Here is a 912,423-nt window from a genome sequence, read left to right as displayed (position 1 = left end):
CACGCCGCTGGACGACCAGCCCGTGATCCGGCTGAACCGCGACACGCTGTACAGCTTCGTCGTCGCGGACATCTCCGGCGGCGCCACGCTGACCCTCCCCGACGCCGGCCGCCGGTACCTGTCGGCGATGGTGGTCGACCGGGACCACTATGTGACCGCCGTCCTGCACGAGCCCGGCGAGCACGCGCTGTCGGCGGACCGGCACGGCACGGACGTCGTGCTCGTCGGGGTGCGCACGCTCGTCGACCCCGACGACGCGGCGGACGTCGCGCACGTGGCGGCGCTCCAGGACCGGCTGGGGTTCACGGCGGCGTCGTCCCGGCCGTTCGGCGCGCCGGACTGGGACCGGGCGAGCCAGGACCGCACCCGCGAGGCGCTGCTCGCCCTGCAGCGCGACCTGGACGGGCTCGACCACGCCTTCGGCACCCGGCAGGAGGTGGACCCGGTGCGCCACCTGCTGGGCACCGCCGCCGGCTGGGGCGGGCTGCCGTCGACCGAGGCCACCTACCTCAACGCCGAACCGCGGCTGCCGCTCGGGTCCTACGAGCTGACGGTGCCCGCGGACGTGCCGGTGGACGGGTTCTGGTCGATCTCGCTGTACGACGCGCACGGGTACTTCCCGACCGGCACCGGCGGGGCCGTCAGCCTCAACAGCATCACGGCCGCCCGCGACGCCGACGGGTCCGTGACGCTGCGGTTCGGCGGCGAGCCGGGGCGGCCGAACCAGCTCCCGCTGGTCGACGGGTGGAACTACCTGGTGCGGCTCTACCGGCCCCGCCCGGCGGTGCTCGACGGGTCGTGGACGTTCCCGGAGCTGCGCGCCACGACCGGGTGACGCCCGCGCCGGGTGACCCCCCTGTGCGCCCCGCGACCCCGGGCAGGACCATCGCCCTCACGGAGTCGTCGACGATCGAGGGGGCGGGGACGATGAGCGGGACGATCAGCACCGGCACGACCACGACGGCGGACGCCCGGCGGGAACGCGGCGTCGCGCTGGAGACCTACCGGCACCTCCGGATGATCCTCATCGCGCTGCCCGCGCTGATGCTGGTCGCGTCGGTCGGGATGTTCCTGACCCAGCGGTCGATCCAGGGGTCGATCAGCGCCTACTACACCGGCCCGCTGCGCGACGTGTTCGTCGGGATGCTGGTCGGCCTCGCCGCCTGCCTCGTGGCGTACCGGGGCGCGCCGCTGGAGGACTACGCGCTCAACATGGCGGGCTTCTACGCGCTGTTCGTCGCGTTCGTGCCGCTGCCCGCGCACCTCGACGCGCTGCAGGGCGAGGCGCTCGACGCGGCGGTCGCCGGGATCCGCCTCGTGACCGTCTCGGCGCTGCTCGTGACGGCGGCCTTCCTGGTCGCCGAGTGGCGGACCGGGCACTGGACGGGCCGGACGCTCGCTCACCGGACGGCGACCACGAAGGGCGTGTACCGGGGGTTCACGGCGGTGGGCCTGCTCTACCTGCTGCTGCTCGGCTACCGCATCGTGGAGGGCGACGAGTTCGTGGGGGTGCACCTCACGTCCGCGGTCCTGCTCGTCGCGAGCCTGACGGTCGCGGTCGGGACGCACGCGTTCCCCGGATGGGCCGGCGAGCCGGTGCCGGCCGAACCGCACCTCGGCTGGTACCGGACGATCGCGGGGCTCATGAGCCTCGGGCTCGTCGTGGTCGTGCCGGTCACGCTGCTGCTCGGGGGCCGGGAGCACGTGGGGCTCGTCGTGGAGTGGTGGGAGATCGTGCTGTTCGCGGTGTTCTGGGCGCGCGAGACCCAGCTGAACTGGAACGGCGAGCCGGCGCGGGCCGCGGCGGGCGCGCCGCAGGCCGAGGGAGCCTGAGCCGGGACGCGACGAGGCTGCGGCCTACTGCCAGCTCAGGTCGCTCGCGACCCAGCGCCGCCCGACGGCGCTCCCGTCGAGCACCGGCGCGAGGAACGCCCCGACGAGCGCGGCCGCGTCCTCGAACCGGGTCATGTCGGCGACCACCGGGGCCTTGCGCGCCTCCGGCGGATACAGGCGGTCCCAGCTCGCTGGGGGCGCGAACACCGGCGCCCCCGGCAGACCGCGATGCTCCCACTCCCCTCGCACGGCGGTGATGAGCTCCGACCCGGCGACGTCCTGCGAACGGGCGAGGACGACCAGGTCGACGAGGTCGCGCACCCGGCTGGACGGGATGTCACCGTTCACCCCGTAGGTCGCCTGCGTCGCGCAGAGCTTGTCGGCGATGTGGTCGACCACCGGGTAGAGGCGCATCGCGGGCGCGGCGAGCCCACGCAGGTCCAGGACCGGGTCCGTCCGCAGCTCAGGAGGCGCCGTCATCAGCGACCCCGTCACGAGGTCGACCCCGAAGCTGCTCTTCTTCATGGCCCCGACGTAGGCGTCGACGGCGACCCGGGCGCCGTCGACGTCCGGCTGCCCGCCGACGTTCTGCTCGACGCTCGCGATGACGAACCGGAAGTGGTCGCCGAGCTCGACCTTCGTCGCAGCAGCCAGGGCTTCCACGGCGTCGTCCAGATCGCCGAGGCGGTGGAGCAGGTCCACGTCCTTCGTGGTCCTGGCGTCGTGCACACGCGCGAGCACCGCAGTTCCGCCCTTGAGCACCCAGGGACCGGACGGGTCGTGGAAGACCCGGGCAAGGAACCGGCCGAACACGAACCGCCGGATCAGTGCGGCATTGTCGACACCGGTGGCCTTCGCCGTTGCTTTCGCTCGGTCGGTCACCGCACGCCACAGGGCGACGCCGCTGGTGTACCCGTCGATGGCCGTCACGCGTCGCCCTGACGTCGGACGCGCGCTGCGAGGTCGTCCGCCGCCTGCAGGGTCCGCCTGCCCTCCTCGGACGTCACCCACCGCTGGGCGGCCGTGACCGCCGGCGATGCCGCCAGGGCGATGGCCTGACGGAGAGCGGTGGAGTCGAGCGCAGACCGCAGCTGCGCGGCGCGCATCGCGTCGGCGAACGGCGTCGGTGCCGCGGTGTCGGTCTGCGACACGAGCGACGCCCACAGCTCCCCGAGCGCCGCGACGCGTCCGGCGGCGACGAGCTCCTGCCCGGCGGCGCTGGCAGCGAGCTCACGAGCGAGAGCCGCGGTGCTGAGGCCCACGAGGTCGAGCAGGTGCTCGACGAGGGCCACCCCATCGGGTTGCGCGTACCGGCGCGCGAGCGGCTCGAGCCGCTCCGCGAGGTCGTCGAGGTCGATCACGCCCCTGCGCGCTCCCTGCCCGACGATCTGCGCGACATGGTCCGGGTCGTGGCCGTCGCGCAGGAGGTCGGCGACGGTCCGCTCCTCCGTGGTGACGGGCAGGCCGTCCACGAGGGTGACGTCGGCGGCGGCGAGGGCGAGACGGTGCAGCCGGATGCCACGGCGACTCTGCTTGCGATGGGGAAGCGTGAGCTCGGGCTCGTCGTCGAGCAGATCACCGAGGCGGTGCAGCGCAGCGGCGGACGTGTGGGAGGCGACGCCGGCGCCAACAGGATCCGCCAGGCGCTCCTCCGCGCTGCGAGCCGGGTCGAGGGCCAGCCACGCGGCACGCACGCCGCGATGCTCGGCGGGGATTCCCGCGACGGCGTACACGCCCCGGTCCACGCGCTCGAGCACGTCGGCGCCCGCCAGTCGCGCGAGCTGCAGGCGCGTGACGCCTGCTCGTTCGGCTTGGGCGGTCGTCAGCAGCCCCCACTGGCCCGCTGCGAGCTCGGACACGACGGCGAGGACGCGCGTGCTGGCGGACGGCATGCTACGAAGGTAGCACGCATGTGCTACGAACGAAGTAGCGCGATCGCGGCTGCGCATGGCGGGTGCTACGTTCGTAGCGCTTATCGGATACAAACGCAGCACTGCTGACATCCCCGGACGAGCGGGTGTCCAGACAAGAATGGCAGCCACCCGTGGACGGGTGGCTGCCTTCTCGTCAACCCGAACTGCAGCTTCGTGCAGGTCGCACGGGTGGGGTGTTCGTGGATTGCAGGACCGCAGGTCAGGGGCGCCTAATCTACGAAGGCGCACGGCGCTCCGCACCCTCCAGTCAACGATTCAGCACCCGTCCGACTCGGACCCGTACTGCCCTCCTGCCGGTTCCGCAACGAGAGAGCCGCTCGACGCCCGGAGCCCGTAGCACGGTGCCGGTCGACCGTGAAGCAGCTCCTCGAACCCGTGGTCGTCGATCACGTGAACATGCTGGTCACGCTCACACATGACACGCTCGACGAACACGAGCTTCTGGCTGTAGCCGCGCTCGGGATCCGTCAGGCGCCGCCCGCCGAGGTCGCCGTGCACCAGGAGGGTAACGGCGCGTGATCGGTCGGGCGCCGGCGACCCTCCGAGGCGGCGCGTGTGCATCCTCAAGGTGCGTCGCTCCATGTGGCCCTCATCGACGTGAGCCGTTCCCGCGTACAGAACGGTCTCGCCTCGCAGGGTGGCGACCCAACCGGAACAGTCGGTGGCAGTCATGCCGACACTCCCGATGCGCGCCGGGCGTCCTCGTCATCCCACTGCTCCTGGGAGCGCAGCAGGACCGTGATGACCTGACGGGTCTGGGGCACGGCGATCACGACGAGGTCACCGGCAACGAACCTCACCCGTCCGGGCCCGTAGTTGTACGCCGTGACGGTGATCTGCGGCCCCTCGCACGTCGCGACCACCCGGTGCGGGTCGAAGCCACGAGAGTCGATGTGCTCTCGAGCGTGCGGGCTGAAGTGCCAAGCCCGCAGTTCGCGAGGACACTGGATCCGAGGTCGCTGCTGCGGCGCCGGCAGTGGACGCTTGGCCTGAGCGCCAATAGTCGTGTTCTGGTAGTTCTTCTCGGGATTATTCATCTTGACTCCTAATACGGCGCGAGGCGCTAAGTGCCTCTGCACTTAGCGCCTCTGTACCTGTTTTGATGTAACTTCTCTACTTAAGCGTCGGCCTCTAACCGGACGTCGACGCCTCGACGCCATGCTGGCACCACTCCGCGACACCCGTCAATGCCCCGTCGCGGTTGCGCGTCCCGCCGCCCGGACACACACCGGGGGTGCACGTCGCCGAGGCTCGTACAGCCCTCGCCAACTCGCGCAGCCGATCCTCCAACCTCTCGACGTCTGGCAGGAGCCGGGCCACAGCGGCCGCCCGGCCTACGGCCCGGCGGCGAAGTCGTGGCGATCGCCCACCGAGGGCGATCGGGCAAGGTCGCCCTCCTCAATGAGCGCGACGAGGTCTCGTCGACTGATCCATGAGATGCCGAATGTCGACGCCATCGCGCGCACGGCCTTGTCGTCGCTGACGATGTGCCACTGGGTCTGCCAGAGCTGGTCCTGACCATCCTCGGCGGCGAGCGCCGCTGCGACGATGACTGGGTCAGCGCAGCCCTTGTTGCGATACAGGTCGACGAGCGACTGATCGCCGGGCACCACCGAAGCCATGACCTCGCGGAGCCGCCCGAGCGTCCTGGCGTCGGTCGAGAGCTCGATGCGAGCGATCACGGATCGATCCGGCAGTCCTCGCACCTCGTTCATGACCTCGGCCGTGACACGGCAACGCGCACTGACGAAGGCACTCGCACGCTGGTCGGCCGTCAGCCGCGTCAGCACGTTGGCGTCGAGCAAGTACCGGTGCTCGTTCATCGTGCTGCTCTCAGCAGATGGAGGTCACCGGGCCGCAGTCGGTTCAGGCAGACGACACGGCAGAACTCGCCGGGGGTGATGGCGCCCCGGTCGAGTTGATGGAACATCCGCCGTGTGAACTCTGCGCCGGCGTACTTGCGGACGGCATTGTGCGGCAATGGCGTGCGCGCGAACGGCTTGCCCCGCGCCGCGAACTCCGCACTCAACTGATCCAGGTAGTCGCGAGACTCGTCGGCGGCGAAGACCCCGAGGCGGCGAGCCCGCATCACGAACGCACTCGGTGTGACGCACAGCTGCGCAGCGACCTCCTTGACCGCATCGAGGGAATCTGCCTGCACAGCGTGCACGTCGGCGGCTGGCATCAGGACCTCTTCGGCGAGTTCGTACTCATGGTCGTCGATCAGGTCGCCCGTGTGGTCGTCGTAGCTGACAGGAGCGAATCGCCCGCGCGCCACGAACACAGCAAGCAGGACCAGGGTGAAGATCTTCCGCCCGGCGGGCTCGAACGTGCTCCCGGGCTCACCGCTGGTCAGGAAGATGAAGGGGACCTTTTTGTCGCGCACGCACAGACCCGAGAAGGCGATACCAGGTGGCAACGGTTGTGGCATCACGTTCTGCTGGCTTCGCGACACGAAGACCTGGTTCGCGTCCAGCCGGGCTATGAGGAATTCGAGCGCTTTCTCCTTGGTCTTGCACGCGCGAAGGTCAGTCAGCGTGAACCCGAGCAGCGACCGAAGCTTGTCGGCATCCGCGGCAACGTTTCTGGTTGATCGGCGCAGCCGCCCGATAACTCTGTTCGGAAGGAGCGAGTCGTCGAGATCCTTGATCACTCCCTGTTTGCGGATGAGGTCCTTTACGATGAGTTCGATGTCGCGGAGCTGGACCTTGTTGCGCGAGTTCAAGGAGAACGAGTCCTTGCTCACGCCGGCCAGCAGCTTCCGGGTCTTGTCGTCGAGCTGAGCCTGCACCACGTCAGGGGGCGCGAAGAACAGCGGATACGGTATCTGCGCCTCGCGCGCGAGGTCCGTGAACTCGCTGAACGCGAGCGTCGAACGCTCAAGCGCATGCCGGTACGGGGCGCGCCAGTACGCGACCGAGGAGTCGAACAGCGCGGTGAAGATTGCGCGGTCGAGCGCAACCACATCCCCTTCGACTCGCAGCATGATCGGGCCAAGGTCGTCGTCGTTCGCCCCGCGGCGCATAGCAGCACCATGGCGGATGGGCACTGCGTCGTCAACGACACCTCTCCGCGCTCCACGCGCACGAGGTGGCCAACCTCGCCGAGCCGCACAGCGCCTGGTCTCACAAGCGGTTCCTCGAGGCGATCAACCGAATCGAGGACTACGAAGAGGCGCGCCTTGCTCGCGGACTCCACTTACCGGATCCGCGTGCAAGTCGCACCCCGCGAGCGCCGCCAACCGTGCCCCGAGCACCCACGCTCCGTTCAGAGTGATCAACCGGGACGGCGCAACTCCTGCGGTGCCACCGAACCTTCGCCCTGAGCACCAGGCACAGACGCGCGTGAGGCCCGTCCCAGCAGGGACGGGCCTCACGCGCTACGAAGGGAGTCTCCGCAATCTACGAAGACCTCCGGGTGGAGGTGGCGGGAATCGAACCCGCGTCCGATGACGTGGAACCAGGGCTTCTCCGGGCGCAGTCTGCAGCTGCTTTTCTCGGCCCCCGCGCTCACGCAGACAAGACGCGGACGGGCCTAGTCACCTAAAAGTCCCCGCAGCCCCGGTGACGAAGGCTACGAGCAGTGGCTCCCTAGATGACGCCAGGAACTGAGTCGGAAGCTAGCTCAGGCTGACGGACTTCGAGGCTCGCTCAGGCGGCGAGGGCGAAGTCGGTGCGCTTGTTATCGGCACCTATGGGTTTACACGGAGCGTTAGCGAGATAACCGTGTGTCCTCGGCCCGCTTCTCCTGGCTCGACGATCACCGTCGAAACCGATCACCCCCGATGGGTGCTGCTGTGGAGTTGTCAACCGCCGCGTCCGGTCCCCGGGTGATGCCGGGACGCCGCACGCGACTCGTCCAGCATACGTGTCCAACGCCGGCGGCCGCGACGTGATTCCCGGCCCCGCCTCCGGGTATCCGCTGGCCGCGGCCGCCCCCGCCCGGCCAGACTGCCGCGCATGCGCCTGCGCCCTGTGACCTCGGACGACACCGACCTGCTCGTCTCGCTCGTCGCCGAGGCGGTCAACTGGACCGGCGAGGAGCGGGCGCGCCCCGCGGACGTCCTCGCCGACCCGCACCTGGCCCGGTACGCCGCCGGCTGGGGTCGGGAGGGTGACGCCGGCGTGGTGGCCGTCGAGGACGACGCCACGCCCCTCGGCGCCGCGTGGCTCCGCCTGCTGACCGGCGACGACCGCGGCTGGGGGTACGTCGCCGACGACGTGCCGGAGCTGAGCCTCGCGGTGCTGCCCGCCGGGCGCGGCCGCGGGGTGGGGTCGGCGCTGCTGGACGGGTGCCAGGACCTGGCGCGCGCCGCCGGGACCCGCGCGGTCAGCCTGTCCGTCGAGGACGGCAACGACGGCGCCCGCGGCATGTACGAGCGGCGGGGCTTCCGCCTGGTCGGTCGGGTCGGCGGGTCGGACACGCTGCTGCTCGACCTGCGCTGACGCCTCGACCTGCGCCGGCGACGCGGCCGGTGCACCATACGGCCAGCACCCCGCCGGCCTCCTGCGCCGGCGGCACCCGAGGAGGACCCCCATGGCCGACGACGCCGCGCAGCCCGACGCCGACCCCCGCGACGGCCGGAACGAGACCGCGACCGAGCGGATGGACCGGAACTGGAACGAGCTGCTCCAGGAGCTCCGGGTCGCGCAGACCGGCGTGCAGATCCTCACCGGCTTCCTGCTGACGGTGCCGTTCCAGCAGCGGTTCCTCGACCTCGACCAGTACCAGAAGACCTGCTACCTGGTGCTCGTGGTGCTGGCGGTGGCGGCGACGGGGTTCATCGTCGCGCCGGTCTCGCTGCACCGGATCCTGTTCCGGCGGCACCTCAAGCGGGAGCTCGTGGAGTCGGCGGACACGCTCGCGCAGACCGGGCTGGCGCTGCTCGCGCTGGTGCTGGCGGGGTCGGCGCTGCTGCTGTTCGACGTCGTGGTCGGGCGGACGGCCGGCTGGGTCGCGGGCGTGGCGGTGCTGGTCGGGCTGGCGGTCGTCTGGGTCGCCGTCCCGCTGCGCCTGTCCAACCGGGCCCGGCGGGAGTAACGCCCGCTCAGTACGTCAGCAGCCGCGCGATCACCCGCGCGCCCGCCTCGGGTGACAGGTGCACCGACCCGGTCAGCCTGCCCTCCAGGGTGGCGACGTTGAGCACGCTGATGACCCCGAGCGCGGCGTCCCGGTCCTCCTGCGTGGGCTCGGCAGGCCCGGGGTCGGCCCCGGCGGCGCGGCGGCGGGCGACCCGCAGCCGGGCGACCTGCCGGCACGCCACCTCGAACGACCGCACGTGCAGCTCGCGGAGCTCGTCGGCGTCGCCGGGGTTCCGGATGCCGTAGGTGAGGAACTCGAGCTGGAGCAGCAGGTTCGGGTCGTCCTGCATGGACCGCATCCACGCGGCGAGGACGGCGGTGTCGAGCCGGTCCCCCGCGAGGCCGGGCAGGTCGAGGTCGGGCGCGTCCATGGCGATGCCGAGCCGCTCCCGGGCCAGCGCGAGCAGCACCCCGCGCTTGGAGCCGAAGTGCGCGTACAGGGCGCCCTTGGTGTAGCCGGCCTCCGCGGCGATGTCGCCGACGGACGCCCCCTCGTAGCCCTTGGCGGCGATCACGCGGACGGCGGCGTCGAGCAGGTCGGCGCGCGTGCGGTCCACCTTCTCCCGGCGCTTCTCCCGGGCGCTGCGCTCGCCGCCGTGCCGGGCGACGTTCTCGGACGCGTCGGCCAGGCCGCGGGCCGCCTCGCGCAGGCCGGCGGCGAGCGCGTCGCTGACCTCGGGGACGACGGTCTGCGCCTGCTTGCCGAGCAGGCGGGTGAGCGTGGCGGTGGCCTCGGCGAGCGCGCGCGTGGCGGCGCCGATCGAGTCGTCGGGTCCGGGGTCGTGCTCGGTGCGCGCCATGCCGCCGATCATACGCACGCGGGTACCGATCGGTATGCCGACCGACGAACCCGCTGCCCAACCGCCATATACCGATCTGTATCTACGCGACGGCATCTGCTACGTTCCGGGATGTACCGAACGGTTTGCGATGGAGGGAGCACGTGATGGGCACGGAGGAGGTGCTGAGCGTCCGGGGCCTGCGCAAGCGGTACCCCGGGCGGTTCGGCAAGGGCGGGGTGCAGGCGAACGACGGGATCGACCTCGACGTCGCCGCGGGGCAGGTCGTCGGCCTGCTCGGGCACAACGGCGCCGGCAAGACCACCCTGGTCAACCAGGTCGTCGGCCTGGTCCGCCCGGACGCGGGCACGATCCGCCTGGACGGCGTCGACGCGGTGGCGCACCCGGACGAGGCCCGCCGCCGCACCAGCATCCAGGCGCAGGCCAACGTGCCGATCACCGGCCTCACACCGCGCCGGGCGATCGAGCTGGTCGGCCGGATCCGGGGCGCGGAGCGGTCCGCCGTCCGGGCACGGACGGTCGACCTGCTGGACGCGCTCGACCTCGGCCCGTGGGCCGACACCCCGGCCGAGAAGGTGTCCGGCGGGATCGCGCGGCTCACCGCGTTCGCGATGACGGTGGTCGCCCCCGGGCGGCTCGTCGTCCTGGACGAGCCGACCAACGACGTCGACCCGGTCCGCCGGCGGCTGCTCTGGCAGCAGATCCGGCTGCTCGCCGACGAGGGCCGCGCCGTGCTGCTCGTGACGCACAACGTCCGCGAGGCCGAGCGCGTCGTCGACCGCCTGGCCGTCCTCGACCACGGCGTCGTGCTCGCCGACGACACCCCGGCGGGGCTGACGACCCACCTGCAGGGCACGCTCACCGTCGAGGTCGACCTCTCCCCCGGCACCGCCCCGACCTGGCACCCCGCCGTCCGCGCCGTCTCCGGCGCCCGCGGCCGGGAGACCGGCACTGTGCGCGCCGAGGACGCCGCCGAGGTCGTGCGCTGGGCGCAGGCCGAGGTCGCCGCGGGCCGCCTCGAGCGGTACGCCCTCACCCCGGCGTCGCTCGAGGACGTCTACGTCGAGCTGGTCGGCGACGAGCACCCCGCGGACGCCCCGGCCCTGGCGGGTGAGGCCGCGTGACCGCCGTCGGCCAGACGCTGCTGCTCGCCCAGTGGCAGTTCCGCCGCCAGTCCACCTACCTGCCGCTCATGGTGGTGGTGCAGGTGTTCATGGCCGTCGCGACCGTCGTGGGGTACGGCCTGCTGGTCGGCGACCCCGACCCGGTGACCGCGCTCTACCTGGCGACCGGCGCGCCGACCGTCACGCTCATCACCGTCGGCCTGGTGATGACGCCGCAGATGCAGTCGCAGTCCCGCATCGAGGGCAGCCTCGACTGGATGCGCACGCTGCCGGTGCCGCGGACGCTGTTCCTCATCAGCGACCTGCTGATCTGGACGCTGCTGGCGCTGCCCGGGATGGTGCTCGGCGTGGTCGCGGGCGTCCTGCGGTTCGACATCGACCTGTCGCTCGCGCCCTGGCTGGTGCCCGGGGCGCTGCTGGTGTCCCTGACCGCGGCGGCCGTCGGGTACGCGATGGCGTCGCTGCTGGCACCGGCCCTCGCGATGCTGCTCACCCAGGCGCTGGTGTTCGTCGTCCTGCTGTTCTCCCCGGTGTCCTACCCGGCGGAGCGGATGCCCGGGTGGCTGCAGGCCGCGCACGAGTGGCTGCCGATCGAGCCGATGGCGCAGCTCGTCCGGTCGGGGCTGGCGAGCGACGCGTTCAGCATGCCGGCGCGCTCGCTCGTCGTGCTGCTGGTGTGGTGCGTCGCGTCGGTCGTCGGCGCGACCTGGGCGCTGCGGCGCCGGGCCTGACCGGGCCGGGGGTCCCGACGCCCGCAGGGTGGAAGGTTCGGACGGACTCGCCCACGGCGTGTCCGCCCGGACCTTCCACTCCGCCGGGCGTGCGCCGAGCCGCGCCGGGCCGCGCGCGCCGGGCCGCCCGCCGTCACGCCGTCCGGTAGCGGAACCGCCCCACGACGGACCGCAGCCGCCCCGACATCGTCGCCAGCTCCTCCGCCGCCCGCCGGGACTCCGCGGACCCGTCCCGGGTCACCGCGGCGGCCTGCGCGACGCCCGCGATGTTCGCGGCGATCTCCCCCGACCCGTCCGCCGCCTCCGCGACGTTCCGCCCGATCTCGGCGGTGGTGGCGGTCTGCTCCTCGACGGCCGCCGCGACGGTCGTCTGCAGCTCGTGCACGGCGCCGACGACCCGCGCGATCTCCCGGACGGCCGCCACGGCCCGCGCCGCGTCCTCCTGGATCGCCTCGACCCGGCGCGTGATGTCCTCCGTGGCCACGCCGGTCTCCTGCGCGAGGTCCTTCACCTCGCCCGCGACCACCGCGAACCCCTTGCCGTGCTGGCCCGCGCGGGCGGCCTCGATGGTGGCGTTCAGCGCGAGCAGGTTCGTCTGCCCCGCGATGGCGGCGATGGACTGCACGACGTCCCCGATCTGCCGGCTGGACTCCCCGAGCCGGGCGATGACCTCGCCGGTCTCCTCGGCGGAGCGGGACGCCTGGTCGCTGATCCGGGCGGCCTGCGCGGTGGACCGGCTGATCTCCTGGATCGACGCGTCCATCTGCTGCGCGCCCGCCGCGACCGTCTGGGTCGTCCGGGACACCTGCTCGGCTGCGGCGGACACCACGCCGGCCTGCTCCTCGGTGTGCTGGGCCTGCGCCGCGATCTGCTGGGCGGAGCCGGTGAGCTGCTCGGACGCGGCGGCCAGCGCGACCGACGTCGCGTCGATGTCGCCGACGACGCCGCGCAGGGTGCCGATCGCCCGGTCCAGCGCCTGCGCCGCCCGGCCCGGCTCGTCCCGGCTGGTCAGCCCGACGTCGACGGTGAGGTCGCCGTCCGCGAGCGCGTCGCACGCCGCCCGCACCCGGTTCACCGACCGCACGATGCCGTTCGCCGTCACCAGCCCGAGCGCCAGGGCCCCGGCGATCCCGACGACGATCAGCCCGATGCCGAGGTTGCGGGTGCCCGTGTACGCCGCGTGCGCCGCCGCGACGGACTCCTGCGCCGACGCCTTCTCGCCGTCCACCATCGTGGCGAGCGCGTCCATCATCGTGGCGATCTGCGGGGCGGCGTCCTCGTCGCGCGCGGTGCGCCAGGCGGCCAGGTCGCCGCGCTCGGCCGCGGGCAGCAGCGCGGTGTCCCGCACGTCCCGGTAGGCCGCGAGCGCCGTGGTGAACGCGTCGACCGCGGCGGCCACGCCCGGGTCCGGGGCGGCGGCCAGCACCGCGAGGTCGTCGTCGATCTGCGCGTCCAGGCCGGCGACGTCCCCCGCGAACCCGGCGCGGTCGGCCGCGTCACCGGCGAGCGCGTGGCTCGTCACCGCGAGGCGCATCTCGAGCGTCGCCCGGCGCACGGCCGCGACCCGCTCGAAGCCGAGCAGGTCCTCGGTGTAGACCCGCTCGGTCGCGGCGTCCGTGCGGGCCAGGGCGGCGAGCCCCGAGAACCCGACCGTGCCGGCGACGACCAGCCCGACCAGGACGGCCGCGAGGACGCGGGTGCGCACCCCGAGGTCGCCGAACCGGCGGGGACGCTGCGGTGCTGCGGGTCGAGACATGGGAGGCCCCTGACGTTCGAGTGAGACGAGTCCCACGGCCGATCGACCGGCCGGCACCCCTCGGGATGGGACCGACGTCCCGGTTCGCGGCGCCCGGGCGCCGCGCGTCGCGCCGGGCGCGGCACGGCCCGCGCGAGCAGGATGGGCCCATGGACCTGCCCGTGATGCCGCCCGTGTCGCCCATGCTGGCCAAGGCCGTGCCGGAGATCCCCGACCTCGGCCACACCGAGCCGAAGTGGGACGGGTTCCGAACCATCGTGTTCCGCGACGACGTCGTGCTCGGCAGCCGCAACGAGCGGCCGATGACCCGGTACTTCCCGGAGCTCGTCGAGTCGATCAGGGCGAACACCCCGGAGCGGTGCGTCCTGGACGGGGAGATCGTCGTGGTGGCGGGCGACCGGCTGGACTTCGACGCCCTCCAGCAGCGCATCCACCCCGCCGAGAGCCGGGTCCGGCTGCTCGCCGGCCAGACCCCGGCGTCGTTCGTCGCGTTCGACGCGCTGGCGCTCGGCGACGAGGACCTCATGCGGACCCCGTTCGGCGACCGGCGGGCCCGGCTGGTGGACGCGCTCGCCGGGGCGCAGGCGCCCGTGCACGTCACCCCCGCGACCGCCGACCTCGCCGAGGCGCGGGACTGGTTCGCCCGGTTCGAGGGTGCGGGCCTGGACGGTGTCGTCGCCAAGCCGCTCGACGGCACCTACCAGCCGGACAAGCGGACCATGTTCAAGGTCAAGCACGCCCGCACCGCCGACTGCGTCGTGGCCGGCTTCCGCTGGCACAAGTCCGGGCCGGTGGTGGGGTCGCTGCTGCTGGGCCTGTGGACCGACGACGGCCGGCTGCAGCACGTCGGGGTCGCGGCGTCCTTCCCGATGGCCCGGCGGAAGTCCCTGCTCGACGAGCTCGCCCCCTACCGGGACGGCGACCTCGCCGGCCACCCGTGGGCGCAGTGGGCGGACCAGTCCGCGCACGAGGGCAAGCGGATGCCCGGGGCGGTCAGCCGGTGGAACGCCAGCAAGGACCTGTCGTTCGAGCCGCTGCGCCCCGAGCTCGTCGTCGAGGTCGCGTACGACCACATGGAGGGCGACCGGTTCCGGCACACCGCCCAGTTCCGGCGCTGGCGGACCGACCGCGACCCCGCGACGTGCACCTACGCGCAGCTCGAGGAGCCGGTGGGCTTCCGGCTCTCGGACATCCTCGCCCCGCCCGCCTGACGCTCCCCGCGCGGCGTCGGCGGCGCGCTCGTAGGGTCGGACGGGTCCCGGCACCCACCCGCGGAAGGACCGCCCGATGTCCGCGTCCTCGCTCCCCTCGCGCAGCCCCGGCACCTCGCACGGCCCCGGCAAGCCGCACGACGTCGTCGTCATCGGCTCCGGGTTCGGCGGCCTGTTCGCCACCAAGGCCCTCGCGGACGCGCCCGTGCGGGTCACGGTGGTCGACGGGACCGCGACGCACCTGTTCCAGCCGCTGCTCTACCAGGTGGCCACCGGCGTGCTGTCGGTCGGGGAGATCGCGCCCGCCGCGCGCGACGTGCTCCGCCAGCAGCGCAACGCCCGGGTGCTCCTGGGGGTGGTCACCGAGATCGACGTCGCGAACCGGGTGGTCGTGTCGTCGTCCCCGCTCGGCGAGACGCGCACCTCGTACGACAGCCTCATCGTCGCCGCCGGGGCCGGGCAGTCCTACTTCGGCAACGACCGGTTCGCCGACCACGCGCCCGGGCTGAAGAGCATCGACGACGCCCTGGAGCTGCGCGGCCGGATCTTCGGCGCGTTCGAGCTCGCGGAGCTCGCCACCGACCCGGCGGCGCGCGCCCGGCTCACCACGTTCGTCGTCGTCGGCGCCGGGCCCACCGGCGTCGAGATGGCCGGGCAGCTCGCCGAGCTCGCGCACCGCTCGCTGCGCGGGAACTTCCGGCGCCTCGACCCCGCGCAGGCGCGGATCCTGCTCGTCGACCCGGTGCCGAAGGTGCTGCCCGGCTACCCGGAGCGGCTGCAGGACGCCGCCGCCCGCACCCTGGAGGGCCTCGGCGTCGAGCTGCTCATGGGGCACAAGGTCGTGGACGTCGACGACGACTACGTGGACGTCGAGGACCCGGACGGCAACCGCACCCGCATCGACGCGCAGACGAAGGTGTGGGCCGCCGGCGTCGCGGCCTCCCCGCTGGGCCGCAGCCTGGGCGAGCAGACCGGCGCCGAGGTGGACCGCGCCGGCCGGGTCGTGGTCGAGCCGAACGGCTCGCTGCCCGGGCACCCCGAGGTGTTCGTGGTCGGCGACATGGCGTCCCGGAAGGGCGTGCCCGGGGTGGCGCCCGCCGCGATGCAGTCCGGCCGGTACGCGGCCGAGGAGATCCTGCGGCACCTGCGCGGGGAGCCCACCGGCGCGCCGTTCGAGTACCACGACAAGGGCAGCCTCGCGACGGTGTCCCGGTTCCAGGCCGTCGCGAAGATCGGGCCGGTCGAGACCTCCGGGTTCGCCGCCTGGCTGCTCTGGCTCGGCGTGCACCTGGTGTACCTGGTGGGGTTCAAGAACCGGATCACGACGCTGCTGCACTGGGCGGTGTCGTTCGTCGGCCGGGGAAGGTCGGAGCGCACGGCGACGTGGCAGCAGGTCGTGGGCCGCACGGTCCTGCGCTCGCGCGGCGCGGAGCACCCGACCCAGCGGGCGGGCGACGTCGTGGGGAGCTGACCCGCTCGGGGACGTCAGTCGGCGACGGTCGTGAGGACCAGGCCGAGGTAGTGCGCCAGCGCGTGCTCGATCTCGGCGAGCTGGTCACGGCTCAGGTAGTCCACGGGCTCGCCGTGGACGTGGTCGACGTCGAGCGTCCGGAGCTGGTCCACGAGCACCCGGGTCGTCCGCCCCGCGATCTCCAGCTCGGGCCGGAACACCGACGCCTGCGCGCTCGTGGACGTCGGGGCGATCGTCGCGACCGACCACGGCATGTCGGTCGGCGAGAGGACCACCCCGTAGCGGCGGCCACCCTGCTCGTGCCCCCGCGGTCGACCGAGGTCGACCCGGTAGACCGCGCCGCGGATCACCAGGCGTCCGGCTCGGCGTCGAGGTCCTCGTCGCGGATCCGGGCCGCATCGGCCCGCGCCTGGTCGAGCCAGCGCTCGTGGTCGAGCAGGCGAAGACCGCGACGGAGCGCCGTGGTCGCCGTCTGACCCTCGCGGGCCACGTCGTCGAGGATGCGCTGGTCCTCCGCGTTGGGCCGGAACCCGATGGGCTTGGTGGGCATGCGACCATGGTACGCACCGCGTCCAACACCTGTCGAACAGCCGTCACCCCGCCCGCGCGAACCCCCGGAGCTCCGTCAGCACGACCGGCAGCAGGTCCGGGTCCGTCAGCGACCGGAAGTGCCCCGGCGTGCGCAGCGCCACCGACCGCGCGCCGGGCAGCCCGCTGCCCCCGGGGATGTGCGGGTCCCACACGGTCGCCACCGACACGATCCGCCCGTGGTCGGCCCGCTGCGCCGCGAGCGCGGTGAGCACCGCGTCGTCGGGCCGGAACACCCGGACCGAGGGCAGCGGCAGGTACCGGGCGTACGGGGACCCCGAGAACGGGGTGTTGATCGCGACCATCCCGAGCACCCGGTCCCCCACGTCGGCGCGGCCCATGAGGGACTTCCCGATCAGGCCGCCCTTGGAGTGCGCGACCACGACCACGTCCCGGAGGTCGGCCTCGAGCAGGTGCGCGGCGGCGAGGTCGGCCATGTGCGGGACGCCCTGGCGGTTCAGGCCGAACGGGGCGACGACGTGCACGGGGTGGCCGCGGTCGTGCAGCGCGCGGGCCAGCGGCTCCAGGAACCGCCAGGACTCCCACACGCCGGGCAGCAGCAGCACCGCGGGCCCCCGGGCTGGACTCGGGCGGGTGTACGCGTCAGGGGTGGTGCGCGAGAGCAGCCCGGCCACCTGGCGCGCGGCCGCGTACGCGTAGTCGGCGACGCGCCAGGCCGTCTCGCGCAGCAGGCTCACGACGGGTCCTCCCGCACCCAGCGCGCCACCAGCGGCGCGTGCGTGGCCATCGCGACGTGCCCGGCGCGCGGCACCTCCCGGGCGGTGCCGGACGGCGCGAGGTCCGCGAGCCGGCGGACCCACTCCCGCGAGGCGACGGGGTCCCGCTCGCCGCGGGCGACGACGACGGGGCCGGGCAGCCGGGCGACGCCGGCGGCGGTGTCGTAGGCGAACATGTGCGGCAGCACCGCCGAGTACCACCGCGGCCCCGCGCGCAGGTAGTCCGTCGCCACGACGGCGTTCACCCCGGCGGGCTCGTGGCGGCCGTCGCGCGCGAGCCGGAGCGCCTGCTGCGCGACCGTCGCACCGGACGGGTCGACGACGGGACCGACCAGCACGGCGCGGCGGACGGCCTCGGGGTCGCGGAGCATCGCCTCGGCCACGACCTGCGCGCCCATCGAGTGCCCGACCAGCACCGCGCCGGCGAGCCCGCGGTGCCGCAGCACCGCCAGCACGACCTCGGCGAGGCACGCCGCGCGGCCCGATGGGGTTCACGTGCCCCCAGTAGCTCTCGGGCTGCGGGTGCACCTGCGGGTCGCCGTACACCTCGGACGTCGAGGCGAGCAGGAAGCGCGCGCCCTTGTCCTTGGCCAGACCGAGGGCGTGCAGCGTCCCGAGCGCGCCGACCTTGAGCGTCTGGATCGGCAGCTGCAGGTAGTCCACCGGCGAGGCGGGCGAGGCGAGGTGCAGGACGACGTCGACCGGGCCGGGCACGTGCACGTAGTCGGTGAGGTCGCACCGCAGCAGCCGGAAGCCGGGGTCGTCGGTCAGGTGCGCCACGTTGGCCGGGGTGCCGGTGAGGAAGCTGTCCAGGCACACGACCTCCGTCCCTGCGGCGCGCAGGGCGGTGCACAGGTGGCTGCCGAGGAACCCCGCGCCGCCGGTCACGACCGCGCGGCGGAACGGCTCGCGGGGGCGGGTCATGGCGGGTCCTCCGGGCCGGCGGGCACGCGCGGGGAGGGCGCGGTCCGGGAGGGGGCGGGCTGCGCCGGCGCGGCCAGCAGCGCCCGCAGCCGCCGGACCCGCGGCGGCACCGGCCGTCGCCGGGCCAGCGCGCGCGGCAGGTCGGGCAGGGCGGCGCGGACCCCCCGGCGCCCCGCGGGCGTGCGCACCGCGCCGGCCGCGTCCCGCGCGACGTACGGCCACGGCAGGCGCAGCGCGGCGGTGAGCAGCCGGCTGCGGGTCACGGCCGCCGCCCGGGCGGCGGGGTCGCCGCGGCGCGGGGACGGGTGGTGGTGCACCACGGCCGCGGGGTCGTGCACCAGGACGTGCCCGGCGGCGGCCAGGTCGAGCGCCAGCCGCTCCTCCTCCCCCGGGAACCGCACGACGTCGTCGAACCCGCCGGCGGCGAGGAACGCGCCCCGGCGGACCATCGCCGCGCACGCCACGAAGCCGAGCACCGCGGGCAGGTCCGTGCGCGGGGAGCGCGGCAGCGGCGAGGCGGCGAGCACCGCGCAGAACGGGTCCGGCCGCTCGTCCGGCCCGACGAGGATCCCCGCCTGCACCACGGCGACGCCGGGGTCGGCGTCGAGCACGGCGGCCGCGCGGGCGAGCGAGCCCGGCGCCCACCAGGAGTCGTCGTCCGCGAACGCCACGTAGGGCGTCCGGGCGAGCCGGACCCCGAGCGTCCGGGCCGCGGCCCCGAGGTTCCGGCCGGCCTCGACGACGCGCACCCGGGGGTGGGCGGCGCGCACGGCGCCCGCGGTGCCGTCCGTCGAGCCGTTGTCGACCAGCACGACGGGCGCGCGGTGCCGCCCCAGGGACGCGACCAGCTCGGCGCACCGGTCGCGGCTCATCACGACCACGGTGACGCGCGGGTCCTCGACGGCGTCCCCCACGCCTCCTGTCTACCGCCGGAGGCCCGCGCCCGCGCGCCGGGCGCGGGCTACCCGGCGACCAGCAGCACCCGCAGGTCCCGCGGACCGTGCACGCCCTCGACCCGCACGAGCTCGATGTCGCTCGTCGCGCTCGGCCCGGACACCCAGGTCAGCGGGCGCTCCGGGTGCGCGCCGAGCAGCGCGACGGCGTCCGGCACCCCGGCGACGACCTGGTCCGCCCGCACGACGCACACGTGCCGGTCGGGCAGCAGCGTCAGCGCCCGGCGCCCCTGGTCGGGGGCGGCGTCGAGCACGATCGTCCCGGTCTCCGCCACGGCGACCCGGCAGGCGGTGAGGACCGCGCCGGTGCCGTCCAGGTCGGCGTGCGTGAGCGGCGGGTCGTCCCGGCGCACGGCGACGTCGGCGCCGAGGGCCCCGAGCCAGGCGGCGTCCAGCCCCGGCGGCACGACGACCGACCCCGCCCCGGCGAGCTGCGCGGCGACGGCGGCCGGCAGGTCCGCGGCCGTGGTCCGGGCGACCGCCGCCCGGTAGTCGACCAGCCGGTCCACCAGGCGCTCCACCAGCGCGGGGGCGCCGGGCGCCGCGAGCGAGCCCGCCGCCCGGTACCCCCGTGGGACCGGCCCGGCGGGCGCCGACCCGGCGAGCGCCGCCCGCACCCGTCCCAGCACCTCGGCCCGCGCGTCCCCGGTCATCGCGTCTCCCCCGCCCGTCCGCGGCCCGCCCGTCGCCGGCGCGCGGCCCAGGAGTCCCGGAACGTCCGGCCCGGCAGCGCCGGGGTGTCCCGGCTGACCGTCCACCGCGACCCGGGGAACGGCAGCCGCCGGAACCGGTGCCCGCGCGTCAGCCGCCCCGCGAGCGCCATCGCTCGTCCGGCCCACCGGAACCGCGTGCCGCCCGACAGCACGAACGCCGCCCCGCCCATCGCCGCCGTGACCGCCCCGGGCGCCGCCCGGCCGCCGGGGTGCGTGGCGCGCTCGCGCAGGTGCACCAGCGCGGACGGGATGTCGATCTTCACCGGGCACGCGTCGAAGCACGCCCCGCACAGCGAGGACGCGAACGGCAGCGTGGCGGCGGGGTCGTGCGGGTCGCCGCCGGGCGCGCCGACGCCGAGCAGCTGCGGGGTGAGGATCGCCCCGATCGGCCCCGGGTACACCGAGCCGTACGCGTGCCCGCCGGTCCGCTCGTAGACGGGGCACACGTTGAGGCACGCCGAGCACCGGATGCAGTGCAGCGCCTGCCGCCCGACCTCGTCGGCGAGCGCCCGGGTGCGGCCGTTGTCCAGCAGCACCAGGTGGAACTCCTGCGGCCCGTCCCCGGGCGTCACGCCGGTCCACATCGACGTGTACGGGTTCATCCGCTCGCCGGTCGAGGACCGCGGCAGCAGCTGCAGGAACACCTCGAGGTCGGCGAACGCCGGCAGCACCTTCTCGATGCCCATGACCGTGACGAGGGTGCGCGGCAGGGTCAGGCACATCCGCCCGTTGCCCTCGGACTCCACGACGGCGACGGTCCCGGTCTCCGCGACCGCCAGGTTCGCGCCGCTGACCGCGACGCCGGCCCGCAGGAACCGGGCGCGCAGGTGGGCGCGGGCGGCCTCGGCGAGCACGCGCGGCTCGGCCGTGAGGTCGGGCGGGGCGTCGCCCATCCGGTCGGTGAAGATCTGCCGGATCTCGTCCCGGTTGCGGTGGATGGCCGGCACGAGGATGTGCGACGGCAGGTCCCCGGCGAGCTGCACGATCAGCTCCGCGAGGTCGGTCTCGGTGGCCTCGATCCCCTCCGACTCGAGGTGCTCGTTCAGCCCGATCTCCTGGGTGGCCATCGACTTGACCTTGACCACCTCGCGGGCGCCGGTGGCCCGCACGATGTCCGTGACGATCCGGTTCGCCTCCGCCGCGTCGCGGGCCCAGTGCACGACGCCGCCGCGCGCGGTGACGGAGGCCTCGAGCTGCTCGAGCAGCTCCGGGAGCCGCGCCATCACGTCGGCCTTCACCGCGGAGCCGGCGTCGCGCAGCGCCTCCCAGTCCGGGAGCTCCGCGGTGACGGCCAGCCGCTTGTCCCGGATGGTCCGCGTCGCCCGGCGCAGGTTGCCCCGCATCTGGGCGTCCGCCAGGGTGACGTCCGCGGCCGCCGGGAACGTCGGCCCCCAGCGCAGCGGGTCGTCCGGGTGGGCGGCGGGCTTGGGGGCGACGCCCGGCATCCCGAGCTCGACGATCACCGCGCCACCCCCGCCCGCGGCGCCCGGCGCCCCCGCCGCCCGCCGGGCTCCGGGGCCGGGGCCCACGGCCGCTCCCGTGTCGACGCCAGGATCTCCGCGAGGTGCACCGCGCGCGTCCCGGCCCCGGTCCGCCGCAGGGCCCCGTCGATGTTCATCAGGCAGGACCAGTCCCCCGCCGTCAGCACCTCCGCGCCGGTCGAGCGCACCGCCTCGGCCTTGTCCTGGACCATCGCCGACGACGTCGCCGAGTTCTTCAGGGCGAACGTCCCGCCGAACCCGCAGCACTGGTCGGTGTCCGGCAGGTCCCGCAGCTCCAGCCCCTCGACGGCCCGCAGCAGCCGGGTGGGCCGGTCGCCGACGCGCAGCATCCGCAGCGAGTGGCACGTCGGGTGGTAGGTCACCGTGTGCGGGAACCACGCCCCGACGTCGGTGACCCCCAGCACGTCGACCAGCAGCTCGGTCAGCTCGTAGGTGTGCCCGGCCACCCGCGTCGCGGCGTCGGCGAGCGCGGGGTCGCCGTGCCGGCGGGCGACCACGGCCTGCTGGTGCCGGACGGACCCGACGCAGGACCCGGACGGCGCGACCACCGCGTCCCACTCCCCGTCCAGCACCGGCGCGAACGTCCGGACGTGGTTGCGCACGACGCCGACGGCCTCGGGCGCGTACCCGGTGTTGACGTGCATCTGCCCGCAGCAGGCCTGGCCCGCCGGCACGTCGACGTCGTGCCCCAGGCGCTCCAGCAGCCGGACGGTGGCCGCGGCGGCACCGGGGAACAGCGTGTCGACCAGGCAGGTCGTGAACACGGCGATCCGCATGTCGCTCAGCCTCGCACCCTCAGCGCAGGAACGCGGCGGCGACGCCGGAGTCGACCGGGACGTGCAGCCCGGTCGTCTGCACCAGGTCCGGCCCGGTGAGCGCGAACACCGCGGCGGCCACGTGCTCCGGCAGCACCTCCTTCTTCAGCAGGGTGCGCCGGGCGTAGTAGGCGCCGAGCTCGGACTCCGGGACGCCGTAGGTCGCGGCGCGCTGCGCACCCCAGCCACCCGCGAAGATGCCGGACCCGCGCACGACGCCGTCCGGGTTCACGCCGTTGACCCGGATGCCGTGCTCGCCGAGCTCGGCGGCCAGCAGCCGGACCTGGTGCGCCTGGTCCGCCTTGGTCGCGGAGTACGCGACGTTGTTCGGCCCGGCGAACAGGGAGTTCTTCGACGCGATGTAGACGATGTCGCCGCCCATGCCCTGCGGGATCATCGCCCGCGCGGCCTCGCGGGCCACCAGGAACGACCCGCGCGCCATGACGTCGTGCTGCAGGTCCCAGTCCCGGGTGGTGGTCTCCAGCAGCGGCTTGGAGATCGACAGCCCGGCGTTGTTCACGACCAGGTCGAGCCCGCCGAACGCCAGCACGGACTCCCGCACCAGCGCGGCGACGGCGTCCTCGTCGGTGACGTCCGCGCGCACGGCGACGGCCACGTCCGGTCCGCCCAGCGCGGCGGCCACCTCCTGCGCGCCCTCGAGGTTCACGTCGGCGACCACCACGCAGGCGCCCTCGGCCGCCAGGCGCTCCGCGATGGCCTTCCCGATGCCCGACCCCGCGCCGGTCACCAGCGCCACGCGGGTGGCCAGCGGCTTCGGCTGCGGCATCCGCGCGAGCTTCGCCTCCTCCAGCGCCCAGTACTCGATGCGGAACTTCTCCGCCTCGTCGATCGGGGCGTACGTGCTGATCGCCTCGGCGCCGCGCATGACGTTGATGGCGTTGACGTAGAACTCGCCGGCGACGCGGGCGGTCTGCTTGTCCTTGCCGAACGAGAACATGCCGACGCCGGGCACGAGCACGATCGCCGGGTCCGCGCCGCGCATCGGCGGGCTGTCGCCGGTGGCGTGCCGCTCGTAGTACGCGCGGTAGTCCTCGCGGTAGGCGGCGTGCAGCTCCCGCAGCCGGGCGACGGCCTCGCCCAGCGGGGCGTCGGCGGGCAGGTCCAGCACCAGCGGGGAGACCTTGGTGCGCAGGAAGTGGTCCGGGCAGGACGTCCCGAGCGCGGCGAGCCGGCCGAGCTCCTCGCGGGACACGAAGTCGAGGACCACCTCGGAGTCGGTGAAGTGGCCGACCTGCGGGCGGTCGGTGGACGCCAGCCCGCGGATCACCGGCGCCAGGGCCGCCGCGCGCGCCCGCCGCTCCTCGTCGCCGAGCGCGACGAAGCCGGGCCGGGTGTGCCCGAAGGGGTGCCGGCCGAGGCGCGCGGTCCGGTCCTCGATGTACGCCTCGGCGGTGCGGATGATCTCCAGCGACCGCACCTCCGCCTCGGCGGACGTCGCGCCCCACGCGGTGATGCCGTGCCCGCCGAGGACGCAGCCGACGGCCTGCGGGTTCGCCTCCTTGATCGCCGCGATGTCCAGCCCCAGCTGGAACCCCGGCCGCCGCCACGGGACCCACACGACCCGGTCGCCGAACACCTCGCGGGTCAGGGCCTCGCCGTCGGCCGCGGTCGCGAGCGCGATGCCCGCGTCCGGGTGCAGGTGGTCCACGTGCGGGGCGTCGACCAGCCCGTGCATCGCGGTGTCGATCGACGGCGCCGCGCCGCCCCGGCCGTGCAGGCAGAAGTCGAACGCCGCGACCATCTCGTCCTCGCGGTCCACCCCGGGGTAGACGCCGACGAGCGAGCGCAGCCGGTCGAGCCGGAGCACCGCGAGCCCGCGCTCGGTCAGGGTCCCGAGGTCGCCGCCGGAGCCCTTGACCCAGAGCAGCTCGACGTCCTCGCCCGTCACCGGGTCGGGGGCGGTGCCCTTCGCGGAGGTGTTGCCGCCGGCGTAGTTGGTGGTGCGGTGGTCCGCGCCCAGGCGGTTCGAGCGGGCGATCAGGTCGGCGACGGCCGGGTGCGTCATTGCGGCTCCAGACTCGGGCGGATGTTGAATCGGTTCACAACCGTACCCGGGACGAAGGTCCCGGTCAATCCGACGCCGTCGGTGGGTCCTGTCGGCCACGCCGGGAGCGGTGCCGGTGTCGAAGGCCCCACGGACCCCTCTGAATCGTGACAACGTCGTGATGCGTGGCCCGCCCCGGGTGCAGCCCGGCCGCCCGCGGGCGACAGTGGGGCCATGCCCAACCGCCTCGCGAGGAGCACCAGCCCGTACCTGCGGCAGCACGCCGCGAACCCGGTCGACTGGTACGAGTGGGGCCCGGAGGCCTTCGCCGAGGCCCGCCGCCGCGACGTCCCGCTGCTGGTGTCCGTCGGGTACGCGTCCTGCCACTGGTGCCACGTCATGGCGCACGAGTCCTTCGAGGACCCGGAGACCGCCGCCGCGATGAACAGCCGCTTCGTCAACGTCAAGGTCGACCGGGAGGAGCGGCCCGACCTCGACGCGGCGTACATGGCCGCCACCCAGGCGATGACCGGGCAGGGCGGCTGGCCGATGACCGTGTTCGCCACCCCCGAGGGCGACCCGTTCTTCTGCGGGACGTACTACCCGCCCGTCCCCGTCGGCGGGCACCCGTCGTTCCGGCAGGTGCTCGACGCGCTGTCCCGGGCGTGGCGGGAGCGCCGGGACGAGGTGCGCGGCGGGGCGGCGGAGCTGCTGGCGGCGCTGGGCGGCGGGCGGCCGGGTGCCGCGGGGGCCGGCCCCGACGCCGAGCCGGCCCCGGACCAGGACGGCCCCGCGCTCGACCTCGCCGCCGTCGCGGAGGTGGCCGACCGCGCCCTCACCGCCCTCGCCGCGACCCACGACGCGGAGCACGGCGGCTTCGGCGGTGCCCCCAAGTTCCCGCCGTCCACCGTCCTGGAGTGGCTGCTGCGCCGCGCGGCCCGCACCGGCGACGAGCGGGCCCTCGCGATGGCCACCGGCACCCTCGAGGCCATGGCCCGCGGCGGCATGGCCGACCAGGTCGGCGGCGGGTTCGCCCGGTACGCCGTGGACGCGACGTGGACCGTGCCGCACTTCGAGAAGATGCTCGAGGACAACGCGATGCTGCTGCGGGTGTACGCGCACGCGTGGCGGCTCACCGGCTCGGACCTGGCCCGGCGCGTCGTCGAGGGCACCGCCGGCTTCCTGCTCCGCGACCTGCGCACGCCCGAGGGCGGATTCGCGTCCTCGCTCGACGCCGACACCGCCGGCATCGAGGGCGCGACGTACGTCTGGACCCCGGCGACCCTGGCCGAGGCGCTCGGCCCGGAGGACGCCGCCTGGGCCGCCTCGGTGCTCGGCGTCACGCAGGCCGGCACGTTCGAGGCCGGCACCTCCGTGCTCACGCTGCGCGCCGACCCCGACGACGAGGTCCGGTTCGAGCGCGTGCGCCGGGCCCTGCTCCGCGCCCGGGCGGCCCGGCCGCAGCCCGCGCGGGACGACAAGGTCGTGGCCGCCTGGAACGGGCTCGCGGTCGCCGCCCTGGCCGAGGCGGGCACGATGCTGGAGCGCCGCGAGTGGGTCGCCGCCGCCGCCGACGCCGCCCGGCTGCTCGACGACGTGCACACCCTCACCGGCGGCGACGGCCTGGCCCGGCTCGTCCGCACCTCCCGGGACGGCGCGGTCGGCACGGCCCCGGGCGTGCTCGCGGACTACGCCGCGGTCGCCGAGGGGTACCTCGTGCTCGCGGGCGCCACCGGCGACCCGCACTGGTCCGGACGCGCCGGTGCCCTGCTGGAGACCGTCCGCACCCGGTTCGCCGCGCCCGGGCACGCCTTCCGGGAGACCGCCGCCGACCAGACCGACCCGGTCGTGGCCCGGCTGTCCGGCCGGCCCGACGTCGCGGACGGCCCCTCGGCGAACGGCCAGGCGGCGGCCGCCGGCGCCCTGCTCGCGCACGCGGCGCTCACCGGCTCGGCGACGGACCGGCGCGCCGCCGAGCTCGCCCTCGCCGCCCCGCTGTCGATCGCGCACCAGCACCCGCGCGCGGTCGGCTGGGCGCTCGCCGTGGCCGAGGCCGTCCTCGACGGGCCGCGCGAGGTCGCGGTGGTCGGGCGCGCGGACGACCCGGGACGGGTCGCGCTGGTCCGGACCGCGGTCCGCTCGCCCGCGCCCGGACTGGTCCTCGCGCAGGGCGACCCCGACGAGGTCGCGGCGACCCCGGACGCCGTCCCGCTGCTCCGGGACCGCCCCCTGGTCGACGCCCGCGCGGCGGCCTACGTGTGCCGCGGCTTCGTCTGCGACCGCCCGACGACGGACCCCGGCACCCTCCGCGCGGCCCTCGCCCGACCCGCAACGCGCTGAGACTGCAGGATTCGCGGCCGCACGCGGCTCCCGCGCAGACGGATCCTGCAGTCTCGGCGAGCGCGCAGGGCGAGCGCGCAGGTCAGCGGTCGCGCTTCTCCCGCATCGCGCGCTGGGCCTCGAGGTTGTCCTGGCGCTCGCGCAGGGCCTGGCGCTTGTCCCAGTCCTTCTTGCCGCGCGCGAGGGCGATCTCCACCTTCGCGCGCCCGTCCAGGAAGTACAGCGCCAGCGGGACGATCGTCTGGCCCTTCTCGCGGGTCTTCGACTCCAGCCGGTCGATCTCGTCGCGGTGCAGCAGCAGCTTCCGCTTCCGGCGCGGGGCGTGGTTCGTCCACGTGCCCTGCGAGTACTCCGGGATGTGCACGCCCTCGAGCCAGGCCTCGCCGCCGTCGATCGAGCACCAGCCGTCCACCAGCGACGCCCGGCCGGCGCGCAGCGCCTTCACCTCGGTGCCGGTGAGCACGACGCCCGCCTCGAAGACGTCCTCGATCGTGTAGTCGTGGCGCGCCTTGCGGTTCGAGGCCACCAGCGACCGTCCGCTCTGCTTGGCCATGGCGGCGTCCTCCTGGGGTCTCGTGCGTGCGCGGCGACGCAGCAGCCTATCCGGCGCTCACCCGGGCGCCCACCGGATTCCGCTACAGGCCGAGCAGCGGCCGCGGGTTCACCGTGGCCCCGTTGACGTACACCTCGAAGTGCAGGTGGCAGGCCGCCGACGTGCCGGTGTTCCCGGAGTACCCGAGCAGCTGGCCGCGGGACACCGCCTGGCCGGCGCCGACGACGAAGCTCGTCATGTGGTTGTACGACGTCATGAGCGAGTTCCCGTTCACGAAGCCGTGGTCGACCATCACCTGGTTGCCGAAGCCGTTGCGCCACTTCGCCCACTGCACGGTGCCGTCCTTGGCCGCGTAGATCGGCGTGCCGCAGTACGTGCGCAGGTCGATGCCGGCGTGCAGCCGGTAGTACCCGAGGATCGGGTGCAGGCGCATCCCGTACTCGCTCGTGACGTAGACGGGGTTGATCGACGTCGGGTTGCCGAACAGGGCGCCGCTGACGTTGCCGCTGGGCGCGGGCGGCGCCTGGCCCGCCGCGGCGGCACGGGCGCGCTGCTCCGCGGCGATCTTCTCGATGTCGCTGCGGATCGCCGCCGTCTCCGCGTCGATCTTGTCGATCTCCGCCTGCGCCGCGGCCTTCTGGCTCTCGAGCTGCGCCTTCTTCGCCGTCTGCTCGGCGATCAGGCGCTCGACCTCGGCCTTCCGGTCGGCGGCCTCCTGGCGGGCCTGCTCCGCCTGGGCGACCTTGGCGTCGGCCTCCGCCTTGAGCTCGGTGATCCGCTCGCGGACCGCGGCGAGCCGCGCCTGGGCGTTCTCGTTGTTGGCCTTGATCGTCGCGAGCTCGTCCATCACCTCCTCCTGCGCGCGCTGCGCGGCGGTGGCGAGCCCGTACTGCTCGGTGAACTCCTCGACGGTCTGCGCGCCGACCACCAGGTCGAGGCTCGTGAGCCCCGGGCCACCCTGGTAGGCCTGGCGGGCCATCTGGCCGATCTGGCCGCGGATCTCGTCGGCCCGGGCGGTGTCGGTGTCGATCGTCGACGCGATCGTCGACTCCTGCTCCTCGGCGTCCTGCAGCCGCGCGGCGATGAGCGCGGCCTCCCGCTCGAAGCCGGCGAGCGCGGCCTCCGCGTCCGCCAGCGCCTGCTGCGCGCCCGGCAGCTGCTGCTCGATGTCCAGCAGGGCCTGCGCGGCCTGCTGGAACTGCTCGCTCAGGCCCTCGAGCGCCGCCTCCGCGTCCGCGCGCGCCTGCTCCTTGGCGGCCTGCTGCTGCTCGAGCGCCGACTTCCGGTCGTCCAGGTCGTCCCCGGCTGCGGGTCCCGCCGCGGTGAGCCCGACCAGCACGGCGAGCACGCTCGCGACGGCGCCGGCGACCAGGCGCAGGCGGCGGGGACGGGACGGGCTCGGCGCGCTCATCTCAGACCTTCGTGTAACGGCTCAGGGTGACCAGGGACGAGATCGCGGCGAGCAGGATCGCGGCGGCCACGAGGAACGGCGCGATCTGCCACACCTCGTTCGTCGTGACGAACGGGATCCACGCGATCTGCCCGCCCAGCCAGTCGGCGACGAGGTACTTCGCCCCCGCCCACAGGCCCGCCACGGACAGCACCGCGCCGATGGTCGCGGCGATCGCGCCCTCGAGCATGAACGGCAGCTGGATGAACAGGTTCGACGCGCCGACCATCCGCATGATCCCGGTCTCCCGGCGGCGGCTCATGGCGGACAGCCGGATGGTCGTCGTGATGAGCAGCACGGCCGCGAGCAGCATGACACCGGCGAGCCCGACGGACAGCAGCGTCGCGCTGTTCAGCACCCGGAACAGGGTGTTGTAGAGCTCGCGCTGGTCCTGGACCTTCTCGACGCCCTGCCGCCCCTGCAGCACGTCCGCGACGACCTCGAACTTCTCCGGGTCCGTGAGCTTGATCCGGAGCGACTCGTTCATGTCGTCCACGGTGGTGACCTGCGCCCAGAACTGGCCCTCGAACTGCCGCTGGAAGGTCTCGAACGCCTGCTCCTTCGACTCCTCGAAGGTGCCGGCGATGTACGGCTTCACGTCGGGCGCCTCGAGGGCGTCCATGATCGCCTGCTTCTGCTCGTCGGTGACCTCGCCGCCGGCGCAGGTCGGCTCGGGCGACTGGCCCGCCGGGCAGAGGTAGACCGCCACCTCGACGCGGTCGTACCAGTCGTCCTTCATCTTGCTGATCTGCATCTGCAGCAGCGCGGCCGAGCCGACGAAGGTCAGCGACACGAAGGTCACGAGGATGACCGACACGGTCATCGACAGGTTCCGGCGGAGGCCGATCCCGATCTCGGAGAGGATGAACTGCAGTCGCACGTCGCCCCTCCCCTCAGCGGTCCGAGCCGTAGACGCCGCGGGACTGGTCCCGGACCAGCTCGCCGCCGGACAGCTCGATGACGCGCTTGCGCATCTGGTCGACGATCTCGTCGTCGTGCGTCGCCATGACGACCGTCGTCCCCGTGCGGTTGATCCGGTCGAGCAGGCGCATGATCCCCAGGGAGGTCGTCGGGTCGAGGTTGCCGGTCGGCTCGTCCGCCAGCAGGATCGACGGCCGGTTCACGAACGCGCGCGCGATCGCCACGCGCTGCTGCTCGCCGCCGGACAGCTCGTGCGGGCGGCGCTTCTCCTTGCCCGCGAGGCCGACCATCTCCAGCACGTCGGGCACCGTCGACAGGATGTGGTGCCGCGGCTTGCCGATGACCTGCAGCGCGAACGCCACGTTCTCGAACACCGTCTTGTTCGGCAGCAGCCGGAAGTCCTGGAACACCGCGCCGATCTGGCGGCGCAGGTGCGGGACCTTCCACGACGACAGCGTCGTCATGTCCTTGCCCGCGACGAACACCCGGCCCGCCGTCGGCCGTTCCTCGCGCAGCACCAGGCGCAGGAAGGTGGACTTCCCGGAGCCGGACGCCCCGACGAGGAACACGAACTCGCCGCGCTCGACGTCCAGGGTGATCTGGTCCAGCGCGGGGCGGGCGCCGCGCGCGTAGACCTTGGTGACGTTCTCGAATCTGATCACAGGCGAAGGCGGCCAGTGCTGGGGGACGGGAGGGTGTGTTGCGGGACCTGGCCGCGACGAGCGTAGGCAGCGGCCCGTCGTGACCCGTCCGTGACACGCCGGGCCGGGACCTGTGAGTCGGCCCTCCGCGGTCAGCCTGTCCCGGTTCGTCCGGATTCGGCCGCCGCGCAGCGGCGCGCGAGCCCGCCAGGGAGGCGTTGCCCGTCCGGCGACGCGCCTCAGCCCAGGTGCGGGTGCGGCACCAGCGCCGCCCCCGCCGCCGCCCCGGCGGCCCCCCGCCGCGCCAGCGTCCCCAGCGGGTCCTCCAGCACGTCCGCGAACCCCACCTCGGCCGCCCCGACGAGCTGCGCGTCCGACCCGAGCTCCGACCGCACGAGCAGCGCCTGCTCCCGGATCGGCCCGAGCGCCCGCGCGAACGTCTCCGCGAGCGCCGGCTCCATCGTCGGGTACAGCGCGCCGAGGGTCCCGCCGAGCACGACGACCGCGGGGTTGAAGAGGTTCACCAGCGTCGCGAGCCCCGTGCCGACCCACTCCCCCGTGCGCCGCACCCCCGCCACCGCCCGCCGGTTCCCGACGGCCACGTCGGACAGGACGTCCTCGATCTCCGACTCGCGCGGGTCCCGCCCGGCGGCCCGGATGATCGCGGCGTCCCCGACCTCGGCCTCCCAGCAGCCCCGGGCGCCGCACGAGCACACGCGACCGCCCGGGCGGACGACGATGTGCCCGACCTCCCCGGCGTAGCCGCCGGCGCCCTTGAGCAGCTCCCCGTCGACGACCACCCCGCCGCCGACCCCGGCCTCGCCGCGCACGTACAGCACGTCGCGGCTGCCCCGGGCGGCGCCGCGCAGGTGCTCGGCGACGACGCCGAGGTCGCCGTCGTTGCCGACCGCCACGGGGTACGCGCCCCCGGTGGCCGCGCGCAGCAGGTCGGCCAGGGGCACCTCGTACCAGTGCAGCGACGGCGACCTGCGCACCAGGCCGTCGGGCTGCCGGACGCTGCCGGGCACCGAGACGACGAGCCCGAGGCACACGGACCCGGGCGCGGCGCGGCGCAGCATCTCCTCGGCGAGCCCCGCCACGAGGGCGACCACGCCGGCCACGTCCTGCGGGGAGGTGCCGTGCAGCCGCCGCCGGATCTGCAGGATGTACCCGCCCAGGCCGACGAGGGCGGCGCCGACGCTGGACTGGGTGACGTCGAACGCGAGCACGTGCACCCCGGTGCTCACGGGCTCGACGACGAGCGACGGGCGACCCTTGCCGCGGACGACGCCGGGCCGCTCCCGGACGAGCCCGACCCGGCCGAGCTCGGACGTCAGCGCCCCGACCGTCGACCGGTTGAACCCGGTCGCCGCGACGATGTCGGACCGGGTGGCCGGGCCGTGCACGTGCAGCATCCGCAGGACGGCGGACAGGTTGGCGCGGCGGACCTCGTCGGGGCCGGACGCGTCGGCGCGGCGCACCGGCGGGTCCGCACCGAGCCGCACGTCCGCCTCCGTCCCCTGGCGCCGGGGGCGCCCGATCAGACCCGGCCGGTGGCCCGCGCGCGGCGGCGGGACAGGGCGTCGACGGCCGCGGCGACCGCGAGCACGCCGCCGGTCACAACATACTTGACCCCCGCGGAGTACCCGAGCAGGCCCATCCCGTTGTCGATGACGGCGATGACCGCGCCGCCGATGAGCGCGTCGAGGATGCGCCCCTTGCCGCCGAACAGCGACGTCCCGCCGATGACGGCGGCCCCCACCGCGTACAGCAGCACGTTCGACCCGCCCGCGTTGGGGTCCACCGACGTCGCCCGCGACGCCGCGAACACCCCGGCGACCGCGGCCATCGTCGAGCAGATCATGAAGCACGCGAGCCGGACGCCGGCGACCGGGATGCCCGCCCGCCGGGTGGCCTCGGCGTTGCCGCCGACCGCGTAGATGTGCCGGCCGAACGGGGTGCGGGTCAGCACGAACCCGAGCAGCAGCGCGAGCAGCGCGATGATCGGCACGACGATCGGCACGCCCTGGATGGAGGTGCGCGCCGGGTTCAGGCTGCGCTCCTGGTTGAGCGCGTACACGAGCGCGAGCACCACCGCCGCGAGCACGACGATCTTCAGCACCACGAGCCCGAGCGGCGCGGTCAGCAGCCCGCGGTCGCGCCGGTGCCGCCAGGTGCCGAGCGACTGGAACGCGTACGCGGCGACGGCCACCACCGCGAGCACCCAGCCGATCGCCGGGGGCACGCTCGTTCTGGATGGCCAGGATCACCGGGTCGGTGATGGAGACGTTGCCGCCGGCGCCGATGATGAGCAGCACGATCCCCTGGAACGCGAGGAACGCCGCGAGGGTCGCCACGAACGACGGGATGCCCACGCGCGCGACCAGCAGGCCGATGAGCGTGCCGATCACCACGCCGGTCAGCAGCGTGACGGCGAGCGAGGCGTACCAGGGCCAGCCGAAGTCGGTCAGCGTGGTCGCGAGGATGGCCCCGCAGACGCCGGACGCGAACCCGGCGGACAGGTCGATCGCGCCGAGCAGCAGCACGAACACCAGGCCCATGCCGATGGTGACGACGACCGCCCCCTGCTGGAACAGGTTCGCGACGTTGAGCGCGGACGGGAACGTCTCCGGCTTGGCGATGGTGAACCCGGCGGCCAGCACGGCGAGCGCGAGCACCGCGGGCAGCGACCCCATGTCGCCGCCGCGGACCCGGCGCACGTACGCGCCGACGGCCTCGGAGAACGTGGGCTGCTCGACCGCCCCGGCGAGCGCGGACGGCGAGACGGACGGGGGCTGGAGCGTCGGCGCGGTCATGACGGGCTCCCGTCGGTGCTCGGGCCCGCGGGCGGGCCGGCCGGTCGCCCGGCGCCCATGGAGCCGCTGGTGATGAGCTCGATGATCTCGGCCCGGCTGGTCGAGGCGGCCCGCACCTGCGCGGCCGTCTGCCCGAGGTAGAGCACCGAGATGGAGTCCGCGACCGCGAACACGTCGTTCATGTTGTGGCTGACCAGGATCACCGCGAGCCCGGCGTCGGCGAGCCGGCGCACGAGCTGCAGCACCTGCTCGGTCTGCGCGACCCCGAGCGCCGCGGTCGGCTCGTCGAGGATCACGAGCGTGGAGTTCCACAGCACGGCGCGGGCGATCGCCACGGTCTGCCGCTGCCCGCCGGACAGGCTCGCGACGTGCTGCCGGATGGACCGCACGGTCCGCACCGACAGCGACGCCAGCACCTGCGCGGCCCGGGTCTCCATCGCGTCCTCGTCCAGGCGGATCCCCTTGCGGAGCTCCCGGCCCAGGAACATGTTGTGGACGATGTCGAGGTTGTCGCACAGCGCGAGGTCCTGGTAGACGACCTCGATGCCGAGCTCGTTCGCCGCCGCGGGGTCCGAGATCCGCGCCGGCCGGCCCTGGAACAGCACCTCGCCGGCGTCGAACGGGTAGATGCCCGCGACGCACTTGATGAGCGTCGACTTGCCGGCGCCGTTGTCCCCGACCAGCGCGGTGACCTCCCCCGCGCAGGCCACGAGGTCCACGCCGCGCAGCGCGTGCACGGCCCCGAAGTTCTTGTGCCCGCCGCGGACCTCGAGCGTCGGCGGGGACGCGTCGGGGGCGGTGGGGCGGTCGTCGGCGACGGTCTCGGTCATCGTCCACCTCGTCTCGGGCGGGGACGACCCGGGGCGACCGCGCGGGCCGCCCCGGGTCGCGGGAGCGTCAGGAGATGCCCGCCTGGGCGCACGCGTCGGCGAGCTCGGCGGTGCAGACGTTCTCCTTCGTGGTGTAGCCGTCGGCGATGACGTCCTTCACGTCGTCGAAGTAGATCGCCTCGGGCGAGAGCAGCACCGAGGCGACGTCCTCGCCCGACTCGGTGTCGGTGACGGTCGCGGTCGCCTGGTCCGAGGGGTCCTCCCCGTCGGCCAGGGCGACGGCCAGCGCGGCGGCCGCGTCGGCCTCCTTCTTGACCGCCTTGTAGACCGTCATGCACTGGTCGCCGGCCAGGATGTTCTGCAGCCCCTGGTCGGTGGCGTCCTGGCCCGTGACCGGCACGGTGCCGTTGACCCCGTTCTTCTTGAGGATCGCGATCGCCGCGTTGCCGAGGCCGTCGTTCGCCGCGAGCACCCCGTCGATCTTCCCGCCGGTCTCGGTGTACATCTGCTCGAAGATCGTGCCGGCCTGCTGGTTGTCCCAGTCGGGCACGGCCTGGTCGGCGACCACGGTGTACTCGCCGCCGTCGACCTTCGTGGACAGCGCCTCCACGGCGCCCTCGTTGAACAGCGTCGCGTTGTTGTCGGTCGGCGAGCCGTTGAGGTAGACGATGTTCGCGGTCGTCTTCCCGGCGTCGGTCAGGCACTTCTCGAGCCCCTGCCCCTGCAGCCGGCCGACCTCGACGTTGTCGAACGAGACGTAGTAGTCGGCCCCGCCGCCGAGGGTGAGGCGGTCGTAGTCGATCGTCGCTATGCCCTGGGACTGGGCCTTGGACAGCACGGCCTTGCCGGAGCCGGAGTCGAGGTTGACGATCATCAGCACGTTGACGCCGCTGGTGATCATCTGGTCGGCGATCGTCTGGAACTGCGTCTTGTCACCCTGCGCGTTCTGGATGTCGTAGTCGACCCCCGCCGCCTGGAACGCCTCCTCCAGGTACTTGCGGTCGGCGGTCTCCCACCGCGCGGACGACTTGGAGTCGGGCAGGATCACGCCGACCTTGGCGGTGGTGGTCCCGCCCTCGGTCTCCGTGCTCCCGCCGGACGAGTCGTCGCCGCTGGCACACCCCGCCAGCAGCAACCCGGTGGCCGTGACGGCCGCCGTCGCCAGGAACATGCTTCGTCGCATCGGTCCCCCTTGCGTTGGACGGCGCCCGGGTGCGCGCGTTCCGTGCCTGGGCGCGGACTATGTTGCGAGCGACAACATATGAGCGTCGCGCCAGCGTGCGCAAGGGTCGGCCGCGGAACGACCCCGAACCGTGACCCGCTGGGGGTCAGTTCTGGGCCGAGCGGCGCCAGCGGATGCCGGCCTCGATGAACCCGTCGATGTCCCCGTCGAACACGCCCGACGTGTTGCCGACCTCGTGCTCGGTGCGCAGGTCCTTGACCATCTGGTACGGGTGGAGCACGTACGACCGCATCTGGTCGCCCCAGGACGCCTTGATGTCCCCCGCGAGCTCCTTCTTCTTCGCGTCCTCCTCGGCTTTGCGGACGAGCAGCAGGCGGGACTGCAGGACGCGCAGCGCCGCGGCGCGGTTCTGGATCTGCGACTTCTCGTTCTGCATCGACACGACGATGCCGGTCGGCAGGTGGGTCATGCGGACGGCGGAGTCGGTCGTGTTGACCGACTGCCCGCCGGGGCCGGACGAGCGGAACACGTCGACCTTGATCTCGGACTCGGGGATCTCGATGTTGTCGTCGCTCTGCTCGATGAGCGGGATGACCTCGACCGCGGCGAACGACGTCTGCCGCCGGCCCTGGTTGTCGAACGGGGAGATGCGCACCAGCCGGTGCGTCCCGGCCTCGACGGACAGGTGCCCGAACGCGTACGGCGCCTTCACCTCGAAGGTCGCGGACTTCAGGCCCGCCTCCTCCGCGTAGGAGGTGTCGAGGACCGCGGTCGGGTAGCCGTGCCGCTCGGCCCAGCGCAGGTACATGCGCATGAGCATCTCGGCGAAGTCCGCCGCGTCGACGCCGCCGGCGCCCGCGCGGATCGTCACGACGGCCTCGCGCTGGTCGTACTCGCCGTTCAGCAGCGTGCGGACCTCGAGCTCGCCCAGGTCCCTGCTGATCGACGTGAGCTCCGCCTCCGCCTCGGCGAGCGTGTCGGCGTCGTCCTCCTCCGCCGCGAGCTCGACGAGGGTCTCCAGGTCGTCGATCCGGCCGCCGAGCTTGTCGACGCGGTCGAGCTCGGCCTGCGCCGCGCTGAGGGCGCTGGTGACCTTCTGGGCCGACTCGGGGTCGTCCCACAGGTCGGGCGCGGACGCCTGCTCGGAGAGGTCGGCGATCTTCGCGCGGAGGGCCGTGGGGTCGGACACCGCCTGGATCGACTGGAGCGTGCTGCGCAGGTCGCGGATCTCGGCGGGGAAGTCGGTGGCTGCCACGACGGTCCAGGCTACCGGGTGACGCGCCGTCGCACGCGCACGGGGGTGTCCCCGGCAGCCACTACGGTGTGGGACGTGACGTTGCCGACACCGCTGCCCCCCTCCGGACGCCAGTACCACCTCGCCCACGGCGCGCACCGCGCCACGATCGCGGAGGTCGGCGCCAGCGTCCGCACCTACGCGGTCGACGGCCGCGACGTCGTGCTCCCGTTCGCCGAGGACGCCCTCGCCCCCGCCTACTCCGGGGCCGTGCTCGCCCCCTGGCCCAACCGGCTGGGCGACGGGCAGTACACCTGGGACGGGACCGAGTACCAGGTCCCCGTCACCGAGCCCGACCGCATGACCGCCCTGCACGGCCTCGTGGCGCACGTCCGGTTCGAGCGGGTCGCGGGCGACGACGCCTCCGTGACGCTGCGGCACGACCTGGTGCCGACCCCCGGCTACCCGTGGTCGCTGCGCCTCGACGTCACGTACGCGCTGTCCGACGCCGGCCTGCGCGTGCACGTCGCCGCGACCAACCTGTCCGGCACGGACGCCCCGTACGGCATCGGGTTCCACCCGTGGCTCTCCCCCGGCGACGGCACGGTCGACGAGTGCACCCTGCGCGTCGACGCCACCTCGCAGGTCACCAACGACCCGCGCCTGCTGCCGACCGGCACCCGGCCGCTGTCCGGCGCCGAGGACCGCCGCACCCCGCAGCCCCTGGTCGGCGTCGCGCTGGACGACGCGTTCGTCGACGTGACCCGGGACGCCGACGGCCTGTCCTGGATCGTGCTCACGGGCGCCGACGGCCGCGGCGCCGCCATGTGGATGGACGGCTCGATGGACACCTGGCAGGTGTGCACCGGCAACGGCATCCCGCGCATCGCGCGCCGGGGCGTGGCCGCGGAGCCGATGAGCTGCATCGCGGACGCGTTCCGCACCGGCGAGCGGCTGGTCCGCCTGGCGCCCGGCGCCACGCACGAGGTGGCGTGGGGCATGACGCTGGCCTGAGCCGGCCCGCCCGCACGGACGACGAAGCCCCCGCCGGATCACCGGCGGGGGCTTCCTCGTGTCGGGGGGACGTCAGCCGTAGTACTCGCCGTCGGCCATGACGCCCTTGGTGTACTCCCAGTGCCAGCGCTCGTAGGGGCCGCTGCCGCCCGGCCGGGCCCACGCGGGGTTCTCCCAGCCGAACACCGGCGCGTTCTCGTTCAGCCACTCCCACTGCGCGCCGGTGGTCTGCGAGCTGCACAGGTCGACCGCGAGGCCCCAGCCGTGGTTGCTGCGCCCGGCGGGGGCGGCCAGGCCGCCCTTCTGGGCCTTCACCGCGCGCTGCTCGGCGAGGGTGCGGTAGCCGCTCGACAGGCACAGGTCGGTGCCGAACCGGGTCACCCACATCTCGTTCAGCTCGGCGAGCGCCTCCGCGGCGTCGGCGCGCAGCTTCGTGCTGCCGTCCCAGAGGTAGCAGAGGTCCGACGCGGGGAGCTGGCCGTTGGCGCTGCCGGTGCCGGCCTCGCCGCTGCAGCCGGGCAGGATCTCGCGGTCCTCGCTGCGGCTGGCGCCCACCTCGGCGCGCAGCGCGGTCGCGTCGGAGGACACGAGCGAGGCGGGCGGCAGCACGACCGACGCGGACGACGTCAGCGCCTCGACGGTGGTCGGCAGCGTCGCGTCGGCCTCGGCGTCGGTGAACGTGTCGTCGCTGCGCGCCGCCTCCTGCGACAGCGGCACCGCCACGGTCACCGCGGCGATGGTCAGCAGGACCCCGGCGCGGGTGCCCCAGCGCGCGAGCGGGTTGGACGGCGAGCGGCGGGCGGGGATCGCGGGGTCGGCCTCGGCGGGCGCGGCACCAGCGGGCGCGGAGGCCGCGCGGGCCGCCGCCTCGCGGAGCTGGCGACGGGTCGGCGAACCGGTGGCGGCGGGCTGCGCGCTGTGCGACGCCACGGGACCTCCGATGCTCGCTGACGGACGAGGGCGACCCTCCTCCGAGCGGGCGCGCGAGACCGCGCGGGACCTGCTGACCGGGAGGGCGATCACGAAACCATAACGGCGCCGACGCCCCGCTCCAACCCCCTGCCGGGAAGTTCGTTGACGGATCATCGGCGTGTCGTGGGGAATCACCCACCGGGGTGACCCGAACGTGTGACGAAGGTCCCACGTCCGGGTCAGTCGAACCCGGCGAACCGCCCGGCTAGTGCCGGATCGCGCCCCGCTGCATCGCGTCCCGGACCTCGCCGACCAGCTCCTCGAGGATGTCCTCCAGGAAGACCACGCCGACCGCCCGGCCCTCCTCCTCGACCCGCGCGAGGTGCACGCCGGAGCGCTGCATCGCGGCGAGCGCCTCCTCCACCTCGTCCCCGGGGGCGACGACGGCGAGCGCGCGCACCCGCCACGTCGGCACGGGCAGCCGCCGGGACTCGTCGTCCGCGTACAGCACGTCCTTCACGTGCAGGTAGCCGGTGGGGCTGCCGTCCCGGCCGAGCACGGGGAACCGGCTGTACCCGGTCCGGGCGACCAGGCGTTCGACGTCGTCCGGCGTGACGTCGGCGGGCACCGGGACGAGGTCCGCCACCGGCACCATGACGTCCGCCGCGGTGCGGTCGGAGAACTCGATCGCCCCCGACAGCAGCCCCTGCTCGTCCGCGAGCAGCCCCTCGGCCTGCGACTGCTGGACGATGGACTGCACCTCCTCGGCGGTGAACGCCGACGCGACCTCGTCGCGCGGGTCCACCCGGAACAGCCGCAGCACGTGGTTGGCGACCCAGTTGAGCGCGAAGATCACGGGCCGCACCACCCGCGCCAGCCAGACCAGCGGCGGGCCGAACACCAGCACCGCCCGGTCCGGGCCGGACACGGCGAGGTTCTTCGGCACCATCTCGCCCAGCACGACGTGCAGGTAGACGACCACGAGCAGCGCCACGACGAACGCGATCGGGTGCGCCAGGCTCGTGCTGACCCCGAGGGCGTACAGCGGGTCCTCGATCAGGTGCGCGATGGCGGGCTCCGCCACCAGGCCGAGGCTGGTCGAGCAGACCGTGACGCCGAGCTGCGCGCACGCCAGCATGAGCGACACGTGCTCCATGGCCCACAGGACGGTGGTCGCCCGGCGGTCGCCGCCCTGGGCGAGCGGCTCGATCGCGGACCGGCGGGCGGAGATGATCGCGAACTCGGCCGCGACGAAGAACGCGTTGCCGGCCAGCAGCGCGACGGCCAGGGCGAGGGCGACCCCGTTGCTCATCGGTCGCTCCCCTCGGCTCCGGCGGCCGGCTGCACGACGACCCGCTCGACGCGCCGCCGGTTCATCGACTCGACGCGCAGCCGGACGTCGTCGGCGACGACCTCGTCCCCGACCTCGGGCACCCGCCCGAGCGCGGCCATGACGAGGCCGCCGAGCGTCTCGTAGGGCCCGTCCTCCGGCACGACCAGGCCTGTGGTCTCGGTGAGCTCGTCGGGCCGCAGCAGCCCGGACACCACCCAGGCGCCGTCCGCGCGCCGGGAGGCGTTCGTGCGGCGGCGGTCGTGCTCGTCCGCGACGTCCCCCACCAGCTCCTCGACGACGTCCTCGAGCGTCACGACCCCGGAGGTGCCGCCGTACTCGTCGACCACGACGGCCATCTGGATGCCGTGCTCGCGCAGCTCGACCAGCAGCGGCCCGAGGTGCACGGTCTCGGGGACGCGCGGGGCGTCCACCATGAGGGCGGCGGCCGGGACCTCGCCGCGGCGCTCGTACGGCACCGCGATCGCCCGGCGCAGGTGCACCAGCCCGACGATGTCGTCGGAGTCGTCGCCGATCACCGGGAACCGGGAGTGCCCGGTCTCCCGGGACAGCCGCACGACGTCGGTCGCCGTGTCGTCCCGGCGGAGCACGACCACCCGCTGCCGGTCCGTCATCACGTCCACGGCGGTGAGGTCGGTGAACTCGATCGAGTTCGTGAGCAGCACGGCGGTCGACTCGTCGAGGGTGCCGACCTGCGCGGACCGCTTCACCAGCGCCGCCAGCTCCTGCGGCGACCGCCCGCCGGACAGCTCCTCGCGGGGCTCGACGCCCACCCGGCGCAGCAGCGCGTTCGCCGAGGAGTTGAACAGGGTGATCAGCGGCCGCAGCGCCGAGGTGAACCCGGCCTGCAGCGGCGCGACCCACCGGGCGGTGCCGAGCGGGCGGCTGATCGCGAAGTTCTTCGGCACCAGCTCGCCGAACAGCATCGAGAACCCGTTGACCAGGACCAGGGTCAGCACCACCGCCACGGCGCCGCCGGCCGCCACGCCGAGGAACGAGTCCCGCAGCGGCTCGGCCAGGAGCCGGTTCACCGCGGGCTGCGTCGTGTAGCCGAGCAGCACGGTGGTCACCGTGATGCCGACCTGCGCACCGGACAGCTCGGTGGACAGCCGGCGCAGCGCCTTGAGCACGCTCTGCCCCCGGCGGTCGTCGGGGCGGGTCTGCCCCTCCACGACACCCGGGTCGAGCGTGACCAGCGAGAACTCGCTGGCGACGAACACCGCCGTGCCCGCGGTCAGGACGACGCCGAGCAGCACGAGCAGCCACTCGGTCAGCACGGGTCACCCCCCGCGGGGGTCGCCGCGCGGCGCACGACGGCGCGGGCGGGCGGGGTCAGGAGGCAGGAGGGGCCGGCATGGTCTCCCCCGGGCTCGGCGGCCCGGGAACGACGCCGGCAGCGACTTGAGCTGCTCATGGTGGGGTCGATCATACGAAACCTCCACACGCGCGCTCTACGCTGGGTCGATGACGTTCGCATCCCGCCCCGGCGCCGCCGCCGGCAGCCCTGCCGGCACCCCGGGCGCCGCGTCCACCACGGTGCTCGTCGTCGAGGACGAGCCCGCCATCGCGACGGCGGTCGCCCGCCGGCTCTCCGCCGAGGGCTGGCAGGTCGAGACCGTCGGGGACGGCCTGCAGGCGGTCGACGCCGCGGCCCGCCTCGACCCCGACGTCGTGGTGCTCGACGTCATGCTGCCGGGCATCGACGGCCTCGAGGTGTGCCGCCGCATCCAGGCCGACCGCCCCGTGCCCGTGCTCATGCTGACGGCCCGCGACGACGAGACCGACATGCTCATCGGTCTGGGCGTCGGCGCGGACGACTACATGACCAAGCCGTTCTCGATGCGCGAGCTGGTCGCCCGGGTCAAGGCCCTGCTGCGCCGCCAGCAGCGCGCCGCCCTGGCCGCGGAGCGCGCCGCGTCCGCCCCCGAGGCGGAGCCGCCGGTCGCCGTCGGCGACGTCGTGATCGACCGCGCCCAGCGCCGGGTGCACCGCGACGGCACCGAGGTGCACCTGACGCCGACCGAGTTCGACCTGCTGCTCGCCCTGGCCGCGAGCCCGCGCACCGTGCTCACCCGCGAGCGCCTGCTGGCCGAGGTCTGGGACTGGGTGGACGCCTCCGGGACCCGCACCGTGGACTCGCATGTGAAGGCTCTGCGCAGGAAGCTCGGCTCCGACCTGATCCGGACGGTGCACGGAGTCGGCTACGCCCTCGAGCCCGCGGGAGGCGGCACCGCGTGACGGCCCCGACGCCGCCCCGGCACCAGCGGCCGGCCCGCGTGGGGCGGCTGCCCGACGTGCGCCCGCTCGACCGCCTGCGCTCGATCAAGATCAAGCTCGGCGTCCTGGTCGCGGCGGCCGTGTTCGTCGCGGCGCTGCTCACCTGGATCGGCCTGAACAACGCCCTCGGCCCGACGCGGACGTTCCCGATCGTCATCGTCCTGGCGCTGGTGATGACGCAGGTCCTCGCCCGCGGGATGACGTCGCCGCTCCGGGAGATGACCGCCGCGGCGCGCGCCATGGCCGCCGGCGACTACAGCCGGCGGGTGCGGGCCACCAGCCGCGACGAGGTCGGCGAGCTGGCCGTCGCGTTCAACCGGATGGCCGACGACCTGGAGCAGGCGGACACGGTGCGCCGCGAGATGGTCGCGAACGTGTCGCACGAGCTGCGCACCCCGGTGACGGCGCTGCAGGCGCAGCTGGAGAACATCGTCGACGGCGTGAGCGACCCGGACCCCGAGGCGATGCGGGCGGCGCTCGCGCAGACCCAGCGGCTCAGCCGGCTCGTGGCGACCCTGCTCGACCTGTCCCGGCTCGAGGCCGGCGCCGTCGACCTGCAGGTGACCGAGGTGCCGCTGCAGCAGTTCCTCGAGGAGGCCGCGCAGGAGGGCCGGCTGGTCGGCGCCTCGAAGGACCTGACCTTCCCCGTCCAGGTCGACCCGCCGAACCTCACGGTCCCCGCCGACCGGGAGCGGCTGCACCAGGTGGTCGCCAACCTCGTGCAGAACGCCGTCCGGCACTCGCCGCGGGGTGCGCCGGTCCGCCTGGAGGCGCACCGGTCCGGCGGCTGGGTCCGGCTGGACGTGGTGGACCAGGGCCCCGGCATCGCCGCGGACCAGCGCCAGCGCGTGTTCGAGCGGTTCGCGCGCGGGAACACCCCGGCGATCACGGGCCAGATCTCCACCGGCGGCACCGGCCTCGGCCTGTCGATCGTGCGCTGGGCGGTCACGCTGCACGGGGGGACGGTCGAGGTGGCCGACACCCCCACCGGGTGCACCATGCGCGTCATGCTCCCGTCGCGGCGGCAGAGCCGCCCCACGACCGGCGCGTTCTGAGCCCCGGCTCCACCCGGCGGCGGAGCACCCGCTGAGCAGCGGTTCCGCCTCGCGGCGGATGCTGCGCACCCCGCCGGGCTCCTAGGGTCGGGGCATGCCACCCGACGCGACGCAGATCGAGGTCAGCCACCTCACCAAGACGTTCGGTCCGGTCCGGGCCGTCGACGACCTGAGCTTCACCGTCCGCCCCGGCCGGGTGACCGGCTTCCTCGGCCCGAACGGCGCCGGCAAGACCACCACGCTGCGGATGCTGCTGGGGCTGGTCGCCCCGACCAGCGGCACCGCCACGATCGGCGGCCGGCGCTACGCCGACCTCGAGCGGCCGATGCGCACCGTCGGCGCCGCCCTCGAGGCCGCGGACTTCCACCCGGGCCGCACCGCCCTGGACCACCTGCGGGTGTTCGCCCCGCAGGCCGGGGTCCCGGACGCCCGCGCCGCGGAGGTGCTCGACCTGGTCGGGCTGTCCTTCGCCGCGAAGCGCCGCGTCGGCGGCTTCTCCCTCGGGATGCGGCAGCGTCTCGCGCTGGCGACGACGCTGCTCGGCGACCCGCCCGTGCTGCTGCTGGACGAGCCCGCCAACGGCCTGGACCCCGAGGGCATCCGCTGGCTGCGCGACCTGCTGCGCGCGCTGGCCGCCCAGGGGCGCACGGTGCTGGTGTCGTCGCACGTCCTGTCCGAGGTGCAGCAGACCGTGGACGACGTGGTCATCATCGCCGGCGGCCGGCTGGTGCACGCCTCGACCCTGGAGGAGCTGAGCCGGCTGGCCGCGCCCCGGGTGCGGGTCGCGTCGCCGGACGCCGCGGGCCTGGCCGCGCTGGTCGCCGCCGGCGGCTGGCCGGGTGCGCAGGTCGCCGCCGGCGTCGTCGAGCTGACGGACACCGACGTGGCGACCGTGGGGCACGCCGCCCACGCCGCGGGCCTCGAGCTGCACGAGCTCGCCACCCAGGGCGCCGGCCTGGAGGACGTGTTCCTCCGCCTGACATCGCCGCAGGCCGCCGGCCAGGGCGCGCACGCGGCACCACCCGGTCCCGCGACCGCCGTGCCCACGCCCGACTCGACCGCCGGAGGTGCGCGGTGAAGGACACCCTGGTCTCCGAGTACCGGAAGATCGTCACGACCCGCACCTGGTGGGTCCTGCTCATCGTCATGGTCGTGTACATGGCGTTCATCGGCGGCATGTTCGCCTTCGCGTTCACGTTCGACTCCTCGGGCGTCGAGGGCGTGGAGACCGACATGCCGCAGGGGCTCGACCCGCGCAGCATCGCGATCGCCGTCTACACGCTGCCCGCATCGCTCGGCTACGTGCTGCCCCTGCTGGTCGGCGTGCTGTCCGTGACCGCGGAGTTCCGGCACCGCACGCTCACCCCGACGCTGCTCGCGCAGCCGGACCGGAACACCTTCGTCGTCGGCAAGCTGCTGGCCAGCGTGCCGATGGGCGTGCTCTACGGCGTGCTCGGCACCCTCGCCACGGTCGGCGCCGGCGCCCTGGCGCTCGTCCTGACGGACACCCCGACCATGCTCGACGACGCCGGCATCTGGGGCGTCATCGCCCGCACCGCGCTCGCGCTGGTCGTGTGGTGCGTGCTCGGCGTCGGCCTCGGGTTCGCGATGCCGAACCAGGTCGTGGCGATCGTCGTCGTGCTCGCCTGGACCCAGTTCGTCGAGCCGATCGCCCGCCTGGTGCTCGGCCTGAACGACGCGACCGCCGGCATCGGCAGGTACCTGCCGGGCGCGGCGGGCGAGGCGATCAGCGGCGGGTCGTTCTACTCGGCGAGCGGGATCGGCAGCCTGCTGAGCCCGGCGGCCGGGGCGCTGGTCCTGGTCGGCTACGCCCTGCTGCTCGCGGCCCTCGGCCGGTTCACCACGCTGCGGCGCGACATCACCTGACGGCGCCCGCCGCCGGTCCGGCGCCCCCGTCGTCCTCCCGGGCGGCGGGGGCGCGCGTCTGCCCCGCCAGGCGCGCGAGCGGCCCGGCGGCGGCCCGGACGGCCGCGGCGTCCGCCGGGTCCAGCCGGGCGAGGGCCGACCCGAGCGTCTGCGCCCACGCGTCCTCGACCGTCCCGCGGCGGCTGCGGGCCCGGGCCGTCGGGTGCAGCCGCGCCACCCGGCGGTCGGCGGCGTCCGCGACGCGCTCCACGAGCCCGCGCCCGGCGAGCCCGCGGACGGCGGCGCTCACGTTGCTCTGGCGCAGGCCCAGCGCCGCGGCGGCCCCGCCCACGCTCGTGCCCGGGTGCTGGTCGACGTACCGCATGACCTCGAACTCCGTGGGGGGCAGCCGCGGCAGGCCGCCCGCCTGGTCCCCCTGCTCCTGGCGCACCGCGCGGGACAGGTCGTGCAGCGCGACGGCGAGCTGCCGGAGGCGGGCCGCGTCGTCGGGGCTCGTGGCGTCGGTCACGCGCCGACCGTAGCAGGATGCCTATGACTCGACATATATGGGTTCATAGATAAGATGCTCCCCGGCAGCGGCACCGAGCCGCCTTTCTTCCGCGCTGGAGCACCTCCCCCATGACCGCATCCCCGGGCACCGCCGTGCCCGCGACCGCCGACGTCGACGCGACCCCGGCCGCCCCGGCCCCCGCCGGCCGCCCGCTCTCCCCCGCCGTGACCGTCGTCCTCGCGCTGCTCACCGCGATCGCGCCGCTCGCGACCGACATGTACCTCCCGGCGTTCCCGCAGCTCGCGCGCGACCTCGGCACCCGCGCCTCGGCCGTGCAGCTCTCGCTGACCACCTTCATGGTGGGCCTCGCCCTCGGCCAGCTCGTCATCGGGCCGCTGTCCGACCAGCGCGGCCGCCGCGGGCTGCTGGTCGCCGGCAGCGCGGTCTGCGCCGCCGCCGGGCTCGCGTGCGCGCTCGCGCCCTCGATCGGCTTCCTCGTCGCCGCCCGGTTCGTGCAGGGCTTCAGCGGCGCGGCGGGCGTGGTGCTCAGCCGCGCAGTCGTCAGCGACCGGGCGCGCGGGAACGCGGCGGCCAAGCTGTTCGGCGTCATGATGCTCATCCAGGGCGTCGCGCCCGTTGCCGCCCCGCTGCTCGGCGGCACGCTCGTCACCGCCGTCGGCTGGCGCGGGGTGTTCGCGATCCTCGCCGGGGTCAGCGCGCTCATGCTCGTCGGCGTGCTCGCGCTCGTCCCGGAGACCCTGCCCCGCGAGCGCCGCACCGGCGGCGGCCTGGCGGCGACCGCGCGGGACGCCCGCACCGTGCTGACCAACCGGCGGTTCCTCGGCTGGACCGGCGCGCTGGTGCTCGGCTTCGCGGCGATGTTCGCGTACATCTCGGCGTCGCCGTTCGTGCTGCAGAACGTGCTGGGCCTGTCGGTCGGCGCGTACTCCGTGGCCTTCGCGGCCAACGCCCTGGGCCTCGGGCTCGTCGCCGGGCTCGGCACGGCGCTGGTCGACCGGTTCGGCGCCCGGCGCCTGCTGGCCGCGGGCGTGACCGCGGTGGCCGTGCTCAGCGTGCTGCTGCTGGCGGACGTCGTCCTGCTCGACCTGCCCCGCTGGCCCACGCTGGTGCTGCTGTTCCTCACCGTGAGCGCGCTCGGCCTGGTGTTCGGGAACGCCACGACGCTCGCGACGGAGGAGGCGGCGCGGGCGGCGGGCACCGGCTCGGCCGTGATGGGCGCGCTGCAGTTCGGCCTCGGCGCGCTCGTGTCCCCGCTGGTGGGGCTGCGCGGGGAGCACGACGCGCTGCCGATGGCCGTGACGATGGTGGTGCTCGCGCTCGGCGCCGCCGTCGCGGCGCGGGTGGCGGCGACCGCCCCCGCACGACGCGCTCCCGACGCGCCCATGACCGAGTTGGCACGCGGCTGACCCCGGGCAGACCCGCAGATGGGACGCCCGACACCCCCCGCCGACCCGCTGCGTGACGGGTGTGTGAACCACCCGCGCGTCGGGCCTCCCGAGGGGAGATGACGGCCGGTCAGGACGTAGGGTTGGGCACGAACTGATCCGGCGAAGACGCGGTCGGCAGGCCGCGGAGGAAGTGGGCGATCCTCGCGTGTCCCAGCATGCCGAGCCAGACGTGAACCGTGCCGATTTCGGCGCCAACACGTGGCTGGTGGACGAGCTGTACGAGCAGTACCTCCAGGACAAGACCGCGGTCGATCCCGCGTGGTGGGACTTCTTCGAGGGCTACCGGCCCTCGGCGCCCACCCCGACGACCTCGGGCGCACCGGACGGGGCGTCGGGGGACGCCGCGCCGGCCGCCCCGGCCGCGGCCCCCGCGGCCCCCGCGGCGACCGCCCCGGCGGCTCCGGCGGTGACGCCCGAGCCGCGCCCGGCCCCGCCGGCCGAGCGCCCGGGCACGGTGGCCGAGCGCCCGGGCACGGTGGCGGACACCGGGGCACCCCGCCCCGCGCGCACCGGTGACGGCGCGGTCCCGCCGGCCCCGGCGCCCGCCGTGACGAGCGCCCCGCAGGAGCAGCCGACCCCGCGCGACCCCGAGCCCGCGCCGGTCACCTCTCCCGTGGCCACCGCGCAGCCCGCGACCGCCCCCTACGCCCCCGCGGCGAAGGCGGCCCGCGAGGCGGAGCAGGAGGTCCCCGAGGTCCCCGACGAGACCCAGCGCCTGCGCGGCCCCGCCGCACGGGTGGTCACCAACATGGAGGCCAGCCTGGAGGTGCCCACCGCGACGTCGGTGCGCGCGATCCCGGCCAAGCTCCTGGTGGACAACCGCATCGTCATCAACAACCACCTGGCCCGCGGCCGGGGCGGCAAGGTCTCGTTCACGCACCTCATCGGCTTCGCGCTGGTCGAGGCGCTGGGCGAGATGCCGGCGATGAACAGCGCGTACACGCTGGTCGACGGCAAGCCGGCGGTCCTCACGCCCGCGCACGTCAACCTCGGCCTGGCGATCGACCTGGCGAAGCCGGACGGCACCCGCCAGCTCCTCGTCCCGAGCATCAAGCACGCCGAGACGCTGGACTTCGCGCAGTTCTGGAACGCGTACGAGGACGTCGTGCGGCGCGCCCGCGGCGGCAAGCTCGGCGTCGACGACTTCGCCGGCACGACGATCTCGCTGACCAACCCCGGCACCATCGGCACGGTGCACTCCGTGCCGCGGCTCATGCAGGGCCAGGGCACGATCATCGGCGTCGGCGCGATGGACTACCCCGCGGAGTTCCAGGGCACGTCCGACGAGCAGCTCAACAAGATGGGCGTGTCGAAGGTGCTGACGGTGACGTCCACCTACGACCACCGCATCATCCAGGGCGCGCAGTCCGGGGACTTCCTGCGGATCCTGCACCGCAAGCTGCTCGGCGAGGACGGCTTCTACGACCGGGTGTTCGCGTCGCTGCGCGTGCCCTACGAACCGATCCGCTGGGTCAAGGAGGCCGCCGACCCCGACGCCGAGGCCATCAAGCCCGCCCGGATCGCCGAGCTGATCCACGCCTACCGGTCGCGCGGCCACCTCATGGCCGACACCGACCCCCTGGCCTACCGGCTGCGCAAGCACCCGGACCTCGACGTGCAGACGCACGGCCTGTCGCTGTGGGACCTGGACCGGACGTTCCCGACCGGCGGCTTCACCGGCCGGCCGCGGGCCACGCTGCGCCAGGTGCTCGGCCTGCTGCGCGACTCGTACTGCCGCACCACCGGCTTCGAGTACATGCACCTGCAGGACCCGCGCCAGCGGCGCTGGCTGCAGGAGCGGCTGGAGGCCGGCTACGCCCCGACGCCCCGCGAGGACCAGCTGCGCATCCTGCGCCGGCTGAACGCCGCCGAGGCGTTCGAGACGTTCCTGCAGACGAAGTACGTCGGGCAGAAGCGGTTCTCCCTCGAGGGCGGCGAGTCCGTCATCCCGCTGCTGGACGCGGTCCTGTCCCGCGCCGCCGAGGGCGGCCTGGACGAGGTGGCCATCGGCATGGCGCACCGCGGCCGGCTCAACGTGCTCGCGAACATCGCCGGCAAGTCGTACGGCCAGATCTTCAGCGAGTTCGAGGGCAACCAGGACCCGAAGTCGGTCCAGGGCTCCGGCGACGTGAAGTACCACCTCGGCACCGAGGGCGTGTTCCAGGCCGAGTCCGGCGCCTCCACCCGGGTGTACCTCGCGGCGAACCCGTCGCACCTGGAGGCCGTCGACCCCGTGCTCGAGGGCATCGTGCGCGCCAAGCAGGACCGCATCGACCTCGGCGGCGACGGGTTCTCCGTGCTGCCGATCCTCATCCACGGCGACGCGGCGTTCGCCGGGCAGGGCGTGGTCTTCGAGACCCTCAACCTGGCCCAGCTGCGCGGCTACCGCACCGGCGGCACGATCCACGTCGTCATCAACAACCAGGTCGGGTTCACCACCGGGCCGTCCTCGTCGCGGTCCTCGCAGTACGCCACCGACGTCGCCAAGGGCCTGCAGGTCCCGATCTTCCACGTCAACGGCGACGACCCCGAGGCGTGCGTCCGGGTCGCCGAGCTCGCGTTCGAGTACCGCGAGCAGTTCGACCGCGACGTCATCATCGACATGGTCTGCTACCGCCGCCGGGGCCACAACGAGGGCGACGACCCCTCGATGACCCAGCCGCTCATGTACAACCTCATCGAGGCGAAGCGGTCGGTCCGCAAGCTCTACACCGAGGCGCTGGTGTCGCGCGGCGACATCACGCTGGAGGAGGCGGAGCACGCGCTGCGCGACTACCAGGCGCAGCTCGAGCGGGTGTTCGCCGAGACCCGCGAGGAGGGCTGGACGCCGCCGTCGCCGGACGCCGAGCCCGTCGCCGGCCTGGAGCGTCCGGAGTCCCAGCGCGAGGACGCCGGCGTCATCATCGGCTGGCAGACCGCCGTCCCGGCCAAGGTGCTGGAGCGGATCGGCGCCGCGCACGTCCGGGCGCCCGAGGGCTTCACGGTGCACCCCAAGCTCGCGCAGCTGCTCGCCCGGCGCGAGCAGATGTCCCGCGAGGGCGGCATCGACTGGGGCTTCGGCGAGATCCTCGCGTTCGGCTCGCTGCTCATCGAGGGCACCCCGGTGCGGCTCGCCGGGCAGGACTCCCGGCGCGGGACGTTCGTGCAGCGGCACGCCGTCATGCACGACCGGGAGACCGGGGCCGAGTGGACGCCGCTGCTCTACCTGTCGGCGGACCAGGCGAAGTTCTGGATCTACGACTCGTCCCTGTCGGAGTACGCGGCGCTCGGCTTCGAGTACGGCTACTCCGTCGAGCGGCCCGACGCCCTGGTGCTGTGGGAGGCGCAGTTCGGCGACTTCGTCAACGGCGCGCAGACCATCATCGACGAGTTCATCTCCTCCGCCGAGCAGAAGTGGGGCCAGCACTCGTCCGTCGTGCTGCTGCTCCCCCACGGCTACGAGGGCCAGGGGCCGGACCACTCGTCGGCCCGCATCGAGCGGTTCCTGCAGATGTGCGCCGAGGGCAACATGACGGTCGCGCAGCCGACCACGCCCGCGTCGTACTTCCACCTGCTCCGGCACCAGGCGTACACCCGCCCGCGCCGGCCGCTCGTGGTCTTCACGCCGAAGTCGATGCTCCGCCTCAAGGCCGGTGCGTCCCAGGTCGCGGACTTCACGTCCGGCACCTTCCGGCCCGTGATCGGCGACGACGCCGCCGCCGCGAGCGCCGGCCGGGTGGACCGCGTGCTGCTCTGCTCCGGCAAGGTCTACTGGGACCTGGTCGCGCAGCGGGAGAAGCTCGGCGACGAGCGGACCGCGATCGTGCGCCTCGAGCAGCTGTACCCGCTCGACCACGAGGGCATCCGGGGGGCGCTCGCGCCGTTCGACGGTGCCGAGCTGGTCTGGGTCCAGGACGAGCCGCGCAACCAGGGCCCGTGGGGCTTCATGTCGCTGACGCTGCCGCAGCTGGTCGGCGCGCCGGTGCGGGCGGTGTCCCGCCCGGCCTCGGCGTCCACCGCCGCGGGCTCGGCGAAGGTGCACCAGGCGGAGCAGGCCGACCTGCTGCGGGCGGCGTTCGAGCGCTGAGCGGGGGCCGGCGGGGCGTGCCGGCGAGGACGACGAGCGGGGCGGCGGCGGTCAGGCGACCGACGCCGCCTCGTCCGTGCACGCGAACTGCCGCCGGTAGGCCTGCGGGCTGGTGCCGAGCACGCGGGCGAAGTGGTGCCGCAGCAGCGCGGCGCTGCCGAACCCGCTGAGCCGCGCCACCTCGTCGACCCCGGCGCCGCTGCGCTCCAGCAGCTCCTGGGCGCGCACCAGCCGCTGCCGGGTCACCCAGGCGGCCGGCGTGGTGCCGGTCTCGGCCCGGAACCGGCGGGCGAACGTGCGCTCCGACATGAGCGCCCGGGCCGCGAGGTCCGGCACGCTGAGCTCCTCGTCCAGGTGCTCGGCCATCCACGCCAGGAGCGGCGCCAGGGTGTCGGCGTCGCACGGCAGCGGCGTGTCGACGTACTGCGCCTGGCCGCCGTCGCGGTGCGGGGGCACGACCATCCGCCGCGCGACGGCGGCGGCCTGCTGCGCCCCGAGCTCGCGCCGGACCAGGTGCAGGCACGCGTCGATGCCCGCGGCGGTGCCCGCGCTGCTGATGACGCCGCGGTCCTCCACGTAGAGGACGGCCGGGTCCACCTCGGCCGCGGGGAACCGCTGCTGCAGGTCCTCGGCGTACATCCAGTGGGTGGTGCACCGGCGGCCGTCCAGCAGCCCGGCCTCCCCCAGGGCGAACGACCCGGAGCAGATGCTCATGACCCAGGCCCCGCGGTCGTGGGCGTCCCGCAGGGCGGCGAGCCCGGCCTCGCCGAACGCGTACGGCGCCTCGTAGGGCAGCGCGATCACGAGGTCGGCGTCCGCGGCGGCCTCGAGGCCGTGCGGCACCTCGAGCGTCAGGCCGGGCTTCATCGGGACGGCGCCCGGCTCGGGCGTGACGATCGTCAGCTCGAACGAGGGGCCCCCGGTGTCCGACCGGTCGATCCCGAACACCTCGCAGACCAGCCCGAGCTCGAACGCGGACACCCCGGGCACCGCGATGGCGGCGACGCGCTGCAGCATGTGGTCCAGTGTGCCACGGCTCTGGCTGGATCTCGATGGGATGCGGCAGTCCTGCCACTCGTGGCGCTGTCTGGATGGGCGCAGGATTTCTGCCATGGCGACGATCCTCCTGCTCCTGGCCCTGATCACCCTGACCGCGTGGCTCGGCGCGCGGCTCTACGACTGGCTCCGCACCGACGGCCTCGGCCACCGCACCCCGCCGCCGTCACACCGCGACTGGACCGAGGGCACGGACCCGTACCTGCACTGATCCGCACCCCCGCGAGACGGCAGCAGCCGGGCCTCCGGCCGCCGCCGAACCTCCGGCTCCTGCCTCTCGTCGCCGTGCGCCGGCGCGCGCGTGCGCGCGTCGGTCCGGCCGGACCCGCGTGCGGCTGCGAGACTGGTCCGCGACGCGCGGCGCCTCGCCGCGGCGTCGTCGCGAGAGGACGGGGACGGACGTGGGCGAGCTGCCGCTGCGCCTGGTGGTGGTCGGTGACGAGCTGGCCGCGGGGGCGGGCGATCCGCGCGCACTGGGCTGGGTGGGCCGCGTGGCCGCCCGCACGACGACGCCGGCGCCGCCGACCGTCCTGACCCTCGCCGTGCCGGGCGAGACCACCTCCGGACTGTCGGCGCGCTGGGACGAGGAGGTCTCCCGGCGCTCGTCGCCGGACGTGGACACCCGGCTCGTCGTCGCGCTGGGTCGCGCCGACGCCCAGGCGGGCCTCTCGCTGGCGCGCAGCCGGCTGAACCTCGCGAACGTCCTCGACGCCGCCGAGCAGCGCCGGATGCCGGCGTTCGTCGTCGGCCCGCCGCCCGGCGCCGGCGTCGAGGGCACCGTGCTGGCGGACCTGTCCGCGGCGTTCGCCGACGTGACGACCCGCCGCCGGGTGCCGTACGTCGACACGTTCACCCCGCTGGCCGGGCACGAGCAGTGGCTCGCCGACCTGGCCGCCGGCGACGGCGCCCTGCCGGGCCAGGCCGGCTACGGGCTCATGGCCTGGCTGGTCCTGCACTCGCACTGGAACGCGTGGCTGGGCCTGCCGGAGGACGTCGGCTAGGAGCGCCCCTCGCGGACCCGGCGACGCCACCGCGCCAGCGCGATCAGACCGACCGCGAGCAGCCCCGCCAGCACCAGGACCGGGGACGCGAGCAGCCCGAGGAAGAGCACGGAGTCGCGCGGCGTGAGCGTGCAGCCGAAACCGATGCCCTCGCACTGCCCGCCCGGGTTCTCGTCCGGGGAGAGCAGCCACCACACCGCGCCGACCGCGGCGGGCAGTCCCCACAGGGCCCCGAGCACCGTCCAGTAGGGCGCCGGACCGGGACCGCGGCCGGCGGGTGGCAGCGGCGCGGAGTGCGGCCCGCCCATGAGCTCGCGCGACATGCCCGCAGCGTAGGCCCGGCGCCGGGCGCCGCGGGCGCGAACGGGCGCGGCGGGGCCGCCGGCGTTCAGCGTGGCGGCAGCGTCGCCGTGATCGCCGCCCGCGCGGTGGCCAGCACCGTCCGCACGGTGTCCGCGGTCAGCGCGCTGACCCCGCCGCGAGCGTCCGCCTCCCGCAGCGCCGCACGGACGTCCGCCCGGAACGCCGCGAGCTCCGCCTCGACCTCGGCCCGCCGGGCCCGCGCCGCCTGCCGGCCGGCGGCCGCACCGGTGTCGTCCGGGCGCTCCGCGCGCGCGGCCGCCCGGGCCTGCTGGGCGGCCGCCGCGACGTCCGCCCGCATCCCGGCCATCGACCCGGCGACCTCGAGCCGCACCCGCTCCGCGAGGTCCCGCACGGTCCGGGCGAGCTCGTGCTCCAGGAGCGAGAGCTCGGCGCGGTGCGCCTCCAGCTCGTCCCGGCCCCGCCGCGTGAGCGTGTAGAGCGTCTTGCGGCCGGCGGCGGTCCGCTCGACGAGCCCCTCCTCCTCCAGCCGCGCGAGCCGCGGGTACACCGTGCCGGCGCTCGGCCGGTAGGTGCCGCCGAACCGGTCGGACAGCGCGGTGATCAGCTCGTACCCGTGCCGCGGCCCGGCCTCCAGCAGCGACAGCAGGTAGAGCCGGAGCTGGCCGTGCGCGAAGACCGCCATCAGATGCCCGCGCCGGGGTCCGTCCCGCCGGCGTCGGCGACCGGCTCGTCGAGGGGCGCGCCGTGCAGCACCGTGAGGTGCCCCGAGACGGTCTGGGAGGTGACGAAGCACGTGGCCCGGTCGTCGCGCAGGTCCACGCTCGTCCGCCCGGGGCGCCGGTCGCCGTGCTCGACGCCGTCCACGACGACGCGCCCCGACACCGAACGCGCCTCGATGCCGACGCCGTGCCCGGACGGCAGCCGGACCGCGACGTCGCCGGACACCGTCCGGACGTGCAGGACCGAGCTGGGGGCGCGGCAGTCGACGGTCACCTCGCCGGAGACCGTCGTGACGGAGACGCGGGACAGCGGGCCGGAGGCCGTCGCCGAACCGGAGACGGTGCCGACCGACAGGTCGCCCGTGTGGTCGCGCACGACGACGTCGGACGACACGCTCTTCACGGACAGCGCCCCCCGCGTGCCGTCCGCGACGACGGCGCCGCCGACCGTCGACACCGTGGCGTCCTGCTGGAGCCCGGCGAGGAGCAGGTCGGCGTGCACGGAGGTCAGCGAGGCGGCGACCCACCGCGGGACCGCGAGGTGCACGTCCACGCGGTCGTGCTGGTGCGGGCCGCGCAGCCGGTCGAGGAAGCCGTCGATGCCGGTCACCGAGCGCACCCCGGCCCAGAGCGCGCCGTCGGCGTACGTGACCTCGAGCGGCAGCCCGTCGACCCGGTGCACCTCGAGGCGCGCGGTGGTCAGCGCCGGGTCCTCGTGGGCGACGACGTCGACGCGCCCGCCGTTGACCTGGACCCGCAGCGAGCGGACGTCCGCGACCTCGATGATCTGCGGGCCGATGACGACCCAGGACTCGGTGGCCATGATGCTCCTCGGAGGTCGAGATATATCGCGTCAGGCCACGCTATCCCCCACGGCGGGGACCCACAAGGGCAGGATCAGGCGATGAGGCCGACGGCCCGCAGCTCGACGGTGAGGTCCTGCGGGTTCGTCGCGACGGCGAGGGCCTCCTCGTACGTGACCTCCCCGTCGCCCACCAGCCGCACCAGGTGCTGGTCGAAGGTCTGCATCTTGTAGTACGAGCCCTGCTTGATGAGGTCCAGCAGCGGCTCGGTGCTCGACGGGTCGACGATCGCCTCCGCGGTGCGGCCGGTGTTCACCAGCACCTCGACCACGACCGTCCGGCCCCGCCCGTCCGCGCGCCGGACGAGCCGCTGGGACACGATCCCCCGCAGGGCCTGCGCGAGCGCCACCCGGATCTGCTGCTGCTCGTGCGGCGGGAAGAAGTCGATGATGCGGTTGACGGACTCGGCCGCGTCGATGGTGTGCAGCGTCGACAGCACCAGGTGCCCGGTCTCCGCCGCGGACAGCGCCGCCCGGACGGTCTCGACGTCGCGCATCTCGCCGACGAAGATCACGTCGGGGTCCTGCCGCAGCGCGGCGCGGAGCGCGACCGTGAAGTCGGCCGTGTCCTGCCGGATCTCGCGCTGCGAGATGATGCCGCGCTTGTCCTGGTGCAGCACCTCGATCGGGTCCTCGATCGTCACGATGTTCGCCTCGCGCACCGTGTTGATCAGGTCGATCATCGACGCCAGCGTGGTCGTCTTGCCCGACCCCGTGGGGCCGGTGACCAGCACCAGGCCGCGCGGCTCCAGCGCCAGCTCCCCGAGCACCTCCGGCAGCCCGAGCTCCTGCAGCGACTGCGCCCCCATGCCGACCAGGCGGAACACCAGCCCGTACGTGCCCCGTGCCTGGTAGGCGTTCACCCGGAACCGCCCGACGCCGGACAGCGAGAACGCGAAGTCCGCCTCGTGCGTGTGCGTGAACTCCTCCGCGAGCTCCGGGGGCAGCACCTCGTCCAGCATGTTCGCGGTGTCGCGCGGCGTCAGCGCCGGCACCTGCAGGCGGCGCAGCCGCCCGTCGACGCGCACGCGGGGCTCCGACCCGACCTTGACGTGCAGGTCGGACCCGCCGGCCTGGGCCAGGGCGTGCAGGAGGGGGACGACGGACTGCGGCTGCTCGGTCACCCCCAGTTGATCGGCCGGAACCGGCCCGGCCTTGAACGCTCCGTGCGGACCCACCCCGGCCGGTGTGGGACGATGGGGGGTCACTGGGCCGTCGGGGCACCGCTTCCGTCACGGCCGAAAGAGCCTGACCAGGGAGAGATCGATGAGCAAGCGTGGCCGCAAGCGCCGTTCCCGCGCCGGGAGCTCCGCCAACCACGGCAAGCGCCCCAACGCCTGAGGTTCAGGCGTCGCGAACGCACGAAGGGCCCGGTGCAGCACGCACCGGGCCCTTCGTCGTCGGGCGGCCCGCTACAGGGGCCGGGTCACCCGCAGCTCGGTGAGCCGCGCGTGGATCTTGACCCGCAGGTCGGCCGGCGCCTGCTCCTGGCAGCACCGCCGCACGAGCTCCTTGAGCATCGTCTCGACGGCCATCTCGTCCAGGCAGGGGCGGCAGTCCTCGATGTGCTCCCGCACCCGCGCGGCGTCCAGCGGCTCCAGCTCGCGGTCCACGTACGCGAACAGCCGGCCGAGCGCCTGCTCGCAGTCCGGGCCGCAGCCCTCGGACGTCCCCCCGGCGGCCCCTGCCGCCGCGTCCCAGCCCGTCATCGCGTCCTCCTCGATGATCCCGTCCCGGCCTCGTCGGCCGGCGCCGCGGCCACGAGCCCCCGGTCGCGGGCGTAGTCGGCCAGCATCTCGCGCAGCTGGCCCCGTCCGCGGTGCAGCCGGGACATCACCGTCCCGATCGGGGTGCCCATGATCTCGGCGATCTCCTTGTAGGCGAAGCCCTCGACGTCCGCCAGGTACACCGCGATCCGGAACTCCTCGGGCAGCCGCGCGAGCGCGTCCTTCACGTCGGAGTCCGGCAGGTGGTCGAGCGCCTCCGCCTCGGCGGACCGCAGGCCCGTGGAGGTGTGCGACTCGGCGCGCGCGATCTGCCAGTCCTCGATCTCGTCCGCCTGGGACTTCTGCGGCTCGCGCTGCTTCTTGCGGTACGTGTTGATGAACGTGTTCGTCAGGATCCGGTACAGCCACGCCTTGAGGTTCGTCCCCGGGCGGTACTGGTGGAACGCCGCGAACGCCTTCGCGAACGTCTCCTGGACCAGGTCCTCCGCGTCCGACGGGTTCCGGGTCATGCGCAGGGCAGCGCCGTACAACTGGTCCAGGTAGACCAGCGCCTCGGCCTCGAACCGCTCGGTGCGCGCCGCGTCGTCCTCGGACTCGGGGGCGCGGGTGGTGTCCTCGCTCATCGGCACCGAGCCTAGTCCGCGCGCGAGGGGGATGCCGGGCGCGGGGGGTGCGGTGAGCACGGCCGCGGGCCGGTCGAGGGTGGAACAGCTCATGGCCTGCACAACGCGGCCGGGAGCCCGGTCCATTCCCGGGCAGCGCACAGCATCCGCGGCCACTAGGTTGGGGCGCAGGCGCCCGTGCGTCGCGGGCCCAGCGAGGGAGGACGTCATGCTGCTGCGCCGGATCGCCCGACCGCTGTTCGCGTCGTGGTTCCTGGGCGAGGGGGTCGACGCGCTGCGGCACCCCGCCGCCCACGTCGCCGTGGCGCGCGGGGCGGTGGACCGGCTCACCGCGGCCGTGCCCGCCGGCGCCCTCGGCGGGGCGCTCGACGCCTACCGGCACCCGACGGACCGCCAGCTCACCGCCGTCGTGCGCGCGCACGGCGGCGCCACCGCGCTGGCCGCCGTGCTGCTCGCGACCGGCCGGGCACCCCGGACCGCCGCGCTCACGCTCGCCGCGCTCACGCTGCCGCTGGCCGCCGCCGACGGCCCGGCGTCCCGCAAGGAGCGGGCGCGCCTGGGCGAGCACGACAAGAAGGAGCGCCGGGCCCGGTTCCTGCGGGCGTTGTCGCTGTCGGGGGGCGCCCTCATCGCCGCCGCGGACACGGCCGGGCGCCCCGGCGTGCGGTGGCGGGTCGAGAACGCCCGCGCGACGAAGGCGGCGGTGGCGAAGGCGGCCGCCGCGAAGCAGGCCGTGACCGACGCCGTCGGCTGAGCCGTCCGCGGACGCGTCAGCGTCCCGTCCCGCGGGCTCGATAGCCTGGCCCGCATGCAGACACCCGACGCCGCCGACTGGCCCGCCCCCACGGCGGCGCACCCGCTGGACGCGACGGTCGAGGTCCCGGGCTCGAAGTCCCTGACGAACCGCTACCTCGTGCTCGCGGCCCTCGCCGACGGCCCGGGTCGGCTGCGCGGGGCGCTCCGCTCCCGCGACACGCTGCTCATGGCGCAGGCGCTGCGGGACCTCGGCACCGGCATCGAGGACGACCCGGCCGCGCCCGGCGACTGGGTGGTCACGCCCGGCGCCTCCCGGGGGCCGGCGACCGTGGACTGCGGCCTCGCCGGCACGGTCATGCGCTTCCTCCCCGCGGTCGCCGCGCTGGCCGGCGGGCCCGTCCGGTTCGACGGCGACGCCGGTGCCCGGGTCCGGCCGATGGGCCCCGTGCTCGCGGCCCTGCGCGCCCTGGGCGTCACCGTCTCGGAGCACGGCGAGCCGGGGCACCTGCCGTTCACCGTCGAGGGCGCGGGCGCCGTCCGCGGCGGCGCGGTGGACGTGGACGCGTCGGGGTCGTCGCAGTTCGTCTCCGGGCTGCTGCTGACGGCCGCCCGGTTCGACGAGGGCCTCACGCTCCGGCACACGGGCCCGACCCTGCCGAGCCTCCCGCACATCGAGATGACGGTGGCCGTGCTGCGCGACGCCGGGGTCGTCGTCGACGACTCCGTGCCGACGGGCTGGCGCGTCGAGCCCGGTCCCGTGGCCGCGCGCGACGTCCGCGTCGAGCCGGACCTGTCGAACGCCGCGCCCTTCCTGTGCGCCGCCCTCGTCGCCGGGGGGACCGTCCGGGTGCCGGGCTGGCCGGCGGCGACCACCCAGCCGGGCGGGCTGCTCCCGGGCATCCTCGAGCAGATGGGCGCGACCACCCGCCTCGACGGCGACGTGCTGGCCGTCAGCGGCACAGGCACGATCCACGGCGTCGACCTGGACCTGCACGCCGCCGGCGAGATCGCCCCGACGATCGCCGCGATCGCCGCCCTCGCCGACTCCCCCACCCGGCTGCGCGGCATCGCGCACCTGCGCGGGCACGAGACCGACCGGCTGACCGCCCTGTCCGCGGAGATCACGCGACTCGGCGGCCAGGCCGAGCAGACCGCGGACGGCCTGGTCATCACGCCGCGGCCGCTGCACGGCGGCACCGTCCGCACCTACGCCGACCACCGGATGGCGACGTTCGGGGCGCTGCTCGGCCTCGCGGTGCCCGGCGTGCTCGTCGAGGACGTCGCCACCACCGCGAAGACCATCCCCGACTTCGTCGGGCTGTGGGACGGCATGCTGGGCGGGGCCGCGCGATGACCGGGGGCCGCTGACCGTGGCGCGCCGGGCGCTCGACGAGTCGGACGTGCGGGTCCGGCCGAGCCGGCGCGGCTCGCGCCCCCGGACCAAGACCCGCCCGGAGCACGCCGACGCCGAGCGGGCCCTCGTCACCGGCGTCGACCGGGGCCGGTACACGCTGCTCGTCGACCCCGACGGCCCGGCCGAGCGGGTCGCGATCGCCATGAAGGCGCGCGAGCTCGGCCGCGAGCGCGTCGTGCCGGGCGACCGGGTGGACCTGGTCGGCGACACCTCGGGGGCGGCGGGCTCCCTGGCCCGGATCGTGCGGATCGCCGACCGGTCGACCGTGCTGCGCCGGACCGCCGACGACACCGACCCCGTCGAGCGCGTCATCGTCGCGAACGCCGACCAGCTCGTCGTCGTCACCGCGCTCGCGGACCCCGAACCGCGCACCCGGATGATCGACCGCTGCGTCGTCGCCGCGTACGACGCCGGCATGGACGTGCTGCTCGCGCTCACCAAGGCCGACCTCGCCGACCCGGCGGAGCTGCGCGCGCTGTACGAGCCGATCGGGGTGCGCGTCGTCGTCACCCGGCTCGACGGCGACGACGTCTCCGGGCTCGACGCGGTCCGCGAGGCGCTGGCCTGCCGGGCGTCCGTGCTGGTCGGGCACTCCGGCGTCGGCAAGTCCACGCTGGTGAACGCGCTGGTGCCCGACGCCGCCCGGGCCACCGGCGTGGTGAACGACGTCACCGGCCGCGGCCGGCACACCTCGACCTCCGCGGTCGCGCTCCGGGTGCCCGGGCCCGCCGGCACCTGGGTCATCGACACCCCCGGCGTGCGGTCCTTCGGGCTCGCGCACGTGGACCCGGACCACCTGCTCGGGGCGTTCGCCGACCTCGCGGAGGTCGCCGAGGAGTGCCCGCGCGGCTGCTCGCACGCCGCCGACGCGCCCGACTGCGCCCTCGACGACTGGGTGGCCGCCGCGGACGACGACGAGACCCGGGACGCCCGCGCCGCGCGGGTCGACTCGTTCCGCCGGCTGCTCGTCAGCCGCACGGGCGCGGCGGACGCGGGGAGCGCGGCGGGCGCGGCGGGCTGACCGGCTGCTTCCCGCTAGGTTGGGGTCCATGACCCGGTACGACGACGACCTGCGCCTCGCCCACGTGATCGCCGACCAGGTGGACGGCCTCACGATGTCGCGCTTCAAGGCGCAGGACCTCCGGGTCGAGACCAAGCCCGACCTGACGCCCGTGTCGGACGCCGACCGCGCGGCCGAGGAGCTCATCCGCACGCAGCTGTCCCGGACCCGGCCGCGGGACGCCGTGCACGGCGAGGAGATGCCGGACACCGGGCACGGGCCGCGCCGCTGGGTGGTCGACCCCATCGACGGCACGAAGAACTTCGTGCGGGGCGTCCCCGTCTGGGCGACGCTCATCGCGCTGCTCGACGGCGACGAGGTCGTCGTCGGGCTCGTGAGCGCCCCGGCGCTGGGCCGGCGCTGGTGGGCGGCGCAGGGCTCCGGCGCGTGGACCGGCCGGTCGCTGGCGTCCGCGACCCGGCTCCAGGTCTCGGAGGTCGGCCGGCTGCAGGACGCGTCGCTGTCCTACTCCAGCCTGGGCGGCTGGGAGGAGCAGGGCCGGCTCGACCACTTCCTCGACCTGACGCGGCGCGTCTGGCGGACCCGCGCCTACGGGGACTTCTGGTCGCACGTCCTGGTCGCCGAGGGCGCCGTCGACCTGTCCGCCGAGCCCGAGCTCGCGCTGCACGACATGGCGGCGCTCGTCCCGATCGTCACGGAGGCCGGCGGGCGGTTCACGTCCGTGCAGGGCGTGGACGGACCGTTCGGCGGGTCGGCGCTGGTCTCCAACGGCCGGCTGCACCACGCCGCGCTGCAGGTCCTGGACCCGCTGCTCGACGACTGACGCCCGGCGGGCCGCCGCCCGCGCGGGTCAGCGGGGGATGCGGTCGAGCTCCGACACGTCGTACCAGAGCAGGTCCCGCTCGGCCAGGGCGTCCAGCGCCTCGTCGTCGCCGTCGAGCGCCCGCGCCACCTCGTCGCGCGCCGCGGGCTCGTCGACGTGCGCGCACACCACGAGGCCCAGCCCCGCCGGAGCGGTCAGGGTCACGAGGCTCGCCGCCTCGTCGTCCACCCCGGTGCCCTCCTCCGGGGCGCCGTCGCGCACCGCGTCGTCGGGCACCTCGACCGTGACCACCAGCCGCAGGCCCGGTGCGTCGGGCCGGGAGGCGAGCAGCACGAGGGCGTCGTCCGCGGCCATGAGCTGCGCGGCGAACTCCACGCCCTCCTCGTCCTCGTCCGGCAGCAGCGCCGCGAGGGCCGGGGTCACCCCGTGCGCGCGGCGGGGGGCCGCGAGCGGGGTGCCGGCACGCAGCAGGTCGTCGAGCTCGTCCAGGGTGGCAGGCAGGTAGAGGCGCACGAGTCCAGTGTGCCCGCACGGCGGCCGTACCTCGCGCACATCCGGGACCAAACGGGGCAGAACACCGCGACACACCGGCGGTTGTCCCCAGGCGGCCGGAGCGTGCTGGACCGGGCACGCCGTCCCCGGTAGACCTGGGCCTCCCCCTCGCGACACCCAGCCCAGGAGGACACATGACCATCGAGCTCCACCGGCACCGCTCGCACGCCCCCGCCCCCGATCGCGGCCCGGGCACCGGGACGCGCACCGCGGGGGAACCCGCATGAGCGCCGCGGTCGAGGTCCGCCTCGTCCCCGACCTCGACCCGCTGCCTCACGCCGAGCCTCCACCGGTGACCGCGATCACGGCCGTCCCCCGGGCCGGAGCCGCGGCCGGAGGACGCGCCTCGTCGGCGCAGGCAGGCGCCAGCGGGTCCGCGGGGTCCCCGGTGCGCTCGTCGTCCGCAGACCGGCCGGTGCCCCCGGAGCCGCCCCCGGGTGCGTGCCAGCCCGTCGTCGAGCGGCTCGGCGCGGGTCGTCTCGCCGCCTACAGCCACATCCCGCCCGAGCGGCCGGCGCCTGCCACCGTGGTCGCCGTCCCGCTGCTGCCGTCCGCCCCGTCCGCCGGCGGCTCGGCCTCGCTCGACCCCCGGCAGGCGTGCTGCATGGTCGCGCTCGCCGCCGTGGAGGTGCTCGCGGGCACCCGTCCGCTCGCCCAGCTGGCCCGCTGGGTCACGCCCGAGGTCTACGACGCGCTGGCCCGCCGGGCCGCCCTGACCGCTCCGCGCACCCGCGTGCTCGACCCCACCGCGGCGACGGCCGACCTGCAGAGCGGGGACGGCCCCCAGGTCCGGCGCCCGTCGGTGCGGCGCGTCCGGGCGTGCGCGGTCGGGCCGCACTCCCTGGAGGCCTCGGTGGTCGTCTCGCACGCGGACCGGGTCCGCGCGGTCGCGGTCCGGCTGACGCGGAGCACCGGGCGCTGGCGCGCGTCGGCCCTCGTGGTGGGCTGACCGGCGGCGCACCGGCCGAGGCGACGCACGAGGCGCCGGACCGGGCGGGGACGCGCAGCCCGCCGCCGGTCCGGCGCCTCGTGCCGGGAGTCAGCCCCGGCGGCGCTGCTGCTTGGCCGCCTTCCGGCGCGCCTCGCGGTTGCCCGCGGCGTCGTCGCCGGCCGTCTCGGGGGCGCCGGCGGCCGCGGGGGCGCCGGGGGCCGACGCGGCCGGACCGGCGGCACGCCGCCCGCCGCGCGTCACCTGGGTCCCCGCGTCACCGTCGACGCTCGGCGCCGAGTACTGCAGCGGTGTCCGCTGCTCGGGGCCGTCGATGCCCTTCGCCACGAGCACCGGCGCGGCGGCCGCCGGGGTGCCGTCGGTCGCGCCGTCCGTGGGGGCGGCACCGGCAGCGGCGCCCTCCGCTGCCGGGGCGGCGGGCTCGGCGACCTTGACCTCGAGGTTGAACAGGAACCCGACGGCCTCCTCCTTGATGGAGTCCGTCATCGCCTGGAAGAGCTGGAAGCCCTCGCGCTGGTACTCGATCAGCGGGTCGCGCTGGGCCATCGCCCGCAGGCCGATGCCCTCCTTGAGGTAGTCCATCTCGTAGAGGTGCTCGCGCCACTTGCGGTCCAGCACGGACAGCACGACGCGGCGCTCGAGCTGGCGCATGTTCGCCTCGCCGAGCGACTTCTCGCGCTCCTCGTACGCGATCCGCGCGTCGGACAGCAGCTCGGCCTTGAGCAGCTCGGGCGTGACCCGCCCGAGCCCGCCGGCCTGCTCGACGACCTCCTCGACCTCGATCGAGACGGGGTACACGGACTTGAGCGACGTCCAGAGCTGGTCGAGGTCCCAGTCCTCCGGGTGGCCGCCCGCGGTCGCGGCGGTCACGTAGTCGTCCAGCACGTCCTCGAGGAAGTTCTGCACCTGGTCCTGCAGGTCCTCGCCCTCGAGCACGCGGCGACGCTGCTCGTAGATGACCTCGCGCTGCCGGGACAGCACGTCGTCGTACTTGAGGACGTTCTTGCGGATCTCGAAGTTCCGGGCCTCGACCTGGGACTGCGCGGACCGGATGCCGCGCGTGACGATCTTCGACTCCAGCGGCAGGTCGTCGGGGAACCCGGCGCGCGTCATCATCGACTCCGCCATGCCGGAGTTGAACAGGCGCATCAGGTCGTCCTGCAGCGAGAGGTAGAACCGGGACTCGCCCGGGTCGCCCTGCCGGCCGGAGCGGCCACGGAGCTGGTTGTCGATGCGGCGGGACTCGTGCCGCTCGGTGCCCAGGACGTACAGGCCGCCGAGCTCCACGACCTCGTCGTGCTCGGCCGCGACGGCCGCCTTGGACTTCTCGAGGGCGGCGGGCCAGGCGGCCTCGTACTCCTCCGGGTTCTCGTTCGGGTCGAGGCCCCGGGCGGCGAGGTCGGCGACCGCCATGAACTCCGCGTTGCCGCCGAGCATGATGTCGGTCCCGCGGCCGGCCATGTTGGTGGCCACGGTCACGGCGCCCTTGCGCCCGGCCTGCGCGACGATCGAGGCCTCACGCGCGTGCTGCTTCGCGTTCAGCACCTCGTGCGGGACGCCCGCCTTGCGGAGCTTGCGGGACAGCAGCTCGGACTTCTCGACGCTGGTCGTGCCGACGAGCACCGGCTGGCCGTTCGCGTGCCGCTCGACGATGTCCGCGACGACCGCGTCGAACTTGCCCTCCTCGGCCTTGTAGACGAGGTCGGCCTGGTCGATGCGCTGCATCGAGCGGTTGGTCGGGATCGGCACCACGCCGAGCTTGTACGTGCCCTGGAACTCGGCCGCCTCGGTCTCGGCGGTACCGGTCATGCCGGAGAGCTTCTCGTACAGGCGGAAGTAGTTCTGCAGGGTGATCGTGGCGAGCGTCTGGTTCTCCGCCTTGATCTGCACGCCCTCCTTGGCCTCGATGGCCTGGTGCATGCCCTCGTTGTAGCGGCGACCCGGCAGGACGCGGCCGGTGTGCTCGTCGACGATGAGGACCTCGCCCTTGTCGACGATGTAGTCCTTGTCGCGCTTGAAGAGCTCCTTCGCCTTGATGGCGTTGTTGAGGAACCCGATCAGCGGGGTGTTCAGCGACTCGTACAGGTTCTCGATGCCGAGGTAGTCCTCGACGCGCTCGATGCCTGGCTCCAGGACTCCGATCGTGCGCTTCTTCTCGTCGACCTCGTAGTCGCGCTCGGGCTGCAGCCGGCGGACGACCTTGGCGAACTCGGCGTACCAGCGGTTCGCGTCGCCGGAGGCGGGGCCGGAGATGATCAGCGGGGTGCGGGCCTCGTCGATGAGGATGGAGTCGACCTCGTCCACGATCGCGAAGTGGTGGCCGCGCTGCACGAGCTCGTTCGTGCTCCACGCCATGTTGTCGCGCAGGAAGTCGAAGCCGAACTCGTTGTTCGTGCCGTACGTGATGTCGGCGGCGTACTGCACGCGGCGCTCGGCCGGGGTCTGGCCCTGGAGGATGACGCCGGTGGTCAGGCCGAGGAACCGGTAGACGCGGCCCATGAGGTCGGCCTGGTAGCCCGCGAGGTAGTCGTTGACCGTGACGACGTGCACGCCCTTGCCGGTCAGGGCGTTGAGGTACGCGGGGGCCGTGGCGACCAGCGTCTTGCCCTCACCGGTCTTCATCTCGGCGATGTTCCCGAGGTGCAGGGCCGCGCCGCCCATGAGCTGCACGTCGAAGTGCCGCTGGCCGAGCGTGCGACGCGCCGCCTCGCGCACCGCGGCGAACGCCTCCGCCATCAGGTCGTCCAGCGTCTCGCCCTCGGCGAGCCGGGCCCGGAACCGGTCGGTCTCCTCGCGCAGCTCGGCGTCGGACAGCGCCGTGAAGCTGTCCTCCAGCGCGTTGACCTGCTGGGCGATGCCCGACAGCTTCTTGAGGATCCGTCCCTCGCCCAGGCGGAGGACCTTCTCGAGGATCGCAGGCACGTGCACTCCCGACTCGCTGCGCCCCGCGCTGGTGTCGCGGGGCGTCCCGGCGTCCCGACCGCACAGCCGGGCCCGGACCATCGTAGGTGAGCGACGGCGACCGGCAGCAACCCGCGCCGGGCGACCGGGGCCGATCGGCGGGGGCCGGTCCTCAGCCCGCCGCGAGCGCGCCCGTCAGCGCACCCGCGAGCGACCCCTTCGGCTCGCCGCCGCGGTCCCCCACCACCACGTCCTCCAGCCCGAGCCAGCCCGCCAGCAGCCGGAGCTCGACCGCGAGGTCGGCCGCGACGGCGGCGGGTCCCTCCTCGCCGTGCGCCTCCCCCGCGCCACCTGGCGGCTCGTGCGCCGCATGCACCCGCAGCAGCCCCGCGCCCCGGTCGGCCTTCAGGTCCACGAGCGCCGCCAGCCGCTCGCCGCGCAGGAACGGCAGCACGTAGTAGCCGTGCACCCGCTGCGCCTCGGGCACGTAGATCTCGATCCGGTACCGCAGCCCGAACAGCTCCTCGAGCCGGCGGCGCTCGAAGACCAGCGGGTCGAACGGGCTCAGCAGCGCCCGGCCCGTCGCCCGCCGGGGCAGGTCGGCCTGGGCGTCGAGGTAGACGGGCCGGTCCCAGCCGGCGACCCGGACCGGGACGAGCGTGCCGTCGGCCACGAGATCCTGCACCGCGCCGCGGGCCCGGGGGCCCTTGAGCCGGAAGTAGTCGAGCAGGCAGCGCTCCGACGCCACCCCGTGCGCGCGCGCCGCGATGCTGAGCAGGCTCCGGAGCGCCTCGTCGTGGTCCGGCTCGGGCGCGGCGAGCACGTGCGGCGGGAGCACCCTCTCCGTGAGGTCGTAGCAGCGCTCGAACTGCGCGTTGCGCCGGGCCGAGGCGACCTGGCCGGTGAAGAAGAGGTACTCCAGCACGCGCTTGGCCGCGGTCCAGTTCCAACCCCACTCCGAACGCGTGCGCGGGTGATCGGACTCGACCCGGGCGTGCACCTCGCTCGCGGTCAGCGGGCCGTCCTCGGTGATCATCGCGAGGATCTCGTCGACGAGCGGCGAGAACCGCAGCGGCGCCTCCCGGATCACGCCCCATGCGTGGTCGAGGTACGCGCGCCGCCGCCAGCCGAGCAGCGCGTAGGTCTCCGGCGGGACGTACGACGCCTCGTGCGCCCACGTCTCCACCAGGCGGCGCGGGGCACGCCCCGAGGCGCGGTCGAGCAGGGCGGTGTCGTACGGGCCGATGCGGGAGTACGTGGGCATGAGATGCGCCCGGGCGAGCACGTTCACCGAGTCGATCTGCAGCAGGCCCACCCGGTCCACGACCTGCTGCAGGTGCCGCATCGTCGCCGGACCGGTCCGCTCTGGACGGGGGCGGTCGAGCCCCTGGGCGCGCAGCGCCACGCGGCGGGCCTGGGACAGCGACAGGGCGCCGCCGGGACGGTGCGCGGTGCCGGCACGGCGGGCGATGCGCGGCGCCGCGACGAGGGACTCGGTGACCATCGCCTCATCGTGCCGCCGACCACCGACATCGCGCCCGGCGCCGACCACGACCGGTCCCGCGCACCCCGATCGCGGCACCGGCGTCGTGGACCTCAGCCGCCGCGCCGAGTCCTCGGGACGGGCCCGTGACCGGCGGGGCGTCGGAACGGGGAGCCGGAGGGGTGTCGGAGCAGGCAGCGGGCGGGGTCTCGGAGCGGGGAATGGGCGGAGTGTCGGAGCGGGAGACCGGCGGGGTGTCAGAACGGGGGTTCGGCGTCGTGGGGGACGGTGGTCGTGTGGAGGGAGCGTCCGGTGCCGGGGCGTACGAGGTAGCGGTGGCCGGTGGGGGTGATCCACTCGAACAGGCCGGGTGCGATCTGCCGCAGCCGGAACCCGCCGACGGTCTTGAGGCGGTGGTGGGCGCGGCACAGCGGGCCGAGGTTGCCCGCGTCGGTGCCACCCAGGGGTGTGTCCGGTGGGGCGCCGGGTTGTGGGTGGTACTCGATCGTGTGGTCCAGGTCCGCGCGGGTGGCGGGCACGGTGCAGCCCGGTGCGGCGCAGGTCTTGTCCCGCACGCGCACGTGCTCGTCCAACGCGACCGGTGGTCGGTACCGGCGGCGTCCGACGTCGAGGGTCTGCTCGGTGAGCGGGTCGGTCAGGATCCGCTGCCAGTCGCCTCCGGCGGCCAGGGCGCGGGCGGTGACCGCGTCGATGGCCCCGTACCCCTCGAGGTCCCCGGGTTGATTGTCCAGTCCGAGCAGGGTGGAGGCGGCGATCGTGACCCGCACCTGGGCGCCCGGGCGGCCGCCGCACGTGCCGCAGCCGTTGGTGGTGCGGGTGCGGTGGGCGCGGGCGGCGAGGTCTGCGGCGTCGGGAGTGGAGCCGGCGCGGTTGCGGTGGGCCCGGGTGGCGAGGTCTGGGGTGTCCGAGGTAGCGGAGGCGGCGGGCACCCGGGTGCCCGCGGTGTCGGCTGGTGGTGTGCCGCCGGTGCCGGGATCGGCAGGCGCCTCGTCAGCCGCACGAGCGGTGGCCGCGTCAGGCGCGAGCTCCGGCGTGGGGAGCGGGACGGGCATCGGGGCGGGGATGGGGGTGATCGTGGCGGTCGGCTCGGGTGCCATCGGGCGCGCGTGCGTCGGCCCACCCGGGGTGGTCCACGCCCGGTCGACCGGCACCGGCCGCCGCGCGGGCGGGTGGAGGCGGACCTCGAACGCCGGACCCTCCACCGCCGGGACGTCGCCGACGATCAGGTCGCGCAGGCCGTCGGCGCGCAGCTGGTCCAGGGTGCGGGGATCACCCAGGGCGCGGGCGGCGCGGGCGGTGTGGTCCAGCACCCCGTCCAGGCGGGCCGCGTCCGCGGCGCTCAGCACGCACCACATCGCGGCCATCCCGTCCGGCCGCCGCCGCGGGTGCGTCACCCGCCGACCCTCGCGGGCCGTGGCGTGCCGCAGCGCGGCACCCTCGGCGTCCACCAGGGCGATCGCGTGCTCCACCCGCTGCTCGAACTGCGCGTGCGAGCACTGGTCCGCGTCCGGCAGCACCGCATCCTCTACCGCCAACGTCGCCTCATACGGCAGGTCCCGTGCCCGACGCACCAGAGTGTCCGCCTTACGGGCATCCACATGCCCGGTCGCCAGCGCCTGCCCGGTCGCCTGCAGCAGCCCGTCCAGCAGCACCGCATCACGCACCACCCGGCTGGCGGTCAGCACCGGCAACCGCAACCGCATCCCCACCTCACCGGCCACCACCCGCTCCCGCCCCACCGGCGCCACACCACGCCCCGGGGTGCGGTCGGGGTCCATCGTCGGGCGCACCACCAGCTCGGCCACCGCGGCGAGCTTGCCGGCGTGCGCGGAGGACTCCATCCGGTCCCAGGCGGCCACCACCTCGACCACGACCCCGGCGGGCAGCACCGACAGGTCCAGACCCCGCAACCACGCATCCAGCTCGGGCCCCGGCGGGCACGCCGCGATCGCCTCGATCTGCCGCTGCTGCGCCGTCCGTGCTCCGCCCGCTTCCGGGTCGAGCCCGTACTCCGTCAGGCACCGACCGTCGTCCCCGTACCGGGGCAGCACCACACCCGCGGCGGGATCACCGTCGGGGTGTTCGTGCAGGTCAGATGCCATGAACCGACACTACCGACCCCCACCGACACCCGACCCGGGCCATCCACAACCCGCACGCCGAACGGCCCCTGTGGACGACCCGCACGCACGCGGACGCCCGCCGACCGGAGGGTCGTCGGCGGGCGTCCGCGTCGATCAGCCGGGTGTCAGCGCGGGGCGGCAGCTCCGGCCGGCGTCGCGATGCCGTTGCCCGTGGTGGTCACGGCGGCGTCGAGCTTGATCACGCCGTAGCTCCACCCGCGCCTCCGGTACGCGACCGAGGGCTGGGCGGTCTCCGCGTCGACGAACAGGAAGAAGTCGTGCCCCACGAGCTCCATCTCGTAGAGCGCGTCGTCGATCGTCATCGGCTGCGCCAGGTGGATCTTCTCCCGGATGACGACCGGCGAGTCGCCGAGGGTCGTCTCGATGACGCCGTCCTCCGACGACGTGGGCGCGGGCTCGAACTCGGGCTCCGGCTCGAGCGCCGTGGGGAGGTCCCCGCCGGGCACGGGCGTGGGGATCCGGCCGCGGTGGTTCTTGCGGCGGTCGCGGGCGCGCCGCAGCCGCTCCGCGAGCTTGTCGATCGCCAGGTCGAAGGCCCCGTAGCGGTCGTCCGCGCATGCCTCGGCCCGGATCACCGGTCCCTTGCCGACCACCGTCAGCTCGACCCGCTCGGCGGCCGCGGCCTGCCGGGGGTTGGGCTCGTGGGTCACCTCGACGTCGATGCGCTGGGCGCGGGGCGCCAGCGGCTCGAGCCGCGCGAGCTTGTCCTCGACGTGTCGACGGAACCGCTCGGGGACGTCGGTGTGACGGCCTGCGACGACGATCTCCATGGGATACCTCCTGGAGGTCCGGGGGCGGGTCCTCCCGCCCGGCAACGTGCTTCGAACGCCCACGTGGGGGGCGGGTTGTCGGCACCACCTCCTCGCGCGGGCACACCCGCCGAGACCCGGTAGCCGGGCGACGTCCGTGCCGCCCGACCGCTCTGGGGCACCACGCTAGCCCGGGTTCGCCCCGGGTTCCAACCAGGCTCCCGGCGCGTCCGGCGGAGGGGTGACGGCGAGGACCACGGCACCCACCGGACGGGCGCCGACGGCCTCCAGCGCCGACCGGCAGGCGGCGAGGGTCGCCCCGGTCGTGAGCACGTCGTCGACGAGCAGCACGTCGCTGCCCGCGAGCACCGGCCGCGACCGCGGACGCGCCCGCAGCCGCCCGGCGAGGTTGGCCGCGCGTCCCCGCACGCCGAGCCCGACCTGGTCCCGGCCCCGCCCGGCCAGCCGCAGCGCCCGCTCGACCGCGACGGGGCGCCCGGCCGCGAGCCCGTCCGCGAGCCCGTCCGCCAGCCCCCGGGCGACCCGGGCGACGAGGTCCTCGCCGCGTCGCGCCAGGCCGAGGGGCGAGGGCGGTGCGGGCACCACGAGCAGCGGCACCCGCCCCGCGGTCGCCCCCGCGACGGCACCGACCCCGACGCCGACGGCACCCGCCGCCACGACGCCCGGCGCCGCCCGCGCCGCCACGGCCGCGAACCACGGCGTCACGTCCGCGCGCCCGCCGTCCTTCCACGCCCCCACCGCCCTGCGGACCGGCCCGGTGTTGACCGCGAGCGCCGCCACCGGCAGCACGGTCCCGTCCATGCGGTCCAGCCGCCCGGCCACGTGCTCGCACCGCAGCGGCGGCCCGGACCACCGCCGCAGGCACCGCGCGCAGAGCGCCCGGCCCGGGGCCCCGCAGCCGGCGCACGTGACCGGCAGGACGAGGTCCGCGAGCTCACGGAGGACGGTCGGGAGCGGCGGCACGGCCCCACGGTGGCAGCACTCCCCTGCCGGTCGCGGCCGTGGTCCCCAGGAACCGCCCCCACCCGCAGCCGGCGCCGGGCTGTGGACGGCGTCAGCCGGCGAAGCCCGGGTCGCGCACCGCCTCGCCCGCGGGCTCGCGGCCGACCGGCTCCCAGCTCGACCCGGACCTCCCGAACAGCTCGCCCTCGGAGGTCGCGACGTAGAGCTCGGTCTCGCCCTTGCCGCCGGCGATGTCCACGGAGTCGACGATCGCCGAGCGCGTCTGCGCCTGCCCGGACAGCGGGACCAGGTGGTAGACCGCCGTGGTCGTGCTGCCGGACCGGCCGAGCACGCCGAGCGTGTTCTCGTCGACCCAGACGACGCGCGTCGCGTCGACCAGCGTCACGCCGGTGCGCGACGCGACGCCCAGCACCTGGGGCGTGCCGGAGTCGTCCCGGACGATGGAGGCGACGTCGACCCGGACGCCGTCGGTGCCGTCGGACACGACGGCCACGCGGGTGGCGTCCCGGGCGACCCGCACGGAGCGGACCGTGCGGCCCTGCAGCCAGTCCGACTCGACCGCCACGCTGGTCCCGTCGACGTCCACCGCCGTGAGCGCGCCGCCGTGGTCGGGCGACGCGGTCCACACCCAGCCGAGCCGGTCCACGGACGGCGCCGCCAGCGCGGAGGCCTGGAGCAGCGTCCGGGACGGCTGCCCGGCGACCGGGACGGTGACGAGCCGGTCGGGCCCGGACAGAACGACCCGCAGCGAGCCGGAGCCGTCGCGCGCGGGGTCCCGGGCGTCGAGCCCGGTGAGCGGCTGGACGTCCTCGACCGGCACCAGGCTGCCCTGCACGAGCTGCACGAGGGTGTCGCCCTGCAGGGCCTCCAGGGCCCCGCCCCAGTCCTGGCCGCGCTCGAGGTCCGCCGCCTCCGCCCCGAGCGGCACGCCGCCCGCGGTGACCTCGACGGTGCGCACGCGCGCGATCCGGAGCGACGCCTCGAGCTGGGCCTGCATGAGCGCACGGTCCTCGGGTTCCGCGGGGAGCCCGCCGGCCGCGAGGCTGACCGCCGCGACGCCGTCCTCGTCGACCGACACCGCGTCGGGCTGCAGCGAGGCGCCCTCGGGGACGGCGCTGCGCACGGCGTCCCGCAGCCAGTCCGAGGGGCCCGCGATCAGGGCGCGGACGATCGAGGTGGCGAGGTTCCGCAGCGGGAACCAGCGCGTCTCCGGGACGAGGAACGTGCCGTCCTGGGAGAGGAAGTACAGCGTGGCCGACCGGTAGATCGCCTCGAAGTTCGGCTCGGACAGCACGACGCCGTCCTCCAGGCCGGAGATCCGCCACTGTCCGCCGGAGTCCTGGACCAGGTCGAAGACGAGCTGCTCCTCGGCGTCCGGGCCGGCCTCGGCGTACCGTCCCTCGTCGTCGACCCGCGCGGCGACCCGCACGTTCACCGCGACCTGGGACGGCTCCTTGAGCACGATGTCCGGGCTGGACGCCGTCGCGTAGACGACGACCCGGTCGCGCGGGCTCCACGAGCGGCGCGCCTCGCCCGAGAGGTACTCGCGGGCGTTCCGGAAGTCGTCGCCCGTCTCCGACGAGGTGGTGTCGCGGCTGAAGCCGGCGGCGCTCGCGCCGAGGAAGCCGCGCACGATGTCCTCGGGCGTGCCGTCCTGCGGCGGCGGGTCGCCGAGGGGCTCGACGGCCCCCTGGTCGTTGGTCCCCTCGACGCCGATGCCGACCGGGCCGGACGTCGGGATGCCGACGCACGCGGTCAGGGCCGCGAGGACGAGGGCGAGCACCGCGGCCGCCCGGGCGCGCCGTCCGTGCGTGGTCATGCGCCCTCCCCGGGTCCGTGCTGCGCGTGCTCGCGGCGGCGTGCGGCGGCCTGCTGCGCCTCACGGACGCGCTCGACCACCTCGAGCGAGCCCGTGGTCGGCGGCAGGTCGGGCAGCGCGGCCGGGTCCACCCCGCCCTGCTCGGCGTCGCCGCGGTACCGCGCGGGCTCCGCCTCGGGCGCGGCCGGCGGCTCGAGCGGCAGCGGCGAGTCGGTGAGGACGATGCCGGCGCGCCGGGGCAGCGTCAGCCGGAAGCAGGCACCCTGCCGCGGCCGGCCCCACGCCTCGAGCCAGCCGCCGTGCAGGTGGGCGTCCTCCAGCGAGATCGCCAGGCCCAGCCCGGTGCCGCCCGTGGTCCGGGCGCGCGCGGGGTCGGCGCGCCAGAACCGGTCGAACACGTGCGCCGCCTCGTCACGCGTCATGCCGACGCCGCGGTCCCGCACCGTCACCGCGACCGCGCGCTCGTCGGCGCCGACGGTGATCTCGACGTCCGAGCCGTCGGCGTGCTCGATGGCGTTGACCAGCAGGTTCCGCAGCACGCGCTCGACGCGGCGCGGGTCGACGTCCGCGACGCAGGTCGTCTCCGGCTGCTCCACCGACAGCCACGTGCCCTTCGTCGCGGCGAGCGGGACGGCCTGGTCCACGGCGGCGTCGACGATGCCCCGCACGTCCCGCGCCTCGGCGTCGAGCACCGCGGCGCCCGCGTCGAACCGGCTGATCTCCAGGAGGTCGCCGAGCAGGTCCTCGAACCGGTCGAGCTGGGTGTGCAGCAGCTCGGCGGACCGCCGGACCGCGGGCTCGAAGTCGTCCCGGGACTCGTACAGCATCTCGCCGGCCATCCGGACGGTGGTCAGCGGGGTGCGCAGCTCGTGCGACACGTCGGAGACGAACCGGCGCTGCATCGCGGACAGGTGCTCCATGCGGACGATCTGGTCCTGCAGGCTCTCCGCCATGCCGTTGAACGACGCGCCGAGGCGGGCCATCTCGTCCTCTCCGCTCACCGCCATCCGCTCCTCGAGGCGGCCGTCGGCGATGCGCTCCGCGACGTGCGCGGCGAGCCGCACCGGGCGCACCACCTGGCGCGTGACCAGCCAGGTCATCGTGACGAGCAGCGCGACGAGCGCGACGGCGCCGATCGACAGGACGCCCAGGAGGAAGTCGAGCCGGTCCTGCTCGGCCTGCAGCGAGTAGAGGAAGTACAGCTCGTACGAGCCGGCCGCGGGGACGGTGACCGCCTGCCCGACGACCAGCCCGGGCTCGACCCGCCCCGTCGCCGACGAGTCCGCCGGCCACGCGACGGACTCCCAGCGCTGCCCCTCGTCCTGCGACGTGGCGTCCCGCAGCGCGTCGGACACCAGCGGCACGAGGTTGGAGTCGGTGGCCTGGGAGTTCACGAGGATCGGCACCTGCTGGCCGCGGCTGCGCAGGATGAACACCTCGCGCCCGCCCGACCCACCGGACTGCAGCCCCCGCACCATGTCGATGAGGAGCTGCTGCACCTCCGGGCCCGTGGTCGCCGTCGAGGCGTCGAACGTCGCCTGCGCCTGGGAGGCCGCGCGCGCCGACTCGTCGAGGAGCTGGTCCACCCGCGCGGTGAACAGGCCGTCCCGCACGCTCACCGACAGGTAGCCGCCGAGCACGACGAGACCGACCATGCCCGCGGCGAGCGTCCAGGTGATGACCTTCGCCTGCAGCGAGCCGCGCCAGCCGCGGAGCACGCGGCGGGCGCGCGTGGCCGAGCGGACGGTGACCAGCCGCCAGACGCGCGCGGGTCGCCGACCCGCGCCGGGGCGGCCGCCGCCCGCGGGGGGTGCGGTGCTCACGGCGGCGTCGCGCCCGCCTTGTAGCCGACGCCGCGGACCGTCACGACGATCTCCGGGCGCTCGGGATCGGCCTCGATCTTCGACCGCAGCCGCTGCACGTGGACGTTCACCAGCCGGGTGTCGGCGGCGTGCCGGTAGCCCCACACGCGCTCGAGCAGGACCTCGCGGGTGAAGACCTGCCACGGCTTGCGGGCGAGCGCGACCAGCAGGTCGAACTCCAGCGGGGTGAGCGGGATGGGCACGCCGTCGCGGGTGACGCGGTGCCCGGTCACGTCGATGGACAGGTCGCCGATCCGCAGGTGCTCGGGCGCCGGCTCGTCGCTGCGGCGCAGGCGCGCGCGCACCCGCGCGATCAGCTCCTTGGGCTTGAAGGGCTTCGCGATGTAGTCGTCGGCGCCCGACTCGAGGCCGAGCACGACGTCCACGGTGTCCGCCTTGGCGGTGAGCATGACGATCGGCACGCCCGACTCCGCCCGGATCAGGCGGCACACCTCGGTGCCGTCCTTGCCCGGCAGCATGAGGTCGAGCAGCACGAGGTCCGGCTGGGTGGCCCGGAAGGTCTCCAGTGCCTCGTCCCCGTCCGCGCAGAAGACCGGCTCGAACCCCTCGGACCGCAGGACGATGCCGATCATCTCGGACAGGGCGGTGTCGTCGTCGACCACGAGAACGCGTCCCTTCATCGCACCATGATGGCACCCGGCGGGCCCCGACCGTGCCGGGCGCCGCCCCGGGGCCCCCGGACGGAGCAGGCGCCCGCTCACGGCCTGACGTGGCACGATGGCCGCAGCCGTGCCGCGCGCGCCCCGAGGCGCCGCGCGGCGCCGACGACCGCCGGTGAGCACGAGGGAGCCACGCCATGAGCACGCCGCACGACGAGGGGCGCTCCGAGGACGCGCCCCGGCTCGGCGAGGAGCCCCGGCCCGCACCGCGGTACGGGCAGTACGCGCCCCCGGGCTGGCAGGCGCCGGGCGCCGCGCCGGCCCCCGCGCCCGGGACCGCGCCGAACCCCTGGGGCGACGCCGCCACCCACCCGGGCGGAGGCCGTCCGGGTGGTGCCCCGCAGCCCGGAGCGGGCGCGCCGCAGCAGCCGACGGCGGGCCACGGCCAGCAGCCCGGGTACGGCCAGCAGCCCGGCTACCCGCAGGCCGGCCCCGCCGCGCCCGGCGGCCACGGCCAGCAGCCCGGATACCCGCCGCCCGGGTACGCGCAGCCGGGGTACCCGCAGCCGGGGTACCCGCAGCCGGGGTACCCGCAGCCGGGGTACCCGCAGCCCGGCTCCCCCGCCGGCTACGGCTGGGGCCCCGCTCCGTACGCCCCGCCGGTCGCGCAGCCCGGGATCATCCCGCTGCGCCCCCTGAGCCTCTGGGAGATCTTCGACGGCGCCTTCCGGGCGATCCGGCACAACCCGCGCACGATGTTCGGCCTGACGGCCGTGGTCGTCGCGGTCGCCACCGGCGTCGGGGCGCTGGTGCAGTGGTACGTCGCCGGCCTGCTCGCCAACGAGGTGAACGGCTGGTTCGGCAGCCAGGGCGTCCCCGACGCGAGCGTCGAGCTGGTGGGCGACTCGTTCGGCTCGTCGCTCGCCACGTTCGCCAGCGTGCCCCTGACCGCGCTGGCCACGTCGATCCTCACCGGCCTGCTCATCCTGTCGGTCAGCCGGTCGGTCATCGGGCAGCGCGTGGCGGTCTCCGACGTCGTGCGCGGCTCGGGCAAGCGGGTGTGGTGGGTCATCGCCTTCGGCCTGCTCCAGGGCGTCGCGGTCCTCCTGGTCACCGGCGCCGTCGTCGGCCTGGTGGCGCTGGCGTGGGCGACCACGGAGAGCGTCGGGCTCGCGGTCCTCATCGGCCTGCTGGGCCTGGCGGTGCTGGTCGTCGGGGCCTTCTGGCTGACGGTGCGGACGATGCTCGCGCCCGCGGCGATCATGCTCGAGGGCGGCGGCTTCTGGGCGTCGGTCGCCCGGGCGTGGCGCCTCACCCGCGGCAGCTTCTGGCGGCTGCTCGGGCTGTACCTGCTGGTCTCGATCCTCGTGGGCATCGTGGCGTCGCTGGTCGCCATGCCGTTCAGCATGGTCGCGACGCTGACCCTGGACGACCCGTTCCTGACGAGCGGCCCGGCGATCGCCCTGCTGGCCGTCGGCCAGGCCCTCGGCAGCACCGTGAGCGTGGTGTTCATGGCAGGCGTGATCGCGCTGGCGTACATCGACGTCCGGATGCGCCGCGAGGGCCTCGACGTCGAGCTGGCCCGGGCGGCGGGAGACGCCACGCGGTGACGGCGGTCGCCGCGCAGGTCCCCGTCGTGCCCGACGCCGACGAGGCGCGCCGCTGGATCGAGCGCGAGCTCGCCGACCCGGTGTACCACCAGCAGCCGAGCATCCTGCGGCGCGTCCTCGACTGGCTGGCCGAGCTGTTCGACGGTGCGAGCGGCGTCGCGCTGGGCGACGTCGGCACGCTGCTGGTGGTCGTGGGGGCGCTGGCGGTCGTCGTGGTCGTGACGTTCCTGGTGACCGGCCCGGTGCGGCGCAGCCGGCGGCTGGCGCGTGCGGGCGCGGTCCTGGGCGACGACGACCGGCGCTCGGCCGCCGACCTGCGCACCGCCGCCGACGCGGCAGCCGCGCGCGGCGACTGGGCCGCGGCCGTGGCCGACCGGTTCCGCGCCGTGGTGCGCGCGCTCGAGGAGCGCACCGTGCTGGACGAGCGGCCCGGCCGCACGGCGCACGAGGCCGTCGAGGCCGCCGGGGCGCGGCTGCCCGCGCACGCGACCGACCTGCGGACCGCGGGGCGGCTGTTCGACGACGTCGTGTACGGCGACCGCACGCCCGGGCCGGGTGACGACGCGGCGCTCCGCGAGCTGGACGCCCGGCTCGCCGCGACCCGTCCGACGCTGCCCGCGGGCGTCGGGGCGGACGGGGGTGCCCCGTGAGCACCGCCACCCGCCCCGCCCCGCCCGCCGGCGGCGACGTCGTGCTCGGCGACGGCACCACGGCCGCCGGGCGCGCCCGCGGTCGCTGGCGCCGGTACCGCTGGGTCGTGGCCGTGGCGGCCGTGCTCGGCATCGGCGTGCTCGCGGCGGTGCTGCCGGCGCCCGTGCGGTCGACGACGCCGCTCGCCCCGGACAACCCGCACGAGGGCGGTGCCCGCGCGGTGGCCGAGGTGCTCGGCGAGCAGGGCGTCACCGTCCGGTACGTGCGCAGCACCGCCGAGGCCGTCGCCGCGGCGGAGGCGGGCAGCACGCTGCTCGTCACCAGCGACTGGCTGCTGTCCGACGAGCAGACCGACGCGGTCGCCGGCACGGAGGCCGACCTCGTGCTGCTCGACCCGTCGACCCTCCTCCCGCGGACCGTCCCCGGGCTGGACACCGCGTGGTCCGCGGGCGGCACCCCCACGACGCTGGTCGCCGGCTGCACCGACCCGGACGCCGCGGCCGCCGGGACCGTGACCGCCGCAGGCGCCGGCGTCGTCCCCACCGGTGCCGAGGCGCCCGCGGGCACCGCCCTCTGCTTCCCGCTGCCCGGCACGGAGCCGCAGGCCTACCTCTACTCGGCGTCCGAGGTCGACGGCCGGCGGGTCACCGTGATCGGCGACCCCGGGCTGCTGACCAACGCGCGCGTGGCCGCCGACGGCAACGCCGCCCTCGTCCTGCGGGCCCTCGGCCGGAACGCCGACCTGGTCTGGTACGTGCCGTCGGCGACCGACCTGGGCACCGGGGAGGCGGCCGGGCCGGGGCTCACCGACCTGCTGCCGCCCGCCGCGCGGCTCGTCCTGGTCCAGGCGCTCGTCGTGCTCGTCGCGCTGGTGGTCTGGCGCGCGCGCCGGCTCGGGCGGGTCGTCACCGAGCCGCTGCCCGTGGTCGTCCGCGCCGCCGAGACCACCCGCGGGCGCGGCCGGCTGTACCGGGCGGCCCGCTCGCACGGGCACGCCGGTGCCGCCCTGCGCGCCGGTGCCGCGGACCGGCTCGCCCGCCGGCTCGGGCTCCCGCGCTCCGCGGACGCGCCCGCCGTGATCGCCGCCGTCGCCCGGGCCGCCCGGCGCGACGAGACCGAGGTCCGCGACCTGCTGTACGGACCGCCACCCACGTCGGACGCGGGCCTGGAGACCCTGGCCCGCCGGCTCGACCAGCTCGAGAGCGAGGTTCACCCCACGTGACCGACCACCCCGCCCCGAACCCGTGGCAGCCGGACGCCGCGCCGGTGCCGCCGCCGGCGCCCGCGCCGGTGCCGGTGCCGGACGCGCACGGGCTGCCGCAGCCCGCGCCGGCGCCCGTCGTGCCCGCGCCCGCCGCGGCCGCCGCGGCCCCCGCCGCCCCCGCACCGGCGCCCGCCCCCGAGCCGTCCCGCGAGCTCCGCGAGGCGCTCGGCGCCGTCCGCACCGAGGTCGGCCGCGCCGTCGTCGGCCAGGACGCGGCCGTCACCGGCCTGGTGATCGCCCTGCTCTGCCGCGGCCACGTGCTGCTCGAGGGCGTGCCCGGCGTGGCCAAGACCCTGCTCGTGCGCAGCCTGTCCGCCGCGCTGGACCTCGACACCAAGCGGGTGCAGTTCACCCCGGACCTCATGCCGGGCGACGTCACGGGCTCCCTGGTGTACGACGCGCGGACGGCGGAGTTCTCGTTCCGCGAGGGCCCGGTGTTCACCAACCTCATGCTCGCCGACGAGATCAACCGCACGCCCCCGAAGACCCAGGCGTCGCTGCTCGAGGCCATGGAGGAGCGGCAGGTGTCGGTGGACGGCACGCCGCGCCCGCTGCCCGAGCCGTTCGTCGTCGTCGCCACGCAGAACCCCGTCGAGTACGAGGGCACGTACCCGCTGCCCGAGGCGCAGCTCGACCGGTTCCTGCTCAAGCTGACCCTGCCGCTGCCCGAGCGCGCCGACGAGGTCGAGGTCCTGGCCCGCCACGCCGCCGGCTTCGACCCGCGCGACCTGAAGGCCGCCGGGGTGCGGGCCGTCGCGGGCAGGGACGTGCTGGACCGCGCCCGCGCGGAGGTCGCCCGGGTGCAGGTCGCGCCCGAGGTGCTGGGCTACGTCGTCGACCTGGTGCGGGCCACCCGGCAGTCGCCGTCGCTGTCGCTGGGTGTCTCGCCCCGCGGCGCGACCGCCCTGCTCGCCACGTCCCGCGCGTGGGCCTGGCTGTCCGGGCGCCCGTACGTCACGCCCGACGACGTCAAGGCGCTCGCGCACCCGACGCTGCGGCACCGCGTGCAGCTGCGGGCCGAGGCCGAGCTCGAGGGCGTGACCGCCGAGTCGGTGCTGGACACCGTGCTGGCGTCCGTGCCGGTCCCCCGCTGAGGCGCCCGTGACGATCACCTGGCGGGCCGTCGCGCTGACCGCGGTCGGCGTGCTCCCGGTGCTGCTCGTCCCGGTGCCGGGCACCGTGCTGGTGTGGGCGCTGCTGTGCGTCGCGCTGTGCGTGGTGGACACGGCGCTGGCCGCGTCGCCGCGCGCCGTGGCGATCCGCCGGGAGACCACCGGCCCGGTGCGGCTGCACGAGCCGTCGCGGTCGCGGCTGACCGTCACGCACACCGGCCCCCGCCGGCTGCGCGCGCTGGTGCGGGACGCCTGGCAGCCGTCGGCGGGCGCGGTCCGCAACCGGCACCGGGTGGACCTGCCGACCGGGGAGTCCCGGCGGCTCGACACGCCCCTGCTGCCGGCGCGGCGCGGCGACCTGCACGCGGACCGGGTGACGATCCGCACCGCGGGCCCGCTCGGGCTCGCCGGGCGGCAGGCGTCGTTCGACGTGCCCGGCACGGTGCGCGTCCTGCCGGAGTTCGCCTCCCGGCGTCACCTGCCGAGCCGGCTCGCCCGCCTCCGGGAGATGGACGGCCGCTCCGCGGTGCAGGTGCGCGGGGCCGGGACGGAGTTCGACTCGCTCCGCGAGTACGTGATCGGCGACGACGTGCGGTCGATCGACTGGCGGGCGAGCGCCCGGCGCTCCGACGTGGTGGTGCGGACCTGGCGGCCCGAGCGGGACCGGCGGGTGCTGATCGTGCTCGACACATCGCGGACCAGCGCCGCGCGCACCGGCGAGGAGCCGCGGCTGGACGCCTCGATCGAGGCCGCGCTGCTGCTGGCCGCTCTCGTCTCGCGCGCCGGCGACCGCGTCGAGCTGCTCGCCTACGACCGCACCGTGCGGGCGCGCGTCGCCGGCATGTCCGGCCCCCGGCTGATGCCCGCGCTGGCGGACGCGCTGGCCGTGGTCGAGCCGTCGCTCGTCGAGGCGGACTGGCCGGGCGTCGTCGCGCAGGTGCAGGAGCGGCTGTCGCAGCGGGCGCTCGTCGTGCTGCTGTCCGCGCTGGAGCCGGCCGCGGTCGAGCAGGGGCTGCTCGGCGTGGTCGACCAGCTCGCCGCCCGGCACCAGGTCGTCCTGGCCTCGGTGCGCGACCCCGAGACGGAGCGGCTGCGCGCGGGGCGCGAGGACGTCGCCGCCCTGTTCGACGCGGCCGCCGCCGAGCGGACCGAGCTCGAGCGGGCCGCGGTCGCGCTCCGGCTGCGCGGGCGGGGGGTGGAGGTGGTCGACGCGCTGCCGGACGACCTGGCGCCGCGGCTCGCGGACGCGTACCTCGCGCTGAAGGCGGCGGGGCGGCTGTAGGGCCGGCCTGTGGGCGGGTCGCCGTACGGTGGCGGCGTGACCGACCGGATCACCACCCGCGGCCTCGGCAGGGCCCTGCTCGCGCGCCAGCACCTGCTCGACCGCACCCCGACGGACGCCGTCGCCGTGGTCGCGCACCTCGTCGCCCTGCAGTCGCAGACCCCGACGTCCGCCTACCTCGCCCTGCACGCCCGGGTCGACGGCTTCGCGCACGCCGACCTCGCGGTGCCGATGCTGGACCGCCGGGTCGGCCGGCTCGCGCTGCTGCGGGACACCGTGCACCTCGCCACGGCGGACGACGCGCTGGCGCTGTGGCCGGTGCTCGCGCCGACGCTGCGGCGGCACCTGACCGCGAACGTCTCGGCTGCGCCGACGCTGCGGCAGGTGGACCTGGACGAGCTGCGCCGGGTCGCCCGCGCGGTGCTGGACGCCGACGGGCCGCTCACCGCGGGCGACCTCGGCGCCCGCCTCGCCCGCACCTGGCCGGGCCTGGACCCCCGGGCGCTCGCGATGGGCGCGCGCGGCCTCCTGCCCCTGGTGCAGGTCACGCCGCGCGGGGTGTGGGGCCGGAGCATGCCGACGACCTGGACGCCGGCGGACGCCTGGTTCGGCGCGCCGGTCGCGGAGCCGACAGACCCGGAGATCACCGCCGCGATCGGCACCTAGGTCCCATGCCGCGGCCCCCTCGGCGGGTCTAGCGTCCGCACCGACGGCGCGACGAGGCCCCCGGGGAGCGAGCCATGACGGACATCAGGACGGCGGCGACGGACTTCCTCGCCGCCCGGCGCATCGCGGTCACGGGCGTGTCCCGCACGCCCGGCAGCCACGGCGGGAACGTCGTCTACCGGCGCCTGCGCGAGACCGGGTACGAGGTGTTCGCGGTGAACCCGAACGCCGAGACGGTCGAGGGCGACCCGGCGTACCCGGACCTGACGTCGATCCCCGGCGGGGTCGAGGCCGTCGTCGTCGCGACCCGCCCGGAGCACGCCGCCGCGACCGTCCGGGAGGCCGCCGACCTCGGCGTCGGGAGGGTCTGGATGCACCGGTCGGTGGACGCCGGCAGCGTCGACGCCGCCGCGGTCGCGGAGGGCCGCGCGCGGGGGCTCACCGTGATCGACGGCGGCTGCCCGCTCATGTTCGGCGCGCCGTCCGACCGCGCGCACCGGGTGATGTGCCGGCTGATGACGCTCACCGGACGGGTGCCGCGCCGGGTCTGAGGCGTCAGCGGGCCGCGGCGTACTGCGTCTCGTACAGCTCCGCGTACAGCCCGCCCGCGGCGAGCAGCTCGGCGTGCGTGCCCTGCTGCACGACCCGGCCCTCGTCCAGCACGACGATCGCGTCCGCCTCGCGGATGGTGGACAACCGGTGCGCGATGACCAGCGCGGTCCTGCCCTCCAGCGCCTCCGCGAGCGCCCGCTGCACGGCCGCCTCCGACTCGGAGTCGAGGTGCGCGGTGGCCTCGTCGAGGATGACGACGGGCGGCGCCTTGAGCAGCAGCCGCGCGATCGCGAGCCGCTGGCGCTCTCCGCCGGACAGCCGGTAGCCGCGGTCCCCCACGACGGTGTCCACGCCGTCGGGCAGCCGGTGCACCAGGTCGGCGATCTGCGCGCGGGCGAGCGCCTGCTCCAGCTCGGCGTCGGTGGCGTCCGGCTTGGCGTAGAGCAGGTTCGCGCGGATGGTGTCGTGGAACAGGTGCGCGTCCTGGGTGACGATGCCGATGGCGTCCCGCAGGCTCGCCTGCGTCACCTCCCGGACGTCCTGGCCCGCGATCCGCACCGCGCCGCCCGTCACGTCGTACAGGCGGGCGACCACCTGGGAGATCGTGGTCTTGCCGGCGCCGGACGGCCCGACCAGAGCGACCAGGTGCCCGTGCGGCACCGTGAACGAGACGTGCTCCAGCGTCGTGCCGGGGATCTCGGTCTGCAGCCGGGCGACGGACTCGAGCGAGGCGAGCGACACCTCGGACGCCGCCGGGTACCGGAACGAGACGTCGTCCAGCTCGATGGTCGCGGTCCGGGCCACGTCGTCCGGCAGCGGGCGGGCGTCCGGCGCGTCCGCCACGCTCGGCTCCAGGTCCAGCACCTCGAGCACCCGCTCGAACGACACCAGCGTCGTCATGACGTCGACCTGCACGTTCGACAGCGCGGTGATCGGTCCGTACAGCCGCGTGAGGTACGAGGTCAGCGCGACGACGACGCCGACGGTCAGCGACCCCTGGATCGCGAGGACGCCGCCGAGCCCGTAGACGATGGCGACCGCGACCGCCGCGACCAGGGTCAGCCCGATCCGGAACACGGCCCCGTACATGGCGCTGGTGATCCCGATGTCCCGCACCCGGGCGGCCCGGCCGGCGAACACCGCGGTCTCGTCGTCGGGGCGGCCGTACAGCTTGACCAGCTGGGCTCCGGCGACGTTGAACCGCTCGGTCATCGTCTGGCCCATCTCGGCGTTCAGCCCGTAGGCCTCCTGCGTCACGGTCGCCAGCCGCCGGCCCATCGCGCGGGCGGGCAGCACGAACGCCGGCAGCAGCACCAGCGAGACGAGCGTGATCTGCCAGGACAGCGACAGCATCGCGGCGATCACCAGCACGACCGTGAGCACGTTCGACACGACGTTGGACAGCGTCGAGGTGAACGCCTGCTGCGCGCCGAGCACGTCGCCGTTCAGCCGCTGCACCAGGGCGCCGGTCTGCGTGCGGGAGAAGAACGCCAGCGGCATCCGCTGCACGTGGTCGAACACCTGCGTGCGCAGGTCGAGGATCAGGCCCTCCCCGATCCGGGAGGACAGCCAGCGCGAGGCGAGGGCCAGGCCGGCGGCGACGAGCGCGAGCAGCGCGACGAGCCCGGCGAGGCCGAGCACCAACCCGGTGCGACCGGCCGAGATGCCGTCGTCGATGATGCGCCGGTACAGCAGCGGGGTCGCCGCGCCCACCGCGGCGTCGAGGGCGACGAGGACGAGGAAGATCGCGAGCAGCCGCCGGTACGGGCGGGCGAAGCCGAGGATGCGGCGCAGGACGTCGCGGGTGAGCCGGCGCTGGGCGACGGACGGGTCGAGGCGGAACGAGCGGTACATCGACCGCGCGTCCATCCCGCCGCCGCGCCCGCCGTGCAGGGGTCCGTGCATGGACATGGGGCCTCCCGGGGGATCGGACTTTAGTGAGGGTACCTCTCTATGTGTCCGACTCGCTATCGTGGGGGGCATGACCCCGGTCACCCCTGCACCCCACCCCGGGGACGAGCTCTTCTGGCTGCTGCGCCGCGCCCTGCACACGATGCGCCGCGACGTGCGGTCGCAGGCCGACCTCAGCCCGTCCCGGCACCGGCTGCTGCGCGTCGTCGCGCGGGCGCCCGAGCCCCAGCGGCAGACCGCTCTCGCCGCGGCGCTCGACGTCGTCCCGCGCTCGATCACCTCGCTGGTGGACGACCTCGAGCGCGCCGGCCTGGTCGCGCGGGAGCCCGACCCGACCGACCGGCGCGCGACCCTCGTCACGGTCACCGACCGGGGGCGGGCCGTGCTCGCCGAGGCCGACCTGCGGCGCCGCGCGCACGGCGAGGAGCTGCTGGCCCGCCTGGAGCCCGGCGAGCGGGCGGAGCTGCTCCGCCTGCTGCACCGGCTCGTGGACGACGGCGACGAGGCCGTCTGCTGAGGCCCCGGGTCAGACGACCCCGAGCGCCAGCATCGCGTCGGCGACCTTGAGGAAGCCGGCGATGTTCGCGCCGACCACGTAGTTGCCCGGTGCGCCGTACTCGTCGGCGGTGGACGCGCACCGGTCGTGGATGTTCCGCATGATCGCGGCGAGCCGGTCCTCGGTGTAGTCGAACGACCACGAGTCGCGGCTGGCGTTCTGCTGCATCTCCAGCGCCGACGTCGCCACGCCGCCCGCGTTCGCCGCCTTGCCGGGGCCGAACAGGACGCCCGCGTCCTGGAACAGCTGCACCGCCTCGGGGGTCGTCGGCATGTTCGCGCCCTCGGAGACCGCGACCAGGCCGGACGCGACCAGCGCGCGGGCGTCCGCCTCGTCCAGCTCGTTCTGGGTGGCGCAGGGCAGCGCGACCGTGCCGCCGACCTCCCAGACCCGGCGGCCCGGGACGTACCGCGCGGCGCCGCCGCGGCGCTCGGCGTAGGCGGCGAGCGACCCGCGCTCGACCTCCTTCACCTGCTGCACGAGCGCCAGGTCGATGCCCTTCTCGTCCACGACGTAGCCGCGGGAGTCCGAGCACGCCACGACGTGCGCGCCGAGCTGCTGGGCCTTCTGGATCGCGTAGATCGCGACGTTCCCGGAGCCCGACACGACCACGCGCTGCCCGTCGAACGACTGGCCCGCGGTCCGCAGCATCTCCTCGGCGAACAGCACGGCGCCGTAGCCGGTGGCCTCGGTGCGGACCAGCGAGCCGCCCCAGCTCACGCCCTTGCCGGTGAGCACGCCGGACTCGTACCGGCCGGTCATGCGCTTGTACTGGCCGAACAGGTAGCCGATCTCCCGGCCGCCGACGCCGATGTCCCCGGCGGGCACGTCCACGTACTCGCCGATGTGCCGGGCCAGCTCCGTCATGAACGACTGGCAGAACCGCATCACCTCGGCGTCCGAGCGGCCCCGCGGGTCGAAGTCCGAACCGCCCTTGCCGCCGCCGATCGGCATGCCGGTCAGGGAGTTCTTGAAGATCTGCTCGAAGCCGAGGAACTTCACGATGCCGAGGTTCACCGACGGGTGGAACCGCAGGCCGCCCTTCGACGGGCCGAGCGTGGTGCTGAACTGGACCCGGAACCCGCGGTTGATCCGCACGCGGCCGGCGTCGTCGACCCACGGCACGCGGAACACGATCTGCCGCTCGGGCTCGCAGAGCCGCTCCAGCACGGCGGCGTCCACGTACTGCGGGTGCCGCGCCAGCACCGGACCGAGGCTCGCGAACACCTCCCGGACCGCCTGGTGGAACTCCGGCTCGCCCGGGTTCCGCTCGAGCACCTGCACCAGGACCTGGTCGAGCTGTGCCTGCACCGTTCCTCCTCGCGTCGTCGCGTCACGACCCCCCGACGGCGGTCACCGTACGGCGGGTGCGCGCCGCCCCGTCGGGGTGTCCACGGAGTGGGTCGATCGACCCGGTGCGGGCACGCCGGGGGTCAGCGGCTCGGGTCGGGCACGCCGTGCGGCAGCCGCTGCAGGAGGACGGCCTCGTGCGCGACCCGGGCGGCCGACCGGGTGCTCGCGGCCAGCTCGCGGTCCCGGCGCGTGGCCAGCACCGCCGCGAGGAACGCCTCGGGGTGCGTCCCGGGCGGCGGACCCGGGGCGACGTAGCGGGCGACCTCGCCGGCGAGCTGCTGCCCCAGCGCGGCGCGCGAGCCCGGGTGCAGCCCCGCCGCCCGGCCGAGGAACTGCCGCACCGACAGCGCGAGCCCGTCCGGCAGCCGCGCGACGTCCGCCGACGTCGCCCACCCCGCCAGGTACGGCGGCATGGTCACGACCGGGACGGCCTGCTTGCGCCCGCGCACCCGCACCGCGTACGTGCCGGCGAGCATGTCGCCCAGCCGCTTGCCCTGCGGGTGCACCAGCGACGTGATGAGCGCGACCGAGCCGAACGTCGCCCACAGCTCGAGGATCCCGACCAGCGCCCGCACGAGCGACTGCCGGAACCGGATCGGCCCGCCGTCGTCCCGCACCACCCGGATCCCCACCGCGAGCTTGCCGAGCGACCGCCCACGGGTCAGCGTGTCCACCGTCGTCGGCAGCACCACGGTGATGACCACCATCGTCACGACCAGGGTGATCCGCATCAGGTCGTCGCTCGGGGCGATCGTCACGACGTTGACCGCGAGGAGCACCAGGCCCAGGAGCACGAGCCCGAGGGCGACCAGGTCGACGAGCGCGGCGCCCAGGCGGCTCACCACGGACGTCGGCCGGGCGTCCAGCAGCACGCCCTCGCCGATGACGATGCCGTCGTCCACCGGGGCTCCCCTCGCTCGTCACCGCCCTGCGCGCCGGGCGTCCTGTGGCAGGGTATCCGGCGTGGACCTCGACGCCTTCTCCGCCGTGCGCCGGCCGGCCTGGGCGCGCCTGGACGAGCTGACCCGCCGCCGCGTCCGGGACGGGGCCGAGGCCGACGAGCTGGTGCGGCTGTACCAGGCGGTCGCCACCGACCTGTCCACCGTGCGCTCCGCCGCGCCCGACCCGGACACCGTGGCCCGGCTGTCCCAGCTGCTGGCCCGCGCGCGGTCCGCGATCGCCGGCACCCACGAGCCCGCCTGGCGCGACGTCCGGCGGTTCCTCGTCTTCTCGCTGCCCGCGGCGCTCTACCGGATCCGCTGGTGGAGCGTCGCGGTGATGACGGCGTTCCTGCTCGTGGCCGTCGTCGCCGGCTGGTGGGTCGCCACCGACGCCGACGCGCTCGCCGCGATGGGCACGCCCGCGCAGCGCCAGCAGTACGTCGACGAGGCGTTCGCCTCCTACTACGACCCGGGCCTCGGCTTCGCGGCCGTGGTGTGGACGAACAACGCCTGGATCGCCGCCGTCTGCATCGGCATCGGGATCTCCGGGATCGGCCCGCTGTACGTGCTCGCGCAGAACGCCGTCAACGTCGGCGCGACCGGCGGCATGATGGCCGCGCACGGCAGCCTGGACGTGTTCCTCACGCTGATCGCCCCGCACGGCCTGCTGGAGCTCACCGCGATCTTCGTGGCCGGGGCCGCCGGGCTGCGGCTGTGCTGGACCTGGGTGGACCCGGGCGGCCGGCCGCGCGGGCGGGCGCTGGCCGAGGAGGGCCGGTCGACCATCACCGTGGCGATCGGGCTGGTCGGCGCGCTCGCGCTGTCCGGGCTCGTGGAGGGCTTCGTCACCGGGTCGTCGCTGCCGTGGTGGCTGAAGATCGTCGTCGGGGCGGTCGCGCTGGCCGCGTTCTGGACGTACACGATCGCGCTCGGCCGCCGGGCGGTCCGCGAGGGCGAGACCGGGGACCTGGAGGAGGACGCCGCGGGGTACGCGGTGGCCGTCGCGGGCTGAGGCGGGGGGTCGTCCCCCGCTCAGGCCAGCAGCGCGCCCGACCGGCCGGCCGCCCCGGCGAGCGCCGCCGGCCGCCGCGCCCCCAGCCAGAGCGTCGCGGCGCCCAGCGGCGTCCGGCCCGCCTCCGTGAAGCCGAGCGCCTCGAGGTCCGCGACCTGCGCCGGGTCGACGGTCACCGCGAGGACCTCCCGGCCCGCCGCGCCCTCGGCGTCGAGGACCGGGGCGAGCACGTCGGCCAGCAGCGCGGCCCGCCGCTCCCCCGGCACCCGGCCGGCGTCCGCGAGGACGGTCAGCACCCGCCGGGCGTCCGAGTCGCGCGCCAGGGCGAGCGTGTGCGCCGTCGCGCCGACCAGCGAGCGCAGCGGGGCGTGCGCGGGCTCCGGGTCGCGCTCGGGCGGGGTGCCGAGCTCGCGGGTGACCTCGCGGTGCAGGTCGGCGGCGAGGTGGTCGGCGTCCGGCGGCAGCCACACGGCCACCGCGGCGACCTCGGCGCCCTGCCGCGCCAGCCAGACCTCGCCGTGCTCCAGGGCACCCAGGCTCAGGACCAGGCGCGCGGCCGGGCCGGAGTGCTCCGGGTGGGGGACCTCGTCGGGCTCGCCGTCGCCGTCGAGGTCGATGAACGGCCGGTGCTCCGCGAGCATCCGGGCGACGGGGTTGACGTCCACCAGCCCCGCGCGCTCCACCCGCCACGCGGCGGGGTCGAGGTCGGGCAGGTCGTCGTCGACACGGTCCTGGTGCACGGAGCCAGTCGAGCACGAACGGCTGGACGTTCCCTGGACGCCTCCCGCGCGCGGACCGGGCATCGGTACGGTCGGGGCCATGGCCACCGACGTCGACGCCGCGCTGCGCCGCAGCCGCCTGGCCCCCGCGACGGTCGCGCTGCTGCTGCTCGCCGGCGCGCTGGCCTCGGTGTGGCTGCACTCCGTGCCCTTCCCGCCCGACATGATCTGCCCCGCGGTGTACCCGGGGACGCGGCCCTGCACGGACGGCGGCCGGCGCGGGGCGGGCGCGCTGGCCACGGGGCTGCTGGTCGGGTCGACGCTGCTGGCGCTGCTCGTGCTGCTCGTGGGGCGGGGCCGGCGGCGGGCGGTCGCCTGGGGCGTCGTCGCCGGGCTCGCCGCGGGGTGCGCCGCGGGGTGCGCCGCGGTGCTCGCGGCGGTGCCCGCGCTCATGGGGTACTGACCGCGGGCCGGGCGAGCGGCGCACGCGCGCGCGACCCGGCCAGGCGGTCCGTCACCGCCACGACCGCCACCAGCACCCCCCACGCCGCGCCGAGGTAGCCCGCGCGGGACACCCACCAGTCCCAGGTCCACGGCTCCGGCAGGGCCGCGCCGACGCCGAGCAGGACCACGCCGGACACCGCGAACATCGCCGTGAGGTGCCACAGGTACAGCCCCATCGACCGGGCCCCCGCCCAGCGCACCAGCCGCGACCGCCCCGCCCAGCGGCCCAGCGCGTCCCGGAACACGAGCACCCCGGCGACCTGCGCGACCGCGAACCCGACGACCGGCGCGGTGGGCGGGGCGAGGTTCGACATCGTGTCGCCGGGCATGCCGATCAGCGAGACCGGGTAGGGGCCGACGAGGAGCAGCAGCACGGTCGCCGCCAGACCCGCGGCGGCGAGGAGGCCGAGCACGAGGCGCGCGGGGACGGCGGTGCGGGCGCGGTGCCCCGCAGGCCCGGGCCGCAGCCGGCGGTCGGCGTCGAGCAGGCCGCCCAGGAACGGCACCGCCCACACCAGCAGCACGTTCGGCCAGCCCGGGATCGGCAGCTCGTCGGAGAACCGCAGCAGGTCCACGACCACGGGCAGCGCGGCGGCGACCAGCAGCACCCGGGCGCCCCCGAACCGGCGCAGCGTCCGCACCAGCAGCGGGGCGAGCGCCAGCAGCGCGAGCTGCACGCCCAGGAACCACAGCGGCTGCGGCACGATGCGCGCCACCCGCTCGACGGCGGCCTCCGGGACCCCCAGGTGCGGCAGCGCCGCCACCAGCAGCGCCCAGATGCCCGCGAACACCGCCACCGGCCGGGCCATCCGCACCAGCCGGACGCCCGCGAACCGCCATCCCGGCTCCCCCGGGTGCCGCGCGAGGTCGTACCGCGCGGCGGCGCCGGCGGCGAAGAACAGCAGCGGCAGCGGCTGGAGCCACGTGAGCAGCCACGCCGGGCCGTGGGCCAGCGCGTTGCCGACCTCGAGCTCCCGGCCGTCCCAGGCGGCCTCGACCATCAGCCAGTGCAGGGCGACGACGAGCAGGATGCCGACGGCGCGGACGCCGTCGACGAACGGGTCGCGGACGCGGCGCGCGGGCGGGGCCGGGGCCGGGGCCGGGGCCGCGAGGGTGTTGGACTCCCCCGCGCGCACCGCGGGCACCGGGCGGGTGCGCGGCCCGGGGGCGGGGCGGGTCGGGGCGGGGTCGGGGGCCCGGTTCGGGGGGCGGGACGGCAGGACGGTCGACATGGTGGCGCTCCGGTGGGGACCGCACGGCGACCCGCGCGGGCGCCCGGCGATCGGGCGCACCCCCAGCCTCCCGAGCGAAGCCGCAGGTCAGAAGGGGCGCAGCCCCCGTCTTGCCGGGCGGCCACCCCCCGGGGGACGGGGGGCTGTCCCCACCCCACCCGCGCGCGTCGGGCTCTGGCCCGGCCCGGCCACCTCGGCCACCGAGGTCGAGGGTTTCGCACGAAACCGGCCGCGCAGACCCTCGACCTCGCCGCAAACCCTCGACCTCGGCGACGAGCCGGCGGGTGAGCCCCGGGCCAGGCGGCGCTCAGGCCTCCAGGTCGAGGTAGCGCAGGACCGCCAGGACGCGGCGGTGGTCGCCGGCGTCGGGGGCCAGGTCGAGCTTGCCGAAGATGGACGTCACGTGCTTCTCGACCGCCCCGTAGGACAGCACGAGGCTCTCCGCGATGGCCCCGTTGGACCGGCCCTGCGCCATGAGCTCGAGCACCTCGGACTCGCGCGGGGTCAGCCGGGCCAGGCCGGGGTCCACCCGGGCGGCGCCCATGAGCTGCGTGACGACCTCGGGGTCCAGCACGGTGCGCCCGGCGGCGATCCGCTCGAGGGCGTCGAGGAAGTCGGCGACGTCGGCGACCCGGTCCTTGAGCAGGTAGCCGACCCCGCGGGCGTCGCCCCCGAAGAGCTGCGCGGCGTACCGGGTCTCGACGTACTGGCTGAACAGCAGCACCCCGAGCCCGGGGTGCTGCTCGCGCAGGGTCAGGGCGGCGCGCAGCCCCTCGTCGGTGAACCCGGGCGGCATCCGCACGTCCACGACGGCGATGTCGGGCAGCGCCCCGGCAGCGGCCAGGGCGTCGACCTCGCGGACCAGCGCGTCGCCGTCCCCGACGGCCGCGACGACCTCGTGGTCGCGCCGGGACAGCAGCGCGACGAGGCCGTCCCGGAGGATGACGGAGTCCTCCGCGATCACGACCCGCACGCGGCACCCCCCGTCGCGGCGGGGCGCGGTGCGGTCATCGGGCGACGCTCAGCGGCAGGTGCACGGTCACCACCGTAGGGCCTCCCACCGGGCTGTCGATGTGCAGGTCGCCGTCCACGGTGGCCACGCGGTCCGCCAGCCCGCCGAGGCCGCTGCCGCCGGACGCTCCGGGCAGGCCCGGCCGTGCGCCGCCGTGGCCGTCGTCGCGCACCCGGACCCACAGCGTCCCGTCCGCGACCTCCGCCCGGACGTACGCGCCCGACGCGCCGGAGTGCCGGACCACGTTCGTCAGCAGCTCGGCGACCGCGAAGTACGCGATGGTCTCGACCTCCGGCGCGGGCTGCTCGGCGAGGTCCACGTCGACGGTGACGGGCACGGGGCAGCGCGCCGCGAGCGTCTCGAGCGCCACGGCCAGGCCGTCGTCGAGGGCCGGCGGGTGGATGCCGCGCGCGATGTCGCGGAGCTCGACGAGCGTCTCCTTGAGCGCACCCTGCGCGCCGTCGAGCAGGTCCAGGGCGTCGGCGCGCACGGCGTCGTCCTCGCCGCGGGTCGCCAGCCGGTCGCGGGCGTCGCCGATCTGCATGGCGACGGTCACGAGCCGGGCCTGCGTGCCGTCGTGCAGGTCGCGCTCGATGCGGCGCAGCCGGGCGTCGGCGTCGGTGACCGCGGCGCCGCGCGTCTGCTCCAGGAACCGCACGCGCAGGCTGGACGCGGTCGGACCGAGCAGGTTCGCGCCGAGCAGCCGGAACACGTGGGCGAACCCGATCGTCAGGCGCTGGAACACGAGGAACGCGAGCAGGCCGATCGCGATGAGGATCCACTGCCGCAGCGGCGTGTCGATGAAGTAGTCCGGGCCGAACGACGCCCCCCGGTGCAGCTGTCCGTCGGCACCCTCCTGCTCCGGCAGCCACCGGTACCAGAACCAGTGCGTCGTCCCGCCGAGCGCGACCGCGAGGAACGCCACGGGCAGCACGAACGACACGATCGCGAGCGGCAGCGCCAGCAGCCCGTACGCCAGCCCCCGCCACGCGGCGGCGTCGCCGAGCAGGCTGCCGAGCCGGCGCCAGAACCCGCGCGTGCGGCGGCGCGGCAGCGGCGGGGCGATCGAGGTGCGGAGCATCCCGCGGGCCATCGCCCGGTACAGCCCGGCCCAGGCGCGCCCGCCCTGCACGACCCACCCGGCGGGGAACAGCCCCACGACCGTGACGGCGAGCGACGGCGGCAGCACGATCGCGACCACCGCGTACGCGAACGCGAACGGCGCGAGGAGCAGGGTGAGGAACAGGTAGCCGAGCTCGCGCCAGGTGCGGGTCAGCACGCCGGGCTGCCACACGGCGCCGCGCGCCAGCGCCGCGGTGCTCGCGACCGGCGCCGGGGTGGCGATCGACGAGGCCGGTGGCGGGGCCGGCGGGGCGGCCGGGTGGGTGGCGGACATGGCGGTGCTCCTCGGTGCGACGGGCGTCCGCGGCGGGCGGACCGCACCATCGTCCCGTGCGGGACCCGGCGCGCGGCACCCGGCGCTCCCGCCGGTCGGTCCGGGGGTTGTCCCCCCGGTCGGGTGGCCGGGTTCCCGACCGCCAGGTCACAAACCGATAACGATCCAAGACAAGGTAAAGTCGCAGGTCAGACTGCTAATCGCGATGCACAGTCGTCCCATCATCCACCGAAAACGCACGATCGCGCCTCGCCAAACGGGACGAGATGCGGCACGGTGGAACCCGACCAGATCGACGACCGGTCGGTGTGCGACGCCCTCATCTCGGCCCTCGCAGCGCCCCTCACCAGGGCCGCGGCGCGAGGGCCGTGGCGCGTCCGCCGCCGTGCGAGCGCCCCACCCGGGGCGCGCCGCGTGGCCACCGCCGACCCCGACGCGCCGCGCCCCTCGCCGGGTGCACCCGAGCCGCACGGCCCGGGGCGCGCGTCATGACGTGACGAGGTGGAGAAGTGACAGGACTGCGCGTCGAGGGCGTGTACAAGGTGTTCGGCCGCCGGCCGGGCGAGGCGGTGAAGCGGCTCCGCGACGGGGCCGCCCGCGAGGACGTGCGGCAGTGGGGGACGGCGGCGGTCATCGACGCCGACCTCGAGATCCGCAGCGGCGAGACCTTCGTGGTCATGGGGCTGTCGGGGTCCGGGAAGTCGACCCTGATCCGGATGCTCAACGGCCTGCTGAAGCCGACCGCCGGGCGCGTGCTGCTCGGCGACGACGACCTGGGCGCCGTCTCCGCGGCCCAGCTGCGGACCATCCGGCAGCAGAAGGTCAGCATGGTGTTCCAGCACTTCGCGCTGCTGCCGCACCGCAGCGTCCGGGACAACGCCGCGTACCCGCTGGCGCTCCAGGGCATCGACAAGGCGGAGCGCCGCGCCCGCGCCGACGAGGCGCTCGAGCTGGTCGGCCTCGGCCAGTGGGGCGACGCGCTCCCCCACGAGCTGTCCGGCGGCATGCGGCAGCGCGTCGGACTGGCCCGGGCGCTCGCCGCGGACACCGACATCCTGCTGATGGACGAGGCGTTCTCGGCCCTCGACCCGCTGATCCGCCGCGAGATGCAGGACCAGCTGCTCGAGCTGCAGCAGTCGCTCGGCAAGACCATCGTCTTCATCACGCACGACCTCAACGAGGCCATGTACCTCGGCGACCGGATCGCCGTGATGCGCGACGGCCGCGTCGTGCAGGTCGGGACCAGCGAGCAGATCCTGTCCGACCCCGCCGACGACTACGTCGCGCAGTTCGTCGCCGACGTCGACCGCACGCGGGTGCTCACGGCCTCGTCGGTGATGCGCCGCCCCGCGGCGGTCGTGTCGCAGGCCGGCGGTCCGCGGCTGGCGCTGCGCACCATGCGCGACGCGCAGGTCGCGGCCGCCTACGTCGTGGACCGCACCCGGACCCTGCGCGGGATCATCCGGGACGCCGACGCCGTGGACGCCGTCCGCGCCGGGCGCGAGTCCCTCGACGGGCTGGTGGACACCTCGCTGAGCTCCGTGTCGGTCGACACCGCGCTGGCCGACGTGTTCGCGCCCGCCGCCGAGTCGCCGCTGCCCGTGCCGGTCACCGACGACAAGGGCCGCCTGGTCGGGGTCATCCCCCGCGTCACGCTGCTCGAGGCCATGGTGCCGCCGGAGACCAGCACGCCGCCGCGCGGCACCCCGGTCGCCGACGCGCCGGGAGCCGCCGTCGACCCGGCCGCCCGCGTCGGCGAGGAGGTGCCGGCATGAGCGCCGTCGTCCGCGCCCTGGAGTCCACGGACCAGGGCATCCCCCGCCTGCCGCTCGGCGACGCCGTCGACACCGCCATCACGTGGGTGACCAGCACGTTCAGCGGCGTCTTCGCCGCGATCAAGAGCGTCCTGGAGGGCGCCTACGACGGCCTGGACGCCGTGCTGTCCGGCCCGCCGTTCTGGTTCATCGCGGTGGCGCTCGCGCTGGTCGCGCTGTTCGCGAAGGGCTGGAAGCTCGCCGTCGGCACGCTGGTCGGGCTCGTGGTCATCGCGGGCGTCGGCCAGTGGGGCAACGCCATGGACACGCTCGCGCTGGTGATCCTCGCGAGCCTCGTGGCCCTGGTGCTCGCCATCCCGCTGGGCATCTGGGCCGCCGGCGACGACCGGGTCTCGCGGACGGTCCGGCCGGTGCTCGACTTCATGCAGACCATGCCGGCGTTCGTCTACTTGATCCCGACCGTGGTGATCTTCCGCGTCGGCGTCGTCCCCGGCATCGTCGCGACCGTGATCTTCGCGATGGCCCCGGGCGTCCGGTTCACCGAGCTGGGCCTGCGGCAGGTCGACCGCGAGGTCGTCGAGGCGGGTCACGCGTTCGGCTCGACCGACGGCCGCATCCTCCGCCAGATCCAGCTGCCGCTCGCGATGCCGACCATCATGGCCGGCGTCAACCAGGTGATCATGCTGTCCCTGTCGATGGTGGTCATCTCCGGCATGGTCGGCGCGGCCGGCCTCGGCGGGGCCGTCGTCCAGGCGCTGCAGCGGGTCAACGTGTCGCTCGGCTTCGAGGCCGGCCTGTCCGTGGTCATCCTCGCGATGTTCCTGGACCGGGTGACCTCCGCCCTCGGCACGCGCACCCCGACGGCCCGGGCCGTCGCCGCGGCCGCCAAGGCCTGATCCCCCCGCTACCCCCACACCCACCCCCGACCGGGCGCCCGGTGCGATGCCGCGCGCCCACGGAAGGACACACCCATGCGCACCCGCACCCGCCGTACCACCCTCGCCGCCTCCGCGGTCGCCGTCGGGCTCGCCCTGACGGCCTGCGCGTCGGGCTCCGGCTCGGCCGGCTCCGACGAGGAGGAGCGGCTCGCCAACGGCGACCTGCCCGAGGTCGCGATCGGCGTGCACTCCGGCTGGGACGAGGGCATCGCGGTGTCCGCGCTGTTCCAGACGATCCTCGAGGAGGACGGCTACACGGTCGAGTCCCAGGAGGCCGACGCCGGCGTCGTCTACACCGGCCTGACCGGCGGCGACTTCGACGTCAACTTCGACATGTGGCTGCCCACCACGCACGCCGACTACCTCAAGGAGTTCGGCGACGAGATGGAGCAGCTCGGCGTCTGGTACGACGACGCGCGCCTGACCATCGCGGTGAACGAGGACGCACCGATCACCTCGCTGGACGAGCTCGCGGAGAACGCCGGCGCGTTCGGCGACCGGATCGTCGGCATCGAGTCCGGCGCGGGCCTCACCCGCATCACGCAGGACGAGGCCGTCCCCACCTACGGCCTGGAGGACATGGAGTTCGTCGTCTCCTCGACGCCCGCGATGCTGGCCGAGCTCAAGGGTGCGACCGACGCGGGCGAGAACATCGCCGTCACCCTGTGGCGGCCGCACTGGGCGTACGACGCCTACCCGGTCCGCGACCTCGAGGACCCGGAGGGCGCCATGGGCGAGGCCGAGGAGATCCACACCGTCGGCCGCCTGGGCTTCAGCGAGGACTACCCGACGCTGACCAAGCTCATCGAGGCGTTCACCCTCAGCGACGAGCAGCTGTTCTCGCTGGAGAACCTCATGTTCAACGAGGACGGCGGCGGCGACCCGGCCGCGTCCGCGCAGGCGTGGCTGGAGGAGCACCCGGACTTCGTCCCGGACCTGAAGGCCGCCGCCGGGGTCTGACCCCGGGGCGCACACCCCCCGCAGAGTGGAAGGTTCGAGCGGACTCGCCCACCGCGTGTCCGCTCGAACCTTCCACTTCGTCGTCCGCGGGGGTCAGGACGCCGGGGTCGCGTGCCGGAGGTCCGGTTCCAGGTAGATGACGCGGGCGATGGGGACCGCCGCGCGGACGCGCTGCTCCGCCGCGTCGATGGCCGCCGCCACGTCCGTCGCGGACGCCGTCGGGGCGATCTCGATCTTCGCCGCCACGAGCAGCTCCTCCGGGCCGAGGTGCAGCGTCCGGAGGTGGATCACGGACGGCACGCCGACGCCGACCAGCGCGCCGCGGATCGCGTCCACATCCCGCCTCGACGCCGACTCGCCCAGCAGCAGGCTCTTCGTCTCGACGGCCAGCACGATCGCGATGAGCACCAGCAGCACGCCGATCGCCGCCGACCCCACGGCGTCCCACCGGCCGTCGTGCGTCACCAGCGTCATCGAGACGCCGAACAGGGCCAGGACCAGGCCGATGAGCGCGCCGAAGTCCTCGAGCAGCACGACGGGCAGCTCGGGCGCCTTCGCGGTGCGGATGTACGACACCCACCCCTGGTCGCCGCGGGTGTGGTTCGCCTCCCGGATCGCGGTGCGGAAGGAGAAGCCCTCCATGACGATCGCGGCCAGCAGCACCGCGATCGGCACCCACTGCCAGGACTCGATCGGGTGCGGGTCGCTGAACTTGTGCCACGCCTCGTACAGCGCGAACAGACCACCGAGGCTGAACAGCACGATCGAGACGATGAACGCGTACATGTAGCGCTCGCGCCCGTAGCCGAACGGGTGCGACTCGTCGGCCTGCCGCTTGGCCCGCCGGCCGCCGAGCAGCAGCAGCACCTGGTTGCCCGAGTCCGCGACGGAGTGCACCGACTCGGCGAGCATCGAGCTCGACTGGGTGAGCAGGAACGCGACGAACTTCGTCACCGCGATCCCGAGGTTCGCGGACAGCGCGGCGATGATCGCCTTGGTCCCGCCTCCGTGAGCCATGCCGGTCCTCCCGCTGGTCAGCGCACGGGTGACCGCGGTCGCCCGGGACCGCCCCGCGGCGGCCCGAGCGGTGATGCTAGACCTCGCGTGCCTCGTCGGCGAGCAGGACGGGGATGCCGTCGCGGACCGGGTAGGCCAGCGGGCGGTCCGGGTCGGTGGAGACGAGCTCCGGCTGCCCGCCCGGGCCGACGCCGTCGACCAGGGTCGCGCCGGTCACCGGGCAGCGCAGCAGCTCGCGCACCCAGGGGGCCAGCCCCGTGGTGTCCGCCATGCTCAGGCCTCCTGCCGCACGAGCGCGAGCACGTCGTCGCGCACCTTCTCCATGATGTCCTCGTCCGCGGCCTCGACGTTCAGGCGCAGCAGCGGCTCGGTGTTCGACGCGCGCAGGTTGAACCACCACTGCGGGTGGCCGTCCCAGTGCGAGACCGTGAGGCCGTCGAGCTCGTCGACCGTCACCGGGCCCGCGCCCTGCTGCTCCACGTACGCCTCGACGACCCGGGCGCGGGCGGCCGCCACGTCGGCGACGCGGGAGTTGATCTCCCCCGAGGCGACGTACGGCTGGTACTGCTCCGCGAGGGCGGACAGCGGGTGCGGCTGACCGCCGAGGGCGGCGAGCACGTGCAGCGCGGCGAGCATGCCGGTGTCCGCGAAGAAGAAGTCGCGGAAGTAGTAGTGCGCCGAGTGCTCGCCGCCGAACACGGCCTCCGACTCGGCCATCTGCGCCTTGATGAAGGAGTGGCCGACGCGGGTGCGGACGGCCTTGGCGCCGGCCGCGGTCACCAGGTCGGGCACGACCATCGAGGTGATGAGGTTGTGGATCACCGTCGGGGTGCGGCCCGCGGCCTTCTCCCGCTCGATCTCCCGGAGGCCGACCAGCGCGGTGATGGCGGACGGGCTGACCGGGTCGCCGTTCTCGTCCACGACGAAGCAGCGGTCGGCGTCGCCGTCGAACGCCAGGCCGATGTCGGCGCCGTGCTCGACGACGGCCTTCTGCAGGTCGCGGAGGTTCTCCGGCTCCAGCGGGTTCGCCTCGTGGTTCGGGAAGGTCCCGTCGAGCTCGAAGTACAGCGGGACGACCTCGAGCGGCAGCTCCGGCAGGCCCGCGCCGGTGCCGAGCACGGCCGGCGCGGTGAAGCCCCCCATGCCGTTGCCGGCGTCGACGACGACCTTCAGCGGGCGGATGCCCGACAGGTCCACCAGGCCGCGCAGGAAGGCCGCGTAGTCGGCGAGCAGGTCCTGCTCCGTCACCGACCCCGCGGGCCCGTCGCCGGCGGGCACGCCGTCGCGCAGGTACTGCGCCGCGAGGTCGCGGACCCGGGACAGGCCCGTGTCCTGCCCGACCGGGCGGGCGCCGGCGCGGCACAGCTTGATGCCGTTGTACTCGGCCGGGTTGTGGCTGGCGGTGAACATGGCGCCCGGGACGCCGAGCTTACCCGACGCGAAGTACAGGCCGTCGGTCGAGCACAGCCCGATCCGCACGACGTCCACGCCGCGGGCGGCCAGGCCCTCGGCGAACGCGCCGACCAGCTCGGGGCCGGAGGGACGCATGTCGTTGCCGACCACGACGAGCGGGCGGGCGCCCTCGGGCGCCTCCGGCAGCACGACCACGTCCGCGAACGCGGCGCCGATGGCGCGGGCCACCTCCGCGTTCAGCTGGTCGGGGACCGTGCCCCGGACGTCGTACGCCTTGATCAGGCCGGTCAGGTCGGGCAGCGCAGTCTCAGGCACGGGCGTCACGGTATCCCATCAGCGTGTCGGTCATCAGGTGGTGCGGGGCGCCGGAACGGGACCGGACCCGGCGGAGCAGACGGGCCTCCCACGGGGCCAGCGGGGCGGCGGGGCCCGGGTCGTCCGCGGCGGCGGGGCGGGGCCCGTCGGGCGGGACCCGCCGGGTGCTGAGGAGCACCGCGGCGTCCGCCCAGCCCTCGGTGGCGCCCCCGGTGGGCCACGGGGCCTCCGTCGACGACACGTTCGCCACGAGCAGCAGCTCGACCTCCCCGCGCCGGCGGAGCAGCGCGTAGCGCACGGGGTCGTCGGGCAGCAGCACCGTCGTGTCCCCGTGCGCGAGCGCGGGCTCGGTGCGCCGCAGCGCCACGAGGTCGCGGTGCACGCGGAGCACGGAGCACGGGTCGTCCCGCTGGGCCGCCACGTTCCGGTGCCGGGCCTCGGGGTGCGCGGCCAGCCACGGCGTACCCGCGGTGAAGCCGCCGTGCAGCCCGTCGTCCCAGGAGACCGGCACCCGGGCGTGGTCCCGGCCGAGCGCGCGCAGGCCGTCCAGGACGGCCGCGGGGTCGGCGCCGCCCGCCACCGCGGCGGCGAGCACGGTCCGTGCCTCCACGTCCACGAGGTCCTCCGGCCCGGCGACCGGCCGGTTCGTCATGCCGATCTCGTCGCCCTGGTAGAGGAACGGGGTGCCGCGGTGCGCGTGCAGCAGCACCGCCCACATCGCGGCCGACCGGGAGGTCCAAGGGTCCGGCGCCCCGTACCGCGACGCGATGCGCGCCTGGTCGTGGTTGCCGAGGAACAGCGCCGGCCAGCCGGCGTCCGGGCGTTGCCAGCGCGCCGCCCACGCCTTGAGGTCGCGGAGGTCCAGGGGGCGCCGGCGCCAGCGCGCGGGCTCGCGGTCCAGCTCGGCGTGCTCGAACTGGAGCACCAGGTCCAGGCCGCCGTCGGTCGTGAGCACCCGGGCCCCCTCCGGGGTCGTCCCCGGCGCCTCGCCGATGAGCAGCGCGTCCCCCGCCGCGGCACGCAGCTCCCGGAGGTACCCGGCGAGCCGCGGCCCCCCGGCGCAGGCGGCCACGGCGTCCGCGTACCCGGACCCTGGGCCGACGGGACCGTCCCGCAGCACGTCGGGCTTGTCCACGAGTGTGATCACGTCCAGCCGGAAGCCGTCGATCTCCCGAGCCCGCCAGAACCGCAGGACGTCCGCGAGCGCCGCCCGGGTCTCCGGTCGCGACCAGTCCAGGTCGGGCTGCCACGGGGAGAAGATCCCGAGGCGGTAGGCCCCCCGTCCGGCGTCCCACGTCCAGGCGGACCCGCCGAACGCCGCCCCCCAGTTGGTCGGCTCGGAGCCCGGCGCACCCCCGGCGCACCCCGGCCGGGGTGGACGCCACACGTACCGCTCGGGGTGCTGCCGCAGCCACGGGTGCGCGTCCGAGGTGTGGTTCAGCACCAGGTCCAACACCACCCGGATGCCCCGCTCGTGCGCCGCGGCCACCAGGGCGTCCAGGTCGTCCAGGGTGCCGAACAGCGGGTCCACCCCGCAGAGGTCGGACACGTCGTACCCGTTGTCCCGCTGCGGCGACGGGTAGACCGGGCAGAGCCAGAGCCCGCCGACGCCGAGCCACGCGAGGTGGTCGAGGCGCTGCGTCAGGCCGCGAAGGTCGCCGACGCCGTCGCCGTCGGAGTCCTGGAACGACCGCGGGTACACCTCGTAGACCACGGCCTCGTGCCACCAGCTCACGGCGCACCCGCCCCTGCCGGCACCCCGACGAGGGCGCACGTGCCACGTCCGGCGAGCGCGACCGGCCCGTCCGCGGCCGGCACCAGCACGGACTCCCCCGCCCCGAGCCCGCACCGCCCGGCGCGGGTGGCGACCTGGACGACGCCGGCGAGCCCGACGACGGTCCGGGGCCCGCAACCGGCCGCGGAGAGCGTCGCCGGCGCGCCCGCGTCGACGTCGGCCACCGTGAGCGCGAACTCGTCCGCGGTCGTGCCGTAGGTTCGGGTCACCAGCCCCGCCCCGGCCGCGACCGGCGCGGGGCGCAGCACGGGCGCGGCCCTGGGCTCCGGGTCCAGGACCGCGAGCAGCTCCGGCGCGTCCACCACTTTGGGGGTGAGGCCGGCGCGCAGCACGTTGTCGGACGACGCCATCACCTCCAGGCCGACCCCCGCCACGTAGCAGTGCAGCCGGCCGGCACCCACCGCGAACCCGTCCCCGGGCCGCAGCACGACCGGGTGCAGCAGGAACGAGGCGACGACGCCGGGGTCGTCCGGGAAGGACGCGGCGAGCCGCGCCGCCACGCGCCGCGGGTCGGCGTCGCGCGCCGGGTCGACGGCCGCGTCGGGGGCCGGTCCCAGCGCGCAGGCGACGGCGGCGACGGCCTCGGCGGGCAGCGCGAGGACCCGGCCGAGCGCGGCGCGCAGCCGCGCGCCCGCGGGTTCGGGACCCAGCAGCGCGTCGAGCACCCCGTCGAGGGCCGCCCGGGCGCCGAGCCCGGCGAGCAGCGCGGCCGCCTCCTCGGGCGACCGCAGCCCCGCCAGGGCCACGGTGGGCCGCAGCGCAACCAGGAGCTCGGGCTTGTGCCACGGGTCGGGATACCGGCGCTCGGCGGCGGGGACGCCAGCCGCGACCTCCTCCGCGTGCCGGCGCGCGGCCCGCTCGCGGTCCGGGTGCACCTGGAGCGAGAGCGGCCGGTCCGCGGCGAGCAGCTTCACCAGGTACGGGAGCCGGTCGCCGAACCGCGCCCGCACGTCCGGCCCGAGGACGTCGTGCGGCCGCTGCGCGACGAGCGCATCCAGCGGGAGCGGCGCGCCGTCCTGCGTCGCCACGGAGGGGGCGGCCGGGTGCGCCCCGACCCAGATCTCGGCGTACCGCCGGCCGTCCGGCGTCGTGCCGAGCAGCTCCGGCAAGGCGTGCGCGGAGCCCCAGTCGTAGTGCCGCACGGGGTTCGTCAGGCGCAGCACCCTCACGCCCTCCGGTCGAGCCGGGCGACGCCGATCCGGGCGTCCGCCATGCCGTAGAACACGAACGTGGCGTCGCCGACGCGCTCCACCGCGGTCGGGAAGACCACGTCGGCGACGGTGCCGCGGCGCTCGTCGTCGGTCTCGGGCTCCAGCAGCGGCTCCGCGGTCCGGCCCAGGACCCGCGAGGGGTCGTCGGGGTCCAGCAGCATCGCCCCGGCGCAGTACCGGACGGCGTTGTCGGTCGACCACGGGTCCGTGATCTCCCCCGTGACCCCGTGGTGCAGCAGGAGCCATCCCTCGGGCACCCGGAGCGGGGCCGGGCCCGCGCCGATCTTCAGCGCCTCCCACGGGTGCTCCGGGCGCGCGACCTCCCGCGCCCCGTGCTGGAGCGTGAGGGCGGCCAGGTCCGCGCGGACGGCCGCGGCCGGCGCGTACGAGATCCAGACCGCCGGGCGGGGGTCCGCGGTCCCGCCCGGGGGCCAGAGCCCCTCGCCCTCCCGGACCAGCCCCAGGTCCCACGTGGGCCGGTGCAGCAGCGCGTAGCTCGGTTCGCCGCCCGGACCGGGGACGACCTCGGGGAACAGCACGACGTCCTTGTTCGGGTACAGGTTGAGGTCGACGTCGAGCACGGGGTCGTGACGGAACTGCAGGGGGCCGAGGCGCCGCCAGGAGCGCAGGTCGGCGGAGACCGCCAGCGCGGTGCGCGGGCCGAGCGGGCCGTACGCCACGTAGGTCATGACGTGCAGCCCCAGGTCCGGCAGCCAGGTGGTGCGCGGGTCCTCGGTGCCCGCGTTCCGCGCGCCGCGCTCCCAGCGGTTCGCCGGCTCGAGCACGACGCCGCGTCGCTCGACGCTGACCGGCTCGCCGCCGTCGAGGATGACGCGGGCGAGGCCGACCCGCGAGACGTTGCCGGCGGCCACCAGACGCGGCAGCAGGTAGAGCTCGCCGTCCGGGCCGCGGCCGGAAGCGGGGTTCAGCACGCCCTCCACCTCGAGGGGGTTCCCGGGCTCGGGGGTCATGAGGGTGCGCAGCCTCGTGAGGGCATACGGGACGGAGGTCACAGCTCTCCTCGGTCGAGGGGACGGTGCGGCGCGGCTGATGCGCCCTTCGGTGGGCCGCCGGGTCCTCGGGGTCGGAGGTGCGGGTCGCGGACCCGCGCCGGGCACGGCACGAACCGCGCACCATGTCCGGTCCAAACCGGTTTGACGATTGAATCCGCGGGCGGGCTACGTGTCAAGTGCGCCCGCCCGCCTCGCCGCCGGGCCGCACGAACCCGAAGGGTCGACGCACTCACGGTCGCCGCAACGTGCGATCCCGGGCCACGGTGGCAGCCGGACCGTCGCGCAGGCACGCCCACGCGCCGTCGTCCCCAGGGCACCGCGGGATGGCTTGACACCGAGAAGCGACTTATGAGTACAGTCGGCTCAAACCGGTTTGAAGAACCGGAGCACGTCCCTCAGCCGCAGCACGGGGGCGCGCACACCCTCGCCGACGACGGGTGTCGCACGCCCCGACACCCCCTGCCGTGCCGTCCGCCGCACCGCCGCGCGGACCGATGAGGAGACCCCATGCGCCATCGACTGCTCACGCCTGCCGCCCTGCTCGCGGCCCTCGCCCTGTCCCTGGCCGCGTGCGGCGACTCCCCGGGCGACGATGACGGCGACGGCCCCGTCACGCTCACCATCGCCACCTGGGCGAACGACACGGAGGCGGACGAGCTCGACGCGATCCTGGACGAACTCAACGCGGCCCAGGACGTCTACCGTCTCGAGCAGATGGTCGTCCCGGGCGGCGAGTACTACACCAAGCTGCAGACCATGATCGCCGGCCGGCAGTCGCCGGACCTGTTCTGGCTGTCCCAGGAGTACGTCCCCGCGTACGCGGCGAACGGCACACTGACCGACCTCACCGGCCTGGTCGACGACCGCGTCGACCTGGCCGACTACCTCCCGGGCTCCCTCGACCCGGCGACCGTCGACGGCGCCCTCTACGGACTCCCGTGGATCGGGCAGCCGTACGTCGTCTACTTCAACGCCGACCGCTTCGCGGAGGCCGGGCTCCCCGCCCCCGACGAGGACTGGGGCTGGGACGCGTTCCGCGAGACCGCCCGCACGCTGACGGACGGCGACCGCTGGGGCTACGCCACGACCGGTACCCCGCCGGTCGCGCTGTACGCGTGGGGCGAGGGCGGCGACTACGTGGACGCGGACGGCGAGGTCGTGCTCGACTCCCCGGAGGCGGTCGCCGGCCTCACGCTGGCGCACGAGATCGCCAACGACGCCACCATGACCATGCCGCAGGCCCAGGCCCAGTCCCGCGGCGTGGAGTCGGCGTTCGTCGACGGCACCGTCGCGATGATGGTGGGCGGTGCCGCCGACGACATCGAGCGCAAGGTGGCCGAGTCCGACGCGCCGTTCGAGGTCGGCATGGCCGTCATGCCCGCCGGATCGGTCGAGCAGGTGACGTTCAACTGGACCGCGTCGACCGTGCTGTCGGCCGGCGCCGACACCGATGCGGGCGTCGCCGCGATCACCGACCTCACGCAGGCGATGTTCGACTGGAAGATCCCCGCGCCCGTGGCGTCGCGGGTGGGCGACATCGCCCAGGTGAATCCCGCCAAGGCGTACGCCGTCGACGTGGTGACCCGCTCGGCGGAGATCGCGCGCGGCTTCCACAACCTCCCGCAGCAGAACGAGCTCGGCACCGTGATCTGGGAGCAGCTCGAGGGCCCGATCCTCACCGACGGCGACGGCAAGGGCGTCGGCGACCTGGCCGAGCTCGCCGCCGAGACCGCCGACCGCATGCGCGAGATCCTCGAGCGCTGACCCTCCCCGTCGCTCCCGGGGTGCCCGCGGCACCCCGGGAGGCGGCCCCCCGCCCCTCGGAGGATCCCGTGCCCGACCTCGCTCCCGCCGTGCCCCCACCTCCGGCCCGGCCCCGCACCCCCGACGAGCGCGCCCGCCGCGCCGCCGAGCTCGTCGCCGACCGCCCCGGGCGGCGGCGCCTCAGCCCGGCGTACGCGTACGTCGCCCCGTGGTTCGTCGCGTTCGCCCTGTTCGCGCTCGTGCCGATGGTCATGTCCGCCGTCATGAGCCTCACCGACTGGCCCGTCATCGGCAGCCCCACGTGGCGCGGGCTCGACAACTTCACCGAGCTGGCGCGCGACGAGCAGTTCTGGCGGTCGCTCTGGGTGACCGTCCGGTTCGGCGTCGTGTCCGTCCCCCTCGGCATGGCGGCCTCGCTGGCCGTCGCCATGGTGCTGAACTCGAACATCCGCGGACTCAGTCTCTACCGCACCGTGTACTACCTGCCCGCCGTGGTCTCGGGCGTCGCGGTGGGCCTGATCTGGCGCTGGGTCCTCGACCCCACCGCCGGCCTCGTGAACGGGGCGCTGGCTGCGGTGGGCGTCCAGGGGCCCGGCTGGCTGACCGACCCGTCGTGGGTGCTGCCGTCCTACACGATGGTCGCGCTATGGGGAGCCGGCGGCGGGATGCTCACGTACCTCGTCGCGCTGAACGAGGTGCCCCGTGACCTGGGCGAGGCCGCGACCCTGCAGGGCGCCGGTTGGTGGGCGCGCCTGTGCTTCGTGACCCTGCCGCTGATGCGTCCGATCCTCTTCTACAACCTGGTCATGGGGATCATCGGCGCGTTCAAGAAGTTCAACGACGCCTACGTACTGGGCGGCGCCGGCGGCGAGGGCAACTTCCTCATGCTGCACATCTACCGCACCGCGTTCGAGCACTTCCGCATGGGCTACGCCTCGGCGATGTCCTGGGTCTTCCTCGTGATCGTGCTCGCGGTGACGGCGTTGGTGTTCCGGTTCAGCGACTTCTGGACCTTCTCCCGCGGGAACGAGGAGCGATGAGCACCACCCTCGTCCCCCCGTCCACCCACGCGCCGACGCCCGACCGCGAGCGCGTGCTCGCCACGGCGGCCGCCCGCCGCCGCGAGCAGCGCCGCCGGACCTGGCACCGGTCGCTCGCGAAGCACCTCGTGCTGTGCGTCGTCGCGCTGTCCATGCTCCTGCCGCTCGCCTGGATGGTCACGACCTCGCTCAAGGCGGACGGCGACGTGTTCGCGATCCCGCCGCAGTGGATCCCGGACGACCCGCAGTGGCAGCACTACCGCGAGGTGTTCGAGGCGCTGCCGTTCGCCCGGTTCTTCCTCAACACCGCCCTCTACACCCTGGCCGTCATGGCCGGGGAGGTACTGGTCTCCATCGTCGTGGCGTACGGCTTCGCACGGTTCGACTTCCGCGGGAAGAAGCCGCTCTTCCTCTTCCTGCTCATCACGATCATGCTGCCCGGCGAGATCACGATCGTTCCCGGGTACATCTTCTGGGCGGAGATCGGGGACACGCTCGGCGTCGAGCTCATCAACACGTACTGGCCGCTGATCCTGCCGGCGCTCGGCGGGCAGGCCGTGCACATCTTCTTCCTGTTCCAGTTCTTCCGCGCGATCCCCCGGGACTTCGCGGAGGCCGCGTACCTGAACGGGGCGGGCTGGTGGACGATCCTCTGGCGTGTCTTCGTCCCGCTGTCCCGGCCGGCGGTCGTCACGATCGCGGTTACGTCGTTCATGGGCACGTGGAACGCGTTCCTCGGCCCGCTGATCTATCTCAACGACGTGGAGAAGTTCACCGTCCAGGTGGGTCTGACCATGTTCCGGGGGCAGTTCGAGACGGACTGGCCCCTGCTCATGGCCGCGACGACGCTCTCGATCATCCCCGTCCTCGTCCTCTTCTTCACCATGCAGCGGTACTTCGTGCCGTCCCGCGCGTCCGAGGCGGTCCGGTGATCCGGCCCGTCCCCTCCCCCACCCCCGAGAGCGAGGCCCCCGTGTCCGAGACGGTCCGAGTCGACCACCTGCTGTCCGCCTACCGCGGGACGGGCACCGCCGTCCGCGCGGCGCGACGCCTCCGGTTCGCGGGCGTCGACGGGCGCGACGTCTACAACGTCTCCGCCCCGTTCCGCGCGCCCGACGGGGCCGTGGTGCTGGCCGGCCGGGTGGAGGACCGCGCCGACGAGCGGTCCGAGACGGTCCTGTTCGCCCGCGACGACGCCGGTACCTGGTGCCCGGTGCCCGGTGCGGCCCGGCCGGCGCTGCAGGACCCGTTCGTGTTCGGCCACGCCGGCGTCCCGCACCTGGGCGGCGTCGAGGTCGTCGAGGCCGTCGGGCCGGACGGCGACCCGACGCTCCGGTACCGGACCGTCGTCCTGCGCCTCGCCGACCTCGCCCGACCGGAGCCCGCGTTCACCGGGCCCTGGGGCATGAAGGACCTCCGGTTCGCGGACCTGCCGGACGGGCGCCTCGCCGTCCTCACGCGCCCCCAGGGCGGCCCGGACGGGCGCGGGCGGATCGGGCTGGCGGTGGTCGACTCGCTCGCCGCGCTGACGATCGCCGACATCGAGGAGGCGCCCCGGCTGGAGCGCCTGTTCCGACCCGACGAGTGGGGCGGCGTCAACCAGGCGGTGGTGCTGCCCGACGGCACTCTCGGGCTGCTCGGCCACGTCGCCCGGTTCGACACGGCCGGCGACCGCCACTACTACCCGATGGCGTTCCGCCTGGACCCGGCCACGCTGTGGTACACGGCGCCCGAGCTGCTGTTCGAGCGCCGCGACCTCCCGCCCGGGCCCGCGAAGCGCCCCGACCTCGCCGACGTGGTGTTCCCCGGGGCGCTCGTCCCCGCTCCCGGCGGCGTGACCGCGTACTGCGGCGTCGGCGACGCGGAGGCGTACGAGGTGGACCTGCCCGCGCCCTTCCTCGTCGCGCCGGGCGAGGGCTGACCGGTGCAACGGTTCGCGCTCGGGGTCGCCGCGCTGCCCCGCGCCTGGGTCGCCGTGCTCCTGCTCGTAGCCGCGCTGGACCTCGCGGTGGTCGGCGCGGCGGGCGCCGGCGGACCGGCCGCACGCACCGGCGCGCTCGCCCCGCTCGTCGCAGCCCTGGACGGCGACGTCCTCGTGCGCGACGGCGTCCTCGTCGCCGCGCCGGAGGTGCGCACCGCCGACGGGCACGCGCTCGTCATCGACCCCGCCGCCGCGACGGCGACGGCGGACCCCGGGCCGGGCACCAGGTCGGCGCTCGTGCTCGCCGGCGACGGCCTGGCGCTGGTCGACCGCGACGCGCGGTGGACCGTGCCCTACTCCGGCTCGCTGGACGCCGCCGACCTGCAGGGCCTGCTCGCCGGCTGGGAGCAGGCGCAGCGCGGCCCGGCCCTGATGTTCGCCACGCTGACCGGGGTGCTCGCGACGGTGCTCGGCACGGCGGTCCTCGGCATGGCGGTCCGGATGACCTCGCGCGCGGCGGGGTGGGGCGGGCCCCGGCGTCGGCTCGGCCGGCTCGCTTCCCTGCACGGGATGGGCCTGCGCGAGGCGGTGACCTGGTGGTCCGCCTCGCTCGCCACCGCGGGCACGGCGTCCGCCACGGTCCGCCTCGTCTCGGGGGGCGACGGGCCGCCGACCGCGCTCGCCCTCGCGGCGACGTTCGCCATCGCCACCATCGGGACCGGCCTGCTCGCCGTCGCGGCCCAGGAGCCCTCCACCGTCCCGGCCGCCCCGGCCCTCGCACCCTGATCGGAGTCCCATGCCCACGATCGAGCTGTCCCACGTCTCGAAGGTCTACGGCACCAGCACGCTCGCCGTCGACGACGTGTCCCTCACCATCGCCGACCGTGAGTTCGTGGTCCTGATCGGCCCCTCCGGCTGCGGGAAGTCCACGCTGCTGCGGATGCTCGCCGGCCTGGAGGACGTCACGGCGGGCGACGTCCTCGTCGACGGCCGCCGCATGAACGACGTGCACCCCAAGGACCGCGACGTCTCGATGGTGTTCCAGAACTACGCGCTGTACCCGCACATGTCCGTCGCGCAGAACATCTCGTTCGGGCTGCGGCTCCGGCGCACGCCCCGCGCGGTCGTCCGGGAGAAGGTCGCAGAGGTCGCCGGCACGCTCGGTCTCGAACCGTACCTGGAGCGGCCGCCCGCCGAGCTCTCCGGCGGCCAGCGGCAGCGCGTCGCCCTGGCCCGGGCCATGGTCCAGCAGTCCGGGATCTTCCTCATGGACGAGCCGCTGTCCAACCTCGACGCGAAGCTCCGGGGCACGATGCGCGCCGAGATCCTCGCGCTGCACCGCTCGCTCGGCGTCACCACTGTCTACGTCACCCACGACCAGGTCGAGGCCATGACCATGGCCGACCGCATCGTGCTGCTCGAGGACGGCGTCGTGCGCCAGCAGGGCACCCCCCGCGAGCTCTACCAGGACCCCGCCGACCGGTTCGTCGCGCAGTTCCTCGGTGAACCCGAGATCAACCTCCTGCCCGCGCGCTGGTCCGAGGGCGCCGTCGTCGTCCCGGGCGTCCAGGTGCCGCGCGGGTGGCTTCCGGCCGGCTGCACCGCCGCTGCCGCGGGTACCGGGCTCACGCTGGGCGTGCGGCCGGAGCACGTGCGTGTGGGCGAGGAGCTGCGGGACGGCGAGGCAGCGCTGGCCGCCGAGGTGGTCCTGCTCGAGCAGCGTGGGGACGAGGCGTTCGCGACCCTCCGGGCGGGCGCGCACACGGTGGTCGCGAAGGTGCCGGCCGAGAGCCCGCTGCGTCCCGGCGACCGGACCGCCGCCCACGTGCCGGCGGAGCGTGCCCACGTCTTCGCCGCGGACACCGGCGCGGCCCTGCGGGGATGACGGCGCGGACCGGCGCGGATGGCGACGGGAGCCGGCGAGGTCGACGGTTGCGCCGGTGAGACGAGGTGCGGAACCGACGACCTCGGGCGCAACCGTCGACCTCGACCTCGGCCTCGCGTGCGCCGGGCAGGCAGACGGGCGGCTCAGCGGGCCGAGCGGCGGACGACCTCGTCGCGCGGCAGGGCCGTGCCGTCGCCGTCGAGCGGGAACCACGCGCGGTGCTCGCAGTCGTGGCAGGACACGAAGGTCACGTCGGTGCCGTCCGCCAGCACGAGGTGCAGCCGGGTCAGCCGCGTCGAGCCGCAGACCTCGCAGGCCCCGGTGCCGGGCGCGTGCTCGGCCGCGGGCAGGCTCAGCGAGCCGAGCGGGGTGGCCTCGGGCTCGCCGCGCCGTGTGCGGCGCCGGCCCGTCGAACCGCCCCCCGCGGTCGCCATCGCGCTCAGTCCTCCTCGCCGCGCAGCACCCGCAGGTGGCCGCGGCGCCGGGTCTCGGGCTCCGCGAGGTGCGCCGCGGACGGCAGCCCCTCGACGGCGACGGCGGCGGGCGCGGGACGCCCGGCCTCGCGGACCGCGTCGGCCAGGGCCAGCAGGTCGTCGTGGCTCGGGCCGGTCTCGACGAACTCCGGCGTGAGCCGGACGACCTCCCAGCCGCGCGGCGCGGTGAGGCGGGAGGCGTGCTCGGCGCACAGGTCGTACGAGTGCGGCTCGGCGAGGGTCGCGAGCGGGCCGAGCACGGCGGTCGAGTCGGCGTACACGTACGTCAGGGTGGCCACCGCCGGACGACCGCACGCGGTGCGGGAGCACTGGCGGACGGGTCTCACGGGGAAGACCGTACCGCCGCCCGGCCCCGGCCCGCGTGCGCGACCCGCGTTCTCACCCGGATACAGTGCCCGGGTGGCTCCCCGTCGGTTCGTCCCCGCCCTCCGGGGCGACCTCCCGGCCGGCCCCGTCCGCCGGCGGGACCGCCGCGGGCGCGGCATCCGCGGTCCCCTGCTCCCGGCGACGCTGCCGGCGCACCGCACCCGCGCCGAGCGGTTCGACGACCTGGTGCTCGACTCGGTGGAGCGCCTGGAGGCGCGATGGGGGAAGTACCTGGACGGCGTGGAGTTCGCCGTCGAGGACGTGCCGCCCTCGAACCCCGCGCCGTGGGAGCACGGCGGCGTCCCGCTCGGCCGCTACTTCCCCGCGCAGCCCGGGCTGCCGCCGCGGATCGTCGTGTACCGGCGGCCGGTGGAGTCCCGGGCCGCGGACGCCGACGAGCTGGCCGACCTCGTGCACGACGTGGTCGTCGAGCAGGTCGCGCACCTGCTCGGACGGGCGCCCGACGAGGTGGACCCGGAGCACGGGGACGGGCGGTAGCCTGACCCGGCCATGATCTCTCAGCCGCAGCCCGCCCCGTCCACCGGGGCCGATGCCCCGGCCCCCGCCCGGGTGCGGGTGGTGACGATCGCGTACCACCCCGGCGACGAGCTGGCCGACTTCGCCCGCACCCTGGCCGACGCCACGACGGCGGACGTCGAGCTGGTCATCGTCGACAACGGCACGGACCCGGAGGTGGCCGACCGCGTCGCCGCCGAGGCCGGCGGCCGGGTGGTGCGCACGGGCGCGAACCTCGGCTACGGCGCGGGGGCGAACGCCGGCGCCGCGGGCGCGACCGCGCCCTGGCTGGTCGTGGCGAACCCGGACGTGGTCTGGCGGCCGGGCTCCCTGGACGCCCTGCTCGCCGCCGGCGAACGGCACCCGTCGGCCGGCGCGCTCGGCCCCGCGCTGCTGAACGAGGACGGGACGGTGTACCCGTCGGCCCGCGAGCTGCCGTCGCTCACCCAGGGGGTGGGGCACGCGCTGCTCGGGAAGGTCTGGCCGGGGAACCCGTGGACCCGCGCGTACCAGCGCCGCCAGGAGACCGCGGGCACGGAGCGCGTGGCCGGCTGGCTGTCCGGCGCCTGCCTGCTGCTGCGGCGTGAGGCGTTCGAGGCCGTCGGCGGGTTCGACGAGGACTACTTCATGTTCTTCGAGGACGTCGACCTGGGCGAGCGCCTGGGCCGCGTCGGCCGGCCGAGCGTCTACGTGCCGTCCGCGCAGGTCGTGCACGTCGGCGGGGTGTCCTGGAAGGCCCGCCCCGCCGCGATGATCTCGGCGCACCACCGGTCGGCGGAGCGCTACCTGCACCGGCGCTACGCGCGCTGGTACCACTGGCCGGTCCGGGCCGCGGTCTCCCTGGGGCTGCGGGCCCGCGAGGCCGTGGAGCTGCGCGCCGCGCGCTGAGCCGGGCGCTCGGCGCGCGGGCCGGCCCGCGCGCCCGGCCGCGCGCTCAGTCGAGACCGAGCCGCCGGCCCTCCCGGACGTCCGCCTGCGTGACCGCCTCCGCGTCCGTGAGCGGGGACACCACGGACAGCAGCGTCCCGTCGGGGCGCGCGACGGACGCGACGAGCGCCCAGGCCACCTCGGCGGCACCGTCGCCGTCCGGCAGCACCTCGACGCCCACGACGCCGGTGCCGAGCTCCGCGAGGGCCAGCACCGCCGTCGCGCCGACCGGGACCTGCACCTCGCGGGTGCCGAGCACCCCGGACGCGCCGTAGGCCCGCACCGTCACGGCGACGGTGGGTCCCTGCGGCTCGGCCGCCGCCTCGGGGTCCGGGCGCTGCCCCTGGGTCGGCTCGGGGCTCGGCGTGGCGGACGGCACCGGCTCGGCGGCGTCGGGGTCGGCGTCGCCCGACGGCAGCGCGCCGAGCGCCAGCGTGCCCTGCGCCCCCGCGGGGACCGCGACGAGGCCCGACCCGGTCGCCGTCGAGGCGGACCACGCGCGCTCCAGGCGCGGCCCCTCGTCCAGCTCGCCGGGTGCGCCCTGCCGGGCGACCGTGCCGCCGGCGACCACGGGCGCCGTGGCCTCGACGACGGCCGTGTACGTGCCGGCGGCCAGCCCTCCGAGCGGCAGGTCGGTCACCTCGCCGGGGGCCAGCTCCACACCCTCGGCACCGGGCAGCGGCACCTCGCCGTCCGGCCCGAGCAGCCGCACCGACACCCTGGCCGCGTCCGCCCCGGGGACCAGCAGGCGCAGCGCACCCGCCTGGGGGTCGTCGACGTCGACGGCGGGCACCGTGAGGCCCGGGACCACCTGCGTCGTGGCGGGGTCCGCGCCCGCGGTGACCAGGTCCGTCCCCCGCGGCGTGAAGCCGTCCAGCAGGGAGTCCTGGAGGTACGCGGAGACCTGCCCGCCGGCCGCCGAGACGTGCACGACCGTGCGCCGCTGCTCGGCGGCGACGGCGGGCAGCACGACGACCTGCTGGCCGCCCGGGGGGACCAGGAGCGTGCCGCCGTTCGCCAGGTCGGCCTCCCCGTTCGGTCCCCACAGCTGCACGGTGACCTCGGCGGCGGTGGCGCCCGGGTTCACGACGACCAGGTCCGCCGTGCTCTCCAGCGCGGTGCTGCCGCCGACCAGCCAGACGTCCGAGGACGGCCGCGCGCAGGAGCCGGCGGACAGGCCGCGCAGGTCGCCGTCGGTGACGCGCGAGGACGTGACGCCGGCGACGCGTGCCGGCTCCCCGTCGACCGGGTCGGCGCGCAGCACGACCGGGGCGGACGGGGACGCGAGCGCGCCGGTCCCGTCCTCGAGCGCGGTCGCCGTCCCGCCCAGCGGCGTGAGCGACGCGGTGCCGGAGGCCACGGTGTCGAAGGCGGTGACGGTCTCGGCCGGGGCGACGGGCACCCGCTCGAACGCGGAGTCGCCCGAGGCGGTGTCGTCCGGGAGCCGCAGCGGGCCGGGGCACACGAGCGTCGTGGTCGCCGCGTCCACGTCCACGGTCGCGGCCGGCAGCGCGCCGGGCGCGGGCGCGGATCGTGCCGAGGCGGCGGCCACGACTCCGCCCGCCAGCCCGAGCACCAGCACACCCGAGAGCAGCCGCGCCGCGCGCCCCCGCCGGGTGGGCGGGACCGGACCCGTCGTCGTCGCCGTCATCGTCTCCCCGCCCGCCTGCGCCGGACCGGCAGGGCCAGGAGCAGGGCCAGCAGCCCCACGACGCCCTGCGTCACCGTCCACGCCGTCTCGTCCGGCGCGTCGTGCACCACGACCAGCCGGCCGCCGTCCGCGCCGACCTCGAACGCCTGCCGCCACCCGTCGTCGACCGCCCGCAGCGGCACGCCGTCGAGCGTCGCGCGCCAGCCCGGGTCCGCGCGCTCGGCGAGGACCAGCAGCCGGCCCGCGCCCCCGGCGTCGATCGTCGTGTCCACCCGCCCGACCACGCCCGGCACCGCCGGGACGGCGACGGCCTCGCCGGACAGCCCCGCGGCGTCCCGCGCGGCGGTCGCGTCGGGCACCAGCCGCGCCCAGGCGGCGACCGCGGTCGCGTCCGCGGCGTCGGCGCTGGGCTGCACGCGCCAGATCACCCCGGAGTCGCCGTCGGTGATCCGCTCCAGGCCCGGCGTCGCGTCGAGGCGGCCCACCAGCGCGGTGCGCGCCTGCTGCAGCGCGACGTCCTCGGCCTGCGCCGCCGGGAGCGGGGGCACCAGGACGTCGGCGACGGCGAGCGCCGCGAGGTCGGCGGCGACGTCCGTGCTCGACCCGACGGACAGGGTCCCCACGACGCCCTGCACCTCCGCGGTCGCGTCGTCGGCGTCCGCCACGTCCGGCGTCGCCAGGTCGCCGGACAGCTCCCGCGTCCGGACCGCCGCGGCGTCCTCCACCACCTGCGGCCCGTCGCCGCGCAGCAGCTGCCAGTCGACGACGCCGCCGACGGACGGCGCGAGCGCCAGCACGCGGGGCGCGTCCGCGGACGCCTGCGTCTGCCGGCCGATCGCCGGGACGACCGCCCGGTCCATCGCGACCAGCTCCGACGCCGCGCCCCGGCGGGCCTGCACCGACCACGCGCCCCACGCCACGAGCGGCGGCAGCACGACGGCGACGGCCACCACGGCGACCGCGACCTGCCGCCAGCCGAACGACGCCCGCGCCAGGCGGGCCTGGACGCCCCGCGTCCCGGTCACCGCGGCGGTGAGCAGCCCGGCCATCGCGAACGACACGCCCGCGCCGGCCCAGCCCGTGACGGTCGTCCCGTCGTCCAGCCCGACCACGACCCACCCGGCCGCGACGGCGGCGGCGAGGCCCGCGGCGGCGGCGCACCAGCCCAGCCGCACCGCCCGGGCCTGCGGCGCCCCGCGCAGCAGCGCCAGGAGCGCCAGCAGCACGACCGCGCCGCCGGTGACCGCCGGCCACCAGGCCGCCACCTCGGCGGGCACCCACGCCGGCAGCCAGTCCGGGACCAGGGCGGAGCCGTCCGCCGGCACGCCGAGCAGCAGCGCCACCGGCGACGCGGGGTCGCTCGCGAGCGGCGTGCCGGGGTCGGCCAGCAGCAGCCGGACGCCCTCGAGCCCGCGGGAGGCCGCGGCGGCGAGCGTCGGGCCGAGCAGGACCAGCGCGGGCACCGCCGCGAGGACGACCCGCAGCCGCCGGCCGCGCTGTGCGCAGAGCGCGACGAGGAGCAGGACGACCACGCCGGGCAGCAGGAGCCCGGGGGCGCCGGCCACGACCGCGGCGAAGGCCAACGACGCGGCGGCGGCCGCGGCGACCGACCCGGCGGGGCGCTCGGCGGCCGCGGTCGCGCCGGGGTCCGCGGCGTCGGGCGTGCCGGGCCCGCCGTCCGCGCGCCGCCCGGGCTCCCGGTCCGCGCGCGCGTCGGAGGCACCGTCCGCGCGCCCGTCGGGCGCCCCCTCCTCGCTGCTCCCGGGGTCTCCGGACGCATCCGGGGCGTCCGCGGCGTCGTCGGTGACCTCGCCCCTGACCTCCGGGCCCCGGTCGGTGGCCCCGAGCGCGCTGACGGGGGGTGCTGCCGGTGCGGGGGGCGCTGCGGGGACGCCGCGCACGGGGGTGACGACCGTCGCCGGGTCCGGGTCCGGGTCCGCTCCGCGCCGCCGCGCGGGGTGCTCCCCCGCGCGGGCCCATGCCTCGGGGTCCGGCCACTCCTCGGCGCCCGGGTCCCGCTCGGCGACGGGCACGTCCTCGGCCCGGACGGCGGTCGCGAGCCCGGACAGCACCACGTCGGTCTGCTGCGCCCCGACGGCCCGCGCGAGCGCGAGCACCAGCCAGGGCAGCGCCACGTGCACGAGCACCGCGCCCGCCCGACCCTGCCCGGCGGCCAGCAGCAGGCTCGGCAGCGCCGCCCACACCACCGCGGCCCAGGCGCGCACCGCGACCGACCGGGTCGCCGCGCCGGCCGCGAACCAGGCGCCCAGGCCGGCCAGGAGCACGGAGCCGAGCAGCAGCGCCGCCAGCGCCGTCCCCAGCGAGCCCCCGGCGACCGCGGTCCCCGGCAGCAGCACGGTGAGGAGGGCGTCGGTGGGCCCGGCCGCGCCGAGCTGGCCGGTCACCCAGCCGCTGGTGGCGGCGTCCCACAGGTCCCCGAGCCGCGAGGCCGCGGGGACCAGGGCGCCGCCGACGAGGGTCTGCCCGCCCAGCACGTCGAGCACCCGGGGACCGAAGGCGACCGCGGTGACCGCCACCAGGAGCACCGCGACGGCGGAGAGGGTGCCACGGCGCCGGACGGCGAGGGCGGCGAGCTCGCGGAGCTCCAGCTCGGACGGGGCCCGCACGACCCGGCGCGCCTCGGCGCGGGTGAGGCGCCGGTCGCGCCACTGGCGCCAGACCGTGCGCCAGTCGGCCTGGAGCGGCCGCAGCGTCCGCCGCGGGAGCCGCCGGGTGCGGCGCGTCTGCGCGCGGGCCCGCGCCACGGCGGCGGGCCGCCCGAGCGCGCGCAGCGGGGCGGCGATCTCGGCGGCCGCCAGCACGGGCTCCTTCGCGGCGATCCGGACCAGCACCCGGACGAGGCCCGCGAGCACCGCCATGACGGCGACGAGCGGGAGCAGCGGCAGGGGCGCCCAGACGAGGCGCTGGTGCAGCAGCGCGGTCCGGCGGGCCGCGAACGACCGCCGCGGGTCGGCGCCGTCGGGCTCGCCGTCGGCGTCCAGGTCCACCACGGGACCGGTGTCGCCGTCGCGCAGGCCGTGGTACCCGGCCTGCGCGTGCCGCACGACGGCGGCGGGCACGACCACGACGCGGTGGCCGGCGAGCCGCGCGCGCCGCGACAGGTCGAGCCCGTCGCCGAACGGCCCGAGCGCCGGGTCGGTGCCGTGCAGCTCGTCCCAGACGTCCCGGCGGACCAGCGCGCCGACCAGGCCGACGCCGAGGACGTCGTCGCGGCCGTCGTGCTGGCCCTGGTCGACCTCGCCCGGCTCCACGTCCGTCATCCGCCGGCCGGAGCGGGAGGTCCGCACCCCGACCTCGAGCAGCCGGGCCGGGGCGGTCCAGGTGCGCTGCTTGACGCCGGCGACCCCGACGGACGGGGCCGCCTCGACGGCGCGGACCAGCTCGGCGAGCGCGGTCGGCGCGGGGGCGGAGTCGTCGTGCAGCAGCCACAGCCAGCGGGTCGCCTCGCCGCCGCCGAGGACCCGGCGGACGGCGTCGCCGTAGGTCCGGGCGCCCGGGGCGGTCAGGAGGGTCGTCGAGCCGGCGGGCAGCCCCGCGTCGCGCAGGACCGCGGCGACGCCGGGGTCGGGCCGGTCGCCGGCGTCCACGAGGAGCACGCGGGCGGGGGTGCGGGTCTGGGCGGCGAGCGCCCGGAGGGTCGTCGCGAGGAACCCGGTCGCGCCGCGCGTGACGACCACCGCGGTCACGGGGGCCGGCGCCGCCAGGGAGCCGGTCGCGGGCGCACCGCTGCGCTGCGTGCTGTCGGTCACGTCGTCAGGCGCCCCGCGGGGCGGGGATCAGACCACACGCCGCTTGAGCTTGCGGCGCTCGCGCTCGGACAGGCCGCCCCAGATGCCGAACCGCTCGTCGTTCGCCAGCGCGTACTCCAGGCACTCCGCGCGCACCTCGCACCCGGTGCAGACCTTCTTGGCCTCGCGGGTGGAGCCGCCCTTCTCGGGGAAGAAGGCCTCCGGGTCGGTCTGGGCGCACAGCGCGCGCTCCTGCCACCCCATGATCCCGTCGTCCTCGGGCGCGCCGAACAGCGGCAGCACGCTCGCGAGCGCCGGGTCCGGACGCGGCGTCCCGGCGTCGCTCGGGAAGGGTCCCTCGTCGTCGAGCAGACTCCACATGTGTGCCTCCCCCGTCGTGCTCGGTGATCTGGTTCGCGGCTGCCGCAGCACGGGCCGTTCCAGGGAATTACACGCGTGTCGTTCGGCGTAGTCAAGCGGAAGCGTGCTAGAAGAACGCCTCCCGGGCGATATGTCCGGTTGCCCGCGGCCGGCCGCGCCTAGGCTTCCCCCGTGCCCCCGACGACCCCCGCCCCGCGCCGCCGTCCCCCCGCCTCCGTCGCCGACGTCCTGTCCGCCCTGCTCACCGAGCCGGGACGCCCGCGGCTGACCTGGTACGGCCCCGGCGGCGAACGCGTCGAGCTGTCCGGCGCGGTGCTCGACAACTGGGTGAGCAAGACCACCAACCTCCTCGTCGAGGAGCTCGACGCCGGACCCGGCACGCGGGTGCTGCTGGACCTCCCGCCGCACTGGCGCGCGGTGGTGTGGGCCCTCGCGGCGTGGCGGACCGGCGCGACCGTGTGCACCGCCGGCACCCCCGACGCCGACGTGGTCGTGACCGACGACCCGGCCGCGCTGGACGTCACGCAGGGGGCGGGCGTCGTCGCTGTCGCGCTGCCCGGGCTCGCCCGGCGGTTCGACGGCGACCTGCCCGCCGGCGCGCTGGACGCCGCGCAGGCCGTGATGACCTACGGGGACGTGATCGGGTGGGCGCCGGGGACCGAGCCGGACCGGCCCGCGCTCGACGTGCCCGCCGTGCCGCACGCCGCGCTGCTCGAGGCGGCCGCCGGCGCCGCGCCCGTGCCGCCGGGCTCGCGCACCCTCGTCACCGTCGGCGACGACCGCTCCGCCACCGCGGGGACCCTGCTGACCGTGCTCGGCGTCCTGGCCGGGGACGGCTCGGCGGTGCTGCTGCACCCCGGGCCCGGGACCGACGCCGCGGCGCGCACCGAGCGCGTCGTCGCCGACGAGCGGGTCACGGCGCGGGCCTGACCGTCCCGTCCTGCTCGACCATCCCGATCCAGACCTCGCTCCAGACGGTGTCCACCGAGTCCGGCGGCCCGGTGAGCGTGCGCCCGAGCGTCTGCGAGGCGGTCCCCCCGACCGAGGTGGCCGGCGGCTCGCTCCACGGGTAGTCCGTCGCGTCGAAGGACAGCGCCGCGACCGGGCCACCGCCCCACGCCGCGCGCACGGCCGCCAGGTCGGCGGCCGAGGGCGGCTCGAGGAGCTCCACCACCTCCACGTCGCAGACCACCCGGAGCGTGGCGAGGTAGCGGAACGGGGCCGAGTGCGTCCACACGACCCGGTCGACGCCGAGGTCGTCCAGGGCGTCGCACACGGCGTGCGCCTGCGTCGCGCGGCCGGACAGCTCCACCACGCCGGCCACCGACCCCCACGTGGTGAGCGGGAAGGCCGCGACGACCGCGCCGAGCGCGACCGCCGCTCCGCGCCGGGCGACCAGGACGCCGGACGCCGCCGGGGCCGGCGCACCGCCCGGGGACGACGCCCCGCCCCGGCCCCGGCGGGCGGCGCCCCACCCGCCCGCGAGCGCGGTCAGCGCCACGGTCGCCGCCACGAGCAGGCCGGGGAACGTGGCGGGCACCAGCCGCCGGACCGCCCACACCTGGTCGGGCGTGATGCTCACCCGCACCAGCGGGAAGACCGCGGCGACGCCGACGACCGCGACGAGCAGGGTCGCGGCGGGGTCCCGCCACCGCGCGGCCCGGCGCGCGAGCAGCGCCAGTCCCGCGGCCCCGAGCACGACCACCGGGACGCCGAGGTACCAGGACACCCACGCCAGGGTGCGCTCGTCGTAGGAGCGTGCGGGGTCGACCGCCTCCCCGGCGGCCTGCTGGAGCACCGACACCGCGTAGCCGAACCCGGACGCGGGGTCGGTGAACCGGCCCTCCCACCACAGCGGCCGCGACGCCAGCAGCGCCGCGGCCGCGACCACCGCCGCCGCGAGGGCCCACCCGATGCCGGCCCGGTGGGCGTGCAGCGCGAGCCGCAGCCGGGACCGCCGCGGCCGCGCCCACCCGACGCGCACGAGCACCGCCGCTGCGACCGCCAGGACCACGGCCGCGACCGCGAGAAGACCGCCGAGCTGCCCGGCGTGCTCGCGGACGTACGCCGGGCTCAGCCGGACGACGTCCACCATCCCGAGCGCGACCATCGCGGCGCCGGCGCCCACGGCCGCCGTCGCGCGGCGTCCCGCTGCCCGCCGGTCCGCGCCACCGAGCGGCGACGCGCCCGCAGCCAGGTAGCCCAGGGCGAGCCCCACGACGACCACGGCCCCGTCGATCCGCGCCGCGGCGACCGCCCCGGTCATCGCCCCGACGAGCGCGTGCCGGGCCACGCCGAGGCGGTCCGCCGGGCGCCCCCACACGCCGTGCGCGAGCGCGAGACCCCCGCAGAGGAACGCCACGGTCAGCGGCTCGGTGTACGCGGCGCGCGTGAGGACGAGGAACGGCAGGCACGCCGCGAGCGCCGCGGTGGGCACGAGCGCCCACCACGGGCCCGCGAACCGGCGGGCGACCGCGAACACGGCCACCAGCGCGACGACCCCGATGGCGAGGCCGCCGGCGAGCACCGCCCGCTCCCCGCCCCACCAGCCCTGCACCGCCAGCAGCGCGGGGAGCATCTTGTTGCCCTGCGCGTGCAGCAGGCCGTCCTGCAGCCAGAAGGCCTCGGTCCCCGCGGCGGCCGGGCCGACGGCGACGTCCACCTCCGCCGCGGCGCCGACCGGGATGGGGGCGGCCGGGTGGCGGGTGAGCCACAGCGCCTGGAGCGTCAGGAAACCCGGGTCGCGGTTGACGACGACGTACTCGGCGACCGACCGCAGGCCGAGCGCCACCCAGCCCGCGCACAGCGCGCCGAGCGCCACGAGGGCGCCTGCGTGCCCCCGGCCGGCGGGCGGCTCGGGGACGAGCCGCCAGGTCAGCGCCACCAGCGCCACCGCGAGCGGGAGCACCACGACAGGCCGGAAGACCCCCGCCAGCACGGCGAGCAGCCCGGCGACCCCGAGGCAGAGCAGCGCGACCGGGAGCCGGTCCGGCAGGCTCAGCAGGAGCCGCTGCGCGCGGGCGGTCACGGCACCGGCGGCGTCAGGGGACGTCGGCCTGCACCACGGTGCCGAGACCGCGCACCCCGAGCGCGCCGTCCGAGGCCGGGACGAAGGCCGCCTGGCCCTGCGTCAGCCGGAGCCCCGTGCCGGTCGCCGCCTCGACCGCGACCTCGCCGTCGAGGCACAGCAGGACGCGGGGGCCGCGGCCGGGCAGCGGGTGCACGTCCTCGTCGTCGACGCGGGTCACCGACAGCTCGAAGTCGTCGACCGGCGCGTAGTACACGCGGGTCGCCCCGTGGAACCGCTCCGGCGCGATCCGGATGGGCGGCGCCGCCACGTAGTCGACGTTCCGCAGCAGCTCGTCGACGTCGACGTGCTTCGGCGTCAGGCCGGCGCGCAGCACGTTGTCGGAGCTCGCCATGATCTCGACCGCCAGCCCGTGCAGGTAGGCGTGCACGCCCCCGGCGGGGACGAACAGCGCGTCCCCGGGGTGCAGCGTGACCGGGTTGAGCAGCAGCGACGTGACGACGCCCGGGTCGCTCGGGTGGGACTCCTGCAGGCGCACCACGGTCCGGTCGGCGCGCGGCGACGGGGACCCCTGCGCGAGGCGCGCCGCGCACGCCGCCGCGAGCTCGCCGACCTCCTCGGGCGAGGGGCGGGTCGACGGGCGCAGCAGCCGCGTGAACACCGCCTCGATGCCGGCCGCGGACGGCTGCGCGGCGAGCTCGGCCCGCAGCTCCTTCGCCAGCGGGGCGTCGAGGCCGTCGAGCAGCTCCGCCGCCCGCCGCGGCGCGCGGAACCCGCACAGCGCCTCGAACCGGGTCAGGGCGTACACCAGCTCGGGCTTGTGGTTGCGGTCGCGGTAGTTCCGGTGCGGGGCGTCGAGCGGGATGCCGGCGGCCTCCTCCTCGGCGAAGCCCTCCCGCGCGCGCTCGATGTGCGGGTGCACCTGGAGCGACAGCGGCGTCTCCGCGGCGATGACCTTGAGCAGGTAGGGCAGCCCGCCGCCGAACCGCGCCTCGATGTCGGGCCCGAGCACGCCGGCGGCGTCGGCCGCGATGACCTCGGTCATCGCGGTGCCCTGGCGGCCGTCCTGGTCGACGCAGTGCGACGGCGCGCTCGCGTGGGCCCCGTACCAGGCCTCGGCGACCGGCTCCCCGGTCGCCTCGGTCCGGAGCAGCTCGGGGATCGCGGTCGTGGATCCCCAGGCGTAGTTCTGGATGGCGGTGCTGAGGCGGTACACGTCGTCCCTCGCTGGTGCGGCTGTGGAAGGCCCGATGCTACCCGCGGGCCCCCTGGGGCGGGGTCAGGCCCGCGCGAACCGCAGCAGGGCGGTCTCCCGGGGGTACGGGAGCGACGGCACCCAACCCCGCACCCGGCGCACGGCCAGCCCGCTGCCCGCCAGCCCGGCGGCGTACCGCGGCCGCTGGCTGTCGTCGAACAGCACCAGGCCCCCCGGCGCGAGCCGGCGCGCGGCCGCCTGCAGGCACGCGACCCGCGCGCGCCCGTCCACGACGACCAGGTCGAACTCGCCCGCGACGCCGTCGATCGCGGCGACGTAGTCGGCGTAGTCCCGCCCCTCCTCGCCCCGGCGCCCGGACGGCACCCGCGGCTCGTCGTCCTGCGTCGGGGGGACCTCGAGGAGCGTCACGGTCGCGTCGAGGCCCGCCTCGGCGAGGACGTCGCGCATGACGCCGGCGAAGCCCGCGTGGTGCTCGACGCTGTGCACCTCCCCCGCGCGCCGGCCCAGCCAGACCGAGCTCGCCCCCGAGCCGTACTCGAACACCCGGGCGCGACCGCCCAGGGCGGCGAGGTGCCGCTCGACCGCGTCGATCGCGCCGTAGGTCCACCACGGCTGGTCGAGCTCCACCAGGTCCTCGACGTCGTGGATCGCGAAGAGCGTGCGCAGGTGGCCCCGGACGCTGCGCGGGTCCTGGTGGTACCGGCGGTCCAGCCGGTCGAGCAGCCCGCTGCGGCGGGCGGCCTCCCGGACGGTCCGGGACGTCGAGACGTACACCGATCGGGCGAGCTCTCCGGCAGCGGGCACGCGGTCCTCCTGGGGTCGGTCGGGGGTCCCGCCAGCCTAGGCGACCGGCCGCAGCCCCTATCCTCGCCGGGTGCGATCGTGGCGGACCCTGGCGACGACGGCGTTCTTCGCCGTCGCCCTCGGCCTGCTCGTGTGGTCGGTCGCGGACCGCCGCGACGAGCTGGCCGCGGCGCTCCCGCGCCTGCACGCCGGCACGCTCGCGGTGTCGCTGCTGCTCGCGTGCGGCGGCCTGGTCGCGCAGATGCTCTCCTGGCGGAGCCTGCTCGAGGCGACCGGCGGCGCGCCCCCGCTCGGCGCGGCCGCGCGGGTGTACTTCCACGGCCAGCTCGGCAAGTACGTGCCCGGCAGCGTCTGGGCGGTCGTCGCGCAGGCCGAGCTCGGCCGCGCGCACCGGATCAGCCGGTCCCGCAGCGCCGTGGTGGCGCTGGGCGCCCTCGCGGTGCTGCTGGTCGTCGGCGGCACCGTCGCGGTCGTCGGCCTCGCGGCCGGCTCGCCGGGGTCGCTCGAGCGCTACTGGTGGGCCGTCGCCGCGGTGCCGCTCGGGGTCGTCGTCCTGCTGCCGCCGGTGTTCGACCGGCTCGTCGCGCTCGCGCAGCGCGTACTGCGGCGCGACGGCGAGGAGGTGCACGTCCAGGGGGCGGGCCTCGCCCGGTCCGCCGCGTGGGCCCTCGTCATGTGGCTGCTGTTCGGCGCGCACGCCGCCGTCCTGATCCAGGACCTCGCGCCCGGCGAGCCCGCGCGGGGCGCGCTCGTGGGCACCGGGGCGTTCGCCCTGGCGTGGGTCGTCGGCTTCCTCGTCGTCATCGCCCCGGCCGGCACCGGCCCGCGCGAGGCCGCGCTCGTCCTGGCCCTCGCGCCGCTGCTCGGCAGCGCCGACGCGCTGCTCGTCGCGCTGGTGAGCCGGGTGCTCATGGTGGTCGCCGACGCCGCGGCCGCCGGCGTGGCGACGCTCCTGGCCCGGCGGGTCCCCGCTACGGACCCGGCGGGTACTGGATCTGCTTGATCCGCTCGAGCTGCTCCTCCAGCAGGGTGCGGTTCGTCCGCAGGAGGTCCGAGAGGATGCCGAGCGCCACGGACAGCAGCGCCGCGACCGACATGATCGCCGCGAAGATCAGCGACTGCACGTTCCCGGCGTGCGAGTCGTCGAACCAGAGGAGGAGGAACCGCACCGCCGGCACCAGCGCGAGCACGCCGAACACCGCGGCGAGCCAGGCGAAGACCACGTACGGCTTGTACATCAGGTAGCTGCGCACGATGGCCGACCCGGACTTGTGCATGTGCTGGAAGATGTTGCGGAAGAGCCGGGACTCCCGCGTCTTCGGGTTCGTGGTGACCGGGATCGACGCGATGCGCAGCCGCTTGTGCCCCGCCTGGATGATCGTCTCCATGCAGTAGGAGAACTCGGTCACGACGTTGAGCCGCAGCAGCGCCCCCCGCGAGTACGCGCGGAACCCGCTCGCCGCGTCCGGCAGCTCGGTGTCCGCGGCGAAGTTGACCGCGCGGCTGCCGACCCGCTGCATGAGCCGCTTGAACGGGGAGAAGTGCGCGATCGTCGCGGTCTGCCGGTCGGCGATGACGATGTCGGCGGCGCCCTCGATCACCGGGCGCACCAGGTCCGGGATCCGGTCCTGCGGGTACTGGTTGTCCCCGTCCGTGTTCACCACCACGTCGGCGCCGTGGGCGAGGGCGTAGTCGACGCCGTCCCGGAACGAGCGGGCGAGGCCGCGGTTGCGCGAGTGCCGCACGATGTGCCGGACGCCGTGCTCGCGGGCCACCTCGACGGTCCGGTCGGTCGAGCCGTCGTCGATGACGAGGATCTCGAGCTCGTCGACCCCCTCGATGCGGCGCGGGATCGAGGAGAGCACCGCGGGCAGCGTCTCCTCCTCGTTGAGGCAGGGGATCTGGACGAAGACCTTCATGGCATCCTCGGGCAGGGGGCGGGGAGGCGGCTGGCCCGACCCTATCCCGCGACCGCGGGCACCCCGGTCGCCGCGGTCCCGGGTGACGGTGCAGTAGCCTTTCGCGGCCGGGAGTCCGGCGTGCAGCAGGCCAGACGAGAGGGAGACCCCGGTCCGTGAACCAGACCCCCGCCGCCGGGACGGCGCACGACCGACGACCCGCCACCGACGAGGGCACCGCGCCGCGCGACCTGCGCGCCCGCGTGGTGCGCGTGCTGCAGACGAGGCCCCTGCTCGTCGCCGCGATCGTGCTCGTGCTCGGGTCGCTGCTCGCGAGCACCGCGCACGTGCGGTACTACTCCCAGCTCAGCCCGGTCGACGAGCTCCAGCACATCGACTACCTCTACAAGGCCCCGGATGTCGTCCGGAACGGCGAGACGGTGGACCAGGAGGCGATGCGGGAGGAGGCCTGCCGCACGCTGCCGAACTACCCCGCTCCCCCGTGCTCGGAGACGACGACGTACGAGCCGGACGACTTCCAGGAGTTCGGCATCAACACCGCGGCGATCTACACGCCGCTCTACTACAGCGTCACCAAGCTCGTGGCGGCGCCGCTGCAGTGGGTGACCGGCATGGACTCGCTCGTCACCGCCGGGCGCCTGGTCGGCGGGCTGTGGCTCGCGGGCGGCCTGGTCATGACGCTGCTGGTCGCGCGGCGGTTCGGCGCGCACCCGTACCCGACCGCCGGGCTGCTGCTCGCCGCCGCGGTGACGCCGAACGTCCTGCTGCCGTCCGCGACGATCACCCCGGACGCGGCGGCGCTGCTCGCGGGGGCCGCGCTCGTCTGGTCCGTGCTCTGGTGGGAGGAGCGGCCCTCGCGGCGGCTCTGGCTGCCGGTCCTGCTGGGCCTGGCCGCCGTGCTGCTCAAGGCCCTCAACGTGATCGTCGTCGTGCTGATCGCCCTGTACGTCGTGCTCCGCCTGGTGCAGCGGGCCTGGTGGCCGGCGGACGCGCCCGGCGAGGGCCGTCCGCGCCGCCTGCCCGGTGTCCCCGCCACGGGACCGACCGTCGGGCAGACGGCCGTCCTCGTGGTCGTCTGCTCCGCGCTCGCGCTCGCCGGGGCGGTCGGCTACGTCCTGTTCTCCGCCGCGAACGCGGTGCCGTCCGACGACCAGGCCATGTCCGAGCTCCAGGCGAGCGCGTTCCCCCTGCGGCCGATGGTCGAGCACGTCGGGGTGTTCCTGCAGGTGTTCTACTCGCCGGGCTGGTGGGTCACGGTGCCGGTGCTCGGACCGCTGGTGCAGTCCGTCCTCGGCCTCGTCGTGTTCGCGGGCACCTTCGCGGCGGCCCTGCTGACCGACCGCGTGCCGCGCGCCGCGCGGACCATGGCGACCTCGCTGCTGGTGGTGGGCCTGGTCGGCGCCCCGCTCATCATCGCGTTCAGCTACGTCTCGCAGGGCGTGTACGTGCCGATCCCCGGCCGCTACGCCCTCACGCTCGTGCCGGCGGGCCTGGCCGTCACCGCCGCGGCGGCCACCCGGCGCCCCGCGCAGGTCGTCCTGGGTCTCGGCGGGCTCGCGATGTACGCGGTCGTCGTCGGCTGGCTCCTCGTCTCCTGAGCCCCGGCGACCGGGTCAGGGGCGGCGGCGGGCCAGCGCGGCGTCGTACGCCTCGACGTGCGCCTGCGCGGCCGCCCGCCACGTGAACGAGCCCGCGCGGGCCGCCGCGGCGTCCGCGAGCCGCGCCCGCTCGGCCGGGTCGTCGAGCAGCGCACGGAGCCCCGCGGCGATCGCGCCTGCGGACGTCCCGCAGTAGGCGACGGCGTCCCCGCCCACCTCGGGCAGCGACAGCTCGCGGGTGGTCAGCACGGCCGCGCCGCAGGCCATCGCCTCCAGCACCGGGAGGCCGAAACCCTCGCCCAGGCTCGGGTACGCGACCACGGAGGCGCCCGACAGCAGGCCTGCCAGGTCGCCCAGCGGCAGGTAGCCCGTGCGCAGCACCCGCAGGCCGGCGGGGACGGCGGCGACCGCTGCGTCCACGCCCGTGTCCCAGCCCCGGCCGCCGGCCAGCACGAGCGCCGGCGGGTCGGGCGTACCGGCGCACGCGCGGACCCAGCCCTCGATCAGCGCGGGCACGTTCTTGCGCGGCTCGAGCGTGCCGAGGAACGCGACGTACGGCTCGGCGGGCCCCAGCCCGACGGCCGCGCGGACGCGGTCGCGCTCGCCGGCGTCCACCGGGTGGAACACCCCGGTGTCCACGCCGTGGTACGCCACCGTGAACCGCGCCGGGTCGCCTCCGGCGTACCGGACGACCTCGTCCCGGGTCGCCCGGGACGGGACCACCAGGGCCGCCGCACGCCGCACGGCGAGCCGCGTCGTGGTGCGGAAGAACCGCGCCTTGACGGGCGAGTGCAGCCCGGGGTGGCTGAAGAACGTCGCGTCGTGCAGCGTCACGACGAGCGGGACGCGGGCGGCGACGGGGAACGTGTAGTGCGGGCTGTGCAGCACGTCGGCGTGCCGCCGCCCCGCCAGCCGCGCCAGCCCGGTCTGCTCCCACGCGAGCCGCACCGGCCGCCGCCCCGCCGGACCGGGTGCCGGGACGACGTCCGCCCCGGGCACGAGCGCCGCGGTCGCCTCGGCGTCCCGCGCCTGGCACACCACCCGCAGGTCGACCCCCTCGGCCGCCAGGGCGGGGAGCAGCGCGTCGACGTAGCGGCCGACGCCGCCTCGGTCCGCGGGGATGGCCGTCGCGTCGAACAGAACTCGCACCGCGCCATCGTAGGTGCGCCGGGAGCCGCCGCGGTGCGGGACACTGGTCCGCATGCACTCCCCTGATCGCGAGCCGCTCCGGTGACCGCAGCCACGCCGCAGGGGCTGGCGCCCGGCCCCGTGCCCGAGGCCCGGCCCGCACCGGCAGCCCGGCTCGGGCGGTGGCACGGCCGCCAGCTCGACCCGCGGCGCAACGGCCTGAACGCGGTCCGCCTGGCGCTGGCGGTGCTGGTCCTGCACGCCCACACGTACTACATCACCGGCCGCGGCGTCGGCCCGCACGTGGACGGCGAGAACCTCGGCGGCTGGGCGGTGTTCGGGTTCTTCGCGATCAGCGGGTACCTCATCACCGGCAGCCGGTGGCGCAACGGGCTCGCCCCGTACCTGGTGCACCGGGTCGCCCGCATCTTCCCGGCGTTCGTCGTGTGCCTCGTCGTCATGGTCGTGGCGGTCGGGCCGGTCGGGTACCTCGCCCTGCACGGGACCCTGTCCGGGTACCTCACCACGCCGACCACGCCCGCGAACTTCGTGTTCAGCAACCTGTTCCTGCACATGAACGCGTACGACATCGCCGGCACGCCGGGCGACGTCCCGTACCCCGGCGCGTGGAACGGCTCGCTGTGGAGCCTGTACTACGAGTTCCTCTGCTACCTCGTCGTCGGCCTGCTCGCGCTCATCGGGTTCTTCCGGCGCTCGGTGTGGGCCCTGGCCGGCGCCTGGGTGCTGTCCGTGCTCGGGCACGCCGGGTGGACGCACGGCGTCGGCACGCTGCTCGGCGGCAACTCCGACGCCCAGCTCCTCCTCAAGCTCCTGCCGCTGTTCCTGGGCGGCGCGCTGGTCGAGCGGCTGCGGCACCGCCTCCCGCTGCACTGGGCCGCGGCGGCGGTGAGCGTCGCGGGCGTCGCCGTCGCCGTGTGGGCGCTGGACGGCTGGGGGGCGCAGCTCACCGCCCCGCTGCTCGCCTACGCGCTGATCTGGTTCGGCTCGGTGCTGCCGATCCCGGGTCTGCTGCGCCGGCACGACGTGTCCTACGGCATCTACATCTACGCCTTCCCGGTCCAGCAGCTGCTGGCCGTGGCGGGCGCGTCGACGCTGCCGCTCCTGGTCTTCGACGCGACCGCGCTGGCGCTCACCGTGCCCCTCGCGGTCGCGAGCTGGCTCGTCGTCGAGCGCCCCGCGATGCGCTGGGCGCGCCGGTCGACCACGCCGCAGCGAGCCTGAGACGACCGGTGGCGGCGGCCCCCACGGGGGACCGCCGCCACCGGCGACCGAGCGACAGCGCGGGGTGTCAGGCCCCCGCGCCGCCCTGCTGCTCGTCGACCCACCGGGCCAGGCGCGCGACGCCCTCCTCGAGCGAGACCTGCGGCGTCCAGCCCAGGACCTCACGGGCGCGCGTCACGTCGGCCCACGCGTGCCGGACGTCGCCCTGGCGGTACTGGCCCGTGACGTGCGGCTCGGGGGCGCCGTAGTAGCGCGCGATCAGCCGCGCCGCGTCGCCGATGGTCTGGTGCTCGCCGGAGCCGATGTCGATCGGGCGGTCCCCCGGCGCGTCGGCGGTGGCGGCCAGCAGCAGGGCGCGGGCGACGTCGTCGACCAGCACGAAGTCGCGGCGCACCGCGCCGTCCTCGTACAGCGGGATCGAGGTGCCCTCGCGCGCCAGCCGGCAGAACAGCGCCATGATCCCGGTGTACGAGTTGGTCAGGGACTGCCCGGGGCCGTACACGTTCTGCAGCCGCAGCGTGACGGCCTCGACGCCCTCCGACTTCGCCCAGGCGGAGATCACGTGCTCCTGCGCGAGCTTGGTCGCGCCGTACACGCTCACCGGGGACGGGACGGTCGTCGCCGAGGCCATCGCGACCGGCTCCGCGTCCGGGAAGTCCCACTCGCCGCGCTCGAGGATCTCGGCGGTGCGCTGCCCGGGGTGCACGAGCGTGCCGTCGGCGCGGCGCCAGGCGCCCTCGCCGTACACCGCGCGGCTGCTGGACAGCACGATGCGGCGCGGGAGCGCGTCGTGGCGGCGCAGCGCGTCGAGCATCTCCGTGGTCCCGACCACGTTGGTCGTGGCGTGCCTCGTCGACTCGGTGAGCGACTGGCCCGTGCCCGTCTCGGCGGCCAGGTGCACGACGACGTCGGGGCGGACGTCCGCCAGCAGCGCGTCCCAGTCGGCCGCCCGCGTGACGTCCCCGACGACGAGCTCGACGCCGGCGTCGAGCTCGTCGGGCCGCTCGGGCCGGGCGTGCACCTGCGGGTGCAGGCTGTCCATCGCCACCACGCGCCCGAAGGCGGCCGTCAGCCCCGCGGACATCGCGGTGCCGATGAAGCCGGCGCCCCCGGTGACGAGGACGGTCTCCTCACCGGGTGCGGCTGCCTGGCTGGGTGCGTTCACTGTGCTTCCTCTCCTCGGGTGCCGACGTGCGAGGTGCCGTCGGGCGTCGTCACGGGCGCATCGGCCCGAAGGCGTGCCGGAGCATCGTCCGGACCGCGCCGCCGCCCGTCCGGGCGGCGCGCGGCAGCAGGGTCAGGGCGTGCAGCCGGGACGTCGCGGCCAGGCGCGCGGCGCGGGCGGCGCGGTGCCAGCCCTGCGCGTCGCAGCGCTGCGCGACGTGCGCGAAGTACGTCCGCTCGCCGGCGAACCGGCGGCCGTCGATGAGCGACGCCGACGAGGCGCTGGCTCTGTGCCTCCGGTACCGGAAGCACACGGTGGGCTCGAGGACGAGCTGCTCGCCGTCCAGGACCATGTCCATCACGAGCGCGAGGTCCTGGATGAGCGGCAGGTCGTCGAGGAACGGCGTGCGGACCAGCACGTCCCGGCGGAACACCAGCGACGGCCAGTACAGCCAGTCGCCGTGCATGAGGTTCGCCGCGAGCGCCTCGCCCCCGAGCACCCGGGCCGTCCGCGCGCGCGGGCGCACCACGTCCTGCTTCACGCGGTCCGCGAGCGGGCGCACGACCCGGCCGTGCTCGTCGATGACCTCGACGCCGGGCTGCACCACCGCGGCCCGCGGGAACCGGGTGCGCGCCGCGAGCACGACGTCGACGAAGTCCGGCAGCAGCACGTCGTCGCAGCCCAGGATGACCACCGCGTCCTGCGTCGCCATCGACACGCAGGTGCGGTAGTTGGCCGTGATGCCCTCGTTGCGCTCCTTGCGGACGTACGTGACGCGCGGGTCGTCGATCGTCGCGAACCAGGCGGGGACGGACTCGTCCGGGTAGGCGTCGTCGACCACCGTGAGCAGCCAGTCACCGTTGCGCTGGGCCAGCACGCTCGCCACCGTCTCGCGGAGCAGGGCGGGGTCGCCCCAGTACGGGACGAAGATGTCGAGCGGCATGCAGGGGCCTTCCCGGTCGGACGGATGACATGGGCCAGACTAGAGGGGCCGCGCACGGCGGCTCACCCGACCCGGAGGCAGAACCCTGTGAGCGACACGTCCACCGAGCTCCCGCACGTCACGCTGGCGATGCTCACGCTGGTCCCCGGCGGGATGGGTGGCTCGGAGACCTACGCGCGCGAGCTGGGCCGGTCGCTCGGGGCGTCCCGCCACGTGCGTGCGACGGCGCTCGTGCCGGCGGCGGCGGCCGGGGTCGTCCCCGGTGTCCCGGAGGTGCTCGCCCCGGAGATCACGCCGGGCGCCTCGACCGCCGCCCGCCTGCGGACCCTGGTCGCCGCGACGCTGCGACGCCGGCGCCTGCTGGCGCGCGTCGCACCCGGGGTCGTGCACTACCCGTTCACGGTGCCGCTGCCCCGCGCGCGACGCTCCGACGCCGTGGTCCTCACGCTGCACGACGTGCAGCACCTCGACCTGCCGCACCTGTTCTCCCGGGCGGAGCGGCTGTACCGCCGGTTCACGTACGAGCGTGCCGCCCGCCGGGCCGACCGCGTCGTCACGGTCAGCGCCTTCGCGAAGGACCGGATCGTGCACCACCTGGGGATCCCCCCGGAGCGGGTCACGGTGGCGCACCTGGGCGTCGACCCCACGGCGTTCACGCCGCACCTCGGCGAGCGCGAGCGGTTCCTGCTGTACCCGGCCCGCGGCTGGGCGCACAAGAACCACGCGCGCCTGGTCGAGGCCGTGCGCCTGCTCCGGGAGGACGACCCGGACCTGCGCCTCGTCCTGACCGGCGGCGCGCTGGACGACCTGGGGCCGCTGCCGGACTGGGTCGAGGTGCGCGGGCTGGTGCCGCGAGCGGAGCTGCTCGCGCTGTACCGCTCGGCCGCGTGCCTCGTGTTCCCGAGCCTGTACGAGGGGTTCGGCATCCCGCCGCTCGAGGCGATGGCCTCCGGCTGCCCGGTCGCGGCGTCGGACTCCGGGTCGCTGCCGGAGGTCTGCGGCGACGCCGCCGTGCTGTTCGACGCGACCGACCCCCGAGCCATCGCCGCCGGCGTCCGTGCGGCCCTCGCCGACGCCGACGCGCTCGCGCGCCGGGGCGTCGAGCGCGCCCGGGAGTTCACCTGGGAGGCGTGCGCCGCCGCGCACGAGGACGCCTACCTCGCGGCCGCGCAGGTGCGGCGGTGACCGCCCCCGCGGGTGCCGCGGGCGCCGCGCGACCCGACGACCGGACCTCGCGCTTCGGGAGCGTGGGGCTCGCCTCGCTCGTGGCCGCGGGGGCCGGGTACCTGGTGCTGCTCATCGCGGCGCGGGTGCTCACGCCCGCGGCGAACGCGGACTTCCTGGCCTTCTGGGGACTGCTCTTCTTCTGCTTCGGCATCCTCGGCGGGCTGCAGAACGAGACGACGCGGGCCGTGCGCGTGGGACTGCTCGACGGCGCCGTCGCACCGCGCGGGCCGCGGGCGGTGCGGTTCGGGCTCCTCGTCGGCGCGTCGCTCGCGGCCGCCCTGGCGGTCACCTCGCCGCTGTGGGCCTCGAGGGTGCTCGGGCCGGACCCGTGGCCCCTGGTCGCGGTCGTCGCCGTGTCCGTGGTCGCGTTCTCCGGGCACGCGTCGGTCGCCGGTGCGCTGGCCGGCGGCGGCGCGTGGTCGCCCTACGCCCGCCTGGTGGGCGCGGAGTCGCTCGTGCGGCTGGTGCTCACCGCGGCGGCCGCCGCGGTCGGGTGGGGCGTCGCGGGCCTCGCGGCCGGCGCGGGCCTGGCCGCCGCGACGTGGCTGGGCTTCGCCGCGACGCCGGCCGTCCGCGCCGCGCGCCGCCACCGGGTCGGCGTCCCGGCCCGCGCATACGCCGCGACGACCGTGCAGGCCATGGTCGGGACCGCCGCGAGCGCCGCGCTGGTCGTGGGCTTCCCCGTGCTGCTCCGGGTCACCACCCCCTCCGAGGCGTACGCGCAGGCCGGGCCGCTGCTGCTCGCCGTGCAGCTCACCCGCGCCCCGCTGCTCATCCCCCTGAACGCCTACCAGGGCGTCGCGATCACGCACTTCCTGCAGCACCGGGACCGCGGCGCGCGGCCGCTGGTGCAGGTCGGCGGGGCGATCGTGGCGGTCGGGGCCGTCGGGGCCGGCGCGGCGGCGCTCGTCGGCCCGTGGCTGATGGCCGTGGTGCTGGGCCCCGACTACCGGGTCTCGCCCGGGCTGCTCGCAGGCCTGACGGCGAGCGCCTGCGCGCTGGCCCTGCTCACGCTCACGGGCGCGGCCGTCCTCGCGCTCGGGCGGCACGCCGCGTACGCGCTGGGCTGGCTCGCCGCGACCGTGGTGTCGGCGGCGCTGCTGGTCCTGCCCGGTGACCTGAACCCGCGCGCCGTCCTCAGCCTGGCCGTCGGACCCCTGGTCGGCGTCCTGGTGCACGCGTTCGTGGTGCGCCGGGAGATCGTGCGGGCGCGGCTAGGATGACCGCATGCCATCCGCCGCGCGCATGCTCGTCATCGTGCCCGCCTGGAACGAGCAGGCCACGGTCGCGGCCGTCGTCGCCGAGCTCCTCGACGCCGTCCCGGGTGCCGACGTCCTCGTCGTCGACGACGGCTCCACCGACCGCACCGCCGAGATCGCCGCCCGGGCCGGGGCGCAGGTGCTCGAGCTGCCGATCAACCTCGGCGTCGGCGGTGCGATGCGCGCGGGCTACACGTACGCGATGCGCCGCGGGTACGACCTCGCCGTCCAGGTCGACGCGGACGGGCAGCACGACCCGCGCGAGATCCCGCGCCTCCTCGAGACCCTCGACTCCGAGGGCGCGGACATCGTGATCGGCGCCCGGTTCGCGGGCGTGGGCAGCTACGAGGCCCGCGGGCCCCGCTGGTGGTCGATGCGGCTCCTCGCGACCGTCCTGTCCCGCGTGTGCCGGACCCGCCTGACCGACGCGACGTCCGGCTTCAAGCTCAGCGGCCGGCGCGCGATCACCCTGTTCGCCGGGAACTACCCCGCCGAGTACCTGGGCGACACGGTCGAGTCCCTCGTCATCGCGGCCCGCTCCGGGCTCGTGGTCCGCCAGGTCGGGGTCGCGATGCGCCCGCGCGCCGGTGGTCGCCCGTCGCACTCGCCCGTGCGCGCGGCGGTCTTCCTCGGCCGCGCCGCCATCGCCCTCGTCATCGCCCTGTCCCGCCCCACGACCGCGGCGCAGCCCGCGCTCGACCTCGAGGCCACCGCATGAGGCTCACCGTCATCTCGATCGTCGTCTGCCTCGGCCTGGCCGCCGCGCTGGTCCAGCTGCTGCGCACCCGGCGCATCCGGGAGAAGTACGCCGCGATCTGGATCGTCCTCACCCTCGCCGTCGTGGTGATCGGGATCTTCCCCGGGCTCGCGTTCTGGCTGTCCGACCTGGTCGGCGTGCAGACGCCCGCGAACCTCCTGTTCGCCCTGGCCTCGCTGGTCCTCCTCGGGGTGTGCATCCAGCTGAGCACCGAGGTGTCGGCGCTCGAGGAGGAGACGCGCACCCTCGCCGAGGAGGTCGCCCTGCTCCGGCTCGACGTCCGCCAGAGCCTCGCCGCGCACGACCAGCACCCCGCGGGCCCAGACGACCGGGCCCCGGCGCCCGGCGACCCCGCGGCATGACCCTCGCGTCGGTCAGCGTCGTCGTCGTCACCTGGAACGGCCTCGGCCTCACCGAGCGCTGCCTGGACTCGCTCGCCGCGCAGGAGACCCGCGGACGCGCCGTCGAGGTCGTCGTCGTCGACAACGGCTCGACGGACGGCACCGTGGAGGCGCTGCGCCGGCGCGCGGGCGTCCGCGTCGTCGCCCTGGACCGGAACACCGGGTTCGCGGGCGGCGTCGACGCGGGCATCGAGGCGACCACCGGGGACGTCGTCGTCCTGCTCAACAACGACGCCACGGCCGAGCCCGGCTTCCTCGACCGGATCGCGGCACCGTTCGACCGGCCCGGCGTCGGCGGCGCACGGCTCGGCGCGGTCACGGGCCGGGTCCTGCTGCGCGGGCGGTTCCGCCCGGCGGCCCCCGGCGAGGCCGGGCTCGTGGACCACGCCGGGCGCGCGTGGGTCCGCACCCCCGACGCCGACGGGCTCCGGCTGCTCAACAGCACCGGCAACGAGGTGACGCGCTCCGGCAACGGCCGCGACCGCGGCTGGCTCGCCGACGCCGGCGAGCCCGCCCCGCCGGCCCGGGTCTTCGGGTTCAACGGCGGCTGCGCGGCCCTGCTGCGCGCCGCGGTGCAGGACGTCGGCCCGCTCGACGCGTCCCTCTTCATGTACTACGAGGACACCGAGATGTCGTGGCGGCTGCGCCGCCGGGCCTGGGAGGTCGCCTACGTGCACGACGCGGTCACGGAGCACGACCACGCCGGGTCCTCCGGCGCCGGCTCGGCGTTCTTCCAGGACCACAACGAGCGGAACCGCCTCGTGGTCGCGCTCGTGCACGCGCCCGTCGCCGTGGTCGCCCGGGCCGCCGCCCGCAGCGTCGCGCGCGCGGTCCTCGGCCCCGACCGCCGGCGTCGCGCCCGGGTGCTCGGCCGGGTGCTCGCCGCCACCCCCGCGGCACTGCGCCGCCGTCGTGCCGTCGACCGGGCGGCCACCGTGCCGCGCGCGGCCGTCGCGGCGCTCCTCGTCCCGGACGGGGCGGTCCGGTGACCGGGGCCCCGGTGCACGTCGGCGTCACCGTCGAGCAGGCCTGGCAGCGCGTCCCCGGCGGCTCCGCGTCGTACCTCGTCGAGCTGCTGCACGCCCTGCGCGAGCGCACCGACCTGCGCCTGACGGGCCTGGCCGCGGCCCACCGCCACCCGGCGCCCGAGGAGTACCGGGTGCCCGTGCCGGTGCGCTCCCTGGGCCTGCCCCGGTACCCCCTGTACCGCGCGTGGAACTGGCTGGGCGCGCCCCGGCCGGAGTGGGCGGTCCGCGGGCTCGACGTCGTGCACGCGTCGACCTGGGCGATCCCGCCGACGGCCCGGCCGCTGGTCGTCACCGTCCACGACCTCGCCTTCCTCCGCGACCCCGACCACTTCACGCCCCGCGGGGTCGGCTTCTTCACCCGGGCGCTCGAGCGCACCCGACGGGAGGCGTCCGCCGTCGTGGTCCCGTCCCGCGCGACGGCGGACGACTGCGTCGCCGCCGGGCTGGACCCCGCGCGCGTGCACGTGGTCCCGCACGGTGCCCCGCAGTGGGACGTCACCGCGCAGGACGTGGCCGACGTCCGCCGCCGGCTCGCCCTGCCCGAGCGGTTCGTCCTGTGGTGCGGCACGTTCGAGCCGCGCAAGAACGTCGCCGGCGTCCTCGCCGCGTTCGCGCGGCTGGCCGAGCGGGACCCCGGGGTGGACCTCGTCCTGGTCGGTCCGCCCGGGTGGGGCGACCTGCCCGCCCAGCCGCCCGCCGGCGCGTGGCAGTCGCGGGTCCTGTCCCTCGGCCGGCTCCCCGCCGCCGACCTGCGCGCGGTGTACGCCGCGGCGACGGCGTTCTGCTTCCCGTCGCTCTGGGAGGGCTTCGGCCTGCCCGTGCTCGAGGCGATGTCCGTCGGGACGCCCGTCGTGACGTCGCGGGACACGTCGATGGCGGAGGTGACCGGCGACGCCGGCGTGCTCGTCGACCCGCACGACCCGGACGACCTCGCCGCGGGGCTGGAGCGCGCGCTGGGCGACAGCGACGCGCTCGGCGCCGCCGCGCGCGCCCGCGCGGCCGGCTTCCGCTGGGACGACGCCGCCGAGCAGCACGCCCGCGTCTACCGCGCCGTCGCCGCCGGCTGAGCGGGCCTCCCGGGGCGAACGACCGCGCCACCGGCCCGGATGCGCCACAATGGGTGCCCATGCGCGGCATCATCCTGGCCGGGGGCTCCGGCACCCGCCTGCACCCCATCACCCTCGGCGTCAGCAAGCAGCTGGTCCCGGTCTACGACAAGCCGATGATCTACTACCCGCTGTCGACGCTCATGCTCGCCGGCATCCGGGACGTCCTGGTCATCACGACGCCCCACGACGCGGAGCAGTTCCAGCGCCTGCTGGGCGACGGGTCGCAGTTCGGCATCTCGATCAGCTACACGGTCCAGGCCGAGCCCAACGGCCTGGCCCAGGCCTTCGTCCTCGGCGCGGACTTCGTCGGGGACGACTCGGCGGCGCTGGTCCTCGGCGACAACATCTTCTACGGCCCGGGCCTCGGGTCCCAGCTCACCCGGTTCGAGGACATCGACGGCGCCGCGGTGTTCGCCTACCGCGTCGCCGACCCCACGTCGTACGGCGTCGTGGAGTTCGACGCCCAGGGCCGCGCGCTGTCGCTGGAGGAGAAGCCGGCCGCGCCGAAGTCCTCCTACGCCGTGCCGGGCCTGTACTTCTACGACAACGACGTCGTCGCGATCGCGCGGGACCTGGAGCCGTCCGCGCGCGGTGAGTACGAGATCACCGACGTCAACCGCCACTACCTCGAGCAGGGCCGCCTGCAGGTCGAGGTCCTCCCCCGCGGCACCGCGTGGCTCGACACGGGCACGTTCGACTCGCTGCTGGAGGCCTCGGACTTCGTCCGGACCGTCGAGCACCGCCAGGGCCTCAAGGTCGGCGCCCCGGAGGAGGTCGCCTGGCGGCGCGGGTTCCTGAGCGACGACGAGCTGCGCACGCGGGCCGAGGCGCTGGTGAAGTCCGGGTACGGCACCTATCTGCTCGGGCTGCTCGAGCAGGGTCGCTGACGGCACGGGGCCGGGCGGGCACCGCCCGGCCCCGGCGCGTCAGCCGGCGAGCACCGACTCCGCCGCCGCCTGCCACCGGTCGTGCCAGTCGCCGATCGGCTCGACGCCCGCCGCGCGGACGCTGGCGTGGTCGAGCACCGAGAACGCCGGGCGCGGAGCCGGGCGGGCGTACGACTCCGACGTCGTCGGGCGCACGATCTCCGGGTCCATGCCCGCCGCGGCGACGGTGGCCCGGGCGAAGCCGTGCCAGCTCGTCCGCCCGGTCGAGGTCCCGTGGTAGACACCCGCGGGCGCGCCCGCCGTGACGAGGTCCACCACCAGGCCTGCGAGGTCCACAGTCCACGTCGGCTGGCCGATCTGGTCTGCCACCACGTCGAGCGCGCCGCGCTCCCGGGCCACCCGGGCGATGGTCCGGGGGAAGCACGCCCCGTGCGCCCCGTAGAGCCACGCCGTGCGGACGACCAGGGCGTCGGCGCCCGCCGCCTGCACGGCCCACTCGCCCGCCGCCTTCGTCCGGCCGTACGCCGAGCGCGGGTCGACGGGCGCGTCCGCCGGGTACGGCTCCGCCGAGGCCCCGTCGAAGACGTAGTCCGTCGAGATCTGGACCAGCCGCGCCCCGGCCGCCGCGCACGCCCGCGCGAGGTTGGCCGGCCCGACCGCGTTGACCGCGAAGGCAGCCGGCTCGTCGGACTCGGCGGCATCCACGGCCGTGTACGCCGCGCAGTTCACGACCACGTCGTACTCGCGCACGGCTCGCGCGGCGGACTCCGCCCGGGTGATGTCGACCGTGTCCCGGTCGGCCCCCGCCACGGTCTCACCGCGCTCCTGGAGCACCCGCACCAGGTCCGTCCCCAGCATGCCGGCCGCACCGACCACCAACCACCGCACGTCGTCTCCCGTCGTCATCCGCCGGTCCCGGCGGCGGCGGCCCAATCTACCGGGCTGGATAGTCTGTGCGGCGTACCGGCAACAGGAGGAAGACCATGACGTACCGCCCGCTCGCCGTCCCGGGCGCCTGGGAGATCACCCCGAAGCAGCACGGCGACCCGCGCGGCGTGTTCCTGGAGTACTTCCAGGGCGCCCCGTTCCGCGACGCGGTCGGCCACTCGTTCGAGGTGCAGCAGGCGAACTGCTCCGTGTCCGCGGCCGGCGTGCTGCGCGGCGTGCACTACGCCGACGTGCCGCCCGGCCAGGCGAAGTACGTGACCTGCGCCAAGGGCGCGGTGCTCGACGTGGTCGTGGACCTGCGGGTCGGCTCGCCCGCCTTCGGGCAGTGGGACAGCGTCCTGCTCGACGACGTGGACCGGCGGGCCATCTACCTGTCGGAGGGCCTCGGGCACGCGTTCATGTCGCTGGAGGACGACTCCACGGTGCTGTACCTGTGCTCGACGCCGTACGCGCCGGGGCGCGAGCACGGCGTGCACCCCCTCGACCCGCGGATCGGCATCGACTGGCCGACCACGGCCCGGGACGGCTCCCCGCTCACGCCGCAGCTCTCCGAGAAGGACCTCGCTGCGCCGACCCTCGACGAGGCGCTCGCGAGCGGGGCGCTGCCGGTGCACGCCGACGTGCTGCGGTACGTGGAGGGTCTCGCCTAGCCCGCCGCCGTCGGGAGGACGAGCAGCGGCTCTCCCGGCGGCGTCAGCTCCCCCACCCCCTCCTGCACGAGCGTGACGGCCACGTCCCCGACGGCGTCGGCCGGCGGGCGGAGCTCGATCCGCACGTCGGCCGTCGCGCCGGGGAGCACCGTCCCGCGCAGCTCGCCGAACTGCGGCTCGACCGTCCCGTCCGCGCGGGTCCACCAGGCGACCAGCCGGACGGCCCCGGTGGGGTCGGGGAACGCGCCGAGCGGCTGCCACGGGCTCGCCCCGGTGTTGGACAGCCGCACGACCAGGTCGGTGCCGCCCGCCGGCACGACGCCGCCCGGGGCCCCGCCGACCGCCTCCGCGGTCGCGCCGAACCCCTGCAGCGGCGCGGTGGGGTCCTCGGGCACGAGCGCGCCGCGGGCGGCGAGGTCGTCGGCCAGCGCCCCGGGGAGCACCCAGAGGGCCTCGTCGCGGTCGCTCGTCGCGACCAGCTCAGCTCCCCGCGCGACGCCCGCGGGCCAGTCCGCGCGGGCGATCACCAGGTCCGTCGGCGCGGTCCCGTCGTCGCTGTCGAAGACGTCGACGTCCGTGTCGGCGGTCCAGTACTGGAAGCTGTTCTGGCTGGTCCAGTCCGCCCCCGCGGAGTCGTAGGACAGCGGCTCGCCGGCCAGGGCGCGGATCGGGACCATCAGCCCCGGCTCGACCCCCTGCGCCCGGTTGAAGTCCCACAGCACGCCCGTGAGCGCCGCGGCCGACGCGCACACGCCGTAGGCGGCGAACCCTGCGGCCCACGCCACCCGGGCTGCGGGCGACCGGCGCGCGGCCAGCAGCAGGGCCCCGGCGACGAGCGTGACGGCGGAGGCGGCGGTCCACGCGAGGGGACTCAGGCCCGCGCCCACCAGCCCCAGCAGGCCGGGCACGTTGATCGGCGCCCACCAGGCCGACGGGTCGGCGACGCGGGTGATCCACGGGACGTACGCGAGCGAGGCGACGGCCGCGATCACGAGCGCCGACGCCACGACGAGGCGCGCGGGCGCCGCGCGCCGCACCACGAGGGCGAGCCCGAGGCAGGCGAGCACCGCGAGCAGCGGCTCGAGGTAGCGCCCGTACGACGGCACGTCGAGCCGGTTCTCGCCCGCGGCACGGACGCTCGCCATGGTGAGGACGCTGATCGCGGCGGTGCCCAGGACCGCGCCGAGAGCCCACCACCCGACGTCGGGCCGTCGGCGCCGCGTCTCGCGCACGACCCGGTCGACCACGAGGACGAGCCCCAGGGCCGCGAGCAGCACCCACGCCACCGACGCGTACCACAGGTGGCCCGCCGCGACCTGCACCAGCGTCGAGGGCGTCCCGCCCAGCAGGTTGTCGACGGCGAGGCTCTCCCGGCTGGTGTCCGAGTACAGCGTGCCCGACACCCACCGGTGGAGGGCGTAGCCGGCGGCGGTCACCGCCACGGCGACCCCGGCACCGACCCAGCCCGCCCGGCGCCGCCGCAGGCCCTCGACGAGCATCCAGACGACCGTCATCGCGACGAGCGCGGCCATCCGGCCGTGCACCACGAACGTCCAGCCCGCCGTCGCCCCGAGGGCCACGGCGCTCCCGACGCTGCGCCGGCGCACGTACCGCAGCCCGCACACCGCGACCACGGCGGTGCACAGAGCGAGGAAGTTCTCCGTCAGCGCGGTGGTCGAGTACGTCACGCCGTTCGGCATGACGGCCACGGCGCCCGCCACCAGGGTCGCCGGGACCAGGCCGAGGCCGACCCGCCGCGCCAGGAGCGTCAGCGGCGCCATCAGCCCGGCCCCGCACAGCGCGGAGACGAGGACGGCCGCGCGGTACACCTGCACGGGGTCCGACGTCACCCACCAGACCGGCACCAGCAGCACCGACCAGCCCGGGTAGTAGCTCTGGTGGGCGAGCTCGAGCGCGCCGCGGCCCGCGAGGAACCGGGCGTTCGCGAGCACGCCGATCTCGTCGTCGGTCCAGACCGGCCCGTAGGCCGGCCAGGCGGCGACGAGGTGCACGGCGAGCACCGTGGACCACGCCGCGACCACCGTCGCCACGCGCACCGGGCGCGACACGACCCGCGCGGCCGCGGCCCGGGGGCCGGGGGTGCCGGCCCGCACCGCTGCTGCCGCCGTCACATCACCGTCGCCCGACATGACGCCCGATCGTACCGAGTCGCCGCCGCGCGCCCCGTCGCGGTCCACGGCACCGGGCGCGGCGACTCGTTACGATCCGCACCATGCACCTCAGCCGCGGCGAGACGCCGGCAGCGGACCCCGGGCCGGTCGTCGTCCTGACCACCTGGCACCGGTGCGCGAGGGCGGCCGCCGCGACGGCCCGCGCCGCCCGCCGCGTGCTGCCCGAGGCGCCGCTGCACGTCCTCGACCTGGACGGCTCGTACGTCGCGGGCGCCGGCGAGACGGTCGTGGACCCGGAGGCCCTCGGCATGCCCGCCGCGGAGCTGCACGTGCGCCTCGTCGCGTCCGGCCCGCGCGCGACGGCGCAGCGGCTCGCCCCCGCGCTCCACCGGTCGCTCCCGGGCGGGCCGCGCCTGGTGCTGGAGCCCGGGGTGCTGCTGCTGCGGCGCCCGCGCGTGCTCGACGGCCTGCCCGGCGACGGCCTCGCGGGCGTCGTCCGCACCGCCGCGCCGTCCCCGGACGGCGGGCCGAGCCCGACCGCGGAGGACCTGGAGTCCGCGGGCGCCGTGCACCCCGGCCTCCTCGCGCTCGGGGACCGGGCGCCCGTCCCGGACCGCACCCCCGGCAGGCTCGAGCTCGCGCTGCTCTCCGGGGGGCACCGCGTGGTCGCCGACGCCGCAGCCCTGCTCGGCCCCTGGAACCTGCTGCCGGACGCCACCGTGGCGACGGACGGCGACGGCCTGCTGCTCGACGGCGACCCCGTGGACGCCGTCGACCTCACGACGTTCGACCGCGCGCGCCCGTGGCTGCTCGGGACGCTCGGCGGGGACCGCCCGAGGCGGGCCCGCCTGAGCGACCACCCGGCGCTCGCGCGCTGGTGCGCGGCGCACGCCGACGCCCTCGCCGCCGTCCCCGCGCGAGAGCCCCGGCACGACCCGCGGCGCCTCGCGTCGGGGGGCGCACCCGACGACGTGGTCCGCGCGCTCCTGGCCGCGGCGGCCGACCGGGCCGGGCGCACCGGGGCCGCGCTGCCGCCCGACCCGCTCGACCCCGCGGCGGCCGACGCGTTCGCCGGGTGGCTGACCGAGCCGCAGGACGGCGGCCTCGGTCGCTACCTCGCCGAGATCCACCGCGGCCGGCCCGATCTCCAGGCGGCGTTCCCGGGAGTGCCCGGCGAGCAGACCGGCGACTTCCTGGACTGGGCCGCCCGGCACGCCGTGGAGGAGCCGGTGTACGACGCCGCGCTGCTCGCCGCGGCGCTCGAGCACGCGGTCCGGCCCGACGCGCCCCGGCGGGACCCCGACCCGGCGGCGCACGGGCTGGACGTGGTCGGGTTCCTCTCCGGCGACCTCGGCATCGGGGAGTCGGCCCGGCTCATGCTAGAGGCCGCGGTCGCCGCGGGCATCCCGGCGACCCCGGTGCCGGTCACGCGGCACCTGCAGAGCCGGCGTCGCGGCGACGCGCGCCCGCCGAGCGCCGAGCGGCACGACACCGTGCTGCTGTGCGTCAACGCCGACCTCACCGGCTCCGTGCTGGAGGCCGTGCCGTCCGCCCTCGGCGCCGACCGGCGGATCGGCATGTGGTACTGGGAGGTCGAGTCGTTCCCCCGGCGCTACGCCGACGCCGCCCGGCACCTCGACGAGATCTGGGTCGCGACCGACTTCGTCCGGGCGGCCGTGGAGCCGCACGTCGACATCCCGGTGCGTGTCGTCACCCCCCCGCTGCCCCGTGCGCTGCCCGCACCGCCGGCCGTCTCGCGCGCGGACCTCGGGCTCCCCGCGGACCGCCCGGTGGTCCTGTTCACTTTCGACTACCTGAGCACGGTCGAGCGCAAGAACCCCGAGGGGCTGGTGACGGCCTTCCGCCGCGCCTTCCCGCGCGGCTCCGGGCCGGTGCTCGTGCTGAAGTCCATCAACGCGCACCTGCGGGAGGCCGACGCCGAGCGGCTGCGGGTGCTCGTCGCGGACGAGCCCGACGTCCTGCTCCTGGAGCAGTACCTCGACCCCGCGGCCCGCGACGCCCTGGTCGCGCACGCCGACGTCGTGGCCTCCCTGCATCGCGCGGAGGGGCTCGGCCTCACCATGGCCGAGGCGATGGCCCAGGGGAAGCCGGTGGTCGCCACCCGCTACGGCGGCAACCTGCAGTTCATGGACGACGAGAACAGCTTCCTCGTCGACTGCACCCTCACCGCGATCCCGGAGGGGGCCGAGCCGTACCCCGCCGGGACGCCGTGGGCCGAGCCCGACCTGGACGAGGCGGCCCGCCTCCTGCGCCTCGCGGTCCACGACCGCGAGGCGGCCGCCCGCAGGGGGGCGCGCGCCGCCGAGGACCTGCGCACCCGGCACTCGGCCGCCGCGGCCGGGACCCGGCTGCTGGCCGCCCTGGACGCCGTGCACGCCGCCCCGCCCCGGACGGAGCGACCCGAGCCGGCGCGTCCCCCGTTGCTCCGGGAGCGGGTGCGGCGGCGCCTCGCGCACCCGCGCGGCTGAGCCGCCGGGGCGCGGGCGCCGGGTCTCAGGCCCCGTCGGCCGGCGCGCCCCCGCCGAGCACGCGACGCGCGCGGCCCATCGCCCGGCTGGTGACCTCGCCGAGGCCCCCGGCCCGGAAGTAGCCGCGGGCGAGCGCCAGGTCACCCCGGACGCTGTGCCGGCGGCGGACCGCCGGGCGCACCTCGTCCCGCTCGCCGAGCCGGCGGACGGCGAGGTCCGGGGCCCGGCGCGGCGACGCGGCGAACCGGACGAGCGGGACCAGGGTCCGCGACCAGGTCATCGTCGCGGCGAACTCCCGCACGGCGGCCTGCGTCCGGGTGCGCAGGTCCTCGTCGTAGAGCGTCTCCTCGAGCGCGGCGCGCAGGGCGTCGACGTCCTCGGGCGGCACCACGCGGCCGAGCCCGTGCTCCCGGATGAGCGACGCGAACGTGTCCCCGTCCGTGGCCACGATCGGCAGCGACGCCCACAGGTAGTCGAGGATCCGCGTGCGGAACGAGAACTGCGTCTCGATGTGCTCGAAGTGCGTCGAGACGCCGACGTCCGCGTCGAGCAGGAAGTCCGCGCGCTCGGCGTAGGGCACCCAGCCCTCGTTGAAGAACACGTGCCGGCCGGTCAGCCCGAGCTCGGAGGCGAGCTGCTGCGCGTCCCACGCCATCTTCATGTCCGGGACCCCGGGGTTCGGGTGCTTCATGCCCATGAAGACGAGTCGGACGTCGGGGTGGTCCGCCGCCAGGTCGGCCACGGCCCGGATGAGCGTCAACGGGTCGAACCAGTTATAGACGCCCCCGCCCCAGACGATCACCTTGTCGTCCGGGCCGATCCCCGGGATCGTCCCGCGCACCGCATGGCGCCGCTGCTGCGGCGGCGTGTCGTCGATGCCGAACGGCACCACGGCCAGGAGCGAGGACAGGCTCGCGTCCTCGTCGTAGACCTGGGCGTTCACGCGCCCCTGGGACGCGAGCTGGCCGAGCCAGAAGTCGCGCTGCTTCTCGGACGCGCAGAGCAGGAAGTCGGCGCGGGCGATCTGCTCGTTGAGGATCCGCGTCGTCTCGGCCACCGACTGCGCCCGGCCCTCCGGGCCCAGGTCCCTGCCCTGCTCGAGCTGCTCGAGGTGCATGGGGTCGTAGATGTCGGCGACGAGGATGGTGCTGCTGTCGACGAGCCAGGGCGCCTGCTCCAGCAGGAAGCCCTGGAACACGATGACGTCCGCCCAGTCGGTCTGGGCGCGCAGCTCCGCGCCGCCGCGGGCGGCCAGCACCTCGAACCGCTCGTCCCGGGTGCGCGCGCCCGCGGTGGAGAGCAGGCGCACGTCGTGCTGCCCGGCGAGCGCCGACGCGATCTCCCACGCGCGGATCGCGGGGCCGGCCATCCGGTCGAGCAGCGGCTCGCCGGTGACGACGAGCACGCGCTGCCGGCCGCGCATGTGGGTGTCGATGCCGAACGCCCGGACCAGCGCCTCGTGGGCCGCCAGGTACGACGGCATGCCGTAGGCGGGCTCGATCGTCTCGCGGAACAGCGGGAACAGCTCGCGGTCGGTCCGGCGGCGGAGCGCCTGCAGCTCGGCGCGGGTCTCCGCCAGGCCGGGCAGCTGCTCGACGAAGTAGTCGATCGCGTACGGCCCGGTCAGCGCCATCTTGGGCACCTCGAGCGTGCCGACGTCTTCGCCGCCGGGCGAGCGCTGGAGGTCCAGCGCGGTCGCGTCGGTGCCGGTCCGGGCGATCGAGCGGCGCACGGCGAGCGCCATGGCCGCGGGCAGCGCCCGGGCCAGCGACTCGTCGTCGTAGTTCTTGTACATGGAGAGCAGCGCGTTGCGCTCGAGCAGGTAGCTCTCGCGGAAGTTGCCGAACTTCTTCATCGTGACGTGGTGCCGGTGGTACGCCACGGAGGTCGGCACGAACCGCACGGTGTGGCCGAGCAGGTTGAGCCGCCACCCGAGGTCCACGTCCTCGTAGAACATGAAGAACCGCTCGTCGAACCCGCAGACCTCGCGGTAGAGCTCCGCCCGGACGAACATCGCCGCGCCGGTGCCGAAGAGCACGTCCTTGGGGGTGTCCCACTGACCGGTGTCGGGCTTCTCGACCTCGCGCTTGTAGCCCATGCCGAACCACGTGAGCGAGCCGTCGACGTAGTCGATGAGGTTCCCGTCCCAGTCCAGGACCTTGGACGCGACCGCGCCCACGGCGGGCTCGGCCTCGAACGCGGCGACCGCGGCGGAGATCCAGCCGGCGCCCGGCCGGGCGTCGTTGTTGATGAACGCCACGTACTCGCCGGTCGCCGCCTCGACGCCCCGGTTGCAGCCGCCCGCGAAGCCGAGGTTCTCCCCCGCGTCGATCAGCCGGGCGCCCGGCACGGCCGCCCGGATCGCCTCGAGCGACCCGTCGTCGGAGCCGTTGTCGACGACGATGAGCTCGTACCGGTCCGCCGGCCAGTCGACGTCCTCGAAGGCCCGCAGGCACGCGATGGTGTCCTCGGCACCCTTGTAGTTCACCAGGACGACGGAGACGACCCCCGGTCGCACCGTCACCGCACTGCCGGTCATGCCTCTCCTCGCAGGAGCGCCAGGTCGTGGTCGACCATCCGCCCCACCATCTCGTCGAACGACACCCTGGGCGCCCAGCCGAGCAGGTCCCGCGCGCGGGACGCGTCGCCGGTCACCTCGCCGGGGTCGACCGGGCGGAAGAACCGCGGGTCCACCTCGACGTGCGCGCGCCAGTCCTCGATGCCGACGCGGGCGAAGGCGCTCGCGACGAACTCGGCGACCGAACGCGTCCGGCCCGTGGCCACGACGAAGTCCTCCGCCCGCTCGAACCGGGTGGCGAGGACCATCGCGTCCACGTAGTCGGGCGCCCAGCCCCAGTCGCGGCGCGCCTCCAGGTTCCCCAGGCTGACGACGCCCGAGCCGCGCTCACCGATCGCCGCGGCCGCCTGCGTGATCTTGCGCGTGACGAACGTCGGCGGGCGCAGGGGGGACTCGTGGTTGTACAGGATGCAGGTGGCCACGTGCAGGTCGCGCGTCCGGTACACGGCCGCCATCTGGTGCGCGTACGCCTTCGCCGCGCCGTACGGCGACACCGGCCGGATCGCCGTGCGCTCGTCCTGCGGCGAGGTCTCCGGGTAGCCGAAGATCTCCGCGCTGGACGGCTGCAGCACCCGCACGGGCCGGCCGTGCTGCTCCTGGGCGTGGTACGCCGCGTCGAACACGGCGACCGCGCCCAGGCCGCTGACCAGGCCCGTCAGGACCGGCTGGTCCCACGAGTACCCGACCGAGCTGATGCCACCCAGGTTGTAGAGCTCGTCCGGGGCGACCTCGGCGACGAGCGCACGCAGCAGGTCGGCGTCCGCGAGGTCGCCGACGTGCAGGTGCACCCCCTCCGGCAGGCCGGCGGCCGCGACCTGCCGGTCGTCCTCGGCACGGACCATGCCGTGCACCTCGACGCCCTCGCCCGCGAGCCGGCGCGCGAGGAGCGTGCCGTCCTGGCCCGTGATCCCGGTGATGAGCGCCGTCAGCACCCGCTCACCGCCCGGCGAGGGCGCGCTGCTCCTCGAGGTCGTTGTCCACCATCATGGTGACCAGACCCGGGAAGTCGACCTTGCGCTGCCAGCCGAGCACGTCCTGCGCCTTGGCGGGGTCGCCGATGAGCAGGTCCACCTCCGCCGGGCGCATGAAGCGCGGGTCCTGGGCGACGAACCGGCTCCAGTCGTCGATGCCGACGCGCGCGAAGGCGATGTCGAGGAGCTCGCGGATCGAGTGCGTCTCACCCGTGGCGACGACGTAGTCGTCGGCCTCCGGCTGCTGCAGCATGCGCCACATCGCCTCGACGTAGTCCCCGGCGAAGCCCCAGTCGCGCTTCGCGTCGAGGTTGCCGAGCACGAGCTGGTCCTGGAGGCCGAGCGAGATGCGGGCGACGGCCTGCGTCACCTTGCGCGTGACGAACTCGGGGCCACGGCGGGGCGACTCGTGGTTGAACAGGATGCCGGACGACGCGTGCATCCCGTAGGACTCGCGGTAGTTGATCGTCATGTAGTGGCCGAACACCTTGGCGACGCCGTACGGCGAGCGGGGCCACAGCAGCGTCGACTCGCGCTGCGGGACCTCCTGCACCTTGCCGAACATCTCGGAGCTCGACGCCTGGTAGAAGCGCACCTTGCTCGGGTCGTCGTGGGAGTACAGCCGGATGGCCTCGAGGATGTGCAGGACGCCCTGGCCGGTGACGTCGCTCGTGACCATCGCGTTCTCCCAGGAGTACGCGACGAACGAGATGGCGCCGAGGTTGTACACCTCGTCGGGCTGCGAGACCTCGAGCGCGCGCAGGAGGGAGGAGATGTCCGTCAGGTCGCCGGTCAGCAGCTTCACGTCGGGGACCGTGCTGCGCACCAGGTCGATCTTGGGGTTGTTCTGCCCCCGCACGAGGCCGAAGACCTCGTACCCCTTCGACAGGAGGAGCTCGGACAGGTAGAGGCCGTCCTGGCCCGTGATGCCGGTGATGAGTGCGCGACGCATGGTTCCTCGATCGTCGGGGATGAAGTCCCGCCGATCCTAGCGGCCGTCACCGCGGCCGGCGCCCGTTCCCCGCCCGTGCCGGACCACCGGCCCGGGGCGGCCCGGTGCCACCGGGCGGTGGCTATGCTGTCGCGGTGCCTCACCCTGCTTTCCTGTCGTATGCCGTCGATGCCGAGGACGTGGTCCTGCACCGTGCCCTCGGGTGGGTGACCCCGGGCACCTACCTCGAGGTGGCCCCGGTCGCCGCCGAGGAGCAGTCGCCGACGCGCGCGCTGGCCGACCTCGGCTGGCGCGGCGTCCTGGTCGCCGGCGCGGACGGCGCGGCGCGACGACCGGGCGAGGACGTCGCCGAGGACCTCACGGGGGCAACCGCGGCGCTGGACGGCGCGCTCCACCTCGCCGTCGTGCCCGGCCCCGCCGCCGCACGCGAGCTCCTGGCCTCCGGCGCCCGGCCCTGGGTGCTCCTCGTCCGCCCTGCTGACGCCGACGAGCACGACGCCCCCGAGGGGTACGTGCGCCGGCTGGTCGTCGGGCGCTCGGAGCTCCTCGTCGCCGCCGAGCACGACGCCCGCCTCGGCGAGCTCCTGTCGTACCCGGCGGACAGCCGCGACGGGTTCGAGCGCGCCACCGAGGCCGCGCTGCGCGCCGACCTCGAGGACGCCGCCCGGAGCATCCAGCGCTGGCGCGCGGCCGCCCTCGCCGGCTGGCCGGGCGACGCCGCCGAGGAGGACCGCGAGCCGGACCAGACGGCCGCGCTGCTGGCGCACGAGCTCGCCGCCGTGAAGGCGACGCTGTCGTGGCGCGTGACGCGCCCCCTGCGGATGGTGTCCACGCTCGCCCCCGTCCGGCGGCTGCGGGCGCGCCGGTGAGCGTCGCCGTGGCACCGGCCCGCGCCACCTCCGGCGCGACGGGGACGACCCCCGAGGTGGCCGCCCTGCGGCAGCGCCTGCGCGCGGTGGCCGCCGTCCTCCTGGACCAGGTCCCCCCGGCCACCGACGACGCCGCGGCGGACGCGGGCCTCCTGCTGGACCTGCTCGTCTCGGACCTGGCGGGCCGGCCGGAGACCGCGCGGGCGTGGTTGACGATGACGGCGGTCACCAGCTGCTACCCGGAGCGCGAGGAGCTGCTGGAGCTCGTGCACGTCGTGCGCGGCTCCGACGTCGGCGAGGCCGCGATGTGGCTGCTCCGCGTGGGCGCCGAGATCGCGCGGACCCGGGGCACACCGACCTACGAGATGGACGTCGTCCAGGACGGCGTCCTCCTGAGCGTCGACTACTGCGCCCGTGCCGACCACCACACCGGCATCCAGCGCGTCGCGCGCGAGACGGTCCCCCGGCTGGTGCGCGACCACGCCGTGCTCCCGGTCGCCTGGACCGACGAGTCCTGGGCGATGCGCACCCTCGAGCCGATCGAGGAGGACCGCGTCCTGCGGTGGAACGACCAGATCCACCTGGACCGGCCCCCGGTGCCGCGCGGCGACTTCCGGCTCGTCGTCCCGTGGCGGTGCACCGTGGTCCTCATGGAGGTCGTGCTGCCGCCCATGTGCCCCGCCGTGGACACGCTCGCCGAGTTCTCGGGCTCCCGCCTGTGCGCCATCGGGTACGACACCATCCCGCTGCTGAGCGCGGACCTGCGCCCGCCGGCCGAGCCGGACAACTTCGTCTCGTACCTCAGCGTGCTGACCCGGGCGGACACGATCGCCGGCATCAGCCGCGCGGCGAGCCGCGAGTTCGCCGGCGTCTCCCGCATGGTGGCCGCGCGGGGGCGGACCGCGCCCCGCGTCGTGGAGGTCTCCCTGCCCGCGGAGCCGCCGATCGCCGCGGCGACGCACGACCCGGGCCGGGAGGTCCCGCTGGTCATCGCGGTCGGCAGCCAGGAGATGCACAAGAACCACGCGGCCCTGCTCGCCGCGTCCGAGGTGCTCTGGGACGAGGGGCTGGACTTCGAGCTGCAGCTGATCGGGCGGGCGGGCTGGGGCAGCGACGGCCTCGCCGCTCGCGTCGCGCTGCTGCAGTCCCGGGGCCGGCGCGTGGCCCTCCGGGCCGGTCTGAGCGACGCCGACCTCGTCGAGGCGTACCGGACGGCGCGCTTCTCGGCCTTCCCCTCGCTGCACGAGGGCTTCGGGCTCCCCGTCGCCGAGTCGCTCGCCTCCGGGACCCCCACCCTCACCACGCGGTACGGCTCGATGGCGGAGATCGCCGCGGACGGCGGCTGCCTCGTCGTCGACCCGCGGGACGACGACGACATCGTGCGCGCCATGCGCCGCCTCCTGACCGAGGACGACCTCGTGACGGCACTCCGGGAGGAGGCCCTCGCCCGGGTCCCGCGCTCCTGGGACGACTACGCGGCCCAGCTCTGGGCCGACCTCGAGCTGCCCGGAGGACCCCGTGCCTAGCCGCACCACCGCCACCGCCGCCGACGCCCCGACCCGGGCGACCGCGGGGCTGCTCGGTGCGCGCGCGGCCGTCGTCCTCGCCCACCTGGCGGCTCCCGGCGACCCCGCGCCCGCCGGCCCGGCCCCGGACGCCCTGCGGGCCCGGCTCGCGGCGGCGACCCCGGCCGAGGTGTGGTTCACCGCCGCCGTGCTGTGCGGCGTGCTGCCCACGTCCGCCGAGACCGTGGCCGACGTGCGGCTGCTGCGGGCGGACGGCCCCGCGGCGCTCCTCGACCGCCTGGCCGGACGCGCCGTCGCCGACGTCGAGGTGGTCGTCGAGCGCGACCGCACGCTGGTCGACGTCGGCCGGTCCGACGGCGCGGCCGACGAGCTGGGCTCCGGGATCGTCGTGGACCAGGTCGTCGCCGCGTGGCGCTCGCGCAGCGACGCGCGGACCGTCGCGTGGGCCCGGTCCGGCACCGCCCTGGTCGACCGCTCCCCCGACGCGCTGGGCGCCGGCCCCGACGAAGACGACGAGGACGACACCCCCGGGCCGCGCCTCGTCGTGGTGCCGTGGCAGGTGCCCGTCGTCGTGCTGCGCGCCCCCACGGACGCCGACGCGGCGGCCCGGGCCCGGGCCCTCGTCGAGCACGGCGCGGTCCGCTCCGGGGCGATCGGGTTCGGCGAGCCGGCGATCACCTGCAACGACCGCACCCCCGCGGAGGCCGCGGGTGCGGCGCACGCGCTGACCGTGCTGCGGCACGTCGGCCGGCTCGCGGCCGTCGGGCCGGTGGCGGCCGAGGAGTACGAGGGCTGGCGCGAGATGGTGCGCACGCTCGACCTCGCCGGGCCGGAGGTCGTCACGGTCCCCCTGGCCGACGAGGTGCCGGACGGCCACGGGACCGACGGCCGGGTGCGCGACGTCGACGCCGACCCGCTGCCGCTCCTGGTGTCGGCCGGGGGGCTGGGCCCGCGCGGCAACCAGCTCCTCGTCCTGCGGGCGGCGAACACCCTGTGGCGGTCCGGGCTGCACTTCCAGCTCGTCCTGCTGGGGTACCGCCGGGACGCCCCCGCCGCGCTCGAGCGCCAGATCACGCGGCTGCGGGAGGCCGGGTGCCCGGTGGCGGTCCTCGACGGGACGGACGCGACGCAGCTCCGTGCGGTCCTCGAGCGCGCCCGGTGCCTCGTCGACGTGCCGCAGCACGACCCGATCGGCCTGCACAGCCTCGTCGCGCGGGCGCTGGGCGTGCCCGTGCTCGGCGGGCCGCACGGCCGGCCGCCGGTCTCGGTCGGCGAGGGGGCGGTCACCGACCCGGACGACTCGACCTCGCTGGCGGAGGCGATCCGCCCGTTCGTGCGTCCCGGCCGGCCGGCCGGGCGCACGCCGCGGGCGGTCGCGCGGACGTGGCAGGACTACGCCGACGACCTCTGGGCCGAGCTGGCCGAGGGAAGCCGCACGGCCGGCTGACCCGCGCCGCATACACTCGACGCCGGTGCGGGGCGCCGAACGCGCCCGTCGCACCGATCCGATGAGGGGAACAATGAGCACAACCAGCACCGAGCGCTTCGCGGAGCTCGAGCAGGAGCCGATGCGGCTCGCCGGCCCGCGACCCGGGTTCTTCCGCGGCACGCTCTCGTCCATCCGGGAGATCGCCGACCACCGCGAGCTCCTGGGCCTGCTCGTCCGCCGCGAGCTCAAGGCGAAGTACAAGGACTCCGTCCTCGGCTTCTTCTGGAGCCTGATGCGGCCGCTGGCGATGCTGCTCGTCTACTACATCGCCCTCGGCAAGTTCCTCGAGGCCGAGCGCCAGATCCCGAGCTTCGCGATCTTCGTCTTCACCGGCCTGACGGCCTGGGGGCTGTTCTCGGAGATCATCACGACCGGGACGGCGTCCGTCGTCGCGAACTCCGGGCTGGTCAAGAAGGTGTACCTCCCGCGCGAGATCTTCCCGCTCAGCGTCGTCGGGTCCTCGCTGGTGAACTTCGTGATCCAGCTCGGCATCCTCACGGTGGCCACCGTCGTGGCCGGCGAGTTCCCCACGGGAAGCCGCTGGCTGTACCTGCCGCTGTCCCTCGCGGTGCTCCTGGTCTACGCCACGGCCTCCGCGCTGGTCCTCGCGGCCGCGAACGTCTACCTGCGCGACGTCCAGTACCTCGTCGAGATCGCCATCATGGTGATGATGTGGGCGTCGCCGATCGTCTACTCGTGGGCGCTGGTCGAGGGCCGCATCGGCGGGACGATCCTCGGCGACCTGTACCTCGCGAACCCCATCACGCTCGTCGTCATCGGCTTCCAGCGCACGTTCTGGGTCGCCGGCTCGACGCAGACCGAGCTGCCGCACCTCGCGGGGATGCTCGGGATCGCGCTCGCGGTCGGCCTCCTCCTCCTCTGGATCGCGCAGCGCCTGTTCGGCCGCCTCCAGAGCAACTTCGCCCAGGAGCTGTGATGTCGCGCCCCGATGTGATCTCGATCCAGAACGTCTCCAAGCGGTTCGTCATCCGCAAGGAGAAGTCGCTCAAGGAGCGCGTCGTCAACCTGCGGCGCTCGAACCTCCACAAGGAGGACTTCTGGGCGCTGCGCGACGTCTCCTTCGACATCGAGGCCGGCAGCACCGTCGGCCTCATCGGGCCGAACGGCTCGGGCAAGTCGACCCTGCTCAAGACCGTCGGCGGCATCATCCAGCCGACCACCGGGTCGGTCATGCTGCGCGGGCGCCTCGCGGCCCTGCTGGAGCTCGGCGCAGGCTTCCACCCCGACCTGACGGGCCGGGAGAACATCTACCTCAACGCGTCGATCCTCGGGCTGTCCCGCCAGGAGACCGAGCGCCACTTCGACGCGATCGTCGACTTCTCCGGCATCGAGCGGTTCATCGACACCCAGGTGAAGTTCTACTCGTCGGGCATGTACGTGCGCCTGGCGTTCGCCGTCGCCATCCACGTCGACCCCGACGTGCTGCTGGTCGACGAGGTCCTGGCGGTGGGCGACGAGGCGTTCCAGCGCAAGTGCATGGACCGCATCCGCGCGTTCCAGCACGAGGGTCGCACCATCGTCCTGGTGACCCACTCGCTCAACCAGGTGCTCGAGGTCTGCGACCGTGCCGTCGTCCTGGACCACGGCACGGTGATCGCCGACGGCGCCCCCCGCGACTCGCTCCGCGCCCTGCGCGAGGAGTACGACCAGATGCGCCAGGACGACGTGGCCCACGAGCTCGAGCGCGCGGCGCAGGCGCAGGCCGAGGCCGAGGCCGAGCAGGCCGCGGTGACCCTGGCACCCCCCACGCCGACGGCCGAGGTCGTGTCCCTCGCCGTGCACGCGTCCGACGGCAGCCCGACCGAGGTGCTGCGTCCCGGGGAGGGCATCCGCGTGCGCGTGACGGTGCACGCCGACGCCCCCGTGGTCAACGGCTACGTCGGCATCGCGATGGAGGACACCGCCGGGAATCTGCTCTACGGTACGAACTCCAAGCTGCTCGGCATCAGCATCCCGACGGTGATCGGCACGCAGACGTTCGAGTTCGACCTGCCCTCGCTCTGGATCGGCGACACCAGCCTCGTGCTGCACGCGGCGATCTCCGCGGAGAACGGCATCGAGCTCCACCGCCTGCGCGAGGGGGCCCTGCTCTCGTCGGTGACGGACGACTCGAGCATCGGGATCGTCTGGACGAAGCCGACGTTCAGCGTGACCTCCGCCTGACCGCGACGACGCACACCGGAGAACCGACATGACGCAGACGGGCCCCACCCCGGAGGAGATCGCCGCGGACCACGCGCGGCGGGTCGCGATGACCATCTCCTGCCGGGACACCGACCGCCTCCCGAAGGTGGAGGGCGCCGGCGAGGTGCTGACGCTCGACGACGGGTCACGCGTGCAGCGCATGCACAACGGCCTGCTCGTCCTCGAGGGCGGCTACCTGGGGACCTGGACCACCGAGATCATCACCGGGCTCCAGGGGCACCACGAGCCCCAGGAGGAGGTGGCGTTCGCGGACGTGCTGGAGCGCGTCGCGGAGCAGGAGGACGAGCCGGTCATCGTCGAGCTCGGCTGCTACTGGTCGTACTACAGCATGTGGTTCCAGCAGCGCACCGGCGGCCGCTCGGTCGGCATGGAGCCGGACCCGGCGTACCTCGAGGTCGGCCGGCGCAACATGGCGATCAACGGGATGGACGCGACCTTCGTCACCGGGGCGATCGGCGGCGAGGCGGGTACCGAGGCCTCGTTCGAGGCTGAGAGCACCGGCGAGACGGTGACCGTCCCCGTGTACACGCTCGAGTCCCTCATGGACGAGACCGGCGTCGCCCGGGCCTCCGTCGTCCTCGCGGACATCCAGGGGTTCGAGCGCGACCTCCTCGACAGCATCGACGGCCTCGTCCGGGCGGGCCGCATCCGGTTCATGGTCATCTCGACGCACCACCGGATGATCTCCGGCCGGGCGACCACCCACCAGGAGGCCCTCGCCCGGATCGACGAGCTCGGCGGGCACGTCCTCGCCGAGCACACGGTCGGCGAGTCCTACAGCGGTGACGGCCTCGTCGTCGTCTCGTTCGACGACCGCGACCGCGGCGCGACGATCGCCATGAGCCACGCCCGATACAAGGAGTCCTACTTCGGCGAGGTCGAGCCCGACCTGCAGCGCGTCCTCGACGAGCTCGAGGCCACGCGCGAGCACCAGCGCGCCACCGAGGACCTCTCCCGGCAGCGGCACGCGCTGATCGAGGACCTGCAGGTGCGGCTCGCGGCGGCGGAGGCCGAGCTCGACCGGACGAGCGAGCAGCTGGCCGCGCGCGAGCGGGGGCTGGTGGGCCGGGTGGCTCAGCGCCTGCGCAGCCGCTGAGCCGGGGCCGCCGCCCCGGCACCGCCCCGCGCCTCAGCGCGGCAGCGCGAGGCTCTCCAGCAGGCGCACGTGCTCGTCGAGCACGACGTCCAGCGCGTAGCGCGCGAGCGCCCGGCGCTGCCCCTCCGCGCGGTCGGGCGGGTCGGCGCGGAGCTCCTCGACCGCCCGCGTGATGGCGGCGGCGTCCCGCCGGGGCACCTCGCGCCCGAAGCCGGTGTGCCGCACGGGCATCCGCACGCCCGGGAGGTCGGAGGCGATCACCGGGACGCCCTGCATCATCGCCTCGACCTGGACGATCCCGAAGGCCTCCAGCGAGTTGATCGACGGCAGGGCGAGCACGTCGAGCGACGCGTAGAAGTCGGGGAGCTCCTCGTCCGCGACGAAGCCGAGCACGCGGATCCGCGGGTCGTCCCCGATGCGCGCCCGGACCTTCTCGATCACGCTGCCGCCGGCCACCTTCGCGAAGTCGCCCGCCAGCAGCAGGCGCGCCGCGGGGTCCGGAACGGCACGGAAGCCGTCGACGAGGAACTCCAGCCCCTTCTCCTCGACGATGCGCCCGACGAACCCGACGTGCGGGCCGGGCCCGTCCCGGAACGTCGGGGAGCCGCCCGAGCGGTCCCGCGCCGGCGCCGGCACCTCGACGGTGCGCCCCGCCATGGCGGGCCACAGCCGGCTGGACCGGGCGTAGTCGTCGCTGGTCACCGCCACGGCGTCCGCCGCGCGCAGCGCGATCCGGTGCGAGAGGTCGAGGCCCCGGACCTGCACGGCGTTGAACAGACCCGGGGGCAGCGTCACGTCGCACTGGTACGTCACGAGCAGCGGCGTGCCGCGGGTCGCCGCCGCGATGGCGCCCGCCTCGAGCATCGGGAGGTGCAGGTGCAGCAGGCGGGCCCGCCGGGCCCACCGCGCCACGGTCGGCACGAACGCCGGGCTGATGGTGCCCTTGCCGATCCGGGCGACCACGGGCGTGCGGATGACGCGCACCCCGTTGACGACCTCCCGCGCCGGGGTCGCCGGGTCGTGGTGCCCGGCGACGACCAGCACCCGGTACCCGCGCGCGGCCCAGCCCTCGGCCGTCATCCGGGCCGCCTCCGTCACGCCCGACACGTACGGGGCGTAGTAGTTCAGCGCGACGACGACGTCGTACACCGGTTCACGCACGCTCATCGACCTCCTTCGGGCCGCCGGGGCCGGGTGGCAGGGACAGGACGGACCGCACGCGGGACGCGACGACGGGCCCGAGGACGAGCGCCGCAGTCGCGGCGCCCACGGCGAGGGGCAGGGTGCACGCCCACGTCGCCGAACCGCGGGCGAGCAGGAGCGACCCGGCGGCGACGACGACGGCCGCCGGCCACGCGACCACCACCGCGCGGTGCGCACCGAGCGCGACCGCGAGGTCGTTCAGCACCGAGGCGGCGAGGTAGCCCGCGACGCCCACCGCCACGAGGACGACCGCGCCTCGCTCGACGTCGTAGCCGGCGCCGAACACCCAGCGGACCAGCTGCGGCCCGATCGTCGCCGCGGTCACGAGGGTCACGCCGGCGACCACCGCGACGACGCCGCCGATGAGCGCGACGAGGCGGCGCAGGCCGGCGCCGTCGCGCGTCCGGTGCAGCGCCGCCACGCGGGACACGTAGCCCGCCTGGGCCGCCTGGAACACGAAGACCGGCAGGCGGACGAGCGTGAGCACCGCCAGGATCACCCCCGCCAGCGCGGCCTGGGCGTCGGGGACCGCACGGGCGAGGAGGACGCCGCTGTTCAGCAGCAGCTGCATGCACGACGCAGCGACCACCAGCGGGACCAGCGCCCGCGTGGTGATCCGGTCGTCCGTCCCCGGCGCGGCGACGTCGTCCGGCGCGGCCGCGGGGCCGGCCGCAGGCGGCCGCGCACGGCGGGCGAGCACCAGGCCGACGAGCGCGCACGCGACGCACGAGGCCGTGACGCCGACCATGTACGGCAGGACGGAGGTCACGCCGCCCGCCCACAGCACGGCGGCGACGACGGCGCGGACGCCGGCGTCGGTGACGAGCACGGCGGCGTAGCCGCGCAGGTCACGGACCCCGGCCAGCACCCCCCGGGCCGCGAACTGCACCACGAAGCCCGCGACCACGACCGGGACCAGGACGACGAGCCGCGGGTCGGGGACGCCCGGTTGCGCGACCAGCAGGACGACCCCGGCCGCGAGGACGACGCCCGCCACGAGCGACCCCGAGCGGACGCCGTCGCGCAGGGCGCTGCCGGGGCTGAGGCCGACGGCCAGGCGGCGTCCCACCGTCCGCGCCGTGAGCTGCTCGACCGGCAGGAAGCCGCCCAGCGAGACCACCACCACGAACGTCCAGAACACCGAGAAGTCGCCGTAGGCGACGGGTCCCACGGCGCGCGCCACGACGACCAGCAGCACGTAGGTCGCCAGGCCGGACAGCCCGCTCCCCACCACCACCCAGGCCAGGGCGACGAGCCCGGCCGGCGCCGCACGCCTCACCCGAGCACGACCCCCACGGTGAACAGCACGAGCCAGATCACGCCGAGCAGCTGCAGGACGCGGTCGCCGAGCACGATCGACTCGGGCTCGCCGGCGGCGCCGCGGTCGATGTCCACGGCGTACCGCAGCAGCGCCACCGCGAGCGGCGCGACCGAGAGCTGCGGCCAGATCGGGTACTCGCGGTCCAGGTCGAACGCCCACAGGGCGTAGAAGATCATCGTCGCCGAGGCGGCGACGCCCCACACGAACCGGAGGTACGACGCGGAGTAGGTCTCGAGGCTGCGCCGGGTCGCGTCGGCGCCCTCGCCGACGAGGTGCACCTCGGAGTAGCGCTTGCCCGCGACCATGAACAACGAGCCGAACGACGCGACGAGCAGGAACCAGGGCGAGAGCACGACACCGGCGGCGACGCCGCCCGCGAGGGCGCGCAGCAGGAAGCCCGACGACACGACGACCAGGTCGATGACCGGCTGGTCCTTGAGCCACAGGCAGTAGGCGACCTGCAGGACGCTGTAGCAGCCCAGGACCACGGCCAGCGAGCCGCGGCCCAGGGCGATCGAGCCGCCGATCCCGACGACGAGCAGGACCGCCGCGACGACGAGGGCCGTGCGGACGCTCAGCTCCCCCGAGGCGATGGGGCGGAACCGCTTCACCGGGTGCCGGCGGTCGAGGTCGCGGTCGATGACGTCGTTGATGAGGTAGATGGCGGACGCGCACAGGCAGAAGCCGACGAACGCGATGACGACCGCGACCAGCCCGTGCCACTCCCACAGGGAGCCCGCCGCCAGCGGCCCGGCGACGACGAGGACGTTCTTCACCCACTGGCGCGGTCGCATCGCGCGCAGCAGCGGCGGCATCCGGTTCACCGCGCCACCGCCCGCAGGAGGCGGCGCGTCACCGCGCCGGACACCGCACCGATCGCCGTGCCGGCGACGACGTCCGTCGGGTAGTGCACGCCGAGCAGGACGCGGGACGCCGCCATCGCGCCGACGACGGCGCCGGCCACGGGGGCCGGGACCAGACCGCCGGCGGCCGCCGCCACCATCGCGGCGGTCGTGGACGTCGCGTGGGCGCTCGGGAAGCTCAGCGCCGAGGGGGTGCCGACCAGCACGCGCACCCGCTCGTCGGCGGGACGCCGGCGCCGGACGACGCGCTTGACGACCACCGCCGCCGCGTGCGCCCCGACGGCGGCGACCGCCACGCCGGCCCAGTCCGCGCGGCGGCGCCGGTCCACGAGCGCGCCGGCGGCGCCGAGCGCGATCCAGCCGAGCGCGTGCTCCCCCGCGTGCGACAGCCCGCGCGCGACGGCCGGCAGAACCGGGTGCCCCGCGCGGTCCTGGACCGCGCGCATCAGCTCGAGCTCGGCGTCCTGCAGCCGTGCCACCTGGTCACGCATCGTCGGTCCTCCTGCGGGCGGGGCGGGTGAGGCCGGCCGTGATCAGCCCCGCGACGAGGGCGACGACCGCGAACCAGACCGTCGACAGCGGGACGCCGTTCATGCGCTCGAGGTCGCCCGGGGGCGCCGGCTCGGCCCAGGTGACGTCGACCCGGTCGACCTCGATCGTGCCGGTCCCGAAGGCGAGCACGCGGGTCTCGGTGGGCACGGCGGCGAGGTCGAGGCGGACGGCGGCGGCCGCGGTCGCGTCGCCCGCCTCCGGCACCGTGAGCGGCACCTCGGCGACGACGCTCTCGCCCGCGAGCACCTGGCCGAGGCCGACGGTCGCACCCGGCTCGCCCGCGAGGCGGACGTGGTAGGTGACGTCGTACAGGCCCGGCACGAACAGCGAGTCGGGGCCGGACACCACGGTGCCCGGGCCGTCGGCCGGCTCGGCGACGACGTCGTCCTCACCCGCGGGCCGCCCGATGCCGGGGACGAGCGTCGCCGCCTCGAGCTGCAGGCCGTCCTGGCGGCGGACCATCACGTCCGGCCAGGCGTCCGCGATCTCGTCCGCGACCGGCAGGCGCTGGTAGCGCACCTCGGCCACGGGGTACAGGTCGGCGTAGTGCGCCGGGAGCTGCGCCGTGACCGCCCAGGAGAACAGCACGGTGGGCACGAACACGACCCAGGGCCGCCAGGACAGGTCCAGCGCCGCCGCGAGCCCGACCGCGGTGAGCGGCATGAAGACGACGAACCAGCGCCCGGGCGGGCAGAAGCCGCCGCCCTGGGCCACGCCCGTCGTCACGACGTAGAAGGCGACGCAGGCGACGACCGCCGGCAGCGCCCACCACCGCCAGCGCCACACCGCCACCAGCACCGCGGCGAACACGAGCAGCACGACGGGTGCGTACGGGGCGATGCCCCGCTGCTCGTCGAGCACCGACCCCACGCCGAAGATCCACACGAACAGCGGCTGGAACGGGAGCTGCACCGGGAAGACGTCCGGGTTGTACGCCGCGTTCACACCGGGCGACCCGTAGAGGACCTGGTTCGAGACGAGGATGCCTGCGGCGCTGAGCAGCAGCGGGGAGACGGCTGCGAGGACGCGGAGCCACCGCTCCCGAAGCGCCCGGAGCAGCGCGGCGGGCAGCGCCCGCAGCTCCACCCCCAGCGGCATGCCGAGCGCCCGGCCGACGACCGCGAGCCCGATCGGGAGCACGAGGATGGCGAACCGCAGGTGGATCCACGGCGCGAGCGCGCCGAGCACCGACGCGGCGACGAGCCACGGGAGGGTCGGCCGGCCCCGGACCAGGCAGAACGCCGCCGCGGTCAGCACCAGGGCCGCCGGGATCTCCGGGTAGACCTGGTTGGCGAACGCGATGCCGGGGACGGTGAGCGAGACCGCCAGCACGCTCAGGGCGCCGAGAACCGGGCGCCGCGGGACCAGCCGGTCCACGACGAGGTACGCCAGGCCGGCCGTCAGCGCGCTGATGAGGACCATCAGCACGCGTGCCGCGAGCCAGCCCTGCCCCAGGGCGAACACCGGCGACAGCACCAGCGGCAGGCCGATCGCGTGGATCGGCACCATCGGGCCGCCGTCGCGGTACACGCCGGCGTGCGTGACCGGGTCGAGGACCGTGTTGCCCGGGTACGCCGCGGCGACGCGCGCGGGGTCCGCGTAGTCGTCGGCGAGGTCGATGTCGCCGTCCAGCGCGATGCTCTGCGCGATGAGGAGGTAGTGCGGCTCGTCACCCGTGGGGTTGGGCCGCGCCTCCAGCAGGATCGCCAGGCCCACCGCCGCGGTGATCACCGCCACGAGCGCGGCGACCGCGTACGGCACCAGCGCACTGCTCCGCCGCTGCCGCGGTCGTTCCGACACCAATCTCCTCCACGCTCCCCCGCCGTCGACCCACGTCACGGCCCCGAGGATCGTACGCGGTCCGCGGACACGCGTCGCGCGGCCGCCCCGGTCAGCTCGTGACGACCGCGCCCGCCGCCGCCGTCCAGCGGATCGCGCCGTGCTCGAAGGTCTGCGTGCACCCTGCCACGGGATCGCAGGCCAGGACGGTGGACGTCGGCAGGCCGAGGGGGCCGTCGGCGCCGCCCGACGCGGTCCAGCGCGCGCCGATGATGCCGCCGACGAGGTGCGCCCCCGTCCGCGACGACCAGGTCGCCGTCGCCCGCTCGAACCGCTGCAGGCACGAGCCGGACCCCGCGCACTCCGCGCGGGACTCCACGGCGTAGCCCACCGCGGCCGCGCCGCCCGACTGCTGCCACCGGGCGTCGATCACGGCGGGCACGGCCTGCGCCCCCGTCCGCGCGCTCCAGCCGATCGCGCCGCCGTCGAACGTCTGCCGGCAGCCCGCGGTCGGGTCGCACGCCAGCACGGTCGACGTCGGGAGCCCGAGCGCCGACGCGGCGCCGCCGAGGGCCGTCCACCGCGCGCCGATCACGCCGCCGACCATCCGCGCGTCGCGCCCGGGGGCCCACACGGCCGTCCCGCGCTCGAAACGCTGCGTGCAGGGACTCGTGGTGCAGCCGAGGACCGTCTCCACGGGGAACCCCACGCCGTGGTCCCAGCCGGTGGCCCGCCACTCGGCGAGCACCGCCGCGCCCGCGGCGCGAGCCCCGGTCGCCGCCTTCCACGCGATGACGCCCCCGGAGAAGGTCTGAGCGCACCCCGCGCCCGGGTCGCACGCGAGCTGGGTCGACGTCGGGTAGCCCAACGAGCCCGGGGCACCGCCGAGCGCGTCCCAGGTCGAGCCGAGGATCCCGCCGATGATGTGCGCCCCGGTGGCCCCGGACCACGTCACGCGGCCGGACTGGAACCACTGGGTGCAGCCCGCCGCGGGGTCGCAGCCGAGCACCGTGGTGGTCGGGTAGCCGATGCCGGCGGCCAGGCCGCCGGAGGCCTTCCACCGGCCGTAGACCGCCCCGCCCACGAGCTGCGCGCCGGTCCCGGGCGACCAGGTGATCACCCCGGACTGGAAGGACTGCGTGCACCCCGACGCGGGGCAGCCGAACACGCTGTCCGTGGGGTACCCGATCGCCGCCTGCTCCCCGGACGCCCGGTAGCGGTTGAGGATCAGCCCGCCGACCGCCTGGGCGCCGGTCTGCGGCGACCAGTACACGTCCGCGCCCGTGAACTGCTGGACGCACCCGGCCGGGGCGAGGTCGCAGCGCTGCCCCGTCACCGGCACGCCGATCGGGCCGTCCGGGCCGCCCCAGCGGTCCCACAGCAGCCGCATCTGCGGGCTCACCGAGGGGCCCGAGCCCCACTCGGGCCACGACAGGTACCAGGTGGTGGCGGCCTGCCGGACGGTGCCCAGCCGGTCGTACGCGGCCTGCCCGGGGCAGGACGTGAACGCGGTGTCCCGGTGGGCGAAGATCGCCGGCAGCTGCACGACCGACCCCGCGGGGTAGCGCGAGTTCTCGCCGCCGCCGGTGCGGTAGGTGATGGTCGACCGCGGGTCCACCTGGTAGGCCGCCAGGCGCCACGCCGCGACCTGGCCCACGGCGTCGAGCTGGGCGCCGGAGGGCACGGTCGTCGAGTAGTCGCCGAGCATCGAGATCCCGACGGTCCCGGTGTTGAACCCGCCCGCGTGCACGCCGATGACCGGCTGCGTCAGGCTGTTCGCCCGCCCCTCGTAGATGTTGCCGAACTTGTCGACGAGGAAGTTGTAGCCGATGTCGCACCAGCCACGGGACTCGATGTGGTACCGCTGGTCGTTGCGGATCTGGGCCATCGCCTCGGCCGGGTTCGCGTAGGCGTTCGACCCGGCGGTGTGGTGCACGACCGCGCCGACGATCTGCTGCGCCACGTCGGGAGTGCACGACGGGGCGCGCGCGCCCCACTCGGCGCGGGAGATCACGCGCGGGGGGCTCGTGACCGCGCTGCCGAGGCTCGCCGTCGACACCCGGGCGTCCACCGGGGCGGTCACATCGCCCGCCGACACGAGCGCGAGCCGCAGCCCCCCGGCCGCCGCCGCGTCCGCCGTGGTCGACAGCTGCACCGCGTCGGACGACCCCACCCAGAGCGCGTCCGTGCCGCCGCGCGCCGCCAGGCGGTCGTCCACCGTGCCGTCGTCCGGCGTCTGGTCCGTCGGCTCGGCCGTCCCCAGCGTCTGCCAGTCGCTCCACACGCCGTCGGTGCGGGTGCGGACCTGCGCCTCGAGGCCGGTCGCGTCCAGCCCGGCCGGCCAGGTCAGGCCGACGGTCTCGAACTCGCCCGTCTCGACGGCGCTGCTCACGACGCGGTCGGGAGCGGACGCCTCCTCCAGGACCAGGTCGTCCGCGCCCTCGACCACCTCGGTCGGGTCCGCGTCGAGGTCCGGGGCGTCGGCCGCATCCGGGGACGCGGGCTCCGGGGCCGCGGGCTCGGGAGCCGTGGCCTCCGGCGTCGGCTCGACCGTGCCGGGGTCCGCGGTCGGGGCGGCGCCCTCCGGCTCCGTGGGGTCCGCGGCCTCGGGCTCGGCCGCCCGGAGGCTGCGCGCCCCCGCCGCCGGCTCGGGCGCGGCCAGCGTGACGTCGAGCTCCGTGACCCCGCCGTCGGCCGGCGCGGCGGTGGCCGGCGCCGGGCCGGCCGCCGCGCGCGCGTCCGCCTGCGCCGGCACGGCGGTCACCGTCGCCAGCGCCAGGCAGACCAGTGCCGGAACCCATCCCCGAACCCGCATGGTGTCTCCCCCTCGGTGTCCCGCTCGCGCCCTGCCGGAAGCCCCGGCACCGACGCTCACTGCCGGTAGGCGCCCGTCGCGCCGGACCAGCGGATCGACCCGCCCTGGAACGTCTGGACGCAGCCCGCGGCCGGATCGCAGCCGAGCACGGTCGACGTCGGCAGCCCGAGCGTCGAGTCCCGCCCGCCCAGCGCCTTCCACAACGTGTAGATCTGCCCGCCGACGAGGTGCGCCCCGGTGCCGCTCGACGACGCGATGGCGCCGCCCTGGTAGTCCTGCACGCAGCCGGCCGCCTGGTCGCACGCGAGGGTGGACGTCAGCGGGCGCCCGATCCCGGCCTGCGCGCCGCCCGAGTCCGCCCACCGGCTGTGGATCGGGCCCGTGATGGCCAGCGCCCCGCGCTCGGGCGTCCAGTCGATCGCGCCGGCGCTGAACGTCTGGACGCACCCGTCCGGTCCCGGGCAGGCGCCGACCGTGGTCGTCGGGTACCCGAAGACGGTCTCCGCCCCCTGGCCGAGGTAGAGCGCGGCGACCGACTCCTGCACGGCGTGCGCCCCGGTGGCGGCCGACCACGTGACGGCGCCGCCCGCGAAGTTCTGCCGGCATCCGGAGGACGCGCAGCCGAGAACGGTGTCCCTCGGGTAGCCGAGGGCGGACGCCGCGCCGCCGGCCGCGCGCCAGCGGCCGTAGATCGCGCCGCCCACGAGGTGCGCGCCGGTGGCCTGCGACCACGCCACCGCGCCGGTCTGGAACTGCTGGACGCAGCCGCTCGCCGGGCACGACTGCACCGACTCGGTGGGCACGCCGATCCCGGCACCCAGCCCGCCGGAGGCCTGCCACCGCGACCAGATGAGCCCGCCGACGAGCTGCGCGCCCGTCGCGCCGGACCAGGTCATGGCACCGGACTGGAACGTCTGGACGCACCCGGTCGCCGGGCAGCCCTGCACCGTCGACGTCGGGTAGCCGATACCGGCCGCGAGGCCGCCGAGGTCCTGCCAGCGCCGGTAGATCACCCCGCCGACGAGCTGGCCGCTGCCCGAGCCGGACCACGTCATGACGCCCGACTGGAAGCGCTGCACGCAGGGGCCCGTGCACGTGACGAGCGACTCGACCGGGACGCCGATGCCGGCCGCGGGTCCGCCCGCCGCCATCCAGGCCTGGGCGACCTGCTCCGCGACGACCTGGACCCCGGTCGCGGACGACCACGCGATCGCCCCGCGCTGGAAGTTCTGGGCGCACCCGCTGGCGGCGCAGCCGAGCACCGTCGAGGTCGGGTAGCCGAGGGCACCCGTCGCGCCGCCCTCCCGCTGCCAGCGGGCGCCGATGATGCCGCCGATGATGTGCGCGCCCGTCGCGCCCGACCAGGTGATGAGGCCGGACTGGAAGCTCTGCGCGCAGCCGGCGCCGAAGTCGCAGGACAGCACGGTGGACGTCGGGTAGCCGATGCCGGCGGAGAGCCCGCCCTCGGCGATCCACCGCTGGTAGATCTGGCCGCCGACCAGCTGGGCCCCGGTGGCGCCCGACCAGGTGATGACGCCGGACTCGAAGGTCTGGGCGCAGCCCGCCCCGGCGTCGCACGACAGCACGGTCGACGTCGGGTAGCCGATGCCCGCGGCGGGGCCGCCGGACGCCTCCCAGCGCGACAGGATCAGGCCGCCGACGGCCTGGGCACCGGTGGTGGGCGACCAGAAGATCGTCGCGTTCGTGAACTTCTGAGAGCACCCGGTCGGCACGAGGTCGCAGCGCTGGGATGCGATCGGCTGGCCGAGGGCCCCGGCGCCGCCGCCCCACGCGTTCCACAGCTCGGTCATCTGCGGGCTGACGCCGTAGCCGCTCGTCGGGCCGAACCAGTCGGTGAAGTAGTTCCAGAAGTTCCGGTTGCCGTACGAGGAGCACGCGTCGCCGGTGCCGTAGCCCGCCGCGAGCGCCGCGGCGTTCGGCTGGTAGGGCGTGTAGTTGTACAGCCCGGCGGTCGCCTGGTTGACGATGTAGACCGGCGACGTGCCGCAGGCGGCGTTCGGGTGGTAGCGGACCGCGTTCGTCGCACCGGCCCGGTGGGCGTAGCTGCCCGGCCGGGCCGCGTAGACCTGGAACTGCCGGGCCGCCTGGTAGACCTGGTTGAAGAACCCGCCGTACTGCTCCTGGCAGGGCGCGGTGTCGGAGCAGCCGAAGCCCATCGCGCGCTGGTACCGCGTGGCCGTGGCCGCCGCGCCGGTCGTGGTGACGAGGCCCTGCTCCTTCTGCAGGATCACGGCGAGCACCTGGGGGTTCACGCCGCAGGCGCGCCCGACCTTGACGAGGATCGTGGAGGCGCGCTCGTCGGCGGCGCCTGCGTAGCCCGAGCAGTACGCGTCCGCGCTCCGGCTCGGCGTCGACACGCGGTAGTTCTTCAGGCAGGGGCTGCCGTCGCTGCCGACGGAGCAGCCGGCGCCCTTCTGCTCGAGGAACTGCTGCAGGGCCGCCTCGCCGATGCGGGTGCCGTCGAAGAACACCTCGTCGCTCATGATGTTGCCCGCGCTGAAGCCGGAGAGGTCCGCCGCCGCGGCAGGCGCGGCGGTGACGACCTGCGTCGCGACGGTGCCGCCCACCGCCGCGAGCAGCGACGCGAGCAGCGAGACGACCACCAGGAGCGCCGTCGGGCGCCGGCGGGCCGTCACGGCACCACCACCGTGGTCGAGGCCTGGCCGCGGCCGGAGGGCGAGTCGTACGACACGGTGACCTTCCAGGTGCCCGACGACGCCGGGACGGAGAGCGTCCCGCACGACGTGGTCGTGGCGTCCGCGACGCCCTCGCGGTCGTCGTCCCGCGTGGTCGACCCCGACCGCGCGGACAGCGCGCACGTGCCGCCGTCCTCGATGGTGCCCTCGACGTAGGAGCCGACCTCGAGCGCGCCCTGCGTCACCTCGGCGAACGTGATGACCACCGAGAGACCGTCCGCCGGGGCCGGCTCGGCGGAGGCCGGCGGGTCCGCCGGCTGCGCACCGGGGTCCGCGCCGGGGTCCGTCCCCGCGTCGGTCCCGGCGCTCGTGGTCGGGGCCGGTGCGGTCGCGGACGCGGACGCGGTGGGTCGCGGCGCGTCCGACGGCGCGGCCGACGTCGACGGCGCGTCACCCGCCCGGGAGCCGGAGTCGGAGCAGGCGGTCGCCAGCAGGGCGACGGCGAGCAGGAGCAGCGGCAGCCGGCCGGCGCGGCGGAGGCCCTGGTGGTGCCCGGGCGCGGGATGAGGTCTCATGGCCCGCCGATCGTGGCATCCGGCTCGGTCCCCGTCTCGCCGCCGCGCCGGGAGCGGCGGCGATTCCACTACCCTGGACCCACCCGTCTGGAGGAGGAACCCCCCGTGCGCATGCTCGTCACCGGCGGAGCCGGATTCATCGGCTCCAACTTCGTCCACCAGGTGGTGCGAGAGCACCCCGAGGTCGAGGTGACCGTGCTCGACGCCCTCACCTACGCCGGCGACGAGAAGAGCCTCGCGCCGGTCTGGGACCGCATCACCTTCGCCAAGGGCAGCATCGCCGACCACGACGTCGTCGACGACCTGGTGAAGAACAGCGACGTCGTGGTCCACTTCGCCGCCGAGTCCCACAACGACAACTCCCTGCACGACCCGTGGCCGTTCGTGCACACCAACGTGATCGGCACGTACACGCTGCTCGAGGCCGTGCGCCGCTACGACGTGCGCTACCACCACATCTCGACCGACGAGGTCTACGGCGACCTCGAGCTGGACGACCCGGCCAAGTTCACGCCGGACACCCCGTACAACCCGTCGAGCCCCTACTCGTCGACCAAGGCGTCGTCCGACCTCCTGGTGCGCGCGTGGGCCCGCTCGTTCGGCGTGCGCGCGACGATCTCGAACTGCTCGAACAACTACGGGCCGTACCAGCACGTCGAGAAGTTCATCCCGCGCCAGATCACCAACGTCGTCGACGGCATCCGCCCGAAGCTCTACGGCACCGGCGAGAACGTGCGCGACTGGATCCACGTGGAGGACCACAACTCCGCGGTCTGGGACATCATCACGAAGGGCCGGATCGGCGAGACCTACCTCATCGGCGCGGACGGCGAGGAGAACAACAAGACGGTCGTCGAGCTCATCCTCGAGCTCATGGGGCAGCCTTCCGACGCCTACGACCTCGTGAGCGACCGGCCGGGCCACGACCTGCGCTACGCGATCGACTCGACCAAGCTGCGGACCGAGCTCGGCTGGGCCCCGCGCTACACCACGTTCCGCGACGGCCTCGCGGCCACCGTCGACTGGTACCGCGCGAACGAGGCGTGGTGGCGGCCGCAGAAGGACGACACCGAGGCGAAGTACGCCCAGCTCGGGCGCTGACCCCGGCGGGCCGGCGCCGGGCGTGCGACCAGGAGTGATGTCTCCACGAATCCTCCACGCCCCTCCCCCCGGGGTTCCGCCGGCCGGCCCGACCCGACCTCCTATCCTCGTCCGGTGACCAACCGCCACGCCGCACCCGCGCGTCCGCGCGCCGTCCGCCACGCCCGCAGCTCCGGGCGTCACCGGGTGCTCCGCGGCGTCGCCCTCGTCACGGTCGCGCTCGTCATGGTGGGCGTGTCGGGTGCCAGCGCCCTGTACATCAAGCTGCAGACGAACATCGCCACCGTCGACGTGGCGTCGCTGCTCGGCCCGGGCCCGTCGCCGGTGAGCACCCCCGACGAGGACCCGGAGCCCGACGACCCGAACGCGGGCCGGGCGCTCAACATCCTCGTCCTGGGGTCGGACTACCGCGACGCGGCCGCGATGGCCGCGGAGGGCGAGGACACCGCGGGCATGCGCGCGGACACCACGATCGTGGTCCACGTGTCGGCGGACCGGCAGCGCGTGGAGCTCGTCTCCATCCCCCGCGACTCGCTCGTCTCGATCCCGTCCTGCCAGATGTCCGACGGCTCGACGACCCGGGCGCGCTCGCAGGCGATGATCAACGAGGCCTTCGCGATCGGCTGGGACAACGGCGGCGACCTCGCGTCGGCCGCGGCCTGCTCCGGCCGGGCGATCCAGGAGAACACCGGCCTGACGATCGACCACTTCGTCGTCGTGGACTTCGGCGGGTTCCAGTCGATGGTCAACGCCATCGGGGGCGTCGACATCTGCATCCCCAAGGACCTGTACGACCCGTACACCGGCCTGACGCTGTCGGCGGGGCAGCAGGTCCTGTCCGGCGAGGACGCGTTCAAGTTCGCGCGCGCCCGGCACGGCAACGTCGGCGACGGGTCCGACATCGCCCGGATCGGCAACCAGCAGCGCCTCATCGCGGCGATCGTCAACCAGGTGTTCTCCCGCGACGTGATGACCAGCGCCCCGACCCTGCTGCAGTTCCTGGGCGCCGCCACCAGCTCGCTCACGATCGACAGCGCCCTGGACCTGCAGTCGCTCACGGGGCTCGCGTGGAGCGCCCGCTCGGTGCGGCTGGACGACATCACCATCCTGACCATCCCGTGGGCCGCGGCGGCGTCCAACAAGAACCGGGTGGAGTGGACCTCGGAGGCGGACGTGGTCTGGGCCAACATGGCCGCGGACGAGCCGGTCGTGGGTTCGGAGGAGCCCACGGCGACGGACCCCGGCACGGGGACCGGCACGGAGACTCCCGATGCGGGAACCACCGCGCCGGCCGCGCCGGAGACGCAGGCTCCGGCGCCGGCGCAGACCAAGGAGGCGGGCCGCGAGGCGTTCACGCCAGCGGACGTCACGGCTGTCTGCTGAACCCGGGCGCGGTACGCGCCGCACCGGGCTCCCCGGGCGGCCGACCCGCCGCGCGTACGATCGACGGCGCAGCACCAGCGAAGAGACACGTGAGGGGGCTTCGTGCCGAGCAAGCCGACCGGTGAGGACCGGCTCCCGCCGACCTTCGAGCCGTCCGCCCGGCAGTCCCGGCCGGCGGCCGACGACGCGCGTCCCGTCGGACCGGCCCCGCGGCGGACGATGGCCCGCCCCTCGCCGCCGGCCCGCCCTGTGCCACCGGCGTCCGCGGCCGCCGCAGGCGCACCTCCCGCGATCGAGCCGGACGCGACGCACCGCGCGGCCCCGCCGCGGCGCAGCAGGCAGCCGGCCCGGCCCGTGCCGGGACGGCACCCCGCGCAGGACGCCGGACCCGCCGACGCGCCCGTCGGCACCCCGCGGCGCACGACCCCGCGCGGCGGCGGCACCGCGCCGCGGCCGGCCGGCCCGTCGCCGGCAGGGGGCGGCCCCCACGCCCGGCCTGCCGCGCCCGCCGCCGCGCCCCGGCGGCGATGGCGCCGCCGGGGCGTGCTCTCCGTGCTGGCGCTCGTCCTCGTGCTCGTGCTCGCCTGGCCCATCGGCCTCGCCATCTGGGCCAACGGCCGCCTGCGCCACGTCGACGCCCTCTCGGGCGCGGCCGACACCCCCGGCACCACGTACCTGCTCGCCGGCTCCGACGAGCGCGCCCCCGGCGAGGAGGACGGGACAGCCGGTGCCCGCGCCGACACGATCATGCTGCTGCAGGTGCCCGAGAGCGGCCCCGCGGCGCTCATCAGCATCCCGCGCGACACGTTCGTCGAGATCCCGGGCTTCAGCGCGAGCAAGATCAACGCCGCGTACTCGTGGGGCGGCCCCGCGCTGCTGGTCGCGACGGTCGAGCAGCTGTCCGGTCTGACCGTCGACCACTTCGTCGAGGTCGGCTTCGGCGGCGTCGAGGGCGTCGTCGACGCGCTCGGCGGCGTCGAGCTGTGCTCGGACCTCGACGTCACCGACCCGATGACCGGCCTGGTGTGGACGCCGGGCTGCCACATGACCGACGGCCACGACGCGCTGATGTTCGCCCGGATGCGGTACGTCGACCCGGAGGGCGACATCGGCCGCGCGAAGCGGCAGCGGGAGGTCATCTCGGGGATCACGTCCTCGGCCGCCTCCCCGTCCACCCTGGTGAACCCGGGTCGCCAGGTGTCGCTGATCCGCGCGGGGACCGACGCCATGACCCTGGACCAGGGCACCGACGTGGTCGACCTGGGCCGGCTCGCGCTGGCGTTCCGGTCCGCGACCGGGACTGGCGGGATCACCGGCACCCCGCCGATCCGCAGCCTCGACTACCGCCCGGGCGACGGCATCGGCTCGACGGTGCAGCTCGACCCGGACCAGACGCCGACGTTCTTCCAGCAGGTCCGCGACGGCACGCTCCCGCCGGGCGTGGTCGGCGGCGTGCCGTCCTGACCCGCTGTCAGGCCGCCGGCTGCGACGGGACGCGAGGCCGCGCGAACCACGGCAGGCGGGTCCGCAGGTCGAGCGCGGGGCGCTCCACCAGGTGCCACGAGCCGTAGGCCAGCGCGAGCGAGGCGCCCGTGACGACGACGACGTCCACCCACGCGGGGTGCGCCGGGGCGAGGTCGAGGACGACCTGCTGCACCGGGAACGCGAACAGGTAGAGCCCGTAGGACAGGTCCCCGAACCGGGCGGCGTCCCGCGCGACGGGCCAGCCCCGCAGGCCGACGACGAGCACCACGTACGAGAGCGCGAGCCACGAGGCGCGGACCGCCCACGCCTCCCCCGCCAGCGACGCCAGCCCCCACAGCGCCAGCGCGCCGACCGCGACGTCCCCGCGCAGCGCACGACGCGGGAGGTGCAGCCGCAGCAGGGCGGCGACCGCGAAGTAGATCCAGGTGCCCGCGGCGGCCGTGAGGCTCGACCCCAGCACGCGCACGTCGCCGTGCTCCACGAGGACGACCGAGCCCGCGCCGAACGCGACGAGCACCGCGGTCTGCCAGCGCCCGCGGAGCGCGACGGCCAGCAGCCCGGCCCCGAGCACCAGCGCGTAGCAGATCACCTCCGCGCGCAGCGTCCAGACCGACCCGTTGACGACGCCCGGGTACGGCACGTCCGTGAACACGCCGGGCAGCCCGTCGGCCGGCAGCATCACGAGGTTCCGCAGGTACCGCCAGGTCTCCGTCGAGCGCGCGTACTCGCCGAGCGGCAGGTCGGTCATGAGCGGCCCGAGGACCGCCACGGACAGCAGGACGACGACCCACAGCAGCGGCAGGATGCGCAACGCGCGGCTGACCACGAACTGCGGCACCGACCGCGAGCGCTCCCAGCTGCCCGTGATCAGCCAGCCGCTGATGACGAAGAACACCGCGACCCCGAGCACGTGCACGTGGATGCCGAGGAACGCGGGCGCCTGCTCGGGGGCGCCCCGCAGGACCGCCGCGTGGCCGACCACCACCGCGAACGCGGCGAGGAGCCGCAGCGCGTCGAAGTTGTTCGTCCGGCGCTCGGCACCCAGGGTGACCGACGCCGGGGAGGCCGAGCTCACGGGACGGCGCGCCGACTGCGCGTGCGCCCGCGGGACGCGTCCGGACTCACCACCCGGGAAGCCTAACGGGTGCCGGAGACCGTCCCCGCGGACGACCGTCCCCCGGTCCTCCCCGCCGGCGCGGTCCCCACCTCGTAGCGCGACCGCACGGCCCGGACGGCGCCGCGCACGCCCGCCGCGAGCCGCTCGCACCCCGCGGTGGTCGCCCGGCGCAGCCGCGGGCCGAACGGCCTCTCCACGAACCGGTGGATCACCCAGGCCAGCAGCAGCGAGACCGCCACCGCCGCGGCGAGCACCACGGCGACCGGCGCCCGGCCGGCGAGCAGGTGCACGACCCACAGGCCCCAGTACTCGTGCGTGAGGTACAGCGGGTAGGTCAGCGCCCCCGCGGCGGTCAGCCCCGCCCAGCGCCACCGGCCCGCCGGGGTGAGGGTCACGAGCGCCACCAGCGCGACGCAGGCGAGCAGGGCGGCGGCGAGCAGCGCCGGCCGCGGGGCGACGACGGAGTTCTGCCCGAGCGAGTCCATGCGCGCGGGCACCAGCGCGGCCGTCGCGAGCGCGGCGTTCCCGGCGACCAGCAGCCACGGCACGACCGCGTGCCCGGTGCGGTGGATCACGTAGAGCGCCATCCCGGCCGCGAACAGCGGGGCGTACGGCGCGACGAGCCACGTCACGGCGTCGGTCAGCCCGAGCACCCGCGCGAGCATCGCCGCGGCGGGCCACAGCGCGGCGAACCACAGCACCCGCCGGCGGGTGATCCCGATCGCCGCGAACACCGCGATCAGCAGGTAGAACCGCAGCTCCACCCAGAGCGTCCAGTACACGCCGTCGACGTGGTCCACCCCGAACAGGCTCTGCAGCAGGGTGAGGTTCACCAGCACCTGGTCGCCGGTGATCTCCTTGCCCGGCCAGACCAGCAGCAGGAGCCCCCCGGTCGCCAGCACCGCGACCCAGTAGCCGGGGTACAGCCGCCCGACCCGCGAGCCGATCACGTCCGGCATCGATCGCCCCCACGCCGTCATGAGGATGACGAAGCCGCTGATGACGAAGAACAGCTCCGGCCCGAGCGAGGTGTACACCGCCCACGACGAGACCGCCGGGGCCACCTCGGAGAGGTCCCGGCCCCAGGCGTCCGTCTGCCGGGTCGTGAAGTGGTACGCGAGCACGCCGACCGCCGCCAGGAACCGCAGCCCGTCCAGCGCGGCGAGGCGCGGAGCGCGGCCCGGGGCGCGCTCGGCGGGCGTGGCGGCGGTGGCGGGGCCGGAGGTCGTCCGGGTCGGCGCTGTGGTCGTCACTCCTTCGACGCTAAGCGCGCCGCGCGGGTTCCGCCCGTCGAGCGGGGGCCGCGCGGGAGGCCTCGACGGGACCTCCACACCCGTCCGGGATGCTCAGGATCCCGCCGCTCCGAGCGCGAGTATGATCGAGAGTATGAAGACGAGTGAGCGCGTCACGGTGAGCCTCCCGACCCCGGACCTGACGTTCCTCCGCGAGTACGAGCGGCGCCACGGCCTCGCCTCGCGGTCCGCCGCGTTCCACGCCGCGGTCGCCGCGCTCCGGGAGAAGGCGCTCGAGGAGCAGTACCTGCTGGCCGACCAGGAGTGGGACGAGTCCGGCGAGGCCGCCGCCTGGAACGGGGTGACGGCGGACGGGCTGGAGCCGGACGCGTGAGACGCGGCGAGATCTGGACGGTCGACCTGAACCCCGTCCGCGGCTCCGAGGCGGACAAGCGGGAGCGACCCGCGGTGATCGTCTCGGGGGACGGTCGCAACAAGGCGTCGGAGCGCACCGGTCGCGGCGTGCTCACCGTCGTCCCGCTGACCTCGGACGTCACCCGGGTGCTCGACTTCCAGGTCCTGGTCGCCGCGACACCGCGCAACGGGCTCGCCGTCGACTCGAAGGCCCGGGCCGAGCAGATCCGCGCGGTGGACGTCGGGCGGCTCGGCCGCAGGCTGGGAACGCTGACGCCGCAGGAGGCCGCCGCGCTGGACGAGGCGCTCCTGGTCCACCTCGCCCTGGTCTAGGCGCCGAACCCCACGCCCTGCCGGCGCCCGTCCCCGTGCTGCGCGCGCAGACGCTCGCCCTTGGCGTCCGCCTGGGCGCGGAGGGCGTCCTGGAACTCCCGCATCGCGGCGGCGACCCGGCGGGCGGTGTCGTCGGTCCCCGCCCCGAGGATGCGCGCGGCCAGCAGGCCGGCGTTGCGCGCCCCGCCGATCGACACCGTCGCGACCGGCACCCCGGCGGGCATCTGCACGATGGACAGCAGCGAGTCGAGCCCGTCCAGCCGGGCCAGCGGCACCGGGACGCCGATCACCGGCAGCGGGGTGACCGCGGCGAGCATGCCCGGCAGGTGCGCCGCTCCCCCGGCGCCCGCGACGATCACGCGCAGCCCCCGGCCGGCGGCGGTGCGGCCGTAGTCGACCATCTTGTCCGGCTGGCGGTGCGCGGAGACCACGTCCACCTCGACGGGCACGTCGAACTCGGCCAGCGCCTGGGCGGCGGCCTCCATGACGGGCCAGTCCGAGTCCGAGCCCATGACGATGCCGACGAGCGGGTCCATCTCCACCTCCAGGTCGCGGGTCACACGGCGGGGTCGTCGCCGCGCAGCACGGCCGCCGCGGCGACGGCCCGGCGGCGCACGTCCGCCAGGTCGTCGCCGGTGACGGTGACGTGCCCGAGCTTGCGGCCGGGGCGCACGCCCTTGCCGTACAGGTGCACCTTCGCGCCCGGGTCGAGCGCGGCGACCTCGGCGAGCCCGTCGGTGAGCACCGCGCGGGACGAGCCGAGGACGTTGGCCATCACGGTCCACGGGGCGCGGGCCTCCGTGGCGCCGAGCGGCAGGTCGAGGACCGCCCGCAGGTGCTGCTCGAACTGGCTGGTCACGGAGCCGTCGATGGTCCAGTGGCCCGAGTTGTGCGGGCGCATCGCGAGCTCGTTCACCAGCACCCGGGGCTCGCCGCCGTGCGGGTCGGCGACCTCAAACAGCTCGACGGCCAGCACGCCGGTCACGCCGAGGCCCTCGGCGACGGTGCGCGCGATCCGCTCGGCGGCCGCGGCGGTGCGCGGGTCCAGGTCCGGCGCGGGGGCGACCACCTCGGCGCACACGCCGTCGCGCTGCACGGACTCCACGACCGGCCAGGTACGCACCTCGCCGGACGGCGTCCGGGCGACCAGCGCGGCGAGCTCGCGGGTGAACGGCACCCGCTCCTCCGCGAGCAGCGGCGCGCCCGTGCCGTCCGCGGCGGCGCCGAGCCAGTCGGCGGCCTCGTCCGCCGAGCGCACCACGCGCACGCCCTTGCCGTCGTAGCCGCCGCGCGCCGTCTTCACGACCGCCGTGCCGTCGCCGGCCGCGAGGAACGCCGCGAGGTCCTCCGGCCCCGACAGGGCCGCCCACCGCGGGCACGGGACGCCGAGCGCGGTGAGCCGGGTGCGCATGACGATCTTGTCCTGCGCGTGCACCAGCGCGTCCGGCCCGGGGTGCACGGCGACGCCGCGGTCGACGAGCTCGGTGAGCAGGCCGTTCGGCACGTGCTCGTGCTCGAACGTGAGCGCGTCCGCGCCGACCACGAGCCGCTCGACGGCCACCGGGTCGGACGCCGCGCCGACCGGCGCGTCCACCACGACCTGCGCGGCCGACGACACCGCGTCCTCCACGAGGACCCGCAGGTGGACGCCCAGCGCGGTCGCCGCGGGTGCCATCATGCGGGCGAGCTGCCCACCACCGACCACTGCCACCACGGGTGCTGCCACGACGCAGGAGCGTAACGGACCTCGCCCAGCGCGCCCCCAGCCGAGGGGTCTACCGTGGCCCGGTGCCCGTCTCCCCTGCGCCCGGCGGCGTGCTCGACACCCCCGGGACCGGCCCCGGCCGCGGTCTGCGCGACCGCCTCCGGGCGCCGCTGCGCGCCCGCGTGCTCGAGCTCGCCCGGTTCGGCTCCGTCGGGACCGTCGCGTTCGTCGTGGACATGGGGTCGTACAACCTGCTGCGCTTCGGGCCTGCGGACCTGCTCCACGACAAGCCGCTGACGGCGCGGGTCGTCGCCGTCGCGCTGGCGACCCTCGTGTCCTGGCTGGGCAACCGCCACTGGACGTTCGCGGACCAGCGTTCGCACCGCCGAGGACGCGAGCTCGCCCTGTTCACCGTCATCAACCTCCTCGGCATCGCGGCGACGGTGGGGACGCTCGCGTTCTCGCACTACGTGCTCGGCCGGTCCGGGCCCTTCGCCGACAACGTGGCGAATCTCGTCGGCATCGCCCTCGGCACGGTGGTGCGCTACGTCGGGTACAAGCTCTGGGTGTTCACGGGTCCGTCCGGCCCGCCCACAGCGCTCGCCCAGGTGGGTCACAGCGCACGGCACGCGGTCGAGTTGCGGGAAGGTCCCGACCGAGGTACCTGACATGTCTGTATGCTTCCCCCGAGAATCGCCATGGGGGCGCCCACGACTGCCGATCAGCGTGCGCAATCCGCTCGTCAGGGCCGGGCCCCGGTTGGCACCGAAGCAGGGTGAGGTGTACGGCGCGTGTCCGATCGAGTTCTCGTCACCGGCGCATCCGGGGTCGTCGGCCGAGCCGTCGTCGCCGAGCTCATCCGGACGGGCTACGACGTCGTCGGCACCGCCAGCTCCGACGGCGACCTCCGCCGGGTGGAGGACGCGACGCAGCTCGTCGAGAGCAACCGGCCCGACGTGGTCGTCCACCTCGCTGGGCGCGTCCACGGGCTCATGGGGAACATCGCCGCTCAGGGCCGGGCGTACCTCGACAACGTGCAGATCAACACGAACGTGATCGAGGCCGCGCGCGCCGCCGGCGTCCGCAAGGTCGTGGCCATGGGCTCGACCGCCGTGTACTCCGACGTCGTCCCGCTGCCGATGCGGGAGGCTGACCTCTGGCGCGGGGCCCCGCACGGCTCCGAGTTCGGCTACGCCCACGCGAAGCGCGCGATGGTGGCGCAGCTCGAGGCGTACGCCCAGGAGTACGGCATGAGCTACGCGTTCGTCGTCTCGACGAACCTGTACGGCCCGGGCGACAAGTTCGACGAGGCGCACGGCCACGTGCTGCCGTCGCTGGTCTCCAAGTTCCACCGCGCCGTCCGGGACGACACGCCGGTCGAGGTGTGGGGCACCGGGACCCCGACGCGCGACTTCCTGTTCGCGGACGACGCGGCGCACGCGCTCCGGCTCATCCTCGAGAGCGGCACCGGCGTCATCAACATGGCGACCGGGACCTCCGTGACGATTAAAGAGGCGGTCGAGACGCTCGGCGAGGTGTCGGGCTTCCGCGGCGAGGTGCGGTGGGACTCCACCAAGCCCGACGGGCAGCACGCCCGCGCCTACGACACGACCCGCCTGCGCGAGCTCGGCTGGGCACCACGGCACTCCCTCGGTGAGGGCCTCGCGAAGACCTACGCGTGGTACGCGGCGAACGCCGCGACCGCGCGCCGATGACCCCTCCGACGGACGCGAAGGCGACGACCGTGACGACCACCGAGCACACCCCCGTGACCAGCGCCCCGAGCGCGGCCGACCTCGAGCTGAGCGCCTACTGGCAGGCGGGGTTCGAGGACTCCCGCCAGATCGCGTGGCTCAGCGCGCAGGCCGTCAACCTGCGCCTCGAGACCGCGCACGCGCAGGCCGAGCTCGCACTGACCCAGGCGCGCCTGGCGGACGCCGAGGACCGCGCGGCCCGGCAGTCCGAGGCGGCCGCCGCGCTCCACCGCGAGATCCTCGCGATCCGGTCCAGCCGGTCGTGGCGGCTCATGGCGCCGCTGCGCGCCCTCGGCCGGCTCGCGCGACGGGTGCTCGGCAAGTGACGGCTCCCGCCGGCACGGCGGCGGTCTGCGTCGTCGGGCGCACCGACTTCCACTCCGGCATGGGCACGGTCACGGCCGCGGCCTGCGAGGCCCTGGCGCGCAGCTTCCCGGTCGTCCTGCTGCCGACGCGCGACTTCGCCGCGTCCGCGGGCCGGGACGTCCAGCTCCCCTCCGGGCGCCGCATCCCGGTCGTGACGTCCAGCGAGGGCTACCCCGTCGTGCTCTACGCCGACGTCCTGTGGAACGGCGCATTCGACTTCAACCACCGCCTGGTCCCCGACTCCGGCGCCCTGCGCGTCGCGCACATCCCGTACGACTCCGACGAGCTCCCGCCCGAGTGGGTCGACATCCTCAACGACCGGTTCGACGCGGTGCTCTTCTCCTCTGCGCACCTGGAGCAGGTCGCGCGCGCCTCGGGGGTCCGCTGCGCCGTCGGGACCCTGCCCATCGCGCTCGAGCTCGAGCGCCTGCTCGCCGCGCCGTACCGGCGCCCGGCGCCCGGCACCACCGTGATCGGCTCGCTGTCGGCGTTCCACGACCGGAAGAACCTCGAGCCGCTGGTCGAGGCGTTCGTCGCCGCGTACGGGTCGGACGAGTCGGTCCGGCTGCGCCTGCACTCGAACCTGGCGATCGGCGGCGTGTACGAGCGGGTCACCGCGCTCGCGCGGACGGCGCCGGCCCAGAACGTCGAGATCACGCACGGCAACCTCAGCGTCGCGGAGCGCGACGCCCTGCTCAGCTCCTTCGACGGCTACGTCAACTGCTCGAGCGGCGAGGGGTACTCGATCGGGCCGCGCGAGGCGCTCGCCCTCGGGAAGCCCGCCGCCCTCTCCGACATCGGCGCGCACGCCGACCTCCAGGGCCTGCCGGGCGTCGTCCCCATCGCCCCGGCCGGGCGCATGCCCGCGCGGTACGCCGAGATCGACAACCGCGTGTTCGGCGCGCAGTCCATCGTCACGGCCGAGGCGATCGGTGCCGCCCTCGTCGAGCTCGTCGGCTACTGCCGCTCGGCCGACCTCGTCCCGGACGCCCCGGTCCGCCGGCAGCGCGCGGCGGAGTTCACGCTCCGGACGCTCACCCCGGCCTACGAGCGGCTCGTCGACCCGGACAGCGCAGCCGTGCGCCCGCGCGTGCCGGCGTCGCCCTTCACCCGGCTGGACGAGGTCGCGCCCCTGGCCCGGGCGGCCACCGGCCGGCACGCTCGACGCGCACGGCCGCGTGGACGCCTCGTCGTGCCGCTGCACGACGGCGGGTTCTTCTCGATCTTCAACACCTACATGACCCACCTGGTCTGGGGCCTGCGCGACGAGCGCGTCGGCATGGTGCTGCCGCACTGGGACGTCACCGGGCTGCTCGAGCGGTCCGAGGGCCGCCTGACCAGCTACTGCTACAGCAACCCCGGCGACGGCAACATGTGGCTCAAGCTCTTCGAGCCGCTGTACGACCTGACCGCCGCCGAGATGGAGGACCCGGCATTCCTCGCCGACGGTGCCTTCCACCCCGCCGACCTGCACAACGCCGGCCGCGAGCCGCTGCTCACGCACATCAACGCGTACGAGCTGTACCGGCGCCCCTGGTTCCCGCGCTTCCGGCAGCAGTACCACGGCATCCTGTCCGACCACGTGCGGCTCCGCCCGGAGCTCCGCACGGAGCTCGACGGGCGGCTGGCGCCGTTCCGGGACGACCGTCTGGTCGTCGCGGTCCACGTCAAGCACCCGAGCCACGCGGTCGAGCAGCCGGGCCTGGTGATGGCGAACCACCAGACCTACGTGCGCGAGGTCGAGGCGGTCGTGCGGGAGCGCGGCGTGGCTGTCGGCTCCGACGACTGGCGCGTCTTCGTCGCCACCGACCAGGAGCGGGTCGTCGACCTGTTCCGGGAGACGTTCGGGGAGCACGTCATCGTGTTCGACGACGTGGACCGCGTCGAGACCGCCACCGACGAGGAGTTCGACCGGCTCGACCGGGACGAGCAGCTCCGCGAGGTGCACCAGCTCCAGCACCTGCGCGCCGCGGACGGCAGCCAGAGGTCCTGGCGGCTCGCCTGGGAGGTCTGGCGCGACGCGGAGGCCATGGCGGCCTCGGACGCGCTGCTGCACGTCGTCAGCAACGTCTCGACCGCGGTGTCCTACCTGGGCACGCGCGTCGAGATGCGGTACCTGGCCCCGTAGCACGTCGGGGTCGGTGCGCCGCCGGCGCGCCGACCCCGACGGCGCGTCACTCCGCGAGCAGCGCGCCGAGCCGGGCGGGGTCGCGCTCGCCCTCCGCCACCGCGGCGTGCAGCGCGAGGAGGCGGTCCGACCCGGTGAACGCGGCGGCGTCCGGCGCCGGCGCCGTCCGCACGGCCGCCTCGCGGGCCCCGGTCGCCGCGGCGTGCAGCGCCCACAGCAACCCCGCGATGTCGTCGTCGTACCCCACGGCACCGGAGAGCCCGTAGTCGATCAGCCACCCGCCCTCGTCGTTCGCGACGATGTTCCACGAACGCACGTCGTTGTGGAACAGCCCCGCGCGCCGCAGCTCGGCGAGCGTGCGGAGCACGTCCCGCGCGACCCGCTCCACCTCGGGCAGCGCGAGCGGTCCGGCGGCGCCGAGCAGGGCGCCCGGCGTCCGGCGGAAGGCCAGCCGCGCCGACGTCGCGTCGACGTCGAAGGCGACGAGCTCCGGCGCGCGGTAGACGTCCTCGAGCGGCAGGACCGACGTGAAGAAGCTCAGCTCGTTGACGATCTGCCGCCAGTTCGCGGGCTGGGCCTCGTCGAACCAGTACTGCTTCACCACGTGGTCGGCCGACGTGTAGTAGTGCCGGTAGGCCTTGGCCGAGCCGATCGGCGCGCCCGGGTACGGCTCCTGGCGCTGCTCGTCGTACGGGAAGGAGCGGCCACCGACCGTGACGACCTGCCGCCGGCGGGCCACGACGAGAGGGCGCTCGTGCGCCGACAGGTGCGTGCCGTGGCTGCCGAGCACCTCGAGATCGAGCTCGTCCCGCACTAGCGCGAACACGTCGAGCGGGTCCTCCGGCTGGGCCGCGTCCCAGTACAGGTCCGGGTCCTCGCCCTTCGCCGCGAGCTCGACCACCATCACGGGGGCCCGCTCGAACAGCGCGGCCACGATCCGCTGGGCCGACTCCAGGCCCTCGATCGCGATGACGTGGTGCAGGACCGAGAGCGCGAGCACCACGTCGAAGCTGCCGGTCGGGACGGCCTCCACGGTGGCTTCGTCGATCGTGCGCTCGTGGAACTCCGCGCGGACGCCCGTGATGTCGGAGATCAGCCGGGCGATGGCGACGTTGTCCGGCTTGAAGTCCCATCCCGTCGACTTCGCGCCGCGATCCGCGAGGTACAGAGCGAAGTAGCCGAGCGACGTGCCGAGGTCCAGCACGCGCAGGCCGCCCACCGCACCTAGGGCGCGGGCGATCTGCTCGGCCCGGTCGCGCGACTCGCGCTGCGGGGTCGCGACCAGGCCGGCGAGGCCGTACGTCGGCTGGTAGTGCTCGACGCGCGAGAGCAGCCCGCGGAGGACGCCCAGGCGGTTGTCGATCGTCTGCTCGCCGAGGGTCTCCACCACGCCGTTCGTCTGGTCGACGACCTTGCGCACCTCGACCACGGCACCGTGCAGGTGCGCCGCGTCCTCCGCCGCGACCCGCCGGCCCTCGGAGACCGACCCGCGCAGGTGCGCGAGCTCCTCCCGGGCCTCGAACACCGACCCCCGCAGGTGCGCGAGCTCCTCCCGGGCCGCGTGCACGGCCCCGGACACGTCGGCGAGCTGTGTCCGTGCCGCGTGCACCTCGTCGGCCGCCTCCCGGACCAGTTCGTCGACCCGGGCCAGCTCGGAGCGGACCTGCATCACGTCCGCGGCGAGGTCCGCCATCTTCTTCATCGCGCCCTGCTCCGTCTCGTGTCCGTCCCACCAGACGGGGACCGTGCCGAAGACTATCGTCCCGGCCCCGGGCGGTGGGCGGCCCGCGCCCGGCGGCTACGCGCTGGCGCGCGGGCGGGCGACCAGGCTCGTGACCGCGAGGAGCACCACCGCCGCGACGGCCACGCCGACGACGTACCCCGGCGTCAGCGCCGACGGCACCACGAGCGCCACCGCGGCGAGCCCGGCGATCACGACCCGCACCAGCGTCCGCTGCTCGTCGAGCCACACCCCCACGGGCCCCGTCGACACCCCGTGCCGGTCCCCCGCCCCGCGCAGCCAGCCGGCCCCGCGCGCCCACGACGCGCGCAGCGCCCGCGCCGCCGCGGTGTCCCCGGCGACGAACGCGACGACGGCCACGACCAGCCCGAGCACCAGCGCCGACCGCAGCGCGATCCGCAGCAGCGACACCACCTGGTCGTAGACCACCACCGCGGCGTCCGGCCGCTGCACCTCGGGCGGCAGCGAGTTCACGTACACGGACCGCCCGACCGTCAGCGCGAGCCCGAGCAGCAGCATCGAGGCCGCGAGCGCCAGCCCCGCGACCACGAGCGCCCGGGCCTTGTGCCGGGAGAGCAGCACCCCGCCGGCCAGCAGCGCGAGCGCCACCCAGACCAGCCACGTGCCGAGGACGTCCACGAGCTGGTAGACGTTCTGGGCCCGCACCAGGTCGGCGCTCTGCATGAGCGGGAAGGTCGCGTTGATCTGCGGCAGCCGGTCGACGATGGTGAACCCGGCGTCCGAGAGCTGCTGCCGCACCGCGTTCACGACGTCGGTGAGGTCGACGGTGAGCGTCCCGTCGGCGCTGATCGACGCGACGGCGTCGGGGTCGCCGCGCAGCACCGCGTTCAGCTGGTCGTGCACGGTGCGGTTCGCGGTGGTCCACACGGTGTCGAGCACGTCGGAGGTGACCACCCGGTCCACGGCCTGCCGGATGAAGTTCGTCGCCGCGCCGACCAGCGGGCCCTGCAGGGACTCCACGGCCCCGGAGACCCGCGGTGGCAGCCCGAGGCCCGCCACCGCGCCCGTGGCGTCGGCGGCCAGCTGGTCCAGGTCGATCGCCTCGACGATCGCCCCGGTCACGCGGTTGGTGACCGCGCTCTGCACCTGCGGGTCGTCCACGAGCGGGCCGACGGTGGCCAGGTACCGGTCGGTGTCCGTGACCAGGCCGCGCGCCCAGGTGGCGACCACCGCGACCGGCGCGAGCAGCGCGCCGAGCAGGATGAGCACCACCGCGGCCGACGCCCGGCCTGGGCGGCGTCGGGGGCGCGGCTCCGCGGCGACCGGGCCGGCGGGGGCCGGCGGGGCCGCACGCTCGGCCCGCAGCTGCGCGTTCTCGGCCTCCAGCGCCGCGAGCCGGGCGGTCAGAGCCGCCACGTCGGGCGGGCCGGTCGTGACGCCGGGCTCTCCGTCGTGCGTCTCGCCCATGTCCTCACCCCGTCCGTCCGCAGCCGCGCGGGGGGCGTGGCACCGCCCCCACCGGCGAACGTACGCGCCCGGGGGCGCGACGCATCACCCGCTGCGGGGTACTCAGCGACGGCGGCGCGTGCGCTCGACCCGGGGCGAGATCACCGAGCCGCGCGGCAGGACGACGTCGGGAGCCATCGCCGCGGGGACGCCGGTGAGGAACAGCGCGAACACCGCGGGACGCCGCTGCGCGAGCTCGAGACGCGCACCGTCGGCCGACGCGAGGTCGCGGGCCAGCGCGAGCCCCAGGCCGGTGCCCTGCCCGGAGGTGACCTCCCGCTCGAAGATCCGGGGCGCGAGGTCGTCGGGCACGCCGTCGCCCTCGTCCGCGACCTCGACGACGACCGCGCCCGACGCGCCCTTCCGGGACCGGACCGTCGTGGTGCCGCCGCCGTGCCGCAGCGAGTTCTCGATGAGCGTGGCCAGCACCTGCGCCAGCGCGCCCGGGGTCGCGAGCACCTGGGCGTCGGCGTCTACCTCGATCGCGAGCCGCCGGCCCGCGGCCTCGAACGTCGGGCGCCACTCCTCCTCCTGCTGGTGCACGACGTCCACCAGCCGCACCGCCTCGGTGGTGCCGCCCTGCGCGCGCCGCGACCGGGTGAGCAGGTCGTCGACGACGGTGACCAGCCGCTCGACCTGCTCCAGCGAGATCCGGGCCTCCTCGCGCACCGCGGCGTCGTCGGAGGCCAGCATGATCTCCTCGAGCCGCATGGTCAGCGCGGTCAGCGGGGTGCGGAGCTGGTGCGAGGCGTCCGAGGCGAACTGCCGCTCGGCCGCGAGCCGGCCGGCCATCCGGTCGGCGCTGCGGGCGAGCTCGGCGGCGACCAGGTCGATCTCCTCCACCCCGGACGGCTCGAGCTGCGGCCGGACCTGCCCCGAGCCGAGCTGCTCCGCCGAGGCCGCGAGGTACACCAGCGGCGCGGCCAGCCGGTTGGCCTGCCAGATCGCCATCGCGATGCCCGCGGCGAACGCCACGAGCGCGGCCGCGACCACCAGCCCCATGATCTGCGCGCTCATGAGGAACACGTCCCACCACGGCGCGTACATCGTGATCCGCGCCCCCGTGGTCGAGGTCTCGGTGATGGTGATCGACCGCTCGGGCACCTCCGGGCCGGCCTGGTAGCGCGCGCCGTCACCGGCGATCACGAACAGGCTGACCGGGACGCCACCGCCGCGCTCGACGTACGGCTCGAGCATGTCGTCCGAGAGCGGCGAGCCCTCCTGGACCCGGTTGTCGATCGCGCGCGCGAGGTCGGACGCGCGGGTCTCCAGGGACCCGATCTCGTTGTCGCGGACGTACTGGGCGCCCAGGAACGCGAGCGGGAAGCCGAGCAGCACGACGGCGACCGTGACGGCCGCGATGGTGGCCTGCAGGACGCGGCGGCGCACGGGTCAGCCCCGGACGCCCTCGCCCGACTCGAACCGGAAGCCCATCCCGCGCACGGTGCTGATGTACCGCGGGGCGCTCGCGTCGTCGCCGAGCTTGCGGCGCAGCCAGGACACGTGCATGTCGAGGGTCTTCGTGGAGCCGGTCGGGTCGGAGCCCCAGACCTCGCGCATGAGGGTCTCCCGGGCGACGACCGTGCCGACCGCCCCGACGAGGACCCGCAGCAGGTCGAACTCCTTCGCGGTGAGGTGCAGCTCGCGGTCGCCCTGGAACGCGCGGTGCGCCGCGACGTCCACCCGGACGTCCTGGCCGCGCAGCTCGTCCTCGTCCGGGGTGTCGCCACCCGTGCGCCGCAGGAGCGCCCGGACGCGGGCCAGGAGCTCCGCCAGCCGGAACGGCTTGGTCACGTAGTCGTCGGCGCCGGCGTCGAGGCCGACCACCAGGTCGACCTCGTCGGCCCGCGCGGTCAGCACCAGCACCGGGGTGGTCAGCCCCTGGTTGCGGATGGCCCGCGCCACGTCGAGCCCGTCCATGTCCGGCAGACCGAGGTCGAGCACCACCAGGTCGGCCTCGCTCGCGCGGTCGATGGCCCCCTGACCGGTGCCCTGCACCCGGACGTCGTACCCCTCACGGCCCAGCGCCCGCGCCAAAGGCTCGGCAATCGCCGGATCGTCCTCCGCCAGCAGCACCTGGGTCATTGCGCCATGTTAGGTCACGGAACGGTCTTGTCCACGGCTCGCGGGGGTATCGGTTCCGCCGGGTCGCCCCCGGGTGGGCGCGGATCGTCCCCGGGGCGGACCCGGGTAGGACCTCGGTCCGCCCCCGGGGGCACGCGCCGCCCCGTCGCGCCCGCCTACGCTGGCGCGATGACCTGGTGGGAGCGCCTCACGCGGTGGGAGGAACGCCACCAGCTCGGCATCGACCTGACCCTGGTGCTGGCCACCGGGGCGTTCGTCGTCCCGCTGTCCGCGTCGATCGCGAGCTCGTACGGCGAGTCGGTCGCCACGGGCCTGCTGTGGTCGAGCCTGCTGTGGCTCCCGCTCGGCTGGCGACGGCGCAACCCCGTGGCCTCCGTGGTGCTGGTGTACGCGGCCGGGCTCGCGCACGTCGTCGCCGGCGCGGCCACGTTCCTGCCCACCGACCTCGCTGTGCTGGTGGCCCTGTACTCGGTCACCCTGCACGGGCCCCGGTGGGCGCACCGCACGGCGATCGCGTCGGCCCTGGTGGGCAGCCTGCTCCTCGCCTCCGTGATGGTGATGCAGGTGTTCGGCGTGACCGGCGCGGCGGACGCCGCGGCGTCCCTCGTGGCGATCTGGGCGTTCTGCTCCGTCTGCGCCCTGGCCACGTGGGCGTTCGGGCTCATGCGCCGGGCGCGCCGGGAGACGATCGGGGCGCTGCGCGACCGCGCCGAGCGCCTCGAGGTCGAGCGCGACCAGCAGACCCGGATCGCCACGGCCGCCGAGCGGACCCGGATCGCGCGCGAGATGCACGACATCGTGGCGCACTCGCTGTCGGTCATCATCGCGCAGGCGGACGGCGGCCGGTACGCCGCGGCGGCCGACCCGGACGCCGCCACCCGCGCCCTGTCGACCGTCTCCGAGACCGGACGGGCGGCGCTGGCCGACATGCGCCGGCTGCTCGGCGTGCTGCGCGAGCCGGACGGGTCGCCCGGGGACGCGGCCGCCCCGTTCACGCCCCAGCCGGCCGCCGAGGACCTGGAGACCCTGGTCGAGCAGGTGCGCGCCTCGGGCGTCCGGGCCTCGCTCGTGCGCATGGGCACGCCCCGGCCGCTGCCGCCCGGCGTCGGGCTCGCGGTCTACCGGATCTGCCAGGAGGCGCTGACCAACGTCCTCAAGCACGCCGGCCCCGACCCGACGGTCACGGTGCTCGTGCAGTGGCAGCCCGCGGGCCTGGTGCTGGAGGTGACCGACGACGGCCGCGGAGCCGCCGCCGACTCCGACGGCGCCGGGCACGGCCTGGTGGGCATGCGCGAGCGCGTCGCCATGATCGGCGGGCGGTTCACCGCCGGGCCGCGCCCCGGGGGCGGGTTCCGGGTGCGCGCCGAGGTGCCGCTGCCGGCCGGCGCGTCCGCCTAGGCTGGCCGCCATGACCGAGACGATCCGCGTGGCCGTGGTGGACGACCAGCAGCTCGTGCGGGCGGGGTTCCGGCTCGTCATCGACTCCCAGCCCGACCTGTCCGTCGTCCTCGAGGCCGGCGACGGGGCGCAGGCCGTGCAGGCCCTCACCCCCGGCACGTCGCAGTCCCGGCTGGTCGGGCCGGTCGACGTCGTGCTCATGGACGTCCGGATGCCGACGATGGACGGCCTGGCCGCCACCGAGCGGATCGTCGCCGCCGGCACCCCGGAGCAGCCCGCGCCGCGGATCATCGTGCTCACGACGTTCGACCTGGATGAGTACGTGATGTCCGCGATCCGGGCCGGAGCCAGCGGGTTCCTGCTCAAGGACGCCCCGCCGGAGGACATGCTCGCGGCCATCCGCACCGTGCACCACGGGGACGCGGTCATCGCGCCCTCGTCCACCCGCCGCCTGCTCGAGCACCTCGTGACCGCGCTGCCCGCGGAGCACCCCCGCTCCGACGCCGCGGACGAGGCGCTCGCGTCGCTCACGGAGCGGGAGCGCGAGGTGCTGGTGCTCATGGCGCGCGGCCGGTCGAACACGGAGATCGGGTCCGACCTGTACGTCGCCGAGGCCACCGTGAAGACGCACGTCGGGCGGATCCTGGCCAAGCTCGGCGCCCGCGACCGGGTGCAGGCCGTCGTGCTGGCGTACGAGACCGGTCTGGTGGTCCCCGGCTCCTGACCCGACGCCGGTCGGTCCCCGCGCCCCGTCGGTCCGACCCCGGGATGACGTGGGGTCCGGACCCCGGGTGGACGACGCGCCCCACCCCCGCTCCGTAGCGTCGAGGACGTCAGCCCGCCGACTCCCAGGAGCACGCACCGTGGACCCGAACCTGCCCACCCCCAGCACACCCGCCAGCCCCGGCGCCCCCGCCGTCCGCGCCCGCGGCCTCACCAAGGTCTACGGCCGCGGCGAGGCGGAGGTCCGGGCGCTCGCCGGGGTGGACGTGGACTTCGCCGCCGGCCAGTTCACCGCGATCATGGGGCCGTCCGGCTCCGGCAAGTCCACGCTCATGCACGTGCTCGCGGGCCTGGACGCCGCCACCGCGGGCTCCGCCTTCCTCGGCGCGACCGACGTCACGACCCTCGGCGACGACGCCCTCACCCGGCTGCGCCGCGACCGCGTGGGCTTCGTCTTCCAGTCCTTCAACCTGCTGCCGATGTTCACCGCCGAGCAGAACATCCTGCTGCCGCTGGAGCTCGCCGGCGCGAAGGCCGACCGCGCGTGGTTCGACACGCTGGTGGCCACGCTCGGCCTCGGGCAGCGCCTCACGCACCGGCCGTCCGAGCTCTCCGGCGGCCAGCAGCAGCGCGTGGCCATCGCCCGCGCGCTCATCGCGAAGCCGGAGGTCGTGTTCGCCGACGAGCCCACCGGCAACCTCGACTCGCGCGCCGGCGCGGAGGTGCTGAGCTTCCTGCGCCGCTCGGTCCGCGAGCTCGGGCGCACCGTCATCATGGTCACGCACGACCCGACCGCCGCCGCCTACGCCGACCGCGTCGTGCTGCTGGCCGACGGGCGGATCGCCGGCGACATCGTCGACCCGACGCCCGAGGCGGTCCTCACCGGGCTGGACGCCCTGCGCCAGCTCGAGGTCGCCGAGGTCGCGGCGAAGGCGGGTGCGTGATGTGGCGGCTCACCCTGGCGCAGATGCGCCGGAGCCTCGGCCGGCTCACCGCGGCGGGCATCGCCGTCGCGATCGGCACCGCGTTCGTCGCCGCGACGCTGCTCGCCGGTGACGTCATGCGGCGGATCTCCTACGACTCCATCACGGCGTCGTACGGGTCCGCCGACCTGGTCGCGAAGTCCCCCCAGGCGATCGACGACGCGACGCTGGACGCCGTGCGCGCCCTGCCCGGCGTCGCCGGCGCGGACCCGCGGCTGCTCGTGTCGTCGCTCGAGCTCTCCGCCGGCGACAAGGCGATCACGCAGGCGCTGCTGCCGCTGCCCAGCGACCCCGCGTTCGACACCCAGCAGGTCACCGCCGGCGCGGCGCCCGCCGCGGACGGGGAGATCTCCCTGCCGGAGCGCGCGGCCGAGCGCCTGGGCGTCGCGGTCGGCGACGAGGTGACGGTCACGTACTACCGCTGGGCGGAGGTGGAGGCGCACGCGGGGGCCGACGACGCGGAAGGGGACGCCGGGGCGGACGACGCGAGCGGCGTCGACGCGACCTGGCGGCAGGACACCGAGCGGGTGACCGTCGTCGGCCTGACCACCGACCCCACGTCCGCGTGGGCGCAGTTCGGCGGCGCCGCCATGGGCACCACCGCCGACGCGCTCCGCTGGTCCGGCTGGGCCACGGGACCGGGGACGCCGACGCTCGCGGACGCGGGCACCGACCAGCTCCTCCTGGCCCTCGCCCCCGGCGCGGACACCGAGCAGGTGCGCACGGCCGTCGCGGACGTGCTGTCCACCGGAGGGGACGACGCCGTCGTGCTCACCCGGGACGAGGCCGCCGAGCGGTCGATCTCCGGGGACTCCACGGGGCCGATCCTCGTCGTCGTGCTCGCCTTCGCCGCGGTCGCGATGATCGTGGCCGGTCTCGTCATCGCCAACACGTTCCAGGTGCTCGTCGCGCAGCGCACGCGCACCCTGGCGCTGCTGCGCTGCGTCGGCGCCGTGCGGTCGCAGGTCCGGCGATCCGTGCTGCTGGAGGCGACGCTGCTGGGCCTGGTCGCGTCCGTCGCCGGCACGCTGCTCGGCACGCTGCTGGTGCAGATCGCGCTGTGGGTCATGCAGGGTGCCGACCTGCCGTTCCCCGTCCCGTCCGTCGTCCGGCCGACCGTGGCGGCCGTCCTCGCGCCGCTGGCCGTGGGCGTGGTCGTCACCGTGCTCGCCGCGCTCACCCCGGCCCGGGTCGCGACGCGGGTCGCCCCGATCGCCGCCCTCCGCCCGGCCGACGCCCCGGCTGCGGACAGCCGCTCCGGCCGGGTCCGGCTGGTGCTCAGCTGGCTGCTCGTGGCCGGCGGCGTGCTGCTGCTCGGTGGCGGCGTCGCCCTGGCGGAGAAGCTCCTGATGGCCGCGGTCGGCATCGCGATCCTCGGCGGGCTGCTGTCGTTCGTCGGCCTGCTCGTCGGCTCCGTGTTCTGGATGCCGAAGGTCGTGGCCGCGATCGGCCGGCTCGCGGGGCGCGCCGGGATGCCCGCGCGGCTCGCCGCGGCGAACACGGGCCGCAACCCGGCCCGCACGGCGGCGACCAGCACGGCCCTGCTCATCGGCGTGACCCTGGTCGCCATGATGAGCACCGGCGCGGTGACCGCCCGCGCCACCCTGGACGGCGAGCTCGACAGCCGGTTCCCGGTCGACCTGCAGGTCGCGACGCCCACCTCGGTGGACGCCGACGGCCGGTCGGTCACCGACCCCCTGCCGGCCGGGACCGTCGACCGCCTGGCGGACGTGCGCGGGGTGGACGCCGTGGCGGCCGTGTCCAGCGCCGAGGTGCACCTCGGCGGGCCGGCCGACACGTCGTCGACGCTGCGCGCGCTGGACCCCGGCGACGCCGCGGACGTGCTCCGCAACCCGGACGTCGTCGACGCGCTCACACCGGGGATGCTCCTGGTCTCCAGCGACCTCGCGGCCACCGCGGGGATCGCCGACGGCGACAGCGTCCCCGTGACCCTCGCGGACGGCCTGACCGGCGAGGCGGCGGACGGCTCGCCGACCGTCGACCTGACCGCGGAGGTGCTCCCCCTCGGCGACTGGATCGTCCTGGTCACCCCCGGGACGCTCGAGGACCTGGGCACGTCCGGGACGCCCGGCACCGCCTGGCTCCGGGTCGCGGACGTGAACGACTCCGGCGCCGTCGTGCAGGACGTGCAGGACCTCACGGCGGACTCCACGCTCGACATCTCGGGCGCGGCGATGGAGCGGGCGCTGTACCAGCGGGCCATCGACACGGTGCTCGCCGTGGTCGTGGGGCTGCTGGCGGTCGCGGTCGTGATCGCGCTGATCGGCGTGACCAACACGCTGTCGCTGTCCGTCATCGAGCGGCGCCGGGAGTCGGCGACGCTGCGGGCTCTCGGCCTGACCCGCCGCCAGCTGCGGGCCTCCATGGCGGTCGAGGGCGCGCTGATCGCGGGCGTCGGCGCGGCGGTGGGCGTGGTGCTCGGCCTGGCCTACGGCTGGCTCGGGTCCACGGCGGTCCTCGCGGGCGTCGCCGACCTCGAGCTGCGCGTGCCGTGGTCCGACCTCGGCGGGGTGCTCGTGGTCGCGCTGGTCGCCGGCGTGCTCGCGTCGGTGCTGCCGGCGCGGAGCGCGGCCCGGACGCCGCCGGTCGCGGCGCTCGCCGTGGACTGACGAGGGGTTCCGGGAGACCGGGACGACGGCCCCGTCCGGCACGCGCCGGGCGGGGCCGTCGTCGTCCTAGCGGCGCTCCCCGGCACCTCCGGCCGTCCACGCGACCACCGGCGGGACCACGACGAGCACGGCGGTCACGACGGCGAGGACCAGGACCACCACGAACCACGCGGCGACCCCCGATCCGAGCCACCCGACGGCGAGCACGACCAGCAGGATCTGCACGGTCAGCACCGGGGCGCGGCCCCAGCGGTGCCCGCCCAGCAGCGCCCGTGCCGCCCCGGCCAGCAGCGCCGCGACACCCAGCGCGAGCACCGCCATGAAGGCCACCGGCCCCGGCAGCGACGTCCCGCGCACCAGGCCCACCACCAGGGCGAGGGCGACGCCGAGCAGCGCGACGGCCTGGACCAGCACGAGGGCGGACAGGACGCGGACGGCGGCGGGCGGCCGGGCGGGGGCGGGACGCGGCGAGGTCACGACGCGACCCTACGCGGCGGGCCCGCGCGAGCGGTCGGGGGCCGCGCCGCGCGCCGGGTCGGGCGCCCGGGGTGAAACGCGTTCGTCGTTCCCGCAGGTCGGAGCGGGGCGGGGCCGCAGGAAGGGACGTTGGTCCCGGCATCCGAGCCGGATTGGCACTCGCCGCCCCTCAGGGAGTAGCGTGCGCCTTCAGGCGTCCAGGATCCCCACAGGTGTGACCGACGCCTCAGCCGTTACGCGCAAGAAACCTGCGCGTAACCCCTTGTGCGCTGTTCGCTGCCATGTGAATCTAGTTCGCAGCAGTTCGAATCCCGAGCGCCGACGCTCACGCCCCCGCGAATCTTCGTGCGTCGACGTGTGCTTCTGCGCCCCCCGCTTGCGCCACCCCAGCCCCCTGGCCGTGGTGCGCCCCTGTGCTGAGGAGTGTTCGATGGATTGGCGCCACCGTGCAGCGTGTCTGACCGAGGACCCGGAGCTGTTCTTCCCGATCGGCAACACCGGCCCGGCCCTGCTGCAGATCGAGGAGGCCAAGGCCGTCTGCCGGCGCTGCGACGTCGTCGACACCTGCCTGAAGTGGGCCCTCGAGTCCGGCCAGGACGCCGGCGTCTGGGGTGGCCTGTCCGAGGACGAGCGCCGCGCGCTCAAGCGCCGCACCGCCCGCCAGCGCCGCGCCGGCTGACCCGCCCCGCGACACCCACGACGCCCGCCGCCCCGACCGGGGCAGGCGGGCGTCGTCGCGTCCGGGCCCGGCAGGCGCTGCCCGCGGGCAGCGCCTGCCGGCGAGACTGCAGTACCTGCGCGCTCCGGGGCGCCGAACCCCGCACCTGCTGCAACCTCGGCGCCGAGACTGCCGTACCTGCGCGCGTCCGCGCGCCGGACCCCGCACCTGCTGCAACCTCGGCGCCGAGACTGCCGGATCCGCGCGGACGCGGGGCCCGGACGCAGTCGGATCCTGCAGCCTCGGCGGCGACGCGACGCGACGCGGGCGCGCGGCGGGCGCGACGCGGCGCGGCGCGGCGCGATGCGGGCGCGCGGCGGGCGCGGTGTGGCCGGCGCGAGGCGGCGCGGCGCCCGGGCGCGTCAGGCGACGGTGTTCGCCTCCCGGCCCGGGGCGCGCAGCGTCGCACGCAGCGTGACCTCCGTGCCCCCGCCCGCGCGGGGCGACCAGGCGATCGACCCGCGCAGCTCGTTGGTGACCAGCGTCGACACGATCTGCGTCCCGAGCCCGGTGCCGGCGCCCGCGTCGGCCGGGATGCCCGCGCCGTCGTCCGCGACGGTCACCGTGAGGTCGTCCTCCAGCCGCTCGGCGGTCACCTCGACCGACCCGGACTCGCGGCCCGCGAGCCCGTGCTCGACCGCGTTGGTGACCAGCTCGGTGAGCACGAGCGCGAGGGCGGTGGCGTCCTCCGCGGACACCGGCCCGAACGTCCCGCGCACGACGGTGCGGACCGACGCCCCGGCGGACGCGACGTCCGCCGCGAGCCGCAGGGACCGGCCGACCAGCTCGTCGAACTGCACCGTCTCGTCGAGCGTCTGGGACAGCGTCTCGTGCACGAGCGCGATCGTCGCGACCCGGCGCATCGCCTCCTCGAGGGCGGCGCGGGCCTCCGGCACGTTCATCCGGCGGGCCTGCAGGCGCAGGAGGGCCGCGACGGTCTGCAGGTTGTTCTTCACGCGGTGGTGGATCTCGCGGATCGTCGCGTCCTTGGTGATGAGCTCGCGCTCCCGGCGCCGCAGCTCGGACACGTCGCGGCACAGCAGCACGGCGCCGATCCGCTCCCCCTCCTCGGTGAGCGGCACCGCGCGCAGGGACAGGGCGACGCCGTGCGCCTCGATGTCGGTCCGCCACGGCGCGCGTCCCATGAGCACGAGCGGCATCGACTCGTCGACCGCGGACTTCTGCTCGATCAGGTCGGCGACCACCTCGACCAGGGAACGGCCCACGAGGTCGTCCATCGCGCCGAGCCGGTGGAAGCAGGACAGCGCGTTCGGGCTGGCGTACAGCACCTCGCCCTCGGAGTTCAGCCGCACCAGGCCGTCCCCGACGCGCGGCGCGCCGCGGCGCGGGCCGGTCGCCGCGTTCGGCAGCGGGAACTCGCCGCGGGCGATCATCCCCATCATGTCGTCGGCGGCCTCGACGTAGTTCAGCTCGAGGCGGCTGGGCGTGCGCGCGCCGCCGAGGTTGGTCTGCCGGGCGATGACCGCCACGGCACGCCCCTCGCGCACGACGGGGACCGCCTCCTCGCGCACGGCGTAGGAGCCGAACCATCGGGGCTCGCGGGACCGCTGGGCGCGGACCTCGGTGAGCGAGCGCTCGAGCTGCGGGCGCTGACCGTCGGGGGCCCGGGATCCGACGACGTCGTCGTAGTGCACCGTGGCGCCGGTGCTGGGCCGGCACTGGGCGATCGCGACGAAGTCGCCGTCGTCGGTGGGCAGCCACAGCACGAGGTCGGCGAAGGCGAGGTCGGAGATGACCTGCCAGTCCCCGACCAGCAGGTGCAGCCACTCGAGGTCCGCGGCGTCGAGGTGGGCATGGCGCTGCGCGAGCTCGCTCAGGGTGGACACCGCACAAGGGTAGGTGGTCGGACCGGTGGTTCTCGTGCCGCGCACCGGCGTCCCGGCGGATAATGTCGGTCGGACCGCGCCCCGCGCGACCGCCCGCGCCCCGGAAGGACCCGAACGCCCGTGCACCTGCAGGTCACCCTCTCCGTCCCCACGGACGCCCGGACCGCGGGCAGGATGCTCGCGGATCCCGTGTACGTCCGCGCCAAGGTCCGCGCGAGCGGCGCCGAGGACCTCCAGGTCGACGTGACGCCGGGCGAGGAGGGCGCGTTCACGGTCACCACCCGGCGCGCGCTGCCGACCGACCAGATCCCGCCGAACGTGCGGGCCTTCGTCGGCTCGACCCTCGAGGTCCGCCAGGCCGAGGCGTGGGAGCCCCCCGCCGCCGACGGCGGCCGCCGCGGGACCGTGGCGGTCGAGATCGCCGGTGCGCCGGTGCGGCTGACGGGGACCGTCGTGCTGGCCGGCGCCGGCGGCACGTCGACCATCACGTACGACGGCGACCTCAAGGCGCACGTGCCGCTGTTCGGCGCCGCCGTGGAGGAGGCCGCCGCGAAGGCGGTCCGGGGGGCGCTGCAGGCCGAGGAGGCCGTCGCGCGGGAGTGGGTCGCGAGCGCCACCGAGGCGTAACGATTCCGTAACGCGTCCGCGACCCGCAGCGCTCTGACCTGCGGCGATGCAGTCATGGGATCGCTTCCACACCCCGTTCGGACGCGTCGCGGCTTGACACCCTTCCACGATCCGGACGAGAGTGCGGAACAGGTCGTGAGAGCGCTCCCGCAGCGCAGCTTGGGAACGCTCTCACCCCGGACGCCGACAACGGCGTCCTCGCTGCGACGGCGAAGTCGCCGTCCGACTGACGAGGGAGTCACAGTGCGCATCAGCACGCGCAAGACCTGGATGGCCGTGGCCGGAGCGACGGGCGTGGCCCTGCTCGCGACGGCGTGCGGCGGGGGCTCGTCCGACGACGACGCCGCCGGCGGCGACGAGGGTGGCCAGATCACGCTGACCATCTCGACGTTCAACCAGTTCGGGTACGAGGACCTGCTCGACGAGTACATGGAGCTCAACCCGGACATCAAGATCGAGCACAACAAGTTCGCGAAGTCGGACGACGCCAAGGAGCAGTTCCAGACGGCGCTCGGCGCCGGCTCGGGCCTCGCGGACGTCGTGGGCGTCGAGGTCGACTGGCTGCCGCAGATGATCCAGTACTCGGACCAGTTCACCGACCTGACCAGCGACTCGGTCGAGGGCCGCTGGAACAAGTGGACCACCGACCAGGCCACCACCCCCGACGGCGCGCTGCTCGGCTACCCGACGGACATCGGCCCGGAGGCCATCGCCTACCGCGCCGACCTGTTCGCCGCCGCCGGCCTGCCGACGGACCGCGAGGAGGTCGCCGAGCTGTTCGGCGGCGCCGACGCCACCTGGGACGACTTCTTCGCGGTCGGCGACCAGTTCATGGCCGCCGGCACCGGCCCGAAGTTCTTCGACTCGGCCGACGCCCTCGCCCAGGGCATGATCAACCAGGTCGAGGTGCCCTTCGAGGACCCCGACAGCGGCGAGATCATCGCGCTCGACAACCCCGAGATCCGCGACATCTACGACACGATCCTGTCGCACGAGGACCAGTCCGCCGGCCTCAAGCAGTGGGAGGAGGACTGGACGAACGCGTTCCAGACCAACGGCTTCGCGGTGGCGCTCGCCCCGGCGTGGTTCCTCGGCAACATCGAGGGCAACGCGTCCGGCGTCGAGGGCTGGGACATCGCCAACGTCTTCCCCGGCGGCGGCGGCAACTGGGGCGGCTCGTTCCTCGCCGTCCCGGCGATGTCGGAGCACCCGGAGGAGGCCCAGGCGCTCGCCGACTGGCTGACCGCCCCGGAGCAGCAGCTCAAGGCCTTCGCGGTCAACGGCAACTTCCCGAGCCAGATCGAGGCGCAGCAGTCGGACGAGCTCCAGGGCATGACCCGCGAGTTCTTCAACGACGCGCCGACCGGCCAGATCTACACCGACCGGTCCGCGGCCATCTCCGTCGCGCCGTACAAGGGTGAGAACTACTTCACCATCCGCACCGGCCTGTCCGACGCCTTCAACCGCGTCGACGTCGACAAGTCGCAGACCCCCGAGGAGTCCTGGAAGGGCTTCGAGGAGGCCGTCGCCGCCATCGGCTGACACACCGCCTGACCGGACCGCCGGGAGCTCCTCCTCCCGGCGGTCCGGTCCGCCCGGTGCGGGAACGTCCCGCGCCCGCACCGCCCGATCCGCCTCGTCCCGCACGAAGGAACTCCATGGCCACCCAGACGGCGCCCCCGAGGGGCGCGGCACCGAGCACCGACGACCGCCCGCACCGGAAGATCGGCTTCCGGCAGACGCTGGGCCGGTGGGACGTGAAGGTCTCGCCCTACCTGTACATCTCGCCGTTCTTCCTGCTGTTCGCCGTCGTCGGCCTGTTCCCGCTGCTGTACACCGCGTGGGTGTCGCTGCACGAGTGGAGCCTCATCGGCGGCCAGGGCGAGTTCGTCGGCATGGACAACTTCACGTTCGTGCTCGGGCAGACGTTCTTCTGGAAGGCGCTGCGCAACACCATCAGCATCTTCCTGCTCTCCACGGTCCCCCAGGTCATCGCCGCCCTCGTGATCGCCGCGATGCTGGACGCGAACCTGCGGGCCAAGACCTTCTGGCGGATGGGCGTCCTGCTGCCCTACGTCGTCGCCCCGGTCGCCGTCGGCCTGGTCTTCTCGAAGATGTTCGCCGACGGCTCGGGCATGATCAACACGCTCCTGGGCTACGTCGGCATCGACCCGGTCGGCTGGCACAAGGACGCGTTCGCGTCGCACATCGCGATCGCCTCGATGGTCAACTTCCGCTGGACCGGCTACAACGCGCTGATCCTGCTGGCCGCGATGCAGGCCATCCCCCGCGACCTGTACGAGGCCGCGACGATCGACGGCGCCACCCGCCTGCGCCAGTTCTTCTCCATCACCGTCCCGATGGTCCGGCCGACGATGATCTTCGTCATCCTCACGTCCACCATCGGCGGCCTGCAGATCTTCGACGAGCCGCGCATGTACGACGCGACCGGCCTCGGCGGCTCCAACGGCCAGTGGAAGACCGTGACGCTCTACCTCTACGAGCTGGGCTGGAACAAGCAGCAGCTCGGGCGGGCAGCCGCGGTCGCCTGGTTGCTGTTCCTGATCATCATCGTGTTCGCCCTGCTCAACAACTGGCTGACACGCAAGATCTCCTCCGCCGACGACCTGAGCAGGTCCGCGAAGGCCGCCCGCAAGCAGAGCCGCAAGAACGCGCGCGCGCTGGAGCGGTCGCTGAAGCGGACGTCCGACGCCGCCGTGCCGGCAGCCGCCCCGACCGAGGTGAACCCGCGATGAGCACCCCCTCCATCCCCGTCATCGAGCAGACCGCCGGCAAGGGCGCGGCCCGCGCCGCGCGCCGGGGCGTCGGCCGCAAGAAGGGCTCGCACGGCGGCGGCGCCGACCGCCGGCCGGGCTGGATCACGTACACGATCCTGACCGCGTTCATCCTCATCTCGGCCTACCCGCTGTACTTCACGTTCCTGCTGTCGTCCTCGACGTCGGCGGAGATCGCCCAGAACCCGGTGCCCTCGCTCATCCCGGGCGGCGAGTTCCTCGCGAACCTCCAGCGGGTGTTCGAGGCCGACATCGACCTCGTGCGCGCCACCGGCAACTCGCTGATCGTCGCCGTCGTCACCAGCGCGTCCGTCGTCTTCTTCTCGACGCTCGCCGGGTACTCGTTCTCCAAGCTCCGGTTCCGCGGACGCGGGCCCCTGCTCGTGTTCGTCATCGCGACGATGGCCGTCCCGACCCAGCTCGGCGTCGTGCCGCTGTACATCGTCATGCGCGAGCTGCACCTCACCGGCAACCTGCTCGCGGTGATCCTGCCCGCGCTCGTCACCGCGTTCGGCGTGTTCTGGATGACCCAGTACCTCGACTCCGCACTCCCCTACGAGCTCATCGAGGCGGCCCGCGTCGACGGCGCGTCGATGTTCCGGACGTTCTGGTCGGTCGCCCTCCCGGCGGCCCGCCCGGCCGCGGCGATGCTCGCGCTGTTCACGTTCATCACCTCGTGGACGAACTTCTTCTGGCCGTCCATCGTGCTCGGCACCCAGAACCCCACGCTCCCGGTGGCCCTCAAGCTGCTGCAGGCCGGGTTCTTCCAGGACATGCCGCTGATCATGGCCGGCGTCGTGCTCTCGATCATCCCGCTGCTGGTGCTGTTCCTCGTCGCGGGACGCCAGCTCGTCGCCGGCATCATGGCCGGCGCCGTCAAGGGCTGACGCTACGCTTCCGCGCGGGGACTCCGGATCAGGGGTCCCCGCGTTGGGGGGGCGTGCCCATCGGCCGGTGCCCGCACCGGTCATCCGTCGTCAAGGCAAGGGGGCGATCCATCGTGGTCGACCAGACTGCCCCGCTCGTCGCCCCGGCGCCCACGCTGGAGCAGGTGGCCGAGCGGGCCGGCGTCTCGCGGTCCACCGCGTCGCGCGCCATCAACGGCGGCCTGCGGGTCTCCCCGGAGGCCATGGAGTCCGTCGCCGCCGCGGTCGAGGACCTCGGCTACACGCCGAACCGCGCCGCGCGCTCGCTCGTGACCCGGCGCACCGACTCGGTCGCGCTCGTCGTACCCGAGCCGGACGAGCGCGTGCTCTCCGACCCGTTCTTCGCGGGCGTGCTGAACGGCGTCTCCTCCGCGCTCGCCGACTCGGACCTCCAGCTCCTGCTGATCATCGCCCGGCCCGGCGACTCCGACCGCACCGTCCGGTACCTGCGCGCCGGCCACGTCGACGGCGCGATCGTGGTGTCCCACCACCGGGACGACTCCATCGACCGGGCCCTGCGCGACTCCCGGCTGCCGAGCGTGTTCATCGGCCGCCCGCTGACCGCCCGCGACTCCGCGTTCGTCGACACCGACAACGTGCGCGGCGGCCGGATCGCGGCGGAGCACCTCATCCGCCTCGGCCGGCGCCGCATCGCCACGATCACCGGCCCCGCCGACATGTCCGCGGGCATCGACCGCCTCGCCGGCTGGCGCTCGGCCCTCGCCGACGCCGGCCTGCCGGACGACGCCGTCGTGCACGGCGACTTCACCATCGAGGGCGGGGCCGCCTGCGCGCGCGAGGTGCTCGAGCGGTACCCCGACGTCGACGCCGTCTTCGTCGCCTCCGACCTCATGGCTGCCGGCGCGCTGCCCGTGCTCGCCGAGCTCGGCAAGGACGTCCCCGGCGACGTGGCCGTGGTCGGGTACGACAACTCCGCGCTCGCCTCCACCACGAAGCCCAACCTCACGACGGTGATCCAGCCGGTCATCGCGATGGCGCGCGCCGCGGGCGAGGAGCTCGTGGCCCAGCTGCACGGCCGCCCGGCCCGCACCGAGCCGCTGATCTTCGCCCCCGACCTGGTGGTCCGCGGCTCGGCCTGACCCCCGCACGGGGCGCCGGCCGGCGGGGCATCCCGCGCGCACCCGCGGCACCCCGCGCGCCGCCCGCCCGCCCGCAGGGTGCCCCGTCGGTGCACGAGGCCCGGCTAGCGGGCCGGGTCGATGTGGCCGAACCGGTGGCGCGTGCGGCTGACCGCCTGCTCGCGCAGGACCGTCAGGAGCTCCCGGCGGCCGCTCGCCACGACCGGGGCGTCCAGGACCGTGACCGAGCCCGTGCGGGCGACCGCGGCGGCGCGCAGGCCCGGGGCGGTGCCCACCACGCGGATCCGGCCCGTCACCTCCCCGGCGGCGACCCGGGCGGCGAACGCCGCGTCCGGCTCGGCGTCGGCGCGGCTGACGGTGACCGGGACCCCCGCGGTGCGGGCGGCGGTCAGCACGCGCCGCAAGTCCCGCTCCCGGGCGTCGGCGCCGGCGCGCACGGTGAGGTGCGGCACCGGGCGGTAGCGCAGCGTGTTCTCCTCGGCGGCGAGGCCGGACGGGTCGTGCGCGGCGCCGAACTCGGACGCCCACCAGCGGGCGTCGTCCTGCTGCGCCCACGCCAGCCAGGCGTCGTCGTCCAGGGCCGCGACCTCGGGTGCGTCGGACCAGGTCCCGAGCTGGGCCACGTAGGACGGGCCGCCGGCCTTGGCGCCGGGACCGACCACGGACGCCTTCCAGCCGCCGAACGGCTGCCGCTGCACGATCGCGCCGGTGATGTGCCGGTTCACGTAGGCGTTGCCGACCTCGACGCGGTCGAGCCAGCGCGCGATCTCCGCCTCGTCCAGGGAGTGCAGGCCGCCGGTCAGGCCGAGTGCGACCGCGTTCTGCACGTCGATCGCCTCGTCGAGGGTGGCCACGCGGATCACGCCGAGCACCGGGCCGAAGCACTCCGTCCGGTGGAACCACGACCCCGGCCGGACCCCGTGCTTCACGCCGGGCGTCCACAGCCGGCCGGCCTCGTCCAGGCGTCGCGGCCGCACCAGCCACGCCTCCCCTTCGTCCAGGGTCGTGAGCGCGCGCAGCAGCTTCCCGGACGCGGGCTCGACGAGCGGTCCCATCGCCGTCCCGAGGTCGTCGGACCACCCGACGCGCAGCGACGTCACCGCGTCGGCGAGCTGGCGGCGCAGCCGGTCGGACGTGCCCGCGGACCCGACGAGGATCGCGAGGGACGCGGCGGAGCACTTCTGCCCGGCGTGGCCGAACGCGGACCGCACGAGGTCCGCGACGGCGAGGTCGACGTCGGCCGACGGGGTGATGACCAGCGCGTTCTTGCCGGAGGTCTCGGCGAGGACGTCGAGGTCGGGGCGCCAGCCGGCGAACAGCTGCGCGGTCTCCAGCGACCCCGTGAGCACCACCCGGGCGACGTCGGGATGCGTGACGAGGCGCCGGCCGACGTCCCCCTCCGGGGACAGCACGACCTGCAGCGCGGGCTCGGTCACCCCGGCGGCGTCGAGGGCGGACTGCACGGCCGCCATCGCCACCCGCACGCAGCGCGGCGTCTGCGGCGCGGGCTTGACCAGCACGGGCGACCGCGCCGCGAGCGCCGCGAGCGTCGAGCCCACCGGGATCGCCACCGGGAAGTTCCACGGCGGGGTGACGACGGTGACGCCGTGCGGCCGGAACACCGCGCCGGGCACGCGCCCGTCGTCGAGGTCCTCGGCGCGCTCGGCGTAGTACCGGGCGAAGTCGACGGCCTCGCTGACCTCCGGATCGGCCTCGGCGACGGTCTTGCCGCCCTCGTGCACCATCGTCGCGACCAGGTCGCCGCGAGCGGACTCGAGGGCCTCGGCGGCGCGGCGCAGCACGGCGGCGCGCTCGGCGGGCGGGCGCGCGGACCACGCGGGCGCGGCGGCGACGGCCCGGGCGACCACGGCGTCGACGTCGGCGGCGGACGCGACCTCCACGGCGCCGGCGGGCGGCTCGACGTCGCGCGCGACGAGCCGGGCGGCCCACGCGCGGGACTCCGCGACGGCGGGGTCGGTGTCGGCGGCGTTCCGGAACCCCGCGGGCGCGGGCGGCACTGTCTCGCACGGCCGGCGCCGCGGTGCCGTGGACACCGCGTCGGCCCCGGCGACCGACGCGCGGAACGCGGCCTCCTGCGCCTCGATCCCGTCCCCGGCGGACCCGGCGGACCCAGCAGCCCCCGCCGCGTCCCCCGCGAACAGCGCGTGCAGGAAGTTCTGGTGCGCCGCGTTCTCCTCCAGCCGGCGCACCAGGTACGAGATCGCCACGTCGAAGTCCTGGCGCGCGACCACGGGGGTGTAGAGCAGCACCTGCCCGACGTCGCGCTGCACCGCGCGGGACTGCGCGGGCGCCATCCCCTGCAGCATCTCGACGTCCAGCGCCTCGGTGACGCCCCGCCGGGTCGCGAGCAGGTGGGCGTACGCGACGTGGAACAGGTTGTGGCTGGCGACGCCGACGCGCAGCGCCGGGGTCCGCGCGGGGTCGAGCGCCGCCCGCACCAGGCGGACGTAGTGGGCGTCCACGTCGGGCTTGCCGGCGTACGGCGCCTGCTGCCACCCGTGCAGCTCCGCCTCGACCTGCTCCATCGCGAGGTTGGCGCCCTTGACGAGCCGGACCTTCAGCCGCGCTCCCCCGGCCTGGACGCGCCGGCGCGCGATCGCGGTCAGCTCCTCCAGCGCCGCGGACGCGTCGGGCAGGTACGCCTGCAGCACGATGCCGGCCTCGTGGTCCCGCAGGCCGGGGTCGGACACGAGCCGCTCGAACACCCGCACGGTCAGCGCGAGGTCCCGGTACTCCTCCATGTCCAGGTTGAGGAACGTCCCGTGCGCGGCGGCGGCGCGGTACAGCGGGCGCAGCCGCTCGACGACCCGGTCGACGCTGCCGTCGGTGTCCCAGGTGGAGAGCTGGCTGGCGACCGCGGACACCTTGACCGACACGTAGTCGACGTCGGGTCGCGCGACGAGCTCGGTCACGCGGCGCAGCCGGCGGCTCGCCTCCTCCTCGCCGAGCACGGCCTCGCCGAGCAGGTTGAGGTTGAGCCGGAACCCCTCCCGGCGGGCGCGGGCGAGGTGCGCGCCGAGCCCCGGCCCGGCGTCCGCGACGAGGTGCCCGACGAGCTGCCGCAGGCGCACCCGGGCCGCGGGGACGACCGCGCCGGGCAGCAGGGGCGCCAGCCGCGCGCCGACGCCGAGCTGCGCCTGGTCCACCGGGCCGAGGAAGCCCCGGGCGTCGGCCGCGCGGTCGCCGAGGTCCGCGAGCTCCGCCGCGGCGACCCGCACGTCCTGCGGGCGCGCCACCCGGTCGACGAACCGCACGGCGAGCTCCAGGCCCACCGGGTCCGCGACCAGCGCGGCGAGCCGGCCGGTGGCGCGGCGCTCGGCGGGGGTCTCGTCGGCGGCGGTGGCGGCCATCCAGCGGTGCGCCAGGTCGACGGCGGCGCGCACGAGGTCCTCGTCGGCGCCGGGCAGGGCGGCGGCGGCCGCCGGGTCGTGCGTGGTCGTCATCCCGAGATCGTCCCCGATCGCTCCGGAACCCGTCTTGCACCGATCGGCCGGGCCGCGGCGCCGGATCCGTGACACGTGCGCGTCACGCGCACGACCTACGCTGCCCCCGTCATGGAACGCCGTCCACCCCTGCCGACGGCCGCCGACCCGGCGGCCCGGGCGCTGCTGCGCGCGCTGACCCCGGCGCTCCTGCGGCTGTGCGACGACCTCACCGGCACGATGTTCTGCGCCAAGGACGTCACCGGGCGGTACGTCGTGGTGAACGAGGCCTTCGTGCGCCGGACGCCCGAGCGCTCCCGGCGGGCGGTGGTCGGGCGGACGGCCGCCGAGCTGTTCGAGCCGCACCTCGCCGAGCGGTACGACGCCCAGGACCGCGAGGTGCTGGAGCGGGGCCGGTCGCTGCACCGGGAGCTCGAGCTGATCCGCCGGCCGGGCGGGGCACCGGGGTGGTACCTCACGTCGAAGGAGCCGGTGCGGTCGGGCGACGGGACGGTCGTCGGCCTGGTGAGCGTCTCGCAGTCGCTCCGCGCCCAGGACGCCGACGAGGCCACGGTCGCGGCGCTGTCCCGCGTCGCGGCGTTCGTGCAGGACCGGCTCGCCGAGCCGCCGACGGTCGCCGAGCTCGCCGCGGCGGCGGGCTGCTCGGCGTCCACGCTCGACCGCCGGGTGCGCCGGGTCTACGCGCTCTCCCCGCAGCAGTACGTGCTCCGGGCGCGGGTGGACCGCGCGGCCGCGCTGCTCGGCGGCAGCGACCTGGCGCTCGCGCAGGTGGCGGCGGCGACGGGCTTCTACGACCAGGCGTCGTTCACCCGCACGTTCGGCCGGCTGACCGGCGAGACCCCCGCCCAGTTCCGCCGCGCGGCCCGCGCCGCCCCGGCTCCCTCGACCGCGCACGACGACCCCGTGCCGTGGCCTGCGGCGCCCGCCTGGGTCACCATGGGCGCATGACATCGATCCCCACCGTCCCCCTGCCCGGCGGCGCGATGCCGCTCCTCGGGCTCGGCACCTGGCAGTCCGAGGGCACCGACGCCGAGCGGGCGGTGATCACCGCGCTCGAGCTCGGGTACACGCACATCGACACTGCCACGGGCTACGGCAACCAGGCCGAGGTCGGCCGGGCGCTGGCCGCCGTCGACGTCGACCGCGACGCCGTGTTCGTCACGACCAAGCTGCCGCCGGACCACGCGGGCCGTGAGCGCCAGACGCTCGTGGAGTCCCTGGCCCAGCTCGGCACGGACCACCTCGACCTCTGGCTCGTGCACTGGCCGCCGGACAAGCAGGCGACGCCCGCCACCTGGGAGCAGTTCATCGCCGCGCGGGACGAGGGCCTGGTGCGCTCGATCGGGGTGTCCAACTACTCCATCGCGCAGATCGACGAGCTGATCGCCGCGACCGGCGAGGCGCCGGCCGTGAACCAGATCCCCTGGAGCCCGGGCGACTACGACGCCGACCTCGTCGCCGAGCACGAGCGGCGCGGCGTGCGGATCGAGGGGTACAGCCCGTTCAAGCGCACCGACCTCGACGACCCGGTGCTCACCGCCATCGCGGCGGAGCACGGCGTCACCACCCGGCAGGTCGTCCTGCGCTGGCACCTGGACCACGGCATCGTCGTCATCCCGAAGTCCACGCACCGCGAGCGCATCGAGCAGAACCTCGACGTGCTGCGGTTCTCCCTCTCCGAGGACGAGGTCGCGCGGATCGACGGCCTGGGCGGCCGGTGACCGAGGCCGCACCGGGGCGCCGGGCGCGCCGGGAGCGCCGCCGCCGCGCGGGGCTCGAGCGCACCGTCGTGGCCGCCGCGACCAGCGCGCTGCTGGTCGCGGCGGTCGCGGTCGCCGGCGCGCAGCTGCACGCCGGCCGCGAGCGGGCGGCCGACGCCGAGCGCGCGGCGGAGGCGGTGGGGCTCGCCGCCGAGCTGTCCGCGGCGGAGGACGCGTTCCTCGCGGACCGCACCCGGGCCGGGCTGCTGGACGCGTCGCGCCGGTCGGCGGAGCGGACGCGGGCCGCGCAGGAGGCCGCGGCAGCGCAGGCCGCCGCCGAGGCGCAGGCGGCGGCGGAGGCCCAGGCGGCCGCCGAGGCCCGGGCCGCCGCCGAGGCCCAGGCCGCCGCGGACGCCCGGGCGACGCAGAAGGCCCCGGCGACCGCGTCCGGCCCCGCGAGCACGGGCAACCCCGGCATCGCCGGCTGGGTCGGCGGCCGCCCGGTGGACGCGGACGGGAACGTCCTGTGGGTGACCTCGGTGCCGACCGCGGACGGCGACGGCTCGAACGGCCACATGCCCGCCTCCGCGATGTGCGCGATCCCGTGGGGCACCGACCAGCTCGGGTTCACGCAGTACCTGCGGTGCGACGCCGCGGACGCGCTCACGGCCCTCGACGAGGCGTTCCGCGCGCAGTTCGGCGCCTCCCTGGACCTCGACCTCACCTACCGGTCGTACGACGACCAGGTCGCGATGAAGGCGGCGTTCGGGGGGCTCGCCGCCGCGCCGGGCACGTCGTCGCACGGGCTCGGCACGGCCCTCGACGTGCAGGAGTGGCCCGGCACGTACGGGTTCGGCACGGAGCGCTACCAGTGGCTGGTCGCGAACGGCCCGGCCTACGGCTGGTACGCCCCCGCGCGGGTCCGGGAGGGCCAGCCGTACGCCGAGTACTGGCACTTCGAGTACGGGCCCGGCCGCACCTCCTGACGCCGGGCGGTGCGCCGCGGGGCGGTGTGGCACAGTGGCCGGGACCCGGCGGTTCTCCGCGGGGGCGGCGACGAGGCCGCGCCCGGCCGCCGGACGTGGATGCCCAGGAGGCGCCTGCATGACCGCAACCGTGTCCGGGCCGGACGCGTCGCCCACCCCCGCGACGCCCCCGACCCGAACGTCGCCCCTCACCACCGCCCTCGCCCAGCTGTCCTCCGCCGTGGAGCTGCTCGGATACGACGACGGCGTGCACCAGATGCTCGCGACCCCCCGGCGCGAGCTGCACGTGGCGGTCCCGCTGCGCCGGGACGACGGCCGGATCGAGCTGCTCGCCGGGTACCGGGTGCAGCACAACATCTCCCGCGGCCCCGGCAAGGGCGGCCTGCGGTACGCGCCGGGCGTGGACATCGAGGAGGTGCGCGCGCTGGCGATGTGGATGACCTGGAAGTGCGCCGTCGTCGAGCTGCCCTACGGCGGCGCGAAGGGCGGCGTGGCGATCGACCCGCGCGGCTACTCCCCCGCCGAGCTGGAGCGCGTGACCCGGCGGTACACCTCCGAGATCCTGCCGTTCATCGGACCCGAACGGGACATCATGGCCCCCGACGTCGGCACGACCGAGCAGACGATGTCCTGGGTGATGGACACGTACTCGGTGAACTCGGGGTACACGATCCCGGCGGTCGTCACGGGCAAGCCGCTCGCGGTGGGCGGGTCCCTCGGCCGGGCGACGGCGACCTCGCGCGGCGTCGTGCACGTGACGGCCGCCGCGCTCGCCGACGCCGGCGCGGACCTGTCCGAGGTCACCGCGGCGGTGCAGGGCTTCGGCAAGGTCGGCTCGCACGCGGCGCGGTTCCTGGCCGAGGGCGGCGCGCGGGTGGTGGCCGTGAGCGACCAGTACGGCGGCGTGCACGCCCCGGACGGCCTGGACCTCGCGGCGCTCACCGCCCACGTCGCGAGCACCGGCTCGGTCGTGGGCTTCGCGGGCGCCGACCCGATCGGCAACGCCGAGCTGCTCGCCCTGGACGTCGACGTGCTCATCCCCGCGGCCGTGGAGGACGTGCTGGACGAGGACACGGCCCGCACCGTCAAGGCCCGGTGGGTGGTCGAGGGCGCGAACGGCCCGACGACGAGCGGCGGGGACCGGGTGCTCGCCGAGCGCGGCATCACCGTGGTGCCCGACATCCTGGCGAACGCGGGCGGCGTGGTCGTGTCCTACTTCGAGTGGGTGCAGGCGCAGCAGGCGTACTGGTGGACGGAGCGGGAGATCGAGGACCGCCTCGAGCAGCGGATGCGCGCGTCCTACGCGGCGGTCGCCCAGCGGGCCCGGGCCGACGGGATCTCGCTGCGGGACGCCGCGCTGGTGATCGGCGTGCGGCGCGTGGCGGAGGCGCACCAGCTGCGGGGCCTGTACCCCTGATGCGCGGGCGGCGGGCGCCGGCGGCGGGAAGCAGGGGCCCGCCGCCGGTGTTGGCCGCAGGTGTGAGCACCCCGCTGTCCGTCCTCGACCTGTCCCCCGTCGGCACCGGCCGCACGTCCGCCGACGCCCTCGCCGACTCCACGACCCTCGCCCGCGCGGCCGACCGGCTCGGCTACCGCCGGTTCTGGGTCGCCGAGCACCACGCGATGCCGGCCGTGGCCTCCACGTCGCCCGCCGTCCTGCTCGCGCACCTCGCCGCGTCGACGGAGCGCATCCGCGTCGGCTCCGGCGGCGTGATGCTGCCGAACCACCCGGCGCTCGTCGTGGCGGAGCAGTTCGCCATGCTGGAGGCGCTGCACCCCGGCCGCGTGGACCTCGGCATCGGCCGGGCGCCCGGGGCCGACCCGGTGACGGCCGCCGCGCTGCGCCGCACCGTCGAGGGCCTGGGCGCCGAGGACTTCCCCGCCGAGCTGCTGGACGTGCTGTCCCTGCTCGGCCAGCTCCCCGCGGGCCGCGCGGCGAGCGCCACGGCCGCCCGGCTGTCCGCCACGCCCGCCCCCGCGGGCGCCCCGCAGGTGTGGCTGCTCGGGTCCTCGACCTTCAGCGCCCAGCTCGCCGGCGAGCTCGGCCTGCCGTTCTCCTACGCCCACCACTTCGGCACCGGCATCACGACGCACGCCGCCGACGTGTACCGCGCGGCGTTCCGGCGGTCGGCCGTGCTGGACGCCCCGCACCTCATGGTGTCGGCGTCGGTGATCGTGGCGGAGTCCGACGAGCGCGCCGCCTGGCTCGCCGGCCCGAGCAGGGTGATGGCCCTGCGCCTGCGGAGCCGGGGCGCCCTGGCGCCGATCGAGACGCCCGAGGACGCCGCCGCGATGCTCGACGCGCTCGACCCCGAGCAGGCGCGCGACTTCTACGACCGCGTCCCCGGCACGCAGGTCGCGACGACGGCGGACCGGGCGGTCGCGGCCCTGCGGGAGCTCGTGACCCGCACGGGCGCCGACGAGCTCGTGGTCACGGCCACGACGCACGCGGTCGAGGACCGCGTCGCCACCCTGGAGGCCCTGGCAGCCGCCTGGTGACGGCTGGTGACGGCCGAGGGGGCACCTCGCGCGCAGCGGGGCACCGCCCGGTGCACCCCGGACGCGCGCCGCATGCCCCCTCGCCGCGGCGCGGTGCACTGCGGTGCGGTGCGGTGCGATGATCGGGCGATGGACGAGGTCGTCGGGCGCACGTGGCAGTTCGTCGAGGTCGCGGGCGTGCCCGTCGGGGACGGCCCGGCGCGGTCCCGGCCGGCGCTGACGTTCGCCGGGGACGGGCAGGTGTACGGCACCGGCGGGGTGAACCGGCTGCGCGGGACGTGGTCCTGCGACGACGGCACGCTCCGGTTCGGGCCGGTGGTCACGACGCTGATGGCCGGCACGCCCGAGCACACGGCCCGGGAGCGCGCGGTGCTCGACCTGCTCGGCGGGGCGCTGGCGGTGGAGGTCGCGGACGGCGCCCTGCTGCTCACGGACGGAGAGGGGCGGGTCAGCCGCCTGCTGCCCGCCCCGCCGGAGGAGTCCGAGGCCTGAGCCCGCCCCCCTCGCCGTTCACTCCCGCGGCTGCCGCTCCACCCACTCCGCGAGCTCGACGCGCGTGCCGGTGTAGAACGGCACCTCCTCGCGCACGTGCCGCCGCGCGCCGGTCGCCCGCAGGTCGCGCATGAGGTCGACGATCCGGTGCAGCTCGTCGGCCTCGAACCCGAGGATCCACTCGTAGTCGCCGAGCGCGAACGACGACAGCGTGTTGGCCCGCACGTCGGCGTAGTCCCGGGCGGCGTGCCCGTGCTCGCGCAGGAGCTCACGGCGCTCGTCGTCGGCCAGCAGGTACCACTCGTAGGACCGCACGAACGGGTAGACGCACAGGTAGGCGCGCGGGTCCTCGCCGGCGAGGAACGCCGGGACGTGCCCGCGGTTGAACTCGGCCGGGCGGTGCATCGCGGCCACCGACCAGACGGGCAGCAGGTGGGCGCCGAGGTCGCTGGCCCGCAGCCGGTGGAAGGCGTCCTGCACCGCCTCGATGCTCGGGGCGTGCCACCAGACCATGAGGTCGGCGTCGGCGCGCAGGCCGGCGACGTCGTACCAGCCGCGCACCACGAGGCCCTCGGGGGCGTCCGGGCCGGTGAGCGCGTCGAGCGCCTCCTCGACGACCCGCTTGCGCTCGGTGGCGTCCGCGGGGAGCGCGGCGGAGGTCTCGAACACCGCGTACATGGCGTACCGGATCGCGTTGTTGATCTCCTCGGCCGTCTCGGGGCTGTGCCCGCCGTCCGGGGCGGTGGTGCTGCTCATCGCGCTGCTGCTCCTTCGCTGGTGGTCTCGTCGTGCGTGCGGCTGTCCTGCCCGGCGACCGCCGGGGTGCCCGTGTCGACGCCGGCGCGCTGGAAGCAGCAGCCGACGGCGCACCGGTCCGGCCAGGCGCCGAGCCCGCCGACGGTCGTGCGCGCGGGCTCCTCGCCCCGCTCGGCGGCGGCGCGCTCGAGCAGGAGGTCCACCAGGCCCGCGACGAACGGGGCCCGGGTGGAGGCCGACCCGGCCCGCACCGCGGTGATGCCGAGGTCGGCCGCGGTGGCCATCGCCTCGGTGTCCAGATCGTACGCGACCTCCATGTGGTCGGACACGAAGCCGATGGGCGACATGACGACGGCGGTCACGCCGTCCTGCGCGCGCTCGGCCAGGACGTCGTTGACGTCGGGCTCGAGCCACGGCTGCGACGGCGGGCCGGAGCGGGAGCAGAACGCGAGCGTCCAGGACGGTGCGACGCCGAGGTCGGCGGCGACGAGCGCGGCGACCTGGGTGCAGGCGTCCTCGTGCTGCGCCACGTACCCGGGCCGGGCGGCGGCGGAGCCGGCCTCCATGGCGAGCGGGATGGAGTGCGTGACGAACAGCAGCGGGGCGTCGGCGACGACGTCCGCGACCGGCCGGCCGGTCCGCGCGGCGAGGTCGGTGAACGCCTCGACCACGGCGTCGGCGTTCGCCCGGACGAAGCCCGGGTGGTTGAAGTAGTGGCGGAGCTTGTCGACCCGCACGCCGGCGGCGGCCTCGGGGTCGGCGGGCGTCTCGGCCTCGCCGGCGACGCCCGCGAGCGCCGCGGCCACGTGCTCGCGGTACTGCCGGCAGCCGGAGTACGACCCGTACGCCGACGTGACCAGGGCGAGGACCCGCTGGGCGCCGCGCTCGCGCAGGTCCGCCAGCGCGCCGTCGGTGTACGGCTCCCAGTTGCGGTTGCCCCACGCGAGCGGGGTGTCGACGCCGCGCGCGTCGAGCTCGGCGCGCAGAGCCGCGAGCAGGGCGCGGTTCTGGTCGTTGATCGGGCTGCGGCCGCCGAAGAGCGCGTAGTGCTGGCTGACCTCGACCAGCCGTTCCTCCGGGATGCCCTTGCCGCGCGTGACGTTCCGCATGAAGGGCAGGACGTCCTCGGGCTGCTCCGGGCCGCCGAACGAGAGCAGGAGCACCGCGTCGTACGGGGTGAGCGACGACGCCGTCAGGGTGGGGGCAGACACCGCTCCATCATCCCATCGCCACCCGGGCGACCGCCGCCCGGCGACGACCCGACGGGCGTGACGTTGTCACGACGCCCCGTCAGATCGCCGCCCGCCGGCTCAGCCCTTCACCGCCCCGCCGAGCCCCGCCCCGCGCAGGAACAGCCGCTGGAAGACGAGGAACAGCAGCACGGGGATCAGCGTCGAGATCGCGAGCGCCGCCATGAGCACGCCCAGGTCGGTCGTCGCCTGCAGCGACGGCAGCCGGACCGACAGCGGCTGGATCGCCGGGTCCCGCAGCACCAGCAGCGGCCACAGGAAGTCCTTCCACGACGCGATGACCGCGAACACCGACACCACGCCGAGGATCGGCCGGCTCATCGGCAGCACGATCGACCAGAACAGCCGGAACGGCCCCGCCCCGTCGACGCGCGCCGCCTCGAACACCTCGCGCGGCAGGCTGTCGAAGAACCGCTGCATGAGCAGCACGTTGAACGCGCTCGCCCCCGCCGGGAGCCACACGGCCCAGTACGAGTTCATCAGCGACCGGCCGAGCACCGGCGGGTCGAGGATCACCAGGTACAGCGGCACCAGCAGCACGACGGCCGGCACGAACAGCGTGGCCAGCACGGCGCCCTGCACGACCTTCGCGTACCGGGGCCGCAGCACCGACAGCAGGTACCCGCCGGTGGTCGCGACGAGGATCTGGCTCGCCCACGACCCGGCCGCCAGCACGACCGTGTTGAGGAAGTACCGGCTGACCTGCACGTCGTTCCACGCGGCGCTGAGGTTGTCCCACGCGATGCCGTTCGGGAACACCGCGAGCGGCGTGCGCAGGATGTCCTGCGTCGGCGTCACCGCGAACTTCGCGAGCAGCACCAGGGGTCCGAGGCCGCACAGCACCAGCAGCGCCAGCAGCACGCCGTGCGACAGCCGCATGGACCGGCGGACCAGCGGGCGGCGCCAGTCCGCGGCGGACAGCGCACCGCGGTCGGCCTCGGCGGGGCGGCGGGGCCGGCGGCGGCGCGCCGCCGGCGCGACCACGGTGCCCGCCCCGGGACCGGGCAGCGGCACCGCCTCCGCGGTGGGCCCGGCGGGGGTCGTCGACGTCGTCATGTCTGGCTCCAGGACCGGGTGAGGCGGAAGTACACGACCGACAGCACCGCCAGGACGACCGCGAGCATGAGGCTGAGCGCGGTGGCCGCCCCGTAGTCGCCGCCGAGGCTCTGCCCGAACGCGTACCGGTAGACGAGCAGCAGCACGGTGATCGTGGCGTTCGCCGGGCCGCCGTCCGTGAACAGGTACGGCTCGAGGAACACCTGCGCGGTCCCGATGATCTGCAGGATGAAGGTGATGAACAGCACGCCCCGCAGCTGCGGCATCGTCACGTGCCAGACCTTGCGCCACACGGACGCCCCGTCGACCTCGGCGGCGTCGTACAGCTCGCCGGGCACCGAGGTGAGCGCGGCCAGGTAGATGATGATCGTCCCGCCCGCGGCGGCCCACGTCGCCTCCAGCACGAGCGAGGGCATCGCCCAGGACGCGTCCTGCAGCCACGGCACCGGGCCGAGGCCGACCCAGCCGAGCATCGTGTTGAACACGCCCTCGGGCCGGGCGTCGAAGAAGAACTTCCACAGCAGCACCGCCACGACGGGCGGCACCACGACCGGCAGGTACGCGAGCGCGCTGTACAGGCCCTTGGCGCGGCGGACCTCGCTCATCAGCACCGCGGCGACCAGCGGCACCGGGTAGCCGAACAGCAGGGCCAGCGCCGCGAACCACAGGGTGTTCCGCACCGCCGTGCCGAGCAGCGGGTCGGACAGCACGGTCCGGAAGTTCTCCAGGCCGACCCAGGCCGTGGTGACGAGGTTGGTCTCCTGCAGGCTCATCACGACCGCGCGGCCGATCGGCAGCCAGGAGAACAGCCCGAACACGACCAGGACGGGCAGCGCGAAGACGAGCGTGCTCAACCCGCCGCGGCGGACCCAGGTGACCGGGGTCCGCCGCGAGCGAGCCGGACGAGCGTCGTGGGTCAGGGCCACGTCAGCTCGCGTTCTTGTCGAGGATCGCCTGCACGTTCGCGTCCGCCTGCTCCAGCAGCGCGTCGATGTCGGCGCCCTCGTCCGTCAGCACCGCCTGGACGACCGTGTCCAGCGCGCCGTACAGCTCCTGGGTCGAGCCCGACGGCTCGGCGACGAGCGGCTGGTCGAAGATCACGTCGGTGAAGCCGGTCATCTGGTCCAGCGGGACGTTGATGAGGTCGGCGATCCACTCCTGCGACTGCTCATACTGCTCCCGGCTGAAGATCGGCAGCACCGGGGTGCCGACGGGCTGGTCGGAGGCCACGAGGGTCTCGGCGTCCTTGACCGCGGCGTCCTGGTCGGTCAGCTTCCGCAGGTAGTAGAAGTCGATCCACTTCACCGCGGCCTCCTTCTGCGCCTCGTCGGCCGAGGTGCTGACCGCCGCCAGCGTCCCGCCGCCGAGCACGCCCGCGTCGTCGCCCTCGAGCGGCACCGCGGTCAGGCCGTAGTCGTCCGGGTCGATCGCGTTGGTCTGCACCAGCGAGGTGTAGACGTCCGAGCCGGACGTGAACATGCCGACCTGTCCGGCCGCGAACGCCTGGTTGATCGACGACCAGTCGAGCAGGAAGTTCGCGCCCATGGAGTTGTCCTCCCAGCGCAGGTCGTGCAGGTACTCCAGGGCCGCCTTCGTGCCGTCGTTGTCCAGCGTGGCGGTGTACGTGCCGTCGTCGTTCGTCTCCTGGACGCGGCCGCCGCGGGCGTAGGTCGCGACCGTGAGCTGCCAGCCGCCCGTGTTGTTCTGCGTCATCGTGGCGTAGCCGGCCTGGCCGGTGGCGTCCGCGATGGCCTTGGCGTCGGCGCGCACCTCGTCCCACGTGGTCGGCGGGTCGTCCGGGTCGAGGCCGGCCTGCTCGAACAGCGTGCGGTTGTAGTGCAGGCCGATGCCGTAGACCGACTTCGCCGGGATCGCGTAGACCTTGCCGTCCGCGCCGGTGCCGGCCTCCAGGACGTTCGGGTTGAAGTCGCCCGCGTAGGGCAGGGCCTGGAACTGCGCGTCGATGTCGGCGAGCTGGCCGTTCTCGATCAGCGTCTTGCCGTCGGTGAACGGGATCTCGAACACGTCGGGCAGCGTGCCGCCGGCGAGCTGGGCGGCGAACGTCGTCGCCTTCCACTCGTACTCCTCCGGCTGCACGTCGATGTCCGGGTTCGCCGCCTCGAACTGGGCGACCTGCTCGTCGAACGCGTCGAACGCCTCCTGCTCCGAGCCGGGCAGCAGGGAGACCACGCGCAGGACGGTCTTGCCGCCCGAGGTCCCCTCCCCCTCGCCGGCGTCGTCGGAGCCGCTGCTGCACGCGGCCAGCAGGGTGAAGGACAGCGCGCCGGTCAGGGCGATCGCCGTCGTGCGTGAGGACCTCATCGTCACTCCTCGGTGGTGTCGGGTCGTGCGGGGTGGGTGGGTCGTGCGGGGTGGTGCGGGGTGGTGCGGGGTCGTGCGGGGTGGTGCGGGGTGGTGCGGGATCATGCGGGTCAGGGCGCGGCGCGCAGCCACGCGGCGGTGTCGGGGTCGAGGTGGGCGCCGTCGCCGTCGCCGTCGCTGGCGAGCAGGACGCCCGCGTGCGGCGGCAGGGGGACGGAGGCGGCGGACAGGTTGACGACGCAGAGCACGTCGCCGCGGGCGAACGCGAGCACGCCGGGCGCCGCGTCCAGCCAGCGCAGGTCGCCGTCGCCGAGGCCGGGCTCCGCGCGGCGCCGGGCGAGGACCGCCCGGTAGAGGGAGAGCATCGACCGGGGGTCGGCCTGCTGGGCCTCGACGGTGCGCGCCGCCCAGTCGGCGGGCTGCGGCAGCCAGGGCTGGCCGGTGCCCGGGCCGAAGCCGAACGGCGGCTCGCTCCCCGACCACGGCAGCGGCACCCGGCAGCCGTCGCGGCCGGGGTCCACGCCGCCGGACCGCGCGTGCATCGGGTCCTGCACGGCCTCGGGCGGCAGGTCCTCGACCTCCGGCAGCCCGAGCTCGTCGCCCTGGTACAGGTAGAGCGAGCCCGGTAGCGCGGCGGTGAGCAGCGCGGCCGCCCGGGCGCGGCGGGTGCCGAGCGCGAGGTCGGTCGGGACGCCCGCGCGCTTGGCGGCGAACGCGAAGCCGGACTCCGCGCGGCCGTACCGCGTCACCGGCCGGGTCACGTCGTGGTTCGACAGCACCCAGGTCGCCGGCGCGCCGACCTCGCGGTGCGCGGCGAGCGTCCGGTCGATCGAGGACCGCAGCGCCGCCGCGTCCCAGGGCTGCGCCATGAAGTCGAAGTTGAAGGCGGTGTGCATCTCGTCGGGACGCAGGTACGCCGCGAACCGCGCGGTGTCCTCCAGCCACACCTCGCCCACCAGCACGCGCGCGCCGGCGTACGAGTCCGCGACCTTGCGCCACGCCCGGTAGACGTCGTGCAGCTCGTCGCGGTCGACGTGCGGGTGCGCGCCCGGCCCCGGTGTGGTCCCTGCCTCCGGGAGCTCCGGCAGCGCGGGGTCCTTGACGAGCAGCGCCGCCGAGTCGATGCGGATGCCCGCGACGCCCCGGTCGAACCAGAAGCGCAGCACGTCCTCGTGCTCCGCCCACACGTCCGGGTGGGTCCAGTTGAGGTCCGGCTGCTCGGGGGTGAACAGGTGCAGGTACCACTCCCCCGGCGTGCCGTCGGGATCCGTCGTCCGGGTCCAGGTGGAACCGCCGAAGCTCGACACCCAGTGCGTCGGGATGCCCGACCCGTCCGGCCCCGACCCCGGGTGGAACCAGAACCGCGACCGCTCCGGCGACCCCGGCCCGGCGGCCAGCGCCGCCCGGAACCACGGGTGCCGGTCGGACACGTGGTTCGGCACCACGTCGACGATCGTCCGGATCCCCAGCGCCAGCGCCTCGGCGACCAGCGCCTCCGCCTCCTCGAGGGTGCCGAACGCCGGGTCGATCGCGCGGTAGTCCGCCACGTCGTACCCGCCGTCCGCCAGCGGCGACGCGTACCAGGGCGTGAACCACAGCGCGTCGACGCCCAGGTCGCGCAGGTAGGGCAGCCGGCTGCGGACGCCCGCGAGGTCGCCGGTGCCGTCGCCGTCCCCGTCGGCGAACGAGCGCGGGTAGACCTCGTAGATCACCGCGTCGCGCCACCAGGTGGGGTCGTCGGTCGGGGGCTGCACCACGTCGTGCCTCGTTCTCGCGCGCTGCGGGTGCGGCCCGCGGCAGTCCGTCGCGCGGTCCTCGGCGACCGCGCAACACGGACACTAAATCCGACGACAGTGCTCGCGCAAGAACTCGACAGCAGCGTTACCGAAACGCGACCATCGATCGAATCGATCCGCGCAGGCACGGTGCACCCCTCGCTCGCCCCGGCCTCTCCGGCACGCGGGGCATCCCGCGGTCACCCGGGGTACCGCCCGAACCACCCCCGATGCACGTCCGGCGCCCCCTCGGGCGACGGGGCGCTCCGCCCGCTCCGGAGCGCCGGCGCGAGGTGCTCCGCTACGCGCCCGGGGCCGGGGCCGTGCTGCCGCGGACGACGAGCTCCGGCTCGAACAGCAGCTCGTCCGTGGACACCGGCTGCCCCGCGATCAGCCCGACGAGCAGGTCGATCGCCGCCCGCCCCATGGGCTCGATGGGCTGCCGGACGGTGGTCAGCGGCGGCTCCGTGCAGTTCATGAACACCGAGTCGTCGTACCCGACGACGGACACGTCCTCCGGCACCCGGCGCCCGGCCCGGCGCGCGGCGCGGATCGCCCCGAGCGCCAGCGGGTCGGAGGCGCACACCAGCCCCGTGACGCCGTGCTTGAGCAGCCGGGTCGCGGCGGCCTGACCGCTCTCCAGGGAGTACGCGCTGCGGGCCACGACGTCGTCGTCGAGCGTGATCCCGAGACGCGCGGCGGCGGCGCGGGCGGCGTGCAGCTTGCGCTCCGACGGCACGTGGTCGACCGGCCCGAGCACGAGGCCGATGCGGGTGTGCCCGAGGGACGCCAGGTGCCCGACGGCCTGCTCGACCGCCACCTCGTCGTCGCAGGAGACCCGCGGGAACGGCAGCTCCTCGATGGACGCGTTGATGAGCACGACGGGCAGGCCGCGGTCGGCGAGCAGGCCGTAGTGGTCGTGGTCGGCGCCGCGCTGCGCGAAGTTGCCGCCGGCGAACACGATGCCGGACACCTGCTGGGTGAGCAGCAGGTCCACGTAGTCCGCCTCGGAGACCCCGCCGGCGGTCTGCGTGCAGAGCACCGGCGTGTACCCCTGCTGCGCGAGCGCCCCGCCGACGACCTCGGCGAAGGCCGGGAAGATCGGGTTCTGCAGCTCGGGCAGCACCAGGCCGACCAGGCGGGCGCGCTCGCCGCGCAGCTTGGTGGGGCGCTCGTACCCGAGCACGTCCAGGGCGGTGAGCACGGCCTGCCGGGTCTGCTCGGACACGCCGGACCGGCCGTTGAGCACGCGGCTCACCGTGGCCTCGGACACCCCGACCTTCTGCGCGACCTCCGCGAGCCTGCCAGCCATGCGCGCAAGCCTACGACGTGATCGCGCAAGCCGCTTGCAACGCCGCTCAGACGGTCTGCGCGGGCGCGGGCGCCACGGCCCGCAGGTGCTCGGCGAGCTGCCCGGCCCAGCCGCGCACGGCGTCGAAGTCCCGGTGGTCGCCCTCCTTGGCGCGGGCCCCCGCGATGAGCGCGCGCTCGGCGAACGCGAGCTCGCTGCGCAGCAGGCGCCCGGCGAACGCCCGGTGCCCGAGGGCCCCGACGTTCTGCATGAGCGCGAGCAGCTCGTGCGGGCTGTTCGCGGACGCGGCGGGCTGCGTGGCGAGTCCGGAGGAGAACACCCAGACGGTCCGGTCGCGGAGGTCGGCGGCGAACCGCGCGCCGAAGTCGCGGGCGGCGGGCAGCCAGTGCGCGGTGTACACGGCGGAGCCGAGCACGACGGCGTCGTACCCCGTGAGGTCGACGACCTCCTCGGGCGCGGCCTCGTCGACGGTGTGCCCGTCGGCGCGCAGCACGTCCGCGATCGCCGAGCCGATCTCCGCGGTGGCACCGTGGCGCGAGGCCACCGTCACCAAGATCTGCATCGCACTGCCCTCCTGCGGCTGGAAAGTGGCGGCTCGCCCTGGACCCCCTGCCCGAGGCCTCGACCGCCTGATCCATGGTCAGCGCCGCGACCACGGAAGTCGTGGGCCGGAGGTCCCCCCGCGTCCTGGGGGCCGGTGACCGGCGGCCTCAGCGGTCGCCGGTGTGACGAGCGTCATCGCGGGCGAGGTCCGCGATGCCCGGCTGGGCGGCCCGCAGCGCCCCGGCGACCCGCGTGAGCTCGGCCAGGTCGTCGGTGTCGAGCGCCCCGCCGACGTAGTGCGCGATGGCCTGCACGTGCCGGCGGCCGACCTCGCGCTGCAGCTCCTCGCCCTCGGCGGTCAGCGCCACGAGGATCCCGCGTCCGTCGCCGGGGGCCGGGTCGCGCCGTACCCACCCGGCCTCCTCGAGCCGCTCGACCATCCGGCTCAGGCTCGGCTGGCTCAGCAGGCTGGACTCGGCGAGGTCCCGCAGCCGCAGGCCGCCGGGGGCGCGGGACAGCGTGAAGAGCACGTCGTACTCGCGCAGCGTCATCCGGTCCCAGATCGGGTCGCGCTGCAGCCGGCGCATGATCGCGACCTGCGCGCGGAACAGCTCCTCCCACGCGACCGCCGCGGCCCGGACGTCCACCGCCTGGTCCGCGTGCCCCGTCTGCACCGTCACCGCGCCACCCTCCGAAGGTCCATGCATCTGCATACACCTGTGCAACCGCGCCGCACCCGCGCGTGTTCCCGCCCCTCCCGTACGCTGGCGGGATGCAGAACGACGGCGTCCGCTCGACGTACGTGCTGGTCGACGGCGAGAACATCGACGCGACCCTCGGCTCCTCGATCCTCAACGGCCGGCCGACGCCGGAGCAGCGCCCGCGCTGGGAGCGGGTGCTGGACTTCGCGGAGCGGACCTGGGGCCAGGAGCCGAAGGGCCTGTTCTTCCTCAACGCCACCAGCGGCACCCTGCCGATGTCGTTCGTGCAGGCCCTGCTCGCCATCGGGTACCAGCCGATCCCCCTCGCCGGCGAGGGCAAGGTCGTCGACATCGGCATCAAGCGCACGCTCGCGGCGCTGGCCGACCGGCCCGGCGACGTGCTGCTCGCGTCCCACGACGGCGACTTCGCCCCCGAGGTCGAGGCGCTGCTCGGCGGCGACCGCCGCGTCGGCCTGCTGGCGTTCCGCGAGTTCACCAGCACCTCGCTGGCGCACCTGGCGGACCGCGGCCTGCAGGCGTTCGACCTCGAGTCGGACGTCAAGGCCTTCAACGTCACGCTCCCCCGGCTGCGGATCATCCCGGTCGACGAGTTCGACCCGCTGCGCTACCTGTGACCGTGGCCGACGACGCGACGGTCCCCCCGGGCGAGCGCCTGCTCGTGCTGCTCCGCGCGGTCAACGTCGGCGGGACGTCGACGCTGCCGATGGCCGAGCTGCGCGCCGCGGCGACCGCCCTCGGGCACGCCGACGTCGCGACGCACCTGGCCACCGGCAACCTGCTGCTCACCCCGGCGGCGGGCTCCCCGGCGACCCTCGGCGGCCTCACCGCCCGGCTGACCGCCGACCTCGCCGACCGGGTGGGCCGCCCGCTCGCGCTCACGGTCCGCACCCGCGCGCAGGTCGAGGACGTCGTGGCGGCGAACCCGTACCCGGACGCCGCGGCCGACGACCCGTCTCACCTCGTCGTCGTGTTCCTGGACGGCCCCGCCGCGCAGGACGGGACCGCGGACCTGGGCCGGTACGGCCGCGAGCGGGCGACGTGGCGCGGCGCCGAGGGGTACGTGCACTACCCCGACGGGATCGGCCGCTCGAAGGTCACGGCCGCCGTCCTGGACCGCCTGTCCGGCCGCTCGGGCACCGCCCGGAACTGGCGCACCGTCCTGGCGCTGCGGGACAAGCTCGCGGCCTGACCGTACGGTGGGGCCCATGGCCACCCTGTTCACCCGCATCATCGACGGCGAGATCCCCGGGCGCTTCGTCTGGGCCGACGACCGGGCGGTGGCGTTCGGGACCATCGCGCCGATCACCGACGGCCACGTGCTCGTCGTGCCGCGGGCCGAGGTCGCCCAGCTGACCGACGCCGACGACGACCTGCTCGCGCACCTCGTGGTGGTCGCGAAGACGATCGGCCGGGCGCAGCAGGCCGCGTGGGACGCCCCCCGCGCCGCGCTGCTGGTCGCCGGGTTCGAGGTGCCGCACCTGCACCTGCACGTCCTGCCGGCGTGGGGCGAGGCCGAGCTGAGCTTCACGAACGCCCGGCACGACGTCCCCGCGGAGCAGCTCGACGCGGCCGCCGAGCGCCTCCGTGACGCCCTGCGCGCCGCGGGCGAGGGCGCCCACGTCCCCGCGGCCCTGGGCTCCCCCGCCCTCTGACCCCCGCGCCCCGGCGCGCCCCGCCCCCGCGCCGCGACGTCACCCTCCGCCGAGATCGGTCCTCCGCACCGAGATCGGTCGGCAGAACGGCCGATCTCGGTCGGAAGGACCGATCTCGACGGGGAGGCCCTGTCTCGGCAGGGGCGGGTGGGGCGGGCTGGGGCGGCCGCGCGGGCCGGCGGGTCAGGCGACCGGGTCGTCCTCGCCGTACGGGGCCAGGCGCAGGGTGCGCGCGTCCGCGGCGACGATGCGCTCCGCGAGCCCGGCCAGCGACTCCGCGGTGTCGGTGCCCGCGCGGACGAACCGCCCGTGCAGCGCGTCCAGCCGCCCGGAGCCGAACGCGTCCACGAGCTCGACCGTCGCCTCGACGGGCGTCCACTCGGAGCGGTCGTCGTGCACCGGCATCGACCGGGTCATGTCGGTGACGACGACGCCGGGCGCGACGTCGAGCACCAGCACGCCCCGGTCCGCGTACTGCCGGTCGAGCATCGTGGTGAGCCGCGCGAGCGCGCCTTTGCTGATCCCGTACCCGGTGTACACCGGCGACGGCCGGTGACCCGAGCCGGAGTTGATGTTCACGACGTAGCCGCCGCCCCGCTCGAGCATCGCGGGCAGCACGGCGTGGCTGAGCAGCAGCGGCCCGCGCACGTTGGTCTCGATGACGCGCCACACGTCGTCCGGGTCGTCGCGGACCAGGTCGACCTCCTGGCGCTCGATGACCCCGGCGTTGTTCACGAGCAGCCCGACGCCCCCGCGCGCGGCGAAGGCGTCCGCGATCCGCGCGACGGCGGCGCTCACCGCGGCGCGGTCCACGACGTCGGCGACCTCGGTGACGACGAGCGCCCCGTCCCGGGCGGCCCGGGCCTGGGCGGCGACCGCCTCGAGCGGCTCCGCGCTGCGCCCGACCAGCGCGACGTCCCACCCGGCGCGCACCAGCCCGAGCGCGATCCCGCGCCCGATGCCTCGTCCTGCTCCGGTCACGATCGCGGTCCGCGGGCTGCTCGTCATGGACCCATCGTCGCGCACCGGCGCACGTCGTCGGCATACTGGCGCCTCCAGGGACGTTCCGGACGACGGGGCCGCGGCATGCCCCGCCCGCCGACCGCTGAGGGAGCCGCCCGTGGCCACGGACGCCATCGACCCGACCCGTTCCGTGCCCGGCCCGCCGCTGCGCCTGCGGCTGCCGTCCGTGAGCCCGTCGGTGCGCGACTTCCTGGCGACCGAGGCCGGCAGCGCGCTGTTCCTGCTGGCGGCCACCGTGATCGCCCTGGTGTGGGCGAACTCGCCGCTGGCGGACTCCTACGACGCGCTGTGGTCGGCGTCCGCCGGGTTCCACGTCGGGCCGCTCGGGCTGGACCTCGACCTGCACCACTGGGTGAACGACGCGGCGATGGCGGTGTTCTTCTGCGTGGTGGGCCTGGAGATCAACCGGGAGGTCACCAGCGGCGAGCTGCGGGACCGGCGGACGGTGGCCGTGCCGGCGCTCGGGGCGCTCGGCGGGCTGGCGGTCCCCGCGCTGATCTACCTGGCGTTCAACGCGGGCACCGGGGCGGCGCACGGCTGGGGCGTCGTGATGTCGACGGACACGGCGTTCCTGGTCGGCATCCTCGCGCTGTTCGGCCCGGCGTGCCCGGACCGGCTGCGGCTGTTCCTGCTGACGCTGGCGATCGTGGACGACATCGGCGCGATCACGGTGATGGCGGTCTTCTACAACGACGGCGTGGACCTGGTCGCCCTCGGGATCGCCGGGGCGCTCGTGGTCACGATGCTCGTCCTGCGCTGGCTCCGGGTGTGGCGCCTCACCCCGTACGCCCTGGTCGGGATCGCGCTGTGGTTCGCGGTGAACGCCTCGGGCGTGCACGCGACGCTCGCCGGCGTGCTGGTCGGCCTGCTGCTCCCCTCGCGCGCCATGCCGCAGCGGCACGTCGAGCAGGTCCCGCAGTGGGCGGACGGGCTGGTCGCCGAGCCCACCGCCGACCGGGAGCACCTCACCGAGCTGGCCGCCCGGGCCGCGGTGCCCGCGAGCGAGCGCCTGCAGCGGATGCTGCACCCGTGGTCGGCGTTCGTCGTCGTGCCGGTGTTCGGCCTGGCCAACGCGGGCGTGCGGCTGGACGCCGAGGCGCTGCGCGCGGCCGCGACGTCGACGGTGACGATCGGGGTCGCGGTCGGCCTGGTGCTCGGCAACACCCTCGGCATCACCGGCGCCGCGACGCTGGCGATCCGGACGGGCCTGGGCCGGCTGCCCGGGCGGGTGCGCTGGGGCCACCTGCTCGGCGGCGCGGTGCTCGCGGGCATCGGGTTCACGATCTCGCTGTTCATCGCGGAGCTGGCCTTCGACGGCGAGCTCCGGGAGCAGGCGAAGATCGGCATCCTCGCCGGGTCGCTGGTCGCGGCGGTGCTCGGCACGGTGCTGCTGCGCATCCTCGGCGACCGCCTGCCGCTGTGCAGCCCCGACGAGGACCCACCGCCCGGCCTGCCGCCGCGCCCGTGGGTCGCCGGGTCCTGACCGGCCCTCAGGCGGCCGCGGCGACCGCGGCGCGCAGCGGGGCGAGCTCCAGCGGGCCGCGGTACTGCTCGCCACCGACGAACAGCGTCGGCGTCCCCCGCACGCCGAGCCCGAGCCCCGCGACGTAGTCGGCCTCGACCAGGTCGGCGAACCGCTGCGCGCCCGGCCCGGCGACGGCCGCGGGGTCCAGCCCCAGCCGCGCGCCCGCGGCCCGCAGGTCGGGCTCGGTCAGCCGGTCCTGCTGCGCGAACAGCAGCCGCTGCATCTCCCAGAACCGCCCCTGCTCGGCCGCGGCCTCGGCGGCGAGCGCGGCGATCAGCGCGTGCGGGTGCACCTGGAACAGCGGGAAGTGGCGCCACACCAGGCGCACACCGCCGCCGGACTCCTCGACCAGCCGGCGCAGCACCGGCTCCGCGGACCGGCAGTACGGGCACTCCAGGTCGCCGAACTCGGTGACGGTGACGGGCGCGGCGGGGTCGCCCAGGACGAGGCGGTCGTCGGACATGGCGCCCAGCATCCCCCGCTCAGCGCGGCCGCATGGGCGGACTCGCCGTGCCGGCGCCCCGCACCAGCCCCGCGACGAGCTGCCGCAGCGCCTGCACCCCGGTGTACCGCGGCCGGAAGCCCAGGCTCCGCTCGGCGCGCGCCGTGTCGAGCACCGGCGCCCCCGCGCCCATGTCGAACCACCCGGGCCCGACCGGCGCGAGCCGCGCGTGCCAGGCGGCCGCGAGCGCCGTGCGGACCGGCGCGTGCGGCATCTCGCGCCACCGGCCGCGGGACACCAGGTCGGCGACGTCGGCGGCGCGGACCAGCCCGGGACCGGCGATGTTGTACGGGCCGCGCGCCTGCCGGACGATCGTCTCCCGGTAGGCGTCGGCGAGGTCGTCGGCGTGCACCGCCTGGAGCCGGAAGCCGGCGGGCCAGGGCAGCACGGGGAGCCGGTTGTCGAGGATCCCGGCCGGCACGAACGGGCCGAGGAAGTAGCGGTGGATCTCGTGCCCCGCGGCGTGCTGGAACACCAGCGCGGGCCGCAGCCGGGCGATCGCCAGGGTCGGGTAGCGCAGCTCGGCCTCGTCGAGCAGCCGCTCCACCGCGACCTTGTCCATGCTGTAGTCCGACGAGCGCACGCCGCCGGTGTCCCACTCCTCGTCCCGGGGCTCGTCGGTGTACGACGGCGAGTAGGCGCCCACGGAGGACGCGACCACGAGGTGCGGCACCCGGGCGTCCACGACCGCGCCGAGCACCCGGCGCATCCCGTCGACGTTGACCCGGCGCAGCTGGTCGCGGTCGTGGCTGGGCTGGATGAGCCAGGCGAGGTTCACGACGGCGTCCGCGCCGCCGAACGCCCGCCGCAGCCGCTCGACCACGGGCGCGTCCGGCCCGGGCTCGCCGATGTCGACGGCGTGCCAGTCGACCGTGTCGTACGGGGCGGGCGGGGTGCCGCGCGGCACCCGGCGCACGACGCCGCCGAGCGAGGTGACCGTGGGGTCGTCCCGCAGCCGCCGCAGCAGCGCGGTCCCGACGTTCCCGCTGGCCCCGACGACGACGACCCTCACGACGCGCCGCCCGGTCCGCCCGGCTCGCCGTGCGCCGCGAACGCCTGCTCGCGCGCCACCGCACCCAGGCGGGTCAGCGTCGACGCCTGCTCGTCGGCCTGCTCGAGCAGCCGGTGCACCCGGCCCCGGTCGAGCCCGAGGTCGTCGGCCCAGATCTCCAGCGTCTCCCACAGCCCGCGCTTCGCGACGACGGCCGCGCGCATGAGATCGAGCTCGAGCACCGCGGTGAGCGGCGACGGGTTCGTCAGCCGGCCGTTGGGCTTGAGACGTCCGACCCGCTCGACGGCGGCGAGGCCGAGCCGCTTGAGCCCGCTCGGCTGCACGTCCAGCCGCAGGGCCGTCTCGTGCAGCCAGTCCCGCTCGTCGGCGACCTCCTGGGCGATCCGGCCCAGCGCGGGCCCGAGGGGGGTGTCCGCGTAGGCCTCCGCCATCCGCCCGAACCGCGCGCTGCCGCCCTCCGCCCCGGCCAGGTGGTCGGAGAGGTAGGACTGCAGCAGCGTGCGGTCGAGGCTCCTCACGGGGTGCCGGCGCCGCCGCCGTCCGGGCCGTCGGCGCGGGGGTTGAGGTTGGCCGGCTCGGCGTCGGTGTCCGCGTCCGCCTCGTCGCCGCCGGCGGCCTGGCCGCCGGTGCGCGGGTTCAGCATGGCGGGGTCGGCGTCCGGGTCCTCGGCGGGGTCGTAGCCCTGGGTGGTGTCGTCGGTGCTCATGCGGCAACGGTGGCACCACCGGCGGCGGCCCGCACCCGGAACGCGGCCGCCCGCGGTGCTCGCCGTGCGGGAGCCGCGACCCGGGGCCACGATGCGTCCATGCACGTCAGCCGGGCCCGTTCCGCCGCCGCCGTGGTCGCCGCCCTCGGGCTGGCGCTGCCGCTCGGCGGGTGCGCCGTCGGCGAGGCGCACCGGTCGCCGGACGAGGCGCTCGCGTCCGTCCAGGACGCCGGCGACCAGGCGGCGTCCGCGGTCGCGACGGTCCGGACCGCGGTCGTGCTGCTCGGCCGCGAGCGCCTGTCCGTCACGGCCGCCGACACCGCGCAGGCGGACTCGGTCCGGGTGCTGGAGGAGGCGACCCGCACGCTGACGACGCTCGCCCCGCCGGACACCGGGACGGCCGCCGCCCGGGACTCCGTGCTCGCGGCCGTGCAGGGGGCGACGACGACGGTGGTCGCCGCGGGGGCGTGGATCACCGCGTCCGGGGAGCAGGCCGGCGCGGACCGGGGCACCGTCCCGGACCCGCTGGTGGCGGACCTCGACGGGGCGCACGACGCCGTCGACGTGGCGGTGACGGCCAGCGCCGGGATCACGGGATGAAGCGGCTGCTCGGCGTCGCCCTCGGCGTGCTCACCGCGATCGGCGGGTTCCTCGACATCGGGGACCTGGTGACCAACGCGGTGGTCGGCTCCCGGTTCGGGATGTCGCTCGCCTGGGCCGTGGTGGTCGGCGTCGTCGGCATCTGCCTGTTCGCGCAGATGTCCGGCCGGGTCGCGGCGGTGAGCGGCCGGGCGACGTTCGAGATCATCCGCGAGCGCCTCGGTCCCCGGGTCGCGCTGGCCAACCTGTCCGCGTCGTTCGTCATCAACCTGCTGACGCTGACCGCGGAGGTCGGCGGCATCGCGCTCGCCCTGCAGCTGGCCAGCAGCGTGGAGCCGCGGCTGTGGGTCCCGGTCGCGGCGCTGGCGGTGTGGCTGGTGATCTGGCGGGCGCGGTTCTCGGTGATGGAGAACGTCACGGGGCTGCTCGGGCTGTGCCTGGTCGTGTTCGCGGTCGCGCTGTTCCTGCTCGGGCCGGCCTGGGGCGCGCTGGTCGACCAGGCCGTCGCCCCGCACGTGCCGCCGGGCGAGACCGCGCCGACGTACTGGTACTACGCGATCGCGCTGTTCGGCGCGGCGATGACGCCGTACGAGGTGTTCTTCTTCTCCTCCGGCGCCGTCGAGGAGGGCTGGACGTCGAAGGACCTGTCCCAGTCGCGGGTGAACGTGCTGGTCGGGTTCCCGCTCGGTGGCCTGCTGTCGCTCGCGATCGCCGGCTGCGCGGCCGTGGTGCTGCTGCCGCAGGCGATCGAGGTGTCCTCGCTGTCGCAGATCGTGCTGCCGGTGGCGGAGGCCGGCGGGAAGCTCGCGCTGGCGGTGGTGATCGTCGGCCTCGTGGCGGCGACGTTCGGAGCGGCGCTGGAGACCACGCTCTCCGGCGGGTACACGCTCGCGCAGTACCTCGGCTGGTCGTGGGGCAAGTTCCGCCGCCCCGCGCAGGCCGCCCGGTTCCACGTGACGATGGCGGTGACGCTGCTGATCGGCGTCGGGGTGCTGATGACCGGCGTCGACCCGGTCCGGCTCACCGAGTACTCGGTGGTGTTCTCCGCGGTGGCGCTGCCGCTGACGTACCTGCCGATCCTCGTGGTGGCGAACGACCCGGAGTACATGGGCGACCGGGTGAACGGCCGGCTGACGAACGCGCTCGGCCTGGTGTACCTGGTGCTGATCCTGGCGGCGTCGCTCGCGGCGATCCCGCTGATGATCGTGACGGGGGTGGGGGCATGACGACGTGGCGGCGGCGCCCGCGGGCGCGCCCGGAACCGGAGCCGCAGCCGGCGGGCCGGGTCCTGGACGCCCGGCTGCACCTGCTGGACCGGCAGGTGCTGGACACCGACCGGGCGCCGGTGACGACGGTCGACGACGCCGAGCTGCGCACCGCGGACGGGCGTCCGGACCCGGCGGGCGGCGCGGACGTCGTCCTGCTCACCGACCTGCTGACGGGCCCCGTGCTCGGGACCCGGCTGTTCGGCGGCCGCCCGCCCGCCTCGCGCCGGTACCGGATCCCGTGGCGGGACGTCGCGGACGTCGGCGTGACCCTGCGCCTCGGCGTCAGCGGCGACGCCCTCGACGTCACCTGGGTGGAGCGGTGGCTCCGCGAGCACGTGGTCGGCCGGCTCTCGGGAGGCCGCCATGATCCTCAGTGACCTGCTCGACGCCCGGGTCCTGGGCGACGACGGCGCGCCGCTCGGCTACGTGGTGGACGTCCGGTTCGTGCTGGACGGCCCGCCCGACGGCCCGCTGGCCGCGCCGCGGCTGCACGGGCTGCTGGTGAGCCCGCGCACGGGCACGTCGTTCCTCGGCTTCGAGCGCCGGGACGTGCGGTCGCCCTGGCCGATCGCCCGCTGGTACCGCTGGCGGCACCGGGGCACCTTCCTGGCGCACTGGTCCGACGTGGCGGCGGTCGACGACGCCGGCGTGCACCTGCGCGCCGGCGCGCGGCGGTACGACGCGATGCTGCCGGGGCCGACGCACCGGCAGCCCGCCGAGCCCGAGCACACCGGCGACTGAGCCCCGGGACCTGGGTCCCTGGTGTCCACGGTCCGGGGATGGTGCACCGGGCGCGTCCGTGCCGGTTAGCATCGAGCGGTGTCCTCGAGTGCTGAGCCGGTCGACGTCGTCCTGGTCGGGGGCGGGATCATGTCCGCCACCCTGGCCACGCTGCTGTCGGAGCTCGAGCCGACCTGGCGGATCGAGGTCGTCGAGCGGCTGGACGCGGTCGCCGCGGAGAGCACCGACGCCTGGAACAACGCCGGGACCGGCCACGCCGCGCTCTGCGAGCTGAACTACACGCCCGAGCGCGCCGACGGCAGCATCGACATCGCCAAGGCCGTCACGATCAACGAGCAGTTCGCGCTGTCCCTCGAGCTGTGGGACCACCTGCGCGCCGCAGGCCGGCTGCCGGACGACGGGTTCCGCTCCCCCGTGCCGCACCTGACCTTCGTCCGCGGCGAGCGCGACGTCGACTACCTGCGCCGCCGGCACGCCGCGCTGACCGCGCACCCGCGGTTCGCGCACCTGCGGTTCACCGACGACCCGGGCACCATCGCCGAGTGGGCCCCGCTCGTCATGGAGCAGCGGCACCCGGACGAGCCCGTCGCCGCCACCCGCGCGGACGACGGCCTGGACGTGGACTTCGGCGCGCTGACCCGGCACCTGGTCGCCGACCTGCAGGCCCGGGGCGCGACCGTCCGGCTGCAGCACGAGGTCCGCCGGATCCGCCGCCGCCGGGACGGCACCTGGCGGCTGCACCTGGTCGACCGCGCCTGGAACGCCAGCCCGCGGCGGACCACCCTGGACGCCCGGTTCGTGTTCATCGGCGCGGGCGGCGGCGCGCTGCGGCTGCTGCAGTCCTCCGGCATCGACGAGATCAAGGGCTACGGCGGCTTCCCGATCAGCGGGCAGTTCCTCCGCACGACCGACCCGGCGCTGGTCGGCCGGCACCGGGCGAAGGTCTACGGCAAGGCCGCCGTCGGCTCCCCGCCGATGTCCGTGCCGCACCTGGACACGCGCGTCGTCGGCGGGACGCCCGCGCTGCTGTTCGGCCCGTACGCCGGGTGGAGCATGAAGTTCCTCAAGCACGGCACCTGGATGGACCTGGTCCGCACGATCCGGCCGTCGAACCTCGTGCCGCTCGTCGCGGTCGCCCTGCACAACCTCGACCTGCTCAAGTACCTGGTCACCGAGGTGCTGGCGACCCGCGAGGCCCGCATGCGGACGCTGCGCGGCTTCATGCCGTCCGCCCGCGAGCGGTCCTGGGAGATGATCACCGCCGGCCAGCGCGTGCAGGTCATCAAGCGCGGCAGGGGCGGTGGCGTGCTGGAGTTCGGCACCGAGCTCGTCACCGCCGCGGACGGGTCGATCGCTGGCCTGCTCGGCGCCTCCCCCGGCGCGTCGACCGCCGCCTCGGCGATGCTCGACCTGCTGCGCCGCTGCTTCCCGGACCGGTACGCCGGCTGGCGCCCGGAGCTCGAGCGGATGATGCCGAGCCTGGCCGGCCCCGCCGGGACGGCCGCCGACGCCGACGCCCCGCACGCCGACCCGGACCTCGGGACGCGGGACCCGGCGGAGCCCGGCGCGGCGGACGCGGGCCCGGCGGACGCGGGCTCGGCGCACGCGGACGCGGCGGACGCGGACGCGGCCGACCCCGGCCCGGCCGCCACCCGCCCGGCGGGCCGCCGCCCCTCGCGCCCCTCGCCGCCCCGCCGCCGGGACACCCCGGTCGCCTGATCGCCCCGCCGGGTGCACGGTGGGTCGATGAGAGCCGTCGTCCTCAACTGCACCCTCAAGCCGTCCCCCGAGCCGTCCAACACCGACGCCCTGGCGCGCGTCGTCGTGGACGCCCTGGTCGGCCACGGGGTCGAGGTGTCGACCGTCCGCCTCGCCGACCACCACCTGCCGCCGGGCGTCGCGTCGGACCTCGGCGACGGCGACGACTGGCCGGCGATCCGGGCGCGGATCCTCGACGCGGAGATCCTCGTCGTCGCGACGCCGACCTGGGTGGGGCACCCGTCGTCGTACGCGCAACGCGCCCTCGAGCGGATGGACGCGATGATCTCCGAGACCGACGACGACGGCCGCCCGGTGGCCTACAACCGCGTCGCGGGCGTCGTGGTCACGGGGAACGAGGACGGCGCGCACCACGTCGTCTCCGAGGTGGCCGGCGCCCTGGTGGACATCGGGTTCACGATCGCCCCGCAGGGCTGGACCTACTGGAACCGCGGCCCGGGCCCCGGCCCCTCCTACGCGGAGACCGACGAGGGCCACGACTGGAGCGCGTCCACCGGCCGCGCGATGGCGCAGAACCTCGTCGGCGTGGCCCGCGCGCTCGCGGCGGCGCCGCTGGGACCGCCGGCCTCCTGAGCGCACGGCCCGGGCACGCGCCGGGCCGGGCCGCGGTGTCCCACCGCGACCCGGCCCGTTCGCACCGGTGGATCGGCCGAGCCGCCCCCTGCGGGCTCGGACGGGCCACCCCACGTCCGCCCGGTGCCCTCCACACCGTCCGGTCGTGTCACCCGTGAACTCCGCAGGGGACGTCGATCCGTCACGTCATGCGCGTGTGATCTGTGTCACAGCCGTCGATGGCCGATGTCACAGCCCCATGTCGAGGACGACGCGCCCGTCGATCGTGCCCGTCTCCATGCGGGTGAACACGTCGTTCACCGCGTCGAGCGGCCGCAGCTCGTACTTGGTGTGCACGGCGCCGCGGGCGAAGAAGTCGACGGCCTCCATCATGTCGAGGCGGGTGCCGACGATCGAGCCGCGCACCGTGAGCCCGCGCAGCACCGTGTCGAAGATCGACAGCGGGAACGTGCCCGGGGGCAGCCCGACGAGCGACACCGTGCCGCCGCGTCGCAGCATCGACAGCGCCTGCGGGAACGTCGACTCGCTGACCGCGGTCACCAGCGCCGCGTGCGCGCCGCCGACCAGGTCGTGCACGGCCTCGCCCGGGTCGCCGTCGCGGTAGTTCACGACCAGCTCGGCGCCGTACTCGAGCGCCGAGGCGCGCTTGCTCTCCGAGCCGGTGACCGCGATGACCCGGTAGCCCATCGCCTTGGCGTACTGGATCGCCATGTGGCCGAGGCCGCCGATGCCGGACACGACCACCCAGTCGCCGGGCTTGGCGTCCGCGACCTTGAGGCCCTTGTAGACGGTGACGCCGGCGCACAGCACCGCGGTCACGCCGGCGGCGTCCACCGACTCGGGGAAGACCGGCGCGTAGCGGGCGTCGACGAGCATGTACTCCGCGAACGAGCCGTCCACCGAGTAGCCGGAGTTCTGCTGGCCCGTGCACAGCGTCTCCCAGCCGCGCAGGCAGTCCACGCAGGTGCCGCAGGCGGTCGCCAGCCAGGCGTTGCCCATGCGGTCGCCCTCCTTGACCCGCGTGACCTCGGAGCCGACCGCCACGACGCGGCCCGCCCCCTCGTGGCCCGGGACGAACGGCGGCGTCGGCTTGACCGGCCAGTCGCCGCGCGCGGCGTGCAGGTCGGTGTGGCAGACCCCGGAGTAGTCGACCTTCACCAGGGCCTGGTGCGGACCGGGGACCGGGATCGGCCGCTCCTCGATCACCAGGGGGGCGCCGAGGTCGCGGACGACGGCGGCCTTCATCATCTCGGGCACGGGCTGATCTCCTTCGACGCTGCACGAGCACACTTTGTGAACGCTGTCACGAGGAACGTAGCGCCGGGCGGGGTGGTGCGTCCCGGGACCTCCGGCCCGGATGCGCGCGGCGCGGTCCGCTGCCACCGTGGGGGGATGACCAGCAGACTCGTGCTCGTCCGCCACGGGGAGAGCGAGGGCAACGTCGCCGCCACGCGGGCCGAGCGCACCGGTGCCGAGACGTTGGGGATCGCCACCCGCGACGCCGACACCCCGCTCTCGCCGACCGGCGAGGACCAGGCCCGCGCGCTCGGCGCCCACCTCGGCGACCTGCCCGCCGCGGAGCGTCCCGACGCCGTGTGGTGCTCCCCGTACGTGCGCGCCCGCCGCACCGCCGAGCTCGTCCTCGACAAGGCCGGGCTCGACCTGGCCCCGGTGGTCGACGAGCGCCTGCGGGACCGCGAGCTCGGCATCCTCGACGGGCTCACCAGCCACGGCGTCGCCCGGCGGTTCCCCGACGAGGACGCGCGCCGGGAGCGGCTCGGCAAGATGTACTACCGGCCGCCCGGCGGGGAGTCCTGGTCCGACGTGGCCCTGCGGCTGCGCTCGCTGCTCGGCGATCTGGCCGCGGCCGAGCTGCCCGGCCGGACCGTGCTGGTGGTGTGCCACGACGCGGTGATCTGGCTGCTGCGCTACGTGTGCGAGGGGCTGACCGAGGACCAGCTCATGTCCCGCGTCGCCGAGCAGAGCGTCCGGAACGCGTCGCTCACCGTGCTGGCGGCGGAGGACGGCGGGCCGTGGCGGGTCGAGCGGTTCGACGACGTCGGGCACCTCGCCGCGCAGGACGAGCCCGTCACCGAGCATCCGGGGCAGGGCGATGAGTGACGCGCCGGCGCTGACGCCGAACCTGCTCCGGGGCTGGCCGCTGCCGCCGCGCGACGGCGCGAAGGACGTGCGCGGCGGCGTGCTCGTCCTGGGCGGCGCGCGGCGCACGCCCGGCGCGGTCGCGTTGGCCGGGCTGACCGCCCTGCGCATCGGCGCGGGCCGGCTGACGCTCGCGGTCGCGGAGTCGGTGGCCGCCGCGCTCGCGGTCGCCACGCCCGAGGCCGGCGTGCTCGGGCTGCCCGAGCGGGGTGACGGGTCGCCCACCGGCGAGCTGCCGCCCGCGCTCGCGGACGAGCTGGCGCGCGCGGACGCCGTGGTCGTCGGCCCGGGGCTCGACGAGCCCGAGGGCTGCGCCGCCCTGGTCCGCGGCGTGCTCGCGGCGGTCGGCGGCCGCGACGACGGCCCCGCGGTGCTGCTGGACGCGTTCGCGCTCGGGGTGCTGCCGGGCCTGGACGACGTCGCGCTGCCGCGCAACCGGGTCGTGCTCACCCCCAACCTCGCGGAGGCCGCGCGCCTGCTGGACGACGCCGAGCCGGAGCCGGACGAGGCCGCGGCCCTGGTCGCCGCCCGGTGGGACGCGGTCGTCACCTGCGCGGGCCGCGTCGCGCACCCCGACGGCCGGCGCTGGGCCTCCGCCACGGGCTACGCGGGCCTGGGCACGTCCGGCAGCGGGGACGTGCTGGCCGGGGCGGTCGCGGGGCTGCTCGCGGGCGGCTGCCCGCCGGAGCAGGCCGCGTGCTGGGGCACCGCCGTGCACGGCGCCGCGGGCGACCGGCTGGCCGCGCGGATCGGCCCGCTCGGCTACCTCGCGCGCGAGCTGGCGGACGAGGTGCCGGCCGTGCTGGTCGAGCTGCAGGCCTGAGCGGTCACTCGGCGCCCCGGGGCGACGCGCCCCGCGCCTGCGCCTCCGGGCCCGCCCGGTCGCCGCCGGCCTCCGGCACCCAGTCGGAGGCGACGGTGTACCGGAAGTGGGTCACGGTCGGCTCGCTGAACCCGAGCAGCTGCGACTGCAGCACGACCTCCTCGCGCCCGGACAGCCGTCCGGTCTCCCGGTCCACGAGCAGCACCCGCACGGTCGGGTCCGTGTCGAGGGGACCCGGCGGCACGGCGATCGCCACGGACCGGCGGCCGGTCCGGTCCACGACCTCGCCCGCCACGGTGACGCCCGGCTCGTCGGCGAGCGCCGTCCACGCCGCGGCCTCCAGGTCCGAGGGCAGCACGTACCAGTCGGACAGGTCGGTGACGGCCCGGTACAGGCACCACGCCCCGGCCTCCGGGGCCGCGTCGGGCCCGCATCCGGTGGCCGCGAGGGGCTCGCGGAGCTCCTCGCGCAGCGTGTCCGGGTCGAGCGACAGATCCGCCACCCGGTCCGGGTCCAGGGAGCCCGGCCGCAGCCGGTCGACCACGGCGTCGGCGGGGCTGGTGTCGACGTCCGCCAGCCGGCCGTCCGCCTGGAGGTGCTCGCCGCGCCACTCGGCGGACACCGTCGACCCGTCCGGGCGCAGCCAGGACTCGACGACGGTGGGGTCGACGGTGCTCTCCGCGGAGCCGTCCCACTGCGACGTCGTGGACAGCAGCCAGGACTGCGACAGGATGTGCTGGACGTCGCCGCGGGGCTCGGGGTCGGCGTGACCGGCGGCCGTCGCCGCGAGGGCGAGCAGCGTCTCGCGCGCCGGCGGGCCCTCGCCCCGGGCCAGGGCGGCCGGCTCCAGCGGGTAGGCCAGCATCGGCGGGGAACCCGTCGCGACGGCGGGCGGCGGCTCGTTCCCGGGCAGCACGCTGACCCCGACGGCGACGACGACCGCCGCGGCGGCGCCGGCGGCGAGCCACCAGGGACGGGCGCGACGGGCGCGCAGGTCGGTCACGGGGGCCGCGCCGGCGGGCGCCCCGGGCGCGGCCGCAGCCTCGCCGGCGGCGCCGCCGCCCGCACCGCCGGCGAGGATGCGCGCGATCGCGGCGTCGTCCTCGGCGGGGTCCCGGCGGTCCGCGGGGTCGGTCCCGTCGGCGGGCGCGCCGAGCCCGTGGCGCTCCAGCGCGGCGCGGAGCGCGGCCACCTCGTCAAGGGCGGCGCGCACGTCGTCGTCGTCCGTCATCGCCCTCTCCTCTCGTGGTCGGCGGCGGGGGCCGCGCTGCCGGGTCGTGCGGGGTCGTGCGGTCGTGCGTCACCACCGTCCGTCCCGGCGAGCACGACGGCCAGCCGGGCGCGGGCCCGGGAGAGCCGGGACGTCAGCGCGGTGAGCGACACGCCGAGCACCTCGGCCGCCTCGCTCGGCGTCAGCCCTGCCCAGACGGTCAGGGCCATCGCCTCGCCCTCGGCCGGCGGGAGCAGCTCCAGCAGGCGGCGGGCGCGGTCGGCGGCGGCGAGCTCCTCGCCGGGGTCGGGCGCGCCGGGGCGCGTCGGTTCGAGGGCGGCGGCCCGGGCCAGCGACCGGACCGAGCGGCCGTGCTGCTCGCGGACGTGCAGGATCTTGTTCCGCGCGACGCCGAACACCCACGGCCGCAGGTGGTCCGGGTCGGACGGCGCGTCGGCCCAGCGGCGCCACAGGACGAGGAACGTCTCGGAGACCACGTCCTCGGCGAGGCCGTCCGGGACCTGCCGGCGGGCGTAGCCGCGGACCTGGGGCGCGAGCAGCCGGTAGGCAGCGGCGAACGCCGCGGCGTCGTCCCCTGCCGCGGCGGTCGACCCTGCCCCCTCGTCGCTGCCGCCTGTGCCCACGCCACCTTCAGATCGCTCGCTAACACGTCGTGGCGGTCATGGTACGGACCGAGGCGCTCCCCACGGAGACGGTCCCGTTCTGGATGCCGTTCTGCCAGCACCGGATGGTCCCGCCGCCGTTGGCCGCGGAGTACATGCGCACGTCGACGCTCATGCGGTTCCACACCGACCCCGCGACCGAGACGGTGGTGTTCTGCAGGCCGAGGCCCGCGGTCGACCAGAACGTCCCGGAGTAGCCGGTGCCGGACCAGACGCAGAAGTGGCCGAGCGCGCACTGGCTGCTGGACATCGGCGCGACCGGCTCGTCCTCCGCGTGGGCGACGGGGGCGAGGGCGGACAGGGTCAGCGCGAGGGCGCCGACGACGGCGAGGCGGGCGCGGCGGGTGCGACGGGAGGTCTCCATGCCCTGCACATCCGGCGCGCGGCGCCGGGCGTCACGCGTCGCGCTGTGAGATCGGTCACACGTCAGGGACCCGGAGCTCCGCGCGCAGGCCGCGCGCACCGTGGGCGCCCGCCAGGCCGTCGCCGAGGACGACGTCGCCGCCCTGCTCGCGCGCCACCTCGCGGGCGATCGCGAGCCCGAGCCCGGAGCCGCCGCCCGGGCGGTCGCGGGCGTCGTCGAGCCGCACGAACCGCTCGAACACCCGCTCCCGGTCCGCCGGCGGGATCCCGGGCCCGTCGTCGGCCACCGACACCCGGCCGTCCGCGACCTCGACCCGCACCCGCCCGCGGGCGTGCCGCAGCGCGTTCTCCGCCAGGTTCCGCAGCACCCGGCCCACGGCGACCTCGTCCCCGCGGGCGCGGCCGGTCCCGCTCACCTCGACGGCGACGTCGCCGCGCCCCGCCGCCGCGCCCGCGAGCGCCACGGCATCCCGGGCGACCGCCCCGAGGTCGACCGGCCCGGCGGCCAGGGGCCGGGACCCGACGCGGGCGAGCAGCAGCAGGTCGTCGACGAGCGCCTGCATCCGCCGGACCTCCGCGCCGAGGTCCGCGACGAGCTCGTCGCGCTCGTAGGCCCCGGGGTGCGCCCGGGCGACGTCCAGGGTCGCCCCGAGCGCGGCCAGCGGGGTGCGCAGCTCGTGCGCCGCGTCCGCCACGAACGACCGCTGGCGGGCCGCGGCGACCTCGAGCCGGTCCAGCATCTCGTTGAGCGTCCGCGCGAGGGCGCCGATCTCGTCGTCCGTCCCGGGGTCGGGCAGCGAGCCGGGGCCGCCCGAGCGGGCGACCTGCGCCGCCGCGGACCGCAGCGCCTCCACCGGCCGCAGCGCCCGGCCCAGCGCGAGCCACACGGCCGCCGCGACCAGCGCGGTCAGCACGGGGACGACCCCGAGCAGCGACAGCCGCACCGCCCGGACGACGCCCTCGACCTCGTCGAGCGGCACGGTCGCGACCACGAGCGCGCCGTCCCCGCCGGCCGGCTCGAGCACGGCGGCGCGCGCGGCGCCGTCGTACGCCGACCCGTGCGTCGTCACCAGCAGCGGCTCGCCGTCCGGTGCGTCGGCGGCGCGCCCCCGCAGGTCGGCGAGCGCGTCGGCCGGCAGCACGGGCAGCGTGCGGCTCGCGGTCGTCGAGGACGCGACCACCCGGCCGCCGGCGTCGAGCACCTGCACGACCTCGCCCGGCTCGGTGACGGGCAGCGCGGCGGGCACCTGGTCGCTCGTGACGAGACCGGCGACGGTCAGCGCCCGGGCACGCACCACCTCGTCCAGGGCGGCGACCCGGCTGCGGGACAGCACCATGCTGAGCAGCACCGCCCCGGCCGCGAGCGCCACGCACAGCAGCCCGGCGGTCACCGCGGTCAGCCGGGCGCGCAGCGACCAGCGCCGGGTGGTCACCCGGCCACCCGGTACCCCGCGCCCCGGACCGTCAGCACGGCGTCCCGCCCGAGCTTGCGGCGCAGGTAGCCGACGTACACCTCGACGACGTTGCCGTCCTCCCCCGGGCCGTCCCAGACGTGGTCGCGCAGCTCGACCTTGCCCACCACGCGGTCGGCGTGCCGCATGAGGTACTCCAGCAGCGCGAGCTCCCGGGCGGTGAGGTCGACGGGCTCGCCGGCGCGGGTGACCGTGCGCGCGGCGGGGTCGAGCACGAGGTCGCCGGCGGCGAGCACGGCGGGGCGGACCTGCGGCGGGCGGCGCAGCAGCGCGCGGATCCGGGCGACCAGCACCACGAACGAGAACGGCTTGGTGAGGTAGTCGTCCGCGCCGACGTCCAGCCCGTCGGCGACGTCGTGCTCGCCGTCCTTGGCGCTGAGCATGAGCACCGGCGTGCCGACCCCGGCCGCCCGCAGCGCGGTCACCACGTCGTAGCCGTTGCGCCGCGGGAGCATGACGTCCAGCACGATCGCGTCGTAGTCCCGGTCGGTCGCGAGCGCCAGGCCCGCGTCGCCGTCGTAGGCGACGTCCACCGCGAAGCCCTCCGCGGTCAGCCCGCGGCGCAGCGCGCCCACCAGCCCGCGCTCGTCGTCCACCACCAGCACCCGCACCCCGGCAGCATCCCACCGGGCGGCGCCGCGGGTCGCCCGCGCGCGGTCGCGGGCTCTCAGCGTGCCCTCAGCGACGGGCGGGCAGAGTGGACGGCATGTCCGAGACACCCGAGGCCCCCCGCCGCACGCTCTCCCCCCGCGCCCGCTGGGCGGTCCCCGGCGTCGTCGCCGCCGCGGTGGCCGCGGCGATCGGCGTCCCGGCGCTCGCCAGCGCGGACGCGGCCGGCCTGCCGGACGTCACGCCGGCCGAGCTGCTCACGCGCGTCGCCGAGGCCGAGCCCACCCCCGTGCAGGGCACGGTCGTCTACACCGCGCGGCTCGGGCTGCCGGAGCTGCCGGTCTCCGAGATGACCGGGGCCGACCCCGTCGCGCTGCTCGGCGGGTCGTCGACGCTGCGGCTGTGGTCGGACGGGGCGGACCGCTCCCGGGTGGCGCTGCTCGGCGCCACGTCGGAGTACTCGGTGGTCCGCGACGGCGCCGAGGCCTGGACGTACTCGTCCGCGGACGACGCGGTCACGCACTACGCGCTCGACGCCGCCGACCAGGCGCGCTACGACGCCCTGGCCGCGCAGCTCGCGGCGGGCGCCGAGCCGCCGGCCGGCGCGGACCTGCCGACCCCCGAGCAGGCGGCCGACCAGGTGCTCGCCCGGGCCGGGGAGCACTCGTCCGTGACGGTCGACCAGCCGACGACCGTGGCCGGCCGGGACGCGTACCAGCTCGTCGTCAGCCCCACGGACGAGCAGACCCTCGTCTCCCGGGTCGTCGTCGCCGTCGACGCCGAGACCTCCGCCCCGCTCCGGGTGCAGGTCTGGTCGACGCAGGACGACGCCGCCCCGTCGCTCGAGGTCGGGTTCACGGACGTGGAGTTCACGGCGCCCGACGACTCCGTGCTGGCGTTCTCCGCGCCGGCGGGGGCCACGACCGAGGAGGTCGTCGTCCCGCTCCCCGACGTGCCCGCGGTGCCGTCCGGCGACGGCGAGCACCCCGCGCTCCCGGCGGGCGTGACCGTCACCGGCGAGGGCTGGTCCACCGTCGTCGCGCTGTCCGGCGTGGACGTGGCCGGCCTGGTCGGCGGCGACGCCGCGTCGCTCGCCACCGTCCCGGGCGCCGACCGGGTGCTCGGCTCGGACGAGGCGCAGGACCTGGTGCAGGAGTTCGTGCCGACCGACGAGGACGGCAAGGTCGTCCGGCCGGAGCTCGACGGCGCGGCGCTCTACGAGCAGCTGACCACCGAGGTGCCCGAGGGCCGGCTGCTGTCCTCGACGCTGCTGAGCGTGCTCGTCACCGACGACGGCCGGGTGCTCGCGGGCGCGGTCCCCGCGGACGTGCTGCGCGCCGCCGCATGACGCCGGACCCCGCGCCCGCGCTCGCGGTCCGGACGGCCGGGCTCACCAAGCGGTTCCGCTCGGGCCAGGTGGCGGTCGACGGCATCGACCTCGCGGTGCCCCGCGGTGCCGTGTACGGGTTCCTCGGCCCGAACGGCTCCGGCAAGACCACGACGATCCGGATGCTCCTCGGCCTCGCCCGCCCCACCGCCGGGCGGGCGTGGCTGCTGGGCGCGCCGATGCCCGAGGACGCCACGCGGGTGCTGCCCCGCGTCGGCGCGCTGGTCGAGGGACCGGCGTTCCACCCGTACCTGTCCGGCCGCGCGAACCTCGCCCGCCTCGACGCGGGCGACGCCGGCGCGGACCCGCGCACGTCGCGGCGGCGCGCGGACGCCGCCCTGGACCGGGTCGGGCTGTCCGCCGCGGCGACGAAGCCGTACCGGCAGTACTCGCTCGGCATGAAGCAGCGGCTGGGACTCGCCGCCGCCCTGCTCCAGCCGCGGGACCTGCTCGTCCTGGACGAGCCGACCAACGGCCTCGACCCGCAGGGCACCCGGGAGGTCCGGCACCTCGTGCGCGAGCTCGCGGACGCCGGTGCGACCGTCCTGGTGTCCTCGCACCTGCTCGCGGAGATCGAGCAGGTGTGCACGCACGTCGGCATCATGAGCCGCGGCCGGCTGCTGCTGCAGGGCGAGCGCGCGGACCTCACCGAGCGCGGGGCGGCGCGGCTGGTCGTCCGCACCCGGGCGGCCCAGGTCGCCGCGGCCGCGGAGGTGCTGTCCGCGCTCGGGCTGACCGAGGTCGAGCCGGCGTCCGGGGGCTCGCTGACCGCCGCGCTGGGCCCGACCCCGCCCGAGAAGGCGTCCGCCGCGCTCGTGCACGCGGGGGTGGACCTGCTGGGGTTCGAGGTCGCCCGGCCCAGCCTGGAGCAGGTGTTCGTCGAGCTGACCGGGGAGGGCTTCGATGTCGCGCGCTGAGCCGCTGGCCGCCGCGCCCGTGACCACGGCGCGCGCGCCCGTCGCCTGGGGGCGGCTGCTGCGCTCCGAGCTGCGGCTGGTGCTGGGCCGGCGGCGGAACATCGTCCTGCTCGTCGGCCTGGCGCTGGTGCCGGTGCTGCTCGGCACGGTGCTGTTCCTCACCCGGGACAGCGCGCTGTCCGGCCAGGGCCCGTCGTTCGTCGACCAGGTCACCGGCAACGGCATGTTCCTCGTGGTCGCGGCGCTGTTCCTCTGCCTGCCGTTCCTGCTGCCGCTGTGCATCGGCATCGCGTCGGGCGACGCCGTCGCCGGGGAGGCGTCCGCGGGCACACTCCGCTACCTGCTGGTCGTCCCGGTGCCGCGGACCCGGCTGCTCACGGTGAAGGCCGTGGCGGCGCTGACGTTCGCGGCGGCCGCCGTGCTGGCCGTCGCCGTGACCGGGCTCGTCGTCGGGGCGCTGTACTTCGGCCTGCACGACGTCACCCTGCTGTCCGGGACGACCGTGCCGGTCGGCGAGGGAGCGCTGCGGGTGCTCGGGATCGTCGCGTACGTCGGGCTGTCCCTGACCGGGCTGGTGGCCGTCGGGCTGTTCTTCTCGACGCTCACCGAGGTGCCGGTCGGGGCGATGGCCGCGACGGTCGTGGTGGCGATCGTGTCGACGGTGCTGGACTCGCTGCCGCAGGTGTCCGCCATCCACCCCGGCCTGCTGACGCACCACTGGTTCGACTTCGCGGAGTTCCTGCGCGTGCAGGTGGACTGGGGCGTCGTCGCGGACGGGCTGCTCGTGCAGGTGGCATGGGTCGCGCTGTTCGGGTCGCTGGCGTGGGCGCGGTTCACGACGGCGGACGTGACGTCCTAGCCCCCGGAGCGCACGAGGCCTCTAGGCGACCAGCCCCGCCACCGTCGCGACCACCGCGAGCAGCGGCAGCACGCCCTGCACCGCGGCGGCGCGCGCCTTGGCCGGCGAGGACGCCACGAGCACGAGCGCCGCGGCGGCCATCGACCCGGCCCCGGCGATCACCAGCGCGGCGCCCACGGCCTCCTGCCCGGCGGCGGTGAGCACCACGCCCGCGCCCGCGACGACCGCGAGGAACAGGTTGTAGAAGCCCTGGTTGAAGGCGAGCTCCTTCGTGGCCTCGGCCTGCTCGGGCGTCGTGCCGAACGTCGCGCGGGTGCGCGGGGACGTCCAGGAGAGCGACTCGAGCACGAAGATGTAGACGTGCACCAGGGCGGCGAGCCCGGCGAGCACCAGTCCGGCGGCGATCATGCGGCCCAGTGTCCCCCACCCCTTGTGCGGCCGGCGTCGCGCGCGTAACGTACAACCACATGGTTGTACGTCAGCTGGACCAGGACGAGGTGGACCGCGTGTTCGCCGCCCTGGCCGACGCCACCCGGCGGGACATCGTCACCCGGGTGCTGCGCGGCGAGGCGTCGGTGAGCACCCTGGCTCGTTCCTACGCCATGAGCTTCGCCGCCGTGCAGAAGCACGTCGCCGTGCTCGAGCGGGCGCACCTGGTGGTCAAGCAGCGGCAGGGCCGCGAGCAGATCGTCCACGCCGACGTCGCCACCATCCGGGCCGCCGCACGGCTGCTCGACCGGTACGAGGAGATCTGGCGCGGCCGCCTCGACCGCATCGACGACCTCCTCCGCGAGGATCCAGGAAGGACCGGGACATGACCGTCGTCGACACGATCAAGGACGCCGAGGCCCTCACGCTCACGCTCGTCGCGGAGCTCGCCGCTCCGCCGGAGCGCGTGTGGCAGGTGTGGGCCGACCCGCGGCAGCTCGAGCGCTGGTGGGGGCCGCCGACCTGGCCCGCGACGTTCACCGAGCACGACCTGCGCCCCGGCGGCCGCGCGGCGTACTACATGACCGGCCCCGAGGGCGAGAAGGCGCACGGCTGGTGGCGGTTCCTCGCCGTCGAGGAGCCGCGCTCGCTGGAGTTCGAGGACGGGTTCGGCGACGAGGCCGGCGAGCCGGACGCGTCGATGCCCGTCACGCGCGGGCGGGTGGACCTCGTGGCCAGCGGCGAGGGCACCCGGATGACCATCGTGTCGCGGTTCGGCAGCGCGGCCGAGATGGAGCAGCTGACCGCGATGGGCATGGACGAGGGCATGCGCGAGGCGCTGGGCCAGATCGACGGGATCCTCGCGGGGGACTGAGGACCCGGGAAGTCATGGGATGACCGGGTGCATGATGGTGGGGTGGCACCCCAGCACGGCACCCGGTCGCCCCTCACCCCGGCGCACCCGGCAACCCCCGCCCACCCCCGGGGGCGGGCGTGGTGAGGGTCCGGGCGCGCGCCGAGCACCCCGTCACGGGGGCGGCGCTCGCGGTCGTCGGCGGCTTCCTCGACGCCTACACCTACGTCGCGCACGACGGGGTGTTCGCCAACGCCCAGACCGGCAACGTCGTGTTCGTCGCGATCGACGCGGCGCGCGGCGAATGGGCGCACGCCACGCGGTTCCTGCCGATCATCGGGGCGTTCGTGCTCGGCCTCGTCGCCGCCGAGGCGGCCGCCGCGCACCGGCACCGGCGGTGGCTGCACGACCCGACCCGCCCGGTGCTGCTCGCGGAGATCGCCGTGCTGCTCGCCGTCGCCGCGCTGCCCGGCTCCGTGCCGCACCTGGTGACGACCACCGCGGTCGCGTTCGTCGCCGCCCTGCAGGTGACGACGTTCCGGCTGGTGCGCGAGACCAGCTACAGCACGACGATGACCACCGGGAACCTGCGCGCCCTGGTCACCGCGGCGTACGAGTGGCTGAGCGGCTGGGACCGCAGCCAGCGGACGGTGGCCCTGCGGCTCACGGCGATCGTGCTCGCCTTCGCCGCCGGCGCCGGGGTCGGCGCGCTCGCGTCCGCCCCCGGTGCGCTCGGCACGCACGCGACGGTGCTCGCCGCGGCGGTGCTGGCCGGCGTGCTGGTGGCCGTCGAGGCGCACACCCGGCGGCACCCCGACAGCGTGCGGGTCGCGACGCCGTCGCGCGCGCAGGCGGCACGGATCCCGGTCGCGGCCGGCGACTGACCCCCGCTACCGTGCCGGGGAGCCCCGAGGAGGACGCCCGTGCACCGCAGCCGGATCTCGACCCTGCTCATCGACGCCCCGCACGCCGAGGCCGACGCCGCCGCCGCGTTCTGGTCCGCCGCGACCGGCTCCCCCGCCTGGCCGGTGCCGGGCGAGGAGCAGTTCACGCACCTGGACGCCGTCGTGCCCGGCCTGGTGACGGCCGTGCAGTCGATCGGCGACGCCGCGCGCTACCACCTGGACATGGAGACCGACGACGTCGCCGCCGAGACGCAGCGGCTGCTCGCGCTCGGGGCCGTCGAGGTCGGGGCGTGGCTGGACTGCCGGACGCTGCGGGTGCCGGGCGGGCACCTGATGTGCGTCATCCCGGTCCACAGCGACCCGGCGGAGTTCGCGGCACGGGCCCGCGTCTGGCCCTGACCGGGGCCGCGGCCGGACCCCGCGGCGGCCGCGGGGTCAGGCGGTGGGCTCGTCCCCGGCGAGCAGCCGGTACACCGAGCGACGCGCGTCCGCGAGGATCTGCGCCGCGCGCGCCCGCTGCTCCTCGGTGCCGCCGCGCCCGACCGACCGGACGGCCTCGTGCAGCTGCGCGAGCTCGCCGCGCAGGTCGACGCCGGACTCGGCGCCCTCGGTGCCGAACGGGTCCGGCCAGCCGGCCGACTCCCGCTCGACCAGGGCCCGGCCCTCCTCGGTCAGCTCGGCCAGCTTGCGCCCGGCGGACTGCGTGAGCGTGATGACGCCCTCGTCCTCGAGCAGGTTGAGCGTCGGGTAGACCGCGCCGGGGCTGGGGCGCCACCGGCCGCCGCTGCGCTCCGCGATCGCCTCCATCAGCTGGTAGCCGTGCATCGGCTGCTCGGCCAGGAGCAGGAGGATCGCGTTGCGGACGTCGCCGCGGGGGCGCCGGCCGCGCCGGGAACCGCCCGGTCCGCCGGGGCCGGGGCCGGGGCCGAAGCCGGGCGCGAAGCCGGGGCCGCCGGGACCGAAGCCGGGGCCTCCGCCGAAGCCGCGCGGCCCGAAGCCGCCGTGCCCGCCGTGGTGCCCGCGGCCGCCACGGCCGTGGTGGTGCTGGCGGCGCTCGTCCCGGTCCTCGGGTCCGGCTCCCTGGTCGGGGCCGGTCTCGTCGTGCGGCCCGTGCGGCTGGTGCATGTCGTGTGTGTCGTCATATCGCATGACGCTAACGATATATCGGTACCGCTCGTACGACAACCCCTGCTGACGGCCACCGCCCGACGTGCGCCCGCGCCTCCCCGCGCCGAGGCTGGACCCCGGGGGTGGTCGGCATGGCGGGGCCCGCGTGGTTCGGCGCCGAGGGGTACACGGTGGCCCGCGCCGTCGTGCAGCACGGGGTGGCGGCGGTCTACCTCGTCGCGTTCGTCGCGGTCCTCCGGCAGTTCCGCCCCCTGCTCGGCGAGCACGGCCTGCTGCCCGTCCCCCGGTTCACCGCGCGGGTGCCCTGGCGCGCGTCGCCGAGCCTGTTCTTCTGGCGGTACTCCGACGGCCTGGTCGTGGCCGTCGGCTGGGTCGGCGTCGTGGTCGCGGCCCTCCTCGTCGCCGGGCTGCCGCAGCAGGGTCCCCCGTGGCTGCCGATGCTGGCCTTCGCCGTCCTGTGGGCGCTGTACCTGTCGGTGGTCAACGTCGGGCAGACGTTCTACGGGTTCGGGTGGGAGTCGCTGCTGCTCGAGGCCGGTTTCCTCGCGGCGTTCCTCGGGTCCGACCGGGTCGCGCCGCCGTGGGTCGTGCTGGGCCTGCTCTGGTGGCTGGTCTTCCGGCTCGAGCTCGGCGCCGGCCTCATCAAGTGGCGGGGCGACCCCGCCTGGCGGGACCTCACCGCGCTCTACTACCACCACGAGACGCAGCCGATGCCCGGGCCCGCCAGCCGGCTGTTCCACCTGCTCCCCCGCCCGTTGCACCGCGTCGAGGTCGTCGCGAACCACGTCGCGCAGCTCGTCGTCCCGTTCGGGCTGCTGCTCCCCGGGCCGGTCGCGGCGGTCGCCGCCGGCATCATGATCGTCACCCAGCTCTGGCTCGTGCTGTCCGGCAACTTCGCCTGGCTCAACTGGCTGACGATCGTGCTCGCCGCGTCCGCCGTCGACGACCGGTCGTGGGACGCCGCGCTCGGCATCATCGGGGTGGACGTCACCAGCGTCCCGACCGGGCCGCCGCCGCTGTGGTTCGCCGTCGTCGCGGGCGCGGCCGGGGCACTCTGCGTCGTGCTGTCCTGGTGGCCGCTGCGCAACCTGCTGTCCCACGACCAGCGGATGAACGCGTCGTTCAACGTGTGGCGCCTCGTGAACGCCTACGGGGCCTTCGGCAGCATCACCCGGCGGCGCACCGAGGTCGTGGTCGAGGGCACGCTCGACGACGACCCGGGTCCGGGTGCCGCGTGGCGGGAGTACGGGTTCCGCGGGAAGCCCGGCGACGTCCGGAGGCTGCCGCGGCAGTACGCGCCGTACCACCTGCGGCTCGACTGGCTGATGTGGTTCCTCGCGCTCGGGTCGTCGGCGCAGCTGCGGTGGTTCGTGCCCTTCCTCGGCAAGCTGCTGGAGGCCGACCGCCCGACCCTGCGGCTGCTCGCGCACGACCCGTTCGACGGCGCGCGGCCCCGGTGGGTGCGGGCGCGGCTGTACCGCTACCGGTTCGCGACTCCCGCGGAGCGGCGCGCCACGGGGCAGCGCTGGGTGCGCACGGACGACGGGCCGATGATCGACGCGGTCAGCCGGGAGATGCTGGCCCGGGGCGGGCGGCGGTGACGCAGGTCGCGCGCGAACGCGGGACGCGGGTCAGCGCGGCAGCAGCCGGATCGTCACGTCCCGCACCCGCGGCCCGACGACGGTCCCGACGATGCGCGGGCCGTGCCGGTCGTACTTCGCGTGGTAGGCGGCGTCCACGGCGTCGTGCACGTCCGCGGGGGCGTCCCCGAACGTCACGTCCCGCTCGACCCCGCCCGCCCGGATGCGCCCCGTGCCGCTCGCCCGAGCCCGCCGGAACCACGGGTTCGCCGACCCGTACGCCGACCGCACGTACAGGTCGTCGCCCACCCGGACCGCCCAGATCGTCACGTACGGCCGCACCGTCCCGTCCGGCCGCGCCGAGGCGATGCCGATCTCCTCCGCCTCGCCCACCCGGGCGAGGTCCTCCTGCGACCAGCCGCTCACGCCGTCCTCCTCCCCGCCCGCTTCTCGCGGCGCGTCATCGTCACGTGCACCACCCCGGACGGCGTGGCGACCTGCTCGACGTCGAAGCGGCGCTCCAGCCCCTCCAGGCCGTCCCAGAGCCGCTGCCCGCGACCCAGCACGACCGGCACGACCACCAGGTGCAGGTCGTCCACCAGATCCGCGTCGAGGAACGCCCGCAGCGTCGACACGCCCCCGCCGACGTGCACGTCCAGCCCGCCCGCCGCGTCCCGCGCCCACGCCAGGGCCTCCGCCGGCGGCAGGTCGAGGAAGTGGAACGTCGTCCCGCCCGCCATCTCGATCGGCGGTCGCGGGCGGTGCGTCAGCACGAGCACCGGCGTCCCGAACGGCGGATCCTCGCCCCACCACCCGCGCCAGTCGTCCGGCAACGGGCCCGTGCCCGTGTGGAACTTGCGCAGGCCCATGATCTCCGCGCCGATGCCGTGCCGGGACCGCGCGACCAGCGCCTCGTCCACCCCGCGCGTCCCGCCGCCCCGGCCGAGCATGGCGCGGCCCGTGGCGGTGCTGAACATCCACTCGTGCAGCCGCTGGCCGGCGTGACCGAACGGCTGGTCCTGCGTCAGGCCCTCCCCCGTGCCGAAGCCGTCGAGCGAGATCGAGAAGTCGTGCACCCGCGTGCGCGGGCGTCGCTGCTCCGTCATGTCTCGACTCTGCCGGGCGCGCCGCCGTGCGGCTACCCCTGGCGCGCCGCGTGATCCACACCGGACCACCGTGTGGACCCACGGGTGCGCCGACCACTCGTCCCGGCTGACCGGGACCGGCCCGCAGGTGGCGGCCCACCCGCTCCCCGGGCGCGTGTCGGTGGTCGGCGGCAGGATGACGGACGTGCTGCTCGCCGACGTCGCCGCGACCTCCGCCGGGCTGGCCGCGACCCGGTCCCGGCTCGCCAAGCGCGCCCTGCTCGTGGACCTGCTGCGCCGCTCCGCGCCGGACGAGGTGCCGGTCGTCGCGCGGTACCTCGCGGGCGAGCTGCGGCAGCGCCGCACGGGTCTGGGCTGGCGCTCGCTCCAGCACCTCCCGGACCCTGCCGTCGAGCCCACCCTCGACGTGCTGGGCGTCGACGCCACGTTCGAGCGGATGGCCGGCCTGTCCGGCCCCGGGTCCGCCGGCGCGCGCGCCGCGCTGGCCGCCGAGCTGTTCGGGGCCGCGACCGGCACGGAGCAGCGGTTCCTCGCGGGGCTCGTCGCCGGGGAGGTCCGGCAGGGGGCGCTGGACGCGCTGCTGCTCGACGCCGTGGCGGAGGCAGCGGGCGTCCCGGTGGCCTCGGTGCGGCGCGCGGCGATGCTGGCCGGGGCGAGCGAGCCCGTCGCCGTGGCAGCCCTGGCGGCGCCCGATCCGGCGGCGGCGCGCGCGGCGCTGGACGCCTTCGGGCTCACGGTCGGCCGCCCCGTCCGCCCGATGCTCGCCGCGTCGGCGCCGGACGTCGCGTCGGCGGTGGCCGGGTTCGACGGGCGCCCGCTGGTGGTGGACGCGAAGCTCGACGGCATCCGCATCCAGGTGCACCGGGACGGCGACGACGTGCGGGTCTTCACGCGGAGCCTCGACGACATCACCGCCCGCGTCCCCGAGGTCGTCGCCGCCGTGCGGGCCCTGCCGGTGCGCTCCGCGGTGCTGGACGGCGAGGCGCTGGCCGTCGGTGCGGACGGGCGACCGCGACCGTTCCAGGAGACCGCGGCGCGCAGCGCGACCCGGGACGCGGAGCTCGCGGCGGCGACCACCCTCCACCCGTTCTTCTTCGACGTGCTGCACCTGGACGGGCGTGACCTGCTGGACGTCCCGCTGACGGACCGCCTCGCCGCCCTGGACGCCGTGGCGGCCGGGCACCTGGTCGAGCGGGTGCGGACGGACGACGCCGGCGTCGCGCAGGAGGCGTTCGCCCGCTGGGTCGCGGACGGGCAGGAGGGGGTGCTCGTCAAGGACGCGGCGGCGCCGTACGAGGCGGGGCGCCGCGGCGGCGCGTGGGTCAAGGTGAAGCCGCGGCACACCCTGGACCTCGTCGTGCTCGCGGTGGAGCGCGGGTCGGGCCGGCGGGTCGGCTCGCTGTCGAACATCCACCTCGGCGCCCGGGACCCCGAGGGCGGCGGGTTCGTCATGCTGGGCAAGACGTTCAAGGGCATGACCGACGAGATGCTGGCGTGGCAGACGACGCGGTTCCGTGAGCTCGAGGTCGCCGACGACGGCTGGACCGTCACGTTGCGGCCCGAGCAGGTGGTCGAGATCGCGTTCGACGGCGTGCAGCGCTCGCCGCGGTACCCCGGTGGGCTGGCGCTCCGGTTCGCGCGGGTGCTCCGCTACCGCGAGGACAAGGGCGCCGCCGAGGCGGACACGATCGGGACGGTGCGCGCCCTCGCGGCGCCGGCCGGCTGACGCCGCGCGACCCGCTTCGCCCTGGGCGAACGAGACCGCGACCGGGACCGAGGTCCCTTCCGCCCCACCCCGCCCCGAGGCGCCGACGGGGTGTCCGCCGAGGTCACCGGCCCGGGCACCCTCACGGCGGGCCCCTGGGGCGCGATGCTGGAGGTGTGGACCACCACCCCCGGTCCATCGGCCGCAAGGACGCGACCCGTTCCTCTGCGGTCATCCACCCCGGTGGCGTACCCCGCCACCACGGCCGTGCAGGAGGACCCCGTGCACCCCGATCTGTACCTGATCGTCTACCGCCAGCAGGAGCGCGAGCTCGAGCACCGGCTCGAGCACCTGCGCTCGCAGGCCGCCCGGGACGGCGACCGTCCGCGCCGGGCCGCCCGCCCCCGCCCGCTCGCGCTGCTGGCGACGCGGCGGCGCCACGCGATCGCCTGACCGCAGCCCGTGGGGCGGGTCGCCACGCCGGCCACCCGCCCCCGACCGGGCAGTCCTCCGACCGGGCGGCCCCGCCCACCGGGCAGCCCCGTCAGCACGCGCGCGTCGCTCAGGCCAAGCGGGGCAGCACCTGCCCGCCGCGCAGCAGCTCCCGGAACGGGTCGCCCCGCTCCGCCAGCCGGTCCAGCACGGTGCGGATCGTGAACGCGTCGGGCCGCAGCCACGGCTCGTCCAGCTCGTCCCACGTGATCGGTGCCGACACCGGTGCCCCCGGTCGCGCGCGCGGGCTGTACGGCGCGACGAGGGTCTTGTTGATCGCGTTCTGGGTGTAGTCGAGCCGCGCCTGCCCGCCGCGGGCCTTGACCTCCCACCGCCACGACACCAGCTCGGGCACCACCGCGCCGACGGTGCGCGACACCCGCTCCACCCACGCGCGCGTCTCGTCGAACCCCGGACCGGGGGTGATGGGGATCCACACCTGGATGCCGCGCTGCCCGGTGACCTTCGGCACGGCCCGGACTCCGAGGTGCTGGAACGCGTCCCGGTGCAGCCGCGCGAGCAGCAGGACGTCCTCCCAGTCGGTGGACGGGCCGGGGTCGATGTCGACCAGCGCGTACGTCGGCCGCCGGGGCGCGTCCGTCCGGGACGTCCACGCGTGCCACTCGAGCGCGCCGAAGTTGGCCGCCCAGATCAGCGCGGCGGGCTCGTCGACCACGAGGTACGTCGAGGTCTCCCCCGGGTCGGCCTCGGGGTTCCGCCAGCGCGGCAGCCAGTCGGGCGCGTGGTCGGGCAGCTCCTTGTGCCAGAACCCGCCGCTCCCGGCGCCCTGCGGGTAGCGGTGCATGTTGAGGGCCCGCCCGTGCAGGTACGGCAGCACGACGGGGGCGATCCGCGCGGCGTACCGCACGAGCTCGCGCTTGGTCACCGGCTCCTCGCCCTCGCGCGCCGGGAACAGCACCTTGTCGAGGTTCGTCACCCGCAGCCGCCGACCGAACACGTCCCAGGTGCCCCCGGGCGGCCCGAGGTCGTCGAGGGCGGCGAGCTCGTCGTCGGACGGCGGCGCGACGTCGGGCACCCGCAGGTCGACCGACGCCTCCGCCGCGGGGAGGTCGGACCGCCACAGCCGGTCCGGGTCGGCCTTGACCTCGTCGTTCGTCCGCCCGCTGACCACGGACCGCGGGTGGTCCTCGGCGTCCCAGCCGGCCACGGCGTGCGCGTCGTGCTTGTGCACGAGCAGCCACTGCTCCTTGCCGTCGGGGCCCGGCTCCCCGCGGCGGACGAGCACGAGCCGGCCGCGCAGCTTCTCGCCGAGCACGTCGGCGTGCAGCTCGCCCGCCGCGACAGCCGCCGCCGGGTCGTCGGTGCCGTGCGGCTGCCAGACCCCGCGGTCCCACACGATGACGTCCCCGCCGCCGTACTCGCCGGCGGGGATCACCCCCTCGAAGTCCTCGTACTCCAGCGGGTGGTCCTCGACGTGCACGGCCATCCGGCGGGCGTCCGGGTCGAGCGTCGGACCGCGCGGCACCGCCCAGGAGACGAGCACCCCGTCGATCTCGAACCGCAGGTCGTAGTGCAGCCGCCGGGCCCGGTGGCGCTGCACGACGAACCGCCGCGGCCCCGTGCCCCCGTCCGCGTCCGCGTCGGCGGCAGCCCCGGTCGCACCCGACGGCTCCGGCGTGCGGTCGAAGTCGCGCATCGCCCGGTACGTCTCCAGCCCGCGCTCGGCCGGATCCCGGCGCTTCCTCGCCACGTCCCCCGCTCCCCTCTCCGCTCCGAGCCCCGTCGGGCCCCGACGAGCCCCGCCCGCCACGCCCCACCGGGCCGTGCCGCACCGGGCCGCGTCAGCCGAACCAGCGCCGGAGCTTGCGCCCCCGCGCCGCCCGCGCAGCCGCCCGTACGCGCCGCTCCGCCTCCCGGCCGCGCGCCTCCTCCGCGGCGTGCAGGCGCCCGTAGAGGAACGCGACGCCCGTGTCCGGCGCCACCCGCGCGAGCTCGCGCAGCCGGGCTCGGGCGACCACGGCGTCATGGTGCTCGCCGAGCACCTCCTGCAGCGCCTCCATCGCGCGGGCGTACCGGCGGGCGCCCTTCCCGAACGCCGGGCGCACGGCCTCGCCGGCGTACCGTGCGGCCTTGGCGGCCTTGCGCGCCCGGTGCAGGGCCTCGTCCCGGGGCCGCCCGCGGGCCGCGCCCCGGGCCCGCTCCAGCCGCCGCCCGACCTTCCGGTCCCGCCGGGCGACCAGGCGCCGGAGGCCCGCGCGCGCCGTCGAACGACCGCGCTCCGTCAGCGGCGGGTCCGCCACGAAGGCGCCGAGGTCGCGGAGCAGGGCGTGGTACCGGTCGTCGTCCAGCGCCGACAGCAGCGCCTGCCGGGTCTCCTGCGCCGCCCGGCCCAGCGCCGCGTCCGCGACGCCCGCTGCCGGGTCGTCGGCCGCAGCCCCGGCGCCGGACCTGACCCGCGCGCGGAGCACCTCCGCGTCCCGGGCCGCGCCGAGCACGTCGGCCAGCCACCCGAGCTCCGCGCGCAGCGGCCCGACCGCGGCAGCGTCGAACAGCGGCCGGAAGGTGCCCAGCGCGCCGCGCGAGCGCCGGGCCGCGACCCGCATCCGGTGCACGGCACCGGGCGCGTCGAGCCGGACGGGCAGGTCCTGGGACCGCAGCCGGTCCAGCTGCTCGGCCAGGTAGGCGGCGATCACGGCTCCCGCGGGCGCCTTCCGGCCGACCGGGGCGCGGCCGGCCCGGGACGCGTCGACGTCGCCGAGCACGCGCTGCACCTTGGACCGCGCGGGCGACGCCTGCAGCCCGGCGGCGTCCAGCCGCTCCTCGAGCACGTCCAGCAGGTCCCCTGCGCCCTCGACGAGCTCGACCTCGACCTCGCGCCAGGTGCTCTCCGCGCCGGTCGCGTCGCCGGAGCCCTGCGTCGACCGCACCCGCCGCGCGGCGACGCGGTCGTCCACCACCTCCAGGAGCACGCGGCCCGTCGCGTCCGCGAGGCGGTGCACCGTCCGGTCGGTCCGGACCTCGGCGACCGGCCGCAGCGGCGCGTCGCCCGCCACGGCGCGCACCATCGCCCGCAGCGGCGCCGGCACCGTGCGCAGCGCCCGGCCGGTCGGCAGCCGGACCTCCTCGCGGGCGTCCGCCCCGGCGGGCACCTTGAGGTGCCACCCGGCGTCCGCACCCCCGGTCCGGCGCCGCAGCGTCAGGCCCGCGGCGGCGAGGCGCAGGTCGTCGGTGTCGAAGTACGTCGCCTCCAGCAGCACCGGCTCCGCGCCGGCCGAGACCTGGGGCAGCCCGGCCGCGCCGGCGACCAGGTCGGTCAGCGGCGGGAGCTCGGCGTCGAGGTCGGCGACGTACTTCCGCTCGACCTCGCGGTGCACCTCGGCCATCCGCCCGTTCTACCGCGAGCCCGACGCCCGGGCGACCGGGGGCGGGGCGCCGCGCGCCGCGAACGCCGCGGCCACCTGGTCCGCGAGCAGCGCCGCGACCCGCCGCTGCTGCGCCGACGGCCGGACCACCCGGGTGGAGGCGGCCAGGAGGAACCGGCCGTACCGCGTGCCGTCACGCCCCACGTCCAGCGCCACGAGGTCGTCGGTCGGCAGCCCGTGCCGGTCGACGTCGAGCGGCGCGCCGTACCGGGTGACCGAGCCGTCGCGGTGCAGCACCGTCGCGGAGGTCCCGCCCTCGCGGCGCCCCGCGGGTTCGAACCGGCAGCCCGCGACGCCGAGCAGGTCGACGAGCTGACCGGCCACCTGACGCGCGAGGCCGGCGGGATCGGCGGGGCCCGCGGCGACCACGTCGGCGGTCCGCAGCACACCGTCGAGGTACCCGGACCGACGGCTGGCCCGGGCCTGCTGCCGGCGCCCCCAGAGCGCGATCTCGCTGACCGACAGGCCCGTCACGAGGAGCAGCACGGTCGTCTCCACCTCGTCGGGATCGGCGATGGTCAGGCTGAGGCGCGGCTCCACCAGGAAGAAGTCGAACCACACGCCCGCCGACAGCGCCGCCGCGAGCCCCGCGCCGCGCAGGCCCGACGCCGACGTGGCGACCACGACGAGCACCAGCACGAGGACCGCGGTGGTGGAGGTGACACGGTCGCCGAGCAGGTGCAGCCCGGCCGCGACCGCCGGGGGCGCGAGCAGGGCGAACCCGAGGACCAGGGAGCTGCGGGGCGTCTGCGGGGACATGGCACCAGCCCACACCCGCGCGGGCGCCGCGGCGCCGGTCCTCACGGAACCCGTACGGCCGGGGGCGCGGTCCTGACGGAACCCGGACGCCCGGGCGGTCAGTCCGCGAGCGTGCGCACCGCCCGCGCCAGCCGCGCCGCGCGCACCTCGGGGGTCGCCGCCTTCATCAGCGGGTGCAGCACCGAGAACCGCGCCTGCCGGTCGAGCGCCTCGAACCGCCCCCGCGCGCCCGGCACCGCGTCCAGCGCCGCCAGCAGGTCCGCGGGCACCTCCGCGGACGCCGACCCCGCGTACGCGCGCTCCCACCGGCCGTCCGCCCGCGCCCGCTCGACCTCCGCGGCGCCCCGCGGGCGCATCCGGCCCGCCGCGACCAGCCGGGCGACGTGCTCGACGTTCCGGGCCGACCAGATGGAGCGCGCCCGGCGCGGCGTGAACCGCTGCAGGAACGTCACGGCGTCGCCGGCCCGCTTCTGCCCGTCGATCCACCCGCTGCACAGCGCCTCGTCCAGCGCCTCGGCGTAGGTCAGCGACGTCGGGTCGACGGCCCCCTTCTTCGCCAGCACGAGCCAGACGCCGTCGGAGGCGCCCTCGTTGGCGTCGAGCCACGCGCGCCAGGCGGCGACGTCGGGGACGGTCAGCGTGGGGACGTCGGTGGTCGGCACGCCCCGACCGTACGGCAGCGGTCCGACACGCCGGCGCGCCCCGTCGGCCCCGGCGTGCGTACGCTCGGGCGGTGGACGTCGTCGACCTGGGCCTGCCCGCCCTGCCCCCGCGGCCGGGCGCCGACGCGGGTCCGGACACCGCGCCCGAGGCCGCCGCACCCGGCACCGCGCCCGGGCCCGGCCGGCTCGTCGACCGGTTCGGTCGCGTCGCGCGCGACCTGCGGGTGTCCCTGACCGACCGCTGCAACCTGCGCTGCACGTACTGCATGCCGGCGGAGGGCTTCGACTGGCTGCCCGGCGACGAGGTGCTGTCCGACGACGAGATGCTGCGCCTGATCGGCATCGCGGTCGAGCGGCTGGGGGTCACGGAGGTCCGGTTCACCGGCGGGGAGCCGCTGCTCCGGCGCGGGCTGGAGGCCATCGTCGCCGGGACCGCGCGGCTCCGGACGGCGGACGGCTCGCCCCCGCTGACCTCGCTCACGACGAACGGGCTCGGCCTCACGCACCGGGCGCGCGGGCTGGCGGAGGCGGGGCTGGGCCGGGTGAACGTGTCCCTCGACTCGCTCGACCGCGAGCGCTACGCCCGGATCACCCGGCGCGACCGGCTCCCGGACGTCCTCGCGGGGCTGGCCGCCGCGCGCGACGCGGGGCTCGTCCCCGTGAAGGTCAACACCGTCCTCATGCGGGGCGTGAACGACGACGAGGCGCCCCGGCTGCTGCGCTGGGCGCTCGACGAGGGCTACCGGCTGCGGTTCATCGAGCAGATGCCGCTGGGCCCGCACGACGCGTGGGACGCGACCGACATGGTCACGGCCGACGAGATCCTCGCGGCGCTGCGGGCCGAGCTGGAGCTCGAGCCCACCGACCCCGGCGCGCGCGGCGCCGCCCCGGCGCAGACCTGGACCGTCCTCGAGGGCGGCCGGGCCCGGGGCGTCGTCGGCGTGATCGCATCCGTCACCCGGCCGTTCTGCGCGGACTGCGATCGCGTCCGGCTGACCGCGGACGGCCAGATGCGCGACTGCCTGTTCGCCCGGCACGAGACGGACCTGCGGGCGCTGCTGCGCGGCGGCGCGGACGACGCGGCCGTCGCGGCCGCCTGGTCGCAAGCGATGCTCCGCAAGCGCGCCGGGCACGGCATCGACACCCCCGGCTTCCGGCAGCCCGACCGGCCGATGAGCGCGATCGGGGGCTGAGCGGCGGCGCTCAGGCCCCGGAGGTCTCCCCGCCCTGCGCGGCGACCAGGCCCCGCACCCGCGCGGTGGCGGCCGCGGTCTGCGACACCACCGTCGCCGCGTCCGGCCGCGCACCCTCGCCGCGGGCCGCCGCCGCGCCCGCTGCGACGCCCACCAGGTACGCCGTCAGCGGCCCCGACGGCCGGCTCACGCCGTGCGCCACGTCGCGCACCAGGTCCAGCACCGGGCCGGTCACGCCGTCGGCGACCTCGTCCGGCAGGTCCAGCTCCTCGGCCACGCGGGCCAGCCACTGCGCCATCTCGCTCATGGCCGCACGCTACCCGCGCGGCTCGACCCGCTCCCACCCCCGCTCGGCGGGCCGCGCACCCAACCGGTCCGGCCGCGAGCGATAGACGACGTACGGCCGCCACAGGTACCCGAGCGGCACGCTGAACACGTGCACCAGCCGGGTGAACGGCCAGAGCGCGAACAGCAGCATCGCGGCCATGCCGTGCAGCTGGAACCCGAGCGGCGCGTCGGCCATGAGCTCGGGGTGCAGGTCGAACCGGAAGATGCCCCGGAACCACACGGACACGCCCTCGCGGTAGTCGTAGTGCCCGCCGAGGTTGAGCACCGAGCCGGCGATCGTGTTCCACATGCCCAGCGCGATGACGACCGCGAGCATCAGGTACATCACCTTGTCCATGCGGGTGGTCGCCCGGAACACCGGCCCGACGGTCCGGCGCCGGTAGATCAGCAGGATCAGCCCGAGCACCGTGCACACGCCGGCGACCGCGCCGATGGAGATCGCGAGGAAGTGGTACACCTCGTCGCTCATCCCGACCGCCCGGGTCCAGGACTTCGGGATGCCGAGGCCCATGACGTGCCCGAGGAACACCGCGAGGATCCCGAAGTGGAACATCGGGCTGGCCCAGCGCAGCAGCCGGCGCTCGTAGAGCTGCGACGACCGGGTGGTCCAGCCGAACTTGTCGTACCGGTACCGCCAGACGTGCCCCAGCACGAAAACCGCGAGGCACAGGTACGGGATGACGACCCAGAGGACGACGTCCTTCGTGCTGGTCATCGCGCGGCTCCCATCGCGGCCGTCGGGGGCGCCGAGGCGGTCCTCGGGCTGGTGTACGGGTCGAGCCCGACCTCCTCGTCCGGCGGCCCCTCGGCGGCCAGCTTCGCCACCGCGGCCCGGTCGTCGTCGCCGAGGTCCGGCAGGGTCGCGGACACCGCGACGAGGACGTCCGCCCACGGTGACCCCGCGTCGAGCAGCGCGAGCCGCAGCAGCTCGAGGCCGGCCCGGTGCGCGAGCAGCAGCCCGATGCCCGCGGCGCGGCCCTCGGCGTCCCCGGTCCCCGCGAGCTCGAGGACCACGGCCAGGTGGTCGGGCAGCTCGTCGCCGGCGAGCTCGAAGCCCGCGCCCTGGTACGCCTGCTTGACCTCGACCAGCGCCACCCCGCGGCGCCGGGTGTCCCCGTAGGCGTAGTACGTGAGGTAGAGGCTGCACCGGCGCCGCAGGTCGAACGTCGCGACGTAGTCCGCCGCGAGCCGGGGCAGCGGTACGGACGCCAGGTGGTCGGCGGCCCGCAGCAGCGGTGCCGCGAGCGCCGGGCGGACCCCGGTCAGCGCGGCCCGGACCGTCGGGAGCAGGTCGAGGAGCTCCGGCGTCGGGTACTCCAGCAGGAGCGCGGCGGCGCGGTGCACGACCGCGTGCTCGGGGGTCGCGAGGCGCCGGGCGAGCGCGGCGCGGTGGACGCGGTTCACGGGGTGCCTCCCTGGCCGGCGCCGCCGCCCGGACCGCCCGGCCCCGGGTCCGGTCCCGCGCCCGCCGGCCCACCCGGCTCGCCCCCCGCCGGCCGCGGCTGCACGATCTCCGACCCGGTGCTCTGCGCCTCCGCGGCGCCGGACGCGCCCGGACCGCCCGGTCCGTCGTCCCCGCGGGGCGGGAACAGCCCGGCCGGCGCCCCCTTCCCGTCCCAGTTCAGCAGGTTGACCCGGGCCCGCTTCTCCCCCGGGTCGGTCACGGTGTCCGCCGTCTGCCGCTGCTTGAGCATGTGGAAGTTCTCGACCGCCACGGGGTCGTTCCGGAACGCGCCGCCGGACCCCTCGCCGAACGGCCCCGACCCGCCCATGCCCGGGCCGCCCTCGTAGTCCAGGGAGCACTCGGTGGCGAGCTCCTCCAGGCCGTGCGCCTGCTCCGCGTGCGCGGCCGGGATGACGTACCGCTCGTCGTACTTGGCGATGGCGAGCAGACGGTACATCTCCTGCATCGAGGCCTCGTCCATCCCGACGCCCGCGGGGATCGACGGGTCCGGCGTGCGGCCCATGTTCAGGTCCCGCATGTAGGAGCGCATGGCGGCCATCCGGCGCAGCACGGCCGTGACGGGCGCGGTGTCGCCGGCGGTGAACAGCTCCGCCAGGTACTCCACGGGGATCCGCAGGGCCTCGATCGCGGCGAACAGGTTCCCGGCGTCCTCGGCGTCCTCGCCGGTGTCCTGCACGGCGTCGACCACCGGCGACAGCGGCGGGATGTACCAGACCATCGGCATCGTCCGGTACTCGGGGTGCAGCGGCAGGGCGAGCTCGTAGTCGTGGATCAGCCGCCACACGGGCGACCGCTGCGCCGCCTCCACCCAGTCCCGCGGGATGCCGGCGCGCTCGGCCTCGCGCACCACCTCGGGGTCGCGGGGGTCGAGCAGCACCCGGCGCTGCGCGGCCAGGAGCTTCCTCTCGTCGGGCTCGCTCGCCGCCTCCAGCACCCGGTCGGCGTCGTAGAGCACCAGGCCGATGTACCGCAGCCGCCCCACGCAGGTCTCGGAGCAGACCGTCGGCAGCCCGACCTCCACCCGCGGGAAGCAGAAGGTGCACTTCTCGGCCTTGCCGGTCCGGTGGTTGAAGTAGACCTTCTTGTACGGGCAGCCGGTCACGCACTTGCGCCAGCCGCGGCACTTGTCCTGGTCGACCAGCACGATGCCGTCCTCGGTGCGCTTGTAGATCGCGCCGGAGGGGCAGGACGCCGCGCAGGACGGGTTCAGGCAGTGCTCGCAGATCCGCGGCAGGTAGAACATGAACGTCTGCTCGAACTCGAGCTTCACCTGCTCGGAGACCTTGCGCAGCACCGGGTCGCGGGCGGTGAGCACCGGGCCGCCGCCCAGGTCGTCGTCCCAGTTCGCCGACCACCGCACGGCCATGTCCTCGCCGCTGAGCAGCGACTTCGGGCGGGCCACCGGGCTGTGCTCCTGGAGCGGCGCGTTCGTCAGGTTCTCGTAGTCGTACGTCCAGGGCTCGTAGTACTCGTCGATCGAGGGCTGCTTGGGGCTGGCGAAGATCGTCAGCAGGTTCTTCACCCGCCCGCCGGCCTTGAGCTGCAGGCGGCCGCGCCGGTTCAGGGTCCAGCCGCCCTCCCACCGGTCCTGGTCCTCGTACGTGCGGGGGTAGCCCTGGCCGGGCCGGGTCTCGACGTTGTTGAACCACACGTACTCGGTGCCCGCGCGGTTCGTCCACGCCTGCTTGCAGGTCACGGAGCAGGTGTGGCACCCGATGCACTTGTCGAGGTTCATCACCATCGCCATCTGGGCCATGACTCGCATCAGTACTGCACCTCCTGCGACCGGCGGCGGACCACGGTGACCTCGTCGCGCTGGTTGCCCGTCGGGCCGAGGTAGTTGAACGCGTAGGACAGCTGCGCGTACCCGCCGACCAGGTGCGTCGGCTTGATGAGCAGCCGGGTCAGCGAGTTGTGGATGCCGCCGCGCCGCCCGGTCGTCTCCGACAGCGGGACGTCGATCAGCCGGTCCTGCGCGTGGTGCATGTACACCGTCCCCGCCGGCATCCGGTGCGAGACCACCGCCCGCGCGACGACGACGCCGTTGCGGTTCACGGCCTCGACCCAGTCGTTGTCGGCGACCCCGATCGTCGCGGCGTCCCGGTCGCTCATCCAGATCGTCGGCCCGCCGCGGGACAGCGACAGCATGAACAGGTTGTCCTGGTACTCGGAGTGGATGGACCACTTGTTGTGCGGCGTCAGGTACCGCAGCGTGACCCCGAGCTCCCCGGTCTCCCCGATCGCGGGCTCCCCGAACAGCGCCGACATGTTCAGCGGTGGCCTGAACACCGGCAGGTTCTCGCCGAGCTCGGACATCCAGTCGTGGTCGAGGAACAGGTGCTGCCGCCCGGTCAGCGTGTGCCAGGGCCGCAGCCGCTCGACGTTGATCGTGAACGGCGAGTAGCGCCGCCCGCCGCTCTCCGACCCGGACCACTCCGGCGACGTGATGACCGGCACGGGCGCCGCCTGGGTGTCGCGGAACGTCACGTGCTTGCCCTCGTGCTCCGCCGCGAGGTCGGCCATCGGGTGCCCGGTGCGCTTCTCGAGCGTGTGGAACCCCTGCACCGCGAGCCGCCCGTTCGTCGTCCCGGAGAGCGCGAGGATCGCCTCGCAGACGTCCAGGTCCCGCGCCAGCGACGGCCGACCGGCCGCCGGCCCGCCGCGCACGACGCCGTTGGTCCGCCCGAGGAGCTCGACCTCCGGGCCGACGTCGTACGTGACGCCCTTCGTCGTCGTGCCGAGGGTGTCCAGCAGCGGCCCGAGCGCCGCCATCTTCGCGCCGATCGCGCCGTAGTCCCGCTCGACGACGACGAGCTTCGGCATCGTCACGCCCGGGACGGGGTCGCACTCACCCGCCTTCCAGTCCCGCACCCGGCCGTGGGGCGTGGCGAGCTCGTCGGGGGTGTCGTGGGTCAGCGGCACCGCGATCAGGTCCTGCCGCACCCCGAGGTGGTCGGCGGCGAGCGCGCTGAACCGCCGGGCCAGCGTCTGGAAGATGTCGAAGTCCGTGCGGGTCTGCCACGGGGGCGCGATCGCCGGGCTGAACGAGTTCACGAACGGGTGCATGTCCGTCGTGCTGAGGTCGTGCTTCTCGTACCAGGTGGCCGCCGGCAGCACGACGTCCGAGTACACCGTCGTGCTGGTCATCCGGAAGTCGAGCGTCACCAGCAGGTCGAGCTTCCCGGTCGGCGCCTCGTCCCGCCAGGTCACCTCGCGAGGCCGGGCGCCCGGCGGCGCCTCCGTGGCCCGCAGGTTCGAGTCGGTGCCGAGCAGGTGGTGCAGGAAGTACTCGTCGCCCTTCGCGGACGACCCCAGCAGGTTCGCCCGCCAGATGGTCAGCACCCGCGGGAAGTTCTCCGGGGCGTCCGGGTCCTCGGCGGCGAACCGCAGCGCGCCGGACGTCAGCAGCTCCGGCACCAGCTCGGTCGCGGGCCGCCCGGACGCCGCGACCTCGTCGGCGAGGTCCAGGGGGTTGCGGTCGAACGTCGGGTACGACGGCATCCAGCCCAGCCGGGCGGACAGCGCGATGACGTCGGCCGTGCTCCGTCCGGTCAGCTGCCCGCCGGCCGCGCCCGGCGCCGCGGACGACAGGCTGTCCGCACCGAACGGGTCGTACCGGAACTGGTCGCTGTGCAGGTACCAGTACGCGGTCTGGATCATCGTGCGCGCCGGCCGCGCCCAGTCCAGGGCGTTCGCGTAGTGCGCGTGCCCGGTCACCGGGCGGACCTTCTCCTGCCCGACGTAGTGCGCCCAGCCGCCGCCGTTCACGCCCTGGCAGCCGGTCAGCGTGGTCAGTGCCAGGAACGCGCGGTAGATCGTGTCGGAGTGGAACCAGTGGTTCGTCCCGGCGCCCATGACGATCATCGACCGGCCGCGGGACTCCTCGGCGTTCGCCGCGAACTCCCGGCCGATCCGCTCCGCCTTCGCGGCGGCCACCCCGGTGAACTGCTCCTGCCACGCGGGCGTGCAGCCCTGCGCGGGGTCGTCGTAGCCGGTCGGCCACTCCCCCGGCAGCCCCGGCCGCCCGACGCCGTACTGGGCCAGCACCAGGTCGTACACCGACGTCACCAGGTGCTCGCCGACCCGCCGCACCGGCACCCCGCGCAGCGCCGTCGCGGGCGTCCCGTCCACCGCGTCGAACCGCGGCAGCAGCACGGCGACCGGGTCCAGCGCGGCCGGGTCGTCGGCCACCGACAGCTGCGGGTCGATGTCGCCCAGGTCGAGGTTCCACCGCCCGGCGCCCCCCTCGCCGTAGTGGAAGCCGAGCGACCCGCCGGGCACCGCCGGGGCGCCCGTGGCCACGTCGATCAGCACCGTCTTGAACGCCGCGTTCTCGCTGCGCGCCTCGGCGCCCGGCAGGTCCTCCGCGGTGAGGAACTTGCCCGGCACCCACCCGTCGGCCGTCTGCTCGAGGCGCACGAGGAACGGCAGGTCGGTGTACCGGCGCACGTAGTCCTGGAAGTACGGGACCTGCCGGTCGACGAAGAACTCCCGGAGCACGACGTGACCCATGGCCATCGCCAGCGCGCCGTCCGTGCCGGGCTGGGCCGCCAGCCACTCGTCGGCGAACTTCACGTTGTCCGCGTAGTCCGGCGAGACCGCCACGACCTTCTGCCCCCGGTAGCGCGCCTCGGCCATCCAGTGCGCGTCCGGCGTGCGGGTCACCGGGAGGTTCGAGCCCCACATGATGAGGTACCCGGCGTCCCACCAGTCCCCCGACTCCGGGACGTCGGTCTGGTCCCCGAACACCTGCGGCGAGGCCACCGGCAGGTCCGCGTACCAGTCGTAGAACGACAGCATCGGCGCCCCGAGCAGCGCGTGGTACCGGGCGCCCGCGCCGTGCGACACCATCGACATCGCCGGGATCGGCGAGAACCCGGCGACCCGGTCGGGGCCGTACCGGCGGATCGTGTGCACCTGGGCGGCCGCGACGATCTCGACCGCCTCGTCCCAGGTCGCTCGCACCAGGCCGCCCTTGCCGCGGACCTGCTTGTACCGGCGGGCGGTCTCCGGGTCGTCGGCGATGCTCGCCCACGCCGCCACCGGGTCCCCGCCGGCGCGGGCCTTCGCCTCCCGGTAGAGCTCCAGCAGCGTCCCGCGCACGTACGGGTACCGCACGCGGGTCGGCGAGTACGTGTACCAGCTGAACGCCGCGCCCCGGGGGCAGCCGCGCGGCTCGTACTCCGGCCGGTCCGGGCCGACCGACGGGTAGTCCGTCTGCTGCGCCTCCCAGGTGATGATCCCGTCCTTGACGTAGACCTTCCACGAGCACGAGCCCGTGCAGTTCACACCGTGCGTCGAGCGCACCACCTTGTCGTGCGACCACCGGTCCCGGTAGAAGGTGTCGGCCTGCCGTCCGCCGATCTGGTAGAGCGTGCGCAGGTCGTCGGACACGGTGCCGCGGCGCAGGTGGCGGCCGAGCCGGAGCAGCGCGTCCGCGGCGGGCGAGTCCAGGCCGGGGGCGTCGGGTCGGGTGGGGTTCACGTGCGGTCCTCCAGGCGAGTGGCGGATGGCGGATGGCGGCATGGGCGCGGTGGGGGCCGCGGCGGCGCGCCGGGGCGGCGGGTCAGCCCGGCCGGGGCGCACCCGGTCGGGCGTAGAACACCCAGGTCAGGACGGTGCAGCCCGCGAAGTACACGGCGCAGCCGATGAAGAAGGTCGTCGGCGCCATCAGTGACAGCGCGATGCCGACCAGGAACGGCCCGAACGCCGCGATCGAGGCGGTGAAGCCGATGACGCCGCCGGCCTGCCGCTTGGGGAAGATCATCGGCATCTGCTTGAACGTGCCCGCGTTGCCGACGCCGGCGAAGAAGAAGATCGCGAGCATCCCGAGCAGGAACCAGGTGAACTGCGACCGCTCGGTGGGCTCGAGGAAGAAGATCGTGAACACCGTGCTCGCGGTCATCCCGATGCCGGACACGAGCGTCCAGATCGCGCCGCCGTACCGGTCGCACAGCGGGCCGAGCCCGGCGCGGACGAGCGACCCGATCAGCGGCCCGAGGAACGCGTACGCCAGCGGGTCGGGCGGGTCCTCGAAGCCGCCGTAGATGTTCGTGATCATCAGCCCGAGCTGCGCGGCGAACCCGCTGAACGCCCCGAAGGTCATGGTGTAGATCGCGGTCATGAACCACGTGTGCTTCTCGCGGAAGATGTCGAGCTGCTGGCGGATGTTCGCCTGGACCGGCACCCGGCGCAGGAACACCGCGGCCAGCACCGCCCCGAGGATCACCCACGGCACCAGGACCAGCCCGGCGTTGTGCAGCCACAGCTCGCCACCGGTCTCGGTCTGCTGGGGCGTGAGCGCGGCCGTGCCGAGCAGGCCGAACCCGACCACCCACGGCGTGAGGAACTGGATCAGGCTGACCCCGAAGTTCCCGAGCCCGGCCTGCAGGCCCAGCGCGGTCCCCTGCAACCGCTTCGGGAAGAAGTAGCTCGTCGACGGCATGAAGCCGGAGAACGCGCCACCGCCGATGCCCGCCGCGGCCGCCAGGAAGATCAGCACCCAGTACGGCGTCGTCGCGTCCCGGACCGCGATCGTCCAGCCGAGCATCGGCATCAGCATGAGCGTCGCCGTGCCGCCGACCAGCGTCCGGGTGCCGACGATCGGCGGCAGGAACATGTAGACCATGCGCATCAGCCCGCCGGCCAGGCCCGGGACGGCCACCAGCCAGTAGAGCTGCTCGGTCGACAGGCCGAACCCGATGTCGTTCAGGCGCGGCGCGATCGCGGAGACCAGGTACCAGACGCAGAACGCCAGCGTGAGGTTGTAGGTCGTGATCCACAGCGTCCGCCACGCGAAGCGCTTGTCCCAGAACCGCTCGTCCTCGGGATCCCAGCGCCGCAGGTCCACGGCGGGCTCGACGCGGCTCATCCCGCGGTGCCCGTCGTCGCGCGTCCCCTCGACCGGAGACCCATGCCGCCACCCCCTGTGATCTGCATCACTGCCGCCGACCGTAGCGGCTCCGCCCCCGGGAGGCACCTGGAACCGCCGCGTCACTCCGAGCGGAGCTGCTCCGGGCTGATCCGGCTGCGGCCGGCCGGCCGGCTCGCCGTGGCCGTCAGCGCGGCGCTGACGGCGACGGTCGCCGCGAGCGCCGCCGCCATCGGCACGAGCCCGACCCGGCCGCCCACGGGCTGGTCGCGCAGGCGGGCGACGAGCAGCAGGCTCCCGGTCGCGACGGCCAGCACCAGCGCGGAGCCGAGGGGCACGAGGACCTGGACGACCCCAGCCCGATGCCGAGCACGACCTTCGTGACGAGCTCGGCCGGCCGGCCCGACGGCACCGTCGGCGTGCTGAGCCAGCACTCGAGCTCGTGGACCCCGGCGGGCGTGATCGCGTACACCCTGCCGTCGGCCACGGCGCCCGGCTCGACCCCGACGCCGGCGGCGAGGCCGTCGCGCTCGAGCCGGGCGAGGATCGCCAGAGGCGTCGCGTCAACCGCTCAGCTCGCGCCGCACCCGATCAGCCGCTGCAGCTCCGCCGCCACCGCGCCGTCCATCTCCTGCTCTGCGTACGGCCCCCACGCGCTGGACCCGAGCGCCCAGGCGTCGACCGCGAGCGCCGCGACCCACGTGTCGTCGTCCAGCCGCTCCCAGCCCGGCCGGGCGACCGGGGACAGCTCCCGGGCGGCCGTCGCCGCGCCGTGTGACACCTCCACCCCCGACAGCGCGAGCGTGCGCAGCAGCGACGTGGTGCGCCGGTCGTCGGTCAGGACGTCGAGCATCGACCGCACGCCGGCGCGCGACGGCTCGAGGTGCAGCGGCGCCAGGTCGTCGAACCCGTCGCTGGCCACCCGGTCCTGCAGGTCGCCGAGCAGCTCGTCCACCGAGCCGTACAGGCTGGACAGCCAGTCCACGTCCCGCCCCGCGGCCCGGGCGACGCGCTCCAGCGTCACGGACCGGACGCCACCCTGCTGCACCAGCGTCAGCACGGCGTCCAGCAGCGGCAGCTCGTCCCGCATCGGGAACCGCTCCCAGCGGGCGGACACCGCCTCGGCCCGCTCCGGGGGGACCGGCAACGCGGCGTAGGACGCGACTGCGCCGAGCGCGCGGTTCCACCAGGCCGGGTCGCCCGGGTGCACGCCGGCGTACCAGCCGAGCACGCAGCCGTCGAGCGCCAGGAACGCGACGGCGGAGCGCGGGTCGTCGTCCCGGCACGGCCCGACCGCGGTCACCGCACGGGTCATCCGCCGCCCCAGCGCGGTCCGGACCTGCTGCTGACGCCCCGCCATCATCCTCGCCCACCTTTCGGACGGTTGAGCCGACCATCTGGTCTGTAGAGTACCGCACCGGGCCCCGGACGGACCATCCGGTCGGCTCAACCGTCCGCTGCTGGAAGGATGGGACCCGTGCCCACACCGCCCCCCGAGGACCCCGAGCGCGCCCGCCGCGACCCCGCCCGCACCCGCCGTGCGCTGCTGGACGCCGCCGCCGTCGCCGTCGCGCAGCACGGCGCCGGCGTGAGCGTCGACGTCATCGCGCGCACCGCCGGCGTCTCCAAGAGCGGCCTGCTGCACCACTACGGCTCCAAGGAGCAGCTGCTCGTCGCGCTCGCGCAGGACGCGTTCGACCGGTTCCTGCTCGACGTCGACGCGCAGACCGACCCCGCGGACCTGGAGCCCGGCCGGGTGATGCGCGGCTACCTGCGGGCCACGTTCGCCGACCTGGAGGACCCGGACAGCGCCGACTACTGGGCCGTCATGGCGCAGCTGTCCGTCGTCCCGGCCGTCGTCGAGGCAGCCCGGGCCGACTCCCTCGCCTGGGAGCAGCGGCTCACCGCCGACGGGTTCGACCCGCGGGCGATGCAGGTGGTGCTGCTCGCCGCCGACGGCGCGGAGCTCGCCGCGGCCGTCGGGCGCGCGCCCGGGGGGTCGTTCGCGGAGCTGCGGGACCGGCTGATCCGGCTCACCCGGAACGCCGAGGCGCTGGTCGCGCTGCTCTGAGCCTCAGACCCGCGGCCACTCCTCCGCCAGCACCGCGTACAGGTACGCGTCGTGCCACACGGGTGCGCCGTCGGGGCCGGTCGCGAACGACGCGCACCGCCGCTCGTGCCCCTCGCGCCGCATCCCGAGGCGCTCGAGCAGCCGCCAGGACCGTTCGTTGCGCGGGTCGCAGCGCGCCGTCACGCGGTGCGCGCCCTGGCCGCGGACGCAGTCGTCCACGACCGCGCGGGCGGCCTCGGTCGCGTAGCCCTGCCGCCCGAAGGCCGGGTGGAACACGTACCCCACCGTCCAGGTCCGCCACTCCTCCGGCCCGGTCGGTGCCCGGAACACGTGCCCGACCAGGGCCCCGTCGGACGCCCGCTCCGCCGCGACGAACCGCGGGTCGGTCGCGCGCCGGGCCGCCTCCGCGTCGGCTCCTGCGCGGTCGTACGGGCCGTACGGCTCGAACCGGACCACCTCCGGCAAGGCCAGGTACGCGTGCAGCGCCGCGCCGTCCCCGGCGGTGAACGGACGGAGGACCAGGCGCTCGGTGACGGCGTGCACGGTCCGGACGGTAGGGCGGGACGCGCGGCGGGGCGAGGGGATATCGGCAGTCGCGCCCTACGCTGGCGCCGTGGCCGCCACCCGCCTCCGCCGCGTCGCCGTGCTCGTGCTCGACGGGGCCAAGCCGCTCGACGTCGGCATCCCGGCGCAGGTGTTCACGAACCGGCCGAGCATGCCCTACGAGGTCCGCGTCTGCGGTCCGGAGCCGGGCCTGGTCCGGGGCGGCGACGGCCTGGCGTACCACGTCGCGGACGGCCTGGACGCGCTGACCTGGGCCGACGTCGTCTTCATCCCCGGGTACCGCCAGCCCGACCGGGAGGACCCGCCCGCCGCGGTGGTGGACGCGCTCGTCGCGGCGCACGAGCGCGGTGCGGACCTCGCCGCGATCTCCACCGGCGCGTTCGCCCTCGCGGCGACGGGGCTGCTCGACGGCCGGCGCGCCACCACGCACTGGCACTACACGCGGTCGTTCGCGGCGCGGTACCCGCGCGTCACGGTGGACGAGAACGTGCTGTTCGTGGACGAGGGGCGGGTGCTCACCTCGGCGGGCGCGGCGTCGGGGATCGACCTGTGCCTGCACATCATCCGGCGGGACCTCGGCGTCGCGCCCGCCAACCACGCCGCCCGCCGCCTGGTCGCCGCGCCGTACCGCAGCGGCGGCCAGGCGCAGTACGTGCCGCGCAGCGTCCCCGAGCCGCTGGGCGAGCGGTTCGCCGCCACCCGGGAGTGGGCGCTGCACCGCCTCGGGGAGCCGCTGACGCTGGGCGTGCTGGCCCGGCACGCCGCGGTGTCGCCGCGCACGTTCTCGCGCCGCTTCGTCGAGGACTCCGGGTACACGCCGATGGAGTGGATCCTGCGGGCCCGGATCGACGTGGCCCGGGAGCTGCTCGAGCGCTCGCAGCGCTCCGTCGAGCAGGTGGCCGTCGACGTGGGACTGGGGACCGGCGCGAACCTGCGGCGCCACTTCCAGCGCGTCCTGGGCACGACCCCGAGCGAGTACCGGCGCACCTTCACGCGCGGCGAGTAGCCCTCGCGCGCCCCGCCCGGGCCGCATCCGGGGACTGGCGAGATCCGTGCGGACCATGGCGCCCCGGCCGCTGTCCGGGTCGCTCCCCCGCGACGACGCTGGTGGGACACGAACGGAACACCACCGGGAGGATCCCATGACCCGCGTCGCCATCAACGGCTTCGGACGCATCGGCCGCAACGTGCTGCGCGCGCTGCTCGAGCGCGGCAGCGACCTCGAGGTCGTCGCCGTGAACGACCTCACCGAGCCGGCCGCCCTGGCCCGGCTCCTCGCCTTCGACTCGACGGCCGGGCGGCTCGGCCGGCCGGTGTCCGTGGACGGCGACCACCTGGTCGTCGACGGCCGCCGCATCCGCGTCCTCGCCGAGCGCGAGCCGGCGCACCTGCCCTGGGCCGAGCTCGGCGTGGACGTCGTGCTGGAGTCGACCGGACGGTTCGCGAGCGCCGCCGCGGCCCGCGGCCACCTCGACGCGGGCGCCCGCGCGGTCCTGGTCGGGGCCCCGTCGGACGGCGCCGACGTCACGATCGCCTACGGCGTCAACACCGACGCGTACGACCCGGCGGCGCACACCGTCGTCTCGAACGCCTCGTGCACGACGAACGCGCTCGCGCCGCTGGCGGCCGTCCTCGACGACCTCGCCGGCATCGAGCACGCCTTCATGACGACCGTGCACGCCTACACGCAGGAGCAGAACCTGCAGGACGGCCCGCACCGCGACCCGCGCCGGGCCCGGGCGGCGGCCCTGAACATCGCGCCCACGACGACGGGTGCCGCCAAGGCGATCGGGCTCGTGCTGCCGCAGCTCGACGGCCGGCTGTCCGGCGACTCGATCCGGGTGCCTGTCCCGGTGGGCTCGCTCGTCGAGCTCAACGCCACCGTGGCCCGGGACGTCACCCGCGAGGACGTGCTGGCGGCCTACCGCGCCGCGGCCTCGGGCGCGCTGGCCGGCGTGCTGGAGTACTCGGAGGACTTCCTGGTGTCGACCGACATCGCGGGGAACTCGGCGTCCTCGGTCTTCGACTCGCACCTCACGCGGGTGGACGGGCGGCACGTGAAGGTCGTGGCCTGGTACGACAACGAGTGGGGGTTCTCGAACCGCGTGGTGGACACCCTCGAGCTCATGGGGCGGTCGCAGGGCTGAGTCAGACCCCGCCCTCAGCCGTGTCGGCAGCGGAGTCGAACGCGCGCATCCACGCGTCCCGGACCCGGACCAGCGACTCCGCCGCCGACTCACCCAGGCGCGTCTGGTGGGCCAGCGAGTCGTGCCACTGCTCCTCGGACGGCGGCGTCGTGAAGACCCAGGCGTCCGGCCGGTGGGCGAACTGCCCGTGGCGGAGGAACAGGCGGGCCGCCTCGGGGTCCACGAGCCCCCTGTCCGCCAGGTGCGCCTGGTCCCACAGGTCGCGGCTGAGCGCGCGGTCCACCCACGCGGAGAGCTTGGCGGCGGCGAACGCCGGGGCGGTGAAGGTCCGCAGCCGTGCGGGCGGGGCGTCCCCGTAGCGCTGCTCGATGTCGCGCACCTCGGTCGGCCAAGGGTACCCCGCACCGTCGAGCACCTGGACCCGGATCGACGCCTCGCCCGCCGACAGGATGCTGGCCTGCGACCCCGACGTGTCGCGCAGGGGCGGGTCCCACGTCGGGCGGCCGTGGCTGCGCTGCACGCCGCGGCGGACGGCCGACTCGATCTCCCGCAGGACCTCCGCCCGCGGTCCGGTCGCCAGCAGGTCGATGTCCTCGCTGAGACGGCCGTCGGGGATGTGGGTCCGCGACAGAGCCGTGCCGCCGAAGAACGTCAGGCGCCCGGCAGGGACGTGCGCCGCGAGCGCACCGAGGACGTGGCTGATGAGGTGGTCGCGGCGGACCTGGGCGTCGGCCGCGCCGAACTGGTCGGCCACCCGCGCGAGATCGGGTCCCGAGAGCGTCACGAGGCCATCGCCTCCGCGCGCCGCAGCGCCGCGACACCCCGCGACGATCGCGCGAGCTGGACGAGCTGGACCCGGTCCACCCGCGGCCAGAGCGCCCGGACCACTGCCGGCGCCTCCGGGTCGGCCGACCGGAACCGGGCCACGTCCAGCACCGTCTGCTCCGGGGTGGTGACGAGCGCGGCGCCCAGGTCCGTGCGCACGCGCTCGGCGTCGAGCGCCGCCGTGTCGCGCTCCACGAACCGGATCGTCCCCGCCCGGTCCACGAGGTGGACCGGGCGCCGCCCCCCGGCCGCGACCGCGACCGTCGCCGTCGCGACCGCGCGTGGGAGCGCACCGTGCACGCGGGCGGCCGACATCCCCATGAGGACCGGCTCCGACGGGGCGCCGCGCGCGAGCGCCACGCCCATCGCCGCGGCCTCGATCGACGGCAGCCACGTCGCCGGATCGGCGTCGGCCGGTACCTCGCAGTAGTAGCCGTACGCGAGGCGGTGGACCACGCCGTCGCGCTCCAGCCGCTGCAGCGTGGCGCGCGGGTTGGCGAACACCCCGTCCAGATCGGCCGGCCGGATCGTCCGCAGGGGACGACGAGCGACGAGGCGTCGGGCATCGGGCACAGCAACCTCCTCGACGTGGAGAACCCTGCAAACTGTAACCCCGCGGGCTACAGTTTGCAGGGTTGTGATCGACCTCGCGTCGGTGACCAGGAAGCCTACGTTGCTGCTTCGTGGGCCGGGTCGAGCATCGCCTCTTCACATGCCAGTCGAGTCCGCTCGAGGCCCGAGTGCACACCACGACCGCTCGACCGAGTCGAGCCCGGCTGGGGGCAGTCGGGGTCGAGACGACGTGAGGCCCCAGGTCTCACGTGAGCATCAGGCAGCGCTGCTCCGGATCCCGCGCGCGCCGCTCGCGCAGACACGTCAGGTCGAAGCCGTCGACATCGACGCACCCGCAGTTGCCTCGACCAGGGTGTCGCGCGCAGCCCGTTCCGGGCAGCCGCTGCCCGGCGCCCGTCAACGCCTCCACGAGCAGCTCCTTGTCGTCCGCGTCCACGACACCGTGAGCATCGCGAGGCACGATGATGTACCCGGTCCCCTCCTCGAGCCGAACCTCGGCAGAGGCCGACGAGCCGTCGGGCCCCGTGCGCCACACCGCAGTGACGCACCCGTCCCACAACCCGCACCCACCACCGACGACATCGGCCAGGGTCCGGAACGCCACCTCGCCGCCGCTGCGGGTTCGGCCCCTCCAACGCCATGTGCCGGGCGCGGCGAGCACAGCACCGATCGCCTCGACCAGCTGACTCCCCGTGCCGGACGTGAGCGAAGAGGATCGCAGGAGATCGAGGAGGACAACGACCACGTCCTCGAGCGGGCGGCGCCGCCAGATGCTCGGGATCTCGACGATGACGTCACGCTCACCGCAAGTCCACGCGTGCGCGGGGACCGACCACCGTCCGTCCCACCCGGCACGCCAGCCGCGGGGCGTGAGCAGCAACCACCGCGTCCGGGCATCCGTGCGTCCGCCGAACAGACGATCGCGGGCCGCGTAGTAAGCCACGAGCTGAGGGACGCGCAGCGGCCCGCCGGGGTGCCACCGGTAGGCGGCAGCTCTCAACTCCGGACCTGCGCTCTGGAGAAGAGTGCCGTCGTCCGGTGCGCCCAGGACGCTGGAGAGCATCGGCCCGTTGAGCGAGGCCCGCAGCTTGTACTCCAGGACGGCCCAGACCACGCCCGGGGCTTCGCCGTTGCCGGGAAGCTCGAGAACCGCGTCCGGGTACACCCCACGCCCGGGCGACTCGCGCCACTGCAGCGCGGCGACCTCCTCAGGAAGCAGGTCGAACTCTGCTTGACCGGCTAGAGCGACCAGGACACTGCGGCGGGCACCGACGTCGAGCAGCGGCCACAAGTCGTGCCAGCGCGCGAACCGCTGACGCTCACCCACCCCGATGAACCGTGCCTGCGCGGCCTCGATCGCCGCGCGCTCCTCCTCACCGAGCTCCGCCGTCGCGAGCACCGCGTCGAGCCCGTTCGCCATCAACGCCTCCCCTACCGGATCGTCCGTCGCCTGCCCATCGACCGGACCCTGCTGACGTCAGCTCGGGCCGCCTCCCACGCCGGGAGAACTGGCACGGCTCATGATCTCGTCGCCGAGCCACGTCGTGAGCCGCTCACCGCACTCACGCACGTCAGGGTGCCTGCGCTGGTCGGGGCAGCTGTCAACGGCGACGACATCCGCGAGGTGTCCGATCGTCGACACGTCCGCGAGCCCCGAGCCTGCAAGCAGCCCCAGCCAGGCCGTGACCACGCCCCGACACACGGGCCTGAGACGGCCGGACGAGTAGCCACGGTCACCGTGTCGGCGATGGCAGCGGGCAGACCGGCGATCCCTGCACAGGCGTTCCCGATCGTCGCGGCGATGTCGCACCACAGGTGCGTCTGCGCAAGGCCGCGCGACGGCACACCCTCGTGGGAGGGGTCGACGAGTTCGAGCACCATCTCGACCATCACGACCTTCGCGCCAGCGACCAGATCGGCGCTCAGCGGCCCGCGATCGGAGGACTCCCCCAGGTATCCGGCGGCCACCACCTCTGCCTCGAGGGCCACCAACCGGCTGATGAACGTGCTCAGCTCCCAGTCACACCGGTACCAGCCGCGCGGGTCATTCTTCGCTCGACACACATCTGCTCCATCCTCGGCCCGGTCATCCGCAATGACGAACGTAAGCGACCATGTCTGCCGAGCGATGCGAATCGGGTACCAGGTTCTTGGGTTTGCCAGTCCGAACTGATGGATTTGCCCGAAATCTCCGTAGATGCCGATCTGAGTTCCGGACCAAAGGCCTAAGGTCAGTCGCCACATGAATCGGATGCGGAAGTCACCGCGGATCCGAGGGCCGAATGAGCCGACAGACCCCGCGACCGGATGCGACGCTCCTGAGCAAAGCCGCGAAGCGGCCCCTTGGGCGGTGGAGGTGACCTCGTGGAACGGTGGCGTCCGTCGATCCCGATCGTGATCGACAGGCTCGGGCATCGGTGGACACCGGAGGAGATCGAGCCCGACCCGAGCCGGTTCGACCGCGACGGCATCCGGTGCGCCGGCTGCGGCGTCGCTGCGACGTGGCAAGCCGCGTACACGAGAACGGACCCTCGTACCGGCCAGACGGTCGACGTCCGCCTGCACTTCAAGCTGAAGCACCGCCACAGCGAGCACGGTTCCTCGTGCCCGTACGACTTCGATCGGCGCGCCTCCGATCTGGTACGAGACTTCCCGGGAGTCGTGCGCAAGCGCGGCGAGATCTATCAGGCTCTTCACAATCCAGGGTGTAGTTGCGGCCTGAAGCCTCCGGTCTCGAGCAAGCAGCGAGCGATGTAGTTGGTGAGGTTCCGGAACCCGAGCGCTGAGCCGCGGACGTGCTCGAGCCGACCGTTGATCGCCTCGGTCGGTCCGTTCGACGTGCCAGGTCGATCGAAGTAGGCCAGCACGTCGTCGGCTCGCTTCTTCAACGTCCGTCCCAGCGTGATGACCTCGGCGAGTGTGGCCGGGACGCCGTGGCTGAGCGAGTCGATCAGCTTTGCCATCAACTCACGGCCCTTGGCGCGGTCGGGCTCGCGGTAGGCGGCGATCATGCGCTGGTAGACGCCCCAGGTCGCCTCAACCTCGACGTGGGCATCAGGTGCGAACAGCTCGTGCAACCGTTCGCACTGCTTGTCGGTGAGCAACCCAGCGCCGGTGTGCAGCATCCGCCGGGCGCGGTAGAGCGGGTCGTCTTTGCGGCCGCGGTGGCCGTGGATGATCTGCTGGACCCTGCGTCGGCACCGATCGAGGGCATCGCCGGCCAGACGGACGACGTGGAAGGGATCCATCACCGCGGTCGCTTCGGGCAGTTCTTCGCTGGTGGCGGTCTTGAAGCCGGTGAACCCGTCCATCGCGACGACCTCGACGCCGTCGCGCCACGCTGCGGGACGTTCAGCGAGCCAGGTCTTGAACGCGGCCTTGGAGCGGCCCTCGACCATGTCGAGTAGCCGCGCAGGACCGGTGCCGTCACGAATCGGGGTGAGGTCGATGATCACGGTGACGTACTTGTCGCCACGGCGGGTGTGTCTCCAGACGTGCTCATCGACGCCGAGCACGGTGACGCCGTCGAACCGGGACGGGTCGTTGATCAGGACCCGTCTGCCTTCGGCGAGCACGGCGTTGTTGGCGGTGTTCCATGCGACCCCGAGACCTTCGGCGATCCGGGCGACGGTGAGGTGCTGAACCACGATGGCTTCCAGCGCCCAGCGCAGCGCGCGGCGCGAGAGCTTCGCTCGCGGTTCGGCGGCCGCGGTGGTGTCCTGGCGCCACACATGAGTGCAGCCGGTGCAGGAGTAGCGGCGGATCGTGATCATCAACGTCGTGGGCCGCCAACCGAACGGCTCGTGGGCCAGGCGCCGGGTAACGGTGTCGCGTGCAACGCCCTCACAGCCGCAGCGCCGACACCAACGTTCGTCGGATTCGAGGGGTTCGACGACGCGACAGGCCAGCACTGCCCGGTCGGGCTCGAGTCGCTGGCCGGTCACGACGAGGCCGAGCTCGTCGAGACGGCAGAAGGTGGTCAGATCGGCGGTGTCGAACCCTGCATCAGGGCACACTGAGCTGCCCTACGGCTTGGTTACCACGGTGCGTGTGGTGGTCAGGCCGGGATGGGTGGCAGTTCGGAGCGTAGCTCGAACTCGATCGGGCTGAGGTAGCCCAGGCTCGAGTGTCGGCGGCGACGGTTGTGGAAGATCTCGATGTACTCGAAGATCGCGTTCGCGAGCTCGACTCGGGTGTTCCAGCGTTGCCGGTTGAGCAGCTCGATCTGCATCGAGGACCAGAACGACGGGGCCTGACCCCGGTTCTTGGACACGCTGAATCCAGCAACGCGCTGGGGAAGCGAGATGATCCAGTTCATGGCCAGGAAGAGCTACTCCGAGGAGTTCCGTCGTCAGGCCGTCGACTTGTACGAGTCCACTCCGGGCGCCACGGTGCGCGGGATCGCCGCGGACCTGGGCATCGTGCGCGGCACGCTGCGCCACTGGCTCGAGGTCTACGGCACGGGCGCCAAGACGGCCGTCGACGGGTCGGCGACGCCCAGCCCGTTGCGGTCCAAGAGCGCTGCGGCGAGCTCGACGGCGCCTGTCGGCGAGTCGCCGCAGGAGCGGATCGCCCGGCTCGAGGCCCGGGTCCGCGAGCTCGAGGTCGAGACGACCAAGCTGTCCACCGAGCGGGCGATCTTGCAGCAGGCGGCGAAGTATTTCGCCGGGGAGACGCGCTGGTGAGTCGCTTCCAGTTCGTCGCCGACAACTCCGCCACCTACCCGGTGAAGCGACTGTGCGAGCTCGTGCAGGTCGAGCGCTCGTCCTACTACGCGTGGAAGGCTGGCGCGCCGGCGCGGGCCGAGCGCGCCGCGGCGGACGCTCGGCTCGAGGCACGGATCCGCAAGGTCCACGCCGCGGACAGCACGCTCGGCGCGCCGCGGGTCACGGCCGAGCTCAACGACGACGCGCCCGCCGGTGAGCAGGTCAACCACAAGCGCGTCGCCCGGGTGATGCGCGCGGCGGGTATCGCGGGCTACGTCAAGAAGCGTCGAGTGCGGACCACGATCCCCGAGCCGTCGGGCCGCAAGCACCCCGACCTGCTCAAGCGGGACTTCACCGCGCCGGCACCGAACCGGCGCTACGTCGGCGACATCACCTACCTGCCGATCGCCGACGGCACGAACCTCTACCTCGCCACGGTCATCGACTGCCACTCCCGCCGGCTCGTCGGGTGGGCAGTCGCCGACCACATGCGCACCGAGCTCGTCGAAGACGCGCTCAAGGCCGCCGCCGCGACCCGCGGCACCGGGGCCTGACCCCGGTTCTTGGACACGCTGAATCCAGCAACGCGCTGGGGAAGCGAGATGATCCAGTTCATGGCCAGGAAGAGCTACTCCGAGGAGTTCCGTCGTCAGGCCGTCGACTTGTACGAGTCCACTCCGGGCGCCACGGTGCGCGGGATCGCCGCGGACCTGGGCATCGTGCGCGGCACGCTGCGCCACTGGCTCGAGGTCTACGGCACGGGCGCCAAGACGGCCGTCGACGGGTCGGCGACGCCCAGCCCGTTGCGGTCCAAGAGCGCTGCGGCGAGCTCGACGGCGCCTGTCGGCGAGTCGCCGCAGGAGCGGATCGCCCGGCTCGAGGCCCGGGTCCGCGAGCTCGAGGTCGAGACGACCAAGCTGTCCACCGAGCGGGCGATCTTGCAGCAGGCGGCGAAGTATTTCGCCGGGGAGACGCGCTGGTGAGTCGCTTCCAGTTCGTCGCCGACAACTCCGCCACCTACCCGGTGAAGCGACTGTGCGAGCTCGTGCAGGTCGAGCGCTCGTCCTACTACGCGTGGAAGGCTGGCGCGCCGGCGCGGGCCGAGCGCGCCGCGGCGGACGCTCGGCTCGAGGCACGGATCCGCAAGGTCCACGCCGCGGACAGCACGCTCGGCGCGCCGCGGGTCACGGCCGAGCTCAACGACGACGCGCCCGCCGGTGAGCAGGTCAACCACAAGCGCGTCGCCCGGGTGATGCGCGCGGCGGGTATCGCGGGCTACGTCAAGAAGCGTCGAGTGCGGACCACGATCCCCGAGCCGTCGGGCCGCAAGCACCCCGACCTGCTCAAGCGGGACTTCACCGCGCCGGCACCGAACCGGCGCTACGTCGGCGACATCACCTACCTGCCGATCGCCGACGGCACGAACCTCTACCTCGCCACGGTCATCGACTGCCACTCCCGCCGGCTCGTCGGGTGGGCAGTCGCCGACCACATGCGCACCGAGCTCGTCGAAGACGCGCTCAAGGCCGCCGCCGCGACCCGCGGCACCCTGGCCGGGGCGCTGTTCCACTCCGACCACGGGTCGGTCTACTGCTCGAAGGACTACGCCAGGGTCTGCGCGAGGCTCGGCGTGACCCAGTCGATGGGCGCCGTCGGGTCCTCGGCCGACAACGCGATGGCCGAGTCGTTCAACGCCACCCTCAAGCGCGAGGTCCTGCAAGACGACGCCTGCTGGCCCGACGAGCCAACCTGCCGCCGGCAGGTCTTCCGCTGGCTGACCCGCTACAACACCCGCCGCCGCCACTCCTGGTGCGGCTACCTGTCCCCGACCGCCTACGAGGCCCGCCGGGCCGCTACGCTGCCGATCGCCGCGTAATCACACCCCGTGTCCAAGAACCGGGGGTAGGGCCCGACTCCATCATCGCGTTGTCCAGACCGTCACCGACGGACCCGAACGAGGGCATGAGCCCGGCCCGGCGGATGCGGTCGCCGAACGCCCACGACGTGAACTGGGCCCCGTGGTCGGCGTGCACGATCCCTCCCGGGGCTGGGTCGCGGTTGCCGACGGCCATGTCGAGGGCGTTGATGACCAGACGGGTGTCCTGGGTGGAGTCGATCGACCAGCCGATGATCTTGCGGCTGAAGGCGTCCAGCACGCAGCAGCAGTAGTGAACCGCCCCGGGTTCAGTGGAGGCTCGGTTCTTTGGTTTCCAGCGTCGTGGACGCCGTGATCTGACGGTAGTGGGCGGCCTCGTGCTCGCTCGGTGGGATGTCGCCGAGCTCGGTGTGCAGGCGCCGGTTGTTGAACCAGTCGACCCACTCCAGGGTCGCGATCTCGACGTCATCCAGCGTCCGCCAGGGCCCCCGGCGACGGATGAGCTCGGTCTTGAACAGGCCGATGGTGGACTCGGCCAGGGCGTTGTCGTAGGCGTCGCCGACGGTCCCGATCGAGGCCCGCATGCCGAGCGCGGCGAGCCGCTCGGTCAGCGCCAGGCTGACGTATTGCGACCCTGCATCGGTGTGATGGATGAGCCCGGTCAGGTCGGTAACGCCGGCGCGGCCGCGAGACCACACGGCCATCTCCAGGGTGTCGGTGACCAGGTCGGCGCGCATCGTGGTGTCGGCCTTCCAGCCGACGATCATGCGTGAGTAGACGTCGATGATGAACGCGACGTAGCTGAAGCCGGCCCACGTCCGGACGTAGGTGAAGTCCGCGACCCACAGCTGGTTCGGGGCGGTCGCGGTGAACGCGCGGTTGACCAGGTCCCCGGCGCGGCAACCGTCCTTGCCCGGGATCGTGGTGCGCCTGGCCCGGCCGCGGACGGCTCCGTGCAGGTCAGCGGCGCGCATCAAGCGTTCGACCCGGCAGCGCCCGATCGGGTGGCCCAGGCGGTGCAGGTGCTTCCACATCTTGCGCGCCCCGTAGACCCCGTAGTTCCCCGCGTGCTCAGCGGTGATCACCTCGGTCAGCTCGGCGTCGCCGACAGACCGCGCCGAGGCTGGACGTGTCTTGGCCGCGTAGTAGGTGCTCGGGGCGACCTGCAGCTCCCTGCAGATCGGCTCGACCCCGAACTGGCCCTTGTGGCCGTCGATGTACTCCACGATCACCGTTGTGGGCGGTCGAGCTCCGCCGCGAAGAAAGCCGACGCCGACCTCAAGATCGCGTTGGATCGGCGCAGCTCACGGTTCTCCCGCTCGAGCTCGGCCAGCCGCTGCGCGTCCGACGTGCTCGTCCCGGGTCGATCGCCGGCGTCGACCTCGGCCTGGGTGACCCAGTTCCGCAACGTCTCGGGATTGATCCCGAGCTGGTCACCGATCCGGCGCAGCGCCCCGACCCGCGTCGCGGGGTCACGCCGCGCATCGACGGCCATCCTGATCGCTCGCTCCCGAAGCTCCTCCGGGTACTTCCTCGGTGCTGCCATGACTCTCATCCTCCGTGGATTGAGAGCCTCTACGGAAGCCGGGGCGGTTCAGGTGCAGGTGACGCAGGGAAGAGGCGCAGGACCGCCCAGACGGCGAGCGCGAGTACGGCCACGCTGGCAGCGAGCATCAACCAGCCGCCTGCTCCTAGGTGTACTGACCCGGACCGTTGTTGACGTGAGGAGAGACCTCCGGGTCGAGTGGGAGCTGTCTGACGGCTTCTCTCGAGCACACGGAGGTCTCTCGTGTCCCACGCTAACGCCCGGCTGACTCCTGCCGGCAGGTTGACCATGGTCCAGCGGATCGGTGCGGGTCGTCCGGTCGCGCATGTCGCCGCGGAGATGGGTGTCTCGCGCACCACGGCGTGGCGGTGGTGGCGCCGGTTCCAGGCTGAGGGCCGCGCCGGCCTGGTCGACCGCCCGAGCGTGGCCCACACCCACCCGCGCCGTACGAGCCCTTGCGCCGAGACCCGGGTGCGGATCGCGCGGATGCTGACCCGTCGCGGACCTGTGACGATCGGGCGTCTGGTCGGGTTGCCGGCCTCGACCGTCGGGCGGGTCCTGGCCCGGCACCGGGTTCCGCGGCTGGCGGACTGCGACCCGGTCACCGGGCAGGTCATCCGCGCCATGCGCCGCACGGCGGTCCGCTACGAGCACCCGCACCCTGGGTCGCTGGTCCACATCGACGTCAAGAAGCTCGGGCGGATCCCTGACGGCGGCGGTTGGCGAGCACACGGCCGGGCGTCCACGGTCGATCACCGGCACAAGAAGGTCCCGACCGGATACGACTACGTCCACACCGCGATCGACGACCACTCCCGCCTCGCCTACGCCGAGATCCACACCGACGAGAAAGGCGTCACTGCCGCCGCGTTCCTAGCCCGCGCGACGGCGTTCTACGCCGATCACGGCATCCAGGTCGAGCGGGTGATCAGCGACAACGCGTTCGCCTACCGCAACTCCGCCGTCTTCCGGCAAACCGCGGCCGACCTGGGCATCGTCCAGAAGTTCATCCGACCGCACTGCCCCTGGACCAACGGCAAGGTGGAGAGGCTGAACCGAACTCTGGCCACCGAGTGGGCCTACTCCCGCATCTGGTCATCGAACGCCGACCGCGCGGCGGCCTTGGCCGCCTGGCTCGAGCACTACAACATGGACCGACCCCACCTCGGCATCGGCGGCCTCACACCCATCGACCGCGTCAACAACGCAGCGAGTCAGTACACCTAGGCCCAGGCACCAGGACATCGCTGCGCTCCTCTTGGCGCCGGACGGCGCCACGAGTCAAGCGTCGGGTGGACGGCCCGAAGGCTGGGTCGAGGTCTGATGAAGGGTCGCTGAAGCCCGGTCTGCGGCATGGCGCCGACACGAGTGCCCAGGCCTGCGACGGTCGGGGCATCGTGACGCCCGCGGAGCCGGGGGTCGTTGCGTCGCGCCGTCCATGGTGGGGCCGTCGTTCATGACATGGGTCGCGTCCCATCCGACGCCGGACGGGTCGAGCATGCCCGCGATCATCGCGACGTGGGCCACGATGAGGAAGATGCCGACCAAGGCACAAGCCGCGACGACGACGGCCCCACCCAGGCCCGCCGCCGCTGGGCGGTCAGCGGCATAACCGCTGCTTAGCCTGACGCCCGACGACGTGCCGTAGCCCGGTGGCGGGACCTCACGCCCACTCGCCAGCCGCCGCCCACACCTGCGCATCCGCGTCATCCACATCGCCGGATGCTGTGCACGCCTCGGTGGGGCCGTTGCTCGACTCACCGCTGAGCGCCCGGCGCTGGGCGCCTTCTCGTACGACGTTCGGCTGAGGCCTTCATGAAACCTTCATGGCGGCCTTGGCCCTCTCACCGCGCGCGCACGCTAGCGGCTTCGTAGCATCGAAAAGGTCCCGCGGCGCGCGCCGGGCGCCGGCCGCACGACCTACCGCCAGGAGGCCGACATGAAGACCAGCGAGATGCTCGACACGTACCCCGCGACGATCAACCTCGACCGCCAGCTGCTGGCCATGGTCATCGACGCCCTCGTTGCGTGTTCGCAGGCGTGCACGGCATGCGCGGACGCGTGCCTTAGCGAGGAGATGGTCGCGGACCTTCGCAAGTGCATCCGCTCGAACCTCGACTGTGCCGACAGCTGTGCGACGACGGCGCGGATCCTGTCCCGCCACACCGCCTACGACGCGAACCTCACGCGCGCCCACCTCGAGGCGTGCATCGCCGCCTGCCGCGCCTGCGGAGACGAGTGCGAGCAGCACGCAGGGATGCACGAGCACTGCCGCATCTGTGCGGAGGCGTGCCGGGACTGCGAGACGGCGTGCGGCGAGCTGCTCGCGGCCCTCGGCTGAACCTGCTCCCGCGCCCCGGCGGCTGCCCCCAGCCGCGCGCGAGCCGGTGAAGTACACCGGCAGGTGACACAGCGAGACGAGGAGGACTAGACGATGCCGACACAGCGTGAGCACGAGGGCGGTTCGACGGACCAGCACGATGGCGGCGCCCATCACGGTGGTGAGGAGCACGGCGGCGGGCAGGGTCATCCGATGAAAGGCATGTACCTCCGATTCGCGGCCATGATCCTCACGGCCATGGTGGTCATGTACTGGGTCATGTTCGTCGGCTCGTGGGAGTGGAGCCACGTGCGCTTCAGCCAGAGCCGCGTCTTCATGGCCATCACCATGGGCGGCACGATGGGCCTGATCATGCTCGGCTGGATGCTGAACATGTACAAGAACGCCAAGGCGAACATCGCCGTTGTCGTCGTCAGCGTCTTGCTTCTCGCCGGCGGCGTAGCCCTCGACCGCAGCCAGGTCACGGTGGGTGACACCGCCTTCATGCGCGCGATGATCCCCCACCACTCCCTCGCGATCACCCGCTCCGAGCGCGCGCAGATCGAGGACGTGCGGGTGTGCGAGCTCGCCGTCGAGATCATCGAGGCCCAGCAGCGCGAGATCGCCGAGATGGACTGGCTCATCGAGGACATCCAGCGCAACGGCATCGCGGCGACGGCGGCTGAGGCCGACGCGCGCCCCGTCCCCGACTTCCCCGGCACCGCGCTGCGCTCCTGCCCGAGCCCCTGAACTGATCGGGAATATCGGACTTCAGCCGGTAGTTCTCGACCATACCCCCCAGGGGTATAGGTTGGCGACGACGGTGAGGCGTGAACTGGGGAGCCGGCGCACTCGTCCAGCACGCGCGCGCCTGGCAGCGCCTCCACCACGCCCTGTCGGAGTTCGCGATCCTCGAGCCCCCGGCGACGAGCATCCGCGACGACGCCGGAGCGGCCGCCCGCCTGCTGCGGGATCTCGCCCCGATCGAGCACCGTCAGACGTCAGCGCCGTTCGCCCCGTCTGAGCGGCACGTCGCCGCCGTTCTCAACGGCGCCGTGCAGGTCATGGCCGACATCGCCGTTCACGAGGGAACGACGTTCGACCGACTCGCGCGGACGGGCCTCCTGCTGATGCCGGCTCTGACGTTGCCACGAGATCTGGTGAGTGAACGGCCCGACCTCGCCGAAGCCCGCCTGGAACGCCGCATCGTCCACGCCCCTGACACCATCACCGGAGCCACCGCTCGGCTGTACGCCGAAGTCGCCGCTCACCCGATTGGTGTCACGACCGCAACTCCGGTCCGCCGCTCCCCAGCTGCCTCTGCGGAGGCACCCGCCATCTCCATGGCGTAGTTGCACCGCCGCTGAGGTGAGGTTGGGCTCGTCCCGCCGTCTGGACCCTACGAGGGCGCTCCGCCTCGACGGCGATGACGACGTCGAGCGGCTGCCGTCAAGCGACGGTTGAAGCCCCTCGATCAGGCTGGGCGAATTGCGCGAGCTCCTTGCGCGCGTCGACGCCGTGGATGGCAGCGACGACACCAGCCGAACCGGCCTGGAGGGCGCACCTTGACGCAACTGGGGACGGCCGGGCCAGCTGACGGGAACGGTCGACATGTCGACGAATCGGTCGCACTGCTGCCCGATCGCCGCCCTGCACAGCGGCGGATCTTCCGCCGCCGCCCGCGAGCGTCCGCCCGCGTTCGCCGGTCTCCGCTGCTGACCAAGTGCTTACCGCAACGCCAGAGGCCCTCCCGATCTCTCGATCGGAAGGGCCTCTGACGTGCTGCTTCCTGAGTAGCGGGGGCAGGATTTGAACCTGCGACCTCTGGGTTATGAGCCCAGCGAGCTACCGAGCTGCTCCACCCCGCGTCGGTGATCACTACGTTACGCCAGCGTGACGCCCAGTCCAAATCGAGCCCCCGTGCCCTCGGTCACAGCGGCCGGACGCCGGACGCGACGGCGGGCCGGCCCCGCAAGGGGACCGGCCCGCCGTCGTGCGGACCCCGCGCCGGCGTCAGCCCCCGGCGTTGAGCTCGTTGTCCGCGGCCACCGCGGCGTCGAGCGCCGCGCTGAGCCGGTCCTGCGCCTCGCCGTAGGCGGCGAAGTCGCCGTCCGCGAGCGCCTGCTGCCCGTCGAGGATCGCCTGGTTCATGTCCTCGAGCGCCTGGGTCAGGCGGGTCTGGGCGTCGGCGGTCGCGCCGGGGTCGGTCGGCTGGGGCGTCGGCGCCGGGGTCTCGGTGTCGTCGCCGGGCACCGCGGTGTCGTCCCCGGTGTCCGGCGGCGTCAGGTCGTTGCCCGCGTCGCCCGCCTCGGTGCCGTCGTCGCCGCCGAACACCTGGTCGAGCGCCTCGTCGAGGGTGCTCGCGAAGCCGATCTGGTCGCCGAATGCGACGAGCACGCGCTGCAGCAGCGGGAACTGGGTCCCGGTCGCCGCCTGCACGTAGACGGGCTGCACGTACAGCAGGCCGCCGCCGACGGGCAGCGTCAGCAGGTTGCCCTGGATGACCTCGGAGTCGCCCTGCCGGAGCAGGTTGAGCTGCTGCGACACCTCGGGGTTCGAGGTGAAGTTGTTGTTCATCTGGTTCGGGCCCGGGACCGTGGAGTCGCGGGGCAGCTCCAGCAGCCGGATCTTGCCGTAGCCCTCGGCGGGCTTCCCGGCGGTGGCCCCGGCCTCGGCGTCGACCGCCACGTACCCGGTGAGCACGTCGCGGGCGTTCGCGCCTGCGGGCACGAACGTCGACTGCAGCGAGAACGACGCCGCGTCCTGCCCGGGCATCTCCAGGGTCAGGTAGTACGGCGGCTGCGCGACGTTCGCGTCACCGGCGGTCGGGTCGTTCGGGGTCCGCCACGCGTCGTTGCCGGAGAAGAACTGGCCCGGGTCGGTCACGTGGTAGGTCCCCAGCAGGGTGCGCTGCACCTTGAACAGGTCCTCCGGGTACCGGATGTGGTTCATCAGCTCGGAGCTGATCGACGACACCGGCTCGAGCGAGGTGTCGAACACCTTGCTCCAGGACTGCAGGACCGGGTCCTCGGCGTCCCAGGCGTACAGGGTCACGCTGCCGTCGTAGGCGTCGACGGTGGCCTTCACCGAGTTGCGGATGTAGTTCACGGTCTCCGGCTGCAGCGCCTCGATCGTGGCGGAGGACTGGGTCAGCGAGTCGACCGTCGCCTCCTCGAGGGACTGCGCGGCGGCGTACGGGTACTGGTTCGACGTGGTGTAGCCGTCGACGATCCACTTGACCCGGCCGTCGACGACCGCGGGGTACACGCGCCCGTCGAGCGTCAGGTACGGCGCGACCTTCTGGACCCGCTCGACCGGGTCCCGGTCGTAGAGGATCTGCGACTGCTCGTTGACGCGCTCGGAGAACAGGATCTGCTCGGAGCCGAACTTGATCGAGTAGAGCAGCTTGTTCCACAGCGACCCGATCTCCGGGCCCGCCGAGATCTCGCCGGTCGGGAACGCGGTGTTCACCGCGCCGCCCGACTCGTCGTCCGGGTAGTCGAGCTCCCACTGCGAGCCCTCGGGCGCGCCGACGATCGAGTAGGTCGGCGACGACTGGCCGAAGTAGATCCGGGGCTCGTACTCCCCCATCTCGCCGGTGGACGGGATGCCGCCCTCCCAGAACTCGGGTGCGCCGGTCGAGGTGGTGGTGTTGCCGTAGGCGGCGACGACGCCGAAGCCGTGCGTGTAGACGGTGACGTCGTTGGTCCAGTTGCGCCGCTGCACGTCGAGGCCCTCGAGGTCGACCTCGCGCACCGCGATGACGGTGTCGCGGCTCTCGCCGTCGATCTCGTACCGGTCGACGGACAGCGTGTCGGGGAACGAGTAGAAGCCGCGGATCTGCTCGAGCTGCCGGAAGGAGTCCGACACGACCTGCGGGTCGAGCAGGCGGATCGAGGCGGTGGTCTCGGCGTCCTCGCGCAGGGCACCCGACTCGGCCGTGACGCTCGCGTTGTAGTCGCTGATCTCGACGTCCTCGAGGTCGTACGCCGCGAGGGTCGCGTCGATGTTGCGCTGGATGAACGGCGCCTCGGCGTCCTGCTGGTTCGGGTTCACCTGGAACCGCTGCACGACGGCCGGGTAGATGCCGCCGATGACGACCGCGCCGACCACCATGAGCCCCACGCCGATCGCCGGGATGCGCCACGTGCCGCGCACCGCGGTGACGATGAACATGATCGCCACGAGCAGGGCGACGATCGCCAGGATGCTCTTCGACGGGATGACCGCGTGCACGTCGGTGTACGAGGCGCCCTCGAACCGGTCGCCCTCCCGCGTGAGGATCGAGTACCGGTCCAGGAAGTAGTTCGCGGCGATGAGCACCATGAGGACGGCGGCGATGACCGACAGGTGCACCCGCGCGGCCTTCGTCATCCGCGGCGTCGCGCTCGAGCCGCCGACCCGGAAGCCGCCGTACAGGTACTGCGTCGCGATGCCCGCGATGCCGGCGAGCACCGTGACCGCCATGAGGAAGCTGACCACGAACCGCAGACCCGGCAGCTCGAACATGTAGAACGACAGGTCCAGGTTCCACTGCGGGTCGGTCCGGCCGACCTCGGTGCTGTGCATCCAGAGCTGCACGGTGCTCCACTGCTGGGAAGCCGCGATGCCGGCGAACAGGCCGAGCACGGCGGGCCCGGCGACCAGCACGACCCGGCGCAGCGGCTCGATGGCCTCGCGGTAGGAGTCGAGGCTGATCTGCTCCTGGTTCGACGGCGCGTACACCGGCCGGCTGCGGTACCCCACGGCCAGGCTGGCGAACACGGCGCCGCCCATGACGAGGAAGCCGATGACGAACAGGGCGCCGCGGGTCAGCCACTGGGTCCACAGCACCTGCGAGAAGCCGAGCTGGTCGAACCACAGGACCTCGGTCCACACCTGGGCGAGGACGAGCACCGCGATCACGACGAGCGCGAGCACGATGACGGTGATCGCGATCGGGCTCGGGCGGCGTCGGCCCGCTCCTCGGGGCGGCCGGGGCGCGCGCGGCCCCCGGGGCGGTCGGGCGGGCGGGTTGGCGAAGGTCACGGCCTCGAGGTCCTCGCAGTCGGGGGGTCACGCGTGCACGCGCCGGGCACACCCGGCGCACGCTGGGCACAACGCGCCAGGTGGCACCCAGGTTCCCACACGCCGGCGGTGCCCCTGCGCTCGTCCCCGGGCCGGATCGAGATGCGAGGATGGCCACCGTGAGCAGCACCCCGGACACCTCCGCCGACCAGCCGCCCGTCAGCCCCGCGCAGCGCGCGCTCGCGGAGGCCGTCGCCGAGATCGAGCGGCACGTCGCGACCGGCGGCTGGGACGGTCCCGTGCGGGTGTTCGCGCTGGTCCGCACGCAGGCCGCGCTGGACGCCGAGCCCGCCCTCGCCGGCCAGCTGCCGCCCGAGGTGCTCGCCGTGGCGGCGGCCGACCCCGAGCACCTGACCTCGGTCGAGCAGGAGGGCCTGCCCCCGAGCGACGACCTGGAGGGCCTGCTCGGCGCGATCGCCTGGCCCGAGGGCGTGCACGGCGCCGCGCTCACCGTCGAGCGCATCGTGCTGCCGCCCGAGGCCGAGGAGGGCCTGCCCGAGGACCCCGACGCCGCGCTGACCGCCCTGCTCGCGCACCCGCAGCGGCAGGACGTGCGGCTCGCGGTCGGCGTGCTCCGCGACGGCACCTCCTGGTGCGCGGTGCGCCAGCGCGCGGCCGACCGGGACGACGCCGTCGGTCAGGGGCCGGACGTGGTGCCGGGCCTGGTCGAGGCGCTGCGCGCGACGTTCGCCTGAGCCCGGCGGAAGGCGACCTCAGCCCGCCTCAGCCCGCGTCGGCCGCCGTGCAGGTCGGCAGGTCGCCGGTCTCGCCCGCGCCGATGGCCTCGACGGCCTCCCGCGCCTCGTGCAGCGTCGACACCTTGACGACGTCCAGCCCGTCCGGCACGTGCCCGACGACCTCGTCGCAGTTGTCCGCCGGGGCCAGGAACCAGGTCGCCCCGTCGCGCAGCGCGCCGGCCATCTTCTGCCGGATGCCGCCGATGGGCCCCACGGCGCCGTTGAGGTCCATCGTCCCCGTGCCCGCGATGACCTCGCCGTCCGCCTCGTCCTCGGGCGTCATCTTGTCGATGATCCCGAGCGCGAACATGGTGCCCGCGCTCGAGCCGCCGATCCGGTCGATCTGGATGGTGACGTCCACCGGCGGGTCGAACGTCGGGTCGATGTAGACGCCGAGCTGGCTTCCGTCGCCGTCCTCGCGCGCCGCGGTGACCACCTCGAGGTCGGTGGCGGCGCCGTCGCGCTGCACCCCGAGGGTCACCGTGCTGCCCGGCTCGGTCGCGTCCAGCAGGTCGATGAGCTGCCCGTAGGACGTCAGCGGCGTGCCGTCGAAGGCGACCAGCACGTCGCCGGGCTCGACGACGCCCTCCGCCCCGCTGCCCTCGACCGCGTCGTGCACGGTGAGCGTGACCGGGACGGTGTACCCGAGCTCCTCCAGCGCGGCGACGGTGGCGTTCTCCTGCGAGGACGTCATCTGGGCCTCGTTCTGCTGGTCGAGCTGCTCCTGCGTGGCGTCCTGCGGGAAGACGTTCTCGACCGGCAGCACCAGGCGCGAGCCGCTGACCCAGCCGGCCAGCACCCCGAGCACGCTCGACGGGTAGCCGGGGCCGCCGGTGGTGGACACCGTGGTCAGCCGCAGCTCCCCCGTGGAGGCGTACGTCTCGGCGCCCTCGATCGTGATGAGCTGCTGGTCGTCGTGCGAGCCGAGGGTGTCCAGCGTCGGGCCGGGCGAGTTCACCGCGTACGGCACCGGCATCAGCAGCAGCACGACCAGCAGCACGGCGGTCAGCAGCATGCTCGCGGACAGGACGACGGCGCGCCGGGTCACCGGCGCGGGCTGCTCCTCGGGCTCTTCCTCGGGCGCGGCGAACGGGTCCGGGGGGAGGTCGGGCTCGGCGTGCACCGGACGATCATGCCGCACCGACCCGTGCGCCCTCAGCGAACCCCCGCCCCCGCGGGGTCACGGCTCAGGTCGGGCGTGGTTACGGTGGACCACCACCAGCCCCGGGAGGCCCCGCGATGACCGACGACCAGCGCCAGCCCGAGCCGTCCGGCGGATCGGCCTGGGAGGACATGCTGCGCCAGATGTTCGGCCCCGGTGCCGACGAGGCGATCCGGCAGATGCGCGAGCAGGGCCTCGACCCGGCGGAGATGGCGCGGGCCTCGGGGCTGCCCGAGGACCCCGCGATGATGAACCAGGTGATGGGGCAGGTGCAGCGCATGCTCGCCGGCAGCGGGGACGGCCCGGTGAACTGGGACGTCGCGCACGACATGGCCCGGCAGGTCGCGGTGACGGGTGGCGACCCGAGCCTCAGCCCCGCGGAGGCGCGGCAGGCCACCGAGGCGCTCGGCGTCGCGGAGCTGTGGCTGGACGCCGCGACCGACCTGCCCCCGGCCGGCGGCCACGTGCGCGCGCTGTCCCGCTCCGAGTGGGTCGAGCAGACGCTGCCGACGTGGCGGACGCTGACCGAGCCGGTCGCCACGTCCCTGTCCACCGCGCTCGCCACGACGCTCGCCGACCAGCTGCCCGAGGGCATGGGCCTGCCGCCCGGCCTGGGCGGCGGGGCGGTGGACCCGGCGGCGATGATGCGCCAGCTCGGCGCCCTCGTGTTCGGCATGCAGGTCGGTCAGGCGGCCGGCTCGCTGTCCCGCGAGGTGTTCGGCCTGACCGACGTCGGCCTGCCGCTCGTCGCCGACCCCGCCACCGCACTGGTGCCCGGGAACGTCGCCGCGTTCGCCGAGGGCCTGGACGTGCCGCTGGAGGAGGTCCGGCTGTTCGTCGCGCTGCGCGAGGCCGCGCACGCCCGCCTGTTCACGCACGTGACGTGGCTGCGCGGGCACCTGCTCGGCGCCGTCGACGCCTACGCCCGCGGCATCCGGATCGACCTCGAGAGCCTCGAGGACGCGGTGCGGTCGATCGACCCCACCGACCCGACCGCCCTCCAGGGCGCCCTGTCCTCCGGGGTGTTCGCGCCGCAGACCACGCCCGAGCAGCAGGCCGTGCTCGGGCGCCTGGAGACGGCGCTCGCGCTCGTCGAGGGCTGGGTGGACGAGGTCGTCGCGACCGCCGCGCTCCCGCACCTGCCGCACAGCGTCGCGCTGCGCGAGATGATCCGGCGACGCCGCGCGGCCGGCGGCCCCGCGGAGCAGACGTTCGCCACGCTGGTCGGCCTGGAGCTGCGGCCCCGGCGCTCCCGGGACGCCGCCGCGCTGTGGTCGCGGATCGCCCGCGAGCAGGGGCCCGAGGCGCGCGACGCCGTCTGGGACCACCCGGACCTGCTGCCCACCGCCGAGGACCTGGACGACCCGGCCGGGTACGCCGGGCGCCGCACCGCGGCCGAGGGCGAGCACGCCGACCTGGACCGCGCGCTCGCGGAGATCCTCGGCGACACCCCGCCGGAGGCCCCTCAGACCCCGGGCGGCCGGGAGTAGCTCCCACCGTCGCCAGCACGTGGCGGCCCGGTCGACAGAATCCTCCGGGCCGCCGTGCTGCCGCGAAAAGCCGCTCAACTCCGCGAGATCGAGTCCATCGACGTGGCCTTCGTCAGGTACACCGTCTTCCCCGGCGCCCCGGCCCAGTAGTTCGCACCCTTCCACAGCACGGTCGTCTTGTCTCCGGCGTAGAACTTCGTCACGGAGCTCATCGTGTGGGACTTCACCCCCGTGCCCGTAAAGCCCAGGTTCATGGAGCCGGCGGTCACGCACGCCGAACCGACGGCACACCCGGGCGACAACCAGCTGATCGCTCTCGCCCGGGCGGGAAGCCCGGCCTCGTCCAGCGCCGCGATGACCTCGCCGTTCTCGTCCATGAGCACGGCACCCCCGCCGCTCTCGACGGCCTCGGCGATCTCCACCGTCGACTGGGAGTCCACGAGGGCAGCGAGTCGGTGGCGGACGATGGCGTCCACGCCGCTCTCTCCCTCGGCCGTCATGACGTCGACGGCAAGTGCCTGGTCGGGGACGTCCGCCGCCTGCGCGACGGCCGGACCCAGCACCAGGAAAGTCGCCGTCGCAAGGACGGCAGCAACCATTCGGATTGACACGAGCATTCCTCTCAAAAAGAGCATGATGGAATGCGGCTGAACCAACAGGCTATCGCCCCCGTCGCCTGCGCGTCTGCTGAACGCTTGAGGAGATCGCTTCGCACCCGCTGCGCCGAGCGCTCTCCCCCGTCAGTCCGCCTCGGCCGCCGGCTCCGCCTCGGCCCCCTCGCCGTCCACCGGGTCCCCCGGCTCCCGCTCCGCGAAGGCGTACCCCTCCAGGAACCCGCGCGCCCGCTCGGTGCGCGGGTACGCCTCCAGCTCGGCCCAGAACTCCGGCCCGTGCCCGGCGTGCAGCAGGTGGGTCAGCTCGTGCAGCAGCACGTAGTCGGTCACCCAGGACGGCATGCCGCGCAGGCGGTCGGAGATCCGGATGCTGCCGTCGCCGACGGAGCACGACCCCCAGCGCCGGCCCTGGTTGCCGGACCACCGCACGCTCGACGGCACCGCGCGCCCGCCGAGGTACCGGCTGGACAGCTCCGCGGCGCGGCGGACGAGCTGGTCGTCGGACGGCCGCCGGCGCTGCTCCTGCGTGGCGAGCCGGTCGAGCATCCGGCGGACCCACTCGCGCTCCTGCGCGCGGGTGAACCGGGCGGGGATGGCGACGATGGTCCGGCCGCCCTCGCGGTACGCGGTGACGGTGCGGGAGCGGCGGCGGGACCGGCGGACCTCGACCGGGCCGAGCCGGGGGTCGGCGGCCCAGGCGTCGTCGCGGGGCTCGGCGGCCGCGGGCGTCGCGGGCACGGCCGAGCGCGCCGGGGCTCCCGGCGCCGGGTCGTGCTCCCTCGACGGCTGCACGACCAGCACCGTAGCCGCTCCGGGGCCGGATCCCGGCGACCTGGCCCGCGACGTGCGGGCAAACGCCCTCCGGGCGCCTGTCACGGCGTGGATACTGGGCCGGGCGCCGGGAGCCGGCGCGCCACCACGCGACGAGGAGACAGACATGGCCGAGACCTACGCCGGCGAGTTCTACTGCGTGAAGTGCAAGGAGAAGCGCCAGGCCGAGGGCGAGGTCGTCGTGTCCGAGTCCGGGCGGCGCATGGCCAAGGCGATCTGCCCGGTGTGCGGGACCAAGCTCAACCGGATCCTCGGCAAGGCCTGAGCAGAACCCGTCCTGTGGACGACGGCCTCCGCCCCCCTCCGGCGTGCCACGGTGGTGGTGACCGACGGGACGGGGGTGGGACGCCGTGCAGCTCCAGCAGGGTGTGCGCGTGGTGCGGCGCGGTCCGGGCGAGGTGCAGATCGGCACCGACCGCCGCTGGGCGGTGCGCGTCCGCGGCCTGACCGCCGAGCAGTGCGAGCGCCTCGTGGACCTGGGCGACCGCGCCCTCGACGCGTGGCTGCCGCCGGCAGCGCTGGACCGGCTCGCGGCGACGGGGGTGGTCCGCCCGCGCCGGGCCCGTGCGGCGCGCGTGCGGCCCGACCTCGTGCCCGAGGCGCGCGCCTACGCGCTGACCTCCGGGGACGGGGACGGGCCGGCCCTGCTGCGGCGCCGGGAGCGTGCGACGGTCGCCGTGGCCGGGCTGGGCCGCACGGGCGCGACCCTGGCCGCCGCGCTCGCGGCCGCGGGCGTCGGCACCCTCGTGCTCGACGACCAGGGGACGGTCCGGGCCGGCGACCTCGCGGCGGGGCTCGCCCCGGCGGACGTCGGGCGGCCGCGCGTCCGGGCGGTCGGCGACCTGCTGGCCCGGACCGCCCCGCACGTGCGGGTGCGGCGGCCGGGGCAGGCGGCGGCGGACGTCACGGTCCTGGTGTCCGCGGACGTCACCGACCCCGGCACGGCCCTGGACCTGCTCGCGGCCGGCGCGCCGCACCTGCCCGTGGTGCTGCGGGAGGCCGACGCGCTGGTCGGCCCGTTCGTGCTGCCGGGCGCCGAGGGCGACGGCGACGGCCGCCCGTGCCTGCGGTGCGTGGACCTGCACCGCACGGAGGCCGACCCCGCGTGGCCGGCCGTGCTCGCGCAGCTCACCGGGCGGCGGCGCCCGGTGGCGGGCCCGCCCGCGGCGCTCGCCGCCGTCGCGGCCGGGCTGGCGGCCGCCGAGGTGCTCGCGCACGTCGACGGCGGTGCGCCCCGCACGCTCGGGGCGCAGTACGAGATCCCCCTGCCCGGGGTCGAGCCCCGGGTGCGCCGGTGGGCGGCGCACCCCGACTGCGGGTGCGCCGCCCTCCCGGCGTGACACGGCGGTCAGGCGGCCGGGCTGGCGTCCTTGCGGGGACGGCCGCGGCCGCGCTTGACGGCGACGACCTGGCCGCCGACGAACACCTCGCCGCCCCACACGCCCCAGGGCTCCTGCCGCTCGACCGCGCCGGCGAGGCAGCCCTCGAGCAGCGGGCAGGTGCGGCAGAGTGCCTTGGCCCGCTCGACCTCGGCGGTGCGCTCGGCGAACCAGAGCTCCGGGTCGCCTGTGCGGCACGGGATGAGGCCGGCGACGAGGGCGTCGAACTCCACGTCGGAGACGGCGGGCGCCGAGGCGGGCGGCCAGGGACCGGATCCACCCTGGTTGACCGTGTCGAGCAGCGTCGTGAGCCGCACGATTCCTCCTGATGACTTGCGGGTTGAGCGAGGTGACGGTGGATCCCGTGCACCTGCGCCCTCCCCGTGTCGGAGAAAGACGAAGGCCGTGGAATCCGGTGGACTCCACGGCCTGGGCGGCTGGTCATCGACTCAGATGACCGGTCCTCCAGGAGGGGAGTCGGTGGCGACCGAGAGATCGCGCGCACGCAGCCGGAGAGCGGCGCCGCCGGTGGCGGGACGGAAGCCCGTACCGAAAGCGGACACACCGATCCCCTGGGACGTGTGGGAGGTGGGTGCCTGGTACGGCAGCGCGATCGCGCCGACGCCGAACTCGTTCGTCATCGTCTTCACAGCACCACACCTCCTCTCGATCACCGGCCCCGCTGCTTGCACAGCGCGGCCCTCCATCAGGACTCGTTCACCGTAGAGGGGCCCGGGCGGGCCGCACAACCGAATAAACGAAGAAACTTCCGAGCAGTTTCGCGAGGCGCTCAGCCCGCGTCCGCCGGGCGCCGGCCCGCCACGATCGCCAGCAGCTCCGGCCCGTAGCGGTCGATCTTCGCGGGCCCGATCCCCTGGACCCGGGCGAGCTCCGGCACGCCGGCCGGACGCAGCTCGGCGATCGCCGCGAGCGTGGCGTCCCCGAGCACCGTGTAGCTGGGCTTCGACGTCCGCTTCGCGAGGTCCGCCCGCCACGCGTGCAGCGCGGCCAGCAGCTCGGCGTCGACCTCCCCGGTCAGGCGCGGCACCGACCGGGCGGCGCGGGCCGCGTCGCCGAACCGGGCGCGCCCCTCCTGCGGCCACAGCCCGTCGAGGAACCGCGAGCGCCGCCGGGTCGCCCGTCCACCGGGGGTCCGGGAGCGCGCGAACGACAGCTCGAGGTGCTGCCGGGCGCGGGTGATGCCCACGTAGAGCAGCCGGCGCTCCTCCGCGAGGTCGGCGGCGGTGTCGGCCGACGACCAGGGGACCAGGCCCTCCGACAGCCCGGCCAGGAACACCGCGTCCCACTCCAGGCCCTTGGCGGCGTGCAGCGACGCGAGGGTGACGCCCTCGACGGTCGGCGCGTGCTGGGCGGCGGCGCGCTCGTCGAGGTCCGCGACCAGGTCCGTGACGGTCGCCCGGGTGCCCTGGCGCTCCGCGGACGCGGCGAGGTCGTCCGCGAGCGCGACGAGCGCCGTCAGGGTGTCCCAGCGCTCGCGCGCGGCCCCGCGGGCGGCCGGGGGCTCCTCGCTCCACCCGGCGGACTGCAGCGCGTCGCGCACCGTCTCCGGCATGGGGGTGTCCGGGTCGGCGGCGACCGCGGCGCCGCGCAGCCGGACGATCGCGTCGCGCACCTCCTGCCGCGCGAAGAACCGCTCGCCGCCGCGGAGCACGTAGCCGATGCCGACGCCGGCCAGCGCCTGCTCGAACGCCTCGGACTGGGCGTTGGTGCGGTACAGCACGGCGATCTCGCTCGGCCGGGTGCCCGCGGCGACCAGCCGGCCGATGCGGGTGGCGACGCCCGCGGCCTCGGCCTCGTCGTCGTCGTACACGGCGAACCGCACCGGACCCGCCGACGGGCGCTGCGCGACCAGCTCGAGCGGCTCCCAGCGCGCCGACCGGTCCTTCGGGGCGCGGCGCAGCACCTCGTTCGCGAGCCCGACGACCTGGGGCGTGGACCGGTAGTCCCGGACGAGCCGGACGACCTGCGCGCCCGGGTGCTCGGCGGTGAACCGGGTGAGGTAGTGCGGCGTCGCGCCGGCGAACGAGTAGATGGTCTGGCTCGGGTCGCCGACGACGCACAGCTCGTCCCGGCCGCCCAGCCACTGGTCGAGCAGGAACTTCTGCAGCGGGGAGATGTCCTGGTACTCGTCGACGACGAACCGGCGGTACTGGCGGCGGACCTCGTCGGCGACCGCGCCGTTCTCCACCAGCATCCCGGCGAGCAGCCAGAGGATGTCCTCCATGTCCATGACGCCGCGCGCGTCCTTGGCGTCCTCGTACGCCGTGATGAGCCGCGCGACCGCCTGGTGGTCGTGCCCGGCGGGCGCGGGGCGGTCGGCGGCCGCGGCGGCCCGGACGTAGTCCTCGGCGGTGATCCGGGAGACCTTCGCCCACTCGATCTCGGACGCCAGGTCGCGCACGGACACCCGGTCGACGGACAGGCCGAGCCGGTGGCAGGCGTCCGCGACGACCGGCGCCTTCTGCGCCATCAGCGTGGGCACCGGCCCGCCCACGACGCGCGGCCAGAAGTACCGGAGCTGCCGCAGGGCCGCCGCGTGGAACGTCCGCGCCTGCACGCCGGCCACCCCGAGGTCGCGCAGGCGGGTGCGCATCTCCCCGGCCGCGCGGGCGGTGAACGTCACGGCGAGCACGCTCGTCGGGGCGTACGCGCCGGTGCGCACCCCGTAGGCGATGCGGTGGGTGATGGCCCGGGTCTTGCCGGTGCCCGCGCCGGCCAGCACGCACACCGGGCCGCTCAGGGCGCGCGCGACCTCGCGCTGGTCGGGGTCGAGGGCGTCGAGGAGGTCGTCGGCAGGCATCGCCCCCGATCCTCGCACCCTCCGCCGACACGCCCGCCTGTCGCGTCCGGGAAGATGCGGGGGGCCCGGGGCGTTCACCGGGTGGCACGACCGACCGACCTCGAAGGCAGACGATGACCACCACGCAGGACCTGCCCGCCGCGGGCACCGTGACGATGTACTCGACCACCTGGTGCGGCTACTGCCGCCGGCTCAAGACGCAGCTCGACTCCGCGGGCATCGGGTACACCGAGGTCGACATCGAGCAGCAGCCGGACGCCGCGGCGTTCGTCGAGCAGGTCAACGGCGGCAACCAGACCGTCCCGACCGTGCTGTTCCCGGACGGCTCCGCGGCCACGAACCCGTCGCTGGTGCAGGTCCGCGAGCGCCTCGGGGCCTGAGCCCGGGGCCGGCCGTCAGCGCGTGCCGAGCGGCCCGGCCCCGGGCACACCGGGCGCCGGCGCCGCCGAGCCGCCCTCGGCCGGGACCGCGCCCCGGCTCCAGCCGTCGCGCAGCGGGTCGCTGGGCAGCGGCCCGCCGAACCAGTCCTCGATGAGCGCCCGCGCGATCGACGTCCCGGGCGGCAGCACGACCGCGCCCGCGGCGACCTCCGCGCGCAGCGTGTCCCGGTCGAACCAGCGCGCCGCGCGGAGCTCCTCGCCGTCGACGGTGATGTCGGTGGACAGCGCACGGGCGCGGAAGCCGAGCATGAGCGACGCCGGGAACGGCCACGGCTGGCTGCCCCGGTACTCGACCTCGCCGACGACGACCGCGGACTCCTCGCGGACCTCGCGCCGGATGGCGTGCTCCACCGACTCCCCGGGCTCCACGAACCCCGCCAGCGTCGAGAACCGGTGCGTCGGCCAGGCGGCGGAGTTCGCGAGCAGCAGGCGGTCGTCGTCGTCGACGACCGCCATGATCACCGCCGGGTCCGTCCGCGGGTAGTGGTCGGTGCCGTCGGCGACGCAGCGGCGCACCCAGCCGCTGGACACCGTGTAGGTGACCGCGCCGCAGCGCGGGCAGCGCGGGTGCCGGACGTGCCACTCGTAGAGCGCGACCGCCGCGGTCGCCAGGCCGGCGTCCCGCGCGGACAGCTCGGCGCCGACCTCGCGCAGCGGCGTCCACGCGTCGCCCGCGGGCAGCGCGACGGAGGCCCCCTCCGGCACGTGGTGCGCCAGGTACGCCGGGCCCTCCGGGCGCGTCTCCCCCGGGGCGACGCCCGGGATGCGGTCGGCGTCGTCGTAGCCGAGGAACGCCCACCGCTCCGCCAGGGACCCGGTCGGGGCGCGCAGCGCGGCCTCCTGCGGCGGGTACAGCGCGAGCGCCCGGCGGCGGCCCCGGGCGCGGGTGACGACCCGGCCGCCGGAGACCAGCAGCACCCGGGTCGAGGCGTCGTCGAGCAGCGCGGCCAGCAGGTCCTCGTCGCCGCGGAGGTCCGCGGCCCGGTCCGTGACCGTCCGCGACAGAGGGAGGTCGGAGGCGAACACGTCGCCACCGTACGCGCCGCGCGGCGGCGTCGCAGTCGGCGCCCGGCCCGCGGTCGGCGGACCTCGGGACACGCCCACCGGTGCGCCGCGGACGACCGGCGGCGGGTCCGGGTCCTACCCTGGGACGGTGCGTTCACCCCTGGCCCTCGCCGCCCTCGCGACCGTCGCCGTCCCCGGCTTCGACGCCCGCGAGGTGCGCCCCGGGTCGAGCGCGGGGGACGACGACGTCGCCCTGGTGACCGACGGGCAGCGCCGGCACTGGGTGGTGCGCGCCCCGCGCAGCGCCGCCGCGGGCGCCGCCCTCGAGGCCGAGCTCGTGCTGCTCGCCGCGGTCGCGGAGCAGGTGGATGCCGGCAAGCTGCCGTTCGACGTGCCGCGCGTCGCGGGCGCCGCCCCGCTCGAGGAGGGCGGCCGGGTGGTCGTGCACCGCGAGCTGCCGGGGCGCCCGGTGGTCCTGGACCGGCTGCAGCCCGGTCCCGGCACGGCCGCCGCCCTGGGCCGCGCGATCGGCGCCCTGCACGAGCTGCCTGTCGCGCTGGTCGAGGACGCGGGCCTGCCGGTGTACGACGCCGCCGCGTACCGCCAGCGCCGCCAGGCCGAGGTCGACGAGGCCGCGCGCACCGGCCGGGTGCCCGCGACGCTGCTGCGCCGCTGGGAGGAGCGCCTCGAGGACGTCTCGCTGTGGCGGTTCAGCCCGACAGTGGTGCACGGCGACCTGTCCGCGGACCACGTGCTGGTCGCCGACGGCGGCGTCACCGGCGTGGTCGCGTGGGGCGAGGCCAAGGTCGCCGACCCCGCCGACGACCTCGCGTGGCTGCTGGTCGCGGCGCCGCAGGACGCGGTGGACTCGATCATGGAGGCGTACCAGCTGCGCCGCACGGAGCTCACGGACCCGCACCTGGCCGACCGGGCGCTGCTCGCCGGGGAGCTCGCGCTCGCCCGCTGGCTGCTCTACGGGGTGCGGTCCGGGGACGACGACGTCGTCGCCGACGCGGTGCAGATGCTCGACGAGCTCGACGAGCAGACCCGGGACGTCGCGGAGCCGGGCGCCGCGTCGGTCTGAGCGGGTCAGTCCGCCGTCGCGGCGAGCAGCAGCCGCTCGATCTCCGGCGCCGTCAGCAGCCGCTCCGGCCGGACCGTCCGGCCGGCCCCCACGTAGCAGAACGCCGCGCTCACCCGGTCCAGCGGGGTGCCCGTCCACCGGGACCACGCCAGCCGGTACACCGCGAGCTGCAGCTCCCGCACGGCGACGTCCGCGGGGTCCCGCGGCGGGGCGCCGGTCTTCCAGTCCACGACGACGACCGCGCCGGGCTCGCCGGGCCGGTCCGGGTCGGGGAACACCGCGTCGATCCGGGAGCGCAGCACGTAGCCGCCGACCGTCGTCTCGACGTCCACCTCGACGGCGACCGGCTCCAGGGCGGCCCAGGGCGTCGCGAGGAACGCGGCGCGCAGCGCGGCCTCGTCGGCGTCCACCGCGACGGAGTCGTCGTCCGCCCCGGGCAGGTCGTCGAGGTCCACCAGGGCGGGCGCCCCGAAGAACCCCTCGACCCAGGCGTGGAACTGCGTGCCCCGGCGGGCCTGCGGGGACGGGCGGTTCGGGACCGGGCGGCGCAGCGCGCGGGCGAACTCGGCGCGGTCGGCCGCGAGCCGGACCACCGCGGAGGCGGACAGGTGCGCGGGCAGCTCGACCTCGGGGCGCGGCCGGGCCTCGGCGTCCCGCTCGGCGAGCAGCAGCTCGACGGTGCGGTCCCACGGCGTGCGGGCCGGCGCGGCGTCCCCGGCGTGCCCGGCGTCTCGCGCGGCCCGGACGGCGGCCGCGGCGGCCTCGACGGCGGGGCGGCGGGTGGCCGCGCCGTCCCCCGCGCCGGCGAACGGGTCGGCGGGCCAGACGGCCGACGCCTGCTCCTGGGTCCGCGGGTTCTCGGTGCCGTCGTCGGGCAGCGCGGCCCAGCCGGCGACCCGGGCGAGGCCCGCCTCCACGACCTCCGTGAGGAACAGCGACGGCGGCCGCGGCCGGCTCCCGTCCCCCCACCACGCGCCGGTGAGCAGCAGCGCCGCGCGGGCCCGGGTGAACGCGACGTACGCGAGCCGCCGCTCCTCGGCGACCTGGTGGTCGCCGGCGTCCCGCAGGAACCGCTGGCGCCGCTCCTCGAGGTCCTTGGGGTCCGCGGCGCCGGCGTACGCGAGCTCGGGCAGGTCCGCGCGGTCGCCGCGCAGCGGGTACGGCAGCTCCCCGAGGCCGGTCGTCCACGCGGAGTCCGTCGGGCCGTCCTTGCCCTGGGTGCGCGTCGCGGGCAGGCCGCCGTCGACCAGGCCGGCGACCGCGACGACGTCCCACTCCAGGCCCTTCGCGGCGTGCACCGTGATGAGCTGCACCGCGTCGGGGTCGGGCTCCGCGACCGGCATGTCCAGCCCGTGCTCGTGCGCGTCGGCCGACTCCAGCCAGGCGAGGAACCCGCCGAGGCTGGGGTCGTCGGTCGCGTCGGAGTACCGGACCGCCACCTCGCGGAACGCGTCGAGGTGCGCGCGGGCGCGGCCCGGGGCGACCCCGGGGCGGGCGGCGACCTCGATGTCCAGGCCCCACAGCCGCTCGGCGTGCGCGACGAGCTCCGGGAGCGACAGGTAGGTGTGCTGCCGGACGGCGCGCAGCACGTCCCCGAGCTGGGCGACCCGGGCCAGGCCGGCGGGCGTCAGCGCGCGGCCGGCGGGGCTGGTCCACCCGGCGGGGGGCGGCGCGTCCACCGCGTCCACGATGCTGCGCTCGTCGACCACGTCCGCGACGACGGGCTCGCCGTCGGCGGCCTGCGCCGCCCTGGCGCGCGGGTCCAGCCCGCGGGCCAGGTGCGCGGACCAGTCGGCGAGCGCGTGCAGGTCCGCCGCGCCGAGCCGGGTCCGGGCGCCCGTGAGCAGCCGCATGAGGGCGTCCCCGCGCGACGGGTCGTGCGCGGCCTGGAGCAGCGCGACGACGTCCACGACCTCCGGGGTGGCGAGCAGGCCGCCCAGACCGACGACCTCGACCGGCAGCCCGGCGGCGCGCAGCGCGCGGTGCAGCACGGGGAACTGGGCACGCTTGCGGCACAGCACCGCGGCGGAGACCCGCGCCCCGTCCGGCGCCGGCGCGCCCGCCGGCCCGGGCAGCACCCCGCGCCCGCCCTCGGGCCGCCAGCGCGCCGCCACGAACTCGGCGACGGCCTGCGCCTCCTCCTCCAGCGTCGGGGCGAGGTGGGCGACGACGTCCCCCGGGCCCGCGCCCGGCCGGGCGTCCAGGGTGGGCAGCGCGACGCGGGCCCGCTCGGGCCGGCGCAGGGGCGCCGCGACGTGGTTGGCGGCGTCGAGCACGGCGACGTCGTTGCGCCACGACGTGGACAGCGCGTAGACGGCGGCGGGCCGCCGGTCGCCGTCCTCGGCGACGTCGGGGAAGTCCGTCGGGAACCGCTCCAGGCCGCCCGCGCTCGCGCCGCGCCAGCCGTAGATCGACTGGTGCGGGTCGCCGACGGCCGTGACGGGGTGCCCGCCGCCGAACAGGGCGGACAGCAGCACGAGCTGGGCGTAGGAGGTGTCCTGGTACTCGTCGAGCAGCACCACCCGGAACCGGGCCCGCTCCCCCGCCGCGACCTCCGGGACGTCCCGGGCCAGCCGCGCCGCCACGGCGACCTGGTCACCGAAGTCGAGGGCGTCCGCCGCCCGCTTGCGCTCCCGGTACGCGCCGACGAGGTCGAGCATCCGCTGCCGCTCGCGCAGCGAGGCGACGAGGTCGCGCACCTTGGCGTACGGCGCGCGCGGCGGCGTCCCCGGGGGCGTCGCCTCGATGCCGTCGACGATGTCGTCGATGCCCCGGCGCGCGTCGTCCGGGGTGATCAGGTGCTCGTCCAGGGCGCCCGACAGCGTGAGGACCGCCTCGACCACCGTGGACACCGCGGCGGCGGACTCGAGGTCGGCGGTCCAGGACTCGACCACCTCGCTGGCGAGCTGCCACTGCGCGGCCTCGCCGAGCAGCCGGGCCGCCGGCTCCACGCCGAGGCGCAGGCCGTGGTCGGACACCAGGGAGGCGGCGTACGCGTTGTACGTCGAGATCGTCGGCCGGGCGACCGTGAGCAGCGCGGTCCCGCCGTCCTCGGCCGCGGACAGACCCGGCAGGTGGATGCCCTCGGCGGCCGCCGCGCGGGCGAGGTGCCGCAGCCGGCGGCGGACGCGCTCGGCGAGCTCGCCGGCCGCCTTGCGCGTGAAGGTGAGGCCCAGCACCTCCTCGGGCGCGACGAGCCCGTTCGCGAGCAGCCAGACGACGCGGGCGGCCATCGTCTCGGTCTTGCCCGAGCCGGCGCCCGCCACGACGAGCGCCGGCCGCAGCGGGGACTCGATGACGGCGACCTGCTCGTCGGTGGGCAGCGGGCGGCGCAGCAGCCCGGCGATGTCGTGGGCGGACAGCACCGGGGCGTCCGTGCGGGCGGCGGCGGTGGCGGCCGTGGCGGTCGGCGCGGTCACTCGACCACCTGCCCGCCCTCGTCGCGCAGCGGGCACGACCGGCGCACCGGGCAGCGCTCGCACAGCGCGTTGGCGGTCGCGGCGAAGGACGACGCGGCCATCCGCTCGGCCACCTCCTCGATGTGGGCGCGGGCCCACGACGGGTCCTGCGGGGTGTCGGGGCCGAGCGCGGGCTGCTCCCGCACCGCGGCCTTGGCCTTGTTGACGTCCGAGACGTACACGAGCTGGGCGCCCGCGCTCCGGGTGCCGGGCGGCAGCCCCTCGACCGCGCCCGCGTCGACGGCGAGCTGGTAGGCCCCGAGCTGCGGGTTGACCTCGGCGTCCTGGGCCGACGGGGCGCTGCGGCCGGTCTTGAGGTCGACGACCCGGACCGGGGTCCCCTCGGCGCCGTCGTCCGGCGCCCGCTCGACCCGGTCCAGGCTGCCGCGCACCAGCGCGCGGTCCAGGGCCAGCTCGAACCGCGCCTCGACCGCGAGCGGCTCCCCCGCGGACGCGAGGTAGCCGGCGAGCCGGCCCACCATCGCCTCGGCGCGCCGGCGCTCCAGCGTGGCCGGCCAGCCGGTGCCGAGCCCGAGCTCCGGCCAGCGGCGGTCGAGGTCGGCGAGCATCTCCTCGCGGCCGCCGCGGGGGTGCTCCTGGGCGAGGGCGTGCAGCATCGTGCCGAGCGACTGCTTCGCGCTGCTCGGCGCGGTGCCGCCCGCGGCCTCCAGCGCCCAGCGCAGGGTGCAGGTGCCGGCGGTCTCCACGCGGGACGGCGACACGGGGACCCGCTGGCCCTCCGGGTACAGCGGGGCGTCGCTGGAGGGGTCCGCGAGGCCGTGCCACTCCGCCGGGTCGGCCCCCGGCACGCCCACGTCGGCCAGGCGGGCGAGCACTGCGGCGGTCCCGGCGTCGGGCGCGCCGTCCCGGGCCGACTCCTCCAGCCGGGCGCGCAGCCGGGCCACCAGCCCGCGCAGGTCCAGCGGCGCGGGCGCCACGGTGCGGCGGGGGTCGTCGTCGGCGTCGCTCGGCTCCACGAGGTCGAGGAACGGCGACGGCTGGTCGTCCTCGTCCGAGACGGCGGTGACCAGCAGCAGCCGGCGGGCGCGGGACACCGCGACGTGGAACGACCGCAGCTCGTCGGCGAGCACCGCGGCGCGGGCGGCGGCCGCCTGGGTCTCCTCGCCGCCGCGGCCCGCGAGCACGTCCACCAGCGCCTGCGACCCGAGCAGCGAGTCGCGCAGCCGCAGGTCCGGCCACACGCCCTCCTGCACGCCGGCGACCGCGACGACGTCCCACTCCCGGCCCGCCGCGCCCGCGGGGGTGAGGACCGCCACGGCGTCCCGGCGGGCCCGCGCGGCGATCGTGTCGGACGGCAGCTCCTGCGCCTCGACCCACTCGAGGAACGCGGCGGCCCGCGCCTGCGGCATCCGGTCGACGAAGGTCTCCGCCGCGCGGAACAGGGCGAGCACGGCGTCGAGGTCCCGGTCCGCCCGGGCGCCCCCGGGCCCGCCCGCGAGCGCCGCGCGGCGCCACGGCTCCGCCAGCCCCGAGGCGTCCCACAGCGCCCAGAGCACGGTCTGCGCGTCCGCCCCCGGCGCGGCCGCGGCGTCCCGCCCGGCCGCCAGCACGGTGGCGAGCCGGACCACGGGGCGGCGCACGGTCGGCGGCAGCGGCGCGCCCCGCGACGGGTCGGCGAGCACCTCGACCAGCAGCGCGTCGCTCGGGCGGCCGCCGCCCCCGCCCACCTCCTCGGCGCGCAGGGCCCGGCGCAGCCGGCGCAGGCCCACCGCGTCCAGCCCGCCCAGGGGCGAGCAGCACAGCCGCGCCGCGAGCTCGGCGTCCAGCGCGGCCCCACCCGCCTCCGGGCCGAGCGCGCAGCGCAGCGCGTCCAGCAGCGGCCGGACGGCGGGCTCGTCGCGCAGCGGGACGTCGCTGCCGACCACGGCGACCGGCACCGACGCGGCGCCCAGCGCCCGGCGCAGCGCGGTGACCTGCGAGCCCGCGCGGGCGACGACGGCCATCTCCGCCCACGGGACGCCGTCCTCCAGGTGCGCGCGGCGCAGGGCGTGCGCGACCCAGGCGGCCTCCTGCGCGGGGCTCGGGAGCACGGCGGCCCGGACCTCGCCCCCCGGGCCCCCGGCCGCGGCCGCCACCCCGGCCCCGCCCGCCGCCTGGTCCGCGTCCGCACCCGCCGCCCGCGCGACCGGCAGCGCCCGACGGTGCGCCGCGCCGCCGACGACGGCGACCCGCTCCGCCACCCGCGCCGTCACGGCGCGCAGCGCGGGCCCGTGCCGCCGGACCCCGTCCAGCACCAGCCGGGCGGCCCCGAGCTCGCCCGGGCCGTCGCCGCCGACGTCCGCCCGCCCGACGAGCGCCGGCGTCGCCCCGCGGAACGTCTGCACCGCGGAGTCCGGGTCGGCGAGCAGCAGCAGGCGCGCACCGTCGTCCTGGAGCACCCGCAGCAGCCGGGCGGTCGCCTCGGTCGCCTCCTGGTAGTCGTCCACCACCACCAGCCGCCACCGGGGCCGGGGCCGCCCGGGCAGCTCGTCCTCCCACGCGCGCAGCGCCTCGGCGGCCTCCTCGACCACGACGGCCGGGTCGTGCCGGGCGCCGGCGTCCGGGGTGCCCGTCCGCAGGGTCGTGACGTCCAGGTACTCGCGGTACAGGGCCGCGGCGGCCTCCCACTCGGGCCGCCCGTGCCGCTCCCCGAGCAGCGCGAGCTCGTCCGGGCCGACGCCGCGCTCGGCGGCGCGCATGAGCAGGTCGCGCAGCTCGCCGCGGAACGCCCGCAGCGTCAGCGCCTCCTCCGGCACGCCCGCCGGCCAGCGCAGCGGCACGCCCTCGCCCGCCGCGTGCCCGGCCAGCAGCTCGGCCAGCGCGAGGTCCTGCTCCGGGCCGGAGATCAGCGTGGGCGCGGGCTCGCCGAGCAGCGCCGCGCGGGCGCGCAGCACGGCGAACGCCGCCGACGCCGCCGTGCGGACCATCGCCTGGCCCGTCGTGCGGCGCACGCGCGAGCCGATCCGGTCCCGCAGGTCCGCGGCGGCGCGCCGGCCGGCGGCCAGGACCAGCACCTCGTCCGGCGCCGGGCGGCCGGGGTCCGGGAACAGCCCGTCGTCGTCCGCGCCGAGCGCCGCCGCCACCGCCTCGACCGCCAGCAGCGTCTTGCCCGTGCCCGCCGCACCGACCACGAGCAGCGCCCGGTCGGCGCCCGTGAGCAGGCGGTCCACCACCGCGCGCTGGTCCGCCCCGAGGCGCACCGGCGCGGGCACGTCGGCGAGCGCGGGCCGCACCAGGCGCAGGCCGGCGCCGCTCGGCGGGGCGGTCGGGATCGCGGTCACGGCCCGATCCCATCACACGCCACCCACACGCCGCGGACGGTCCGCGGACGCGCCCCGGGAGGCCGTCCGGCGCTGGCTATCATCGCCCGATGGACCAGCCCCCGACCGGCCGCGGACGCCCGGTGCGCATGCCCCGCGCGCTGCGTCGCGCCCAGGTCCTGAGGATCGCGCAGGAGCTGTTCACGTCCGAGGGCTTCCACCACGTCTCGATGGACGACATCGCCGACCGCGCCGAGGTCAGCAAGCCGGTGCTCTACCGGCACTTCCCGTCGAAGCTCGACCTCTACCTCACCGTCGTCGACGCCCGCGGCGACGAGCTGCTGTCCGCCGTCGACGCCGCGGTCGCCGCGCACCCGCCGGGCGAGGTCCGGCCGCACGACGCGCGCGCCATCGTCACCGGCGTGGTGCGCGCCTACCTCGACTTCGTCGACCGCGCGGGCGAGTCGTCCGCCCTGCTGTTCGAGTCGGACGTGCGGCACGACCTCGAGGTCCGGGCCCGCGTCGAGCGCGCCACCGACGCGGTCACCCACCGGCTCCGGGCCGTCCTCACCGACGTCGCCGGGGTCCCCGCCGCGACCGCCGGGGTCCTCGCGCCGACCGTCGCCGCGATGGCGCAGGCCGCGGCCACGAGCCGGCTGCGCGCGCCCGACCAGGCGTCCGCCCGCGAGACGGCCGCCCTGGTGGCCCGCCTCGCGTGGGGCGGCGTGGCGGACTTCGTGCCCGGCCTGTCGGCCCAGGGCGAACGCGAGCCCCGCACCGGACCCGAGGACGTCGACCCGGCCTAGGATGACGGGGCAGCAGCCACCGGACGAGCGAGGAGACGACGAAGCGTGGACATCACGATCGGGGTGCAGAACCTGCCGCGCGAGCTGGTGATCGAGTCGGACCAGACCGCCGACGAGGTCACCGCCGCCGTCACCGCGGCCCTCACCGGCAAGCCGGTCCTCGAGCTGGTCGACACCCGGGGCCGGCGCGTCGTCGTGCCGTCCGCGTCGATCGGCTACGTCGAGATCGGCACGGAGTCGAAGGGCCGGGTCGGCTTCGGCGCGATCTGACCCCCCAGCGGCACGACGCCCCCGGCACCGTCACGGTGCCGGGGGCGTCGTCGTCCTGCGGGCGGTCGCGCCGCTCAGGCGGTGAGACCGAGCCGGGACATGCGCCGGGTGTGCTCCGCGGTGAGCTCGCCGAACAGCTTCGCCGGGGCGGCGAGGTCCTCGGCCTCGGCCGCGGCCGCGGCGGGCTCGGGGGACTCGGCCTGCGCGGCGGCCTCGGCACCGCGCCGCGTCACCAGCCGGCCCAGGCCCGGGTGCGCGGACATGGCCTGCTGCACGACGCCCAGCGCCTCGCCGACCAGCCGGCGGCCCCACAGCGCGAGCCGGGACACCAGCACCTCGTCCTGCGCGCCGGCCGCCTCGAGCTCGCCGACCGCGAGGTTCGCGTGCGCGGCGTCGTCCAGGACCTCCTCCAGCAGCACGCGGGACTCCGGGTCCACCGCCGCGGCGGCGATCCGGCAGAAGTCGTCGGACACCCCGTCGGCCACGTAGGACCGCAGCAGCCGCTCCCACCACGTGCTCGGCTGGGTGCGGGAGTCGAAGTCCTCGAGCAGCCGGGCGTACGCGCCCAGGCCGCGCTCGGGGTCGCCGCCCAGCTCGACGACGCGGGCGAGCACGCGGTCCCGCCGGGTCACGGCCGCGGCGGCGAGCCGGCTGAGCTCGAGCTGCTGCGCGGTGGTCGGGGCGACCCGCGCGTCCTCGGCGAGCCGGCCGAACGCGACGTGCTGCAGGTGCGCGACCAGCCCGAGCAGCTCGACGGTGTCGGCGGCGTCGGGGCCGGGGGCGTGCGACTGGGTTCCGTGAGCGGCCTCGGTCATCCGAGAAGCGTAACGCCGCGGCTAGACTGGCCGGAGCTGAGGGCTGTGACGCGACCTGGTGGCGGGGAGGCGCGTCGTACCGACGCACCCGAGAGGCCCTCGTGACCGCCCTGAACGCCTACGCCCGCCTGTTCCGCCTGGCCGGGCCCGCCTACGTCCTCGTCGCCTTCCTCGGCCGGCTGCCCATGGCCATGGCCCAGCTCGGCACCCTGCTGCTCGTCTCCACGGCGACCGGCACCTACGGCCTCGGCGGGCTCGCCGCCGGGAGCCTCGCCGTCGCGAACGCGATCGGCGCCCCCGTCGCCGGCGGGCTGGCCGACCGGTACGGGCAGCGGCCCGTCGTCCTCGTGCAGTCCCTGGCCGGCGCCGTCGCGCTGACCTCCCTGACCCTGCTCGCGGACGCCGGTGCGGGCGGCGCGGCCCTCGTCGCGGTCGCCGCCGTCACCGGGCTCGCGCTGCCGCAGGTCGGGCCGCTGGCCCGCGTGCGCTGGCGGCCGATCACCGCCGGCACCGGCATCGAGCAGCGCCGCCTGGTCGACGCCGCGTTCTCCTACGAGGGCGCGGTCGACGAGGCGTCGTTCGCGATCGGCCCGGCCCTCGTGGGCGTGGTCGCCGTCGCCCTGTCCCCCGCGGGCGCGCTGCTCACCGCCGCCGCGCTGCTCGCCGTGTTCGGGACGGCGTTCGCCCTGCACCCCACCGCCCGGCGCACCGCGTCGGGCCCGCACGCCCGCGTCGCCGGCCGCCTGATCACCCCGGCGTTCGCGGTGCTGGTCGTCGCGCAGTCCGCGGTCGGCATCCTGTTCGGCGCCACCCAGACCGGCACCACCGTGCTCGCCACCCAGGCCGGGCAGCCGGGGCTCGCGGGGTTGATCCACGCCGTCCTCGGGGTCGGCAGCGCCGCGGCCGGCATCGGGACCGCGTTCATCCCCGCGCGCGTCCCGCAGGAGCGGCGCGTCCTGGTCGCCGCCGCGGCGATGGTCGCGCTGTCCTGGCCGCTGCTGCTGGTCGGCACGCTGCCCGCGCTGACAGCGGCCGTCGCGGTGCTCGGGTTCGCGATCGCGCCGTACATGATCGGCGTGTTCTCCCTGGGCGAGCGGGTCGTCCCCGCCGGCCGCACCGGCGCCGCGATGACCGCACTGGCCTCGGCGACCGGCGTCGGGTACGCGCTCGGGTCGAGCATCGCGGGGCGGCTCGCGGACGTCTCCGGGCACACCGCCGCGTTCGCGGTCACCGTGACGGCCACGGTCCTGGCGCTCGTGCTCGCGGCGACGCAGCAGCGGCGGCTCGCGGCGGCGGTCCGCGCCGTGACGGCTGGCGCGGACGCGCCGGCGGAGCCCGCGGAGCCGGTCGCGGCCGGGCGCTGACCCGGCGCCCCCGGGGGTCCGCGGGAGTCCGCCGGGGTCCGCCGCCGCCCGCCGTCCGGCGCGGTGGATCCGTCCGCACCGGTGCGCGCCCGCGTGCCGGTGCGGGGTGGATCCGTTCCTCGCTGCGCCCGGCTCCCGTCCCGTGCGGCCCGGTTCCCCGGTCGCCGAGGGGTCGCGTGCGTATCATGGGAGGTGTTCATCGGTTGCCCGGTCGTCTCGACCTCGGTGCTCCGAGCGCGGCGTGACGCCCCCGGGCGTCCGGACCGCCTCGACTGACCTGCACGATCGGCTGCCGGACCATCCGTGGCGATGCCCGCCGGTGCCCGGTCCCGGGAGCGGCGCGCGGCACGCCACCTTCACGAGTGAAGAGCAGTCCGTGACCTCGACCGAACCCACCGTCCTCCCCGAGGACGTCGTCGCCGACACCGTCGACGTGCCCACCGCCGCGTCCGTCCAGGCCGCCGACGTGACCTTCGCGGACTTCGACGTCCGCCCGGAGATCGTCGCCGCCCTCGCCGACGCCGGCATCACCACCCCGTTCCCCATCCAGGCGATGACCCTGCCCGTGGCGCTGTCCGGCCACGACATCATCGGCCAGGCCAAGACCGGCACCGGCAAGACGCTCGGCTTCGGCGTCCCGCTGCTGCACCGCGTCGTCGCGCCGGACGAGGAGGGCTTCGACGCCCTGCCCGCGCCGGGCAAGCCGCAGGCCCTCGTCGTCGTCCCGACCCGCGAGCTCGCGGTGCAGGTGGCCGGCGACCTGGAGACCGCGTCGAGGCGCCGGTCCGTGCGCGTCGCCCTGCTGTACGGCGGCCGCGCCTACGAGCCGCAGATCGAGATGCTGAACCGCGGCGTCGAGGTGGTCGTCGGCACGCCGGGCCGCATGATCGACCTGATGAACCAGGGCCACCTGGACCTGTCCCGCGTCAAGTGCGTCGTGCTGGACGAGGCCGACGAGATGCTCGACCTCGGCTTCCTGCCCGACGTCGAGAAGCTGCTGGCCCGCACCCCCGCGTCCCGGCACACCATGCTGTTCTCGGCCACCATGCCGGGCGCCGTCGTCGCGATGGCGCGCCGCTACATGACCCAGCCGACGCACATCCGCGCCAGCGAGCCGGACGACGCGGGCAAGACCGTCAAGAACATCAAGCAGGTCGTCTACCGCGCGCACGCCCTCGACAAGGTCGAGGTGCTCGCCCGCCTGCTGCAGGCCGAGGGCCGCGGCCTGACCATCGTGTTCGCCCGCACCAAGCGCACCGCCGCGAAGGTCGCGGACGAGCTCATCGAGCGCGGGTTCGCCGCCGGTGCGCTGCACGGCGACCTCGGCCAGGGCGCCCGCGAGCAGGCGCTGCGCGCGTTCCGCAACGGCAAGGTCGACGTCCTGGTCGCCACCGACGTCGCCGCCCGCGGCATCGACGTCGACGACGTGACCCACGTCGTGAACTACCAGTGCCCCGAGGACGAGAAGACCTACCTGCACCGCACCGGCCGCACCGGCCGCGCCGGGCACAAGGGCACCGCCGTGACGTTCGTCGACTGGGACGACGTGCCGCGCTGGGGCCTCATCGACAAGGCCCTCGAACTCGGGTTCCCGGAGCCGCAGGAGACCTACTCCAGCTCGCCGCACCTGTTCACGGACCTCGGCATCCCCGAGGGCACGACGGGCCGGCTGCCCCGCTCGAAGCGCACCCGCGAGGGCCTGGACGCCGAGGCGATCGAGGACCTCGGCGAGACCGGCAAGCGCCACTCCTCCGGTCGCGGCGACCGCGACGGCGGGCGTGGCGAGCGCGGGCGCTCCGGCGGGTCCGAGGCGCGCGAGGGCCGCGAGGGCGGGCGCTCCCGCAACCGCCGCCGCGGCTCGGGCTCCGGCGACCGCCCGGCCGAGGCCGGCGCCGAGCCCGCCACCGGCCCGGCCGTGGGTGCCACGGGTCCCGACGAGGCCGGCGCCGCGCCGCGCCGCCGCCGGAACCGCCGTCGCACCCGCGGGGGCCGTCCCGCGGGCGACGCCCCGGAGGCCCCGGCCGAGGGCTGAGCCCCCGGCACCCGCAGCACCCGCGAGGGCGCCCCGTCACCCGACGGGGCGCCCTCGCGCTGTCCGGGCGGGGCGCGCCCGGGGGCGGCTCCGGTCGCCGAGGTCGAGGGTTTCCCTCACCGGACCGCGCGGAAACCCTCGACCTCGCACGAAACCCTCGACCTCGCGAGTGCGTGACCATGGGGCCGGGGCCCGGGTGCCGACGTCGTCGGTTGCGCCCGTCGCGCGGGTGCGGAACCGACGACCTCGGGCGCACCCGACGACCTCGCGGCTGCCGCAGCCCGGCCCGGCCGCGGCCTCGCCCGGGCGCGACCGACGACCTCGCGGCCCGCGTCAGCCCGCGGCGTCCGCCGTCGGCGGCGGGGGCGTCGTCGCGAGGGCCCAGCGCACCGCGCGGGTGACCGCGTGCCCGCCGGCGCGGGCCAGGGTCGCGTCCAGGCGGGGCCGGTCCGGCAGCCCCAGCGGCGCCCGGGCCGCCCGCGGCAGCAGCCCGATCGAGGCCGCCGCGAGCACGGCGTACGGCAGCCGCACGGGGACGGGCACGGGCGGGTCGGCAAGCAGGAACTCCGCGGCCTCCCGGGCCTCGGGCGTCCCGCGGAGCTCGGGCAGGTAGCCGTCGAGCCGCGCCCGGAGGCCCGCCACGGTGTCCGGCAGGTCGAGCGCGCCGAGGGCCCGGCCGACGCGGGCGCCCTGGGCGACGTAGGCGTCGCAGCCGGCGGCGTCGAGCGGGTGGGCGCCGTACCGCTGGTGCGCGGTGAGGAACGCGTGCGCCTCGGTGAGGTGCACCCACTCGAGCAGGTGCGGGTCGGACGCGGCGTACGGCAGCCCGTCCGCGGTCACCCCTCGCACCCGGTCGTGGATCGCCCGGACGGTGTCGACGGCCTGCTGGGCGTGCTCGGCGGTGCCGAACGTCGTCACGGCGAGGAAGGTGCTGGTGCGCTGCAGCCGGCCCCAGGGGTCGCCGCGGTAGCCGGAGTGCGCGGCGACGGCGGCCATCGCGAGCGGGTGCCAGGACTGCAGGAGCAGCGCGGTGAGCCCCCCGACGAACATCGACGCGTCGCCGTGCACGCGGCGGATGGCGTCGTCGGGGCCGAACCAGCGGGGGCCGGGCGTGCCGTGGATCCGCTCGCGCACCTGGGCGCCGCGCGGGCCGGCGACCCGGGCGAACAGCTCGCCACCGAGCCGCCCGCGCAGGGTGCCGGTCGTGGGGGTCACCCCCCGATCGTCACCCCGCGGACGCCGCGGCGCACCCCGTCAGGCGGCCTCGACGAACGCCACGACCGCGTCGGCGACGAGCTGCACGGCGATGGCCGCGAGCAGCAGACCGGCGATCCGCGTGACCAGCGTGGTCCCGGACTCCCCCAGCAGGCGGTGGATCACCCCGGCGAACCGCATCGCGAGCCACAGCGTGATGTGCACCAGCACGATGCCGAGCGCGATCGCCAGCCAGTCGGCGAGCGTCCCGTCGCTCTGCTGCACGAACACCATGACGGCGACGATCGCACCGGGCCCGGCCAGCAGCGGGGTCCCGAGCGGCACCAGCGCGACGTTCACCTTGGCGTTGCCGGACGGCTGCGGCTCCTCGGCCTTGCCGGTCAGCAGCTCCATGGCGACGAGGAGCAGCAGCAGGCCGCCGGACGCCTGGAGCGCGGGCAGCGAGATGTGCATGTAGGACAGCAGGCTCTGCCCGAACACCGCGAACACGAGGATGACGCCGAACGCGACGAGGATCGCCTGCCGGGCGGCCCGGTTGCGCTGCAGCCGGGTCATCGCGCCGGTCAGGCCGAGGAAGATCGGGACGGTCCCGGGCGGGTCCATGATGACGAACAGGGTGATGAAGACCTCGGACAGGAGGCGCCAGTCGAGCACGGTGCTCATCGTCCCACCACCGCGACCCTGCCCTGACGCTCGATCTCCGCGAGCGCGTCCGGGGCGGTGGTGTTCTCGCCCAGCAGGTTCTCCTTGCCGGTGCCGTGGTAGTCGCTGGACCCGGTGACGAGCAGCCCCAGCCGGTCCGCGAGCGCGGTCAGCCGGGCGCGCTGCTCGGGGCCGTGGTCGCGGTGGTGCACCTCCAGCCCCGCGAGGCCGGCGTCGGCGAGCTCCGCGATCACCGCGTCGGGCACGATCCGGCCGCGCCCGTCGGCGCCCGGGTGCGCGAACACGGGCACACCGCCGGACGCGCGGATCGCCTCGACGGCCTCGGTCGCCTCCGGGGCGTAGTACGGCACGTAGTACCGGCCGCGCGCGGACAGCAGGTCGGCGAACGCGGCGGAGCGGTCGGGCACCACGCCGAGGGCGACGAGGGCGTCGGCGATGTGCGGGCGGCCGACGACGGTGCCGGGCGCCTGCTGCGCGACGACGTCGTCCCAGGTGATCGGCAGGTCCTGCGCGAGCCGCTCGACGATCGCCCGCCCGCGGTGCAGCCGTGCGTCCCGGGTCCGCGCGATCACGTCCGCGAGCGCCGGGTCGGCCGGGTCCTGCAGGTAGGACAGCAGGTGCACGCTCACGCCGCGGGACAGCGCCGACACCTCGGTGCCGGGCACCAGGGCGATGCCGTGCTCCCGCGCGGCGGCGGACGCCTCGTCCCACCCGGCGGTCGTGTCGTGGTCGGTGAGCGCCACGACGTCGAGGCCCGCGGCGGCCGCCGCGGCCACCACGCCCGCGGGCGGCTCGGTCCCGTCCGAGGCCGACGAGTGGGTGTGGAGGTCGATGCGCACCGCGGAAGCCTACCGGCGCGGAACCCCGGGACCGGGGGCCCGACGGCGCCCGCCGGGCGGTGCCAGACTGGGGCGCATGGCCACCGAACCCACGCCCGAGTCCTCCCCCGCGCACGCGCAGGACGAGCAGACCCTCGCCGACCGCGGCCAGAACCGCAGCCAGCGCCCGTCCTCCGCCGCCTTCCTGGAGTGGGTGACGTCCGGCTGGGCGGAGCGCCCGGCGAGCACGGCGGTGCCCGCCGACGTCGCGCCGTTCACCGCGGTGCGCCGCGCGCGGCTCGCGGAGCGGTTCCCGGGCGAGCGCCTGGTCGTCCCCGCGGGCGCGTACAAGGTGCGCTCGAACGACACGGACTACCGGTTCCGCCCGCACTCGGGGTTCGCGCACCTGACCGGCCTGGGCGGCGAGCAGGAGCCGGACGCGGTGCTCGTGCTGCACCCGGCGGCGGACGGCGAGGGCGACGAGCTCCCCGACGGCACACGGTCCACGCACCGCGCGGTGCTCTACATGCGGCCGCTGGCCGGGCGGGACACCGAGGAGTTCTTCTCGGACGCCCGGTACGGCGAGTTCTGGGTCGGCCCCCGCCCGACGCTCGAGGACATGCAGACCGTCACGGGCATCCGCACCGCGCACAGCGACGACCTGCGGGACGCCCTGGCCAAGGACGTCGGCACCGACGGCATCCGGCTGCTCGTGGTCCCCGAGGTCGACGAGGCGGTGGAGGCCGTGGTCGAGGAGATCCGCGCCACGGAGGACGCCGGCGAGCGCGACGCCGCGCTGGTGGAGGCGCTGTCGGAGCTGCGCCTGGTCAAGGACGAGCACGAGGTCGGCGAGCTGCGCCGCGCGGTGGCCGCGACGGTCGAGGGCTTCGAGACCGTCGTGCGCCGGCTGCCGGAGGCGGTCGCGCACCGCCGCGGCGAGCGCGTCATCGAGGGCACGTTCCTGTCCCAGGCCCGCGTCGAGGGCAACTACGTCGGCTACGAGACGATCGCCGCGGCCGGCACGCACGCCACCACGCTGCACTGGACGGACAACGACGGCCAGGTCCGCGAGGGCGAGCTCGTGCTGATCGACGCCGGCGTCGAGGTCGACTCGCTCTACACCGCCGACATCACCCGCACGCTCCCCGTGGACGGCACGTTCACGGACGCGCAGCGCCGGGTGTACCAGGCCGTGCTGGACGCCGCGGACGCCGCGTTCGCGGTCGCCGTGCCGGGGGCGCGGTTCCGGGACGTGCACGCGGCGGCCATGGAGGTCGTCGCCGCCCGTCTCGACGAGTGGGGCATGCTCCCGGTGTCCGCCGCCGAGTCGCTCGACCCCGAGGGCCAGCAGCACCGCCGGTGGATGGTGCACGGCACCAGCCACCACCTCGGCCTCGACGTGCACGACTGCGCCCAGGCGCGCCGCGAGATGTACCTGGACGCGGTGCTGGAGCCCGGCATGGTGTTCACGATCGAGCCGGGCCTGTACTTCCAGGCGGACGACCTGCGGGTCCCCGAGGAGCTGCGCGGCATCGGCGTGCGGATCGAGGACGACGTGCTCGTGACCGCGGACGGGAACGAGAACCTGTCGGCCGCGCTGCCCCGCCGGCCGGAGGACGTCGAGGCCTGGATGGCGGGGCTGCTCGGGCGCTGACCCGGGGCGGCGGCCCCTGCTCCGTCCCTGGTCAGTCCTGCTTGTCGGGCGCCGGGCCCGTCGGCGGCTCGGCGGCCGGCGGCTCCGGCGAGGCGGGCGGCTGCGGCTGCTGCGGCGCGAGCTGGCCGTACCGCGGCTCGGCCGGCGGCTGCGCGGGCTGCGGGGCGAGCTGGCCGTACCGCGGCTGCACCGGCTCGCCCGGCTGCGCGGGCGCGGGCGGGGCGGCCGGGGCGACCGGGTACGTCCCGGTCGGGTCGGACGGCCGCGCCCCGAACGGCGCGGCCGGCGGCACCGGCGTCGGCGCGCCGGCGCGGACGCCGCCGAGCTCGCGCAGCAGCAGCCGCGCGTCGTCCGCCTTCTCCCGCTGGCACAGCACCGCGTACTGCGACGCGACGATCTGGCTCTGCGACGTGAAGTCCCGCTTGCCGCCGGTGAACGAGTAGAGGATCACCGAGAACAGCAGGCCGAACCCGCCGCCGACGAGGACCGCGGTCAGCAGGATCCCCGCGTTGTTGCTCGTCAGCATGAAGAGCAGGCCGACGAACACGCCGAACCACGCCCCGGACCCGAACCCGCCCATCGCGACGCGCGCGTAGGTGAGCCGCCCGGTGACCCGCTCGACCATCTTGAGGTCGGTGCCGACGATCGTCACGAGCTGCACCGGGAACTGCCGGTCGGACAGGTGGTCCACCGCCCGCTGCGCCTCGAGGTAGGTGCCGTAGGACGCGACGGTCTCGCCCTGCGGCAGCGTGGGCGTGCGGGGGACGCGGGCTCCGGTGAACGACATGGCTCCATCCTCACCCAGCGGGCCGCCCGGCCGCCAGGTCCCGGGCCGCTGCGCAGGGACTTCATGGTCGAGGTCCAGGTTCTGCCCAGGTCCCGCCGTGCCACGCTGCGACCGCCGCGACGCGGCGTCTACGCTGACCCCCGTGAGCGGCCCCGGGACCCGAGTGTTCGTCGCGCGGCTCGCCGGGACCTCCGTCTTCGACCCCATCGGCGACCAGGTCGGGCGGGTGCGCGACGTCGTCGTCCTGCTGCGCCCCAAGGGCGCCCCGCGGGCCGTCGGCCTGGTCGTGGAGGTGCCGGGGCGGCGCCGGGTGTTCGTCCCGCTGACCCGGGTCACGGCGATCGACGCGGGCCAGGTGATCTCCACCGGGCTGGTGAACATGCGCCGCTTCGAGCAGCGCCCGTTCGAGACGCTCGTGGTCGGCGAGCTGTTCGACCGCACCGTCCGGCTCGCGGACGGCACCGGGCACGCGACCGTCGAGGACGTCGCCATCGAGCGGCAGCGCAACGGCGACTGGCTGGTGTCCAAGGTGTTCGTGCGCAAGCACCGCCCGGGCCGCGGCGGGCTGCTGCGCCGGCGGGGCGAGCCCGAGCTGCTGGACATCGAGGAGATCGCGGGCCTCGCGCGGACGTCCGCCGACCAGGGCGCCGCGCTCCTGCTCGCGCAGTACGACGAGCTCAAGCCCGCCGACCTCGCCGACGTCCTGCACGACCTCACGACCACGCGGCGGCTCGAGGTGGCCGCGGCGATGGACAACGAGCGGCTCGCCGACGTCCTCGAGGAGCTCCCGGAGGACGACCAGGTCGCGATCCTGTCCGGCCTGGAGCGCGCCCGCGCCGCCGACGTCCTCGAGGCCATGCAGCCCGACGACGCGGCCGACCTGCTCGGCGAGCTGCCCGACGACCAGGCGGCCGAGCTGCTCGAGCTCATGGAGCCGGAGGAGGCCCGCGACGTCCGCCGGCTGCTGGCCTACGAGGAGAACACCGCGGGCGGCCTGATGACGACCGAGCCGGTGGTCCTCGGCCCGGAGACCCCGATCGCCGCGGCGCTCGCGCACGTGCGGCGTCGCGACCTCACCCCCGCCCTGGCGTCGATGGTGTTCGTCGTGCGGCCCCCGCTCGAGACCCCCACCGGCCGGTTCATCGGCGTCGTGCACCTGCAGCGCCTGCTGCGCGAGCCCCCGCACGAGGCGATCGGCACCGCCGTGGACACCGACATCGAGCCGGTCACCGCGGACGCGCCCCTGCTGGCGGTCACGCGGCGGATGGCGACCTACGACCTGCTGGCCATCCCGGTCGTGGACGGCGAGCGCCGCCTGCTCGGGGCGGTCAGCGTCGACGACGTGCTGGACCACCTGCTGCCCGAGGACTGGCGCGAGACCGACGAGGAGGTGCCGCCGACGACCGGCGCGGTCCCCGTGGTCAGCCCGTCCGCCCCGCGTCCCGTCCCGAGGGGAGGCCGTCGTGCCTGAGCGCCTCGACACCCCGAAGGCCTCCCGCCGCCAGCTGCTGCCGCGCCTCCAGGAGGACGCCTTCGGCAAGGTCTCCGAGGGCATCGCCCGGTTCATGGGCACGCCGCGGTTCCTGCTGTGGCTGAGCCTGTTCTGCATCGCGTGGCTGGTGTGGAACTCGTGGGGCCCGGAGCACCTGCGGTTCGACTCCGCGGCCAACGGGTTCACCGCGCTGACCCTCATGCTGTCGCTGCAGGCGTCGTACTCCGCGCCGCTCATCCTGCTCGCGCAGAACCGGCAGACCGACCGGGACCGCGTCCAGGCCGAGCAGGACCGGCAGCGCGCCGAGCGGAACCTCGCCGACACCGAGTTCCTCGCCCGCGAGATGGCCGCCCTGCGCATCGCCCTGTCCGAGGTCGCGACCCGCGACTTCGTGCGGTCGGAGCTGCGCAACCTGCTGGAGGAGCTGGCCGAGGAGCGCGCGGCCGCCGAGGAGGACGAGCCGGACCGCGCCCGGGGCACGGGCGAGCGCGTCGCGCGCGACACCGCCTGACCGTCGCACCGCGGCAGCGCGCCCCGGCGGCGGGGGTCCCCCGCGGGCGGACCTACGATGGACGGCATGCCGCCCGCCCTGGACCCCCGTGATCCCGAGGCCGTCGCCGCCGCCGTGCGCGAGGCCCTGACCCGGGTGGTCGACCCGGAGATCCGCCGCCCGATCACGGACCTGGGCATGGTCCGCTCGGTGGACGTCGACACCTCGCTCCCCGAGGGCGCGCGGGTCACCGTCGGCATCGACCTCACGACGGCCGGCTGCCCGCTGCGCGACACGATCACGAAGGACGTCACGGCCGCGGTCGAGTCCGTCGAGGGCGTCGCGGAGGTCCGGATGGCGCTCGGCGTCATGAGCCCGGAGCAGCGCGCCGCGCTCACCGAGCGCCTGCGCGGCGGTCCCGAGCCCGAGATCCCGTTCAGCAAGCCCACGTCGCTGACCAAGGTGTTCGCGATCGCCTCCGGCAAGGGCGGCGTCGGCAAGTCGTCGGTCACCGCGAACCTCGCGGTCGCGATGGCGGCCGACGGGCTGCGGGTCGGCGTCGTCGACGCGGACATCTACGGCTTCTCGATCCCCCGGATGCTCGGCGTCACCCAGCCGCCCACGCGGGTGGACGAGATGCTGCTGCCGCCGATCGCGCACGAGGTCAAGGTCATCTCGATCGGCATGTTCGTCCCGCCGGGCCAGCCCGTGGTGTGGCGCGGGCCGATGCTGCACCGCGCGCTGCAGCAGTTCCTCGCGGACGTCTTCTGGGGCGACCTCGACGTGCTGCTGCTGGACCTGCCGCCCGGGACCGGCGACATCGCGATCTCCGTGGCGCAGCTGCTGCCGGGGTCGGAGATCGTCGTGGTGACGACCCCGCAGGTCGCGGCCGCGGAGGTCGCCGAGCGCGCCGGGTCGATCGCGACCCAGACCCGCCAGGGCGTCGTCGGGGTCGTGGAGAACATGGCGTGGCTGGAGCAGCCCGACGGCACCCGGCTGGAGCTGTTCGGCTCCGGCGGCGGCGCGCGGGTGGCCGAGGGCCTGTCCCGGTCGACCGGCACCGCGGTGCCCGTGCTCGGCCAGGTGCCGCTGGACATCCGGCTGCGCGAGGCCGGCGACGGCGGGACGCCCGTGGTCCTCACGGACCCCGGCTCCCCCGCGGCGACCGCGCTGCGCGAGGTGGCCCGCTCCCTGGCCGGCCGCTCCCGCGGCCTGGCGGGCAAGTCGCTGGGCCTGACCCCGGTGGGCCGCTGACCCGACGCGCTGCACGGCTGACCGGGCCGAGACTGCAGGATCCGCGCCCTCCCGAACCGGCGGGACAGTCGGATCGTGCCGTCTCGGCGACGCGCGGGCAGCGCGCAGGCGAAGCGGGCAGCGCGCGGCACGGTGCCCCGGTGTTGGTTCGTGTGCGGTTGTGGTGGATACTGTCGGGGTGCTCGCGAGTCAACGGCAGGACCGCATCCTCGCGGAGGTGCGCGCCCACGGCGCCGTCCGCGTCGCCGACCTGGTGGAGCGCCTCGACGTCTCCGAGATGACCGTGCGCCGCGACATCACCGAGCTCGACCGCGCGGGGCTGGTGCGCCGGGTGCACGGCGGCGCGGTCGCCCCGGACGCCGCCGGCCGCCCCACGGACGAGCCGGGCTTCGAGGCGAAGTCCACCTGGTCGACCGGCGAGAAGGAGGCCATCGCCCTCCTCGCCGCCGCGACCGTCGAGCCCGGCCAGGCGGTCGCGCTGTCCGGCGGCACCACCACGCACCTGCTCGCGCAGCGGATCGCCGCCGACCCCGCCCTGCGCCCGCTGACCGTCGTCACCAACTCGCTGCCCGTCGCGCAGACGCTGCACCGCGCCGCCCCCGGCGCCGGGCCGCTGGACGTCATCCTCACCGGCGGCAGCCGCACCCCGTCGGACGCGCTCGTCGGGCCGGTCGCGGACACCGCGCTGACGACGCTGCGGGTCGACCGGCTGTTCCTCGGGGTGCACGGGCTGGACGAGTCCGGCCTCATGACCCCGAACCTCGCCGAGGCGGCCACCGACCGGGCGCTGCTGGCGTGCGCCGCCGCGGTGACCGTGCTCGCCGACCACACCAAGTGGGGCGTCGTCGGGCTCGCGCGGATCGCCCCGCTGACCGACGTCGACGTCCTCGTGAGCGACGACGGCCTGCCCGGGCCCGCGCGCGCCGTCCTGGCCGACGCCGGCTGCACCCTGCTCGTCCCGACCCCCGCCCTGTCGAAGGAGACCTGACCGCGTGACCCTCGCCGACACCCCCGTGGACAGCACGCTGCTGACGCCCGAGGTGCGCCGCACCCGCACGACGATGGCGGACGGGCGCGACCTGTTCTACTTCGACGACTCCGCGCCGTACGTCGCGGGCGACGCGACCCGCCGGCTGGACGACCCCCGCCCGCTGCCGGACCGGTTCGCCCCGGTCGTCGGCGCGGACGGCGTGGCCCGCCCGGTCACCGGCCCGGAGCTGCGCCGCGACCCGCTGACCGGCGACTGGATCCCCATGGCGGCGCACCGGATGAACCGCACGTTCCTGCCGCCGGCGGACGCGAACCCGCTGGCCCCCGCGCGCCCGGGCGCCGCGTACTCCGACGGCGAGATCCCGGACACCGACTACGACGTGGTCGTGTTCGAGAACCGCTTCCCGTCCCTGATGGCGGTGCCGGGCGTCGAGGACGTCGTCACCCTGTCCGGGGGCGAGGAGCTGTGGCCGTCCCGCCCGGCCGCCGGGCGCTGCGAGGTGATCTGCTTCTCCTCCGACCCGACCGCGTCGCTCGGCACCGTGTCGCCGCGCCGGATGCGGACCATCGTCGAGGCCTGGGCCGACCGGACCCGCGCGCTCGGCGAGGTGCCCGGCATCGAGCAGGTGTTCGCGTTCGAGAACCGCGGCAAGGAGATCGGCGTCACCCTGCACCACCCGCACGGCCAGATCTACGCGTTCCCGTACCTGACGCCGCGCACGCAGGCGATGCTCGGGCAGGCCCGGGCGCACGCCGAGCGCACCGGCCGGCTGCTCGGGCGGGACGTGCTCGACGCCGAGCTGCGGCACGGCGCGCGGGTCGTGCTCGAGTCCGAGCACTGGGTCGCGTACGTGCCGTTCGCGGCGCGCTGGCCCGTCGAGGTGCACCTCGCGCCGCGCCGGGACGTGCCGGACCTGCCGGCGCTGACCGACGCCGAGCGCGCCGACCTGGCCGTGACGTACCTGGAGCTGCTGCGGCGGCTCGACCGGTTCTTCGTCGACCCGGACTCCGGGGCGCCCATCCCGCTGCCGTACATCTCCGGCTGGCACCAGGCCCCCGTCCGCGAGGGCCGCGACCTGTCCCGCCTGCACCTGCAGGTGTTCTCGGTGCTCCGCGCACCCGGCAAGCTCAAGTACCTCGCAGGAGTGGAGTCGGCCATGGCGGCCTGGATCAGCGACACGACCCCGGAGCGCATCGCGGCGCGGCTGCAGGAGGTGGCCCGGTGACCGCCCCCGTGTGGGTCGGCGCCTGGGAGCCGGCCGACGGCGAGGCCCGGGTGCGCGCCCTGTTCGCGGACCGGTTCGGCGGCGAGCCGGACGGCACCTGGTCCGCGCCCGGCCGCGTGAACCTCATCGGCGAGCACACCGACTACAACGGCGGGCTGTGCCTGCCGTTCGCCCTGCCGCACCGCACGTACGTCGCGGTCCGCCGCACCGGCGGCGACACCGTGCGCCTGGTGTCGGCGCAGGAGAGCACCGGCGTCCGCGAGGTCGTCCTGTCCGAGGTCGCCCCCGGCACCGTCGACGGCTGGCCGGCGTACGTGGTCGGCGTGGCGTGGGCGCTGCGCGAGGCGGGGCACGACGTCGGCGGCTTCGAGGTCGCGGTCGACTCCTGCGTGCCGTACGGCGCCGGGCTGTCGTCGTCCGCGGCGCTGGAGTGCGCCGCGGCGGTCGCGTTCGACGCGCTGTTCGGCCTGGGGCTGGCCGGCACGGGCGACGCCCCCGACGACGCGGGCCGGGCGACGCTGGCCGCCGCGTGCATCCGCGCGGAGAACGAGATCGCGGGCGCCAGCACCGGCGGCATGGACCAGTCGGTCTCGCTGCGCGGGCGCGCCGGGCACGCGCTGCTGCTCGACTGCCGCGACGGCGGGGTGCGCCACGTGCCGTTCGACCTCGCCGCGCACGGCCTGGCTCTGCTCGTCATCGACACCAAGGCCGAGCACGCGCTGGTGGACGGGCAGTACGCCGCCCGCCGCGCCGCGTGCGAGCAGGCCGCGGCGCTGCTGGGCGTGCCCACGCTCCGGGAGATCGACGCCGACGGGCTCGGCGACGCCCTCGCGACCCTCGCGCACGGCACCGGGCCGGTCGGCGACGGCTCGGCGGACGCGGAGGTGCTCGTCCGGCGCGTGCGGCACGTGGTCACGGAGATCGCGCGGGTCGAGGAGTTCGTCGCCCTGCTGGACGCCGACCGCGTCGAGGAGGTCGGCCCCGCGATGGACGCGTCGCACGCCTCGCTGCGGGACGACTACGAGGTGTCCTGCCGGGAGCTCGACCTCGCCGTCGAGGCGGCCCTCGAGGCCGGTGCCCTGGGTGCCCGGATGACCGGCGGCGGCTTCGGCGGCTCGGCGATCGCCCTGGTGCGCGCCGACGCGGTCGACACGGTGGCCGCGGCCGTCGCGCAGGCGTTCGCGGCGGCGGACCTGCACGCGCCGGCGTTCCTCGTGGCGACGGCGTCCGCCCCGGCGGCCTGACCCCGCGCCGCTGCTCCCGGCGCGTCGCGGCCGAGCCCACCGGTTCGCGGTGGATCCACTCCGACGGGCACGCCCGCGCGCGTCCGTCCGAGTGGTCCACCGCGCGCACGTCCCCATCGGACGGGCGGGCCCGCCGGCGCCTCGACGCGGCAACCGGGTGACCTCGACGCCCAGCCCCACGACGCGACGCGGAACCGGCGCCGGTAGTGCGTTCTGCGTAGTAGCGTTCGGCGCAAGATAGCGCGCGGCGGAGAGGTCCGGGCGCACAGACCCCGAAGGAGGGGGCCGTGGGCGTCACCCGCCGGATCGTCTTCCCCACGATCCGCATCGTCCTGTGGGCGGTCATCGCCGTCGCGCTCGCCAAGATCGCGTTCGCCGGCGCCGACCGCGTCACGCAGCCCGGCGAGGCGCTGCAGCCGTCCGCCGAGCTCGTCGAGCCGCAGGTCGCCGCGGCGCTCGGCAGCGTGACCAACACCGTGGACGTCACCGCCTCGGTGGTGGCCGACCCGGCGCGGCAGGTCCGCGCGACCCTCGCCGGCACCGTGCACCGGCTGCTCGCCGAGGAGGGCCAGGCGGTCGCGGCGGACACCCCCGTCCTCGAGATCCGCTCGGAGACGCCGGTCGACCCGACGGTGACCACCGACCCCGAGACCGGGGTGCAGACGGTGACGGAGAACAAGCCGAAGGTCGTCACCCAGACGGTCAGGGCCGGGACGGCGGGTGTCGTGCACGTGTCCGTGCTCAAGGACCAGGTCGTCTCGGTCGGCGACGCGGTCGGCACGGTCGCCCCGGGCACCCTGTCCGTCCAGGGCACGCTCACCCCGGACCAGCAGTACCGGCTGATCGGCGCGCCGGGCGAGGCCACGGTGACTCTCAAGGGCGGTCCGGCCCCCTTCACCTGCACCGGCCTGCGCATCGGCGCGGCCGCGCAGGACCAGGACGCGTCCGCCGAGCAGCCGGAGGGCAGCGGGACCACGACGTCCGGGACCGTCAGCTGCGCCATCCCGGCCGGGGTCACCGCGTTCGCCGGGCTCGGCGCCGACATCGAGATCGTCAACGGCTCCGCGGAGGGCGCGGTGCTCGTACCGGTGACCGCCGTCCAGGGATCCGTGCAGAACGGCAACGTCTGGGTGGTCGGCGACGACGGGGCGACCGAGCAGCGCGCCGTCGCGCTCGGGCTCACCGACGGGCAGCAGGTCCAGGTCACCGAGGGCCTCGCGGAGGGCGACACCGTGCTGGAGTACGCGCCCGTGACCGATCTCGGCGCCGTCGACTGCACCGACCCCGCCACCTCCGACCCGAGCGTGTGCGGCGGATGAGCCTCCTCGAGCTGACCGACGTCACCCGGTCCGTGCGCCTGGCCGACGACCGGGTGCTGCACATCCTGCGCGGCGTCACGCTCAGCGTGGACGCGGGCGAGCACGTCGCCGTCGTCGGGCGCTCCGGCACCGGCAAGTCGACGCTGCTCAACATCCTGGGGCTGCTGGACTCCCCCACCGACGGCGAGTACCTGCTCGACGGCGCCTCCACGCGGCGGATCTCCGGGCGGCGGCGGTCGCGGCTGCGCGGGGACTCCTTCGGCTTCGTGTTCCAGCAGTTCAACCTGCTCACCGGCCGCACGGTGCTGGAGAACGTCGCGGCGCCGCTGCTGTACGCCCGGGGGCGCCAGTTCTGGTCCCGCGCGCGCCTGGCCGCGGAGATGCTGGACCGCGTCGGCCTGGGCGACCGGCTGGAGGACATGCCGGACCGGTTGTCGGGCGGCGAGCAGCAGCGCGTCGCGATCGCGCGGGCGCTGGTCCGCCGGCCGCGGGTGATCCTCGCCGACGAGCCGACCGGCGCGCTGGACGTCGACACCGGCACCGAGGTGATGTCCCTCCTCGACGAGATCGCCCGCGAGTCCGGGGCGGCCCTCGTCACGATCACGCACGACCTCGCGGTCGCCGCGCGATCCGGCCGGCACTACCGGCTCGCCGACGGCGTGCTGGTCCCAGTGACGCTGGTCGCGCCGGACCGCCCGGGGTCGCTCGCCGAGTGGGTGGGCGACGTGCCCACGCTCGGCGCGAGCACGGACGCCGCGGTCGCCGCGGCCGGGCCCGCCGGGGGTGCCGCGTGACCGGCATCGCGGGGGCGCTCGTCGAGGCCTGGGACGAGCTGCGCGTCCACAAGCTGCGGGTCCTGCTCTCGCTGATCGGCGTCGCCGTCGCGGTCACCGCGATCACCGGCATCACCGCCGCGGTCGAGATGCTCAGCCAGGCGATGCGGGAGCAGACCGAGCGGTCCAGCGGCCGGGAGACGACCCTCACCCTGTCCGCCTACCCGATGACGGGGACGCCCGACGCGGCCCGGTCCTCGGCGGCGATGCTCGACGTCGCCGAGCGGTACGCGGTCACCTACGCGACGCGGAGCGCCTGGGGGCAGGTCGCGGCCGAGCTCCCCGGCGGCGCGCGGCTGCTGCAGGGCCGGTTCGTGGACGTCGACTACGGGACCATCCACCGCATCCAGCCCGGCGAGGGCCGCTGGTTCGCCGACTCCGACGTGGAGCGGATGGCGCCGACCCTGGTGGTGAACGAGGCGTTCCTCGACGCGCTCGGCGCCGAGGACGTGTCCGGCCACCCGACCGTCGTGCTGCAGGGCCGGCAGGCGGTGACCGCCGAGGTCATCGGGGTGGTGCCGGACGAGTGGGAGGGCCAGGAGCCGGCGTTCACCGTGCTGTTCGACCAGGCCGACCGGTGGGGTCTGGCCCTCGACCCCTGGGCCAGCGGGGCGCTCAACCCGTCGCTCGAGCTGTGGGTGCCGCCCGGCGACGCCGACGCGCTGCGCGAGCGGGCCTCGGCCGACCTGCGCGCGGAGCTGCCGGGGTGGCAGGTCGACGCCTACGTGCCGCAGAACAGCGCGAGCGTGCTCGACTCCGCGGCGCGCTGGGTCATCGTCGCGGTCAGCGGCTTCGCGCTGCTGCTCGGCGGGCTCGGCCTGCTCAACATCGCCCTGGTGACGGTGCGCCAGCGCATCCGGGAGATCGGCATCCGCCGGTCGTTCGGGGCCACGTCGTCCCGGGTGTTCTTCGGCGTGCTGCTGGAGTCGGTGGTCGCGACGCTGGTGGCGGGGGCGATCGGCGTGGCGCTGGCCGTGGTGCTGCTGGACAACCTGCCGATCGAGCGGGCGCTCGGGATGCCGCTGCAGGACGTCCCCGCGTTCCCGGTGTCCGCCGCGCTCACCGGGCTCGCGTGCGCCGCCGGCGTGGGCGCGCTGGCGGGGCTGCTGCCCGCGCTGTGGGCGGTGCGGGTGAAGGTGATCGACGCGATCCGGTACTGAGCCTCAGGCCCGGGGCAGGCGGGCGGTGTCCTCGTGCAGCGCGAACAGCACCGAGTACGGCCGCCCGCCCGGCGTCGGGGGGCGCTGCGCCAGCTCCTCGAAGAACGCGTCCACCCGCGCCGTGAGCTCCTGGTGCTCGGCCGCGCTGAGCCGCACGCCGAGACGCGCCATCCGGACGGTGTCCGGGTCGGCCTCGTGCAGCTCCTCGAGGAACGTGCTCGCCATGATCTGCCACTTGCCGGGGAAGTCCGGCGCCCGCCAGGACTTCTTCGTCGCGCGGTACGGCACCTCCCGGGAGCCCCGGGCGCCGCGCCGGACCGGCTCGGCCGCCAGGAACCCCCGGTCGACCAGGGTGCGGACGTGGTGCAGCACGGTGGCCGGGTTGCGACCGAGGCGGTCGGCGATCTCCCGGTTGGTGAGGGACTCGTCGATGCACAGCCGCAGGATGCGCAGCCGGACCGCCGAGGCGAGCGCGCGGGCGTCGGCGTCGAGGTCGGCGGTGGGGTCGGGGTCGGCATCGGGCACGGCCCCATCGTAGCCACTGATTGACATTTCCCAATCAGTCGCGACATCCTGGGTGCATGACCACCCCCGGGCCCTCGGGCCCGCCCACCGACGGCGTCGCCGCCGCGCTCGCGCCGGCCGCCCCGGTCGCGCCACCGCCGCACCGCCGGTCGCTCGCCCGGCACCCCGACTTCCGCCGGCTCTGGGTCGGCGACGCGTTCGGCCAGCTCGGCGCCCAGCTCACGGGCATCGCCCTGCCGGTGCTCGCCGTGCGCGACCTGGGCGCGAGCGAGTGGGAGATGGGCCTGCTCACCGCGGCCGAGACCGCCGCGTTCCTGGTCATCGGCCTGCCGACCGGTGCCTGGGTCGACCGGATGCGCAAGCGCCGCGTGCTCATCGCGGCCGACCTGGTGCGGGCCGTGACGCTCGCCGTCGTCGTGCTGCTCGCCCTGACCGGCCACGCCTCGATGCCGGTGCTGTACGCGGGGGCGCTCGTGCTCAGCGTCGCGACGGTGTTCTTCGACGTGGCGCACCAGTCGTACGTCCCCGGGCTCGTCGGCCTGGAGCACATCGGCGAGGGCAACGCGAAGCTGCAGGCGACGCAGTCGGTCGCGCAGGTCGCCGCGCCGGCCCTGGGCGGCGCCCTGCTCCGGGTCGTGGCGGCTCCCCTGGTCATCGCGGTGAACGCCGTGACCTACCTCGTGTCGGCGCTCGCCGTCGGGCGGATCCGGCAGGTCGAGGCGCTGCCGCCCGCCGAGCACCGCCGGCCGCTCACGGAGGAGATCGCCGAGGGGCTCCGGTTCGTCGTGCACCAGCCGCTGCTGCGCCGCATCGTGGCGTGCACGGCGATCGGCAACCTGTTCGGCGCGATGTCGGGCGCCCTCATGGTCCTGTACGCCCTGCGCGACCTCGGGCTGGACGAGGCCGCGTACGGGACGGTGCTGTCCGCGTCGGCGATCGGCGGACTCCTCGGCGCCCTGGCGTCCGACCGGCTGGTGCGGTGGATCGGCGAGGGCCGGATCATCCCCCTCGCCGCCCTCGGGTTCGCCCCGGGCGCGCTGCTCACCCCGCTGGCCGCCGTGCTGCCGGTGCCGCCGCAGGCCACCCTGATCGTCGGCGGCATGCTGTTCTTCTCCGTCGTCGTGGTCTACAACGTCGCGCAGGTGAGCTTCCGGCAGCGCGTCTGCCCGCCGCCGCTGCTCGGCCGGATGAACGCCTCCGTGCGGTTCATCGTCTGGGGCACGACGCCGATCGGGGGGCTGCTCGGCGGGTGGCTGGGGCACACCTGGGGCGTGCTGCCGACGCTCTGGACCGCGGCCGCCGGGTGCGTGCTCGCGGCGCTGCCGGTGCTGCTGTCGCCGCTCGTCCGGATGCGGGACCTGCCGGGGGCGCCCGCGCAGGAGTGACGTTCCCGCACGTCAGCGACGCGCCGGGCGGTTTGGCCCGACCTGTCCCCGCGGTGCACGATGGCGGGCGTGCTCCGCCTGCTGCTCGCGTTCACGTCCGGTGTCCTCGCGACCTCGATCGTCCTCCTGGCGACCGGGATCGGCGACGGCGGGTTGCCGTGGGTGGTGCCGGTCGCGGCCGTCGTCGGCGCGATCCTGCTCACCCTCGTCAGCATCGGCACCACGCTGGCGGGCGTCCGCGCGCCCCGCGAGAAGGACGTCGAGGCCGCCGTCCGGGAGAACCGCATCTCGCTCGCCCGGGTGCTCGAGACCCGCGCGACGGGCAGCTCCGTCAACGACCAGCCCGTGTGCGACATCCGCCTCGTCGTGGCGTCGCGCACCCGCCCCGCCTACACCACGACCACCCGCGCGCTGGTGAACCTCGGGTCGCTGCCCGTGCTGCAGGGCGGCGCGGTGGTCGTGGTCGCCCAGCTGCACGCCGACCGGCCGGAGGTCGCGCTGCTCGACCCGGCACCCGCGGACTGGCGGGACGCCGCCCAGCGGGACACCACGGTCCGCACCATGCCCGAGGCCCCGGTGTGGGAGGCGCCGCCCGCCCCCGGCCGGGACCGGCGGGGGCTGCTGCGGATCCCCGGCGTGCTGCTCGTGGTCGCGTTCCTCGCCGGCGTCGGGCTGCGCGCCTGGCCCGAGCGGGACGTCGTGACGTCGCTCGCGCAGGGCACCTCGCTGAGCGACGCGGTCGCCCAGCGGGACCGGGACCGCGCCGAGGCGGCGAGCATCTTCCCCGCGGTGCGCACGCGGGAGGTGGTCGACGACCTCGCCGAGGTCGCCGGCGGGACGCAGTTCACCGAGGTGCTGCTGTTCCAGACGTACGCGGTGGCCGAGGCCCTGACGACCCCCGGCGCGCAGACCACCGACCGGTTCGTCTGGCGCGACGGCGGCGCGAGCCGCGACGGGGCGGCGACGATCCAGCCCGACCCCGCGGAGCTGCCCGACGAGCTGTTCGACGTCACCCAGGTCGACTGGTCCGTGGTGGAGCGGCTCACCGCCCAGGCCGCGGAGCTCACCGGGATCGACGACGCCGACGGGCCGACGGTGATCGTCCGGCGGTCGACGACGGACGAGGGGGCGCCGCTGCAGGTCGTGGTGAGCGTCGACGACGACTACCGCGACGCGTGGCTCACCGCCGACGCGAGCGGGAACGTCGTCGAGATGCGCGGCGGTGCGCCGGGCTCGGCCTCCGCGGCGTGGGAGGCCGAGCACCAGGGGTGAGGCCCGGGCCGACCGCCCCGCGTCAGACGTCGTACGCCACGACCACCGGCGCGTGGTCGCTGAACCGCGCGTCGTACGTCGCGGCCCGGTCGATCTCCACCGACCGCACCCGGTCCGCCAGGCCCGGTGTCGCGAGCTGGTAGTCGATCCGCCAGCCGGAGTCGTTGTCGAACGCCTGCCCGCGCCAGGACCACCAGGTGTACGGCCCGGGCCCCTCGCCGCCGTGCTCGCGCCCCAGGTCCCGCCAGCCCTGCTCGTCGAACCAGGTGTCCAGGTACGCGCGCTCCTCCGGGAGGAAGCCGGCAGCCTTGCGGTTGCCCCGCCAGTTCTTGATGTCCACCTCGCGGTGGGCGATGTTGAGGTCGCCGGCGACGACCGCCGGGTGCTCCCCGCCGGCGAGCTCCGCCAGCCGCTTGGTCATGACGTCGAGGAAGGCGTACTTCTCGTCCATCTTCGGCGTGCCCGCCTGGCCGGAGTGCACGTAGGCGGACACCACGGTGAGCAGGCCTCCGCCGGGCAGCTCGAGGTCCGCCTCGACCCAGCGGCCGGAGTCGGACGGCACGCCGGTGCCGATGCCGATCCGCACGGCGTGCATCGGCAGCCGGGACGCGATCGCGACGCCCGCGCGGCCCTTGGTCTCGCTGGCCTCGTGGGCGAGGTGCCAGTCGTCGGCCGACAGGTGGTCGCCGAGGATCTCGTCGGACGCGCGCACCTCCTGCAGCAGCAGGACGTCGGTGCGCCGGGCCTCGACCCAGTCCCCCATCCCCCGCCGGAAGGCGGCACGGATCCCGTTCACGTTCGCAGTCGCTACCGTCAGCACGCGGACCATCCAACCTCATGCCACCGACACGGCCGGCCGTGCCCCGCGTCGGGCCCCGGGTCGGGCCGCGGGTCGGTCAGCCCGCGGCCTCCCGCGCGCGGGCCCGCACCATCAGCGCCTCGACGCCGTCCAGCATGAGCCGCAGGCCCAGCAGCTCGTCGCCGCCCTCACCGCCCGCCGGGTCCGGCGCGCCGTCGTCGAAGCCCCCGCCGTCGAGCGCGGCGCCCAGCGCGGGGAACGCGGCCGGGTCGACGACGGAGCGCAGCAGCGTGGCGAAGTCGAGCAGCGCGGGGTGCAGCACCGGCCCGGGCTCGCCTCCGCCGGCCGCGTCGGACCCGGCCGCCGCGGCGGCCGCGCGCCGGGCGAGCACGTCGGCCGCCACGAGCTGCCCCTCGCTCAGCACGTGCAGCGCGAGCCGGCCGATCACGGCGACGCGCTCGTCCCAGGTCAGCGGCGTGCCCTCGAGCGCCCGCAGCCCCCGGTCGAGCAGCGCGACCCGCGCCGGCCCCGGCAGGGCCGAGGTGACGGGCGGCTGCACGGACCACGGGTGCGCCGCCGCGAGCGCCAGCTGCTCCGCGCACCACCGCTCGAGCGCGGGGCGCCAGCCCTCGCCCGGCACCGGCTCGGCGGGGCTCGACTCCGCGAGGGCCGTGTCGAGCATCAGAGCCAGCAGGTCGTCCTTGCTGGAGACGTAGCGGTAGAGCGCCATCGTCGTGACCCCGAGCCGCTCCGCGACGCGCGCCATCGACAGCGCCGGCAGCCCCTCGGCGTCCGCGAGGTCGATCGCGGCCCGCGCGATGCCGGCGAGCGTGAGCCCGGGCCGGGGGCCGCGGCGGCCGGCGGGCGCGGGTCGCCACAGGACCGCGAGCCCCGGGGGCAGCGGCGGCTCCTCCGCGGCCGGCTCGTCCTCCGCGGCCCGGGCGCGCAGCCGCACCCGCTCGACCTGCCGGGCGGCCCGCTGCGCGGCGAGCGCGGCCTCCTGGGCCGCGCGCTCGGCCTCGCGCTGCGCCTGGTCGGCCTCCTTCTCGACCTCCCGGACGGCGCGCTCCTGCTCCGCACGGAGCCGCTCGACCTCGCGCTGGGCGTTCCGCTCGGCCCGCTCGCGGTCGCGGTGGGCCTTCCCCGCGTCGCGCAGCGCCCGCTCCCGGTCCCGCTCGGCTCGCGCGGCCTCCTTGGCGGCGGCGCGGGCGGCCTTCTCGCGGTCCCGGCGCAGCGCCTCGGCCTGCTTGCGCGCGGCCTCCTCCTGCTTGCGCGCCGCCTCCTCCTGCTTGCGCGCCGCCTCGGCCTCGCGGCGGTCCTCCTGGTCCTGCGGCGCGGACATCGCCCTCCCTTGACCGGCGCGGATCGAACTGTGTACAACATACACACCTTGGATCCGTGTACGACGTAGACAGAAAGGAGCCGACGATGGACGAGGCCCCGATGATCGCGACCCGCGGCCTGCGCAAGGCCTTCGGCGAGACCGCCGTCCTGACCGGCGTCGACCTCGCGGTGCCGCGCGGCCAGGTGCTCGGCCTGCTCGGGCCGAACGGCGCCGGGAAGACCACGACGGTCGAGATCCTCAGCACGCTCCTGCTCCCGGACGAGGGGACCGCCACCGTCGCCGGCCACGACGTCGTGCGCGAGCCCGGCCGGGTGCGCGAGGCGATCAGCCTCACCGGGCAGTACGCCGCCCTCGACGAGCTGCTCACCGGCCGGGAGAACCTGCGGCTCATGGCGCGGCTCGCGCACCTGCCCCGGGCGGCCGGGCGCGAGCGCGGCGAGGAGCTGCTCGAGCTCTTCGACCTCGCGGACGCCGCCGACCGGCTGGTCCGGACCTACTCGGGCGGGATGCGGCGCCGGCTCGACCTCGCGGTCAGCCTGCTCACCCGCCCGCGCGTGATCTTCCTCGACGAGCCGACCACCGGCCTCGACCCGCGCAGCCGCGCGGACCTCTGGGCCGTCATCCGCACCGTCGTCGCCGAGGGCGCGACCGTGCTGCTCACCACGCAGTACCTCGACGAGGCCGACGCGCTCGCCGACCGCGTCGCGGTGCTGGACCGCGGGCACGTCGTCGCTCAGGGCACCGCCGCGGAGCTCAAGCGCCGCGTCGGCGCCGCCCACGTCGAGCTCGAGCTCGCCGGCGGCCGGACCGAGCGCATCCCGACGGACGCCTCCGTGCCGGACGTCCGCCGCATCCTCGCCGACGTCGAGCGGCGCGGCCTGCCCGTCGAGGGCTGGCGCGTGGCCGTGCCGACGCTCGACGACGTGTTCCTCACCCTCACCGGCCACCCCGCGGAGCCCGACGGGGCCGCGCCGGAGGCCCTGCTCGCCCGGGAGGCGTCGTGACCAGCACCCTGACCCCCGCCGCGCCCGCGCGCGTCACCGTCCGGCCCCCGCTGGGCGGGTGGGCCGCGCGGGACACCGGCGCGATGGTCGGCCGCAGCCTGCGCCGCTCGCTGCGCACGCCCGACACCCTCATCATGGGCATCGCGCTGCCGGTCATCCTCATGCTGCTGTTCGTCTACGTGTTCGGCGGCGCGATCCGGACCGACCAGAGCTACGTCGACTACGTCGTGCCCGGGATCATCCTGCTGTGCGCCGGGTACGGCGCCGCGACCACGGCCGTCTCCGTCGCCTCGGACATGACCGGCGGCCTGATGAACCGCTTCCGGACCCTGCCGGTGCGTCCCGTCGCGGCCCTCACCGGGCACGTGGTCGAGTCGGTGGTCCGCAACGCCGTGTCCACGGCGCTCGTCGTCGGCGTCGCCTACGCGGCCGGCTTCCGGCCGACCGCCGGGCCCGCCGAGTGGCTGGCCACCGCCGGGCTGGTGCTGCTCTACGTGCTCGCGCTGACGTGGACGTCCGTGGCCATCGGCATCGTGTCCTCCGGGCCCGAGGCGGCCAACGGGTTCTCGTTCGCGATCATGTTCCTGCCCTACGTCTCCAGCGCGTTCGTCCCGCCGGAGTCGATGCCGCGGGTGCTGGAGGTGTTCGCGACCTACCAGCCGATCACGCCGGTCACGGACACGGTGCGGGCCTGGCTCACCGGCGTCCCGGGCGGCCAGCCGCTCGTGGCGCTGGCGTGGTGCGCCGGGCTGCTCGTCGTGGCCCGGCTCGTCGCCGCGTGGCTGTTCCGGCGGCGCGCGGCGCGCTGAGGCCTCACACCCGGACGCCGAGCCGCGCCGCCACCCGCGCGGTGTCGGCCCGGTGCCGCGGGCCGCCGTCGCCGTACTCCAGGCACCACAGGAGCTGCTGCACGGCGGCCCGCGGCCCCGCACCCGCGGGGGTGCTCGGCATCCCGTCCCACAGGGCCGCGCGCGCCGCGTCGGCGTCCGCGGGGCCGGCCCAGGCGCTGTCCCAGTCCAGCACAGCCGCGAGCGCCCACCGGTCGCCCGCCCGCCGCACCAGGACGTTCGCGTGGTGCAGGTCCCCGTGCACGAGCACCGCGCCGGCCGCCCCGTCGAAGAGCGGGCCGTGCCGGTCCAGCACCCGCTCGGCCGCCGCCCGCCGCGGTCCCGCCGGCACGCGCGCCCGGGTGCGCGCCAGCAGCGCGTCCAGCTCGGGCGCGCCCGGGGCCCCGAGGTCCCCGTACCCCGGCAGGACGACGCCCCGCAGGCGCTCCAGGACGTCCGCGAGCGCCTCCTGCACCGCGCGGCGGTCCGCGTCGCCGGCGCCCGGGTGGACGTCGCACCAGCGACGCCCGGCCACCCGCTCCGTCACGTGCACCTGCACCCCGTCCCGGACCTCCGCGGCCACCAGCCGGGGCACGGGGACGCCGGCCCCCGCGGCCGCCCGCTGGGCGCGCGCCGACCGCATCAGGTCGGGACCTGCACCGAGCGGCGCCGTCTTGACCACCAGGTCCGCGCCGCCGGGGCCGACCACGTGCCGCACGACCGCGCCGCCGTCCCCGGGGAGCGCGCCGACCACCCGCGCGCCCGCACCCAGCACCGCCCTCAGCACGTCGTCCACCGCGTCCTCCGTCCTCGGACTCCCTGCCCATGATCCCTGGTGGACGGCCGCCGGCAGTGGTGGGATGGCGAGCGGACGACAGGGCGAGCGGCGGGAGGACGGCAGATGGCGGCACCGGGCACGGGGACGGGAGCGGGCGCGCTCGCCGGGGCAGTCGCCGGGTTCGCCGCGGAGGTCGACGGCCGGACCGTGGCGGACCTCCGCGCGGCGGGCGGCCTCAAGTGGTCGCTGTTCCCCGACCGCATCGGGGCGTTCGTCGCGGAGTCCGACCTCGGGACCGCCCCGGCGGTCCGGGACGCGCTGCGGGCCGCGGTCGACGCCGAGCGGTTCGGCTACCTCCCGCCCCCGGTGGCCGACGCGATGGCCGGCGCCTACGCCGGCTGGTCCGCCGACCGGTACGGCTGGGCGGTCGCGGCCGAGCGGGTGCGGCCCGTCGCCGACGTCATGGCGGCGTTCCGGGCCACCGTCCGGCATCTCACCGCCCCCGGGTCGACGATCGTGCTGCCCACCCCGGCCTACATGCCGTTCCTCACCGTCCCCGCCACCCTCGGGCGCCGGGTCGTCGAGGTGCCGCTGGTCCCGGACGGCGGGCGGCTCGTGCACGACCTCGACGCGATCGGGCGGGCTCTCGCCGACGGCGGCGGGCTGCTCGTGCTGTGCAACCCGCACAACCCCACCGGCCGGGTGCTCGACCGTGACGAGCTGCTCGGGATCGCCCGCGTCGCGGACGCGCACGGCGCCCGGGTGTTCGCCGACGAGATCCACGCGCCGCTGGTCTACGCCGGCCGCCGGCACGTCCCGTACGCCTCGGTCGACCCCGTCGCCGCGGCGCACGCGGTCACCGCGACGTCGGCGTCGAAGGCCTGGAACGTCCCCGGGCTCAAGTGCGCGCAGATCGTCCTCGGCAACGACGCCGACGCCGAGCGGTGGCGCGAGGTCGGCGAGGAGTACGAGCACGGGGCGTCCACCCTCGGCGTGCTCGCGAGCACCGCCGCGTACGCCGAGGGCGGGCCGTGGCTCGACTCCGCGCTCGACTACCTCGACGGCAACCGGCTGCTGCTCGCCGACCTGCTCGCCGAGCAGCTCCCCGCCGTCCGGTACACGCCGCCCGAGGGCACCTACCTGGCGTGGCTGGACTGCCGGGGGCTCGGGCTCGGCGACCACCCCGGCCGGCACTTCGCGCGCGGCGGCGTCGCACTGACCGACGGCCCCGCGTGCGGACGGGCCGGGCACGGGTTCGCCCGGTACACGCTCGCGACCCCGCGCCCCGTCCTGCGGGAGACCGTGGCCCGGCTCGCCGCGTCCGTCGGCCCGCCCGCCTGACCCCGCACCCGCACCCGCACCGCTCCCCCGAGGCCCGAGGAGGCCCGATGTCCGTCCCACCCCCGGCGACCACCGGACCCGCGGCCGACGCGGGCACCGGCGCCGTACCCGCCGGCAGCGCCCTGACCGTCGAGGCCGCGGGCGTCGACATCATCGCCGACCGCGACCGCAAGGGGACGCCGCGCCAGCTGTTCTGGCCGTGGTTCGCGGCGAACGTGTCGGTGCTCGGCCTGTCCTACGGCGCCTGGGTGCTCGACTTCGGCGTCTCCTTCACGCAGGCGCTCGTCGCGAGCGTCGTCGGCATCGTCTTCTCGTTCCTGCTCTGCGGGTTCGTCGCGCTCGCCGGCAAGCGCGGGTCCGCCCCGACGATGGTGCTGTCCCGCGCCGCGCTCGGCGTGCAGGGCAACCGGGTCGCGGCCGTGCTGTCCTGGCTGCTCACCGTCGGGTGGGAGACGATCCTCACCGCACTCGCCACCCTCGCGACCGCGACCGTCGTCGAGGCGCTCGGGTGGGGCGGCGGCAGCGGCGTGCAGGTCGTGGCCCTGGTCGTGGTGGCCGGGCTCATCATCGCGGGCGGGGTGTTCGGCTTCGACCTGATCATGCGGATGCAGACCGTCATCACCGTCGTCACCGCGGTCCTCACCGTCGGGTACGTGCTGCTGGTGCTCGACCACATCGACACCGCCGCCGTGACCGCCCTGCCCGCCGGGACCGCCCAGGCGTTCATCGGGGCGCTCGTGTTCATGATGACCGGCTTCGGGCTCGGCTGGGTCAACATGGCCGCCGACTACTCGCGCTACTTGCCCCGGCACACGTCGGGCGCCGGGGTCGTCGGCTGGACCACGTTCGGGGCGTCGCTCGCGCCGGTGATCCTGCTCCTGTTCGGCCTGCTGCTCGCCGGCTCCGACCCGGACCTGCGCGCCGCGATCTCCGCCGACCCCATCGGGGCGCTCACGACGATCCTGCCGACCTGGTACCTCGTGCCGTTCGCGATCGTGGCGGTGCTCGGGCTCGTCGGGGGCGCCGTCCTCGACATCTACTCGTCCGGCCTCGCGCTCGTGTCCACCGGCCTGCCCGTGTCCCGCCCGGTGGCCGCGGGGATCGACGGCGTGATCATGGTGCTCGGCACGATCTACATCGTGTTCGGCTCTGACACGTTCTTCGGGGTGTTCCAGGGCTTCCTCATCACGCTCGGCGTCCCGATCGCCGCCTGGGCCGGGATCATGCTCGCCGACGTCCTGCTGCGCCGGCGCGACTACGACGACCTCGACCTGTACCGCCCCAGCGGCCGGTACGGCCGCGCGCCCGCCGTGCCGCTGACCCTGCTCGCGCTCGGGACGGTGCTCGGCTGGGGGCTGGTCACGAACGCGTCAGCCGGGTGGCTCGCCTGGCAGGGCTACCTGCTCGGCGCGGTCGGGCTCGGCGGCAAGGACGGCGCGTGGGCCTACGCGAACCTCGGCGTGCTCGTGGCGCTGGTCGTCGGGTTCGGCGGGACGCTGCTGCTGCGCCGCGGGGCGGTGCGGCGGCAGGAGGCGCTGCCGCCGTCGGCCGACGCGGGGGCGACCGGGACCGCGGGGGCTGCCGGGAGCGCGGGGGCTGCGCGGTGACCGCCGGCGCGACGCCCGGGCGGGCCGTGCTGGTGGTCGTCGACATGCAGCCCGTGTTCGCCGACCCCGCGAGCCCGTGGGCGGCGCCCCGGTTCGCCGAGGCGCTGCCCGTCGTGCGGTCCCTGGCCGAGGCTGCGGGGCCGGACCGGACGGTGTTCACGCGGTTCGTCGCGCCCGAGCGGCCCGCCGGCGCGTGGGTCGCCTACTACGCCGACTGGCCGTTCGCCCTGCAGCCGCCGGACGCCCCCGCGTACGCGATCGTGCCGGAGCTCGCGGACCTCGCGGGCGCGGCCGCGGGGGTCACCGCCACGACGTTCGGGAAGTGGGGCGCCGATCTCGCGGCGCACGTCGGGCCCGGGGACACGATGCTGCTCACCGGCGTCTCCACGGACTGCTGCGTGCTGTCCACGGCGCTGGCCGCCGCGGACGCCGGGGTCGCGGTGCGCGTGGTCGCCGAGGCCTGCGCCGGAGCCGACGACGCGGCCCACACGCGAGCCCTGGACGCGATCGCGCTGTACGCCCCGCTCGCGGAGGTCGTGGACGCCACGACGGCCCACGCGATCCTGGCCACCACGACCTGACCCGCACGGCCGCGGGCGCGCCGGCCACCCGGAGCGCGAGGTCGACGGTTCCGCGCGAGGTCGAGGGTCTCCGGCCCCTCCAGCGGGCGAGACCCTCGACCTCGCGCGACGCGACCGGGCCCTCAGGCCCCGCGCTCCGCCGACTCCACCACGTTCGCCAGCAGCATCGCCCGGGTCATCGGCCCGACGCCGCCGGGGTTCGGGGACACCCACGCCGCGATCTCCGCGACGCCGGGGTCCACGTCGCCCGCGATCCGGCTCCTGCCCGTCTCCGGGTCCGTCACCCGGGACACGCCCACGTCCACCACCACGGCCCCGGGCTTCACCAGGTCGGCCGTGAGGATCCCCGGCACCCCGGCGGCGGCGACGATGACGTCGGCGTTCCGGGTGTGCTCGCCGAGGTCGGCGGTGCCCGTGTGCGTGAGGGTGACGGTGGCGTTCACGGCGCGGCGGGTCAGCAGCAGGCCGATCGAGCGCCCGACGGTGGTCCCCCGCCCGATGACGGTGACGTCCGCCCCGGCCAGCGGGACCCTGTGCCGCGTGAGCAGCTCGATGATGCCGCGCGGCGTGCAGGGCAGCGGGGACGTGACGTCCTCGTTGACCCGGAGCACCAGGCGGCCGAGGTTGGTCGGGTGCAGGCCGTCGGCGTCCTTGTCGGGGTCGACGAGCTCCAGCACCCGGTTGGTGTCGATGCCGCGGGGCAGCGGGAGCTGCACGATGAACCCGGTGCACGCCGGGTCCTCGTTCAGCCGCCGGACCGCGGCCTCGATGTCCTCCTGCGTGGCGTCGGCGGGCAGGTCCTCGCGGATCGAGGCGATGCCGACCTCCGCGCAGTCCCGGTGCTTGCCGGCGACGTAGGACACCGAGCCCGGGTCCTGGCCCACCAGCAGCGTGCCGAGCCCGGGCGTGATGCCGCGCTCCGCCAGCACGCGCACGCGCGCGGCCAGCTCGGACTTGATCGCGGCGGCCGTGGCCTTGCCGTCGAGCGTCTTCGCCGTCATGTCGCGGCCCCGATCAGTACTGCTGCAGGCCGGGGTACAGCGGGAACGCGTCGGCCAGCTTGGCCACCCGCGCCCGCAGGGCCTCGACGTCGGCGGAGGCGCCGTCGGTCAGCGCGGTCGCGATGATGTCCGCGACCTCGGTGAACTCGGCGTCGCCGAAGCCGCGGGTCGCGAGCGCCGGGGTGCCGATGCGCAGGCCGGAGGTGACGCGCGGGGGGCGCGGGTCGAACGGCACCGCGTTGCGGTTCACGGTGATGCCGACGTCGTGCAGGAGGTCCTCGGCCTGCTGGCCGTCGAGCGACGAGCTCCGCAGGTCGACGAGCACCAGGTGCACGTCGGTGCCGCCGGTCAGCACGGACACGCCCGCGGCGGCCACCTCGGGGGCGACCAGGCGCTCGGCGATGATCCGCGCGCCGTCGATCGTGCGCTGCTGGCGGTCGCGGAAGTCCTCGCCGGCGGCGATCTTGAACGACACGGCCTTGGCGGCGATGACGTGCATGAGCGGGCCGCCCTGCTGGCCCGGGAACACCGCGGAGTCGATCTTCTTGGCGTACTCCTCGCGGCTCAGGATGAAGCCGGAGCGGGGGCCGCCGATGGTCTTGTGCACGGTGGAGGACACGACGTCCGCGTGCGGCACGGGCGACGGGTGCAGGCCCGCGGCGACCAGGCCGGCGAAGTGCGCCATGTCGACCCAGAGCTTCGCGCCGACCTCGTCCGCGATCTCCCGCATGGCGGCGAAGTCGAGGTGCCGCGGGTACGCGGACCAGCCGCCGATGATGACCTGCGGCCGGTGCTTGAGGGCGGCCTCGCGGATCGCCTCGGGCTCGATGAGGAAGGTGTCCGGGTTCACCCCGTACGCGCCGACGTCGTAGAGCTTGCCGGAGAAGTTGATCTTCATGCCGTGCGTCAGGTGGCCGCCGTGCGCGAGCTCGAGGCCGAGGATGCGGTCGCCGGCGCTGGCCAGGGCGTGCAGCACGGCCGCGTTCGCGGTGGCGCCGGAGTGCGGCTGGACGTTGGCGTGCTCGGCGCCGAACAGGTCCTTCGCGCGGGCGATCGCGAGGTTCTCCGCGATGTCGACCTGCTCGCAGCCGCCGTAGTACCGGCGGCCCGGGTAGCCCTCGGCGTACTTGTTGGTCAGCACGGAGCCCTGCGCCTGCAGGACGGCTCGCGGGACGAAGTTCTCGCTCGCGATCATCTCGAGCGTGCCCTGCTGGCGGGCGAGCTCCCCGTCCAGCACGGCGGCGATCTCGGGGTCCACCTGGGACAGGTTCTGGTCGAGCAGGGGCGTGGTGTCGGCGCTCATGCGTCTCCTCGGCAGTCGGCGTGCGCGGTCGTGTCGGCCGCACACCGGTGGTGTGTGGATGACCGCGGGGCCCAGGCGTCCGACCCGACGTCGCGGGAGCTACGTCGCTCCCCGGTGGTGACCCACCTGTGCGCCAGTCGCGACCCGCCCAGACTAGCAACGCCGCGCGGGCTCCGGGTGCGGCGTCCGCGGACGGGACCTCAGGCCGAGGCGGGCGCCTCGGAGTCGTCGCCGAGGATCCGGCGCAGGTACGCGTACGTGAGGTCCCCGACGGTCTGGTCGTGCTCGTGGGTGTAGCCGTGCTTCTCGTACAGCGCGAGGTTGTGCACGGAGTCGCGCCCGGTGAACACCCAGACCTCCTCCACGTCCTCCGGCAGGTGCGGGAGGATCGCCAGCAGCAGCTGGGTCCCGACGCCGTGGCCCTGCTGGTCCGGCGCCACGGCGAACCGGCCGAGCGTGGCCTTCTTGCCCTCGAGCACCACGCGGATCGACCCGACCAGCCGGTGCCCGGCCCACGCGCCGAGCGTGATGACGCCCTCGGTCGCGAGGTCGGTGCGGAGCTCGGACAGCGTCTGGGTCAGCGGCGGGATGTGCGGGTCGTCGTACTGCTGGGCCTCGGTGACGAACGCGGCGCGGCGCAGGGTCAGGAGCTCGCCGGCGTCGGCGTCGACGACGGGTCGGATGGTCACCTCGGTCTCGCTCATGCCCCCCATCGTCTCAGGCCCTCCGCGACCTCGACCACCCACAGGTCCCGACGCGCGGGTGAACGGCCGGATCCCGGGCACCCCCGACCCGTTCGCCGCGGCGCGGGTACCCTCCGGTCTCATGTCGACGACCGCGACCTCCTGGGTGCTCTCGCTCTCCTGCCCCGACCAGCCCGGCATCGTCGCCGCGGTCGCGGGGCTGCTCGCGGAGCACGGCGGGAACATCACCGAGTCGCAGCAGTTCGGCGACCCGCTCTCGGGCCTGTTCTTCATGCGCGTCGAGGTCGAGGCGCACACCCCGCGCGCCGACCTGGAGTCCGCGCTCGCCGCCCTGGCCCCGCGGTTCGGCCTGCAGTGGTCGCTCGACGTGGCCGGCCGCAAGATGCGCACCCTGCTGCTCGGCTCGACGACCGCGCACTGCGTCAACGACCTGGCGTTCCGGCAGCGGTCGGAGGGCCTGCCGATCGACATCGTGGGCCTCGTGTCGAACCACACCGTGCTCAGCGACATGGCGGCGTTCTACGACATCCCGTTCCACCACGTCCCGGTCACGAAGGACACCAAGGCGCAGGCCGAGGCGGAGCTGCTCCGGCTCGTGGAGGAGCTCGACGTCGAGCTGGTCGTCCTGGCCCGGTACATGCAGATCCTGTCCGACGACCTGTGCCGCGCGCTGGCCGGCCGGATCATCAACATCCACCACTCGTTCCTGCCGTCGTTCAAGGGCGCGCGCCCGTACGGCCAGGCGCACGACCGCGGCGTGAAGCTCATCGGTGCGACCGCGCACTACGTGACCGGCGACCTCGACGAGGGGCCGATCATCGAGCAGGACGTGGAGCGGGTCGACCACACCCGCGGCGTCGAGGACCTCGTGGCCCTGGGCCAGGACGTCGAGCGCCGGGCGCTGGCCCGCGCGGTCCGCTGGCACGCGGAGCACCGCGTGCTCCTGGACGGCCACCGCACCATCGTCTTCCGCTGACCGCGGGCGCGTCCGGCCCGCGCGGAGCTCAGAGCGCCGCGGGGCGGGTCGGCCGGGCGAGCCGGCCGGTCGGGGTGATGCCCGTGATCGCGGCGATCAGGTCCTCGTAGGACGCGTGCTGCGCGTCGAAGTCGCCGTTGATCCGGCCGAGCCGCAGCACGACGATCCGGTCGGCGACGGCCTGCACGTCCACCATCGAGTGGCTGATCATCACGACCCCGAGGCCGGACTCCCGCAGCCGCTCGACCATGTTGAGCACCTCGGCGGTCTGGGAGATGCCGAGCGACGCCAGCGGCTCGTCCAGGACGACGACGCGCGGCTCCCCGACCAGGGTGCGCGCGACGGCGACGGCCTGCCGCTGCCCGCCGGACAGCGCGCGCACCGGCGCCCGCACCGACGGGACGCGCGCGGCGAGCTGGCCCAGCACCTCCCAGGCGCGGCGCTCCATCCGGCGCTCGTCGAGCATCCCGGCGCGGCGGAGCTCCTGGCCGAGGAACAGGTTCTGCACGACGTCGAGGTTCTCGGCGAGCGCGAGGTCCTGGAACACGGCGGCGATGCCGAGGTCCCGGGCGGCGCGCGTCGAGGACAGGGTCACGGGCGTGCCGTCGACCTCGATGCGGCCGGCGTCGGGCGCGAGGGCGCCGGACATGACCCGGGCCAGCGTCGACTTGCCGGCGCCGATGTCGCCGACGATGGCGACCACCTCGTGGGCGTGGATGTCGAGGTCCACGTCGACGAGCGCGCGCACGGCGCCGTAGTTGCGGGAGACCCCCCGCACCGACAGGACGGGTGTCGTCACCTCGGCCCCTCCTCCGCTGCGTCCTTGCCGCGCGCCGTGCTGCACCGGTTCATCCTGCCACCGCCATCGACTGCGCAATACCGGCGTGGTCCAGCGCGAGGGCGAGCGCGCCGCGCACCTCCGCCGCGGTGCCGAGCTCGGACGGCACCACGTCGACCGGGCCCGCGGTGCTCGGCAGCGTGCGCTGCGCGAGGACGGACCGGAACGTGTCCAGCAGGATCGGCCCCGCCGAGGCGAGGCGCCCGCCGACGACGACGAGCTCCGGGTCGAACAGGTTGCACGTGTTCGCGGCGGCCACGGCCAGCGCGCGCCCGGCGTCGGAGATCACCCGCCGGCACCCCGGGTCGCCCTCCTGCGCGCGGGCGATGACGTCGGGCAGCGTCAGGTGCCCGTGGCTGGACGCGAGCATCGACAGCAGCGCGGGCGCACCGATGAACGTCTCCAGGCAGCCCCGGTTGCCGCACCGGCAGATCGGCCCGTTGTCGTCGATCGTGATGTGCCCGAACTCCCCCGCCGCGCCGGAGCGGCCGTGGAAGATCCGCCCGTCGACGACCAGGCCGCTGCCGACGCCGTGCGACACCCGCAGGTAGAGCACGTGCCGCCTGCCGCGCGCGGCGCCGAGCCGCAGCTCCGCCAGCGCGCCGAGGTTCGAGTCGTTGTCGACCTGCACCGGGACGCCGAGCCGCCGCTCCAGCACCTCGGGCACGGACACCCCGTCCCAGCCGCGCAGCACGCCGACCGACACGATCCGCCCGGACTCGGGATCCACGGGCGCGGGCACGCCCACGCCGACCGCCAGCACCTCGGACATCGTGGCGTCCACGGAGTCGACGAGCTCGGTCAGCAGCAGGGAGGCGCGTTCCAGGCCGGCGTCGGCGCGGTGGTCCGGCGGCAGGGGCATGCGCTGGTCGGCGACGATCCGGTGCGCGACGTCCGCGACGGTGACGCGCAGCGACCGGGAGCCGAAGTGGATGCCGCCGACCAGGCCGAGGTTCCGTGCGAGGGTCACCTGCTGGGCGCGGCGCCCGCTGCGGGAGGTGGGCGTGGTGTTGAGCACGCCCGCGCCGGTGAGCTCCTTGACGATGTTCGACACCGTGGCGGGTGACAGCCCCGTCACACCGGCCAGCTCGACCTGCGTGAGGGAGCCACGCTGCTGGACGGCACTCACGATCCGGGCGCGGTTGGCTTCACGGAGTGAAGATTGAGAGCCCGGGGTCACCCGATCAGTGCCCACGCCGTCGAGGATACAGCCGCCCGCACCTCCGGCGTGACGTCGCGACGGGCACGCGGCGGTGGCTTCACGACGTGACGTCAACCGCGCGCGACGGCCCACCCGGCCGCGACGACGACCGGCCGCTGCCCGCGGGTGCGGGGCGGCGGCCGGTGCGGTCGCGGGGTGGGTCAGCCCAGGCGCGCGGCCAGGTTCTCGTCCAGCGCGGCGAGGAAGTCCTCGGTGGTCAGCCACGCCTGCTCCGGGCCGACGAGGAGCGCGAGGTCCTTGGTCATCTTGCCGCTCTCGACGGTCTTCACCACGACGTCCTCGAGGGTCTCCGCGAACTGCGTGACCTCGGGGGTGCCGTCCAGCTTGCCGCGGTGCTTCAGGCCGCCGGTCCACGCGAAGATCGACGCGATCGGGTTGGTCGACGTCGGCTTGCCCGCCTGGTGCTGGCGGTAGTGCCGGGTCACGGTGCCGTGCGCGGCCTCGGCCTCGACGGTCCGGCCGTCGGGGGTCATGAGGACCGAGGTCATGAGTCCGAGCGAGCCGAAGCCCTGCGCGACGGTGTCGGACTGGACGTCGCCGTCGTAGTTCTTGCAGGCCCAGACGTAGCCGCCCTCCCACTTCATGGCGGAGGCGACCATGTCGTCGATCAGGCGGTGCTCGTAGGTGAGCCCGGCCTCGGCGAACGCGGCGGCGAACTCGGTGTCGAACACCTCCTGGAACAGGTCCTTGAACCGGCCGTCGTAGGCCTTGAGGATCGTGTTCTTGGTGGACAGGTACACCGGGTACTGCCGCTGCAGGCCGTACGCGAACGAGGCGCGCGCGAAGTCGCGGATCGACTCGTCGAAGTTGTACATGGCCATCGCGACGCCGCCGGCCTCGGGGTAGGTGACGACCTCCTGCTGGATCGGCTCGGAGCCGTCCGCGGGGGTGAACGTCAGGGTCAGCGTGCCCGCGCCCCGCACGGTGAAGTCGGTCGCCTTGTACTGGTCGCCGTGGGCGTGGCGGCCGATGATGATCGGCTTGTTCCAGCCCGGCACCAGGCGCGGGATGTTGCTGATGATGATCGGCTCGCGGAACACCACGCCGCCGAGGATGTTGCGGATCGTCCCGTTCGGTGAGCGCCACATCTTCTTGAGGCCGAACTCCTCGACCCGGGCCTCGTCCGGGGTGATCGTCGCGCACTTGACGCCGACGCCGTGCTCCTTGATCGCGTGCGCGGCGTCGACCGTGACCTGGTCGTCCGTCGCGTCGCGGTTCTCGATCGAGAGGTCGTAGTAGCGCAGGTCGATGTCGAGGTACGGATGGATCAGGCGGTCCTTGATGAACTGCCAGATGATCCGCGTCATCTCGTCACCGTCGAGCTCGACGACCGGTCCAACCACCGTGATCTTCGCCATGGGCGCCAGATTACTTGACGTCGAGAGACTTCGCGGCCCGCGACCGCGCCGATGTCCAGGCGCCGCACAGCCGACCGTGGCATGCTGGACGGATGTGCCCGGCCCGGGTGCGGGACCACCGCCCGGCGCCGGACCGGCGCCGAGCACCCCGCCCTCCGCGGGGCCGCGCCGCCACCGCACCCCGGACGAACGGATGAACATGCCTCAGGACAAGCCCGAGCCCGCCGAGGTCCCGGACGGCCCCGCCGAGAGCACCGCGCCCGCCGCGCCGCCCGCGCAGCCCGCGCCCGCCGCGCAGCCCACCGCCGCCCCGGCCCCCGCCGCCGCCCCCGCGCCCGCCGCGGTCCCCGTCGGCTACGGCGCCGCGAGCGGCTACGGCACCGCGCGGCCCGCCCCGGTCGACGTCGAGGCCGGCGAGGTCGAGATCGCGGCCGTGCGCGCCACGCTCACCGGCCCGTCGCTCGTCGCCCGCGTCGGCGCCGAGCTGTTCGGCACCTTCGTCGTGCTGCTCGCCGGCCTGGGGGCCGCGCTGTTCGCGTCGGTCACCGGCGCGGGTGTCATCGGCGTCGCGCTCGGCTTCGGGTTCGGCACGATCGGCGCGTTCATCGCGGTGGCGCACGTCTCGGGCGGGCACTTCAACCCGGCGATCACCCTCGGCTCGGCGCTCGCCGGCCGCACCCCGTGGGGCCACGTGGTCCCCTACTGGCTGGCGCAGCTCGTCGGCGGCGCGCTCGCCGCGGCCGTGCTGTTCGTCGCCAGCACGTCGCTGGAGGCGCTGACCGGCAACGAGCGGTCGTTCTTCAGCGGCACCGCGAACGGCTTCGAGGCCCACTCCCCGATCGCGCAGTCGACGGGCGGCACCGGCTTCGGGCTGCTCGCGGCGCTGCTGATCGAGGCCGTCCTCGCCGCGATCCTCGTCGGCGTCTACCTGGGCGCGACCGACCGGCGCGGCACCCGCCAGCAGGCCGCGTTCGCGGTCGGCCTGACGGTCGCGTTCGCCGTGCTCGTCGCCTACCCGGTCACCGGCGGCGCCCTGAACCCGGCGCGCGCCACGGCCGCGGCGATCTTCTCGGAGTCCTGGGCCTGGGGCCAGCTCTGGGTGTTCTGGGTCGCGCCGCTGGTCGGTGCGGCGATCGCGGCGCTGCTGTACCGCGCCTTCGCCGCGGAGCCGCAGGACGACGACCTGCTGGACGAGGAGATCGAGCTGGACGAGGTCGAGGTCGAGGTGCAGCCGCAGCGCTGACCTCCGCACGACGCGCCCGCGGGGCGGCGGCCCGGTCCGGGTCGCCGCCCCGCGGCGTGTCCGGGCCGGCGCCGGCTCAGGAGCCGGCTCAGGGGACGACGGGGACCGGGACGATCTGGGACAGCACGCCGATCGCGATCGCCAGCGCCGCGAGCACCGTGACGTCGGTGACCCGGCTGCGGACGACGAGGGCGGCCGGCCCACCGCGCACCACCCCGCGGACGACGGCGCAGCACGCGAGGAAGACCGCCAGCACGAGCGCGCCCGTCGGCGTGCCCGCGACGACCGCGACCGCCACGCTGAGGGCGACGGCGCCCGAGACCACCCACAGCGACCAGTTCCGGTCGGCGGCGAGCGAGGCCCGCGCGATGGCCCGGGGGTCGAGCGGGCGGCCCTCGGCGTCGAACCGCTCCTCCGTGGGCGGGACCGGATCGGGCAGCGGGAGGGGCGTGTCCTCGCGGCTCACGTCACGCTCCCTCCGGCCGGTTCCGCGCGACCTCCGCGCGCCGGGTCCGAGGGTACCCCCGTCCCCTGCGGGCGGACCCGCGGCCTGCGCGGCTACCGTGGCGGGGTGCCCGCACCCGGTCGTCCCGACGCCCTCGCCCCCGCGCCCGGCCGGACCGCGGCGCCGCCCGGGTCCGTGGTCGTCGTCGGGGCCGGGCTCGCCGGGGCGCGCACCGTCCTCGAGCTCCGGGCCCAGGGGTTCACGGGCCGGGTGACCGTGCTCGGCGCCGAGCCCGTCGCACCGTACGACCGGCCGCCGCTGTCGAAGCACCTGCTGGACCGCCCGGCGCCCGCGTGGCTGGCCGACGAGCTCGGCGCGGACGCGCTCGCGCTCGCCGACGAGGTGCGGCTCGGCACCGCGGCGACCGGGCTGGACCTCGCGGGGCCCGGGGTCGTCGTGCGCACCGCGGACGGCACCGTCGCGGCGGACGCCGCGGTGCTCGCGACCGGCGCCGCCGCGGTCCGGCCGCCCGCGTGGCCGAGCGCCCTGACGCTGCACACCGCGGCGGACGCAGAGCGGCTCCGGGCCGCCCTCGGCGGCGGGCGGGCCGCGGGGGTGCGGCTCGTCGTCATCGGGGCGGGCTGGGTCGGCGCGGAGGTCGCGACGGTCGCCGCCGCCGCGGGTGCGGACGTCACGGTGGTGGAGGCGCGCGAGGCGCCGCTCGGCACGGTGCTGGGCGCGGGGGTCGGGGCGCTGACGGTGCCCTGGTACGCCGCCGCGGGGGTGCGGCTGCGCACCGGGGTCGCGGTCGCCGCGGTCGAGGCCGGCGCGGTGACGCTCGCCGACGGCGAGGTGCTCCCGGCCGACGCGGTCCTCGCGGCCGTCGGCGCCCGGCCGGCGACCGGCTGGCTGGCGGGCGCCCTGCCGGTCGGCCCGGACGGCGCGGTCCGCGTGGACGAGGCGCACGCCCCCGTCGACGGGCCGGCGCACGTGCGCGTCGTGGGCGACGCGGCCACCCGGCGCTCCGCGCGGCACGGCTGGGTGCCCGGCGGGCACTGGGACGCGGCGCTCCGCGGCCCGGCCACCGCCGTCGCGGGGCTGCTCGGCCACCCGCCCGCCGAGCCCGACCCCGCGCCGTACGTGTTCTCCACCCAGCTCGGGCACGAGCTGGCGCTGCACGGCCTGCCGGGCGACGGCGACGAGCTGGTGCTGCGCGGCGACCCCGCGGGCGGCGAGGGCTGGTCGGCGCTCTGGTTCGCCCCCGGCTCCGACCGGCTCACCGCGGTGTTCACCGTGGACCGGCCGCGGGACGTCGGCGGGGCGCGGCGGCTGTTCTCCGGGCCGGCGCTGCCGGTGCTCGACCGGGCCCGGGCGGCGGACCCGGGCGTGCCGCTCGCGCGGACGCTGGCCGGCTGACCTCCGTCAGGGCGTCGGGTCGGCCGTCGCGCCCGGGTCCGCCGACGCCGTCGGGCTCGGCGACGCCGCCGCCTCCGCCGCGGCCGCCTCGTCGGCGAGCTGGGTGCTCACCTGCTCGATGAAGGCCGTGAGCGCGTCCGGGTCGTCGAGCGCGCCCGTGTACTCCTGCCCCCCGACCAGCAGCACCGGGCTGGTGGTCACCGCGCCGACGTCGAACGGGACCGCCTGCGCCGCGCGGTCGGTGGCCTCCCGGGCCCAGTCGGTGAACGACCCGGAGGTCACGCAGCCGGCGACGGTCTCGTCGGTCACCCCGGCGTTCTGCACCAGAGCCACCAGGTCGTCGTCGTCCAGGCCGTCCTCGTCGAGGTCGGGCTGGGCGGCCAGCAGCGCGTCGTGCACGCTCAGCGCGGAGTCCGGCGCCGTGTCCGCCACGCACGCCAGCGCGCCGGCCGCGCGCAGGGAGTAGTCGCCCTCCGCGCCGTCCGCGCCGTCCGCGAGCGCCAGCGGGTGCAGCTCGAGCGTCGCGTACCCCGCCGTGACCCACTCCTCGACCGCCGCGCCGTTCGCCGACCAGAACGCCGCGGCCTCCGGCGAGCGGTAGTCGAGGTAGAGCACGAGGTCCAGCACGCCGGAGGTCCGGTCGACGGCCGTGGCGATCGGCGAGTCCCCGGGGTCGAGCGCGCCGGTGCGCCCGGCGGTCACCGCGCTCCCGTCGCCGCCGAGCACGATGCCGTCGGACTCCATGTTCAGCGGCCCGATCTGCCCCGCCCGCACGGACGCCTGCACCGCGAGCGCCGCCACCACCCCCGCGGCGACCACCGCGGTGCCCGCCCCGGCCCAGCCGAGCCGCCGGTTGCGCCGTCGCCGTCGCTCCTGCCGCTCCCGCTCGATCCGGGCGAGCTCCCGGGCGAGCGCCTTGCGGTCCTTCTTGGGGAGCTTCGCCATCGCGGCGGGGCGTGCGGTCATCGGTGGCTTCCTGGTGCGGGGCGGGTCGGGTCCGGCGGCGGCGCGGCCGTCACCAGCGCCGACGCTGCCGCCGAACCCTGGCACGACCCTGAGCCGCGCCTGGAACCAGCCTGTGCGGTGCCCGGTCAGGCGCGCCGCACGCGCAGCGTCACCAGCTGGAACGGCCGCACCTCCAGCACCGCCGTGCCGTCCGTCCCCGCGCCCGTGAGCGCCCGCGCCGGCACCTCGCGCTCGAGCAGGTCGACCTCCGCGACCCCGGCGGCCGGGAACCCCGGCGCGACCTCGGCCCGGGCCCGGGCGCCGTGCGCCTCGTAGAGCCGGACGACGACGTCCCCGGACCCGTCGTCCGCGAGCTTGACGGCCTCGACCACGACCCCCGCGCCGGACACCGCGACCAGCGGTTCGACCCCGTGCGAGCCGCGGACCTCGCGCACGGGCAGGTTCGCCCGGTACCCGTCGACGACCGCCTCCGGGATGCCGGCGCCGACGTGCAGCACGGTGCGGAACCGGTGCCGGCCCTGGTCGGCCTCGGGGTCGGGGAACAGCGGGGCCCGCAGCAGCGACTGCCGCACGACCGTGGCGGTGCCGCCGTCCGGGCCCTCGACGCGGGTGACGTCGTGCCCGTAGGTGGCGTCGTTCGCGACGGACACGCCGTACCCGGGCTCGCCGACGTGCAGCCACCGGTGCGCGCAGATCTCGTAGCGGGCGACGTCCCAGGACGTGTTGGTGTGCGTGGGCCGCAGCACGTGCCCGAACTGGGTCTCGGCGGCGGACCGGTCGGCGTGCACGTCGAGCGGGAACGCGAGCTTGAGCAGCCGCTGCCGCTCGTGCCAGTCGACCTCGGTGTCGATCTCGACGGCCCGGGTGCCGGGCCGGAACGTCAGCTCCTGCACGATCGAGGAGTCGCCGACGCGCCGGGAGGTGCGGACGACCGCGCGGTCCGGCTTCTCCGCGACGACCTCGACGTCGTCGGCGTCGAGCAGGTCCTCGACGGTGCGCCGGTACTCGGCGTCGATGTCCCAGGCGTCCCACTGCCGGGGCACGTCCCGGTGCACCTGCAGCAGGTTGGCGACGGTGCCGGGCGCGACGGCCTCGCGGTCGGCGACGAGGTCGCGCACCGACGCGAGCTGGCCGCCGGACGTGAGCCGGACGTCGAGCACGTCGGTGCGGACCCGCAGCGTGCCGTCGTCGGCGCGCAGCACCTCGACGGTCCCGGCCGCGGCACCGGACGCGTCCGCCGCGTCCGACGCCACGGCGCCGCCGAGCGCCGGGACGCCGTCCCGGGCGTGCGGCGCGGCGTTCAGCCGGACGGTCGCCGCGCCGTCGCCGACGAGGGCCGCGAGCGCCGCGCCGATCACGGCCTCCGCCCGCCGCTCGACGTCGGCGTACGCCTCCTCCGCCTGCCGGTACACCCAGCCGATCGAGGACCCGGGGAGGATGTCGTGGAACTGGTGCAGCAGCACGACGCGCCACAGCGCGCGCAGCTCCTCGGCGGGGTACGCCGCGCCGGCGCGGACCGCCGCGGTGGCGGCCCAGAGCTCGGCCTCGCGCAGCAGGTGCTCGCTGCGCCGGTTGCCGCGCTTCGTCCGGGCCTGGGACGTGTACGTCCCGCGGTGGTACTCGAGGTACATCTCCCCCGACCAGACGGCGCCGTCGTCGGCGAGCTCGGCGTCGGCCCGCGCGAAGAAGTCGTTCGGCGAGCCGAGCTCGACCTCGGGCAGGCCGCCGAGCGACCGCGCGCGGTCCGCCGCGGCGAGCATCTCCCGGGTGGGCCCGCCGCCGCCGTCGCCCCAGCCGAACGGGACGAGCGACTCGGAGGCGACGTCCTTGTCGGCGAAGTTCCGCTCCGCGTGCGCGAGCTCGCGCGGCGACAGGTCGGAGTTGTAGGTGTCGACCGGCGGGAAGTGCGCGAGCACCCGGGAGCCGTCGATGCCCTCCCACCGGAAGGTGTGGTGCGGCATCCGGTTGGTGTCGTTCCACGACAGCTTCTGCGACAGGAACCACCGCGAGCCGGCGGCGCGGACGATCTGCGGCAGCGCCCCGGTGTACCCGAACGAGTCGGGCAGCCAGACGTCCTGCGTCTCGACGCCGAGCTCCTCGAGGAAGTACCGCTTGCCCTCGACCATCTGCCGGGCCAGCGCCTCGCCCCCGGGCATGTTGGTGTCCGACTCGACCCACATGCCGCCGACCGGGACGAACTGCCCCGCGGCGACCTTGGCCCGGATCCGCTCGAACAGCTCCGGGTGCCGCTCGGCGACCCAGGCGTACTGCTGCGCGGACGAGCACGCGAACACGAAGTCGGGCCGCTCGTCCATCAGGGCGACGACGCTGGCGAACGTCCGCGAGCACTTGCGCACCGTCTCCCGCGCGGGCCACAGCCACGCGGAGTCGATGTGCGCGTGCCCGGTCGCGAGCACCCGGTGACCGCCGGGGACCGCGGGCACGTCGAGCACCGGCCGCAGCACCGCGCGGCCCGCGGCGGCGGTGCCGGCGACGTCGAACGGGTCCACCGCGTCCACCACGAGGTCGAGCGCCCGGAGCACCCGGGCGTACCGGGTGGAGCCGGGGTCGGCCACCTCGACCAGCCCCTGCAGCGCGAGCAGGTCCTGCCAGAGCTCCCAGACCTCCACGTCGCGCAGCACCACGTCGGCGGACCGCAGCGCGTACAGCGGTTCGGTCCCGGCGGTGAGCGGGTCGCCGAGCGGTGTGGGGCCGTACCAGGTGCTGCTCCCGACGTCCGGGTTGCCGGCCGCCTCGACGTACACGTCCACCGCGGCGTCCGCCCACGGCACCGCCTGGTTGCGCGGGGACAGCCCCTTGACCGCCGTGCCGTCGGGCCGCAGCACCAGCCCCTCGGCCTGGAACCCGGGCTGCGTGGTGGTGAACCCGAGGTCGATCGCGAGCTCGACGGCGTGCCGCCCGGACCGTACCGCCTCGGACGCCGCCCACTGGGGCGGCACCGCGCCGGTCATCCGGAACCACGTGGTGCTCCACGGCGCGCCCCAGGGCGTCCCGGGGGGCGCATCGGCGTAGGGCTGCCGGACGGCCTCCGCGAACGGCACCGGCTCCCCCGGCGCGGTCCAGGCGGTGACGGCGAGCGGCACGCGACCGGCGACGAGGGCGGGCGTGAGGCGCTCGTGCAGGAACCGCTGGGTGCGCTGCAGGACGCGGGCGGCGTGGGCGTCGAGGGGCATGGGTCACCTTCCGTGGGATGGGCGTGGGGCACGGGCGCGGGCGTCAGCCCTTGACGGCCCCGGACATCGCGAACGAGCCGCCCGAGAACCGCTGCACCAGCAGGTACAGCACGAGGACCGGGACGGAGTAGAGGATCGAGAAGGCCGCGAGCCGGCCGTAGGCGACGGTGCCGTACGTGCCGAAGAACGAGTAGATCGCGACGGCCGCCGGCTGGTTGTCCGGCGAGAACAGCAGGACGAACGGGACGAAGAAGTTCCCCCACGCCCCCGTGAACACGAAGATGAACACCACCGCGATCCCCGGGCGCATGAGCGGCACGACGATGCGGCGCAACGCGGTCATCGACCCCGCGCCGTCCACCCACGCGGCCTCCTCCAGGGACACCGGCACGGAGTCCATGAAGTTCTTGGTCATCCAGATCGCCATGGGCAGCGACGTCGCCGCCAGGAAGAACACCGTGCCGGGCACCGAGTCCAGCAGCCCGAGGTTCACGAACAGCGCGTAGACCGGGACCATCATCGCGGTGATCGGCAGGCAGGTGCCGAACAGGATCGTGTAGAGGAACGGCTTGCGGAACCGCATCTGGTACCGGGACAGCGGGTAGGCCGCGAGCACCGACGCCAGCACGGTGATGACCGCCGTCCCGCCGGAGATGACCGTGGAGTTCCACAGCGGCCGGAACGTCCCTTCCCAGGTGAGGATCTCCGCGAAGTTGTCCCGGGTGAACGTCTCCGGCACCTTCACGGACACCGTCGCCGCCGGGTCGAGCGACGCGAGCACGATCCACGCGAGCGGCACGAGGAACGCGATCCCGACGGCGACCAGCGCGACCGCGACGAGCACCCGGCCCGTGCGCCGCCGGGGCGCGGCGACCGAGGGCACCCGGCGCTCCCGGCGGGGCCGGCCCGGGACGGCCGCGGGGGCCGTCGGGGCGGTGAGCGCGGCCATCAGTCCACCTCCGGCTTGAGCACGCGGATGTACACGATCGAGAACACCGCGCCGACGACGAGGGTCACCGTGGCGATGGCGGTGCCGTAGCCGACCTGGGCGAACTTGAACGCCTCCTGGTACGCCAGCACGGGCAGCGTCGAGGAGTCGGTGCCGGGCCCGCCGCCGGTCATCACCCAGATCAGGGTGAACACCGCGAGGGTCTGCAGCGTCGTGAGCATGAGGTTGGTCGACACGGACCGGCGGATCATCGGCAGCGTGATCCGGAAGAACCGCTGCGGCCCGGTCGCGCCGTCGATGGCGGCGGCCTCCGTGACGTCCGGGGGCACCTCCGACAGCGCCGCGCCGTAGACCATCATCGAGAACGCGGTGCCCCGCCAGATGTTCGCGAGGATCACGGACAGCATCGGCAGCGAGATCAGCCACGTCGGCCCCTCGAGCCCGACCCAGCCGAGCACCTGGTTCAGCGTGCCGTCGGTGGAGAAGAAGGCGTACAGCGCGAACGCCGCGACGATCTCCGGCAGCACCCACGCCATGACCACCAGCGCCGACACCACCGCGCGCAGCGGCCGGGCGGAGGCCCGCAGCAGCAGCGCGAGGACCATGCCGAGCACGTTCTGCCCGATCACCGCGGACGCCCCGACGAACACGACGGTCAGCACGACGGCCTTCCAGAACCCGTCGTCGGTCAGCAGCGCGGCGTAGTTGTCCAGCCCGACGAACTCGGGGTTCGCCGCCCGGTAGCCGGTGAGCGCCTGGTTCGTGAGCGACCCGTAGAACGACCACAGCACCGGGCCGGCCAGGAACACCAGCATGAGGACCACCGCGGGCAGCAGCGGGACCAGCCGCAGCGCGGTCCGGCCCGGCCGGCGGCGGGGGCGGGGCAGCCCGCCGCCCGCCGCCGTCCGGTCGAGGGGGATCGCGGTCATCAGCCCGCGGCCTGCGTGGCGTCGTCACCGACGATGGACACCAGGCCCTCGTCGTACAGCGCGGCCGCCTCCTCCGGCGTGGCCTGCCCCGTGGCCACCGACTCCGCGGCGACCTGGATGTTGGAGGAGATCTGCGAGTAGTCCGGGGTCGCCGGGCGGAAGTGGGTGTACTCGACGAGGGAGCTGAAGAACTCGAACGACGGGTTGTAGCCCAGGTACTCCGGGTCCTCCGCGACGTCCGTGCGCACCGCGATCTGGCTGTTCTCGGTGTCGTACTTGAGCGAGTTCTCGCGGTTCAGCGCGGTGGCGATGAAGTCGAACGCCGCCTGCGGGTCGCCGGCGTGCGCCCCGACCGCGAGCGTCCAGCCGCCGGACATCGAGGTGAAGCCGGGCTCCTGGCCGTCCTGCGTCGGCATGGCCGCCATGCCGAGCGTCTGCTCCCACTCGGGCCAGGCGTTGTCACCGCTGATCCAGCCACCGGGCAGCCACGACCCGTCGAGGGCGATCGCGAGCTCGCCCTGCGGCAGCAGCTCGGTGGCGACGCGGGCGCCGACGGAGGCGTCGAGCGCGATGTCCAGCGACGGGGCGAGGCCCTCGGAGTAGATGGTCTCGAGGAACCCGAGCGAGTCGACGAAGCCCTGCGAGCCGGTGATCCACTTCTGGCTGTCGGCGTCGTAGAGCTGGTCGTCGGTGCCGTACAGCAGCATCTCGAAGCCCTGCATCGTGGTGGCCTCGCCGGCGGCCTTGCCCGCGTAGACGTTGATCGGCGTCACGTCCGGCACCTTCTCCTTGATGGTGCGCGCGGCGGTGAGGACGTCGTCCCAGGTCTCCGGCTGCCAGTCCGTCGGCAGGCCGGCCTGCGCGAACAGGTCCTTGTTGTAGTAGAGCCCGCGGGTGTCGGTCCCCATCGAGACGCCGTACACCGAGCCGTCGTCGCCGAGGCCCGCCTGCCGGGCGTTCTCGGGGAACTGGTCCCAGTCCTCCCAGGCCTCGACGTACTCGTCGATCGGCAGCAGGTATCCCGCCGCGGCGTCGGACCGGATCTGGAACGTGTCCTCGTAGATGACGTCGGGCGCGGTGTCCGCGGACCCGTTCATGAGCGCGAGCTTGGTGAAGTACTGATCCTGCTCGGCCTCGATGGCCACCAGGTCGACGGACATGCCCTCGTTCGCGGCCTCGTACTCGGACTTGGCCTTCTGCAGCAGGTCGTCGAGCTGCACGAACTGCGCGGTCTTCTGATAGGCGACGGTGAGGGTCGTGTCGTCGCCCCCGCCACCTCCGCCCCCGTTGCTGCACGCCGCGAGGGCGAGGACGGCGACGCCGGACAGGGCGACGAGACGGGTCTGCAGACGCATGGATGCTCCTTTGCTCCACGTGCACGGTCCGGGCGGCGCTGCCGGGACCCGATAACTACAACGTCTGGACGAATTGCTGTCAAGGGGGTGGTGTGACCCGTGACACAACCGTGACGCCGGGGACGTGTCAAAGATGTTTGACATCCCGCGCCGGCCGCCCTACGGTCGTCGTGTCAAACATCTTTGACATCGGGAGCGGGGAACCATGTCCTACCAGGAGAAGAACACCTGGGCCTTCGGCGTGATCGCCGTCCTCGGGTACGGGATCTACGTCGCCGTCGTCCTGGGCCGGGCCGACGGCGGGCCGCTGACCGAGGTGGCGTACGCCGGCCCGATGCTGGCGAGCATCGGCGCCGCGGTCCTGGCCGGCATCGTCGCCGGGATCGTGCTCGGCGCCGCCTCCCCCGACCGGGCCGTCCGCGACGAACGGGAGCGCGAGATCGAGCGGCTGGGCGAGCACGTCGGGCAGGCGTTCCTGGTCCTCGGCGGCCTCGGCGGTCTGGCGCTCGCGCTGCTGGAGGCGGACCCGTTCTGGATCGCGAACGTGCTCTACCTCGGCTTCGTGCTGTCGGCGGTGCTGTCCGCGGTCGCGCGGCTCGTCGCCTTCCGCCGGGGGGTCGGCCCGTGGTGAGGCCGACGGCGGTGACCAACCGCATCCGGGCGCTGCGCACGGAGCGGGGCCTCACGCAGGCCCAGCTCGCCGCGGCCCTGGGCGTCACCCGGCAGACCGTCATCGCCGTCGAGCAGGGGCGCTACTCGCCCTCGCTCGAGCTGGCGTTCCAGATCGCCCGCGCCCTCGGCCGGCCGATCGACCAGGTGTTCGCGTACGAGCCGGAAGGGGAGCGGTCATGAGGGCGGTGGTGCGGGAGCGGTACGGGGACTCGTCGGTGCTGCGGGTGGTGGAGCGGGCCGACCCGCCGGCGCCGGCACGCGACCAGGTGCTGGTGGCGGTGACGACCGCGGGCGTGAACATGGCGGACTGGCACCTCATGACGGGCCTGCCCTCGGTGGCCCGGCTGGCGTTCGGCGCGCGCGTGCCCCGGGAGCCCGGGATCGGCCGCGACGTCGCGGGCGTGGTGCGCGCGGTCGGGCCGGAGGTGACGGGGCTGCGGGCCGGGGACCGGGTGTTCGGCACCGCCCCGGCGGCCTTCGCGGAGCTCGCCCTGACCCGGGAGCGCGCGCTGGCCCGGATCCCGGACGGGGTCGCGCCGGAGGCGGCGGCCGCGCTGCCGACCGCGGGCACGACGGCCCTGCACGCCCTGCGCGGTGCGCGGGTCGAGCCGGGGTCCCGGGTGCTGGTGCTCGGCGCGGGCGGCGGCGTCGGCTCGCTGGCCGTGCGGCTCGCCGTCCTCGCGGGCGCCCGGGTGACGGCGGCGACCTCCGCCGGGAAGCTCGACGCGGTCCGCGCGCTCGAGCCGGAGGCGGTGGTGGACCGCGCCGACCGCGCCGCGTGGGGCGCCGGCTACGACGGGGTCGTCGTCACCGGTGGGCTGGACCCGCTGCGGGACCTGCGCCGGCTGCTCGCGCCGCGCGGCGCGCTCGCCCTGGTCGGCGCGGAGGGCGGCGGCGACGTGCTCGGCGGCGGCACGGCCCGGCAGCTGCGCGCGGCGCTGCTGTCCCCGCTCGTGCGGCAGCGGCTGGTCGGCGTGGTCTCCCGGGACAACCCGGCGGACCTGGGCCGGCTGCGCGACCTGCTCGCCTCCGGGGACCTCGTGCCCGCCGTCGAGCGGGTGCTGCCGCTCGACCAGGCCGCGGCGGCGATCGACCACCTGGCGTCGGGCGCGGCCCGCGGGAAGGTGCTGCTCGCGGTCAGCTGACCAGGAGCAGGTCCGTCGGCCGCGGGGTGAACGCCCGGCCCAGCAGGATGCACCCCGCGCCGACGGCGCCGACCTGCGGCCCGAACGCGGACGAGGCCACCGTCAGCGGGTGCCCGCCCGGCACCGGGTGCGCGGCGACCTCGGCGGCGAGCGCGTCCGCGGCGTGCGGGGCGATCCGGTCCCACAGCGGTCCCCCGACGAGGATCGCCGGCACGTCCAGCAGGTCGGTCAGCACGCCCGCCGCCATCCCGACCCGACGGCCCGCGAGCCGCAGCACGTCCCCCGCCCCGGCGTGGCCCGCGTCCGCGGCGGCGCACAGCGCCGTCACCGCGTCGTCCACGGCCCGCGGGTCCGTGCCGTCGCCCCAGTCCGGCAGCACGACCCCCGCCGCGCGGCCCTGCTCCGCGAGCGCCTCGGCCCGCAGGACGGCACCCAGGCAGCCGCGGCGCCCGCACCAGCACGGGGCGCCGTCCGGGTCGGCGATCAGGTGCCCGGACTCCCCCGCGTTGCCGGAGACGCCGCGCACCACCTCGTCGTGCAGCACCGTCGAGACCGCGACGCCCGTGCCGAGGTAGAAGAACACGAAGTCCGACGCCCGCTCCCCCGGGTGCCACAGGTGCGCGCACGCCGCCGCGATCACGTCCTTGTCCAGCACCGCGCGCAGGCCGGTCCGCTCGGCCACGGCGTCCCGCAGCGGCACGTCGTGCCAGCCCGGCAGGTGCGGGGGGTCGAGCACGACGCCGGCCTCGACGTCGATCGGCCCGGGCGCCGCGATGCCGACGCCGAGCACCCGGTCCCGGTCCACCCCGGCGCCGTCGAGCAGCCCCTCGATCTCGGCGGCCAGCCCGTCCAGCACCGCGTCGGGGTCCTCCGGCACCGGGGTCGGGACCTGCGCCCGCGCGAGCACGGCGCCCGACAGGTCCAGCAGCACGAACGTCATCGTCGCCGGGTCCAGGTGCACCCCGACCGCGAACCGGCTCCCCGGGTTCAGGCGCAGCAGCGTGCCGGGTCGCCCCGGGCCGCGGCGGGCCGCCTCGCCCTCCTCCACGACCAGGCCGAGGTCGAGCAGCCGCCGGGCCACGTTGGTGAGGGTCTGCGGCGACAGGCCGGTGCGGCGGGCGACCTCGGCGCGCGCGAGGCCGCCGCCGGCGCGCCGGATCACGTCCAGCACGACCGTCTGGTTGAAGTCGCCCATCCGCGGCAGGTTCGTCCCGCGCCGCATCACGCCTCCCGTCGACCGCTCGCCGGGGCGCCGCGGTGCGCCCGGACCGGTGGCTGCATCATGGCAGACCACCGGACGGGCGCCGCCGCGGGACGGGCCGCCGTGTCAGTGCGCGAAGTGCCGGGTGCCCGTCAGGTAGAGCGTGACGCCCGCGGCCTGCGCCGCCGCGACGACCTCCTCGTCCCGGACCGAGCCGCCGGGCTGCACCACCGCGCGCACACCCGCGTCCAGCAGCACCTGCAGGCCGTCCGCGAACGGGAAGAACGCGTCCGAGGCCGCGACCGCGCCCCGGGCCCGCTCGGCGTCGCCCGCGTTCGCCCGCTCCACCGCGAGGCGGCACGAGTCGACCCGGTTGACCTGACCCATCCCGACGCCGACGGACGCGCCGCCGTCGGCCAGCAGGATCGCGTTCGACTTCACGGCCCGCACCGCGCGCCAGGCGAACGCCAGGTCCGCGAGCGTCGCGTCGTCGGCGGCCCCGCCCGCGGCGAGCGTCCACGTCGCCGGGTCGTCGCCGGGGGCGTCGACGCGGTCGACCTCCTGCATCAGCAGACCGCCGCTGACCGGGCGGATCTCGACGCCGCCGGACGGGGCACCCTCGACGACCAGCAGCCGGATGTTCTTCTTCCGGGTCAGCACCTCGAGGGCCTCGGGCTCGAAGCCGGGCGCCACGACCACCTCGGTGAACACCTCCGCGATCTGCTCGGCCGCCGCGCGGGTGACCGTGCCGTTCGCCGCGATGACGCCGCCGAACGCCGAGACCGGGTCGCAGGCGTGCGCCTTCGCGTGCGCGTCTGCGATGTCCGCGCCGACGGCGATCCCGCACGGGTTGGCGTGCTTGATGATCGCGACCGCGGGGCCCTCGTGGTCGTGCGCCGCGCGCCAGGCCGCGTCCGCGTCGACGTAGTTGTTGTACGACATCGCCTTGCCGTGCAGCTGCGTCGCCTGCGCCAGGCCGGCCGGGCCGTGCCCGGAGGTGTAGACCGCGGCGCGCTGGTGCGGGTTCTCGCCGTACCGGAGCACGTCCGCGCGGTCCCAGGTCGCCCCGACCCAGGCCGGGAAGCCGGTGCTGACGCCGTCCACCTCGTCGGTCGTCGTGGCGACGTCGCCCATCCAGGACGCCACCGCGACGTCGTAGGTGGCGGTGTGCACGAACGCCTGCGCCGCCAGCCGGGTGCGCTCGGCCAGCGTGAAGCCGCCCGCGCCGACCGCCTCGACCACGTCGACGTAGGACGCCGGGTCCACGACGACCGCGACGCTCGGGTGGTTCTTCGCCGCCGCCCGGACCATCGACGGCCCGCCGATGTCGATCTGCTCGACGCACTCGTCCGGGGTCGCGCCCGATGCCACGGTCTGCGTGAACGGGTACAGGTTGACGACCACCAGCTCGAACGGCGCGACGCCCAGCTCGTCGAGCTGCGCCAGGTGCTCCGGGCGGCGGGTGTCCGCGAGGATGCCGGCGTGCACACGGGGGTGCAGCGTCTTGACCCGCCCGTCCAGGCACTCGGGGAACCCGGTGAGGTCCTCGACGCGCGTCACGGGGATGCCGGCGGCGGCGACGGTGCCCGCGGTGGAGCCGGTGGAGACCAGCTCGACGCCCGCGGCGTGCAGGGCGGTCGCGAGCTCGACCAGCCCGGACTTGTCGTAGACGGACAGCAGAGCGCGGCGCACGGGGCGGCGGGTGGCGTCCGCGGCGGGGTCGGCGACGGTCGGCAGCGGGGCGAGCTTCTCGTGGGACATGGCGGTCCTCCGGGTCGGGCGGGCACCACGGCGGGTGCCACGGTGGTCGGACCCGAGCACCCAGGCGAACGGTGCGACGGCGGGACTGCTGCGGCCGCTCCCCGGTGGTCAGTTCCACCTCTCGCCAGTCACGACCGGGTCGAGCCTACCCGAGGCCGACGACGACCCTCCGGCCCTCGACGCGCATCCCCTCGGCCACGATCCGCGCGACCTGCTCGACCAGCAGCCGCCGCTCGGCGACCTTGATCCGCTCGTGCAGCGCCGCCTCGTCGTCGCCGTCCAGCACCGGCACCGCGACCTGCGCGACCACCGGCCCGGTGTCCACCCCGGCGTCCACGACGTGCAGCGTGCAGCCCGTCACCCTGGCGCCGTACGCGAGCGCGTCCCGCACGGCGTGCGCCCCCGGGAACGACGGCAGCAGCGCGGGGTGCGTGTTGACGACCCGGCCCGGCCAGCGCTCCAGCACCGGTGCCCCGAGGATGCGCATGAACCCCGCCGACACCACGAGGTCCGGCCGGAACACGCCGACCGCCTCGGCCAGCGCCGCGTCCCAGGCCGCCCGGTCCGGGAAGTCGCCCGGGGCCACCACCGCGGTCGGCACCCCGGCCTCCCGCGCGAGCGCCAGACCGCCGGCCTCCGCGCGGTCCGCGACCACGCCGACGACGCGCGCCGGGTAGCCCGGCTGGGCGTGCGCCGCGAGCAGCGCCGCGAGGTTGGTGCCGCCCCCGGAGACGAGCACGACGAGGCGGCCCCCGGTGCGCGTGTCGGGGCGGGGCGGCGGCGCGGCGGTCATGGGCCGACACCCTAGCCCGGCGATGCGGGAGGATGTCCCGGTGAGCAACCCGTACGCCCCGCCGCCCCCGGACAGCCCGGAGGGGTCGCGGGAGCGTGCGGTGCCGCCGGCCGGGCCCCCGGCGGCGCCGCCGGCCGCGCCTCAGGCGGCCCCGCCGCTCGGCCTGCACCCGCCGGTCGGCGCCGCGCCCACGCCTCCGCCGCCGGACCCCGAGGCCCTCGCCCGGGTCGGGCGCCTGGTCCGGCACTTCGGCGTCTGGCTCGTCGCGGGCGTGCTCGTCAGCATGCTGCCGCTGCCCTGGCGCCTGGCGTCGCTGGCGTTCCTGGTCGGCGCCGCCGTCGCGGGCGTGCGGGCCCTGCGGTCCGTCGTCGCCGCCCGGGTGCGCGGGGGCCTCGCGCCGATGCTGGCCGTCGGCCTCGCGATGACCGCCGTGCTCGCGGTGAGCACGCTCGGGACGCTGGCGCTGTGGCCGGCGGACACCGCGCGGCAGGACTGCCTGTCGGGCGCCCTGACCCGGTCGGCCCAGGCGGCGTGCGAGCGGGACTACCGGGACGCGGTGGCGGACCTGACGCGCGGGGTCACGGGCGGGAGCTGAGGCTCACCCGCCGTCCGCGCCGGCCGCCCCGGGTGCGGGCGTGCCCCCGGCGTCGCCGGCGTCCCCGCCGGGCCCACGGTCGCCACGATCCCCACGGTGCCCCTCGTCCCGCCGCGCGAGGCCCACGGCGCCGTCGCGCGTCCGTCGCACCCCGCGGAGCACCAGCGCGCGCACGTGCGGGTCGCCCGGCAGCAGCACGACCAGCGAGCCGGCGGCCACGCCCGCGGCGACGGCCAGCCCCACGAGCACCGGCTCGGGCCCGAGCCCGGCCATCCGACCGGGACCGATCCCGCCGCGCGCGAGGGCCGCGAGCAGCAGCGCCCCGAGCCCCGCGGTCCCGGCGGCCGTCAGCCCGGCGACCAGCGGGTCGAGCGCCCGCTCCGTGACCAGCCGGCGGCGCAGCACCCAGGCGGTCGCGGCACCGGCGAGCACCGTCACGACCGGCATCGCGACCAGCACGCCGCCCGCGATGTCCGGCGCCGGCAGCGCGCCCAGCAGCGGCACCGCGGGCAGCGCCCCGGCCTGCGCCTCGCCCGCGCTGAACAGGGTCCCCGTGCCGACGGCGAACCCCGGGCCGGCCAGCCAGGCGAGCGCCCAGAGCACCAGGGTCGGCACGTAGGCGAGCTCGGCGATCGCGAGGACCGCACCCCCGACGGGGTCGAGGTCGAGACCGTGCACCACCTCGGCGACCGCCGTGCGGCCCATGACCACCCACGCCGTCGCGAGCAGCGCCGCGAGCAGCACCAGCGTCGCCAGCGCGGTCGTCCCGGCGGCGATGCCGTGCGCGACGGGCTCGGGCAGCCGCGCGCGGACCGGCTCGAGCACGTCCCGCAGCCGCGGCGCCTCCGGCCGGCGCAGCAGCCCCGCGCCCAGCCCGACGGCGGCGAGCACCGCGGCACCGAGCAGGCCCGCGCCGAGGTGCAGCAGCGGGACCCCGGTCGCGAGGCCGACGACGAGGACGACCCCCGCGTAGGCCCCGACGCCCGCCCCGAGCGCGGACCGGGTGGCGTACCCGGACCGGCGCGCCGACGCGTAGCAGCCGAACAGCGCGAGCGCCGTGAGCCCCAGCGGCACGAGCGTGACCCCGGGCGCCAGCGTCATCGGCACGCCGTGCGCGAGCAGCCACAGGCCGGACGCCACCGAGACCGCCCGCGTCCACGGGACGCCCGCGGTCGCCGGGGCGGAGGAGGTCGCGACGTACGCGGCGACCGCCGGCAGCACGACGACGAGCAGCGACAGCAGCGCCGCCTGCAGGCCGGCGAGCATGCCGCCGAGCCACCGCGGGGCGCCGTCGAGGTCGCTGACGAAGAACCGCGGCCCCGCGGCGTCGTCGACCACCCGGCGGCGGGGACGGGTGCTCGGCGCGTTGCTCACCGCACCATGGTCCCCGCCACGGCGGCCGGGGCGGCCGAACCGCCCCGGCGCGCCGCGAGGTCAGCTCAGGAGCGCCCGGGCGAGCTCGGCGGTCTCGGTCGGCGTCGTGCCGACCTTCACCCCGGCGGCCTCGAGGGCCTCCTTCTTCGCCTGCGCGGTGCCCGCGGAGCCGGAGACGATCGCGCCGGCGTGGCCCATCGTCTTGCCCTCCGGGGCGGTGAAGCCGGCGACGTAGCCGACGACCGGCTTCGTCACGTGCGCGGAGATGTACGCGGCCGCCCGCTCCTCCGCGTCGCCGCCGATCTCGCCGATGAGCACGATGAGGTCGGTGTCGGGGTCCGCCTCGAACGCCGCGAGGGCGTCGATGTGCGTGGTGCCGATGATCGGGTCGCCGCCGATGCCGACGGCCGTCGAGAACCCGAGGTCCCGCAGCTCGTACATCATCTGGTAGGTCAGCGTGCCGGACTTCGACACCAGCCCGATCCGGCCCGGGCCCGTGATGTCCGCGGGGATGATGCCGACGTTCGACTTCCCGGGGCTGATCAGGCCGGGGCAGTTGGGGCCGACCAGCCGCACGCCCTTGTCCTGCGCGTACGCGAAGAACTCGGCGGTGTCGGCGACCGGGACGCCCTCGGTGATGATCACGATCAGCGGCACGCCCGCGTCGACGGCCTCGATCACGGCGGCCTTGGTGAAGGCCGGCGGCACGAAGATCACCGACACGTCGGCGCGGGTGGCGTCGACGGCCTGCTGCACCGAGCCGAACACGGGGATCGCCACGGTGAGGCCGGAGCCGTCGCCGCGCGGGTACTCGACGCTGGTGCCGGCCTTGCGGGGGTTCACGCCGCCCACGATGGTCGTGCCGGCCGCCAGCATCCGGGTCGTGTGCTTGCTGCCTTCGGAGCCGGTCATGCCCTGCACGATGACCTTGGACTCCGCGGTCAGGAAGATCGCCATTTTGCGCTGTCTCTCGTCTCTGCGTCTCTGCGTCGAAGCTGGTCTCGGGCGGCGCTCAGGCGGTCGCGGCCAGGCGCGCGGCCTCGGCGGCGCCCCCGTCCATCGTGTCCGCCAGCGTGACGAGCGGGTGCGCGGCGTCGCGCAGGATGCGCCGGCCCGCCACCACGTTGTTGCCGTCCAGCCGCACGACCAGCGGCTTCGTCGCGTGGTCGCCGAGGATGCCCAGGGCCGCCACGATGCCGTTCGCGACCGCGTCGCACGCCGTGATGCCGCCGAACACGTTGACGAACACGGCCTTGACCTGCGGGTCGGACAGGATGATGTCCAGACCCGCCGCCATCACCTCGGCCGAGGCGCCGCCGCCGATGTCGAGGAAGTTCGCCGGCTTCACGCCGCCGTGCTGCTGCCCGGCGTACGCGACCACGTCGAGCGTGCTCATGACCAGGCCCGCGCCGTTGCCGATGACGCCGACCTCGCCGTCGAGCTTGACGTAGTTGAGGTCCTTCTCCTTCGCGCGCGCCTCGAGCGGGTCCGCCGCGGCGGCGTCCTCGAGCGCGGCGTGGTCCTCGTGGCGGAAGTCCGCGTTGCCGTCCAGGGTGACCTTGCCGTCGAGCGCGACCACCCGGCCGTCCCCGGTGAGCACGAGCGGGTTCACCTCGACGAGCGTGGCGTCCTCCTCGCGGTACACGTCCCACAGCGTCGTCAGCACCGCGGCGACCTTCGGCGCGACCTCGGCGTCGAAGCCGGCGGCGGCGACGATCTCGTCGGCCTTGGCCTGGTCGATGCCGACGCGGGGGTCCACCGGGACCTTCGCGAGCGCCTCGGGGCGCTCCACCGCGAGCTGCTCGATCTCCATGCCGCCCTCGACGCTCGCCATGGCGAGGTACCGGCGCTCCGCCCGGTCGAGCAGCAGGGAGAAGTAGTACTCCTTCGCGATGCTCGCGCCGGCGGCGACCATCACCCGGTGCACGGTGTGGCCCTTGATGTCCATGCCGAGGATCTCGGCCGCGCGCTGCTCGGCCTCCTCCGCGGACCGGGCGAGCTTCACGCCGCCCGCCTTGCCCCGTCCCCCGGTCTTCACCTGCGCCTTGACGACCACGACGCCGGTCGCGCCGTCGGCGCCCAGCAGGGTCTCGGCCGCCGCGCGCGCCTCGGCGGGCGTCGTCGCGACGACCCCGGAGAGGACGGGCACCCCGTGCCGTTCGAACATGTCGCGTGCCTGGTACTCGAACAGGTCCACCTGCTGCGGTCCTTCCCTCGCCCTGCGGTCCCGTCGCGGGATGCGGCTGCTCTGCCGCGCTCGATGGTAGCCCCCGGGGCGGGAGATATCTCCACGTCGAGATATGTGACCCAGGTCGCAGCGGGACGTCAACACGACTTGACAGCCGCCGGAGTGTCAACCAACCTTGACGCATGGCCGATCCCGCTCGTCCCGCTCGTCCCGTCGCTCCCGACGACCCCCCGGACCCCGGGGCCGCCGGGGCGCTCGCCGCCGCCACCGCCGCCGACCCGGCCACCGGGCTTCGGGCCGTCCGCTCGCTGCGGGCGCTCGCCGACCGGCTCGAGGCGCTGCAGGTCGCCCGGGCGCGCGAGCTCGGGTGGTCCTGGCAGGACGTCGCCGACGCGCTCGGCGTCAGCCGGCAGGCCGTGCACCAGAAGCACCACCGCCGCACCCCCTGACCCCTCGCCCTGGGTCCGACCCCGAAGGAGACCGCCATGTTCGAGAGGTTCACCGCCGGCGCCCGGCGGACCGTCGTGCACGCCCAGGAGGTCGCCCGCGACCTCGGCGACCCCCGCATCACCCCCGCCCACCTCGTCGTCGCGCTGGCCCGCGCCGACGACCCGGCGACCGAGGTCCTCGCCGCCCACGGCGCCGACGCGGGGACCCTGCTCGACCGGTTCGACTCCGACAGCCTCGACGCCGGGGCGCTGGCGGCGCTCGGCATCGACCTCGACGCCGTGCGGCGGCAGGCCGACGCGGTGTTCGGCGCCGGCGCCCTCGACCGGGCAGGGCGGCGGTCCGGGCCGTCGTCGGGCCACCTGCCGTTCACGCGCGAGGCCAAGAAGACCCTGGAGGTCGCCCTCCGGGAGGCGATCCGCCTCGGGCACCGCCGCATCGAGGCCGGTCACGTCCTGCTGGCGGTCGTCCGGCTCACCGACACCGACGGGCACGCCCTGCTCGTCCGCGCCGGCGTCGACCCGGCCGCGCTCGCCGCGGACGTCACCGCCCGGCTCGCCGCCGACGCCGCCGCCTGACGCCTTCCGGACGGGCGACCGTCACCCCACGTCATCGGCGCGCCGACGGGGTCCGCAGTCCCCCGGCGGGCAGCAGCGGCGGCGGCACACCGGCCGACCCGGCCCTGCGCGCCGACCCGCCGCTGGACGTCGAGCGGGTGCGCGAGCAGCGGGCGCAGGGCGGTCCCGTCGCTGCGGCGCGCGAGGTCAGGCGGCAGGCGCCGTGGCTGACGCTCGCGGAGGCCGCGGCGATCGTGGACCGGCTGGGCTGACCTCAGCCGGTCACCATCGGGAAGCCCTCGGAGGGCTGCACGACGACGAAGCCCGGGCCGTGGAACGCGTACTGGAACGCCTCCCCGGAGCCGCCGCGCAGCATCGAGCTCATGTTCATGCTGGACACGACCCCCGGGGTGAGGTTCGCCGACCAGCACACGGCCGCGTTCGGGTCCACGTAGGTCGGCTGCTGGGAGCAGTCCAGGATCATCGGCTGGCCGTGCGACGTCAGCGCCACCGTGCCGTTCCCCTGGACGAGCGTGTTGAAGAACCCACCCGTCATCATCCCCGCCCCCTTCGTGCGGTGGATGTCCCAGTGCAGCTCCGCGTCGAACGCCAGCAGCGACGACCCGCCCACGCTGATCGCGTCGCCCTCGAGCTGCAGCAGGAACACGTGCTCCGCCGACCGCGCGAAGAACACCTCGCCCGGGCCGGAGACCCGCATCAGCGCCTGGTCGTCGGCGCTCACCGCGCGCTTGACGAACCGCGCCAGCGAGCCGGACGACTCGTGGTGGAACTGGACCTGGCCCTGGTGCGCGACCATCGCGCCCTTGGCGGCGAGCACGTCGGGCCCGAGGGTCACCTTGAGCATCTTCGTGCTCTGCAGGGCGTAGCGGTCGGCGGACTGGACCTCGGCGTTGGCCTGGTCGAACAGGGGGCTGCGCATGACGACGATCCTGCCCGATCCGGCCCCCTCCGCGCAGGTCAGAGCTTCGTGACCGGCGAGTACCGCAGCAGCAGCCGCTTCGTCCCCTCCGAGCCGAAGTCGACCTTCGCCACCGCGTTCGGCCCGCCGCCCTCGACCGCGACCACCGTGCCGAGCCCGTAGGCGTCGTGCGTCACCCGGTCGCCGACCGACAGCGTCGGGATCGCCGCGTCCGGGCGGGGCGTCGCCGAGCCGAACGTCGCGCCGCCCGACCCCGGGGCCTTCCGCGGGGGCTCGGAGCTGCGCCGCGTGGCGGACTCCTTGCGCCAGCCGCCGCCCCCGCCGCCGGCGGACCCGCCGCCGTAGCCGCCCGAGCCGCCCGAGGAGTACCCCGACCGGCCGCCGAGGAACCCGCCCGGGCCACGCAGCCGGTCGTTCGAGGACTCGCGCCGGCGCCAGTCGAGCAGCTCCTCCGGCAGGTCGTCGAGGAACCGGCTCGGCGGGAACTCGTTCGGCACGCCCCAGGCCGTGCGGACCGCCGCGCGCGAGATGTACAGCCGCTCCCGCGCCCGGGTCAGCCCCACGTACGCCAGCCGGCGCTCCTCCGCGAGCTGGTCGGTGTCCGCCAGCGACCGCATGTGCGGGAACGTCCCGTCCTCCATGCCGGTGAGGAACACCACCGGGAACTCCAGGCCCTTCGCCGTGTGCAGGGTCATCAGCGTGATGACGCCCTGGTCCGGCTTGTCGTCCGCGTCGCCGTCCCCGCCGTCGTCCGAGGGGATCTGGTCGGAGTCCGCCACCAGCGACACCCGCTCCAGGAAGTCGGCGAGGTCGCCCTCGGGCTCCGACTGCTCGAACTCGCTGGCCACGGCGTGCAGCTCGGCCAGGTTCTCCACGCGCGTCTGGTCCTGCGGGTCCTCGCTCGCACGCAGCTCCGCCAGGTAGCCCGACCGGTCCAGCACGGACCCGAGGATCTCCGCCGGCCCCGCACCGGTGTCGGCCAGCGTGCGGACGTCGGACATCATCTCCGCGAACGCCCGCAGCCCCGTCACCGCCCGCGTGCCGAGACCCGGCACCTCGTCCAGCCGGTCCAGCGCCGCGCCGAACGAGATCCGCTCGCGCTCCGCGAAGCCGGCGACCATCGCCTCCGACCGGTCGCCCAGCCCGCGCTTCGGCACGTTGAGGATGCGACGCAGGTTGACGTCGTCGTCCGGGTTGGCGATCGCCCGCAGGTAGGCGACGGCGTCCTTGATCTCCTTGCGCTCGTAGAAGCGGGTGCCGCCGACGACCTTGTACGGCAGGCCGACGCGGATCAGCACCTCCTCCAGCGCGCGGGACTGCGCGTTCGCGCGGTAGAAGATCGCCACGTCGCCCGGACGCACGCCGTCGGAGTCCCCGAGCCGGTCGATCTCCTCCGCGACGAACCGGGCCTCCTCGTGCTCGTTGTCCGCCACGTAGGCCACGATCTTCGGGCCGGAGCCCGAGTCGGTCCACAGCCGCTTCGGCTTCCGGCCCGGGTTCTTGCTGATCACCGCGTTCGCGGCCGACAGGATCGTCTGCGTCGAGCGGTAGTTCTGCTCCAGCAGGATCGTCGTCGCGTCCGGGTAGTCCGCCTCGAACTCCATGATGTTGCGGATGCTCGCGCCCCGGAACGCGTAGATGGACTGGTCCGCGTCACCCACCACGGTCAGCTCGCCGCGCGGCACGTCGTCCCCGTCCGCCCCCGCACCCGCGAGCTCGCGGACCAGGACGTACTGCGCGTGGTTCGTGTCCTGGTACTCGTCCACCAGCACGTGCCGGAAGCGCCGCCGGTAGTGCTCGGCCACTGCCGGGAACGCCTGCAGCAGGTTGACCGTCGTCATGATGAGGTCGTCGAAGTCCAGGGCGTTCGCCTGCCGCAGCCGCTGCTGGTACCGCGTGTACACCTGGGCCAGCGTCTGGTCGAAGTCGTTGCCCGCCGACCCGCCGTTCGTCGACGCGAACGTGTCCGGGTCGACCAGCTCGTCCTTGAGGTTCGAGATCTTCGATGCCAGCGCCTTCGGCGGGTACTTCTTCGGGTCGAGGTCGAGCTCGCGGGCCACCAGGGTGAGCAGCCGCTGCGAGTCCGCCGCGTCGTAGATCGAGAACGACGACCGCAGCCCCAGCGTCGTGGCCTCGCGGCGCAGGATCCGGACGCACGCCGAGTGGAACGTCGACACCCACATCGCCCGCGCCGACGGCCCCACCAGCGACGCGACGCGCTCACGCATCTCGGCCGCCGCCTTGTTGGTGAACGTGATCGCGAGGATCTCCCCCGCCCGGGCCTGCCGGGTGGCGAGCAGGTGCGCGATGCGGTGCGTGAGGACCCGGGTCTTGCCGGAGCCGGCGCCCGCGACGATCAGCAGCGGACCGCCGTGGTGCAGCACCGCGGCGCGCTGCTGCGGGTTCAGCCCGACGAGCAGCGCGTCGGCGTCCACGGCCGGGGCGCGCCGGGCACCGCGGTCGCCGCGCTCGCCCCGGTCGGCGTCGGCACCCGCGCCCGGGTCGTCGTCGGCGCCGTCCGCGCGCGGCGGGACTGCGGCGGGCAGGCGACCGAGGTCGGAGAGGGCGAGGCCGGGCAGGGGCAGGTTCTCGAAGAGCGACGTCATGGCGGGACCAAGCCTAGGCGTCACCACCGACACCCACAGCCGCCCGGCGGGCGTGGTTCCGGACGAGGGCGGTTCGGCACGGTGTTCTCCCTGGAGGCGCGGGTCGGGGCGGCGGCGGTGTGGTGCTCGGCACGGGTGGGACGGGGTCGGCGGGGCGCCGGACCGGGGAAGCCCTCGAGGTGTCAGAACGGGGACCCCGCATGTGCCGGAGCGGGAAACCGGCGGGGTGTCAGAACGGTGGTTCGGCGTCGTGGGGGACGGTGGTCGTGTGGAGGGAGCGTCCGGTGCCGGGGCGTACGAGGTAGCGGTGGCCGGTGGGGGTGATCCACTCGAACAGGCCGGGTGCGATCTGCCGCAGCCGGAACCCGCCGACGGTCTTGAGGCGGTGGTGGGCGCGGCACAGCGGCCCGAGGTTGCCCGCGTCGGTGCCGCCCAGGGGTGTGTCGGGTGGGGCGCCGGGTTGCGGGTGGTAGGCGATGGTGTGGTCCAGGTCCGCTCGCGCCGCGGGCACGGTGCAGCCGGGTGCCGCGCAGGTCTTGTCCCGGACGCGCACGTGCTCGTCGAGTGCTGCCGGTGGTCGGTACCGGCGTCGTCCGACGTCGAGGGTCTGCTCGGTGAGCGGGTCGGTGACGATGCGTTGCCAGTCGCCGCCGGCGGCCAGGGCGCGGGCGGTGACCGCGTCGATGGCCCCGTACCCCTCGAGGTCCCCGGGCTGGTCGTCCAGACCGAGCAGGGTGGACGCGGCGATCGTGACCCGCACCTGCGCGCCCGGGCGACCCCCGCACGTGCCGCACCCCGAGCCGGTGCGGCCACGGTGGGCGCGGGTGGCGAGTTCCGCGGCGTCCGAGGTGGGAGCGGCGGTCGCCCCGGTGCCTGCGGTCGCGGGATGCGGGGCCGGGATCGGGGTGACCGTGGCCGTCGGTTCCGGTGCCATCGGGCGCGAGCGCAGCGGTCCACCCGGGGTGCTCCACGCCCGGTCGACCGGCACCGGCCGCGATGCGGGCGGGTGGAGGCGGACCTCGAACGCCGGACCCTCCACCGCCGGCACGTCCCCGACAACGAGGTCGCGCAGCCCGTCGGCGCGCAACTGGTCCAGGGTGCGCGGGTCGCCCAGGGCGCGGGCGGCGCGGGCGGTGTGGTCCAGCACCCCGTCCAACCGGGCCGCGTCCGGGGCGCTCAGGACGCACCACATCGCCGCCATCCCGTCCGGCCGCCGCCGCGGGTGCGTGACCCGCCGCCCCTCGCGGGCCTTGGCGTGCCGGAGCGCGGCGCCCTCGGCGTCGACCAGGGCGATCGCGTGCTCCACCCGCTGCTCGAACTGCGCGTGCGAGCACTGGTCCGCGTCCGGCAGCACCGCATCCTCCACCGCCAACGTGGCCTCATAGGGCAGGTCCCGCGCCCGACGCACCAGAGTGTCCGCTTTACGGGCATCCACATGACCGGTCGCCAACGCCGCACCGGTCGCCTGCAGCAACCCGTCCAGCAGCACCGCATCACGCACCACCCGGCTGGCGGTCAGCACCGGCAACCGCAACCGCATCCCCACCTCACCGGCCACCACCCGCTCCCGCCCCACCGGCGCGGCCCCACGCCCCGGGGTGCGGTCGGGGTCCATCGTCGGGCGCACCACCAGCTCGGCTACCGCGGCGAGCTTGCCGGCGTGCGCGTAGGACTCCATCCGGTCCCACGCGGCCACCACCTCCAGCACGACACCGGCGGGCAGCACCGACAGATCCAGGCCCCGCAACCACGCATCCAGCTCGGGCCCCGGCGGGCACCCTGCGATCGCCTCGATCTGCCGCTGCTGCGCCGTGCGCGCCGCCCCCGCCACCGGGTCCGGACCGAAGTCCGTCAGGCACCGACCATCCGCCCCGTACCGGGGCAGCACGACATCCGCGACGGGATCACCGTCGGGGTGTTCGTGCAGGTCAGATGCCATGAACCGACACTACTGACCCCCACCGACACCCCAGCGTGGTCATCCACAACCCGCACGCCGAACCGCCCCTGTGGACGACAGCGCCCCGATCAGGTCGCCGCCACCCCCGCGAGCCACGCCCCGGTCGCCACCAGCGCCCCGGCGAGCTCGATGAGGATCGTGATCCCGGTGGCCCGCAGCGCCGCGACGGTCGCCCGCCAGGCGTCGCCGTGCGGGTGCCGCTCGAGGATCCGCTCGGCGAGGTACACCCCGCCGACGAACCCCACGGGCAGCCCGACCACCGGGATCACGAAGAACCCGACCACGCCGAGCACGCCCCCGACGACCAGGACCCGGTTCCGCACGCCCGTCCGGGTCAGGTACCGGCCCGCCACGAGGTACTTCGCGACACCGGCGACGACGGTCGCGACGAGGGCCACGCCCAGCACGACCCACGCCGCCGTGCCGCCGGTGACCACCGCCCACACCGCGACGGCGCCGAGCACGAGCAGCGCCCCGGGCAGCACCTGCACGACGACCCCGAACAGGCCGACGGCGATGACCAGCCCGACGACGACCTCGCCGAGCGGGCTCACCGCCAGAGCACGGCGACGAGCACGTTCACCAGGGTCAGCCCGAGCGTCGCGCCGACGAGCCCGCGGGTGACCCGCTCCGGCTTGCGCGTGCCGTACCAGACCAGGGCGGTGACGACGACGGCGACGACCAGCTTCACGGCGATCTTCGCGTTGTCGGGCGGCTCGAGACCGCCGACCTCGGCGGACCGCAGGCCCACCATGACGAGCCCGGTCACGAGCGCGGTCAGCGCCCCGTGCAGCGCCCCCTTGGGGAAGGCCGGCTGCCGCAGCGTCACCAGGCAGCCGCCCAGCACGATCGCCCAGCCGACCAGGTGCAGCACGACCAGCAGGCCGTACACGATGTCCATGCTCAGTTCCTCGTCACTCGCCCGACACGGTCCGCCACGAGGATCGCACGGACGGCGCCCGGCGTCAGAGCAGACGGCGCGCCGCGGCCCAGCGTGTCAGCTCGTGGCGCGAGGAGAGCTGGAGCTTGCGGAGCACCGCGGACACGTGCGTCTCGACGGTCTTGATCGAGATGAACAGCTCGCCCGCCACCTCCCGGTAGGAGTACCCGCGGGCGATCAGCCGCATGACCTCGCGCTCGCGCGCGGACAGCCGGTCGAGCTCGTCGTCCCCCGTCGCGACGTCGCCGGCCGCCGCCCCGAAGGCGTCGAGCACGAACCCCGCGAGCCGGGGCGAGAACACGGCGTCGCCGCCGGCCACGCGCAGCACGGCGTCGGACAGGTCGGACCCGGAGATCGCCTTGGTGACGTACCCCCGCGCGCCCGCCCGGATGACCGCGACCACGTCCTCCGCGGCGTCCGACACCGACAGCGCGAGGAACCGCGTGCCGCCGAGCAGGTCCGTGCAGGACCGGATGACCTCGGCGCCCCCGCCCCCGTCCCCGCCGGGGAGGTGCACGTCGAGCAGCACGACGGGCGGCTGGGCGGCCCGGACCACCTGCACGGCCTCGTCGACCGTGGACGCCTCCCCGACCACCCGCACGCGGGCGTCCAGCGAGGCCTTCACGCCGGCGCGGAACATCAGGTGGTCGTCGACCAGCACCACGTCGACCGGAGCCTCGTTCATCCCTGCATCGTCCTCTCGTCCGCCGCCGGCGCCGCACCGGCACCGGGTCCGCTCCCGCCGGGAGCCGCCGGCCCGCCGGCCCCGTGGCCGTTCCCGTTCGCCTCCCGCAGCACGGGCACCTTCAGGCGCACCTCCGTGCCGCCGCCGTCCTTGCACACCACCGACGCGGTGCCGCCGCGCCGCCGCACCCGCCCGAGGATGGACTCCCGGACGCCGAACCGGTCGGCGGGCACGGCGTCGGGGTCGAACCCGTCGCCGCGGTCCCGCACGAACACCTCGACCTCCTCGGGACCGGCCTCCAGGTACAGCGACACCGGCGGACGCCCGTGCCGGACGGCGTTCAGCAGCGCCTCCCGCGTGGCCTGCAGCAGGGCGTCGGTGTTCGCGTCGGGCTCGGTGTCGCCGACGACGACGGTCTCGATGGTGACCGCCTCCCCGTCGGGCCCGGTCCGGGTGTCCTCGATCTCGGCGACGATCGCGGCCAGCACGGCGGCGACCGAGGTGCCGGGCGCGGGTCGGTCGTCGTACAGCCAGGCACGCAGCTCCCGCTCCTGGGCCCGGGCCATCCGGGCGACCTCGGTCGGGTCGTCGGCACGCGCCCGGATCAGGGCGAGGGTCTGCAGCACGGAGTCGTGCAGGTGGGCCGCGATGTCGGCGCGCTCGGACTCGCGGGCGCGGGCGGCGCGCTCGTCACCGAGCTCCCGCACCAGCCGCAGCCACCAGGGTGCGAGCACCAGGGCGACGCCGGCGAGCACCGCGACGGCCGCCACCGTGGACTGCACCAGCGCGCCGGGCGCGGCCTCCTGCCCGACCAGCAGCAGCACGCCGACGCCGGCGATCACGAGCCCGCCGACGAGCCGCAGGATGCTGACCGGCCGCCGGGTCCCCGCCCTGCGCTCGCGCTGCATCGCGTCGAGCTGGCTCCAGGCCAGCGCGGCGCCCGCGACCAGCAGCAGCACGGGCACGACCCAGGAGCCGCCGATCTGCCCGCCCGTGCGCGTGATCAGCAGCGCGACGGCGCCCGCGAGCAGGGCGACCCCGACCGCGATCTCGGTCCAGGGCAGCCGGCGCAGGCGCTCGACGGTCTCGCTCTGCTGCGACGGCGCGAGGCGCGACAGGGCGGCGGGCCGCTCGGCGCCGGCCACGGCGTGCGGGTCGCCGACGGGGATCGTCACCCACCAGAACACGTAGAGCCCGGCCCCGACGCCCGCGAACGGCGTGAGCAGCACGAACAGCAGCCGCACCAGCTTCACCGGCATGTCGAGGTGCAGCGCGAGGCCGGCCGCGACGCCACCGACGACGCGGCCCCGTTCCGGGCGGCGCAGCGGCAGGCGGGTCGGGGACTCCATGCACCGATGGTCACACGTCCGGAGGCCCCCGAGCGGCCCTCAGGGCCCAGGATCAGGGACCCCGGCCGGGGTTTCAGGGACGGGTCAGGGGGGTACCCGATGCCCCGGGGACGTCCGCCCGAGCAGGATCGAGGCATGACGAACGACAGCCCCGACCGCGGCCCCGGCCCCGTGCCCCCGCAGTCCCCGCCGGCACCCGCCCCGGACGGCCACGGCCTGAACGGGTTCTTCGCCTCGATCCGCCGCACCGGCCTGGTCCGCAGCGACGACCGGTGGCTCGGCGGTGTGGCGGGCGGCCTGGCGGACCGCTTCCACATCGACCCGCTGCTCGCCCGCGGCATCGTGGGCGTCACCATGCTGATGGGCTTCGGCTTCGTGCTGTACGGCCTCGCCTGGGCGCTGCTGCCCGAGCAGTCCGACGGCCGGATCCACCTCGAGGAGACCATCCGCGGCAACTTCGACCTCGCCCTGGTCGGCGCGATCATCCTGGTCGTCGTCGGCCTGTCCGCGGGCGACTGGTGGTTCAGCTGGGGGCCGTTCGGCTCCGGCTGGCTCGCCGCCCTCGCGTGGGCCGCCGCGCTGGTGGCGGGGATCGTCATCGTCGCGAACGCCGTCCGCCAGAACAAGGACCGGCGCCCGTCCGCGCCGGCGTGGCAGCCCCCGTCCCAGGAAGGACCCGCACCCATGTCCAGCACCAGCCCGGCCGGCGCGCCCGCCCCGAGCGGCGCCCCGGTGCCGCCCCCGCCCGCCGCCGCGCCGCGCCCGCCCTACGGCGGACACCCCGGCACGTCGGCCCCGGCGTGGTCGAGCACGCCCGCCGGCCCGCCGCCGGCCCGCGGCTGGAACCCGCCCCCGCCCACGCCGCCCCTGCCCCCGACGCCGCCGGTCCCGCCGGCGCCGCGCCCGCAGAAGCCGCCGCGCCGCGGCCCTGGCGCCGCGCTCACCGGCATCGTCGTCGCCGTGATCCTGCTCGGCCTGGCCGGCCTGCTCGCGCTGGACCGCGCCGGCGTCTACGAGGGCCCGATCGGCCCGTACGTGGTCGGCGGCGGGGTGGTGCTCGTGGGCCTCGCGATCATCGTCTCCGGCCTGCGCGGCCGCACCGCGGGCGGCCTGACCGCCCTCGCGATCATCGGCATGGTCATCGCGGGCCCCGCGGTCGTGTTCGGCGACGGGGACAGCTGGCGCGGCGACCGCGACCCGTTCAAGTCGGTCGACGTCGCGGTCACGAGCCGCGCGGCCGCCGAGGCCGGCTTCTCGTTCGGCGTCGGCGAGGCCCGCGTGGACCTGACCCAGGTCCCGCTGACCGACGAGACCCTGTACGTGCCGATCAGCGGCGGGCTCGGCGACGTGACCGTCATCGTCCCGGAGGGTGCCGCGGTCTCCGCGGACGTGACCTCCGGGGCCGGGAACGTCGAGTGGGACGTCGACGGCAGCACGCAGCGCGCCGACGGCGTCGGGCACGACCGCACGTTCACGAGCGACGCCATGAGCGACGGACGGGACGCGCAGATCGCGCTGTCCGTCGAGGTCGGCGTCGGCAGCATCACCATCGAGGAGGACTGATGACCAGCACCGGACCCGAGTCCCCCGGGACCGCCCGCCCGGACGACGCGGCGGAGCCCGTGACGGAGCGCATCGAGCGCCCGGACGCCGACGGCCCGACCGAGCGGATCGCGCAGGTCGAGGCGGCCGACGCCACCGAGCGGATCGAGCAGGTGGACGCGACCCGGCCGCTGGAGCGGACCGAGGCGGCCCCGGCGCCGGCGGCCCCCGAGGGGGCGGCCCCCGAGCCGGCGGCCCCCGAGCCGGCGGCCGCCCCCGCACCGGCACCGGCCGCGCCGGCTCCCGTCGAGCCGGCGACGGCGGCGTTCCCCGCCTCGCCGACGTACGCGGTACCCGGCGCGGGCACCCCCGACCCGACGCGGCCCACGGCGGCCCCGTACGCGTCGACCTACCCGGGGCCCGCGTCCGCCGGCCGCCCGAGCCCGGCCCCGGCCCCGGCACCCCAGCCCGCCCCGCTGCCCGAGGACCACGGTCCGCGCTCGGCGACGGTGGTGTGGGGCCTGATCGTCACCGCGGTCGGCATCGGCATCCTGGCCGTGGCGGCGGGCGCGCGGATCGACGTCCAGCTCGCGCTGATCGTGCTCCTGGCGGGCGGCGGCGTGGCGCTGCTGGTGGGCTCGGTGCTCACCGCGGCCCGCCGGAAGAACCGGGAGCAGCGCGCCGCGCGCTGAGCCCGCCCGGGTTGCACGACGAAGGGCCGGTACCCCCGCGGGGGTACCGGCCCTTCGTGCGGTGCTGCGTCGGATCAGGCCTTGAGGCCCGCGTCCGCCGGGGTGGTCGCACGCGGCTCGACGACCGTCGCGACCTTGCGGCCGGCCAGGGCCCAGAGGGCGTAGCCGACGAGGATGAACAGCACGCCGAGGCCCATGACCAGCGCCGCGACGCCGAAGGCGACGACGGAGGTGAAGAGCGAGGCGCGCAGGAAGGACGCGTTCATCGCGACCGTGCGGACCGGGTCGTCCTGCTCGAGCTCGGCGTAGGTCTTGCCACCGGTGGCCTCGAGGGCGTGGCGGTTGATGATGTCGGCCTGCGCGAAGGCGGTCCACGGCGTCGTGACCGGCTGGCCCGCGAAGTTCTCCGCGTCCTCCGAGACCGTGATGTTCTCGTCGGCGAGGTGGCTGGAGACCGAGCCCCAGGTGATGCCGCCGGCGATGATCATGATGAGACCGGCGACCGCCGAGATGATGCCGATGACGCGAGCAGCCTTCGAGCCGCCCGTCGCTGCCACGGTAGACATGTGGTGATCCCTTTCAGATACCCCCGTTGCGAACCGGCCCCTCGCCGATCCGGTGGAACCTGGTGAGCCCCACGGGAAGAGCGTCCTCCCCCCGCCGGCCTCAGACTGGGACGTTGGTCATACGACAAGCGCCCTGAGGCTTCGTGAAGCGGTGCACAAACCCCAGATTCCTGACGATCAGGCCTTTCGTCCCACGCGGTGACGCCCGTTCAGCCTAGGACATACGTCCTGGTCACCGGCAGAGCGGCGTGTCGGGACACGCTCCCCGGGCCGGGAGCACGACGGCCCGGCACCCCGCGGAGGGGGCACCGGGCCGTCGTGCTACCGCCGCGAGCGCGGCGTCACTCCCACTCGATGGTGCCCGGCGGCTTGCTCGTCACGTCGAGCACGACGCGGTTCACCTCCGGCACCTCGTTGGTGATCCGGGTCGAGATCGTCGCCAGCACGTCGTACGGCAGGCGGGTCCAGTCGGCGGTCATCGCGTCCTCGGACGACACCGGCCGGAGCACGACCGGGTGCCCGTAGGTCCGGCCGTCGCCCTGCACGCCCACCGAGCGCACGTCCGCGAGCAGCACGACCGGGCACTGCCAGATGTCGCGGTCCAGGCCGGCACGGGTCAGCTCCTCGCGGGCGATGACGTCGGCGGCGCGCAGCACGTCGAGCCGCTCCTGCGTGACCTCGCCGATGATGCGGATCCCGAGGCCGGGACCCGGGAACGGCTGCCGCCAGACGATGGCCTCCGGCACGCCGAGCTCCAGACCGACCGCGCGGACCTCGTCCTTGAACAGGGCGCGCAGCGGCTCGACCAGCGCGAACTGCAGGTCGTCCGGCAGACCGCCCACGTTGTGGTGGCTCTTGATGTTGGCCGCGCCCTCGCCGCCGCCGGACTCGACGACGTCGGGGTACAGCGTGCCCTGGACGAGGAACTTCACCTCGTCGCCGTGCGCGCCGGCCTCCTCGACGATCTCGCGCGCGGCGTCCTCGAACACGCGGATGAACTCGCGGCCGATGATCTTCCGCTTGGTCTCCGGGTCGGTGTGCCCGGCGAGCGCGTGCAGGAAGCGCTCGCGCGCGTCGACGACCTTGAGGTTCACGCCGGTGGACGCGACGAAGTCCTGCTCGACCTGCTCGGCCTCACCGGTGCGCAGCAGCCCGTGGTCGACGAACACGCAGGTCAGCTGGTCGCCGACGGCCTTCTGCACCAGCGCGGCCGCGACCGACGAGTCGACGCCGCCGGACAGGCCGCAGATGACGCGGGCGTCGCCGACCTGGGCGCGGATCCGCTCGACCTGGTCGGCGATGACGTTGCCGGGGTTCCACTCGGGGGCCAGGCCGGCGCCCTCGTAGAGGAAGTGCTCGAGGGTCCGCTGGCCGAGCGGCGAGTGCTTGACCTCCGGGTGCCACTGCACGCCGAACAGCCGCCGCTCGCGGTCTTCGAACGCCGCGACCGGCGAGCCGGCGGACGTCGCGAGCACCTCGAAGCCCTCGGGCGCGGCGTGCACCGCGTCGCCGTGGCTCATCCAGACGGTCTGCTGCTCGGGGCTGTCCGCGAGCACCGTCCCCGTGGCCACGACCTCGACCGGGGTGCCGCCGTACTCGCGGTTGCCGGTCTGCGCCACCGTGCCGCCGAGGGCCTTCGCCATGGCCTGGAAGCCGTAGCAGATGCCCAGCACGGGCACGCCGGCGTCGAACAGGGCGGGGTCGACGAACGGGGCGCCGTCGGCGTACACCGAGGACGGCCCGCCGGACAGGATGATCGCCGACGGGTCCTTCGCGAGCATCTCCTGCACCGAGGCCGTGTGCGGCACGATCTCGGAGTAGACGCTCGCCTCGCGCACCCGGCGGGCGATGAGCTGCGCGTACTGGGCGCCGAAGTCGACGACGAGCACGGGACGGGGCGGGTCGGACGGAGTCGGCGCGGGCTGGGCGGAGGCGTCGGTCACCGGACCAGGGTAGTGCGCGCCGGGGACGGCCCGGCCCGCCGCCTCAGCCCGCGCTGGCGGGACGACCCTCGATCCGCGCGAGCGCGTCCGCGTGCACGCGGCGCTCCAGCACGAACGACATGACCGGCACGACGCCCGCGAGCGCCATCGTCGCCAGCCGGCCGAGCGACCAGCGCATGGCCGACCAGAGCTGCACGACCGTGACCAGGTACACGACGTAGATCCAGCCGTGCACGATCGCGACCCACGTGCCGATCACCGGCTCCGGGTCGCCGGTGACGGGGTCGACGCCCCCCGCCTGGAACACGTACTTGAGCACCATCTCGACGCACAGGACCAGCAGCATCGTGCCGGTGATCCACGCCATCACGCGGTACCGGCTCAGCCGGCCCCGCGCGCTCTCCAGGACGGGGGCGGGACGACCCGCGGGCGTGGGCTGGCCGGCGGTGGCGTGCTCGGTCATCGGGGGGTCCTCTCGGCTGACGGCGTGCGGCGGCGCGCGCGGGCGGGCGCCGTCCCCCGATTCTCGCCCAGCCGCGCGCGGGCGGCGGCAAAACCCTTGCCGCTGTGTCAGGGGTCACCCGTAGCGTTGACGCCCGTGCGACCCCTTCCGCTGCCGGACCCCGGCCGCCCCCCGCTGACCGGACCGGCACGCCTCCTGCTCTGGCAGGGGCGTCGGCAGGCCGGCGTGCTCGCGGGCGCCACGGCGGTCGCGGTGGTCGGGAACGTCGCGGCGGCGCTGCTGCCCTGGCAGCTCGGCCGGATCGTCGACGGCGGCCTCGAGCACGGCCTGGGCCGCGAGCTCTGGCTGGGCTGCCTGCTGCTCGCCGGGCTCGGACTGGTGCAGGTCGGCGCCAACGTCTGGGGTCACCGGCTCGAGGTGGAGAACTGGCTGCGCGCGGCCTTCGCGTCCTCGCAGCAGGTCGGCCACCACGTCACGCGCACCGGCGACGCGATCACCGACGAGCTGCCGACCGGCGAGGTCGTCGCGACCGTCGCCACGGACGCCCTGCGGATGGGCGAGGTGTACGCGATCCTCCCCCGGCTGGTCGGCGGGGTCGCGGCGTACCTCACCCTCGGCGCGCTGCTGCTGCGCACCTCGGTGCCGCTCGGGCTGCTCGTGCTGCTCGGCCTGCCCGTGGTCGTCGCCGTGCTGTCGCTGCTCGTCCCGCCGCTGCAGCGCCGCCAGGCCGCCCAGCGCGAGGCCACCGGCCGGCTCACCACGCTGGGCGCCGACACGGTGTCGGGCCTGCGGATCCTGCGCGGCATCGGCGGCGAGGACGTGTTCACGGACCGCTACCGCGCGCAGTCGCAGGAGGTCCGGGCGGCCGGCGTGCGCGTGTCGCAGACGCAGTCCCTGCTGGACGCCCTGCAGACGCTGCTGCCGGGGCTGTTCCTCGCGGTCGTGGTGTGGGCGGGCGCCCGGCTGGCGCTCGCCGGGGACATCACGCCGGGGCAGCTCGTGTCGTTCTACGGGTTCGCCGCGTTCCTCACGCAGCCGCTGTGGACGGCGAGCGAGGCGATCCGCGTGGTGACCCGCGCGGTCGTCGGGGCGCGCAAGATCATCCGGGTGCTGTCGGTGCCGGTCGCCGGGTCGGACGACCCCGCGCAGCCGGCGACCCCGCCGGGGCCGGGCGAGGCCCTGGTGGACGAGGCGAGCGGCGTGGTCGTGCGACCGGGACGGATCACCGCGCTGGTGAGCGCCGACCCGGACGAGTCGGCGCGGATCGCGCTGCGGCTCGGCCGGCTCGGGCCCGCACGCCGGGAGGCCGACGAGGGCGGGGCGGACGAGGACGCCGCGGCGCCCACCGGCGGGCCCGCGGACGAGCCGCTGTCCCGCGTGCGCTGGGGCCGCACGCTGCTGCACGAGCTCGCGCTCAACGAGGTCCGGGGCCGGGTCGTCGTCGCCGAGTCGACGCCGCACCTGTTCACCGGCACCCTCGCCGACGAGCTGGACGTGCGCGGCGGGGCGGACCGCGAGGCGCTGCTCGCCGCGATGGCCGTGGCCGACGCCGGCGACGTGCTCGACTCCGTGCCCGGCGGCCTGGACGGCGCCGTGGAGGAGAAGGGCCGCTCGCTGTCCGGCGGGCAGCGGCAGCGGGTCGCGCTGGCCCGCGCGCTGCTCACCGGCGCGGAGGTGCTCGTGCTCGTCGAGCCGACCAGCGCGGTGGACGCGCACACCGAGGCCCGGATCGCCCGGCGCCTGGCGGACGCGCGGCGCGGGGCGACGACCGTGGTGGTCACCGCCAGCCCGCTGGTGCTCGACGTGGTGGACGAGGTCGCGCTCGTCGCCGGTGGGCGGGTCGTCGCCACCGGGCGGCACCGCGACCTCGTCGCGGCCCGCGACGCCACCGGCGCCGCCTACCGCTCCGTCGTCTCCCGCGCCGACGACCCCCACGACCCCAGCCCGCACGACCGACCGCACGACCGACCGGAGGTGAGCCGTGAAGCTGCCCGTCGCTGACCCGACGACCCTGCGCCGGCACACCGCCGCGCTGCTCCGCCGGCACCGCCGGGGCCTCGCGCTCGTCGTGGTGCTGCACGTCCTCGCCGCGACCGCCGGCCTGGCCGGTCCGTGGCTGCTCGGCCGCCTGGTGGACGCCGTGGTCGAGGGCACCACCACGACGGCCGTCGACCGGACCATCCTCGTCCTGGTGGTCGCCGTGCTCGCGCAGACGGTGCTCATCCGGTACGCCCAGCGGTCCGCGATGGTCCTCGGCGAGACGGTGTTCGCCGAGCTGCGCGAGGAGTTCGTCGCGACCGTGACCCGGCTGCCGCTGTCGACGGTGGAGCGGGCCGGCACCGGCGACCTGGTCGCGCGCACGACCACCGACATCGACCGGGTGCAGTACACGGTCCGGTTCGGGGTGCCCCGGATCCTCGTCACCGCCGCGACCATCGCCCTGACCGCCGTGGCGGCCGTCGCGACGAACGCGCTCGTGGCGATCGGCCTGCTCGCCGGCCTGCCGCTGCTGCTCGGCGTCACGCGCTGGTACCTGCGCCGGGCCGCCCCCGCCTACCTGCGCGAGTCCGCGGCCTACGCGACGATCAACGGCACGATCACCGAGTCCGTGGAGGGCGCCCGCACCGTGGACGCGCTCGGGCTCGGCGCGCGCCGGCGGGCGCGGCTGGACGCCGACCTGCGCGAGGCGTTCGCCGCGGAGAGCCGCACGCTGGACCTGCGGTCGGTCCTGTTCCCGGGCGTGGACACCGCGTTCATCCTGCCCGTGGTCGCGGTGCTCGCCTGGGGCGCGTACCTCATCTCCACGGGGGACGCGACGGTCGGGGCGGTCACGACGATCGCCCTGTACGCGATGCAGATCATCCACCCGATCGGCGAGCTGATCTTCTGGCTCGACGAGATCCAGGTCGGCGCCACGTCGCTGGCCCGGATCATCGGCGTGGCGGACGTCGCCCCGGACCGCACGGCCCGCGACGCGCGCCCGGCGGACGAGTCGGTGGTCGCGAGCGAGGTCCGGTACGCGTACCGGCCGGGTCACGACGTGCTGCACGGCGTGGACCTCGCGCTCCGCACCGGCGAGCGGCTCGCGGTCGTCGGGCCGTCCGGCGCCGGCAAGTCGACCCTCGGCCGGATGCTCGCCGGCATCCACCCGCCCACGGGCGGCGCGGTGACCGTCGGCGAGGTCCCGCTGGTCGACCTGCCGCTGGACGAGCTGCGCGGGCACGTCGCCCTGGTCACCCAGGAGCACCACGTGTTCGTCGGTCCGCTCGCCGACAACCTGCGGCTCGCCGACCCGGACGCCGACGACGCGGCGCTCGAGCGGGCGCTGCGGGCGGTCGACGCCTGGGAGTGGGTCGCGGCGCTGCCCGCGGGGCTCACGACCGACGTCGGCTCCGGCGGCGTGGCGCTCACGCCCGCGCAGGCCCAGCAGGTGGCGCTCGCCCGCCTGGTGCTGCTCGACCCGCACACCCTCGTGCTCGACGAGGCGACCTCGCTGCTGGACCCGCGCGCCGCGCGGCACCTGGAGCGGTCGCTGTCCGCGGTGCTCGAGGGCCGCACGGTCGTCGCGATCGCGCACCGGCTGCACACCGCGCACGACGCGGACCGCGTGGCCGTGGTGGACGCCGGGCGGATCAGCGAGATCGGCCCGCACGACGAGCTCGTGGCCGCCGGCGGGGACTACGCCTCGCTCTGGCACTCCTGGCAGCGGGAGTAGCCGGGCCCGGCGCTCAGGGGGCGGGGTCGGCCGGCGCCGGGCCCGGCCCGTCGGTCGGCGCCGCGTCGAACGCCCCCGACTCCCGCAGCACCTCGTCCTTGAGCAGCCGCACCCAGAGGAACACCGCGAACCCGCCGAAGACGAACCACTGCGCGGCGTACCCGAGGTTCTGGATGTTCAGCCCGGTGCCCGACCGGGTGGGCGGCGGCAGCAGCTCGATCCCGGCGTCCTGCGCGGGCTCGGACGACGTGAGCACCGCGTACCCGGTCCAGATCGGCCCGCCCCACACGCCGAGCAGCTCCGCGGACGAGATGCTGTCGGTCGTCCCCGCGGCCTGCGACCCGTGCGGCTCGCCGGAGTCCTCGGACGCCTGCAGGTAGCCGGTGACGGTGACCGGGCCGTCCGGCACGGCCACCAGCGGGGAGCCGGGGTCGGCCTCGGCGACCCACCCCCGCACGACCGGGAGCACCGCCCCGTCGGCGTCCGGGTCGGCCGACGCGACCCGCAGCGGCGTGAGCACCAGGTAGCCGCTCCGGCCCGCGAGCGCGCGGTCGGCAACGAGGAGCTGCCCGTCGGCCTCGTACTCCCCCGACGCCTCGACGCGCCGCCCGACGAGGCCGCCGTCGAAGGCCGACTGCGGCGCGAGCACGTCCTCGAGCGGAACCGGCTCCTGCGCCTCGACCTCGGCGAGCTTCTGCGCCTGGGCCGCGGCGCCCCGGACCTCCGCGCGCTCGAGCTGCCACGCCCCGAGCCGCCCGCAGACCGCCGCGACGGCGAGGAACAGCACGAGCAGGCCGATCATGCGCGGGGTCCGCGCGACGCGCCACAGCGTCGCGCGGGGCGCGGCGGTCGGGGTCTCGGGCACCGCGCCACGGTACCCGGCGGACCTGGCAGCCGGGCGTCGCCGCAGGTGACGAGGCCCACGACCCGCGCCGGGCGGGTGACCTGTGCGTCCCTTCACCCGATGGGGTTGGATGGTTCCCGGCTGACGGTCAGCCACGGGGCGGGCTAGGTCCGACGTCCCGGGTCGCGGCGCGAGGCGCCGCAAGGCTGGGGTGGCCCGGCGGGGGGCGCTCGTCCGGGCCCACGGCGAAGTCCGTGGTTCTGCGAAACGGGGAGAGAGCATGACGACGACGACGGCGGCGCTCGAGACCTGGCGGGCCGGTTCCGGCCAGCCGGTCTCCGAGGAGACGCTCCGACGCATCGACGCCTGGTGGCGCGCGGCCAACTACCTGTCGGTGGGCCAGATCTACCTCCTGGACAACCCGCTGCTCCAGGAGCCGCTGACCCGCGACCACGTCAAGCCGCGCCTGCTGGGGCACTGGGGCACGACGCCGGGTCTGAACTTCCTGTACGCGCACCTCAACCGCGTCATCGCGGAGCGCGAGCAGTCGACCATGTACATCACCGGCCCGGGCCACGGCGGTCCGGGCCTCGTCGCGTCGGCCTACCTGGACGGCACGTACTCCGAGGTCTACTCCGACATCACCCAGGACGCCGAGGGCGTGCGGCGGCTGTTCCGCCAGTTCTCCTTCCCGGGCGGCATCCCGAGCCACGTGGCCCCGGAGACCCCCGGCTCGATCCACGAGGGCGGCGAGCTCGGCTACGCCCTGTCGCACGCGTACGGCGCGGCGTTCGACAACCCCGACCTGCTGGTCGCGGCGGTGGTCGGCGACGGCGAGGCCGAGACCGGCCCGCTGGCGACGTCGTGGCACTCGAACAAGTTCATCGACCCGGCCAAGGACGGCGTCGTGCTGCCGATCCTGCACCTCAACGGGTACAAGATCGCGAACCCGACCGTCCTCGCGCGCATCCCCGAGTCCGAGCTGCTCGACCTCATGCGCGGGTACGGCCACAAGCCGCACCTGTTCGTCGGCGGCTTCGACGGCGAGGACCACGCGGCCGTGCACGCCCGGTTCGCCGAGCTGCTGGACGTCGTGCTCGACGAGATCGCCGAGATCAAGGCGCGCGCCGCCGCGGGCGACGAGTCCCGCCCGGCCTGGCCGATGATCATCTTCAAGACCCCGAAGGGCTGGACCTGCCCGCCCGTCATCGACGGCAAGCAGGTCGAGGCGTCGTGGCGCTCGCACCAGGTCCCCCTGGCCAGCGCCCGCGACACCGACGAGCACCTGCAGGTCCTCGAGGGCTGGCTCAGGTCGTACCGGCCGGAGGAGCTGTTCGACGCGAACGGCACCGTGATCGAGGACATCACCGCGCTCGCCCCGTCGGGGACGCTGCGGATGAGCGACAACCCGCACGCGAACGGCGGCCTGCTCCTCAAGGACCTCCGCCTGCCGGACTTCCGCGACTTCGCGGTCGACGTCCCCGTCCCGGGCGGCTCGATCTCCGAGGCCACCCGCCAGCTCGGCGTGTACCTGACGGAGGTCATCCGCCGGAACCCCGACAACTTCCGGATCTTCGGCCCGGACGAGACCGCGTCCAACCGCCTGCAGGCCGTCTTCGACGTGACCGACAAGCAGTGGAACGCCGAGTACCTGCCGACCGACATCGACGACCACCTGGCCCGCATGGGCCGTGTGGTGGAGATGCTCTCGGAGCACCAGTGCCAGGGCTGGCTGGAGGGCTACCTCCTGACCGGGCGCCACGGCCTGATCACCAGCTACGAGGCGTTCATCCACATCGTCGACTCGATGTTCAACCAGCACGCCAAGTGGCTGAAGGTCACGAACCACATCCCGTGGCGCCGACCGATCGCGTCGCTGAACTACCTGCTGTCCAGCCACGTGTGGCGCCAGGACCACAACGGCTTCAGCCACCAGGACCCGGGCTTCATCGACCACGTGGTCAACAAGAAGGCCGAGATCGTCCGGGTGTACCTGCCGCCGGACGCGAACACCCTGCTGTCGACGTACGACCACTGCCTGCGCAGCCGGCAGTACGTCAACGTCGTGGTGTCCGGCAAGCAGCCCGCGCCGAACTTCCTCACGATGGACGAGGCCGTGGCGCACTGCACCCGCGGCCTGGGCATCTGGGACTGGGCCGGCACCGAGGTCGAGGGCGAGGACCCGGACGTCGTCCTGGGCTGCGCGGGCGACGTCCCGACGCTGGAGGTCCTGGCCGCGGCCGACATCCTGCGCCGCGAGCTGCCGCACCTCAAGGTCCGCGTGGTCAACGTCGTGGACCTCATGCGGCTGCAGGACGAGCGGGAGCACCCGCACGGCCTGTCGGACCGCGACTTCAACACGCTGTTCACGACGGACAAGCCGATCGTGTTCGCGTACCACGGCTACCCGTGGCTGATCCACCGCCTGACGTACCGCCGCAAGGGGCACAAGAACATCCACGTGCGGGGGTACAAGGAGGAGGGCACGACCACCACGCCGTTCGACATGGTCATGCTCAACGACCTGGACCGGTACCACCTGGTGATCGACGTCATCGACCAGACGCCGTCGCTCGGGTCGAAGTACGCCGGCCTGCGTCAGCGCATGGTGGACGCCCGGCTCCGGGCCCACGAGTACACCCGGGAGCACGGGGAGGACATCCCCGAGGTCCGCGACTGGGTCTGGCCGGACGCGGGCGAGACCGGCACCGAGGTCGGCGGCCCGCAGCAGAACGCCACGGTGTCGACCGGCGGCGACAACGAGTAGTCAGTAGCGGCCGATGGCCCGCACCCCCCCCGGTGCGGGCCATCGGTCGTCCAGGACCTTGGTCATGGGGACGGGCCGCGCAGCGGCCGGGAGGCGCTCCTGGTGGCCACCGTCACCGGCCTGACGGCACTCGGGCCGGCCGGCGTCCGGCAGAATTCATCCCACCACCTGATCCGGAGACCCCGGTCACCCCGAGAAGGAAGAAGCCTCACCCGTGGCCCGCAGCATCTACGTCACGTCCCCCGAGGGGGACACCGGGAAGTCGACCGTCGCACTCGGTCTGGTCGACCTGCTGACCCGCACCGTGCAGAAGGTCGGCGTCTTCCGGCCCATCGCCCGGTCCACCGAGACCCCCGACTACGTCCTCGAGCTGCTGCTGTCCCACGACGGCGTGGACCTCGGCTACGAGGACTGCATCGGCACCACCTACGAGGCCGTGCACGCCGACCCGGAGGCGGCGCTCGCCACCATCGTGCAGCGGTACCACGCGATGGCCCGCGCCTGCGACGTCGTCGTCATCGTCGGCACCGACTACACCGACATCGCCGGCCCCGCGGAGCTCGGGTTCAACGCCCGGATCGCCGCGAACCTCGGCGCCCCCGTGCTGCTCTGCGTCAAGGGCCAGGGCCGCACGCCCGAGGAGGTGCGCCAGGTCGCCGAGGTCGCCGCCGCCGAGCTCGAGGCCGGGCACGCCCAGGTCGTCGCCATCGTCGCGAACCGCTGCGCCCCCGAGGACGTGGACGCGGTGCGCGCCGAGCTCGCCACCCGCGCCACCGCGTGGGCGCTGCCGGAGGACCCGTTCCTCGTGGCCCCCACCGTCCGCCAGCTCATGGAGGCCGTGGAGGGCGAGCTCATCGGCGGCGACGAGCAGCTGCTGTCCCGCGAGGCCACCGAGCTGCTGGTGGGCGCGATGTCGGTCGAGCACCTGCTGGAGCGGCTGTCCGACGGCGTCGTCGTCATCGTGCCGGGCGACCGCTCGGACATCCTGCTCGGCCTGCTCATGGCGCACACCGCCGAGGGCTTCCCGTCCCTGTCCGGCGTCATCCTCAACGGCGGCTTCGAGCCGCCGGCGATCGTCAGCCGGCTGGTCGACGGCCTCGGCAGCCGCCTGCCGCTGATCCGCACCGGCCTGGGCACCTTCCGCTCCGCGAGCGCGGCGGGCAACACCCGCGGCCGGCTGTCGGCCGACTCGCAGCGCAAGGTCGACACCGCCCTGGCCCTGTTCGAGAAGCACACGGACGCGGAGGAGGCGCTGGCCGCCCTCGAGGTCCCGGCGCCCGACGTCGTCACCCCGCTGATGTTCGAGTACGAGCTGCTGGACCGGGCCCGCTCCGACCGCAAGCACATCGTGCTCCCCGAGGGCAACGACGACCGCATCCTGCGCGCCGCCTCCACCCTGCTGCAGCGCGAGGTCGCGGACCTGACGATCCTCGGCGACGAGGCCGCCATCCGTGCCCGCGCCACCGAGCTCGGCCTCAACCTGGCCGCCGCGAAGGTCGTGGACCCGAAGTCGGGCGACCTGCTGGAGCGGTTCGCCGCCGAGTACACCGAGATGCGCAAGCACAAGGGCATGACCGTCGAGCGCGCCCGGGAGATCGTGTCCTCGGTGTCGTACTTCGGCACGCTCATGGTGCAGCTCGGCCTGGCGGACGGCATGGTCTCCGGCGCGGCGCACACCACGGCGCACACCATCAAGCCGTCGTTCGAGATCATCAAGACGGTGCCCGGCACCTCGGTGGTGTCCTCGGTGTTCCTCATGTGCCTCGAGGACCGCGTCCTCGTCTACGGCGACTGCGCCGTGAACCCGGACCCGACGGCGGAGCAGCTCGCGGACATCGCGATCTCGTCGGCCGCGACCGCCGCGCAGTTCGGCATCGAGCCGCGGATCGCGATGCTGTCCTACTCGACCGGCATGTCGGGCTCGGGCGCGGACGTGGACAAGGTCCGCACCGCCACCGAGCTGGTGCGCGAGCGCCGCCCCGACCTCAACGTCGAGGGCCCGATCCAGTACGACGCCGCCGTGGACGCCTCGGTGGCGAAGACCAAGATGCCCGACTCCGACGTCGCCGGCCGCGCGACCGTCTTCGTGTTCCCGGACCTCAACACCGGCAACAACACCTACAAGGCCGTGCAGCGCTCCGCCGGCGCCGTGGCCGTCGGCCCGGTCCTGCAGGGCCTGCGCAAGCCCGTCAACGACCTGTCCCGGGGCGCCCTGGTGCAGGACATCGTCAACACCGTCGCCATCACGGCGATCCAGGCCCAGGCCATGGGCGCGACCCCGGAAGGCTCGAAGTGAACCACGTCCTCGTCATCAACTCCGGCTCCTCGTCGATCAAGTACCAGCTGGTCGACGTCACCAGCGGCGACGCGCTGGCCTCCGGCATCGTCGAGCGCATCGGCCTCGAGGTCGGCAAGGTCAAGCACGAGGGCCCCTCGGGCGAGACGGTGCTCGAGCAGGCCGTCCCGGACCACGAGACCGGCATGCGCCTCGTGCTCGACCTGTTCGAGCAGCAGGGCCCGCAGATCCGCGAGGAGGACCTCACCGCGGTCGGCCACCGCATCGTCCAGGGCGGCGACGTCTTCGACGGCCCGGCGGTCATCGACGACGAGGTGCTCGCGCAGATCGACGCCCTGTCCCCGCTCGCGCCGCTGCACAACCCGGCGAACGTCGAGGGCGTGAAGGCCGCGCGCCACGCGTTCCCCAACGTGCCGCACGTCGCGGTCTTCGACACCGCGTTCCACCGCACGATGCCCCCGGCCGCGTACACGTACGCGATCGACCAGGAGGTCGCGCAGCAGTACAAGATCCGCCGCTACGGCGCGCACGGCACGTCGCACCTGTACGTGTCCCGCGCGACCGCGGAGTACCTCGGCCGCCCGGTCGAGGAGCTCAACACGATCGTGCTGCACCTCGGCAACGGCGCCTCGGCGTCGGCCGTCCGCGGCGGCGCGTGCATCGACACCTCCATGGGCCTGACCCCGCTGGAGGGCCTGGTCATGGGCACCCGCTCCGGCGACATCGACCCGGCCGTGCTGTTCCACCTGGCGCGCGTCGGCGGCTACTCGATCGACGACCTGGACGAGCTGCTCAACCGGAAGTCCGGGATGCTCGGCCTGTCGGGCTACACCGACATGCGCGACGTGCACGACGCGGTGGCCGCGGGCGACGAGCGCGTGAAGACCGCCCTCGACGTCTACTACCACCGGATCAAGGGCTACGTCGGCAAGTACTACGCCGAGCTCGGCCACGTGGACGTCATCACCTTCACCGCCGGGATCGGCGAGAACGACGACATCGTCCGCCTCAACGCCCTGCAGGGCCTGGAGCGCCTCGGCATCCAGGTCGACCCGGAGCGCAACGCCGGCCGCAAGAAGCAGCCGACCGTCATCTCCCCCGACGGCGCCGAGGTCACCGTGCTGGTGATCCCGACGAACGAGGAGCTGGAGATCGCGCGGCAGTCGGTCGCGACGATCGCCTGACGACGCCCGCACGGGCCCCGCGCCGGGGAGCAGTCCCCTCGGTGCGGGCCCGTCGCCGTTCCCCCGGCGGCCCGGTACCTGTCGCGTCACCCATCCGGCCCGCCGCGCCGCCGTCCCGACGGGCGGGCGTCATCCGTCCGCCGTGCGGACTTCACCCGATCGATGCCTCCAGGGCGCCGCGCAAGTACCCGATACCACCGGTATGACGACTGCCCGGGCGGCGCAGGCGGGCGATCCGTCCGGCTGGCGCTCGGAGCTCGACCGGATCGACCGGCTCTGCGACGCCGCACCCGCCCTGTGCGTCGCGGCGCTGCCCGACCTGCTGGCGCGGGCCCGCGCCGAGGGTGCCGTGCCGGTGGAGATCGAGCTCGAGTACAACGGCGGCTGGGCGCACCACCTCCTCGGTGACGACGCGCGCGCACTCGCCTCGATGGAGCGCGCCCTCGAGCTGAGCACGACCGCCGCCCTGCGCTCCTGGGAGGGGCGGGTCCTGCAGGGCCTCGCCGCCGTCTACAACGGGTTCGGCGACAACGTGTCCGCCCTGGAGTTCCTGGAGCGGTCGCTGGCGATCCGGCGCGAGCTCGACGACACCGAGGGCCTGGCCGCGGCGCTGAACAACCTCGCGGACACGTACATCTCGATGGGCCGGTTCCCCGTGAAGGCCCGCGAGCTGCTGGACGAGGCCGCGGGGCTGTGGCCCCTGCTCGACCGCCCCGACGGGACCTGCGCGACGCTGTCCGGCCTGGCGAAGCTCGACACCGACGCCGCCGAGGCGGTGGCCGCCGCCGACCCCGTGCGCGCGCGGGCGCTGGCCGACCGCGCCGTCTCGCTGTCCGCGCGCGGCTGGGCCGCCGCCAAGGACGGCAACCCGCGGATGGCCACCGAGGCGCAGATCCGGCTGGCGCGCGCGTACATGGCCCGGGGCGACCTCGGCGCGGCGGACCGGGCGCTCGCCGAGGTCGCGACCGCCCTGCCCGAGGTGGCCGCCCGGTACCTCACCATCCGGTACCACGCCGCGCACGGGCGGCTGTGCCGGCTGCGCGGCGACCACGCGGCCGCCCGGGCCACGCTGTCCGCCGGCCTGCTGCTCACCGAGCAGAGCCTGCGGCCGATGGAGCGCGCCGACCTGCTGCTCGAGCTCGTCCAGGTGCACGAGGACGCCGGCGACCTGCGCGCCGCCCTGGAGACGCACCGCCGGTACCACGAGGCCGTCATGCTGCAGCGCGACCAGGCCGCCGAGCGGCGCGGCATCGTGGTGAACGCCCAGCTCGACGTCGAGCGCGTCCGGCAGTCCCGCGACCACGCCCGCAAGCGCCTGGCCGAGCTCGCCGCCCTGAACGAGACGCTCCAGCACGACGCCGCGCACGACGCCCTGACCGGCCTGCTCAACCGCCGCGGGCTGGACGCGATCCTCGCCGCGCGGCTCGGGCAGGAGGACGCCCTGGCCTACGTGGTGGCCGACATCGACCTGTTCAAGGCCGTCAACGACGACCACTCGCACCCCATCGGCGACGAGGTGCTGCGCCGGGTCGGGCAGATCATGACCGCGGCCGTGCGGGTCGGCGACGTCGTCGCCCGGATCGGCGGCGAGGAGTTCACGCTCGTGCTGCTGGACTCCCCGCGGGAGCAGGCGGTCGGGGTGTGCGAGCGGATCCGCACCGCCATCGCGTCGCACCCGTGGCACGAGCTGTCGCCGCACCTGCGGGTGACGCTCAGCCTCGGCGGCGCGATGGCCGTGCCCGGCGAGGGCGCGCACGCGCTGGCGGCGCGGGCCGACGCGGCGCTGTACCGCGCCAAGCGGCAGGGCCGGAACCGCGTGCAGTTCGACGGCGACCCCGAGGCGCCGGCGACGACGGCCGCGCTGCCGGGGCCGTCGACCGGGACGCTGCGGGCCGTGTGAGCGCGGCGGCCCCGCGTCAGCGGAGCCGCAGCCGCCGTGCCGCGCGCAGGACCGCGGTCACGTCCGCCGTCCACCGCTCCGGCGGTCCGGACAGCACCCGCCCGAGCCCGACGGGGGGCAGCACCCGGCGCCCCGCCAGCCGCAGCCCGTGCGCGCCGCGCTGCACCGCCACCGTCCGGGCCGCGGTGAGCGCCAGCAGACCCTCGCGGCCGTGCCGCGCGCCCCAGCCGGACGCCCCGCGCCCGCCCTGCGGCGCCGCCACCGACCCCCACGACGCCTGGTAGCCCTCGTTCACCGACACGGACCCCGCGCGCAGCCGCGCGGCCAGCGCCGCGCCCCGCCGGGACGACCCGCTCCACACCGACGCGTGCAGCCCGTACCCGCTGTCGTTGACGGCGGCGACCGCCTCGTCGTCCGACGCGACCCGGGACAGCGCCACGACCGGCCCGAACGTCTCCTCGCGGAACGCCCGGGCGTGCTCCCCCACGCCCTCCAGCACCGTCGGCTCGTACACGTACGGGCCGAGGTCGGGCCGGTGCACGCCGCCCGCCAGCACCCGGGCGCCGCCGGACAGCGCGTCCTCCACGTGCTCGACCACCCGGGCCAGCTGCTCCGCCGACGTCAGCGAGCCGACGTCCGACCGGTAGTCCAGCCCGGTCCCCACCCGCAGCGCCCGCGTCCGGCGGGCCAGCGCCGCCGCGAAGGGGTCCGCGACCGCCTCGTGCACGTACAGCCGCTCGGCCGACACGCACAGCTGGCCCGTGCCGCCGAAGCACGCCCGCACCGCCCCCTCCGCGGCCACCTCGACGTCCACGTCGCCGGCCACGTACAGCGCGTTCTTCCCGCCGAGCTCCAGCGTCGTCGGCACCAGCCGCTCCGCCGCCCGGGCCGCCACCACCCGCCCGGTCGCCGTGGAGCCCGTGAACACCAGGTGGTCCACGTGGTCGACCACCGCCGCCCCCACCGTCGGACCGTCGCCGAGGACGACCTGCACCAGCCCGGCCGGCATCCCGGCGTCCTCCAGCAGCTCCACGGCCCACAGCGCGGTCAGCGGCGTCTGCGGGTCCGGTCGCAGCAGCACCGCGTCCCCGGCCGCGAGCGCCGGCAGCACGTCCCCGAGCGTGAGGCTCAGCGGGTAGTTCCAGGGCGCCACGACGCCGACGACGCCGACGGGGTCGTGCTGCACCCGGACGCCCGTCAGCCCCGGGACCAGCCCCGGGCGCCGCTCGTCCGCCAGGTACGCCGGGGCCCGCAGCCCCAGGTGCCGCGCGAGGATCGCGACGTCCGCGACCTCCTCGAACGCCGCGGCGCGCGCCTTGCCGTTCTCCAGCTGCACCAGGTCCAGCACGTCGCTCTGCCGGGACAGGAGCAGGTCGTGCACCCGCAGCAGCAGGCGAGCGCGGTCGCGGGCGGGCACGGCGGCCCACCGGCGCTGCGCGGCGCGGGCCCGGCGCGCGGCGCGCGCCACGTCGGCCGGCGTCGACTGCGGCAGCGACGCCAGCGGGGCGCCGGTCCAGGGCGCGTGGTGCGTGCGCGTGCCGCCCTCCGGGGAGGACGCGACGCGCTGCGCGAGGGTGCGCAGGTCGTCGGGCTCCAGCACGAGGGTGGCGAGGGGGTCGGTCTCCGGGTCCAGCACGCCGTGGTCGGGCACCATGCGCGCCAGCGTACGCGGGGGGGGGTGGGCCGGGGCCGCCGGGGTGCGCCCTGCAGGGAGGAGCGTGCGCCCGGAGGGTGCGCTCCCGCCCCGCGGGCGCGCTCTCGCGAGACGACGCCTCAGAGCCCGAGCGCCGCCCGCGCCTCGGGGTCCAGCAGCGCCGTGACCGCCGCCCGTCCGGCCGCCGGGTCCGCGGCCGCGAGCGCCGCGTCCGCCATCGCCCGGCACTCCGCGAGGGTGTGCCGCCGCAGGGCGAACCGCACCGCGGGCAGCGCGGCGGGCGACATGGACAGGCTCGTGACGCCGAGTCCCGCGAGGACCAGCGCCATGAGCGGGTCGGACGCGGACTCGCCGCACACCCCGACCGGGCGGCCCGCGCCGGCACCCCCGCGCGCCGTCGCGGCGACCAGCTCCAGCACCGCCGGCTGCCACGCGTCGAGCAGGTCCACGAGCTCCCCGCGCAGCCGGTCGGCGGCCATCGTGTACTGCGCCAGGTCGTTGGTGCCGAGCGAGACGAAGTCCACCTCCTCCAGCACCGCGCCGGCCCGCAGCGCCGCCGCGGGGACCTCGACCATGACGCCGGCCGTGCGCAGCCCCGCGGCCCGCACGGCCTCGGCGAACGCGCGCGCCTCGGCGGGCGTGGCGATCATCGGGGCCATCACCCACGGCTGCGTGCCGGTCTCCGCGCCGGCGCGGGCGAGCGCCGCGAGCTGGTCGGTCAGCAGGTCCGGCGCGGACCGGACCAGCCGGTAGCCGCGCACGCCGAGCGCCGGGTTCTCCTCCGGCGTGAGGTTGGCGAAGGCGAGCGGCTTGTCGGCGCCCGCGTCGAGCGTCCGGACGACGACCTTGCGGTCCGGGCCCAGCGCGCGCAGCACGCGGGCGTACGCCGCGGCCTGCTCGTCGACCGTCGGCGCCTGCTGCCGCCCGAGGAACAGCACCTCGGTCCGGAACAGCCCCACGCCCTCGACGGCGGCGCCGGCGAGCCGCTCGGCGTCCTCGGCCGTGCCGATGTTGGCGAGCAGCGCGACCGCGTGCCCGTCCGCGGTCGCGCCCGGGGCGGTGTCCGCCTCCAGCGCGCGCTCCGCCGCCGCGCGCGCGTCCAGGGCGGCCCGCGCGGCCTCGTCCGGCTCGACCAGCACGGTGCCGGCCCCCGCGTCGACCGCGACGACCGTGCCCTCGGCGAGCGCGGTGGCGCCGGTCGCGCGGACCACGCACGGGATGCCGTTCTGGCCCGCGATGATCGCGGTGTGCCCGGTGGGGCCGCCCTCCTCGGTGACGAGCGCGAGCACCCGCGCCAGGTCCAGCGCGGCGGTGTCGGCAGGCGCGAGGTCCCGCGCGACGACGACGGACGGCTCGCGCAGCTCCGGCACGCCGGGGTCCGGCAGGCCGGCCAGCCGGGCGACCACGCGGTCCCGCACGCTCCGCAGGTCGGTGACCCGCTCCGCGAGGTAGCCGCCGGCCTGCTCGAACATCGCGGCGAACTGCCCGACGACGGCGTCCAGCGCCGCGACGGCCGGCTCCCCGCCGCCGACCCGGGCCAGGACCTGGTCCCGCAGGGCCGGGTCGTCGGCCATCATCGCGGTGGCGCCGAGCACCTCCGCGACCGTGCCGGACGACCGGTCTGCCTGGGCCCGCAGGGCGTCCGCCACGCCGGCGAACGCCGCCCGCACCGCGTCCGGCACCTCGGGCTCCGGGACGGGGGCGCCGTCCCGGAGCACCGGGGCGTCCCCGGGGACGGCCGGGGCGGGCTGCACCCGCACCACCGGCCCCACCGCGACCCGGCGGCCGACTCCGGCTCCGTGCAGCACCGTGCCGGGGGCGGGGGCTGCGCTGACGTCCGTGCTCATGGTCTCTCCGTCGAGATCGGGTGGGGTCCGGCCGTCAGGCGGCGGCCGGGGCGGGGGCGGCGGTGCGCGCGGCGTCGGCCTCCTGCTCCGCCTGCACCAGCGGGTTGGGCTTGAGGCCCTTGAGCACCACGACGACCGCCGCCGTGATGACCGTACCCACGGCGACCGCGAGCAGGAACCCGAGGGGGTTCGAGATCAGCGGCAGCACCCAGATGCCGCCGTGCGGGGCGCGCAGGCCGGAGCCGACCGCCATCGTCAGGGCACCCGCGACGCTGGACCCGACGACCGACGACGCGATGACCCGCCACGGGTCGGCCGCGGCGAACGGGATGGCGCCCTCCGAGATGAACGACAGGCCGAGCAGCCACGCGGCCTTGCCGTTCTCCCGCTCGGCGTGCGTGAACAGGCTCTTGCGGAGCACGGTCGCCAGCGCCATGGCCAGCGGGGCCACCATGCCGGCCGCCATCACGGCCGCCATGATCCGGTACTGCACCGCGTCCCCGGTCAGCCCCTCGGTCGCCAGGCCCGTGACCGCGAAGGTGTACGCCACCTTGTTGATCGGGCCGCCGAGGTCGAAGCCCATCATCGCGCCGAGCAGCGCGCCCATGAGCACGAGGTTCGACCCGGACAGGCCGTTCAGCCAGTTCGTCAGCCCGTCCATCAGGTTGGCGATCGGCCGCCCGATGACGACGAACATGAGGAACCCGGTGATCAGCGAGGACAGCAGCGGCGTCACCACGACCGGCATCACGCCGCGGACGCCCTTCGGCACCCGCCACCGGCTGATCCACAGCGCCAGGAACCCGCCGACGAACCCGGTGACCAGGCCACCGAGGAAGCCCGCGCCGATCAGCACGGAGATCGAGCCGCCGACGAAGCCCGGGACCAGGCCCGGCCGGTCCGCGATGCCGTACGCGATGAACCCGGACAGCACCGGGACGAGGAACGCGAACGCCGCCGCGCCGGTCTGGAACAGCAGCACCGCCCAGTCCTGGCCGGAGGCGAGGTTGAACGACGAGATGAGGTCCGCGACGGGGACGGCGGTGACGGCGACCGGCCCCTCGTTCCCCGGCCAGGCGGCCTGCGCCAGCATGAAGCCCAGCGCGATGAGGATCCCGCCCGCGGCGACGAACGGGATCATGTACGACACGCCCGTCATCAGCCACTGCCGGATCCGGGTGCCGACGCCGGCGTTCGGGTCGACCTTGGTGGCGGGGGCGGGACCGGCCGCCGCGGGGGTGCCGGCGGGGGCCTCGACGGCACCGCGCTCGACGGCCTCGACCGCCTGGGCGAGGACGCCGGCCGGGTCGTGCACGGCCTTCTTCACGCCGACGTCGACGAACGGCTTGCCGGCGAACCGGTCGCGGTTCTGCACCTCGAGGTCGGCGGCGTAGATCACGCCGTCGGCCGCGGCGATGATCGCCGGGTCCAGCGGCGTCGACCCCGCGGCGCCCTGGGTCTCGACGTGCACCTCGTGGCCGGCGGCCTTGCCCGCCTGCTCGAGGGCCTCGGCGGCCATGTACGTGTGAGCGATCCCCGTGGGGCACGAGGAGACGGCGACGAACTTCATGACGGGACCACCTCTCGGGTGACGATGTCCGCGACGGTGGCGGCATCGGGGGCGTCCAGCAGGGACTGGCGGAACGACTCGTGCACCAGCCGGCGGGCCAGTGCGGCGAGGATCTGCAGGTGGTCGGCGTCGCCGCCCGCGGGGGCCGCGATGAGGAACACCAGGCGGGCGGGGCCGTCCGGGGCGCCCCAGTCGACGGGGTCGTGCAGCTTGCCGACCGCGAGGCTCGGCGCGGTCACGTGCTCCGACCGGGCGTGCGGCAGGCCGACGCCGCCGGGCATGCCGGTGGCCATCTGCGCCTCGCGGGCGCGGACGTCGGCGTGGAAGCCGTCGGGGTCGGTGACCCGGCCGGCGGCGTGCAGCAGGGCGATGAGCTGCCCGGTCGCGTCGTCGCGGTCCCGGGCGACCAGGTCGACGCCGACCAGGTCGGCGGAGGTGAGCGGCTGGCTCATGTCACAGCTCCTTGAGGGCGAGGGAGGGATCGGGTTCGGCCACCACGGTGACCTCGGACAGGTGGACGTCGGACGGGCGGGGTGCGGCGGTGCCGGGCAGCAGGACCGCGGCGCGGCCCCAGGCGACGGCGCGGCGCAGGCGGTCGGCGGGCTCCCCCGGCGCGGCGAGGTACCCGGCGAGCGTGGAGTCGCCGGCGCCCACCGTGGACACCGGGACGAGCGCCGGACCGCCGGCCCACCAGGACCCGGCGGCGGTCGCGAGCAGGGCGCCGTGCGCGCCGAGGCTGACGAGCACGGCGGCGGTCCCGGCGGCGCGCACCTCGGCCGCGGCGGCGAGCACGTCGCCGACCGTCGTGAGGTCGCGGCCCACCAGCTCGGCCAGCTCCTCGTCGTTCGGCTTCACCAGCGCCAGCCCGCCGTGCCGGACCGCCGCGGCGAGCGGGGCGCCGGAGGTGTCGAGCACCACGGGCACGCCGTGCCGGGCACCCAGGTCGGCCACCCGGGTGAAGAAGGCGTCGTCCACGCCGGCGGGCAGGCTGCCCGCCGCGACGACCGCCGTCGCCCCGGCGTCGAGCTCGCCGGCGACGGCGTCGAGCAGCGCATCCACCTCCGCGAGGGAGAGTGCGGGGCCCGGGGCGTTGATCTTCGTCGTCGCGCCGCTGGACTCGGTCAGCGTGACGTTCGACCGGGTGCCGCCCGCGACCGGCACGGGCCGGGCCAGGACGTCCTGCGCCGCGAGGAGGGCCACCAGCCGGTCGCCGTCCGGGCCGCCCGAGGGCAGCACCGCCCGCGTCGGCACCCCGTGGCACGCGAGCGCCCGGGACACGTTGATGCCCTTGCCGCCCGGGTGCAGGTGGGTCGCGGCGGCGCGGTTCACCTCGCCCGGGACCAGCCGGTCCAGGTGCAGCGCCCGGTCGAGGCTCGGGTTCGGGGTCAGGGTGACGATCATGCGCGCACCACCCGCGGTCCGGCGGCCTCGATCTCGTCGGCCAGCTCGGGCTGGACGCCGGAGTCGGTGACCAGGGTGTCCACGTCGGCGAGCGCCGCGACGTGCGCGAAGTCCTCCCGGCCGAGCTTCGTGTGGTCCGCGAGCACCACGGTCCGGCGGGCGGCCCGCACCAGAGCCCGCTTCACCTCGGCCTCCGCGAGGTCCGGCGTGGTGAGGCCGTGCTCGACGCTCAGGCCGTTCGTGCCGAGGAACGCGACGTCCGCGCGGATGTCGGCGAGCTCCCGCAGGGCCCAGGTCCCGACCGCTGCGAGCGTCCGGCCGCGCACCGTCCCGCCGACGAGGTGCAGCGTGATGCCGGGCCGGGTCGCGAGCACCGTGGCGACCGGCAGGGCGTGCGTGACGACCGTGAGCTCCCGGTCGGTCGGCAGCAGCTCGGCGAGGCGCACGGTCGTCGTGCCGGCGTCGAGGATGAGGGCGCCGCCGTCCGGCAGCTCGTCGAGGGCGGCCTTCGCGATCCGGTCCTTCTCCCCCGACAGCAGGCCCTCGCGCTGCGCGAGGCCCGGCTCGAACCCCAGCTGCTCCACCGGGATCGCCCCGCCGTGGACCCGCCGGACCAGGCCGTGCCGCTCCAGGACCGTCAGGTCGCGGCGCACGGTCTCCGGGGTGACGTCGAGCAGCGTGGCGAGGGACGCGACGTCGACGCGGCCGTCCCGCCGCGCGGCGGCGAGGATCTGCTGCTGGCGCTCCGTTGCGTACACGAGGTCTCCGTCGGTCCGTGTGGTGCCCGCCGGGTCCGTCCGGCGCTGGCTGCTGCACCCAGCATGCCGCACCCCGGTCGGAAACACAACCATTCAAAGCGATCCAAACCCAAACCCACTCTGGAACGGACTGAACCGGGGGTCCCGGGAGGTCGCACCGCCCCGCCGGGATCGGCAGGTCCTCGCCGGGATCGGCAGGTCCTCGCCGACATCGGTCGGTCCTCGCCGAGATCGGTAGGTCGCGCCGACATCGGTCGTCCTCGCCGACATCGGTCGGCCTCGCCGACATCGGTCGGCCCTCACCGAGATCGGTAGGTCGCGCCGACATCGGTCGGTGGGGTGACCGATCTCGGTCGGGAGTGCCGATCTCGGCGGGCGGGCGGGACGCGCGGAAGGACGCTGGCTGGCGGCCCGTTCCCGCCGAGATCGGGCCCGCGGGCCGAGATAGGTCCGTGCACCGCCCTATCTCGGCGCGGAGGTCCTATCTCGGCGATCGTGGGACAGCGGCCGTCGCCGGGTTGCGCGGCGCGGGACGAGACGGCGCACGTCGGGACGGCCCGGGCGCGGGTCGACGTGGGGCCGACGCGGGGACGACGCCGAGATCGGTCGGTCGCGCCGAGATCGGTCGGCAGGGCCACCGATCTCGGTCGGGGGTGCCGATCTCGTCGGCCCGGCCGGCCCCGGCGGCCGCACGCCACCACCGCCACCTCCGCCGCCGGCTGCGGCCGCGGGACCGACGCGCCGAGGGCCGCCCTCCCGGCGGGAGAGCGGCCCTCGGTGCGGTGCGGCGCGCGGGGCGCGCCCGCGGTCAGCGCGGCTGGTACGGGGAGACCACGATCTCCACCCGCTGGAACTCCTTGAGGTCCGAGTACCCGGTGGTCGCCATCGCCCGGCGCAGCGCGCCGATGAGGTTGAGCGTGCCGTCGGCGGTGTGCCCGGGGCCGAACAGGACCTGCTGCAGCGTCCCGGTCTGCCCGACCTGCACCCGCTCGCCGCGCGGCAGGTGCGGGTGGTGGGCCTCGGGGCCCCAGTGCCAGCCCTGCCCGGGGGCGTCGGTGGCGCGGGCGAGCGCGGCGCCGAGCATGACGGCGTCCGCGCCGCACGCGACGGCCTTGACCAGGTCGCCGGAGCGGCCGACGCCGCCGTCGGCGATGACGTGCACGTACCGGCCGCCGGACTCGTCGAGGTAGTCGCGCCGGGCGGCCGCGACGTCGGCGACCGCGGTGGCCATCGGGGCGTGGATGCCGAGCGACACGCGGGTGGTGTGCGCCGCGCCGCCGCCGAACCCGACGAGGACCCCGGCCGCGCCGGTGCGCATGAGGTGCAGGGCCGCGGTGTAGGTGGACGCGCCGCCGACGATCACGGGGACGTCGAGCTCGTAGATGAACCGCTTGAGGTTGAGCGGCTCGGCGCGGCCGGAGACGTGCTCCGCGGAGACGGTCGTGCCGCGGATGACGAACAGGTCGACGCCGGCGTCGACGACGTCCTTCCAGAACTCCTGCGTGCGCTGCGGCGACAGCGCCCCGGCCACGGTCACGCCGGCGTCGCGGATCTCGCCGATGCGGCGGCGGATCAGCTCGGGCTGGATCGGGGCGGAGTAGATCTCCTGCATCCGGGCGGTCGCCTCGTCCGCGGGCAGCTCGGCGATCTGCTCGAGCAGCGGTGCCGGGTCGTCGTACCGCGTCCACAGGCCCTCGAGGTCGAGGACGCCCAGCCCGCCGGCCCGGCCGAGGGCCACGGCGGTCGCCGGGCTCATCACCGAGTCCATCGGCGCGGCGAGCACCGGGAGGTCGAAGTGGTAGGCGTCGATCTGCCAGCCGACGGAGACCTCCTCCGGGTCCCGCGTGCGCCGGGAGGGCACCACGGCGATGTCGTCGAAGGAGTACGCGCGCCGCCCCCGCTTGCCGCGGCCGATCTCGATCTCGTTGCTCACCGGCCCAGGCTACCGGCGCGGACGCCCCCGCCGCCGGGGACGTCCGCGCCGGCGGTGCTCAGCCCGCGACCGCGTCCACGACCGCCGCGCAGAAGGCGGGCAGGTCGTCGGGGTCCCGCGAGGTGATGAGCGTGCTGCCGCCGGTCTGCGCGACGACGACCTCGCGGTCCACCCAGGCGGCGCCGGCGTTGCGCAGGTCGGTCGCCAGGCTCGGGTACGACGTCAGCGTGACGCCGTCCACGACGCCGGCCTCGATCAGCGTCCACGGGCCGTGGCAGATCGCGGCGACGGGCTTGCCGGCGCCGACGAAGGCCTTCACCAGGGCCTGCGCACCCTCCTGGGTGCGCAGGGTGTCGGCGTTGACGGTGCCGCCCGGGATGACGAGCGCGTCGAAGTCGTCCGCCGACACCTGGTCGAGGGTGCGGTCGACCGGGTAGTCACCACCCGGGTCGAGGTCGTTGTTCACCGCGCTCACGGTGCCGGGCTGCGCCGACACCAGCACCGGGGTGCCGCCCTCGTCGGCCACGGCCTGCCAGGGCGTGGTCAGCTCCGGCTCCTCGATGCCCTTGTCACTGGTCAGGAACGCGACGGTCCGGCCGGTCAGGCGTGCCATGACGTCTCCTTCCGTTCGGGGGTCCCCGGGGTTCCGCGGGGTTCCCTCCACCCTCACCCGCGCGGCGGCGGGGCGCATCCGGGCGCATCCGGGCGCCGCCGGACCGGGGACGGACCGGGGACGGACCGGCGACAGGCCGGGGGCGGTTCCCGGGGCGCGTGGGTGGTCGGTGCGATGCTGGCGGCGCTGGAAGGAGTGGGACGCATGACCTGGACCGACGGGCCGCTGCTCGGCTTCGACACCGAGACCACCGGCGTCGACGTCGACCACGACCGGATCGTCACGGCGGCGCTGGTGCGCCGGCACGCGGGCGGCACCGACGTGCGGACCTGGCTGATCGACCCGGGCGTCCCGATCCCGGAGGGCGCGAGCGCGATCCACGGCATCAGCACCGAGCACGCCCGCGAGCACGGCGTGGCCCCCCGGCCCGCGCTGGACGAGATCGCCGGCCTCATCGCGGACGCGGTGCGGGCCGGTACACCGGTCGTGGCGTACAACGCGTCGTTCGACCTGTGCCTGCTCGAGGCCGAGCTGCGCCGGCACCGCCTGCCGACCGTCGAGGACCGCCTGGACGGCGAGGTGCGACCCGTCATCGACCCGCTGGTGCTCGACCGCGCCGAGGACCGGTACCGGCAGGGCAAGCGCAAGCTCGTCGACCTGTGCGGCGTCTACCAGGTGGTCGACACCGGCAGCCTGCACACGGCGGACGTGGACGTCGTCGCGACGCTCGACGTGCTGGAGCGGATCGTGGGGCGGTTCCCGCACCTCGGCGAGCTGGACCTCCTGTCGCTGCACGACTACCAGGTCACCGCGCACCGGGCCTGGGCGGAGGCGTTCAACGCGTGGCGGGCCGAGCGCGGGCACGCCGGGCCGGGCGCCGAGGCGACGTGGCCGAGCCGTGGCCGGCGCCGGGAGCTGGCCGCGCCGGCCCACGACCCCGCCCGGGACCTGCGGTTCGCGGGGCGCCCGGTGCAGGACACGCTGATCGCCTGACGGCCACCTGACCTGCGCGGACATCTCGTCCGTGAGTTGCGGCCCGCGCGCCCCGGCGCCGCACACACGATCTCCCCATCCCCCCGCGCGCCGATATCTCATCCATGAGATAGCGTCGTCGCCGTGACCCTGACCAACCCGACGACCGGAGCCGTCCAGACGGTGACCTCGTCCATCCCCGTCGTCACCCCCACCCTCCCCGAGCAGCTCGCGCACGTGGGCTCGCTCGTCCGGTCCGCGCGCCGCCACCGCGGCCTCACGCAGACCCAGCTCGCCGAGCTCCTCGGCACCAGCCAGTCCGCGGTGCACCGCATCGAGCAGGGCGCGCAGAACGTCAGCCTCGACATGCTGACCCGGATCGGCGCCGCGCTCGACTCCCCGATCGTCACCCTCGGCGGCCCGCAGCACACGCACCTGCGCGTGCACGGCGGCGTGCAGCTGTCGGGCCGGCTCGACGTGAACACCTCGAAGAACGGCGCCGTCGCGCTGCTGTGCGCCTCCCTGCTCAACCGCGGCACGACCCGGCTGCGGAACGTGGCGCGCATCGTCGAGGTCGACCGGATCGTCGACGTCCTGCGGTCCGTCGGCGTCCGCGCGACGTGGTCGAGCGACGGCCACGACCTCGAGATCGTCGTGCCGAAGGACCTCGACCTCGAGGCCATCGACGTCGACGCCGCGCGCCGGACCCGGTCGATCATCATGTTCTTCGGCCCGCTGCTGGGGCAGCAGGACGAGTTCCGGCTCCCGTACGCGGGCGGCTGCGACCTCGGCAGCCGGACCGTCGAGCCGCACATGATCGCGCTGCGGCCGTTCGGGCTGTCCGTGACCGCGAGCGGCGGGCGCTACCTGGCCCGCGTGACCGACCCGGAGACCGAGAACCTGTCGATCGTCCTGACCGAGCGCGGCGACACCGTCACCGAGAACGCCCTCATGGCCGCCGCGCACCGGGACGGCGTCACCACGATCCGCAACGCCAGCCCGAACTACATGGTCCAGGACCTGTGCTTCTACCTGGAGCTGCTGGGCGTGCGGATCGAGGGCATCGGCACCACGACGCTGCGCGTGCACGGCCGGTCGCAGATCGACGCCGACGTGGAGTACGCGGTGTCCGAGGACCCGGTCGAGGCGATGAGCCTGCTCACCGCCGGCATCGTCACCGGCTCCGAGATCACCGTCGGCCGGGTGCCGATCGAGTTCATGGAGATCGAGCTGGCGACGCTGTCGGAGATGGGCCTGCGCTACACGCTGTCCGAGGAGTACACCGCCCGCAACGGCCGCACGCGGCTCGTGGACATCACCGTGCACCCGAGCGACCTGCGCGCGCCGCTGGACAAGATCCACCCGATGCCGTTCCCCGGCCTCAACATCGACAACCTGCCGTTCTTCGCGGTCATCGCCGCGTGCGCGACCGGGTCGACGCTCGTGCACGACTGGGTCTACGAGGGCCGGGCGATCCACCTGACCGACCTGACCCGCCTCGGCGCGGACGTGCGGCTGCTCGACGCGCACCGCCTCCAGGTCTCCGGCCCGACCCGCTGGTCCGGTGCCGAGGTGTCCTGCCCGCCGGCCCTGCGGCCCGCCGTCGTCATCCTGCTGGCGATGCTCGCCGCCAAGGGCACGAGCGTGCTGCGCAACGTCGACATCATCGCCCGCGGCTACGAGCAGCTGCAGGAGCGGCTGGTCGAGCTGGGCGCGCAGATCGAGACGTTCCGGGACTGACGCCCCGAGCGCGACGCAGGGCCGGGAGCACGCGCTCCCGGCCCTGCGTCGTTCAGCTCAGCGCACCGTGTAGTTCGGCGACTCCGAGATCATCTGCACGTCGTGCGGGTGCGACTCCTTGAGCCCCGCCGGCGTGATCCGGACGAACTTCCCGCGCTGCTGCAGCTGCGGGATGGTGCGGGCGCCGACGTAGAACATCGACTGGTGCAGGCCGCCGACGAGCTGGTGCGCCACCGCCGCGAGCGGGCCGCGGTACGGGACCTGGCCCTCGATGCCCTCGGTGATGATCTCGTCGTCGGACAGGTCGCCCTGGAAGTAGCGGTCCTTCGAGTACGACCGGCGGTCGCCGCGGCTCTGCATCGCGCCGAGCGAGGCCATGCCGCGGTAGCGCTTGAACTGCTTGCCGTTGACGAACACCAGGTCGCCCGGGGACTCGTCGCAGCCGGCGATGAGCCCGCCGACCATGACGCTGTCCGCGCCGGCCACGAGGGCCTTCGCGATGTCGCCGGAGTACTGCAGGCCGCCGTCGGCGATCACCGGGACGCCCGCGGGCTTGGCGGCCAGCGACGCCTCGTACACCGCGGTGACCTGCGGGACGCCGACGCCGGCGACCACGCGGGTGGTGCAGATCGAGCCCGGGCCGACGCCGACCTTGACCGCGTCCACGCCCGCGTCGACCAGCGCCTGCGCGCCCTCGCGGGTCGCGATGTTGCCGCCGATGACCTGGACGTGCTTCGTCGCCGGGTCGGACTTGATGCGGCGGACCATGTCGAGCATGAGCCGGGCGTGCCCGTTCGCGGTGTCGACGACCAGCGCGTCCACGCCCGCCTCGACCAGCGCGGACACGCGGTCCCACGCGTCCCCGAAGAAGCCGACGGCCGCGGCGACGACCAGGCGGCCGCTCGCGTCCTTGGTGGCCAGCGGGTACTGCTCGGACTTCACGAAGTCCTTGACGGTGATGAGGCCCTGGAGCCGCCCGTCGGCGTCCACCAGCGGCAGCTTCTCGACCTTGTGCTTGCCCAGCAGGGCCGCGGCGTCGTCGTTCGAGATCCCGACCGGGCCGGTGATCAGGGGCATCGACGTCATGGTGTCGCGGACGCGGCGGGTGCCGAACTCGCTCGACGGCACGAAGCGCAGGTCGCGGTTGGTGATGATGCCCAGCAGGCGGCGGTCGTCGTCCACCACCGGCAGGCCGGACACCCGGTACTTCCCGCACAGGGCGTCGAGCTCGGCGAGCGTCGCGTCCGGCCCGACGGTCACGGGGTCGGAGACCATGCCGGACTCGGAGCGCTTCACCAGGTCGACCTGGTGGGCCTGCGCCTCGATCGACAGGTTGCGGTGCAGCACGCCGATGCCGCCCTGGCGGGCCAGGGCGATCGCCATGCGCGACTCGGTGACGGTGTCCATCGCGGCGGACACGAGCGGGATCGACAGGGAGATCTCACGGGTGAGCCGGGTCGTGGTGTCGACCTCGCTCGGGATGACGTCGGTCTCGCCCGGGAGGAGCAGGACGTCGTCGTAGGTGAGACCGATGAAGCCGAACGGGTCGGCAGGCGCGGCGGATCCAGGGGTACCCAGGTCGGTCATCCCCCGATGATAGGGCCGTTCCTCGTACCCCCCGGACGGCCGTCCGGCGTCAGCGGATGAGGCCCTTGCGCAGGCCGATGGCGACCGCCTGGGCGCGGTCCGCGGCGCCGAGCTTGCGGAACAGCCGGCGCGCGTGGGTCTTGATGGTGTCCTCCGAGAGGAACAGCTCCTGGCCGATCTGGGCGTTCGAGCGGCCGTTGCTCATCCCGACCAGCACCTCGACCTCGCGCTTGGTGAGCGAGACCTCGTCGCGGCCGTCGCCCTGGATCGGCAGCTCGGCGCGCGCGACCACCGGGGTGGGTGCGCTCGGGACGGCGCCGTGCGCCGGCAGGCCGTCCGCGACCCCCGCGCCTGCGGGCACCGTCGGGCTCGCGAGGATGTGCGCGGCGACGGCGGCGAGCTCGGCCCGGCCGACGTCGGGGGCGAGATAGCCGCGGGCGCCCAGAGCGATCGCGCGGTCGAGGGCGATCTCGTCGCCCGGGACGGCCAGCATCACGACGGTGGACTGCGACGGCACCGCGCGCAGGCGGCGGATGGCCTCGACCGGGCCCGGGGAGGGCAGGTGGGCGTCGAGCAGCACGATCGTGGGCGGGACGCGCCGCGCGAGGGCGACGAGCTCGTCCACCGTGGCCGCGGCGCGCACCGGAGCCAGCGCCGGGACGCCCAGCGCCGTCAGGACGATGCGCTCGCGCACCGCCGTCGATCCGTGGCACACCACGACGCCCGCCATCGACCTCCACCTCTCGCCGTCGCGCCGGCACCCTGGCGGATCCGGCTTCTCTCCTGTATCGGCCGGATCGGGCGCGACGTTAGCGTGAAGCGCTCACGGATCGGTCAGCCGCAGACGGCGAGGACCTCGTGGACGAGGCCCGGGACGGTGCGCACGCGGTGCACCTGGCGGCCCAGCGGGACGGCGCCGGCGGCCTCGTCGGGCACCATCGCGAACACCGGCAGGTCGGGGTGCTGCTCCGCGAGCGCGGCCACCACGCCCAGGTCGGGGGCGGGCAGCTCGCTGCTGAGCACCACGGCCGACGGGGCCGTCATCGCCGCGATCTCGAGCAGCCGGTGCCGGCCGGTCGGGCCGGCGACCACCCGCGCGTCGACACCCGCGTCCGCGAGCGCGCCCGCGAGCACGTGCAGCGCCAGCGGCCGAGGTTCACCCGGCGCGGCGAGCAGCAGGACGATGCGGCGGCGGGACGGGTGCGACGGGACGCGGCCGGACCGCACGCGCAGCACGGCGAGCGCGGCGGCGACCACCAGGGCGTCGGGCTCGTCGCCGGGCCGGGCGAGCACGGTGCGCGACGCGATCCCGGCCCGCGCGGGCTGCACCAGGTCCGACCACCAGCGCGCGAGGTCGTCGCCCGGGGCGAGCGCGAGCAGGCGCGCGACCGCGTCGGCGTCCGCGCGCAGGGCCGCGTCGATCACGGCGGTCGGCGTGGCCGGGGCGTCCGGGCGCCGCGCCTCGAGCCCGTCCTGGCGGGCGTCGGGGACGGCGGCGAGGTGCCGCACCGGCGCGGGGGCCGCGGGGGCCGGGGCGCCGCCCTCGCGGGCGATGCGCGCGGCGTCCGAGGGCGGCACGCCGTCCAGCGTGAGCGAGCGCATCGTCACGAGGCGCGCGAGGTCGAGGGCGCTGTACCGCCGGTGCGCTCCGGCCGTGTGCTCGGAGGGGCCGAGGCCGTAGCGGCGGTCCCACGTGCGCAGGGTGGCGGGGGCGACGCCGAGCCGGCCGGCGACGGCGGCGACGGTGAGGGTCGGGCCCGCGGGGTCGCCCGGGGCCGCGTCCTCGTCGAGGGCGTCCGGGACCGCCGCGTCCGCGCTCCGCGCGCCGGTCGCGTCCCCGTCGTCGTCGCCTGCGGCACCGGACGGGTCGTGCCCGCCGGTCGTGCCGTCGTCCTCGCTGCTCCGCATCTCGCCCGTCTCGTCCGCGCTGCTGTCCTGGCGCCCTGCGGCCGATTCTGCCGGGGATCTGGCGCGGTTTCCACCGGCGCCCCGAGTGACCGCGTCACCCGATCGCGCCGTCGCAGGTGAACGACCGCGCCGAGCCGCGCGCACATCGCGTCACGAACCGGGTCGACTCGGATCGCGACACGGTCTTGAACAACTGCTGGCGCGGTTGTACTGTCTCGATCAGCGCAGTTCAGGGCCGCACCAGGGACCGAGGTCCCAGGCAGCAGCCGGACCGCCTCACCGCACGACGACGCCGGTGGCACCCGCCACCGGAGGCATGGAGGACACCGATGGCCGAGATCTCCCGCCTTCCGGGACCCGTCATGGAGCTCTGGGAGTGGCAGTACCAGGGCGCGTGCCGCGACGCCGACCAGGACCTGTTCTTCCACCCGGAGGGCGAGCGCGGTGCCGCGCGTCGCCGGCGCGCCGAGGCCGCCAAGGCGATCTGCGCGACCTGCCCGGTCATCAACGAGTGCCGCGAGCAGTCGCTCGCCGTCCGCGAGCCGTACGGCGTGTGGGGCGGTCTGTCCGAGGACGAGCGGACCGCCGTCCTCGCCGAGCGCGCCGGGCGCACGCACCACCAGGCGATCTGACCGGCGCCACCCAGACCCGGTGGCCGTCCGCGGTGCGATACCGCACGGCCGCCGCTCACGACGACGGGGCCCCTTCCGCATGCGGAGGGGGCCCCGTCGTGCGTCCCGGCCCGGGTCGGGGGCCATGGTCGGTGGTCGGTGACCGGTGGCCGGGCCAGTGACCAGTGGCCGGGCCGGTGGCCGGTGGCCGGGCCGGTCGCGCAGAGTGGAGGGTTCGGACGGACACGCCGTCGGCGAGTCGGTCCATACGTTCCACTCTGCGGGGGGACGCGCGGGCGGGGCCGGTCCGCGAGGCCCGGGGGGCGGTCCGAGTGGAGGCCGAGGCCGGGCCGAGTGGAGGGTTCTGCCCGACACGCGCGGCGTGTCGTGGCAGAACCCTCCGGTCACGCGCCCGCTCGCCTCGGAACGTGCCCGGCTCGCCCCGGTGACGCGCCCGCTCGCCCCGGCCCCGTGCCCGGCTCGCCCCGGTCACGCGCCGCCTCGCCCCGGCCTCATCCCCGCGCGCGGCCCGCGCACCCCCGGGGACGACGAAGGCCCCCTCCGCCGTGCGGAGAGGGCCTCGTCGTGCGTGCGCCGGCCGTCGTGGCCGGCGCCGGTGTCACTTGGTGACGACCGCCAGGACGTCGCGCGCGGAGAGGATGAGGTACTCCTCGCCGTCGTACTTGACCTCGGTGCCGCCGTACTTGCTGTAGATGACCTTGTCACCGACCGCCACGTCGAGCGGGACGCGGTTGCCGTTGTCGTCGATGCGACCCGGGCCGACCGCCAGGACCTCGCCCTCCTGGGGCTTCTCCTTGGCGCTGTCCGGGATGACCAGACCGGAGGCGGTCGTCTGCTCCGCCTCGAGCGTCTTGACGACGATCCGGTCCTCGAGCGGCTTGATGGAGACCGACACTGCGGACCTCCCCTTCGCGTGTGAGTGCTGCCTGATGTCCGTTGCCGCGCCGGGATCACGACCGGCCGTCGTCGCGGGTGCCGGTGGCCGTGCGGTGCGGGTCGGCACCACGAGAGTGCCGATCAGCACTCTAGGAACCCGTTAGCACTCGGTCAAGGCGAGTGCCAACGACACCTCCGTCCGGACGCTGTCCGCGGGACCGTCGCCGGGCCCGGCGCGTGCGAGGATCGCCGGATGGACGCGTCCGGCCTCGCGAAGCTGCTCAGCCCCACCGGCTGGGCGCTGCTGTCCGCCCTGCCCCCGTACGACGAGGCGCAGGCCATGGCCCTGTCCGAGCGCCTGCGCCGCGACGGGTTCGACGCCGACCTCGTCGCCGCTGCGCTCACCCAGTCGCGGCTGCGGGCCCGCGCGCACGACAAGCTCGGCGAGTTCGCCGACGGCATGCTGTTCACCCCCGCCGGCCTGGAGCAGGCGACCCGGCTGGTCGTCGCCGCGCAGCACGCCCGCCGGTACGTGGCGGCCGGGACGCAGCGCGTCGCCGACCTCACGTGCGGGCTCGGCGCGGACGCGATGGCCTTCGCCGGCGTCGGGCTGCCGGTGCTCGCGGTGGACGCCGACGAGACCACGGCCGCGCTCGCCACGGTGAACCTGCGGCACTTCCCCGAGGCCGAGGTCCGGCACGGCGACGGGCTCGCGCTCGACCTGGCCGCCGAGGGCGTCGACGGCGTGTACGCGGACCCCGCCCGGCGCACCGGCGGCGGCACCCGCGTGTTCGACCCCGCCGCCTACGCCCCGCCCCTGGACGCCGTCCTGGCCGTCCGCGAGCGCGTGCCGGCCCTGGGCCTCAAGCTGGGGCCCGGGGTCCCGCACTCCGCGCTCCCGGACGACGCCGAGGCGCAGTGGGTCTCCGTCGACGGGGACGTCGTCGAGCTCGGCCTGTGGTTCGGCCCGCTCGCCCCCGACGGCCCCGGACGCTCGGCGCTGCTGCTGGGCTCGGGGGGCGGCTCGGCCCTGCTGCGCGCCGGCGAGGCGTCCGCGCACGCGCACCCGCCGGTCGGAGCGGTCGGGGCGTACCTGTACGAGCCGGACGGGGCCGTCATCCGCGCGGGGCTCGTCGCCGAGGTGGCCGCCGAGGTGCAGGGACGGCTCGTGGACCGCACGATCGCCTACGTGACCTCCGACGCGCTGCACGCGACGCCGTTCGCGACCGCCTACCGGGTTCTCGACGACCTGCCGTTCGGCCTCAAGCGCCTGCGCGCCTACCTGCGCGAGCGGGACGTCGGCGCGCTCACGATCAAGAAGCGCGGCACCGCGGTCGTCCCGGAGCAGCTGCGCCGCCAGCTCGACCTGCGGGGCTCCACCGCCGCGACGATCGTGCTCACCCGGGTCGCGGGCCAGCAGCAGGTGCTGCTGGTCGAGCCGGTGGGTGCCCCCGCATGACGACGCCGGCGCGGCTGCCGTTCGCGGCGTCCGAGCGCTCCAGCGTCGGCATCGAGTGGGAGCTCGCGCTCGTCGACGCGGACTCCGGCGACCTGCGGCAGGTCGCGAGCACCGTCCTGGACGCGGTCCGGCCGCCCGGCGGCGGCGAGCACCCCGCCATCCGGCAGGAGCTGCTGCTCAACACCGTCGAGGTGGTCTCCGGCGTGTGCCGCACCGTCAGCGAGGCCGGGGCCGACCTGCAGCGCGCGGTCGACGAGGTCCGCACCGTCACCGACCCGCTGCGCGTCGAGCTGATGTCCGCCGGCACGCACCCGTTCGCCCGCTGGGCCCAGCAGAAGGTCACCGACAAGCAGCGGTACGCGACGCTCATCGACCGGACCCAGTGGTGGGGCCGGCAGATGCTCATCTACGGCGTCCACGTGCACGTCGGCGTCGAGGACCGGGACAAGGTGCTGCCGATCTGCCGGGCGCTGCTCACCTGCTTCGCGCACCTGCAGTCGCTGTCGGCGTCCAGCCCGTTCTGGGGCGGCAAGGACACCGGCTACGCCTCGAACCGGGCCCTGATGTTCCAGCAGCTCCCGACCGCCGGGCTGCCCTTCCAGTTCGAGCGCTGGGACCAGCTCGAGGCCTACGTCGGCGACATGCTGCACACCGGCGTGATCGACGCGTTCGACGAGGTGCGCTGGGACGTCCGCCCCTCCCCGCGGTTCGGCACGATCGAGACCCGCATCTGCGACGGCTCCCCCACGCTGCTGGAGGTCACCGCCCTCGCCGCGCTGACCCACTGCCTGGTCGAGCACTTCTCGACGCTGCTCGACCGCGGCGAGCCGCTGCCGACCGTCCCGCCGTGGTTCGCGCAGGAGAACAAGTGGCGCTCCGCCCGGTACGGGATGGACGCGATCATCATCACGAACGCGGCCGGCGACGAGGAGCTCGTCACCGACGCGGTGGCCCGGCTGCTGCACGACCTCGAGCCCGTGGCCGAGCGGCTGGGCTGCGCGGCGGAGCTCGACGCCGTGCGGGTGATCCTGCGCAAGGGGGCGTCGTACCAGCGGCAGCGGGCCGTCGCCCGGCGGAACGCCGGGGAGCTCGACGCGGTGGTGGCGTCGCTGGTCGCGGAGATGCGCGCGGGGCGCCCGCTCTAGCCCGGCCTCCGGGTCAGACCGTCACCGTCTCCAGCGGCATCGTCGAGTCCACGCCGATGCCGAAGTCCGAGGCGGGCAGCCCGCGCCGGACGACCGCCGCCCCGAGCGCCGCGATCATCGCGCCGTTGTCCGTGCAGTACCGGATCGGCGGGATGCGCAGCTCGATGCCGGCCTCCGCGCACCGCTCCGCGGCCAGGTCGCGGAGCTGCGAGTTGGCGGAGAAGCCGCCGCCGACGACCAGGGTGTCGACCCCGTGCCGCCGGCAGGCCGCGATGGTCTTGGCCGTGAGCACGTCGGCGACCGCGGCGGCGAACGACGCGGACACGTCCTCGAGGGGGATCTCCTCGCCGGCGTCCTGCCGCGCCTCGACCCAGCGGGCGACGGCGGTCTTCAGGCCGGAGAACGAGAAGTCGTAGGCGTGCTTCTCCTGGTCCTTCGCGGCCGTGAGCCCGCGCGGGAACCGGATGGCCGTCGGGTCGCCCTCGCGCGCCAGGCGGTCGATGTGCGGGCCGCCGGGGTACGGCAGGCCGAGCAGGCGGCCGACCTTGTCGAAGGCCTCCCCCGCGGCGTCGTCCAGCGTCGAGCCGAGCTCGCGCACCCCGGTCACCACGTCGTCGATCAGCAGCAGGCTGGAGTGCCCGCCGGACACCACCAGCGCCATGACCCGGTCGGGGAACAGGCCGTGCACCAGCTCGTCGACGGCGGCGTGGCCGATGACGTGGTTGACGCCGTACAGCGGCTTGCCGAGCCCGTAGGCCAGGGCCTTCGCCGCGGCGGTGCCGACGGTCAGCGAGCCGACCAGGCCGGGGCCGGCGGTGACGGCGACGGCGTCGACGTCCGCGAGCGTGACCCCGGCGGTGCCGAGCGCGCGCTCGACGGTCGGGATCATCGCCTCGAGGTGGGCGCGGGACGCGATCTCGGGGATGATCCCGCCGAACCGCGCGTGCTCGTCCATGGAGGACGCGACGGCGTCGACCAGGAGCTCGCTGCGGTCGGCGTGGGCGCGGACCAGGGCGACCCCGGTCTCGTCGCAGGACGTCTCGATCCCCAGGACGAGGGGCGCTTCGGGCATGGGACCCATCCTAGGTCGCGCTCCGGGCGGGGCCGCGCGACGGGCGCACGGGGCGGTGTGACGCGGTTCACCGACACAACAGGAATCCCCCGGGATGGTTGTGAATTCAACCGAATATGAGCATCGACACCGAGCTGCGCGTCCCCGCCGAGATCGCCGACCTGGTCTTCCGGTCCGCGCGCACCGTCAACACCTTCGCCGACGACGAGGTGACGGACGAGCAGGTCCGCGCCGTCTGGGACGTCGTGCGCTGGGGTCCGACCGCGATGAACACCCTCCCGCTCCGGCTGCTGCTGGTGCGCTCCCCCGAGGCCCGCGAGCGCCTGGTCGGGCACATGAACGACGGCAACAAGGCCAAGACCCTGCGCGCCCCGCTGAGCATCGTGGTGGCCGCGGACCTCGACTTCCACGAGCACCTGCCCCGGCTCGCCCCGCACATGGCCGGCGCGCGCGAGAACCTCGCCGGCGCCGAGGCGGTCCGCGAGCGCATGTCCCGCGACAACGCCTTCCTGCAGGCCGGCTACCTGATCGTCGGGCTGCGCGCCGCGGGGCTGCACGTCGGCCCGATGACCGGCTACGACGCCGCCGGGCTCGACGCCGACCTGTTCGCCGGGACGTCCTGGCGGTCGATCATGGTCGCGAACGTCGGCGCCGCGCCGGCCGACGTGGAGGGCTTCGGCATGCCGGCCTCGCACCCGCGCCAGACCCGCCTCGACTTCGAGGACGTCGCCCGCACGATCTGATCCGCACCGCACCGGGCGGGCGGCCGCGTCACACCGACGCCGCCCGCCCGCCCGCGTCGTCCCCGGCGCCCGCGCCGACCGGGCCCGGGCCACGGGTCAGCCGCAGCCGCATGGTCCACGCGTCCACGTTCTCCGGCTGGTAGTACCCCTTGCGGCGCCCGAACCGCTCGAAGCCCGCGCGCTCGTACAGCCGCAGCGCCGGCTCGTTGTCGACCCGGACCTCCAGCAGCACCTCGGCCGCCCGCAGCTCCCGCGCCCGGTCCAGCAGGGCGTCCAGCAGCAGCCGACCGACGCCCCGGCCCTGGTGGTCCGGCCGGGTGCCGACCGTCATCACCTGGCCGTCGTACCCGTCGAACCACAGCCCGGCGTACCCGACGAGCTCCCCCGACTCCCGGTCCTGGGCGCCGACGTACCACCGGCCCGGCCCGTCGAGCTCCTCGGCCAGCGACGCCCGGGACCACGCGCCCGCCCCGAACAGCGCCCGCTCCATCGCCTCGAGCGCGTCGAGGTCGCCGGGGCCGAGCGGGCGCAGGTCGACCGTCATCCGAGCGCGCGCTTGCCCGCCGCGGGCGGCACCGCGTCCGGGCGGCGCAGGTACAGCGGCTCGGTGGGCAGCGTCGTGCCGGGGACCGCGAGGCGCGCGAGGGCGACCCGGGCCAGGTCCGCGGGGTCCACCTCGGCGGGCGCGCCCGGCAGCAGCCCGGGGTACAGCGCCGTCCCCGCCCCCACCACCACGGCGCCCTCCGGCAGGCCGCGCGCCGCGAGCGCCGCCGGGGTCTCGACGGCCGGGCCGTCCAGCAGCTCGACGGCACCGCCGGCCGCCACGCGGTACCGGGCGGAGTACACCTCCTTGCGCCGGGCGTCCGTCACGACCAGCACCTCGGCGCCCGGGTCGAGGTCGCGGGCGGCGGCCAGGGCGACCGCGTCGAGCGACGACACCCCGTGCACCGGGATCCCGAGCGCCAGCCCGAGCGTGCGGGCGGTGACCAGGCCGACCCGCAGGCCGGTGAACGGCGCCGGGCCCGTGCCCGCGACGACGGCTGTCAGGTCGGTGCGGGACACGCCCGCCTCGGCGAGGACCGCGTCGAGCAGCGGCGTGAGCGCCTCGGCGTGCCGGCGGGTCTCGCCGGACGAGCGGGTCGCGAGCGTGCGGCCCGCGTCGTCGACGACGGCGGCGGACGCGGCGGCGGAGGTGTCGAGGGCGAGGACGGGCACCGGTGGGGTTCCTTCCGGAGGGGGTGTCGGGTCGGGGTGGGTCAGGCGGGCAGCGCGACGCCGCGCCAGCGGTCGCCGTGGGCGCGGACGGTCACGGAGCGCACGCCCGCGGAGGCGTCGCCGTCCTCGTCGTCCGGCCCGGCACCCGGCCCCGCCTCGGCGCCGCGGGGCCGGCGCAGCGCGACCTCCAGCCGGTCGTCGGCCAGCGACTCGACGAGCCCCGCCCCCCACTCGACGACGGTGACGGACTCGTCCAGCGACGCGTCCAGGTCGAGGGCGTCGACCTCGTCCAGCGAGCCCAGGCGGTAGGCGTCGACGTGCACCAGCGTCGGGCCGGTCGTGCCGTCGGGCCGGGGCAGCGGCGGGTGCACGCGCGCGATGACGAACGTCGGGGACGCCACCGCGCCGCGCACGTGCAGCCCCTGGCCGATGCCCTGGGTCAGCGTGGTCTTGCCCGCGCCGAGGTCGCCGGTGAGCACCACCAGGTCGCCCGCGCGCAGCAGGCCCGCGAGCGCCGCGCCGTACGCGCGGGTCGCTTCGGCGTCGGCCAGGTCCACGGTCACCTCGGCGACCGTCGTCGTCCCGCTCACTGCACTCCCTCCGCGACGCGCAGCGCGCCGCCCTCCGTCGTCCGGGCGCGGTCCACGTACACCCGCGGCACCCGCGCGCCGAGCCGCGTGACGATCTCGTAGCTGATGGTCCCGGCGGCGTCCGCCCAGTCCTGCGCGGTGGGGCCGCCGTCCGCGCCGGTGCCGAACAGCACCACCCGGTCCCCGGCGGCCTCCGTCGCGTCCGGCCCGAGGTCCACCATCACCTGGTCCATGCAGACCCGCCCGGCGATCGCGAGCCGGCGCCCGCCGACCCCGAGCGGGGCGCCGGGCGCTCCGTCGACGCCGGAGGCGTGCCGCGGCACCCCGTCCGCGTACCCGAGCGGCACGACGCCGACCGTCGTGTCCCGGGGGGTCACGTAGTGGTGCCCGTACGACATCCCGTGCCCGGCGGGCAGCCGCTTCACGGTCGCGAGCTCCGCCTCGACGGTCATCGCCGGCACGAGCCCGAACCGCTCCGGCCCGCCGAGCTGCGGCACCGGCGTCAGCCCGTAGAGCGCGATCCCGGGGCGCACCAGGTCGAGGTGCAGGGCCGGGTCGGTGAGCGTCGAGGTGGACGCCGCGATGTGCCGGACCTCGAACCGGGCGCCGCGCGCCTCGGCGTCGTCCGCGACCGCGCGCAGCACCTCGGCCTGGGCGTGCAGCGTCGGGTGCCCGGGCTCGTCCGCGAACGCGAGGTGCGACCAGATCCCGGCCACGCGCACGACGCCCTCGGCCTCGAGCCGCAGGGCCGCGTTCAGCACCTCCGGCAGGTCCGCCGGGGTCAGGCCGTTCCGGCCGAGCCCCGTGTCGACCTTGAGGTGCACCCGCGCCGTCCGGCCGGTCGAGCGCGCCGCGGCCTCGACCTCCCGCAGGGCCCACGGCGCGGCCACGGACAGGTCGACGTCCGCCGCGACGGCGTCCGCCAGCGGCGCGCCCGGCGCGTAGAGCCACGTCAGCACCCGCGACCGGATGCCGCCCGCCCGGAGCGCCAGCGCCTCGGAGACCTGGGCGACGCCGAGCCAGGTCGCCCCGCCCTCCAGCGCCGCCCGCGCGACGGGGAGCAGGCCGTGCCCGTAGGCGTCGGCCTTCACCACCGCCATGACCTGGGCCGTCGGCGCGAGGTCGCCCAGGGTCCGCGCGTTGGCGCGCACCACCCCGAGGTCCACGACCGCCCGCGCGGGAAACTCGCTCACCGCCCCAGTCTCGCACCGCTCGCCCGCCGACCCGGCCACGCGCGCCTGCCGCGCCGCGCCGGGTGGAGGGTTCTGCCGCGACACGCCGCGCGTGTCGGGCAGAACCCTCCACCCACCGCGCGGTCCGGCCGGCCCGTGCCCGTCAGCCGGCCTCGACGACCAGGTCCGCCCGGCCCCGCGTGCCCTCCACGAGGTCCGCGTTCCGCTGGTCCGGGCCGTGCGTCCACGCGTACGCCGCGTCGGGGGCCTTGCCGAACAGGCGGTGCCGGGCGACGAGCCGCTCGGCGCGCACCTCCTGCGGCAGGTCGACGAACCAGCACAGGTCCAGCAGGTCGCGGACCGGGCCGAACCCGTGGGTCTCCAGCAGCAGGTAGTTCCCCTCGGTGACGACCAGCGGCACGTCCGCCGGGACGCCGATGGCCCCGGCCACGCCGTTGCGCAGGTCGCGGCGGTACTCCGGCGCGTAGACCGTCTCCCCGGGGACCGGCGCGCGCAGCCGGCGCAGCAGGGCGACGTAGCCGGCGGCGTCGAACGTGTCGGGCGCGCCCTTGCGGTCGGCGCGGCCGAGGCGCTCGAGCTCGGTCTGCGCGAGGTGGAAGCCGTCCATCGGCGCCACCACGCACCGCCCGGGGAAGGCGGCCAGCACCTGGGCGGACAGCGTGGACTTCCCCGCGCCCGGCGCACCCGCGATGCCGAGCAGGCGGCGGACCGGCCGGTCGGCGCCGGGCGGCGGGGCGAGCAGGTCGGCGACCCGGCGGCGCAGGTCCTCCCGCAGCGGGGCGAGCGGCGGGCCGGGCTCAGCCACGGAGCAGCCCCGCCACGGTCGCCGGCAGCGCGTCCGCGACGTCGAGCGCGGCGACCGGGCCGCCCGGCACGGCGACGTCCGCCGCGCGCCCGTGCACCAGCGCCGCCGCGGCCGCGAGCGCCGCCGCCAGCGGCGGGTCCGCGAGCACGTCCGCGGCCCGCCCGGCGAGCAGGGCGCCCAGCACCCCGGCGAGCACGTCCCCGGACCCGGCGGTCGCGAGCCAGCCGGGAGCGTCCGCCTGCGCGTACACCGCGCCGCCCGCTCCGGCCACCACCGTCGTGCTGCCCTTCAGCAGGACGGTCGCGCCGGTGAGCTCGTGCGCGCGCCGCGCCCAGCGCAGCGGCTCCGCCTCGACCGCCGCCCGGTCCGCCTCCTCCCCGCGCCGGGCCAGCAGCGCCGCGAGCTCGCCGGCGTGCGGGGTGAGCACGCACCAGGGGGCCAGCTGCTCCGGCGCCAGCTCCAGCGCGCCGGCGTCCAGCACGACGGGCAGGCCGGTGCCGAGCGCGCGCTCGAGCGCCCCCGCGACGCGCCGCGCCTGCTTCGCGTGCCGCGGGTCGACGCCCGGGCCGAGCAGCCACGCCTGCACCCGCCCGTCCCCGGCGACGACCTCCGGCCGCGCGGCGAGCACCGCCCGGGCGACCGCGGACGGCCCGGCGTACCGGACCATGCCGACGCCCGCGCGCACGGCGGCGGACACCGTGAGCACCGCCGCACCCGGGTACGCCGGCGTCCCGGCCACGACGCCCAGCACGCCGCGGCGGTACTTGTGGTCCTCGGGGCCCGGCACCGGCCAGAGCCCGGCGACGTCGGCCGGCTCCAGACGCGCGACCGCCGGCTGCCCCGGCAGCGGCAGCCCCAGGTCCACGACGGCCACCCGCCCGGCGCGCCGGGAGGCCGGGGGGAGCAGCAGCCCGGGCTTCGCGGCGCCGAACGTGACCGTGAGGTCGGCGGGCAGCACGGGGCCGTCGGGCAGGGCGCCGTCGTCGACGCCGGTGCCGCTCGGCACGTCGACGGCCACCACCAGCGGACCGGGCTCGTCCGCGAGCAGGTCCGACAGCAGCCCGACGAGCAGCCCCGCCTCGCCCCGCGGCGCCCCGCGCCCGCCGATGCCGAGCAGGCCGTCCAGGACGACGTCCGCGGCGTACGCCTCGGCCACGGCGTCGCCGAGCCACACGGGCGGCAGCGCGCCGGGCCCGGGAGCGGCCGCACCCGGCGCGGCCACCCGGACCGCCCGGCCGCCCGCACCGAGCAGCGCCGCGAGGCCGCCCGCGTGCGGCGCGTCCGTCGTGCACAGCGCGACCACCCGCACCCCGCGCCGGGCCAGCACCGCCCCGGCGTGCAGCGCGTCGCCGCCGTTGTTCCCCGGCCCGACCAGCGCCACCGCGCTCGCCCCGCGGACCGCCCCGCGCCGCCCGGCGAGCTCCGCCGCGACCTGCGTCGCGAGCGCGAACGCCGCCCGCTCCATGAGCGGCACCCCGCGCGCCAGCAGCGGCTCCTCCGCCGCGCGCACCTCGGCCGCCGTGTACCCCAGGATCATGCGTCCATCCTGGCGGACGGCCCCGTCCGGCGCAGGGGCGCGCCCGGGGATAGGTTCGGGCCCATGCGCTTCGGACTCTTCATCCCCCAGGGCTGGCGGCAGGACCTCACCGGCATCGAGCCGGCCGACCACTGGTCCGTCATGAGCTCCCTCGCCCGGCACGCCGACGAGGGCGACGCCTACGACTCGATCTGGGTGTACGACCACTTCCACGCCGTCCCCGAGCCCAACGGCGAGGCGACGCACGAGGCCTGGAGCCTCATGAACGCCTACGCCGCCACCACCAGCCGCGTGCGGCTCGGGCAGATGTGCACCTGCATGGCGTACCGGAACCCCGCGTACCTGGCGAAGGTCGCGGCCACCGCCGACGTGATCTCCGGCGGTCGCGTGCAGATGGGCATCGGCGCCGGCTGGTACGAGCACGAGTGGCGCGCCTACGGCTACGGCTTCCCGACGCCGGGCGAGCGGATCGCGATGCTCGACGAGGGCGTGCAGATCATGAAGCAGCTGTGGACCAACGGGGTCGCGACCCTCGACGGCGCGCACTACCAGGTCGACGGCGCGCAGCTCGCCCCGCTGCCGCTGCAGGTGGACGGCCCGCCGCTGTGGATCGCGGGCGGCGGCGAGCGCAAGACCCTCCGGGTCGCGGCCGAGCACGCGCAGTTCACGAATTTCGACGGCACCCCCGCCGGGTTCGCGCACAAGTCCCGCGTGCTGCAGGAGCACTGCGCCGCCATCGGCCGGAACTACGACGAGATCACCCGCTCGGCCAACTACAACGTGGTGATCGGGTCGACCGAGGCGGAGGTGGACGACCGCATCGCCTGGCTCGAGGAGCACCTGTCCCGGACCGTGCCCGCGAAGGCGCCCGAGATCGCCGAGGACTTCCGCCGGGGCCCGCTGGTCGGCACGCCCGAGCAGGTGGTCGAGAAGCTCCGCGAGCTCGAGTCCCTCGGGATGACCTACGCGATCACGTACTTCGCGGAGGCCGCGTACGACCGCTCCGGCATCGAGCTGTTCGAGCGCGAGGTCGTCCCGGCTCTGCGCTAGCGGCACCGGGAGTGCAGCGGGGGCGCCCAGGTCAGGCCGTCTCGGCCACGACCATCGCCGACGCGATGCCCGCGTCGTGCGAGATCGACAGGTGGAACCGCGCCACCCCGAGCGCCTCCGCGCGGGCCAGCACCGTGCCGACCACCTCGACCTCGGGCGCCCCGCCGGGGACCCGCCGGACCGTGGCGTCCTGCCAGGACATCCCGGCCGGGGCGCCCAGCGCCTTGGCGATCGCCTCCTTCGCCGCGAACCGCGCGGCGAGGGAGGCGGGCGGCAGGTCGCGCTCCTCCGGCGTGAACAGGCGGCTCCGCAGCGCGGGCACGCGCTCGACCGTCGCCAGGAACCGTGCGACGTCGACGACGTCGATCCCGACCCCGACGATCACGGCCGGTCCCGGTCCTCGACGAGGTGGCGCCACCGGCCCCACTTGTCCTCCAGCGCGGCGTCGAGGTCGACGTCCAGCCGGGTCGCGAGCAGCAGCACGTGGGCCAGCACGTCGGCGAGCTCGGCCGGCACGGCGGCCTCCCCCTCGGCGACGGGCCGCCGGGACCGCCCGGACGCCGCGAGGTAGGCCTGCGTGAGCTCGCCGACCTCCTCGCCGAGCTTCAGGAGCAGCCAGTCGTCGGTGCGCTCGATGCCGTGCAGGCGCGCGTAGGCGCGCGAGACCGCCTCGACCTCGGCCTGCGCGGCCCGCAGCTCCACTACTCGACCGTGACGGACTTCGCGAGGTTGCGCGGCTGGTCGACGTCCAGGCCGCGGGCCGTCGCGAGCTCGCAGGCGAAGATCTGCAGCGGCACCACGGACAGCAGCGGCGCGAGCAGCGTCGGCGACTGCGGGACGTAGAACACCTCGTCGGCGTACGCGCGCACCGCCTCGTCGCCGTCCTCCGCGATCACCAGCGTGCGGGCGCCGCGGGCCCGGATCTCCTGGATGTTCGAGACGACCTTGGAGTGCAGCGAGTCCCGGCCGCGCGGCGACGGCACGATGACGAACACCGGCTGACCGGGCTCGATCAGCGCGATCGGCCCGTGCTTGAGCTCGCCGGCCGCGAAGCCCTCCGCGTGGATGTAGGCGATCTCCTTGAGCTTGAGCGCGCCCTCGAGGGCCACGGGGAACCCGACGTGCCGGCCGAGGAACAGCACCGACGAGGTGTCGGCCATCCAGCGGGCGATCTCCCGCACGCGGCCGGAGCGGTCGAGGACCTCCTGGATCTTGCCGGGCATGGCCCGCAGGTCCTCGAGGATCTCGGCGATCTCGTCGGAGAACTTGTTGCCGCGCAGCTGCGCCAGGTAGAGGCCCAGGAGGTACGCCGCGGTGATCTGGGCGAGGAACGCCTTGGTCGAGGCGACCGCGACCTCCGGGCCCGCGTGCGTGTAGAGCACCGCGTCCGACTCGCGCGGGATGGTCGAGCCGTGGGTGTTGCAGATCGCCAGCACCTTGGCGCCCTGCTCCCGGGCGTGCCGGATCGCCATCAGCGTGTCCATCGTCTCGCCGGACTGCGAGATGGCGACGACCAGCGTGCGGGGGTTCACGATCGGGTCGCGGTACCGGAACTCGTGCGCGAGCTCGACCTCGACCGGCACGCGGCACCAGTGCTCGACGGCGTACTTCGCCACGTGCCCGGCGTAGGCGGCCGTGCCGCAGGCGATGACGATGATCTTGTCGACGGCGCGCAGCACGGACTCGTCGATCTTCAGGTCGTCGAGCACGAGCCGGCCGCGGGTGTCGGTGCGGCCCAGCAGGGTGTCCTGGACGGCCTGCGGCTGGTCGGCGATCTCCTTGTCCATGAAGGACCGGAAGCCGCCCTTCTCGGCCGCGGCGGCGTCCCAGTCGACGGTGTACTCGCGGCCCTCGGCGGGGTTGCCGTCGAAGTCGGTGACGGTCACCGAGCGCGGGGTGATGACGACGACCTGGTCCTGCGCCAGCTCGAGCGCCCGGCGGGTGCGGGCGATGAACGCCGCGACGTCGGACCCCAGGTAGTTCGCGCCGTCGCCCAGCCCGACGACGAGCGGGGAGTCGTGCCGGGCGCCGACCACGGTGTCCGGGTGGTCCTCGTGGACGGCGAGCAGGGTGAACGTGCCGTGCAGGCGGCGCACGACGATCCGCATGGCCTCGCCGAGGTCCTTGACCTCGGCGTAGGCGCGCGCGACGAGGTGCGCGACGACCTCGGTGTCCGTCTCGGACAGCAGCTCGGCCCCGTCGGCGAGGAGCTCGTCCTTGAGGGTCGCGAAGTTCTCGACGATGCCGTTGTGGATCAACGCGACGCCCCCGGCGACGTGCGGGTGCGCGTTGACGTCGGTCGGGCCGCCGTGCGTGGCCCACCGGGTGTGCCCGATGCCGGCGGTCGCGCCGGGCAGCGGCTCCTCGTCCAGCAGCGCGACGAGGTTCGCGAGCTTGCCCGCCTTCTTGGCGGTCACGAGCCCCCCGGTCCCCGGCACCAGGGCGACGCCGGCCGAGTCGTACCCGCGGTACTCCAGGCGGCGCAGGCCCTCCAGGACCACGTCGAGCGGCTGCCCGTCCGGCTGATGGTCCCCGACGTAACCGACGATTCCACACATGGGCGCGAGTCTAGCCGCGGGCGAGGCCGGCCCCGCGGCGGCGCCGCCGGCGGGCACCCGGCGGGCACCCGGCGCGCTGCCGGCGCGCTGCCGGCGCGCCGTCCCCGGCGGGCGGGACCTCGGGGATCGTGCAGAATCGTCGGGTGCGAGCCTCCGACGTCGTGTCGCCGTCTCCCTACGTGGAGCTGGACCGGGACACCTGGGTCCGGCTGTCGGAGTCGACCCCGCTGCCGCTGACCGACGCCGACGTGACGCGGCTGCGCGGGCTCGGCGACCCGATCGACCTGGCCGAGGTCGACGCGATCTACCGGCCGCTGTCCCGGCTGCTCGACCTGTACGTGACCGCCACCCGGCGGCTGCACGCGGCGTCGTCCACGTTCCTGCGGGAGGACACCCCGCGCACCCCGTTCGTCATCGGCGTGGCCGGCTCGGTCGCGGTCGGCAAGTCGACGACCGCCCGCCTGCTGCGCGAGCTGATGGCCCGCTGGCCCGCGACGCCGAACGTGGCGCTCATGACGACCGACGGGTTCCTGCACCCGAACGCCGAGCTCGAGCGGCGCGGCCTGATGGACCGCAAGGGCTTCCCCGAGTCCTACGACCGGCGCGCGCTGCTGCAGTTCGTGTCCCGCGTGAAGGCCGGGCACGCCGAGGTCCGGGCCCCGGTGTACGACCACATCACCTACGACATCGTGCCGGGGGCCGAGGTGGTGGTGCGCAAGCCGGACGTCCTCATCGTCGAGGGCCTCAACGTGCTGCAGCCCGCCCCGTCCGCCGCCGGCACGTCGAGCACGTCGAACCTCGCCGTGAGCGACTTCTTCGACTTCTCGATCTACGTGGACGCCCGGACCACGGACGTCCGGCAGTGGTACGTCGAGCGGTTCCTGTCGCTGCGCTCGACCGCGTTCGCCAAGCCGGAGTCGTACTTCCACCGGTACGCCGCGCTGAGCGACGACGAGGCCGTCGCGCGGGCCGAGAGCATCTGGGACGCGATCAACGCCCCGAACCTCGTGCGCAACATCCTGCCGACCCGGAGCCGGGCGACCCTGGTCCTGACCAAGGGCAGCGACCACTCCGTGCGGCGGGTGCGGCTGCGCAAGCTCTGAGACCGTCCCCCGGCCGCCGGGCGCGCCGTCAGCCCGCCGTGGGCGACGCGCTGGGCGCGGGGGCGACGAGCGCGACCGGGTAGTGCTCGACGTCCATCACGTCGAGCGCGGCGATCCCGTCGGCCACGGCCTCGGGCAGCTCGCCGCAGCCGCCGCCCGGCAGCGCCACGCGGACGGCCCCGCCGAGGGCGTCCACGAGCCACAGGTCGGCGCGCTCCGCGCCGGCGGGGCAGGCGGTCCCCGATGTCCCCGACGTCCCCGCCGGCACGGTCGAGCGCCCGGTGAGGGCGGACACCAGCGGGGCGACGTCGCCCTCGAGCCGGCTGGCCGTGACGGCCGCCCACCGGCCCGCCGCGTCGGTCAGGGTCTCCCCGGTGCTGCACAGCACCGCCGAGACGGCCACGAAGCCGTCGGGCGGTGCGGCCGCCTCCGGCGCGTCCCGGTGCACCGACCCGGTGTACGCGGCGGCGTCGAAGCCGAGCGCGGTCAGCACCTGGGGGGCCAGGCAGTCGGCCTCGGTGGCGACGGCGGTCCGGCCGGCGCTCGCGCGGGACTGCGCGTCGCCGGCCGCGTCCGGGGCGGCCGAGCACGCGGCGAGGGCGGCGACCAGCAGCGCGGCGGGGACGGCGGCGCGCCGGCGGGCGCGGGTCCGGGCCCGGGCAGCGGGTACGGGGGGACGCGGTGCCGTCATGCTCCCGCCCGCCCTTCGTCGCCCTGCCTGCCCTGGGACGGAGGACCGGGCGCGTGCCCGGCCTCCGTCGCTGGGGGCGACTCCGTCGTGGCCCGCACCGAGCCTAGGGGCGGCTCCGGGCGCGGGACGCGGGTGAGACCGGATCGTTAGCGAGCGGGTGCGGATCGTTGCCGGGACGTGACCCGGCGCCGGTCAGTCCGCCGCGTCGGGCGCCGCGGCCGCCGAGCCGGGGGCCGGGGCGGGCCCGCCGCGGCGGACCGGGCGCGTGCTCCCGGCGCCGGCCGGGGTCGCGACCCGCGGGGCCGGCGACGGGTGGTCAGCCGCACGGGGCCCCGGGGCCGCCGGCCGCTCGGCGCCCTCCACGAGCGGCGTGGCCGCCGGGTCGACGTCCGCCGGGGCCGCGGGCACGCGCCCGACGCCGACCCAGCGCCGGAGCACCCAGTCGATGAGCAGGCCGACGAGGGTGCCGACGACGACGCCGGCGACCACGGCGACCAGCGGGTGCTCCTCCAGCCAGACGCCCGCGCCCACGCCGACGGCCGTGCCGTAGGCCGCCCAGGTGACCGCGGCCAGCGCGGTGAGCCCGACGAACCGCTTGCGGGGGTACCCCAGCGCGCCGGCCGTCATGTTGACCGCCACCCGGCCCACCGGGATGTACCGCGCGGCGAGGATGAACGAGGACCCGCGGTGCGCGAGCGCGTGCTCGGCCCAGGCGAGGGCCTTGCGGCCGCGCTCGGTGCGGAAGATCCGCAGCCGGTGCACGTCCACCCGGGAGCCGATCGTGTAGGCGATCTGGTCGCCCGTGAACGCGCCGAGCGCGCCGGCGACCATGATGAGCGCGAGGTTCGGCTCGCCGTGCGCGACCGACAGCGACGCCAGCGCGATGACCACCGACTCGCTCGGGACCGGCGGGAAGAAGCCGTCGATCGTCGCGAACAGCATGAGCGCGGGGTACACCCACAGCGACTCGGCCAAGGCCGGGATCCAGCCCTCGATGGCGCTGATCCAGTCCTGCAGCACGTGTCATCAGCTCCTGGGTCGTGGCGGGCGTCGACGGCTCCCGGCGACGTCCCCACGCTAGGTGGGCGCCACAGGCGGCCGACATGGGGGACACCCCCGAGTCCCCCCTGGTCCTCCCCCCATCGTCACCCGGGGGCTCGCACGCGGGCATCGCCCCCCGGACCGACTTCCGTCCGCCCCGGGTCCCCCTCGCGGAGGACGCCGGGTCGGTCGCAGGTTCCCAGTGCACCACGCACCACCGACACGGGTCACGGGCATTCGGTGGCGGTCCGGTGAACCCTCAGGGGACGCCGCGCCGCGCGCCGGGCGCTCAGTCCAGCGGGAAGCCCAGCGTGCGCGACGCCTCCAGCGGGCGGGGCTCGCCGGCCCAGCGCGGGCCGAGGTGGTCCGTGGTCGAGAGCGACCGCAGGTGCGCCCGGTCCAGGTACAGCGTGCCGTTCAGGTGGTCGGTCTCGTGCTGGACGATGCGCGCCGGCCAGCCCTGCAGGACCTCGTCCAGCGGCTCGCCGGTCTCGTCCGTGCCGGTGAGCCTGATGCGGCGCAGCCGCGGCACGACCGCCTGGAGCCCCGGCACGCTGAGGCACCCCTCGTAGAACGCGACGTGCTCCGGCTCCTCGCCGGGCACCGCCTCGTACGCCGGGTTCACCAGCACGCGGTACGGCAGCTCGGGCCGCTCGCGGACGGCCGCGGTCTCCGGGTCGGCCGCGCCCGGGTCGGCCAGCACGGCCAGCGCCAGCGGCAGCCCGATCTGCGGCGCCGCGAGCCCGACGCCCGGGGCCGCGTGCATCGTGCGGCGCATGACCTCCAGCAGGGCGGCGAGCACGTCGTCGTCGAGCTGGCCGTCGTAGGGCAGCGCGCGGGTGCGCAGGGACGGGTGCCCGGCGGGCTGGATCGGGACGGTGCCGCCGGGGATCGAGGCCGCGACCTCGAGCACCTTGTCGACGTAGCCCCGGACCAGCTCGAGCGGCCAGCGGGACGGCAGGGCCTCGCCGGCGGTCACAGCGCGAGCCGGTCGCGCACGACGTCGGCGAGCCGGCCCGCCACGCGGTCGGCGTCGTCCTGGGTGGCCGCCTCGACCATGACCCGCACCAGCGGCTCGGTGCCCGAGGGGCGCAGCAGCACGCGGCCGGTGGAGCCGAGCGCGGCCTGGGCCTCGCCGACCGCGGCCGTGACGTGCTCGTCGGTGCCCGCGCGCGCCTTGTCGACGCCCGGCACGTTCACCAGGGTCTGGGGCAGCCGCCGCACGACCGAGGCGAGCTCGCTGAGCTTCTGGCCGGTCTGCGCGACGCGGGACGCGAGCTGCAGCGCGGTCAGCGTGCCGTCGCCGGTGGTCGCGTGGTCCGCCAGGATGACGTGGCCGGACTGCTCGCCGCCGAGGTTGTAGCCGTGCGCGCGCATCGCCTCGAGCACGTAGCGGTCGCCGACGCCGGTCTCGATCGTCCGGACGCCCGCCGCCTGCATCGCGAGCCGCAGGCCGAGGTTGCTCATCACGGTGACGACGAGCGTGTCCTGCGTCAGCGCGCCGCGCTCCCGCAGGGCCAGGGCGAGCACGCCCATGATCTGGTCGCCGTCCACCAGCGCGCCGGTGTGGTCCACCGCGAGGCAGCGGTCCGCGTCGCCGTCGAACGCCACGCCGAGGTCCGCGCCGGACGCGACGACCGCCGCCTGCAGCTGCTCCGGGTGCGTGGAGCCGCACGCCTCGTTGATGTTCCGGCCGTCCGGCGAGGCGTTGATGACCACGACGTCCGCGCCCGCGGCGCGCAGGGCGGCCGGCCCGACCTCGCTGGCGGCGCCGTTCGCGCAGTCCACCGCGACCCGCAGGCCGCTCAGGTCGTGGCCGAGCGTGCCGACCAGGTGCTCGACGTACTGCTCCCCCGCGCGGCCGGTGTCGGACCGGATCCGGCCGACCTCGGCGCCCACGGGGCGGTTCCAGTCCTCGCGCATCCGCTGCTCGATGGCGTCCTCGAGCTCGTCGTCGAGCTTGAGGCCGCCCCGGGCGAGGAACTTGATGCCGTTGTCCGGCATGGGGTTGTGCGACGCGGACAGCACCACGCCGAGGTCCACGCCGAGCGCGCCGGTGAGGTGCGCCACGGCGGGCGTCGGGAGCACGCCGACGTTGAGCACGTCCACGCCCGCGCTCGCCAGGCCGGCGGCCACGGCGGCGGACAGGAACTCCCCGGAGGCGCGGGGGTCGCGCCCCACCACCGCGCGGGGGCGGTGGCCCGCGAACTCGCCGCGCGACCCCAGCACGTGCGCCGCAGCGACGGAGAGGTCCAGCGCGACCTCGGCGGTCACGTCCCGGTTGGCGAGGCCCCGGACCCCGTCGGTGCCGAACAGTCGTCCCATCAACGGGCTCCTTCGTCCACGGCCGCGGCGCGCGGCCCCCTGCATCGTGCCAGGACCGGTGCGGTCGGGGCACCGGAACGGCCGATGGCCCCGAGGGTCGGACCCTCGGGGCCATCGGCCGTGAGCGCGGATGCGTCGATCAGCGCTTCGAGTACTGCGGGGCCTTGCGGGCCTTCTTGAGACCGGCCTTCTTGCGCTCGACGACGCGGGCGTCGCGGGTCAGGAAGCCGGCCTTCTTCAGCGCCGGGCGGTTGTGCTCGGCGTCGATGGCGTTCAGCGCGCGGGCGATGCCCAGGCGCAGCGCGCCGGCCTGGCCGGTCACGCCGCCGCCGCTGATGCGGGCGATGACGTCGAAGCGGCCCTCGACGTCGACCAGCTTCAGCGGGGAGTTCACGAGCTGCTGGTGCACCTTGTTCGGGAAGTAGTCCTCGAGGGTGCGGCCGTTGATCTTCCACTGGCCGGTGCCGGGCACCAGGCGCACGCGGGCGATGGCCTCCTTGCGGCGGCCCAGGGCCTGGCCGGGAGCCGTCAGGCTCTGGCCGCGGCCGGCCGGCGCGGCGCTCTCGGAGGTGTAGCTGGTGGGCGTCTCGCCGCCCTCAAGGTCGATGTCGACCGTGGTCTCGGCCACTGATGTGTCCTCGCGTCCTGTCTCGGATGTCCTCGCGGGCGTCAGCCCTGCGCGACCTGGGTGATCTCGAAGGGCTTCGGCTGCTGGGCGGCGTGCGGGTGCTCCGCACCGGCGTAGACCTTCAGCTTGGAGAGCTGCTGGCGGGCCAGGGAGGTCTTCGGGAGCATGCCGCGCACGGCCTTCTCGATCGCACGCTCGGGGTGCTTGTCGAGCAGGTCGGAGTACGTGGTCGCCCGCAGGCCGCCCGGGTAGCCCGAGTGGCGGTAGGCGAGCTTGGTCTCCCGCTTGGTGCCGGTCAGGGCGACCTTCTCCGCGTTGATGACGATGACGAAGTCGCCGCCGTCGACGTGCGGGGCGAACGTCGCCTTGTGCTTGCCACGGAGCAGGGTCGCCACCTGGCTCGCCAGGCGGCCCAGGACCACGTCGGTCGCGTCGATGACGTGCCAGTTGCGCTGGACGTCGCCGGGCTTCGGGGTGTACGTGCGCACGGTCGTTGCCTTCTCTATGTCTCTGACTGTGTCCACGGCAATCCCGTAGAAGCCGGGGTCAGCCGATGAGTACCGTCCGTGCGTCGTCCGTGGACCGGTGAGTGGGAACGCACCTTGGTCGACACCGACGGACGCACAACGACTCACCAGGGTAGCCGCCGCCCCCGGGGGCGGTCAAAGCGACGTCGGTCACCGCCGTCGCCCGACGTCAGCGGCTCCGGGCGACCCGGCCGGCGTCCCAGACCGGCTCCGGCGTCTCGACCACCGCGCCGTCCTCGCCGAACACGAGGAACCGGTCGAACCCCCGCGCGAACCACCGGTCGTGGGTCACCGCGAGCACCGTCCCCTCGAACGCCGCGAGCCCGGCCTCGAGCGCCTCCGCGGAGTGCAGGTCGAGGTTGTCGGTGGGCTCGTCGAGCAGCAGCAGGGTCGCCCCGCCGAGCTCGAGCAGCAGGATGTGGAACCGCGCCTGCTGCCCGCCGGACAGGGTCTCGTACCGCTGCTCGGCCGACGCGACCAGCTCGTAGCGGTCGAGGGCCTTGCTGGCGGGCTCGCGGCCCATGCCGGCCCGGCGGCCCTCGCCGCGGTGCAGGATCTCCAGCAGCGTCCGGCCGGCGAACGCGGCGTCCTGGGCGTGCTGGCGGTTCTGGGCGAAGAACCCCGGGACGACCCGCGAGCCCAGCCGGGCGACGCCGGTGTGCCGCACGGGGTCGATCGGGAGCTCGCCGTCGGCCGGGGACTGGTCCGGCTGGGGGTCGCTGCCGCCCGCCGCGAGCAGTCGCAGGAAGTGCGACTTGCCCGACCCGTTCGACCCGAGCACCGCGACGCGTTCCCCGAACCACACCTCGAGGTCGAACGGCCTCATCAGCCCGGTGAGCTCGAGCCCCTCGGCGACGACGGCCCGCTTCGCCGTGCGCCCGCCGCGCAGCCGGACCCGCACCTGCTGGTCGTGCGCGACGACCTCGGGCGGGCCCGCCTCCTCGAACTTCCGCAGCCGGGTCTGGGCCGCGGAGTACCGCGAGGCGAGGCCGTCGTTGAACGCCGCCTTGGTCTTGAGCGTGTTCACCAGGGTGATGAGCTTGGCGTGCTCCTCGTCCCACCGGCGGGCGAGCTCGGCGAGCCGCTCCCGGCGTGCCTCGCGGGCCTCGGTGTACGTGGTGAACGTGCCGCCGTGCACCCAGACGGTCGCGCCCGTCCGCGCCGGCTCCAGGGTCGCCACGTGCGTCGGCACCCGGGAGAGCAGCTCGCGGTCGTGGCTGACCAGCAGGACCGTCTTCGGGCTGTCCAGCAGCCGCCGCTCCAGCCAGCGCTTGGTCGGCACGTCCAGGGCGTTGTCCGGCTCGTCGAGCAGCAGCACCTCCTGCGGGCCGCGCAGCAGCGCCTCCAGCACCAGCCGCTTCTGCTCGCCGCCGGACAGGGTGCGCACGGTGCGGTGCTGGGCGCGGTCGAACGGGATCGACAGCACGTCGTCCGTCACGCGGTCCCAGTCGGCCTCGACCTCGTAGCCGCCGACGTCCGCCCAGTCCGCGAGCGCCTGCGCGTACCGCATCTGGGAGGGCTCGTCGTCGACCTCCATCATGTGCAGCTCGGCCGCGGTGAGCTCCCGCGCGGCCGCGCCGACCGCCCCGGGCGTCAGCGACGCCAGCAGGTCGCGGACCGAGCGGTCGTCGGCGATCCGGCCCACGTCCTGCCGCATGACGCCGAGCCCGCCGGTGCGCACGACGGCGCCGTCGTGCGGCTGCTCGTCCCCCGCCACGATCCGCAGCAGCGTCGACTTGCCCGCGCCGTTCGGCCCGACCAGCGCGGTGCGCTGCCCCTCGCCGACCCGCAGGTCGACGCCCCCGAGCAGCGGGCGGCCGTCGGGGAGCACGTAGCGCACGTCGTGCACCTCGAGATGACCCATGCGCCGATCGTCCCAGGTGCGGGCGCGCGCACCCAACCCGATTCCGTGCGGTGGCAGGCCGCGAGGGGCGGTGCCAGGCTCGGACCATGAGCGAGGACACCCCTGCCACCAGCACCGACCCGGCCACCGGCGCCGAGGGCGACGCGAACCAGCTGCCCGAGGAGGACACCCTCGTCGACCGCGGCGTCGACGACCTGCTCGACGAGGGCTACTCCCCGCCCGAGCGCCCCCGGCCGGCCTCCAGCCACTGGGGCGAGACGCCCTGGGAGGAGTCCCGCGGCGAGACGCTCGACCAGCGGGTCGCCCAGGAGGAGCCGGACGTCTGGGACGCCGAGCCGCGCGTCGACCCGTCCCGGGAGCCCGACCGCGCCGGCCGGCTCCTGGAGGACGACGACGCCGTCGAGTCCGGCGGCAACGACCAGTTCGCGATCGACGCGGGCGTGGACGGCGGCGCGGCGAGCGCCGAGGAGGCCGCGATCCACGTCGTCGAGGAGGACTGAGGCCGGCGCGGCCGTCCCCCTGCCGAGGGGGCGCCGCGCGGGCATCCGGGCGGCGCTCGGACCGCCCCGGGTGCGCGGCGGGTGCCCCCTCGCCGACGGGGTCGCGGGGGCGCGAGGCGGCGCGGGGTGCCCGTCAGGGCGCGCGCAGCGGGTGCGGGTCGACGTCGTCGGCCGAGCGGGGGGCGCGGGTGCGGACCTGGCGCGCCGCGAGCTCCGCGTCCGGCGGGTAGACGACCTCCTCCAGGGTGAGGCCGTGCGCCGCCACCACCGCGCTGCCCGGGTCGCGGCGGCCGCCCACCAGGAGCTCCGCCGGCCAGTCGACGCCGCGCCTGCCCTCCCCCACGGCGAGGCTCGCGCCGACGAGCGCGCGCACCATCGAGTGGCAGAACGCGTCCGCGCGCACCGTGGCGACCACGAGGCCCGCGTCGGGGCCGTCCGCGGGGCGCTCCCAGGTCAGCTCGTCGAGCGTGCGGATCGTCGTCGCGCCCGGCCGGGGCTTGCAGTACGCGGCGAAGTCGTGCCGGCCGAGCACCCGCTGCGCCGCCTCGTGCATCGCGGCGACGTCGAGCGGGCGGCGCGACCACAGCACGTGGTGCCGCCGCAGCGGGTCACGCAGCGCGGTCTCGTCGCACACCCGGTAGACGTACCGGCGCGCGACCGCCGAGAACCGGGCGTCGAAGCCCTCCGGCGCGACCCGCACCCGCGTCGCCACGACGTCGGCCGGCAGCACGCCAGCCAGGCGCGTCAGCAGCGACTCCTCGGGCCCCCGGTCGGACCGTCCCGGCACGGCGGCCCACGCCCCCGCGGGCACGTCCACGTGCAGCACCTGCCCGCGCGCGTGCACGCCCGCATCCGTCCGCCCGGCGACCGTGACGCGTGGCGGGGCGTCACCCCGGTGGGCCGACCGCAGCACCAGCGCCAGGCCGTCCTCCACGACGCCCTGCACGGTCCGCAGGCCGGGCTGGCGGGCCCAGCCGGCGAAGTCGGTGCCGTCGTACGCGAGGTCGACGCGGACGCGCACGAGGTCGGCGGCGGGGGCGCCGGCAGCGGCGACGGGCGGGGGGTCGAGGGGCTGGTCCGGCACGGACCGAGCGTACGGGCCGCGGGGCTGCTCTACCGTGGTCCGGTGCCGGCACCCGCGACGACCCCGTACACCCTCGCCGTCGACTGCGGCGGCGGCGGCATCAAGGCGTCCGTGCTCGACTCCTCGGGGACGCTGCACGCCCCGGCCGTCCGGGTGCCGACGCCGTACCCGCTGCCGCCCGAGCGGCTGGTCGACACCATCGCCGACATCGCCGCCCGGCTGCCCGCCGCCGACCGCGCCACGGTCGGCATGCCCGGCATGATCCGGCACGGCGTCGTGGTGGCCACCCCGCACTACGTGACCCGCTCCGGCCCGCACACCCGCGTGGACCCGGAGCTGGTCGCCGCATGGGCGGGCTGCGACATCCGCGCGGCCGTGGAGGCGCGGGTCGGCGTGCCGACGCTCGTGCTGAACGACGCCGAGGTGCACGGCGCCGGGGTCGTGTCCGGGACCGGCGTGGAGCTCGTGCTCACGCTCGGCACGGGGCTCGGCTCCGCGCTGTTCGACGGCGGCCGGCTCGCCCCGCACCTGGAGTGGTCGCACGCCCCGGTCCGCCGCATGACCACCTACGACGAGTACATCGGGCAGATCCAGCGCGCGCGGCTCGGCGACGCCCTGTGGTCCCGGCGGGTGCGGCAGGTCGTCGAGGGCCTGCGCCCCGTCGTGCTGTGGGACCGGCTGTACCTCGGCGGCGGCAACTCCCGCCGGATCACGCCCCAGGTCCTGTCCCGCCTCGGCGACGACGTGGTCGTGGTCCCGAACCAGGCCGGCATCGTCGGCGGCGTCCGCGCCTGGCAGCTCGGGGTCTAGCCTGCGCCCACGCCGGCGGACACGGCGTCGACGGCGTCGAGCAGGACGCGCGTGAACGCGACCGGGGCCGTCAGGGAGACCAGGTGGGTCGCGCCGGGGACGACCACCAGGCGGCCGTCGCGGCACGCGCGCAGGAACCGGCGCTCCTCGCCGCGGAAGTGGTCGTAGCGGCCGTTCACCAGCCACACCGGCGCCTCGACCCGCGCCAGGTCCTCGACCGGCGTCGCGTCACGCATCGCCCGCAGCACGTCGTCCACGACGTCCAGCGCGAACCCGCCCGCGGCCACGTCCCGCGCGGCCTCGGCCGACAGCACCCGGTCGACCATCCCCTGGTTCAGGCCCGCGCCGGCGTCCGGCAGCCGCGCGATGCCCCGGGCGAGCAGGGCCCACCCGTCGACCAGCGCCAGCAGCGGCCGGGTGGAGCACGCCGCCGCGACCAGCCCGGCCACCTGCGCCGGGCGCCGGGCCGCGTGCCGGACAGCGGTGTACCCGCCGAGCGACAGCCCGACGACGAGCGCCCGGCCGCCGACCCGGTCCACCCCGTCGGACACCGCGTCCACCGCCCCGTCGAGCGTGAACCGCTCACCCAGCCGCTCCCCGTGCCCCGGCAGGTCCACGGCGACGACGTCGCACCCGTACGCCCGCAGCGCCTCGACCTGCGCGCGCCACATGGTCCGGGACGTGCGCAGCCCGTGCACCAGCACGACGGGGACGCTCACCCGCCCGACGCTACCCCCGGCCGCACCCCGCCGACCCGGCGAGGTGGACGCCCGGTCCGCTCCGCGAGCCGCGGGGCGGGACGGGCCGGGGGGACGCGACGGGGCCCGGGTCGCGAGCGGTGTGCTCGCGGCCCGGGCCCCGTGTGCGTGGTGACCGGACGGTCAGGCCTTCTCGGCCTCGTCCTTCGTCTCCTCGGCGGGGGTCTCCTCGGCGGGGGTCTCCTCCGCCGGGGTCTCCTCGACCGTCTCCTCGGCCTTCGGCTCCTCCGCCTTCGGCGCGGCCTTCGCGACGGCCTTGGTGGCCTCGCGGACGACGGCCTGCTTCGGCGAGACGGGCTCGAGCACGAGCTCGATCACGGCCATGGGGGCGTTGTCGCCCTTGCGGGGGCCGATCTTCGTGATACGCGTGTAGCCGCCCTGGCGCTCGGCCATCTGCGGGGCGATCTCCACGAACAGCTCGTGCACGACCGACTTGTCCTTGACCACGGTCAGGACGCGCCGGCGGGCGTGCAGGTCGCCGCGCTTCGCGAAGGTGACGAGACGCTCGGCGAGCGGGCGCAGGCGCTTGGCCTTGGCCTCGGTCGTCGTGATGCGCTTGTGCTCGAACAGCGACGTGGCCAGGTTGGCCAGGATCAGCCGCTCGTGCGCCGGGCCGCCACCGAGCCGGGGACCCTTGGTGGGCGTAGGCATGGTCTTTACTCCTTGGTTCCAGTGATGGGCCGGCGGCGCACGTCAGCCGTGCGCCGCCTCCCCGGCGTCAGTACTGCTCGTCCTCGGTGAAGTCGCCCTCGTCGCCGTCGTAGTACGCGGCGGCGCTCGGGTCGAAGTCGAGCGGGCTGTCCTTGAGGGACAGGTTCAGCTCGGCCAGCTTCTCCTTGACCTCGGTGATCGACTTCGCACCGAAGTTGCGGATGTCGAGCAGGTCGGCCTCCGACCGCGCCACGAGCTCGCCCACCGTGTGGATGCCCTCGCGCTTGAGGCAGTTGTAGGACCGGATGGTCAGCTGCAGGTCCTCGATCGGCAGCGCCAGGTCCGCGGCCAGCGCCGCGTCCGTCGGCGACGGGCCGATCTCGATGCCCTCGGCCTCGACGTTCAGCTCGCGGGCGAGGCCGAACAGCTCGACCAGGGTCTTGCCCGCCGAGGCGAGCGCGTCCCGCGGCGAGATCGCCGGCTTGGTCTCGACGTCGACGACGAGCTTGTCGAAGTCGGTGCGCTGCTCGACACGCGTGGCCTCGACCTTGTAGGTCACCTTGAGGACCGGCGAGTAGATCGAGTCGACGGGGATGCGGCCGATCTCGGCCTCGTACGACTTGTTCTGGTTCGCCGACACGTAGCCGCGGCCGCGCTCGACGGTCAGCTCGATCTCGAGCTTGCCCTTCTCGTTCAGCGTGGCCAGGTGCAGGTCCGTGTTGTGCACCTCGACACCGGCGGGCGGCACGATGTCCGCCGCGGTCACGTCACCCGCACCCTGCTTGCGCAGGTACATCACGACCGGCTCGTCGTTCTCCGAGGAGACGACGAGGTTCTTGATGTTGAGGATGATCTCGGTGACGTCCTCCTTGACGCCCGGGACGGTGCTGAACTCGTGCAGCACGCCGTCGATCCGGATGCTCGTCACCGCCGCGCCCGGGATGGACGACAGCAGGGTGCGGCGCAGGGAGTTGCCGAGCGTGTAGCCGAAGCCGGGCTCGAGCGGCTCGATGGAGAACCGCGAGCGGTACTCCGAGATGACCTCTTCGGTCAGGGTGGGGCGCTGTGCGATGAGCACTTCGGGGTTCCTCTCAGCGTGCGTCCGCCATATGACGCAGCGCAGGTACTCGCTGGTCGACTCGGGTCTCGGTCCACCCGGACGACCGGCCGGCACCGCCGCGGGCGGGGGATCGCTCCCCCGCCCACGGCGGCCCGGCTAGGTGTCAGACGCGGCGGCGCTTCGGCGGACGGCAGCCGTTGTGGGCCTGCGGCGTCACGTCCTGGATCGAGCCCACCTCGAGGCCCGCGGCGGTCAGCGACCGGATCGCGGTCTCACGGCCGGAGCCGGGGCCCTTGACGAAGACGTCGACCTTCTTCATGCCGTGCTCGGCGGCCTTGCGCGCAGCGGCCTCGGCGGCCATGCCCGCGGCGTACGGGGTCGACTTGCGCGAGCCCTTGAAGCCCACGTCGCCGCCGGACGCCCAGGAGATCACGGCGCCGCTGGGGTCCGTGATCGAGATGATCGTGTTGTTGAAGGTGCTCTTGATGTGCGCCTGGCCGTGGGAGACGTTCTTCTTCTCCTTGCGGCGCGGCTTGCGCACGGCACTGCGGGTCTTGGGAGGCATCTGCTTCTCTCTCGCTGCTGGTCGTGAGGTCGGTGCTCCGACGCGGCGCGGGCGGCTGTCCTGGTCGTCCCCGGACAGGCCCGGCGGGCCGCGGCCGGACTACTTCCGGCCGGCCTTCTTCTTGCCGGCGACGGTGCGCTTCGGGCCCTTGCGGGTGCGCGCGTTGGTCTTGGTGCGCTGGCCGCGCACCGGGAGGCCGCGGCGGTGCCGGAGGCCCTCGTAGCTGCCGATCTCGACCTTGCGGCGGATGTCCGCGGCGACCTCGCGACGGAGGTCGCCCTCGAGCTTGAAGTTGCCCTCGAGGTAGTCGCGGAGGGTGACGAGCTGCGCGTCGTCGAGGTCCTTGACGCGGACGTCGGGGCTGATGCCCGTCGCGGCCAGCGTCTGCTGGGCGCGGGTGCGGCCGACGCCGTAGATGTAGGTGAGCGCGATCTCGAGCCGCTTCTCGCGGGGGAGGTCGACGCCGACAAGACGTGCCATGTGCCTTCCGGCTCCTTGGTACTTCGTTCGGAGGTCTGCCGCACCGTCCTCCCGCTGGCAGCGGGCCCCGGCCTCCGAGCCGGGGGTTCACCGGTCCGTCCCCGCGGTGCGGGTGCGGCGCCGGTTCGGCGATGCGCTGGTGGCCGGTCCCCGTCAGGGGCCGGCCGGGGTGCTGCTGCTCAGCCCTGGCGCTGCTTGTGGCGCAGGTTCTCGCAGATCACCTGGACGCGACCGTGCCGGCGGATCACCTTGCACTTGTCGCAGATCTTCTTGACGCTGGGCTTGACCTTCATGGCCTGTTCCTCCGCCGCCGATGCGCCGCGCTCCCCTCGCGGGGCAGCGCGACCGACGGCGATGCTCGTTCGGTCGGTTACTTGTAGCGGTAGACGATGCGCCCGCGGGACAGGTCGTACGGGCTCAGCTCGACCACCACCCGGTCCTCGGGGAGGATCCGGATGTAGTGCTGGCGCATCTTGCCCGAGATGTGGGCGAGCACCTTGTGACCGTTGGTGAGCTCCACGCGGAACATCGCGTTCGGCAGAGCCTCGATCACGCTGCCCTCGATCTCGATGACACCGTCCTTCTTCGCCATGTCCTCCGCTAACTGTCGTCCTGGACTACCGTTCCCCGCGCCCGGCGTCCCCCGGCGGTGCCGGCGGGCGTCTGGTGCGGCGGGCGGGCTCCCGGGTCCGCCGACGCCCGCGCGAGCACGACCCGCACGAGGCGGTCGGGTTCGGACGGGACGCGCGACAGCGACAGGGCGCACACCCAACGAAACATCATACGCCATCCACGGCAGTGCCGCGGACCGGCGAGGGCGGGGCCGGCGCGACCGTCAAGCGGACGCGCCGCGTGGGTGCCCGCACCCGGCGCCCCCGCCCGTGCGGGTGACGCCGTCACCCGCACGGGCGTAGCGTCGCACTCGCTCGAGCCGACGGGCGCAGGGCGACGGGAGGACGACCACCGTGACCGCACCCGAGCAGCGCGGCCCCGCACCCGAGGGGCCCGGGGCCCTCGGCCGGCCCGCCGTGTCCGTCGTCGTCTGCACCCGCGACGGCGCCGGGCGCATCGGCCCGACGATCGGGTCCGTCCGCGCCGCGCTCGACGACGCCGCGGCGCACGGCGTGCCGGGCGAGCTGGTGCTCGTGGACAGCGCCTCCGCCGACGGCACCCGGGCGGTGCTCGACGACGCCGCGGCGCGGGACCCCCGGGTCCGGGTCGTCGCCGTCGCCGAGCCGGGGCTGGGCCGGGCCCGGAACGCCGGCGCCCGGGCGGCCGCCGGGCGGGCCGTGCTGTTCACCGACGACGACGTGCGCGTGCCGCCGCACTGGGTGCGCACCCTCGGCGCTCCCCTGCTCGCGGGCGAGGCGGACCTGGTGTCCGGGGCGGTCGCCCTGGCGCCGGCCCTGCGCCCCGCCTGGCTGACGCCCGACATCGCGGCGGACTTCTACGCCTACGTCCCCGAGCCGCCGGTCGCGGGGCGCGAGTTCGTCGGCGCGAACATGGGCGCGGCCGCCCGCGTGCTCGCCGCCGTGCCGTTCGACGAGGCGCTCGGGACCGCGGCGCTGCCCGGCGGGGACGACACGGGGTTCCGCGGCGACGTGCTGGCGGCCGGGTTCCGCGAGCGGACCGTGCCCGGCGCGCAGGTGGAGCACCACTTCGACCCGGACCGCCTGCGCGCCCCCCGGCTGCTGGCGCTCGCCCGCGGGTACGGCCGGAGCGAGGCGTGGCTGGCGCACCGGCACCGCGGCGAGCGACCGGCGACCCTCGTGCCGCTCGGCAAGGCGCTGGTCCGCGGCGCGCAGGCGCGCCTCCGCCGGCTCCGGCGTCCCGGGTCGCCCCCGGACATGCCGACCCTGCGGTTCGCCGGCCAGGCCGCCTACCACCGCCAGATGTTCGCCCTGCGCCTGCGGGACGGCCGGGCACGCGCGACGTGAGCGCGTGCCCGGCCCCGCAGGGGAGACCGGGCGGCGCCCGTCGCCGGCTACCGGACCGTGGCCGGCCGCCGGCGGACCGCACCCAGGACCGCCCGAAGGCTCAGCCAGCCGGTCGTCCCTGCGCGCAGTCCCGGTGCGCCATCCGTCGGCTCGCGGAACGTCAGCCGGAACGCGGCCGCCCCGCCGCCTGCGCGGCCGGCACGGTGCCCGCGGCGTCGGCGAAGTACTCCACCTGGGGCGTGGCCTCGAGCCCGTTGAGCTCGACCGGCTCGGCCAGCGTCATCTGCGCGAGCGGGACGAGCGCCTCGGCATCCTCGCAGTGGTCGGTCTCGCTGGCGCAGGCGAAGCTCGCCTCGGCCTCGACGACCACGCCGTCCGAGCTCGCCCGCCCGTCGTACGCCAGGTCGGAGGCGTACGCGCCGTCGGCGTCGGCGGTTCCGGTCGCGGCGGACGCGCCCTCGGTCACCGCGAACGAGCCGACGGCGAGCAGCGGGTCACCGGGGTCGGCGACGGCCGTACCCGCGCCGGAACCGATGACGAGGGGGCCGAGGAGAGCGCCGACGGCGGCCAGGACGGCCGGCCGCCGGAGGCGGTGCAGGAAGGTCGTTCCGGGGGACTCGCGCGGTCCCACGCTCGCAAGCGTGGGGGGACGTCCCTCATTCGGCAGTCACATGACACGACATGAATCCGGTTCGACGTGATTTGGGCTACATGACCCCTATGTCCGCTTTGTCGTAGGTGGTACCACCCCGGCGGAAGCGTGGTTTCACCCGCTCGGTGGCGCTTCCGCGCTCGCTCCCCCGAACGTCACCCGGCCGAGGCGGGCATCCGTCCAGTCAGCCGAGCGGCGCGACCGTCACCCCGCGCGCGGCCAGCTCCGCCGCCCCGCCGTCGGCCGCCGTGAGCACCCAGATGCCGCCCTCGTGCAGCGCCACCGAGTGCTCCCAGTGCGCGGCGCGCGACGCGTCGACCGTCACCACGGTCCAGTCGTCCTCGAGCACCTCGGTCCCCGCGCTGCCGCGGGTGATCATCGGCTCGACCGCGAGGCACATGCCCGGGCGGAGCCGCGGACCGCGGTCGCGGGTCCGGTAGTTCAGCACGTCCGGCGGCTGGTGCATCGCGGAGCCGATGCCGTGCCCGACGTAGTCCTGCACGATGCCGAACGGCACGCCGCCGTTGGCCTCCGCACCCGCGTCCTCGACCGCCTGCTCGACGGCCTCCCCCACGACGCCCAGCCGGTCGGCGATGCCGTCGCCGGACGCCAGGGCGGCGATGCCGTCCCACATGGCCTTCTCGGTCACGGCGGACAGGGCCAGGTCGGCCGGGTCGGCCTCGGGCAGCACCAGGGTGAGCGCCGAGTCGCCGTGCCAGCCGTCGACGATCGCGCCGCAGTCGATCGACACGACGTCGCCCGGCTCCAGCACCCGGCCGGAGGGGATGCCGTGCACGACCTCGTCGTTCACGGAGACGCAGATCGTCGCGGGGTAGTCGTGGTACCCGAGGAACGACGGCTGCGCGCCGGCGTCCGCGATCACCGCGGCCGCGACGGCGTCCAGGTCCGCCGTGGTGGCGCCCGGGCGGGCCGCGGCGGACGCGGCGGCGAGGGCGTCGGCGACGACCAGGCCCGCGCGCCGCATCAGCAGCACCTGCTCCGGCGTCTTCAGCTCGATCCGGTCACGACCGAACACGGTGTCCCCCGGCGGTCAGCCGACGCGGGACGCGAGGGCCGCCAGCAGCCGCTCGGTCACCTCGTCGACCTGGCCGATGCCGTCGACCTGCACGAGCAGGTCCCGGTCGGCGTACACGCCCGAGATGGGCGCGGTCTGCTCGGCGTACACGTCCAGGCGGTGCCGGATGACCGGCTCCGTGTCGTCCGCGCGGCCCTCGATCTCGGCGCGCTTCAGCAGGCGCTCCACGACCACGTCGGCGTCGGCGGTGATCTCCAGCGCCGCGTCCAGCGCGAGGCCGGCGTCCGCGAGGATCGCGTCCAGCTCCGCGACCTGGGCCACGTTGCGCGGGTAGCCGTCGAGCAGGAAGCCCCCCGCGGCGTCGGCCTGCGCCAGGCGGTCGCGGACCATCGCGTTGGTGACGGAGTCCGGGACCAGCTCGCCGCGCGCGGTGTACTCCTGCGCGGTGCGGCCGAGCTCGGTGCCGCCCTTGATGTTGGCGCGGAAGATGTCGCCGGTCGAGATGGCCGGGACGCCCAGGTGCTCGGCCAGGCGGACCGCCTGGGTGCCCTTGCCGGCCCCGGGAGGACCGAGGAGGACGAGGCGAGCGCTCATCGGAGGAACCCTTCGTAGTGCCGCTGCTGCAGCTGCGACTCGATCTGCTTCACGGTCTCGAGGCCGACGCCCACGACGATGAGGATCGACGAGCCGCCGAACGGGATGTTCGTCCCGACCCCGAGCACGATGAACGCGATGGTCGGGATCAGCGCGACCAGCGCGAGGTAGATGGACCCGGGCGCGGTGATGCGGGTGATCACGTAGTCCAGGTACTCGGCCGTCGGGCGGCCCGCGCGGATGCCCGGGATGAACCCGCCGTACCGCTTCATGTTGTCCGCGACCTCGTCCGGGTTGAACGTGATCGCCGTGTAGAAGTAGCAGAAGAAGATGATCAGCAGCACGTACAGCGCGATGTGCAGCGGGGCGTCCGTGGCCGCGAGGTTGTTCGCCACCCACTGCTTCCAGCCCGCGGTCTGGTCGCCGAAGCCCGCGAGCAGCGCGGGCACCTGCAGCAGCGACGACGCGAAGATCACCGGGATGACGCCGGCCATGTTGATCTTGATCGGGATGTAGGTCGAGGACCCGCCGTACATGCGGCGGCCGACCATGCGCTTCGCGTACTGCACCGGGATGCGGCGCTGCGACTGCTCGACGAAGACCACGAGCGCGATGACCAGCACGATGATCGCCATGATCACCAGGAAGGCGCCGATGCCCCCCGAGCCGCCGGCGATCGACCACATCGCGCCCGGGAAGGACGCGGCGATCGAGGTGAAGATGAGCAGCGACATGCCGTTGCCGACGCCGCGCTCGGTGATGAGCTCGCCCAGCCACATGATCAGACCGGTACCGGCGGTCATGACGATGATCATGAGGAGCGTCGTCATGACGCTGCCGTCCGGGATCACGTCGACGGAGCAGCCCGGGAAGAGCTGGCCGTTGCGGGCGGTGATGATGACGGTGGTCGACTGCAGGACCGCCAGGCCGATCGTCAGGTACCGCGTGTACTGGGTCAGCTTCGCGGTGCCGGACTGGCCCTCCTTGTGCAGGGCCTCGAAGTGCGGGATGACGACGCGGAGCAGCTGGATGATGATGCTCGCGGTGATGTACGGCATGATCCCGAGCGCGAACACCGAGAGCTGCAGCAGGGCGCCGCCGCTGAACAGGTTGACCAGGCCGAGCAGCGAGTTCTGCTCCTCGGTCTGCCCGATGCAGATCTGCACGTTCGGGTAGGACACGCCCGGCGTCGGCAGGAACGAGCCGATCCGGAAGACCACCATGATCCCGATCGTGAACAGCAGCTTGCGCCGCAGGTCGGGTGTCCTGAACGCCCGCACGAATGCGCTGAGCACGTGTCCTCCTGCTCCGCCGAAGCGGGATGTCGTCTACCGGCCTGCCCCGCGGGGGCGGCCACGTCGCAGCGGGCCTCGCCGCGCGCTGCCCTGCCGAACCCTAACGGAAGTCGGCACGGGTTCCGGCATCGCCCGGCGGGACCGGGCGGGGAAAGCGGAACGGGGCCGGCAGGGCGTGGTGCCTCCGCCGACCCCGTTCGCCGGGATCAGTCCTGCGCGACGCTGCCGCCGGCCGCCAGGATCTTCTCCTTGGCGGAACCGGAGTACGCGTCCACGGCCACGGACAGCTTGACCGTGAGCTCGCCGGTGCCGAGCACCTTGACCGGGGCGCCCTTGCGGACGGCACCCTTCGCGACGAGGTCGGCGACGGTGACGTCGCCGCCCTGCGGGTACAGCGCCGACAGCTTGTCCAGGTTCACGACCTGGTACTCGACCCGGAACGGGTTCTTGAAGCCGCGGAGCTTGGGCAGCCGCATGTGCAGCGGCATCTGCCCGCCCTCGAAGCGGTCCGGCACCTGGTACCGGGCCTTGGTGCCCTTGGTACCGCGGCCGGCCGTCTTGCCCTTGGACGCCTCACCACGACCCACGCGGGTCTTGGCGGTCTTGGCGCCCGGAGCCGGACGCAGGTGGTGCACCTTGAGGGTGCCGCCCGCGCCCACCTCCTCGGCGGGCTTCTCGGCCTTGGCGGCCTTCGCCGGAGCAGCCTTGGCCTTGGCGGCCGGCTTCTCCTCCGCAGCCGCCTCGGCCTTGGCCTTGGTGGTGCGGGTGGCGGGCTTCTTGGCGGCGGGCTTCTCGGCGGCGGCCGACTCGGTCGCCGTCGCCTTCTTCGCCCGCGTGGCCTTCGGAGCCGCGGCAGCGGCCTGGTCGACCTTCTCGGTCTCCTTCTCCGCCATCGTCACTCCACCTCCTCGACCGCGACGAGGTGCGTCACCGTCTTGACCATGCCGCGGATCTCAGGACGGTCCTCCTTGACGACGACGTCGCCGATCCGCTTCAGGCCCAGGGTGCGCAGCGTGTCGCGCTGGTTCTGCTTGCCGCCGATGGCGGACTTGGTCTGGGTCACCTTGAGGCGGGCCATCACGCACCCACCTTCTCCGCCTTGGCGGCACGACCGGCGGCCTGCGCCTTGAGCAGCGACGCCGGGGCGACGTGCTCGAGCGGCAGACCACGGCGGGCGGCCACGGCGGCCGGCTCCTCGAGGCCACGCAGCGCCGCCACCGTGGCGTGCACGATGTTGATGGCGTTGGAGGACCCGAGGGACTTCGACAGGATGTCGTGGACGCCGGCGCACTCCAGCACCGCGCGCACCGGACCACCGGCGATCACACCGGTACCCGGCGACGCGGGACGCAGGAAGACGACGCCCGCGGCGGCCTCACCCTGGATGGGGTGCGGGATGGTGCCCTGGATGCGGGGGACGCGGAAGAAGTTCTTCTTCGCCTCCTCGACACCCTTCGCGATCGCGGCGGGCACCTCCTTGGCCTTGCCGTAGCCGACACCGACCGTGCCGTCGCCGTCACCGACGACGACCAGGGCGGTGAAGCTGAACCGGCGGCCGCCCTTGACGACCTTGGCCACGCGGTTGATGGAGACGACGCGCTCGAGGAACGCGCTCTTCTCGGCGGCGTCGCCCCGGCGGCCGTCGCGACGACCACCGTCGCGGCGGTCACCGCCGCCCTGGCCCTGGGGAGCGCCCGTGTTGCTGCGCTGAGGAGCAGCCATCAGTGGATCCTCTTCTTCGATGCGGGAATGGTCGTCGTCACAGCGCCAGACCGCCCTCGCGGGCGGCGTCGGCCACTGCGGCCACACGCCCGTGGTACTTGTTGCCGCCGCGGTCGAAGACCACCGCGTCGATGCCGGCCGCCTTGGCGCGCTCGGCGATCAGCTCGCCGACGCGACGGGCCTTGGCCGTCTTGTCGCCCTCGGCGCCCCGCAGGTCCGCCTCGAGGGTCGAGGCGGAGACCAGGGTGCGGCCCACGGCGTCGTCGACGACCTGCGCGACGAGGTTGCGGTTCGACCGGGTGACGACCAGGCGCGGACGCGCGGCGGTGCCGGCGACCTTCTTGCGCAGCCGGAGGTGGCGGCGCTTGCGGGCCTTGAACTTGCCCTTACCGATGATGCTGATCGCCATGGCTCACTTACCAGCCTTTCCGACCTTGCGGCGGACGTTCTCGCCCGCGTAGCGCACGCCCTTGCCCTTGTACGGCTCGGGCTTGCGGATCTTGCGGATGTTCGCGGCGACCTCGCCCACCTGCTGCTTGTCGATGCCCGAGACCGAGAACTTGGTCGGGGACTCGACGGCGAAGGTGATGCCGGCGGGCGGCGTCACGGACACGGGGTGGCTGAAGCCGAGCGCGAACTCGAGCGCGTCACCCTTGGCCGTCACGCGGTAACCGGTGCCGACGATCTCGAGCTTCTTCTCGTAGCCGGCGGTGACGCCGGTGACGAGGTTCGCCAGGAGGGTGCGGGTGAGGCCGTGCAGCGAGCGCGAGAGGCGCTCGTCGTTCGGGCGGGTGACCACGAGGGCACCCTGCTCGTCGCGCGCGACCTCGATGGGGGACGCCACGGTGTGCGTGAGGGTGCCCTTGGGGCCCTTCACCGTCACCACGGCGCCGTTGATGTCGACATCCACGCCGGCCGGGACCGTGACGGGGATTCTGCCGATACGAGACATTGGCTAGCTCCTTTCCGTCTCGGACTTACCAGACGTAGGCGAGGACTTCCCCACCCACGCCCTTCTTGGCGGCCTGCTTGTCGGTCAGGAGGCCGGAGGACGTGGACAGGATCGCCACGCCCAGGCCGCCGAGGACCTTCGGCAGGTTGGTGGACTTCGCGTACACCCGGAGACCGGGCTTGGACACGCGCTTGATGCCGGCGAGCGCACGCTCGCGGCTCGGGCCGTACTTCAGCTCGACCACGAGGTTCTTGCCCACGCGGGCGTCCTCGACGGTCCAGCCGGAGATGTACCCCTCGGCCTGCAGGATCTCCGCGATGTGCGACTTCAGCTTCGAGTACGGGATGGTCACCGTGTCGTGGTGCGCCGAGTTCGCGTTGCGCAGACGCGTCAGGAAGTCTGCGATCGGGTCGGTCATCGTCATGGGGGCTATCGCCCTTCCTCGCCGTGGTTTCCGCGCCGCCCGCCCCGCTCGGGGACGGGCACGCGCGGACCTGCGACGTCGTTGTTTACCAGCTGCTCTTGGTCACACCGGGGAGCTGGCCCGCGTGGGCCATCTCGCGCACGCAGATCCGGCACAGGCCGAACTTGCGGTACACCGAGTGCGGGCGGCCGCACCGCTGGCACCGGGTGTAGGCGCGCACGGCGAACTTCTGCTTGCCCGCGGCCTTGTTGATCAGGGCGGTCTTCGCCATGTCAGTCCTCCTTGAAGGGGAAGCCCAGGTGCTTGAGCAGCGCCCGGCCCTCCGCATCCGTCGTGGCGGTGGTGACCACCGTGATGTCCATGCCGCGGACCCGGTCGATCTTGTCCTGGTCGATCTCGTGGAACATCGACTGCTCGGTCAGGCCGAACGTGTAGTTGCCGTTGCCGTCGAACTGCTTGGCCGAGAGCCCGCGGAAGTCGCGGATGCGCGGCAGCGCGGTCGACAGCAGGCGGTCCAGGAACTCCCACGCGCGGTCGCCGCGCAGCGTGACGTGCGCGCCGATCGGCATGCCCTCGCGCAGCTTGAACTGCGCGATGGACTTGCGGGCCTTCGTGACCTGCGGCTTCTGACCCGTGATCTGCTGGAGGTCGCGGATGGCGCCCTCGATCAGCTTCGAGTCCTTCGCGGCGTCGCCGACACCCATGTTCACGACGACCTTCACCAGGCGCGCGACCTGGTTCACGTTCTCGTGCTGGAACTCCTCGCGGAGCGTCGAGCGGATCTCGTCGTTGTACCGCACCTTCAGGCGCGGGACCGGGTACGCCCGGGTCGTCTCGTCGGTGGCGGTCATCAGATGTCCTTACCGGAGCGCTTGGCGACGCGGACCCGAACGGTGCGGGTCCGGCCGTCGCGCTCGACCTGCTCGGTGCGGTAGCCGACCCGGGTGCCGCGCTTGGTCTCCGGGTCCACCAGCATCACGTTGCTGATGTGGATCGGAGCCTCGACGGTCTCGATGCCGCCGGTGCGGGAGCCGCGCTGGCTCTGGCCGACCTTGGTGTGCTTGGTGACCCGGTGGATGCCCTCGACCACGACGCGGTCGCGGTCCGTGAGCACCTCGAGCACCCGACCCTGCTTGCCCCGGTCCTTGCGGGAACCGGAGATGACGACCACCAGGTCGCCCTTCTTGATCTTCGCCATGGTCAGAGCACCTCCGGCGCCAGCGAGATGATCTTCATGAACTTCTTGTCGCGCAGCTCGCGGCCCACGGGGCCGAAGATGCGCGTGCCACGGGGCTCGCCGTCGTTCTTGAGGATCACCGCGGCGTTCTCGTCGAACTTGATGTACGAGCCGTCCACGCGCCGGCGCTCCTTGCGGGTGCGCACGACGACCGCCTTGACGACGTCGCCCTTCTTGACGTTGCCGCCCGGGATGGCGTCCTTGACGGTGGCGACGATGACGTCACCGATACCGGCGTAGCGACGGCCGGACCCGCCGAGCACACGGATGCAGAGGATCTCCTTCGCACCCGTGTTGTCGGCGACCCGAAGTCGCGACTCCTGCTGAATCATCTACAGAACTCCTGTCGTCTGCCGGTTCTCGCGCGGTGCGAGCCTGGCCGAACGGATATGTGGTGAGGAGGCGGGCGGACTTACTTCGCCTTCTCGAGGATCTCCACCACGCGCCACCGCTTGGTCGCGGACAGCGGGCGGGTCTCCATGATGAGGACCAGGTCGCCGACGCCGGCCGTGCCGGCCTCGTCGTGCACCTTGACCTTGCTGGTCCGCCGGATGACCTTGCCGTAGAGCGGGTGCTTGACCCGGTCCTCGACCTCGACCACGACGGTCTTCTGCATCTTGTCGCTGACCACGTAGCCGCGCCGCGTCTTGCGGTACGGGCGGGCCTCCGCAACCGCGGTGGTGGTCTCGTTGGTGTTCTCGCTCATCGAGTCCTCACTCGCTCGCGCTGGGCGCGGTCCGGATGCCGAGCTCGCGCTCGCGCAGGATCGTGTAGATCCGCGCGATGTCGCGACGCACGGCCTTGAGGCGACCGTGGCTCTCGAGCTGACCGGTGGCCGACTGGAAGCGCAGGTTGAACAGCTCCTCCTTGGCCTTCTTCAGCTCGGCCACGAGGCGCTCGTCGTCGAAGGCGTCCAGCTCGGTGGGAGCCAGGTCCTTGGTGCCGATAGCCATCAGTTACCACCCTCGCGAACCACGAAACGGGTCTTCATCGGGAGCTTGTGCTGCGCGCGGCGCATGGCCTCGCGAGCCAGCGGCTCCGGGACGCCGGCGAGCTCGAACATCACTCGGCCGGGCTTGACGTTGGCGATCCACCACTCGGGCGAACCCTTACCGGAACCCATGCGGGTCTCGGCGGGCTTCTTCGTGAGCGGACGGTCCGGGTAGATGTTGATCCAGACCTTGCCGCCACGCTTGATGTGGCGGGTCATCGCGATACGAGCAGCCTCGATCTGGCGGTTCGTGACGTAGGCGGGCTCGAGGGCCTGGATGCCGAAGTCGCCGAACGCGATCGAGGTGCCACCCGTCGCGGCGCCGGAGCGCCCGGGGTGGTGCTGCTTGCGGTGCTTCAGCCGGCGCGGGATCAGCACGGCTCAGGCCTCCGTTCCGGTCTCGGGAGCCGACGTCTCGGCAGCGGCCGCAGCCGGGGCGGCCTCGGCCGCGGGGGCCTCGGTCCGCTCGGTGCGACGGCCACCGCCGCGCGGGCCACGGTCGCCGCCGCGGTCGCCACGGTCCCCACGGGGGCCGCGGGACTGACGCGGGGCCTGGGTGGCCTGCTCGCGAGCGAAGTCGCGCTCGGTCATGTCGCCCTTGTAGACCCAGACCTTCACGCCGATGCGGCCGAAGGTCGTGCGGGCCTCGAAGAAGCCGTAGTCGATGTTCGCGCGGAGCGTGTGCAGCGGCACGCGACCCTCGCGGTAGAACTCCGTGCGGCTCATCTCCGCGCCGCCGAGGCGGCCGGAGACCTGCACGCGGATGCCCTTGGCGCCGGCGCGCTGCGCGGACTGCATGCCCTTGCGCATCGCACGGCGGAAGGACACGCGGGACGCGAGCTGCTCCGCGATGCCCTGGGCGACCAGCTGGGCCTCGATCTCGGCGTTCTTCACCTCGAGGATGTTCAGCTGGACCTGCTTGCCCGTGAGCTTCTCGAGCTCGCCGCGGATGCGGTCCGCCTCGGCGCCACGGCGGCCGATGACGATGCCCGGGCGCGCCGTGTGGATGTCGACGCGGACGCGGTCACGCGTGCGCTCGATCTCCACCTTGGCGATGCCCGCGCGCTCGAGACCGGTGCTCATGAGCTTGCGGATCTGCACGTCCTCGCGGACGTAGTCGCGGTAGCGCTGACCCGGCTTGGTCGAGTCGGCGAACCAGCGCGACCGGTGGTCGGTGGTGATGCCCAGGCGGTACCCGAGCGGGTTGACCTTCTGTCCCACGTCAGGCCCTTCCCTTCGTCTCACGCTCGGCGACGACCACCGTGATGTGGCTCGTGCGCTTGAGGATCTGGCTCGCGCGGCCCTGCGCCCGGGGGCGGAACCGCTTGAGGGTCGGACCCTCGTCGACGTACGCCTCGGCGACGTACAGGTTGGTCTCGTCGAAGCGCTCACCGGCACGCTTGGCGCCCTCGCGGGCGTTGGCGATCGCGGACTCGACGACCTTGAGGACCGTCTCACCCGCGGCCTGCGGCGCGAACTTCAGCGTCGACACGGCCTCGCCGGCCTGCTTGCCACGGATGAGGTCCACGACGCGCCGGGCCTTCTGGGGCGTGACGCGGACGAACCGCGCCTTCGCCTTGGCTTCCATTGCTGTCCTGCCTTCTTGTCTCTGCCGTCAGGGCAGTCGCTCGGCTGACCCGGGGGTCAGCGGCGACGGCCCTTCCGGTCGTCCTTCTCGTGGCCGCGGAACGTCCGCGTCGGGGCGAACTCGCCGAGCTTGTGCCCGACCATCGACTCCGTCACGAACACCGGCGTGTGCTTGCGGCCGTCGTGCACCGCGAACGTGTGACCCAGGAAGTCCGGCGTGATCATCGAACGACGCGACCAGGTCTTGATGACGTTCTTGGTGCCGGCCGCGTTCTGCGCGTCGACCTTCTTCTGCAGGTGCCCGTCGACGAAGGGCCCCTTCTTCAGGCTGCGAGGCATTCTCCCGGCTCCCTATCAGCGCTTCTTGCCGGTGCGGCGGCGACGGACGATGAGCTTGTCGCTCGGCTTGTTCGGACGACGCGTGCGGCCCTCCGGCTGGCCCCAGGGGCTCACCGGGTGACGACCACCGGACGTCTTGCCCTCACCACCACCGTGCGGGTGGTCGATCGGGTTCATCGCGACACCGCGGACCGAGGGGCGCTTGCCCTTCCAGCGCATGCGGCCGGCCTTGCCCCAGTTGATGTTCGACTGCTCGGCGTTGCCGACCTCGCCGATCGTCGCGCGGCAGCGCAGGTCGACGTTGCGGATCTCGCCGGACGGCATGCGCAGCTGCGCGTACGGGCCGTCCTTCGCGACGAGCTGCACCGACGCACCGGCCGAGCGGGCGATCTTCGCGCCGCCACCGGGCTTCAGCTCGATGGCGTGGATGACCGTACCGGTCGGGATGTTGCGCAGCGGCAGGTTGTTGCCGGGCTTGATGTCGGCACCGGCGCCGTTCTCGACGACGTCGCCCTGCTTCAGCTTGTTCGGCGCGATGATGTAGCGCTTCTCGCCGTCCGCGTAGTGCAGGAGCGCGATGCGCGCGGTGCGGTTCGGGTCGTACTCGATGTGCGCGACCTTGGCCGGCACGCCGTCCTTGTCGTGACGACGGAAGTCGATCACGCGGTAGGCGCGCTTGTGGCCACCACCCTGGTGCCGCATGGTGACGCGGCCGGTCGAGTTGCGACCACCGGTCTTGTGCAGCGGGCGGACCAGAGACTTCTCCGGCTCCGAGCGCGTGATCTCGACGAAGTCGGCGACGCTCGCGCCGCGGCGCCCCGGCGTCGTCGGCTTGTACTTACGGATTCCCATGGGGATCTGTCCTCAATCTGCTCTCGGGCCCGGTCAGCCGACCGGTCCGCCGAAGATGTCGATCGTGCCCTCGCGGAGGGTGACGATCGCGCGCTTCGTGTCCTTGCGCTTGCCCATCCCGAACTTCGTCCGCCGCGTCTTGCCCTTGCGGTTGATCGTGTTCACGGACTCGACCTTGACCGAGAAGACCTGCTCGACGGCGATCTTGATCTCGGTCTTGTTCGCGCGCGGGTCGACGATGAAGGTGTACTTGCCCTCGTCGAGCAGCCCGTAGCTCTTCTCCGAGACGACCGGTGCGATCAGGATGTCGCGGGGGTCCTTGACGACGGTGGTCACTTGGCGTCCTCCTCGACCTCGGACGACGTCGCGACGGCGGTCGCACCGCGGCCCTTGGCGGGACCGGCGAGGAACGTGTCGAGCGCGCCCTGGGTGAACACGACGTCGTCGGAGACGAGCACGTCGTAGGTGTTGAGCTGGTCGGCGACGAGCAGGTGGACCCGCTCGACGTTGCGCAGCGACTTCCAGGCCAGCTCGTCCGCGCGCTCCACGACCACGAGGACGTGCTTGCGGCCGGACAGCGTGTCCAGCACGCTCACGGCGGCCTTGGTCGAGGGCGCCTGGTCGACACCGAAGCCGGTGACGACGTGGACGCGGCCGGCGCGGGCGCGGTCCGAGAGAGCACCGCGGAGCGCCGCGGCCTTCATCTTCTTCGGGGTCCGCTGGGTGTAGTCGCGCGGGGTCGGGCCGTGGACGGTGCCACCGCCGGCGAACTGCGGCGCACGGGTCGAACCCTGGCGGGCGCGGCCGGTGCCCTTCTGCTTGTACGGCTTCTTGCCACCACCGCGGACCTCGCCGCGGGTCTTGGTGTCGTGGGTGCCCTGCCGCGCGGCGGCGAGCTGGGCGACGACGACCTGGTGGATGAGCGGGATGTTCGTCTGCGCGTCGAACACCTCACCGGGCAGGTCGGCCGTGCCGGCCTTCTTGCCCTGGGCGTCGAGCACGTCGACGGTCAGCGTCTCGGACATGAGGCTCATGCCCCCTTCACGGCGGTACGCACGACGACGACGCCCCGCTTCGGGCCCGGAACCGCGCCCTTGAGCAGCAGCAGACCCTTCTCGGCGTCGACCGCGTGGACGGTCAGGTTCTGGGTGGTCTGACGGGCGTTGCCCATCCGGCCGGCCATCCGCAGGCCCTTGAAGACGCGCGACGGGGTCGACGCGCCGCCGATGGAGCCCGGCTTGCGGTGGTTGCGGTGCGCACCGTGCGAGGCGGAGACACCGGCGAACCCGTGGCGCTTCATGACACCGGCGGTGCCCTTGCCCTTGGTGGTGCCGATGACGTCGACCAGCGCGCCGGCCTCGAAGGCCTCCGCGGTGATCTCCTGGCCGAGGGTGAACTCGGCGGCGTTCGGCGTGCGGATCTCGGCCACGTGCCGGCGGGGGGTGACCCCGGCCTTCTCGAAGTGGCCCTTCAGCGGCTTCGTGACCTTGCGCGGGTCCACCTGGCCGTAGGCCAGCTGCACCGCGGCGTAGCCGTCGGCCTCAGCGGAGCGCACCTGGGTGACGACGTTCGTGCCGACCGAGACGACCGTGACGGGGACGAGACGACCGTTGTCGTCCCACACCTGCGTCATGCCGAGCTTCGTGCCGAGCACCGCCGTGACGGGGCGCGCGTTCTGCTGGGTAACCATGAAGATCAGTTCCTTCCCAGCGTCAGAGCTTGATCTCGATGTTCACGTCCGCGGGCAGGTCGAGACGCATGAGCGAGTCGACGGCCTTCGGCGTGGGGTCGATGATGTCGATGAGCCGCTTGTGCGTGCGCATCTCGAAGTGCTCGCGGCTGTCCTTGTACTTGTGAGGCGACCGGATGACGCAGAAGACGTTCTTCTCCGTCGGCAGCGGCACCGGACCCACGACCGTCGCACCAGCGCGGGTCACCGTGTCGACGATCTTGCGCGCCGAGCTGTCGATGACCTCGTGGTCGTAGGACTTGAGCCGGATGCGGATCTTCTGTCCCGCCATGGCGTCGTCTACTTCTCTCTCTTCGAACTGCCTGGTGTCCGACCCCCGCACTCGGGCGTGTCGCTTTCCGCGACGTACCTCTGCGCCGGCCTCCACCGGATGCGCGGGGCGCGCGCCGGCAGGGACGAGGTCGTTGGTGTGATGCGGTCCCACGCCGGGTGACCCCGGGCTCGCACGGACTCGCAACGCGTCCTGCGCCCGCTCCGTCGGGGCGTCCGAGCGCACGCGCGCAGACACCCCCGTCGTCGGGCAACTTGTCTAGTGTGCCAGCCGGAGCCCGAAAGGTCCAACCGGACCTGTGTCACACCCGCACGATCACGCGCCACGCCCCTGCTCCGTCCCGCGCGGGGCGAGCGCCGGCGGGGAGCGCCAGCGGGATGGCAGCGGCGGGACGGCAGCGGCGGGACGGCAGCGGCGGGATGGCGGCGACGGCATGGCGGCGGCGGGGCGGCTCGCGATCAGCCGGGGCGCTCCGCGACGTGCCCGCCTGACCGCTACGTGCCCCGCCGCACCGCCAGGCGCCGCCGGCGGGGGTTGCCGGCGGCGGACCCGAGGGCAGCGGGGCGAGCAGCGGCGGTATGGCGGCGGCGGGGCGGCTCGCGATCAGCCGGGGCGCTGCGCGACGTGCCAGCCTGACCGCCACGTGCCCCGCCGGCACCTCGCGGGCCCGGCGCGCGCACCGTCGCCGGCCGGTGCGCGCCGCTACCGCGCCGGGCGCCGCCGGCGGGAGGGGGTCGCCGGCGGCGAGGGGGCGCCGCCAGGGGGCCGGCGGCGGGGCAGCTCGCGATCAGCCGCGGCGCTCCGCGACGTGCCCGTGTGACCGTCGCATGCCCCGCCACCGCCCGCGTTCCGGGGAGCCGCGCGTGTGCGCGGCGCTCCGGACCCGCACCGCCGTCAGGGGCGCAGGCCCGCCGACGCGAGGAGCCGGGCCAGGCGCTCCCGGTCCAGGGCGATGTCCCACGTCCAGCGGACCACGCGCAGGCCCGCCGCTCGGAGCCGGTCCTCCCGGACCTTCTCCTGCCAGAGCCGGTCCTCGACCGCCCGCTGGTCCCCCACCTCACCGACCCGGTACTTCAGCCGCCCGTCGAACTCCCCGACGAGGCCGAGGTGCTCCCACCAGAAGTCGACGCGTCCGATCAGCCCCGCGTCGTCCCGGACGTCGTGCTGCAGGACGGGCGCCGGGAGGCCGATCTCGATCATCCGGGCCCGGCTCAGCGACTCGCCCACGGACTCGGACGCGCCCGATGCCGCCGCCAGCACCGCCCGCGCCCGCCCGACGCCGCGGCCGCACCCGGCGGACGCCAGCTCGTCCTGGAGCGTGCTCGGTGCCACCCAGCCGACCCGCAGGGCGTGGTCCGCGGCGGCGAGCGCCGCGGGCAGGTCCCAGGTGCGCGCGAGATCCAGCACCGTGCGGGCCACGCCGGTCACGCGGACGCCGTCCACGACGGCCACGTGGTCCGGCACGGCAGCGACGCCGTGCCGGAGCACGACGGCGCTCGATCCGGGCCCGGTGGCGTGCGGGACGAGGACGTGCACCTGATCCGGCCACGGACCGATGCGCGGCAGCCGCCAGAGGGCCGCCGCCGCGTCGTGGCTGAACACCGGACGCCGCAGACGCCGCGCGGCGGCCAGCACCCGGAGCCGGTACCGCCCCGCCGCATCGAGCGCGTCCCACGCCTCCGGGTGCGTGTAGACCCCACGCCCGACCCGCACGAGCCCACCCGTGGCGGCCGCCCGCCGCAGCCCCAACCCGTCGAGCCCGACCCGCTCGACGTCCCGCGCGGCCACGAGCCCGTGCTGGTCCGTCGCGCTCCGGATGATCCCCTGCGTGCGTGCGTCCATCGACCCACCATGTCATCCCGGACCCGCCCCGAGGGCACGGTCCACAGCCCGACCTCGGCCGCTCTGACCAGCCATGACACCCAAACCGCCCGTACCGGACGCGTGGCCCGGCTCGGCCCGGCGCGGGCGCGTGCGACGGGGCGCCTTCCGAGCGGTGGCGGCACGATCCGAGGTGCCCCCGGTGACCGCCCGATGCCCCGCCGACCGCACGCGCGACTGCGCGACTGCGCGACCCGGGCATGCAGGAGGGCCCGGGCGCTGTGCGCCCGGGCCCTCCCGTGTGGTGCTTCCCCCGAAGGGGTCAGATCACTTGATGATCTTGGTGACGCGGCCCGAGCCGACGGTGCGGCCACCCTCGCGGATGGCGAAGCCGAGGCCCTCCTCCATGGCGATGGGCTGGATCAGCGTCACGGAGATCTCCGTGTTGTCGCCGGGCATGACCATCTCGGTGCCCTCGGGCAGCGTGATGACGCCAGTGACGTCCGTGGTCCGGAAGTAGAACTGCGGACGGTAGTTCGAGTAGAACGGGTTGTGACGCCCGCCCTCGTCCTTGGCCAGGATGTAGACCTGGCCCTCGAACTCGGTGTGCGGCGTGATCGAGCCCGGCTTCACGACGACCTGACCGCGCTCGACGTCCTCACGCTTGGTGCCGCGGAGCAGGAGGCCGCAGTTCTCGCCGGCCCACGCCTCGTCCATCTGCTTGTGGAACATCTCGATGCCGGTGACCGTGGTCTTCTGCGCCGGGCGGATGCCGACGATCTCGACCTCGGAGTTGATCGCGAGCTTGCCGCGGTCGACCTTGCCGGTGACGACGGTGCCACGACCGGTGATCGTGAAGACGTCCTCGATCGGCATGAGGAACGGCTTGTCCATGTCACGCACCGGCTCCGGCACGGACTCGTCCACGGCGTCCAGCAGGTCCTCGACGGACTTGACCCACTCCGGGTCGCCCTCGAGGGCCTTCAGGCCGGAGACGCGGATGACGGGCGCGTTGTCGCCGTCGAAGCCCTGCGACGACAGCAGCTCGCGGACCTCCATCTCGACGAGCTCGAGGATCTCCTCGTCGTCGACCATGTCGGACTTGTTGAGCGCCACGAGCAGGTAGGGCACGCCGACCTGACGGGCGAGCAGGACGTGCTCACGCGTCTGGGCCATCGGGCCGTCGGTGGCGGCGACCACGAGGATGGCGCCGTCCATCTGCGCCGCACCCGTGATCATGTTCTTGATGTAGTCGGCGTGACCCGGCGCGTCGACGTGAGCGTAGTGACGCTTCTCCGTCTGGTACTCGACGTGCGCGATGTTGATCGTGATGCCGCGCTGCTTCTCCTCCGGCGCCTTGTCGATCTCGTCGAACGGCGTGAAGGGGTTCAGGTCGGGGTACTTGTCGTGCAGCACCTTCGAGATGGCAGCGGTCAGCGTCGTCTTGCCGTGGTCGACGTGACCGATGGTCCCGATGTTGACGTGCGGCTTGGTCCGCTCGAACTTCGCCTTGCCCACTGGGTCCTCCTCAGGACTCTGGTGTAGAGATTGCCGAACGATGCGGGGGGCCGTGCGGCCCCCCGCGGACGTGCGGTCCTACGGGTCGGGTTGTTGGTCGTGCTCGGTTCGACCTGTGGGACTACTCGCCCCGGGTCTTCTTGATGATCTCGTCGGCAACATTCCGAGGCACCTCGGCGTAGCTGTCGAACTGCATCGAGTACACCGCACGACCCTGGGTCTTGGACCGCAGGTCGCCGACGTACCCGAACATCTCGGAGAGAGGAACCTGGGCGCGGATCACCTTCACGCCCGTCGCGTCCTCCATGGACTGGATCATCCCGCGTCGCGAGTTGATGTCGCCGATGACGTCGCCCATGTAGTCCTCGGGCGTGCGCACCTCGACGGCCATGATGGGCTCGAGGAGGACCGGGTCCGCCTTGCGGACGGCCTCCTTGAGGACCATCGAGCCCGCGATCTTGAACGCCATCTCGGACGAGTCGACGTCGTGCGCCGCACCGTCGAGGAGCGTCGCCTTGATGCCGACCAGCGGGAAGCCGGCCAGCACGCCCAGCTGCATCGCGCTCTGGATGCCCTGGTCGACCGACGGGATGTACTCGCGCGGGACGCGACCACCGGTGACGGCGTTCACGAACTCGTAGAGCTCGCCGCCCTCGGACTCCAGCGGCTCGAAGGTCATCTGGACCTTCGCGAACTGGCCGGAGCCACCCGTCTGCTTCTTGTGGGTGTAGTCGATCTTCTCCACCGTGCGGCGGATCGTCTCGCGGTACGCCACCTGCGGCTTGCCGACGTTCGCCTCGACCTTGAACTCGCGACGCATGCGGTCGACGAGGATGTCGAGGTGGAGCTCGCCCATGCCGCCGATGACGGTCTGGCCGGTCTCCTCGTCCAGGCGGACGCGGAAGGTCGGGTCCTCCTCGGCGAGCTTCTGGATCGCCGTGGAGAGCTTCTCCTGGTCGGCCTTCGTCTTGGGCTCGATGGCCACGTCGATGACCGGCTCGGGGAAGGTCATCGACTCGAGGATGACCTGCGCGTTCATGTCCGACAGGGTGTCACCGGTGGTGACGTCCTTCAGGCCGATGAACGCGTAGATGTGGCCCGCCGTCGCCTCGTCGACCGGGTTCTCCTTGTTGGCGTGCATCTGGAAGATCTTCCCGATGCGCTCCTTCTTGCCCTTGGTCGAGTTCATGACCTGGGCGCCCTGCACGACCTTCCCCGAGTACACGCGGATGAAGGTGAGCTTGCCGAAGAACGGGTGCGCGGCGATCTTGAACGCCAGGGCCGAGAACGGCTCGGAGGCGTCCGGGTGGCGCTCGACGACGACCTCCGCGTCCTTGACGTCGTGGCCCTGGATGGCCGGGACGTCGAGAGGCGACGGCAGGTAGTCGACGACGGCGTCGAGCATGGGCTGGACGCCCTTGTTCTTGAACGCCGAGCCGCACAGGACCGGGAACGCCTCGCCGGAGATGGTGAGCTTGCGGATGCCGGCCTTGATCTCGGCGACCGTGAGCTCCTCACCGCCCAGGAACTTCTCGAGCAGGTCGTCGTCCGTCTCGGCGACGGCCTCGAGCAGCTCGCTGCGGAACTGCTCGGCCCGGTCCTGGAGGTCGGCCGGGATCTCCTCGATGTCGTACTTCGCGCCCATCTCGGTCTCGCCGCGCCACACGAGCGCGCGCATCTCGACCAGGTCCACGACGCCGATGAAGTCGTTCTCGGCGCCGATCGGCAGCTGGATCACCAGCGGCTTGGCCTTGAGGCGGTTCACGATGGTGTCGACCGTGAAGTAGAAGTCCGCGCCCAGCTTGTCCATCTTGTTGACGAAGCAGATGCGGGGGACCTCGTACTTGTCGGCCTGGCGCCACACGGTCTCCGACTGGGGCTCCACGCCCTCCTTGCCGTCGAACACCGCGACCGCGCCGTCGAGCACGCGCAGCGAGCGCTCCACCTCGACGGTGAAGTCCACGTGACCGGGCGTGTCGATGACGTTGATCTGCGTCTCGTTCGCCTTGCCCTTGTTCCAGAAGGCGGTCACAGCAGCGGACGTGATCGTGATGCCACGCTCCTGCTCCTGCTCCATCCAGTCCGTGGTCGACGCACCGTCGTGGGTCTCGCCGATCTTGTAGTTGACGCCCGTGTAGTACAGGATCCGCTCGGTCGTCGTGGTCTTGCCGGCATCGATGTGCGCCATGATGCCGATGTTCCGGACCTTGTTCAGGTCCGTGAGCACGTCCAGTGCCACAGGTTCAGCCCCTCGGTAGTCGGGTCCGCCCTACTGCTGGGATTACCAGCGGTAGTGGGCGAACGCCTTGTTGGACTCGGCCATCTTGTGCATGTCCTCGCGGCGCTTGACCGCCGCGCCCAGGCCGTTGCTGGCGTCGAGGATCTCGTTCATGAGGCGCTCGGTCATGGTCTTCTCGCGGCGGGCGCGGGAGTAGTCCGTGAGCCAGCGCAGCGCGAGGGTGGTCTGGCGGACGGGGCGGACCTCGACCGGGACCTGGTAGGTCGCGCCACCGACGCGGCGGGACCGGACCTCGAGCGACGGGCGGACGTTGTCCAGCGCGCGCTTCAGCACGACGACCGGGTCGCCCTGGGTCTTCTCGCGGACGCCCTCGAGCGCGCCGTAGACGATGGCCTCCGCGACGGACTTCTTGCCGTCGAGCAGGACCTTGTTGATGAGCTGCGTCACCACCGGCGAGCCGTAGACCGGGTCGACGATCAGCGGGCGGCGGGGGGCGGGACCCTTACGAGGCATCGGTTCAGCCCTTCTTCGCGCCGTAGCGGCTGCGCGCCTGCTTACGGTTCTTCACGCCCTGGGTGTCCAGCGCGCCACGGATGATCTTGTAGCGGACACCGGGGAGGTCCTTCACACGGCCCCCGCGCACGAGCACGATCGAGTGCTCCTGGAGGTTGTGGCCCTCACCCGGGATGTACGCGGTCACCTCGATGCCCGAGGAGAGCTTGACGCGCGCGACCTTCCGCAGAGCCGAGTTCGGCTTCCTCGGGGTGGTCGTGTACACGCGGGTGCACACCCCGCGGCGCTGCGGGCTGCCCTTGAGGGCAGGCGTCTTCGACTTGTTCGTCTTCGCCTGCCGGCCCTTGCGGACCAGCTGCTGGATCGTAGGCACTACGTCTCCGTCTGTCGGATGGTCTGGTCTGACCGGCACCCGTCGCCCTGGACGGCCGGCACTGGTCCGGATCGTCGCCCGTCGCGCGACTACCCCGGTGGGTCTGGCGTCCCGAACCGACCCCCGCGCCCGGGCGTGTCGTCCCCGTCCTGCTCCGCACACCGGTCCCCGGGGGTCCGGGGTCGAGGTGCGGCTGGGGGCGGCCACCCTGCGCTCGACGGACGAGCGCGCGCGAGAGCCCGACGGCGCGGGCACGGTGTCCAACGTTACTCGCCGGTCCACGCACCGTCAAAGCAGCCGGTCGTGGTCCACAGGGAGTCAACGGCACTCCCCCGGCGGGTGTTCCCGAGGTCACACGATCCCCTCGGGAACGCCCGAGGGGGCCGGTCCGCGACGCGCGCGGCCCGACCCCCTCGGAACGTCACCTCAGCAGCTGCTGTCGGTACCGACCTCAGCGGTAGTCGCCGAAGTCGATGTCCTCGAGCGGGATCGCCTCGCCCGAGCCGAGGCCCAGGGCGGGGAAGTCGATCTCGTCGTAGCCGAAGGACGGGTACAGCTCGGCCTTCGCCTCCTCGGTGGGCTCCACCGACACCTCGTGGTAGCGGGGCAGGCCCGTACCGGCGGGGATCAGCTTGCCGAGGATGACGTTCTCCTTCAGGCCCAGCAGCGGGTCGGACCGGCCCGACATCGCGGCCTCGGTGAGGACGCGGGTCGTCTCCTGGAAGGACGCCGCCGACAGCCACGAGTCCGTCGCGAGCGACGCCTTCGTGATGCCCATCAGCTCCGGACGACCCGAGGCCGGCTGACCGCCCTCGGCGACCGCCCGGCGGTTCGCGTCCTCGAACCGGCCGCGCTCGGCCAGCTCGCCCGGCAGCAGGCCCGTGTCACCCGAGTCGAGCACGGTCACGCGCCGCAGCATCTGCCGCACGATGACCTCGATGTGCTTGTCGTGGATGTCCACGCCCTGGGAGTTGTAGACCTCCTGGACCTCGTCCACCAGGTGCTTCTGCGTGGCGCGCGGGCCGAGGATGCGCAGGACCTTCTTCGGGTCCACCGCGCCCTGGACGAGCTGCGTGCCGACCTCGACGTGGTCCCCGTCGCCGACCAGCAGGCGCGAGCGCTTGGTGATCGGGTAGGCGATCTCCTCGGAGCCGTCGTCCGGCGTGAGCACGATGCGGCGCGTCCGGTCGGCCTCGTCGATCGTGATGCGGCCGGAGAACTCCGCGATCGGGCTCTCACCCTTGGGGGTGCGGGCCTCGAAGAGCTCCTGGACACGCGGCAGACCCTGCGTGATGTCCTCCGCCGACGCGACACCACCGGTGTGGAAGGTGCGCATCGTCAGCTGGGTGCCGGGCTCGCCGATCGACTGGGCCGCGATGATGCCGACGGCCTCGCCGATGTCCACGAGCTTGCCGGTGGCCAGCGAGCGGCCGTAGCACTTCGCGCAGGTGCCCACGCGGGACTCGCAGGTGAGGACCGAGCGGACCTTCAGCTCCTGCACGCCGGCTGCCAGGAGGCGGTCCAGCAGCACGTCGCCGACGTCGTCGCCCGCGTTCCCGATGACCTCGCCGTCGATCTCGACGTCGGTGGCCAGGGTCCGCGAGTACACGGAGGTCTCGACCTTGTCGTGGCGGCGCAGGGTGCCGTCGGCGCCCGCGATGCCGATCGGCATCGTCAGGCCGCGCTCGGTCCCGCAGTCCTCCTCGCGGACGATGACGTCCTGGGAGACGTCCACCAGACGACGGGTCAGGTAGCCCGAGTCGGCGGTCCGCAGCGCGGTGTCCGCCAGACCCTTGCGGGCGCCGTGCGTCGCGATGAAGTACTCCAGGACCGACAGGCCCTCGCGGTAGTTGGACTTGATCGGGCGGGGGATGATCTCGCCCTTCGGGTTCGCCACGAGGCCGCGCATGCCGGCGATCTGACGGACCTGCATCCAGTTGCCACGCGCGCCCGAGCCGACCATGCGGAACACGGTGTTCCGGGCGGAGAAGTTCTCCTGCATGGCCTTGGCGACCTTGTCGGTGGCCTGCGTCCAGATCTCGATGAGCTCCTGGCGACGCTCGTCGTCGGTGATGAGGCCCTTGTCGTACTGGCCCTGCACCTTCGTCGCGCGCGCCTCGTGCTCCGCGAGGATCTCCGCCTTGGCCGTCGGCGCCGCGACGTCCGAGATGGAGATCGTCACGCCCGAGCGGGTGGCCCAGCGGAAGCCGGCCTCCTTCAGGGCGTCGAGCGAGGCCGCGACCTCGACCTTCGGGTACCGCTCCGCGAGGTCGTTGACGATCACGGACAGCCGCTTCTTGTCGACCACGCCGTTCTCGTACGGGTAGTCGACCGGCAGCAGCTCGTTGAACAGCGCGCGGCCGAGCGAGGTCTCGAACAGGAACGGCGCGTCCGGCGAGAAGCCCTCGGGCTCCTGGCCGGGGCCGAACACCAGGCCCTCCATGCGGATCTTGACGACCGCGTTGAGGTCCAGCGAGCCCTGGTCGAACGCCATGATCGCCTCGGCGACCGAGCTGAACGCGCGGCCCGCGCCCACCGCGTCCTCCTTGTCGGAGGTCAGGTGGAACAGGCCGATGATCATGTCCTGCGAGGGCATGGTCACCGGGCGGCCGTCGGACGGCTTGAGGATGTTGTTGCTCGAGAGCATGAGGATGCGGGCCTCGGCCTGCGCCTCCGCGCTCAGGGGCAGGTGGACGGCCATCTGGTCGCCGTCGAAGTCGGCGTTGAACGCGCCGCAGACGAGCGGGTGCAGGTGGATCGCCTTGCCCTCGACGAGCTGCGGCTCGAACGCCTGGATGCCCAGACGGTGCAGCGTGGGCGCACGGTTCAGCAGCACCGGGTGCTCGGTGATGACCTCCTCGAGCACGTCCCACACGACCGGGCGGGCGCGCTCGACCATGCGCTTGGCCGACTTGATGTTCTGCGCGTGGTTCAGGTCGACCAGGCGCTTCATCACGAACGGCTTGAACAGCTCGAGCGCCATCTGCTTGGGCAGGCCGCACTGGTGCAGCTTGAGCTGCGGGCCGACGACGATGACCGAACGGCCGGAGTAGTCGACGCGCTTGCCGAGCAGGTTCTGGCGGAACCGGCCCTGCTTGCCCTTGAGCATGTCGGAGATCGACTTCAGCGGGCGGTTGCCGGGGCCCGTGACCGGGCGGCCGCGGCGGCCGTTGTCGAACAGCGAGTCCACGGCCTCCTGGAGCATCCGCTTCTCGTTGTTGACGATGATCTCCGGCGCGCCCAGGTCCAGGAGCCGCTTGAGGCGGTTGTTCCGGTTGATGACGCGGCGGTACAGGTCGTTCAGGTCGGAGGTCGCGAAGCGGCCACCGTCCAGCTGCACCATCGGGCGCAGGTCCGGCGGGATGACCGGGACGGCGTCCAGGACCATGCCCGTCGGCGAGTTCGTCGTGGTGAGGAACGCGTTGACGACCTTGAGGCGCTTGAGCGCGCGGGTCTTCCGCTGGCCCTTGCCGGTGCGGATGATCTCGCGCAGGTTCTCGGCCTCGGCGTCCAGGTCGAACGCCTCGAGGCGCTTCTGGATCGCCGAGGCGCCCATCGAGCCCTCGAAGTAGTTGCCGTAGCGGTCCTGGAGCTGGCGGTACAGCAGCTCGTCACCCTCGAGGTCGGCGACCTTGAGGTTCTTGAACCGGTCCCAGATGGTGTCGAGGCGGTCGATCTCCGCGTCGGCGCGCTTGCGGATCTGCGCCATCTCGCGGTCGGCGGAGTCGCGGACCTTGCGGCGCGCGTCGGCCTTCGCACCCTCGGCCTCGAGCTCGGCCAGGTCGGCCTCGAGCTTCTGGGCGCGGGTGTTGATGTCGTTGTCGCGGCGGTCCGCGATCTCCTTGCGCTCCAGGTCGATCTCGTTCTGGAGGTTCGGGAGGTCCTCGTGCCGGCCCTCCTCGTCGACCCACGTGATCATGTAGGCCGCGAAGTAGATGACCTTCTCCAGGTCCTTCGGCGCCAGGTCCAGCAGGTAGCCGAGGCGCGAGGGCACGCCCTTGAAGAACCAGATGTGCGTGACGGGCGCGGCGAGCTCGATGTGGCCCATCCGCTCACGGCGGACCTTCGAGCGGGTCACCTCGACGCCGCAGCGCTCGCAGATGATGCCCTTGAAGCGCACGCGCTTGTACTTGCCGCAGTAGCACTCCCAGTCCCGGGTGGGACCGAAGATCTTCTCGCAGAAGAGCCCGTCCTTCTCCGGCTTCAGGGTCCGGTAGTTGATGGTCTCGGGCTTCTTCACCTCACCGTGCGACCAGGCACGGATGTCGTCGGCCGTGGCCAGGCCGATGCGCAGCTCGTCGAAGACGTTGACGTCGAGCAAGGGGTCCTACTTCCTTCGCTTGCCGGGCGCCGCGGTTGTCGCGGTCCGGCGGACGGAATGGTGCAAGGGGGTGCGGGCGGCCCGCCGGCCCCGGGGGGCCGGCGGACGCTCGGCGTCAGATCTCGTCGATGGAGCTCGCGGCGTTCGGGCGCCGGGACAGGTCGATGCCCAGCTCCTCCGCGGCGCGGTACACCTCGTCGTCGTTCTCGCGCATGTCGATCGAGACGCCGTCGGACGACAGCACCTCGACGTTCAGGCAGAGCGACTGCATCTCCTTGAGGAGGACCTTGAAGGACTCCGGGATGCCCGAGTCGGGGATGTTCTCCCCCTTGACGATGGCCTCGTACACCTTCACGCGGCCCGGGATGTCGTCCGACTTGATGGTCAGGAGCTCCTGCAGCGTGTAGGCCGCGCCGTACGCCTCGAGGGCCCACACCTCCATCTCGCCGAAGCGCTGGCCGCCGAACTGCGCCTTACCACCCAGCGGCTGCTGCGTGATCATCGAGTACGGGCCGGTCGACCGGGCGTGGATCTTGTCGTCCACGAGGTGGTGCAGCTTGAGGATGTACATGTAGCCGACGGCCACGGCCTCCGGGAACGGCTCGCCGGAGCGGCCGTCGAAGAGGCGGGCCTTGCCGTCGGTGCCGACCATGCGCTCGCCGTCGCGGTTCGGCAGCGTCGAGCCGAGCAGACCGGTGAGGGTCTCCTCCGGAACGCCGTCGAACACCGGCGTGGCGACCGGCATGCCCGGGGTCGACGACTTCGCGACCTCCGGCACCTCGTCGACCCAGGACAGGTCGCCCTCGGCCAGCTGCACGTCCCAGCCCTGCTTGGCGACCCACCCGAGGTGGACCTCCAGCACCTGGCCGACGTTCATGCGGCCGGGGACACCCATCGGGTTGAGGACGATGTCCACCGGGGTGCCGTCCGCGAGGAACGGCATGTCCTCGACGGGCAGGATCTTCGAGATGACGCCCTTGTTGCCGTGCCGGCCGGCGAGCTTGTCGCCGTCCGTGATCTTGCGGCGCTGGGCGATGTACACCCGGACGAGCTCGTTCACGCCGGCGGGCAGCTCGTCGCCGTCCTCGCGGTTGAACGTGCGCACCTCGATGACCGTGCCGGACTCGCCGTGCGGGACCTTGAGGGACGTGTCGCGGACCTCGCGGGCCTTCTCGCCGAAGATCGCGCGCAGCAGGCGCTCCTCCGGGGTCAGCTCGGTCTCGCCCTTCGGGGTGACCTTGCCGACCAGCACGTCGCCCGCGGAGACCTCGGCGCCGATGCGGATGATGCCGCGCTCGTCCAGGTCCGCCAGCACGTCCTCGGAGACGTTCGGGATGTCCCGCGTGATCTCCTCCGGGCCGAGCTTGGTGTCGCGGGCGTCGACCTCGTGCTCCTCGATGTGGATCGAGGACAGGACGTCGTCCTGCACGAGGCGCTGCGACAGGATGATCGCGTCCTCGTAGTTGTGGCCCTCCCACGACATGAACGCGACGAGCAGGTTGCGGCCGAGCGCGAGCTCGCCCTCGTCCGTCGCCGGGCCGTCCGCGAGCACCGAGCCGACCTCGACCCGCTGGCCCTGGTCGACCAGGACGCGCTGGTTGTAGGACGTGCCCTGGTTCGAGCGGCGGAACTTCGCCACGCGGTAGGTCGTCGTGGTGGCGTCGTCGTTCGCGACCGTGATGAGGTCCGCCGACACCTCGGTGACCACGCCGGCCTTCGACGCGACGATCACGTCGCCCGCGTCGACCGCCGCGCGCCACTCCATGCCGGTGCCGACCAGCGGCGCCTCGGAGCGGACCAGCGGCACGGCCTGGCGCTGCATGTTCGCGCCCATGAGCGCGCGGTTCGCGTCGTCGTGCTCGAGGAACGGGATGAGCGCGGTACCGACCGACACCATCTGGCGCGGGGAGACGTCGACGTAGTCGACGACCTCGGCCGGGACGTCCTCGGTGTCGCCACCCTTGACGCGGACCAGGACGGTGTCCTCGGCGAACCGGCCGTCCTCGCGCACGGCCGCGTTGGCCTGGGCGATGACGTAGCGGTCCTCGTCGTCGGCGGTGAGGTAGTGCACCTCGTCCGTGACGCGGCCGTTCTCGACCTTCCGGTACGGGGTCTCGACGAAGCCGAACGGGTTGATCCGGCCGAACGTCGCGAGCGAGCCGATCAGACCGATGTTCGGACCCTCGGGGGTCTCGATCGGGCACATGCGGCCGTAGTGCGACGGGTGGACGTCACGGACCTCCATGCCGGCGCGGTCGCGGGACAGACCACCCGGGCCCAGCGCGGACAGGCGACGCTTGTGCGTCAGGCCGGCGAGCGGGTTGTTCTGGTCCATGAACTGGCTGAGCTGGGAGGTGCCGAAGAACTCCTTGATCGACGCCACCACCGGGCGGATGTTGATCAGGGTCTGCGGCGTGATCGCCTCGACGTCCTGGGTCGTCATGCGCTCGCGCACGACGCGCTCCATCCGGGACAGGCCCGTGCGGACCTGGTTCTGGATGAGCTCGCCCACGGCGCGGATGCGGCGGTTGCCGAAGTGGTCGATGTCGTCGGTCTCGACGCGGACCTCGATCGCCTCGCCGCCGCGGCGGCCCGGCAGGGTCGACACGTCGGCGTGCAGCGCGGCCACGTACTTGATCGCGGCGACGATGTCGTCCTTCGACAGCACCGAGTCCGCGAGCGGCACGTCGATGCCGAGCTTCTTGTTCAGCTTGTAGCGGCCGACCTTCGCCAGGTCGTAGCGCTTGGGGTTGAAGTAGAAGTTCTCGATCAGCGCGCGGCCGGCCTCGACGGTCGGCGGCTCGCCCGGGCGGATCTTGCGGTACAGGTCGAGCAGCGCCTCGTCCTGGGTCTGGACGTGGTCCTTCTCCAGGGTGTCGATGACGGCGGGGAACTGCGCGAACTCCTCGCGGATCTCCGACTCGGTCATGCCGAGGGCCTTGAGCAGCACCGTGGCGTTCTGCTTGCGCTTGCGGTCGACGCGGACGCCGACGTTGTCGCGCTTGTCGATCTCGAACTCCAGCCAGGCACCGCGGCTCGGGATGACCTTGACCGTGAAGACGTCCTTGTCCGACGTCTTGTCCGGGGTGCGCTCGAAGTACACGCCCGGGGAGCGGACGAGCTGCGACACGACGACGCGCTCGGTGCCGTTGATGATGAACGTGCCGCGGTCGCTCATGAGCGGGAAGTCGCCCATGAAGACCGTCTGGCTCTTGATCTCACCGGTGGTGTAGTTCACGAACTCCGCGGTCACGAACAGCGGCGCGGCGTAGGTGAAGTCCTTCTCCTTGCACTCGTCGGCCGTGTACTTCGGCGGCTCGAAACGGTGCTCGCGGAACGACAGCGACATGGTGCCGCCGAAGTCCTCGATGGGGGAGATCTCCTCGAAGATCTCCTCCAGTCCAGCGGTCTCCGGGACGTCCTGCCGGCCGGCCTCGAGAGCGGCGGCGACCCGGGCCTGCCACTTCTCGTTGCCGAGCAGCCAGTCGAAGCTCTCCGTCTGGAGCCCGAGGAGGTCGGGGACCTCGAGGGGCTCGTCGATCCGGGCGAAGGAGACGCGGCGGGAGATCGTACGGTTCGCGATGGCTTCGGACGTTGCGGAGGAGGTGCGCGAGGCAGCCAAGAGGGGTCCTTCCCAGCAGATCGAGTTCCCTGCGCCGTGCCCGGCGGTTCGCGATCCCCCGGCCTCGGGCCCCCAGGGCATCGCGTACTACGATGCCTGGTGGGCGCGGGTTATACGGGATCGCGGGCACAGGCCAGCGCAAAGCGCTAGCGTAGTACAAGCCTGGCGCCATGTCCACCTGCCGTGGTATGGGGCCTGCGTCACGCCGCACTCCCGGCGCCGCACACGACCGCCGTACACGACGAGGCCCGCCCCGCGGGTGCAGGACGGGCCTCGTGCGAGAGGTCCGGGTCAGCGGCGGACCGCGACCCGGGCGCGGGTCACTTGAGGGTGACGGTGGCGCCGGCGCCCTCGAGGGCGGCCTTGGCCTTGTCCGCGGTCTCCTTGTTGACGTTCTCCAGGACCGGCTTCGGCGCGCCGTCCACGAGGTCCTTGGCCTCCTTCAGACCGAGAGAGGTCAGGCCGCGCACCTCCTTGATGACCTGGATCTTCTTGTCGCCGGCGGCCTCGAGGATGACGTCGAACTCGTCCTTCTCCTCCTCGGCGGCGGCGTCGGCACCGGCACCGCCGGCGGCCGGGGCGGCGACGGCCACGGCGGCCGGGGCGGCCGCGGTGACCTCGAAGACGTCCTCGAACGCCTTCACGAACTCGGAGAGCTCGATGAGGGTGAGGCCCTTGAACTGCTCGATGAGCTCGTCGGTGGTGAGCTTCGCCATGATGGCGGTTCCTTCCGTTCGGGTCCTCACCGGTCACGTCGACCGGCGAGGAAGGGTGTGAGCGCCGAAAGCCCTGGTGGCTCAGGCAGCGGTGTCGGCGGTCTCCTGCTTGACGCGGAGAGCCTCGACGGTGCGCACGGCCTGGGACGCGGGAGCGGTGAACAGGTAAGCCGCCTGGAACAGCTTGGCCTTCATCGCGCCGGCAGCCTTGGCCAGCAGGACCTCGCGGGACTCGAGGTCCGCGAGCTTGGTGACCTCCGCAGCGGTCAGGGCGCGCCCGTCGAGGACACCGCCCTTGATGACCAGTGCGGGGTTCGCCTTGGCGAAGTCACGCAGACCCTTGGCGGCCTCGACCGGGTCCCCGGTGACGAAGGCGATCGCGGACGGGCCCTTGAGCGCGTCGGAGATCCCCTCGATACCGGCTTCCTTGGCCGCGATCGCGGTCAGCGTGTTCTTCACCACGGCGTAGTTCGCGTTGCCGCCGAGCGACCGTCGCAGCGTCTTGAGCTGCTTGACGGTGAGCCCGCGGTACTCGGTCAGCACGGCCGCGTTGGACTCGCGGAACAGGTCCACGATCTCCGCGACGGCGGCTGCCTTGTCCGGCCTCGCCATGGCAATCCTTCCGATGGTGGTGCCGCCGGGCGTCGTCCTCGACCCCGCACACGAGAAGAGCCCCGGCGCAGGCCGGGGCTCGCATCCCGCACGCTCACGCGCACGACCATCGAATCCTCGCCTGCGCGGGCCTCCGCCGGAGCGGGACTTCGGGCGGCCTCCGGACGCGCCCCACGGAAGCGGGACGAGCACGGGAGCCGACGACCTGCGGTCTTGGGCAGCGACCAGAGTACGGCACGCGCGGGCCTCCCCCAAATCCGCACCTCCGCGGCCTCGCGCCCGCACGCCGGGACAGGACCGCGTCGCCGAGATCAGGGGTGCGGGAGGTGCGCGGCCAGGAGCTCCGCGAGGTGCACGCCCTGGACGCCGGCGAGCTGGTCGGCCTGCGTGCGGCACGAGTACCCGTCGGCCAGGTACACGTCGCCGGGCGCCGCCTCCCGGAGGGCCGGGAGCAGCGCGTGCTCCGCCACCTGCACCGACACGTCGTAGTGGCCCGCCTCCATGCCGAAGTTCCCCGCGAGCCCGCAGCAGCCGGCGAGCGTCGAGAACGTCGCCCCGGCGTCGCGCAGCAGCGTCCGGTCCGCGGTGTACGTCATGACGGCGTGGTGGTGGCAGTGCGGCTGCACGACGGCGGTGACGTCGGACAGGTCCGGCAGCTGCCACCGGTCCCCCGGCCCGACGGGCGCCGGCGCGGTGAGCAGCTCGGCGAGCGTCCGGGTGGCGCGGGCGACGGCGACGGCGCGCGGATCGCCGGGCAGCAGGTCGAGCAGGTCGGAGCGGAGCACGGCGGTGCAGGACGGCTCGAGGCCGACGATCGGGACGCCGTTCACCGCGTACGGCCCCAGGACCTCGAGCAGGTGGGTCAGCCGCTTGCGGGCGCCGTCGAGCTGGCCGGTGGAGATCCACGTGAGGCCGCAGCACGCGTCGTGGTCGGGGACGAGGACCTCGTACCCGGCGGCGCGCAGCACCCGGACGGCCGCGACGGGGACCGAGGGGGCGAGCGCGTCGCTGAACGAGTCGGTCCACAGCAGCACGGGCGGGCGCCCGGACGTGGCGGTGACGGCCAGGTCGGCGCCGGTCGCGGGCGCTCCCCCGCGGCGGACGTCCACCTCGCCGCGGCGCACGCGGGACCGGAACGGCTTCGGCGCGAAGTCGACCATCGTGCGGCGGGTGTCCATGCCGCCGGCGCGCAGCACGAGCCGCGCGAGCGGCCGCACCCCGAGCACCGCGTTCGCGAGCCGCGCCAGGCCGGGCACGCCGGTGACCAGGCGGGTCCAGCGCGGCAGCCAGCCGAGCGCGTAGTGGTTGACCGGGCGCAGGCGGCCGCGGTACGTGCGGTGCAGCACCTCGGCCTTGTACTGCGCCATGTCGACGCCGGCGGGGCAGTCGGACGAGCAGGCCTTGCAGGACAGGCACAGGTCGAGGACCTCGTGCACCTCGGGCGAGGACCAGCCGCGGGACACCAGCGTGCCGTTGGCCATCTCCTGCAGGACGCGGGCGCGGCCGCGGGTGGAGTCCTTCTCGTCGCGCGTCGCCAGGTACGAGGGGCACATGAACCCGCCCGCGGCGCTCGAGTCCGCCCGGCACTTGCCGACGCCGACGCAGCGGTGCACCGCCGTGGTGAAGTCGCCGTGGTCGTGCTCGTACGCGAACCCGCCGTGGCCGGCCGGGATCGGGCGGGCGTGCGGGCGGCGCAGGTCCGCGTCGAGCGGGCGCGGCCGGACGAGCACGCCCGGGTTCAGCAGGTCGTCGGGGTCGAGCAGGTCCTTGAACGCCTCGAACGCCGCGATGGCGCGCGACGAGTACATGACCGGCAGCAGCTCGGACCGGGCCCGGCCGTCGCCGTGCTCCCCCGACAGCGAGCCGCCGTGCTGGGCGACCAGGTGGGCGGCGTCGGTCATGAACGCGCGCAGCGGGTCGCCGGACCGCTCCATCGGCACGTCGAGCCGCAGGTGCACGCACCCGTCCCCGAAGTGCCCGTAGGCCAGGCCGTCCACGCCGTGCGACGCCATGAGCGCCTCGAGCTCCCGCAGGTACCCGCCGAGCCGCTCCGGCGGGACCGCGGAGTCCTCGAAGCCGGGCCACGCCTGCTCGCCGGACGGGGTGCGGCCGCCGAGCCCGGCGCCGTCCTCGCGGATCCGCCACATCGCGGCGGCCTCGGGCCCGGGCGGGAAGACGCCGACGGCGCGGGTGCCGGCGTCGGCCGCGAGCGCGCGCGCCCGGTCCATCGCCTCGTCCAGGGTGTCGCCGCCGACCTCGACCATCATCCAGCCGGCGCCCTCGGGCAGCGGCGGCACGGCGGCGGCGCCCTTGACCCGCCGGACGACGTCGACCAGGCGCGCGTCCATGCCCTCGATGGCCAGCGGCCGGTGCGCGAGCAGCGCGGGGACGGCGTCGGCGGCGGTCGCCATGTCGGGGTAGCCGAGGACGACGAGCACGGGCGCGGCCGACACGGGCACCAGCCGGACGGTCGCGCCGAGCAGGGTGACGACCGTGCCCTCCGTGCCGACCAGGGCCTTGGCGAGGTCGGCGCCCTTCTCGGGCAGCAGGTGCTCCAGGGAGTAGCCGGACACCTGGCGGCCGAACCGGCCGAGCTCGGTGCGCAGCAGGTCCATCTCCGAGCGGACCAGCGCGTCCAGGCCCGGGACCGGGTCCAGGCCGCGGCCGGCGGTGAACCGGCGCCCGCGGCCGTCGACCACGTCGAGCTCGAGCACGTTGTCGGCGGTCCGCCCGTACGCCACGGCGCGGGGCCCGCAGGCGTTGTTGCCGATCATCCCGCCGAGCGTGGCCCGCGCCTGGGTCGACGGGTCCGGGCCGAAGCGCAGGCCGTGCGGCGCGGCCTCCTTCTGGAGCATCGCCATGACGACGCCGGGCTCGACGCGGGCGGTAGCCGTGCCGGGGTCCACGTCGAGCACCCGGTTGACGTGCCGCGACCAGTCGAGGACGACGCCGGTGCCCACGGCGTTGCCGGCCACGGAGGTGCCGCCGCCGCGGGACGTGACGGGGGCGCCCAGGCCGCGCGCGACCTCGAGGGCCGCGAGCGCGTCGTCCACGTCGCGCGGGAACACGACCACGGACGGGACCACGCGGTAGTTCGACGCGTCGGTCGCGTACTCGGCGCGGCGGCGGGACGAGTCGTCCACCCCGCCCGCGACGGCGGCGCGCAGGGCGCGGACGAGCTCGGCGGCGTCGGCGGCCCGGGAGGCGTCGGGGGCGGCGTCCGGGGCGGGGGACGTGGCGGTCGGCACGCGCCTCAGTGTTCCACCGCCCCCGCGGCGGGTCGCGGGACGTCCACCACGCGGGCGGGGCGGGCGGGGCGGGCGGGGCGGCGGCGCCGGACCGGCGCGGGGTCAGCGCCGGGTCAGCGCCGGGCGGGCCCGCCCGCGAAGGGGCAGCCGCCGCACGCCGGCGCGGTCCGCTCCCCCGTGCCGCAGCCCGAGCAGCCGAGCTCCAGCGCCTCGGCCGGCGTGACCACGCCGAGGCGCACCCAGTGGTCCACCGCGGCCTCGGCGAGCCCCGGGTCGATGCCGAGCCGCGCCGCCGCGGCGTGCGGGCGCGCGCCCGTGCGCACCTCCGCCAGCACCGCGTCGAGGACGCTCACAGCAGCCGGCCGACCTGGAACACCGCGACCGCGAGCACCCACGCCACCGCGAGCTGCACGCCGACCGCGCCCGCCGTCCAGCGCCAGCCGTACAGCCGCCGCTGCTCGCCGACGGTCGCCAGGCACGGCGTGTAGGCCAGCACGAACACCATGAACGCCACCGCCGCCGCGGCCGCGTGCCCGCCGGACGTCCGCTCGAACGTCGCGCGGATCCGGGCGCCCAGGTCGCCGGCGTGCGCGGGGTCCTCGGGCTCCTCGACGGCGTACGACTGCGCGAACGACCCGACCACGACCTCCTTGGCGACGAAGCCCGTCGCGAGCGCCGCGGACATGTGCCAGTCGTCGAACCCCGCGGGCGCGAACACCGGGGCGATCGCCTCCGCCGTGCGGCCGTACAGGCTGTCGCCCACCGGGACGTCGCCGACGGTGTGCTCGCCGGTGACCGGAACCGCCATGAGGAGCCAGACCACGGTCAGGGTGGCGACGATGATCCGCCCGGCCTTCGTCACGAACGACGCGACCCGCGACCACGCCGACAGCAGCAGCGCCCGGACCCGCGGCCGCTGGTAGGCGGGCAGGGCGAGCACCAGCGGCTCGCGGCGCAGGTCCCGGAACAGCGTCCGGCGCAGGGCCAGGCCGCCGAGAACGACCAGCGCGATGCTCGCGACGTACATCGCGAAGATCGCCGTGCCCGCGCTGTCCGGGAAGAACACCCCCGCGATGAGGATGTAGACGGTGAGCCGCGCCGGGCACGACGTGTACGGCACGAGCAGGCCGGTGAGCAGCCGGCTGCGGGCGTCCGGCAGCGCGCGCGTCGCGGACAGCGCCGGCAGGTTGCAGCCGAAGCCCACCACCAGCGGCAGCATCGCGCGGCCGTCCAGCCCGATGGCGCGCATCGCGCGGTCGGCGACGAACGCGGCGCGGGCCAGGTAGCCGGAGTCCTCCAGCAGCGCGAGCGCGAGGAACACCAGGGCCATGAGCGGGGCGAACGACAGCACCGTGCCGACGCCCGCGAGGACGCCGTCGACGAGCAGGCCCTCGACCCAGGCGGGCCCGGGGAGCCAGCCGCGCAGCCAGTCGGCCAGCGTGCCGTTGACCAGCCCGTCGACGCCGTCGATCAGCGGGCCGGCGACCGTGGTCGCGAGCTGGAACATCGCCCACATGACGACGAGGAACACCGGGATGCCGCACCACGGGTCGAGCAGCAGGCGGTCCACCCGGTCCGAGAGCGTCCGGACGGGCGCGGCCGGCGGGGCGTCGTCGGCGGCGAGCGCGCGCTGCACGCCCTCGGCCCAGTCGAACAGCGCGGCGGCGTCCTCGAGGTCCGCGCCACCGTCGACCGCGGCCAGCCCGCGCACCGCGGGCGCCCCGCCGTCGGCGAGCGCCCCCGCGACCGCGTCGGCCAGCCCGGTCAGCCCGCGGCCCGCGCGCGGGTCCACCGCGACCACGGGCACGCCGAGCACCTCGGCCATCCGCGCCGCGTCCACCCGGACGCCGCGCGCGGCGGCCACGTCGGACATGGTCACCGCGACCACGACCGCGGCACCCGACCGGGCGGCCTGCGCCAGCAGGTACAGCGACCGGCCCAGCGCGGTGGCGTCGACCAGCACGACGGCGAGGTCCGGCGCGCCGACGCTCCCCCGGCCTGCGACGGCGTCCGCGGTGACCCGCTCGTCGGGCGACCGGGCCAGCAGGCTGTAGGTCCCGGGCAGGTCGACGAGCCGGACGCGCGGGCGGTCGGGGCCGTCGGCCGGCAGGCGCCACGTCCCCACCTGGAGCTCCACGGTGGTGCCGGGCGCGTTGACGACCTTCTGCCGCGCCCCGGTCAGCGCGTTGAACAGCGTCGACTTGCCGACGTTCGGGTTGCCGACGAGCACGACCGTCGGCGTGCGGGTGTCGAGCGCGACCGCCGCGGGGGCGGGCTCGTGGCAGCTCACGCGGCACCGCCGGGCGGGGTCGCCCCGGTCGCCCCGGACGCGTCGGCCGCGCCCAGCTCGATCCGCGCGCACGTCGCGGCGTCCACGGCGAACCGCTCGGCGCCGATCGCCACCACCCGGCCACCGAACGCAGCCCGGTGCGTGACCCGCAGGACCGCGCCGGGGCGCAGCCCGAGCTCGCCGGCGCGGAACCGGGCGGCGTCCGGCATGTCGACGGCGAGCACCCGGGCGTCGGTGCCGGGCGGCCAGTGCGCGAGGTCCATGGTGCCGACGCTATTGGTGAGGCAAGCCTCTCCTCATGGGACCCAGGTCCCCGCTCATCGGTAGGCGTCGGCCCGGTGGGCGATCCGCACCACGAGCAGGACGTGCGTGTCCGGGTCGAGAGCGAACAGGACCCGGTAGTCCCCCCGACGCGCCGAGCGAAGCCCCTCGAGCTCGTACCGCAGAGGCTTGGACATGCGGATGGGGTCCCCGGGCAGCGTCGCCGTCACGAACTCGACCACCGCGCCGGCGACGCGCGGCGGCAGGCGGTCCAGGGATCGCACCGCGCTCGGCGCGACCTGGACCGCCCACCCCGGCTGCTCCCGGGTCACAGCGGCGGGAGGCCGTACCGCGCGCGCAGGTCCGCGCCGGACGCCGTGCGACCCTCCGCGGCGGCGGCGCGGGCACCTTCGACGTCCTCGCGGACGCCGGGCTGCGACAGCCACGCCAGGGTCTCGTGCAGGGAGTCGAGGTCGTCCGCCGACATGATGACGGCGGCGCCGTGCCCGTGCCGCGTGATCTGGATGATCTCGTGCGTGGTCGCCGCCTCGTCCACCAGGGCGGACAGATGCGCCTTCGCCTCACTCAGGGCCACGGTCCTCATGTCGCGATTCTAGGCCGACTTGTGGTCCAGCACTAGTCTGATTTCGGACCACGCGCTCAGTCCAGCGCGGCGTCCAGCGTGATCTCCGTGCCGGTGAGCGCCTTGCTCACGGGGCAGGTGGCCTTCGCGTCCTGCGCGGCCTGCTGGAACCCGGCCTCGTCCAGGCCGGACACCTCGCCGCGGACCGTCAGCGCGATGCGGCTGATCCGGAAGCCGCCCGCCGGGTCGGGGCTGAGCGTGACGTCGGCGGTGACCTCGAGCGCCTCGGGCGTGCCGCCGGCCTCGCCGATCAGGGCCGAGAGCTGCATCGCGTAGCAGGACGAGTGCGCCGCAGCGACCAGCTCCTCGGGGCTGGTGGTGCCGCCGGCCTCGTCGGCCGCGCGCTTCGGGAACGACACGTCGTACGTGCCGACCTTCGAGCTGCTGAGCTCCACCTGCCCGCCGCCCTCGTTCAGCGTGCCGTTCCAGGCGGTGCGTGCGGTGCGTGTGGGCATGTCGGGGCTCCTCACGGGTGCGGGCTCGACGGCCGGGCGGCCGCCGCGACCACGGTAGGTCGGCCCGCGGGGCGCCGCACCCCCGTGGGCGGGATCAGCCCACGTACTCCCAGTGCCACGGCTCGGGCTTCGAGCCGTTGGCCCGCGCCCAGTCCGGCAGCGTCCAGCCGTACTCCTCGGCGTGCGCGAGCATCCAGTCGTGCTGGTCGGTGCCGAAGGTGTAGGCGTTCCCGCCGAGGTCGACGGCGGTGCCGGTCCCGTGGTTGGACGTGCCCGGCGTCGCGCACAGGCTGCCCTTCTGCTGGCGGCAGGCGACCTGCTGGCTGTAGGACCGGTAGGAGTCGGTGATCACGAGATTCGTCCCGAACGCCGCGGCGAACCCGGCGTTCAGCTGCTCCAGGGCCTCGGCCGCGTCGCAGCGGAGCTGCTGACCGGGCGCGAACCCGAGCTCGCAGAGCGCGGACGCGGGGATCTTGCCGTTCGCGTAGGCGTCCAGCGACGTCCGCTGGGCCTCCTTGCGGGCGGCGGCCTCGGCGGCGGCGCGGGCCGCCGCGACCTCCTGCGTCTGCTGGGTGACGACCTGCAGCTCGGCGGTCAGCGTGGCGACACGCTCGACGGCGGCGGTCAGCCGGACCGTCGCGGGGTCGTCGACCGACCCGTCCTCGGTGGCCGGCGTCGCGCCGGCGCTCGGCGCGGCGGTGGGCGCGGCCTCGAGGCTGAGCTCGTCGGAGGCCGTGGTGGCACCGGCCGCGGCGGCGGCGTCGGCCTGCGCGGTGGCGCCGGCTGCGGCGACCGCGCTCGCGAGTGCCTCGCCGGACAGCACCGGCGACAGCGCGGCGTCCGGCTCGAGCGCGGCGATCGCCGGCTGCTGCGCCTGGGTGGCGGCGATGAGGGTGTCCAGCTCGGCGACCGCGGTGCTGAGCTCCGTCATCGCGTCCGCCGGGACCGCGGACGCCTGCGCGTCGGCCTTGGCGGTGTCGGCCTGCTGCGCCGTGGTGCTCGCGAGGACGACGGCGGCGGAGCGCTCCTGGACGACCTCGGGCGCGAGGGTGGCCGACCGGTCACCTGCGGCAGCCTCGGGGGTCTCGTCGGAGGTCGCGGCGCCGACGGCGCCGCGCTGCGCCCCGGCGGGGGTCAGCGCGAAGCCGCCGACGCCGAGGGCCAGGCCGAGGGCGACCGCGCCCTGGGCCACGCGGGTGGCCGACCGGCGCGGCGGGCGGGTGCGGCGGCGCTCGGCGCGGTTCAGGGGCGCGTCGGCGGTCGCGAGGGTGGCGACGGCGGGGACCCCGCGCGCGGGGGTGCGCAGGGTGGCCCGGCCGTCGGCGCGGTGCGCACCGCGGTGCGCGGCGGTCGCGGCGCGGCGGCCACCCGGGGCGGCGGCCCGGCGGCCCGCGGCGGCGGACTCGCGCGGCGCGGCAGGGGTGCCGGCGGCCGGGGTCGCGGCGGCCGGGGTCGCGGCGGCGGCCCGGCGGCCGCGGCGGGTGGCCTCGGCGGCGGTGGAGGTGGCGGGCGTGCTGGCGGAGGGGGTGGTGGGGGACGTCACGGGGCTGCGTGCTGCACCTTCGGTCGGGATCGTCGGGGTCGACGCGGGCGGGGCCGTCGCGCGGGCGACGGTCGCGGCGTCGGTCCGGCCGGCGGGCGCGGCGGCGCCCACCTCCCGTCCGGGACGGGTGGGCGTGCCTGCCTCAGGGGCGGTCGGGCCCGCGACACCGCGCGGGGCTGCGGCATGCCGCCCGCGAGACGTGCGCCGCGCGGCGGGCATGCTGTCACTCACGGTCGTCGAGGTTAGGCACCGGACCTCGGGGCCGTTGGGGAGGGCCGCGACGAGAACGCGAAGATGCCGTGACGATCGGGGTGCGCGATCTTCACCGGATGCGCACACGCGGAACCCCGTCCGGGCGACGCCGTCGGCGTGCCGGATGTGGCCCAGATCACCGATTCTGCCGGACCTGTGCGGGGGCTGAGCGGGCAATCTGTGGCGAAACCGTGACGAATCGCCCGGAAGTTTGTACGGTGAGCCCGGTCACCCTCGCTATGACGGGCAGTCACGCCACGGGTGCACGTCTGGTCCTGCCGGAAGAACGGATTCCCATGCCGCGTCGCTCGCTCCGTGCCTCGCTGACCGTCCTGGCGCTCGCCGCCACCACCACGCTCGGGGCAGGGGGCGCGGCCACCGCCGCGACGCTGCCGCTGGACCGGTCCGCCGCCCCGCCCGGCGGCCTGGCGACCGGTGCCGGCGACCCCGTCGCGCCCGACGACGTCCTGGCGGCGGCGTCGGGCAAGGTCGCCCCCGGGCTGGCCGAGGCCGACGGACCGGTCACCGCGTTCGTCCAGCTCGACGCCCCGTCCGGGCTCGACGTGGCCGAGGACGGCGGCGACGCCGCGGCCGTCCAGGAGGCCGCCGCGCAGGTGGAGCAGGTCGCCGAGGAGGTCGTGCCCGCCGAGGCCGGCGCCACCGCCCGCGCCGCGACGCCCCAGCGCATCGCCACCCTGTCGAACCTGGTCTCCGGCACCCTGGTCACCGGCGACGCCGCGCAGGTCCGGGAGCTCGCCGGGTCCGACGACGTCGTCGCGGTGTACCGGGTGACCACGAAGTCCGCCGACAACTCCTCGTCCGACGCGTTCACCCGGGCCCTGCAGGTCTGGCAGGACACCGGCGAGACCGGCGAGGGCGTCCGCATCGGCGTCATCGACACCGGCCTCGACTACACGCACGCCGACTTCGGCGGCCCCGGCACGGCCGAGGCGTACGCGGCGGCCTACGGCGAGGACGGCACCGGGCCCGTGCCGGACGGGCTGTTCGACCCCGCCAAGTACCTGGGCGGCTACGACTTCGCCGGCCCGCTGTACGACGCGGACCCCGCCTCCGAGCTGCCGGGCGCGACCACGACGCCCACCCCGGACGCGAACCCGATCGACTCGCTCTACACCTCCGACAACTCCGGGCACGGCACGCACGTGGCCGGCACCGCCACCGGCTACGGCGTGCAGCCGGACGGCACCACGTTCCGCGGCGACTACGCGAGCCTGACGGACCTGTCCGGCTGGCAGGTCGGCCCCGGCTCCGCCCCCGGCGCGGGTCTCTACGCGCTCAAGGTCTTCGGCGACATCGGCGGGTCCACGGACCTGACCGGCCTCGCGCTCGACTGGGCCGCCGACCCCGACGGCGACGGCGACTTCTCCGACCACCTCGACGTGGTGAACCTGTCGCTCGGCGCCTCCGCCACCCCGTCCGACGACCCGGACAACCTGCTGATCGACCGGCTGGCCGACCTCGGGACGCTCGCGGTGCTGTCCGCGGGCAACTCGTCCGACATCACGGACGTCGGCGGCTCCCCCGGCTCCGCGGCCTCCGGCCTGACCGTCGCGAACTCCGTCGGCAGCCCGCAGACCTACGACGGCGTCGAGGTCACCGCGGCGCCCGACCCGGCGCTCGTGCGGACCTGGTCCGCGCAGAACTCCATCGCCTACGCCGGCACGGCGGACGTGACGGCGCCCGTCGTGTACCTGGGCGACGACGTCGACGGCTGCACCCCGCTGGACGACTACGCGGCGCAGGTCGCCGGGAACATCGTCTACCTGTGGTGGGACGACGACGACGCCACCCGGGCCTGCGGGTCCGTCGCCCGGTGGACCGCCGCCGAGGCCGCCGGCGCGGTCGGCGTGCTGATCGGCACCGAGCAGACGGTGTTCTCGGCCGGGATCTCGGGCACCGCCACGATCCCCGGCGCCCAGCTCACCGCGTCCTCCACCGATGCCCTGCTGCCCGCGATCCAGGCCGGCGGCGTCGTCGCGCACCTCGGCCCGTCGCTCGCCGCCTCGGTGGTGGCCGACGAGATCGCCGACGCCCTCAACCCGGGCTCGTCCCGCGGCGCGCACGGCTCGCTCGGCATCATCAAGCCGGACGTCGCGGCGCCCGGCACGCTGATCTTCTCGGCCGCCTCCGGCACCGGGAACGCCGCGCAGTCGCTGTCCGGCACCTCGATGGCCGCCCCGCACGTCGCGGGCATCGCCGCGCTGGTCCGGGCCACCCAGCCGGGCTGGACGCCCGCGCAGGTCAAGGCCGCGGTGATGAACACGGCCACGCACGACGTCTGGACCGGCGCGGGCCGGTCCGGCACCGCCTACGGCCCGCAGCGCGTGGGCTCGGGCCGGGTGGACGCCCGCGCCGCGGTGGCCGACACGGTGCTCGCCTACGGCTCGGAGGACCCGGACCAGGTGTCCGTGACCTTCGGCGTCGTCGACGTCGGCGCCCAGCCGGTCACGCTGCGCAAGACCGTCACCGTGCAGAACACCGGCGCATCGGCGGTCACCTACGGCACGCAGTTCGAGGCGGCGACCACCACGGGCGGCGCGGCGATCACCACGTCGCCGGCGTCCGTCACCGTCCCCGCCGGCCAGCAGCGCCTCGTGACGCTCACCTTCACGGCCGACCCGGCGACGCTCGAGCGCGAGCTCGACCCGACGTCGGCGGCGTCGCAGGGCGGCGTGCCCCGCGAGTACGTCGCGGCGCTGTCCGGGCGGCTGGTCCTGACCGCGGGCGACGCCGAGCTGCGGGTCCCGGTGCAGGCCGCCCCGCGGCTCGTGTCCGAGCTGACCGCCGACCCGGTGTCCTTCGCGGACGCCGGCGCGACCACCGCGCCGCTCACCCTGTCCGGGCGCGGTGTGGCCACCGGAGGGTGGACGTCGCTCGTCGCCCCGCTGACGCTCGCGGCCACCAGCCCGAAGCTCGAGGACGTCCCCGGCTTCGTCACCTCCCCGTCGTCGATCGCCTCCGGCGACCTGCGCTGGGTCGGCTGGACCTCCACCGCCCCGCAGCACGCGGCGGCGGGCGGCGACCCGGCCGACGGGTACCTCGGGGTCGGCATCGCGGTGGACGGCGACTGGGCCACGCTCGGCCAGTCCGTGTTCCCGACCGTCGACTGGGACCTGGACGCCGACGGGACGACCGACGCGCGGACCATCGTGCAGAAGCTCAGCGACGCCACCGACGTCACGGTCGCCGCGACGTTCGTGCCGGGCTCCGACCCCGTCGAGATCCTCGACATCCAGGCGGTCAACGGCGCGTTCGGGGACGTCGACACCACGGTGTTCGACAACTCCGTGCTGGTCGCGCCCGTCGGGATCGCCGCGCTCGGCCTCGAGCCCGGTGCCACGCCGACGGTCACGGTCCGCACGACGTCCGACTACGCCGCGGACCCGAGCGGCCAGATCGACGCCGTCGAGCCGTTCACGGTCGACCCGTTCGACCCGCCGTACTGGTTCGACGCCGGGGTCACCGACGCGCTCTGGTACGTCGGCTCGGACGCCACGGAGCTGACCGTGCACCGCTCGACCAGCACGGCGGCGCCGTCCGACCGGCTGCTCGTGCTGCACAGCCACAACGCCGACCCGACGACCCGGGCCCAGGTGCTCGACGTCACCGTGCCGGAGGCCACGCCGACGAGCACGACGCTCAAGGTCACCGGCCCGAAGCAGGTCGGCAAGGACGTCACCCTCACCGCGACGGTCTCCCCCGCGGAGGCCACCGGCACCGTGTCGTTCCGGGACGGCGAGACCGAGGTCGCCACGGCCCCCGTCAGCGGCGGGAAGGCCACGACCCCGGTCCGGCTCGGCGGCGGGACACACAGCCTCACCGCCGTCTACGTGCCCGACTCCGGGACGTGGGCCGGGTCGACGTCGGACGCCGTCGCCGTCGAGGTGAAGCAGGCCGGCTCGACCACGAAGGTCACGCTGTCGCAGAACTCGGGGCGCTACGGCTCCCCGGTCAGCGCCACCGTCACCGTCACGGGCCAGGGCGCCGTCCCGGCCGGCACCGTCGAGATCCGCGAGCGCGACGCCGTGCTCGGGACCGCGGAGCTCGTCGCCGGTGCGGGCACCACGGCGACCGCCACGGTCGAGCTGCCGCGCGACCTCAAGGCGGGGTCGCACACGCTGACCGCCGTGTACGCCGGCAGCGCGGACGTCCAGGGCTCGCACAGCCAGCGGGCGTACCGCGTGCAGGCCGCCACCCCGCGGATCGCGCTCGGCACGCCGTCCTGGACGGTGGCGCCCGGCGCGACCCCGGAGGTCACCGTCACCGTCACCGGGGTCGAGGGCGGGCCGGTGCCGGGCGGCAAGGTCACGCTGCTCGCCGGGCTGCGGCCGGTCGCGACCGTCGCCCTCACGGACGGTGCCGCGACGGTCACCCTGCCCGCCGTGCAGCGCAGCACCACGCTCACCGCGCTCTACACCGGCGACGGCGGCTACGCGCCGACGCTCACCGTGGGGGTGCTGCGGGTGCGCTAGGGGGGCGCACCGCACGCGGCGGTGCGGGGCCTGCGGCGGCGGGGGAACAACGCCGCGGGCCGCACCGCCGGCGGCGGCCGGACGTCCGGGGGGATCCAGGACGGCGGGTCGCACGGGAGGGGGTCACCGGGGGGCGGTGACCCCCTTCCTCGCGCATGCCCCGCCGCAGGCGCGCGCGAAGTGCCGGGGGCGGGGGGTGGGGTTGGCGGGGACGGGCGGTGGGCCGTCAGCGCTGGGCGAGGGCCGTCAGGACGCGGCGGACGCTGGACTCCAGGCCCCAGCGGGCGGTCAGGGTCAGGTCCACCAGCGCCTCGCCGTCGACCGGCTCGCGCGGCAGCCGGAACGCGTCCGGGTCGGCCGGCACGCCGGCCGCGCCCGCCAGCTCGACGGGGGCGTCGGCGGCCACCCGCACGACGCCCGGCGCGACGGCCAGGTAGGCCTCGGCCTCGGCCAGGCGGCGGCGCTGGGTGGCCGTCAGGCCCGGGTCGCCGGCGTCGCGGGCGGCCAGCAGCGCCGGGAGGTCGCCGTACCGGGCGAGCAGCGCAGCCGCCGTCTTCTCGCCGATGCCGGGGACGCCCGGCAGCCCGTCGCTCGGGTCGCCGCGGAGCACCGCCATGTCGGCGTAGGCGCCGCCCGACCCCACGGCGTACCGCTCCCGCAGCCGCGCGGCGTCCACGACCTCGAGGTCCTTGATGCCGCGGACCGTGTACAGCACCCGCACGCCCGCCGCGTCGTCGACGAGCTGGAACAGGTCCCGGTCCCCCGTCACCACGAGCACCGGCGTCCGCGACCCCGAGGCGACCTCGCGGGCGGTGAGCGTGCCGATGACGTCGTCCGCCTCGTACCCGGCGGCACCGGCCCGGGCGATGCCGAGCGCGGCGAGCACCTCCGCGATCACGGGGACCTGCGGGGCGAGCGTGTCCGGGACCTCCTCGGCCACGGGCCCGCCCGCCGCGGCGGCCTCTGCGCCGCCGACCACCCGGTGCGCCTTGTACGACGGGATCGCCGCCACCCGGAACGCCGGGCGCCAGTCCTCGTCCCAGCACGCCACGAGGCGCTCCGGCCGGTGGTCCGTCACCAGGCGGGCGATCATGTCGAGCAGCCCGCGGACCGCGTTCACCGGGGTGCCGTCCGGCGCCTTCACCGAGTCGGGGACGCCGAAGTAGGCGCGGAAGTACAGGGACGCGGAGTCGAGCAGCATCAGCGAGCCGGGGCGGGTGCTCATCGGGTCGGTCCTCCTGCGGTTCCGGGAATGGCCGCAGTCTCGCCGCTCCCCCGCCGCGACGCCAGCACCCCGGCCGGGGTCGCGCGGCTCACCGCCGGGCCGCGAGCCCCGCGAGGGTCAGCGCGACGGCGTCCTCGACGAACGCCCCGCGCCAGTCCGGCCCGGACCGCGCCGCGTGCGCGCGCCAGGCCGCCCCGCCCCAGGTGCCGACGGTGGAGAACAGGGCCGCGGTCGCCGCGGGGAGCCAGACCGCTCGGCCCCGCTGACGGGCGAGCGCGACCCCGCCGAACGCCGCCGCCACCGCCCGGCTCTGCGGCCCGGGCGGGTTCAGCCGGCTGGGGGTGCTGGGCAGCTTGTCGCCGGTCAGCTCAGCGACGACGCCGAGCCGCGCGAGCAGGCGGCCGAGCGCGTGGCTGCCGGGGTCCGCGAGCGTCGGCGCCGCGAGCGCCAGCGACGCCCGGCTGCCCGAGGCGACGCCGAGCAGCGCGGACCGCAGCAGCAGCCCCGCCCCGCTCCCGTGCGCCGCGTCCCGGGGCAGCGCCACGGTCGGGTCGGCGGGCACGGGGCCCGGTCCGGCGTGCTGGCTGCGGTGGTGGTGTCGTCGGCCCATGCCACGACCGTGGCCCGGACCGCGGGCGCCGGCAACCGGGGCGCCGACGCGCGGACGGGACGGGTCCCTCCGACCCGTCCCGTCCGCCCTGCGCCCGGCCGCCCTCCACGGCCGGTCCCCGGTCAGCCGGTCACCCGGCGAGGTCCAGGGAGTCCTCGTCGACCGCGATGACGCTCCACGTGGCGTCGTCGGTGTCGGTCAGCTCGTACGCGGGCACCAGCACCGCCGCGCCGTCCGCCTGGTAGAGCAGCGTCAGGCCGAGGCGCGCGCCGGTCAGCGTCACCTGCTGCACCGGCCAGGCGATCGGGTCGCCCGGGGTCGCGGTGGGCGGGACGGTCGGGTCGGCGGACGGCGAGACGGCGGAGTCGTCGGCGATCTCCGCGCGCATCAGCGGCATGACCCCGCCCCAGCCCGACCCGAACCGCGGGTCGTTCAGCCGGGCCGCCGCCGTCACGGCGCCGACCACCGGGTACTCGCCGAGATCGACCAGCGGGGCGAGGAAGCCGTACAGCGACTGGACGCCGTCGGCGACCAGGGTGACGTTCCACGAGAGCCCGGTGCGCTGCCCGTCGACCACCTGGTACGCCAGCACCGTCGTGGCGCGGGTCGTGCCCGTGTCGGTGGTCTCGTACTCGAACCCGGCCGGGTCGACGCCCAGCGACGCGAGCAGCTCGCGGGTCTGCGCCACGGCTGCGTCCGACCCGGGCCCGTCGCCGAGCGACGGGTCGCAGCTCGGCCCGGTCAGCGACGGGTCGACCGGGACCACGAGCGACGGGTCGAGCATCTCGGGGGTCGCCTCGGCGATCCCCCCGTCGGGGGTGTCCGACGCCGACGCCGTGCAGGACCAGGGATCGCGGGAGGAGTCGAAGTAGCTGATGCTCGCGGTGCCGTCCGGCTGCAGCGAGACCGACGGGGCCGAGCCGTCCTGCGGCCCGACGACCCAGGAGCCGTACTGCAGCGTCGGCTCCCCGGCCACGCCGAGCACCGACGCGACCCGCGCGGCGGTCTCCGCAGAGAACACCGCCGCGGCGTCCAGCGCCCACGCGTGCGCCGTGCCGGCGTCGTCCGGCAGGCCCGAGGCGGTGAACTCCGCGCGGGCGCCGAAGCCGGGGCCGATGCGCATGTCCGTCGCGGCGGACTCGGCGTCGGCGGCACCCACCATCGGCATCGCGCCGCCGCCCAGGGCGATCACGGGCGCCGCGCCCGGTCCGGACCCGTCGTCGCCGGAGGCGCCGACCGCGTAGCCGCCGGCACCGGCGACCAGCGCGGCCCCGACGCCGACGGCCGCGACCTGCAGCCAGCGGGCCCGCCGGCGGGACGTCAGCGTCGTGACGCCGGCCAGCTCGGCCGGGGCGTCCTCCCCGGCCGTGCGGCGAGCCACCTCGGCACGCAGGGCGTCGACGTCCAGCCGGGCGTCCGCGGCGGGGTCGGCCGCGCTGAGCCGGGCGAACGCCTCGTCGCCGGCGGGGGTGCTCGGGTGCTGGGGCTCGTCCACGATGGCCTCCTGGGTTCCTGGCGCCCGCGCGGTCCACCCGCGGGGCGCGTCCACCCCCTCTGTGTCGCCGGCCCGCGGGGTCTTGCACCCGGGGTCGGCCGCGCGTCGCCTCAGTCGGCGGGCCAGGCCTCGCGCAGCCGGGACCGGGCGCGCGACAGCGCGGCGTCCGCCCCGCCGCGGGTCACGCCGAGCACGAGCGCGAGGTCGTCGCCCGCCAGGCCCTCCCACGCGGTGAGCAGCAGCACCTGGCGGTCGCGGGCGCTGAGGCCGGCCAGGACCTCGCGGACCCGCTCGTCGCGCACCGCCTGCACCGCCGGGTCGGCGGGGTCGGGCTCGTCGGGCACGTCGGCCACCGGGACCGGACGGCCCTTGCGCCGGTGGTTGGCCAGCACGAACCCGGCGGTCCGGTACAGCCAGGCGAGCTCCATCCCCGCGGGCAGCTCCTCGCGCCGCCGCCAGGCCACCGTCAGGACGTCGGCGGCCAGGTCCTCGGCGTCGCCCGCGGCGCCGCGGCGCAGCAGGTACCGGTGCACGGCCGGGGCGTGCCGGCGGAACAGGTCGTCGAACCAGGCCTCGTCGCGGGGGTCGGGGGCCGCGTCGGGCACCCGCCCGGGCACGGGCGCGGCCGGCCGCGGCTCGTCGTCGGCGGTCGGCCCGGCGGTCGGCCCGGCGGCAGGCTGCTGGCGGCTGTGCACGCGATCCCCGTTCGGTCGGCCGGCGCCTGGGACGGGCCGGTGTCCCTACTGTGTCGCGTGCCGTCCCCGTCTTGCACCGGTCCGCGGGGAAGTTCCGGGCGTCAGCGCGGCTCGGGGCCGACCGGTGAGATGCCGAGCTCGTGCACGAGCAGCAGGAACGCCCGGCCGTACGGCGTCGCCGCGGTCTCCCGCCGCACCCGGTGCCAGTCGACCTGCTCCCGCAGGGCCCGGACCATCGCGATCATCCGCGTGAAGTCGCAGTAGTGCTCCCCGAAGACCCGCATCTTCGCCGACACGATGTCGGTCGCGTCGAGCACCGGCATCCGGACCGCGAGCACCTCCATCGTGTCGCTGCGGTCGAGCATCTCCCGGGTGATCGGCTCGCCGACCATCCGGAACAGCACGTCCACGAGGGCGCCGTGGTGGTACGCCTTGAACAGCCAGTTCTCCGCGGGCTCGCGGACGTCCAGCCCGGCGGCGGCGATGGCCTCCTGCGCGCGGGGCACGTCCTCCTCGGGCACCGCGAAGTCCGCGTCGTGGCTGGGCTCCGGCGCCCCGCGCGCCCACGCGGCGTACCCGCCCACCAGCGCGAACGGGATCCCGGCCTCCTCCAGCGCGACCGCGGTCAGGCGCAGCGCGTCCTGCAGCGCGGTGCGCGGGTCGGGCGGGGCCGCCGCTCCCGTGCGCACCTCCGCCCCGGCGCTGTCGGCGGCCTGCGACTCGTGGCTCATGCCTGGTTGTGTACACGACGACAGGCGCGTCCGCAGGACGACGGGAAGAATCGCCGCGTGCGACTCGCGACGTTCAACATCCTGCACGGGCGCGGCCTGAGCGACGGCAAGGTGGACCTCGACCGGTTCGCCGGCGCCGTGCGCGGGCTCGACGTCGACGTCCTCGCGCTCCAGGAGGTCGACCGCGACCAGCCGCGGTCGCACCAGGCCGACCTCACGGCGGTCGCCGCCGAGGCGATGGGCGCGGACGAGCACCGGTTCGTGGCCACGCTGCACGGCCACCCCGGGACCTGGACCGCGGCCACCGGCGAGGACCAGCCGTCGATCGCCGCCTACGGGATCGCGCTGCTCAGCCGGCACCCGGTGTCGTCGTGGCGGGTGCTCACGCTGCCGACGCTGCGCCGCCGCGTCCCCATGGTGCACCGCGGGACCCGGCGCGCGTCCCTGGTGCAGGACGAGCAGCGGGCCGCGCTCGCCGCCGTCGTCGAGACCCCCGAGGGCCCGGTGACGGTCGTCGCGACGCACCTGACCTTCATCACCGCGTGGAACGTCGTGCAGCTCCGGCACCTGGTGCGGGCGTGCCGCGCGCTCCCCCGGCCGCTCGCCGTCGTCGGGGACCTCAACCTCGAGGGCACCGCGCCCGCGCGCATCTCGGGCTGGCGGTCGGTGGGCCGGGTGAACACGTTCCCCGTCCAGGTGCCGGACCGGCAGATCGACCACGTGCTGCTCGACGGCGACGTGGTGCCGTCCAGCGAGCCGGTCGCGGTGGACACCGGGATGTCGGACCACCGGGCCCTGGTCGTGGACCTGGCGGTCGGGCGGGGCTGAGCGGGGAGCGCTCTCAGTCCGCCTCGGGGTCGACCAGGAACCACACCGTCTTGCCGTCCGCGCCGTGCGAGTCGACGCCCCAGGTCCGCGACAGCGCCTCGACGAGCGCCATCCCGCGGCCGCTGACCGCCGTGGGCGCCGGGTGCTGCACCTGCGGGCGGGCCGGGCTCGCGTCGGTCACGGCCACGCGCACCCCCCGGTGGTCGATCCGGATCGCGACCCGCACGCGGCCGTGCTCGGGTCCGTGCACGACGGCGTTCGCCACGACCTCGCCGGTCAGCAGCTCGATCACCTGGTTCGCGGAGCCCTGCACGCCGGACGCGGCGACCCGGTGCATGATCCAGTGCCGCGCCGCGCGGGGGGCCGAGCGCCGGGCGTCGAGGACGAGCTCGTCGTGCTCCGCGCGCGCGTCCGCGCGCCTCGCTCCCGGCGCCGAACGAAGGTCCCTGACGTCACCCACCCGCCTACTGTGCCCGACGGAGCGCCGGTCTGCTGCGCGAACGACACGCCGGCCCCCGCGCGGGGCGCCGTCGGCGGGGGTTCCCGGGGCGCCGCGGCGACCGTACTGTCGCAGGGCACGACGGCGTGGAGGGAGGGGGCGATGGCCGGCACCGGAGCAGCGCCCGCGCTGACCCTCGGCACCACCGCGGGCCGCGGGACGCTGCTCGCGACCGTCCTCGGCTCGGCCCTGGTGTTCCTCGACGGGACGATCGTCGGCATCGCGCTGCCCGCCATCGCCGAGGACCTCGGGGCCACCACCGCCGGCCTCCAGTGGACCGTCAACGGCTACGCGCTGACGCTGGCGGCGCTGCTGCTGCTCGGCGGCTCGCTCGGGGACAGGTTCGGGCGCCGCCGGGTCTTCGTCGTCGGCACGGTCGCGTTCGCCGCCGCGTCGGTGCTGTGCGCGCTCGCGCCGACCGTCGGGCTGCTCGTGGCCGCGCGGGCGCTGCAGGGCGTCGGCGGCGCGCTGCTCACCCCGGGGTCGCTCGCGATCCTCCAGGGGTCGTTCGCGGAGGACGACCGCGCGCGGGCCATCGGGGCGTGGTCGGGGCTGAGCGGGGCGGCCGGGGCGATCGCGCCGTTCCTCGGCGGGTGGATCGTCGAGCAGGCGGGCTGGCGGTGGGTGTTCGGCATCAACATCCCGCTGGCGGCGCTGGTCGTGGTCGTGGCGCTGCGCTGGGTGCCCGAGTCCGCCGACCCGCAGGCCTCCCCGCGGCTGGACTGGCTCGGGACCGCGCTGGCCGGGCTCGGGCTCGGCGCGCTGACCTGGGCCCTGACGGCGTGGTCGGAGCGCGGGGCCCTGACCGGGCAGGTGGCCGCCGTCGGGGCCGTCGGGGTGCTCGCCCTGGGCGGGTTCGTGCTCGCGGAGGCCCGGTCGGACCACCCGGCGCTGCCCCTGCGGCTGTTCCGCTGGCGGCCGTTCGCGGCGGTGAACCTCGCGACCCTGCTGATCTACGCGGCGCTCACCGGGATCTTCTTCTTCCTGCCCGTCACGCTGCAGGTGGTCACCGGGTGGTCCCCGCTCGCCGCGGGGGTGGCCGCCCTGCCGGCGACGCTGCTCATGCTGCTGCTGTCCGCGCGCGGCGGGGCGCTCGGGGCGCGGATCGGCCCGCGGATCCCGATGACCGTCGGCCCGCTGCTGGCCGGGGCCGGCGCGCTGCTGCTGGCGGGGATCGGGCCGGGGACGTCGTACGTGACGGGGGTCCTGCCCGGTGTCGTGGCCGTGGGGGCGGGCCTGGTGCTGACCGTCGCCCCCCTGACGGCGACGGCCCTGAGCGCGGCCCCCGACCACCTGGCCGGGGTGGCGTCCGCGACGAACAACGCGGTCGCCCGCGTGGCCGGCCTGCTCGCGGTGGCGGTCCTCCCCCTCGTCGCGGGGGTGGGCGCGGGCCTCTCGGACCCCGCGGTCCTGGCGGACGCCCACCCGCGGGCGATGCTGGCGTGCGCGCTCCTGATGGCGGCAGGCGCCACGGTCTCGGCGGTCGCGATCCCGCGCACGGCGGCGGCCGTCCGCCCGCCGGACGCCTAGCCTAGCTGGCGGCGCGCGTGTCGGTGGGGTGGGGCACGATGGCGCGCATGCCCGACTACGTCGCCCACCTGACCGTCCCCGACGTGCCCGACGACGAGACCCGGGCCGGGATGGCCGACGCGCTCGGCGCGCTGCGGGACGACGCCCCGCCCGGGTTCGCGGGCGGCCGGGTGACGTTCGACCTGCGCGGCGAGGCGCCGGACCTGGAGACCGCCGTGCGGGCGGCGCACACGCACGCGGCGGAGATCCTGGACGACCTCGCGTGGGAGGTCGACGTCGAGGTCCTGGGCTAGGCCCGGTCACGTCAGTCCGCGAGGTTCTCGCTCAGGATGTCGAGGACGTCGTCGTGCACGGCCTGCGCGCGGGAACCGGACCGTGCGGCGACGATCCCCGCCAGCGACTCGACGAGCACCGCGAGCGCGATCCGCGACGTGCGCTCGAGCTCGTGCCGGAACGTCGCCGCCGCGGGCGCCACCACGAGCTCGACGTCCGCCAGCTCGGCGAGCGGCGACCCCCGGAACGACGTCACGACGACCAGCGCGGCTCCCCCCTGCCGGGCCGCGCGCGCCACCTTGAGCGTCGCCTCGTTCGCGCCGGACCCGCTGAGCACCACGCAGCCGTCGCCGGCCCGCAGCCCGCGCGCGGCGATCTGCTGCCCGATCGAGTCGGCGACCACCTCCGCGGGCCGGCCCACGGCGGTCAGCCGCATCGCCATGTCGGTGGCCAGCGGCGCGGACAGCCCGTTCGCGAGCACCAGCAGCCGGCGGGACCCGGTGAGCACCCCGACGGCGCGTTCGACGGTGTCCTCGTCGAGCATCGCCGTGACCTGCGGGAGGGCGGCCGCGAGCGCCGCGATGTCCGCCCGCAGCCGGCCCAGGGCGCTGCTGCCGTAGTCGACGTCGGCGTCCCGGTGCGCGAGCTCGGCGGCCAGCGCCACCCGCAGCTGCGGGTACCCCTTGTAGCCGATGGCCTGGCAGGCCCGCACGACGGTGGACCGGCCGACGCCCACCCGGTCGGCGAGCTCCTGCGCGGTGCTCTCGACCAGCCGCTCCGGCTGCGCCAGCACCTCCTCGAGCACGCGCCGCTCGGAGGCGAGCACGGCCGGCAGGGCGGTGGCGATCCGCACCGTGGGGTGCGCGACGACCTCAGGGCTGGACGGCACGAGCACGCGCTCCCTCCATGATGCGGCGGCGCAGGGCGCCCGAGACGGCGTCGATCGTCACGGTCACGACGACCACCACGATCAGCAGCACCCCGACCGTCGACCACTCGCGGTACTGCGTGTAGGAGGTGAGCATGTCACCGATGCCGCCGACGCCGATCAGACCGAGCACGGCCGAGGACCGGACGTTGATCTCGAACCGGTACAGCCAGAACGACCCGAACGCGGGCAGCACCTCGGGCCACACGCCCCACCGCAGGACCTGCGCCCCGGAGCCGCCGGACGCCCGCACGGCCTCGACCGCGCCCGTGCCGATGCCCTCGATCGCCTCGTAGCCCCACTTGCCGAGGGTGCCGACGCCGTTGACGGCCAGCGCGAGCGCGCCCGTCAGCGGGGTGAGGCCGGTGACCGACAGGATGACGATCGCGATGATGATCTCCGGCACCGCCCGGATGACCGCGAACAGCAGCCGGAGCGCGCCGCGGACGGGGGCCGGGGCGTACCCCCGGGCGGCGACCAGGCTCAGCGGGGTCGCGACGACGATCCCGAGCACGGTGCCGAGCCAGGCCATCGCCACGGACTTCCAGGTCTGCGCCAGCGCCTCGGGCAGCCTCGTCCACTCCGGGTCGGCGAACATCAGCCCGAGGTACCGGACGATCTCGCCCGGCAGGTCGGTGACCCGCTCCCATGCGATGTCGACGGACCAGAACGCGAGCACGACGACCGCGACGACGGCGCCGGACAGCAGCCGCAGGCCGACCCGGGACGGGCGCGGCGGGAGCACCGGGGCGAGCAGGGCCGGGCGCGCGACGGCGGGCGCGGCAGCGGGGGCGGTCACACGAGCCTCCGGCGGGCGGCGCTGCTGACGGCCTCGAGGACGAGCACCACGACGAGGATCTCCAGGATGATGAGGGACAGCTGGTCGTACCGGTAGAACGACCGCACGGCGTCGATGAGCAGACCCATCCCGCCCGCGCCGACCAGGCCGAGCACGGACGACGCCCGCACGTTGAGCTCCAGCACGTACAGCAGCTGGGTGACGAAGCCGGGCAGCAGGTCGGGCACGGCGACGGCCCGGTTCACCTGCGTCTGCGTCCCGCCGGCGGCGAGTCCGGCCTCGAGCGCGCCGGTGTCGGACGCCTCGATCTGCTCGGACACGAGCTTGACGACGATGCCCACGTCGAACAGGACGAGCGCGAGGATGCCCGGCAGCGCGCCGACGCCGACCATCGCGACCAGCACGGACGCGTAGAGCAGGTCGGGCACCGCCCGCACGACGTTGAGCACCGCGCGGACCGACCCGCGCAGCACCCGGTTCGGGTCGGTGGTGCGCGCGGCCCACAGGCTGAGCGGCAGCGCGAGGACGCCGGACACGGCCGTGGCGATCACGGCCATCTGCAGCGTCTCCAGCAGCGGCGCGACGGTGCGCGGGAAGAACGACCAGTCGGGCTGGAGCAGCGCGAGCACCTTGTCGGCGCCGTTCTGCCAGTTGCGGACGAGCGCCCCGAGGTCGACCTCGACCCCGATGCCGGGGGCCAGGGTGAGCGCGGTGATCGCGAGCACGGCGGCCCAGCCGGCGGCGGCCTTCCAGCGGCCGGCGGGCCGGGGTGGCAGCACCGCCCGGGCGACGCGCGGGCCGGTCGCGCGGACGTCGGCGGTCATGCGCCGAGCACGTCGTCGGGGCGGATCGACCGGCCGTAGATGTCCTCGAACACCGCGTCGCTCGCGCCGGCCGCCGGGCCGTCGTAGACGACCGTCCCGGCCCGCAGCCCGATGAGCCGGGTGCCGTACTCGCGCGCGAGGTCGAGCAGGTGCAGGTTCACCACGACGGTGATGCCGAGCTCCCGGTTGATCCGCCGCAGGTCGGCCATCACGCCGTGCGCCGTCGGCGGGTCGAGGCTCGCGACCGGCTCGTCGGCCAGCACGGCGCGCGGCTGCTGGGCGAGCGCCCGCGCGATCGCGACGCGCTGCTGCTGCCCGCCGGACAGGTGCGCGGCGCGGTGCCAGGCCCGGTCGAGCATGCCGACGCGGTCGAGCGCCTCGCACGCGACCGCCTTGTCCGCGGCCGTGTGCGCGCCGAGCAGGGTGCGCCAGGTCGGCGCGTGCGCGACCCGGCCGACCAGGACGTTCTGCAGCACGGTCGCTCGCCCGGCCAGGTTGAAGCCCTGGAAGATCATCCCGACCTCGCCCCGCAGGGCGCGCAGCGACCGGCCGCGGGCCGCCGCGACGTCGTGCCCGCCGACCTCGACCGTGCCGGAGGTCACCGGCACCAGCCCGTTCAGCGTGCGGATGAGGCTGCTCTTGCCGGAGCCGGACAGGCCGACCACCGCGACCATCTCCCCCGCCGCGACGTCGAGCGACACCCCGTCCAGCGCCACGACGCCGTTCGGGTAGCGCACGACCACGTCGCGCAGGCGGACGGGCCACGGCGCGGGCGCCGGGACATCGGTCCCGGCACCCGCCTCCGCGACCCGCGACGCGGGTCCGCTCACTGCAGGCCGAGCTTCTCGGCCGCCCGGGCGACGACGTCCAGCGAGGACGGGTCGGCCGGCGCCAGCTTCGAGATGGAGTAGATGTCGGTCAGCACCTGCGAGCCCTCGGGGGTCTCCGAGTAGTCCGCGAGCGCCGTGGTGATCCGCTCCTGCAGCTCCGGCGACAGGCTCGCCGCCAGCGCCACGCCGTCGTTCGGGATCTCCTCGGTCAGGGCGAACACGACGACCTTCTGGCCGACGTCCGGGGTGTCCTTGACGACGATCGTGCGGGCGTCCCAGAACGAGAACCCGACCTCGGCGTCGCCGTTGTACACGGCGAGCACGGAGGCGTCGTTCGCGGTGACGGGGACCTGCTCGATGTCGGCGTCGGTGTCGAGGCCGGCCTCCTGCAGGGCCAGGACCGGGTAGATGTACCCGGCCGGCGACGCGGGGCCGAGCACCGAGACCTTGGCGCCCTCGACCTTCGTGATGCTGTCCAGGCCGGCGGGCCCCTGCAGGGCGTCGGCGCCGTTGCAGAACAGCATGCCGTCGCGCTCGACCGGAGTGTCGTCGCAGTACTTGTCCGGGTTGTTCGTCATGAACTGCGCGGGGTAGGAGATGTTGCCGTTGCGCTCGGTCTGCAGCACGACGGAGGCGTCGTACATGTCCGAGGCCTGCCAGAGCTGCAGGGACGGCAGGAAGCCGATCTGCGCCTGGTCGGCGCCCATGGCCTCGACGGCGGCCTGGTAGTCCTTCGACACCACGCCGGTGACCTCGATGCCGAGCTCCTCGGTGAGGAAGTCGGTCAGCGGCTTGGCCGTGTCCACCAAGCCGGACTGGTCCTGCGACGGCACCAGGGCGAGGGTGAGCGACGTCGGGTCGGCGGGGGTCTCGGCGGAGGTCGAGGAGGCCTCCGCGTCGCCGGACGAGCAGGCGGCGAGGGTGAGCGCGGCGGCGGCCAGCAGGGCGGCGCCGGGCAGGGCGTGCTTGGTCATGGTCATCCTTCACTCGTGGCCCGCGCGGGAACCCGCACGGGGGTCGACGGGACTGCGGGGTGGGGGTCGGTGCGCCCGCCCGAGCGGACCCAGGACCGCAGCGCCGGGTACAGCGCGGGCAGGTCCGGGACGGTCCAGGTGGGGCGGGCCTCCGGCGGCGGGCGCCGGGAGACGAGGGCGGTCGCGTGACCGCGGGCGGCGACGGGCGCCAGGTCGTTGGCCCAGACGTCCCCGACGGACAGCACCCGCACGGGGCCGTGCGGCGCCGCGCCCAGGGCGTCGAGCGCGGCGCCGAGGCCGCCGGGCTTGCCGACGTCGGTGAGGACGCGGTCGAAGAGGCCGCCGAGCCCGAGGCCGGCCAGCGTCGGGCTGAGCCGGATGGCCGGGGCGTTCGTCGCGAGGACGACGGTGGCCTCGGTGCGCAGCTCGGCGAGGACCGCGGCGAGGCCGGCCGGGGCGGCGACGGGAGCGTCCGCCGTGCCGAGCGCGTGCCGGCTCGCGAGGTACGCGGCGGACAGGGCCAGCGGGCCGACCCCGTGCCGCTCGGCGACGAGGCGGACCAGGTCGTACCCGTCCAGGGGCAGCGCGTGGGCCTCCGTGCCCGCCGTGGGGACCTCGGCCGCCTCGATCGCGGCCGCCGCCTCGTCCCGGAACGCCGCCGCCGCCACGGGCGGCAGGCTGCCGGCCGCCGCCCGGGCGTAGGCGTGCACGGGCCCGCTGCCGACGGCGACGGTGCCGTCGAAGTCGAGCAGCAGGAGCAGGTCGGATCGGGTCACGGATCGCCTCACGGACGGGGGCACGGGGCCCGGCTGACGCGTAGTCTGGACGCACCGTCCACGCTATGAGTCCTTCATGGACGAAAAGTCCGCCGGGCGGTGAACACCAGGCGAACTCTGTGCGGCGGGCGCATCCGTGCCCCTGACCTGCACCTACGGTTCCGGGGTGCTCCCCGACGCCCGCGCCCTCGACGCCCTGGACACCGCCGCCCTCGACGCTCCCGCCGACCCCGACGGCGTGCTGCGCCCCGACGGCCCGGTCGGCTGGCTCACCGCCCAGATCGACGCCGACCGGGCGCGCGGGACCTTCGGGCGGTGGGCGCGGTCGACCGTCGTGGACGAGCACACCGGCACCCCGGTGCTGGACCGGGCGGTGCTGGCGTGGTTGCAGCGCCGGGCCGGGCTGCCCGTGGAGTTCCCCGGCACCGACGCCGGGCTGGCGCACGTCTACGGCTACCTGCTGTCGACGGCCGCGACTCCGTTCGGGCTCAAACGCGACCGGTGGACCGGCGGGGCGCTGGAGCCCGCGCTCGGCCTGGAGCCGGGGCACCTGCTGCCGTGGCGCCGGCCCGGCGGGCGGACCCTGCTGGAGCGCGTCACGGACGTCGTCGTCCCGCTGCTCGCCGACCCGCCGGCAGGCGCGCTGCTGGTCCGGGACGACCCCGTCCCGGGGACGGCCGACGCCCTGCGCACGGTGGTGCACCGTGCGCAGGGCGTCGGGGGCGGCGCGCTCGTCTACGGGCTGGTGGGACCGGGCGGGACCCGCCCCGTCACCGTCTTCCCCGTCGACGCCTCGCCGCGGTGGCTCCGCGAGACCGGGTCCCTCCTCCCGGCGCCGCGGTACAACGTGCTGCTCGGCTGAGGCTCAGCGGGCCTCGTCCGGGGCTGCGGCGGGCGGCTGCTGCCCCGGGGCCGGCTGGCCGGGAGCCGGCTGGCCCGGCTGGGCCGGGTAGGCGCCGTACCGCCACGTCGCCGGCCGCGCGCCCGGGAACGCCGTCGCGTACGCGTTCGGGCCGTGCATCCGGGCCACCCAGTCCTCGCCCGGCATGAAGATCCACAGCAGGGGGTAGATCAGCAGCGGGCTGCCGGGCAGCACGATCAGCACGATGATGAACAGCCAGCGCATCGGCCACGCGTCCATCCCGAACCGCCGCGCGAGCCCGGCGCAGACGCCGCCGATCACCCGGCCGTCCAGCGGCCGGACCAGGCCGTTGCGCCACATGGACTCGTAGATGCCGGTCATCGTTCGTCACTCCTGTCGGGTTCGCGTCGGTGTCGCGGTCGCGACACCCCCTACGGTGCCCGGTCGCCGGCACCGGCACATCCGGGACGGACCCTGGCGCGACCCTGAACCGCACCCTGATCGCGCGAGCCCCTCAGCGCGCGCGGACCCGGACGCCGTCCTCGCCGACGACGAACCGCACGGCGGACAGGTCCGCCACCACCAGGTCGGGCGTCCCGCCCGGGCCCTCGGGGTCGGTCGTGCGCAGCGCCAGCGTCGCCGCCCCCGCCGCGCGTGCGGACCGCACTCCCGACGCCGCGTCCTCGACGACCAGGCACCGCCGCACGTCCGCCCCCAGCCGCTCCGCGCCCAGCAGGTACGGCTCCGGGTCCGGCTTCCCGCGCTCGACGTCGTCGGCGGTGACCACGACCCGCGGGACCGCCAGGGCCACCGCACCGGCCCGCGCGGCCGCCAGCCGCGTCCCGCAGGAGGTGACGACCGCGCACCGGCCCCCGGGCGCCAGCACCGCGAGCGCGTCGGCCGCCCCGGGCAGCACCTCGATGCCCTCGGTGTCCCCGATCTCGAGCTCGACCACCCGGTCCAGGGCGGCCGCGCGGCGGGCGGCGTCCGCGTCGGGCAGCAGCGCGTCGATGATGTCCCGCGCCGGGACGCCGTGGAACGCGAACGGGGCGAGCCGGTCGGTCGGCATCCCGAACTCCTGGCCCAGGCGCAGCCAGCACCGCTCCACGGACCGGGTCGAGGAGATCAGCGTGCCGTCCATGTCGAACAGCACGGCGTCGAACACCTCCCCGAGGACGTCGCGGGCACCGGTGACGGCGTCGGACGGGCGGGGCTCCGGGGTGCTGGTCGCGGTGCTCACGCCCCGAGCCTCGCACGCAGCAGGTGCCCATCGCGCACCCGGTGCCGACGTCACGACGTCCCCGCGCCCCCACCTCAGCCCACCTCAGGGGGTCCTCAGCGCCTCCTCAGCCCACCACCCGGCCTCCCGCGGCCCCACGACGGGGCGGTCGCCCGATCCGCGTCGGTGCACCTCAGCGCGAGGGTGGAACGTGCCGGGGAACCGCCCGGCACGAGATGCAGGGAGAGCGACATGGAGACCATCTGGGGCCCCGCGCTCGACGCCGAGGTGGCGTACCGCCAGGAGCTCGTCCGCGCCGCCGTGCGCGGGACGGACCTGGGGTGGCGCTGGCGGCGTCGGCGCCGCTGAGCACGGCGGGCGCCGCGGCGACCGCGACGCCGTCGCCAGGGACGGGACGCACGGGACGGGTGTGGGTGGCGCCTGACACCATCGACCTCATGACCCGGTCCTCCGCCGCCCCGTTCGTCGCCCGCGACGAGCAGGTCGCGGCGCTCCTGGCGGCGGTCGCCCGGGCCGGCGCGGGCGAGCCGGGCCTCGTCCTGCTCGGCGCGGACGCGGGCGTCGGCAAGACCCGCCTGCTCACGCACACCGCGCGGCTGGCGACGGAGGCGGGCGCGACCGTGGTCGTGAGCCACTGCATCGACCTCGGCGAGATCGGGCTGCCGTACCTGCCGTTCGCCGAGGCGCTGCACCAGCTCGTCGAGGCCGACTGCCCGGGCGTGGCCGAGGTCGTCGCCGCCCGCCCCGCCCTGCGCCGGCTGCTGCCGTCCGCGGCACCGGAGCCCGCGGTCGCGGACGAGCAGACCGAGCGCCTGCAGCTGTTCGACGCGGTGGCCGCGGTGCTCGCCGCCGCCGGGCGCCCCGAGGCGCCGCTGGTGCTGGTGCTCGAGGACCTGCACTGGGCGGACTCCTCGAGCCGGGACCTGCTGCGCTTCCTCGTCGCGCGGCTGCGGAGCGAGCCGGTGCTGCTGGTCGGGTCGTTCCGCGCGGACGACCTGCACCGCCGGCACCCGCTGCGCCCGGTGCTCACGGAGCTCGGCCGGCACCCGCGGGTCGAGCGGCTGGACCTGCCGCCGTTCACCGCCGACGAGCTGCGCGCGTTCACCACCGCCCTGGCCGGCCGGCCGCTGCCGGAGGAGTCGCTGCGCCGCATCCTCATCCGCTCCGAGGGCAACGCGTACTTCGCGGAGGAGCTGCTCGAGGCGCCCACCGACCTCCCCGGCACCCTCGCGGACCTGCTGCGCGCGCGGCTCGAGGCGCTCGACCCGGAGGTGCAGCGTCTGGCGCGCGCCGCCTCGGCCGCCGGGCGGCGGGTGGACGAGCCCCTGCTGCGCGCGGTCGTCGTCGGCCCGGGCGCGGGCCCGGAGCGGCACGCCGCGTTCGACGCCGCGCTCCGGGACGCGGTCGCGCACCACGTGCTGGTCGGCGAGGACGGCCGGATCGCGTTCCGGCACGCGCTGCTGGCCGAGGCCGTCTACACCGACCTGCTGCCGGGCGAGCAGGTCGCCCTGCACCGGGACTACCTGGTGGCCGCCGCGGCCGACCCGAGCCTCGCGACGGCCGCCGAGCGCGCGCACCACGCCCTGCTCTCCCACGACCAGCGGCTGGCCCTGCAGGCGTCCCGGGAGGCGGCCCGCGAGGCCGGCCGGGTGCTCGCGCCGGCCGAGGAGCTCCGGCACCTGGAGACCGTGCTGCGGCTGTGGTCCGGCGTGCCGACGGCGGCGGCCGACCTCGGCGAGGAGCGGGTGGACGTGCTGCTCGCCGCGGCGGCGGCCGGCGGCCGGGCGGGGCTCGGCGACCGTGCCGTCGCGATGGCCCGGGAGGCGGTGTCCGCGGTCGACGTGCCCGCCGGCCCGCCCGACGGGCCCACCGCCCGCCGGGTCGCGGCGCTGCGGACCACGCTCGCCCGGCACCTGCTGGGCGTCGAGCGGGTCGACGAGGCGCTCCGCGAGACCGACCGGGCGCTGGCCGGCCTGGCGGCGACCGACCCCGCGCCGAGCGCCGACCGCGCCTGGGCCCTGGCGACGCACGCGCGCGCCGCCCTGAACTCCGACCTCGACGACCAGGCCGAGGTGTCCGCGAGCGCCGCCGTGGACGAGGCCCGGGCCGCCGGGGCCGCCGACGCCGAGGCGGACGCCCTCATCTCGCTGGCCGTGCTCGTCGTGGACGACGCGTCCCGCGCTGCCGGCCTGCTGAGCATCGCCCTGGACCGCGCCCAGGACGCCGGCGACGTGACGACCGAGCTGCGCTGCACGTACAACCTCGCGGCGAACCGCTTCTACGCCGGCGCGCTGGACGAGGCGGCCGCGATCACGACCGCCGGGCTGGAGCGCGCGGCGCGGTCGGGGCTGACGTGGAGCGCGTACGGGGTCGAGCTGCGGCTGTTCGAGGACATCGTCCGGTACTCCCGCGGCGACCTCAGCCCGCCCGCCCCGACGGCGGACCCCGGCCCGCCGCGCGCGCAGTCCGTGGTCGCGGGGGTGCAGACGTACGCCGCCGTGGCCCGCGGCGACGCCGGAGCGGCGGACCGGAGCCTGGAGCTGCTGCACGGCCCGCACGGCGACACGATGATCACGCTCATCGCGGGCGGCTGCTCGGTCGACGCCCTGACCTGGGCGGGACGGCTCGACGAGGCCGTGGCCCTCGCGCACGAGCTGATCGACGAGATCAGCCGGGTCTGGTCGGACTACTTCCTCGGCGGCATCTGGCTGTCCGCGCTGGGGATCGCCGCCCTCGCCGACCAGGCCGCCGCGGACCGGCTCGCCGGCCGCGACCCCGCGCCCCGGCTGGACACCGGCGCCCGCCTGCTCAACCGCGCGGTCGTCACGGCGGACCGCGGCCGGCCGCGCGGCGGGCAGCTCGGCCCCGAGGGGCGGGCGTGGCTCGCCCGTGCGCAGGCCGAGCACGCCCGGCTCACCGGCGACGCCGACCCGGCCGTCTGGCAGCGCGCCACGGAGGCGTTCGACTACGGGTACCGGTACGAGCACGCCCGCACCCGGTGGCGCTGGGCCGAGGCGCTGGTCGCGGCCGGGGACCGCGACGCCGCCCGCACCCAGGCCGCCGCCGCCCTGGCCGACGCCCGCGACATGGGGGCGGTACCGCTCACCACCGCGCTGACCGACCTGGCCCGCCGGGCGCGGCTCGACCTCCCCGGCGTGGCCGCGACGCCGACCGGCGTGCTGACCGGCCGGGAGGCCGAGGTGCTCGCGCTCGTCGCGGAGGGCCTGAGCAACCGGCAGATCGGCGAGCGCCTCTACATCAGCGGCAAGACGGTGTCCGTGCACATCTCCCGGGTGCTGGACAAGCTCGGCGCCGGCGGCCGGGCGGAGGCGGTCGCGATCGCGCACCGGCGCGGGCTGCTGGGGGCGTGACCGAGGTCACCCGGGTGGTCTGACGCGGTCCCAGGCGCCGCTCAGCAAGCGGGGTTACCGTTGCCGGGTCCCGCGGCCGGGCGTACGTGCCGCGGGCCCCCGGCGCCGGCCCCGACGGCCGCCCGCCCCCTCCCCCGGAAGGGCGCATGACCAGCACCCCGCACCCGATCGTGCTCGTGCACGGCACCCGCACCTCCTCCGCCATCTGGGACGACCAGGTGCGCGCCCTCACCCACGGCGGCCACCCGACGATCGCGATCGACCTGCCCGGGCACGGCAGCCGCGCGCACGAGCGGTTCACGTTCGAGGGCGGCCTCGCGGCGATCGACGCGGCCGTGCGGGCCTGCGACGCCCCGCCGCTGCTGGTCGGGCTGTCGCTCGGCGGCTACATGTCGCTCGCGTACGCCGGCCAGAACGAGGACCGGCTCGCCGGCGTCGTCCTGGCGGGCTGCTCCACGGACCTCAAGGGCAAGCCGCTGCGGGCGTACCGCCGGGCGTCGCACCGCGTCGTCGGCGCGCTCGGCCTGGGCGGCGGCACGTGGCACGTCGTCACGGACATGCTCGCGGCCCTGCACGGCTACGCGCCGCTGCGCGACCTGCGCCGGCTCGCGCTGCCGGTGTGGCTGGTGAACGGCTCCCGCGACCCGCTGCGGTTCGGCGCGCGCCGCTACCTGGGCGCGCACCCGGGCGCCCGGCAATGGGTCGTCCCCGGCGCCGGGCACGACGTGAACAGCCACGCGCCGGTCGCGTTCAACCGGATCCTCATGCACGTGCTGCGCGAGCTCGCGCACCGCGTGCCGCTCGGCGCGCCCCGCCTCGGCTGACGACGCGCCGGCCCGGGGGTCCCGGGCCGGATCCCGCCCCGCGCCCCGCCCGGGACCGCCACAATGGCGGGCATGACCTCGACCGACGACCGTCCCTGGGTCGCGCAGTACCAGCCCGGCGTGCCCGCCGACATCGAGCTCCCCACCGAGTCGCTGGTGGCGATGCTCGAGCGCTCCGTCGCCGAGGCTGGCGACGCCCCGGCGCTGGAGTTCTTCGGCCGCCGCACCACGTACGCGGAGCTCGGCGCGCAGGTGGAGCGGGTCGCCGAGGGCCTGCGCCGGCTGGGCGTGAAGCCGCGGGACCGGGTGGCGCTGCTGCTGCCGAACTGCCCGCAGCACGTCGTCGCGTTCTACGCGGTCCTCCGGCTGGGCGCCGTCGTCGTCGAGCACAACCCGCTGTACACGTCGCGCGAGCTGCGGCACCAGTTCGAGGACCACCAGGCGCGGGTCGTCATCGCCTGGGACAAGGCGGTCGAGCAGATCCGGCAGTTCCCGTCCGACGTCGGCGTCGACCACGTCGTGTCGGTGAACCTGCTGCGCGCGTTCCCGGCCGTGAAGCGCGCGGCGCTGTCGCTGCCCGTGCCGAGCCTGCGCGCGACCCGCCGGTCGCTGACCGCCCCCGCGCCCGGCACGATCCCGTGGGAGGACCTGCTGTCCCACGGCCCGCTCGACCCGGCGACCCCGCGCCCCGCCGTGACGGACCTGGCCGCGATCCAGTACACCTCCGGCACCACCGGCCGCCCCAAGGGCGCGATGCTCACGCACCTCAACCTGTACGCCAACGCGCTGCAGGGCGAGGCGTGGATGCACGGCGCGGAGTACCGCAAGGAGATCTTCTACGCGATCCTGCCGATGTTCCACGCGTTCGGCATGACGCTGTACCTCACGTACGGCATCCGCAAGCAGGCGCTCATCGTGCTGTTCCCCAAGTTCGACACCGCGCTCGTGCTCGACGCGATGAAGAAGTCGCCGGCGACGGTGTACTGCGCCGTCCCGCCGATCTACGAGCGCACCGCGATGGCGGCCCGCGAGCGCGGGGTCTCGCTGGCGTCCTGCCGGTTCTGCATCTCCGGGGCGATGAACCTGCCCGACGCCACCGTCGAGCTGTGGGAGTCGATGTCCGGCGGCCTGCTCGTCGAGGGCTACGGCATGACGGAGTCGTCCCCCGTGGCGCTCGGCAACCCGTTCCACCCGACGCGCCGCACCGGCACCATCGGCGTCCCGTTCCCGTCGACCCGGATGCGCGTGGTCGACCCGGAGGACCCGGCGCGGGACGTCCCGCAGGGCGAGCCGGGCGAGCTGCTGCTGCACGGCCCGCAGGTGTTCGCGGGCTACTGGAACAACCCCGACGAGACCGCCGCGACCCTGCTGCCGGGCGGCTGGCTGCGCACCGGCGACATCGTCACCGTGGACCCCGACGGGTTCACCACGATCGTCGACCGCGCCAAGGAGCTCATCATCACCGGTGGGTTCAACGTCTCCCCGTCGGAGGTCGAGGCGGTGCTGCGCGGGCACCCGTCCGTCGCCGACGCCGCGGTGATCGGCAAGCCCCTGGAGCGCGGCGGCGAGATGGTCGTCGCGGCGGTCGAGCTCGAGCCCGGGGCCACGCTGGACGAGGCGGCGCTGCGCGCGTACTGCCGGGAGCACCTGGCGGCGTACAAGGTGCCGCAGCGGGTCGTGGCGATCGAGGACACCCCGCGGTCGATGCTCGGCAAGGTCCTGCGCAAGCAGGTCCGCGAGCTGGTCCTCCCCCGCCTCTGACCCGCGCGCGGTGGCACGATGACGCCCGACCCCTCGCCGAGCCGGGAGACCCGATGATCCGCAGCACCGACCACATCCTCACCAGCCACGCCGGCAGCCTGCCGCGCACGCCCGAGCTGATCGCCGCGAACGCCGCGCGCGAGGCCGGCGACGACGCCGCCGGGTACGCCGAGCTGCTCGCCGACGCGGTCACCGGCCTGGTGCGGCGGCAGGTCGACCTGGGCATCGACGTGCCCGGCGACGGCGAGTTCGGCAAGGCGATGAGCAGCCCGATCGACTACGGCGCCTGGTGGTCGTACTCGTTCCAGCGCCTCGGCGGCCTGGAGCTGCGGGACGGCGCGAGCTGGATCCTCAAGGACGTGCAGTCCGGCCCCGGCGACGTGCGGGTGACCGGGTTCGGCCGCCGCCGCGACCGCGCCCGGTTCGAGGAGGCGTACGCCGACCCGACCTCCGGCGTGTTCCACGGCGGCGCCCCGAAGCCGTTCCCGACGGCCGTGGCCCCGCTGTCGTACACCGGCGGGGACGCTGTCGCGCAGGACGTCGCGAACCTCCGGACGGCGCTGGACGCCACCGGGGCGCAGGAGGGCTTCGTCACGTCGATCGCCCCCGGCAGCGCGGCCCGGATGGACAACGACTTCTACGGGACGGACGAGGAGTTCGTCTGGGCGCTCGCCGACGCGCTGCGCGAGGAGTACGTCGCGATCATCGACGCCGGCCTGGTGCTGCAGATCGACGACCCGTCGCTCGCCGAGAACTGGGACCAGATCACCCCCGAGCCCGCGCTCGAGGACTACCTGCGGTTCTCCGAGATCCGCGTCGAGGCCCTGAACCACGCGCTGCGCGGCCTGCCCGAGGACCGGATCCGGTACCACCTGTGCTGGGGCTCCTGGCACGGCCCGCACACCACCGACCTGCCGATGGCCGACATCGTCCGCACGATGCTCAAGGTCAACGCGGGCGCGTACTCGTTCGAGGCCGCGAACGTGCGGCACGAGCACGAGTGGCGCGTCTGGGAGGACGCGACGCTGCCCGAGGGCCGGCTGATCCTGCCCGGCGTCGTCGGGCACGCCACCAACGTCGTGGAGCACCCGGAGCTGGTCGCCGACCGCATCGAGCGCTTCGCGCGCCTGGTCGGGCGGGAGAACGTCGTCGCCTCCACGGACTGCGGCCTCGGCGGGCGGATCCACCACCAGATCGCCTGGGCGAAGCTCGAGACCCTGGTGGCCGGCGCGGAGCTGGCCACGAAGCGCCTCTGGGCCTGATCCACCCCGGGCGCCCCAACCCGCCCCCAGCCCGCACCGAGTGGAGGGTTCTGCTGCGACACGCCCGGCGTGTCGCAGCAGAACCCTCCACTCGCGAGCGGCACCCACCCGCTCCGGACGCGCGGACGGCCCGGCAGCCCCCAGGGGGTGCCGGGCCGTCGCGTGCGCGGGCCGCGGGCGGGTCAGCCGGTGTTCTGCAGGCCGGCGGCCACGCCGTTCACGGTGAGCAGCAGCAGCCGCTTGTTCTCCTCGACGTGGTCCGCGGACTCGCCGGTCCGCAGCGCGCGCAGCGCCCGGATCTGCAGCAGGGACAGCGCGTCGACGTACGGGCTGCGCAGCTGCACCGCGCGGCCGAGGATCCGGCGGCGGGCCAGGATGCTCTCGGACCCGGTGATCGCCAGCACCCAGCGCCGGGTGAGGGCCATCTCCTCCAGCACGAGCGACGCGAGGTCGTCCCGGTCGCCCAGCGCGAGGTACCGCTCCGCCAGCCGCTCGTCGGTCTTGGCGAGCGACATCTCGACGTTGTCGATCATCGTGCTGAACAGCGGCCACTCGGCGTACGCCGCCTGCAGCTCGGCCAGGTCGCCGACGGTCTCCAGCGCCGTGCCGAGGCCGAACCAGCCGGCCAGGTTCGTCCGGGCCTGCGACCAGGAGAACACCCACGGGATCGCCCGGAGGTCGTCCAGCGACTCCACGGACAGGCCGCGGCGGGCCGGGCGCGAGCCGATCGGCAGCAGGCCGATCTCCTCGAGCGGGGTCACCTGCGCGAACCACTGCGGGAAGCCCTCGGCGCGGACCAGCTCGTAGAACCGGGTGCGGGAGGACGCGTCCATCGCGGCGGCCAGGTCGGCGAACCGGGCGGTCGCGGCGGCGTTGCGCTCCTCGGTCGACGGCGCGCCGGCCAGCAGGGTCGCCGCGGCGACCTGCTCGATGTGCCGCGCCCCGATGACCGGGTTCCCGTACCGGGCGAAGATGACCTCGCCCTGCTCGGTGAGCTTGAACCGGCCGTCCACCGAGCCCGGCGGCTGGGCCAGCACCGCGCGGTTCGCGGGGCCGCCGCCGCGCCCGAGGGCACCGCCGCGGCCGTGGAACAGCGTGAGGCGGATGTCGTGCTTCTCGCCCCACTGGGCGATCCGGCTCTGCGCGACGTCCAGCGCGAGGGTCGCGGCCACCGGGCCGACGTCCTTCGACGAGTCGGAGTAGCCGAGCATGACCTCGACGTGCCGGCCGTTCTCTGCGAGGCGCTGCTGCACGGCGGGGAGCGTCAGCATCTCCTCGAGGATGTCGACGCTCGCCTCGAGGTCCGCGAAGGTCTCGAACAGCGGGATGGCGTCGATCACCGGGCGGGTGGCCGGGTCCGGGAACACGAGCTCGGCGAGCCGGTAGACGGCGGCCAGGTGCTCGGGGGCCTGCGTGAACGACACGATGTACCGGCGGGCGGCGGCCACGCCGTAGCGGCGCTGCACGGTGCCCAGCGCGCGGTACGTGTCCAGCACCTCCACGGTGCGCGGCTGGAGCTCGCCGTCCAGGCCGTGCTCCTCGATGTCGGCCAGCGCGGCGGCGTGCACCTGCGAGTGCTGGCGGACCTCGAGCTCGGCCAGGTGGAACCCGAAGGTCTGCACCTGCCAGACGAGCCGCTGCAGGTCGCCGTAGGCGGCGCGGGTGGCCCCGGCCTCGACGAGCGACCGCTGCACGACGTCCAGGTCGGCCAGCAGGTCGTCCGGCCCGGCGTACGACAGGTCGGCGTCCCGGCGGCGGGTCGCGGCGATCCGCTCGGCGATCATCCGCAGCGCCCGGCGATGCGGCTGGTCCCGCACCTCGGTGGCGGCCTTCGCGGCGGCGTCCTCGGACAGGTCGCGCTGGCGCTGCCACAGGGCGGTGAGCTCGGCGGACGGCGGCGTGCCGGTCGAGTCGAGCGTGAGCTTCGCGGAGATCTTCCGCGCGGACTCCTCGAGCGCGCTCAGCACGTGCTCGTTGGCCAGCGCGGCCGCGGCGCGGGTCACCTCGGCGGTGACGTTGGGGTTGCCGTCGCGGTCGCCGCCGATCCAGGAGCCGAGGCGGACGAACGGCCGCACCAGCGGGTCCTGGCGCCCCGCGCCCGCGCCGGACAGCCAGTCGTCGAGCCGGCGGTACACGGTGGGGAACGTCTCGAACAGCGTGGTGTCGAAGATGTTCATCACGGTGCGGACCTCGTCCAGCACCGTGGGCTTCTGCACCCGCAGCGGCGAGGTGCGCCACAGCGTGTCGATCTCCTCGAGCACCCGGCGGTCGTTCTCCGCGCGGGAGGTGCCACCGGCGGCGAGCGCGTCGCGCTCGGCCAGCAGGTCGGAGATCCGGCGGATCGCCCGGGACACCGACCGGCGGCGGGCCTCGGTCGGGTGCGCGGTCAGCACGGGCCGGAACTCGAGCTCCTGCAGCCGGCGCAGCGCCTCGTCGCGGCCGACCTCGCCGGCCAGCGCGTCGATCGCGGCGGGCAGGGAGTCGTCCTGCATCAGCTCGCCGGCCGGCAGCTCCGCCTCGCGGTCGCGCAGCACGCGGACGCGGTGGTGCTCCTCGGCCAGGTTCGCGAGGTGGAAGTAGCACGTGAACGCGCGGGCCACCTGCTGGGCGCGCTCGATGCTGAACGACGCCACGAGCTCCTCGGCCTCGGCGAGGGCCGCGAGGTCCTGCTCGTCGTGGGCGCGGATCGTGAGCGCGCGGACGCGCTCGACGTCGTCGAACAGGTCGTCGCCACCGGACTCCCGGATGACGCGGCCGAGGAACTCGCCGAGCATCCGGACGTCGTTGCGCAGCGGGTCGGGGACCTCGTGGCGTGCGAGTCCGCGGCGGGCCTCGCGCGAGGGCTGGGGGTCGGTCACCGGTCAAGAGTAGGTCAACCGTCCGACGCCCGAGACGGCTGTCCGCCAGTCGGCCACCGGCGCCCGGCGGCCGGGCCCGTCCGCTCTGTCCTGCGTGACGCCCGCGGGAGTCTAGGCTCAGACGCAGTGCCCGCGACCGGCCGCTCCCCGCGGCCGGGCGAGCCCAGAACCCCCGATGCCCCGGGCCGCCGGTCCGGGCGGAAATGAGGTGCGGTGAACGCGAAGGCTCCCCTGGCCGAGACCGTCGGCTGGACCGACCTGGACCGCAAGGCCGTCGACACGGTCCGCGTCCTGGCCGCGGACGCGGTGGAGAAGGTCGGCAACGGCCACCCCGGGACGGCGATCAGCCTGGCCCCGGCCGCCTACCTGCTCTACCAGAACGTCCTGCGGCACGACCCGGCCGACCCGCACTGGCTGGGCCGCGACCGCTTCATCCTGTCGGCGGGGCACTCCTCGCTGACCCAGTACATCCAGCTCTACCTGGCCGGGTTCGGCCTGGAGCTCGAGGACATCGAGGCGCTGCGCACGTGGGGCTCGAAGACCCCCGGCCACCCCGAGTACAAGCACACGAAGGGCGTCGAGATCACCACCGGCCCCCTCGGCCAGGGCATCTCCTCGGCCGTCGGGTTCGCGATGGCGGCCCGCCGCGAGCGCGGCCTGCTCGACCCCGAGGCGGCCCCGGGCACCAGCCCGTTCGACCACTTCGTGTACGTGCTCGCCTCCGACGGCGACCTGCAGGAGGGCGTGTCCTCCGAGGCGTCCTCGATCGCCGGCACCCAGAAGCTCGGCAACCTCATCGCGATCTGGGACGACAACCACATCTCGATCGAGGGCGACACCGAGATCGCGTTCACCGAGGACGTCCTCAAGCGGTACGAGGCCTACGGCTGGCACGTGCAGTTCGTGGACTGGACCGAGGGCGGCGACTACACGGAGAACGTGGACGCCCTCCACGCCGCGATCGAGGCCGCGAAGGCCGTCACCGACCGCCCGTCGTTCATCGGCCTGCGGACGATCATCGCCTGGCCGTCGCCGACCAAGCAGAACACCCACGGCTCGCACGGCTCGAAGCTGGGCACCGACGAGGTCCGCGGCCTCAAGGAGGTCCTCGGCTTCGACCCCGAGAAGACCTTCGACGTGGCCCCCGAGGTCATCGCGCACACCCGCAAGGCCCTCGAGCGCGGCGCCGCCGCCAAGGCCGAGTGGAGCAAGGGCTTCGACGCCTGGCGCGAGGCCAACCCGGAGCGCGCCGAGCTGCTCGAGCGCCTGCGCGCCGGCAAGCTGCCCGCCGGCTGGGCCGACGCCCTGCCGACGTTCCCGGCCGGCAAGGCCGTCGCCACCCGCGCCGCCTCCGGCGAGGTGCTGAACGCCCTCGCGCCGGTGCTGCCCGAGCTCTGGGGCGGCTCCGCCGACCTGGCCGGCTCGAACAACACCACGATGAAGGGCGAGCCGTCCTTCATCCCGGCCGAGCGCTCCACCCACGAGTTCGCGGGGAACGAGTACGGCCGCACGCTGCACTTCGGCATCCGCGAGCACGGGATGGGCGCGATCCTGTCCGGCATCGTGCTGCACGGCCTGACCCGCGCGTACGGCGGCACGTTCTTCACGTTCTCGGACTACATGCGCGGCTCCGTCCGCCTCGCGTCGCTCATGGGCGTGCCGGCCATCTACGTGTGGACGCACGACTCCATCGGCCTCGGCGAGGACGGCCCGACGCACCAGCCGGTCGAGCACCTCACCGCCGTCCGGGCCATCCCGGGCCTCGCGGTCGTCCGCCCCGCCGACGCCAACGAGACGGCGCAGGCGTGGAAGGCGATCCTCGAGCGCACCGACGGCCCCGCCGCGCTCGTCCTCACCCGGCAGAACGTCCCGACGTTCCCCCGCGGCGAGGAGGGCTTCGCGTCCGCCGAGGGCGTGGCCCGCGGCGCGTACGTGCTGCTCGAGGCGTCGACCGGCGCCCCGGAGGTCGTCCTCATCGGCACGGGCTCCGAGGTGCAGCTGGCCGTCGCCGCCCGCGAGACCCTCGAGGCCGCCGGCGTCCCGACCCGCGTGGTCTCGGCGCCGTCGCTCGAGTGGTTCGCCGAGCAGGACGAGGCCTACCGCGAGTCGGTGCTCCCGTCCGCGGTCCGCGCGCGGGTGTCCGTCGAGGCCGGCATCGCGCTGTCCTGGTGGAAGATCCTCGGCGACGCCGGCCGGGCCGTCTCGCTCGAGCACTTCGGCGCCTCGGCGGCGTACGAGACGCTGTACGAGGAGTTCGGCATCACGGCGGACGCCGTGGTGGCGGCGGCCCACGAGTCGATCGCGGCGGCCCGCGCCGGCGGCGCCCCGGCGTCCGACGCGAGCGCCCCGACGGAGAGCGGCACGGGCGACCAGCTCTGACGCCCCCCGCGCGACGACGGCCGGGCACCCCGACGGGTGCCCGGCCGTCGTGGCGTCCACGGCGCGCCGGCCGGTGCGCCCGCGCCCGCGCGCCCGCGCCGCCCGCGCGAGGCGGCACCCCGCGAGCAACCGGGCACCCCGCGACACACCCCGGCTGATCGCCCCCTGCCCCGAACGCCCCGGGCACCGGACGCGTCCGCGGGACGTTGGTCCCTGCGGGCGCAGGGCCGGGGCGGGGAGGGTCGAGGGGTGGTTCGGCAGACTCCCGTGTACTACTACTCCTCCGCCTCCGGGGTGGTGCGGTCGTTCGCGGAGCGGCTCGGGCGGCCCGTGTACAACCTCGCGGAGCGCGAGCACCGGCTCAGCGAGGCCGACGGGCCCTGGGTGCTGCTGACGCCGTCGTACAAGACCGGCAACGACCGGAACGACACGATCCCCGAGGGCGTGCGCCGGTTCCTGCGCTCCCCCGTCAACCGCCGGCGCATGGTCGGCGTCATGGGGTCGGGCAACCGGAACTTCGGCCGGTACTACCAGATGGCCGCCCGCAGCATCGCCGAGCAGTCGCACCGCCCCGTGCTGTTCGAGTTCGAGATCGCCGGCACGCCGTGGGACGTCGCGGAGTGCCGGCGGATCCTCGAGGGGCTGGACGCCGCGCTCGCCGCCGGCGGGGACACGCCGGCCGCCTGAGCACGCCCGGGACGGTGCGCGGGGTGGTGCGCCGCCCGGCCCGGCGCAATACCGTGACCGGATGAGCCCGTCGAAGGTGCCCGCCGAGGAGATCGAGGTGCGCGGCCGCACCGTGCGGGTCTCCAACCCCGACAAGGTGTACTTCCCGGACCGCGGCCTGACCAAGCTCGACGTCGTGCGGTACTTCCTCAGCGTCGGGGACGGCATCCTCGGCGCACTGCGGGACCGGCCGACGACGCTGGAGCGCTGGCCGCGGGGCTGGTTCGAGGGCGCCAAGCTGTCCACGCGGGTGGACAACAAGGGCGACGCCTTCTTCCAGAAGCGGGTCCCGCAGGGCGCCCCCGACTACGTCGAGTCCACGACGATCACGTTCCCGTCGGGCCGGACCGCCGACGAGGTGACGCCGACCGAGCTCGCCGTCGTGGCCTGGGCCGCGAACCTCGGCACGCTGACGTTCCACCCGTGGCCCGTGACGCGCGCGGACGTGGAGGCCCCCGACCAGCTCCGCATCGACCTGGACCCGCAGCCCGGCACCACGTTCGACGACGCCGCGCGCGTCGCCCCGCACGTCCGGGAGGTCCTCGCCGAGCACGGCCTGACCGGGTTCCCCAAGACGTCCGGGGGGCGCGGCATCCACATCTTCGTGCCGATCGAGCCCCGCTGGTCGTTCACCCAGTGCCGCCGGGCGACCATCGCGCTCGGCCGGGAGCTCGAGCGCCGGCTGCCCGGGCAGGTCACGACGAAGTGGTGGAAGGAGGAGCGCGGCGAGGCGATCTTCGTGGACTACAACCAGATGGCCCGGGACCGCACGATCGCCTCGGCGTACTCCGTCCGCCCGAACCGCCGTGCCACCGTCTCCGCCCCGCTGCGCTGGGACGAGGTCCCGGACGTGCACCCGGACGACTTCGACGTCACGACGATGCCTGCCCGGTTCGCGGACGTCGGCGACCTGTTCGCCCCGCTCGTGGCCCGCACCTCCCCCGCGCCCGGCACCGACGCGGTCCCGCCCGGCTCGCTCGACGGCCTGCTCGACCTCGCCGCCCGGGACGAGCGGGACCACGACCTCGGGGACCTGCCGTACCCGCCCGAGTACCCGAAGATGCCGGGCGAGCCGAAGCGGGTGCAGCCGAGCAAGGACCGGGACCGTCCGAAGGCGCCCGCGGAGGATTGAGCGCCCCGGGGGAACTCCCCGGCGGCCCGGTGCGTTCACCCCCTCCCGGCCCCCACCCCCGAGGAGCGACCGTGCCCGTCCCCGTCATCGCCCCCGATCCCACCTGGCCCACCGTCGCCGCGGCCGACCGCGCCGCCGCACCGTTCGACCCCGCCGCCGACCCGCACACCGAGCTCGACCGGCAGGTGCGCGCCTGCCTCGACCTCGGCCTGGCGGACGTGCACGGCCTGTCCGCCGACGCGCTGCACGCCGCGGTCGCCCCGCTGCACGCCGCGCTCGACGCGGCGCCGGACGCGCCCTCCGCCGTCGCCCCCGACGACCACGTCCCGTTCGTGCTCGTGCTGGACGGCGCCGTCGAGCGCGCGAACGCCGCGGCCCCCGCGATGCGCCGCGGCACGCGTCCGGGCGTCAGCGTCATCGACGACGACGAGATGGCGACCTACCGCCCGCTGCCCGACGCCGAGCCGCCGGCGGCCCCGTACCTGCTGCGCGACGTCGACACGGGCACCGAGTTCTGCGGCGTGCCGCCGGAGCAGGCGCTCGTCACCGTCCGGGGCCGGGGCCGGGTGCCGCTGACCATCGCCGAGGGTCTCGCCCTCGTCGCGCTGCGCCCGGACATGCTGCGGCCGAACCGGTGCTTCTCGCTGATGGGCTCCCGGGCGCAGAACCAGCGCGTGCCGGCGATCTGGATCAGCGAGCGCCGCCCCAAGCTCGGCTGGTGCTGGGACCGCAACCCGCACACCTGGCTCGGGGCGGCGTCCGCGGCCGGGCGCACCGGGGGCTGACCGTCAGTCCCCCGTCGCCACCGGGCGGTCCGGGTCGCTCGACCACTGGGACCACGACCCCGGGTAGAGCACCGGCGTCCGGCCCGCCATGACGAGCGCGGCCGCCTGGTGCGCGGCGGTGACGCCCGACCCGCAGTACACCGCGACGTCGCCGCCCTCGGGCACCCCGAGGGCCGCGAACCGGGCGGTCAGGTCGTCGGCGGGCAGGAACCGGCCGTCCGCGCCGAGGTTGTCGGACGTCGGTGCGCTGACCGCCCCGGGGATGTGCCCGGCGCGCGGGTCGACCGGCTCGACCTCGCCGCGGAACCGCTCGGCGGCGCGGGCGTCGAGCAGCACACCGTCCTGCGCCCAGCGCGCCGCGCCGTCCGCGTCGAGGACGGGCAGGTGCCCGCCGGTCAGCGTCACGTCCCCGGCGGGCACGGGGGCCTCCCCGGTCTCGAGCGCCCCGCCCGCCGCCGTCCACGCGCCGAGGCCGCCGTCCAGGATCCGCACGTCGTCCACCCCGCCCCAGCGCAGCAGCCACCAGGCCCGGGACGCCGACATCCCGCCGGTGTCGTCGTAGACGACCACCGGCTCCCCCGCGCGCAGCCCCCAGCGCCGGGCGGCCGCCTGCAGGTCCGCCGCGTCGGGCAGCGGGTGCCGGCCGGCCGCGGCGCTCGGGGCGGCCGCCAGGTCGGCGTCCAGGTCGACGTACACCGCACCGGGCAGGTGCCCCTCGCGGAACGGCTCGATCCCCGGCGGGCCGCCGAGGCTCCAGCGGACGTCGAGCAGGCGGGGCGGGCGGGGGCCGTCGAGCTCGCGCGCGAGGTCGGCGGCGGAGACGATCACGTCGGGCATGGCCGCCACGCTACGGCGCGGCCGGCACCGGCAGCCAGCGCGGTCCCGACCGCCGGGACACCGTGGCCCGCGTCACGTCGGCCAGCGACCGCACCCGGTCCCCGACCCGGCGGCCGATCCGGGCCGCCGCGTCGTCGTCCGCCGCGAGGTACCGCACGACCACCCGCGCCTCGCCCGCGACGACCGCGAGGTCCTGTGCCTCGACCTTCGTGACGGCGCGGGCGGCGTCCGCTGCGGCGGGCAGCACGGCCGCGGGATCGGTGCCCGGGTGCAGCAGGCCCACGGCGAGCGTCACGCGGTAGGAGGTCACGGGGAGGACCCTCTCACGGGCGGCTCAGCCCACCGCGTACACCGTGGAGCTCCCCTGCCCGAACAGGCGGCCCTGCTGCGCCCACAGCGTGACGACGTCACCGGGCAGCGGGGTCGCCCACAGGCGGCGGCCGTCGGTGAGCCGGTAGGCGGCCAGCAGCCGGTCGCCGTCCCCCGGCGCGCGCTCGGCCCGCAGCAGGGCGACGCCGTCGGTCAGCAGGCCCGTCCCGGAGGCGTCCGAGCGCTCGCCCTCGGCCGTCCACACCTCCGCACCGGTCGCCGCGTCCACCGCCCAGACCGTCGTCCCTCCCGCGCCGTACAGCACGCCGTCGAGCAGCACCAGGCTCGACGTCCCGTCCTGCGGCAGCGTCCGCTCCCACGCCACCTCACCCGTGCCGGGGTCCACCGCCCGCATTCGGCCCTGGGGGGTGCCGTCGTCCCGGCGCAGCACCAGCAGCCCGTGGGCCGACCCGTCGTCCGGCCACACGCCGACGGGCGTCCCGTCCGCCCACGCGGTCCCGCGTCCGTCCGGTCCGAGCAGCCGCACGCCGCTCCCCTGCCAGTCGAGGACCTGCCCGTCCACGACGGTCAGCCCATCCCCCTCGGCCTGGACCCGGCCGTCGACGGGATCGAGCAGCCACGCGCCGGACCCGCCCCAGACCAGCAGACGGCCGTCCTCCTCGCCGAGCCAGGGCGCGGAGCCGGCGCCTTCCAGCACCGTCCGCCACCGCGGCGCCCCTGAGACTGCGTCCACCCCCTCGACCGCCACGCCCTCCGGGGACGCCGTCGCCACCGCCAGCAGGTCCCCGACCACGGCCGCCGTGGCGCCGTCCGGCAGGTCTCGCTCGCCCGCGACGGACCGCGCGGCGAGATCCACCTCGACGAGCCGCGTCCGGGCCGTCGCCGCGTCGCCGTCCTGCTGCGCCGCGTCGTCCACCGTGCACCACATCGTCGACCCCGCTGCCGGGCCGCAGCGGACGCTCGGACCCCACGACTCGTCCGACTGGTCGACGAGCGGCACCCGCCACACCTCCGCGCCGGTCACCGGGTCGAGCCCCACGACGTCGGTGCGGCGCGTCGTCGGCTGCACCACGCCCACGACGAGGCCGTCGGCGGTGGCCGCGCCGCCGAGCAGGGCGTTCATCGTGTCGGGCGTCCCCCACTCGCGCGCCTCGAGCGGCTCGGTGACCGTCTCGTCCAGCGCGCCCGGCGTCGCGCGCAGCCGCTCCAGCCGCTCCTGCTCCCGGGCGTCGGACACGAGCTGCCAGGCGACGACCCCCGCCAGGACCAGCACCGGGACCGGCCACCACCGCCGGACCAGCCGCAGGGCCCGGGACCGGCGGGCGGCGAGGCCGTCGTCCTGAGCGCCGGCGGGCGCGTCGCCGGCCTGCTCGACCAGCTCGACCTCGCCCATGCGCCCCGACATGCGGACAACCTACGGGCGCGGCGACCCGCGCGTGCCGCTTTCTGCGACCCACGGGATCCGCGCCAGTCGAGCCGCGTAGTCGTGGGCCGGCGCGCAGACGGCGGACTGCACCTAGTGGTTGTCGCGAGGCGTGTCGAGCACGAGGTGCGCGGCGTCCGCGAGCCGGGTGCCGGCAGAGAAGGCCCGGCTGCGCAGGAGGTCAAGGGCCGTGGTCGCGCTGGTGCGGTGCTCGGCCATCAGGACACCGACAGCCCGGTTCGTGCTGTCGCCCGCGGCGAGGGCCGGCTCGAGCCAGACCTCTGCGGCCTGTGCGGTCAGCATGACGACCACCGCCTCCGCGACGTCGCTGATCCAGGCGGTGTCCTGGACGAGTGCGGGGTGCTCCGTGTGCACCAGGAGCGTGCCGAACTCCTCGGTCCCGTCGTGCACGGCCACAGCCACGACCCACGAGGGCGCCGCCGTCCCGCTGAACAGCGTGACGAGAGCCGACCAGGGCGGCGCGGTGGCCGAGGTACGCAGCACGACACGCGTGCCCGCGGCCGCCAGGTGCGTGGGTCCCGTCCCGAGGACGTCGTCAGCGGCCTCCATCGCCGCGGATGTGGCGTCCGTGGCGGCCAGCAGTCCCCGCGAGCCGGACACTCGCCGCATCAACGACAGGGACACGCCGTCCACGCCCAGGACGCGGCGCGCCGACTCGCAGAGCCACAGCGCCCGGTCGTCGCCCTGCGGCGTCTGCACCGCAGCCGAGATCAGGGCAGCCAGCGCCAACGTCGGTCCCATGCCCATGCCCGCGCCCCCGATGTACGGCGGCACCGACCTGCCCGTCTCGAGCGGCGCCCGCCGTCATCGTCTCCCGGGACCGCGGATCTCGCCTCCCGGGGCCTGCGCCGCGAGGTCGGGTCATGGTCGGCGTGCATGGCGTGCACCATCGCCCTCACCCGAAGGAGGCGGTGACGACCGCCACGGCCTGCCCGCAGCGTCCGCCGCCCCGAGCCCGGCGACGGAGGCAGGTGTAGCGTGGGACTCATCTGAACGTGGAGCATCTGCTCATCCCGCGGCTGGGAAGCCGACGACCGCACCGTTCGGAGACCCCGTGTCACCTTCCACAGCCGCCCTCGCGCGCGCTCCCCGGCCCGGTCAGGCCGCGGCGACCGGTTCGTACCACGCCCTGTCGCGGCAGGTTCGCGACGCGGGCCTCCTGGGGCGGACGAAGGCCTTCTACATCACGCTCGTCGTCGTCCTCGGGCTCCTTCTCGGGGGGCTCGCGACCGGTTCGGTGCTGCTGGGCGACTCCTGGTTCCAGCTGCTGGTCGCCGCCGGGCTCGGGATCGTGCTGACGCAGGTCGCGTTCGTGGCGCACGAGGCGTCCCACCGGCAGGTGTTCACCTCCGGCCCCGCGAACGACCGGCTCGGCCGCATCCTCGCGAACGGCGTCGTCGGCATCAGCCACTCGTGGTGGATGTCGAAGCACTCGCGTCACCACGCCAACCCGAACCACGTCGGCAAGGACCCCGACATCGCGCCCGACACGATCGTCTTCCTGCCGCAGGACGCCGCGCGCCGGGGCCGGGTCAAGGCGGCGCTCACGCGCGTGCAGGGCTGGGCGTTCTTCCCTCTGCTGACGCTCGAGGGCCTGAACCTGCACGTCACGTCCGTGCGCTCGCTGCTCAAGGACGAGCGCGGGCGGACCCGGACCCTGGAGCTGGCCATGATCGCGGCGCGGCTGGGTGCCTACGTGGCGCTGGTCATGTGGTTTCTGCCGGTGGGCACGGCCTTCGGGTTCCTCGGCGTGCAGCTCGCGGTGTTCGGGGTCTACATGGGGGCCTCGTTCGCCCCCAACCACAAGGGCATGGCCGTGATCCCGGAGGGTTCCCGCCTGGACTTCCTGAGCAAGCAGGTGCTGACGTCACGGAACGTGGTCGGCGGCACGTGGATGAGCATGCTGATGGGCGGCCTGAACTACCAGATCGAACACCATCTGTTCCCGAGCATGCCCCGGCCCCACCTCGCCCGCGCCCGCCGTCTGGTTCGGGCGCACTGCGCCGAGCACGGGGTGCCCTACACCGAGACCACGCTGATGCGGTCCTACGTCATCGTGGTGCGCTATCTCAACGACGTCGGCCTCGCCGCACGCGACCCCTTCGACTGCCCGATGGTGCAGCGCTTCCGCAGCGTGTAGCCGGTCCTCACCTGGGCCGAGCCTCCGATCGGCCACAGCCGGCCCGACGTGCTCACCCCGGCCGACGTCCGCGCCGTCACCCACGCCGTCCTCGCGGCCGGGCGCAACGAGATGCACGGACTCCTCGACCCGACCGGTGTGGTCGCGGAAGCCGATGATGACCCCGACGTCCGTTCCCTGGACCGCTGACGACGTCACTGATGCGGAACGCTCGGTCACCCGACGAGCCAGCACGGCGTCGAGCACGCGGGCATCGTCCTGCTCCCGCGGCAGCGAGCCGACGAGGTCCACGCAGCACGTTCTGTGAGTGTCGCGACACGCATGCCTACGCCCGGGCGACCGACGACGGTGCCGCGGTCGTCACTGCGCTGCCGTCAACGCTCTGGACTCCGCGCAGCAGGCGGGCGACGTCGGGCTCGACGTGGACCTCGTCGACGTCAGCGCCCATGTCCCCCACGCTCTGACCGCCCGGGGCATTCGTCGCTGTCGCCGGCGACTCACCTCGCCGCCGCGCCGAGTGACGACGCGACGCGACGGCGCTCCGTCCTCCTCCGGGAGGACGGAGCGCGTTTTGCCGTGCCAGCGCAACGGCCACGGGGCGGTCGGCTACTCGAAGGCGATGCGGTCCACCGATCGTTGCACGACGACTGCGCGTTCGGACTCGGCGGACTGACGGACGGCGGCGGCCGCCGCCCGCTCGTCGCGCTGGCGAGAGACGGCCCGCCCGATGTCGACCAGCGCGACCGCGAGCTCGTGGGCGAGCCCTTCCTCCAGTTGCTCGAGGCTGGTGTGGCCGATCAGCAGGCGCCTGTCCGAGACCTGCAGCGTCACCTGCGGGTAACCGCGCTCGGTGAGTCGCCGGGCCGTTTCCGGTCCTTCGATCGCAGTCCTCTCGGGCACGGACACCTGGCGGGAGAACACGGCCGGGACGGTGTACCGCGTCGGCGCCTGGCTCGTCCCGAGCAGCGCCGGTAGGGCGCTGGTCAGGATCGAGACGATCCGGAGCGGCTGCTCGCCGGCAGCGAGTTCGCCGTGGGCTGTCATCGCCGTTCGGCCGTCTCGTCGCTCCCGCGCCGGCGCAGCTGCGCGATTCGCGCGTCGTTGCTCGCGCGCCGGCGGAGCTGTCCGATGCGCAGCCCGGCGAAGATCAGTACGACCGCGCCGACGGCCAGGCCCGCGATCAGCAGCCCCAGCGCCAGCGGTGCGGACCCGCTCATGCCCAGGAAGGTGACCGTGACGGGCCTGGTGTTCTGCAGCATGAACACCACGAGGGCGATCAGCACGAGGACCCCCACGCAGATGCCGAACCACGCGGCGCTGGTCCGGGTACCGGCGCTGCGGCGCCGCGGCTGGACGTGGGGCTCGCGGACCGTGCGCAGCACGGGCTCACGGGCGCGGGCGGCGGATGAGTCAGATGCGGGCTGGACGGGCATGACGCCCTCCGATGCTAGATCCGGGTCCTCGCCCCGCGGAGGGGTCCCGGACACCGGGCTGGGACTCACTCTACGCCCCGGCGCGCCCAGCGCGCCGGGGCGTCGGTGCCGCTCGTGCGGGGTGTCGTGGTCAGCCCGCCGGGCGGTACTGCGCGGCGAGGGGGCACTGGAACGGGTCCGTGGCCGCGAGCCCGCAGAAGACCAGGGCCAGGTAGCCGCCCAGACGCAGCGTGATGAACGCGATCTCGACAGGACGCCGCTTGACCGGACCGCGGCCGAAGATGGTCTTCACCCCGGACACGTGCAGGTTCAGACCCTCGAGCAGCAGCAGCGGGAAGAACAGCCACCCCTGTCGCCGGGTGAACCAGCCCGCGAGCCCGGTGCGCTGGGTCGTCAGGTCCTCGGTGTGGAACACGACCACATCGGTCGCGATGTCGGGGTCCGCGCCGATCTGGTTCGGCTTGGCGTGGTGCCGGGAGTGCTTGTGCTGCCACCAGTCGTAGCTCATCCCGGCGTACAGGTTCGCGATGACCAGGCTCGACCAGTCGTTCCACCGGCCCGAGTCGAACACCTGCCGGTGGGCGGCGTCGTGCCCGAGGAACATCACCTGCCCGAGCAGGGCGGCCAGGACGGCCGCGGTCACCAGCTGCCACCAGGACGGGCCGAGGACGACGAACGCGGCGAACGTGACCACCAGCAACACGGTGAGCACGAGGAACCGCGTCCAGTAGTACCCGTGGCGGCGTCGCATCATGCCCGACTCGTGAACCACACGGCTGAGCTCGGTGTACTCGCTGACCTGTCGCTGCCGCGCCGGCCGGGGAGCTCCGGGATCCGGCGACGGCGGCACCTCGGTGTCGGGAACGTGTGGCACGGGCACGACGCCCTCCGATGCTGAGTCCGGGTCCTCGCCTCGCGGGTGGACGTCGACGCCGGGCTACCTGGCACCCTACGGCGCGCGGCGCGCAACTTCTCACCGGGCGCTGTCGGGCACCGGTGCGCGGCGGCTCCGCGGAGCGGGCGCTATCACCCCACCGCGGTGACGGAGCCGCTCAGAGCCGCCAGGCGGGGTCGAAGTCGGGGTGCCCGTCGTAGACCAGCGCCAGTGCCCGCAGGATCCGGTCGCCGACGTACTGCACGCCGCTGTCGCTGCGGGCGCCGGTCTCCCGTTCCATGTCGACGGTCTGGTCGAGCCCGGTGGCCTCGTGGGCGAGCGCGACGATCTGGCGCTTGGCCACGCACTCGGCGAGTAGACGGGCCGGGTCCGGGAGGGTGGGAGGCGGGCTCACCGCGTCGTTCACGTCCTCGGTGATGCGGGCCAGGAGGAAGGTGGTGAGCGTCATCGTGCGGCCGTCCCTCGTGTGAGCTGCTCACCATCCTCGCACGGAGGGTGGTAGCCGGCTCCGGGCCCCTCGGTCATCGACATCACGGGGGTCCGCGCGGCATGCAGGCCGCCCCTCATCCGTGGTCGTCACGGCCACCGTTCCTGATGACGTCCCAGGCGGTGGTGTCGAGGCGGGCGCCGTTGGCGAAGGCCCGTGCCCGCAGGATCGCCAGCGCTGTGCTTGCGTCGGTGCGCTGCGTCGTCATGAGCATGCCGATGGCCCGGTTCGCGGCGTGCCGCCCATCGAGCGTGGCCTCCAGCCAGGTCGGTGGCTGCATGGCGAGCAGCAGCCCCACCGCGCCGGCGATCTCCCGTAGCCATCGGGGCGACCACAGGGCGGCGGTTGGGTGCTCGGCGTGCAGGAGGAGCACGCCGAGCACATTCGAGTCGTCACGCAGCGGGACGGCCGCCACCCATGGCGGCCGGGATCGGTGCAGGAACTCCGCGACCAGGCTCGTCCAGGGTGCGGCACCGGCCCCGGGCTCGAGGAGGACGTCGCTGCCCGCCGCGGCGACGTGCGCTGGACCCAGACCGAGGACGTCCTCGACGGCCTCGAGGTCGTCGGAGACCTGACCGGTGGACGCCAGCACGACCCGCAGCCCCGTCGCCCGCGGCAGCATCGACATCGAGACCCCGTCCACGCCCAGCACCGCCCGTGCAGCTTCGCAGAGCCGACGTGCCGGGGGCTCGCCCGCGGGCCGCACGACGCTCGCGGAGATGACCGCGGTCAATGCCCGATCAGAGGGCCGGGGGCTGCCCACGCACGTGCTCCAGGTGTCGCGCGCCGGTCGCCCACGCCTGGACGAACCGCTCGGGTCCATCGTGCATGTCGGGTGCGTCCGGCGCCGCTCGGGCGCCATCACCGGCGGCGCGGTGTGGCTCCCAGGCAGCGGATCACGGCTCGCGCCTGTCGATCGTCGAGCTCGCGACTCTCCCCACTCGGCCGACATGCCTCGAGGCGTGTAGGCGCACCCTCTGGCACGCCCGGCACCAGGTCGGCCTACAGCGGCCGGGCAACAGAAAGGCCCGTGATCGTGATGATCACGGGCCAGACTGCTGGGAGCCGCCTAAGAGAATCGAACTCTTGACCTTCTCATTACGAGTGAGACGCTCTGCCGACTGAGCTAAGGCGGCGCGCCCGCGCCAGCGGCGGACGGGCACGGACACTGTACCTGGCGCACGGGGTGTCCTCCAAAGCGGGCCGCCGTCAGCAGCGGGTGCCCTCCTCGGGGACGGTGCCGTCGAGCAGGTACGCGTCGACGGTGTCGAGGATGCAGGCGTTCGACCGGCCGTACGCGGTGTGCCCCTCGCCCTCGTACGTGAGCAGCGTCGCGGAGCCCAGGGTCTCGGCGAGGCTCTCGGCCCAGGCGTACGGCGTGGCCGGGTCGTTGGTGGTGCCGATGACGACGATCGGCGCGGCGCCCTCGGCGGAGTAGTCGTCCAGCCCGCCGACCTCGGGGACGGGCCACTGCGCGCAGATCGCGCCGCCGAAGCCGAAGTAGTACCCGACGGTCGGGGCGACGGCCTCGATGTCGGCGGCCTGCGCCCGCATCTCGGCGGGGTCGGTCGTGCCGCGCTCGTCGGCGCAGCCGATGGACCAGAACGCCTCGGTCGAGTTCGTCGTGTAGGTGCCGTCCGCGCCGCGGTCGTAGTACGCGTCGGACAGCTGGAGCAGGACGGAGCCGTCGCCGCGGAGCGCCGCGTCCAGACCCATCGTCAGGTACGGCCAGGTCTGCTCGTCGTAGAGCGGCAGGGCGATGCCGCTGAACGCGAGCGCGCCGGTGAGCCGGCGGTCGGTGCCGGTGGGCAGCGGGGACTTGCGGGCGCGGTCCAGGAGGTCCTTCACCTGGGCCATCCCCGCGTCCACCGAACCGTCCAGGGGGCAGTCCGACCCGCCCTGGCAGTCGGTGACGTAGGCGCGCAGGGCGTTCTCGAACCCGACGGCCTGACCCTTCGACACCTCCTCCGGCGCCATGGTCGGGTCGAGGGCACCGTCGAGCACGAGCCGGCCGACCTGCTCCGGGAACAGCGCGGCGTAGGTGGCCCCGAGCTGCGTGCCGTACGAGTACCCGACGTAGTTCAGCGTCTCGTCGCCGAGGACGGCCCGCAGCACGTCCATGTCCTTCGCCGCGCTGACGGTGTCGACGTGACCGAGCACGTCGCCGGTGTTCGCCAGGCACGCGGCGCCGAACGCGCCGTAGGCGTCCTCCGCGGCGGCGATGCCCTCGTCGGTCGCGAAGTCGAAGTCGGTGGACGTGATCTCGTCCATGGCGGGGCCGTCGACGCACGTGACCGGCGTCGAGCGGCTGACCCCGCGCGGGTCGAACCCGACCAGGTCGAACCGCCGCACGACCTCGGGGCCGAACCGGTCCAGGGCGATGCCGGACAGGGCGTCCATGCCGGACGCGCCCGGACCGCCGGGGTTGATCAGCAACGAGCCGATGCGGTCGCCGGCGGCGGCGTGCCGGTTCACGGCGACCTGGATGGTGTCCCCGTCGGGCTCGGCGTAGTCGAGCGGCACGACGAGCGTCGCGCACTCGAGGTCGTCGCCGCAGGGCTGCCAGGCGAGCTGCTGCGCGTAGATCGCGTCGAGCCCGCGCACGTCCGCGGCGGTCGGCGACGGCTCCTCGGTGACGGCGGTCTGCTGCCGCGGGGCGACGCAGCCCGCCAGGGCCAGCACCACGACGGCCACCAGGGCGGCCAGGCGTGCGGGCGCGGCTCGGTGAGGGACTCGCGAGGCGGGGATCACCGGACAACGGTAACGGCCCGCCCGGCGGGGCCGGGCACCGCGCAGGTCAGGCCTGGGGACGCAGCGCGATCATCATCGCCTCGACCGCGAGCAGCGGCGCGACGTTCCCCTCCAGGCGCGTGCGGGCCTCCCCGATGGCGTCCATGCGGCGGACCGTCTGCTCCGGCGTCGAGGACCCCGCGAGCGACCGCGCGGCCTCCTCGTGCTCCGCGTTGACCAGGTGCACGTCCGCCCCCAGCTGCAGCACCAGCACGTCGCGGTAGAACGACAGCAGGTCGACCATCGCCCGGTCCAGCACGTCGCGCTGCGCGCGGGTGGCCCGGCGCTTCTGCTCCTCCTCGAGCTGGCGCAGCGGGCCGCGCAGCGCGGGCGGCAGCGTCGTGAGTCCGTCGGCGCCGAGCGAGTGCAGCAGCGCCTGGCGCTCGGCGGCGTCGCGCTCCTCCGTGGCGGCCTTCGCGTCGGCCTGCGCGGTCTCGACGAGCTCCCCGGCCGCGAGCACCGCGTCCCCGACGCCGCGCACGCGCGGGGCGATCCGCAGCACGGCGGCCCGCCGGGCCCGCGCCTCGGGGTCCCGGGCGAGCCGGCGGGCGACGCCGACGTGGGACTGCGCCGCGCGGGCCGCGACCAGCGCGACGCCCGGGTCGACGCCGTCGCGGCGCACCAGCAGGTCGGCGACGGCCTCGACGGACGGCACCCGCAGCGGCACGGAGCGGCTCCGGGAGCGCAGCGTCACGAGCACGTCCTGCGGGCTCGGCGCGCACAGCAGCCACACGGTGCGCGGCGGCGGCTCCTCGATCGCCTTGAGCAGCACGTTGCCGGACGTCTCGTTGAGCCGGTCGGCGTCCTCGATGACGATGACCCGCCACCGGCCCTGGGACGGCGCGCGCTGCGCGAGCTCGACGAGCGGGCGCACGGTGTCGGCGCGGATGACGACGCCCTCGGTCGCGACGAACGTCACGTCCGGGTGCGTGCCGGCCAGGACGGTCGCGCACCCCGGGCTGCGGGGGTCGCCGGAGGGGTCCTGGAGCGCCGCGGCGAACGCGCGGGCGGCGTTGGACCGGCCGGATCCCGGCGGCCCGGTCAGCAGCCACGCGTGGGTCATCTTCGACGCGTCGGTCGCGGCCTCGCGCAGCACCGCGACCGCGGGCTCCTGCCCGACGACGTCGTCCCAGACGGTGCTCACGCGGCGTCCTCGAGGCCGAGGAGCGCCGCGACGCGGGCCCGCACGTCGGCGGCGATGGCCTCGACCGGCCGCGACGCGTCCAGCACCAGCCAGCGCCCCGGGTCCGCCGCGGCGCGGCCGAGGAAGGCCTCGCGGGTGCGGCGGTGGAAGTCGTCGCCGGCGCTCTCCAGCCGGTCGGGCTGGTCCGGGCGGTCCCGCAGGCGGCCCAGCCCGGCGGCGGGGTCGAGGTCCAGCAGCACGGTCAGCGCGGGCAGCAGGCCGCCGGTGGCCCAGAGCGACAGGCGCTCCACCTCGTCCGCGCCGAGGTCCCGGCCCGTGCCCTGGTAGGCGACCGACGAGTCCAGGTACCGGTCCGTGACGACGACCGACCCGGCGTCGAGCGCCGGCCGGACCAGCGACGCGACGTGGTGCGCGCGGTCCGCGGCGTACAGCAGCGCCTCGGTGCGCGGGTCGACGTGGCCGCCGTGCAGCACCTCGCGCCGCAGCACCCGGCCGAGCTCCGTGCCGCCGGGCTCGCGGGTCAGGACGACGGCCAGCCCGAGGCCCGTGAGCCACGCGCCGAGCAGCCGGGACTGGGTCGACTTCCCGGCGCCGTCGCCGCCCTCGAACGAGACGAACAGCCCGCCGGGCACCACGCCGCGGGCCGGGTCCGCGGGCTGCGAGCGCCGGGCGGGGGCTGCGGACGGGGCGGGAGGCGCGGGCGGCACGGGCGGGTCGGGCAGGGTCACGGGCGCCAGGGTATCCACCGCCGCCCACACGCCCGCGCCCCGGCCCACCGACGACGGACCGGGGCGCGGGCGCGACGTCACTCGCCGGGGTAGACGACGCCCACCTGCGCGCGGACCTCGTCCATCGTCCGCATGACGGCGAGCGTGTCCGACCACGTCAGGCGCGAGCTCTCGGTCGCCCCCTCCGCCACGCGGCGGGCGACCTCGGCGGCCTCGAACTGCAGGCCGTGCGGCGTGGGCTGGCTGAACTCCCACGTCCGCCCGTCGCGTCGCTGCACCCGGAACGACGTCGGGGCGTAGAACGAGCCCTCGACGACGATGCTGCCCTCGGTGCCCGAGATCGCGGCGGTCGTCGGGGTCTTCGACCACAGCGTCGTGGTGAGTACGGCCTGCGCCCGGGTGCCGTAGGACAGCACGATGCCGATCTGCCCGTCGACGCCCGTCTCGGTCAGCACGCCGCTGGCCTGCACCGCGTCCGGGACGCCGAGCAGGTCGTGCGCGAACGACACCGGGTAGACGCCGAGGTCGAGCAGCGCACCGCCCGCGAGCGCCGGGTCGTACAGCCGGCTGGTCGGGTCGAACGCGAAGTGCTGCCCGTGGTCGGCCTGCACGGTGACGACCTCACCGACCTCGCCGGAGTCGATCACCTGGTGCAGCGCGGCGACGTGCGGCAGGAACCGCGTCCACATCGCCTCCATGACGAACACCCCGGCGGCGCGGGCGGCCGCGAACACCTCCTCCGCCTCGGCGGCGTTGCGGGTGAACGCCTTCTCGACCAGGACGTGCTTGCCGGCGGCGATGGCGAGCAGCGCGTGCTCCCGGTGCTGGGAGTGCGGGGTCGCCACGTACACGGCGTCCACCTGCGGGTCCTCGACGAGGTCCTGGTAGCCGACGTGCGTGGTCGGGATGCCGTGCGCGGTGGCGAACCGCTCGGCCTTCACGCGGTCCCGGGAGCCGACGGCGACGAGCTGGGCGCGGGTGGCGGATCGGACGGCCGCGGCGAACGAGCCGGCGATGTAGCCGGCCCCGAGGATCCCCCATCGGATCGGCGGCGCGGTACGCGGGTCTTCGACGAGTGTCATGAGGGCGACAGTAGTGCCCGCCCGCGTCCGGGACCGAGGTCCCCGTGCCGCCTCCGCCGCAGGTCCCTACGGTGGTGAGGGTCGGCGGTCCCGCACGGGCCTGCGACCACGGCCCCGCCGCCGACGTGCGACCCCGGAGGAGGAGCCGTGTCTGCGTCCCTGGAGCACCCGCCCGTCCGCACCCTGATCAGCCCCGGCCGCTACGCGCAGGGCCGCGGCGCGATCGAGCGCCTCGGTGAGCTGACCGCCCCGGTCGGCCGCACGCCGCTCGTCGTCGCCGACGACACGGTCTGGTCGTTCGTCGGGGAGGCGGTCACCCGGTCGTTCGCCGCGGCCGACCTGCCGCTGACCCGCGACGGGTTCGGCGTGTACGCCACGGCGGCGGCCGTCGACGGCATCGCCGCCCGGATCCGGGAGACCGGCGCGGACGTCGTGGTAGGCGTCGGCGGCGGGTCCACCATCGACGCGGTCAAGGCCGCGGGGTACCTCGCGGGGATCCGGTGGGTGTCGGTGCCGACGGTCGCCTCGACGGACGCGCCGTGCTCGGCGCTCTCCGTGATCTACGACGACGAGGGCGGGTTCGAGGAGTACCGGTTCTTCCCACGGAACCCCGACCTGGTCCTGGTCGACACGCAGCTCGTCGCGAACGCCCCGGTGCGGTTCCTGGTGGCGGGCGTCGGGGACGCCCTCGCGACCTGGATCGAGGCGCGGGCCGTCGCCCGGACCGACGCCACGACGATGGCCGGCGGGCTGCCGACCACGACCGGCACCGCGCTGGCGCGACTGTCCTGGGACATCCTCTGGGAGCACGCCCTGCCCGCGGTCGCCGCGGTGCGCGACCACGTCGTGACCCCGTCGGTCGAGAAGGTGGTCGAGGCCAACACCCTGCTGTCCGGCCTCGGCTTCGAGTCCGGCGGGCTGGCCGCCGCGCACGCGATCCACAACGGCCTCACCGCCGCGCCGCAGACCCACGGGCTCACCCACGGCGAGAAGGTGAACATCGGGTCGGTCACGCAGCTCGTGCTGGAGGGGGCGCCGGTCCAGGAGATCCGCGACTTCGTGGAGTTCACCACCCGGGTGGGGCTGCCGAACACCCTCACCGAGGTCGGGCTGTCGGTGGACGACGTGGACGACCTCACCCGCGTCGCCGAGGCGGCCACGGCCGAGGGCGAGACGATCCACGCGATGCCGTTCACCGTGCGCGTGCCCGACCTGGTGGACGCGCTGCGGTCGATCGAGGGCTTCTCCCGGTCCGTGCGCGCCGAGGCGGGGCTGCCCGAGCCGGTGCCGCACCGGGCGCACTGACCCGGCCCCGGCGGAGATGACACCCCGCCCCTGACCTGCGAGTCTCGGGCGGGACGCGACACGAGGGAGGACCGATGGCCCCGGGGTGGGTGGACCACGCGATGTGGTGGCACGTGTACCCGCTGGGGTTCACCGGCGCGGAGCGGTCGGCGGACGGGACGACGCCGGTGACGCACCGGCTCGCGCACGTCGAGCGCTGGCTGGACTACGTGGTCGACCTCGGCCTCAACGGCCTGGCGCTGGGCCCCGTGTTCGCGTCGAGCACCCACGGCTACGACACCGTCGACCACCTCCGCGTGGACCCGCGCCTGGGCGACCGCGCCGACCTGGACCGCCTGCTCGCCGCCGCCCACGACCGGGGCGTGCGGGTGCTGCTGGACGGGGTCTTCAACCACGTCGGCGACCAGCACCCGCTGTTCCGCGCCGCCCTGGCCGGCGGCCCGGGCGCGCCGGAGGCCGAGCTGTTCCGCATCCGGTGGACCGACGGCAGCCCGGAGTGGGACTGCTTCGAGGGCCACCGCTCGCTGGTGACGCTGAACCACGACTCGCCCCGGGTGGCCGACCTGGTGAGCGACGTCATGACGCACTGGCTGGACGCCGGCGCGGACGGCTGGCGCCTGGACGCGGCCTACGCCGTCCCGGCGGCGTCCTGGCGCCGGGTGACCGACCGGGTCCGCGCCGCGCACCCCGACGCGTACCTCGTGGGCGAGGTGATCCACGGCGACTACCCCGCGTTCGTCGCGGAGGCGGGGCTCGACTCGGTCACCCAGTACGAGCTGTGGAAGGCGATCTGGTCCTCGGTCCTCGACCGGAACTGGCACGAGCTGGCGTGGACGCTCGGGCGGCACGACGCCTTCCTCGACGCCTTCGTGCCGTACACGTTCGTCGGGAACCACGACGTCACCCGGATCGCGAGCCGCGTCGGCGACGCGACCCTCGCCGGGCACGCCCTGCTGGTGCTGATGACCGTCGGCGGCACCCCGGCCGTCTACTACGGCGACGAGCAGGCGTACCGGGGCGTGAAGGAGGACCGCGCGGGCGGTGACGACGAGGTCCGCCCGCCGTACCCCGCGACCCCGGACGACCTCGCCGGCCCCGACCTCGCCCCCGACGGCCGCGCGGCGCACGACCGGCACGCCGCGCTCATCGGGCTGCGCCGGCGGCACCCGTGGCTGCACACCGCCCGCACGCACGTGGTCGAGGTGACGAGCACGCGCCTGGCGTACGAGGCGCGTGCGGCGGACGGCACGGCGGCGCTGCTCGTGGCGCTGAACCTCGACGACGAGCCGTGGCCGCTCGCGGTCCCGGCGCAGGCCCGGCCGGTCGCCGCAGAGGGCGCGGCGGCGGGCGGCGGGGTGGCCGGCCGCGGGTGGGCGGTCTGGGAGCTCGACCGGTCCTGAGCCCACGGCCGGCGCGGGACGGGGGTCAGCCCTTCACCGCGCCCGCCATGGCCCAGACCGCGGGCGGCGGGACGCGGCGACCACGGCCGTCGCGCGCTCGGGACGAACGCAGCGAAAGAATTTCGATCCCTGTACCCGCATTCTTGGCCTTCACCGCGGCGCAACCCAGCCGCTAGGGTCGAAGCGGCGCCCCGATCGATAGAAAGAGTTTCTTCGACCGGGCGTCGAACCTCCCGCGCCCCGCCCCGACCGAAGGACGACCCGTTGACCACGCTCCACGTCGCCGTGAGCGGCTCCGACCGGGCGGACGGCACGCCCGGCGCCCCGTTGCGCACCATCCAGCGCGCCGCGCGCGCCGCCCTCCCCGGGGACACCGTGCTCGTGCACGCGGGCACGTACCGCGAGTGGGTGCGGCCCGTGCGCGGCGGCGTCGCCGACGACTGCCGGATCACCTTCGCGGCCGCGCCCGGCGAGCACGTGACGATCACGGGGTCCGAGGCGGTCACGGGCTGGGTCCGCGAGCACGGCTCCGTGTGGCGCGCCGACGTGCCGAACACGCTGTTCGGCGCGTTCAACCCGTTCGACGAGCCCGTCGCCGGCGACTGGCTGCACCCCGGCCCGGGCGGCACGCTCGCCCACCGTGGCGACGTGTACCTGGACGGCCGCTCGCTGTACGAGGTGCACGACCGCGCCGCGGTCGACCACCCCGCGCGCCGCACGCACACCCGCTACCAGTGGACCGCGCTCGACACCGCGCTCGTGGAGCCGGACCGCACGGTCCTCGTCTGGTACGCGGAGGTCGGCGAGGACGTCACGACGATCTGGGCGAACTTCCAGGACGCCGACCCGAACGCCGCGCTGGTCGAGGTCAACGTCCGCCCGTCGGTCTTCACCCCCGAGCGCAGCCACGTCGACTACGTCACCGTGCGGGGCTTCGAGCTCGCGCAGGCCGCGACGCCGTGGGCGCCGCCCACCGCCGACCAGCTCGGCCTGGTCGGCCCCCGCTGGGCGAAGGGGTGGATCATCGAGGACAACCTGATCCGCGACGCCAAGTGCGCCGGGGTCTCGCTCGGCAAGGACGCCGCGAGCGGCGACGGCTTCGCGTCCGAGCGCGGCGACAAGCCGGCGCACCAGTACCAGATCGAGGCCGTCTTCGCCGCCCGGCACCAGGGGTGGGACCGGGAGCAGGTCGGCTCGCACGTGGTACGCCGCAACGAGATCCGCGACTGCGGCCAGAACGGCGTCGTCGGCCACCTGGGCTGCGCGTTCTCGACCATCGCGGACAACCACATCCACCGCATCGGCACCAAGCACGAGTTCTCGGGCTACGAGATCGGCGGTATCAAGCTGCACGCCCCGATCGACGTCACGATCGAGCACAACCGCATCCACGACACCACCCTCGGCATCTGGCTCGACTGGCAGGTGCAGGGCACGCGGATCACCCGCAACCTGCTGTACCGCAACATCCGCGACCTGTTCGTCGAGGTCGCGCACGGCCCCACCACCGTCGACCACAACGTGCTGGCCTCGCCCATCGCCGTCGAGCTGTTCAGCCAGGGCACCGCGTTCGTGCACAACCTGGTGCTGGGGGCCGTACGGGTGCAGGCCGTGCTGGACCGGGCGACGCCGTACCACGTGCCGCACTCCACGCAGGTCGCGGGCTACGCGGTCGTCCACGGCGGGGACGACCGCTACGTCGGCAACCTGTTCGTCGGGTCCCGGCGCGGCGTGTACGGGCCGGACGCCCCGCAGGTGCTCGACGATCTCCCGCCGGAGACGTCCGGCACCCACGCCTACGACGGCGCGCCCGCGTCCTGGGCGGAGTACCTCGAGCGGGTCGGCCCCACCACCGGGGCCGGCGACCACGCGCGGTTCCAGCGGGAGCGCCAGCCCGCCTACGTGTGGTCGAACGCCTACGCCGACGGCGCGCGCCCGGCCGCCCACGAGTCCGGCGCCCGCACCGTCGCGGGGCCCGCCTCCGTCCGGGTGGTCGACGACGGTGCGGAGGTCCACCTGGAGCACGACCTGCCCGCCGCGCTCGTCGCGCCCCTGGTCGGCCTGGTCACGGCACCGGACCTGGGCCGCGTCCGGGTCGTCGGGGCCGGGTACGAGCATCCCGACGGCACCCCCCTCGTCGTGGACGTCGACCTGCTCGGGCACCGCAGGGTGCCCGGCGCCGGCTACCCGCCGGGCCCGCTGACCCGGCTCGACGCCGGCGCCGCGCACGTCCGGGTGTGGTGACCGCGGTGGCCCGGTTCTACGCCCCCGCCGTCACCGCGTTCCACGCCGACGGCACCCTCGACCGCGAGGGCAACGTCGCCGTGTGGGAGCACGTCCTCGACGGCGGCGTCGACGGCATCGTGCTCCTGGGCAGCACCGGCGAGTTCTTCGCGATGCGGCCCGAGCAGAAGCGCGAGCTCATCGACCTGGCGGTCGGGTCCGTCGGCCCCCGGGCCGAGCTCGTGGTCGGCACCGGGTGCCTGCGGGTCGACGAGACGATCGAGCTCAGCCGGTACGCCCTGGACGCCGGCGCGCCCGCCGTGATGATCGTCAGCCCGTACTACTTCGCGCTCGAGGACCCGAGCATCGAGGCGTACTACTCGGCCGTCGCGGAGCAGGTGCCCGGCGACATCTACCTGTACAACTTCCCGGCGCGCACGGGCTACGACCTCGGGCCCGGCGTCACACGGCGGCTGCTGCGCCGGCACCCGAACATCGTCGGGTACAAGGACACGGTCCTGGAGGTCGGGCACACCCGGCGCCTGCTCACCGAGCTGCTGCCGGAGTTCCCCGGGTTCCGGGTGTTCGCCGGGTTCGACGAGAACCTGCACCACGTCGTGACCTCCGGCGGGGCCGGGGCGATCGGCGGCCTCGCCAACCTGTACCCGGAGATCTGCGCCGCCTACGTGCGGGCCGTCGACTCCGGGGACGCCGCGGCGATCGCCCGCGAGCAGCGGCGCGTCGACACGCTCATGGGCCTGTACGCGCTCGGCGCGCCGTTCTTCCCGCTGCTCAAGGAGGGCATGGCGGCACGCGGGGTGCCGATCCAGCGGCACTGCACCCCGCCGCACCTGCCCGCGACGCCGGACCAGTCCGACGCCCTCGCCGCGCTGATGGCCGCGGTGGAGGCCCTGCCATGACGTCCTGGGAGCGCCTCGTCGAGCTGCGCGACGGCACGGACCGGCTGCGGACCCGCGCCGCGGGGCCGCGCGGGAGGCTGCCCCTGACCGCCGAGCAGCTGCGCGAGTCGCCCAGCGGCGACGTGTTCGGGATGACGCAGAACGTCGGCATGGGCTGGCCGGCCGCGAACCTGCTCGGGCCGCAGGTCATGATCGTGTCCACCGCCGGCGGGCTGCGCTCCGCCACCGGCGAGCCGGTCGCGCTCGGCCTGCACTCCGGGCACGTCGAGCTCGCGGACCAGGTGCGCGCCGCCGCGCAGACCGTCGCCGAGGCCGGCGGGCTGCCGTTCGCCACCTTCGTCTCCGACCCGTGCGACGGCCGGACCCAGGGCACCACCGGCATGTTCGACTCGCTGCCGTACCGCAACGACGCCGCCACCGTGATGCGGCGCCTCATCCGGTCGCTGCCCACCCGGGCGGCCGTCCTGGGCGTCGCCACCTGCGACAAGGGCCTGCCCGCCACGATGATGGCGCTCGCGTCGCAGCACGACCTGCCCGCCGTGCTCGTCCCCGGCGGCGTCACGCTGCCCCCGACGACCGGCGAGGACCTGGCGCGCGTCCAGACCATCGGCGCCCGGTTCGCCAACGACGAGCTCACCCTCGAGGAGGCCACCGCGCTCGGCTGCCTCGCCTGCGCGTCCCCGGGCGGCGGCTGCCACTTCCTCGGGACCGCCGGCACCAGCCAGGTGGTCGCCGAGGCGCTCGGCCTCGCGCTCCCCCACTCCGCGCTCGCGCCGTCCGGCTCGCCGGTGTGGGTCGAGATCGCGCGGCAGTCGGCGCTCGCCGTCCTCCACCAGCGCGCCCGCGGCGGCACCACCCGGGACGTCCTCACCCCCGAGGCGTTCGAGAACGCCATGGTGGTGCACGCCGCGGTCGGCGGGTCCACGAACCTGCTGCTGCACCTGCCCGCCATCGCGCACGCCGCCGGGGTCCCGCGGCCCACCGTCGACGACTGGGCGCGCGTCAACGCCGCCGTGCCGCGCCTCGTCAGCGTGCTGCCCAACGGCCCCGTGCAGCACCCCACCATCCGCCTGTTCCTGGCCGGCGGGACACCCGAGGTCATGCTGCACCTGCGCGACCTCGGCCTCCTGCACCTCGACGCCGGCACGGCCACCGGCGAGACGCTCGGCACCGTCCTCGACTGGTGGGCCGGCTCCGCCCGCCGCGCGCGCATGCACCAGATCCTGCGCGTGCAGGACGGGGTGGAGCCCGACGACGTCATCATGAGCCCCGCGCAGGCGCGCCGGCGCGGCCTCACCCCCACCTCCACCTTCCCCCGGGGGAACCTCGCCCCGGAGGGCTCCGTCGTCAAGTCCACCGCCATCGACCCCCGCCGCCTCGCCGACGGCGTGTTCCACCACGTCGGCCCCGCCCGGGTCTTCACCTCCGAGGCCGGCGCGATCGCCGCCATCAAGGCCCGCGACGTCGCCCCGGGCGACATCATGGTGATCATCGGCGGCGGCCCCCTCGGCACCGGCATGGAGGAGACCTACCAGGTCACCTCCGCGCTCAAGCACCTCAGCTACGGCACGGAGATCTCGCTGGTCACCGACGCGCGGTTCTCCGGCGTGTCCACCGGCGCGTGCGTCGGCCACGTCGGGCCGGAGGCGCTGGCCGGAGGGCCGCTCGGGCGGCTCCGCGACGGCGACCTCGTGGAGATCCGCATCGACGTCACGCGGCTGACGGGCTCCGTGGACTACGTCGGGTCGGCCGGCGCCCGGGTCACGCCGGTCGAGGGCGCTGCGGTGCTCGCCCGGCGGCCGCCGCACCCGGGGCTCGCCGCGCACCCGCGCCTGCCGGACGACACGCGCCTGTGGGCGGCGCTGCAGGACGTGAGCGGCGGGACATGGGGCGGGGCGGTGTACGACGTGGACCGCGTCATCGAGGTGCTGCGGGCGGGCGTGCGGGCGCTGGACGGCCCGGCGGACCGGCGACCGCGCGCCGGCTGACGTCCGGCCCCGGGTGCACCCGCCCCGAGCCCGCGACATGCTGGACCCGCGGATCCGGCCGCGCACCGACGTCCCCGGCACGCCGGGGTGGTGCACCCGGCGGCCGGGACGCACCGGACAGGGGGCGACGACATGTGCACGGGAATCAGGTTCTCCGACGGCGACGGCCATCTGTACCTCGCCCGCAACCTCGACTGGACGAGCGGCTACGGCGAGCGGGTGGTCGTGACGCCCACGGGGTACGTCCCGCGGTCGCCGTTCGGGGCGGTGCCGGCCATCCGGCACGCGACCATCGGCATGGGCATCGTCGCGGAGGGCACCCCGCTGTAGTTCGACTGCGGGAACGACGCCGGCCTCGCCGTCGCGGGCCTGAACTTCCCCGGCTACGCGTCGTACGCGCCGGAGCCGGTCGCGGGCGCGACGAACGTCGCCGCGTACGAGTTCCCGCTCTGGGTGGCCTCGCAGTTCGCGAGCGTGGCCGAGGTCGAGGCCGCGCTCGCCGACGTCGTGATCGTCGACCGGCCGATCAACGAGACGTACCCGAGCTCGCTGCTGCACTGGATCATCGGCGACGCCGAGCGCGCCGTCGTCGTCGAGCACACGGCCGACGGGATGCACGTGCTCGACGACGACGTCGACGTCCTGGCGAACCAGCCCGGGTTCGGCTGGCACCACGAGAACCTGCGGAACTACCTGAACGTCTCGCCGGAGTTCCCCGAGGAGACCGTGCTCGGCGGGGCGCGCCTGACGCCGTTCGGCTCGGGGTCGCACATGCGCGGCGTCCCCGGTGACTACTCCTCCCCGTCCCGGTTCGTCCGGGCGGCCTACGTGCACGCGCACCACCCGGCGAAGGCGACCGAGGAGGAGAACGTCAGCCGCGCGTTCCACACCCTGCAGCAGGTCGCCATGGTGGACGGGGCCGCCGCGATGGGGTCGGGCGAGTTCGAGAGGACGATCTACACGGGACTGTTCTCGTCCCGGACGACGACGTACTCGTGGAACACGTACGACGACCCGGCGATCCGCAGCGTGCGCCTGCACGACCACGCGCCGGGCGGGGCGGAGCTCGTGGTCGTGTAGGCGGCGGTCCCTTGCTTCCACCTTCCCGGAAAGTGGAAGCAAGGCCCCCGCCTACTTCTTCGTCGCCGCCTTCTTCCGCGGCGCCGCCGGCTTGCGCGCGGCGGGCTTCTTCTTCGGCCCCTGCGCCCGCTTCTCGGCGAGCAGCTCGACCGCCTGCTCCCGGCTGATCGACTCCGGCGTCACGTCCCGCGGCAGCGTGCGGTTCGTCTCGCCGTCGGTCACGTACGCGCCGAACCGGCCGTCCTTGACCACGATCGGCTTGCCGGACGTCGGGTCCTCGCCGAGCTCGCGCAGCGGCGGGGTGGCCGTCGCGCCGCGACCGCGCTTCGGCTGGGCGTAGATGGCCAGCGCCTCCTCGAGCGTCGTCGTGAAGATCGCCTCCTCCGACGGCAGCGTGCGGGAGTCCGTGCCCTTCTTGAGGTACGGGCCGTAGCGGCCGTTCTGGGCGGTGATCTCCGCGCCCGACTCCGGGTCGGTGCCCACGACGCGCGGCAGGCTGAGCAGCTGGAGCGCCTCGTCGAGCGTGATCGTCTGCAGGGACTGCGACTTCAGCAGCGAGCCGGTGCGGGGCTTGGGCAGCGCCGCGAGGGCCTTCTTGCGCGCCGCGGCCGACAGGTTCGGGTCGAGGTCCGGCTCGGGCAGCAGCTCGGTCACGTACGGGCCGTACCGGCCGTTCTTCGCGACCACCGTGTGCCCGGACGCGGGGTCGGTGCCCAGCACCAGGTCGCCCTCGGGCTGGGTCTCCAGCAGCTCGCGGGCCTTCTCGACGGTCAGCTCGTCCGGCGCGAGGTCGTCCGGCACCGACGCGCGGCGCGGGTTGCCGTCCGGGCCGGGCTCGCCCCCCGACTCCTCGATGTACGGGCCGTAGCGGCCGACGCGCAGGGTGATGCCGTCGCCGATGTCGATCGAGTTGACCTCGCGGGCGTCGATCTCGCCGAGGTTGGCGACGAGCTCGCGCAGGCCGTCCCCGTCGGGCCCGTCCGCAGCGTCGGAGCCGAAGTAGAACCGGGTCAGCCAGTCGACGCGGTCCTTCTGCCCCGCCGCGATCGCGTCGAGGTCCTCCTCCATCGAGGCGGTGAAGTCGTAGTCGACGAGCCGGTCGAAGTTCTCCTCGAGCAGCCGGGTCACGGCGAACGCCAGCCAGCTCGGCACGAGCGCCTGCCCGCGCGACGTCACGTACCCGCGGTCCTGGATCACGGAGATGGTCGCGGCGTAGGTCGACGGGCGGCCGATGCCGCGCTCCTCGAGCGCCTTCACCAGGCTCGCCTCGGTGAACCGCGGCGGCGGGGAGGTGCGGTGCCCGTCGGCGGTGAGGTCCGACGCGGTGACCGGGTCGCCCTCGGCCATCTGCGGCAGCCGCGTCTCGCGTGCGCCGCCCTTCTCGCCGGCCTCGGCGTCGCCGGAGTACCGCTCGACGTCCCGCCCCTCCTCGTACGCGGCGAGGAAGCCCCGGAACGTGATGACCGTGCCGCTGGCCGCGAACACCGCGTCGGTGGCCGCGCCCGCGGCCGGGCCGTCGGTGGCCGTCGCGGGCGCCGGGACGGTCGCGGCGATCCGGACGGAGGCGGTCGACCCGCGGGCGTCCGCCATCTGCGAGGCGACCGTGCGCTTCCAGATCAGCTCGTACAGCCGGAACTGGTCGCCGGACAGCTCGCGCGCCACCTGGGCAGGGGTGCGGAAGTTGTCCCCGGCGGGGCGGATGGCCTCGTGCGCCTCCTGCGCACCCTTGCTCTTCGAGGCGTACACGCGGGGCTTGTCCGGCACGTGGTCCGCGCCGTAGAGCTCGGCGGCCTGGCGGCGCGCGGCGTCGATCGCCTGCGTGCTCAGCACGGGCGAGTCGGTCCGCATGTAGGTGATGTAGCCGTTCTCGTACAGCGTCTGCGCGGTGCGCATCGTCTGCCGGGAGGACATCCGCAGCTTGCGGCTCGCCTCCTGCTGCAGGGTCGACGTGGTGAACGGCGCGGCGGGACGGCGGGTGTACGGCTTCGTCTCGAGCGACCGGACGCCGAACGCGGCGCCGTCCAGCGCGGAGACCCACGCGCGGGCGGCGGCCTCGTCCAGGTGCACGGGCCGGCTCGCGCCGCTGCCCTTGAGCACGCCGTCGTCGCCGAAGTCGCGGCCGGACGCCACGCGGCGCTCGCCGAGGGCCACCAGGCGGGCGTCGAACGTCGGCTCGGCGTCGTCCGCGACCGCGAAGGTCGCGGTGAGGTCCCAGTAGTCCGCGGCCCGGAACGCCATCCGCTCGCGCTCCCGCTCGACGACGAGCCGGGTCGCGACGGACTGCACACGGCCCGCGGACAGGCCCTGGCGGACCTTGCGCCACAGCACCGGGCTCACCTCGTAGCCGTACAGCCGGTCGAGGATGCGGCGGGTCTCCTGGGCGTCGACCAGGCGGTCGTCGAGCTCGCGGGTGTTCTCCAGCGCGCGGGTGATGGCCTCGCGGGTGATCTCGTGGAACACCATCCGCTTGACCGGGACTTTGGGCTTGAGCTCCTGCAGCAGGTGCCACGCGATGGCCTCGCCCTCGCGGTCCTCGTCGGTGGCGAGGTAGAGCTCGTCGGACTCCTTGAGCAGGCGCTTGAGCTCGGCGACCTTCTTCTTCTTGTCGGAGTCGACGACGTAGTAGGGCTCGAAGCCGTTGTCCACGTCGACCGCGAACTTGCCGAACGGGCCCTTCTTCATGTCCGCGGGCAGCTCGCTCGGCTGCGGCAGGTCACGGATGTGCCCGACGCTCGCCTCGACCTCGAAGTCGTCGCCGAGGTACCCGGCGATCGTGCGCGCCTTGGCGGGCGACTCCACGATGACCAGCTTGCGACCTGCCGACATGCGCTCCTGCTTCCTGTGACTGCCCGGGTCCCGCGGCTCCCTGCCACGCCCGGGGCGACGCGTGCCCCCACGGCTCCGGCGCCGACAGCATGCCACCGCCCGTGCGGGGGAACTCTACGACGTCGGTCCCACGCGGGCCGAGCGCGCGGTGGCGGACCGCCGCAGCACCAGCAGGACCGCGAACACCGCCGCGGCGACGGCGACGACGCCCAGGGCCCCGCCGCCGTACGACGTGAGCAGCTCGGCCCGGCCGGCCATGGGGTCCGCCGCCAGCCAGGTGCTGCGCAGGGCGACGACCGCCCCCGCCCCGGCGAGGACGGCCACCGCGCCCAGCAGCACCAGGGCCGTGGTGGTCCCCGCCCGGTCGCCGCGGCCGCCCCCGCGGGGCACCGTCCGCAGCGCGGCCGTCGGCGGCTGCCGGTCCCCCGCCGGGTCCACGCCGAGCGCGAGGACCGCGCAGCCCAGCGCGCCCCAGGCCAGCACGACGAGCAGCCCGGCGACCACGTCGGACGGCCGGTGCCACTGCCCGATCAGCGTGCTCACGCCGGTCGCGCCGGCGTACCCGGCGCCCAGCACGGCGGCCCACGGACGGGCCCGGGGCGGCACCACCAGCAGCACCGCCACCGCGACGGAGGCCGCCGCCGTGGTGTGCCCGCTCGGCAGCGTGTTGAACTCCGGGCCGTGCCCGAGCTCCGGGCGGTCCAGCACGAGGAGCTTGAGCACCCGGGTGCTGAGGTTCGCCCCGCCGAGCACCACCGCGGCGACCAGCGCGAGACCCCAGCGCCGCCGGACGACCGCGATCACCGCGCACGCCAGCACCGCGGCCGCGAGGAACCCGGTCGACACCACGTCGAGCACCGGCTCGGCGATCTCCCAGAGCCGGGTGCGGCCGATGTGCGCGCCCTCGAGCGCCGCCTGGTCGACCGCCTGGCCGTGCTCCGTGCCGACGAACACCCGCCACGTGGCCCACGTCGCCACCGCGGCGACCACGGCCACCAGCAGCGCGACGGCCACGCGGCCCGCGCTGCCCCGCACCCGCGCGCCGACCGCGCCGGACGACGCGCGCGCCGGGAGGGGCGCGCCCGGGGCGTGCGGCTCGGCGGAGGTCGGGCGGGACATGGGGTCCACGGTAGGCGAGCCCGCCGACGCGGCGCCCGGCGCACCGGCGGCGGACACGATTCCTCCACCACCCCCGACGCGGGTCCCCGCCCGCGTCAGCCCCGCACCCCCGGCCCCGCGGCGAGCACGGGGTCGACGCCGTCGTCCAGGACCACCGCGTGCGGGCCGGCCTGCGCCAGGTGCCCGCGGGTCTCGGCGTCCGCGTGCACGCACAGCAGGCAGCCGCCGCGCGCCTCCAGCCGCGTCGCCGCCTCGTCCACGACCTCCGCCGCCCGCCGGCTGCGCAACCGCGCGGACCGCAGGTCGAGCACGACGATCGACGCGCACGCCGACAGCGCGTCCAGCAGCGCCCGCAGCCGCCCGGACTCGGCGCGGCCGAACGACCCCGCGGGGCGGACGGTCGCGGTCAGCCACGTGCCCTCGGTCTCCTGCCGGGCCGGTGCGTCCAGGACGGTCATGTCGGGCTCCTTCCGCCGTGCCCCGCGGGCCGGGGCGACGGCACCAGCGCACCGGCCCGGGCTGAGGACCGCCTGGGGACGCCCCGGTGCGACCCTGTGGACCGCGCGCGGCCCCGGGTGCACCCTGGGGGCACGGACCGGACGACGGGGAGGCCGTCATGCTCGACCTCAGCAGGGGCTTCAGCGGGTTCTCGGTGGCGGACGTCCCGGCCGCCCGCGCGTTCTACGCCGACGTGCTCGGGCTGGACGCCGAGGAGCGGGACGGCCTGCTCTGGCTGCACCTGTCCGGCGGCCGCGACGTCCTCGCGTACCCGAAGGGGGAGGCGCACGTCCCCGCGACGTACACGGTGCTGAACTTCCCGGTGCCGGACGTGCCGGCCGCGGTGGCGGTGCTGCGCGGCCGGGGCGTGCGGTTCGAGCGCTACGAGGGCACGCCGACGCAGACCGACGAGGACGGGGTGTTCCGGGGCGGCGGCCCGCTGATCGCCTGGTTCACCGACCCGTCGGGCAACGTGCTGTCGGTGATCGAGGAGGACTGACCCGCCCCGCGAACGCCCCCTGGGCGGCGCACAGGGTTTCCACAGGTGCACGTCAGGGCCGGCTCAGGTCCCGCGCTCATGCTCGGTGCCATGACGACCTCCACGCTCCCGCGCGACGCCCTCACCCGAGCGGACGGCCAGCCGGTCCGCGCCCTCGTCGTGGACGACGAGGCGACCCTCGCCGAGCTCCTCGCCACCGCCCTGCGCTACGAGGGCTGGTCGGTGGAGCACGCGCTCACCGGCCACGCCGCGATCAAGCAGGCGAAGGCGTTCGACCCGGACGTCATCCTGCTCGACGTCATGCTGCCGGACCTGTCCGGCCTCGACGTCCTGCGCCGCATCCGCGCGACGCACCCCACGGTCCCGGTGCTGTTCCTCACCGCCAAGGACGCCGTCGAGGACCGCATCGCCGGCCTCACCGCGGGCGGCGACGACTACGTCACGAAGCCGTTCAGCCTGGAGGAGGTCGTCGCGCGCCTGCGCGCCCTGCTCCGCCGCACCGGCGCCGTGTCCGAGCGCGAGGAGGCGGTGCTCGTCGTCGGCGACCTCCGCATGGACGAGGACTCGCACGAGGTGTCCCGCGGCGGCGACGACATCCGCCTGACCGCGACCGAGTTCGAGCTGCTCCGCTACTTCATGCGCAACCCCAAGCGGGTGCTGTCCAAGGCGCAGATCCTCGACCGGGTGTGGCAGTACGACTTCGGCGGGCAGGCGAACATCGTCGAGCTCTACGTGTCCTACCTGCGCCGCAAGATCGACAAGGGCCGCGAGCCGATGCTGCACACGCTGCGCGGCGTCGGGTACGTGCTGAAGCCCGCGGCGTGAGCGGCACCGCGCGGCGCGCCCGGCCCCGCTGGACCCTGCGCCGCCGGCTGGTGGCCGTGGTCGTCGCGCTCGTCGCGACCGTGGCCGCCGTCATGGGCCTGGCGTCCACGCTCGCGCTGCGGTCCTCGCTGCTGCGGCAGATCGACGACCGGCTCGACTCCGCGAGCACGCGCGCCGCCGCGGCCCCCGGGCGCCTGGACCGGGCGCAGGAGCTGGGCCTGGCACCGCCGGAGGACGCGGGCGACGCGGCGACGACGGACCCCGGCGAGCAGCAGCGCGACGGCGTCCCGCCGGCGTTCGGCCTGCCCGGTCAGGACGTCGGGACGGTCAGCCTGTTCGAGAGCGCCGACGGGGCCGCCGTGCAGGCCGGCTACCTGGACGACTCCGCGCGCATCCAGCCGCTCACCGACGACCAGACCGCCGTGCTGCTCGACGTCGCGGCCGACGGCACCCCCCGCACGGTGGACCTGCCGGGGCTCGGCAGCTACCGGGTGCAGGCGGTGGTCTCCGACGGCGGCGACACCTCCGTCACCGCGATCCCGCTCGCCGGCGTGACGTCCACGGTCGACGCCTACGTGGCGGTCGAGGTGGCCGTGGCCGCGCTCGGCCTGCTGGTCGCCGCCGCCCTGGCGACCCTGCTGGTGCGCCGGGAGCTGCGGCCGCTGGCCCGGGTCGCCGCCACGGCGTCCCGCGTCTCGGAGATGCCGCTCGCCCGCGGCGAGGTCGACATCCGCGAGCGCGTACCGGACGAGGACACCGACCCCGCGACCGAGGTCGGCCAGGTCGGCGCCGCCCTCAACCGGATGCTCGGGCACGTCGAGGGCGCCCTGACCGCCCGGCACGAGTCCGAGACGCAGGTGCGCCGGTTCGTCGCGGACGCCAGCCACGAGCTGCGCACCCCGCTGGCGTCGATCCGCGGCTACGCCGAGCTCGTCCAGCGCATGCCCGGCGACCTGCCGGACGACGTCGTGCGGGCGATGGGCCGCGTCGAGTCGGAGGCGCGGCGCATGACGTCGCTGGTCGAGGACATGCTGCTGCTCGCGCGGCTCGACGCCGGGCGGGACCTCGACGTCGGCGAGGTGGACCTCGCCGCGCTGGCCGTCGACGCCGTCGCCGACGCGCACGTCGCCGGGCGGGACCACGTCTGGCGGCTGGACCTCGACGCGCTGACGGAGGCCGGTGACGACGGGGCCGGAGCCGTGGTGGCCGGCGACGAGCACCGGCTGCGGCAGGTGCTGGTCAACCTGCTGTCCAACGCCCGGGTGCACACCCCGGCCGGCACCACCGTCGTGGTCGCCGTCGCCCCCGAGGGCGACGACGTGCTGCTGCGCGTGCGCGACGACGGGCCCGGCATCGCGGAGCCGCTGCGGTCGCGGCTGTTCGAGCGGTTCGCCCGCGGCGACGCGTCGCGCAACCGCGCGGCCGGGTCCACCGGGCTCGGGCTGGCGATCGTGCACGCGGTGGTCGCCGCGCACAGCGGGACGATCGAGGTCGACGGGACCCCCGGCGCCACGACCTTCACGGTGCGGCTGCCGCGCGCGGGGGCGGACGAGGCGGCGGCGGTGCCGGTGGGCTGAGGCACCGCGTCGCGCGCGGCCCCGCCGCCGCCCCGCGCCGCCGTCAGGACGCGGCGGCCAGGGCGTCCAGCTCGTCGTCCGCGAGCACGAGGCGCGCGCCCGCGAGCAGGTCCGGCAGCTGCTCGACGCTGCGGGCGCTCGCGATCGGCGCGGCCACGCCCGGCTGCACGCGCAGCCACGCGAGCGACACCGCGGTCACCGACGTGCCGTGCGCCGCGGCGACCTCGTCCAGCACCGCCAGCACCCGCCGCCCGCGGTCGTCCAGGTAGCGCGACGCGCCGCCCGCACGCGGGCTGTCCACCGCCGGTCCGCCGTCCCGGTACTTGCCCGTGAGGAACCCGCTCGCGAGCGACGAGTAGGGCAGCACGCCGATGCCCTCGCGGACGGCGAGCTCCTGCAGCGGGCCCTCGTACTCCGCGCGGTGCACGAGGTTGTAGTGCGGCTGCAGGGCGACGAACCGGGCGACCCCGAGCTCGTCGGCGATCCGCAGCGCCTCCGCCAGCCGGTCCGCCGTGAAGTTCGAGGCCCCGACGTACCGGGCCTTGCCCTCGGCGACGACCTCGCCCAGCGCGGCGACGGTCTCCTCCAGCGGGGTGCTCGGGTCGTCGGCGTGCGCGTAGTAGAGGTCGACGTAGTCGGTGCCGAGGCGCTTCAGCGACGCGTCGATCGCCGCGCGCACGACCGGCCGCGACGTGCCGAGCAGGTCGGCGTGCTTGCCCACCTTCGTCGCCACGACGACGTCCGGGCGGTTCTGCCGGGACGCCATCCAGCGGCCCAGCACCTCCTCGGACTCCCCGCCCTCGTGCCCGGGGACCCACTGCGAGTAGACGTCCGCCGTGTCGACGAAGCTGCCGCCCTCCGCCGCGAACGCGTCGAGCACGGCGAACGACGCCTGCTCGTCCGCGGTCCAGCCGAACACGTTGCCCCCCAGGTTCAGGGGCAGGACGTCCAGGTCGGTGGTGCCGATGCGTGCCATGGTCCTCCTCGGTCGGGCGGCGCCGGCCGGGGGGACGGCGCCGTGGTGCGTGGTGCGTGCTGCGCGGACGGCGCGCCGGCGGGTCCGCCCGGCGGTCCGTCCTCCACCCTCGGGGCGTCGGCCGCAGGCGCGGGCGCGCTCGCCCGGGTCAGAGCGGGTACGCGGCGTACAGGTTGCGGATGTCCGCCGCCGGACCGGTGAGGCGGAACACCGTGGTCCCGTTGCTCCACACGGCCACGCCCGTCCCGTCGCCCGCGTCGACGACGGTCGCGCTGCCCGTCGGCTGGCCGGCCACGAGGACGTCCTCCTGGAGCAGCACGGCCGGGGCGCCCGCGGCCGCCGTCGCCCCGTCCGCCGGTGCCTCGCCCGCGGCCGGGAGCGCGGCGGTGAGCGTCGCGAGGAACGCCGCGGCCTCCTCCGGGGTCTCCCACTGGCCCGCCTGCACGGCGACCGTGCCGGACGCGCCGTCGGTGTAGGACTCGGCGTACGCCTCGAGGGCCCCGCCCGCCAGCCACTGCGGCTCCTCGGCGGACGCGGCCAGGGCGTACTGGAGCAGGGTCGTCGGCAGGGCGGTGGCGAAGGCCGTCGTGGCCGGACGCGCCACCGGGGCGACGGTGCTGGTCGGGAGCGGCTGCTCCACCACCGGGCCGGCCTCGGGGGTGGTCGGCCCGTCGTCACGGAGCAGCAGCCACGCGGTGGTGCCGCCGGCGACGAGCAGGACCGCGAGCGCCACGGCGCCGGCGATCCACCAGCGGCGGCGGCGCCCGGGCGTGGCTGCGGGCGGCTGCGGTGCGTCCGACGCCGGGCCGGGGTCCGATGCCGCGCCGGGCTCCGATGCCGTGCCGGGGTCCGCCGCGGTGCGCGGGACGGGCGCGGGCCGCGGGTCACCGGTGGCCGGCGACGGGACCACCGGGTGCGCGCCGGTCGCGGTGGCGTCGGCATCCGCGCGCAGGTCCCGCCGGGTGCGCCGCAGGGGCGCGGCGGGCTCCGCGGCGGCCGGCGCCGAGGTCGGCGCCGGCTGCGGCCAGGCGGGCGCGGCGTCCGGCGTCCGGGCGGTTCCGGTGGCGTCGTCGCCGCGCACGGACGGCCAGCGCGGCCCGCGCGCCGGCGGCACCGGGGCTCCCGAGCCGTCGTGCGCCCGTCGGCCGTCGGTTCCAGTCATGCACGTGCTCCTGCCGCTGCGGGGTCGGGCGGTTCCGCGGCAGCCTAACGGGCGCGCGGGCGCGCGCCGCGGACCCGCGCCGTGCGGCCGCGGCCCGGGTCGGCGCTCGCCCCGCTCGCGAGCGGGCGCTGCAGCGTGCCTGCACGCGAGCAGGACGGCGACGTCGTCCGACCGGTCAGCGCCCGGCGACCCGCGCCGCCTCCGGCCGGGTCAGCCGCACGGCCTCGCCGAGGTCCGCCGCCTGCGCGACCCGCATCCCCGCGGGCGCCTGCCCGGGCTCGACCGACTCGGCCGGCACCACCGCGTGCGTGAACCCCAGCCGGGCGGCCTCCGCGAGCCGGCGCACCGTCCCGGTGACCGCACGGATCTCCCCCGCGAGCCCGACCTCGCCGATCGCCACGAGCCGCGGCGGCAGGGCGACGTTCTCCCGGCTGCTCACGGTCGCCAGCGCGAGCGCCAGGTCCGCCGCGGGCTCGACCACGCGGGCGCCGCCGACGGTCGAGACGTACACGTCCTGGTCCGCCACCTTGAGGCCCGCCCGGCGCTGCAGCACCGCCAGCACCATCGCGAGCCGCGACCCGTCGACGCCGCTGGTGGTCCGGCGCGGGTTGGCGAGCATGCTCGGGGCCACCAGCGCCTGCACCTCGGTGGCCAGCGGCCGGCGGCCCTCCAGCGTCACGGTCACGCAGGTGCCGGGCACGTGGTGCCGCTCGTGCGACACGAACAGCCCGGACGGGTCGGCCAGGCCGACGATCCCGGACTCGTTGAGGTCGAAGCAGCCGACCTCGTCGGTCGGGCCGTACCGGTTCTTCGTCGCGCGCAGCAGGCGCAGCCGCGAGTGCCGGTCGCCCTCGAACTGGCAGACCACGTCGACCAGGTGCTCGAGCGTGCGCGGCCCGGCGACGGCGCCGTCCTTCGTCACGTGGCCCACCAGCACGACGGGCAGCCCCCGCTCCTTGGCCGCGGCGATCAGCGCGGCCGCGACCTCGCGGACCTGGGCGACGCCGCCCGGCGACCCCTCGACCGCCGCCGAGGCGACCGTCTGCACCGAGTCGAGCACCAGCAGGTCCGGCTCCGTCTGGGCGAGGTGCCCGAGGATCGTGCCGAGGTCGGTCTCCGCCGTGAGCAGCAGCGTGCCCGCGAGCGCCCCGATCCGCTCGGCCCGCAGCCGCACCTGCCCCGCCGACTCCTCCCCCGTCACGTACAGGACGGTCCGCCCGCCCGACGCGACGCGGCTCGCGACGTCGAGCAGCAGGGTCGACTTGCCGACGCCCGGCTCGCCCGCCAGCAGCACGACCGCCCCGGGCACCAGGCCGCCGCCGAGCACCCGGTCCAGCTCGCCGACGCCCGTGGGGCGGGACCGGGCGGTCTCGACGTCGATCTCCGCGATCGGCCGCGCCGCGCCGCGCACCGGCACCTGCACCGCCGTGCGGGGGGCCGCGCCGCCGGGCCCCGTGTCCTCGGACACCGAGCCCCACGTCTGGCACTCCCCGCACCGGCCGACCCACTTGGACGTCGTCCAGCCGCACTCGGTGCAGCGGAACGCGGGACGGGCGGTCCGGGCGGAGGTGGTGGTCGACACGCGCGCCACGCTAGCCGCCGCCACCCACACCCGGCCGTGACCGCATCGCAACCGTCCACCGGCGCGCGCCGGGCCGCGGGCGTCACCGGCTCCCCGTAGGATCGCGCCGTGCCCACGACCACGCCGCCGGACGACCTGCTGCGGCACACCCTGGCCGCCGTCGCCCCCGGCACCGAGCTGCGCGACGGCCTGGAGCGGATCCTGCGCGGACGCACCGGCGCGCTGATCGTCCTGGGCCGGGACGCCACGGTCGAGAGCATCTGCTCCGGCGGGTTCGAGCTCGACGTCGAGTTCTCCGCGACCCGCCTGCGCGAGCTCGCGAAGATGGACGGCGCGATCGTCATGGACCCGGGCACCCGGCGGATCGTGCGGGCGGCCGTGCAGCTGCTCCCCGACCCGACGATCTCGACCTCCGAGTCCGGCACCCGGCACCGCACCGCCGAGCGGGTCGCGAAGCAGACCGGCCTGCCGGTGATCTCCGTGTCCGCGTCCATGCGGATCATCGCGCTCTACGTCGGCGACCAGCGGCACGTGCTCGAGAACGCCGACGCGATCATGTCCCGGGCCAACCAGGCGCTCGCCACGCTCGAGCGGTACAAGTCCCGCCTCGACGAGGTCAGCGGCACGCTGTCCGCCCTGGAGATCGAGGACCTCGTCACCGTCCGCGACGTCTGCGTGGTCGTCCAGCGGCAGGAGATGGTGCGCCGCATCTCCGAGGAGATCGCGGGCTACGTCGTCGAGCTCGGCACCGACGGCCGCCTGCTGTCCCTGCAGCTCGACGAGCTCACCGGCGGCATCGGCACCGACAGCGAGCTGGTCATCCGCGACTACCTCGACTCCAGCCGCCGGGACGCCGAGGCCATCCAGGCCTCGCTCGCGACCCTCGACTCCACCGAGCTCCTCGACCTCGCGCTCATCGCCCGGGTGCTCGGCCTGCCCGCCGGCGTCGAGATGCTCGACGCCGCCACCGGCCCCCGCGGCTACCGGCTCATGTCGAAGGTGCCGCGACTGCCGTCCGCGATCGTCGACCGGCTCGTCGGGCACTTCTCCGGGCTGCAGAAGCTGCTCGCGGCGAACATCGACGACCTCATGGCGGTCGACGGCGTCGGCGAGCAGCGGGCGCGGGCCGTGCGCGAGGGGCTGTCCCGCCTGGCGGAGTCCAGCATCCTCGAGCGGTACGTCTGAGCCCCGGCCTCACTCGAGGCCGAACACCACCGGCTCCGTCGTCACGCCCGCGAGCGTGAGCACCGCCTGGTACGTGCCCGGCAGCGCCGCGGCCTGACCCGTCGCGCAGCCCTCGACCGACCGGTTCCGGTCCCACTGCACCTGGCGCTCGTCGGGCTCCCCCGGTGCGAGCAGCAGCGGCATCGGGTCCGTGCCGCCGCAGTCGGTGCTCGCCCAGATCCGGTCGCTGCCGGACGTGATGAGGATCTGCCGCTGCGCCTCGCCGGCGTCCACCAGGCAGGGCTGCTCGCCGTCGTTCACCAGCGTGATCGTGAACGTGGGGAGCGCCCCGGCCCCGTAGGTCGTCCCGTCCGCCGCGAGCGTCACGCCGAGCGCCGCCGCGTCGCACGCCGGGGTGCTGGCCGCCTCCGCGTCGCTCTTCCCGTCGGTCGCCGCCGTCGTCGGTGAGGTCGGGGCCGGGGTGCCCTCGGGGTCGCTGCCGCCCAGCAGCGCCCGGACGCCCAGGACCAGCAGCACGACCACCGCGACGAGCACGAGCAGCACGACCGCGCGCCGCACCCAGTACACGCGGGCGGGCAGCGAGCCCTCCGGCCGCAGCACGCCCATGTCCCGGTCCCTCCGTCTCGGTGGTCGCGCTCACGGTAGCGCCGGACCCGCCCTCCCCCGAGCCGCCCCGCCGACCACCCCCCGATTCCCCGCAGCTCGCCGAGATCGGCGCGGGTCGGGGCCGGGGGCGGGATTCGGGTCCGGGGGCGGCGGCGGGTGAGGATGTGCCCCGTGCCCGCCGATCCCACCCCGACCGCGCCCGGCGCCGCGCCCGCCGTCCCGGACGCCGCCGCCGTCCGCGGGGCGGTCGTCGCGTGGTTCGACGTGCACGCCCGGGACCTGCCGTGGCGGGCGCCGGACCGCACGGCGTGGGGCGTCCTGGTCAGCGAGGTCATGCTGCAGCAGACCCCGGTGGTCCGGGTGGAGCCGGCGTGGCGGGCCTGGATGTCCCGGTGGCCGCGCCCGGCCGACCTCGCCGCCGCCAGCCCCGCGGACGTGCTGCGCGCCTGGGACCGCCTGGGCTACCCGCGCCGCGCGCTGCGGCTGCAGGAGTGCGCCCGCGCGGTCGTCGAGCGGCACGGCGGCGAGGTCCCGTCGGACGAGGCCGAGCTGCTGGCGCTGCCGGGCATCGGGTCGTACACGGCCGCGGCGGTGCGGGCGTTCGCGTTCGGGCGGCGGTCGGTGGTGCTGGACACGAACGTGCGGCGGGTGCTGGCCCGGGTCGTCGAGGGCGCGGCGCTCCCGGCGCCGACGCCGACCGTCGGGGAGCGTGCGGCGGCCGAGGCCCTGGTCCCCCCGGACGACGCCGGGGCGGCGCGGTGGGCGGCGGCGTCGATGGAGCTGGGCGCCCTGGTGTGCACGGCGCGCGCCCCGCGGTGCCCGGCGTGCCCGGTGCGGGACCTGTGCGCGTGGCGGGCGGCCGGGTCGCCCGCGGACGTGCACGCGCCGCGGCGGCGCACCCAGGCGTGGGCGGGCACCGACCGGCAGGTGCGCGGCCGCATCATGGCGCTGCTCCGCGAGGCGCTCGAGCCCGCCCCGGCGTCGGCGGTGGCCGCGGTGTGGCCGGACGACGCGCAGCGGGAGCGCTGCCTGGCGGGCCTGCTCGCGGACGGCCTGGTGGAGCGGGTCGCGGTGGAGCGGGCCGGAGACGGCGACGACGCCGGGCCGCGCTACCGGCTCCCCGTCTGAGGAGCGGGCGGGGCGGTCAGTCGAGCTCGACGATCATCCGCGTGTTGCCGAGCGTGTTCGGCTTCACCCGCGCCAGGTCCAGGAACTCCGCGACCCCGTCGTCGTGCGACCGCAGCAGCTCGGCGAACACCTCGGGCGGCACCGCCGGCCCGGCGACCTGGCCCCAGCCGTGCCCGGCGAAGAAGTCGACCTCGAACGTCAGGCAGAACAGCCGCCGCAGCCCGAGCTCGCGCGCCCGCACGGTCAGCGCCTCGAGCAGGGCGTGCCCGACGCCGCGCCCGCGCCACTCCCGCGCGACGGCGAGCGTGCGGATCTCGGCGAGGTCCTGCCACATCACGTGCAGGGCGCCGCAGCCGATCAGGGTGCCGTCCGGCGTCTCGGCGACGTGGAACTCCTGGACCGCCTCGTAGTACCCGACCCACTCCTTCGCGAGCAGGATGCGCTCGTCGGCGTACGGCTGGACCAGGTCGCGGATGCCGCGGACGTCGGCGGGCAGGGCGGGGCGGATCCGGAACGCGGGCTGGTCGGTCACCGGGTCAACCTACGTCGCGCGCCGGCTCGGCCGCCGCACCGTCCAGCACGTCGTCCCCCGGCAGGTGCGGGTGCGGCACCAGGGCCGCCGCGCCGGCCCGCGCCCGGGCGACCGCCGCGTCGTCCAGCCCGAGCACCCGCAGCGCGGCGTCCGCGACCAGCGGGGCGACCTCGCCGGCCGCGGCGGCCCCGCTGCGGCGGGCCGTGATGACCGACTCGACCAGGCCGAACACGAGCGTCCCCGCGCCGAGGGCCGCGCCCGGGCCGGCGACCGCCGCGACGAGCTCCCCGTACGCCTCCCGCAGCCGCGCCCGGTCCTCGTGGAACTCCGCGAACGCGACGTCCTCGACCTCGGGGAGCCGCAGCAGCGCGCCGACGTTGACCGGGCCGTCCGCGAGCCAGCGGGCGTCCGTGTCGCACAGCGCCCACAGCCGGGCCGCGGGCTCGCCGGTCTCGGCGAGCAGCCGCTCCGCGAGGTCGAGCGGGGGCCGGACGGTGTCGAGCAGCAGCGTGCGCAGCAGGGCGTCCTTGCCGCGGAAGTGGTGGTAGATCGACGCCTGCTTGACCCCGGCGCGCTCGGCGATCGCGTACGTCGACGTCGCGGTGTAGCCGACGGCGGCGAACAGGCTCGCGGCGGCGGCGAGCACGGCGCCGCGGGTGTCGCGCTCCTCGGCGGCGCGGGGCCGTCCCGGTCGGGTCATGCCGGCGGACGGTAGCAGGCCCGCGTCACCGGCACGTGTCGGGCCGTCAGGCGATCTCGAGCAGCCGCGCGGCGGTGCGCTCGTCGACCACGAGGTCCGTCATCGTCCCGGCGCGCAGCGCGGCCAGCAGCGGCACCGCCTTGTTGTCCCCGGCGACCGCGCACAGCCGCCGCGGGATCCGCCGGAGCTGGTCGGGCGAGGGTCCGGTGGCGCGCGCGTTCAGCGGCACGTCCCGCCACGACCCGTCGGCGCGCAGGAACACCGTGCACACGTCCCCGACGACGGCCTGGTCGTGCAGCAGCGTGACGTCGTCCTCGTCCAGGTAGCCCGCGGAGTAGACGTGGGACGGCACGGAACCGGTCACGGACCCGACGGAGAACAGGGCGATGTCGGCCCGGATCTGCTCGTCGAGCACGCGCCGCACCGACCGCTCGCGCCACATCGCCTGCTTGGTCTCCGGGTAGTCGAAGAACGCCGGGACCGGGAAGTGGTGCACGGTCGCGCCGAACGCGGACCCGAACGACGCGATGAGGTCGCTGGCGTACTCGATGCCGGACGTGCGGGTGTTGGCCGCGCCGTTCAGCTGCACGACCACGCTGCCGTGCGTCGGCTTCGGCTGGAGGCGCCGGGACACCGCCGCGAGCGTGGTCCCCCAGGCGACGCCGAGGATCATGTCGGAGTCGAACCAGGACCCCAGCAGGCGCGCGGTGGCGCGGGCCACCTGGTCGAGCGTGTCGACCTGCTCGCCGGAGTCCGGCACCGGCACCACGTACGTGTCGATGCCGAACTCCGCGGAGATCGTGCGGCCCAGCCCGGGCGCGCGCATCGTCGAGGGCCGGAGGGTGATCTCGACCATCCCGGTCTCCCGGGCGCGCTTCAGCAGCCGCGAGACGGTGGACCGCGAGGTGCCCAGGTGGCGGGCGATCACGTCCATCTTGACGTCCTGCAGGTAGTACATCGAGGCCGCGCGCAGCACGTCCTGCTCCCGGTCGGCCATCGCCCACGACCTCCTCGTCGATGCACATTCGTGCACAGCGGTTGCGCGTCTGTTCGCGTCGTGACGACGATAGCGAACAGACAGGACCGAAGTCCCAGTCTGCGGGCCCTCCACGGCCGGCGACAGGGGTGAGGCCGGAGCAAGACCGCGATGGAGTGGGACATGAGGACCGCAGCACTGACCCCCCGCCTGCGTGACGACGCGCTGGCGACCCTGCGAGCGACCACGGAGGGCGGGCCCGAGCTCGACGTCCTGGTCATCGGCGGCGGCGTCACGGGCGCCGGCATCGCCCTGGACGCGGTGACCCGCGGCCTGTCGACCGCCGTGATCGACGCGCAGGACTGGGCGTCCGGCACGTCGAGCCGGTCCAGCAAGCTCGTGCACGGCGGCCTGCGCTACCTGCAGATGCTGGACTTCCACCTGGTCCGCGAGGCGCTCACCGAGCGCGACCTGCTGATCTCGGACCTGGCGCCGCACCTGGTCAAGCCGGTGTCGTTCCTCTACCCGCTCGAGAACCGGGTGTGGGAGCGGGCGTACGTCGGCGCGGGCGTCGCGCTCTACGACACGCTCGCCAGCGTCAACGGCCGCCACCGCGCGATGCCGATCCACCGGCACCTCACCCGCAAGGGCATGGAGCGGCTGTTCCCCGACCTGCGGCACGACGCCGCGATCGGCGCCGTCCGCTACTGGGACGCGAGCGTGGACGACGCCCGCCTGGTCTCCACCCTGATCCGCACCGCGGTCTCCTACGGCGCGCACGCGGCGTCCCGCACGCAGGTGGTCGGCCTCACGACGACGTCGGGCGGCGCGGTGACCGGCGCCGAGCTGGCGGACCTCGAGACGGGCGAGCGGTTCACCGTCCGCGCCCGGCACGTCATCAACGCCACCGGCGTGTGGACCGAGCAGACCGAGTCGCTCGCCGGCACCGAGGGCGGCCTGCGCGTGCTGGCCTCCAAGGGCATCCACATCGTCGTGCCGCGCGACCGGATCGCCGGGAACACCGGCCTGATCCTGCAGACCGAGAAGTCGGTGCTGTTCATCATCCCGTGGTCCCGCTACTGGGTGATCGGCACCACCGACACCCCGTGGGAGCAGGACCTCGTGCACCCCGTGGCCACCAGCGCGGACATCGACTACGTCATCGACCACGCGAACACGGTGCTGTCCCGGCCGATCACCCGGGAGGACGTCATCGGCACCTGGGCCGGCCTGCGGCCGCTGCTGCAGCCCGGCACCAAGGAGGGCACCTCGTCCGCGAAGGTGTCCCGCGAGCACACCGTCGCCTCCCCGACGCCGGGCCTGACCGTCATCGCCGGCGGCAAGCTCACGACCTACCGGGTGATGGCCAAGGACGCCGTCGACTTCGCCATCGGGTCCCGCGCGACGACGCTCCCGTCCATCACGCACAAGGTCCCGCTGGTCGGCGCGGAGGGGCTGCAGGTGCTGCAGCGCCAGTCGCGCGACATCGGCAACCGCTACGGCTGGGACCGCGGCCGGATGGACCACCTGCTGCACCGGTACGGCTCGCTGCTCGGCGAGCTGCTGGAGCTCGTGGACGCGGACCCGGAGCTGGGCCGGCCGTTGCCGAACGCCGCGGCGTACATCGGCGCGGAGATCGCCTACGCCGTCACCCACGAGGGCGCGCTGCACCTGGACGACGTCCTCATGCACCGCACCCGCCTGAACTACGAGCAGGCCGACAAGGGCGTCGGCGCCCTGGACGAGATCGCGGACATCATCGCCCCGCGGCTCGGCTGGGACGCCGCCACCCGCGAGCGCGAGATCGCCGCCTACCGGGCGCGCGCCGAGGCCGAGCACGCCGCCGCGCAGCAGCCCGACGACGCGGCCGCGCAGGCCGCCCGGGACGCCGCGGAGGACCTCGCGCCGCTGCTGCCGCTCGACGCCGACCCCGTCCACCCCGGTCACAAGCCCGGTTCGTCCCCCGACACCCCTGCCGCGAACCCCCCGGCAGGGACATGATCGGGTACTGAAGGCGCACCACCTGCGGTCCCCCGGCCGCACTCCGGTCCGCCGGAGCCCTACTACGAGACAACGACGTCCGTCTACGAAAGAGGTCGACTGTGGAGTCCATCTCGATCGGCGAGGCCATCCTCTCCGAGTTCCTCGGCACCGCGACCCTGCTCCTCCTGGGTGCAGGCGTGGTCGCCAACGTGATCCTGCCGAAGACGAAGGGGTTCGGCGGCGGCTGGCTGCTGATCAACTTCGGATGGGGCCTCGCGGTGTTCACCGCGGTCTACGTGGCCTTCAAGTCCGGCGCGCACCTGAATCCCGCAGTCACCCTCGGCATCTGGGCCGCGGGCAAGGAGGAGTTCGCCCCGGGCATCGAGGTGACCGCGGCCAACGGGTTCCTGTACATCGCGGCGCAGTTCGCCGGAGCCGCGGTCGGTGCGACGCTCGCCTACCTCGCCTACAAGAAGCACTTCGACCAGGACGCGGAGCCGGGCATCAAGCTCGCGGTGTTCTCCACCGGCCCGGAGCTGCGGTCCTACGGCTGGAACTTCATCACCGAGGTCATCGGCACCTTCGTGCTGGTGTTCTGGGTGGTCATCTCCGGCAACACGCCGGCGCAGATCGGCCCGCTCGGCGTCGCTCTCGTCGTGCTCGCGATCGGCGCCAGCCTCGGTGGTCCCACCGGCTACGCCATCAACCCGGCGCGTGACCTCGGTCCGCGCATCGCGCACGCCCTGCTCCCGATCAAGGGCAAGGGCTCGTCCGACTGGGGCTACTCCTGGGTGCCGGTGCTCGGCCCCGCCGTCGGCGGCATCCTCGGCGGTCTGCTGGCGCAGGCCCTCGGCTGGGTGTTCTGACCCGACCGCGCACGGCGGCCGGGTGCCCGTCCCACGCCCCTGCCGGGGTGGGCACCCGGTCCCGCCGGCCACCCGCGGCCCCCGCCGCGTCCGATCCCCCCGCGGTGCCGCCATGCGGCCCGCGCCCGCCGCTCCGGCGGGATCACTCGACCTGAAGGAAGTCACATGTCCGAGCAGTTCGTCATGGCGATCGACCAGGGCACTACCTCCACCCGGGCCATCCTGTTCAACCACGGCGGGCAGATCGTGTCCGTCGGGCAGACCGAGCACCAGCAGATCTTCCCGCGCGCCGGCTGGGTGGAGCACGACCCGAACGAGATCTGGAACAACACCCGCGAGGTCGTGGGCCTCGCGCTCACCCGGGCGAACAAGACCTACTCCGACGTCGCCGCCATCGGCATCACCAACCAGCGCGAGACCGCGGTGGTCTGGGACCGCACCACCGGCCAGCCGGTGTACAACGCGATCGTCTGGCAGGACACCCGCACCCAGAAGATCTGCGACGACCTCGCGGCCCTCGGCGGCGGCGCCGAGCGCTACAAGGACCGGGTCGGCCTGCCGCTGGCGACCTACTTCTCCGGCCCGAAGATCCGCTGGATCCTCGACAACGTCGAGGGCGCGCGGGAGAAGGCGGAGCGCGGCGAGCTGGCGTTCGGCAACACCGACGCCTGGGTGCTGTGGAACATGACCGGCGGCGTCGAGGGCGGCGTGCACGTCACCGACGTCACCAACGCCTCGCGCACGATGCTCATGAACGTCGACTCGCTCACCTGGAACGAGGAGATCGCGGCGGAGATGGGCGTGCCGCTGTCCATGCTCCCGGAGATCCGCTCCTCCTCGGAGGTCTACGGGCACGGGCGCCAGGGCGGCCTCGTCCCGGGCGTGCCGATCGCCGGCATCCTCGGCGACCAGCAGGCCGCGACGTTCGGCCAGGCGTGCTTCGAGGTGGGCACGGCCAAGAACACCTACGGCACCGGCAACTTCATGCTGCTGAACACCGGCACCGAGCCGGTCCCGTCCAAGAACGGCCTGCTCACGACCGTCGCCTACAAGATCGGCGACAAGCCGCAGGTGTACGCGCTCGAGGGCTCGATCGCGGTCACCGGCTCGCTGGTGCAGTGGCTGCGCGACAACCTCGGCATGTTCATGGACGCGCCCGACATCGAGTACCTGGCGTCCAAGGTCGACGACAACGGCGGCGCATACTTCGTGCCGGCGTTCTCCGGCCTGTTCGCGCCGTACTGGCGCTCCGACGCCCGCGGTGCCCTCGTCGGGCTGACCCGGTACGTCAACCGCAACCACATCGCGCGGGCCGCGCTGGAGGCCACGGCCTTCCAGACCCGCGAGGTGCTGGACGCGATGAACGCCGACTCCGGCGTGGCGCTCACCGAGCTCAAGGTCGACGGCGGCATGACGGCGAACAACCTGCTCATGCAGTTCCAGGCGGACGTCCTCGACGTGCCCGTCGTCCGGCCGAAGGTCGCGGAGACCACGGCCCTGGGCGCCGCGTACGCCGCGGGCATCGCCGTCGGGTTCTGGGAGGGCGAGCAGGACGTCATCGACAACTGGGCGGAGGACCGCCGCTGGACGCCGAACATCGAGTCGGGCGAGCGGGACCGGCAGTACCGCCTGTGGAAGAAGGCCGTGACGAAGACCTTCGACTGGGTCGACGACGACGTGCGCTGACGACGCCGTCCCACGAGACCGGCCCCGTCCCCCGCGCGAGCGGAGGGCGGGGCCGGTCCGCGCGTCCCCCTCAGCGGTCGACGCGCGCGCCGCCGCCGCCCGCCAGCTTGAGCACCTCGGCCTTCGACGCCATGGTCGTGTCGCCGGGGGTGGTCATCGCCAGGGCGCCGTGCGCCGCGCCGTACTCGACGGCCGTGGCCAGCGGCTGCCCGTCGAGCAGGCCGTAGATCAGGCCGGACGCGAACGAGTCGCCGCCGCCCACCCGGTCGAGGATCTCCAGGCCCGGGCGGTGCGTGGCCTGCACCAGGCCGGACTCGCGCGACCACGCGATGGCGCCCCAGTCGTTGACCGTGGCGCTCCGGACGGTCCGGAGGGTCGTCGCGATGACCTCGAAGTTGCCGAACTCGGCGGCGACCTTGTCGATCATCGCCGCGAACGAGTCCACCTCGATCGCGGAGATGTTCTCGTCGACACCCTCGACCTCGAAGCCGAGCGCGGCCGTGAAGTCCTCCTCGTTGCCGATCATCACGTCGATGTGCCGGGCGATCTCCCGGTTCACCTCCTGCGCGCGGGCCTGGCCGCCGACCGCCTTCCACAGGCTCGGCCGGTAGTTCAGGTCGTAGGACACCACCGTGCCGTGCCGCTTCGCAGCGGTCACCGCGGCGATCACCGTCTCGGCCGCGGTCTCGGACAGCGCCGCGTAGATGCCGCCGGTGTGCAGCCACCGCACGCCGAGCTCGCCGAACAGGTGGTCCCAGTCGACGTCGGCGGGGGCGAGCTGGCTCGCCGCGGTGTTCCCGCGGTCGCTGACGCCCACCGCGCCGCGGACGCCGAAGCCCCGCTCGGTGAAGTTCAGGCCGTTCCGGACGCCGCGCCCGATGCCGTCGTACGGCACCCACCGGATGAACGAGGTGTCCACGCCGCCCTGCAGGATGAAGTCCTCGACCAGGCGGCCGATCTCGTTGTCCGCCAGCGCGGTCACGACGGCGCCGCGCAGGCCGAACGCCCGGCGCAGGCCGCGGGTGACGTTGTACTCGCCGCCGCCCTCCCAGGCGCGGAACTGGCGGGCGGTGCGGATGCGGCCCTCCCCCGGGTCGAGCCGCAGCATCACCTCGCCGAGCGAGACGGCGTCGTAGCGGACATCGGCGGCGGGGCGGATCTGCAGGGGCATGTCGGGTCCTCCGGTCGGGGCGGTCGTCAGGGGCGCAGGCGGGCGGCGAGGGCGACGGCGTCGGCGACCAGGGCGCGCACGCCCTCGAGGTCGCCGGCGCGCACGCGGTCGCGGGGCACCATCCACGACCCGCCGACGGCGGCGACGCACGGCAGGGCCAGGTACTCGTCGAGGTTCGCCGGGCCGACGCCGCCGGTCGGGACGAACCGGGCGCCGCCGAACGGCGCGGCGAGCGCGGAGATCGCCTTGCTGCCGCCCGAGGTCCCGGCCGGGAAGAACTTCACCGTGTCGAGCCCGAGCTCGAGCGCGGCCTGCACCTCGGTGGCCGTGACGGCGCCCGGCAGCACGGGGACGCCGAGCTCCTGCGCCCGCTCGACCACCGCGCGGGACGTCCCCGGGGAGACCAGGTAGCTCGCGCCGGCCTTGACGGCCTGCTCGACCTGGTCGGTCGTCACGACGGTGCCGGCGCCGACCAGCACGTCGCCGCGGTCGGCCATCGCGCGGATCGCGTCGGCCGCGGCGGCGGTGCGGAAGGTGACCTCGGCGACCGGCAGGCCGCCACCCACCAGCGCGTCGGCGAGCGGGCCGGCGTCGCGGGCCTCGTCGAGCACCACCACGGGCACCAGGCGGTGCGCGGCGAGGCGGATGAGGACGTCGTCCATGCGAACTCCTTCGTTCCACTGTGCGCAACGCTCGTCGCGCTGTCCGCAACTGAGGGTGCCACAGCGGGCGCGCGGGAGCAACGCCCTCCTGCGCGCGCCGGGGCGGCGAGGTCGCAGCAGGTGCTGGCTTCGGGGGGCCGGGGGCAGCATCTGCTGCACCCTCGGCGGGGATCCGGAGGGCGGGGGCGGGGCGGGGCCTGCGGGGCGGGGCGTGTCCGCGGGGTCAGCGCGGGGCGGGGGCGGGGCGGGGCCTGCGGGCGGGGCGCGCCCGTGGGGTCAGCGCGGGGCGGGGAGCGCCAGGCCGGCCGGGAGGAGCGGGGGGACGACCGCGCGGATGCGGTCGTGCAGCTCGGACATGCGCCTGGGCGTCATGCGGTCCGCGGGCGCGGTGATGCTCAGGGCCGCCGCGGGCCGGGTGCCGCGCAGCAGCGGAACGGCGAGGCACGCGATGCCCGGCTCGTTCTCCTGCAGCTCGACGGCGTACCCGCGCTCCCGTGCCCGGGCGAGCTCGTCGGCGACGTGGTCGGCGTCGACGCGGCCCGCCGGCTCGACCGCGCGGACGTAGCCGTCGAGGGTGGGGCGCGGGGTGTCGCGGAACGCGAGCATCGCCCGGCCGAGCGCCGTGGTGACCGCCCAGTTCCGGCGGCCGATCGCGGACCACACCCGGACGGCGCGCTCCGGCTCGACCTTGTCGAGGTAGACGACCTGCACGCCGCTGAGGACGCCGAGGTGCACGAGCTCGTCCGCCGCGGCGCACAGCGCGACCAGCGCCCCGTGCAGCCGGGCGGGCAGGTCGTCCTCGGCGAAGTAGCGGTCCGCGAGCAGCACGGCCGCCGGGCCCAGCGCGTACCGGCCGGAGTCCGGGTCCTGGGCCACGTAGTCCCGGTGCCGGAGGGCCGCGAGCGAGCGGTGCACGGTCGTCTTGTGCACGCCCAGCGCGGCGGACAGGTCGGCGAGCGACGCCCCGCCCGGGCCCGCGGCGGCCACCGCGTCGAGGGTGCGCAGGGCGCGGTCGACGCTCTCGACCGGGGACGCCGCCCCGGCCGACGCGTCGGCCGCCCGGCCGGTCTCGTCCCGCACGGGCCCACCCTACGGCCCGCGCGGGACGGCTCCGGTCGGGCCCCGGTCAGGACCCGGTCAGGCCCCGAGCGAGGAGATCAGGAGCCTGGCGACCTCGAAGTAGATGATCAGGCCGGTGCCGTCGACCAGCGTCGTGATCATCGGGCCGGAGACGACGGCGGGGTCGATCCCGATCCGGCGGAGCACCAGGGGCAGCACCGAGGCGACGAGCGACGACCAGAGGACGATCGCCGCCGCGGCGACGGCGACGGTCAGCGCGACCTCCGGCCCGACGCCGAGGGTCCACGCACGCAGCCAGCCGACGGTCGCGATCGTGACCGCGATCAGCGCGCCGGTGGTGAGCTCCTTGCGCAGCACCTTCCCGACGTCGCGGAGCCGCACCTGCCCGACGGCCATCGCCCGGATCAGGGTCGTCGTGATCTGCGTGCCGGCGTTGCCCCCCGTGCCGATGAGGAGCGGGACGAAGAACGCCAGCGCGATGACGGTGTCGAGCTCCTCCTCGAACGCGCGCAGCACCGTGCCCGTGTACATCTCCGCGATGAACAGGACGAGCATCCAGACGATCCGCTTCCGCCACAGCAGCCACGGCGACGCCCGCAGGTACGGCACGTCCAGCGGCTGCGCACCGCCCTGGCGCACCGCGTCCTCGGTGGCCTCCTCCTCGACGATGTCCGCGACGTCGTCCGGGGTCAGCACCCCGAGCAGCTGGCCGTCGGCGACCACGGGCAGGGCGGTCAGCCGGTGCCGGTGCAGCAGCCGCGCCGCGGCCTCCTGGTCCGCGGTGGGCTCGACGGTGACGACGTCCTCCCGCATCAGGCTCGCGACCTGCCGGTCGGACCCGGCCAGCACCAGGTCGCGGAACGACACCACGCCGAGCAGCACCGGGCCGGCGTCGTCGGTGGGCGTGGTCGTGACGTAGACCTCGCCGCTCTCCGCGGCGGACTCGGTCTGCTCGCGCACCGCGGCGACGGCCTCGCGCACGGACATCCCCGGGCGCACGGACACGACGTCCGGGTTCATGCGCGCGGCGGCGGAGTCCTCCGGCCAGGCGAGCAGCCCGCGGACGACGGCCGACCGCGTGACCCGCATGGCGGCGAGGACCGCGGCCCGGTCGGCGTCCGGGAGGCTGCGCAGCAGCTCGGCGGCCTCGTCCGCGTCGAGGCTGTCGACCAGCCCGGCGGCGACGGCCGGCTCGACGACCTGCACGACCTCCGCGGCGGCGTGCGGGTCGAGCGACCCGAGCAGGTCCGCGGCCGTGGCCGGGTCGAGCAGGCCGACGAGCGACCGGACCTGCCGGTCGGAGAGCTCGGCGAGCTCGTCCGCCCGGGTCCGGGCGTCCGGGGTGTGCTGCAGCCACGCCGCGACGGCGGCGCGGGTGCCGACGGCGACGACGTCGTGCAGGTCGAGGTGGGCGGGGAGCCCGTCGCCGGCGCGGCGCGGGGGCAGGACGGTGGTGGTGTGGCGGGTCATGACGCACTCCTGACGTGGCGGGGCCACGGGCGCGACGACCCGGTCCCGGGCACTCCGGGCACGGCACCGCCGGACGCGGCGCGCGGCGGGGCGCGGGGCGGTGGGCGGTGGCGTGCGGGCCCGGACGACGCGGCGGGCGGCGGGGCGCGGCACCGTCGTCGGCGCGAGACGTGCGGGGCACGGGAGGCGCGCCGGCGGCGGCACGGCACGGGCCGGACCGGTCGACGGGGATCGGGTCGTCACGGCACGGGGCCGGTGACGGTGGGTGCGCCGCACGGCGGCGGCGCCGGAGCGCCGCGGGGTGCGCGGCGCCGGTGCTCCGTCGACGCCTCGACGTCCGGCTCGCGCGGACCCGGGCCCTGCGGTGAGGGCGGCTCAGGCCGGCGCGTGCAGCACGACGGGCGTCGACGGATGCCGACTACTGGCGGTGTCGTCCATCGCGTCCACCTCCTCGCCCTCGTGCCGTCCCGGGCCGGACGGCCCGCCCCGAGGATAGGCCCGGTCCGCTGGCGGGCCAACCCCGGATCGCGTCACACCGTGGCGCCACGCGGGGCGCCACGCGGGACGCCCGGGACGTTCCGGGGAGCGGGGCGCGGCCCGCGCGACCACCTCCCGCGACCTCGGTGCCCGCGGGTCGGACCGGGCCTGTGGACGACGGCGGTGACGTCGGACCCCGCGGCTAGGGTGGACGGCGTGACGCAGGCATGGGACGACGAGTGGCCGCTGCCCGACGAGCCGCCGTACGACCCGGCCGAGGAGCCCCCGTACGAGCCGGACCGCGGGCACCGGGCCGCCGCGCCCGCCCGCGCCGCCGCGCCCGCCGCCCCGCCACCCGGGGTGCCGGGCGAGCCGCACCCGGTCCCCCGGCCCGCGCACGACACCACGACCGGCCGCGCCCCGGTCGACGTCCTGCGCGAGGTGTGGGGCTACGACGCGTTCCGCGGCGAGCAGGCGGAGATCATCGACACCGTCGTCGCCGGCGGGGACGCGCTCGTCCTCATGCCGACGGGCGGCGGCAAGTCGCTCTGCTACCAGGTGCCCGCGCTGGTCCGCGGTGGCACCGGCGTGGTGGTCTCCCCCCTCATCGCGCTGATGCAGGACCAGGTCGACGCGCTGTCGGCGCTCGGCGTCCGGGCCGGGTTCCTCAACTCGACCCAGGACCTCGGGCAGCGCCGGGCCGTCGAGCGGGCCCTGCTGGACGGCGAGCTGGACCTGCTGTACCTCGCCCCCGAGCGGCTCCGGGTGCCCGAGACCCTCGCGCTGCTCGACCGCTGCGCGATCAGCCTGTTCGCGATCGACGAGGCGCACTGCGTGTCCCAGTGGGGCCATGACTTCCGGCCCGACTACCTCGGGCTGTCGGTGCTGCACGAGCGGTGGCCGGACGTGCCGCGGATCGCCCTGACCGCGACCGCCACCGCCGCGACCCGCGCGGAGATCGCCGAGCGCCTCGACCTCACCGCGGCCCGGCAGTTCGTCGCCTCGTTCGACCGGCCGAACATCCAGTACCGGATCGTGCCGAAGGCCAGCCCGCGCACCCAGCTGCTCGACCTGCTGCGGACCGAGCACGCCGGCGACTCGGGCATCGTCTACTGCCTGTCGCGCGCATCCGTCGAGCAGACCGCCGAGTTCCTCAGCGACCAGGGCATCCCCGCGCTGCCCTACCACGCGGGGCTCGACCGGCAGGTCCGCGCACGGAACCAGGCCCGGTTCCTGCGCGAGGACGGGCTCGTCATGGTCGCGACGATCGCGTTCGGCATGGGCATCGACAAGCCCGACGTGCGGTTCGTCGCGCACCTCGACCTGCCGAAGTCCGTCGAGGGCTACTACCAGGAGACCGGGCGCGCCGGGCGCGACGGCCGGCCCTCGACCGCGTGGCTGGCGTACGGCCTGCAGGACGTCGTGCAGCAGCGCAAGATGATCGACACCTCCGAGGGCGACGCCGCGCACCGCCGGCGGCTGTCGGCGCACCTCGATGCGATGCTCGCCCTCTGCGAGACCGTGACCTGCCGCCGGGTCCAGCTGCTGGCCTACTTCGACCAGGACGCCGAGCCGTGCGGCAACTGCGACACCTGCCTCGCACCGCCGCAGACCTGGGACGGCACCGTCGCGGCGCAGAAGCTGCTGTCGACCGTCGTCCGCCTGGAGCGCGAGCGGAACCAGCACTACGGCGCCGGCCACCTCGTCGACATCCTGCTCGGCAAGCGCACCGCCCGGATCGACCAGCTCGGGCACGCCGGGCTGTCCACGTTCGGCGTGGGGTCGGACCTCGGCGACGCCCAGTGGCGCGGGGTGGTGCGGCAGCTGCTCGCGCAGGGCCTGCTGGGTGTCGACGCCGACGGCTACGGGACCCTGCGGCTGACCGAGGCGAGCGCCGAGGTGCTGCGCGGGGACCGGCCGGTGCCGCTGCGGCACGACGCCCGGCCGCCCGGGCGGGCCGCGCGCGGGGCCGCCGGGCGCCGGGGTGCGGCGGCCGCCGCGGCCCCAGCCGCCGAGCTGGGCGACGACGCCGCCGCGCTGTTCGAGCGTCTGCGGGCCTGGCGTGCGGCCACGGCCAAGGAGCAGGGGGTCCCCGCGTACGTGGTGTTCCACGACGCGACGCTCCGGGACATCGCCACGGCCCGGCCCGCCGACCTCGACGCGCTGTCCGGGATCTCGGGCGTCGGCGCGGCGAAGCTCGACCGGTACGGGCCCGGGGTCATCGCGACCCTCGAGGGCAGGCCCGCGCCGACCGCCGCCGAGGCGGAGCGGGACGCGGCGGCCGTCGGGCTGTTCGCGGACGGGGCGGACGGCGCGGACGCAGGCGACGAGCAGGGGGCGCACGGCGGTCCGACCGCCTGATGCTCGCCGTCCTCTCCGCGCTCGGCACGATCGTGGTCGTGGTCGTGGTCGGCTGGTTCGTCGGCCGCACCCGCGCGCTCGGGGAGGGCGCCCAGCGGGTGCTCGCCGCGACCGCGTTCACCGTGGCCACGCCCGCGCTGCTCATCGACACGCTCGGCCGCGCCGACCTGGGGCTGCTGGTGTCCCGGTCGGCGCTGGTCACGTTCCTCAGCACGACCGTCGTCGCGCTGCTCGCGGCGGCGTACCTGGGGCTGGTCCGGCACCGGCCGACCGGCGACCTCGTGGTCGGGGTGCTCGCGTCGTCGTGGGTGAACGCCGGGAACATCGGCATCCCGCTGACCGCCTACCTGCTCGGCAGCATCGTCACCGTCGTCCCGCCGACCCTGTACCAGCAGCTCGTGCTCGTCCCGATCGCCCTGGTGGTGCTCGACTCCCGGAACCGCCGGACCCGCGACGGCTCGGTCGCCGACCCGACCGCGCGCGTCCGGTTCGCCACCCTGCGGTCGGTCCTGCGCCGCACCCTGCGGAACCCGGTCATCGTCGGCACGCTCATCGGCCTGGTGCTCGCGGCCCTGCCGTGGACGCTGCCCGACGTCGTGCTCCAGCCGTTCGCGCTGCTCGGTGCCGCCGCGCCGCCGCTCGCGCTGCTGACGTTCGGGATGTCCCTGGCCGCCCCGCGGGTCAGCGCCGAGCAGGCGCCGCGCGGGGACGTCGCGCTCGTCGCGGTGCTGCGGGCGGTCGTGCACCCGGCGCTGGCCATCGGGCTCGGCACCGCGCTCGGGCTGCGGGGGGAGGCGCTGCTCGCGGTGGCGGTCGTGTCGGCGCTGCCGACGGCGCAGAACGTGCTGGTGTACGCGATCCAGTACCGGCAGGGCACCGCGCTCGCCCGGGACGCAGGGCTGGTGACGACCGTGCTGGCGATCCCGGCGCTCCTGGTCGTCGCGGCCCTCCTCGGCTGACCTCCGCGCCGCCGCCGGCGCCGCACCACCGCCCGCGCCGCACCACCGCCCGCGCCGAGACAGGGCGCTGCGGGCGGTTACGCCGCCGCGTCCGCGCGGGCGACCGCCGCGTCGAGCGCGGCGAGGAACGCCGCCGGGGCCTCGCGGCGGATGTTGTGCCCCACCCCGGGGACCGGCGCGTGCGTGAGCAGCCCGTCCGGCGCGAGCCCGAGCACCGAAGCGGCCCGCGCGGCCTGCCCGGGGGTGACGACGGCACGCCCGGGCTCCGCGGTGAGCAGCGTGACGGGGACCCGGACGCCGGACAGCGCGCCCACCCAGTCCCGGGCGACCCAGTCGTGCGGGACCTCCGCGAGCCGCGGGTCGACGCCGGTCTTCGCCTGCGCCCAGCCGAGGATCTCGTCCTCCGGCCAGTCGGGGTTGTCGAGGCGTCCACGGGCGGCGATCTGCTCGACGGTCCGGCCGGCGAACGACGCGATGGCCGGGCCGAGCCACGTGGGCCGCCCGCGCTCGTCGTCGCGCGGCACCGCCGGGGCCGCAGCCGCCTCCGCGCCGCCGAGGCCCACCGCGCCGGCGTCGTCCGCCGCCGCGCCGAGCCGGCCGTCCTCGTGCCACGCCGGGTCCTCGAGGACGAGCGCCGCGACGAGCTCGGGCGCGGTGAGCGCGAGCTCCTCGGCGGTGACCCCGCCCATCGAGTGCCCGACGACCAGCGCGGGCCCCAGCGCGAGCTCCCGGAGCGCTGCGGCGGCGTCGGCCGCGAGCGCCGCGATGGTGAACGGCTCGTCGGGCAGCGGGACGCCGCCGTGGCCGCGGGCGTCGAGCGCGACCACCGTGCGGTCGGCGTACCGGGTCCGCACGCTCGGCCAGCAGGCCGCGGAGTCGGTCAGCCCGTGCAGCAGGACGACCGGGACGCGGGTGGCGCTCACCGCCGGGCGGTCCCGTCGACGGCGTGCGGCTCGATCGCGGCGATCTCGTCGTCGGTGAGCGGCGGGGCGGTCAGCGCGGCCACGTTGTCCTCGAGCTGCGCGACGGACGACGCCCCGATCAGCGCGGACGTGACGCGGGGGTCGCGCAGCACCCAGGTCAGCGCGAGCTGGGCGAGCGACTGGCCCCGGCCGCGGGCGATCTCGTCGAGCGCCCGGGCCCGCGCGAGGTAGGTCTCCGAGATGGAGTCCGCCGACAGGAACCGGCTGGTGGCGGCCCGGGAGTCCGCGGGCACCTCGCCGGACAGGTAGCGGCCGGTGAGCAGGCCCTGCTGCAGCGGGGAGAACACGATCATCCCGACGCCGAGGTCGCCGACGGCGTCGAGCAGCGACTCGGACTCCCCCTCGGCCACTCGCTCGACGTGCCGGTTGAACATCGAGTAGGAGGGCTGGTGGATGAGCAGCGGGGTGCCGAGGTCGGCGAGGATCCGCGCGGCCTCGCGGGTGCGGGACGGCGAGTAGTTGGAGATGCCGGCGTACAGCGCCTTGCCGCTGGTCACCGCGGTGTGCAGCGCGCCCATCGTCTCGGCCAGCGGCACGGACGGGTCCGGCCGGTGCGAGTAGAAGATGTCGACGTAGTCCAGGCCGGTGCGCGCGAGGGTCTGGTCCAGCGACGCCAGCAGGTACTTCCGCGAGCCGCCGTCGCCGTAGGGCCCGGGCCACATGTCGTAGCCCGCCTTGGAGGAGATGACGAGCTCGTCGCGGTACGGCCGCAGGTCCTGGGCCAGGTGCCGGCCGAAGTTCGCCTCCGCGGAGCCGTACGGCGGGCCGTAGTTGTTCGCGAGGTCGAGATGGGTGATCCCGAGGTCGAACGCCCGCCGCAGGACGGCGCGCTGGGTCTCCAGCGGGGTCACGTCTCCGAAGTTGTGCCACATGCCCAGGGACAGCGCGGGCAGGTCGAGCCCGCTGCGTCCGGTGCGGCGGTAGGGCATGTTCTCGTACCGGGCGTCGTCGGCGCGATACGGAGGCATGGTGGGCATCGGGGTCCTCTCGCGGGGGTGGTGCAGGTCCGCCCTCACGCTAGCGCCCACCACCGACGTCCCCCGACGGTGAGATCATCGCCCGGTGCTGCACGTCGTGTTCTTCGAGCCCCGCATCCCCGGCAACACCGGGAACGCCATCCGCCTGGCCGCCGCGACGGGGGCGACGCTGCACCTCGTGGAGCCGCTCGGGTTCGTGATGGACGAGCCGCGCCTCAAGCGCGCGGGCCTCGACTACCACGACCTCGCGCACGTGGTGGTGCACCCGGACCTGGACGCGGCCATGGCGGCGCTGGCCACGAGCCGCGTGTTCGCCTTCACGACGCACACCTCGACCCGGTTCACCGACGTGCGGTTCCGGGACGGGGACGCCCTGCTGTTCGGCCCGGAACCGACCGGGCTGCCGCCGGAGGCGCTCGAGCACCCCGGCGTGACGAACCGGCTGCGCATCCCGATGCTGCCGGGCCGGCGGTCGCTGAATCTCACGAACGCGGCCGCCACCGCTGTCTACGAGGCGTGGCGGCAGCTAGGCTTTCCGGGCGGAATCTGACGGTTCGTCCTGTCTGGTCTCACATCGCGGACCTCGCCGTGCGGCCTCGCACGACCTTCGCCATGCTCGCGCGGCACAACGTCGTCGACCGAGGGAGCCCCCCGGTGTCCATCACGAACCGCAGCGTCCTGCGCCGGAAGTCCGTCGAGGAGTCCCTGGCCAGCGTCGACGATCCGGAACGGTCCCTGCGCCGCGACCTGACCGCCTGGGACCTCGCCGTCCTCGGGGTCGCCGTCGCCGTCGGCGCGGGCATCTTCTCGGTCGGCGCGACCGCCGCCGCGAACTACGCGGGGCCGAGCGTCATCGTCTCGTTCCTCATCGCCTCGATCGTCTGCGCGCTCGCGATCATGTGCTACGCCGAGTTCGCCTCGACGCTGCCGGTCGCGGGGTCCGCGTACACGTTCTCCTACGCGACGGCCGGCGAGCTGGTCGCCTGGATCATCGGCTGGGACCTCATCCTCGAGATGCTGCTCGCCGCCGCGGTGATCGCGAAGTTCTGGGGCGTGTACCTGTCGGACGCCTTCGGGCTGTTCGGCGTCGACCTGCCGACGACGCTGCACCTCGGGCCGGTGGACCTCGAGTGGGGCCCGGTGCTGGTGGTCGGCGTGTTCACCACGCTGCTCGCCGTCGGGACCAAGCTGAGCACCCGCGTGAACAGCGTGTTCACGATCATCAAGGTCGGCATCACGCTGTTCGTCATCGTCGTCGGCTTCTTCTACGTGCGGGCCGACAACTACACGCCCTTCATCCCGCCGTCGCAGCCCGCGGAGTCCGACTCCGGCCTGCACCAGTCGCTCTTCGCGTTCCTGTCCGGCCTGGAGCCGACGACGTACGGCGTGGTCGGCATCCTGTCCGGCGCGGCGCTGGTGTTCTTCGCGTTCATCGGCTTCGACGTCGTCGCGACCACCGCGGAGGAGACGAAGAACCCGCAGCGCGCGGTGCCGCGCGGCATCCTCGGCGGCCTGGCCATCGTGACCGTGCTGTACATCCTCGTCACCGTCGTGGTCACAGGCATGGTGTCGTACACGGACCTCGCGGCGTCGGACTCGCCGTCGCTGACCACCGCGTTCGTGCTGGTGGGCGCGGACTGGGCGGGCAAGGTCATCTCGATCGGCATCCTCGTGGGCCTGACCTCCGTGATCATGGTGCTGCTGCTCGGCCTGACGCGGATCGTGTTCTCGATGAGCCGCGACGGCCTGCTCCCCCGGGGCATCTCCCGCACCTCGCCCCGGTACAAGACCCCGGTCCGGCTCCAGGTCGGCACGGGTGTCGTGGTCGCCCTCATCGCCGGCCTGTCCCAGGTCGAGCTGCTGGAGGAGATGATCAACATCGGCACGCTGTCGGCGTTCGTGCTGGTGAGCTTCGGCATCCCGATCCTGCGGCGCACCCGCCCGGACCTCACGCGCGGGTTCCGCGTGCCGTGGTCGCCGGCGCTGCCGATCATCTCGGGCGTGGCCTGCCTGTGGCTGATGTCCAACCTCACGACGCTGACCTGGCTGCGGTTCGCCGCCTGGCTGGCCCTCGGCCTGATCATCTACGCCGTGTACTCCTACCGGCACTCGCGGGTCGGCAAGGGCGAGACCCCGGACCCGATGGACGACCTGCCCGCGCCGGCCGGCGGGCACTGAGGGCGCGGGCACCGATGACCACCGGCCGGCTCGCGGACGCCCCGCGGTTCCACGCCGAGACGGTGACGGAGTGGCGGGACTGGCTCGCCGGGCACCACGCGACGTCGGAGGGCGTCTGGCTGGTCCGGTGGAAGCCCGCGACCGGGCGGCCGACGTTCGGCTACGAGGAGATGGTCGCCGAGGCGCTGGCCGTCGGCTGGATCGACGGCCAGGCCTGGGCGCCCGACGAGGCGACCACGATGCAGTGGTTCACCCGGCGGCGGCCGGGCAGCGTGTGGTCCCGGCTGAGCAAGGAGCGGGTCGCCCGGCTGGAGGCCGCGGGCCTCATGCAGCCGCCCGGCGCCGCCGCGGTCGCCGCCGCGCGGGCGGACGGCTCGTGGACGGTGCTCGACGAGGTCGAGGCGCTGGTCGTGCCCGCCGACCTGGCCGCGGCGCTCGACGCCACCCCGGGCGCCCGCGCGCACTGGGAGGCGTTCCCCGCCGGCCGGCGGAAGGCGGTGCTGCGCTGGCTGGTGGACGCGAAGCGCCCGGCCACCCGGGCGGCCCGCGTGGCGGAGGCGGCGCGGCGCGCGGGCGAGGGCGTGCCGGCGCGCGGCTGATGCGGCGGTACGCGCGCTGAGCCGGGGCGGGCGGCGGCGGAGGCAGGCCGCGGCCGGGCGGCGGCGCTACCGTGAACGACGCCCCGCCGTCCCGGCCCCCGCCACCCGCCCCCCGCCACCCGCCACCCGCCAGGAGTCGCCCGTGTTCACCACCCGCCCCGAGCTCGTCGGCACGCACGGCATGGTCGGCTCCACCCACTGGCTCGCGAGCGCGGTCGGCATGGCGGTGCTCGAGGCCGGGGGCAACGCGTTCGACGCGGCGGCCGCGGCCGGCTTCACGCTCCAGGTGGTCGAGCCGCACCTGAACGGCCCCGGCGGCGACGCCCCGATCATGGGGCACCGCGCGGCCGACGGGCACACGTTCGTCGTCTGCGGGCAGGGCACCGCGCCCGCCGCCGCGACCGTCGAGGCGTACACGGACCTCGGGCTCGACGTCGTCCCCGGCACCGGCCACCTCGCCGCCGTGGTGCCCGGGGCGTTCGGCGCGTGGCTGGACCTGCTCGCCCGGTACGGCACCCTGCCGCTCGCCGACGTGCTGTCCCCCGCGATCGGCTACGCACGGGACGGCTACCCGCTGGTCCCCGCCGCGGTCCGCACGATCCGCACGGTGGAGCGGCTGTTCGCCGAGCACTGGCCGACCTCCGCCGCGGTCTACCTGCCGGGCGGCGGCGTCCCGGAGCCGGGCGCCCGGTTCACGAACCCCGACCTCGCGGCGACCTACGCGCGGGTGCTCGCGGAGGCCGAGGCCGCCGGACCGGACCGGCTCACGCAGATCGAGGCGGCACGGCGGGCGTTCTACGAGGGCTTCGTCGCCGAGGCGATGGCGGACTTCGTGCGGACCCCGGTCCTGGACTCCTCGGGCACGCCGCACGCCGGGCTGCTCACCGGTGACGACCTCGCCGCCTGGCACCCGGGCGAGGAGCCCACCGTCGCGGTCGACTTCGCCGGCGTCCGGGTGCACAAGACCGGCGCGTGGGGGCAGGGCCCCGTGCTGCTGCAGCAGCTCCGGGTGCTCGAGGCGCTGGGCGTCGCGGACGCCGACCCGGGGTCCGCCGACCTCGTGCACACGGCCGTCGAGGTCGCCAAGCTCGCGTTCGCCGACCGGGAGGCCTGGTACGGCGACGCGGACGTGCCGCTCGACGCGCTGCTGTCCCGGGAGTACGCCGCCGAGCGGGCGCGCCTGGTCGGCCCCGAGGCCGCGGACGGGCTGCGGCCCGGGGCGCCCGGCGGCCGGGCGCCGCGGCTCGCGCGGGCGTTCGGCGAGCCGGTCGGCGGCGTCTGGCCGGGACGGTACGAGGACGCGGCGGCGGACGGCGCGGGCCTGGGCGGGACGGGCGAGCCGACGCGCGGGCCGTCGGGGCCGGATGCCCTGGCGCTGGAGGCCCCGCACGTGCGCCCGACCGGGGAGACCCGCGGCGACACCTGCCACGTCGACGTCGTGGACCGCTGGGGGAACCTCGTGTCCGCCACCCCGTCCGGCGGCTGGCTGCAGTCCTCCCCCGTGGTCCCCGGGCTCGGGTTCGGGCTGCCGACCCGCGCGCAGATGTTCTGGCTCGAGCCGGGGCTGCCCTCGTCGCTGCTGCCCGGGCGGCGGCCGCGCACGACGCTGAGCCCGGGCCTCGTGCTGCGGGACGGCGGCGGCGGGTTCGCGTTCGGCACGCCCGGCGGCGACCAGCAGGACCAGTGGACGCTGCCGTTCCTGCTGCACCACCTGCTGTGGGGCCTCGACCTGCAGGCCGCGATCGACGCGCCCGGCTGGCACTCCACGCACGTGCCGTCCTCGTTCCACCCGCGCACCAGCACGCGGCTCGGGGTGGAGGCCGAGTCCCGGCTCGGGGCGGCCGTGCTGACCGACCTCGCGCGCCGGGGGCACGCGGTGCGCGACGCCGGGCCGTGGGCGCTCGGCCGGGTCAGCGCCGCGGGCGTCCGGCCGGACGGCCTGCTGCACGCGGCGGCCAACCCGCGCGGCATGCAGGGCTACGCCGCGGGCCGCTAGCCACCGCCGGGCGTGAGGCGGGACACATCTCGACCGGAACAAGTTGCCCTACGCAACTGTCGTGATAGGTTGCCTGCTGCAACCAAGGAGGTCCCACCCGTGCCCCGTACCCCCGCCCACCGCGAGCTGATCGACGCGATCGCGCGTCTCCAGCGCGTGCAGCGGGAGGTCGCCACCGACCTGGCGCGCGACCTCGACTGCCCCCGCGCCGCCCTGAGCCTGCTCTGGGTGCTCGACAAGCGCGGCGAGATGGCGATCAGCGACGTCGCGCAGCACCTGCACGTCGACATGTCGGTGGCCAGCCGCCAGACGAGCGCGCTCGTCGACGCCGGGTACGCCGAGCGCAGCACGCCCGGCACCCCGGGCACGGACCGCCGCGTCCGCACGGTCCGGCTCACCGAGCTCGGCCGCACCTTCACCGCCGGGACCAAGCAGGCGCTCGACGACCGGGCCGCGGCGGTGTTCAGCGGCTGGAGCGTCGAGGACCTCATGTCCGCCGCCGCGCAGATCGAGCGCGTCGCGGACACCGTCGCCGCGCTCCGCGCCACCGCCCACCCGGTCCCCGCACCCGACGAGCCCGCCCCCGCGGCGGGCCTCGCCGCCACGGCCGTCTGACCGAGCCGCCGGACCCCGCGCCGGCACCGACCCGCGTCCCCGCGAGGGCGCGCAGCACCACACCCACGAAGTCCGCCGACGGCGCCGGGCACCGCACCACTGGCGAAAGCGAAGACACATGACCAGCACCACCCGGGCCGAGCGCCCGACCCCGGCCGGGAGCGGCACCGCGCCCGCGCCGGCCATGACCCACCGCCAGGTGATGGAGTCGCTCTCCGGCATCCTGCTCGGCATGTTCGTGTCCGTCCTGGCCACGAGCGTCGTCTCGAGCAGCCTGCCGAAGATCGTCAGCGACCTGAACGGCTCGCAGTCGTCCTACACCTGGGTGGTCACCGCCACGCTGCTGACGACCACGATCACCACCCCGATCTGGGGCAAGCTCGCGGACCTGTTCAACCGCAAGCTCCTCATCCAGCTCGCGCTGATCATCTCCGTGCTGTCCTCCGCGGCGGCCGGCTTCTCGGAGAACGTCGAGTTCCTCATCGGCATGCGCGCGATCCAGGGCATCGGCGCCGGAGGCCTCACGGCGCTGGCGACCGTGCTGCTGGCCGACATCCTCAGCCCGCGCGAGCGCGGCCGGTACATGGGCCTCATGGGCGGCATCATGGGCATCGGCATGGTCGGCGGCCCGCTGCTCGGCGGCGTCATCACCGACAGCCTGACCTGGCACTGGAACTTCTTCGTCGGCCTGCCGTTCGCCGTCGCCGCGATCATCGTGCTCCAGCGGACGCTGCACCTGCCGCGCCTGCCCCGCAAGGTCGTGAAGATCGACTACTGGGGCGCCGCCCTGATCTCCGTCGGCATCGCGACGCTGCTCCTGTGGGTGACGTTCGCCGGCGACAAGTACGACTGGCTGTCCTGGCAGACCGGCGTCATGGTCGTCGGCTCGCTCGTGGTCCTGGCGATCGCCTGCGTGGTCGAGACCAAGGTCGCCGACCCGATCATCCCGATGCACCTGTTCAGGAACCGCACGCTCGTCCTGTCCGTGATCGCGTCGGTCGCGGTGGGCGTGGCGATGTTCGGGACCTCGGTGTTCCTCAGCCAGTACATGCAGGTGGCCCGGGGCAAGACGCCGACGCAGTCCGGCCTGCTGACCATCCCGATGATCCTCGGGCTGTTCATCTCGTCGACCATCAGCGGGCGGCTCATCACCCGGTACGGCCGCTACAAGGGCTTCATGATCGCCGGCGCGATCACGCTGACCGCGGGCCTCGCGCTCATGGGCACCATCCGGTACGACACCAGCTTCGTGCTGGTCGGGCTGTACATGTTCGTCATGGGCGCCGGCATGGGCATGCTCATGCAGAACCTGGTGCTGGCCGTGCAGAACACCCTGGACGTCACCGAGGTGGGCTCGGGCACCGCCACCGTCGCGTTCTTCCGGAGCCTCGGCGGCGCGATCGGCGTCTCGGCGCTCGGCGCCGTGCTGGGCAGCCGGATCACGACGCTCATCACGGACGGCCTGACCGCGATCGGCGTGGACGTCAGCGCGCTGGGCGGCGGAGCGAGCGCCGTGCCGGACGTGTCCACCCTGCCGGAGCCGATCAAGACGATCGTGGAGTCGTCCTACGGCGAGGGCATCGCGGACCTGTTCCTCATCGCGGCGCCGCTGGGCCTGGTCGCCCTGCTCGCGGTGATCTTCCTCAAGGAGGTCCCGCTCGGTCAGCGCTCGGGCGTCGAGCAGCTGCTCGACCAGGAGCAGACCGACGAGGCCGTCGTCGCCGAGGCCGGCACGCCGGGCGCCCAGCAGGCGATCGGGCAGCAGGCCGAGGCGGAGCGCGCGGACGCCGGGGCCGGACCCCGCGCCTGACCTCCCCCCGATCGCGCCCGGCCGTCGACCACGACGGCCGGGCGCGATCGCGTTCGTCCACAATGGGGCGCGTGGACACCCCGACCGACCCCGTCGCCCGCCTCGAGTCCGAGCTCGGGCTCCTGCTGCGCCGCGCACGCGCCTCGGCCGACCGGCTGGCCCGCCAGGTGCACCCCGACCTGGAACCCAGCGCCTACCCGCTGCTGTCGCGGATCGAGCGCGAGCCGGACGTGCGCGCCAGCGAGCTCGCCGAGCACATCGGCGTGGGCCGGGGCACGATGTCGCGCCAGCTCGGCCGGATCGAGCAGCTCGGGCTCATCGAGCGCCGGCCCGACCCCGACGACTCCCGCGGGCAGCTGATCCGGGTGACGCCCGAGGGCGCGCGCCGGGTCGAGGCCGCCCGGGTCGCCCGCCGGCGGTACCTGGAGCAGGCGCTCGGGGCCTGGTCGCCGCAGGAGCGCGCGCTGCTCGCGGACCAGCTGCACCGCCTCAACGACGCCCTCGCCGCCGCGCCGCGGTCGACCGACGCCTAGCGGCCCGGGCTCGCCGCGCGCGTCCGGTCCGCCGGTCCCGCGCTGACTGGAGGGTTCTGCCCGACACGCGCGGCGTGTCCCGGCGAAACCCCCCCACTCACGGCGGACGGCGGACGGGCCGACGCACGGCGCACGGCGCACGGGGCCGGCGGACAGCGGGGCGGTGCCTCGCGGCCGGTCAGACCGCCCAGGTCACGGCCCACGTGCTGCGCCGGCGGGCCACGGCCGCCACCGCGTCGACGCGGCCGGCCGTCCAGCGCGCCGGGAGGTCCGCGAACGCGTCGGGCACGGTGCCCTCCGGGAGCACGAGCGCGTCGCAGCGGGACGGGTCGTGCACGTCGACCGGCCCGTGCACCACGAGCGCGCCGCGCACGCCGACCGGCGACCCGACGGCCGCCCGCAGCAGCGACCCGGCCCGGGCCGCGGCGAGCCGCACGTCCCGCAGGTCGGCCACGCCGTGCCCGTCCGCGGACAGGTGCCGACCGTCGAGCGTGAACTGCTCGGTGCCGGCGGGCCCGGCGGGACGCTCCGCGACGGCGAACGCACCGGGCGGCCCGACGAGCAGGTGCGCGACGACCGACCCCTGCCGGCCGACGGGCACGTCGTGCAGCACGTGCCAGCCGACGAGCACGAGCCGGTCCAGCCGCTCGCACAGGGTCTCCTCGGCGGCGCGCGGCTCGCCGTCGGCGTACGGGTGGACGAGGTCGTCGGCCCGGTGCCGGCCGCGGCGCTCGGACTGGCCCGGCGCGGCGGCCGCCTCGTCCTCGGGGACCGCGGGCCGGGCGCGCCGGCCGTGGGGGCGCGGGGCCTCCGGCTCGGGCGGCGCGGGGTCCCCGGCGGCCTCGGCGGGGACGACGAGCTCGGGCAGGTCGGCGCGCAGGTACTCCTGCACGGCGCGGCGGACGGCCGCCTCCACGCCCGCGGCGTCGGCGGCGCCGGGCTGCAGCGCGACCCGGCCGGTGGCCAGGTCGACGCTGCCGAGGGGGGCTCCGGTGTCGGCCGTGACGTAGAGCCGGTCCGCGCCGTAGCGGCGCCACCGGCGGACGATCAGGGCCTGCTCCACGTCCCGGATATCGGCACGCGGGCGGCCGCCCTGAAGCATCCGCGCCGCCCTCCCCCGCCCGGGTGTCAGCCGGCCGTGGGCTCGAACGTCAGGCTGACCGAGTTCATGCAGTACCGGTCACCCGTGGGGGTCTGCGGCGCGTCGTCGAAGACGTGCCCCAGGTGCGACCCGCACCGCGCGCAGCGCACCTCGGTGCGGACCATGCCCAGGCTGCGGTCCTCGATGAGCTCGACCTTGTCGCCCGCGAGCGGGGAGAAGAAGCTCGGCCACCCGCAGTGCGAGTCGAACTTCGTCTCCGACCGGAACAGCTCGTTCCCGCAGGCGCGACAGCGGTACACGCCCTCGCGCTTCTCGTCGAGCAGCGCACCGGTCCACGGCCGCTCCGTCCCGGCCAGCCGCAGCACCTGGAACTCCGCCGGGTCCAGCTCGACCCGCCACTGCGACTCGTCCTTGGCGACCTCGTACGTCCTCTGCTCCGTCATGGCGGTGCTCCTCTCGCCCCGGGAGCCCCGGCCCGGTCGGCCGGGGCGGTCCCGCGGCAGCAGAACACGGACGCGGGGCGCGCTGTTCCGTGCGACGACCTTGCCCCGTCCGGCCCGCGCCCGCCACCGCGGCACCGCGGCTCCCGGGCGCTCGGCGCGCGCGGGGCTCAGGACCCGCTGCGGGGACCGTTCGCGCCGCCCCGGCCACCCCGGCGGCGGCGTCGGCCGCCCTCCGAGGACCCGCCCGCGCCGCCCGCGGACGAGCCGCGCCCGGGGGCGCCGGACGGGGCGTCACCGCCCGAGCTCCAGCGGACCGTCGAGCCGCCCACCGGGGCACCCTGCGCCCGGCCGGCGCGGCGCGGGCGCCCGGACTGGCCGGCGCCGCCGGAGCGGCCCTGCCCGCCCGCCCCGGACGCCGTCGAGCCCGTGGCGCCGGCGCGAGGGGCCGACGCGGCGCGGGCCTGCCCGGCCGGACGGTCGCCGCCCGCGGCCCGTCCGGCACCCCGGCCGCGGCCGGCGCCCGAGCCGGCGCCCGAGCCGCCCGACGCACCCGCGCCGCCGCCGCGACCGCCGCGCCGCGAGCCGCCACCGGCGCCGCCCGACCGCTGCGCCGGGACCGCCGGAGCCGCCGGAGCCACGTGCGCCGCGACCTCGCCGACCAGCGCCGCCACCACGGGCGACCCCGGGGCCACGCGCTGCGGCGTCACGGTGATCCGGGCCTTGCGGGTCAGGTCCCGGACGTCGCCGGCCTGCTCGGGGAGCATCACGGTCACGACGTCGCCGCCGGAGCCGGCGCGCGCGGTGCGGCCGGACCGGTGCAGGTACGCCTTGTGCTCGGCGGGCGGGTCGACGTGCACGACGAGCTCGACGTCGTCCACGTGGATGCCGCGGGCCGCGATGTCGGTGGCCACGAGCACCTTGACGTCGCCGGACGTGAACGCGGCGAGGTTCCGCTCGCGGGCGCCCTGGCCGAGGTTGCCCTGCAGGTCGACGGCGGGGATGCCGTCGCCGGTGAGCTGCTTGGCGAGCTTCTTGGCCTGGTGCTTGGTGCGGGTGAACAGCACGCGGCGGCCGGTTCCGGACGCGAGCTCGCGCACGACGGCCTTCTTCGCGTCGGCGTCCGCGACGGCGAGCACGTGGTGCGTCATCGTCGACACGGGTGCGACCTCGGGGTCGACGGAGTGCGAGGTCGGGCGGTCCAGGTACCGCTTGACCAGGGTGTCGACGCCGTTGTCCAGCGTCGCGGAGAACAGCAGCCGCTGGCCGCCGCGCGGGGTCCGGTCGAGCAGCCGCTTCACCACGGGCAGGAACCCGAGGTCGGCCATGTGGTCGGCCTCGTCCAGCACCGTGATCTCGACGGCGTCGAGGGAGCACAGGCGCTGCTGGATGAGGTCCTCGAGCCGGCCGGGGCAGGCGACGAGCACGTCGATGCCGGCGTCGAGCGCGGCGACCTGCCGGCTCTGGGCGACGCCGCCGAAGATCGTGGTCGAGGTGAGCCCGGCCTCGGCGGCCAGCGGCTCGACGGTCGCGTGGATCTGGCTGGCGAGCTCGCGGGTCGGGGCGAGGATCAGCGCCCGCGGCCGGGCCGGGGCGCGGCGGGTCCCGGAGGCGGCGAGGCGCGCGACGACGGGCAGCGCGAACGCCAGGGTCTTGCCGGAGCCGGTGCGGCCGCGGCCGAGCACGTCCCGCCCCGCGAGAGTGTCGGGCAGCGTGGCGGTCTGGATGGGGAACGGGTCCGTGATGCCCCGCTGCGCGAGCGAGCGCGCGAGGGCGGCGGGCACACCGAGGTCGGTGAAGGAGGGCATGTCGAAGGTCACTCCGGCGTCGGATCGGTCCGCGGTCCGTGCGCGGCGGGCGGCGTCCGGCGCCGGCGGCTCGGTCAGGCGAGCGTCTGCTGGCGGCGCTGGGCGCCCTGCGTGCGCAGGACGTAGCGGAAGAGCGCGTCCGTCTCCCGCGGGGAGGTCTCCACGAACCGGCAGCCGTAGTGCGTCCCGGAGCGCGAGGGCTGGGCACGGACGACGACCGCCTGCAGCCAGAACGCGTCCGACAGCTCGGGGAAGACGAACCTCACCGTGCTGCCGGGGGGCAGCTCGGTCGCGGACATCATACGCATCCCGTGCGCCGACACGTCGAGCACGGTGAACCGCAGGGGCTGCTCGCCGGGGGCGTCGGCGCCGTCGCCATCATCGGCGGCGGCCCCGTCCTCCGCGCCCGCCGGCACCGTCACGAAGCCCTCGCACTCGACCGTCACGGCCACCCGCGCGACCGCGCGCTTCTGCAGCGTCGACAGCAGCTCCACCCCGGCGAACCCGACCGTGTCCGCGGTGATCCGCGCGGCCTCGCCGACGTACACGCACTCCCCGCGCACCTCGTCGAGCACCCGCAGCGTGTACAGCTCCCCCTCGGCCACGCCGCGCACGATGCCCTCGACACCGGCCCACAGCACCCCGTCGTCGAAGGTGCGGACGTACCCGGACAGGACCTGGTGGCCGTCGTGCTCGACGGAGCAGAGGGCGAGCTCGTGCATGCGTGCCATCCGTGGCTGGGGAGAGGGGGGCGGCTCGGAGGTTACCCCTCGGCCGCGGGCGGCGGCGTGAGCCGGACGGGTGCCGTCGGTCGTGTCGCAGATGCCCACCAGTCGGGCAATCCCGACGAATCGCCGTAACGGGGATCTTCTCGCCATATCCGGCACCACGCCCCTACTCTCAGCGCAGGCCGTGCACCCACCCGCGGCCCGAGTCCCTGCGAGCATCCGAGGCCCCCGCTGGCAACCGCACACCGCCGCTGGCCGCTGACCCGGTACTTCGCCGTCGTCAGCATCGTCGCCATGCTCGCCCTGGGCGTGGCGCTGGTCCTCGTGACGGCGAACGTCATGCAGGACCAGGCCCGCGACGACGGCATCGCGCTCGCCCGGTCCATCGAGTCCTACGCGTCCGGCGGCGTGCCCGACGACGCGTTCACCGTCGGCGTGCTCGCCCCGGAGGACGCCGCGCGGGTCACCGAGCAGGTGGCGGGGTTCCGGGAGCTGCGGCGGCTGCGCCTGTGGACCGTGGACGGCACGCTGCTCTACGACTCGCAGGCCGACACCACCGGGTTCCCCGACGGCGACCGGCTCGACGCCGCCACCCGGGAGCGCGAGCCCGTCGCCCAGGTGGTGACCGAGGTGCGCGGCGAGGAGTTCGGCGGGACCGAGTCGACGCTGCTCGACGTGTACGTGCCGGTGCAGCACGACGGCGTCGTGGTCGGCGCGGCCGAGGTGATGCTCGACTACCAGGGCACGGCCGACGCCGTCGCCTCCGCGACCCGGACCGTGACGCTCGTGGTCGCCGGCGGGCTGGTCCTGCTGTGGATCCTGCTGTTCCGGACGGTGTGGAACGCCTCCCGGCGGCTGCAGTCGTCCGCCCTGGAGAACGCGCGGCTCGCCCTGCTGGACTCCCTCACCGGCCTGCCCAACCGGCGGATGCTCGCCGACCGCCTGGAGCGCGCCCTCGACGACGCCCGCGCCACCGGCGGCACGGTGGGGCTCGCGCTGCTCGACGTCGACCGGTTCAAGGACATCAACGACTCGCTCGGCCACGACCGCGGCGACGAGCTGCTGGAGCAGGTGGCCGAGCGGCTGCGCGGCGCCCTGCGCGAGGACGACGTCGTGGCCCGGCTCGGCGGCGACGAGTTCGCGATCCTGCTGCCCACCGTGCACTCCGTCGCCGACGCCGAGGCCGCCGCGCGCCGCGTCCGGCAGCTGTTCGTGCCGCCGTTCATGCTCGGCGACCTCGCGCTGCACGTGGACACCTCCATCGGCGTGGCGTGCCTGCCGGACCACGCGGACGACGCGTCGTCGCTGATGCGGATGGCCGACGTCGCCATGTACACGGCGAAGACGCACCGGCTCGGGGTCTCGGTGTACTCCCCGGAGGAGGACGACTCCTCCCCCGCCCGGCTGGTCCTGCTCGGCGACCTGCACCGCGCGCTCGGGGTCGACGACGAGCTGGAGATGCACTACCAGCCGAAGATCGACCTGGGCACCGGCGAGACCGTCGGGCTGGAGGCGCTCATGCGCTGGCGGCACCCCACCCGCGGGATGCTGCCGCCCGACCTGTTCGTCCCGCTCGCGGAGCAGTCCGGACTGATCCACGACCTCACCCGGTACGCGCTGCGCAGCTGCGTCGCCCAGCTCGCCGAGTGGACCGCCCAGGGCGAGCCCGTCCCGGTCGCGGTCAACCTGTCGGCGCACGACGTGACGTCGCACGCCGTCGTCGAGGTGATCGAGGACCTGCTCGCGCAGCACGACGTCCCCCCCGACCTGCTGGAGGTCGAGATCACCGAGACCGCGCTGGTCAGCGACCCGTCCCGGGTCGTGCCGGTCCTGCAGCGGCTCGGCGACGCGGGCGTGCGGGTGTCGATCGACGACTTCGGCATCGGGAACACGTCGATCTCGCAGCTGCGGGACCTGCCGGTGCACGGCCTGAAGATCGACCGGTTGTTCGTCGCGGACCTGTCCGCCACCGGACGGGAGGGGTCGGAGGTCATCGTCAAGGCGATGGTGGACCTGGCGCACTCGTTCGGCCTCCAGGTCGTCGCGGAGGGCGTCGAGGACGGCAGCACCGCCGAGGCGCTGCGGCGGCTCACGGTCGACCAGGCGCAGGGCTACCTGTACTCGCCCGCCGTACCGCCGTCGCGGCTGCGGGCGGAGGACCTCCCCCGTGACCCGGCCCTGCGACACGCCGTCACATCCGTCACCCAAGAATCGGGCATCTCGCCTCAAGGTGCGCGACGATCTGACCGATAGGACCCGGTACGACCGTTTCGACTCACCCGTGAGGATGACCACCCGGATGGACGAGCTGCTCCGCGAGATGATCACGCCCCCGCCGCCGCGGCGCGACCCCGCCCGCCGGCGCCGCCTGATCACCACGGCCGCGATCCTCGGCATGGCGGCGCTCGGCATGACCTCGCTCGTGACGTCCGCGATCTTCACCGACCGGCAGGACGCCGGCCGCACCGGCATCACCACCGGCAGCGTCGACATCGAGGCCGGCGAGGACGTCGCGTTCGAGCTCCCGCCCGGGTTCCTCGCGCCCGGCGACGACGTCTACAGCCCGGTCACGGTCCGCAACGAGGGCTCGCTCGCGCTCGTGTACCGCGTGGACTACGCGGCGACGGACACCGACGGCAAGGCGCTGGCCGCGCAGCTGGGCATGACGCTCTACGCCGCCGCGACCTGCTCGGTCGACGGCGTCGCCGGCGCCGAGGTCGTCGCCGAGGTCCCGTCGCTGTCGACCGGCACCCAGCCGCTCGTGACCGACGCCCGCAGCCTGTACGCCGGCACCTCCGAGGCCCTCTGCGTCCGCGTCACCGTCCCGGAGTCGCTGGGCGACGCGTTCCAGGAGGCGACCACCGACCTGAAGTTCACCTTCCTCGCCGAGCAGGCCCCCGACCCGCACGCCCGCTGAGGCCCCCGCCGCACCCGAGGAGCTCATGAGCAGCAGGCCGACCCCACCGGTCGAGCGCCGGGCGCAGCACCCGGAGCGGCCCCGGCACGGCACGCCCGTGTCGGCGCCACGGCGCGCCCTGCGCACGGCGCTGTGGACGGTCATCGTGGTCTGCGGGCTCGCCTACGCGACCTCGCTGGCCGTGCCGCTGTGGTTCCAGGCCAACGGGCAGCGCCTGCTCATCGTCACCTCCGGGTCCATGTCCGGACCGGAGCAGGGCGCGTTCGACGCCGGCGACGCCGTCGTCATGCGGCGGATCACGGACCCGTCGCAGCTCCGCGTCGGGCAGGTGGCGACGTTCTGGCCCGCGCGGTCCGACCAGCTCGTGACGCACCGGATCATCGCGCTCAAGAACCTGCCGGTCATGCGCCAGGACGAGTCGACCGGCCGGATGGTCCAGGAGCGCGACCCCCGGTCCGGCGAGCCGATCACCCGGCCGTACATCTACACGAAGGGCGACGCGAACGCCGAGCCCGACCCGGACGCCACGCCGCTGTCCCAGGTGCGCGGCATCATCCTGCACGTGTACCCGAAGTGGGGGTGGGTGCTCGACTGGGCCGGGTCCGCGCAGGGCCGGGCGCTCATGCTCGCCCCGCCGCTCGCCGCACTCGCCACGCTCGAGATCCTGTCCCTGCTCGACGACCGCCGCGCCCGCCGCGCCGCCGGCGAGCACCGGCCCTCCGCCCGGGAACGGCGCGACGATGCGCTCCTCCTCGGCTGACGCGCCGCGCGGGGGGCGCGGGCGGCGCGGCACCTGGGCGCTGCTCGGGGCGCTGCTCGCGGGCGCGCTGCTGCTCGGCCCGGCGGTCGGCTACGCGGCGGCGCAGTTCGGGTCGACGTCGACGGTCACGTTCACGATCACGGTCCGCTCCGCGTCGACCGGCCCGGACGCCCCGGCCGACCCGGGCGACCCCGCGGACCCTACGGACCCGGCGGCGGACCCTGCCCCGGCCCCCGCCGGACCTGCCGCCCCCTGACCCGGGACCGGCCCTCTGACCCCGGCCGGCCGCCCGCCCGGACCGCCCGACCGCCCGCCGCGACGAGACGGCAGCGCTCGGGGGTCCCGCAGCCGCCCGACCCCCGAGCACTGCCCTCGCGTGGACGCCCGGAGGACGGCCGGCGCCGAGCCGGGCGGGTCGCGCCCCTGCGTCGACCCCACCGGCCGGGGGCCGGCCGCCTCGACCAGGGTCGCCCGGGCCCGGCGGGTCCGCATCCGCGGGCGCGGGTAGCGTCAGCAGGACGATGCCGGGCAGGGAGCCGTTCAGCGACCGGGCGCAGGCGGGTGCCGCGCTCGCGGACCGGCTCGCGGCCCGGGCCGAGGACCCGGCCGCGGTGGTGCTCGCCCTGCCGCGCGGCGGGGTCCCGGTCGCGGCCCCGGTCGCCGCGCGGCTGCACGCCCCGCTGGACGTCCTCGTCGTGCGGAAGCTCGGGGTCCCGGTCCAGCCGGAGCTCGCGATGGGCGCCCTCGCCGGGATCGCGGGTGACGTCGTGACCGTCCTGCACGAGCGGGTGCTGCGGGCGGCGCGGATCCCGCAGTCCGTGCTGGAGTCCGTCCGCGCGGCCGAGCTCGCGGAGCTGCACCGCCGCGAGCGGGCCTACCGGCGGGACCTGCCCGCGCTCGAGGTCGCCGGGCGGACGGCGGTGGTCGTGGACGACGGCGCGGCGACGGGGTCGACGGTCCGGGCCGCGATCGCGGCGCTGCGCCGGCGCGGGGTCGCCCGGGTCGTGGTGGCGCTGCCGGTCTGCCCGCCGGACACGGCGGCCGCGCTGGCCCGCGAGGCGGACGAGCTGGTGTGCCTGCGCGTCCCCGCGCGCTTCGAGGCGGTCGGCCTGGAGTACGCGAGCTTCGCCCCGCCCTCGGACGCGGAGGTCCGCCGCCTGCTCCTGTCCTCCCGCGCCCCCTGACCCCACCGGAGGACCCCGCCCCCAAGACCCCGCCGAGACGGGACGGTCCGGCCGGCACGGGGCCGTGCACGGCCCTCCCTCGGCCCGGGGGTCCTGTCTCGGCGCGAGGGGCGCGAGGAGGGCCGCGACCGGCGAGGGGTCAGCTGAAGCCGATGGCGCGCTGGGCCACGCGGTACGCCAGGACCGAGACCCGGCGGCCGGCCGGGCCGGGGAGGTTCGAGATCTGGCCCAGCACCGACCAGCGCACGCGGCGGTACAGCCACGGGTCGTGCGCGCGCAGCCGGGACCACAGCCGGTCCTTCTCCGCCAGGGACGCGGGCGTGCCGGCCCGGATGAGCAGGATCGAGGACACCGCGCAGATGATCTCGACGTAGTGCAGCAGGTAGCGGCGCAGGCGCAGGTCGTGCACGGGGGTGCGCGAGACGTGCTCGAGCATCATCCAGTTCACGCGCAGCTGCTGGTCCAGGCGGCGCAGCATGACCGCCTCCTGGACCGACTGGTCCTCGCGCCCGATGAAGTACCGGTACAGGTCCACGTCGAGGTAGAACAGCGTGCGCACCTTGGCCAGCGGCACCAGCGCGTAGAGGTTGTCGACGTAGAACGTGTGCTCCGGCAGCCGCAGCCCGGCCTCGCGCAGCACCGCGGTGCGGTAGGTCAGCGCGTGCATCATCAGGTACTGCCGCTTGGCGAACCGCCGGGTCTGGGACCAGGTCAGCACCCGGCCCTTCGGCAGCGCCCCGCCGTAGCGGACGGCGGTCTTGTTCTTCTTGCCGACCTTCTCGTAGACGAAGTTCGACACCAGCAGGTCGACCGCGTGGTCGTCCGCGCGGAAGCCGCGCAGCGTGGCCAGCACCTCGGCCAGCGCCGCCCGGTCCAGCCAGTCGTCGGCGTCCACGACCTTGAGGTAGGCCCCGCGGGCGTGGTCCAGGCCGGTGTTGATCGCCGACCCGTGCCCGCCGTTCGGCTTGCGGAGCAGGCGCACCAGACCCGGGAAGCGGTCCACGTACTCGTGCGCGAGGACCGCGGTGCCGTCCGTCGACCCGTCGTCGACCACGATCACCTCGACGTCCGGCCCGAAGCCGACCAGGGAGTCCAGGGCGCGAGCGAGGTACGCCTCCGCGTTGTACGCGGGGACGACGACGGACAGCAGCGGGGTCATGACGCCCGCACCTGCGTGGCGTCCGCGGCCGCGGCGGGCGCGGCGGTCTCCGGCACCTGCTTGAAGATGACCTTGAAGATCGGGAAGAACACCCAGAACGAGATCGCGGCGTTGATGATCATCGTGACGAAGTCCGCGAGGGTCTCGCCGGTGCCGCCCATGCCCCACGTGTCGATGAACAGGTCGTAGATCGGCGTCTTGTACAGGCCCTGCGCGGCGGCGGCCAGGATCGTGATGGCGACGTAGGCGATGGCGTACCACATGGCCGCCTTGCCCACCGACGAGTTGGACTTGAACGTGATGTTGCGCTGGGCGAAGAAGTTGATCACCTGCGCCACCAGCAAGGTGATCTGCACGGCCAGGAAGTATGCCAGCCCCCCGCCGCCGGCCGGCAGGGCGCCCGCGGCGTAGTCGAACACGAAGTACTGCGACCCGTCCGGGTTCGACCCGATCGGCCAGACCTGGAACGCCGTGTCGACCAGCGACGTCATGCCGAAGCCCCACTTGATCAGCGGCATCATGGCCAGCTGCAGCACCGTGATGCCGTTGCTCAGCACGAAGAACACGACGAACTGGGCGACGCCGGGGCGGCGCTCGGCGAATCGACGCCAGGCGTCGCGGAGGCGGGTGATCATCAGGTCTCTCTCGTTCTCGGTCGGGCGGGCTCAGGCGTCGCGGCCCGGAGCCCTCAGGGCACGGGTCGAGGCCGTGTTGGCGCGGCGGTTGCGGAAGAAGGCGCGGACCGTGGCCCCGGCCCCGGCGAAGAAGCGGCCGTTGACGATCCGGACGATGCCGTCGACCATCGCCGCGTCGACCATGCCGTTCGTCATCTTCCCGATGGCGCGGAACGGCATGTTGAGCAGGAACAGGATGTTGAGGTCCGGCTTGCCCTTGCGGTCGGCCCGGTCGCGCAGCATCGCGAGCACCCGGTACGCCAGGCGGGCCAGCGGCGACGGGGCCCCGGCCATCGCGGACAGCGGGTCGTTGACGGTCAGCGGCCGCGACCAGGCGGACGACGGCAGCGGCCGGCCGAGCAGCGCGGCGAAGTCCTCGTCGGGGACCTCGCGCACGTCGCCGGTCAGGTACCGCTTCGGCACGTCCTCCTCGCGGGCCGGGACCGTGCCGGTGAGCTCGACGTCGGCGGACAGCGTGAGGTCGTCGACGTGCTCGCCGGCCAGCACCCGCCAGGTGCCCTGCTCGACCTGCCACGACCCGGTCGCGACGTCCCAGTGCCGGAACGCGGCGTCCCCGAGCGGGACGGTGACCGTGGCGGACTCCCCCGGCTCGAGCTCGACGCGCGCGAACCCGGCCAGCGTCCGCACCGGGCGGTGCACCCCGGCGGAGACCCGGGACACGTAGACCTGCACGACGTCGGCGCCGGCGCGGTCGCCGGTGTTCGTCACGGTCACGGTCGCGGCGTCGGCGGTCGCGGTCAGGGCCGTGTGCGCGAACGTCGTGTACGACAGCCCGTACCCGAACGGGAAGGTCACCGGGACGCCGGCGGTCGTGTAGTACCGGTACCCGACGTACAGGCCCTCGCGGTACTCCGCGGTGCGGCCCTCGGCGGGGAACGCGTCGGCGGTCGGGGTGTCGGAGAGCGCGACCGGCACCGTCTCGGCCAGGTGCCCGGACGGGTTGACCACGCCGGTCAGCACGTCGAGCAGCCCGCCCGCCCCGGCCTGGCCGGACAGGTAGCCGTGCACGACGGCCCGCGCCGAGCCGAGCCACGGCATCTCCACGACACCGCCGCCGGCCAGCACCACGACCGTGCGCGGGTTCACCGCGGCCACCTCGCGCAGCACCTCGACCTGCGCCGCGTGCAGCGCCAGCGTCGAGCGGTCCAGGCCCTCGGACTCGGCGATCTCGTCCAGCCCCAGGAACAGCAGCGCCACGTCGGCGCCGCGGGCGGCCTCGACGGCCTCGGCGCGCAGGGCGGCGTCCGGCGTGCCGTCGCGCCGGAACCCGGCGGCGAACGCCGTCATCTCCAGCCCGGACTCCCCGATCACGTCGAGCACCGAGTCCAGGCGGGTCGGGTTCACCGCCGAGGAGCCCGAGCCCTGGTAGCGCGGGGTGCGGGCGAAGTCACCGATCACCGCGACCCGGGCGCCGGGAGCCAGCGGCAGGATCGCGTCGTCGTTCTTGAGCAGCACGGCCGTGCGCGCGGCGACCTCGCGGGCCAGCGCGTGGTGCGCGACCGGGTCGACCGCGGGGGCCGGGGAGGTCCGGGCGTCGGCGACCAGGCGCAGCATCTCGGCCGCGCGGGCGTCGACGTCCGCCTCGGTGATCCGGCCGGTGCGCACCGCGTCCACGATCTGCCGGGCCGAGCCCAGGCCGGCGGCGGGCATCTCGAGCGTGCCGCCGGCGGCGACAGCGGCCACGACGTCGTTCGAGCCGCCCCAGTCGGAGATCACCGCACCGTCGAAGCCCCACTCCTCGCGCAGCACGGCGCCGAGCAGGAACGGGTCCTCGTGGGCGTAGACCCCGTTGACCAGGTTGTAGGCCGACATGATCGTCCGGGGCGCCGCCGTCTCGACGACGATCCCGAACGCCGTCAGGTAGATCTCGCGCAGCGTGCGCTCGTCGACCACGGAGTCCGACACCATGCGGCGCAGCTCCTGGGAGTTCGCGGCGTAGTGCTTGGGGCACGCGGCCACGCCCTGCGACTGGATGCCCCGCACGTAGCCGGCGGCCATCCGCCCGGCCAGCACCGGGTCCTCGGAGAAGTACTCGAACGACCGCCCGCCCAGCGGGGAGCGCTTGATGTTCAGGCCGGGGCCGAGCAGCACGTCGACCTCCTGCGCGGCGGCCTCGGCGCCCAGCGCCGCCCCGACCCGCTCGGCGAGCTCGACGTCCCACGTGTTCGCGACGCCCGCCGAGGTCGGGAAGCAGGTGGCCGGCTGCGACGCGGCGATGCCGAGGTGGTCGGCCGCGCCCAGCTGCTTGCGCACCCCGTGCGGGCCGTCCGCCAGCCACAGCGACCGCACGCCGTGCCGCGGCAGGTCGTGGGTCTCCCACACCGTCTTGCCGACCAGCAGGGCGGCCTTCTCCAGCAGGGTCAGGTCCTCGGTCATCACGTCCTCGTTCCCGCCCCCGGACGTGGTGGCGGCGTCCTCGCCGTGGAGTCGCACAGTGTCTCCTTGGTTCTGCGGAGGGCGACGTCGTCGCCGGTGACTGCTCGCTGCGGGGCGCGTCGACGCGTCCCCAGAAGAAGGCTGCCGCCGTCGTGCGGCGGTGCGGGGCGCTGGTGCACGAAAGGTCGCCACCAGCGCATGAATGGTCGTCGGCCGCTGCGGCGCGACCCGGGGCAGCACGAACCGGCGGCCGCGCGGCCGCAGGGTCTGCGCAAAGAAAGAGAGGGGGGCTCCCCCGTCAGGCCGGTGGTGGTGGGCGCCGCCGGCCTGACGGGGAGCGTGGTCCGGGTCGCCCGGGGGCGCGGGTCCGCGACCCACGCCCCCGGGGAGCCACCCGGGGGGCCGGCTACTTGCCGTCGGCCCCGCGACCGGCGCCGGCGACCGCCGGCTCGGCAGCAGCGGCGGGCGCGCCCGCCTGGCGGTTCCGCAGCACGCGCCGCGTCACCAGGAACGCACCGGCCAGCAGGAGCAGGCCGACCACGACCGTCGCGATGATCTGGATGTAGACCCAGGTCGGCGGGGTGTAGGAGACCGTGGCCCCCGGCGCCAGCCCGTTCATCGCGTTGGAGTTGGCGACCGTGAACAGGATGTTGTGGGTCGCCTCGCGGATGTCGCTGACCGCCTTGGCCGACGTGGTGTCCCCGAAGGACTTCGACGGCTGGAAGGTCAGGGTGAGGTCCGTGCCCGCGCTGATGCCCTGGTTCGGGTTCATGTACGGGTACAGGTTGAAGTCCGAGATCGCGAAGCCCTCGAAGCCCCACTCACCGCGCAGCACGTTCGTCATGAGCGCCTCGGAACCGCCGGCCCACGTGGCGCCGATGCGGTTGAACGAGCTCATCACCGCGGTCGAGCCGACCGTGGTCTGCGAGATCGTGCCCTCGGTGTCGGACAGGTAGGACACGTCCATCGAGATGTTCTTGACGGCCATCTCGAACGGCTTGAGGTAGATCTCGCGGATCGTCTGCTCGGTCGCCCAGGTCGCGATGCCGTTGTTGACCCGGTTGGTCTCCTGGTCGTTCAGCGCGAAGTGCTTGAGCGTGGTGTACACGCCCTTGGCCGCCGCGCCGTTGGAGACCGAGGTCATCATCGTGCCCGACAGGAACGGGTCCTCCGAGTAGTACTCGAAGTTGCGGCCCGCGAACGGCGAGCGGTGCAGGTTGGCCGCCGGGGCGTACCAGCCGTTGATGTCCTTGAACATCGCCTCGTTGCCGAGCATCTCGCCCATCGCCCGGCCCAGGTCGACGTCCCACGTCTGCGCGATGAGGAACTCCGACGGGTAGGCCACGCCGTTGATGGAGGAGTTGATGAACGAGGAGAAGCCGGCCGGGCCGTCGGGCTCGGTGGTCTGCGGCTTGCCGATCGAGCCGATCGCGGCGGTCTGGTACGCGCCGTTCAGCAGCATGTCGGTCATGTCACCGACGGACAGCGAGTCGAGCAGCTCGTCCCACTTCGGGTCGTCCTTCGGCAGGCCGCGCAGGTCGATCAGCGACAGGTCGGTGCTCGCACCGGTCGTCGGCATGTCGCCGGAGAACGCGTCGGCGGCGGCGTCGTAGTCCCAGGCCGCGAAGCCCTCGGCCACCGCGTCGCTCGCGACGAGCTGGTCGGCCGTCGGGGCGGTCGGGAAGGTGCCGGCGAAGTCCGCGCGGGACATCGACAGGACCTTGCCGTCCTCCGGCTCGGTGCTGAACTGCGCCGAGACGTCGTCGAACTGGTTCGTGACCTCGGCCAGGTCGGTCGAGCGGTGGTTCTCGCCGGAGTACACGACGTCGGAGTCGACCGTGTAGGTGATCGGCTCGGTGCCGGCGGCGACCGTGTGCGAGTCGGTGCGCACCGAGATCGCGTAGTCGCCCGCCTCCAGCACGTAGGCCGCCGCGTCGGCGTAGTCGTAGGACGCCATGTCCTCGACCGGCAGCTCGAGCGTCACGGACTCGCTCGCGCCCGGCTCGATCACGCCGGTCTTCGCGAAGTCGCCGAGGACGACCTCGGACTTCTCGATGCCGCCCGGGGTGTAGGGCGCCGTGTAGTACAGCTCCACGACGTCCTTGCCCGCGACCGCGCCGGTGTTCGTGACCTGGACGGTCACGGCGATGGTGCCGTCGACCGCGCCGGCCTGGGTGTCGGTGACCTCCCAGGCGAAGTCGGTGTACGACAGGCCGTAGCCGAACGGGTACACGACGGCCTGGTCGTAGTCGATGAAGCCCTCGGCCGCGGCGGTCTCGTAGTACCGGTAGCCGAAGTAGATCCCCTCGGCGTAGTTCACGAACGGCGCCTCGTCGGTGACGGTCGCGTTCGACGTGGCGGTCTCGATCGAGGACACCGGGTACGACACCGACAGGTTGTCGTACAGGAAGCCGCCGAAGTTCGGGAACGTCGGGTCGGCGGTGAAGTCCGCTGCCCACAGGTCGGCGGTGCGACCGGACGGGTTCACGTCACCGGACAGGATGCGGCCCACGGCGTTCAGGCCGGTGGCGCCCGGGGAGCCGGCGAGCAGGATCGCGTCGACCCCGGTGTCCGCCTGCAGGTCGCCCATCTCGATGGTGGTCGAGGAGTTCACGACGATGACCACGGTGTCGAAGTTCGCCTTCGCGAGCTCGACCAGGTCCTTCTCGTCCTTGTTGAGCTCGAGCTGGTGCTGGCCGGGCTCGGCGTTCTCGTCCCAGTCCGTCATGTCGCGGGTCAGGTCGCCGCCCTCGCCGCCCGGACGGCCGATGTAGACCACCGCGGCGTCGGAGAACTGGCCGAACGACGCCGACTGGGCCTCGTAGCCCGAAACCGGCATCTCACCGATGAAGTAGGTGGAGGCGCCCGGGTTGTCCATCTCGATGTACCCGCGCGGGTTCTCGGCGGCGTACGCCTCGATCGCGCCGTACACGGCGTCGTTGACGGTGAAGCCGGCGTTCTCCAGGCCCTGCCGCGCGTTCACGGCCGAGTTGGTGTCCACCGAGCCGGAGCCGGAGCCGCCGAACACGGGGTCCGCGGCCGCGCGGCCCAGCATCGTCACGCTCGACCCGGCCGCCAGCGGCAGGGCGGCGCCCTCGTTCTTCGCCAGGACGATGCCCGCGCCGGAGATCTCCTCGACGAGCTCCTTCGCCGCCGCGTCGACCTCGTCGATGCTGCCGAAGTCCGAGCTGTAGTACTCGGTGTCCCAGTCGGCGGACTCCTCCGAGTTCGTGAACTCGTACGTCCCGGACCCGAACTGCGAGGCGACCCAGCCGCCCGCGACGACCAGGGCGACGTTCGCCACCACCGTGATCACGGTGACCACGGCGAGCACCGGGACCCAGATCCACAGGAATTTCTTGTTCGACATGCGCTGCTTCGCGCGTGCGGCGTTCTTCGCCCTGGCGTTCACTGCAGTCCTCCTCGAGTGCGGGCCGGCGATCAGGTTAGGTGCGTCCGCTGAGCCGGCCGCCGGCACCGGACGATCGGTCGGTTCTGGGGCACGGACCGTCGGCGTCGTCGGCGGACGCGGGTCCGTGCGGCGCGCCGGCCGGGGCCGGCGCGCAACGGCGAGTGCCCGCCCGCTGGGCAGCAGGGGCGGGCACTCGGCTGCGGGGCCGGACGGGCCGGCCGGGGGCGAGGACTACTCGGAGACCTCGGTGATGTTCCCGTCCTGGTCGATCTGCCAGGTCTGGCCGGTCGCGGCGGAGTCGCCGTCGATCGTGTACTTGCCGCCGTCGATGTTGATGGTCCCCTGGATGCGGGACGCCGCGTCGGAGTAGGTGTAGGGCACGACCAGCAGGCCGTACTTCACGGTCGGCGCCTGGACGTCGCTCGCGAGCATGATCTGGGCCCAGGAGTCGTCCTCGGCGAGGGCGTCGGCGACGGCCGTGCGGGCGTTCTCCAGGTCCTCCGCGATGTCGGACTCCGACGCGGCCTGCTCGCCCGAGGACGAGCCGTTGCTGCTGCCGCTGTCGTCGCTGCCGCAGGCGGTGAGGCCGAAGAGGCCGGTGAGGGCGACCACGACGCCGAGGCCGGTCGTCAGGACCTTGTTGCGCTTCACTGTGCTGTGCTCCTCGTGTGAGTGCTGGCCGCGGGCCCACCCCGCGGCCGGTCCGCCCTCGCAGGCGGTCCGCCCCGCGGGTGGCCGGCACCGGGGCCGGCCACCCGCGAGGCGGCGTGCGGGTCAGTCCGTGATGGGACCCGCGTAGTTCAGGCCGAAGCCGAACGCGTAGGAGTTGCCCGCCGCGTCGACGTACGGCTCGGTGTCCTCCTGGACGTCCTCGAGCTGCTTCTCGACCGCGTCCATGGACGCCGGGAAGCCGATCGGCAGGCGGCCCTGCGGCTCGTTGAGGCCGATCGCGGTCTCGATGAGCGCCTGGTCGCTGACGCCGAAGCCCACGAGGATCGCGTCGGACTTCGCCTCGAACTCGGCCGGGACCGTCGGGTTCTTCGCCTTCAGGACCGTGATGACCGGGATGTCCTTGCCGGACGCCTCGACGGCGGCCACGGCGCGCTCGAAGGCGTCGAGGTCGGCCTCGTTCGAGGTGCGCGAGGTGTTGCCGAAGTAGGAGCGGTTCTCCTGCGTGCCGTCCGGGAGGATGTCGCCCGAGATGGAGACCTGGCGGACGTTCGCGCCGTCAGCCGTGTAGGGGCGGTACTGCAGGGACAGCGGGTACCACTCGCCCGTCGCCTCGTCGTGGCCGGAGTTCGCGAAGACCGCGCCGCTGCTCGGGCTGTCCATGCCCACGAGGACCAGGTCCACGTCGGACAGGTCGGGGGCGGTGTAGCTCGTGACCTTGCCGTCCGCGTCCTCGACCGCCTCGTCCGTGACGACGGTGCCGAAGTACTGCTCCGCGATCTCGACGGTCAGGCCGGGGCCCTCGGTGTACTCGCCCGGGCCGAACAGGCCGGCCTGGCCGGTGTCGAAGTTCCGCGGGATGTAGACGGTCTTGTCCTTCCAGGACTCGGCGTCCGCCGCGGCGACGGTCTCGCCGTCGTTCTTCAGCATGACGATCGAGTCGAGCTGCGCCTGGTAGCCGGCGTCCAGCTTGTCCTGGCTCGCGACGATCTCCTTGGACTCGTCGAGGTCCAGGTAGGCGTTCTCGTACAGGCCCGGCTGGAACAGCATGTTCAGGACGCGGGCGCCCGTCTCCTGGAAGCGGGTGTCGGCGTCGATCTCGTTGACGCCGGCCTCGAAGTCCGCCTGCCACATGTCGTACGCCGCGAGCACGGGCTCGACCGCGTTGTTGCCGCCGAACATGTCGACGCCGTTCTGGAGGATCGCGTAGTGGCGCTCCTCGACCGTGAGGTCGTCGGCGCCCCAGGAGGTGCCGATGAACGCCTCGGGGTCGGTGTTGCCGCCCGCGGTGACGCCCCAGTCGGTCACGACGACGCCGGAGAAGTTCTCGCGCAGCAGGCCCGTGCGGTACGAGTCGTACGCGGAGCCCATGCGGTCGCCGCCACCCAGCGGGTCGCCGTTCGCGTCGAGCGCGATGGAGTACGCGGTCATGACCGCGGCGGAGTCCATCGAGCCGAGGAAGACGTCGGCGTGCGCGTCGAAGTTGTCACCCGGGTAGACGCCGTACTTGCCGGCCTCGGTGTGCGACTCGCGGCCGCCCTCGCCCGGGCCGTCGCCCGCCCAGTGCTTGATCATCGCGTTGACGGACTCGTCGCCCCAGCCGTCGGCGCCCGGCGTCGTCTGGAAGCCCTCGACGTACGCCTTCGCCATCGCGCTGGCCAGCTCGACGTTCTCGCCGAACGTGCCGTCGACGCGCAGCCACCGCGGCTCGGTCGCCAGGTCGATCTGCGGGCTGAGCGCGGTGCCGATGCCCAGCGCGCGGTACTCGGCCGACACGGTCTCGGCGAACGCCGTCATCGTCTCGGTGTCGAACGTCGCGGCCAGGCCCAGGTTGGAGGGCCAGCGCGAGATGTCGCCGGACGCGTTGTAGTTGCCGCCGCTCTCCGCGGTGGACCGCGGGTCGGAGGAGAAGTTCACGGGGACGTACGGCTCGTCGTCCGTCGCCAGCTCCTCGGCGTACGCCTGCAGCTGGTTCGACCAGGTGACGTTCGCCGTGACGTCGTTCGGGCCCGCGTTGAGCACGTTCCGCAGTCGCGACTCCGACATGTACTCCTTCTGCGCGTCCGTCAGGCCGTCCGCGGGGGACCGCTCGTGCGACGAGAAGAGCATGAGGCCGGCGATCTGCTCGATCGACAGGTCCTGGGCCAGGTCGGCGGCGCGGTCCTGCGACGTCTCGCGCCAGTCCTCCCACGTGTCCAGCTCGCCGTTGCCGTTCATGTCCTTGAACGCGTAGGTGGCGCCGTCGATCTCCTCCTCGAGGAGCTCGATCCCGCTGTCCTTGCCGTACGACAGGACCGGGCCGTCGCCAGGGTTGGTGACGACCACGAACTCCGTCTTGCCGTCCGTGACGTCGCGCGTGGTGAAGCTGTCGCCGGCGGAGCCGTCCTCGTCGGAGGACCCCGGGCTGCACGCGGTGAGGGCGAACAGGGACAGCCCTGCGACCACCGCCGCACCCTTGACGTAAGCCGTTCTCGTTGTCTTCATCGACCTTCCCTTGTCTGTCGAGGCGGCAGGTGCGCGACACCGCGCACTGCGAACCGAACGCCACCCGGGACGTCGTGGTCCGGCGGGTTGCGTTGTCACGCTAGGAGCGGCGGAGCGGGCCGATCCCGCCGGGTGCACAGTCCGTCGCTTGGGGTCCACGAACAGTCCGGGAGGTCACGGCCAGGTCACGGAAGCCCTGGTTGGGAGCGCGTCCACGCCGGGGGGCGGGGCCTAGACTCGGCTGCGCCCGGGCCGTGCCGGCCGGGTCCCCCTCCCCCGCCGCTACGGAAAGGCCGCGCCGCATGGACCTGCTCGTCGTCGGAGCCGGCCTGTTCGGCCTCACGGTCGCCGAGCGCGCCGCCGAGTCCGGGCTGCGCGTGACGGTGGTCGACCGCCGCGACCACCTCGGCGGCAACGCGTGGAGCAGCGTGGACGCGGACACCGGCATCGAGGTGCACCGCTACGGGTCGCACATCTTCCACACGTCGAACGAGCGGGTCTGGGCGTACGTCCGCCGGTTCACCGCCTTCACCGGCTACCAGCACCGCGTGTACTCGACCCACGCCGGCCAGGTCTTCCCGCTGCCGATCAACCTCGGCACCCTCAACCAGTTCTTCCGCACCGCGATGGGCCCCGCCCAGGCCCGGGCGCTCGTCGCGGCGCAGGCGGCCGAGGTGGACGGGGACGCCGCCGCGAACCTCGAGGACAAGGCCGTCTCCCTGATCGGCCGGCCGCTGTACGAGGCCTTCATCCGCGACTACACCGCGAAGCAGTGGCAGACCGACCCGCGGGAGCTGCCCGCCTCCGTGATCGCCCGGCTGCCCGTCCGGTACACGTACGACAACCGGTACTTCTCCGACACGTACGAGGGGCTGCCCGCCGGCGGCTACGGCACGTGGTTCGAGGCGATGGCGTCTCACCCGCGCATCGACGTGCGGCTCGGCACCGACTTCTTCGACGCGAGCCAGCCGCTGTCCAAGGCCGCCGCCCGGGGCCAGGTGCCCATCGTCTACACCGGGCCCGTCGACCGGTACTTCGACCACCACGCCGGGCCGCTGGGCTGGCGCACCCTCGACCTCGACACCGAGACGCTGCCGGTCCGGGACTTCCAGGGCACCAGCGTCATGAACTACGCCGACCTCGACGTGCCCTGGACCCGGATCCACGAGTTCCGGCACTTCCACCCCGAGCGCGAGGACCGGCACGCGCAGGACCGGACCGTCGTCATGCGGGAGACGTCCCGGTTCGCCGGGCCCGGGGACGAGCCGTACTACCCGGTCGCGACGCCGCGGGACCGGGAGCGGCTGCGGGCGTACCGCGAGCTCGCCGCCGACGAGCCGGGGGTCCGGTTCGGCGGGCGGCTCGGGTCGTACCTGTACCTCGACATGCACATGGCGATCGCGTCGGCGCTGGCGCTGTGGGACTCGGGGGCGGTGACCGCGGCGCGGTGAGCCCGGCGAGGGCGCCGATGGTGTCACACCCTCGCGCCCCGGTGTTACACTTCCGGGTATGCCCACGCTCAAGCACCGGCACGCCATCACGGAGACCGCAGCGGTGACCCACGCCCTCGAGGTCGCCGGCCGACGCTGGCCCGGGCAACCCACCTCGCAGCTGCTCACGCGGCTGATCGAGACCGGCGCGCAGGCCGTCGAGGCCGAGGACAGCAGGACCACCCACGCGCACGAACGGGCCGTCTCGGCGCTGACCGACCTCGCGCAGCACTACCCGCAGGGCTACCTCGACGAGGTCCGCGAGGGGTGGCCGGAGTGATCGTCGCCGACGCGAACGTCCTGATCGCCGCGGCCAACCCCGCGGACGTGCACCACCGCCGCGCCCGGTCGATCCTGCTCGAGCACGGCGGCGCCGGTGTCGTGCTGCACTCGCTGACCATGGCGGAGGTCCTGGTCGGTCCCGCGCGCGCCGGCCGGCAGGAGGACGCGCACGCCGCGTACGTCGCGGCCGGGGTGCGGAGCTCGCCGGCCACGGACCCGGCGCCGACCGCGGTCGCCCGCGTCCGGGCGACGACGGCCCTGACGATGCCCGACGCCTGCGTGCTGGCGACCGCCGAGCACGCCGGCGCGGCGCTCGCCACCTTCGACACCCGCCTCGCCCGCGAGGCGACCGCGCGCGGCACCGCGGTCATCGGCCCGGCCGGCTGACCCCGCCCGCGGCGCCCGGGGCCGACCACGCCCCCGCCAAGCCCCACACACCCCGCCGAGCCCCACATACCCCGCCGAGCCCAACACGCCCCCGCCGAGCCCACACACCCTCGCCGAGATCGGTCCCTCCAGCCGAGATCGGTCGTCCCGGCGACCGATCTCGGCGCGGAGGACCGATCTCGGCGCGCGGGATCGATCTTCGCCTGCGGCTCAGGACGCCAGCAGCCCGAGCCGCCGGGCGACGGGCACGGCCCGCAGCACCGTGCGCGCCGTGACCCCCCGGGTCGACACCAGGAGGTCGACCACCGGGCGCGACGCGGGGAACAGCCGGGCGCCGACGGCGTACCGAGAGTCGAACCCGGGGTCGAAGAAGGGCGCATCGGTCGACGCCAGGACCGCGGTGAGCAGGGCGACGCGGCCGATCGACCCGGGACTGTACCGCCGGTGCTCGTCGGCGTAGGCGTCGAGGAACCCGAAGTACGCGCCGCCCGAGCGCACGCCGTACCCGATCCACAGCGTCTCACCGCCGGCCGCGAGGCGGAGCACCGCGAGGTCGCCGTCGCGGCGGAAGCCGGCGACCACCTCCCGGAACCACCGCTCGGCGACCGGGTCGAGCCGCAGCGCGTCCCCGCCCCGCGCGGGGTCCCCCTTCCAGCCCGCCGCCTGCAGCGTCACGAACGCGTCGTCGGCCGCCGGGTCCGCCGAGAGGTCGTGCAGGGTGAGCGGCCCGCCGGTGGCGCGCTCGATCCCCCGGACCCCGCGCAGCAGGTTCCGGCGCTCGTCGGCCGCCAGGTGGGCCGTGGCCAGCGGCGGACCGGTGAGCACCCCGCCGGCGAGCGGTGCGACCGGCGGCAGGTCCAGCAGCTCGCGGGGCGCGAACGCGCCGACGTCGCGCCGGCGCTCGTAGACCCGCATCGGCGTGCGCCGCAGGACCTCGGCGAGCGCGTCGGCGAGCGGGCCGTCGCCCGGGAACCGGCGCAGCAGCACCAGGCCGGGGAGGCCCGCGTCGTGCACGCCGCGCAGCAGGGCGGTCAGCGCCTCGACCTCGCGCCCGGCCCGCACGAGCGGGTGGTGCCGGTCCGAGTGCACGGTGGCGAACGCGCCGCCCGTCGTCACCGCGTGCAGCGGCACCCGGGGGGCGATCGGCTTGGTCGTGAGCCCGAGCGCCGCGAGCCACTCCGCGCCCTCCTGAACCACGAGCACCCGCACGTCGGCGGCCTCCTGCCCGCGGTGCCGGGCGGGGACCAGGTACCGGGGGTCGAGGTACATGTTGGGCGCGACCGCGTGGTCGGCGAGGCGGCGCCACGCCTGCACGTCGGCGTCGGTGATGGCGAGGAGCGGGACGAGGCGGACGTGCACGATGCCCTCCTGCGGGCGAGCCGTGAACCGGGCGGGAGCGCCGGGCCGAGGCGAGGCTAGTGCCCGATTTGAACCGCTTTGGGGCAGTTTCGGGGTGAACTGTTGCCCGAGGAACCGGAGAGCCGGGGAGGCCTGTCCCGCCGCAGGTCAGAAGCGTGCGGGCGCGGTCCCCGCCCACCGCGGCACCCCGGATGTCACCCGTTCCGGCGTCACCCGCCCGGGACAGGCCGCCACCCGAACGGGCGGACGGCGCCGGCGCTCAGCGGGCGCGCTCGGCCGGGACCCGCGGGCCGGCCGCCCTGTCCTGCGGGATGGGCAGCAGGATGCGCAGGACGAACCAGTCGTCCTCGACGTTCACCGTCATCGAGCCGCCGTACTTCTCCGCGGTGTAGCGGATCGACTTCAGCCCGTACCCGTGGCGGGTGCGGTCCGAGCGGCGGGTCACGATGTCGCCGTCCTCGGTGCGCAGCTCGCCGGTGAAGTAGTTCTCGAACGTCAGCAGCACGAACCGGTCCCGGGCGTACAGCGCGACCTTGATCAGCCGCCGCTCCGGGTCCGGCACCGCCAGCACGCCGTCCATCGCGTTGTCGAGCGCGTTGCCGAACACCGCGGACACGTCCATCGCGGACATGAAGTCCACCGCCGCGCCGTCCACCACGTAGGTCAGGTCGATGCCACGCTCGGCGCACTCCTGGCTCTTCGTCGTGAGGATGACGTCCAGCACGCCGTTGCCGGTGTCCGCCTGCGCGGCGTAGCCGGAGACGCTCGCCTCCAGGTCGTCCAGGTAGGACGCGCGGCGGCGCGGGTCCCCCTCGGCGCGGATGACCCCGATCTGGTGCTTGAGGTCGTGGTACTTGCGGTTGACGATCTCGATGCTGCGCTTGGACTGGAGGTACTGGGCGTGCTGGCGGCGCAGCATCTCGTCGATCGCCCGGACCTCCGAGCGCGCGCGGTGCTGCAGCCGCTGGCCCTGCTGCGCGTACAGGGCGACGAAGCCGCACAGGTCCACGAGGGTGCGGATGTAGAAGATCTCGAGCCCGAGCCGCCCGCTGAACGGCGTGTTCGCGTTGAGGAAGCTGATGTTGCTCATGAAGAACGTCACCAGCGCGATCGCCACCGCCGACGCGAGCTCCCCGAACGTGACGTCCAGCGCCTGCGCCGGGCGGAAGTGCCGGGACTCGATGAGGTACGCCCCGACGAACGCGGCCGCGTACACCAGGACGAAGAACGGGCCCTGCCACTCGATGCCGGGCCGGCCCTCCGGCAGGAAGAAGAAGCAGTGCACCTGCCAGTGCAGCGCCGCGACCAGCTCGGCCAGCACCAGCGCCCGCGCCGCGAAGTAGCCGGCGTCCCGGGCGGAGACCTTCGCGGCCGTGATGATGAAGGCGTACATCGCCGCCACCGCGGCGGCCATGCCGAGGGTCCACAGCTGGATCGGCAGCTGGTCCGCGAGCTCCTGGACGCCGATCTGCACGCCCAGCGCGACGACCGCCACCGGGACCAGCCGGCGGCGCGGCAGCCGCTGCCGGCGCAGCAGCACGTACACCAGGCACGCCAGCCACTCCGCCAGGCCGGTCAGCGCCCGCGGGATGTCCGGCAGCGTCTCGACGACGGGCAGCGCGGCCGCGATCACGTCGCCCGCGCCCCGAGGTAGTCGGTGAGCGCCGCGAGGAACGCCTTCTTGCGCGAGCGGCTGATCAGCAGGTCGTGACCGCCGACCATGAGCGAGCTCGTCCCGTGCACGCCGAGCACGTGCCGGAGGTTCACGAGGTAGCCGCTGTTGCTGCGGAAGAAGCTCTTGCCCTCGAGCTGCGCCTCGAACGCCTTCAGCGGGCCGACCACCGAGTGCTTGCCGTCGACGGTGTGCACGGTCGTGCGGTGCTTCTGGCTCTCCAGGAAGACGATGTCGTCGGTCGCGACCCGCACCAGCCCGCCGTCGACGGCCAGCAGCAGGTAGTCCGCGGACCGGCGGCGCAGCCGGGCGATCGAGCGCTTGATCTCCTGCGAGAACGCGAAGTACGGCACCGGCTTCAGCACGTAGCTCAGGGCGTCGACCTCGTAGCCCTTGATCGCGTACTGCGTCATGTTCGTGATGAAGATGAGCACGACGTCGGTGTCCACCTGGCGGATGCGCTCGGCCGCGCTGAACCCGTCCAGCCCCGGCATCTCGACGTCCAGCAGCAGGATGTCGAAGTCGGGGCGGTAGCCGGCCACCACCTGGGCGCCGTCGGCGAAGGTCGTCACGGCGAACTGCTCGCCCTGCGTCTCCTCGTAGCGGCGCAGGTAGTCGACCAGCAGCGCCGCGCTCGCCGGGTCGTCCTCGACGATGCCGATCCTGATCACTTCTGCCGCTCTTTCGGGTTCTGCGCGTCCCGTCCGCACGGGTACGTCGGCCTGCCGGGACCGTCGAGCACCTGGCGCGCTCCCCCTCGCGCGCGGGCCCCGGCGAGACGCGCCGATGGTAGGCGAGCGTCGGCTGACGTGTCATCCACGCTGGCAGCAGCGGGCGTCAGGACGGCCAGGCCGCCAGCAGGTCGTCGGCCGTCCAGGTCGCCGCGAGAGGGAGGCCGGGCTCCGCGCCTCCGGGGCAGACCGCGACGAGCGGCGTCGCCACGCTCACCCCGGGAACGGCCGTCGCGTCCGCCGCGAGCGCGTCGCACTCCGCGGCACGCAGCGGGCCGTCGGCCCGCCACTTCACCGTCCCGACCAGGCGGACCGGGCCCGGTGCACCCGACGTCCCCACCAGGTCGACCTCCGGACGGTTGCTCCTCGGCCACCATCCTCCGACCGCCGTCACGTCCGGCCACGTCTCGTCGGGCAGCAGGCGGCGCAGCGCCGACCGGACCACCGGCTCCACCGCGCGACCGCGCCACGTGGCGAAGCCGCGCTCGACGCGAGCCATGGCCAGGTCGGGCCGGGCGCGGTCGACCTCACCCAGGGCCGGCTCCACGAACGCGAGCCAGAACCGGAGGGCGGGGTCGGCGATGCGGTACCGGCGGTTCTTCGGGGCGGAGGCCGTGGACAGCGGCTCGTCGGCGGCCACGATCCGCTTGTCGATGAGCACGGCGAGCGTGGAGCTGAGCGTCGCGGCGTTGAGCGGGGCGCCGCGGGCGGCGTTCTGGATGCCGGAGAACGTCCGCTCGCCGCGCCCTCCGATCGCCGCGAGCACCTGACGGGCCACGGTGCCCTCCGCGAACTCCGCGTCGAGGACGCGCGCGCCCGACACGACGAGGGCGCTGGTGGACGACGCGAACGACCGGAGCAGGAAGTCGTCCGGCGTCGCCCCGTGCTGCCACTCCTGGGCGACCAGCGGGAGGCCGCCCGTGATCAGGTAGGCGTCGACGGCGTCGAACGGCGCGAGACCGCACATCGCGCCCACCTCGGCGGGGGTGAGCGGGTCCAGGACCAGCTCGGTGCCGCGCGCGTAGAACGGCTGATCGGGGGCGGTGAGCCGCTCCATCATCGCAAGGTCCGAGCCGAGGAGCAGGAGGAGCACGGGCTTGCGGGACAGCCGGCTGTCCCACACGCGTTGCAGCTCGCCCGCACCGCCGGGCACGTGTTCCAGGAGCCACGGGATCTCGTCCAGGACGACGATCGACGGGGTGTCGTCCGGCAGCGCGGCGGCGAGCAGGGTCAGCGCCGCCGTCAGCGACGCGGGTGCGATGTCGCGGGCCGTGTCGGCGTCCGGGAGGTCCGAGTGCGCGATCGTCTCCGCGAGCAGCGCGAGCTCCTGCACGAGCGGGGTGCCCTTGGCGGCCTGGAACGTCACGGACGGCAGACCGGAGCGCTCGACGAACTCGGCCACCAGGCGCGACTTGCCGACGCGGCGCCGTCCGCGGATCAGCACGGCGACCCCGGCATCCGCGCGGGTACCGGCTCGTACGACGTCGAGCTGGCCCTGGAGCTCGCGGATCTCCCGCGACCGGCCGACGAACCCCACGACACCCCCTCCACTACGACGGGCTTGACTATAGTCGACTAAACTATAGTCCGCCATAGTAAGGATCACGTCGGGACGGCCATCGCCTCCTCCGCCTCGGCCTCGCCCTCGACCGCCCGCACGACCGCCGCCGCGAGGTCGTCGGGCCGCGTGAGCTGCGGCCAGTGCCCGGTGGGCAGCTCGACGATCGTCACGTCCCGGACCCGCGCGAGCTCCTGGACGTACGGGTGCCCCTTGGCCATGAGCTCCCGGAGCACCGCCTCCGGCATCGTCGAGGTGATGAGCGTGACCGGGACGTCGTACCGGCGCTCGTCGTGCAGCACCTGCGCGCCACCCGCCACCAGCGGCGGGACCGTGAGCGCGCGTGCCCGGAAGTCCGCCCGGATCTGCTCGGTCAGACCCTCGAGCTCCTCCTCCTCGAACGCGCCCCAGTCCGGCAGCGGCACGACCCCGCCGACGTCCGGCAGCTCGTCGTTGACCACCCCGCCGTCGGCGAGCGGGCCGCTGTCGACGTAGACCACCTGCTCGACCCGGTCGGGCCGGGCGTCCGCGACGGCGTGCGCGACCGCCCCGCCCCCGCTGTGCCCGACGACGACCACCGGGCCGTCCAGCCCGTCCAGCAGCTCGACCACCGCCGCGGCCTGGTCGGCCAGCGTGATGCCCGCGACCTCGTCCGCCGCACCGCCGGCGCCCAGGGGCGTGACGGGGTGCGGGGTGTGCCCGGCGGCCGTGAGGGCCGCGGAGACCGGCGCCCAGGAGGACGCGTCCAGCCAGAACCCGGGGATGAGGATGACGTCCATGGCACGACGGTAGACGTGACCTCCGACACCCGCGACGGTGCGCTGCTCCACCCGACCGGGCCCGTGACACAGAGCGCTCGGGTAGGTTGCACAGGCGTACCGACGAGGCACGAGGGGGAGCGATGTCGCGACCGATCCCGGCGGACTACCCACCGGTTCTGTACATCCCATGCCTCCGCGCGGTCGTGGACCCGGCAGACCTCGAAATCGTCTACCGCACGACCAAGGACGGCCGGACAGCTCTGCTCGTCTACTCGGCGCTCGATCGTCTCCACCGGTGCGCCGGAGCGGCCGAGCCGTGGTTCGTCCTGCCGACCACCGAGCTGCAGAAGCTGTACGACATCCGACCGTTCGACCTGGTCCTGCTGGACCTCGTCGTACCGGAGGACCAGCGGGTCGAGGCGTCCGCGTGAGCATCAACGTTGACCACGCGGGCCTCCGTGCGGTCGCATCGGAACTGCAGGACGCAGCGACGGACCTCGACGCGTCGTGCGCCTCGATCCCCGCCTCCACTGGCACGGGGGACGCTGCACCGCTGCTCGCATCGATCCTCACCACGTTCTCCGGCACCGTCGCTCACCTCGCTCTCGAGGCGCACCTCATCGGTGAACGGGTCCAGGAGTGCGAGGACGCCTACGTCGAGACCGACGGAGCCGTGTCGACCCGGCTCTCGTCGGTGTTCGAGGTGTCGTCGTGATGTCGCTCGAGGCGAGCATCGACGGGAGCGCCGCGACGATCCGTGGGGTCTCGGCGTGGCTGGGCGACACCCTCGCCCCGGCCGCCTCCGCCGCAGAGGACACCGGGCGCCGGCAGCGCGATCGCGCCGCCGGGGTGTGGACCGGCGAGGCGTCCGAGGCCGCACGTGGACGGATCGAGACCCTCGCCGGCCGCACCGGCACGCTCGGCGGCACGGCCGCGAGCACCTCGCGGGCTCTGGACCGGCTCGCCACCGCTCTCGACGACGAGCAGGCGGAGATGGCGCGAGCACTCGGAGTCGCGACGGGCGGTGGCCTGCAGGTTCTCGGCACGGCGATCCAGGCGCCGTCGGCGGCCCGAGCAGTCGCCCCGCTTTCAGTCGACGCTGCACCGGCCGAGGTCGAGACGCACCGCCGCGAGGTGGCCGCACACGACCTCGCTCTCGCCCGTACGGCCGTGTGGGAGGAGGTCGTCGAGATCGTGGATGACGCCCGCACCCGGTGGGCGCAGGCGCTGGCAGACGCTTCAGCCACGTGGAACGCGAACGCGGGGAACCTAGTCGGACTCACGAACGACCTGCTGTCCACCGGCGCGGAGGCCGGGGCTGTCGTCGCGATCTCCCGGTTCGCGGCGGCGGGGGCGCAGACGCACGCAGCCGAGGCCGCCAAGCTGGCGCGGCATATGGACGACCTCGCGCCGGGCGGGCGCGTGGCCACCTCGTCGAGTCACTGGTACGACTTGTACGACCGCATGCGTGTGGAGACCGCGCTTGCTGACGACGCCGTCCGCGCCGGAGCGAACGCCCGCGTGCCCGTGGCACTCGGACGTGGGTTGCTCGTGCTCGGAGTCGCCGCCACCGGTTACGGCATCTACGACGACATCCAGCACGGCGAGTCCGCTGCTCAGGCCGCGGTGTCGAACGGTGTGGGCTTCGGCGCCTCGCTTCTCGCTGGAGCGGGCGCCGGCGCGGCGACCGGAGCAGTCGTCGGCAGCTTCGTCCCGGTGCCCATCGTCGGCACCGTGGCCGGGGCGGTCGTCGGAACGGTGGTCGGCACGGCCGCAGGCCTGATCACCTCAGGGGCGATCGACTCGATGTGGGAGAACGGGGTCGACTCGCTCGGCGACGTCGGAACCGCGATCGTGGATGGATGGGACGAGCTGACCGGGACGGTCGCTGACGCCGGGGAGATCGTCGGCGACGCGGCGGGCGCTGTCGGCGACACCGTGAAGGACGCGTGGAATGTCCTCTTCTGACCGCGGCGGCATGAGCCGCAGGTTCCTCTGGCTGGTCGTCGTCGGCAACGCGGTGCTCGGCGGCGCGCTGACGCTCGTCGCGCTGGCGCTGCTCACGCAGCCGGGCACCTGGCCGACCGCGGCCTCGCTGCTGGTGGCGCTCGCCGGGGTCTTCTGGGTCGCGGCCGGGTCCGTGGGCTTCCACCGGACGTACCTCCGCCGGCGGCCGCTCGACGGATCGCGCGTGACCCTCGACCCGGTCGACGGCCGCCCGGCCGTCGTGCTGCCGTGGTCGTCCACCGTGATCGCCGTGCCGGCGGCGACCGTGGCCGGGCTCGTCGTGCTGCTCGCCGGCGCGACGGTGCTGCAGATCGTGCTCCGGGATGCGGGAGCGGGAGCCTGGTTCACAGGCGGGCTCGCTGTGCTCCTGCTGCCGCTGCTGCCCGACTCGTGGCTGCGGCTCCGGCGTCGGCCCTGGCTGGCGCTCACCGTCGACGGCGTGGTCGTGCACGGCTGGGACGGCGACGGCGAGCTGCCGTGGGAGCGCGTCGCCGGCGTGGAGGTCGCCGACACGGGCCCGTGGTCGAACCTGCGCATCGTGGACCGGCGCGGGGCCGCACCGAGATGGCGACGGCGACGGCGCATCCTGTTCGCGCCCGCGCCCAGGGGTCCGTACCTCGAGGTCCCCTTGCCGGTCGTGGACGTGGACCCGTACTTCCTCGCCGGGACGATCACCTTCTACGCAGAGAACCAGGCGGCCCGGAGGGAGATCGCGGACGGGACGGCGCGGACGCGGCTGGTCGAGAGGCTGCGGCCGGTGGCCTGACACTCCCGGCGCGGCACGCCCCTGGCTCAGCCCGTGATCACGAACCCCGTCGCGCCCTCCGGCTCGGCGTCGCGCTCGTCCACCCGCTCGACGTACGCGTACCGCGGGCCGTGCCGCGTCCACGCCGCGAGCGCCGCCACCGCGTCCTCCGGCCCCTCCACCAGGGCCTCGACGGTGTCGTCGGCGCGGTTGCGCACCCACCCCGCGACGCCGAGGCGCCGGGCCTCCGCGGCCATCGAGACGCGGAACCCGACGCCCTGCACGAGACCGTGCACGACGAGCCGGCGGGCGGTCACCGGGCCAGTCTGCGCCCGCGGGGCGACCGCCCGCCAGGGTCCGGCGGCGTGCGGGCGGTCCCTCCCCCTGCCGGGGACCGCCCGTCCGGCCGGGCTCAGCCGCCGACGGGGCGGTTGCTCCGGAACAGGCCGGCGGGGTCGACCGCGGCCTTCACCGCGCGGAGCCGCTCGACCGTCGCGGGCGGGTACGCCCGGTCGATCGCCTCGGCCCGGTCGAGGAACGTCAGCGGCGCGGTGCCGGTGCTCCACGGCGCCATCGTGGCGAACAGGTCGTCGAGCGCCGCGGACATCGGCGCGTAGGCCTCGGGGACGGGGACGATGGACAGCCCCGAGAGCAGGTAGGGCTCCGGCGCGGTGCCGGCCGCCGACGGCACGCGCTCGCGGGCCAGCGCGCCACCGACGTGCCGGACCTGCACCTGCATCAGCGGCGTGCCGCTGCCCGCGCCCACCCGGGCGAGCAGGGCGTCGACGGCCGCGTCGTCGAAGGTGTGCAGCCGGGTCCCGGCGAGCACGGCGGGGCTGGGGTCGACGGGCTCCTCGGCGAGCAGCCCGACCTCCCCGGGCGCGAGCGGGCGGAACGTGTCGCGGACCACCGGCCCGGCGGCGCGCACCGGCGCGAGCAGCCGCTCGGCGTCCTCCGCCTCCCCCAGGTACGTGGCGAGCAGCAGCGCCAGGGACAGCCCGCGCATGGGCTCGGGCACGACCGGCGCGTCCGGCAGGTGCAGCACGGCGGCCCAGGCGGTCAGCTCCTCCGGCGCCTCGCGCGTGATCGCGGCGAAGGCCCGGAACACGGCCGGCGCGACCTCGGCGGGGAACGCGAGCAGGCCGCCGTAGATCTGCGGCGCGGGGAACAGGTCCAGCTCGACGGCGGTGACGAGCGCGAAGTCGCCCCCGCCGCCGCGGAGCGCCCAGAGCAGGTCGGCGTCGGCCGGGTCGTCCCCGCCGACCCAGCGGTGCGCACCGGCGGCGTCGACGACCTCGACGGCGCGGACGGACCCGGCGCCGGTGCCGAACGCGCGGGAGAACCAGGACAGCCCGCCGCCGAGGCAGTACCCGACGACGGTGACGTCCGGGTTGGAGCCGATCAGCGCGGTGAGGCCGGTGCCGTCGAGGGCGGTCTGCAGGTCGCCCCAGCGCACGCCGGCGCCGACCCGGGCGACGCGCGCGCCGGCGTCGACCCAGATGTCGTCGAGCGCGGTGGTGCGGACCAGGACGGTGCCGTCGAGCGAGCGGCTGGCGCCGTGCCCGTTGGGCTGCGCGGACACGGGGACCCGGTGCGCCGCGGCCCAGCGGACGGCGGTGACGACGTCGTGGGCGCCGGCGGCCTGCACGACGGCGAGCGGCTGCTGGTCGACGAGGACGTTCCAGGGCAGGCGGGCGGCGTCCCAGGCGGGGTCGCCGGGTGCGCCGACGGTGCCGGCGAGCGCGGCGCGCAGGTCCTCGAGGGCGGTGGTGTCGAGCGGCTCGTGGGCCGCGATCTCGGTGGTCATGCCGACGAGCGTCCTCGCGGGACGCGGCGGCGGGTATCCCAGGAACCTGGGGAACGCGCCGCCCCGCCCCGCCGACCGGAGAATCCCCACAAACATGGGGGTACCGGGACGAAGCGGACAGCGGGACCATCGGGGGATGACCACGCTGCGCACCGAGCCGGTGCAGGAGGGGCTGGACGCCCTCGCGCGCGCCGGGCTGGGCTGGCAGGACTTCGTGCGCGGGGCGATCGACCTGCTCGGCGCGGCGATCCCGAACGACGCCGCGTGCGTCGGCCCGGTCGACCCCGGGACCGGCCTGCTCACCGGCTCCGTCAAGCGGAACCTGGGCGACGAGAAGGACGCGGAGTTCCTCGAGCACGAGTACGTGACGGACGACGTGAACCTGTTCCGCACGCTCGCGCGGCGGGAGAACCCGGTCGGCATCCTCGCCGACGACACCGGCGGCGACCCGCGGCGCAGCAGCCGGCACCGGGAGATGTTCGTCCCCCACTGGGCGCTGGACCACGAGATGCGGGCCGCGGCGCGCACCGACGGCCACCCCTGGGCGGCCATCGCGCTGTACCGGTCCGGGGAGTCCAGCGGGTTCTCCCCCGCCGAGGCGGACTTCCTCGCGCGGGTCGCCGGCACGGTCGCCGTCGGGGTCCGGGCGGGGCTGGTCACCGCGGCGGCGGCGAGCCCCGCGCCGGGGACGCAGGGCCCCGCGGTACTGGTCGTCGACGCCGACAACGCCGTCAGCCAGGTCAGCCCCGCGGCGGAGGCCCGGATCGCGGAGCTCGGCGGGTCCGGCTGGGGTGCGCTGCCGACGCCGGTCGCGTCGATCACCTCGGCCGCCCGCGCGCTCGGCGCCGGCCGGCTCGGCACCGTCCCACGGCTGCGCGTCCGCACGCCGTCCGGGCAGTGGCTGCTGGTGCACGCCGCGCCGCTCGCCGCGCGGGACGGCGGCCGCCGGCAGGTCGTGGTGACCATCGAGGAGGCGCGTCCGCCCGAGATCGTGCCGCTCGTCGTCGCCGCCTTCGGGCTGACCGGGCGGGAGCGCGACGTCGTCGCGGGGGTGCTGCACGGCGACAGCACGCAGCAGATCGGTCGGACCCTGCACCTGTCGCCCTACACGGTGCAGGACCACCTCAAGGCCGTCTTCGAGAAGGCGGGCGTGGGCAGCCGGCGCGAGCTCGTCGCGCGGGTGTACTTCGACCACTACGCGCCGCGGTACGCGGGCGACCTCGCGCCGTCCGGCTGGTACGGCTGAGCGCTCGGCGGGCACCTCAGCCGTCGTGACGGTGCAGCGGGATCCCGAGGACGGTCGGGTCCGGCGCGGTCAGCACGTCGAGCCCCGCTGGCACCGGCGGCAGCCCGCCGTCCGGCTCGGCGCCGACCCAGACCCGCCACAGGTCGCCGTCGCGGAACAGCAGCCCGGGCGCGACGAGGCGGGTCCACCGGCCCGCCGCGTCGACCTGCGCCCGCAGCGCCGCCCCGTGCTCCGCGGGGACGAACCCGACGACGTGGTTGCGGCACACCACCACGACCGCCGCGTCCCGGCCGCCCTCCAGCCGCACCTCGACGGGCACCGGCCGGTCCGCGGCCCGCTCGACCGCGCCGAGCACGCCGCGCACGGCCGTCTGGAGCGCCGTCGCCTCGGCGGCGTGGAACCCGGGTCCGACGTCGGCGGCGACGCGCGCAGGGGTGAGCCTCACGGGCGTCAGCCTGCCACGCCCGCACGCACCACTCGGCCCGCCGGGCTGAGTGGTGCGCCCCTCTGCGCCGAACCCCCCGCACGGGCGCGTCGGCGGCCCTAGGGTTCCCTGTACCGCACCGTCACCGCCGAGGGAGACCCATGGAGATCGCCGGAGCCGTCCTGATCGTCGCCGCCGCCGTGCTGGCGGTGCTGGTCCTCGGGGTCGTCGCGCTCGTCTACGCGAAGGTGCGGTTCAAGATCGCCACCCCGGACGAGGCGCTCATCATCACCGGGCGCAAGAGCGGCACCCCGGTCATCAACCCCGAGACCGGCGACGAGACGACCGACCTCTCCGGGCAGCGCGTGGTCATCGGCGGCGGCACGTTCGTCAAGCCGATCTTCGAGCAGGTCGTCCGCCTGTCCCTCGCGTCCCAGAGCTTCCCGGTGGCCGCCGAGGACGCCACGACCAAGAGCGGCGTCGGCGTGACCCTCCGGTCGATCGCGGTCGTCAAGGTCGGCGGCACCGAGCGCATGGTGCGCGCCGCGGCCCAGCGGTTCGCCGGTCGCAGCCAGGAGCAGGTCATCGAGCAGCAGACCAGCGAGGTCCTGGTCGGCGTGCTGCGCACCATCGCCGGCACGCTCACCGTCGAGTCGATCCTGTACGAGCGGCAGGACTTCTCGAAGGAGGTCAAGGACATCGCGGTGCCGATGCTCGCCGAGCGCGGCCTCGTGCTGGAGAACTTCGAGATCCAGACCGTCGAGGACTCCGGCGACTACATCCGCAACCTCGGCCGCCCCCGGGCCGCCGCCGTCGCCCGCGACGCGGAGATCGCCGAGGCGCAGGCCCGGCAGGAGAGCACCGAGCGCTCGAACGAGGCGGCCGTGCAGATCGCCGAGTCCAACAAGGCGCTCGCCCTGCGCAACGCCGACATCGCCCAGCAGACCGCCAAGGCGCAGGCCGAGGCCGCCGCCGCCCAGGAGCGCGCCGAGGCCGAGTCGCAGCAGGCCGTGCTCGTGGAGCAGGAGCAGGTCGCCCTCCGCCGCGCCGCGCTCCGCGAGCAGGAGCTCCAGACCGAGGTCCGCAAGCCCGCCGAGGCCCGGAAGTACGAGGCCGCGCAGGAGGCCGACGCCCGCAAGTACGCCGCCGAGCAGGAGGCCGAGGCGGCCAAGACCGCGGCGATCCGCAAGGCCGAGGCCGAGGCGCAGCGCATCACCGCGCAGGCCGAGGCCGAGGCGTCCGCCGCCCGCGCCCGCGCGGAGGCCGCACTGGTCGAGCAGCAGCGGCGCGCCGAGGGTGCACTCGCGCTGGCGAAGGCCGACGCCGACGGCATCCAGGCGCGCGGCGAGGCCGAGGCCGCCGCCGAGCGCGCGCAGGGCGACGCCCGGGCGTCGGCGATCAAGGCGGAGTCCGAGGCCTACCAGGCGTTCCCCGAGTCGGCGCGGCTGCAGATGGTGCTCGACGCGCTGCCGAAGCTCGCGCAGCCGTACGCCGACGCGCTCGCCGCGATCGACGACATCACGGTGATCGACAAGGACGGCGCCTCCCGGGTCACCGGCCAGGTCGCGTCCGGGGTGCAGGAGCTCGCGGCGCTCCTCAAGGCGCAGACCGGCGTGGACCTGCTCGAGCTCGTCCGGGGCGTCGGCGGCGGCGACGGGCGCACCGTCGCGGTCGGGGCGCCCACGGCCCGGGCGCCGCGCGACGACACCTCCGCCGGTGCCTGAGCACGCCCTGCCGGCCGGCAGCCCCCGGCTCGCGGTCCCGCTGGACCTCGGGACGCTCGACGCCCAGCCGCTGCGCACGGCGCGGCTGCTCGTCCGGCCGCTGCGGGAGTCCGACGCCGCCGACGTGCACGCCTACCAGTCGCTGCCCGACGTCGTCGCCTACCTGCCGTGGCCGGTGCGCGACCGGGACGCCTCCGCCGAGCACACCGCGGCGCGGGCGTCCCGGCGGGTGCTGGCCGCCGACGGGGACGCCGTGGCGCTGGCGGTCGTGCTGCCCGGCACGCCGTCACTGGGCGCCCCGGGCGACGGGCGGGTGATCGGGGACCTCACGCTGATCCTCGTCAGCGAGCGGCACGCGCAGGTCGAGGTCGGGTGGGTGCTGCACCCGGACTTCCGCGGGCGCGGGTACGCCGCGGAGGCCGCGGGGGCGCTGCTCGACCTGGCCGCCGGCGCGGGGGCGCACCGGGTGGCCGCGCGGGTCGACCCCGACAACGCCGGGTCGCTCGCGCTGTGCGCGCGGCTCGGGATGCGGCACGAGGGGACCGCGCGGGAGGACCGGTGGGACGGCGACGCGGGGTGGCGGGACACCGCGGTGTGGGCGGTGACGGCCGCGGAGCGGCGGCCGGGTCGGGCCACGCCCGTCCGGGGCTGAGGCCCTACTCCCGCCGCAGCAGCCGCGCCTCCCGCTCGAGCTCCGCCGACCGCGCCACCGCCAGGTCGAGCCGCGCCGCGTCCCACACCACGTCGGGGTCGGGCTCCAGGAACGCCAGGATCGTCGCCGTGACCGCGTACGCCTCGGTGGTCCACGGCGCGAGCGCGCCCGAGCCGAACGCCCGCATCGGCGTCGGCGGTCCCGGCGGCACGACGGCGGCGCGGGCGACCAGCCCGGTCATCATCGCGCCGGTCGCCTCGGCCATCCGCGTGAACCCGTCCGCCGGGTCGAGCCACGGCACCAGCCGGTAGCCGAGGACGGCGGGCAGCCGGCCGTAGACCCGGGCGCGGCGGTCGGTGAAGGCGCGCTCGGACGCGGCCAGCTCGGCGGCGACCGCGTCCCGGAGGTCGCCCTCGGGCAGGGTCGAGCAGGTCGCGCGCAGCGCCAGGTGGTCCCGCCACGCGGCGGACCCGGCGAGCCGGCGGAAGTCGCTGTCGGTGGTGATCCGCAGGCTCTCGACCACCAGCGTGCGCCAGCCCTCGGGCGTGGCGAGCGCGGCGCGGTCCCCGGCGACCAGGCGGCGCAGGGCGGCGATGTCCTCGTCGGTCTCCGGCTCGAGGTCGACGTCCCGGGCGACCCGCAGCAGCACGCGGGTGCGGAATTCGTCCCGGGTCGGCCACCGCCGGTACGCGGTGGCCCGCGCGACGCCGGAGGCGGCGATCGCCTCCTCCAGGCTGATCCGGTCGAGGCCGACGGTGAGGCCCCGGCGGCGCACGAGGTCCACGGCGGCGCTGACGACGCGCTCGCCCGCGTCCTCGGGGCGTTGACGGGGGTCCGGCACGTGCCTCGTCTGCCTGAGACATGATGTCTCAGTCCGGAGGTGGTCCCCGTGCGGGTCCTGCTGATCGTCGAGTCCTGCTTCGGCACCACCGAGGCGGTCGCCCGGAGGGTCGCGGAGGCCCTGCGCGCGGCGGGCGCCGAGGTGGAGCACGTCGCCGCCGCGGACGCGCCCGCCCGTCCGGACGCCGACCTGGTGCTGCTGGGCGCGCCGACGCACAACATGGGGCTGCCCACCGCCGCCAGCCGGGCCCAGGCCGCCGGCAAGGGCGCCGCCGCGGTCCCGTCCGGGGTCCGGGAGTGGATCGCGACGGCCGACACCGCCGGCGTGCCCGTGCTGACCTTCGCGACCCGGTTCCGCAGCGCGTTCGCGGGGTCGGCGAGCAGGGCAGCCGCGAAGCAGCTCCGGCGCCGCGGCGCGGACGCCCGGCAGGGTGCGGACTTCGTGGTCACCGGGGTCGGCGGGCCGCTCGCCGACGGTGAGCTCGAGCGCGCGGCGGCCTGGGCGGCGGGGCTCGCCGGCTGACCGGCCGCCGGCATCTGGGAGGCTGGGGGCATGGCTCCCCCGGCTCGCAGCAGGCTGATCTTCCTCGACATCGACGGCACCTACGCGGACCGGGGCGTCGTCCCGCCGGGGCACGTCCGCGCCGTCGCCGCAGCCCGGGCCGCCGGGAACCGCGTCCTGCTCTGCACCGGCCGCCCGAAGTCCATGCTGACGCCGCACATCCTCGCGGCCGGGTTCGACGGGATGGTCGCGTCGGCGGGCGCCTGGGTCGAGGTGGACGGCGAGGTGCTCCGCGACCTGCGGTTCCCCGACGATCTCGCGGCCCGCACCGTCGAGGTGCTGGACCGCACCGGCGCCGCGTACGTCCTGGAGGCGCCGGACGCGATCTACGGGCGGGCGGGCGTCGCGGGCCGGCTGCGCTCGCTGCTCTCCGGGCACCAGCACGAGGGCACCCGCGACCGGGGCCGGGACGAGACCGACGCGCCCGGCGACATCCTCGCCGCGCTCCGCACGCCGGCCTCGCTGGACGGGTGCTCGTTCGCGAAGGTCACCTACTTCGAGGCCGACGAGCCGCGGGACGCCGTGCGCGCCGCGATCGGGGCCGGCGCGGTCGACATCCTGCCGAGCTCGATCTCGGCACTCGGCGACCGCGCCGGGGAGATCCACCCCGCGGGCATGCACAAGGCGCTCGGGATCGGGCTCGTGCTCGAGCACCTGGGGGCGGGCCGCGAGGACGTCGTCGCGTTCGGCGACGGGCCGAACGACCTGGAGATGCTGGAGTACGCGGGGACGGCCGTCGGCGTGGCCGGCGGCGACGAGCGGGTGCTGGCGCTGGCGGACCACGTGGCCGCGGCCCCGGCGGCGGAGGGGCTCGTGGCGGCGTTCGCGGAGCTGGGGCTGACCGCGCCGCCAGGACGCTAGGGCGCGATCCCCAGCAGCGCGTACCCCGACGCGACGACGCCGGCCTCGAGCGCGGCGTCGTCGAGCCGGCGCAGGTCGGCGTCCACCGGCGGTCCCATGAGGCCGGACAGGAAGATCGCGACCCGCACCAGCCGCTCCGGCGTCGGGCCGGGCCCCGCGAGCACGTCCCGCAGGTCGCGGAACAGGTCACGGTGCCCGGGCGTCTCGCGGCGGAGCTGGGCCGCGCTGAGGTCCCCGAGCACCACGGCGTAGAGCTCGCGGTGCGCGACCGCCTGCCGGGCCAGCCGGTCGACGACCAGCCGCGCCCGGTCCGCCTCGGGGAGCGCCCGCGCCTCGGCGAGCAGCGCGGCGAAGTCGTCGAACGCCGGCGCGAGCACCGCGAGGACGATCTCCTCCTTGGTGCGGAACCGGTAGTAGACGGCGGCCTTCGTGACGCCGAGGTCGTCGGCGATCATCTGCAGCGACGTCCCGGCGACCCCGTGGCGGGAGAACAGGCCGAGGGCGCTCGCGACGACCTGGGGTGCGGACGCGTCGCCGCGGGGCATGCGGACCTCCTGGGCTCGGGTGGACGCGGCCCACGGTAGCGGGCCGTCGGGCGCTCCTAGCCGAACGGCTAGGACTTTGTGCCCGCGTTCACGATCCCCCGCGCTCCTAGCGTGAATCGCATCAGAACCCCCTCCTACCTGCGAGGTCACGATGACGGACACGCTCGTCCTGGGCGGCACCGGGCTGCTCGGCTACCACACCACCCTCGAACTGCTCCGGCGCGGCTACGGGGTCACGACCCTCTCGCTCCCCCTCGACGGGCCGAGCTTCCTGCCCGAGCAGGTCGACGCGCACTGGGGCGACCTCACCGCCCTGTCCGACGCGGAGCTGCTCGACCTCCTGGCCGGGAAGCACGCGGTGTTCTACGCCGTCGGCGCCGACGAGCGCACCACGCCCCCGGCGCCGGCCGCCGCGTTCTTCTACCGCGCGAACGTCCTGCCCACGCAGCGCCTCGCCCGCCTGGCCCGGCAGGCCGGCGTCGCGAAGTTCGTCGTGTACGGCTCGTACACCGCCGAGTTCGCCGAGCAGTGGCCCGACCTCGGCTACCGCACCCGGAACGGCTACCCCCGCACCCGCCTCGCGCAGGAGGAGGTCGCGTACCTGGAGGGCGACGGCGCCATGGACGTCATGGTGCTGCGCCTGCCGTACATCTTCGGGCTCGTCCCCGGGCAGCGGCCGCTGTGGCAGATGTTCCTCGACATCGTCGCGGGGCAGGAGGGGGCCGTGCCGGTGCTCGGCGGCGCCACGTCCTCGGTGACGGTGGGCCAGGTCGCGCAGGCCGCCGTCGGCGCGATGGAGCACGGCGCGCACGGCGGCCGGTACCCGATCAACGCCTACGACCTGACCTACGCCGAGTTCCACCGGCTCTGCTGCGAGGCCCTCGGGCGCGACCCGGAGGACGTGACCGTGGTCCCGCTGGAGGCGGTGCTGCCCGCCATGGAAGCCGCCCACGCGCAGACGGCGGCCGCCGGCGTCGAGCACGGGATCGGGCTGGTCGACTCCGCGCGGTTCCAGGACCGGCGGGCCGTGAGCGACCCGGCGCTCAGCGCGGTCCTCGGCATCGAGCAGGACGACGTGGTCGCCGCGATCCGCGAGTCCCTGGCGTGGTGCGTGACCCACCCGCGCGAGCAGGCGGCCGCCCCGGCCTGACGCCGGACTCCGGCGGGGTGCCGAGGTCGAGGGTCTCGCGTCCGAGGGCGCCCTGAGACCCTCGACCTCGCGCGAGACCCTCGACCTCGCGCGGGACCCTCGACCTCGCGCGGGCGGGACGCCCCCGATCGGGTGAGCCCGCCCGGACCCGGCCCGCGGCCGAGCCGGGCTGGCTAGCGTCGCGCCGCATGGGGACCGACGAGCGGCCGGCGCCGCACCCGGCGCGGCGGTACCTGTGGTGGCCGCTGGGCGTCGCGGTGGCGTGGCTGGCCGTGGTGGCCACCGGGGTGGAGTGGCCGCCGGTGCTCCTGGGCCTGCCGTGCGTGCTGGTCATGGCGTGCGTGCTGGCCCGGGGGCCGTTCCGGTCCGGCTGGCTCCCGCCGCTCGTGCGGGTCGCGTGCGCGATCGTCCCCCTGGTCGTGGTGCAGGCGCAGAACCCGCGGTACGACAGGTGGGGCCTGAACCAGGGGATGCCCGGCGTCGTCACGCCCGGGGAGTTCTGGTCGCACGCGGCACGCGCGCAGCTGGTGGCGACGCTCGTGGTCGAGCTGGGGTTCCTGGCGCTGGCGAGGCGGTACCGCTCCGACTGACCCGTTCCGGGTGCCGGCGGCGCGGTCGACCCAACGTCCCGGCCCCGTCGCCCGTTGTGGTGGCAGGGTGCCGGCGACAGGCACGGGAGAGGGGGACCGGTGGCGCACTGGCGGGACGTCCTGGACGCGATGGTCCGGGACCGGCGGTCCGCGCTCGTCGCGTACGCCCGGCTGTTCGCGGCGGACCGGCACGAGGCCGAGGACCTCGTCCACGAGGCCGTCGTGAAGGTGTTCGCCCGCCCGCGGCGGACGCTGCCCGGACGACGGCGCCGGTCCCCTCCCGCCGGGCGACTACCAGGCGTACGCGGGGATCTCGGTCTGGGGCCTGTCGCGGATCCTGCCGGACGGCACCGTGGTCCCGGGCGTCCCCGAGACCACGATCGTCAGCGAGCCGTTCCCGCTGACCGTCCCCTGACCCCCGTCATGCGTACGACCGTACACACCGCCTGCTACCGTCGTCCGCATGACCACGGACTACTTCGCCGGCGACCCGCGCACGAACCACGAGCGGATGCTCGCCGGGGACCTGTACATCGGCGACGACCCGGCGATCGTCGAGGCGCAGGTCCGGGCGATCCGGCTGGCCGCGCGGTTCCGGGACGCCTACGACCAGGACCCCGTCGCGGGCCAGGCGGTGCTGCGCGAGCTGTTCGGCGCCGTCGGCGAGGGGACCTTCGTGCGGGCGCCCGTGCACGTGGACTACGGCGACCGGATCTCCGTCGGCGCGCGAACCTTCGTCAACATGGGCCTGACCGCCCTGGACGTCGCCCCGATCACCATCGGCGACGACTGCCAGATCGGCCCGCATGTCCAGCTGCTCACCCCGACGCACCCGGTCGAGCCGCAGCCGCGCCGCGACAAGCTCGAGGCCGCGAAGCCGATCACCATCGGGGACAACGTGTGGCTCGGCGGCGGCGTGGTGGTGTGCCCGGGCGTCACCATCGGGGACAACGCGGTGATCGGCGCGGGCTCGGTCGTCACCCGTGACATCCCGGCGAACGTGGTCGCCGTCGGGAACCCGGCCCGGGTGGTCCGGGAGATCTGATGGCCGGCGACCCCGTCCCCGCCCGCACCCGGCGGAACGACCCCGGGCGGCGCGACCGCATCATCGACGCCTGCCTCGACGTCATCGCCGCCGACGGCGTGGACGGCACGTCGCACCGGCGGGTCGCCGCGGCCGCTGGCGTGCCGCTCGGGTCGATGACCTACCACTTCGCCGGCCGGGACGAGCTGCTGCGCGAGGCGTTCGGCCGGTTCGCCGGGACGGTCGCCGACCGGTTCGTGGCCCGGATGGGCCAGGTCGAGCCGGGCGACCGCGAGGGCGGGGCGCGGGCCGTCGTGGAGATCATCCGCAGCGACGTGTTCCCCGACGCCCGCGACCTCGTCCTGACGCACGAGCTCTACACGCTGGCCGCCCGCGAGCCCGCCTACCGGACGCTGACGAACGCCTGGATGGCCCGCAGCCGCGCCGCGCTCGAGCGGTGCTTCGACCCGGCGACCGCGCGGGTGCTCGACGCGCTGATCGAGGGGCTGACGATCCACCGCGCGCTGGACGACGCGCCCGCCGACGATGCGGACGTCGAGCTCGCGGTCCGGCGGATCATCGGCACGACCGGGACACCCACCCCGCCCGGGTGACGCCGGCCCCGCACGACCCGCCCTACCGTCGCGGCACAGCGAACGGGCGGGTGTCGGGGAGGGCCCATGAGCGAGGCCGCGCCGTCGGCGTCCGTGCAGCGGTGGTCGCGCCTGCGCGAGATCACCGCGGTCGCCGTCCTCACCGTCACGGCCGTGCTCACCGCGTGGAGCGGCTTCGAGTCCAGCAAGTGGGGCGGGGAGATGTCCATCGCGTTCTCCCGCGCCTCCGCCCAGCGGATCGAGGCGGCCCGGTGGGACGGCACGGCCAAGGCGGCCCGCGGCTACGACCTGCAGACGTTCGCGCTGTACGTCGAGGCCGTGGCGACCGGCGACGACGAGCTCGCGACCTTCGTGGAGCAGCGGTTCACCGACGCGTTCCGGCCCGCGTTCGACGAGTGGATCGCCGCCCGGCCGCTCCAGGACCCGGCGGCGCCGCCGAGCCCGTTCGCGCTCGACTCCTACGTCCCGCCCGGGACCGCGGAGGCGGCCGAGGCCGACGCGCGCGCCGACCGGTCCTTCGACGACGCGCTGCGGAACAACCAGCGGAGCGACAGCTACACGCTGATCACCGTGCTGTTCGCGCTGGTGCTGTTCTTCGCGGCCGTCTCGGAGCGCACCGCCCGGCCGGTGGCGGGCCGGGTGCTGCTCGGGCTGGCGGGCGGGCTGTTCCTGCTGGGCGTGGTGCTACTGGCGGCCCTGCCGAAGACCATCTGACCCCGCCGTCGCCCGGCGCCGGAGCACGGCGGGCAGCACCACGAGCGCGACGAGGGCGGCGACGCCGACGCCGAGCGCCGTCTCCGAGACCCGCTCCCAGAACCGCTCCCCCGCGTCCTGCGGGTCCCGGGCGAGCAGCATGACGAACACCAGGAGCGTCGTGAACGTGGGCAGCACGTACCAGCGGCTGCCGGAGGTGGCGGTCGCGCCGACGACCACGCCCGCGATCACGAGCGTCCAGACCCACGGCGGCGGGTCGACCAGGACCAGCGCGGACGCGGCGAGGGCCCCCGCAACGACGTCCACGAGGCGGTCGAGGGACCGCAGCCGCTGGGCCGCCGCGCTCGGGCGCATGACCAGGAGCGCGGCGGCCGGCGCCCAGCCGACGTGCTCGAGGCCCGCGGCGAAGCCGATGGCAGCGCAGACCCCGCCGACGGCACCCGCGGCCCAGCCGTAGGCCACGATCCCCGGCGGTGCGGCGGCGGACGCCGGGCCCGCGGCGGGCGCGGGGGCGGATGCGGAGGCGGGGGCGCGGCGCGCGGGCCAGGCCAGCGCCACCAGCACCGCCCACGCCGTCCCCGCGAGGATGTCCACCGCCAGCCCGGCGACCGCGTCCGCCCCCGGGTAGCTGAACCCCACGGCGAGCAGCGGCAGGCAGAGCACGAGCGCGAGCATCGCCTCCGGCCGCCCGGTCCGCGCGATCAGGTGCCCCACGCCGCCGCCGGCCAGGACCAGCGCCGCGACGGCGACCGCCGGCCACTGCGCGAGCACGCCGCCGCAGAAGATCGAGGCGGCAGCCAGCACCCCGTACAGCCCCAGGCGCACCCGCGCTGGCCGACGCGGCGGCAGCGCGACCGAGCACACCGGCAGCAGCCCCACGGCGAGCGCCGCCGCGAGCTGGACGTCGGACAGCGCCGCGACGGCCGCCGGCGCCACCGTCACCGCGCCGCGCATCGCACCGGGCCGGCTCCACGCGAGCCCCGCGGCGCCCCGTGCGCTCACCCGCGGACCCGGGCGAGCGCGTCGTCATGGGCGCGGTCCGGCGTTGGGAAGGAGGCCGCGGCGCGCAGGTGCACGCTCTCCGCGCCGAGCCGCGCGGCCCGGCGCCCGAGGCCGGGCCGGCGCGGACGCGTCACCGCGCCCGCCGCAGGACGGTCCAGGCAGCCATGCGGTCCCTCCCCGGTCCGGCGCTCGATCCCGTTCAGGGTGGCCGCGGGCGGCCGCGGGGCGCCTCATCCGGCCGGGATGACGCGCCGGGGCGCGCGTTCGCCTCGCGGGCAGGCCGGCCTCCCCGCCCGCTGCGGGTAGGTGACGCGGGCACACGGACGCGGTTGGCTCGGGGGACGCGCCGACGGGGAGGGGACGAGCCATGAATGCAGCAGCGGGGGACGCGCGCCCGGCCGACGTCCTGGTGGTGTTCGGCATCACCGGCGACCTCGCCCGCGTGATGACGTTCCGGTCGCTCTACCGCCTGGAGAGCCGCGGCCTGCTGGACCTGCCGGTGGTGGGCGTGGCCGCGGACGACTGGACCCTCGAGCGCCTGGTCGAGCGCGCCCGGACGTCCATCGAGGCGACGGGGCAGGAGGTCGACGAGGCGGTGTTCGCGCGGTTCGCCGCCCGGCTGTCGTACGTCAGCGGCGACTTCACCGACCCGGAGACGTACGAGCGGGTCGCCAAGGCGGTGGACGGTGCCGCCCAGCCCGTGTTCTACCTGGAGATCCCGCCGTCCCTGTTCGGCCGGGTCGTGCAGGGCCTGGCGGAGGCCGAGCTGACCGAGCACGCGCGCGTCGTCGTCGAGAAGCCGTTCGGGCACGACCAGGAGTCGGCGCACGCCCTGGCCGCCGAGCTGCACCAGCACCTCGACGAGTCGCAGCTGTTCCGGATCGACCACTACCTCGGGAAGATGGGCCTGGAGGAGATCCTGCACCTGCGGTTCGCGAACGCGATCCTCGAGCCGCTGTGGAGCCGGAACTACCTCGACAGCGTGCAGATCACGATGGCCGAGGACTTCGGCGTCGACGACCGCGGGCACTTCTACGACCCGGTGGGGGCGCTGCGCGACGTGGTGGTCAACCACCTCATGCAGGTGGTCGGCGCCGCGGCCATGGAGCCGCCGTCCCGCGGGGACCCCGCGACGCTGAAGGACTCCGAGGTCGCGCTGTTCCGGGCCGTGGTCGAGGCCGACCCCCGGCACTACGTCCGCGGGCAGTACGACGGGTACCAGGGCATCGCGGGCGTGGCCCCCGGGTCGACCACCGAGACGTACGCCGCGCTCCGGCTGGAGATCGAGAACTGGCGGTGGGCGGGCGTGCCGTTCTACCTGCGCACCGGCAAGCGGCTGCGGGCCACCCAGACCGAGCTGCGCCTGGTGTTCAAGCGCCCGCCGCGCCTCGGGTTCGGCCCCGCCGGGCGGGACCCCGACCCGAACCAGCTGGTCGTGCGCCTGGACCCGGCCACGGGCATCCGGATCATCGTGGACGCGCACCGGGCCGACGTCGCGCGGATGGCCGCGCCCATCGAGCTCGACATGCAGTTCGCGGACGAGGGCGGCGAGGGAGCAGGAGCAGCGTGCCGATCCCGACCATGACGTCCCAGGCCAGGTGCACGATGTTGACCTCCCGGTTGGTCGGCCGCTCGTCCGCCGGCACCGAGTCGAGCCCCTGCACCACGGTGTCGCGCCCCGTGCTCGGGTCCGACAGCCACGACGCCATCCCCGGGATCGGGAACCCGCCCTCGACCTCGCCGTCCGCGCCCAGCCGGCCCAGCAGCGTCTCCGGCACGTCCGAGCTGGTCTCCGGGACCAGCTCGATCGCCGCGAACTTCACGGGCTGGTTCTCGTACACCCAGCGCGCCAGCCCGTCGCCGACCACCATCTGCACCGGCGCCGCGATCGCCGCCACCGTGAACGCGATGGTGAACCCGAGCCGGTGGTACCGGTCCCGCCGGCCCCGCAGCATCGCGAACGCGTACACCGAGGCGACCAGGCACCCGCCCACCAGGTACGCCGCCACGACCATGTGCGCGGCCTGCCACGGCATCGAGTCGTTGAAGATCACGCGCACGGGGTCGACGTCGACGATCTGCCCGTCGTCGCCGAGCGTGTACCCGGTCGGGGCGTTCATCCAGGCGTTCGCGGCGACGACGGACACCGACCCCAGCACGCCCGTGACGACGATGGGCACACCGGTCCAGAAGTGCGGCCAGGGCCGCAGCCGGCGCCACCCGAAGATGTAGATCGCGACGAAGATCGCCTCGAGGAAGAAGAAGATCCCCTCGAACGCGAACGGCACCCCGAACGCGTCGCCCCACTGCCCCATGAACCGCGGCCACAGCAGCCCGAACTCGAAGCTCAGCACCGTGCCGGTCACCGCGCCGACCGCGAACGTCACCGCCATGTACTTCGACCAGCGCTGCGCGAGCTCCAGGGCGTCCCGGTCCCCGTGCCGCACGCCGCGGTAGTTCGCGATCAGGGCCATCGCCGCCCAGGAGACGCCGAGCGGCACCAGGATGATGTGGAAGCCGAGCGTGAACGCCATCTGCGAGCGGGCCCACGGGACGGGGTCGACCGCGGACAGCGCCGCGAGCTCGACGAGCTGCGGGACGGACGTCATCGGCGGGCCTCCCTCCACCGTGCGCGGGGTGGCCGCCGTCGTCGCGCGCCGGGCCGTCCGGGGGGTGCGGTGCTCGGCCGCCGGCCGGGGACGCGGCCCGTGCGGGGTCACCCGTCGGAGCGAACGTATCGGACAATCCGGACACCCCCCAGGGGGCGGGGAGCATCTGACCCGCTGCGGGTCATGGGGTCGCCGGGCGCTGACGGCGTGCCTCTGCCGTCCGGGGGAACACCGTTCAGTACCGGTGCGGATCTGCCGATGACGGCCTCGTACCCGGTCGTCCCGACCGGCAGCCCGACGAGGAGGCCCCCGTGCCGGTCCCCGGTGCCGGAGACGGCCCCGCCGCGCGCTCCGTCCAGGTCAGCGACTGGCTCCGCATCGACGTGACGATGGACAACACCGGCGCGGTCGAGCGCGTGGGCGGCGACCCGGAGCTCGCCGAGGCGGCAGGACGCGGCCGCGCGGCCGGGTGGCGCGCCCTGCGGTCGCACCCGCGACGCGGCGAGGGGCCCGGCGGGTGGCCGCCCCTGGACACCGTGCTGGAGATCGAGCTCCGCAGCGGGGACTGGGACGTCGTCCGCCAGGAGATCGCCCGGTGGCGCGAGGTGGCGGTCGAGCTGCTCGCGGGCAACCGGACGGACCACGAGGCCGCCGACCTCCTCGACTCGGTGCGGTGGTCGGACGCCATGCTGACCGCGCTGGACGAGGGGACGGCGGCGCCGAGGTCAGGGCACTGAGAGTCCGGCACGGTCGACGACCACGGCGAGCTGCGACCGCGTGGTCACACCGAGCTTGGCCATCGCCCGGCTGAGGTGCGCCTTGACCGTCGACGCGGACCGGTAGGTGAGCTCGCCGATCGCCTCGTTCGACATGCCCGTCGGGACGTAGGCGACGACCTCGAGCTCCGCCTCCGTGAGCACAGCGAGCTGCCGGCGCGCGTCGTCCCGCCGCCCGCGGTCCGGGTCGCCGGCGACGTGCCGCGTCAGGCTGCCCGCCGCCGCGTGGTCGAGCGCACCGTCGCCCGCCGCCACCTTGCGGACCGCCTCGGCGATCGCCGTCGGGTCGGCGTCCTTCGCGAGGAACCCGGAGGCCCCCGCGCGGACCGCGGCGAGCACCGTGTCGTCCGTGCCGAAGGAGGTGAGCGCGATGACGCCGGGCGGCTCGGGGAGCGCGGCGAGCGCGGCGATCGCGTCGAGCCCCGGCACGCGGGGCATGTGCAGGTCCATGAGGACGACGTCCGGGTGGTGCGCCTGCACGGCGGGGACGACCTCGTCGCCGGCCGTGGCATGCCCGACCACGGCGATGTCCTGCGCGGTGAGGATGCTCGTCAGCAGGGTGCGCACCATCGCGTCGTCGTCGACGACGAGGACGCGGATCACACCGACGAGGGTACGGCCTCCCCGGCTCCAGGTCCGGCGGTCGACCAGGGCAGGTGCGCCTCGAGGACGTGCCAGCCGGCCTCGACCCGGACCTGCACCGTGCCGCCGACCAGCGCCGCGCGCTCCCGCATCCCCACCAGCCCGGAACCGGTGCCCTCGACCGGGGGGCGCGCACCGGGCACGAGCGGGTTCACCACCCGGACGTCGACCCCCGATCCGGCCGACGCGCGCACCGACACCTCGACGGGCTGACCCGGGGCGTGCTTGAGCGCGTTGGTCAGCGCCTCCTGCACGATGCGGAACGTCGCCCGCGTCAGCGCCGGCGACGCGTCTCGGCCGTCGTTGACGAACACCGTGCTCGTCACCCAGCGTCCCTGGCGGCGCGCGCCGTCCAGCAGCCCCGCGAGGTCGTCCAGTGTCGCCCCGGAGGCGCCGGGGGCGAGCGCGTCGTCGCCCGCCCGGAGCGTCGTGATGAGGCCGCGCATCTCCGCGATCGCCTGCTGCGCGGACGACCGGACCTGCTGCGCGGCGGCGCGGACCTGGCGCTCGTCGGGCCCGCGCTGCACCTCGAGCGCCGACGCCTGGAGCGAGATCAGGGAGATGTGGTGCGCCACGGTGTCGTGCACCTCGCGCGCGATGAGCTCGCGCTCCTCCTGCCGGGACATGCGGTCGTGCAGCGTGTCGGCGCGGGCCGCCTGGGCCTCGGTGTCGGCGACCGCGCGCTCCGTCCGCGCCTGCGACGCGCGGACCAGCCCGGCGGCGACCGCCGCGCCCACGCACACCAGGCCCGTCACCACGAAGGCGACCGGGGACGCGACCAGCCGCTCCCCCGTCACCTGGTCCGTGACCGACAGGATCATGTGCTCCGGGGGCCGGATCGCGTCCCGCCAGAGCGCGACGGCCGTGGCCACGGCGACGAGGCCCGTGCACGCCCACGCGGTGCGCCGCGACGCCGTCACGAACACCCACGGCAGGGCGATCAGCGCGGTGACGGAGTCGAGCGGGAGCAGCAGGGCCAGCACGCCGCTCGCCAGCACGATCGGCACCGCCCACCGGCGCCGGGCCACCAGGAAGCCGGCGCCCGTCAGGCCGAGGAGCATCGCGAGGCCGTCCACCACCGACACGGTGCCCGTCCCGCGCGCGTTCGAGGCGAACGACGCCGCACCCGCGGCGGAGAACGCCGCGACCGACACGGCGCCGACCGTGCCGGCGCGGGACCACCACGGGCGACCCGTCCGGGGCGGGCGCGGGGCGTAGGGCGCCGGCGGGGGGCCGTAGCCGGAGGGCCCGGGGGCGGCGCCGCGCGCATGCGGGCCAGAGGGCGGGACCGCGCCGGCGGGCTGCCACGTCCCGCGGGACGGCGGCGCGCCGTACGGCGGCAGCGGACCCCGCGCCGGCGGCGTCGCCGGGCCCGGCGCGGGTGGGAAGGACATGCGCTCAGGGTACGGACGCGGCCGGTCCCGTTCGTCGGCCGATCGGGCACTTCACCGGGCCGCGACCTGCCCGATCGGGCACACCGGTCGTGACCGTCCGGCCGATGCCCCGCGAACCCGCCCGTCGGCAGTGTTCTGGCACGTCAGGGCGCCACGACAGGCGCCGCCCCGCAGCACCCCCGAGGAGCACGCCATGTCCCAGGTCCCCCCGCCGCCTGCCCAGCCCTACCCGACGGCCCCGGGGCCTGGCACCCCCGCCCCGGTCCCCGGGCCGCCTCCGCGGCGCTCGTGGTTCGCCCGGCACAAGGTGCTCACGACGCTCGGCGCCCTGGTCGTGCTCGTGGTCGTGGTCGGCATCGCCACGTCCGGCGGATCGGACGACCCGGCGACCCCGGAGGACGCTCCGGCGGCACCGGCGGCACCGGTCGACACCGCCGGTGCCGACGAGGGCGCGGCCGAGGCCCCCGCCGAGGAGCCCGTCGAAGCGCCCGCGGCCCCCGGCATCGGCACCGCGGTGCAGGACGGCAAGTTCGAGTTCACCGTCACCTCGGTCGAGCCGGGCGTCGCGCGGGTCGGGAACGACGTGCTCGGCCAGGACGCGCAGGGCCAGTACGTGCTCGTGCACCTGACCGTCACGAATGTCGGCACCGAGGCGCAGTACTTCTACGACGGCTCGCAGAAGGCGTTCGACGCGCAGGACCGGGAGTTCTCCGCCGACAGCACCGCCGCCGTGTACCTCGGCGACGGCAGCACGTTCCTCAACCAGATCAACCCGGGGAACACCGTCAGCGGCACCGTGGTGTTCGACGTGCCCGCCGACACCACGCTGACCCGGGTCGAGCTGCACGACTCGCCGTTCTCCGGGGGCGTCGAGGTGGCGCTGGGCTGACGGGCGGGCGGGGAAGACGACGGAGCCGGTCGGTGACCGGGCACCGTCGTCGCCCGCATCCGCGGTACCTTCGAGGTCGTCGCCGCCGGCACGTCACCACGCCTCGGCCGGCGGCGCGGGAGTTCTCCCGAGGGGACCCGGATCGGGTCCCGTCACCTCCCGGGCCTCTAGCTCAACTGGCAGAGCAGCGGACTTTTAATCCGCGGGTTGTGGGTTCGATCCCCACGGGGCCCACCGCATCGCCGATCCGCGCGCGTACCCGGCGACCCCCGCCTCCAGGCGCTCGCGCAGCCCCGCCACGCTCCCGTCCCAGTCCTCGACCTCGCCGAGCGCGTCGAGCATCGCCCCCGGCGCCGTCCCGGCGACCAGCCGCACCCGGTCGAGGACCCGCTCCACGTCGAGGTCGTTCTCGTCCGCGAACCGCCGCCACTGCTCCCGCCCGACCCGCCCGGCGTCGACCTCACCGCCGATCGACATCGAGAGCACGCGACCCCGCCGGGGCGCGTCGTACGGCAGGCTCGTCGAGACGTCGAAGAGCGGCGCCAGCCGCACGTCCTCACCGTCCAGGAGCACCGCGTAGTTCCGGGCGTGCGCATCAGGAGCGGCGACGACCGTGTTGAACACCAGCCCGTCGACGAACCGGTCCACGTTGCGGCGTGCGGCGGCAGCGGTCGCGGACCGCTCGCGCAGCAGCCGGACGATGTCGGCCGCCGTCGGCCCGCCGTACTCCTCGTACTTCTCACCGACGCCGAGCGCCTGGCACAGGTCCTCCTGGTGCAGCCGGAGCAGGACGTCACCGTCGGCGCGGCGGTCGAAGCGCGTGATCGCGACGGCGCTCTCGGACTTCACCTGGAGGTACTCGGTGTGCGCCACGTCGACCCCGCACGCGGCGGCCGCGCGCATGCTGATGTGCTCGACGAGCGCCTGCGACGTCAGGCCGTGGACGCCGGGCTTGAGGATGTGGCTCGTGGGCTGGGAGCCCTGCGCCTGGAACCACCGGTCGCCGATGCGCCGCAACGCGAACTTGGGCTGCGTCCCGCCGAGCGACCAGTGCTCGCCGGGCATCGTCCACGAGGCGTCCTCGTCGATGCGGAGCTCGGCGAGTCGCTGCTCGATCTGCCCGGCCGACTGCGGCTCGAGCGAGCCGGTCCGAGTCAGCGTCGCGTCCACGTCGTCGGGGTGGCAGAACTGCACGGCACCGGGGCAGTCCTGGCCGATCGCCGCGAGCAGGCTGAGCGGGTCGTACCGGTCCACACCGGGGTGCTGGCGCTCGATCGCGGCCAGCGCGCCGTTCGACTCGGGCAGCAGGGCGCGCACGAACCTGTCGACGGGCTCCCCGGTGTACACCTGGCTCGCCAGGGGGAGGGACAGCGACAGGGGCGTCCGACCCGTGCGCGTGGCGTCCGGGTCGTACGCGAACCGCAGGACGTTGCGGCGGGTCCGCTCGAGCAGGCCGGCCACACGACCGCCGAGCAGCACGGCGAGCGGGCCGGTCATCGCTCGGCGTCCGCGTCGAGGTCGTCCCGCACGGTCAGCGAGGCGTCCAGGGCGTCCAGGACGCGCATGATGAGGCCGACCTCGAGCCCCTTCTTCTGCCCCTGCTCGACCGCGATGACCCACTGGCGGGAGACTCCCGCGCGCTCGGCGAGCTCGGCCTGGCTCAGCCCGCGCCGGTCGCGCAGCCGGCGGATCGTGAGGCCGAGCTGCGGCAGGGTGCGCGCGGTGATGACGTCCACCATGTCAGCGTACGTGGACACCGGTCGCCATGTCTACGCATGCTGACATCGGTGCCCGTGTCACCGTTCGCTGACACCGGCCGTCGGACCTCTGCCCCTACGGCCGCGGCGGTAGATGCAGTTGCGCCCGCGGACTGCTCCGCTCCTGCCGCCGTCGCGCCTGCCGCCGCCAGACCAGCGTGCCGACCACGGCGATCCCCAGCGCGAGCGGCGGGTTCCCCCAACCGGGGTCGTCCTCCCCCGCGGCCGTGGCCCGGATCGCGTCGACGAGCAGCGGCACCACGCTCGCCCAGCAGAAGACCGTGACGGCCTTCCACCAGTTCCGGCGCCACCAGACGCGGCCGGGTGACGGCGGAACGGCGGCCGGCACCGGGGTCGCCGGACGGGCGGCCGCCTGGAGGTGCCGGACGGCGGCCGGGCTGTGCGGCGACAGCGCTCCCGTGGGGTCGTAGGTGAACAGCGCGACGTCCATCTCGGTCGCGTACTCGACGGCACGTGCCGAGTAGCCGGCGATCGTGAAGAAGAACAGGTCGAGCACCTCGCGGCCCCGGGCACCGACCAGCCGCTGCACGTCGACGCGACCCGTCTGCGCGCCGCGGAACTTCACCTGGGCGATCGCCCTGCGACTGCGGACGTCCACTCCGCCGTCCGGCCCGACCGGCGTCTCCTGCGCATCCGCGAAGCCCATGCTCCGCATGGCGGCGGCCGCCATCTGCTCCGCCTGGCGGTCGGTCGCCACGTACTGCCCCGGGGTCCACGGCGTGCTCGCAGGGAGGACGATCTCACGCGGGGACCCCCGCGGGGAGGACCCCGGCGCACCGTCCGACCCGCCCGCGCGGGCTCAGGGCACCGGGGAACGGCACCGCGCCCCCTGAGGCATGTGTACGCTCGTACACGCAACCCGCCGGCGGACCGTCGCCCGGCGCCTCCCCGGGCCGAGGCCCGAGCCGCGGAAAGGCAGCACCCCAGGCCGTGTACTCCCTCCTGCTGACGATCATCTACGTCGCCTTCATCAGCCTCGGTCTGCCCGACTCGCTCGTCGGGTCCGGGTGGCCGGTCATGCACGAGGACCTCGGCGTCCCGCTCGGCTCCGCCGGGATCCTCACGATGATCATCGCCGGCGGCACGATCGTCTCCAGCCTCGCGTCCGACCGGCTCACGCGCCGGTTCGGTGCCGGCCTCGTCACGGCCGTCAGCGTCGGCATGACCGCGGCCGCGCTGGTCGGCTTCTCGTTCTCGGGCGCGTTCTGGATGCTCTGCCTCTGGGCGATCCCGTACGGCCTGGGCGCCGGGGCGGTCGACGCGGCCCTCAACAACTACGTGGCCCTGCACTACGCCGCGCGGCACATGAACTGGCTGCACAGCTTCTGGGGCGTGGGCGCCTCGATCAGCCCGTTCATCATGAGCTACGCCCTCGGCACCCGGCTGGGCTGGTCCGGCGCCTACGGCATCGTCGGCACGATCCAGATCGCGCTCACGGTCGTGCTGCTCGTCAGCCTGCCGCTGTGGGGCCGGGTCAACCCGGTCCGGCCCGCGGAACCGGCTGCCGACGGCGACGACGCCGACCCCGCGGGCAGGGGCGGCGCGCACGTCCCGCTCGCGCAGGCGCTCCGCATCCCGGGCGTCCTGCTCGTCCTCACCGCGTTCTTCGCCTACTGCGCGCTCGAGAGCACGGCGATCCTCTGGGCGTCGACCTACCTCGTCACGGACCGCGGCGTGGACACCGCGACCGCGGCGGCGTTCGGCTCGCTGTTCCTGCTGGGCATCACCGGCGGGCGGTTCCTGGCCGGGTTCTTCGCCGACCGGATCGGCGACACGCAGCTGATCCGCTGGGGCTTCGCGACGGTCGCGGCCGGCGTCGTGCTGATCGCCCTGCCGGTCGGGACCGACGTGCTCGCGCTGGCCGGCCTCGTGGTGGCCGGGCTGGGCTGCGCGCCGATCTACCCGGCGATCATCCACTCCACGCCCGTGAACTTCGGCCGCCGCAGCTCGCAGGCGATCATCGGCATCCAGATGGCCGCGGCCTACACCGGCTCGACGCTCGCGCCGCCGCTGTTCGGGGCGCTCTCGACCTGGGCCGGGACATGGATCTTCCCGCTGTTCGTCGCGGTGCTGGTGGCCCTGGGCCTCGTCATGTCCGAGCGGCTCAACCGGCTCGTCGCGCGCCGCGCCGCGGGCGACGAGGCCCGGGCGGCCACGCCGGCCTGACCCCGCCGCGCCGCAGCCACCCGCGTGACGCACGCCTGACGCCCGCGTCACGCCCGCGGCGCCGCCACGGAGTCCCGCTCCACGAGCCGCCCGCGCAGCGCCCGCGTCCGCGCCGCGCCCGCGCCGCGGCCCTCGATCCGCTGCACGAGCCGCGCGGCGGCGGTCTGCCCGAGCTGCCGCACCGGCTGCTCGACCATGGTCAGCGCCGGCACGGTCACCGTGGCCCACGGGCTGTCGTCGAACCCGACGACCGACAGGTCCTCCGGGATCCGCAGCCCGAGGTCGCGCGCGGCGGCGAGGGTGCCGAGCACGGCGTCGGTCTCGGTGGCGAACACGGCGGTGGCCGGGTCGTCGGCCTGGAGCTGGCGGGTGACGAACCGGCGGACGCCCTCGATCGTCTGGCTGCCCGTCATGACCAGCGCCGGGTCGGGCTCGTGGCCGGCCTCGGTCAGGGCGTCGGCCCAGCCCCGCAGGCGCGCGCCGCTGGTGGGCAGGTCGCGGCCGCTCGCGTCGAGCAGGGTCCGCAGGGAGCGCGGCCGGTGCGGGAGCGCCGGGCCCCAGGCGAGCGCGACGCGCCGGTGGCCGGCGGCGGTGAGGTGCCGGACGGCCGCGGCGGCGATGTCGTGGTTGTCGATGACGACGGCGTCCACGTCGAGGGCCGGGAGCTCGCGGTCGACGGCGACGACGGGGACCCCGCGCTCGACGGCGGCGCGCAGGTGCGCGGGGTCGTCGGCCGCGCCGACCGCGGACGCGACGACCAGGCCGTCGATCTGCTTGCCGAGCAGGACGCGGACGGCGTCCTGCTCGCGGACGGCGCTCTCGTCGGTGTTGACGACGATCGTGTCGTAGCCGGCCGCGCGGGCGCTGTCGGCGATCCCCCGGACGACGCCCGCGAAGAACGGGTTGCCGATGTCGGCGACGACGACGCCGATGGTGTGCGTGACGCCGGTCGCCATGGACCGGGCCAGGGTGTTCGGCTGGTAGCCGAGGGCGGCGGCCGCCTCCCGGACCCGCTCCTGCAGGCCGGCGTGGACGGAGCCGTAGCCGCCGAGCACCCGGGCCGCCGTCGCACGGGCCACGCCGGCCGCCCTGGCGACGTCGGTGACCGTGACTCGGGTGGGTGACGCGCCGGACACGCCGGTGAGCCTATCCGACGCGTCACCCCTGCTCACGCCTCGTGCACCACGGTCCCGCCGGCGACGGTGAGCACCGCCGCGGACCCGGCGAGCCGGTCGGCGGGCACCCGCAGGAGGTCGCGGTCGAACACCGCGACGTCCGCGCGGAGCCCGGGCCGGAGCGCGCCCGTCCACCCGCCGAGGCCCATCGCGGCGGCGGCCGTCCCGGTCCACGAGTCGACCACCTGGGCGCGGGTCAGCCCGCGCCCGGGGTGCCAGCCGCCGTCCGGGCCGCCGCCCGGGAACCGGCGCTCCGCGGCGGACAGCATGGCCTCCCCGAGGGACGGGAAGAACAGCGGCAGGTCCGTGCCGGAGGTGAGCCGCGCGCCGGCCGCGAGCAGCCGGGCGTGGTTGCCGAGCCGCTGCTCCCGCTCCGGGCCGAGGATGTCCCGCACCAGGTCGGTGGTGTAGCCCTCGATGAGCAGCAGCTGCGTGTACACCTCGCAGAACACCCGCAGGGCGCCGGCCCGCCGCGCGTCCTCGTCGGTGATGAGCGAGACGTCGGACAGGGACAGCAGCTCCGGCAGGGCCAGGCCGTCGAGCCGCATCTCCTCGATCACGTCGAGGCAGCGCGCGACGGCGCCGTCCCCGTCGGCGTTCAGCGCGAGGGTGTGGCCCGCCGCGACGATCCGCCGAGCCTCGCGCCGCAGCGCGGCGTAGTCGACGTCCACGTGCTGCCGGGCGGTCCACGCGTCGGCGGGGCCGGCGAGGTCGCCGGTGAACTCGTCGAACGAGCCGTCCGTCATCAGCTTGAACCCGTGGAACCGCAGCCGCGGGGTGGCGTACGCGGCGCGGGCCCGGGCCCCGAAGTCGAGGTCCGCGGGCGCCTGCACCGGCTGCGACGCGAAGCTGATCCGCAGGTGGACGTCACCGGAGCGGGTCAGGTCGTCGAGGACGGGCAGCATGCCGAGGTAGTCGTCGAACGCGATCTCCTTGACGGACACCACCCCCTGCGCCGCCATCCGCCGCGCGGTGCCGGTGTAGGTGCGGCGCACCACGTCGGCGTCCCGGGCGAGGGCGGCGTAGAGCGGGGCGAGCGCCTCGTTCGACGCCGGGTCCAGCCCCTCGCCGAGGCCGGCGCGCGCGGCCCGCCCGGCGACCAGCCACTCCCGCCCCTCCCCCAGCACGACGGCCGGGCTGCCGGGGAACGCCGCGTCGAGGGCGTCGGCCAGCCCGGCCCGCTCGTCCTCGCCGAGGGCGGCTCCCCGGGCGAGCAGCACCCCGCCGGGCGGTGGCTCGGGCGCGGAGCGCAGCGCCCCGACGACGTCGGCCGCCGTGGCGCACGCCGACGCGTCGACACCGGCGTGCTCGAGCATGAGCGCGGTGACGAAGGTGTGGTTGTCGTGCAGCCCGGGGACGACCAGCCCGTCGCCCGCGTCCACGACACGTGTGCCGGGGGCGACGAGGTGGTCGCCCCGCCCCGGGCCGGCCGACAGGATCCGGTCGCCGGCGACGGCCACGTGGCCCGGGGACGCCGTCCCCGTCGCCGCGTCGTAGACCGCCTCGGACCGGACGACGAGGTCCGCGGCCCTCACGCCCCCACCAGCCCGACCACGGCGAACCCCGCGGCCGCCACGACGAACGCGACGACCTGGTACGGCAGGTTCGTGATCCAGTGCCGGAACAGCCCCACCTCGGTGGACGAGGCGGTGAGCAGCCCGACGTCGGAGGAGATCGACGCCGTCAGGCCCCAGGTGCCGGCGCCCAGCAGCGCGGCGACGGTTGCCCACAGGTTCGCGCCGGTCTGCTCGCAGAGCGCCACGAGCACGGGGATGAGCAGGATGTACAGGCTCCAGTTCAGCGTGACCAGCAGCTCGGTCACGCCGAACACGAGGAACACCACGAGGGGCAGCCACGCCGGGGCGACGACGCCCGAGACGTGCTGGATGACGAACCCGGCGAAGTCGAGGTCGGCGATGAACGAGACCAGCACGAACGCGATGGCCATGAGCAGCACGAGGGAGAAGATGTCCTTCATCCCCTCGATGACGGCGTCCAGGTACCCGCTCGGCGTGGTGAGCCGCTGCGCGAGCAGCACGACCCCGGTGACGACGAGCGCGATGAGGAACGCCTGCTGCACGTCACCGGTGATCAGGGTGCCGACGATCACGGCGGCGATCGAGACGACCATGTTCAGCCAGTGCGGCCGGCGGGCGGCGGCGGCGGCCTCCGCGGCGGGGGCGTCCCCGGCCTCGGCGACCTCGGCGGCCTCCTCCTGCGCCTCGACGGCCGCGGCCCGGCGCATCCCGCCGATCAGCGGCAGCACACCGGCGGCGGCGAGGACGGCGACCAGCACGATCGCCAGCGAGAAGAACAGGTACGGGAGGATGTGCAGGTACGCCGACACCTGCTCGTCCGCCGCCACGACGCCCGCGGTGACCAGCAGGCCCGTGACCAGGACGGGGGTGGAGCCGATCGGGTTCAGCGTGCAGGTCGGCTCGGCCGTCGAGCGGATGAGCATCGCGCTGTACGCCTTCGGCAGGCCGAAGCCCTTGTTCACCGGCGTCATCGAGACACCCACGCCCGACGTCGACAGGTACGAGTCGTTCGACAGCAGCGCGGTCGCGACGACCGTGACGAGCGAGGACCGCTTCGGCCCGCGGGCCAGGCGCGCGGCCGCCTCCGCGAACGACGCGGCGAGGCCCAGGTGCTCGAACACCCCGATGAGCCCGCCGATGCTCAGCAGCAGCACGAGCAGCCAGAGGTTGTCGGTGTTCGACACCTCGGAGAAGAGGCGGTCGATCCAGAAGGCGAAGAAGTCGCCCCGCGCGAGCATCACCGCGCCGAGCAGGGACGCCCAGATGAACCCCTCCACGACCTGCTGGGTCACGAGGATGAAGACGAACAGCGTGCCGGCGGGCAGCAGCGACCACGCGCCGTACTCCGCGCCCTCGCCGTGCGGGGCGAGGGCGAGGACCAGCACGAAGATGACGGCCAGGCCGGCGTAGGCGATCAGGGTCCGGCGGTCGGCGAGCCGCCGCCGCAGGGCGGACCAGGCGCCCTGCGGCGGCTGCGGCGCCCCGGTCACGGGGCCCTCGGGGGCCAGGGTCGAGCTCATCTCAGAACCCCTTCCCGTGACCGAACGCGCCCTCGACGAGGCACTGCTTCGCGGCGAAGTCTGCCGCCACCGCGAGCGCCTCCTGCAGGTCGTCCACGGCCGGGAGCCGGTCCCGCCGCCAGCCCGACCGCAGGGCGTGCACGGCGAACGCGGTGGAGAACGCGTCGCCGCAGCCCATGGTGTCGAGCGCCTCGACCGGCGTCGCCGTCCCGTGCAGCACGCCGCGCCCGTCGACCAGGACCGACCCGTGCATGCCGCGCGTCGCCAGCACGAGGGCCGGGCCGCGGCGGCGGACGTCCTGGGCCAGGGCGACGGTGTCGTCCAGGCTCAGGTGCTCGCAGGACAGCAGCGCCAGGTCGACCGCCGGGCAGACGGCGTCCAGGTACGCCGCGGTCCGGAACTCGTCCTCGTCGGAGAAGTCGAAGAACACGAGCGCCGGGGTGGCGCGCAGCAGGCCGAGCTGGTCCGCCACGCCCCCGTAGACGCCGGAGTGCACCAGGTCGAAGCCGGCCAGGTACGCCACGTCGGCGGGCTCGAGCCGGAACGGGTCGGCGGTGGTGATACCGCCCTCGTTCCAGTCGCCGAACACCCGGTCGCCGTCCACGACGGTGACGTCGCAGTAGCCGGTCTCGCCCGGCTTGTCCTGGCACCGGTCGAGGGCGACGCCCAGCCCGGTCAGCGACTCCCGGAGGTGCGCGGCGGGCTCGTCGGTGCCGAAGACGCCGAGGTAGGCCGCCTCCGCGCCGAGCTGGCCGGCGTACACCGCGAAGTTCACGCTGTTGCCGCCGGGGTAGAGGATCCGGCGGTCGAGGAAGCGGTCGACGACGTTGTCGCCGAAGCCGACCACGCGCGGGGGCGTGGTGGCCTGCGTCGTTGCAGACATGGGGTCCTTCTCTCAGTACTCGACGACGCGGTAGTAGCGCCGTGTGTCGAGGGGGTGGTTCCGCACCTGCTCCAGGTGCTTGGAGATGCGGATGGTGATGGAGTCCATGACGAGCGGCGCGAACAGCCCGCGCAGGTCCGCGTCGACGCCCTCGAGCGGGTAGTCGGCGGAGTCCAGGACGGTGACCTCGTCGGAGTAGGTCTCGGCGAAGCGGCGCACGCGGTCCATGAGCGGCCGGCTCTCGTCCTCGCCGACGAACAGCATGAGGCTGGTGTCCTTCTCGACCAGCTCGAGCGAGCCGTGGAAGAACTCGGCCCCGTGCACACGCGTGGTGTGCAGCCACTGCATCTCCTCGAGGATGCACATCGAGTAGTTGTAGGCGAAGCCCCACAGGTTCCCGGCGCCGACGAGCATGTGGTAGCCGGTGTCCCTGTGCCGCTCGGCGAACGCCGCCGCGACCGGCTCGGCCTGCTGCTGGACCGCGAGCAGGATCTCCTCGGACCGGTCCATGGCGGCGGCGAGGCGGGGGTAGCCGTCGAACTCGCCGCGGCGCGCGAGGATCGCGGTCATCAGCAGGGTGAGCTGGATGTCGTAGGACTCGGAGGCCGTCTCGTCGTCGGCCGGGTTCACGAGCAGGTGGTCGCAGAGGCCGGCCAGCGGGGAGTCCGCGTCGCCGGTCATGGCGATCGTGGTCACGCCGCGCTCGCGGCAGTACTCGGCGGCGGCGACGGTCTCCTTCGTGGTGCCGGAGAGCGACGCGAGCACGACGACCGAGTTGGCGGTGAGGTGCCGGTCGCCGGAGACGACGAGCTCGGCGGCGATCGGCGTGCGGGTGAGGAGCGTCGAGCGCGTCTGCATCAGCAGCGCGTACGGCCACATGGCGGCGTGCGAGCCGCCGGAGCCGATGAGGAACAGGGCGTTCGGGTCACGGTCCACGACGAGCTGGGCGAGCTCCTCGATCCGCGGGCGGAGGCGGGCGGCGCCGCCGATCACCGCGGAGAACCGGTCGGGGTCGAAGCCGAGCATGGGAGACCTCTCTGTCGGGGTGGAGAGCGATCTCTCTGAGAGACCGCTCTCTGGCGCGGCTCAACGTAGCGGGCGCCCGGGCGGCGGTCAATCCACCGCCTGGCGCCGTCAGGCCGGACGGGGGACGCCGAGCCGCACGTCGACGCCGGGCGACCAGAGGACCCGCAGGTCAGGCGGCCCGGCGGCAACCCCGCACCGCTCCGGCAGATCGGTGCGCAGGCGCGCCGGCTCGGCCGCGAACAGCGGCCACGGCGGGTGCTCGACGGGGACGCGCCAGGGCCGGCCCGCGCGGACCGTGGACGCGTGCCACCGCCCGGTGAGGCTCACGGCCGATCAGAGCACCTCCGGCGCCTCCTCGGCCAGGGCGCCGCGCGGCGCGGGCTCGGCGGGGCCGGACGCGCTGCGGGGCGGGGCGCCGAGGCGGGACACCATGTGCCCGCCGAGGTAGCCGCTGACGCCCAGGACCCCGCCCGCGGCGAGCGACACAGCGACGCCCGGCCCGCGGCGGCCGGCGCGGCGCAGGAGCCACGAGGTGCCGTACAACCCGAGCGCGGCGTAGTTGAGCAGGGCGTGCACGGACCCGACCCGCTGCGTGCGGCGGTCCGACACGGCCCAGTCCGCCGCGCCGGTCACCGACGCGGGGAGCGCGGCCAGCACGCCGAGGCCCAGCAGCCGGTCGGCGGCCCGCCGCGCGCCGTCGCCGCCGGCCAGATCGAGGACCGTCGCGCTCGCCCACAGGCCGATCGGCGCGTCGGTGAGCAGGGGGTGCGCGGCGTGGCCGAGGGGCCTGCCGTGCAGCAGCCGGGCCACGCCGGGGCGGGCACGGAGGGCGGACAGGACCACGGGCTGCGCGCGGTCGACGACGGCGTCGAGGACGGTCGCGCGCTCCAGCCGGCGGACGGCGCGGAGGACGGGGCTCTCGTCGTCGGGCATCGGGATCCCCCAGGGCTCGGTCGGGCGGGCGTTCCTCCCGAGCATCACCCCGGTGGCCACCGCACGCACGGCGAGCGCCCCGCTCCCGCGCCGGGATGCGGCGCCACCGGGGCGCCCGCATGCTGGACACGACCCGCGTCGAGCAGGAGGCGCACGCACCGCGCCGAGCGGGCGCCGGCGGCCTCGCCGGCGGACCGGGCGCAGACAGGGGCTCCCCATGACCGCCGCTTCCACCCCGGCCGGCACGACCCGGACGGTCGTCCGGCAGCCGCACCAGTGGCTCGCCCTCGTGATCGGCATCGTCTACCTGGTCGTCGGCCTGGCCGGCTTCCTGGTCACGGGCGTCGACGGGTTCACCGAGCACGACCACTCGCAGACGCTGCTCGGCTTCGCCATCAACCCGCTGCACAACATCGTGCACATCGTCATCGGTCTGCTCGGCATCGCCCTGTGGTCCACGCCGAGCCGCGCGCGCACCTACGGCTGGCTGCTGTTCATCGGGTACGGCGCCACCTTCGTGTACGGCCTGATCGTGGCGGACAACCCCGACGCGAACATCCTCAACATCAACGGGGCGGACAACTGGCTGCACCTCGTGTCGGCGCTCGCCGGTCTCGCCATCGCCCTCTGGCCGCGCCGCGACCGCGCGGACCTCACGGACCGCACCCGGACCGGGCGCATCTGACCCGCGTCGCAGGGGCGCGCGGGCGCGCCGGGACCGCGGCCACGGCATCCGTCGTGGGCGCGGCCCTGGGCGCGCTCGTCGTCGTGGCGCGGCGGCTGCGGCGGGCGCGCCGGCCGCTGCACCCCCGCGGGATGGTGCGGCACGGGACGCTCGCGCTCGACGACGCCGGTGCGCCCGGGGCGCGCGAGCTCGGCGCCCCGCTGGTGACGCCCGCGCTGGTGCGGGTGTCGCGGTCGGTCGGCCTGCCGGCGCCGCTGCCGGACGTCCAGGGGCTCGCGGTCCGCTGGCACGAGGGCGGCCGGGCCCAGGACCTGCTGCTCGCCTCGACCGGCCTGGGCCGCCTGTCGCGGTTCCTGCTCGTGCCGCGGCCGCACCCCTGGTCCGGGCCGGCCTCGACGCTGATGCCGTTCCTCGACGCCGGCGGGCGGGCCGTCCTGGTCGCCGCCGTGCCGCTCCCGGACGGGCCCCGCGACGGCGGGGTCGACGTGCTGCTGCTGACCGCGCGGCCCGGGGGGCCGTGGCACCGCGCCGGGCGGCTGGCGTGCCCCGCCGTCCCGGGCGACGCCGACGACCCCGGGCTGCGCTTCGACCCCGTGCTGCGCGCCCCGGGCGCCCTCCGCGTGCCGGACTGGGCCGCGCGGCTGCGGCTGCCCGCGTACCGCAGGGCCCGGGCCGGCTGATCCCCGCCGGCCATTGTGCACCGATCGGTTCAGTGTTACGCTGAACCACATGGTTCAGCAACAGCACCTGGACGAGGTCTTCGCGGCCCTGTCCGACGCGACCAGGCGCGCGGTGCTCGTCCGCCTCGGCGAGGGGCCGGCCACCATCGGCCAGCTCGCCGAGCCGCACGGCATCACGCTCACCGGCATGACGAAGCACGTGCGGGTGCTCGAGGACGCCGGCCTGGTCGTCACCGAGAAGGTCGGGCGCGCGCGCGAGTGCCGCCTCGGCACCGAGCGGCTGGACGACGTCATGTCCTGGATCACGTCCTACCAGCGGCTCTGGGAACGGCGCCTCGACGGCCTCGAGCTCTTCCTCACCCTGCGGCGCGGCACGCGCGACGACGACGACACGAAGGGACCCGCATCATGACCACCGACGCCACCGACCTCGAGCTCCGCGCCGAGCGCGTCCTGCCCGCCACGCCGGAGGAGGTGTTCGACGCCTACACCGACGCCGAGAAGCAGCGGATCTGGTTCTCGATCCTCGACACCGAGCCGGGGATCGTCGAGATCGACGTCGACCTGCGCGTCGGCGGCACGCAGACCGCGGTGTGGGGCCCGAGCCGCGACGAGCTGTTCACCGAGACCCAGACCTTCCTGGAGATCGACCGGCCGCACCGGCTCGTCACCGAGTCCGTCGGCACCGACCCGTCCGGGCAGTCGATGACCACGCGGGTCGAGGTCACGTTCACCGCGGTCGACGGCGGCACGCTGATGTCCGTCGTGCAGTCCGGCTTCCCCGACGTCGAGCTGCGGGACTTCTTCGCGGAGCACGCGTGGGTCGGGGCGTTCGCGCGGATCGAGGCGTACCTGACCCGCGCCTGACCCGCATCTCGGGAAGCGCCCTCCGCCGGCCGCCGTTCCGGATGCGGACTCCCGTCCCCCGTGCGACGGTTTCCGCGTCCGAAGTGCGACGTTGGAGGTGCCAGATGGGATTCTTCGCATTCCTGCTGCTGGGTCTGATCGCGGGGGCTATCGCGAAGGCGATCCTCCCGGGACGTCAGGCCGGCGGCTGGTTCGTGACGCTGCTTCTCGGCGTGGTGGGGGCGCTGCTCGGCGGTTGGCTCGGCAGCGTGCTGTTCAACCGGCCGCTCGAGGAGTTCTGGTCGATCCAGACCTGGCTGCTCGCCATCGCCGGCTCGATCATCGTGCTGCTGATCTACGGCGCGGTGACCGGCCGCAAGGGCGCCCGGGTCTGACCCCAGGGGGCACCGACCCGGCCCGGCGACGGTGGGAGACCGTCGCCGGGCCGTGCCGGGCACCCGCACCGGACGGTGGGACACCGCCCGGGAGCCGCCCGGCACGACGAGGGCTCGCACATCCGCACCAGGCGGCTGCGCGAGCCCTCGTCGCCGTTCCGGGGCCGGCCGTCAGGCCTGCGGCGCCAGGGTGAAGCCCGGGCTGCCGGTGGCCGACGGGTCGGCGTCGAGCGTGAGGTCCGCGAGCACGGTCGCCGTCTCCTGCGGGACGAACACGGTGGCCCCGTCGGAGGCGATCACCTCGTCCCCGGGCACGGCCTCCGGGACGAGCGCGAGCTCGAACGAACCGAGCTGCTGCTGGGACTCCGCGATGCGCAGGCCACCCGACTCGGGCAGGCCCGCACGCGAGGTGAGGTCGCGGACGGCGGTGCTGGCGTTCTCGGTCAAGGTGAGCACGGGTGCTCCTCTCGTTGCCGGTGGCGGTCGGGACTCCCGCGGGGCGACCCGACCATCGGACCCCTCCACCGTCGGCACCCCGGCGCGCCGACGCAACCGCACGTCCGCTGGGCAAGACCCGGGCCGTCCGCTGCGCGGAGCGCGCTGGACATCCCACGCTGCGTCCCGCACCCTCCGCCCTCCTTGCCCGCCCACCCCCCGCCCCGCGCCGCCGCCCGGCCTCCCGGCGGCTCAGCCTCCCGGCGGCCGCCGAGACTGCAGCAGATGCTGGTTCCGGGGCGCGGATACCCGCACGTCGTGCAGTCTCGCCGGGTGCGCGGCACGTCGGACCTCGCCCAGCGGGCGGTCCCGGCGGTGCCCAGCGCGTGGTCCCCGGGGCGCGGTCAGCGGGGGGCGGGGGGGTGCAGGGGGGTGCTGCGGACCGAGCGGCGCGTCGGCGGGGCCGGCGGCTCGTCGTCGCCGACGGCCGGCTGGACCTGCGTGGCCTCGACGTCGTCCGACGGCGCCGGGCGCTCGACGGCGGGCAGCACGGTCGTCCCGTGGTCGTCGGCCGGGATGAGCTGCGTGTCCCCCGTCGCCCCGGTCGCGGGCGTCGGCTCCTCGGCCGGAGCGGCCGGCGTGTGCCCGGTCCCGGGCGTCGGCTGCCCGGACGCGGCGGTCGGCGTCTGCCCGCTGCCCGTCGTGGCCGCCCCGGTCGCCGCGCCCACGGACGCCTCCCCCGCCGCCGCGGCCCCGGCGGCCACCCCCGACGCCCCGCCGTCCCCGGCGGCCGCACCGGAGGTCCCGGCCACCGGCACCGCCGCCGTCCCCGGCGCGTCGGCGTCCGGCCGCCGCCCGCCGGAGGACCGCCCCGGGCCCTCCTCGGCCGCGCGCGCCTCGGCCGCGTGCTCCTCGCGCTCGTCGATGACGTCCTGCCCCGGCCCCGCGAACGACCGCGAGCGCTCGAGCGCCTCCACGCTCCCGGTGAACAGCCGGGCGTCCTGCTGCCCGGCGTCGGCGGGGGCGGGGACCGCGGCGTGCGCCCCCGAGGCGGGCCGCCGCACCTCCGCGACGGGCAGCGCGGCCCCCCGGGTGGTCTCGATGCGCGTGCGCGGCAGCCCCTGCGGCGCGGACCGCTGCAGGTACCCGACCAGCCCCTCGCGCAGGTAGCAGCGCAGGTCGAACAGAGTGGGCGCGTCCACGGCGCTGGCGAGCGCGCGCAGCCGGACCACCCCGCCGACGGCGTCGGTGACCTGGAGGATGCCGACGCGGTGGTCCCAGAGGTCCGTCTCGGCGAGCAGGCGGTTGAGCTCGGCCCGCAGGTCGTCCACGGGCACCTGCCAGTCGACGTCGATCTCGACGGTCCCGAGCAGCTCGGCGGCCCGCCGGGTCCAGTTCTCGAACGGGGTCTGCGTGAAGTACGTCGACGGCAGGATCAGCCGGCGGTCGTCCCAGACGTGCACGACGACGTAGGTGAGGGTGATCTCCTCGATCCGCCCCCACTCCTCCTCGACGATGACGACGTCGTCGACCCGGATCGCGTCGGTGAACGCGAGCTGCAGCCCCGCGAACACGTTGGCCAGCGAGCTCTGCGCGGCGAGGCCGGCGACGATGGACAGCACGCCGGCGGACGCGAGCAGCGACGCCCCGAAGGCGCTCACCCCGGGGAACGTCAGCAGCACGGCGGCCACCGCGACGACGACCAGCACGGCGACGGTGATCCGGCGCAGCAGCTGGATCTGGGTCCGCACCCGGCGGGCGTGCCGGTTGTCCTTCACGTCGACCCGGTACCGGGACAGCGCCGCGTCCTCGACGACGAACGCCAGGGTCCCGATCAGCCACGTCACCGCCACGATCAGCGCGATGACCAGCCCGTGCCCGATGGCGCCCATCCAGTCGGAGGACTCCCAGGTCGCGTTCGGCACGGTGATCCGCAGCGCGATCCACACGGCGATGACGACGAGCACCGCGCGCAGCGGCTGCTTGGACCGTCGGGACAGGTCGGCGGCGATCGTCGACTTCTTCGCGACCGAGCGCACCAGGGCGCCGATCAGGACGGCGACGAGCAGGGCGACGACGACGGCTCCCACGACCGACACCACCGGGATGAGGATGTCCTGGGCGGTCTCGGCGGTCTGCTCGTCCACGGGTGCACGCATCACGGCGACCATCCGAACACGGCCCGCGGGCCGGTGCCCACCGCAGCGGGCCGGCCCCGCGGACCCTCCGCACGACCTGCACAGCACCACGCGCCGTCCGCGCGCGCCCCGCTCCCCGCGTGCGGAGCGCGTCCGCCCACGTCAGCATGGTGATCCGACCCGACGCCCCCGCAGGAGGACGCCCGTGCCGACCAGCCGCAACCCCCGCGTGTGCGTGCTCGCCCCCACGCCGATCCTCACCGTGACGCTGGAGAGCGGCTCGGACGACGACTCCCCCGAGCTGCACGTGCACCCCGGCGGTCAGGGGCTGTGGGTCGCGCGGATGGCGTACTCCCTGGGGGCGGACGTCGTGGTGTGCGGGCCGTTCGGCGGGGAGACGGGCACGGTGCTCGGGCACCTGGCCGAGGTGGAGAACCTGCGCGTCCGGCGGGTGTCGTACGCCGGCGGCAACGGCGCCTACCTGCACGACCGCCGCGGCGGGGAGCGCACCGAGCTCGCGTTCATGCCGCCCGCCCGCCTGGACCGGCACGAGCTCGACGACCTCTACGGGACGATCCTCGTCGAGGCGCTGGACGCCGACGTCTGCGTCGTCACCGGCGCCTACCCGTCCCCGCTGCTGCCGCCGTCGTTCTTCGGCCGCCTCATCGGGGACCTGCGCGCCGCGGGCGTCAGGACCGTCGCCGACCTGTCCGGCAAGGCCGCGGTGGAGGCCGCGAAGGCGGGCGTGGACGTGCTGAAGATGTCGCACGAGGAGCTGCTCGAGGCGGGGCTCGCCGAGGACGGCTCCGTCGGGTCCCTGCGCGAGGGCGCGCGGCGGCTGCTGCGCCCGGAGCCCGGGCTGCCGGAGGGCCACGGCGACGAGTTCCCCGACGACCCGATCGACGTGGACGCCGAGGCGCCGGGGCAGGTCGGCGCGATGGTCGTGTCCCGCGCGGCCGACCCGGCCCTGCTGGTGACGGCGTCGGGCGTCTCGGAGGTCGTGGCCCCGTCGGTGACGACGGTCGACCACCGCGGCGCCGGCGACTCGATGACCGCGGGCATGGCGGTGGGCGTCGGGCGCGGGCTGCGGCTCACGGAGGCGGCGCGGCTCGGCGCGGCCGCGGGGGCGCTGAACGTGACGCGTCGCGGCCTCGGCACCGGCCACCGGGAGCAGATCGAGCGGTTCGCCGAGCAGATCACGGTCCGCGAGGTGGCCTGAACCACGGGCCCGGCGCACGGCCGGGCGGGGAGGAGCGGTGATGCGCGTCCTGATCACGAACGACGACGGGATCGAGTCCCCCGGGCTGGCGGTGCTGGCCCGGGTCGCGCTGGAGGCGGGCGCGGAGCAGGTGGTGGTCGCCGCTCCGGCACGGGACTCCAGCGGCGCCAGCGCCTCGCTGCTCGGCGCGGAGCAGGACGGCCGGCTGGTCGTCGACCGCAAGGACGCGCCCGACCTGCCCGACGGCGTCGACTCGTTCGCGGTGCGGGCGGCCCCGGGGATGATCGCGTTCGTCGCGGCGCACGGCGGGTTCGGGCCGAAGCCCGACCTGGTGCTGTCCGGGGTGAACCGCGGCGCGAACACCGGCCACGCGGTGCTGCACTCCGGCACGGTCGGGGCGGCCCTGTCGGCGGCGACGCACGGCATCCGCGGCCTGGCGGTGTCGCTGGCCGACGCGCGCCCGCAGCACTGGGCGACCGCCGGGGCGTACGCCGCGCACGTGCTGGACTGGCTGGTCGACCAGCCGCACCTGCCCGACCGCGTGGTCAACCTCAACGTCCCGGACCGCCCCGCCGACCAGGTCCGCGGGCTGCGGCGCGCGCCGCTCGCCGCGTTCGGCGCCGTCCAGGCCCGGGTGCACGAAGTCGAGCACGGGAACCTCATGCTCACCTACCAGGAGCACGCCGCGTCCCAGGAGTCCGAGACCGACGCGGGCCTGCTGCTGCGCGGCTGGGCCACGGTCACCCTGCTGCACGCGCCGGCGTTCGACGCGGACGCCCCGCTGCCGGAGTCGGCGGGGCCGCTCGGGGCGGCACCGGACGCCTGACCGTCCCCCGCGCCCCGCGCCTCAGCCGACGTACGGCTGCCAGCTGCTCAGCAGCTCGCCGGTGTCGGCGTCGAGCGCCACGTACCCGCCCGGCTCCCAGCCGGGGCCGGCGGGCGGCGGCTGGTACCCGGCCGGGTCCTGCCGGCACGTCGTCCGGTCGTAGAGCGAGATCACGGTGCCGGTGTCCACCTCGACCGTCGCCACCCGCGGGTGCTCGCGCATCGGCGCGGGCCACTGCTCCGGGTCGCGCACGACCGACCCGTCCGGGTTCGCGGGGGTGTTGTTCCACCACGACTCGGCGTCGCCGGGGAGGGCCCCGCCGCCGCCGGGGAACTCGGCGCACAGCGCGTACGAGGGGGCGGGCGCCGGGTCGGGCGTCTGCGCGACCGGCTCCTCCGCGGAGTCGGCGGGCTGCGCGGCCGCCGCGGTGTCCGCCTGACGCGCCGCCGGGTCGCCGGGGTCCGTCCCGCAGCCCACCAGCCCGGCCAGCACGACCGCAGCCGCGATCCCGCACCGCACCCTGCGCACACCGTCCCCCGCTCGTCGCCGACGGTCGGGACGCTACCGCGCCGCCCCCGGCCCGCGGGCGGGAATCACGACGTGAGCGCCACCGCGATCAGCAGCATCGTCACGAGGAACCCCACGACGAGGTTCAGCCAGAGGAACACCCGCCACCCCGCGTTCGCCCGCTCGCAGTCGTCGTCCCGGACCGACCAGAACCGGGCGGCGTTCACCGCGTAGGGCAGCGGCAGCACCGCGGCGAGCCAGCCCGGCCAGGGCAGCACGAGCAGCACCCCCGCGGCCGCGACGTACGCGGCGGTCGCCCCGACGACGGTCGCGTGCGCCCCGAGCACGGTCGCGACGGACGCGATGCCGCCTTCCCGGTCCGCACGGACGTCCTGGACCGCGCCGAACGCGTGCGACGCCATCCCCCAGAGCACGAACGCGACCAGCACCGGCCAGACGGTCCGCGCCCCGAGGTCGGCCCCGACGAGCACCAGCGCGTACAGCAGCGGCCCGACGAAGTGCATCGCCGACGTCGCCGAGTCCAGGACCGGCCGCTCCTTGAACCGCAGCACGGGCGCCGAGTACGCGACGACGAGGAACACCACGAGCAGCAGGGTCAGGTCGGCGGCGGCCGAGCCCACGACCAGCAGGTACGCCAGGAACGGCAGCACCGACAGCGCCGACGCCCGCAGGATCCGCCGGTGCACCGCCCGCGCGGACGCCGGGTCCGCCAGCGCGCCCTCGATGCCGCCCTTGCGGGGGTTCGCCAGGTCGGAGGCGTAGTCGAAGACGTCGTTCACGCCGTACATGAGCAGGTTGTACGGGACCAGGAAGAACAGCGTCCCGATGACGAAGGTCGCGTCCACCCGCCCGCCGGTGGCCAGCAGGTAGCCGGCGGCGAACGGGTACGCGGTGTTGATCCAGGAGAACGGGCGGGAGGCCGCGAGCACCTCCCTCATGCGGAGCCCGTCCCGGCGCCGCGCGCGTCCCGGCGCCCCTCCCGGCGCTCCAGCACCGTCCACAGCACCGGCATCGCGAGCGACGCGGCGATCGCGTAGGCGAAGTCCTCCAGCGGAGCCCCCCACAGGTAGACGCCGAGGATCTTGTCCTCGTCGAAGACGTACAGGTCGGCCGCGATCATCAGCGTGTCGAAGACCATCGTCAGCAGGCAGAGGTGGAACGCGGTCCACACCAGGGCGCCGGCCCGCATCCGGCGCAGCACCGGGGCGCACACGCCGGCGAGCACCGCGAGCACCAGCACGTTCAGCACGATGTTCGTCACCGGCCGAGCTCCTCGCGCCGGTACCGCTCCCGCAGCGCGGCCTGCCGGTCGAACCACCGCCACGCGAGCAGAGCGACGTAGCAGAGCAGCGTCAGGAACACGGCCTCCTCGACCGGCAGCTCCGGGGCGAGCAGCAGGCCGGTCATGTGCGGGCTCTCGCCGCGCGCGAAGATCCCGAGCAGCAGGCCGGCGACGTCCCACAGCAGGAACCCGACGACCCCGACGCCCAGGCAGATCGCGGTGCGGCGCGGGTGCGACCAGAACGCGAGCCGGAACCGCCGGTCGATCAGCGCGAGCCCGCCCAGGGACAGCAGCAGCGCGCCGAGGTACGCGAACCCCGTCACCGCACGCCCGCCGGTGCCGGCGCGTCGGCCGGTGCGGTCGCCGGGCCGGCCTCGGCCCACACGCCGCGCGGACGCGCCGCCGCGAGGAACCCCCGCCGCAGCGGCGCCGGCAGCGGGCTGGGCGACGTCTCGCCGAGCAGCCGCTTGGCGACGAGCTCGGCGCTGATCAGGCACATCGGCAGCCCCACGCCCGGCACCGTACCGCCCCCGACGTGCAGCAGGTTCGGCACGCGCGGCGACCGGTCGGCGGGCCGGAACAGCGCGCTCTGCGCGAGCGTGTGCTCCATGCCGAGCGCCGTGCCGCGCCACGCGGAGAAGTCGCGCGCGAAGTCCGCGGGCCCCACGACGCGGCGGGTGACGACGCGGTCGCGCAGCCCCGGGATCACCGCCCAGCCCGCGACCTGGTCGAGGAACCGGTCGGCGTACGCGTCCAGCTCCGCCGCCCCGGCGGGACCGGCGCCGATCGCGGGGTCGGCCGGGAACGGCACGAGCAGGAACAGGTTCTCGTGCCCGGGCGGGGCGGCGTCCGGGTCGGTGGCGGTCGTGCGGGACACGTACAGCGAGGCGGTGTCCGGCACCCGCAGGTCCGCCGGCCGGGAGGTCCGCCCCGGGCCGAGGATCGCGTCGAAGTTGCCCGGCCAGTCGCGGGTGAAGAACAGCGAGTGGTGCGCGAGCTCCGGCAGCGCGCCCCGGACGCCCGCCATCACCAGCAGCGCCGAGATGCCGGGGCCCCGGTCCTCCCACCACGGCTCGGGCAGCGTGCGGTGCGCGGGCGGCAGCAGCGCGGTCTCCGTGTGGAACAGGTCGGCGCCCGACACCACGACGTCGGCCGGCACGAGCTCCCCCGAGGCCAGGCGCACGCCGCGGGCGGTCCCGGTGCGCCGCGGGTGCCGCAGGGTGCGCGGGGCGTCGTCGACCTCGACCGCGACCACGTCGGCCGCGGTCCGGATCGTCACGCCGTGCGCGACCGCGAGCCGCTCGATCGCCTCGATGACCGTGTACATGCCGCCGCGCGGGAACAGCACGCCGTCGACCAGGTCCAGGTGGCTCATCAACGAGTACAGCGCGGGCACCCGGTACGGCGAGGAGCCGAGGAACACCGCGTGGTACCCGAGCACCTGGCGCAGCACCGGGTGCTCGGTGGTGCGGGCGACCTTGTCGGCGAGCGTCTGCGTGAGCAGCCCGGCCAGCGTGCCGGCCCGGCGCGCCACGTCGCCGCCGACGGCCCGGTCGGGCCGCTCGAAGGTCGTGTAGAGGAAGTGGTCCAGCGCCGTGCGGTACGCCTCGGTCGACGCCTCCGTGTACCGGCGCAGCGCCTCCCCCGCGCCCGGCTCCAGGCGCTCGAACGCGGCCCAGTTCGCCTCCGGGTCCGCGACCACCTCGATCGGGTCGGACGCCCCGGCCCCGGCGGGCTCCGGGAACAGGCGGTACGCCGGGTCGAGGCGGACGAGGTCCAGGTGGTCGGCCGTCCGCTCGCCGAGCAGCGCGAAGAAGTGGTCGAACACCTCGGGCATGAAGTAGAACGACGGCCCGGTGTCGAACCGGAAGCCGTCGACCTCGAGCGTGCCGGTGCGGCCGCCGACGCGGTCGTGCCGCTCCAGCAGCGTGACGTCGGCGCCACCCCGCGCGAGCAGGGCCGCGGTCGCGAGGCCGCCGATCCCGCCGCCGACCACGACCACCCGACCCGTCACGCCGCACCTCCGTCGTCCGTCGTCCCCGTCCGCCGGGCGCCGCGCGGCCCCCGGTCCCGCACCGCCCGCGCGCCCTCGCGCGCCAGCGTGCCCGCCAGCACCGCCGCCTTCCGCGGCGCGCTCACCCGCACCCGCGCGGCGCGCACCTGCTCCGGCGGCGTCGCGGCGAGGTCGGCGAGCAGGCGGTCGTACAGCGCGAGCGTCGCCGCCACCGCCGTGCGCGCCCGGCCGGGCAGGCGGGGCAGCGCGGCGCGGGCGCGGGCCAGGTCGTCCCCGATCTCCGCGAGGATCGCCGCGAGCTGCGCGTCCGACGGCCCCTGCGGCCCGACGCCCGGGAAGTAGCACCGGCCGAGCTCGCCGGAGTCGGCGCCGAGGTCGCGCAGGAAGTTGATCTTCTGGAACGCGGCGCCGAGCGCGCGGGCCCCGGCGACCGTGGCCTCGTCCGGGCGGCGCACCGGCTCCCCCGGACGGCGGTCGGCGTTGAGGAACACCTGCAGGCACATGAGGCCGACGACCTCGGCGGAACCGAACACGTAGCGCTCGTAGGACTCCCGGTCGTGGACCTGCACGGTCAGGTCCGCGCGCATCGAGGCGAAGAACGGGTCGACCTCCGCCGGCCCGATGCCCACGCGCCGCGCGGTCCGGGCGAAGGCGTGCACCACGAGGTTCGTCGACCAGCCCGACGCCAGCGCCCGGGCGGTCTGCGCCTCGAGCTCGTCGAGCAGCGCGCCCGCGTCGTCGCCGCCGCGGGTGTCCACCACCTCGTCGGCGATCCGGACCAGGGCGTACACGGCCTCGATGTCCCGGCGGGCGCGCGGCCCGAGCAGCCGGGTGCCGAGGCCGAACGACGTCGAGTACCCGGCCAGGACGGCGCGGCTCGCCCGCGCGGCGGTCCGGTCGTACAGCGCGGCGGAGGCGGCCCGGACGCCGGGGTCGGCACCGGGCCGGACGGGCGCGCTCACGAGGTACCGGCCACGGCGGCGGCGAGTCCGGCGAGGTACCCGGCGAGCCCGTCGGGCAGGCCGGCCGCCGCGGCGCGCGCGGTGCTGACGGCGTCCGCCCGCACGAGCCGGGCCTCGTCCAGCGCCCCGGACCCCGCCACGACGGCGCGCACCGCGGCGGCGTCGTCCTCGGTGAGGTCCGGGCGGCCGACGGCGGCGTCCAGCACCGCCCGGTCGCCGGCGTCGGCACGCAGGTAGGCCAGGCGCAGCAGCTCGGTGCGCTTGCCCTCCCGCAGGTCGGAGACGGTCGACTTGCCGGTGACCGCCGGGTCGCCGAACACCCCGAGCTCGTCGTCGAGCAGCTGGAACGCGATGCCGAACGCCGTGCCGAACCGGTCGAGGACACCCAGCACGGCGTCGTCCGCCCCCGCCAGCACCGCCCCGGCGGCGAGCGGCGTGCAGCAGGAGTAGACGGCGGTCTTGAGCTCCGCCACGCGCAGCGCGTCGACGGCGGTCGGCCCGTGCAGGTGCCCGGTGACGTCGAGCAGCTCCCCGGCGACGGTCGTGTCCACCGCCCGGGCGAGCGACCGGACGACCCGCAGCCGCAGCTCGGCGGGGACGGGGGCGGAAGCCACGAGGTCGAAGGCAGCGGCGATCGCGACGTCCCCGCCGAGCAGGCCGGCCGCCAGCACCGGCGCCTCCGCGGCCGGTCCGGTCACCCCGCGGGCGGCCAGCCGGCGGCGGGCCGCGCCGGTGACGTTCGGGCGGCCGCGGCGGGTGTCGTCGTGGTCGAGCACGTCGTCGTGGACGAGCATCGCGGTGTGCAGCATCTCCTGCGCCGCCGCGACGGGTGCCACGGCGGCGGGGTCGGTGCCGCCGAGGCCGAGGTAGGCGGCGAGGGTCAGCCGCGGGCGCATCATCCGGCCGCCGATCTGGTCGCCGACGGCGCGCCAGAGGGCGGCGTGCTCGGGCGCGAGATCGCGGGCGTGGCGCCGGCGCGCGGCGACGTCGTCGACGAGCAGCAGCCGGACGTCGCCCAGGGCGTCCTCGACGCGGTCGGCGAGGACGACGGCCGCCGGCCGCCCCGGCGCGGCCGGTGCGGGGCGGGCCGCCCGCTCCGGGAGCGTGCCGGTGCGCCCGCCGTGGCCGGCGGTTGCGGTACTGCGAGACCTGCGCACGCCATCTCCCCTGGGCTCGAGCGAGATGCTCAGCATACTGAGCATCTCCGGGTGCGCCACCGGGGACGCCGGTCACCCGGCGCGCACCGCCCTGCCCAGCACTCTGCCGCATCGCGGGGCGCCGCACGACCCCGTGCGCCGGACGAATCCGCCCATCCGGGACACCCGGCGCGGCGAATCGCACACGAACCACCGAATACGAGCAGAAAGCACCATCGAGGGACTAGGATGGGTGGCATGACGTGGATGGTGACCGGAGGCGCTGGGTACATCGGCTCGCACGTGGTGCGGGCGTTCACGCAGGTGGGGATCCCGGCCGTCGTGCTGGACGACCTGTCGTCCGGGCACCGCGGGTTCGTCCCCGACGACGTGCCGTTCGTCGAGGGCTCGATCCTCGACGCCCCGCTCGTCGCCGCGGCGCTGCGCGAGCACGGCGTGACCGGCGTGGTGCACCTGGCCGGGTTCAAGTACGCCGGCGTCTCCGTGCAGCGCCCGCTGCACACCTACGACCAGAACGTCACCGGCACCGCCCGGCTGCTCGAGGCCATGGCCGCCGCGGGCGTGACCCGCATCGTGTTCTCCTCCAGCGCCGCCGTCTACGGCACCCCGGACGTCGACCTCGTCACCGAGGACACCCCGACCGCGCCCGAGTCGCCCTACGGCGAGTCCAAGCTCATCGGCGAGTGGCTGCTGCGCGACCAGGCCCGCGCCACCGAGCTGCACCACACCTCGCTCCGGTACTTCAACGTCGTCGGCTCCGGCACCCCGGACCTCTACGACACCAGCCCGCACAACCTGTTCCCGCTGGTGCTCGACGCGCTCGCCGAGGGCCGGACCCCGCGGATCAATGGCACCGACTACGCCACCCCCGACGGCACGTGCGTCCGCGACTACGTGCACGTCGCGGACCTCGCCGTGTCGCACGTCGCCGCCGCCCGCGCCCTCACCGACGGCCGCGAGCTGCAGCGCGTCTACAACCTCGGCTCCGGCGACGGCGTCTCCGTGCGGGAGATCATGACCGCGATGGCCCAGGGCACCGGCATCGCGTTCGAGCCCGAGATCGCGCCCCGGCGCCCCGGGGACCCCGCGCGGATCGTGGCCTCCGGCGAGGCCGCGGCGCGCGACCTGGACTGGGTCATGCGGCACACGCTGACGGAGATGGTCACGAGCGCCTGGCAGGCCCGCCAGTCCCACTGACCCGGCTCCGGCCGGCCGCGCGTCAGCGGGCGAGGCGGGCGAGGGCGTCGGCCATGACGTCCTCCGAGCCGGCGTAGATCCCCGACTCCCGGGGCCAGTGCACGACCACGTCGCTGAACCCGAGCTCCGCCGCGCGCTGCACGCCCTCGACGAGCGTCTCCGCCGACTCCAGCGAGTACACCGGCGCCCCGTCGAGGCTGAGGTACAGGTCCGGCACCCGCCCGTCGGGAGCGAGCCGGGCCGCGACCTCCCGCACCTGCTCGACCATCACGGCGAGCCCCGCCCACCAGGCCTCCTGCGCCGCGGACACCGGCCCCTCGACGTCCTCGGGCGCGAACGTCGGCCCGTACGTCGCCCAGCCCTGCCCGAACTGCGCGGCGAGCGCCATGGTGCGCGGGCCGTTGGCGGCGATGACGAACGGCGTGCGCGGCCGGGCGACCGTCCCGGGGATCATCCGGGCGCCGTGCGCGGCGTAGAACGTGCCCTCGTGGTCGGTCTCCGGGTGGGTGAGCAGCCGGTCGAGCACCTCGACGAACTCCTCGAACCGCCGGGTCCGCTCGCCGCGGGTCGGGGCCGGTCCGAGCACGCCCGCGTCGAACCCCTCGCCGCCCGCGCCCAGCCCGAGCAGGAACCGCCCCCCGGCGACGTCGTCCAGCCCCATGACGTCCTTCGCGAACGGCACGGGGTGCCGGAAGTTCGGCGACGCCACCCACGTGCCGAGCCGGATCCGCTCGGTGACGGCGGCCGCGGCGGCCAGCAGCGGGACGGTGGCGAACCACGGCTCGTCGGCGAGCGACCGCCACGCCAGGTGGTCGTAGGTCCAGGCGTGGTCGAAGCCGTACTCCTCCGCGCGCCGCCAGGTGTGGCGCGCCTGCGCCCAGCGCTGCTGCGGCAGGATCACGACACCGAGGCGCGTCCGGGAGGCGTGCGGGGCGGCGTCGGCGGTCACCCCGGCAGCGTAGCGACCGCGCTCACGCCCACCCGAGCTCGTGCAGCCGCGCGTCGTCGATGCCGAAGTGGTGGGCGATCTCGTGCACGACGGTCACCGCGACCTCCTCGACGACCTCCGCGCGGTCCGCGCAGACGGCGAGCGTCGGGTTCCGGAAGATCGTGATCCGGTCCGGCAGCGAGCCGGCAGCCCAGAACTCCCCGCGCTCCGTCAGCGGCACGCCCTCGTACAGCCCGAGCAGGTCCGGGTCGTCGTCGGGCGCGTCGTCCTCGACCAGCACGACGACGTTGTCCATCTGCGCCGCGAGCTCGGGCGGCACCAGGTCCAGCCCGTCCCGGACGGCGTCCTCGAAGTCCTCCCGCGACATGTCCACCACGGGTCCATCCTGGCCGACTTTGGCGATCGGCGTTCTACCCCGTATGATCGTCACCGGTCTGAAGACGCCTCGACGTCAGGGGCGACAAGCCCCCATCGTCTAGCGGCCCAGGACCCCGCCCTTTCACGGCGGTAGCACGGGTTCGAATCCCGTTGGGGGTACGAGCAGTGCATGTGGAAGAATAGGTCTCACAACGAGGCCCCGTAGCGCAGTTGGTTAGCGCGCCGCCCTGTCACGGCGGAGGTCGCGGGTTCAAGTCCCGTCGGGGTCGCTCGATCACACCGGTCCATCTGGGCCGGTGTAGTCGTATCACGGCTCTGTAGCTCAGTTGGTAGAGCGTTCGACTGAAAATCGAAAGGTCACCGGATCGACGCCGGTCGGAGCCACGTCGGAAGCCCCGCACTCGCCCAGGCGATGCGGGGCTTCGTCGTTCCCGCGCGCATTCCGCCCCCGCGACCGGAGGCCGAGCGGATCCAGCCGCGGCACCGCACCCGGGCGCGGCCGTCCGGGTGGATCCGCTCGGGCCCGGGCGGCCCGGGCGACCCGGACGTCCCCGTCCCGACGCCCGCGGGAGTGACGTCCGTCACGGGAGGTCGCCGCCCCGTGCGGTCCCGGCGGATTCACCCGGCGGGTAGGTGACGCGTCCTGGGGGCTGCGCGCATGATGCGGTCATCGGACGGAGGGGCAACGGTGCCGCACCACGACGAGCTGCCACGGCTCACCGCGCTGGACGACGCGACGCTCGCGCGGGCCCGCACGGTGACCGTGCACTCCCCGGACTCGTCCCGCGAGGGGGACCTGGTCTGGACGCTGACGGTGTCGGACGGGGCGGGCACGCCGCTCGGCCGGGACCGGCTGACCGCACCCGACTGGCCCACGCCGCTGGGCGACCTCATCGCCCCGCACCTGGACGTCGCGGGGCTGCGGGTGGTCGGCCGGTGGCGCACCGACCTCGGCGACGACGACCTGCCCCGGCACGCCGCCCGGGTCGAGCCCGGCGGCTGACCCCTAGGCTTGGCCCGGCCGGGCCGCACCCGGCCGGACGAGCGAGGGAGGGCAGCTGTGGAGATCGCCGTGCAGCGGATCGGGGGGCCGGTCGTCGTCGTGCGCCCCCGGGGCCGGTTGACCGCCGCGGACGCCCCGGAGCTGAAGTCCGTGCTCGCGGACCTCGTCGCCGCGGGCCGCACGAAGGTCGTGCTGGACCTGGAGGAGACGACGTTCCTCGACTCGTCGGGGCTGGGTGCCCTGGTCGCGGGCCTGCGCCTGACCCGCACCGCGGGCGGGGACCTGACGATCGCCCGGGCGACGGGTCAGGTGCTCGACGTGCTGACGCTCACGACGATGGTGCGGGTGCTCCCGCCGCACGACACGGTGGCGGACGCGTTCGCCGCCCTCGGCTGACCCCGGCGCTCAGACCGGGTCGAACTCCGTCACCCGGGTCCGCCAGTACTCCGCCCCGTCGCGGGTGCGCGTGACCAGCCCCGAGTCGACCAGCTCCCGCCGCAGGCCGACGGGGTCGCGGGCGAGGTCCGCGAGCCGGCCGGTGAGGTCCCGCTCCCGGACGGGCTCGTCGAGCGGCAGCACCCCCTGGGCCACCCAGCGCAGCACGAGGTCGCGGTCGGCGCGGCGGCGCGGCAGCTGCTCGAGCCGGCCGCGCACGAGGAACCGGGTGGCGGCGGCCACGGGGTCGGCGGTGTCCATCCCGGCAGAGTAGGCGCGGGGCGGGGGCGCGCGACACCGCATCCGGCCGCGCACCCGGGGGCGGGGCCGCTAGAAGTCCCCGCCCCCGAAGTCGCCCCCGCCGAAGTCGCCGAAGCCGCCGCCGAAGTCCCCGCCCCCGGCGTCGCCCCAGCCGCCGCCGTCCGCGGACACGTCGCCGCCGGCGTCCGCGCCCGCGTCGGCCCCGTCGCTCCCGTCGGCCCCGTCGCCCCCGCCGTCCGACAGGTCGAACAGGCTGTCCGCGATCGCGGTCCCGACGAACGCCCCCGCGACGCTGGCGAGCAGCGACCCGGCGATCATCCCGCCCATGCCGATGCCCCCGACGCCGGCGCCGCCCGGCCCGCGCGCGGCCCCGAAGGTCCGCTCCAGCGTCCCGGGCTGCCGGAGCTCGGCGCGGGTGGCCATCCGCGCGAGCGACCGCGGGTCGTCCGACGTGGCGCGCTCGGCCTCGGGGACCTGCGCGGACACCTCGGCGAGCACCTGGCGGCGCTGCTCGGAGGTGAGCTGGGCGAACGCCTCGGCGTGCGCCTGCTCGAGCGCGTCCGGCGGCGCCGTGCGCAGCAGGTAGCGGTACCGCTCGATCGCGGCCTCGTCGGAGCCGGGCGCGGCGCGTCCGGGCGCCCGCCGCTGCTCCGGCTCCTCGCGGCCCAGCAGCCGGTCCAGGAAGCCCATGGTCCCCACCTCTCCGTCGCGTCGTCCCGGGCGGCCCGCCGTCCGGTGCCCGTCGAACGGCCCGGCGGCCCCGCGGGTCCCCAGCATCGGACGCGGCGCGGCGGCCCGCCACCCGTCACCCGGCGCGGATGGTTGTGCGGCCTTCCGGTGCACACGTCCGGCCCGGCTGTCCTAGCGTGGCGGACATGGCAACGACCGCCCGCCGCATGTCCGTCGTGAAGGCGGTCGCGCTGCTGGTCGCGTTCGTGCTCACCGCGGCGGTCGGCGGGCTGCTGACGGCCGCGCTCGTGCTGCCCACGGTGGCGGTGGCCAACGGGACGACGGCGATGGCCGTCGAGGCGTTCGAGGACCTGCCGACCGAGCTGGAGCGGCAGCCGCTGTCGGAGCGGTCGACGATGCTGGCGGCGGACGGCACCGTGCTGGCGGTGTTCTGGGCGGAGAACCGCGAGGTCGTGCCGCTGGACGCGGTCTCCGAGCCGATGCAGCAGGCCGTCGTCGCGACCGAGGACAAGCGGTTCTACCAGCACGGCGGCATCGACCCCGAGGGCATGGTCCGGGCGCTGGTCCGCAACCTGCAGGACCCGGGCCGCACCGAGGGCGCCTCGACCCTGACGCAGCAGTACATCAAGAACGTGCTGATCGAGAAGGCCGTGCGGGAGGGCGACCTCGCGGGCGCCGACGCGGCGCGGGAGGCGTCCGGGGCCGAGGGGTACGCGCGCAAGCTCCGGGAGGCGAAGCTCGCCATCGCCCTGGAGAAGGAGATGACCAAGGACGAGATCCTCGAGGCGTACCTCAACATCGCGCAGTTCGGCGTGAACACCTACGGGGTGCAGGCGGCGGCGCAGCGGTACTTCTCGAAGCCGGCGTCCGAGGTCGCGCCGATCGAGGCGGCGACGATCGCGGGGGTCACGCAGAGCCCGACCGCGCTGGACCCGGTCCGCAACCCCGAGGCGGCGCAGACGCGGCGCGACGTCGTGCTGCGCCAGATGTGGGAGCAGGACTACCTGACGACCGAGGAGTACCGCGCCGCCGTCGCCACCCCGCTCCCGGACACGCTCCGGGTGTCCGACCCGCAGATCGGCTGCATGGCGGCGGGCGCGACGGTGCCCGGGTCGGGGTTCTTCTGCGACTACGTGACCAAGGTGTTCCGCAACGACCCGGTCTTCGGGGAGACCGAGGCCGAGCGCGTCGACCGGCTGTACCGGGGCGGCCTGACCATCACCACGACCCTGGACCCGCGCGAGCAGGCGATCGCCGACGAGGAGCTCAAGCGCGGGGTCCCGGTGGACGACGCGTCGGGCGTGGCGACCTCGCTGGTCACCGTGGAGCCCAGCACCGGCCGGATCACGTCGATGGCCCAGAACCGCACGTACAACAACACCCAGGAGCACGGCGAGCGCGAGACCGCCGTGAACTACAACACCGACTTCCTGTACGGCGGCGGCAGCGGCTTCCCGCCCGGGTCGACGTTCAAGCCATTCACCCTGGCGGAGTGGCTGAAGGAGGGGCACAGCCTCTCGGAGCAGGTGGACGCCCGGCGGTTCTCCTACCGGTTCCGCGAGTTCTCCGCCCCGTGCACCGCGCTGAACGGCGGCACGGAGTACAAGTTCAACAACGCGGAGGGCCCGCGCTCCGGCGGCGTGATGTCGGTGCTGGACGCCACGCGGAACTCCGTGAACTCCGGCTACATCGCCATGGCGTCGCAGCTCAACCTCTGCGGGATCATGGACACGGCGACCGCCCTCGGCATCCACCGGGCGGGCGGCCAGTCCGGGGACGGCCCGTTCGACCCGCTGCCGGCGAACGTCCTGGGCTCGCAGTCCGTGGCGCCGCTCGCGATGGCCGCCGCGTTCGCGGGCTTCGCGTCGGGCGGCACGTACTGCACGCCGGTGGCGATCCTCAGCGTGGTGGACACCGACGGCAACCAGCTCGCCGTCCCGCCGCAGTCCTGCACGCCGGGAGCCCTGGAGCCCCGGATCGCGAACGCCGTGAACCACGCGCTGCAGAACGTCTGGAGCGGCACGGCGAGCACGGACGCGCCGCCGTTCCCCGCGGCCGGCAAGACGGGGACGACGTCCCGGAACGAGCACACCTGGTTCGTCGGGTACACGCCGGTGCGGTCCACCGCGATCTGGGTCGGCCACGCCGAGCGGATGATCCCGATGCAGCGCGTGGTCATCAACGGCCGGTACATCCGCAACGTGTTCGGGTCCTCGGTGGCGGTCCCCATCTGGAAGGGCTTCATGACCCGCACGCTGGAGGGGGTGGCCGTGCCGGGCTTCGCCGCCGCGGGGTCGGACGAGGTGTTCGGCAAGCAGGTGCCCGTGCCGCGGGTGGTCGGGCGGGACGAGGCGTCGGCCCGGGCCGCGCTGACCGCCGCCGGCTTCCGCGTCACGGTCGGGCCGTCGGTGCCGTCGGACCTGGCCCCCGGGCTCGTCGCCGAGCAGAGCCGCTCGGGCACGGCGACGGCGGGGTCGACCGTCGCGCTCTCCCTGTCGTCCGGCCCCGCGCCGCCCCCGGCGGACCCGGCCGCGCCCGCGCCGCCGCCCGCGGGCCCCTGACTCACGCCATCCCCATCGCCTCCCGAATCCAATGGCGCGGCGCGCGCCCGCGCACTCTCCGCCGGGGACGCCGGCCGGGCGATGTCCAGAGTTTCGGCTGAATGGATGAGTGCTCGGACACTCAAGCGCCAAGCGTCGGGGCGATTGAGTAGTCGAGACGGCCGCGCATTCAGCGCAATGCGGCTTGGGTAGGTGCCGGCGGTCGGGCACCCACATCGCACATGTGCGGAGGATAGCTGCCAGGCGCCGACGACGTCGCCTACCTTCGGACAGGAGGCTATTCATGCACCACCCTGCGAGAATGGGATCGACGGCCCGGAGCGACGCACCGAGGAGGGGTCGAAGAGAGCGACGGCGCTGGCAGTCGTGGGCCTGTCACTCAGCCTGGGAGGGGTCGTGTCAGGCGCCGCTCCTGCTCATGCAGCGGGTGAGTACGCCCGCTGCACCAACGGCATCACCGTGAGCGACTGGACCGGAAAGAACCCGAAGAACTGCACCTCATGGGGCGGATACCGGTTGTACAACAGCAGCGGCAAGGTGATCATGACGATCAGCAAGTCGCCCGCCACGTCGCCCGTCTGGACCATCATCCCCCAGGGATACACTGCGGTTCAGCGCTGGTGCTCGAACAACTCGGCCACGTGCAGCGTCGCCGCGTCGGCCGCAATTGCGTACGTCCAGTACGTCCTCACGAACCCTCGTAGCTGACGAGAGGAGCGGTACTCATGATCGACAGTCGTCGCGGCAGGTGGTTCCCGACTCTCGTCACCTTCGTCTCGTTCTGGTTCCTGGTCGGGGCGCTCGCTCTGGCCAACTGGAGCACGACGCTGACGCGCATCCTCGTGAGCGCGGTCCTGGCACTCGCGCTCGGGCAGGTGGCGTGGAGGCTGCAGCAGCGGTCACGTCGCCGCCGAACGATCTAGCCGGGACATCAGAAGCGCCACCCCCGACGCACCGCCGGGGGTGGCGCGACCACGAGCCGACGCCGCGGCAGCGGTACCGTCTCGAACCCCGGTCAGGCGGTGGCCGCCAGCGGGGCGGGCTCGTCCGCCAGGGTGACGAGCAGCTGCTCGCCGGTCTCCTCGTCGACCACGGACACCGCGCGGGCGCCGCAGACGCACAGCAGGTCGACGCCGTCGCCGTCGTCGAACCAGATGCACACGTGCCGTCCGATGCTCATGCCACCGACGGTACGCACGACGTCCGACACGGCCACGCTCCGCGCCCCGCGTGTCGGAAGTTCCGCGGGATCACGCGGGATCACGCCGGATCCGCCGGCCGCGTCGCCTTCCCGTCGAGCCACAGCGTGTCCGACGCGTCCCGGTGCGAGCCCGTGGTGCCGACGTGCTTCGCCCCGATGCCCGGCCCGTTCTTGATGACGTGCACCAGCGCCATCCCGTGCCCGCGCCCCAGCCCGTACTCGGCGGCGAGCCACTCGAGCACCGGCCCCGCCTTGCTGTCCGGCCCGAAGCCCTGCTCGTGCGCCCGGTCCACGATCTGCCGCGGCGTGAGCCCCGTCCTGTCCTCGACCGCGTCGAGGTACGCCTGGAACGACATGCTGCCTCCCCCGTCGCGCCCGGGACCGCCCCGGCGCGTCGGGAGCACCGTAGCCGGGGCGCTCGCGCGGTCCGCTCAGGTCCGCCGCCGACCCGCCGATGGGGAACGGGAGCACCGGGGGAAGGACCAGCACACATGAGCGTCGACGGCATCGCCGCGATCGGCCAGCGGATCGCCGCGATCCAGGCGACCCTCGGGTCGCTCGCCCCGGCGTCGGCCCAGGCCGCCGCGACGACGACCAGCGCGAGCGGGACGGCCTTCGCCCAGGCCCTCGCCGAGGCGGTCGGCACCTCGTCCGGCACCGCGACCTCCACCGGCGCCCGGAACGCGGACGGCGTCCCCGTCGAGCTCGCCGCCTACGGCAACGGCAAGATCCCCGCCTCCGCGCTGGCCGAGGTCGGCGACACGGGCCACCGGCTGTGGGCGCCCGCCGCGGAGTCGCTGGAGCGGCTGCGGGCCGATGCGGCGCGGGCCGGGGTGACGATCGGCATCACCGACTCGTACCGGTCCTACGAGGCGCAGGTCGACGTCGCCGCGCGCAAGGGCCTGTACTCCCAGGGCGGTCTCGCGGCGGTGCCGGGCACCAGCGACCACGGCTGGGGCATGGCCGTCGACCTGGACCTCGACCCCGCGGCCCAGTCGTGGATGCGGCAGAACGCCGGGCGGTACGGCTTCGTCGAGGACACCCCGCGCGAGCCCTGGCACTGGGCCTACGAGGGCTGACCGGCACCCTCGTCGCGCTCGGCGTCGCCGGCCCGCGGCGCGGTGGCCGCGCGGGCGTGCAGGTCCCACGGCTCGAAGACCCGCTCGCTCACGGTGCGGAACCGCGGCGTGCGCTCGACGGGCAGCCGCGCGCCGTCGTCCACCCGCGTCTCCTCGACGAGGAGCACCTCGTCCAGGCGGCGGTACCGGAACTCGGCCGTGCGCCGGTGCCGCTCGATCCAGAGCGTCATGAGGTCGAACACCTCGGCCTCGAGGTGCGCGGGCCGGCGCTGCGCGTCCCGGGTGCGGGTCACCAGCCCGGCCTCCTCGAGGACCCGCAGGTGCTTGGACACCGCCTGCGCCGAGACGGGGTACGGCTCGGCGAGCTCGCGCACGGTGGCGTCGCCCGACGCCAGGCGCGCGACGAGGTCGCGACGCAGCGGGTCCGCGAGCGCCGAGAACACCTTCGACAGCGGGTCGTCTGCGGGCACGCCGCCGAGGGTGCCACGTCCCCGTGCAGTTGACCAACCGGCAGGTTGCGGACCTTCCGCGCGCGCTCCGGGCGGGGCGCGCCGATACTCGCCCGGTGACGACCACCGACGCCCCCGACGCCTCCACCCGCCGCGACGGCCCCGGCCTGCGCCGCGCAGTCACCGGCCCCCTGCTGTTCCTGTTCGTGCTCGGCGACGTGCTCGGCGCGGGCGTCTACGCCCTGGTCGGCGAGCTCGGCGCCGAGGCGGGCGGGGCCATCTGGCTGCCGCTGCTCGTCGCGCTCGGCATGGCGCTGCTGACCGCCGCGTCGTACGCCGAGCTGGTCACGAAGTACCCGAGGGCCGGCGGGTCGGCGGTGTTCGCGCAGCGGGCGTTCGGCAGCCCGCTGGTGTCGTTCCTCGTGGGCTTCTGCATGCTGGCGGCGGGCGTCACGTCGGCGGCCGGGCTCGCGCTGGCGTTCGGCGGCGACTACCTGGGCGTCTTCCTCGACGTCCCTCCGGTCCCGACGGCCCTCGTCTTCCTGGCGCTCGTGGCCGCGCTGAACGCCCGGGGCATCCAGGAGTCGCTGCGCGCGAACGTCGTGATGACCGTCGTGGAGCTGAGCGGCCTGGTGCTGGTCGTCGTCCTGGGCGCGATCGTGCTCGGGCGCGGCGAGGGCGACCCGGGCCGCGTGCTGGAGCTGCCGGCCGGGACCTCGTGGGGCGCTGCCGTGCTCGGCGGTGCGCTGATCGCGTTCTACTCGTTCGTCGGGTTCGAGACCTCGGCGAACCTCGCGGAGGAGGTCACCGACGTGCGCCGGGTGTACCCGCGGGCGCTGTTCGGGGCGCTGCTCGCCGCCGGCCTGGTCTACCTGCTCGTGGGACTGGTCGCGCCCGCCGTCGTCGCGCCGGAGGACCTGGCCGCCTCCAGCGGGCCGCTGCTCGAGGTCGTGCGCGCCGCCGGCGGGGTGCCGCTGGAGCTGTTCTCGGTCGTCGCGCTGGTCGCCGTCGCCAACGGTGCGCTGCTCACGATGATCATGGCGAGCCGCCTCGCCTACGGCATGTCGCAGGAGGGCCTGCTGCCGCCCGTCCTCGGGCGCGTGCTTCCGCGCCGCCGGACCCCGTGGGTGGCGATCGTCGTCACCACCGTGGTGGCGATGGTGCTGGCGGCGACGGGCGAGCTCGTCGACCTGGCGTCCACCGTCGTGCTGCTGCTCCTGTTCGTCTTCCTCAGCACGAACGTCGCGGTGCTGGTGCTGCGCCGGGACCGCGTCGAGCACGCGCACTTCCGGGCCTGGACGCCGCTGCCGGTGCTGGCCGTGCTCACCTGCCTGGTGCTCCTCAGCCAGCAGGAGGCTCGGCACTGGGCGCTCGCGGGGGTGCTGCTGGCGGTCGGGCTCGTGCTCCACCTCGCCACCCGGCGGGCGTCCCGCGCGGGCCACCCGGGACCGAAGTCCCAGAAGTCGGAATAACTCCGGACCCCCCTCGGTTGGGAGCCGATGTACATGCAAACGCATCGACTTCGAGGGAGCGGGAGACATGCAGTTCGGAGTCTTCACCGTCAGCGACATCACTCCTGACCCCACCACCGGCCGGACCCCCGACGACACCGAGCGCGTCCGCTCGATCCTCGCGATCGCGGAGCACGCCGAGGAGGTGGGCCTGGACGTCTTCGCCACCGGCGAGCACCACAACCCGCCGTTCGTCGCGTCCTCCCCGACGACCATGCTCGGCTACCTGGCCGCGCGCACGAAGCGGATCGTCCTGTCCACGGCGACCACGCTGATCACCACGAACGACCCGGTCCGCCTGGCCGAGGAGTACGCGATGCTCCAGGTGATCTCCGACGGCCGGATGGACCTCATGATGGGCCGCGGCAACACGGGCCCCGTCTACCCGTGGTTCGGGCAGGACATCCGCCAGGGCATCCCGCTGGCGATCGAGAACTACGCCCTGCTGCGCCGCCTCTGGGAGGAGGACGTCGTGGACTGGGAGGGCAAGTTCCGCACCCCGCTGCAGGGCTTCACCTCGACCCCCCGCCCGCTGGACGGCGTCCCGCCGTTCGTCTGGCACGGGTCGATCCGCAGCCCCGAGATCGCGGAGCAGGCCGCCTACTACGGCGACGGGTTCTTCCACAACAACATCTTCTGGCCGATGAGCCACACCAAGCAGATGGTGCAGTTCTACCGGCAGCGGTTCGAGCACTACGGCCACGGCCGCGCCGACCAGGCGATCGTCGGCCTGGGCGGCCAGGTGTTCATGCGGAAGAACTCGCAGGACGCCGTGAACGAGTTCCGGCCCTACTTCGACAACGCGCCGGTCTACGGCCACGGCCCGTCGCTCGAGGACTTCTCCGAGCAGACCCCGCTGACCGTCGGCTCGCCGCAGCAGGTGATCGACCGGTACGCCGCCATGCGGCACGACGTCGGCCACTACCAGCGCCAGCTGTTCCTCATCGACCACGCGGGCCTGCCGCTGAAGACGGTGTTCGAGCAGCTCGACATCCTGGGCGGCGAGGTCGTGCCCGTGCTCCGCACGGAGATGGAGTCCGACCGCCCCGCGCACGTCCCGTCCGGCCCGCCGAGCCACGCCGAGCGCGTCGCCGCCGCCCGCGCGGCCGGCGAGGTGCACACCCAGCCCGTCGCGGCCGCCGACCACTGGACCGGGAAGACCGCCGAGGACGACGCCGCCGCCGCGGACGCGGTGACGGCCCGCCCGGGCTCGGCCTTCGGCCTCTGACCCACCCGACCCCACCCCCGCCTCCGCTGAGTGGAGCATTCTGCCCGACACGCCCGGCGTGTCCCGGCGGAACCCTCCACTCGGCGGGCGGTCCCGCCGCCCGCACCCGCCCGCACCCACCAGCACGTCGCATCGAACAGGAGCACCACCCATGACCGAGCGCACGATCGTCGCGCTGTCGGCCGGCCTCGGCCAGCCGTCGTCCACCCGCCTGCTCGCCGACCGCCTCGCCGAGGCGACCGCCACCGAGCTCGCCGACCGCGGGCAGCGGCCCGAGGTCCGGGTGGTCGAGCTGCGCGACCACGCCCACGACATCGTCAACGCCATGCTCACCGGCGTCCCCAGCCCCGCCCTCGCGGAGGTGCTGGAGACGGTGACCGGCGCCGACGCGCTGATCGCGGTGACCCCGCTGTTCACCACCACGTACTCGGGCCTGTTCAAGTCGTTCGTCGACATCCTCGACAAGGACGCGCTCGTCGGCCTGCCCGTGCTGCTCGGCGCGACCGGCGGCACCCCGCGGCACTCGCTGGCGCTGGAGTACTCGATCCGGCCGCTGTTCACGTACCTCCGGGCGGACGTCGCGACCACCTCGGTGTTCGCCGCCACGGACGACTGGGCCACCGGCGCCACCGCCGGCGAGCCGAACCCGCTGCCCGCGCGCATCCGCCGCGCCGGCGCCGAGCTGGCCGCCACGGTCGCCTCCCGCCCGGCCCGGGCCCCCCAGGACCCGTTCGCGGGCGCGCCGAGCTTCGCCGACCTGCTGGGCGGCTAACCGCCCGGGGCGTCCCGGGCCAGCAGGACGAGCGTGGCGTCGTCGTCGGACCGCGGGTCGCGCAGCCGCGCGGCCACCTCGTCCAGGCGCGCCGGGTCGGGCCGTCCGACCTCCCGCACGGTGCGGTCGAGCGCGACCCGCAGCGACTCCCCGCGCCGCTCGATCAGCCCGTCGGTGAGCAGCAGCAGCGCGTCCCCGGGGGCGAGGGTCACGCGGGCGGCGGCGGGCTCCCCGTCCAGCAGGCCGATCAGCGGCGACCCGAGCAGCCGCTCCCAGGCCGCCGTGCCGTCCGCCCGCACGACGAGCGGCGGCAGGTGGCCGGCCGAGGAGTGCTCCACCTCGCCGGTCGCCGGGTCGAGCACCGCGAGCGCCAGGGTCGCCATCTGCCCGGGCAGCGTCCAGCGCGCGAGCGCCCCGACCCGGCCGAGGACGACGGCGGGCGGCGCGGCGTCCAGCAGGTAGGCGCGGACGGCGTTGCGGAGCTGTCCCATCGCGGCGGCGGCCGGCAGGCCGTGCCCGGTGACGTCGCCGACCGCGAGCGCGACCCGCCCGTCCGCGAGCGCCAGGACGTCGTACCAGTCGCCGCCGACCTGCCCCGTGCCGGAGGGCTCGTACCGGGCGGCGACCGACCAGCCCGGCACCGCCGGCAGCCGCTCGGGGAGCAGGGTGCGCTGCAGCGCCCGGGCCGCGCCCACCTCGGCCTGGCCCCGCCGGAACAGCGCCTCGACCAGGTGGGTGCGCAGGTCGGCGGCGTTCTGCGCGGCCCGTTCGTCCCACGGCACCGACCGGCCGCGCACCTGCTCCTGCCAGAGCGCGAACGACGCGCGCGGACCGAGCCGGACCGTGCCGTCGTCCTGCACGGACCGGCCCTTCTCGTGGGGGTCGCCGCCCCAGTCGACGGTGCGGACCACCTCGTCGCGGATCCACACCACCGCGCCCCCGTCGGGCAGCGCGAGCGCGACGGCGCCCGCGGCCCCGGGGACGTCGGGGGCGCCCTCCCGGGCGGCGAGCCGGTCCGAGGCGACCACGCCCTCGGCGAGCGTGCTCCCCCAGGCCGCGAGCGCCTCGCAGCCGGCCGCGTCCGGCACCCGGCCGCGGGTGGCGAGCTCGCCGCCCGCCCGCACCACGACGCCGTCGCCGGGCACGAGGTCGAGCAGGTCGCCGGTGCGGGTCAGCGCCGTGGCGAGCCGGACGTCCTCGTCGCGGGACGCGGCCACGAGCCGGGCGAGCACGCCGGACGCGCGCCGCACCTCCGTCAGCGCGTCCTCCTCGACCTGCGCGACCAGGCGGGCGGACAGGGCGACGCCGAGGAACTCCGCCGCCGCGCGCACCCCGTAGGACGGCGCGTGCGGGCCGCTGTAGTGGTGGCAGGCCACCATGCCCCACAGCTTCCCGTCGCGGAGCAGCGAGATGGACATCGACGCCCGCACGCCCATGTTCCGCAGGTACTCGCAGTGCACCGGGGAGACGCTGCGCAGCGTCGCGTACGTCAGGTCGAGCGGCCGGCCGGACAGCGGGTCGGCGGCCGGCACGAGCGGCACCGGGGTGTACGCGGCGTCGGAGATCAGCCGGATCCAGCTCTTCTCGTACATCGCGCGCGCCTGCGGCGGGATGTCCGAGGCGGGGTAGTGCAGGCCCAGGAACGGCTCCAGGTCCGGGCGGCGGTCCTCGGCGACGACCTCGCCGTCGTACGCGGCGTCGAACCGGTAGACCATCACGCGGTCGAAGCCGGTCAGTCGGCGCACGTGCCGGGCCGCCGACTCGTACAGGCCCTCCAGCGTGCTGGTGCGGTTCAGGTCCGCGATCGCGTCGCGCACGCTCTCGTAGGACGTGCCGTAGGTCAGCGGCCGCGGGCCGTCGGCGACCTCGAGCTCGACGACGTAGACGGGTCCGGGGTCTGCCGCGGTGGCCGGCGGCGGCCGGTGCACCACGACGTCGAGCACGACGGTCCGGTCGCCGACGTCGACGTGCACCAGCCCCGGGTTCCGGGTGCGGTGGTCGGGGACGGCGGCGAGCTGCTCCAGCACGACGCGCGCCGCGGCCCGGCCGAGCACGTCGGGCAGCGACCGGCCGAGCACGTCGTCCGCCGGCCGGCCGAGCACCGCGTCGACGTTCGCCGAGCACTGCAGGACGACGGCGCCGGCCTCCTGCACCGCCAGCAGCACCCCGCGGGGCTGCACGGACCCGGGGACGTGGATCGGCTCGCGCGCGCAGGTGTCGAGGTCCGCGGGCTCACCCGGGGCGACGAACACCTCGGTCACGCGCTGCCCCCCCGTCCCGCGGCTCCCGGCGCGACCGGCCGGTAGGCCGGCCTCGGACGTCGAGGCCACCGTGCGACCCTCGCAAACCCGGACGTCCCGTGGCAAGTGGGTCGGGCGGTCAGCGCGCGAGCAGCGCCATGAGGCCCGTGCCCGCAGCGACGGCCGCCAGCGTGAGGAGCATCGTGCCGAGGACGCTGAGCAGCGCCCGACCGCGCTCGCCGGCCTGCGCGAGGCGCACCGTCTCCACGGCGGCGGCCGAGAACGTCGTGTACCCGCCGCAGAACCCGGTGGCCAGCAGCAGCTGCCACGTCGCGGGCAGGTCCAGGTACAGGTGCGCCCCGGCGACCAGCCCGATGACGAACGAGCCCGAGACGTTCACCGCGATCGTGGCGACCGGCAGCACCGTCCGCCCGCGCGCCCGGATCGTGCCGTCCACCCAGAACCGCGTGGCCGCGCCGACGCCGCCCGCGAGCGCCACCAGCAGCGCCGCGCTCACCGTCCGCTCCCCCGGCCGTGCGCGGCGGCCACCACGGCCACGCCGGCGGCCGCGGCCAGCACGCCGGCCACCAGGGTCAGGCCCGCGTAGCCGAGCGCCGTGCCGACGGACCCCGCGGCGAGCAGCCGCTCGGTCTCCAGCGCCAGCGAGGAGAACGTCGTGAACCCGCCGAGCACCCCCGTGCCGAGCGCGAGCCGCGCCCGCTGCACGCCCGGCGTCTCGGGCCCCCGCCGGCCCAGCACCTCGAGCAGCACCCCCAGCAGGAACGCCCCGGCGAGGTTCGCGGTCAGCGTCCCGACCGGCCAGCCGTGCTGCGGCGACATCGCCTGCGCGAGCCCGTACCGCCCGAGCGACCCGACGGCGCCGCCGGCGGCGACGAGCAGGGCCAGGGCGGCCTGCCGGTGCGCGGGGCGCGGGACGGCGGGCTCGGGCCCGGGCGGGTGCGGCGGGCGGGGCGGGCGGGGCGTGGCGGGGCCTCCAGACGGACGGGTCGCCCGGCGGGGCGGCCGGCCCATCCTCGCGCACCCGGGACCCCGGGACGCGCAACGGCCGCTGAGTGGTCAGGTTGAGTGGCCGCGGCGCCCGACCCGGGTGGTCGTTGAGTGGTACCCCTCAGTGCACGCGATCCCGCTCGCGCAGCGCCAGCACTGCTGCGACGCGCGGGTTGACGTCCTCCCCCGTGACGCCGAGCGCCCGGTACACCGCGGCGAGGTGGTTCTCCACGGAGCGCGGGGACAGGCCGAGCAGCCGGCCCACCGACCGGTTCGACAGCCCCTGGGCGACGAGCCGGAGCACCGCCATCCGCGCCTCGGTCAGCGTCGCGATCGGGTCGTCCGCCCGCCGGGGCTCCCGCCCGCCGGGCCCGCCGTCGAGCACCACCTGGCCGTGCGCCGTGGCGACGACCGCCCGGACCAGGGCGGACGCATCCGCGCCGCCCGTCCGGGACAGGTGGCTCCACGGCCGCGGCACCTGCGTACGGACCGACAGGACGAGGTCCGACACGTCGTCCGCCGCCGACAGCAGCAGCACGCCCATCCGGGGGTCGGCGCGCTGCAGCACGACCCCCAGCGCGACCCCGTTCCCGTCGGGCAGCGCCGCGTCCACCACGAGCACGTCGACCGTCTGCGGGGCGATCACCGCCCGGGCGCGCGCGCAGCTGTCGACCGCGTGCACCACGGTGATGCGGGGGTCCGCGTCGAGCACCGCCGCGAGCGCGCTCCGGCCGAGGGCCTCGTCCACGACGATCCCCACCCGCACGGTCCGCACCACCCCGGTCACGCCGCGACGCTACGGGCGGGGCGCACCACTCAGCGGCCCCCGCACTGACTAGGGTGGGCTCGGACGCCGGCCCGAAGGAGGACACCGTGAGCAAGCCCGACGACGAGCCGCGTCGGCCCGGACTGTTCAGCCGGCTCACCGAGCCGCTGGCCGAACGCACGCGCGAGCGCTTCGAGCACGTGGAGGACCGCGTCCGCCAGTCGATCCAGAGCGAGATCGACGCCGTCGGGCGCTCCGTGCGGGCCCGCGCCCTGGAGGTCCGGCCGAGCGCCGTGGCGTTCGCCGTCGCGCTGCTGCTCACCGTCTTCGGGCTCGCCCTGCTCGTCACGTCCGCCGTCGTGGCGCTGGCCCTCGTGGTGGACCTGTGGCTCGCGGCGCTGCTGGTCGGCGTGCTGCTCATCGGCGTCGCGGCCGGCGCGGCCGCGTGGGGCCGGCACCGGCTGCCGCAGCCCGTCCGCGTCGCCCCGGTGCGCCCGGGACCGCCGGACGCCGAGGAGCTCGTGCACCCCTGGGCCGACTGAGCGGCCCGTCCCACCTGCGCGGATCCGCGGGACGCGCCAGACTAGGCGGAACGCCTCCCGTCCACGAAGGAGCACCGGATGACGACGACATCGGGCAGCGGGTCCGGCCCGGACCAGCAGTCGATCGGCGCGCTCATCAGCCGCCTCGCCGAGCAGACCGTCCGCCTGGTCCGCGCCGAGATCGACCTGGCCAAGGCCGAGCTCGCGCAGAAGGCCAAGGCCGCGGGCATCGGCGCGGGGCTGCTCGCGGGCGCGGCGTTCCTCGGGTTCTTCACGTTCGTGGTCCTGCTGACGACCGTGATCCTCGCGCTGAGCGAGGCGATGCCGCCGTGGCTCGCCGCGCTGATCGTGCTCGTCGTGCTGGCGATCGGCACCGCGGTGCTCGGCCTGCTCGGCGTGAAGAGCCTGCAGAAGAGCTCGCCGCCGCAGCCGGAGAAGGCCATCGCGGGGCTCAAGGAGGACGCGGACACCCTGTCCCGGTCCGTGAAGGAGGGTCTGCGCCGATGAGCGACACCACGCCGAAGCCGTCCATCAGCGACCTGGAGACGGAGATCGCGCTCACCCGCGCCGAGCTCGCCGGCACCGCCGACGCCCTCGCCGCCCGCCTGAGCCCGAAGCGTCAGGCCGCCGACGTCAAGGCCGGCGCGCAGAAGCTCGTCCGCGACGCCGTGGGCACGGACCCGGCGGCCGACCCGGCCAACCGCGACCGCGCCCGCATCCTGCTGGCGGCGGGTGTCGGGGCCGTCGTCCTGGCGGTCGTGCTGATCGCGCGGCGCTGAGCCGGCGTCAGGCGCCCCGCTCGAGCGCGAGCAGGGCGCGCTTCACGTCCAGCCCGTAGTAGTACCCCCCGAGCGAGCCGCCGCTGCGCAGCACCCGGTGGCACGGGACGAACGGCGCCACGCGGTTGCGCGCGCACGCCGACCCGGCCGCGCGGACCGCGGACGGGCTGCCGGCCGCCAGGGCGAGCTCCGCGTACGTCGCGGTGCCGCCCGGCGGGATGGCGCGCATCGCCTGCCACGCCCGCTGCTGGAACGGGCCGCCCGGCTGCTCGACCGGCACCGCGTCGAGGGCGGCGCCGTCGCCCGCGGCGTACCGGGCGACCGCGTCCGCCACCAGCGCGGGGCCGGCACCGCGGGCCGCGAGCTCCGCCGGCGTCAGCACCTCGTGCCCGCGCACGGCCACGTCCAGGGGCAGCCGGGCCACCGCGGCGGCGAGCGGGGCGAAGCCCGCGGACCGCACGACGCCGTCGGGCGTCAGGAGCACGGCCAGGTCGCCGGCCGGGGTCGGGAAGGTCGTCCCGAGCAGCGGCGCGGCCGGGGCGGTGGTCTCGAGGGTCGTCGTCATGGCTCCATCCTCCGTCGCAGCGGGGTGCGGTTCTGGCGGTTCCCGGACATCGCGGCGGGCGTCACGGCGCCGGGGCGGCCGCGGGATCGTCCGCGGAGACGGCCGTCCACAGGTGCTGCGCGGCGTACCCGCGCCACGGGCGCCAGCGCTGCGACCGCTCCCGCACGGCGCGCGCGCTCGGCGACCCCGCGCGGTCCGGCGTCGGGGCGTAGCGGCCGACCGCGCGGCGCAGGACCAGGTCGCCCTCGCAGAACGCGTCCGGGTCGCCGAGGGCCCGGAGCGCCACGTACTCCGTCGTCCACGCGCCGATCCCCGGCAGCGCGAGCAGCGCCGCGCGGGCGCGCTCCCGGTCGGCGGCGGGGTCCAGGTGCAGCCCGCCCGCCACGGCTTCGGCGACCGCCAGCACCGTCGCCGCGCGCGCACCGGTGAGGCCGAGGCCGCGCAGCTCGGTCACGGGCACCGCGGCCAGGGCCTCCGGCCGCGGGAACGCGCGCAGGCCGCCCGGTCCGGGGGCCCCGTGCGCGGCCACCAGGCGGGCGGTCAGCGTCCGGGCCGCGGCGACCGACACCTGCTGCCCGAGCACCGTCCGCACGGCCAGCTCGTAGCCGTCCACCGTCCCCGGGACGCGCAGGCCCGGCCGGGCGGCCACGAGCGGCGCGAGGTCCGGGTCCTCCGCCAGCACCGCGCCGACGAGCGCCGGGTCGGCGTCGAGGTCCAGCCAGCGGCGCACGCGCGCCACCGTCGGCGCCAGGTCGCCCACCGAGGCGAGCTCGAGCTCCACGTCCACCCGCGACCCGTCCGCCGCGAGCCGCACGTCCACCAGCGCGGGGCCGTGCGGTGCCGGCGCCAGCCGCCGCACCCGGTACCCGTCCGGTCCGTCCTCGGCGACCTCCAGACCCGGCACGGCACGCCGCTCGACGTGGGCGAACCAGGCCGCCGCGTCGAGCGGGCCCCGGTGCCGCAGGTGCAGGGCCAGCCGCGCCCGGTCCACCGGCGTCCGGGCGTCCGGCGCGGGGAGGGCCGGGCCGCGCCGGCGGGCGCGCAGCTCGCGCGGGGTCGCGCCGAACGTCTCGCGCATGACGTCGTTGAACTGCCGGACGCTCGCGAAGCCCGCCGCGAACGCCACGTCCGCCATCGGGAGCCGCGTCTCGTCGATCAGGTGCCGCGCGAGCTGGGCGCGACGGCTGCGGGCGATCTGCGCGGGGCCGGCGCCGACCTCCGCCACGACGACGCGCTGCAGGTGCCGGGCGCTGACGTGCAGCCGCGCCGCGAGCCCCTCGACCCCGGCCTCGTCCACCACGCCCGAGGCGATGGCCCGCAGCGCCTGGGCGGCCAGGTCGGCGCGGGCGTCCCACTCGCGCGTCCCCGGCAGGGCGTCGGGGCGGCACCGCCGGCACGCGCGGAACCCGGCGGCGACGGCCGCGGCGGACGAGCGGTAGTAGCGGCAGTTCTCCTGCCGGGGGGTGCGCGCCGGGCACGACGGGCGGCAGTACACGCCGGTCGACGTGACGCCGAGGTAGAGGCGGCCGTCGTACCGGGGGTCGCGCCCGCTGACCGCCCGGTACGCCACGGCGCGGTCGATCCAGGTGGGCAGGTCGTCCTGCGGGAGTGTCGTCGTCACCGCCCCACCCTCGTCCGTCAGGGACCACCATTCTGGCGGTCTCCGGACACGGCGGTGCGGGCGTGCGCGCCCGCCGTCCGGGACGGCGGGCGGCGACGGGGTGTCAGGCCTCGTTGTCGCGCTGGCCGGGGATGCCGCCCAGCAGCTCGCGCACCTCGGTCTCGCGGTACCGGCGGTGACCGCCGAGCGTGCGGATCGACGAGAGCTTGCCGGACTTGGCCCAGCGCGTCACGGTCTTGGGGTCGACCCGGAACAGGGTCGCGACCTCGGACGGGGTGAGCAGGATCTCGTTCTCGGTGTGGGGGGCGGACACGTCAGACCTCCGGGGTGCTGTCCTGGTGGTGACGACCGGCGGTCTCGCCCGTCGTCCGAACTGTCTCGAGCACGGTCGTCTGCGGTACCGGGGCCGGGCTCGCGCCCGACCGGGGTGCCTGGGACGACCTCATAGCGCTGCTACCCCCCTTGCGCCCCCACCGCGACGACTCTGTCACGACCGAACTCCGGACAACTAGTACCAACGTCCCATCTCCGGACAAGCGGTAACTATTGGGACACTCTAGGTCGCAGTGGACATGACTGCGCGTCGACACGGTGGTCCGAACGAGGGTCTCTTCCGTCGCCGGCTCACCCCTGCGAGCGCACCCGGACGGGTGACCGCGGGTCCACGAGCCGCCGACCTCCCGGTTCACCCCGCCGGGCACCCCGGCGGGCCGGGCGCGGGTGACGGCGGGCGCACCGGGACCCGCGGGCCCTCACCCGCTCCCGCGTGGCGAACCTCACATCCGGGTGCCGCACGGGTGCCGGCCGGGGGCCGTCCGACACCCGTGCGGGTGACGCCACCGGCACCGCGCGGGCGACCTGGGACGTCGGTCCGGGGCCCCCGCCGCACGGCCCGGCCCGGGTCCGCGGGAGCCCGCGGTGCGACCCGGCTCACTCCCCCGGCGAGTGGTCGGAATACCGCAGGACCATGTACCGTTGCGACACGAACAGACGATTCAGCACCCCGGGGCCGCACGTGTGAGCACGGAGCCGCCCCGCTTCCACGTTAGAGGGGGTCGATGCCATGGGGCGCGGCCGTCAGAAGGCTAAGCAGACGAAGGTGGCCCGGGAGCTGAAGTACTTCAGCCCGGACACCAACTACCGCGCCCTGGAGCAGGAGCTCACCGGCCGCGGGAACGACTTCGTCCGTGACAGCCGCCAGGACTCCGACGACGAGGGTGACGAGTACCCCCCTCGCTGGGCGGACGAGCGCTGAATCACCGGTCGGCCGGCACGCCCCGCGCGTGACGCCGACCGCCGCGGTCCCCGCGGCACCCGTCCGGCTCGGCGCCGCACACGCCTGACGCGTGCGGCGCCGACCCGTGCGTGCACCGGGTCCGCCCCCACGGCCACGCACCGGCCACCCCGGTCGCGTCCCGACCACGGCCGACCCCGCCGCAGAGTGGAAGGTCCGGACCGGCACGCCGTCGGCGTGCCCGCTCGAACCGTCCACTCCGCGTGCGGCCGGGCGCGGCCGGGCCCGCAACCCGCCCCCTGAGGGCTCGGCGGCAGGGTCAGGCCGTGCGGTACGTGCCGCTCAGGCGGACCGCGCCGCCCTGCACGCCCTTCGTCCCCGCGACCAGGTCCGGCCCGAGCGCGTCGGTGTCCCGCTCCGGGTCGAGCGCGCGCACCTCGCCGAGGTGCCACGCGGTGAGCCCGAGCTCCGCGGCGTGCCGCTGCACGGCGTCCGCCCCCGCCGCGTCGACGATCGCGACCATGCCCACGCCCAGGTTCAGGGTGCGCTCCAGGTCGGTCCACGGGACGCCGCCCGCGGCCTGCACCAGCGAGAACACCGGCGGCAGCGTCCACGAGCCGCGCGGCACGTCCGCGACCAGCCCGGCGGGCAGCACACGGGCGACGTTCGCGGCGAGCCCGCCCCCGGTGACGTGGCTGAACGCGTGCACCGCCCCGCCCGCGCGCTCGACGAGCGCGAGGCAGTCGGACGCGTACACCCGGGTGGGCTCGAGGAGCTCCGCGCCGAGCGTGCGGCCGAGCTCCGGCACGTCGCGGTCCAGCGACCAGCCGGCGACCTCCACGACGCGGCGGACCAGCGAGTAGCCGTTCGAGTGCAGGCCGGAGGACCCGAGCGCGACCAGGACGTCGCCCACGCGGACCCGCTCCGGGCCGAGCAGGCCGTCCGCCTCGACGACGCCGGTGGCGGCGCCCGCGACGTCGTACTCGTCGGGGCCGAGCAGCCCCGGGTGCTCCGCGGTCTCGCCGCCGACCAGCGCGGTGCCGGCGACGGAGCACGCGGCCGCGATGCCGCGCACCACGTCGGCGATCCGCTCGGGCACGACCCGGCCGCACGCGATGTAGTCCGTCATGAACAGGGGCTTGGCGCCCACGACGACGATGTCGTCCACGACCATGCCGACCAGGTCGAAGCCGATCGTGTCGTGCACGTCCATCGCCTGCGCGATCGCGACCTTGGTGCCGACGCCGTCCGTCGAGGTCGCGAGCAGCGGCCGCCGGTAGCCCACCAGCGCGGAGGCGTCGAACAGCCCGGCGAACCCACCGACCCCGCCGAGCACCTGCGGCCCGTGGGTCGCGCGCACGGCGTCCTTCATGAGCTCGACGGCCTTGTCGCCGGCCTCGGTGTCGACGCCCGCGGCGGCGTAGGTGATGCTCTCGGTCACGGGTGCTCCAGCGCTGTCGAGCCACCCGTCCCTGGCACCAGGGTGGCGAGTCCGTCCTCCGGGGCGCCGAGCGGCAGCTCGTTCTGCTCCAGCAGGTGCTTGCCGAGCCGGTCCTGCGAGGGCAGCTCGATGGGGTACTTCCCGGAGAAGCAGGCGGTGCACAGCTGCGACGCCGGCTGCTCGGTCGCGGCGATCATCGCGTCCATCGAGATGTAGCCGAGGGAGTCCGCGCCGAGCGAGGCGCCGATCTCCTCGATCGCGAGGCCGTTCGCGATGAGCTCCGCGCGGGAGGCGAAGTCGATGCCGTAGAAGCAGGGCCACTTCACCGGCGGGCTGCTGATCCGGACGTGCACCTCGGCGGCCCCGGCCTCCCGCAGCATCCGCACCAGGGCGCGCTGGGTGTTGCCGCGCACGATCGAGTCGTCGACGACGACGAGCCGCTTGCCGCGGATCACCTCGCGCAGCGGGTTGAGCTTGAGCCGGATGCCGAGCTGGCGCAGGGTCTGCGACGGCTGGATGAACGTGCGGCCGACGTAGGCGTTCTTCGTCAGGCCCTGCCCGAACGGGATGCCGGACGCCTGCGCGTAGCCGACGGCGGCCGGGGTGCCGGACTCGGGGACCGGGATGACGAGGTCGGCCTCGACGGGGTGCTCCTGCGCGAGCCGCCGGCCCATCTCGACGCGCGCGGCGTGCACGGAGCGGCCGGCGATCGTCGTGTCGGGCCGGGCCAGGTAGACGTACTCGAAGACGCACCCGGCGCGCTGCTGCTTCTCGGTGAAGCGCTGGGTGCGCAGGCCGTCCGCGTCGATCGCGACCAGCTCGCCCGGCTCGATCTCGCGGACGAACGACGCGCCGACGATGTCGAGGGCCGGGGTCTCGGACGCGACGACCCAGCCGCGCTCCAGCCGGCCGAGGACCAGCGGGCGCACGCCCTGCGGGTCGCGGGCCGCGTACAGGGTGTGCTCGTCCATCCAGACGAGGCTGAACGCGCCGCGCAGCCGCGGCAGCACCTCGAGCGCGGTGGCCTCGAGGGTGTGGTCCGGGTCGCCGGCGAACAGCGCGGTGACCAGTGCGGTGTCCGTGGTGTTCCCGCGCGCGAGCTCGCCGCGCCGCTGGCTGCCGTAGCGCTCGGCCACGAGGTCGACCAGCTCGGCGGTGTTCGTGAGGTTCCCGTTGTGCGCCAGGGCGACCGTGCCGCCGGCGGTCGGGCCGAGGGTGGGCTGCGCGTTCTCCCACGTGCTGCCGCCGGTGGTCGAGTAGCGCGCGTGCCCGACGGCGATGTGGCCGTGCAGGGCGTTCAGCGCGGTCTCGTCGAAGACCTGCGAGACCAGGCCCATGTCCTTGTAGACGAGCAGCTGCTCGCCGTTGGACGTCGCGATGCCCGCGGACTCCTGCCCGCGGTGCTGCAGCGCGTACAGCCCGAAGTAGGTGAGCTTCGCGACCTCCTCGCCGGGAGCCCAGACCCCGAAGACGCCGCACGCGTCCTGGGGTCCCTTCTCGTTCGGCAGGAGGTCGTGGTTGAGCAGTCCGTCTCCGCGGGGGGCCACGCGTCCATGGTGACACACGCCGGGCGAGGCACCGCCCCCGCGTCCGCGGCCCGGGCTCAGCGCCGGCGGGGGGCCCGGTCCCGCTCCGCGCGGCGCACGCTGCGCCGGTCCGCGACCACCGCGAGGGCCGCCCCGGCGAACCCGCCGAGCACCGCGCCGGCGACCGCGCACACCAGCCGCGCGCCGCCCTGGCCCTCGAGGATGCTGATGAACGCGGTGCCGTCGGCCTCCAGCCCGCTGCCCGGGCCCGCGACCAGCGCGAGGACCAGGCCGAGCAGCGCGCCCAGGAGCGCGCCGGCGGTGATGAACGCGCCGATCTTCGGGGCGCGCCGGACCCGGGCGGGCTCGGCGACCTCCGCGAGCGTCGCCTCGTCGGGGACCTCGGGCGTGCGGTCGGGCGCGTCGTCGGGGGTCGGTGCGTCGGTCACCCGAGGATCCTAGGTCGGCCGCGTCGTGCGCGGGCCCTAGGCTCGGACCCGTGGGAGCCGGGGACGAGGTCGCGCCGCGCTACCCCTCGACCATCGCCGGCCCCGTCGAGCACGAGCTCGTCGTGAAGAAGTCCCGGTTCCTCGCGCTGGTCCGGCCGGTGGCCGACGTGCCGGAGGCGGACGCCGTGGTCGCCGCCGTCCGCAAGAAGCACTGGGACGCCCGGCACCACTGCGTCGCCCTGGTCGTCGGGCCGCACGCCGAGCAGCAGCGGTCCACCGACGACGGCGAGCCGTCCGGCACCGCGGGCGTCCCCATGCTGGAGGTGCTGCGGCGCCGGGACCTCACGGACCTCGTCGTCGTCGTGACCCGGTACTTCGGCGGGGTGCTGCTGGGGGCCGGCGGCCTGGTGCGCGCGTACTCGACGGCCACGTCCGAGGCCCTGGACCTGGCCCGCGTCGTGCGGCGCAGCGCCGCGACCCGCGTGACCGTCGACGCCCCGCACGCCGACGCGGGCCGGCTGCACGGGGTGCTGCGCGACTGGGCCGAGGACCACGACGGCGCGCTGCACGACGTGGAGTACGGCACGTCGGTCCGGTTCACGCTGCTGGTGCCGCCGGCCGCGCTCGACGCGTTCGACGCCGCGCTCGCCGCCGCGACGGCCGGGGCCCTGCACGCGGTGCGGGGCGAGACGGCGATCCTGTCGCGCTGACCCGCCGCGCGGCGCGGGCGGTGTCAGCGCTGCCGGGTCGCCTGCAGCGGCAGCCACGCGGCCAGGTCGGCCCGCTCCCCCGACGCCTGGACCGCGCCGGACGCCACGGCCTCGTCCCAGCCGAGGGCGCCGGTCGCGAGCCCGAGCCACGTCGCCGGGTCGGTCTCCACGACGTTCGGCGGGGTGCCGCGGGTGTGCCGCGGGCCCTCGACGGCCTGCACCGCGCCGTCCGGCGGGACGCGCACCTCGACGGTGTGGCCCGGCGCGACGTCGGCGAGCTCCTCCAGCGTGAACCGGACGGCGGTGCGGCGGGCGGCGGCGTCGGCGGGGTCCGCGCGCCAGGCGGCGACGGCGGCCCGGCCGACCGCGGGGTCGGTGCGGCGACGGGGGGGCATGCCGCCCATCATCCCGGCTCAGCGCGGCGGGCGCGTCCGCTGCATGCGGTGGTACGCCGCGGTCGCCTGCCGGACGCGCGCCTTCTCCGCGGCGGCGGCACGGGCGTCGGCGCGCCGCTCCTGCCACGCGGCCTCGCGCGCCAGCCGGCGCCAGGAGTCCAGGCGCCGGGCCGGCAGCGTGCCGTCCGCGACCGCCGCCTGCACCGCGCAGCCCGGCTCGGAGTCGTGCCGGCAGTCCCCGAACCGGCACGCGGCGGCCAGCTCCGCGACGTCCGCGAAGGTGGCGTCCAGCGACTCCGCGTCCGCGACCAGGCCGACGCCGCGCAGGCCGGGGGTGTCGATCAGGCAGGCGCCGCCGCCCAGCGGGACGAGCTCGCGGTGCACGGTCGTGTGCCGCCCGCGGCCGTCCGCCCGGCGCTCCCCGGTCGCCATGACGTCCGCGCCGGCGAGCGCGTTGACGAGCGTGGACTTGCCGGCGCCCGAGGGCCCGACCACCACGAGCGTGCGGTCCGGCCCGAGCAGCGCGCGCACCGGCTCCAGCCCCGTGCCCGCCGTGACGCTCACCGGGTGCACCTCAGCACCGATCGCGACCCGGCGCACCTCGTCGGCCATGCCCTCGGGGTCCGGGACCAGGTCGGCCTTGGTGAGCACCACCACGGGCGTCGCCCCGGAGCGCCACGCCAGGGTGAGCAGCCGCTCCACCCGCCCGGGGCTCGGGTCGGGGTCGAGGTGCTCGACCACGAGCACCACGTCCACGTTCGCGGCGAGCACCTGGGTCTGGGACGTGCGGTCCGCGCCGTCGCGCACCACCGCGGTGCGGCGGGCGGTCAGCGCGGTGAGCGCGGGGGTGCCGTCCGGGTGCGCGCCGAGCAGGACGCCGTCGCCGACCGCCGGGGGCACCGCCTCGCCCGGGGTGTCGTCGGAGCCGAGCAGCGGGACCAGCCCGTGCGGCACGGCGACCCGGACCGGCACGTCGTCGCCCGCGGGCAGCACGAGCACCGCGCCCCTGTCGACGCGCACGACCCGCCCCGCGGGGACGGCACCGGGTGAGCTCATGCCGCCGACGCTAGGGAGCGCCCCCGGCGGCGCGCGAGCGATTTCCGCCGGCGCACCCGGCCCCCCGGCCCGCCGGCCGCGTCGCCGAGATCGGCACCTCGCACCGAGATCGGTCGCTGAGAGCGCCGATCTCGGTCGGGAGGACCGATCTCGGCGCTCCCGGTGGCACGGGCGCCGGGCGGGTCAGGCGAAGTGGCGCGGGAGCGTCGCCTCCGACGTGGCGCGGGCCTCCGCGAGCGGGAGCGTGAAGACGCCGCGGACCTCCACCGCCGGGGCGTGCACGTGGTCCTCGGGGAGGTCCGCCGTGGGGGCGCCCGCGCCGGGGCTGCACGTCTCCGCCGTCGCGCCGATCGCGAGCGCCGGGACGCCCTGCGCGGTGCACAGGTCCTCGAACCGGACGGCCTCGCTGCGCGGCACGGCCACGATCGCGCGGGCGGTGGACTCGGAGAACAGCGCCTCGAACGGCGTGACGCCGTCCCGCTCGACGAGCGCGTCCAGGTCGACCTGCACGCCGACGCCGTACCGCAGCGACGACTCGACGAGCGCCTGCGCGAGCCCACCCTCGGACAGGTCGTGCGCGGCGTCCACGAGGTCGTCGCGCGACGCCCGGACCAGGACCTCGGCGAGCCGGCGCTCGGCCTCGAGGTCCACCCGCGGCGGCACCCCGCCGAGGTGGCCGTGCGCCACGTCGGCCCAGGCGGAGCCGTCGAGCTCGGGCCGGGTGGTGCCCAGCAGGTAGACGGTCTGCCCGGGGGTGGTCCAGCCGGACGGGGTGGCCTCGGCGACGTCCTCGATCACGCCGAGCACGCCGACGACGGGCGTCGGGTGGATGGCGGAGTCGATCTTCCCGGGCTCGCCGGTGCCGTTGTACAGCGACACGTTGCCGCCGGTGACGGGGACCCCGAGCACGGCGCAGGCGTCCGCGAGGCCCTCGATCGCCTGGACGAGCTGCCACATGGACGCCGGGTCCTCGGGGCTGCCGAAGTTCAGGCAGTCGGTGACGGCCAGCGGCCGGGCGCCGGAGGCGGCGACGTTCCGGTACGCCTCCGCGAGCGCGAGCTGCGCGCCGGCGTACGGGTCGAGCTTCGCGTAGCGGCCGTTCGCGTCGGTCGCGAGCGCCACGCCCAGGCCGGTCGTCTCGTCGACGCGGACCACGCCGGCGTCGTCGGGCTGCGCGAGCGCGGTGTTGCCCTGCACGAACCTGTCGTACTGGTCGGTGACCCAGGACTTCGACGCGAGGTTCGGCGAGGCGAGCAGGTCGAGCACGGTCGCGCGCAGCTCGGCCGGGGCGGAGGGCCGGGCGTACCGGGCGGCGCCGTCGGCGGTGCTCAGGGAGTCGGCGACCAGGCCGTCCTGCCACTCGGGGCGGGAGTACGGGCGGTCGTAGACGGGGCCCTCGTGCGCGACGGTCTTCGGGTCGACGTCGACGATCCGCTGGCCGTGGTGGTCGATGGTGAGGCGGCCGGTGCCGGTGACCTCGCCGATGACGGCCGTCTCGACGTCCCACTTCCCGGTGATCGCCAGGAACGCGTCGAGCTTCTCCGGCGTGACGACCGCCATCATCCGCTCCTGCGACTCCGACATGAGGATCTCGCCGGCCGTCAGGGTGGGGTCCCGCAGCAGCACGTTCTCGAGGTCGACGTGCATGCCGCCGTCGCCGTTGGACGCGAGCTCGGAGGTGGCGCAGGAGATGCCGGCCGCGCCGAGGTCCTGGATGCCCTCGACCACGCGGGCCGCGTAGAGCTCCAGGCAGCACTCGATGAGCACCTTCTCCATGAACGGGTCGCCGACCTGGACCGACGGGCGCTTCGACGGCTTGGTGTCGTCGAAGGTCTCGGACGCGAGGATCGACGCGCCGCCGATACCGTCGCCGCCGGTGCGGGCGCCGAACAGGACGACCTTGTTGCCGACGCCGGACGCGTTCGCCAGGTGGATGTCCTCGTGCCGCAGCACGCCCAGGCACAGCGCGTTCACGAGCGGGTTGCCCTGGTAGGACGCGTCGAACACCAGCTCGCCGCCGATGTTCGGCAGGCCGAGGGAGTTGCCGTAGCCGCCGACGCCGGACACGACGCCGTGCACGACGCGCGCCGTGTCGGGGTGGTCGACGGCGCCGAACCGGAGCTGGTCCATGACGGCGACCGGGCGGGCACCCATCGAGATGATGTCCCGGACGATGCCGCCGACGCCGGTCGCGGCGCCCTGGTACGGCTCGACGTACGACGGGTGGTTGTGCGACTCGACCTTGAACGTCACCGCCCAGCCGTCGCCGATGTCGACCACGCCGGCGTTCTCGCCGATGCCGACCAGCAGGTGCTCGGTCATCTCGGGCGTGACGCGCTCGCCGAACTTGCGCAGGTGGGTCTTGCTCGACTTGTACGAGCAGTGCTCGGACCACATGACGGAGTACATGGCGAGCTCGGCGGCCGTGGGGCGGCGGCCGAGGATGTCGCGGATCCGCTGGTACTCGTCGGGCTTGAGCCCGAGCTCCGCGAACGGCTGCTCGAGGTCCGGGGTGGCCGCGGCGTGCTCCACGGTGTCGGACACGTGTCCGGTGGGCTGCTGCGAGGTGGGCGCGCTGGTCATCGAATCCCTCGGGCTGGTGGCCCGGGCGCGGCGGTGGTGGACCGGGCGCGGCGGGCAGGCGGGCGTCGGCAGACGGTGCCCAGGCTACCGGCGCGCGGCGGCGGTCCGACGCACCGCCCGGTGGCCGGACGGCGCCCTCGGGCACACTGGGGCGCGTGACCGCCCCCCGCACGCCCGCCCGGCTCGCCGCCGCGGCCGCCGCGCTCGTCGTCCTCGCGGGGTGCACCGGTACGGCGTCCCCGGGACCGGGGCCGACGCCCGAGCCGTCCGGCACCGCCGTGCTGACCCTGGGCGACCCCGCGAGCCTACGCGCGGACGGCGCCTCCGTCACCGTCGGCGACGTCGCCCTCACGGTCTGGCCCGGCGTCGGCGTGACGACGTCGGAGCCCGACGCGGACGGCGCGGTGGTCCTCGCCGTCCCGGTGCCGGCGATCGACGACGACACCGTCGCCACCGAGCAGGCCGGCGTGCTCGTCGCCCCCGACGGCATGACGCTCGACGTCCTGGAGGACGACTCCGCCGTGGTCCGGGACGGTGCGGGCGCCGTGGTCGCGGCCCTGTCCGCCCCGACCCTGGCGGGGGACGCCGCCGGGAGCGGCGCGGTGCTCGCGGTCGACGCGCGCGACGACGGCACGGTGACCTGGTCGGTCATCCGCCCGGTGCGCACCGACGGCACCGTCGAGCCGCCCGCCTCGGGGACGGTGACGGCCACCCTCGCCGCGACCGCGGTCCGCTCCGCGACGTGGAGCGTCCGGGACGACGAGGGCGGCGAGAGCCTCGCGGTCGTGCCGGCGGACTGGGCGCGGCGCGGCGGGGTCGCGGCGGAGGAGGCGGTGTGGGCGCAGGTGGTCGCGCTCGCCCCCGACGCCGGGACGCAGGGCATGCACGACCAGCTGACCTGCCACATGATCGGCGCGCCGGACAAGGCGTCGTGGAACCTGGAGCCGTGGCGGCCCGAGGTCGGGCTGCTGGCGACCATCGGGGCGCTCTGCAACCCGGAGTGACGCACGTCGCTGCCCGGGACCCGCGGCTCTTGCTACAGTGTTCAACATCATGCGCCACACGACTACCGCCCTCCGCACCCGCGCCTGTCGAGCCCTCTCGACCGCCGCGTGCTGTTGTCGTCGCTGAGCGCCCCCGCGTCGTCCTGACGCGCTGAGGACGCCGCCGCGCGTCCGCCCCGGCCCCGGAGCCGCTCCGGCGCCGCCGTCGCCCTCCGCGACCGCCCCCTGCTCCGCCTCGAGTGGAGCGTTCTGCCCGGCACGCCCGGCGTGTCCCGGCAGAACCCTCCCGTCAGCGAGCACATGGCCCGCGGCCCGCGGCCCGTGCCGCACCCGCCCGGCCCGCGGCGCACCCGCGCCGCGCACCCCCGAACCGCTCTCCCCCGCACCTCCCTCGTGCCCGGCACCCCGCCGCCGCACCCGCCCGGAAGGACCACCACCCGTGAGCACCCGCCGATCCCGCCGCGCCCCGCTCGGCGCCGCCCTGGCCGTCGTCGCCGCCCTGGCGCTGGCCGCCTGCGGCTCCGGCTCGGGCGGCTCGACCGCCAACGACGCGGCCGCCACCCCGGACGAGTCCGCCGAGATCGTCATCGGCTCGACCAACGAGCCCACCGGCCTCGTCCGCAACGTCGGCGGCTCGTCCGGCGTCTCGCAGACCATGACCCGCAACGTCTTCGAGGGCCTGACCTCGGTGGACGTCGACGGCACCGTCATCCCGACGCTCGCCGAGTCCTGGGACGTGTCCTCCGACGGCCTGACCTACACGTTCCACCTGCAGCCGGACGTGACGTTCCACGACGGCACGCCGCTCACCGCGGACGACGTGGTGTGGAGCATCTCCGAGGCGATCGGCCCGGAGTCGAAGTCCGCCCGCAAGAGCGACCTGCTCGTCATCCAGCAGGCCACCGCGGTCGACGACGCCACCGTGCAGCTCGACCTGTCCCGCCCGTCGCAGGGCCTGACGTTCTACCTGGCCTCCGTCACCGTCGTGAAGAACGGCGACAAGGAGCTGACCAGCGACAACGGCACCGGCCCCTACCGGTTCGTCGAGTGGGTGCAGGGCGACCACCTCACCATCGAGAAGTTCGACGGCTACTGGGGCGAGCCGGCGCAGAACGCCGGCGTGACGTTCCGGTTCTTCCAGGACACCACCGCCCTGAACAACGCGCTGCTGACCGGCGACCTGGACCTGGTCATCGCGGAGGACTCCCCGGACCAGCTCGTGCAGTTCGAGGACAACCCGGACTTCACGATCACCGAGGGAACCTCGACCACGAAGCAGCTCTGGGCGTTCAACGACCGCGAGGCGCCGTTCAGCGACGTCCGCGTCCGCCAGGCGCTGTACAAGGCGATCGACCGCGAGGCGATCCTGTCGGCGGTCTGGGACGGCTACGGCCAGGTCATCGGCTCGATGGTCCCGCCGACCGACCCGTGGTTCGTCGACCAGGCCGACGTGCACGCCTACGACCCCGACGCCGCCGAGGCGCTCCTGACCGAGGCGGGCGTGACCGGCCTGGAGATCTCCGTGGACTACATCCCGGACGACACCACCGAGGCGATCCTCGCGCTGCTCACCAAGAACCTCGCGGCCGTCGGCGTGACGCTCACCCCGAACCCGATCGACGACGCCACCTGGTACCAGAAGGTCTACACGGACCACGACTTCCAGACGACCCTCATGGGGCACGTGAACCCGCGTGACGTGCTCTGGTACGCGAACCCCGACTTCTACTGGGGCTACGACAACCCGCAGGTCCAGGAGTGGGTGACCCAGGCCGACCAGGCCGCCACCGAGGAGGAGCAGGTCGACCTGCTCACCCAGGTCAACGAGACCATCGGCGAGGAGGCGGCGTCCGCCTGGCTGTACCTGAACCCGCAGATCCGCGTCGCGCGCGCGGACATCTCGGGCTTCCCGGTCGACCAGGTCACCGAGTCCTTCTACGTCGCCGACATCGTCCGGGAGTCCTGAGACCGTGCGCCTCGCACTGCTGCGGATCGGCTCGCTGCTGATCTCCCTCGTCCTGGCCAGCGTGGTCGTGTTCGTCGTGCTCCGGCTGCTGCCGGGCGACGCCGCGGGCGCGACCCTGGGCGTGGGCACCACCACGGACCAGCTCGACCAGCTCCGCTCGGAGCTCGGGACGGACCAGCCGGTGGTGACGCAGTACGTGCAGTGGCTCGGCCAGATCGTCCGCGGGGACCTCGGCACGTCGTTCGTGTCGCGGCTCCCCGTGGCCGACCTGATCGCGCAGAAGCTCCCCATCACGGTGCCGCTCAGCGTCGCGGCGTTCGTCCTGGCCGTGCTCGTGTCGGTGCCCCTCGGCGTCATCGCCGCGGTGCACCGGCACGGGCCGGTCGGGGTCGCGGTGTCGGCGGTGTCGCAGCTCGGCGTGGCCGTCCCGGTGTTCTGGGTCGGCGTGCTCCTGGTGCTGGTGTTCGCCCTGCGGCTCGGCGTGCTGCCGGCCGGGGGCTTCCCGCGGACCGGCTGGGACGACCCGGCCGCCGCGGTGCGGGCGCTCGTGCTGCCCGTGGTGACCGTGGCGATCGCGATGTCGGCCGTCATGGTCCGGTACGTGCGGTCCGCCACGCTCGACGTCCTCGACCAGGACTACCTCCGGACGGCCCGCTCGCTCGGCTACGGCCGGTGGCGCGCGCTCGCCCGGCACGGCCTGCGGAACGCCGCGGTGCCGGTGGTGGCCATCCTCGGCATCGAGCTCGCGACCTCCCTGCTCGGGGCGGTCGTCATCGAGAACGTGTTCGCGCTGCCGGGCCTCGGCACGCTGCTGCTCGACTCCGTGACCTCGCGCGACCTGCCGGTCGTGCAGGCGCTGGTGCTGCTGCTGACCGCGGTGGTGCTGGTGACGAACACCGTCGTCGACCTGGGGCAGCGCGCCATCGACCCGCGGCTGCGCCTGGCGAAGGAGGTGGCGGCGTGACCGAGCTCGCCACCCCGACGACCGCGACCGCCCTGCCCGGCGCCCCGGCGTCCGGCACCCCGGCGTCCCGCGGCCGCCGGCTGCCGCCGTCGCTCCTGACCGGTGCCGTCCTCGTCGGGTCCGTCGCCCTCGTCGGCCTGGTCTCCCTGGTCTGGACCCCCTACGCGCTCGACGACACCGGCACCGGCGAGCGCCTGGCCGGACCGAGCGCCGCGCACTGGGGCGGCACCGACCGCCTGGGCCGCGACCTGCTGAGCCAGCTCTTGACCGGCGCCGGCAACGCGCTCGTGGTCGCGGCCGCGTCCATGCTCGTCGCCGGTGTGCTCGGCGTGACGATCGGCGTCCTCGCGGGCGCGACCCGGCGGTGGGTGGACGTCACGCTGCTGTCCGGCGTCGACCTGCTCATCGCCTTCCCGACCCTGCTGCTGGCGATGCTCATCGTCACGGTGCGCGGGGCGTCCCTGTCGTCGGCCATCTGGGCGATCGGCATCTCCGGGTCCGCCGTGATCGCCCGCGTCACGCGGGTCAACGTCGCGCGCGTCCTGCGCGAGGACTACGTCACCGCCGCGCACGCCGCGGGCACGGGCTGGTGGGGCACCGTGCTGCGGCACGTCGTGCCGAACGTCTGGCCGACCCTGCTGGTGCAGCTCATGCTGCTCGGCGGCGGTGCGGTCCTCGCGGAGGCGTCCCTGTCGTACCTCGGCCTCGGTGCACCGCCGCCCAACGCGTCCTGGGGCCGGCTGCTGCACGAGGCGCAGTCCACGATGCTCGTGCAGCCGTGGGGCGCGATCCTGCCCGGCCTCGCGATCGTCGTCACCGTGCTCGGCCTGAACCTGCTGGGCGACGGCGTCCGGGAGCGCACCGACCCGAGCCTGCGAGGCGACCGATGACCGCATCCCGCCCCCTGCTGTCCGTCGAGGACCTCACCGTCACGACGTCGACCGGCCGCCGGCTGCTCGACGGGGTGTCCTGGTCGCTGGACGCCGGCGGCCGGCTCGGCGTGGTCGGCGAGTCCGGCTCCGGCAAGTCGCTGACCGCGCTGGCCGTCCTCGGCCTGCTGCCCGACGGCATGCGCGCCACCGGCCGGGTGGTGCTGGACGGCGAGGACCTGCTGACGCTGCCGCCCCGGCGGCTGGCGCGCGTGCGGGGCGCCCGGGTCGCGATGGTGTTCCAGGAGCCGCTCACCGCGCTCGACCCGCTCATGACCGTCGGGCGCCAGATCACCGGCCCGCTGCGGCTGCACCGCGGGCTGCGCGGCGCGGCGGCGCGGGACGAGGCCGCGCGCCTCGCCCGGCTCGTGCACCTGACCGACACCGAGCGGATCCTCGGCTCCTACCCCTGGCAGCTGTCCGGCGGGCAGCGGCAGCGCGTCGCGCTCGCGATGGCGCTGGCCTGCGAGCCGCGCGTGCTGCTGGCCGACGAGCCGACCACCGCCCTCGACGTCACCGTGCAGGCCGAGGTGCTCGACCTGCTGGACGACCTGGTCGACCGCACCGGCGTCGCGCTGGTGTTCGTCTCGCACGACCTGCCCGTGGTGGCCCGCGTCGCCCGGGACCTCGTCGTCATGCGCGACGGGCGGGTGGTCGAGCACACCTCCGTCGGCGCCGCGCTCGCCGGCGGGGACGCCGCGTACACGCGGGAGCTGGTGACGGCCGCGCGCGGGGTGACGGGGCTGCCGGGGGCGGGCCCCGGGGCCGGTGCCGGCGAGGAGAGGAGCACCCGATGACCGCCCCCCTGCTCGAGGCCGCCGACGTCACCCGCGTGTTCGGCGGGACCACCCGCGCGCTGGACGGCGTGTCCCTGCGCGTCGAGGCGGGCCGCAGCATCGGCATCGTCGGCGAGTCCGGCTCCGGCAAGTCCACGCTGCTGCGGCAGCTGCTCGGCCTGGACTCCCCCACGTCCGGCGAGGTCCGGTACCGGGGGGAGGTGCTGGACCGGCGCGACCGCGGGCTGCTGCGCCGGCTGCGGTCCGACGTGCAGCCGGTGTTCCAGGACCCGCGCTCCTCGCTCGACCCGCGGATGCGGATCGGGGCCGTCGTCGCCGAGCCCCTGCGCTCGCTCCGGGTCCCCGGCGACCACCGGGCGCGCGTGGCGTCGGTGCTGGAGGCGGTCGGTCTGGACCCCGACGTGGCGTCCCGGTACCCCGCGCAGTTCTCCGGGGGTCAGCGGCAGCGGATCGCGATCGCCCGGGCGCTCGCGCCGTCCCCGTCGGTGCTGGTCGCGGACGAGCCGGTGTCGGCGCTGGACGTGTCCGTGCGCGGGCAGGTGGTCGACCTGCTCCAGCGGCTCGCGGTCGAGCGGGGGCTCACGCTGGTGCTCGTGTCGCACGACATCGCGATCGTCGGGCGGCTCTGCGAGCGGACGGTGGTGCTGCACCACGGCCGGGTGGTGGAGGAGGGCGCGACGGCGACCGTCCTCGCGGACCCGCAGGAGCCGTACACCCGCCGCCTCCTGGCGGCGGTCCCCCAGCTCCCGGCCTGACCCTCGTCGCCGTCGCGGTCAGCGTGCGGGGAGGCCCAGAGCCGCGCGGACGCGGTCGCGGAGGACCGGGAGGGTGGTGAAGCCCTCACGCCCGAGCAGGTGCCCGCCGCCCGGGACGACGTCGTACGTCGCGTCCAGGCGCGCCGCGAGCGCACGGGTGAGCGCCGGGTCCACGATCGGGTCGTCGTCGGAGCCGATCACGTGGCGGGCCGGGGTCGCCGCGACGAGGCGGGCGCGGTCCGGGGGCGCGGCGGTGAACGCGGCGACCTCCGGGACGGCCGGCGGCGGCGCGTCGAACCCGGACGCGAGCACCAGCCCGCCGAGCCGCCACTCCCCGGGGGTCGCGGACAGGGCGTGCAGGGCGGTGACGCAGCCGAGGCTGTGCCCGACCACCACGGTCCCCTCGTCCGGCGTGCCGATCGCGGCGCGCGCGGCGGCGACCCAGGCGTCCGGGTCGGGGGCGTGCGGGTCGGGCAGGGCGGGGACGTGCACGCCGACCCCGTCCCGGGCGAGGTCCGCGGCCAGCCAGCCGAACCAGTGGGCGTCCGGGGCGGCCTGGTAGCCGTGCAGCACGACGACGCGGGGTGTGGTCACCCGCCGATGCTGGACCCGCCCGGCCCCGCGCGGCGCGGGCGTCCCACGGGTCGAGCGCGTGTGGCGGGCTACACCGGGACGACGACCACCTCGACGCCGGCCGCCCGGATGCGCTCGAGCTCGTCGGGGTCGGCGGTGGAGTCGGTGACCAGCACGTGCACCTCGCCGAGGTCGGCCATCTTCGCCAGCGTCACCCGCCCGACCTTGGACCCGTCGGCGGCCACGACCACCCGCTGGGCGTGCGCGACCATCGCGTGGTTCGTGCGCGCCTCGGTCTCGTCGTGCGTGGTGGCGCCGCCGGCCGCGCTGATGCCGTCGGTGCCGAGCACCGCCGTGCCGACGTTGATGGCGTTGAACGTGTTCTCCGCGATGACGCCGACCGCCTCGTAGGACGAGGACCGCAGGACCCCGCCGGTGATGATCACCTTGAGGTTCGGGCGGGACACGAGCTGGACCGCGGTGGTGAGCGCGTTCGTGACGATCGCGAGGTCCGGGCGGGTGGCGAGCACCTTGGCGACCTCGGCCGTCGTGGTGCCGCCCGAGAGCGCCACGCTGTACGGGCCGGTCGGCACGAGGGTGGCGACCCGGCGCGCGATGGCCTGCTTCGCCTCGCGGAACCGGGTGTCGCGCAGCCGGACCGGCACCTCGTCGCGCTTCTCGGCCGCGCGGGCGCCGCCGTGCGTGCGGACCAGCAGCCCCTGCTCCTCCAGGTCGGCGAGGTCGCGGCGGACGGTCGCGGGCGACACGCCCAGCTCCGCGGTCAGCTGCGCCAGCGGCACCGTCTCGCCCGGCTCCAGCAACGCGAGCACCGCGAGCATCCGCTCGGAGCGCTTGCGCGACGTGGCCAGGTCGTCGCCGGACGCGGTCATCGGTCCTCCCCTGCTCGCCGGTCGTCCCGGCTCGATCACTTGGACTGCGCATTTTCGCCAGACTGTGCGATGATTCTTGCACGGAACGATCACCTCGGCCAGCATCGACGGCATGACCAAGATCGCCTTCGTCGGCGCCGGCAGCGTCGTGTTCACCCGCCAGCTCATCGCCGACCTGCTGGGCTTCCCCGACCTCGCGGGGATCGAGCTCGCGCTGCACGACATCGACGCCGAGCGGCTCGCCGTGGCGGAGGGCACCGGACGCCGGCTGGTCGAGCAGCTCGGGACGCCGGCCACGGTCACCGCGACCCTGGACCGCCGGGCCGCGCTCGCCGGGGCGGACTTCGTCGTCAACATGATCCAGGTCGGCGGCATCGACGCGACGATCACCGACCTCGAGGTCCCCGCGCGCTACGGCCTGCGCCAGACCATCGGCGACACCACCGGCGTCGGCGGGGTGTTCCGCGCCCTGCGCACGTTCCCGGTGCTGGAGGCGATCCTGCGCGACATGCGCGAGGTCTGCCCGGACGCGCTGCTGCTCAACTACACCAACCCGATGGCGATGAACGTCTGGTGGGCCTCCGTGGTCGCGCCGGACATCCGCACCTACGGGCTGTGCCACTCCGTGTACTGGACCGCGCACGACCTGGCGGAGCTCGTCGGCCTCGACGTGGCGGACACCCGCTACCGCGCCGCCGGCGTGAACCACCAGGCGTGGCTGCTCGACTGGACCGCCGACGGCCAGGACCTCTACCCGCGGCTGCGCGACCGCATCGCCGCCGACCCGGAGCTCGAGCGCCGGGTGCGGGTCGAGATCTTCCGCCGCATCGGCTACTACCCGACCGAGACCAGCGAGCACTCCTCGGAGTACCTGCCGTGGTTCCTGCGGTCGGACGCGCAGGTCGAGCGGTTCCGGATCGAGCCGCTGCAGTACATCGGGATCAGCCGGGACAACGTCGCAGAGTTCGAGCAGGCCCGCGCGCTGCTGGCCGCCGGCGCCGACCTGCCGCTCGAGGGCGGGGCGTCGGAGTACGCCCCGCAGATCATCCACTCGGTCGTGACCGGCAAGCCGCGGGAGATCCACGTCAACGTGCCGAACGCCGGCCTGATCGACAACCTGCCCGCCGGGGCGGCCGTCGAGGTGCCCGCGCTGGTCGACGCCGCGGGCGTGCGGCCGGTGCCGATGGGCGCCCTGCCCCCGCAGTGCGCCGCGCTGAACCGCACCTACCTGTCGGTGGCCGAGCTGACCATCGAGGCGGCACGCACCGGCGACCCGCGGCTCGTCCGCCAGGCCGTGCTGGTGGACGGCAACGCGAGCTCGTCGCTCACCCCGGACCGGATCTGGGACCTGTGCGACGAGCTCACCGCGGCGCACGGCGACCTGCTGCCCGAGCCGCTGCGCGTGGCGGTGCCCGCCTCGTCGCTGTGAGCGCGGTGCACACCCGCTTCCTGGTCGCGGAGGCGGTCCGGACCGGGTCGGCCGTGCTGGCGTTCAACGTCATCACGCTCGAGCACGCGGAGGGCGTGGCCGACGGGCTGGAGCGCGCGGGCGTGCCCGGGTTGCTGCAGGTCTCCGAGAACGCCGTGCGGTACCACGCCGACCGGATGGGCCCGCTGCTCGCGGCCTGCCGGGAGGTGGCCGCCGCGGCGGCGGTGCCCGTCGGGATCCACCTGGACCACCTGCGCGACGAGGCGCTGGTGCGCGCGGGCGTGGCGGCCGCGGCCGGGCTCGGGGTGACCTCGGTGATGGTCGACGCCTCCGAGCTCGACGACGCCGCGAACGTCGCGACCACCGCCGCCCTGGCCCGCGTGGCGCACGGCGCCGGCCTGTGGGTCGAGGCGGAGCTCGGCGCGATCGGCGGCAAGGGCGGCGCGCACACCCCCGGCGTGCGGACCGACCCGGACGAGGCCCGCGCGTTCGTCGCCGCCACCGGCGTGGACGGCCTGGCCGTGGCCGTGGGGTCAGCGCACGCGATGACGTCCGCGACCGCGCGGCTCGACCTCGGCCTGGTCGGGCGGCTGGCCGCGGCGGTGCCCGTGCCGCTCGTGCTGCACGGGTCCTCCGGGGTGCCGGCGGCGACGCTGCGCGCGGCCGTGGCGGCCGGGATCCGGAAGGTCAACGTGGGGACGGCGCTCAACGTGGCGCTCACGGCGCAGGTCCGCACGGCCCTCGGCGGGGACGGGGCGCTGACGGACCCGCGCACGTACCTGGCGCGCGGCCGCGAGGCGGTCGCGGAGGTCGTCGCGGCGACGGCCCGCGCGGTGCTCCCGGACGCCTGCGCGGCCTGACGCGCCCCCGCGGCGCGGGCACCGATGCGCGAGGTCGTCGGTTGCGCCCGTGGGACAGGGGGCGCAACCGACGACCTCGGGCGGAACCGTCGACCTCGGCGGACGGGCCGCCGGGCCGGCCGGGCGGGCGGGCGGGCGGCGTCGGTCAGGCCAGGCCGAGGACCCGGCGGGCGTTGCCCGCGTACAGCGCCTCCAGCTGCTCCGGGGACAGGTGCAGGCCCGAGACCGTCCAGCGGCCCTGGGGCGGGACCGGCTCGCCGGGGGCGTACTCGAACGCCTCGTCGTCGGTCTCCAGGAACCGGAAGTGCGTGGTCAGCGCCTCCCCCGACAGCGGGAACGCGTCGGTGCCGAACAGCACGCGGTCCCCGAACCGCTCGATGAGCTCCCGGGTGCGCCGGGGCTGCCGGCCGAGCTCGGCCATCCGGCCCGCGATGTCGACGTTCCAGTTCGGCGCGGCCGCGAGCAGCCGCTCGACGCGGTCCAGGTCCTCGGCGACGCAGCCCACGTGGGCGCCGATGTACGTGGTGCCGGGGGTGGCGAGCACGAGCGTCTCCAGCGCCGTGAGCAGCCGGTCGAACGTCGGGAACCGCGTGCTGTCGGCGAACGACCAGTCCGGGAACGCGAGGAGCTCGTCGACCCGCTCGTTGTGCGCGTCGAGCGGCTGGAAGAACGCGACCGGGTCGGCCACGTGGATGAGCACGGGCAGGCCGAGCTCGCCCGCGAGCGCCAGGGTCCGCACGACGCGCGGGTCGTCGGGCAGCACGAGCGCACCCGAGGCGTCGCGGACCTTCAGCCCGACGGTCTTCCACACCTTGACGCCCTTCGCGCCGCGGGCCGCGCAGTCCCGGAGCTGGTCGGCCAGCATCCGCTCGCCGTCGTCGGCGGCCAGCAGGTCCCAGTCGAGCTGGCAGAACGTGCGGAACCGCGACGGGTGCGGGCGGTCGTACCGGTCGAGGTTCGCCTCGAGCTCGGCGCCGTGCATGCCGTCGAGGTTGACGATCGTCTCGACCCCGTGGGCGTCCATGAGGTCGAGCAGGGCGCCGACGTCGGGGGCGGTCCAGCCGGGGCCGGTGAGCCAGCGGCCGAGGTGGTTGTGCGCGTCGATGCAGGGCACGGCGCTGCGCGGGACGTCGGTGCGGCGGGCGACGAGCGTGCTGCGCGGGTGCCAGTCGGCGAGGCGCAGGTCGGCGGGCGTGCCGGGGAGGTCGGTCATCGGTCACTCCATCGGGGGTTCGATCAGCCAGAGTGAGCGCTTCATGCACTTTGATAGCCACAGGCTCGCTCAAGTGAGCAGTATGGCGTCCACACCGACCCGACGCAGTCATTCGTCGGCTAGAAACGGAAAGTGAGCACTGCCAGTGAGCACCTCGATCACCGCACGCGAGATCGCGAGCCAGCCGGACCTCTGGGCCCGCGCGATCGCCGAGGCCCCCGCGCTGGGGTCCGCCCTGGGTCACCCGGGCGAGTCCGTCCTGGTCCTCGGCTGCGGGACCAGCGCCTTCGTCGCCGAGTCGGTCGCGGTGCTGCGGGAGCGGGCGGGCCTCGGCGTGACCGACGCGGCCTACGCCTCCGAGTGGCAGCCGGGCCGCCCGTACGACCGGGTCGTCGTCATCAGCCGCTCGGGCACCACCACCGAGGTCTCGGCGGCGCTGGCGCTGATCGAGCCCGGCACCACGACGGTCGCGATCACCGGCGTCGCCGACTCGCCGATCGCCCGGGCGGTCGACGAGGTGCTGCTGCTGGACTGGGCGGACGAGCGCTCCGTCGTCCAGACGCGGTTCCCCACCACGGTCCTGGCGCTCGCCCGGGCCGCGTTCGGTGAGGACGTCGCCGGGCTGCCCGACGCCGCCCGCGCCGCGCTCGCCGAGCCGCTGCCGGTCGGCCCCGAGGGCCTGGACCACGTCGTGTACCTCGGCCACGGCTGGACCCACGGCCTCGCCCAGGAGGCGGCGCTCAAGGTCCGCGAGGCCGCGCAGGCCTGGTCCGAGGCCTACCCCGCGCTCGACTACCGGCACGGCCCGATCGCTGTCGCCCACGAGGGCACCCTGGTCACCGTGCTCGGCGCCGTCGACCCGTCGCTGGTCGCCGACGTCGCCCGCACCGGCGCGGTCGTCCAGGCCACCGACCACGACCCGCTCGTGCAGCTCGTCCAGGCCCAGCGGTTCGCCGTGGCCCTCGCCGAGCTCCGCGGGCTGAACCCGGACACCCCCCGCCACCTCACCCGCTCCGTCGTCCTGTCCTGACCGCCGGGGCCCGTCCCCGTCAGCCGCCCGATCAGAGGAGAACACCGTTGTCCGCCCTCGACCGTCCCCGCACCCGACCGCTCGCCGCGACCGCGGCCGTGGCCGCCGCCACCCTGGCCCTCGCGGCCTGCGGCAGCGGCAGCCCCGCCGCGTCCGCCACCCTCGACCCGGAGGCCGACACCACGATCACGTGGTGGACCGGCCAGGCCGACCAGGCCCAGACGATCCTCGAGGGCCTCGCCGCCGACTTCGAGTCCGAGCACCCGAACGTCACCATCGACGTGTCGTCCGGCGCGCCGTCCACCGAGGAGCTGCTGCGCAAGCTCACCGCGGGCTTCGCCGGGAACACCTACCCCGACATCTCGTACGCGTTCGGGTCGTGGGCCTCGGAGCTCGCCCGGTCCGAGCGGACGCAGGACATCACCGACCAGGTCGCCGACCCCGAGGTGGACTGGGAGTCGCTGCCCGCGGCCGGGCGGGCCACCGCGCAGCCCGGCGGCGGGGCGACCATCGGCTTCCCCGCCGTGGTGGACAACCTCTCGCTGATCTACAACACGACCGTGTTCGACGCCGCCGGGCTCGACTACCCCGACGAGACGTGGACCTGGGACGACTTCCGGGAGGCGGCCGCCGCGCTGACCGACCCGGACACGAACACCTACGGCTACGGCTACTCGGTCTCCGGCAGCGAGGAGACGACCTGGCAGTTCTGGCCGCACCTGTGGCAGCGGGGCGGCGAGGTGCTCTCGGAGGACGAGTCGTCCGCCGCGTTCGCGTCCGACGCGGGCGTCGACGCGCTGACGTTCCTGCGCGACATGGCCGTCGAGGACAAGTCGGTCTACCTGGACCAGACGGACACCAAGGCGCTCGACCTGTTCGCGAGCGACCGGATCGGCATGGTCACCTCGGGCCCCTGGGCGCTGTACACGCTGCAGGAGGCCGGCACGGGGTATGGCGTCGCGACGCTGCCCGGCACCGACGGCAACCACGAGACGGTCTCCGGGCCGGACCTGTGGGTGCTGTTCGACCACCAGGACGCGAACCGCGCGTACTGGTCCTACGAGTTCACGAAGTGGCTGACCGCCCCCGAGCAGGACGTCCGGTGGAACGTCGCGTACGGCAACCTCCCGCTGCGGGCCTCCGAGATCGACTCCCCCGAGTTCCAGGAGCAGGTCGCCCTCATGCCCGGCCTCGACGTCATGGCGGCGAACGCCGAGAACACGAAGCACGCGCGGCCGACCGTCACCGGCTACGTCGCCGTCTCCGAGGCCATCGCGTCCGCGATCTCGCAGGTGCTGCAGGGCCAGGGCGACCCGGCCACCGCGCTGGAGGACGCCGCCGCCCAGGCCGACCAGCGCCTGGGGGACTGAGGGTGTCCGGGACCACCGCCCCCGCCCGCGGGGCCGGGACGCGCCGCGGGGCCCTGCTGCCCCGCGCGCACGCCCCGGCCCGCGTGGCCGGCGACCGGCCGCCCGCCCCGCGGCGCCGGCTCCGGGACGCGCTCACCGGCTGGGGGTTCGTCGCCCCCGCCGTGGTGATCGTGCTCGGCCTGTCGATCTTCCCCGCGGTCTGGGCGTTCATCCTGTCGCTCCAGGAGTGGAACGGGTTCAGCACGCCGGAGAACGTCGGGTTCGCGAACTACGCCCGGCTCATCACGGACGCCGAGCTCGGCCAGGCCGTGACGCACACGCTGCTCTACACGGTGCTGTTCGTGCCGGCCTCGGTGCTGCTCGGCGTCGGGCTCGCGGTGCTGCTGAACCGCCGGCTGTTCCTCATCGGCTTCTACCGGACGGCGATCTTCCTGCCGTTCGTCGCGTCGGCCGCCGCCACCGGCATCCTCACGACCTACCTGTTCAACCCGCAGTTCGGGCTCGCCAACACGGTGCTGCGCGCGCTGCACCTGCCGCAGCAGGCGTGGCTGGAGGACCCGAGCCAGGCGATGGTCGTCATCACGATCATGTCCCTGTGGGGCCAGGCGGCGTTCACCACCGTCATCTACCTGGCGGCGCTCCAGGACATCCCCGCCGAGCTCGTCGAGGCCGCCCGGATCGACGGCGCCAACCGGTGGCAGGCGTTCTGGCACGTGACGTTCCCGCAGCTCGCGCCGGTGACGGTTTTCGTGACGATCTGGCAGACCATCGGGGCGATCCAGCTGTTCGACCTCGTGTACACGACCACCCGCGGCGGCCCGCTGAACGCGACCGAGACGATCGTCTACTACCTCTGGGACAAGGCGTTCAAGGGCTTCGAGTTCGGCTACGCGTCGGCCGTCGCGTACGCGTTGTTCGCGGTCACGCTGCTCATCACCGGCGGGGTGCTCCTGCTGTCCCGCCGCTCGAACACGGAGGCCTTCTGATGGCCGTGGAGACCCTGTCCCGCGTGACGCCGGCCCCGGGCGCGTCGACGCCGGCCGCCCCGCCGCGCCGCACCGGCCGGTCCTGGCTGTGGCACCTGCTGCTCGCCCCCGTCGCGCTGCTGTTCGCGCTGCCGTTCGTGCAGATGTTCCTCACCGCGCTCACCCCGCGGGCCGAGATGAACAAGTACCCGCCGCGGTTCTTCCCGGCGCACCTCACCCTCGACGGCTTCGCCCGGCTGTTCCAGGAGTCGGACATCGGGCGCTGGACGCTGAACACGCTGATCGTGTCGGGCATCGGCGTGGTCGCGCACCTCGTGCTCTGCTCGCTCGCCGGGTACGGGTTCGCGCGGCTGAAGTTCCCCGGCCGGACGTTCGGGTTCTTCGCGGTCGTCGCGACGATCATGATCCCGACGCAGCTGCTCATGGTGCCGACCTACGTGATGTTCTCCCGCGTCGGCCTGATCGACACCCTCGGCGCTGCGATCGTCCCGTGGCTGGCGTCCGCGTTCGGCATCTTCCTCATGCGGCAGTTCTTCCTGTCGCTGCCGGCGGAGCTGGAGGAGGCCGCGGTGCTCGACGGATGCGGCCGGTTCGCGGTGTTCTGGCGGATCGTGCTGCCGCTCGCGAAGCCGGCGATGGCGACCCTGGCGATCTTCACGCTGCTCAGCTCGTGGAACGACCTGGTGTGGCCGCTCATCGCGATCAACGACAGCGCGAACTTCACGCTGCAGCTCGGCATCACCAACTTCCAGGGCGCCCGGCGCACCGACTGGTCCCTGCTCATGGCGGGGAACGTCATCGCGACCCTGCCGCTCATCGTGTTCTTCGTCGTCGCGCAGAAGCAGTTCATCGCGACCATGACGTTCTCCGGCCTGAAGGGATGACCGCCTTGTCCGCCGCTCCCGCCGCCCGCCCCGTCCTCGTCGCCGGGGACGCCAACGTCGACCTCGTGCTGACCGGCGACGTCGTCCCGCGCTTCGGCCAGGCCGAGCAGCTCCTCGACCGCGGGGACCTCGTCCTCGGCGGCAGCGCGTCGATCGCCGCGTGCGGCATCGCCCGGCTCGGCGTGCCGACCTCACTGGTGGCCCGGGTCGGCGACGACACGTTCGGCCGGTTCACCACGGGCGCGCTCGGCGACGCCGGGGTGTCGGTCGCGCACGTCGTCGTCGACCGGGCCGTGCCGACCGGCATGTCGGTGATCCTGTCGACGCCGGACGACCGCGCGATCCTCACGGTGCCCGGGACGATCCCGACCCTGGAGCCGGCCGCCGTCCTCGCGGCGCTGGCCGCCACCGGCGCCGCGCACCTGCACGTCGCGTCCTACTTCCTGCAGCCGGCCCTGGCCGCCGGCCTGCCGGACCTGCTCGCCGCGGCGCGGACCCGGGGCGTCACGACCAGCCTCGACACCAACTGGGACCCGGCCGAGCGCTGGGCGGGCGTGGCGGACGCGCTGCCGCTCGTCGACGTGCTGCTGCCGAACGCCAGCGAGCTCCGGGCCCTCGCCGCGGCGGCGGGGATCGCGGGCGCCGACGACCTGGAGCTCGGCACCGGGCTGGCCCGGCTCGGCCCGCGGGTCGTGGTCAAGGCCGGGGCGGACGGCGGCTGGTCCGTCGACGCCGCCGGCACCGTCACCCGCGCCCCCGGTCTGCGCGTCGACGTGGTCGACACCACCGGCGCCGGCGACAGCTTCGACGCCGGGTACCTCGCGGCGCTCGCGCACGGCGTCGCCGACGAGCCGACCCGCCTGCGCTGGGCGACCGCCGCGGGGTCGCTGTCCACCCTCGGCTCCGGCGGCACCGGCCGGCAGGCCACGCTCGCCGACCTCGACGCGGCCGGCGTGCCGCACGTCCCCGCGCCGGCGGCGTCCACCGCTTGACGCCCGGCGCACCCCGCCTCCCCCTCACCGAACCCCACACCGCCAGCAACGCCCCGCCGCGGGCGGGCACCGTCGCGCGCCCGCGCGCGCCGCCGAACGAACGGAGACCCCCGATGACCGATCAGCCCGCACCCGATCAGCTCAGCGCCCTCGTCACCCGGCACCGCGCCGGCTCCCCCGAGGGCATCTACTCGGTGTGCTCGGCCCACCCGCTCGTCCTCGAGGCCGCCGTGCGTCAGGCCCTCGCCGACGGCTCCTGGCTCCTGGTCGAAGCCACGTCCAACCAGGTCGACCAGTTCGGCGGCTACACCGGCATGACGCCCGCGGACTTCCGGGACCTGGTGCACGGCATCACCGACCGGCTCGGCCTGCCCCGCGAGCGCCTCGTGCTCGGCGGTGACCACCTCGGCCCGAACCGGTGGCAGGACCGGCCCGCCGACGAGGCGATGGACCTCGCGGAGGGCGTCATCGAGGCCTACGTCGCCGCCGGGTACACGAAGATCCACCTGGACTGCTCGATGTCCTGCGCCGACGACCCGACCCCGCTCGGCGACGCCGCCGTGGCGCAGCGGGCGGCGCGGCTGCTGGCCGTGGCCGAGCGCACCGCCGCGCGCACCGGCACGCCGGACCGGCTGTCCTACGTCATCGGCACCGAGGTGCCCGTGCCGGGCGGGGCGCACGAGACCCTGCACGCCCTCACCCCCACCAGCCCCGAGGCGGCGCGGGCGACGATCGCGGCGCACCGGGCGGCGCTCGGGGCGGTCGGGATGCTGGACGCCTGGCCGCGGGTGCGCGCGCTCGTCGTGCAGCCCGCCGTCGAGTTCGACCACGTCCAGGTCGTCGACTACCGCTCCGAGGCCACCGTCGCGCTCCGCGAGGTGCTGGCCGACGAGCCCGGCATGGTGTTCGAGGCCCACTCCACCGACTACCAGACCACCGAGCGGTTGACCGCCCTCGTGCGGGACCACTGGGCGGTGCTCAAGGTCGGGCCCGGCCTGACGTTCGCGCTGCGCGAGGCGCTGTTCGCCCTGGCCGAGATCGAGACCGAGCTCGTCCCGGACGACGCACGGTCGCACCTGCTCGACGTCCTCGATGCCCGCATGGTCGCGCAGCCGCGGTACTGGCAGGGCTACCACGACGGCGACCCCGCCGAGCAGCGCGTCGCCCGGCGGTACTCCTACAGCGACCGCGTCCGGTACTACTGGCCGGACCCCGAGGTGGAGGCCGCCGTCGAGACCCTGCTCGGGAACCTGGCCCGGACGGGGATCCCGGAGACGCTCCTCAGCCAGCACCTGCCGGAGCAGTACGCGCGCGTCCGCGCGGGTGCCCTGTCGGCGGAGCCGCGCGAGCTCGTGGTGGACAAGGTCCGGGACGCGCTCCGGCCGTACGCGGCGGCGTGCTTCCCGACCCTGGTCCCGTCGGCCTGACGCCCTGGGCCTCGACCGGAGGCGCGGGCCGCGACGGAGTGGACTGAGCGACTGAGTGGAGCGTTCGGACACGACACGCCGGGCGTGTCGTGTCCACTCAGCGGCGGCCGCCCGGCAACGGAGGACGTCGGGGACCGAAGTCGGCCAGGGTCAGTGGATCTGAACAGACGTCACGGTGACTTCGGCACCGATGGCGCCCGTGCGGCCCGGTCCCAGCTTGGGGCCCGTGACCGTCTTTCCGCCGTACTGCCACTTGAGCGTCGCCGTCCAGCTACCGGTGTTGTACGTGCTCTTCGGCGACCACGATCCCGTCTTGGTGCCCGTCCCGGAGAAGCCGTGGTTGGCATAGGGAACGCGAGGAGCGTAAAGGCACACGTTTCCGGTGCTGCACACATTGGTCGCCGTGATCCGCCCCTGCGCCCGGGAGTCGGCCTCGACCGTGAGAACCGCACCGGTCCGTGCGTCGATCTCGACGACCAGCGACTCGGATGAGCCCTCGAGCAGCGCAGCGAGCTCGGCGGCGCTCCGGACGGGAAGGTCGGCGTCGACCTGCACGCCGTCGATGACGACGTGCTCGCCGTCGACATCGGACGCCAGCGCCGCGGACGGCGTCACGGTCAGCGCGGCAGCGAGCAGCGCGATGCCCGCGCGATGGATGACAGACATGGGTTCCCCTGCTGATGAGATCGGTCGAGCACCCGCATGGCGCCCGCTGAGACGAATACCCGAGCAGCCTTCTGAACGAAATCCGGGTGCGGCACGCACGCTATCGCAGTTCGACCTGAAGAACAACGCTTTCCCTCTCGCGCGAACGATGCCAACAACGCATTTGTCGCTTTCTACGCAAAGCGCTCGGCCGCCGACACCGCGTCCGGTCAGCGGGCCGGCTTGGGCTCCGGGACCGGGTCCGTCCCCGACGCGCGCGCGGCGCGCTGGGCCTCCCGCGCCTCGTCCTGCCGGGCGGCCTCCGCGCCGGACGCGATCTCGGCCCGCACGTGCTCCGGCCCGTACCCGAAGGCGTCCACGAGGTCCTGCGCGTGCGGGCGCAGCCGGAGCAGCAGCCGCTCGATGTACGACGTCACCGTGCGCGCCCGGCCGGCGGACAGCCGCCCGTTCACGAGGTACCAGGCGAGGTTCCGCTCGATCACGGTGAGCCCGAACAGGTCGCGCAGCCACGTGAGCACCTGGCGGGTCCCGGCGTCGGCGACGGTGTCGAGCGCGCGGGTGAACGCCTCCCACTGCAGCAGCTCGGCGTGCGCCCGGGCGGCCTCGACGAGCTCGTGCTGGTGCGCGTCGAACAGCTGCGCGGCGACCTCGGGGGCCGCCCGGCGGGCGGGGCGCAGGGCCTGCGCGAGCTCGGCGACCATCGCCGCAACCCGGTCCGCCAGCAGGTCGCGCTGGGTGTGCGGGTCCCGGAGCTGGCCCGCGGAGCGGCGGGCGTCGCCGGCGTCCACCAGGGTCTGCGCGGCGCGGGCCAGCGGCATCCGGTGCAGCGCGGCGTCGGCGGCCCTCCCGGCGACCAGGCGGGCGATGACCGCCGGGTCCCCGCCGATCTGCTGGCCGTACCGGGCGAGCAGCCGCTTGCCGACGAGCTGGTAGAGCACGGTGTTGTCGCCCTCGAACGTCACGTACACGTCGAGGTCGGCGCGCAGCGAGGTGAGCCGGTTCGCCGTGAGGAAGCCCGCGCCGCCGCACGCCTCGCGCGCCGTCTGCAGGGTGCGCAGCGCGTGCCAGGTGGACGTCGGCTTGAGGGCGGCCGCCAGCGTCTCGAGCTCCTCGCGGGAGTCCGGGGTGTCGTCCCGGCCGGAGAACACGTCGTCGAACGCGGCGAGCAGGTGCTCGTGCGCGAAGGTCGCCGCGTAGGTCTCGGCGAGCAGCGGGAGCAGGCGCCGGCGGTGCTCGCCGTAGTCGAGCAGCACGACCTCGTCCGTCGGGGACGCCCCGGCGAACTGGCGGCGCTGGTTGCCGTAGGTGACCGCGATGACCAGGCCGATCTTGGCGGCGTTCACGGCGGCGCCGTCCAGGGAGACCCGGCCCTGCACGAGGGTGCCCAGCATGGTGAAGAACCGGCGGCCGGGGCTGGCGATCGGCGAGGAGTAGGTGCCGTCCGCCGCGACCGAGCCGTACCGGTCGAGCAGGTCGGCGCGCGGCACCCGGACGTGGTCGAACCACAGCCGGCCGTTGTCGATGCCGTTCAGCCCGCCCTTGAGGCCGTCGTCCTCGCCGCCGACGCCGGGCAGGAACTCCCCCGTCGCCGCGTCCCGGATCGGCACGTAGAACGCGTGCACGCCGTGGTTCACCGGGCGGGGGTCGGCCGGGCCCTGCGAGACGAGCTGCGCGAACACCACGGCCGCCGTGCCGTGCTGCCCCGCGTTGCCGAGGTAGTCCTTCCACGCCGCGCGGAACGGCGTGTGGACGACGAACTCCTCCGTCGCCGGGTCGTACGTCGCCGTGGTGCCGATGCTCGCGACGTCGGAGCCGTGCCCGGTCTCGGTCATCGCGAACGCCCCGGGGACGGCGACCGACATCGCGCCGGGCAGCAGCCGCTCGTGGTGGCCGGCGGTGCCGAGGTGCAGGATCGCGGAGGCGAACAGCCCCCACTGCACGCCGGCCTTGATCTGCAGCGACGGGTCGGCGACGACCAGCTCCTCGAACCGGGCCAGGTAGCCGCCGTGGTCGTCCGCCCCCCCGAGCGCCGACGGGAACGCGCGCAGCACGTCGCCCTCGGCCTCGAGCGCCCGGAGCTGCTCCAGCACCCGGGCGCGGTGCTCGGCGGCCGGCAGTCCCTCGACCTTCTGGAACCGCGGCTCGGCCACGAGGTCGCGGGCGCCGCGGCGCAGGTCGGCGTACCGGCCGAGCAGCACGTCGGTCAGCGCGGGGACGTCGACGCGCGGGTCGGTGTCGCGGTGGTGGCGCGCGTGCCCCGCGCCGGACGGGCGGACGGTGGCGGTCGGGCGGGTCGCGGGGCCGGCCGTGGGCCGGGGCGCGGTGGTGGTCCTCGGGGCCCCCGCGGTCTCGGGAGCGGAGCGAGCGAGGGCGTGGGGTGAGGTCATGAAGGCTCCCCTGGTGTCGGTGCGTCGTCGTCGACGCGGGACGGGTCGGGCGTGCTGGTGGTGGTGCCGCGGGCGGTGCGGGTCAGGACGCCGACCGGCCCGGCCCACAGCCAGGCGGCGACGCGGGCGGCGACGTCCTCGCGGTCGTCGGGGGTGGTCGCGGAGCCGCGCGCCGCGAGCCAGGCCTCCCCCGCGCCGCGCACGAAGCCGACGGCGCCGGACGCCCACAGCCGCGCCCACGCGGCGTCGGCCGGGCCGTGGGCGCCGAGCGCGCGGACGAACGGCGCGGCGACGAGCTCGGTGACGGAGTCGAGGAACGGCCCGACGGAGCCGCCGCGGGTGACGAACGCGTAGACGTGCGGCGAGCCCTCGATCATCGCGAGGTAGGTGTCGACCATCCCGCGCAGCGCGTCACGCGGGGTGCTGGCCCCGGTCGCCGCGGCGTCGAGGGCGTCGCGGATGTCGGTGACGACGGCCGCCGCGACCGCGAGCTGGAGGCCGTCCTTGTCGGTGAAGTACCGGTACACGATCGACTTCGACGTGCCGGCGGCCGACGCGATGTCCTCCATCGAGACGTCGGGCCCGGTGTGGTGCACCACGCGGCGGGCGACCCGGACCAGCTCGGCGCGGCGGGCCTCGCGGTGGTCCTCCCAGCGGGTGGACCGGCCGTCGTCGGCGCGCGCGTCCGGCCGTCCGGCGGCGGCGTCGCGCCGGTCCGCAGGAGTCGCCCCCGTCCTCGTCGACGGGTCCCGTGTGATGGGGCTCACGAAACCGACGGTATCAGGTACTGTGAGTTTCGGGCATGACACAAGGGACCGAAGTCCCAAACTCACGGCCGGCAGCACGACATCGACGACGATGCGGGAGGACCCCCAGATGGCAGCCACGCCCAGCTCCACCCCGACGACCACGCCCCCGGCACCCCCGCGGGCCGTCGTCGTCGGCGGCAACCGGATCCCCTTCGCGCGGGCCGGCGGGCCGTACGCCCGGGTGAGCAACCTCGACATGCTCACGGCCGCCCTCGACGGGCTGGTCGCCCGGTTCGGCCTGCAGGACGAGGTGCTCGGCGAGGTCGTCGCCGGCGCGGTGCTCAAGCACAGCCGCGACTTCAACCTCACCCGCGAGGCCGTCCTCGGCTCCCCGCTGTCGGCCCGCACCCCCGCGTACGACCTGCAGCAGGCGTGCGCCACCGGGCTCGAGGCCGTGGTGTCGATCGCCAACAAGATCCGCCTGGGCCAGGTCGAGTCCGGCGTGGCCGGCGGCGTCGACTCCGCCTCGGACGTGCCGATCGCCGTCAGCGAGGGCCTGCGCCGCACGCTGCTCGCCCTGGCCCGCGCGAGGTCCGTCCCCCAGCGCCTCAAGGCGGCCACCGCGCTGCGGCCGGGGGACCTCAAGCCGGCCACCCCGCGCACCGACGAACCGCGCACCGGCCTGTCCATGGGCGAGCACCAGGCGCTGACCACCGCGCAGTGGGGCATCACCCGGGCGGCGCAGGACGAGCTCGCGCTCGCCAGCCACCAGCACCTCGCCGCGGCCTACGAGTCCGGGTTCTTCGACGACCTCGTCACGCCGTACCGCGGCCTGGTGCGGGACCAGAACCTGCGCGCCGACACCTCCCTGGAGAAGCTCGGGTCGCTCAAGCCCGTGTTCGGCACGCGGCTCGACACCCCGGCGACGATGACGGCCGGCAACTCGACCCCGCTCACCGACGGGGCGTCCGCCGTGCTGCTCGCCTCCGAGGACTGGGCCCGCGCCCGCGGGCTGACCCCGCTGGCCGCCGTCGTGGACGCCGAGACCGCGGCCGTGGACTTCGTGCACGGCGAGGACGGGCTGCTGATGGCGCCGGTGTACGCAGTGCCGCGGCTGCTCGCCCGGCAGGGGCTCACGCTGGCGGACCTCGACTACGTGGAGATCCACGAGGCGTTCGCGTCCACCGTGCTGACCACCCTCGCCGCATGGGAGGACAAGGAGTTCTGCCTGTCCCGCCTCGGCCTGGACGACGCGCTCGGCTCCGTGGACCGCGACCGTCTGAACGTGCACGGCTCCTCGCTCGCCGCCGGGCACCCGTTCGCCGCGACCGGCGGGCGGATCGTCGCCACCGTCGCCAAGCAGCTGCACCGCCGCCGCGCGGAGCTGCTGGCCGCCGGGGAGTACCGGCCCGTCCGGGCCCTGGTGTCCGTCTGCGCCGCCGGCGGGCTCGGCGTCGCCGCGGTCCTCGAGGCGGCGTGATGGCCACCACCGACCGCTACCTCGACCTGGTCAACGACGGCGTCACCGCGAAGATCGCGAAGCAGCTCGGCCTGCCCCGGCCCGCGCGGCTGCACCGGTACCGCCCGGGCGCCCCGCTGGTCGACGGCCCGGTGCTCGTGCTCGGCGACGGCGCGGACGCCGACACGCTCGCGCAGTTCCTGTCCGGGACCTCCCCGGAGCACAAGGGCTGGGACCTCGACGTCCGGCGGCACGCCTCGGAGGGCACCCGGTTCGCCGCCGTCGTCCTGGCGCTCACCGAGGTCACGCACCCCGACGGCCTCGCCGGCCCGCTGCTCGCGCTCGCGCCGGTGCTGAAGACGCTCGCACCGCAGGGCCGGGTGGTCACGGTGTCCCGCCCGGCGACCGACGACCAGGCGCCCGCGCTCGCCGCGGCCCGGCAGGGCGTCGACGGCGCGCTGCGGTCCGTGGCCAAGGAGATGCGCGCGGGCGGGACCGCCAACGGCGTCGTGGTCGCGGACGACGTCCCGGTCACCGCCCCGGCCGTGCTCGGCGCGCTGCGGTTCCTGCTGTCGGCCCGGTCCGCCTACGTCGACGGCCAGCTGCTCGCGGTCGACTCCGCCGCCGGCGCGCTGCCCGCCGACTGGGAGCGGCCGCTCGCCGGCCGGGTCGCCGTCGTCACCGGCGCGGCCCGCGGCATCGGGGAGGCCATCGCGACCACGCTCGCCCGGGACGGCGCCACCGTCGTCGCGGTCGACGTCCCGGCCGCCGGCGAGGCCCTGGCCGCCGTCGCGAACCGGGTGCACGGCACGGCGCTCCAGCTCGACGTCACCGCCGACGACGCCGGCGCCCGCATCCTCGACCACGCGCTCGCGCGGCACGGCCGGCTCGACGTCATGGTGCACAACGCCGGCATCACCCGCGACAAGCTGCTCGCCAACATGACGCCCGACCGCTGGGAGTCGGTGATCGCGGTGAACATCGCCGCGCAGCTCCGGATCAACGAGGCCCTGCTGACCTCGGGCGACTTCGCGGACGCGCCGCGGATCGTGTCGCTCGCGTCCACGTCGGGGATCGCCGGCAACCGCGGGCAGACCAACTACGCCGCGTCCAAGGGCGGGGTCATCGGCATGGTGCGGGCCACCGCGCCGCTGCTCGCCGCGTTCGGCGGCACCGCGAACGCCGTCGCGCCCGGCTTCATCGAGACCGACATGACCGCCCGGATGCCCGCGCTCACCCGGCAGGTCGCGCGGCGGCTGTCGTCGCTGCAGCAGGGCGGGCTGCCGGTGGACGTCGCGGAGGCCGTCGCGTTCCTCGCGTCCCCGCAGGCGGGGGGCGTCGTCGGGCAGGTGCTCCGGGTCTGCGGCCAGAGCATGGTGGGCCGGTGACGGCGCTCGCCACCGGGACGCGGCGGGAGGTCGTCCTCGACGCCGCGCCCCGGCTCGGGGCCCTGTACGCGCGGGCGGGGGCGTCGGCCGTGCGGGGCCGTTCCTCGGCCCGGGGGGTGGCGGTGCTGCCGGAGGTCGAGCACCGGCTGGACGGCGTCGCCCCGGATCCCGCGCAGCTGACCGCCTACCAGCACCACGTGGGCGAGCCCGCCGCGGACGTGCTGCCCGCCGGGTACGTGCACGTGCTGGCGTTCCCGCTCGCGGTCGCGCTGATGGTCCGGCCGGACTTCCCGCTGCCGGCGCTCGGCATGGTGCACCTGGCCAACCGGGTCGTGCAGCGCAGCCCGCTCGGCGTCGGGGACGCGCTGGACCTCCGGGCCTGGGCGCAGGACCTGCGGCCGCACCGCCGGGGCGCCCGGGTCGACCTGGTCACGGAGGCCCGCCCCGCGGGCGCGCCCGTCGACGCCCCGCCCGCGTGGCGCGGGGTGTCCACGTACCTGACCGTCGGCTCCCGGGCCGCCGGGGCGGCCCCCGAGGAGGAGCCGCGCCCGCCGTTCGTGCCGCCGGTGCCCACCGGGCGCTGGGTGCTCGGGCCCGCCACCGGCCGCCGGTACGCCGCCGTGTCCGGGGACGCCAACCCGATCCACCAGTCGCCGCTCACCGCGAAGGCCCTCGGGTTCCCCCGGGCGATCGCGCACGGCATGGACACCGCGGCCCGGGCGCTGGCGGCGGTCGGCGCCCGGCGCAGGGCGGCGTACGCGTGGGACGTCGAGTTCGCGGCCCCGGTGCTGCTGCCGTCGTCCCCGTCCGTCCGGACGGAGCGCGGCGAGACCGGCTGGACGGTCACGGCCTGGGACGCGAGGCGCGGGAAGCTGCACCTGACCTCGCAGGTCCGCCCGCTCCCCTGACCGCCCGCACCCCGCACCCCGCACCCCCGCACCACGCCGAGACTGCAGGATCCGCCTGCGCGAACGCGCCCAGGACCCGCGGATCCTGCAGTCTCGGCGCTGCCGTGCGCCGGGCAGCGCCCAGTCGGCAGAGCGCGGTGGCCGGGGTGGGCAGAGCGCGGTGCGCGGGGTGAGCAGAGCGCGGTACGCGGGGGGCAGAGCGCGGTACGAGGGGTGGGAGGGTGGACCCCATGACCACCCCCCGCGAGGACGCGCTCGACCGCTGGACCGGCACCCTGGACCCCGAGGGCGACTACGACCGCCTCCTGCTCGACGCCCTCGACCTCGCCGGCGCCGACGCGGAGAGCGCCCGGGTCATCGAGTGCCTGCTGCGCGCGTGCGACCTGGACGGCGCGACCCTCGACCACGCCCACGTCGTCGACACCACGCTCGCGGACTGCCGGGCCGGGATGCTCCGCGCCCGCAGCGGGTCGTGGCGGGACGTGGTGCTGCGGGACTGCCGGTTCGGCGCGGTCGAGGCGTTCGGCGGCAGCTGGGACCGGGTGACGGTCGAGGGCGGCAAGATCGACTACCTGAACCTGCGGGACTCGCGCCTGCAGGACCTGCGGTTCACCGGCTGCACCATCGGGGACCTGGACCTCGCCGGGGTGCGCGCCGCCCGGGTCACGTTCGTGGAGTGCCGGGTCGGGCGGCTGGACGTCACCCGGGCGCAGCTCCGCGAGGTCGACCTGCGCGGCGCGGACCTCGCGGGCATCGACGGGACGGCCGGCCTGAAGGGCGCGACCATCAGCCGGCACCAGCTGCTCGAGCTCGCGGACGCCCTGGCCGCACACCTCGGGGTGACCGTGCGCTGAGCCGCAGCAGGCTGCCGCCTGCTAACCTCGAGGACGAGCCACGCCATCGCGGTGGTCGTGGAAGTGAGCCTCGGGAGATCCTGCCGGACGACAGGGCCCGGGGCTCGCGTCATGTCCGGACCTCGACGAGGTGCACGGCCCGCTCGATACGCCGGAGGAATGCCGGGTCCCCGGTCCGGCTCGCGACGACCGCCCCGCACACCGCGTCCGCGATCCAGAGCATCGGTTCGGCCGGTCCTGGTGCGTGCTCGAGCCGCAGGGTCCCGTCCACGGTCCGGGCCGCGCGCATCGCGTCGACCATGTCGCGGTCCTTCCGGTCGAGCCCGGCGCCCCGCGACTCCATCGTCAGGATCCCGCAGCCCGACCGCTCGACCTCGGCGGCGAACCGCTCGAAGCACTTCCGCCGGCGACGCTCGGGCCGCTCGTCGAGAGAGCCGACCCGGACGACGACGATCGCCTCCACTCCCGCGGCGGCGATCTCGCGCGTCACCTCGTCGTGCCGCACCCGCGAGTCGTCCCGCCAGTGGATCTTCTTCTCCGACGGCCGGCGCATCCGGGTCATGCGCTCCCGCAGCCCGTCGAGGTCGCCGACGGCGCACACGGCTGCGGCCAGGAGGAAGGCGCCCGGGTCGAGGGACGGGACGGAGCCCGACTCGTCACCCCACGCGAGGAACACGCGCCCCCCACGACCTGGACGATCCCGACGCCGCCCAGCCTGCCAGCCGTGGATGACCCTCCCGCCGTCGTCCGCAGGACGAGTTCGGGCGGGCCGCGCGCGGTCAGTCCTCCACGGCCGGCCCGCACGCCGCCGCGGCCGTCGCCGCGATCGACTCGATGCCCGCCACCGCCGGACGCGGCCGGGTGTCCCCCGCGACGGTCCAGCACCCGTCCACGACCTCGTACGCCGCGCGCGGCCCTTCGCCGAGGTAGGCGCGGAGCCCGTCCAGCAGCCGGTCGACGGTCCCCGCCGTGGTGCCCACGCCCACGGACGCGCGGATCGCCCCGCCGGTGACGCCGACCCGCGCGAGCAGCGGGTGCGCGCAGAACCGGCCGTCGCGGACGCCGACGCCGTGCTCCGCGGACAGGTACGCGGCGACCAGGCCGGAGTCGTGGTCCTCGACCGTGAACGACACGACGCCGACCGGGTCCGCGGAGTCCGGCCACAGCCGGAGCACCCGCACGCCCGGGATCGTCGCGAGGCCGTCGAGCAGCCGGTCGCGCAGCGCCGCCTCGTGCGCGGCGAGCGCGCCGTCGGGGAGCGCCGACAGGGTGTCGCAGGCCTCCGCGAGCGCCACCGCGCCGAGCACGTTCGGCGACCCGCCCTCGTGCCGGGCGGGCGCGGGCTGCCAGAGCGTGCGGTCCGTGCGGACGTCGCGGACGGCGCCGCCGCCGGCGAGGTACGGCGTGCCCTCGTCCAGCCAGTCGCGGCGGCCGACCAGCGCGCCCGCCCCGAACGGCGCGTACGTCTTGTGCCCGGAGAACGCGACGTAGTCGACCCCGGACTCCGCGAGCGAGAACGCCCGGTGCGGCAGCAGCTGCGCGCCGTCGACGGCGACCCGGGCCCCGCCCTCCTGCGCGAGCGCGACCACGGACGTGATCGGCAGGGACTCCCCGGTGACGTTGGACGCCCCCGTCACCGTGACCAGCGCGTACGGCTGCCGGGCGAGCTCGGTGCGCAGCGCGGCCAGGGTCTCGGCGACGGTCGGCGCGGCCGGCAGGATCGTCGCCACCCGGCCCGAGCCGCGCACCGACCGCACCCAGGGCAGCAGGTTCGCGTGGTGCTCGATGTCGAGGACGAGCACCCGCCCGCCCTCGGGGACGCACCCGGCGAGCAGGTTCAGCGCGTCGGTGGTGTTCCGGGTGACGACAGCGACGTCGTCGGCGCGGGCGCCGGCGAACCGGGCGACCGCCGCCCGGGACGCCTCGTACAGCGCGGTCGACACCTGGGACAGGTACCCGGCGCCGCGGTGCACCGACGCGTAGAGCGGCAGCACCTCCACGACGCGGGCGGCCACCGACTCCAGCGCCGGCGCGGACGCCGCGTAGTCGAGGTTGGCGTACGGCACGGCGCGGCCGTCCACGAGCGGGACGGGCGTGTCCCCGCCGACGACGGGGAGCAGGGCGGTGGCGCAGGTCGGCTGGGTGCTGACGGACATGGGAGGACCCCCGGTGGTGCTCGGTGGGGGACCCGGTCACGGCCGAGTCGCCCCGCGCTTGCCGCGCCACCGGTCGGTGGACGGCCAGGTCGTCACCCGGGGCACCCCGCCGCGGAGGGAGGGTTGCCGGCCAGCGAGCCGGGGCTTCGCGCTGGCGCTCATGACCTACGCCCGAGGATGCGGGGCGCGCCGCGCGGGTGTCAACCGTCGTCCACACTGCGACCGCCCCGGTCAGGGCACCGCCGCGGATGGCGTAGCATCGCCGCACCATCCAGAGCGGCCGAGAGATCTGGCTCGTCGACGCCGCAGCAACCCGCGGTCCGGTGCTCCCACGAGCCCGGTCCGGCCGAGGGTGCTTCCGCCAGGTTCGATGGAGGAGAGGCATGACGACGACCGACGACCGCCTGCGCTACCGGCTGCTGACCGGACCGGACGACCGCACGTTCTGCGAGCGGATCAGCGCCGCGCTGGACGAGGGGTACGAGCTGCACGGCAGCCCCGCCGCGACCTTCGACGGGGAGCGGGTGATCGTCGCCCAGGCGCTGGTGCTGCCCGCGGCGGCGCGCGCCGAGGTGCGGGCGCTGTGAGCGCGCCGTACGCGGGCGACCTCACCCCGCACGAGGCCTGGGACCTGCTGGCGTCCGACCCGCGCGCCGTCCTGGTGGACGTCCGCACCGAGGGCGAGTGGCAGACGATCGGCGTGCCGGACACCGCGGACCTCGCGGCCGGCGACGCCGCCGGGCGCACCGCGTTCGTCGAGTGGACCGACGCCTTCGGCCGCCCGAACCCGGCGTTCCTCGACGGACTCGCCGCGGCCGGGATCGTGCCCGGCGACCCGCGCCCGGTGGTGTTCCTGTGCCGGTCGGGCGTGCGGTCGGTGGCCGCCGCGACCACCGCGACCGCCGCCGGCCTGGGTCCGGCCTACAACGTGCTCACGGGCTTCGAGGGCGACGTCGGCCCCGACGGCCGGCGCGGGCACACCGGCTGGCGCGCCGCGGGTCTCCCGTGGCGGGACGCGTGACCGCGGCCCCGGGACCCGGCGACTGGCGCGACGCGCGGCTCCCCCGGGAGTCGCTGCGCCCCGACACGCTCGCGGTCCGCGGCGGCACCGTCCGGTCCGGGTTCCAGGAGACCTCCGAGGCGCTGTTCCTCACGCAGGGCTACGTCTACGAGCGCGCCGCCGACGCCGAGGCCGCGTTCGCGGGCGACGCCGACCGGTTCCTGTACTCCCGCTACGGGAACCCGACGGTGTCGACGTTCGAGGAGCGGCTGCGGCTGCTCGAGGGCGCGGAGGCCTGCTACGCCACCGCGTCCGGCATGTCCGCGGTGTTCACGGCTCTCGCCGCGCTGGTCCGCCAGGGGTCGCGCGTCGTCGCCGCCCGGGCCCTGTTCGGGTCGTCGGTCGTGATCTTCGACGAGATCCTCGCGGGCTGGGGCGTGCGGACCGACTACGTCGACGGGCACGTCCCCGGGCAGTGGGAGGCGGCGCTGTCGACCCCCGCCGACGTCGTGTTCTTCGAGACCCCGTCCAACCCGATGCAGGACCTCGTCGACATCGCGGCGGTCAGCCGCCTCGCGCACGCCGCCGGCGCGGTCGTCGTCGTGGACAACGTGTTCGCCACCCCCGTGCTGTCCCGCCCGCTGGAGCTCGGCGCGGACGTCGTCGTGTACTCCGCGACGAAGCACATCGACGGGCAGGGACGGGTGCTGGGCGGGGCGATCCTCGGCACGGACGAGTACGTGCACGGACCGGTCCAGACGCTGATCCGGAACACCGGTCCGTCGCTCAGCGCGTTCAACGCGTGGGTGCTGCTCAAGGGCCTCGAGACGCTGTCGCTGCGGGTCCGGCACCAGACCGCGTCCGCGCTCGCGCTGGCGACCTGGCTCGAGGAGCACCCCGCGGTGTCCGGCGTCCGGTACCCCCACCTGCCGTCGCACCCGCAGCACGCCCTCGCACTGGCGCAGCAGGACGGCGGCGGGACCGTCGTGACGTTCGGCCTGCGCGTCCCCGAGGGGTCGACGCCCGAGCAGGCGAAGCGCGCGACGTTCGCGGTGCTGGACGCGCTGCGGGTCGTCGACATCTCGAACAACCTCGGCGACGCGAAGTCCCTCGTCACGCACCCGGCGACGACCACGCACCGCAAGCTCGGCCCGGCCGGGCGCGCGGCGGTCGGCATCGCGGAGTCCACGGTGCGCCTGTCGGTGGGCCTGGAGGACGTGACGGACCTCCGCGACGACCTGGACCGGGCCCTGTCGACCCTCCCGTCCTGACCCGGCCGGTCCCTGCCCGTCACGCAGAGTGGAAGGTTCGGACGAACACGCCGTCGGCGTGTCTGCTCGAACCTTCCACTTCGCGGGGGTCCGGCGCGGGGGCGGACCTCAGGCGACCAGCGTGCGGAGCTCGTCCTCGGCCGACGGGCCGCCCGCGAGCGGGAGGAGGACCACCGCGTCGACCCCCGCGCGGCGCGCCAGCTCCCGGACCTCGGCGGCCAGCAGCTCCGGCGTGGTGACGACCCGCGTCGCGGCGGGCGACCAGCCCAGGCCCGCGAGGGCGTCCAGGTACTCCAGGTGCGACCGCTTGCGGCGGGCGGTGCGCGCGTCGGCCGCGAGCACGACCTCGAGGTCCAGCACGACGCGCACCTCGGCGCGGTCGCGGCCCGCCTCGGCGACGGCCTCCTCGACCAGCGCGACGACCCGGGCGAGCGCCCCGACCGTCGGGACGGCCACGGAGAACTCCAGGCGGATGACGTCGGCCCGGGCGGCGGCCAGCGCGATGGCGGTCTCGGAGCCGGGGCGGAACTCGACGGTGCGGACGCCGTAGTCGGGGCTGCCGACGTGGATGTCGGGCGCGGCGGCGGGCGGGGCCGGCGACGGCGCGGGGGCGGCCACCGGGTCCGCGGGCGCGAGGCCCACCGGCGGGGTCGTGTGCCGGCGGTGCGCGGCAGCGGGCAGGTGACGGGTGGCGACCGCGGGGCGGTGCAGCACGGGCTGAGCCATGGGGTGTCCTCGGCGGGTGAGGCGGGGGTGCGCGGCGAGGGCCGTCGGGCCGCGGGCGCGCGAGGTCGTCAGCTCAGCGACAACACACCCGGCTCAGGAACACGCGAGCACCCTAGCCGGGCCCAGGGCCCCCGCGGCAGCGGGCGTCCACATCGCGGGCGCGCGTGTCAGACCGCGAGGGTGCGACCGAGGTACAGCCCGAGCGCGTCGCCCTGCCAGCGCCCGAAGGGAAGCACCGGCCGGTAGCCCAGCGAGCGGTACAGGGCGAGGGCCGCGGGCTGCCGGATGCCGGTCTCCAGCACGAGGTCGCGCAGCCCCAGCGCCCGGGCCTCGGCCTCGAGCGCGCGGACGAGCGCGGCGGCCACGCCGGCCCGCCGGACGTCCGGGTGGACGAAGACCCGGCGCAGCTCGCCGGTCGTCGCGGCGTCGAGGCCGGCGGGGCCGGCGGGGCCTGCGGGGCCGCCGGACCCGTGCAGCCGGCCGAGCGACGCGCATCCCACGGGCCGGCCGTCGAGCCGCGCCAGCACGGTCACGAGCACCGCCGACCCGAGCGCCGCGTCGACTGCGCCGAAACGGCCCCGGGTCGCGACGGCCGCCTCGACCTCCGGGTAGGCCAGCAGCGACTCGGCGTCCATCGCGTCCCGGAGCGCGGCCGCGTCGGGGTCGGCGTACGGCACGACCGCGACCCGCAGCGTCCCGGCCGGTGCGGGCGACCGCGGCGCGGGGCCCCGCGCGCCGGACCCCACGGCCTTCGCGAAGCACCGCGAGTCCGCGACGTCGGCCCACTCGCCGTACCGCTCGACCGGCGCGTACCCCAGGGACAGGTACAGCCCGATCGCCTCGGGCTGCTGCAGCCCGGCCTCCAGCACCAGCCGCGTCCAGCCGAGGGCGGCGGCCCGGTCCTCGAGCGCGTGCACGAGCGTCCGGGCCAGCCCGCGCCCGCGCGCGGACGGCGCGACGTACACCCGCTTCACCTCGCCGGTGCCGGGGCCGTGCTCCGGCTCGGCGCCGAGGTCCCGCAGCGAGCCGCAGCCCACGGGGACGCCGTCCAGCGCGAGCAGCAGCGTGACCACGACGTGCTCGGCGGGCGGCTCCGGCGTACCGCCGTCGCCGTACCGGGCGCTGAGCTCCGCCTGCTGCGCGCGGCGCAGCGCCCGGGCGTCCGGGTCGGTCCAGGGGACCTCGCGCAGGGTGACGCTCAGGAGACGAGCGCCCGCATCACGGAGGTGAAGAACCGCAGCCCGTCGGTCCCGCTGCGGGGGCCGCGCGCGCCGTCGGGGCCGAAGCCCGGCTCGACCGCGTGCTCGGGGTGCGGCATGAGTCCGACGACGTTCCCGCGGGCGTTGCTGATGCCGGCGATGCCGCGGCGGGAGCCGTTCGGGTTGTGGTCCTCGTAGCGGATCACGACCCGGCCCTCGCCCTCGAGCTCGTCGAGCGTGCGCTCGTCGGCGACGTACTGGCCGTCCTGGTTCTTCAGCGGGATCGTGATCCGCTCGCCCTGCCGGTACTCCCGGGTCCAGGCGGTCTCGGTCTGCTCGACCGACAGCACCTGCTCCCGGCAGACGAAGTGCAGGTGGTCGTTCTTGATCATCGAGCCCGGCAGCAGGTGCGCCTCGGTGAGGACCTGGAAGCCGTTGCAGATGCCGAGCACGGGCATGCCCTTGCCGGCCGCCTCGACGACCTCGCCCATGACGGGGGCGAACCGGCTGATCGCCCCGGCGCGCAGGTAGTCGCCGTAGGAGAACCCGCCGGGCAGCACGACCGCGTCGACCCCGTGCAGGTCGGCGTCCGCGTGCCAGAGGGCGACCGGCTCGGCGCCCGCGAGCCGCACGGCCCGCGCGGCGTCCCGGTCGTCCAGGGTGCCCGGGAAGGTGACGACGCCGATGCGGGTCATCAGGCCAGGCCCTCCGAGGTCACGGTCGCGGCCGCGTCCGCCTCGGAGTCGGCGACGCGCACGACGTCCTCGATCACGGGGTTGGACAGCACCTGCGCCGCCGCCTCGGCGGCCGCGGCGAGCACCTCGGGGGTGACGGGACCGTCGACCTCGAGCTCGAACCGCTTGCCCTGCCGGACGGAGGTGAACTGCGCGAAGCCGAGCCGCGGCAGCGCGCCGGCGACGGCCTTGCCCTGCGGGTCGAGGATCTCCGGCTTGGGCATCACATCGACGACGACTCGTCCCACGGGTGAGCTCCCTGGTTCGCGGCGGTGGGGGTCGGGGCCCAGCCTACCGACCGCGCCGGGCTGCTCGGTCCGCCGTCCGTCAGGCGACCCGGACGACGCCCACCCGGGCTTCGGCGCCGCTGAGGAGGTACGCCTGGACGCCGGCGTGGTCGGCCTCCGCGAGGCCCGGGGAGTACCCCGCCACGACCATCGCCCACCCCCGGTCGAGCAGCGCGGCGAGCCACTCGGTGTCGTGCGCCGCCACCAGCTCCGTCTCGTCGCCGACCCACAGCGTCGCCCAGCCGCCCGCGGCGGTGAACGAGGCCCGGTAGTCGGGGACCTCCCGGAGCGCGGGGTCGGCCAGCGACCCGAGGCCCAGCGCCGCGGTGTACCGGTCGAGGCGCGCGCGCAGCCCCGCGTCGTCGGCGGCGGGGTGCACGACCCAGCACGCGACGGGTCGGCCGTCGCGCGGGTGGAGGCCGAGGACGGTGCGGGCACCGATCCCGGCCTGGCGGACCTGCTGGTGGAGTCGCATAGGTTCCTGGACGCTACGGCGCTCCGCCAGGGACCGTCGGCCCTTCCTGGGTGCTGCCACCCCCGGGCGGCCGCGGGTCACCCGGTCGGGCGTACCCGGTCCGGGGCACCGGAGGCGTTCCGGCAGGAAGTCGACGCCCGACGGCAGCATCGCCCGTTCCGGTCGTCCCGTCCCGGACGGCACCATCGGGGCCGTGGACATCGACTCCGACGCCGCCCTCGTGGTGATCGACGTGCAGCAGGGCTTCCGCGACGCCGCCTTCTGGGGCCGGCGCGACAACCCGGACGCCGAGCAGCGCATCGGCGACCTGCTCGCGGCGTGGCAGCGCACCGGGCGGCCCGTGGTGGTGGTGCGGCACACCTCGGCCCCCGGCAGGCCGCTCGCGGCCGGCGCCCCGGGCCACGCGCTCCAGCCCGTGGTCGCGGACGTCGCACCGGCGCTGCTGGTCGACAAGACCGTGAACTCCGCCTTCTACGGGACGCCCGACCTGCACGACTGGCTGACGCGGGCCGGGATCGGGCAGGTCGTGCTGTGCGGCATCCAGACGAACATGTGCGTCGAGACCACCGCCCGCATGGCCGGGAACCTCGGCTACCGGGTGGTGCTGCCGCTCGACGCGACGCACACCTTCGACCTGGCCGGGCCGGACGGGACGGTCGTGCCCGCCGAGGACCTCGCGCGCGCGACGGCGACGAACCTGCACGGCGGCGGCTTCGCCCGGGTGGTGTCGACGGCGGACGTCCTGGCGGGGGTGTAGCCGGTCAGAGCGCGCGGTGCGTCCACCGCCCCGCGAGCAGGGTCCCGGCCACGGGCATCCCCCGCAGCGGCGCCCCGTCGGCGAGCGGATCGGCGTCCAGGACGCACAGGTCCGCGGACGCCCCGGGGCCGAGGACCAGCGGCTGCCCGTCCGTGGACGCCGCGAGCGCCGTCAGCAGGTCCACGCGCTGCTCCGGGTGCCAGGGCTCGCGCCCGTCGCGGGCGCGCTCCACGGCGGCGGCCACCGCGATCCACGGGTCGAGCGGCGCGACCGGCGCGTCCGAGCCGAGCACCAGCCGCACCCCGGCGGCGACCAGCGACGCGAGCGGGAACGCCCGCGCGGTGCGGCCCGCCCAGTACCGGTCGGCGACGTCCCGGTCGTCCATCGCGTGCTCCGGCTGGACGGACGCGGTGACCCCGAGCGCGGCGAACCGGGCCACGTCCGCGTCCGTGAGGAGCTGGGCGTGCTCGATCGTGCCGCGGGCGCCCGACGCCGCGAACGCGTCGAGGGCCAGGGTGTTCGCCTGGTCGCCGATCGCGTGGATCGCGCAGGCGAGTCCGCGGCGGTGCGCGTGGGCCATGAGCGGCACCAGGTGCTCCGGCGGCACGGACAGCACGCCGTGGGCGCCCGGCCCGGACAGGCCGGGGTACGGGTCGTGGCAGTAGGCGGTCCGGGTGTTGAGCGACCCGTCGGTGATGACCTTGAGCGGCCCCTGCTGGAGCAGCCCGCCGGTGCCGACGACGACGTCGCCGGTGCGCAGCTCCTCGGCGAGCACCTTGTCGAGGTACGGCTCCCAGACCCCGGCCCGGACCCGCAGCGCGTCCGAGCCCGCGGCGATGCGGCGGCGCCAGGGCGTGAGGTTCTCGGTGATCTCCAGGTCGACCACGCCGACCACGCCGCGCCGCGCGGCGGCCCGGGCGGCCTCGTCGACCCACGCGTCGGCCACCGCGTCGGGGACCTGGTCCACCACAGCGGACAGCGGCAGCCACTCGGACTCGCGCAGCAGGCCGGTGGGGTGCTCCCCCACGCCCGCGTACCGCAGGCCCGCCGTGCTGAACCAGGCGCAGTGCAGGTCGGCGGAGACCAGGACGACGGGGGTGTCGCCGGCGACGGCGTCGAGCAGCGCGGCGGTCGGCGCGTCCGGCCACAGCCCGTCCCGGAACCCGGCGCCGACCAGCGCCGTCCCCGGGGCGGGCGGGCGCGACGCCAGGCGGTCGGCGACGATCTGCACCGCGTGCGCCGCCGAGGTCGCGGCCGACACGTCGAGCCGCTGGCGGGCGAGGGCCCACTGCGTCATGTGCGTGTGCTGGTCCCAGAGGCCGGGCGCACCGTGCGGCCGTCGAGGTCGACGCGCTCGGCGGCGGGTCCGGCGGCGTCCGCGGCTCCGGCGCCGACCGCCTGCACCCGGCCGTCGCGGAGCAGCAGGTCGACCGGGGCGTCGTCGCCGAGCAGGCGCGCGCGGGTGAGGACGAGCGGGCGGGTCACGGGATCTCCCGGGTCGGGGCCGGTCACGGCCAGTCGGGGCGGCGGTCGAGCTCGGCCCGCATCTCGGCGGCGAGCGCGGGCGCGGCGTACCGCGGGCCGGCGTCGAGCGCGGCGACGACCCGCTCCGCGACGGCCCGCGGCTTGTCCTGGCTGAGCTTCGCCTTGCCCTGCCAGCGGGTCACCCGCATCCGGAACCCGACCGCCCCGGGCGCGACCTGCCGGGCGTACCCGTCGGGCATCCGGACCGGGTCGGGCATCGGGTCCTCGTACCGGTCGACGGTCGCGCCCAGCACGGCGTACGACTCCTCCGGGTCCAGCAGCTCGACCGTGCCGTAGAGGTGCACGGCCACGTAGTTCCACGTCGGCAGCGCGGGGGCGTAGCCGTACCAGCCGGGCGACACGTAGCCCGACGGGCCCGCGACGACCAGCAGGTGCTCCCGGGTGCCGTCGAGCTCGTGCAGCAGCTCGTCCGGGCGGCCGAGGTGGCCGAGGACGTGCAGCGGGGCGGACGGGGCGGTGAACCGGTCGGGGAGCCCGCGGGCGTCGCGGGCGGGCCGGGCCGGCCGCGGCTCGGGCGCCGGACCGACCGGCGTCTCCTCCAGCAGCACCGGCAGGTGCGACGCCACGGGCCCCTCCGCGGTCACGGAGACCAGCGTCGCCCACCCGTGCGCGCGCACCAGGTCCCGCACGCGCGCCTCGTCGGTCAGCGCGTAGTCCTCGGTGTGGATCACGCGGCCCATCGAACCACCAGCGGCCCCCGACGCGGGACCTCCGGCCCGGTCCCGGGGTGAGTCCGACCACACGGGAGGGAATTCACCTGCGCTAACGCCGCAACCTGGTCCTGACACCACAGGAATCCGTGCGACCGTCCGATGGACACGACACCACGGGGACGTGCACGCGACCCCGGGGCGACCGCGGCGCCGGCCCCTCGGCGCCGTCACGGACCGCTCCCCCGCGGCCCCCGCACGGAGGTAGTACCCGCATGACGATCGAGACCCCGGTCGCGCCGACGACACCCGGCGACGGCGCGCCAGCGCCCTGCGTGGCCCGGCCGCACGCGAACCTGGTGCACCAGGACGGCGCCTGCCGGTGCTTCACGGGCGGCCCCGCGCCGGAGCACGCGCCGCGGCCCGAGGACGTCCTCCTGGCGCTGGCGTTCCACGGCGCGGGGTGAGCCGCCCCGCTACTTCACCGCGCCGCTCGTGATGCCGGAGATGATCCGGCGCTGCGCCACGACGAAGACCACCAGCAGCGGCAGGCTCATCAGCGCGACGTAGGCGAAGATCAGGTGCCAGTTGTTGAGGTACAGCCCCGCGGACGCCACCTGGTAGAGGTTCAGCGGCAGGGTGTCGAGGCGCCCGCCCACCACGAAGAGCGCGTAGAACACGTCGTTCCAGATGTACAGGCAGATGAGGATCGTCGCGGTCGACAGCACGGGGGCGAGCAGCGGCAGGATCACCGTCCGGAACACCCGCACCGGCCCGGCGCCGTCCATGCGGGCGGCCTCCTCGAGCTCGACCGGGATGGTCCGCACGAACCCGGTCACGAAGAAGACGACCGTGGACATGTACATGCCCATGTAGACGCCGACCATGCCGGTCGGGGTGCCGGCCAGGCCGATCTGGCGCAGCAGCAGCACGATCGTCACGACCGCGGGCGGCAGCACGATGCCGGAGATCGCCAGCGCGTAGAGCACCGCCCAGCCGCGGCTGCTCCGCCGGGCGAGCACCCAGGACGCCATCGAGCCGAGCACGAGCACGCCGAGCACCGACGGCACCATGACCAGCATCGAGCCGAGGAACGCCTTCGGCAGCCGGCCGTCCTGCCAGACCTGCGCGACGTTCTCGCCGAGGTGCCACTCGGTCGGCAGGGACAGGTTCGGGTTCAGCGCCTCGGCCTGCGACTTGCCGGCGGTGACGACGATGATCCACAGCGGCATGCCGATGAGCAGCACGACCGCGAGGACCGCGACCACGGGCTGCACGGCGCGCCAGCCCCCGTGCCTGCCACCCGCGCGCGGGGTGCGCGGCACCCGGGCCGCCCGGGCCGTTCCGACGACGGTGCTCACAGGACCTCCTCGCGCTTGCGGAGCATCCGGATGACCGGGAAGGCCAGCAGCGCCACGACGAGGAAGAGCATCAGGCTCATCGTCGTCGCCTGCGCGAACAGGCCCTGGCCGAAGGTCCGGAAGATGAAGATGTTCAGCAGCTCGGTGCTGCGGGCGGGCCCGCCCTCGGTGGTGGCCTGCACGATGTCGAAGCCGTTCATCGAGCCGAGCAGCGCGGTCGCGACGTTGAACGTGACCGCGGGGGCGAGCAGCGGGAACCGGATCTCCCGGAACGTCTGCCACGCCGAGGCGCCGTCGAGCCGTGCGGCCTCCAGCACCTGCTCGTCGATCGTCTTGAGGCCGGCCAGGTAGATGAGCATCGGCAGGCCCATCCACTTCCAGGCGTGGATCAGTGCGGCGACGACGATCGTCCAGGTGGTCGAGCCGAGCCAGGCGATGGCGATCTCCCGCCCGAGCAACCAGCCGAGCACGTCGTTGACGGCGCCGTCCGGCTTGAGCATCGCCTGGAACACGTAGCCGACCGCGAGCGCCGACATCACGACGGGGATGAAGAACATGACCCGCGCGAACCGGTTGACCCGGGTGTCCCGCTCCAGGAGCAGCGCCAGCAGCAGGCCGAAGAGGTTCTGGAAGATCGCGACCAGCACCGCGTAGACCAGCGTCACGCGCAGCGCCTGCACCAGGGTGCCGCTGCTCAGCAGCGACTGGAAGTTCGCGAAGCCCACGAAGCCGATGTCGCTGTGGAACGACGACCAGTTCGTGAACGAGTAGACGAAGTTGAAGATCGTCGGGACGAAGAAGAACACCCCGAGCACCGCGAACGCCGGGGCGGCGAACCAGCCCGGGTGCGTGGCGGCCGCGCGGGTGCGCCGGTGGTCCGTCCGGGCGCGCCGGAGCCGGGGCGCCCGGGCCGGGCGGCCGGGTGCCGGGGCGCGCGTCGCGGGTGCGCCGTCGGCCGGCGCGTCGGTCGTGCTGCTCGCGTGCATGGGGTTCTCCTCGCCCTGGCGGTGCACGTCCCGGGCGGCGGGGTGCGCCCGCCGCCCGGGACCGTCGGTCAGAAGCCCTCGACGCCCTGCGCCTGGGCGAGCTGGGCGAACTGGTCCTGCGTCTCCTGCGCGACCTGCTGCGGGCTGGTGGAGCCCTGGATCATGTCCGCGAGGAACAGGTACAGGTCCGGGTTCGCGACCGCGAGAGCCTGCATCGAGCCGACGGAGTCGCCGAGCGCGTCGGCCACCTCGGTCAGCGCCACCGGCACGGTGTCCGGGGAGTCGACGCCGGTCTGCAGCGACACGGTGTCCTGCGCGGCGACGAAGTCCGCGTAGCCGTCGCCGAGCCAGAACGACAGCAGCTGGCGGGCCGCGGCCTCCCGGGTGGCGTCACCCGTCTTGAAGGCGACGAGCGCGTTCGCCTGGTCGGGGATGAACGTGCCGACGTTGCCCGACGGGGCGATCGGGAAGAAGCCGATGGTCTCGTCCAGCGTCGCGGTGTCGGCCTTCGCCTGGAGCTGGCCGAAGAAGCTGTTCACCTGGACGGCCATCGCGGCGTCGCCGGCCAGCAGCGCGTCGCCCTGGTCCTCGAACGTCGCCGTCTTGATCGAGTCGTTGAACAGGCCCTCGTCGATCAGCGACTTGTACTCCTCGATCGCGCCCAGGATCGCCGGGTCGGTGAACGCCTCCTCGTTCGCGTTCATGCGGTCCCACAGGCCGTCGGCGGCGGCATCGGCGAGCTGCACCTGGACCCACCACTGCGTGGCCCAGCGGTCACCGCCCATCTCGAAGAAGGGGGTGACGCCGTCGGCCTTCAGCGTGCGGCCGAGCTCGACGAACGAGTCCCAGTCGGTCGGCAGGTCGGTGATGCCGTGGTCCGCGAACACCTGCTTGTTGTAGTAGACGCCCATGACCGCGGGGGTGCTGATGAGCGCGGCGTACCGGGTGCCGTCGAGGATGCCGGTCATGTCCCGCAGCTCGGGGCGCATGTCCTCCAGCCACGGGGCGTCGTCCAGCGGCTGCAGGTTGGTCGGCGCGTTGAGGGCCGTCAGCATCGAGGCCGTCGGCTGCCAGAACGCGAGATCCGGCTTGTCGCCCGTGGCGACCTTGGTCTGCACGCCCTGCTCGTACGGGTCCGGGATGGTGACGACGTCGACGCTCGCGCCGGTCGCGTCCTCGAACGCCGACACGACCGACTCCGGGACGGAGTTCGAGTTCTGCGCGGCCCAGACCGTCAGCTCGACGCCCGCCAGGTCGGCGGTCTGGTCCGGCCAGGCCGCCGGCGCCGCGGACCCGCCGCCGCCGCCGCCCGCGCTCGGGTCGGAGCAGGCCGTGGCCAGCAGGGCGACGGCCAGCGCCGCGGCGGCCGCAGTCGAATACCTCGTCATATCGACTCCTCGTGTCTCGACCGGCGTCCTCGGTGACGCCGGGGTGAAGCGGGTGGTGCGGGGGTGGGTGGTGGTGCGGGGTCGTGCGGGGACGTGCGGGGTGGTGCGCGGTGGTCAGGGGCGCACGCGGAGCAGCCGGGCGCTCGGGCCGGGGCCGTCGACGGCGACCTCGACCCGGCCGTCGTCCCGGCGCCGCACGTCCCAGCGCCGGCCGCCCGGCGCGTCCGCCGCGGACGGGAAGGCCGTCGCCAGGTCGCCCGCGGGAAGGTCGAGCAGGACCGAGCCGGGACCGTCGCCGCGCCACCACAGGGTGACCCACGACTCGTCCCCGGCGCGCAGGCCGCTCACGACCCAGGGGTCCTCCCAGGCGGGCAGGCCCAGCGGCCAGAACGGCACCGCGGTCTCGTCGGCGGCCCGGCGGGCGAGCGCGACGTCCACGGCCTCGCGCACCAGGGCGAGCTGCGGGGCGGACATCTCGTCCAGGTGCCCGGACAGGTAGAGCCGGCCGGACAGCCCGGTGCACAGGGTGAAGACGATCTCCTCGTCCGTCATCCCGGGCTGCGGGTAGGCCCAGTTCCCGGCCTGCTCGGGCAGCACCTGCATCGGGGCCGCGGCGGCGATCGGCGGGTACAGCACCGGGTTCTGCTGGTCGGAGGTGGACTGCAGGTGCAGCCGGGCGAGCAGCGCGTAGTCCGCCCGCATCGCCCCCGACGCGCAGTTCTCCAGGACCACGTGCGGGTGCCGGCGGCGGACGCCGTCCAGCCACGCGAGGTGCGCCCGGTTGTGCGCGAGCAGGCCCGCGCCGGCGCTGTCCGCGCCCAGGTCGGAGCCGGGGCCGGGGGTGACGTTGTAGTCCAGCTTGAAGTACCCGACGCCGAGGTCCCGGACCAGGCGGTCGACGACCGCGTCCAGGTGGGCGCGCGCCGCGGGGTGCCGCAGGTCCAGCAGGTAGCGGTCCTGCTCGAGGACCCGCCGGCCGGCCCGCTGCAGGAAGGCGTCCGCGGGCAGGGCGTCCGCGACCGGGCTGCGGCGGCCGACGACCTCGGGCTCCAGCCAGAGGCCGGGCACCATGCCGGCCTCGCGGATCCGGTCGAGGACCGCGCCGAGGCCGGCCGCGCCGAACCGCCGGGTGGACGGCTGCCACTCGCCGACCGAGTCCCACCAGTCGAAGCCGTCGTCGTACCAGCCGGCGTCGATGCAGAAGTACTCGGCCCCGGCCGCGGCGGCCGCGTCCACCAGCGGGAGCAGCTTCTCGGTGGTCGGGTCGCCCATGAGGGTGTTCATGTAGTCGTTGAACACCAGCCAGCGGCCCTCGGGCTCGGCCGGCCCGGTGCGCAGCAGGCGGCGGTGCCGGGTCAGCTCCTGCACCGCGCCCTGCCAGCCGGCGTCGGAGAACGCGACCGAGGCGGGGACGGACGTGAACGACTCCCCCGGGCCGAGCACCGTCAGCCACTGGTGGTCCGCGTCGGTCGGGCCGAGCAGCCCGAGGACGAGCTCGCCGCGCCCGGCGGGCGCCGCGCCGACGCGCTCGCCGACCTCGGCGCGCCAGGCGCCGTTGTGCTCGACCTCCCACGCCAGCGCACGCCCGGACGTGCCGGCGGCGTCGACCCCGAGGGCGCCGGCGGGGGCGCGGTCGCCCGACGACCAGGTGCCGCCGCTGACCACCGCGCGGGAGCCCCGGCCGTCCTGGTGCTGGTGCGCGTCGAGGTCCAGCCACGGCAGGCCCGACTGGCCGCGCAGCGGCGTGACCTCCCAACGGCCCTCGCCGACCCACTCGTTGCGGCCCTCGACGGTCACGACGTCCCGCGGGCCGGCGCCCGCGCCGAGCGGGTGGCCCAGCACGAGCGTCGAGACCGCCTGCAGCGCGACCGGCTGCTCACCGGCGTTGCGGACGGTCGTCCACGCCTGGAGCGACGGGCGGCCGGCGGCCGGGGTGCGCAGCGTGGTGCGGACCTCGAGCCCCGTCGCGTCGTCGCGCTGGTCGACGTGCAGCACGCGCCAGGGGCCGTCCTGCTCCTCGCGGTGTCCGGCGTGCCGCAGCCGGGCGCCGACGGCGGTGGCCGTGTTCCGGAGGTTCGCGTGCCGGCGGCCGTGCCCGACGGCGAGCACCTCGACGAGCGGCTGCGTCGCCGGGACGAGCGCGGCGTCGTCGGCGACGGCCTCGGCGTCCGCGAGCGAACCGCGCACGGCGGCCACGACCACCGGGGCGTCGGGGCCGTGCGTGAAGGCCAGGCCGAGGGAGTCGGTGCCCCAGGCGCGCAGGGCGGGGTGGGCGAGGCCGACGGTCGTCGATGCCTCCGCGGTCGCGGGGGCGGGGTGGTCCACCATCGGGCACGTCTCCTTCGTCCTGCTCGGTGCTTCGTCGCGGGACTTATGAAAACGTAGATCAGAGCAGAGCGCAAGTCCCTGGTGTTCGCGCTTGGTAACGCTTTCACAACACCCGAGGCTCGGCCGCGGCCTGGACTCCCCGCGCGCCGCTTCCGCGCCCCGAGCCCGCGCGCCCCCGCACGCACGTCCACTCGCGCCCCCGGCCGCAACCCCACCGGGTGTCCACGAGGCCGGGGCGTTTCACGAAGGATGTCCCGTGCGTTCTGGACACTCGGCGCCCGACCGCGCCCGGCGCGGCTCGCAGAGGTGCGGGCGTGCGGGCGCGCAGGCGGCCCCGCGCGGGGTCAGCGCGGGGGCGGTCCCGAGGTGCCGCGCAGCACGAGCTCCGGCCGGGACGTGATCGACCGGGGCGGCGGTCCGTCCTGCATCGACGCCGTCAGCAGCGCGAAGGCCTGCCGGCCCAGCGCGGCGAAGTCCTGGCGGACCGTCGTCAGCGACGGCGACCAGAGCTGCGCCAGGGGGTGGTCGTCGAAGCCGATCACCGAGACGTCGTCCGGCACCCGGCGCCCGCGGTCGGCGAGCGCCTTCATCACGCCCATCGCGATCTCGTCGTTGCCGCAGAGCACCGCGGTGACGTCCGGCTCCTCGGCCAGGGCAAGGCCGGCGTCGTACCCGGACGTCGGCGCCCAGTCGGCCGCCACCACCGCCGGGACCGGGGCGCCCGCCGCGTCGAGGGCCTCGCGCCAGCCCAGCGTCCGGGCGCTGGGGCCCCCGGTCGACGGGATGCCGACGTGGTGCACGGTGCGGTGACCGAGGTCGAGCAGGTAGCGGGTGGCCTGCGCGGCGGCCGCGTGGTCGTCCATGTAGGCGTGCGGCACCGCGGGGGTCCCGCCGCCGTCGGGCATCGGGGCGGCCGCCACCACGGGCAGCCACGGGGGCATCGCCGCGAGGGCCGCGACCCCGGCCTGGTCGTACTCGAGCACGACCGCGCCGGCCATCGGCTGGCCGAGCATGGAGTCCACGGCCGCCGCGACGGTCGCGCGGTCCGGGGTCTCCACCACGGAGATGACCACGAGGTAGCCGGACTGCCGGGCGGCCTCCTCGATGCCCTGCAGCGTCATGCCGTAGCCGTAGCGCGTGGTGTTGCTGGTCAGCACGGCGACCATCGACTGCTGCCCGCGGACCAGGGCCCGCGCGGCGCCGTTCGGGCGGAAGCCGAGCTCGCGGATCGCGGCGAGCACCCGCTCCCGGCGCTCGGGGCTCACGGGCACGGAGCCGGTCAGGACGCGGGAGACCGTCGGCACGGACACGCCGGCGACGCGGGCCACGTCCGCGATGACGGGGGCCTTCCGGGCAGGTGTCGGCACGAGGGCAGCGTAGCGAACGTTTTCACCCGGATCGGCCGGGCCGGGCCCGCCCCGTCGCGCGGACACCGATCATCGGTTTCAGCGACGGCGGCGGCCGCGGCCCGGCGGTCGGCCCCGGCCGTCAGCCCCGGTCGGCCCCGTGCCGCACGTGCGCGTCCCGCCGCGCCGGCACGACCATCGGCGTCCCGGTCTCCGGGTCCGGCAGCACGCGGGCCGCGAGGCCGAACACGTCCCGGACCAGCGCCTCGGTCACGACGTCCTCGGGCGCGCCCTCGGCGACGACCCGGCCGGCCTTCATCGCGATCACGTGCGAGCCGTACCGGGCGGCCTGGTTGAGGTCGTGCAGCACGGCGACGAGCGTCCGGCCCTCCTCGTGCAGCCGGGCGCACAGGTCCATGACCTCGAACTGGTGCGCGATGTCGAGGAACGTCGTCGGCTCGTCGAGCAGCAGCAGGTCGGTCTCCTGCGCGAGCGCCATCGCGAGCCAGGCGCGCTGCCGCTGCCCGCCGGACAGGTCGGACACGTACCGGTCCCGCAGGTCGATGACCTCGGTGGCGGCCATCGCGGCGTCCACCGCCCGGGCGTCCTCGGGCGACCACTGCCGGAGCAGGCCCTGGTGCGGGTACCGGCCGCGGGCGACGAGGTCGGCGACCGTGATCGCCTCGGGGGCGATCGGGCTCTGCGGCAGCAGCGCGAGCCGGCGGGCGATGGCCTTGGTCCGCAGGGCGTCCATCGGGGCGCCGTCCAGCAGCACCCGGCCGGACCGCGGCTTCAGGGTGCGGGCGAGCGCGCGCAGCAGCGTCGACTTGCCGCAGCCGTTCGGCCCGATGATGACGGTGAACGAGCCCGCGGGCACGGCCACCGTGAGGTCCTCGGCCACGACCAGCCGGTCGTAGGCGAGCGTCACCCCCTCGGTGGCGAGCGGCGCGTCGGTCATGCGGTTCCCTTCCTCCACTCGCGCACCAGGAGGTACGCGAGGTACGTGCCGCCGAGCAGGGCCGTCAGCACGCCGACGGGGTACTGCACCCCCCACGGCGCGTGCTGGGCCAGCAGGTCCGCGCCGACCAGCAGCACGGCCCCGGTGCACGCGGCGGCGGCCATCCCCGGCCCGGTCGAGCCGGTCAGCCGCCGCGCGATCTGCGGCGCGGTCAGCGCGATGAACGCCACCGGCCCGCACACGCTCACGGCGGCGGCCGTCAGCGCGACGCCCACGGCGATCGCCAGCGTCCGGGTCCGGCCGGGGTCGACCCCCAGGGCGGTGGCGGCGTCGTCGCCCATCTCGACGAGCTGCAGCCGCCGGGTCAGCGCGAGCGCGCACGGCAGCAGCACGACCAGGGCCACGCCGATGGTCGCCACGTGGCCGGCGTTCCGGGACAGCAGGCTGCCGTTCAACCAGGCGGCGACCTGCTGCGCCTCCTCGGCCGTGGCCCGCGCCAGCGCGAGCTGGACGAACGCCAGGCTCATCGCGCCGATCGCGATGCCGACCACGACCATCCGGAACGGCGCGCGCACCCCGCGCCCGGCCCCGAGCAGCACCGCGCCCACCGCGAGGCCGGCGCCGAGCAGCGCGCCCACGGGCGCGGGCAGCACGCCCGGCCAGACCAGCGTGGCCGCGGCGGCCCCGGCGGCCGCGCCCGCCCCGAGCCCGATGACGTCGGGGCTGCCGAGCGGGTTGCGCGTCACGCTCTGGAACAGCGACCCCGCGACGCCGAACGCCGCGCCCGCGAGCGCCGCGACCCCGATCCGGGGCGCGCGGTTCGACCAGAGCACCCACTCCTGCGCCCTCGACCCCTCGCCCGCGAGCACCGCCGGCAGCTCCGCGGGGGTGATGCCGAGCTCGCCGACGGCGATCGTCACGAGGGCCAGGACCGCCGTCGCGAGCAGCGCGCCGAGGCACACCACGACGGCGCGCCGGTTCACGCGGATCGCGGGCCGCCGGGCCGGGGCGGTGCGGTCGGCGCCGGCGGTGCGTCCGAGGGCGGGGGCGCTCACAGGCCGATCCTCCCCCGGCGCACCGCGACGACGAGGAACGGGGCCCCGACGAACGCGGTCACCACGCCGACCATGAGCTCCCCCGGCCGCGCGACGACCCGCCCGACGACGTCCGCGCCGAGCAGCAGCACCGGCCCGAGCACCGCGGCGTACGGGATCAGCCACCGGTGGTCGGAGCCGGTGAAGGACCGCACGACCAGCGGCACCGCCAGCCCGACGAACGCGACGGGGCCGACCGCCGCGACCGCCGCCGCGGCCAGCAGCGTGGCCGCGACCCCGGCGAGCGCCCGGGTCCGCCCGGCGTTCAGCCCGAGGGCCGTCGCGGACTCGTCGCCGAGGGCCAGGGCGTTGAGGCCGCGCGCGAGCAGCAGCGCCAGCGCCAGCCCGGCCAGGACGTACGGCAGCACCAGGCCCGCGGTGTCCTCGGGCCGCCCGGCCAGCGAGCCGATGACCCAGAACCGGTAGGTCGTGAACACCTCGGTGTTCGCGAGCGTGATCGCCTGCACCAGCGCCATGAGCACCGCGGCGATCGCCGCGCCGGCCAGCACCAGCCGCACGGGCGTCGCCTTGCCGCGGGGTCCTCCCGAGCCGATGACGTAGACGGCCACGGTGGCCAGCACCGCCCCGGGGATCGCCGCCCACACCGACCGCCCGGCCGTCCCGCCCGCGAGCGCGGTGACGACGACGACCGACGCGGACGCACCGGCGTTCACCCCGAGCAGCCCGGGATCCCCCAGCGGGTTCCGGGTGAGCCCCTGGATCACCGCGCCCGACACCGCGAGCGCCGCGCCCGCGAGGAGCCCGAGCGCCGTCCGGGACAGCCGGGACTGCACGACGGCCGAGGTGTACCCGTCGTCCGGGTGCAGCCACGCGGACCACACCTCGCCCAGCGGGACGGATTTGGAGCCGACGGCGACGCTCAGCCCGCAGGCGAGCACGAGCAGCCCGAGCGCCAGCACCAGGCCGCCGGCCAGCAGCCACGCGCGCGACCGCGAGCCCCGCGCGGTGGTGCGCGGGGCTCGCGGTGCGGTGACGGTCGCGGTCACGTCGGTGGCGCCCGGTCCGGCGGACCGGGGTCGCGGGGGTCGTCGGGTCAGCCGGCGACCTTCGCGACGACCTCCTCGATCTGCGGGACGTACGCGTCCAGGGCGTAGGGCACGCTCAGCGGGGTCGCGACGGTGACGGCCATGCCGAGCTGCCGGTCGAGCATCGGCAGGTACGCGCCCGACTGGAACGCCGGCATCTGCTGCCACAGCGGCTGCGCCTCGGTGGCGGCCTGCTCGTCCTCGTCGTTGAACCAGGTGAACAGCAGCTCGACGTCGTCGAGCTGGTCGGCGTTCTCCAGGCCGAGGGTCGCGTAGAACGAGCCGGGGTCCGGCTCGAGCCCGGCCGCGGACGGCGCGAGCTCCAGGCCGAGGCTGGACAGCAGCGCCACGCGGGTGTCGCCCGGCATGTACACGCCGAGGGAGCCCGCCTGGTCGCCGCCGTACACGTACGCGTAGGTGATGTCCGCCCACTCCGGGTGCGCCTCGGCCACCGCGTCGTACTCGGCCTGGATGCCGTCGATGAGCCCGGCCGCCTGGTCCGGCACGCCCAGCGCCTGCGCGGCGATCGTGATCTGGTCCTCGACCGGGGTCGCCCAGGCCTGGCCCGGGTAGGCCACGACCGGCGCGAAGTCGGACAGCTGGTCGAAGGTCGCCTGGTCGATACCGGACTGCGTGGCGAGGATCAGGTCGGGCTCGAGCGCGATGATCGCCTCGACGTCGAGCTCCGGGTACATCGTGATGGTCTCGGGCAGCTCCTCGCCCGCGTCCTCGACGGCGGCGCGGAACCACGGCTGGTAGCCGTCCTCGTCGCCCGCCCAGTCGTCGCTCTCGATGCCGACCGGCGTCGTGCCCAGCGAGAACGCGATGTCCGCCGCGCCCCAGCCGAGCGCGACGACGCGCTCCGGCTTCGCCTCGATGGTGGCCTCGCCGAGGCTGGACTCGATGGTGACGGGGAAGGCGTCGTCCGCGGCGGCGGTCTCGTCGCCGCCGGCGGCCGGGGCGTCGTCCGCGGCGTCGTCGCTCGAGCAGGCGGTCAGCAGCAGGGCGGCGGCGCCGAGCGCGGCGACGGCGGCCAGGCCGCGGCGGGCGCCCGGGCGCGGCGAGGTCGTGCGAGCGTGCACGGGGGTGCTCCGTTCAGGTGGACGTTCGGCGCCCGCACCGGTGGGAGCCCCAGGCTCACGGACCGGCGACGGCGCCGCGACAATGAGGCAAGCCTAACCTACGGCTCGACGCACCCCGCGGTCCAGGCCCGAGGTCCCGCCCTCAGAGGGCGAGGGCCGTCCCGGTCAGCCGCTCGTACGCCTCCCGGTACCGGTCCCGGGTCCGCGCGACCACGTCGGCCGGCAGCGGCGGGGGCGGCACGTCGCCGGCCCGGTCCCAGCCGGAGGCGGCCGACGTCAGCCAGTCGCGGACGAACTGCTTGTCGAAGCTCGGCTGCGCCCGCCCCGGCTGCCAGGCGTCCGCCGGCCAGAACCGCGACGAGTCCGGCGTCAGCACCTCGTCGCCCAGGGTCACGACGCCGTCGGCGTCCAGGCCGAACTCCAGCTTGGTGTCGGCCAGCACCACCCCGCGCTCGCGCGCCAGCCGCTCCGCCCGCCCGTAGACGGCGAGCGTGAGGTCCCGCAGCTGCTCCGCCCGCTCGCGCCCGAGCGTCGCCGCGACCTGGTCCAGCGTCACGTTCTCGTCGTGCTCGCCGACCTCGGCCTTCGTCGCCGGGGTGAAGATCGGCTCGGGCAGCCGGGAGCCGTCCACCAGCCCCTCCGGCAGCGGGATCCCGGTCACCGCGCCGGCGGAGCGGTACTCCGCCAGGCCGGAGCCCGTGAGGTAGCCGCGCGCGACGCACTCCACCGGGAACATGTCCAGGCGCCGGCAGACCATCGCCCGGCCCGCGACCTCGGCGGGCACGTCCGGGCCCTCCGCCGACACGACGTGGTTCGGCACCACGTCGGCCAGCTGCGCGAACCACCACAGGCTCAGCTGCGTCAGCACCACGCCCTTGCCGGGGATGCCGGGCTCGAGCACGTGGTCGTACGCGCTCACCCGGTCGCTGGCGACGACCAGCACGACGTCCCCGTGCCGCTCGGCCACGGCCGCGCCGGCCGCCTGGGTCGTGTCCGGGACGTACAGGTCGCGGACCTTGCCGGAGTAGGTGTGCGTCCAGCCGGGCAGCGCGGGTGCGGTCATGGGGGTCATCCTGCCGCAGCCGGCGGACGGCCCGGGGCCGGCGTCCAGGCGTACGGACCTGTCCGCGGGCCATCAGGCCGCCCGGGCTCACCAGCACCTTCGGCGGTCAGGCGTCGCCGAACTGACGCCCGATGAACGCCGCCATGCCAGGGACGGTGAAGGCGACGCGGCCGTGCTCGGGTGCGTAGATCAGGCCCTTGGCGATGAGCTGGGCCCTCGCAGGACCGAGGCTGGCCTGCTTGATCCCGAGACGCCGCGCCACCTCCCCGGTGCCCGACCCGCCATCCCCGTCGCGCGCCATGGCCCGGAGGTAGCGCCGTTCGGCGGGAGTGGCGCGGTCCCACCGGGCCGGGAAGAACCCCTGGTCGAGCTGGTCCCGCCCGACATCGAGTGCCACCGCCGCATCCGAGGCGTCGATGGTCTTGTCGGGCGCCAGGTCCCAGACAGCCTTCCCGTACTCCTGGAGGAAGTACGGGTAGCCGGCCGAGGCGCCGACGAGCGCGTCGACCGCGTCCGGGGTGTAGGCGACGCCGAGCCGGCTCGCGGGCTCGGTCAGTGCCGACGCCGCGGCGTCGCGGGCGAGCGCACCGATCTGGTGGTAGTCGAACAGGCGCTCCGCGTACGAGCGGGACGCGCTCAGCGTCGCCGGGAGGCTCGGGAGTCCGGCACCCACGACGTAGAAGGGCCAGCCCTGCTGACCCGCGACGTGCTGGACCGAGAGCAGCGCGGAGAGCAGCTCGTCGTCGACGTCCTGCATCTCGTCGATGAAGATCCCGAACCCCTTGCCCTCCGTCTGCAACGCGGAGGCGACGTCCTCGACCATCTCCTCGAGGTCCAGCTCGATCTGCCCGGAGTCCGCCCGGCCGGGTGCGACGTCGACGCCCAGCGAGATGCCGGTGACGCCCACCGAGGCCGAGAACGAGCCGATGCTCGCGAACGACGACGCGAGACGCTCGCGCAGGCCCGGTCGGTTGTAGCGGCGCGCCGCGGTGAGCAGCTCGCGGCCCAACCGGGTGCGCACGCTCCTGCCGCCCAGCTCCCCGGGCTTGGCCTCGATCGCGACCGTCAGCCACCCGTGCCGGTCGGCATGCGCGCGGAGCGAGTTCAGGAGGACCGTCTTCCCGACACCGCGCAGACCCGAGAGAACCATGCCGCGGTTGTGCAGACGGTTCCCCGTGCGTGCCACCACGGTGTCGAAGGCGTGCACCTGCGCATCGCGCCCGACCATCGCCGGGGGCCGCAGGCCCGAGCCGGGGGCGTAGGGGTTCAGGTCAGGCCGCATCTACCGAAATCTAGCCGACTATGCGAGTGGGCCCAATACTCAGACATACTCAACCATACCGCGGCGGCACTCAGGCGGCGTCAGGCCTCTGCGGCCGCCCGGGCGATGTCCGACCGGTGGTGCGACCCGTCCAGGGCGATGCGCTCGACGCCCGCGTAGGCGGCGGCCCGCGCGGCGGCGAGGTCCGGGCCCGTGCCCACGACCGACAGCACGCGCCCGCCGGCGGACACGACCGACCCGTCCGGCCCGGCAGCCGTCCCGGCGTGCAGCACGTGCACCCCCGGCACCGCGGCGGCCTCCGCGAGGCCCGTGATCGGGTCGCCGGTCCGCGGCGCCTCGGGGTACCCGGACGACGCGACCACCACGGTCACCGCGGCGTCGTCCCGCCACTCCAGCGGCGGCAGGTCGGCGAGGCGCCCGGTGGCGGCGGCGAGCAGCACCCCGGCGAGCGGGGTGGCGAGCCGGGCCAGGACCACCTGCGTCTCCGGGTCGCCGAACCGGGCGTTGAACTCGACCACCCGGGTGCCCTGCGAGGTCAGCGCGAGCCCGCAGTACAGGACCCCGACGAACGGGGTCCCGCGGCGGGCCATCTCGTCGACGGTGGGCTGCGCGACCTGCGCGACGACCTCGGCCACCAGGCCCTCCGGCGCCCACGGCAGCGGCGTGTACGCGCCCATGCCGCCGGTGTTCGGGCCGGTGTCGGCGTCGCCGACGCGCTTGAAGTCCTGCGCGGGGACGAGCGGCACGACGGTGGCGCCGTCGGAGAGCACGAACAGCGACACCTCGGGGCCGTCGAGGTAGTCCTCGACGACCACGCGGCCGCCGGGCTTGGCCAGGCAGGCGAGGGCGTGCTCGAGCGCGACGGAGCGGTCCTCGGTGACGACGACGCCCTTGCCCGCGGCGAGACCGTCGTCCTTGACGACGTACGGGGCGCCGAACGTGTCGAGCGCCGACGCGGCCTCGGCGGGGTCGGTGACGACGCGCGGGTCGGCGGTCGGCACGCCCGCGGCGGCCATCACCTCCTTGGCGAACGCCTTCGACCCCTCGAGCCGTGCCGCCGCGGCGCTCGGGCCGAACACCGGGATCCCGGCCGCGCGCACGGCGTCCGCGACCCCCGCGACCAGCGGCGCCTCCGGGCCGACGACGACCAGGTCCGCGCCCAGCGAGACGGCCAGCGCCGCGACCGCGGCACCGTCCAGGGGGTCCACCACGTGCAGGGTCGCGACCTCGCCGATGCCCGGGTTGCCGGGCGCGGCGTGCAGGCCGGTGACCTCGGGGTCGCGGGAGAGGGCGAGGGCCAGGGCGTGCTCGCGGGCGCCGGTCCCGACGACGAGGATCTTCACGCCGCCGACCCTACCGACCGGGCGCGCACCGCCACGCGGCGCGCCGGAGGGTGGACGCGGGCGCTCAGCCGTCGCCGGCCGGGGCGTCCGCGGGCACGTCCGCCGGCAGCGGCAGCACGTCGACGTAGACCCGCACGCGGCGCCGGCCGTCGGACCCCTCGGCGTCCTGCCGGGCCTTGGCCGCGTCCAGGTGCCGGCGCACGACGGCCTCCAGCTCGGCGATCAGCGCCTCCGCCTCCGCCGGCACGAGGTGCGCCGTGGCCCGCGAGCTCGTGCCGACCTCGGCCCACACGGGGTCCGGGTCGTCCGCCTCGGCCCACGCGTTCAGCACGCGCATCCGCTCGGCGACCACCCACCGCTGGGTGGCGCGCAGCGCGGTGGCCCCGGCGGGGTCCTCGCGCAGCGCCGCGCCGTCCACCCAGAACGACACCGGCCGCCACCAGCGCTCGCGCCCCCCGGTGTGCTCCGGGTCGTCCTCGACGAAGCCGTGCCGCTCGAGCTGCCGCAGGTGGTAGCTGGTCTGCCCGGTGCTCTCCCCCAGGGCGCGCGCGAGCTGCGTCGCCGTCGCGGGCCCGTGCTCCTGCAGGTGGTCGATCATCGCCATCCGCAGGGGGTGGGTGAAGGCCTTGAGCGCGTCGGCCCCGACCGACCGCGGGCGCGAGGCGTTGACGTCATCCATGTGCAGAGCTACCTTTGCAGAGACTTCTTTGCATAACTTCCTCTGTCCAGCCTAGCCCGAGGATCCGCGATGACCACCCCAGCCCCGACCGCGCCCACGCCCGCGCCCGCCGTCGCCGCGGAGCCGCTCGGGCGCCGGTTCCACGCGCTCCTCGGCGCGACCACCGCCGCGAACCTCGGCGACGGCATCGTCCAGACCGCCGTGCCGCTGTACGCCGTCACCCTGACCCGCGAGCCCGGCCCGGTCGCCCTGGTGACCGCGGCGGTGTGGCTCCCCTGGCTGCTGCTCGGCATCGTCGGCGGCGTCGTCGTCGACCGGCACGACCGCCGCACCGTCCAGGTGCTGGCGCTCTCCGCCCGGGCGGTGCTGCTGGCCGGGGCCGTCGCCCTGGCGGTCACCGGGCGCATGTCGATCACCGCGCTGGTCCTCCTGGTCCTCGCGTACGGCGCGACCGACGTGCTCGCCGACCTCGCGCAGTCCGCGCTCGTCCCGGACGTCGTGCCGCGGTCCCGGCTGCAGGCCGCGAACGGGCGGGTCCTGGCCGTGCAGCAGGTCGCGGGGTCGTTCGTCGGCGGGCCGGTCGGCGGGGCGCTGCTCACGCTCGGCGCAGGCTGGGCGTTCGGGGTCCCCGCCGGCCTGGCGGTGCTCGCGGTCGTCACGCTCCTGCGCGGCGTCCGCGGCCGGTTCCGGCACGCCCCCGCAGAGGCCCCCGACGCGGCCCCCGACGCCGCCGGGGCCCCGGCCCGCCGCGCGCTCCACGAGGTCCGCGAGGGCGTCGGCTTCCTGCTGCGGCACCCCGTCCTGCGCCCGCTCCTCGTGGCCGGCGCCGTCGCCAACATGTGCTTCACCGGCTACACAGCCGTGTTCGTGCTCTGGGCCGTCGGCGACGGGTCGCGGGTCGGGATGTCCGCCGCGCAGTACCCCCTGCTCGGCGTCGCGATGGGGCTCGGCGCGGTGCTCGGCTCGCTCGTGGTCGAACGGCTGCTGCGGCACGTCGGGGAGCTCCGCGTGCTGCTCGGCGGCTGGGCGGCGATGTCCGCGCTGCTGGTCGTCCCGGTGCTCGCCCCGTCGCCCTGGGCGGTCGGCGCGGCGTTCTTCCTCACCGGGTTCAGCAACACCCTGTCGAACGTGCTCTCGGCGTCGATGCGGCAGCGCCTCGTGCCGGCCTCGATGCTCGGGCGGGTGGGCGGCGCCGGCCGCACGCTCGCGTTCGGCCTGATGCCTGTGGGCGCGCTGCTCGCGGGCGCGGCCGCCGGGGCGTGGGGCCTCGCTCCGGTGCTGCTCGCCGCGGCGGTGCTGTCCCTCGCCGGCCTGGCCTACCCGGCCGCGACCGTCCGGCAGCGCACCGTCGCGGCGGCGGAGCTGCCGGCGCCGGACCCCGTCAGCCCAGCAGGTCGTGGATGCTGACCGTCGCCTCGCGGCCCGGGCCGACGCCGACGGCCGAGATCCGGGTGCCGCTGATCTCCTCCAGCCGCGCCAGGTAGCGCTGCGCGGCCTTCGGCAGGTCGTCGAGCTCCCGGGCGCCCGTGATGTCCTCGGACCAGCCGTCCAGGTACTCGTACACCGGCGTCGCGTGGTGGTAGTCGCTCTGGTCGTCCGGCATCTCGTCGAACCGGCGGCCGTCCACGTCGTACGCCACCGCGACCGGGATGCGGTCCCGGCCGGTGAGGACGTCGAGCTTCGTCACGACGAGGTCCGTCAGGCCGTTGATCCGCGAGGAGTACCGGGCGACGACGGCGTCGTACCAGCCGGTGCGGCGCGGGCGGCCGGTCGTGGTGCCGTACTCGCCGCCGGTGCGGCGCAGCCACTCGCCGTCCTCGTCGAACAGCTCCGTCGGGTACGGGCCCTCGCCGACCCGGGTGGTGTACGCCTTCGCGACACCGACGACGCGGTCGATCCGGGTCGGGCCGACGCCCGAGCCGGTGCACGCGCCGCCCGCGGTCGCCGAGGACGAGGTGACGAACGGGTACGTGCCGTGGTCGACGTCGAGCATCGTGGCCTGGCCGGCCTCGAACACCAGCGTCTTCCCCGCGTCCAGCGCCTGGTTCAGCACGAGCGGGGTGTCCGCGACGTAGGGGCGGAGCCGCTCGGCGAAGCGCAGCAGGTCCTCGACGGTCTCGTCGACCGTGATCGCGCGCCGGTTGTAGACCTTCACCAGCAGGTGGTTCTTCTGGTCGAGGGCGCCCTCGACCTTCTGCCGCAGGATGTGCTCGTCGAACAGGTCCTGGATGCGGATGCCGACGCGGTTGATCTTGTCCGCGTACGCCGGGCCGATGCCGCGGCCGGTCGTGCCGATCTTCCGCTTGCCGAGGAACCGCTCGGTGACCTTGTCGATCGTGCGGTGGTACGGGGCGATGACGTGCGCGGCGGACGACACCAGCAGCCGCTCCGCGGTGACCCCGCGGGCCTGCAGGGCGTCGATCTCGCTGAACAGCACCTCGAGGTCGATGACGACGCCGTTGCCGATGACGGGCGTGACGCCGGGCGACAGGATGCCCGAGGGCAGCAGGTGCAGGGCGTACTTCTCGCCCCCGACGACGACCGTGTGCCCGGCGTTGTTCCCGCCGTTGAACTTCACGACGTAGTCGATCCGCGAGCCGAGCTGGTCGGTCGCCTTGCCCTTGCCCTCGTCACCCCACTGGGTCCCGAGCACCACGACGGCCGGCATGTGATCACCACTCCCACCCTGCCTCGCGACGGCACACCGGTCCGGGCACGGGGCGGCAGGTGACCCCAGTACCTCCGAAAGGCTACCGGAGGCCGGTGATCAGCGGCCTGCGGCGCTCAGCGCAGCTCGGCCACCTCCGCCGCGGACGTCCCGGAGTCCACGAGGAACTGCGCGCACCGCTCCGCCTCGTCGTCCTCCCCGATCGCCTCCGCCGCCTCCGCGAGCGCGAGCAGCGCCCGCAGGAAGCCCTGGTTCGGCTCGTGGTCGGCGGGGACCGGCCCGCGCCCCCGCCAGCCGGCGCGGCGCAGCGCGTCCAGCCCGCGGTGGTAGCCGGTGCGCGCGTAGGCGTACGCCGCCACCGGGTCGCCCTCGTCCGCGAGCGCGCGCTCGGCCAGCAGCGCCCACGCCAGCGACGACGTGGGCACGGCGCGCGCGGCGTCGCGGGGGTCCCCGCCGGCGGTCAGGACGGCGCGGGCGTCGGCGTCCGCGCCCTGGGGCAGACGGGTGGGCTCGGGCTCCAGCAGGTTCGGTCCGGTCATGCGCCCAGTGTCGCAGCGCGGCGCTGCGCATGCGGGGCGTGGCACCCCGTGGTTACAGTCGTCCAGCCCCTGCATGCCTCCCGGAGGTCACCATGATCGAGATCGCCACCTCGGCCGCGACGACCACGCTCGTCATCGCCGGCGACCTCGACCTCGCCGAGCGCGACCAGTTCCCCGAGATCGCCGCGCGCGTGGTGGGCCTGCGCCGCCAGCTGCTGGTCATCGACATGTGCGGCGTGACCTTCATGGACTCCACCGGGGCGGCGTTCCTCATCTCGCTCGCCGACGCGAGCCGGAAGCGCGGCGGCGCGACCGTGCTGCGCGGGGCGGACCCGCGGGACCTGTTCGTGCTGGAGATCTGCGGGGCGCTGGAGCTGTTCCGGATCGACCCCGACCACCGGTGCGCGCCGGACGAGCCGGCCGCGGTCGCGCAGGACGCGTCCTCCCCGGCCTGAGGTCAGGGCGCGGCGCGATCCGCGTCGACCGCGAGACGCCGGATCACCCGTCCTCCTCGGCGACGACCTCGCCGGCCGCACGTCGGAACAGCTCCGTCCCGGCACCCGGCTGACCCGCTGACGCGATCACGTCGTCGATCGCCGCCGCCGTGTCCCGCGTGGGCTCCGACGTCCCCGGCGGGATGCTCACGCGGTGGTCTGCGCGGCCCCGCCCTCCGGCGGCCGGACGCGGGCCCACACGACCTTGCCCCCACGCGACGGCCGCCACCCCCAGTCCGCCAGCCGCTCGACGATCCGCATCCCGAACCCGCCGATCCGCCCGGGGTGCCCCTCGGTCGCGACCGGCGGCGTCGGGTTGGAGTCCTCGACCTCGATCCGCAGCCCCTCGCCGGTGTCGTGCAGCCGCAGCGTGACGCGGCCCCAGCCGTGCAGCACCGCGTTCGCGACCAGCTCGGACACGACGAGCTCGGCGTTCGACGCGTCGCCGAGCTCCCACGCGTGGCAGGTCCGGAGCACGGCGTGCCGGGCCCGGGCGATCGACGCCGGCTCGCTCGGCAGCTGCCAGCGGCGGCTGCGGACGTTCCCGCCGTGCCCCGAGGTGTCGGTGAGGTCGGGGATGCGCACGACGACGACCGCGACGTCGTCCTCCGGGCTGTCCGCGAGGCGGGCGAGCAGCTCCTCGCCGATGCCCGCGGCGTCCACCGCCGTGGCCCCGGCGGCGACCTCGCGCAGCGCGGCGACACCGTCGAGCAGCGCGCGGTCCCGGCGCTCGATCAGCCCGTCCGTGTAGAAGACCAGGACGTCGCCCGGCCGCAGGTCGGCCCGCGCCGTGGTGCGCTGCCCGTCGCCGAAGCCGATCAGCGCGCCGCCCGCGCCGTCGAGCAGCACGACCTCGCCGTCCCGGACCAGCAGCGCCGGCAGGTGGCCGGCCCGCGAGTACTCCAGGTGCCAGGACGGGCAGCCGCCCTCGTCGCCGCCGCGCCGGGTGAGCGTCGTCAGCACGAGCCCGGCCGACCGCGGGATGCGCATGCCGCCGACCAGCGTGTCGACCCGCTCCAGGACGGGCCCGGGCTCGGTCACCTCGAACGCGTACGCGCGGACCACCGACCGGAGCTGGCCCATCGCGGCGGCCGCCTCCACGTCGTGCCCGACGACGTCCCCGATGACCACGCCGACCACGTCGGACGAGATCTGCACGACGTCGTACCAGTCGCCGCCGACCTGCGCGTACACGACGTTCGGCGCGTAGTACGACCAGACGTCCAGCCCGTCGACCTCGGCCTGCTCCGGCAGCATCGCCCGCTGCAGGGTCTCGGCGACGCGGTGCTCGCGCGCGTACAGGCGGACGTTCTCCATCGCGAGGCCCACGCGGCGGCCGGTCAGGGACAGGATCGTGCGGGTGCGCTCGTCCAGGCCGACCCGCCCCGGCACGCCGTCCTCCTGCCCGGGCTCGGCCCCGCGCGGGACGACGGCCAGCAGGCCGAGGACCCGGTGCCGCCCGGGCAGCGCGAGCACCGCGACGTGCCCGAGGCCCGCGCCGCCGGGGATGCGCGCCCGCAGGTCGGCGGCCAGCCACGCCGACGCCGTCCGCGGCTCGTAGGTCGCGGACACGTCGAAGTCGATCGCGACGGCGCCCTCGCCCTCGCCGTCCAGCAGGCGCTGCACCGCGTCCGGCACCGCGGACCGGGCCCCGCGCCGCGGCACGAACGGCCCCGGCGCCCCGGCGGGCTGCCGGCGCTGCGCCCAGGACACCCGCGTCGTGTCGACGCCGTCCGCGGCGTGCAGGCCGTCGTCGTCCACGTAGAACCCCGCCCAGGACACCACCCGGCGGGACAGCAGCTCCGCGATGGCCCGCAGGCCGTACGGGTCGTCCAGGTCCATCACCAGGTCGGACACCGTGCCGATGAGGGCGAGGTCCTCGCTCTCCTGGCGGACCACCTCGACCTCGGCGGCCACCGCGGCGTCGCGGTCCACCTCGGACGTCACGTCGACGAGCGCGGCCACCCAGTGCGACGGCCGGCCGCCGTCCCCGCCGACGACCGGCGTCACGACGGTGCGCGCCCAGAACCAGTCGCCGTCGGCGCGGCGCAGCCGCAGCAGCGCGGACGTCGCCCGCTCCGCGAGCACGGCGTCCTGGAGCTGGTGCAACCCCGAGGAGTCCTCCGCGGCGGGCGCGATCATGCCCGCGGCCGGTCCCGCGACGTCCTCGAGCGTGAGCCCGGTCACCTCGGTGAACGCGCGGTTCACCCAGACGATCGGCCAGTCCGGCGGCTCGGCGGCGGCCACGAGCACCGGCATCCCGACGACCTGGCCCACCGCGCGGCCGATGGCCAGCAGGGTCTCCTCGCCGCCGTCACCGGTCGTGGAGTTGACCACCACCGCCTCCGATCGTCTAGCGTTCCCGACAGGTTCCGGCGAAGCCACCCACCGGGACGAGCCGACACCCGGCGCGGTCGCGTGCGACCGCCATCCGGACGGAAGGGAGCATCGTGCGCGACGGTAACAGCACTCCGCCGAGCGGGCTCGCCGGGGACCAGGCCTCGGAAGGCGCGCCCGCGCCGACCGCACCCGGGTCGCGCGACGCCGCCGGGGAGCCGGGTTCGGTCCACGTGATCCTGTCCCCCGACCGGACGACGATCGTCCTGTCGGGCGAGGTCGACGCCGACCTCGGACCGGATCTCGCGCAGGCCACGACGGACGCCGAGCAGGCGGGCGTGCCCATCGAGATCGACGCGCACCACGTGACGTTCATGGACTCGTCCGGCGTGGCGTTCCTCGCCCGGCTCGCGATGCGCACCCCGCACCGGGTGCGGCTGCTGCACGTGCCGCCGACCGTCCAGTTCCTGCTGGAGGTCACCCGGATCGGCGAGCTGCTCGACGTCGTGGAGGACGCGCCGCCCGCGGGCTGAGCGCACCGCCCGCCCGCACCGCCCGCCCGCACCCCGCACGCACGAGGGCCCGGTCACCGAGTCGGTGACCGGGCCCTCGTCGCGTCAGGACGCGACCGCGATCAGCGCAGGCGCTGACCGGCCGAGCGCAGCTGCTGCGCGGCCTCGACGATGCGGGCGGCCATGCCGGCCTCGGCCAGCTTGCCCCAGGCGCGCGGGTCGTAGGCCTTCTTGTTGCCCACCTCGCCGTCGACCTTGAGGACGCCGTCGTAGTTGGTGAACATGTGCGCGACGACCGGCCGCGTGAACGCGTACTGGGTGTCGGTGTCGATGTTCATCTTGATGACGCCGTTGTCGACCGCCTCGGCGATCTCCGCGGCCGTGGAGCCCGAGCCACCGTGGAACACGAGGTCGAACGGGCTCTCCTTGCCGATCTCCGCGCCGACGGCCTTCTGGATGTCGGCCAGGATCGACGGGCGCAGCTTGACGGCACCCGGCTTGTACACGCCGTGCACGTTGCCGAAGGTCAGGGCCGTCAGGTAGCGGCCCTTCTCGCCGGCGCCGAGGGCGCGGACCGTCGCCAGGCCGTCCTCGGCCGTGGTGTAGAGCTTCTCGTTGATCTCGGCCTCGTGGCCGTCCTCCTCGCCGCCCACGACGCCGACCTCGATCTCGAGGATCGTGCGCGCGGCCTGCGACAGCTCGAGCAGCTCGGCCGCGATGACGAGGTTCTCGTCCAGCGGGATGTCGGAGCCGTCGAACATGTGCGACTGGAAGGTCGGGTTCTTGCCGGCCTTGACCTCCTCGGCCTCCAGCGCCAGCAGCGGCCGGACCCAGGAGTCGAGGTTCTTCTTCACGCAGTGGTCGGTGTGCAGGGCGACCGTGATGCCGTAGCCCTTGGCGACCTCGGCGGCGTAGGCGGCGAGCGCGCGGGTGCCCGCGACGCGGTCCTTGACCGTCGAGCCCGACGCGTACTCGGCGCCGCCGACCGACACCTGGAGGATGCCGTCCGACTCCGCCTCGGCGAAGCCCTGCAGCGCAGCGGTGACGGTCTGGGAGGAGGTGACGTTCACGGCCGGGTAGGCGAACTTGCCCGCCTTCGCCCGGTCGATCATCTCGGCGTACACCTCGGGGGTGGCGATGGCCATCGCAGCAGCTCCAAAGAAAGAGGGGGTTCGCTATCGCACCAAGTCTGGCACGTCCGCGGAGCGGGCCGTCCGGGACGTCCTGCCCACGGACGCCCCCGAGCGACGTCGGCCCAGGACCGGGCGACCTCGGTGCCACCGAGCACGGCCGCCTACGACGGCGGCGGCCCCGCGTGCCGGACCGCCCACGCGTGCATCGCGATCGCCGCCGCGGCCCCCGCGTTGATCGACCGGGTCGACCCGTACTGGTCGATGTGCAGCACCGCCTCGGCCCCGGCGCGGGCCGCCTCCGACAGCCCCGCGGACTCCTGCCCGAACAGCAGCACGCACGCCTCGGGGACCGGGTAGCCGTCGAGCGGGACCGAGCCCGGCACGTTGTCGATCCCGAGCACCGGCAGCGCCCCGCCGCCCGGCCCCGCGGTCGCGGCCCACGCGAGCAGGTCGGCGACGTCGGGGTGGTGGTGCACGTGCAGGTACCGGTCGGTGACCATCGCGCCGCGCCGGTTCCACCGCCGCCGCCCGACGACGTGCACCCCCGCGGCGTTGAACGCGTTCGCGGTCCGCACCACCGAGCCGATGTTGAGGTCGTGCGCCCAGTTCTCGATGGCCACGTGGAACGGGTGCCGCCGCGTGTCGAGGTCCGCGACGACGGCCTCGACGGTCCAGTAGCGGTACCGGTCGGCGACGTTGCGGCGGTCGCCGTGCGCGAGCAGGTCGGGGTCGTAGCGCGGGTCGTCGGGCCACGCCGCGGGGCCGCCCGGCCAGGGTCCGACGCCGACCTCGGGGGCGCCGTCGGGGGGCTGCTCGCTCACCGGGCCCGCCCCTCAGTCCAGCTCGACCGACAACGCCGCCGCGGCGCCCCGGGCCCGCTCGCGGGCCTGCGCGACGTCCGCGCCGCGCGCGACGGTGACCGCCACCCGGCGCCGGCCCGCGACGGACGGCTTGCCGAACAGCCGCACCTGCGCGGTCGGCACCGCGAGCGCCGCGTCCACGCCGTCGAACCGCGGGACCCCGGTGCCCTCCGCGAGCACCGCGCACGACGCGGCCGGGCCGAGCAGGAGCACGTCCCCGGCGGGCAGCCCGAGCACGGCGCGCGCGTGCAGGGCGAACTCCGACAGGTCCTGGGACGCGAGCGTGACGAGGCCCGTGTCGTGGGGGCGCGGGGACACCTCCGAGAACAGCACCCGGTCCCCGACGACGAACAGCTCGACGCCGAACACGCCCCAGCCGCCGAGCGCCTCCGTGACCGCGGCGGACACCCGCCGGGCCTCCGCGAGCGTCGCGGGCGGCAGCGGCGCGGGCTGCCAGGACTCCCGGTAGTCGCCGTCGACCTGCACGTGGCCGATCGGGTCGCAGAACGTCGTGCCGCCGGCGTGCCGGACGGTGAGCAGCGTGATCTCGGAGTCGAACCGGACGAAGCCCTCGACGACCACCCGCACCGCGCCGCCCGCGTCCGCGACGGCCCGGCCGCCGGTCTGCGCGGCGGCCCACGCGGCCTCGACGTCGCCCTCCCCGCGGACCACCGACTGGCCCTTGCCGGACGACGACATCACCGGCTTCACGACGCACGGCAGCCCGACCTCGGCGACGGCGGCCCGCAGATCCGCCAGGGAGTCGACGAACCGGTACGGCGAGGTCGGCAGCCCGAGCTCCTCGGCCGCGAGCCGCCGGATGCCCTCGCGGTCCATCGTGAGCCGGGTGGCGCGGGCGGTCGGCACGACGCGGACCCCGGCGGCCTCGACGTCCGCGAGCACCTCGGTGGCGATCGCCTCGATCTCCGGGACCACGACGTGCGGGCGCTCCGTGTCGAGCACCGCGCGCAGCGCCGCGGGGTCGAGCATGTCGACGACGTGCGCCCGGTGCGCGACCTGCATCGCCGGGGCGTCCGGGTACCGGTCGACGGCCACGACCTCGACGCCGAGGCGCTGCAGCTCGATCGCGACCTCCTTGCCGAGCTCGCCGGAGCCGAGCAGCAGCGCGCGGGTGGCGCCGGGGGTCAGGGGGGTGCCGAGGGTGCCGGTGGTCGTCACGGCCGCCATCCTCCCGCACCCGGACACCCGCACAGGAACTGCACACCGGACGACCGGGGGTCCCACGGGTGCCGTCGTACGCTGGTCACCATGCCCCTGTCGACCGCGCTCGCGGCCACGCTCCCCGCCCTCGGCGCCCAGCCCGCGCTCCTGCCGGACTGGCTCGACGCGGAGAACCTCATCTCCTCGTTCGGCTCGTACGCGCTGATCGGGATCGTCATCGTCGTCTTCATCGAGACGGGACTGCTGTTCCCGTTCCTGCCGGGCGACTCCCTGCTGTTCACCGCGGGCATGCTCGTCGCGCACAAGGAGCTCGACTTCCCCCTCTGGCTGCTGTGCCTGCTCCTGTTCGCGGCGGCGTTCCTCGGCGACCAGCTCGCGTACCTCATCGGGCACAAGGCCGGGCCGCGGCTGTTCAGCCGGCCCGACTCGCGGTTCTTCAAGCAGCAGTACATCGACCAGACCTACAAGTACTTCGACAAGTACGGCGGCCGGACGATCATCGTGGCGCGCTTCGTGCCGATCGTGCGGACCTACGCCCCGGTCGCGGCCGGCGTCGGGAAGATGAGCTACCGGCACTTCGTGTCGTTCAACGTGGTCGGCGCGCTGCTGTGGGGCGTCGGGGTCACGCTGCTCGGCTACGTGCTGGGCAACGTCACGTTCGTCAAGGACAACATCGAGGTGCTGCTCGTCCTCATCGTGCTCATCTCGGTGGTCCCGATCGCCATCGAGGTGCTGCGGGGGCGGCGGGAGGCGAAGCGGCTCGCGGCGTACGACGAGCCCGCCGAGCGCGCCGAGGTGGAGCGCAAGGCCTTCGACCAGTGACCCGCCCGATCACGTCCTGGCTGTCCGACATGGACGGCGTGCTGGTGCACGAGGGCGTGGCGCTGCCCGGGGCCCCGGAGTTCGTGCGGGCGCTGCGCGACGGGGACCACCCGTTCCTCGTGCTGACGAACAACTCGATCTTCACGCCGCGCGACCTGCGCGCGCGGCTCGCGGGGTCCGGCATCGACCTGGCCGAGGAGTCCCTGTGGACGTCGGCGCTGGCGACGGCGCAGTTCCTCGTCGACCAGATGCCCGGCGGCTCGGCGTACGTCATCGGCGAGGCCGGCCTGACGACCGCCCTGTACGAGGCGGGCTACACGCTGACCTCGGCCGACCCCGACTTCGTCGTGCTGGGCGAGACGCGCACGTACTCGTTCGAGGCGATCACCCGGGCGATCCGGCTGGTCCAGGGCGGCGCGCGGTTCATCGCCACCAACCCGGACGTCACCGGCCCGAGCCAGGAGGGCGACCTGCCCGCGACCGGCGCGGTGGCGGCGATGATCACGGCGGCGACGGGGCGGCAGCCGTACTTCGTCGGGAAGCCCAACCCCATGATGATCCGGTCCGCGCTCAACCGGATCGACGCGCACTCCGAGACCACCGCGATGGTCGGCGACCGGATGGACACCGACGTCGTGGCGGGCATCGAGGCGGGTCTGCGGACGTTCCTCGTGCTCACCGGCTCGACCCGGCCCGAGGACGTCCAGCGGTACCCGTTCCGGCCGACGCAGGTGCTCGACTCGATCGCGGACCTGGTCGACCGCGTGCCCGAGTGGGCGGCGGGGCCCGCCTGAGCCCTCGGTCCCACGCCCCGGGCGCGCGCCCGGGGAGGATGCCGGGGTGACCCGCCCGACCGCGCGCCCCGCCGCGAAGCGCCGCCGGATCCCCCGGGGCTGGGTGCCGAACCAGCACGGCGCCTGGGCGATGGTCGTCGCCCCGCCCGTGGTGGGTGCCCTCGTCGCCGGGCCGACCGGGTGGCACGCGCTGCTGCTCGTCGCCTGGCTGGCGGCGTACTGCGCCTACTTCGCGGCGACCCAGTGGCTGCGGTCCGGCCGCAGGTCGCGCTACCGGGGCCCGGTCGTCGGGTACGGCGTCGCGACGGCCCTGCTCGGCGGGACGCTGCTCGCCACCCACCCCGCGCTGCTCCGGTGGGCGCCGGTGTACGCGGTGCTGCTGGGGCTGAGCCTGCGCTACGCCGCCCGGCGCGAGGACCGGTCGTACGGCAACGACCTCGTGACGATCGCGGCGGCGGCGCTGCTGACCGTGGTCGCCGCCGGGCTCGGCGAGCCGGTGACCGGCTGGTGGCCGCCCGGCGCGGACGACGGCGCGGCGTGGGCGGCGACCGGGCTGCTCGCGGCGTACCTGGTCGGGACGGTCCCGTACGTGAAGTCGATGATCCGCGAGCGCGACCGCCCCGGCACCTACCGGCTGTCCACCGGGTACCACGGCGCCCTCGTGGCGGCGGCGCTGGTGCTCGCGGCGCTCGGCCGCCCGGGCGGGGCCACCGGGTGGGCCCTCGTGCTGCTGGCGTGGGCGCTGCTGCTCCGGGCGGCCGTGCTGCCGCGCCGCGGCCGGGTGCGGCCGGCGGTGATCGGGGCGGGCGAGGTCGTCGCGACGCTGGCGGTCACCGCCGTCACCCTGGCCGCGGTCTGACCGTCCGGACCGCGCCGCCGGCTCGACCGCCGGCGCCCGGATCGGCCTCTCCTCCGCCGAGATCGGTCGTTCGCGCCGAGATCAGTCGTCGTACCGACCGATCTGGGGCGGGAGGACCGATCTCGGCGGGCGGGCGCGAGGTCAGGCGAGGCCGAGGTCCGCGAGGTCGTAGAGGTAGTGGTACGGGACGCCGAGCGCCTCGATCCTCTCCTGCGCGCCGGTGCCCCGGTCGACGATCACCGCGACGCCGCGCACGTCGGCACCGGCCTCGCGGGCCGCCTCGAGCGCCGCGATCGGGGAGCCGCCCGTCGTGGAGGTGTCCTCCAGCACGACGACCGGCCGGCCCGCGATGTCCGGGCCCTCGATGCGGCGCTGCATGCCGTGCGCCTTGGCCTCCTTGCGGACCACGAACGCGTCCAGGTCCTGCCCCCGGGACGCCGCGGCGTGCAGCAGGGCGGTCGCGACGGGGTCGGCGCCGAGCGTCAGCCCGCCGACCGCCTCGACGTCGGCGGTGCCCAGCCCGACCTCCTCCAGCCGGTCCAGCAGCACGTGGCCGATGAGCGGGGCGGCGCGGTGGTGCAGCGTCACGCGGCGCAGGTCGACGTAGTAGTCGGCCTCGCGGCCCGAGGACAGCGTGACCCGGCCGCGGACGACCGCGAGCTCGACGATCAGGTCGCGCAGCTGCTCGCGCGGGGTCGGGGACATCGGGGAGTTCGTCACGCCCGCCAGGGTAGCCGCGGTCAGGGACCGACCACGCGGTCGCGCCGGGCCTCGCCGAGCCGGCGCACCACCGACCGCGGCAGGGTCCGCAGCAGCCCGGAGGCGACCTGGTACCGCAGGCTCGGCGTCGAGATCACCGCACCCCGGCGGACGTCCGCGAGCGCGGTCGCGACGACGCGGTCCGCGGACAGCCACGCGACCTCGGGGTAGGACTCCGCCCCGCTCAGGCCGGCGCGCTCGTGGAACTCCGTGTGCGTCAGGCCCGGGCACAGCGCGGTGGCGGTCACGCCGGTGCCGACGAGCTCGACGGCCAGGCCCTCGGTGAAGCTCCGGACCCAGGCCTTCGCCGCGGAGTACGTGCCGCCCGCCGTGAGCGCGGCGATCGACGCCACGTTGAGGATCGCCCCGCGCCCGCGCTCGACCATCGCCCCGGCCGCGGCGTGCGAGAGGACGAGCACCGCGCGGACCATGAGGTCGAGCGAGGCCTCCTCGAGGGCCAGGTCGCCGCCGACGAACCGCTGCCCGAGGCCGTTGCCGGCGTTGTTCACCAGCAGGCCGACCGGACGCTCGGCGGCGCGCAGCCGCCCGGCCACCCGCTCGAGGTCGGCCCGGTCGGTCAGGTCGGCCGGCAGCACCTCGGCGTGCACGCCCGCGGCGGCCCGCAGCTGGGCGGCGAGCCGCTCGAGCTTCTCGCCGTCCCGGGCCACCAGGACGACGTCGTGACGCGCGGTGGCGAGCTGCCACGCGAACTCGAGCCCCAGGCCGGCGCTGGCGCCCGTGATCAGTGCGGTTCCCATGCCGCCACCCTACGGACGGGGCCGCGGGTCTGTCGCCGGGTACGCGCCCGGAGGGGCCCGCCGACCGGTTGCGGGCGTGTCGGGGGCGGCCGGTACCGTGCCGGGCATGCGCCTCGCCACCTGGAACGTGAACTCCGTCCGCACCCGCGTCGACCGCGTGATCGCCTTCCTGGAGCGCTCCGGCACCGACGTCCTCGCCATGCAGGAGACGAAGTGCAAGGACGAGCAGTTCCCCCGCGAGGCGTTCGAGGCCGCGGGCTACGAGGTCGTCACCAGCGGGTTCAGCCAGTGGAACGGCGTCGCGATCGCGTCGCGGGTGGGCATCACGGACGTCGAGCACGCGTTCGCCGGGCAGCCGGGCTGGGGCGAGGACCCGGTGACCGAGGCGCGCGCGCTCGGGGCGAGCTGCGGTGGCGTGCGGGTGTGGAGCCTGTACATCCCGAACGGGCGCGAGGTCGGCGACCCGCACTTCGACTACAAGCTCCGCTGGCTGGAGGCCCTGCGGCAGGAGGCCGGCCGGTGGATCGAGGAGGACCCCGCGCTGCCCGTGGCCCTCGTCGGGGACTGGAACGTCGCGCCGCTCGACACCGACGTGTGGGACATCGGCCTGTTCGCCGGGCGCACGCACGTCACCCCCGCGGAGCGGGAGGCGTTCGCCGCGTTCGCCGCCGCCGGGTACACCGAGGTGTCCCGCGAGCACGTGCCGGCCGAGCACACGTACACCTACTGGGACTACCAGCAGCTCCGGTTCCCCCGGAACGAGGGCATGCGCATCGACTTCACCTGGGCGTCGCCCGCGCTGGCCGTCCGCGTCACCGGCGCCACCATCGAGCGGAACGAGCGCAAGGGCAAGGCGCCCTCGGACCACGTGCCGGTCGTGCTGGACGTCGCCGACGCCGCCTGACCCCCGGCGACCGCGACGCTCCGCTAGGTTCTGCGCATGACCTCGCCCGAGCAGGGTGCGCCGGCGCCCGGACCCGACCGCCCGTTCGCCGCGCCCGGCACCGGGTCGGGCTGGGGTGACGCCCCCGCGACCCCCGCCGCGCCGGCCCCGTCGGGGTACGAGGCCCGGCTCCCGGCCCCGCCTGCGGACGCCTCGCCGTACGCCGTCCGCGACGCCGCCCCGACGTCGCCGTACGGGGCGCCGGAGGGAGCGCCGCCGGGGTACGGGGCCACGTACGGCGGCGACGCGCCCGGCTCCCACGCGACCTCCGGGTACGACGCGGCGCCGGGGTACGGCCTGACGCCGGGGTACGGCGCGGCACCGGGGTACGGCGCGACGCCGAGTGGCGCCGCCGCCGGCTACGGCGCCACGCAGCCGGGCTACGGCGCCGCCCAGCCGGGCTACTCCCCCGCCCAGCCCGGCTACGGCACCCCCTACGCCGCCCCCGTCGGCGGCCAGCCGGTGGCCTACGCCCCCTACGGCACCTGGGCCCCGCCGGCTGCTCCCGCCACGGACGGCCTCGCGATCGCGTCGCTGGTCCTGTCGTGCTCGAGCTTCCTCGTCTACCTCACCGCCCCGGTCGGCCTGGGCCTGGGCATCGCCGCGCTGCGCCGGATCCGCCGGACCGGAGCGCAGGGCCGCGGCCTGGCGATCGCCGGGATCGTCGTCGGAGGGATCGTCACGGCGTTCATGCTGGCGTTCCTCGTCCTCATGGTCGCGGTGGTGGCGGGCTCGAGCACCTCGTCGAGCTGGATGACGAACGCGGACGCCGGCGTGGTGCTCGGGCCGGTGCTGCACGCGGTCGCGGGCGCGGCGCCGCGGTGACCGACCGGTTCGCCTACCCCGACCCGTACTACGCGCCCGGCTGGGCCCCGCCGCCCGCGCGCACGGACGGGGTCGCGGTCGCGTCGCTGGTGACCGGCGTCCTCGGGCTCGGGCCGGTGGCCCTCGGCCTGGGGATCGCGGGGCTGCGGCGCACCCGGCCGGGCGGGCTCCGCGGCCGGGGCCTCGCGACCGCGGGCGTCGTGCTCGGGGTCGTCGGCACGCTGGCGTGGCTGGCGACGATCGCCGCGGCCGTGGCGACCGCCGCCGCCACCCGGCCGCTGGCCGCCGACGTCGCCGCGCCGGTCGACGCGCACGCCGTGCAGCTCGTGACCGGCAACTGCCTCGGCGAGCTGCCGGCGGACGGGCGCGTCGACCGGGTCCGGGTGGTCCCCTGCGCCGACGCGCACGCCGCCCAGGTGGTCACGTCCTACGACTTCGGCGACGTCCCGTGGCCGGGGGCGGACGCGGCGGCGCAGCGGGTCGCGGCGGCGTGCGACCTCACGGACGCCGAGCGCGCCGAGGGCCGGCGGATGGTGGCGTGGTCGCCCACCGAGGCGTCGTGGGCGCGCGGCGACCGCACGGGCCTGTGCCTCGTCGTGCCGCCGGCGCCGGCGTCGGGCTCGGCGCAGGCCGGCGGCTGACGCGCCGGGTCAGAGCGGGACGTCCAGGTGCGCCTGGACGTGCGCGCGCACGACGCCGGCCATGTCCGTGCGGCCGTCGTCGAGCAGCCACTGGACCTGCAGGCCGTCCATGAGCGCGATGAGCTCGACGCCGGCCACGGCGGGGTCGACGCCCTCGCGCAGGGCGCCCGCGTCGGCGGCGCGGCGGTAGGCGGTCCCGGTGGCCTCGAGCGCCCCGCGGTACCGCTCCTGGAAGTACGCGTGCGCGGGGTGGTCGGCGGACGTGGCCTCCGCGGACAGCACCGCGTAGAGCTCGACGATGCCGCGCCGGGCGGCGTTCCGGGCGACCAGGTCGACCAGGCGGCGCAGCCCGCTGAGCGCGTCCTCCTCGTCCGCGACGACCCAGGCGCTGTCCACCTCGTCGCGGTGCTCGAGCACCGCGAGCAGCAGCGACTCCTTGGTCGGGAAGTGGTGCAGCAGCCCCGGGTGGGAGATCCCGCACCGGGCGGCGATCTCGCGGAGCGACGCCCCGCGGTAGCCCGCCTCACCGAACATCGCCATCGCCTGGTCGATGATCTCGCGCCGCTTCGCGCGCCCCTTGGCGTAGCCCCGCTGCACCTCGACCGACATCTCGCGCCCCCCTGCCGACGGCGGGCACCCGGCCGGTGCCCGGCGCCAGGGTCTCACAGGCCGCCGCAGCGCCGGGGCGACCTCAGGAAACCCGACCACTCGGTCGGCAATGGGGGTAGGCTGGCGCCAACCGATCGCACGAGGAGGTGCCGCATGTCCGTCGCATTCGACGTCGAGCGTGTCCTGGCCGAGCTCACCCTGGAGGAGAAGGCCGCGCTGACGTCCGGCTCCGACTTCTGGCACACCGAGGGCGTCGAGCGCCTGGGCGTGCCGGAGGTCATGGTCACCGACGGCCCGCACGGGCTGCGCAAGCAGGCCGAGAGCGCCGACCACCTGGGCATCGGGAACTCCGTGCCCGCCACCTGCTTCCCGCCCGCCGCCGCCCTGGCGTCCACCTGGGACGTCGACCTGCTCGACCGCGTGGGCCGCGCGCTGGGCCGGGAGACCCGCGGCAACGAGGTCGCCGTGCTGCTCGGCCCCGGCGTGAACATGAAGCGCTCGCCGCTGTGCGGGCGGAACTTCGAGTACCTCTCCGAGGACCCGGCGCTCGCCGGCGACCTCGGCGCGGCCCTGGTCGCCGGCATCCAGTCCGAGGGCGTCGGGACGTCGCTCAAGCACTACGCCGCGAACAACCAGGAGACCGACCGCATGCGGGTCTCCTCCGACGTCGACGAGCGGACCCTGCGCGAGATCTACTTCCCGGCCTTCGAGCGGGTCGTCACGCGCGCCCGGCCGTGGACGGTCATGTGCTCGTACAACCGGATCAACGGCACCTACGCGTCGCAGGACCACTGGCTGCTCACCGAGGTGCTGCGTGACGAGTGGGGCTTCGAGGGCCTGGTCGTGTCCGACTGGGGCGCCGTCGTCGACCGGGTCGCCGCGCTCGCCGCCGGGCTGGACCTCGAGATGCCGGCCACCGGCGGGCGCACCGACGCCCTCGTCGTCGACGCGGTGAAGAACGGCACCCTGGACGAGGCCGTGCTCGACGTCGCGGTGCGCCGGGTGCTGACGATGATCGCGAAGGCCCAGCCGGCGCTCGCCGAGCCGGGCACCGTCGACGTCGAGGCGCACCACGCGCTGGCCCGCGAGGCCGCCGCGGACGGGTCCGTGCTGCTCAAGAACGCCGCGGTCGGCGGGGCCCCGGTGCTGCCGCTGTCCACGGAAGCCGCCGCGGAGGCCGTGGTGATCGGGGAGTTCGCGCGCACGCCGCGCTACCAGGGCGCCGGCTCCTCGCAGGTGAACCCGACCCGTCTGGACGACGCGCTCACCGCGCTGCGCACCGTCACGGGCGTGGACCTGCCGTTCACGGCCGGGTTCTCGGTCGCCGGGGTCGAGGGGTCGCAGGACGCCGACGACGCCGCTCTGCTGGCCGAGGCCGTGGCCGCCGCCCGCGGCGCCGGGACCGTGCTGCTGTTCCTCGGCCTGCCCGCCCCGGACGAGTCCGAGGGCTACGACCGCACGCACCTCGGCCTGCCGGCGAACCAGCTCGCCGTCCTGCGCGCCGTGGCCGAGGTGAACGACCGGGTCGTCGTCGTGCTGGCGAACGGCTCGGCCGTGTCCGTCGAGTGGCAGGACTCCGCGGCGGCGGTGCTCGAGACCTGGCTGGGCGGGCAGGCGGGCGGCTCGGCCGTCGCGGACCTGCTGCTCGGCGTCCGCAACCCGTCCGGCAAGCTCGCCGAGACCATCCCGCACCGCGTCGAGGACACCCCGGCGTTCGGGAACTTCCCCGGCGACAACGGGCACGTCCGGTACGGCGAGGGCGTGCTGATCGGCTACCGCTGGTACGACACCCGCCTGGTCGACGTCGCCTACCCGTTCGGCCACGGCCTGTCGTACACGACGTTCGGCTACTCCGACGTCGCGGCGACGGTGTCGGGCGAGGGCGCGGGGTCGTCGGTCGAGGTGCGCGTCACCGTGACCAACACGGGCGCGCGCGCCGGCGCCGAGACCGTCCAGGTGTACGTCGGCGACCCGGAGGCGGCCGTGCTGCGGCCCGTCCGCGAGCTCAAGGCGTTCGCCAAGGTGACGCTGGAGCCGGGCGCCTCCCGGACGCTGACGTTCACGCTCGGCGCGCGCGACCTGTCGTACTGGCACCCGGGGCTGCGCCGCTGGGTCGTCGGCGGCGGCCGCACGGTCGTCGAGGTCGGCGCCTCCTCGCGGGACATCCGGGGCACCGCCGAGGTCGCCGTCGCCGGGGAGCCGCTGTGGGGCGACCTCACCGCCGACGGCACCGTGAACGAGTGGCTGGCGCACCCGGTCGGCAAGGAGCTGCTCGGGTCGGCGTTCGGCGAGGCCACGGCCCGGCTCGACGCCACCATGCTCGCGATGATGGGCGACATGCCGATGCGCGTGGTCGCGAGCTTCGGGATGGGCGGCTTCGACCTCGACGGGCTCGACGCCCTGGTCGCGCGGTCCCGGACCGCCTGAGGCCTCGGCCGTCCCCGCAGGCCCGTCGCGCACCCGGCGCGTCGGGCCTGCGGCGTCCGGTGCGGCGGGCATCACAGCGCGCGGCGGGCCGTGGGTCCCGGACGCCGCGACGGCCCAGGTGAGAGGGTGGACGCACCGGTCCGCGAGGGGCGCGGCCGGACGGGCGAGGGAGGCACGGACATGGCAGCACCGCGGGTCGTCGTGGTCGGGGGCGGGTACGGCGGGGCGCGCGTCGCCTCCCTGCTGGACGACGTGGCCGAGGTGGTGCTGGTCGAGCCGAAGGACGCCTTCGTCCACGCGTCGGCCGCGCTGCGCGCGGCGGTCGACCCGGTGTGGGAGTCCCGGGTCTTCTTCCCGTACGACCGGCTGCTCGAGCGCGGGCGGGTCGTGCAGCAGCGCGTCGAGCGGGCGACCTCCGCGGGCGTGCAGCTCGGGGACGGCACGTCGCTGGACGCCGACTACCTGGTCCTCGCGACCGGGACGTCCTACCCCTTCCCCGCGAAGTTCATCGAGGCGGAGACCCGCGTGGCGCAGGCCCGGCTGGCCCGGATGCGCGAGGGCCTGGAGCGGGCCGAGCGCGTGCTGGTGGTCGGCGCCGGCGCGGTCGGCCTCGAGCTCGTCGGGGAGCTGCTCGACTCCTACCCGCACCTGGCGATCACGGTCGTCGACCAGGCCCACGACGCCCTGACCAGCGGCGACTACCTGCCTGAGCTGCGCGCGGCCGTGCACGAGCAGCTCGACGGCCGGGACGTCCGGTTCGTGTTCGGCTCGCGGCTCGGCTACCTGCCGCCGGTCGACGTGGGCGTCCACGAGCCGTTCGCCGTCGAGACCGAGGCCGGCGAGCGCATCGAGGCGCAGATGTGGTTCCGCTGCTACGGCAACCTGCCGGCGAGCGACTACCTGGCCGGCGACCTCGCGGACGCGCGCAACGGGCTCGGCGAGGTGCGGGTCGACCCGACGCTCGCCCTGGCCGGGCACCCGACGGTGTACGCGGTCGGCGACATCACCGACGTGCCGGAGTCCAAGCGCGCCTCCGCGGCCCGGGACCACGCAGCCGTCGTGGCGCAGAACATCCGCGCCGCGATCGCCGGCGAGGCGCCGTCCGCGACGTACGCGCCGGCGCCGGAGCGGATCGTGCTGCCGCTGGGCCGCAGCGGCGGCGCCTCCCAGGTGACGGACGAGGAGGGCGCGCACCGCATCCTCGGCGCGGAGGAGACCAGCCGCATCAAGGGCGCGGACCTCTACTCGACCGCGATGGCCGAGCTCTTCGGCTGAGCAGTGCCCGGCGCCCCGCCCGCCGAGGTCGTCGGTCCAGCCCGAGGTCGTCGGTCACGCACCCGGCCGACCGGCGCAACCGACGACCTCGGCGCCGCCCGGTCCGGGACCGGCGCGGTCAGGGGCGGGCGGCGAGGCGGCGGCGGCGCAGGCGCGTCCAGACGAAGCGGATCACCACGAACGCGATCGCCGCGTACACGGCGTAGTTGATGTAGTCGGAGTAGTGGCCGACGTCCTCCCACTGCGCCCCGAGGACGTACCCCGCGACGATGAGCAGGGTGTTCCACACGGCGCTGCCGACGGCGGTGTAGAGCAGGAACCGGGTCTGCGGCATCCGCTCCAGCCCGGCCGGGACGGACACGAGCGAGCGCACGACGGGCACGCACCGGCCGATCAGCACCGCGGCGCCGCCGTGCCGGTCGAACCACGCCTCGGCCCGGTCGAGGTCCTCGACCTCCATCAGCGGGACCCGCGCCAGCCACCGGCGCAACCGCTCCCGGCCGAGCCAGGCGCCGAGCCCGTACAGCGCCCACGCCCCGGCGACCGCGCCGGCGGTGGCCCCGACGATCGCACCGGCCAGGTTCATCTCGCCCTGGCTCGCGACGTACCCGGCAACCGGCAGCACGACCTCGGACGGGATGGGCGGGAACAGGTTCTCCAGCGCCACCAGCAGGCCGACGCCGACCGGGCCGAGGGCCTCCACGACGCTCACCACCCACCCGGCCAGCCCCGTCAGCTCGGACGTGCCGGAGCCCGGGGCGGCGGCGGTCAGGGCGGCGAGGGCGGCGTTCATCGCGTTCGATCGTCGCACGGGGAGGGTCGCCCGGCGCGACGACGCCCGCCCGGCCGCGGGGGCGGGGCGGGCGTCGCGCGGGGCGCTCAGGCCCGGCTGAGCACCAGGCCGGGGGTGTCGTCGGCCGGGCGGGTGACCCGCACCGTGTCGCCGTCGTGCACCTCGCCGGCGAGCAGCATCCGGGCGAGCCGGTCGCCGATCTCGCGCTGCACCAGGCGGCGCAGCGGCCGGGCGCCGTACGCCGGGTCGAAGCCCTCGATCGCCAGCCACTCGCGGGCGGCCGGGTCGACGTCGAGCGTGAGCCGGCGGTCCTTGAGCCGCGCCGCGAGCGACGCGACCTGCAGGTCCACGATCCGGGTGATCTCCTCGAGCGACAGCGGGTCGAACAGGACGACGTCGTCGAGCCGGTTGAGGAACTCCGGCTTGAACGCCGCCCGCACGGCCTCCATCACGCCCGCCCGCCGCTGCTCCGGGTCGAGCAGCGGGTCCACGAGGTGCTGCGAGCCGAGGTTGGACGTCAGCACGAGGATGACGTTCCGGAAGTCCACCGTGCGCCCCTGCCCGTCCGTGAGCCGGCCGTCGTCGAGCACCTGCAGCAGGATGTCGAACACCTCGGGGTGCGCCTTCTCCACCTCGTCCAGCAGCAGCACGGAGTACGGGCGCCGCCGGACGGCCTCGGTGAGCTGGCCGCCCTCCTCGTAGCCGACGTACCCCGGGGGCGCCCCGATGAGGCGCGCGACGGAGTGCCGCTCGGCGTACTCGGACATGTCGATCCGGACCATGGCGCGCTCGTCGTCGAACAGGAAGTCCGCGAGCGCCTTGGCGAGCTCGGTCTTGCCGACGCCGGTCGGGCCGAGGAACAGGAACGACCCGGTCGGCCGGTCGGGGTCGGCGATGCCCGCCCGCGAGCGGCGCACGGCGTCCGACACGGCGGCGACGGCGGCCCGCTGGCCGATCAGGCGCTGGCCGATGACCTCCTCCATGCGCAGGAGCTTCGCGGTCTCCCCCTCGAGCAGCCGCCCGGCGGGGATGCCGGTCCACATCGCCACGACCTCGGCGATCTCGTCCGGGCCGACCTTGTCGGCGATCATCGGGGTGTCGGCGGCGACCGCGGCGTCCGCCGCGCGCTCGCTGGCCTCGGCCTCCGCGATCTCCTTCTCCACGGCCGGGATCTCGCCGTACTGCAGGCGCGCGGCGCCCGCGAGGTCGCCCTCGCGCAGCAGCCGGTCCGCCGCCGAGCGCAGCTCGTCCAGGCGCGCCTTGAGGTCGCCGACCAGGTTGTGCCCGGCCTTCTCCTTCTCCCAGCGCGCGGTGAGCCCGGCGAGCTCCTCGCGGCGGTCGGCCAGGTCGGCGCGCAGCTTCTCCAGCCGCTCGGCGGAGGCGGGGTCGTCGGCCTCGGACAGCACGACCTCCTCCATCTCCAGCCGGGTGACGGCGCGCTGCAGCTCGTCGATCTCGACCGGGGACGAGTCGAGCTCCATCCGCAGCCGGGACGCGGCCTCGTCGACCAGGTCGATGGCCTTGTCCGGGAGCTGGCGGCCGGTGATGTACCGGTCGGACAGCGCGGCGGCGGCGACCAGGGCGGCGTCGGCGATCGTCACCTTGTGGTGCGCCTCGTACCGCTCCTTGAGCCCGCGCAGGATCGCGACGGTGTCCTCGACCGACGGCTCGCCGACGAAGACCTGCTGGAACCGGCGCTCCAGGGCGGGGTCCTTCTCGATCCGCTCGCGGTACTCGTCCAGCGTCGTGGCGCCGACCAGCCGGAGCTCGCCGCGGGCCAGCATGGGCTTGAGCATGTTGCCGGCGTCCAGTGAGGACTCAGTGCCCGAGCCGCCGGCCCCGACGACGGTGTGCAGCTCGTCGATGAAGGTGACGACCTCGCCCTCGGACGAGGTGATCTCCTGCAGGACGGCCTTGAGCCGCTCCTCGAACTCGCCGCGGTACTTCGCGCCGGCGACCATCGCCGCGAGGTCCAGGGAGACCAGGCGCTTGCCGCGCAGGGACTCCGGCACGTCGCCGGCCACGATGCGCTGCGCGAGGCCCTCCACGACGGCGGTCTTGCCGACGCCGGGCTCGCCGATCAGCACCGGGTTGTTCTTGGTCCGGCGGGACAGCACCTGGATGACGCGGCGGATCTCGGCGTCGCGGCCGATGACCGGGTCGAGCTTGCCGTCCCGGGCGCGCTCGGTGAGGTCGACGCCGTACTGCTCGAGCGCCTTGTACGTGCCCTCGGGGTTCGGGCTGGTCACGCGCGCCGACCCGCGGACGGACGGCAGCGCGGCGGCCAGCGCGTCGCGGGACGCGCCCTGGGCGCGCAGGGCGTCCGCGACGCCGGTCTGACCGGCGGCGAGCCCGAGCAGCAGGTGCTCGGTCGACACGTAGTCGTCCCCGAGCGTCCTGGCCTCGGCGGAGGCGGCCTCGATCGCGGCGGCGGTCGCGCGCGACGCGGTGGGCTGCGCCACGGACGAGCCGCTCGCGGCGGGCAGGTTCACGAGGATCGCGCGCACGGCGCGACCCAGGGCCCCGCGGTCGGCGCCGACCGCGTCGAGCAGGCCGTTCGCCACCCCGCCCTCCTGGGCGAGCAGCGCGTTCAGCAGGTGGGCCGGCTCGAGCTGCGGGTTCCCCGCCGCGGACGCCTGCTGGATGGCGTCGCCGATGGCCTCCTGCGACTTGGTGGTGAGCTTCGCGTCCAACATCCCCTCCGTGCTTCGGTGTCTGGTTCCGTGCGGTGCAACCGCTCCGAAGTTGAGCCTATTCCGCTCAACTCTGCGCGTCGAGCCGAGAGGGCCGCACGGAGGGTCACCCCGGGTCACGCCGGATCGCATGACGCGTGTCATGTCCAGTCATGACTCTGACTCGCGTCACTCGGGGTTGTGACGATGTTCACCGCGCGCCGCCCCCGTGCCCCGGGGGCCCAGCCGGAGCGTCCGTGACCTGACCAGCGGCATCGGAGGTCCGACGCGATTGATCGGGCATGTCCGAACTGCACGGTTCTGATCTGCGCATATCCGGACATACCACCCATGCGGTCAGTGATCCATCTCACATTCGGTGCCCGGATTGCGTGCGGGGAGTTGCGCTCGGCGGACCCGGGCGAACACTCTGGGACCACTCCCACGAGGGGCACCACCGACTCACAGGAACGACCCGCCGACCACGTCGCCACCCGTCCGAACGGGTGACATCCGGTCCGACGACCGCCCGTTCGCCAGTCACAGCGAGCACCACCGCCCGACCCTCCCGGCCCTCGCTGGCCCCCAGTCCTCGCCGCGTCACCGTCGCCGCTGGCCCCACCCCCGGCCCCGAGGTGAGCGATGTTCATCTTCATCCTGCAGATCCGGCACATGCTCGACGAGCAGGCCGAGCTCTACCTGTTCACAGTCTTCTCCGCCCTCGTCTGGGCGCTCTGGCTGCTCAAGGTCGGCCTGTCCCGTCGGTACCGCCCGTGGGTCGCTGAGCACCACGAGACCACCAGCGTGATCGTCCCCGTCGTGGACGAGCCGCTCGACCTGTTCCGCGACGTCCTCACGCGCGTGACCGAGCAGCAGCCGGACGAGGTCATCGTCGTCATCAACGGCGCGCGGAACCCCGGTCTGGAGCAGGTCTGCGACGAGTTCGCGCCGCTCGTGCGCTGGGTGCACACCCCGATCCCGGGCAAGCGCAACGCCGTGAAGATCGGCACCGAGATGTCGAAGCACGACATCACCGTGCTCCTCGACTCCGACACCGTCTGGACGCCCGGCACGCTGTCCGAGCTGGTCAAGCCCTTCGCGGACGCGAACGTCGGCGGCGTCACCACCCGGCAGCGCATCCTCGAGCCGACCCGCTCCTGGATCACCCGCTGGGCGGACTGGCTCGAGAACTCCCGGTCCCTGTACTCGATGCCCGCGCAGTCGGTGCTCGGCCAGGTGGGCTGCCTGCCGGGCCGCACCATCGCCTTCCGGCGGCACATCCTCATGGAGGTCATGCACGACTTCATGACCCAGCGGTTCATGGGCGTGTTCCTCGAGGTCTCCGACGACCGGACGCTGACGAACCTCACGCTCAAGCAGGGCTACCGGACCGTCTACCAGCACACGAGCCTCGTCTACACGGACGCCCCGCTGCAGGTGAAGAAGCTCTTCAAGCAGCAGCTCCGCTGGGCCCGCGGCAGCCAGTACAACACCCTGCGCATGCTGCCCTGGATGCTCGGGCACGCCCCGGTGCTGTCGATCTTCTTCCTCGCGGACATCATCCTGCCGTTCCTGCTGGTCGGGACGATCGCCGGGTGGGTCTACCGGTCGGTGAGCGGCACGGGCGTGAACCTCTACGAGGCGATGCTCGAGACCTACGGCGCCCAGGCCGGCTGGTTCTGGGTCATCGCGCTGATGGTCGTGTCCTCGGTGCTGTCCATGGCGATCCGGCAGATCCGGCACCTGCAGGAGGTCCCGAGCGACTTCTTCCGGCTGCCGGTGTTCATCATCGTCTCGACGTTCTTCCTCATGCCGGTCCGGCTGCTCGGGTTCCTGCGGATGGCGCACGCGTCCGGCTGGGGCACCCGCGCCGGGGCCTACGCCGGCGGCGACCCGGGCGCGGAGGCCGCACCGGCCGCGCAGCACGAGCGGCCGACGCTCGCGGCCGAGCTCGACCTCATGAGCCGGCCCGCGCCGGTCGACGTCGTGGACCGCCCGTTCCCGACGCAGCGCGACCACGGCGGCACCGCCGTGCCCGTCCCGGTCGGGGCGCCCGAGCGCTCCGCCGAGGCCGGCGGCACCGCCCCGGCCGCGGCGCCCGCCCCGCGCGGCGCCGCAGCCCCGGTGGCTGACGCCACGCGCCGGCACGCCCGCACGCCCGCCCCCGCGCCGGCCCGCCGCCGGCTCAACCCCCTCGCGGCCATCCCCTACGGCATCGCCGTGGTCCTGTTCGCCCTGGAGGCACTGCTCTATGTCTGACGCACCGACCCCCACCCCCACCGGCAAGGCCTGGTGGGCGCCCACGATGGGCCGGATGACCGTGCGCGCGCGCATCGCGACCGCGGCCGTCGTGGCCGGGCTGCTGGCCGTCACGCTGGTCGTCTGGAACACCCCGGCCGTGTCCTCGCTCGTCGGGGCCGACGCGGACGAGCCGACCGCCGCGGAGCTCGCGCTCCGGGAGCGGAACGCCGAGCTCGAGGCGCAGCTGCACACGAGCCGGTCGCAGACCGACGCGCTGCGCGACGTCCTGGGCGACGAGCAGGCCGCCCGCAAGAAGGGCGAGGAGGACCGCGCCGCGGCGCAGGCCCAGCGCGAGGCCGACGCCGCCCAGCAGGAGCAGGCCGAGCAGGGCACCGGGTCCTCGGGCTCCTCGCGGTCCACCGGCTCCGGGCGCCGCACCGCCGGCTCGTCCGCCGCGGGCGGCGGCACCGTCACCGCGGGCACCCGCGGGGACCGCCCGAACAACCCGTCCACCCCGGTCGCCGACGACCCCGCCGCCCCGCCGGCCGGCCCCGCCAAGCCGGCCGCGCCGAGCCGGGCCGCGCTGCTCGACCCGGCCACCCGCTACTTCGGCATGTACACCGAGCAGGCCCCGTTCAACTGGGCGACGTTCGACGACGCCGCGCAGAGCGTCGGCCGGTCGCAGAACATGGTCGGCTACTTCGGCGGCTGGGACGAGCGCTTCCGCGCCAACGCCGTCACCCGGGCCTGGGAGCGCGGGCTGATGCCGATGCTCACGTGGGAGTCGCGGCCCATCGGGTCGCAGAACGACGTGGTGGACGAGCCCGAGTACAGCCTGCCGAAGATCATCGCCGGCGACTTCGACGCCTACCTCACGCAGTACGCGCAGGACATCGTCGCCACCGGGCTGCCGCTCGCGATCCGCCTGGACCACGAGATGAACTCCACCTGGTACCCGTGGGCGGAGCAGACCTCGGCCGGCGCCCCCATCAACGGCAACGGCGTGGGCGACTACGTGCGGATGTGGCAGCACGTGCACGACGTCTTCGAGGCCGCGGGCGCGAACCAGTACGTCATCTGGGTCTGGGCGCCGAACATCGTGAACAACCTGCCGTCGCGGTTCCAGGACCCGGCGTTCCTCGAGGCGCTGTACCCCGGCGACGCGTACGTGGACTGGGTCGGCGTGTCCGGCTACCAGCGCCCGCCGTTCAAGGCGGAGAACGACTCCACCTTCGACTACACCTACGGACGCACGCTCGAGCAGCTGCGCGCCATCACCGACAAGAAGATCCTGCTCGCCGAGGTCGGCGCGTCCGAGATCGGGGGCACCAAGCCCGCGTGGGTGCGGTCGTTCTTCCAGGGCTTCGACCCGGGGGCGAACGACGACGTCATCGGCCTCGCGTGGTTCAACCTCGCGGTGACCACCTACGTCGACGGGCAGCTCGCCACCAACGACTGGCGGGTGGACTCGCGGGCGAACAGCCTCGAGGCCTTCCGCACCGGCATCGCGGACCCGGCGCGGCGGTTCGGCGGGCAGGCGCTCGCGACCGCGGCGGCCGCCGAGCCCGCGGAGCCCGCGCCGGCCGCGACGACGGCCGCGGCCGAGCCGACGCCGGAGCCGACGCCCACCGCGACGCCGGTGCCCACCACCACGCCCGAGCCCACGCCGGCGCCGACCGCCACCCCGTCGGCCGCGCCCAGCCCCACCCCGGCGGCGACCCCGTGACCCGCCGCGCCCGCACCGCCCGACCCGCCCGCACCGCCCGCGCCCAGCGCCCCACCGTGAGGAGCACCCCCATGCACGACGCGTCCCCCTCCGCAGCCGCCGTCCCCGCGGAGCCCGCCGAGCCCGGGCGGTCCCCGCTGCGGATCAGCGTGTTCGGCACCGGCTACCTCGGCGCCACCCACGCCGTCGCGATGGCCGAGCTCGGCTTCGAGGTCCTCGGCGCCGACACCGACCAGGGCAAGGTCGACGCCCTGGCCGCCGGCAAGGTGCCGTTCTACGAGCCCGGGCTGGACCCGCTGCTGGAGAAGCACCTCGCGACCGGCCGTCTGCGGTTCACGGCGGACCTCGCCGCCGCGGCGGCCTGGGGCGACGTGCACTTCATCTGCGTCGGCACCCCGCAGATGAAGACCAGCCACGCCGCGAACCTCGCCTACGTCGAGTCCGCCGCGACGACGATCGCCCGGAACCTCACCAAGGACGCGCTGATCGTCGGCAAGTCCACCGTCCCGGTCGGCACCGCCGCGCGGCTGCGCACCCTGGTCGCCGAGCAGGCGCCCGCGGGCGTGGACGTCGAGCTCGTCTGGAACCCGGAGTTCCTGCGCGAGGGCAAGGCCGTCGACGACACGCTGCACCCCGACCGGGTCGTCCTCGGCGGGACCAGCGCCCGCGCCGAGGCCACGCTCCGCGAGGTGTACGCCGGGCCCATCGCCGAGGGCACGCCCGTCGTCGTCACCGACCTGCCGACCGCCGAGCTGGTGAAGGTCAGCGCCAACGCGTTCCTCGCGACGAAGATCTCGTTCATCAACGCGATCTCCTCCGTGTGCGAGGCCGCAGGCGCCGACGTCACCGTGCTCGCAGACGCCCTGGGCCACGACGTCCGGATCGGCCGGCAGTTCCTCGACGCCGGGCTCGGGTTCGGCGGCGGCTGCCTGCCCAAGGACATCCGTGCCCTGATGCACCGCGCCAACGAGCTCGGCGCCTACCGGGCGTCGGCCCTGCTGCAGCAGGTGGACGAGATCAACATGGGCCAGCGCGAGCGCGTCCTGGACCTCGCGGTCGAGGCGTGCGGCGGGTCGGTGCTGAACCACCGGATCGGCGTGCTGGGCGCGGCGTTCAAGCCGCACACCGACGACGTGCGGGACTCCCCCGCGCTCAACGTCGCGGCGGCGCTGCACCTGCGCGGCGCCCAGGTCACCGTGTACGACCCCGAGGCGGGCGACACCGCGCGGCGGTCGTTCCCGACCCTGTCGTACGCCACCTCCGTCGAGGAGGCCGTCGAGGGCACCGACGTCGTCCTGGTCCTCACCGAGTGGGACCAGTTCGTGCAGGCGGACAGCGAGAAGCTCGCCGGCCTGACCTCGACGCCCCGGGTGATCGACGCGCGCGGCAAGCTCGACCCCGCGCGCTGGCGGGACGCCGGGTGGCAGTTCGCCGGCCTGGGGCGGACCGCCGCCTGACGGGCGGCCACCGGTCGGGGGCGTCCCGGCGGTCCGCGCGCGGGGACCGCGGGGGCGCCCCCTTCCGCGTGCCGGTGCCCGGTGCTGGGATGGCGGGAGCGGCCGGGGACCCCCGGCCCCGGCGTCCGGGGAGGACGAGCATGAGCGTGCACGAGCAGCCCTGGGCCGACGGCACCCCCTGCTGGGCGGAGCTCTCGGTCCCCGACCTCGGGCTCGGCCGGCAGTTCTACGGCGGGCTGCTCGGCTGGGAGTGGGAGGTCGGGCCCGAGGAGACCGGGTTCTACAGCCAGGGCGTCGTCGGCGGCCGGCACACCGCCGCGCTCAGCGGCTACCTGCCCGGCGGGCCCGACGCGCCCGTCGCCTGGCTGACGTTCCTCGCGACCTCCGACGCCGTGGCCACCGCGGACCGCGCGGCCGCGGCCGGGGGCCAGGTGCTCGCGCCCGTCATGGACGTCATGGGGTACGGCCGGATGGCGGTGGTGGTCGACCCCGTCGGCGCGCCCGTGGCGCTGTGGGAGGCGGGGACCTCCGTCGGCGCGCAGGTCGTGAACGAGCCCGGGGCGATGACCTGGAACGAGCACATGTCCGCGGACCCGGCCGCCGCCCGCGCGTTCTACGGGTCGGTCGCCGGCTGGACGTACACCGACATGAGCGCGCCCGGCTTCGACTACACGACCGCCGAGGCCGGCGGGCGGACCGTCGGCGGCATCGGCGGCCCCGCCGAGCGCCCCGAGTGGGCCGTGTACTTCGCCGTCACCGACACCGACGCCGCCGCGGCGGCCGCCGTCCGGCTCGGCGGGGCGGTGTCCTCCGAGCCGCAGGACACGGAGTACGGGCGGCTCGCGGGCATCACCGGGCCGTTCGGGGAGCGGTTCTGGCTGATGTCCACGGACGAGCCGAGCAGCCCGCCGGCCGGGTGACCGCGGCGCGTCCGGGGGCCGGGGCGGGCGCGGCTACCCTCGACGCCGTGCGTACCTCCGACGACCCGGCCACGCCGCGGCCCGGCGACGCGTTCCGGCACGCCCCGAAGGCCGAGGGCGAGCCGATCCGCACCTTCCACCCCCGGCGGGCGACGCTCGGCGAGCGGCGCACCGACGCCCTCGAGCGCCTGTGGCCGCGGTACGGGTTCTCCGTGCACGACCCGGAGCTCGGCCTGCCCCCGACCCGCCCGGACGGCACGCTCGACGCCGCCGCGCTCTTCGGCCGGGAGGCGCCGCTCGTCCTGGAGATCGGCTCCGGCATGGGCGACGCGACCGTCGTCATGGCCGCCGCCGACCCGGGGCGCGACTACCTGGCGGTCGAGGCGCACCTGCCCGGCATCGCGAACCTGGTCGCGATGCTCGACGAGCAGGGGCTCACGAACGTCCGGGTCGCGCACGGCGACGCGCTCGACCTCGCGCGCCGCGTGCTCGCCCCGGACTCGCTCGACGCGGTGCACGTGTACTTCCCGGACCCCTGGCCGAAGGCCCGGCACCACAAGCGGCGGATCATCGCCCCGGCGCACGTCGCGCTGCTCCGCAGCAGCCTCACCGTCGGCGGGACGCTGCACTGCGCGACGGACTGGGAGCCGTACGCCGAGCAGATGCTCGAGGTGGTCGACGCGGACCCCGGGCTGACGAACCCGCACGGCGGGTACGCCCCCCGCCCGGAGCACCGGCCCGTGACGCGGTTCGAGCGTCGCGGGCTCGCGGCGGGCCGGGCCGTCCGGGACGTCATCGCGACCCGGACGGCCTGACAGCGGGCGCCTCCGGGCACCGAGCGCGCGGTCCCGGCGGGTCAGGCCCCGCCCGCGTCCGCCGCGAGGTCGTCGATCCGCAGCACCCGGTCCGCCGTCCGCACCGCACCGGGGCGGTGCGCGATCACCAGCACCGTCCGTCCCCGGCACACCTCGGCCAGCGCGTCCTGGATCTCCGCCTCGGTCGCGACGTCGAGCTGGCTGGTGGCCTCGTCGAGCACGAGCACCGGCGCGTCGAGCAGCAGCGCCCGCGCGATCGCGACCCGCTGCCGCTGCCCGCCGGACAGCCGCTCCCCCATCTCGCCGACCCGCGTGCCGTACCCGTCCGGCATCGCGACGACCGCGTCGTGCAGGGCGGCGCGCCGGCAGGCGGCCTCGAGCTCGGCGTCGGTGGCGTCCGGGGCGGCGAGGCGCAGGTTCGCGGCCAGGGTGTCGTTGAACAGGTACGTGCTTTGGCCGACGACGGCGACGTGCCGGCGCAGGTCGTCGAGGTCGACGTCCCGGACGTCGACGCCGCCGAGCAGCACCCGGCCGGCGTCCGGGTCCCACGCGCGGGTCAGCAGGTTGACCAGGGTCGACTTGCCGGAGCCGGACGAGCCGACGACGGCGGTCGTGCTGCCGGCGGGGACGTGGAGGTCCACGCCGTCGAGCACCCGGCGCGGCGGGGCGGCGGGGGCCGACGCGTCAGCGTCGTCGGCGTCCGCCGCCGGGTAGGCGAAGGCGACGCCCTCGAACCGGATGTCGAGCGGGCCGTCCGGCAGCGGGACCGGGTGCGCGGGCGACGTCGTCGCCGGGGCGGCGTCGGTGACCCGCCAGATGCGCCGGGCCGCCGCGAACGCCTGCTCCAGGTCGGGCGCGACGTCCTCGACGGCCAGCACGGGGGTGAACACCGCGAGGGCGAGCACGACCGCGACGGCGGAGGACGGCCAGTCCAGCGCGCCCGCGGACACCCGGCCGGCGGCGACCAGGGCGACCGTCGCGACGGCGGCGACCAGCAGGACGGAGTTCGCCGCCCGCCGGCGCGCCGTCCAGGCCGCGAGCGTGCCGAGCCCCGCGGAGACGTCCCCGGCGACTTCCCGGGCGGCGACCCGGCGGCGGTCGGCGGCACCCGAGGCGAGCACCTCGCGGATGCCCTGCAGCGACTCGGTGACGAGCTGCGCGAGGCGGCCCCGCGCGGCGCGGACGCCGGTCGCGGCGGCGGCGCTCGGCTCCCGGCCCCAGGCGGGGACGACGGCGCCGACCAGGACGAGGAACGGCAGCAGGACCAGCGCGAGCAGCGGGTCGTACCCGACCGCCAGCACGACGAGCACGCCGGCCGGGACGACCACGGCCGCCACGGCGGGGACCAGGGTGTGCGCGAAGAACACCTCGACCCGGTCGACGTCCTTGGTCGCCCGGTTCACCAGGTCGCCGGTGCGCTGGGACAGGACGCCGGCCGGGGACTGCGGCGCGAGGCGGTCGTAGAAGTCGACGCGGAGCATCTCCAGCGCGCGGAACGCGACGAGGTGACCCGTGAACTGCTCCAGGTAGCGGAGCACGCCCTTGGCGAGCGACAGCGCGACGAGCGTCCAGACCACCGGCGCGACCGGGGCCGCCGGGTCGTCGGCGACGTGGGCGACGCCCCACGCGGCGACGGCCAGCAGCGCGATGCCCAGGCCCTGCCCGAGCACCCGGCACACCAGGGACGCGGCGAGCGGCGGCAGCACCGGGCGGCCGAACCGGACCAGGCGGCGGGAGATCGCGGCGCGGGTGAGCGGCGGGGCGGGGGCCGGGGCGGGGGCCGGGGCGGGGGCCGGGGCGGGGCTCGTGGCGGTCACCGGGTCACCTCCGGCGCGGCGAGCGGCGCGCCGGCGAGGCCGGACAGGTCGAGCGCGCGGGCGTAGTAGGAGTCGATGCTGCCGAGCCGGTCGGGCGGGCCCTGCTCGACGATGCGGCCCTCCGCGAGGACGAGGACCTCGTCGGCACCGCGCACGGTGCTGAGCCGGTGCGCGACCAGCACGACGGTGCGGCCGTCGCCGGCGCGGTCGAGCGCCTCGACCAGCGCGGCCTCGGAGGCCGCGTCGACCTGGCTGGTGGGCTCGTCGAGCAGGAGGACCGGGGCGTCCTTGAGCAGCGCACGGGCCACGGCGACCCGCTGCGCCTGCCCGCCCGACAGCGACAGGCCGCGCTCGCCGACCCGGGTGGCCAGCCGGTCCGGGAACGACAGCACGTCGTCGGCGAGGTTGGCCTGCTCGAGGGCGTGCCAGAGCAGGTCGTCGTCCGCGTCGGGCGCGGCGAGGCGCAGGTTGTCGGCCAGCGTGCCGGTGAACAGGTAGGTCGACTGCGCGACGACGGCGGTCTGCGCCCGGACCCAGGCCACGGGGACCTCGGTGGCGTCGTGGCCACCGACCCGGACCGTGCCGGAGCCGGGCCGCAGGTGCGCCTGGAGCAGCGCCGCGACGGTGCTCTTGCCCGAGCCGGACGGCCCGATCAGCGCGACCCGGCCGCCGCGCGGCACCGTGAACGAGACGTCGTCCAGGACCGGGCGGCCGCCCGGGTACGCGAACGAGACGTGGTCGAGCGCCAGCGCCTCCTGCCCGGTCCCCCGCGGGCCGGCGAGCGTGCTGGTGGCCGGGGCGCGCACGCCGGGGGCGTCGGCGGCGACCGGCGGCTGGTCCAGGACGCCCTCGATCTCGCGGACGGCGGCGCGCCCGCCCATGCCGACGTAGAAGAACTGCCCGACGCGGTCGAGCGGCTCGAGCAGCACGGTCGACACCAGCACCACGGCGACGGCCTGGCCCGGGGTGATCGCTCCGTCCCGCAGCCGCAGCATCGCCAGGCCGGCCGCGGCCGTGACCATCGCGAGCGAGAACGACGCGTCGATGACGAGCAGCACCAGCTGGTTGCGCGCGAGCAGGCGCATGACCATCCGGCGCAGCTGCTCCGCCGAGCGCGCGAGCTCGGCCCCCTTCGCGGCGGCGCGGGTGAAGGCCGTGGACGTCGGCAGGCCCTGGATGGCGTCGAGGAACTGCGCGGCGAACCGCCGGGACGTCATCCGGTACTGCAGCGAGACGCCCCGGAACGCGCGCTGGAACCCGCCGACCAGCAGCGGGATCGCGGGCAGCGCGAGTGCGAGCCAGCCGGCGACGACCCAGTCGACGGCCGCGCCCAGCGCGACGAGCGCGACGACCGGGACGGTCATCGACGCGATGATCGGGAACCGGAAGGTGGTCTCGTAGGACGCCGCGCGCTCGACCCCGTCGGTGGCGGTCGACACGAACCGGCCGGACCGCTCCTGCGTGCGGAACGCGACTCCGAGCCGGAAGACCTGCTCGAGCAGCACGTCGCGGCGCTCCGCCTCGCGCGGGCCGACCGCGCCGAGGCTGACCCGCGGGCCGGTGAACGCGGCGACGGCCAGCACGACGACCGCGCCGACGAGCACCGCGACCGCCCCGCCCGGCACGCCCGCCCCGTCCCGCGCGGCGTCCAGGACGGCGCCGAGCGCCAGGTAGGCGGCGGTGGTGGCCGCGGCGACCACCCAGGTGAGGACCGCGGGCACGAGGACGACGGCGCGCGGCGTGGGCGGCGTGGCCGGGGCGCCGGGCGCGCGCTCGGGGGCGGGGCCGGAGCCGGGCCGCCCGGGATGGGCTCCGGGGTGCGCTCCGGGGTGCGCGCCCGGGCGCCCGCCGGGGTGCGCCGCCGGTCGCGCGCCGGGGTGGCCGGCGGCGGGGGCGGGACCGGAGGGTCGGGGGGAGGTCATGCGGGGTCGTCCTTGCCGAGGAGGGAGGGGAAGGGGCGCGCCGGACACGGTGCCACGTGCGGACCGCCGGCGCGACACGCCCGTGCGGGACCGCCGCGGGGTCGTCCCGCGGCGGTCCCGCGTGCGCGGGCGGCCGTCACCGGCCGCCCGCGCGGGTCAGGCCAGGTCCCGGACCGGGCGGCGGCGGCGGACCGCCACCGTCAGGACCGCGCCGAACAGCAGCAGCGCGGCGGCGAACCCGGCCGCGTCCGCCGGGTCGACGCCGGTGGCCGCCAGGTCGCCCGACGCGGCGTCGCACGCGACCTCCGCGCCCAGCGGGAGGGTGAACGACACCGGGTCGAGCGCCGCGCCGGCCTGGTAGAAGCCCTCGAACACGGTGGCGCCCGCGGCCGTCAGCGTGGCCGGCACGCCGGACCAGGCGGCCCGGGACGCGTTCGACGACGACGTGCCCGCGCCCAGGTCGAGCGTCGCCAGCGCCACGCGCGACGAGCCCGACGGGCCGGAGACCGTCAGGGTGAGCGTCGCCGAGGACGCGCTCGTCACGCGGACCTGCGGGTCGGAGAACGTCAGGTCGAGCGCGCCGGCGTGCCCCGTGAAGTGCACGCCGCCCGACCAGCGGGTCGCGCCGAGCGAGGACGCGGCGTTGAACCGGCCGGTGCCGCCGGACCAGGTCCACGGGCCGGAGCCCGAGACGCCGGAGGCGGAGACCGAGCCGTTCGCGACCGGCCCGGTCACGTAGGTGCGGAACGACTCCCGCACGCCCCACGTGAACGTGGCGCCGTCCACCGCGCGCGCGACGCACGTGGGCTGCGCGGCGGTCACCGTGATCGGGAACTCCAGCGTCTGACCGGCCCCGATGAGCACCAGGGTGTGCGCGCCGGCCGGGGTGGCCGCCGGGATGGCGAAGGTGACCGCCACCGTCCCGGACGCGTCCGCGGTCAGGTTGCTCGCGAGCAGGACCGGGTCGGAGTGCAGCTCCAGCCGGATGCCGCCCTCGTGCGCGCCGAAGCCGTTCGCCGTGAGGGTCAGCTCGCCGCCGGCGACCACCGAGCCGGAGCCCGACGTGCCCTGGAGCTCGCGCACCGGGGCCGGGTCCGTGCCGCCGCCGGTGCCGCCCCCGGTGCCCGGGAGCGTCGGGGTGGTCGGCGTCGTCGGCGTGCCGCATTCCGCGGCCGCGCCCAGCGGCAGCGTGAACGTCACCGGGTCGAGCGGGGCTCCCGCCGGGTAGAAGCCCGCGAACGCGGTGCTGCCCGCGGCGGTCAGCGTGGCCGGCACGGCGGACCAGGCGATGCGGGAGCCGTCCGACGTCGACGTGCCGCCCGCGAGGTCGAGCGTGGCCAGCGCGACGCGCGACGAGCCCGCCGGGGAGGTGACCACCGTGCTGAGCGTGGCCGTCGTGGCGCCGGTGACCTCGACGCGCGGGTCGGCGAACGTGAGGTCCAGCTCGCCGTCGTGGCCGGTGAACCGGACGGCGCCGGCCCACCCGGCGGTCGCCAGGCCGTCGGCGCCCACCACGCCCGTGCCCGCGGACCAGGTCCAGGGGCCGGTGCCGGTCACGCCGGTGGTCGTCACCGAGCCGTGCGCGACCGGGCTGGTGATGTAGGTGCGGAACGACTCGCGCACGCCCCAGGAGAACGTCGCGCCGGAGACGGCCACGCACCCGGGCTGCGAGGTCTCGCCGCCACCGGTCTCGCCGCCACCGGTCTCGCCGCCGCCGGTCTCGCCGCCGGTCGCCGCGAACGCGATCGCGACCGCCTGCTCGTTGCCCGGCTGCACGGCGCCCGCGGCGCCGAGGGTGAACACCGCGAGGGTGCCGCCCGGGAGCGCCTTCGCGTCGAGGCTCGACTTGTCGATCGTCACGGTCCAGGTGAAGTCGGCGGTGCCGTCACCGTTCTCGGTCCACCGCAGGTAGCCGTTGCCCTCGTTCGCGGACTGGACCCACTGGTTGTACGCGTTCGTGCGGGCCGAGCTCGAGGCGCCCTGCGACGGGCGCCACTGCTCCGCGAGCCAGCCGACCTGCACGTAGACGCCCGCGGGACGGGTGGTCGTGCCCGGGTAAGCGCCCATCGCCGAGGTGTCGTAGTTCTCGCCGGTCACGGTGATCGTCGCGCCCGCGGGGTCGAGGCCCTCCGTGGCGGACACCGAGAGCCGCGTCGCGGCGGGCTCGGGGTCCACCGGGTCCACGGGGTCCACCGGGTCCACGGGGTCCACGGGGTCGACCGGGTCGACCGGGTCGGTCGAGCCGCAGCCCTCGAGCGCCGCGCCGGCGGGGAGCGTGAAGGTCACCGGGTCGAGCACGGTGCCCGCGGGGTAGAAGCCCGCGAACGCCGTGGCGCCCTCGGCGGTCAGCGTCGCGGGGACGCCGGACCACGCGACCGTCGAGGCGTCGCCACCGGACGTGCCGCCCGCGAGGTCGAGGGTCGCCAGGACGACGCGCGCGGAGTCGGGGGCCGTCGCCACCGTCGTGGTGAGCGTGCCGGTCGTGGCGCCGGTGACCTGGATCTCGGGACGCGAGAACGTGAGGTCGAGCGCGCCCTCGTGCGCGAGGAAGTGGACGCTGCCGGCGTCCCACGCGGCGGTCGCGAGCCCGTCCTCGCCGACCGTGCCTGTCCCGCCGGACCAGGTCCACGGGCCGCTGCCCGCGACGTCCGTCGCGGTGATGGTCCCGCCGGCGAACGGGCCGCCGACGTACGACCGGAACGACGCCTTCACGCCCCAGTCGAGCGTGCCGCCGGTGACCCCCACGCAGGTGGGCCCCCCGGCCGCGGCGGTGTCGTCCGCGACGGCCGCCACCCCTCCCGCGAGCGCCGTGCCCGCCCCGACGACCAGCGCGACCAGCGCGCCGGCGACCGCGCGCCAGGCGCGGCTCCTCGTACCTCGGTGCATCGTCTCCCTCTCCGTCCCGGCATCCCGGGCATCCGACGGGCCGCGACCCGGGGTGGGTCGCGGTCCTCCCCTGTCAGTCCTGCTGGTCGGTCGCGCCCGCCTCCGCGGCGCGCTGCCGGCGCACGGCGACGACCGCGGTGGTCCCCGCGGCGAGCACGCCGACGGCGGTGAACGCCACCCAGACCGCCGGCATCCCCGACGTCCCGGCGTCCTCCGGCTCGGCGGGGGCGGCCACGGGCGTGGCGGTGGCGTCGGCCGGCGCGGCGGACGGCTCGTCGGTCGCGGCCACCGGCTCCGGCTCGGGCTCCGCCTCCGACGCGAAGGTCACCGGCGTGAAGCTCTCGTTGTTCGCGTTCGCCACCCCGTGCGCGCCGATGGTGATCACGCCGCAGGTGACCTGCCGGCAGTCCACCTCGACCGTGCCCCCGTCGGGGCCGAGCGCCGTGAGCGTGGCACCCGGGATCGTCAGCTCGGTCGCCCAGGTGCCGTCCGCCGCGACCTCGCCGCCGTTCGCCTCCACGGCCGTGCTGCCCCCGGGGAACGCGACGAACCGCTGGTAGCCGGCGTTCTCCTGGCTCTGCTCGTCGACGGCGTACCGGTACTGGACGCCGGACGCGCCGCCCGCGCTGGGCCGCCAGCCGTCCCCCGCCGCCTCGTCCACCCACCCGAACAGCACGTAGATGCCGCCGAAGCCGCCGGCGACCGGCTGGAACCCGGTGCCGGCGAGCTGGACGACGGTGGCGGCGTCCGGAGCGGCGACGGCCTGGCCGCCCTCCCCGGTCACGACGACCTGCGGGCCGGCGGTCGCGGCCGCGGCGGGCGCGGCGGGCGCGAGCCCGGTGGCCAGCGCCAGCGCTCCGGCGGCGAGCACCCGGTGCAGGGGGCGGGTCGGGGTCATCGGGCTTCCTCCGGGGTGGTGCGGTCGGGCAGGACGATCAGGTCGCCTGTGCGCGGGTGCACGAGCACCTCCACGCGGTGCCGGTACACCTCGCCCAGCAGGTCGGGGCGGAGCACGTCGGCGGGCGTCCCCGCCGCGCGGACCCGGCCGCCGCCGAGCAGCAGGACGCGGTCGGCGTAGGCGGCGGCGAGGCTGAGGTCGTGCAGCACGGCGACGACGGCGTTCCCGGCGCGGGCGAGGTGGCGCGCCTGGGCGAGCACCATCTCCTGGTGCCGGAGGTCCAGGGCGGCCGTGGGCTCGTCGAGCAGCAGGACGGGCGTGTCCTGGGCGCGGGCGCGGGCGTACGCGGTGCGGGCCTTCTCCCCGCCGGACAGCGTGGGGAACCGGCGGTCGGCCAGGTGCCGGACGTCGCCGGCGGCCAGGGCACCGGCCACCACGGCGTCGTCGGCGTCGTCGGCGTCGGTCCCGCGCCACGGCGCCCGGCCCATCCGCACGACGTCGACCACGGAGAAGGGGAAGCTCAGCCGGTGCTCCTGGAGCAGCACCGCGCGGCGCCGGGCGAGCGCCGCCACCGGGAGGTCCGCGGCGGGCACCCCGCCGTACGCGACGGTGCCGCGGGTGGGGCGCAGGTCGCCCGCGAGCAGGCCGAGCAGCGTCGACTTTCCGGCCCCGTTCGGCCCGACGACCGCGAGCAGCTCGCCCGCGGCGAGGTCGAGGTCCACGCCGTCCAGCAGGGTCACCCCGTCCACGTCGTAGCCGGCCCCGCGCAGCGCGATCGCCGGCCCCGGCGCGGGCGCGGTCGCCGCCGGGTGCCCGAGGGTCTCCGGACCCCCGGTGCGCCCGCGGCGGCTCACGCCCAGCCCCCGGCCTGGCGGCGGGTGCGGCGGATCAGCCAGAAGAAGAACGGCCCGCCGACCAGCGCGGTGAGCATGCCGATCGGCAGGTCCGCGTAGGCGACGGCCGTGCGGGCCACCAGGTCGGCGGCCAGCAGCAGCACGGCACCGCCGAGCGCGCTCAGCGGGACGAGCACCCGGTGCCCGGGCCCGACGACCATCCGGACCAGGTGCGGCACGACGAGCCCGACGAACGCGATGATCCCGCAGAACGCCACCGCCGCCGCGGTCAGCAGGGCGACCGCGACGATGCTGACCACGCGCAGCCGCTCGACGTCCACACCGACGTGCCGCGCGGCGCGCTCCCCGAGCGAGAGCAGGTCCAGCCGGCGCGCCACCACCAGCGCGACCGCGACGCCCACGGCGACGAGCGGCGCGACGACGCCCACGTACGCCCACCGCGTGCCGTTCAGGCTGCCGAGCTGCCAGAACACGATCTGCTCGCGCGCCTGGGTGTCGGCGAGGAAGGTGAGGAACGCGATCCCCGCGCCGCAGACCGCGTTGACCGCCACGCCGGTGAGCACCAGGGTGACGACCTCGGTCCGCCCGCCCGACCGGGCCAGCAGGTAGACGGCCATCGTCGTGACGAGCCCGCCGCCGAACGCGAGCGCGGCCGAGGTGAACGGGCCGAGGAAGGTCCAGCCGAGCACGATGCCGGTGCACGCCGCGAGAGCGGCGCCCGACGACACCCCGACGACGCCGGGGTCGGCCAGCGGGTTGCCGAACACGCCCTGCATGACGGCCCCGGCGGTCGCGAGCGCGGCACCGGCGAGCACCGCCATCGCCACCCGCGGGAACCGGATGGTCCACAGCGCGGCGTCGCCGTTCGGGTGGGCGGGCAGCGGACCGGCGTCGATGCCGAGGCGGTGCAGCACCGAGCCGAGCACCTCGGCCGGCGGCACCCGCAGCTGCCCGGTCCCGGCGGCGACCACGGCGAGGGCGAGCAGGGCGAGCACGAGGCCGATCGCGAGCGGGACGACGCGGCGGTGCCGGGCGCGCGGGAGCGTCGCGGGTGCGGCGCCGGGCGCGGGCGGGACGGCGCGCGAGGTGCCCGGGGCCGTCCGGGTCGGCGCGGTCACGACGCGTCCGGCGCGTAGAACGCCCGCGCCAGCGCGTCGAGGGTCTGCGCCGACGTCGGCCCGAAGGACAGCACCTGGCTGTCGGCCATGTCGACGACCCGCCGGTGCTCGCCGGCCGGGGTCTGCGCGAGCGCCGGGAGCTGCTCGAGCAGCGCGTCCACGCCGCCGACGGACTCGAGCCCCTTCGTCATGACGAGCACCAGGTCCGGCTGCGCGGCCACGAGCCCCTCGTCGGTGATCGGCCGCATGCCCTGCCAGCCGATCTCCGCGGCCACGTCGACCGCGCCGAGGGCGCCGATCAGCGCGTCCGCCCCCGAGCCCTCGCCGAACAGGTAGTACACGCCCGCCTGCCCCCGCAGGTACAGGAACACCACCCGCAGGCGGTCGGCCGGGTCGTCGGGCGCGAGCCGGTCGATCTCGGCCGTGACGGCGTCGATCTCCGCCGCGGTGCGCTCCGCGAGCGCCGCACCCGCGTCGGGCAGCCCGACCGCCGCCGCGACCGCGTCGATCAGCGCGCCGACGGTGCCGAGGTCCCGGTGCGCGTCCACGACGACCACCGGGATGCCGGCGTCGCGCATCTGCAGGACGGTGTCCCAGGGCCCGAGCGTCGTGTCGGTGATGATCAGCGTCGGCGCCAGCTCGAGGATCGCCTCGCCGTTCAGGTCGTGGCCGTTCTGGGTGACGAGCGGCAGGTCGGCGATCTCGGGGAAGTCGGACGACGAGTCCCGGCCGACGACGCTGCCACCGGGGCCGAGCTCGAACACGATCCGGGAGGTCGAGCCGTAGAGGTCGAGCGCGAGGATCCGGCTGGTGTCGGTGACGGTGACCTCGGTGCCCTGCGCGTCCGTGACCGTCACGGGCAGCGCCGGCTCGGGGTCCTCGGCGACGGGCTGCACCGGGGTCGCGGCGGCGACGGCGGTCTGCTCGCCCTCCCACGCCCGGGGGTCGTCCACGGGCGTCACCGCGCTCAGCGCGGGCCGGTCAGCCGCCGCCACCGCGGTCCCGCCGGTGCTGCCGCCCGGGGTGGCGCAGCCGGCGAGCAGGGTGGCGAGCAGGGTGGCGAGCAGGGCCGCGACCAGCACCGGGACCGTGCGGCGGGGCCGAGCGGGGTGCGGGGCCGGGCCGGACGGACGGCGGCGATCCATGGCGGGGCAGCTCCTGGGGTGAAGGTGAGCCAAACCTAAGTTAGGTGCACCTCAGAAGACAAGCGGCACACGGACATGCGGGACATCCCGGACACGAACGGGTGAGGCGGCTCCTAGCCTGGGCGGATGCAGCCCGACACCCGCGAGAACCCGGAGGACCGCGCCGAGCGCCTGAAGGAACGGGTCTACGTGACCTTCGCCGCGCTGGCGGTCGTCCTCACGCTGCGCACGCACGAGGTCGGCGCCGGCACCGCCGCGACCACGCTGCTCATCACCGTCGGCGGCACGCTTCTCGCCGTGCTGCTGGCCGACGTCGTGTCGCCCCTCGCCGTCCACGCCGCGCTGCCGACGCGCGCCGAGGCGCGGCACATGGTCGGCGTCTGCACCGGGGCGCTGGGGGTGCTGGCGCTGCCGATGGTGTTCCTCGGCCTCGCCGCGTCCGGCGCCTGGCCGGTCGCCGGCGCGCTCCGGGCGTCGACCATCGCGCTCGTGGCGAGCCTCGGCGTCGTCGGGTGGCTCGCCGTCCGGCGGGTCGCGCTCCCCCGGTGGCAGAAGCTCGCGGTGCTCGCGGCGGAGGTCGCGCTGGGCGTGGCGGTCGTCGGGCTCGAGCTGCTGGCGCACGGGGCCTGGGGGGGCCCCGGGCCTCAGGCCCGGCGGTCGCCCTTCGCGGCGCGCTCCGCGTCCCGCTCCCGCAGCCGCTGCTCCTCGCGCTTCACCTCGGCCTGCGTGGCCCGCTCGCGGTGCAGCCACTCGGGGCTCTCCGCGATGATCGCGTCGATCTCCTCGGTGGTGAGCGGATCGGTCAGACCCGCCCGCGCGAGGCCGGACGTCGAGATCCGCAAGCGCGCCGCCACCACCGACCGCGGGTGCGGCCCGGTGCGGCGCAGCTCCACCAGCCACGGCGGGGGCGTGCGCTGCAGGGCGTCCAGCTCCTCGCGGGACACCGGGCCGGCCTGGAACTCCTCCGGGGTGGCCGGCAGGTACACGCCGAGCTTCGCCGCCGCGGTGGCGGGCTTCATCGTCTGCGGCTGGCGGGAGCGGCGAGCCGGGGCGGCCGGGCGGTCCGGGGAGTCGGAGGTCACCGGACCAGGATACGGACCGTCGCGCCGGACGCGGGCCGCGGACGTCGCGGCAGGAGGGTGCACCACCCCGGGGACGCCCATGTCGGCGAGCGGGACGGCCCCGCCCCGCGGCTAGGCTGACCGCGATGCCGCAGCCCCCCGCCCCCGAGCCCGCCGCCGGCCCCGCACCCGCCGCGCGGTTCCGGCTGCTCCTGGTGCCCGGCGTCGTCCCGGCGTCCTGGGTCCGGACGTGGCGCGAGCGGGTCGCCGACGTCCCGCTGGACCTCGTCCAGGCCGCCGCCGCGGACGCGACCCAGGCCCTGGTGGCCGACGAGGCCGACGCCGCGCTGCTGCGCCTCCCCGTCGACCGGGACGTGCTGTCGGCGATCCCGCTCTACGAGGAGACGACGGTCGTCGTGCTCCCGAAGGACCACCTGCTGACCGCGCTCGACGAGGTGTCGCCGGCCGACCTGACCGACGAGACGCTGCTGACGCCGGCGGACGACGTGCTCGGCTGGGCGGATCCCCCGGGCGAGCCGTCGCTGCTGCCGACGCCGGCGACCACCGAGGAGGCCGTGGCCCTCGTCGCGTCGGGGGTCGGGCTGCTCGTCGTGCCGCAGTCCCTCGCGCGGCTGCACCACCGCAGGGACCTCACGTACCGGCCGCTGACCGGGGCGCCGACCTCCCGGGCCGCCCTGGCGTGGCTGGCGACGCGGGACGGGGACCCGCTGCTCGAGGAGCTGATCGGGATCGTCCGGGGCCGCACGGTGAACTCGTCGCGCGGCCGCGGCCGGGCGGAGGCACCGGCCGAGCCGGCGCCGGCGCGCGGGCAGAGGAAGGCCGCGGGGACCGGGCAGCGCGGCGCGCGGCCGGGCCGCCCCGGGACGTCCCGCACGCAGCCGGGTCGCGGCGCCCGCGGCCGGCGCGGGAGGTAGCGGCCGTGCACATGCCCGCCCCGGGCCTGCGGGTCACGGTGCTCACCGGCGCCGGGATCTCGACGGGCGCCGGCATCCCGGACTTCCGCGGCCCGGACGGCACGTGGACCCGGCACCCCGAGCAGGCCGAGCTGCTGGAGATCGGCCGGTTCGTCGGCGACCCCGACGTGCGGCGCCGCGGGTGGCGGATGTGGCGCGAGCACCCGGCGTGGGCGGCGCGGCCGGCCGCGGGGCACGCGGCGCTGGCGGAGCTCGGGCGCGCCGGCCGGCTCCACGCCCTGCTGACGCAGAACTTCGACGGGCTGCACCAGGCGGCGGGCTCGGACCCGGGCGACGTCGTCGAGCTGCACGGCACGCTCCGGACGACCTCGTGCGTCACGTGCGGCGACCGGCAGCCGACCACCGACGTCCTCGCCCGGCTGGACGCCGAGCCGGACCCGCGGTGCGCGGCGTGCGGGGGCGTGCTGAAGCCGGACGTCGTGTACTTCGGCGAGCGGCTGCCGGAGCGGGCGCTGGACCGGGCGATCGGGGCGGCGCAGGACGGCGACGTGTTCCTCGCGGTCGGCACGACGCTCACCGTGCAGCCCGTGGCGAGCCTCGCGGGTCTGGCGGCGGAGGTGGGCGCGGAGGTGGTCGTCGTCAACGCCGAGCCGACCCCGTACGACCGCCTGGCCGACCGGGTGGTGCGCGAGCCGATCGAGCAGGCGCTCCCCGCGCTGGTGGCGGAGCTTCTCGCACGCGACTGACCCTCAAGCTCCTGGGGCGGGCGAGCCGATGACCTGCGGGTGAGCCGCCGCCTGCGCACCGCCGTCCTCGTCGCCCTGCCCCTCGCGCTCCTCTCGGTCGCCGTCGCCGTGTGGGCGGGGCCGTACTGGCTCGAGCGCGGACGGGAGTACCTCGACCGGCAGCGCTGGCCGGAGCAGCGCGAGCGCGTCCTCGACGCGATGGCCGCCGTGACGCTGCCACCGAGGTACGTCGAGGAGCCGTGCACCGGCGAGCCCGGGCCGGGCACCCGGTGCTGGCACGTCGACGCCCGGCCCCAGGACGTGACCGCCGAGCTCGCGGCCGCCCTGACCGCCGCCGGGGCCGAGGACGTCGTCACCGAGAACGCCCCGCTCGAGGGCCCGATCGTCCTCGGCCTGGCACGCGGGACGGTCGAGGGCCGGGAGGTCGGCCTGTTCGCCGCCGAGGAGGTCGACGAGGAGGCGACGCTCGCCGCCGGCGGGCTCGTCATGCGGCCGGGTGCCGTGGTGCGGTCGACGGCGGACCTCGACGCGCCGTGAGCGCGATCACGGGCTCGCCCCCTTTTCGGTAGCCCCGCGGCGGGCCTATAGTCCACGCGGACTATTCGACAAGGAGCATCCCGTGGCCACCACCCTCACCCCCCTCGCAGTCGCGACTCTCGCGCTGCTCGTGGAGCGCGCCATGCACCCGTACGAGCTGCACCAGGTGCTGCTCCAGCGGTCGACCGACCGGATCGTCAAGGTCCGCCCCGGGTCGCTCTACCACACGGTCGACCGGCTGCACCGCGACGGCCTGGTCGAGGCCGTCGGCACGGAACGCGCCGGCAACCGGCCCGAGCGCACCACCTACGCGATCACCCCGGCAGGTCGCGACGCCCTCGCCGAGGCCCTCGCCGCGATGATCGCCGCCCCCGTCAACGAGTTCCCCCGCCTCCCGCTCGCCCTGTCCGAGGCGCACCACCTGCCCCGCGAGACCGTCCTCGAGCTGCTGCGCGACCGGCGTCGCCGGCTCGACGAGGAGCTCGAGACCCTGCGCGGCGGCGTCACCCGGGTGACCGCCAAGCAGCTCCCGGCCCGCTACTGGGTCGACCTCACCTACCAGATCGCCGTGTACGAGACCGAGTCGCGCTGGATCGCGACCTTCATCGAGGGCATCGAGTCCGGCGACATCGCCTGGTGACTCCGGCCGCGGCCCCCGCCGTGCCGCCCTCCCGTCCCACCGAACGAGGAATCCGCATGTCCGACACCGTCCGGCCCTGGCCTGCCCTCTGGGCACTGGTCGTGGGCTTCTTCATGATCCTGGTCGACACCACGATCGTGTCCGTCGCGAACCCCGCCGTCATGGCCGGCCTGCACACGGACATCGACGCGGTGATCTGGGTGACCAGTGCCTACCTGCTCACCTACGCCGCGCCGCTGCTGGTCACCGGCCGGCTCGGCGACCGGTTCGGCCCGAAGCCCGTGTACCTGACCGGCCTGACGGTCTTCACGCTCGCGTCGGCGGCCTGCGGGCTGTCCGGCTCGATCGGCGCGCTGATCGCGGCGCGCGCGTTCCAGGGCCTCGGCGCCGCGCTGATGACGCCGCAGACCATGGCCGTCATCACCCGGCTGTTCCCGCCGGACTCCCGGGGCAAGGCGATGAGCCTGTGGGGCGCGACCGCGGGCGTGGCGACGCTGGTCGGCCCGATCCTCGGCGGCGTGCTCGTGGACGGGCTGGGCTGGGAGTGGATCTTCTTCGTCAACGTCCCGGTCGGGATCGTGGCGTTCGTGCTGGCCTGGCGGCTGGTGCCGCGGCTCGAGACGCACGCGCACACGTTCGACGTGGTGGGCGTGCTGCTCAGCGCGGTCGGCATGTTCCTGCTGGTGTTCGGCATCCAGGAGGGGCAGTCCTACGACTGGGGGCCGGCCGTGTGGGGGCTGATCGCCGCCGGCGTCGTCGTGCTGGGCCTGTTCCTGGTGCACCAGGCGCGGATGCGGGGCGAGCCGCTGCTGCCGCTCGGGCTGTTCCGGGACCGGAACTTCGCGCTGGCGAACGGGGCGATCAGCGCGCTCGGCTTCGTCGTGACCGGGATGTCCCTGCCGCTGGTGTTCTTCTACCAGCTGGTGCTCGGCTTCTCCCCGACGCGGTCCGCGCTCATGCTCGCGCCGATGGCGGTGATGACCCTCGTGCTGTCGCCCGTGATCGGCCGCCGCGTCGACACGACCAACCCGCGGAACATCGCCCTGGCCGGCATGCTGCTCCAGGCCGTCGCGCTGGTCTGGTTCGCGCTGTGGCTGACCCCGGACCCCGACCGGTGGGCCCGGCTCCTGCTGCCGAGCGCCCTGCTCGGCGTCGCGAGCGCGTGCCTGTGGTCGCCGATCTCCTCGGTCGCCACCCGGAACCTGCCGCGGCAGCAGGCCGGCGCGGGCTCGGGCGTGTTCAACACGACGCGGCAGATCGGGTCCGTGCTGGGGTCGGCGGCGATCGCCGCGCTGATCCAGGCCCGGCTCGTCGCGGAGCTCGGCGCCGGTGCGGCCGGCTCCACCGGCGCGGCGGAGGCGGCCGGCGCGCTGCCGGACGCGGTCAAGCACGGGTTCGCCTCGGCGATGGGCCAGTCCCTGCTGCTCCCGGCGGCGGTGGCCGTGGTCGGCGCGGTGGTCGTGGCCTTCTTCGCCCCGCCCCGCCGCACCCCCGCCGAGGCCCCCACCCCCGCGGGGGCGGTCCCCCAGGCCTGACCCCCGGGCCGGACGCCCGCGCAGAGTGGAAGGTCCGGACGGACACGCCGTGGGCGAGTCCGCTCGAACCTTCCACTCTGCGGGGGTGGGGTCGGGTGGTGGCCCCCCGGTCAGCCCGCCGACGCGATGCGGGTGCGCCAGCGGTCGTAGGCCGCGTTCGGGACGCGCGCCAGGACGTTGTCCGCGCCGCGGACCAGGTCCACCAGCCCGAACGGCATCAGGTACTCGTCCGCGGGCGCGGTGCCGTCCCGGTACGACCAGTCCATGAGGTCGAGCAGCGGGAACCAGAACACCGCGGTGACCGGCACCCCGTCGGCGCGGACCTTGTCCACGGTGTCGAGCAGGTCGTCCACCCACTGCGCCTTCGCCGCGACGTCCCGGGTGGCCCGCGAGGTCTCGGTGATCGCCAGCGGCAGGCCGTACCGCTCGTGGTACGCCCCGAGCAGCTCGACCAGCCCGGCGGTGCCGGCCTCGACCGGCGACTCCGCACCGTCGGCGGTGACCGCCTGGGTGGTGAACTCCGGGTAGTAGTTCACCCCGACGACGTCGGGCACGACCGCGTCCCGGCGCAGGGCGTCGAGGTCCTCCTCCCGGGCGCCGTGCCGCACGAGGTACCCGTGCAGCGCGTGCTCCGGCCCGATCCGCCCGGTGACGAGGTCGAGCGCGAGGAACCGCCACGCCTCCCCCTCGGCGACGGACATGCCGGCGGGCCCGTGGCCCTCCCAGAGGAACCCGGCGTCCACGTGCACGAACCGCGCGTCGGGCCGCACGGCGGCGACGGCCCGCTGGGTGGCGACCATGCCCCGCGCGAGCGGGATCAGCACGGCCACGAGGCCGTCCTCGCCGGTGAGGTACGGCGGCCACCGGCCGTCGCGCCCGCACCACACCGCGTTGACCATCGGCTCGTTCAGCGGGGTGACGTCGTCGACGACCCCGGGGTACCGCTGCGCGACGGCAGCGGCGTACCGGGCGACGAGCTCCGGGTACCGCGGGTCGAGGAACGCGTTCGCCAGCCACAGCGGCGTGCCGTAGTGCATGACGTCGAGGACGCAGTGCAGCCCGAGCCGCTGCATCTCGGCCATCACCTCGTCGAGCCAGCGGAAGTCGAACCGGCCCTCCTCGGGCTCGACCAGGTACCAGGGCGAGCCCCAGCGGATGAGCGTGGCGCCGGACTCCGCCGCGAGGCGCAGGTCCTCGCGCCACAGGTGGTAGTGCTGCGTCAGCTCGTACTCGTCGAGCTTGCGCTGCCCCACGCGCTCGGAGGGGATGAACGTGTCCTCGATGCCGACGCCGTGGTGCAGGCGCCCGTCGGTGTGCCAGGACGTGTCAGTCACGCAGACCTCACTTCATGCCGGTCGTCGCGATGCCCGCGACGAAGGACCGCTGGATGAGCAGGAAGAAGACGACGACCGGCAGCAGCGCCAGCACGGACCCGGCCATGAGCAGGCCGTACTCCACGACGTGCTGCCCCATGAACATCGCCAGGCCGGCGGGCAGGGTCGCGGACTCCAGGTTGTCCGCCATGATCAGCGGCCAGAGCAGGTCGTTCCAGTTGTACTGGAAGTGGAACAGGCCGAGCGTCAGCAGCGCGGGCTTCGCGAGCGGCGCGATGACCTGCACGAAGATCCGGGCCTCGGACGCCCCGTCGATGCGGGCGGCCTCCTCCAGGTCCCGCGGCAGCGACAGGAAGAACTGCCGCAGGAAGAAGATGCCGAACGCGTTGGTCAGCCGGGGCACGATCATGCCCGGCAGGGTCCCGGCCAGGCCGACCGCCGCGAGGGTGTCGTACAGCGGGATGAGGGTGACCTGGTACGGCAGCATCAGGAGCACGAGCACCAGCACGAACACCACGTTCTTGCCGCGGAAGTCCAGCCGGGCCAGCGCGTAGGCGGCCATCGCGTCGAACAGCAGCGAGAACACGGTGACCGCCCCGGCGAACACGATGGTGTTGCCGTACAGCTTCGCGAACGGGATCTGGGACCAGATGTCGCCGAAGTGCTCGAGGGTGAGCTCCCGCGGCCAGAGGGTCGGCGGGTAGGCGACGATGTCGGACTCCGGCTTGAACGCCGTGAGCACCATCCACACGATCGGCAGCAGCATCGCGGCGGCGATGACCAGCCCGGACAGGCCGGTCAGCCAGCGCCACAGCCGGTCGAGCCGCCGCACGTCGTGCCGCACGGGCGGCGGGGCGTCCTCGCCCGCGAGCCGGCCCGCGCCGGGCGCGAGCAGCGTGTCCCCGGCCATCAGTACGTCACCGCCCGCTTGCGGAAGTAGCCGAACTGGAGCATCGAGAGGATGAAGACCCCGAGCAGCAGCACCCACGAGATCGCGGAGCCGTAGCCGAGGCGCAGCTCCTCGAAGCCGACGCGGTACACGAGCATGACGAGCGTCTCCGTCTGGAAGTAGGGGCCGCCGTGCGTCATCACGTAGATCTGGTCGAAGGCCTGCAGGGTCGCGATGGCCGCCATGATCGAGATGAGCATCGTCTGGTTGGACAGCAGCGGCCAGGTCACGTTCCGGAAGCGGGTCCACGGGCCGGCGCCGTCGAGCGAGGCCGCCTCGTAGAGCTCGGTCGGGATCGACTGGAGACCGGCCAGGTACATGACCATGTAGAACCCGACGGTCTTCCAGATGCCGACGACCATGACGGCCGGCATCGCGAGCTCCGGGTCGGACAGCCAGCCCTGCGTGGACACGATGCCGAGCCCGTCCAGCCAGTGCGAGATCAGGCCGATGTTCGGGTCGAGCAGGAACGCCCACGCGATCGCGACGATCGCCAGCGAGACGATGAACGGCAGGAAGACCGCGGTCCGGATGAGCCCCCGGGCGAAGATCGCCCGGTTGAGCAGCAGCGCCAGCGCGAGCGCCAGGCCGACGGTCAGGGGCGTGACCACCACCGCGTAGACGAGCGTGTTGCCCAGCGCGTTGTGCACGGCCGGGTCCGTCAGCAGCTCGCGGTAGTTGTCCAGGCCGACCCACTGCGCGGGCTGGATGCGGTTGTAGTCCATGAAGGACAGGTAGGCCGACTGGATCATCGGCCAGAGCATGAACACCGCGATGGTCAGCAGGCTGGGCGCGAGGAACAGCCAGGCCGTCCGCTCGCGGCGGCGGGCCCCCCGCCCGCGCCGGGTCACGGCGCGGGCGGGGGGACGACGCACCGGGGGTGCGGCTGCGGCCATGACGTCAGCCCTTGTCGATCGCGGCCTGGATGTCCGCGTTCGCCTGCGTGAACACCTCGGTCAGGTCGCCGTCGCCGTTGAGCACGCGCTGCAGCGCCGGGTAGAAGATCGAGTCCGTGATGGTGCCCGAGTTCGGCACGCCCGCGAGGTAGACCTTGGCGCTGCCGAGCAGCTCCGGGTCGCCGAACACCGCGGAGTACGGGTTCTGCAGGTCCTCGGCCGGGATGTCGGTGCGCGTGGGCGGGAAGCCGGAGCCGTCGGCCCAGGTCTGCTGGGACTCCACGGAGTTCCAGTAGGCGAAGAACGTCTTGGCGGCGTCCTGCTGCGCCGCGTCAGCCTTGGCGTTCACCGTGAACGTCACCACGTCGCCCAGCGTGACCTGCGCGTCGGGGCCGGCGGGCGGTGCGGCGAGGCCGTAGTTCAGGCCCGCCTCGTCGAAGCCGGTGGTCATCCACGGGCCGACGATCTCCATCGCGGCCTTGCCGGTCTGGAACAGCTTGTCGGCGTCCGCGCCGGACAGGCCGATCGGCGACGCCTGCTTGTCGCGGACCTGCTCGACCCAGAACTCCAGCGCCTCGAGGCTCTCCGGGGAGTTCACGATCGCGGTGGTCGCGTCGTCCGAGACCACCCCGCCGCCGGTCCCCCAGAGCAGCATCTGCCAGATCGGCACCGTCGTGTGGTCGGCGAACGCCGCGGCGTACTGCTCGGGCTTGCCGTCGCCGTTCTCGTCGACCGTGAGCTTCTCGGCCATGGACGCGAACTCGTCCCAGGTGGCCGGCGGCTGCTCGGGGTCGAGGCCCGCGGCGCTGAACAGGTCCTTGTTCCAGTAGAGCATCATCGGCGCGATGTTCAGCGGGACGCCGTAGTTCGTCCCGTCGAAGATCGCCGCGTCCGTGGCCGCGTCCGGCAGCACCGACGTGTCCATGTAGGTGTCGGCGTAGAAGTCGTCGAGCGGCGCGAGCGCGCCCTTGGACGCGTACTGCGGCACGTTCGACGCGCTCATGGCGACCACCTGGGGGCCGTCGTCGGACGACAGCGAGGTGAGCACCTTCTGGTACAGCACGTCCCAGGGCATGACGTTCGGCTCGACGACGACCTCGTCCTGCGAGGCGTTGAAGTCGTCGATGATCTGCTGCACGGCCGGCCCGTCCGGGCCGGTCATGCCGTGCCAGAGCACGAGCTTCGTGGGGCCGTCGCCCCCGGTGGAGCCCTCGTCGTCCCCGGCCGAGCCCTGGCCGGCGCAGGCCGCCAGCGTCAGGGCGAGCCCCGCGGCCAGCGCGATCCCCCGCCTGGTGGTCCGTCGTCGGTGCATGTCCGGCATGTCCGCCTCCTCGCGGTCCCGAGCCGCCGTGGCTCCGCTTGCCACGGCATTGCAACGTGGCAAAACCTAGCGCGCACCTTTGCCACGTGGCAAACCGGCTAGTCTTCGCGGCATGACGCGCAGGGGTGCGGTGACGCTGCAGGAGGTGGCCCGGGTCGCGGGCGTGTCGCCGCGGACGGTGTCCAACGTGGTGAACGGGTACGAGCACGTCGCGCCGCGGACGCGCGAGCAGGTGCAGGCGGTGATCGACGCGCTCGGCTACCGGGCCAACGCCGCCGCCCGCTCGCTGCGGACCGGCCGGACCGGGCTCCTCGGCCTGGTCGTGCCCGCGCTCGACCAGCCGTACTTCGCCGAGCTCGCCCGCGCCGTGGTGCGCGAGGCCACCGGCGCCGGCTTCACCGTCGTGGTCGACCAGACCGACGGCGACCCGGACCGGGAGCGCGAGCTGCTGCTGCAGGGCCCGCGCGGCGCGATGTTCGACGGCCTCGTGCTGAGCCCGCTGGCCCTGACCGCCCGGGACCTGCTCGACGCCGACGCGACCCGGCCCGTCGTGCTGCTCGGCGAGCGGACCGTCGACACGGCGTTCGACCACGTGCACATCGACAACGTCGCCGCGGCGCGGGCGGCGGCGGAGCACCTGATCGGGACCGGGCGGCGGCGGATCGCGGCGATCGGCCTGCAGACCGAGGCGCACACCGGGCGGCAGCGCGCCGAGGGCTTCATGCTCGCGCTGGCCGAGGCCGGGCTGCCCGCGCACCCGCACCTGCTGCGGTACGTCGAGGCCTACGACCGGGCGTCGGGCTTCGCCGCGATGTCCGCGATGCTCGACGGCGACCTGCGGCCGGACGCGGTGTTCTGCTTCAACGACATGCTGGCGATCGGGGCGCTCCGGGCCTGCCTGACCCGCGGGGTGCGGGTGCCCGGGGACGTGGCGGTCATGGGGTTCGACGACGTCGAGGAGGTCCGGTACACGACGCCCTCGCTGAGCAGCGTCCGGCCCGACCGGGACGCCATCGCGCGGGTGGCCGTCGGGCGCCTCGTGGCGCGCGTGGAGCGGCGGGCCGACGGCGTCGGGCCGGCGCAGGACGTGACGGTCCCGCACGAGCTCGTGCTCCGGGAGTCGACCGGCCCGGCGTGACGACGGGCTTTGCAACGTGGCAACATGGGGACGGGCCCGGGCGCGTCCCCGGGCGAACCGACCGAACGACCGCGACACGAAGGACCGCCATGACGACGACGTCAGCACCCCGCGGGGCGCACCCCCGACCGCAGCTCGTCCGCCCCGACCGCTGGTGGTCGCTCGACGGCACCTGGGCGTTCGCGTTCGACGACGCCGACGCCGGGCTGCGCGAGCGGTGGCACGCCCCGGACGCCGCGGCGCGGTTCGACCGCGAGGTCCTCGTCCCGTTCCCGCCGGAGTCGGTGGCCTCGGGCGTCGCCGACCACGGCGACCACGCGGCGCTCTGGTACCGGCGCGGGCTGACGCTGCCGGACGGCCTCGGCGGCGACCGGCTGCTGCTGCACCTCGGCGCGGTCGACCACGAGTCGGACGTGTGGGTGGACGGCCAGCACGCCGCGCGGCACGAGGGCGGCCAGACCCCGTTCGCGGTGGACGTCACCGACCTGCTCGACCCCGCCCTGCCCGCCGACGGGCACGTCGTGGTGGTCCGCGCGACCGACGACCGCACCGACGTCGAGCAGCCGCGCGGCAAGCAGGACTGGCAGCCCGAGCAGCACGCCATCTGGTACCACCGCACCTCGGGCATCTGGCGCACCGTCTGGCTGGAGCAGGTGCCCGCCGTCGCCGTGGACTCCCTCGCCTGGCGGGCCGACGTGCCCGGCGCCCGGATGGCGGTGCAGGTCCGGCTGCGGGCGGCGGCCCCGGCCGGCGTGCGGGTGCGGGTGCGGCTGACGCACGGCGGCGCGGAGCTCGGCGCGGCCGAGGTGCCGGTCACCGGGTCGGTCGCCGACGTCGTCGTCCCGCTGCCGGCCCAGCACAACGGCCAGGCCTACGAGCGGCTGCTGTGGTCGCCGGACTCCCCCGTGCTGCTGGACGCCGAGGTGACCCTCGTCGACGCCGGCGGGGCCGCGCTCGACCGGGTGGACTCCTACTGCGGCCTGCGCTCCGTGGCCGTCGAGGGCGACACCCTGCTGCTCAACGACCGGCCGTTCGCGGTGCGCGCGGTGCTGGAGCAGGGCTACTGGCCGGACTCGCACCTCACGCCGCCCAGCCCCGAGGCGCTCCGGGACGAGGTGCAGCTCGCGCTCGACCTCGGCTTCAACACCGTGCGGATCCACCAGAAGGTCGAGGACCCGCGGTACCTGTACTGGTGCGACGTGCTGGGCCTCGCCGTGTGGTCCGAGACCGCCGGGGCGTACCGGTTCTCGGACGAGGCGGTCGCCCAGCTCACCCGCGACTGGCTCGACGTGGTCCGCCGGGACGTCTCGCACCCGAGCGTCATCGCGTGGGTGCCGTTCAACGAGTCCTGGGGCGTGCAGCACATCGCGCACGACCCCGCGCAGCAGGCGTACAGCCGGGCGCTCACCGACCTGACCCGGGCGCTCGACCCCACCCGGCCCGTCATCTCGAACGACGGCTGGGAGCACACCGCGTCCGACCTGCTCACCGTGCACGACTACGCCGACACCGGCGCGGTGCTGCGCGAGCGGTACGGGGACGCGGCGGCGGTCGCCCGCACGCTCGACGGCGTCGGGCCGGCCGGGCGGCGGATGTGGGTCGGCGGGCCGGCGCCGGAGCCGGGGACGATCCCGGTGCTGCTGTCCGAATTCGGCGGGGTGTCCTTCGCCCCCGGCGCCCCCGAGGGCTCCTGGGGCTACTCGGAGGCCCGCACCCCGGAGGATCTCGAGGCCCGCCTCACGGACCTCCTGGGCGCGGTCCGGGCGTCGACGGCCCTGAGCGGCTACTGCTACACCCAGCTCACCGACACGGGCCTGGAGACCAACGGCCTCTGCACGGCCGACCGCAAGCCCAAGCTCCCGGCGGCCACCCTCCGCCGCATCTTCGCCGGCTGACCGGGCCCCATCCCCACCCCCCACCCCACCCCACCCCCGCGGAGTGGAAGGTTCGGACGAACACGCCGTCGGCGAGTCCGCTCGAACCTTCCACTCGGCGGGAGGGTCGGGGGGTCGGGGGCAGGGGGCGGGCGCGTCAGGACGCGCGGCGGGTGATGCGGACGTGCCAGGCGTCGGGGCCGTCGACCAGGACCTCGGTGTCGATCGGGGCACGGTCGGCGAGCTGGGCCAGCAGGGGCGCCGGCAGGTGCGGCGCCACGATCACCAGCGAGCCGCCGGCCGGGATGGCCTCGAACGCGCCGAACACCGTGGCGTGCCGGATGGCGTGCGGGATCGCGCGGACGTCCAGCACCGGGTCCGCGTCGTCGTGGCCGCCGCAGCCGCAGGTGTGGCCGGCGGGCTCGGGGGCCTGCGGGAGGATCTGCACGGGCTCGGTCATGGGGTTCTCCTTCGGGGGGACCCGCACCGGACGGCGCGGGGGTCGGGCGCCGCGGTCAGGTCGCCGCGGACAGGTGCAGGTCGCAGTGGTGCGGGCCGGCGAACGGCACGAGCCGGTCCGCGCGGACGGGGCCGCCGACCCGGTCGAGCACCGCGCGCGCGAGGCCCAGGTGCACGCCGCACACCACCTCAGGGCGGGCGCGGGCGAGGTCGAGGAACGGGCAGCGCCACAGCCGGACCGTCGCGCCGTCGGCGTCCGGCACGGGATCGAAGCCGAGGCGGTCGAGGTGCCCGTCGAGCGCCCGGCGCTGCGCGTCCTGGCCGCGCGGGGCAGCGGCGGGCTCCGGCGCACCCGGCAAGGTCGCGAGCATCCGCTCCCCCGCGGCGACGGCGGCCCCGGCGACGTCGGGCTCGGCCGCGCCGTACGCGTCGAGCAGCAGCCGGGTCAGGCCGGACCGGGCCGCGGCCTCGTCCAGCCGCCGCGCCGGCCCCGGGTCGGCCGCGGTGCCGTCGGGGTCCACGACGGCCCGGTAGACCATGCGGGGCCGGCCGCGGACCGTGCGGACCTCGGGCTCGCGCAGCGCCGCGCCGGCCTCGACCAGGCGGTCCAGGTGGGTGCGGACGGTGTTCTCGTGCAGGCCGGTGCGGTCCGCGAGCGCCGCGACCGTCGCCGTCCCGTCCTCGCGGAGCAGGTGCAGCAGGTCGAGCCGGCTGCTGGCGGGGCCGGAGCGGGCGGTCGCGGGGCGGCGCGGGGCGGCAGGGGGCGGCGGGACGTCGCTCGGGGTCATGCCGGCCTCCTCCCGGGGTCGCGGGTCGTCGAGCGCTGGGCGGCGGGCGGCCGGGACCGAGGTCCCTGCCGCCGCACCCTGCCGATTAAATACCGTTAGCCCGTGGAAAACCCCGGGACCCCTGTCCCACGTCACGTCGTCCTCCTGGTCCCCGGCGGCCTCGCGCTGCTGGCCGGTCTGGACGCGGCCCTGCTGCGCCTCGGGCTCGGCGCCCCCGTCGCGAGCGACCGCTGGTCCGACGTGCACGGGCCGCTCATGGTGCTCGGCTTCGTCGGCACGCTCGTCGCGCTCGAGCGCGCGGTGGCCGTCCGGCGACCGGCGCTGCTCGCGGCGCCCGCGCTGCTCGGCCTCGGCGGTCTCGCGCTGCTCAGCCCGCTGCCCCTGTGGGCCGGGCAGGTGGCGTTCGTCGGCGGCACCGCCGTGCTGCTCGGCGTGTACGGGGTGGTGTGGCGGCGGCAGCCGGCGGTCGCGGTGGCCGTGCAGGCGATGGGCGCGCTGCTCGGCCTCGCGTCGGCGCTGCTCTGGCTGGCCGGCGTGCCGGTCCCGCACCTGATCCCGACGCTGGCCGGGTTCCTCGTGCTCACCGTCGCGGGCGAGCGTCTCGAGCTGCTCCGGGTCGGGAACCCGTCCCCGCGCGTCGAGGACGCCGTCGGGGTGCTCGCCCTCGCCTGGGCCGCGGCGGGCACGGTCGCGCTGCTGTGGCCCGACGCCGGGTGGACCGCGCTCGGGGCCGTGCTGCTCGCGCTGGTGGCCGTCCTCGCCCGGCACGACGTCGCCCGGCGCACCGTGCGCGGCACCGGGCTGCCGCGGTTCATGGCGTGCGCGATGCTCGGCGGCTACGCGTGGCTGGCCGTGGCCGGCGCGGTGTGGCTGGTGTCCGGGCCGGTGCTGTCCGGGCGCGGCTACGACGCCGTGCTGCACGCGGTGTTCCTCGGCTTCGTGCTGTCGATGATCATGGCGCACGCGCCGGTCATCCTCCCGGCCGTGATCCGCCGGCCCCTGCCCTACCGCCCGGTGATGTACGTCCCGCTGGCGCTGCTGCACGCGACGCTGCTGCTGCGGGTGCTCGTCGGGGACGCCCGCGGGGTGGACCTGGCCGTGCAGGTCGGGGGCGTGGGGAACATCGTCGCGCTGCTGCTGTTCGTCGTGCTGGCCGCGGGCTCCGCGATCGCCGGCCCACGCCGCCCCCGCACCACCCGCACCCCGCCGACCCCCGATGCCCCCGCGGCCCCCGATGCCCCCCACGAAGTGGACGGTTCGGACCGACACGCCGCCGGCGAGTCCGCTCGAACCGTCCACCCTGCGGGGGCGGGGCCCGTCATGACCCTGGGCGGGGGTGCGCGGTGAGGCGCGCCGACCGGCACCTGCGCGCGAACCTGCTCGTGCTCGCGTGGCTGGCCGCGGCGGCCGTCGTCGCCGCGCTGCACCGGTTCGTCCCCGAGTCGGGCTGGCTCATGGTGCACCTGCTGCTGCTCGGCGGCGTGAGCACCGCGATCCTCATCTGGAGCCAGCACTTCGCGGACACCCTGATCCGCCGCCCCGCCCCGCCCCGCGCCCTGACGCTGCGCCTCGCGGTGCACACCGCCGGGACGCTGCTGGTGGTCGGCGGCATCGCGATGCCGAGCACGCCCCTGGTCGTCGCGGGCGGCGCGGCCGTCGCGGGCGCCGCGATGTCCCAGGCCGTCGGCATCGTCCGGCAGCGCCGGGGCGCCCTGCCCGCCCGGTTCGCGTACCTCGCGCGGTCCTACGTCGTGGCCGCGCTGCTGCTGGTGCCCGGCGTGGTGTGCGGCGTCGTCATGGCCCGCCTGGAGCCCGGCCCGCAGGAGTACGCGCGCTGGTACGTCGCGCACGTGGCGCTGACGCTGCTCGGCTGGGTGGCCGTCACCGTCGCCGGGACGCTGGCCGTGCTGTGGCCGACCGTCCTGCACACCCGGATCGACGCCCCCGCCGAGCGGGACGCCCGCCGGTCGCTGGGGCCGCTCACCGCGGGCCCGGTGCTGATCGCCCTCGCCGCGGCGCTCGACCTGCGGTGGCTCGTCGCCGTGGGCGCGGCCGTCGCCCTGGTCGGGACCGCCCTCGTGGCTCGCGTGCTGGTCGCCCAGGCCCGGGTCGCCACCCCGCGGACGTTCGGGGCGTGGAGCCTCGCCGCCGCGGTCGCGTGGTGGGCCGGGGCCACGGTGGCGTTCGCCGTCGTCGTGGTGACGGCGGGCTCCTGGGCCGCGGCCGTCCCCCGGCTGACCGGTCTGGTCCCCGCGTTCGTCGTCGGCTTCGCCGCGCAGGTGCTCGGCGGCGCGCTGTCGGCGCTGCTGCCGGTCGTGCTCGGCGGCGGGCCCGCCGTCGCGAAGCGCACCGCCGCGGAGCTCGACCGCGCCGGGATCCTGCGCTGCGTGCTGCTCAACGGGGCGCTGCTGCTGTTCGTCACCGCGACGCCCAGCGTGGTCCGCGTCGTGACGTCGATGCTCGGGCTCGCCGTGGCCGTGTGGTTCCTCGTGCTCGCCGTGCGGGCCGTGCGGGTCAGCCGCCGCGACCCCGCGGCCGCGCCGGAGCCCGCGCCCGGCTCCGACCACCCCGGCGTGGTCCGCGCCCGGCGGCACGGCGCCGCGACGGCCGGCGTCGGAGCGCTGCTGCTCGTCGTCGCGCTCGGCGTCGCCGCCGACCCCGACGCCGCGGGCCTGACCGGCGCGGTCGCGGGATCAGGGACGGCGGCCGCCGCCACCGGCCGCACCACGACGGTCGAGGTCGAGGCGCAGGACATGCGGTTCGTCCCCGACCGCATCGAGGTGCCCGCCGGCGACCGGCTCGTCATCGAGGTCACCAACACCGACGTCGCGGTGCACGACCTGGTGCTGGACGGCGGCGCGACCAGCGGCCGGCTCGCGCCGGGCGCCACCGCGACCGTGGACGTCGGCGTCGTGGGGGCGGACCTCGAGGGCTGGTGCTCCGTCGCGGGCCACCGGCTGATGGGGATGACGCTCGACGTCGTCGTCACCGGCGGGACGACCGCGCAGGCGGCACCGGACGACGCCGCCGCGACCGACGGGGCAACCGGCGGGCACGAGCACCACATGACCGACGACGCCACCGGCCCGTCGCCCGTCCTCGACCCCCTGGCCGAGCCCGACGACGCCTTCGAGGCCCGGGACGCCGCGCTGCCCCCGGTCGGCGACGGCACCACGCACCACGTCACCCTGGAGGTCACCGAGACCGAGCAGGAGGTCGCCCCGGGGATCACCCGCACGGCGTGGACGTTCGGCGGCACCGCGCCCGGGCCGGTGCTGCACGGCCGGGTCGGCGACACCTTCGTCATCACGCTGGTCAACGACGGCACCCTCGGGCACTCGATCGACTTCCACGCCGGCGCGCTCGCCCCGGACGACGTCATGCGCACCATCGCCCCCGGCGAGACGCTGACCTACACGTTCACGGCCGAGCGGTCGGGCATCTGGATGTACCACTGCTCGACGATGCCGATGAGCCTGCACATCGCGAACGGGATGTTCGGCGCCGTCGTCATCGACCCGCCCGGGCTGCCGGAGGTGGACCGCGAGTACGTCGTCGTCCAGTCCGAGCTCTACCTGGGCGCGCAGGGCGGCACGGCGGACGAGGCGAAGCTGACCGCGCAGCAGCCGGACGCCGTGACGTTCAACGGCTACGCGTTCCAGTACCGCGACCGGCCGCTCGCCGCCCGGGTCGGCGAGCGGGTGCGCGTCTGGGTGCTGGACGCCGGGCCGAACCTGCCGTCGTCGTTCCACGTGGTCGGCGGCCAGTTCGACACCCTGTACCGGGAGGGCGACTGGGTGCTGCGGGACGGCGGGTCGACCGGCACGGGCGGGGCGCAGACGCTGGCCCTGCAGCCGGCCGAGGGCGGGTTCGTCGAGCTGACGTTCCCGGAGGCGGGGACGTACCCGTTCGTGTCGCACATCATGGGCGACGCGGAGCGCGGGGCGCAGGGGCGGTTCGCGGTCGAGCCGTGAGCCGGTCGCGCTACGGTGGCGGTCCGTGAGCCTGCACCCGCTGCCCGTCGCCGCCGTCCAGTACACGCCCGTCCCCCGGGACGTCGCCGCGAACGTGGCCGCCACGGCCGCCGCCGTCCCCCCGGCCCTCGACGCCGACGCCCGGCTGGTCGTCCTGCCGGAGATGTCGCTGGTCGGCTACGACCTCGCCCAGCTCGACGACCCCGCCGTGTGGACCTCGGCCGCCGACCCCCGGCTGGACCCGTTGCGCGACCTCGCCCGGGACGCCGGCGCGACGCTGGTCGTCGGCGGGCCGTGGCGCGACGCGGACGGCACGCCGCGGCTCGCGTCCCTGGTGCTCGGGCCGGACGGCTCGTGCACCGTCGCCGCCAAGGTGCACCTGCACGGCCGCGAGGTGGAGCACTTCGCGCCCGGGGACGCGGTGACGACCGTGGACGTCGACGGCTGGCGGGTCGCGCTGGCGGTGTGCTTCGACGCCGCGAACCCGCCGCACGCCGCCGCCGCGGCGGCCGCCGGTGCGGACCTGTACGCGGTGTCCGCGCTGTACGCGACGGGCGAGGAGCCGCGGGTCGACACCCACCTCGCGGGGACCGCCGCCCGGCACGGGCTGCCGACCCTGCTCGCGAACCTCGGCGGCGTCGCGGTGGACGGCTCCTGGACGTCGTGCGGGCTGAGCGGGACGTGGGGCGCGGACGGGCTGCGGCGCACCGGGGTCGACGGGACCGGGACGGCGGTGGCGGCGGACGTGCTGCCCCGCTGAACGGGCCCCGTGGCACCCGCCGCGTCGCTACGGTGGCGCCCATGCGACGCACGGGCACCGGCGAGGTGCTGCTCTGGCTGGCCGCCGCGGCGTACGCCGTGATCGGCCTGGTCTACGCGGTGAACGGCCTCACCCGGCGCGACGCGCAGCCCCTGGTCACGCTGACCGACGCCGCGTACCCGCCCCTGCCGGACACCGAGGTCGAGCACCTGGCGCTGCCGCTCGCCCGCGTGTGGGTCCTCGACCTCACCCGTCCCGAGGCGTCGCTGGCCCGGATCGGGCTGTGGGGCGGCCTGCTGCTGACAGCGGCGTTCGTCGCGCTGCTCGCCCTGCACGCCCGGCACACCGACCGGCGGGCGTCGGGGCGCCTCGTCGCGCCGGGCCCGTACCTCACCGCCGCGGCCGCCACGAGCGTCGTCCTGGCCGTCGCGCAGCCGCTCCTCCAGCGGTTCGGCGCCGAGCTGGCGCTGGCGAGCATCGGGTCGCCGCCCGGCTACGTACCGCACACCTCCGTGCCCTGGGGGTGGCCGGTGCTCGCCGCGGCGCTGCTGCTGGGCACCCGGGTCACGCGGCGGCGGGTCGGCCCGCCCGTCGCGTCAGCGCCCGTCTGACCGCGCGGGCCCGGCGCCCACGGCCGGCGCGTCCTCCCCCGCCCGGCGCGGGGTGAACAGCTCCCACACCGGCCCGAACACCAGCCACCCGACCAGCACCAGGGTCGCCCGCGCGCCCCAGCCGAGCAGCACCTCCTGCTGCTGCGCCGCCGCCTCGCCCGACCCCTGCGCGACGAGCAGCAGCACCCCGAGCACCGCCCACGCCACGGCCCACGCGAGCAGCGCCCGCAGCCACAGCGCCCACTCGTACCGCAGACGCACGGGCCCGTGCTTCGGCGGCCGCACCGGCTCGGGCCCGTGGAAGAACCGGTGCGCGACCCAGGCGTCCACGGCGCGCACGGTCCGCTTGCCGAACGCGACGGTGAAGCCGAGGTAGAGCGCCGCGAGGCCGTGCGTCCAGGTCGCCTCGGAGCCACGCAGCAGGTCGCCGACCGTCGCCACCAGCAGGATCACCTCCAGCAGCGGCTCGCAGAGCAGCAGCACGGTGGAGGTGCGCCGCATCCGGAAGGCGTACCGGGTGACGACGGCGGCGGCGAGGAACACCCAGAACGCCACCTCGCAGGCGAGGACGAGGGCGGCGACGGGGTTCGCGCGGATGGTCTCGAGCAGGTCCATGCCCGGCAGCGTCGCCGGGCTGCGCACCCCCGGTCGTCGGCCGTCCGTACGATCCTGCGCGCCCCGGTCGTCCGTTCGGAGGACCCGGCCGGTCGCCGCCGCGTGCTGGGATGGGCACCATGCCCCGGCTGCCCCGGCTCCCCCGCCTCGACGACCGCGGCGTCGCGGTCGCCTACCTCGCGGTCGGGCTGCTGCTGCACGGCGTGGGCCTGTCGGTGACGGGCGCCCCGGTGACGGGCGCCGCCGCGTGGTGGCTGCACGCGGGCCTGCTGCTCGTGGCGTGCGGCGCGCTGACCGCCAAGCGGCGGCACCCGGTCGTGGTGCTGCTCGTGGCGGCGACCACCTGCGTGGCGGGGCTCGCGATCGGGGGCAGCCTCGGGCTGCTGCTGGTCCTGGTCGACGCGCTGTACACGGCGGAGGTGCACCTGCGGCCGCGCGGGCGGCGCGGGCTGCACGCGGTGGTCGGCACGCTGACCGCCGCGGCACCCGTCACGGTGTGGGTGCTCGGCGGCGGCCTGCGTGACGGGCTGGCGGCGGCGCTCCAGGCCGTCGCGGTGCTGGTGACGCCGCTGTGGTGGGGCTCCGACGTGCGGAGCCGGACGGAGCTCGCGACGTCGGAGGCCCAGCGGGCCGACCTCACGCGGGCGCACGCCGCCGACGCGGCACGCATCGCGGACCTGGACCGGGCCGCCGCCGTCCGGGAGGAGCGGGCCTCGATGGCGCGGGACCTGCACGACGTGGTGGCGAGCCGGCTGTCCGCCATCGCGATCCACGCCGAGGCGGCCCTGTCCGCCCCGCCCGACGCCGGCCGGGACCGCGCCGCGCTCACGGCGGTCCGGGCGGAGTCCGTGGCGTCGCTCGCGGAGATGCGGTCGATGATCCTCGTGCTGCGCGGGGCGGCCGAGGAGGCGACCGGCGCCACCGCCGCGGCCGGGCTGGACCGGCTGGACGACCTCGTGGCGACCGCCCGCGCGCACGGGCTGGACGTGCGGGTGTCCGCCGACGCCCCCGCGCTGCCCGCCGTCGTCGACCACGCCGCGTACCGGATCGCCCGCGAGGCGCTGACCAACGCCGCCGCCCACGGGACGGCCGGCGGACGGGTGGACGTGCGGGTGGCGGCCGGCGAGGGCGGGGTCGAGGTCGAGGTGCTGAGCGCCCTGCCGACCGGGGACCGGCGCGCGGCGGGTCCCGCCCCGGCCCTCGGCTCCGCCACCGGCCTGGTCTCGATGGCCGAGCGCGCCCGGTCGCTCGGCGGGCGCTTCGCCGCGGGCCCGCAGGACGGCCGCTGGCGGGTGCACGCGGTGCTGCCGCTGGAGCAGGAGGGTGCGCGATGACGGTGCGGGTGCTGCTGGCGGACGACCACGGGGCGATCCGCGCCGGGCTGCGGCTCATGCTCGAGCAGGCGGACGGCATCACGGTCGTCGGGGAGGCCGCGGACGGCGACGCAGCCGTGACGAACGCGCGGGCGCTGCGGCCGGACGTCGTGCTGATGGACATCCGGATGCCGGGGACCGACGGCATCGAGGCGACGCGGCGGATCGTCGGCGAGGGGCTGGCGCAGGTCGTCGCCCTGACGACGTTCGACCTGGACGAGTACCTGTTCGGGGTGCTGCGGGCCGGGGCGGTCGGGTTCCTGCTCAAGTCGGTCGGGGCGGCGGAGCTCGTGGACGCGGTGCGCCGGGTCGCGGCGGGCGACGGCATCCTGGCGCCGGAGGTGACCCGGCGGGTGCTGGCGAGCGTGACCGCGCCGGCCGCCCCCGCCCCGGCCGTCGCGGACGTCCCCGGGCTGGACCTGCTCACCGCCCGCGAGCGCGAGGTGCTCGTCCTCCTCGGTGAGGGCCGGTCGAACCAGCAGGTCGCCGAGGCGCTGACCGTCTCCGAGACCACGGCGAAGACCCACGTCAGCCGGGTCCTGGCCAAGCTCGGCTGCCGGACGCGGCTCGAGGCGGCCGCACTCGCGCACCGCGCCGGCCTCGTGACCTGAGACACACTCGCCCGGTTGCACCCCGTGCACGGTTGCACTGAGTGCATCCAGGTGCTTACGGTCCTCCGCGTGACCGACGGACCCACGACCGACCGGCGCGCGGTGCTCAAGGCCCGCTCCCGCCGCGCGATCCTCGACGCGGCCGACGCGCTGCTCGTCGAGCGGGGCGCCCCGACGTTCGGCGTCGACGAGCTCGCCGAGCGGGCCGACGTCGCGCGCCGCACCGTCTTCAACCACTTCGGGTCGCTCGAGGACGTCGTGCTGACCGTCTGCACCGAGCGGCTCGGGCAGGTGATCGCCGACGTGCAGGAGGCCGCCAGCCGCACCCCGGTCGGCGACGGCAGCCGCGCCGCGATGTTCGACGAGCTCGCGCAGACCCTGCGCGGCGCGGACCTCCCCGACGCCATCACCTACCTGGCCGGGGCGCTCGGGCCGCTCGCGGAGGGCGAGGACCCCCGCGCGATGATGCTCGCGCAGGAGGCGTTCGCGCGGGTCGCGGACCACCTGTCCGCCGAGCTCGTCCGCCGCTACCCCCGGGCCGAGCCGCTGGACGTGCGGCTGCTCGTCTCGTCCCTGGTGCACGGCGTGGCGGTCATCGCCATGCACTGGTGCCAGACCACCGACCCCGCCGCGCCCGACGCCCGCGCGGCATGGGACGCCCTCGTCGACCGGCTCATCCACAGCGTCCGAGCCGGGTACATGCCGGAGCACTGACGCCCCGCACTCCCACCCACCGCAGCGAGAGAACAGGGACCATGGCAGGACTCCTCTACCGAATCGGGCGCTTCTCGGCCCGCCGCGCCTGGGCCGTCGTCACGGCCTGGGCGCTCGTGCTGGCCCTGTCCGTCGGCGCGTACTTCGCGTTCGGCGGCACCCTCACGTCCGCCGTCACCATCCCCGGCACGGAGACCGAGAAGGTCACCGAGCACCTGCAGGAGGAGTTCGCCGCGGCGAGCGGCGGCTCCGGCACGGTCGTGTTCCACACCGGCGGGGACAAGGCGTTCACCAGCGAGCAGCAGGCCGCGATCAGCACCGCGCTCGCCGACCTGACGGAGATCGACGGCGTCAAGGGCGTCACCGACCCGTTCGCCACCACCGCGCAGCTCACCGAGCAGGCCGCGCAGCTCGAGTCCGGGCGCACCCAGATCGCCGACGCCCAGGCCCAGCTCGACGCCGGGCAGCAGCAGCTGGACGCCGCGACCGCGCAGGTCGACGCCGGGCAGCAGCAGATCGACGCCGCGCAGGCCCAGCTCGACGCCCAGCGCGCGCAGGCCGAGGCCGCCGGCGTGCTCGCCGCCGTCGAGCCGCAGCTCCAGGCCGGCCAGGCGCAGATCGACGCGCAGCAGGCACAGCTCGACGCCGGCCGCGCGGAGCTCGAGGCGCAGCAGCAGACGATCACCGACGGGCAGGCGCAGATCGACGCCCAGACCCAGCAGCTCGAGGACGGCGCCGCCCTGCTCGACCTCTCCAGCGAGATCCGCCTCGTGTCCGAGGACGCCTCCGCCGCCGTCGGCACCATCGCGTTCGACGCCGGCCAGTTCGAGGTCGCCCCGGAGACGAAGGAGGCCGTCGAGGACGCCCTCGCGGACGCCGACCTCGCCGGCGCGCACGTCGAGTTCTCCAGCGACCTGACCCAGGCCGTCCCGTCCGTGCTCGGCCCGGGCGAGGTCGTCGGCGTCGTCGTCGCCGGCATCGTCCTGCTGGTCATGCTCGGCTCGGTCGTCGCCGCCGGGCTGCCGATCCTGTCCGCCCTGGTCGGCGTCGGCATCGGCGCGACCGCCGCGCTCGCCATGTCCGGGGCCGTCGAGATGCTGTCCGTCACCCCGGTGCTCGGCATCATGCTCGGCCTCGCGGTCGGCATCGACTACTCGCTGTTCATCCTCAACCGGCACCGCCGCCAGCTGCGCGACGGCGTCGAGATGGAGGAGTCGATCGGCCTGGCCAACGGCACCGCGGGCAACGCGGTCGTGTTCGCCGGCGCCACCGTGCTCGTCGCGCTGCTCGCCCTCAACGTCACCGGCATCCCGTTCCTCGGCCTCATGGGCACCGTCGGCGCGCTGTGCATCCTCATCGCCATCCTCATGGCGATCACGCTGACCCCGGCGCTGCTGTCCCGCATCGGCCTCAAGGTGCTGCCCAAGAAGCAGCGCGCGACGGTCGGCCACGAGGAGCCGGAGCCCGTCCCGTCCACCCCGATGCGGACGTCCCGCGCGGTGCTGACCCTCGTGGTCGGGCTGGTCGCGCTGCTCGTCGTCGCGATCCCCGCCCTGTCGATGCGCCTCGGCCTGCCGGGCGGCGCCGCCGAGGCGGAGGACTCCACGCAGTACCAGGCGTACACGATCACCGCGGAGAAGTTCGGCGCCGGCGTCAACGGCCCGCTGCTGGTGGTCACGGACCTGCCGTCCGCGGTGTCCGAGGACGAGCTGGTCGGCGAGCAGGTCCGCATCGGCCAGGCGCTCGCCGCGAACGACGACGTGGTCGCCGTCGCCCCCATCGGGTCGAACGAGGCCCGCACCGTCCTCGCGTTCCAGGTCGTGCCCGCCGAGGGCCCGGACTCCGAGAGCACCGAGCAGCTCGTGCGCGACCTGCGCGACTCCTCCCCGCTCGACGGCGACGTGCGGCTCGGCGTCGCCGGCACCACGAGCGCGCAGATCGACGTCTCCGAGAAGCTCGCGAACGTCCTGCCGGGCTACCTGGCGATCGTGGTGGGGCTGTCGCTGATCATCCTCATCATCGTGTTCCGGTCGATCTTCGTGCCGGTGACCGCCACCCTCGGGTTCGTCCTGTCGCTGTTCGCGGCGTTCGGCGGCGTCGTGGCGATCTACCAGTGGGGCTGGCTCGGGTCGGTGTTCGGGGTGCACGACCCCGCACCCGTGCTGAGCTTCCTGCCGATCATCGTCACCGGCATCCTGTTCGGGCTCGCGATGGACTACCAGCTCTTCCTGGTGTCCGGCATGCGCGAGGCGTACGCCCACGGGGTCGACCCGCGGGTCGCGGTGCGCCGTGGCGTGCACGCCGGGCGGGTCGTGGTCACCGCGGCGGCGATCATCATGACCTCGGTGTTCGCGGGCTTCATCTTCGCGGAGTCCTCGATCATCCGGCCGCTCGGGTTCGGCCTCGCGTTCGGGGTGCTGCTCGACGCGTTCGTCGTCCGGATGCTGCTGATCCCGGCCGTCATGCACCTGGCCGGGACGTGGGCCTGGTGGATCCCGAAGTGGCTCGACCGGATCCTGCCGGACGTCGACGTGGAGGGCGCCTCGCTCGAGCGCAGCCACCCGCACCCGACGCACCGCACGGTCCCGAGCGAGCCCGCCCCGGGCGCCCCGGCGGGCGAGGCGGAGCGCGAGCCGGACCGCGCCTGACCCCGCGCGACCCCCGCGGGCCGGGGCTGCACGCCCCGGCCCGCCCCCGTGAGTGGAGAGTTCTGCCCGACACGCCCGGCGTGTCCGTGCGGAACTCTCCACTCGGCGTCTCGGGCCGCGCATGCGCTCCGGCCCGGCCGCCGGCGCGGGCGCGGACGCCCGGCGGCCGGCGGGGCGCCTGACCCGCGAGGTCGAGGGTTCGACGATCGCTCCGGCGTGTCGGCGCGGCGTGTCGCGCGAAACCCTCGACCTCGCCGCCGACGCGGGCGCCCGGGGCGCCCGCCCCTCGCCGCCGGCGCGGGCGCCCGGGGCGCGCAAGGACGCCGCCCCGCGCGTCGGCAGCGTGCGGGACGGCGTCCGGTCCGGGGCGGGTCAGGCGGTGGGCAGCCAGACCCGCATGGTGCTCGGGCCGCGGTTGGCCCAGGAGTGGTACGGCACGAGCCGCACGTCGACGGCCTCCCCCGCGCCCCCGGTCCCCGGCGCGCCGTACGGCCACCCGGCCCCGGCCCCGGCCCCGTCCGCAGCCCCGCCCTCGTCCGCCGGCACGAGCCGCGCCCGCACCCGGGCGCCGTCCCCGTCCGCGACGGCCGACGCCCCGGCGTCCACGCGCAGGGTGTCGACGGCCGCACCGCCGGGCAGGTCCACGGACTCGGCGCAGAGCACGACCGGCCCGCGCTCGACGGCCACGCACCCGCGCACCGCGTCGATCCGCCCGTCGGGCACGGTGACCCGCGGCGCGACCGGCAGCACGAGCCGCACCTCGTCGCCGGCGGCGAGCTCCCGCTGCACGCGCACGACCCCGTCGACCACCTCGGCCGGCGCCCCGTCGACCAGCGCGTCCCCCGCCGCCCACGCCGGCACCCGCAGCGCGAGCGTCCACGGACCCTCGGGCGCCTCGGTCACCCGGACGACGACCTCCCCGTCCACCGGGTACCCGGTGACGACCTCGACCCCGACGGCCCGCCCGTCGCCCAGCCGGGTGGCGATCCGCGCGGACGCGTGCTGCAGCAGGTGCAGCGTGTCGTCGGAGACCGCGGCGACGTAGCCGCCGAGCGCCGCGAGCGTGCGGGCGACGTTGGTCGGGCAGCAGGACACCTCGAACCACGGGGCGCGCAGCCGGGACAGCGCGCGGGCGCTCACCTCGTCGTCCGAGGCGGCCTCCCCGGGCACGCGCTTCTGCAGCGGGTTCGTGTAGAAGAACGCCTTCCCGTCGGCCCGCGGCGAGGTCGCCACCACGTTGTACAGGGTGCGCTCGACGACGTCGCCCCAGGACGCGTCACCCGTCGCGAGCAGCAGCCGCCAGGACACCATGACCGACGCGACGCCGGCGCAGGTCTCGCAGTAGGCCCGGTCCGGCGGGAGCTCGTAGTCGTCGCCGAAGGCCTCGTCCTGGTGGTGCGAGCCCATGCCGCCGGTCAGGTAGGTGCGGCTCGCGAGCGTCCGGGCGTACTGCGCCCGCACGGCCTCGAGCAGCTCGTCGTCCCCGGTCTCGACCGCCACGTCGAGGGCCCCGGCCGCGAGGTACAGCGCTCGGACCGCGTGCCCGCGCAGCACGGTCGCCGACCGGACGGGCTCGTCGTCCTGGTAGTACTCCCGCCCGAACTCGATGGGCGCGAGCGTGCCGCGGCCCCGGCGCTCGACGAACAGCGCCGCCTGGTCCAGGTACCGGCGCTCGCCGGTCGCCCGGGCGAGCTCCGCGAGCGCGACCTCGATCTCCGGGTGGCCGCAGACGCCGTCGCGGCCGTCCGGCCCGAACTCCGCGCACACGTGGTCGGCGGCCCGGCGGGCGACGGCCACGAGCTCGTCGTCGTGCCCGGTGCGCAGCCGCGCCACGGCGGCCTGGATCAGGTGGCCGTAGCAGTACAGCTCGTGGCCCCACTCCAAGTCGGAGTACCGCGGCGCCTGGCCCGGCCGGCCGAACTGCGTGTTGAGGTACCCGTCCGGCTCCTGCACACGCCCGATCAGCGCGGCGAGCTCGCCGATCCGGGCCTCCAGGGCGGGGTCGCCGGTGCGCCCGACCTCCCACGCCATGGCCTCGATCATCTTGTAGACGTCGGAGTCCGCGAACTCCCGCCCGGTGCGGTGCTCGACCAGGGTGCCGTCGAGCGCGCGCTCGAAGTTCCCGATCCAGCCGACCCGGGTCTCCCAGTGGTCGCAGTGCGGGATGGTCGCGGCGGCGTTGACGCGCTGGCGGTCGGCCCAGAAGCCGCCGGTGAGCGTGACCTCCTCCAGCCCGAGCGGGCGCAGGGCGCCCGTGGACGGCAGGACGGGGGCGACGACGGTGGTGGTGGTGCGGTGGTTCACGGGGCTGGTCATCCCTTCAGCGCTCCCGACATGAACCCGTTGACGTAGTGCCGCTGCAGCACGAGGAACAGCACGACGCACGGGATGGTGAGGACGACGACACCCGCCTGGGTGGCGCCGTAGTCGATGACCCCCATCACCTGCTGGCGCATGTTCACCAGCGCGAGGGGCAGCGGCTGGTTGTCGCCGCCCACGAGGTACAGGGGCACCATGAAGTCGTTCCACGCGGCGAGGAACGCGAACAGCCCGATGGTGATGAGGCCCGGCTTGACGGCCGGCAGCAGCACGCGGCGCAGGGCGCCGAACGATCCGCAGCCGTCGACGAGGGCGGCCTCCTCGAGCTCCTTGGGGACGGCCTCGAACGAGATGCGCATCATGAACATCGCGAACGGCAGCTGGAACACCGCCAGCACCAGGCCGACACCGACGAGGGTGTTGGACAGGCCCAGGTCCTTGAGCCAGATGACGAGCGGGATCAGCAGGGTCGCGTACGGGACCATGAGGATCGAGAGCACGAGCAGGAACAGCGCGTCCTTGCCCGGGAACCGGAACCGCGCGAACGCGTACCCGCCGAGCGTCGCCACCACGAGCGTCACGATCACCGCGGTCGCCGTGATGCCGAGCGAGTTGCCCAGGTAGGTCGCCACGCCGGCCTGGTAGGACGCGAGCGTGGCGTAGTTGCCGAAGCCGAACCCGTCGACCTGGGCGGAGCCGGGCTGCGGGGACACGGACGAGATGGACGTCCAGATCAGCGGGTACAGGAACAGGATCGCCAGCCCGCCGGTCAGCACGTAGAACGGGGTGCGCCCGAGGACGCGGGTGATGCCGGACACGGTTCTCACTCCTCGGGCGAGCGCCGCAGCGCCTTGAGCTGGACGACGTTGACGACCACCAGGGCCAGCAGCACGATCACCGACAGCGCGGCGGCCATGCCGAGGTCGCGCTTCGACTCGAACGCGAGGTTGTAGATCAGCTGGACGACGGTCATCGTCGAGCCGTCCGGGCCGCCCTTGGTGAGGATGTAGAACTGGTCGAAGGCCAGGATCGAGCCGGTGACGCACATGATCGTGGACAGTGCGAGCGACGGCTTGAGCAGCGGCAGCGTGATCCGCCGGAACACCTGCATCGTCCTCGCGCCGTCGATGCGCGCCGCCTCGTAGACCTCGTGCGGGATGCCCTGCAGCCCGACGAGCAGCAGCAGCATGTAGAACCCGGCGAACCGCCAGACGATGAGGAACACCGTCCCCCACAGGGCACCCTCGGCGGACCCGAGGACGTTCACCTGCCCGCTCCCGAGGCCGAGCCGCTCCAACCACCCGGAGACCGGCCCGACCTGCGGCGAGTACAGCGCGTAGAACAGCAGCGAGGCGGACGCGAGGCCCAGCGCGGTCGGCAGCAGGAACGCCGTCCGCAGGAACCCGCGCCACCGGGTGCTCTCCTGCACGAGGAGTGCCAGCCCCAGGCCGAGCGCGATGAGCAGCACCGTGGCGATGACCGTGTACTTCAGCGTGAACCACACGGACGGCCAGAACATCCGGTGCGCGACGACCTCGGAGAAGTTCTCCGGGAAGTTCGTGCCCTGGTTGCCGCCGAGCAGCGACCAGTCGGAGCCGGACATCACGACCACGAGCACCAGCGGGACCACGAACAGCACGAGCACGAGGACGGCCGTCGGGCTGGCGTACAGCCAGCCCTGGAGGGCACCGCGCGACCGCACCGACCGGCGGCGCGCGGTGCTCCCCGGGGGCGTATCGGCGACGCGCCCCACCCGGCCCGGGGTGGCGAGGGTCACTGGGACAGCACCTCGGTGATGGCGTCGTTGTCGGCGTCGACCGTGTCGGTCCCGTCGAACGTCGCGTTCCGCATGAGGGTGACCCACGGGCTGCCGGAGGCGTTGAACGCCTCGGAGAAGAACTCCGCGACCGGCGTGCGGCCGGACTCGGCGATCATGTTCATCTCGAGCGCGATCGGGTTCTGCTGGGCGTACTCGTTGTCCAGCAGGGAGTTGCGGCCGGGGACCTCGCCGTTCTTCGCGATGACCTCGAGCTGCGTGTCCTCCGACATCATCCAGGCGAGGAAGTTCCAGGCCTGCGCGACGTTCTCGGAGTCCTTGGAGATGCCGAGCGCGTCGCCGCCGAGGAACGTCGACCCGCCGCCGTCCACGCCGGGGATCGCGGTGACGCCGACGTCGATGCCGGCCTCCTGCGCCGCGTACACCGCGGTGTTCGGGTACTGCATGACGCCGACCTGGCCGTTGGAGAAGGGCGCCGTCCACGTGGCGCCGGTCTCCTCCTTGGAGCCCGCGCCGACCGCGCCGGCCTGGTTCAGCTCGTAGTACATCTGGTAGAGCGCCTTGGCCGAGTCGGAGTTCACCTCGGCGGTCGTGCCGTCGGCCGACAGGACCTCGTCGCCGGACGCCCACATCGTCGGGAACCAGGTGAAGACGCCGCAGCCGCCGCAGTTGCCGCCGTAGTACGTGCCGGAGACGCCGGGCTTGTTCAGCGCCTGGACCGCCTCGGCCTGCTCCTGGAACTCGGCCAGGTTCGTCGGGCCCGCCTCGGGGTCGAGGCCCGCCTCCCGGTACAGGTCCTTGTTCCAGACCAGCACGGAGATGTCCTCGACGAACGGCAGCGTGTGCAGGTTGCCGTCCTGGTCGGTGCCGGCGTCCAGGTGGCCGCGCGTGATGTCGTCCTTGAAGTCCAGGCCGTCGATCTGCTCGGTCAGGTCGGTGAACAGCCCGTTCGACACCCAGTAGGGCAGCCGGACGACGTCGCCGGCCAGGAGGTCGGGCAGCTCGTCGTTCGTCGCCGCCCCGCCGACCTTCCCCTCCATGTCGTCGTTCGGGATGATCTCCAGCTCGACCTGGTTCTCGTGCGACGCGTTGTACGCCTCGACCAGGGTGGTGGCCTGGCGCTCCAGCGGGGCGCGGGTCCACATCGTCAGGGTCGTGCCGTCGTCCACGCCGTCGGGGCCGGCGGACTCGAGCTCCTCGGCCGCGGCGCCGTCGCCGTCGGACCCGGACCCGCAGGCGGCCAACCCCGTCAGCGCGAGGCCGGCCACGGCCAGCGCGGCCACCGGGCGGAACCCGCGCGATCGGAACATGCGGTTGCTCATCGTGCTCTCCCTCGGAACTTCGCCGTCGAAGTCGTGCGCGTCCCGGGTGGACGCGGCACAGTCGATCCGGGGTTCTGCCGAAACCCTTTTCGGTGAACGTAGCCGCAGGTTTCGCCGTCCGTCAAGACTCCCGCTGAAAGAGGAGGTGTGTACGATCGCGGTCAGAGGACAGGTTCACCCGATCCGGGCGGGACCTTCGGCAGATCCCCGGGAGGTGGGCATGGCGACCGCATCCGGGACCCCACGGCGCCCGCCCACGCTGTCGGACGTCGCCCGGCTGGCCGGGGTGTCCGTCGCCACCGCCTCCAAGTCGCTCAACGGCCGGCACCAGGTGAAGGCCGAAACCCGCGAAAGAGTGATTTCGGCGGCCGAGCAGCTGAACTTCTCCCCCAACGTGCTCGCCCGCAACCTGCTGAGCGGGCGGTCCGGGGCGATCGGGCTGGTCACGCACGACCTCGAGGGCCGGTTCTCCATCCCGACGCTGATGGGCGCGGAGGACGCCGCCGGCACCGGCAAGGTGTCGGTGCTGCTGTGCGACGCCCGCGGCGACGCCCTGCGCGAGCAGTACCACGTGCAGGCGCTGCTCGGCCGGCGCGTGGACGGCCTGATGATCGTGGGCGCCCGGCCCGACCCGCGGCCGTCGCTCGGGCCGCTCCCCGTCCCCGTGGTGTACGCGTACGCCCCGTCGGAGGACCCCGCGGACATGTCGGTGGTCTCCGACAACGTGCTCGGCGGCCGGGTGGTGGCCGAGCACCTCATCGCCTGCGGGCGGAGCCGCATCGCGGTGGTCACCGGCGACGCGACCTACGGGGCCGCGCACGACCGGGTCGCCGGGGTGCGCGCCGTCCTCGACGGCGCGGGCGTCGGCCTCACCGGCGAGCCGCTGTACGGCTCGTGGAGCGAGGAGTGGGGCCGCGCGGCGACGGCGCTCGTGCTCGCGCAGCACCCGGACGTCGACGCGATCGTCTGCGGCAGCGACCAGATCGCCCGCGGGGTGCTCGACCAGCTCCGCGAGTCCGGCCGCCGGGTCCCCGAGGACGTCGCGGTGACCGGGCACGACAACTGGGAGATCCTCGCCCTCAACGCCCGGCCGCACCTCACCTCGGTGGACATGAACCTCGAGGAGCTCGGGCGCCGTGCGGCGGCGCTGCTGTTCGACGCGATCGACGGCCAGGTCAGGCCCGGGACCGACGTCGTGCCGTGCCGGCTGGTGCCGCGCGGGTCGACCGGGCCGCGGGTGGACTGACCCCGGCGCCCTCCCGCCTCCCCGCACCGGAGCCGTCGGACGCCCGTCCGCGGGCCGGTGTCCGCCGCGGCACCCGACGCCGCGCGCCCTCCGGCGCACCCCGCTCCCCTGCACCCTTGCCGCCCCCGCACCCCAGCCGGTACGGTCCGGTCTATACCAGTCTCGACCACCCTCTTCCGAAAGGACCCCGCGATGGTGCAGGACATCCTCCAGGGGATCGCCGACAACCTGCTCAGCCAGGTGCCGATCCTCATCGGCCTGATCGCGCTCCTCGGCCTGCTGCTGCAGCGCAAGCCCGTCGAGGACGTCATCGGCGGCACGCTTCGCGCGGCGATCGGCGTCGTCATCATGACGATCGGCATCGACGTGTTCGTCGGCGGCCTGGCGTCGTTCCAGGCGATCGTGTCCAGCGCCGTCGGCGTCGACGCGCCCGCCGCCACGACGACGCTCGACGACTTCCTCGCCGGGCCGGGGGCCGCCGCGCCGCTGATCATCGCGGGCGGCTTCGCGCTGCACCTCGTGATGGTCCGCGTGTTCCGGTCCGCGCAGTACGTCTACCTGACCGGCCACCTCATGCTCTGGATGAGCATCGTCGTCGCGGCCTGCCTGGTCGAGGCGTTCGGCGACGTGGACCGGTGGACGCTCGTCGGCGCCGGCTCGGTCATCGTGGCCTGCTACTTCACGCTGCAGCCGCTGTGGATCGCGCCGCTCATGCGACGCGTCATGGGCCACGACCAGTTCGGGCTCGCGCACACCACCTCGACGCTCGCGCTGGCCACCGGCTACGGCGCCAGGGCGCTCAAGCTGGGCGACCCCGTCAAGCACGACACCGAGAAGCTGAAGATGCCGCGGGGCATCGCGTTCCTCAAGGACATGAACGTCGCCACGGCGCTGATCGTCGGCGTCATCATGCTGGTCGCGCTCGCGTTCGCCGACCCGGAGACCGTCGCGGCCGTCGCGGGCGAGGACCTCGCGCCGTTCGCGTGGGGCGTCATGCAGGCGCTGCGGTTCGCGGGCGGCATCGCGATCCTGCTGTTCGGCGTGCGGATGTTCCTGGCCGAGATCGTCCCGTCGTTCAAGGGCATCTCCGACAAGCTGCTGCCGGGCTCCAAGCCCGCCCTCGACATCCCGGTGATCTTCCCGAAGGCCACCACCGCGGTCATGGTCGGCTTCCTCGCCTCGACGGCGACGTTCCTGGTGCTGCTCGGCGTGTTCGCCGCCGCGGGCTGGTTCGTGCTGGTGCCGCCGATGATCATGCTGTTCTTCGGCGGCGGCGCCGGCGGCGTGTTCGGCAACGCGGTCGCCGGCTGGCGGGGCGCGGTGTTCGGCGGCGTGCTGAACGGCGTGATCCTCGCGTTCGGGCAGTGGGTCTTCTGGGGCGTGTTCTCCGGCACCGCCCCGGAGCTCGCCACCCTCGCCGACCCCGACTGGTACGCCGTCTCCGCGGTCCTCGTCGCCCTCGGCTCGGTGCTCGAGCCGATCGGCGCCGCCGCGATCTGGGTGGTCGCCGGTGCCGTGCTGGCCGTCTCGGTCGGCACCCTGGTGGCCCTGGGCCGCCGGTCCGCCCGCGCCGAGCGCCGTGCCGCCGCCGAGCGGCCCGCCGCCGACGACCTCGTCGCCCCCTGACCCCGACCCCGCGAAGGAGCACCACCGTGACCGAGCGCCCGAACCCGCTGAACGTCCTGGCCGTGTGCGGCCTGGGCATGGGCACCAGCCTGATCCTGCGGATGACCTGCGAGACGGTGTTCACCCGCCTCGGCATCCCCGCCCGGGTCGACAACACCGACCTGTCCACCGCGAAGTCGCAGACCCCCGACGTCCTCGTCGGGCAGGGCATGCACATGCACGACCTCGAGGGCGTCGCCACGGTCAACGTGGTGGTCGACGACTTCATCGACGACGCGGCCCTCGAGGCGAGGCTGCGCCCGGCGCTGGAGGAGGCGGGATGGCTGTGAGCAGCGCCCGCGGCGCCGGCACCGCCCGCACCGCCGCCCGGAGCGTCGCGTCCGTCGCCGACTGGGCGGCCGGGGTCCAGGCGGCGGGCGACCTGCTCGTCGACCTCGGCGTCGCCGGCCCGGAGTACGTCGCGGCCTGCATCGCCTCGGTCCGCGAGCGCGGCCCGTACATCGTGCTCGCGCCCGGGCTGGCCCTGGCGCACGCGCGGCCCGAGGAGGGCGCCACCGGCGTGGGCGTGTCCGTCGTCCGCCTCGGCGAGCCCGTCGCGTTCGGCCACCCGGCGAACGACCCGGTCGACCTCGTGTTCGCGTTCGCGACCGTCGACCCGGGCGCGCACCTGGACATGCTCCGGGCGCTCGCCGGGGCGCTGGCCGGCGGGCTGGCCGACGCGCTGCGGGCCGCGGAGTCCCCCGAGCGGCTCGGGGGACTCCTGGCGGAGGCGGTGTCCGGTGTCTGACGCCGTCGCCGCCTACGGGACGCTCGTCGCGCGGCACCTCGAGCGCGTCACCGCCGCCAACGCGGCGGCCGTGCGGGAGGCGGCCGGGATCGTCGTGGACGTCGCCCGCGCCGGCCGCGTGCTGCACGCCGCCGGCGCCGGGCACTCGCTCGCCGGGGTGCTGGAGATGTTCTTCCGGGCCGGCGGCCTGCCGTTCGTCAACCCGCTGTGGCACCCCGACGTGCTGCCGCTGAACGGCGCCGCCCGGTCCACGGAGGCCGAGCGGCGGTCCGGCCTCGGCGCCGGCGTCGCGCGGGAGGCGGGGATCCGGGCCGGGGACGCGGTCGTGGTGTTCTCGAGCTCCGGCATCAACCCGTACCCGGTCGAGATCGCGGAGCACGCGCTCGAAGCCGGCGCCCGCGTGATCGCGGTGACGTCGCGTCCGGCGTCCGCCGCGGCCCCCCTGCGGGCCGGCGTCCGGCTCGCCGACCTGGCGGACGTCGTGCTGGACACCCTGGTGCCGCCCGGCGACGTCACCTGGCCCGCCGCCCACCCGGTGTCCGCACCCCTGTCGTCGGTCACCAACGCGCTGTGCTGGAACCTCGTCCTGGTCGCCGCGCTCGACGCCGCACCCGACCTCCCGACGTGGCGCAGCGCCAACACCACCGCGCCCGCCGACCACAACGAGCGGCTCCAGGCGCACTACCGCCGGCTGGTGCCCGCGATCTGAGCCCGCCGGGACCCGGGGGCACTGCACAATGGCACCGGCCGGCGGGACACCGCCGGCCGGTGCACCGGAAGGACAGCCGTGACCGCTCTGACCCGCGACGTCGTGGGGTCGCCGCCGCCGTCGGTGGCGAAGTACGCGTGGCTCAAGGCCGTGCTCGTCGACCACATCGACCGGCGCCTCGCGCCCGGCGACCCGGTGCCCTCCGAGCGCGAGCTCGCCGACGGCCTGGACGTCTCCCGGATGACCGCCCGCCGCGCCCTGTCCGAGCTCGTCGCCGAGGGCCGGATCAAGCGGGTGCCCGGCCGCGGGTCGTTCGTCAACGAGCCGACCATCCGGCTGCCCATCCAGCTCACGTCGTTCACCAACGACATGCAGCAGCGCGGCTACACCTCCGGGGCGCGCACGCTCGACAGCGGGGTCGTCCACGCCGACGACTGGCTGAGCAGCAACCTCGACGTCCCGCGCGGGCACCCCGTGCTGCGGATCGTCCGGCTGCGCACCGCCGACAACCAGCCGGTCGCCATCGAGCGGGTGCACCTCAACGCCGACGTCGTGCCCGGGCTCGAGCACGTCGACCTGACGAACCGGTCGCTGTACTCGGTGCTGGCGGACCGGTACAGCATCGTGTTCGACGGCGGGCGGCAGTCCATCACCGCGCGGCTCGTGGACCCCGACGACGCCGGGCACCTCGACCTCGCGGCCGGGTCGGCGGTGCTGCACCTGGTGCGGACGTCCACCTGGCGCGGGCGGCTGGTCGAGTACACGGTCTCGGCGTACCGCGGCGACCGGTACGAGCTGAGCAGCGCGCTCTGAGCCCCGCCCGGCGGGAGTGGCGGGCCGCGCCGGGCGGTCGGAGACTGGGCGGCGGGGGCAGGCAGCGGCCCCGTCCGGTGTCGACGAGGAGGCCACCATGGGCCTGGACGACATGAAGGAGAAGGCCAGCGACGCGGGCATCGAGAAGGCCGGCGACGCCGCGGAGCAGAAGGCCGGCGGCAAGGGCGCCGACCAGATCGACAAGGCCGAGAAGACCGCCGACGAGAAGATCGGCGAGTAGCCCGGCGCGCCGACGGCCCGCCCGGGTCGTGCGGGCGGGCCGTCGGCGTCCGCGTCAGCCGTTCAGCCGGCGGGCGAGCATCGCCTTGGACTGCTCGGCGCCCTTGCGGCTCTCCGCCTGGGCCCGGCGGAAGAAGTCCGCGAGCTCGGAGTCGCCCGCGCGGTCCGCGTCCTGGATGTACGTCTCCAGGCGCAGGACGTTGCTCAGGCACGCCTCCGCGAACCAGATCAGGTTGTAGTCCTTGTCGGCCGTTCCGGTGACCGACCCGGTCTCGCTGCTGGACATGACGACCCCCTCGTCGCGACGCTGCGTGAGCCTCCCACGCTAGGCCCGCGGGTCGCCGGGCGCGCGGGGGTCTGCCCGTCTCGACCGCCGGACGGCGATTGGCGCCCGCCCCGGCCGCGGGTGGACGCTGCTCCGCGTGACTGACGCGCTCCCCCATCGCACGGTCCGGGCCGGAGGCGGCACCCGGCACCGCTCGCACGGCGCCCTGGCCCGGTACAACTCCCGCGTGGCGGCCGACGCGGACGGCTCGACCCGTGCGGCGCTGGCGGCCCTGCTCGAGCCCGGGCACGGCTACGACCTGCTCGCGGCGCACCTGGTGGACGCGACCCGGGCCGAGCGGGCGGAACAGGGCGACCACTGGCTGTGCTCGGCGCTGGGGACCTGTGCCCGGTCCTGCGGCACCGCGGGCCTGGTGCGGCTCGCGGCCGACGACATCGCCGAGTACCTGCACCGGCACGTCGCGCTGCCGGCGGCGGTCGCCGGGGCACTGGGCCGGGACCTCGCCACCGCCGTCGGCGAGTCCGTGCGGTCGGGGACGCTCGGCGGCCTCCCGCTGGCCGCGCTGCTGCCGGCCCTCGTGGTGCTGGCGTGCCCGGACCTCGACCGCTGCCCCGCGGAGGAGGACGTGGTCCGGGCGCTCGCCGGCACCGGGGCGGCGGCGGGGCTGCACGGGCTGGCGCTCGACCCGGCGGCCTGAGCCGGGCCGGGGTCAGGCCGGCGTCGCGCCGTTCCGCTGCTGCAGCCGCTTGCGCAGGAACGCCATCGGCAGCAGCCACGTCGCGAGCGCCGTGATCAGCCACACGAGGACGACCGCCGCGATCCACGTCGCGACCCCGCCGGTGATCTCGATGCCGCCGGACACCGCCGACGCCACGAGCAGCGCGACGAACGTGGAGACCAGCCCCACCCCGCCGAGGAACGCGCTGGCGTACTTGCGGGCCATCGACGCGATGAACGGCGTGAGGACCGCCTGCGCCACGGTGAAGACCGCGACCGCGAGCAGGAAGCCGCTGGTGCTGAGGTGCACGTCCTCCACGAGCAGCGAGGTCACCCACAGCCCGAGGGCGGCCGAGCCGAGGAAGATGGCCACGCGGATCAGGAAGATCACCATGCGACGTGACGCTAGCGCCGCCCGCACCCCGGGCACCACACCCCCCGCGGGCGGGGTCAGGGGGCGCGGTGCTGGACCAGGGACGTCGCCGTCTCGACGTCCGTGACCAGGACCGTCAGCCACCCGCCGCGCAGGGCCGCCCGGATCGCCGCGTGCTTCTCGTGCCCGCCCGCCACGGCCAGCCGGCGCGGGATCGCCCGCAGCGCCGCCGCGTCCACGCCCATCACCCGGGCGTCGAGGTCGGCGGGGACCGGCCGCCCGGCGGCGTCGAAGAACCGCAGGCAGATGTCCCCGACCGCCCCGGCGTCGAGCAGCCGCCGCCGGTCCGCGGCGGACATCGCGTTGCCGGACCGGGCGAGCAGCGGGGACGGGTCGAGCGAGCCGATGCCGACGAGGGCCAGGGTCACGCGCGGCCAGAGGTCGACCACCCCGGCGACGGTGGTGTCGGCGAACAGCGCGGCGCGGGCCTCGGCGCTGCCGAGCAGGCCGGGCGTCGGCATGAACACGGGCCTCGCGCCGGTCAGCGCGGCGAACGACCCGACCAGACGCGTGGCCTGGACCTGCACGCCGGGGTCGCCGACGCCGCCGACGATCTGCACGACCGTGTCGACCACCGGCTCGCGGAACGGCCGCATCGACTCGACGGCCGCGAGCAGGGAGGCGGACCAGGACGAGATCCCGACGGTGTCCCCGCCGGTGAGCGTCGCCTCGAGGTACGCGCCCGCAGCCGCGCCGAGCGCCGGGGTGACCTCGGCGACGTCGCCGCCGACGTCCACGACCACGGCCTCCCCGAGCCCGTAGGCCTGCTGGAGCGCGTCCTCGAGCTCGGGGTACACGCCCTGCGGCGGCAGGACGGTGGTCCGCACGACCCCGACCCGGGCGGCGTAGGTGAGCAGCCGGGAGATGCGGGACTGCGAGACGTGCAGCCGCTGCGCGATCTCCGCCTGGGTCATCGCGCCCTCGTGGTACATCCGCGCGACCTTGGTCGCCAGCCGCAGCCGGCCGTCCGCACCGGCCCGCACGACCGCCGGAGCCTGCGCCACCCGACGTCCCCCTCCCCGCGCGTCGTCGCGCGTCCGCCTGACGGGTCGGCGGGGCCGGCGCCGCCCGCGCGGGGTGGCGCCGGTCCGCCGCGCCGGGGTCAGCCCAGCAGCTCGCGCGCCGCCGCGGCGACGCCGGCCGCGCTGATCCCGAAGTGGTCGAGCAGCCACTCCACCGAGCCCGTCGGCGCGAACGCGTCGTCGACCCCGACCATCCGCATCCGGGCGGGCGACCGGCGGGCCAGCAGCTCGGCGACCGCGCCGCCCAGCCCGCTGACCAGGGCCTCCTCGACGGTGACGATGCCGGCCGTCTCGCGTGCGGCGGCGACCAGCGCCTCCTCGTCGAGCGGCTTGATGGTCGGCACGGCCAGCACGCGGGCGTCGACGCCCTCGGCCGCGAGCACCTCGGCGGCCTCGAGCGCCCGGGACACGACCGTCCCGGTGGCGGCGATCGTCACGTCCGCGCCCTGGCGCAGCGTCGTGGCGCGGCCCGGCACGAACCGGTACCCGGGCGGGTTCACGTCCGGCACGCCCATCCGGGACACCCGCACGAACACCGGGCCGTCGTGGCCCGCGGCCCAGCGCAGCGCCTGCCGGGTCTCCTCGGGGTCGGCCGGCACGATCACCGTCAGTCCCGGGATGGTGCGCAGCCAGGCGAGGTCCTCGATCGAGTGGTGCGTCGGGCCGAGCTCGCCGTAGGCCATGCCGGGGCTCTGCCCGACGAGGACCACGTGGTGCTGGGAGTAGGCCGCGTCGACCTTGATCTGCTCCATGGCCCGCGCGGTGAGGAAGCACGCCGCCGCGGAGACGAACGGGATCTTGCCGCCGTTCGCCAGGCCCGCGCCGACGCCCACCATGTCCTGCTCGGCGATGCCGACGTTGATCAGCCGGTCGCCGAACCGCTGCTGGAACGGGGCGAGCTTGCTGGACCCGACCGAGTCGTTGACGACGGCGACGATGCGGTCGTCGCCCTCGGCGAGCTCGACCAGGGTCTCGACCCAGGCGTCGCGGCAGTCGTGCAGGGGCACCTGCTCCGTCGTGGCGGTCACTGCTCCTCCAGCTCGGAGAGGGCCTGCGCCACCTGGTCCTGCGAGGGGACCTTGTGGTGCCAGGCGACGTTGTCGGACATGAACGAGATCGGGTGGCCCTTGTGGGTGTGCGCGATCACGGCCGTCGGCTTGCCGGACGCGGCCGGCACGGCGGCGAACACGTCCACCAGCGCGCCGTGGTCGTGCCCGTCGACCTCGACGACCTCGAGGCCGAACGCGCGCAGCTTGTCCGCCAGCGGCTCCAGGTCGTTGGTGTCCTCGACCTTGGCGCCCTGCTGCAGGCGGTTCCGGTCGACGATCACGCACAGGTGCTCGAGGCGGTGGTTGCCGGCCGTCATGAGGGCCTCCCAGTTGGAGCCCTCCTGCAGCTCGCCGTCGCCGACGACCACGAAGGTGCGCCGGTCGGAGCCGTCGAGCTTGCCGGCGAACGCCGTGCCGACCGCGATCGGCAGGCCGTGCCCGAGCGGGCCGGTGGACGCCTCGACCGCGTCGATCTTGGTCCGCGCCGGGTGCCCGTTGAGCTGCGAGAGCGGCTGCATGAACGTGCCGAGCTGCTCCGGCGGCAGGAACCCGGCGGTCGCGAGCGTCGTGTAGAGCGCCGCAGCCGCGTGGCCCTTCGACAGGATGAACCGGTCCCGGTCGGGGTCGTCCAGCCGGTCGGGCGAGACGTCCATCGCGTGCAGGTACAGCGTCACCAGCACGTCGATGACGGAGAACTCGCCGCCGATGTGCCCCAGCCCCGCGGCCCGGACCATCTGGATGTCCCGGGCCCGCACGGCGCGGGCGGCGGCGCTCAGGTGCGCGACGACCTCCTCGCGGGACGCGCCGGGGGCGGTCCGGCCGAAGACGCGCAGCGTCTCGGTGGGCACGGCGCCGACCTCCGGCACCAGGTCTTCTTCCACGGTCATGCTCAGCTCCTCATGCTGCTGAACAGGACGTCCTGGACGAGCTTCTGCGCGCCCATCGCGTCCTGCCGCTCCTGCGCCGCGCGCAGGGCGTCGATGTCCAGCTCGTCCAGCGCCCGGTGGATCGCCTTGAGGAACCGGATCGAGAGCCTGGCGGCCTCGACGGTGTCCTCCCGGAACGGGAACTGGTCCAGCTGCCACACGCCCTGCCAGTTGTTGACCTTGAGCGTGTAGAAGAACTCGAAGACCTCGACGGGGTGGACGGTGCCGACGACCATGTCGTCGTCCCAGCCCCGGAGGTTGTCGTTGACGTCCATGGCCCACAGCAGGCCGTGGTCGATCAGGAGCTGGGCGGCCGCGGCCGGCGACTCCCCGCCGAACAGCGCGTGCCCGAAGTCGAGCAGCACGCCGACGTTGTCCACGCCCATGGCCTTGATGCCCAGGGCGGTCTTCGCGGCGGAGTCCCAGAACATCTTCTGGCGCGGCTCGCGCGGCTTGTACTCGATGACCATCTTCACGTCGGGGTTGGCCTGCGCGAGCTCGCGCATCCCCGAGACCGCCAGCTCCCACTGCTGGGCGTGCGAGACCTGGAACGGGTAGTCCCAGCCGTCCTGGCCGGGCCACACCTTGAGGTACTTCGCGCCCAGGGCCCGCACGACGTCGGCGGCCTCGTCGAGGAAGGCCAGCAGGTCCGCGCGCACGGCGGCGTCGGGGTTCGTGAACGCGCCCTTGGCGTACTTGCGCATGTAGATCTCGGGGGTGACCCCGATGGCCTGGAGGCCCTGGGCCTCGAGCGCGGCCTTGACGTCCTCGACGGTGACGCCCTCGGTGAACGGGTACGGCACGTCCACGTAGGACAGGTCGCCCACCGACCCCGCGCGCTCGATCTGCTCCAGCGTCGTCACCGGCGGGGCGTACCCGTCGGTGGCGTAGCGGTCGACGTACGAGGCGAAGTGCCACAGGCCGGCGCCGAACTCGGGAAGCGAACTCGACATATCTATTCATCTCCGATCAACGATGCATCCATAGTGCCACAGACGCTCGGCCGGGCACCAGGGGCGCGGGGTGGGGCGGTGGGGCCGGGGCGGGGCGGCCGGGAGGAGCGGGGGCACCTCCCGGCCGCGCCGCTCGGGTCACTCGATGGCGAACAGCGTGTACTTGTCGACGTTGGACGCGTCGATCAGCACGCAGTCCACCGACTGCTTCTCGGGCTGGCCGGTGTCGCCGGTCCGGATGAAGGCGTCCGCCTGCTCGACGGCCATCTCCGAGATGGCCACGGCCGGCTGCAGGCCGGTGGCGAGCAGCTTGCCCTCCTTGATGGCGGCCGCCGCGTCGGGGCTGCCGTCGAATCCGGCGACGACCACCTTGCCGGTGAGGCCGGCGGCGTCGACCGCCGCGACCGCGCCGAGCGCCATCGTGTCGTTGCCCGCGATGATGCCCTGGATGTTCGGGTCCTTCTGCAGCAGCGTCTCGATCTTGGTGAACGCCTCCTGCTGGTCCCAGTTGGCGGTCTCCTGCGCGGCCATCTCCATGTCCGCGTACTGGTCGATCACCGCGTGGTAGGCCTCGGACCGCACGTGGGCGTTGGTGTCCGTCTCGCGGCCGAGCAGCTCGATGTACCGGCCCTTGCCCTCGAGCGCCTGCACGAACGCCTCGCCGACCAGGCCGGCGCCCTGCGCGTTGTTCGACACGATCTGGGCCTTCGCGATGCCCGTCTCGTTGATCTCGCGGTCGATGAGGAACACGGGGATGCCCGCGTCCGTGGCCTTCTGGACCGCGCCGATCGTCACGTCGGCACCCGCGTTGTCCAGGATGATGGCCTTCGCCCCGTTGGAGATCGCGGAGTCGATGAGCTGGCTCTGCTTGTTCGGGTCGTCGTCGTGCGAGTCGGACTGCGCCTCGTAGCCGAGCTCCTCGGCCTTCGCGACCGCGGCGTCCGCCTCGGCCTTGAAGAAGACGTTGTCGTGGGACGGGGTGATGACGGCGATCAGGCCGCCGGCCTCGCCGCCCTCGGTGGTCTCCTGCGTGGCCGCCCCGGTGGACCCGGAGCCCCCGTCGTTGGAGCTGGAGCAGCCCGAGAGCAGCAGGGCGGAGAGCGCGGCAACGAGCACCGCGCCGTTGCGGAGAGTGCGTCGCATGAGGGTGTGACCTCCTGTGAGATGGATCCGGGCCCGGTCAGCGGGTCCCGGTGTGGGCTGCCGCCAGGTCGCGCTTGACGCTCTGCGCGGCGACGGCGGCCGCACGGGCGTTCTTCAACCTCTGCTGACCCTGGTCGAGCATCACGGCGAGGACGATGACCAGACCCTTGATCACCGTCTGCCAGAAGGTGGACACGCCCACCATGACCAGGCCGTCGGAGAGGAAGCCGATGACGAAGGCGCCGATCAGGGCGCCCTTGACGGTGCCGCGGCCACCGGCGAGCGAGGCGCCGCCGATCACCACCGCGGCGATGGCGTTGAGCTCGAAGGTGTTGCCGGTCTGCGGCGCGGCCGAGGTCAGCTCGGACGCGATGATCAGGCCGGCCATCGCGGCGCAGACGCCGGAGATGATGTAGACCCGCATCTTCACGGACCGCACCGGGACGCCCGCGAGCTGCGCGGCCCGCTCGTTGCCACCGGTGGCGTACAGGTGCCGGCCGAACGGCGTCCGCGTGACCAGCACCCAGATGGCCACGGCGAAGATCACCATGATCCAGATCGCGGTCGGGATGCCCAGCGGCCGGGCCACGCCCAGGAACGAGAAGCCGGTGTTGCCGAGCTCCGGGTCGCCCTGCAGCCGCGGGAACGTCGAGCCGTTCGAGATGAGCAGCGCGGCGCCGCGGGCGATGTACAACGTGCCCAGCGTCGCGATGAAGGGTGCGACGTTGAATCTCGTGATGAGCAACCCGTTCAGCGACCCCACCAGGCCGCCGACGGCGAGCGCCACGATGATGACGACCCACACGGCCGGGTAGGCGGTGGTGTCGAAGATCGACAGCTCCCAGCCTTGCAGGAGCACGCCCGAGACGATGCCGGAGAGCCCGACGATCGAGCCGATGGACAGGTCGATGCCGCCGGTCACGATGACGAGCAGCATGCCCAGCGCGAGGATCGCGTTGTAGGCCACGTGCTTGGTCATCGTGATGAGGTTCGTCGGTGTCAGGAACGCGTCCGACAGCAGCGAGAAGACGATGATCAGGACGATCAGCGCCACGAACGCGCGCTGGTCGAGCAGGAACTCGCCGATGCCGCGCTTGGTCTGGGGGACGGCCAGCCTCGTCGGCCCGCCCGTCTGCGTCGTCGTCGTCGCCATCACTCGTCCTCGGTCGTGGTCGTGGGCGCCTCGGGCAGGGTCGGCGCGTCGGGGTCGGTGCGGGCTGTCGCGCCCGCTGCGTCGTCGGGCACGGTCACGTCGGACGCGGCCATGAGCTGCTCCCGGTCGGTCGTGCGGGGGTCGAGCTCGGCGGCGATGCGGCCGCGGGCCATGACGAGGATCCGGTCGCAGGCGTGCAGCACCTCCCCGACCTCGCTGGTCGCGAACAGCACGCCGATGCCCTTGCGGGCCTCGTCGGCCATCAGCGCGAAGATGTCCGCCTTCGCGCCGACGTCGATGCCGCGGGTGGGCTCGTCGAGCACGAGCAGCTTCGGCTTCGTCATCAGCGCCCGGCCGATGACGACCTTCTGCTGGTTGCCGCCCGACAGGGAGCCGATCGGGGCGTCCTGGCCGGCGGTCTTCACGCGGACCAGCCGGGACACGTCCTCGACCGCGCCCCGCTCGTCCCGGCCGCGCACGAACGGCCCGCGCACGAACCGGTCGACCGCCGCGAGCGCCATGTTCCGGCCGACGCTCAGCGCCTGGACCAGCCCGTCGCGCTGCCGGTCCTCGGGCACCAGCACCAGGCCGGCGTCGATCCGGTCGCCGACGGTCGCGTGCGTGAGGTCCTCGCCGTCGAGCGTCACCCGGCCGCCGAGCACCGGGTTGCGCCCGGCGAGCGCCTCGAGCAGCTCGGTGCGGCCGGCGCCCATCAGCCCGTAGACGCCGACGACCTCGCCCGCGTGCACCGTGAGGCTCACGCCGCGCACGGCCAGCCGCTCCGGGGCGTCGGGGTCCGACACGATGAGGTCGTCGATCTCGAGCAGCGGGGCGCCCGGGTCGTGGGCCATCGGGGCGAACAGGGCGCCCTCCTCGCGGCCGACCATCTGCGAGACGATCCAGCCGAGGTCGACGTCCGCCATCGGCGCCTGGGCGACCAGGGCGCCGTCGCGCAGCACGACCGCGGTGTCCGCGATCTCCAGGCACTCGTCCAGGTGGTGCGAGATGTAGATGATCGACACCCCGCGCGCCGTGAGCTCCCGGATCACCCGGAACAGCACGTGGACCTCGGCCGCGGACAGCGCGGACGTCGGCTCGTCGATGATGAGCACCCGGGTGTCCTCCGCCAGCGCCCGGGCGATCTCCACGAGCTGCTGCTGGCCGAGGCGCAGGTCGCCGACGAGGGTGGTCGGGTCCAGCGGCTCCTCGAGGTGCTCGAGCAGCTCCCGGGCCGCCGCCCGCTGCGCGGGGAAGTCGACGAACGCGCCCTTGACCCGCTCCCGGCCGATGAAGATGTTGTCCGAGATCGACAGGTTGGGGCAGAGGTTCAGCTCCTGGTGGATGATCGCGACCCCGTGCGCCACGGCGTCCGCCGGGGAGGCGAACTCCACGGGTGCGCCGTCCAGCTCGATGGTCCCGGTGGTGGGCTTCTCGACGCCCGCCAGGATCTTCATCAGCGTGGACTTGCCCGCGCCGTTCTCGCCGAGCAGCGCGGTGACGTGGCCGCGCCGGACCTCGAAGTCGACGCCGCGCAGCGCGTGCGTGCCGCCGTAGACCTTCGCGACGCCCGTGGCCCGCAGCACGACGTCCGGGAGCGCCGGCGCCTCGGTCACGGCTCGACCTCGATCGTCACGGGGACCACCGTCACGTGGTCGACCTCGCCGCCGGTCCGGGACACCCAGGTGAACGCGCCGGTGACGTGCACCGTCCTGCCGGCGAGCGTCGCGGGGTCCAGGTCGCCGTACACGGACTCGACGGCGTCGTTGTTCAGCTCGATCGCCACCGTCTGGAACTCGGTCTGGTTGGTGAAGTCGCCGAACGTCAGGTCGGTGCCGGCGTCGCGGATCGCCGTGTTCGAGCCGAACGGCGGGACGGCGACGCCGGCGGTGATGCCCTCCGGCAGGCCCTCGACGGTCAGGCCGACCTCGCCGAACGCGCCCTCGCCGACCACGCCGGTGACCTCGGTGGCGAAGCTCCAGGGCTTGCCCTCGTCCTCGCGGCTGCCGAACTCCTCGCCCGCGGCGTCCTCGTCCGCGACGATCGCCGTCACGAGCTCGTCGAGCGGCTGCGCGTTCTCCTCGAGGGTCGGGACGACGACGGACTCGTAGTTCAGGTCGGCGTACTCGACCGCCGTGTCCGCCGGCTGGGCCACGGAGCCCGCGGGGACGAACGTCGTGCTCGCCAGCGCGGCGGCGACGACCCCGACCGCGACGACCGTCCCGATGACCGCGGGACGCCGCCACAGGGGCCGCGTCGATCTTGCCTTGACCATGACTCTCCTTCGAGCTGGTGGTGACCCGGTGCGTCAGTCGGTCGCGTGCCCCCGCGACCGTGCGACGGCCCGCGCCCAGGAGCGGCGGGCCGGCCCGGGGTCGACCGGCCCCGGCTGGTAGGTCTGCTGGACGCCCGCCGGGTCGGCCGGGTGGCCGAGGGTGCGGCGGGCGAGGGTGGCGGCACCGAGGGCCGACGCCTCGGGCGCGTCGCCGACCTGGACCGGGCGACCGGCGAGGTCGGCCTGCGTCTGCATGAGCAGGGCGGACCGGGTGGCGCCGCCGTCGGCGCGCAGCACCTCGATCCGGGCCTGGCCGTCCGCCTCGACCGCGTCCACGACGTCGGCGACCTGGTGCGCCACCGCCTCGATCGCGGCGCGGGCGAGGTGCGCCCGCGTGGTGCCCGCCGTGACCCCGGTCAGCACGCCGGTGGCGGCGCGGTCCCAGTACGGGGCCCCGAGGCCGGAGAACGCCGGGACGAACGCGACGCCGCCGGCGTCCGGGACGGTGGCCGCGAGCTCGGACAGGAAGGCGCCGCCCGCGGTGCCCTCCCCCGCGCCGAGCGTCGCGGCCATCCAGTCCAGGGCGGACCCGGAGGCGACGATGTTGCCCTCGCGGGCGTAGGTCGGGACGCCGCCGACGTGCCAGGCGAGCGTCGTGGTGATGCCGGCCGGGGCGCCCTTGTGCGTGGCGGTCGGGGACATCACCGACGAGCCGGTGCCGAACGTCGCCTTGCCGGTCCCGGGGACGGTGCAGCCCTGCTGGAGCATCGCGGCGTGCGAGTCGGCGAGGACGGCCACGACCGGCACGCCCGCGGGCAGCGGGCCGCCGGCCCGGGTGCGGCCGAAGCCGGCGTCCGAGCCGCGCGGTGCGGGCAGGGCGCCGGCCGGGACGCCGAACAGGTCCAGCAGCTCGGGGTCCCAGGCGCAGGTGTCGAGGTCGAGCAGCAGTGTGCGGGACGCGTTGCCGAGCTCGGTCAGGTGCTCGCCCGTGAGCGAGGCGACGAGCCAGGCGTCGACGGTGCCGAGCGCGACGTCACCGGGCGCCGCGCCCGCCGCGACGGCCGCGTCCAGGGCGGCGCGCATCTTCGGCGCGGAGTACATGGGGTCGAGCGAGAGGCCGGTGCGCTCGCGGACCAGCGCGGCCGCGTCCGGACGGTCCTGCCCGAGGCGCGCGCACCAGCCGGCGCTCCGGGCGTCCTGCCAGCCGAGCACCGGCCCGAGCGGGGCGCCGGTGCGCCGGTCCCAGCACACGACGGACTCGCGCTGGCTGGAGATCGAGATGCCCGCGACCGGGACGTCGGGGCGCGCGGCGAGGCACTCGGCCGCGGCCGCGAGGGTGGCGTCCCGGAGCTGCGCGGCGTCCTGCTCCACCCAGGAAGGGCGCGGGAACGCGATGCCGACCGGCCGGGATCCCGCCGCGAGGACGGCACCCGTGGCACAGTCCACCAGCAACGCCTTCGCGTTGGTGGTGCCCTGGTCGAGCGCCAGCACCGCCGGCGGGGCCGACGGCACGGGGCCGTGCGCTGAACGAGTCACGTGCATATCCATTCCGCTCTGAATGAAGTACGCTCACGGTAGGGAGACGCGCCGGGCGCTGTCAACCACCGTGACCTGATCGTGTCGAAGGGGACATATGGGCACCGACATCGTCGTCGTCGGCTCCATCAACGCGGACCTGGTGCTCCAGGTCGAGCGGCACCCGCACCCCGGGGAGACGCTGCTCGGCACCGGGGCCGTGACCCTGCCCGGGGGCAAGGGCGCGAACCAGGCCGTCGCCGCCGCGCGGCTCGGCGCGTCCGTCGCGATGGTGGGCGCCGTCGGGTCCGACCCGCAGGCGCCGGTCGCGCTGTCCGGGCTGCGGGGCGCGGGCGTCGACCTCGCGCACGTGCTGGCCGTCGACGGGCCCACCGGGCTCGCGGTCGTCACGCTGGCCGACGACGCGGAGAACACCATCGTCGTGGTGCCGGGCGCGAACGCCGCGGTGACGCCGGCGGTGGTGGACGGCGCCGAGGCGGTGATCGCGGGAGCGCGGGTGTGCGTGCTGCAGGCCGAGATCCCGCTCGGGTCGGTGGTCCGCGCCGCCGAGATCGCGCACGCCCACGGGGTGCGGGTGCAGCTCAACGTGGCGCCCGCGACCGCCCTCCCCCGCGCGACGATCGCGCTGGCAGACCCGCTGGTCGTCAACGAGCACGAGGCCGCGGTGCTGCTCGGGCACGACGTCGCCCGGCCCGAGGACGCCGCCGCGGAGCTCGCCGGCCTCGGCGCCGCGTCGGTCGTCGTGACGCTCGGCGCGGCGGGCGTCACCGGGTACGCCGACGGCGCGTCCTGGTCGCTGCCCGCCCGGCCCGTCACGCCGCGGGACTCCACCGGCGCGGGCGACGCGTTCGCCGGCGCCCTGGCCGCGGGGCTCGCCGCCGGCCACCCCCTGACCCAGGCCGCCGCGCACGCCACCCGCGTCGCGGCCGCCTCCGTCCTGCGCCTCGGCGCGCAGGACTCCTACCCCGGGAAGGACGACCCCCTGCCATGAAGCGCCGCGGCATCATCAACGCCCCGCTGTCCGGGCACCTGGCCCGGCTCGGCCACACCGACCTCGTGGTCGTCGCCGACGCCGGCCTGCCCCTGCCGCCGACCGTGCCCGTCGTGGACCTCGCGCTCGTGTTCGGGACGCCCCCGTTCACCACCGTGCTCGACGCCCTGCTGGACGAGATCGTCGTCGAGCACGCGTGGATCAGCGCGGACGCCGAGGGCCGGCCGCCCGCCGGGTGGGTGGACGAACGGCTCGACGCGCCCGCCGAGCGGATCCCGCACGCCGACCTCAAGGCGATGCTGCCGTCCGTGCGGCTCGCGATCCGCACCGGGGACGACACCGCCTACGCGAACGTGGTGCTGCGGTGCGGGGTGCCGTTCGCGGTCTGACCGGACCGCGCGCCCTCAGGCCTCGTCGACCAGCCGGGACGCCGTGTCCACGTCGGTGACCAGCACGTTCAGCCAGCCACCGCGCAGCGCGCCGAGGATGGCGTCGTGCTTGCGCTCGCCGCCGGCCACGCCGACGCGCCGCGGGATCGCCCGGAACTGCTCGGGACCGATGCCGACCACGCGCTCGTCGAACCCCGACTTCACGACGGTGCCGCCCGCGTCGAAGTAGCGCAGGCAGATGTCGCCGACCGCACCCGCCGCGCGCAGCTCCTCCTGGTCCCGGTCGGCCAGCGAGTTGCCGGACTCCCGGAGCAGCGGGGACGGCTGCAGCGACCCGATCCCGACCAGCGCCGTCGTCAGCCCGCTCCACGACTCCATCACCGAGCGGACCGCGGGGTCGTCCACCAGCACCTGCCGGCCCGACGGCGAGCCGAGCAGGCCCGGGGCAGGCATGAACACGGGGTCGGCGCCGGTGGCGTCCGCGAACAGGCTGATCAGCCGGGAGGCCTGCACCTGCACGCGTGCCTCGCCCACGCCGCCGACCACCTGGATCACCTGGTCCACGACGCGGCCCGTCGACCGGCGCATCGCGGCGGCCGCCGAGAGGAGCGTCGCCGACCAGGACGAGATGCCGACGACCTCGCCGCCGGTGAGCGTCGCCTCCAGGTAGGTGGCCAGGCCGGACCCGAGCGCCGGGGTGATCTCGGACTCCTCGCCCGAGACGTCCACGACCACGGCCTCGCGCAGCCCGTACGTCCGCTCGAGCGCGTCCTCCAGGTCCGTGTGCACCCCCGCGGGGACCGTGACCGTGGTGCGGACGATGCCCACCTCGGCCGCCCGCGCGAGCAGCCGCGAGACCTTCGACTGCGAGACGTGCAGCTCCTGGGCGATGTCCGTCTGCCGGGCGCCGCGCTCGTAGTACATCAGCGCGATCTTCGCCATGAGGCGGGTCTGGTCGCCGGAACCCCCCGGCCCGGGTGCACGCCGCGGCCTGCCGGGCACCTTGCTCATGACGACCTCTCCGACGGTGGCGGGCTGGGCGGGCGCTGCGGGGACGCCGAGGTCGGAGCGTATCGCTTCCGACCGGGCGCGAGGCGACCTCTCCGGAACGCCACCCGCCTGCCGATGGGGCGGGCGACAGCCCTCGCCTCGCCCCGGAGCCCACGTTGACCTCCCGCTGGAACCAGCAGTCCATCGGCGCGCGCATGTCGGCCGTGTTCGGCCTGCTGTTCGCCGTCCTCGTCGCCGCCATCGCCCTCGGTCTGGTCACCGCGCAGGTGCAGCGCGCCTACGCCGACCGCGTCTCGCAGGCCGACGCCGTCCTCCGCCTGGCCGAGGAGGCCCGGTTCCAGATCGCCGACGCCACGGGGTGGCAGGGGCTGGTGGTCGCGGACGTCGCCGCCTCGGGGCCCTCTGCGCTGGCGGACGACGCGGACAACCGCGCCGGGCTGCTCGCGTCGGAGGTCACCGTGCGCCAGTGGCTCGCCGACCTGGACACCACCGGGGCGACCGAGGCCGAGCGGGCGGCGTTCGACGGCCTCGCTCCCGCGTGGGACGCCTTCTTCGCGGGCGACGACGCCGTCGTGGCGCTGCTGCGCACCGGCGACCCGGCCGACTACGCCGCCGCGATGGACTCGATCAACAACGGCGCGGCCGGCGAGTCCTACGACCAGGTGCTCACCCTCGCCGACGAGATCCAGGCCTCCGCCCGCGACCGCGTCACGGCACTCCAGGAGCAGCAGCGGGCCGCCGAGCAGCGCGGGCGCACGGCCCTGATCGCCCTCGGCATCGGCGCCGCGCTGTTCGCCGCCTACGCGGCGCGCAAGGTCACGCGGGACGTCGCCGGCCCTGCCGGCCGCATCTCCGACGTCGCCGCCGCGCTCGCCGAGGGCGACCTGACGCCGCGCACCGGGCTCGCCGGGGGCGGCGAGATCTCCCGCGCGGGCCAGGCGCTCGACGCCGCCATCGACGCCGTCGCCACCCTGGTCGGCCACGTGTCGCGCACCGCCGAGCACACCGACGCGACCGTCGGCTCGCTGCGGGACGCCGCCGCCGAGGGTGCCCGCGCCGCGCAGGAGACGAACGCCCAGGTCGGCGCGGCCGCCGCGTCCGCCGACCAGGTGTCCCGCAACGTCCAGGCCGTCGCCGCCGGCGCCGAGCAGATGGGCGCGAGCATCCGCGAGATCGCCGAGAACGCCTCGCAGGCCGCCCGGTTCGCCGCGCAGGCCACCGCCGAGGTCACCGCCACGAACGACACCGTCGCCCGCCTCGGCACGTCCTCGCAGGAGATCGGGAACGTCGTCAAGGTCATCACCTCGATCGCCGAGCAGACCAACCTGCTGGCCCTGAACGCCACCATCGAGGCCGCGCGCGCCGGGGAGGCCGGCAAGGGCTTCGCCGTCGTCGCCGGCGAGGTCAAGGAGCTCGCCACCGAGACGGCCCGTGCGACCGAGGACATCGCGCGCCGCGTCGAGGCCATCCAGAACGACACGACCGGCGCCGTGGCGGCGATCGACCAGGTCTCGCAGATCATCGCCCGGATCAGCGACTACCAGATGACCATCGCGTCGGCCGTCGAGGAGCAGACCGCCACCACCGCGGAGATGTCCCGGGCCGTCACGGAGGCCGCCGCCGGCGCCGGGGAGATCGCCGGGAGCATCACGACGGTCGCGGCCACCGCCGGCACGAGCGCGGACGTGCTCGCGCGGGTCGATGGCGACATGGACGACGTCGCGGGCAGCACCCGCGAGCTGGCCACGCGCATCGCCGCCTTCCGCGTCTGACCCCGCGCGCCGCCCGGCAGCGGGCGGGGCGGCGGGGCCACTTGTCGCGGAGTGGACCTGGCGCCCCGGGGTCGCGGGTGCGAGCGTCGGGGGCGGACGGATCCACCGGGAGGGGTGCACGCGTGGGGCTGCAGGACGTGGCGGTGGCGGGGCTGGACGCGGTGCCGCTGAACGTGGGGTTCGCCCGGGCCGCGCTCGGCGTCGGCGGGGCGACCGCGTGGGCCGACCGGACCGAGGACCCGCGGGCGTTCCACGTGGCGCACCCGCACGGCATGTCGCTGGTGTGGGGCCCCGACGTCGCGGGGGCGTTCGACGAGGTGGTCGCGCACCTGCGGACGGGGCGCCGCGGCCCGGAGTGGCTCCAGGTCGACCCGCGGTGGGCGGCGCTCGACTGGGACGGCGCGCTCGGGGCGGTCGCCGACGGCGCCCAGGAGGCCGAGGACGCCGAGGACGCCGAGGACACCGTCGTGGTCCGGCACGGGCGCGTGAACTTCACGTTCGACCCCGGGGCGCACCGGGCGCGCTGGGCCGGCACCACCCCGCCGGACGGCTGGCACGCGCGGCCGGCGACGGCGGCGGACTTCGACTGGCCCGGGACGGTGGTCCCGTCGGGGTTCTGGCCGGACGCCGCGACGTTCCTGGCGAACGGCGGCGGGGCGGTGGTCGAGCAGGACGGGGTCGTCGGCGCGATGGCGTTCACGTCGTTCCGGCACGGCGGCGACCTGGAGCTCGGGATCGAGACCGACCCGGCGCACCGGCGGCTCGGCCTCGCGGGAGCGGCCGCCGCGGCGATGCTCGCGCGGGTGACGGCCGCGGGCCTGACGCCGGTGTGGGCCTGCCGCGCGGGCAACGTCGGCTCGTACCGCCTGGCGTGCTCGCTGGGCTTCGTCCCGGGCGACCCGACCCCGTACTGGCACCTTCCCTGACCCTGGCGCCGTCCGCGCCGCCTGCGCCGTCCGGCCCGGTCCCGCGAGTGGAGGGTTCTGCCCGACACGCCCGGCGAGTCGCGCCGGAGACCTCCACTCACGGAGGGCCCAGCCCGTCCCCGTCCCCGCCCACGCGCAGGGCGTGCCTGCTCGGGCCGGTCCGGCCGCGGCGGCCTACCGCGGCGCGCGAGGCAGCGAGCGGGTCGCCGGCTCGGCGAACTCCAGCGTGATCCGCAGGTACCGCAGCTCCCGGGAGTCGAGGATCCGCCCCGCCCCGGTGTAGTGGATCGCCTCGCCGTCGATGAGCTCGAGCTGGGCCATCGGCGCGTCCACGAGCAGCGACTCGGACGTCACGTCCTCGACGCGCAGGCTCGAGGACGTGCCCTCGATCCGGACGGTGTGGCCCCGCAGGTCGACGGCGCGCAGCAGGGCGCGGGACTCGCCGTCGCGGAGCAGGATCCGGGTCGGTCGCAGCACGGGGGTCCCTTCGGAGGGCAGGTCGGGTCGGGCGGTGCGCGCACCGCCCCGTCATGGGATCGGCAAGCGCTCACCCGAACACCAGGACTTTCGTCCCCGACCACGTCACACCCCCCGCGCCGCCCGCACCCGCGCCCCGGCCCCGGCCGTCGCACCGCCCCCCGGCGCGCCCCAGGCGCCGCGGCCGTCGGCGCCGTCCTGCGCCGGTTCGCGCTGCCGGAGTGGCGGATGCTCGCGTTCGACGTGAAGCGCAACCTCATCCGGCTGCGCACCGGCGGGTACCAGGGCGCGTACTCCGCGTCGGCGGGCTCCTGGGTCTAGCGGCGCGCCCCCGACGCCGCCGCGGCGAGCAGCCCGTGCGCCGCGGAGGCCTCGGGCACGAGCACGTCCACCCGCGCGGACCCGGCGACGAGCCGCGCGACGACCACCCCGGCGTACCCGGGGTGCGGCCCGACCTCGATCGCGTCCAGCCCGCCGAGCGGGACCACAGTCCGGGACGCCGAGTGCACGGGCTTGGCGCCACGCAGCAGCCACTCGTGCCGCCCGAACACCTCCAGCGCTGCCTCGTCGCCGGCGAGTACCCCGGCCTGCAGCGTCGCCGGGGAGAGCGCGTGCAGCAGCCCCTGCGCCACGCCCCCGTGCAGGGGCGTCACCCGCCGGCGCCCGTGCCCGGCCCACGGCACCAGCCCCGGGGCGTGCCGGGTCACGTCGCGGACGTCGCCGGCGACAGCGAGGTCGTCCCGGCCGAGGTCGAGGGCGCGGGTGTCGGCGCGCGCGTGCCCGGCCTCCAGGAGCGACCGTCCCCGCGGGCTCGGCCGCGCCGCGGTCGCCCCCGCGCGCAGCCCGTCCACCAGCCCGCGCACGGCGTCCCGCGCGGAGCCGTTGTACGCCACGGTGAGGTCCCGCCCGTCGCGGGTCAGCACGGTGAGCCGGCCGTCGAGCAGGTTGACGACGTCCCGCACCGCGGCCACCTCGACGAACGGCACCTGCCGCGCGTCGTAGCCCGCCTCGCCCGCGCCGGCCCGCCGGGACAGCACCGTGAGCCCGCGGTCGTCCAGCACCAGCAGGTGGTCGTAGAGGTCCATGTCCGGGGTCGCGTCCCGGCGGGCCACGTTCCGCGGCACCTTGAGCACCAGACGCGTGCCGTCGAGGTGCATCGGGTGGTCGCGGAACAGGCGGGGAACGTCCTCGGGGGTGCGGACCTGGTCGATCCACGGGCCGAAACGGTCGTACTCGGCGGTGCCGGGGGTGTCCGGGGTGCTGGTCGTCATCGACGCGCCGTCCTGTCTCAGTGGTCCGCGATGCGGCGCAGCGCGGCGGTGCAGTGCTCGAGCTCGACGTCGTCGAGCCGGTCGAAGACGTGCCGGCGCAGGCTCGCCACGTGCGCGGGCCACGCCGCGAGGAACCGCTCCCGGCCGCGCGGGGTCAGCACGGCGTCCGAGCCGCGGCCGTCCTCCGCGCTCCGCCGGCGCTCGACCAGGCCCGCCCCCTCGAGCAGGCCGACGACGCGGGTGGTCGCGCTCAGGCTGAGGGCGGTCGCGGCGGCGAGCTCGCCCATCCGGAGCCGGCCGCCGGGGGCCTCGCCCAGGTAGAGCAGCACGAAGTACTCGCTGCTCGTCAGCCCCTCGTCCCGGCGCAGGTCCGCGTCGAGCGCCCGGGGCAGGGCGACGAACGTGCGCACGAGCGTCCGGATGAAGTCGTCCTCCGGTCCCGTCAGCAGCGGCGGGCGCGCCGGGTCAGGCATGGCCCCGATGGTACTTCAGCGCTGAAGCAGTCCGCCCCCAGATGCGGTATCGGGATCCGGTCCGCAGGCTGGAAGGAGCCGAACCCACCGGAGGGACGCCATGCGCGCGATGGTCTACCGCGGCCCGTACAAGGTCCGTGCCGAGGAGAAGGACGAGCCGCGGATCGAGCACCCGAACGACGCGGTGGTGCGGGTGGTCCGGGCGGCGATCTGCGGCTCCGACCTGCATCTCTACCACGGGATGATGCCGGACACCCGGATCGGGCACACGTTCGGGCACGAGTTCGTCGGCGTCGTCGAACGGGTCGGCCCGTCGGTGCAGAACCTCCAGGTCGGCGACCGCGTCATGGTGCCGTTCACCATCTACTGCGGCACCTGCTTCTTCTGCGCGCGGGGCCTGTACTCCAACTGCCACAACGTGAACCCGAACGCGACCGCGATCGGCGGGATCTACGGCTACTCGCACAGCACCGGCGGCTACGACGGCGCCCAGGCGCAGTACGTGCGCGTCCCGTTCGCCGACGTCGGCCCGCGGCGGATCCCGGACTGGCTCGCCGACGAGGACGCGCTCATGATGACCGACGCGCTCGGCACCGGGTACTTCGGGGCGCAGCTCGCGGACATCGCCGAGGGCGACACCGTGGCGGTGCTCGGCGCGGGGCCGGTCGGCCTGTTCGCGGCGCGGTCCGCGTGGCTGATGGGCGCCGGCCGGGTCGTCGTCATCGACCAGCTCGACTACCGGCTCGAGAAGGCGGCCGACTTCGCGTACGCCGAGACGCGGAACTACACCCACTACGACGACATCGTCGTGGAGATGAAGAAGACCACCGACGGCCTCGGCTTCGACCGCGTCGTCGAGGCCGTCGGCGCGGAGGCGGACGGCAACCTCATCCAGCACGTCACGGCGGCGAAGCTCAAGCTGCAGGGCGGCTCGCCGGTCGCGCTCAACTGGGCGATCGACGGCGTGCGCAAGGGCGGCACCGTGTCGGTCATGGGCGCGTACGGGCCGCTGTTCTCCGCGGTGAAGTTCGGCGACGCCATGAACAAGGGCCTGACCCTCCGGATGAACCAGGCCCCCGTGAGCCGGCAGTGGCCGCGGCTGCTGGAGCACATCCGCAACGGCTACCTGACGCCGTCGGACATCGTCACGCACCGCATCCCGCTGGAGCACATCGCCGAGGGGTACCACCTGATGTCCGCGAAGCTCGACGGCTGCATCAAGCCGGTCATCGTCCCGGACGCGGACTGAGAGGAGCCCGACCATGCCGTACCGCGCCGAGAAGCCGCCGCTGCCGGAGACCCCCGAGCAGCTCCGCGCCCGCATCCCCGGCTGGGGAGCCGACCTCGACCCCGCCGACCGGCCGTCCTACCCCCGCGAGCGCACCGACCTGACTACGGGCGCGCACTGGGACTTCCCGGACCGCCAGGAGGAGACGTGGCCCCGCGAGCGCTCGATCGAGCACGAGCAGCTCACGCCGGTCTTCGGCACGGCGCAGCCGCTGCACGGCCCGGCCGGGGCGATCCGCCGGTACGCGTACGACCGGTTCAGCGAGGGCCGCGCCGCGCACTGGCTGCTCCTGATCGCCGGCGACCGCGTCGACGCGCTGACCGCGCACCTGCGCTCGTTCGCGACGACCCGCCCGGACAACCCGGTCACGCAGACCGGGATCCTGTCGGAGCCGCGGCGGCACCCGATCGCGTCGCGGCGCGGGCGGGTCGACGTGCGGCACCAGCCGCTCGACGTCGTGATCGTCGCGGGGCCGTGGGTCGTGGGCGCGGTGGTCGCGGTGCAGGCGGCCCGGGCCCTCGCCCGGCGCCGCCGCTGAGGGGGTCTGACAGGGCCCCCCGCCGGGCGCGACACGGCCGTCCCCGCGTGGTTACCGTCGACGGGCCGGCCGACCCGAACGCCGGCGGACCTCCCTCAGCAAGGAGCACCACCATGCGTGGAGTCGTCATGCACGCCCCGGGCGACGTCCGGGTCGAGGACCGCGAGGACCCGACGATCCTCGAGCCGACCGACGCGGTCGTCCGCCTGACCGCGACCTGCATCTGCGGCTCGGACCTCTGGCCGTACCGCGGCGCCGAGCCGGTGGACCACCAGTTCATGGGCCACGAGTACGTCGGCGTCGTCGAGCAGGTCGGCGACGCGGTGCGCGAGATCCGGGTCGGCGACTTCGTCGTCGGCTCGTTCTGGGCGTCGGACAACACCTGCGAGATCTGCCGGTCCGGCTACCAGGCGTACTGCGTGCACCGGGTGCTCATGGGCACGATCGGCACGCAGGCCGAGAAGGTCCGCGTGCCGCTGGCGGACGGCACCCTCGTCGCGACGCCCGGGCAGCCGGATGCCGACCTGGTGCCGTCGCTGCTCGCCGCCTCCGACGTGCTGGGCACCGGCTGGTTCGCCGCCGTCGCCGCCGAGGCCGGCCCGGGCAAGACGGTCGCCGTCGTGGGCGACGGCGCGGTGGGCCTGCTCGGCGTGCTGGCCGCGAAGCAGCTCGGCGCGGAGCGGATCATCGCCATGTCCCGGCACGCCGACCGCCAGGCGCTGGCCCGCCGGTTCGGCGCGACCGACGTCGTCGAGGAGCGCGGCGAGGCCGGCGTCGCCGCGATCAAGGCGCTCACCGGCGGGCTCGGCGCGCACAGCGTCATCGAGGCCGTGGGGACCCAGGAGTCGATGATGCAGGCGATCCACTCGGCGCGACCCGGCGGCCACGTCGGGTTCGTCGGCGTCTCGCACGACGTCAGCCTGCCCGGCGAGGACATGTTCATGGCCGGCATCCACCTGCACGGCGGCCCGGCCCCCGTGCGCCGGTTCCTGCCGGAGCTGATCCGGCTGATCTGGGACCGGGAGATCGACCCGGGCCAGGTGTTCGACCTCACGCTCCCGCTGGAGGACGCGGCGAAGGGCTACGAGGCGATGGACCAGCGGCGCGCCACGAAGGTGCTGCTGACGGTCTGACGCGCGCGACGGCGGCGGCACCCGCGGGGGCGCCGCCGCCGTCGTCGTCCGTCCGCTCAGCGCCGCTCGCGCCGGTACAGCGAGCGCGACCAGGCGTACCCGAGCACCCCGACGACGACGCACCAGCCGACGGCCAGCAGCGTGGTCGCGGTGTCGAGCGCCGTCCCGGACAGCAGGCCGCGCGCGGTCTCGATGATCGGCGTGAACGGCTGGTACTCGGCGAACCACCGGACGGCCGCCGGCATGGTCTCGACCGGGACGAACCCGCTGCCCAGGAACGGCAGCGCCGTGAGGATCATCGGGGTGTTCGACGCGGTCTCCACCGACTTCGCGCTCAGCCCCATGCCCACGCACAGCCAGCTGAAGGCGGCCGTGGTGAGGGCGATCAGGCCGGTCAGCGCGAGCCAGCCGAGCGGGCCGGCGTCCGGCCGGTAGCCGAGCGCGATCGCGATGCCGAGCACGAGGGCCGCCGCGACGGTGCCCTGGACGGTCGTGCCGAGCACCGGCCCGCCGAGCACCGACCCGGGCGAGATCGCCATGGTCTTGAAGCGCGGCATGATCCCGCTGGTGGCGTCCATCGCTGCGGTGATCGCCACGCTCTGCGCGGCCCCGACGACGGCGAACAGCAGGATCGCCGGGGTGATGTAGTCCAGGTACGCCGCGCGGCCGTCCGCCCCGGGGGCGACGCCCGGGGCGACCCCGGCGCCGAACGCCCCGCCGAAGACGAACACGAACAGCAGGAGCAGCGCGATCGGGATGCCGACCGTGAAGCTGGTCAGGCCCGGGTAGCGCACCGCGCGGAGCAGGTTGCGGCGCAGCATGGTCAGGGTGTCGGCGACCGGGCGCGCGCCCGCGACGGCGGGGACGACCGGGGCGGCGGTCACGGTGGTCATCAGGCCACCTCCTTCGTGGTGTCGGGCCGGGCGTTCCCGGGCTCCGTCAGGCGGAGGAAGACGTCGTCGAGCGAGCCGGCGTCGTGCGCGGACTTGAGGTCGGCGGGCGTGCCCTCCGCGACGATCCGGCCGCGGTCGAGCACCGCGACGCGGTCGGCCAGGTGGTCGGCCTCCTCGAGGTACTGCGTGGTGAGCAGGATCGTGGTGCCGGCCGCCACGAGGGCGCGCACCTCGTCCCAGAGCGTGCGGCGGCTGCGCGGGTCGAGACCCGTCGTCGGCTCGTCGAGGAACACGACGCTCGGGGCGCCCACGAGGGTCATCGCGAGGTCGAGCCGGCGGCGCATCCCGCCGGACCAGGTGGACACCGGCTTGCGCGCGGCGTCGGTCAGGCCGAACTGGTCGAGCAGCGCGTCGACGCGCTCGCGGCCGGCGCGGCGGCCGAGGTGGTGCAGCGACGCCATCAGCCGCAGGTTCTCGGCGCCCGTGAGCAGGTCGTCCACGGCGGACATCTGGCCCGTGACGCCGATGGCGGTCCGCACGGCCTGCGGCTCCGCGACGACGTCGTGCCCGGCGACGCGGGCGGTGCCGCCGTCCGGCCGCAGCAGCGTGGACAGGATGCCGACGGTGGTGGTCTTCCCGGCGCCGTTGGGGCCGAGCAGGGCGGTGACGGTGCCCGCCCGGACGGCGAGGTCGACGCCGTCGAGCACGAGCTGGTCGCCGTAGGACTTGCGCAGGCCGCGGACGTCCACGGCGAGGTCGGTGGTCATGGTGCTCCTCCTCGGGGTTCGGGCGGTGCTGGTGGTGTCACGGGCGGCGGACGATGACGTCGCCGTAGCCGGTGCCGGCGTGGATCTCCGCGGTGGACTCGTCGTCGACGGGACCGCCGGTGGGGGTGAGCTGGTTGCGGACGCTGCCGTGCTGCGAGCTGACGTCCAGCCAGGCGGCGGTGCCCTCGGGCACGCCCACCTCGATGGAGCCGTACGACGTCGTGAGGTCGACGCGGCCGGACTCGAGGCGCTCGACCCGGATGCTCGCGTGCGCCGCCTTCGCGGTGAGCGTGCCGCGGACCCGGCCTACGGCGATCTCGGCGTGCGCGCCGTACACCTCCAGCGTCCCGGACACCAGGTCGACGGTGGTGGTGCCGTTCGCCGCGCGCACGGTGCCCTCCCCGGCGACCTCGGTCAGCCGCACGGACCCGGCGGACGCCTTCACGGCGACCGCGCCGGTCACCCGGCGGACCACCACGGACCCCGCGGACGCCTTGACGTCGACGCGCTCGGCCTCGTCCACGCGGGCGTCGCCGGCCGTGAGGACCACGTGGACCGCGCCGAGGCGTCCCTCGGTCAGCAGCGACCCCGTCCTCCCGCGCAGGTCGGAGCCGGCGGGCAGCTCGACGGTGATGTTCGCGGTCCCGGCCGCGAACGGCAGGACGTACTGCTTCCACGAGCTCGGGTAGTCGATCGTGACGGCGTCGCCGGCCCGCTGGACGCGGACGTCCTCGGCGGCGCGCCGGCTGCCGGACGACGACGGGTCGGTCGGCAGGACGGTCACGACGACGTCGTCACGCTCGCCGGCGACGACGTGCAGGTTGCCGGCCGGCACGTCGACGACGACGGGGACCGGGTGCGGTGCGGGGTACGTGGGCATGACGACTCCAGGGCAGTGGGCGGTGTGGTGCGTGGTGTCGGGGTGGTGTCAGGGGCGGTGGTGCGGCGCGGGTGGCGCGGTGCGGTCAGCGCACCCAGCCGGTGACGCGGTTGAGGTCCTTCGGGTCCGTGCGCGACGACGAGGCCGGCCGGCCCGTGCTCTGCTCCAGCACGGTGGCCACCGCGCGGACGAGCCAGGAGTTGACCGAGATGCCCTCGACCGCGGCGGCGACCTCGACCTGCGTCTTGAGGTGGTCGGGCAGGCGCAGGGTGGTGCGGGTGGTGGTGCCCTCGTCCGCGTCGGTCGCGGCGGGGGTCGAGGGCGCCGAGGGCGCGGCGGCCGCGGTGGGCGCCGTCGCGCCGGCGTCGGCGACCGGCGGGCGAGGGGCGTCGACGACGAACTCCGGCTCGCCGCCGCGCAGCCGCACGTCGACCGAGCCGGGGGCGAGCTCCGCGGTGATCTCCCCGGCCGCGACCGACAGGGCGTCGAGCAGGACCAGGCGCACGGCGGCGTCCAGCGGGGCGGTCAGCCGCTCCGCCAGCTGCCGGGCGTCGTCGCCGGCGGCGTCGGCCGCGGTGGCGAGGCGGTGCTGGAGGTCGTCGACGTAGCGCGTGAGGTCCATGACGCCATGGTGACACCACCGGTGGTGTCACGTCAACACCATCGTGGTGTCGCGGTGCCGTCCGGGGTTACCGCGGGTGCGCGGCGAAGAACTCCCAGAGCACCGTCGTCGCGTCCACCCCGGCGGACCCGGTCGGCCACGTGTGCTCCAGGACGTCCGCCACCACGAGGGTCACCTCGCGCCCGTCGGGGCACGCGGCGGTCGAGGTCACCACGCGGTCCTCGTCCGTCGTGACGGGCGGCGCGCACCCGAGCCGGTCCCGCCAGCCGGCGACGGTCTCCTCGACCGGCGGGTGCCCCATGCCGGTCCCGTCGGGGTCGCCGCCGACGGGCACCACCGCGTCGCGGGCGCCGTGGATGTGCAGCAGGGAGGCGGGCGCGGCACCGTCGCAGTCGACGAGCTCGCCACCGCCCACCGGGCCGAACGCCGCGAACACGTCCGTCTCGCACGCCAGCCGGTACGTCATCGCGCCGCCGTTGGAGAACCCGGACGCGTACCGCCGGGCCGGGTCGACCGCCACGCGCCCCGCGACGTCCTCGACGACGGCGAGGGCGGCGGCGACGTCGTCGACCTCCGCCTCCATCGCCGGACCGCAGCACGACCCGGCGTCGAAGCTGTTCTCGACGCCGTCCACGTAGGCGACGACGACGCCCTCGGAGTCGGCCACCTCGTCCCAGCCGTACTCCGCCTCCGCCTGCTCCGCGCTGCCGCCGTACCCGTGGAAGAACAGGACGAGCGGCGCCGGCTCGTCGAGCCCGGCCGGGCGGTACGCGCGGTAGGTCCGGGTCGTGCCGTCGACCTCGACCTGCTGCACCGAGGACCCGACGGGGAGCGCGCCGGCGTCCCCGCCGCTCGGCGCGTCGCTGCCGGAGCCCGGGCCGCAGGCCGCGAGCACCGCCAGCACGAGGGCCGCGAGCGCGGCGGCGGGGTGGCGCACGTGCCGCTCCTTGTCGTCCGGTGTCGTTCGGTCCGTCCCGCAGGCCTACCGCAGGGGCGTCGGGAGGGACAAGTCCGGACTTGGGCCGGCGACCGGACGGCGGGATCCGCGGGCGCCGGGGCGCGGCGCGCGGTCGGATCCCGCCGTCAGGGGTCACCCGCGACGTGTGCGCCGGGTCAGCGCCGCGCCCAGCGCGAGCAGGGCCAGGGCCAGGACCGCGGTCAGGGCGATCGCCCCGCCCGTCACCGCCAGGCCCCCGGGGGCCTGCGCGCCGGGGCCGCCGGGGGCGCCCGGGGCGCCGGACCCGGGGGCCGCGGCCTCGACCACGACGGCCACCTGCGCGAGCAGCGCGCCGTCGGTGCCCCGGGCCTGCAGGTGGTGCGTGCCCGCGGCGAGGTCGCCGGGGATCGTCACCTCCGCCGTCGCCGACCCGTCCGTCACCGCGACCGCGGCGAGCCGCCGGTAGACGGACGCGATCCCGACCTCGACCTCGTCCCCGGGCATCCCGGTGAGGGTCACCGTGACCCGGTCGCCGGGCCGGACCGTGCCGGCCGACGCGGCGATCGCCGGTGCGGTCCCGCCGGGGGGCACCGCCTCGACCCGGACCGACCCGACCGCCGAGACGTTGCCGGCCCCGTCGGTCGCGCGGACCTCCACGGTCACCGCGTCGGTCCCCGGGACGGCGACCGGCTCGGCGTAGGCGGTCCACGCGCCCGACGACCCGAGGCGGTACTCGACCGAGGCGACGCCCGAGCCGCCCTCGTCCGTCGCCACGACCGTGACGACCCGCCCCTCGACCGTGGCCGACACCACGGGAGCCGTCGTGTCCGCGGGCGGGATCTCCGCGAGCCCGTCGAGCGCCGAGGCGAGCGCCGCCGCGGCCGCGTCGACCTCGGCCTGCGTCGCACCGGCGGACGCCAGCAGGGCCTTGGCGGCCTCCAGCGCGGGCAGCAGCGGCGCCCAGCTGGCGGGCGTGTAGCGCTCGCTCTCCAGGCCGTCCGCCCGGGCCACGAGGTCCTGCAGGTCCTGCGTGGCGACCGCGATGCTGACGGGGCACCACACGAGTTCGTCGCCCTTGTCGTGGCTGATCAGCACCGACGTCGAGCCGGACGAGCCGGTGGCCAGGTCGACCCCGATGCTCCCGTCGGCGGCGACGCGCGGCGCCCCCGTCACGGCGGCGACCGCCGGGTCCAGGGACGACGCCCGGACGACGTCGTCCGCCTCGTGCGGCGCGATGGTCGCCGTCAGGACGCCCGAGCCGTCGCGCGGCAGGGCGGTGCCCGTGGCGGTGCACGCCAGCTTGTAGCCGCCGTAGACCTCGAGCTCGAACAGCGACATCCCGTACTTCGTCACCGGCAGGCCGGCGACCCGGACGTGCCGGACCTCGGTGTCCGCGAAGTCGACCGTGTTCTTCAGCTCGGCGGAGGTCTTCTGGACCCGGGCGAGCAGCTGCCACGTCTGCCCGTCCGCCGACCCCTCGACGCGGAAGTCGTTCGAGGTGGCCGTCTCCCAGGTCAGCACGACCTGGTTGATCGTCCGCGGGCTGCCGAGGTCGACCTGGAGCCAGCGCTCGGTGGTGTACGGCGCGTCCTGGCGCAGCGACGCCCAGCGCGTCGTGGGGTTCCCGTCGACGGCGTTGGCCGGCGGCAGGGTGGCGTTGTACTGCGAGTCCGCGGTGACCTCCCGGCCCAGCGCGAGGTTCTCGCGCCCCGCGGGCACGCTCGGCGCGGACGCGATCGCGTCGTCGCCGAACACCTCGAGCTCCCAGATCGACACCCCGTACTGGGTGGTGCTGCGCTGGACGGTCTGCATCCGGACGTACCGCGCCTGCTCGTCGAGGGCCACGACGTCGACCCCGCCGTCGCTCCCGGCGCCCGACGTGGCGTAGGCGTCCCGCCAGGCGGACCCGTCGTCCGAGACCTGGATCCGGTACTGGCGGGCGTACGAGGCCTCCCACCAGAGCCGGACCGTCCCGACGGGCTGCACCGACCCCAGGTCCACCTGCGCCCAGGCGCCGTCGGACAGGTTGCCGCTCCAGCGCGTCGCCATGTTGCCGTCGGTGATGCTGCCGGCGGCGCCGCTCGAGGTGCCCGAGACGGAGACCGCCCCGCCGAGCGCCAGGTTGACGCTCGCGTCGACCTCGAGCTCCCGCACCGCGTAGCCGTCCCCGTCGCCGTCGAGGAGCAGCAGCCGGACGAAGCCGGCCGCCGTCGGGGCGATGTCGATCCGGGTCGTCCCGCCGGTGCCGTCCTGCGTGAACCGCTGGTCGGTCCACGTGACGCCGTCCGCCGAGGTCTGCAGCAGGAACCGGGTCGCGGCGTCCTCGCCCCAGGTCACCGTCGCGCCGGTGACGAACGAGCCGTGCGCGAGCTGCCGGGTCAGCCACTGCGTGCCGCCCGCGGCCGAGCGCCAGGCGGTGCCCGCGTCCCCGTCCCCGGCCAGCGCGGCCCCGTGCCCGGCCCGCGCGCTGCTCGCGCTGGACGGGGAGGACCCGCCGTCGCTCACCGCGAGCGCCGCGGTGACCGTCTTGCCCAGCGTGGCGCCGGAGCCGAGGGCGAACACGCCGTGCGCGGCCCCGTCCGGGCCGGTCAGGGACACCCGCACGACGATGCCCGGCTGGCCGGGGTTCGCGACGCTGACGACCGGGACGTCGCCCGACTCGTCGAGGATCACCAGGCTCGCCTGGTCGACCGCCAGGCTCCGGCCGTCGCCCAGGTCCAGCGAGCCGGCCCGGGAGAACGTCGCCATCGTGCGCTGCAGGCCCGCGTGCCGCACGGCCTGGACGGCCCCGTCGTTGCGCAGCACCTCGACCGCCGGGGCGGCCGCGTACGCCTCGACCTCGGCGGGCGTGGCCGCGGGCAGCACGATGTACTCGTAGCCCGCGTCCTGCGGCTGCACGCCGTGGTCGACGTGCAGCGTGAAGGCGTCCACCGTCACCGGGTCCTCGCCGATCCAGCTGCCCGTCTGCGCCGTGTTCGACACCAGCACCCGCTGCCCGGCCGGGAACACGTACCCGACCTCGTCGTTGTACGCCCACGCGGGGCCGTCGACGGCGGCGTCGTCGGTGCCGGGCGCCACCGCAGCGCCGTTCACCGAGGCGTTCGGCTTCGCGACGACCTGGTTCACCGTGGTGTGCACGGCGGCGGCCGAGGTCGAGGAGATGCCGGTGCCGAGCGCGACCATCTCGTCGTCGAAGGTGAAGTAGCTCTTCTGCCCCTTCGTCGCGGCCCGGTCCAGGGTGTAGACGCTCGCCCCGTAGGTGCCGTCGGAGACGCCGCCGGTGAAGCTGCCGCCGTTGCCGGTCGAGCCGCGCGTCTGCTCCTTGGTGTACGGCGCGGTCACTCCGGGGTAGTGGAACCAGTCGAACGCCGGGCCGAGGTCCAGGTACTCCCGGTTCGTGACCTGGATCGCCGTCGCGCCGGCGGAGTTCCACACGATCTCGTTGCCGACCTCGGGGCGGAACGTGGAGCGGTACTCGCTGCCGACCGTGCGGCTGGAGTTGAGGCGGGTGATGATCCCGTAGTCGTCCCGCAGGTGCGAGGAGAGCTCCGACCGCCAGAAGTACCGGTTGCCCGTCACGCCGTTGGTGCGGGTCTTCCCCTGGATGCCGTCGAGGACCGCGCGGTACGCGGTGGCGTACAGCGGGTCGGTGCGCACCATCCGGGTCAACGGCTCGATGAACTCGGACGCGTGGCTGGTGACCCCGCCGATCGTCTTGGGCTGCCGGTAGTTCAGGTACAGCAGCCCGATCTCGCCGCGGATCATCCAGCGCGTGCCCGAGATGATGTAGAACGCGATCGTGTCCAGGTGCTGCCGGCTGAACGCGAGGTCGGTGCCACGGGCGACGTCCGCCCAGAGGGCGACGTTGGTGAACAGGGCCATGCCGTAGCCCTCGCTGTACAGCTGCGCCCCGTGCGCCCAGAAGCTCGCGTCCGGCTGGACCGCCTCCTGGACCGTGCCGGAGTGGTCCACCGCCACGGTCTGCACCATGGTGTCGAAGCCGGCGGTGATCTTCGCCAGGTCGTGCGTCGCGACGGCCTCGAACAGGTAGTTGGTGGTCCGCCACGCGCCGTTCGCGCCGACCGGGTCGAGCCTGCCGGTGTTGTGCTCCAGCGCGACGTCGAGGGCGGCGGGGTCGAGGACGTCCCCGAGGAAGATCGAGATCCGGCCCATCGCCATGGACTCGCCGATCTCGGTCTCCCACCAGTTCGTGTTGCCGGGGTCGGCGACGTCCCAGTAGGCCAGCGCCCGCCCGACCGCGGTGACGAGCGCCGGGTCCTCGAACCCGTCGGCCGCCGGGTCGCGGTAGGCGTGCGCCATCGCGAGCATCCGGTACAGCGCGATGTACGCCGACCAGGTGCGGCCGTTCGCGGAGCTGGTGCGGTCGGCGTAGTCGACGTCCGCCCAGGACCCGTCCGCGCGCAGGGTGGCCGCGTAGTCGCGCGCCTCGGAGGTGCGGGCCAGGTAGATGCCGTTCGCGATGATGATCTCGTCGCCCTGGCCCAGGTAGTACTCCTGCAGCCGGCTGATGATCGTGCCCACGTCCTCGGCCGGCGTCGCCGCCGCGCGCGGGGCGCCCGCCAGGCCGGCGCCGCCCAGCACGAGGGCGAGCGCGAGGGCGATCACTGCTCTGAGGTGTCTCACGTCCAGCTCCTTCGCTGATCTGTCGAGACGCGCGGTGCGTGGCCGCACCGGGCGGTGGTGGCGGGCGCCAGGGAGCGGCCGCGGGAGGAGGCTCAGGCGGCGGCGACCACCGCGGTGCCGTGGCCGGAGATCGTCAGGGGCCCGTCGGCGTCCGGCACGAACACCGCCTCGCCGGGCTGCAGCCGCACGGCGTCGGCCGCCGCGACCCGCACCTCGCCCTCGACGCAGACCACGACCCGCGGCCCGTCGGCAGGCCCCGCGAGGTCGTCGCCCGCCCGGGCGGTGACGACCCGCAGCACGAAGTCCGGGACCGGCGGCACGAGGTCCACGACCCCGGGGGCCACGCGCACCGGGCGGAGGAAGCCGGTCAGGCGGGGGCTGAAGTCGGTCACGGCCAGCACCTCGTCGACGTCCACGTGCTTGCCGGTGAGGCCGGCGCGCAGCACGTTGTCCGACGCGGCCATCACCTCGACCGCCATCCCGCCGAGGTAGGCGTGCAGCGTGCCGGGCGCGGTGTAGATCGCCTGCCCCGGCTCGAGCCGCTCGTAGTTGAGCAGCAGCGGCGCGAGCAGGGCCGGGTCCCCGGGGAACCGCGCCGCCAGGCCGCGGACGACGTCGAGCTCCGGGCGGGAACCCGCGGCCTGCCGGGCGACGGCGGCGACCTCCCGGACCCACGGGGCGTCGGCGGCGCGCTGACCGAGCAGCCACCCGAACGCGGCGCGGTGCGGGGGTCCCGCGGCGTCGCCCCGCAGGAGGGCGACCAGCGGGTCCAGCGCGGGCACGTCGAGCTCGGCGACCAGCTTCGCCGCCTGCTCGGGCTCCCGCAGCCCGCTGAGCAGCTCGAACGGGGTCAGCGCGTAGACGACCTCCGGCTTGTGCGAGCGGTCCCGGTACGTCCGCGCCGGGTCGTCCCGCGGCACCCCGCGCCGCTCCTGCTCGGCGTACCCGGCCTCGGCCTGGGCCGCGTCCGGGTGCACCTGCACCGACAGCGGGTGCGCGGCCGCGAGGATCTTCGTCAGGTACGGCAGGCGCGGGCCGGCGACCTCGAGCACCCGCCGCCCGAGCATCGTCTCGGGCCGGTCGGCGATCAGCGCGTCCAGCGGGACGCGGCGCCCGGTGCCGTCCGCGACCGAGGGGTCGTCGGGGTGCGCACCGATCCACACCTCCGCCACCGGGCGGCCGTCCAGCGGCTGCGCGCGCAGCTGCTGGACCAGCGTCGTCGAGCCCCACGCGTAGCGGCGGACCGGGTTGTCGAGCCGGTACACGTCAGCCCTCGTCCCGTACCAGCTCGGCGACGCCGATCCGGGAGTCCGCCATGCCGTAGAACACGAACCAGCGGTCGCCGATCCGCTCGACGGCCGTCGGGAAGACGACGTTGCCGAGCGTGCCCTCGAGCTCGGCGTCCGTCTCCGGGACGAGCAGCGGCTCGGGGGTCCGCGCGAGGACCCGGCGCGGGTCGGCGGGGTCCAGGAGCATCGCCCCGGCGGTGTACCGCGCGCCGTACGCGAGCTCGAAGCCCTTGACGTCGGCACCGGTCACGCCGTGGTGCAGCACCAGCCAGCCCTCCGGCACCCGCAGCGGCGCGGGGCCGCCGCCGATCTTGGACTCCTCGAAGGGCATGACGGGCGCCGCGAGCATCGAGGCGTGCTCGACGTGCGTCAGCGCCGACAGGTCCCGACGCACGGCCTCGAGGTCCACGAAGCCGATCCACATCGAGGGCCGGTCGTCGTCGATCCCGGCCGGCGTGGGGGCGCCCTCGCCCGGGCGCAGCCAGTCCAGGTCCCACATCGGGCGGTGCAGCAGCGCGAGCGCGGGCCGGCCGTCGGGGCCGGGCACGAGCTCGGGGAAGAACACGATGTCCTTGTTCGGGAACAGGTTGAGGTCGGTGCTGAGCTCGGGCCGGTACCCGAACCGGATCGGGCCGAGGCGCCGCCAGGTGGCCGTGTCCTCGGAGACCGCGAGCGCGGGGCGCGGGCCCAGCGGCCCGTACGCGACGTAGGTCATGACGTGCAGGCCGAGCGGCTCGACGAACGTGATCCGCGGGTCCTCGACGCCGGCGTTCTGCCGCCCGTGCTCCCAGCCCTCGTCCGGGGAGAGCACGACGCCCAGGCGCTCGACGCCCACCGGGACCCCGTCGGCGACGACGACCCGCGCCCGCCCGATCCGGGAGACGTTGCCCGCCGAGACCAGGCGCGGGAACAGGTAGAGCTCGCCGTCCGGGCCCCACGCGGTGCCGGGGTTGAGGACGCCCTCCGCCTCCAGCGGGTTGCCGGGCTCGGGCTCCATGATCGTGCCGAGCCGCCGCAGCGCGTAGGGGACGGTCGCGACGGACGCGTGGTTGACCTGGCTCATGACCTGCCTTGGGGGTCTCGTGGGCGCGCCGAGGACGTCGGCGTGCGCCGGGGGTGGTGCGGGGTGCGGGGGTGCGCGGGCGCGGGAGGGCTCAGCCCTTGACGGCCGAGCCGAGGTTCGCCGACGTGAAGTGGCGCTGGAAGAGCAGGAACAGGACGACGGCCGGGACCGCGAGCACGCACGCCCCCGCGAGCACGGCGCCCATCGGGTTGTCCTGGAAGGTCGAGTTCGCCTGCGAGAAGTTCGCCAGGCTCACCGCGAGCGGCTGCATGGTGGCGTCCTTCGTCACCAGGAACGGCCAGAGGAACTCGTTCCACGGGCCGATGAACGTCACGAGCATCGCGGTGAGGATCGCCGGCCGGACCAGCGGCACCGCCACCGACAGCAGGATCCGGAGCTCGCTCGCGCCGTCGATCCGGGCCGCGTCGAACACGTCCCGCGGGATCTGCAGGAAGTACTGCCGGAAGATCAGCACCGCCACCGAGTTCACGGCGAACGGCAGGATCATGCCGAGGTAGCTGTCCGCGAGCCCGAAGTAGCGCACGACCATGACGTACAGCGGGACCATGAGCAGCTGGAACGGGATCGCCTGCACCAGCAGCACGAGCGCGAACACGAGCCCCTGGCCGCGGAACGACAGGACCGACAGCGCGTACCCGACCATGAGGCCGAGCACGAGGGTGCACCCGACGACGCCCGCGGTCATGATCAGCGAGTTCAGCAGCGACTGCGCCAGGTCGATCGAGTCGTTGACGCCCGCGAAGTTCGCCAGCGTCAGGTTGCCCGGCAGCGGCAGCATCCCGAGCAGGCTGGTGTCCCGCTCCTCCTGCAGCGCGCCGATCACCATCGAGTAGAACGGGACGAGCGCGAGGAACGCCCCGACCAGCAGGACGGCGAACCGGCCCGCGGCGAGCAGGCGCCGGCGCGTGCGGTCGGGGGCGGTGGTCGTGGTCGCCATCAGCCCTTCCTCTCCGTGAGCCGGCGCGAGGCCAGCGACAGGACCATGACGGCGACCACGAGGATCATCCCGATGGCGGCCGCGATGTCCGGCTGCCCCTGCTGGATGCCCTTCTGGTACATCAGCAGGGCCGGGGTCATCGACGCGCCGTTCGGGCCGCCGCCGGTGAGCAGGTACGGCTCGGTGAAGATCTGGCCGGTCGTGATGATCGACAGCAGCACGACCAGCGACGTCACCGGGCGGACGCCGGGCAGGGTCACGGACCGGAACCGCCGCCACGCGCCGGCCCCGTCCATCTCGGCCGCCTCGTGCAGCTCGCGCGGGACGTTCTGCAGCCCGGCGAGGTACAGCAGGACGTAGAAGCCGAGGTTCTTCCAGGTCACGTACACCGCGATCAGCGGCATGATCAGCCCCTGGTTCGCCAGCCACGTCGGGTCCGGCGCCAGGCTGCCGAGCAGCTGGTTGACCACCCCGTTGCCGCTGAACAGGAAGATCCAGGCGGCCAGCGTCGCGACCGAGGCGGTGACGTACGGGACGTAGTACGCGACCCGGAAGAAGCCCTTCCACCGGACGACCGCGTCCAGGCCCGTCGACAGCAGCAGGCCGAGGACGACGGTCAGCGGCACGTTGATGACGAGGAACACCAGCAGGTTGCGGAACGCCTGGCGCACCGCCGGGTCGCCCAGCACCTGCTGGAAGTTCTCCAGCCCGACGAACGGGTGCGGGACCTGGACGCCCGGCGCGGTGAAGAAGAAGTCGTGCACCGACATCCAGACCCCGAACCCGAAGGGCACGAGGAACACCACGACGACGAACGCGGTGTACGGCGCGCTGAGCAGGGCACCGAGGGGGTGCTCGCCGAGCCAGCGCTGCAGGCGCCGGCCCCGGGGGCGCTGCGGGCCGCCCCGGCGCGGGCCACGGTCGTCCGTGGCCCGCGCCTGCGACCGCAGGCCCTCGTCGCGGAGGGTGGTCATGGTGTCGATCCGTCCCGTCGGTCAGCCGGCCAGGCCGTCGACGGTCGTGGCGGCGGCGCCGAACACGGCCGGGAGGTCGCCCGAGCCCGACTGCACCGCCTCGCCCCACGCGTCGCGGAAGACCTGCATCTTCTCCGCGAGCCCGTCGACCGTCGGCACGTCCACGGCGAGCGGCACGGCGGCCGCGAACGCCTCGAAGAACGGCTGCTCGGCCAGGAACTCCGCAGCCAGCTCGGGCACGTCCGTCCGGGTCGGGAACTGCCCGGTGGTCTCGAGCAGGGCGAGGTCGTTCTCGTCGTCGGTGGCGAACTTGAGGAAGTCCCAGGCGGTCTGCTGGTTCTCGCACGCGGAGTAGAGCCCGACGTTCTTCGAGTCGGCGAACGTGGCCGTCTCGTCCGCGGCGGTGCCGTCGGCCGTCGGGATCGGGACGGCGCCGTACTCGACCTTGCCGTCGAACTGCCCGGCGCCCCACGGCCCGGCGATGCCCATGGCCGCCACGCCGTCGGCGAACGGACCGGCCCACATGTCGCCGCTGTACGCCTCGGCCGAGGCGTAGCCCTCCGCGTAGAGGGTCTGCCAGAGCTCGAGCGTCTCGAGCGCCTCGTCGCCGGCGAAGGTCGCCTTCCCGTCCTCGATCAGCTGCGTGCCGCCCGAGTTCGCCAGGAAGAACGGGTAGAAGTCGAAGTTGACGTTCGTGTAGTCCGCGGTCGCCGGCGGGTAGATCGCGTAGTCCGCCGCGCCCGACGCCTGGATCGCCTCGGCCGCCGCGAGCAGGTCGTCGTAGGTCGACAGCTGGGGGTTCTCCGGGTCCAGGCCCGCCGCCTCGAAGACCGTCTTGTTGTAGTAGAGCATGAACGGGTTGGTCTTCCAGGGGAGCTGGTAGAGGTCCCCGTCGGCGCTGCGGAACCCGTCCGCGGCCGCGCCGGAGCGGCCCGTGATGTAGTCCTCGGCGTCGTCGAACGTCGCCGAGAGGTTCACCAGGCCGCCCTGCTTCTGGAACGCCGGCACCGCGGCGGGGGCGGTGTTGAACACCAGGCACGGGGTGTTGCCCGCGGTGATCGACGCCGCGATGACGTCCTCCGACGAGCTGCCGGCGGGGATCGCCTGCGCCGTCACCTGCTGGTCGGCGTGCTCCGCGTTCCACGCCTCGACGACCTGCTCGCCCCAGGCGATCTCCTGCTCGTTGGTCGAGTACCAGATGTCGATCGGGCCGGTGCCCAGGCCCGCGCCCGACCCCGGCTCGCCCCCGTCGCCCGAGCCGCACGCCGCCAGCGGGAGCACCACCACCGCCGCGGCCGCCGTCAGGACTGCCATTCGTGCGCCACGCTTCATCGCGCCGCTCCTCGCTTCCCGGGACGCTGCGTCCCCGCCTGCCCCGGGCGCCTGGCGGCGGTCGGGGCGCCGGTCGTCCGTGACCGGCTGCGGCCGAGTAAACCGGTTTGAGTCGTGGAGGTCAACCCGGTAGGGCAAACCGGTCAGGGCGGCGTCACTACGCGGGTGAAGACGATGCTCGGTTTACTAAACCGGTGCGCGCCGCTTGCGCTACGATGGCGAGGTGGACGCAGCACCAGCACCGGACGCCGGCCCGTCGGCGGCGCACGACCCGAAGCCCGAGGCCAAGGCCCGGCGGGCGACCATCGGCGACGTCGCCGAGCGCGCGCAGGTCTCGAAGAGCGCCGTCTCCTTCGTGTTCAACGGCCGCTCGGGGGTGAGCGAGGCGGCCCGCGCCCGCATCCTCGAGGCCGCCCGCGAGCTCGACTGGCGGCCGGACTCCCGGGCGCGCGCCCTGTCCCGCAGCCGCGCCCAGGCGCTCGGGCTCGTCGTGCGGCGGGAGCCGGAGCTGCTCAGCACCGACCCGTTCTTCCCGCAGTTCGTCGCCGGCGTCGAGAGCGGGCTCTCCGGCCTCGGGTACGCGCTGGTGCTCCAGGTCGTCGACGGCGAGGAGACCGAGCGCGCGGCCTACCACCAGTTCGCCCGCGAGTCCCGGGTCGACGGCGTGTTCCTCACCGACCTGCGCGCCGACGACGAGCGCCCCGCGCAGCTGGACGGCCTGGGGCTGCCCTACGTGCTGGTCGGGCCGGTCCCCCCGGTGGACGGCCGCCCCCGCCCGATCGGCGTCGACGACGAGGCCGGCGTCCGGCGCGCCGTGCGGCACCTGTACGCCCTCGGCCACCGGAGCATCGCGCACGTCGCCGGCGCCCCGGGCTACGTGCACTCCGACCTGCGGCGGCGCGCCTGGGAGCGGGAGATGGTCGAGCTCGGGCTCGAGCCGGACCTCGTCGTGGTCGCGGACTTCTCCGGGGCCTCGGGCGCGCGGGCCACGCACGAGCTCCTCGACCTGCCGCGGCCGCCGAGCGCGATCGTCTACGGCAACGACCTCATGGCCATCGCGGGGATCTCCGTGGCGACCGAGCGCGGGATCCGCGTGCCGCACGACCTGTCGGTCGTGGGGTTCGACGACGTGCCGCTCGCGGCGTTCGTCGTCCCGCCGCTGACCACCGTCCGGCAGGAGGTCATCGAGTGGGGCCGGGCGTGCGCGCGCACCCTGATCGCGCTCGTCGAGGGCCGCGAGCCGGAGGAGGTCCGGCTGCCGCCGGTCGAGTTCGTCGTCCGCGGCAGCACGGCGGCCGCGCGGCACCGGCCGGGGGCCGCCGCGGGACGCTGAGCGCCTGCGACGTCCCTCCGAGCCGGTGAGGGCGAGCCCGTCGCGCGGGCCTGACAGCACTGGCGCCGGCGACCCCGCGCCCGCAGAGTGGAGCTCCCACCCCGGCGAGCCCAGGAGTGATCCGCATGACCGTCGTCGACCCGCCGCGCGACCTGCGGGAGTACATCGAGTTCCTGCGCGACAGCGGCTACACGGTCCGCGACGGCCACACCCCCGACCCGGACCTCATCGACCCGCAGGGCAACCCCGTCTACACGTGGCAGGAGGGGTACCCGTACCCCGAGCTGATGGACCGGGACGCGTACGAGCTGGAGAAGTACCGCCTGCAGGTCGAGCTCCTGAAGTTCCAGTACTGGCTGGAGGACAACGACAAGCGGGCGATCGTCCTGTTCGAGGGCCGGGACGCCGCGGGCAAGGGCGGGACGATCAAGCGCTTCACGGAGCACCTCAACCCGCGGACCTCGCGCGTCGTGGCCCTGTCGAAGCCGAGCGACCGCGAGCGCGGCCAGTGGTACTTCCAGCGGTACGTGCAGCACCTGCCGACCGCCGGCGAGATCGTCATGTTCGACCGGTCCTGGTACAACCGCGCCGGCGTCGAGCGCGTCATGGGCTTCTGCTCCGACGAGGAGTACCAGACGTTCATGGCGCAGGCCCCCGCGTTCGAGCGGATGCTCGTCGAGTCCGGCGTGCACGTCACCAAGCTCTGGTTCTCGGTGTCCCGCACCGAGCAGCGCACCCGGTTCGCGATCCGGCAGCTCGACCCCGTGCGCCGGTGGAAGCTCTCCCCCATGGACCTCGCCTCGCTGGACCGCTGGGAGGAGTACACCCAGGCCAAGGAGGAGATGTTCCGCCGCACCGACAAGCGGTACGCGCGGTGGACGATCATCCGGTCCAACGACAAGAAGCGCGCCCGGATCAACGCCATGCGGTTCTTCCTCGGCCAGTTCGACTACGACGGCAAGGACCACGCGGTCGTCGGGCGCGCCGACCCCCTGCTGGTCATCCGCAGCAAGAACGAGCCGGCGGACGAGTAGCCGAACGGCCCATGCGCAGGCCGTCCGCGCCGCTACCGTGGCGGGCATGGCTCAACGTCCGGTCGGTCAGCTCCTGCTCGGCACCGTCCTCGTCCTCGCGGGCGGGGTCCTGCTGCTCGACCGCCTGGACGTGCTCCAGGTCGCGAGCCTGTGGGAGGTGCTCCTGCCCCTGGCGGTGATCGCGGTCGGCGCCGCCGCGCTGGCGCTGGTGCCGCGCGCCTGGATCGGGCCGGTGCTCATCCTCGGGCTCGGGACGTTCTGGCTGCTCGAGGCTCTCGACCTGGTGCACGGCAGCGCGAGCACGTACGCGCTGCCGATCGCGCTCGCGCTGCTCGGCTGCTCGATCCTCGTGGCCGCGACGGGGCGGCGCACCGACCCCGACCGTCTCCGGATGCTCGTGTTCTTCTGGGGCGGCGACCGGCGCACGACCTCGCAGCAGTTCCGGTCCGCGTCGATCACCGCGGTGTTCGGGGGCATCGACCTGGACCTGCGGGCGGCGAACATCGTCGACCGGGCCCGCATCGACGTGTTCACGATGTTCGGCGGGGTCGAGATGAAGGTGCCGCCGACCTGGCGGGTCCGCCTGAACAACCTCTCGGTGTTCGGCGGCTCCGACGACAAGACCGTCCCGCCCCCGTACCCCGACGCCCCGGTGCTGGACGTGCACGTCGTGGCGATCTTCGGCGGCGCGACGGTCAAGCACGGCAAGCCGCTGGCGCAGGAGCAGCCCGCCGCCGGGTACTGAGCGCAGCACCGGCGCGGCGCCCGGCCGATCGCCCGGTCAGGCCGCCGGGATGAGGTCGAACGCGTTGCCCTCGGGATCGGTCAGGCTCACCCAGCGCGCGGTCCCGCCGACGGCGCCGAGCCGCCGTGCCCCCAGCCGGACGAGCCGGTCGGACTCCCCCTCCAGGTCGGCCGTCACCAGGTCGAGGTGCAGCGTGTTCCGGACGACGCCGCCCGGACGCACCCGGTCGAAGGCCAGCCGCGGGGCGTCCGCGTCGGCGGGCAGCTCGGCGTGCTCGGCGGTGGCACCGGGCGCGACGTCCCGGCCGAGGGCGGCGGCCCAGAACTGCGCGACCGCGTGGGCGTCGTACGCGTCGAAGGTGAGTCCGTGGAAGGTGCTGGCCATGGGGTGCCTCCTGGTGCTGGGACGTCGCCCCCGGATCGCGGACACGCGGCGGGGGACGAGGGGGGCGGGCGCCGCGGGCGGCGGTGGCGCGGGCGGCGTATCCTGGGAAACGGAGGAGCCTCTCGTTTCGCTCCTCGACTCTAACCGGAGGGACCTCCGGATCGCAAGAGGAGACCGCCCGTGACCACCGGACCCGCGACGTCGACCGGCCGCCCCCTGCGCGCCGACGCGGCCCGCAACCGCGCCCGGCTGCTCACGGTCGCCGCCGCCGCGCTCGCCGAGGACGGCGACACCCCGCTGGAGACCATCGCCCAGCGGGCCGGCGTCGGCATCGGCACGCTCTACCGCCACTTCCCCGAGCGCGGCGCCCTCGTCGAGGCCGCCTACCGCCAGGAGGTCGCCGACCTGTGCGACTCCGCCGCGGCCCTGCTGGACGGCGCGCCCACCGCCGTCGACGCGCTGCGCGCCTGGATGGGCCGGTACGTCCGGTACGCCGCCACCAAGCGCGGCATGGGAGCCGCGCTGCGCGCAGCCGCCGGCTCGGACTCCTCGCTGTTCGGCGAGACCCGCACCCGGATCATCGCCGCCATCGACACCCTGCTCGCGGCAGGTCGCGCCGACGGGACCGTGCGCGGCGACGTCGACGGCGAGCAGGTGATGCTCGCGATGGGCGGGGTGTGGAACGTGCCGGGCTCCGACCGGTGGGCCGAGCGGGTCCGGGGGTTGCTCGACCTCGTGGTGGACGGCCTCCGGTACGGCGCGTCCGCCGAGGACTGACACCGGGGACGCGGACGGGGCCGGCCCACGCGCCCCTCCCGGCGCGGGGACCGGCCCCTCCAGCACTCAGCGCGACGCCTGCCTCCGCCGGGCGAGCACGAGCAGGACGCCGGAGAGCACGAGCACGAGGGCTGCCGCCGCCGCGGGCGTGACGACGTCCGACCCCGTGACCGCCAGCTCCCCGGACGGCTGCTCAACCGCCGCCGGCTGCGGCTCGCCAGCGGGCTGGGGCTGCGGCTGCGGCTGCGGGTCCGGCTCGGGCTGCGGCTGCGGGTCGGGCTCCGGGTCCGGCTCGGGCTGCGGCTCGGGGTCCGGCTCCGGCTGCGGCTCCGGGTCCGGCTCCGGCTGCGGCTCCGGGTCCGGCTCCGGCTCGGGGTCGGGCTCCGGGCCGGGCAGCTGACCGGAGCCGTCACCGCCCGCCCCGGTGCGCTCCACCAGCGCCTCGACCTGCTGGGTCTGCTGGTCGGCGGTGACCGAGGCCGTGTTCGTGTAGTACTCACGGTCGAGGTCGGTGACGCGCACCCGGTACATCACGCCGACCAGGGTGTCCGCCGGGACGCCGAGGACCGTGACCCGCAGGCCGTCTTCGCCGCAGTCGACCGACACGCGGTCGGCCGACGGTCGGGTCACCGTGCCGGAGTAGTGCCCGGTGTCCGGGTCGATCCCGTAGAGGTACACCTGCGGCGCGTCGGCCCCGTCGCAGACGTAGCTCTGGCCCGCACCCAGACGGTCGTCGACCGTCACGCGGTCGAACGGCCCGACCGGCGTCTCCACGAGGTAGACCAGGAGGTCCCCCTCGACGCCCCACTGCCCCGTCTCCTCGTCCCACCAGCTCCCCCGCTTGTAGGGCACGTCGCGGTCCTGGTCACCCGGGTCGCCCCCGCCCCCTCCCGGGTCGCTCGGCGTGATCACCGTGGTCACCGACCCGAAGTCGAGCGTGAGCGTCTCGCCGGGTGTGACCTCGTGGGAGAGCCGGACCCAGAAGAACGCGGTGCCGTGGACGTCGGTGTGCGTGTCCACGAAGTCGGTCAGGGTGAACGTGACGAGGCCGTCCGTCACCTGGGCGGTCGCCACCGTCGCGCCGGACTCGTCGGCGAGAGCGAACGACGTCGTGATGCGGTTCAGCTCGCCGGGGAGGTCGAGCGTGAACGTGTCGCCGCCGCGGGCGGTGTCGGGCACGGCCCAGGTCAGGTCGAGCCGGACGCTCTGCCCGGGAGCGGGGTCGTCGGGCACGACCGAGACCGCCGTCACGGCGCCGGGGATGGTCGCCGCGGAGGCCGGGACGCCGACCGTGCCGGACGCCCAGACCAGGACGGCGGCCACGGCGACCGCCAGCAGGCTGCGCGCCGTCCCTCGGCGGGCGGCGGACGTCGTCATCGGACTCACACTCCATTTCTGCGGTCGGACAAGGCGAAGGACGAACCTATCCGGGCCCTCATGCCGCAGTCCGGGACGGTCATCTTGAGTAGAGTGGAAATCGATCCGCTATTGCCATGGCGCGCGGGTGGTCACCACCGGGTCACCGGCGGCGGCGGCGCGTCGATGCGCCGAACTCCCTGCTCAGCGTCGTGACCGCCATGGAGAACTGCCGCCCGGCGGGGCGCGCCCGGGAGAGACACCCACGGTCGGCCACTTGCGTAGGGGGCGGCGCGACATACTCACAATTGCGGAATCGAACACCCCGTCCGAGCAGATGATCCGCCCGATCCCACGCGGCCGGGGCAAGCCGTCCCACCGCTTTCCTCGGCGTTTCCCCTGATGACGAGTGCGCCGTCCGCAGCCACCGTCGCCGCCGAGGAGCCGCAGCGACACCCAGTTGCGAGGGCCTCGCGGCCTGAGGTTTCACCCGCGGCGCAGCCGCACCACCGTGCGTGCGCCCTCCAGGCCGACACGCCGCGGGCAGGCGGCTGCCTGCGTCAACGCTCGATGCCATCGCGTCACGTGCCGGTCCTGCGCCCGGCGAGCACCGACCCGGACACGCCGAACCGCCACCGCGACGGTCGTGGTGGCGGTTCGGCCAGGCGAGGCGGCCCGGGCCGGAGCGGCTGCCCTGCGGCTCCACCCGAGTTCCGGACGTCGGACCTGATGCAGGTGCTCTACGTTCCCCTCGCAGCAGCGCGTGGTGACCCTACGCGCCGCGCCCCGCCCGAAGGCCGCTCGAAGCGAGCTTGCGCGCGACCAGACCCGCGGCGAGCACGAGTGCGGCGAGAATGACCGGTCCGAGCAAGCCCGCACCAGTCACTGCAAGCCTTCCGGAAGGCGCCACGTCGCGGTCAGCCGAGGTGGGGGCGACCGGTCCCGTAGCCCCAGGCTCCGCGCCAGGCTGGGGCTGATCGGCGTCGACCACGATCGGCACGGTGATCTCAGCAATCTCCGACACAGCCGAACCCAGCGGGTTAGCGAACACCACTCGGTACCGCACGACGCCACCCTCCGGCGCGGTGACGCTCAGCGTCGTCGCCGCACCGGAGCCGGTCTGGCCAGGAACATCGACCCACTTCTCGTCTGCCGACGACCACTGCTGCCACTGTGCCGTCGGCGTCTCGTCGCCCGAGGCACGCGCCGCGAGCTCCACGATCTCACCCGGGCGGGTGACGACCGAGACGGGGGACGCTTCGACAACGGGGGCCGTCCCGAAGGTGTAGGAGTCAATGAGGGAACTGACGGTGCGGGGATAGCGGCCATTCCCACCCTGGACGACGTCGATGTCGACGACTCCGGAGGCATGTGCGGGGGTCACGCCCGTCAGGAACTCGGAACCGGTCCACGACACGTCCGTAGCAGGAGCGCCGCCGACGTTCAGTTGCACCTCCGGCATCAACGCAGGGCGCGGCCCGGTGGCTCCGCCGACCACTCCGTCGCCCGCTTGTCCGTCAGCGTTGTTCCCCCACGTCACCGGGATGCCGTCGGCCGTCAGCGCGACGACGTGCTCCCAACCAGCCGAGACCTGAACCGCTCCGTCGCCCCCGAGCTCCACGGGCACCGGTACGGGGCTGCTCGGTGCGTGGGGCTGACCCAGGGCGCCCAGTCCGTTGTCGCCCCAGACGTAGGGCACACCGTCGGCCGACAAGGCGACCGAGTGCTCGTAGCCGCCGTCGAGTGCGCGGAACCGTACCGAGCCCGACGTGACCGGGGCGGGCAGTGCGCTTCCGCTGGTGGAGCCCCCACCGAGCTGTCCCTGCACCCCCGCGCCCCAGGCGTACGCGCGCCCCGCTCCGTCCAGCGCGAGCGAGTGCCATCCACCCGCTGCCACGTCCACCACCTCGACACCGTCGAGCACCCCGGAGACGAGGACGGGCGTCATGGCCTGCCCTCCGAACCCCCGTCCGAGTTGGCCCTCAGCGTCGTCGCCCCATGTCAGAACCTCCCCCTGGTCGGTCAGCGCGATCCCGTGTCTCCAGCCCGCGTCGACGTCGACGACTCTCGCACCCGGACCTGCCGCGCTGGTGTCGACCGTCACCGGGACTCGACGGTTGACGCCCGTCCCGTCACCGAGTTGGCCGGACGTGCCCTGTCCCCACGCATAGGCGGTGCCGTCCGCCCCCACGGCGGCCGAGGTATACGGTCCGGCGTCCACGAGGACGACCGGTTGGTCGTCGAGCTCGGACGGGGGGACCTGTACGGGGACGTCCGACGTCACGCCGCTCCCGTCGCCGAGCTGCCCGTAGAAGCCGTAGCCCCATGTGAACACCCGGCCGTCGTCTGCCAGCGCGATGCTGTGGCTGTACCCGGCGTCGACCTGGACGATGCGGACCCCTTCCAGCCCCACGACCGCCGTCGGCACAGCGGAGGCCGTCGACGTGCCGTCACCGAGCTGGCCGACGCTGTTGTCGCCCCACGCCCACACGGTGCCGTCGCTCGCGAGGCCGACGGTGTGCTGCTCGCCGGCCGCGACCTGAGCGAAGACGAAGCGATCCGCAGGAACGGTCACCACCGTGCCACCAGAGGTCGGGCCGCCCGAGGGGAGCACGGCGGTCAGCAGGAGTGCGGTTGCTGAGACGACGAAGGGGACAGGCATCGGGAGGCTCCCAGGGACGTGGCTCGACGAGATCCCGGACCGTAGGCCGCGGGCGGCACGCGCCGGGTGGGACCTCGGTCCCCAGGGGTCGCCCCCGGGGACCTTCGGTGGAGAACCGGCCATATCTGGGTGCCGACGGGCCGCCCGGTAGGTGTACCGGCTCAGCGATACGTAGGGGTAGCACCCACCCGCCCAGCGCACCGCTTGCCGCTCTCAGGGAGAGACGCCGAGTGCGGCGCGCGGTCGGACGAGGATCGCCCTCTGCACCGACCCCGGCCCTGCGCCGCCGTAGCGCCGCCCCGCTCCCGGTGCCGGCACGGGACGATGCGGATCAGACAGCGGGCAGCAGCGGGTCCACCTCGAGGCGGCCGAGACCGTGACCGCGCTCCGGATGGTCCTGCTCGAGGCGGCCGACGACCCCCATGCGGACGAGGGGTTCCCGGTGCACGCCGCCCTGCGGGCCGCCCGTCCTGCCTCGGCCGCCGGCGCGGCACCGCGCCGGGACCCGGCCCCGCTCAGCCCCGCGCAGCCGCCGCCCGTCCGCGCACCGCGCCCAGCGCCGCCGCGACCGGCACCAGCACGCCGATCACCGCGACCGCCCCGGCCAGGCCGGCGAGCACCCCGGCGTCGAGCACGGGGAGGGGCGTGCCCAGCAGCCCCTGCCCCACGCCCACCAGCGCGGGCAGCACGCAGGCCAGGCCCACCGCCAGCGCCGTGAGGGTCGCCAGGCCGGACTCGACGGCCACCATGGCCAGGAGCTGCCGGCGGGTGGCCCCGGTGCGGCGCAGCAGCGCCAGCTCCGGCCCGCGGGAGCGGACCAGCAGCACCAGCGTGTTGGCCGCCCCGACCGCGACGAACGCGAGCAGCGCGAGCAGCAGCCAGGTCGACAGGCCCTGCTCCCCGGCCGCCGCCGCCTGCACGGACGCGGCATACCCCACGGCGTCCGCGACCTCGGACCCGGCCGCGACGATCGCGTCGCGCACGGCCGGCGCGGCGTCCGGGTCGTCGAGCCGCACGAGCAGGGCTGTGCCGGCCGGCGTCGCGCCGGCACGGGCGGCCTCGGCCGCGACGTGCTCGCCCACGAGGTAGTCACCGAGCCCGAGACCCCGCTCGTAGAGGGCGACGACGGTGAGCTGCTGCTCCGCGCCGGCGATGCGGACGAGCACCGGCTCGCCGAGGCGGGCGGACCCGGTGACGGCGGCCTCCCGGCTGAGCGCGATGGTGCCCGCCGCCTGGAGGTCGGCCAGGTCGCCGGACCGGACGTCCGGGTCGAGCAGGCCCGCGTCCGCCGGCGCGGTGCGCAGCGTGGTGGCCTCCCAGCTCAGGCCGTCCAGGAACGGCAGGTCCTCGTCGGGCTCGTCCGTCATGACCTGCGCGGGGACGAGGGAGGTCACGGCGGCGCCGGCGACCCCCGGGAGCGCGGCGACCCGCGCGGCGTCGTCGGGGCCGGCGGCGTCCGTGACCACGAGGTCCGCGGTGATCCCGTCCCGCACCTGGCGCCCGGCGGCCTCCACCAGGCCCGCGTTGACCCCGGACTGCACGGTGCCGAGCGCCAGCAGCAGCGCCAACGGGACGATCGCGCCGGTGAGCCGGCGCGAGAAGCCGCGCGCGTTCGCCAGCGCGAGCGTGGTGACAGCGCCCCGCCCACCGAGCGCCAGTCCCCGGCGCGCTGCCCCGCCGACCAGCACCGGACCCGCCAGCGCGGCCGCGGTGACGAGCAGGAACGCCGATGTGGTCGCGGCGGCGCTGCCGAGCAGGCCGGGCAGCGCGAACGGCACGGCCGCGGCCGCGAGGCCGGCACCCGCGAGCACGCCCGCCGCGAGCCGGCGGCCGCGCGACAGCCCGGAGCGCTCCACCGCGGCGCGCTGGAGCGCCGTGGCGGGGCTCAGCCGCGCGCTCTCGCGGGCGGCGACCCGCGCGGCGACCAGGGCGGTCGGCACGAGCAGGACGAGCGCGGCGACCACGGGCCACGGCGAGAGGGTCATCGCGAAGCCCTCGGGCACGACGCCGCCGGCCTGCAGCACGCCGGTCAGCCTCGGGGCGAGGAGCAGGCCCGGCACGGTGCCCAGAGGTGCTGCGACGAGGAACACCAGCAGCACCTCAGCGGTGATCGACGACCGGACCTGCGCGGTGGTCGCGCCGACTGCGCGGAGCAGGGCGAACTCCCGGGACCGCGGGCGCAGGGCGCCGGCGAACGTCGAGGCCACCACGAGCAGGGCGATGAGCACGGCCGTGCCGGCGAACGACGACGCCACGGCGAGCAGCATCGACGCGGCCGGGTCGGAGGCGGCACCCGCGGAGCCGGACAGCCGGGCACCCGCCTCGACCCAGGCCCCGGTCGCCGTGAGCAGCGCCGCCGCCAGGACGACGACGAGCGCGCTGCCGGCGAGGCTCGCGCGGTGGACGCGGACGGCGGAGACGGCGGAGGACCACATGCCGCTCACCGCCCCAGCTCGAGCATGCGGTCGGTGATCTGGTCGACGCCCGGCGCGTCGAGGTGGCCGACGACGAGGCCGTCGGCCAGGAACAGCACCCGGTCCGCGGTCGCCGCCACCCGGGCGTCGTGGGTGACGAGCACCAGCGTCTGGCGCAGAGTCGCCGCGGTGGTGCGCAGCACGTCCAGCACCTGCGCGCCGGTGTGGGAGTCGAGCGCGCCGGTCGGCTCGTCGGCGAACACGACCGCCGGCCGCGTGATGAGCGCCCTGGCGATGGCGACGCGCTGGGCCTGGCCGCCCGAGAGCTCACCCGGCAGCCGGTCCTCCATCCCCTCCAGGCCCACCGCGGCCATCAGGTAGCGGCGCAGGTGCGGGTCCGGCGCGCGGCCGCCGAGCTGGAGCGGCAGCGCGACGTTCTCCGCCACCGTCAGGTGCCCGACGAGGTTGTACGACTGGAACACGAAGCCGATCCGCTCCCGGCGCAGCCGCGTGACGGCGTCCGGGGACATCGCGGTGAGGTCGTCGCCGCCGATCAGCACCTGCCCGCCGGTCGGCCGGTCGAGGCCCGCCGCGCAGTTCAGCAGGGTGGACTTGCCGGACCCCGACGGGCCCATGATCGCGGTGGCGGAGCCGGGCGGCAGCGCCAGCGAGACGCCCGCGAGCGCCTCGACCGAGCCGCGGCCGCTCGGGTACGAGCGGCGCACCTGCACCAGCCGGACGGCCGGTTCGGTGCCCGCGGCGGGCTGCTCGGCGGGCTGCTCGGTGGTCGGTGCGGGGAGCGTCATGGTGTCCTCCGGAGGTCGGCGCGAGGGGGTCCTTCTTCTCGCTCGCCACGCTAGGAACGACGGGCCGTCACCCTCCAGACGCCGACGACGCAACCCCGCGGCCTGCATCCTTCGACGCAGGCGCTGGTCCCGTGGGTGGACCTACTCCGGCTCCGGCACCGCCACGACGCGGTTCTGGTACGCCCAGACGACCGCCTGCAGCCGCGAGCGCACGCCGAGCTTCGGCATCATCCGCGCCAGGTGGGACTTCACGGTCGACACCTCGACCACGAGCGTCGCCGCGATCTCCTCGTTCGACATCCCCTGCGCGAGCAGCTGGAGGATCTCCGCCTCCCGCGCCGTCAGCACCTCCGCGCCCCGCTGCGCCGTCACCGGCTGGAGCCGCCGCCGGCCCGCGAACTCCCGCAGCACCCGGTGCGTCAGCGCCTGGTCGAGCGTGCCGAGGCCCGCGGCGACCTGCCGGACCGCGTGCACGATCGTCTCCGGCTCGGCGTCCTTGAGCAGGAAGCCGGACGCGCCCGCCTCGAGCGCCCCGAACACGTACTCGTCCAGGTCGAACGTCGTGAGCACGAGCACCGGCACCGGGTGCTCGACGTCCGGGCCGCACAGCTCCCGCGCCACGCTGATCCCGTCGCGGCCCGGCATCCGGACGTCCAGGCACACGACGTCGGGCGCGAGGCTGCGGGCGAGCGCCAGCGCCTCGTCGCCGTCGGCGGCGGCGCCCACGACCTCGAGGTCGGGCTCGGCGTCGATCAGGGCGGTCAGGCCGGCGCGGACGAGCGGCTGGTCGTCGGCCACGAGGACGCGGGTCACGGGGCGGCTCCGGGGGTCGGGGGTGCGGGCTCGGGTCGGTCCTGCGGGCCCGGCGGTCCGGCCGGGTCGCGCGGCACGGTCAGCCGCACCTCCCAGCCGCCGTCCGGCGTGGGGCCGTGGCGGAGCGCGGCACCGACCAGGTCCGCGCGCTCGCGCATCCCGCGCAGGCCGTGGCCACGGTGGGGCCGCTCGCCCGGCTCGGGCGCGGCCGCGGGCGGGCCGTTGCGCACGGTCACCACGACGGCGTCGGGGGCGCGGTCGTCCACCGTCACGCGACAGGGGGCGCCCGGTGCGTGGGCGCGCGCGTTGGCCAGCCCCTCCTGCACCATGCGGTAGGCGGTCAGCTGCCCGAGCGGCCCGACGCCCCGGCCGAGCTCCCCCGCGACGCCGTCGGCGCGGAGCACCTCGACGGTGGCGCGAGCGGACTCCGGCGCCCCGGCCCCGGCCGCGGCGACCAGGCCGGGCACCCCGGCGAGGGAGGCGGCCTCCGTGTCCGCCGCGTCCTCCTCCCGCAGGAGCCCGACCAGCCGCCGCAGGTCCTGCAGCACCACCCGGCTCTGGTCGCGCACCGCACGCACGCCCTGGTGGGCCGCGTCCGGGTCGGTGTCGATCTGCCGGTCGATCGCCGAGGCCATCAGCGCGATCCCCGACAGGTGGTGCGCCGCGATGTCGTGCAGCTCGCGGGCCATCGCGGTGCGCTCGGCGGCGACTGCCGTGCGCACCAGGGCGTCCCGCTCCCGGGCGAGGGCGCGCAGCTCGCCCGCCTGCGCCGCGCGCACGGCCCGGCGGGACGCCACGACGAGCGCGGTGCCGAGCGGCAGGGCGACGACGACGACCGCCTGCGCGACGGCCGACGCCAGCAGCAGCGGCCCGCTGCCGGAGAACCCGGTCCCGCGCAGGGCGCCGTCGGCGGCCAGCAGCGCCAGCACCACGGGCAGCACCCCGCGCAGGCGTGCCATCGGCACCGCGACGCCGCCCCGGAACAACGCGACCAGCACGGCCAGGCTGGTCAGGCCGCCCGCACCGGCGCCCGCCGCGAGAGCGGCCACCACGGTCGCGGCCGACACCGCGACCAGGACCGTGCGCGGCCGCGACCGCACCCACGCCAGCGCGACCGCCTGCGTGACCAGCGCGAGCAGCACCGCCCACCAGGCACCCGAGCCGACCGGGACCTCCGGCGCCGCCTGCTCGCCCGGGTCCGGCTCCACGGCCGAGAGCAGCGGCAGCGCGAGCAGACCCGCGACCGCGAGCACTCCGGTGACCGCCGCGACCGCGACGTCGGCGCGCGACGGCCGGTGCCCGAGGGACCGCCCCGGCGCGCGCGAGGTCACCATCCCGGCATCGTGCCACGTCGGTGGTCCGGAGCACCGATGGCTACGAGGGGCAGACGGCCGCGCTCGAGCTCATCGTCGCCGGCGTCGGCCAGGGCGGTTCGCACCGGAGGAGGGGTTCGTCGTGGACCCGTCGCCGGTCACCTACGAGGTCACGGACTCCACCGGCGACACCGTCGCGGTGGTCATCACCGTCGGCTACGTGCCGGGCGCGGCCGACGACGCCTCCCGCGGACGGTGCCGCGTGCCGCGGCCCGTCAGGCCCGGGCCGCCGCCCAGCGTGCCAGCGTCACCAGGAGAGCCCGGTGACCGGCGGACTCGTACGACCGCTCGTCGTGGCCCAGCACGTCCACCGCCACCCGCGACCGGCCCTGACGACGCACCCAGGCGGTCGGCTCCGGGCCGGCTGCGCCGTCGTGCTGCGCGACCACGGTGCTCTCCCCGACCTGCTGCAGGCGGCAGTACCGCTCGTCCCACACCCGGAAGCCCGCGATCGGCCTGCCCTCGAGCTCCCCGCCGTGGATCAGCGCCTCGTCCGCGGGCGGGTGGAACGAGACACCCGGCAACCAGACGCGGCCCACAGCGAGCGCCCACTGCGGGTAGTCCCGCATCGAGGCGCACGCCGAGTGCAGCGCCAGCACGCCGATCCCCCGGTCCAGGGCGCGGCCGAAGCCGTCCAGGGACTCCCGCGGTGGCGGCGCGGTGCCACCTCCCGGCACGTCCGGAGACTCCGGACCGTCGTCGCCGGGCCCGGAGCGCCAGGGGTCTCCTGCGTTCACGACGAGCAGGTCCACCCCGTCGAGCGCCGTCATCGCCCGGTCGACGTCGTCGTCGGTCCGCACCTGCGCGCCCGACTCCCGCAGGATCCGGGCGACGCACGCGCTGGTGGCGGCGAACGGGTGCCACGGGTCGGCGTAGCGGCCCGCGCCGCTCGCGATCACGACACGCATCGAGCCACCCACCCCCGTGATCGTCGAGGGCACCAGCGTGGCAGACGCACGGCGGTGCGCGCCGGTCGTGGGTCCGCGCGGGCGTGCTCCGGTGGACCAGGGCGACCGCCCGCGAGCCGGTCGGGGCCTAGGTGTGCTCGACCAGGCACAGGGTCTTGACCGACCGCCGCTCGTCCATCGCCCGGTAGCCGTCCGCGATCTGCTCCAGCCCGACCCGGTGGTCGAAGACCACCCCGGGCTCGATCGTGCCGTCGAGCACGTCGGCCAGCAGCTCGGGCAGGTACCGGCGGGCCGGCGCGATGCCGCCGCCGACGGTGAGCCCGCGGCCGAACAGCGTGCCGACGGGGAGCTCGACGCCGTGCGGCAGCCCGACGTACCCGACGCCGCCGTAGGGCCGGACGGCGGCCAGCGCCGTGCGCATGGACTCCCCCGTCCCGACGCACTCGAGCACGTGGTCGACGCCGACGCCGTCGGTGAGGTCGAGCAGCTCGGCCACGGCCTCGTCGCCCCGCCCGGCCACCACGTCCGTCGCGCCCACCCGGCGGGCCAGCGCCTGCCGGCCGGGGTGCCGGCTGCAGGCGACGACGCGCTCGGCGCCGAGCCGGCGGGCGGCCAGCACCCCGCACAGCCCGACCGCCCCGTCGCCGACGACCGCGACGGTCGAGCCGGGCCGGACCCCGGCGGTCACGGCCGCGTGGTGCCCGGTCCCCATGACGTCGCTCAGCGCGAGCAGCGACGGCAGCAGCTCGGGTGGCGCCGCGCCGTCGGGGACGGGCACGAGGGTGGCGTCGGCGAACGGCACCCGGACGGCCTCGCCCTGCCCGCCGTCGGCCCCCGGTTGCCCCCAGATGCCGCCGCGCCGGCACGCGACGGGCGCGCCGCGCGTGCAGTGCGGGCAGTCGCCGTCGTTCCACCGGAACGGCGCGACGACCTGGGTGCCGGGCCGCAGGTGGCGCACGGCGGCCCCGACCTCCTCGACCACGCCGACGAACTCGTGGCCGATCGTCTGGCCGTGCTCACGGGGCGACTGACCGCGGTAGTACCAGAGGTCGGACCCGCAGACGCAGGTCGCGGTGACCCGGACGACGGCGTCGGTCGGCTCGGCCACCACCGGGTCGGGCCGGTCGACGACCACGATCCGGCCCGGCCCGTCGAACACGGCCGCCCGCATCAGGCGGCGCTCCCCGGCGACCGCCGGCGCAGCCGCAGGTGGCGCGGCTGCGTGAAGCCGAGCAGGCCCTCGGTGCCGAGCTCCCGGCCGAAGCCGGACATCTTCCAGCCGCCGAACGGCGCCTGCAGCTCGGTGATGTCGTTGATGTTCACCCCGACCCCGCCCGCGTGCAGCCGCTCGGCGACGCCCCAGGCCCGGTCGAGGTCGCCCCCGAAGACGTAGGCGGCGAGCCCGTACGGGGTGGCGTTCGCGAGCCGCACGGACTCGTCGTCGCCGCCGCGGACCCGGTGCACCGCGACCGCGGGGCCGAACGTCTCCTCGGTCATGGCGAGCGCGTCGGCGGGGACGTGGTCGAGCACCGTCGGGGCGAAGAACGCCCCGGGGACGAGCCCGGCCAGGTCCACCGGTCCCCCGCCGGTCACGGTGCGCGCCCCGCGCGACACGGCGTCCGCGACGTGCTCGTGGGTCTTGTCGACCACGCCGGGGGTGGTGGCGGGACCGCTGGTGACGCCCGCCTCGACGCCGTGGCCCAGCGTGATCGCCCGGGCGTGCTCGGCGAGGGCGGCGACGAAGTCGTCGGCCACCGCGTCCGCCACCAGCACCCGGTTGACCGCGATGCAGATCTGGCCGGTGTTGGAGAACGACCGCCGCGCCGCCGCGGCCGCCGCCTCCGCCACGTCCGCGTCGTCGAGGACCACGAACGGGCACTGACCGCCGAGCTCCAGGGACAGCCGCTTCATGGTGTCGGCGGCGGTGCGCATCAGCGCCTGGCCGGTGCGGGTGGACGCGGTGGCGGTGATCATCGCGACGTCCGGGTGCGCGGCCAGCGCCTGCCCGGCCTCGACGGCGCCGGGCAGGTCGGCGACGACGCCCGCGGGGAACCCGGCGTCGTGCAGGCACTGGACGAGCAGGCCGACGGCCAGCGGGGTCTCCACGGGCGGCTTGACCACGACGGTGTTGCCCGCCGCGAGGGCCGGCCCGATCTTCCACGCGTACAGGTCCACCGGGTAGTTCCAGGGCACGATGGCGCCGACGACGCCGAGCGGCTCGTGGGTCACGATCGAGCGGATGTCCGCCCGCGCGCTCGGGCGCAGGGTGCCGCCGAGGCGCGGGCCCTCCTCCGCGTAGTACCGCAGCACGGTCGCGCAGTACGCGATCTCCTTGACGGAGTCCGGCAGGGGCTTGCCCTGCTCCCGGGTGAGGGCGTCGGCGATGTCGTCGATCCGCTCGTCGACGAGGTCGGCCGCGCGCCGCAGCAGGGCGCCGCGCTCCTGCGCCCCGGTGCGCGCCCAGCCCGGGAACGCGCGGGCCGCCGCGTCGACGGCCGCCCCGACGTCCGCGGCCGTCGCCACGGGCGTGCTCCCGACGACCGCACCCGTGGCGGGGTCGCGCACCTCGACGGTCCCGCCGCCCCGCGACGGCCGCCACCCGCCGTCGAGGTACAGCAGGCGGTCGCGCCGCGGGCTCACTCGGCCCCCGCCGCTGCCGGGGCCGGCGCCGCACCCGGCGTCACCGTGCCCGCCGTGACCGGCGGCGCGGAGAAGTCCCGCGACCGCAGGCGGCGCCACAGCTCGGCGTAGTTGCGGTCGTTCTGCTGGTGCGCCTCGGTCGTGCGGTTCGAGTTGGTGTTCACCATGATCATCGGCTGGACGCCGCGGGCGACCAGGTCGGCGGCGGTGGCCGCGTTGATGGCGTGGGTCATCGCGACGGCGACGGAGGTCGAGGTCGGCCCGACCGGGTACTCCAGGCCGTCGATGTGCTGGGAGGCGTCCTCGAGGGGGATGCCGGTGTCGATCACGACGTCCGCGATCTCGTACAGCCGCTTGCCGCAGGAGTGCCGGGAGGCGACCTGGGACGAGTGGGGCACGGACGTCACGGCGACGACCTTGAGCCCGCGCTCCTGGAACTCCACCGCCATGTCGAGGATGACGGCGTTGATCCCGGAGTGCGAGAACAGGATCAGCGCGTCGCCGTCCTTGATCTGGTGCGAGCGCAGGATCGCCCGACCGTAGCCCTCGCGGGTGTGCAGGAAGCGGTACTGGGCGGTGCCCTGGTCCCCCAGCACGTGGTGCATGAGGGCGATCGAGCTCTCGACGATCGGCCGGAAGCCGGTGACGCCACCGGTGCGCGGGAACGACTCGAGCGCGGCGAAGCCGCCGTGCCCGGTGCCGAAGGTGAACACCAGGCCGTCCCCGGCGATGGCGTCGGCGCAGACCCGGCCGGCCGCGGCGATGGCGTCGGACTGGGTGTCGCGCACCCAGGCGATCTTGGCGATCAGGTCGTCCAGGTAGGTGACCTGGACGGGCTTCTGCTCGGACATGGTGGTTCCTCTCGATGGGGTCGGTGGCTGCGGGGGCTCAGGCCGCGAGCGCGTCGAACCCGACGCGCAGCAGGTCGGCCTCGGCGTCGGTGCGGTCGGTGCCCTCCATCCGGCGCTGGTCGGCCCCGTCCACGGAGGCCAGGCACAGCGACGCGGCGGCGACCCCGAGGGCCCGCGCCACCACGAACAGCGCGCTGGTCTCCATGTCCGTGGCGACGACGCCCCGCCGGGCGAGGTCGTCGCGGCCCCGGCGGACGGACGTGACGGCGGGCTCGGAGTCGGTCATCTGGGTGTAGAAGCCGTCGAACGTGCCGTAGATCCCGGTGCGCACCGGGCGGGACCCGGAGCGGGCGGCGGCCTCCACGCGGGCGGTGAGCGGCAGGTCGGGCACGGCCGGGAACTCCAGGGGCAGGTAGGAGGCCGAGGTGGACTCGCCGCGCACGGCCCCGTGCGCGACGACGAGCTCCCCCAGCCGGGTGTCCCCGACGGTCATCACGGTGCCGAGGCGCAGGAACTCCCGGACGCCCAGGTCGGCGAGCTCGTGCATCACCACGGCGGCGATGGGCGCGCCCATCCCGAAGGCGCTGACGGTCAGCCGCGTCCCCCGGTACGTGCCGGTGGCGGTGGTCAGGCCGCGGTCCTCGCCGAGGACGTGGACGTCCTGCATGAGCTCGGCCGCGATGGCCACCCGGCCGCGGTCGCCGACGAGCACCGCCCGCTCGGCGACGTCCTGTCTGCCGCAGCGCAGGTACCAGGCGTTCGTTGTCGACACAGTGACTACTCCTTGATGGGTGCGGGGCGCGCCGCCGGCGTGGGGCGCCGGTCGCCGCGCGAGGCGATCAGGTCGGTGGCTGCAGCGGCGGCGGCGGCGAGCGCCGGGCCCGCCGCGGCGGGCGTGAGGGGCGCGGGCGCGTCGAGCAGCCCGGCCACGAGGGTCGCGACGAAGGTGTCGCCGGCACCGGTGGTGTCGACCGCGTCCACGGGACGGACGGCGACGTCGAGCTCGGCGGTGCCGAGCCGGGCGTGCACGCCGGCGGCGCCGCGGGTCTCGACCACCAGCGCGCCGGGGCGCACCCGGTCGTGCACCGGCACGCCGGGCAGGTCGAGGAACCCGCGCTCCCCGGCGGACAGGCTGACGACGTCGGCGCGCCCCAGCAGCTCCGCGACCAGGTCGGGCGGGTAGGCCGCGGCGTCGTGCTTGACGGCCCACACCACCCGGGCGTGCGCCGGCAGCAGGGCGAGGACGTCCCGGGTGGCCCGCTGCGGCGCGACGGCCAGCACGCACCAGTCGGCGGTCCGGACCACGTCCCGCTGGGCCGCGGTCAGCGCGCCGTCGTCGTGGTGGCAGTCGGCCGGGTCGAAGACGCACACGGCGCCGCCGTCGCCCGTGTACATGAGGTACGAGGACGGCGTCCGGGTGCCGCAGGCGCGCACGCCCGCCGACCCCGCGCCCGCGTCCGTCAGCGCGCGGACCCAGCCCGCACCGCCCGCGTCCGGCCCGACCCAGCTCACCGGCTGCACGTCGGCCCGCGCCCCGGACGCGTGCAGCGCCCGGACGTGGTGCGCGATCCCGCCGGGGCGCGGCCACTCCTCGCTCAGCCGGCCGGTGACGATGCTGGTGGCGTCCGGGCCGTGGAACGTCCCGAGCTGCATCGCGTGGTCCAGGCTGGCGTAGCCGACCACGACCACGCGCGTCACAGCAGCTCCAGCGCGGTGGCCAGGTCGACGACCCGGCCCATGTAGCGGTCGATGTCCTCCAGGCTCGCCTCGGCCAGGTGGGGGCGGTTCGAGCTGGTCGCCTCGCGCGGCACGACCGGCTCGAACCCGCCGGCGAACGCGTCCTGGGCGGTGGCCCGGATGCACACGTTGGTCTTCACGCCGGCCACCACGACCCGCCGGACGCCCTGCTCGCGCAGCAGCAGGTCGAGGTCGGTCGCGTAGAACGCGGAGAACCGGCGCTTGGTGACCTCCACCTCGTAGCCGCCCGGGAGCGGCTCGAACCCGGGGACGTACGCCGCGTCGGGCGCACCCGCCTGGTGGTGGAGCGGCAGCTTGCCGAACTCGAAGTCGGCGAGGCCCGGGTGGTGCCGCTCGACGGCGTGCACCACCAGCGTGCCCCGCTCCCGGGCGCGGGACAGCAGCGCGGCCATCGGACCGAGCACCCGCTCGACGCCCGGGTAGTGGTTGGGCTGGGCGGGGTCGAAGAACGAGGCGATCACGTCCACCAGGACGAGGGCGGTGACCGGACGGTCGGCGGGCACGGGCACCTCCGGGTGGGTCGAGGGGGACGCGGCGGGCGGGGACGCGGGGGCCGGGGACGCGGGGGCCGGGTGCGTCATGCCGCGACCCTCGCGACCCGCCGGCTCGACCGGATCCCGGTGAGGGCGAGCACGACCACGACCGCCACGTACGGCAGCGTCTGGATCAGCGACGCCGAGTAGCCGCCGCCGATCTGCAGCCGCGCCTGGATCGCGTCGAACGTCCCGAACAGCAGGCACGCGAGCGCGGTCGGCAGCGGACGGGCCCGGCCGAAGTAGAACGCCGCCATGGCGACGAAGCCGCGGCCGGCCGTCATGTTCTCGTTGAACAGCCCGACGGCCCCGAGGCTCAGGGCGGCGCCGCCGAGGCCGGCGAGGAGGCCCGCGACGGTGCCCGCCGAGTCCTGCAGCGCGCGGGTGCGCAGCCCGAGCGACGCCCCGGCGGCCGGGGACGCGCCCACCGCGCGCACGCGCAGCCCCCAGCGGGTGCGGTCGAGCGTCCAGGCCGTGGCGCCCACCAGGACGACCGCCAGCCAGAACAGCGGGCTCTTGCCCGACACGAGCGCGCCGAGCACCGGGACGTCGGCGACCCCCGGGATCGTCCACGACGGCAGCCGCTCGAGGCCCTCGACCTGGAGCGTGCCGGACACGCCCTGCGACGCCCGGAGCCAGTAGCCGATGATGCCGAGCACGACGGTGTTGAACCCGAGGCCGGCGATGATCTCGTTCGCGCGCAGCCGGGTGATCGTCAGGCTCATCAGCCAGCCGGCGAGCGCCCCCGCCCACGCGCCGGCGAGCACGCCGAGCTCCCAGCTGCCCGTGCCGCCGCTGACCAGCGCGGCCAGCAGCGCCCCGACGAGCATCTGCCCCTCGAGCCCGATGTTCACGACACCCGCCTGCCGGTGCACGGCCCCGCCCAGCGCGGCCAGGACCAGCGGCACCGACAGCGTCAGTGCGGAGGCGATGATCTGGTCGATCACGCGATCACCGCCTCGGGGGCGGCCGGGCGGCGCCGCAGCGCCAGCCGGGGGAGCACGAACTGCACGACGGCGAAGATCATCACGGTGCCCTGGAGGATGTCGACGAGCTGGATGGGCAGGTTCACGAACAGCTGGATGGTGGAGCCGGCCGCGTTCAGCGCCCCGAAGAGCACCGCGCCGACGACCATCCCGACGGGGTTGAACCGGGCGAGCAGCGCGATCGCGATCCCCGTGAAGCCGAAGCTCGCGGAGAAGCCCCCGGTGTAGCGGTGCACGATCCCGAGGGCGTGCACGCCGCCGCCGAGCCCGGCGACCAGCCCGGCCCCGAGCAGGGCCACGACGACCACCGTCCGGGTGCGCAGCCCCTGCGCGACCGCGAACCGGGGCGTCGCCCCGACCGCCCGGAACTCGAACCCGAGCGTGGTGCGCCGGAACCAGAACGCGTAGGCGACGACCAGCAGGAGCGCGACCACCAGGCCCGCGTTGGTGAGGTTCGGCGGGAAGAACGGCTCGAGGCGGGCCGCGTCGGACACGTACGCGGTCGCCGAGTTGGCCTGGCCGCGCTCCTGGAAGAACGCCTGCACGGCCCAGCCGGCGACGCCCGCGACGATGAAGTTGAACATCAGGGTCGTCACGACCTCGTCGACCTTCCACCAGGCCCGCAGCACGGCCGGCACGACGGCGACCAGCACACCCGCCGCGACGGCGGCCAGCAGGCTGGACCCGACGGCCGCGACCGGCGGCAGCGAGCCGACGTGCGCGCCGACGACCGCCGCGGCCAGCCCGCCCAGCGTGAACGACCCCTCCGCGCCGATCGTGAACACCCCGGCCCGGTAGGCGAACGCGGCGGCGACGGCGGTGAACAGCAGCGGGGTCGCCGCGGCGAGGGTCGCGTCGATGCGCGATCCGCCGCCGAACGCCTCCTCCAGCAGCAGCCGGTAGATCTGGAGCGGGTCCTGACCGGTCACGGCCAGGACGACCCCGCCGACCACGAAGGCCAGCAGCACCGGGACGAGCGCCCGGCCCACGCTCGTGGCCGCGGCACGGCCGCGGTCCGGGGATGCGCTCATCGGTCCTGCTCCGTCCCGGCTCGTGCACCGAGCTCGTCGTGGCTGCCCTGCGCGCTCCCGACCATCAGCGCGCCGATCTCGGCCCGGCTCGCGGTGCCGGGCAGCTCGCCCGCCACCGTCCCGCGGTGCAGGACCAGGACCCGGTCGCTGAGGGCGCGCAGCTCGTCGATCTCCTCGGAGAACAGGACGATGCCCGCCCCGTCGTCGCGCGAGCGCCGCAGCAGCTCGTGGATGTGCCCGATCCCGCGGATGTCGACGCCGCGGGTCGGCTGGCTGGCGATGACCGCGCGGGGCCGGTCGAGGGTCTCGCGGCCCACGACCAGCCGCTGCTGGTTGCCGCCCGACAGGCTCGACGCGGGGTCCTGCACGGAGCCGTACCGGACGCTCGCCCGGGTCAGCACCGCCTCGACCCGGTCGCGCACGGCCGCCCGGCGCAGCACGCCCCACCGGCTGAGCGCCCCCAGCCGCGGGGTGGCGATGGCGTTGTCCTCCAGCGAGGTGCTGACGGACAGCCCCTCGTGCTTGCGGTCCGCGCTGATGTACGCGACGCCGTGCCGGCGGCGCTCCCGCACCCCGGCCGTCGTCAGGTCGCGGGTGCCGTCGGCGGTGCGCAGGGCGACCCGGCCGCCGGTCGTCGCGCGGATGCCGGCCAGCGCCTCGGCGAGCTCCTCCTGGCCGTTGCCGGCGACCGCCGCGATGCCGAGGATCTCCCCCGAGCGCAGCGCGAACGACACCCCGTCGAGGCGCGGGGCCCCGAGGTCGTCCCGCGCCCGGACGTCCTGCACCTCGAGCACGGGCTCACCGGGGGTGCCCGGCTCCGTCCGGTCGGGTGCCACCTCGCCGTCGCCGATGATCGCGCGAGCCAGGCCGGCCCGGTCGACCTCGCCGCGGCGGTGGTGCGCGACCGTGCGGCCCCCGCGCAGCACCGTGATCTCGTCCGCCACCGTCACGACCTCGTCGAGCTTGTGGCTGATGAACACCACGGTGTGGCCCTGCGCGGCCAGGTCGGTGAGCAGCCGGAGCAGCTCGTCGGCCTGCGCCGGGGCGAGGACCGCCGTCGGCTCGTCGAGGATCAGCGTCCGCGCCCCGCGGTGCAGCAGGCGCAGGATCTCCACCTGCTGCTGGATCGCGATCGACGTGTGGGCGGCCCGCGCCGACCAGTCGACCTCCACGTGCACGGCCCGGGCCAGCTCCTCGGCGCGACGCCGTGCGGCGGCCCGGTCGATCACCGGCCCGCGGTGCGGCTCGTCGCCGAGCACCAGGTTCTCCAGCAGCGTGAGCTCCGGGATGATCGCGAGCTCCTGCTGGACGAGCCCGATGCCCCGGGCGATCGCGTCGCGCGGCGAGGCCATGACGACCGGCTGGTCGTCGAGCACCACGCTGCCGGCGTCGGGCCGGTCCAGCCCGTAGAGGATCCGCATCAGCGTGCTCTTGCCCGCGCCGTTCTCGCCGATCAGCGCGTGCACGGTGCCCGGCGCCACGGCCAGGTCGACGTCCACGTTGGCGCGGACGGGCCCGAAGGAGCGGCTCACGCCGCGGGCCCCGATCCGGCAGCGGGGCCCGGAGGCCCCGCCGCCCTGAGGTGTGGATGACGTCACGAGCGGCTCAGTTCCCGTAGAAGTCCGGGTAGCCCTGCGTGACGGCGTTCCAGACGGTGATCTCGCCGGACACGATCCGGTCGGCGATCGCCGCCACCGCGTCGATCGTCTCCTGGCCGATGTCGTCCTTCGTGTACTCGTAGTCGGTCAGGCCCACGCCGCCGTCCGCGAGGCCGTAGGTGACGGTCTCGCCGCCGGGGAAGTCCCCGGCCGCGTACCGCGCGACGATGTCCTCCATCGCGACGTCGGTCCGCTTGAGGACGCTGGTCAGGACGTTGCCCGGCGCGACGCCGTCCTGGTCGTCGTCGACGCCGATCGCGTACCGGTCGTTGTCGACGGCCGCCTGGATCACGCCCGCCCCCGTGCCGCCGGCCACCGCGTAGACGATGTCGGCCCCCTGGTCGTACATCGACTGCGCGAGCTGCTGGCCCTTGGTCGGGTCGGCGAAGTCGTTGGAGTAGGCGGTGAGCACCTGCACCTCGGGGTCGACGTCGTGCGCGCCCTGGATGAACCCGACGATGAACTTGTCGATGCCGACCGACTCCGTGCCGCCGATGACGCCGATGACCTTCTCCGGGTTCACGCGCGCGTTGTCCGGGTCCTGGGTGACCATCGCCGCCAGGGCGCCGGCCAGGTAGGAGGCCTCCTGCTCCTGGAACAGCACCGAGGCCACGTTGTCGCCCGCCGCCTCGGCGTTGACCAGCACCCAGCTCGTGTCCGGGAAGTCCGCGGCCACCGCCGGCAGCAGCTCGTTGTGCGAGTACTCCAGGTCGATGATCAGCCCGGCGCCGGTCTGCCCCGCCCGGCGCAGGATCTGCTCGCCCTGGCCGACGATGTCGGCGGACTCGATGGGCGTGCCGGTCATGTCGGCCGCCTCGACGCCGGCCGTGAAGCCCGCGTAGGCGAGGTCGTTGAACGACTCGTCGCCGAGGCCGCCCTGGGCGATGACGAGCGCGGCGGAGCCGGAGCCCCCGGACTCGCCGGACGAGCCGGAGGTCTGCGCGGACGGGCCGTCGTTCCCGCTACAGGCGGTCAGCAGGAGCACCGAGGCGGCGACCGGGACGAGCAGCTTCGTGACGCGTGAGGTCATGGTTCTCTCCGTGGGACGAGGGGGCGAAGGAGATGCGGTAGATGTAGGTGCTGCCCAGGTAGCGGGCGCGGACGTGCTCGATCAGCCGACCCGAGGCGTCCCGCGACTCGCGGATCACCTCGATCAGCGCGGTGCCGGGCTCGACGCCGAGGAGCTCGGCGTCCTCCGGGGACGCGTTGACGGCCTGCATGGACTCCTCGGCGCTGGTCAGCTCGATGCCGTGCCGCTGGAGCGCCGAGTACAGGGAGAAGCTCCCGGCCGCGGCCGTCGCCTCGGTCAGGTCGATCGCCTCGGCGACGTCCTCGCGGACGACGACGCGGTGGAGGCCGACCGGAGCGCCGTCGACGCTCCGGAGCCGCTCCACGACCACGACGCCGCTGTCCTCGAAGGGCGAGGCCGGCCGGCCGGGCGCTCCGGCGGCGTAGGTCTCGAAGCCCAGGAGGCTGCTGGACGGCGTGAGGCCGAGGCCGTGCACGTGCTCGGAGAAGCTGGTGAGCTCGGGCAGGTGCCGGGCCATGGGGCGGGGCGTCACGAACGACCCCTTGCCCTGGCGCCGGACGACCTGCCCCCGCTCGACCAGCAGGTCGTAGGCCTTGATGACGGTGGCGCGGGAGAGCGTGTTGTCCGCCGCCAGCACCGTCTCGCTCGGGAGCTGGTCGCCGGGCTTGAGCCCTTCCCGGGCGATCACCTCGCCCAGCGCGTTGGCCAGCTGGAGGTACAGCGGGACACCGCCCCGGGTGTGGTCCAGGTCGAGGTGCATGGCCGTGCCTCCGCGTTCCGCCGAGTTGACCGGTTGTCCGGTCAAGTGGGGACGCTATGCCCGGGTCCGCGCCCCCGGAAGAGCGGCAACAGACGTTTCACCGACGATTAACACGCCCGGAACACGCGGCGCCGGTCGCCCGCCCCGCCTCACCCGCCGGCGCGGGCCCCGGGGCCGAGGACGGACAGCATCTGCAGCTTCTCGTGGCTCTCGGTGCCCGGGACCGCGGTGTAGACCAGCAGCGAGTGCGCCTGCTCGGGGTCAAGCAGCACCTGGCACTGCACCTCCAGCAGGCCCACGACCGGGTGCTGGAAGCGCTTGACCTGCCGCGGGGTGATGCCGACCTCGTGCCGCGTCCACACCGACCGGAACTCCGGGCTGCGCTCCGTCAGCAGCTCGACCATCCGGGCGGCCGGCGACCCCGGCCCGCGCACGGCCAGGACGCCGCGCAGCCCGGAGGCGTACATCCGGGAGTAGAACGCGTGGTCCTCGGCCGGCTGCAGGTCGCGCGCTCCCGGCTCGGTGAACCACCGGAACCCGATGCTGCGCGCCGGGCCCGTGAACCGGCTCAGGTCGCCGACCAGCGCGACGCCGGGCGGCGTCTGGCGCAGGGTCTCGCCGAGCTCGGTGACGATCTCCGCGGGCGTGTCCCCCAGCCGGTCGAAGATCCGCAGCATGCCCGGGCTGATGTGCTCGGTGCCCGCACCCCGGACCGGCGGCCGGTGCCCCGCCAGCCGGTACAGGTGGTCGCGCTCGTCGCGCGACAGGTGCAGGCCCTGGGCGATCGCGCCCATCATCTGCTCCGAGGGCTGCGGGCCGCGCTCGCGTTCCAGGCGCGCGTAGTAGTCGACCGACATGTGGCACAGCGCGGCGACGTCCTCCCGGCGCAGGCCGGTGGTGCGGCGGCGCTGCCCGCGCGGCAGCCCGACGTCCTCGGGCTGCAGCACCGCGCGGCGGCCACGGAGGAACTCGGCGAGCCCGGGGCGATCGATCATGCGGGCATCCTGCCGCGGGCCGCACCGCCGATCCACGGATCGTCAGGCCGTGGCTGGGCACCGCCGGGCTGAGGCAGCCTCGGCACGGGACGCCGCACGGGCGTCCCGGACGACGCAGGAGCAGCCCATGCCACGGAGCCACGACCTCACGATCCCCGACCTCACCGGGCGGCGCGCCCTCGTCACGGGCGCCAGCGACGGCGTGGGCCTCGTCATCGCGACCCGGCTCGCCGCGGCCGGGGCGCAGGTCCTGATGCCGGTCCGCAACCCGCGCAAGGGCGCCGCCGCCGCGGAGACGATCCGCGCCCGCCACCCCGCGGCCCGCCTGGAGCTGCACGACCTCGACCTGTCCTCGCTGGCCTCCGTCGCCGCCCTCGGCGAGAAGCTGCGCGCGGACGGCGAGCCGATCCACGTGCTGGTCAACAACGCCGGCGTGATGACCCCGCCCGAGCGGCAGACCACCGCCGACGGGTTCGAGCTGCAGCTCGGCACGAACCACCTGGGGCACGTCGCGCTCACCGCGCACCTGCTGCCCCTGCTGCGGGCCGGCCGGGCGCGCGTCACCTCCCAGGCGAGCGTCGCCGCGCGCCGCGGGTCGGTGCACTGGGACGACCTGAACGGGGAGCGCGGGTACGACGGCATGCGCGCCTACCGGCAGTCGAAGATCGCGGTCGGCCTGTTCGCCCTGGAGCTGGCGCGCCGGAGCCGCGCCGCCGGGTGGGGCATCACCAGCACCCTGTCCCACCCCGGTGTCGCCCCGACCAGCCTGCTCGCCGCGCGGCCCGAGGTCGGGCGGGCGCAGGACACCCGGGAGATCCGCCTGATCCGGTGGCTCTCCGCGCACGGGCTGGCCGGGACGCCGGAGAGCGCGGCGCTGCCGGCGCTGCTCGCCGCGACCTCGCCGGACGCCCGCGACGGGGCGTTCTTCGGACCGGGCGGGCCCGGGGGTGCGGCCGGGGCGCCCGCGGAGCTGCGGCCGTGGCGGCCGCTGCGGTCCGCGCAGGACGCGGCGCGGCTGTGGGAGGTGTCGCTGCGGATGACCGGGGTCGCGTTCGGCTGAGGCGCGGCCGGGCGGTCGCGCGGTCGGGCCTGGACATCACACCTAGACGGACTGCCGGCGGACCGGCGGGCACGCGACGCGCACGGTCTCGACGTCGCCCTCCAGGCCGAGGAGCACGCGGACTCCCGCCGCGCCGAGCTCGTAGTGCGGCAGAGCCACCGTGGACAGCGGCGGGCGCATGTGGGCGGCGATGACGTCCTGGTTGTCGAACCCGACCACCGCGATGTCGGCCGGGATCTGCAGCCCGTTCTCGCGCAGACCGTCGTACAGGCCCATCGCGACCCGGTCGTTGTGGCAGAACACCGCGGTCGCGCCGGACGCGAGGACCCCCGGCGTGGCCGCGTAGCCGCCTTCCTGCTCCGGCACGGCGGGCAGCACCAGCCGTTCGTCGAAGGCGATCCCGGCGCTCTCGAGCGCCGTCCGGTAGCCCGCGAGCCGCCCGGACTGCGCGGGCGAGGGCGTCGTCGTGTTCAGGAACGCGATGCGACGGTGCCCGGCCGCGAGCAGCTCCTCGGTCGCGGTGCGCCCGCCCTGCTCCTCGTCCGGGACGACGGCCGGCAGGCCGCTGCCGTCGGCGAAGCAGTCGACCAGGACGGTGTCGGTCTGGTGCAGCGCCTCGGGGACGGCGATCTCCCGGTGGAACCAGGTCGAGTACAGGATCCCGAGCACCTGGTGCTCGAGCATCATGGCGATGGCGTCGTTCTCGACCCCCGGGTTGCCCTCGGTGTTCGCGACCAGGAGCACGTAGCCGTGCTTCCACGCCTCGTCCTGCGCGCCGTGGATGATCTGACCGGCGAACGGCGTCGTCGCGATCGCGTCGGCGACCAGGCCGATGAACCGCGACGACCCCTGCGACAGGGTCTTGGCCAGCGCGTTCGGGCGGTAGCCGAGCTCGGCGACCGCGTCCTGGACCCGCTTGCGCGTGTCGTCGCCGATCCGCGCGCCCGGCTTGTCGTTGACGACGTGGGACACCGTCGCCACCGACACCCCCGCCGCCTTCGCGACGTCCCGCATCGTGACGGGGTGACCGCCCCTGCCCTGGTCGGTGCCGCTCATCCCTTGACTGCTCCGCTCTCCAGACCCTGGATCATCGCCTTGTTCAGGACGAGGAACACCAGCAGCAGCGGCGTGACCGTGACGCACACGGCCGCGAACGTCGCCGTCCAGTCGGTGTTCCCCATCGCCCCGATGTAGTTCTGCAGGCCGAGCGGGATCGTCTTGAGCCCGTCGGACAGCACGAAGGTGTTGGCGAAGATGAAATCGTTCCAGATGAAGATGCTGTTCACGAGCACGACGGTGATGATCGTGTTCGTCGAGAGCCGCAGCGTGATCTGGCTGAAGATCCGGTAGGGGCCGGCGCCGTCCAGCGAGGCGGCCTCGTACGTCTCGCGGGGGATGTACTCGTAGAACGACGAGAACAGGTAGACCGCCATCGGCAGCGCGAACGCGGCCAGCGGGACGATCATCGACAGGTGCGTGTCCAGCAGGCCGACCTGCGAGTAGTCGATGAACAGCGGCACGAGCGAGATCTGCACGGGGACGACGATGCCCATGAGGAACACCGCCCGCACCAGGCCGCTGAGCCGGAAGCCCAGGACCTGCAGGGCGTACGCCGCCATCATGCCCGCCACGACGATCAGCACGCTCGCGCCGATCGTGACGATGAAGCTGTTGGTGACGTTCACCCAGAGGTTGCCGGTCGCGAAGGCACGGCTGTAGTTCTCGAGCGTGAACGAGGACGGCAGCGCGAACGGGTTGCCGCCCGCGAAGTCGGCCGCGGTGCGGAAGCTGGTCAGGAGCAGCCACACCAGCGGGTAGACCTGCACGAGCACGATGACGGCGATCGTCACGGTGAGCAGGGTGCGGTGCGCCCGCAGCCGGGTCGCGGGGCCGGGCCGGCGCCGGGCCGGTCGCGGGTTCGCGTGCGGGCTCGTCGCGACCGGAGAGGTCAGCACGGAGGTCACTTGTCGTCCCCTCGACGCAGGAGCAGGAAGATCAGGCCGACGGCGACGAGGCACTCGATCACGATGAAGACCGAGATGGCGCTGGCGTACCCGTAGTCGGTGTGCACGAAAGCGGTCTTGTACATGTAGGTCGTCAGGAGCTCGGACGCCTGACCCGGCCCGCCGTTGGTGAGCAGGTACGGGATGTCGAACCCGCGCAGCGCGTAGGTCGTCGCCATGACCGTCGTGGTGATCCACACCGGGCGGATGTACGGGAACCGGATGCGCCAGAAGACCTGCCACCAGGAGGCGCCGTCCAGGCGGGCGGCCTCCTCGAGCTCGCGGGGCACGGCGATCAGCGCCGCGTAGACGATGAGCATGTACAGGCCGGTGAAGCGCCAGCCCTCGGGGACCGAGACCGCCGCGAGCACGGTGCTCACGTTCGACAGCCACGCGGTCTGCAGGTGCTCCAGCCCGACCCACCCGAGCAGCTGGTTGATCAGACCGAGCGGCTCGAGCGAGTAGAGCCGCTGGAACAGCAGGGCGATGGCGACGGTCGAGATCACCGCGGGCAGCAGGTAGAGGGTCTTGATGAGCTCGCGCGCCCGCGGGATCGCCGTGAGCAGGCTCGCGACGACCAGGGCGCCGCCGAGCTGGAGCACGAGGCAGATGGCGAGATAGCCGATCGCGTTGCCGAACGCCGTCCAGAACACGTCGTCGCGGGTGAGCATCTTGACGTAGTTGTCGAGACCGACGAAGCGCATGTCGCTGATGCCGTCCCAGCGGAACAGGCTCAGGACGAGCGACTGCCCGATCGGCAGCAGCACGGCGAACCCGTACAGCAGCAACGGCGGGACGAGGAACACGGCCACGGAGAGGGCCGAGCGCCGCGGCAGCATCGACGCCGACATGGGCATCCCCCGCCGCCGGGGCGGGCGCGGACGTGCCGCGCCCGCCCGCCGGGTCACGGTCGCGTCAGTCACCGAGGTTCTCCGCCAGCGAGGCGTCCATCGTGGTGGTGAACTCCTCGGGCGTGATGTCGCCCTGGACGAGGAGCGTCAGCTCCTGCTGCAGCCGGGTGTTGGTCGCCGGGTCGAGCTGGGTGTCCCATGGCACGGCGATCTCGCTGCCGACGCTCTCGGCCTGCTCGACCGCCTTGGTGTACAGCGGGGTCGCGTCGTCGGGGACCGTGGTCGCCACGGTCGTGGTCGGCGACAGCGCACCGCTCGCGGCGTAGACCTCGGGGTAGCGCTCCAGCGCGAAGGCGAGGAAGTCACGCACGAGCGGGTCGTAGGTCGTGGCGTTGACCGCCATGCCGATCCCGGAGGTGGTCACGAACTCGTTCCCGTCGGTGACGGCGCCGTCGGTCGTCGGCAGCGTGAAGAAGTCGACGGCGTCCCGGACACCCTCGTCGAGCGCGTCGGTCGCGAGGTTCGCGAGCTCCCAGGTGCCGATGTTGTAGACCGCAGCCTTGCCCGAGGTGAACAGGGCCTGCGCGTCGGCGTACCCGGTCGAGGAGAACCCGTCCTGGAAGCAGCCCGCCCGGCCCAGGTCGTACAGCCACTGCGCCGCCGCCTGCCCGGCCGGGTCGGAGAACGTCGCGTCGCCGGTCGCGACGGCACGGACGTAGTCCGGCCCCGCCTGCCGGAACGGGTAGTACGACCAGTACCGCTCGAGCGGCCACTGGTCCTGCCCGTCGAGGGCGATCGGCGTGACACCCTCGGCGCGCAGGGCCTGGCACATCGCCGGGAAGTCGTCGAGCGTCGCGGGCACGGCGATCCCCGCCTGCGTGAACAGCTCCGTGTTGTACCAGAAGTACTCGCTGGAGTACTCGAACGGGACCATGTGGAGCGCGCCGTCGGGGAACCGCTGGTAGTTGAGCGCCGCCTCCCGGTACGTCCCGGTCAGGCCGAGGTCGTCGAGGAGCGCCCCGACGTCCACCATGCGGCCCTGGTCGGCGAGCTTCTGCGCGAACGGCGTCGCGTCGGTGTCGAAGAGCTCGGGGAGCTTGTTCGCCGCGGCGAGCGTCTCGTACTTCTGGATGTACGAGGGCCGGTCCGGGGTCGTGATCAGGTTCAGGGAGAAGCCGGGGTGGTCCTCGGCGTACTCGTCGGCGATCTGCTGCATGGCCGTGATGACCCCGCCGTCGGCCGGACGGGACAGCAGCCAGGAGATCTCGCGGGGGACGACGTCCCCGGCGGGGTCGACGTCCGTCGGGTCGGCCGAGCCGGCGGCCCCGGAGCAGGCGGTGAGGGTGAGGGCGACGGACACGAGTGCCGCGGTGAGGGCGCCGCGGCGCCGGGAGGTGCTGACCATGTCGAGATCTCCGTTGATCGTGGGTGAAGGGGTGGGGGGTGGGGTGTCAGACGGTGACCGCTGCGCGGAGGTCACCCCGCGGATCGGCCGGGTCGAGGGGTTCGCTGCGGGACTGCGCCGTGAGCTCGAGGACCGTCACGGTGCCCTCGCCGACGAAGGCGCCGAGGCGGCCGGTGCGGTGGTCGTAGACGCGTGCGCTCAGGACGGTGGCGTCGTCGAGCGTCGCGACCAGGAGCTCGCCGGCGAGGATGACCTCGAGGGTGTGCTCGCCGGGCTCGATCGCGCACGGGCGCTCGAGCTCGACAGCGAACGGGACGTCGCCGGAGATCTGCCACTGCTCGGTGCCGGTCGCCCGGCGCGGCCACCGGTCGAGCACGAGGCGACGACGTCTCGGCTCGAGCCGCAGCACGTAGCCCTCGTCGCCGTCCTCGCTCGCGCGCAGGAGCAGCCCGCACTCGGTGGTGCCGTCCGGCACGTCGAACCGTGCCACCACGCGCACCTCGTCGGTGGTGTCCACGGCGGTGATCGCCGCCCGGTACCCGTCCGGGGCGCTCAGGACGGTCCCGCCCGGAAGAGCGGGGACCGGCCCGCCGAACGTCTCGCGGAGCTCGGCGGCCGGGTGGAAGGCGAGCGTCCCGTCGGGCCGTTGGGTCGCCTCGAGCACCGAGAGCGTCCCGGCCCACTGCCACGCGCCGTCGTCGGTCGCGCCCTCGCGCGAGGCGATCCAGCCGAAGAAGAACCGCCTCCCGTCGCGGGCCGCCGACTTCGCCGCGTAGTAGGCGCGTCCGTCGAGCGTGTCGTGCTCCGGGGCGGCCCACGGGCCGTGCAGGCTGCGCGACATGCGGTAGCGGGTGGTGAAGGCGTCGCTGAACTCGGAGTACACCAGGTACCACCAGCCGTTCCACTCGAACACCTCGGGGCACTCGTGCGCGAGGTACCGGCGGGGATCCCAGAAGGGCTCCGCCGGCTCCCACGTCGACAGGTCGCGCGAGACGCACTGGGCGATCACGCCGCGGCGCCGCCGGGGGCCGGTCGCGTGGCGGGCGGTGACGAGCATCCGCCACACACCCGCCTCCTCGTCGCGGAACACGAACGGGTCCCGCCAGTCCCCGGTCTCGTACCCGGCGGTCGCACCGAAGGTGTCCGCCGGGTGCCGCTGCCAGGACCGCATGCCGTCGCTGCTCGTCGCGTGCAGCACGAGCTGCAGCGGGCGGCCGTCCGGCCCCGTGCGGGTCGGGTTCTGCCCCGTGTAGAACGCGTGGTGGGTCCCGTCGGCGGCCCGCACGATGCTGCCCGTGTAGACGTTGAAGTCCGGCGCCCCGGCCCCGGCCGAGCCGATCGCCTCGCCCGCCTCGTCGAAGTCGACGAGCCCGGTGGTCACGACCCGGTGCCAGGGCATGCCCTCGCGCGGCTCGCGGCGCGTCTCGTGCAGGTAGAAGAGGTGGAAGACCCCGTCCTCTTCCCAGGGGATGACATCGCCCACCCATGCGGCCGGCGGCGTGTAGAACCCACGGTGGCTCATCGATACCTCGTCGTCGTGGTTAATCGGTTGACCACAACGTAACAGCACCGAAGCACGCTGGTCAATCGGTTAACCAAGCGCGGAGTGCAGCTCCTCGCGCGTGGGCGGGTCCGCGCCCGGCCGGGACACGGTGACCGCCGCGGCCGCCGCCGCCCAGGCCGCCGCCCGCCGCAGCGCCGGCACCTCGAGGGCCGTGAGCCGCGCGCGGGCGCCCGGGCCGCGCGCCCCCGCGCCGACCAGGGCGTCGACCAGCGCGCCGGTGAAGGTGTCGCCGGCGCCGATCGTGTCGGCGACCTCGACCCGCGGGGCAGGCACGCGCACCTCGTCGATCCCGGCCGGGGTCCGTCGCAGCAGGACGCTCCCGTCCCCGCCGAGCGTCACCACGACGAGCACCGGGCCCCGGGTCCCCGCGAGCCAGGGGGTCGCCGCGTCCACGGGGTCGGTCCCGGGGTGGTACCACTCGACGTCCTCGGCGGACACCTTGACCACGTCGACCCACGCCATCAGGCGCTCGACCCGCTCGCGCGTGCGCTCGACGTCGGGCGTGACGGCGGGCCGGGCGTTCGGGTCGAACGTCACGAGCGCGCGGCCGTGCGCCGCACGCACGGCCGCCTCGACCGTGGTGGCGCCGGGGTCGAGGACCGTGGCGACGGAGCCGACGTGCACCGCCGCGGGCGACGGACCGGCACCGGCACGGGCGCCGAGGCCGACGGCGTCCAGGGCGCGCACCGGCAGGTCCCAGGTCAGGTCGAACCGGTAGCGGGCCGACCGGTCCGGCTGCAGCACGACCTCCGCGACGGACGTCCGCCCGTCGGCGGGGACGTCGGCGTGGACGGTCACCCCCGAGCCGGTCAGCCACCGGCGCACGTCGTCGCCCCGGCCGTCGTGGCCGAGCGTGGTCAGGAGGTGCGCGGCGCGCCCCAGCCGCGCGAGGGTCACCGCCACGTTCGCAGGGCTCCCGCCGGGCAGCTCGCGGCGGCGACCGCCCTCGGCCGGGAGGACGTCGACCAGCGCCTCGCCCAGCACCACGACCCGCTCAGCCACGGCGATCCCCCGCGGGCTCGCCGGCACGGACCGCGAGGGTCCCCCGGCCGTCCTCGACGAACACCTCGGCGCGGACCGGGGGGCCGCCGTGGATGCGAGCCGTCAGGACGTCGTCGTCGCCGACCTGGACCAGGACGACGTCCCGCTCCCACGCGGTGCGGAGCACGGTCGCGGCGTCGTCACGGGGAGCGGACGGTCGCACGTGCAGCGGTCGCTGCCACGCCGCCCGGCTCCCCCGGTCGAGCACGACCTCCTGCCGCACCAGGTCGACGGCGACGTCGTAGTCCTCGTCGCGGCCGATCAGGCGCAGGCCGACGCGAGCCGTCGGCTGCTCGGGCCGGAAGGAGACCGTCACCGCCCCGGTCGGGGCCACCGGGCCGAGCGAACCGGTGGCGCGGCCGCTCTCGCAGCCGACCCGCCAGCTGCCGCCGCCCGCCACCGACCAGCAACCACGGCCGGCGGTGAGGGCGACCGGCTCGGAGTCCGGTCCGGATCCGGCCAGCCGCGTGCCGAGCGACCCGTCCGCACGCTGCACCAGCTCGTGGACGACCAGGGACCCGCCCCACTGCCAGTCGCCGGAGTCCTCGCCGCCGGCGCGGGTCGGGCACCACCCGACCAGCAGCCGCCGGCCACGCAGGCCGGCGGTCCGCGCCGCGTACAGCCCGTCGTCGTCCAGAGCGTCGTCGCCGTGCCCGCGGACCACCTGCGGCGCGAGCCACGGCCCCTCGGGCGAGCGGGCCATCCGGTAGCGGGTGACCTGCCGGTCGTCGAAGGTCGAGTACACGAGGTACCACCAGTCGCCCATCGCGAACACGTCCGGGCACTCGTGCATCGTGAACAGCCCCGGGTCCCAGAGCGGCTCCACCTCGTGCCAGCTCAGCAGGTCGTCCGACCGGAGCTGCACGACCAGGCCCGACCGTCGCCGCTCGCCGCGGGTGGCGTCGCCCGGCAGCCGGTGCCGGCCGGCGAGCACCATCCGCCACCCCTCGGCGTCACGCCAGACGAAGGGATCGCGCCAGTCGTGGCGGTCGTACCGCGACTCGTCGGACCCGAGCCAGAAGCCGGGGTCCTTGACCCAGGTGATCAGGTCCGCGCTGGTCGCGTGCAGCACCGCCTGGTTGCGGGGGCCGTCCGGGCCGTCGTACCGGGAGAAGCCGGTCGTGAACGCGTGGAAGAGACCGTCGTCGTCCTGGACGACGGACCCGGTCGCGACCGACGGGTCCTGCTCGTCGGCACCGCCCCGGCCGATCGCCTCGCCGTGGTCGGTCCAGGTGACCAGGTCGTCGGTCGCCACGTGGTACCAGGCCGTGGTGTTCGGGGCCTCGTCGTCCACCGGGGTGCGCAGGTAGAACACGTGCAGCACGTCGTCGTGGACGTACGGGATGACGTCACCCGCGCGCCCGCGCGGCGGGTTCCACACCGCGGTGCTCACAGCGGACCCTCGACGGTCCTCGGCTCCGGGAACGCCTCGCCGAGACGCCACGCCCGGGCGGCCACGACCTCCCCACCCGCGGACGCGGACAGGCGCAGGCCGGTGGCGTCGGGCCGCGTGGGGTAGACCCGTGCCGAGAGCGGGACGCCGGCGACGAACACCTCGACCGCGGACCGGTCGACGAGCACGCGCAGGTCGAGCACCCCCGAGGCGTCGACCCGGACGCCACCACGGAGGGCGACGACGTCGAGCGTGGGGTCCAGGCTCGACGCCGACCGGTCCAGCAGCACCTCGGCGACATCCCCCCGGCGGGTGATGCTCAGCACCGTCCGCTCCGCACCGTCCGGGGTCGCGAGCAGCTCGACGTCGACGCGGCCGCCGTCGGGCAGCACGAGGTCGGCCACGACGTCCACCTGGTCGGCCCGCGCGGCGCCGCCGGGGAGCGGCACGGGATCTCCCCGCAGCAGCTCCACCTCCGGAACCGGGCGGGCGTGCAGCCGGCCCTCGCGGTCGAGCGTGAGCTCGCGCGGCAGCGTCATGACGCCGGACCACCCGGCCGCGACGCACGCGCCGTCGGAGCGGGCCTCCTGCATCCAGCCGTAGATGACGCGCCGCCCGCCCGCGCGGTCGTCGGTGAACGACTGCGGGGCGTAGAAGTGCCGGCGGCCGAGGTCCAGCAACCGCGCCGGGGCCTCGGGGACGAACCGGTCGCCGTCGCGCCGGCCCACCAGGTACATCGGGTGGAGGGTGCGGCCGTGGTCCCAGGCCGAGAACACCAGGACCGTGCGCACCCCGCCGTCGGGGGCGGGCAGGTCGAACAGGTCGACGCACTCCCACATGGTGCCGGTCCACGCGTGGTTGTCCGCGTCGAGCACCGCCTCGTCGGGCCGGTCCGCCGCGTCGCCGGTGACCATCGGCCCGAGGTAGTCCCAGGTGCGCAGGTCGTCCGACGCGTAGTGCAGCGCGGTGCCGCCGAGACCGACGACGCCGGAGCCGATCAGCATGTGCCAGCGGCCCTGCTCCCGCCACACGGCGTGGTCACGGAACGCTGTGGTCTCCAGGCCGGCGGGCGGGCCCGCCACGACCGGGTTGGCCGCCTCCCGCCGCCAGGTGCGCAGATCCGGGGACCCGACCGCCAGGCACGCCGACTCGGCACCGTCGCGTCGCCCGGAGTACACGAGCGTGGGCGTGCCGTCGTCGTCGACCAGGACCCCGGACCAGCAGCCGTCCTCGTCCGCGCCGGCCTCGGGCGCGAGCGCGATGGGCTCGTCCCGCCAGTGCACCAGGTCCGCCGAGGTCAGGTGGCCCCAGTGGATCGCGTGGTGGACCGGGGCATCGGGGTTGTACTGGTAGAAGAGGTGGTAGGTGTCGTCGCGGACGCCCACGCCGTTCGGGTCGTTCAACCAGCCCCCGGGTGCGGTGACGTGCGCGCGCGGGCGCAGGTGGTCGCGGGCGGCCTCGGCCACGAGCGCGGCCCGTCGGGTCGTCGCGTCGTCGTGCGTGCCCGGGGCGGGCAGGGCCGGCGTCACGGGTGCGGCGTCGGTCTCGGTGCGGATGGTCACCGCGGTCCTCCGGTCGTGGTCGGTGTGGCGTCGGCGGGCACGCGCAGGCGGACCCAGTGGCCGCCGCCGAGGTCGTTGCGGACGAGAGCCGTGTTCGGCGCGGGCTGGTCCGCCGTGCCCCGCGGGCCGTACATCGCGATCTGGACCGCGGCGCGCAGCTCGGCGCGCTCGTCGGGCCCCAGCGACCGGCGCCGGCGCGGGTCGGGCACGGCCGACACGAGCAGCCGGGTGTAGGGGTGGGTGGGCGAGGCCATCACGTCGAGGGAGTCGCCGCCCTCGACGAGGTGGCCCTGGTACATCACGAGGGTCCGGTCCGCCACGTACCGCGCGGACGCCAGGTCGTGCGTGATGTACAGGATCGAGATGCCGCGTTCGTCGCACAGCCGGCGCATGAGGTTGAGCACGCCGATCCGCACGGACACGTCGAGCATCGAGGTGGGCTCGTCCGCCAGGATCACCGACGGTTCGACCGCCAGTGCCCGCGCGATCGCGACACGCTGCCGCTGCCCGCCCGAGAGCTGGTGCGGGTGGACGTCGAGCATGTCGGCGGTGAGACCGACGTCGCTCATCAGCTCGCGCATCCCCGCCCGCAGCCCGGGGCCGGAGGCCTTGCCGTGGATGACGAGCGGACGCTCGAGGAAGTGCGACACCCGGTGCACGGGGTTCAGCGACCCGAACGGGTCCTGGAACACCATCTGCACCTGGCCGCGGTACGCACGGCTCGCTCGCCGGGGCTCGGCGGCCAGCACGTCCCGCCCGCCGAGCAGGACCGACCCCGAGGTGGGGCGCTCCAGCCGCGCCAGGATCCGGGCGACGGTGCTCTTGCCGGAGCCGGACTCGCCGACCAGCGCGACCACCTCGCCGTGCCCGAGATCGAACGAGACGTCCCTCAGCGCGTGCACGACCCGGCGGGAGAACAGCCCGCCCTGCGGGAAGTCCTTGACCAGGTCGCGCACGGAGAGCGCGGCCGACCGCGCGGTCGGGGTCGTGGCGGTCATCGTGCGGCTCCTTCGGTGCGCCGGTGCCCGGTTCCGTCCACGGGGGCGACCCAGCGCCCCGGGCTCACCTCGGCCAGATCCGGGATGTTCCTGGGGTCGAACCCGAGCGCGCCGCCGCCGGCGGTGCGCTCACCGAGTCCCGTCAGATGGACCCGCGGACCGGTGATGGGCGGGAACGCACCCATCAGGGCTGCGGTGTACGGGTGCAGCGGTTCGTCGAGGATCTGGTCGGACGGGCCGCTCTCGACGATCCGGCCCGAGTGCATGACGGCCATCCGGTGCGACATCTCCACCATCAGGGAGATGTCGTGGGTGATGAACAGGACCGCGAAGCCGCGGTCGGCCTGCAGCGACTGGATCTGCTGCATGATCTCCTGCTGCACGACGACGTCCAGCGCCGTGGTGGGCTCGTCGAGGATGAGGAGCTGCGGGTCCAGCGTCAGGGCGATCGCGATCACGACGCGCTGGCGCATCCCGCCCGAGAGCTGGTGCGGGTAGGAATCCAGCCGGTCGGCCGGGATGCCCACGAGCTCGAGCAGCTCGACGGCGCGGTCGCGTGCGGCGCGCCGGTCGAGGCGGCCGTGCGCGGTGTAGACGTCGACGATCTGGTCGCCGACGGTCATCACCGGGTTCAGGGAGTTCATCGCGGACTGGAAGACCATCGCGATCTCGCTCCACCGGAACCTCCGCAGCTCCTCGCCGCGCAGCGCGAGCACGTCCTGGTCGCGGAAGGTGACGGTGCCACCGGTGATCTGCGCCGGAGGGCGCAGCAGGCGCATGATCGCGTTCGCGACGGTGGACTTCCCGCTGCCGGACTCGCCGGCCAGGCCGAGCACCTCCCCGGGCGCGATGGTCAGGCTCACGTCGTCGGCGCCGAGGATGTCGCGCCCCTCTCCGCCGTAGCGGACGGAGAGGTGGTCGACCCGGAGCAGCGGCCCGGTATCGACGTGGGGGTGCGTGGACATGGGTCAGCCCTTCCTGCCGCGCAGCCGAGGGTTCGTGACCTCGTCGACCGCGTAGTTGACCATCGCGAGGGCGAAGGCCACGACGGCGATGCAGGCACCCGAGGGCACGAAGGCCCACCAGGCACCGGTCATCAGCGCGCCGTCGTTGCTCGCCCAGTAGAGGTTGGTGCCCCAGCTCACGACGCTGACGTCCCCGAGGCCGAGGAACTCCAGCCCCGCCTGGGCGCCGATCGCGCCGATGACGCAGGCCAGGAACGTGCTCATCACGATCGAGGCCATGTTCGGGACGATCTCGCGGAACATGATCCGCAGCGGGCGCTCGCCGGTGACGACCGCGGCGGCGACGAAGTCCTTCGCGCGGATCGACAGCGCCTGCGAGCGCAGGACCCGCGCCGAGCCGGCCCAGCCCGTGATGATCAGGACCAGGACGACCGTCCCCGGTCCCGGCGGGAGGAACGCGGCGAGCACCACGAGCAGCGGCAGGCTGGGCAGGAGCAGGAAGATGTTCGTGACGACCGACAGGGAGTCGTCGACCGCCCGGCCGAAGTACGCGGACGCCACGCCGACGAGCATCCCCAGCAGCGTGGCCGCGGTGCCCACCAGGAAGCCGATGGCCAGGGACGAGCGGGCTCCCCACATCGTCAGCGCGAGCACGTCCTGGCCCTTGGCGGTGGTGCCGAGCAGGTGCTCGGCGCTCGGCGGCTGGGACGGGATCGCGCTGATCAGCGCGGGGTCGCCCGGTGCGAGGACGGGCGCGAGCAGCGCGATCGCGGCGAACAGCGCGAGGACGGTCAGGCCGGACGCGGCCTTCCGGTTGCGCAGGACCTGACGCAGCTGGCGGCCGCGCACGGGTCGCGGCAGAGCCTCGGCGGTGTGCGCGGGGTCGGTGAGCTCCGGGGTCTCCGGGGACACGCCCGGTTGCAGGATGGCCATCAGGACTCCCCTCAGGACACGCGCACGCGCGGGTCGAGCCGGACGTAGACGATGTCGACCACGAAGTTCGCCAGCAGCACGGCGGCGGTGATCGTGAGGAAGATGCCCTGCATCAGGGGGTAGTCCAGGCCCTGCACGGCGGACAGCAGCTGGTACCCGACGCCGGGGTAGGCGAACACGACCTCGGTCAGCAGCGCGCCGCCGACGACGAAGCCGAGCGACAGGCCGAAGGACGTCACCGAGGGCAGCAGGGCGTTGCGGGCGGCGTAGCGGAACATGATCCGGCCGTGGGACAGGCCCTTCGCCTCGGCCATCGTGATGTAGTCCTCGGCGGTGGTGGCGATCATCGTGTTGCGCATGCCCAGCATCCAGCCGCCGATCGAGACGAGCACGATCGTGAGCGCCGGCAGGACGAGGTGGGTGGCGACGTCGCCGATGAACTCGCCGGTGAAGCCGGGCGTGGTACCGGCGGTGAACGCGTGCCGGACCGGGAGCCAGCCGAGGGTGATGCCGAACAGGTACAGCGCGCCCATCGCGAGCCAGAAGTACGGGAACGAGCCGACGAACACGAGCAGCGGCGGGAACACCGAGTCGAGGAGGCCGCCGCGACGCCAGGCCGCGAGGATGCCGAGGAGGTTGCCGAGCACGACCGCGATCAGCAGGGCGGTCCCCCCGAGGAGGATCGTCCACCCGATCTGCGTGCCGATGACCTCGACGACCGGGGTCGGGAACCGGGAGATCGACACTCCCATGTTCCCGGTGAACATGTCGCCGATGTACGAGAGGTACTGCTGCCACATCGGACGCTGGTCGAGGCCGAACAACCGGCGGAGCTGGTCGATCTGCTCCGGCTGCATCGAGTCCTGCATCCGCGCGAACATCCGCGAGACGGGGTCACCGGGCATGAGCCTCGGCAGGAGGAAGTTGAGCGTGATCGACGCCCAGAAGGCGACGACGTAGAAGCCCAGTCGGCGCAGGACGTAGGACATGGCGGATCCTTGGCGGTGGGGGGCGGCTGACCCGCGCCGGGCCGCTCGGGGCGGCCCGGCGCGGGAACAGGGGTCAGTCGACGACGGGCTCGAGCGTGGTCAGGACCAGCACCGTCGTGGGCGCGCGGACGTTGAGGGTCGCGTACGGGTCGTCCTCGGTCGGCCAGCCGGTGAACCGGACGTCGGTGTACGCGCCCCACTCCGGTCCCGGGAACAGCGGGATGACCGGGGCGTTGTCGGCGTAGAGCTCCTGGAGCCGGTCGACGATCGCGTGCTGGGCGGTGGTGTCGCTCGTGGCCGCGAACTGCGCCAGCAGCGTGTCGGCCTCGGGCAGCCCGAACCGGTGGTAGTTCTCGAAGGTCTTCTCGCCGACCGCCTTGACCGTCTCGGTCGACATGACGCCGCGGAAGAACTGGTACGGGGTGGGCGCGTTGTTGGCCCACACGATGCCGGAGTCGAAGGTCCCGTCCTCGTAGGAGGACGTCACGGTCGCCCAGTCGGGGGCGTCGACCGTCACCTCGACGCCGATGTCCTTCATGTTCTGGGCGATGATGTTGCCGACCGACAGCCAGTCGGACGAGGTCGAGCCCACCGAGAACGTGAACGCGAACGGCGAGCCGTCGGGCAGGGTGCGCATCCCGTCGGCGCCCTTCGGGTACCCGGCCTCGTCGAGGAGCGCGTTGGCGGCGTCCACGTCGCGGGCGGTCCAGTCGCAGGCGTCCACGACGTCGGCGGACTTCCACGACTCGTAGGCGTCGGTGAGCCCGGTGCAGTCGGCGGGGTGGGTGTACCCCGACATCCCGATGTCCGCGACCTGCTCGCGGTCGACCGCCAGGCTCAGGGCCTGGCGGACGGCGACGTCGTCGAACGGCGCCTTGGTGGTGTTGAGCTGCCAGTTGATGATCGAGCCGGTGGCGGGGAACCAGTAGTGGTTGTGGTCGGGGTTCTTCGCGACGAACGCGTCCTCGATGTTCGGGATGTACTGCGGGGCCCAGTCCACGTCCCCGTTGGCGGCGGCGAGGTTCGCGCCGTCGTTGCCGGCGAACGCGAGCATCCGGACCCCGGCGATCTGCGTCTCGCCCCAGTAGTGCGGGTTCGGCATCAGGTCGAACGACTGGGACTGGAAGTTCGCGACCTCGGTGAACGGTCCGGTGCCGACCGGCTCGGAGTTGGTGTCCTTGGCCGGGTCCGCGACCGCCGACCAGATGTGGTCGGGCAGCAGCACCTGCTGGCCGATCTCGTACAGCGCCGGCGAGTACGCGCGGTCGAAGACGAACCGCACGGTGTGGTCGTCGACGGCCGTGACCTCGGTGAGGTACTCGAAGCCGCCCATGAGCTCCTTCTGGAGCGCGAACGTCGTGATGACGTCCTGCGGCACGAGGGGCTCCCCGTCCGACCACTGCACGCCGTCGCGCAGCGTGAAGTCGATGCTGGCCCCGTCGTCGGAGACCGTCCACTCGCTGGCCAGCCAGGGCGTCGTCGACTGGTCGGCCGGGTTGTACACGAGCATCGACTCGTAGATCGCCTGCTGCGTCAGCGGCGCCACGTTCGGCGAGAACGGGTTGAAGTTCCGGGTGAACGTCCCCATGTCCTCGCGGGGGATCGTCAGCAGCTGGTTGCCGTCGGCGGCCGCGCCGCCGTCGCCGCCACCAGTGCTGGTGCAGGCGGTCAGGCTCAGGGCGGCGGCGACCGCGACGGCCGCGAACCGGGTGAGCGTGCGTGTCCTCATGTGTGTGCCTTGCCTCTCTTCACCATCGAAGGTGGGTGGGGGTCCGGGGAGGAGCGGGGGTCAGGCGGAGGCCCGCTCGACGAGCGGGCAGTGGGTCAGCAAGGGCGCGAACGCGCCGGAGGCGGAGGGGCTCTCGGTGAGCATCTGCACGGCTCGGGCTCCCATCTCCTCGAAGGGCAGCGCCACCGTGGTCAGGCCCGGCCGCAGGTAGCCGGCGATGATCTCCTGGTTGTCGAAGCCGACCAGGCCGACGTCGTGCCCGATGCGCAGCCCGCGCTCCTTGACGGCGTCGTACGCACCCATGGCCATGCGGTCGTTGCCGCAGAAGATCCCGGTCGGTGGCTCGGGGAGCGCGAGCAGCTCGTGCGCGCGGGCGTATCCGCCCTCCGCGTCGGCGTACCCCGGCACGACGAGGGTCTCGTCGGGCTCGATCCCGGCCTCGAGCAGAGCGCGCTCGTAGCCCTCGCGGCGACCCACGGTGGCGGGGATCTCCGGGTCGAGCGCGATGAACGCGATCCGGCGGTGCCCGGCATCGATCAGCCGCCGGGTGGCGTCGTAGCCGCCCTGGGCCTCGTCCGGCACGATCGACGGGTAGCGCCCCTCGACGTCGAAGCAGTTGACCAGGACGGTGGGCACCTCTCCGGCCCCCGCAGGCGGCGTCACCGCACGGTGCCACGTGGTCGCGTAGAGGATCCCCTCGACGCGACGCTCGAGCATCGTCTCGACGGCGGCGTCCTCGACCTGCCGGTCGCGCTCCGCGGAGACGATGAGCAGGAGCTTGCCGTCCTTCCACGCCTGCTCCTGGGCGCCCTTGATGATGGCGCCGGCGAACGGCGCGGTCGCGATCTCCGTGACCAGACCGATCAGGTGCGTCCGCTGCGACGCGAGCGACTTCGCCGCGGCGTTCGGGCGGTACCCGAGCTCGCGAACGGCCTCGAGCACCCGCCGCCGGGTCTCGGCCGGGATGTTCGCCCCGGGCCGATCGGACAGGACGAACGACACCGTGGTCCGGGAGACCCCGACCCGATCGGCGACGTCCCCCATCGTGACGTGCCGCTGATTCTTGTCAGTCATCGTCGACTCTCTGGTCACTCGCGTTAGTAACGCGCGTTAGTGGGTAGCATGGACATTTTTAGCGAGCGCGCACGGCGCTGTCAAACACGAGCCACCACGAACGCCGCCAGGGCGAGGACCCCGGACCAGGACGTCCTCCGGCTCACCGGCAGCCTCCGTCCCGTGGGTCGGGGCACGGCGCCGCCCACGCCGGCCGCCGACGCGCGCGAGGGGCGCGTTCCACCCCCTGACCGCGGCGGCCCCCTCGAGTCGTCGCCCGCCTACCCTCCCCGGCATCACCACGATCACCCCCCCTCGCCCGCGCCGACCACGACGACTGGCGCACGCTGTGGGGCGGCTACCTGGCCTTCTCCGAGACGACGGTCGACGAGCGCATCACCGCGGGGACCTTCGCGCGCCCCGTGACACCGGCTGGCGACCTCCGGGGCGCGATCGCCCGGGACGCGGAGGGGACCGCGGTCGGGCTCGTGCACTGGCTGACCGCTCACGGCGGAGACCAACACCGCGGCGCGGGCCCTCGACGACCGGGTGGGCACGCTGTCGGGGGTGGTCCACTACGAGATCCGGCTCGGGGACGCGGAGCGCACCCCGGGCTCCGGTGCCTGAAGGGCGCATCGGCGAGAATCGGGTCATGAGCGACCCCACCACCACGCCGGTCCCCGGCCGGTACCGGCACTTCAAGGGCAACCTCTACGAGGTGCTCGGCGTCGCCCGGCACTCGGAGACCGGCGAGGAGATGGTGGTCTACCGCGCCCTGTACGGCGAGCTCGGGCTGTGGGTGCGTCCGGTGTCGATGTTCGTCGAGACCGTCGAGCACGACGGCCGGCGCGTGCCGCGGTTCACGCCGATCACGGAGTGACTCTTGCGGCCCGGCCGCTCGAGCCGGCGACCGCCGGCGGCGGCTCCACCGGTACCGACACGGCCGTCGGGACGGCGACCGCCGTCCAGCCGCCGAGGACGCGGAGAAGCACTTCGGGTGGATCGGAGGGTTCCTCTCCGTCGACATGGTGTCGACCCTCGGGGCTCACACCTCGGCGAACCGACCGAGCGCGAAGTCGCCCACCGTCGGAGCACCGCGTCCGCGACGCCGGCAACCAGAGGACCTCGACCCGACGCGGCCCGGCGGGACCCGGACCTCGGCCAGCCCCGGTCAGCCCCGGGCGGCCGACGTCCGCACCGCGCCCAGCAACCCCAGGCCCACGCTGATCCGGTCGCCCACCTCGATCAGGTCCTCGGTGATCGCGGTCAGGTCCCGGTCGCGCAGCACCGACATCCCCCCGGAGATGGACAGTGCGGCGACCACGGATCCGGCGGCGTTCCTGATCGGCACCGCCACGCAGAACCGGCCCAGCGCCAGCTCCTGGTCCTCGAAGCACCAGCCCCGGCCCGCGGACGTGCACAGGTCGGCGGTGAGCGCGTCGTGGTCGGTGAGCGTCCGGTCGGTGTAGCGCTCCAGGTCGCCGAGCAGGTCCTCGCGTTCGGCCTGGGTGAGGTCGAGCAGCAGCGCCTTGCCCAGGGCGGAGGCGTGCAGCGGTTGGGCCATCCCGATCATGGTGTGCGACTTCCGGGTCAGCGACCCCTCGAAGTGGCACAGGTAGACGGCGTGGTCACGGTCCCGGACGGCGACGTTCGCGGTGAGCCCGGTGCGGTGCGCGAGCTCCTGGGCGGCGGCGCGGGACTCGCGGTGCACCGGGTCGTGGTTGAGGCCCTGGCTGGCGAGCAGGAGCACAGCGGTGCCGATCCGGTACTCCTGGCTGACCGGGTCGCGCCGGACGTAGTCGAGTCCCTCCAGCGTGGCGAGCAGCCGGCTGGTGGTCGACGGCCCGAGTCCGATCGCCCGGCCGATGTCCGAGGCTCGCAGGGCACCGGTCTCCGCCGACCCGAGGGCACGCAGCACCAGCGCTGCCCGCTCGATGCTCTGGTTCGGCGGCGTGTTCGGCGGCATGGCAGTCAGTGTGGCAGTCAGTGCACCTTGACGGCGCACACGGTGACCGCCGGCGACCCCTGGGTGGCGGTGACCACCAGACGCAGGGCGCTGGTCACCGTGGGCTCGAGGGTGTGCACCCGGTGGCGGTGCCGGTTGCCGGACTCCTCGGCCACGACGGTCCATCGACCGTCGACCAGCGCCTCGATCCGGTAGTCCCGCACCAGGTCGGGCACCGCGTCCCAGTGGGTGCGGTGGTGGTGCAGGTTGATCAGGTCGGCGTCCACGTCGTCGTTGAGCACCAGGTCGACCTCGGTGACGGTGACCGGCTCGGGCCAGGTGAGGTCGAGGGTCACCGGACCGTGCTCCAGCGCCCCGGGTGCGGAGGACCACAGGTGCGGGCCGCCGAAGGGTCGCTGGTAGCCGTCCACCACGCGGTGCGCGCGCCAGGCGGAGGAGGCCGCGTCGACGCTGAAGGCGAACGAGCGTCCGCGCAGCGTCCGGGCGTCCCAGTCGGTGACGGGCTGGTCCTGCTCGTCCGGGATGTGGTCGTCGAAGGCGGCGTCCCCGGCGTGCTTGGCCCGCATGATCTGCACCCCGTACGGGTGCCCGAGCGTCAGCGGCAGCCGGACACCGGGCGCGGCGCGCAGGACCAGGACCACGTTCTCGGTGCCCCGGTGGTCCAGGTCGAGCACCGTCTCCCCCGCACCGGCCGGGACCTGCCCGGTGAGCGAGCGCAGGTGGCGGACGGGGACGTAGTTCTGCGGTCGGCCGGTGGACCAGAGCTCGGCGCGCAGGGAGGTCGCGGCGTCGGAGTCGGTGCGCAGGCGCAGGGTGTCCACCGCCGGGTCGACCGGCAGCACGATCGCCACGTCCCGGTCCAGGTGGAAGCTGCCGTCCACCGGGTAGGGCAGCGTGCTGAGCGCGGTGAGCTCGCTGCTCGCGGTGATCGCTGCCCGGGGTGCGAGGTCGGTGGGGTCGTCGGCACGAACGCCGATCAGCGGTGCGTCGGCGCGGATCAGGGTCTGCTGCAGCAACCGGGTGTGCTCGGGTTCGGTCCCGAGCTGCCGCGGGGTCAGGCCGCGGGAGCTGATCAGGTGGGCGGCGGTGCCGGCCGCCTGGCCCTGGGTGCAGCAGGTGGCCATCACCCGGGTCGAGCCGAAGGCGATGTGCGACGCGGAGATGTCCCGTCCGGCGAACAGCAGGTTGGTGACGTTCACCGAGTAGAGGCTGCGGAACGGGATGTCGTAGGTGCCGTTGGTGTACCGCTGCTGCGCACCGGCCTTCTCCGCGTAGACGCCCTCGACCGGGTGCAGGTCGATGGACCAGCCGCCGTAGGCCACCGCATCGGGGAAGCTGCGCTGGTCCAGCAGGTCGTGCTGGGTCAGGGTGTGGTCACCGACGAACCGGCGGTACTCGCGCTTGCCCGGGATCGCACCCACCCAGTCCAGGGTCAGGGTGTCGGCCTCGAAGCTGCCGGAGTTCTTGATGTGGTCCCAGATGCCGTAGACCACGCTCCACAGCTCGTCCCGGATCCGTTCGTTGTCGGCCACGGTGTCGAGCTCGCCGCCCCACTCGATCCACCAGTAGCTGCAGCCGTTGTCGCCGGTGCGGATCGCGCGGTTGGCGAGGATCGGAGTGCTGGCGATGTCCCGGGCGATGCTCGGCGGCACGAACTTCTCCGGCTTCCCGGTGTCGTGGGTGGAGAAGAAGATCGAGGAGCCGAGCAGCTCGTCGTCGTCGGTGTCCGGCGCCCACGGTTCGTCGTACCGCGCCCGGCCCTCGCGTCCGATCCGGTGCTCGGCGCCGGCGAGCGCGCCGATCAGACCGTCACCGGTGCAGTCGAGGAACACCGGCGCGGTGAAGGTCGTCTCGATCTCCGAGCCCATCGTCCAGCCGGTGACCGACGCGATCCGGCTCGGGTCCGCGGGGTCCATCGCCACGGTGCGCACGTCGGTGTTCAGGTGCAGGGACACGTTCGGCTCCGCCCGCACCAGGTCGAGCACCACCTGGTCCCAGTAGATGGCATTGCCCTGCGGGTTGCGGAACTGGTTCTCCAGGAACAGCTCGCCCATGATCCCGGTCTCCCGGGCGAACCTCTGGGTGCCGTGCGCGGTGGCACCGACCACCCAGACCCGGATCTCGCTGGACGAGTTCCCGCCCAGCACCGGGCGGTTGGTGATCAGGGCGACCCGGGAACCCAGCCGGGCGGCGGACACGGCGGCGGCGGTGCCGGCCAGACCTCCGCCGATGACGACGACGTCGAACGCTGCGCTGGCTGACTGCATGCGGCGAGGCTATACCCATTCAGCGGCATCTTGTTACCGCACAGTGGTACTCCGATGCCGGACAGTGCTACGTTGCCGCCAACGTCAACCACACCACGACGAAGTGAGGACCCGATGTCGACCGACGTGACCAGCCCACCCCTGAGCGATCAGGACCGACAGAGCCGGATGCGGAAGGTGATCCTCACCGCCGGCGCCGGGCACTTCGTGGAGTGGTTCGACTTCGGCCTGTACGGCACGCTCGCCACCGTCATCTCGATGCACTTCTTCCGCGAGGGAGACCCGCAGGCGGCGATGCTCTCCACCTTCGCGATCTTCGGTGCCGGGTTCATCATGCGGCCGCTCGGTGGCCTGTTCTGGGGGTCGATGGGCGACCGGATCGGCCGCAAGACCACCCTGGCGTCGGTGATCCTGCTGACCAGCGGCGCGACCTTCGTCATGGGACTGCTGCCCACCTACCAGTCGGTGGGCCTGCTCGCCCCGGCGCTCCTGGTGATCGTGCGACTGGTCCAGGGGTTCGCCGCCGGCGGCGAGAGCTCCGGCGCGACCGCCCTGCTCGCCGAGTACGCCCCCAGCAACCGGCGCGGCTTCGTCACCAGCTTCATCGACGTCTTCGGGTTCGCGGCGTTCATCGTCGGCGGCGGGCTGGTCTTCCTGGTCACGGCCCTCGCGGGTGAGGACGTGCTGAACGGGTGGGCGTGGCGGGTGCTGTTCATGCTCGCGCTGCCGCTGGGCCTGATCGGGCTGTACCTGCGGACCAAGCTGGAGGACACCCCGGAGTTCCAGGCCGCCAAGGCCTCGGGCGACACCGTGACGAACCCGCTGCGGCAGTCGATCACCAAGGGCTGGAAGGCGCTGCTGTTCTGCGTCGGCTTCGTGGTGATCAAGGCGGTCGGGCACTGGATCCTGCAGACCTTCATGCCGAGCTACCTCAAGCAGGACCTCGGGTACAGCGCCACCGTGGCCTACGGCGCCACCGTGATCGGCTTCATCGTGATCGCGGCCCTGGTGCCCGTGTTCGGGCTGCTCTCCGACCGGATCGGCCGTCGCCCGGTGATGATCTTCGGCTGCGCCGGCTTCGTGCTGTTCAGCTACCCGACGCTGATGCTGATGGGCTCCGGGCACTTCTGGGCCGCCACGCTGGCGATGGCCCTGCTCGGCATCTTCATGGCCGCCTACGACGGGGCCATGAACGCCGCGATGGCCGAGCTGTTCCCGACCAACATCCGCTACGGCGGCATGTCCATCGCGTACAACATCTCGGTGGCGGTCTTCGGCGGGATCACCCCGGCCTTCGCCGCATTCCTGATCAGCCGCACCGGCAACAACCTCGCCCCGGCGTTCTACGTGATGGCGGCCGCCGCGATCACCCTGGTCGTCGTGCTCCGTGCCCGGGAGACCGCCCGGGAGCCCCTGACCCGCAGCTGAGGCGCGCCCGCCTGACGGCTCGGACGGGGGAGCCGTCAGGCGGGGCGTGCGAGCCGGAGGTGCATGGCTTCAACCCGGCCCGTGCAGGTCCGGGTGATCGGCAACAGCCGCCTGGAAGCGGCGGGCCGGCACGTCAGCGTCGAGGCGAACGCAGGTGACGCGGTGCTCGGCCGCGACGCCTTGGTGTTCGCCGGCGACCAGGTCTGCGCGTGCGACGGCGAGGGTGGACTGCGTCGCGGTCGGTTCGTGCGCGACCATCAATCGCAACGTCGACACCGCGGCCGACCGGGCGGTCTGGGCACCGCAGGGGACGATGTGGGTCGCCTCGCCGGCCACCGACGGCACCTGCATCGCCTGCCCGGCCGAGCACGGCCCAGTCGGCTTCACCCTGACCGCCCATGAGGGCCGGCGACTGGTGGCCGCCGATGAGCTCCTAGCGACTTGTCCTCCCAGGCAACCGGAGCCGCCGGGGGGACGATGACCGCCCCGCCCGGCATGGTGTTCGGGTCGAGCACCCCGTGGCAGCAGGTCGACGGGTCGAATCAGTCGGCCGTGGTCTACGGCAAGGACCACTGCCCGACGTGCACCGCCACCGAGCGGGAGCTGAACAAGGTCGGTGCGCCTCACGTCAAGGTCAACCTCGCCGAGCTCGACCCGCAGGAGTACGCGCAGGTCACCTCCGGGCACCTGCAGGCGCCGGTGGTCGTGCCGCCTGCGGGCGAGTCCTGGTCCGCGCACCGCCCCACGCTCATCGGCGAGATGCCCGCCCTGACCGAGCCCGGGCCGTCGCTGTGATCGCCATGGCCACCGGGCCCGCGCTCAGCGCTCGGCAGACCGCACGCACAGCGCTGGCGATCGCCCTCGCCGGCGTCGCGGTGTTCCCGCTCGCGCACGGCTCGACCCAGCCGCTGGAGCCGGTCGGCGTCCGCGAGGCCACGCACGACCTGGCGCAGGTGCCACGAGTGGTGGACTCGCGCAACGGCGGCGAACATCGGCCTGCCGACCGGCCCGGGCGGGTTCGACGTCGTGGACACCGACACCTACCCCGGCGGCAGCGGGTTCGCCGCCTACCGCCTGCTCAAGGACGACGGGCTGCTGGACGGCTGGGCGATGAAGGTCGCCACCCGAACGACGGGCTGCACATCTACTTCCCGGCCCGCCCCGACGGCAAGCGCGACCGCGCGTGGCCGCACGTCGGCGTCGACTTCAGCGGAGAGGGCGGCTACGTCGCCGCCCCGCCGTCGGCGGTGCTGCGCGACGACGGGTCCGCGGGCGGGTACACCGTCCTCGAGCGCCGCGAGCAGGGGTGGGGGTACGTCGACGCCGCAGCGATCGCCGAGCTGCTGCCCGCACCGGCGCGCCAGAGCACGGACAACCACTTCGCGGCGCGGGTCGCCGGCATTGCCCACCGCGTCCGCGACGCCGACCCAGGACAGCGCGCGGCACTGCTGTCCTGGGCCACCCGCACCTGCCTGGAGATGGGCGCCGACCTGGCTCCCGTCATCGAGGCCGCCGTCGACGCCGGACTCGACTCCCGCCAGATCAACCAGACGGTGGCCGCCGCGACCGACCGGTTCCAGGGCGACGTCGACCACACGCCGGCACCCGTGCCCGCGCCGGTCGCCGCGGTCGGGGAGGTCGCGGGGCCGTGACGACACCGACCACGCCGGCACCCGAGGACCGGCTGCTGCAGTTCCTGGCCGTCATGGGCGACCTCGCCGACGGCGCCGCCGAGGCGGACCCTCGGTGACTACGGTTCGCGCGCACCGACGCAGCACCCCGGTTCGCGCTGGCGCGCGTCGCTATCGTGGTGCCCGAGGGGAGGTGGTCACCATGGCGTTCGCACCGGCGACACGCGGCGCCTGGGCGCGCCACCAACCCGCCCCCGTCGTCCCGGAATCGCTGTCCGAGCTGCGTGGCCCGACGGCCGGTCGCGTGACCCTCCCGATGCACATCCAGTGGTCCGGCCACCGCGACTACGACCTCACCGACGACCAGGACGTGATCTGGCTGTACAGCCGGACCATCCGAGAGGCGTCCAGCTTGGCCGACCTGCACGCCGTCCTCGACGGGGCGACCCTCGTGCGGCTATGGCCGCAGCTGCGACTGCCAGCCGCACACGTGACCGCCTGGCAAGCCGCGTTCCCGCAGCTTCGACCCGCGCCGTGATCGATCCCCAGCAGCGCCGGCTCGCGGCCGCCGCACTGGCCGTTGCCGGCGAGCACGGGTTCGCCCTTGCCGGCGGGCTCGCGCTCGCCGCGCACGGCGTGGGTGCGCGCCCCTCGGACGACATCGACCTGTTCACCTCGAATGCTGACCCCGAGGCGTTCGCCACCGCCGTTGACGCTGTTCATCACGCGCTGCAGAGCAACGGCTGGCCCACCGAGCAACACCGCCGCGGTCCCCAGTACGCCCGCCTCGTCGTCGAGCTCACGCCCGGCCAGCACTACGAGCTGGACCTGGCCGTGGACTACCGCACCCACCCGCCCGTGGCCGTCGCCGACATCGGCCCGGTCCTCGACGTCGCCGACGCTGTCGGTTCCAAGATGACCGCCCTCTACGCGCGCGGGGAGGCCCGCGACTACGTCGACGTCCGGGAGACGGTCGTGTCCGGCCGGTACACCCGCGAGCAGGTCCTCGACCTCGCCGACCAGCGCGAGGTCCACCCTCTCGACCGCAGCCTCCTGGCCGAGCGCTTCCGCCAGGCGGCACGCCTACAGGAGAAGGACCTCGCCCCATACCTGACGCCCGCCGACGCCGCCGAGCTACGCGCCTGGTTCACCGTTTGGGCCGGCTACCTAGGCGATCGTGCCGCTGGACCCGCGCGCATCGCTCCCGCTTGGGGCGCCGACCCGACCCGCCCCCCGATCGCCCCGCAGCACAACCCCAACGACCTGGGCCCGGTGCTCTAGTCCGCCAGGACGTAGCTGGGGGCCAGCACCAGCTACCGCACGAGCCGGGTCTGGGTCCGCTCGACCGGCAACTTGTGTGCCTCGTGGAACGGCTGCCATGCCGAGTTGAGTCCGGAGTGATTGAAGTGGTGGAGCTGGATCGCTTCGGCGATGCGGCCCGAGCCCGCGAGAGGGCCCAGCCGCACGGCCCTGACCGCGTACCGCGGGAAGCCAGCGAGGGTGTCAGTCGGTCGCGCTGCGACGAAAGTGACCAGGCGCCCATCGGAGGTGACCCGCACGTTCGTGATGCCGGGGTACCGGCTAGGCACGCTGAACACCAGCCGCACCTCGCGCTCATCCTGGAAGCTCTCATCCTTGATGTGAAGCGCGAGCGTCTCCAGCATTTGCATCACCGTCGGTGCATGCTGCGTTGGCTCCTCGTCCGGCGGTGTTGCCCTGATGATCCTCACCGCGGCACGGACCATCCGGTCGACATACGGGCGCGCCTCGTCGGGGCCGTAAAGGACCGGCCGCCAGGCGGTCCCGAGATCGTAGGACGCTCCAGTCGTTCGCCCCGGAGCTGCCGTCCACGTGCCCCCCGCAAGGGTGGCGGCGTGCTGCCCATATAGGCGGTACTGGGTGAGGCTGTCGGGTTCCGTCGAGGCCGACAGCACGAACGCGTCCGGGAACCAGTCGGCGGGTGTGCGCGCGGCCTCGATCGCATCTTGCATGAGGCGTACGACGGGCGCGTCTCCGGTGGTGGGGTACGCCCGGAAGCGCTCGGCGATGACGCCCCAGCCGTACAGCCGCTCGGTCGGGTCGTTGAGGTCCTGGACGTGTGAGGCCCACAGCGCCTTGTCACGGATCATGCCGTGCAGCCCGTGGATGTCGGTGTAGTGGTACACGTCGCCCGAGTGCACCGGGGGGAGCGGGTCCTCGTCCTCGGGGTGCAGGTAGGCGTAGACGGTCTGGGGAACGCCGGGTTGGCTCACGGGCCGATCCTAGGCAGCGGACCGGCGGACCGGGTGGGGTCGGGACCGCTACAGATCCACCCCCGGGGTGTCGCGCTCATAGGGCTCTACTTCGGGCAGGTCGTAGTCGATGTGCTCGGCGTGGACCGGGGTGTAGGCGTCGACGACCTCGGCGAGGATCGTCGAGGGCATGAGGCCGTCGCCGACGACGGCCTGCAGGTGGTCGGTGGCGGCGATGACGGCTTCGGGTGGGAGCCTGCGCAGCCTGGTGGCCATCTGGCGGACGAACGCGATGCGCCCTTCGACTGTTTCGAGCGCCGCGGCGTCGGCGTGCGCGTCGATCACCGCGTGGGTCAGTGCTGACGGGCGGGTGAGCGTGGTGCGCAGGGTGTCGAGCGCGCCGGCCTTGACGAGGTCGGCGGGGTCCTGGCCGTCGGGCATGGTGGCGATGCCGGCGGTCGCCGCCTCGTTCGGGCTGAGCAGCTGCCACACGTGCTCGGCCGCCTTGGCGCCGGCGGTGTCGGGGTCGGTGGCGACGATCAGGTTCCCGAGTCCGCCGGCGGCGCGGCGGAGCTCGTCGAGCTGGCCGGCGGTGACCGAGGTGCCGCACGAGGCGACGGGCACGAGGTCGTCGGTGGCGAGCTCGCGCACGGCGGCGACGTCCATCGCTCCCTCGAGCAGCACTGGGGTGGCACCGGCTGCCAGGCGCCGGCGGGCGCCGGCGTCCAGGCCGTAGAGGACCGCGGACTTGTCGTAGGCCTCGGTGGCGGAGGTGTTCAGGTACTTCGGGACGGCCGGGTCGGTGGTGGCGGGGTTGGCTCTGGCGGTGAACGCGATGATGCGGTCCTGGCCGTCGCGGATGGGCAGGGCGAGCCGGTCGCGGAACCGGTCGATGAGCCGGCCGGTCGATGCCCGGGTGGCCAGGCCGGCCTCGAGCAGGGCGTCGTCGCTGATGCCGCGGGCGCGCAGCGCGTCCAGGGTGGTGGTCCAGCCGGCAGGTGCGTGCCCGGCTTCGGGGTGCAGGCCGCGCTCGGCGAGGTGGCCGGTCACCCAGGAGTCCGCGGCGCGGGACTGCCACAGCTCCCAGGCGGCCGCGTTCACCGCGGCGATGCGCTCGACGGTCCGCTCGTCGGTGACGGGCTCCGGGTCGGGTTCGGGGAACGGGTCCTCGGGTGGTTCGGGCGGCAGGTCGTCGATGGTCGCGGCGAGGTCCTCGGTCCACGGTTCGATGTCCAGGACCTCGGCCGGCCAGTCGACGTCGGCCCACGGGTCGGTGTCCGGCCAGGGGTCGGGCAGCGGCTGGTCGACCGTGTCGTGGTCCCAGGTCTCGACGACGCCGGTGACCCGCTGCCAGTCGCGGTCTCGGCGCCGGTCGGCGCCGCGCGGGCGTGGGCCGAGCGGGTCGGGTCCCTCGACCTGGTAGGTGTCCCGGTAGACGGCGACCGCGGTCACCATCCGCTGCCACGCCTCGGCACGCGCGGGGTCGGTGGGCCTGGGCGACAGGCGGTCCAGCCAGGACGCCCCCTGCTGGTCGAGGGCTGCGGTCTGCTGGGTGATGCGGTCGGTGATGAGGGCCGCGCACTGCGAGGCGAGGTCGCTCAGGACCGGGTCGGCGCCGGTGAGCTCTGGCACGACGCCGGCGACCCACCCGGGGGTGTTCGGGCCGATGTCGGCGTTCTGCACGATGCCGGCGTGCAGGCGGTGCTGCAGGATCGCGGCCGGGTCGAGGACGGTGTCGGTCGCGTTCTGGGCGCCGAACAGCACGCCCTGGCCGGCCTGGTCGGGTTCGGGGCGGGTGATCGGCAGGGCGAGCAGCCGCGCGGTGCGGGCGGGGTCGACCGCCCGGGCGCGGGCGGCGGTGGCCACCAGCGCGTCCCAGGCGGTGCTGGCGGCGATCGCGTCGGCCTCGTTCTGGCCGCGCACCGCGACCAGGTGGGCGTGCAGGGTCGGGCCGTGGTGCCAGCGCGAGAGGTACTCGTACTCGGCGACCAGGCGCCCGAGGTTGTGCGCCTGGTCGTGCTCGCGCACGGCCGTCTCGTGGGCGGTGCGCTCGGCGGTCTCGGCGGCCAGCGCGCGGGCCAGGACCGTGAACGGTGTGGGGCGGTCGGTGACGACCTGGTGCTCGGCGCGTAGCTCCTCATCGCTGGGCAGTCCGACCCAGGCGACGTTGAGGGAGCGGCCGCGGGTCATCGCGACGTAGGTCAGCTCGCGGGTCATCCGCTCGCCGTAGGCGATCGCCAGGTGTCCCTCGTCGACGGTGACGCCTTGGGCGCGGTGTGCGGTGGTGGCGTACCCGAGCTCGACGGACTCGGTCAGGTACGTGGCCGGCAGGGTGATGCGGGCACGGCTCTCGTCGCCACGTTCGGCCAGCACGGACCCGTCCGGGCCGATCGCCATGACGGTGAGCAGGTCGCCGTTGCGGATCGGGACGCCGGCCTCGTCGCGCAGGGTGCGGTCGACCTTGCGGGCCAGGATGACCTCTCCGACGCCGGCGTCCGCGGATCCGCGCAGCGGGACCAGGACAGTGGTGTCGACGTCGCCGGCGGCGCGCCGGTCGAGGGTGAAGCGGGTGTTGAGCTCGTCGACCTGGTCGTTGGTCGCGGCGATCAAGATCGCGGAGCGACCCTCGGCCCTGGCGGTCAGGACGGCACTGTAGGCGGACTCGAGCATGTCCTCGGTGCTGCCGCCGCGCAGCCGGCCGGCTTCCTCGTACTCGACGAGCCCCTGGACGTCACCGGTGCGCAGCGCGAGGGACGCCTCGGCCTCCCACTTCTCGTGGAACCGCCACACGGAGGTCAGGCCGGTGGCGTGCCCGGTGCGGTCCAGCCAGCCGAGCATGCCGCCGGCGGCGGGCGCGTCGAGCTGGGCGGGGTCGCCGACCAGCAGCATCTTGGCGCCGGCGGCCTCGACCTGGCGGGCGAGCTGGGCCAGGTCGAAGGTGCCGGTCATGGAGGCCTCGTCGATGATCACCAGCTGCCCGGGCCGGACCTGGTAGGTCGCGGCGTCCGCGTCGACCTGGGTGAGCAGGCGCGCGCCGGCGGCCTGCGCCCTGGGGGAGCGCCGCGCGGCCATCCGAGCGGCGTTCTCGCGGCGTTCGGCCCGGGCGGCCAGGCCGCCCGGGCTGGTCTCCCAGAGCATCTTGGCCACGGTGTGCACCTGGACCCCGAGCGCCGCGGACAGCTCGGCCGCGGCGCGGGCGGAGGTCGCCAGGCCGACGACGGTGCCGGGGCCGTGCTCGGCCTCCCAGCAGGAGCGCACGGCTGCCATCGTGGTGGTCTTGCCGGTGCCGGCCGGGCCGACCACCGCGGTGATCGTGGCCGGGTCGGTGGTCGCTGCCAGGGCGGCGGCCTGGTCCTCGGCGAGCGGGTGCGGGGTGCGCACCTGGTCGAGCACCGCGCGGGCGGTCGCCTCCGGCACGTGGGGGGCGCTCTGCCCCGGGGCGGTGGCCAGGTGGCGCAGGCAGGCCTCGGCGTCCAGCACGCGGCGGTGGGTGAACCGGCGCGCGAGCGGGTCGTCCATGCCCGCCGCGGCGGTGGTGCGGGCCACGCGCGGGTCGTCGCGCCCGGCCTCGGGCAGGGCGTACCGCTGCGGGGTGAGGGGAACGCACTCGGCCACGGCCAGGTCGGTGATCGCGTCGATGAGCGCCGCTCGCTCACCCCGGGCGCAGCGCACCATCCTGGTCAGCCGCTCGGCCTCGGCGCGCAGGTTCGCCCGCGACCACGTCGCCCGCGACGACAAGGCCCCGTCGACGACCTGGGCGACCGCGCGCTCGCGCAGCACGGTCGACTCCGGGTCGTCCTCGAGGTCGCCGGCCCGGGGCGCGCGGGCGGCGCCCGGGCTGGTGCGGCGCGCCTGCTCGAGCAGGCGCCGGGCGAACGTCTCGACGGCCGGGGCGTCGGCGCGGACGCGATCGGCGGCCACGACCTGCCGGTCGTGGCCGGTCGCGCCGGCCACGATCGCGGCCGGGTCGTGCCCGAGCGTGCGCAGCTGCTCGCGCCAGGCGGCGACCAGCTCACCGAGCGGGCGCGGGGTCTTGTCCTTCGGCCGCCGGGTGGCCGCCCACGCCTTCTGGTGGATGCGGTCCATGTCCCGTCGCCCGGGGGCACGCCCGTCGTGCTCGGCGGACCACGCCGCGACCAGGTCGCGCTCCACCTGCTGGATCTGCGCGGCCCGGGCGGAGAACTTCTCGACGACCTCGGCCGGGACCCCGTCGACGTCCAGCACCACGGACTTCGTGGCCCGGGAGGTGGTCCGCGCCCGTTCGGTGAACGTCAGGCCAAGGCGCTCGTGCAGCACGTCGAGCAGCACGTTCTCGTGCAGCTCGGACGCGGCCACCGCCGACCGGTACAGGCTCGCGCCGTCGACGGTCATCCACTTGCCGTCCGCGGCGCGCTGCACCCGGTTGGCGACCACGACGTGCGAGTGCAGGTGCGGGTCGCCCTCGCGGGTGTCCCAGTGGTCGAACCGGGCAGCGACCATCCCGACCACGGGGGACGACACCACCCCGCCGCGTCCGGATCTGGTGCACAGCACCTCGTCTTGCACCCAGGACAGCGCCTGATCGATCGCCTCGTGGTGCGCGGCCAGGATCGCGACCTGCGTGGCCTCGTCCGCGGTGCCCCACAGCACCGAGACGGACTTCGGGATCCGGAAGGTCAGGTCGAACCCGGAGACGGTGTTGGCCGAGACCTGCTCGCGCGCCGTGTGCAGCTGCACCGAGGTCTGCCCGAGCCGTGCGCCGGTGATCGGGTGCGCGAACCGGGAGAACAGCGCCTCGGCGCCGTCGTGGGTGACCGGCTGCCCGGCGCTCAGCCCGATCGCCGCGGCGCCCGCGCCCCACCACCGCCCCGGCGGGGTGCCGGCCGCGGTGTAGTAGGCGCTCATCCCGCCCTGAGCGGTCGACGGGCGATCACCGGTGGCGACCGTGTTGAGCAGGTACCGCACACCGGCGAGCTGGGTGATCTTGGTGATGTTCATGGCCACGGCGATCACTCACCCCGATCGGTGAGCGGCGCGCGGTCGATCAGCTGGCGATCGACGATCACCTGCAGTGAGCGCTCGTACCCGCGCCAGTCGCGCATCTGGAACACCCGCCGCACGATCAGGGCGAGCGCTCGAGCGTCCGCCCGGGTCGCGCTCAGCTCGGCCTCGATCGTGACCACGCGGGCACGCAGACTCACCGCGGTGTCGACCGCGGCGGACATCTCCCGTTCGATCTGGACTGCCGCGGCCGCGCGCTGCTGGTGCGCCGCGGCCAGCGCCAGGGCCGCCAGGGTGGCAGCCGCGGCGTGCGGGGCATCGGTGCTCGAGGCGGCCTTGCGGGCCCGGTAGCGGCGCTTGGGAGCCTGGCCCGCTTCTCCGGACACCTGGTCTGAGGCGATGATCGTCTCGGAGAGGAGTCCTGGATGCCTGCAGCCAAGCCGCCGGAGTTCCGGCGTCGAGCAGTGGATCTGGCCCGCTCGGGTCGGCAGCCGGTCGCGAAGGTCGCGTCCGATCTCGGGATCAGCGAGTCGTGTCTGCGCCGGTGGATGGCCCAGGACGACGTCGATGCCGGTCGCCGTGAGGGCGTGAGCTCCGACGAGCGCCGCGAGCTGGTCGAGCTGCGGCGCCGCAACCGGGTGCTGGAGATGGAGGTCGAGATCCTCAAGCGGGCCTCGGCGTACTTCGCCCGGGAGAACGTCCTCCCAAAATGAGCGCCCGGCTGGTCCAAGAGCTGGCCGCTGACGGGGTGCCCGTCGCGGCGACCTGCCGGGTCCTCGGGATCTCCCGCTCCGGGCTCTACGACGCCATGAACCGACCGCCGAGCACCCGCGCGATCGCCGACCAGGCGCTGACCGCGACGATCACGGCGATCCATCACGGCTCGCGGGCGACCTACGGCGCCCCGCGAGTCCATGCCGAGCTGCGTCTCGGGCTCGGGGTCGCCTGCGGACGCAAACGCGTCGCGAGGCTGATGCGCGCGGCCGGGTTGATAGGGGTCTGCCACCGGCGCAAACGCTGCGGGCAACGACCGCTGCCAGCACCGCACGACGACCTCGTCCAGCGGCGGTTCACCGCCAACGGCCCGGACCGATTGTGGTGCACCGACATCACCGAGCACCCCACGGGCACCGGGAAGGTCTACTGCGCCGCGGTCCTGGACGTGTTCACCCGCAAGATCGTCGGGTGGTCCATCGCGGACCACATGCGCTCGGAGCTGGTCGTCGACGCCCTGCAGATGGCGATCTGGCGGCGCCACCCCGCACCAGGTGCGATCGTGCACGCGGACCGCGGAAGCCAGTACACGTCGTGGATCTTCGGGCACCGGCTGCGCGAGGCCGGCCTGCTCGGCTCGATGGGCCGAGTCGCGTCCTCGGTCGACAACACCATGATGGAGAGCTTCTGGTCGAGCATGCAGCGCGAGCTGCTCGACCGCCACGCCTGGTCCTCCCGCGAGGAGCTCGCCTCGGCGATCTTCGAGTGGATCGAGGGCTTCTACAACCCCGTCCGACGCCACTCCGGCCTCGGCTACCGGTCCCCGAACGACTTCGAGGACCTACACACCGCCGCCACCGCGGCGGCATGATCACCACACCGCAACTGTCCGGGAAACCGGGTCAGGCTCCGCCCGAGAGGTTGCGTGCGCTGCGCGATGAGCTGATGCGTCACGACGCGGTGAACCAGGCCGTCGGGCTCCTCATGGAGCGTGAGGGCCGGGACCGGCTGTCCGCGCTTCACGAGCTGGTGGTGGAGTCGGTTCGACGGGACGTAACGGTGTATGAGGTCGCGTGCACGGTGCGCGCACGTCTGACTGTGAGGCTTGTGCCTGCGGCTCGCTGAGCGGTGGGCTGTGTTTGGTGGGTGCGCGCGTGACTCTACGTCTGACTGGCTTCGTGCCTTCGAGCGGACTTGTCCGCGCGTGCCTGCCGGCCCCGGCCCGACCGGAGTTGCTGGCCTGATCAGGAGCTTGACCGCCCGTGGACGCGGGCGTGTCCCGTCACAGTCCTGCCGATCTCCAGCCGGACCGGAACCTCACGTTCCTCCGGTTCGAAGGAGTACGCGGTGACCAGTCTGGCTGAACGCGTCGATCTCGTCATCGGGGTCGACACCCACAAGCACACCCACACCGCCGCGGTCGTGGACGCGACCACTGGCGGCACGCTCAGCGAGTTGACCGTCAGCACCGATCCGGGTGGCTATGGCGAGCTGCTGACCTGGGTCGGCGCGATCCGTGGTGGCTCGCGGGTCTGGGCGTTGGAAGGTGGCGGCGGCTACGGCGCCGGTCTGGCCCGGTTCCTCGGGTCGGCCGGTGAGCAGGTCGTGGAGCTGGACCGCCCGAAGCGAGCCGCCCGACGTCATGGCGCGAAGTCCGACTCCCTGGACGCGGTCCGCGCCGCACGCGAGGCCCTGGCCCGCGAGCACCTCGCGCGGATCAAGGACGACGGTCCTCGCGCCGAGCTCGCCGTTCTCATGGCGGCCCGCCGCTCGGGGGTCGAGGCCGCGACCCTGGCTCAGCGCCAGCTGCTCGCTCTGGTCACCGCGGCGCCAGAGGAGCTGCGCGCCGTGCTGCGCGGGGCGAACACGACCGTGACGGTCCAGACCGCCGCCCGGTTGCGGACCCGATCGGCCTGGGACCGTCAGACGGTGACCACCGCGAACGTCCTGCGGACCCTGGCGCGCCGGGTCCTGACCCTGCAGGACGAGGCCCGCGACCACGAGACCGCGATCGGTGAGATCGTGCGCTCGTGGCGGCCCGACCTGCTGACCCAGCCCGGGATCGGAGCCCTCACCGCCGCCCAGGTCCTGATCGCCTGGTCCCACCCGGGACGGATCCGCTCCGAGGCCGCGTTCGCGATGCTCGCCGGGACCGCCCCGATCCCCGCGTCCTCAGGCATGACGATCCGGCATCGGCTGAACCGTTCCGGGGACCGCCAGCTCAACCGCGCGCTGCACGTCATCGCCCTGTCTCGCGCCCGCTACGACCAGCGCACCCGCGACTACATCGACCGCCGCCGCGCCCAGGGCAAGACCGACCGCGAGATCCGCCGCTGCCTCAAGCGCTACATCGCCCGCGACCTGTTCCGCCAACTCGAACACGGCCCACTCCCGGCTTGACGAACCATAGGAGCGTCCTAGAACGGGTCGGCCGGTCCCCGGGAGCCGAGTACCTGGCGCGCGGTGGCATCCAGGTGCTGGCCGGCAGCCAGTGCTCGCGCCCGCAGCAGGGCGAGGCTGGTGCTGGCGTCCGTGCGGTGCCTGGCCATGAGCATGCCCACCGCCCGGCTCGTGGCTGTTCCGCCCCCGTCGATGTCGAGCCAGGTGTGCGGCGGGAGCGTCAGCAGCTGCCTGCTGAGCGCGACGGCGATGTCGTGGGGCCAGCCGAGCTGCGCCAGCGGGCCAGGGCCGCCTGCGTGTGCAAGCAGAGCCCCGAAGGCCTGCCCGCCCGCCAGCAGGGGTACCGCCGCGACCCACGGCAGTCGTGGCCGTCCAAGGAGCTCGGTCGCGAGGTTCGCCCACGGGGCAGGTGCGACGGCGGGGTCGACGATGACATCGGCGCCCTCCGCGGCAAGGTGCGCAGGGCCGACGCCGAGGATCTCCTCCGCTGCTTCGAGCTCGCGCGCTGTTCGGTCGGTCGCGTCCACGACGAGCCGCGGGCCGTCCTGGGACAGCACCGACAGGGACACGCCGTCTGCCCGGAGCACGTCGCGCGCGGCCCGGGCGAGTCGGTGCGCCGGCGGTCTGCTCGGCGGCTGTATCCGGACAGCGGCGGCGAGCGCGATGAGCGCGCGTGCGGAAGAGTGCACGACCGAAGTCCCCCAGGTTCGGTGCTCCGCCCGGGTCTGGACGTGCGGGGCTGCCCCTACATGGTGAGCGACCAGGCGAGCGCACGCCTCCTGGCGCGCTAGTTCAGGCCCGAGGTGGCCAGCACCCGGCCGTAGTACCGCGGCCGCACCAGGTCGGGGCTCGGCAACCATCCGCCGTCGACGGTCAGCCCACCCTCCGCGAGGTACCGCTGCGCGACCTCCAAGACGTCTACCGTCTCGGGCATGTGCAGGTGCCGGTGCCCCAGCGGCTCGCCGGCGAGATCGATCAGGCCCAGGGTCCAGTCAACCTGGCCGGGCTCCGCGTCGCTCCCGTGCAGGATGACGACCCGTGCGGTGCCACTGAACGGGGAGACCGCCAGGTGGTCGAGCTCTCGCACGAGCGCCCCCATGCCGGTGCAGTCCACGCTGTTCTCCTGTCGCTGACGCGGCTTCACCGCCGCCCACCCAAGCCCTCGCGTCCTGAACCCGCAAGAGGGTCGACGTCACTCACGCGTCTGCTCCGGGCTGGTGTGCGCGGCCTCCCGTGCACGGCCCGTCTCCGACGCTCGCAGCTTTACGGCTTCGTCGCCGGGCCGCACGAACCGCGCCGGCGACGAGCAGGCGGTCACCTCAGGTCGAGGACCAGCCGCAGGGCAGCGTCGACGTCCGTCAGTTCGCCGGGCTCGAGGCGGCCGGCGAAATCGCCGAGGCGTGTGTCGGCGTTGACGGCGGTGGTCTGCTCGACCAGGACGTAGGTCGTGGTCCCGTTCAGCGAGATGCGGGGCCGGAACACCGTCGGGGTGACCGACGTCGAGGTCGGTGCGACCAGCAGCGTCGACAGGGCGAAGCGGTCGGTCTGGACCACGACCGCGTACCGGGGCCCGCGCTGCTCGTGGCCTTGGGTGGCCTTGGGTGCGCGCAGCCGGTAGACGTCACCACGCACGCAGCGGCTCCAGGTCGGCGGCGGCTGCGGCGACCTCTGCCCGGTCGTGCGGGTCGTCACGCAGGGCGGCGGCCTGCTGCGCGGCCAGCGTGAGCAGGGCCTCGTACTCCGCGGCTCGGATGGCCTCGCGGACGACCTCCGAGCGCTTGCGCCCGGTCAGCTCCACCAGGTGCTCCAGCGCGCGGTCGGTCTCGGGATCGGTGCGTACGACGAGCTGGCTCATGCACCCAGTCTCCCACACGCGATGCGCAACGCAATGCGATGAGCGATGCGGTCGGGGTTTGGTCTCCGCCGCTCCCAAGGCCGCCAGCGCTACGGCGCGGGGTTCGTGCTGTCTCGCCCCTGAGCGGGCCATGTCCACCTGGTCAGCGCTGCGCGCAGACCGGCGCGAACGTCGTCGGGCTGTGCGATGCCGTCAACGACGGCGCGCCAGGCGTGGAACAGATCCCGGGTGTCGACCAGCGCACCTGGCGCGTCGGTGAGCGCCTGCAGGTCGACGTCGGACGGCAGTGCGGTTGCCCGCAGGCTTGGGTCCAGACCGCGCTGGACGTTCACGACGTGCCAGACCGTGCGCGGCGGGCGGCCGTGCTCGATCGCGAAGTATGAACCGCCCCGGGTTCAGCGGAGGCTCGGTTCTCTGGTTTCGGCCGTCACGACGGCCGGGTTCTGACGGTAGTGGTTCATCTCGTGCTCGGCGGGTGGGGGGCCTGACCCCGGTTCTTGGACACGCTGAATCCAGCAACGCGCTGGGGAAGCGAGATGATCCAGTTCATGGCCAGGAAGAGCTACTCCGAGGAGTTCCGTCGTCAGGCCGTCGACTTGTACGAGTCCACTCCGGGCGCCACGGTGCGCGGGATCGCCGCGGACCTGGGCATCGTGCGCGGCACGCTGCGCCACTGGCTCGAGGTCTACGGCACGGGCGCCAAGACGGCCGTCGACGGGTCGGCGACGCCCAGCCCGTTGCGGTCCAAGAGCGCTGCGGCGAGCTCGACGGCGCCTGTCGGCGAGTCGCCGCAGGAGCGGATCGCCCGGCTCGAGGCCCGGGTCCGCGAGCTCGAGGTCGAGACGACCAAGCTGTCCACCGAGCGGGCGATCTTGCAGCAGGCGGCGAAGTATTTCGCCGGGGAGACGCGCTGGTGAGTCGCTTCCAGTTCGTCGCCGACAACTCCGCCACCTACCCGGTGAAGCGACTGTGCGAGCTCGTGCAGGTCGAGCGCTCGTCCTACTACGCGTGGAAGGCTGGCGCGCCGGCGCGGGCCGAGCGCGCCGCGGCGGACGCTCGGCTCGAGGCACGGATCCGCAAGGTCCACGCCGCGGACAGCACGCTCGGCGCGCCGCGGGTCACGGCCGAGCTCAACGACGACGCGCCCGCCGGTGAGCAGGTCAACCACAAGCGCGTCGCCCGGGTGATGCGCGCGGCGGGTATCGCGGGCTACGTCAAGAAGCGTCGAGTGCGGACCACGATCCCCGAGCCGTCGGGCCGCAAGCACCCCGACCTGCTCAAGCGGGACTTCACCGCGCCGGCACCGAACCGGCGCTACGTCGGCGACATCACCTACCTGCCGATCGCCGACGGCACGAACCTCTACCTCGCCACGGTCATCGACTGCCACTCCCGCCGGCTCGTCGGGTGGGCAGTCGCCGACCACATGCGCACCGAGCTCGTCGAAGACGCGCTCAAGGCCGCCGCCGCGACCCGCGGCACCCTGGCCGGGGCGCTGTTCCACTCCGACCACGGGTCGGTCTACTGCTCGAAGGACTACGCCAGGGTCTGCGCGAGGCTCGGCGTGACCCAGTCGATGGGCGCCGTCGGGTCCTCGGCCGACAACGCGATGGCCGAGTCGTTCAACGCCACCCTCAAGCGCGAGGTCCTGCAAGACGACGCCTGCTGGCCCGACGAGCCAACCTGCCGCCGGCAGGTCTTCCGCTGGCTGACCCGCTACAACACCCGCCGCCGCCACTCCTGGTGCGGCTACCTGTCCCCGACCGCCTACGAGGCCCGCCGGGCCGCTACGCTGCCGATCGCCGCGTAATCACACCCCGTGTCCAAGAACCGGGGGTAGGGCCCTGGGATGTCGCCGAGCTCGGTGTGCAGGCGGCGGTTGTTGAACCAGTCGACCCACTCCAGGGTCGCGATCTCGACGTCGTCCAGGGTCCGCCACGGGCCGCGGCGACGGATCAGCTCGGTCTTGAACAGCCCGATCGTGGACTCGGCGAGGGCGTTGTCGTAGGCGTCCGCGACGGTCCCGATCGACGCGCGGATCCCGAGGGCCGCGAGGCGCTCGGTCAGCGCCAGGCTGACGTACTGAGACCCGGCATCGCTGTGGTGGATCAACCCGGTCAGGTCCGTGATCCCGGCCCGGCCGCGGGCCCAGGTCGCCATCTCGAGGGTGTCGGTGACCAGGGCGGCGCGCATGTTCGTATCGGCCTTCCAGCCCACGATCATCCGGGAGAACACGTCGATCACGAACGCGACATAGGCGAACCCGGACCAGGTGCGGACGTAGGTGAAGTCCGCGACCCACAACTCGTTCGGTGCCGTCGCGCTGAACGCCCGGTTGACCAGGTCACCTGCCCGGATCCCGTCCTCGCCCGGGATCGTGGTGCGCTTCGACCGGCCGCGGACCACCCCGTGCAGGCCGCCGGCACGCATGAGCCGCTCGACGGTGCATCGGGCGACGGTGTGCCCGAGCCGGTGCAGGTGCTTCCACATCTTCCTGGCCCCGTAGACGCCGTAGTTCGCGGCGTGCTCGACCGCGATCACTTCGCTCAGCGCGGCGTCGGTCACCGATCGCACCGAGGGCGGGCGGGACTTGGCGGCGTAGTACGTGCTCGGGGCGACCTGCAGCTGGACGCAGATCGGCTCGACCCCGAACTCGGCACGGTGGGTGTCGATGAACTCGACTACCTGGGTGACGGGCGGTCGAGCTCCGCCGCGAAGAAAGCCGACGCGCTCCGCAAGATCGCGTTCGCCCGCCTCAGCTCCCGGTTCTCCCGCTCCAGCTCGGCCAGCCGCTGCGCGTCGCTGGTCGTGGTCCCAGGCCGGTCACCGGCGTCGATCTCGACCTGGTTGACCCACCCACGCAGCGTCTCGGGATTGATCCCGAGCTGCTCACCGATCCGCCGGCACGCCGCCGCACGAGTCACCGGGTCCTTCTTCGCGTCCAGCACGAGCCGGACCGCGCGCTCACGCAGCTCGTCCGGATACTTCCTCGGTGCAGCCATGACCCTCATCCTCCGTGGGTTGAGAGCCTCCATGGAACCCGGGGCGGTTCAGATCGACTGAAAGTTCAAGGCCTCGAGCAGTTGCAGCGTTCTAGCCCTCATCGAGCGGTCGCGGGACGAGGCTGGTGCGAGGCTGACGCTGGCGGAACGGGTCGGGCTCGCTCCACGTTTGCAGCCACCGCCCGAAACCACCGTCGGCCCCAGCCCAACGCACCCGACCAAGGCGGCGACGACGAGGAGAGGCCCCACCAGCGAGCAGACACCCGTCCACGGCCAGCCGCCGGTCAAGGGCTCTCGGGCGACGGGCCGCTCGGATCACGACGCGCGCCTTGACGTCCGGGTCCCGGCGATATGGATGCCGGGTCGGTGCTGGTATGCGGCTGGCGGCGCCGGACTCGGGGCCTGACCCCGGTTCTTGGACACGCTGAATCCAGCAACGCGCTGGGGAAGCGAGATGATCCAGTTCATGGCCAGGAAGAGCTACTCCGAGGAGTTCCGTCGTCAGGCCGTCGACTTGTACGAGTCCACTCCGGGCGCCACGGTGCGCGGGATCGCCGCGGACCTGGGCATCGTGCGCGGCACGCTGCGCCACTGGCTCGAGGTCTACGGCACGGGCGCCAAGACGGCCGTCGACGGGTCGGCGACGCCCAGCCCGTTGCGGTCCAAGAGCGCTGCGGCGAGCTCGACGGCGCCTGTCGGCGAGTCGCCGCAGGAGCGGATCGCCCGGCTCGAGGCCCGGGTCCGCGAGCTCGAGGTCGAGACGACCAAGCTGTCCACCGAGCGGGCGATCTTGCAGCAGGCGGCGAAGTATTTCGCCGGGGAGACGCGCTGGTGAGTCGCTTCCAGTTCGTCGCCGACAACTCCGCCACCTACCCGGTGAAGCGACTGTGCGAGCTCGTGCAGGTCGAGCGCTCGTCCTACTACGCGTGGAAGGCTGGCGCGCCGGCGCGGGCCGAGCGCGCCGCGGCGGACGCTCGGCTCGAGGCACGGATCCGCAAGGTCCACGCCGCGGACAGCACGCTCGGCGCGCCGCGGGTCACGGCCGAGCTCAACGACGACGCGCCCGCCGGTGAGCAGGTCAACCACAAGCGCGTCGCCCGGGTGATGCGCGCGGCGGGTATCGCGGGCTACGTCAAGAAGCGTCGAGTGCGGACCACGATCCCCGAGCCGTCGGGCCGCAAGCACCCCGACCTGCTCAAGCGGGACTTCACCGCGCCGGCACCGAACCGGCGCTACGTCGGCGACATCACCTACCTGCCGATCGCCGACGGCACGAACCTCTACCTCGCCACGGTCATCGACTGCCACTCCCGCCGGCTCGTCGGGTGGGCAGTCGCCGACCACATGCGCACCGAGCTCGTCGAAGACGCGCTCAAGGCCGCCGCCGCGACCCGCGGCACCCTGGCCGGGGCGCTGTTCCACTCCGACCACGGGTCGGTCTACTGCTCGAAGGACTACGCCAGGGTCTGCGCGAGGCTCGGCGTGACCCAGTCGATGGGCGCCGTCGGGTCCTCGGCCGACAACGCGATGGCCGAGTCGTTCAACGCCACCCTCAAGCG

Annotated in this window: 849 protein-coding genes, 6 tRNA genes, 1 other RNA gene, 8 pseudogenes, 4 riboswitches and 2 other annotated features (2 of these 870 cut by a window edge); of the genes and pseudogenes, 351 read left to right on the top strand and 513 right to left on the bottom strand. The window is 75.2% G+C overall.

Translation table 11 applies throughout. The annotated features are described in order from the left end of the window. Both HNR08_RS14410 and HNR08_RS14405 read left to right on the top strand, forming a co-directional pair. Positions 1–835, top strand: partial view of a DUF1214 domain-containing protein gene (locus tag HNR08_RS14410; RefSeq protein WP_146832127.1) — the 3' portion only. 116 nt of this gene lie to the left of the window's left edge; 835 of the gene's 951 nt are visible here — the last part of the coding sequence; the start codon falls outside the window, past its left edge; its stop codon occupies positions 833–835. A gap of 92 nt (positions 836–927) precedes the next feature. Further along, complete coding sequence (locus HNR08_RS14405; protein WP_168430632.1) at positions 928–1,833, top strand: hypothetical protein; 906 nt, start codon at positions 928–930, stop codon at positions 1,831–1,833. A gap of 24 nt (positions 1,834–1,857) precedes the next feature. Here HNR08_RS14405 and HNR08_RS14400 read toward each other — a convergent pair whose 3' ends face one another. Both HNR08_RS14400 and HNR08_RS14395 read right to left on the bottom strand, forming a co-directional pair. Next, the gene (locus HNR08_RS14400; RefSeq protein WP_246802865.1) at positions 1,858–2,763 is read right to left on the bottom strand and encodes a nucleotidyl transferase AbiEii/AbiGii toxin family protein; all 906 of its coding nucleotides are present in this window, start codon (positions 2,761–2,763) and stop codon (positions 1,858–1,860) included. Then, entirely contained in the window at positions 2,760–3,725 is a 966-nt protein-coding gene (locus tag HNR08_RS14395) for a type IV toxin-antitoxin system AbiEi family antitoxin domain-containing protein (protein WP_168430631.1), read from the bottom strand. Before HNR08_RS14395 ends, HNR08_RS14400 begins: the two co-directional genes overlap by 4 nt. Before the next feature lie 396 nt (positions 3,726–4,121). On the opposite strand from HNR08_RS14395, the gene HNR08_RS14390 reads away from it, so the two are divergent. Next, positions 4,122–4,286, top strand: coding sequence for a hypothetical protein (locus HNR08_RS14390; RefSeq protein ID WP_168430630.1), 165 nt, complete (start codon positions 4,122–4,124; stop codon positions 4,284–4,286). 149 nt (positions 4,287–4,435) lie between these two features. On the opposite strand, the gene HNR08_RS14385 is transcribed toward HNR08_RS14390, so the two are convergent. The 4 genes from HNR08_RS14385 to ssrA all read right to left on the bottom strand — a co-directional run bounded on the left by HNR08_RS14385 (position 4,436) and on the right by ssrA (position 7,550). Next, on the bottom strand, positions 4,436–4,804 hold the full coding sequence (locus tag HNR08_RS14385) for a hypothetical protein (RefSeq protein ID WP_146832136.1): 369 nt from the start codon (positions 4,802–4,804) through the stop codon (positions 4,436–4,438). Between the two features lie 297 nt (positions 4,805–5,101). Beyond that, positions 5,102–5,590 (bottom strand): hypothetical protein, encoded by a 489-nt coding sequence (locus HNR08_RS14380; RefSeq protein WP_146832139.1) that lies wholly within the window; start codon positions 5,588–5,590, stop codon positions 5,102–5,104. Further along, positions 5,587–6,792: a hypothetical protein gene (locus HNR08_RS14375; protein WP_146832142.1), complete on the bottom strand. Its 1,206-nt coding sequence runs from the start codon at positions 6,790–6,792 to the stop codon at positions 5,587–5,589. The genes HNR08_RS14380 and HNR08_RS14375 overlap by 4 nt, the downstream gene beginning before the upstream one ends. 390 nt (positions 6,793–7,182) lie before the next feature. Beyond that, positions 7,183–7,550: a transfer-messenger RNA gene (ssrA, locus tag HNR08_RS14370) on the bottom strand. A gap of 176 nt (positions 7,551–7,726) precedes the next feature. Here ssrA and HNR08_RS14365 point away from each other — a divergent pair. Both HNR08_RS14365 and HNR08_RS14360 read left to right on the top strand, forming a co-directional pair. Next, positions 7,727–8,212, top strand: a complete 486-nt coding sequence (locus HNR08_RS14365) for a GNAT family N-acetyltransferase (RefSeq protein WP_146832144.1) — start codon at positions 7,727–7,729, stop codon at positions 8,210–8,212. Positions 8,213–8,303: 91 nt separating this feature from the next. Continuing rightward, positions 8,304–8,807 carry a DUF6328 family protein gene (locus HNR08_RS14360; protein WP_146832147.1) on the top strand — a complete coding sequence of 168 codons (504 nt, stop codon included), beginning with the start codon at positions 8,304–8,306 and terminating at the stop codon, positions 8,805–8,807. 7 nt (positions 8,808–8,814) lie between these two features. Here HNR08_RS14360 and HNR08_RS14355 read toward each other — a convergent pair whose 3' ends face one another. Further along, the gene (locus tag HNR08_RS14355) at positions 8,815–9,648 is read right to left on the bottom strand and encodes a TetR/AcrR family transcriptional regulator (protein WP_183835082.1); all 834 of its coding nucleotides are present in this window, start codon (positions 9,646–9,648) and stop codon (positions 8,815–8,817) included. Between the two features lie 146 nt (positions 9,649–9,794). On the opposite strand from HNR08_RS14355, the gene HNR08_RS14350 reads away from it, so the two are divergent. Next, entirely contained in the window at positions 9,795–10,772 is a 978-nt protein-coding gene (locus HNR08_RS14350) for an ABC transporter ATP-binding protein (RefSeq protein WP_146832151.1), read from the top strand. Next, the gene (locus tag HNR08_RS14345) at positions 10,769–11,503 is read left to right on the top strand and encodes an ABC transporter permease (RefSeq protein ID WP_246802866.1); all 735 of its coding nucleotides are present in this window, start codon (positions 10,769–10,771) and stop codon (positions 11,501–11,503) included. Before HNR08_RS14350 ends, HNR08_RS14345 begins: the two co-directional genes overlap by 4 nt. Positions 11,504–11,636: 133 nt before the next feature. Here the strand turns inward: HNR08_RS14345 and HNR08_RS14340 are convergent, their stop codons facing one another. Further along, positions 11,637–13,259: a methyl-accepting chemotaxis protein gene (locus tag HNR08_RS14340; protein ID WP_146832154.1), complete on the bottom strand. Its 1,623-nt coding sequence runs from the start codon at positions 13,257–13,259 to the stop codon at positions 11,637–11,639. Between the two features lie 149 nt (positions 13,260–13,408). On the opposite strand from HNR08_RS14340, the gene HNR08_RS14335 reads away from it, so the two are divergent. Both HNR08_RS14335 and HNR08_RS14330 read left to right on the top strand, forming a co-directional pair. After that, positions 13,409–14,470 carry an ATP-dependent DNA ligase gene (locus HNR08_RS14335; protein WP_146832157.1) on the top strand — a complete coding sequence of 354 codons (1,062 nt, stop codon included), beginning with the start codon at positions 13,409–13,411 and terminating at the stop codon, positions 14,468–14,470. 76 nt (positions 14,471–14,546) lie between these two features. Beyond that, positions 14,547–15,941, top strand: coding sequence for an NAD(P)/FAD-dependent oxidoreductase (locus tag HNR08_RS14330; RefSeq protein ID WP_146832160.1), 1,395 nt, complete (start codon positions 14,547–14,549; stop codon positions 15,939–15,941). A gap of 14 nt (positions 15,942–15,955) precedes the next feature. On the opposite strand, the gene HNR08_RS14325 is transcribed toward HNR08_RS14330, so the two are convergent. The 10 genes and pseudogenes from HNR08_RS14325 to HNR08_RS14280 form a co-directional block, all read right to left on the bottom strand. Further along, on the bottom strand, positions 15,956–16,291 hold the full coding sequence (locus HNR08_RS14325; protein ID WP_146832163.1) for a type II toxin-antitoxin system PemK/MazF family toxin: 336 nt from the start codon (positions 16,289–16,291) through the stop codon (positions 15,956–15,958). Beyond that, complete coding sequence (locus tag HNR08_RS14320) at positions 16,288–16,491, bottom strand: hypothetical protein (RefSeq protein WP_146832166.1); 204 nt, start codon at positions 16,489–16,491, stop codon at positions 16,288–16,290. Before HNR08_RS14320 ends, HNR08_RS14325 begins: the two co-directional genes overlap by 4 nt. Before the next feature lie 43 nt (positions 16,492–16,534). Beyond that, the gene (locus tag HNR08_RS14315; RefSeq protein ID WP_246802877.1) at positions 16,535–17,227 is read right to left on the bottom strand and encodes an esterase/lipase family protein; all 693 of its coding nucleotides are present in this window, start codon (positions 17,225–17,227) and stop codon (positions 16,535–16,537) included. Next, complete coding sequence (locus HNR08_RS14310; protein ID WP_183835080.1) at positions 17,224–17,712, bottom strand: alpha/beta fold hydrolase; 489 nt, start codon at positions 17,710–17,712, stop codon at positions 17,224–17,226. The genes HNR08_RS14315 and HNR08_RS14310 overlap by 4 nt, the downstream gene beginning before the upstream one ends. Positions 17,713–17,785: 73 nt before the next feature. Beyond that, positions 17,786–18,190: pseudogene (locus tag HNR08_RS14305) on the bottom strand (NAD-dependent epimerase/dehydratase family protein); the annotation flags it as partial. Then, entirely contained in the window at positions 18,187–19,104 is a 918-nt protein-coding gene (locus tag HNR08_RS14300; RefSeq protein WP_246802867.1) for a glycosyltransferase family 2 protein, read from the bottom strand. The pseudogene HNR08_RS14305 and the gene HNR08_RS14300, both read right to left, overlap by 4 nt. Before the next feature lie 47 nt (positions 19,105–19,151). After that, positions 19,152–19,796, bottom strand: a complete 645-nt coding sequence (locus tag HNR08_RS14295; RefSeq protein ID WP_146832171.1) for a LutC/YkgG family protein — start codon at positions 19,794–19,796, stop codon at positions 19,152–19,154. Continuing rightward, positions 19,793–21,301 carry a lactate utilization protein B gene (locus HNR08_RS14290; protein ID WP_146832525.1) on the bottom strand — a complete coding sequence of 503 codons (1,509 nt, stop codon included), beginning with the start codon at positions 21,299–21,301 and terminating at the stop codon, positions 19,793–19,795. The genes HNR08_RS14295 and HNR08_RS14290 overlap by 4 nt, the downstream gene beginning before the upstream one ends. 14 nt (positions 21,302–21,315) lie before the next feature. Continuing rightward, on the bottom strand, positions 21,316–22,134 hold the full coding sequence (locus tag HNR08_RS14285) for a (Fe-S)-binding protein (protein WP_146832174.1): 819 nt from the start codon (positions 22,132–22,134) through the stop codon (positions 21,316–21,318). 19 nt (positions 22,135–22,153) lie between these two features. Then, positions 22,154–24,199: a bifunctional aldolase/short-chain dehydrogenase gene (locus HNR08_RS14280; RefSeq protein ID WP_146832177.1), complete on the bottom strand. Its 2,046-nt coding sequence runs from the start codon at positions 24,197–24,199 to the stop codon at positions 22,154–22,156. A gap of 213 nt (positions 24,200–24,412) precedes the next feature. On the opposite strand from HNR08_RS14280, the gene HNR08_RS14275 reads away from it, so the two are divergent. After that, complete coding sequence (locus tag HNR08_RS14275) at positions 24,413–26,518, top strand: thioredoxin domain-containing protein (protein ID WP_146832180.1); 2,106 nt, start codon at positions 24,413–24,415, stop codon at positions 26,516–26,518. A gap of 82 nt (positions 26,519–26,600) precedes the next feature. Here HNR08_RS14275 and smpB read toward each other — a convergent pair whose 3' ends face one another. From smpB to prfB, 10 genes and pseudogenes are all read right to left on the bottom strand, one after another. Next, a complete protein-coding gene (gene smpB / locus HNR08_RS14270; RefSeq protein ID WP_146832183.1) occupies positions 26,601–27,071 on the bottom strand; it encodes an SsrA-binding protein SmpB in 471 nt (156 codons plus the stop codon). 82 nt (positions 27,072–27,153) lie between these two features. Continuing rightward, a complete protein-coding gene (locus tag HNR08_RS14265) occupies positions 27,154–28,482 on the bottom strand; it encodes a M23 family metallopeptidase (RefSeq protein WP_146832186.1) in 1,329 nt (442 codons plus the stop codon). Position 28,483: 1 nt separating this feature from the next. Then, positions 28,484–29,401 (bottom strand): permease-like cell division protein FtsX, encoded by a 918-nt coding sequence (ftsX, locus tag HNR08_RS14260; RefSeq protein ID WP_146832189.1) that lies wholly within the window; start codon positions 29,399–29,401, stop codon positions 28,484–28,486. A gap of 13 nt (positions 29,402–29,414) precedes the next feature. Further along, positions 29,415–30,104 carry a cell division ATP-binding protein FtsE gene (gene ftsE, locus HNR08_RS14255; RefSeq protein WP_146832192.1) on the bottom strand — a complete coding sequence of 230 codons (690 nt, stop codon included), beginning with the start codon at positions 30,102–30,104 and terminating at the stop codon, positions 29,415–29,417. A gap of 218 nt (positions 30,105–30,322) precedes the next feature. Then, positions 30,323–31,588, bottom strand: a complete 1,266-nt coding sequence (locus tag HNR08_RS21895; protein WP_146832195.1) for an ROK family protein — start codon at positions 31,586–31,588, stop codon at positions 30,323–30,325. A 35-nt stretch (positions 31,589–31,623) separates the two neighbouring features. Next, complete coding sequence (locus HNR08_RS21890; RefSeq protein ID WP_246802868.1) at positions 31,624–32,328, bottom strand: ABC transporter permease; 705 nt, start codon at positions 32,326–32,328, stop codon at positions 31,624–31,626. Positions 32,329–32,575: 247 nt separating this feature from the next. Beyond that, positions 32,576–32,644: pseudogene (locus HNR08_RS22905) on the bottom strand (hypothetical protein); the annotation flags it as partial. A 251-nt stretch (positions 32,645–32,895) separates the two neighbouring features. Further along, the gene (locus tag HNR08_RS14240) at positions 32,896–33,729 is read right to left on the bottom strand and encodes an ATP-binding cassette domain-containing protein (protein WP_146832197.1); all 834 of its coding nucleotides are present in this window, start codon (positions 33,727–33,729) and stop codon (positions 32,896–32,898) included. Between the two features lie 67 nt (positions 33,730–33,796). Beyond that, the gene (locus HNR08_RS14235; RefSeq protein WP_146832200.1) at positions 33,797–34,912 is read right to left on the bottom strand and encodes a sugar ABC transporter substrate-binding protein; all 1,116 of its coding nucleotides are present in this window, start codon (positions 34,910–34,912) and stop codon (positions 33,797–33,799) included. Positions 34,913–35,057: 145 nt separating this feature from the next. Continuing rightward, positions 35,058–36,167: a peptide chain release factor 2 gene (gene prfB, locus HNR08_RS14230; RefSeq protein ID WP_146832203.1), complete on the bottom strand. Its 1,110-nt coding sequence runs from the start codon at positions 36,165–36,167 to the stop codon at positions 35,058–35,060. A 75-nt stretch (positions 36,168–36,242) separates the two neighbouring features. Between prfB and HNR08_RS14225 the strand changes: the two genes are divergently transcribed. After that, on the top strand, positions 36,243–37,160 hold the full coding sequence (locus tag HNR08_RS14225; RefSeq protein ID WP_246802870.1) for an aldose 1-epimerase family protein: 918 nt from the start codon (positions 36,243–36,245) through the stop codon (positions 37,158–37,160). A gap of 72 nt (positions 37,161–37,232) precedes the next feature. On the opposite strand, the gene HNR08_RS22420 is transcribed toward HNR08_RS14225, so the two are convergent. The 3 genes from HNR08_RS22420 to HNR08_RS14210 form a co-directional block, all read right to left on the bottom strand. Next, a complete protein-coding gene (locus HNR08_RS22420; RefSeq protein WP_146832206.1) occupies positions 37,233–38,090 on the bottom strand; it encodes a M15 family metallopeptidase in 858 nt (285 codons plus the stop codon). 247 nt (positions 38,091–38,337) lie between these two features. Then, positions 38,338–39,384, bottom strand: a complete 1,047-nt coding sequence (locus HNR08_RS14215; RefSeq protein WP_146832209.1) for a hemolysin family protein — start codon at positions 39,382–39,384, stop codon at positions 38,338–38,340. Continuing rightward, on the bottom strand, positions 39,381–40,700 hold the full coding sequence (locus HNR08_RS14210) for a hemolysin family protein (protein WP_146832212.1): 1,320 nt from the start codon (positions 40,698–40,700) through the stop codon (positions 39,381–39,383). Before HNR08_RS14210 ends, HNR08_RS14215 begins: the two co-directional genes overlap by 4 nt. 187 nt (positions 40,701–40,887) lie before the next feature. On the opposite strand from HNR08_RS14210, the gene HNR08_RS14205 reads away from it, so the two are divergent. From HNR08_RS14205 to HNR08_RS14190, 4 genes are all read left to right on the top strand, one after another. Continuing rightward, entirely contained in the window at positions 40,888–41,661 is a 774-nt protein-coding gene (locus HNR08_RS14205) for a response regulator transcription factor (protein ID WP_146832215.1), read from the top strand. Continuing rightward, positions 41,658–42,755, top strand: coding sequence for a sensor histidine kinase (locus HNR08_RS14200; RefSeq protein ID WP_246802871.1), 1,098 nt, complete (start codon positions 41,658–41,660; stop codon positions 42,753–42,755). The genes HNR08_RS14205 and HNR08_RS14200 overlap by 4 nt, the downstream gene beginning before the upstream one ends. 94 nt (positions 42,756–42,849) lie before the next feature. Continuing rightward, positions 42,850–43,833 (top strand): ABC transporter ATP-binding protein, encoded by a 984-nt coding sequence (locus HNR08_RS14195; RefSeq protein ID WP_146832218.1) that lies wholly within the window; start codon positions 42,850–42,852, stop codon positions 43,831–43,833. Then, positions 43,830–44,642: an ABC transporter permease gene (locus tag HNR08_RS14190; protein WP_146832221.1), complete on the top strand. Its 813-nt coding sequence runs from the start codon at positions 43,830–43,832 to the stop codon at positions 44,640–44,642. Before HNR08_RS14195 ends, HNR08_RS14190 begins: the two co-directional genes overlap by 4 nt. Here the strand turns inward: HNR08_RS14190 and HNR08_RS14185 are convergent. Beyond that, positions 44,635–45,150: a MarR family winged helix-turn-helix transcriptional regulator gene (locus HNR08_RS14185; RefSeq protein WP_146832224.1), complete on the bottom strand. Its 516-nt coding sequence runs from the start codon at positions 45,148–45,150 to the stop codon at positions 44,635–44,637. The genes HNR08_RS14190 and HNR08_RS14185 overlap by 8 nt on opposite strands. Positions 45,151–45,260: 110 nt before the next feature. Here HNR08_RS14185 and HNR08_RS14180 point away from each other — a divergent pair, with 110 nt between their 5' ends. Together HNR08_RS14180 and HNR08_RS14175 are read left to right on the top strand one after the other, a co-directional pair. Continuing rightward, the gene (locus tag HNR08_RS14180) at positions 45,261–46,559 is read left to right on the top strand and encodes a multidrug effflux MFS transporter (protein WP_146832227.1); all 1,299 of its coding nucleotides are present in this window, start codon (positions 45,261–45,263) and stop codon (positions 46,557–46,559) included. Between the two features lie 211 nt (positions 46,560–46,770). Beyond that, the gene (locus HNR08_RS14175) at positions 46,771–50,667 is read left to right on the top strand and encodes a multifunctional oxoglutarate decarboxylase/oxoglutarate dehydrogenase thiamine pyrophosphate-binding subunit/dihydrolipoyllysine-residue succinyltransferase subunit (RefSeq protein ID WP_246802872.1); all 3,897 of its coding nucleotides are present in this window, start codon (positions 46,771–46,773) and stop codon (positions 50,665–50,667) included. Positions 50,668–50,718: 51 nt separating this feature from the next. On the opposite strand, the gene HNR08_RS14170 is transcribed toward HNR08_RS14175, so the two are convergent. Beyond that, positions 50,719–51,684: a GlxA family transcriptional regulator gene (locus tag HNR08_RS14170; protein ID WP_146832233.1), complete on the bottom strand. Its 966-nt coding sequence runs from the start codon at positions 51,682–51,684 to the stop codon at positions 50,719–50,721. A 94-nt stretch (positions 51,685–51,778) separates the two neighbouring features. Between HNR08_RS14170 and HNR08_RS14165 the strand changes: the two genes are divergently transcribed. Both HNR08_RS14165 and HNR08_RS14160 read left to right on the top strand, forming a co-directional pair. Further along, positions 51,779–51,934: a hypothetical protein gene (locus HNR08_RS14165; protein WP_168432034.1), complete on the top strand. Its 156-nt coding sequence runs from the start codon at positions 51,779–51,781 to the stop codon at positions 51,932–51,934. Between the two features lie 190 nt (positions 51,935–52,124). Beyond that, positions 52,125–52,724 (top strand): GDSL-type esterase/lipase family protein, encoded by a 600-nt coding sequence (locus tag HNR08_RS14160; RefSeq protein WP_146832236.1) that lies wholly within the window; start codon positions 52,125–52,127, stop codon positions 52,722–52,724. Here HNR08_RS14160 and HNR08_RS14155 read toward each other — a convergent pair. The 4 genes from HNR08_RS14155 to HNR08_RS14140 all read right to left on the bottom strand — a co-directional run bounded on the left by HNR08_RS14155 (position 52,721) and on the right by HNR08_RS14140 (position 55,753). Next, complete coding sequence (locus HNR08_RS14155) at positions 52,721–53,047, bottom strand: hypothetical protein (RefSeq protein WP_146832239.1); 327 nt, start codon at positions 53,045–53,047, stop codon at positions 52,721–52,723. The genes HNR08_RS14160 and HNR08_RS14155 overlap by 4 nt on opposite strands. A gap of 65 nt (positions 53,048–53,112) precedes the next feature. After that, positions 53,113–53,730 (bottom strand): PadR family transcriptional regulator, encoded by a 618-nt coding sequence (locus HNR08_RS14150; RefSeq protein ID WP_307724238.1) that lies wholly within the window; start codon positions 53,728–53,730, stop codon positions 53,113–53,115. Beyond that, on the bottom strand, positions 53,730–54,590 hold the full coding sequence (locus HNR08_RS14145; RefSeq protein WP_146832242.1) for a DUF4097 family beta strand repeat-containing protein: 861 nt from the start codon (positions 54,588–54,590) through the stop codon (positions 53,730–53,732). The genes HNR08_RS14150 and HNR08_RS14145 overlap by 1 nt, the downstream gene beginning before the upstream one ends. Positions 54,591–54,664: 74 nt before the next feature. Then, positions 54,665–55,753 (bottom strand): type IV pilus twitching motility protein PilT, encoded by a 1,089-nt coding sequence (locus tag HNR08_RS14140; RefSeq protein WP_146832245.1) that lies wholly within the window; start codon positions 55,751–55,753, stop codon positions 54,665–54,667. A 142-nt stretch (positions 55,754–55,895) separates the two neighbouring features. On the opposite strand from HNR08_RS14140, the gene HNR08_RS22900 reads away from it, so the two are divergent. Next, the gene (locus HNR08_RS22900) at positions 55,896–55,970 is read left to right on the top strand and encodes a 50S ribosomal protein bL37 (RefSeq protein ID WP_123371254.1); all 75 of its coding nucleotides are present in this window, start codon (positions 55,896–55,898) and stop codon (positions 55,968–55,970) included. A 71-nt stretch (positions 55,971–56,041) separates the two neighbouring features. Here HNR08_RS22900 and rsrA read toward each other — a convergent pair whose 3' ends face one another. Then, positions 56,042–56,338 (bottom strand): mycothiol system anti-sigma-R factor, encoded by a 297-nt coding sequence (gene rsrA, locus HNR08_RS14135; RefSeq protein WP_146832248.1) that lies wholly within the window; start codon positions 56,336–56,338, stop codon positions 56,042–56,044. Next, positions 56,335–57,072, bottom strand: a complete 738-nt coding sequence (locus tag HNR08_RS14130; protein WP_146832251.1) for a sigma-70 family RNA polymerase sigma factor — start codon at positions 57,070–57,072, stop codon at positions 56,335–56,337. The genes rsrA and HNR08_RS14130 overlap by 4 nt, the downstream gene beginning before the upstream one ends. A gap of 115 nt (positions 57,073–57,187) precedes the next feature. On the opposite strand from HNR08_RS14130, the gene HNR08_RS14125 reads away from it, so the two are divergent. From HNR08_RS14125 to hisN, 4 genes are read left to right on the top strand one after another with little or no spacing between them, the layout of a single operon-like run. Next, complete coding sequence (locus tag HNR08_RS14125; RefSeq protein WP_146832254.1) at positions 57,188–57,733, top strand: DoxX family protein; 546 nt, start codon at positions 57,188–57,190, stop codon at positions 57,731–57,733. A gap of 54 nt (positions 57,734–57,787) precedes the next feature. Continuing rightward, positions 57,788–59,089: a 3-phosphoshikimate 1-carboxyvinyltransferase gene (gene aroA / locus HNR08_RS14120; protein WP_146832257.1), complete on the top strand. Its 1,302-nt coding sequence runs from the start codon at positions 57,788–57,790 to the stop codon at positions 59,087–59,089. A 16-nt stretch (positions 59,090–59,105) separates the two neighbouring features. Further along, on the top strand, positions 59,106–60,170 hold the full coding sequence (rsgA, locus tag HNR08_RS14115; RefSeq protein ID WP_146832260.1) for a ribosome small subunit-dependent GTPase A: 1,065 nt from the start codon (positions 59,106–59,108) through the stop codon (positions 60,168–60,170). Positions 60,171–60,198: 28 nt separating this feature from the next. After that, a complete protein-coding gene (hisN, locus tag HNR08_RS14110) occupies positions 60,199–60,993 on the top strand; it encodes a histidinol-phosphatase (protein ID WP_146832264.1) in 795 nt (264 codons plus the stop codon). A 27-nt stretch (positions 60,994–61,020) separates the two neighbouring features. Here the strand turns inward: hisN and HNR08_RS14105 are convergent, their stop codons facing one another. After that, on the bottom strand, positions 61,021–61,506 hold the full coding sequence (locus HNR08_RS14105) for a DUF6912 family protein (protein WP_146832266.1): 486 nt from the start codon (positions 61,504–61,506) through the stop codon (positions 61,021–61,023). Between the two features lie 262 nt (positions 61,507–61,768). On the opposite strand from HNR08_RS14105, the gene HNR08_RS14100 reads away from it, so the two are divergent. Beyond that, positions 61,769–62,494 carry an Rv3235 family protein gene (locus HNR08_RS14100; protein WP_146832269.1) on the top strand — a complete coding sequence of 242 codons (726 nt, stop codon included), beginning with the start codon at positions 61,769–61,771 and terminating at the stop codon, positions 62,492–62,494. A 90-nt stretch (positions 62,495–62,584) separates the two neighbouring features. Here HNR08_RS14100 and secA read toward each other — a convergent pair whose 3' ends face one another. The 8 genes from secA to mtrA form a co-directional block, all read right to left on the bottom strand. Next, positions 62,585–65,416, bottom strand: coding sequence for a preprotein translocase subunit SecA (gene secA / locus HNR08_RS14095; RefSeq protein WP_146832272.1), 2,832 nt, complete (start codon positions 65,414–65,416; stop codon positions 62,585–62,587). Between the two features lie 151 nt (positions 65,417–65,567). After that, the gene (locus HNR08_RS14090) at positions 65,568–66,899 is read right to left on the bottom strand and encodes a winged helix-turn-helix domain-containing protein (RefSeq protein WP_146832275.1); all 1,332 of its coding nucleotides are present in this window, start codon (positions 66,897–66,899) and stop codon (positions 65,568–65,570) included. Between the two features lie 236 nt (positions 66,900–67,135). Further along, entirely contained in the window at positions 67,136–69,001 is a 1,866-nt protein-coding gene (locus HNR08_RS14085; protein WP_183835078.1) for an HNH endonuclease signature motif containing protein, read from the bottom strand. Positions 69,002–69,147: 146 nt separating this feature from the next. Beyond that, positions 69,148–69,813 carry a ribosome hibernation-promoting factor, HPF/YfiA family gene (gene hpf, locus HNR08_RS14080; protein WP_146832281.1) on the bottom strand — a complete coding sequence of 222 codons (666 nt, stop codon included), beginning with the start codon at positions 69,811–69,813 and terminating at the stop codon, positions 69,148–69,150. 165 nt (positions 69,814–69,978) lie between these two features. Continuing rightward, a complete protein-coding gene (locus tag HNR08_RS14075; protein WP_146832286.1) occupies positions 69,979–70,776 on the bottom strand; it encodes a ComF family protein in 798 nt (265 codons plus the stop codon). A 91-nt stretch (positions 70,777–70,867) separates the two neighbouring features. After that, the gene (locus HNR08_RS14070) at positions 70,868–72,595 is read right to left on the bottom strand and encodes an LpqB family beta-propeller domain-containing protein (RefSeq protein ID WP_146832289.1); all 1,728 of its coding nucleotides are present in this window, start codon (positions 72,593–72,595) and stop codon (positions 70,868–70,870) included. Beyond that, positions 72,592–74,418 carry an MtrAB system histidine kinase MtrB gene (gene mtrB / locus HNR08_RS14065; RefSeq protein ID WP_276509335.1) on the bottom strand — a complete coding sequence of 609 codons (1,827 nt, stop codon included), beginning with the start codon at positions 74,416–74,418 and terminating at the stop codon, positions 72,592–72,594. Before mtrB ends, HNR08_RS14070 begins: the two co-directional genes overlap by 4 nt. Further along, positions 74,415–75,098, bottom strand: a complete 684-nt coding sequence (gene mtrA, locus HNR08_RS14060; RefSeq protein WP_146832292.1) for an MtrAB system response regulator MtrA — start codon at positions 75,096–75,098, stop codon at positions 74,415–74,417. Before mtrA ends, mtrB begins: the two co-directional genes overlap by 4 nt. Before the next feature lie 176 nt (positions 75,099–75,274). On the opposite strand from mtrA, the gene HNR08_RS14055 reads away from it, so the two are divergent. The 7 genes from HNR08_RS14055 to HNR08_RS14025 all read left to right on the top strand — a co-directional run bounded on the left by HNR08_RS14055 (position 75,275) and on the right by HNR08_RS14025 (position 82,213). Then, positions 75,275–76,687, top strand: a complete 1,413-nt coding sequence (locus HNR08_RS14055) for a DUF7847 domain-containing protein (protein ID WP_146832295.1) — start codon at positions 75,275–75,277, stop codon at positions 76,685–76,687. Next, on the top strand, positions 76,684–77,337 hold the full coding sequence (locus HNR08_RS14050) for a DUF4129 domain-containing protein (protein ID WP_146832298.1): 654 nt from the start codon (positions 76,684–76,686) through the stop codon (positions 77,335–77,337). Before HNR08_RS14055 ends, HNR08_RS14050 begins: the two co-directional genes overlap by 4 nt. After that, positions 77,334–78,560, top strand: a complete 1,227-nt coding sequence (locus HNR08_RS14045; protein WP_221286363.1) for a DUF4350 domain-containing protein — start codon at positions 77,334–77,336, stop codon at positions 78,558–78,560. The genes HNR08_RS14050 and HNR08_RS14045 overlap by 4 nt, the downstream gene beginning before the upstream one ends. Then, positions 78,557–79,696 carry an AAA family ATPase gene (locus tag HNR08_RS14040; protein WP_246802873.1) on the top strand — a complete coding sequence of 380 codons (1,140 nt, stop codon included), beginning with the start codon at positions 78,557–78,559 and terminating at the stop codon, positions 79,694–79,696. The genes HNR08_RS14045 and HNR08_RS14040 overlap by 4 nt, the downstream gene beginning before the upstream one ends. A 7-nt stretch (positions 79,697–79,703) precedes the next feature. Beyond that, entirely contained in the window at positions 79,704–80,996 is a 1,293-nt protein-coding gene (locus HNR08_RS14035; protein WP_146832301.1) for a DUF58 domain-containing protein, read from the top strand. Between the two features lie 36 nt (positions 80,997–81,032). Beyond that, positions 81,033–81,662 (top strand): DNA glycosylase AlkZ-like family protein, encoded by a 630-nt coding sequence (locus HNR08_RS14030; RefSeq protein WP_183835076.1) that lies wholly within the window; start codon positions 81,033–81,035, stop codon positions 81,660–81,662. Positions 81,663–81,736: 74 nt separating this feature from the next. Next, a complete protein-coding gene (locus tag HNR08_RS14025; protein WP_146832306.1) occupies positions 81,737–82,213 on the top strand; it encodes a CoA-binding protein in 477 nt (158 codons plus the stop codon). Positions 82,214–82,217: 4 nt separating this feature from the next. Here the strand turns inward: HNR08_RS14025 and HNR08_RS14020 are convergent, their stop codons facing one another. Continuing rightward, positions 82,218–84,125: an ABC transporter ATP-binding protein gene (locus HNR08_RS14020; RefSeq protein WP_146832309.1), complete on the bottom strand. Its 1,908-nt coding sequence runs from the start codon at positions 84,123–84,125 to the stop codon at positions 82,218–82,220. Between the two features lie 70 nt (positions 84,126–84,195). Between HNR08_RS14020 and HNR08_RS14015 the strand changes: the two genes are divergently transcribed. Next, positions 84,196–84,642, top strand: coding sequence for a MarR family winged helix-turn-helix transcriptional regulator (locus HNR08_RS14015; RefSeq protein ID WP_146832312.1), 447 nt, complete (start codon positions 84,196–84,198; stop codon positions 84,640–84,642). A gap of 9 nt (positions 84,643–84,651) precedes the next feature. Here the strand turns inward: HNR08_RS14015 and gdhA are convergent, their stop codons facing one another. Then, a complete protein-coding gene (gene gdhA / locus HNR08_RS14010) occupies positions 84,652–85,992 on the bottom strand; it encodes an NADP-specific glutamate dehydrogenase (protein ID WP_146832315.1) in 1,341 nt (446 codons plus the stop codon). 122 nt (positions 85,993–86,114) lie between these two features. After that, complete coding sequence (locus tag HNR08_RS14005; RefSeq protein WP_146832318.1) at positions 86,115–86,936, bottom strand: RDD family protein; 822 nt, start codon at positions 86,934–86,936, stop codon at positions 86,115–86,117. Positions 86,937–86,997: 61 nt separating this feature from the next. Here HNR08_RS14005 and HNR08_RS14000 point away from each other — a divergent pair, with 61 nt between their 5' ends. After that, complete coding sequence (locus HNR08_RS14000; protein ID WP_146832321.1) at positions 86,998–87,987, top strand: stage II sporulation protein M; 990 nt, start codon at positions 86,998–87,000, stop codon at positions 87,985–87,987. Positions 87,988–88,007: 20 nt separating this feature from the next. On the opposite strand, the gene HNR08_RS13995 is transcribed toward HNR08_RS14000, so the two are convergent. Beyond that, positions 88,008–88,727: a hypothetical protein gene (locus HNR08_RS13995; RefSeq protein ID WP_146832324.1), complete on the bottom strand. Its 720-nt coding sequence runs from the start codon at positions 88,725–88,727 to the stop codon at positions 88,008–88,010. A gap of 79 nt (positions 88,728–88,806) precedes the next feature. Here HNR08_RS13995 and HNR08_RS13990 point away from each other — a divergent pair, with 79 nt between their 5' ends. Next, positions 88,807–89,169 (top strand): hypothetical protein, encoded by a 363-nt coding sequence (locus tag HNR08_RS13990; protein ID WP_146832327.1) that lies wholly within the window; start codon positions 88,807–88,809, stop codon positions 89,167–89,169. On the opposite strand, the gene HNR08_RS13985 is transcribed toward HNR08_RS13990, so the two are convergent. The 3 genes from HNR08_RS13985 to HNR08_RS13975 all read right to left on the bottom strand — a co-directional run bounded on the left by HNR08_RS13985 (position 89,156) and on the right by HNR08_RS13975 (position 92,850). Beyond that, positions 89,156–90,442, bottom strand: coding sequence for an acyltransferase family protein (locus tag HNR08_RS13985; RefSeq protein WP_146832330.1), 1,287 nt, complete (start codon positions 90,440–90,442; stop codon positions 89,156–89,158). The genes HNR08_RS13990 and HNR08_RS13985 overlap by 14 nt on opposite strands. 307 nt (positions 90,443–90,749) lie before the next feature. Next, the gene (locus HNR08_RS13980) at positions 90,750–91,415 is read right to left on the bottom strand and encodes a LuxR C-terminal-related transcriptional regulator (protein ID WP_146832334.1); all 666 of its coding nucleotides are present in this window, start codon (positions 91,413–91,415) and stop codon (positions 90,750–90,752) included. 34 nt (positions 91,416–91,449) lie between these two features. Next, positions 91,450–92,850 carry a sensor histidine kinase gene (locus HNR08_RS13975; protein WP_146832337.1) on the bottom strand — a complete coding sequence of 467 codons (1,401 nt, stop codon included), beginning with the start codon at positions 92,848–92,850 and terminating at the stop codon, positions 91,450–91,452. Positions 92,851–93,359: 509 nt separating this feature from the next. Between HNR08_RS13975 and HNR08_RS13970 the strand changes: the two genes are divergently transcribed. The 3 genes from HNR08_RS13970 (at position 93,360) to HNR08_RS13960 (ending at position 96,523) form a co-directional block, all read left to right on the top strand. Next, a complete protein-coding gene (locus HNR08_RS13970; RefSeq protein ID WP_146832341.1) occupies positions 93,360–94,625 on the top strand; it encodes a quaternary amine ABC transporter ATP-binding protein in 1,266 nt (421 codons plus the stop codon). After that, positions 94,622–95,521, top strand: coding sequence for an ABC transporter permease (locus HNR08_RS13965; RefSeq protein ID WP_146832344.1), 900 nt, complete (start codon positions 94,622–94,624; stop codon positions 95,519–95,521). Before HNR08_RS13970 ends, HNR08_RS13965 begins: the two co-directional genes overlap by 4 nt. A 75-nt stretch (positions 95,522–95,596) precedes the next feature. After that, a complete protein-coding gene (locus tag HNR08_RS13960) occupies positions 95,597–96,523 on the top strand; it encodes a glycine betaine ABC transporter substrate-binding protein (RefSeq protein WP_146832347.1) in 927 nt (308 codons plus the stop codon). A 93-nt stretch (positions 96,524–96,616) separates the two neighbouring features. Here HNR08_RS13960 and HNR08_RS13955 read toward each other — a convergent pair whose 3' ends face one another. From HNR08_RS13955 to HNR08_RS13930, 6 genes are all read right to left on the bottom strand, one after another. Further along, the gene (locus HNR08_RS13955; protein WP_146832350.1) at positions 96,617–97,540 is read right to left on the bottom strand and encodes a cation diffusion facilitator family transporter; all 924 of its coding nucleotides are present in this window, start codon (positions 97,538–97,540) and stop codon (positions 96,617–96,619) included. Positions 97,541–97,616: 76 nt separating this feature from the next. Then, a complete protein-coding gene (locus HNR08_RS13950) occupies positions 97,617–97,811 on the bottom strand; it encodes a Trm112 family protein (RefSeq protein ID WP_146832353.1) in 195 nt (64 codons plus the stop codon). A 2-nt stretch (positions 97,812–97,813) separates the two neighbouring features. Then, positions 97,814–99,268, bottom strand: a complete 1,455-nt coding sequence (locus HNR08_RS13945; RefSeq protein WP_146832356.1) for a phosphomannomutase/phosphoglucomutase — start codon at positions 99,266–99,268, stop codon at positions 97,814–97,816. After that, a complete protein-coding gene (locus HNR08_RS13940) occupies positions 99,261–101,003 on the bottom strand; it encodes an alpha-glucosidase (RefSeq protein ID WP_146832359.1) in 1,743 nt (580 codons plus the stop codon). Before HNR08_RS13940 ends, HNR08_RS13945 begins: the two co-directional genes overlap by 8 nt. Continuing rightward, entirely contained in the window at positions 101,000–102,226 is a 1,227-nt protein-coding gene (gene manA, locus HNR08_RS13935) for a mannose-6-phosphate isomerase, class I (protein WP_146832362.1), read from the bottom strand. Before manA (HNR08_RS13935) ends, HNR08_RS13940 begins: the two co-directional genes overlap by 4 nt. Before the next feature lie 2 nt (positions 102,227–102,228). Continuing rightward, positions 102,229–103,287: a glycoside hydrolase family 130 protein gene (locus HNR08_RS13930; protein WP_246802874.1), complete on the bottom strand. Its 1,059-nt coding sequence runs from the start codon at positions 103,285–103,287 to the stop codon at positions 102,229–102,231. A gap of 507 nt (positions 103,288–103,794) precedes the next feature. Between HNR08_RS13930 and HNR08_RS13925 the strand changes: the two genes are divergently transcribed. From HNR08_RS13925 to HNR08_RS13900, 6 genes are all read left to right on the top strand, one after another. Then, positions 103,795–105,051: an ABC transporter substrate-binding protein gene (locus HNR08_RS13925; RefSeq protein ID WP_146832365.1), complete on the top strand. Its 1,257-nt coding sequence runs from the start codon at positions 103,795–103,797 to the stop codon at positions 105,049–105,051. A 68-nt stretch (positions 105,052–105,119) separates the two neighbouring features. Continuing rightward, on the top strand, positions 105,120–106,091 hold the full coding sequence (locus HNR08_RS21875) for a carbohydrate ABC transporter permease (protein ID WP_146832368.1): 972 nt from the start codon (positions 105,120–105,122) through the stop codon (positions 106,089–106,091). Then, on the top strand, positions 106,088–107,023 hold the full coding sequence (locus HNR08_RS13915) for a carbohydrate ABC transporter permease (RefSeq protein WP_146832371.1): 936 nt from the start codon (positions 106,088–106,090) through the stop codon (positions 107,021–107,023). Before HNR08_RS21875 ends, HNR08_RS13915 begins: the two co-directional genes overlap by 4 nt. A 41-nt stretch (positions 107,024–107,064) precedes the next feature. Continuing rightward, the gene (locus tag HNR08_RS13910) at positions 107,065–108,012 is read left to right on the top strand and encodes a DUF1861 family protein (protein ID WP_183835074.1); all 948 of its coding nucleotides are present in this window, start codon (positions 107,065–107,067) and stop codon (positions 108,010–108,012) included. Positions 108,013–108,015: 3 nt separating this feature from the next. Next, the gene (locus HNR08_RS13905; protein WP_146832378.1) at positions 108,016–108,798 is read left to right on the top strand and encodes a hypothetical protein; all 783 of its coding nucleotides are present in this window, start codon (positions 108,016–108,018) and stop codon (positions 108,796–108,798) included. 10 nt (positions 108,799–108,808) lie between these two features. Continuing rightward, the gene (locus HNR08_RS13900; protein WP_146832381.1) at positions 108,809–109,897 is read left to right on the top strand and encodes an ABC transporter ATP-binding protein; all 1,089 of its coding nucleotides are present in this window, start codon (positions 108,809–108,811) and stop codon (positions 109,895–109,897) included. A 143-nt stretch (positions 109,898–110,040) separates the two neighbouring features. On the opposite strand, the gene HNR08_RS13895 is transcribed toward HNR08_RS13900, so the two are convergent. After that, complete coding sequence (locus HNR08_RS13895) at positions 110,041–110,331, bottom strand: hypothetical protein (protein WP_183835072.1); 291 nt, start codon at positions 110,329–110,331, stop codon at positions 110,041–110,043. 5 nt (positions 110,332–110,336) lie between these two features. Next, a complete protein-coding gene (locus HNR08_RS21870) occupies positions 110,337–110,717 on the bottom strand; it encodes a DUF3499 domain-containing protein (protein WP_146832384.1) in 381 nt (126 codons plus the stop codon). Between the two features lie 73 nt (positions 110,718–110,790). On the opposite strand from HNR08_RS21870, the gene HNR08_RS13885 reads away from it, so the two are divergent. Together HNR08_RS13885 and HNR08_RS13880 are read left to right on the top strand one after the other, a co-directional pair. Then, positions 110,791–111,255 (top strand): metallopeptidase family protein, encoded by a 465-nt coding sequence (locus HNR08_RS13885; protein WP_146832387.1) that lies wholly within the window; start codon positions 110,791–110,793, stop codon positions 111,253–111,255. Between the two features lie 12 nt (positions 111,256–111,267). Further along, positions 111,268–112,161 carry a glycosyltransferase family 2 protein gene (locus HNR08_RS13880; RefSeq protein ID WP_146832390.1) on the top strand — a complete coding sequence of 298 codons (894 nt, stop codon included), beginning with the start codon at positions 111,268–111,270 and terminating at the stop codon, positions 112,159–112,161. 46 nt (positions 112,162–112,207) lie between these two features. On the opposite strand, the gene HNR08_RS13875 is transcribed toward HNR08_RS13880, so the two are convergent. From HNR08_RS13875 to HNR08_RS22415, 3 genes are read right to left on the bottom strand one after another with little or no spacing between them, the layout of a single operon-like run. Next, positions 112,208–113,851, bottom strand: a complete 1,644-nt coding sequence (locus tag HNR08_RS13875) for a DUF5719 family protein (protein WP_146832393.1) — start codon at positions 113,849–113,851, stop codon at positions 112,208–112,210. Next, positions 113,848–117,621, bottom strand: coding sequence for a glycosyltransferase (locus HNR08_RS13870; protein ID WP_146832396.1), 3,774 nt, complete (start codon positions 117,619–117,621; stop codon positions 113,848–113,850). The genes HNR08_RS13875 and HNR08_RS13870 overlap by 4 nt, the downstream gene beginning before the upstream one ends. Positions 117,622–117,648: 27 nt before the next feature. Further along, entirely contained in the window at positions 117,649–117,981 is a 333-nt protein-coding gene (locus HNR08_RS22415) for a WhiB family transcriptional regulator (RefSeq protein ID WP_146832399.1), read from the bottom strand. Positions 117,982–118,152: 171 nt separating this feature from the next. On the opposite strand from HNR08_RS22415, the gene HNR08_RS13860 reads away from it, so the two are divergent. Then, positions 118,153–118,911 (top strand): TIGR03089 family protein, encoded by a 759-nt coding sequence (locus HNR08_RS13860; protein ID WP_246802875.1) that lies wholly within the window; start codon positions 118,153–118,155, stop codon positions 118,909–118,911. Here the strand turns inward: HNR08_RS13860 and HNR08_RS13855 are convergent. From HNR08_RS13855 to HNR08_RS21865, 3 genes are all read right to left on the bottom strand, one after another. Further along, the gene (locus tag HNR08_RS13855; protein WP_183835070.1) at positions 118,895–121,009 is read right to left on the bottom strand and encodes a hypothetical protein; all 2,115 of its coding nucleotides are present in this window, start codon (positions 121,007–121,009) and stop codon (positions 118,895–118,897) included. The genes HNR08_RS13860 and HNR08_RS13855 overlap by 17 nt on opposite strands. Before the next feature lie 13 nt (positions 121,010–121,022). After that, positions 121,023–122,225 (bottom strand): mannose-6-phosphate isomerase, class I, encoded by a 1,203-nt coding sequence (manA, locus tag HNR08_RS13850; protein ID WP_146832402.1) that lies wholly within the window; start codon positions 122,223–122,225, stop codon positions 121,023–121,025. A gap of 63 nt (positions 122,226–122,288) precedes the next feature. Then, on the bottom strand, positions 122,289–123,029 hold the full coding sequence (locus HNR08_RS21865; RefSeq protein WP_146832404.1) for a class I SAM-dependent methyltransferase: 741 nt from the start codon (positions 123,027–123,029) through the stop codon (positions 122,289–122,291). Between the two features lie 70 nt (positions 123,030–123,099). Between HNR08_RS21865 and HNR08_RS13840 the strand changes: the two genes are divergently transcribed. Next, positions 123,100–124,032, top strand: coding sequence for a lysylphosphatidylglycerol synthase domain-containing protein (locus HNR08_RS13840; RefSeq protein WP_146832407.1), 933 nt, complete (start codon positions 123,100–123,102; stop codon positions 124,030–124,032). Here the strand turns inward: HNR08_RS13840 and HNR08_RS13835 are convergent. Next, complete coding sequence (locus HNR08_RS13835) at positions 124,001–124,948, bottom strand: glycosyltransferase family 2 protein (protein ID WP_146832410.1); 948 nt, start codon at positions 124,946–124,948, stop codon at positions 124,001–124,003. The genes HNR08_RS13840 and HNR08_RS13835 overlap by 32 nt on opposite strands. Before the next feature lie 155 nt (positions 124,949–125,103). On the opposite strand from HNR08_RS13835, the gene HNR08_RS13830 reads away from it, so the two are divergent. Next, on the top strand, positions 125,104–126,546 hold the full coding sequence (locus HNR08_RS13830; RefSeq protein WP_146832413.1) for a glycosyltransferase family protein: 1,443 nt from the start codon (positions 125,104–125,106) through the stop codon (positions 126,544–126,546). 15 nt (positions 126,547–126,561) lie between these two features. Here the strand turns inward: HNR08_RS13830 and HNR08_RS13825 are convergent, their stop codons facing one another. Continuing rightward, entirely contained in the window at positions 126,562–127,695 is a 1,134-nt protein-coding gene (locus HNR08_RS13825) for a glycosyltransferase family 4 protein (RefSeq protein ID WP_183835068.1), read from the bottom strand. An 81-nt stretch (positions 127,696–127,776) separates the two neighbouring features. Between HNR08_RS13825 and HNR08_RS13820 the strand changes: the two genes are divergently transcribed. Next, positions 127,777–128,916 (top strand): acyltransferase family protein, encoded by a 1,140-nt coding sequence (locus tag HNR08_RS13820; RefSeq protein WP_146832421.1) that lies wholly within the window; start codon positions 127,777–127,779, stop codon positions 128,914–128,916. A gap of 67 nt (positions 128,917–128,983) precedes the next feature. Here HNR08_RS13820 and HNR08_RS13815 read toward each other — a convergent pair whose 3' ends face one another. Further along, positions 128,984–130,081, bottom strand: a complete 1,098-nt coding sequence (locus HNR08_RS13815; RefSeq protein ID WP_246802876.1) for an NAD-dependent epimerase/dehydratase family protein — start codon at positions 130,079–130,081, stop codon at positions 128,984–128,986. Positions 130,082–130,130: 49 nt separating this feature from the next. Further along, on the bottom strand, positions 130,131–131,024 hold the full coding sequence (locus tag HNR08_RS13810; RefSeq protein WP_146832424.1) for a glycosyltransferase family 2 protein: 894 nt from the start codon (positions 131,022–131,024) through the stop codon (positions 130,131–130,133). An 87-nt stretch (positions 131,025–131,111) separates the two neighbouring features. Between HNR08_RS13810 and HNR08_RS13805 the strand changes: the two genes are divergently transcribed. Genes HNR08_RS13805 through rfbA form a run of 7 tightly spaced genes read left to right on the top strand, consistent with a single transcriptional unit; the run spans position 131,112 to position 137,692 of the window. Next, positions 131,112–132,209 carry a glycosyltransferase family 4 protein gene (locus HNR08_RS13805; protein WP_183835066.1) on the top strand — a complete coding sequence of 366 codons (1,098 nt, stop codon included), beginning with the start codon at positions 131,112–131,114 and terminating at the stop codon, positions 132,207–132,209. Beyond that, positions 132,206–133,474 carry a polysaccharide biosynthesis protein gene (locus tag HNR08_RS13800; protein ID WP_146832430.1) on the top strand — a complete coding sequence of 423 codons (1,269 nt, stop codon included), beginning with the start codon at positions 132,206–132,208 and terminating at the stop codon, positions 133,472–133,474. Before HNR08_RS13805 ends, HNR08_RS13800 begins: the two co-directional genes overlap by 4 nt. A 4-nt stretch (positions 133,475–133,478) precedes the next feature. Then, positions 133,479–134,228 (top strand): glycosyltransferase family 2 protein, encoded by a 750-nt coding sequence (locus tag HNR08_RS13795; protein WP_146832433.1) that lies wholly within the window; start codon positions 133,479–133,481, stop codon positions 134,226–134,228. Beyond that, the gene (locus HNR08_RS13790; RefSeq protein ID WP_146832436.1) at positions 134,225–134,629 is read left to right on the top strand and encodes a DUF2304 domain-containing protein; all 405 of its coding nucleotides are present in this window, start codon (positions 134,225–134,227) and stop codon (positions 134,627–134,629) included. Before HNR08_RS13795 ends, HNR08_RS13790 begins: the two co-directional genes overlap by 4 nt. Then, positions 134,626–135,657, top strand: coding sequence for a glycosyltransferase family 2 protein (locus tag HNR08_RS21860; protein ID WP_146832439.1), 1,032 nt, complete (start codon positions 134,626–134,628; stop codon positions 135,655–135,657). The genes HNR08_RS13790 and HNR08_RS21860 overlap by 4 nt, the downstream gene beginning before the upstream one ends. Beyond that, entirely contained in the window at positions 135,654–136,763 is a 1,110-nt protein-coding gene (locus HNR08_RS22775; protein WP_146832442.1) for a glycosyltransferase family 4 protein, read from the top strand. Before HNR08_RS21860 ends, HNR08_RS22775 begins: the two co-directional genes overlap by 4 nt. A gap of 59 nt (positions 136,764–136,822) precedes the next feature. Then, the gene (gene rfbA, locus HNR08_RS13775; protein WP_146832445.1) at positions 136,823–137,692 is read left to right on the top strand and encodes a glucose-1-phosphate thymidylyltransferase RfbA; all 870 of its coding nucleotides are present in this window, start codon (positions 136,823–136,825) and stop codon (positions 137,690–137,692) included. Positions 137,693–137,731: 39 nt separating this feature from the next. On the opposite strand, the gene rfbD is transcribed toward rfbA, so the two are convergent. Next, positions 137,732–138,598 carry a dTDP-4-dehydrorhamnose reductase gene (rfbD, locus tag HNR08_RS13770; RefSeq protein ID WP_216447564.1) on the bottom strand — a complete coding sequence of 289 codons (867 nt, stop codon included), beginning with the start codon at positions 138,596–138,598 and terminating at the stop codon, positions 137,732–137,734. Between the two features lie 77 nt (positions 138,599–138,675). Between rfbD and HNR08_RS13765 the strand changes: the two genes are divergently transcribed. Beyond that, complete coding sequence (locus HNR08_RS13765) at positions 138,676–139,290, top strand: dTDP-4-dehydrorhamnose 3,5-epimerase family protein (protein ID WP_146832448.1); 615 nt, start codon at positions 138,676–138,678, stop codon at positions 139,288–139,290. Here HNR08_RS13765 and HNR08_RS13760 read toward each other — a convergent pair. Beyond that, the gene (locus HNR08_RS13760; RefSeq protein ID WP_146832451.1) at positions 139,287–141,440 is read right to left on the bottom strand and encodes a glycosyltransferase family 39 protein; all 2,154 of its coding nucleotides are present in this window, start codon (positions 141,438–141,440) and stop codon (positions 139,287–139,289) included. The two genes, HNR08_RS13765 and HNR08_RS13760, sit on opposite strands and share 4 nt — an antisense overlap. A gap of 83 nt (positions 141,441–141,523) precedes the next feature. On the opposite strand from HNR08_RS13760, the gene HNR08_RS13755 reads away from it, so the two are divergent. Continuing rightward, positions 141,524–143,911 carry a glycosyltransferase gene (locus tag HNR08_RS13755; RefSeq protein ID WP_146832454.1) on the top strand — a complete coding sequence of 796 codons (2,388 nt, stop codon included), beginning with the start codon at positions 141,524–141,526 and terminating at the stop codon, positions 143,909–143,911. Between the two features lie 25 nt (positions 143,912–143,936). Here HNR08_RS13755 and HNR08_RS13750 read toward each other — a convergent pair whose 3' ends face one another. From HNR08_RS13750 to HNR08_RS13740, 3 genes are read right to left on the bottom strand one after another with little or no spacing between them, the layout of a single operon-like run. Further along, a complete protein-coding gene (locus HNR08_RS13750) occupies positions 143,937–146,450 on the bottom strand; it encodes a glycosyltransferase (RefSeq protein ID WP_146832457.1) in 2,514 nt (837 codons plus the stop codon). Next, entirely contained in the window at positions 146,447–147,421 is a 975-nt protein-coding gene (locus HNR08_RS13745; RefSeq protein WP_146832461.1) for a GDP-mannose 4,6-dehydratase, read from the bottom strand. Before HNR08_RS13745 ends, HNR08_RS13750 begins: the two co-directional genes overlap by 4 nt. Before the next feature lie 4 nt (positions 147,422–147,425). Next, positions 147,426–148,412 carry a GDP-mannose 4,6-dehydratase gene (locus tag HNR08_RS13740; protein ID WP_146832464.1) on the bottom strand — a complete coding sequence of 329 codons (987 nt, stop codon included), beginning with the start codon at positions 148,410–148,412 and terminating at the stop codon, positions 147,426–147,428. Between the two features lie 134 nt (positions 148,413–148,546). Between HNR08_RS13740 and HNR08_RS13735 the strand changes: the two genes are divergently transcribed. The 6 genes from HNR08_RS13735 to HNR08_RS13710 all read left to right on the top strand — a co-directional run bounded on the left by HNR08_RS13735 (position 148,547) and on the right by HNR08_RS13710 (position 155,618). Then, positions 148,547–149,281, top strand: coding sequence for a hypothetical protein (locus HNR08_RS13735; protein ID WP_146832467.1), 735 nt, complete (start codon positions 148,547–148,549; stop codon positions 149,279–149,281). Beyond that, positions 149,278–150,807: a glycosyltransferase family 4 protein gene (locus HNR08_RS22770; RefSeq protein WP_146832470.1), complete on the top strand. Its 1,530-nt coding sequence runs from the start codon at positions 149,278–149,280 to the stop codon at positions 150,805–150,807. The genes HNR08_RS13735 and HNR08_RS22770 overlap by 4 nt, the downstream gene beginning before the upstream one ends. After that, a complete protein-coding gene (locus tag HNR08_RS13725) occupies positions 150,800–152,254 on the top strand; it encodes a glycosyltransferase (RefSeq protein ID WP_146832473.1) in 1,455 nt (484 codons plus the stop codon). The genes HNR08_RS22770 and HNR08_RS13725 overlap by 8 nt, the downstream gene beginning before the upstream one ends. A gap of 73 nt (positions 152,255–152,327) precedes the next feature. After that, the gene (locus tag HNR08_RS13720) at positions 152,328–153,233 is read left to right on the top strand and encodes an ABC transporter permease (protein WP_146832476.1); all 906 of its coding nucleotides are present in this window, start codon (positions 152,328–152,330) and stop codon (positions 153,231–153,233) included. Then, positions 153,233–154,480 carry an ABC transporter ATP-binding protein gene (locus tag HNR08_RS13715; protein WP_146832479.1) on the top strand — a complete coding sequence of 416 codons (1,248 nt, stop codon included), beginning with the start codon at positions 153,233–153,235 and terminating at the stop codon, positions 154,478–154,480. Before HNR08_RS13720 ends, HNR08_RS13715 begins: the two co-directional genes overlap by 1 nt. Positions 154,481–154,508: 28 nt before the next feature. After that, complete coding sequence (locus HNR08_RS13710; protein ID WP_146832482.1) at positions 154,509–155,618, top strand: FkbM family methyltransferase; 1,110 nt, start codon at positions 154,509–154,511, stop codon at positions 155,616–155,618. Between the two features lie 33 nt (positions 155,619–155,651). Here the strand turns inward: HNR08_RS13710 and HNR08_RS13705 are convergent, their stop codons facing one another. The 8 genes from HNR08_RS13705 to HNR08_RS13670 all read right to left on the bottom strand — a co-directional run bounded on the left by HNR08_RS13705 (position 155,652) and on the right by HNR08_RS13670 (position 167,383). Then, on the bottom strand, positions 155,652–156,785 hold the full coding sequence (locus HNR08_RS13705) for a glycosyltransferase family 4 protein (RefSeq protein WP_221286362.1): 1,134 nt from the start codon (positions 156,783–156,785) through the stop codon (positions 155,652–155,654). Further along, the gene (locus HNR08_RS13700; RefSeq protein WP_146832486.1) at positions 156,772–158,100 is read right to left on the bottom strand and encodes a hypothetical protein; all 1,329 of its coding nucleotides are present in this window, start codon (positions 158,098–158,100) and stop codon (positions 156,772–156,774) included. The genes HNR08_RS13705 and HNR08_RS13700 overlap by 14 nt, the downstream gene beginning before the upstream one ends. After that, the gene (locus HNR08_RS13695; RefSeq protein WP_146832561.1) at positions 158,097–158,957 is read right to left on the bottom strand and encodes a decaprenyl-phosphate phosphoribosyltransferase; all 861 of its coding nucleotides are present in this window, start codon (positions 158,955–158,957) and stop codon (positions 158,097–158,099) included. The genes HNR08_RS13700 and HNR08_RS13695 overlap by 4 nt, the downstream gene beginning before the upstream one ends. 5 nt (positions 158,958–158,962) lie before the next feature. Then, positions 158,963–159,496 (bottom strand): phosphatase PAP2 family protein, encoded by a 534-nt coding sequence (locus HNR08_RS13690; RefSeq protein ID WP_146832489.1) that lies wholly within the window; start codon positions 159,494–159,496, stop codon positions 158,963–158,965. Beyond that, on the bottom strand, positions 159,489–161,318 hold the full coding sequence (locus HNR08_RS13685; protein WP_146832492.1) for a hypothetical protein: 1,830 nt from the start codon (positions 161,316–161,318) through the stop codon (positions 159,489–159,491). Before HNR08_RS13685 ends, HNR08_RS13690 begins: the two co-directional genes overlap by 8 nt. Positions 161,319–161,448: 130 nt before the next feature. Beyond that, the gene (locus HNR08_RS13680) at positions 161,449–164,151 is read right to left on the bottom strand and encodes an N-acetylmuramoyl-L-alanine amidase (RefSeq protein ID WP_146832495.1); all 2,703 of its coding nucleotides are present in this window, start codon (positions 164,149–164,151) and stop codon (positions 161,449–161,451) included. A 56-nt stretch (positions 164,152–164,207) separates the two neighbouring features. Then, positions 164,208–166,808, bottom strand: coding sequence for a hypothetical protein (locus HNR08_RS13675; protein WP_146832498.1), 2,601 nt, complete (start codon positions 166,806–166,808; stop codon positions 164,208–164,210). Further along, the gene (locus HNR08_RS13670; protein ID WP_146832501.1) at positions 166,805–167,383 is read right to left on the bottom strand and encodes a hypothetical protein; all 579 of its coding nucleotides are present in this window, start codon (positions 167,381–167,383) and stop codon (positions 166,805–166,807) included. Before HNR08_RS13670 ends, HNR08_RS13675 begins: the two co-directional genes overlap by 4 nt. 105 nt (positions 167,384–167,488) lie before the next feature. Between HNR08_RS13670 and rfbB the strand changes: the two genes are divergently transcribed. The 3 genes from rfbB (at position 167,489) to HNR08_RS13655 (ending at position 171,331) form a co-directional block, all read left to right on the top strand. Next, positions 167,489–168,484: a dTDP-glucose 4,6-dehydratase gene (gene rfbB, locus HNR08_RS13665; RefSeq protein ID WP_183835064.1), complete on the top strand. Its 996-nt coding sequence runs from the start codon at positions 167,489–167,491 to the stop codon at positions 168,482–168,484. 114 nt (positions 168,485–168,598) lie between these two features. Continuing rightward, a complete protein-coding gene (locus tag HNR08_RS13660) occupies positions 168,599–169,867 on the top strand; it encodes an LCP family protein (RefSeq protein WP_246803174.1) in 1,269 nt (422 codons plus the stop codon). A 543-nt stretch (positions 169,868–170,410) separates the two neighbouring features. Next, on the top strand, positions 170,411–171,331 hold the full coding sequence (locus tag HNR08_RS13655; protein ID WP_246803175.1) for an LCP family protein: 921 nt from the start codon (positions 170,411–170,413) through the stop codon (positions 171,329–171,331). A gap of 7 nt (positions 171,332–171,338) precedes the next feature. Here HNR08_RS13655 and HNR08_RS13650 read toward each other — a convergent pair whose 3' ends face one another. After that, positions 171,339–172,427, bottom strand: a complete 1,089-nt coding sequence (locus tag HNR08_RS13650; protein ID WP_183835062.1) for an acyltransferase family protein — start codon at positions 172,425–172,427, stop codon at positions 171,339–171,341. A 62-nt stretch (positions 172,428–172,489) separates the two neighbouring features. Then, complete coding sequence (locus HNR08_RS13645; RefSeq protein WP_183835060.1) at positions 172,490–173,722, bottom strand: acyltransferase family protein; 1,233 nt, start codon at positions 173,720–173,722, stop codon at positions 172,490–172,492. Between the two features lie 133 nt (positions 173,723–173,855). Between HNR08_RS13645 and HNR08_RS13640 the strand changes: the two genes are divergently transcribed. After that, positions 173,856–174,095 carry an antitoxin gene (locus HNR08_RS13640; protein WP_246582348.1) on the top strand — a complete coding sequence of 80 codons (240 nt, stop codon included), beginning with the start codon at positions 173,856–173,858 and terminating at the stop codon, positions 174,093–174,095. Further along, positions 174,092–174,448, top strand: a complete 357-nt coding sequence (locus tag HNR08_RS13635; RefSeq protein ID WP_146840345.1) for a type II toxin-antitoxin system PemK/MazF family toxin — start codon at positions 174,092–174,094, stop codon at positions 174,446–174,448. Before HNR08_RS13640 ends, HNR08_RS13635 begins: the two co-directional genes overlap by 4 nt. Here HNR08_RS13635 and purE read toward each other — a convergent pair. Together purE and HNR08_RS13625 are read right to left on the bottom strand one after the other, a co-directional pair. Further along, positions 174,445–174,984, bottom strand: a complete 540-nt coding sequence (purE, locus tag HNR08_RS13630; RefSeq protein WP_146840363.1) for a 5-(carboxyamino)imidazole ribonucleotide mutase — start codon at positions 174,982–174,984, stop codon at positions 174,445–174,447. The two genes, HNR08_RS13635 and purE, sit on opposite strands and share 4 nt — an antisense overlap. 20 nt (positions 174,985–175,004) lie before the next feature. Next, positions 175,005–176,174, bottom strand: a complete 1,170-nt coding sequence (locus HNR08_RS13625) for a 5-(carboxyamino)imidazole ribonucleotide synthase (RefSeq protein ID WP_146840347.1) — start codon at positions 176,172–176,174, stop codon at positions 175,005–175,007. Positions 176,175–176,236: 62 nt separating this feature from the next. Between HNR08_RS13625 and HNR08_RS13620 the strand changes: the two genes are divergently transcribed. The 4 genes from HNR08_RS13620 to HNR08_RS13605 all read left to right on the top strand — a co-directional run bounded on the left by HNR08_RS13620 (position 176,237) and on the right by HNR08_RS13605 (position 180,401). Then, a complete protein-coding gene (locus tag HNR08_RS13620; RefSeq protein ID WP_246803176.1) occupies positions 176,237–176,821 on the top strand; it encodes a GtrA family protein in 585 nt (194 codons plus the stop codon). 123 nt (positions 176,822–176,944) lie between these two features. Continuing rightward, a complete protein-coding gene (locus HNR08_RS13615) occupies positions 176,945–177,868 on the top strand; it encodes a GDP-L-fucose synthase family protein (protein ID WP_146840349.1) in 924 nt (307 codons plus the stop codon). Then, positions 177,865–178,233: a hypothetical protein gene (locus HNR08_RS13610; RefSeq protein ID WP_146840351.1), complete on the top strand. Its 369-nt coding sequence runs from the start codon at positions 177,865–177,867 to the stop codon at positions 178,231–178,233. The genes HNR08_RS13615 and HNR08_RS13610 overlap by 4 nt, the downstream gene beginning before the upstream one ends. Beyond that, positions 178,230–180,401 carry a glycosyltransferase gene (locus tag HNR08_RS13605; RefSeq protein WP_146840353.1) on the top strand — a complete coding sequence of 724 codons (2,172 nt, stop codon included), beginning with the start codon at positions 178,230–178,232 and terminating at the stop codon, positions 180,399–180,401. Before HNR08_RS13610 ends, HNR08_RS13605 begins: the two co-directional genes overlap by 4 nt. A 46-nt stretch (positions 180,402–180,447) precedes the next feature. Here the strand turns inward: HNR08_RS13605 and HNR08_RS13600 are convergent, their stop codons facing one another. From HNR08_RS13600 to HNR08_RS13585, 4 genes are all read right to left on the bottom strand, one after another. Beyond that, positions 180,448–182,103 (bottom strand): methyltransferase domain-containing protein, encoded by a 1,656-nt coding sequence (locus HNR08_RS13600; RefSeq protein ID WP_146840355.1) that lies wholly within the window; start codon positions 182,101–182,103, stop codon positions 180,448–180,450. Positions 182,104–182,199: 96 nt separating this feature from the next. Next, positions 182,200–183,570 (bottom strand): hypothetical protein, encoded by a 1,371-nt coding sequence (locus HNR08_RS13595; protein ID WP_146840357.1) that lies wholly within the window; start codon positions 183,568–183,570, stop codon positions 182,200–182,202. A gap of 102 nt (positions 183,571–183,672) precedes the next feature. Continuing rightward, positions 183,673–184,998, bottom strand: coding sequence for an ATP-binding protein (locus HNR08_RS13590; protein WP_146840359.1), 1,326 nt, complete (start codon positions 184,996–184,998; stop codon positions 183,673–183,675). A gap of 3 nt (positions 184,999–185,001) precedes the next feature. After that, the gene (locus HNR08_RS13585; protein ID WP_146840360.1) at positions 185,002–185,694 is read right to left on the bottom strand and encodes a response regulator transcription factor; all 693 of its coding nucleotides are present in this window, start codon (positions 185,692–185,694) and stop codon (positions 185,002–185,004) included. A gap of 168 nt (positions 185,695–185,862) precedes the next feature. Between HNR08_RS13585 and HNR08_RS13580 the strand changes: the two genes are divergently transcribed. The 4 genes from HNR08_RS13580 (at position 185,863) to HNR08_RS13565 (ending at position 191,428) form a co-directional block, all read left to right on the top strand. Continuing rightward, positions 185,863–187,092, top strand: coding sequence for a sensor histidine kinase (locus tag HNR08_RS13580; RefSeq protein WP_183835058.1), 1,230 nt, complete (start codon positions 185,863–185,865; stop codon positions 187,090–187,092). A gap of 10 nt (positions 187,093–187,102) precedes the next feature. Beyond that, positions 187,103–187,816, top strand: a complete 714-nt coding sequence (locus tag HNR08_RS13575; protein WP_146840835.1) for a response regulator — start codon at positions 187,103–187,105, stop codon at positions 187,814–187,816. A gap of 139 nt (positions 187,817–187,955) precedes the next feature. Further along, a complete protein-coding gene (locus tag HNR08_RS13570; protein ID WP_146840836.1) occupies positions 187,956–188,759 on the top strand; it encodes an ABC transporter ATP-binding protein in 804 nt (267 codons plus the stop codon). Beyond that, positions 188,759–191,428: an ABC transporter permease gene (locus tag HNR08_RS13565; RefSeq protein WP_146840837.1), complete on the top strand. Its 2,670-nt coding sequence runs from the start codon at positions 188,759–188,761 to the stop codon at positions 191,426–191,428. The genes HNR08_RS13570 and HNR08_RS13565 overlap by 1 nt, the downstream gene beginning before the upstream one ends. Positions 191,429–191,494: 66 nt before the next feature. On the opposite strand, the gene HNR08_RS13560 is transcribed toward HNR08_RS13565, so the two are convergent. Continuing rightward, positions 191,495–191,905, bottom strand: a complete 411-nt coding sequence (locus HNR08_RS13560) for a hypothetical protein (protein ID WP_246803225.1) — start codon at positions 191,903–191,905, stop codon at positions 191,495–191,497. A 430-nt stretch (positions 191,906–192,335) separates the two neighbouring features. Between HNR08_RS13560 and HNR08_RS13555 the strand changes: the two genes are divergently transcribed. Beyond that, positions 192,336–192,584 carry a WhiB family transcriptional regulator gene (locus tag HNR08_RS13555; protein WP_122151410.1) on the top strand — a complete coding sequence of 83 codons (249 nt, stop codon included), beginning with the start codon at positions 192,336–192,338 and terminating at the stop codon, positions 192,582–192,584. A 401-nt stretch (positions 192,585–192,985) separates the two neighbouring features. On the opposite strand, the gene HNR08_RS13550 is transcribed toward HNR08_RS13555, so the two are convergent. Further along, positions 192,986–194,470: a sensor histidine kinase gene (locus tag HNR08_RS13550; RefSeq protein ID WP_146840572.1), complete on the bottom strand. Its 1,485-nt coding sequence runs from the start codon at positions 194,468–194,470 to the stop codon at positions 192,986–192,988. A 120-nt stretch (positions 194,471–194,590) separates the two neighbouring features. Here HNR08_RS13550 and HNR08_RS13545 point away from each other — a divergent pair, with 120 nt between their 5' ends. The 5 genes from HNR08_RS13545 to HNR08_RS13525 all read left to right on the top strand — a co-directional run bounded on the left by HNR08_RS13545 (position 194,591) and on the right by HNR08_RS13525 (position 199,918). Further along, entirely contained in the window at positions 194,591–195,097 is a 507-nt protein-coding gene (locus tag HNR08_RS13545) for a DUF2505 domain-containing protein (protein ID WP_146840573.1), read from the top strand. A gap of 243 nt (positions 195,098–195,340) precedes the next feature. Further along, positions 195,341–196,639, top strand: coding sequence for an ABC transporter substrate-binding protein (locus HNR08_RS13540; RefSeq protein ID WP_246803196.1), 1,299 nt, complete (start codon positions 195,341–195,343; stop codon positions 196,637–196,639). Positions 196,640–196,755: 116 nt separating this feature from the next. Then, positions 196,756–197,853, top strand: coding sequence for a carbohydrate ABC transporter permease (locus HNR08_RS13535; RefSeq protein WP_183835056.1), 1,098 nt, complete (start codon positions 196,756–196,758; stop codon positions 197,851–197,853). Further along, positions 197,850–198,779 (top strand): carbohydrate ABC transporter permease, encoded by a 930-nt coding sequence (locus tag HNR08_RS13530; RefSeq protein WP_146840574.1) that lies wholly within the window; start codon positions 197,850–197,852, stop codon positions 198,777–198,779. Before HNR08_RS13535 ends, HNR08_RS13530 begins: the two co-directional genes overlap by 4 nt. A 113-nt stretch (positions 198,780–198,892) precedes the next feature. Continuing rightward, a complete protein-coding gene (locus HNR08_RS13525) occupies positions 198,893–199,918 on the top strand; it encodes a LacI family DNA-binding transcriptional regulator (RefSeq protein WP_146840575.1) in 1,026 nt (341 codons plus the stop codon). A gap of 104 nt (positions 199,919–200,022) precedes the next feature. On the opposite strand, the gene HNR08_RS13520 is transcribed toward HNR08_RS13525, so the two are convergent. Continuing rightward, the gene (locus HNR08_RS13520) at positions 200,023–203,382 is read right to left on the bottom strand and encodes a proline dehydrogenase family protein (protein WP_146840576.1); all 3,360 of its coding nucleotides are present in this window, start codon (positions 203,380–203,382) and stop codon (positions 200,023–200,025) included. A 111-nt stretch (positions 203,383–203,493) separates the two neighbouring features. Between HNR08_RS13520 and HNR08_RS13515 the strand changes: the two genes are divergently transcribed. From HNR08_RS13515 to HNR08_RS13490, 6 genes are all read left to right on the top strand, one after another. Next, on the top strand, positions 203,494–204,330 hold the full coding sequence (locus HNR08_RS13515) for a helix-turn-helix domain-containing protein (protein ID WP_146840577.1): 837 nt from the start codon (positions 203,494–203,496) through the stop codon (positions 204,328–204,330). Beyond that, complete coding sequence (locus tag HNR08_RS13510; RefSeq protein WP_146840578.1) at positions 204,327–205,103, top strand: aldo/keto reductase; 777 nt, start codon at positions 204,327–204,329, stop codon at positions 205,101–205,103. The genes HNR08_RS13515 and HNR08_RS13510 overlap by 4 nt, the downstream gene beginning before the upstream one ends. Continuing rightward, the gene (locus tag HNR08_RS22765) at positions 205,100–206,068 is read left to right on the top strand and encodes a M15 family metallopeptidase (RefSeq protein ID WP_146840579.1); all 969 of its coding nucleotides are present in this window, start codon (positions 205,100–205,102) and stop codon (positions 206,066–206,068) included. The genes HNR08_RS13510 and HNR08_RS22765 overlap by 4 nt, the downstream gene beginning before the upstream one ends. 118 nt (positions 206,069–206,186) lie before the next feature. Continuing rightward, on the top strand, positions 206,187–207,485 hold the full coding sequence (locus HNR08_RS13500) for a Glu/Leu/Phe/Val family dehydrogenase (RefSeq protein WP_146840580.1): 1,299 nt from the start codon (positions 206,187–206,189) through the stop codon (positions 207,483–207,485). A 62-nt stretch (positions 207,486–207,547) separates the two neighbouring features. Further along, complete coding sequence (locus HNR08_RS13495; protein ID WP_338075803.1) at positions 207,548–208,567, top strand: LLM class flavin-dependent oxidoreductase; 1,020 nt, start codon at positions 207,548–207,550, stop codon at positions 208,565–208,567. A 129-nt stretch (positions 208,568–208,696) separates the two neighbouring features. Next, a complete protein-coding gene (locus HNR08_RS13490; RefSeq protein WP_183835053.1) occupies positions 208,697–209,059 on the top strand; it encodes an META domain-containing protein in 363 nt (120 codons plus the stop codon). Between the two features lie 18 nt (positions 209,060–209,077). On the opposite strand, the gene hemQ is transcribed toward HNR08_RS13490, so the two are convergent. From hemQ to HNR08_RS13445, 9 genes are all read right to left on the bottom strand, one after another. Beyond that, on the bottom strand, positions 209,078–209,815 hold the full coding sequence (gene hemQ, locus HNR08_RS13485) for a hydrogen peroxide-dependent heme synthase (RefSeq protein WP_146838685.1): 738 nt from the start codon (positions 209,813–209,815) through the stop codon (positions 209,078–209,080). After that, on the bottom strand, positions 209,812–211,026 hold the full coding sequence (locus HNR08_RS13480; RefSeq protein ID WP_146838687.1) for a ferrochelatase: 1,215 nt from the start codon (positions 211,024–211,026) through the stop codon (positions 209,812–209,814). The genes hemQ and HNR08_RS13480 overlap by 4 nt, the downstream gene beginning before the upstream one ends. Positions 211,027–211,125: 99 nt before the next feature. After that, positions 211,126–212,121 (bottom strand): carbohydrate ABC transporter permease, encoded by a 996-nt coding sequence (locus HNR08_RS13475; RefSeq protein ID WP_146838689.1) that lies wholly within the window; start codon positions 212,119–212,121, stop codon positions 211,126–211,128. Continuing rightward, positions 212,118–213,041, bottom strand: coding sequence for a carbohydrate ABC transporter permease (locus HNR08_RS13470; RefSeq protein ID WP_146838761.1), 924 nt, complete (start codon positions 213,039–213,041; stop codon positions 212,118–212,120). The genes HNR08_RS13475 and HNR08_RS13470 overlap by 4 nt, the downstream gene beginning before the upstream one ends. Before the next feature lie 7 nt (positions 213,042–213,048). Beyond that, positions 213,049–214,443 (bottom strand): ABC transporter substrate-binding protein, encoded by a 1,395-nt coding sequence (locus HNR08_RS13465; protein WP_146838691.1) that lies wholly within the window; start codon positions 214,441–214,443, stop codon positions 213,049–213,051. A 110-nt stretch (positions 214,444–214,553) separates the two neighbouring features. Beyond that, the gene (locus tag HNR08_RS13460; protein ID WP_146838693.1) at positions 214,554–216,200 is read right to left on the bottom strand and encodes a glycoside hydrolase family 13 protein; all 1,647 of its coding nucleotides are present in this window, start codon (positions 216,198–216,200) and stop codon (positions 214,554–214,556) included. Positions 216,201–216,519: 319 nt separating this feature from the next. Next, a complete protein-coding gene (locus tag HNR08_RS13455) occupies positions 216,520–217,530 on the bottom strand; it encodes a LacI family DNA-binding transcriptional regulator (protein WP_146838695.1) in 1,011 nt (336 codons plus the stop codon). Positions 217,531–217,576: 46 nt separating this feature from the next. After that, complete coding sequence (locus HNR08_RS13450; protein ID WP_246803095.1) at positions 217,577–218,074, bottom strand: flavodoxin domain-containing protein; 498 nt, start codon at positions 218,072–218,074, stop codon at positions 217,577–217,579. Between the two features lie 166 nt (positions 218,075–218,240). Beyond that, entirely contained in the window at positions 218,241–218,753 is a 513-nt protein-coding gene (locus HNR08_RS13445; protein ID WP_246803096.1) for a MarR family winged helix-turn-helix transcriptional regulator, read from the bottom strand. A 92-nt stretch (positions 218,754–218,845) separates the two neighbouring features. On the opposite strand from HNR08_RS13445, the gene HNR08_RS13440 reads away from it, so the two are divergent. From HNR08_RS13440 to HNR08_RS13430, 3 genes are read left to right on the top strand one after another with little or no spacing between them, the layout of a single operon-like run. Continuing rightward, positions 218,846–219,409, top strand: a complete 564-nt coding sequence (locus tag HNR08_RS13440) for an NYN domain-containing protein (protein ID WP_146838702.1) — start codon at positions 218,846–218,848, stop codon at positions 219,407–219,409. Between the two features lie 2 nt (positions 219,410–219,411). Next, positions 219,412–219,984 carry a DUF1697 domain-containing protein gene (locus HNR08_RS13435; protein WP_183835051.1) on the top strand — a complete coding sequence of 191 codons (573 nt, stop codon included), beginning with the start codon at positions 219,412–219,414 and terminating at the stop codon, positions 219,982–219,984. A gap of 16 nt (positions 219,985–220,000) precedes the next feature. Continuing rightward, a complete protein-coding gene (locus tag HNR08_RS13430; protein ID WP_146838706.1) occupies positions 220,001–220,447 on the top strand; it encodes an HIT family protein in 447 nt (148 codons plus the stop codon). A gap of 183 nt (positions 220,448–220,630) precedes the next feature. On the opposite strand, the gene HNR08_RS13425 is transcribed toward HNR08_RS13430, so the two are convergent. Beyond that, positions 220,631–221,455 carry an SDR family NAD(P)-dependent oxidoreductase gene (locus HNR08_RS13425; protein WP_146838708.1) on the bottom strand — a complete coding sequence of 275 codons (825 nt, stop codon included), beginning with the start codon at positions 221,453–221,455 and terminating at the stop codon, positions 220,631–220,633. A gap of 112 nt (positions 221,456–221,567) precedes the next feature. Between HNR08_RS13425 and nhaA the strand changes: the two genes are divergently transcribed. Then, positions 221,568–222,953: a Na+/H+ antiporter NhaA gene (gene nhaA, locus HNR08_RS13420; protein WP_246803097.1), complete on the top strand. Its 1,386-nt coding sequence runs from the start codon at positions 221,568–221,570 to the stop codon at positions 222,951–222,953. Between the two features lie 7 nt (positions 222,954–222,960). On the opposite strand, the gene HNR08_RS13415 is transcribed toward nhaA, so the two are convergent. The 4 genes from HNR08_RS13415 to HNR08_RS13400 are packed head-to-tail and all read right to left on the bottom strand — an operon-like array spanning position 222,961 to position 225,215. Then, positions 222,961–223,458, bottom strand: a complete 498-nt coding sequence (locus HNR08_RS13415; protein ID WP_146838712.1) for a DsbA family protein — start codon at positions 223,456–223,458, stop codon at positions 222,961–222,963. 19 nt (positions 223,459–223,477) lie between these two features. Further along, entirely contained in the window at positions 223,478–224,509 is a 1,032-nt protein-coding gene (locus tag HNR08_RS13410; RefSeq protein ID WP_146838714.1) for an NAD-dependent epimerase/dehydratase family protein, read from the bottom strand. Beyond that, positions 224,506–225,027, bottom strand: a complete 522-nt coding sequence (locus tag HNR08_RS22760; RefSeq protein WP_146838716.1) for a hypothetical protein — start codon at positions 225,025–225,027, stop codon at positions 224,506–224,508. Before HNR08_RS22760 ends, HNR08_RS13410 begins: the two co-directional genes overlap by 4 nt. Further along, positions 225,024–225,215: a hypothetical protein gene (locus tag HNR08_RS13400; protein WP_146838718.1), complete on the bottom strand. Its 192-nt coding sequence runs from the start codon at positions 225,213–225,215 to the stop codon at positions 225,024–225,026. The genes HNR08_RS22760 and HNR08_RS13400 overlap by 4 nt, the downstream gene beginning before the upstream one ends. Before the next feature lie 99 nt (positions 225,216–225,314). Here HNR08_RS13400 and HNR08_RS13395 point away from each other — a divergent pair, with 99 nt between their 5' ends. The 6 genes from HNR08_RS13395 (at position 225,315) to HNR08_RS13370 (ending at position 230,176) form a co-directional block, all read left to right on the top strand. Beyond that, complete coding sequence (locus HNR08_RS13395) at positions 225,315–225,815, top strand: hypothetical protein (protein ID WP_146838720.1); 501 nt, start codon at positions 225,315–225,317, stop codon at positions 225,813–225,815. Continuing rightward, on the top strand, positions 225,812–227,041 hold the full coding sequence (locus HNR08_RS13390; protein WP_146838722.1) for an NRAMP family divalent metal transporter: 1,230 nt from the start codon (positions 225,812–225,814) through the stop codon (positions 227,039–227,041). Before HNR08_RS13395 ends, HNR08_RS13390 begins: the two co-directional genes overlap by 4 nt. After that, on the top strand, positions 227,038–227,460 hold the full coding sequence (locus tag HNR08_RS13385) for a hypothetical protein (protein ID WP_146838724.1): 423 nt from the start codon (positions 227,038–227,040) through the stop codon (positions 227,458–227,460). The genes HNR08_RS13390 and HNR08_RS13385 overlap by 4 nt, the downstream gene beginning before the upstream one ends. After that, complete coding sequence (locus HNR08_RS13380) at positions 227,447–227,824, top strand: PRC-barrel domain-containing protein (protein WP_146838726.1); 378 nt, start codon at positions 227,447–227,449, stop codon at positions 227,822–227,824. The genes HNR08_RS13385 and HNR08_RS13380 overlap by 14 nt, the downstream gene beginning before the upstream one ends. A 78-nt stretch (positions 227,825–227,902) precedes the next feature. Further along, a complete protein-coding gene (gene mqo / locus HNR08_RS13375) occupies positions 227,903–229,543 on the top strand; it encodes a malate dehydrogenase (quinone) (protein ID WP_146838728.1) in 1,641 nt (546 codons plus the stop codon). A 27-nt stretch (positions 229,544–229,570) separates the two neighbouring features. Then, positions 229,571–230,176: a flavodoxin family protein gene (locus HNR08_RS13370; RefSeq protein WP_146838730.1), complete on the top strand. Its 606-nt coding sequence runs from the start codon at positions 229,571–229,573 to the stop codon at positions 230,174–230,176. A 228-nt stretch (positions 230,177–230,404) separates the two neighbouring features. Here the strand turns inward: HNR08_RS13370 and adhP are convergent, their stop codons facing one another. Further along, on the bottom strand, positions 230,405–231,424 hold the full coding sequence (gene adhP, locus HNR08_RS13365) for an alcohol dehydrogenase AdhP (RefSeq protein WP_210737552.1): 1,020 nt from the start codon (positions 231,422–231,424) through the stop codon (positions 230,405–230,407). Between the two features lie 144 nt (positions 231,425–231,568). Here adhP and HNR08_RS13360 point away from each other — a divergent pair, with 144 nt between their 5' ends. Further along, positions 231,569–232,297, top strand: a complete 729-nt coding sequence (locus HNR08_RS13360) for a histidine phosphatase family protein (protein ID WP_146838734.1) — start codon at positions 231,569–231,571, stop codon at positions 232,295–232,297. Continuing rightward, positions 232,290–233,159 carry an NAD(P)H-hydrate dehydratase gene (locus HNR08_RS13355; protein ID WP_183835049.1) on the top strand — a complete coding sequence of 290 codons (870 nt, stop codon included), beginning with the start codon at positions 232,290–232,292 and terminating at the stop codon, positions 233,157–233,159. The genes HNR08_RS13360 and HNR08_RS13355 overlap by 8 nt, the downstream gene beginning before the upstream one ends. Before the next feature lie 4 nt (positions 233,160–233,163). On the opposite strand, the gene HNR08_RS13350 is transcribed toward HNR08_RS13355, so the two are convergent. The 5 genes from HNR08_RS13350 to HNR08_RS13330 are packed head-to-tail and all read right to left on the bottom strand — an operon-like array spanning position 233,164 to position 237,498. Further along, positions 233,164–234,390, bottom strand: a complete 1,227-nt coding sequence (locus tag HNR08_RS13350; RefSeq protein ID WP_146838736.1) for a CU044_5270 family protein — start codon at positions 234,388–234,390, stop codon at positions 233,164–233,166. Further along, positions 234,387–235,013, bottom strand: coding sequence for an RNA polymerase sigma factor (locus HNR08_RS13345; RefSeq protein ID WP_146838738.1), 627 nt, complete (start codon positions 235,011–235,013; stop codon positions 234,387–234,389). The genes HNR08_RS13350 and HNR08_RS13345 overlap by 4 nt, the downstream gene beginning before the upstream one ends. A 19-nt stretch (positions 235,014–235,032) precedes the next feature. Beyond that, positions 235,033–235,416: a peptidase inhibitor family I36 protein gene (locus tag HNR08_RS13340; RefSeq protein ID WP_146838739.1), complete on the bottom strand. Its 384-nt coding sequence runs from the start codon at positions 235,414–235,416 to the stop codon at positions 235,033–235,035. A gap of 55 nt (positions 235,417–235,471) precedes the next feature. Continuing rightward, on the bottom strand, positions 235,472–236,848 hold the full coding sequence (locus HNR08_RS13335; protein ID WP_246803098.1) for an ATP-binding protein: 1,377 nt from the start codon (positions 236,846–236,848) through the stop codon (positions 235,472–235,474). Further along, positions 236,845–237,498, bottom strand: coding sequence for a response regulator transcription factor (locus HNR08_RS13330; protein WP_146838741.1), 654 nt, complete (start codon positions 237,496–237,498; stop codon positions 236,845–236,847). Before HNR08_RS13330 ends, HNR08_RS13335 begins: the two co-directional genes overlap by 4 nt. A 95-nt stretch (positions 237,499–237,593) precedes the next feature. Here HNR08_RS13330 and HNR08_RS13325 point away from each other — a divergent pair, with 95 nt between their 5' ends. The 3 genes from HNR08_RS13325 to HNR08_RS13315 are packed head-to-tail and all read left to right on the top strand — an operon-like array spanning position 237,594 to position 240,659. After that, positions 237,594–238,844 (top strand): LolA family protein, encoded by a 1,251-nt coding sequence (locus HNR08_RS13325; RefSeq protein WP_146838743.1) that lies wholly within the window; start codon positions 237,594–237,596, stop codon positions 238,842–238,844. After that, positions 238,841–239,800, top strand: coding sequence for an ABC transporter ATP-binding protein (locus tag HNR08_RS13320; RefSeq protein ID WP_146838745.1), 960 nt, complete (start codon positions 238,841–238,843; stop codon positions 239,798–239,800). Before HNR08_RS13325 ends, HNR08_RS13320 begins: the two co-directional genes overlap by 4 nt. Next, positions 239,787–240,659 (top strand): ABC transporter permease, encoded by an 873-nt coding sequence (locus tag HNR08_RS13315; RefSeq protein ID WP_146838747.1) that lies wholly within the window; start codon positions 239,787–239,789, stop codon positions 240,657–240,659. The genes HNR08_RS13320 and HNR08_RS13315 overlap by 14 nt, the downstream gene beginning before the upstream one ends. 21 nt (positions 240,660–240,680) lie before the next feature. Here HNR08_RS13315 and HNR08_RS13310 read toward each other — a convergent pair whose 3' ends face one another. Further along, on the bottom strand, positions 240,681–241,067 hold the full coding sequence (locus tag HNR08_RS13310) for a DUF1304 domain-containing protein (RefSeq protein WP_146838749.1): 387 nt from the start codon (positions 241,065–241,067) through the stop codon (positions 240,681–240,683). Positions 241,068–241,126: 59 nt separating this feature from the next. Here HNR08_RS13310 and HNR08_RS13305 point away from each other — a divergent pair, with 59 nt between their 5' ends. The 4 genes from HNR08_RS13305 to HNR08_RS13290 all read left to right on the top strand — a co-directional run bounded on the left by HNR08_RS13305 (position 241,127) and on the right by HNR08_RS13290 (position 243,245). Next, entirely contained in the window at positions 241,127–241,477 is a 351-nt protein-coding gene (locus tag HNR08_RS13305; RefSeq protein ID WP_146838751.1) for an ArsR/SmtB family transcription factor, read from the top strand. Then, positions 241,474–241,962 carry an SRPBCC family protein gene (locus tag HNR08_RS13300; protein ID WP_146838753.1) on the top strand — a complete coding sequence of 163 codons (489 nt, stop codon included), beginning with the start codon at positions 241,474–241,476 and terminating at the stop codon, positions 241,960–241,962. The genes HNR08_RS13305 and HNR08_RS13300 overlap by 4 nt, the downstream gene beginning before the upstream one ends. Before the next feature lie 122 nt (positions 241,963–242,084). Next, a complete protein-coding gene (locus HNR08_RS13295; protein ID WP_183835047.1) occupies positions 242,085–242,825 on the top strand; it encodes a YoaK family protein in 741 nt (246 codons plus the stop codon). A 39-nt stretch (positions 242,826–242,864) separates the two neighbouring features. Beyond that, the gene (locus HNR08_RS13290) at positions 242,865–243,245 is read left to right on the top strand and encodes a VOC family protein (protein ID WP_146838757.1); all 381 of its coding nucleotides are present in this window, start codon (positions 242,865–242,867) and stop codon (positions 243,243–243,245) included. 36 nt (positions 243,246–243,281) lie between these two features. Here HNR08_RS13290 and HNR08_RS13285 read toward each other — a convergent pair whose 3' ends face one another. Next, positions 243,282–243,995 (bottom strand): PadR family transcriptional regulator, encoded by a 714-nt coding sequence (locus HNR08_RS13285; protein WP_246803306.1) that lies wholly within the window; start codon positions 243,993–243,995, stop codon positions 243,282–243,284. Between the two features lie 110 nt (positions 243,996–244,105). Here HNR08_RS13285 and HNR08_RS13280 point away from each other — a divergent pair, with 110 nt between their 5' ends. After that, positions 244,106–245,575 carry a lipase maturation factor family protein gene (locus tag HNR08_RS13280; protein ID WP_146839105.1) on the top strand — a complete coding sequence of 490 codons (1,470 nt, stop codon included), beginning with the start codon at positions 244,106–244,108 and terminating at the stop codon, positions 245,573–245,575. Positions 245,576–245,605: 30 nt separating this feature from the next. Here HNR08_RS13280 and HNR08_RS13275 read toward each other — a convergent pair whose 3' ends face one another. Together HNR08_RS13275 and HNR08_RS13270 are read right to left on the bottom strand one after the other, a co-directional pair. Further along, positions 245,606–245,980 (bottom strand): DUF2255 family protein, encoded by a 375-nt coding sequence (locus tag HNR08_RS13275; protein WP_146839107.1) that lies wholly within the window; start codon positions 245,978–245,980, stop codon positions 245,606–245,608. Further along, entirely contained in the window at positions 245,977–246,660 is a 684-nt protein-coding gene (locus HNR08_RS13270) for a dihydrofolate reductase family protein (protein WP_146839109.1), read from the bottom strand. The genes HNR08_RS13275 and HNR08_RS13270 overlap by 4 nt, the downstream gene beginning before the upstream one ends. Before the next feature lie 184 nt (positions 246,661–246,844). Here HNR08_RS13270 and HNR08_RS13265 point away from each other — a divergent pair, with 184 nt between their 5' ends. Continuing rightward, positions 246,845–248,386, top strand: a complete 1,542-nt coding sequence (locus tag HNR08_RS13265) for an ATP-dependent DNA ligase (protein WP_146839152.1) — start codon at positions 246,845–246,847, stop codon at positions 248,384–248,386. Positions 248,387–248,608: 222 nt separating this feature from the next. Further along, the gene (locus HNR08_RS13260) at positions 248,609–248,818 is read left to right on the top strand and encodes a hypothetical protein (RefSeq protein ID WP_146839111.1); all 210 of its coding nucleotides are present in this window, start codon (positions 248,609–248,611) and stop codon (positions 248,816–248,818) included. Between the two features lie 109 nt (positions 248,819–248,927). Here the strand turns inward: HNR08_RS13260 and HNR08_RS13255 are convergent, their stop codons facing one another. The 4 genes from HNR08_RS13255 to HNR08_RS13240 form a co-directional block, all read right to left on the bottom strand. Beyond that, on the bottom strand, positions 248,928–250,568 hold the full coding sequence (locus HNR08_RS13255) for a non-homologous end-joining DNA ligase LigD (RefSeq protein ID WP_183835414.1): 1,641 nt from the start codon (positions 250,566–250,568) through the stop codon (positions 248,928–248,930). Between the two features lie 91 nt (positions 250,569–250,659). Further along, positions 250,660–252,201, bottom strand: a complete 1,542-nt coding sequence (locus HNR08_RS13250; protein WP_146839115.1) for a CYTH and CHAD domain-containing protein — start codon at positions 252,199–252,201, stop codon at positions 250,660–250,662. A 9-nt stretch (positions 252,202–252,210) separates the two neighbouring features. Continuing rightward, positions 252,211–252,999, bottom strand: coding sequence for a DUF4118 domain-containing protein (locus tag HNR08_RS13245; protein WP_146839117.1), 789 nt, complete (start codon positions 252,997–252,999; stop codon positions 252,211–252,213). Positions 253,000–253,097: 98 nt separating this feature from the next. Next, entirely contained in the window at positions 253,098–253,661 is a 564-nt protein-coding gene (locus HNR08_RS13240) for a YdeI/OmpD-associated family protein (RefSeq protein WP_183835046.1), read from the bottom strand. Between the two features lie 71 nt (positions 253,662–253,732). Between HNR08_RS13240 and moaA the strand changes: the two genes are divergently transcribed. Next, on the top strand, positions 253,733–254,854 hold the full coding sequence (gene moaA / locus HNR08_RS13235; protein WP_146839118.1) for a GTP 3',8-cyclase MoaA: 1,122 nt from the start codon (positions 253,733–253,735) through the stop codon (positions 254,852–254,854). Positions 254,855–254,864: 10 nt separating this feature from the next. On the opposite strand, the gene HNR08_RS21305 is transcribed toward moaA, so the two are convergent. From HNR08_RS21305 to HNR08_RS13195, 8 genes are all read right to left on the bottom strand, one after another. Continuing rightward, positions 254,865–255,161 (bottom strand): DUF6457 domain-containing protein, encoded by a 297-nt coding sequence (locus tag HNR08_RS21305; protein WP_221286361.1) that lies wholly within the window; start codon positions 255,159–255,161, stop codon positions 254,865–254,867. 9 nt (positions 255,162–255,170) lie between these two features. Next, positions 255,171–255,917, bottom strand: coding sequence for a respiratory nitrate reductase subunit gamma (narI, locus tag HNR08_RS13225; RefSeq protein ID WP_146839120.1), 747 nt, complete (start codon positions 255,915–255,917; stop codon positions 255,171–255,173). Beyond that, positions 255,914–256,606, bottom strand: coding sequence for a nitrate reductase molybdenum cofactor assembly chaperone (gene narJ, locus HNR08_RS13220; protein WP_146839122.1), 693 nt, complete (start codon positions 256,604–256,606; stop codon positions 255,914–255,916). Before narJ ends, narI begins: the two co-directional genes overlap by 4 nt. After that, entirely contained in the window at positions 256,603–258,432 is a 1,830-nt protein-coding gene (narH, locus tag HNR08_RS13215) for a nitrate reductase subunit beta (protein WP_146839124.1), read from the bottom strand. The genes narJ and narH overlap by 4 nt, the downstream gene beginning before the upstream one ends. Beyond that, positions 258,432–262,193 (bottom strand): nitrate reductase subunit alpha, encoded by a 3,762-nt coding sequence (locus HNR08_RS13210; RefSeq protein WP_146839126.1) that lies wholly within the window; start codon positions 262,191–262,193, stop codon positions 258,432–258,434. The genes narH and HNR08_RS13210 overlap by 1 nt, the downstream gene beginning before the upstream one ends. A gap of 40 nt (positions 262,194–262,233) precedes the next feature. Continuing rightward, positions 262,234–263,538 (bottom strand): MFS transporter, encoded by a 1,305-nt coding sequence (locus tag HNR08_RS13205; protein ID WP_146839128.1) that lies wholly within the window; start codon positions 263,536–263,538, stop codon positions 262,234–262,236. A 122-nt stretch (positions 263,539–263,660) separates the two neighbouring features. Then, on the bottom strand, positions 263,661–263,876 hold the full coding sequence (locus HNR08_RS13200) for a hypothetical protein (protein WP_146839130.1): 216 nt from the start codon (positions 263,874–263,876) through the stop codon (positions 263,661–263,663). Between the two features lie 233 nt (positions 263,877–264,109). Further along, complete coding sequence (locus tag HNR08_RS13195) at positions 264,110–264,901, bottom strand: hypothetical protein (protein WP_146839132.1); 792 nt, start codon at positions 264,899–264,901, stop codon at positions 264,110–264,112. Between the two features lie 114 nt (positions 264,902–265,015). Between HNR08_RS13195 and HNR08_RS13190 the strand changes: the two genes are divergently transcribed. Then, a complete protein-coding gene (locus tag HNR08_RS13190; protein WP_183835044.1) occupies positions 265,016–265,609 on the top strand; it encodes a TetR/AcrR family transcriptional regulator in 594 nt (197 codons plus the stop codon). Between the two features lie 3 nt (positions 265,610–265,612). Here HNR08_RS13190 and HNR08_RS13185 read toward each other — a convergent pair whose 3' ends face one another. Continuing rightward, on the bottom strand, positions 265,613–266,152 hold the full coding sequence (locus HNR08_RS13185) for a GNAT family N-acetyltransferase (RefSeq protein ID WP_146839136.1): 540 nt from the start codon (positions 266,150–266,152) through the stop codon (positions 265,613–265,615). Positions 266,153–266,222: 70 nt separating this feature from the next. On the opposite strand from HNR08_RS13185, the gene HNR08_RS13180 reads away from it, so the two are divergent. After that, on the top strand, positions 266,223–267,179 hold the full coding sequence (locus HNR08_RS13180; RefSeq protein ID WP_146839138.1) for a GlxA family transcriptional regulator: 957 nt from the start codon (positions 266,223–266,225) through the stop codon (positions 267,177–267,179). Between the two features lie 136 nt (positions 267,180–267,315). Beyond that, entirely contained in the window at positions 267,316–268,320 is a 1,005-nt protein-coding gene (gap, locus tag HNR08_RS13175; RefSeq protein WP_146839140.1) for a type I glyceraldehyde-3-phosphate dehydrogenase, read from the top strand. Between the two features lies 1 nt (position 268,321). On the opposite strand, the gene HNR08_RS13170 is transcribed toward gap, so the two are convergent. The 6 genes from HNR08_RS13170 to HNR08_RS13145 all read right to left on the bottom strand — a co-directional run bounded on the left by HNR08_RS13170 (position 268,322) and on the right by HNR08_RS13145 (position 274,036). After that, positions 268,322–269,104: a nucleotidyl transferase AbiEii/AbiGii toxin family protein gene (locus tag HNR08_RS13170; RefSeq protein WP_146839142.1), complete on the bottom strand. Its 783-nt coding sequence runs from the start codon at positions 269,102–269,104 to the stop codon at positions 268,322–268,324. Further along, positions 269,101–269,718, bottom strand: a complete 618-nt coding sequence (locus HNR08_RS22755) for a type IV toxin-antitoxin system AbiEi family antitoxin (RefSeq protein ID WP_146839144.1) — start codon at positions 269,716–269,718, stop codon at positions 269,101–269,103. The genes HNR08_RS13170 and HNR08_RS22755 overlap by 4 nt, the downstream gene beginning before the upstream one ends. A 244-nt stretch (positions 269,719–269,962) precedes the next feature. Next, positions 269,963–271,138 carry a hypothetical protein gene (locus HNR08_RS13160; RefSeq protein ID WP_146839146.1) on the bottom strand — a complete coding sequence of 392 codons (1,176 nt, stop codon included), beginning with the start codon at positions 271,136–271,138 and terminating at the stop codon, positions 269,963–269,965. A 98-nt stretch (positions 271,139–271,236) separates the two neighbouring features. Then, complete coding sequence (locus tag HNR08_RS13155) at positions 271,237–272,415, bottom strand: hypothetical protein (protein WP_146839148.1); 1,179 nt, start codon at positions 272,413–272,415, stop codon at positions 271,237–271,239. After that, positions 272,412–273,734 (bottom strand): ISL3 family transposase, encoded by a 1,323-nt coding sequence (locus HNR08_RS13150; RefSeq protein ID WP_146839150.1) that lies wholly within the window; start codon positions 273,732–273,734, stop codon positions 272,412–272,414. The genes HNR08_RS13155 and HNR08_RS13150 overlap by 4 nt, the downstream gene beginning before the upstream one ends. A gap of 41 nt (positions 273,735–273,775) precedes the next feature. Continuing rightward, entirely contained in the window at positions 273,776–274,036 is a 261-nt protein-coding gene (locus HNR08_RS13145; protein ID WP_276513105.1) for an IS3 family transposase, read from the bottom strand. Here HNR08_RS13145 and HNR08_RS13140 point away from each other — a divergent pair. Together HNR08_RS13140 and HNR08_RS13135 are read left to right on the top strand one after the other, a co-directional pair. After that, positions 274,035–274,963: pseudogene (locus HNR08_RS13140) on the top strand (IS3 family transposase); the annotation flags it as partial. The gene HNR08_RS13145 and the pseudogene HNR08_RS13140 overlap by 2 nt on opposite strands. A 75-nt stretch (positions 274,964–275,038) precedes the next feature. Further along, positions 275,039–276,300 (top strand): IS3 family transposase gene (locus tag HNR08_RS13135; RefSeq protein WP_183834765.1). Its coding sequence is split into 2 segments (ribosomal slippage): positions 275,039–275,387 and positions 275,387–276,300, totalling 1,263 coding nucleotides; the frame shifts between segments, so codons are not numbered across the junction. A 34-nt stretch (positions 276,301–276,334) separates the two neighbouring features. Here HNR08_RS13135 and HNR08_RS13130 read toward each other — a convergent pair. Further along, positions 276,335–276,592: pseudogene (locus tag HNR08_RS13130) on the bottom strand (transposase); the annotation flags it as partial. Positions 276,593–276,608: 16 nt separating this feature from the next. Next, positions 276,609–277,846 (bottom strand): IS3 family transposase gene (locus HNR08_RS13125; RefSeq protein ID WP_246803297.1). Its coding sequence is split into 2 segments (ribosomal slippage): positions 276,609–277,567 and positions 277,567–277,846, totalling 1,239 coding nucleotides; the frame shifts between segments, so codons are not numbered across the junction. Continuing rightward, positions 277,455–277,568, bottom strand: a sequence feature (AL1L pseudoknot). Its footprint overlaps the gene before it by 114 nt. A gap of 243 nt (positions 277,847–278,089) precedes the next feature. Between HNR08_RS13125 and HNR08_RS13120 the strand changes: the two genes are divergently transcribed. After that, positions 278,090–279,073, top strand: a complete 984-nt coding sequence (locus HNR08_RS13120; protein WP_183835042.1) for an IS481 family transposase — start codon at positions 278,090–278,092, stop codon at positions 279,071–279,073. A gap of 54 nt (positions 279,074–279,127) precedes the next feature. Here the strand turns inward: HNR08_RS13120 and HNR08_RS22750 are convergent, their stop codons facing one another. Then, on the bottom strand, positions 279,128–279,547 hold the full coding sequence (locus tag HNR08_RS22750; protein ID WP_338075835.1) for a DUF6803 family protein: 420 nt from the start codon (positions 279,545–279,547) through the stop codon (positions 279,128–279,130). Between the two features lie 238 nt (positions 279,548–279,785). Between HNR08_RS22750 and HNR08_RS13115 the strand changes: the two genes are divergently transcribed. The 3 genes from HNR08_RS13115 to HNR08_RS13105 all read left to right on the top strand — a co-directional run bounded on the left by HNR08_RS13115 (position 279,786) and on the right by HNR08_RS13105 (position 281,518). After that, positions 279,786–280,187 (top strand): four-helix bundle copper-binding protein, encoded by a 402-nt coding sequence (locus tag HNR08_RS13115; protein ID WP_090035322.1) that lies wholly within the window; start codon positions 279,786–279,788, stop codon positions 280,185–280,187. Between the two features lie 201 nt (positions 280,188–280,388). Further along, positions 280,389–280,916, top strand: coding sequence for a DUF305 domain-containing protein (locus HNR08_RS13110; protein ID WP_239079071.1), 528 nt, complete (start codon positions 280,389–280,391; stop codon positions 280,914–280,916). Positions 280,917–280,996: 80 nt separating this feature from the next. Continuing rightward, positions 280,997–281,518: a hypothetical protein gene (locus HNR08_RS13105; RefSeq protein ID WP_146840847.1), complete on the top strand. Its 522-nt coding sequence runs from the start codon at positions 280,997–280,999 to the stop codon at positions 281,516–281,518. A 442-nt stretch (positions 281,519–281,960) separates the two neighbouring features. Here the strand turns inward: HNR08_RS13105 and HNR08_RS13100 are convergent. Together HNR08_RS13100 and HNR08_RS13095 are read right to left on the bottom strand one after the other, a co-directional pair. Next, positions 281,961–282,034 (bottom strand) — tRNA-Met (locus HNR08_RS13100). A 145-nt stretch (positions 282,035–282,179) separates the two neighbouring features. Further along, complete coding sequence (locus tag HNR08_RS13095) at positions 282,180–285,194, bottom strand: UPF0182 family membrane protein (RefSeq protein WP_168430568.1); 3,015 nt, start codon at positions 285,192–285,194, stop codon at positions 282,180–282,182. Between the two features lie 149 nt (positions 285,195–285,343). Between HNR08_RS13095 and HNR08_RS13090 the strand changes: the two genes are divergently transcribed. Continuing rightward, on the top strand, positions 285,344–285,928 hold the full coding sequence (locus HNR08_RS13090; protein WP_146840043.1) for a PPA1309 family protein: 585 nt from the start codon (positions 285,344–285,346) through the stop codon (positions 285,926–285,928). A 28-nt stretch (positions 285,929–285,956) separates the two neighbouring features. Here HNR08_RS13090 and HNR08_RS13085 read toward each other — a convergent pair whose 3' ends face one another. Continuing rightward, positions 285,957–287,093: a YlbL family protein gene (locus tag HNR08_RS13085; RefSeq protein ID WP_307724266.1), complete on the bottom strand. Its 1,137-nt coding sequence runs from the start codon at positions 287,091–287,093 to the stop codon at positions 285,957–285,959. Between the two features lie 116 nt (positions 287,094–287,209). On the opposite strand from HNR08_RS13085, the gene HNR08_RS13080 reads away from it, so the two are divergent. Then, positions 287,210–288,622, top strand: coding sequence for a zinc-dependent metalloprotease (locus HNR08_RS13080; protein ID WP_146840045.1), 1,413 nt, complete (start codon positions 287,210–287,212; stop codon positions 288,620–288,622). Between the two features lie 74 nt (positions 288,623–288,696). Here the strand turns inward: HNR08_RS13080 and HNR08_RS13075 are convergent, their stop codons facing one another. Both HNR08_RS13075 and HNR08_RS13070 read right to left on the bottom strand, forming a co-directional pair. Then, positions 288,697–289,185: a hypothetical protein gene (locus HNR08_RS13075; protein ID WP_168430566.1), complete on the bottom strand. Its 489-nt coding sequence runs from the start codon at positions 289,183–289,185 to the stop codon at positions 288,697–288,699. Positions 289,186–289,362: 177 nt separating this feature from the next. Then, positions 289,363–290,028, bottom strand: a complete 666-nt coding sequence (locus HNR08_RS13070; RefSeq protein ID WP_246803160.1) for a YgjP-like metallopeptidase domain-containing protein — start codon at positions 290,026–290,028, stop codon at positions 289,363–289,365. A 145-nt stretch (positions 290,029–290,173) separates the two neighbouring features. On the opposite strand from HNR08_RS13070, the gene HNR08_RS13065 reads away from it, so the two are divergent. Both HNR08_RS13065 and HNR08_RS13060 read left to right on the top strand, forming a co-directional pair. Next, the gene (locus tag HNR08_RS13065; RefSeq protein WP_146840049.1) at positions 290,174–290,332 is read left to right on the top strand and encodes a DUF5679 domain-containing protein; all 159 of its coding nucleotides are present in this window, start codon (positions 290,174–290,176) and stop codon (positions 290,330–290,332) included. An 85-nt stretch (positions 290,333–290,417) separates the two neighbouring features. Further along, positions 290,418–291,407: a ThiF family adenylyltransferase gene (locus HNR08_RS13060; protein ID WP_146840051.1), complete on the top strand. Its 990-nt coding sequence runs from the start codon at positions 290,418–290,420 to the stop codon at positions 291,405–291,407. Positions 291,408–291,415: 8 nt separating this feature from the next. Here the strand turns inward: HNR08_RS13060 and HNR08_RS13055 are convergent, their stop codons facing one another. The 3 genes from HNR08_RS13055 to HNR08_RS13045 all read right to left on the bottom strand — a co-directional run bounded on the left by HNR08_RS13055 (position 291,416) and on the right by HNR08_RS13045 (position 294,267). Further along, entirely contained in the window at positions 291,416–291,763 is a 348-nt protein-coding gene (locus HNR08_RS13055) for a WhiB family transcriptional regulator (RefSeq protein WP_146840053.1), read from the bottom strand. Positions 291,764–291,895: 132 nt separating this feature from the next. Continuing rightward, positions 291,896–292,096, bottom strand: coding sequence for a hypothetical protein (locus HNR08_RS13050; protein ID WP_146840055.1), 201 nt, complete (start codon positions 292,094–292,096; stop codon positions 291,896–291,898). Positions 292,097–292,236: 140 nt separating this feature from the next. Continuing rightward, a complete protein-coding gene (locus HNR08_RS13045) occupies positions 292,237–294,267 on the bottom strand; it encodes an ATP-dependent helicase (RefSeq protein ID WP_146840057.1) in 2,031 nt (676 codons plus the stop codon). A 113-nt stretch (positions 294,268–294,380) separates the two neighbouring features. On the opposite strand from HNR08_RS13045, the gene HNR08_RS13040 reads away from it, so the two are divergent. Continuing rightward, positions 294,381–294,647, top strand: a complete 267-nt coding sequence (locus HNR08_RS13040) for a mycoredoxin (protein WP_146840059.1) — start codon at positions 294,381–294,383, stop codon at positions 294,645–294,647. Positions 294,648–294,662: 15 nt separating this feature from the next. Here HNR08_RS13040 and nudC read toward each other — a convergent pair whose 3' ends face one another. Then, complete coding sequence (nudC, locus tag HNR08_RS13035; RefSeq protein ID WP_146840061.1) at positions 294,663–295,733, bottom strand: NAD(+) diphosphatase; 1,071 nt, start codon at positions 295,731–295,733, stop codon at positions 294,663–294,665. Between the two features lie 127 nt (positions 295,734–295,860). On the opposite strand from nudC, the gene HNR08_RS13030 reads away from it, so the two are divergent. Beyond that, complete coding sequence (locus HNR08_RS13030; protein ID WP_146840063.1) at positions 295,861–296,796, top strand: phosphotransferase; 936 nt, start codon at positions 295,861–295,863, stop codon at positions 296,794–296,796. Positions 296,797–296,801: 5 nt separating this feature from the next. Here the strand turns inward: HNR08_RS13030 and HNR08_RS13025 are convergent, their stop codons facing one another. Further along, entirely contained in the window at positions 296,802–300,215 is a 3,414-nt protein-coding gene (locus HNR08_RS13025; protein WP_183835040.1) for an ATP-dependent DNA helicase, read from the bottom strand. Continuing rightward, on the bottom strand, positions 300,212–303,535 hold the full coding sequence (locus HNR08_RS13020; protein WP_246803161.1) for an ATP-dependent helicase: 3,324 nt from the start codon (positions 303,533–303,535) through the stop codon (positions 300,212–300,214). Before HNR08_RS13020 ends, HNR08_RS13025 begins: the two co-directional genes overlap by 4 nt. An 89-nt stretch (positions 303,536–303,624) precedes the next feature. Between HNR08_RS13020 and HNR08_RS13015 the strand changes: the two genes are divergently transcribed. Further along, a complete protein-coding gene (locus HNR08_RS13015) occupies positions 303,625–304,320 on the top strand; it encodes a TetR/AcrR family transcriptional regulator (RefSeq protein WP_146840065.1) in 696 nt (231 codons plus the stop codon). Between the two features lie 45 nt (positions 304,321–304,365). Beyond that, positions 304,366–304,590: a DUF3107 domain-containing protein gene (locus HNR08_RS13010; protein ID WP_146840067.1), complete on the top strand. Its 225-nt coding sequence runs from the start codon at positions 304,366–304,368 to the stop codon at positions 304,588–304,590. 74 nt (positions 304,591–304,664) lie between these two features. Here the strand turns inward: HNR08_RS13010 and HNR08_RS13005 are convergent, their stop codons facing one another. After that, the gene (locus HNR08_RS13005; protein ID WP_146840069.1) at positions 304,665–305,405 is read right to left on the bottom strand and encodes a ferritin-like fold-containing protein; all 741 of its coding nucleotides are present in this window, start codon (positions 305,403–305,405) and stop codon (positions 304,665–304,667) included. A gap of 101 nt (positions 305,406–305,506) precedes the next feature. On the opposite strand from HNR08_RS13005, the gene HNR08_RS13000 reads away from it, so the two are divergent. Continuing rightward, entirely contained in the window at positions 305,507–306,769 is a 1,263-nt protein-coding gene (locus HNR08_RS13000; protein WP_221286360.1) for an MFS transporter, read from the top strand. 376 nt (positions 306,770–307,145) lie between these two features. Continuing rightward, complete coding sequence (locus HNR08_RS12995) at positions 307,146–308,801, top strand: DEAD/DEAH box helicase (RefSeq protein WP_146836748.1); 1,656 nt, start codon at positions 307,146–307,148, stop codon at positions 308,799–308,801. Between the two features lie 333 nt (positions 308,802–309,134). On the opposite strand, the gene HNR08_RS12990 is transcribed toward HNR08_RS12995, so the two are convergent. From HNR08_RS12990 to HNR08_RS12980, 3 genes are read right to left on the bottom strand one after another with little or no spacing between them, the layout of a single operon-like run. After that, positions 309,135–310,016, bottom strand: coding sequence for an oxygenase MpaB family protein (locus tag HNR08_RS12990; RefSeq protein ID WP_146836751.1), 882 nt, complete (start codon positions 310,014–310,016; stop codon positions 309,135–309,137). 39 nt (positions 310,017–310,055) lie between these two features. Continuing rightward, positions 310,056–310,679 carry a MarC family protein gene (locus HNR08_RS12985; protein ID WP_146836754.1) on the bottom strand — a complete coding sequence of 208 codons (624 nt, stop codon included), beginning with the start codon at positions 310,677–310,679 and terminating at the stop codon, positions 310,056–310,058. Next, entirely contained in the window at positions 310,676–311,518 is an 843-nt protein-coding gene (locus HNR08_RS12980) for a PHP domain-containing protein (protein WP_146836757.1), read from the bottom strand. Before HNR08_RS12980 ends, HNR08_RS12985 begins: the two co-directional genes overlap by 4 nt. Positions 311,519–311,594: 76 nt before the next feature. Between HNR08_RS12980 and HNR08_RS12975 the strand changes: the two genes are divergently transcribed. Beyond that, positions 311,595–313,151: an aminopeptidase P family protein gene (locus tag HNR08_RS12975; RefSeq protein WP_146836760.1), complete on the top strand. Its 1,557-nt coding sequence runs from the start codon at positions 311,595–311,597 to the stop codon at positions 313,149–313,151. Positions 313,152–313,182: 31 nt separating this feature from the next. On the opposite strand, the gene HNR08_RS12970 is transcribed toward HNR08_RS12975, so the two are convergent. After that, positions 313,183–313,938, bottom strand: a complete 756-nt coding sequence (locus HNR08_RS12970) for a YflT domain-containing protein (protein WP_146836763.1) — start codon at positions 313,936–313,938, stop codon at positions 313,183–313,185. 142 nt (positions 313,939–314,080) lie between these two features. Here HNR08_RS12970 and HNR08_RS12965 point away from each other — a divergent pair, with 142 nt between their 5' ends. The 9 genes from HNR08_RS12965 to HNR08_RS12925 all read left to right on the top strand — a co-directional run bounded on the left by HNR08_RS12965 (position 314,081) and on the right by HNR08_RS12925 (position 323,946). Continuing rightward, positions 314,081–315,409 carry a magnesium transporter MgtE N-terminal domain-containing protein gene (locus tag HNR08_RS12965; RefSeq protein ID WP_146836766.1) on the top strand — a complete coding sequence of 443 codons (1,329 nt, stop codon included), beginning with the start codon at positions 314,081–314,083 and terminating at the stop codon, positions 315,407–315,409. Further along, entirely contained in the window at positions 315,402–315,941 is a 540-nt protein-coding gene (locus HNR08_RS12960) for a DUF1003 domain-containing protein (RefSeq protein ID WP_146836769.1), read from the top strand. Before HNR08_RS12965 ends, HNR08_RS12960 begins: the two co-directional genes overlap by 8 nt. A gap of 66 nt (positions 315,942–316,007) precedes the next feature. Beyond that, positions 316,008–317,174 (top strand): Mrp/NBP35 family ATP-binding protein, encoded by a 1,167-nt coding sequence (locus tag HNR08_RS12955; RefSeq protein WP_146836772.1) that lies wholly within the window; start codon positions 316,008–316,010, stop codon positions 317,172–317,174. A 178-nt stretch (positions 317,175–317,352) separates the two neighbouring features. Continuing rightward, positions 317,353–318,162 carry a DeoR/GlpR family DNA-binding transcription regulator gene (locus HNR08_RS12950; protein WP_183835038.1) on the top strand — a complete coding sequence of 270 codons (810 nt, stop codon included), beginning with the start codon at positions 317,353–317,355 and terminating at the stop codon, positions 318,160–318,162. A 73-nt stretch (positions 318,163–318,235) separates the two neighbouring features. Continuing rightward, positions 318,236–319,390 (top strand): galactose-1-phosphate uridylyltransferase, encoded by a 1,155-nt coding sequence (galT, locus tag HNR08_RS12945; RefSeq protein ID WP_146836885.1) that lies wholly within the window; start codon positions 318,236–318,238, stop codon positions 319,388–319,390. Continuing rightward, a complete protein-coding gene (galK, locus tag HNR08_RS12940; RefSeq protein ID WP_146836778.1) occupies positions 319,387–320,634 on the top strand; it encodes a galactokinase in 1,248 nt (415 codons plus the stop codon). Before galT ends, galK begins: the two co-directional genes overlap by 4 nt. Before the next feature lie 287 nt (positions 320,635–320,921). Then, on the top strand, positions 320,922–321,953 hold the full coding sequence (locus tag HNR08_RS12935) for a permuted SH3 domain-containing protein (RefSeq protein WP_146836781.1): 1,032 nt from the start codon (positions 320,922–320,924) through the stop codon (positions 321,951–321,953). Next, complete coding sequence (locus tag HNR08_RS12930; protein ID WP_146836785.1) at positions 321,950–322,747, top strand: ABC transporter ATP-binding protein; 798 nt, start codon at positions 321,950–321,952, stop codon at positions 322,745–322,747. The genes HNR08_RS12935 and HNR08_RS12930 overlap by 4 nt, the downstream gene beginning before the upstream one ends. Further along, entirely contained in the window at positions 322,744–323,946 is a 1,203-nt protein-coding gene (locus HNR08_RS12925) for an ABC transporter permease (protein ID WP_146836788.1), read from the top strand. The genes HNR08_RS12930 and HNR08_RS12925 overlap by 4 nt, the downstream gene beginning before the upstream one ends. Positions 323,947–323,949: 3 nt before the next feature. Here the strand turns inward: HNR08_RS12925 and HNR08_RS12920 are convergent, their stop codons facing one another. Continuing rightward, positions 323,950–324,471: a helix-turn-helix domain-containing protein gene (locus HNR08_RS12920; protein WP_246803042.1), complete on the bottom strand. Its 522-nt coding sequence runs from the start codon at positions 324,469–324,471 to the stop codon at positions 323,950–323,952. A 56-nt stretch (positions 324,472–324,527) separates the two neighbouring features. On the opposite strand from HNR08_RS12920, the gene HNR08_RS12915 reads away from it, so the two are divergent. Both HNR08_RS12915 and HNR08_RS12910 read left to right on the top strand, forming a co-directional pair. Beyond that, positions 324,528–325,856, top strand: coding sequence for an MFS transporter (locus HNR08_RS12915; RefSeq protein WP_146836794.1), 1,329 nt, complete (start codon positions 324,528–324,530; stop codon positions 325,854–325,856). A gap of 69 nt (positions 325,857–325,925) precedes the next feature. After that, positions 325,926–327,128 carry a hypothetical protein gene (locus HNR08_RS12910; RefSeq protein WP_146836797.1) on the top strand — a complete coding sequence of 401 codons (1,203 nt, stop codon included), beginning with the start codon at positions 325,926–325,928 and terminating at the stop codon, positions 327,126–327,128. 22 nt (positions 327,129–327,150) lie between these two features. Here HNR08_RS12910 and HNR08_RS12905 read toward each other — a convergent pair whose 3' ends face one another. Both HNR08_RS12905 and HNR08_RS12900 read right to left on the bottom strand, forming a co-directional pair. Then, positions 327,151–327,948 (bottom strand): exodeoxyribonuclease III, encoded by a 798-nt coding sequence (locus tag HNR08_RS12905; RefSeq protein ID WP_146836800.1) that lies wholly within the window; start codon positions 327,946–327,948, stop codon positions 327,151–327,153. Between the two features lie 76 nt (positions 327,949–328,024). Further along, positions 328,025–329,269 (bottom strand): TetR/AcrR family transcriptional regulator, encoded by a 1,245-nt coding sequence (locus HNR08_RS12900; protein ID WP_146836803.1) that lies wholly within the window; start codon positions 329,267–329,269, stop codon positions 328,025–328,027. An 86-nt stretch (positions 329,270–329,355) separates the two neighbouring features. Between HNR08_RS12900 and HNR08_RS12895 the strand changes: the two genes are divergently transcribed. Beyond that, positions 329,356–330,276 (top strand): ATP-binding cassette domain-containing protein, encoded by a 921-nt coding sequence (locus HNR08_RS12895; protein ID WP_146836806.1) that lies wholly within the window; start codon positions 329,356–329,358, stop codon positions 330,274–330,276. After that, the gene (locus HNR08_RS12890) at positions 330,273–331,085 is read left to right on the top strand and encodes an ABC transporter permease (RefSeq protein ID WP_246803043.1); all 813 of its coding nucleotides are present in this window, start codon (positions 330,273–330,275) and stop codon (positions 331,083–331,085) included. Before HNR08_RS12895 ends, HNR08_RS12890 begins: the two co-directional genes overlap by 4 nt. A gap of 4 nt (positions 331,086–331,089) precedes the next feature. Here the strand turns inward: HNR08_RS12890 and HNR08_RS12885 are convergent, their stop codons facing one another. Then, on the bottom strand, positions 331,090–331,899 hold the full coding sequence (locus HNR08_RS12885; protein ID WP_183835036.1) for a phosphotransferase: 810 nt from the start codon (positions 331,897–331,899) through the stop codon (positions 331,090–331,092). Positions 331,900–332,004: 105 nt separating this feature from the next. Here HNR08_RS12885 and HNR08_RS12880 point away from each other — a divergent pair, with 105 nt between their 5' ends. From HNR08_RS12880 to HNR08_RS12870, 3 genes are read left to right on the top strand one after another with little or no spacing between them, the layout of a single operon-like run. Next, positions 332,005–333,222, top strand: a complete 1,218-nt coding sequence (locus HNR08_RS12880; protein ID WP_146836809.1) for a MalY/PatB family protein — start codon at positions 332,005–332,007, stop codon at positions 333,220–333,222. 47 nt (positions 333,223–333,269) lie between these two features. Next, positions 333,270–334,829 (top strand): purine-cytosine permease family protein, encoded by a 1,560-nt coding sequence (locus HNR08_RS12875; RefSeq protein WP_146836812.1) that lies wholly within the window; start codon positions 333,270–333,272, stop codon positions 334,827–334,829. After that, complete coding sequence (locus HNR08_RS12870) at positions 334,826–335,410, top strand: cysteine hydrolase family protein (RefSeq protein ID WP_276509362.1); 585 nt, start codon at positions 334,826–334,828, stop codon at positions 335,408–335,410. Before HNR08_RS12875 ends, HNR08_RS12870 begins: the two co-directional genes overlap by 4 nt. A gap of 122 nt (positions 335,411–335,532) precedes the next feature. Here HNR08_RS12870 and HNR08_RS12865 read toward each other — a convergent pair whose 3' ends face one another. From HNR08_RS12865 to HNR08_RS12855, 3 genes are all read right to left on the bottom strand, one after another. Next, the gene (locus HNR08_RS12865) at positions 335,533–336,411 is read right to left on the bottom strand and encodes a bifunctional methylenetetrahydrofolate dehydrogenase/methenyltetrahydrofolate cyclohydrolase (RefSeq protein WP_146836815.1); all 879 of its coding nucleotides are present in this window, start codon (positions 336,409–336,411) and stop codon (positions 335,533–335,535) included. A 13-nt stretch (positions 336,412–336,424) separates the two neighbouring features. Then, positions 336,425–337,714 carry a serine hydroxymethyltransferase gene (gene glyA / locus HNR08_RS12860; protein WP_146836818.1) on the bottom strand — a complete coding sequence of 430 codons (1,290 nt, stop codon included), beginning with the start codon at positions 337,712–337,714 and terminating at the stop codon, positions 336,425–336,427. A 62-nt stretch (positions 337,715–337,776) separates the two neighbouring features. Then, a riboswitch (ZMP/ZTP riboswitch) is annotated at positions 337,777–337,865 on the bottom strand. Between the two features lie 49 nt (positions 337,866–337,914). Then, complete coding sequence (locus HNR08_RS12855; RefSeq protein WP_146836821.1) at positions 337,915–338,418, bottom strand: GNAT family N-acetyltransferase; 504 nt, start codon at positions 338,416–338,418, stop codon at positions 337,915–337,917. Between the two features lie 121 nt (positions 338,419–338,539). On the opposite strand from HNR08_RS12855, the gene purU reads away from it, so the two are divergent. Then, positions 338,540–339,394: a formyltetrahydrofolate deformylase gene (gene purU / locus HNR08_RS12850; RefSeq protein ID WP_146836824.1), complete on the top strand. Its 855-nt coding sequence runs from the start codon at positions 338,540–338,542 to the stop codon at positions 339,392–339,394. Between the two features lie 28 nt (positions 339,395–339,422). Here the strand turns inward: purU and HNR08_RS12845 are convergent, their stop codons facing one another. The 3 genes from HNR08_RS12845 to HNR08_RS12835 all read right to left on the bottom strand — a co-directional run bounded on the left by HNR08_RS12845 (position 339,423) and on the right by HNR08_RS12835 (position 342,812). Then, positions 339,423–340,193: an ATP-binding cassette domain-containing protein gene (locus tag HNR08_RS12845; RefSeq protein WP_146836827.1), complete on the bottom strand. Its 771-nt coding sequence runs from the start codon at positions 340,191–340,193 to the stop codon at positions 339,423–339,425. Between the two features lie 49 nt (positions 340,194–340,242). Next, positions 340,243–341,427 carry an ROK family transcriptional regulator gene (locus tag HNR08_RS12840; RefSeq protein ID WP_146836830.1) on the bottom strand — a complete coding sequence of 395 codons (1,185 nt, stop codon included), beginning with the start codon at positions 341,425–341,427 and terminating at the stop codon, positions 340,243–340,245. Between the two features lie 167 nt (positions 341,428–341,594). Continuing rightward, complete coding sequence (locus HNR08_RS12835; protein WP_146836833.1) at positions 341,595–342,812, bottom strand: NADP-dependent isocitrate dehydrogenase; 1,218 nt, start codon at positions 342,810–342,812, stop codon at positions 341,595–341,597. A 199-nt stretch (positions 342,813–343,011) separates the two neighbouring features. On the opposite strand from HNR08_RS12835, the gene HNR08_RS12830 reads away from it, so the two are divergent. Beyond that, positions 343,012–344,055 carry an MIP/aquaporin family protein gene (locus HNR08_RS12830; protein WP_146836836.1) on the top strand — a complete coding sequence of 348 codons (1,044 nt, stop codon included), beginning with the start codon at positions 343,012–343,014 and terminating at the stop codon, positions 344,053–344,055. 88 nt (positions 344,056–344,143) lie between these two features. Here the strand turns inward: HNR08_RS12830 and HNR08_RS12825 are convergent, their stop codons facing one another. Further along, positions 344,144–344,521 (bottom strand): DUF3017 domain-containing protein, encoded by a 378-nt coding sequence (locus tag HNR08_RS12825; protein WP_146836839.1) that lies wholly within the window; start codon positions 344,519–344,521, stop codon positions 344,144–344,146. A gap of 105 nt (positions 344,522–344,626) precedes the next feature. Between HNR08_RS12825 and HNR08_RS12820 the strand changes: the two genes are divergently transcribed. Continuing rightward, positions 344,627–345,916: an FAD-dependent oxidoreductase gene (locus tag HNR08_RS12820; protein ID WP_246803044.1), complete on the top strand. Its 1,290-nt coding sequence runs from the start codon at positions 344,627–344,629 to the stop codon at positions 345,914–345,916. Positions 345,917–345,922: 6 nt separating this feature from the next. Here HNR08_RS12820 and HNR08_RS12815 read toward each other — a convergent pair whose 3' ends face one another. The 5 genes from HNR08_RS12815 to HNR08_RS12795 all read right to left on the bottom strand — a co-directional run bounded on the left by HNR08_RS12815 (position 345,923) and on the right by HNR08_RS12795 (position 353,309). After that, positions 345,923–346,882 carry a DsbA family protein gene (locus tag HNR08_RS12815; protein ID WP_146836842.1) on the bottom strand — a complete coding sequence of 320 codons (960 nt, stop codon included), beginning with the start codon at positions 346,880–346,882 and terminating at the stop codon, positions 345,923–345,925. Positions 346,883–347,007: 125 nt separating this feature from the next. Next, complete coding sequence (locus HNR08_RS12810) at positions 347,008–350,076, bottom strand: alpha-mannosidase (RefSeq protein ID WP_146836845.1); 3,069 nt, start codon at positions 350,074–350,076, stop codon at positions 347,008–347,010. A 43-nt stretch (positions 350,077–350,119) separates the two neighbouring features. Continuing rightward, positions 350,120–351,025, bottom strand: coding sequence for a carbohydrate ABC transporter permease (locus HNR08_RS12805; RefSeq protein WP_146836848.1), 906 nt, complete (start codon positions 351,023–351,025; stop codon positions 350,120–350,122). Further along, entirely contained in the window at positions 351,025–351,954 is a 930-nt protein-coding gene (locus HNR08_RS12800) for a carbohydrate ABC transporter permease (RefSeq protein WP_146836851.1), read from the bottom strand. The genes HNR08_RS12805 and HNR08_RS12800 overlap by 1 nt, the downstream gene beginning before the upstream one ends. Beyond that, positions 351,954–353,309, bottom strand: coding sequence for an extracellular solute-binding protein (locus HNR08_RS12795; RefSeq protein ID WP_146836855.1), 1,356 nt, complete (start codon positions 353,307–353,309; stop codon positions 351,954–351,956). Before HNR08_RS12795 ends, HNR08_RS12800 begins: the two co-directional genes overlap by 1 nt. Positions 353,310–353,514: 205 nt before the next feature. Here HNR08_RS12795 and HNR08_RS12790 point away from each other — a divergent pair, with 205 nt between their 5' ends. From HNR08_RS12790 to HNR08_RS12780, 3 genes are read left to right on the top strand one after another with little or no spacing between them, the layout of a single operon-like run. Further along, the gene (locus HNR08_RS12790) at positions 353,515–353,940 is read left to right on the top strand and encodes a hypothetical protein (protein ID WP_146836858.1); all 426 of its coding nucleotides are present in this window, start codon (positions 353,515–353,517) and stop codon (positions 353,938–353,940) included. After that, positions 353,934–354,161: a helix-turn-helix transcriptional regulator gene (locus HNR08_RS21835; RefSeq protein WP_168431918.1), complete on the top strand. Its 228-nt coding sequence runs from the start codon at positions 353,934–353,936 to the stop codon at positions 354,159–354,161. The genes HNR08_RS12790 and HNR08_RS21835 overlap by 7 nt, the downstream gene beginning before the upstream one ends. Beyond that, positions 354,158–355,126 (top strand): NAD(P)-dependent alcohol dehydrogenase, encoded by a 969-nt coding sequence (locus HNR08_RS12780; RefSeq protein ID WP_146836861.1) that lies wholly within the window; start codon positions 354,158–354,160, stop codon positions 355,124–355,126. Before HNR08_RS21835 ends, HNR08_RS12780 begins: the two co-directional genes overlap by 4 nt. On the opposite strand, the gene HNR08_RS12775 is transcribed toward HNR08_RS12780, so the two are convergent. The 3 genes from HNR08_RS12775 to purN all read right to left on the bottom strand — a co-directional run bounded on the left by HNR08_RS12775 (position 355,119) and on the right by purN (position 358,881). Next, positions 355,119–356,348 carry an ROK family transcriptional regulator gene (locus tag HNR08_RS12775; protein WP_146836864.1) on the bottom strand — a complete coding sequence of 410 codons (1,230 nt, stop codon included), beginning with the start codon at positions 356,346–356,348 and terminating at the stop codon, positions 355,119–355,121. The genes HNR08_RS12780 and HNR08_RS12775 overlap by 8 nt on opposite strands. Before the next feature lie 105 nt (positions 356,349–356,453). After that, a complete protein-coding gene (gene purH / locus HNR08_RS12770) occupies positions 356,454–358,088 on the bottom strand; it encodes a bifunctional phosphoribosylaminoimidazolecarboxamide formyltransferase/IMP cyclohydrolase (protein WP_146836867.1) in 1,635 nt (544 codons plus the stop codon). Between the two features lie 51 nt (positions 358,089–358,139). Next, positions 358,140–358,230: riboswitch (ZMP/ZTP riboswitch) on the bottom strand. 3 nt (positions 358,231–358,233) lie between these two features. Beyond that, the gene (gene purN / locus HNR08_RS12765; protein ID WP_146836870.1) at positions 358,234–358,881 is read right to left on the bottom strand and encodes a phosphoribosylglycinamide formyltransferase; all 648 of its coding nucleotides are present in this window, start codon (positions 358,879–358,881) and stop codon (positions 358,234–358,236) included. A 40-nt stretch (positions 358,882–358,921) separates the two neighbouring features. On the opposite strand from purN, the gene HNR08_RS12760 reads away from it, so the two are divergent. Continuing rightward, complete coding sequence (locus HNR08_RS12760) at positions 358,922–359,476, top strand: hypothetical protein (protein WP_146836873.1); 555 nt, start codon at positions 358,922–358,924, stop codon at positions 359,474–359,476. Positions 359,477–359,479: 3 nt separating this feature from the next. Here HNR08_RS12760 and HNR08_RS12755 read toward each other — a convergent pair whose 3' ends face one another. The 3 genes from HNR08_RS12755 to sucC are packed head-to-tail and all read right to left on the bottom strand — an operon-like array spanning position 359,480 to position 363,047. Further along, positions 359,480–360,850 (bottom strand): cell division protein PerM, encoded by a 1,371-nt coding sequence (locus tag HNR08_RS12755; RefSeq protein ID WP_183835034.1) that lies wholly within the window; start codon positions 360,848–360,850, stop codon positions 359,480–359,482. 60 nt (positions 360,851–360,910) lie between these two features. Beyond that, the gene (sucD, locus tag HNR08_RS12750; RefSeq protein ID WP_146836876.1) at positions 360,911–361,807 is read right to left on the bottom strand and encodes a succinate--CoA ligase subunit alpha; all 897 of its coding nucleotides are present in this window, start codon (positions 361,805–361,807) and stop codon (positions 360,911–360,913) included. 55 nt (positions 361,808–361,862) lie between these two features. Next, positions 361,863–363,047 carry an ADP-forming succinate--CoA ligase subunit beta gene (gene sucC / locus HNR08_RS12745; RefSeq protein ID WP_146836879.1) on the bottom strand — a complete coding sequence of 395 codons (1,185 nt, stop codon included), beginning with the start codon at positions 363,045–363,047 and terminating at the stop codon, positions 361,863–361,865. 173 nt (positions 363,048–363,220) lie between these two features. Here sucC and HNR08_RS12740 point away from each other — a divergent pair, with 173 nt between their 5' ends. Continuing rightward, a complete protein-coding gene (locus HNR08_RS12740) occupies positions 363,221–363,487 on the top strand; it encodes a helix-turn-helix domain-containing protein (RefSeq protein WP_168431477.1) in 267 nt (88 codons plus the stop codon). A 36-nt stretch (positions 363,488–363,523) separates the two neighbouring features. Continuing rightward, positions 363,524–364,063, top strand: a complete 540-nt coding sequence (locus HNR08_RS12735; RefSeq protein ID WP_146836882.1) for a Clp protease N-terminal domain-containing protein — start codon at positions 363,524–363,526, stop codon at positions 364,061–364,063. 253 nt (positions 364,064–364,316) lie between these two features. On the opposite strand, the gene HNR08_RS12730 is transcribed toward HNR08_RS12735, so the two are convergent. The 7 genes from HNR08_RS12730 to HNR08_RS12700 form a co-directional block, all read right to left on the bottom strand. After that, positions 364,317–364,982, bottom strand: coding sequence for an AIM24 family protein (locus tag HNR08_RS12730; protein ID WP_168431476.1), 666 nt, complete (start codon positions 364,980–364,982; stop codon positions 364,317–364,319). A 38-nt stretch (positions 364,983–365,020) separates the two neighbouring features. Then, positions 365,021–367,588, bottom strand: a complete 2,568-nt coding sequence (gene pcrA, locus HNR08_RS12725; protein WP_146840790.1) for a DNA helicase PcrA — start codon at positions 367,586–367,588, stop codon at positions 365,021–365,023. A 229-nt stretch (positions 367,589–367,817) separates the two neighbouring features. Further along, the gene (locus HNR08_RS12720; RefSeq protein ID WP_146840791.1) at positions 367,818–369,527 is read right to left on the bottom strand and encodes an HNH endonuclease signature motif containing protein; all 1,710 of its coding nucleotides are present in this window, start codon (positions 369,525–369,527) and stop codon (positions 367,818–367,820) included. Between the two features lie 89 nt (positions 369,528–369,616). After that, the gene (locus tag HNR08_RS12715; protein WP_146840792.1) at positions 369,617–370,102 is read right to left on the bottom strand and encodes a DUF456 domain-containing protein; all 486 of its coding nucleotides are present in this window, start codon (positions 370,100–370,102) and stop codon (positions 369,617–369,619) included. Then, on the bottom strand, positions 370,099–370,449 hold the full coding sequence (locus tag HNR08_RS12710) for a hypothetical protein (RefSeq protein WP_146840793.1): 351 nt from the start codon (positions 370,447–370,449) through the stop codon (positions 370,099–370,101). Before HNR08_RS12710 ends, HNR08_RS12715 begins: the two co-directional genes overlap by 4 nt. 64 nt (positions 370,450–370,513) lie before the next feature. After that, positions 370,514–371,173, bottom strand: coding sequence for a LuxR C-terminal-related transcriptional regulator (locus HNR08_RS12705; protein ID WP_146840794.1), 660 nt, complete (start codon positions 371,171–371,173; stop codon positions 370,514–370,516). After that, complete coding sequence (locus tag HNR08_RS12700) at positions 371,170–372,522, bottom strand: ATP-binding protein (RefSeq protein ID WP_146840795.1); 1,353 nt, start codon at positions 372,520–372,522, stop codon at positions 371,170–371,172. Before HNR08_RS12700 ends, HNR08_RS12705 begins: the two co-directional genes overlap by 4 nt. Positions 372,523–372,657: 135 nt before the next feature. Here HNR08_RS12700 and HNR08_RS22400 point away from each other — a divergent pair, with 135 nt between their 5' ends. Then, a complete protein-coding gene (locus HNR08_RS22400; protein ID WP_168431473.1) occupies positions 372,658–374,085 on the top strand; it encodes a PspC domain-containing protein in 1,428 nt (475 codons plus the stop codon). After that, on the top strand, positions 374,085–374,756 hold the full coding sequence (locus HNR08_RS12690) for a hypothetical protein (protein ID WP_183835032.1): 672 nt from the start codon (positions 374,085–374,087) through the stop codon (positions 374,754–374,756). The genes HNR08_RS22400 and HNR08_RS12690 overlap by 1 nt, the downstream gene beginning before the upstream one ends. 74 nt (positions 374,757–374,830) lie before the next feature. On the opposite strand, the gene HNR08_RS12685 is transcribed toward HNR08_RS12690, so the two are convergent. The 3 genes from HNR08_RS12685 to HNR08_RS12675 all read right to left on the bottom strand — a co-directional run bounded on the left by HNR08_RS12685 (position 374,831) and on the right by HNR08_RS12675 (position 377,728). Further along, entirely contained in the window at positions 374,831–375,322 is a 492-nt protein-coding gene (locus HNR08_RS12685; RefSeq protein ID WP_146840620.1) for an aromatic ring-opening dioxygenase LigA, read from the bottom strand. 341 nt (positions 375,323–375,663) lie between these two features. Further along, positions 375,664–377,265 (bottom strand): glutamine-hydrolyzing GMP synthase, encoded by a 1,602-nt coding sequence (gene guaA / locus HNR08_RS12680; RefSeq protein WP_246803202.1) that lies wholly within the window; start codon positions 377,263–377,265, stop codon positions 375,664–375,666. A gap of 43 nt (positions 377,266–377,308) precedes the next feature. Beyond that, the gene (locus HNR08_RS12675; RefSeq protein WP_146840621.1) at positions 377,309–377,728 is read right to left on the bottom strand and encodes a DUF3817 domain-containing protein; all 420 of its coding nucleotides are present in this window, start codon (positions 377,726–377,728) and stop codon (positions 377,309–377,311) included. Between the two features lie 135 nt (positions 377,729–377,863). Between HNR08_RS12675 and HNR08_RS12670 the strand changes: the two genes are divergently transcribed. Continuing rightward, positions 377,864–379,729, top strand: a complete 1,866-nt coding sequence (locus tag HNR08_RS12670; RefSeq protein ID WP_146840622.1) for an ABC transporter transmembrane domain-containing protein — start codon at positions 377,864–377,866, stop codon at positions 379,727–379,729. After that, on the top strand, positions 379,710–381,443 hold the full coding sequence (locus HNR08_RS12665) for an ABC transporter ATP-binding protein (protein WP_146840623.1): 1,734 nt from the start codon (positions 379,710–379,712) through the stop codon (positions 381,441–381,443). The genes HNR08_RS12670 and HNR08_RS12665 overlap by 20 nt, the downstream gene beginning before the upstream one ends. Positions 381,444–381,456: 13 nt before the next feature. On the opposite strand, the gene HNR08_RS12660 is transcribed toward HNR08_RS12665, so the two are convergent. Then, positions 381,457–382,308 (bottom strand): SURF1 family protein, encoded by an 852-nt coding sequence (locus tag HNR08_RS12660; protein WP_246803203.1) that lies wholly within the window; start codon positions 382,306–382,308, stop codon positions 381,457–381,459. Between the two features lie 259 nt (positions 382,309–382,567). On the opposite strand from HNR08_RS12660, the gene HNR08_RS12655 reads away from it, so the two are divergent. The 4 genes from HNR08_RS12655 (at position 382,568) to HNR08_RS12640 (ending at position 390,434) form a co-directional block, all read left to right on the top strand. Next, positions 382,568–385,054: a phosphoketolase family protein gene (locus HNR08_RS12655; protein WP_146840624.1), complete on the top strand. Its 2,487-nt coding sequence runs from the start codon at positions 382,568–382,570 to the stop codon at positions 385,052–385,054. Positions 385,055–385,268: 214 nt separating this feature from the next. Next, positions 385,269–387,350, top strand: coding sequence for a phosphate acetyltransferase (gene pta, locus HNR08_RS12650; protein ID WP_168431232.1), 2,082 nt, complete (start codon positions 385,269–385,271; stop codon positions 387,348–387,350). After that, positions 387,347–388,534 carry an acetate/propionate family kinase gene (locus HNR08_RS12645; RefSeq protein WP_146840365.1) on the top strand — a complete coding sequence of 396 codons (1,188 nt, stop codon included), beginning with the start codon at positions 387,347–387,349 and terminating at the stop codon, positions 388,532–388,534. Before pta ends, HNR08_RS12645 begins: the two co-directional genes overlap by 4 nt. A 202-nt stretch (positions 388,535–388,736) precedes the next feature. Next, on the top strand, positions 388,737–390,434 hold the full coding sequence (locus tag HNR08_RS12640; RefSeq protein WP_146840366.1) for a tetratricopeptide repeat-containing diguanylate cyclase: 1,698 nt from the start codon (positions 388,737–388,739) through the stop codon (positions 390,432–390,434). A 16-nt stretch (positions 390,435–390,450) separates the two neighbouring features. Here the strand turns inward: HNR08_RS12640 and HNR08_RS12635 are convergent, their stop codons facing one another. The 8 genes from HNR08_RS12635 to HNR08_RS12600 all read right to left on the bottom strand — a co-directional run bounded on the left by HNR08_RS12635 (position 390,451) and on the right by HNR08_RS12600 (position 400,210). Beyond that, positions 390,451–392,088: a succinic semialdehyde dehydrogenase gene (locus HNR08_RS12635; protein ID WP_146840367.1), complete on the bottom strand. Its 1,638-nt coding sequence runs from the start codon at positions 392,086–392,088 to the stop codon at positions 390,451–390,453. Between the two features lie 119 nt (positions 392,089–392,207). After that, positions 392,208–393,935 (bottom strand): phosphoenolpyruvate--protein phosphotransferase, encoded by a 1,728-nt coding sequence (ptsP, locus tag HNR08_RS12630; RefSeq protein WP_146840368.1) that lies wholly within the window; start codon positions 393,933–393,935, stop codon positions 392,208–392,210. 34 nt (positions 393,936–393,969) lie between these two features. Next, positions 393,970–395,505 carry a PTS fructose transporter subunit IIC gene (locus tag HNR08_RS12625; RefSeq protein WP_146840369.1) on the bottom strand — a complete coding sequence of 512 codons (1,536 nt, stop codon included), beginning with the start codon at positions 395,503–395,505 and terminating at the stop codon, positions 393,970–393,972. Next, the gene (locus tag HNR08_RS12620; RefSeq protein ID WP_146840370.1) at positions 395,502–395,957 is read right to left on the bottom strand and encodes a PTS sugar transporter subunit IIA; all 456 of its coding nucleotides are present in this window, start codon (positions 395,955–395,957) and stop codon (positions 395,502–395,504) included. The genes HNR08_RS12625 and HNR08_RS12620 overlap by 4 nt, the downstream gene beginning before the upstream one ends. A 1-nt stretch (position 395,958) precedes the next feature. Further along, positions 395,959–396,906 (bottom strand): 1-phosphofructokinase, encoded by a 948-nt coding sequence (gene pfkB / locus HNR08_RS12615; protein WP_146840371.1) that lies wholly within the window; start codon positions 396,904–396,906, stop codon positions 395,959–395,961. Next, positions 396,903–397,664 (bottom strand): DeoR/GlpR family DNA-binding transcription regulator, encoded by a 762-nt coding sequence (locus tag HNR08_RS12610; RefSeq protein WP_146840372.1) that lies wholly within the window; start codon positions 397,662–397,664, stop codon positions 396,903–396,905. Before HNR08_RS12610 ends, pfkB begins: the two co-directional genes overlap by 4 nt. An 808-nt stretch (positions 397,665–398,472) precedes the next feature. Further along, a complete protein-coding gene (locus HNR08_RS12605) occupies positions 398,473–399,597 on the bottom strand; it encodes a GuaB3 family IMP dehydrogenase-related protein (protein WP_146840373.1) in 1,125 nt (374 codons plus the stop codon). A gap of 58 nt (positions 399,598–399,655) precedes the next feature. After that, positions 399,656–400,210 carry a type 1 glutamine amidotransferase domain-containing protein gene (locus tag HNR08_RS12600; protein ID WP_146840374.1) on the bottom strand — a complete coding sequence of 185 codons (555 nt, stop codon included), beginning with the start codon at positions 400,208–400,210 and terminating at the stop codon, positions 399,656–399,658. Between the two features lie 204 nt (positions 400,211–400,414). On the opposite strand from HNR08_RS12600, the gene HNR08_RS12595 reads away from it, so the two are divergent. Together HNR08_RS12595 and HNR08_RS12590 are read left to right on the top strand one after the other, a co-directional pair. Next, entirely contained in the window at positions 400,415–401,203 is a 789-nt protein-coding gene (locus HNR08_RS12595; RefSeq protein WP_146840375.1) for an exonuclease domain-containing protein, read from the top strand. A 162-nt stretch (positions 401,204–401,365) separates the two neighbouring features. Continuing rightward, on the top strand, positions 401,366–402,922 hold the full coding sequence (locus HNR08_RS12590) for a helix-turn-helix domain-containing protein (protein ID WP_146840378.1): 1,557 nt from the start codon (positions 401,366–401,368) through the stop codon (positions 402,920–402,922). Positions 402,923–402,979: 57 nt separating this feature from the next. Here HNR08_RS12590 and guaB read toward each other — a convergent pair whose 3' ends face one another. The 3 genes from guaB to HNR08_RS12575 all read right to left on the bottom strand — a co-directional run bounded on the left by guaB (position 402,980) and on the right by HNR08_RS12575 (position 406,417). Continuing rightward, complete coding sequence (gene guaB, locus HNR08_RS12585; protein ID WP_146840376.1) at positions 402,980–404,509, bottom strand: IMP dehydrogenase; 1,530 nt, start codon at positions 404,507–404,509, stop codon at positions 402,980–402,982. 49 nt (positions 404,510–404,558) lie between these two features. Further along, a complete protein-coding gene (locus HNR08_RS12580; protein WP_146840377.1) occupies positions 404,559–405,239 on the bottom strand; it encodes a response regulator transcription factor in 681 nt (226 codons plus the stop codon). A gap of 104 nt (positions 405,240–405,343) precedes the next feature. Beyond that, on the bottom strand, positions 405,344–406,417 hold the full coding sequence (locus HNR08_RS12575; RefSeq protein ID WP_183835030.1) for a MerR family transcriptional regulator: 1,074 nt from the start codon (positions 406,415–406,417) through the stop codon (positions 405,344–405,346). Between the two features lie 329 nt (positions 406,418–406,746). Between HNR08_RS12575 and HNR08_RS12570 the strand changes: the two genes are divergently transcribed. After that, positions 406,747–407,049 carry a WhiB family transcriptional regulator gene (locus tag HNR08_RS12570; protein ID WP_146840415.1) on the top strand — a complete coding sequence of 101 codons (303 nt, stop codon included), beginning with the start codon at positions 406,747–406,749 and terminating at the stop codon, positions 407,047–407,049. Between the two features lie 598 nt (positions 407,050–407,647). Here the strand turns inward: HNR08_RS12570 and groES are convergent. Then, positions 407,648–407,944, bottom strand: a complete 297-nt coding sequence (groES, locus tag HNR08_RS12565; protein ID WP_146840416.1) for a co-chaperone GroES — start codon at positions 407,942–407,944, stop codon at positions 407,648–407,650. Positions 407,945–408,178: 234 nt separating this feature from the next. On the opposite strand from groES, the gene HNR08_RS12560 reads away from it, so the two are divergent. Together HNR08_RS12560 and HNR08_RS12555 are read left to right on the top strand one after the other, a co-directional pair. Then, complete coding sequence (locus tag HNR08_RS12560) at positions 408,179–409,384, top strand: class I SAM-dependent methyltransferase (RefSeq protein WP_146840417.1); 1,206 nt, start codon at positions 408,179–408,181, stop codon at positions 409,382–409,384. Further along, positions 409,381–410,529: a glutamate--cysteine ligase gene (locus HNR08_RS12555; protein ID WP_146840418.1), complete on the top strand. Its 1,149-nt coding sequence runs from the start codon at positions 409,381–409,383 to the stop codon at positions 410,527–410,529. The genes HNR08_RS12560 and HNR08_RS12555 overlap by 4 nt, the downstream gene beginning before the upstream one ends. Before the next feature lie 13 nt (positions 410,530–410,542). On the opposite strand, the gene tsaD is transcribed toward HNR08_RS12555, so the two are convergent. Next, the gene (gene tsaD / locus HNR08_RS12550; protein WP_146840419.1) at positions 410,543–411,601 is read right to left on the bottom strand and encodes a tRNA (adenosine(37)-N6)-threonylcarbamoyltransferase complex transferase subunit TsaD; all 1,059 of its coding nucleotides are present in this window, start codon (positions 411,599–411,601) and stop codon (positions 410,543–410,545) included. 116 nt (positions 411,602–411,717) lie between these two features. Between tsaD and HNR08_RS12545 the strand changes: the two genes are divergently transcribed. Further along, the gene (locus HNR08_RS12545; protein WP_146840420.1) at positions 411,718–412,344 is read left to right on the top strand and encodes a malonic semialdehyde reductase; all 627 of its coding nucleotides are present in this window, start codon (positions 411,718–411,720) and stop codon (positions 412,342–412,344) included. 28 nt (positions 412,345–412,372) lie between these two features. Here the strand turns inward: HNR08_RS12545 and rimI are convergent, their stop codons facing one another. The 6 genes from rimI to HNR08_RS12515 form a co-directional block, all read right to left on the bottom strand. Then, complete coding sequence (gene rimI, locus HNR08_RS12540) at positions 412,373–412,888, bottom strand: ribosomal protein S18-alanine N-acetyltransferase (protein WP_146840421.1); 516 nt, start codon at positions 412,886–412,888, stop codon at positions 412,373–412,375. Next, positions 412,885–413,559 (bottom strand): tRNA (adenosine(37)-N6)-threonylcarbamoyltransferase complex dimerization subunit type 1 TsaB, encoded by a 675-nt coding sequence (gene tsaB / locus HNR08_RS12535; protein ID WP_146840422.1) that lies wholly within the window; start codon positions 413,557–413,559, stop codon positions 412,885–412,887. The genes rimI and tsaB overlap by 4 nt, the downstream gene beginning before the upstream one ends. A 41-nt stretch (positions 413,560–413,600) precedes the next feature. Next, entirely contained in the window at positions 413,601–414,149 is a 549-nt protein-coding gene (gene tsaE / locus HNR08_RS12530) for a tRNA (adenosine(37)-N6)-threonylcarbamoyltransferase complex ATPase subunit type 1 TsaE (protein ID WP_146840423.1), read from the bottom strand. After that, on the bottom strand, positions 414,146–415,342 hold the full coding sequence (gene alr, locus HNR08_RS12525) for an alanine racemase (RefSeq protein WP_146840424.1): 1,197 nt from the start codon (positions 415,340–415,342) through the stop codon (positions 414,146–414,148). Before alr ends, tsaE begins: the two co-directional genes overlap by 4 nt. 142 nt (positions 415,343–415,484) lie before the next feature. Further along, the gene (locus HNR08_RS12520) at positions 415,485–416,147 is read right to left on the bottom strand and encodes a nucleoside/nucleotide kinase family protein (protein ID WP_371862408.1); all 663 of its coding nucleotides are present in this window, start codon (positions 416,145–416,147) and stop codon (positions 415,485–415,487) included. Then, positions 416,140–417,684, bottom strand: coding sequence for a bifunctional ADP-dependent NAD(P)H-hydrate dehydratase/NAD(P)H-hydrate epimerase (locus HNR08_RS12515; RefSeq protein ID WP_146840425.1), 1,545 nt, complete (start codon positions 417,682–417,684; stop codon positions 416,140–416,142). Before HNR08_RS12515 ends, HNR08_RS12520 begins: the two co-directional genes overlap by 8 nt. Before the next feature lie 63 nt (positions 417,685–417,747). On the opposite strand from HNR08_RS12515, the gene HNR08_RS12510 reads away from it, so the two are divergent. After that, positions 417,748–418,734 carry an LLM class F420-dependent oxidoreductase gene (locus tag HNR08_RS12510; RefSeq protein WP_146840426.1) on the top strand — a complete coding sequence of 329 codons (987 nt, stop codon included), beginning with the start codon at positions 417,748–417,750 and terminating at the stop codon, positions 418,732–418,734. Positions 418,735–418,765: 31 nt separating this feature from the next. Here HNR08_RS12510 and HNR08_RS12505 read toward each other — a convergent pair whose 3' ends face one another. The 3 genes from HNR08_RS12505 to glmS are packed head-to-tail and all read right to left on the bottom strand — an operon-like array spanning position 418,766 to position 421,292. Beyond that, on the bottom strand, positions 418,766–419,119 hold the full coding sequence (locus tag HNR08_RS12505; RefSeq protein ID WP_146840427.1) for a holo-ACP synthase: 354 nt from the start codon (positions 419,117–419,119) through the stop codon (positions 418,766–418,768). Continuing rightward, entirely contained in the window at positions 419,116–419,436 is a 321-nt protein-coding gene (locus HNR08_RS12500; protein ID WP_146840428.1) for a nucleoside triphosphate pyrophosphohydrolase family protein, read from the bottom strand. Before HNR08_RS12500 ends, HNR08_RS12505 begins: the two co-directional genes overlap by 4 nt. Then, complete coding sequence (gene glmS / locus HNR08_RS12495) at positions 419,436–421,292, bottom strand: glutamine--fructose-6-phosphate transaminase (isomerizing) (protein WP_146840429.1); 1,857 nt, start codon at positions 421,290–421,292, stop codon at positions 419,436–419,438. The genes HNR08_RS12500 and glmS overlap by 1 nt, the downstream gene beginning before the upstream one ends. Before the next feature lie 143 nt (positions 421,293–421,435). On the opposite strand from glmS, the gene coaA reads away from it, so the two are divergent. Further along, positions 421,436–422,395 (top strand): type I pantothenate kinase, encoded by a 960-nt coding sequence (gene coaA / locus HNR08_RS12490; RefSeq protein ID WP_246803181.1) that lies wholly within the window; start codon positions 421,436–421,438, stop codon positions 422,393–422,395. 28 nt (positions 422,396–422,423) lie between these two features. Here the strand turns inward: coaA and HNR08_RS12485 are convergent, their stop codons facing one another. The 7 genes from HNR08_RS12485 to HNR08_RS12455 form a co-directional block, all read right to left on the bottom strand. Then, positions 422,424–423,086, bottom strand: a complete 663-nt coding sequence (locus HNR08_RS12485; RefSeq protein ID WP_146840431.1) for a hypothetical protein — start codon at positions 423,084–423,086, stop codon at positions 422,424–422,426. A 192-nt stretch (positions 423,087–423,278) separates the two neighbouring features. Further along, complete coding sequence (locus HNR08_RS12480; protein WP_338075802.1) at positions 423,279–424,106, bottom strand: DedA family protein; 828 nt, start codon at positions 424,104–424,106, stop codon at positions 423,279–423,281. Between the two features lie 310 nt (positions 424,107–424,416). Further along, complete coding sequence (locus HNR08_RS12475) at positions 424,417–425,106, bottom strand: peptide deformylase (protein WP_246803093.1); 690 nt, start codon at positions 425,104–425,106, stop codon at positions 424,417–424,419. Then, complete coding sequence (gene glmM, locus HNR08_RS12470) at positions 425,103–426,452, bottom strand: phosphoglucosamine mutase (RefSeq protein ID WP_146838556.1); 1,350 nt, start codon at positions 426,450–426,452, stop codon at positions 425,103–425,105. The genes HNR08_RS12475 and glmM overlap by 4 nt, the downstream gene beginning before the upstream one ends. A gap of 139 nt (positions 426,453–426,591) precedes the next feature. Further along, a complete protein-coding gene (gene rpsI / locus HNR08_RS12465) occupies positions 426,592–427,080 on the bottom strand; it encodes a 30S ribosomal protein S9 (RefSeq protein WP_146838558.1) in 489 nt (162 codons plus the stop codon). Positions 427,081–427,121: 41 nt separating this feature from the next. Further along, positions 427,122–427,568, bottom strand: a complete 447-nt coding sequence (gene rplM, locus HNR08_RS12460; protein WP_146838560.1) for a 50S ribosomal protein L13 — start codon at positions 427,566–427,568, stop codon at positions 427,122–427,124. Positions 427,569–427,776: 208 nt separating this feature from the next. Continuing rightward, complete coding sequence (locus HNR08_RS12455; protein WP_146838562.1) at positions 427,777–429,471, bottom strand: ABC-F family ATP-binding cassette domain-containing protein; 1,695 nt, start codon at positions 429,469–429,471, stop codon at positions 427,777–427,779. An 86-nt stretch (positions 429,472–429,557) separates the two neighbouring features. On the opposite strand from HNR08_RS12455, the gene HNR08_RS12450 reads away from it, so the two are divergent. Beyond that, the gene (locus tag HNR08_RS12450) at positions 429,558–429,971 is read left to right on the top strand and encodes a DUF5709 domain-containing protein (protein ID WP_146838564.1); all 414 of its coding nucleotides are present in this window, start codon (positions 429,558–429,560) and stop codon (positions 429,969–429,971) included. Between the two features lie 133 nt (positions 429,972–430,104). Here the strand turns inward: HNR08_RS12450 and truA are convergent, their stop codons facing one another. Beyond that, positions 430,105–431,055, bottom strand: a complete 951-nt coding sequence (truA, locus tag HNR08_RS12445) for a tRNA pseudouridine(38-40) synthase TruA (protein ID WP_146838566.1) — start codon at positions 431,053–431,055, stop codon at positions 430,105–430,107. Between the two features lie 42 nt (positions 431,056–431,097). On the opposite strand from truA, the gene HNR08_RS12440 reads away from it, so the two are divergent. Then, on the top strand, positions 431,098–431,865 hold the full coding sequence (locus HNR08_RS12440; RefSeq protein WP_146838568.1) for an ROK family protein: 768 nt from the start codon (positions 431,098–431,100) through the stop codon (positions 431,863–431,865). Here the strand turns inward: HNR08_RS12440 and HNR08_RS12435 are convergent. The 7 genes from HNR08_RS12435 to infA form a co-directional block, all read right to left on the bottom strand. Continuing rightward, positions 431,862–432,584, bottom strand: coding sequence for an alpha/beta fold hydrolase (locus HNR08_RS12435; protein ID WP_146838570.1), 723 nt, complete (start codon positions 432,582–432,584; stop codon positions 431,862–431,864). The two genes, HNR08_RS12440 and HNR08_RS12435, sit on opposite strands and share 4 nt — an antisense overlap. Positions 432,585–432,746: 162 nt before the next feature. Continuing rightward, a complete protein-coding gene (rplQ, locus tag HNR08_RS12430; RefSeq protein ID WP_146838572.1) occupies positions 432,747–433,274 on the bottom strand; it encodes a 50S ribosomal protein L17 in 528 nt (175 codons plus the stop codon). A 67-nt stretch (positions 433,275–433,341) separates the two neighbouring features. Next, on the bottom strand, positions 433,342–434,352 hold the full coding sequence (locus tag HNR08_RS12425) for a DNA-directed RNA polymerase subunit alpha (RefSeq protein ID WP_146838573.1): 1,011 nt from the start codon (positions 434,350–434,352) through the stop codon (positions 433,342–433,344). A 145-nt stretch (positions 434,353–434,497) separates the two neighbouring features. Beyond that, positions 434,498–434,899, bottom strand: a complete 402-nt coding sequence (gene rpsK / locus HNR08_RS12420) for a 30S ribosomal protein S11 (protein WP_146838574.1) — start codon at positions 434,897–434,899, stop codon at positions 434,498–434,500. A 99-nt stretch (positions 434,900–434,998) separates the two neighbouring features. Further along, the gene (gene rpsM, locus HNR08_RS12415) at positions 434,999–435,379 is read right to left on the bottom strand and encodes a 30S ribosomal protein S13 (RefSeq protein WP_122147671.1); all 381 of its coding nucleotides are present in this window, start codon (positions 435,377–435,379) and stop codon (positions 434,999–435,001) included. A gap of 179 nt (positions 435,380–435,558) precedes the next feature. Next, positions 435,559–435,672 (bottom strand): 50S ribosomal protein L36, encoded by a 114-nt coding sequence (rpmJ, locus tag HNR08_RS12410; protein WP_013117849.1) that lies wholly within the window; start codon positions 435,670–435,672, stop codon positions 435,559–435,561. Between the two features lie 77 nt (positions 435,673–435,749). Beyond that, positions 435,750–435,971, bottom strand: coding sequence for a translation initiation factor IF-1 (infA, locus tag HNR08_RS12405; protein WP_146838576.1), 222 nt, complete (start codon positions 435,969–435,971; stop codon positions 435,750–435,752). Between the two features lie 373 nt (positions 435,972–436,344). On the opposite strand from infA, the gene HNR08_RS12400 reads away from it, so the two are divergent. Continuing rightward, positions 436,345–437,316: a glycosyltransferase family 2 protein gene (locus HNR08_RS12400; RefSeq protein ID WP_146838578.1), complete on the top strand. Its 972-nt coding sequence runs from the start codon at positions 436,345–436,347 to the stop codon at positions 437,314–437,316. Between the two features lie 160 nt (positions 437,317–437,476). On the opposite strand, the gene HNR08_RS12395 is transcribed toward HNR08_RS12400, so the two are convergent. The 42 genes from HNR08_RS12395 to HNR08_RS22745 form a co-directional block, all read right to left on the bottom strand. After that, on the bottom strand, positions 437,477–437,947 hold the full coding sequence (locus tag HNR08_RS12395) for a hypothetical protein (protein WP_146838580.1): 471 nt from the start codon (positions 437,945–437,947) through the stop codon (positions 437,477–437,479). A gap of 205 nt (positions 437,948–438,152) precedes the next feature. Beyond that, positions 438,153–439,004: a type I methionyl aminopeptidase gene (gene map, locus HNR08_RS12390; protein ID WP_146838582.1), complete on the bottom strand. Its 852-nt coding sequence runs from the start codon at positions 439,002–439,004 to the stop codon at positions 438,153–438,155. 15 nt (positions 439,005–439,019) lie between these two features. Next, entirely contained in the window at positions 439,020–439,598 is a 579-nt protein-coding gene (locus HNR08_RS12385) for an adenylate kinase (protein WP_146838584.1), read from the bottom strand. Next, positions 439,595–440,893: a preprotein translocase subunit SecY gene (gene secY / locus HNR08_RS12380; RefSeq protein WP_146838586.1), complete on the bottom strand. Its 1,299-nt coding sequence runs from the start codon at positions 440,891–440,893 to the stop codon at positions 439,595–439,597. The genes HNR08_RS12385 and secY overlap by 4 nt, the downstream gene beginning before the upstream one ends. A gap of 206 nt (positions 440,894–441,099) precedes the next feature. Beyond that, positions 441,100–441,786, bottom strand: coding sequence for a 50S ribosomal protein L15 (gene rplO, locus HNR08_RS12375; RefSeq protein ID WP_146838588.1), 687 nt, complete (start codon positions 441,784–441,786; stop codon positions 441,100–441,102). Positions 441,787–441,788: 2 nt separating this feature from the next. Further along, on the bottom strand, positions 441,789–441,971 hold the full coding sequence (gene rpmD, locus HNR08_RS12370; protein WP_146838591.1) for a 50S ribosomal protein L30: 183 nt from the start codon (positions 441,969–441,971) through the stop codon (positions 441,789–441,791). Continuing rightward, positions 441,971–442,615 (bottom strand): 30S ribosomal protein S5, encoded by a 645-nt coding sequence (gene rpsE / locus HNR08_RS12365; RefSeq protein WP_146838593.1) that lies wholly within the window; start codon positions 442,613–442,615, stop codon positions 441,971–441,973. The genes rpmD and rpsE overlap by 1 nt, the downstream gene beginning before the upstream one ends. Before the next feature lie 37 nt (positions 442,616–442,652). Next, positions 442,653–443,024, bottom strand: coding sequence for a 50S ribosomal protein L18 (gene rplR / locus HNR08_RS12360; RefSeq protein WP_146838595.1), 372 nt, complete (start codon positions 443,022–443,024; stop codon positions 442,653–442,655). Positions 443,025–443,027: 3 nt separating this feature from the next. After that, positions 443,028–443,567: a 50S ribosomal protein L6 gene (gene rplF, locus HNR08_RS12355; RefSeq protein ID WP_146838597.1), complete on the bottom strand. Its 540-nt coding sequence runs from the start codon at positions 443,565–443,567 to the stop codon at positions 443,028–443,030. Positions 443,568–443,592: 25 nt separating this feature from the next. Further along, positions 443,593–443,991 carry a 30S ribosomal protein S8 gene (rpsH, locus tag HNR08_RS12350; protein ID WP_146838599.1) on the bottom strand — a complete coding sequence of 133 codons (399 nt, stop codon included), beginning with the start codon at positions 443,989–443,991 and terminating at the stop codon, positions 443,593–443,595. An 85-nt stretch (positions 443,992–444,076) separates the two neighbouring features. After that, complete coding sequence (locus tag HNR08_RS12345) at positions 444,077–444,262, bottom strand: type Z 30S ribosomal protein S14 (protein WP_122147680.1); 186 nt, start codon at positions 444,260–444,262, stop codon at positions 444,077–444,079. 1 nt (position 444,263) lies between these two features. Then, positions 444,264–444,842 carry a 50S ribosomal protein L5 gene (rplE, locus tag HNR08_RS12340; RefSeq protein ID WP_146838601.1) on the bottom strand — a complete coding sequence of 193 codons (579 nt, stop codon included), beginning with the start codon at positions 444,840–444,842 and terminating at the stop codon, positions 444,264–444,266. Then, positions 444,842–445,189, bottom strand: a complete 348-nt coding sequence (gene rplX / locus HNR08_RS12335; RefSeq protein WP_146838603.1) for a 50S ribosomal protein L24 — start codon at positions 445,187–445,189, stop codon at positions 444,842–444,844. Before rplX ends, rplE begins: the two co-directional genes overlap by 1 nt. 2 nt (positions 445,190–445,191) lie before the next feature. Further along, positions 445,192–445,560 carry a 50S ribosomal protein L14 gene (gene rplN, locus HNR08_RS12330; protein ID WP_146838605.1) on the bottom strand — a complete coding sequence of 123 codons (369 nt, stop codon included), beginning with the start codon at positions 445,558–445,560 and terminating at the stop codon, positions 445,192–445,194. A gap of 80 nt (positions 445,561–445,640) precedes the next feature. After that, positions 445,641–445,934, bottom strand: coding sequence for a 30S ribosomal protein S17 (gene rpsQ / locus HNR08_RS12325; protein ID WP_146838607.1), 294 nt, complete (start codon positions 445,932–445,934; stop codon positions 445,641–445,643). Between the two features lie 7 nt (positions 445,935–445,941). Further along, entirely contained in the window at positions 445,942–446,181 is a 240-nt protein-coding gene (rpmC, locus tag HNR08_RS12320) for a 50S ribosomal protein L29 (protein WP_109130752.1), read from the bottom strand. Further along, a complete protein-coding gene (gene rplP, locus HNR08_RS12315; protein WP_146838609.1) occupies positions 446,181–446,597 on the bottom strand; it encodes a 50S ribosomal protein L16 in 417 nt (138 codons plus the stop codon). Before rplP ends, rpmC begins: the two co-directional genes overlap by 1 nt. A gap of 3 nt (positions 446,598–446,600) precedes the next feature. Continuing rightward, the gene (gene rpsC, locus HNR08_RS12310; protein ID WP_146838611.1) at positions 446,601–447,440 is read right to left on the bottom strand and encodes a 30S ribosomal protein S3; all 840 of its coding nucleotides are present in this window, start codon (positions 447,438–447,440) and stop codon (positions 446,601–446,603) included. Position 447,441: 1 nt separating this feature from the next. Next, positions 447,442–447,807 (bottom strand): 50S ribosomal protein L22, encoded by a 366-nt coding sequence (gene rplV, locus HNR08_RS12305; protein WP_146838613.1) that lies wholly within the window; start codon positions 447,805–447,807, stop codon positions 447,442–447,444. A 56-nt stretch (positions 447,808–447,863) separates the two neighbouring features. After that, positions 447,864–448,145 carry a 30S ribosomal protein S19 gene (gene rpsS, locus HNR08_RS12300; RefSeq protein WP_146838615.1) on the bottom strand — a complete coding sequence of 94 codons (282 nt, stop codon included), beginning with the start codon at positions 448,143–448,145 and terminating at the stop codon, positions 447,864–447,866. Positions 448,146–448,160: 15 nt separating this feature from the next. Further along, positions 448,161–448,997 (bottom strand): 50S ribosomal protein L2, encoded by an 837-nt coding sequence (rplB, locus tag HNR08_RS12295; protein ID WP_146838617.1) that lies wholly within the window; start codon positions 448,995–448,997, stop codon positions 448,161–448,163. A 33-nt stretch (positions 448,998–449,030) separates the two neighbouring features. Further along, positions 449,031–449,333: a 50S ribosomal protein L23 gene (gene rplW / locus HNR08_RS12290; RefSeq protein WP_146838619.1), complete on the bottom strand. Its 303-nt coding sequence runs from the start codon at positions 449,331–449,333 to the stop codon at positions 449,031–449,033. Then, positions 449,330–450,022 carry a 50S ribosomal protein L4 gene (gene rplD, locus HNR08_RS12285; protein ID WP_146838635.1) on the bottom strand — a complete coding sequence of 231 codons (693 nt, stop codon included), beginning with the start codon at positions 450,020–450,022 and terminating at the stop codon, positions 449,330–449,332. Before rplD ends, rplW begins: the two co-directional genes overlap by 4 nt. Positions 450,023–450,027: 5 nt before the next feature. Next, a complete protein-coding gene (gene rplC / locus HNR08_RS12280; RefSeq protein WP_146838621.1) occupies positions 450,028–450,687 on the bottom strand; it encodes a 50S ribosomal protein L3 in 660 nt (219 codons plus the stop codon). Positions 450,688–450,709: 22 nt separating this feature from the next. Further along, positions 450,710–451,018, bottom strand: a complete 309-nt coding sequence (rpsJ, locus tag HNR08_RS12275; RefSeq protein WP_012867945.1) for a 30S ribosomal protein S10 — start codon at positions 451,016–451,018, stop codon at positions 450,710–450,712. Between the two features lie 894 nt (positions 451,019–451,912). Beyond that, complete coding sequence (locus HNR08_RS12270; RefSeq protein WP_146838623.1) at positions 451,913–452,860, bottom strand: hypothetical protein; 948 nt, start codon at positions 452,858–452,860, stop codon at positions 451,913–451,915. Positions 452,861–453,166: 306 nt separating this feature from the next. After that, positions 453,167–454,357, bottom strand: a complete 1,191-nt coding sequence (gene tuf, locus HNR08_RS12265; RefSeq protein WP_146838625.1) for an elongation factor Tu — start codon at positions 454,355–454,357, stop codon at positions 453,167–453,169. A gap of 121 nt (positions 454,358–454,478) precedes the next feature. After that, positions 454,479–456,596: an elongation factor G gene (gene fusA / locus HNR08_RS12260; RefSeq protein WP_146838627.1), complete on the bottom strand. Its 2,118-nt coding sequence runs from the start codon at positions 456,594–456,596 to the stop codon at positions 454,479–454,481. Positions 456,597–456,638: 42 nt separating this feature from the next. After that, positions 456,639–457,109 (bottom strand): 30S ribosomal protein S7, encoded by a 471-nt coding sequence (rpsG, locus tag HNR08_RS12255; protein ID WP_122147699.1) that lies wholly within the window; start codon positions 457,107–457,109, stop codon positions 456,639–456,641. Positions 457,110–457,113: 4 nt separating this feature from the next. Beyond that, positions 457,114–457,482 carry a 30S ribosomal protein S12 gene (rpsL, locus tag HNR08_RS12250; RefSeq protein ID WP_146838629.1) on the bottom strand — a complete coding sequence of 123 codons (369 nt, stop codon included), beginning with the start codon at positions 457,480–457,482 and terminating at the stop codon, positions 457,114–457,116. Between the two features lie 451 nt (positions 457,483–457,933). Continuing rightward, the gene (locus HNR08_RS12245) at positions 457,934–461,803 is read right to left on the bottom strand and encodes a DNA-directed RNA polymerase subunit beta' (RefSeq protein ID WP_168431147.1); all 3,870 of its coding nucleotides are present in this window, start codon (positions 461,801–461,803) and stop codon (positions 457,934–457,936) included. 115 nt (positions 461,804–461,918) lie between these two features. Further along, positions 461,919–465,425 (bottom strand): DNA-directed RNA polymerase subunit beta, encoded by a 3,507-nt coding sequence (gene rpoB / locus HNR08_RS12240; RefSeq protein WP_168431148.1) that lies wholly within the window; start codon positions 465,423–465,425, stop codon positions 461,919–461,921. Between the two features lie 320 nt (positions 465,426–465,745). Beyond that, the gene (gene rplL, locus HNR08_RS12235) at positions 465,746–466,141 is read right to left on the bottom strand and encodes a 50S ribosomal protein L7/L12 (protein ID WP_146840772.1); all 396 of its coding nucleotides are present in this window, start codon (positions 466,139–466,141) and stop codon (positions 465,746–465,748) included. 81 nt (positions 466,142–466,222) lie between these two features. Then, positions 466,223–466,753 (bottom strand): 50S ribosomal protein L10, encoded by a 531-nt coding sequence (rplJ, locus tag HNR08_RS12230; RefSeq protein ID WP_146840773.1) that lies wholly within the window; start codon positions 466,751–466,753, stop codon positions 466,223–466,225. A gap of 311 nt (positions 466,754–467,064) precedes the next feature. Beyond that, the gene (locus HNR08_RS12225; protein ID WP_146840774.1) at positions 467,065–470,001 is read right to left on the bottom strand and encodes an FAD-binding and (Fe-S)-binding domain-containing protein; all 2,937 of its coding nucleotides are present in this window, start codon (positions 469,999–470,001) and stop codon (positions 467,065–467,067) included. Between the two features lie 113 nt (positions 470,002–470,114). Beyond that, the gene (locus tag HNR08_RS12220) at positions 470,115–470,354 is read right to left on the bottom strand and encodes a hypothetical protein (RefSeq protein WP_146840775.1); all 240 of its coding nucleotides are present in this window, start codon (positions 470,352–470,354) and stop codon (positions 470,115–470,117) included. Beyond that, positions 470,351–472,291: a ferrous iron transport protein B gene (feoB, locus tag HNR08_RS12215; protein ID WP_146840776.1), complete on the bottom strand. Its 1,941-nt coding sequence runs from the start codon at positions 472,289–472,291 to the stop codon at positions 470,351–470,353. The genes HNR08_RS12220 and feoB overlap by 4 nt, the downstream gene beginning before the upstream one ends. Beyond that, a complete protein-coding gene (locus tag HNR08_RS12210) occupies positions 472,288–472,554 on the bottom strand; it encodes a FeoA family protein (protein ID WP_146840777.1) in 267 nt (88 codons plus the stop codon). Before HNR08_RS12210 ends, feoB begins: the two co-directional genes overlap by 4 nt. 54 nt (positions 472,555–472,608) lie before the next feature. Further along, positions 472,609–472,884 (bottom strand): type II toxin-antitoxin system RelE family toxin, encoded by a 276-nt coding sequence (locus HNR08_RS12205; protein ID WP_146840778.1) that lies wholly within the window; start codon positions 472,882–472,884, stop codon positions 472,609–472,611. Beyond that, positions 472,881–473,156, bottom strand: coding sequence for a type II toxin-antitoxin system Phd/YefM family antitoxin (locus tag HNR08_RS12200; protein WP_168432249.1), 276 nt, complete (start codon positions 473,154–473,156; stop codon positions 472,881–472,883). Before HNR08_RS12200 ends, HNR08_RS12205 begins: the two co-directional genes overlap by 4 nt. Before the next feature lie 56 nt (positions 473,157–473,212). After that, positions 473,213–473,650 (bottom strand): OsmC family protein, encoded by a 438-nt coding sequence (locus tag HNR08_RS12195; protein ID WP_146839788.1) that lies wholly within the window; start codon positions 473,648–473,650, stop codon positions 473,213–473,215. A 94-nt stretch (positions 473,651–473,744) separates the two neighbouring features. Further along, the gene (locus HNR08_RS22745) at positions 473,745–475,193 is read right to left on the bottom strand and encodes a M15 family metallopeptidase (RefSeq protein WP_146839790.1); all 1,449 of its coding nucleotides are present in this window, start codon (positions 475,191–475,193) and stop codon (positions 473,745–473,747) included. A gap of 548 nt (positions 475,194–475,741) precedes the next feature. Between HNR08_RS22745 and HNR08_RS12185 the strand changes: the two genes are divergently transcribed. Then, positions 475,742–479,938, top strand: a complete 4,197-nt coding sequence (locus HNR08_RS12185; RefSeq protein WP_146839792.1) for a S8 family serine peptidase — start codon at positions 475,742–475,744, stop codon at positions 479,936–479,938. A gap of 226 nt (positions 479,939–480,164) precedes the next feature. Here the strand turns inward: HNR08_RS12185 and HNR08_RS12180 are convergent, their stop codons facing one another. From HNR08_RS12180 to HNR08_RS12160, 5 genes are all read right to left on the bottom strand, one after another. Continuing rightward, positions 480,165–481,163: a 5'-3' exonuclease gene (locus HNR08_RS12180; RefSeq protein ID WP_246803144.1), complete on the bottom strand. Its 999-nt coding sequence runs from the start codon at positions 481,161–481,163 to the stop codon at positions 480,165–480,167. A gap of 88 nt (positions 481,164–481,251) precedes the next feature. After that, on the bottom strand, positions 481,252–481,773 hold the full coding sequence (locus tag HNR08_RS12175; protein ID WP_146839794.1) for a hypothetical protein: 522 nt from the start codon (positions 481,771–481,773) through the stop codon (positions 481,252–481,254). 130 nt (positions 481,774–481,903) lie between these two features. Next, entirely contained in the window at positions 481,904–483,268 is a 1,365-nt protein-coding gene (locus tag HNR08_RS12170) for a hypothetical protein (RefSeq protein ID WP_146839796.1), read from the bottom strand. A gap of 110 nt (positions 483,269–483,378) precedes the next feature. Then, a complete protein-coding gene (locus HNR08_RS12165) occupies positions 483,379–483,963 on the bottom strand; it encodes an RNA polymerase sigma factor (RefSeq protein ID WP_371862399.1) in 585 nt (194 codons plus the stop codon). A 101-nt stretch (positions 483,964–484,064) separates the two neighbouring features. Next, entirely contained in the window at positions 484,065–484,694 is a 630-nt protein-coding gene (locus tag HNR08_RS12160; RefSeq protein ID WP_146839798.1) for a nucleotidyltransferase family protein, read from the bottom strand. A 57-nt stretch (positions 484,695–484,751) separates the two neighbouring features. On the opposite strand from HNR08_RS12160, the gene HNR08_RS12155 reads away from it, so the two are divergent. After that, on the top strand, positions 484,752–485,522 hold the full coding sequence (locus HNR08_RS12155; protein WP_146839800.1) for an endonuclease/exonuclease/phosphatase family protein: 771 nt from the start codon (positions 484,752–484,754) through the stop codon (positions 485,520–485,522). 13 nt (positions 485,523–485,535) lie between these two features. Here the strand turns inward: HNR08_RS12155 and HNR08_RS22390 are convergent, their stop codons facing one another. Continuing rightward, positions 485,536–485,982 (bottom strand): ATP-binding protein, encoded by a 447-nt coding sequence (locus HNR08_RS22390; protein ID WP_146839801.1) that lies wholly within the window; start codon positions 485,980–485,982, stop codon positions 485,536–485,538. 141 nt (positions 485,983–486,123) lie between these two features. Here HNR08_RS22390 and HNR08_RS12145 point away from each other — a divergent pair, with 141 nt between their 5' ends. Together HNR08_RS12145 and HNR08_RS12140 are read left to right on the top strand one after the other, a co-directional pair. Further along, positions 486,124–487,551 carry a DHA2 family efflux MFS transporter permease subunit gene (locus tag HNR08_RS12145; RefSeq protein ID WP_146839803.1) on the top strand — a complete coding sequence of 476 codons (1,428 nt, stop codon included), beginning with the start codon at positions 486,124–486,126 and terminating at the stop codon, positions 487,549–487,551. Positions 487,552–487,598: 47 nt separating this feature from the next. Then, complete coding sequence (locus tag HNR08_RS12140; protein WP_146839805.1) at positions 487,599–487,844, top strand: hypothetical protein; 246 nt, start codon at positions 487,599–487,601, stop codon at positions 487,842–487,844. 11 nt (positions 487,845–487,855) lie between these two features. On the opposite strand, the gene HNR08_RS12135 is transcribed toward HNR08_RS12140, so the two are convergent. The 6 genes from HNR08_RS12135 to HNR08_RS12110 are packed head-to-tail and all read right to left on the bottom strand — an operon-like array spanning position 487,856 to position 492,955. After that, positions 487,856–488,719, bottom strand: coding sequence for a MurR/RpiR family transcriptional regulator (locus HNR08_RS12135; RefSeq protein ID WP_246803145.1), 864 nt, complete (start codon positions 488,717–488,719; stop codon positions 487,856–487,858). Then, entirely contained in the window at positions 488,697–489,551 is an 855-nt protein-coding gene (gene phnE / locus HNR08_RS12130) for a phosphonate ABC transporter, permease protein PhnE (protein ID WP_371862400.1), read from the bottom strand. Before phnE (HNR08_RS12130) ends, HNR08_RS12135 begins: the two co-directional genes overlap by 23 nt. Next, positions 489,548–490,375, bottom strand: a complete 828-nt coding sequence (gene phnE / locus HNR08_RS12125) for a phosphonate ABC transporter, permease protein PhnE (RefSeq protein ID WP_146839807.1) — start codon at positions 490,373–490,375, stop codon at positions 489,548–489,550. Before phnE (HNR08_RS12125) ends, phnE (HNR08_RS12130) begins: the two co-directional genes overlap by 4 nt. Next, on the bottom strand, positions 490,372–491,205 hold the full coding sequence (gene phnC / locus HNR08_RS12120) for a phosphonate ABC transporter ATP-binding protein (protein WP_146839809.1): 834 nt from the start codon (positions 491,203–491,205) through the stop codon (positions 490,372–490,374). The genes phnE (HNR08_RS12125) and phnC overlap by 4 nt, the downstream gene beginning before the upstream one ends. Further along, positions 491,202–492,185 (bottom strand): phosphate/phosphite/phosphonate ABC transporter substrate-binding protein, encoded by a 984-nt coding sequence (gene phnD, locus HNR08_RS12115; RefSeq protein ID WP_146839811.1) that lies wholly within the window; start codon positions 492,183–492,185, stop codon positions 491,202–491,204. The genes phnC and phnD overlap by 4 nt, the downstream gene beginning before the upstream one ends. After that, entirely contained in the window at positions 492,182–492,955 is a 774-nt protein-coding gene (locus HNR08_RS12110; RefSeq protein WP_183835026.1) for an HAD family hydrolase, read from the bottom strand. Before HNR08_RS12110 ends, phnD begins: the two co-directional genes overlap by 4 nt. A gap of 166 nt (positions 492,956–493,121) precedes the next feature. Between HNR08_RS12110 and HNR08_RS12105 the strand changes: the two genes are divergently transcribed. Beyond that, positions 493,122–493,817 (top strand): amino acid deaminase, encoded by a 696-nt coding sequence (locus HNR08_RS12105; protein WP_146839813.1) that lies wholly within the window; start codon positions 493,122–493,124, stop codon positions 493,815–493,817. A gap of 3 nt (positions 493,818–493,820) precedes the next feature. Here HNR08_RS12105 and HNR08_RS12100 read toward each other — a convergent pair whose 3' ends face one another. Beyond that, positions 493,821–494,198 carry a PspC domain-containing protein gene (locus HNR08_RS12100; protein WP_146839815.1) on the bottom strand — a complete coding sequence of 126 codons (378 nt, stop codon included), beginning with the start codon at positions 494,196–494,198 and terminating at the stop codon, positions 493,821–493,823. A 133-nt stretch (positions 494,199–494,331) separates the two neighbouring features. Continuing rightward, complete coding sequence (locus HNR08_RS12095) at positions 494,332–495,057, bottom strand: HAD-IA family hydrolase (RefSeq protein ID WP_246803146.1); 726 nt, start codon at positions 495,055–495,057, stop codon at positions 494,332–494,334. A 437-nt stretch (positions 495,058–495,494) separates the two neighbouring features. Between HNR08_RS12095 and HNR08_RS12090 the strand changes: the two genes are divergently transcribed. The 4 genes from HNR08_RS12090 to HNR08_RS12075 all read left to right on the top strand — a co-directional run bounded on the left by HNR08_RS12090 (position 495,495) and on the right by HNR08_RS12075 (position 502,275). After that, entirely contained in the window at positions 495,495–498,428 is a 2,934-nt protein-coding gene (locus HNR08_RS12090) for a helix-turn-helix transcriptional regulator (protein ID WP_183835024.1), read from the top strand. 146 nt (positions 498,429–498,574) lie between these two features. Then, the gene (locus HNR08_RS12085) at positions 498,575–499,252 is read left to right on the top strand and encodes an alpha/beta fold hydrolase (RefSeq protein ID WP_168431885.1); all 678 of its coding nucleotides are present in this window, start codon (positions 498,575–498,577) and stop codon (positions 499,250–499,252) included. A 72-nt stretch (positions 499,253–499,324) separates the two neighbouring features. Next, on the top strand, positions 499,325–501,013 hold the full coding sequence (locus HNR08_RS12080; RefSeq protein ID WP_146840636.1) for a long-chain-fatty-acid--CoA ligase: 1,689 nt from the start codon (positions 499,325–499,327) through the stop codon (positions 501,011–501,013). A 53-nt stretch (positions 501,014–501,066) separates the two neighbouring features. After that, positions 501,067–502,275 (top strand): cobalamin-independent methionine synthase II family protein, encoded by a 1,209-nt coding sequence (locus tag HNR08_RS12075; RefSeq protein ID WP_146840637.1) that lies wholly within the window; start codon positions 501,067–501,069, stop codon positions 502,273–502,275. A gap of 182 nt (positions 502,276–502,457) precedes the next feature. Here HNR08_RS12075 and HNR08_RS12070 read toward each other — a convergent pair whose 3' ends face one another. After that, a complete protein-coding gene (locus HNR08_RS12070; protein WP_276509387.1) occupies positions 502,458–505,133 on the bottom strand; it encodes a phosphoenolpyruvate carboxylase in 2,676 nt (891 codons plus the stop codon). Positions 505,134–505,346: 213 nt separating this feature from the next. Between HNR08_RS12070 and tkt the strand changes: the two genes are divergently transcribed. The 4 genes from tkt to HNR08_RS12050 all read left to right on the top strand — a co-directional run bounded on the left by tkt (position 505,347) and on the right by HNR08_RS12050 (position 510,155). After that, positions 505,347–507,512 (top strand): transketolase, encoded by a 2,166-nt coding sequence (gene tkt, locus HNR08_RS12065; protein WP_146840638.1) that lies wholly within the window; start codon positions 505,347–505,349, stop codon positions 507,510–507,512. A 249-nt stretch (positions 507,513–507,761) separates the two neighbouring features. Beyond that, positions 507,762–508,199, top strand: a complete 438-nt coding sequence (nrdI, locus tag HNR08_RS12060) for a class Ib ribonucleoside-diphosphate reductase assembly flavoprotein NrdI (protein ID WP_146840639.1) — start codon at positions 507,762–507,764, stop codon at positions 508,197–508,199. 61 nt (positions 508,200–508,260) lie between these two features. After that, positions 508,261–509,370 carry a non-homologous end-joining DNA ligase gene (ligD, locus tag HNR08_RS12055; protein ID WP_146840640.1) on the top strand — a complete coding sequence of 370 codons (1,110 nt, stop codon included), beginning with the start codon at positions 508,261–508,263 and terminating at the stop codon, positions 509,368–509,370. A 71-nt stretch (positions 509,371–509,441) separates the two neighbouring features. Next, positions 509,442–510,155, top strand: coding sequence for a DUF5701 family protein (locus HNR08_RS12050; RefSeq protein ID WP_168430656.1), 714 nt, complete (start codon positions 509,442–509,444; stop codon positions 510,153–510,155). A gap of 3 nt (positions 510,156–510,158) precedes the next feature. Here HNR08_RS12050 and HNR08_RS12045 read toward each other — a convergent pair whose 3' ends face one another. The 4 genes from HNR08_RS12045 to HNR08_RS22740 all read right to left on the bottom strand — a co-directional run bounded on the left by HNR08_RS12045 (position 510,159) and on the right by HNR08_RS22740 (position 513,540). Next, complete coding sequence (locus HNR08_RS12045) at positions 510,159–510,992, bottom strand: sulfurtransferase (protein ID WP_146837753.1); 834 nt, start codon at positions 510,990–510,992, stop codon at positions 510,159–510,161. A 10-nt stretch (positions 510,993–511,002) separates the two neighbouring features. Further along, on the bottom strand, positions 511,003–511,302 hold the full coding sequence (locus tag HNR08_RS12040; RefSeq protein ID WP_146837755.1) for a hypothetical protein: 300 nt from the start codon (positions 511,300–511,302) through the stop codon (positions 511,003–511,005). 24 nt (positions 511,303–511,326) lie between these two features. Continuing rightward, positions 511,327–512,727 (bottom strand): outer membrane protein assembly factor BamB family protein, encoded by a 1,401-nt coding sequence (locus tag HNR08_RS12035; protein WP_146837757.1) that lies wholly within the window; start codon positions 512,725–512,727, stop codon positions 511,327–511,329. A gap of 111 nt (positions 512,728–512,838) precedes the next feature. Then, entirely contained in the window at positions 512,839–513,540 is a 702-nt protein-coding gene (locus HNR08_RS22740; protein ID WP_146837759.1) for an ANTAR domain-containing protein, read from the bottom strand. Between the two features lie 280 nt (positions 513,541–513,820). Here HNR08_RS22740 and HNR08_RS12025 point away from each other — a divergent pair, with 280 nt between their 5' ends. Continuing rightward, entirely contained in the window at positions 513,821–514,906 is a 1,086-nt protein-coding gene (locus HNR08_RS12025) for a fatty acid desaturase family protein (RefSeq protein ID WP_371862382.1), read from the top strand. Between the two features lie 48 nt (positions 514,907–514,954). Further along, on the top strand, positions 514,955–515,095 hold the full coding sequence (locus tag HNR08_RS12020) for a hypothetical protein (protein ID WP_168430659.1): 141 nt from the start codon (positions 514,955–514,957) through the stop codon (positions 515,093–515,095). A 136-nt stretch (positions 515,096–515,231) separates the two neighbouring features. Here the strand turns inward: HNR08_RS12020 and HNR08_RS22380 are convergent, their stop codons facing one another. From HNR08_RS22380 to HNR08_RS11970, 11 genes are all read right to left on the bottom strand, one after another. Next, on the bottom strand, positions 515,232–515,354 hold the full coding sequence (locus HNR08_RS22380) for a hypothetical protein (protein ID WP_276509364.1): 123 nt from the start codon (positions 515,352–515,354) through the stop codon (positions 515,232–515,234). 158 nt (positions 515,355–515,512) lie between these two features. Then, positions 515,513–515,950 carry a hypothetical protein gene (locus HNR08_RS12015; RefSeq protein WP_146837763.1) on the bottom strand — a complete coding sequence of 146 codons (438 nt, stop codon included), beginning with the start codon at positions 515,948–515,950 and terminating at the stop codon, positions 515,513–515,515. Beyond that, complete coding sequence (locus HNR08_RS12010) at positions 515,947–516,339, bottom strand: LapA family protein (protein ID WP_146837765.1); 393 nt, start codon at positions 516,337–516,339, stop codon at positions 515,947–515,949. Before HNR08_RS12010 ends, HNR08_RS12015 begins: the two co-directional genes overlap by 4 nt. Positions 516,340–516,469: 130 nt before the next feature. Beyond that, a complete protein-coding gene (locus HNR08_RS12005; RefSeq protein ID WP_246803064.1) occupies positions 516,470–517,093 on the bottom strand; it encodes a fatty acid desaturase in 624 nt (207 codons plus the stop codon). A 298-nt stretch (positions 517,094–517,391) separates the two neighbouring features. Further along, entirely contained in the window at positions 517,392–517,682 is a 291-nt protein-coding gene (locus tag HNR08_RS12000) for a DUF6221 family protein (RefSeq protein WP_146837768.1), read from the bottom strand. Positions 517,683–517,797: 115 nt separating this feature from the next. Beyond that, the gene (locus tag HNR08_RS11995) at positions 517,798–518,454 is read right to left on the bottom strand and encodes a GAF and ANTAR domain-containing protein (protein ID WP_186812762.1); all 657 of its coding nucleotides are present in this window, start codon (positions 518,452–518,454) and stop codon (positions 517,798–517,800) included. 330 nt (positions 518,455–518,784) lie between these two features. Beyond that, positions 518,785–518,857 (bottom strand) — tRNA-Thr (locus HNR08_RS11990). Between the two features lie 73 nt (positions 518,858–518,930). Next, entirely contained in the window at positions 518,931–520,472 is a 1,542-nt protein-coding gene (locus HNR08_RS11985) for an alpha/beta hydrolase (protein WP_146837772.1), read from the bottom strand. A 46-nt stretch (positions 520,473–520,518) separates the two neighbouring features. Next, entirely contained in the window at positions 520,519–521,655 is a 1,137-nt protein-coding gene (locus HNR08_RS11980) for a DNA polymerase III subunit delta' (protein ID WP_146837774.1), read from the bottom strand. Continuing rightward, positions 521,652–522,290 carry a dTMP kinase gene (tmk, locus tag HNR08_RS11975; protein ID WP_146837817.1) on the bottom strand — a complete coding sequence of 213 codons (639 nt, stop codon included), beginning with the start codon at positions 522,288–522,290 and terminating at the stop codon, positions 521,652–521,654. Before tmk ends, HNR08_RS11980 begins: the two co-directional genes overlap by 4 nt. 170 nt (positions 522,291–522,460) lie before the next feature. Further along, entirely contained in the window at positions 522,461–523,465 is a 1,005-nt protein-coding gene (locus HNR08_RS11970; RefSeq protein WP_146837776.1) for a Gfo/Idh/MocA family protein, read from the bottom strand. 147 nt (positions 523,466–523,612) lie between these two features. Here HNR08_RS11970 and HNR08_RS11965 point away from each other — a divergent pair, with 147 nt between their 5' ends. The 6 genes and pseudogenes from HNR08_RS11965 (at position 523,613) to bsh (ending at position 532,381) form a co-directional block, all read left to right on the top strand. Further along, a complete protein-coding gene (locus HNR08_RS11965; RefSeq protein WP_246803065.1) occupies positions 523,613–524,770 on the top strand; it encodes a glycerol dehydrogenase in 1,158 nt (385 codons plus the stop codon). 74 nt (positions 524,771–524,844) lie between these two features. Further along, positions 524,845–526,170 carry an alpha-amylase family protein gene (locus HNR08_RS11960; RefSeq protein WP_146837778.1) on the top strand — a complete coding sequence of 442 codons (1,326 nt, stop codon included), beginning with the start codon at positions 524,845–524,847 and terminating at the stop codon, positions 526,168–526,170. 264 nt (positions 526,171–526,434) lie between these two features. Beyond that, complete coding sequence (locus HNR08_RS11955) at positions 526,435–528,414, top strand: right-handed parallel beta-helix repeat-containing protein (RefSeq protein WP_146837780.1); 1,980 nt, start codon at positions 526,435–526,437, stop codon at positions 528,412–528,414. After that, the gene (locus HNR08_RS11950) at positions 528,411–529,313 is read left to right on the top strand and encodes a dihydrodipicolinate synthase family protein (protein ID WP_221286353.1); all 903 of its coding nucleotides are present in this window, start codon (positions 528,411–528,413) and stop codon (positions 529,311–529,313) included. The genes HNR08_RS11955 and HNR08_RS11950 overlap by 4 nt, the downstream gene beginning before the upstream one ends. Next, positions 529,310–531,301 (top strand): YjhG/YagF family D-xylonate dehydratase, encoded by a 1,992-nt coding sequence (locus tag HNR08_RS11945; protein ID WP_146837783.1) that lies wholly within the window; start codon positions 529,310–529,312, stop codon positions 531,299–531,301. The genes HNR08_RS11950 and HNR08_RS11945 overlap by 4 nt, the downstream gene beginning before the upstream one ends. A gap of 132 nt (positions 531,302–531,433) precedes the next feature. Beyond that, a pseudogene (gene bsh / locus HNR08_RS11940) lies at positions 531,434–532,381 on the top strand (choloylglycine hydrolase). 51 nt (positions 532,382–532,432) lie between these two features. Here the strand turns inward: bsh and topA are convergent. From topA to HNR08_RS11925, 3 genes are all read right to left on the bottom strand, one after another. Continuing rightward, the gene (gene topA, locus HNR08_RS11935) at positions 532,433–535,207 is read right to left on the bottom strand and encodes a type I DNA topoisomerase (RefSeq protein WP_146837785.1); all 2,775 of its coding nucleotides are present in this window, start codon (positions 535,205–535,207) and stop codon (positions 532,433–532,435) included. 114 nt (positions 535,208–535,321) lie between these two features. Then, positions 535,322–536,326, bottom strand: a complete 1,005-nt coding sequence (locus HNR08_RS11930) for a phosphatase PAP2 family protein (protein ID WP_146837821.1) — start codon at positions 536,324–536,326, stop codon at positions 535,322–535,324. A 95-nt stretch (positions 536,327–536,421) separates the two neighbouring features. Further along, positions 536,422–536,784 (bottom strand): hypothetical protein, encoded by a 363-nt coding sequence (locus HNR08_RS11925; RefSeq protein WP_183835019.1) that lies wholly within the window; start codon positions 536,782–536,784, stop codon positions 536,422–536,424. 158 nt (positions 536,785–536,942) lie between these two features. Between HNR08_RS11925 and HNR08_RS11920 the strand changes: the two genes are divergently transcribed. The 3 genes from HNR08_RS11920 to HNR08_RS11910 all read left to right on the top strand — a co-directional run bounded on the left by HNR08_RS11920 (position 536,943) and on the right by HNR08_RS11910 (position 539,725). Then, positions 536,943–537,323, top strand: a complete 381-nt coding sequence (locus tag HNR08_RS11920; protein ID WP_146837787.1) for a VOC family protein — start codon at positions 536,943–536,945, stop codon at positions 537,321–537,323. Positions 537,324–537,413: 90 nt separating this feature from the next. After that, on the top strand, positions 537,414–538,148 hold the full coding sequence (locus tag HNR08_RS11915; RefSeq protein ID WP_146837789.1) for a response regulator transcription factor: 735 nt from the start codon (positions 537,414–537,416) through the stop codon (positions 538,146–538,148). Next, positions 538,145–539,725, top strand: coding sequence for a sensor histidine kinase (locus tag HNR08_RS11910; protein ID WP_246803066.1), 1,581 nt, complete (start codon positions 538,145–538,147; stop codon positions 539,723–539,725). The genes HNR08_RS11915 and HNR08_RS11910 overlap by 4 nt, the downstream gene beginning before the upstream one ends. Before the next feature lie 43 nt (positions 539,726–539,768). Here the strand turns inward: HNR08_RS11910 and HNR08_RS11905 are convergent, their stop codons facing one another. The 3 genes from HNR08_RS11905 to radA form a co-directional block, all read right to left on the bottom strand. Beyond that, positions 539,769–540,701: an aldo/keto reductase gene (locus HNR08_RS11905; protein WP_146837791.1), complete on the bottom strand. Its 933-nt coding sequence runs from the start codon at positions 540,699–540,701 to the stop codon at positions 539,769–539,771. A gap of 148 nt (positions 540,702–540,849) precedes the next feature. After that, a complete protein-coding gene (locus tag HNR08_RS11900; RefSeq protein WP_146837793.1) occupies positions 540,850–541,863 on the bottom strand; it encodes a hypothetical protein in 1,014 nt (337 codons plus the stop codon). A 175-nt stretch (positions 541,864–542,038) separates the two neighbouring features. After that, positions 542,039–543,445, bottom strand: coding sequence for a DNA repair protein RadA (gene radA, locus HNR08_RS11895; protein WP_146837795.1), 1,407 nt, complete (start codon positions 543,443–543,445; stop codon positions 542,039–542,041). Positions 543,446–543,553: 108 nt separating this feature from the next. On the opposite strand from radA, the gene disA reads away from it, so the two are divergent. Next, positions 543,554–544,630: a DNA integrity scanning diadenylate cyclase DisA gene (gene disA, locus HNR08_RS11890; RefSeq protein ID WP_146837797.1), complete on the top strand. Its 1,077-nt coding sequence runs from the start codon at positions 543,554–543,556 to the stop codon at positions 544,628–544,630. A gap of 9 nt (positions 544,631–544,639) precedes the next feature. Here disA and HNR08_RS11885 read toward each other — a convergent pair whose 3' ends face one another. Next, positions 544,640–545,236, bottom strand: a complete 597-nt coding sequence (locus HNR08_RS11885) for a hypothetical protein (RefSeq protein ID WP_146837799.1) — start codon at positions 545,234–545,236, stop codon at positions 544,640–544,642. A 162-nt stretch (positions 545,237–545,398) separates the two neighbouring features. On the opposite strand from HNR08_RS11885, the gene HNR08_RS11880 reads away from it, so the two are divergent. Continuing rightward, a complete protein-coding gene (locus HNR08_RS11880; protein ID WP_146837801.1) occupies positions 545,399–546,364 on the top strand; it encodes an HhH-GPD family protein in 966 nt (321 codons plus the stop codon). Between the two features lie 16 nt (positions 546,365–546,380). On the opposite strand, the gene HNR08_RS11875 is transcribed toward HNR08_RS11880, so the two are convergent. From HNR08_RS11875 to HNR08_RS11865, 3 genes are read right to left on the bottom strand one after another with little or no spacing between them, the layout of a single operon-like run. Then, positions 546,381–546,896 (bottom strand): amino-acid N-acetyltransferase, encoded by a 516-nt coding sequence (locus HNR08_RS11875; protein ID WP_146837803.1) that lies wholly within the window; start codon positions 546,894–546,896, stop codon positions 546,381–546,383. Positions 546,897–546,900: 4 nt separating this feature from the next. Then, positions 546,901–547,596 (bottom strand): TetR/AcrR family transcriptional regulator, encoded by a 696-nt coding sequence (locus HNR08_RS11870; RefSeq protein ID WP_146837805.1) that lies wholly within the window; start codon positions 547,594–547,596, stop codon positions 546,901–546,903. Between the two features lie 46 nt (positions 547,597–547,642). After that, complete coding sequence (locus HNR08_RS11865; protein ID WP_146837807.1) at positions 547,643–548,593, bottom strand: sugar-binding transcriptional regulator; 951 nt, start codon at positions 548,591–548,593, stop codon at positions 547,643–547,645. Between the two features lie 162 nt (positions 548,594–548,755). On the opposite strand from HNR08_RS11865, the gene HNR08_RS11860 reads away from it, so the two are divergent. The 3 genes from HNR08_RS11860 (at position 548,756) to glpK (ending at position 553,107) form a co-directional block, all read left to right on the top strand. Further along, positions 548,756–550,573, top strand: coding sequence for a glycerol-3-phosphate dehydrogenase/oxidase (locus HNR08_RS11860; RefSeq protein WP_146837809.1), 1,818 nt, complete (start codon positions 548,756–548,758; stop codon positions 550,571–550,573). A 101-nt stretch (positions 550,574–550,674) separates the two neighbouring features. Beyond that, positions 550,675–551,421: an MIP/aquaporin family protein gene (locus tag HNR08_RS11855; protein ID WP_371862383.1), complete on the top strand. Its 747-nt coding sequence runs from the start codon at positions 550,675–550,677 to the stop codon at positions 551,419–551,421. Between the two features lie 165 nt (positions 551,422–551,586). Next, entirely contained in the window at positions 551,587–553,107 is a 1,521-nt protein-coding gene (gene glpK / locus HNR08_RS11850) for a glycerol kinase GlpK (RefSeq protein ID WP_146837811.1), read from the top strand. Positions 553,108–553,177: 70 nt separating this feature from the next. On the opposite strand, the gene HNR08_RS11845 is transcribed toward glpK, so the two are convergent. The 4 genes from HNR08_RS11845 to mgtE all read right to left on the bottom strand — a co-directional run bounded on the left by HNR08_RS11845 (position 553,178) and on the right by mgtE (position 557,490). Further along, a complete protein-coding gene (locus tag HNR08_RS11845) occupies positions 553,178–554,278 on the bottom strand; it encodes a sugar kinase (protein WP_146837813.1) in 1,101 nt (366 codons plus the stop codon). A gap of 26 nt (positions 554,279–554,304) precedes the next feature. Next, positions 554,305–554,940, bottom strand: coding sequence for a bifunctional 4-hydroxy-2-oxoglutarate aldolase/2-dehydro-3-deoxy-phosphogluconate aldolase (gene eda, locus HNR08_RS11840; RefSeq protein ID WP_146837815.1), 636 nt, complete (start codon positions 554,938–554,940; stop codon positions 554,305–554,307). Between the two features lie 276 nt (positions 554,941–555,216). After that, a complete protein-coding gene (locus tag HNR08_RS22735; RefSeq protein WP_146840688.1) occupies positions 555,217–556,020 on the bottom strand; it encodes an IclR family transcriptional regulator in 804 nt (267 codons plus the stop codon). 57 nt (positions 556,021–556,077) lie between these two features. After that, positions 556,078–557,490 (bottom strand): magnesium transporter, encoded by a 1,413-nt coding sequence (gene mgtE / locus HNR08_RS11830; protein ID WP_146840689.1) that lies wholly within the window; start codon positions 557,488–557,490, stop codon positions 556,078–556,080. Positions 557,491–558,183: 693 nt separating this feature from the next. On the opposite strand from mgtE, the gene recQ reads away from it, so the two are divergent. After that, entirely contained in the window at positions 558,184–560,328 is a 2,145-nt protein-coding gene (gene recQ, locus HNR08_RS11825) for a DNA helicase RecQ (RefSeq protein ID WP_371862414.1), read from the top strand. Further along, positions 560,328–561,287: an AEC family transporter gene (locus HNR08_RS11820; protein WP_146840690.1), complete on the top strand. Its 960-nt coding sequence runs from the start codon at positions 560,328–560,330 to the stop codon at positions 561,285–561,287. Before recQ ends, HNR08_RS11820 begins: the two co-directional genes overlap by 1 nt. 77 nt (positions 561,288–561,364) lie before the next feature. Here HNR08_RS11820 and HNR08_RS11815 read toward each other — a convergent pair whose 3' ends face one another. Together HNR08_RS11815 and HNR08_RS11810 are read right to left on the bottom strand one after the other, a co-directional pair. Further along, positions 561,365–562,210: an alpha/beta fold hydrolase gene (locus HNR08_RS11815; protein ID WP_146840691.1), complete on the bottom strand. Its 846-nt coding sequence runs from the start codon at positions 562,208–562,210 to the stop codon at positions 561,365–561,367. After that, a complete protein-coding gene (locus HNR08_RS11810; protein WP_146840692.1) occupies positions 562,207–563,247 on the bottom strand; it encodes an aldo/keto reductase in 1,041 nt (346 codons plus the stop codon). Before HNR08_RS11810 ends, HNR08_RS11815 begins: the two co-directional genes overlap by 4 nt. Positions 563,248–563,332: 85 nt before the next feature. Between HNR08_RS11810 and HNR08_RS11805 the strand changes: the two genes are divergently transcribed. The 7 genes from HNR08_RS11805 to HNR08_RS11775 all read left to right on the top strand — a co-directional run bounded on the left by HNR08_RS11805 (position 563,333) and on the right by HNR08_RS11775 (position 570,978). Next, positions 563,333–563,797, top strand: a complete 465-nt coding sequence (locus tag HNR08_RS11805) for a tRNA (cytidine(34)-2'-O)-methyltransferase (RefSeq protein WP_146840693.1) — start codon at positions 563,333–563,335, stop codon at positions 563,795–563,797. 104 nt (positions 563,798–563,901) lie between these two features. Continuing rightward, on the top strand, positions 563,902–565,425 hold the full coding sequence (locus tag HNR08_RS11800; protein WP_246803209.1) for an APC family permease: 1,524 nt from the start codon (positions 563,902–563,904) through the stop codon (positions 565,423–565,425). A 14-nt stretch (positions 565,426–565,439) separates the two neighbouring features. After that, the gene (locus HNR08_RS11795; RefSeq protein ID WP_146840694.1) at positions 565,440–566,024 is read left to right on the top strand and encodes a YdeI/OmpD-associated family protein; all 585 of its coding nucleotides are present in this window, start codon (positions 565,440–565,442) and stop codon (positions 566,022–566,024) included. Between the two features lie 181 nt (positions 566,025–566,205). Further along, positions 566,206–568,020 (top strand): gamma-glutamyltransferase family protein, encoded by a 1,815-nt coding sequence (locus HNR08_RS11790; RefSeq protein WP_221286864.1) that lies wholly within the window; start codon positions 566,206–566,208, stop codon positions 568,018–568,020. A gap of 99 nt (positions 568,021–568,119) precedes the next feature. Next, a complete protein-coding gene (locus HNR08_RS11785; protein WP_183835017.1) occupies positions 568,120–568,635 on the top strand; it encodes a MarR family winged helix-turn-helix transcriptional regulator in 516 nt (171 codons plus the stop codon). Positions 568,636–568,753: 118 nt separating this feature from the next. Beyond that, on the top strand, positions 568,754–570,445 hold the full coding sequence (locus tag HNR08_RS11780; RefSeq protein WP_146834632.1) for an MFS transporter: 1,692 nt from the start codon (positions 568,754–568,756) through the stop codon (positions 570,443–570,445). 71 nt (positions 570,446–570,516) lie between these two features. Further along, positions 570,517–570,978, top strand: coding sequence for a MarR family winged helix-turn-helix transcriptional regulator (locus tag HNR08_RS11775; RefSeq protein WP_246802956.1), 462 nt, complete (start codon positions 570,517–570,519; stop codon positions 570,976–570,978). A 178-nt stretch (positions 570,979–571,156) separates the two neighbouring features. On the opposite strand, the gene HNR08_RS11770 is transcribed toward HNR08_RS11775, so the two are convergent. From HNR08_RS11770 to HNR08_RS11755, 4 genes are all read right to left on the bottom strand, one after another. Beyond that, the gene (locus tag HNR08_RS11770) at positions 571,157–572,041 is read right to left on the bottom strand and encodes an NERD domain-containing protein (protein WP_146834638.1); all 885 of its coding nucleotides are present in this window, start codon (positions 572,039–572,041) and stop codon (positions 571,157–571,159) included. Between the two features lie 65 nt (positions 572,042–572,106). Next, on the bottom strand, positions 572,107–572,523 hold the full coding sequence (gene msrB, locus HNR08_RS11765; protein WP_146834641.1) for a peptide-methionine (R)-S-oxide reductase MsrB: 417 nt from the start codon (positions 572,521–572,523) through the stop codon (positions 572,107–572,109). 167 nt (positions 572,524–572,690) lie between these two features. Next, complete coding sequence (locus HNR08_RS11760; protein WP_146834644.1) at positions 572,691–574,328, bottom strand: DEAD/DEAH box helicase; 1,638 nt, start codon at positions 574,326–574,328, stop codon at positions 572,691–572,693. A gap of 74 nt (positions 574,329–574,402) precedes the next feature. After that, positions 574,403–575,050, bottom strand: coding sequence for a PilZ domain-containing protein (locus HNR08_RS11755; RefSeq protein ID WP_183835015.1), 648 nt, complete (start codon positions 575,048–575,050; stop codon positions 574,403–574,405). A 300-nt stretch (positions 575,051–575,350) separates the two neighbouring features. Between HNR08_RS11755 and HNR08_RS11750 the strand changes: the two genes are divergently transcribed. The 5 genes from HNR08_RS11750 (at position 575,351) to HNR08_RS11730 (ending at position 579,917) form a co-directional block, all read left to right on the top strand. Continuing rightward, positions 575,351–577,309, top strand: a complete 1,959-nt coding sequence (locus tag HNR08_RS11750; RefSeq protein ID WP_146834650.1) for a putative bifunctional diguanylate cyclase/phosphodiesterase — start codon at positions 575,351–575,353, stop codon at positions 577,307–577,309. A gap of 46 nt (positions 577,310–577,355) precedes the next feature. Further along, the gene (locus tag HNR08_RS11745) at positions 577,356–577,973 is read left to right on the top strand and encodes a hypothetical protein (protein ID WP_186812753.1); all 618 of its coding nucleotides are present in this window, start codon (positions 577,356–577,358) and stop codon (positions 577,971–577,973) included. A gap of 25 nt (positions 577,974–577,998) precedes the next feature. Beyond that, positions 577,999–578,733 carry a S24/S26 family peptidase gene (locus HNR08_RS11740; RefSeq protein ID WP_246581634.1) on the top strand — a complete coding sequence of 245 codons (735 nt, stop codon included), beginning with the start codon at positions 577,999–578,001 and terminating at the stop codon, positions 578,731–578,733. Then, entirely contained in the window at positions 578,714–578,989 is a 276-nt protein-coding gene (locus HNR08_RS11735) for a hypothetical protein (RefSeq protein ID WP_146834656.1), read from the top strand. The genes HNR08_RS11740 and HNR08_RS11735 overlap by 20 nt, the downstream gene beginning before the upstream one ends. Before the next feature lie 265 nt (positions 578,990–579,254). Beyond that, on the top strand, positions 579,255–579,917 hold the full coding sequence (locus tag HNR08_RS11730) for a phosphoribosyltransferase (RefSeq protein WP_146834659.1): 663 nt from the start codon (positions 579,255–579,257) through the stop codon (positions 579,915–579,917). A 139-nt stretch (positions 579,918–580,056) separates the two neighbouring features. Here HNR08_RS11730 and HNR08_RS11725 read toward each other — a convergent pair whose 3' ends face one another. From HNR08_RS11725 to HNR08_RS11700, 6 genes are all read right to left on the bottom strand, one after another. Next, positions 580,057–581,076, bottom strand: a complete 1,020-nt coding sequence (locus HNR08_RS11725; RefSeq protein ID WP_146834662.1) for a glycosyltransferase family 2 protein — start codon at positions 581,074–581,076, stop codon at positions 580,057–580,059. Further along, the gene (locus tag HNR08_RS11720) at positions 581,073–581,711 is read right to left on the bottom strand and encodes a hypothetical protein (protein ID WP_146834665.1); all 639 of its coding nucleotides are present in this window, start codon (positions 581,709–581,711) and stop codon (positions 581,073–581,075) included. The genes HNR08_RS11725 and HNR08_RS11720 overlap by 4 nt, the downstream gene beginning before the upstream one ends. A 30-nt stretch (positions 581,712–581,741) precedes the next feature. Then, positions 581,742–584,204: a glycoside hydrolase family 3 C-terminal domain-containing protein gene (locus HNR08_RS11715; protein ID WP_246802957.1), complete on the bottom strand. Its 2,463-nt coding sequence runs from the start codon at positions 584,202–584,204 to the stop codon at positions 581,742–581,744. 349 nt (positions 584,205–584,553) lie between these two features. After that, positions 584,554–587,559, bottom strand: a complete 3,006-nt coding sequence (locus tag HNR08_RS11710) for a glycoside hydrolase family 3 C-terminal domain-containing protein (protein WP_146834668.1) — start codon at positions 587,557–587,559, stop codon at positions 584,554–584,556. 231 nt (positions 587,560–587,790) lie between these two features. Beyond that, the gene (locus tag HNR08_RS11705) at positions 587,791–588,210 is read right to left on the bottom strand and encodes a hypothetical protein (protein ID WP_146834671.1); all 420 of its coding nucleotides are present in this window, start codon (positions 588,208–588,210) and stop codon (positions 587,791–587,793) included. Positions 588,211–588,333: 123 nt separating this feature from the next. Then, entirely contained in the window at positions 588,334–590,712 is a 2,379-nt protein-coding gene (locus HNR08_RS11700; RefSeq protein WP_146834674.1) for a glycoside hydrolase family 3 N-terminal domain-containing protein, read from the bottom strand. A 302-nt stretch (positions 590,713–591,014) separates the two neighbouring features. Here HNR08_RS11700 and glf point away from each other — a divergent pair, with 302 nt between their 5' ends. Genes glf through HNR08_RS11685 form a run of 3 tightly spaced genes read left to right on the top strand, consistent with a single transcriptional unit; the run spans position 591,015 to position 592,871 of the window. Further along, on the top strand, positions 591,015–592,163 hold the full coding sequence (glf, locus tag HNR08_RS11695; protein WP_146834677.1) for a UDP-galactopyranose mutase: 1,149 nt from the start codon (positions 591,015–591,017) through the stop codon (positions 592,161–592,163). 58 nt (positions 592,164–592,221) lie between these two features. Next, positions 592,222–592,482: a hypothetical protein gene (locus tag HNR08_RS11690; protein ID WP_168430283.1), complete on the top strand. Its 261-nt coding sequence runs from the start codon at positions 592,222–592,224 to the stop codon at positions 592,480–592,482. Beyond that, on the top strand, positions 592,479–592,871 hold the full coding sequence (locus HNR08_RS11685; protein ID WP_183835012.1) for a type II toxin-antitoxin system VapC family toxin: 393 nt from the start codon (positions 592,479–592,481) through the stop codon (positions 592,869–592,871). Before HNR08_RS11690 ends, HNR08_RS11685 begins: the two co-directional genes overlap by 4 nt. A 210-nt stretch (positions 592,872–593,081) precedes the next feature. On the opposite strand, the gene HNR08_RS22730 is transcribed toward HNR08_RS11685, so the two are convergent. The 5 genes from HNR08_RS22730 to HNR08_RS11660 form a co-directional block, all read right to left on the bottom strand. Beyond that, entirely contained in the window at positions 593,082–594,230 is a 1,149-nt protein-coding gene (locus tag HNR08_RS22730; RefSeq protein ID WP_146834683.1) for a GNAT family N-acetyltransferase, read from the bottom strand. A gap of 259 nt (positions 594,231–594,489) precedes the next feature. After that, positions 594,490–595,863, bottom strand: coding sequence for an ATP-binding protein (locus tag HNR08_RS22725; protein WP_146834686.1), 1,374 nt, complete (start codon positions 595,861–595,863; stop codon positions 594,490–594,492). Beyond that, the gene (locus tag HNR08_RS22720) at positions 595,860–596,573 is read right to left on the bottom strand and encodes a LytR/AlgR family response regulator transcription factor (protein WP_146834687.1); all 714 of its coding nucleotides are present in this window, start codon (positions 596,571–596,573) and stop codon (positions 595,860–595,862) included. The genes HNR08_RS22725 and HNR08_RS22720 overlap by 4 nt, the downstream gene beginning before the upstream one ends. A 166-nt stretch (positions 596,574–596,739) precedes the next feature. Continuing rightward, on the bottom strand, positions 596,740–598,170 hold the full coding sequence (locus tag HNR08_RS11665) for an ATP-binding protein (protein WP_210736763.1): 1,431 nt from the start codon (positions 598,168–598,170) through the stop codon (positions 596,740–596,742). 65 nt (positions 598,171–598,235) lie between these two features. After that, the gene (locus HNR08_RS11660; RefSeq protein WP_146834690.1) at positions 598,236–598,970 is read right to left on the bottom strand and encodes an alpha/beta fold hydrolase; all 735 of its coding nucleotides are present in this window, start codon (positions 598,968–598,970) and stop codon (positions 598,236–598,238) included. A gap of 122 nt (positions 598,971–599,092) precedes the next feature. Between HNR08_RS11660 and HNR08_RS11655 the strand changes: the two genes are divergently transcribed. Genes HNR08_RS11655 through HNR08_RS11640 form a run of 4 tightly spaced genes read left to right on the top strand, consistent with a single transcriptional unit; the run spans position 599,093 to position 601,725 of the window. Further along, positions 599,093–599,383 (top strand): SAV_915 family protein, encoded by a 291-nt coding sequence (locus HNR08_RS11655; RefSeq protein ID WP_221286350.1) that lies wholly within the window; start codon positions 599,093–599,095, stop codon positions 599,381–599,383. Continuing rightward, entirely contained in the window at positions 599,380–599,667 is a 288-nt protein-coding gene (locus tag HNR08_RS11650; RefSeq protein ID WP_146834692.1) for a hypothetical protein, read from the top strand. Before HNR08_RS11655 ends, HNR08_RS11650 begins: the two co-directional genes overlap by 4 nt. After that, positions 599,664–600,920: a hypothetical protein gene (locus tag HNR08_RS11645; protein ID WP_146834695.1), complete on the top strand. Its 1,257-nt coding sequence runs from the start codon at positions 599,664–599,666 to the stop codon at positions 600,918–600,920. Before HNR08_RS11650 ends, HNR08_RS11645 begins: the two co-directional genes overlap by 4 nt. A gap of 10 nt (positions 600,921–600,930) precedes the next feature. Continuing rightward, the gene (locus tag HNR08_RS11640; RefSeq protein ID WP_146834698.1) at positions 600,931–601,725 is read left to right on the top strand and encodes a hypothetical protein; all 795 of its coding nucleotides are present in this window, start codon (positions 600,931–600,933) and stop codon (positions 601,723–601,725) included. 26 nt (positions 601,726–601,751) lie between these two features. On the opposite strand, the gene HNR08_RS21790 is transcribed toward HNR08_RS11640, so the two are convergent. Together HNR08_RS21790 and HNR08_RS11630 are read right to left on the bottom strand one after the other, a co-directional pair. Next, positions 601,752–602,021 (bottom strand): acylphosphatase, encoded by a 270-nt coding sequence (locus HNR08_RS21790; protein WP_146834701.1) that lies wholly within the window; start codon positions 602,019–602,021, stop codon positions 601,752–601,754. Between the two features lie 95 nt (positions 602,022–602,116). After that, positions 602,117–603,511 carry an FAD-binding oxidoreductase gene (locus HNR08_RS11630; RefSeq protein WP_146834704.1) on the bottom strand — a complete coding sequence of 465 codons (1,395 nt, stop codon included), beginning with the start codon at positions 603,509–603,511 and terminating at the stop codon, positions 602,117–602,119. 136 nt (positions 603,512–603,647) lie between these two features. Between HNR08_RS11630 and HNR08_RS11625 the strand changes: the two genes are divergently transcribed. Beyond that, complete coding sequence (locus HNR08_RS11625) at positions 603,648–604,757, top strand: helix-turn-helix transcriptional regulator (protein WP_168430279.1); 1,110 nt, start codon at positions 603,648–603,650, stop codon at positions 604,755–604,757. Between the two features lie 16 nt (positions 604,758–604,773). Here HNR08_RS11625 and HNR08_RS11620 read toward each other — a convergent pair whose 3' ends face one another. After that, a complete protein-coding gene (locus HNR08_RS11620) occupies positions 604,774–605,202 on the bottom strand; it encodes a hypothetical protein (RefSeq protein ID WP_146834711.1) in 429 nt (142 codons plus the stop codon). A 140-nt stretch (positions 605,203–605,342) separates the two neighbouring features. Between HNR08_RS11620 and HNR08_RS11615 the strand changes: the two genes are divergently transcribed. Both HNR08_RS11615 and HNR08_RS11610 read left to right on the top strand, forming a co-directional pair. Then, positions 605,343–606,905 carry an SPFH domain-containing protein gene (locus HNR08_RS11615; RefSeq protein WP_146834714.1) on the top strand — a complete coding sequence of 521 codons (1,563 nt, stop codon included), beginning with the start codon at positions 605,343–605,345 and terminating at the stop codon, positions 606,903–606,905. Then, positions 606,898–607,557, top strand: coding sequence for a GNAT family N-acetyltransferase (locus HNR08_RS11610; RefSeq protein ID WP_146834717.1), 660 nt, complete (start codon positions 606,898–606,900; stop codon positions 607,555–607,557). Before HNR08_RS11615 ends, HNR08_RS11610 begins: the two co-directional genes overlap by 8 nt. A gap of 4 nt (positions 607,558–607,561) precedes the next feature. Here HNR08_RS11610 and HNR08_RS11605 read toward each other — a convergent pair whose 3' ends face one another. Next, positions 607,562–608,398: a TetR/AcrR family transcriptional regulator gene (locus HNR08_RS11605; protein ID WP_146834720.1), complete on the bottom strand. Its 837-nt coding sequence runs from the start codon at positions 608,396–608,398 to the stop codon at positions 607,562–607,564. Positions 608,399–608,446: 48 nt separating this feature from the next. Here HNR08_RS11605 and HNR08_RS11600 point away from each other — a divergent pair, with 48 nt between their 5' ends. Both HNR08_RS11600 and HNR08_RS11595 read left to right on the top strand, forming a co-directional pair. Then, complete coding sequence (locus HNR08_RS11600) at positions 608,447–608,920, top strand: flavodoxin family protein (RefSeq protein ID WP_146834722.1); 474 nt, start codon at positions 608,447–608,449, stop codon at positions 608,918–608,920. 30 nt (positions 608,921–608,950) lie between these two features. Further along, entirely contained in the window at positions 608,951–609,820 is an 870-nt protein-coding gene (locus HNR08_RS11595; RefSeq protein WP_146834725.1) for an HAD hydrolase family protein, read from the top strand. On the opposite strand, the gene HNR08_RS21295 is transcribed toward HNR08_RS11595, so the two are convergent. Continuing rightward, positions 609,817–610,365, bottom strand: a complete 549-nt coding sequence (locus HNR08_RS21295; RefSeq protein ID WP_210736762.1) for a TetR/AcrR family transcriptional regulator — start codon at positions 610,363–610,365, stop codon at positions 609,817–609,819. The genes HNR08_RS11595 and HNR08_RS21295 overlap by 4 nt on opposite strands. A gap of 151 nt (positions 610,366–610,516) precedes the next feature. On the opposite strand from HNR08_RS21295, the gene HNR08_RS11585 reads away from it, so the two are divergent. The 5 genes from HNR08_RS11585 to HNR08_RS11565 all read left to right on the top strand — a co-directional run bounded on the left by HNR08_RS11585 (position 610,517) and on the right by HNR08_RS11565 (position 614,457). Next, a complete protein-coding gene (locus tag HNR08_RS11585; protein WP_146834729.1) occupies positions 610,517–611,515 on the top strand; it encodes an NAD-dependent epimerase/dehydratase family protein in 999 nt (332 codons plus the stop codon). Positions 611,516–611,703: 188 nt separating this feature from the next. Further along, positions 611,704–612,105, top strand: a complete 402-nt coding sequence (locus tag HNR08_RS11580; RefSeq protein WP_146834732.1) for a hypothetical protein — start codon at positions 611,704–611,706, stop codon at positions 612,103–612,105. 463 nt (positions 612,106–612,568) lie between these two features. Further along, complete coding sequence (locus HNR08_RS11575) at positions 612,569–613,150, top strand: sugar O-acetyltransferase (protein ID WP_146834734.1); 582 nt, start codon at positions 612,569–612,571, stop codon at positions 613,148–613,150. Continuing rightward, complete coding sequence (locus tag HNR08_RS11570) at positions 613,150–613,743, top strand: TetR/AcrR family transcriptional regulator (RefSeq protein ID WP_146834737.1); 594 nt, start codon at positions 613,150–613,152, stop codon at positions 613,741–613,743. Before HNR08_RS11575 ends, HNR08_RS11570 begins: the two co-directional genes overlap by 1 nt. A gap of 66 nt (positions 613,744–613,809) precedes the next feature. Continuing rightward, positions 613,810–614,457, top strand: a complete 648-nt coding sequence (locus tag HNR08_RS11565; protein WP_146834740.1) for a hypothetical protein — start codon at positions 613,810–613,812, stop codon at positions 614,455–614,457. Here the strand turns inward: HNR08_RS11565 and HNR08_RS11560 are convergent. After that, entirely contained in the window at positions 614,428–615,459 is a 1,032-nt protein-coding gene (locus tag HNR08_RS11560) for an FUSC family protein (RefSeq protein WP_146834743.1), read from the bottom strand. The genes HNR08_RS11565 and HNR08_RS11560 overlap by 30 nt on opposite strands. Positions 615,460–615,826: 367 nt before the next feature. On the opposite strand from HNR08_RS11560, the gene zwf reads away from it, so the two are divergent. Then, entirely contained in the window at positions 615,827–617,044 is a 1,218-nt protein-coding gene (gene zwf / locus HNR08_RS11555; RefSeq protein WP_146834746.1) for a glucose-6-phosphate dehydrogenase, read from the top strand. Here the strand turns inward: zwf and HNR08_RS11550 are convergent. Next, positions 616,926–618,068 (bottom strand): cytochrome ubiquinol oxidase subunit I, encoded by a 1,143-nt coding sequence (locus HNR08_RS11550; RefSeq protein ID WP_146834750.1) that lies wholly within the window; start codon positions 618,066–618,068, stop codon positions 616,926–616,928. The genes zwf and HNR08_RS11550 overlap by 119 nt on opposite strands. A 311-nt stretch (positions 618,069–618,379) precedes the next feature. Between HNR08_RS11550 and HNR08_RS11545 the strand changes: the two genes are divergently transcribed. After that, complete coding sequence (locus tag HNR08_RS11545; RefSeq protein ID WP_146834754.1) at positions 618,380–618,805, top strand: hypothetical protein; 426 nt, start codon at positions 618,380–618,382, stop codon at positions 618,803–618,805. Here the strand turns inward: HNR08_RS11545 and HNR08_RS11540 are convergent. Together HNR08_RS11540 and HNR08_RS22715 are read right to left on the bottom strand one after the other, a co-directional pair. Further along, positions 618,794–619,447, bottom strand: coding sequence for a response regulator transcription factor (locus tag HNR08_RS11540; RefSeq protein ID WP_146834757.1), 654 nt, complete (start codon positions 619,445–619,447; stop codon positions 618,794–618,796). The two genes, HNR08_RS11545 and HNR08_RS11540, sit on opposite strands and share 12 nt — an antisense overlap. After that, positions 619,444–620,640, bottom strand: coding sequence for a sensor histidine kinase (locus HNR08_RS22715; protein WP_183835010.1), 1,197 nt, complete (start codon positions 620,638–620,640; stop codon positions 619,444–619,446). The genes HNR08_RS11540 and HNR08_RS22715 overlap by 4 nt, the downstream gene beginning before the upstream one ends. A gap of 433 nt (positions 620,641–621,073) precedes the next feature. Between HNR08_RS22715 and HNR08_RS11530 the strand changes: the two genes are divergently transcribed. Then, positions 621,074–621,769 carry a DUF4352 domain-containing protein gene (locus HNR08_RS11530; protein ID WP_146834763.1) on the top strand — a complete coding sequence of 232 codons (696 nt, stop codon included), beginning with the start codon at positions 621,074–621,076 and terminating at the stop codon, positions 621,767–621,769. 161 nt (positions 621,770–621,930) lie between these two features. Further along, positions 621,931–622,003 (top strand) — tRNA-Lys (locus HNR08_RS11525). Here HNR08_RS11525 and HNR08_RS11520 read toward each other — a convergent pair. The 3 genes from HNR08_RS11520 to HNR08_RS11510 all read right to left on the bottom strand — a co-directional run bounded on the left by HNR08_RS11520 (position 621,965) and on the right by HNR08_RS11510 (position 624,244). Beyond that, positions 621,965–623,266, bottom strand: coding sequence for a HipA domain-containing protein (locus HNR08_RS11520; RefSeq protein WP_146834911.1), 1,302 nt, complete (start codon positions 623,264–623,266; stop codon positions 621,965–621,967). The two genes, HNR08_RS11525 and HNR08_RS11520, sit on opposite strands and share 39 nt — an antisense overlap. After that, on the bottom strand, positions 623,263–623,526 hold the full coding sequence (locus HNR08_RS11515) for a helix-turn-helix transcriptional regulator (RefSeq protein ID WP_246802958.1): 264 nt from the start codon (positions 623,524–623,526) through the stop codon (positions 623,263–623,265). The genes HNR08_RS11520 and HNR08_RS11515 overlap by 4 nt, the downstream gene beginning before the upstream one ends. 76 nt (positions 623,527–623,602) lie before the next feature. Beyond that, complete coding sequence (locus tag HNR08_RS11510; protein WP_146834767.1) at positions 623,603–624,244, bottom strand: restriction endonuclease; 642 nt, start codon at positions 624,242–624,244, stop codon at positions 623,603–623,605. 233 nt (positions 624,245–624,477) lie between these two features. On the opposite strand from HNR08_RS11510, the gene HNR08_RS11505 reads away from it, so the two are divergent. Beyond that, the gene (locus HNR08_RS11505; protein WP_146834770.1) at positions 624,478–625,713 is read left to right on the top strand and encodes an MFS transporter; all 1,236 of its coding nucleotides are present in this window, start codon (positions 624,478–624,480) and stop codon (positions 625,711–625,713) included. A 47-nt stretch (positions 625,714–625,760) separates the two neighbouring features. Here the strand turns inward: HNR08_RS11505 and HNR08_RS11500 are convergent, their stop codons facing one another. From HNR08_RS11500 to HNR08_RS11470, 7 genes are all read right to left on the bottom strand, one after another. Further along, a complete protein-coding gene (locus tag HNR08_RS11500) occupies positions 625,761–626,849 on the bottom strand; it encodes a substrate-binding domain-containing protein (protein ID WP_146834773.1) in 1,089 nt (362 codons plus the stop codon). A 32-nt stretch (positions 626,850–626,881) separates the two neighbouring features. After that, on the bottom strand, positions 626,882–628,423 hold the full coding sequence (locus HNR08_RS11495) for an amidohydrolase family protein (RefSeq protein ID WP_168430856.1): 1,542 nt from the start codon (positions 628,421–628,423) through the stop codon (positions 626,882–626,884). After that, positions 628,420–629,946, bottom strand: a complete 1,527-nt coding sequence (locus HNR08_RS11490) for a Na+/H+ antiporter NhaC family protein (RefSeq protein WP_146834779.1) — start codon at positions 629,944–629,946, stop codon at positions 628,420–628,422. The genes HNR08_RS11495 and HNR08_RS11490 overlap by 4 nt, the downstream gene beginning before the upstream one ends. A 1-nt stretch (position 629,947) precedes the next feature. After that, positions 629,948–630,829: a PfkB family carbohydrate kinase gene (locus HNR08_RS11485; protein ID WP_146834782.1), complete on the bottom strand. Its 882-nt coding sequence runs from the start codon at positions 630,827–630,829 to the stop codon at positions 629,948–629,950. Positions 630,830–630,841: 12 nt separating this feature from the next. Beyond that, the gene (locus tag HNR08_RS11480) at positions 630,842–631,855 is read right to left on the bottom strand and encodes an SIS domain-containing protein (protein ID WP_146834785.1); all 1,014 of its coding nucleotides are present in this window, start codon (positions 631,853–631,855) and stop codon (positions 630,842–630,844) included. 108 nt (positions 631,856–631,963) lie between these two features. Beyond that, positions 631,964–632,182, bottom strand: coding sequence for a DUF2071 domain-containing protein (locus tag HNR08_RS11475; RefSeq protein WP_146834788.1), 219 nt, complete (start codon positions 632,180–632,182; stop codon positions 631,964–631,966). A gap of 6 nt (positions 632,183–632,188) precedes the next feature. Then, positions 632,189–632,788 carry a DUF2231 domain-containing protein gene (locus HNR08_RS11470; RefSeq protein ID WP_146834791.1) on the bottom strand — a complete coding sequence of 200 codons (600 nt, stop codon included), beginning with the start codon at positions 632,786–632,788 and terminating at the stop codon, positions 632,189–632,191. Positions 632,789–633,005: 217 nt separating this feature from the next. Between HNR08_RS11470 and HNR08_RS11465 the strand changes: the two genes are divergently transcribed. The 5 genes from HNR08_RS11465 to HNR08_RS11445 all read left to right on the top strand — a co-directional run bounded on the left by HNR08_RS11465 (position 633,006) and on the right by HNR08_RS11445 (position 635,394). Continuing rightward, the gene (locus HNR08_RS11465) at positions 633,006–633,473 is read left to right on the top strand and encodes a DUF4383 domain-containing protein (RefSeq protein WP_146834794.1); all 468 of its coding nucleotides are present in this window, start codon (positions 633,006–633,008) and stop codon (positions 633,471–633,473) included. Positions 633,474–633,526: 53 nt separating this feature from the next. After that, complete coding sequence (locus tag HNR08_RS11460; protein ID WP_146834797.1) at positions 633,527–634,153, top strand: hypothetical protein; 627 nt, start codon at positions 633,527–633,529, stop codon at positions 634,151–634,153. A 49-nt stretch (positions 634,154–634,202) separates the two neighbouring features. Further along, positions 634,203–634,565: an ArsR/SmtB family transcription factor gene (locus tag HNR08_RS11455; protein WP_146834800.1), complete on the top strand. Its 363-nt coding sequence runs from the start codon at positions 634,203–634,205 to the stop codon at positions 634,563–634,565. Continuing rightward, positions 634,562–635,020: an SRPBCC family protein gene (locus HNR08_RS11450; protein ID WP_146834803.1), complete on the top strand. Its 459-nt coding sequence runs from the start codon at positions 634,562–634,564 to the stop codon at positions 635,018–635,020. The genes HNR08_RS11455 and HNR08_RS11450 overlap by 4 nt, the downstream gene beginning before the upstream one ends. Before the next feature lie 104 nt (positions 635,021–635,124). After that, positions 635,125–635,394: a GlsB/YeaQ/YmgE family stress response membrane protein gene (locus HNR08_RS11445; protein WP_146834806.1), complete on the top strand. Its 270-nt coding sequence runs from the start codon at positions 635,125–635,127 to the stop codon at positions 635,392–635,394. Between the two features lie 171 nt (positions 635,395–635,565). Here the strand turns inward: HNR08_RS11445 and HNR08_RS11440 are convergent, their stop codons facing one another. Together HNR08_RS11440 and HNR08_RS11435 are read right to left on the bottom strand one after the other, a co-directional pair. Further along, positions 635,566–635,850: an adhesin gene (locus HNR08_RS11440; RefSeq protein ID WP_146834809.1), complete on the bottom strand. Its 285-nt coding sequence runs from the start codon at positions 635,848–635,850 to the stop codon at positions 635,566–635,568. A gap of 383 nt (positions 635,851–636,233) precedes the next feature. Continuing rightward, a complete protein-coding gene (locus HNR08_RS11435) occupies positions 636,234–637,988 on the bottom strand; it encodes a mechanosensitive ion channel family protein (protein ID WP_246802960.1) in 1,755 nt (584 codons plus the stop codon). A gap of 184 nt (positions 637,989–638,172) precedes the next feature. On the opposite strand from HNR08_RS11435, the gene HNR08_RS11430 reads away from it, so the two are divergent. Continuing rightward, positions 638,173–639,186 carry a 1-phosphofructokinase family hexose kinase gene (locus HNR08_RS11430; protein ID WP_246802961.1) on the top strand — a complete coding sequence of 338 codons (1,014 nt, stop codon included), beginning with the start codon at positions 638,173–638,175 and terminating at the stop codon, positions 639,184–639,186. Between the two features lie 40 nt (positions 639,187–639,226). Continuing rightward, positions 639,227–640,012 carry a 5'/3'-nucleotidase SurE gene (gene surE, locus HNR08_RS11425; RefSeq protein WP_146834815.1) on the top strand — a complete coding sequence of 262 codons (786 nt, stop codon included), beginning with the start codon at positions 639,227–639,229 and terminating at the stop codon, positions 640,010–640,012. Positions 640,013–640,033: 21 nt separating this feature from the next. Here the strand turns inward: surE and HNR08_RS11420 are convergent, their stop codons facing one another. From HNR08_RS11420 to HNR08_RS11390, 7 genes are all read right to left on the bottom strand, one after another. Then, positions 640,034–640,540, bottom strand: a complete 507-nt coding sequence (locus tag HNR08_RS11420; RefSeq protein ID WP_168432072.1) for a hypothetical protein — start codon at positions 640,538–640,540, stop codon at positions 640,034–640,036. A gap of 65 nt (positions 640,541–640,605) precedes the next feature. Beyond that, positions 640,606–641,478: a prenyltransferase gene (locus tag HNR08_RS11415; protein ID WP_146834821.1), complete on the bottom strand. Its 873-nt coding sequence runs from the start codon at positions 641,476–641,478 to the stop codon at positions 640,606–640,608. Further along, positions 641,475–641,801, bottom strand: coding sequence for a lycopene cyclase domain-containing protein (locus HNR08_RS11410; RefSeq protein ID WP_146834824.1), 327 nt, complete (start codon positions 641,799–641,801; stop codon positions 641,475–641,477). Before HNR08_RS11410 ends, HNR08_RS11415 begins: the two co-directional genes overlap by 4 nt. After that, positions 641,798–642,145, bottom strand: a complete 348-nt coding sequence (locus HNR08_RS11405; protein ID WP_146834827.1) for a lycopene cyclase domain-containing protein — start codon at positions 642,143–642,145, stop codon at positions 641,798–641,800. The genes HNR08_RS11410 and HNR08_RS11405 overlap by 4 nt, the downstream gene beginning before the upstream one ends. Continuing rightward, entirely contained in the window at positions 642,142–643,836 is a 1,695-nt protein-coding gene (crtI, locus tag HNR08_RS11400) for a phytoene desaturase family protein (RefSeq protein ID WP_146834830.1), read from the bottom strand. The genes HNR08_RS11405 and crtI overlap by 4 nt, the downstream gene beginning before the upstream one ends. Further along, the gene (locus tag HNR08_RS21775) at positions 643,833–644,798 is read right to left on the bottom strand and encodes a phytoene/squalene synthase family protein (protein ID WP_146834834.1); all 966 of its coding nucleotides are present in this window, start codon (positions 644,796–644,798) and stop codon (positions 643,833–643,835) included. The genes crtI and HNR08_RS21775 overlap by 4 nt, the downstream gene beginning before the upstream one ends. Beyond that, complete coding sequence (locus HNR08_RS11390; RefSeq protein ID WP_183835008.1) at positions 644,795–645,991, bottom strand: polyprenyl synthetase family protein; 1,197 nt, start codon at positions 645,989–645,991, stop codon at positions 644,795–644,797. Before HNR08_RS11390 ends, HNR08_RS21775 begins: the two co-directional genes overlap by 4 nt. 201 nt (positions 645,992–646,192) lie before the next feature. On the opposite strand from HNR08_RS11390, the gene galE reads away from it, so the two are divergent. Then, a complete protein-coding gene (galE, locus tag HNR08_RS11385; RefSeq protein WP_146834841.1) occupies positions 646,193–647,152 on the top strand; it encodes a UDP-glucose 4-epimerase GalE in 960 nt (319 codons plus the stop codon). Positions 647,153–647,174: 22 nt separating this feature from the next. On the opposite strand, the gene HNR08_RS11380 is transcribed toward galE, so the two are convergent. Beyond that, positions 647,175–648,101: an LLM class flavin-dependent oxidoreductase gene (locus HNR08_RS11380; RefSeq protein ID WP_146834844.1), complete on the bottom strand. Its 927-nt coding sequence runs from the start codon at positions 648,099–648,101 to the stop codon at positions 647,175–647,177. A 22-nt stretch (positions 648,102–648,123) separates the two neighbouring features. Further along, a complete protein-coding gene (locus HNR08_RS11375) occupies positions 648,124–648,468 on the bottom strand; it encodes a metallopeptidase family protein (protein ID WP_146834917.1) in 345 nt (114 codons plus the stop codon). A 97-nt stretch (positions 648,469–648,565) separates the two neighbouring features. Here HNR08_RS11375 and HNR08_RS11370 point away from each other — a divergent pair. The 5 genes from HNR08_RS11370 to HNR08_RS11350 all read left to right on the top strand — a co-directional run bounded on the left by HNR08_RS11370 (position 648,566) and on the right by HNR08_RS11350 (position 649,878). Further along, positions 648,566–648,638 (top strand) — tRNA-Glu (locus HNR08_RS11370). A 36-nt stretch (positions 648,639–648,674) separates the two neighbouring features. Then, positions 648,675–648,748, top strand: a tRNA-Asp gene (locus HNR08_RS11365). Positions 648,749–648,790: 42 nt separating this feature from the next. Beyond that, positions 648,791–648,863 (top strand) — tRNA-Phe (locus HNR08_RS11360). A 304-nt stretch (positions 648,864–649,167) separates the two neighbouring features. Beyond that, positions 649,168–649,482 (top strand): hypothetical protein, encoded by a 315-nt coding sequence (locus HNR08_RS11355; RefSeq protein WP_146834846.1) that lies wholly within the window; start codon positions 649,168–649,170, stop codon positions 649,480–649,482. A 57-nt stretch (positions 649,483–649,539) separates the two neighbouring features. Next, positions 649,540–649,878, top strand: coding sequence for an STAS domain-containing protein (locus HNR08_RS11350; protein WP_168431092.1), 339 nt, complete (start codon positions 649,540–649,542; stop codon positions 649,876–649,878). A gap of 9 nt (positions 649,879–649,887) precedes the next feature. Here HNR08_RS11350 and HNR08_RS11345 read toward each other — a convergent pair whose 3' ends face one another. Both HNR08_RS11345 and HNR08_RS11340 read right to left on the bottom strand, forming a co-directional pair. Further along, positions 649,888–650,178, bottom strand: a complete 291-nt coding sequence (locus HNR08_RS11345; protein WP_146834849.1) for a DUF2087 domain-containing protein — start codon at positions 650,176–650,178, stop codon at positions 649,888–649,890. Positions 650,179–650,247: 69 nt separating this feature from the next. Next, positions 650,248–650,868 carry a hypothetical protein gene (locus tag HNR08_RS11340; protein ID WP_146834852.1) on the bottom strand — a complete coding sequence of 207 codons (621 nt, stop codon included), beginning with the start codon at positions 650,866–650,868 and terminating at the stop codon, positions 650,248–650,250. A 185-nt stretch (positions 650,869–651,053) separates the two neighbouring features. Here HNR08_RS11340 and HNR08_RS11335 point away from each other — a divergent pair, with 185 nt between their 5' ends. Next, on the top strand, positions 651,054–653,429 hold the full coding sequence (locus HNR08_RS11335) for a transglycosylase domain-containing protein (RefSeq protein WP_146834855.1): 2,376 nt from the start codon (positions 651,054–651,056) through the stop codon (positions 653,427–653,429). A 416-nt stretch (positions 653,430–653,845) separates the two neighbouring features. Here HNR08_RS11335 and HNR08_RS11330 read toward each other — a convergent pair whose 3' ends face one another. Next, the gene (locus HNR08_RS11330; protein WP_168431095.1) at positions 653,846–654,019 is read right to left on the bottom strand and encodes a hypothetical protein; all 174 of its coding nucleotides are present in this window, start codon (positions 654,017–654,019) and stop codon (positions 653,846–653,848) included. A gap of 135 nt (positions 654,020–654,154) precedes the next feature. Here HNR08_RS11330 and HNR08_RS11325 point away from each other — a divergent pair, with 135 nt between their 5' ends. Next, complete coding sequence (locus HNR08_RS11325; protein WP_146834858.1) at positions 654,155–654,352, top strand: hypothetical protein; 198 nt, start codon at positions 654,155–654,157, stop codon at positions 654,350–654,352. Positions 654,353–654,444: 92 nt separating this feature from the next. Here the strand turns inward: HNR08_RS11325 and HNR08_RS11320 are convergent, their stop codons facing one another. Together HNR08_RS11320 and HNR08_RS11315 are read right to left on the bottom strand one after the other, a co-directional pair. After that, positions 654,445–654,609 (bottom strand): hypothetical protein, encoded by a 165-nt coding sequence (locus HNR08_RS11320; RefSeq protein WP_168431096.1) that lies wholly within the window; start codon positions 654,607–654,609, stop codon positions 654,445–654,447. 80 nt (positions 654,610–654,689) lie between these two features. Continuing rightward, positions 654,690–654,986 (bottom strand): DUF4287 domain-containing protein, encoded by a 297-nt coding sequence (locus HNR08_RS11315; protein WP_146834861.1) that lies wholly within the window; start codon positions 654,984–654,986, stop codon positions 654,690–654,692. A gap of 135 nt (positions 654,987–655,121) precedes the next feature. On the opposite strand from HNR08_RS11315, the gene HNR08_RS11310 reads away from it, so the two are divergent. Beyond that, entirely contained in the window at positions 655,122–655,709 is a 588-nt protein-coding gene (locus tag HNR08_RS11310; RefSeq protein WP_146834864.1) for a M15 family metallopeptidase, read from the top strand. Here the strand turns inward: HNR08_RS11310 and HNR08_RS22710 are convergent. Further along, complete coding sequence (locus HNR08_RS22710) at positions 655,697–656,179, bottom strand: ArsR/SmtB family transcription factor (protein WP_146834866.1); 483 nt, start codon at positions 656,177–656,179, stop codon at positions 655,697–655,699. The two genes, HNR08_RS11310 and HNR08_RS22710, sit on opposite strands and share 13 nt — an antisense overlap. 95 nt (positions 656,180–656,274) lie before the next feature. Here HNR08_RS22710 and HNR08_RS11300 point away from each other — a divergent pair, with 95 nt between their 5' ends. The 3 genes from HNR08_RS11300 (at position 656,275) to HNR08_RS11290 (ending at position 659,669) form a co-directional block, all read left to right on the top strand. Continuing rightward, positions 656,275–657,630: an APC family permease gene (locus HNR08_RS11300; protein WP_146834869.1), complete on the top strand. Its 1,356-nt coding sequence runs from the start codon at positions 656,275–656,277 to the stop codon at positions 657,628–657,630. Positions 657,631–657,697: 67 nt separating this feature from the next. Further along, a complete protein-coding gene (locus HNR08_RS11295; RefSeq protein ID WP_146834872.1) occupies positions 657,698–658,897 on the top strand; it encodes an LLM class flavin-dependent oxidoreductase in 1,200 nt (399 codons plus the stop codon). A 151-nt stretch (positions 658,898–659,048) separates the two neighbouring features. Further along, positions 659,049–659,669: an FMN reductase gene (locus tag HNR08_RS11290; RefSeq protein ID WP_146834875.1), complete on the top strand. Its 621-nt coding sequence runs from the start codon at positions 659,049–659,051 to the stop codon at positions 659,667–659,669. On the opposite strand, the gene HNR08_RS11285 is transcribed toward HNR08_RS11290, so the two are convergent. From HNR08_RS11285 to HNR08_RS22705, 4 genes are all read right to left on the bottom strand, one after another. Next, complete coding sequence (locus HNR08_RS11285) at positions 659,666–661,930, bottom strand: SpoIIE family protein phosphatase (RefSeq protein ID WP_146834878.1); 2,265 nt, start codon at positions 661,928–661,930, stop codon at positions 659,666–659,668. The two genes, HNR08_RS11290 and HNR08_RS11285, sit on opposite strands and share 4 nt — an antisense overlap. A gap of 118 nt (positions 661,931–662,048) precedes the next feature. Further along, positions 662,049–662,426 carry a fluoride efflux transporter CrcB gene (crcB, locus tag HNR08_RS11280; RefSeq protein WP_146834881.1) on the bottom strand — a complete coding sequence of 126 codons (378 nt, stop codon included), beginning with the start codon at positions 662,424–662,426 and terminating at the stop codon, positions 662,049–662,051. Beyond that, on the bottom strand, positions 662,423–662,941 hold the full coding sequence (locus HNR08_RS11275) for a fluoride efflux transporter FluC (RefSeq protein ID WP_146834884.1): 519 nt from the start codon (positions 662,939–662,941) through the stop codon (positions 662,423–662,425). The genes crcB and HNR08_RS11275 overlap by 4 nt, the downstream gene beginning before the upstream one ends. A 97-nt stretch (positions 662,942–663,038) precedes the next feature. After that, the gene (locus HNR08_RS22705) at positions 663,039–663,704 is read right to left on the bottom strand and encodes a response regulator transcription factor (protein WP_246802962.1); all 666 of its coding nucleotides are present in this window, start codon (positions 663,702–663,704) and stop codon (positions 663,039–663,041) included. A gap of 86 nt (positions 663,705–663,790) precedes the next feature. On the opposite strand from HNR08_RS22705, the gene HNR08_RS11265 reads away from it, so the two are divergent. The 3 genes from HNR08_RS11265 to HNR08_RS11255 all read left to right on the top strand — a co-directional run bounded on the left by HNR08_RS11265 (position 663,791) and on the right by HNR08_RS11255 (position 665,004). Beyond that, a complete protein-coding gene (locus tag HNR08_RS11265; protein WP_146834887.1) occupies positions 663,791–664,225 on the top strand; it encodes a phage holin family protein in 435 nt (144 codons plus the stop codon). 78 nt (positions 664,226–664,303) lie between these two features. Next, positions 664,304–664,732: a phage holin family protein gene (locus HNR08_RS11260; protein ID WP_146834890.1), complete on the top strand. Its 429-nt coding sequence runs from the start codon at positions 664,304–664,306 to the stop codon at positions 664,730–664,732. Then, positions 664,729–665,004 (top strand): DUF3618 domain-containing protein, encoded by a 276-nt coding sequence (locus HNR08_RS11255; RefSeq protein WP_146834893.1) that lies wholly within the window; start codon positions 664,729–664,731, stop codon positions 665,002–665,004. Before HNR08_RS11260 ends, HNR08_RS11255 begins: the two co-directional genes overlap by 4 nt. A 7-nt stretch (positions 665,005–665,011) precedes the next feature. Here the strand turns inward: HNR08_RS11255 and HNR08_RS11250 are convergent, their stop codons facing one another. From HNR08_RS11250 to HNR08_RS11240, 3 genes are all read right to left on the bottom strand, one after another. Continuing rightward, complete coding sequence (locus HNR08_RS11250) at positions 665,012–665,569, bottom strand: methylated-DNA--[protein]-cysteine S-methyltransferase (RefSeq protein ID WP_146834896.1); 558 nt, start codon at positions 665,567–665,569, stop codon at positions 665,012–665,014. 61 nt (positions 665,570–665,630) lie between these two features. After that, positions 665,631–667,190, bottom strand: coding sequence for a DNA-3-methyladenine glycosylase 2 family protein (locus HNR08_RS11245; protein ID WP_338075801.1), 1,560 nt, complete (start codon positions 667,188–667,190; stop codon positions 665,631–665,633). 103 nt (positions 667,191–667,293) lie between these two features. After that, positions 667,294–667,503: a BldC family transcriptional regulator gene (locus HNR08_RS11240; protein WP_146832568.1), complete on the bottom strand. Its 210-nt coding sequence runs from the start codon at positions 667,501–667,503 to the stop codon at positions 667,294–667,296. A 750-nt stretch (positions 667,504–668,253) separates the two neighbouring features. Here HNR08_RS11240 and HNR08_RS11235 point away from each other — a divergent pair. Next, complete coding sequence (locus HNR08_RS11235; RefSeq protein ID WP_146832571.1) at positions 668,254–668,445, top strand: DUF3073 domain-containing protein; 192 nt, start codon at positions 668,254–668,256, stop codon at positions 668,443–668,445. A gap of 298 nt (positions 668,446–668,743) precedes the next feature. Here HNR08_RS11235 and purM read toward each other — a convergent pair whose 3' ends face one another. The 3 genes from purM to HNR08_RS11220 are packed head-to-tail and all read right to left on the bottom strand — an operon-like array spanning position 668,744 to position 671,840. After that, positions 668,744–669,865, bottom strand: coding sequence for a phosphoribosylformylglycinamidine cyclo-ligase (purM, locus tag HNR08_RS11230; protein WP_146832574.1), 1,122 nt, complete (start codon positions 669,863–669,865; stop codon positions 668,744–668,746). Further along, on the bottom strand, positions 669,862–671,412 hold the full coding sequence (purF, locus tag HNR08_RS11225; protein ID WP_146832577.1) for an amidophosphoribosyltransferase: 1,551 nt from the start codon (positions 671,410–671,412) through the stop codon (positions 669,862–669,864). Before purF ends, purM begins: the two co-directional genes overlap by 4 nt. A 56-nt stretch (positions 671,413–671,468) precedes the next feature. Continuing rightward, a complete protein-coding gene (locus HNR08_RS11220) occupies positions 671,469–671,840 on the bottom strand; it encodes a histidine kinase (protein WP_221286347.1) in 372 nt (123 codons plus the stop codon). 50 nt (positions 671,841–671,890) lie between these two features. Here HNR08_RS11220 and HNR08_RS11215 point away from each other — a divergent pair, with 50 nt between their 5' ends. Then, a complete protein-coding gene (locus tag HNR08_RS11215) occupies positions 671,891–672,550 on the top strand; it encodes an IMPACT family protein (RefSeq protein ID WP_146832580.1) in 660 nt (219 codons plus the stop codon). 23 nt (positions 672,551–672,573) lie between these two features. Here the strand turns inward: HNR08_RS11215 and HNR08_RS11210 are convergent, their stop codons facing one another. The 3 genes from HNR08_RS11210 to purL all read right to left on the bottom strand — a co-directional run bounded on the left by HNR08_RS11210 (position 672,574) and on the right by purL (position 676,584). Continuing rightward, the gene (locus tag HNR08_RS11210; protein ID WP_146832583.1) at positions 672,574–672,945 is read right to left on the bottom strand and encodes a sterol carrier family protein; all 372 of its coding nucleotides are present in this window, start codon (positions 672,943–672,945) and stop codon (positions 672,574–672,576) included. 18 nt (positions 672,946–672,963) lie between these two features. Next, positions 672,964–674,001: a ribosome small subunit-dependent GTPase A gene (gene rsgA, locus HNR08_RS11205; protein WP_146832586.1), complete on the bottom strand. Its 1,038-nt coding sequence runs from the start codon at positions 673,999–674,001 to the stop codon at positions 672,964–672,966. Between the two features lie 183 nt (positions 674,002–674,184). Continuing rightward, entirely contained in the window at positions 674,185–676,584 is a 2,400-nt protein-coding gene (gene purL / locus HNR08_RS11200; RefSeq protein ID WP_146832589.1) for a phosphoribosylformylglycinamidine synthase subunit PurL, read from the bottom strand. A gap of 155 nt (positions 676,585–676,739) precedes the next feature. Between purL and HNR08_RS22700 the strand changes: the two genes are divergently transcribed. The 6 genes from HNR08_RS22700 to HNR08_RS11170 all read left to right on the top strand — a co-directional run bounded on the left by HNR08_RS22700 (position 676,740) and on the right by HNR08_RS11170 (position 682,999). Further along, positions 676,740–677,588 (top strand): DUF2599 domain-containing protein, encoded by an 849-nt coding sequence (locus HNR08_RS22700; protein WP_221286346.1) that lies wholly within the window; start codon positions 676,740–676,742, stop codon positions 677,586–677,588. Between the two features lie 439 nt (positions 677,589–678,027). Then, positions 678,028–679,554 (top strand): ABC transporter substrate-binding protein, encoded by a 1,527-nt coding sequence (locus tag HNR08_RS11190; RefSeq protein WP_146832591.1) that lies wholly within the window; start codon positions 678,028–678,030, stop codon positions 679,552–679,554. A 4-nt stretch (positions 679,555–679,558) separates the two neighbouring features. Further along, positions 679,559–680,518 carry an ABC transporter permease gene (locus HNR08_RS11185; RefSeq protein ID WP_146832594.1) on the top strand — a complete coding sequence of 320 codons (960 nt, stop codon included), beginning with the start codon at positions 679,559–679,561 and terminating at the stop codon, positions 680,516–680,518. Further along, positions 680,515–681,408: an ABC transporter permease gene (locus HNR08_RS11180; RefSeq protein WP_246802878.1), complete on the top strand. Its 894-nt coding sequence runs from the start codon at positions 680,515–680,517 to the stop codon at positions 681,406–681,408. Before HNR08_RS11185 ends, HNR08_RS11180 begins: the two co-directional genes overlap by 4 nt. Beyond that, entirely contained in the window at positions 681,405–682,244 is an 840-nt protein-coding gene (locus HNR08_RS11175) for an ATP-binding cassette domain-containing protein (RefSeq protein WP_146832597.1), read from the top strand. The genes HNR08_RS11180 and HNR08_RS11175 overlap by 4 nt, the downstream gene beginning before the upstream one ends. Further along, complete coding sequence (locus tag HNR08_RS11170; protein WP_146832600.1) at positions 682,241–682,999, top strand: ABC transporter ATP-binding protein; 759 nt, start codon at positions 682,241–682,243, stop codon at positions 682,997–682,999. The genes HNR08_RS11175 and HNR08_RS11170 overlap by 4 nt, the downstream gene beginning before the upstream one ends. Before the next feature lie 18 nt (positions 683,000–683,017). On the opposite strand, the gene HNR08_RS11165 is transcribed toward HNR08_RS11170, so the two are convergent. Both HNR08_RS11165 and HNR08_RS11160 read right to left on the bottom strand, forming a co-directional pair. Beyond that, positions 683,018–683,593: an RBBP9/YdeN family alpha/beta hydrolase gene (locus HNR08_RS11165; protein WP_146832603.1), complete on the bottom strand. Its 576-nt coding sequence runs from the start codon at positions 683,591–683,593 to the stop codon at positions 683,018–683,020. 68 nt (positions 683,594–683,661) lie between these two features. Next, on the bottom strand, positions 683,662–684,462 hold the full coding sequence (locus tag HNR08_RS11160; protein WP_146832605.1) for a DeoR/GlpR family DNA-binding transcription regulator: 801 nt from the start codon (positions 684,460–684,462) through the stop codon (positions 683,662–683,664). Between the two features lie 112 nt (positions 684,463–684,574). On the opposite strand from HNR08_RS11160, the gene melA reads away from it, so the two are divergent. Beyond that, entirely contained in the window at positions 684,575–685,891 is a 1,317-nt protein-coding gene (melA, locus tag HNR08_RS11155) for an alpha-glucosidase/alpha-galactosidase (protein ID WP_146832608.1), read from the top strand. Beyond that, positions 685,888–686,751 carry a class II fructose-bisphosphate aldolase gene (locus HNR08_RS11150; RefSeq protein WP_146832611.1) on the top strand — a complete coding sequence of 288 codons (864 nt, stop codon included), beginning with the start codon at positions 685,888–685,890 and terminating at the stop codon, positions 686,749–686,751. Before melA ends, HNR08_RS11150 begins: the two co-directional genes overlap by 4 nt. A 145-nt stretch (positions 686,752–686,896) precedes the next feature. On the opposite strand, the gene HNR08_RS11145 is transcribed toward HNR08_RS11150, so the two are convergent. Continuing rightward, positions 686,897–687,964 carry an amidohydrolase family protein gene (locus HNR08_RS11145; protein ID WP_146832613.1) on the bottom strand — a complete coding sequence of 356 codons (1,068 nt, stop codon included), beginning with the start codon at positions 687,962–687,964 and terminating at the stop codon, positions 686,897–686,899. A 145-nt stretch (positions 687,965–688,109) separates the two neighbouring features. Here HNR08_RS11145 and HNR08_RS11140 point away from each other — a divergent pair, with 145 nt between their 5' ends. The 6 genes from HNR08_RS11140 to HNR08_RS11115 all read left to right on the top strand — a co-directional run bounded on the left by HNR08_RS11140 (position 688,110) and on the right by HNR08_RS11115 (position 694,653). Continuing rightward, a complete protein-coding gene (locus HNR08_RS11140; RefSeq protein WP_146832616.1) occupies positions 688,110–688,994 on the top strand; it encodes an SIS domain-containing protein in 885 nt (294 codons plus the stop codon). Positions 688,995–689,041: 47 nt separating this feature from the next. Continuing rightward, complete coding sequence (locus HNR08_RS11135) at positions 689,042–690,364, top strand: ABC transporter substrate-binding protein (protein WP_146832619.1); 1,323 nt, start codon at positions 689,042–689,044, stop codon at positions 690,362–690,364. Positions 690,365–690,366: 2 nt separating this feature from the next. Beyond that, positions 690,367–691,350 (top strand): carbohydrate ABC transporter permease, encoded by a 984-nt coding sequence (locus tag HNR08_RS11130; protein ID WP_246802879.1) that lies wholly within the window; start codon positions 690,367–690,369, stop codon positions 691,348–691,350. Continuing rightward, positions 691,350–692,234, top strand: a complete 885-nt coding sequence (locus HNR08_RS11125) for a carbohydrate ABC transporter permease (RefSeq protein WP_146832622.1) — start codon at positions 691,350–691,352, stop codon at positions 692,232–692,234. The genes HNR08_RS11130 and HNR08_RS11125 overlap by 1 nt, the downstream gene beginning before the upstream one ends. A gap of 5 nt (positions 692,235–692,239) precedes the next feature. Further along, a complete protein-coding gene (locus tag HNR08_RS11120) occupies positions 692,240–693,226 on the top strand; it encodes a carbohydrate kinase family protein (RefSeq protein ID WP_246802880.1) in 987 nt (328 codons plus the stop codon). A 113-nt stretch (positions 693,227–693,339) separates the two neighbouring features. Next, entirely contained in the window at positions 693,340–694,653 is a 1,314-nt protein-coding gene (locus tag HNR08_RS11115; RefSeq protein WP_146832627.1) for a D-tagatose-bisphosphate aldolase, class II, non-catalytic subunit, read from the top strand. A 150-nt stretch (positions 694,654–694,803) separates the two neighbouring features. On the opposite strand, the gene HNR08_RS11110 is transcribed toward HNR08_RS11115, so the two are convergent. The 3 genes from HNR08_RS11110 to HNR08_RS11100 all read right to left on the bottom strand — a co-directional run bounded on the left by HNR08_RS11110 (position 694,804) and on the right by HNR08_RS11100 (position 698,473). After that, positions 694,804–695,319, bottom strand: coding sequence for a hypothetical protein (locus tag HNR08_RS11110; RefSeq protein WP_146832630.1), 516 nt, complete (start codon positions 695,317–695,319; stop codon positions 694,804–694,806). Positions 695,320–695,528: 209 nt separating this feature from the next. Further along, positions 695,529–697,706 (bottom strand): acyl-CoA dehydrogenase family protein, encoded by a 2,178-nt coding sequence (locus HNR08_RS11105; protein ID WP_146832633.1) that lies wholly within the window; start codon positions 697,704–697,706, stop codon positions 695,529–695,531. Beyond that, positions 697,703–698,473, bottom strand: a complete 771-nt coding sequence (locus HNR08_RS11100; protein ID WP_146832636.1) for a TetR/AcrR family transcriptional regulator — start codon at positions 698,471–698,473, stop codon at positions 697,703–697,705. Before HNR08_RS11100 ends, HNR08_RS11105 begins: the two co-directional genes overlap by 4 nt. A gap of 109 nt (positions 698,474–698,582) precedes the next feature. Between HNR08_RS11100 and HNR08_RS11095 the strand changes: the two genes are divergently transcribed. From HNR08_RS11095 to HNR08_RS11080, 4 genes are all read left to right on the top strand, one after another. Beyond that, positions 698,583–699,935 carry an acetyl-CoA C-acetyltransferase gene (locus HNR08_RS11095; protein ID WP_146832639.1) on the top strand — a complete coding sequence of 451 codons (1,353 nt, stop codon included), beginning with the start codon at positions 698,583–698,585 and terminating at the stop codon, positions 699,933–699,935. Next, on the top strand, positions 699,935–701,302 hold the full coding sequence (locus HNR08_RS11090; RefSeq protein WP_146832642.1) for a 3-oxoacyl-ACP reductase: 1,368 nt from the start codon (positions 699,935–699,937) through the stop codon (positions 701,300–701,302). The genes HNR08_RS11095 and HNR08_RS11090 overlap by 1 nt, the downstream gene beginning before the upstream one ends. After that, a complete protein-coding gene (locus tag HNR08_RS11085; RefSeq protein ID WP_146832645.1) occupies positions 701,299–702,210 on the top strand; it encodes a MaoC/PaaZ C-terminal domain-containing protein in 912 nt (303 codons plus the stop codon). Before HNR08_RS11090 ends, HNR08_RS11085 begins: the two co-directional genes overlap by 4 nt. Before the next feature lie 230 nt (positions 702,211–702,440). Next, positions 702,441–703,064, top strand: coding sequence for a pentapeptide repeat-containing protein (locus HNR08_RS11080; RefSeq protein ID WP_146832648.1), 624 nt, complete (start codon positions 702,441–702,443; stop codon positions 703,062–703,064). A gap of 109 nt (positions 703,065–703,173) precedes the next feature. On the opposite strand, the gene HNR08_RS11075 is transcribed toward HNR08_RS11080, so the two are convergent. After that, positions 703,174–703,740 (bottom strand): hypothetical protein, encoded by a 567-nt coding sequence (locus tag HNR08_RS11075; protein ID WP_146832651.1) that lies wholly within the window; start codon positions 703,738–703,740, stop codon positions 703,174–703,176. A 103-nt stretch (positions 703,741–703,843) separates the two neighbouring features. Further along, positions 703,844–705,220, bottom strand: coding sequence for an aminotransferase class V-fold PLP-dependent enzyme (locus HNR08_RS11070; protein WP_146832653.1), 1,377 nt, complete (start codon positions 705,218–705,220; stop codon positions 703,844–703,846). Positions 705,221–705,269: 49 nt separating this feature from the next. Continuing rightward, positions 705,270–705,386, bottom strand: a riboswitch (SAM riboswitch). A gap of 98 nt (positions 705,387–705,484) precedes the next feature. Then, positions 705,485–705,597: riboswitch (SAM riboswitch) on the top strand. 6 nt (positions 705,598–705,603) lie between these two features. Here HNR08_RS11070 and HNR08_RS11065 point away from each other — a divergent pair. The 3 genes and pseudogenes from HNR08_RS11065 to HNR08_RS11055 form a co-directional block, all read left to right on the top strand. Then, positions 705,604–705,780 (top strand): annotated as a pseudogene (locus HNR08_RS11065) (DUF1737 domain-containing protein); the annotation flags it as partial. 23 nt (positions 705,781–705,803) lie between these two features. Further along, positions 705,804–706,241, top strand: coding sequence for a rhodanese-like domain-containing protein (locus HNR08_RS11060; RefSeq protein WP_146832659.1), 438 nt, complete (start codon positions 705,804–705,806; stop codon positions 706,239–706,241). After that, a complete protein-coding gene (locus tag HNR08_RS11055) occupies positions 706,238–707,491 on the top strand; it encodes an O-succinylhomoserine sulfhydrylase (protein ID WP_246802881.1) in 1,254 nt (417 codons plus the stop codon). Before HNR08_RS11060 ends, HNR08_RS11055 begins: the two co-directional genes overlap by 4 nt. A gap of 108 nt (positions 707,492–707,599) precedes the next feature. On the opposite strand, the gene HNR08_RS11050 is transcribed toward HNR08_RS11055, so the two are convergent. The 5 genes from HNR08_RS11050 to HNR08_RS11030 form a co-directional block, all read right to left on the bottom strand. Next, the gene (locus HNR08_RS11050; RefSeq protein ID WP_146832664.1) at positions 707,600–708,217 is read right to left on the bottom strand and encodes a hypothetical protein; all 618 of its coding nucleotides are present in this window, start codon (positions 708,215–708,217) and stop codon (positions 707,600–707,602) included. Between the two features lie 167 nt (positions 708,218–708,384). Continuing rightward, positions 708,385–709,368 carry a GNAT family N-acetyltransferase gene (locus tag HNR08_RS11045; protein WP_276513213.1) on the bottom strand — a complete coding sequence of 328 codons (984 nt, stop codon included), beginning with the start codon at positions 709,366–709,368 and terminating at the stop codon, positions 708,385–708,387. Between the two features lie 47 nt (positions 709,369–709,415). After that, a complete protein-coding gene (gene purQ / locus HNR08_RS11040; RefSeq protein WP_146832670.1) occupies positions 709,416–710,111 on the bottom strand; it encodes a phosphoribosylformylglycinamidine synthase subunit PurQ in 696 nt (231 codons plus the stop codon). Further along, the gene (purS, locus tag HNR08_RS11035; RefSeq protein WP_146832673.1) at positions 710,111–710,398 is read right to left on the bottom strand and encodes a phosphoribosylformylglycinamidine synthase subunit PurS; all 288 of its coding nucleotides are present in this window, start codon (positions 710,396–710,398) and stop codon (positions 710,111–710,113) included. Before purS ends, purQ begins: the two co-directional genes overlap by 1 nt. A 79-nt stretch (positions 710,399–710,477) precedes the next feature. Continuing rightward, positions 710,478–710,912 (bottom strand): hypothetical protein, encoded by a 435-nt coding sequence (locus HNR08_RS11030; RefSeq protein WP_146832676.1) that lies wholly within the window; start codon positions 710,910–710,912, stop codon positions 710,478–710,480. Between the two features lie 193 nt (positions 710,913–711,105). Here HNR08_RS11030 and HNR08_RS11025 point away from each other — a divergent pair, with 193 nt between their 5' ends. Next, on the top strand, positions 711,106–711,669 hold the full coding sequence (locus tag HNR08_RS11025) for a cysteine hydrolase family protein (protein WP_146832679.1): 564 nt from the start codon (positions 711,106–711,108) through the stop codon (positions 711,667–711,669). A gap of 4 nt (positions 711,670–711,673) precedes the next feature. On the opposite strand, the pseudogene HNR08_RS11020 reads toward HNR08_RS11025, so the two are convergent. After that, positions 711,674–713,154, bottom strand: a pseudogene (locus HNR08_RS11020) (amidohydrolase). 23 nt (positions 713,155–713,177) lie between these two features. Then, positions 713,178–713,885, bottom strand: a complete 708-nt coding sequence (locus HNR08_RS11015; protein ID WP_246802883.1) for an FMN-binding negative transcriptional regulator — start codon at positions 713,883–713,885, stop codon at positions 713,178–713,180. A 254-nt stretch (positions 713,886–714,139) separates the two neighbouring features. On the opposite strand from HNR08_RS11015, the gene HNR08_RS11010 reads away from it, so the two are divergent. Beyond that, a complete protein-coding gene (locus HNR08_RS11010) occupies positions 714,140–714,331 on the top strand; it encodes a hypothetical protein (RefSeq protein WP_146832691.1) in 192 nt (63 codons plus the stop codon). Between the two features lie 9 nt (positions 714,332–714,340). Here HNR08_RS11010 and HNR08_RS22690 read toward each other — a convergent pair whose 3' ends face one another. The 13 genes from HNR08_RS22690 to HNR08_RS10945 all read right to left on the bottom strand — a co-directional run bounded on the left by HNR08_RS22690 (position 714,341) and on the right by HNR08_RS10945 (position 729,820). Beyond that, positions 714,341–715,225, bottom strand: coding sequence for a carbohydrate ABC transporter permease (locus tag HNR08_RS22690; protein ID WP_246802884.1), 885 nt, complete (start codon positions 715,223–715,225; stop codon positions 714,341–714,343). Further along, complete coding sequence (locus HNR08_RS11000; protein WP_146832694.1) at positions 715,222–716,211, bottom strand: carbohydrate ABC transporter permease; 990 nt, start codon at positions 716,209–716,211, stop codon at positions 715,222–715,224. Before HNR08_RS11000 ends, HNR08_RS22690 begins: the two co-directional genes overlap by 4 nt. Before the next feature lie 68 nt (positions 716,212–716,279). After that, complete coding sequence (locus HNR08_RS10995) at positions 716,280–717,599, bottom strand: ABC transporter substrate-binding protein (RefSeq protein WP_146832697.1); 1,320 nt, start codon at positions 717,597–717,599, stop codon at positions 716,280–716,282. Between the two features lie 114 nt (positions 717,600–717,713). Continuing rightward, positions 717,714–719,927, bottom strand: coding sequence for a glycoside hydrolase family 36 protein (locus HNR08_RS10990; RefSeq protein WP_146832700.1), 2,214 nt, complete (start codon positions 719,925–719,927; stop codon positions 717,714–717,716). A 344-nt stretch (positions 719,928–720,271) separates the two neighbouring features. Continuing rightward, positions 720,272–721,294 carry a LacI family DNA-binding transcriptional regulator gene (locus tag HNR08_RS10985; RefSeq protein WP_146832703.1) on the bottom strand — a complete coding sequence of 341 codons (1,023 nt, stop codon included), beginning with the start codon at positions 721,292–721,294 and terminating at the stop codon, positions 720,272–720,274. Between the two features lie 121 nt (positions 721,295–721,415). Continuing rightward, positions 721,416–722,231 carry an ABC transporter ATP-binding protein gene (locus HNR08_RS10980; RefSeq protein WP_146832706.1) on the bottom strand — a complete coding sequence of 272 codons (816 nt, stop codon included), beginning with the start codon at positions 722,229–722,231 and terminating at the stop codon, positions 721,416–721,418. Next, the gene (locus HNR08_RS10975) at positions 722,228–723,286 is read right to left on the bottom strand and encodes a FecCD family ABC transporter permease (RefSeq protein WP_146832709.1); all 1,059 of its coding nucleotides are present in this window, start codon (positions 723,284–723,286) and stop codon (positions 722,228–722,230) included. Before HNR08_RS10975 ends, HNR08_RS10980 begins: the two co-directional genes overlap by 4 nt. Next, on the bottom strand, positions 723,283–724,332 hold the full coding sequence (locus tag HNR08_RS10970; RefSeq protein WP_146832712.1) for a FecCD family ABC transporter permease: 1,050 nt from the start codon (positions 724,330–724,332) through the stop codon (positions 723,283–723,285). Before HNR08_RS10970 ends, HNR08_RS10975 begins: the two co-directional genes overlap by 4 nt. A gap of 47 nt (positions 724,333–724,379) precedes the next feature. Then, positions 724,380–725,453: an iron-siderophore ABC transporter substrate-binding protein gene (locus HNR08_RS10965; protein ID WP_246802885.1), complete on the bottom strand. Its 1,074-nt coding sequence runs from the start codon at positions 725,451–725,453 to the stop codon at positions 724,380–724,382. 142 nt (positions 725,454–725,595) lie between these two features. Then, the gene (locus tag HNR08_RS10960) at positions 725,596–726,516 is read right to left on the bottom strand and encodes a phosphoribosylaminoimidazolesuccinocarboxamide synthase (protein ID WP_371862351.1); all 921 of its coding nucleotides are present in this window, start codon (positions 726,514–726,516) and stop codon (positions 725,596–725,598) included. A gap of 106 nt (positions 726,517–726,622) precedes the next feature. Next, on the bottom strand, positions 726,623–727,798 hold the full coding sequence (locus tag HNR08_RS10955) for an ATP-binding protein (protein ID WP_146832718.1): 1,176 nt from the start codon (positions 727,796–727,798) through the stop codon (positions 726,623–726,625). An 80-nt stretch (positions 727,799–727,878) separates the two neighbouring features. After that, on the bottom strand, positions 727,879–729,141 hold the full coding sequence (gene purD / locus HNR08_RS10950; RefSeq protein ID WP_146832721.1) for a phosphoribosylamine--glycine ligase: 1,263 nt from the start codon (positions 729,139–729,141) through the stop codon (positions 727,879–727,881). 64 nt (positions 729,142–729,205) lie between these two features. Further along, positions 729,206–729,820, bottom strand: coding sequence for a winged helix-turn-helix domain-containing protein (locus HNR08_RS10945; protein ID WP_146832724.1), 615 nt, complete (start codon positions 729,818–729,820; stop codon positions 729,206–729,208). A gap of 69 nt (positions 729,821–729,889) precedes the next feature. Here HNR08_RS10945 and HNR08_RS10940 point away from each other — a divergent pair, with 69 nt between their 5' ends. Continuing rightward, the gene (locus HNR08_RS10940) at positions 729,890–731,227 is read left to right on the top strand and encodes an MFS transporter (RefSeq protein ID WP_146832727.1); all 1,338 of its coding nucleotides are present in this window, start codon (positions 729,890–729,892) and stop codon (positions 731,225–731,227) included. Here HNR08_RS10940 and HNR08_RS10935 read toward each other — a convergent pair. Together HNR08_RS10935 and HNR08_RS10930 are read right to left on the bottom strand one after the other, a co-directional pair. Further along, positions 731,202–732,488 (bottom strand): adenylosuccinate synthase, encoded by a 1,287-nt coding sequence (locus HNR08_RS10935; RefSeq protein ID WP_146832730.1) that lies wholly within the window; start codon positions 732,486–732,488, stop codon positions 731,202–731,204. The genes HNR08_RS10940 and HNR08_RS10935 overlap by 26 nt on opposite strands. Positions 732,489–732,604: 116 nt before the next feature. Further along, on the bottom strand, positions 732,605–733,027 hold the full coding sequence (locus tag HNR08_RS10930; RefSeq protein ID WP_146832732.1) for a DUF3151 domain-containing protein: 423 nt from the start codon (positions 733,025–733,027) through the stop codon (positions 732,605–732,607). Between the two features lie 92 nt (positions 733,028–733,119). On the opposite strand from HNR08_RS10930, the gene HNR08_RS10925 reads away from it, so the two are divergent. Continuing rightward, complete coding sequence (locus HNR08_RS10925; RefSeq protein WP_146832735.1) at positions 733,120–733,482, top strand: STAS domain-containing protein; 363 nt, start codon at positions 733,120–733,122, stop codon at positions 733,480–733,482. 43 nt (positions 733,483–733,525) lie between these two features. On the opposite strand, the gene HNR08_RS10920 is transcribed toward HNR08_RS10925, so the two are convergent. Together HNR08_RS10920 and HNR08_RS10915 are read right to left on the bottom strand one after the other, a co-directional pair. After that, positions 733,526–733,672, bottom strand: coding sequence for a hypothetical protein (locus tag HNR08_RS10920; protein WP_168430096.1), 147 nt, complete (start codon positions 733,670–733,672; stop codon positions 733,526–733,528). Beyond that, positions 733,669–735,861 (bottom strand): ATP-binding SpoIIE family protein phosphatase, encoded by a 2,193-nt coding sequence (locus tag HNR08_RS10915; protein WP_246802886.1) that lies wholly within the window; start codon positions 735,859–735,861, stop codon positions 733,669–733,671. The genes HNR08_RS10920 and HNR08_RS10915 overlap by 4 nt, the downstream gene beginning before the upstream one ends. Before the next feature lie 230 nt (positions 735,862–736,091). Here HNR08_RS10915 and HNR08_RS10910 point away from each other — a divergent pair, with 230 nt between their 5' ends. Further along, positions 736,092–736,391, top strand: a complete 300-nt coding sequence (locus HNR08_RS10910; RefSeq protein WP_246802887.1) for an STAS domain-containing protein — start codon at positions 736,092–736,094, stop codon at positions 736,389–736,391. Positions 736,392–736,492: 101 nt separating this feature from the next. Here the strand turns inward: HNR08_RS10910 and fbaA are convergent, their stop codons facing one another. From fbaA to purT, 3 genes are all read right to left on the bottom strand, one after another. Next, positions 736,493–737,515, bottom strand: a complete 1,023-nt coding sequence (gene fbaA, locus HNR08_RS10905) for a class II fructose-bisphosphate aldolase (RefSeq protein WP_146832742.1) — start codon at positions 737,513–737,515, stop codon at positions 736,493–736,495. Positions 737,516–737,664: 149 nt separating this feature from the next. After that, positions 737,665–738,324 (bottom strand): TrmH family RNA methyltransferase, encoded by a 660-nt coding sequence (locus tag HNR08_RS10900; RefSeq protein WP_146832745.1) that lies wholly within the window; start codon positions 738,322–738,324, stop codon positions 737,665–737,667. Between the two features lie 12 nt (positions 738,325–738,336). Next, a complete protein-coding gene (purT, locus tag HNR08_RS10895; RefSeq protein WP_246802888.1) occupies positions 738,337–739,542 on the bottom strand; it encodes a formate-dependent phosphoribosylglycinamide formyltransferase in 1,206 nt (401 codons plus the stop codon). Positions 739,543–739,632: 90 nt separating this feature from the next. On the opposite strand from purT, the gene HNR08_RS10890 reads away from it, so the two are divergent. From HNR08_RS10890 to HNR08_RS10880, 3 genes are read left to right on the top strand one after another with little or no spacing between them, the layout of a single operon-like run. Then, positions 739,633–740,367, top strand: a complete 735-nt coding sequence (locus HNR08_RS10890) for a VTT domain-containing protein (RefSeq protein ID WP_146832751.1) — start codon at positions 739,633–739,635, stop codon at positions 740,365–740,367. Continuing rightward, on the top strand, positions 740,364–741,161 hold the full coding sequence (locus HNR08_RS10885) for an HAD-IIA family hydrolase (protein ID WP_146832754.1): 798 nt from the start codon (positions 740,364–740,366) through the stop codon (positions 741,159–741,161). Before HNR08_RS10890 ends, HNR08_RS10885 begins: the two co-directional genes overlap by 4 nt. A gap of 46 nt (positions 741,162–741,207) precedes the next feature. Beyond that, complete coding sequence (locus HNR08_RS10880; RefSeq protein WP_246802889.1) at positions 741,208–742,020, top strand: YwiC-like family protein; 813 nt, start codon at positions 741,208–741,210, stop codon at positions 742,018–742,020. Between the two features lie 141 nt (positions 742,021–742,161). Here the strand turns inward: HNR08_RS10880 and pyrE are convergent, their stop codons facing one another. Continuing rightward, on the bottom strand, positions 742,162–742,725 hold the full coding sequence (pyrE, locus tag HNR08_RS10875) for an orotate phosphoribosyltransferase (protein WP_146832993.1): 564 nt from the start codon (positions 742,723–742,725) through the stop codon (positions 742,162–742,164). Between the two features lie 35 nt (positions 742,726–742,760). Beyond that, a complete protein-coding gene (locus HNR08_RS10870; RefSeq protein WP_146832758.1) occupies positions 742,761–743,537 on the bottom strand; it encodes an SDR family NAD(P)-dependent oxidoreductase in 777 nt (258 codons plus the stop codon). Between the two features lie 106 nt (positions 743,538–743,643). Between HNR08_RS10870 and HNR08_RS10865 the strand changes: the two genes are divergently transcribed. From HNR08_RS10865 to HNR08_RS10855, 3 genes are read left to right on the top strand one after another with little or no spacing between them, the layout of a single operon-like run. Continuing rightward, entirely contained in the window at positions 743,644–744,441 is a 798-nt protein-coding gene (locus tag HNR08_RS10865) for an exodeoxyribonuclease III (RefSeq protein ID WP_146832761.1), read from the top strand. A gap of 36 nt (positions 744,442–744,477) precedes the next feature. Then, positions 744,478–745,305, top strand: a complete 828-nt coding sequence (locus HNR08_RS22345; protein ID WP_146832764.1) for a DUF4190 domain-containing protein — start codon at positions 744,478–744,480, stop codon at positions 745,303–745,305. After that, on the top strand, positions 745,302–745,946 hold the full coding sequence (locus HNR08_RS10855; protein WP_246802890.1) for a DUF4190 domain-containing protein: 645 nt from the start codon (positions 745,302–745,304) through the stop codon (positions 745,944–745,946). Before HNR08_RS22345 ends, HNR08_RS10855 begins: the two co-directional genes overlap by 4 nt. 9 nt (positions 745,947–745,955) lie before the next feature. Here HNR08_RS10855 and HNR08_RS10850 read toward each other — a convergent pair whose 3' ends face one another. Beyond that, positions 745,956–746,555 carry a TetR/AcrR family transcriptional regulator gene (locus tag HNR08_RS10850; protein ID WP_146832767.1) on the bottom strand — a complete coding sequence of 200 codons (600 nt, stop codon included), beginning with the start codon at positions 746,553–746,555 and terminating at the stop codon, positions 745,956–745,958. 153 nt (positions 746,556–746,708) lie between these two features. Between HNR08_RS10850 and HNR08_RS10845 the strand changes: the two genes are divergently transcribed. Further along, a complete protein-coding gene (locus tag HNR08_RS10845) occupies positions 746,709–748,982 on the top strand; it encodes an aryl-beta-d-glycosidase (RefSeq protein WP_146832770.1) in 2,274 nt (757 codons plus the stop codon). Positions 748,983–749,162: 180 nt separating this feature from the next. Next, positions 749,163–750,257 carry an FAD-dependent oxidoreductase gene (locus HNR08_RS10840; RefSeq protein WP_146832773.1) on the top strand — a complete coding sequence of 365 codons (1,095 nt, stop codon included), beginning with the start codon at positions 749,163–749,165 and terminating at the stop codon, positions 750,255–750,257. A gap of 118 nt (positions 750,258–750,375) precedes the next feature. Here HNR08_RS10840 and HNR08_RS10835 read toward each other — a convergent pair whose 3' ends face one another. Further along, positions 750,376–751,050 carry a DedA family protein gene (locus HNR08_RS10835; protein WP_146832776.1) on the bottom strand — a complete coding sequence of 225 codons (675 nt, stop codon included), beginning with the start codon at positions 751,048–751,050 and terminating at the stop codon, positions 750,376–750,378. A gap of 86 nt (positions 751,051–751,136) precedes the next feature. Beyond that, a complete protein-coding gene (gene clpB, locus HNR08_RS10830; protein ID WP_146832999.1) occupies positions 751,137–753,743 on the bottom strand; it encodes an ATP-dependent chaperone ClpB in 2,607 nt (868 codons plus the stop codon). 621 nt (positions 753,744–754,364) lie between these two features. Between clpB and HNR08_RS10825 the strand changes: the two genes are divergently transcribed. From HNR08_RS10825 to trmB, 5 genes are all read left to right on the top strand, one after another. Further along, a complete protein-coding gene (locus tag HNR08_RS10825; RefSeq protein WP_146832779.1) occupies positions 754,365–755,981 on the top strand; it encodes a glycosyltransferase family 2 protein in 1,617 nt (538 codons plus the stop codon). Continuing rightward, positions 755,974–757,689: a glycoside hydrolase family 26 protein gene (locus HNR08_RS10820; protein ID WP_221286345.1), complete on the top strand. Its 1,716-nt coding sequence runs from the start codon at positions 755,974–755,976 to the stop codon at positions 757,687–757,689. Before HNR08_RS10825 ends, HNR08_RS10820 begins: the two co-directional genes overlap by 8 nt. A gap of 71 nt (positions 757,690–757,760) precedes the next feature. After that, positions 757,761–759,146: a UDP-glucose dehydrogenase family protein gene (locus HNR08_RS10815; RefSeq protein ID WP_146832782.1), complete on the top strand. Its 1,386-nt coding sequence runs from the start codon at positions 757,761–757,763 to the stop codon at positions 759,144–759,146. A gap of 140 nt (positions 759,147–759,286) precedes the next feature. Further along, the gene (locus HNR08_RS10810) at positions 759,287–760,066 is read left to right on the top strand and encodes a VOC family protein (protein WP_146832785.1); all 780 of its coding nucleotides are present in this window, start codon (positions 759,287–759,289) and stop codon (positions 760,064–760,066) included. A gap of 47 nt (positions 760,067–760,113) precedes the next feature. Further along, entirely contained in the window at positions 760,114–760,881 is a 768-nt protein-coding gene (trmB, locus tag HNR08_RS21745; RefSeq protein WP_146832788.1) for a tRNA (guanosine(46)-N7)-methyltransferase TrmB, read from the top strand. Between the two features lie 41 nt (positions 760,882–760,922). Here trmB and cydC read toward each other — a convergent pair whose 3' ends face one another. The 9 genes from cydC to HNR08_RS10760 all read right to left on the bottom strand — a co-directional run bounded on the left by cydC (position 760,923) and on the right by HNR08_RS10760 (position 772,540). Continuing rightward, positions 760,923–762,698 carry a thiol reductant ABC exporter subunit CydC gene (gene cydC / locus HNR08_RS10800; protein WP_146832791.1) on the bottom strand — a complete coding sequence of 592 codons (1,776 nt, stop codon included), beginning with the start codon at positions 762,696–762,698 and terminating at the stop codon, positions 760,923–760,925. After that, on the bottom strand, positions 762,695–764,620 hold the full coding sequence (locus HNR08_RS10795; RefSeq protein WP_146832794.1) for an ABC transporter ATP-binding protein/permease: 1,926 nt from the start codon (positions 764,618–764,620) through the stop codon (positions 762,695–762,697). The genes cydC and HNR08_RS10795 overlap by 4 nt, the downstream gene beginning before the upstream one ends. Before the next feature lie 156 nt (positions 764,621–764,776). Continuing rightward, on the bottom strand, positions 764,777–767,506 hold the full coding sequence (locus tag HNR08_RS10790; protein WP_146832797.1) for an HtaA domain-containing protein: 2,730 nt from the start codon (positions 767,504–767,506) through the stop codon (positions 764,777–764,779). 73 nt (positions 767,507–767,579) lie between these two features. After that, on the bottom strand, positions 767,580–768,404 hold the full coding sequence (locus tag HNR08_RS10785) for a hypothetical protein (RefSeq protein ID WP_146832800.1): 825 nt from the start codon (positions 768,402–768,404) through the stop codon (positions 767,580–767,582). After that, entirely contained in the window at positions 768,401–769,258 is an 858-nt protein-coding gene (locus HNR08_RS10780; protein WP_146832802.1) for a heme ABC transporter ATP-binding protein, read from the bottom strand. The genes HNR08_RS10785 and HNR08_RS10780 overlap by 4 nt, the downstream gene beginning before the upstream one ends. Further along, positions 769,255–770,376: a FecCD family ABC transporter permease gene (locus HNR08_RS10775; protein WP_146832805.1), complete on the bottom strand. Its 1,122-nt coding sequence runs from the start codon at positions 770,374–770,376 to the stop codon at positions 769,255–769,257. Before HNR08_RS10775 ends, HNR08_RS10780 begins: the two co-directional genes overlap by 4 nt. Continuing rightward, the gene (locus tag HNR08_RS10770) at positions 770,373–771,521 is read right to left on the bottom strand and encodes a heme/hemin ABC transporter substrate-binding protein (protein ID WP_146832808.1); all 1,149 of its coding nucleotides are present in this window, start codon (positions 771,519–771,521) and stop codon (positions 770,373–770,375) included. The genes HNR08_RS10775 and HNR08_RS10770 overlap by 4 nt, the downstream gene beginning before the upstream one ends. Positions 771,522–771,572: 51 nt before the next feature. Beyond that, the gene (locus HNR08_RS10765) at positions 771,573–772,142 is read right to left on the bottom strand and encodes a hypothetical protein (RefSeq protein ID WP_146832811.1); all 570 of its coding nucleotides are present in this window, start codon (positions 772,140–772,142) and stop codon (positions 771,573–771,575) included. A gap of 23 nt (positions 772,143–772,165) precedes the next feature. After that, positions 772,166–772,540, bottom strand: a complete 375-nt coding sequence (locus HNR08_RS10760; protein ID WP_146833002.1) for a DUF5997 family protein — start codon at positions 772,538–772,540, stop codon at positions 772,166–772,168. A gap of 188 nt (positions 772,541–772,728) precedes the next feature. Between HNR08_RS10760 and HNR08_RS10755 the strand changes: the two genes are divergently transcribed. The 5 genes from HNR08_RS10755 to HNR08_RS10735 all read left to right on the top strand — a co-directional run bounded on the left by HNR08_RS10755 (position 772,729) and on the right by HNR08_RS10735 (position 776,975). Beyond that, positions 772,729–773,517 (top strand): LysR family substrate-binding domain-containing protein, encoded by a 789-nt coding sequence (locus tag HNR08_RS10755; protein ID WP_146832814.1) that lies wholly within the window; start codon positions 772,729–772,731, stop codon positions 773,515–773,517. 11 nt (positions 773,518–773,528) lie between these two features. Next, positions 773,529–774,263 carry an SIR2 family NAD-dependent protein deacylase gene (locus tag HNR08_RS10750; RefSeq protein ID WP_146833005.1) on the top strand — a complete coding sequence of 245 codons (735 nt, stop codon included), beginning with the start codon at positions 773,529–773,531 and terminating at the stop codon, positions 774,261–774,263. 39 nt (positions 774,264–774,302) lie between these two features. Next, positions 774,303–774,800: a hypothetical protein gene (locus HNR08_RS10745; protein ID WP_146832817.1), complete on the top strand. Its 498-nt coding sequence runs from the start codon at positions 774,303–774,305 to the stop codon at positions 774,798–774,800. 82 nt (positions 774,801–774,882) lie between these two features. Then, positions 774,883–775,440, top strand: a complete 558-nt coding sequence (locus HNR08_RS10740; RefSeq protein WP_246802892.1) for a PadR family transcriptional regulator — start codon at positions 774,883–774,885, stop codon at positions 775,438–775,440. Between the two features lie 56 nt (positions 775,441–775,496). After that, on the top strand, positions 775,497–776,975 hold the full coding sequence (locus HNR08_RS10735) for a DHA2 family efflux MFS transporter permease subunit (protein ID WP_146832820.1): 1,479 nt from the start codon (positions 775,497–775,499) through the stop codon (positions 776,973–776,975). A gap of 110 nt (positions 776,976–777,085) precedes the next feature. Here the strand turns inward: HNR08_RS10735 and HNR08_RS10730 are convergent, their stop codons facing one another. The 4 genes from HNR08_RS10730 to HNR08_RS10715 are packed head-to-tail and all read right to left on the bottom strand — an operon-like array spanning position 777,086 to position 781,475. Next, positions 777,086–778,309 carry a family 1 glycosylhydrolase gene (locus tag HNR08_RS10730; protein ID WP_146832823.1) on the bottom strand — a complete coding sequence of 408 codons (1,224 nt, stop codon included), beginning with the start codon at positions 778,307–778,309 and terminating at the stop codon, positions 777,086–777,088. A gap of 7 nt (positions 778,310–778,316) precedes the next feature. Further along, entirely contained in the window at positions 778,317–779,219 is a 903-nt protein-coding gene (locus HNR08_RS10725) for a carbohydrate ABC transporter permease (RefSeq protein WP_146832826.1), read from the bottom strand. Beyond that, positions 779,219–780,154 carry a carbohydrate ABC transporter permease gene (locus HNR08_RS10720; RefSeq protein ID WP_146832828.1) on the bottom strand — a complete coding sequence of 312 codons (936 nt, stop codon included), beginning with the start codon at positions 780,152–780,154 and terminating at the stop codon, positions 779,219–779,221. The genes HNR08_RS10725 and HNR08_RS10720 overlap by 1 nt, the downstream gene beginning before the upstream one ends. A gap of 4 nt (positions 780,155–780,158) precedes the next feature. After that, positions 780,159–781,475 (bottom strand): ABC transporter substrate-binding protein, encoded by a 1,317-nt coding sequence (locus HNR08_RS10715; protein WP_146832831.1) that lies wholly within the window; start codon positions 781,473–781,475, stop codon positions 780,159–780,161. Positions 781,476–781,587: 112 nt separating this feature from the next. On the opposite strand from HNR08_RS10715, the gene HNR08_RS10710 reads away from it, so the two are divergent. Further along, positions 781,588–782,613: a LacI family DNA-binding transcriptional regulator gene (locus tag HNR08_RS10710; protein WP_146832833.1), complete on the top strand. Its 1,026-nt coding sequence runs from the start codon at positions 781,588–781,590 to the stop codon at positions 782,611–782,613. Between the two features lie 89 nt (positions 782,614–782,702). After that, positions 782,703–784,508 (top strand): glycoside hydrolase family 2 protein, encoded by a 1,806-nt coding sequence (locus HNR08_RS10705; protein WP_146832836.1) that lies wholly within the window; start codon positions 782,703–782,705, stop codon positions 784,506–784,508. Positions 784,509–784,644: 136 nt separating this feature from the next. Here the strand turns inward: HNR08_RS10705 and HNR08_RS10700 are convergent, their stop codons facing one another. After that, positions 784,645–784,947: a DUF2249 domain-containing protein gene (locus HNR08_RS10700; RefSeq protein WP_146832840.1), complete on the bottom strand. Its 303-nt coding sequence runs from the start codon at positions 784,945–784,947 to the stop codon at positions 784,645–784,647. Positions 784,948–785,002: 55 nt separating this feature from the next. Then, on the bottom strand, positions 785,003–785,734 hold the full coding sequence (locus HNR08_RS10695; protein WP_146832844.1) for a helix-turn-helix transcriptional regulator: 732 nt from the start codon (positions 785,732–785,734) through the stop codon (positions 785,003–785,005). A 102-nt stretch (positions 785,735–785,836) separates the two neighbouring features. Between HNR08_RS10695 and HNR08_RS10690 the strand changes: the two genes are divergently transcribed. Genes HNR08_RS10690 through HNR08_RS10675 form a run of 4 tightly spaced genes read left to right on the top strand, consistent with a single transcriptional unit; the run spans position 785,837 to position 791,079 of the window. After that, on the top strand, positions 785,837–787,081 hold the full coding sequence (locus tag HNR08_RS10690; protein ID WP_221286344.1) for a hypothetical protein: 1,245 nt from the start codon (positions 785,837–785,839) through the stop codon (positions 787,079–787,081). Then, complete coding sequence (locus tag HNR08_RS10685; RefSeq protein ID WP_146832847.1) at positions 787,078–789,708, top strand: multicopper oxidase domain-containing protein; 2,631 nt, start codon at positions 787,078–787,080, stop codon at positions 789,706–789,708. The genes HNR08_RS10690 and HNR08_RS10685 overlap by 4 nt, the downstream gene beginning before the upstream one ends. A gap of 25 nt (positions 789,709–789,733) precedes the next feature. Further along, a complete protein-coding gene (locus HNR08_RS10680) occupies positions 789,734–790,468 on the top strand; it encodes a carbon-nitrogen hydrolase family protein (RefSeq protein WP_146832850.1) in 735 nt (244 codons plus the stop codon). Positions 790,469–790,509: 41 nt separating this feature from the next. Next, a complete protein-coding gene (locus tag HNR08_RS10675; protein ID WP_146832853.1) occupies positions 790,510–791,079 on the top strand; it encodes a hypothetical protein in 570 nt (189 codons plus the stop codon). On the opposite strand, the gene HNR08_RS10670 is transcribed toward HNR08_RS10675, so the two are convergent. Further along, positions 791,065–791,694 (bottom strand): hypothetical protein, encoded by a 630-nt coding sequence (locus tag HNR08_RS10670; RefSeq protein ID WP_146832856.1) that lies wholly within the window; start codon positions 791,692–791,694, stop codon positions 791,065–791,067. The genes HNR08_RS10675 and HNR08_RS10670 overlap by 15 nt on opposite strands. A gap of 119 nt (positions 791,695–791,813) precedes the next feature. Between HNR08_RS10670 and HNR08_RS10665 the strand changes: the two genes are divergently transcribed. The 4 genes from HNR08_RS10665 (at position 791,814) to HNR08_RS10650 (ending at position 797,040) form a co-directional block, all read left to right on the top strand. Then, positions 791,814–793,028 (top strand): sensor histidine kinase, encoded by a 1,215-nt coding sequence (locus HNR08_RS10665; protein WP_146832859.1) that lies wholly within the window; start codon positions 791,814–791,816, stop codon positions 793,026–793,028. Next, on the top strand, positions 793,025–793,678 hold the full coding sequence (locus HNR08_RS10660) for a response regulator transcription factor (protein WP_146832862.1): 654 nt from the start codon (positions 793,025–793,027) through the stop codon (positions 793,676–793,678). The genes HNR08_RS10665 and HNR08_RS10660 overlap by 4 nt, the downstream gene beginning before the upstream one ends. Positions 793,679–793,747: 69 nt before the next feature. Further along, positions 793,748–794,392: a TetR/AcrR family transcriptional regulator gene (locus tag HNR08_RS10655; RefSeq protein WP_168431622.1), complete on the top strand. Its 645-nt coding sequence runs from the start codon at positions 793,748–793,750 to the stop codon at positions 794,390–794,392. Positions 794,393–794,433: 41 nt separating this feature from the next. Next, on the top strand, positions 794,434–797,040 hold the full coding sequence (locus HNR08_RS10650; RefSeq protein WP_146832868.1) for an MMPL family transporter: 2,607 nt from the start codon (positions 794,434–794,436) through the stop codon (positions 797,038–797,040). Positions 797,041–797,412: 372 nt separating this feature from the next. Here the strand turns inward: HNR08_RS10650 and HNR08_RS10645 are convergent, their stop codons facing one another. The 4 genes from HNR08_RS10645 to HNR08_RS10630 are packed head-to-tail and all read right to left on the bottom strand — an operon-like array spanning position 797,413 to position 802,458. Next, a complete protein-coding gene (locus HNR08_RS10645) occupies positions 797,413–799,356 on the bottom strand; it encodes a glycoside hydrolase family 127 protein (RefSeq protein ID WP_146832871.1) in 1,944 nt (647 codons plus the stop codon). Continuing rightward, positions 799,353–800,177, bottom strand: coding sequence for a carbohydrate ABC transporter permease (locus HNR08_RS10640; protein WP_146832873.1), 825 nt, complete (start codon positions 800,175–800,177; stop codon positions 799,353–799,355). The genes HNR08_RS10645 and HNR08_RS10640 overlap by 4 nt, the downstream gene beginning before the upstream one ends. A 5-nt stretch (positions 800,178–800,182) precedes the next feature. Continuing rightward, a complete protein-coding gene (locus HNR08_RS10635) occupies positions 800,183–801,136 on the bottom strand; it encodes a carbohydrate ABC transporter permease (RefSeq protein WP_246802893.1) in 954 nt (317 codons plus the stop codon). Then, positions 801,133–802,458, bottom strand: coding sequence for an ABC transporter substrate-binding protein (locus HNR08_RS10630; RefSeq protein ID WP_146832876.1), 1,326 nt, complete (start codon positions 802,456–802,458; stop codon positions 801,133–801,135). Before HNR08_RS10630 ends, HNR08_RS10635 begins: the two co-directional genes overlap by 4 nt. Before the next feature lie 220 nt (positions 802,459–802,678). Here HNR08_RS10630 and HNR08_RS10625 point away from each other — a divergent pair, with 220 nt between their 5' ends. The 7 genes from HNR08_RS10625 (at position 802,679) to HNR08_RS10595 (ending at position 807,880) form a co-directional block, all read left to right on the top strand. Continuing rightward, positions 802,679–803,704, top strand: coding sequence for a LacI family DNA-binding transcriptional regulator (locus HNR08_RS10625; protein ID WP_146832879.1), 1,026 nt, complete (start codon positions 802,679–802,681; stop codon positions 803,702–803,704). Positions 803,705–803,896: 192 nt separating this feature from the next. After that, positions 803,897–805,330, top strand: coding sequence for a PTS transporter subunit IIC (locus HNR08_RS10620; protein ID WP_146832882.1), 1,434 nt, complete (start codon positions 803,897–803,899; stop codon positions 805,328–805,330). A gap of 26 nt (positions 805,331–805,356) precedes the next feature. After that, a complete protein-coding gene (locus tag HNR08_RS10615) occupies positions 805,357–805,659 on the top strand; it encodes a PTS sugar transporter subunit IIB (protein ID WP_210736704.1) in 303 nt (100 codons plus the stop codon). Continuing rightward, positions 805,650–806,117 (top strand): PTS sugar transporter subunit IIA, encoded by a 468-nt coding sequence (locus HNR08_RS10610; protein WP_146832885.1) that lies wholly within the window; start codon positions 805,650–805,652, stop codon positions 806,115–806,117. Before HNR08_RS10615 ends, HNR08_RS10610 begins: the two co-directional genes overlap by 10 nt. Next, the gene (locus HNR08_RS10605; RefSeq protein WP_146832888.1) at positions 806,110–806,826 is read left to right on the top strand and encodes a sugar isomerase domain-containing protein; all 717 of its coding nucleotides are present in this window, start codon (positions 806,110–806,112) and stop codon (positions 806,824–806,826) included. Before HNR08_RS10610 ends, HNR08_RS10605 begins: the two co-directional genes overlap by 8 nt. 78 nt (positions 806,827–806,904) lie before the next feature. Beyond that, positions 806,905–807,639, top strand: coding sequence for a GntR family transcriptional regulator (locus HNR08_RS10600; protein WP_146832891.1), 735 nt, complete (start codon positions 806,905–806,907; stop codon positions 807,637–807,639). Between the two features lie 97 nt (positions 807,640–807,736). After that, the gene (locus HNR08_RS10595) at positions 807,737–807,880 is read left to right on the top strand and encodes an Rv0909 family putative TA system antitoxin (RefSeq protein ID WP_146832894.1); all 144 of its coding nucleotides are present in this window, start codon (positions 807,737–807,739) and stop codon (positions 807,878–807,880) included. 54 nt (positions 807,881–807,934) lie between these two features. Here HNR08_RS10595 and HNR08_RS10590 read toward each other — a convergent pair whose 3' ends face one another. Beyond that, positions 807,935–808,165, bottom strand: a complete 231-nt coding sequence (locus HNR08_RS10590; protein WP_146832897.1) for a hypothetical protein — start codon at positions 808,163–808,165, stop codon at positions 807,935–807,937. A 136-nt stretch (positions 808,166–808,301) separates the two neighbouring features. On the opposite strand from HNR08_RS10590, the gene HNR08_RS10585 reads away from it, so the two are divergent. After that, entirely contained in the window at positions 808,302–808,862 is a 561-nt protein-coding gene (locus HNR08_RS10585) for a hypothetical protein (protein WP_146832900.1), read from the top strand. Between the two features lie 12 nt (positions 808,863–808,874). Here the strand turns inward: HNR08_RS10585 and HNR08_RS10580 are convergent, their stop codons facing one another. The 10 genes from HNR08_RS10580 to HNR08_RS10535 all read right to left on the bottom strand — a co-directional run bounded on the left by HNR08_RS10580 (position 808,875) and on the right by HNR08_RS10535 (position 819,369). Next, positions 808,875–809,276, bottom strand: a complete 402-nt coding sequence (locus HNR08_RS10580; RefSeq protein WP_146832903.1) for a phage holin family protein — start codon at positions 809,274–809,276, stop codon at positions 808,875–808,877. A 56-nt stretch (positions 809,277–809,332) separates the two neighbouring features. After that, a complete protein-coding gene (locus tag HNR08_RS10575) occupies positions 809,333–810,319 on the bottom strand; it encodes a sugar-binding transcriptional regulator (RefSeq protein WP_246802894.1) in 987 nt (328 codons plus the stop codon). A 98-nt stretch (positions 810,320–810,417) separates the two neighbouring features. Further along, positions 810,418–811,365 (bottom strand): transketolase family protein, encoded by a 948-nt coding sequence (locus HNR08_RS10570; protein ID WP_146832906.1) that lies wholly within the window; start codon positions 811,363–811,365, stop codon positions 810,418–810,420. Further along, positions 811,362–812,273, bottom strand: coding sequence for a transketolase (locus HNR08_RS10565; RefSeq protein ID WP_146832909.1), 912 nt, complete (start codon positions 812,271–812,273; stop codon positions 811,362–811,364). Before HNR08_RS10565 ends, HNR08_RS10570 begins: the two co-directional genes overlap by 4 nt. A 2-nt stretch (positions 812,274–812,275) precedes the next feature. Then, positions 812,276–813,265: a sugar phosphate isomerase/epimerase family protein gene (locus tag HNR08_RS10560; RefSeq protein WP_146832912.1), complete on the bottom strand. Its 990-nt coding sequence runs from the start codon at positions 813,263–813,265 to the stop codon at positions 812,276–812,278. A 138-nt stretch (positions 813,266–813,403) separates the two neighbouring features. Beyond that, positions 813,404–814,408 carry a D-ribose ABC transporter substrate-binding protein gene (locus HNR08_RS10555; RefSeq protein WP_146832915.1) on the bottom strand — a complete coding sequence of 335 codons (1,005 nt, stop codon included), beginning with the start codon at positions 814,406–814,408 and terminating at the stop codon, positions 813,404–813,406. Positions 814,409–814,445: 37 nt separating this feature from the next. Then, positions 814,446–815,561: an ABC transporter permease gene (locus HNR08_RS10550; RefSeq protein WP_146832918.1), complete on the bottom strand. Its 1,116-nt coding sequence runs from the start codon at positions 815,559–815,561 to the stop codon at positions 814,446–814,448. Beyond that, positions 815,561–817,174, bottom strand: a complete 1,614-nt coding sequence (locus tag HNR08_RS10545; protein WP_146832921.1) for a sugar ABC transporter ATP-binding protein — start codon at positions 817,172–817,174, stop codon at positions 815,561–815,563. The genes HNR08_RS10550 and HNR08_RS10545 overlap by 1 nt, the downstream gene beginning before the upstream one ends. Then, entirely contained in the window at positions 817,171–817,833 is a 663-nt protein-coding gene (locus tag HNR08_RS10540) for a DUF2291 family protein (RefSeq protein WP_146832924.1), read from the bottom strand. Before HNR08_RS10540 ends, HNR08_RS10545 begins: the two co-directional genes overlap by 4 nt. A 33-nt stretch (positions 817,834–817,866) precedes the next feature. Beyond that, positions 817,867–819,369, bottom strand: a complete 1,503-nt coding sequence (locus HNR08_RS10535; protein ID WP_221286343.1) for an FGGY family carbohydrate kinase — start codon at positions 819,367–819,369, stop codon at positions 817,867–817,869. 97 nt (positions 819,370–819,466) lie between these two features. On the opposite strand from HNR08_RS10535, the gene HNR08_RS10530 reads away from it, so the two are divergent. Then, positions 819,467–820,360 (top strand): ribokinase, encoded by an 894-nt coding sequence (locus tag HNR08_RS10530; RefSeq protein ID WP_146832927.1) that lies wholly within the window; start codon positions 819,467–819,469, stop codon positions 820,358–820,360. Further along, positions 820,357–820,749 carry a D-ribose pyranase gene (rbsD, locus tag HNR08_RS10525; protein WP_146832930.1) on the top strand — a complete coding sequence of 131 codons (393 nt, stop codon included), beginning with the start codon at positions 820,357–820,359 and terminating at the stop codon, positions 820,747–820,749. The genes HNR08_RS10530 and rbsD overlap by 4 nt, the downstream gene beginning before the upstream one ends. A 15-nt stretch (positions 820,750–820,764) precedes the next feature. On the opposite strand, the gene HNR08_RS10520 is transcribed toward rbsD, so the two are convergent. After that, entirely contained in the window at positions 820,765–821,760 is a 996-nt protein-coding gene (locus HNR08_RS10520; protein WP_146832933.1) for a sugar-binding transcriptional regulator, read from the bottom strand. A 194-nt stretch (positions 821,761–821,954) separates the two neighbouring features. Here HNR08_RS10520 and HNR08_RS10515 point away from each other — a divergent pair, with 194 nt between their 5' ends. Continuing rightward, a complete protein-coding gene (locus HNR08_RS10515) occupies positions 821,955–823,532 on the top strand; it encodes a methyl-accepting chemotaxis protein (RefSeq protein WP_146833022.1) in 1,578 nt (525 codons plus the stop codon). 122 nt (positions 823,533–823,654) lie between these two features. Further along, positions 823,655–824,458, top strand: a complete 804-nt coding sequence (locus HNR08_RS10510) for a GNAT family N-acetyltransferase (RefSeq protein WP_146832936.1) — start codon at positions 823,655–823,657, stop codon at positions 824,456–824,458. 174 nt (positions 824,459–824,632) lie between these two features. Here the strand turns inward: HNR08_RS10510 and HNR08_RS10505 are convergent, their stop codons facing one another. The 3 genes from HNR08_RS10505 to HNR08_RS10495 all read right to left on the bottom strand — a co-directional run bounded on the left by HNR08_RS10505 (position 824,633) and on the right by HNR08_RS10495 (position 826,679). Then, positions 824,633–824,935: a hypothetical protein gene (locus tag HNR08_RS10505; RefSeq protein WP_146832939.1), complete on the bottom strand. Its 303-nt coding sequence runs from the start codon at positions 824,933–824,935 to the stop codon at positions 824,633–824,635. Between the two features lie 317 nt (positions 824,936–825,252). Continuing rightward, positions 825,253–826,206 (bottom strand): hypothetical protein, encoded by a 954-nt coding sequence (locus HNR08_RS10500; RefSeq protein WP_146832942.1) that lies wholly within the window; start codon positions 826,204–826,206, stop codon positions 825,253–825,255. A gap of 17 nt (positions 826,207–826,223) precedes the next feature. After that, positions 826,224–826,679: a MarR family winged helix-turn-helix transcriptional regulator gene (locus HNR08_RS10495; RefSeq protein ID WP_146832945.1), complete on the bottom strand. Its 456-nt coding sequence runs from the start codon at positions 826,677–826,679 to the stop codon at positions 826,224–826,226. A 100-nt stretch (positions 826,680–826,779) separates the two neighbouring features. On the opposite strand from HNR08_RS10495, the gene HNR08_RS10490 reads away from it, so the two are divergent. The 3 genes from HNR08_RS10490 to HNR08_RS10480 all read left to right on the top strand — a co-directional run bounded on the left by HNR08_RS10490 (position 826,780) and on the right by HNR08_RS10480 (position 829,638). Next, positions 826,780–827,928, top strand: coding sequence for a zinc-dependent alcohol dehydrogenase (locus tag HNR08_RS10490; protein WP_146832948.1), 1,149 nt, complete (start codon positions 826,780–826,782; stop codon positions 827,926–827,928). 13 nt (positions 827,929–827,941) lie between these two features. Next, entirely contained in the window at positions 827,942–828,505 is a 564-nt protein-coding gene (locus HNR08_RS10485; RefSeq protein WP_146832951.1) for a hypothetical protein, read from the top strand. Between the two features lie 113 nt (positions 828,506–828,618). Beyond that, the gene (locus tag HNR08_RS10480; protein WP_146832954.1) at positions 828,619–829,638 is read left to right on the top strand and encodes a zinc-dependent alcohol dehydrogenase family protein; all 1,020 of its coding nucleotides are present in this window, start codon (positions 828,619–828,621) and stop codon (positions 829,636–829,638) included. Positions 829,639–829,694: 56 nt separating this feature from the next. On the opposite strand, the gene HNR08_RS10475 is transcribed toward HNR08_RS10480, so the two are convergent. The 11 genes from HNR08_RS10475 to HNR08_RS10425 all read right to left on the bottom strand — a co-directional run bounded on the left by HNR08_RS10475 (position 829,695) and on the right by HNR08_RS10425 (position 843,979). After that, entirely contained in the window at positions 829,695–830,531 is an 837-nt protein-coding gene (locus HNR08_RS10475; RefSeq protein ID WP_146832957.1) for an ABC transporter permease, read from the bottom strand. Continuing rightward, on the bottom strand, positions 830,531–831,298 hold the full coding sequence (locus HNR08_RS10470; protein WP_146832960.1) for an ABC transporter ATP-binding protein: 768 nt from the start codon (positions 831,296–831,298) through the stop codon (positions 830,531–830,533). The genes HNR08_RS10475 and HNR08_RS10470 overlap by 1 nt, the downstream gene beginning before the upstream one ends. Before the next feature lie 37 nt (positions 831,299–831,335). After that, positions 831,336–832,178 (bottom strand): DUF4097 family beta strand repeat-containing protein, encoded by an 843-nt coding sequence (locus HNR08_RS10465; RefSeq protein WP_146832963.1) that lies wholly within the window; start codon positions 832,176–832,178, stop codon positions 831,336–831,338. 85 nt (positions 832,179–832,263) lie between these two features. Next, entirely contained in the window at positions 832,264–832,800 is a 537-nt protein-coding gene (locus HNR08_RS10460) for a histidine kinase (protein ID WP_146832966.1), read from the bottom strand. A gap of 67 nt (positions 832,801–832,867) precedes the next feature. Continuing rightward, a complete protein-coding gene (locus HNR08_RS10455; RefSeq protein ID WP_183835006.1) occupies positions 832,868–833,737 on the bottom strand; it encodes an alpha/beta hydrolase family protein in 870 nt (289 codons plus the stop codon). A 153-nt stretch (positions 833,738–833,890) separates the two neighbouring features. Next, positions 833,891–838,381: a discoidin domain-containing protein gene (locus HNR08_RS10450; RefSeq protein WP_246803205.1), complete on the bottom strand. Its 4,491-nt coding sequence runs from the start codon at positions 838,379–838,381 to the stop codon at positions 833,891–833,893. A gap of 92 nt (positions 838,382–838,473) precedes the next feature. After that, positions 838,474–839,646: a mannose-6-phosphate isomerase, class I gene (gene manA, locus HNR08_RS10445; protein ID WP_146840629.1), complete on the bottom strand. Its 1,173-nt coding sequence runs from the start codon at positions 839,644–839,646 to the stop codon at positions 838,474–838,476. A 1-nt stretch (position 839,647) separates the two neighbouring features. Then, positions 839,648–840,733, bottom strand: coding sequence for a glycoside hydrolase family 130 protein (locus tag HNR08_RS10440; protein WP_146840630.1), 1,086 nt, complete (start codon positions 840,731–840,733; stop codon positions 839,648–839,650). A 91-nt stretch (positions 840,734–840,824) separates the two neighbouring features. Further along, positions 840,825–841,691: a carbohydrate ABC transporter permease gene (locus HNR08_RS10435; RefSeq protein WP_146840631.1), complete on the bottom strand. Its 867-nt coding sequence runs from the start codon at positions 841,689–841,691 to the stop codon at positions 840,825–840,827. Next, complete coding sequence (locus HNR08_RS10430; RefSeq protein WP_146840632.1) at positions 841,691–842,665, bottom strand: carbohydrate ABC transporter permease; 975 nt, start codon at positions 842,663–842,665, stop codon at positions 841,691–841,693. Before HNR08_RS10430 ends, HNR08_RS10435 begins: the two co-directional genes overlap by 1 nt. Before the next feature lie 21 nt (positions 842,666–842,686). Further along, entirely contained in the window at positions 842,687–843,979 is a 1,293-nt protein-coding gene (locus tag HNR08_RS10425) for an ABC transporter substrate-binding protein (protein ID WP_146840633.1), read from the bottom strand. A gap of 241 nt (positions 843,980–844,220) precedes the next feature. Between HNR08_RS10425 and HNR08_RS10420 the strand changes: the two genes are divergently transcribed. From HNR08_RS10420 to HNR08_RS10410, 3 genes are all read left to right on the top strand, one after another. Next, the gene (locus HNR08_RS10420) at positions 844,221–845,330 is read left to right on the top strand and encodes a LacI family DNA-binding transcriptional regulator (RefSeq protein ID WP_146840634.1); all 1,110 of its coding nucleotides are present in this window, start codon (positions 844,221–844,223) and stop codon (positions 845,328–845,330) included. Positions 845,331–845,455: 125 nt separating this feature from the next. Further along, the gene (ppk2, locus tag HNR08_RS10415; RefSeq protein ID WP_146840635.1) at positions 845,456–846,364 is read left to right on the top strand and encodes a polyphosphate kinase 2; all 909 of its coding nucleotides are present in this window, start codon (positions 845,456–845,458) and stop codon (positions 846,362–846,364) included. 46 nt (positions 846,365–846,410) lie between these two features. Next, complete coding sequence (locus HNR08_RS10410; RefSeq protein ID WP_183835004.1) at positions 846,411–847,109, top strand: LiaF transmembrane domain-containing protein; 699 nt, start codon at positions 846,411–846,413, stop codon at positions 847,107–847,109. A gap of 36 nt (positions 847,110–847,145) precedes the next feature. On the opposite strand, the gene HNR08_RS10405 is transcribed toward HNR08_RS10410, so the two are convergent. After that, positions 847,146–847,493, bottom strand: coding sequence for a VOC family protein (locus tag HNR08_RS10405; RefSeq protein ID WP_146839654.1), 348 nt, complete (start codon positions 847,491–847,493; stop codon positions 847,146–847,148). A gap of 180 nt (positions 847,494–847,673) precedes the next feature. Between HNR08_RS10405 and HNR08_RS10400 the strand changes: the two genes are divergently transcribed. Beyond that, positions 847,674–848,270 carry a TetR/AcrR family transcriptional regulator gene (locus tag HNR08_RS10400; RefSeq protein ID WP_146839656.1) on the top strand — a complete coding sequence of 199 codons (597 nt, stop codon included), beginning with the start codon at positions 847,674–847,676 and terminating at the stop codon, positions 848,268–848,270. A 66-nt stretch (positions 848,271–848,336) separates the two neighbouring features. On the opposite strand, the gene HNR08_RS10395 is transcribed toward HNR08_RS10400, so the two are convergent. The 19 genes from HNR08_RS10395 to HNR08_RS10305 form a co-directional block, all read right to left on the bottom strand. After that, positions 848,337–849,647, bottom strand: a complete 1,311-nt coding sequence (locus HNR08_RS10395; RefSeq protein WP_146839658.1) for an Ig-like domain-containing protein — start codon at positions 849,645–849,647, stop codon at positions 848,337–848,339. Between the two features lie 751 nt (positions 849,648–850,398). Further along, positions 850,399–852,288, bottom strand: coding sequence for an RCC1 domain-containing protein (locus tag HNR08_RS10390; protein ID WP_183835002.1), 1,890 nt, complete (start codon positions 852,286–852,288; stop codon positions 850,399–850,401). 515 nt (positions 852,289–852,803) lie between these two features. After that, positions 852,804–854,723, bottom strand: coding sequence for an FtsX-like permease family protein (locus HNR08_RS10385; protein WP_246803141.1), 1,920 nt, complete (start codon positions 854,721–854,723; stop codon positions 852,804–852,806). Positions 854,724–854,728: 5 nt separating this feature from the next. Next, on the bottom strand, positions 854,729–855,508 hold the full coding sequence (locus tag HNR08_RS10380; RefSeq protein WP_146839664.1) for an ABC transporter ATP-binding protein: 780 nt from the start codon (positions 855,506–855,508) through the stop codon (positions 854,729–854,731). A gap of 141 nt (positions 855,509–855,649) precedes the next feature. Beyond that, positions 855,650–856,321: a response regulator gene (locus HNR08_RS10375; RefSeq protein ID WP_146839666.1), complete on the bottom strand. Its 672-nt coding sequence runs from the start codon at positions 856,319–856,321 to the stop codon at positions 855,650–855,652. Next, on the bottom strand, positions 856,318–857,655 hold the full coding sequence (locus HNR08_RS22685) for a sensor histidine kinase (RefSeq protein ID WP_146839672.1): 1,338 nt from the start codon (positions 857,653–857,655) through the stop codon (positions 856,318–856,320). The genes HNR08_RS10375 and HNR08_RS22685 overlap by 4 nt, the downstream gene beginning before the upstream one ends. 254 nt (positions 857,656–857,909) lie before the next feature. After that, on the bottom strand, positions 857,910–858,602 hold the full coding sequence (locus tag HNR08_RS10365; protein ID WP_146839674.1) for a ThuA domain-containing protein: 693 nt from the start codon (positions 858,600–858,602) through the stop codon (positions 857,910–857,912). Positions 858,603–858,729: 127 nt separating this feature from the next. Then, positions 858,730–859,773 (bottom strand): zinc-binding dehydrogenase, encoded by a 1,044-nt coding sequence (locus tag HNR08_RS10360; protein ID WP_146839676.1) that lies wholly within the window; start codon positions 859,771–859,773, stop codon positions 858,730–858,732. Continuing rightward, positions 859,773–861,242, bottom strand: coding sequence for an aldehyde dehydrogenase family protein (locus HNR08_RS10355; RefSeq protein WP_146839678.1), 1,470 nt, complete (start codon positions 861,240–861,242; stop codon positions 859,773–859,775). The genes HNR08_RS10360 and HNR08_RS10355 overlap by 1 nt, the downstream gene beginning before the upstream one ends. Continuing rightward, on the bottom strand, positions 861,239–862,093 hold the full coding sequence (locus tag HNR08_RS10350) for a sugar isomerase domain-containing protein (RefSeq protein ID WP_146839680.1): 855 nt from the start codon (positions 862,091–862,093) through the stop codon (positions 861,239–861,241). The genes HNR08_RS10355 and HNR08_RS10350 overlap by 4 nt, the downstream gene beginning before the upstream one ends. A gap of 37 nt (positions 862,094–862,130) precedes the next feature. Further along, positions 862,131–862,865 (bottom strand): nucleoside phosphorylase, encoded by a 735-nt coding sequence (locus HNR08_RS10345; protein WP_146839682.1) that lies wholly within the window; start codon positions 862,863–862,865, stop codon positions 862,131–862,133. Positions 862,866–862,870: 5 nt separating this feature from the next. Continuing rightward, a complete protein-coding gene (locus HNR08_RS10340) occupies positions 862,871–863,791 on the bottom strand; it encodes a carbohydrate kinase family protein (protein ID WP_146839684.1) in 921 nt (306 codons plus the stop codon). Next, a complete protein-coding gene (locus tag HNR08_RS10335) occupies positions 863,788–864,432 on the bottom strand; it encodes a cysteine hydrolase family protein (RefSeq protein ID WP_146839686.1) in 645 nt (214 codons plus the stop codon). Before HNR08_RS10335 ends, HNR08_RS10340 begins: the two co-directional genes overlap by 4 nt. Continuing rightward, complete coding sequence (locus tag HNR08_RS10330; RefSeq protein WP_146839688.1) at positions 864,429–865,331, bottom strand: ABC transporter permease; 903 nt, start codon at positions 865,329–865,331, stop codon at positions 864,429–864,431. The genes HNR08_RS10335 and HNR08_RS10330 overlap by 4 nt, the downstream gene beginning before the upstream one ends. Then, entirely contained in the window at positions 865,328–866,401 is a 1,074-nt protein-coding gene (locus HNR08_RS10325) for an ABC transporter permease (protein WP_146839690.1), read from the bottom strand. Before HNR08_RS10325 ends, HNR08_RS10330 begins: the two co-directional genes overlap by 4 nt. Then, positions 866,398–867,933, bottom strand: coding sequence for an ABC transporter ATP-binding protein (locus HNR08_RS10320; RefSeq protein ID WP_246803140.1), 1,536 nt, complete (start codon positions 867,931–867,933; stop codon positions 866,398–866,400). Before HNR08_RS10320 ends, HNR08_RS10325 begins: the two co-directional genes overlap by 4 nt. A gap of 73 nt (positions 867,934–868,006) precedes the next feature. Beyond that, on the bottom strand, positions 868,007–869,089 hold the full coding sequence (locus HNR08_RS10315) for a BMP family lipoprotein (protein ID WP_146839694.1): 1,083 nt from the start codon (positions 869,087–869,089) through the stop codon (positions 868,007–868,009). Further along, the gene (locus HNR08_RS10310; RefSeq protein WP_246581621.1) at positions 869,022–869,849 is read right to left on the bottom strand and encodes a GntR family transcriptional regulator; all 828 of its coding nucleotides are present in this window, start codon (positions 869,847–869,849) and stop codon (positions 869,022–869,024) included. The genes HNR08_RS10315 and HNR08_RS10310 overlap by 68 nt, the downstream gene beginning before the upstream one ends. 149 nt (positions 869,850–869,998) lie before the next feature. Then, entirely contained in the window at positions 869,999–870,844 is an 846-nt protein-coding gene (locus HNR08_RS10305) for a helix-turn-helix transcriptional regulator (RefSeq protein WP_146839696.1), read from the bottom strand. 127 nt (positions 870,845–870,971) lie between these two features. On the opposite strand from HNR08_RS10305, the gene HNR08_RS10300 reads away from it, so the two are divergent. After that, positions 870,972–871,904, top strand: coding sequence for an SDR family oxidoreductase (locus tag HNR08_RS10300; protein WP_183834998.1), 933 nt, complete (start codon positions 870,972–870,974; stop codon positions 871,902–871,904). 42 nt (positions 871,905–871,946) lie between these two features. On the opposite strand, the gene HNR08_RS10295 is transcribed toward HNR08_RS10300, so the two are convergent. The 14 genes from HNR08_RS10295 to HNR08_RS10230 form a co-directional block, all read right to left on the bottom strand. Then, the gene (locus HNR08_RS10295; protein ID WP_146839011.1) at positions 871,947–872,960 is read right to left on the bottom strand and encodes a LacI family DNA-binding transcriptional regulator; all 1,014 of its coding nucleotides are present in this window, start codon (positions 872,958–872,960) and stop codon (positions 871,947–871,949) included. Further along, positions 872,957–873,868 (bottom strand): carbohydrate ABC transporter permease, encoded by a 912-nt coding sequence (locus tag HNR08_RS10290; RefSeq protein ID WP_246803110.1) that lies wholly within the window; start codon positions 873,866–873,868, stop codon positions 872,957–872,959. Before HNR08_RS10290 ends, HNR08_RS10295 begins: the two co-directional genes overlap by 4 nt. Then, positions 873,865–874,746 (bottom strand): carbohydrate ABC transporter permease, encoded by an 882-nt coding sequence (locus HNR08_RS10285; RefSeq protein ID WP_146839055.1) that lies wholly within the window; start codon positions 874,744–874,746, stop codon positions 873,865–873,867. Before HNR08_RS10285 ends, HNR08_RS10290 begins: the two co-directional genes overlap by 4 nt. A 76-nt stretch (positions 874,747–874,822) precedes the next feature. Beyond that, entirely contained in the window at positions 874,823–876,163 is a 1,341-nt protein-coding gene (locus HNR08_RS10280) for an ABC transporter substrate-binding protein (protein ID WP_146839013.1), read from the bottom strand. Positions 876,164–876,209: 46 nt separating this feature from the next. Next, positions 876,210–877,685 (bottom strand): glycoside hydrolase family protein, encoded by a 1,476-nt coding sequence (locus tag HNR08_RS10275; RefSeq protein ID WP_146839015.1) that lies wholly within the window; start codon positions 877,683–877,685, stop codon positions 876,210–876,212. 69 nt (positions 877,686–877,754) lie between these two features. Beyond that, positions 877,755–878,729: a PfkB family carbohydrate kinase gene (locus tag HNR08_RS10270; RefSeq protein ID WP_146839017.1), complete on the bottom strand. Its 975-nt coding sequence runs from the start codon at positions 878,727–878,729 to the stop codon at positions 877,755–877,757. Next, the gene (locus tag HNR08_RS10265) at positions 878,722–880,161 is read right to left on the bottom strand and encodes a glycoside hydrolase family protein (RefSeq protein ID WP_183834996.1); all 1,440 of its coding nucleotides are present in this window, start codon (positions 880,159–880,161) and stop codon (positions 878,722–878,724) included. Before HNR08_RS10265 ends, HNR08_RS10270 begins: the two co-directional genes overlap by 8 nt. Further along, positions 880,158–881,723 carry a glycoside hydrolase family 32 protein gene (locus HNR08_RS10260; RefSeq protein WP_246803111.1) on the bottom strand — a complete coding sequence of 522 codons (1,566 nt, stop codon included), beginning with the start codon at positions 881,721–881,723 and terminating at the stop codon, positions 880,158–880,160. Before HNR08_RS10260 ends, HNR08_RS10265 begins: the two co-directional genes overlap by 4 nt. After that, positions 881,720–882,721 (bottom strand): ABC transporter ATP-binding protein, encoded by a 1,002-nt coding sequence (locus HNR08_RS10255; RefSeq protein WP_146839021.1) that lies wholly within the window; start codon positions 882,719–882,721, stop codon positions 881,720–881,722. The genes HNR08_RS10260 and HNR08_RS10255 overlap by 4 nt, the downstream gene beginning before the upstream one ends. Beyond that, positions 882,718–883,686, bottom strand: coding sequence for an ABC transporter ATP-binding protein (locus HNR08_RS10250; protein WP_146839023.1), 969 nt, complete (start codon positions 883,684–883,686; stop codon positions 882,718–882,720). Before HNR08_RS10250 ends, HNR08_RS10255 begins: the two co-directional genes overlap by 4 nt. Positions 883,687–883,689: 3 nt before the next feature. After that, a complete protein-coding gene (locus HNR08_RS10245) occupies positions 883,690–884,619 on the bottom strand; it encodes an ABC transporter permease (RefSeq protein WP_146839025.1) in 930 nt (309 codons plus the stop codon). 11 nt (positions 884,620–884,630) lie between these two features. After that, positions 884,631–885,608, bottom strand: a complete 978-nt coding sequence (locus tag HNR08_RS10240; RefSeq protein WP_146839027.1) for an ABC transporter permease — start codon at positions 885,606–885,608, stop codon at positions 884,631–884,633. Positions 885,609–885,681: 73 nt separating this feature from the next. Further along, complete coding sequence (locus HNR08_RS10235) at positions 885,682–887,337, bottom strand: ABC transporter substrate-binding protein (protein WP_146839029.1); 1,656 nt, start codon at positions 887,335–887,337, stop codon at positions 885,682–885,684. Positions 887,338–887,397: 60 nt separating this feature from the next. After that, positions 887,398–888,411 (bottom strand): LacI family DNA-binding transcriptional regulator, encoded by a 1,014-nt coding sequence (locus tag HNR08_RS10230; RefSeq protein ID WP_146839031.1) that lies wholly within the window; start codon positions 888,409–888,411, stop codon positions 887,398–887,400. Between the two features lie 631 nt (positions 888,412–889,042). Here HNR08_RS10230 and HNR08_RS10225 point away from each other — a divergent pair. Further along, entirely contained in the window at positions 889,043–889,270 is a 228-nt protein-coding gene (locus tag HNR08_RS10225; RefSeq protein WP_146839033.1) for a DUF1653 domain-containing protein, read from the top strand. A 291-nt stretch (positions 889,271–889,561) separates the two neighbouring features. On the opposite strand, the gene HNR08_RS10220 is transcribed toward HNR08_RS10225, so the two are convergent. After that, positions 889,562–890,356, bottom strand: a complete 795-nt coding sequence (locus HNR08_RS10220; RefSeq protein ID WP_146839035.1) for an IclR family transcriptional regulator — start codon at positions 890,354–890,356, stop codon at positions 889,562–889,564. A 17-nt stretch (positions 890,357–890,373) separates the two neighbouring features. Then, entirely contained in the window at positions 890,374–892,623 is a 2,250-nt protein-coding gene (locus HNR08_RS10215) for an FAD-dependent oxidoreductase (protein WP_146839037.1), read from the bottom strand. 177 nt (positions 892,624–892,800) lie between these two features. Between HNR08_RS10215 and HNR08_RS10210 the strand changes: the two genes are divergently transcribed. After that, positions 892,801–894,051: an MFS transporter gene (locus HNR08_RS10210; protein ID WP_221286342.1), complete on the top strand. Its 1,251-nt coding sequence runs from the start codon at positions 892,801–892,803 to the stop codon at positions 894,049–894,051. A gap of 69 nt (positions 894,052–894,120) precedes the next feature. Here HNR08_RS10210 and HNR08_RS10205 read toward each other — a convergent pair whose 3' ends face one another. Then, positions 894,121–894,387 (bottom strand): hypothetical protein, encoded by a 267-nt coding sequence (locus HNR08_RS10205; RefSeq protein ID WP_146839041.1) that lies wholly within the window; start codon positions 894,385–894,387, stop codon positions 894,121–894,123. A 141-nt stretch (positions 894,388–894,528) separates the two neighbouring features. Between HNR08_RS10205 and HNR08_RS21735 the strand changes: the two genes are divergently transcribed. The 4 genes from HNR08_RS21735 to HNR08_RS10185 all read left to right on the top strand — a co-directional run bounded on the left by HNR08_RS21735 (position 894,529) and on the right by HNR08_RS10185 (position 896,963). Beyond that, a complete protein-coding gene (locus tag HNR08_RS21735; protein ID WP_246803112.1) occupies positions 894,529–894,846 on the top strand; it encodes a thioredoxin domain-containing protein in 318 nt (105 codons plus the stop codon). A 5-nt stretch (positions 894,847–894,851) separates the two neighbouring features. After that, a complete protein-coding gene (locus HNR08_RS10195; protein WP_146839043.1) occupies positions 894,852–895,703 on the top strand; it encodes a bifunctional DNA primase/polymerase in 852 nt (283 codons plus the stop codon). A gap of 181 nt (positions 895,704–895,884) precedes the next feature. Beyond that, complete coding sequence (locus HNR08_RS10190; RefSeq protein WP_146839045.1) at positions 895,885–896,220, top strand: hypothetical protein; 336 nt, start codon at positions 895,885–895,887, stop codon at positions 896,218–896,220. After that, on the top strand, positions 896,217–896,963 hold the full coding sequence (locus tag HNR08_RS10185; RefSeq protein ID WP_183834993.1) for a nucleotidyl transferase AbiEii/AbiGii toxin family protein: 747 nt from the start codon (positions 896,217–896,219) through the stop codon (positions 896,961–896,963). The genes HNR08_RS10190 and HNR08_RS10185 overlap by 4 nt, the downstream gene beginning before the upstream one ends. Positions 896,964–896,995: 32 nt before the next feature. Here HNR08_RS10185 and HNR08_RS10180 read toward each other — a convergent pair whose 3' ends face one another. The 3 genes from HNR08_RS10180 to HNR08_RS10170 are packed head-to-tail and all read right to left on the bottom strand — an operon-like array spanning position 896,996 to position 903,279. Continuing rightward, positions 896,996–897,934: a hypothetical protein gene (locus HNR08_RS10180; RefSeq protein ID WP_146839049.1), complete on the bottom strand. Its 939-nt coding sequence runs from the start codon at positions 897,932–897,934 to the stop codon at positions 896,996–896,998. Between the two features lie 48 nt (positions 897,935–897,982). After that, a complete protein-coding gene (mobF, locus tag HNR08_RS10175; protein ID WP_183834991.1) occupies positions 897,983–902,905 on the bottom strand; it encodes a MobF family relaxase in 4,923 nt (1,640 codons plus the stop codon). Then, the gene (locus HNR08_RS10170; protein ID WP_183834990.1) at positions 902,902–903,279 is read right to left on the bottom strand and encodes a hypothetical protein; all 378 of its coding nucleotides are present in this window, start codon (positions 903,277–903,279) and stop codon (positions 902,902–902,904) included. Before HNR08_RS10170 ends, mobF begins: the two co-directional genes overlap by 4 nt. Before the next feature lie 39 nt (positions 903,280–903,318). On the opposite strand from HNR08_RS10170, the pseudogene HNR08_RS10160 reads away from it, so the two are divergent. From HNR08_RS10160 to HNR08_RS10150, 3 genes and pseudogenes are all read left to right on the top strand, one after another. Continuing rightward, positions 903,319–904,478 (top strand): annotated as a pseudogene (locus HNR08_RS10160) (IS3 family transposase). Then, positions 904,475–904,732 carry an ANTAR domain-containing protein gene (locus HNR08_RS10155; RefSeq protein WP_183834988.1) on the top strand — a complete coding sequence of 86 codons (258 nt, stop codon included), beginning with the start codon at positions 904,475–904,477 and terminating at the stop codon, positions 904,730–904,732. The pseudogene HNR08_RS10160 and the gene HNR08_RS10155 overlap by 4 nt, the downstream one beginning before the upstream one ends. A 222-nt stretch (positions 904,733–904,954) precedes the next feature. Then, positions 904,955–906,007 (top strand): IS110 family RNA-guided transposase, encoded by a 1,053-nt coding sequence (locus HNR08_RS10150; RefSeq protein ID WP_183834773.1) that lies wholly within the window; start codon positions 904,955–904,957, stop codon positions 906,005–906,007. Positions 906,008–906,024: 17 nt separating this feature from the next. Here the strand turns inward: HNR08_RS10150 and HNR08_RS10145 are convergent, their stop codons facing one another. The 5 genes from HNR08_RS10145 to HNR08_RS10125 all read right to left on the bottom strand — a co-directional run bounded on the left by HNR08_RS10145 (position 906,025) and on the right by HNR08_RS10125 (position 908,194). Continuing rightward, entirely contained in the window at positions 906,025–906,867 is an 843-nt protein-coding gene (locus HNR08_RS10145; protein ID WP_338075800.1) for a GAF domain-containing protein, read from the bottom strand. Beyond that, positions 906,795–907,121, bottom strand: coding sequence for a hypothetical protein (locus HNR08_RS10140; protein WP_146840909.1), 327 nt, complete (start codon positions 907,119–907,121; stop codon positions 906,795–906,797). Before HNR08_RS10140 ends, HNR08_RS10145 begins: the two co-directional genes overlap by 73 nt. A 200-nt stretch (positions 907,122–907,321) precedes the next feature. After that, positions 907,322–907,639 carry a type II toxin-antitoxin system PemK/MazF family toxin gene (locus tag HNR08_RS10135; RefSeq protein ID WP_146840910.1) on the bottom strand — a complete coding sequence of 106 codons (318 nt, stop codon included), beginning with the start codon at positions 907,637–907,639 and terminating at the stop codon, positions 907,322–907,324. Next, positions 907,629–907,862 carry a ribbon-helix-helix protein, CopG family gene (locus tag HNR08_RS10130; protein WP_146840911.1) on the bottom strand — a complete coding sequence of 78 codons (234 nt, stop codon included), beginning with the start codon at positions 907,860–907,862 and terminating at the stop codon, positions 907,629–907,631. The genes HNR08_RS10135 and HNR08_RS10130 overlap by 11 nt, the downstream gene beginning before the upstream one ends. 89 nt (positions 907,863–907,951) lie before the next feature. Further along, positions 907,952–908,194, bottom strand: a complete 243-nt coding sequence (locus tag HNR08_RS10125; protein ID WP_146840912.1) for a hypothetical protein — start codon at positions 908,192–908,194, stop codon at positions 907,952–907,954. A 216-nt stretch (positions 908,195–908,410) separates the two neighbouring features. On the opposite strand from HNR08_RS10125, the gene HNR08_RS10120 reads away from it, so the two are divergent. Beyond that, positions 908,411–909,672 (top strand): IS3 family transposase gene (locus tag HNR08_RS10120; protein WP_183834765.1). Its coding sequence is split into 2 segments (ribosomal slippage): positions 908,411–908,759 and positions 908,759–909,672, totalling 1,263 coding nucleotides; the frame shifts between segments, so codons are not numbered across the junction. Here the strand turns inward: HNR08_RS10120 and HNR08_RS10115 are convergent. After that, a protein-coding gene (locus HNR08_RS10115) for an IS3 family transposase (protein WP_246803303.1) occupies positions 909,630–910,864 on the bottom strand; the annotation gives its coding sequence in 2 pieces (ribosomal slippage) (positions 909,630–910,585 and positions 910,585–910,864; 1,236 coding nt in all). The genes HNR08_RS10120 and HNR08_RS10115 overlap by 43 nt on opposite strands. Then, positions 910,473–910,586, bottom strand: a sequence feature (AL1L pseudoknot). (Overlaps the previous gene by 114 nt.) A 466-nt stretch (positions 910,865–911,330) precedes the next feature. Here HNR08_RS10115 and HNR08_RS10110 point away from each other — a divergent pair. Continuing rightward, positions 911,331–912,423, top strand: a protein-coding gene (locus tag HNR08_RS10110) for an IS3 family transposase (RefSeq protein WP_183834765.1) whose coding sequence is annotated in 2 segments (ribosomal slippage) — positions 911,331–911,679 and positions 911,679–912,423 — 1,263 coding nt in all; it runs 169 nt beyond the window's last position. Because the reading frame shifts where the segments join, the coding sequence is not laid out codon by codon here.

It is taken from the genome of Cellulomonas hominis (genome assembly GCF_014201095.1).
In the GTDB taxonomy this organism is placed as follows: Bacteria; Actinomycetota; Actinomycetes; order Actinomycetales; family Cellulomonadaceae; genus Cellulomonas; species Cellulomonas hominis.
The sequence above is the reverse complement of the archived record's forward strand: the minus strand, read 5'-3'. Positions and strand labels throughout refer to the sequence as shown.

Coding starts and splice junctions, on each gene's coding strand:
- HNR08_RS12700 (WP_146840795.1), bottom strand. CDS start 372,522: ATGGAGTCCCCGACCCGCCTGCCGCTGCGCCGCCCGGAACGGGGCCGC.
- HNR08_RS13195 (WP_146839132.1), bottom strand. CDS start 264,901: ATGATGGCGGGGCGTCAGCAGCAGGTCCGGACCGCGCTGGGGCGGCGG.
- HNR08_RS11640 (WP_146834698.1), top strand. CDS start 600,931: ATGAGCCGCAGGTTCCTCTGGCTGGTCGTCGTCGGCAACGCGGTGCTC.
- HNR08_RS11885 (WP_146837799.1), bottom strand. CDS start 545,236: ATGGGCGTGCTGCGGCCGGAGGGCTCGCTGCCCGCCCGCGTGTACTGG.
- HNR08_RS12675 (WP_146840621.1), bottom strand. CDS start 377,728: ATGACCGAGCACGCCACCGCCGGCCAGCCCACGCCCGCGGGTCGTCCC.
- HNR08_RS10530 (WP_146832927.1), top strand. CDS start 819,467: ATGGGCACCGACATCGTCGTCGTCGGCTCCATCAACGCGGACCTGGTG.
- HNR08_RS12555 (WP_146840418.1), top strand. CDS start 409,381: ATGACGACGCCGGCGCGGCTGCCGTTCGCGGCGTCCGAGCGCTCCAGC.
- HNR08_RS13115 (WP_090035322.1), top strand. CDS start 279,786: ATGAAGACCAGCGAGATGCTCGACACGTACCCCGCGACGATCAACCTC.
- HNR08_RS13385 (WP_146838724.1), top strand. CDS start 227,038: ATGACGACGTGGCGGCGGCGCCCGCGGGCGCGCCCGGAACCGGAGCCG.
- HNR08_RS14055 (WP_146832295.1), top strand. CDS start 75,275: ATGAGCACGCCGCACGACGAGGGGCGCTCCGAGGACGCGCCCCGGCTC.
- HNR08_RS12010 (WP_146837765.1), bottom strand. CDS start 516,339: ATGCCCGTCCAGCCCGCATCTGACTCATCCGCCGCCCGCGCCCGTGAG.
- HNR08_RS12145 (WP_146839803.1), top strand. CDS start 486,124: ATGGCCGGCACCGGAGCAGCGCCCGCGCTGACCCTCGGCACCACCGCG.
- HNR08_RS10465 (WP_146832963.1), bottom strand. CDS start 832,178: ATGCCCACGTACCCCGCACCGCACCCGGTCCCCGTCGTCGTCGACGTG.
- rplB (WP_146838617.1), bottom strand. CDS start 448,997: ATGGGAATCCGTAAGTACAAGCCGACGACGCCGGGGCGCCGCGGCGCG.
- HNR08_RS13705 (WP_221286362.1), bottom strand. CDS start 156,785: ATGAGCGTGCGTGAACCGGTGTACGACGTCGTCGTCGCGCTGAACTAC.
- HNR08_RS13475 (WP_146838689.1), bottom strand. CDS start 212,121: ATGACGACGTCGACGACCCCCGCCGGGCCCACCGCGGAGGCGGTGCCG.
- HNR08_RS12930 (WP_146836785.1), top strand. CDS start 321,950: ATGAGCCTCCTCGAGCTGACCGACGTCACCCGGTCCGTGCGCCTGGCC.
- HNR08_RS11720 (WP_146834665.1), bottom strand. CDS start 581,711: ATGATCACCCGCCTCCGCGACGCCTGGCGTCGATTCGCCGAGCGCCGC.
- HNR08_RS10405 (WP_146839654.1), bottom strand. CDS start 847,493: ATGGCCAGCACCTTCCACGGACTCACCTTCGACGCGTACGACGCCCAC.
- HNR08_RS11565 (WP_146834740.1), top strand. CDS start 613,810: ATGAGCGAGGCCGCGCCGTCGGCGTCCGTGCAGCGGTGGTCGCGCCTG.
- HNR08_RS12970 (WP_146836763.1), bottom strand. CDS start 313,938: ATGTCGTTCACCGGAGCCCGCGTCCCCCGCACGCCCACGCTGCCGCAG.
- HNR08_RS11905 (WP_146837791.1), bottom strand. CDS start 540,701: ATGGCACGCATCGGCACCACCGACCTGGACGTCCTGCCCCTGAACCTG.
- HNR08_RS12580 (WP_146840377.1), bottom strand. CDS start 405,239: ATGGCGGGCGTCGTGGTGTGCCACGGATCGACGGCGGTGCGCGAGCGC.
- HNR08_RS10940 (WP_146832727.1), top strand. CDS start 729,890: ATGACCACCCCAGCCCCGACCGCGCCCACGCCCGCGCCCGCCGTCGCC.
- HNR08_RS11750 (WP_146834650.1), top strand. CDS start 575,351: ATGCTCGCCCTGGGCGTGGCGCTGGTCCTCGTGACGGCGAACGTCATG.
- HNR08_RS11970 (WP_146837776.1), bottom strand. CDS start 523,465: ATGACACTCGTCGAAGACCCGCGTACCGCGCCGCCGATCCGATGGGGG.
- purH (WP_146836867.1), bottom strand. CDS start 358,088: ATGTCCCACGAGAAGCTCGCCCCGCTGCCGACCGTCGCCGACCCCGCC.
- galE (WP_146834841.1), top strand. CDS start 646,193: ATGACGTGGATGGTGACCGGAGGCGCTGGGTACATCGGCTCGCACGTG.
- HNR08_RS10720 (WP_146832828.1), bottom strand. CDS start 780,154: ATGGCCGCAGCCGCACCCCCGGTGCGTCGTCCCCCCGCCCGCGCCGTG.
- HNR08_RS10300 (WP_183834998.1), top strand. CDS start 870,972: ATGCCACGGAGCCACGACCTCACGATCCCCGACCTCACCGGGCGGCGC.
- HNR08_RS11125 (WP_146832622.1), top strand. CDS start 691,350: ATGGCCGTGGAGACCCTGTCCCGCGTGACGCCGGCCCCGGGCGCGTCG.
- HNR08_RS10795 (WP_146832794.1), bottom strand. CDS start 764,620: ATGACCTCCCCCCGACCCTCCGGTCCCGCCCCCGCCGCCGGCCACCCC.
- HNR08_RS12450 (WP_146838564.1), top strand. CDS start 429,558: ATGAGCGAGGACACCCCTGCCACCAGCACCGACCCGGCCACCGGCGCC.
- HNR08_RS12575 (WP_183835030.1), bottom strand. CDS start 406,417: ATGCGGAGCAGCGAGGACGACGGCACGACCGGCGGGCACGACCCGTCC.
- HNR08_RS10620 (WP_146832882.1), top strand. CDS start 803,897: ATGGTGCAGGACATCCTCCAGGGGATCGCCGACAACCTGCTCAGCCAG.
- HNR08_RS11960 (WP_146837778.1), top strand. CDS start 524,845: ATGGCCCCGGGGTGGGTGGACCACGCGATGTGGTGGCACGTGTACCCG.
- HNR08_RS11745 (WP_186812753.1), top strand. CDS start 577,356: ATGGACGAGCTGCTCCGCGAGATGATCACGCCCCCGCCGCCGCGGCGC.
- HNR08_RS14285 (WP_146832174.1), bottom strand. CDS start 22,134: ATGCGGATCGCCGTGTTCACGACCTGCCTGGTCGACACGCTGTTCCCC.
- HNR08_RS10520 (WP_146832933.1), bottom strand. CDS start 821,760: ATGAGCAAGGTGCCCGGCAGGCCGCGGCGTGCACCCGGGCCGGGGGGT.
- HNR08_RS13975 (WP_146832337.1), bottom strand. CDS start 92,850: ATGTCCGCCACCCACCCGGCCGCCCCGCCGGCCCCGCCACCGGCCTCG.
- HNR08_RS12815 (WP_146836842.1), bottom strand. CDS start 346,882: ATGACCGCACGCCCCGCCGCGATGGCGAAGCTCCCCAAGAAGGACCGC.
- HNR08_RS13915 (WP_146832371.1), top strand. CDS start 106,088: ATGAGCACCACCCTCGTCCCCCCGTCCACCCACGCGCCGACGCCCGAC.
- HNR08_RS11290 (WP_146834875.1), top strand. CDS start 659,049: ATGACCGAGCGCACGATCGTCGCGCTGTCGGCCGGCCTCGGCCAGCCG.
- HNR08_RS13690 (WP_146832489.1), bottom strand. CDS start 159,496: ATGCGTGACCAGGTGGCACGGCTGCAGGACGCCGAGCTCGAGCTGATG.
- glyA (WP_146836818.1), bottom strand. CDS start 337,714: ATGAGCGCCGACACCACGCCCCTGCTCGACCAGAACCTGTCCCAGGTG.
- HNR08_RS14170 (WP_146832233.1), bottom strand. CDS start 51,684: ATGCTGCAGCGCGTCGCCGCCATCGCGGTGCCCGGGGTGTCCGCGTTC.
- HNR08_RS11070 (WP_146832653.1), bottom strand. CDS start 705,220: ATGTCCGTCAGCACCCAGCCGACCTGCGCCACCGCCCTGCTCCCCGTC.
- HNR08_RS10255 (WP_146839021.1), bottom strand. CDS start 882,721: ATGACCGCCACGACCCCGACCGCGCGGTCGGCCGCGCTCTCCGTGCGC.
- HNR08_RS11690 (WP_168430283.1), top strand. CDS start 592,222: ATGCCCACGCTCAAGCACCGGCACGCCATCACGGAGACCGCAGCGGTG.
- HNR08_RS10890 (WP_146832751.1), top strand. CDS start 739,633: ATGCCCCTGTCGACCGCGCTCGCGGCCACGCTCCCCGCCCTCGGCGCC.
- HNR08_RS11485 (WP_146834782.1), bottom strand. CDS start 630,829: ATGTCTGCAACGACGCAGGCCACCACGCCCCCGCGCGTGGTCGGCTTC.
- HNR08_RS12810 (WP_146836845.1), bottom strand. CDS start 350,076: ATGCCCCTCGACGCCCACGCCGCCCGCGTCCTGCAGCGCACCCAGCGG.
- pfkB (WP_146840371.1), bottom strand. CDS start 396,906: ATGATCGTCACCCTGACCCCGAACCCGAGCCTCGACCGGGCGCTGCAC.
- HNR08_RS14150 (WP_307724238.1), bottom strand. CDS start 53,730: ATGGCGGTCTTCGCGCACGGCCAGCTCCGGCTCTACCTGCTGTCGCTG.
- HNR08_RS12900 (WP_146836803.1), bottom strand. CDS start 329,269: ATGTCCGCGCCGCAGGACCAGGAGGACCGCCGCGAGGCCGAGGCGGCG.
- HNR08_RS13285 (WP_246803306.1), bottom strand. CDS start 243,995: ATGCGATATGACGACACACACGACATGCACCAGCCGCACGGGCCGCAC.
- HNR08_RS13280 (WP_146839105.1), top strand. CDS start 244,106: ATGGCGGGGCCCGCGTGGTTCGGCGCCGAGGGGTACACGGTGGCCCGC.
- HNR08_RS13490 (WP_183835053.1), top strand. CDS start 208,697: ATGGACGAGGTCGTCGGGCGCACGTGGCAGTTCGTCGAGGTCGCGGGC.
- HNR08_RS13795 (WP_146832433.1), top strand. CDS start 133,479: ATGCCATCCGCCGCGCGCATGCTCGTCATCGTGCCCGCCTGGAACGAG.
- HNR08_RS10155 (WP_183834988.1), top strand. CDS start 904,475: ATGATCACCACACCGCAACTGTCCGGGAAACCGGGTCAGGCTCCGCCC.
- HNR08_RS12865 (WP_146836815.1), bottom strand. CDS start 336,411: ATGACGGCGAAGACGCTCGACGGCAAGGCCACGGCCGCCGCGATCAAG.
- HNR08_RS13340 (WP_146838739.1), bottom strand. CDS start 235,416: ATGGAGACCTCCCGTCGCACCCGCCGCGCCCGCCTCGCCGTCGTCGGC.
- HNR08_RS11050 (WP_146832664.1), bottom strand. CDS start 708,217: ATGGCTCAGCCCGTGCTGCACCGCCCCGCGGTCGCCACCCGTCACCTG.
- HNR08_RS12735 (WP_146836882.1), top strand. CDS start 363,524: ATGTTCGAGAGGTTCACCGCCGGCGCCCGGCGGACCGTCGTGCACGCC.
- HNR08_RS11810 (WP_146840692.1), bottom strand. CDS start 563,247: ATGCCCACCATGCCTCCGTATCGCGCCGACGACGCCCGGTACGAGAAC.
- HNR08_RS12545 (WP_146840420.1), top strand. CDS start 411,718: ATGAGCATCGACACCGAGCTGCGCGTCCCCGCCGAGATCGCCGACCTG.
- HNR08_RS13950 (WP_146832353.1), bottom strand. CDS start 97,811: ATGGCGGACACCACGGGGCTGGCCCCCTGGGTGCGCGAGCTGCTGCGC.
- HNR08_RS14360 (WP_146832147.1), top strand. CDS start 8,304: ATGGCCGACGACGCCGCGCAGCCCGACGCCGACCCCCGCGACGGCCGG.
- HNR08_RS13270 (WP_146839109.1), bottom strand. CDS start 246,660: ATGACGGAGCAGCGACGCCCGCGCACGCGGGTGCACGACTTCTCGATC.
- HNR08_RS12855 (WP_146836821.1), bottom strand. CDS start 338,418: ATGAGCGAGACCGAGGTGACCATCCGACCCGTCGTCGACGCCGACGCC.
- HNR08_RS14405 (WP_168430632.1), top strand. CDS start 928: ATGAGCGGGACGATCAGCACCGGCACGACCACGACGGCGGACGCCCGG.
- HNR08_RS12685 (WP_146840620.1), bottom strand. CDS start 375,322: ATGTCTACCGTGGCAGCGACGGGCGGCTCGAAGGCTGCTCGCGTCATC.
- HNR08_RS10630 (WP_146832876.1), bottom strand. CDS start 802,458: ATGAGCAACCGCATGTTCCGATCGCGCGGGTTCCGCCCGGTGGCCGCG.
- HNR08_RS14375 (WP_146832142.1), bottom strand. CDS start 6,792: ATGCGCCGCGGGGCGAACGACGACGACCTTGGCCCGATCATGCTGCGA.
- HNR08_RS14025 (WP_146832306.1), top strand. CDS start 81,737: ATGACGGACATCAGGACGGCGGCGACGGACTTCCTCGCCGCCCGGCGC.
- HNR08_RS13835 (WP_146832410.1), bottom strand. CDS start 124,948: ATGAAGGTCTTCGTCCAGATCCCCTGCCTCAACGAGGAGGAGACGCTG.
- rpmD (WP_146838591.1), bottom strand. CDS start 441,971: ATGGCCCGCCTCAAGGTGACCCAGACCAAGTCCGCCATCGGCGGCAAG.
- HNR08_RS13640 (WP_246582348.1), top strand. CDS start 173,856: ATGAAGACGAGTGAGCGCGTCACGGTGAGCCTCCCGACCCCGGACCTG.
- aroA (WP_146832257.1), top strand. CDS start 57,788: ATGCAGACACCCGACGCCGCCGACTGGCCCGCCCCCACGGCGGCGCAC.
- HNR08_RS10810 (WP_146832785.1), top strand. CDS start 759,287: ATGAGCGTGCACGAGCAGCCCTGGGCCGACGGCACCCCCTGCTGGGCG.
- rpmJ (WP_013117849.1), bottom strand. CDS start 435,672: ATGAAGGTCAAGCCCAGCGTCAAGAAGATCTGCGACAAGTGCAAGGTG.
- HNR08_RS12975 (WP_146836760.1), top strand. CDS start 311,595: ATGGCCACCGAACCCACGCCCGAGTCCTCCCCCGCGCACGCGCAGGAC.
- rplX (WP_146838603.1), bottom strand. CDS start 445,189: ATGGCGAAGATCAAGAAGGGCGACCTGGTGGTCGTCATCTCCGGTTCC.
- HNR08_RS11335 (WP_146834855.1), top strand. CDS start 651,054: ATGGCAACGACCGCCCGCCGCATGTCCGTCGTGAAGGCGGTCGCGCTG.
- HNR08_RS13965 (WP_146832344.1), top strand. CDS start 94,622: ATGAGCGCCGTCGTCCGCGCCCTGGAGTCCACGGACCAGGGCATCCCC.
- HNR08_RS10925 (WP_146832735.1), top strand. CDS start 733,120: ATGATCGAGATCGCCACCTCGGCCGCGACGACCACGCTCGTCATCGCC.
- rpsJ (WP_012867945.1), bottom strand. CDS start 451,018: ATGGCGGGACAGAAGATCCGCATCCGGCTCAAGTCCTACGACCACGAG.
- HNR08_RS10980 (WP_146832706.1), bottom strand. CDS start 722,231: ATGACCGACGCGCCGCTCGCCACCGAGGGGGTGACGCTCGCCTACGAC.
- HNR08_RS10560 (WP_146832912.1), bottom strand. CDS start 813,265: ATGTCGAGTTCGCTTCCCGAGTTCGGCGCCGGCCTGTGGCACTTCGCC.
- HNR08_RS13810 (WP_146832424.1), bottom strand. CDS start 131,024: ATGCCGCTCGACATCTTCGTCCCGTACTGGGGCGACCCCGCCCTGCTC.
- HNR08_RS21860 (WP_146832439.1), top strand. CDS start 134,626: ATGACCCTCGCGTCGGTCAGCGTCGTCGTCGTCACCTGGAACGGCCTC.
- HNR08_RS13465 (WP_146838691.1), bottom strand. CDS start 214,443: ATGAGGTCCTCACGCACGACGGCGATCGCCCTGACCGGCGCGCTGTCC.
- HNR08_RS14100 (WP_146832269.1), top strand. CDS start 61,769: ATGAGCGCCGCGGTCGAGGTCCGCCTCGTCCCCGACCTCGACCCGCTG.
- HNR08_RS12200 (WP_168432249.1), bottom strand. CDS start 473,156: ATGAGGACCGTGGCCCTGAGTGAGGCGAAGGCGCATCTGTCCGCCCTG.
- HNR08_RS13400 (WP_146838718.1), bottom strand. CDS start 225,215: ATGAGCACCGACGACACCACCCAGGGCTACGACCCCGCCGAGGACCCG.
- HNR08_RS14020 (WP_146832309.1), bottom strand. CDS start 84,125: ATGTCCATGCACGGACCCCTGCACGGCGGGCGCGGCGGCGGGATGGAC.
- HNR08_RS10230 (WP_146839031.1), bottom strand. CDS start 888,411: ATGACTGACAAGAATCAGCGGCACGTCACGATGGGGGACGTCGCCGAT.
- eda (WP_146837815.1), bottom strand. CDS start 554,940: ATGGACGACGTCCTCATCCGCCTCGCCGCGCACCGCCTGGTGCCCGTG.
- tsaD (WP_146840419.1), bottom strand. CDS start 411,601: ATGCCCGAAGCGCCCCTCGTCCTGGGGATCGAGACGTCCTGCGACGAG.
- HNR08_RS11490 (WP_146834779.1), bottom strand. CDS start 629,946: ATGAGCTCGACCCTGGCCCCCGAGGGCCCCGTGACCGGGGCGCCGCAG.
- purU (WP_146836824.1), top strand. CDS start 338,540: ATGTCGACGACCGCGACCTCCTGGGTGCTCTCGCTCTCCTGCCCCGAC.
- HNR08_RS13580 (WP_183835058.1), top strand. CDS start 185,863: ATGACCTGGTGGGAGCGCCTCACGCGGTGGGAGGAACGCCACCAGCTC.
- hpf (WP_146832281.1), bottom strand. CDS start 69,813: ATGGAGATCGTCGTCGCAGGCCGTCACACCGACGTCCCCGAGCGGTTC.
- HNR08_RS11235 (WP_146832571.1), top strand. CDS start 668,254: ATGGGGCGCGGCCGTCAGAAGGCTAAGCAGACGAAGGTGGCCCGGGAG.
- HNR08_RS12775 (WP_146836864.1), bottom strand. CDS start 356,348: ATGCGGCGCGGGACGAACCTGCCGCGGATGGGCGACTTCAACCAGACG.
- ligD (WP_146840640.1), top strand. CDS start 508,261: ATGAGCCCGTCGAAGGTGCCCGCCGAGGAGATCGAGGTGCGCGGCCGC.
- HNR08_RS12345 (WP_122147680.1), bottom strand. CDS start 444,262: ATGGCGAAGACCGCCCTGATCAACAAGGCCGCGGGCAAGCAGAAGTTC.
- rplR (WP_146838595.1), bottom strand. CDS start 443,024: ATGGCGATCAGCATCATCGGTAAGGGCAAGTTCAAGGCCCGCAAGCGC.
- HNR08_RS22750 (WP_338075835.1), bottom strand. CDS start 279,547: ATGCGCAGGTGTGGGCGGCGGCTGGCGAGTGGGCGTGAGGTCCCGCCA.
- HNR08_RS12730 (WP_168431476.1), bottom strand. CDS start 364,982: ATGCGCAGCCCCCTGTTCGACCAGGCCAACGCCGAGGTCCAGTCCGCC.
- HNR08_RS12635 (WP_146840367.1), bottom strand. CDS start 392,088: ATGGTGCCCGACCACGGCGTGCTGGACCCGGAGACCGACCCCCTCGCC.
- HNR08_RS11415 (WP_146834821.1), bottom strand. CDS start 641,478: ATGAGGGAGGTGCTCGCGGCCTCCCGCCCGTTCTCCTGGATCAACACC.
- HNR08_RS10190 (WP_146839045.1), top strand. CDS start 895,885: ATGGCGTTCGCACCGGCGACACGCGGCGCCTGGGCGCGCCACCAACCC.
- HNR08_RS10395 (WP_146839658.1), bottom strand. CDS start 849,647: ATGACGACGTCCGCCGCCCGCCGAGGGACGGCGCGCAGCCTGCTGGCG.
- HNR08_RS12210 (WP_146840777.1), bottom strand. CDS start 472,554: ATGGACCTCGCGCACTGGCCGCCCGGCACCGACGCCCGGGTGCTCGCC.
- HNR08_RS14290 (WP_146832525.1), bottom strand. CDS start 21,301: ATGCCGGGCGTCGCCCCCAAGCCCGCCGCCCACCCGGACGACCCGCTG.
- HNR08_RS11210 (WP_146832583.1), bottom strand. CDS start 672,945: ATGCCCCCCCGTCGCCGCACCGACCCCGCGGTCGGCCGGGCCGCCGTC.
- rsgA (WP_146832586.1), bottom strand. CDS start 674,001: ATGAGCTCACCCGGTGCCGTCCCCGCGGGGCGGGTCGTGCGCGTCGAC.
- HNR08_RS11735 (WP_146834656.1), top strand. CDS start 578,714: ATGCGCTCCTCCTCGGCTGACGCGCCGCGCGGGGGGCGCGGGCGGCGC.
- HNR08_RS10700 (WP_146832840.1), bottom strand. CDS start 784,947: ATGACCGAGCCCGTGCAGATCCTCCCGCAGGCCCCCGAGCCCGCCGGC.
- topA (WP_146837785.1), bottom strand. CDS start 535,207: ATGTCGGCAGGTCGCAAGCTGGTCATCGTGGAGTCGCCCGCCAAGGCG.
- HNR08_RS11760 (WP_146834644.1), bottom strand. CDS start 574,328: ATGCCCTCCTTCACCGACCTCGGTGTGCCCGCCGCCCTCGCGCGCTCG.
- HNR08_RS11480 (WP_146834785.1), bottom strand. CDS start 631,855: ATGCTCGGCTTCGACCCCGACCGGTTCTCCGCGGTGATCGGCGGCGCC.
- HNR08_RS13310 (WP_146838749.1), bottom strand. CDS start 241,067: ATGATCGCCGCCGGACTGGTGCTCGCCGGGCTCGCCGCCCTGGTGCAC.
- HNR08_RS12655 (WP_146840624.1), top strand. CDS start 382,568: ATGACGACGACGACGGCGGCGCTCGAGACCTGGCGGGCCGGTTCCGGC.
- rplJ (WP_146840773.1), bottom strand. CDS start 466,753: ATGGCGAGGCCGGACAAGGCAGCCGCCGTCGCGGAGATCGTGGACCTG.
- HNR08_RS10650 (WP_146832868.1), top strand. CDS start 794,434: ATGGCAGGACTCCTCTACCGAATCGGGCGCTTCTCGGCCCGCCGCGCC.
- HNR08_RS14015 (WP_146832312.1), top strand. CDS start 84,196: ATGACCCCGGTCACCCCTGCACCCCACCCCGGGGACGAGCTCTTCTGG.
- HNR08_RS10500 (WP_146832942.1), bottom strand. CDS start 826,206: ATGACGACCAGCACCCCGGACACCCCCGGCACCGCCGAGTACGACCGT.
- HNR08_RS14125 (WP_146832254.1), top strand. CDS start 57,188: ATGCTGCTGCGCCGGATCGCCCGACCGCTGTTCGCGTCGTGGTTCCTG.
- HNR08_RS13790 (WP_146832436.1), top strand. CDS start 134,225: ATGAGGCTCACCGTCATCTCGATCGTCGTCTGCCTCGGCCTGGCCGCC.
- HNR08_RS11700 (WP_146834674.1), bottom strand. CDS start 590,712: ATGAAGACAACGAGAACGGCTTACGTCAAGGGTGCGGCGGTGGTCGCA.
- HNR08_RS10590 (WP_146832897.1), bottom strand. CDS start 808,165: ATGTCCAGCAGCGAGACCGGGTCGGTCACCGGAACGGCCGACAAGGAC.
- HNR08_RS10785 (WP_146832800.1), bottom strand. CDS start 768,404: ATGACCCCGACCCGCCCCCTGCACCGGGTGCTCGCCGCCGGAGCGCTG.
- rpsH (WP_146838599.1), bottom strand. CDS start 443,991: ATGACGATGACCGACCCGATCGCAGACTTCCTGACGCGTCTGCGCAAC.
- rpsQ (WP_146838607.1), bottom strand. CDS start 445,934: ATGAGCGAGAACACCAACGAGACCACCACCGCGGTTGCGGAGGCCCGC.
- HNR08_RS11625 (WP_168430279.1), top strand. CDS start 603,648: ATGACCACGCTGCGCACCGAGCCGGTGCAGGAGGGGCTGGACGCCCTC.
- HNR08_RS10220 (WP_146839035.1), bottom strand. CDS start 890,356: ATGCCGCCGAACACGCCGCCGAACCAGAGCATCGAGCGGGCAGCGCTG.
- HNR08_RS11330 (WP_168431095.1), bottom strand. CDS start 654,019: ATGATGGTCCAGACGGGCGACGTGGCGGGCGACTTGCTGATCGTCATG.
- HNR08_RS11175 (WP_146832597.1), top strand. CDS start 681,405: ATGACCGCATCCCGCCCCCTGCTGTCCGTCGAGGACCTCACCGTCACG.
- purN (WP_146836870.1), bottom strand. CDS start 358,881: ATGACCGCCGCGCCGCCGCCCCGCCCCGACACGCGCACCGGGGGCCGC.
- HNR08_RS10995 (WP_146832697.1), bottom strand. CDS start 717,599: ATGACGAGGTATTCGACTGCGGCCGCCGCGGCGCTGGCCGTCGCCCTG.
- HNR08_RS22415 (WP_146832399.1), bottom strand. CDS start 117,981: ATGTGGAGTCTGCTCGACGACGAGGGACCCTTCCCGAGCGACGCCGGG.
- HNR08_RS10815 (WP_146832782.1), top strand. CDS start 757,761: ATGCACGACGCGTCCCCCTCCGCAGCCGCCGTCCCCGCGGAGCCCGCC.
- HNR08_RS13600 (WP_146840355.1), bottom strand. CDS start 182,103: ATGAAGAAGATGGCGGACCTCGCCGCGGACGTGATGCAGGTCCGCTCC.
- HNR08_RS10490 (WP_146832948.1), top strand. CDS start 826,780: ATGCGCGCGATGGTCTACCGCGGCCCGTACAAGGTCCGTGCCGAGGAG.
- HNR08_RS11115 (WP_146832627.1), top strand. CDS start 693,340: ATGACCGATCAGCCCGCACCCGATCAGCTCAGCGCCCTCGTCACCCGG.
- HNR08_RS14265 (WP_146832186.1), bottom strand. CDS start 28,482: ATGAGCGCGCCGAGCCCGTCCCGTCCCCGCCGCCTGCGCCTGGTCGCC.
- HNR08_RS12510 (WP_146840426.1), top strand. CDS start 417,748: ATGCGCTTCGGACTCTTCATCCCCCAGGGCTGGCGGCAGGACCTCACC.
- narH (WP_146839124.1), bottom strand. CDS start 258,432: ATGCGAGTCATGGCCCAGATGGCGATGGTGATGAACCTCGACAAGTGC.
- HNR08_RS10790 (WP_146832797.1), bottom strand. CDS start 767,506: ATGCACCGAGGTACGAGGAGCCGCGCCTGGCGCGCGGTCGCCGGCGCG.
- HNR08_RS13880 (WP_146832390.1), top strand. CDS start 111,268: ATGATCTCTCAGCCGCAGCCCGCCCCGTCCACCGGGGCCGATGCCCCG.
- HNR08_RS10335 (WP_146839686.1), bottom strand. CDS start 864,432: ATGACGCACCCGGCCCCCGCGTCCCCGGCCCCCGCGTCCCCGCCCGCC.
- HNR08_RS10310 (WP_246581621.1), bottom strand. CDS start 869,849: ATGCACCTCGACCTGGACCACACCCGGGGCGGTGTCCCGCTGTACCTC.
- HNR08_RS11655 (WP_221286350.1), top strand. CDS start 599,093: ATGTCGCGACCGATCCCGGCGGACTACCCACCGGTTCTGTACATCCCA.
- HNR08_RS12830 (WP_146836836.1), top strand. CDS start 343,012: ATGCCTCAGGACAAGCCCGAGCCCGCCGAGGTCCCGGACGGCCCCGCC.
- HNR08_RS14205 (WP_146832215.1), top strand. CDS start 40,888: ATGACGTTCGCATCCCGCCCCGGCGCCGCCGCCGGCAGCCCTGCCGGC.
- HNR08_RS12880 (WP_146836809.1), top strand. CDS start 332,005: ATGGCGGCACCGGGCACGGGGACGGGAGCGGGCGCGCTCGCCGGGGCA.
- HNR08_RS14280 (WP_146832177.1), bottom strand. CDS start 24,199: ATGACGCACCCGGCCGTCGCCGACCTGATCGCCCGCTCGAACCGCCTG.
- HNR08_RS10760 (WP_146833002.1), bottom strand. CDS start 772,540: ATGAAGCCCGCCACCGCGGCGGCGAAGCTCGGCGTGTACCTGCCGGCC.
- fbaA (WP_146832742.1), bottom strand. CDS start 737,515: ATGGCCATCGCCACCCCCGAGGTGTACGCCGAGATGATCGACCGGGCG.
- HNR08_RS10625 (WP_146832879.1), top strand. CDS start 802,679: ATGGCGACCGCATCCGGGACCCCACGGCGCCCGCCCACGCTGTCGGAC.
- rpsS (WP_146838615.1), bottom strand. CDS start 448,145: ATGCCTCGCAGCCTGAAGAAGGGGCCCTTCGTCGACGGGCACCTGCAG.
- HNR08_RS11340 (WP_146834852.1), bottom strand. CDS start 650,868: ATGGGCTTCCTGGACCGGCTGCTGGGCCGCGAGGAGCCGGAGCAGCGG.
- HNR08_RS10385 (WP_246803141.1), bottom strand. CDS start 854,723: ATGTGGTCCTCCGCCGTCTCCGCCGTCCGCGTCCACCGCGCGAGCCTC.
- HNR08_RS12805 (WP_146836848.1), bottom strand. CDS start 351,025: ATGGCCGCGCTCACCGCCCCGACGGCCCCCGCGGCCGTCCCGGGCCGG.
- HNR08_RS11660 (WP_146834690.1), bottom strand. CDS start 598,970: ATGGACGTCATCCTCATCCCCGGGTTCTGGCTGGACGCGTCCTCCTGG.
- HNR08_RS12140 (WP_146839805.1), top strand. CDS start 487,599: ATGCCCGACTACGTCGCCCACCTGACCGTCCCCGACGTGCCCGACGAC.
- HNR08_RS10225 (WP_146839033.1), top strand. CDS start 889,043: ATGAGCGACCCCACCACCACGCCGGTCCCCGGCCGGTACCGGCACTTC.
- HNR08_RS12640 (WP_146840366.1), top strand. CDS start 388,737: ATGACGACTGCCCGGGCGGCGCAGGCGGGCGATCCGTCCGGCTGGCGC.
- HNR08_RS11030 (WP_146832676.1), bottom strand. CDS start 710,912: ATGCGACTCCACCAGCAGGTCCGCCAGGCCGGGATCGGTGCCCGCACC.
- HNR08_RS13715 (WP_146832479.1), top strand. CDS start 153,233: ATGTCGCGCCCCGATGTGATCTCGATCCAGAACGTCTCCAAGCGGTTC.
- HNR08_RS11435 (WP_246802960.1), bottom strand. CDS start 637,988: ATGCGTGCACCCGTGGACGAGCAGACCGCCGAGACCGCCCAGGACATC.
- HNR08_RS12835 (WP_146836833.1), bottom strand. CDS start 342,812: ATGGCGAAGATCACGGTGGTTGGACCGGTCGTCGAGCTCGACGGTGAC.
- HNR08_RS21295 (WP_210736762.1), bottom strand. CDS start 610,365: ATGCCCCGCGGCGACGCGTCCGCACCCCAGGTCGTCGCGAGCGCCCTC.
- HNR08_RS22345 (WP_146832764.1), top strand. CDS start 744,478: ATGACCTCGCCCGAGCAGGGTGCGCCGGCGCCCGGACCCGACCGCCCG.
- rfbA (WP_146832445.1), top strand. CDS start 136,823: ATGCGCGGCATCATCCTGGCCGGGGGCTCCGGCACCCGCCTGCACCCC.
- HNR08_RS13985 (WP_146832330.1), bottom strand. CDS start 90,442: ATGTCGACCGTCCTGCCGTCCCGCCCCCCGAACCGGGCCCCCGACCCC.
- purQ (WP_146832670.1), bottom strand. CDS start 710,111: ATGACCCGCATCGGCGTCGTCACCTTCCCGGGCACCCTGGACGACCGG.
- HNR08_RS12185 (WP_146839792.1), top strand. CDS start 475,742: ATGCCGCGTCGCTCGCTCCGTGCCTCGCTGACCGTCCTGGCGCTCGCC.
- rsrA (WP_146832248.1), bottom strand. CDS start 56,338: ATGACGGGCTGGGACGCGGCGGCAGGGGCCGCCGGGGGGACGTCCGAG.
- HNR08_RS10425 (WP_146840633.1), bottom strand. CDS start 843,979: ATGGCAGTCCTGACGGCGGCCGCGGCGGTGGTGGTGCTCCCGCTGGCG.
- HNR08_RS14090 (WP_146832275.1), bottom strand. CDS start 66,899: ATGGTCACCGAGTCCCTCGTCGCGGCGCCGCGCATCGCCCGCCGTGCC.
- HNR08_RS11520 (WP_146834911.1), bottom strand. CDS start 623,266: ATGACCGGCCCGCTCGCCGTGCTGCTCGGCGGTCGTGTGGCCGGCCTG.
- HNR08_RS13710 (WP_146832482.1), top strand. CDS start 154,509: ATGACGCAGACGGGCCCCACCCCGGAGGAGATCGCCGCGGACCACGCG.
- HNR08_RS10665 (WP_146832859.1), top strand. CDS start 791,814: ATGCCCCGGCTGCCCCGGCTCCCCCGCCTCGACGACCGCGGCGTCGCG.
- HNR08_RS11080 (WP_146832648.1), top strand. CDS start 702,441: ATGACCACCCCCCGCGAGGACGCGCTCGACCGCTGGACCGGCACCCTG.
- HNR08_RS13680 (WP_146832495.1), bottom strand. CDS start 164,151: ATGCGGGTTCGGGGATGGGTTCCGGCACTGGTCTGCCTGGCGCTGGCG.
- HNR08_RS11145 (WP_146832613.1), bottom strand. CDS start 687,964: ATGACCGACCTCCCCGGCACGCCCGCCGACCTGCGCCTCGCCGACTGG.
- mtrA (WP_146832292.1), bottom strand. CDS start 75,098: ATGAAGGGACGCGTTCTCGTGGTCGACGACGACACCGCCCTGTCCGAG.
- HNR08_RS11530 (WP_146834763.1), top strand. CDS start 621,074: ATGTCCCAGGTCCCCCCGCCGCCTGCCCAGCCCTACCCGACGGCCCCG.
- HNR08_RS13585 (WP_146840360.1), bottom strand. CDS start 185,694: ATGACCCAGGTGCTGCTGGCGGAGGACGATCCGGCGATTGCCGAGCCT.
- HNR08_RS14395 (WP_168430631.1), bottom strand. CDS start 3,725: ATGCCGTCCGCCAGCACGCGCGTCCTCGCCGTCGTGTCCGAGCTCGCA.
- HNR08_RS10580 (WP_146832903.1), bottom strand. CDS start 809,276: ATGGTGATCTTCCTGATCCGCGTGGCCATCTTCCTCGGCTCGGCCGCC.
- HNR08_RS11260 (WP_146834890.1), top strand. CDS start 664,304: ATGACGACGACATCGGGCAGCGGGTCCGGCCCGGACCAGCAGTCGATC.
- HNR08_RS11575 (WP_146834734.1), top strand. CDS start 612,569: ATGACCACGGACTACTTCGCCGGCGACCCGCGCACGAACCACGAGCGG.
- rpsM (WP_122147671.1), bottom strand. CDS start 435,379: ATGGCACGTCTTGTCGGCGTCGACCTCCCCCGCGAGAAGCGGCTCGAG.
- HNR08_RS10240 (WP_146839027.1), bottom strand. CDS start 885,608: ATGTCCTACGTCCTGCGCCGACTGGGCTTCTACGTCGTCGCCTTCTGG.
- HNR08_RS11000 (WP_146832694.1), bottom strand. CDS start 716,211: ATGCACGCGAGCAGCACGACCGACGCGCCGGCCGACGGCGCACCCGCG.
- HNR08_RS13005 (WP_146840069.1), bottom strand. CDS start 305,405: ATGACCGAGGCCGCTCACGGAACCCAGTCGCACGCCCCCGGCCCCGAC.
- HNR08_RS11570 (WP_146834737.1), top strand. CDS start 613,150: ATGGCCGGCGACCCCGTCCCCGCCCGCACCCGGCGGAACGACCCCGGG.
- HNR08_RS12195 (WP_146839788.1), bottom strand. CDS start 473,650: ATGCCCACACGCACCGCACGCACCGCCTGGAACGGCACGCTGAACGAG.
- HNR08_RS21305 (WP_221286361.1), bottom strand. CDS start 255,161: ATGAGCGAGATGGCGCAGTGGCTGGCCCGCGTGGCCGAGGAGCTGGAC.
- HNR08_RS12560 (WP_146840417.1), top strand. CDS start 408,179: ATGGACGCGTCCGGCCTCGCGAAGCTGCTCAGCCCCACCGGCTGGGCG.
- HNR08_RS14240 (WP_146832197.1), bottom strand. CDS start 33,729: ATGACCGAGACCGTCGCCGACGACCGCCCCACCGCCCCCGACGCGTCC.
- HNR08_RS12790 (WP_146836858.1), top strand. CDS start 353,515: ATGTCCTACCAGGAGAAGAACACCTGGGCCTTCGGCGTGATCGCCGTC.
- narI (WP_146839120.1), bottom strand. CDS start 255,917: ATGACCAGCACGAAGGACGTCGTCCTCTGGGTCGTCATCCCGTACCTG.
- HNR08_RS11315 (WP_146834861.1), bottom strand. CDS start 654,986: ATGTCGTTCCAGGCGTACCTCGACGCGGTCGAGGACAGGACGGGGCTC.
- rpmC (WP_109130752.1), bottom strand. CDS start 446,181: ATGGCTATCGGCACCAAGGACCTGGCTCCCACCGAGCTGGACGCCTTC.
- HNR08_RS13160 (WP_146839146.1), bottom strand. CDS start 271,138: ATGGCGAACGGGCTCGACGCGGTGCTCGCGACGGCGGAGCTCGGTGAG.
- HNR08_RS10540 (WP_146832924.1), bottom strand. CDS start 817,833: ATGGTCAAGGCAAGATCGACGCGGCCCCTGTGGCGGCGTCCCGCGGTC.
- HNR08_RS13500 (WP_146840580.1), top strand. CDS start 206,187: ATGACCGCAACCGTGTCCGGGCCGGACGCGTCGCCCACCCCCGCGACG.
- HNR08_RS12090 (WP_183835024.1), top strand. CDS start 495,495: ATGACCCGGTCCTCCGCCGCCCCGTTCGTCGCCCGCGACGAGCAGGTC.
- pyrE (WP_146832993.1), bottom strand. CDS start 742,725: ATGTCCCCGACCCCGCGCGAGCAGCTGCGCGACCTGATCGTCGAGCTC.
- HNR08_RS11325 (WP_146834858.1), top strand. CDS start 654,155: ATGATCGACAGTCGTCGCGGCAGGTGGTTCCCGACTCTCGTCACCTTC.
- HNR08_RS11920 (WP_146837787.1), top strand. CDS start 536,943: ATGCTCGACCTCAGCAGGGGCTTCAGCGGGTTCTCGGTGGCGGACGTC.
- HNR08_RS12690 (WP_183835032.1), top strand. CDS start 374,085: ATGACCAGCACCGGACCCGAGTCCCCCGGGACCGCCCGCCCGGACGAC.
- HNR08_RS12595 (WP_146840375.1), top strand. CDS start 400,415: ATGACCTGGACCGACGGGCCGCTGCTCGGCTTCGACACCGAGACCACC.
- glmS (WP_146840429.1), bottom strand. CDS start 421,292: ATGTGTGGAATCGTCGGTTACGTCGGGGACCATCAGCCGGACGGGCAG.
- HNR08_RS22400 (WP_168431473.1), top strand. CDS start 372,658: ATGACGAACGACAGCCCCGACCGCGGCCCCGGCCCCGTGCCCCCGCAG.
- HNR08_RS14195 (WP_146832218.1), top strand. CDS start 42,850: ATGCCACCCGACGCGACGCAGATCGAGGTCAGCCACCTCACCAAGACG.
- HNR08_RS12485 (WP_146840431.1), bottom strand. CDS start 423,086: ATGACGGCACCGCGTCCCCCCGTACCCGCTGCCCGGGCCCGGACCCGC.
- HNR08_RS10850 (WP_146832767.1), bottom strand. CDS start 746,555: ATGTCGGTCGAGGTGCAGCGGGGCTACGCCAAGGGGCGCGCGAAGCGG.
- HNR08_RS10380 (WP_146839664.1), bottom strand. CDS start 855,508: ATGACGCTCCCCGCACCGACCACCGAGCAGCCCGCCGAGCAGCCCGCC.
- HNR08_RS10990 (WP_146832700.1), bottom strand. CDS start 719,927: ATGGTGGACCACCCCGCCCCCGCGACCGCGGAGGCATCGACGACCGTC.
- HNR08_RS10515 (WP_146833022.1), top strand. CDS start 821,955: ATGTCGGCCGTGTTCGGCCTGCTGTTCGCCGTCCTCGTCGCCGCCATC.
- HNR08_RS14295 (WP_146832171.1), bottom strand. CDS start 19,796: ATGACCGGGGACGCGCGGGCCGAGGTGCTGGGACGGGTGCGGGCGGCG.
- zwf (WP_146834746.1), top strand. CDS start 615,827: ATGAATGCAGCAGCGGGGGACGCGCGCCCGGCCGACGTCCTGGTGGTG.
- HNR08_RS10250 (WP_146839023.1), bottom strand. CDS start 883,686: ATGTCCACGCACCCCCACGTCGATACCGGGCCGCTGCTCCGGGTCGAC.
- HNR08_RS13765 (WP_146832448.1), top strand. CDS start 138,676: ATGACGTACCGCCCGCTCGCCGTCCCGGGCGCCTGGGAGATCACCCCG.
- HNR08_RS12800 (WP_146836851.1), bottom strand. CDS start 351,954: ATGACCGCGATCCCCCTCGACCGGACGGCGGCGGGCGGCGGGCTGCCC.
- HNR08_RS13425 (WP_146838708.1), bottom strand. CDS start 221,455: ATGACGAGCAGCCCGCGGACCGCGATCGTGACCGGAGCAGGACGAGGC.
- HNR08_RS13925 (WP_146832365.1), top strand. CDS start 103,795: ATGCGCCATCGACTGCTCACGCCTGCCGCCCTGCTCGCGGCCCTCGCC.
- HNR08_RS13370 (WP_146838730.1), top strand. CDS start 229,571: ATGAGAGCCGTCGTCCTCAACTGCACCCTCAAGCCGTCCCCCGAGCCG.
- HNR08_RS12015 (WP_146837763.1), bottom strand. CDS start 515,950: ATGACAGCCCACGGCGAACTCGCTGCCGGCGAGCAGCCGCTCCGGATC.
- HNR08_RS13350 (WP_146838736.1), bottom strand. CDS start 234,390: ATGACGGACGACGACGACGTGCGCGCCGCCCTTGACGAGGTGGCCGCG.
- HNR08_RS14335 (WP_146832157.1), top strand. CDS start 13,409: ATGGACCTGCCCGTGATGCCGCCCGTGTCGCCCATGCTGGCCAAGGCC.
- HNR08_RS13760 (WP_146832451.1), bottom strand. CDS start 141,440: ATGTCGGGCGACGGTGATGTGACGGCGGCAGCAGCGGTGCGGGCCGGC.
- HNR08_RS13245 (WP_146839117.1), bottom strand. CDS start 252,999: ATGTCCCCGCAGACGCCCCGCAGCTCCCTGGTCCTCGGGTTCGCCCTG.
- HNR08_RS10725 (WP_146832826.1), bottom strand. CDS start 779,219: ATGGCCGGGGACACGCTGCTCGCGCCCGGCGCGGGCCGGCTCGCGGGC.
- HNR08_RS10935 (WP_146832730.1), bottom strand. CDS start 732,488: ATGCCGGCCGTCGTGGTGCTCGGGACCCAGTGGGGTGACGAGGGCAAG.
- HNR08_RS10820 (WP_221286345.1), top strand. CDS start 755,974: ATGTCTGACGCACCGACCCCCACCCCCACCGGCAAGGCCTGGTGGGCG.
- HNR08_RS14320 (WP_146832166.1), bottom strand. CDS start 16,491: ATGCCCACCAAGCCCATCGGGTTCCGGCCCAACGCGGAGGACCAGCGC.
- HNR08_RS10145 (WP_338075800.1), bottom strand. CDS start 906,867: ATGGTTGCCGAGCCCCGACCTGGTGCGGCCGCGGTACTACGGCCGGGT.
- HNR08_RS12625 (WP_146840369.1), bottom strand. CDS start 395,505: ATGAAGTTCGTCGCCGTCTCCTCGTGCCCCACGGGGATCGCTCACACG.
- HNR08_RS11250 (WP_146834896.1), bottom strand. CDS start 665,569: ATGACGACGACCCTCGAGACCACCGCCCCGGCCGCGCCGCTGCTCGGG.
- HNR08_RS11585 (WP_146834729.1), top strand. CDS start 610,517: ATGACGGACACGCTCGTCCTGGGCGGCACCGGGCTGCTCGGCTACCAC.
- HNR08_RS10435 (WP_146840631.1), bottom strand. CDS start 841,691: ATGGCGACCACGACCACCGCCCCCGACCGCACGCGCCGGCGCCTGCTC.
- HNR08_RS13145 (WP_276513105.1), bottom strand. CDS start 274,036: ATGAACTGGATCATCTCGCTTCCCCAGCGCGTTGCTGGATTCAGCGTG.
- HNR08_RS10770 (WP_146832808.1), bottom strand. CDS start 771,521: ATGGATCGCCGCCGTCCGTCCGGCCCGGCCCCGCACCCCGCTCGGCCC.
- HNR08_RS12780 (WP_146836861.1), top strand. CDS start 354,158: ATGAGGGCGGTGGTGCGGGAGCGGTACGGGGACTCGTCGGTGCTGCGG.
- HNR08_RS10130 (WP_146840911.1), bottom strand. CDS start 907,862: ATGAGCCAGCTCGTCGTACGCACCGATCCCGAGACCGACCGCGCGCTG.
- HNR08_RS13510 (WP_146840578.1), top strand. CDS start 204,327: ATGACATCGATCCCCACCGTCCCCCTGCCCGGCGGCGCGATGCCGCTC.
- HNR08_RS12160 (WP_146839798.1), bottom strand. CDS start 484,694: ATGAGCCACGAGTCGCAGGCCGCCGACAGCGCCGGGGCGGAGGTGCGC.
- glf (WP_146834677.1), top strand. CDS start 591,015: ATGGACCTGCTCGTCGTCGGAGCCGGCCTGTTCGGCCTCACGGTCGCC.
- HNR08_RS11865 (WP_146837807.1), bottom strand. CDS start 548,593: ATGGCCGACCGGGAGCAGGACGTGCTGCGCGCGGCCTCGATGTACTAC.
- hisN (WP_146832264.1), top strand. CDS start 60,199: ATGACCCGGTACGACGACGACCTGCGCCTCGCCCACGTGATCGCCGAC.
- HNR08_RS12795 (WP_146836855.1), bottom strand. CDS start 353,309: ATGCGTCTGCAGACCCGTCTCGTCGCCCTGTCCGGCGTCGCCGTCCTC.
- HNR08_RS13895 (WP_183835072.1), bottom strand. CDS start 110,331: ATGGCGACCGCGGGGGGCGGTTCGACGGGCCGGCGCCGCACACGGCGC.
- HNR08_RS13300 (WP_146838753.1), top strand. CDS start 241,474: ATGACCGTCGTCGACACGATCAAGGACGCCGAGGCCCTCACGCTCACG.
- HNR08_RS11010 (WP_146832691.1), top strand. CDS start 714,140: ATGACGATCGAGACCCCGGTCGCGCCGACGACACCCGGCGACGGCGCG.
- HNR08_RS11870 (WP_146837805.1), bottom strand. CDS start 547,596: ATGACCCGACCGGGACGGCCCCGCGCCGCCGAGGAGCGCGACACCCGC.
- HNR08_RS12895 (WP_146836806.1), top strand. CDS start 329,356: ATGGACGAGGCCCCGATGATCGCGACCCGCGGCCTGCGCAAGGCCTTC.
- HNR08_RS12175 (WP_146839794.1), bottom strand. CDS start 481,773: ATGGGCCGACGACACCACCACCGCAGCCAGCACGCCGGACCGGGCCCC.
- HNR08_RS11580 (WP_146834732.1), top strand. CDS start 611,704: ATGGGGACCGACGAGCGGCCGGCGCCGCACCCGGCGCGGCGGTACCTG.
- HNR08_RS14165 (WP_168432034.1), top strand. CDS start 51,779: ATGGCGACGATCCTCCTGCTCCTGGCCCTGATCACCCTGACCGCGTGG.
- HNR08_RS10295 (WP_146839011.1), bottom strand. CDS start 872,960: ATGAGCGGCACCGACCAGGGCAGGGGCGGTCACCCCGTCACGATGCGG.
- HNR08_RS11105 (WP_146832633.1), bottom strand. CDS start 697,706: ATGACCTCACCCCACGCCCTCGCTCGCTCCGCTCCCGAGACCGCGGGG.
- HNR08_RS13875 (WP_146832393.1), bottom strand. CDS start 113,851: ATGACGGCGACGACGACGGGTCCGGTCCCGCCCACCCGGCGGGGGCGC.
- HNR08_RS14235 (WP_146832200.1), bottom strand. CDS start 34,912: ATGCGACGAAGCATGTTCCTGGCGACGGCGGCCGTCACGGCCACCGGG.
- HNR08_RS12035 (WP_146837757.1), bottom strand. CDS start 512,727: ATGTCGGGGCGCATGGGCGAGGTCGAGCTGGTCGAGCAGGCCGGCGAC.
- HNR08_RS12075 (WP_146840637.1), top strand. CDS start 501,067: ATGATCCGCAGCACCGACCACATCCTCACCAGCCACGCCGGCAGCCTG.
- HNR08_RS12180 (WP_246803144.1), bottom strand. CDS start 481,163: ATGAGCACCCGCCCCGGCTCGCTGATGCTGCTCGACTCCGCGTCCCTG.
- HNR08_RS10660 (WP_146832862.1), top strand. CDS start 793,025: ATGACGGTGCGGGTGCTGCTGGCGGACGACCACGGGGCGATCCGCGCC.
- glmM (WP_146838556.1), bottom strand. CDS start 426,452: ATGGGACGACTGTTCGGCACCGACGGGGTCCGGGGCCTCGCCAACCGG.
- HNR08_RS14155 (WP_146832239.1), bottom strand. CDS start 53,047: ATGTCGCGCGAGCTCATGGGCGGGCCGCACTCCGCGCCGCTGCCACCC.
- HNR08_RS10960 (WP_371862351.1), bottom strand. CDS start 726,516: ATGACCGCACCCGCGCTGCCCGGCTGGACGCACACCTACTCCGGCAAG.
- HNR08_RS10390 (WP_183835002.1), bottom strand. CDS start 852,288: ATGCCTGTCCCCTTCGTCGTCTCAGCAACCGCACTCCTGCTGACCGCC.
- HNR08_RS13990 (WP_146832327.1), top strand. CDS start 88,807: ATGGCCACCGACGTCGACGCCGCGCTGCGCCGCAGCCGCCTGGCCCCC.
- HNR08_RS11925 (WP_183835019.1), bottom strand. CDS start 536,784: ATGACCGTCCTGGACGCACCGGCCCGGCAGGAGACCGAGGGCACGTGG.
- melA (WP_146832608.1), top strand. CDS start 684,575: ATGACCAAGATCGCCTTCGTCGGCGCCGGCAGCGTCGTGTTCACCCGC.
- HNR08_RS22685 (WP_146839672.1), bottom strand. CDS start 857,655: ATGGTGACCTCGCGCGCGCCGGGGCGGTCCCTCGGGCACCGGCCGTCG.
- HNR08_RS10215 (WP_146839037.1), bottom strand. CDS start 892,623: ATGCAGTCAGCCAGCGCAGCGTTCGACGTCGTCGTCATCGGCGGAGGT.
- HNR08_RS10235 (WP_146839029.1), bottom strand. CDS start 887,337: ATGAGGACACGCACGCTCACCCGGTTCGCGGCCGTCGCGGTCGCCGCC.
- HNR08_RS14180 (WP_146832227.1), top strand. CDS start 45,261: ATGACCGCATCCCCGGGCACCGCCGTGCCCGCGACCGCCGACGTCGAC.
- HNR08_RS11630 (WP_146834704.1), bottom strand. CDS start 603,511: ATGACCACCGAGATCGCGGCCCACGAGCCGCTCGACACCACCGCCCTC.
- HNR08_RS14130 (WP_146832251.1), bottom strand. CDS start 57,072: ATGAGCTGTTCCACCCTCGACCGGCCCGCGGCCGTGCTCACCGCACCC.
- HNR08_RS11755 (WP_183835015.1), bottom strand. CDS start 575,050: ATGCACGAGCTCGCCCTCTGCTCCGTCGAGCACGACGGCCACCAGGTC.
- HNR08_RS11465 (WP_146834794.1), top strand. CDS start 633,006: ATGACCGCCGCTTCCACCCCGGCCGGCACGACCCGGACGGTCGTCCGG.
- HNR08_RS11880 (WP_146837801.1), top strand. CDS start 545,399: ATGTGCCCCGTGCCCGCCGATCCCACCCCGACCGCGCCCGGCGCCGCG.
- HNR08_RS14215 (WP_146832209.1), bottom strand. CDS start 39,384: ATGAGCAACGGGGTCGCCCTCGCCCTGGCCGTCGCGCTGCTGGCCGGC.
- HNR08_RS13720 (WP_146832476.1), top strand. CDS start 152,328: ATGAGCACAACCAGCACCGAGCGCTTCGCGGAGCTCGAGCAGGAGCCG.
- HNR08_RS14385 (WP_146832136.1), bottom strand. CDS start 4,804: ATGAATAATCCCGAGAAGAACTACCAGAACACGACTATTGGCGCTCAG.
- HNR08_RS11740 (WP_246581634.1), top strand. CDS start 577,999: ATGAGCAGCAGGCCGACCCCACCGGTCGAGCGCCGGGCGCAGCACCCG.
- HNR08_RS11780 (WP_146834632.1), top strand. CDS start 568,754: ATGACCAGCACCACCCGGGCCGAGCGCCCGACCCCGGCCGGGAGCGGC.
- rimI (WP_146840421.1), bottom strand. CDS start 412,888: ATGACGGTCGACCTGCGCCCGCTCGGCCCCGGCGACCTCGACGCGCTC.
- HNR08_RS13610 (WP_146840351.1), top strand. CDS start 177,865: ATGACCCCTCCGACGGACGCGAAGGCGACGACCGTGACGACCACCGAG.
- galT (WP_146836885.1), top strand. CDS start 318,236: ATGGCGGACGGGCGCGACCTGTTCTACTTCGACGACTCCGCGCCGTAC.
- HNR08_RS14070 (WP_146832289.1), bottom strand. CDS start 72,595: ATGACCACGCACGGACGGCGCGCCCGGGCGGCCGCGGTGCTCGCCCTC.
- rplD (WP_146838635.1), bottom strand. CDS start 450,022: ATGTCCGAGACGCTGACCGTCGACGTGCTCGACGCCCAGGGCAAGAAG.
- HNR08_RS13565 (WP_146840837.1), top strand. CDS start 188,759: ATGTGGCGGCTCACCCTGGCGCAGATGCGCCGGAGCCTCGGCCGGCTC.
- HNR08_RS11900 (WP_146837793.1), bottom strand. CDS start 541,863: ATGACTGGAACCGACGGCCGACGGGCGCACGACGGCTCGGGAGCCCCG.
- HNR08_RS10865 (WP_146832761.1), top strand. CDS start 743,644: ATGCGCCTCGCCACCTGGAACGTGAACTCCGTCCGCACCCGCGTCGAC.
- HNR08_RS10735 (WP_146832820.1), top strand. CDS start 775,497: ATGTCCGACACCGTCCGGCCCTGGCCTGCCCTCTGGGCACTGGTCGTG.
- HNR08_RS10360 (WP_146839676.1), bottom strand. CDS start 859,773: ATGCGGGCGGCCGTGTTCGACGGGCCGGGCCGGATCGTGGTCGTCGAC.
- HNR08_RS13065 (WP_146840049.1), top strand. CDS start 290,174: ATGGCCGAGACCTACGCCGGCGAGTTCTACTGCGTGAAGTGCAAGGAG.
- HNR08_RS13900 (WP_146832381.1), top strand. CDS start 108,809: ATGCCCACGATCGAGCTGTCCCACGTCTCGAAGGTCTACGGCACCAGC.
- mgtE (WP_146840689.1), bottom strand. CDS start 557,490: ATGACCCGCCACACCACCACCGTCCTGCCCCCGCGCCGCGCCGGCGAC.
- HNR08_RS13325 (WP_146838743.1), top strand. CDS start 237,594: ATGTCCGAGACACCCGAGGCCCCCCGCCGCACGCTCTCCCCCCGCGCC.
- HNR08_RS10245 (WP_146839025.1), bottom strand. CDS start 884,619: ATGGCCATCCTGCAACCGGGCGTGTCCCCGGAGACCCCGGAGCTCACC.
- HNR08_RS13040 (WP_146840059.1), top strand. CDS start 294,381: ATGACCACCACGCAGGACCTGCCCGCCGCGGGCACCGTGACGATGTAC.
- HNR08_RS11275 (WP_146834884.1), bottom strand. CDS start 662,941: ATGGGCCGGCCGCCCCGCCGGGCGACCCGTCCGTCTGGAGGCCCCGCC.
- pcrA (WP_146840790.1), bottom strand. CDS start 367,588: ATGACGTCGCTCTTCGAGAACCTGCCCCTGCCCGGCCTCGCCCTCTCC.
- HNR08_RS10485 (WP_146832951.1), top strand. CDS start 827,942: ATGCCGTACCGCGCCGAGAAGCCGCCGCTGCCGGAGACCCCCGAGCAG.
- HNR08_RS11470 (WP_146834791.1), bottom strand. CDS start 632,788: ATGCCCGACGACGAGAGCCCCGTCCTCCGCGCCGTCCGCCGGCTGGAG.
- HNR08_RS12455 (WP_146838562.1), bottom strand. CDS start 429,471: ATGGGTCATCTCGAGGTGCACGACGTGCGCTACGTGCTCCCCGACGGC.
- HNR08_RS10710 (WP_146832833.1), top strand. CDS start 781,588: ATGACGCGCAGGGGTGCGGTGACGCTGCAGGAGGTGGCCCGGGTCGCG.
- rplL (WP_146840772.1), bottom strand. CDS start 466,141: ATGGCGAAGCTCACCACCGACGAGCTCATCGAGCAGTTCAAGGGCCTC.
- HNR08_RS14330 (WP_146832160.1), top strand. CDS start 14,547: ATGTCCGCGTCCTCGCTCCCCTCGCGCAGCCCCGGCACCTCGCACGGC.
- HNR08_RS13530 (WP_146840574.1), top strand. CDS start 197,850: ATGAGCACCCCCTCCATCCCCGTCATCGAGCAGACCGCCGGCAAGGGC.
- HNR08_RS10365 (WP_146839674.1), bottom strand. CDS start 858,602: ATGCGTGTCGTGATCGCGAGCGGCGCGGGCCGCTACGCCGACCCGTGG.
- HNR08_RS12710 (WP_146840793.1), bottom strand. CDS start 370,449: ATGGACATCGTGTACGGCCTGCTGGTCGTGCTGCACCTGGTCGGCTGG.
- HNR08_RS12600 (WP_146840374.1), bottom strand. CDS start 400,210: ATGGCACGCCTGACCGGCCGGACCGTCGCGTTCCTGACCAGTGACAAG.
- HNR08_RS13750 (WP_146832457.1), bottom strand. CDS start 146,450: ATGACCGGCAGTGCGGTGACGGTGCGACCGGGGGTCGTCTCCGTCGTC.
- HNR08_RS10845 (WP_146832770.1), top strand. CDS start 746,709: ATGTCCGTCGCATTCGACGTCGAGCGTGTCCTGGCCGAGCTCACCCTG.
- HNR08_RS11375 (WP_146834917.1), bottom strand. CDS start 648,468: ATGTCGCGGGAGGACTTCGAGGACGCCGTCCGGGACGGGCTGGACCTG.
- purE (WP_146840363.1), bottom strand. CDS start 174,984: ATGGACCCGCTCGTCGGCATCGTCATGGGCTCGGACTCGGACTGGCCC.
- HNR08_RS10750 (WP_146833005.1), top strand. CDS start 773,529: ATGCCCGCCCCGGGCCTGCGGGTCACGGTGCTCACCGGCGCCGGGATC.
- HNR08_RS11930 (WP_146837821.1), bottom strand. CDS start 536,326: ATGTCCCGCCCGACCTCCGCCGAGCCGCACGCCCCGGGCGCGCCCCTC.
- HNR08_RS12005 (WP_246803064.1), bottom strand. CDS start 517,093: ATGATGCGACGCCGCCACGGGTACTACTGGACGCGGTTCCTCGTGCTC.
- HNR08_RS11160 (WP_146832605.1), bottom strand. CDS start 684,462: ATGACCGCGTCCGGCGACGACCTGGCCACGTCGCGCAAGCGCTCCGAG.
- HNR08_RS12740 (WP_168431477.1), top strand. CDS start 363,221: ATGGCCGATCCCGCTCGTCCCGCTCGTCCCGTCGCTCCCGACGACCCC.
- HNR08_RS10480 (WP_146832954.1), top strand. CDS start 828,619: ATGCGTGGAGTCGTCATGCACGCCCCGGGCGACGTCCGGGTCGAGGAC.
- HNR08_RS12080 (WP_146840636.1), top strand. CDS start 499,325: ATGACCTCGACCGACGACCGTCCCTGGGTCGCGCAGTACCAGCCCGGC.
- HNR08_RS10595 (WP_146832894.1), top strand. CDS start 807,737: ATGGGCCTGGACGACATGAAGGAGAAGGCCAGCGACGCGGGCATCGAG.
- HNR08_RS12720 (WP_146840791.1), bottom strand. CDS start 369,527: ATGGCATCTGACCTGCACGAACACCCCGACGGTGATCCCGTCGCGGAT.
- HNR08_RS11255 (WP_146834893.1), top strand. CDS start 664,729: ATGAGCGACACCACGCCGAAGCCGTCCATCAGCGACCTGGAGACGGAG.
- HNR08_RS13515 (WP_146840577.1), top strand. CDS start 203,494: ATGGAACGCCGTCCACCCCTGCCGACGGCCGCCGACCCGGCGGCCCGG.
- HNR08_RS13455 (WP_146838695.1), bottom strand. CDS start 217,530: ATGGCTGGCAGGCTCGCGGAGGTCGCGCAGAAGGTCGGGGTGTCCGAG.
- HNR08_RS14365 (WP_146832144.1), top strand. CDS start 7,727: ATGCGCCTGCGCCCTGTGACCTCGGACGACACCGACCTGCTCGTCTCG.
- HNR08_RS10440 (WP_146840630.1), bottom strand. CDS start 840,733: ATGAGCCAGGTCAACCACGCGTCCGTCGCGACCGTCCCCTACGCGCTG.
- HNR08_RS10325 (WP_146839690.1), bottom strand. CDS start 866,401: ATGAGCGCATCCCCGGACCGCGGCCGTGCCGCGGCCACGAGCGTGGGC.
- gap (WP_146839140.1), top strand. CDS start 267,316: ATGACCCGCGTCGCCATCAACGGCTTCGGACGCATCGGCCGCAACGTG.
- rfbD (WP_216447564.1), bottom strand. CDS start 138,598: ATGACGACGGGAGACGACGTGCGGTGGTTGGTGGTCGGTGCGGCCGGC.
- HNR08_RS10870 (WP_146832758.1), bottom strand. CDS start 743,537: ATGGGAACCGCACTGATCACGGGCGCCAGCGCCGGCCTGGGGCTCGAG.
- HNR08_RS10645 (WP_146832871.1), bottom strand. CDS start 799,356: ATGACCAGCCCCGTGAACCACCGCACCACCACCACCGTCGTCGCCCCC.
- HNR08_RS10280 (WP_146839013.1), bottom strand. CDS start 876,163: ATGGTCAGCACCTCCCGGCGCCGCGGCGCCCTCACCGCGGCACTCGTG.
- HNR08_RS13415 (WP_146838712.1), bottom strand. CDS start 223,458: ATGTCCGACGACCGCCTCGTCCTGGGCGACCCCGCCGCGCCCGTCACC.
- HNR08_RS14355 (WP_183835082.1), bottom strand. CDS start 9,648: ATGGCGCGCACCGAGCACGACCCCGGACCCGACGACTCGATCGGCGCC.
- phnE (WP_146839807.1), bottom strand. CDS start 490,375: ATGACCGCCGACGTCCGCGCGACCGGCCCGCGCGTCGCCCGGGCGGTG.
- HNR08_RS12000 (WP_146837768.1), bottom strand. CDS start 517,682: ATGACGCTCACCACCTTCCTCCTGGCCCGCATCACCGAGGACGTGAAC.
- HNR08_RS14085 (WP_183835078.1), bottom strand. CDS start 69,001: ATGGCATCTGACCTGCACGAACACCCCGACGGTGATCCCGCCGCGGGT.
- HNR08_RS11915 (WP_146837789.1), top strand. CDS start 537,414: ATGACGACCTCCACGCTCCCGCGCGACGCCCTCACCCGAGCGGACGGC.
- rplQ (WP_146838572.1), bottom strand. CDS start 433,274: ATGCCTACGCCCACCAAGGGTCCCCGGCTCGGTGGCGGCCCGGCGCAC.
- HNR08_RS10695 (WP_146832844.1), bottom strand. CDS start 785,734: ATGACCCCGAGCGACGTCCCGCCGCCCCCTGCCGCCCCGCGCCGCCCC.
- rplO (WP_146838588.1), bottom strand. CDS start 441,786: ATGGCGGAGAAGGAGACCGAGAAGGTCGACCAGGCCGCTGCCGCGGCT.
- rplE (WP_146838601.1), bottom strand. CDS start 444,842: ATGACCGCCACCGACGAGACGACCCGGGCGTACCCGGTCCCGCGCCTG.
- glpK (WP_146837811.1), top strand. CDS start 551,587: ATGTCCGAGCAGTTCGTCATGGCGATCGACCAGGGCACTACCTCCACC.
- phnD (WP_146839811.1), bottom strand. CDS start 492,185: ATGACCATGACCAAGCACGCCCTGCCCGGCGCCGCCCTGCTGGCCGCC.
- HNR08_RS10705 (WP_146832836.1), top strand. CDS start 782,703: ATGACGACGACGTCAGCACCCCGCGGGGCGCACCCCCGACCGCAGCTC.
- smpB (WP_146832183.1), bottom strand. CDS start 27,071: ATGGCCAAGCAGAGCGGACGGTCGCTGGTGGCCTCGAACCGCAAGGCG.
- HNR08_RS13960 (WP_146832347.1), top strand. CDS start 95,597: ATGCGCACCCGCACCCGCCGTACCACCCTCGCCGCCTCCGCGGTCGCC.
- HNR08_RS13390 (WP_146838722.1), top strand. CDS start 225,812: ATGAAGCGGCTGCTCGGCGTCGCCCTCGGCGTGCTCACCGCGATCGGC.
- HNR08_RS13440 (WP_146838702.1), top strand. CDS start 218,846: ATGCAGAACGACGGCGTCCGCTCGACGTACGTGCTGGTCGACGGCGAG.
- HNR08_RS11295 (WP_146834872.1), top strand. CDS start 657,698: ATGCAGTTCGGAGTCTTCACCGTCAGCGACATCACTCCTGACCCCACC.
- HNR08_RS13210 (WP_146839126.1), bottom strand. CDS start 262,193: ATGCCGCCATCCGCCATCCGCCACTCGCCTGGAGGACCGCACGTGAAC.
- HNR08_RS10275 (WP_146839015.1), bottom strand. CDS start 877,685: ATGAGCCACCGTGGGTTCTACACGCCGCCGGCCGCATGGGTGGGCGAT.
- HNR08_RS14350 (WP_146832151.1), top strand. CDS start 9,795: ATGGGCACGGAGGAGGTGCTGAGCGTCCGGGGCCTGCGCAAGCGGTAC.
- HNR08_RS11730 (WP_146834659.1), top strand. CDS start 579,255: ATGCCGGGCAGGGAGCCGTTCAGCGACCGGGCGCAGGCGGGTGCCGCG.
- HNR08_RS10825 (WP_146832779.1), top strand. CDS start 754,365: ATGTTCATCTTCATCCTGCAGATCCGGCACATGCTCGACGAGCAGGCC.
- HNR08_RS13695 (WP_146832561.1), bottom strand. CDS start 158,957: ATGCCGCCGCTGCTGCGCGCGATGCGACCGCGCCAGTGGGTGAAGAAC.
- HNR08_RS10715 (WP_146832831.1), bottom strand. CDS start 781,475: ATGCCGGACATGCACCGACGACGGACCACCAGGCGGGGGATCGCGCTG.
- HNR08_RS12270 (WP_146838623.1), bottom strand. CDS start 452,860: ATGGACGCACGCACGCAGGGGATCATCCGGAGCGCGACGGACCAGCAC.
- HNR08_RS12705 (WP_146840794.1), bottom strand. CDS start 371,173: ATGAACGAGGCTCCGGTCGACGTGGTGCTGGTCGACGACCACCTGATG.
- HNR08_RS12045 (WP_146837753.1), bottom strand. CDS start 510,992: ATGCCCGACGTGATCGTCTCCGCCGCCGACCTCGCGCGCGAGCTCGAC.
- HNR08_RS11320 (WP_168431096.1), bottom strand. CDS start 654,609: ATGAGCATCGGACGGCACGTGTGCATCTGGTTCGACGACGGCGACGGC.
- HNR08_RS11445 (WP_146834806.1), top strand. CDS start 635,125: ATGGGATTCTTCGCATTCCTGCTGCTGGGTCTGATCGCGGGGGCTATC.
- HNR08_RS13740 (WP_146832464.1), bottom strand. CDS start 148,412: ATGCGTCGCGCACTCATCACCGGCATCACGGGCCAGGACGGCCTCTAC.
- HNR08_RS11345 (WP_146834849.1), bottom strand. CDS start 650,178: ATGGACACCGCCGACCCCGTGGCCGCCGCCACCCGGTTCCTCGTGCGC.
- HNR08_RS13015 (WP_146840065.1), top strand. CDS start 303,625: ATGGACCAGCCCCCGACCGGCCGCGGACGCCCGGTGCGCATGCCCCGC.
- HNR08_RS21735 (WP_246803112.1), top strand. CDS start 894,529: ATGACCGCCCCGCCCGGCATGGTGTTCGGGTCGAGCACCCCGTGGCAG.
- HNR08_RS11170 (WP_146832600.1), top strand. CDS start 682,241: ATGACCGCCCCCCTGCTCGAGGCCGCCGACGTCACCCGCGTGTTCGGC.
- HNR08_RS10350 (WP_146839680.1), bottom strand. CDS start 862,093: ATGTCCGAGCAGAAGCCCGTCCAGGTCACCTACCTGGACGACCTGATC.
- HNR08_RS11110 (WP_146832630.1), bottom strand. CDS start 695,319: ATGTCTGTCATCCATCGCGCGGGCATCGCGCTGCTCGCTGCCGCGCTG.
- HNR08_RS11945 (WP_146837783.1), top strand. CDS start 529,310: ATGACGTCCTGGGAGCGCCTCGTCGAGCTGCGCGACGGCACGGACCGG.
- HNR08_RS13045 (WP_146840057.1), bottom strand. CDS start 294,267: ATGCCTGCCGACGACCTCCTCGACGCCCTCGACCCCGACCAGCGCGAG.
- HNR08_RS12100 (WP_146839815.1), bottom strand. CDS start 494,198: ATGACCGGCATCTACGAGTCCATGTGGCGCAACGGCCTGGTCCGGCCG.
- HNR08_RS12085 (WP_168431885.1), top strand. CDS start 498,575: ATGACCAGCACCCCGCACCCGATCGTGCTCGTGCACGGCACCCGCACC.
- HNR08_RS10460 (WP_146832966.1), bottom strand. CDS start 832,800: ATGGACCTCACGCGCTACGTCGACGACCTCCAGCACCGCCTCGCCACC.
- HNR08_RS10555 (WP_146832915.1), bottom strand. CDS start 814,408: ATGCGACGCACTCTCCGCAACGGCGCGGTGCTCGTTGCCGCGCTCTCC.
- HNR08_RS11550 (WP_146834750.1), bottom strand. CDS start 618,068: ATGACGTCCGTCCCGCAGCTCGTCGAGCTCGCGGCGCTGTCCGCGGTC.
- adhP (WP_210737552.1), bottom strand. CDS start 231,424: ATGATGAAGGCCGCCGTCGTCCGCGACCTCGGCGCCCCCCTGGTGATC.
- hemQ (WP_146838685.1), bottom strand. CDS start 209,815: ATGAGCAGCACCACCGCCCCGGACGGCGGGCACAGCCCCGAGACGGCC.
- rpsE (WP_146838593.1), bottom strand. CDS start 442,615: ATGGCTGCTCCTCAGCGCAGCAACACGGGCGCTCCCCAGGGCCAGGGC.
- HNR08_RS10755 (WP_146832814.1), top strand. CDS start 772,729: ATGCCGCAGCCCCCCGCCCCCGAGCCCGCCGCCGGCCCCGCACCCGCC.
- HNR08_RS11845 (WP_146837813.1), bottom strand. CDS start 554,278: ATGCCCCTGCAGATCCGCCCCGCCGCCGATGTCCGCTACGACGCCGTC.
- HNR08_RS11455 (WP_146834800.1), top strand. CDS start 634,203: ATGGTTCAGCAACAGCACCTGGACGAGGTCTTCGCGGCCCTGTCCGAC.
- HNR08_RS11820 (WP_146840690.1), top strand. CDS start 560,328: ATGCTCGCCGTCCTCTCCGCGCTCGGCACGATCGTGGTCGTGGTCGTG.
- HNR08_RS10550 (WP_146832918.1), bottom strand. CDS start 815,561: ATGGCGACGACGACGACGCAGACGGGCGGGCCGACGAGGCTGGCCGTC.
- rplF (WP_146838597.1), bottom strand. CDS start 443,567: ATGTCTCGTATCGGCAGAATCCCCGTCACGGTCCCGGCCGGCGTGGAT.
- HNR08_RS10930 (WP_146832732.1), bottom strand. CDS start 733,027: ATGACCGGACCGAACCTGCTGGAGCCCGAGCCCACCCGTCTGCCCCAG.
- HNR08_RS14380 (WP_146832139.1), bottom strand. CDS start 5,590: ATGAACGAGCACCGGTACTTGCTCGACGCCAACGTGCTGACGCGGCTG.
- HNR08_RS13250 (WP_146839115.1), bottom strand. CDS start 252,201: ATGGCCGAGGTGCACCGCGAGGTCGAGCGGAAGTACGTCGCCGACCTC.
- HNR08_RS13535 (WP_183835056.1), top strand. CDS start 196,756: ATGGCCACCCAGACGGCGCCCCCGAGGGGCGCGGCACCGAGCACCGAC.
- HNR08_RS10305 (WP_146839696.1), bottom strand. CDS start 870,844: ATGATCGATCGCCCCGGGCTCGCCGAGTTCCTCCGTGGCCGCCGCGCG.
- HNR08_RS10410 (WP_183835004.1), top strand. CDS start 846,411: ATGGCTCAACGTCCGGTCGGTCAGCTCCTGCTCGGCACCGTCCTCGTC.
- HNR08_RS13520 (WP_146840576.1), bottom strand. CDS start 203,382: ATGACGACCACGCACGACCCGGCGGCCGCCGCCGCCCTGCCCGGCGCC.
- HNR08_RS10840 (WP_146832773.1), top strand. CDS start 749,163: ATGGCAGCACCGCGGGTCGTCGTGGTCGGGGGCGGGTACGGCGGGGCG.
- HNR08_RS11615 (WP_146834714.1), top strand. CDS start 605,343: ATGGAGATCGCCGGAGCCGTCCTGATCGTCGCCGCCGCCGTGCTGGCG.
- HNR08_RS12620 (WP_146840370.1), bottom strand. CDS start 395,957: ATGAGCCAGCCGCTCACCTCCGCCGACCTGGTCGGCGTCGACCTGGTC.
- HNR08_RS11790 (WP_221286864.1), top strand. CDS start 566,206: ATGGTCGGCTCCACCCACTGGCTCGCGAGCGCGGTCGGCATGGCGGTG.
- HNR08_RS10285 (WP_146839055.1), bottom strand. CDS start 874,746: ATGCTGCCGCGGCGCTCGGCCCTCTCCGTGGCCGTGTTCCTCGTCCCG.
- HNR08_RS12985 (WP_146836754.1), bottom strand. CDS start 310,679: ATGAGCACCGTGCTCGACTGGCGCCTCCTGTCCGAGGTCTTCATCACC.
- HNR08_RS14145 (WP_146832242.1), bottom strand. CDS start 54,590: ATGGCCACCGAGTCCTGGGTCGTCATCGGCCCGCAGATCATCGAGGTC.
- surE (WP_146834815.1), top strand. CDS start 639,227: ATGCGCGTCCTGATCACGAACGACGACGGGATCGAGTCCCCCGGGCTG.
- HNR08_RS13430 (WP_146838706.1), top strand. CDS start 220,001: ATGGCCACCCTGTTCACCCGCATCATCGACGGCGAGATCCCCGGGCGC.
- HNR08_RS13755 (WP_146832454.1), top strand. CDS start 141,524: ATGCACCTCAGCCGCGGCGAGACGCCGGCAGCGGACCCCGGGCCGGTC.
- HNR08_RS13395 (WP_146838720.1), top strand. CDS start 225,315: ATGCACGTCAGCCGGGCCCGTTCCGCCGCCGCCGTGGTCGCCGCCCTC.
- HNR08_RS11310 (WP_146834864.1), top strand. CDS start 655,122: ATGAGCGTCGACGGCATCGCCGCGATCGGCCAGCGGATCGCCGCGATC.
- HNR08_RS13670 (WP_146832501.1), bottom strand. CDS start 167,383: ATGAGACCTCATCCCGCGCCCGGGCACCACCAGGGCCTCCGCCGCGCC.
- HNR08_RS10470 (WP_146832960.1), bottom strand. CDS start 831,298: ATGACCACCGACCTCGCCGTGGACGTCCGCGGCCTGCGCAAGTCCTAC.
- HNR08_RS13575 (WP_146840835.1), top strand. CDS start 187,103: ATGACCGAGACGATCCGCGTGGCCGTGGTGGACGACCAGCAGCTCGTG.
- HNR08_RS10495 (WP_146832945.1), bottom strand. CDS start 826,679: ATGCCTGACCCGGCGCGCCCGCCGCTGCTGACGGGACCGGAGGACGAC.
- rplC (WP_146838621.1), bottom strand. CDS start 450,687: ATGGTTACCCAGCAGAACGCGCGCCCCGTCACGGCGGTGCTCGGCACG.
- HNR08_RS11595 (WP_146834725.1), top strand. CDS start 608,951: ATGGCTCCCCCGGCTCGCAGCAGGCTGATCTTCCTCGACATCGACGGC.
- HNR08_RS10475 (WP_146832957.1), bottom strand. CDS start 830,531: ATGACCACCGTGACCGCCGCCCCGGTCGTCCCCGCCGTCGCGGGCGCG.
- HNR08_RS13080 (WP_146840045.1), top strand. CDS start 287,210: ATGACCGACGACCAGCGCCAGCCCGAGCCGTCCGGCGGATCGGCCTGG.
- HNR08_RS12385 (WP_146838584.1), bottom strand. CDS start 439,598: ATGAGCGCTCGCCTCGTCCTCCTCGGTCCTCCCGGGGCCGGCAAGGGC.
- ptsP (WP_146840368.1), bottom strand. CDS start 393,935: ATGAGCACGGACGTCAGCGCAGCCCCCGCCCCCGGCACGGTGCTGCAC.
- guaB (WP_146840376.1), bottom strand. CDS start 404,509: ATGACCGACCTGGGTACCCCTGGATCCGCCGCGCCTGCCGACCCGTTC.
- rpsG (WP_122147699.1), bottom strand. CDS start 457,109: ATGCCTCGTAAGGGTCCCGCCCCCCGCCGCCCGCTGATCGTCGACCCG.
- HNR08_RS10565 (WP_146832909.1), bottom strand. CDS start 812,273: ATGACCGTGGAAGAAGACCTGGTGCCGGAGGTCGGCGCCGTGCCCACC.
- rpsK (WP_146838574.1), bottom strand. CDS start 434,899: ATGCCTCCCAAGACCCGCAGTGCCGTGCGCAAGCCGCGCCGCAAGGAG.
- HNR08_RS22380 (WP_276509364.1), bottom strand. CDS start 515,354: ATGGGCGCTGACGTCGACGAGGTCCACGTCGAGCCCGACGTCGCCCGC.
- HNR08_RS11095 (WP_146832639.1), top strand. CDS start 698,583: ATGGCAGCCACGCCCAGCTCCACCCCGACGACCACGCCCCCGGCACCC.
- HNR08_RS13305 (WP_146838751.1), top strand. CDS start 241,127: ATGGTTGTACGTCAGCTGGACCAGGACGAGGTGGACCGCGTGTTCGCC.
- HNR08_RS13320 (WP_146838745.1), top strand. CDS start 238,841: ATGACGCCGGACCCCGCGCCCGCGCTCGCGGTCCGGACGGCCGGGCTC.
- HNR08_RS12955 (WP_146836772.1), top strand. CDS start 316,008: ATGCCGCCCGCCCTGGACCCCCGTGATCCCGAGGCCGTCGCCGCCGCC.
- HNR08_RS11450 (WP_146834803.1), top strand. CDS start 634,562: ATGACCACCGACGCCACCGACCTCGAGCTCCGCGCCGAGCGCGTCCTG.
- rplV (WP_146838613.1), bottom strand. CDS start 447,807: ATGGAAGCCAAGGCGAAGGCGCGGTTCGTCCGCGTCACGCCCCAGAAG.
- HNR08_RS11725 (WP_146834662.1), bottom strand. CDS start 581,076: ATGACCCCGCTGCTGTCCGTCGTCGTCCCCGCGTACAACGCGGAGGCG.
- HNR08_RS12515 (WP_146840425.1), bottom strand. CDS start 417,684: ATGATCCTGGGGTACACGGCGGCCGAGGTGCGCGCGGCGGAGGAGCCG.
- HNR08_RS10835 (WP_146832776.1), bottom strand. CDS start 751,050: ATGAACGCCGCCCTCGCCGCCCTGACCGCCGCCGCCCCGGGCTCCGGC.
- HNR08_RS12570 (WP_146840415.1), top strand. CDS start 406,747: ATGGCCGAGATCTCCCGCCTTCCGGGACCCGTCATGGAGCTCTGGGAG.
- HNR08_RS11795 (WP_146840694.1), top strand. CDS start 565,440: ATGACCACCGGCCGGCTCGCGGACGCCCCGCGGTTCCACGCCGAGACG.
- rplN (WP_146838605.1), bottom strand. CDS start 445,560: ATGATTCAGCAGGAGTCGCGACTTCGGGTCGCCGACAACACGGGTGCG.
- HNR08_RS13090 (WP_146840043.1), top strand. CDS start 285,344: ATGGCCACCGTGAGCAGCACCCCGGACACCTCCGCCGACCAGCCGCCC.
- HNR08_RS11860 (WP_146837809.1), top strand. CDS start 548,756: ATGAGGACCGCAGCACTGACCCCCCGCCTGCGTGACGACGCGCTGGCG.
- HNR08_RS13380 (WP_146838726.1), top strand. CDS start 227,447: ATGATCCTCAGTGACCTGCTCGACGCCCGGGTCCTGGGCGACGACGGC.
- HNR08_RS10945 (WP_146832724.1), bottom strand. CDS start 729,820: ATGGATGACGTCAACGCCTCGCGCCCGCGGTCGGTCGGGGCCGACGCG.
- HNR08_RS13360 (WP_146838734.1), top strand. CDS start 231,569: ATGACCAGCAGACTCGTGCTCGTCCGCCACGGGGAGAGCGAGGGCAAC.
- HNR08_RS13955 (WP_146832350.1), bottom strand. CDS start 97,540: ATGGCTCACGGAGGCGGGACCAAGGCGATCATCGCCGCGCTGTCCGCG.
- HNR08_RS11090 (WP_146832642.1), top strand. CDS start 699,935: ATGGCCACCACCGACCGCTACCTCGACCTGGTCAACGACGGCGTCACC.
- rbsD (WP_146832930.1), top strand. CDS start 820,357: ATGAAGCGCCGCGGCATCATCAACGCCCCGCTGTCCGGGCACCTGGCC.
- infA (WP_146838576.1), bottom strand. CDS start 435,971: ATGGCGAAGAAGGACGGTGTCATCGAGATCGAGGGCAGCGTGATCGAG.
- HNR08_RS12875 (WP_146836812.1), top strand. CDS start 333,270: ATGTCCGTCCCACCCCCGGCGACCACCGGACCCGCGGCCGACGCGGGC.
- purL (WP_146832589.1), bottom strand. CDS start 676,584: ATGACCAGCGCGCCCACCTCGCAGCAGCCCACCGGACACGTGTCCGAC.
- HNR08_RS13110 (WP_239079071.1), top strand. CDS start 280,389: ATGTACCTCCGATTCGCGGCCATGATCCTCACGGCCATGGTGGTCATG.
- HNR08_RS13205 (WP_146839128.1), bottom strand. CDS start 263,538: ATGAGCCGCGTCGAGCCCGCCGTGGACCTGCGGCGCTGGGATCCCGAG.
- HNR08_RS14340 (WP_146832154.1), bottom strand. CDS start 13,259: ATGTCTCGACCCGCAGCACCGCAGCGTCCCCGCCGGTTCGGCGACCTC.
- HNR08_RS10430 (WP_146840632.1), bottom strand. CDS start 842,665: ATGACCACCCTCCGCGACGAGGGCCTGCGGTCGCAGGCGCGGGCCACG.
- sucD (WP_146836876.1), bottom strand. CDS start 361,807: ATGGCGATCTTCCTGACCGCGGAGTCCAAGGTCATCGTGCAGGGCATG.
- HNR08_RS10195 (WP_146839043.1), top strand. CDS start 894,852: ATGGCCACCGGGCCCGCGCTCAGCGCTCGGCAGACCGCACGCACAGCG.
- HNR08_RS12915 (WP_146836794.1), top strand. CDS start 324,528: ATGACCACCCCCGGGCCCTCGGGCCCGCCCACCGACGGCGTCGCCGCC.
- HNR08_RS10610 (WP_146832885.1), top strand. CDS start 805,650: ATGGCTGTGAGCAGCGCCCGCGGCGCCGGCACCGCCCGCACCGCCGCC.
- HNR08_RS13315 (WP_146838747.1), top strand. CDS start 239,787: ATGTCGCGCGCTGAGCCGCTGGCCGCCGCGCCCGTGACCACGGCGCGC.
- ppk2 (WP_146840635.1), top strand. CDS start 845,456: ATGACCGTCGTCGACCCGCCGCGCGACCTGCGGGAGTACATCGAGTTC.
- msrB (WP_146834641.1), bottom strand. CDS start 572,523: ATGACGGAGCAGAGGACGTACGAGGTCGCCAAGGACGAGTCGCAGTGG.
- HNR08_RS10315 (WP_146839694.1), bottom strand. CDS start 869,089: ATGACCTCACGCGTCACGAAGCTGCTCGTCCCGGTCGCCGCCTCGGTG.
- HNR08_RS13595 (WP_146840357.1), bottom strand. CDS start 183,570: ATGGGCGAGACGCACGACGGAGAGCCCGGCGTCACGACCGGCCCGCCC.
- HNR08_RS10955 (WP_146832718.1), bottom strand. CDS start 727,798: ATGCGGCCTGACCTGAACCCCTACGCCCCCGGCTCGGGCCTGCGGCCC.
- HNR08_RS14275 (WP_146832180.1), top strand. CDS start 24,413: ATGCCCAACCGCCTCGCGAGGAGCACCAGCCCGTACCTGCGGCAGCAC.
- HNR08_RS10670 (WP_146832856.1), bottom strand. CDS start 791,694: ATGGACCTGCTCGAGACCATCCGCGCGAACCCCGTCGCCGCCCTCGTC.
- HNR08_RS13355 (WP_183835049.1), top strand. CDS start 232,290: ATGAGTGACGCGCCGGCGCTGACGCCGAACCTGCTCCGGGGCTGGCCG.
- HNR08_RS13555 (WP_122151410.1), top strand. CDS start 192,336: ATGGATTGGCGCCACCGTGCAGCGTGTCTGACCGAGGACCCGGAGCTG.
- HNR08_RS10675 (WP_146832853.1), top strand. CDS start 790,510: ATGCGACGCACGGGCACCGGCGAGGTGCTGCTCTGGCTGGCCGCCGCG.
- HNR08_RS11390 (WP_183835008.1), bottom strand. CDS start 645,991: ATGCTGAGCATCTCGCTCGAGCCCAGGGGAGATGGCGTGCGCAGGTCT.